The sequence below is a fragment of the Arthrobacter sp. SLBN-100 genome (assembly GCF_006715305.1).
Lineage (GTDB): Bacteria > Actinomycetota > Actinomycetes > Actinomycetales > Micrococcaceae > Arthrobacter.
The window spans coordinates 2,974,460-3,886,914 of record NZ_VFMY01000001.1 but is presented as its reverse complement, the minus strand read 5'-3'; the positions used below and the strand labels follow the sequence as shown (position 1 = coordinate 3,886,914).

824 protein-coding genes, 11 tRNA genes, 3 rRNA genes, 1 other RNA gene, 14 pseudogenes and 6 riboswitches (2 of these 859 running past the window's edge) are annotated in these 912,455 nt (G+C 65.5%); of the genes and pseudogenes, 381 read left to right on the top strand and 472 right to left on the bottom strand.

What is annotated here, in order from left to right:
• From FBY31_RS17945 to FBY31_RS17915, 8 genes are all read right to left on the bottom strand, one after another.
• Positions 1–175, bottom strand: the start of a protein-coding gene (locus FBY31_RS17945; RefSeq protein ID WP_142043791.1) for a molybdopterin molybdotransferase MoeA. The gene continues 1,205 nt to the left of window position 1, outside the view; the window shows 175 of its 1,380 coding nt (coding positions 1–175); its start codon is at positions 173–175; its stop codon lies off the left edge, out of view.
• Entirely contained in the window at positions 172–465 is a 294-nt protein-coding gene (locus FBY31_RS23075; protein ID WP_200833395.1) for a DUF6457 domain-containing protein, read from the bottom strand. The genes FBY31_RS17945 and FBY31_RS23075 overlap by 4 nt, the downstream gene beginning before the upstream one ends.
• Positions 462–1,124 (bottom strand): molybdenum cofactor guanylyltransferase, encoded by a 663-nt coding sequence (gene mobA / locus FBY31_RS17940; protein ID WP_235013112.1) that lies wholly within the window; start codon positions 1,122–1,124, stop codon positions 462–464. The genes FBY31_RS23075 and mobA overlap by 4 nt, the downstream gene beginning before the upstream one ends.
• Positions 1,125–1,181: 57 nt before the next feature.
• Positions 1,182–1,682, bottom strand: coding sequence for an HNH endonuclease (locus tag FBY31_RS17935; protein ID WP_142043789.1), 501 nt, complete (start codon positions 1,680–1,682; stop codon positions 1,182–1,184).
• A 247-nt stretch (positions 1,683–1,929) separates the two neighbouring features.
• Positions 1,930–2,685, bottom strand: coding sequence for an NlpC/P60 family protein (locus FBY31_RS17930; protein WP_142043788.1), 756 nt, complete (start codon positions 2,683–2,685; stop codon positions 1,930–1,932).
• Positions 2,686–2,841: 156 nt separating this feature from the next.
• Positions 2,842–3,516 (bottom strand): C40 family peptidase, encoded by a 675-nt coding sequence (locus tag FBY31_RS17925; protein WP_142043786.1) that lies wholly within the window; start codon positions 3,514–3,516, stop codon positions 2,842–2,844.
• Between the two features lie 70 nt (positions 3,517–3,586).
• Positions 3,587–3,747: riboswitch (cyclic di-AMP (ydaO/yuaA leader) on the bottom strand.
• A gap of 147 nt (positions 3,748–3,894) precedes the next feature.
• Positions 3,895–4,716, bottom strand: coding sequence for a M23 family metallopeptidase (locus FBY31_RS17920; RefSeq protein WP_142043784.1), 822 nt, complete (start codon positions 4,714–4,716; stop codon positions 3,895–3,897).
• A 10-nt stretch (positions 4,717–4,726) separates the two neighbouring features.
• Positions 4,727–4,938, bottom strand: a riboswitch (cyclic di-AMP (ydaO/yuaA leader).
• 134 nt (positions 4,939–5,072) lie between these two features.
• The gene (locus FBY31_RS17915; RefSeq protein ID WP_142043782.1) at positions 5,073–5,780 is read right to left on the bottom strand and encodes a metal-dependent transcriptional regulator; all 708 of its coding nucleotides are present in this window, start codon (positions 5,778–5,780) and stop codon (positions 5,073–5,075) included.
• A 278-nt stretch (positions 5,781–6,058) separates the two neighbouring features.
• Here FBY31_RS17915 and serC point away from each other — a divergent pair, with 278 nt between their 5' ends.
• Positions 6,059–7,189: a phosphoserine transaminase gene (gene serC, locus FBY31_RS17910; RefSeq protein WP_142043780.1), complete on the top strand. Its 1,131-nt coding sequence runs from the start codon at positions 6,059–6,061 to the stop codon at positions 7,187–7,189.
• 58 nt (positions 7,190–7,247) lie between these two features.
• On the opposite strand, the gene FBY31_RS17905 is transcribed toward serC, so the two are convergent.
• On the bottom strand, positions 7,248–7,928 hold the full coding sequence (locus FBY31_RS17905) for a DUF3027 domain-containing protein (protein ID WP_142043778.1): 681 nt from the start codon (positions 7,926–7,928) through the stop codon (positions 7,248–7,250).
• 6 nt (positions 7,929–7,934) lie between these two features.
• On the bottom strand, positions 7,935–8,318 hold the full coding sequence (locus tag FBY31_RS17900; RefSeq protein WP_142043776.1) for a cold-shock protein: 384 nt from the start codon (positions 8,316–8,318) through the stop codon (positions 7,935–7,937).
• Between the two features lie 219 nt (positions 8,319–8,537).
• On the opposite strand from FBY31_RS17900, the gene FBY31_RS17895 reads away from it, so the two are divergent.
• The 7 genes from FBY31_RS17895 to FBY31_RS17865 all read left to right on the top strand — a co-directional run bounded on the left by FBY31_RS17895 (position 8,538) and on the right by FBY31_RS17865 (position 16,187).
• Entirely contained in the window at positions 8,538–8,771 is a 234-nt protein-coding gene (locus FBY31_RS17895) for a hypothetical protein (RefSeq protein ID WP_142043774.1), read from the top strand.
• Positions 8,772–8,781: 10 nt separating this feature from the next.
• Entirely contained in the window at positions 8,782–11,262 is a 2,481-nt protein-coding gene (locus FBY31_RS17890) for a helicase-associated domain-containing protein (protein WP_142043772.1), read from the top strand.
• A 13-nt stretch (positions 11,263–11,275) separates the two neighbouring features.
• The gene (locus tag FBY31_RS17885; protein WP_142043770.1) at positions 11,276–12,922 is read left to right on the top strand and encodes a DNA repair helicase XPB; all 1,647 of its coding nucleotides are present in this window, start codon (positions 11,276–11,278) and stop codon (positions 12,920–12,922) included.
• An 84-nt stretch (positions 12,923–13,006) separates the two neighbouring features.
• Positions 13,007–13,507 (top strand): DUF427 domain-containing protein, encoded by a 501-nt coding sequence (locus FBY31_RS17880; protein WP_142043768.1) that lies wholly within the window; start codon positions 13,007–13,009, stop codon positions 13,505–13,507.
• Positions 13,508–13,604: 97 nt separating this feature from the next.
• Positions 13,605–14,315, top strand: coding sequence for a response regulator transcription factor (locus FBY31_RS17875; RefSeq protein ID WP_142043766.1), 711 nt, complete (start codon positions 13,605–13,607; stop codon positions 14,313–14,315).
• 2 nt (positions 14,316–14,317) lie between these two features.
• Positions 14,318–15,793 carry a sensor histidine kinase gene (locus tag FBY31_RS17870; protein ID WP_142043764.1) on the top strand — a complete coding sequence of 492 codons (1,476 nt, stop codon included), beginning with the start codon at positions 14,318–14,320 and terminating at the stop codon, positions 15,791–15,793.
• A gap of 106 nt (positions 15,794–15,899) precedes the next feature.
• Entirely contained in the window at positions 15,900–16,187 is a 288-nt protein-coding gene (locus tag FBY31_RS17865; RefSeq protein WP_142043762.1) for a WXG100 family type VII secretion target, read from the top strand.
• Between the two features lie 67 nt (positions 16,188–16,254).
• On the opposite strand, the gene FBY31_RS17860 is transcribed toward FBY31_RS17865, so the two are convergent.
• The gene (locus FBY31_RS17860; protein WP_142043760.1) at positions 16,255–17,364 is read right to left on the bottom strand and encodes a ribonuclease HI family protein; all 1,110 of its coding nucleotides are present in this window, start codon (positions 17,362–17,364) and stop codon (positions 16,255–16,257) included.
• Positions 17,365–17,630: 266 nt separating this feature from the next.
• Between FBY31_RS17860 and FBY31_RS17855 the strand changes: the two genes are divergently transcribed.
• Positions 17,631–18,941 (top strand): ABC transporter substrate-binding protein, encoded by a 1,311-nt coding sequence (locus FBY31_RS17855; RefSeq protein ID WP_142043758.1) that lies wholly within the window; start codon positions 17,631–17,633, stop codon positions 18,939–18,941.
• 84 nt (positions 18,942–19,025) lie between these two features.
• On the opposite strand, the gene groL is transcribed toward FBY31_RS17855, so the two are convergent.
• The 5 genes from groL to FBY31_RS17830 all read right to left on the bottom strand — a co-directional run bounded on the left by groL (position 19,026) and on the right by FBY31_RS17830 (position 23,703).
• Positions 19,026–20,654: a chaperonin GroEL gene (groL, locus tag FBY31_RS17850; RefSeq protein WP_142043756.1), complete on the bottom strand. Its 1,629-nt coding sequence runs from the start codon at positions 20,652–20,654 to the stop codon at positions 19,026–19,028.
• 323 nt (positions 20,655–20,977) lie between these two features.
• Positions 20,978–22,258 carry an ABC transporter substrate-binding protein gene (locus tag FBY31_RS17845; protein ID WP_235013111.1) on the bottom strand — a complete coding sequence of 427 codons (1,281 nt, stop codon included), beginning with the start codon at positions 22,256–22,258 and terminating at the stop codon, positions 20,978–20,980.
• Entirely contained in the window at positions 22,255–22,461 is a 207-nt protein-coding gene (locus tag FBY31_RS17840; protein ID WP_091417924.1) for a cold-shock protein, read from the bottom strand. The genes FBY31_RS17845 and FBY31_RS17840 overlap by 4 nt, the downstream gene beginning before the upstream one ends.
• A gap of 204 nt (positions 22,462–22,665) precedes the next feature.
• The gene (locus FBY31_RS17835) at positions 22,666–23,322 is read right to left on the bottom strand and encodes a LytR C-terminal domain-containing protein (RefSeq protein WP_142043753.1); all 657 of its coding nucleotides are present in this window, start codon (positions 23,320–23,322) and stop codon (positions 22,666–22,668) included.
• A gap of 51 nt (positions 23,323–23,373) precedes the next feature.
• Positions 23,374–23,703, bottom strand: a complete 330-nt coding sequence (locus FBY31_RS17830; protein WP_142043751.1) for a DUF3263 domain-containing protein — start codon at positions 23,701–23,703, stop codon at positions 23,374–23,376.
• 126 nt (positions 23,704–23,829) lie between these two features.
• Here FBY31_RS17830 and FBY31_RS17825 point away from each other — a divergent pair, with 126 nt between their 5' ends.
• Entirely contained in the window at positions 23,830–24,600 is a 771-nt protein-coding gene (locus tag FBY31_RS17825; RefSeq protein ID WP_235013110.1) for a uracil-DNA glycosylase, read from the top strand.
• A 14-nt stretch (positions 24,601–24,614) separates the two neighbouring features.
• Positions 24,615–25,454, top strand: a complete 840-nt coding sequence (locus tag FBY31_RS17820; protein WP_142043747.1) for a siderophore-interacting protein — start codon at positions 24,615–24,617, stop codon at positions 25,452–25,454.
• Positions 25,455–25,483: 29 nt separating this feature from the next.
• On the opposite strand, the gene FBY31_RS17815 is transcribed toward FBY31_RS17820, so the two are convergent.
• From FBY31_RS17815 to FBY31_RS17805, 3 genes are all read right to left on the bottom strand, one after another.
• Positions 25,484–26,971: a threonine/serine ThrE exporter family protein gene (locus FBY31_RS17815; RefSeq protein WP_142043745.1), complete on the bottom strand. Its 1,488-nt coding sequence runs from the start codon at positions 26,969–26,971 to the stop codon at positions 25,484–25,486.
• A gap of 37 nt (positions 26,972–27,008) precedes the next feature.
• On the bottom strand, positions 27,009–28,325 hold the full coding sequence (locus FBY31_RS17810) for a peptidoglycan bridge formation glycyltransferase FemA/FemB family protein (RefSeq protein WP_142043743.1): 1,317 nt from the start codon (positions 28,323–28,325) through the stop codon (positions 27,009–27,011).
• A 126-nt stretch (positions 28,326–28,451) separates the two neighbouring features.
• A complete protein-coding gene (locus tag FBY31_RS17805) occupies positions 28,452–29,585 on the bottom strand; it encodes a lipid II:glycine glycyltransferase FemX (protein WP_142043741.1) in 1,134 nt (377 codons plus the stop codon).
• A gap of 126 nt (positions 29,586–29,711) precedes the next feature.
• On the opposite strand from FBY31_RS17805, the gene FBY31_RS17800 reads away from it, so the two are divergent.
• Positions 29,712–30,257: a TspO/MBR family protein gene (locus FBY31_RS17800; RefSeq protein WP_142043739.1), complete on the top strand. Its 546-nt coding sequence runs from the start codon at positions 29,712–29,714 to the stop codon at positions 30,255–30,257.
• A 31-nt stretch (positions 30,258–30,288) separates the two neighbouring features.
• Here FBY31_RS17800 and FBY31_RS17795 read toward each other — a convergent pair whose 3' ends face one another.
• The 5 genes from FBY31_RS17795 to FBY31_RS17775 form a co-directional block, all read right to left on the bottom strand.
• The gene (locus FBY31_RS17795; protein WP_142043737.1) at positions 30,289–31,716 is read right to left on the bottom strand and encodes an L-serine ammonia-lyase; all 1,428 of its coding nucleotides are present in this window, start codon (positions 31,714–31,716) and stop codon (positions 30,289–30,291) included.
• Between the two features lie 56 nt (positions 31,717–31,772).
• Positions 31,773–32,156 carry a glycine cleavage system protein GcvH gene (gene gcvH, locus FBY31_RS17790; RefSeq protein ID WP_142043735.1) on the bottom strand — a complete coding sequence of 128 codons (384 nt, stop codon included), beginning with the start codon at positions 32,154–32,156 and terminating at the stop codon, positions 31,773–31,775.
• Between the two features lie 570 nt (positions 32,157–32,726).
• Positions 32,727–33,872, bottom strand: coding sequence for a glycine cleavage system aminomethyltransferase GcvT (gene gcvT, locus FBY31_RS17785; RefSeq protein ID WP_142043733.1), 1,146 nt, complete (start codon positions 33,870–33,872; stop codon positions 32,727–32,729).
• Positions 33,873–33,876: 4 nt separating this feature from the next.
• Positions 33,877–36,846, bottom strand: a complete 2,970-nt coding sequence (gene gcvP, locus FBY31_RS17780; protein WP_235013109.1) for an aminomethyl-transferring glycine dehydrogenase — start codon at positions 36,844–36,846, stop codon at positions 33,877–33,879.
• 38 nt (positions 36,847–36,884) lie between these two features.
• A riboswitch (glycine riboswitch) is annotated at positions 36,885–37,023 on the bottom strand.
• 1 nt (position 37,024) lies between these two features.
• A riboswitch (glycine riboswitch) is annotated at positions 37,025–37,123 on the bottom strand.
• Between the two features lie 92 nt (positions 37,124–37,215).
• Positions 37,216–37,755: a TetR/AcrR family transcriptional regulator gene (locus tag FBY31_RS17775; RefSeq protein ID WP_142043731.1), complete on the bottom strand. Its 540-nt coding sequence runs from the start codon at positions 37,753–37,755 to the stop codon at positions 37,216–37,218.
• A 66-nt stretch (positions 37,756–37,821) separates the two neighbouring features.
• Here FBY31_RS17775 and FBY31_RS17770 point away from each other — a divergent pair, with 66 nt between their 5' ends.
• Positions 37,822–39,402: an MFS transporter gene (locus FBY31_RS17770; protein WP_142043729.1), complete on the top strand. Its 1,581-nt coding sequence runs from the start codon at positions 37,822–37,824 to the stop codon at positions 39,400–39,402.
• A 103-nt stretch (positions 39,403–39,505) separates the two neighbouring features.
• Here FBY31_RS17770 and FBY31_RS17765 read toward each other — a convergent pair whose 3' ends face one another.
• Positions 39,506–39,985: a Dps family protein gene (locus tag FBY31_RS17765; RefSeq protein ID WP_142043727.1), complete on the bottom strand. Its 480-nt coding sequence runs from the start codon at positions 39,983–39,985 to the stop codon at positions 39,506–39,508.
• A 213-nt stretch (positions 39,986–40,198) separates the two neighbouring features.
• On the opposite strand from FBY31_RS17765, the gene FBY31_RS17760 reads away from it, so the two are divergent.
• From FBY31_RS17760 to FBY31_RS17750, 3 genes are read left to right on the top strand one after another with little or no spacing between them, the layout of a single operon-like run.
• On the top strand, positions 40,199–41,251 hold the full coding sequence (locus FBY31_RS17760; protein WP_142043725.1) for a nitrilase-related carbon-nitrogen hydrolase: 1,053 nt from the start codon (positions 40,199–40,201) through the stop codon (positions 41,249–41,251).
• Entirely contained in the window at positions 41,248–42,288 is a 1,041-nt protein-coding gene (locus FBY31_RS17755; RefSeq protein ID WP_142043722.1) for an agmatine deiminase family protein, read from the top strand. Before FBY31_RS17760 ends, FBY31_RS17755 begins: the two co-directional genes overlap by 4 nt.
• Positions 42,285–43,847 (top strand): APC family permease, encoded by a 1,563-nt coding sequence (locus tag FBY31_RS17750; protein ID WP_142043720.1) that lies wholly within the window; start codon positions 42,285–42,287, stop codon positions 43,845–43,847. Before FBY31_RS17755 ends, FBY31_RS17750 begins: the two co-directional genes overlap by 4 nt.
• Before the next feature lie 82 nt (positions 43,848–43,929).
• Here FBY31_RS17750 and FBY31_RS17745 read toward each other — a convergent pair whose 3' ends face one another.
• The 3 genes from FBY31_RS17745 to FBY31_RS17735 all read right to left on the bottom strand — a co-directional run bounded on the left by FBY31_RS17745 (position 43,930) and on the right by FBY31_RS17735 (position 45,349).
• Positions 43,930–44,478 (bottom strand): AMIN-like domain-containing (lipo)protein, encoded by a 549-nt coding sequence (locus FBY31_RS17745; RefSeq protein ID WP_142043718.1) that lies wholly within the window; start codon positions 44,476–44,478, stop codon positions 43,930–43,932.
• Positions 44,479–44,750: 272 nt separating this feature from the next.
• Positions 44,751–45,053, bottom strand: coding sequence for a DUF4193 domain-containing protein (locus tag FBY31_RS17740; protein ID WP_142043716.1), 303 nt, complete (start codon positions 45,051–45,053; stop codon positions 44,751–44,753).
• A 92-nt stretch (positions 45,054–45,145) separates the two neighbouring features.
• The gene (locus FBY31_RS17735) at positions 45,146–45,349 is read right to left on the bottom strand and encodes a hypothetical protein (RefSeq protein WP_142043714.1); all 204 of its coding nucleotides are present in this window, start codon (positions 45,347–45,349) and stop codon (positions 45,146–45,148) included.
• A gap of 190 nt (positions 45,350–45,539) precedes the next feature.
• Between FBY31_RS17735 and FBY31_RS17730 the strand changes: the two genes are divergently transcribed.
• Positions 45,540–46,961, top strand: a complete 1,422-nt coding sequence (locus FBY31_RS17730; RefSeq protein WP_142043712.1) for an FAD-binding oxidoreductase — start codon at positions 45,540–45,542, stop codon at positions 46,959–46,961.
• 31 nt (positions 46,962–46,992) lie between these two features.
• Here FBY31_RS17730 and FBY31_RS17725 read toward each other — a convergent pair.
• Both FBY31_RS17725 and FBY31_RS17720 read right to left on the bottom strand, forming a co-directional pair.
• Positions 46,993–47,066, bottom strand: a tRNA-Thr gene (locus FBY31_RS17725).
• A 170-nt stretch (positions 47,067–47,236) separates the two neighbouring features.
• Complete coding sequence (locus FBY31_RS17720) at positions 47,237–48,124, bottom strand: DsbA family protein (protein ID WP_142043710.1); 888 nt, start codon at positions 48,122–48,124, stop codon at positions 47,237–47,239.
• Positions 48,125–48,303: 179 nt separating this feature from the next.
• Between FBY31_RS17720 and FBY31_RS17715 the strand changes: the two genes are divergently transcribed.
• From FBY31_RS17715 to FBY31_RS17700, 4 genes are all read left to right on the top strand, one after another.
• Positions 48,304–49,806 (top strand): alpha,alpha-trehalose-phosphate synthase (UDP-forming), encoded by a 1,503-nt coding sequence (locus FBY31_RS17715; protein WP_142043707.1) that lies wholly within the window; start codon positions 48,304–48,306, stop codon positions 49,804–49,806.
• Positions 49,796–50,623: a trehalose-phosphatase gene (gene otsB, locus FBY31_RS17710; RefSeq protein WP_142043705.1), complete on the top strand. Its 828-nt coding sequence runs from the start codon at positions 49,796–49,798 to the stop codon at positions 50,621–50,623. Before FBY31_RS17715 ends, otsB begins: the two co-directional genes overlap by 11 nt.
• Positions 50,624–50,840: 217 nt before the next feature.
• On the top strand, positions 50,841–51,923 hold the full coding sequence (locus FBY31_RS17705) for an ABC transporter ATP-binding protein (protein ID WP_142043703.1): 1,083 nt from the start codon (positions 50,841–50,843) through the stop codon (positions 51,921–51,923).
• A 120-nt stretch (positions 51,924–52,043) separates the two neighbouring features.
• A complete protein-coding gene (locus FBY31_RS17700; RefSeq protein WP_142043701.1) occupies positions 52,044–53,462 on the top strand; it encodes a DUF4032 domain-containing protein in 1,419 nt (472 codons plus the stop codon).
• 3 nt (positions 53,463–53,465) lie between these two features.
• Here FBY31_RS17700 and FBY31_RS17695 read toward each other — a convergent pair whose 3' ends face one another.
• From FBY31_RS17695 to FBY31_RS17660, 8 genes are all read right to left on the bottom strand, one after another.
• Positions 53,466–54,839: an FAD-binding oxidoreductase gene (locus FBY31_RS17695; protein WP_142043699.1), complete on the bottom strand. Its 1,374-nt coding sequence runs from the start codon at positions 54,837–54,839 to the stop codon at positions 53,466–53,468.
• Positions 54,840–55,039: 200 nt separating this feature from the next.
• Positions 55,040–55,555: a hypothetical protein gene (locus tag FBY31_RS17690; protein WP_142043697.1), complete on the bottom strand. Its 516-nt coding sequence runs from the start codon at positions 55,553–55,555 to the stop codon at positions 55,040–55,042.
• 205 nt (positions 55,556–55,760) lie between these two features.
• Positions 55,761–55,877: ribosomal RNA gene (rrf, locus tag FBY31_RS17685) — 5S ribosomal RNA — on the bottom strand.
• A 228-nt stretch (positions 55,878–56,105) separates the two neighbouring features.
• Positions 56,106–59,231: ribosomal RNA gene (locus tag FBY31_RS17680) — 23S ribosomal RNA — on the bottom strand.
• A 494-nt stretch (positions 59,232–59,725) separates the two neighbouring features.
• Positions 59,726–61,251, bottom strand: a 16S ribosomal RNA gene (locus FBY31_RS17675).
• Together the 16S, 23S and 5S rRNA genes form the textbook arrangement of a ribosomal RNA operon.
• A gap of 471 nt (positions 61,252–61,722) precedes the next feature.
• The gene (locus tag FBY31_RS17670) at positions 61,723–65,421 is read right to left on the bottom strand and encodes a 1,4-alpha-glucan branching enzyme (RefSeq protein ID WP_142043695.1); all 3,699 of its coding nucleotides are present in this window, start codon (positions 65,419–65,421) and stop codon (positions 61,723–61,725) included.
• 1 nt (position 65,422) lies between these two features.
• Positions 65,423–67,219 carry a maltose alpha-D-glucosyltransferase gene (gene treS, locus FBY31_RS17665; RefSeq protein ID WP_142043693.1) on the bottom strand — a complete coding sequence of 599 codons (1,797 nt, stop codon included), beginning with the start codon at positions 67,217–67,219 and terminating at the stop codon, positions 65,423–65,425.
• Positions 67,216–69,297 (bottom strand): alpha-1,4-glucan--maltose-1-phosphate maltosyltransferase, encoded by a 2,082-nt coding sequence (locus FBY31_RS17660; protein ID WP_142043691.1) that lies wholly within the window; start codon positions 69,295–69,297, stop codon positions 67,216–67,218. The genes treS (FBY31_RS17665) and FBY31_RS17660 overlap by 4 nt, the downstream gene beginning before the upstream one ends.
• A gap of 152 nt (positions 69,298–69,449) precedes the next feature.
• On the opposite strand from FBY31_RS17660, the gene glgP reads away from it, so the two are divergent.
• On the top strand, positions 69,450–72,071 hold the full coding sequence (glgP, locus tag FBY31_RS17655; protein ID WP_200833469.1) for an alpha-glucan family phosphorylase: 2,622 nt from the start codon (positions 69,450–69,452) through the stop codon (positions 72,069–72,071).
• Between the two features lie 46 nt (positions 72,072–72,117).
• Positions 72,118–73,899, top strand: a complete 1,782-nt coding sequence (locus tag FBY31_RS17650; RefSeq protein ID WP_142043687.1) for a thiamine pyrophosphate-requiring protein — start codon at positions 72,118–72,120, stop codon at positions 73,897–73,899.
• On the opposite strand, the gene FBY31_RS17645 is transcribed toward FBY31_RS17650, so the two are convergent.
• The 7 genes from FBY31_RS17645 to FBY31_RS17615 form a co-directional block, all read right to left on the bottom strand.
• Positions 73,896–74,252, bottom strand: a complete 357-nt coding sequence (locus FBY31_RS17645; RefSeq protein WP_142043685.1) for a barstar family protein — start codon at positions 74,250–74,252, stop codon at positions 73,896–73,898. The genes FBY31_RS17650 and FBY31_RS17645 overlap by 4 nt on opposite strands.
• Positions 74,253–74,300: 48 nt before the next feature.
• A complete protein-coding gene (gene glgX, locus FBY31_RS17640) occupies positions 74,301–76,430 on the bottom strand; it encodes a glycogen debranching protein GlgX (RefSeq protein WP_142043683.1) in 2,130 nt (709 codons plus the stop codon).
• 29 nt (positions 76,431–76,459) lie between these two features.
• The gene (gene rlmB, locus FBY31_RS17635; RefSeq protein WP_142043681.1) at positions 76,460–77,449 is read right to left on the bottom strand and encodes a 23S rRNA (guanosine(2251)-2'-O)-methyltransferase RlmB; all 990 of its coding nucleotides are present in this window, start codon (positions 77,447–77,449) and stop codon (positions 76,460–76,462) included.
• Positions 77,450–77,552: 103 nt separating this feature from the next.
• Positions 77,553–79,034, bottom strand: a complete 1,482-nt coding sequence (gene cysS / locus FBY31_RS17630) for a cysteine--tRNA ligase (RefSeq protein WP_142043679.1) — start codon at positions 79,032–79,034, stop codon at positions 77,553–77,555.
• A 9-nt stretch (positions 79,035–79,043) separates the two neighbouring features.
• Positions 79,044–79,556, bottom strand: coding sequence for a 2-C-methyl-D-erythritol 2,4-cyclodiphosphate synthase (ispF, locus tag FBY31_RS17625; RefSeq protein WP_142043676.1), 513 nt, complete (start codon positions 79,554–79,556; stop codon positions 79,044–79,046).
• A 2-nt stretch (positions 79,557–79,558) separates the two neighbouring features.
• On the bottom strand, positions 79,559–80,341 hold the full coding sequence (gene ispD, locus FBY31_RS17620; RefSeq protein ID WP_142043674.1) for a 2-C-methyl-D-erythritol 4-phosphate cytidylyltransferase: 783 nt from the start codon (positions 80,339–80,341) through the stop codon (positions 79,559–79,561).
• 97 nt (positions 80,342–80,438) lie between these two features.
• Entirely contained in the window at positions 80,439–80,921 is a 483-nt protein-coding gene (locus FBY31_RS17615) for a CarD family transcriptional regulator (RefSeq protein WP_011690592.1), read from the bottom strand.
• A 256-nt stretch (positions 80,922–81,177) separates the two neighbouring features.
• Between FBY31_RS17615 and FBY31_RS17610 the strand changes: the two genes are divergently transcribed.
• The gene (locus tag FBY31_RS17610; RefSeq protein ID WP_442858188.1) at positions 81,178–81,741 is read left to right on the top strand and encodes a hypothetical protein; all 564 of its coding nucleotides are present in this window, start codon (positions 81,178–81,180) and stop codon (positions 81,739–81,741) included.
• Positions 81,742–81,829: 88 nt separating this feature from the next.
• On the opposite strand, the gene FBY31_RS17605 is transcribed toward FBY31_RS17610, so the two are convergent.
• A complete protein-coding gene (locus FBY31_RS17605) occupies positions 81,830–82,510 on the bottom strand; it encodes a response regulator transcription factor (RefSeq protein WP_142043672.1) in 681 nt (226 codons plus the stop codon).
• Complete coding sequence (locus tag FBY31_RS17600) at positions 82,507–83,748, bottom strand: sensor histidine kinase (protein WP_142045511.1); 1,242 nt, start codon at positions 83,746–83,748, stop codon at positions 82,507–82,509. Before FBY31_RS17600 ends, FBY31_RS17605 begins: the two co-directional genes overlap by 4 nt.
• Positions 83,749–83,955: 207 nt before the next feature.
• Between FBY31_RS17600 and phoU the strand changes: the two genes are divergently transcribed.
• The gene (gene phoU / locus FBY31_RS17595; RefSeq protein WP_142043669.1) at positions 83,956–84,618 is read left to right on the top strand and encodes a phosphate signaling complex protein PhoU; all 663 of its coding nucleotides are present in this window, start codon (positions 83,956–83,958) and stop codon (positions 84,616–84,618) included.
• Between the two features lie 150 nt (positions 84,619–84,768).
• On the opposite strand, the gene FBY31_RS17590 is transcribed toward phoU, so the two are convergent.
• Positions 84,769–85,515 carry a phosphoglyceromutase gene (locus tag FBY31_RS17590; protein ID WP_142043667.1) on the bottom strand — a complete coding sequence of 249 codons (747 nt, stop codon included), beginning with the start codon at positions 85,513–85,515 and terminating at the stop codon, positions 84,769–84,771.
• Between the two features lie 115 nt (positions 85,516–85,630).
• Between FBY31_RS17590 and FBY31_RS17585 the strand changes: the two genes are divergently transcribed.
• Positions 85,631–86,476, top strand: coding sequence for a class I SAM-dependent methyltransferase (locus FBY31_RS17585; RefSeq protein ID WP_442858187.1), 846 nt, complete (start codon positions 85,631–85,633; stop codon positions 86,474–86,476).
• 41 nt (positions 86,477–86,517) lie between these two features.
• Here FBY31_RS17585 and FBY31_RS17580 read toward each other — a convergent pair whose 3' ends face one another.
• Positions 86,518–86,871: a DUF2516 family protein gene (locus FBY31_RS17580; RefSeq protein ID WP_142043663.1), complete on the bottom strand. Its 354-nt coding sequence runs from the start codon at positions 86,869–86,871 to the stop codon at positions 86,518–86,520.
• Between the two features lie 9 nt (positions 86,872–86,880).
• On the bottom strand, positions 86,881–88,071 hold the full coding sequence (locus FBY31_RS17575) for a trans-sulfuration enzyme family protein (protein WP_142043661.1): 1,191 nt from the start codon (positions 88,069–88,071) through the stop codon (positions 86,881–86,883).
• Positions 88,072–88,182: 111 nt separating this feature from the next.
• Here FBY31_RS17575 and tmk point away from each other — a divergent pair, with 111 nt between their 5' ends.
• The 8 genes from tmk to FBY31_RS22865 all read left to right on the top strand — a co-directional run bounded on the left by tmk (position 88,183) and on the right by FBY31_RS22865 (position 94,536).
• Positions 88,183–88,839 carry a dTMP kinase gene (gene tmk, locus FBY31_RS17570; protein ID WP_142043659.1) on the top strand — a complete coding sequence of 219 codons (657 nt, stop codon included), beginning with the start codon at positions 88,183–88,185 and terminating at the stop codon, positions 88,837–88,839.
• Positions 88,836–89,978 carry a DNA polymerase III subunit delta' gene (locus tag FBY31_RS17565; RefSeq protein ID WP_142043657.1) on the top strand — a complete coding sequence of 381 codons (1,143 nt, stop codon included), beginning with the start codon at positions 88,836–88,838 and terminating at the stop codon, positions 89,976–89,978. Before tmk ends, FBY31_RS17565 begins: the two co-directional genes overlap by 4 nt.
• Positions 89,979–89,996: 18 nt before the next feature.
• Positions 89,997–91,562 carry an alpha/beta hydrolase gene (locus FBY31_RS17560; RefSeq protein WP_142043655.1) on the top strand — a complete coding sequence of 522 codons (1,566 nt, stop codon included), beginning with the start codon at positions 89,997–89,999 and terminating at the stop codon, positions 91,560–91,562.
• A gap of 103 nt (positions 91,563–91,665) precedes the next feature.
• Positions 91,666–91,738: transfer RNA gene (locus tag FBY31_RS17555), tRNA-Thr, on the top strand.
• Between the two features lie 462 nt (positions 91,739–92,200).
• Positions 92,201–93,097, top strand: coding sequence for a hypothetical protein (locus FBY31_RS17550; protein WP_200833394.1), 897 nt, complete (start codon positions 92,201–92,203; stop codon positions 93,095–93,097).
• A gap of 6 nt (positions 93,098–93,103) precedes the next feature.
• Positions 93,104–93,430: a hypothetical protein gene (locus FBY31_RS23070; protein ID WP_200833393.1), complete on the top strand. Its 327-nt coding sequence runs from the start codon at positions 93,104–93,106 to the stop codon at positions 93,428–93,430.
• On the top strand, positions 93,427–94,125 hold the full coding sequence (locus FBY31_RS17545) for a hypothetical protein (protein ID WP_142043653.1): 699 nt from the start codon (positions 93,427–93,429) through the stop codon (positions 94,123–94,125). The genes FBY31_RS23070 and FBY31_RS17545 overlap by 4 nt, the downstream gene beginning before the upstream one ends.
• Before the next feature lie 243 nt (positions 94,126–94,368).
• Positions 94,369–94,536 carry a hypothetical protein gene (locus FBY31_RS22865; protein WP_160142480.1) on the top strand — a complete coding sequence of 56 codons (168 nt, stop codon included), beginning with the start codon at positions 94,369–94,371 and terminating at the stop codon, positions 94,534–94,536.
• Positions 94,537–94,622: 86 nt separating this feature from the next.
• Here FBY31_RS22865 and FBY31_RS17540 read toward each other — a convergent pair whose 3' ends face one another.
• The 4 genes from FBY31_RS17540 to FBY31_RS17525 all read right to left on the bottom strand — a co-directional run bounded on the left by FBY31_RS17540 (position 94,623) and on the right by FBY31_RS17525 (position 96,952).
• Positions 94,623–95,210 carry a DNA/RNA non-specific endonuclease gene (locus tag FBY31_RS17540; RefSeq protein ID WP_235013216.1) on the bottom strand — a complete coding sequence of 196 codons (588 nt, stop codon included), beginning with the start codon at positions 95,208–95,210 and terminating at the stop codon, positions 94,623–94,625.
• A gap of 362 nt (positions 95,211–95,572) precedes the next feature.
• Positions 95,573–95,971: a DUF4259 domain-containing protein gene (locus tag FBY31_RS17535; RefSeq protein ID WP_142043651.1), complete on the bottom strand. Its 399-nt coding sequence runs from the start codon at positions 95,969–95,971 to the stop codon at positions 95,573–95,575.
• Positions 95,972–96,062: 91 nt separating this feature from the next.
• Entirely contained in the window at positions 96,063–96,524 is a 462-nt protein-coding gene (locus FBY31_RS17530; protein WP_142043649.1) for a hypothetical protein, read from the bottom strand.
• Between the two features lie 143 nt (positions 96,525–96,667).
• Positions 96,668–96,952: a hypothetical protein gene (locus tag FBY31_RS17525; protein ID WP_142043647.1), complete on the bottom strand. Its 285-nt coding sequence runs from the start codon at positions 96,950–96,952 to the stop codon at positions 96,668–96,670.
• Positions 96,953–97,351: 399 nt separating this feature from the next.
• Between FBY31_RS17525 and FBY31_RS17520 the strand changes: the two genes are divergently transcribed.
• A complete protein-coding gene (locus tag FBY31_RS17520; protein WP_142043645.1) occupies positions 97,352–97,843 on the top strand; it encodes a hypothetical protein in 492 nt (163 codons plus the stop codon).
• A 239-nt stretch (positions 97,844–98,082) separates the two neighbouring features.
• On the opposite strand, the pseudogene FBY31_RS17515 reads toward FBY31_RS17520, so the two are convergent.
• From FBY31_RS17515 to FBY31_RS17495, 5 genes and pseudogenes are all read right to left on the bottom strand, one after another.
• Positions 98,083–98,901 (bottom strand): annotated as a pseudogene (locus FBY31_RS17515) (PspA/IM30 family protein).
• 74 nt (positions 98,902–98,975) lie between these two features.
• Positions 98,976–99,365 (bottom strand): hypothetical protein, encoded by a 390-nt coding sequence (locus FBY31_RS17510; RefSeq protein WP_235013108.1) that lies wholly within the window; start codon positions 99,363–99,365, stop codon positions 98,976–98,978.
• 5 nt (positions 99,366–99,370) lie between these two features.
• Positions 99,371–99,958, bottom strand: a complete 588-nt coding sequence (locus FBY31_RS17505) for a hypothetical protein (protein WP_142043642.1) — start codon at positions 99,956–99,958, stop codon at positions 99,371–99,373.
• Entirely contained in the window at positions 99,955–100,443 is a 489-nt protein-coding gene (locus FBY31_RS17500; RefSeq protein WP_142043640.1) for a hypothetical protein, read from the bottom strand. Before FBY31_RS17500 ends, FBY31_RS17505 begins: the two co-directional genes overlap by 4 nt.
• On the bottom strand, positions 100,440–100,658 hold the full coding sequence (locus FBY31_RS17495; RefSeq protein ID WP_142043638.1) for a hypothetical protein: 219 nt from the start codon (positions 100,656–100,658) through the stop codon (positions 100,440–100,442). Before FBY31_RS17495 ends, FBY31_RS17500 begins: the two co-directional genes overlap by 4 nt.
• A gap of 323 nt (positions 100,659–100,981) precedes the next feature.
• Between FBY31_RS17495 and FBY31_RS22860 the strand changes: the two genes are divergently transcribed.
• Both FBY31_RS22860 and FBY31_RS23430 read left to right on the top strand, forming a co-directional pair.
• Positions 100,982–101,137, top strand: a complete 156-nt coding sequence (locus tag FBY31_RS22860) for a hypothetical protein (RefSeq protein WP_160142479.1) — start codon at positions 100,982–100,984, stop codon at positions 101,135–101,137.
• Complete coding sequence (locus FBY31_RS23430) at positions 101,130–101,567, top strand: SOS response-associated peptidase (RefSeq protein WP_235013107.1); 438 nt, start codon at positions 101,130–101,132, stop codon at positions 101,565–101,567. The genes FBY31_RS22860 and FBY31_RS23430 overlap by 8 nt, the downstream gene beginning before the upstream one ends.
• A 176-nt stretch (positions 101,568–101,743) precedes the next feature.
• Here the strand turns inward: FBY31_RS23430 and FBY31_RS17485 are convergent, their stop codons facing one another.
• The 6 genes and pseudogenes from FBY31_RS17485 to FBY31_RS17460 all read right to left on the bottom strand — a co-directional run bounded on the left by FBY31_RS17485 (position 101,744) and on the right by FBY31_RS17460 (position 105,023).
• Positions 101,744–102,304 carry an RES family NAD+ phosphorylase gene (locus FBY31_RS17485; RefSeq protein ID WP_142043636.1) on the bottom strand — a complete coding sequence of 187 codons (561 nt, stop codon included), beginning with the start codon at positions 102,302–102,304 and terminating at the stop codon, positions 101,744–101,746.
• Entirely contained in the window at positions 102,304–102,828 is a 525-nt protein-coding gene (locus tag FBY31_RS17480) for a hypothetical protein (RefSeq protein ID WP_142043634.1), read from the bottom strand. Before FBY31_RS17480 ends, FBY31_RS17485 begins: the two co-directional genes overlap by 1 nt.
• A 70-nt stretch (positions 102,829–102,898) precedes the next feature.
• Positions 102,899–103,296, bottom strand: a pseudogene (locus FBY31_RS23425) (DUF4259 domain-containing protein).
• Between the two features lie 28 nt (positions 103,297–103,324).
• The gene (locus FBY31_RS17465) at positions 103,325–104,209 is read right to left on the bottom strand and encodes a hypothetical protein (RefSeq protein ID WP_142043628.1); all 885 of its coding nucleotides are present in this window, start codon (positions 104,207–104,209) and stop codon (positions 103,325–103,327) included.
• A gap of 119 nt (positions 104,210–104,328) precedes the next feature.
• Positions 104,329–104,475, bottom strand: a complete 147-nt coding sequence (locus FBY31_RS22855) for a hypothetical protein (RefSeq protein ID WP_160142478.1) — start codon at positions 104,473–104,475, stop codon at positions 104,329–104,331.
• A 29-nt stretch (positions 104,476–104,504) separates the two neighbouring features.
• Positions 104,505–105,023 (bottom strand): hypothetical protein, encoded by a 519-nt coding sequence (locus FBY31_RS17460; RefSeq protein WP_142043626.1) that lies wholly within the window; start codon positions 105,021–105,023, stop codon positions 104,505–104,507.
• Positions 105,024–105,175: 152 nt separating this feature from the next.
• Between FBY31_RS17460 and FBY31_RS17455 the strand changes: the two genes are divergently transcribed.
• Both FBY31_RS17455 and FBY31_RS17450 read left to right on the top strand, forming a co-directional pair.
• Complete coding sequence (locus FBY31_RS17455; RefSeq protein ID WP_142043624.1) at positions 105,176–106,156, top strand: hypothetical protein; 981 nt, start codon at positions 105,176–105,178, stop codon at positions 106,154–106,156.
• A gap of 38 nt (positions 106,157–106,194) precedes the next feature.
• The gene (locus FBY31_RS17450; RefSeq protein WP_142043622.1) at positions 106,195–106,380 is read left to right on the top strand and encodes a hypothetical protein; all 186 of its coding nucleotides are present in this window, start codon (positions 106,195–106,197) and stop codon (positions 106,378–106,380) included.
• 88 nt (positions 106,381–106,468) lie between these two features.
• Here the strand turns inward: FBY31_RS17450 and FBY31_RS17445 are convergent, their stop codons facing one another.
• The 9 genes from FBY31_RS17445 to FBY31_RS17405 all read right to left on the bottom strand — a co-directional run bounded on the left by FBY31_RS17445 (position 106,469) and on the right by FBY31_RS17405 (position 116,673).
• On the bottom strand, positions 106,469–107,314 hold the full coding sequence (locus FBY31_RS17445) for an aldo/keto reductase (RefSeq protein WP_142043620.1): 846 nt from the start codon (positions 107,312–107,314) through the stop codon (positions 106,469–106,471).
• Positions 107,315–107,376: 62 nt separating this feature from the next.
• A complete protein-coding gene (locus FBY31_RS17440) occupies positions 107,377–107,853 on the bottom strand; it encodes a hypothetical protein (RefSeq protein ID WP_142043618.1) in 477 nt (158 codons plus the stop codon).
• Positions 107,854–107,860: 7 nt separating this feature from the next.
• Positions 107,861–108,490 (bottom strand): bacterial proteasome activator family protein, encoded by a 630-nt coding sequence (locus tag FBY31_RS17435; RefSeq protein ID WP_142043616.1) that lies wholly within the window; start codon positions 108,488–108,490, stop codon positions 107,861–107,863.
• A 78-nt stretch (positions 108,491–108,568) separates the two neighbouring features.
• Entirely contained in the window at positions 108,569–108,772 is a 204-nt protein-coding gene (locus FBY31_RS17430; RefSeq protein ID WP_142043614.1) for a YbdD/YjiX family protein, read from the bottom strand.
• Complete coding sequence (locus FBY31_RS17425) at positions 108,772–111,072, bottom strand: carbon starvation CstA family protein (RefSeq protein ID WP_200833391.1); 2,301 nt, start codon at positions 111,070–111,072, stop codon at positions 108,772–108,774. Before FBY31_RS17425 ends, FBY31_RS17430 begins: the two co-directional genes overlap by 1 nt.
• A gap of 271 nt (positions 111,073–111,343) precedes the next feature.
• A complete protein-coding gene (locus FBY31_RS17420) occupies positions 111,344–114,208 on the bottom strand; it encodes an FtsX-like permease family protein (RefSeq protein ID WP_142043612.1) in 2,865 nt (954 codons plus the stop codon).
• The gene (locus tag FBY31_RS17415) at positions 114,208–114,945 is read right to left on the bottom strand and encodes an ABC transporter ATP-binding protein (protein WP_142043610.1); all 738 of its coding nucleotides are present in this window, start codon (positions 114,943–114,945) and stop codon (positions 114,208–114,210) included. The genes FBY31_RS17420 and FBY31_RS17415 overlap by 1 nt, the downstream gene beginning before the upstream one ends.
• Positions 114,942–115,550 (bottom strand): PadR family transcriptional regulator, encoded by a 609-nt coding sequence (locus FBY31_RS17410; protein WP_142043608.1) that lies wholly within the window; start codon positions 115,548–115,550, stop codon positions 114,942–114,944. Before FBY31_RS17410 ends, FBY31_RS17415 begins: the two co-directional genes overlap by 4 nt.
• Before the next feature lie 139 nt (positions 115,551–115,689).
• Positions 115,690–116,673, bottom strand: coding sequence for an NAD(P)H-quinone oxidoreductase (locus FBY31_RS17405; protein ID WP_142043606.1), 984 nt, complete (start codon positions 116,671–116,673; stop codon positions 115,690–115,692).
• A 121-nt stretch (positions 116,674–116,794) separates the two neighbouring features.
• Here FBY31_RS17405 and FBY31_RS17400 point away from each other — a divergent pair.
• Together FBY31_RS17400 and FBY31_RS17395 are read left to right on the top strand one after the other, a co-directional pair.
• A tRNA-Ser gene (locus tag FBY31_RS17400) sits at positions 116,795–116,882 on the top strand.
• A 465-nt stretch (positions 116,883–117,347) separates the two neighbouring features.
• Positions 117,348–121,904, top strand: coding sequence for an ExeM/NucH family extracellular endonuclease (locus tag FBY31_RS17395; protein WP_142043604.1), 4,557 nt, complete (start codon positions 117,348–117,350; stop codon positions 121,902–121,904).
• A gap of 152 nt (positions 121,905–122,056) precedes the next feature.
• Here FBY31_RS17395 and FBY31_RS17390 read toward each other — a convergent pair whose 3' ends face one another.
• The gene (locus tag FBY31_RS17390; protein ID WP_142043602.1) at positions 122,057–123,997 is read right to left on the bottom strand and encodes an FAD/NAD(P)-binding protein; all 1,941 of its coding nucleotides are present in this window, start codon (positions 123,995–123,997) and stop codon (positions 122,057–122,059) included.
• A gap of 85 nt (positions 123,998–124,082) precedes the next feature.
• Between FBY31_RS17390 and FBY31_RS17385 the strand changes: the two genes are divergently transcribed.
• From FBY31_RS17385 to FBY31_RS17370, 4 genes are all read left to right on the top strand, one after another.
• Positions 124,083–126,356, top strand: coding sequence for a prolyl oligopeptidase family serine peptidase (locus tag FBY31_RS17385; protein ID WP_142043600.1), 2,274 nt, complete (start codon positions 124,083–124,085; stop codon positions 126,354–126,356).
• Between the two features lie 92 nt (positions 126,357–126,448).
• Entirely contained in the window at positions 126,449–126,883 is a 435-nt protein-coding gene (locus FBY31_RS17380) for a GNAT family N-acetyltransferase (RefSeq protein ID WP_200833390.1), read from the top strand.
• A 110-nt stretch (positions 126,884–126,993) separates the two neighbouring features.
• Positions 126,994–127,081 (top strand) — tRNA-Ser (locus FBY31_RS17375).
• Between the two features lie 139 nt (positions 127,082–127,220).
• Positions 127,221–128,654, top strand: a complete 1,434-nt coding sequence (locus FBY31_RS17370) for an MFS transporter (protein ID WP_142043598.1) — start codon at positions 127,221–127,223, stop codon at positions 128,652–128,654.
• A gap of 162 nt (positions 128,655–128,816) precedes the next feature.
• Here FBY31_RS17370 and FBY31_RS17365 read toward each other — a convergent pair whose 3' ends face one another.
• A complete protein-coding gene (locus FBY31_RS17365; protein ID WP_235013106.1) occupies positions 128,817–131,045 on the bottom strand; it encodes a RecQ family ATP-dependent DNA helicase in 2,229 nt (742 codons plus the stop codon).
• A 119-nt stretch (positions 131,046–131,164) separates the two neighbouring features.
• Here FBY31_RS17365 and FBY31_RS17360 point away from each other — a divergent pair, with 119 nt between their 5' ends.
• The 4 genes from FBY31_RS17360 (at position 131,165) to FBY31_RS17345 (ending at position 134,904) form a co-directional block, all read left to right on the top strand.
• Positions 131,165–132,583 (top strand): phosphomannomutase/phosphoglucomutase, encoded by a 1,419-nt coding sequence (locus FBY31_RS17360; RefSeq protein WP_142043596.1) that lies wholly within the window; start codon positions 131,165–131,167, stop codon positions 132,581–132,583.
• An 8-nt stretch (positions 132,584–132,591) separates the two neighbouring features.
• The gene (locus tag FBY31_RS17355) at positions 132,592–133,092 is read left to right on the top strand and encodes a hypothetical protein (protein ID WP_142043594.1); all 501 of its coding nucleotides are present in this window, start codon (positions 132,592–132,594) and stop codon (positions 133,090–133,092) included.
• A gap of 14 nt (positions 133,093–133,106) precedes the next feature.
• On the top strand, positions 133,107–133,556 hold the full coding sequence (locus FBY31_RS17350) for an RrF2 family transcriptional regulator (RefSeq protein WP_142043592.1): 450 nt from the start codon (positions 133,107–133,109) through the stop codon (positions 133,554–133,556).
• A gap of 187 nt (positions 133,557–133,743) precedes the next feature.
• The gene (locus FBY31_RS17345; protein ID WP_142043590.1) at positions 133,744–134,904 is read left to right on the top strand and encodes a globin domain-containing protein; all 1,161 of its coding nucleotides are present in this window, start codon (positions 133,744–133,746) and stop codon (positions 134,902–134,904) included.
• Between the two features lie 87 nt (positions 134,905–134,991).
• Here FBY31_RS17345 and FBY31_RS17340 read toward each other — a convergent pair whose 3' ends face one another.
• The gene (locus FBY31_RS17340) at positions 134,992–136,824 is read right to left on the bottom strand and encodes a phosphoenolpyruvate carboxykinase (GTP) (RefSeq protein WP_142043588.1); all 1,833 of its coding nucleotides are present in this window, start codon (positions 136,822–136,824) and stop codon (positions 134,992–134,994) included.
• A 277-nt stretch (positions 136,825–137,101) separates the two neighbouring features.
• On the opposite strand from FBY31_RS17340, the gene FBY31_RS17335 reads away from it, so the two are divergent.
• The 6 genes from FBY31_RS17335 (at position 137,102) to FBY31_RS17315 (ending at position 142,925) form a co-directional block, all read left to right on the top strand.
• Positions 137,102–137,175: transfer RNA gene (locus tag FBY31_RS17335), tRNA-Arg, on the top strand.
• A 118-nt stretch (positions 137,176–137,293) separates the two neighbouring features.
• A complete protein-coding gene (locus FBY31_RS17330; RefSeq protein WP_442858217.1) occupies positions 137,294–138,745 on the top strand; it encodes a dihydrolipoyl dehydrogenase family protein in 1,452 nt (483 codons plus the stop codon).
• Positions 138,746–138,812: 67 nt separating this feature from the next.
• Positions 138,813–139,544: an ABC transporter ATP-binding protein gene (locus FBY31_RS22850; RefSeq protein WP_160142477.1), complete on the top strand. Its 732-nt coding sequence runs from the start codon at positions 138,813–138,815 to the stop codon at positions 139,542–139,544.
• A complete protein-coding gene (locus tag FBY31_RS17325; RefSeq protein WP_142043584.1) occupies positions 139,541–141,577 on the top strand; it encodes a YhgE/Pip family protein in 2,037 nt (678 codons plus the stop codon). The genes FBY31_RS22850 and FBY31_RS17325 overlap by 4 nt, the downstream gene beginning before the upstream one ends.
• Positions 141,574–142,242: a TetR/AcrR family transcriptional regulator gene (locus FBY31_RS17320; RefSeq protein ID WP_142043582.1), complete on the top strand. Its 669-nt coding sequence runs from the start codon at positions 141,574–141,576 to the stop codon at positions 142,240–142,242. The genes FBY31_RS17325 and FBY31_RS17320 overlap by 4 nt, the downstream gene beginning before the upstream one ends.
• Positions 142,243–142,250: 8 nt before the next feature.
• A complete protein-coding gene (locus tag FBY31_RS17315) occupies positions 142,251–142,925 on the top strand; it encodes a hypothetical protein (RefSeq protein WP_235013105.1) in 675 nt (224 codons plus the stop codon).
• 6 nt (positions 142,926–142,931) lie between these two features.
• Here FBY31_RS17315 and FBY31_RS17310 read toward each other — a convergent pair whose 3' ends face one another.
• From FBY31_RS17310 to FBY31_RS22845, 3 genes are all read right to left on the bottom strand, one after another.
• Positions 142,932–143,459, bottom strand: a complete 528-nt coding sequence (locus tag FBY31_RS17310) for a SixA phosphatase family protein (RefSeq protein ID WP_142043580.1) — start codon at positions 143,457–143,459, stop codon at positions 142,932–142,934.
• A 297-nt stretch (positions 143,460–143,756) separates the two neighbouring features.
• Positions 143,757–144,623 (bottom strand): winged helix-turn-helix domain-containing protein, encoded by an 867-nt coding sequence (locus FBY31_RS17305; RefSeq protein WP_142043578.1) that lies wholly within the window; start codon positions 144,621–144,623, stop codon positions 143,757–143,759.
• A gap of 428 nt (positions 144,624–145,051) precedes the next feature.
• On the bottom strand, positions 145,052–145,207 hold the full coding sequence (locus tag FBY31_RS22845; RefSeq protein WP_160142476.1) for a hypothetical protein: 156 nt from the start codon (positions 145,205–145,207) through the stop codon (positions 145,052–145,054).
• A gap of 131 nt (positions 145,208–145,338) precedes the next feature.
• Here FBY31_RS22845 and FBY31_RS17300 point away from each other — a divergent pair, with 131 nt between their 5' ends.
• The 3 genes from FBY31_RS17300 (at position 145,339) to FBY31_RS17290 (ending at position 148,598) form a co-directional block, all read left to right on the top strand.
• On the top strand, positions 145,339–146,079 hold the full coding sequence (locus FBY31_RS17300) for a response regulator transcription factor (protein ID WP_142043576.1): 741 nt from the start codon (positions 145,339–145,341) through the stop codon (positions 146,077–146,079).
• A gap of 7 nt (positions 146,080–146,086) precedes the next feature.
• Entirely contained in the window at positions 146,087–147,613 is a 1,527-nt protein-coding gene (locus FBY31_RS17295; RefSeq protein WP_200833389.1) for a HAMP domain-containing sensor histidine kinase, read from the top strand.
• 109 nt (positions 147,614–147,722) lie between these two features.
• A riboswitch (cyclic di-AMP (ydaO/yuaA leader) is annotated at positions 147,723–147,867 on the top strand.
• 5 nt (positions 147,868–147,872) lie between these two features.
• The gene (locus tag FBY31_RS17290; protein ID WP_142043572.1) at positions 147,873–148,598 is read left to right on the top strand and encodes a hypothetical protein; all 726 of its coding nucleotides are present in this window, start codon (positions 147,873–147,875) and stop codon (positions 148,596–148,598) included.
• Positions 148,599–148,615: 17 nt separating this feature from the next.
• On the opposite strand, the gene FBY31_RS17285 is transcribed toward FBY31_RS17290, so the two are convergent.
• From FBY31_RS17285 to FBY31_RS17270, 4 genes are all read right to left on the bottom strand, one after another.
• Positions 148,616–149,293 carry an HAD-IA family hydrolase gene (locus FBY31_RS17285; protein ID WP_235013104.1) on the bottom strand — a complete coding sequence of 226 codons (678 nt, stop codon included), beginning with the start codon at positions 149,291–149,293 and terminating at the stop codon, positions 148,616–148,618.
• 90 nt (positions 149,294–149,383) lie between these two features.
• Entirely contained in the window at positions 149,384–149,758 is a 375-nt protein-coding gene (locus tag FBY31_RS17280) for a glyoxalase superfamily protein (protein WP_142043568.1), read from the bottom strand.
• A gap of 45 nt (positions 149,759–149,803) precedes the next feature.
• Positions 149,804–150,439 carry a uracil phosphoribosyltransferase gene (gene upp / locus FBY31_RS17275; protein WP_142043566.1) on the bottom strand — a complete coding sequence of 212 codons (636 nt, stop codon included), beginning with the start codon at positions 150,437–150,439 and terminating at the stop codon, positions 149,804–149,806.
• A gap of 41 nt (positions 150,440–150,480) precedes the next feature.
• Positions 150,481–151,329 (bottom strand): phosphatase PAP2 family protein, encoded by an 849-nt coding sequence (locus tag FBY31_RS17270; RefSeq protein WP_142043564.1) that lies wholly within the window; start codon positions 151,327–151,329, stop codon positions 150,481–150,483.
• Between the two features lie 61 nt (positions 151,330–151,390).
• Between FBY31_RS17270 and FBY31_RS17265 the strand changes: the two genes are divergently transcribed.
• Positions 151,391–151,897: a nucleoside deaminase gene (locus FBY31_RS17265; RefSeq protein WP_142043562.1), complete on the top strand. Its 507-nt coding sequence runs from the start codon at positions 151,391–151,393 to the stop codon at positions 151,895–151,897.
• Positions 151,898–151,912: 15 nt separating this feature from the next.
• On the opposite strand, the gene FBY31_RS17260 is transcribed toward FBY31_RS17265, so the two are convergent.
• From FBY31_RS17260 to FBY31_RS17245, 4 genes are all read right to left on the bottom strand, one after another.
• The gene (locus tag FBY31_RS17260) at positions 151,913–153,007 is read right to left on the bottom strand and encodes a glycosyltransferase family 4 protein (protein ID WP_142043560.1); all 1,095 of its coding nucleotides are present in this window, start codon (positions 153,005–153,007) and stop codon (positions 151,913–151,915) included.
• A gap of 4 nt (positions 153,008–153,011) precedes the next feature.
• The gene (locus tag FBY31_RS17255) at positions 153,012–153,410 is read right to left on the bottom strand and encodes a 6-pyruvoyl trahydropterin synthase family protein (RefSeq protein WP_142043557.1); all 399 of its coding nucleotides are present in this window, start codon (positions 153,408–153,410) and stop codon (positions 153,012–153,014) included.
• Between the two features lie 4 nt (positions 153,411–153,414).
• Positions 153,415–154,473: a zinc-dependent alcohol dehydrogenase gene (locus tag FBY31_RS17250; protein WP_142043555.1), complete on the bottom strand. Its 1,059-nt coding sequence runs from the start codon at positions 154,471–154,473 to the stop codon at positions 153,415–153,417.
• A gap of 258 nt (positions 154,474–154,731) precedes the next feature.
• Positions 154,732–156,513: an HNH endonuclease signature motif containing protein gene (locus tag FBY31_RS17245; protein WP_142043553.1), complete on the bottom strand. Its 1,782-nt coding sequence runs from the start codon at positions 156,511–156,513 to the stop codon at positions 154,732–154,734.
• A gap of 366 nt (positions 156,514–156,879) precedes the next feature.
• Here FBY31_RS17245 and FBY31_RS17240 point away from each other — a divergent pair.
• Positions 156,880–156,969: transfer RNA gene (locus tag FBY31_RS17240), tRNA-Ser, on the top strand.
• A gap of 113 nt (positions 156,970–157,082) precedes the next feature.
• On the opposite strand, the gene FBY31_RS17235 is transcribed toward FBY31_RS17240, so the two are convergent.
• Positions 157,083–157,745: a M23 family metallopeptidase gene (locus FBY31_RS17235; RefSeq protein ID WP_235013103.1), complete on the bottom strand. Its 663-nt coding sequence runs from the start codon at positions 157,743–157,745 to the stop codon at positions 157,083–157,085.
• Positions 157,746–158,126: 381 nt separating this feature from the next.
• Between FBY31_RS17235 and FBY31_RS17230 the strand changes: the two genes are divergently transcribed.
• From FBY31_RS17230 to FBY31_RS17205, 5 genes are all read left to right on the top strand, one after another.
• Complete coding sequence (locus FBY31_RS17230) at positions 158,127–159,722, top strand: PucR family transcriptional regulator (protein WP_142043551.1); 1,596 nt, start codon at positions 158,127–158,129, stop codon at positions 159,720–159,722.
• Positions 159,719–160,651, top strand: a complete 933-nt coding sequence (locus tag FBY31_RS17225) for a glutaminase (RefSeq protein WP_142043549.1) — start codon at positions 159,719–159,721, stop codon at positions 160,649–160,651. The genes FBY31_RS17230 and FBY31_RS17225 overlap by 4 nt, the downstream gene beginning before the upstream one ends.
• Before the next feature lie 124 nt (positions 160,652–160,775).
• Positions 160,776–162,281, top strand: coding sequence for an amino acid permease (locus FBY31_RS17220; protein ID WP_142043547.1), 1,506 nt, complete (start codon positions 160,776–160,778; stop codon positions 162,279–162,281).
• Between the two features lie 75 nt (positions 162,282–162,356).
• Positions 162,357–164,099, top strand: coding sequence for a thiamine pyrophosphate-dependent enzyme (locus FBY31_RS17215; protein WP_142043545.1), 1,743 nt, complete (start codon positions 162,357–162,359; stop codon positions 164,097–164,099).
• Positions 164,100–164,441: 342 nt separating this feature from the next.
• Positions 164,442–164,618, top strand: a complete 177-nt coding sequence (locus tag FBY31_RS17205; protein ID WP_142043543.1) for a CsbD family protein — start codon at positions 164,442–164,444, stop codon at positions 164,616–164,618.
• An 80-nt stretch (positions 164,619–164,698) separates the two neighbouring features.
• Here the strand turns inward: FBY31_RS17205 and FBY31_RS17200 are convergent, their stop codons facing one another.
• From FBY31_RS17200 to FBY31_RS17135, 15 genes are all read right to left on the bottom strand, one after another.
• Entirely contained in the window at positions 164,699–166,969 is a 2,271-nt protein-coding gene (locus FBY31_RS17200; protein WP_142045497.1) for a gluconokinase, GntK/IdnK-type, read from the bottom strand.
• A gap of 65 nt (positions 166,970–167,034) precedes the next feature.
• A complete protein-coding gene (manD, locus tag FBY31_RS17195; protein WP_142042235.1) occupies positions 167,035–168,264 on the bottom strand; it encodes a D-mannonate dehydratase ManD in 1,230 nt (409 codons plus the stop codon).
• Between the two features lie 42 nt (positions 168,265–168,306).
• The gene (uidB, locus tag FBY31_RS17190) at positions 168,307–169,743 is read right to left on the bottom strand and encodes a glucuronide transporter (protein WP_142043541.1); all 1,437 of its coding nucleotides are present in this window, start codon (positions 169,741–169,743) and stop codon (positions 168,307–168,309) included.
• A gap of 210 nt (positions 169,744–169,953) precedes the next feature.
• Positions 169,954–171,372, bottom strand: a complete 1,419-nt coding sequence (locus tag FBY31_RS17185; protein WP_235013102.1) for a mannitol dehydrogenase family protein — start codon at positions 171,370–171,372, stop codon at positions 169,954–169,956.
• An 8-nt stretch (positions 171,373–171,380) separates the two neighbouring features.
• Complete coding sequence (uxaC, locus tag FBY31_RS17180) at positions 171,381–172,787, bottom strand: glucuronate isomerase (protein ID WP_142043537.1); 1,407 nt, start codon at positions 172,785–172,787, stop codon at positions 171,381–171,383.
• A 128-nt stretch (positions 172,788–172,915) separates the two neighbouring features.
• Complete coding sequence (locus FBY31_RS17175) at positions 172,916–173,977, bottom strand: LacI family DNA-binding transcriptional regulator (protein WP_142043535.1); 1,062 nt, start codon at positions 173,975–173,977, stop codon at positions 172,916–172,918.
• 79 nt (positions 173,978–174,056) lie between these two features.
• Entirely contained in the window at positions 174,057–175,223 is a 1,167-nt protein-coding gene (locus FBY31_RS17170) for a Gfo/Idh/MocA family protein (RefSeq protein WP_142043533.1), read from the bottom strand.
• 58 nt (positions 175,224–175,281) lie between these two features.
• Entirely contained in the window at positions 175,282–176,142 is an 861-nt protein-coding gene (locus tag FBY31_RS17165; RefSeq protein ID WP_235013101.1) for a sugar phosphate isomerase/epimerase family protein, read from the bottom strand.
• Between the two features lie 59 nt (positions 176,143–176,201).
• Positions 176,202–177,077, bottom strand: coding sequence for an ATP-binding cassette domain-containing protein (locus tag FBY31_RS17160; RefSeq protein WP_142043531.1), 876 nt, complete (start codon positions 177,075–177,077; stop codon positions 176,202–176,204).
• Positions 177,074–178,993 carry a dipeptide/oligopeptide/nickel ABC transporter permease/ATP-binding protein gene (locus FBY31_RS17155; RefSeq protein ID WP_142043529.1) on the bottom strand — a complete coding sequence of 640 codons (1,920 nt, stop codon included), beginning with the start codon at positions 178,991–178,993 and terminating at the stop codon, positions 177,074–177,076. The genes FBY31_RS17160 and FBY31_RS17155 overlap by 4 nt, the downstream gene beginning before the upstream one ends.
• A complete protein-coding gene (locus tag FBY31_RS17150; protein WP_142043527.1) occupies positions 178,990–179,931 on the bottom strand; it encodes an ABC transporter permease in 942 nt (313 codons plus the stop codon). Before FBY31_RS17150 ends, FBY31_RS17155 begins: the two co-directional genes overlap by 4 nt.
• A gap of 6 nt (positions 179,932–179,937) precedes the next feature.
• Positions 179,938–180,393, bottom strand: coding sequence for a hypothetical protein (locus FBY31_RS23420; RefSeq protein WP_235013100.1), 456 nt, complete (start codon positions 180,391–180,393; stop codon positions 179,938–179,940).
• A 60-nt stretch (positions 180,394–180,453) separates the two neighbouring features.
• Positions 180,454–181,473, bottom strand: coding sequence for an ABC transporter substrate-binding protein (locus tag FBY31_RS17145; RefSeq protein ID WP_235013099.1), 1,020 nt, complete (start codon positions 181,471–181,473; stop codon positions 180,454–180,456).
• Between the two features lie 207 nt (positions 181,474–181,680).
• Complete coding sequence (locus FBY31_RS17140) at positions 181,681–182,691, bottom strand: Gfo/Idh/MocA family protein (RefSeq protein ID WP_142043525.1); 1,011 nt, start codon at positions 182,689–182,691, stop codon at positions 181,681–181,683.
• Complete coding sequence (locus FBY31_RS17135) at positions 182,688–183,536, bottom strand: sugar phosphate isomerase/epimerase family protein (RefSeq protein ID WP_142043520.1); 849 nt, start codon at positions 183,534–183,536, stop codon at positions 182,688–182,690. The genes FBY31_RS17140 and FBY31_RS17135 overlap by 4 nt, the downstream gene beginning before the upstream one ends.
• A 217-nt stretch (positions 183,537–183,753) precedes the next feature.
• Between FBY31_RS17135 and FBY31_RS17130 the strand changes: the two genes are divergently transcribed.
• Entirely contained in the window at positions 183,754–184,773 is a 1,020-nt protein-coding gene (locus tag FBY31_RS17130; RefSeq protein WP_142043519.1) for a LacI family DNA-binding transcriptional regulator, read from the top strand.
• Between the two features lie 105 nt (positions 184,774–184,878).
• Here FBY31_RS17130 and FBY31_RS17125 read toward each other — a convergent pair whose 3' ends face one another.
• Positions 184,879–185,223: a hypothetical protein gene (locus tag FBY31_RS17125; protein ID WP_142043518.1), complete on the bottom strand. Its 345-nt coding sequence runs from the start codon at positions 185,221–185,223 to the stop codon at positions 184,879–184,881.
• A gap of 114 nt (positions 185,224–185,337) precedes the next feature.
• On the opposite strand from FBY31_RS17125, the gene FBY31_RS17120 reads away from it, so the two are divergent.
• The 4 genes from FBY31_RS17120 to FBY31_RS17105 all read left to right on the top strand — a co-directional run bounded on the left by FBY31_RS17120 (position 185,338) and on the right by FBY31_RS17105 (position 188,700).
• Positions 185,338–186,429, top strand: coding sequence for an NAD(P)H-dependent flavin oxidoreductase (locus FBY31_RS17120; protein ID WP_142043517.1), 1,092 nt, complete (start codon positions 185,338–185,340; stop codon positions 186,427–186,429).
• A 63-nt stretch (positions 186,430–186,492) separates the two neighbouring features.
• Entirely contained in the window at positions 186,493–187,116 is a 624-nt protein-coding gene (locus FBY31_RS17115) for a hypothetical protein (protein WP_142043516.1), read from the top strand.
• A gap of 83 nt (positions 187,117–187,199) precedes the next feature.
• Entirely contained in the window at positions 187,200–187,958 is a 759-nt protein-coding gene (locus tag FBY31_RS17110) for a YcnI family copper-binding membrane protein (RefSeq protein WP_235013098.1), read from the top strand.
• A 103-nt stretch (positions 187,959–188,061) separates the two neighbouring features.
• Positions 188,062–188,700 carry a DUF4232 domain-containing protein gene (locus FBY31_RS17105; protein WP_142043514.1) on the top strand — a complete coding sequence of 213 codons (639 nt, stop codon included), beginning with the start codon at positions 188,062–188,064 and terminating at the stop codon, positions 188,698–188,700.
• A gap of 123 nt (positions 188,701–188,823) precedes the next feature.
• On the opposite strand, the gene FBY31_RS17100 is transcribed toward FBY31_RS17105, so the two are convergent.
• Complete coding sequence (locus FBY31_RS17100) at positions 188,824–189,294, bottom strand: DUF4383 domain-containing protein (RefSeq protein WP_200833388.1); 471 nt, start codon at positions 189,292–189,294, stop codon at positions 188,824–188,826.
• A 180-nt stretch (positions 189,295–189,474) separates the two neighbouring features.
• Between FBY31_RS17100 and FBY31_RS17095 the strand changes: the two genes are divergently transcribed.
• Genes FBY31_RS17095 through FBY31_RS17085 form a run of 3 tightly spaced genes read left to right on the top strand, consistent with a single transcriptional unit; the run spans position 189,475 to position 197,095 of the window.
• Positions 189,475–191,025, top strand: a complete 1,551-nt coding sequence (locus FBY31_RS17095) for an FAD-dependent oxidoreductase (protein WP_142043513.1) — start codon at positions 189,475–189,477, stop codon at positions 191,023–191,025.
• A gap of 60 nt (positions 191,026–191,085) precedes the next feature.
• Positions 191,086–196,272 carry an Lhr family ATP-dependent helicase gene (locus FBY31_RS17090; RefSeq protein WP_142043512.1) on the top strand — a complete coding sequence of 1,729 codons (5,187 nt, stop codon included), beginning with the start codon at positions 191,086–191,088 and terminating at the stop codon, positions 196,270–196,272.
• Positions 196,265–197,095 (top strand): Fpg/Nei family DNA glycosylase, encoded by an 831-nt coding sequence (locus FBY31_RS17085; protein ID WP_142043511.1) that lies wholly within the window; start codon positions 196,265–196,267, stop codon positions 197,093–197,095. Before FBY31_RS17090 ends, FBY31_RS17085 begins: the two co-directional genes overlap by 8 nt.
• Before the next feature lie 5 nt (positions 197,096–197,100).
• Here FBY31_RS17085 and yczE read toward each other — a convergent pair whose 3' ends face one another.
• Positions 197,101–197,739 (bottom strand): membrane protein YczE, encoded by a 639-nt coding sequence (gene yczE, locus FBY31_RS17080; protein WP_142043510.1) that lies wholly within the window; start codon positions 197,737–197,739, stop codon positions 197,101–197,103.
• Positions 197,740–197,800: 61 nt separating this feature from the next.
• Between yczE and yczR the strand changes: the two genes are divergently transcribed.
• Complete coding sequence (yczR, locus tag FBY31_RS17075; RefSeq protein WP_442858186.1) at positions 197,801–199,354, top strand: MocR-like transcription factor YczR; 1,554 nt, start codon at positions 197,801–197,803, stop codon at positions 199,352–199,354.
• On the opposite strand, the gene FBY31_RS17070 is transcribed toward yczR, so the two are convergent.
• Positions 199,344–199,850 (bottom strand): DUF4188 domain-containing protein, encoded by a 507-nt coding sequence (locus FBY31_RS17070; RefSeq protein WP_142043508.1) that lies wholly within the window; start codon positions 199,848–199,850, stop codon positions 199,344–199,346. The genes yczR and FBY31_RS17070 overlap by 11 nt on opposite strands.
• Positions 199,851–199,924: 74 nt before the next feature.
• Between FBY31_RS17070 and FBY31_RS17065 the strand changes: the two genes are divergently transcribed.
• The 3 genes from FBY31_RS17065 to FBY31_RS17050 all read left to right on the top strand — a co-directional run bounded on the left by FBY31_RS17065 (position 199,925) and on the right by FBY31_RS17050 (position 202,408).
• Positions 199,925–200,500 (top strand): TetR/AcrR family transcriptional regulator, encoded by a 576-nt coding sequence (locus FBY31_RS17065; RefSeq protein WP_235013097.1) that lies wholly within the window; start codon positions 199,925–199,927, stop codon positions 200,498–200,500.
• 250 nt (positions 200,501–200,750) lie between these two features.
• Complete coding sequence (locus FBY31_RS17055) at positions 200,751–201,746, top strand: RluA family pseudouridine synthase (protein ID WP_142045489.1); 996 nt, start codon at positions 200,751–200,753, stop codon at positions 201,744–201,746.
• Positions 201,747–201,787: 41 nt separating this feature from the next.
• Complete coding sequence (locus tag FBY31_RS17050; protein ID WP_142043507.1) at positions 201,788–202,408, top strand: DedA family protein; 621 nt, start codon at positions 201,788–201,790, stop codon at positions 202,406–202,408.
• Between the two features lie 5 nt (positions 202,409–202,413).
• Here FBY31_RS17050 and FBY31_RS17045 read toward each other — a convergent pair whose 3' ends face one another.
• Positions 202,414–202,719, bottom strand: a complete 306-nt coding sequence (locus tag FBY31_RS17045) for a hypothetical protein (protein ID WP_142043506.1) — start codon at positions 202,717–202,719, stop codon at positions 202,414–202,416.
• Between the two features lie 114 nt (positions 202,720–202,833).
• Positions 202,834–205,656 carry a phosphoenolpyruvate carboxylase gene (gene ppc / locus FBY31_RS17040; RefSeq protein WP_142043505.1) on the bottom strand — a complete coding sequence of 941 codons (2,823 nt, stop codon included), beginning with the start codon at positions 205,654–205,656 and terminating at the stop codon, positions 202,834–202,836.
• Positions 205,657–205,863: 207 nt separating this feature from the next.
• On the opposite strand from ppc, the gene FBY31_RS17035 reads away from it, so the two are divergent.
• Positions 205,864–206,703, top strand: a complete 840-nt coding sequence (locus FBY31_RS17035; protein ID WP_142043504.1) for a DUF1684 domain-containing protein — start codon at positions 205,864–205,866, stop codon at positions 206,701–206,703.
• Here the strand turns inward: FBY31_RS17035 and FBY31_RS17030 are convergent.
• Positions 206,700–207,905 carry an acyl-CoA dehydrogenase family protein gene (locus tag FBY31_RS17030; protein WP_142043503.1) on the bottom strand — a complete coding sequence of 402 codons (1,206 nt, stop codon included), beginning with the start codon at positions 207,903–207,905 and terminating at the stop codon, positions 206,700–206,702. The genes FBY31_RS17035 and FBY31_RS17030 overlap by 4 nt on opposite strands.
• Positions 207,902–208,786, bottom strand: a complete 885-nt coding sequence (locus tag FBY31_RS17025; protein ID WP_142043502.1) for an SDR family NAD(P)-dependent oxidoreductase — start codon at positions 208,784–208,786, stop codon at positions 207,902–207,904. Before FBY31_RS17025 ends, FBY31_RS17030 begins: the two co-directional genes overlap by 4 nt.
• A gap of 137 nt (positions 208,787–208,923) precedes the next feature.
• On the opposite strand from FBY31_RS17025, the gene FBY31_RS17020 reads away from it, so the two are divergent.
• The 4 genes from FBY31_RS17020 (at position 208,924) to FBY31_RS17005 (ending at position 214,146) form a co-directional block, all read left to right on the top strand.
• Positions 208,924–210,132, top strand: a complete 1,209-nt coding sequence (locus FBY31_RS17020; RefSeq protein ID WP_142043501.1) for a glycoside hydrolase family 76 protein — start codon at positions 208,924–208,926, stop codon at positions 210,130–210,132.
• Between the two features lie 153 nt (positions 210,133–210,285).
• Positions 210,286–211,338, top strand: coding sequence for an iron ABC transporter substrate-binding protein (locus FBY31_RS17015; protein ID WP_142043500.1), 1,053 nt, complete (start codon positions 210,286–210,288; stop codon positions 211,336–211,338).
• Between the two features lie 4 nt (positions 211,339–211,342).
• Positions 211,343–212,932: an ABC transporter permease gene (locus FBY31_RS17010; RefSeq protein ID WP_200833387.1), complete on the top strand. Its 1,590-nt coding sequence runs from the start codon at positions 211,343–211,345 to the stop codon at positions 212,930–212,932.
• Positions 212,933–213,012: 80 nt separating this feature from the next.
• On the top strand, positions 213,013–214,146 hold the full coding sequence (locus FBY31_RS17005) for an ABC transporter ATP-binding protein (RefSeq protein ID WP_200833468.1): 1,134 nt from the start codon (positions 213,013–213,015) through the stop codon (positions 214,144–214,146).
• Between the two features lie 101 nt (positions 214,147–214,247).
• Here the strand turns inward: FBY31_RS17005 and FBY31_RS17000 are convergent, their stop codons facing one another.
• The 3 genes from FBY31_RS17000 to FBY31_RS16990 all read right to left on the bottom strand — a co-directional run bounded on the left by FBY31_RS17000 (position 214,248) and on the right by FBY31_RS16990 (position 218,308).
• The gene (locus FBY31_RS17000) at positions 214,248–215,852 is read right to left on the bottom strand and encodes a DUF222 domain-containing protein (protein WP_442858216.1); all 1,605 of its coding nucleotides are present in this window, start codon (positions 215,850–215,852) and stop codon (positions 214,248–214,250) included.
• A gap of 87 nt (positions 215,853–215,939) precedes the next feature.
• Positions 215,940–217,598 carry a glycoside hydrolase family 32 protein gene (locus tag FBY31_RS16995; protein WP_142043495.1) on the bottom strand — a complete coding sequence of 553 codons (1,659 nt, stop codon included), beginning with the start codon at positions 217,596–217,598 and terminating at the stop codon, positions 215,940–215,942.
• A gap of 110 nt (positions 217,599–217,708) precedes the next feature.
• Complete coding sequence (locus FBY31_RS16990; protein WP_142043493.1) at positions 217,709–218,308, bottom strand: YdeI/OmpD-associated family protein; 600 nt, start codon at positions 218,306–218,308, stop codon at positions 217,709–217,711.
• 104 nt (positions 218,309–218,412) lie between these two features.
• Here FBY31_RS16990 and FBY31_RS16985 point away from each other — a divergent pair, with 104 nt between their 5' ends.
• From FBY31_RS16985 to FBY31_RS16955, 7 genes are all read left to right on the top strand, one after another.
• Positions 218,413–219,147, top strand: coding sequence for a VOC family protein (locus FBY31_RS16985; protein WP_142043491.1), 735 nt, complete (start codon positions 218,413–218,415; stop codon positions 219,145–219,147).
• A 9-nt stretch (positions 219,148–219,156) separates the two neighbouring features.
• On the top strand, positions 219,157–219,696 hold the full coding sequence (locus FBY31_RS16980) for an NUDIX hydrolase family protein (protein WP_142043489.1): 540 nt from the start codon (positions 219,157–219,159) through the stop codon (positions 219,694–219,696).
• An 87-nt stretch (positions 219,697–219,783) separates the two neighbouring features.
• Positions 219,784–220,818, top strand: a complete 1,035-nt coding sequence (locus FBY31_RS16975) for a DUF6707 family protein (protein ID WP_142043487.1) — start codon at positions 219,784–219,786, stop codon at positions 220,816–220,818.
• Positions 220,819–220,878: 60 nt separating this feature from the next.
• Positions 220,879–221,604, top strand: a complete 726-nt coding sequence (locus FBY31_RS16970; protein ID WP_142043485.1) for an SRPBCC family protein — start codon at positions 220,879–220,881, stop codon at positions 221,602–221,604.
• Positions 221,605–221,637: 33 nt separating this feature from the next.
• A complete protein-coding gene (gene tgt, locus FBY31_RS16965; RefSeq protein ID WP_442858185.1) occupies positions 221,638–222,978 on the top strand; it encodes a tRNA guanosine(34) transglycosylase Tgt in 1,341 nt (446 codons plus the stop codon).
• 36 nt (positions 222,979–223,014) lie between these two features.
• Positions 223,015–223,764 (top strand): dienelactone hydrolase family protein, encoded by a 750-nt coding sequence (locus FBY31_RS16960; RefSeq protein ID WP_142043483.1) that lies wholly within the window; start codon positions 223,015–223,017, stop codon positions 223,762–223,764.
• Between the two features lie 110 nt (positions 223,765–223,874).
• Positions 223,875–224,753, top strand: a complete 879-nt coding sequence (locus FBY31_RS16955) for a hydroxymethylpyrimidine/phosphomethylpyrimidine kinase (RefSeq protein ID WP_142043481.1) — start codon at positions 223,875–223,877, stop codon at positions 224,751–224,753.
• Here FBY31_RS16955 and FBY31_RS16950 read toward each other — a convergent pair.
• Both FBY31_RS16950 and FBY31_RS16945 read right to left on the bottom strand, forming a co-directional pair.
• On the bottom strand, positions 224,750–225,991 hold the full coding sequence (locus FBY31_RS16950) for a serpin family protein (protein ID WP_200833467.1): 1,242 nt from the start codon (positions 225,989–225,991) through the stop codon (positions 224,750–224,752). The genes FBY31_RS16955 and FBY31_RS16950 overlap by 4 nt on opposite strands.
• A gap of 238 nt (positions 225,992–226,229) precedes the next feature.
• Positions 226,230–227,630, bottom strand: coding sequence for an MFS transporter (locus tag FBY31_RS16945; protein ID WP_142043477.1), 1,401 nt, complete (start codon positions 227,628–227,630; stop codon positions 226,230–226,232).
• A 331-nt stretch (positions 227,631–227,961) separates the two neighbouring features.
• Here FBY31_RS16945 and FBY31_RS16940 point away from each other — a divergent pair, with 331 nt between their 5' ends.
• From FBY31_RS16940 to FBY31_RS16925, 4 genes are all read left to right on the top strand, one after another.
• Entirely contained in the window at positions 227,962–228,630 is a 669-nt protein-coding gene (locus FBY31_RS16940) for a response regulator transcription factor (protein ID WP_142045483.1), read from the top strand.
• Positions 228,627–230,081, top strand: a complete 1,455-nt coding sequence (locus tag FBY31_RS16935; RefSeq protein WP_142043475.1) for a sensor histidine kinase — start codon at positions 228,627–228,629, stop codon at positions 230,079–230,081. The genes FBY31_RS16940 and FBY31_RS16935 overlap by 4 nt, the downstream gene beginning before the upstream one ends.
• Positions 230,074–231,102, top strand: coding sequence for a TAXI family TRAP transporter solute-binding subunit (locus tag FBY31_RS16930; RefSeq protein WP_235013096.1), 1,029 nt, complete (start codon positions 230,074–230,076; stop codon positions 231,100–231,102). Before FBY31_RS16935 ends, FBY31_RS16930 begins: the two co-directional genes overlap by 8 nt.
• 230 nt (positions 231,103–231,332) lie before the next feature.
• Entirely contained in the window at positions 231,333–231,686 is a 354-nt protein-coding gene (locus tag FBY31_RS16925) for a hypothetical protein (RefSeq protein WP_142043473.1), read from the top strand.
• 19 nt (positions 231,687–231,705) lie between these two features.
• On the opposite strand, the gene FBY31_RS16920 is transcribed toward FBY31_RS16925, so the two are convergent.
• Entirely contained in the window at positions 231,706–233,217 is a 1,512-nt protein-coding gene (locus tag FBY31_RS16920; RefSeq protein ID WP_142043471.1) for an XRE family transcriptional regulator, read from the bottom strand.
• A 149-nt stretch (positions 233,218–233,366) separates the two neighbouring features.
• On the opposite strand from FBY31_RS16920, the gene aceA reads away from it, so the two are divergent.
• Positions 233,367–234,710 (top strand): isocitrate lyase, encoded by a 1,344-nt coding sequence (aceA, locus tag FBY31_RS16915; protein WP_142043469.1) that lies wholly within the window; start codon positions 233,367–233,369, stop codon positions 234,708–234,710.
• Between the two features lie 221 nt (positions 234,711–234,931).
• The gene (aceB, locus tag FBY31_RS16910; protein WP_142043467.1) at positions 234,932–236,584 is read left to right on the top strand and encodes a malate synthase A; all 1,653 of its coding nucleotides are present in this window, start codon (positions 234,932–234,934) and stop codon (positions 236,582–236,584) included.
• Between the two features lie 382 nt (positions 236,585–236,966).
• On the opposite strand, the gene FBY31_RS16905 is transcribed toward aceB, so the two are convergent.
• The gene (locus tag FBY31_RS16905) at positions 236,967–238,163 is read right to left on the bottom strand and encodes an MFS transporter (protein ID WP_142043465.1); all 1,197 of its coding nucleotides are present in this window, start codon (positions 238,161–238,163) and stop codon (positions 236,967–236,969) included.
• A 138-nt stretch (positions 238,164–238,301) separates the two neighbouring features.
• Between FBY31_RS16905 and FBY31_RS16900 the strand changes: the two genes are divergently transcribed.
• Positions 238,302–239,261 carry a D-2-hydroxyacid dehydrogenase family protein gene (locus tag FBY31_RS16900; protein WP_142043463.1) on the top strand — a complete coding sequence of 320 codons (960 nt, stop codon included), beginning with the start codon at positions 238,302–238,304 and terminating at the stop codon, positions 239,259–239,261.
• A gap of 36 nt (positions 239,262–239,297) precedes the next feature.
• Here the strand turns inward: FBY31_RS16900 and FBY31_RS16895 are convergent, their stop codons facing one another.
• The gene (locus FBY31_RS16895; protein WP_142043461.1) at positions 239,298–240,506 is read right to left on the bottom strand and encodes an ROK family transcriptional regulator; all 1,209 of its coding nucleotides are present in this window, start codon (positions 240,504–240,506) and stop codon (positions 239,298–239,300) included.
• Positions 240,507–240,680: 174 nt separating this feature from the next.
• Between FBY31_RS16895 and FBY31_RS16890 the strand changes: the two genes are divergently transcribed.
• Genes FBY31_RS16890 through FBY31_RS16870 form a run of 5 tightly spaced genes read left to right on the top strand, consistent with a single transcriptional unit; the run spans position 240,681 to position 245,307 of the window.
• Positions 240,681–241,427 (top strand): sugar phosphate isomerase/epimerase family protein, encoded by a 747-nt coding sequence (locus FBY31_RS16890; RefSeq protein WP_142043459.1) that lies wholly within the window; start codon positions 240,681–240,683, stop codon positions 241,425–241,427.
• Positions 241,424–242,584 (top strand): Gfo/Idh/MocA family protein, encoded by a 1,161-nt coding sequence (locus FBY31_RS16885; RefSeq protein ID WP_142043456.1) that lies wholly within the window; start codon positions 241,424–241,426, stop codon positions 242,582–242,584. The genes FBY31_RS16890 and FBY31_RS16885 overlap by 4 nt, the downstream gene beginning before the upstream one ends.
• Positions 242,581–243,747, top strand: a complete 1,167-nt coding sequence (locus tag FBY31_RS16880; RefSeq protein WP_142043454.1) for a Gfo/Idh/MocA family protein — start codon at positions 242,581–242,583, stop codon at positions 243,745–243,747. The genes FBY31_RS16885 and FBY31_RS16880 overlap by 4 nt, the downstream gene beginning before the upstream one ends.
• A 1-nt stretch (position 243,748) precedes the next feature.
• Positions 243,749–244,744, top strand: a complete 996-nt coding sequence (locus tag FBY31_RS16875) for a sugar phosphate isomerase/epimerase family protein (protein ID WP_142043452.1) — start codon at positions 243,749–243,751, stop codon at positions 244,742–244,744.
• A gap of 29 nt (positions 244,745–244,773) precedes the next feature.
• A complete protein-coding gene (locus FBY31_RS16870) occupies positions 244,774–245,307 on the top strand; it encodes a GNAT family N-acetyltransferase (protein WP_142043450.1) in 534 nt (177 codons plus the stop codon).
• A gap of 4 nt (positions 245,308–245,311) precedes the next feature.
• On the opposite strand, the gene FBY31_RS16865 is transcribed toward FBY31_RS16870, so the two are convergent.
• A complete protein-coding gene (locus tag FBY31_RS16865) occupies positions 245,312–247,492 on the bottom strand; it encodes an amylo-alpha-1,6-glucosidase (RefSeq protein ID WP_142043448.1) in 2,181 nt (726 codons plus the stop codon).
• A 57-nt stretch (positions 247,493–247,549) separates the two neighbouring features.
• The gene (locus tag FBY31_RS16860; RefSeq protein WP_142043446.1) at positions 247,550–248,611 is read right to left on the bottom strand and encodes a glycosyltransferase family 4 protein; all 1,062 of its coding nucleotides are present in this window, start codon (positions 248,609–248,611) and stop codon (positions 247,550–247,552) included.
• A 218-nt stretch (positions 248,612–248,829) separates the two neighbouring features.
• Here FBY31_RS16860 and FBY31_RS16855 point away from each other — a divergent pair, with 218 nt between their 5' ends.
• Both FBY31_RS16855 and FBY31_RS16850 read left to right on the top strand, forming a co-directional pair.
• Positions 248,830–249,528 (top strand): DsbA family oxidoreductase, encoded by a 699-nt coding sequence (locus tag FBY31_RS16855; RefSeq protein WP_142045478.1) that lies wholly within the window; start codon positions 248,830–248,832, stop codon positions 249,526–249,528.
• Positions 249,529–249,584: 56 nt separating this feature from the next.
• Positions 249,585–250,235, top strand: coding sequence for a TetR/AcrR family transcriptional regulator (locus tag FBY31_RS16850; RefSeq protein ID WP_142043444.1), 651 nt, complete (start codon positions 249,585–249,587; stop codon positions 250,233–250,235).
• 7 nt (positions 250,236–250,242) lie between these two features.
• Here the strand turns inward: FBY31_RS16850 and FBY31_RS16845 are convergent, their stop codons facing one another.
• Positions 250,243–250,917, bottom strand: a complete 675-nt coding sequence (locus FBY31_RS16845) for a LytR C-terminal domain-containing protein (RefSeq protein ID WP_142043442.1) — start codon at positions 250,915–250,917, stop codon at positions 250,243–250,245.
• Positions 250,910–251,209: a type II toxin-antitoxin system VapB family antitoxin gene (locus FBY31_RS16840; RefSeq protein ID WP_028272925.1), complete on the bottom strand. Its 300-nt coding sequence runs from the start codon at positions 251,207–251,209 to the stop codon at positions 250,910–250,912. Before FBY31_RS16840 ends, FBY31_RS16845 begins: the two co-directional genes overlap by 8 nt.
• Positions 251,210–251,356: 147 nt before the next feature.
• On the opposite strand from FBY31_RS16840, the gene FBY31_RS16835 reads away from it, so the two are divergent.
• Both FBY31_RS16835 and FBY31_RS16830 read left to right on the top strand, forming a co-directional pair.
• Entirely contained in the window at positions 251,357–252,286 is a 930-nt protein-coding gene (locus FBY31_RS16835; protein ID WP_142043438.1) for a hypothetical protein, read from the top strand.
• Positions 252,287–252,572: 286 nt separating this feature from the next.
• The gene (locus FBY31_RS16830; RefSeq protein ID WP_142045476.1) at positions 252,573–253,988 is read left to right on the top strand and encodes a stealth family protein; all 1,416 of its coding nucleotides are present in this window, start codon (positions 252,573–252,575) and stop codon (positions 253,986–253,988) included.
• A 72-nt stretch (positions 253,989–254,060) separates the two neighbouring features.
• Here FBY31_RS16830 and FBY31_RS16825 read toward each other — a convergent pair whose 3' ends face one another.
• Entirely contained in the window at positions 254,061–254,990 is a 930-nt protein-coding gene (locus tag FBY31_RS16825) for a phosphodiesterase (protein WP_142043436.1), read from the bottom strand.
• Positions 254,991–255,150: 160 nt separating this feature from the next.
• Positions 255,151–255,636: a glutathione peroxidase gene (locus FBY31_RS16820; protein WP_142043434.1), complete on the bottom strand. Its 486-nt coding sequence runs from the start codon at positions 255,634–255,636 to the stop codon at positions 255,151–255,153.
• 265 nt (positions 255,637–255,901) lie between these two features.
• On the opposite strand from FBY31_RS16820, the gene FBY31_RS23410 reads away from it, so the two are divergent.
• Positions 255,902–256,756, top strand: coding sequence for a hypothetical protein (locus FBY31_RS23410; RefSeq protein WP_235013094.1), 855 nt, complete (start codon positions 255,902–255,904; stop codon positions 256,754–256,756).
• Between the two features lie 110 nt (positions 256,757–256,866).
• On the opposite strand, the pseudogene FBY31_RS23405 reads toward FBY31_RS23410, so the two are convergent.
• Positions 256,867–257,628 (bottom strand): annotated as a pseudogene (locus tag FBY31_RS23405) (M23 family metallopeptidase); the annotation flags it as partial.
• Between the two features lie 154 nt (positions 257,629–257,782).
• On the opposite strand from FBY31_RS23405, the gene FBY31_RS16810 reads away from it, so the two are divergent.
• Positions 257,783–258,817, top strand: a complete 1,035-nt coding sequence (locus FBY31_RS16810) for an oxygenase MpaB family protein (protein ID WP_142043432.1) — start codon at positions 257,783–257,785, stop codon at positions 258,815–258,817.
• On the opposite strand, the gene FBY31_RS16805 is transcribed toward FBY31_RS16810, so the two are convergent.
• Positions 258,782–258,866: transfer RNA gene (locus FBY31_RS16805), tRNA-Ser, on the bottom strand. The two genes, FBY31_RS16810 and FBY31_RS16805, sit on opposite strands and share 36 nt — an antisense overlap.
• A gap of 323 nt (positions 258,867–259,189) precedes the next feature.
• Between FBY31_RS16805 and FBY31_RS16800 the strand changes: the two genes are divergently transcribed.
• The 5 genes from FBY31_RS16800 (at position 259,190) to FBY31_RS16780 (ending at position 264,608) form a co-directional block, all read left to right on the top strand.
• A complete protein-coding gene (locus FBY31_RS16800; protein ID WP_142043430.1) occupies positions 259,190–259,540 on the top strand; it encodes a hypothetical protein in 351 nt (116 codons plus the stop codon).
• A gap of 18 nt (positions 259,541–259,558) precedes the next feature.
• An RNA gene (gene ffs, locus FBY31_RS16795) (signal recognition particle sRNA small type) lies at positions 259,559–259,655 on the top strand.
• A gap of 51 nt (positions 259,656–259,706) precedes the next feature.
• Entirely contained in the window at positions 259,707–263,357 is a 3,651-nt protein-coding gene (locus FBY31_RS16790; protein ID WP_142043428.1) for a DNA polymerase III subunit gamma and tau, read from the top strand.
• A gap of 35 nt (positions 263,358–263,392) precedes the next feature.
• Positions 263,393–263,992: a recombination mediator RecR gene (gene recR / locus FBY31_RS16785; protein ID WP_142043426.1), complete on the top strand. Its 600-nt coding sequence runs from the start codon at positions 263,393–263,395 to the stop codon at positions 263,990–263,992.
• A gap of 16 nt (positions 263,993–264,008) precedes the next feature.
• Positions 264,009–264,608 (top strand): GNAT family N-acetyltransferase, encoded by a 600-nt coding sequence (locus tag FBY31_RS16780; RefSeq protein ID WP_142043424.1) that lies wholly within the window; start codon positions 264,009–264,011, stop codon positions 264,606–264,608.
• A 228-nt stretch (positions 264,609–264,836) separates the two neighbouring features.
• Here FBY31_RS16780 and FBY31_RS16775 read toward each other — a convergent pair whose 3' ends face one another.
• Complete coding sequence (locus FBY31_RS16775; protein ID WP_200833385.1) at positions 264,837–265,184, bottom strand: hypothetical protein; 348 nt, start codon at positions 265,182–265,184, stop codon at positions 264,837–264,839.
• Between the two features lie 241 nt (positions 265,185–265,425).
• Between FBY31_RS16775 and FBY31_RS16770 the strand changes: the two genes are divergently transcribed.
• Positions 265,426–266,784 carry an aspartate kinase gene (locus FBY31_RS16770; RefSeq protein ID WP_142043422.1) on the top strand — a complete coding sequence of 453 codons (1,359 nt, stop codon included), beginning with the start codon at positions 265,426–265,428 and terminating at the stop codon, positions 266,782–266,784.
• Positions 266,785–266,925: 141 nt separating this feature from the next.
• Here the strand turns inward: FBY31_RS16770 and FBY31_RS16765 are convergent, their stop codons facing one another.
• Both FBY31_RS16765 and FBY31_RS16760 read right to left on the bottom strand, forming a co-directional pair.
• Positions 266,926–267,141, bottom strand: coding sequence for a hypothetical protein (locus FBY31_RS16765; protein ID WP_142043420.1), 216 nt, complete (start codon positions 267,139–267,141; stop codon positions 266,926–266,928).
• 171 nt (positions 267,142–267,312) lie between these two features.
• The gene (locus FBY31_RS16760; protein WP_142043418.1) at positions 267,313–267,555 is read right to left on the bottom strand and encodes a hypothetical protein; all 243 of its coding nucleotides are present in this window, start codon (positions 267,553–267,555) and stop codon (positions 267,313–267,315) included.
• A 76-nt stretch (positions 267,556–267,631) separates the two neighbouring features.
• On the opposite strand from FBY31_RS16760, the gene FBY31_RS16755 reads away from it, so the two are divergent.
• Genes FBY31_RS16755 through FBY31_RS16740 form a run of 4 tightly spaced genes read left to right on the top strand, consistent with a single transcriptional unit; the run spans position 267,632 to position 270,054 of the window.
• Entirely contained in the window at positions 267,632–268,183 is a 552-nt protein-coding gene (locus FBY31_RS16755; RefSeq protein ID WP_142043416.1) for a MarR family winged helix-turn-helix transcriptional regulator, read from the top strand.
• Positions 268,180–268,800 carry an SSI family serine proteinase inhibitor gene (locus tag FBY31_RS16750; protein WP_235013093.1) on the top strand — a complete coding sequence of 207 codons (621 nt, stop codon included), beginning with the start codon at positions 268,180–268,182 and terminating at the stop codon, positions 268,798–268,800. The genes FBY31_RS16755 and FBY31_RS16750 overlap by 4 nt, the downstream gene beginning before the upstream one ends.
• On the top strand, positions 268,757–269,710 hold the full coding sequence (locus FBY31_RS16745) for a 3-methyladenine DNA glycosylase (protein WP_142043414.1): 954 nt from the start codon (positions 268,757–268,759) through the stop codon (positions 269,708–269,710). Before FBY31_RS16750 ends, FBY31_RS16745 begins: the two co-directional genes overlap by 44 nt.
• Positions 269,707–270,054: a serine protease inhibitor gene (locus FBY31_RS16740; RefSeq protein WP_142043412.1), complete on the top strand. Its 348-nt coding sequence runs from the start codon at positions 269,707–269,709 to the stop codon at positions 270,052–270,054. The genes FBY31_RS16745 and FBY31_RS16740 overlap by 4 nt, the downstream gene beginning before the upstream one ends.
• 73 nt (positions 270,055–270,127) lie before the next feature.
• On the opposite strand, the gene FBY31_RS16735 is transcribed toward FBY31_RS16740, so the two are convergent.
• Together FBY31_RS16735 and FBY31_RS16730 are read right to left on the bottom strand one after the other, a co-directional pair.
• Positions 270,128–273,232: a S8 family serine peptidase gene (locus tag FBY31_RS16735; RefSeq protein WP_142045470.1), complete on the bottom strand. Its 3,105-nt coding sequence runs from the start codon at positions 273,230–273,232 to the stop codon at positions 270,128–270,130.
• A 283-nt stretch (positions 273,233–273,515) separates the two neighbouring features.
• Positions 273,516–273,698, bottom strand: a complete 183-nt coding sequence (locus tag FBY31_RS16730; protein WP_142043410.1) for a hypothetical protein — start codon at positions 273,696–273,698, stop codon at positions 273,516–273,518.
• Between the two features lie 257 nt (positions 273,699–273,955).
• Between FBY31_RS16730 and purS the strand changes: the two genes are divergently transcribed.
• Genes purS through purL form a run of 3 tightly spaced genes read left to right on the top strand, consistent with a single transcriptional unit; the run spans position 273,956 to position 277,300 of the window.
• The gene (gene purS / locus FBY31_RS16725) at positions 273,956–274,207 is read left to right on the top strand and encodes a phosphoribosylformylglycinamidine synthase subunit PurS (protein ID WP_003798434.1); all 252 of its coding nucleotides are present in this window, start codon (positions 273,956–273,958) and stop codon (positions 274,205–274,207) included.
• A 1-nt stretch (position 274,208) separates the two neighbouring features.
• The gene (purQ, locus tag FBY31_RS16720; RefSeq protein WP_142043407.1) at positions 274,209–274,994 is read left to right on the top strand and encodes a phosphoribosylformylglycinamidine synthase subunit PurQ; all 786 of its coding nucleotides are present in this window, start codon (positions 274,209–274,211) and stop codon (positions 274,992–274,994) included.
• Positions 274,991–277,300 carry a phosphoribosylformylglycinamidine synthase subunit PurL gene (gene purL / locus FBY31_RS16715; RefSeq protein WP_142043405.1) on the top strand — a complete coding sequence of 770 codons (2,310 nt, stop codon included), beginning with the start codon at positions 274,991–274,993 and terminating at the stop codon, positions 277,298–277,300. Before purQ ends, purL begins: the two co-directional genes overlap by 4 nt.
• 73 nt (positions 277,301–277,373) lie before the next feature.
• Here purL and FBY31_RS16710 read toward each other — a convergent pair whose 3' ends face one another.
• The 5 genes from FBY31_RS16710 to FBY31_RS16690 all read right to left on the bottom strand — a co-directional run bounded on the left by FBY31_RS16710 (position 277,374) and on the right by FBY31_RS16690 (position 280,016).
• Positions 277,374–278,315: a hypothetical protein gene (locus FBY31_RS16710; RefSeq protein WP_235013091.1), complete on the bottom strand. Its 942-nt coding sequence runs from the start codon at positions 278,313–278,315 to the stop codon at positions 277,374–277,376.
• A gap of 117 nt (positions 278,316–278,432) precedes the next feature.
• Complete coding sequence (locus FBY31_RS16705; protein ID WP_142043403.1) at positions 278,433–278,726, bottom strand: DUF503 domain-containing protein; 294 nt, start codon at positions 278,724–278,726, stop codon at positions 278,433–278,435.
• Positions 278,726–279,043 carry a putative quinol monooxygenase gene (locus tag FBY31_RS16700; protein WP_142043401.1) on the bottom strand — a complete coding sequence of 106 codons (318 nt, stop codon included), beginning with the start codon at positions 279,041–279,043 and terminating at the stop codon, positions 278,726–278,728. Before FBY31_RS16700 ends, FBY31_RS16705 begins: the two co-directional genes overlap by 1 nt.
• Entirely contained in the window at positions 279,040–279,597 is a 558-nt protein-coding gene (locus FBY31_RS16695) for a DUF1990 family protein (protein WP_235013090.1), read from the bottom strand. Before FBY31_RS16695 ends, FBY31_RS16700 begins: the two co-directional genes overlap by 4 nt.
• A 2-nt stretch (positions 279,598–279,599) precedes the next feature.
• The gene (locus FBY31_RS16690; protein WP_142043396.1) at positions 279,600–280,016 is read right to left on the bottom strand and encodes an MmcQ/YjbR family DNA-binding protein; all 417 of its coding nucleotides are present in this window, start codon (positions 280,014–280,016) and stop codon (positions 279,600–279,602) included.
• 45 nt (positions 280,017–280,061) lie between these two features.
• On the opposite strand from FBY31_RS16690, the gene FBY31_RS16685 reads away from it, so the two are divergent.
• The gene (locus tag FBY31_RS16685) at positions 280,062–281,090 is read left to right on the top strand and encodes an isopenicillin N synthase family dioxygenase (protein ID WP_142043394.1); all 1,029 of its coding nucleotides are present in this window, start codon (positions 280,062–280,064) and stop codon (positions 281,088–281,090) included.
• A gap of 13 nt (positions 281,091–281,103) precedes the next feature.
• On the opposite strand, the gene FBY31_RS16680 is transcribed toward FBY31_RS16685, so the two are convergent.
• Positions 281,104–281,529 carry a CoA-binding protein gene (locus FBY31_RS16680; RefSeq protein ID WP_142043392.1) on the bottom strand — a complete coding sequence of 142 codons (426 nt, stop codon included), beginning with the start codon at positions 281,527–281,529 and terminating at the stop codon, positions 281,104–281,106.
• A gap of 323 nt (positions 281,530–281,852) precedes the next feature.
• Between FBY31_RS16680 and FBY31_RS16675 the strand changes: the two genes are divergently transcribed.
• The 7 genes from FBY31_RS16675 (at position 281,853) to FBY31_RS16645 (ending at position 289,805) form a co-directional block, all read left to right on the top strand.
• Positions 281,853–282,668, top strand: a complete 816-nt coding sequence (locus FBY31_RS16675; RefSeq protein ID WP_142043390.1) for an ABC transporter ATP-binding protein — start codon at positions 281,853–281,855, stop codon at positions 282,666–282,668.
• A 141-nt stretch (positions 282,669–282,809) separates the two neighbouring features.
• On the top strand, positions 282,810–283,859 hold the full coding sequence (locus tag FBY31_RS16670; protein ID WP_142043383.1) for an aliphatic sulfonate ABC transporter substrate-binding protein: 1,050 nt from the start codon (positions 282,810–282,812) through the stop codon (positions 283,857–283,859).
• Complete coding sequence (locus FBY31_RS16665; protein ID WP_142043380.1) at positions 283,859–284,761, top strand: ABC transporter permease; 903 nt, start codon at positions 283,859–283,861, stop codon at positions 284,759–284,761. The genes FBY31_RS16670 and FBY31_RS16665 overlap by 1 nt, the downstream gene beginning before the upstream one ends.
• Positions 284,752–286,746, top strand: a complete 1,995-nt coding sequence (gene acs, locus FBY31_RS16660) for an acetate--CoA ligase (RefSeq protein WP_142045466.1) — start codon at positions 284,752–284,754, stop codon at positions 286,744–286,746. Before FBY31_RS16665 ends, acs begins: the two co-directional genes overlap by 10 nt.
• A gap of 10 nt (positions 286,747–286,756) precedes the next feature.
• Positions 286,757–287,962 carry a dimethylsulfone monooxygenase SfnG gene (gene sfnG, locus FBY31_RS16655; RefSeq protein ID WP_142043378.1) on the top strand — a complete coding sequence of 402 codons (1,206 nt, stop codon included), beginning with the start codon at positions 286,757–286,759 and terminating at the stop codon, positions 287,960–287,962.
• Complete coding sequence (locus tag FBY31_RS16650) at positions 287,962–289,314, top strand: O-acetylhomoserine aminocarboxypropyltransferase/cysteine synthase family protein (protein ID WP_142043376.1); 1,353 nt, start codon at positions 287,962–287,964, stop codon at positions 289,312–289,314. Before sfnG ends, FBY31_RS16650 begins: the two co-directional genes overlap by 1 nt.
• Complete coding sequence (locus FBY31_RS16645; RefSeq protein ID WP_142043374.1) at positions 289,311–289,805, top strand: CoA-binding protein; 495 nt, start codon at positions 289,311–289,313, stop codon at positions 289,803–289,805. Before FBY31_RS16650 ends, FBY31_RS16645 begins: the two co-directional genes overlap by 4 nt.
• A gap of 9 nt (positions 289,806–289,814) precedes the next feature.
• Here FBY31_RS16645 and FBY31_RS16640 read toward each other — a convergent pair whose 3' ends face one another.
• The 5 genes from FBY31_RS16640 to FBY31_RS16620 all read right to left on the bottom strand — a co-directional run bounded on the left by FBY31_RS16640 (position 289,815) and on the right by FBY31_RS16620 (position 294,743).
• On the bottom strand, positions 289,815–290,675 hold the full coding sequence (locus FBY31_RS16640; protein ID WP_142043371.1) for a hypothetical protein: 861 nt from the start codon (positions 290,673–290,675) through the stop codon (positions 289,815–289,817).
• Positions 290,672–291,223, bottom strand: a complete 552-nt coding sequence (locus tag FBY31_RS16635; protein ID WP_142045464.1) for an RNA polymerase sigma factor — start codon at positions 291,221–291,223, stop codon at positions 290,672–290,674. The genes FBY31_RS16640 and FBY31_RS16635 overlap by 4 nt, the downstream gene beginning before the upstream one ends.
• Before the next feature lie 301 nt (positions 291,224–291,524).
• Positions 291,525–291,878, bottom strand: coding sequence for a YegP family protein (locus FBY31_RS16630; protein ID WP_142043369.1), 354 nt, complete (start codon positions 291,876–291,878; stop codon positions 291,525–291,527).
• 263 nt (positions 291,879–292,141) lie between these two features.
• Positions 292,142–293,431 carry an adenylosuccinate synthase gene (locus FBY31_RS16625; protein ID WP_142043367.1) on the bottom strand — a complete coding sequence of 430 codons (1,290 nt, stop codon included), beginning with the start codon at positions 293,429–293,431 and terminating at the stop codon, positions 292,142–292,144.
• A 250-nt stretch (positions 293,432–293,681) separates the two neighbouring features.
• The gene (locus tag FBY31_RS16620) at positions 293,682–294,743 is read right to left on the bottom strand and encodes a M14 family zinc carboxypeptidase (RefSeq protein WP_142043365.1); all 1,062 of its coding nucleotides are present in this window, start codon (positions 294,741–294,743) and stop codon (positions 293,682–293,684) included.
• A gap of 221 nt (positions 294,744–294,964) precedes the next feature.
• Positions 294,965–295,072: riboswitch (SAM riboswitch) on the top strand.
• Positions 295,073–295,081: 9 nt separating this feature from the next.
• Between FBY31_RS16620 and FBY31_RS16615 the strand changes: the two genes are divergently transcribed.
• Both FBY31_RS16615 and FBY31_RS16610 read left to right on the top strand, forming a co-directional pair.
• Entirely contained in the window at positions 295,082–296,290 is a 1,209-nt protein-coding gene (locus tag FBY31_RS16615; protein ID WP_142043363.1) for a cobalamin-independent methionine synthase II family protein, read from the top strand.
• Between the two features lie 210 nt (positions 296,291–296,500).
• Positions 296,501–297,130 carry a uracil-DNA glycosylase gene (locus FBY31_RS16610; RefSeq protein WP_142043361.1) on the top strand — a complete coding sequence of 210 codons (630 nt, stop codon included), beginning with the start codon at positions 296,501–296,503 and terminating at the stop codon, positions 297,128–297,130.
• Positions 297,131–297,313: 183 nt separating this feature from the next.
• Here the strand turns inward: FBY31_RS16610 and FBY31_RS16605 are convergent, their stop codons facing one another.
• The 3 genes from FBY31_RS16605 to FBY31_RS16595 all read right to left on the bottom strand — a co-directional run bounded on the left by FBY31_RS16605 (position 297,314) and on the right by FBY31_RS16595 (position 299,618).
• Positions 297,314–297,736, bottom strand: coding sequence for a DUF3151 domain-containing protein (locus FBY31_RS16605; RefSeq protein ID WP_142043359.1), 423 nt, complete (start codon positions 297,734–297,736; stop codon positions 297,314–297,316).
• Between the two features lie 2 nt (positions 297,737–297,738).
• Positions 297,739–298,758, bottom strand: coding sequence for a class II fructose-bisphosphate aldolase (gene fbaA / locus FBY31_RS16600; protein WP_142043357.1), 1,020 nt, complete (start codon positions 298,756–298,758; stop codon positions 297,739–297,741).
• A gap of 164 nt (positions 298,759–298,922) precedes the next feature.
• Positions 298,923–299,618 (bottom strand): TrmH family RNA methyltransferase, encoded by a 696-nt coding sequence (locus FBY31_RS16595; protein WP_142043355.1) that lies wholly within the window; start codon positions 299,616–299,618, stop codon positions 298,923–298,925.
• 52 nt (positions 299,619–299,670) lie between these two features.
• Here FBY31_RS16595 and FBY31_RS16590 point away from each other — a divergent pair, with 52 nt between their 5' ends.
• Positions 299,671–300,501, top strand: coding sequence for an HAD-IIA family hydrolase (locus tag FBY31_RS16590; protein ID WP_142043353.1), 831 nt, complete (start codon positions 299,671–299,673; stop codon positions 300,499–300,501).
• Positions 300,502–300,508: 7 nt separating this feature from the next.
• Here FBY31_RS16590 and FBY31_RS16585 read toward each other — a convergent pair whose 3' ends face one another.
• From FBY31_RS16585 to pyrE, 4 genes are all read right to left on the bottom strand, one after another.
• A complete protein-coding gene (locus tag FBY31_RS16585; RefSeq protein ID WP_142043350.1) occupies positions 300,509–301,549 on the bottom strand; it encodes an alpha/beta fold hydrolase in 1,041 nt (346 codons plus the stop codon).
• A gap of 83 nt (positions 301,550–301,632) precedes the next feature.
• Complete coding sequence (locus FBY31_RS16580) at positions 301,633–302,286, bottom strand: hypothetical protein (protein ID WP_142043348.1); 654 nt, start codon at positions 302,284–302,286, stop codon at positions 301,633–301,635.
• Positions 302,287–302,370: 84 nt separating this feature from the next.
• Positions 302,371–303,138 (bottom strand): GAF and ANTAR domain-containing protein, encoded by a 768-nt coding sequence (locus FBY31_RS16575; protein ID WP_142043346.1) that lies wholly within the window; start codon positions 303,136–303,138, stop codon positions 302,371–302,373.
• A gap of 131 nt (positions 303,139–303,269) precedes the next feature.
• Positions 303,270–303,854, bottom strand: a complete 585-nt coding sequence (pyrE, locus tag FBY31_RS16570) for an orotate phosphoribosyltransferase (protein WP_142043344.1) — start codon at positions 303,852–303,854, stop codon at positions 303,270–303,272.
• Between the two features lie 74 nt (positions 303,855–303,928).
• On the opposite strand from pyrE, the gene nadE reads away from it, so the two are divergent.
• Positions 303,929–304,783 (top strand): ammonia-dependent NAD(+) synthetase, encoded by an 855-nt coding sequence (gene nadE, locus FBY31_RS16565; RefSeq protein WP_142043342.1) that lies wholly within the window; start codon positions 303,929–303,931, stop codon positions 304,781–304,783.
• 133 nt (positions 304,784–304,916) lie between these two features.
• Here the strand turns inward: nadE and FBY31_RS16560 are convergent, their stop codons facing one another.
• Entirely contained in the window at positions 304,917–305,711 is a 795-nt protein-coding gene (locus tag FBY31_RS16560; RefSeq protein WP_142043340.1) for an IclR family transcriptional regulator, read from the bottom strand.
• 183 nt (positions 305,712–305,894) lie between these two features.
• Between FBY31_RS16560 and FBY31_RS16555 the strand changes: the two genes are divergently transcribed.
• From FBY31_RS16555 to FBY31_RS16530, 6 genes and pseudogenes are all read left to right on the top strand, one after another.
• Complete coding sequence (locus tag FBY31_RS16555) at positions 305,895–306,626, top strand: CoA transferase subunit A (RefSeq protein WP_142043338.1); 732 nt, start codon at positions 305,895–305,897, stop codon at positions 306,624–306,626.
• 29 nt (positions 306,627–306,655) lie between these two features.
• Entirely contained in the window at positions 306,656–307,378 is a 723-nt protein-coding gene (locus tag FBY31_RS16550) for a 3-oxoacid CoA-transferase subunit B (RefSeq protein ID WP_142043336.1), read from the top strand.
• Positions 307,375–308,559: an acetyl-CoA acetyltransferase gene (locus FBY31_RS16545; protein WP_142043334.1), complete on the top strand. Its 1,185-nt coding sequence runs from the start codon at positions 307,375–307,377 to the stop codon at positions 308,557–308,559. Before FBY31_RS16550 ends, FBY31_RS16545 begins: the two co-directional genes overlap by 4 nt.
• 200 nt (positions 308,560–308,759) lie before the next feature.
• Positions 308,760–308,862, top strand: a pseudogene (locus FBY31_RS23400) (DNA-binding response regulator); the annotation flags it as partial.
• A 131-nt stretch (positions 308,863–308,993) separates the two neighbouring features.
• A complete protein-coding gene (locus tag FBY31_RS16535; RefSeq protein WP_013599688.1) occupies positions 308,994–309,197 on the top strand; it encodes a cold-shock protein in 204 nt (67 codons plus the stop codon).
• Between the two features lie 196 nt (positions 309,198–309,393).
• Entirely contained in the window at positions 309,394–309,777 is a 384-nt protein-coding gene (locus FBY31_RS16530; RefSeq protein WP_142043332.1) for a DUF2207 domain-containing protein, read from the top strand.
• A gap of 79 nt (positions 309,778–309,856) precedes the next feature.
• Here the strand turns inward: FBY31_RS16530 and FBY31_RS16525 are convergent, their stop codons facing one another.
• Together FBY31_RS16525 and FBY31_RS16520 are read right to left on the bottom strand one after the other, a co-directional pair.
• Positions 309,857–310,834 carry an SDR family oxidoreductase gene (locus FBY31_RS16525; RefSeq protein ID WP_142043330.1) on the bottom strand — a complete coding sequence of 326 codons (978 nt, stop codon included), beginning with the start codon at positions 310,832–310,834 and terminating at the stop codon, positions 309,857–309,859.
• A gap of 127 nt (positions 310,835–310,961) precedes the next feature.
• Complete coding sequence (locus FBY31_RS16520; RefSeq protein ID WP_142043328.1) at positions 310,962–312,152, bottom strand: acyl-CoA dehydrogenase family protein; 1,191 nt, start codon at positions 312,150–312,152, stop codon at positions 310,962–310,964.
• Between the two features lie 104 nt (positions 312,153–312,256).
• On the opposite strand from FBY31_RS16520, the gene FBY31_RS16515 reads away from it, so the two are divergent.
• Positions 312,257–312,766, top strand: a complete 510-nt coding sequence (locus FBY31_RS16515) for a MarR family winged helix-turn-helix transcriptional regulator (protein ID WP_142043326.1) — start codon at positions 312,257–312,259, stop codon at positions 312,764–312,766.
• Between the two features lie 30 nt (positions 312,767–312,796).
• Here FBY31_RS16515 and FBY31_RS16510 read toward each other — a convergent pair whose 3' ends face one another.
• The 5 genes from FBY31_RS16510 to FBY31_RS16490 all read right to left on the bottom strand — a co-directional run bounded on the left by FBY31_RS16510 (position 312,797) and on the right by FBY31_RS16490 (position 317,905).
• On the bottom strand, positions 312,797–313,450 hold the full coding sequence (locus FBY31_RS16510) for a DedA family protein (protein WP_142043324.1): 654 nt from the start codon (positions 313,448–313,450) through the stop codon (positions 312,797–312,799).
• 73 nt (positions 313,451–313,523) lie between these two features.
• Positions 313,524–314,300 (bottom strand): enoyl-CoA hydratase, encoded by a 777-nt coding sequence (locus tag FBY31_RS16505; protein ID WP_142043323.1) that lies wholly within the window; start codon positions 314,298–314,300, stop codon positions 313,524–313,526.
• On the bottom strand, positions 314,297–315,322 hold the full coding sequence (gene mmsB / locus FBY31_RS16500) for a 3-hydroxyisobutyrate dehydrogenase (RefSeq protein WP_142043321.1): 1,026 nt from the start codon (positions 315,320–315,322) through the stop codon (positions 314,297–314,299). Before mmsB ends, FBY31_RS16505 begins: the two co-directional genes overlap by 4 nt.
• Positions 315,315–316,406 carry an enoyl-CoA hydratase/isomerase family protein gene (locus FBY31_RS16495; RefSeq protein WP_142043319.1) on the bottom strand — a complete coding sequence of 364 codons (1,092 nt, stop codon included), beginning with the start codon at positions 316,404–316,406 and terminating at the stop codon, positions 315,315–315,317. The genes mmsB and FBY31_RS16495 overlap by 8 nt, the downstream gene beginning before the upstream one ends.
• Positions 316,406–317,905: a CoA-acylating methylmalonate-semialdehyde dehydrogenase gene (locus tag FBY31_RS16490; RefSeq protein WP_142043317.1), complete on the bottom strand. Its 1,500-nt coding sequence runs from the start codon at positions 317,903–317,905 to the stop codon at positions 316,406–316,408. Before FBY31_RS16490 ends, FBY31_RS16495 begins: the two co-directional genes overlap by 1 nt.
• Positions 317,906–318,075: 170 nt before the next feature.
• On the opposite strand from FBY31_RS16490, the gene FBY31_RS16485 reads away from it, so the two are divergent.
• Together FBY31_RS16485 and FBY31_RS16480 are read left to right on the top strand one after the other, a co-directional pair.
• Positions 318,076–318,882, top strand: coding sequence for an exodeoxyribonuclease III (locus tag FBY31_RS16485; protein ID WP_142043315.1), 807 nt, complete (start codon positions 318,076–318,078; stop codon positions 318,880–318,882).
• Between the two features lie 34 nt (positions 318,883–318,916).
• Positions 318,917–319,804 carry a hypothetical protein gene (locus FBY31_RS16480; RefSeq protein ID WP_142043313.1) on the top strand — a complete coding sequence of 296 codons (888 nt, stop codon included), beginning with the start codon at positions 318,917–318,919 and terminating at the stop codon, positions 319,802–319,804.
• 40 nt (positions 319,805–319,844) lie between these two features.
• On the opposite strand, the gene FBY31_RS16475 is transcribed toward FBY31_RS16480, so the two are convergent.
• From FBY31_RS16475 to FBY31_RS16455, 5 genes are all read right to left on the bottom strand, one after another.
• Positions 319,845–320,897 (bottom strand): LacI family DNA-binding transcriptional regulator, encoded by a 1,053-nt coding sequence (locus FBY31_RS16475; RefSeq protein ID WP_142043311.1) that lies wholly within the window; start codon positions 320,895–320,897, stop codon positions 319,845–319,847.
• A 138-nt stretch (positions 320,898–321,035) separates the two neighbouring features.
• Positions 321,036–321,284, bottom strand: coding sequence for a hypothetical protein (locus tag FBY31_RS16470; RefSeq protein WP_142043309.1), 249 nt, complete (start codon positions 321,282–321,284; stop codon positions 321,036–321,038).
• Positions 321,281–322,177: a carbohydrate ABC transporter permease gene (locus FBY31_RS16465; RefSeq protein WP_142043307.1), complete on the bottom strand. Its 897-nt coding sequence runs from the start codon at positions 322,175–322,177 to the stop codon at positions 321,281–321,283. The genes FBY31_RS16470 and FBY31_RS16465 overlap by 4 nt, the downstream gene beginning before the upstream one ends.
• Positions 322,174–323,211, bottom strand: a complete 1,038-nt coding sequence (locus FBY31_RS16460; RefSeq protein WP_142043305.1) for a carbohydrate ABC transporter permease — start codon at positions 323,209–323,211, stop codon at positions 322,174–322,176. Before FBY31_RS16460 ends, FBY31_RS16465 begins: the two co-directional genes overlap by 4 nt.
• A 5-nt stretch (positions 323,212–323,216) precedes the next feature.
• Positions 323,217–324,503 carry an ABC transporter substrate-binding protein gene (locus FBY31_RS16455; RefSeq protein ID WP_142043303.1) on the bottom strand — a complete coding sequence of 429 codons (1,287 nt, stop codon included), beginning with the start codon at positions 324,501–324,503 and terminating at the stop codon, positions 323,217–323,219.
• A gap of 141 nt (positions 324,504–324,644) precedes the next feature.
• Here FBY31_RS16455 and FBY31_RS16450 point away from each other — a divergent pair.
• Positions 324,645–326,446: pseudogene (locus tag FBY31_RS16450) on the top strand (glycoside hydrolase family 13 protein).
• 12 nt (positions 326,447–326,458) lie between these two features.
• On the opposite strand, the gene FBY31_RS16445 reads toward FBY31_RS16450, so the two are convergent.
• The 9 genes from FBY31_RS16445 to FBY31_RS16405 form a co-directional block, all read right to left on the bottom strand.
• Positions 326,459–327,070: a hypothetical protein gene (locus tag FBY31_RS16445; RefSeq protein WP_142043301.1), complete on the bottom strand. Its 612-nt coding sequence runs from the start codon at positions 327,068–327,070 to the stop codon at positions 326,459–326,461.
• Positions 327,067–327,675 carry a DUF6286 domain-containing protein gene (locus FBY31_RS16440; RefSeq protein WP_142043299.1) on the bottom strand — a complete coding sequence of 203 codons (609 nt, stop codon included), beginning with the start codon at positions 327,673–327,675 and terminating at the stop codon, positions 327,067–327,069. The genes FBY31_RS16445 and FBY31_RS16440 overlap by 4 nt, the downstream gene beginning before the upstream one ends.
• Complete coding sequence (locus tag FBY31_RS16435; protein WP_142043297.1) at positions 327,672–328,052, bottom strand: hypothetical protein; 381 nt, start codon at positions 328,050–328,052, stop codon at positions 327,672–327,674. Before FBY31_RS16435 ends, FBY31_RS16440 begins: the two co-directional genes overlap by 4 nt.
• Complete coding sequence (locus FBY31_RS16430; RefSeq protein WP_142043295.1) at positions 328,049–328,240, bottom strand: hypothetical protein; 192 nt, start codon at positions 328,238–328,240, stop codon at positions 328,049–328,051. Before FBY31_RS16430 ends, FBY31_RS16435 begins: the two co-directional genes overlap by 4 nt.
• Positions 328,237–328,698: an Asp23/Gls24 family envelope stress response protein gene (locus tag FBY31_RS16425; protein ID WP_142043293.1), complete on the bottom strand. Its 462-nt coding sequence runs from the start codon at positions 328,696–328,698 to the stop codon at positions 328,237–328,239. Before FBY31_RS16425 ends, FBY31_RS16430 begins: the two co-directional genes overlap by 4 nt.
• A gap of 167 nt (positions 328,699–328,865) precedes the next feature.
• A complete protein-coding gene (locus tag FBY31_RS16420; protein ID WP_142043291.1) occupies positions 328,866–330,464 on the bottom strand; it encodes a glycoside hydrolase family 68 protein in 1,599 nt (532 codons plus the stop codon).
• A gap of 666 nt (positions 330,465–331,130) precedes the next feature.
• Positions 331,131–331,206 (bottom strand) — tRNA-Phe (locus FBY31_RS16415).
• A 48-nt stretch (positions 331,207–331,254) separates the two neighbouring features.
• A tRNA-Asp gene (locus tag FBY31_RS16410) sits at positions 331,255–331,328 on the bottom strand.
• 91 nt (positions 331,329–331,419) lie between these two features.
• Positions 331,420–331,492 (bottom strand) — tRNA-Glu (locus FBY31_RS16405).
• A gap of 165 nt (positions 331,493–331,657) precedes the next feature.
• On the opposite strand from FBY31_RS16405, the gene FBY31_RS16400 reads away from it, so the two are divergent.
• The 4 genes from FBY31_RS16400 to FBY31_RS16385 all read left to right on the top strand — a co-directional run bounded on the left by FBY31_RS16400 (position 331,658) and on the right by FBY31_RS16385 (position 335,206).
• Positions 331,658–332,701 carry a PHP domain-containing protein gene (locus FBY31_RS16400; RefSeq protein ID WP_142043289.1) on the top strand — a complete coding sequence of 348 codons (1,044 nt, stop codon included), beginning with the start codon at positions 331,658–331,660 and terminating at the stop codon, positions 332,699–332,701.
• A 92-nt stretch (positions 332,702–332,793) separates the two neighbouring features.
• Complete coding sequence (locus FBY31_RS16395; RefSeq protein ID WP_142043287.1) at positions 332,794–333,801, top strand: DMT family transporter; 1,008 nt, start codon at positions 332,794–332,796, stop codon at positions 333,799–333,801.
• 9 nt (positions 333,802–333,810) lie between these two features.
• Positions 333,811–334,275 (top strand): metallopeptidase family protein, encoded by a 465-nt coding sequence (locus FBY31_RS16390; protein WP_142043285.1) that lies wholly within the window; start codon positions 333,811–333,813, stop codon positions 334,273–334,275.
• Positions 334,276–334,285: 10 nt separating this feature from the next.
• Positions 334,286–335,206: a cation diffusion facilitator family transporter gene (locus FBY31_RS16385; RefSeq protein ID WP_142043283.1), complete on the top strand. Its 921-nt coding sequence runs from the start codon at positions 334,286–334,288 to the stop codon at positions 335,204–335,206.
• A 40-nt stretch (positions 335,207–335,246) separates the two neighbouring features.
• Here the strand turns inward: FBY31_RS16385 and FBY31_RS16380 are convergent, their stop codons facing one another.
• From FBY31_RS16380 to FBY31_RS16360, 5 genes are all read right to left on the bottom strand, one after another.
• Entirely contained in the window at positions 335,247–336,134 is an 888-nt protein-coding gene (locus FBY31_RS16380; RefSeq protein WP_142043281.1) for an ABC transporter permease, read from the bottom strand.
• A complete protein-coding gene (locus FBY31_RS16375; protein WP_142043279.1) occupies positions 336,124–337,113 on the bottom strand; it encodes an ABC transporter ATP-binding protein in 990 nt (329 codons plus the stop codon). The genes FBY31_RS16380 and FBY31_RS16375 overlap by 11 nt, the downstream gene beginning before the upstream one ends.
• Complete coding sequence (locus tag FBY31_RS16370) at positions 337,110–338,441, bottom strand: hypothetical protein (protein WP_235013088.1); 1,332 nt, start codon at positions 338,439–338,441, stop codon at positions 337,110–337,112. The genes FBY31_RS16375 and FBY31_RS16370 overlap by 4 nt, the downstream gene beginning before the upstream one ends.
• 87 nt (positions 338,442–338,528) lie before the next feature.
• A complete protein-coding gene (locus tag FBY31_RS16365; RefSeq protein ID WP_142045460.1) occupies positions 338,529–341,201 on the bottom strand; it encodes a PEP/pyruvate-binding domain-containing protein in 2,673 nt (890 codons plus the stop codon).
• 129 nt (positions 341,202–341,330) lie between these two features.
• On the bottom strand, positions 341,331–342,368 hold the full coding sequence (locus FBY31_RS16360) for a universal stress protein (RefSeq protein WP_142043277.1): 1,038 nt from the start codon (positions 342,366–342,368) through the stop codon (positions 341,331–341,333).
• 493 nt (positions 342,369–342,861) lie between these two features.
• Between FBY31_RS16360 and FBY31_RS16355 the strand changes: the two genes are divergently transcribed.
• Entirely contained in the window at positions 342,862–343,488 is a 627-nt protein-coding gene (locus FBY31_RS16355; protein ID WP_142045458.1) for an NAD(P)-binding protein, read from the top strand.
• A gap of 6 nt (positions 343,489–343,494) precedes the next feature.
• Here FBY31_RS16355 and FBY31_RS16350 read toward each other — a convergent pair whose 3' ends face one another.
• On the bottom strand, positions 343,495–344,136 hold the full coding sequence (locus tag FBY31_RS16350; protein ID WP_142043275.1) for a copper resistance CopC family protein: 642 nt from the start codon (positions 344,134–344,136) through the stop codon (positions 343,495–343,497).
• Between the two features lie 113 nt (positions 344,137–344,249).
• Here FBY31_RS16350 and FBY31_RS16345 point away from each other — a divergent pair, with 113 nt between their 5' ends.
• Positions 344,250–345,692 carry an NCS2 family permease gene (locus FBY31_RS16345; RefSeq protein ID WP_142043273.1) on the top strand — a complete coding sequence of 481 codons (1,443 nt, stop codon included), beginning with the start codon at positions 344,250–344,252 and terminating at the stop codon, positions 345,690–345,692.
• 16 nt (positions 345,693–345,708) lie between these two features.
• Here the strand turns inward: FBY31_RS16345 and FBY31_RS16340 are convergent, their stop codons facing one another.
• A complete protein-coding gene (locus FBY31_RS16340) occupies positions 345,709–347,013 on the bottom strand; it encodes a cation:proton antiporter (RefSeq protein WP_142043271.1) in 1,305 nt (434 codons plus the stop codon).
• A gap of 179 nt (positions 347,014–347,192) precedes the next feature.
• On the opposite strand from FBY31_RS16340, the gene hutG reads away from it, so the two are divergent.
• The 3 genes from hutG (at position 347,193) to FBY31_RS16325 (ending at position 349,746) form a co-directional block, all read left to right on the top strand.
• Entirely contained in the window at positions 347,193–348,146 is a 954-nt protein-coding gene (gene hutG / locus FBY31_RS16335; RefSeq protein ID WP_142043269.1) for a formimidoylglutamase, read from the top strand.
• 80 nt (positions 348,147–348,226) lie between these two features.
• Entirely contained in the window at positions 348,227–348,745 is a 519-nt protein-coding gene (locus tag FBY31_RS16330; RefSeq protein ID WP_142043267.1) for an amino acid ABC transporter substrate-binding protein, read from the top strand.
• On the top strand, positions 348,742–349,746 hold the full coding sequence (locus FBY31_RS16325; RefSeq protein ID WP_142043265.1) for a cation transporter: 1,005 nt from the start codon (positions 348,742–348,744) through the stop codon (positions 349,744–349,746). Before FBY31_RS16330 ends, FBY31_RS16325 begins: the two co-directional genes overlap by 4 nt.
• Before the next feature lie 6 nt (positions 349,747–349,752).
• On the opposite strand, the gene FBY31_RS16320 is transcribed toward FBY31_RS16325, so the two are convergent.
• Together FBY31_RS16320 and FBY31_RS16315 are read right to left on the bottom strand one after the other, a co-directional pair.
• A complete protein-coding gene (locus FBY31_RS16320; protein ID WP_142043263.1) occupies positions 349,753–350,421 on the bottom strand; it encodes a response regulator in 669 nt (222 codons plus the stop codon).
• Positions 350,418–352,013 carry a sensor histidine kinase gene (locus FBY31_RS16315; RefSeq protein ID WP_142045456.1) on the bottom strand — a complete coding sequence of 532 codons (1,596 nt, stop codon included), beginning with the start codon at positions 352,011–352,013 and terminating at the stop codon, positions 350,418–350,420. The genes FBY31_RS16320 and FBY31_RS16315 overlap by 4 nt, the downstream gene beginning before the upstream one ends.
• Positions 352,014–352,314: 301 nt before the next feature.
• Here FBY31_RS16315 and FBY31_RS16310 point away from each other — a divergent pair, with 301 nt between their 5' ends.
• Genes FBY31_RS16310 through FBY31_RS16295 form a run of 4 tightly spaced genes read left to right on the top strand, consistent with a single transcriptional unit; the run spans position 352,315 to position 355,866 of the window.
• Complete coding sequence (locus FBY31_RS16310) at positions 352,315–353,325, top strand: Bug family tripartite tricarboxylate transporter substrate binding protein (protein ID WP_142043261.1); 1,011 nt, start codon at positions 352,315–352,317, stop codon at positions 353,323–353,325.
• Positions 353,322–353,825 carry a tripartite tricarboxylate transporter TctB family protein gene (locus tag FBY31_RS16305; RefSeq protein ID WP_142043259.1) on the top strand — a complete coding sequence of 168 codons (504 nt, stop codon included), beginning with the start codon at positions 353,322–353,324 and terminating at the stop codon, positions 353,823–353,825. Before FBY31_RS16310 ends, FBY31_RS16305 begins: the two co-directional genes overlap by 4 nt.
• A complete protein-coding gene (locus tag FBY31_RS16300; protein ID WP_142043257.1) occupies positions 353,825–355,477 on the top strand; it encodes a tripartite tricarboxylate transporter permease in 1,653 nt (550 codons plus the stop codon). Before FBY31_RS16305 ends, FBY31_RS16300 begins: the two co-directional genes overlap by 1 nt.
• The gene (locus tag FBY31_RS16295; RefSeq protein ID WP_142043255.1) at positions 355,474–355,866 is read left to right on the top strand and encodes a universal stress protein; all 393 of its coding nucleotides are present in this window, start codon (positions 355,474–355,476) and stop codon (positions 355,864–355,866) included. Before FBY31_RS16300 ends, FBY31_RS16295 begins: the two co-directional genes overlap by 4 nt.
• Here the strand turns inward: FBY31_RS16295 and FBY31_RS16290 are convergent.
• Positions 355,863–356,795, bottom strand: a complete 933-nt coding sequence (locus tag FBY31_RS16290; RefSeq protein WP_142043253.1) for a fumarylacetoacetate hydrolase family protein — start codon at positions 356,793–356,795, stop codon at positions 355,863–355,865. The two genes, FBY31_RS16295 and FBY31_RS16290, sit on opposite strands and share 4 nt — an antisense overlap.
• Before the next feature lie 225 nt (positions 356,796–357,020).
• On the opposite strand from FBY31_RS16290, the gene FBY31_RS16285 reads away from it, so the two are divergent.
• A complete protein-coding gene (locus tag FBY31_RS16285) occupies positions 357,021–357,281 on the top strand; it encodes a hypothetical protein (protein WP_235013087.1) in 261 nt (86 codons plus the stop codon).
• Between the two features lie 90 nt (positions 357,282–357,371).
• On the opposite strand, the gene FBY31_RS16280 is transcribed toward FBY31_RS16285, so the two are convergent.
• The 7 genes from FBY31_RS16280 to FBY31_RS16250 all read right to left on the bottom strand — a co-directional run bounded on the left by FBY31_RS16280 (position 357,372) and on the right by FBY31_RS16250 (position 365,203).
• A complete protein-coding gene (locus FBY31_RS16280; protein WP_142043250.1) occupies positions 357,372–357,608 on the bottom strand; it encodes a hypothetical protein in 237 nt (78 codons plus the stop codon).
• 162 nt (positions 357,609–357,770) lie between these two features.
• Positions 357,771–359,360 carry a histidine ammonia-lyase gene (hutH, locus tag FBY31_RS16275; protein WP_142043248.1) on the bottom strand — a complete coding sequence of 530 codons (1,590 nt, stop codon included), beginning with the start codon at positions 359,358–359,360 and terminating at the stop codon, positions 357,771–357,773.
• A gap of 74 nt (positions 359,361–359,434) precedes the next feature.
• A complete protein-coding gene (locus FBY31_RS16270) occupies positions 359,435–361,132 on the bottom strand; it encodes a urocanate hydratase (protein WP_142043246.1) in 1,698 nt (565 codons plus the stop codon).
• A 226-nt stretch (positions 361,133–361,358) separates the two neighbouring features.
• Positions 361,359–362,222 (bottom strand): IclR family transcriptional regulator, encoded by an 864-nt coding sequence (locus FBY31_RS16265; RefSeq protein WP_442858215.1) that lies wholly within the window; start codon positions 362,220–362,222, stop codon positions 361,359–361,361.
• 176 nt (positions 362,223–362,398) lie between these two features.
• Positions 362,399–363,190: a ZIP family metal transporter gene (locus FBY31_RS16260; protein ID WP_142043242.1), complete on the bottom strand. Its 792-nt coding sequence runs from the start codon at positions 363,188–363,190 to the stop codon at positions 362,399–362,401.
• A 264-nt stretch (positions 363,191–363,454) separates the two neighbouring features.
• Complete coding sequence (locus FBY31_RS16255; protein ID WP_142043240.1) at positions 363,455–364,018, bottom strand: dihydrofolate reductase family protein; 564 nt, start codon at positions 364,016–364,018, stop codon at positions 363,455–363,457.
• Positions 364,019–364,231: 213 nt separating this feature from the next.
• Positions 364,232–365,203: an NAD(P)-dependent alcohol dehydrogenase gene (locus FBY31_RS16250; protein WP_142043238.1), complete on the bottom strand. Its 972-nt coding sequence runs from the start codon at positions 365,201–365,203 to the stop codon at positions 364,232–364,234.
• 253 nt (positions 365,204–365,456) lie between these two features.
• Between FBY31_RS16250 and FBY31_RS16245 the strand changes: the two genes are divergently transcribed.
• Positions 365,457–366,938 (top strand): amino acid permease, encoded by a 1,482-nt coding sequence (locus FBY31_RS16245; RefSeq protein WP_200833384.1) that lies wholly within the window; start codon positions 365,457–365,459, stop codon positions 366,936–366,938.
• Positions 366,939–367,072: 134 nt separating this feature from the next.
• On the opposite strand, the gene FBY31_RS16240 is transcribed toward FBY31_RS16245, so the two are convergent.
• Positions 367,073–367,936 carry an SDR family oxidoreductase gene (locus FBY31_RS16240; protein WP_142043236.1) on the bottom strand — a complete coding sequence of 288 codons (864 nt, stop codon included), beginning with the start codon at positions 367,934–367,936 and terminating at the stop codon, positions 367,073–367,075.
• Positions 367,937–368,034: 98 nt separating this feature from the next.
• Between FBY31_RS16240 and FBY31_RS16235 the strand changes: the two genes are divergently transcribed.
• Together FBY31_RS16235 and FBY31_RS16230 are read left to right on the top strand one after the other, a co-directional pair.
• Complete coding sequence (locus FBY31_RS16235; RefSeq protein WP_142043234.1) at positions 368,035–368,424, top strand: winged helix-turn-helix transcriptional regulator; 390 nt, start codon at positions 368,035–368,037, stop codon at positions 368,422–368,424.
• 220 nt (positions 368,425–368,644) lie between these two features.
• Positions 368,645–368,908, top strand: coding sequence for a hypothetical protein (locus FBY31_RS16230; RefSeq protein WP_142043232.1), 264 nt, complete (start codon positions 368,645–368,647; stop codon positions 368,906–368,908).
• Between the two features lie 5 nt (positions 368,909–368,913).
• Here the strand turns inward: FBY31_RS16230 and FBY31_RS16225 are convergent, their stop codons facing one another.
• Both FBY31_RS16225 and FBY31_RS16220 read right to left on the bottom strand, forming a co-directional pair.
• On the bottom strand, positions 368,914–369,663 hold the full coding sequence (locus tag FBY31_RS16225) for a 3-hydroxybutyrate dehydrogenase (RefSeq protein ID WP_142043230.1): 750 nt from the start codon (positions 369,661–369,663) through the stop codon (positions 368,914–368,916).
• Between the two features lie 49 nt (positions 369,664–369,712).
• On the bottom strand, positions 369,713–371,095 hold the full coding sequence (locus FBY31_RS16220) for an MFS transporter (RefSeq protein ID WP_142043228.1): 1,383 nt from the start codon (positions 371,093–371,095) through the stop codon (positions 369,713–369,715).
• Positions 371,096–371,225: 130 nt separating this feature from the next.
• Between FBY31_RS16220 and FBY31_RS16215 the strand changes: the two genes are divergently transcribed.
• On the top strand, positions 371,226–372,137 hold the full coding sequence (locus FBY31_RS16215) for a LysR family transcriptional regulator (protein ID WP_142043226.1): 912 nt from the start codon (positions 371,226–371,228) through the stop codon (positions 372,135–372,137).
• 1 nt (position 372,138) lies between these two features.
• Here the strand turns inward: FBY31_RS16215 and FBY31_RS16210 are convergent, their stop codons facing one another.
• From FBY31_RS16210 to FBY31_RS16160, 11 genes are all read right to left on the bottom strand, one after another.
• Complete coding sequence (locus FBY31_RS16210; protein WP_142043224.1) at positions 372,139–373,047, bottom strand: spermidine synthase; 909 nt, start codon at positions 373,045–373,047, stop codon at positions 372,139–372,141.
• A gap of 48 nt (positions 373,048–373,095) precedes the next feature.
• A complete protein-coding gene (gene rfaE2 / locus FBY31_RS16205) occupies positions 373,096–374,709 on the bottom strand; it encodes a D-glycero-beta-D-manno-heptose 1-phosphate adenylyltransferase (protein WP_142043221.1) in 1,614 nt (537 codons plus the stop codon).
• On the bottom strand, positions 374,706–376,217 hold the full coding sequence (locus FBY31_RS16200; RefSeq protein WP_142043218.1) for an aldehyde dehydrogenase family protein: 1,512 nt from the start codon (positions 376,215–376,217) through the stop codon (positions 374,706–374,708). The genes rfaE2 and FBY31_RS16200 overlap by 4 nt, the downstream gene beginning before the upstream one ends.
• A gap of 38 nt (positions 376,218–376,255) precedes the next feature.
• Positions 376,256–376,957, bottom strand: coding sequence for an SDR family oxidoreductase (locus FBY31_RS16195; protein WP_142043215.1), 702 nt, complete (start codon positions 376,955–376,957; stop codon positions 376,256–376,258).
• A 97-nt stretch (positions 376,958–377,054) separates the two neighbouring features.
• Positions 377,055–378,431, bottom strand: coding sequence for a PfkB family carbohydrate kinase (locus tag FBY31_RS16190; RefSeq protein WP_142043212.1), 1,377 nt, complete (start codon positions 378,429–378,431; stop codon positions 377,055–377,057).
• Positions 378,428–379,171, bottom strand: a complete 744-nt coding sequence (locus FBY31_RS16185) for a D-sedoheptulose-7-phosphate isomerase (RefSeq protein WP_235013086.1) — start codon at positions 379,169–379,171, stop codon at positions 378,428–378,430. Before FBY31_RS16185 ends, FBY31_RS16190 begins: the two co-directional genes overlap by 4 nt.
• Entirely contained in the window at positions 379,168–380,421 is a 1,254-nt protein-coding gene (locus tag FBY31_RS16180) for a glycosyltransferase (RefSeq protein ID WP_142043209.1), read from the bottom strand. Before FBY31_RS16180 ends, FBY31_RS16185 begins: the two co-directional genes overlap by 4 nt.
• On the bottom strand, positions 380,418–381,452 hold the full coding sequence (locus tag FBY31_RS16175) for a glycosyltransferase (RefSeq protein WP_142043206.1): 1,035 nt from the start codon (positions 381,450–381,452) through the stop codon (positions 380,418–380,420). Before FBY31_RS16175 ends, FBY31_RS16180 begins: the two co-directional genes overlap by 4 nt.
• Positions 381,449–382,537, bottom strand: coding sequence for a glycosyltransferase family 9 protein (locus tag FBY31_RS16170; protein WP_142043203.1), 1,089 nt, complete (start codon positions 382,535–382,537; stop codon positions 381,449–381,451). Before FBY31_RS16170 ends, FBY31_RS16175 begins: the two co-directional genes overlap by 4 nt.
• Positions 382,537–383,073 carry a D-glycero-alpha-D-manno-heptose-1,7-bisphosphate 7-phosphatase gene (locus FBY31_RS16165; RefSeq protein WP_142043200.1) on the bottom strand — a complete coding sequence of 179 codons (537 nt, stop codon included), beginning with the start codon at positions 383,071–383,073 and terminating at the stop codon, positions 382,537–382,539. The genes FBY31_RS16170 and FBY31_RS16165 overlap by 1 nt, the downstream gene beginning before the upstream one ends.
• A 153-nt stretch (positions 383,074–383,226) precedes the next feature.
• Positions 383,227–384,159: a sigma-70 family RNA polymerase sigma factor gene (locus FBY31_RS16160; RefSeq protein ID WP_142043197.1), complete on the bottom strand. Its 933-nt coding sequence runs from the start codon at positions 384,157–384,159 to the stop codon at positions 383,227–383,229.
• A 146-nt stretch (positions 384,160–384,305) separates the two neighbouring features.
• Here FBY31_RS16160 and FBY31_RS16155 point away from each other — a divergent pair, with 146 nt between their 5' ends.
• Complete coding sequence (locus FBY31_RS16155; protein WP_142043194.1) at positions 384,306–385,361, top strand: NAD-dependent epimerase/dehydratase family protein; 1,056 nt, start codon at positions 384,306–384,308, stop codon at positions 385,359–385,361.
• Here FBY31_RS16155 and FBY31_RS16150 read toward each other — a convergent pair.
• Positions 385,358–385,942, bottom strand: a complete 585-nt coding sequence (locus FBY31_RS16150; protein WP_142043192.1) for a hypothetical protein — start codon at positions 385,940–385,942, stop codon at positions 385,358–385,360. The genes FBY31_RS16155 and FBY31_RS16150 overlap by 4 nt on opposite strands.
• Before the next feature lie 212 nt (positions 385,943–386,154).
• Between FBY31_RS16150 and FBY31_RS16145 the strand changes: the two genes are divergently transcribed.
• The 6 genes from FBY31_RS16145 (at position 386,155) to FBY31_RS16120 (ending at position 390,391) form a co-directional block, all read left to right on the top strand.
• Entirely contained in the window at positions 386,155–387,120 is a 966-nt protein-coding gene (locus FBY31_RS16145) for a hypothetical protein (RefSeq protein WP_142043190.1), read from the top strand.
• On the top strand, positions 387,120–387,551 hold the full coding sequence (locus tag FBY31_RS16140; protein ID WP_142043187.1) for a phage holin family protein: 432 nt from the start codon (positions 387,120–387,122) through the stop codon (positions 387,549–387,551). The genes FBY31_RS16145 and FBY31_RS16140 overlap by 1 nt, the downstream gene beginning before the upstream one ends.
• Positions 387,548–388,210: a DUF3618 domain-containing protein gene (locus FBY31_RS16135; RefSeq protein ID WP_142043184.1), complete on the top strand. Its 663-nt coding sequence runs from the start codon at positions 387,548–387,550 to the stop codon at positions 388,208–388,210. The genes FBY31_RS16140 and FBY31_RS16135 overlap by 4 nt, the downstream gene beginning before the upstream one ends.
• A gap of 108 nt (positions 388,211–388,318) precedes the next feature.
• The gene (locus tag FBY31_RS16130; RefSeq protein WP_142043181.1) at positions 388,319–389,503 is read left to right on the top strand and encodes a YihY/virulence factor BrkB family protein; all 1,185 of its coding nucleotides are present in this window, start codon (positions 388,319–388,321) and stop codon (positions 389,501–389,503) included.
• Positions 389,504–389,857: 354 nt separating this feature from the next.
• Entirely contained in the window at positions 389,858–390,115 is a 258-nt protein-coding gene (locus FBY31_RS16125) for a hypothetical protein (RefSeq protein WP_142043178.1), read from the top strand.
• Positions 390,116–390,214: 99 nt separating this feature from the next.
• On the top strand, positions 390,215–390,391 hold the full coding sequence (locus FBY31_RS16120) for a CsbD family protein (protein ID WP_142043175.1): 177 nt from the start codon (positions 390,215–390,217) through the stop codon (positions 390,389–390,391).
• 244 nt (positions 390,392–390,635) lie between these two features.
• Here the strand turns inward: FBY31_RS16120 and FBY31_RS16110 are convergent, their stop codons facing one another.
• Positions 390,636–391,313 (bottom strand): O-methyltransferase, encoded by a 678-nt coding sequence (locus tag FBY31_RS16110; RefSeq protein ID WP_142043168.1) that lies wholly within the window; start codon positions 391,311–391,313, stop codon positions 390,636–390,638.
• A gap of 78 nt (positions 391,314–391,391) precedes the next feature.
• The gene (locus FBY31_RS16105) at positions 391,392–391,718 is read right to left on the bottom strand and encodes a thiamine-binding protein (RefSeq protein ID WP_142043165.1); all 327 of its coding nucleotides are present in this window, start codon (positions 391,716–391,718) and stop codon (positions 391,392–391,394) included.
• Positions 391,719–391,838: 120 nt separating this feature from the next.
• Between FBY31_RS16105 and FBY31_RS16100 the strand changes: the two genes are divergently transcribed.
• Together FBY31_RS16100 and FBY31_RS16095 are read left to right on the top strand one after the other, a co-directional pair.
• Positions 391,839–392,468 carry a TetR/AcrR family transcriptional regulator gene (locus tag FBY31_RS16100; RefSeq protein ID WP_142043162.1) on the top strand — a complete coding sequence of 210 codons (630 nt, stop codon included), beginning with the start codon at positions 391,839–391,841 and terminating at the stop codon, positions 392,466–392,468.
• 202 nt (positions 392,469–392,670) lie between these two features.
• Positions 392,671–392,910 (top strand): hypothetical protein, encoded by a 240-nt coding sequence (locus FBY31_RS16095; protein WP_142043160.1) that lies wholly within the window; start codon positions 392,671–392,673, stop codon positions 392,908–392,910.
• A gap of 55 nt (positions 392,911–392,965) precedes the next feature.
• Here FBY31_RS16095 and FBY31_RS16090 read toward each other — a convergent pair whose 3' ends face one another.
• From FBY31_RS16090 to FBY31_RS16070, 5 genes are read right to left on the bottom strand one after another with little or no spacing between them, the layout of a single operon-like run.
• Positions 392,966–393,277, bottom strand: a complete 312-nt coding sequence (locus FBY31_RS16090) for an AzlD domain-containing protein (RefSeq protein WP_142043157.1) — start codon at positions 393,275–393,277, stop codon at positions 392,966–392,968.
• Positions 393,274–394,056: an AzlC family ABC transporter permease gene (locus tag FBY31_RS16085; protein WP_142043154.1), complete on the bottom strand. Its 783-nt coding sequence runs from the start codon at positions 394,054–394,056 to the stop codon at positions 393,274–393,276. The genes FBY31_RS16090 and FBY31_RS16085 overlap by 4 nt, the downstream gene beginning before the upstream one ends.
• Entirely contained in the window at positions 394,053–394,538 is a 486-nt protein-coding gene (locus FBY31_RS16080; protein ID WP_142043151.1) for a DoxX family protein, read from the bottom strand. The genes FBY31_RS16085 and FBY31_RS16080 overlap by 4 nt, the downstream gene beginning before the upstream one ends.
• A 40-nt stretch (positions 394,539–394,578) precedes the next feature.
• Positions 394,579–396,054 carry a CoA transferase gene (locus tag FBY31_RS16075; RefSeq protein ID WP_142043148.1) on the bottom strand — a complete coding sequence of 492 codons (1,476 nt, stop codon included), beginning with the start codon at positions 396,052–396,054 and terminating at the stop codon, positions 394,579–394,581.
• An 8-nt stretch (positions 396,055–396,062) separates the two neighbouring features.
• Complete coding sequence (locus tag FBY31_RS16070; protein WP_142043145.1) at positions 396,063–396,962, bottom strand: glycerophosphodiester phosphodiesterase; 900 nt, start codon at positions 396,960–396,962, stop codon at positions 396,063–396,065.
• Between the two features lie 49 nt (positions 396,963–397,011).
• Here FBY31_RS16070 and FBY31_RS16065 point away from each other — a divergent pair, with 49 nt between their 5' ends.
• Positions 397,012–398,373 (top strand): DUF445 domain-containing protein, encoded by a 1,362-nt coding sequence (locus FBY31_RS16065; RefSeq protein WP_142043142.1) that lies wholly within the window; start codon positions 397,012–397,014, stop codon positions 398,371–398,373.
• Positions 398,374–398,492: 119 nt separating this feature from the next.
• Here FBY31_RS16065 and FBY31_RS16060 read toward each other — a convergent pair whose 3' ends face one another.
• Both FBY31_RS16060 and FBY31_RS16055 read right to left on the bottom strand, forming a co-directional pair.
• Positions 398,493–399,242 carry a LamB/YcsF family protein gene (locus tag FBY31_RS16060; protein WP_142043139.1) on the bottom strand — a complete coding sequence of 250 codons (750 nt, stop codon included), beginning with the start codon at positions 399,240–399,242 and terminating at the stop codon, positions 398,493–398,495.
• Positions 399,226–400,029 carry a hypothetical protein gene (locus tag FBY31_RS16055; protein ID WP_142043136.1) on the bottom strand — a complete coding sequence of 268 codons (804 nt, stop codon included), beginning with the start codon at positions 400,027–400,029 and terminating at the stop codon, positions 399,226–399,228. The genes FBY31_RS16060 and FBY31_RS16055 overlap by 17 nt, the downstream gene beginning before the upstream one ends.
• A 203-nt stretch (positions 400,030–400,232) precedes the next feature.
• Between FBY31_RS16055 and FBY31_RS16050 the strand changes: the two genes are divergently transcribed.
• Positions 400,233–401,588: an MFS transporter gene (locus tag FBY31_RS16050; RefSeq protein WP_142043133.1), complete on the top strand. Its 1,356-nt coding sequence runs from the start codon at positions 400,233–400,235 to the stop codon at positions 401,586–401,588.
• Between the two features lie 11 nt (positions 401,589–401,599).
• Here the strand turns inward: FBY31_RS16050 and FBY31_RS16045 are convergent, their stop codons facing one another.
• The 3 genes from FBY31_RS16045 to FBY31_RS16035 all read right to left on the bottom strand — a co-directional run bounded on the left by FBY31_RS16045 (position 401,600) and on the right by FBY31_RS16035 (position 405,907).
• The gene (locus tag FBY31_RS16045; RefSeq protein ID WP_142043130.1) at positions 401,600–403,966 is read right to left on the bottom strand and encodes a glycoside hydrolase family 65 protein; all 2,367 of its coding nucleotides are present in this window, start codon (positions 403,964–403,966) and stop codon (positions 401,600–401,602) included.
• Positions 403,967–404,107: 141 nt separating this feature from the next.
• Positions 404,108–404,857, bottom strand: coding sequence for an HAD family hydrolase (locus FBY31_RS16040; RefSeq protein ID WP_142043127.1), 750 nt, complete (start codon positions 404,855–404,857; stop codon positions 404,108–404,110).
• A 411-nt stretch (positions 404,858–405,268) separates the two neighbouring features.
• The gene (locus FBY31_RS16035; protein WP_142043124.1) at positions 405,269–405,907 is read right to left on the bottom strand and encodes an alpha/beta hydrolase; all 639 of its coding nucleotides are present in this window, start codon (positions 405,905–405,907) and stop codon (positions 405,269–405,271) included.
• 254 nt (positions 405,908–406,161) lie between these two features.
• Here FBY31_RS16035 and FBY31_RS16030 point away from each other — a divergent pair, with 254 nt between their 5' ends.
• The 5 genes from FBY31_RS16030 (at position 406,162) to FBY31_RS16010 (ending at position 410,970) form a co-directional block, all read left to right on the top strand.
• Positions 406,162–406,419, top strand: coding sequence for a DUF6458 family protein (locus tag FBY31_RS16030; protein ID WP_142043120.1), 258 nt, complete (start codon positions 406,162–406,164; stop codon positions 406,417–406,419).
• A gap of 305 nt (positions 406,420–406,724) precedes the next feature.
• Positions 406,725–407,531: a DeoR/GlpR family DNA-binding transcription regulator gene (locus FBY31_RS16025; protein WP_142043117.1), complete on the top strand. Its 807-nt coding sequence runs from the start codon at positions 406,725–406,727 to the stop codon at positions 407,529–407,531.
• On the top strand, positions 407,528–408,538 hold the full coding sequence (locus tag FBY31_RS16020; RefSeq protein ID WP_142043115.1) for a 1-phosphofructokinase family hexose kinase: 1,011 nt from the start codon (positions 407,528–407,530) through the stop codon (positions 408,536–408,538). The genes FBY31_RS16025 and FBY31_RS16020 overlap by 4 nt, the downstream gene beginning before the upstream one ends.
• A gap of 2 nt (positions 408,539–408,540) precedes the next feature.
• Positions 408,541–410,628 (top strand): PTS fructose transporter subunit IIABC, encoded by a 2,088-nt coding sequence (locus FBY31_RS16015; protein WP_142043112.1) that lies wholly within the window; start codon positions 408,541–408,543, stop codon positions 410,626–410,628.
• A gap of 63 nt (positions 410,629–410,691) precedes the next feature.
• A complete protein-coding gene (locus FBY31_RS16010) occupies positions 410,692–410,970 on the top strand; it encodes an HPr family phosphocarrier protein (protein ID WP_013599585.1) in 279 nt (92 codons plus the stop codon).
• Positions 410,971–411,070: 100 nt separating this feature from the next.
• On the opposite strand, the gene FBY31_RS16005 is transcribed toward FBY31_RS16010, so the two are convergent.
• The 3 genes from FBY31_RS16005 to ku all read right to left on the bottom strand — a co-directional run bounded on the left by FBY31_RS16005 (position 411,071) and on the right by ku (position 413,722).
• Complete coding sequence (locus FBY31_RS16005; protein ID WP_142043109.1) at positions 411,071–411,502, bottom strand: SRPBCC family protein; 432 nt, start codon at positions 411,500–411,502, stop codon at positions 411,071–411,073.
• Positions 411,492–412,349, bottom strand: coding sequence for a class I SAM-dependent methyltransferase (locus FBY31_RS16000; RefSeq protein ID WP_142043106.1), 858 nt, complete (start codon positions 412,347–412,349; stop codon positions 411,492–411,494). Before FBY31_RS16000 ends, FBY31_RS16005 begins: the two co-directional genes overlap by 11 nt.
• 203 nt (positions 412,350–412,552) lie before the next feature.
• Complete coding sequence (ku, locus tag FBY31_RS15995; protein ID WP_142043103.1) at positions 412,553–413,722, bottom strand: non-homologous end joining protein Ku; 1,170 nt, start codon at positions 413,720–413,722, stop codon at positions 412,553–412,555.
• 40 nt (positions 413,723–413,762) lie between these two features.
• On the opposite strand from ku, the gene FBY31_RS15990 reads away from it, so the two are divergent.
• Positions 413,763–416,348: an ATP-dependent DNA ligase gene (locus FBY31_RS15990; protein WP_142043100.1), complete on the top strand. Its 2,586-nt coding sequence runs from the start codon at positions 413,763–413,765 to the stop codon at positions 416,346–416,348.
• A 121-nt stretch (positions 416,349–416,469) separates the two neighbouring features.
• On the opposite strand, the gene FBY31_RS15985 is transcribed toward FBY31_RS15990, so the two are convergent.
• The gene (locus FBY31_RS15985) at positions 416,470–416,730 is read right to left on the bottom strand and encodes a hypothetical protein (protein WP_142043097.1); all 261 of its coding nucleotides are present in this window, start codon (positions 416,728–416,730) and stop codon (positions 416,470–416,472) included.
• Positions 416,731–417,276: 546 nt separating this feature from the next.
• On the opposite strand from FBY31_RS15985, the gene FBY31_RS15980 reads away from it, so the two are divergent.
• Together FBY31_RS15980 and FBY31_RS15975 are read left to right on the top strand one after the other, a co-directional pair.
• Entirely contained in the window at positions 417,277–418,887 is a 1,611-nt protein-coding gene (locus FBY31_RS15980; protein ID WP_142043094.1) for an MFS transporter, read from the top strand.
• Between the two features lie 281 nt (positions 418,888–419,168).
• A complete protein-coding gene (locus tag FBY31_RS15975) occupies positions 419,169–420,260 on the top strand; it encodes an FUSC family protein (RefSeq protein ID WP_142043091.1) in 1,092 nt (363 codons plus the stop codon).
• Here FBY31_RS15975 and FBY31_RS15970 read toward each other — a convergent pair.
• Genes FBY31_RS15970 through FBY31_RS15950 form a run of 5 tightly spaced genes read right to left on the bottom strand, consistent with a single transcriptional unit; the run spans position 420,210 to position 426,429 of the window.
• Complete coding sequence (locus FBY31_RS15970) at positions 420,210–421,001, bottom strand: SDR family NAD(P)-dependent oxidoreductase (RefSeq protein ID WP_142043088.1); 792 nt, start codon at positions 420,999–421,001, stop codon at positions 420,210–420,212. The two genes, FBY31_RS15975 and FBY31_RS15970, sit on opposite strands and share 51 nt — an antisense overlap.
• A gap of 46 nt (positions 421,002–421,047) precedes the next feature.
• Positions 421,048–422,907 carry an IucA/IucC family protein gene (locus tag FBY31_RS15965; protein WP_327436930.1) on the bottom strand — a complete coding sequence of 620 codons (1,860 nt, stop codon included), beginning with the start codon at positions 422,905–422,907 and terminating at the stop codon, positions 421,048–421,050.
• On the bottom strand, positions 422,904–423,473 hold the full coding sequence (locus tag FBY31_RS15960) for a GNAT family N-acetyltransferase (RefSeq protein ID WP_142043084.1): 570 nt from the start codon (positions 423,471–423,473) through the stop codon (positions 422,904–422,906). The genes FBY31_RS15965 and FBY31_RS15960 overlap by 4 nt, the downstream gene beginning before the upstream one ends.
• Entirely contained in the window at positions 423,470–424,846 is a 1,377-nt protein-coding gene (locus FBY31_RS15955) for a lysine N(6)-hydroxylase/L-ornithine N(5)-oxygenase family protein (RefSeq protein ID WP_142043081.1), read from the bottom strand. The genes FBY31_RS15960 and FBY31_RS15955 overlap by 4 nt, the downstream gene beginning before the upstream one ends.
• Positions 424,843–426,429 carry a pyridoxal phosphate-dependent decarboxylase family protein gene (locus tag FBY31_RS15950; RefSeq protein ID WP_142045448.1) on the bottom strand — a complete coding sequence of 529 codons (1,587 nt, stop codon included), beginning with the start codon at positions 426,427–426,429 and terminating at the stop codon, positions 424,843–424,845. Before FBY31_RS15950 ends, FBY31_RS15955 begins: the two co-directional genes overlap by 4 nt.
• 282 nt (positions 426,430–426,711) lie before the next feature.
• On the opposite strand from FBY31_RS15950, the gene FBY31_RS15945 reads away from it, so the two are divergent.
• Complete coding sequence (locus FBY31_RS15945; RefSeq protein ID WP_142043078.1) at positions 426,712–427,062, top strand: hypothetical protein; 351 nt, start codon at positions 426,712–426,714, stop codon at positions 427,060–427,062.
• Between the two features lie 159 nt (positions 427,063–427,221).
• Entirely contained in the window at positions 427,222–427,569 is a 348-nt protein-coding gene (locus FBY31_RS15940) for a hypothetical protein (protein ID WP_142043075.1), read from the top strand.
• Between the two features lie 86 nt (positions 427,570–427,655).
• Here FBY31_RS15940 and FBY31_RS15935 read toward each other — a convergent pair whose 3' ends face one another.
• The 6 genes from FBY31_RS15935 to FBY31_RS15910 form a co-directional block, all read right to left on the bottom strand.
• A complete protein-coding gene (locus FBY31_RS15935; protein WP_200833383.1) occupies positions 427,656–428,615 on the bottom strand; it encodes an NAD(P)/FAD-dependent oxidoreductase in 960 nt (319 codons plus the stop codon).
• A gap of 178 nt (positions 428,616–428,793) precedes the next feature.
• The gene (locus FBY31_RS15930) at positions 428,794–429,147 is read right to left on the bottom strand and encodes a GNAT family N-acetyltransferase (RefSeq protein WP_142043073.1); all 354 of its coding nucleotides are present in this window, start codon (positions 429,145–429,147) and stop codon (positions 428,794–428,796) included.
• Between the two features lie 218 nt (positions 429,148–429,365).
• Positions 429,366–430,217 (bottom strand): class II fructose-bisphosphate aldolase, encoded by an 852-nt coding sequence (locus FBY31_RS15925; RefSeq protein WP_142043070.1) that lies wholly within the window; start codon positions 430,215–430,217, stop codon positions 429,366–429,368.
• Entirely contained in the window at positions 430,217–431,635 is a 1,419-nt protein-coding gene (locus FBY31_RS15920; protein WP_142043067.1) for a GntP family transporter, read from the bottom strand. Before FBY31_RS15920 ends, FBY31_RS15925 begins: the two co-directional genes overlap by 1 nt.
• Before the next feature lie 105 nt (positions 431,636–431,740).
• On the bottom strand, positions 431,741–432,640 hold the full coding sequence (locus FBY31_RS15915) for an NAD(P)-dependent oxidoreductase (protein WP_142043064.1): 900 nt from the start codon (positions 432,638–432,640) through the stop codon (positions 431,741–431,743).
• Positions 432,641–432,774: 134 nt separating this feature from the next.
• A complete protein-coding gene (locus tag FBY31_RS15910; RefSeq protein ID WP_142043061.1) occupies positions 432,775–434,304 on the bottom strand; it encodes a four-carbon acid sugar kinase family protein in 1,530 nt (509 codons plus the stop codon).
• 161 nt (positions 434,305–434,465) lie between these two features.
• Here FBY31_RS15910 and FBY31_RS15905 point away from each other — a divergent pair, with 161 nt between their 5' ends.
• Together FBY31_RS15905 and FBY31_RS15900 are read left to right on the top strand one after the other, a co-directional pair.
• Positions 434,466–435,170: a FadR/GntR family transcriptional regulator gene (locus FBY31_RS15905; protein ID WP_142043058.1), complete on the top strand. Its 705-nt coding sequence runs from the start codon at positions 434,466–434,468 to the stop codon at positions 435,168–435,170.
• A 138-nt stretch (positions 435,171–435,308) separates the two neighbouring features.
• Entirely contained in the window at positions 435,309–435,521 is a 213-nt protein-coding gene (locus tag FBY31_RS15900; RefSeq protein WP_142043055.1) for a dodecin, read from the top strand.
• 86 nt (positions 435,522–435,607) lie between these two features.
• Here FBY31_RS15900 and FBY31_RS15895 read toward each other — a convergent pair whose 3' ends face one another.
• The gene (locus FBY31_RS15895; RefSeq protein ID WP_142043052.1) at positions 435,608–435,823 is read right to left on the bottom strand and encodes a hypothetical protein; all 216 of its coding nucleotides are present in this window, start codon (positions 435,821–435,823) and stop codon (positions 435,608–435,610) included.
• A gap of 131 nt (positions 435,824–435,954) precedes the next feature.
• Positions 435,955–436,863 carry a helix-turn-helix transcriptional regulator gene (locus FBY31_RS15890; RefSeq protein ID WP_235013085.1) on the bottom strand — a complete coding sequence of 303 codons (909 nt, stop codon included), beginning with the start codon at positions 436,861–436,863 and terminating at the stop codon, positions 435,955–435,957.
• Positions 436,864–437,082: 219 nt separating this feature from the next.
• Between FBY31_RS15890 and FBY31_RS15885 the strand changes: the two genes are divergently transcribed.
• From FBY31_RS15885 to FBY31_RS15855, 7 genes are all read left to right on the top strand, one after another.
• Positions 437,083–437,904, top strand: a complete 822-nt coding sequence (locus FBY31_RS15885; protein WP_142043046.1) for an aldo/keto reductase — start codon at positions 437,083–437,085, stop codon at positions 437,902–437,904.
• Between the two features lie 59 nt (positions 437,905–437,963).
• Positions 437,964–438,935, top strand: coding sequence for an aldo/keto reductase (locus FBY31_RS15880; protein ID WP_142043042.1), 972 nt, complete (start codon positions 437,964–437,966; stop codon positions 438,933–438,935).
• Positions 438,929–439,957, top strand: a complete 1,029-nt coding sequence (locus FBY31_RS15875; RefSeq protein WP_142043039.1) for an NAD-dependent epimerase/dehydratase family protein — start codon at positions 438,929–438,931, stop codon at positions 439,955–439,957. The genes FBY31_RS15880 and FBY31_RS15875 overlap by 7 nt, the downstream gene beginning before the upstream one ends.
• 327 nt (positions 439,958–440,284) lie before the next feature.
• Complete coding sequence (locus FBY31_RS15870) at positions 440,285–441,118, top strand: aldo/keto reductase (protein WP_142043036.1); 834 nt, start codon at positions 440,285–440,287, stop codon at positions 441,116–441,118.
• 133 nt (positions 441,119–441,251) lie between these two features.
• Complete coding sequence (locus FBY31_RS15865; protein ID WP_142043033.1) at positions 441,252–441,518, top strand: GlsB/YeaQ/YmgE family stress response membrane protein; 267 nt, start codon at positions 441,252–441,254, stop codon at positions 441,516–441,518.
• A 121-nt stretch (positions 441,519–441,639) separates the two neighbouring features.
• Positions 441,640–442,125 carry a hypothetical protein gene (locus tag FBY31_RS15860; protein WP_142043030.1) on the top strand — a complete coding sequence of 162 codons (486 nt, stop codon included), beginning with the start codon at positions 441,640–441,642 and terminating at the stop codon, positions 442,123–442,125.
• A gap of 270 nt (positions 442,126–442,395) precedes the next feature.
• Positions 442,396–444,579: an HNH endonuclease signature motif containing protein gene (locus FBY31_RS15855; protein ID WP_142043028.1), complete on the top strand. Its 2,184-nt coding sequence runs from the start codon at positions 442,396–442,398 to the stop codon at positions 444,577–444,579.
• A gap of 266 nt (positions 444,580–444,845) precedes the next feature.
• On the opposite strand, the gene FBY31_RS15850 is transcribed toward FBY31_RS15855, so the two are convergent.
• Positions 444,846–445,667: a putative protein N(5)-glutamine methyltransferase gene (locus tag FBY31_RS15850; RefSeq protein ID WP_142043025.1), complete on the bottom strand. Its 822-nt coding sequence runs from the start codon at positions 445,665–445,667 to the stop codon at positions 444,846–444,848.
• Positions 445,668–445,872: 205 nt separating this feature from the next.
• On the opposite strand from FBY31_RS15850, the gene FBY31_RS15845 reads away from it, so the two are divergent.
• Positions 445,873–446,919, top strand: a complete 1,047-nt coding sequence (locus tag FBY31_RS15845; RefSeq protein WP_142043022.1) for a lactonase family protein — start codon at positions 445,873–445,875, stop codon at positions 446,917–446,919.
• Positions 446,920–447,154: 235 nt separating this feature from the next.
• The gene (locus FBY31_RS15840; protein ID WP_142043019.1) at positions 447,155–450,340 is read left to right on the top strand and encodes an alpha-amylase family glycosyl hydrolase; all 3,186 of its coding nucleotides are present in this window, start codon (positions 447,155–447,157) and stop codon (positions 450,338–450,340) included.
• 144 nt (positions 450,341–450,484) lie between these two features.
• Here FBY31_RS15840 and FBY31_RS15835 read toward each other — a convergent pair whose 3' ends face one another.
• Both FBY31_RS15835 and malQ read right to left on the bottom strand, forming a co-directional pair.
• Positions 450,485–451,393, bottom strand: coding sequence for an SDR family oxidoreductase (locus tag FBY31_RS15835; RefSeq protein ID WP_142043016.1), 909 nt, complete (start codon positions 451,391–451,393; stop codon positions 450,485–450,487).
• Positions 451,394–451,441: 48 nt separating this feature from the next.
• Positions 451,442–453,490 carry a 4-alpha-glucanotransferase gene (malQ, locus tag FBY31_RS15830; RefSeq protein WP_235013084.1) on the bottom strand — a complete coding sequence of 683 codons (2,049 nt, stop codon included), beginning with the start codon at positions 453,488–453,490 and terminating at the stop codon, positions 451,442–451,444.
• A gap of 51 nt (positions 453,491–453,541) precedes the next feature.
• On the opposite strand from malQ, the gene FBY31_RS23560 reads away from it, so the two are divergent.
• A complete protein-coding gene (locus FBY31_RS23560) occupies positions 453,542–453,670 on the top strand; it encodes a hypothetical protein (protein ID WP_268815649.1) in 129 nt (42 codons plus the stop codon).
• Positions 453,671–453,852: 182 nt separating this feature from the next.
• Here the strand turns inward: FBY31_RS23560 and FBY31_RS15825 are convergent, their stop codons facing one another.
• Complete coding sequence (locus FBY31_RS15825) at positions 453,853–454,917, bottom strand: LacI family DNA-binding transcriptional regulator (protein ID WP_142043012.1); 1,065 nt, start codon at positions 454,915–454,917, stop codon at positions 453,853–453,855.
• 203 nt (positions 454,918–455,120) lie between these two features.
• Between FBY31_RS15825 and FBY31_RS15820 the strand changes: the two genes are divergently transcribed.
• The 4 genes from FBY31_RS15820 (at position 455,121) to FBY31_RS15805 (ending at position 460,934) form a co-directional block, all read left to right on the top strand.
• The gene (locus FBY31_RS15820; protein ID WP_142043009.1) at positions 455,121–456,434 is read left to right on the top strand and encodes an ABC transporter substrate-binding protein; all 1,314 of its coding nucleotides are present in this window, start codon (positions 455,121–455,123) and stop codon (positions 456,432–456,434) included.
• A 65-nt stretch (positions 456,435–456,499) separates the two neighbouring features.
• Positions 456,500–457,426, top strand: coding sequence for a carbohydrate ABC transporter permease (locus tag FBY31_RS15815; protein ID WP_142043006.1), 927 nt, complete (start codon positions 456,500–456,502; stop codon positions 457,424–457,426).
• Positions 457,423–458,253, top strand: coding sequence for a carbohydrate ABC transporter permease (locus FBY31_RS15810; RefSeq protein WP_142043003.1), 831 nt, complete (start codon positions 457,423–457,425; stop codon positions 458,251–458,253). Before FBY31_RS15815 ends, FBY31_RS15810 begins: the two co-directional genes overlap by 4 nt.
• A 98-nt stretch (positions 458,254–458,351) precedes the next feature.
• Complete coding sequence (locus tag FBY31_RS15805; protein ID WP_142043000.1) at positions 458,352–460,934, top strand: glycoside hydrolase family 78 protein; 2,583 nt, start codon at positions 458,352–458,354, stop codon at positions 460,932–460,934.
• Positions 460,935–461,027: 93 nt separating this feature from the next.
• Here FBY31_RS15805 and FBY31_RS15800 read toward each other — a convergent pair whose 3' ends face one another.
• The gene (locus FBY31_RS15800; RefSeq protein WP_142042997.1) at positions 461,028–461,762 is read right to left on the bottom strand and encodes a GAF and ANTAR domain-containing protein; all 735 of its coding nucleotides are present in this window, start codon (positions 461,760–461,762) and stop codon (positions 461,028–461,030) included.
• A 199-nt stretch (positions 461,763–461,961) separates the two neighbouring features.
• Between FBY31_RS15800 and FBY31_RS15795 the strand changes: the two genes are divergently transcribed.
• The 3 genes and pseudogenes from FBY31_RS15795 to FBY31_RS15785 all read left to right on the top strand — a co-directional run.
• Positions 461,962–463,008: an aldo/keto reductase gene (locus FBY31_RS15795; protein ID WP_142042994.1), complete on the top strand. Its 1,047-nt coding sequence runs from the start codon at positions 461,962–461,964 to the stop codon at positions 463,006–463,008.
• A 79-nt stretch (positions 463,009–463,087) separates the two neighbouring features.
• A complete protein-coding gene (locus FBY31_RS15790; protein ID WP_442858184.1) occupies positions 463,088–463,612 on the top strand; it encodes a DUF488 domain-containing protein in 525 nt (174 codons plus the stop codon).
• 94 nt (positions 463,613–463,706) lie between these two features.
• Positions 463,707–463,886 (top strand): annotated as a pseudogene (locus tag FBY31_RS15785) (DUF3040 domain-containing protein); the annotation flags it as partial.
• Here the strand turns inward: FBY31_RS15785 and FBY31_RS15780 are convergent.
• On the bottom strand, positions 463,842–465,032 hold the full coding sequence (locus FBY31_RS15780) for a DMT family transporter (RefSeq protein WP_442858183.1): 1,191 nt from the start codon (positions 465,030–465,032) through the stop codon (positions 463,842–463,844). The pseudogene FBY31_RS15785 and the gene FBY31_RS15780 overlap by 45 nt on opposite strands.
• Positions 465,029–465,625 (bottom strand): TetR/AcrR family transcriptional regulator, encoded by a 597-nt coding sequence (locus tag FBY31_RS15775; protein WP_142042989.1) that lies wholly within the window; start codon positions 465,623–465,625, stop codon positions 465,029–465,031. Before FBY31_RS15775 ends, FBY31_RS15780 begins: the two co-directional genes overlap by 4 nt.
• 135 nt (positions 465,626–465,760) lie before the next feature.
• On the opposite strand from FBY31_RS15775, the gene FBY31_RS15770 reads away from it, so the two are divergent.
• On the top strand, positions 465,761–466,615 hold the full coding sequence (locus FBY31_RS15770) for an SDR family NAD(P)-dependent oxidoreductase (protein WP_235013083.1): 855 nt from the start codon (positions 465,761–465,763) through the stop codon (positions 466,613–466,615).
• Positions 466,616–466,684: 69 nt separating this feature from the next.
• On the opposite strand, the gene FBY31_RS15765 is transcribed toward FBY31_RS15770, so the two are convergent.
• From FBY31_RS15765 to FBY31_RS15740, 6 genes are all read right to left on the bottom strand, one after another.
• Positions 466,685–467,125 (bottom strand): SRPBCC family protein, encoded by a 441-nt coding sequence (locus FBY31_RS15765; protein ID WP_142042986.1) that lies wholly within the window; start codon positions 467,123–467,125, stop codon positions 466,685–466,687.
• A gap of 95 nt (positions 467,126–467,220) precedes the next feature.
• Positions 467,221–467,484 (bottom strand): hypothetical protein, encoded by a 264-nt coding sequence (locus FBY31_RS15760; RefSeq protein ID WP_142042983.1) that lies wholly within the window; start codon positions 467,482–467,484, stop codon positions 467,221–467,223.
• Positions 467,485–467,558: 74 nt separating this feature from the next.
• Entirely contained in the window at positions 467,559–468,050 is a 492-nt protein-coding gene (locus tag FBY31_RS15755) for an RpiB/LacA/LacB family sugar-phosphate isomerase (protein WP_142042980.1), read from the bottom strand.
• On the bottom strand, positions 468,047–469,798 hold the full coding sequence (locus FBY31_RS15750) for a dihydroxyacetone kinase family protein (protein WP_142042977.1): 1,752 nt from the start codon (positions 469,796–469,798) through the stop codon (positions 468,047–468,049). The genes FBY31_RS15755 and FBY31_RS15750 overlap by 4 nt, the downstream gene beginning before the upstream one ends.
• Positions 469,799–469,841: 43 nt before the next feature.
• Entirely contained in the window at positions 469,842–470,615 is a 774-nt protein-coding gene (locus tag FBY31_RS15745) for an SDR family NAD(P)-dependent oxidoreductase (RefSeq protein ID WP_142042974.1), read from the bottom strand.
• Positions 470,616–470,713: 98 nt separating this feature from the next.
• Positions 470,714–471,538: a sugar phosphate isomerase/epimerase family protein gene (locus FBY31_RS15740; RefSeq protein WP_142042971.1), complete on the bottom strand. Its 825-nt coding sequence runs from the start codon at positions 471,536–471,538 to the stop codon at positions 470,714–470,716.
• 202 nt (positions 471,539–471,740) lie between these two features.
• Here FBY31_RS15740 and FBY31_RS15735 point away from each other — a divergent pair, with 202 nt between their 5' ends.
• From FBY31_RS15735 to FBY31_RS15715, 5 genes are all read left to right on the top strand, one after another.
• Positions 471,741–473,078 (top strand): MFS transporter, encoded by a 1,338-nt coding sequence (locus tag FBY31_RS15735; protein ID WP_142042968.1) that lies wholly within the window; start codon positions 471,741–471,743, stop codon positions 473,076–473,078.
• A 35-nt stretch (positions 473,079–473,113) separates the two neighbouring features.
• Positions 473,114–474,010 carry a transketolase gene (locus FBY31_RS15730; protein ID WP_142042965.1) on the top strand — a complete coding sequence of 299 codons (897 nt, stop codon included), beginning with the start codon at positions 473,114–473,116 and terminating at the stop codon, positions 474,008–474,010.
• The gene (locus tag FBY31_RS15725; RefSeq protein WP_142042962.1) at positions 474,007–475,038 is read left to right on the top strand and encodes a transketolase family protein; all 1,032 of its coding nucleotides are present in this window, start codon (positions 474,007–474,009) and stop codon (positions 475,036–475,038) included. The genes FBY31_RS15730 and FBY31_RS15725 overlap by 4 nt, the downstream gene beginning before the upstream one ends.
• A gap of 111 nt (positions 475,039–475,149) precedes the next feature.
• The gene (locus FBY31_RS15720; protein WP_142042959.1) at positions 475,150–475,809 is read left to right on the top strand and encodes a GntR family transcriptional regulator; all 660 of its coding nucleotides are present in this window, start codon (positions 475,150–475,152) and stop codon (positions 475,807–475,809) included.
• A 93-nt stretch (positions 475,810–475,902) separates the two neighbouring features.
• Entirely contained in the window at positions 475,903–476,355 is a 453-nt protein-coding gene (locus FBY31_RS15715) for a DapH/DapD/GlmU-related protein (protein ID WP_142042956.1), read from the top strand.
• 116 nt (positions 476,356–476,471) lie between these two features.
• Here FBY31_RS15715 and FBY31_RS15710 read toward each other — a convergent pair whose 3' ends face one another.
• From FBY31_RS15710 to arfA, 11 genes are all read right to left on the bottom strand, one after another.
• On the bottom strand, positions 476,472–477,488 hold the full coding sequence (locus FBY31_RS15710) for an urease accessory protein UreD (protein ID WP_442858182.1): 1,017 nt from the start codon (positions 477,486–477,488) through the stop codon (positions 476,472–476,474).
• Complete coding sequence (gene ureG / locus FBY31_RS15700) at positions 477,485–478,102, bottom strand: urease accessory protein UreG (protein WP_142042953.1); 618 nt, start codon at positions 478,100–478,102, stop codon at positions 477,485–477,487. Before ureG ends, FBY31_RS15710 begins: the two co-directional genes overlap by 4 nt.
• Before the next feature lie 28 nt (positions 478,103–478,130).
• Positions 478,131–478,796 carry an urease accessory protein UreF gene (locus FBY31_RS15695; protein ID WP_142042951.1) on the bottom strand — a complete coding sequence of 222 codons (666 nt, stop codon included), beginning with the start codon at positions 478,794–478,796 and terminating at the stop codon, positions 478,131–478,133.
• A 240-nt stretch (positions 478,797–479,036) separates the two neighbouring features.
• Positions 479,037–479,516, bottom strand: a complete 480-nt coding sequence (ureE, locus tag FBY31_RS15690) for an urease accessory protein UreE (RefSeq protein WP_142042949.1) — start codon at positions 479,514–479,516, stop codon at positions 479,037–479,039.
• A gap of 28 nt (positions 479,517–479,544) precedes the next feature.
• Positions 479,545–481,302 (bottom strand): urease subunit alpha, encoded by a 1,758-nt coding sequence (gene ureC, locus FBY31_RS15685; protein WP_142042947.1) that lies wholly within the window; start codon positions 481,300–481,302, stop codon positions 479,545–479,547.
• Positions 481,299–481,658: an urease subunit beta gene (locus tag FBY31_RS15680; protein WP_142042945.1), complete on the bottom strand. Its 360-nt coding sequence runs from the start codon at positions 481,656–481,658 to the stop codon at positions 481,299–481,301. The genes ureC and FBY31_RS15680 overlap by 4 nt, the downstream gene beginning before the upstream one ends.
• A gap of 10 nt (positions 481,659–481,668) precedes the next feature.
• Entirely contained in the window at positions 481,669–481,971 is a 303-nt protein-coding gene (locus FBY31_RS15675) for an urease subunit gamma (RefSeq protein WP_142042944.1), read from the bottom strand.
• Positions 481,972–482,225: 254 nt separating this feature from the next.
• A complete protein-coding gene (locus FBY31_RS15670; protein ID WP_142042943.1) occupies positions 482,226–482,777 on the bottom strand; it encodes a cysteine hydrolase family protein in 552 nt (183 codons plus the stop codon).
• Between the two features lie 63 nt (positions 482,778–482,840).
• Positions 482,841–483,845 carry a LacI family DNA-binding transcriptional regulator gene (locus tag FBY31_RS15665; RefSeq protein ID WP_142042942.1) on the bottom strand — a complete coding sequence of 335 codons (1,005 nt, stop codon included), beginning with the start codon at positions 483,843–483,845 and terminating at the stop codon, positions 482,841–482,843.
• Positions 483,846–483,946: 101 nt separating this feature from the next.
• Positions 483,947–484,528, bottom strand: a complete 582-nt coding sequence (locus tag FBY31_RS15660; protein ID WP_200833382.1) for an HhH-GPD-type base excision DNA repair protein — start codon at positions 484,526–484,528, stop codon at positions 483,947–483,949.
• Between the two features lie 90 nt (positions 484,529–484,618).
• Positions 484,619–486,109 (bottom strand): arabinosylfuranosidase ArfA, encoded by a 1,491-nt coding sequence (arfA, locus tag FBY31_RS15655; protein ID WP_142045435.1) that lies wholly within the window; start codon positions 486,107–486,109, stop codon positions 484,619–484,621.
• A 416-nt stretch (positions 486,110–486,525) separates the two neighbouring features.
• Between arfA and FBY31_RS15650 the strand changes: the two genes are divergently transcribed.
• Positions 486,526–487,578, top strand: coding sequence for an ANTAR domain-containing protein (locus FBY31_RS15650; RefSeq protein WP_142042938.1), 1,053 nt, complete (start codon positions 486,526–486,528; stop codon positions 487,576–487,578).
• Between the two features lie 2 nt (positions 487,579–487,580).
• Here the strand turns inward: FBY31_RS15650 and araA are convergent, their stop codons facing one another.
• Genes araA through araB form a run of 3 tightly spaced genes read right to left on the bottom strand, consistent with a single transcriptional unit; the run spans position 487,581 to position 491,614 of the window.
• Positions 487,581–489,101: an L-arabinose isomerase gene (gene araA / locus FBY31_RS15645; RefSeq protein ID WP_142042935.1), complete on the bottom strand. Its 1,521-nt coding sequence runs from the start codon at positions 489,099–489,101 to the stop codon at positions 487,581–487,583.
• A gap of 42 nt (positions 489,102–489,143) precedes the next feature.
• Positions 489,144–489,845: an L-ribulose-5-phosphate 4-epimerase gene (locus FBY31_RS15640; RefSeq protein WP_142042932.1), complete on the bottom strand. Its 702-nt coding sequence runs from the start codon at positions 489,843–489,845 to the stop codon at positions 489,144–489,146.
• Complete coding sequence (gene araB / locus FBY31_RS15635; RefSeq protein WP_142042929.1) at positions 489,842–491,614, bottom strand: ribulokinase; 1,773 nt, start codon at positions 491,612–491,614, stop codon at positions 489,842–489,844. The genes FBY31_RS15640 and araB overlap by 4 nt, the downstream gene beginning before the upstream one ends.
• A gap of 221 nt (positions 491,615–491,835) precedes the next feature.
• On the opposite strand from araB, the gene FBY31_RS15630 reads away from it, so the two are divergent.
• A complete protein-coding gene (locus tag FBY31_RS15630; RefSeq protein ID WP_142042926.1) occupies positions 491,836–492,288 on the top strand; it encodes a hypothetical protein in 453 nt (150 codons plus the stop codon).
• Between the two features lie 125 nt (positions 492,289–492,413).
• Here FBY31_RS15630 and mmuM read toward each other — a convergent pair whose 3' ends face one another.
• The 3 genes from mmuM to FBY31_RS15615 all read right to left on the bottom strand — a co-directional run bounded on the left by mmuM (position 492,414) and on the right by FBY31_RS15615 (position 494,658).
• Complete coding sequence (gene mmuM / locus FBY31_RS15625) at positions 492,414–493,394, bottom strand: homocysteine S-methyltransferase (RefSeq protein WP_142045433.1); 981 nt, start codon at positions 493,392–493,394, stop codon at positions 492,414–492,416.
• A gap of 46 nt (positions 493,395–493,440) precedes the next feature.
• Positions 493,441–494,457, bottom strand: coding sequence for a LacI family DNA-binding transcriptional regulator (locus tag FBY31_RS15620; RefSeq protein ID WP_142042923.1), 1,017 nt, complete (start codon positions 494,455–494,457; stop codon positions 493,441–493,443).
• 128 nt (positions 494,458–494,585) lie between these two features.
• Positions 494,586–494,658, bottom strand: a tRNA-Lys gene (locus FBY31_RS15615).
• 177 nt (positions 494,659–494,835) lie between these two features.
• Here FBY31_RS15615 and FBY31_RS15610 point away from each other — a divergent pair.
• The 3 genes from FBY31_RS15610 (at position 494,836) to FBY31_RS15600 (ending at position 497,574) form a co-directional block, all read left to right on the top strand.
• Entirely contained in the window at positions 494,836–495,495 is a 660-nt protein-coding gene (locus FBY31_RS15610) for a hypothetical protein (protein ID WP_091420424.1), read from the top strand.
• 446 nt (positions 495,496–495,941) lie between these two features.
• Positions 495,942–496,559 (top strand): DUF47 domain-containing protein, encoded by a 618-nt coding sequence (locus tag FBY31_RS15605; protein WP_142042920.1) that lies wholly within the window; start codon positions 495,942–495,944, stop codon positions 496,557–496,559.
• Between the two features lies 1 nt (position 496,560).
• Positions 496,561–497,574 (top strand): inorganic phosphate transporter, encoded by a 1,014-nt coding sequence (locus FBY31_RS15600; RefSeq protein WP_142042917.1) that lies wholly within the window; start codon positions 496,561–496,563, stop codon positions 497,572–497,574.
• A 114-nt stretch (positions 497,575–497,688) separates the two neighbouring features.
• Here the strand turns inward: FBY31_RS15600 and pstB are convergent, their stop codons facing one another.
• From pstB to pstS, 4 genes are all read right to left on the bottom strand, one after another.
• Positions 497,689–498,468, bottom strand: a complete 780-nt coding sequence (gene pstB, locus FBY31_RS15595; RefSeq protein WP_142042914.1) for a phosphate ABC transporter ATP-binding protein PstB — start codon at positions 498,466–498,468, stop codon at positions 497,689–497,691.
• Between the two features lie 82 nt (positions 498,469–498,550).
• Positions 498,551–499,663: a phosphate ABC transporter permease PstA gene (gene pstA, locus FBY31_RS15590; RefSeq protein WP_142042911.1), complete on the bottom strand. Its 1,113-nt coding sequence runs from the start codon at positions 499,661–499,663 to the stop codon at positions 498,551–498,553.
• Complete coding sequence (gene pstC, locus FBY31_RS15585) at positions 499,664–500,596, bottom strand: phosphate ABC transporter permease subunit PstC (RefSeq protein ID WP_142042907.1); 933 nt, start codon at positions 500,594–500,596, stop codon at positions 499,664–499,666.
• 106 nt (positions 500,597–500,702) lie between these two features.
• The gene (pstS, locus tag FBY31_RS15580; RefSeq protein ID WP_142042904.1) at positions 500,703–501,827 is read right to left on the bottom strand and encodes a phosphate ABC transporter substrate-binding protein PstS; all 1,125 of its coding nucleotides are present in this window, start codon (positions 501,825–501,827) and stop codon (positions 500,703–500,705) included.
• A 252-nt stretch (positions 501,828–502,079) separates the two neighbouring features.
• On the opposite strand from pstS, the gene FBY31_RS15575 reads away from it, so the two are divergent.
• Positions 502,080–503,207 (top strand): FUSC family protein, encoded by a 1,128-nt coding sequence (locus tag FBY31_RS15575; protein ID WP_142042901.1) that lies wholly within the window; start codon positions 502,080–502,082, stop codon positions 503,205–503,207.
• Positions 503,208–503,272: 65 nt separating this feature from the next.
• Here the strand turns inward: FBY31_RS15575 and FBY31_RS15570 are convergent, their stop codons facing one another.
• Positions 503,273–505,054 (bottom strand): multicopper oxidase family protein, encoded by a 1,782-nt coding sequence (locus FBY31_RS15570; protein WP_142042898.1) that lies wholly within the window; start codon positions 505,052–505,054, stop codon positions 503,273–503,275.
• Between the two features lie 1,468 nt (positions 505,055–506,522).
• Between FBY31_RS15570 and radA the strand changes: the two genes are divergently transcribed.
• On the top strand, positions 506,523–507,896 hold the full coding sequence (gene radA, locus FBY31_RS15565; protein ID WP_142042895.1) for a DNA repair protein RadA: 1,374 nt from the start codon (positions 506,523–506,525) through the stop codon (positions 507,894–507,896).
• A gap of 20 nt (positions 507,897–507,916) precedes the next feature.
• On the opposite strand, the gene FBY31_RS15560 is transcribed toward radA, so the two are convergent.
• Positions 507,917–508,186 carry a hypothetical protein gene (locus tag FBY31_RS15560; RefSeq protein WP_142042892.1) on the bottom strand — a complete coding sequence of 90 codons (270 nt, stop codon included), beginning with the start codon at positions 508,184–508,186 and terminating at the stop codon, positions 507,917–507,919.
• A 120-nt stretch (positions 508,187–508,306) separates the two neighbouring features.
• On the opposite strand from FBY31_RS15560, the gene FBY31_RS15555 reads away from it, so the two are divergent.
• Positions 508,307–508,771 (top strand): NUDIX domain-containing protein, encoded by a 465-nt coding sequence (locus FBY31_RS15555; protein ID WP_142042889.1) that lies wholly within the window; start codon positions 508,307–508,309, stop codon positions 508,769–508,771.
• Positions 508,772–508,838: 67 nt separating this feature from the next.
• Here the strand turns inward: FBY31_RS15555 and FBY31_RS15550 are convergent, their stop codons facing one another.
• The 5 genes from FBY31_RS15550 to FBY31_RS15530 are packed head-to-tail and all read right to left on the bottom strand — an operon-like array spanning position 508,839 to position 512,681.
• The gene (locus FBY31_RS15550) at positions 508,839–509,114 is read right to left on the bottom strand and encodes a hypothetical protein (protein ID WP_142042886.1); all 276 of its coding nucleotides are present in this window, start codon (positions 509,112–509,114) and stop codon (positions 508,839–508,841) included.
• 17 nt (positions 509,115–509,131) lie between these two features.
• A complete protein-coding gene (locus FBY31_RS15545) occupies positions 509,132–509,536 on the bottom strand; it encodes a universal stress protein (protein WP_142042883.1) in 405 nt (134 codons plus the stop codon).
• Complete coding sequence (locus FBY31_RS15540; protein ID WP_142042880.1) at positions 509,533–511,080, bottom strand: tripartite tricarboxylate transporter permease; 1,548 nt, start codon at positions 511,078–511,080, stop codon at positions 509,533–509,535. Before FBY31_RS15540 ends, FBY31_RS15545 begins: the two co-directional genes overlap by 4 nt.
• 9 nt (positions 511,081–511,089) lie before the next feature.
• Complete coding sequence (locus tag FBY31_RS15535) at positions 511,090–511,674, bottom strand: tripartite tricarboxylate transporter TctB family protein (protein ID WP_142045431.1); 585 nt, start codon at positions 511,672–511,674, stop codon at positions 511,090–511,092.
• Between the two features lie 5 nt (positions 511,675–511,679).
• Positions 511,680–512,681 (bottom strand): Bug family tripartite tricarboxylate transporter substrate binding protein, encoded by a 1,002-nt coding sequence (locus FBY31_RS15530; protein WP_142042877.1) that lies wholly within the window; start codon positions 512,679–512,681, stop codon positions 511,680–511,682.
• A gap of 142 nt (positions 512,682–512,823) precedes the next feature.
• On the opposite strand from FBY31_RS15530, the gene FBY31_RS15525 reads away from it, so the two are divergent.
• The 5 genes from FBY31_RS15525 to FBY31_RS15505 all read left to right on the top strand — a co-directional run bounded on the left by FBY31_RS15525 (position 512,824) and on the right by FBY31_RS15505 (position 519,228).
• Positions 512,824–513,708, top strand: a complete 885-nt coding sequence (locus tag FBY31_RS15525) for a LysR family transcriptional regulator (protein WP_142042874.1) — start codon at positions 512,824–512,826, stop codon at positions 513,706–513,708.
• A gap of 141 nt (positions 513,709–513,849) precedes the next feature.
• Positions 513,850–514,764, top strand: coding sequence for a 5-dehydro-4-deoxyglucarate dehydratase (gene kdgD, locus FBY31_RS15520; RefSeq protein WP_142042871.1), 915 nt, complete (start codon positions 513,850–513,852; stop codon positions 514,762–514,764).
• A gap of 72 nt (positions 514,765–514,836) precedes the next feature.
• Positions 514,837–516,450 carry an aldehyde dehydrogenase (NADP(+)) gene (locus FBY31_RS15515; RefSeq protein WP_142042868.1) on the top strand — a complete coding sequence of 538 codons (1,614 nt, stop codon included), beginning with the start codon at positions 514,837–514,839 and terminating at the stop codon, positions 516,448–516,450.
• Entirely contained in the window at positions 516,447–517,775 is a 1,329-nt protein-coding gene (locus tag FBY31_RS15510; RefSeq protein WP_142042865.1) for an enolase C-terminal domain-like protein, read from the top strand. Before FBY31_RS15515 ends, FBY31_RS15510 begins: the two co-directional genes overlap by 4 nt.
• 100 nt (positions 517,776–517,875) lie before the next feature.
• Positions 517,876–519,228 carry an MFS transporter gene (locus FBY31_RS15505; RefSeq protein WP_142042862.1) on the top strand — a complete coding sequence of 451 codons (1,353 nt, stop codon included), beginning with the start codon at positions 517,876–517,878 and terminating at the stop codon, positions 519,226–519,228.
• A gap of 111 nt (positions 519,229–519,339) precedes the next feature.
• Here FBY31_RS15505 and FBY31_RS15500 read toward each other — a convergent pair whose 3' ends face one another.
• The gene (locus FBY31_RS15500) at positions 519,340–520,569 is read right to left on the bottom strand and encodes a beta-ketoacyl-[acyl-carrier-protein] synthase family protein (RefSeq protein ID WP_142042859.1); all 1,230 of its coding nucleotides are present in this window, start codon (positions 520,567–520,569) and stop codon (positions 519,340–519,342) included.
• 6 nt (positions 520,570–520,575) lie between these two features.
• Entirely contained in the window at positions 520,576–522,189 is a 1,614-nt protein-coding gene (locus FBY31_RS15495) for a peptide chain release factor 3 (protein ID WP_142042856.1), read from the bottom strand.
• 216 nt (positions 522,190–522,405) lie between these two features.
• Between FBY31_RS15495 and FBY31_RS22840 the strand changes: the two genes are divergently transcribed.
• Entirely contained in the window at positions 522,406–522,819 is a 414-nt protein-coding gene (locus FBY31_RS22840) for a hypothetical protein (protein ID WP_160142475.1), read from the top strand.
• 376 nt (positions 522,820–523,195) lie between these two features.
• Positions 523,196–524,272 carry a DNA integrity scanning diadenylate cyclase DisA gene (disA, locus tag FBY31_RS15485; RefSeq protein ID WP_142042853.1) on the top strand — a complete coding sequence of 359 codons (1,077 nt, stop codon included), beginning with the start codon at positions 523,196–523,198 and terminating at the stop codon, positions 524,270–524,272.
• An 80-nt stretch (positions 524,273–524,352) separates the two neighbouring features.
• On the opposite strand, the gene FBY31_RS15480 is transcribed toward disA, so the two are convergent.
• Positions 524,353–525,057, bottom strand: coding sequence for a hypothetical protein (locus tag FBY31_RS15480; protein WP_142042850.1), 705 nt, complete (start codon positions 525,055–525,057; stop codon positions 524,353–524,355).
• 302 nt (positions 525,058–525,359) lie between these two features.
• On the opposite strand from FBY31_RS15480, the gene FBY31_RS15475 reads away from it, so the two are divergent.
• Complete coding sequence (locus tag FBY31_RS15475) at positions 525,360–526,178, top strand: A/G-specific adenine glycosylase (protein ID WP_200833381.1); 819 nt, start codon at positions 525,360–525,362, stop codon at positions 526,176–526,178.
• Between the two features lie 98 nt (positions 526,179–526,276).
• Positions 526,277–526,768 carry a hypothetical protein gene (locus FBY31_RS15470; protein WP_142042844.1) on the top strand — a complete coding sequence of 164 codons (492 nt, stop codon included), beginning with the start codon at positions 526,277–526,279 and terminating at the stop codon, positions 526,766–526,768.
• A gap of 9 nt (positions 526,769–526,777) precedes the next feature.
• Here the strand turns inward: FBY31_RS15470 and FBY31_RS15465 are convergent, their stop codons facing one another.
• The 5 genes from FBY31_RS15465 to FBY31_RS15445 all read right to left on the bottom strand — a co-directional run bounded on the left by FBY31_RS15465 (position 526,778) and on the right by FBY31_RS15445 (position 530,159).
• A complete protein-coding gene (locus FBY31_RS15465) occupies positions 526,778–526,960 on the bottom strand; it encodes a hypothetical protein (RefSeq protein WP_142042841.1) in 183 nt (60 codons plus the stop codon).
• Positions 526,961–527,065: 105 nt separating this feature from the next.
• The gene (dhaM, locus tag FBY31_RS15460; RefSeq protein ID WP_142042839.1) at positions 527,066–527,761 is read right to left on the bottom strand and encodes a dihydroxyacetone kinase phosphoryl donor subunit DhaM; all 696 of its coding nucleotides are present in this window, start codon (positions 527,759–527,761) and stop codon (positions 527,066–527,068) included.
• Positions 527,758–528,390: a dihydroxyacetone kinase subunit DhaL gene (gene dhaL / locus FBY31_RS15455; protein ID WP_142042836.1), complete on the bottom strand. Its 633-nt coding sequence runs from the start codon at positions 528,388–528,390 to the stop codon at positions 527,758–527,760. The genes dhaM and dhaL overlap by 4 nt, the downstream gene beginning before the upstream one ends.
• A gap of 2 nt (positions 528,391–528,392) precedes the next feature.
• Positions 528,393–529,394, bottom strand: a complete 1,002-nt coding sequence (gene dhaK, locus FBY31_RS15450; RefSeq protein WP_142042833.1) for a dihydroxyacetone kinase subunit DhaK — start codon at positions 529,392–529,394, stop codon at positions 528,393–528,395.
• 255 nt (positions 529,395–529,649) lie between these two features.
• Complete coding sequence (locus FBY31_RS15445; protein ID WP_142042830.1) at positions 529,650–530,159, bottom strand: amino-acid N-acetyltransferase; 510 nt, start codon at positions 530,157–530,159, stop codon at positions 529,650–529,652.
• A gap of 96 nt (positions 530,160–530,255) precedes the next feature.
• Here FBY31_RS15445 and FBY31_RS15440 point away from each other — a divergent pair.
• Positions 530,256–531,229: pseudogene (locus FBY31_RS15440) on the top strand (amino acid permease); the annotation flags it as partial.
• 379 nt (positions 531,230–531,608) lie between these two features.
• On the opposite strand, the gene FBY31_RS15435 reads toward FBY31_RS15440, so the two are convergent.
• Complete coding sequence (locus FBY31_RS15435; RefSeq protein WP_142042827.1) at positions 531,609–534,101, bottom strand: ATP-dependent Clp protease ATP-binding subunit; 2,493 nt, start codon at positions 534,099–534,101, stop codon at positions 531,609–531,611.
• Positions 534,102–534,335: 234 nt separating this feature from the next.
• Here FBY31_RS15435 and FBY31_RS15430 point away from each other — a divergent pair, with 234 nt between their 5' ends.
• The gene (locus FBY31_RS15430; RefSeq protein ID WP_142042824.1) at positions 534,336–534,953 is read left to right on the top strand and encodes a hypothetical protein; all 618 of its coding nucleotides are present in this window, start codon (positions 534,336–534,338) and stop codon (positions 534,951–534,953) included.
• A gap of 109 nt (positions 534,954–535,062) precedes the next feature.
• Here the strand turns inward: FBY31_RS15430 and FBY31_RS15425 are convergent, their stop codons facing one another.
• The 3 genes from FBY31_RS15425 to lysS form a co-directional block, all read right to left on the bottom strand.
• The gene (locus tag FBY31_RS15425; protein WP_142042821.1) at positions 535,063–535,398 is read right to left on the bottom strand and encodes a histone-like nucleoid-structuring protein Lsr2; all 336 of its coding nucleotides are present in this window, start codon (positions 535,396–535,398) and stop codon (positions 535,063–535,065) included.
• Positions 535,399–535,529: 131 nt separating this feature from the next.
• Positions 535,530–535,709: a hypothetical protein gene (locus FBY31_RS15420; protein WP_142042818.1), complete on the bottom strand. Its 180-nt coding sequence runs from the start codon at positions 535,707–535,709 to the stop codon at positions 535,530–535,532.
• A gap of 2 nt (positions 535,710–535,711) precedes the next feature.
• Positions 535,712–537,250, bottom strand: a complete 1,539-nt coding sequence (gene lysS / locus FBY31_RS15415; protein ID WP_142045429.1) for a lysine--tRNA ligase — start codon at positions 537,248–537,250, stop codon at positions 535,712–535,714.
• Positions 537,251–537,318: 68 nt separating this feature from the next.
• Between lysS and FBY31_RS15410 the strand changes: the two genes are divergently transcribed.
• Positions 537,319–538,173 (top strand): alpha/beta fold hydrolase, encoded by an 855-nt coding sequence (locus tag FBY31_RS15410; protein ID WP_142042815.1) that lies wholly within the window; start codon positions 537,319–537,321, stop codon positions 538,171–538,173.
• Here the strand turns inward: FBY31_RS15410 and atzF are convergent.
• The 5 genes from atzF to FBY31_RS15385 all read right to left on the bottom strand — a co-directional run bounded on the left by atzF (position 538,170) and on the right by FBY31_RS15385 (position 546,903).
• On the bottom strand, positions 538,170–540,014 hold the full coding sequence (atzF, locus tag FBY31_RS15405) for an allophanate hydrolase (RefSeq protein ID WP_142042813.1): 1,845 nt from the start codon (positions 540,012–540,014) through the stop codon (positions 538,170–538,172). The genes FBY31_RS15410 and atzF overlap by 4 nt on opposite strands.
• On the bottom strand, positions 540,011–543,763 hold the full coding sequence (uca, locus tag FBY31_RS15400) for an urea carboxylase (protein ID WP_142042810.1): 3,753 nt from the start codon (positions 543,761–543,763) through the stop codon (positions 540,011–540,013). Before uca ends, atzF begins: the two co-directional genes overlap by 4 nt.
• Positions 543,760–544,437 (bottom strand): urea amidolyase associated protein UAAP2, encoded by a 678-nt coding sequence (locus FBY31_RS15395; protein WP_142042807.1) that lies wholly within the window; start codon positions 544,435–544,437, stop codon positions 543,760–543,762. The genes uca and FBY31_RS15395 overlap by 4 nt, the downstream gene beginning before the upstream one ends.
• Positions 544,434–545,312, bottom strand: coding sequence for an urea amidolyase associated protein UAAP1 (locus FBY31_RS15390; RefSeq protein WP_142042804.1), 879 nt, complete (start codon positions 545,310–545,312; stop codon positions 544,434–544,436). The genes FBY31_RS15395 and FBY31_RS15390 overlap by 4 nt, the downstream gene beginning before the upstream one ends.
• 88 nt (positions 545,313–545,400) lie before the next feature.
• Positions 545,401–546,903: an amino acid permease gene (locus FBY31_RS15385; protein WP_142042801.1), complete on the bottom strand. Its 1,503-nt coding sequence runs from the start codon at positions 546,901–546,903 to the stop codon at positions 545,401–545,403.
• A 220-nt stretch (positions 546,904–547,123) separates the two neighbouring features.
• Here FBY31_RS15385 and FBY31_RS15380 point away from each other — a divergent pair, with 220 nt between their 5' ends.
• Complete coding sequence (locus FBY31_RS15380) at positions 547,124–547,795, top strand: TetR/AcrR family transcriptional regulator (RefSeq protein ID WP_142042799.1); 672 nt, start codon at positions 547,124–547,126, stop codon at positions 547,793–547,795.
• Between the two features lie 91 nt (positions 547,796–547,886).
• Positions 547,887–548,723 (top strand): alpha/beta fold hydrolase, encoded by an 837-nt coding sequence (locus FBY31_RS15375; RefSeq protein WP_142042796.1) that lies wholly within the window; start codon positions 547,887–547,889, stop codon positions 548,721–548,723.
• A 62-nt stretch (positions 548,724–548,785) separates the two neighbouring features.
• On the opposite strand, the gene FBY31_RS15370 is transcribed toward FBY31_RS15375, so the two are convergent.
• Together FBY31_RS15370 and FBY31_RS15365 are read right to left on the bottom strand one after the other, a co-directional pair.
• A complete protein-coding gene (locus FBY31_RS15370; protein ID WP_142042793.1) occupies positions 548,786–550,261 on the bottom strand; it encodes a DHA2 family efflux MFS transporter permease subunit in 1,476 nt (491 codons plus the stop codon).
• A gap of 130 nt (positions 550,262–550,391) precedes the next feature.
• Complete coding sequence (locus tag FBY31_RS15365; protein WP_142042790.1) at positions 550,392–550,958, bottom strand: type 1 glutamine amidotransferase domain-containing protein; 567 nt, start codon at positions 550,956–550,958, stop codon at positions 550,392–550,394.
• Positions 550,959–551,442: 484 nt separating this feature from the next.
• Here FBY31_RS15365 and FBY31_RS15360 point away from each other — a divergent pair, with 484 nt between their 5' ends.
• A complete protein-coding gene (locus FBY31_RS15360; RefSeq protein ID WP_142042787.1) occupies positions 551,443–553,116 on the top strand; it encodes an HNH endonuclease signature motif containing protein in 1,674 nt (557 codons plus the stop codon).
• A 179-nt stretch (positions 553,117–553,295) separates the two neighbouring features.
• On the opposite strand, the pseudogene FBY31_RS15355 reads toward FBY31_RS15360, so the two are convergent.
• From FBY31_RS15355 to dacB, 16 genes and pseudogenes are all read right to left on the bottom strand, one after another.
• Positions 553,296–553,546, bottom strand: a pseudogene (locus tag FBY31_RS15355) (TetR/AcrR family transcriptional regulator); the annotation flags it as partial.
• Between the two features lie 88 nt (positions 553,547–553,634).
• A complete protein-coding gene (gene panC / locus FBY31_RS15350) occupies positions 553,635–554,552 on the bottom strand; it encodes a pantoate--beta-alanine ligase (RefSeq protein ID WP_142042784.1) in 918 nt (305 codons plus the stop codon).
• Positions 554,553–554,554: 2 nt separating this feature from the next.
• Positions 554,555–555,448, bottom strand: a complete 894-nt coding sequence (locus FBY31_RS15345) for a Rossmann-like and DUF2520 domain-containing protein (RefSeq protein WP_142042779.1) — start codon at positions 555,446–555,448, stop codon at positions 554,555–554,557.
• On the bottom strand, positions 555,441–557,078 hold the full coding sequence (locus FBY31_RS15340) for a PH domain-containing protein (RefSeq protein WP_142042777.1): 1,638 nt from the start codon (positions 557,076–557,078) through the stop codon (positions 555,441–555,443). Before FBY31_RS15340 ends, FBY31_RS15345 begins: the two co-directional genes overlap by 8 nt.
• Positions 557,075–557,587 (bottom strand): PH domain-containing protein, encoded by a 513-nt coding sequence (locus tag FBY31_RS15335; protein WP_142042774.1) that lies wholly within the window; start codon positions 557,585–557,587, stop codon positions 557,075–557,077. The genes FBY31_RS15340 and FBY31_RS15335 overlap by 4 nt, the downstream gene beginning before the upstream one ends.
• Positions 557,568–558,116, bottom strand: a complete 549-nt coding sequence (locus FBY31_RS15330) for a DUF3180 domain-containing protein (RefSeq protein WP_142042771.1) — start codon at positions 558,114–558,116, stop codon at positions 557,568–557,570. Before FBY31_RS15330 ends, FBY31_RS15335 begins: the two co-directional genes overlap by 20 nt.
• Positions 558,113–558,658 carry a 2-amino-4-hydroxy-6-hydroxymethyldihydropteridine diphosphokinase gene (gene folK, locus FBY31_RS15325; RefSeq protein ID WP_142042769.1) on the bottom strand — a complete coding sequence of 182 codons (546 nt, stop codon included), beginning with the start codon at positions 558,656–558,658 and terminating at the stop codon, positions 558,113–558,115. Before folK ends, FBY31_RS15330 begins: the two co-directional genes overlap by 4 nt.
• Positions 558,655–559,077 (bottom strand): dihydroneopterin aldolase, encoded by a 423-nt coding sequence (gene folB / locus FBY31_RS15320; protein ID WP_142042766.1) that lies wholly within the window; start codon positions 559,075–559,077, stop codon positions 558,655–558,657. Before folB ends, folK begins: the two co-directional genes overlap by 4 nt.
• Before the next feature lie 7 nt (positions 559,078–559,084).
• A complete protein-coding gene (gene folP / locus FBY31_RS15315) occupies positions 559,085–560,005 on the bottom strand; it encodes a dihydropteroate synthase (RefSeq protein WP_142042763.1) in 921 nt (306 codons plus the stop codon).
• A 10-nt stretch (positions 560,006–560,015) separates the two neighbouring features.
• Positions 560,016–560,660, bottom strand: coding sequence for a GTP cyclohydrolase I FolE (gene folE / locus FBY31_RS15310; protein ID WP_142042761.1), 645 nt, complete (start codon positions 560,658–560,660; stop codon positions 560,016–560,018).
• A gap of 10 nt (positions 560,661–560,670) precedes the next feature.
• Complete coding sequence (gene ftsH, locus FBY31_RS15305; RefSeq protein WP_142042758.1) at positions 560,671–562,734, bottom strand: ATP-dependent zinc metalloprotease FtsH; 2,064 nt, start codon at positions 562,732–562,734, stop codon at positions 560,671–560,673.
• Between the two features lie 168 nt (positions 562,735–562,902).
• Positions 562,903–563,952, bottom strand: coding sequence for a LacI family DNA-binding transcriptional regulator (locus FBY31_RS15300; protein ID WP_268815648.1), 1,050 nt, complete (start codon positions 563,950–563,952; stop codon positions 562,903–562,905).
• 17 nt (positions 563,953–563,969) lie between these two features.
• Complete coding sequence (gene hpt, locus FBY31_RS15295; protein ID WP_142042755.1) at positions 563,970–564,521, bottom strand: hypoxanthine phosphoribosyltransferase; 552 nt, start codon at positions 564,519–564,521, stop codon at positions 563,970–563,972.
• Between the two features lie 30 nt (positions 564,522–564,551).
• On the bottom strand, positions 564,552–565,655 hold the full coding sequence (gene tilS / locus FBY31_RS15290; protein ID WP_142042752.1) for a tRNA lysidine(34) synthetase TilS: 1,104 nt from the start codon (positions 565,653–565,655) through the stop codon (positions 564,552–564,554).
• Between the two features lie 218 nt (positions 565,656–565,873).
• Complete coding sequence (locus FBY31_RS15285) at positions 565,874–567,007, bottom strand: zinc-dependent metalloprotease (RefSeq protein WP_142042749.1); 1,134 nt, start codon at positions 567,005–567,007, stop codon at positions 565,874–565,876.
• A gap of 459 nt (positions 567,008–567,466) precedes the next feature.
• Positions 567,467–568,981 carry a D-alanyl-D-alanine carboxypeptidase/D-alanyl-D-alanine endopeptidase gene (dacB, locus tag FBY31_RS15280; RefSeq protein WP_142042747.1) on the bottom strand — a complete coding sequence of 505 codons (1,515 nt, stop codon included), beginning with the start codon at positions 568,979–568,981 and terminating at the stop codon, positions 567,467–567,469.
• 154 nt (positions 568,982–569,135) lie between these two features.
• Here dacB and FBY31_RS15275 point away from each other — a divergent pair, with 154 nt between their 5' ends.
• The 3 genes from FBY31_RS15275 to FBY31_RS15265 all read left to right on the top strand — a co-directional run bounded on the left by FBY31_RS15275 (position 569,136) and on the right by FBY31_RS15265 (position 571,860).
• A complete protein-coding gene (locus tag FBY31_RS15275; protein WP_142042744.1) occupies positions 569,136–569,624 on the top strand; it encodes an inorganic diphosphatase in 489 nt (162 codons plus the stop codon).
• A gap of 86 nt (positions 569,625–569,710) precedes the next feature.
• Entirely contained in the window at positions 569,711–571,090 is a 1,380-nt protein-coding gene (locus tag FBY31_RS15270; protein ID WP_442858181.1) for a carboxylesterase family protein, read from the top strand.
• 11 nt (positions 571,091–571,101) lie between these two features.
• Entirely contained in the window at positions 571,102–571,860 is a 759-nt protein-coding gene (locus tag FBY31_RS15265; protein ID WP_142042741.1) for a DUF429 domain-containing protein, read from the top strand.
• 4 nt (positions 571,861–571,864) lie between these two features.
• On the opposite strand, the gene FBY31_RS15260 is transcribed toward FBY31_RS15265, so the two are convergent.
• The gene (locus FBY31_RS15260) at positions 571,865–574,258 is read right to left on the bottom strand and encodes a phosphoketolase family protein (RefSeq protein WP_142042738.1); all 2,394 of its coding nucleotides are present in this window, start codon (positions 574,256–574,258) and stop codon (positions 571,865–571,867) included.
• A 122-nt stretch (positions 574,259–574,380) separates the two neighbouring features.
• Between FBY31_RS15260 and FBY31_RS15255 the strand changes: the two genes are divergently transcribed.
• Entirely contained in the window at positions 574,381–574,980 is a 600-nt protein-coding gene (locus FBY31_RS15255; RefSeq protein ID WP_142042735.1) for a MarR family transcriptional regulator, read from the top strand.
• 187 nt (positions 574,981–575,167) lie between these two features.
• Positions 575,168–576,082, top strand: a complete 915-nt coding sequence (locus tag FBY31_RS15250; protein ID WP_235013213.1) for an AEC family transporter — start codon at positions 575,168–575,170, stop codon at positions 576,080–576,082.
• Positions 576,083–576,121: 39 nt separating this feature from the next.
• On the opposite strand, the gene FBY31_RS15245 is transcribed toward FBY31_RS15250, so the two are convergent.
• The 5 genes from FBY31_RS15245 to serS all read right to left on the bottom strand — a co-directional run bounded on the left by FBY31_RS15245 (position 576,122) and on the right by serS (position 580,677).
• Positions 576,122–576,706 carry a histidine phosphatase family protein gene (locus FBY31_RS15245; protein WP_142042729.1) on the bottom strand — a complete coding sequence of 195 codons (585 nt, stop codon included), beginning with the start codon at positions 576,704–576,706 and terminating at the stop codon, positions 576,122–576,124.
• Positions 576,707–576,776: 70 nt separating this feature from the next.
• Positions 576,777–577,163: a hypothetical protein gene (locus FBY31_RS15240; RefSeq protein WP_142042726.1), complete on the bottom strand. Its 387-nt coding sequence runs from the start codon at positions 577,161–577,163 to the stop codon at positions 576,777–576,779.
• A gap of 17 nt (positions 577,164–577,180) precedes the next feature.
• Positions 577,181–578,041, bottom strand: coding sequence for an HAD family hydrolase (locus FBY31_RS15235; RefSeq protein WP_142042723.1), 861 nt, complete (start codon positions 578,039–578,041; stop codon positions 577,181–577,183).
• A gap of 33 nt (positions 578,042–578,074) precedes the next feature.
• Positions 578,075–579,232, bottom strand: a complete 1,158-nt coding sequence (locus FBY31_RS15230; RefSeq protein WP_235013081.1) for a hypothetical protein — start codon at positions 579,230–579,232, stop codon at positions 578,075–578,077.
• Positions 579,233–579,396: 164 nt separating this feature from the next.
• Positions 579,397–580,677, bottom strand: a complete 1,281-nt coding sequence (serS, locus tag FBY31_RS15225; protein WP_142042720.1) for a serine--tRNA ligase — start codon at positions 580,675–580,677, stop codon at positions 579,397–579,399.
• Between the two features lie 90 nt (positions 580,678–580,767).
• On the opposite strand from serS, the gene FBY31_RS15220 reads away from it, so the two are divergent.
• On the top strand, positions 580,768–581,832 hold the full coding sequence (locus FBY31_RS15220) for a diacylglycerol/lipid kinase family protein (RefSeq protein ID WP_142042717.1): 1,065 nt from the start codon (positions 580,768–580,770) through the stop codon (positions 581,830–581,832).
• A gap of 24 nt (positions 581,833–581,856) precedes the next feature.
• Here FBY31_RS15220 and FBY31_RS15215 read toward each other — a convergent pair whose 3' ends face one another.
• From FBY31_RS15215 to FBY31_RS15205, 3 genes are all read right to left on the bottom strand, one after another.
• Positions 581,857–582,063 carry a hypothetical protein gene (locus FBY31_RS15215; protein WP_142042714.1) on the bottom strand — a complete coding sequence of 69 codons (207 nt, stop codon included), beginning with the start codon at positions 582,061–582,063 and terminating at the stop codon, positions 581,857–581,859.
• Positions 582,064–582,157: 94 nt separating this feature from the next.
• Positions 582,158–583,135 carry a prephenate dehydratase gene (pheA, locus tag FBY31_RS15210; RefSeq protein WP_142042710.1) on the bottom strand — a complete coding sequence of 326 codons (978 nt, stop codon included), beginning with the start codon at positions 583,133–583,135 and terminating at the stop codon, positions 582,158–582,160.
• A 65-nt stretch (positions 583,136–583,200) separates the two neighbouring features.
• Positions 583,201–583,527: a rhodanese-like domain-containing protein gene (locus FBY31_RS15205; protein ID WP_142042707.1), complete on the bottom strand. Its 327-nt coding sequence runs from the start codon at positions 583,525–583,527 to the stop codon at positions 583,201–583,203.
• Positions 583,528–583,853: 326 nt separating this feature from the next.
• Here FBY31_RS15205 and FBY31_RS15200 point away from each other — a divergent pair, with 326 nt between their 5' ends.
• The 4 genes from FBY31_RS15200 to FBY31_RS15185 all read left to right on the top strand — a co-directional run bounded on the left by FBY31_RS15200 (position 583,854) and on the right by FBY31_RS15185 (position 586,662).
• Positions 583,854–585,272 carry an amidase gene (locus tag FBY31_RS15200; protein ID WP_142042704.1) on the top strand — a complete coding sequence of 473 codons (1,419 nt, stop codon included), beginning with the start codon at positions 583,854–583,856 and terminating at the stop codon, positions 585,270–585,272.
• Positions 585,273–585,359: 87 nt separating this feature from the next.
• Positions 585,360–585,563, top strand: coding sequence for a hypothetical protein (locus tag FBY31_RS15195; RefSeq protein ID WP_142042701.1), 204 nt, complete (start codon positions 585,360–585,362; stop codon positions 585,561–585,563).
• 131 nt (positions 585,564–585,694) lie between these two features.
• Positions 585,695–586,057 (top strand): hypothetical protein, encoded by a 363-nt coding sequence (locus FBY31_RS15190; RefSeq protein ID WP_142042697.1) that lies wholly within the window; start codon positions 585,695–585,697, stop codon positions 586,055–586,057.
• A gap of 161 nt (positions 586,058–586,218) precedes the next feature.
• The gene (locus FBY31_RS15185; protein WP_142042694.1) at positions 586,219–586,662 is read left to right on the top strand and encodes a LapA family protein; all 444 of its coding nucleotides are present in this window, start codon (positions 586,219–586,221) and stop codon (positions 586,660–586,662) included.
• Between the two features lie 148 nt (positions 586,663–586,810).
• Here the strand turns inward: FBY31_RS15185 and FBY31_RS15180 are convergent, their stop codons facing one another.
• From FBY31_RS15180 to FBY31_RS15170, 3 genes are read right to left on the bottom strand one after another with little or no spacing between them, the layout of a single operon-like run.
• Positions 586,811–588,319, bottom strand: a complete 1,509-nt coding sequence (locus tag FBY31_RS15180; RefSeq protein ID WP_142042691.1) for a carboxyl transferase domain-containing protein — start codon at positions 588,317–588,319, stop codon at positions 586,811–586,813.
• Positions 588,306–589,532: a CaiB/BaiF CoA transferase family protein gene (locus FBY31_RS15175; protein WP_142042688.1), complete on the bottom strand. Its 1,227-nt coding sequence runs from the start codon at positions 589,530–589,532 to the stop codon at positions 588,306–588,308. The genes FBY31_RS15180 and FBY31_RS15175 overlap by 14 nt, the downstream gene beginning before the upstream one ends.
• 55 nt (positions 589,533–589,587) lie before the next feature.
• The gene (locus tag FBY31_RS15170; RefSeq protein ID WP_142042685.1) at positions 589,588–590,955 is read right to left on the bottom strand and encodes an SLC13 family permease; all 1,368 of its coding nucleotides are present in this window, start codon (positions 590,953–590,955) and stop codon (positions 589,588–589,590) included.
• A 137-nt stretch (positions 590,956–591,092) separates the two neighbouring features.
• Here FBY31_RS15170 and FBY31_RS15165 point away from each other — a divergent pair, with 137 nt between their 5' ends.
• Positions 591,093–591,791 carry a FadR/GntR family transcriptional regulator gene (locus FBY31_RS15165; protein WP_142042682.1) on the top strand — a complete coding sequence of 233 codons (699 nt, stop codon included), beginning with the start codon at positions 591,093–591,095 and terminating at the stop codon, positions 591,789–591,791.
• Positions 591,792–591,898: 107 nt separating this feature from the next.
• Here the strand turns inward: FBY31_RS15165 and FBY31_RS23060 are convergent, their stop codons facing one another.
• Entirely contained in the window at positions 591,899–592,564 is a 666-nt protein-coding gene (locus FBY31_RS23060; protein ID WP_200833380.1) for a DUF4190 domain-containing protein, read from the bottom strand.
• 47 nt (positions 592,565–592,611) lie between these two features.
• On the bottom strand, positions 592,612–593,619 hold the full coding sequence (locus tag FBY31_RS15155) for an NERD domain-containing protein (protein ID WP_142042679.1): 1,008 nt from the start codon (positions 593,617–593,619) through the stop codon (positions 592,612–592,614).
• 246 nt (positions 593,620–593,865) lie between these two features.
• On the opposite strand from FBY31_RS15155, the gene pgm reads away from it, so the two are divergent.
• Positions 593,866–595,542: a phosphoglucomutase (alpha-D-glucose-1,6-bisphosphate-dependent) gene (gene pgm, locus FBY31_RS15150; RefSeq protein WP_142042676.1), complete on the top strand. Its 1,677-nt coding sequence runs from the start codon at positions 593,866–593,868 to the stop codon at positions 595,540–595,542.
• Here the strand turns inward: pgm and FBY31_RS15145 are convergent.
• Both FBY31_RS15145 and FBY31_RS15140 read right to left on the bottom strand, forming a co-directional pair.
• Positions 595,539–596,039: a 2'-5' RNA ligase family protein gene (locus FBY31_RS15145; RefSeq protein WP_142042673.1), complete on the bottom strand. Its 501-nt coding sequence runs from the start codon at positions 596,037–596,039 to the stop codon at positions 595,539–595,541. The genes pgm and FBY31_RS15145 overlap by 4 nt on opposite strands.
• Positions 596,040–596,100: 61 nt before the next feature.
• On the bottom strand, positions 596,101–596,703 hold the full coding sequence (locus FBY31_RS15140; protein WP_142042670.1) for a malonic semialdehyde reductase: 603 nt from the start codon (positions 596,701–596,703) through the stop codon (positions 596,101–596,103).
• Positions 596,704–596,924: 221 nt separating this feature from the next.
• On the opposite strand from FBY31_RS15140, the gene FBY31_RS15135 reads away from it, so the two are divergent.
• Entirely contained in the window at positions 596,925–598,277 is a 1,353-nt protein-coding gene (locus tag FBY31_RS15135; RefSeq protein ID WP_142042667.1) for a uracil-xanthine permease family protein, read from the top strand.
• A gap of 6 nt (positions 598,278–598,283) precedes the next feature.
• Here the strand turns inward: FBY31_RS15135 and FBY31_RS15130 are convergent, their stop codons facing one another.
• The 5 genes from FBY31_RS15130 to FBY31_RS15110 all read right to left on the bottom strand — a co-directional run bounded on the left by FBY31_RS15130 (position 598,284) and on the right by FBY31_RS15110 (position 602,506).
• The gene (locus tag FBY31_RS15130; protein WP_142042665.1) at positions 598,284–599,132 is read right to left on the bottom strand and encodes an SGNH/GDSL hydrolase family protein; all 849 of its coding nucleotides are present in this window, start codon (positions 599,130–599,132) and stop codon (positions 598,284–598,286) included.
• Complete coding sequence (locus tag FBY31_RS15125) at positions 599,129–599,995, bottom strand: GAF domain-containing protein (protein WP_142042662.1); 867 nt, start codon at positions 599,993–599,995, stop codon at positions 599,129–599,131. Before FBY31_RS15125 ends, FBY31_RS15130 begins: the two co-directional genes overlap by 4 nt.
• Positions 599,996–600,097: 102 nt before the next feature.
• Complete coding sequence (locus FBY31_RS15120; protein ID WP_235013080.1) at positions 600,098–600,997, bottom strand: glycosyltransferase; 900 nt, start codon at positions 600,995–600,997, stop codon at positions 600,098–600,100.
• A gap of 179 nt (positions 600,998–601,176) precedes the next feature.
• The gene (locus tag FBY31_RS15115; RefSeq protein ID WP_142042659.1) at positions 601,177–601,545 is read right to left on the bottom strand and encodes a hypothetical protein; all 369 of its coding nucleotides are present in this window, start codon (positions 601,543–601,545) and stop codon (positions 601,177–601,179) included.
• Between the two features lie 61 nt (positions 601,546–601,606).
• Positions 601,607–602,506, bottom strand: coding sequence for an SDR family oxidoreductase (locus FBY31_RS15110; protein WP_142042656.1), 900 nt, complete (start codon positions 602,504–602,506; stop codon positions 601,607–601,609).
• Positions 602,507–602,711: 205 nt separating this feature from the next.
• On the opposite strand from FBY31_RS15110, the gene FBY31_RS15105 reads away from it, so the two are divergent.
• Positions 602,712–603,209 carry a DUF6328 family protein gene (locus FBY31_RS15105; RefSeq protein ID WP_142042653.1) on the top strand — a complete coding sequence of 166 codons (498 nt, stop codon included), beginning with the start codon at positions 602,712–602,714 and terminating at the stop codon, positions 603,207–603,209.
• Between the two features lie 78 nt (positions 603,210–603,287).
• On the top strand, positions 603,288–603,617 hold the full coding sequence (locus tag FBY31_RS15100; RefSeq protein WP_142042650.1) for a LuxR family transcriptional regulator: 330 nt from the start codon (positions 603,288–603,290) through the stop codon (positions 603,615–603,617).
• Here FBY31_RS15100 and FBY31_RS15095 read toward each other — a convergent pair whose 3' ends face one another.
• The 5 genes from FBY31_RS15095 to FBY31_RS15075 form a co-directional block, all read right to left on the bottom strand.
• Positions 603,618–604,742 carry a glycerate kinase gene (locus tag FBY31_RS15095; protein ID WP_142042648.1) on the bottom strand — a complete coding sequence of 375 codons (1,125 nt, stop codon included), beginning with the start codon at positions 604,740–604,742 and terminating at the stop codon, positions 603,618–603,620.
• Positions 604,743–604,853: 111 nt separating this feature from the next.
• A complete protein-coding gene (locus FBY31_RS15090) occupies positions 604,854–605,663 on the bottom strand; it encodes an SDR family oxidoreductase (protein ID WP_142042645.1) in 810 nt (269 codons plus the stop codon).
• Between the two features lie 87 nt (positions 605,664–605,750).
• Entirely contained in the window at positions 605,751–606,170 is a 420-nt protein-coding gene (locus FBY31_RS15085; RefSeq protein WP_142042642.1) for a hypothetical protein, read from the bottom strand.
• Between the two features lie 95 nt (positions 606,171–606,265).
• On the bottom strand, positions 606,266–606,715 hold the full coding sequence (locus FBY31_RS15080; RefSeq protein WP_200833379.1) for a hypothetical protein: 450 nt from the start codon (positions 606,713–606,715) through the stop codon (positions 606,266–606,268).
• Between the two features lie 121 nt (positions 606,716–606,836).
• Complete coding sequence (locus FBY31_RS15075) at positions 606,837–607,610, bottom strand: class I SAM-dependent methyltransferase (RefSeq protein WP_142045419.1); 774 nt, start codon at positions 607,608–607,610, stop codon at positions 606,837–606,839.
• Between the two features lie 190 nt (positions 607,611–607,800).
• Here FBY31_RS15075 and FBY31_RS15070 point away from each other — a divergent pair, with 190 nt between their 5' ends.
• The 3 genes from FBY31_RS15070 (at position 607,801) to FBY31_RS15060 (ending at position 612,268) form a co-directional block, all read left to right on the top strand.
• The gene (locus tag FBY31_RS15070; protein WP_142042639.1) at positions 607,801–609,480 is read left to right on the top strand and encodes an ATP-binding protein; all 1,680 of its coding nucleotides are present in this window, start codon (positions 607,801–607,803) and stop codon (positions 609,478–609,480) included.
• A gap of 19 nt (positions 609,481–609,499) precedes the next feature.
• Positions 609,500–611,032: a putative bifunctional diguanylate cyclase/phosphodiesterase gene (locus tag FBY31_RS15065; RefSeq protein WP_142042636.1), complete on the top strand. Its 1,533-nt coding sequence runs from the start codon at positions 609,500–609,502 to the stop codon at positions 611,030–611,032.
• 171 nt (positions 611,033–611,203) lie between these two features.
• Positions 611,204–612,268, top strand: coding sequence for an EAL domain-containing protein (locus FBY31_RS15060; RefSeq protein WP_142042634.1), 1,065 nt, complete (start codon positions 611,204–611,206; stop codon positions 612,266–612,268).
• Between the two features lie 118 nt (positions 612,269–612,386).
• Here the strand turns inward: FBY31_RS15060 and FBY31_RS15055 are convergent, their stop codons facing one another.
• Positions 612,387–612,623 carry a DUF6480 family protein gene (locus tag FBY31_RS15055; protein WP_142042631.1) on the bottom strand — a complete coding sequence of 79 codons (237 nt, stop codon included), beginning with the start codon at positions 612,621–612,623 and terminating at the stop codon, positions 612,387–612,389.
• Between the two features lie 139 nt (positions 612,624–612,762).
• Here FBY31_RS15055 and FBY31_RS15050 point away from each other — a divergent pair, with 139 nt between their 5' ends.
• Positions 612,763–613,224 (top strand): hypothetical protein, encoded by a 462-nt coding sequence (locus FBY31_RS15050; RefSeq protein ID WP_142042628.1) that lies wholly within the window; start codon positions 612,763–612,765, stop codon positions 613,222–613,224.
• A gap of 12 nt (positions 613,225–613,236) precedes the next feature.
• Here FBY31_RS15050 and FBY31_RS15045 read toward each other — a convergent pair whose 3' ends face one another.
• The 7 genes from FBY31_RS15045 to FBY31_RS15015 form a co-directional block, all read right to left on the bottom strand.
• Positions 613,237–614,049, bottom strand: coding sequence for a glycerophosphodiester phosphodiesterase (locus FBY31_RS15045; RefSeq protein WP_235013078.1), 813 nt, complete (start codon positions 614,047–614,049; stop codon positions 613,237–613,239).
• Positions 614,050–614,102: 53 nt separating this feature from the next.
• Positions 614,103–614,351: a hypothetical protein gene (locus FBY31_RS15040; RefSeq protein WP_142042626.1), complete on the bottom strand. Its 249-nt coding sequence runs from the start codon at positions 614,349–614,351 to the stop codon at positions 614,103–614,105.
• A gap of 93 nt (positions 614,352–614,444) precedes the next feature.
• A complete protein-coding gene (locus FBY31_RS15035) occupies positions 614,445–615,263 on the bottom strand; it encodes an HAD family hydrolase (RefSeq protein ID WP_142042623.1) in 819 nt (272 codons plus the stop codon).
• Positions 615,263–615,511, bottom strand: coding sequence for a hypothetical protein (locus tag FBY31_RS15030; protein ID WP_142042620.1), 249 nt, complete (start codon positions 615,509–615,511; stop codon positions 615,263–615,265). Before FBY31_RS15030 ends, FBY31_RS15035 begins: the two co-directional genes overlap by 1 nt.
• A gap of 33 nt (positions 615,512–615,544) precedes the next feature.
• Entirely contained in the window at positions 615,545–616,366 is an 822-nt protein-coding gene (locus tag FBY31_RS15025) for an IclR family transcriptional regulator (protein ID WP_235013077.1), read from the bottom strand.
• A gap of 85 nt (positions 616,367–616,451) precedes the next feature.
• Positions 616,452–617,705, bottom strand: coding sequence for an aminopeptidase P family protein (locus FBY31_RS15020; protein WP_142045412.1), 1,254 nt, complete (start codon positions 617,703–617,705; stop codon positions 616,452–616,454).
• A gap of 70 nt (positions 617,706–617,775) precedes the next feature.
• Complete coding sequence (locus FBY31_RS15015; RefSeq protein WP_142042614.1) at positions 617,776–619,131, bottom strand: MFS transporter; 1,356 nt, start codon at positions 619,129–619,131, stop codon at positions 617,776–617,778.
• A 447-nt stretch (positions 619,132–619,578) separates the two neighbouring features.
• Between FBY31_RS15015 and FBY31_RS15010 the strand changes: the two genes are divergently transcribed.
• The 3 genes from FBY31_RS15010 (at position 619,579) to FBY31_RS15000 (ending at position 623,766) form a co-directional block, all read left to right on the top strand.
• On the top strand, positions 619,579–620,682 hold the full coding sequence (locus FBY31_RS15010; protein WP_142042611.1) for an S-(hydroxymethyl)mycothiol dehydrogenase: 1,104 nt from the start codon (positions 619,579–619,581) through the stop codon (positions 620,680–620,682).
• Positions 620,682–621,302 (top strand): MBL fold metallo-hydrolase, encoded by a 621-nt coding sequence (locus FBY31_RS15005; protein ID WP_142042608.1) that lies wholly within the window; start codon positions 620,682–620,684, stop codon positions 621,300–621,302. Before FBY31_RS15010 ends, FBY31_RS15005 begins: the two co-directional genes overlap by 1 nt.
• 109 nt (positions 621,303–621,411) lie before the next feature.
• Complete coding sequence (locus FBY31_RS15000; RefSeq protein ID WP_142042605.1) at positions 621,412–623,766, top strand: FdhF/YdeP family oxidoreductase; 2,355 nt, start codon at positions 621,412–621,414, stop codon at positions 623,764–623,766.
• 222 nt (positions 623,767–623,988) lie between these two features.
• On the opposite strand, the gene FBY31_RS14995 is transcribed toward FBY31_RS15000, so the two are convergent.
• The 6 genes from FBY31_RS14995 to FBY31_RS14970 form a co-directional block, all read right to left on the bottom strand.
• Positions 623,989–625,512 (bottom strand): HNH endonuclease signature motif containing protein, encoded by a 1,524-nt coding sequence (locus tag FBY31_RS14995; protein ID WP_142042602.1) that lies wholly within the window; start codon positions 625,510–625,512, stop codon positions 623,989–623,991.
• Positions 625,513–625,692: 180 nt separating this feature from the next.
• Entirely contained in the window at positions 625,693–628,200 is a 2,508-nt protein-coding gene (locus tag FBY31_RS14990; RefSeq protein ID WP_142042599.1) for a GcvT family protein, read from the bottom strand.
• A gap of 39 nt (positions 628,201–628,239) precedes the next feature.
• A complete protein-coding gene (purU, locus tag FBY31_RS14985; RefSeq protein WP_142042596.1) occupies positions 628,240–629,169 on the bottom strand; it encodes a formyltetrahydrofolate deformylase in 930 nt (309 codons plus the stop codon).
• A gap of 3 nt (positions 629,170–629,172) precedes the next feature.
• A complete protein-coding gene (locus FBY31_RS14980; protein WP_142042593.1) occupies positions 629,173–631,095 on the bottom strand; it encodes a BCCT family transporter in 1,923 nt (640 codons plus the stop codon).
• A 260-nt stretch (positions 631,096–631,355) separates the two neighbouring features.
• Positions 631,356–632,771, bottom strand: a complete 1,416-nt coding sequence (locus FBY31_RS14975; protein ID WP_142042590.1) for a ferredoxin reductase — start codon at positions 632,769–632,771, stop codon at positions 631,356–631,358.
• Positions 632,768–634,072: an aromatic ring-hydroxylating oxygenase subunit alpha gene (locus FBY31_RS14970; protein WP_142042587.1), complete on the bottom strand. Its 1,305-nt coding sequence runs from the start codon at positions 634,070–634,072 to the stop codon at positions 632,768–632,770. The genes FBY31_RS14975 and FBY31_RS14970 overlap by 4 nt, the downstream gene beginning before the upstream one ends.
• Before the next feature lie 158 nt (positions 634,073–634,230).
• Between FBY31_RS14970 and FBY31_RS14965 the strand changes: the two genes are divergently transcribed.
• Entirely contained in the window at positions 634,231–635,163 is a 933-nt protein-coding gene (locus FBY31_RS14965) for a LysR family transcriptional regulator (RefSeq protein WP_142042584.1), read from the top strand.
• Positions 635,164–635,196: 33 nt separating this feature from the next.
• Here the strand turns inward: FBY31_RS14965 and FBY31_RS14960 are convergent, their stop codons facing one another.
• From FBY31_RS14960 to FBY31_RS14945, 4 genes are read right to left on the bottom strand one after another with little or no spacing between them, the layout of a single operon-like run.
• A complete protein-coding gene (locus tag FBY31_RS14960; protein ID WP_142042581.1) occupies positions 635,197–636,972 on the bottom strand; it encodes an acetyl/propionyl/methylcrotonyl-CoA carboxylase subunit alpha in 1,776 nt (591 codons plus the stop codon).
• A gap of 7 nt (positions 636,973–636,979) precedes the next feature.
• Positions 636,980–638,719 carry a carboxyltransferase domain-containing protein gene (locus tag FBY31_RS14955; protein WP_142042578.1) on the bottom strand — a complete coding sequence of 580 codons (1,740 nt, stop codon included), beginning with the start codon at positions 638,717–638,719 and terminating at the stop codon, positions 636,980–636,982.
• Positions 638,720–638,738: 19 nt separating this feature from the next.
• On the bottom strand, positions 638,739–640,091 hold the full coding sequence (locus FBY31_RS14950) for an MFS transporter (RefSeq protein WP_142042575.1): 1,353 nt from the start codon (positions 640,089–640,091) through the stop codon (positions 638,739–638,741).
• 56 nt (positions 640,092–640,147) lie between these two features.
• Positions 640,148–640,906: a LamB/YcsF family protein gene (locus FBY31_RS14945; protein ID WP_142042572.1), complete on the bottom strand. Its 759-nt coding sequence runs from the start codon at positions 640,904–640,906 to the stop codon at positions 640,148–640,150.
• Positions 640,907–641,012: 106 nt separating this feature from the next.
• On the opposite strand from FBY31_RS14945, the gene FBY31_RS14940 reads away from it, so the two are divergent.
• Positions 641,013–641,702, top strand: a complete 690-nt coding sequence (locus FBY31_RS14940) for a GntR family transcriptional regulator (RefSeq protein ID WP_142042569.1) — start codon at positions 641,013–641,015, stop codon at positions 641,700–641,702.
• Positions 641,703–641,850: 148 nt separating this feature from the next.
• On the opposite strand, the gene FBY31_RS14935 is transcribed toward FBY31_RS14940, so the two are convergent.
• Together FBY31_RS14935 and FBY31_RS14930 are read right to left on the bottom strand one after the other, a co-directional pair.
• Positions 641,851–642,660, bottom strand: coding sequence for an IclR family transcriptional regulator (locus FBY31_RS14935; protein ID WP_142042566.1), 810 nt, complete (start codon positions 642,658–642,660; stop codon positions 641,851–641,853).
• A gap of 121 nt (positions 642,661–642,781) precedes the next feature.
• On the bottom strand, positions 642,782–644,065 hold the full coding sequence (locus tag FBY31_RS14930) for a helix-turn-helix transcriptional regulator (protein ID WP_235013076.1): 1,284 nt from the start codon (positions 644,063–644,065) through the stop codon (positions 642,782–642,784).
• A gap of 128 nt (positions 644,066–644,193) precedes the next feature.
• On the opposite strand from FBY31_RS14930, the gene hxlB reads away from it, so the two are divergent.
• The gene (gene hxlB / locus FBY31_RS14925) at positions 644,194–644,808 is read left to right on the top strand and encodes a 6-phospho-3-hexuloisomerase (RefSeq protein WP_142042560.1); all 615 of its coding nucleotides are present in this window, start codon (positions 644,194–644,196) and stop codon (positions 644,806–644,808) included.
• 48 nt (positions 644,809–644,856) lie between these two features.
• The gene (gene hxlA / locus FBY31_RS14920; RefSeq protein ID WP_142042557.1) at positions 644,857–645,480 is read left to right on the top strand and encodes a 3-hexulose-6-phosphate synthase; all 624 of its coding nucleotides are present in this window, start codon (positions 644,857–644,859) and stop codon (positions 645,478–645,480) included.
• Positions 645,481–645,581: 101 nt separating this feature from the next.
• Here hxlA and FBY31_RS14915 read toward each other — a convergent pair.
• Positions 645,582–647,138, bottom strand: a pseudogene (locus FBY31_RS14915) (glycoside hydrolase family 32 protein).
• A 278-nt stretch (positions 647,139–647,416) separates the two neighbouring features.
• Here FBY31_RS14915 and FBY31_RS14910 point away from each other — a divergent pair.
• From FBY31_RS14910 to FBY31_RS14890, 5 genes are all read left to right on the top strand, one after another.
• Positions 647,417–648,853, top strand: coding sequence for a family 43 glycosylhydrolase (locus FBY31_RS14910; protein WP_142042554.1), 1,437 nt, complete (start codon positions 647,417–647,419; stop codon positions 648,851–648,853).
• Between the two features lie 53 nt (positions 648,854–648,906).
• Positions 648,907–650,241 carry an ABC transporter substrate-binding protein gene (locus tag FBY31_RS14905; RefSeq protein WP_142042551.1) on the top strand — a complete coding sequence of 445 codons (1,335 nt, stop codon included), beginning with the start codon at positions 648,907–648,909 and terminating at the stop codon, positions 650,239–650,241.
• Positions 650,242–650,339: 98 nt separating this feature from the next.
• The gene (locus tag FBY31_RS14900; RefSeq protein ID WP_142045410.1) at positions 650,340–651,221 is read left to right on the top strand and encodes a carbohydrate ABC transporter permease; all 882 of its coding nucleotides are present in this window, start codon (positions 650,340–650,342) and stop codon (positions 651,219–651,221) included.
• Positions 651,218–652,120, top strand: a complete 903-nt coding sequence (locus FBY31_RS14895; protein ID WP_142042547.1) for a carbohydrate ABC transporter permease — start codon at positions 651,218–651,220, stop codon at positions 652,118–652,120. Before FBY31_RS14900 ends, FBY31_RS14895 begins: the two co-directional genes overlap by 4 nt.
• A 38-nt stretch (positions 652,121–652,158) precedes the next feature.
• Complete coding sequence (locus FBY31_RS14890) at positions 652,159–653,247, top strand: LacI family DNA-binding transcriptional regulator (protein WP_142042544.1); 1,089 nt, start codon at positions 652,159–652,161, stop codon at positions 653,245–653,247.
• Between the two features lie 76 nt (positions 653,248–653,323).
• Here the strand turns inward: FBY31_RS14890 and FBY31_RS14885 are convergent, their stop codons facing one another.
• Positions 653,324–654,544, bottom strand: a complete 1,221-nt coding sequence (locus FBY31_RS14885) for an MFS transporter (RefSeq protein WP_235013075.1) — start codon at positions 654,542–654,544, stop codon at positions 653,324–653,326.
• Between the two features lie 31 nt (positions 654,545–654,575).
• The gene (locus tag FBY31_RS14880) at positions 654,576–655,247 is read right to left on the bottom strand and encodes a GntR family transcriptional regulator (protein WP_142042541.1); all 672 of its coding nucleotides are present in this window, start codon (positions 655,245–655,247) and stop codon (positions 654,576–654,578) included.
• A gap of 154 nt (positions 655,248–655,401) precedes the next feature.
• Here FBY31_RS14880 and glyA point away from each other — a divergent pair, with 154 nt between their 5' ends.
• From glyA to FBY31_RS14815, 13 genes are all read left to right on the top strand, one after another.
• A complete protein-coding gene (glyA, locus tag FBY31_RS14875; RefSeq protein ID WP_142042538.1) occupies positions 655,402–656,757 on the top strand; it encodes a serine hydroxymethyltransferase in 1,356 nt (451 codons plus the stop codon).
• A complete protein-coding gene (locus FBY31_RS14870; protein WP_142042534.1) occupies positions 656,754–657,974 on the top strand; it encodes a sarcosine oxidase subunit beta family protein in 1,221 nt (406 codons plus the stop codon). Before glyA ends, FBY31_RS14870 begins: the two co-directional genes overlap by 4 nt.
• Before the next feature lie 37 nt (positions 657,975–658,011).
• Positions 658,012–658,416 carry a sarcosine oxidase subunit delta gene (locus tag FBY31_RS14865; RefSeq protein WP_142042532.1) on the top strand — a complete coding sequence of 135 codons (405 nt, stop codon included), beginning with the start codon at positions 658,012–658,014 and terminating at the stop codon, positions 658,414–658,416.
• Complete coding sequence (locus FBY31_RS14860; RefSeq protein WP_142042529.1) at positions 658,413–661,373, top strand: sarcosine oxidase subunit alpha family protein; 2,961 nt, start codon at positions 658,413–658,415, stop codon at positions 661,371–661,373. The genes FBY31_RS14865 and FBY31_RS14860 overlap by 4 nt, the downstream gene beginning before the upstream one ends.
• Positions 661,366–662,004, top strand: coding sequence for a sarcosine oxidase subunit gamma (locus FBY31_RS14855; RefSeq protein ID WP_142042526.1), 639 nt, complete (start codon positions 661,366–661,368; stop codon positions 662,002–662,004). The genes FBY31_RS14860 and FBY31_RS14855 overlap by 8 nt, the downstream gene beginning before the upstream one ends.
• On the top strand, positions 662,005–663,378 hold the full coding sequence (locus tag FBY31_RS14850) for an L-serine ammonia-lyase (RefSeq protein ID WP_142042523.1): 1,374 nt from the start codon (positions 662,005–662,007) through the stop codon (positions 663,376–663,378).
• A 3-nt stretch (positions 663,379–663,381) separates the two neighbouring features.
• A complete protein-coding gene (gene purU / locus FBY31_RS14845; RefSeq protein ID WP_142042520.1) occupies positions 663,382–664,278 on the top strand; it encodes a formyltetrahydrofolate deformylase in 897 nt (298 codons plus the stop codon).
• 273 nt (positions 664,279–664,551) lie between these two features.
• Entirely contained in the window at positions 664,552–665,574 is a 1,023-nt protein-coding gene (locus FBY31_RS14840) for a LacI family DNA-binding transcriptional regulator (protein WP_142042517.1), read from the top strand.
• A 93-nt stretch (positions 665,575–665,667) separates the two neighbouring features.
• A complete protein-coding gene (locus FBY31_RS14835; RefSeq protein ID WP_142042514.1) occupies positions 665,668–666,900 on the top strand; it encodes a sugar ABC transporter substrate-binding protein in 1,233 nt (410 codons plus the stop codon).
• Between the two features lie 10 nt (positions 666,901–666,910).
• Positions 666,911–667,909: a carbohydrate ABC transporter permease gene (locus tag FBY31_RS14830; protein ID WP_235013074.1), complete on the top strand. Its 999-nt coding sequence runs from the start codon at positions 666,911–666,913 to the stop codon at positions 667,907–667,909.
• A gap of 7 nt (positions 667,910–667,916) precedes the next feature.
• Positions 667,917–668,771, top strand: a complete 855-nt coding sequence (locus FBY31_RS14825) for a carbohydrate ABC transporter permease (protein ID WP_142042511.1) — start codon at positions 667,917–667,919, stop codon at positions 668,769–668,771.
• A 30-nt stretch (positions 668,772–668,801) separates the two neighbouring features.
• Complete coding sequence (locus FBY31_RS14820) at positions 668,802–669,575, top strand: ThuA domain-containing protein (protein WP_142042508.1); 774 nt, start codon at positions 668,802–668,804, stop codon at positions 669,573–669,575.
• A complete protein-coding gene (locus FBY31_RS14815) occupies positions 669,572–670,711 on the top strand; it encodes a Gfo/Idh/MocA family protein (protein ID WP_142042505.1) in 1,140 nt (379 codons plus the stop codon). Before FBY31_RS14820 ends, FBY31_RS14815 begins: the two co-directional genes overlap by 4 nt.
• Positions 670,712–670,796: 85 nt before the next feature.
• On the opposite strand, the gene FBY31_RS14810 is transcribed toward FBY31_RS14815, so the two are convergent.
• Positions 670,797–672,347 carry a PucR family transcriptional regulator gene (locus tag FBY31_RS14810; protein WP_142042502.1) on the bottom strand — a complete coding sequence of 517 codons (1,551 nt, stop codon included), beginning with the start codon at positions 672,345–672,347 and terminating at the stop codon, positions 670,797–670,799.
• Between the two features lie 109 nt (positions 672,348–672,456).
• Between FBY31_RS14810 and FBY31_RS14805 the strand changes: the two genes are divergently transcribed.
• Positions 672,457–673,971: a purine-cytosine permease family protein gene (locus FBY31_RS14805; RefSeq protein WP_142042499.1), complete on the top strand. Its 1,515-nt coding sequence runs from the start codon at positions 672,457–672,459 to the stop codon at positions 673,969–673,971.
• A 40-nt stretch (positions 673,972–674,011) separates the two neighbouring features.
• Complete coding sequence (locus tag FBY31_RS14800) at positions 674,012–674,971, top strand: polysaccharide deacetylase family protein (protein ID WP_142042496.1); 960 nt, start codon at positions 674,012–674,014, stop codon at positions 674,969–674,971.
• Between the two features lie 82 nt (positions 674,972–675,053).
• On the opposite strand, the gene FBY31_RS14795 is transcribed toward FBY31_RS14800, so the two are convergent.
• On the bottom strand, positions 675,054–675,767 hold the full coding sequence (locus FBY31_RS14795; protein ID WP_142042493.1) for a TetR/AcrR family transcriptional regulator: 714 nt from the start codon (positions 675,765–675,767) through the stop codon (positions 675,054–675,056).
• A gap of 162 nt (positions 675,768–675,929) precedes the next feature.
• On the opposite strand from FBY31_RS14795, the gene FBY31_RS14790 reads away from it, so the two are divergent.
• From FBY31_RS14790 to FBY31_RS14745, 10 genes are all read left to right on the top strand, one after another.
• Positions 675,930–676,619 carry a DUF2306 domain-containing protein gene (locus FBY31_RS14790; protein WP_142042490.1) on the top strand — a complete coding sequence of 230 codons (690 nt, stop codon included), beginning with the start codon at positions 675,930–675,932 and terminating at the stop codon, positions 676,617–676,619.
• 178 nt (positions 676,620–676,797) lie between these two features.
• Positions 676,798–677,976, top strand: a complete 1,179-nt coding sequence (locus FBY31_RS14785) for an ABC transporter substrate-binding protein (RefSeq protein ID WP_142042487.1) — start codon at positions 676,798–676,800, stop codon at positions 677,974–677,976.
• Between the two features lie 399 nt (positions 677,977–678,375).
• The gene (locus FBY31_RS14780) at positions 678,376–679,158 is read left to right on the top strand and encodes a matrixin family metalloprotease (RefSeq protein WP_235013073.1); all 783 of its coding nucleotides are present in this window, start codon (positions 678,376–678,378) and stop codon (positions 679,156–679,158) included.
• Positions 679,159–679,292: 134 nt separating this feature from the next.
• Positions 679,293–680,312 (top strand): VOC family protein, encoded by a 1,020-nt coding sequence (locus tag FBY31_RS14775; protein ID WP_142042484.1) that lies wholly within the window; start codon positions 679,293–679,295, stop codon positions 680,310–680,312.
• Between the two features lie 6 nt (positions 680,313–680,318).
• Positions 680,319–681,281, top strand: a complete 963-nt coding sequence (locus FBY31_RS14770; RefSeq protein WP_142042481.1) for a fumarylacetoacetate hydrolase family protein — start codon at positions 680,319–680,321, stop codon at positions 681,279–681,281.
• On the top strand, positions 681,278–682,321 hold the full coding sequence (locus FBY31_RS14765; RefSeq protein WP_142042478.1) for a cyclase family protein: 1,044 nt from the start codon (positions 681,278–681,280) through the stop codon (positions 682,319–682,321). The genes FBY31_RS14770 and FBY31_RS14765 overlap by 4 nt, the downstream gene beginning before the upstream one ends.
• A gap of 59 nt (positions 682,322–682,380) precedes the next feature.
• Positions 682,381–683,505 carry an FAD-dependent oxidoreductase gene (locus FBY31_RS14760; RefSeq protein ID WP_142042473.1) on the top strand — a complete coding sequence of 375 codons (1,125 nt, stop codon included), beginning with the start codon at positions 682,381–682,383 and terminating at the stop codon, positions 683,503–683,505.
• Positions 683,502–684,575, top strand: a complete 1,074-nt coding sequence (locus FBY31_RS14755; protein WP_142042470.1) for an amidohydrolase family protein — start codon at positions 683,502–683,504, stop codon at positions 684,573–684,575. The genes FBY31_RS14760 and FBY31_RS14755 overlap by 4 nt, the downstream gene beginning before the upstream one ends.
• Positions 684,576–684,586: 11 nt before the next feature.
• The gene (locus FBY31_RS14750) at positions 684,587–685,585 is read left to right on the top strand and encodes a fumarylacetoacetate hydrolase family protein (protein ID WP_142042468.1); all 999 of its coding nucleotides are present in this window, start codon (positions 684,587–684,589) and stop codon (positions 685,583–685,585) included.
• 1 nt (position 685,586) lies between these two features.
• Entirely contained in the window at positions 685,587–686,369 is a 783-nt protein-coding gene (locus FBY31_RS14745; protein ID WP_142042465.1) for an SDR family NAD(P)-dependent oxidoreductase, read from the top strand.
• 31 nt (positions 686,370–686,400) lie between these two features.
• On the opposite strand, the gene FBY31_RS23555 is transcribed toward FBY31_RS14745, so the two are convergent.
• The 9 genes from FBY31_RS23555 to FBY31_RS14705 all read right to left on the bottom strand — a co-directional run bounded on the left by FBY31_RS23555 (position 686,401) and on the right by FBY31_RS14705 (position 695,481).
• The gene (locus FBY31_RS23555) at positions 686,401–686,673 is read right to left on the bottom strand and encodes an SDR family oxidoreductase (RefSeq protein ID WP_268815647.1); all 273 of its coding nucleotides are present in this window, start codon (positions 686,671–686,673) and stop codon (positions 686,401–686,403) included.
• Positions 686,670–687,182: an SDR family NAD(P)-dependent oxidoreductase gene (locus tag FBY31_RS14740; protein WP_268815646.1), complete on the bottom strand. Its 513-nt coding sequence runs from the start codon at positions 687,180–687,182 to the stop codon at positions 686,670–686,672. The genes FBY31_RS23555 and FBY31_RS14740 overlap by 4 nt, the downstream gene beginning before the upstream one ends.
• 119 nt (positions 687,183–687,301) lie before the next feature.
• Entirely contained in the window at positions 687,302–687,859 is a 558-nt protein-coding gene (locus FBY31_RS14735; protein ID WP_142042462.1) for a DoxX family protein, read from the bottom strand.
• A 131-nt stretch (positions 687,860–687,990) separates the two neighbouring features.
• Entirely contained in the window at positions 687,991–688,953 is a 963-nt protein-coding gene (locus FBY31_RS14730; RefSeq protein WP_142042459.1) for a LysR family transcriptional regulator, read from the bottom strand.
• A gap of 46 nt (positions 688,954–688,999) precedes the next feature.
• Positions 689,000–690,217 carry an MFS transporter gene (locus tag FBY31_RS14725; RefSeq protein ID WP_142042456.1) on the bottom strand — a complete coding sequence of 406 codons (1,218 nt, stop codon included), beginning with the start codon at positions 690,215–690,217 and terminating at the stop codon, positions 689,000–689,002.
• Between the two features lie 181 nt (positions 690,218–690,398).
• Entirely contained in the window at positions 690,399–691,967 is a 1,569-nt protein-coding gene (locus FBY31_RS14720) for a GMC oxidoreductase (RefSeq protein WP_142042453.1), read from the bottom strand.
• Positions 691,968–691,983: 16 nt separating this feature from the next.
• On the bottom strand, positions 691,984–693,465 hold the full coding sequence (locus FBY31_RS14715) for an MFS transporter (protein ID WP_235013072.1): 1,482 nt from the start codon (positions 693,463–693,465) through the stop codon (positions 691,984–691,986).
• A 187-nt stretch (positions 693,466–693,652) separates the two neighbouring features.
• Positions 693,653–694,444: a hypothetical protein gene (locus FBY31_RS14710; RefSeq protein WP_142042447.1), complete on the bottom strand. Its 792-nt coding sequence runs from the start codon at positions 694,442–694,444 to the stop codon at positions 693,653–693,655.
• Positions 694,441–695,481: a Gfo/Idh/MocA family protein gene (locus FBY31_RS14705; RefSeq protein WP_142042444.1), complete on the bottom strand. Its 1,041-nt coding sequence runs from the start codon at positions 695,479–695,481 to the stop codon at positions 694,441–694,443. The genes FBY31_RS14710 and FBY31_RS14705 overlap by 4 nt, the downstream gene beginning before the upstream one ends.
• Before the next feature lie 107 nt (positions 695,482–695,588).
• On the opposite strand from FBY31_RS14705, the gene FBY31_RS14700 reads away from it, so the two are divergent.
• Entirely contained in the window at positions 695,589–696,851 is a 1,263-nt protein-coding gene (locus FBY31_RS14700) for an ROK family protein (RefSeq protein WP_142042441.1), read from the top strand.
• On the opposite strand, the gene FBY31_RS14695 is transcribed toward FBY31_RS14700, so the two are convergent.
• Complete coding sequence (locus FBY31_RS14695; RefSeq protein WP_142042438.1) at positions 696,848–697,294, bottom strand: C-glycoside deglycosidase beta subunit domain-containing protein; 447 nt, start codon at positions 697,292–697,294, stop codon at positions 696,848–696,850. The two genes, FBY31_RS14700 and FBY31_RS14695, sit on opposite strands and share 4 nt — an antisense overlap.
• Before the next feature lie 69 nt (positions 697,295–697,363).
• Here FBY31_RS14695 and FBY31_RS14690 point away from each other — a divergent pair, with 69 nt between their 5' ends.
• Positions 697,364–698,377: a restriction endonuclease subunit R gene (locus FBY31_RS14690; RefSeq protein WP_142042435.1), complete on the top strand. Its 1,014-nt coding sequence runs from the start codon at positions 697,364–697,366 to the stop codon at positions 698,375–698,377.
• Between the two features lie 320 nt (positions 698,378–698,697).
• Here FBY31_RS14690 and FBY31_RS14685 read toward each other — a convergent pair whose 3' ends face one another.
• The 12 genes from FBY31_RS14685 to FBY31_RS14630 form a co-directional block, all read right to left on the bottom strand.
• A complete protein-coding gene (locus FBY31_RS14685) occupies positions 698,698–699,702 on the bottom strand; it encodes a sugar phosphate isomerase/epimerase family protein (protein WP_142042431.1) in 1,005 nt (334 codons plus the stop codon).
• A 12-nt stretch (positions 699,703–699,714) separates the two neighbouring features.
• The gene (locus FBY31_RS14680) at positions 699,715–700,902 is read right to left on the bottom strand and encodes a Gfo/Idh/MocA family protein (protein ID WP_200833378.1); all 1,188 of its coding nucleotides are present in this window, start codon (positions 700,900–700,902) and stop codon (positions 699,715–699,717) included.
• Complete coding sequence (locus tag FBY31_RS14675; RefSeq protein WP_142042428.1) at positions 700,899–701,297, bottom strand: C-glycoside deglycosidase beta subunit domain-containing protein; 399 nt, start codon at positions 701,295–701,297, stop codon at positions 700,899–700,901. Before FBY31_RS14675 ends, FBY31_RS14680 begins: the two co-directional genes overlap by 4 nt.
• 8 nt (positions 701,298–701,305) lie before the next feature.
• Positions 701,306–702,076, bottom strand: coding sequence for a nuclear transport factor 2 family protein (locus tag FBY31_RS14670; protein WP_142042424.1), 771 nt, complete (start codon positions 702,074–702,076; stop codon positions 701,306–701,308).
• A 10-nt stretch (positions 702,077–702,086) separates the two neighbouring features.
• Positions 702,087–703,112 (bottom strand): sugar phosphate isomerase/epimerase family protein, encoded by a 1,026-nt coding sequence (locus FBY31_RS14665; protein ID WP_142042421.1) that lies wholly within the window; start codon positions 703,110–703,112, stop codon positions 702,087–702,089.
• Positions 703,113–703,131: 19 nt separating this feature from the next.
• Entirely contained in the window at positions 703,132–704,235 is a 1,104-nt protein-coding gene (locus FBY31_RS14660; RefSeq protein ID WP_142042418.1) for a sugar phosphate isomerase/epimerase family protein, read from the bottom strand.
• Entirely contained in the window at positions 704,232–704,627 is a 396-nt protein-coding gene (locus FBY31_RS14655; protein ID WP_142042415.1) for a C-glycoside deglycosidase beta subunit domain-containing protein, read from the bottom strand. The genes FBY31_RS14660 and FBY31_RS14655 overlap by 4 nt, the downstream gene beginning before the upstream one ends.
• An 85-nt stretch (positions 704,628–704,712) precedes the next feature.
• A complete protein-coding gene (locus FBY31_RS14650; protein ID WP_142042412.1) occupies positions 704,713–706,272 on the bottom strand; it encodes a GMC oxidoreductase in 1,560 nt (519 codons plus the stop codon).
• Positions 706,269–707,045 (bottom strand): TIM barrel protein, encoded by a 777-nt coding sequence (locus FBY31_RS14645; protein WP_142042408.1) that lies wholly within the window; start codon positions 707,043–707,045, stop codon positions 706,269–706,271. The genes FBY31_RS14650 and FBY31_RS14645 overlap by 4 nt, the downstream gene beginning before the upstream one ends.
• Before the next feature lie 137 nt (positions 707,046–707,182).
• Positions 707,183–708,019 carry a carbohydrate ABC transporter permease gene (locus FBY31_RS14640; protein WP_142042405.1) on the bottom strand — a complete coding sequence of 279 codons (837 nt, stop codon included), beginning with the start codon at positions 708,017–708,019 and terminating at the stop codon, positions 707,183–707,185.
• 3 nt (positions 708,020–708,022) lie between these two features.
• A complete protein-coding gene (locus FBY31_RS14635) occupies positions 708,023–708,982 on the bottom strand; it encodes a carbohydrate ABC transporter permease (RefSeq protein WP_142042402.1) in 960 nt (319 codons plus the stop codon).
• 53 nt (positions 708,983–709,035) lie between these two features.
• Positions 709,036–710,331 carry an ABC transporter substrate-binding protein gene (locus tag FBY31_RS14630; protein WP_142042399.1) on the bottom strand — a complete coding sequence of 432 codons (1,296 nt, stop codon included), beginning with the start codon at positions 710,329–710,331 and terminating at the stop codon, positions 709,036–709,038.
• A gap of 235 nt (positions 710,332–710,566) precedes the next feature.
• Between FBY31_RS14630 and FBY31_RS14625 the strand changes: the two genes are divergently transcribed.
• Complete coding sequence (locus FBY31_RS14625) at positions 710,567–711,511, top strand: LysR family transcriptional regulator (protein WP_142042396.1); 945 nt, start codon at positions 710,567–710,569, stop codon at positions 711,509–711,511.
• A gap of 74 nt (positions 711,512–711,585) precedes the next feature.
• Here the strand turns inward: FBY31_RS14625 and FBY31_RS14620 are convergent, their stop codons facing one another.
• The gene (locus FBY31_RS14620) at positions 711,586–713,064 is read right to left on the bottom strand and encodes a sugar phosphate isomerase/epimerase family protein (protein ID WP_142042393.1); all 1,479 of its coding nucleotides are present in this window, start codon (positions 713,062–713,064) and stop codon (positions 711,586–711,588) included.
• Positions 713,065–713,096: 32 nt separating this feature from the next.
• On the bottom strand, positions 713,097–714,389 hold the full coding sequence (locus FBY31_RS14615) for a C-glycoside deglycosidase beta subunit domain-containing protein (RefSeq protein WP_142042390.1): 1,293 nt from the start codon (positions 714,387–714,389) through the stop codon (positions 713,097–713,099).
• 116 nt (positions 714,390–714,505) lie between these two features.
• Here FBY31_RS14615 and FBY31_RS14610 point away from each other — a divergent pair, with 116 nt between their 5' ends.
• Positions 714,506–715,375 carry a ThuA domain-containing protein gene (locus FBY31_RS14610; protein ID WP_142042387.1) on the top strand — a complete coding sequence of 290 codons (870 nt, stop codon included), beginning with the start codon at positions 714,506–714,508 and terminating at the stop codon, positions 715,373–715,375.
• A 16-nt stretch (positions 715,376–715,391) separates the two neighbouring features.
• Here FBY31_RS14610 and FBY31_RS14605 read toward each other — a convergent pair whose 3' ends face one another.
• The 8 genes from FBY31_RS14605 to FBY31_RS14575 form a co-directional block, all read right to left on the bottom strand.
• On the bottom strand, positions 715,392–716,333 hold the full coding sequence (locus FBY31_RS14605) for a carbohydrate kinase family protein (protein WP_142042384.1): 942 nt from the start codon (positions 716,331–716,333) through the stop codon (positions 715,392–715,394).
• A gap of 42 nt (positions 716,334–716,375) precedes the next feature.
• Positions 716,376–716,999 (bottom strand): bifunctional 4-hydroxy-2-oxoglutarate aldolase/2-dehydro-3-deoxy-phosphogluconate aldolase, encoded by a 624-nt coding sequence (gene eda / locus FBY31_RS14600; protein ID WP_142042381.1) that lies wholly within the window; start codon positions 716,997–716,999, stop codon positions 716,376–716,378.
• Complete coding sequence (locus tag FBY31_RS14595) at positions 716,992–718,371, bottom strand: mannitol dehydrogenase family protein (protein ID WP_268815657.1); 1,380 nt, start codon at positions 718,369–718,371, stop codon at positions 716,992–716,994. Before FBY31_RS14595 ends, eda begins: the two co-directional genes overlap by 8 nt.
• 77 nt (positions 718,372–718,448) lie before the next feature.
• Complete coding sequence (locus FBY31_RS23395) at positions 718,449–718,904, bottom strand: carbohydrate kinase family protein (RefSeq protein ID WP_235013071.1); 456 nt, start codon at positions 718,902–718,904, stop codon at positions 718,449–718,451.
• On the bottom strand, positions 718,850–719,434 hold the full coding sequence (locus tag FBY31_RS23390; protein ID WP_235013070.1) for a PfkB family carbohydrate kinase: 585 nt from the start codon (positions 719,432–719,434) through the stop codon (positions 718,850–718,852). Before FBY31_RS23390 ends, FBY31_RS23395 begins: the two co-directional genes overlap by 55 nt.
• Positions 719,431–720,642, bottom strand: a complete 1,212-nt coding sequence (gene manD, locus FBY31_RS14585) for a D-mannonate dehydratase ManD (RefSeq protein ID WP_142042376.1) — start codon at positions 720,640–720,642, stop codon at positions 719,431–719,433. The genes FBY31_RS23390 and manD (FBY31_RS14585) overlap by 4 nt, the downstream gene beginning before the upstream one ends.
• A 118-nt stretch (positions 720,643–720,760) precedes the next feature.
• Positions 720,761–721,792 carry an L-idonate 5-dehydrogenase gene (locus FBY31_RS14580; RefSeq protein ID WP_142042373.1) on the bottom strand — a complete coding sequence of 344 codons (1,032 nt, stop codon included), beginning with the start codon at positions 721,790–721,792 and terminating at the stop codon, positions 720,761–720,763.
• Positions 721,789–723,171, bottom strand: coding sequence for an MFS transporter (locus tag FBY31_RS14575; protein WP_142042370.1), 1,383 nt, complete (start codon positions 723,169–723,171; stop codon positions 721,789–721,791). The genes FBY31_RS14580 and FBY31_RS14575 overlap by 4 nt, the downstream gene beginning before the upstream one ends.
• A gap of 138 nt (positions 723,172–723,309) precedes the next feature.
• Between FBY31_RS14575 and FBY31_RS14570 the strand changes: the two genes are divergently transcribed.
• Entirely contained in the window at positions 723,310–724,035 is a 726-nt protein-coding gene (locus tag FBY31_RS14570; RefSeq protein ID WP_142042367.1) for a GntR family transcriptional regulator, read from the top strand.
• A gap of 42 nt (positions 724,036–724,077) precedes the next feature.
• On the opposite strand, the gene FBY31_RS14565 is transcribed toward FBY31_RS14570, so the two are convergent.
• Positions 724,078–724,878 carry an alpha/beta hydrolase gene (locus FBY31_RS14565; protein ID WP_142042363.1) on the bottom strand — a complete coding sequence of 267 codons (801 nt, stop codon included), beginning with the start codon at positions 724,876–724,878 and terminating at the stop codon, positions 724,078–724,080.
• A 106-nt stretch (positions 724,879–724,984) separates the two neighbouring features.
• On the opposite strand from FBY31_RS14565, the gene FBY31_RS14560 reads away from it, so the two are divergent.
• Together FBY31_RS14560 and FBY31_RS14555 are read left to right on the top strand one after the other, a co-directional pair.
• Complete coding sequence (locus FBY31_RS14560; RefSeq protein ID WP_142042361.1) at positions 724,985–725,311, top strand: GYD domain-containing protein; 327 nt, start codon at positions 724,985–724,987, stop codon at positions 725,309–725,311.
• Positions 725,312–725,579: 268 nt separating this feature from the next.
• Complete coding sequence (locus tag FBY31_RS14555) at positions 725,580–726,797, top strand: MFS transporter (protein WP_142042358.1); 1,218 nt, start codon at positions 725,580–725,582, stop codon at positions 726,795–726,797.
• 57 nt (positions 726,798–726,854) lie between these two features.
• Here FBY31_RS14555 and FBY31_RS14550 read toward each other — a convergent pair whose 3' ends face one another.
• The 3 genes and pseudogenes from FBY31_RS14550 to FBY31_RS14540 all read right to left on the bottom strand — a co-directional run bounded on the left by FBY31_RS14550 (position 726,855) and on the right by FBY31_RS14540 (position 728,353).
• Positions 726,855–727,859 (bottom strand): ribokinase, encoded by a 1,005-nt coding sequence (locus FBY31_RS14550; RefSeq protein WP_142042355.1) that lies wholly within the window; start codon positions 727,857–727,859, stop codon positions 726,855–726,857.
• A pseudogene (locus FBY31_RS14545) lies at positions 727,856–728,119 on the bottom strand (MFS transporter); the annotation flags it as partial. The pseudogene FBY31_RS14545 and the gene FBY31_RS14550, both read right to left, overlap by 4 nt.
• 42 nt (positions 728,120–728,161) lie before the next feature.
• Positions 728,162–728,353: a hypothetical protein gene (locus FBY31_RS14540; protein ID WP_142042352.1), complete on the bottom strand. Its 192-nt coding sequence runs from the start codon at positions 728,351–728,353 to the stop codon at positions 728,162–728,164.
• Positions 728,354–728,462: 109 nt separating this feature from the next.
• On the opposite strand from FBY31_RS14540, the gene FBY31_RS14535 reads away from it, so the two are divergent.
• The 4 genes from FBY31_RS14535 (at position 728,463) to FBY31_RS23815 (ending at position 732,431) form a co-directional block, all read left to right on the top strand.
• Positions 728,463–729,092 (top strand): helix-turn-helix domain-containing protein, encoded by a 630-nt coding sequence (locus tag FBY31_RS14535; RefSeq protein ID WP_142042349.1) that lies wholly within the window; start codon positions 728,463–728,465, stop codon positions 729,090–729,092.
• Between the two features lies 1 nt (position 729,093).
• Complete coding sequence (locus FBY31_RS14530; protein WP_142042346.1) at positions 729,094–729,984, top strand: EamA family transporter; 891 nt, start codon at positions 729,094–729,096, stop codon at positions 729,982–729,984.
• Between the two features lie 1,428 nt (positions 729,985–731,412).
• Positions 731,413–731,940: a hypothetical protein gene (locus FBY31_RS14525; RefSeq protein WP_142042343.1), complete on the top strand. Its 528-nt coding sequence runs from the start codon at positions 731,413–731,415 to the stop codon at positions 731,938–731,940.
• A gap of 188 nt (positions 731,941–732,128) precedes the next feature.
• A complete protein-coding gene (locus FBY31_RS23815; RefSeq protein ID WP_200833377.1) occupies positions 732,129–732,431 on the top strand; it encodes a helix-turn-helix domain-containing protein in 303 nt (100 codons plus the stop codon).
• A 168-nt stretch (positions 732,432–732,599) separates the two neighbouring features.
• Here FBY31_RS23815 and FBY31_RS23385 read toward each other — a convergent pair whose 3' ends face one another.
• Positions 732,600–733,259 carry a carboxylesterase family protein gene (locus tag FBY31_RS23385; RefSeq protein ID WP_235013069.1) on the bottom strand — a complete coding sequence of 220 codons (660 nt, stop codon included), beginning with the start codon at positions 733,257–733,259 and terminating at the stop codon, positions 732,600–732,602.
• Positions 733,260–733,263: 4 nt separating this feature from the next.
• Positions 733,264–734,079: pseudogene (locus FBY31_RS23810) on the bottom strand (carboxylesterase family protein); the annotation flags it as partial.
• Positions 734,080–734,698: 619 nt separating this feature from the next.
• Here FBY31_RS23810 and FBY31_RS14505 point away from each other — a divergent pair.
• Positions 734,699–735,805, top strand: coding sequence for a GTP pyrophosphokinase (locus FBY31_RS14505; protein ID WP_142042334.1), 1,107 nt, complete (start codon positions 734,699–734,701; stop codon positions 735,803–735,805).
• Between the two features lie 61 nt (positions 735,806–735,866).
• Here FBY31_RS14505 and FBY31_RS14500 read toward each other — a convergent pair whose 3' ends face one another.
• Positions 735,867–737,063 (bottom strand): PucR family transcriptional regulator, encoded by a 1,197-nt coding sequence (locus FBY31_RS14500; RefSeq protein ID WP_142042331.1) that lies wholly within the window; start codon positions 737,061–737,063, stop codon positions 735,867–735,869.
• 124 nt (positions 737,064–737,187) lie between these two features.
• Here FBY31_RS14500 and FBY31_RS14495 point away from each other — a divergent pair, with 124 nt between their 5' ends.
• Genes FBY31_RS14495 through FBY31_RS14485 form a run of 3 tightly spaced genes read left to right on the top strand, consistent with a single transcriptional unit; the run spans position 737,188 to position 741,481 of the window.
• Positions 737,188–738,879 (top strand): amidohydrolase, encoded by a 1,692-nt coding sequence (locus FBY31_RS14495; protein ID WP_142042328.1) that lies wholly within the window; start codon positions 737,188–737,190, stop codon positions 738,877–738,879.
• A 2-nt stretch (positions 738,880–738,881) separates the two neighbouring features.
• Positions 738,882–740,207, top strand: a complete 1,326-nt coding sequence (locus FBY31_RS14490; protein WP_142042325.1) for an MFS transporter — start codon at positions 738,882–738,884, stop codon at positions 740,205–740,207.
• Positions 740,208–740,215: 8 nt separating this feature from the next.
• On the top strand, positions 740,216–741,481 hold the full coding sequence (locus FBY31_RS14485) for an ArgE/DapE family deacylase (RefSeq protein WP_142042322.1): 1,266 nt from the start codon (positions 740,216–740,218) through the stop codon (positions 741,479–741,481).
• A gap of 65 nt (positions 741,482–741,546) precedes the next feature.
• Here the strand turns inward: FBY31_RS14485 and FBY31_RS14480 are convergent, their stop codons facing one another.
• Complete coding sequence (locus FBY31_RS14480; RefSeq protein WP_142042319.1) at positions 741,547–742,830, bottom strand: M20 family metallo-hydrolase; 1,284 nt, start codon at positions 742,828–742,830, stop codon at positions 741,547–741,549.
• 217 nt (positions 742,831–743,047) lie between these two features.
• Between FBY31_RS14480 and FBY31_RS14475 the strand changes: the two genes are divergently transcribed.
• Positions 743,048–744,133, top strand: a complete 1,086-nt coding sequence (locus tag FBY31_RS14475) for a LacI family DNA-binding transcriptional regulator (RefSeq protein ID WP_142042316.1) — start codon at positions 743,048–743,050, stop codon at positions 744,131–744,133.
• A gap of 73 nt (positions 744,134–744,206) precedes the next feature.
• Here the strand turns inward: FBY31_RS14475 and FBY31_RS14470 are convergent, their stop codons facing one another.
• From FBY31_RS14470 to FBY31_RS14460, 3 genes are all read right to left on the bottom strand, one after another.
• Positions 744,207–745,547 (bottom strand): MFS transporter, encoded by a 1,341-nt coding sequence (locus FBY31_RS14470; protein WP_142042313.1) that lies wholly within the window; start codon positions 745,545–745,547, stop codon positions 744,207–744,209.
• Positions 745,548–745,719: 172 nt separating this feature from the next.
• Entirely contained in the window at positions 745,720–747,408 is a 1,689-nt protein-coding gene (locus FBY31_RS14465) for a hydantoinase B/oxoprolinase family protein (protein WP_142042310.1), read from the bottom strand.
• Positions 747,401–749,467 (bottom strand): hydantoinase/oxoprolinase family protein, encoded by a 2,067-nt coding sequence (locus FBY31_RS14460; RefSeq protein ID WP_142042307.1) that lies wholly within the window; start codon positions 749,465–749,467, stop codon positions 747,401–747,403. Before FBY31_RS14460 ends, FBY31_RS14465 begins: the two co-directional genes overlap by 8 nt.
• 399 nt (positions 749,468–749,866) lie before the next feature.
• Here FBY31_RS14460 and FBY31_RS14455 point away from each other — a divergent pair, with 399 nt between their 5' ends.
• Both FBY31_RS14455 and FBY31_RS14450 read left to right on the top strand, forming a co-directional pair.
• Positions 749,867–750,994, top strand: coding sequence for an NAD(P)/FAD-dependent oxidoreductase (locus FBY31_RS14455; protein WP_142042305.1), 1,128 nt, complete (start codon positions 749,867–749,869; stop codon positions 750,992–750,994).
• Positions 750,995–751,008: 14 nt separating this feature from the next.
• Positions 751,009–752,187, top strand: a complete 1,179-nt coding sequence (locus FBY31_RS14450; RefSeq protein ID WP_142042302.1) for a Gfo/Idh/MocA family protein — start codon at positions 751,009–751,011, stop codon at positions 752,185–752,187.
• Here FBY31_RS14450 and FBY31_RS14445 read toward each other — a convergent pair.
• Positions 752,150–752,371: pseudogene (locus tag FBY31_RS14445) on the bottom strand (AMP-binding enzyme); the annotation flags it as partial. The gene FBY31_RS14450 and the pseudogene FBY31_RS14445 sit on opposite strands and share 38 nt — an antisense overlap.
• Before the next feature lie 15 nt (positions 752,372–752,386).
• On the opposite strand from FBY31_RS14445, the gene FBY31_RS23805 reads away from it, so the two are divergent.
• Complete coding sequence (locus FBY31_RS23805) at positions 752,387–752,761, top strand: hypothetical protein (RefSeq protein WP_442858180.1); 375 nt, start codon at positions 752,387–752,389, stop codon at positions 752,759–752,761.
• On the opposite strand, the gene FBY31_RS14440 is transcribed toward FBY31_RS23805, so the two are convergent.
• The 4 genes from FBY31_RS14440 to FBY31_RS14425 form a co-directional block, all read right to left on the bottom strand.
• Entirely contained in the window at positions 752,751–753,659 is a 909-nt protein-coding gene (locus FBY31_RS14440) for an NAD(P)-dependent oxidoreductase (protein ID WP_142042300.1), read from the bottom strand. The two genes, FBY31_RS23805 and FBY31_RS14440, sit on opposite strands and share 11 nt — an antisense overlap.
• Positions 753,660–753,665: 6 nt before the next feature.
• On the bottom strand, positions 753,666–755,585 hold the full coding sequence (locus FBY31_RS14435) for a TRAP transporter large permease (protein WP_142042296.1): 1,920 nt from the start codon (positions 755,583–755,585) through the stop codon (positions 753,666–753,668).
• Between the two features lie 86 nt (positions 755,586–755,671).
• The gene (locus FBY31_RS14430; RefSeq protein ID WP_142042293.1) at positions 755,672–756,703 is read right to left on the bottom strand and encodes a DctP family TRAP transporter solute-binding subunit; all 1,032 of its coding nucleotides are present in this window, start codon (positions 756,701–756,703) and stop codon (positions 755,672–755,674) included.
• Positions 756,704–756,793: 90 nt separating this feature from the next.
• Positions 756,794–758,146, bottom strand: a complete 1,353-nt coding sequence (locus FBY31_RS14425) for an NAD(P)H-dependent oxidoreductase (RefSeq protein ID WP_142042290.1) — start codon at positions 758,144–758,146, stop codon at positions 756,794–756,796.
• A gap of 242 nt (positions 758,147–758,388) precedes the next feature.
• Between FBY31_RS14425 and FBY31_RS14420 the strand changes: the two genes are divergently transcribed.
• From FBY31_RS14420 to FBY31_RS14410, 3 genes are read left to right on the top strand one after another with little or no spacing between them, the layout of a single operon-like run.
• Positions 758,389–759,423, top strand: a complete 1,035-nt coding sequence (locus tag FBY31_RS14420; RefSeq protein WP_142042287.1) for a LacI family DNA-binding transcriptional regulator — start codon at positions 758,389–758,391, stop codon at positions 759,421–759,423.
• An 8-nt stretch (positions 759,424–759,431) separates the two neighbouring features.
• Positions 759,432–759,743, top strand: a complete 312-nt coding sequence (locus tag FBY31_RS14415) for a putative quinol monooxygenase (RefSeq protein ID WP_142042284.1) — start codon at positions 759,432–759,434, stop codon at positions 759,741–759,743.
• The gene (locus FBY31_RS14410) at positions 759,743–760,261 is read left to right on the top strand and encodes a gluconokinase (protein WP_142042282.1); all 519 of its coding nucleotides are present in this window, start codon (positions 759,743–759,745) and stop codon (positions 760,259–760,261) included. Before FBY31_RS14415 ends, FBY31_RS14410 begins: the two co-directional genes overlap by 1 nt.
• Before the next feature lie 181 nt (positions 760,262–760,442).
• Here FBY31_RS14410 and FBY31_RS14405 read toward each other — a convergent pair whose 3' ends face one another.
• Positions 760,443–761,996 (bottom strand): carboxylesterase/lipase family protein, encoded by a 1,554-nt coding sequence (locus FBY31_RS14405; protein ID WP_142042279.1) that lies wholly within the window; start codon positions 761,994–761,996, stop codon positions 760,443–760,445.
• Positions 761,997–762,166: 170 nt separating this feature from the next.
• On the opposite strand from FBY31_RS14405, the gene FBY31_RS14400 reads away from it, so the two are divergent.
• Positions 762,167–763,237, top strand: a complete 1,071-nt coding sequence (locus FBY31_RS14400) for a quercetin 2,3-dioxygenase (RefSeq protein WP_142042276.1) — start codon at positions 762,167–762,169, stop codon at positions 763,235–763,237.
• A gap of 109 nt (positions 763,238–763,346) precedes the next feature.
• On the opposite strand, the gene FBY31_RS14395 is transcribed toward FBY31_RS14400, so the two are convergent.
• From FBY31_RS14395 to FBY31_RS14375, 5 genes are all read right to left on the bottom strand, one after another.
• Complete coding sequence (locus tag FBY31_RS14395) at positions 763,347–764,591, bottom strand: DUF3500 domain-containing protein (RefSeq protein WP_142042273.1); 1,245 nt, start codon at positions 764,589–764,591, stop codon at positions 763,347–763,349.
• Positions 764,569–766,320 (bottom strand): FAD-dependent monooxygenase, encoded by a 1,752-nt coding sequence (locus FBY31_RS14390; protein ID WP_142042270.1) that lies wholly within the window; start codon positions 766,318–766,320, stop codon positions 764,569–764,571. Before FBY31_RS14390 ends, FBY31_RS14395 begins: the two co-directional genes overlap by 23 nt.
• Positions 766,320–767,192, bottom strand: coding sequence for a fumarylacetoacetate hydrolase family protein (locus tag FBY31_RS14385; RefSeq protein ID WP_142042267.1), 873 nt, complete (start codon positions 767,190–767,192; stop codon positions 766,320–766,322). Before FBY31_RS14385 ends, FBY31_RS14390 begins: the two co-directional genes overlap by 1 nt.
• Positions 767,193–767,246: 54 nt before the next feature.
• Positions 767,247–768,140 (bottom strand): alpha/beta hydrolase, encoded by an 894-nt coding sequence (locus FBY31_RS14380; protein WP_142042264.1) that lies wholly within the window; start codon positions 768,138–768,140, stop codon positions 767,247–767,249.
• A gap of 218 nt (positions 768,141–768,358) precedes the next feature.
• Positions 768,359–769,102, bottom strand: coding sequence for a FadR/GntR family transcriptional regulator (locus FBY31_RS14375; RefSeq protein ID WP_142042260.1), 744 nt, complete (start codon positions 769,100–769,102; stop codon positions 768,359–768,361).
• Between the two features lie 205 nt (positions 769,103–769,307).
• On the opposite strand from FBY31_RS14375, the gene FBY31_RS14370 reads away from it, so the two are divergent.
• From FBY31_RS14370 to FBY31_RS14345, 6 genes are all read left to right on the top strand, one after another.
• Complete coding sequence (locus FBY31_RS14370) at positions 769,308–770,672, top strand: MFS transporter (protein WP_142042257.1); 1,365 nt, start codon at positions 769,308–769,310, stop codon at positions 770,670–770,672.
• 99 nt (positions 770,673–770,771) lie between these two features.
• Positions 770,772–772,514: a dihydroxyacetone kinase family protein gene (locus FBY31_RS14365; RefSeq protein WP_142042253.1), complete on the top strand. Its 1,743-nt coding sequence runs from the start codon at positions 770,772–770,774 to the stop codon at positions 772,512–772,514.
• Positions 772,511–772,981 (top strand): ribose-5-phosphate isomerase, encoded by a 471-nt coding sequence (locus FBY31_RS14360; protein WP_142042250.1) that lies wholly within the window; start codon positions 772,511–772,513, stop codon positions 772,979–772,981. Before FBY31_RS14365 ends, FBY31_RS14360 begins: the two co-directional genes overlap by 4 nt.
• The gene (locus tag FBY31_RS14355; RefSeq protein ID WP_235013066.1) at positions 772,965–773,786 is read left to right on the top strand and encodes a triose-phosphate isomerase family protein; all 822 of its coding nucleotides are present in this window, start codon (positions 772,965–772,967) and stop codon (positions 773,784–773,786) included. Before FBY31_RS14360 ends, FBY31_RS14355 begins: the two co-directional genes overlap by 17 nt.
• Entirely contained in the window at positions 773,783–774,583 is an 801-nt protein-coding gene (locus tag FBY31_RS14350; RefSeq protein WP_142042247.1) for a sugar phosphate isomerase/epimerase family protein, read from the top strand. Before FBY31_RS14355 ends, FBY31_RS14350 begins: the two co-directional genes overlap by 4 nt.
• Position 774,584: 1 nt before the next feature.
• Positions 774,585–775,445, top strand: coding sequence for a phosphogluconate dehydrogenase C-terminal domain-containing protein (locus tag FBY31_RS14345; protein ID WP_142042244.1), 861 nt, complete (start codon positions 774,585–774,587; stop codon positions 775,443–775,445).
• A gap of 103 nt (positions 775,446–775,548) precedes the next feature.
• Here FBY31_RS14345 and rlmN read toward each other — a convergent pair whose 3' ends face one another.
• The 9 genes from rlmN to FBY31_RS14300 all read right to left on the bottom strand — a co-directional run bounded on the left by rlmN (position 775,549) and on the right by FBY31_RS14300 (position 785,337).
• Entirely contained in the window at positions 775,549–776,790 is a 1,242-nt protein-coding gene (rlmN, locus tag FBY31_RS14340; RefSeq protein WP_142042241.1) for a 23S rRNA (adenine(2503)-C(2))-methyltransferase RlmN, read from the bottom strand.
• A 79-nt stretch (positions 776,791–776,869) separates the two neighbouring features.
• Entirely contained in the window at positions 776,870–777,868 is a 999-nt protein-coding gene (locus FBY31_RS14335) for a bile acid:sodium symporter family protein (RefSeq protein WP_142042238.1), read from the bottom strand.
• 74 nt (positions 777,869–777,942) lie between these two features.
• Entirely contained in the window at positions 777,943–779,172 is a 1,230-nt protein-coding gene (manD, locus tag FBY31_RS14330) for a D-mannonate dehydratase ManD (protein WP_142042235.1), read from the bottom strand.
• A gap of 61 nt (positions 779,173–779,233) precedes the next feature.
• A complete protein-coding gene (locus tag FBY31_RS14325) occupies positions 779,234–780,223 on the bottom strand; it encodes a sugar kinase (RefSeq protein WP_235013065.1) in 990 nt (329 codons plus the stop codon).
• Positions 780,220–780,894, bottom strand: a complete 675-nt coding sequence (locus FBY31_RS14320; protein ID WP_142042230.1) for a bifunctional 4-hydroxy-2-oxoglutarate aldolase/2-dehydro-3-deoxy-phosphogluconate aldolase — start codon at positions 780,892–780,894, stop codon at positions 780,220–780,222. Before FBY31_RS14320 ends, FBY31_RS14325 begins: the two co-directional genes overlap by 4 nt.
• Before the next feature lie 53 nt (positions 780,895–780,947).
• Entirely contained in the window at positions 780,948–782,096 is a 1,149-nt protein-coding gene (gene dgoD / locus FBY31_RS14315; protein WP_142042227.1) for a galactonate dehydratase, read from the bottom strand.
• Between the two features lie 8 nt (positions 782,097–782,104).
• Positions 782,105–782,986: a carbohydrate ABC transporter permease gene (locus FBY31_RS14310; protein WP_142042223.1), complete on the bottom strand. Its 882-nt coding sequence runs from the start codon at positions 782,984–782,986 to the stop codon at positions 782,105–782,107.
• Positions 782,983–783,936, bottom strand: coding sequence for a carbohydrate ABC transporter permease (locus FBY31_RS14305; protein WP_235013064.1), 954 nt, complete (start codon positions 783,934–783,936; stop codon positions 782,983–782,985). Before FBY31_RS14305 ends, FBY31_RS14310 begins: the two co-directional genes overlap by 4 nt.
• A 105-nt stretch (positions 783,937–784,041) precedes the next feature.
• On the bottom strand, positions 784,042–785,337 hold the full coding sequence (locus tag FBY31_RS14300; RefSeq protein ID WP_142042220.1) for an ABC transporter substrate-binding protein: 1,296 nt from the start codon (positions 785,335–785,337) through the stop codon (positions 784,042–784,044).
• A gap of 137 nt (positions 785,338–785,474) precedes the next feature.
• Between FBY31_RS14300 and FBY31_RS14295 the strand changes: the two genes are divergently transcribed.
• On the top strand, positions 785,475–786,239 hold the full coding sequence (locus FBY31_RS14295; RefSeq protein WP_142042217.1) for a FadR/GntR family transcriptional regulator: 765 nt from the start codon (positions 785,475–785,477) through the stop codon (positions 786,237–786,239).
• 49 nt (positions 786,240–786,288) lie between these two features.
• Here FBY31_RS14295 and FBY31_RS14290 read toward each other — a convergent pair whose 3' ends face one another.
• From FBY31_RS14290 to FBY31_RS14280, 3 genes are read right to left on the bottom strand one after another with little or no spacing between them, the layout of a single operon-like run.
• On the bottom strand, positions 786,289–787,233 hold the full coding sequence (locus FBY31_RS14290; protein WP_142042214.1) for an alpha/beta hydrolase: 945 nt from the start codon (positions 787,231–787,233) through the stop codon (positions 786,289–786,291).
• Positions 787,230–788,222 (bottom strand): alpha/beta hydrolase, encoded by a 993-nt coding sequence (locus FBY31_RS14285; RefSeq protein ID WP_142042211.1) that lies wholly within the window; start codon positions 788,220–788,222, stop codon positions 787,230–787,232. The genes FBY31_RS14290 and FBY31_RS14285 overlap by 4 nt, the downstream gene beginning before the upstream one ends.
• Complete coding sequence (locus FBY31_RS14280; RefSeq protein WP_142042207.1) at positions 788,219–790,972, bottom strand: alpha-L-rhamnosidase; 2,754 nt, start codon at positions 790,970–790,972, stop codon at positions 788,219–788,221. Before FBY31_RS14280 ends, FBY31_RS14285 begins: the two co-directional genes overlap by 4 nt.
• 149 nt (positions 790,973–791,121) lie before the next feature.
• Here FBY31_RS14280 and FBY31_RS14275 point away from each other — a divergent pair, with 149 nt between their 5' ends.
• The gene (locus tag FBY31_RS14275; protein ID WP_142042204.1) at positions 791,122–791,952 is read left to right on the top strand and encodes an IclR family transcriptional regulator; all 831 of its coding nucleotides are present in this window, start codon (positions 791,122–791,124) and stop codon (positions 791,950–791,952) included.
• Positions 791,953–792,072: 120 nt separating this feature from the next.
• On the opposite strand, the gene FBY31_RS14270 is transcribed toward FBY31_RS14275, so the two are convergent.
• Positions 792,073–792,750, bottom strand: a complete 678-nt coding sequence (locus FBY31_RS14270) for a uridine kinase family protein (protein WP_235013063.1) — start codon at positions 792,748–792,750, stop codon at positions 792,073–792,075.
• 472 nt (positions 792,751–793,222) lie between these two features.
• On the opposite strand from FBY31_RS14270, the gene FBY31_RS14265 reads away from it, so the two are divergent.
• Entirely contained in the window at positions 793,223–793,570 is a 348-nt protein-coding gene (locus FBY31_RS14265) for a DUF6176 family protein (RefSeq protein WP_142042201.1), read from the top strand.
• A 523-nt stretch (positions 793,571–794,093) separates the two neighbouring features.
• Here FBY31_RS14265 and FBY31_RS14260 read toward each other — a convergent pair.
• Complete coding sequence (locus FBY31_RS14260; protein ID WP_142042198.1) at positions 794,094–795,293, bottom strand: NAD(P)-dependent malic enzyme; 1,200 nt, start codon at positions 795,291–795,293, stop codon at positions 794,094–794,096.
• Between the two features lie 318 nt (positions 795,294–795,611).
• On the opposite strand from FBY31_RS14260, the pseudogene FBY31_RS14255 reads away from it, so the two are divergent.
• Positions 795,612–796,957: pseudogene (locus FBY31_RS14255) on the top strand (cation:dicarboxylate symporter family transporter).
• 770 nt (positions 796,958–797,727) lie between these two features.
• Here FBY31_RS14255 and FBY31_RS14250 read toward each other — a convergent pair.
• Positions 797,728–798,699 (bottom strand): LacI family DNA-binding transcriptional regulator, encoded by a 972-nt coding sequence (locus FBY31_RS14250; RefSeq protein ID WP_142042195.1) that lies wholly within the window; start codon positions 798,697–798,699, stop codon positions 797,728–797,730.
• Between the two features lie 299 nt (positions 798,700–798,998).
• On the opposite strand from FBY31_RS14250, the gene FBY31_RS14245 reads away from it, so the two are divergent.
• From FBY31_RS14245 to FBY31_RS14225, 5 genes are all read left to right on the top strand, one after another.
• A complete protein-coding gene (locus FBY31_RS14245) occupies positions 798,999–800,270 on the top strand; it encodes a M20 family metallo-hydrolase (RefSeq protein WP_142042192.1) in 1,272 nt (423 codons plus the stop codon).
• A gap of 48 nt (positions 800,271–800,318) precedes the next feature.
• Positions 800,319–801,065, top strand: coding sequence for a DUF5058 family protein (locus FBY31_RS14240; protein WP_142042189.1), 747 nt, complete (start codon positions 800,319–800,321; stop codon positions 801,063–801,065).
• Positions 801,066–801,109: 44 nt separating this feature from the next.
• Positions 801,110–801,838, top strand: coding sequence for a hypothetical protein (locus FBY31_RS14235; RefSeq protein WP_142042186.1), 729 nt, complete (start codon positions 801,110–801,112; stop codon positions 801,836–801,838).
• Between the two features lie 80 nt (positions 801,839–801,918).
• On the top strand, positions 801,919–803,163 hold the full coding sequence (locus FBY31_RS14230; protein WP_142042183.1) for an amidohydrolase: 1,245 nt from the start codon (positions 801,919–801,921) through the stop codon (positions 803,161–803,163).
• Entirely contained in the window at positions 803,160–804,587 is a 1,428-nt protein-coding gene (locus tag FBY31_RS14225) for an amidase (protein ID WP_200833375.1), read from the top strand. Before FBY31_RS14230 ends, FBY31_RS14225 begins: the two co-directional genes overlap by 4 nt.
• Before the next feature lie 789 nt (positions 804,588–805,376).
• On the opposite strand, the gene FBY31_RS14215 is transcribed toward FBY31_RS14225, so the two are convergent.
• Complete coding sequence (locus tag FBY31_RS14215; protein ID WP_142042178.1) at positions 805,377–807,014, bottom strand: GMC family oxidoreductase; 1,638 nt, start codon at positions 807,012–807,014, stop codon at positions 805,377–805,379.
• A 789-nt stretch (positions 807,015–807,803) separates the two neighbouring features.
• On the opposite strand from FBY31_RS14215, the gene FBY31_RS14210 reads away from it, so the two are divergent.
• Positions 807,804–808,889, top strand: a complete 1,086-nt coding sequence (locus FBY31_RS14210; protein WP_142042176.1) for an AAA family ATPase — start codon at positions 807,804–807,806, stop codon at positions 808,887–808,889.
• A gap of 251 nt (positions 808,890–809,140) precedes the next feature.
• Here FBY31_RS14210 and FBY31_RS14205 read toward each other — a convergent pair whose 3' ends face one another.
• On the bottom strand, positions 809,141–810,040 hold the full coding sequence (locus FBY31_RS14205; protein ID WP_160142471.1) for a LysR family transcriptional regulator: 900 nt from the start codon (positions 810,038–810,040) through the stop codon (positions 809,141–809,143).
• 83 nt (positions 810,041–810,123) lie between these two features.
• Between FBY31_RS14205 and FBY31_RS14200 the strand changes: the two genes are divergently transcribed.
• From FBY31_RS14200 to FBY31_RS14155, 11 genes are all read left to right on the top strand, one after another.
• Positions 810,124–811,578 carry a sulfatase-like hydrolase/transferase gene (locus FBY31_RS14200; protein WP_142042170.1) on the top strand — a complete coding sequence of 485 codons (1,455 nt, stop codon included), beginning with the start codon at positions 810,124–810,126 and terminating at the stop codon, positions 811,576–811,578.
• 56 nt (positions 811,579–811,634) lie between these two features.
• Positions 811,635–812,969: an MFS transporter gene (locus FBY31_RS14195; protein WP_235010459.1), complete on the top strand. Its 1,335-nt coding sequence runs from the start codon at positions 811,635–811,637 to the stop codon at positions 812,967–812,969.
• 98 nt (positions 812,970–813,067) lie between these two features.
• The gene (locus FBY31_RS14190) at positions 813,068–813,952 is read left to right on the top strand and encodes a formylglycine-generating enzyme family protein (RefSeq protein WP_235013062.1); all 885 of its coding nucleotides are present in this window, start codon (positions 813,068–813,070) and stop codon (positions 813,950–813,952) included.
• 16 nt (positions 813,953–813,968) lie between these two features.
• Entirely contained in the window at positions 813,969–815,348 is a 1,380-nt protein-coding gene (locus tag FBY31_RS14185; RefSeq protein ID WP_142042164.1) for an FAD-binding oxidoreductase, read from the top strand.
• 52 nt (positions 815,349–815,400) lie between these two features.
• Complete coding sequence (locus tag FBY31_RS23055; protein ID WP_235013061.1) at positions 815,401–815,748, top strand: thiamine pyrophosphate-binding protein; 348 nt, start codon at positions 815,401–815,403, stop codon at positions 815,746–815,748.
• Between the two features lie 184 nt (positions 815,749–815,932).
• A complete protein-coding gene (locus FBY31_RS14180; protein WP_235013060.1) occupies positions 815,933–816,808 on the top strand; it encodes a thiamine pyrophosphate-dependent enzyme in 876 nt (291 codons plus the stop codon).
• Positions 816,809–817,114: 306 nt separating this feature from the next.
• A complete protein-coding gene (locus tag FBY31_RS14175; RefSeq protein ID WP_142042161.1) occupies positions 817,115–818,191 on the top strand; it encodes an alkene reductase in 1,077 nt (358 codons plus the stop codon).
• Positions 818,192–818,321: 130 nt separating this feature from the next.
• Positions 818,322–819,035 (top strand): SDR family oxidoreductase, encoded by a 714-nt coding sequence (locus FBY31_RS14170; RefSeq protein ID WP_142042158.1) that lies wholly within the window; start codon positions 818,322–818,324, stop codon positions 819,033–819,035.
• Between the two features lie 268 nt (positions 819,036–819,303).
• A complete protein-coding gene (locus tag FBY31_RS14165; protein WP_142042155.1) occupies positions 819,304–820,302 on the top strand; it encodes an NADP-dependent oxidoreductase in 999 nt (332 codons plus the stop codon).
• 49 nt (positions 820,303–820,351) lie between these two features.
• A complete protein-coding gene (locus tag FBY31_RS14160; RefSeq protein ID WP_142042152.1) occupies positions 820,352–821,218 on the top strand; it encodes an alpha/beta fold hydrolase in 867 nt (288 codons plus the stop codon).
• A 269-nt stretch (positions 821,219–821,487) separates the two neighbouring features.
• Complete coding sequence (locus FBY31_RS14155) at positions 821,488–822,090, top strand: TetR/AcrR family transcriptional regulator (RefSeq protein ID WP_142042149.1); 603 nt, start codon at positions 821,488–821,490, stop codon at positions 822,088–822,090.
• A 214-nt stretch (positions 822,091–822,304) separates the two neighbouring features.
• Here FBY31_RS14155 and FBY31_RS14150 read toward each other — a convergent pair whose 3' ends face one another.
• Positions 822,305–822,769: a phage tail protein gene (locus FBY31_RS14150; protein WP_142042146.1), complete on the bottom strand. Its 465-nt coding sequence runs from the start codon at positions 822,767–822,769 to the stop codon at positions 822,305–822,307.
• A gap of 29 nt (positions 822,770–822,798) precedes the next feature.
• Complete coding sequence (gene ilvD, locus FBY31_RS14145) at positions 822,799–824,664, bottom strand: dihydroxy-acid dehydratase (protein ID WP_142042142.1); 1,866 nt, start codon at positions 824,662–824,664, stop codon at positions 822,799–822,801.
• Positions 824,665–824,751: 87 nt separating this feature from the next.
• Between ilvD and FBY31_RS14140 the strand changes: the two genes are divergently transcribed.
• Positions 824,752–825,591: a helix-turn-helix transcriptional regulator gene (locus FBY31_RS14140; RefSeq protein WP_200833374.1), complete on the top strand. Its 840-nt coding sequence runs from the start codon at positions 824,752–824,754 to the stop codon at positions 825,589–825,591.
• Between the two features lie 27 nt (positions 825,592–825,618).
• Here the strand turns inward: FBY31_RS14140 and FBY31_RS14135 are convergent, their stop codons facing one another.
• The 7 genes from FBY31_RS14135 to FBY31_RS14105 form a co-directional block, all read right to left on the bottom strand.
• Positions 825,619–826,197, bottom strand: coding sequence for a hemerythrin domain-containing protein (locus tag FBY31_RS14135; RefSeq protein ID WP_142042136.1), 579 nt, complete (start codon positions 826,195–826,197; stop codon positions 825,619–825,621).
• Between the two features lie 114 nt (positions 826,198–826,311).
• Positions 826,312–827,139 carry a nucleoside hydrolase gene (locus FBY31_RS14130; protein WP_142042133.1) on the bottom strand — a complete coding sequence of 276 codons (828 nt, stop codon included), beginning with the start codon at positions 827,137–827,139 and terminating at the stop codon, positions 826,312–826,314.
• Between the two features lie 5 nt (positions 827,140–827,144).
• Entirely contained in the window at positions 827,145–829,439 is a 2,295-nt protein-coding gene (locus FBY31_RS14125; RefSeq protein WP_142042130.1) for a family 78 glycoside hydrolase catalytic domain, read from the bottom strand.
• Positions 829,440–829,504: 65 nt separating this feature from the next.
• Positions 829,505–830,515 (bottom strand): oligopeptide/dipeptide ABC transporter ATP-binding protein, encoded by a 1,011-nt coding sequence (locus FBY31_RS14120; protein WP_142042127.1) that lies wholly within the window; start codon positions 830,513–830,515, stop codon positions 829,505–829,507.
• Positions 830,512–832,614, bottom strand: a complete 2,103-nt coding sequence (locus tag FBY31_RS14115; RefSeq protein ID WP_142042124.1) for a dipeptide/oligopeptide/nickel ABC transporter permease/ATP-binding protein — start codon at positions 832,612–832,614, stop codon at positions 830,512–830,514. The genes FBY31_RS14120 and FBY31_RS14115 overlap by 4 nt, the downstream gene beginning before the upstream one ends.
• Positions 832,611–833,564, bottom strand: a complete 954-nt coding sequence (locus FBY31_RS14110; RefSeq protein ID WP_142042120.1) for an ABC transporter permease — start codon at positions 833,562–833,564, stop codon at positions 832,611–832,613. Before FBY31_RS14110 ends, FBY31_RS14115 begins: the two co-directional genes overlap by 4 nt.
• Positions 833,565–833,629: 65 nt before the next feature.
• Entirely contained in the window at positions 833,630–835,186 is a 1,557-nt protein-coding gene (locus FBY31_RS14105) for an ABC transporter substrate-binding protein (protein WP_142042117.1), read from the bottom strand.
• A 219-nt stretch (positions 835,187–835,405) separates the two neighbouring features.
• On the opposite strand from FBY31_RS14105, the gene FBY31_RS14100 reads away from it, so the two are divergent.
• The gene (locus tag FBY31_RS14100; RefSeq protein ID WP_142042114.1) at positions 835,406–836,692 is read left to right on the top strand and encodes a glycoside hydrolase family 1 protein; all 1,287 of its coding nucleotides are present in this window, start codon (positions 835,406–835,408) and stop codon (positions 836,690–836,692) included.
• On the opposite strand, the gene FBY31_RS14095 is transcribed toward FBY31_RS14100, so the two are convergent.
• The 4 genes from FBY31_RS14095 to FBY31_RS14080 form a co-directional block, all read right to left on the bottom strand.
• Positions 836,667–837,080 (bottom strand): CBU_0592 family membrane protein, encoded by a 414-nt coding sequence (locus tag FBY31_RS14095; protein ID WP_142042112.1) that lies wholly within the window; start codon positions 837,078–837,080, stop codon positions 836,667–836,669. The two genes, FBY31_RS14100 and FBY31_RS14095, sit on opposite strands and share 26 nt — an antisense overlap.
• Before the next feature lie 301 nt (positions 837,081–837,381).
• Positions 837,382–838,569, bottom strand: a complete 1,188-nt coding sequence (gene xylA, locus FBY31_RS14090) for a xylose isomerase (RefSeq protein ID WP_142042108.1) — start codon at positions 838,567–838,569, stop codon at positions 837,382–837,384.
• Positions 838,570–838,689: 120 nt separating this feature from the next.
• Positions 838,690–839,376: a polysaccharide deacetylase family protein gene (locus tag FBY31_RS14085; protein ID WP_235013058.1), complete on the bottom strand. Its 687-nt coding sequence runs from the start codon at positions 839,374–839,376 to the stop codon at positions 838,690–838,692.
• A 147-nt stretch (positions 839,377–839,523) separates the two neighbouring features.
• The gene (locus FBY31_RS14080) at positions 839,524–840,576 is read right to left on the bottom strand and encodes a LacI family DNA-binding transcriptional regulator (protein WP_235013057.1); all 1,053 of its coding nucleotides are present in this window, start codon (positions 840,574–840,576) and stop codon (positions 839,524–839,526) included.
• 162 nt (positions 840,577–840,738) lie between these two features.
• On the opposite strand from FBY31_RS14080, the gene FBY31_RS14075 reads away from it, so the two are divergent.
• A complete protein-coding gene (locus FBY31_RS14075) occupies positions 840,739–841,905 on the top strand; it encodes an endo-1,4-beta-xylanase (RefSeq protein WP_142042102.1) in 1,167 nt (388 codons plus the stop codon).
• Between the two features lie 70 nt (positions 841,906–841,975).
• Here the strand turns inward: FBY31_RS14075 and FBY31_RS14070 are convergent, their stop codons facing one another.
• The gene (locus FBY31_RS14070) at positions 841,976–842,887 is read right to left on the bottom strand and encodes an aldose-1-epimerase (RefSeq protein ID WP_142042099.1); all 912 of its coding nucleotides are present in this window, start codon (positions 842,885–842,887) and stop codon (positions 841,976–841,978) included.
• A 33-nt stretch (positions 842,888–842,920) separates the two neighbouring features.
• Entirely contained in the window at positions 842,921–843,943 is a 1,023-nt protein-coding gene (locus FBY31_RS14065) for a LacI family DNA-binding transcriptional regulator (RefSeq protein ID WP_142042096.1), read from the bottom strand.
• Between the two features lie 140 nt (positions 843,944–844,083).
• Between FBY31_RS14065 and FBY31_RS14060 the strand changes: the two genes are divergently transcribed.
• From FBY31_RS14060 to FBY31_RS14040, 5 genes are all read left to right on the top strand, one after another.
• A complete protein-coding gene (locus tag FBY31_RS14060) occupies positions 844,084–845,382 on the top strand; it encodes an extracellular solute-binding protein (protein ID WP_142042093.1) in 1,299 nt (432 codons plus the stop codon).
• An 11-nt stretch (positions 845,383–845,393) separates the two neighbouring features.
• Entirely contained in the window at positions 845,394–846,347 is a 954-nt protein-coding gene (locus tag FBY31_RS14055) for a carbohydrate ABC transporter permease (protein WP_142042090.1), read from the top strand.
• A complete protein-coding gene (locus tag FBY31_RS14050) occupies positions 846,348–847,166 on the top strand; it encodes a carbohydrate ABC transporter permease (RefSeq protein WP_142042087.1) in 819 nt (272 codons plus the stop codon).
• Positions 847,167–847,168: 2 nt separating this feature from the next.
• A complete protein-coding gene (locus tag FBY31_RS14045; protein WP_142042084.1) occupies positions 847,169–849,532 on the top strand; it encodes a glycoside hydrolase family 3 N-terminal domain-containing protein in 2,364 nt (787 codons plus the stop codon).
• Between the two features lie 63 nt (positions 849,533–849,595).
• A complete protein-coding gene (locus FBY31_RS14040) occupies positions 849,596–849,847 on the top strand; it encodes a hypothetical protein (RefSeq protein ID WP_142042081.1) in 252 nt (83 codons plus the stop codon).
• Here FBY31_RS14040 and FBY31_RS14035 read toward each other — a convergent pair.
• Genes FBY31_RS14035 through FBY31_RS14010 form a run of 6 tightly spaced genes read right to left on the bottom strand, consistent with a single transcriptional unit; the run spans position 849,772 to position 856,734 of the window.
• Positions 849,772–850,986 carry a fumarylacetoacetate hydrolase family protein gene (locus tag FBY31_RS14035; RefSeq protein WP_142042078.1) on the bottom strand — a complete coding sequence of 405 codons (1,215 nt, stop codon included), beginning with the start codon at positions 850,984–850,986 and terminating at the stop codon, positions 849,772–849,774. The two genes, FBY31_RS14040 and FBY31_RS14035, sit on opposite strands and share 76 nt — an antisense overlap.
• Entirely contained in the window at positions 850,983–852,452 is a 1,470-nt protein-coding gene (locus FBY31_RS14030) for an aldehyde dehydrogenase (NADP(+)) (RefSeq protein ID WP_142042075.1), read from the bottom strand. The genes FBY31_RS14035 and FBY31_RS14030 overlap by 4 nt, the downstream gene beginning before the upstream one ends.
• Before the next feature lie 5 nt (positions 852,453–852,457).
• Positions 852,458–853,645, bottom strand: coding sequence for a mandelate racemase/muconate lactonizing enzyme family protein (locus tag FBY31_RS14025; RefSeq protein WP_142042070.1), 1,188 nt, complete (start codon positions 853,643–853,645; stop codon positions 852,458–852,460).
• Positions 853,646–853,655: 10 nt separating this feature from the next.
• Positions 853,656–854,489 carry a carbohydrate ABC transporter permease gene (locus FBY31_RS14020; RefSeq protein ID WP_142042066.1) on the bottom strand — a complete coding sequence of 278 codons (834 nt, stop codon included), beginning with the start codon at positions 854,487–854,489 and terminating at the stop codon, positions 853,656–853,658.
• Positions 854,489–855,475: a carbohydrate ABC transporter permease gene (locus FBY31_RS14015; RefSeq protein ID WP_142042063.1), complete on the bottom strand. Its 987-nt coding sequence runs from the start codon at positions 855,473–855,475 to the stop codon at positions 854,489–854,491. The genes FBY31_RS14020 and FBY31_RS14015 overlap by 1 nt, the downstream gene beginning before the upstream one ends.
• Positions 855,472–856,734, bottom strand: coding sequence for an ABC transporter substrate-binding protein (locus FBY31_RS14010; RefSeq protein WP_142042060.1), 1,263 nt, complete (start codon positions 856,732–856,734; stop codon positions 855,472–855,474). Before FBY31_RS14010 ends, FBY31_RS14015 begins: the two co-directional genes overlap by 4 nt.
• A gap of 113 nt (positions 856,735–856,847) precedes the next feature.
• Here FBY31_RS14010 and FBY31_RS14005 point away from each other — a divergent pair, with 113 nt between their 5' ends.
• The gene (locus FBY31_RS14005; RefSeq protein WP_142042057.1) at positions 856,848–857,588 is read left to right on the top strand and encodes a FadR/GntR family transcriptional regulator; all 741 of its coding nucleotides are present in this window, start codon (positions 856,848–856,850) and stop codon (positions 857,586–857,588) included.
• Positions 857,589–857,604: 16 nt separating this feature from the next.
• Here the strand turns inward: FBY31_RS14005 and FBY31_RS14000 are convergent, their stop codons facing one another.
• Positions 857,605–858,648: a LacI family DNA-binding transcriptional regulator gene (locus tag FBY31_RS14000; RefSeq protein ID WP_142042054.1), complete on the bottom strand. Its 1,044-nt coding sequence runs from the start codon at positions 858,646–858,648 to the stop codon at positions 857,605–857,607.
• 237 nt (positions 858,649–858,885) lie between these two features.
• On the opposite strand from FBY31_RS14000, the gene FBY31_RS13995 reads away from it, so the two are divergent.
• The 11 genes from FBY31_RS13995 to FBY31_RS13945 all read left to right on the top strand — a co-directional run bounded on the left by FBY31_RS13995 (position 858,886) and on the right by FBY31_RS13945 (position 870,077).
• Positions 858,886–860,214: an extracellular solute-binding protein gene (locus tag FBY31_RS13995; protein WP_142042051.1), complete on the top strand. Its 1,329-nt coding sequence runs from the start codon at positions 858,886–858,888 to the stop codon at positions 860,212–860,214.
• A complete protein-coding gene (locus FBY31_RS13990) occupies positions 860,211–861,146 on the top strand; it encodes a carbohydrate ABC transporter permease (RefSeq protein WP_142042048.1) in 936 nt (311 codons plus the stop codon). Before FBY31_RS13995 ends, FBY31_RS13990 begins: the two co-directional genes overlap by 4 nt.
• 1 nt (position 861,147) lies before the next feature.
• Positions 861,148–862,053 (top strand): carbohydrate ABC transporter permease, encoded by a 906-nt coding sequence (locus FBY31_RS13985; protein ID WP_142042045.1) that lies wholly within the window; start codon positions 861,148–861,150, stop codon positions 862,051–862,053.
• Between the two features lie 13 nt (positions 862,054–862,066).
• Positions 862,067–863,260, top strand: coding sequence for a Gfo/Idh/MocA family protein (locus tag FBY31_RS13980; protein ID WP_142042041.1), 1,194 nt, complete (start codon positions 862,067–862,069; stop codon positions 863,258–863,260).
• 35 nt (positions 863,261–863,295) lie between these two features.
• A complete protein-coding gene (locus tag FBY31_RS13975) occupies positions 863,296–864,300 on the top strand; it encodes a sugar phosphate isomerase/epimerase family protein (protein ID WP_142042038.1) in 1,005 nt (334 codons plus the stop codon).
• Positions 864,301–864,330: 30 nt separating this feature from the next.
• Complete coding sequence (locus FBY31_RS13970) at positions 864,331–865,029, top strand: ThuA domain-containing protein (RefSeq protein WP_142042035.1); 699 nt, start codon at positions 864,331–864,333, stop codon at positions 865,027–865,029.
• Entirely contained in the window at positions 865,014–866,141 is a 1,128-nt protein-coding gene (locus FBY31_RS13965) for a Gfo/Idh/MocA family protein (protein ID WP_142042032.1), read from the top strand. The genes FBY31_RS13970 and FBY31_RS13965 overlap by 16 nt, the downstream gene beginning before the upstream one ends.
• Positions 866,142–866,285: 144 nt before the next feature.
• The gene (locus tag FBY31_RS13960) at positions 866,286–866,735 is read left to right on the top strand and encodes a helix-turn-helix transcriptional regulator (RefSeq protein WP_142042029.1); all 450 of its coding nucleotides are present in this window, start codon (positions 866,286–866,288) and stop codon (positions 866,733–866,735) included.
• Positions 866,732–867,151 (top strand): VOC family protein, encoded by a 420-nt coding sequence (locus tag FBY31_RS13955; RefSeq protein WP_142042026.1) that lies wholly within the window; start codon positions 866,732–866,734, stop codon positions 867,149–867,151. The genes FBY31_RS13960 and FBY31_RS13955 overlap by 4 nt, the downstream gene beginning before the upstream one ends.
• A 92-nt stretch (positions 867,152–867,243) precedes the next feature.
• Positions 867,244–869,637: an ATP-binding cassette domain-containing protein gene (locus FBY31_RS13950; RefSeq protein WP_142042023.1), complete on the top strand. Its 2,394-nt coding sequence runs from the start codon at positions 867,244–867,246 to the stop codon at positions 869,635–869,637.
• A 2-nt stretch (positions 869,638–869,639) separates the two neighbouring features.
• Positions 869,640–870,077 (top strand): VOC family protein, encoded by a 438-nt coding sequence (locus tag FBY31_RS13945; RefSeq protein ID WP_142042020.1) that lies wholly within the window; start codon positions 869,640–869,642, stop codon positions 870,075–870,077.
• A 54-nt stretch (positions 870,078–870,131) separates the two neighbouring features.
• Here the strand turns inward: FBY31_RS13945 and FBY31_RS13940 are convergent, their stop codons facing one another.
• Complete coding sequence (locus FBY31_RS13940; protein WP_142042017.1) at positions 870,132–870,512, bottom strand: DUF7793 family protein; 381 nt, start codon at positions 870,510–870,512, stop codon at positions 870,132–870,134.
• Positions 870,513–870,575: 63 nt separating this feature from the next.
• Between FBY31_RS13940 and FBY31_RS13935 the strand changes: the two genes are divergently transcribed.
• Complete coding sequence (locus tag FBY31_RS13935; RefSeq protein ID WP_142042014.1) at positions 870,576–871,148, top strand: MOSC domain-containing protein; 573 nt, start codon at positions 870,576–870,578, stop codon at positions 871,146–871,148.
• 30 nt (positions 871,149–871,178) lie between these two features.
• The gene (locus FBY31_RS13930; RefSeq protein WP_142042010.1) at positions 871,179–871,901 is read left to right on the top strand and encodes an SDR family NAD(P)-dependent oxidoreductase; all 723 of its coding nucleotides are present in this window, start codon (positions 871,179–871,181) and stop codon (positions 871,899–871,901) included.
• Between the two features lie 315 nt (positions 871,902–872,216).
• On the opposite strand, the gene FBY31_RS13920 is transcribed toward FBY31_RS13930, so the two are convergent.
• The 3 genes and pseudogenes from FBY31_RS13920 to FBY31_RS13910 all read right to left on the bottom strand — a co-directional run bounded on the left by FBY31_RS13920 (position 872,217) and on the right by FBY31_RS13910 (position 874,798).
• Positions 872,217–873,683 carry an HNH endonuclease gene (locus FBY31_RS13920; RefSeq protein WP_160142470.1) on the bottom strand — a complete coding sequence of 489 codons (1,467 nt, stop codon included), beginning with the start codon at positions 873,681–873,683 and terminating at the stop codon, positions 872,217–872,219.
• Between the two features lie 385 nt (positions 873,684–874,068).
• Positions 874,069–874,281, bottom strand: a complete 213-nt coding sequence (locus tag FBY31_RS13915) for a hypothetical protein (protein WP_142042004.1) — start codon at positions 874,279–874,281, stop codon at positions 874,069–874,071.
• Positions 874,278–874,798, bottom strand: a pseudogene (locus tag FBY31_RS13910) (flavin reductase family protein). The gene FBY31_RS13915 and the pseudogene FBY31_RS13910 overlap by 4 nt, the downstream one beginning before the upstream one ends.
• A gap of 287 nt (positions 874,799–875,085) precedes the next feature.
• On the opposite strand from FBY31_RS13910, the gene FBY31_RS13905 reads away from it, so the two are divergent.
• Positions 875,086–875,475, top strand: coding sequence for a VOC family protein (locus FBY31_RS13905; RefSeq protein WP_142042001.1), 390 nt, complete (start codon positions 875,086–875,088; stop codon positions 875,473–875,475).
• 28 nt (positions 875,476–875,503) lie between these two features.
• Here the strand turns inward: FBY31_RS13905 and FBY31_RS13900 are convergent, their stop codons facing one another.
• Both FBY31_RS13900 and FBY31_RS13895 read right to left on the bottom strand, forming a co-directional pair.
• Positions 875,504–876,343 carry an oxidoreductase gene (locus FBY31_RS13900; protein WP_142041998.1) on the bottom strand — a complete coding sequence of 280 codons (840 nt, stop codon included), beginning with the start codon at positions 876,341–876,343 and terminating at the stop codon, positions 875,504–875,506.
• A 4-nt stretch (positions 876,344–876,347) separates the two neighbouring features.
• Positions 876,348–877,844 (bottom strand): FAD-dependent monooxygenase, encoded by a 1,497-nt coding sequence (locus FBY31_RS13895; protein WP_142041995.1) that lies wholly within the window; start codon positions 877,842–877,844, stop codon positions 876,348–876,350.
• A 168-nt stretch (positions 877,845–878,012) separates the two neighbouring features.
• Here FBY31_RS13895 and FBY31_RS13890 point away from each other — a divergent pair, with 168 nt between their 5' ends.
• From FBY31_RS13890 to FBY31_RS13870, 5 genes are all read left to right on the top strand, one after another.
• On the top strand, positions 878,013–878,915 hold the full coding sequence (locus tag FBY31_RS13890; RefSeq protein WP_142041992.1) for a LysR family transcriptional regulator: 903 nt from the start codon (positions 878,013–878,015) through the stop codon (positions 878,913–878,915).
• 128 nt (positions 878,916–879,043) lie between these two features.
• Complete coding sequence (locus FBY31_RS13885; RefSeq protein WP_142041989.1) at positions 879,044–880,141, top strand: tartrate dehydrogenase; 1,098 nt, start codon at positions 879,044–879,046, stop codon at positions 880,139–880,141.
• A 115-nt stretch (positions 880,142–880,256) separates the two neighbouring features.
• Positions 880,257–881,741: a C4-dicarboxylate transporter DctA gene (gene dctA / locus FBY31_RS13880; RefSeq protein WP_142041986.1), complete on the top strand. Its 1,485-nt coding sequence runs from the start codon at positions 880,257–880,259 to the stop codon at positions 881,739–881,741.
• Position 881,742: 1 nt separating this feature from the next.
• Entirely contained in the window at positions 881,743–882,885 is a 1,143-nt protein-coding gene (locus FBY31_RS13875) for a glycerate kinase (protein WP_142041982.1), read from the top strand.
• A 147-nt stretch (positions 882,886–883,032) separates the two neighbouring features.
• A complete protein-coding gene (locus tag FBY31_RS13870; RefSeq protein WP_142041979.1) occupies positions 883,033–883,293 on the top strand; it encodes a DUF3072 domain-containing protein in 261 nt (86 codons plus the stop codon).
• Positions 883,294–883,340: 47 nt separating this feature from the next.
• Here the strand turns inward: FBY31_RS13870 and FBY31_RS13865 are convergent, their stop codons facing one another.
• Positions 883,341–883,544, bottom strand: coding sequence for a hypothetical protein (locus FBY31_RS13865; RefSeq protein ID WP_142041976.1), 204 nt, complete (start codon positions 883,542–883,544; stop codon positions 883,341–883,343).
• Positions 883,545–883,852: 308 nt separating this feature from the next.
• Here FBY31_RS13865 and FBY31_RS13860 point away from each other — a divergent pair, with 308 nt between their 5' ends.
• Both FBY31_RS13860 and FBY31_RS13855 read left to right on the top strand, forming a co-directional pair.
• Complete coding sequence (locus FBY31_RS13860; protein WP_142041973.1) at positions 883,853–885,187, top strand: glycosyltransferase family 87 protein; 1,335 nt, start codon at positions 883,853–883,855, stop codon at positions 885,185–885,187.
• A 61-nt stretch (positions 885,188–885,248) separates the two neighbouring features.
• Positions 885,249–886,469, top strand: a complete 1,221-nt coding sequence (locus tag FBY31_RS13855; RefSeq protein ID WP_200833373.1) for a glycosyltransferase 87 family protein — start codon at positions 885,249–885,251, stop codon at positions 886,467–886,469.
• Positions 886,470–886,487: 18 nt separating this feature from the next.
• Here FBY31_RS13855 and mptB read toward each other — a convergent pair whose 3' ends face one another.
• Positions 886,488–888,083, bottom strand: coding sequence for a polyprenol phosphomannose-dependent alpha 1,6 mannosyltransferase MptB (gene mptB, locus FBY31_RS13850; protein ID WP_142041968.1), 1,596 nt, complete (start codon positions 888,081–888,083; stop codon positions 886,488–886,490).
• Between the two features lie 324 nt (positions 888,084–888,407).
• On the opposite strand from mptB, the gene FBY31_RS13845 reads away from it, so the two are divergent.
• Entirely contained in the window at positions 888,408–889,940 is a 1,533-nt protein-coding gene (locus FBY31_RS13845) for a SulP family inorganic anion transporter (RefSeq protein ID WP_142041965.1), read from the top strand.
• Positions 889,941–890,001: 61 nt separating this feature from the next.
• Here FBY31_RS13845 and FBY31_RS13840 read toward each other — a convergent pair whose 3' ends face one another.
• Complete coding sequence (locus FBY31_RS13840; protein WP_142041962.1) at positions 890,002–891,153, bottom strand: GGDEF domain-containing protein; 1,152 nt, start codon at positions 891,151–891,153, stop codon at positions 890,002–890,004.
• A 141-nt stretch (positions 891,154–891,294) separates the two neighbouring features.
• Between FBY31_RS13840 and FBY31_RS13835 the strand changes: the two genes are divergently transcribed.
• The 3 genes from FBY31_RS13835 to FBY31_RS13825 all read left to right on the top strand — a co-directional run bounded on the left by FBY31_RS13835 (position 891,295) and on the right by FBY31_RS13825 (position 893,857).
• Complete coding sequence (locus FBY31_RS13835; RefSeq protein WP_142041959.1) at positions 891,295–891,531, top strand: zinc-ribbon domain-containing protein; 237 nt, start codon at positions 891,295–891,297, stop codon at positions 891,529–891,531.
• 288 nt (positions 891,532–891,819) lie between these two features.
• Positions 891,820–892,989 (top strand): ribosome small subunit-dependent GTPase A, encoded by a 1,170-nt coding sequence (rsgA, locus tag FBY31_RS13830; protein WP_142041956.1) that lies wholly within the window; start codon positions 891,820–891,822, stop codon positions 892,987–892,989.
• A 163-nt stretch (positions 892,990–893,152) separates the two neighbouring features.
• Positions 893,153–893,857, top strand: coding sequence for an alpha/beta fold hydrolase (locus tag FBY31_RS13825; RefSeq protein ID WP_142041954.1), 705 nt, complete (start codon positions 893,153–893,155; stop codon positions 893,855–893,857).
• 145 nt (positions 893,858–894,002) lie between these two features.
• Here the strand turns inward: FBY31_RS13825 and treS (FBY31_RS13820) are convergent, their stop codons facing one another.
• Together treS (FBY31_RS13820) and FBY31_RS13815 are read right to left on the bottom strand one after the other, a co-directional pair.
• Complete coding sequence (gene treS, locus FBY31_RS13820; protein WP_142045388.1) at positions 894,003–896,231, bottom strand: maltose alpha-D-glucosyltransferase; 2,229 nt, start codon at positions 896,229–896,231, stop codon at positions 894,003–894,005.
• 68 nt (positions 896,232–896,299) lie between these two features.
• Positions 896,300–896,620, bottom strand: coding sequence for a hypothetical protein (locus FBY31_RS13815; RefSeq protein WP_200833483.1), 321 nt, complete (start codon positions 896,618–896,620; stop codon positions 896,300–896,302).
• Between the two features lie 177 nt (positions 896,621–896,797).
• On the opposite strand from FBY31_RS13815, the gene FBY31_RS13810 reads away from it, so the two are divergent.
• The 5 genes from FBY31_RS13810 to FBY31_RS13790 all read left to right on the top strand — a co-directional run bounded on the left by FBY31_RS13810 (position 896,798) and on the right by FBY31_RS13790 (position 900,238).
• Positions 896,798–898,054, top strand: a complete 1,257-nt coding sequence (locus tag FBY31_RS13810) for a D-arabinono-1,4-lactone oxidase (protein WP_142041948.1) — start codon at positions 896,798–896,800, stop codon at positions 898,052–898,054.
• Between the two features lie 34 nt (positions 898,055–898,088).
• Positions 898,089–898,424, top strand: a complete 336-nt coding sequence (locus FBY31_RS13805; RefSeq protein WP_142041945.1) for a hypothetical protein — start codon at positions 898,089–898,091, stop codon at positions 898,422–898,424.
• A 107-nt stretch (positions 898,425–898,531) separates the two neighbouring features.
• Positions 898,532–898,747 (top strand): hypothetical protein, encoded by a 216-nt coding sequence (locus FBY31_RS13800; protein WP_142041941.1) that lies wholly within the window; start codon positions 898,532–898,534, stop codon positions 898,745–898,747.
• Positions 898,744–899,880 (top strand): baeRF2 domain-containing protein, encoded by a 1,137-nt coding sequence (locus FBY31_RS13795; RefSeq protein WP_142041938.1) that lies wholly within the window; start codon positions 898,744–898,746, stop codon positions 899,878–899,880. Before FBY31_RS13800 ends, FBY31_RS13795 begins: the two co-directional genes overlap by 4 nt.
• 43 nt (positions 899,881–899,923) lie before the next feature.
• Complete coding sequence (locus FBY31_RS13790; protein WP_142041934.1) at positions 899,924–900,238, top strand: hypothetical protein; 315 nt, start codon at positions 899,924–899,926, stop codon at positions 900,236–900,238.
• Between the two features lie 114 nt (positions 900,239–900,352).
• Here FBY31_RS13790 and FBY31_RS13785 read toward each other — a convergent pair whose 3' ends face one another.
• Positions 900,353–900,886, bottom strand: coding sequence for a MarR family winged helix-turn-helix transcriptional regulator (locus FBY31_RS13785; RefSeq protein WP_142041932.1), 534 nt, complete (start codon positions 900,884–900,886; stop codon positions 900,353–900,355).
• 272 nt (positions 900,887–901,158) lie between these two features.
• Between FBY31_RS13785 and FBY31_RS13780 the strand changes: the two genes are divergently transcribed.
• Genes FBY31_RS13780 through FBY31_RS13770 form a run of 3 tightly spaced genes read left to right on the top strand, consistent with a single transcriptional unit; the run spans position 901,159 to position 903,118 of the window.
• On the top strand, positions 901,159–902,031 hold the full coding sequence (locus FBY31_RS13780) for a hypothetical protein (protein ID WP_142041929.1): 873 nt from the start codon (positions 901,159–901,161) through the stop codon (positions 902,029–902,031).
• Between the two features lie 17 nt (positions 902,032–902,048).
• Positions 902,049–902,459 (top strand): phage holin family protein, encoded by a 411-nt coding sequence (locus FBY31_RS13775; protein WP_142045386.1) that lies wholly within the window; start codon positions 902,049–902,051, stop codon positions 902,457–902,459.
• On the top strand, positions 902,456–903,118 hold the full coding sequence (locus FBY31_RS13770) for a DUF3618 domain-containing protein (protein WP_142041926.1): 663 nt from the start codon (positions 902,456–902,458) through the stop codon (positions 903,116–903,118). The genes FBY31_RS13775 and FBY31_RS13770 overlap by 4 nt, the downstream gene beginning before the upstream one ends.
• A 98-nt stretch (positions 903,119–903,216) precedes the next feature.
• Here the strand turns inward: FBY31_RS13770 and FBY31_RS13765 are convergent, their stop codons facing one another.
• Positions 903,217–904,053 (bottom strand): LysR family substrate-binding domain-containing protein, encoded by an 837-nt coding sequence (locus FBY31_RS13765; RefSeq protein ID WP_235013056.1) that lies wholly within the window; start codon positions 904,051–904,053, stop codon positions 903,217–903,219.
• On the opposite strand from FBY31_RS13765, the gene FBY31_RS13760 reads away from it, so the two are divergent.
• Positions 904,016–904,411 carry a DUF5997 family protein gene (locus tag FBY31_RS13760; protein WP_142041923.1) on the top strand — a complete coding sequence of 132 codons (396 nt, stop codon included), beginning with the start codon at positions 904,016–904,018 and terminating at the stop codon, positions 904,409–904,411. The genes FBY31_RS13765 and FBY31_RS13760 overlap by 38 nt on opposite strands.
• Before the next feature lie 92 nt (positions 904,412–904,503).
• On the opposite strand, the gene FBY31_RS13755 is transcribed toward FBY31_RS13760, so the two are convergent.
• Positions 904,504–904,884 carry a VOC family protein gene (locus FBY31_RS13755; protein WP_142045382.1) on the bottom strand — a complete coding sequence of 127 codons (381 nt, stop codon included), beginning with the start codon at positions 904,882–904,884 and terminating at the stop codon, positions 904,504–904,506.
• 166 nt (positions 904,885–905,050) lie between these two features.
• Between FBY31_RS13755 and FBY31_RS13750 the strand changes: the two genes are divergently transcribed.
• Both FBY31_RS13750 and FBY31_RS13745 read left to right on the top strand, forming a co-directional pair.
• A complete protein-coding gene (locus FBY31_RS13750; protein WP_142041920.1) occupies positions 905,051–905,650 on the top strand; it encodes a hypothetical protein in 600 nt (199 codons plus the stop codon).
• Between the two features lie 70 nt (positions 905,651–905,720).
• Complete coding sequence (locus FBY31_RS13745) at positions 905,721–906,320, top strand: DUF6919 domain-containing protein (RefSeq protein ID WP_142041916.1); 600 nt, start codon at positions 905,721–905,723, stop codon at positions 906,318–906,320.
• An 8-nt stretch (positions 906,321–906,328) separates the two neighbouring features.
• On the opposite strand, the gene FBY31_RS13740 is transcribed toward FBY31_RS13745, so the two are convergent.
• A complete protein-coding gene (locus tag FBY31_RS13740) occupies positions 906,329–906,811 on the bottom strand; it encodes a pyridoxamine 5'-phosphate oxidase family protein (protein ID WP_142041913.1) in 483 nt (160 codons plus the stop codon).
• A 91-nt stretch (positions 906,812–906,902) separates the two neighbouring features.
• Positions 906,903–908,288 (bottom strand): flavin monoamine oxidase family protein, encoded by a 1,386-nt coding sequence (locus FBY31_RS13735; RefSeq protein ID WP_142041910.1) that lies wholly within the window; start codon positions 908,286–908,288, stop codon positions 906,903–906,905.
• Positions 908,289–908,426: 138 nt separating this feature from the next.
• On the opposite strand from FBY31_RS13735, the gene FBY31_RS13730 reads away from it, so the two are divergent.
• Positions 908,427–909,173: a TetR/AcrR family transcriptional regulator gene (locus FBY31_RS13730; protein ID WP_142041907.1), complete on the top strand. Its 747-nt coding sequence runs from the start codon at positions 908,427–908,429 to the stop codon at positions 909,171–909,173.
• Positions 909,174–909,424: 251 nt separating this feature from the next.
• Here FBY31_RS13730 and FBY31_RS13725 read toward each other — a convergent pair whose 3' ends face one another.
• The gene (locus tag FBY31_RS13725; RefSeq protein ID WP_142041904.1) at positions 909,425–910,687 is read right to left on the bottom strand and encodes a prolyl oligopeptidase family serine peptidase; all 1,263 of its coding nucleotides are present in this window, start codon (positions 910,685–910,687) and stop codon (positions 909,425–909,427) included.
• A 163-nt stretch (positions 910,688–910,850) separates the two neighbouring features.
• A protein-coding gene (locus FBY31_RS13720) for a glycoside hydrolase family 3 N-terminal domain-containing protein (protein ID WP_200833372.1) crosses the window boundary here: on the bottom strand, positions 910,851–912,455 show its 3' portion. The gene runs 246 nt beyond the window's last position; the window shows 1,605 of its 1,851 coding nt (coding positions 247–1,851); the start codon falls outside the window, past its right edge; it ends in the stop codon at positions 910,851–910,853.

Sequence of the window (912,455 nt, the reverse complement as noted above, 5' to 3'; positions counted from 1 at the left end):
CGATGTCGTGGTCCAGGATGCGGCCCAGGGCCAGATGCAGTGGGACAGGTCCGGCAGGAATCGGCGTTGCGGCCTCGAAGGCAGCCTGCCGGGCTTCCTCCCACGTATGGGCGAGGTGCCGCTTCACCTCCGGCGGGTCTGCTGAACTCCGTTCTTTCCCGGGTTCTTCAGTCATTCGCCGGGAGCCCCGGCGGCTTCGGCATCGTAGTCGGCAGCCAGGGCACGTGCCACGGCCAAGGCGTCTTCCATCGAGGAAGCCTCCGTGCTTTGCCCCGAACCTGAGGCAAGACCGGCGGCGTAGCCGGCAATGAAGGTGGTCAGCGGCGCTGCCGGCCGCACAACGGAGTGCGCAGCGACGCCCGCGAGGGCAAGGATGGCATTGACGTCCACCTGGACGTCCTCAAGCTCATAAGCCTGGAGGAGGGACCTGCACCACTCCTCCAGCGTTTCATCCTGGCTTTTCACTCTTCGCCTCCCAATTCATGCTGCCGCGCCGGTCCCGGCGCACGTCCGGCCTCCGCGTCAACTCCTAATGCGGCGGCATCATCCCAGGTATCCACATCGGCTGTGGTACCGGCGGGGACGGTGACAAGCTGCAGGTCAAGACTAGCAAGGAGGGAGCGCATGGACGCGTCGATTAAGCCGTCCCGGGAGGCCAGCTCCGTCACGGCGCTTTTTAACCCATCCGTGCGGTAAAAACCCACCAGCATTTGGGCTCTACCGTCTTCGGAACAGGCCATCACTCCGTCTCCGGTGTAACCCGGCGAGTCGAGGAATTCTGCCAACACCCGGACCGCGCCGGCGACCCTGGGCATATCGCAGGCGAGCACCAGGGTGAAATGGCGTCCGCCGCCCGCCTGGGCGAGCGCTTCCAGTCCGGCAGCGACAGCAGCAGCCGGTCCTGCAAACTCCGGCTGCTCGCGGCAGGCGACTACCCGCGCAGGCAGCGGTCCCGGATCCGGGCCCACCACCGCCGTCAGGGAGGCGGCGGAGCAGGCCGCAAGTGAATGCTGCAGCAGGGGTACGCCTTCAAAAACCAGCCCTTGCTTGGGTACCCCGCCCAAGCGGGACGACCGGCCGCCGGCAAGCACCAGGGCGTCGAAGTCCAACCTGTTCTGTTCCACTCCCCCAGCCTAATCCGGAGCGGGCCAAGGCCAAGCCCAGATACCGCGGGACGTCTCTTAGGCAGCGCGTTCCGGAAGCAGGAAGGGATCCCAGGCAGGCGTGGGCTTCTCGAGTTCCTTGATCTGCCAGATGGTGCCATGCGGAGGCTCGGGCACGAACCGCAGCTTCCAACCCATCTCCGCCGGGGTGTGATCACCTTTGACGTTGTTGCACCGAAGGCATGCAGCCACAAGGTTCTCCCAGGAATCGGCTCCGCCGCGGGACTTGGGGTGGACATGGTCGATCGTGTGCGCAGCTTTCCCGCAGTAGGCACATTTGTGCCCGTCACGGCGAAGCACCCCGCGTCTGCTGACGGCCGTGGACTGGTTGTATCTGGGACGGATGTAGCGGTTCAGGAGAATCACGGACGGGCGGCCCAGAATCTCCTGGGGACCCACTACGGGATCGTCCCCTTCGGCCACAACGCTCGCCTTGTTCGTCAGCACAAGCACCAGCGCCCGGCGGAAAGAAATAACCGCCAGCGGTTCATATCCAGCATTCAGAACGAGAGTGCGCATGCACGTACCTCTTCACGGCCGCACCCGTCAGGGGCACGAGGGCCGGCTGCCCTCGGCATGTCCGGGCTATGGATCGACACCACAAGAGTAAACAAAGAAGTGCGCTATCGGCTAATTCCGGTGTGTGCGGATCCGCCGTGTCCGGCCGCAGCGACTGACGCGACCTGCGCGGTTAAACGAAACAACCCCTGCCGCAAGGGCAGGGGCCGTTTTCGATCCGGTCAGCGGCATAAACGGGCCGGGAGTGTCAGTTCACGCGGATGAAGACCGGGCCGGAGCCAACGTTGGCGCTGAAAACAACCGTCTGGTTGCCGTTGTAGCCGCCGTGCACTGCCTGGCCGTTTCCGGCGTAGACAGCGATGTGTGCCACACCGGCGCCACCGTCGGCGTAGTAGATCAGGTCGCCCGGCTGCGCTTCAGCGGCGCTCACGGTGCGGCCCAGGGAAAGGTAGCCGGCGGGCCAGTCGTGGAAGTTGATGCCGACGGCGGCCAGGGAGTTGGTAACCAGCATGGTGCAGTCCTGCATCACACCGAGCTGGGCGTAGGCGGCCGAAAGGATAGCTGCACCCTTGCCGCTCGCCGAAGCGGCGGGGGCTGCGGCAGGAGCGGAGGCCGTCACCTTGGCGGCTACAACAGGGGTGGCGGCCGGAGCGGGGGCTTCCTGGACCTCAACCTCGGGCTCCGGCGCTTCCACAACGGGAGCCGGAGTGGTGGTCACTGCGGGCTTTTCGAAGGAAATGGCAATGGTGGACTCAGCCGAAATCGGCGCCTCAACCGTTGATTCAACTTCCAGGTTCGAAGCCGGAGCGGAGTCACGCTGGACGTTGGCGTCAGCAGCGTTGGCTGCCAGGCCGCTGGTCAGGACCAGGCCGGAAGCGGCTGCGATCACTGCTGCCTGGCGTCCAACGCCTCCTGCATTGCCGCCTACAGCTTTGGCAATAATGGCGAGCGAATTGGTTTTGGTGACCTCGGCGCGATGCCGTGCGGTTGCACGAGTAGTCATCAGTTCTCTCTTTCGTTTTCCCCGGTCGCCTTGTAGGCAGACAGGGGGTTTGGACGTGCCGGCATCTTGGGGGTACGCCGGCACGTCACGAACGGGGATGTATAGCGAAAATGCGTTTGGGCAAAGAAAAAGCTCTTGGACCCGGAGGTCGAAGAACTAGTTCATGGTGAAGAATGCGGAGGAGCCGGTGGCGGCAGCCGCGTGCAGCAGCGTCCCCTGGGAGGGGTTCAGTGCGCTGATCATCATGCCGTTGCCGACGTAGATGCCAACGTGCGCGCCGCCGTTCTGCATGACCAGGTCACCAGGCTGTGGAGTGGAAGTCGGCTTCATAACAGTCCACGCATTGGTGCGGGGAATGCTGATGCCGGCCTGTGCGTAGACCCACTGGGTGAAGCCCGAGCAGTCCCAGCCGGTGACGGGGCTGGTGCCGCCCCAGACGTAGGAGCGGCCAATGCCGGTGTACGCGATGGCAGCAATGCCTGAAGTGGAAGCAGAAGAGGCGGTTTCGGCCAGCTTCTCCACGGTGGAGGCAGCGGTTCCGGTGGCAGCCGTTCCGTTACCTGAGGCAGTGGACTGGGTACGTACGGCCTGCACCCTGGGAGCCGCAGTGGTCTTGACCACCGGGCGCTCGAAGGAGACGGTGGCCGTGGGCGCCGCAGTAACGGCAAGGGCGCTCTGCGCTGAACCGGACTCGGCGGAGGCGGACACACCAGGGGTGGTGTCTGCGGCGGTGGCCGGCAAGCCCATGCTCAGGATGAGGCCGGAGGCAGCTGCGATAACGGCAGCCTGGCGACCAACTGTCCCGGCATTGGCACTAACAGCTTTGGACACAGTGTCCAAAGGGTTGGTGCGAACCGTTTGCGCACGGTGGCGCGCAGAATTATGGCGTGAAGACACGAAGGTAGCCTCTCCCAATGCCTGCGAGGTGAGCTGTCGGATTCGGATGGGAGTCACCCGGCCACGCGGCTTCCAAGGAAGCTTTGCGACTTAACCCCAAGGCCTTCCCATGGAAAGGCCAAAATTGGTTCCCCCGCCCCTGCCAGACGATGTCATGCGAACGGACCTTGAGCGGTGGCAGAGCTAGGCAATCCGCACAAGAGCGTCAACTTCGGAAAAGTTGACGCGAGTTAGACGGTACAGCAGTTTTGATTGAATGTCACATTCAGGTCACGGCAACTCAAGAGCATCTGATAGCTCATTGTCACTTGACTACAGCCAGCCAGTGGGGTCAACCACTTCACCATTGACTTGGACTTCGAAGTGCAGGTGGCAGCCCGTGGAGGCCCCCGTAGTGCCGCTGAGCGCGACAACTTCCCCGCGGGATACCGTCTGGCCTTCCTTCACGTTGAAGGACGACAGGTGGTTGTAGGTGGTTTCCAGGCCGTTGCCGTGGTCAATCACAACGCGGTTGCCGCCACCGAACTGGTGCCAGCCCACAAACGTAACGGTTCCGGTTGCCGCAGCCATGACCGAGGTGCCGCACTGGGCCACATAGTCCTGTCCGCGGTGAAAGTCTCCCGTGCCGCCGGTGATGGGGCTGACCCGGTAGCCGAACGGCGAGGCGGTGCTCATCACGGTGAGCGGGGCGCCAAGGCTTCCGGCCGAGGCGGCGCGGCTGATGGCGCCGGCCGACTGGGCGCTCAGCAGCTGCTTCAGCTTGCCGTCGGGGTCAGCCTGGGTGACAACGGCGGAGCGGCTGAAGTCAATCTGGGCTCCGGCTTCCGCGGAAACCTGGGGCTGGGGCGTCACAGAGGAGGCGGCTACCGGGGTGGCGCCCGAGGCGTCGGTGGCCATGACGGGACTGGTGGCCGGAACTGTCACAGTGAGGACCAGGCCGGTGGCGGCAAGGGCCATGCCGGCCTTCTGGCCGATGCCGCTGGCCCCGGCGAACTCGGTGATCTGGCGGAAGGGACCCCGACGCCGGCGAGCATCACGGTGCGGATCGCGGGGGCGCTCCGAGGTGATGACTTCGACAACGCGCGGTGTCGAAGCGGGGCCCGCCGCGCGGCGGCGACCCCTGGAATTCTGCATGGTCAAGAAGGGTTCCTCTCTGGAAAGCCTGCGGAGTTAGCTGTCGGATTCGGGTCAGAGAGTTCAAAGACCCGGTCCGCCGTAAGCAAGCTTCGGCACAGAGATATCCCGTTAAGGATCCTTCGCTGGAAGAGGCTTGCTGCTGACGGACTTCACCCCAAGGCAGTCCCCCGCTGCCGGTTGTGGTTCCCCCGCCTCTGCCAGTTACGACTCGCACTCCTGATCCGCTGGCAGAGCTCGGCTCCAGATCAGGTAACGCTTTAATATCAACGCTTGGTTCAACTATAGAGGCTTAAGCCGCTTGGTAACAATTCCGTTATCTTCGCGTAAGTGGCCGCTCGTAGGGTAACGCGCCGCTAGCCGGCAGGCTGGCGGATGGCAACAAACACGTGTGCGGCAACCTCGGGCGGCAGTTCCAGGGCCCCTTCAATCCCTGCAACCCGGACGGAAATATAGTCGCCCACCCGTTCCAGCGATACGGCTGCACCCGGACGGATACCGCCTTCATCGAGCTGGGACAGCAGTTCCGGCTCCACCTGGATGGGCTCCGCGAGCCTGCTCACGGTCACCTCAGATGCCGGACCGTAGGATTTCATTGCTTCAAGGAGGCTGATGGCACCGTCGGCGAAGCCCAATGAGGGCGTACCGCCCAAGGCCGCCAAACCGGGAATCGGATTCCCGTACGGAGACTCCGTGGGGTGGTTGAGCATCTCATAGATGCGCCGCTCCACCCGTTCGCTCATGACATGCTCCCAGCGGCAGGCTTCGTCATGGACGTAGGCCCAGTCCAGTCCGATAACATCCGCGAGCAGGCGCTCGGCAAGGCGGTGCTTGCGCATGACCTCCGTGGCGCGCTTCCGTCCCGTTTCAGTGAGCTCAAGGTGCCGGTCTCCGGAGACGACCACCAGGCCGTCCCGCTCCATCCTGCCGATGGTCTGGGAGACGGTGGGCCCTGAGTGGCGGAGCCGCTCGGCGATGCGCGCACGAAGAGCGACGATATTCTCTTCTTCAAGCTCCAAAATGGTCCGAAGGTACATTTCCGTTGTGTCGATCAGATCCGTCATCCAGCTCAGCTCCTAGAGCGCAGTACCTTGCGTTGTCCCACCGTATCGCCTTCACTGCGACGTAGTCCGTGGAAAAGCTTAGCCTATTTTGACTTTGTCCGAATAGTTCACCCCTGTGCTGCGCGGGCGTCTCATTGGCTGGACTATGGTGGCCCAGGTTCCCGCCGAAACAGCGCTTCAGGCAGAATAGGGAAGGCCCTGGTTGCAGTCACCGCCGACTGCCGGCCGCCAACAACCGTCCGGACCAAAGTTATGTCCATGCCGAAATTGGAGCACCTGTGAGCGAAACCAGCATCACTATTCCCGCCGACCTCCTGCCCAAGGACGGACGGTTCGGCGCCGGGCCTTCCAAGGTCCGGCAGGAACAGATTGATGCGCTGTCAGCCGCGTCAAAGAACATCCTCGGCACGTCCCACCGCCAGGCCCCGGTTAAGAACCTGGTGGGCTCTGTCCGCGAAGGCCTGAGCCAGTTCTTCCGGGCACCTGACGGGTACGAAGTGGTGCTCGGCGTGGGCGGCTCCACCGCTTTCTGGGATATTGCCAGCTTTGGCCTGGTCGAGAAGAAGGCCCAGCACCTTTCCTTTGGTGAATTCGGGTCCAAGTTCGCCGCAGCAACCAACAAGGCCCCCTTCCTGGACGCGTCCTCCATCATCAAATCCGAACCCGGCACCCGCCCCTCAGCGCAGGCAGAAGCAGGCGTGGATGTGTACGCCTGGCCGCAGAACGAGACCAGCACAGGCGTTTCGGCCCCCGTGCAGCGCGTTGCCGGCGTGGACGAAGGTGCGCTGGTCCTGGTGGACGCCACCTCTGCCGCAGGCGGTCTGGACGTCGATGTGGCACAAAGTGACGTTTACTACTTTGCTCCGCAGAAAAACTTTGCTTCCGACGGCGGGCTCTGGCTTGGGCTGTTCTCCCCGGCCGCCCTGGAACGGGCAGCACGGATCAAGGCCAGCGACCGCTGGATTCCGGATTTCCTGGATTTGCAGACGGCCATCGACAACTCGCGCCTGAACCAGACCTACAACACCCCGTCGCTGTCCACCCTCGTGACGCTGGACGCGCAGGTGCAGTGGTTGAACGCCAACGGCGGCATGGACTTTGCATCCGCCCGCACGGCTGACTCCGCCGGCCGCATCTACAGCTGGGCTGACGCCTCCGGGTTCGCCACTCCCTTCGTCACCAACCCGGACGAGCGCTCGAACGTCATCGCCACCATCGACTTCGATGAGTCCGTGGACGCGGCCGTGGTTGCCAAGGTCCTGCGCGCCAACGGCGTGGTGGACACCGAGCCTTACCGCAAGCTGGGCCGCAACCAGTTGCGGATCGCAACGTTCGTGGCCATCGAGCCCGCGGACGTTTCCGCCCTGCTGGCCACCATCGATTACGTGGTGGGCGAGCTGCGCAAGTAGGATATTAAGCACGACGGCGCCGCCCGGGTTTTTCCCGGGCGGCGCCTTTTTGTCTGTCTTAGAAGGAGCGCTCCTGAGGAGCGTCCGACGAGGAGTTGCCGGCAGTGTTCCCGGCGGGGTGGTCTGCGGCCTGGTCCGGTTCAGCGGCGGCAAAGGCACCTGCCTCAGCTTCATGACCGGCAGTCCCTGCCAGAGAATCTTCCGCAGCACCCGATTCCGGCGACTCGGCCTCCACCATTTCCGGTTCGTGTTCCCGCTCCGGTTCCTGTTCATCTTCGGGCCGGACCCGCTCCGCCCACGGAACCCATTCCGGGGCCAGGATGGAGTCTTCGGACGGCAGCAGGCCCAGCTCGTTGACGGTTACCACCTTGGAGCGTGAGTTTCGGGTCAGGACCGCGAACCATTGCCAGCCGCCGTAGCCGGGCAACCTTGATTCAAAAAGATGCGTCACCAGGCGGTCGCCTTCGCTCTTGGCTGCCAGATGCTGCCCGATATTCGACGGCGCCGTAATGCCTTCGATCGCGCTCCGGGCAGTTTCAACGGCGGCGGCAAGGAACGCGTCGGGCTTTCCAGTCCGCCATGCCGGCACGCCGGCACGCGGCTTCACAGTCTTCACTCCAGCCGCGGCGGAGGCCGGCGAAACAGGGCCAGTCGGCTCCGGTTCCTGCGACACCGGCTCCCGGGACACCAACTCCGGCGACTTCACTGCCGGCTCCTGCTGATCAGCTTCCGAACTCATCAGGGCCTAAACGTCCAGCTCGTCGGCAACCTTACGCAGGGCGGCGGCGATGGCCTTGCCCTTGTTGCCTTCCGGGTATTTGCCATTGGAGAGGGTTCCGGACAGGTTGTCCAGAACGGTCACCAGGTCCTGGACCAGCGGCGCAAGGTCCCGGGCGCTGGGCCGTTTCGCCTTGGCGATGGACGGCGTCTTATCCAGCACACGCAGCCCCAGGGCCTGGGCACCCTTGCGGCCGTCCGCGACACCAAACTCAACGCGGGTGCCGGCCTTCAGCTCCGTTACACCCTCGGGCAGCGAGGATTTGGGCAGGAACACTTCCTGGCCGTCTTCGCCCGCGAGGAATCCGAAGCCTTTGTCCTTGTCATACCACTTGACCTTGCCGGTAGGCACGTAATCAACCTTCTTCGTTCTGACGTCTTGAGACACGGCCTGCTGTCACCGCATCCGCATTGTCGTGCGGGTTCAGGGTATGACGGCTGGAGACCGTGTTGGTCTTTATCCCTCAAGGTTATCCTGCCCCATGCCCTAATCCTGCTTTCGGCGGCTCCCTGTAACGGCCCCGAAGCACCCATGCCCAGAGTGTCCGACCGGGCTGTTAGCGTTACGTCCATGACACCCTCGCGTTACCGGCGGCCCCTGACGATCTTCGCCGCGGTTATTGCCGTGCTCTCGCTGGCAGCGGTGGCAGCCGTCATGGCGTTTGCCTTCGCAGGTTCGGTAGCTCCGGCCTGGGTCACCTATACCGCGCTTTACGGCCTGCCGCTGGCGTTCCTCCTGATGCTGTTCCTTGTCCTGGACAGCGTCGCCGGGCGCCGCCGGGCAGGAAAACCGGACGGGCGGTAACGTTGGACTGATGTCCCTTATTCGCGCTCTCAGCAAGGACCTGGAGGCCCGCAGCGACGACTCGTTGCGGTCCCTGTTCGACGCGCGGCCGGACCTTATCTCCCCCGCCGTTCCTGATTTCGCCGCCCTCGCCGCCAGGGCCAGCGGGAGGGTCAGCGTCCAGCGCGCCCTGGAGCGCCTCAACCGGCCCCAGATGCAGGTCCTGGAAACCCTCCATCTGTGTACGAATACCGACACGAAGCACAGTGCGTCAGCAGCGGGCCTCCGCAACCTGATTTCAGGGTCCACCCTTGCGGCCGTGGACCGGATCCTGGCGTCGCTCCAGGACCTCGCGCTGGTACACCGGGCCGAACCCCCGCACGGAACTCCGGCCGGCAAGCAGCGCTACTACCTCCCCGTAGGCAGCCTCAAAGATGTGGTGGGGATATATCCCGCCGGGCTGGGGCGGAGCTACACGGAGCTGGTGCGCCTCCAGCCCGCGTTCGCGCAGCGGGCCGTTCAGCTGGTTTCCGAACTGCACCGGAAAGGCGTCGCCATCCATGGCGCCACTACGCCCATGGAGGCAGCGCTGGCGCTGCAGCACTGGACGTCCTCCCCTGAGGCTTTGCAGGACATATTGTCCACCGCTCCGGAACGGACGACGGCGCTGCTCGCCAAATTCCGGAACTGGGCCATGGGTGCCGTCCCCCAGGCGCAACGCAAGGCATCCATTGCCACCGAGGGATCCGACGTCGGGCCCGTAGACTGGCTCCTGGCCCGCGGCCTGCTGGTGCCGTTGGACGCCGCCCACGTGGAACTGCCGCACAGCGTGGGACTCTCACTGCGCGGCGGCGCCATCATTAATGACTTCGCACTGTCACCGCCGGTCCCCGAGCTGGGTCACACCAGCGCCGCCCTGCGCCGGAACGCCGCTCTCGGCGCCATCGCAGAAACCCTGCGGCTCGTGGGCGAGATGCTCCATGCCGTGAAGGAACAGCCGCTGGCCACGCTCCGCAGCGGAGGCGTGGGCGTTCGCGAGATGAGGCGGCTCGCTGATGTGCTCCGGATCGACCAGCCACGCGTCGGGCTGCTCCTGGAGCTCTGCGGGCTCGCGGGCCTGATCCGGCTGGACGTTGATTCGTCGTCCTGGATCCAGCCGCCGGAGTTGGAGTGGCTCGTCCTGCCCCGCCAGGAACAATGGCTCTGGCTGGTGAACGCCTGGCTGGCCAGCGAGCGCGTACCCTCCATGGTGGGGCAGCCCATCAGTGGAACGTCCGGAGCAGCGGCAGGGCACCGCGCCGCATCGGGGAGCACCGTCATCGCCTTGTCGGCCGAGGCGCAGCGGCCTGACGCTCCGGTAGTGCGCAAGCGGATCCTGGAGATTCTCAACGAACTCACCCAGGAAGCGGCGGCACCGGACGGGACCGCGCCGGTGCTTGATGCAGCCGCGGTCCTGCAGCGCGCGGAGTGGGCCCAGCCGCGGATGGCCCGGCGCTTCAGCTCCCTGATCCGCGGGGTGCTGGCCGAAGCCGAAATTCTCGGTTTGCTGGGCTCCGGAGCGCTGAGCCAGCTGGGAAGCGCCATTGCCGGCGATGATCCGGACGCCGCACTCGCCATCCTTGGCGAGCACCTGCCGGCTGAGTTGAACCACGTGCTGCTCCAGGCGGACCTGACTGCTGTGGCCCCCGGATACCTTGCCCCGGCCCTGACCGGGGAACTGCTGCTGATGGCGGACGCGGAAGGGCAGGGGCCGGCCACCATATACCGGTTCTCGCCCGCTTCCATCCGCCGCGCTCTGGACGCCGGGCATGACGCCTCGGCCCTGCTGGAGTTCCTGCGGGAACATTCGGCCACGGCGGTGCCGCAGCCGCTGCAGTACCTCGTGGAGGATACAGCTGCCCGGCATGGCCGGCTGCGGGTGGGCACGGCCGCGAGCTTTATCCAGAGCGAGGATGAGGCCGCGCTGCTCGAACTGCTCCAGGGACCCAAAACCGAGGGGCTCGGCCTGGTCCGGATTGCTCCCACGGTCCTCATCTCTTCCGCTCCCCCACGCGAAACAGCCCAAGTATTGCGCAACCTGGGCCTCTCGCCGTCGCTTGGGGAATCCGAACAGCCCGTACTCAGGCTCCGGCGTACACCTGCACCGCACGCCCCTTCCCGGCCCGTGTACACCGCCCCGCGGACCGCACCGGAAGCTGAGGAAATACAAGCTCAGCTGGACGTGCTCCGCCACCGCCCTGCCGCCGTCGTAAGCCACCCTGGGCAGGCGGACTCTGGCTCCGAGGCAGCCACCCAGCTGGGCCTGGAAGCCCTCCAGCGCGCCATCCGGCTGAAGCAGCGGATCAGCATGAATGTGGTGGACGGCATGGGGAATGCCAACCTCGAGATTGTTGTTCCCCTCTCAGTGAGCGGCGGACGCGTCCGGGTCTTCGACCCCGCGAAGGACACCGAACGGGTGCTGTCCATCCACCGCATTATCGATATTGAGGCCGCAGAGGAACTGCGCCAGTGAAGGACTTCCCCGAGTGAACGACGGCCCCCTGATTGTCCAGAGCGACAAAACCATCCTGCTCGAGGTGGACCATGAGCTCGCCACAGAAGCCCGGCACGCCATAGCGCCATTCGCCGAACTGGAACGTGCGCCCGAGCACGTCCACAGCTACCGGTTGACGCCTTTGGGCCTGTGGAATGCCCGGGCCGCCGGTCTGGACGCCGAGAAAGTCCTGGACACGCTGCTGAAGTATTCGCGCTTCCCCGTGCCGCATTCACTGCTGATCGACGTCGAGGAGACGATGTCGCGGTATGGCCGGCTGCGCCTGGAAAAGGATCCGCAGCACGGACTGGTGATGCGGACGGACGACTACCCGGTGCTTGAGGAAGTGATCCGGTCCAAAAAGATCCAGCCGCTCCTGGGGCCTCGGATTGACGGCGAAACCGTGGTGGTGCACGCGTCCCAGCGAGGGCAGCTCAAGCAGCTCCTGCTCAAGATCGGCTGGCCGGCCGAGGACCTGGCCGGCTACGTGGACGGCACTCCGCACCTGATCGCGCTGAACGAGGACGGCTGGAAACTGCGGCCCTACCAGCAGATGGCCAGCGACAATTTCTGGGCCGGCGGCAGCGGCGTAGTGGTGCTTCCCTGCGGGGCCGGCAAAACCCTGGTGGGCGCGGCGGCGATGGCAACCGGCTCCACCACCACCCTGATCCTTGTCACCAACACCGTTGCTGCCCGGCAGTGGAAGGATGAGCTGCTCAAGCGCACCTCCCTCACCGAGGACGAAATCGGCGAGTATTCGGGGGCTCTGAAGGAAGTCCGCCCTGTCACCATCGCCACGTACCAGGTGCTCACCACCAAGCGCGGGGGCCTGTATCCGCACCTGGAGCTGGTGGACGGGCATGACTGGGGCCTGATCATCTACGACGAGGTCCACCTGCTTCCCGCCCCGATTTTCCGGATGACGGCGGACCTGCAGGCCCGGCGGCGCCTGGGCCTTACGGCAACACTGGTGCGCGAAGACGGCCGCGAGGGCGAGGTCTTCAGCCTGATCGGACCAAAGCGCTACGACGCGCCGTGGAAAGATATCGAGTCCCAGGGCTACATCGCCCCCGCGGACTGCGTGGAGGTCCGTGTGGACCTGCCGCGTGACGAGCGCGTCGCCTACGCCATGGCTGAGGACGCGGACAAGTACCGGCTTTGCGCCACGTCCGAGTCCAAGACGCAGGTGGTGGAGCAGCTCGTGGCCCGGCACAGCGGGGAGCAATTGCTGGTCATCGGCCAGTACATCGACCAGTTGGATGAGCTCGGCGAGCGCCTCCAGGCGCCGGTCATCAAGGGCGACACTTCCGTGAAGGTGCGCCAGAAGCTCTTCGATGCCTTCCGTGCCGGCGAGATCCAGACGCTCGTGGTCTCCAAGGTGGCCAACTTTTCCATCGACCTGCCGGAAGCCTCGGTGGCGATCCAGGTGTCCGGCTCCTTCGGGTCGCGGCAGGAGGAAGCGCAGCGCCTTGGCCGGCTGCTCCGTCCCAAGAAGGACGGCCGGGCCGCCCGGTTCTACTCGCTGGTGGCCCGTGACACCCTGGACCAGGACTTCGCAGCGAAGCGTCAGCGGTTCCTCGCCGAGCAGGGCTATGCCTACCGGATCATGGACGCCAAGGACGTGGAAAAGGCGGAGTAGCCGTATCTGCGGTTGTGCCGCCTTAACGGTTGTCCAGGCCAGGCGACTCGCCGCGGTTCTGCTCAGGCATTGCATACTGGAAGCATGCGACGCCCTGTGGAACCCGTTGTACCGCAGCCGGGCCAGGAATCTGTCTGGGATTACCCCCGGCCCCCACGCGTTGAGCCGAGCCAGGAACGGATCCGGGTGGTCCTTGGCGGAGAGCTCATCCTTGACGTCACGGAGTCACTGCGCGTCCTGGAGACCAGTCACCCGCCGGTCTATTACTTCCCCCGGGAAGCCTTCAGGCCCGCGGCACTGGAGCCTGCCTCGCGGACCAGCTATTGCGAGTTCAAGGGGACAGCTCGGTACCTGAACGTTCGCGGTGGTGGCCTGGTGGCTGTTGCGGCAGGATGGTTCTATCCGGAGCCTGCGCCGCCCTACACCTCATTGGCCGGGCATGTGGCACTGTACCCGGGCAAGATGGATTCTTGCGAGGTGGACGGCGAGCGCGTCCGTCCCCAAGCCGGCGCTTTCTATGGCGGGTGGATCACCAACAGGGTAGTTGGGCCATTCAAGGGCGAGCCGGGAACGATGTTTTGGTGAGCGGCCGCCCTTTCCAATGAATCCTCGCGGCGGCTTTCACAACGTGCTTCCGATGAACATCCAGACAACTCCCAGAATCCGGGAGCATGATGGGAGCATGAACAAGAACGGCCCTGAAGCGAAGCTCCTCGTGGTGGACGACGAACCCAACATTCGTGAACTGCTCTCCACCTCCCTGCGGTTCGCCGGATTCGACGTCGTCTCCGCAGCCAACGGACGCGATGCCCTGGCCGCTGCCGACCTGCACGCACCGGACCTCGCCGTCCTGGACGTGATGCTCCCCGACATGGACGGGTTCACCGTCACGCGCCGGCTGCGGGCTTCAGGCAAGCACTTCCCCGTCCTGTTCCTGACCGCCAAGGACGATACCGAGGACAAAGTCACCGGCCTTACCGTCGGCGGCGACGATTACGTCACCAAACCCTTCAGCCTGGACGAGGTAGTGGCCAGGATCCGCGCCGTCCTGCGCCGGACGCAGCCATTGCTTGATGACGACGCCGTGATCCGAGTGGACGACCTGGAGCTCGACGACGACGCCCACGAAGTGCGCCGGGGCGGCACTGTCATCGAGCTCTCCCCCACCGAGTTCAAGTTGCTCCGCTACCTCATGCTCAACCCCAACCGGGTGCTGTCCAAGTCGCAGATCCTGGACCACGTGTGGGAGTACAACTTCAACGGCGACGCCTCCATCGTGGAGTCGTACATCTCCTACCTTCGGCGGAAGGTGGACATCGACCCTGAAGCTCCTGCCCTGATCCAGACCAAGCGTGGCGTGGGATACGTGCTTCGGACGGCAGAAAAGCGCTGACCTTGCTGGAGCGTTGGAAGTCCGCATCCCTGAGGACGCAACTGGTGGCCATGATTATGGCACTGCTGATCGTGGCACTGACCGTGACCGGGGCAGGCACCTTGGCCCTGCTTCACAGCTACCTGCAGGGCCAAGTGGACGACAAGCTGTACGCCGCCGTCGAACTGGCGGGAAAACAGCGCTCCTTTACGCAACTCCAGACCCCAAACCCGCCGGTTCCTACCGATTATTCGCTGATACTTTTTGTACCCGGCCAGGACCCCTATCCGTTCGGCGGCGATGCCGAGAAACATCCGGACATCAGCTCCATCTCCGTGGAACAAGCCCAGGCACGCGGCGTGGTCCCTTACCAGGTCAAGGGCACGGACGGGCATAACTGGCGGGTTGTTGCGGTAACGGTGCAGACCAACCAGACCACGGCCGTGGTGGTCATCGGACTGCCGCTGCAGAGCGTGGATGACGTGCTGAAGCACGCAACGCTTGTGGTCACCGGAGTTGGCCTGCTGACGCTGCTGCTGGCGTCCCTGATCGCCAGCTGGACCGTGTCGCGTTCCTTCCGGCCGCTGGCGAGGGTGGAGAAGACGGCAGCCGCGATTGCCGCCGGCGATTTGTCCCGCCGCGTGGAGGTGGAGAACCCCGGCACTGAGCTCGGCAGGCTCAGCAGTTCATTGAACGCGATGCTCGCCCACATCGAATCGGCTTTCGCCGCCCGCACGGCCTCGGAGGCGAGGATGCGCCGGTTCGCTGCCGACGCCTCGCACGAACTGCGGACCCCGCTGGTGACCATCCGCGGCTTCTCCGAGCTGTACCGGCACGGCGCCCTCACCACGGACGAGGACGTTGCCACGGCCATGGGAAGGATCGAAAGCGAAGCCAAGCGCATGGGCTCCATGGTGGAGGACCTGTTGCTGCTGGCCCGCCTTGATGAGCAGCGGCCCTTGCAGCAGAAGCCTGTGGACCTGCAGTTGATTGCCCATGATTCGGTGGTGGATACGCAGGCGAGCTCGCCTTCGAGGGTTATTTCACTGGTCGGGCTCGACGGCGGCCCGGCAGCACCCGCGCCGGTCCTGGGCGATGAGGCCAAACTCCGCCAGGTGGTGGGCAACCTGGTGGGCAATGCCTTGCGCTACACCCCTGAAAACACCCCCATTGAGCTGGCTGTTGGCGTTCGCGCCGCAGCGGACGGGCACGAGCGGTCCGTTATCGAAGTCCGCGACCATGGACCGGGCATCTCCGAGGAAGATGCAGCGAAGGTCTTCGAACGTTTCTATCGTGCTGATACATCGCGCACGCGCGAGACCGGCGGCAGTGGCCTGGGACTGGCCATTGTGGCCGCGATCGTGGGGTCCCATGGGGGCTCTGTCCGGGTGGAGAATACGGACGGCGGCGGGGCCACCCTGGTGGTCAGCCTTCCGCGCGAGGACACGCCGATGCGTGCCAATGCCGAGGGCAGCGACAGCGAGGTTATCCACATATAGCCTCCGGCCGTAGCCCCGGGAAATGCGCATCCATACGCTTGTTGCAGTTGTCCGGACCAGCCGGGCATGGGAGCAAACGCTCACCGCTACAGCGAAAGGCATTGCCATGAGCATCATCTCCGTCGACACCGAACTCCTGCAGCTCAAGTCGGCCAACGTCCAGGCCACGGTGGACCGGATCAGCGCCGACGTCCAGGCCATGAAACGGGGACTGGACGAGCTCCAGGGATCCTGGCGCGGCGCCGCCGCCACCAACTTCCAGGCCCTCGTCACGGAATGGACCATCACCCAGGGCAAGGTGGAAGCTTCACTCGCGTCGATCAACCTGGCTCTGGCGTCGGCGGCTGCCACGTACGCCCAGGCGGAGCAGGGAAACACCCAGCGGTTCAGCTGAGCCAACCAGGCGGCGAGCCGTATGGAGTGCCGGCGTCAGGCTTCGGGGCCGTCAGGCTTCGGGGCGGTCAGGCTTCGGGAGTGCCCTGATGGAACCGCAGCCGCCAGCGGTCACCGTCGAGCACCCACAGAGAGCTTCGGAGCGTCGTGCCTGAGCGCGCGAAGCTCCGGTATGTCAGCAGGACCGCGCCGGGGCCGATACGGTCCGCGCCGAGAATCTCAATATCGGTCCGCTCGCCGGGATCTTCTTCCAGAGCCATCATCATGGCGTCCCGGGTCCAGACCCGGCCCGAGCTGCCGATCTCCAGGAAGTCGGGGTGCAGGAGGACCGCTGTCCTGCCGATATCACCGCGCACCAGGGGGCCCAGCAGTTCCCGCTCCAGCTCCTCCACCAGCGCTTCGGGCGGTGCGGTTTGGGCCTGGCCGGCTGCGCCCGCCAGGTCAAAGGCCCCATCGTCCAGCTGGGCGAAGTCCAACTGGGCGAAGTCAGCCCGGGCAGAGTCCGGCTGGGCAAAGTCCGGCCGGCCACCGTTCTGCTGGCTGGCCTTCTGCTGGCTGGTGTTTCGCCGGGGAAGGGCCGGCTCCGATACGTTCTGTTGTGTGGGCTCCTGCTGGCTGAAGAGGTCGGGTTCACTCGGCGGTGCTGCCGTGGCCCTCCGAGGTGCTGAAACCGTGCCGGCCGAGCGGGCGCCTGAGGTGGACAGGTGATGGGCGCCGGGGAAGCCGGGCCCTGAGCGGGCAGCCACCCCCTGCTGGTAGGCAGTGGCAGCCGCGCGGGCCCGTTCGTCCGCGGCTTCGTTCAGGTCATGCCCTGCGTGCCCCTTGACCCATTCGAACCTGTATTTCCGCCCCGCCAGTTCCCGGTCCAGTTCCTTGAGGAGGTCCACGTTCAGCACGGGCTTGCCATCAGCCTTCCGCCATCCCTTGCGCTTCCAGCCCGGCATCCACTTGGTGATCGAGTTGATGACGTACTGGCTGTCACAGAGGATATGCAGGTCCTCCTCGGGAAGGTGCGCCGTGGCCCGCAGAAGATCAAGGACAGCCATCAGCTCACCCTGGTTGTTGGTGCCATGAGGCCATCCTCCGGCACGCCAGCAGCCGTCGTTCACGTACCAGGCCCAGCCCGCCGGGCCAGGGTTTCCCAAAGCCGAACCGTCGGCCGCTGCTGTAATCGTCACCGGTCTATCCTGCCAGAAGACACAGGCAAAGCGTTGGTCCTGGCCCCTCCCGCTATCAACACCCCTGTCGGGCTTACGCCCGCTCCCCAGCCACTTGAGCACACCGACGCACCCGGAAAGCGGTTACCAAGATCCCTTGACGAACATGTCCGATGACCGGCACAATCGGATGTCATACGAGAAAGCGCTTTCTCACATGTGTCAGACGGGCGAAGACGCCTGCTGGAAAGAGAATGCGTGCTCATAAGAACAAGGAAGGCATATCAATGACGATTCCAACCGGTAGCCGGAGGAAATTCAAACTCGGGGCCGTGGCTGTCGCCCTTTCCCTCCTCGCAACGGGCTGTGGCACCTCCGGCGGTTCCAGCAACAACGAGGAGGTAACCTTGCGGTTTGCCTGGTGGGGCAACGAGTACCTCAACGCTCAGACGGAAAAGGTTATCGACGCTTTTGAAGCGGAACACCCGAATATCAAGATCGAATCAGAGCCTGGCGAATGGGCCAGCTACTGGGACAAGCTCGCCACCAAGACTGCTGCGAACGATGCTCCTGACGTTATCCAGATGGACCAGAAGTACATCGCCGAATACGGCGGACGCGGGGCCCTCCTGGATCTGTCCAAGCAGGACGGAATCGACACCTCCAAGCTGGACAAAGAAGGCTTGGCTTCCGGCCAGTACGACGACGCCCAGTACGGAATCAGCACAGGCCAGAATGCCTATGTCATCATGGCCAATACCAAAGTCTTCGAGGCAGCGGGCGTGCCCCTCCCGGATGACACCAAGTGGACCTGGGATGACTTCATGGCCACGGCTGCCAAGATCAGCGCCGCAGGTGATGGCAAGGACTACGGTGCGGCGTACGGCACCAACGAAGCCGACCTGATCATCTGGCTGCGGCAGCACGGTGAGAACCTTTATTCAGAGGACGGCAAGCTGGACTTTGAAACGCCAACGGCTGCCTCCTTCTGGGAGCGCCTGAAGGAACAGCGTGATTCGAAGGCCAGTCCGCCGGCCACCGTCGCCACCGAGGACGCCGGTGCGGGGCTGGAAGAGAGCCTCTTCGGCACCAACAGGGTTGGCATGGCCTGGTGGTGGACCAACCAGCTCGGATCGCTCGAGGCTACTACCGGCAGCAGCATTAAGATGCTCCGGGCACCCAGCGTTGACGGTTCTGCTGCTGCCAACGGCATGTACTACAAGCCCAGCATGTTCTGGTCCGCTTCCTCGCGGTCAAAGCACCCCGAGGCTGCCTCGACGTTTATCAACTTTTTGGCCAACAGCCCCGAAGCCGGAGCCATCCTGAAGACGGACCGCGGCGTCCCTACCAATGCGGAGATCGTCGAAAGCATCAAGCCCACCCTCAAGCCGGCGGACACAACAGTGGTCAGCTTCCTGAAGGATCTCGGCCCCGATATCAAGGATGCTCCGCCGGTTCCCCCGGTAGGGGCCGGCAGCGTGCAGAATGTGGTCAAGCGGTACACCGATGAGGTCCTGTACGACCGACTGACACCGCAGGCAGCTGCTGACGCCTTCAAAAAGGAAGTTGAAGGAATGCTGGCCAGCGCCAGGAAGTAAGCAGCTTCGAAACGCAGAAAAGCGGCCCCCTCGTAAGAGGGGGCCGCTTTTCTGGATTCGCGGGACAGGCCCGGCAGGGAGGGCTTAGAAGCCGCCCATGCCGCCCATGTCGTCGCCGCCGCCAACCGGGGCAGGGTTCTTCTCGGGCTTGTCAGCCACGACTGCCTCGGTGGTGAGGAACAGACCGGCAATGGAGGCCGCGTTCTGCAGGGCAGAGCGGGTCACCTTGACGGGGTCGTTCACACCGGCAGCCAGCAGGTCGACGTATTCGCCGGTTGCGGCGTTCAGGCCGTGGCCTGCGGGCAGGCCGCGGACCTTGTCAACCACAACGCCCGGCTCCAGGCCGGCGTTGAAGGCGATCTGCTTCAGCGGGGCGTCGATGGCAACGCGGACGATGTTGGCACCGGTTGCTTCGTCGCCGGAGAGCTGCAGGTTGGCGAAGGCCTTGGCACCGGCCTGGATGAGGGCCACGCCGCCACCGGCGACGATGCCTTCTTCAACAGCAGCCTTGGCGTTGCGCACTGCGTCTTCGATGCGGTGCTTGCGCTCCTTGAGCTCAACCTCGGTTGCGGCACCGGCCTTGATGACTGCAACGCCGCCGGCCAGCTTGGCCAGGCGCTCCTGCAGCTTCTCGCGGTCGTAGTCCGAATCGGAGTTCTCGATCTCGGCGCGGATCTGTGCCACACGGCCGGCGATCTGGTCGGCGTCGCCTGCACCTTCGACGATGGTGGTCTCGTCCTTGGTGACAACAACCTTGCGTGCCTTGCCCAGGAGCTCCAGGCCGGCGTTTTCCAGCTTGAGGCCAACTTCCTCGGAGATGACCTGGCCGCCGGTGAGGACGGCGATGTCGGCGAGCTGTGCCTTGCGGCGGTCACCGAAGCCCGGGGCCTTGACGGCCACGGACTTGAAGGTGCCGCGGATCTTGTTGACGATCAGGGTGGCCAGGGCCTCGCCCTCGATGTCCTCGGCGATGATCAGCAGCGGCTTGTTGGACTGCATGACCTTCTCGAGGACAGCAACCAGTTCCTTGACGTTGGAGATCTTGGAGTTGACGATCAGGATGTACGGATCCTCGAGGACCGTTTCCTGGCGCTCGGCGTCGGTGACGAAGTAGGCGGAGATGTAGCCCTTGTCGAAGCGCATGCCTTCGGTGAGCTCAAGCTCCAGGCCGAAGGTGTTGGACTCCTCGACCGTGATGACGCCTTCCTTGCCGACCTTGTCCAGGGCTTCGGCAATGAGGGCACCAATTTCGTTGTCACCGGCGGAGATGGATGCCGTAGCGGCGATCTCTTCCTTGGTTTCGATTTCCTTGGCGGAGTTCAGCAGCTCGGCGGTGACGGCTTCAACAGCCTTCTCGATGCCGCGCTTGAGGGACAGCGGGTCGGCGCCGGCAGCAACGTTGCGCAGGCCTTCCTTCACCAGTGCCTGTGCCAGCACGGTTGCCGTAGTGGTACCGTCGCCAGCGACGTCGTCCGTCTTCTTGGCAACTTCCTTGACCAGCTCGGCGCCGATCTTCTCGTAAGGATCGTCCAGCTCGATCTCCTTGGCGATGGAAACACCATCGTTGGTGATCGTGGGGGCGCCCCACTTCTTTTCGAGGACGACGTTGCGTCCACGCGGGCCGAGGGTGACCTTAACGGCGTCGGCGAGGATGTTCAGGCCCCGCTCAAGGCCGCGGCGTGCCTCTTCATCAAATGCAATGATCTTGGCCATAACGGCAGTAGTCCTTTCGGGACAGTCGTTAAGAATGAACCTTCGCTGCAGTGCCCGCGACGGACGATCCTTCGCCGTTGGCCTCTGTATGCCTCCGGGTGCGGATCTCACTCCAGTTAGGTGTTTCTTCGCTCCTCGACCGGTGCAGCGCGCCGCGGGCCGGAACCAGCTTTGCTTAGCAGTCGGTACGTCAGAGTGCTAACTCAATAATTAGCACTCCACAGGTTAGAGTGCAAGCGAAAGAAGCCGGACGGTCACCTGTTTAGCCGAGGGCGAAGCCACCCACCGGCGCGGCCGACCAGCGGGAAACCAGCCCCGCCGCGTCAGCCTGCAGCGCGGCCGGCAGTCTCCCGGCCGCTGGGCGCAGGGTTGTTGTCAGCCCCATAGGTGTAGACGGTGAAGGTGGCGGTGGTGATGTCCCCGTTGGCGTCGAAGGCAACCGGGCCTGATTCGCCGTCGTAATTAATATCGGGGCGACTCATCAGCCCTGCCCGGCAGTCCTTGTAGGTGAGGCAGGGTTCAGCTGGCGGTGTCCCGGCGGATCCTTCCACCGTTCCCCCGGATACAGCGATCAGGTTGGCGGCGATGGACCGGCCCGCGTCATCCTGGGCGCGGGCTGCAGCCAAGGCAGCAACGGTCATGGCGTCATAGGCCTCGGCGGCGAACGATACGTCCTTCAGGCCCGGATCCACCGTGAGCAGCCTGGCTTGGAAGTCAGCATCGGGAAGCTGCCCGGCAACCAGCGTGCGGGCGCCGGCGAGGGACCTGGCTGGCAGGCGGGCGCCGTAGCGGGCGAAGGCGCCGTCGCTGAGGATGATACGTTTTCCGTCCACCCCGGCATTGCCCAGTTCGGCCAGGGCGCCCTGCACACCATCCCGGGCGATGACAATAACGGCGTCCCAGTTTGCCTTGTCGACGGCAGCAGCGGCGCTGCCCGCCTCGCCTGGTGTGAAGCCGGCGGTGACGGCCACTTCCATGCCGCCCTGCCCGGCAGAGGTGGCGACGGCGGCTGACACGGCCGCTCCGTACGAGCCTTCCTGGTACATCACCGCCACTGTGGTGGCGCCGGCGTCCTTGGCAAGCTTCACGAGGACGGGGCCCTGCGCGACGTCGGCGGCCGCGGTCCGGAAGTAATAGCCGCCGCTGTTGGCGGTGCTGAGCCCGGCGGCTGTGTTGGCGGGGGAGATCAGCGGAGTCCGCGCGCGGGAGAGGATGTCGATGGCAGCGGCGGCGTGGCTGGAATCGGTGGGGCCGATAACAACGTCAGCCTTAGCGGCGACGAGTGCCTGGGCCTGCCCGGCGGAATCCTGTCCGGATTCGGCGGGAAGGAGCTCCACCGGCTTGCCTTTATGGCCGCCGGAGGCGTTGATCTCCTGCACGGCGAGCTTGGCAGCGGCCAGTTGCGGTGCGTTCAGGAAGGCGTTGTCGCCGGTGCTGTCCAGGATCAGCCCCACCCTCAGGATGCCGTCTCCGGACGCCTCCACCGGTTCCACCCGCGCATTGCCGGCGGCACCGGCACAGGCTGTCAAAGCCAGGGTAGAGCAGGCAGCAGCTGCCAGGACCGTCCGGCGGATGTCCGCGGGACGCAGGAAAGCGTTGTTCACTCGGCCGGCCGTACGCTTTCGGCCTGCGGGCCCTTCTCGCCTTCGCCAACTTCGAGCTCCACGCGCTGGCCTTCATCGAGGGCCCGGTAGCCCTCGCCTTGGATTGCGGACCAGTGGACAAAGATGTCATCACCCGTGCCGTCGACGGTGATGAAGCCGTAGCCCTTTTCCGCGTTGAACCATTTGACGGTTCCCAGTGCCATGTCCGACCACTCTTTCCCTTGTGTCCGGGCGCCCACGCCGCTGTCTGCCGGCTGGCCCGACCGAACCTGAAAATCACTCTAGCCAACTGCGTGCCGGCGGGGCGGGATGGCTCCGGGACAGCCAGCAATAGTTATTCAGGCGTAACAGCCGGTACGGCATGCAGGGACAGCGCCGTGCTGTTTGCCCGGAAAGGGGATTGCTGTTTACCGGTACCCGGGGCCGAGCACCACAACCAGGGGCACCTGGAATTCGCTGCTGTCCACCAGCGTGGGGATGCCGAGGAGCTCCGCCAGGGCCTGGGCGCTGGCGAGCTGGCCTGCTCCCGAGTAGAAGATGATGGAAGTTTTCTGCGGCGAGCCGGCCCAGTTACCCACCTGCCCCAGCGTCCAGCCGTCAGCCTGGACCGTGCCGCCAACCCGGCTCGCCAGTCCTGCAGTCCCCGCGGCGTTATAAATGGCGACGCCCTGCGCCTTGTCGATCACTGCCGGGGCGCTGGATGATGCGCTAGGCTCCGGTTCGGCTTCGGCACTTGCTTCGGCTTCGGCGCTTGCTTCGGGTTCAGCCGAAGCGGAGGGCTTTGCCTCGGTGGAGGGAGACGCATCCGGAGTCGCCGGGGGCGTGGAACCGCTGCCGGCCAGTGGCGCTGCCTCCTGGCTGACGGACGCCTGGTCGCCGGCGCTGTTGAGACCGAGCTTGGGAAGGATCAGGAACGACACCAGTCCGATGGCCAGTGCAGCCACGCCCACCGCAAGGATCGGCCAAAGCCGTACCCGGGCAGGGGTGGAAGCCGTGCGGTGGACACCTTGTCGCGAAGCAGTCTCCGGGACCTTGTCGAATTCATCGCGGGCGTATCTGGTCATGGTGGATGACATCCTTGTTGGTTTGCTGCTGGAGGGCACAGCGGGAGCGTCTTAGGCGTCGGATCCCAGGCGCCGTGCGGTACGGGCACGGTGACGCGACGTACGTAGTCTACGCAATCGCTTCACCAGCATGGGATCGTGGGCCAGTGCATCCTCGGTATCGATAAGGGCATTGAGCAGCTGGTAATAGTGCGTCGCAGACAGGTCAAAGAGCTCCCGGATCGCCTGTTCCTTGGCGCCGGCATACTTCCACCACTGCCGCTCCAAGGCAAGCATCTGCTGGTCCCGCTCACTCAGCGCCGAGTCACGGAGGGCGAAATCGGCGAGGAGCGGATGCCGTGGTTCCTGCTCCGGCAGGTGCTCCCGGGCTGGTTCCGCCACTGCACACTCCTTTTGCTGGTTGCGAAAAATGTCTGACCCCCATGTTACGGGCGAATAACACCAATGTCATTTGGACCGGGAAGGGCTGCGGCCCCTTACCAAGGGCGCCCCTGCAAGAATGGGACGGTGTTTGAATCAGATGCCTTGTTCGAACTGGCGCAGGAACCGGCAGACGCAGGGGGTTTCGCGGAGCTCGCCCGGCTTCCCCTGGACGAGCTTATGGCCCCCGATTGGGCAGAAGCGCTGGCGGGCGTGGAGGCGGAGCTTCGCCACGTGCTCACCTTCCTTGCCGGCGAAGTGGCAGCGGGGCACGGGGTCCTGCCGGCGCCGTCGAACGTCCTGCGGGCCTTCCGGCATCCGCTCGCGGACGTCAAGGTGCTGATCCTGGGCCAGGACCCCTACCCCACGCCGGGGCACGCGGTGGGGCTGTCCTTTTCCGTTGACCCGCACACGCGGCCCATCCCGCGGAGCCTTGCGAACATCTACCGTGAGCTGGAAGCGGACCTCGGGGTTCCGGCCCGGGTGCACGGGGACCTTTCCGCGTGGGCTGACCAGGGCGTGCTGCTCCTGAACCGCGTCATGACCGTGCGGGCGGGCTCTGCCGGCTCCCACCGCGGCAAAGGTTGGGAGAAAATCACGACGGCGGCCGTCACCGCCGTCGCGCACAGGCGCCGTCCGGACGGGTCACGGGCGCCCCTCGTTGCCGTGCTGTGGGGAAAGGACGCGGAAGGCGTCCGGCCGCTCCTGGAGGGGGCACCCGCGGTGGCGAGCGCACACCCCAGCCCGCTGTCCGCGTCCCGCGGTTTCTTTGGCTCCCGCCCCTTCAGCCGTGTCAACGAGCTCCTGCGCGCGCAGGGTGCCCTGGACGTAACCTGGGAGCTCCCGCCAGTCCCCTAGCTTAGGCTTGCCTTATGAGCATCATGCCCGCCGCCGCCAGCGCCACCAAAAAAAGCCGTCCGCAGGTCAACCTCACCGTGGTCCGCAGGGAAGAACTCTCCCCGCACATGGTTCGGATTGTTGCCGGCGGGGACGGCTTCGCGGACTTCACCAACAACGACTGGGTGGACCGGTACGTCAAACTTGTCTTTCCCCAGCCCGGCATCGAATACCCCTCCCCGCTGGACCTGTGGAGCATCCGGGAAACCATGCCGCGGGAACAGTGGCCCTTCACCCGGACCTACACCATCCGCTGGGTGGATGCTGCCGCGCGGGAACTGGCCATCGACTTCGTGGTGCACGGCGACGAAGGCCTCGCTGGTCCCTGGGCGGCGACCGCGCAGCCGGGCGACATGCTGACGTTCACCGGCCCGGGTGGTGCCTACAACCCCGCACCCGAGGCGGACTGGTACCTTTTCGCCGGCGACGAGGCTGCGCTGCCGGCCATCGCGGCATGCCTGGAGTCGCTGCCCCGGGATGCAACCGGCCTGGCATTCATCGAGGTGGATTCCGACGCCGATGTCCAGCCCATCGCGGCCCCCGCCGGCGTGGAACTCCACTGGCTCGCCCGCAAGGGCATCCCCGCCGGCGAGAGCAACCTCCTGGTCCAGGCCGTGGCGGACGCCGAATGGCCGGACGGCCGCGTGGACGTATTCGCCCACGGCGAGCGCGGCTACATGAAGGCCCTGCGCGACGTCCTTTTCAAGCAGCGCGGCCTGGACCGCAAGCAGGTCTCGCTTTCGGGCTACTGGGCGAAGGGCCGGGTGGAGGACGTATTCCAGGCGGAGAAGAAGCTGCCGGTCGGCCAGATCTAGTCCGGCGGCGGCCAGCCGCCACCACAAAGTCAGCGGCGCCGGGCGCGGCGGCGCTCATTGCTCGCCAGGCTCCGGGTCAACGGCCTCGCAAGGGTGTCACCCAGCACGATCCCGCCCGCTGTTCCCAGGACGATTGCGCCGGCGTTGAGCATCCCGCCGGCGCCGAGGAGGATCTCGGCTTCCTCGATGGTGAGCACGTACATGGACCGGAAGATCGTCAGCCCCGGCAACAGGATCAGTGCTGCCGGCACGGCCACCACAAGCTGCGGCGCCCCCATCCGCAGGGCAACCACACGGGCGAGCAAGCCGATGACCACCGCAGCGAGGGCGGGTGAGAACCGGTCGCCGATTCCCAACTGGCTGGCAGCGAGCAGGACGAGATAGCCCGCCACTCCCACGGCAGCTGTGGGCAGCAGAAGCTTCCAGCTGGTCTGTTCCGTAACCCCGATGGCCATCACCGCCACCGCCACGAAGATCACCAGGACCCAGAGGTCGTAGGCGGGCGGGAACGTCTGCGTCACGTCGATGCGCTGCATCCCGGTCAGCTCCCCCACCACAAAGGCGACGGCGATGCCCGCCACGATGGCGCCGAACGTCAGCAGCGTGGACAGGAAGCGCCCCGCCGCGGTGACAGGGAAGCCGTTGATGGCGTCCTGCACGGAGGAGACCAGGCGCCCTGTGGGCAGGAGCAGGAGAATGCCGCCCACCACCACGATGGCCGGCGAAGTTGTCAGCCCGAACTGCCAGAGAACCAGCGCCAGCTGGGTCACCACGAACGAACAGCTGGCGGTGATGAAGAAGTCCGGCACGCGCCACCGGCCCAGTTGGCGGGCCAGCAGGCTGATGGCGATGTTGGCGACGAAGGCGATGGCGGAAGATACCGGTCCGCCGCCCAGGACGCCCACAAAAACCGCCGCGAAGGTGCCGAACGCCACCGTGACCAGCCACCTCGGGAAGGGCTTGGGACTGGTGATGGCCTCATCCAGCCGGCGGATTGCCTCGTCGCGGCCTACTCCGCCGGCCACGATGTCCGTCACGAGCTGGTGGACCTTTGCCAGGCCGGCGTAGTTGTTCGTCCAGGAGCGGACCACGCGCAGCAGCGCGATGGGTGTCTGGTCCTTCGGAGCGTAGTTGATGCCGACAGACTGGTTGGTGATGTCCACTTCGATGTTCTTTAGACCCAGTGCCGCAGTGACAGCGATAATGCTGGTTTCCACCTCCAGCGCACCGGCGCCGTAGCGGAACATCGTCTCGGCCAGGTGCAGGACGAAGTCGAGGGTCTTGCGGGCCGAGGTGTCAACGCCGCCCACCTGGATCATCGGGTTGGCGTACGGGCTGCCGGTCAGGCGGTCCACGATGCTCAAGGGGGCGGTGGGCGGGTTTTCGCCCTGCACCAGCCGCCGCAGCATTCTTTTGGCGGCGGCGTTCTGCCGCGCTTGGGAGGGGGTCAGGGGTTCGGTCTTGGGCGGGCCGTCCGTGTGCGGCCTGCGCCGGGGGTGTTCCGGCCGGTCGGTCATGGTTGCCTCCTCCCAGTAGGGTGCTGTGAACAGTCTTTCAGGCCGAACGCCTCAAGGGCAGCCTGCCCAGCACCGTGCGGGCCGCGGCCACCGCGGCCCGGGCCAGGCGGTTCGCGTGGAAGACGGCGGGACGCACCGGCATCACGAAGTCACCCACTAGCTGGACCACTTCGCCGCCAAAGCCCTTCTTGAACGCGTAGCCGCCGTGGCCTTCCTCGTCCTGCCCCGAGATGCCGAACGTTCCGTAGAAGTTGTACCGTGCGTATCCCTTCTCCAGGGCGTGCAGCATCATGCCCCAGTACAGGGAGGTGGCGCCGTTGAAGTAGATGTAGTCCTGCACGGTGCCGCCGATTATGCACACCACCTCGTCCCCGTAGCAGACGAAGTGGATGGCGGCCACGGTGGCGACGCCTACGGAGTCGGGGAAGCGCTCGATGTCCTTCAGGCTCCGCTCGTAGCTGTCCACGAGGTCCTGGACCACCTTGAGCCGATTGGCCTTTTTCTTGCTGCCGGTCTCTTCCACTTCGCGGCGCAGCCCGGCCGCGGTGGCCGATTCCGCCGCCAGCCGCTCCGTGATGGATTTCCGGTAGGCCGGGATGTCGATCTTGGCCATCATGAGTTTGGTGAACTCCGGCGACGTGGTGCGGAGCAGGTGCTCGTAGTAGGCGCGTTCGCGGTAAATGAACCCCTTTTCCTCCCCGGCCTTGCTCAGGGCGCCGTAGAAGTCGTCGAGGGTTTCCAGGGTGGCCTGTTCCAGGAAGACACCGTTTTTCTCGGCTTTCCGGATGGCCTTGCGGGTCCGGTAGCTGGTGCCCATGATGAGCTCTTCGGGGTCCTTGATGCCTTCCAGGCTCTTGACGAACATCCAGTTCACGTTGACGAAGTTCATGTCGAGTCCCTGGTGCTGGAATCCGAGCCCCGACAGCTGTGCCACCAGCGGGCGGTTGTCCTCAAGCTCCGGATGTTCAGCACCGTCAGCGTCGCGGGCGATGTATTTAAGGTTGGGGGAAATCCGGAACTCCGCGGCTTTACGTTCGGCCGCGCGCCGGCGGAGGAGGCCGACGACGTCGCTCACCAGTTCCAGGTCCGCATAGTCCATGAGGGGGCCCTTGGCGCATTCACACACCGTGTACCCCAGGCGGGTGGTGGTGTAGTTCAGTTTTCCGGCAGCCACCAGTTCGCCCTCACGCCGGATACCGAAGAGCTCCACCTGCTGGCCGCGGGCGCGCTGGAAACGGGCGAAGTCAACGGACTGGAGGAAGCTGTTCTGCGGGTGCTTGACCGCAAAGGCCTCGAACTCTGAGTCGCTGAGGATGGCAAATTCAAGATCGGTGCCGGTGGTGACTGGATTCAAGGGATTTCCTTACACGGGTGTGCGGCCTTCAAGTCAGCCGCTGGATCAGGGACGGGTGTTCGGGCGCGGCGCCGGCTCACACTGCGGCAGTTCAGCCTGCAGGCTAAGCCTGCGCCGGGACTGCGCTCAGTAGAACTGCTGGCCGGTCCGCGCTGTTTCGATCCGGCGGAAGACCTTTTCTGCGCCATTGACCCAGAGGCGGTGGCGGAGCGGGGCAAGGATGTAGTCGTGGCAGCCCACAAAATCTGTGACGGTTTTCGTGAAGCTGGTTTTGAACATTCCCATGCCGTACAGGTTGTGGGTCTTGTCCTTGATGCGGGAGGAGGGCGGGGTGCCGCAGAAGTCGTATTCGGTGCAGCCCAGTTCCTGCATCCGCCGGATGGCTGCCCACTGGACCAGGTGCGAATCGCCGTACTGTTTGCGGTTCTGGATGGAACCGCCGTCCTTGTAAGTGGCTTTGGCTCCGTAGTTGATCACGAACGCGCCCACGCTGGGTTTGCCGTCCTCGTAGACGAAGAAGAAATTGCCCTGGCCGCGGTTGCAGAACTCGTCCCAGAACGCGGCATAGTACTCGTAGCTCCGCAGGGGCATGGAACCCTTGGCGTTCACTGTGTCCGCCATGAGGTCATAGAGCGCCCGGTAGGTTTCGGCGCCCGGTTCTTTCCGGAGCACCTGGCAGCCCTCCCGCTCGGCTCGGCGGATGGCGTTGCGGGCCCGGGAGGAGACTGCCTTGAAGACGGCTTCCTCCGGGCCGGAGATGTCCAGCAGCGCCGTGGAGTCGTTGGACTGGATGTTGGATGCCTTCACAAGGCCGGCGGCGGCCAAGTGGGCCTGGGCATCGGCGGAGTCCACGATGTCCGGTTCGATCTTGATGGTGAAGACGTTGAGCTTCCTGTCCCGGACGAACGCCGCGCAGGCGTCGAGTGCCGCCAACAGGTCCCCGGCAGCTGCGAGGTCAGGGCCTTTGATGAGGTACCAGAGCCGGCCCAGGATCGGGAACTTCTTCTCCAGCACCAGGTTGTAGCTGGCCGACCCGGGGCTTTCCAGCACCAGGAACCGGACCTTCCAGCCAGTGCCGTTCTTTACCGACGCGTAGGCGGCGGACTGCAGCATGTTGCCGCCATTCGGGTTGGCCGTGACGTGCTTGTCCCAGTTTTCAATTTCCTCGGCGGTGGCAAAACGTGCGGTGAATTCTCGCAAGGGGGCCGTGTCCAATCGGGGGTTGTGCGCGGTTCTGTACTCGTGGCTGCGTGCGGACATGCAGCCTCAAGTCTAAAGCCTGGCGGCGCCGGGGCTTTTCAGCTGGCCGGAGCTGCTCGCTCTTACCGCTACTGCCGAAGGGCCTGTTGCCTTGACTCCGGGAAGGGTCCTGACAAGGGTTGAGGCATGCAGCCGTATCCGGGACAGTCCCGATCATCCCCCCAAAAGAATGCCGAACGCCCAGGCATCGGCAGGCAGGTCCTGGTGTTGGTTGCCTTCCTGGCTGCATCGTTTCTTGTGGCGGGTCTCGGATCCCTCGCCACCTTCGATAACGTGAACGGCTGGTACGCCACTGCGGACAAGGCGCCTTGGTCGCCGCCCAATGCTGTCTTCGGCCCGGTCTGGACCTTCCTCTACACGGCGATGGCTGTTGCAGCCTGGCTCGTCTGGCGGAAGCAGGCCCCTGGAACCCCGCGTGCCTTAAAGGTTTATGGAATCCAGCTCGCCCTGAACCTTGCCTGGACACCGGTATTCTTCGGGCTTTATCCCGCCATCGGCGGAGCTGCCCTTTGGTTGGCGCTGGCCATCATCCTCGCCCTCATCGCCGCCGTCGCGGTGACCGTGCTGTCCTTCGGACCCATAAGCCGCACGGCAGGCCTGCTTCTCCTGCCCTACGTGTCCTGGCTGGTGTTCGCCGCAACGCTGAACTGGTGGGCAGCCCTCAACAACTGATGGGGCCCGTCACACAGCCTGGAGGCCGCCGTTAACACACAGCGACGTTGACGGCGAGGCCGCCCATGGCCGTTTCCTTGTATTTGGAGCTCATGTCCTTGCCGGTCTCGCGCATGGTCACAATCACTTCGTCGAGCGAGACGCGGTGCGAGCCGTCGCCCCAGAGGGCCATCTTCGCGGCGTTGATCGCCTTCGCCGCGGCGATCGCGTTCCGTTCAATACACGGCACCTGCACCAGCCCGCCGATCGGGTCACACGTCAAGCCCAGGTTGTGCTCCATCGCGATCTCGGCCGCGTTCTCCACCTGGGCAGGGGTTCCGCCCATCACCTCGGCCAGGCCTGCCGCCGCCATGGACGACGCCGACCCCACCTCGCCCTGGCAGCCCACCTCAGCCCCTGAAATGGACGCCTGCTCCTTGTAGAGCACCCCCACAGCGCCAGCGGCGAGCAGGAACTTCACCACCACGTCGTCGCGGTCCTCCTGTGGGGCGTTCTCCATCCCCGGCGCGAAGTGCAGCGCGTAGAACAGCACCGCCGGGATGATCCCGGCCGCGCCGTTCGTGGGGGCGGTGACCACCCGGCCGCCAGAGGCGTTCTCCTCATTGACCGCCAGGGCGATCAAGTTAACCCACTCCTGCCAATACTTCTGGTCGTAGAAGTCCTGGTCCTGGCCTTCACTGTCCGGCCGAGAACTTTCCTTTTTCAGCCGGTCGTACCAATCAGGGGCACGACGGCGGACCTTCAGTCCCCCGGGCAGCACGCCTTCGCGCTTCAGGCTCGTGGCCACGCAGTCCTCCATAACCGACCAGATGTGCAGCAGGCCTTCGCGGATCTCCTCAGCAGTGCGGCTGTCCTCCTCATTGACCCGCATCACGTCGCTGATGCCCAGGCCGGTTTCCCGGCAGTGCTCGAGGAGTTCCGCGGCAGTGCGGAAGGGCAGCGGCAGCTCCTTCTTGGACTCCTCCAGCTGCTGCTGTGCCGCGTCTTCCTCGCCCTCGCGGACGATGAAGCCGCCGCCCACCGAGAAGAACGTAGCCGTATGGAGGATCTCGTCCTCCGCATCAAAGATGGTAAAGGTCATGCCGTTGGTGTGCCTGGGCAGGATGGTCAGTGGCCGCAGCACCATGTCCTTCACCCCATAAGGCAGCGGCACGGCGCCGGCGAGCTGCAACATGCCAGTCTCGGCGATCGCGGCCAGCCGTTCCTCCACCTCGTCCGGCAGGATCAGCTCCGGATGGAAACCCTCCAGCCCAAGCAGGATGGCGGTCATGGTGCCGTGCCCGTGACCGGTCGCCGCGAGCGAACCATAGAGGTCCACCCGCAGCGACGCCACACGGTCCAGGGCTCCGGTGGACTTCAGCTCCTCGGCGAAGACAGCGGCAGCCCGCATCGGCCCTACGGTGTGCGAGCTCGAAGGCCCGATCCCGATGGAAAAGAGATCAAAGACACCAACAGCCATGGTCAGTTCCTCACTAAGAAGGGGTGGTTGAGCTTGCCGGACCGACAGGAAAAGTTCTACAGGTCCCCGCCGTTTTTGGACGCGTACTCCTGCGCGGACAGCAGGGGTCCTTCGGACTCGGCAGCTACCTTAAAGAGCCAGCCGGCTCCGTACGGATCGTTGTTGATCAGGGCGGGATCATCCACAACTCCAGTATTGATCTCCACCACCTCACCCGTCACGGGCGAGTACAAATCAGAAACAGACTTCGTGGACTCAACCTCGCCACAAGTCTCTCCCGCCGTCACAGCAGCGCCCAGCTCGGGCAGGTCCACGTACACAATGTCGCCCAACGCATCCGTGGCGACAGCGGAGATCCCGATCGAAACCAGGTTTCCACCCTCCCGGGCCACCCACTCGTGCTCGTCGGAATACTGCAAGTCAGCGGCAACTTTAGCCATGTGTTTTTCCTTTGCTCTTTGTTGTTCTGAAACTCTGTGGCTGGGTTGGGTGCGGCTGTGGGGATTCCTCCGCGTGCTGTTCCTTCGTCGCTCTGACGCACGCTTCCGGAATCCCCACAGCCGCTCAAGCAGGTTCAGTTTGCGAGGCCGGGAGTTTCCCGAAAAACAAACACGTCGCCAGACTGCGGCGTCCCACCTTCGACCAGCACACTCACCGCCCGGCGGCGCCAACCCCTCAGTTTCGACGGGCTCCATCCGCGCAGATGAGTGACAGTCTGGCCTTGGTTTCGACAGGCTCAACCACCGGGGGGGGTGGTGACCTGCGCGACGACGCGCTCGGCACTCACGTCTGAAGCACCCAAGCATGACACCCGGTGACGAGTGTGGCCCCTTCGGGTGCGGCGTCCGGCAGCGTGCTCCCCACCGTCTCCCTAACCTCGAGGGCCTGGCGGAGCCGGGCTTTTCGAAAGCGTGCGTCAAAGCGACGAAAGAGCAGCACGCGTGAAAAGTCCGGTCCGGCGCGCCCGGACGCAACCCTTAGGTTTCGACAGGCTCAACCACCGGGGTTTGCTACCTGGCGCGCTTGTAGAACGGGAGGTCGACCACTTCGAAAGGCTCTGCCTTGCCGCGGAGGTCGATGTCCAGCGCTGTCCCGGGTTTGGTGAACTGGACGTCGACGTAGGCCATGGCCACGGGGTAGCCAAGGGTGGGTGAGGGCTGGCCCGAAGTGACTTCGCCAACGACGTTGCCGTCGAGGAGGACCGGGTAGTGGGCGCGGCCGGCGCGGCGGCCCAATCCCTTGAGCCCGACGAGCCTGCGCCCGGTGGTGCTGCCGGCGCCGGCTTCCTTTTTGGCCGCCAGTGCGGCCTTGCCGACGAAGTCGCCTTCCTTGGACAGCGCGACGACGGGTCCCAGGCCTGCTGCGAACGGGTCACCCTGCAGGGAGAGTTCGTTGCCGTAGAGCGGCATCCCCGCTTCGAGCCGGAGGGAGTCGCGGGAGGCGAGGCCGGCGGGCGTCAGCTCCCCGTCGTCTGCGATGGCGACGAGCGCCCGCCAAAGGCCGGGGGCGTCGTCGTTGGACACGAAGATCTCAAACCCGTCCTCGCCGGTGTAGCCGGTGCGGGCGAGCAGCAGGTCCACGCCGGTACCTCCAACGAGGATCGGAACCTCTACGGCGGCGTAGTACTTCAGGCCGGTCACCAGGCTGTGCTTGTCGGCAGGGACCAGCCGGAGCAGCAGTTCCTGCGCCTTGGGGCCCTGGACCGCGATCAAGGATGTGGCCGCGGAGGCGTCATTGACTTCGGCATCGAATCCTGCAGCCCGCTCGGCCAGGGCAGCGGCCACCACTCCCGCGTTGCCTGCGTTGGGGACCACAAGGAAAACATCGGTGCCGTCGGCAGCTGCGGGCCGGCGGTACACGATGAGGTCGTCGATGATGCCGCCGGCCTCGTTGCAGATCAGCGAGTACTTGGCCTTGCCCACCGGCATGGCGGAAATCTTTCCCGCCAGGGCGTAGTCCAGGAACGCAGGGGCGTCCGGCCCTGTCACCCAGACCTCGCCCATGTGGGAGAGGTCGAACAGCCCGGCACTCTTGCGGACGGCGTGGTGCTCGGCGAGCTCCGAGCTGTACTTCAGGGGCATCTGCCAGCCGCCGAAGTCGGTAAAGGAGGCACCCAGCTTCTTGTGTTCCTCGTAAAGAGCGGTGTTCTCGGTCATGCGATCAGCCTTCCGAGCCGGTGGTTGAGCTCGTCGAAACCTCGAACTCGGAAAGCGGCGGGCAGGAGCAGATCAGGTTCCGGTCGCCGGCCGCGCCGTCGATGCGGCCCACCGGCGGGAAGTACTTGTCCTGCCGGAGCGACTTCACCGGGAACACCGCCTGCTCGCGCGGGTAGGCGCGGTTCCAGTCGGAGGAGATTGCGGCGGCTGCCGTGTGGGGTGCGTTGCGCAGCGGGCTGTCGGTCACGGAGAACTCACCGTGGGCCACTTGGTCGATCTCGGCGCGGATGGAAATCATGGCCTCAATGAAGCGGTCGATCTCGCCGAGGTCTTCAGACTCGGTGGGTTCCACCATCAGGGTGCCCGCAACGGGGAACGCCAGGGTGGGGGCGTGGAAACCGTAGTCGATGAGGCGCTTGGCCACATCCTCGGCGGTGACACCCGTCTTGGCGGTCAGCTCGCGCAGGTCCAGGATGCACTCGTGTGCCACCAGGCCGCCTTCTCCCGTGTACAGGACCGGGAAGAAGTCGTTCAGGCGGGCGGCGATGTAGTTCGCGGCGAGCAGCGCGGACTTGGTTGCTTCGGTGAGTCCCTGTCCGCCCATGAGCTTCACGTAGGCCCAGGAAATCGGCAGAACGCCGGCGGAACCGTACTTGGAGGCAGAGATCGGGACGTCGTCGCCTTCGATCCAGGTGGCCGCGTTGCCGGGCATAAAGGGTGCCAAATGCGCCTTCGCAGCAACCGGGCCGACACCGGGTCCGCCGCCGCCGTGCGGGATGCAGAACGTCTTGTGCAGGTTCAGGTGGGACACGTCGCCGCCGAACTTGCCCGGCTGGGCCAGGCCGACCAGGGCGTTGAGGTTGGCGCCGTCAATGTAGACCTGGCCGCCTGCGGCGTGGATGGCGTCGCAGACTTCGCGGACGTCAGCGTCGTACACGCCGTGCGTGGACGGATAGGTGATCATGATGCAGGACAGGGCGTCCCTGTGGGCCTCGATCTTGGCGTACAGGTCGGCATGGTCGATGGTGCCGTCCGGCGCCGTGGCCACCACAACAACCTTCATGCCGGCGAGGACGGCGGAGGCGGCGTTGGTGCCGTGCGCCGAAGCCGGGATGAGGCAGACGTTGCGCTGCTGATCGCCCCGGGAGTGGTGGTAACCACGGATGGCCAGCAGGCCCGCGAGTTCGCCCTGGGACCCGGCGTTGGGCTGGATGGACACCTGGTCGTACCCGGTGATCTCGGTCAGCTGGGCTTCCAGGTCCGCGATCAGCTCGCGCCAGCCTTCGGTCTGGGAGTCGGGTGCGAACGGGTGGATGGACGCGAACTCGGGCCAGGAGATGGCCTCCATTTCGGCTGTGGCGTTCAGCTTCATGGTGCAGGAACCCAGCGGGATCATGGTGCGGTCCAGGGCCAGGTCCCGGTCGCTGAGCTTCCGGATGTAGCGCAGCAGCTGCGTCTCAGACCGGTAGGTGTTGAACACCGGGTGCTGCAGGAAGTCGGAGGAACGTTCGACGGCGGCATCCAGGGCAAAGGCAGTGTCAGTGCCGGCAGCCGCGTCAGCCAGGCCGGCACCAAAGGCGCCCAGGACGCCGTCGACGACTGCCGGCGTCGTGGTTTCGTCGGTGGAGAAGCCCACCGTGTCCCCATCGATGCTCCGCAGGTTGATGCCCTTGGCCTCGGCGGCAGCGACGATGCCGGCGGCCTTGCCCGGAACGGAGACCGTGACGGTGTCGAAGAAACTGGTGTGCAGCACGTCGAAACCGGCCGCCTTAAGCGAGGCGGCAAGGTTCTTCGCGTGGGCGTGGGCAGCCCGGGCGATAGCCTTCAGGCCCTCGGGACCGTGGTACACCGCGTACATTGACGCCACGATGGCCAGCAGCGCCTGGGCGGTGCAGATGTTCGAGGTGGCCTTCTCGCGGCGGATGTGCTGCTCGCGGGTCTGCAGGGCAAGGCGGTAGGCAGGTACTCCCGCGGAGTCCTTGGAGACACCCACCAGGCGGCCGGGCATGGACCGCTCCAGGCCTTTCTGCACCGCCATGTAGGCCGCGTGCGGGCCGCCGTAGAACAGCGGCACGCCGAAGCGCTGCGCCGACCCCACGGCGATGTCCGCCCCCTGCTCGCCGGGAGGCGTGATGAGGGTGAGGGCCAGCAGGTCCGCCGCCACTGTGACCAGGGCGCCGCGTTCCTTGGTGTCGGCGATGACGGCGCTGTGGTCAAAGACCCGGCCGGAGGCGCCGGGCTGCTGCAGGACCACACCGTTGATGACGCCGTCAGGAAGGCCCTTGGACAGGTCCGCCACCTCGACCTCGAAGCCCAGCGCCTCAGCGCGGCCCTTCACGATGGCGATGGTCTGCGGCAGGCAATCGGAGTCCAGCACCGTCTTGCCGTCCCGGGCATCCTTGTTCTTGTTGGCCCTGCGCATCATCAGCACGGCCTCGGCCACCGCGGTGGCTTCGTCCAGCAGGGAGGCGTTGGCGATGGGCAGCCCCACGAGGTCCTGGACCATGGTCTGGAAGTTCAGCAGCGCCTCGAGCCGGCCTTGGGAAATCTCGGGCTGGTAGGGCGTGTAGGCGGTGTACCAGGCCGGACCCTCAAGGATGTTGCGGCGGATCACCGGCGGCGTCACGGTGTCGTAGTAGCCCTGGCCAATCATCTGCACCGCGGTCTTGTTCTTCGCGGCCAGCCGGCGCAGTTCAGCGAGCGCTTCCACCTCGCTCAGGGCGCCGTCCAGTTCCAGTGCAGAATCCTGGCGGATGTCCTTGGGCACGGCGGTGTCAACCAGTGCGTCCACGGTGTCGTAGCCCACGGCCTTGAGCATGGTGTCGACGTCGGCCTGGCGGCGGGCGCCGATGTGCCGGTCAACAAAGGTGGCAGCCGGAGCAGTGGCGGCTGGAGCGGAGGCTGGGGAGGCGGTGGCCGGGATGGCGGAGGCTGGGATGGCGGAGGCCGGAGATACAGTCACGAGGAACTCCATAACTAAGGCGGCGCAGGGTACGCCGCATCGATTCGGGTCCTCCCCGCTCTGTAACTGGACCTGAGAGTTTCCGCGGTGCCTGCTTGCGCAAGCCCCGCTTGCACCGTCGGTGAGCACAGCAGTCCAAGTATCCGGGACCGGATACGGGGGCGGACAGCGTGCTGCTTTCCAGAGGTGCCTCGCCGCGGCGGTACATGGGCCTGTGAGATTCCTGGGGAGGTATTGCTCCTACGGCGCCTGCTTGTACCTTCTGGCAGAACTCTCCCGCCGCAGATCAAAGGCTATTCATTTGGGTTGTCCGGGCGCGCCCGGAGGCGGCCCGCACATAGACCAATTCTCCTATGCCGCCTGCTGTGGAGCAAATGGCAGCTAACCCCTGAGCCGCTCGACGGCGGCCAGGAGTTGGTCCACTTCCGCCTGCCGGTTGCCGGCCTTTCCGGACGGCCCGCTCTCCCACATGGCGTTGAAGTACAGCCCGTCCCCCATGTAAAGCACGGCTTTTGCCATTCCCGGGCCAACATCCTTGCCGATGAGCTCCAGCCACTGTTGCTGGATTGCGGCGAAGCGTCGGCGGGCCTCCTCGTGGGCCACTTCAGCGAGGCGCGTGGCAGCCACGAAGGACCTGTCCATAGGGGTGTCGGACCAGAGCGATGACCGGATGAAATAGGCCGCCGCACCTTCGGGCGCCGCCGCCATGTCAGCAAGGTCCTCCCCCGCCAGGCGGTCCAGCCGCTCGAGGGTTGCCGCGATCAGCGCCTCCTTGTTGGGGAAGTGGTACAGCAGCCCGCCCTTGGAGACGCCTGCCCGTTTCGCCACCGCGTCCAGGGTGGCGGCGCGCTCCCCCACGTCGATCAGGAGTTCTTCAAAGGCATCGAGGACTGCATCTCGCGCGACGGGTTTTCTGGCCATGGTTCCAATCATGCATGGTCCGGATTCCATTTCTTAACTGAACCGTCTGGACGGTACAGTTCACGGATGACCGCTTCCTCCACCCCGCAACAGGACCGAACCCCGCTGAAGGCCCCGGCGGCCCGGCCATCCGCTCCAGCCCCGGGCACTTGGCGCGACTGGCTCGCCCTGGGACTGCTGATGTTCCCGGTCCTCCTCGTCGCCGTCGACAACACAGCCCTGACATTTGCACTGCCCGCGATTGCCGGAGCCTTAGGCACCTCGGGCGTGGAACTTCTGTGGATCGTGGACGCCTACCCTCTGGTGCTGGCGGGACTGCTCGTTGCCATGGGGAGCCTGGGAGACCGGATCGGACGGCGCCGGCTGCTGATCGTCGGCAGCATCGGCTTCGCCGCAGTATCAGCCGCAACGGCCTTCGCCCCCAGCGCCGGCTGGCTGATAGCGGGCCGCGCCTCCCTGGGCTTCTTCGGGGCGATGCTGATGCCCTCCACACTGTCCCTGATCCGCAACATCTTCCCGGATCCCAACCGACGTCGGCTGGCCATCGCCATCTGGGCCGCCGGGTTCTCCGGCGGAGCTGCCCTGGGTCCGATCTTCGGCGGCTGTCTGGTGGAACGCTTCTGGTGGGGAGCAGTCCTCCTGGTGGCGGTGCCCATCATGCTGCCCCTGCTGGCCTTCGGCCCGGCGTTCATCCCGGAGTCCCGGGACCCTACGCCGGGAAAGGTGGACGGGGCGAGCATCCTGCTCTCACTGCTGACCATGGTGCCAGTGGTGTACGGCATCAAGGAATACGCCACCGAAGGCACGGGCCCCTTGACCCTGGGAAGCATAGCCTTCGGCCTGGCCATGGGCGCAGCCTTCGTTCGCCGGCAACAGCGGCTGAGCAGCCCCTTGCTGGACATGTCCCTGTTCCGGAACCCGGTGTTCAGCATGGCCATCACGGCGAACATCCTTGCCCTGTTCTCCTTCAACGGCTTTATCCTCTTCCTGGCCCAGCACCTGCAGCTGCTCGAAGGCATGTCCCCTTCGGCCGCAGGAATGGCCATGATTCCGGCGCTGGTGGCTACCGTGACGGCGGGCCTCGCGGTGGTGCCCCTGGTCCGCAAGATCCGGCCCGGCTTCGTGGTGGCAGCCGGACTGGGCCTGAGCGCCGCGGGGTACAGCCTGGTGACCTTCGGCAGCCCTTTCAACGGGTCGGGGCTTCTGCTCGCGGCCCTGCTGGTCCTGGCGCTGGGCGTGGGGACCGCGGAGACTATCTCCAACGACCTCATCCTTGGCAGCGTTCCGGCGGAAAAATCCGGCGCGGCCTCGGCCATCTCGGAGACAGGGTACGAGGTAGGCGCCTTGCTCGGCACCGCCGTGCTGGGCTCGATCCTGACGGCCTCCTACCAGCACAACCTGCAGCTTCCCGCCGGCCTCCCGGGGGCCGCCAGCGGCGGGAGTGCTGCACGTGCCGGCCAGACCCTCGCCGGAGCCATGGAACTGGCGGCCGGATTGCCTGCTCCACTGGCCGACGCCGTCCGGCAGGCCGCCGGCGCCGCCTTCGACTCGGGCGTGCATGTCACTGCGGCGATCGGGCTGGTACTGATGGCGACGGCGGCAGTACTTGCCGCCGTCGTCCTCCGGAAAGTGCCCAAGGCCGAATAGGGGCAAACATCCCGCTGGCATGCTGGCGGGTAAAAAGCAGCGCCCGGCGCCGGACAGGGAGTCCGGCGCCGGGCGCTGAATACTTTGTGTGTGCCGGGACGGGCTACTTCGCGTCAGGGGCAGTGACGCTGGCAGAGGCCTTCATGGTCTCGGCGTTCACCATCCATGCGAACTGCTCGAGTTTGGCAATGAACTCGTGCAGGAGGTCCGCGGTGGTGGGATCCTCCTCGTCCACTTCGTCATGGACCTTCCTCATGGTGCCCGCGGCAGCTTCAAGGGCGGCAACAATGCGTTCGATTGCGTCCTTGGTGCTGATGAGGCCCGCAGGAAAAGGAGCGAGGCTTGTGGATTCAGCCACGGTGGAGCTGCGCCCGTCCGGCAGGGCGTGCAGTGCCCGCATCCGCTCGGCAGCATCATCGGCAAACTGGCGGGCGGCGTCCACGATCTCATCCAACTGCAGGTGAAGGTCGCGGAAGTTGGTTCCCACGATGTTCCAGTGGGCCTGCTTGCCCTGGATGTGCAGTTCGATCAGGTCCGCGAGCACAGCCTGCAGGTTGTTGGTCAGTGTCGGTGAAGCTTTCATGCATCCTCCTCGATTTGTCCAGTAATCCCGACGCTACCAGCCCTTCATCCGGCAACAGGGGGGCATTCAGCAATTTCTCAGTGAGCTTACTAACCTCGGGCGGCCGACATAAACGAACGTGATTCATATTTCCCCTTGCATACGGGCGCGCCGCACCCCATACTAAATGAACGTCATTCATTTAGTGACCGTCGTCTCACTGGAGTAGCAAACATGATTGAAATTTCCTGCCTCGGCGCACCCGCTTCCCTGGCCCGGACAACGCCGTCCGGCCGGCCGGCCCTGCGCGTCGGCGTGGTCCAGCACCGCTGGCAAGCAGACAGCGCCGCCGTGGAGGCCGAACTGAACGAGGGCATCGGCCGGGCCGCCGGGCTCGGGGCCTCCGTGGTCTTCCTGCCCGAGTTGACGCTTTCGCGCTACCCGGCAGACACCCGCCCGCATAACGACCCTTCCGAGGGACCCACCCGCACCCGGCCCTCGGACACCGCCGAAGACCTGCTGGCCGGCCCCACCTTCCGCTTCGCTGCCGAAGCAGCGCGCCGCCACGGGGTATCCGTGCATGCATCCTTGTACCAGCGTGCCGAGGACCCGGACGGCAAGGACGACGGCCTGGGGCTGAACACCGCCATCCTGGTCTCACCCGAGGGCGAGCTCCTGGCGCGGACGCACAAGCTCCACATCCCCGTCACCGCCGGATATTACGAGGACAAGTTCTTCCGCCAGGGACCGGCAGCCGCTGACGCCTACGAGGTCCACGCTCCCGCCGAACTTGGCGGCGCCCGGCTGGGGATGCCCACGTGCTGGGACGAATGGTTCCCCGAGGTAGCGCGGCTGTACTCCCTGGGCGGGGCGGAGATCCTGGTGTACCCCACCGCCATCGGTTCCGAACCCGACCACCCGGACTTCGACACCCAGCCGCTGTGGCAGCAGGTCATCGTGGGCAACGGCATCGCCAACGGCCTCTTTATGATCGCCCCGAACCGCTGGGGCAGCGAAGGTGCCTTGAACTTCTACGGCTCGTCCTTCATCTCAGATCCCTATGGCCGGATCCTGGCCCAGGCGCCCCGCGACGCCTCCGGGGTCCTGGTGGCTGACCTGGACCTGGACCAGAGGAAGGACTGGCTGACCCTGTTCCCTTTCCTGGCCACGCGCCGTCCGGACACCTACGCCCGCCTCACCGAGCCCGTCCGCAGTGACCAGCCGCTCGGAGGCGAAGCGGCGGGGATTTCGACAAGCTCAATCACCGGTTGGGAAGTGACCGCATGAGCATGTGGCGGATGCCTGCCGAAACTGCCCGCCAGGAGCGGCTCTGGATGGCTTTCCCCGCCGGCGGTTACACCCTCGGCACATCGGCTGAAGCCGCCCATGCCGCCCGGTCCACCTGGGCTGCGGTGGCGAACGCCGCCGTCGAGTTCCAGCCGGTCACCATAGTGGTGGACCCCGACGACGTCGAAACGGCCGCCGCCTACCTGCACACTGACGTCGAGGTGCTTGCGGCCCCGCTGAACGACGCCTGGATGCGTGACATCGGCCCCACCTTCGTCCTGGACGGCGACGGGCAGCTCGGTGCCGTGGACTGGGTGTTCAACGGCTGGGGCGCGCAGGACTGGGCGCAATGGGACAAGGATTCCCTGATCGCCGGCGAAGTGGCAGGCCGCTCCGGAGCCCGGCATATCGTATCGGCACTGGTCAACGAGGGCGGCGGCATCCAGGTGGACGGCCAGGGAACGGTGCTCGTGACGGAAACCGTGCAGCTGGATCTCGGACGCAATCCCGGCCTCAGCCGGGCCGACGTCGAGCAGGAATTGTCCCGCACCATCGGCGCCACCCACGTGGTGTGGCTGCCGCGCGGCCTCAGCAGGGACTCGGAGCGGTTCGGCACCCGTGGCCACGTGGACATTGTGGCCGCCATCCCCTCCCCCGGGACGCTCCTTGTCCATTCCCAGGAAAACCCGGAACACCCCGACTTCGAGGTCTCCCGGGAAATCATCGACTACCTCCGGGGCACCACTGACGCCGCCGGCCGGCAGTGGAAGATCATCGAAGTCCCCGCACCCGAAACCCTGCGGGACGACGAGGGCTTTGTGGACTACAGCTACATCAACCACGTGGCGGTCAACGGCGGGGTCATCGCCTGCAGCTTCAACGACCCCCAGGACGACAAGGCCCTCCAGATCCTGGCAGAGGCCTACCCCGGACGGCGTATTGTCGCCGTCGACGCACGCGAGCTTTTTGCCCGCGGCGGGGGGATCCACTGCATTACCCAACAGCAGCCCGCTGCCTCCCAGAAAGTGGTGTCATGACAGAAACCATCCGCACCGGTACCCCCGCCGCAGGCGGCGCCGGACAGCATGCCCCCGGCACCGCCCACGCCATTACCCCCAAGGGCCTGAAGGGCGGGCAGCTGGGGCTCCTCGCCGTCGTCGTCCTTGGCATCTCCACCATCGCCCCCGCGTACACGCTCACCAGCGCCCTGGGCCCCACCGTCAACGAAGCCGGGCTGCAGCTGCCGGTCATTTTCCTCATCGGGTTCATCCCGATGATCCTGGTGTCCCTGGCCTACCGGGAGCTCAACGCCGATTCCCCGGACAGCGGCACCACCTTCACCTGGGTCACCAAAGCGTTCGGCCCCTGGGTGGGCTGGATGGGCGGATGGGGCCTCCTCGCAGCCAACATCATCGTCCTGTCCAACCTGGCGGGGGTCGCCGTCGACTTCTTCTACCTCTTCCTCTCCCAGCTCACCGGTTCGGCCGAACTGGCTGACCTCGCGGCCAACAAACCACTGAACGTGCTCACCTGCTTTGTGTTCGTGGCCCTTGCCGTGTGGGTCAGCTACCGCGGCCTGCACACCACCAAACTGGTGCAGTACGGCCTGGTGGGGTTCCAGCTGCTGGTGCTTGGCCTGTTCGTGGGGATGGCGTTCGCCAACTGGTCCACGTCCGAGACGGCCATCCCGTTCAGCTGGGAGTGGTTTGACGTCACCAAAATCGAGACGTTCGGCCAAGTGGCTGCCGGGATTTCGCTGTCCATCTTTGTGTACTGGGGCTGGGACGTTTGCTTGACCGTCAACGAGGAAACCGCCAACGGCAAAAAGACGGCCGGCCTCGCAGGAACCCTGACTGCCCTCATCGTCCTGGCGATCTACCTGCTGGTCAGCATCGCCACCATGATGTTCGCCGGTGTCGGGGATACCGGTAACGGCCTGAACAACACGGAGATCCACGAGAACATCTTCACCGCCCTGGCGTCCCCCATCATGGGCCCGTTCGCCATCCTGATGTCCCTGGCCGTGCTGTCCAGCTCCGCCGCCTCGCTGCAGTCCACCTTTATGTCGCCCTCGCGCAGCTTGCTCGCCATGGCCCACTACGGGGCGCTGCCGGAACCTTTCAGCCGGGTGAGCAAGCGTTTTGCGACGCCGGGCTACGCCACCATCGCGGCCGGTGTCCTGTCCGCGGGGTTCTACGCAGTAATGCACGTGCTCAGCGAAAATGTCCTGAACGACACCATCCTGGCGCTGGGGCTGATGATCTGCTTCTACTACGGGCTGACGGCCATCGCCTGCGCCTGGTACTTCCGCCACAGCCTGTTCAACAGCATGCGCCACTTCATGCTCCGGCTGGTATGCCCGGTGGTGGGCGGGGTGGGCCTGTTCGTGGTGTTCCTGCAGACCGCCGTGGACAGCTGGGCTCCCGAATTCGGCAGCGGCTCGGAAGTGTTCGGGGTGGGCCTGGTCTTCGTCCTCGGGGTGGGCATCCTGGCGCTCGGCGCGGTGTTCATGCTGGTGATGGCCCGGCTTCGGCCCGGGTTCTTCCGCGGCGAGACCCTGAAGCAGGACACCCCGGCCCTGGTGGTCCCGGAGTAAGGTTCCCGCAAGCACACAAACAAGCACACAAAAAGGTGCCGCATCCCGGATCATGCGGGGTGCGGCACCTTATGGATTTCCATCACCAGAAGTGGGCCACGTCCACCACCAGCCTGGAACCCGAACCTGGGCCGTCCAGTGTCAGGACCCGGAAGGGCAGCCGGGCGCGGACGCCCAGGCCAATACTGGTGTAACCCTCGAAGCTTCCGGCATAAGCCACTTGCCGGAAGGTCTGGTAGCCGGCAACGTTGGACAGTTCAGCCTTCACCGGCGGGTTGTAGGTGCCGTTGCCATTGCTGTCATACGCGGGTGCGTTCACGGTGACTTGCAGGCGCGCATTGCCCCGCACCGGAACGGTAAAGCCGGAGCCGTCCTGGACGATCTCAGGGACGTACCGGACCGTGTAGCCCTCGACGGGGCCGTTGAGGTCAACCACCATCCGGTCGAAGCAGTAATGCTGCCCGGTCCGGACGTTGGTGACGGAGGCGGTGCTGTTTGCGGGCGCTGTTTTTTGCAGGGACCCCCATGTGAGACCGCAATACGAGGTGGCTGCCGAGGCGGGCCCCGGTGCCAGGATTCCCAGCCCGACGGCCGCGAGGAGCGCCGTGAGCCAGAGGAGGAGCTTTTTCATAAGGTGCCATCCATAGGAGTGGTGCGGTTGGATAGCTCAAGCTTAGGAGTGCCAGGTGCCTGGAACGAGGGCTGTAGCCGCTTCGGCGCGCAACCGTAAGGAACGCCGGTTCCGTGTCACGCACCTGTAAATCCAAGGGTCGTTTCCCGCTGTCCTTAACCCTTCCGGTGCCGTTTCTGCACCCGGCCGTTATGCCGGATAACGACGCCGGAAAGACGGAACAGCGCCGGTCACCCGAGGCCGGTGGCCGGCGCTGTTTTGCCCTCGAAGTTTCAGCCTTCGCACTCGCGGCAGTACTTCATGCCGTTCTTCTCGCGGGCCACCTGCGAGCGGTGGCGGACGAGGAAGCACGATGAGCATGTGAATTCGTCTGACTGCTCGGGAACAACGATGACGGTCAGTTCCTCGTTGGAAAGATCGGCGCCGGGCAGGTCGATGCCCTCTGCCGTGTCGTTTTCGTCAACGTCGATAACCGCGGTCTGGGCGTTGCCACCGCGGGAAGCCTGGAGGGCCTCGAGTGAGTCGCCGGGAGACTCTTCTTCTTGCTTGCGTGGAGCATCGTAATCGGTAGCCATAGCCTGTTCACTTTCGTTGCTGCACTGCGCCGTTTCAGGCACCTCAGTGAAGCAGTTTAGGTCATGATGCCCTCACCCGCGCAATAGTGTGTTCAAGCAGACAAGCCGGTCGGTTGTGACGCGGTTTCCGAGTGCCTTCCACGGGCTTCTTCCGCCCCTGCCGCCACTCCGCTGAGGGCCGGCAGCCACCCCCAGCGGGTGGCATCGGCCATCGCATCGGCCGCCTGCCCGGGAGTCTCATAGTAGAAGGCATCCGCCAACCAGGCCCGGACACGGGAGGGAAATTGCGTTGTCATGCCGCGACGCTACGCAGCCATTGTTGTGGGCGCGTTTCGTCCTGGTCTCAGCCATATTAATCCAGCCGGGGTAATACCCGGATCGGTTGCTGGAAAAAGAAGTTGTTGACCTCTCCAGGGGCCACTCCTAAGATCAGGCATCGGTATTCCCGGTGGATTGTTTCCGCCCTTTGATCTGGAAGTATCAGCGATGGCCACAGTTCATGAACACCACCCCGAACTTGAGCTCCAGCAGTCCTTGCACGAGTTGCGTGGGCGGCTGCAGGGATCGTTGATCGAGCCGCAGGATCCCCAGTATGAGCAAGCCCGTGCGGTGTGGAACGGCATGGTCGATCTGCGTCCGCGCGCCATCGCGAGGGCAGGCGGCGTATCGGACATCGACGTCGTCCTGGACAGTGCTCGGCGCACAGGCCTCGCCCTGGCCGTCCGCGGCGGCGGGCACAACATCGCCGGCCACGGTACTGTCGACGGCGGCCTGGTCCTGGACCTGGGAGCCCTTCGGGGCGTTAGCGTCGACGCCGAAAGCCGGCTTGTCGCCGTCGAACCCGGAGCGACCCTTGGGGACGTGGACCGGGCCACCGCAGCGCATGGCCTGGCGGTGCCCCTGGGGGTCATCAGCGGAACGGGAGTGGCAGGACTCACCCTGGGCGGCGGCGTGGGCTGGCTGACCCGGACCGGAGGGTTGAGCCTGGACAACCTGGACGCGGTGGATGTGGTCACCCCCGCCGGGGAGCACGTGCACGCGAGCGCGGAGGAGAACCCGGACTTGTTCTGGGGAGTGCGCGGCGGCGGCGGGAACTTCGGCGTTGTGTCCTCCTTTACCTTCCGCGCCCTCCCGCTGCCGGCCGCGCCCCTGGGCGGCAACCTCTTCTACCGCCCGGACAACTGGCGCAACACCCTTCTCGCCTTCGATAGGTGGGCTCGGGATCTGCCGGACGAAATGAACTCCATCATCTCGTTCCTGGTATTCCCGCCAGAGTTCGGCATGGGCGGCGAGCCCTGGATGGCTATTGGATTCGTCTGGGTTGCCGAGGACCACCAGGCCGGCCTCAACCTCGTGGACCAGCTCCGCGCCGCCGCCCCGCCCGATGGCGAGGAGGTGGGACCGACTGCGTGGCCGGACTGGCAAAGTGCTATGGACGCCGTGTTCCCCAAGGGTTCACGCGGCTACTGGAAGAACGTTTCGTTCTCCCGGTTGGACGAGGAGGTGGTGGATGTTGTGCTCGGCTTCGCTTCCGAGCTGGCATGGGAGGGAACAGGCATCGATATCCATCATCTGGAGGGGGTGTTCGGGCGGGTTCCGGAAGACGCCACGGCGTTCCCGAACCGGTCTGCGCGGTACTGGCTCAACATTTACGGATTCTGGCGCGATGCGGCGGAGGACGAGCGGCTGACAGCGTTCGCCCGCAAGGCCTACGCAGTGATGCAGCCATTCGCGGAGCAGGGCGAATACGTCAACTTCCTGGGGGCGGAGCTGGGAGTGCAGGCGCCGGACGCCGCACGCAGCGCGTACGGGCAGGCCAAGTATCAGCGCCTCGTGGCCCTTAAGGACCGCTACGACCCCCAGAACCTCCTGCGCCTGAACCACAACATCGCACCGTCTGGCAGTTAGCAGGCCAGCGAGGCCGGCCCCAAAAAAATAGAGCCCCCTGTCGGATTCGAACCGACGACCCCCGCTTTACAAGAGCGGTGCTCTGGCCAACTGAGCTAAGGAGGCGTGCCCTTGCGGGCGGGCGCCTGAACGGCGCGCTAGATAAGGTTAGCCCAAGTCCTCCCGGTGGTAAAAATGGCGGCCTTGGCCGAGGCCAGGAGAACGCCGGCCACGGGAAGCCAAAGGAAAGAGCCCGCCGCCGGAATTGATCCGGAGACGGGCTCTTGACAAGACTCCTAGGCCTTGGCGTCGATTGCCGCCTGGAGGAAATCGGGGAACGGGGTCTGGGCGCTGTCGCCCTTGCCCCACTGCTTGCCTTCAACGAAGACGCTCGGCGTCCCGGTGACTCCGATGGCTGCAGCTTCCTTGGTAGTGAACTTCACGTAGGGCCGGTAGGTCTTGTCGTCCACGCAGCTGTTGATGTCAACGCCGATGTCGGAGGCCATGCTCTTGAGCTTGTCGTCTGAGAGCCCTGCGCCGCCTTCGGCAGGCTGGTTGGCGAAGAGCGCGTCCACAAACTCCGCGTACTTCTCGGGCGATTCGTTCACCACGCATGCGGCCGCGTTGGCTGCCCGCGAGGAGTAGTTTGTGGTGGAGCGGCTGTCGAGGAACCCGAGCGCGCGGTATTCCACCGTAATCTTGCCCTCGTTGCGCAGGGAGGTGAGCTGTTCGTTGTACTGGGCCTCGAAATTCTTGCAGACCGGGCAGATGAAGTCGATGTAGAGGACAACCTTTACCGGTTTGCCCGCTTCGGCCTCGGCGCCCGGAGCCACCACTTCCGCCGGCGCAGCCTGCGGGGGTTCGCCAACAGCGGCTGCGTCAACGGTGGCGGGGTCAAGCTTGGCAACATCGGTGTTGGCCAGCAGCGTGACGCCGCCGTGGACGTTGCCGTTGGCCGGCGTCGGCCCCTGCTCGGCAACCTCTGTGTTCTGCTTCATCGACGTGGTCACCACCAGCGCCACCACCACCAGGATGGCCACTACGGCGGCCACAATGCCCCATCCAATCAGCAGCTTGTTGCGCTTGTCCTTTTTCAGCTGCGCTTCACGGATCAGCCGCGCTTTCTCGCGGGCGTCCGCGGTGCGTTCAGCCTTGGACTTACGTACTTCGTTTGCGGGGCTCATGTGTTCCTTGGATCGATCGACGACGGGGACCAGTTCGTGGCAACCCCCTCATTTTAGGGGACAAATCTGAGAGCTTGCTGGTTCAAGTATTCTTTCGGGTTGACCAACGGACGAATAGCACCGAAGATTCCGTCCCGTTAGGGTTGGCTAAGAGGCACAAGCAACCCCAGGGGGCCGCAATGCAAACACCCGTCCAGGAAAAACCCGCCGCCGCAGCCGCATCAGGCGCCGCCGGCGCAGGCCACAGCGCAGAGACAAAGTACGACTTCATGGTGGTCTCGAACAGACTGCCCGTGGACCGCGTCGCTCCCGGCGAGAACGGGGATGATGGCTCCGGATGGCGGCGCTCGCCCGGCGGACTGGTGACGGCGCTGGCACCCATGATGACCAAGACCGACGGCGCCTGGGTGGGCTGGCACGGCGCGCCCGATGAGACCGTGGAACCATTCAGCCACGGCGGCATGGACCTGGTGCCCGTCCAGCTCAGCGCGGACGATGTCGAGCTTTACTACGAAGGCTTCTCCAACGCCACACTGTGGCCGCTCTACCATGACGTGATCGCCCCGCCGGAATTCCACCGCACCTGGTGGGACACCTACCGCATGGTGAACAAAAGGTTCGCGGACGCGGTGGTGCGCCATGCCGACGACGGCGCCACAGTATGGATCCAGGACTACCAGCTGCAACTGGTGCCGCGGATGCTCCGGGAAGCGCGGCCGGACCTCAAGATCGGTTTCTTTAACCACATCCCCTTTCCCCCGCCCGAGATCTTCGCGCAGCTGCCCTGGCGCCAGGCCATCATCGACGGCCTCCTCGGCGCTGACCTGGTGGGTTTCCAGCGGCCCAGCGACGCCGGCAACTTCATGCGCTCGGCCCGCCGCTTCCTGGGCGCCAGTGTCAAGCAGCAGCAGGTGCACGTCAAGGGCCAGGACGGGGAAATCACCCACATCGCCAGGGCCCAGGCGTTCCCCATTTCCATCGACGTACAGCACATCAGCGAGCTGGCTGCCAAGCCGGAAATCATTGAGCGGGCACGGCAGATCCGCCAGGACCTCGGAAATCCCAAAACCATCCTGCTGGGCGTGGACCGCCTGGACTACACCAAGGGCATCCGGCACCGGCTGAAGGCGTTCGAGGAGCTCCTGGCCGACGGCAAGCTGTCCGTCGGCGACGCCACCCTGATCCAGGTAGCCAGCCCCAGCCGGGAGCGCGTTGAGCAATACCGGCTCCTGCGCGAAGAGGTGGAGGGCACCGTTGGCCACATCAACGGCACCTACGACACCTTGGAGAACACCGCCGTCCGCTACCTGCACCACAGCTATCCAGTGGAGGAAATGGTGGCCCTGTACCTGGCCGCCGACGTCATGCTCGTCACGGCACTGCGCGACGGCATGAACCTGGTGGCCAAGGAATATGTCACGGCGCGCACCAACAACGACGGTGCGCTGGTGCTCAGCGAGTTCGCGGGTGCGGCCGACCAGCTCAAGCAGGCCCTGCTAATAAACCCGCACGATATCGACGGCCTGAAGAATACGATCATGCGCGCCGTCGAGTTGTCCCCCCGGGATGCGTCGCGGCGGATGCGGGCCATGCGGAAGCAGATCCTGGAGCATGACGTGGACCACTGGTCCGCCGACTTCCTCCAGGCGTTGAAGGAGAAAGTGGTCCGTGATGACACCTGAGAGCCGGACCGGCAACGGCAAGCTGGCGCTGACGCCGGAGCTCCGCGAAGCCATCCGGACCATCGCGCGGACGGACCACCTGCTGGTGGCCATGGACTTTGACGGAACCATGGCGCCCATCGTGGGGCATGCGGACGACGCCCGCCCCCTGCCCCGGGCGGCAACTGCCCTGGCCGGGCTCGCCGTGCTGCCGCGCACGACGACGGCACTCATCTCCGGACGCGCCCTCGCCAGCCTGCGCCAGGTCGCCTCGCCGCCGGTGGACACGCTGCTGATCGGCAGCCATGGCGCAGAAGCGTGGCTGGGCCCCGGGTCAGCGGGGCTGACGCTGGACGATGAGCAGAAAGCACTCCTCGCCGAGGTGCGCAGCATCCTCGCCGACATTGTTGCGGAGGCACCGGGCACACTGCTGGAGGACAAGCCGGCCGGCGTGGTGCTGCACACCCGCCAGGCGGCAGACGACGTGGCCGAGGACGCAGTGGCCGCCGCCCGCTCGCTGCTGCAGGACCGCAAAGGTGTTTTCCTCAAGGACGGAAAGCGGGTCCTGGAAACCTCTGTGGTGAACGCGTCCAAGGGCGAGGGCGTCACCTTCCTGAGGCAGATCAGCGGTGCCAGCGCCGTCCTGTTCGCCGGCGATGACACCACGGACGAGGATGCACTGGCTCGGCTGGAGCCCGGAGACGTGGGCATCAAGGTGGGCCTTGATTTCACCCAGGCGCAGTACCGGGTGGAGGCTCCTGTCCATGTGGCGGAGATGCTCGAAGTGCTCCTCCAGGAACGGAGCCTGGCTGTCGCAGAGGAAGATTCTCAGGGGTGACAGTTACGGACCTCACTTGTGACGTTCGTAACATTTGCACCAATCCGAACAGTATCTGACATACTCTTCCTTGTGATGTGGCGCACAAGTACCGTGCGGCGTCACTCGGTGTTCTCTGGCCTTAGCCGGGGAGCACCTGCAGCACAAAACTGAACAAACATGAACCATTCACAACGGATCGTCCGGCACGTACCTGCCGGTGAAGGGATTGATAACTGTGGCTACAGTTACTTTTGATAACGCTACGCGTCTGTACCCGGGCACAGAAAAGCCCGCCGTCGATAAGCTCAACATCGACATCGCCGATGGCGAATTCCTGGTCCTCGTTGGACCTTCCGGTTGCGGTAAGTCCACCTCCCTGCGCATGCTCGCAGGCCTCGAGGACGTCAACGCAGGCCGGATCCTCATTGGCGACCGCGATGTCACCGACGTTCCGCCGAAGGACCGCGACATCGCGATGGTTTTCCAGAACTACGCGTTGTACCCGCACATGACTGTGGCCGACAACATGGGCTTCGCCCTGAAGATCGCAGGCGTTTCCAAGGAAGAGCGCGCCGAGCGCGTCCGTGAAGCCGCGAAGCTCCTCGACCTTGAGCCTTACCTGGACCGCAAGCCGAAGGCACTCTCCGGCGGCCAGCGCCAGCGTGTTGCCATGGGCCGCGCCATCGTGCGTAACCCCCAGGTCTTCCTCATGGATGAGCCGCTGTCCAACCTGGACGCCAAGCTCCGCGTGCAGACCCGCACGCAGATCGCCTCCCTGACCCGCCGCCTCGGCGTCACCACGGTCTACGTGACCCACGACCAGGTCGAGGCCATGACCATGGGCGACCGCGTTGCCGTGCTGAAGGACGGCCTCCTGATGCAGGTTGACACCCCCCGCAACCTGTACGACAAGCCCAAGAACGTCTTCGTAGCCGGCTTCATCGGCTCCCCGGCCATGAACCTGCTGGAACTGCCGGTTGTCGACGGCGGCGTCCAGTTCGGCGGCACCGTTTACCCGGTACCCCGCTCCGTCCTCGAAGAGGCACACGGCTCCACCGTGACGCTGGGCTCCCGCCCGGAGGACCTCGAGACCGCTCCGCACGGTGAAGGCCTGAAGGTAGAGGTCGACGTCGTCGAAGAGCTGGGTGCCGACGCTTACGTTTACGGCCACACCACGCTTGACGGCAAGGACCACGACATCGTGGCACGCGTCGACGGCCGCCGCCCCCCGATGAAGGGCGAGTCCATCTACGTGCGTCCGCAGTCGGGCCACGTGCACCTGTTCGACACCAAGACCGGACTGCGCCTGGGCGACTGATTTCGGACCCAGCCATAAGCAATACCGACGGCGGCCTCCTTACTGGACGGCCGCCGTCGGCCTTTAACCGTGCCCGCAGAAGAATTAGCTGGCCGCGCCTATCTACGGAAGAATTGACGTATGACCGAGGAATACAGCGCCCAGTGGCACGATGAACCCACCGACTATGCGCAGGTGGGCAAACTGCCGCGGTTTGTGGCCGCAAGCGCCGACGACGGCAAGCTCGCTTCGGTCGCGAGCTCCCTGAACATCACGGCAGCAGCGGCCGACCCCGAGCTGCTTGACCTGCCCTGGCACATCGCTCTGGAGGACTGGCCGGCAGAGAACCTGGCCGCCCTCCCCCGCGGCATCTCCCGGCACATCGTGCGCTTCGCCCACCTGGGCGGGTCAGTGATCGCCATCAAGGAAACCTCAGAGCACGTCGCCCGGCATGAATACCACATGCTCCGCAAACTGGCCCGGCTGGACGTTCCGTGCGTGGAGCCGGTTGCGGTCATCACCGGCCGCACCACCTTGGACGGAAAGCCGCTAAACCCCGTGCTGGTCACCCGGCACTTGAAGTTCTCCATGCCGTACCGGGCCCTTTTCTCCCAGATGCTCCGCAAGGACACGCTCACCAGGCTCATCGACGCGCAGGCGCTGCTGCTGGTGCGGCTGCACCTGATCGGCTTCTACTGGGGCGACGTATCCTTGTCCAACACCCTGTTCCGCCGTGACGCCGGCGCCTTTGCCGCCTATCTCGTGGACGCCGAAACCGGCGAGCTGTATCCGGACCTTTCCACCGGCCAGCGCGAGTACGACCTGGAAATTGCACGCGTGAACATCGCCGGCGAGCTGATGGACCTGCTGGACGGCGGGCTGATCGAGGAAAAGGTGGATCCCGTGGCCACCAGCGAACTCATCATGGAGAGCTACCGGCGCCTCTGGACAGAATTGACGGAGAAGGAGTCCTTCGAACTCGGCGAACGCTGGCGGGTGGGGGCCCGTATCCGGCGGCTCAACGAACTCGGCTTCGACGTCGAGGAGTATGCCATCAAGACCACCCAGAACGGGGCCACCATCCAGCTCCAGCCCAAGGTGGTGGACGCCGGGCACCACATGCGGCGCCTGCTGCGGCTGACCGGCCTGGACGCCCAGGAGAACCAGGCGCGCCGCCTGCTCAACGATATGGACTCCTTCCGGGCGGACAACAACCCGGACATGGACGAGGAATACAGTGCCCACCTGTGGGTCAGCCAAGTCTTCGAACCTATTGTCAGGTCCATTCCGCGCGACCTGTCCGGCAAGCTGGAGCCCGCGGAAGTGGTGCACGAGGTCCTGGAGCACCGCTGGTACATGTCCGAGAAGCAGGAGCGGCACATCCCCCTCGCCGAAGCCGTGCAGTCCTATATCGACTCCATCCTGCGGCACCGCCGGGATGAGGCGGCCATCATGCTGGACCCGCCCACCGGGCTGCTGAAGATCCTCGAGGTGGAGACGGAAGAGTCCCGGTACGGCGCCGACGAGTCCATCGATGAATACCCGGACCTGGACGACTAACCGCTAGATCGCCTTTCCGGGGTTCAGGATGCCTGCCGGATCGAACAGTTCCTTGATCCGGCGCTGGAGATCCCGCAGCGGCTCCGGCTGTTCCTGGCCCAGCCACCGCAGTTTGTACTGCCCCACGCCGTGTTCCCCCGTGATGGTGCCACCCATGGCCAGGGCGGCCGTAATGGACTCATCAAGCACGTGATGGAGCCGCTCCAGCGCCTCGCCGTCCACCGCGTTGCCTTTGCGGTCGATCCAGAAGGTGGGGTGCAGGTTGCCGTCGCCCGCATGCGCCACCACTTTGAGGTGCACGTTGTGCTTCACGGCCATGGCCTCCAGGGCGGCTACGTAGTCCACCAGGCGCGAGCGGGGAACGGCGACATCCTCCCCCACCCGGTACTCGTCGTCCACTTCCACGCCCCGGCTGTGGCGCCTTAGCTCGACGAGCCGTTCCGCTTCGGCGTTGGCCTCAGTGGTGACGGTGGCTCCGCCGGCCGCCAGGACATCCCGGACCATCCGGGCCTCGGCGGCGGCGCCGAAGCCGTCGGTCTGGATCAGCAGCAGGGAGCTGCCGCGGGCAGTGAGGTCCGAGCCGTGGATGTCGTCCAGCTGGGCCAGCGTTCCGCCGTCGAGCAGTTCCATGATGGCGGGCTGGACCCGTGCCCTGCCCACGGCCAGCACGCCGGCCGCGGCCTCGCGGAAGTCCGGGTAGAAGGCGGCGATGGTGTGCACTTCCCGCGGGAGGTATTTGAGGCGCACCGTCACCCCCACCACGATGCCCAGGGTTCCTTCCGATCCAACAAAAAGCCCGGTCAGGTCGTAACCGGCCACGCCCTTGAACGTCTGGTGGCCGGTGTGCAGGAGCGAGCCGTCCGCCAGGACAACGTCCAGCGCAAGGACCGAGTCCCGGGTGACGCCGTACTTGGCACACCGCAGCCCGCCAGCGTTCGTTGCTACGTTTCCGCCGATGGTGGAGCTGCGGAAGCTGGCGGGGTCCGGCGCATACATCAGTCCATGTGCCGCTGCAGCCTCATTGAGCACGGCGTTGATGACACCCGGCTCCACCACTGCTGTTTCATCATCCGGGCTCAGTGCCAGAATCCGGTCCATCCGCTCGAGGGACACGATGATGCAGTCTTTGGTGGCGTGGGCCCCGCCGGACACTCCCGTTCCCGCTCCGCGTGGCACAATCGTCACCTTGCCGGCGGCGCAAGTGCGCACCACTGCCTGAACGTCTTCCACCGACTCCGGGAAAACCACCGCCAAGGGGAGTTGGTAATCGAGGACGGGTGCCTGGTCCACTGCATACCGGCGAAGCGTTGTCTCTTCCCGATCCACCTGGCCAGCCGCCAGGATAGTCTCCAGCTCCTCAACTGCCACGCTTCCCACAAAGCCTCCATCCGCCCTCGCACGTTTTCCATCAGTCTAGGGGCGGGCGCCCGGAACATTCACAGGCGCCTCCAGTATTGACCAGCAGAAACACAAATTCAGGCGCGAATGGGTGTTGAAGCAATAGTGGAAGCGTTTCCTTTAAACCGGCAGCTCAACCAAGCTCGGACGCAGTCTTGACCCCCGGCCGACGGCGACCGTCAGCGGCCCTGACGCCCGCTCACGTCCGCGGAGCCCATAAAGCGGGCATACCGGGCAAGAATGTCCGGCCACGCCTCCACGTACCGTTCGCGCTCCGCACGGGGGTCCTCGGCTCCTTCCCAGCCTTCGTGGAATACACGCACCTCCGTGCCCTCGCCTACCGCGCGGAAGGCCACCAGCAGTTCTGTGGACCAGAGCGCAGTGGAGCCCGGGTGCCACGTTGCGTGGAAGGACAAGGGCGGCTGCCAGTCATCAAGAGTTCCCCAGATACTGGTCCGGCCGTCGTCCGCCGTCTCCAGGATGAGGTTCTCCTCGAACTCAACATAGGAACCGGCGCCGTAGGTGCCAAATGATTCCAAGGGCCACCAGAGGTGCGTATGGTCGGTAAACCCGGCGAAGGCGTGGGCCACGCTCCCGGGCACGATGACTGTGTTGACCACCGGTTCAAGGAGGCCGGCGGGCGATTGATCGTCGCTGCCAAAAGGCTCGGTACCGTGGCTGAAGAGGCTGTTCATGGTGCCCAACTCTACCCGCCGGGGTGTCGCGCTATCAGTTGTGGTCGTGTCACCGCTGGTTTGGGGACCGTAGCTGATGGCGCACCCAGGAGAGGCGCGGAGGCCTCGGAGCCGCGTTGTTGGCGGGTCCGGGCCGGGTGTTTTGGGGGGTTAAAGCAGAGAGGGCCCTGACGTCGTTTGTCAGGGCCCTGCTCTTGTAATTTATGTCCGGCGGTGACCTACTCTCCCACACCCTCCCGGGTGCAGTACCATCGGCGCTGTGGGTCTTAGCTTCCGGGTTCGGAATGGGACCGGGCGTTTCCCCCACGCTATGACCGCCGTAACCCTTGTACCCGCCACGCACCCCGTGCGGGGTGGTGTGGGAAAACTGTGGTTACAACATGTTCTGCAATGAATGCAGTGGTGGTGTTGTTATTCAATTATGTTCCCGTAGCAACGAAACCAGGTTTGGTTTGTTGTTTGGGAACCACATAGTGGACGCAAGCAGTCTTGTTTCTTTTTACCATCGGCTGGTGTGAACGTCTTTTGAATCCGTTCACGCCAATGGTGTGTGGTGTAAGTTATCGGCCTATTAGTACCGGTCAGCTTCACGAGTCGTTAGTCCTCGCTTCCACATCCGGCCTATCAACCCAGTGGTCTGGCTGGGGGCCTCTCACACACAAGGTGTATGGAAATCTCATCTCGAAGCGAGCTTCCCGCTTAGATGCTTTCAGCGGTTATCCCATCCGAACGTAGCTAATCAGCGGTGCACTTGGCAGTACAACTGACACACCAGAGGTTCGTCCGTCCCGGTCCTCTCGTACTAAGGACAGCCCTTCTCAAATTTCCTGCGCGCGCAGCGGATAGGGACCGAACTGTCTCACGACGTTCTAAACCCAGCTCGCGTACCGCTTTAATGGGCGAACAGCCCAACCCTTGGGACCTACTCCAGCCCCAGGATGCGACGAGCCGACATCGAGGTGCCAAACCATGCCGTCGATATGGACTCTTGGGCAAGATCAGCCTGTTATCCCCGAGGTACCTTTTATCCGTTGAGCGACGGCCATTCCACAATGTACCGCCGGATCACTAGTCCCGACTTTCGTCCCTGCTCGAGATGTCTCTCTCACAGTCAAGCTCCCTTGTGCACTTACACTCGACACCTGATTGCCAACCAGGCTGAGGGAACCTTTGGGCGCCTCCGTTACTTTTTAGGAGGCAACCGCCCCAGTTAAACTACCCATCAGGCACTGTCCCTGACCCGGATTACGGGCCGAAGTTAGATGTCCAAAGTGACCAGAGTGGTATTTCAACGATGACTCCACCCGAACTGGCGTCCGGGCTTCAACGTCTCCCACCTATCCTACACAAGCCACTCCGAACACCAATACCAAACTATAGTAAAGGTCTCGGGGTCTTTCCGTCCTGCTGCGCGTAACGAGCATCTTTACTCGTACTGCAATTTCGCCGAGTTTATGGTTGAGACAGCGGGGAAGTCGTTACTCCATTCGTGCAGGTCGGAACTTACCCGACAAGGAATTTCGCTACCTTAGGATGGTTATAGTTACCACCGCCGTTTACTGGGGCTTAAATTCTCAGCTTCGCCGTGAGGCTAACCGGTCCTCTTAACCTTCCAGCACCGGGCAGGAGTCAGTCCGTATACATCGTCTTGCGACTTCGCACGGACCTGTGTTTTTAGTAAACAGTCGCTTCCCCCTGGTCTCTGCGGCCCCGATCCCCTCCGGACAGCTAGTGTCCATCAAGGTTGGGGCCCCCCTTCTCCCGAAGTTACGGGGGCATTTTGCCGAGTTCCTTAACCATAATTCTCTCGATCGCCTTAGTATTCTCTACCTGATCACCTGTGTCGGTTTGGGGTACGGGCGGCTAAAACCTCGCGTCGATGCTTTTCTCGGCAGCATAGGATCACCAAATCCCCCCAAACGGGGGTCCCATCAGATCTCAGGCATCATGAACAGCGGATTTGCCTACCGTTCGCCCTACATCCTTAGACCGGGACAACCATCGCCCGGCTTGGCTACCTTCCTGCGTCACACCTGTTAATACGCTTGCCTCCCAGGATCAGGTCCTGCGCTCCACCAAAACCCTTCACCCACAAGGGGTGTCGGGCAGGTTTCGGGCAGTTAGTATCCCCTGTTCAGCATGGGCGGTTTTTCGCCGGTACGGGAATATCAACCCGTTGTCCATCGACTACGCCTGTCGGCCTCGCCTTAGGTCCCGACTTACCCAGGGCAGATTAGCTTGACCCTGGAACCCTTGATCATTCGGCGGACGGGTTTCTCACCCGTCTTTCGCTACTCATGCCTGCATTCTCACTCGTGTAGGCTCCACCGCTGGTTTACACCGCGACTTCACCGCCCACACGACGCTCCCCTACCCATCCAGACGCCTGAACCACAAGGGCTTAGCAAAAATCTGAATGCCACAACTTCGGCGGTGTACTTGAGCCCCGCTACATTGTCGGCGCGGAATCACTTGACCAGTGAGCTATTACGCACTCTTTTAAGGATGGCTGCTTCTAAGCCAACCTCCTGGTTGTCTGAGCAACTCCACATCCTTTCCCACTTAGCACACGCTTAGGGGCCTTAGTTGGTGGTCTGGGCTGTTTCCCTCTCGACTATGAAGCTTATCCCCCACAGTCTCACTGCTGCGCTCTCACTTACCGGCATTCGGAGTTTGGCTGACGTCAGTAACCTTGTAGGGCCCATTAGCCATCCAGTAGCTCTACCTCCAGCAAGAAACACGCAACGCTGCACCTAAATGCATTTCGGGGAGAACCAGCTATCACGAAGTTTGATTGGCCTTTCACCCCTACCCACAGCTCATCCCCTCCATTTTCAACTGAAGTGGGTTCGGTCCTCCACGACGTCTTACCGTCGCTTCAACCTGGCCATGGGTAGATCACTTCGCTTCGGGTCTAGATCACGCCACTGCAACGCCCTATTCAGACTCGCTTTCGCTACGGCTTCCCCACACGGGTTAACCTCGCGACGTAACACTAACTCGCAGGCTCATTCTTCAAAAGGCACGCCGTCACAACTACAAGGCTGCTCCGACGGATTGTAAGCACACGGTTTCAGGTACTGTTTCACTCCCCTCCCGGGGTACTTTTCACCTTTCCCTCACGGTACTGGTCCGCTATCGGTCATTAGGGAGTATTTAGGCTTATCAGGTGGTCCTGACAGATTCACACGGGATTTCTCGGGCCCCGTGCTACTTGGGATACTCATCCGGGCGGTACACAACATTACGGTTACGGGGCTCACACCCTCTCTGGCCGGCCTTTCAAGACCGTTCACCTATGCCTGCACATCACACCCTTCCAGTCCGGCAGAACTGAAACGGAAAGTCCCACAACCCCGACCATGCAACGCCCGCCGGCTATCACACATGGAACGGTTTAGCCTGATCCGCGTTCGCTCGCCACTACTAACGGAATCACTATTGTTTTCTCTTCCTGCGGGTACTGAGATGTTTCACTTCCCCGCGTTCCCTCCACGCACCCTATGTGTTCAGATGCGGGTCACCAGGCAGCTCGCGCCCCTGGCGGGGTTTCCCCATTCGGACACCCTGGGATCACAGTCCGGTTATCGACTCCCCCAGGCTTATCGCAGATTCCTACGTCCTTCTTCGGCTCCTAATGCCAAGGCATCCACCGTGTGCTCTTAAAAACTTGACCACAAAAGATCAATCAGTAATTTTCGAGAGAACCATGAAAACCAACCACAACCAAAGGCTGCAGCCAGATCCAGGTTCATATTCTTGGAAATTGCTTCTTATAAAAGATGCTCGCGTCCACTATGTAGTTCTCAAACAACAACCCCAAACCACACACCCCACACATCTACATGCATGATCGGTGCAGCCAGGAAACCAGAAACAAACAAACCCGGCAAAAAGCACCGCAGCCAAAAGCCACAGCGCCCCCACCGGTCCTGTTGCCTCAGGACCCAACAGTGTGCCAAACACTAAACCACCCACACCCCAACCCCGCCGTTCCAGGACACCAAAGCATCCGTACTAGACAAGAAAGAAACACAAGCAGCCGCTATTTGTTGATATTCCACCCTTGAGCACCCGCCGCAGAACAATCGTCTGCGCAACGGGCCTTTACTCCTGACAAACCCCACGCCCCCACATACATGGAAACGGTGGCTTGTAGGTGCTCCTTAGAAAGGAGGTGATCCAGCCGCACCTTCCGGTACGGCTACCTTGTTACGACTTAGTCCCAATCGCCAGTCCCACCTTCGACAGCTCCCTCCCACAAGGGGTTAGGCCACCGGCTTCGGGTGTTACCAACTTTCGTGACTTGACGGGCGGTGTGTACAAGGCCCGGGAACGTATTCACCGCAGCGTTGCTGATCTGCGATTACTAGCGACTCCGACTTCATGGGGTCGAGTTGCAGACCCCAATCCGAACTGAGACCGGCTTTTTGGGATTAGCTCCACCTCACAGTATCGCAACCCTTTGTACCGGCCATTGTAGCATGCGTGAAGCCCAAGACATAAGGGGCATGATGATTTGACGTCGTCCCCACCTTCCTCCGAGTTGACCCCGGCAGTCTCCTATGAGTCCCCACCATCACGTGCTGGCAACATAGAACGAGGGTTGCGCTCGTTGCGGGACTTAACCCAACATCTCACGACACGAGCTGACGACAACCATGCACCACCTGTAAACCGACCGCAAGCGGGGGACCTGTTTCCAGGTCTTACCGGTTCATGTCAAGCCTTGGTAAGGTTCTTCGCGTTGCATCGAATTAATCCGCATGCTCCGCCGCTTGTGCGGGCCCCCGTCAATTCCTTTGAGTTTTAGCCTTGCGGCCGTACTCCCCAGGCGGGGCACTTAATGCGTTAGCTACGGCGCGGAAAACGTGGAATGTCCCCCACACCTAGTGCCCAACGTTTACGGCATGGACTACCAGGGTATCTAATCCTGTTCGCTCCCCATGCTTTCGCTCCTCAGCGTCAGTTAATGCCCAGAGACCTGCCTTCGCCATCGGTGTTCCTCCTGATATCTGCGCATTTCACCGCTACACCAGGAATTCCAGTCTCCCCTACATCACTCTAGTCTGCCCGTACCCACCGCAGATCCGGAGTTGAGCCCCGGACTTTCACGGCAGACGCGACAAACCGCCTACGAGCTCTTTACGCCCAATAATTCCGGATAACGCTTGCGCCCTACGTATTACCGCGGCTGCTGGCACGTAGTTAGCCGGCGCTTCTTCTGCAGGTACCGTCACTTTCGCTTCTTCCCTACTGAAAGAGGTTTACAACCCGAAGGCCGTCATCCCTCACGCGGCGTCGCTGCATCAGGCTTGCGCCCATTGTGCAATATTCCCCACTGCTGCCTCCCGTAGGAGTCTGGGCCGTGTCTCAGTCCCAGTGTGGCCGGTCACCCTCTCAGGCCGGCTACCCGTCGTCGCCTTGGTGAGCCATTACCTCACCAACAAGCTGATAGGCCGCGAGTCCATCCAAAACCACAATAAAGCTTTCCACCAACCACCATGCGGCAGTCAGTCATATCCGGTATTAGACCCAGTTTCCCAGGCTTATCCCAGAGTTAAGGGCAGGTTACTCACGTGTTACTCACCCGTTCGCCACTAATCCCCGGTGCAAGCACCGGATCATCGTTCGACTTGCATGTGTTAAGCACGCCGCCAGCGTTCATCCTGAGCCAGGATCAAACTCTCCGTTGAAGTAAAACAGACACAACCCCCAGCCCCGGGAAAACGGGACCAAAAAGCTGCACAAAATTTGAAACCAGCTGTAAAAACCAGACCCCACCACAGGGGCGGAAGGATCCAGCCAAAACAACCAATCAATAAAACAATTGGTATCAACAAACTTGGCACACTATTGAGTTCTCAAACAACAGACACACCCGGCACCACCCAAACCAACGTTCAGGATCGCTCCGGAGCAACTTTTCAAACTTACCCGCTGGCTTCTCACTTGTCAAACCGGCGTCCGCGACCCTCATCACCTTGAGGCTTGAGTGTCGGTTTTTCCGGCTGAATCCGTGGAGCAGCGCGGAAATAAACTCTACCACCACTCTTCCTGGATAGCCAACCGGGCCTGCAGGCAACCCCCGCAGCAGAGGTGGTCCGGCCACGAAAAAGCCCGGAATCACGAGGATCCCGGGCCCTTCGCCACAAATAAACCGAGGGTCAGCCGGCGGTTGATGTTCCCAGCTTGAAGTAGGCAGCACCAAGCGGCGGCAAGGTGACGCTCAACGTGGCCGGCTGTCCGTCCTGCCCCTCCTCGGTCGCCTTCAGTTCACCGCTGTTGAGCACACCGGATCCGCCGTACGAGGTGGCGTCGGTGTTGAGGACCTCAATCCAAGGTCCTGCCTCCGGCACTCCGAGCGTGTAGGCAGCATGCGGTGCGCCCGAGAAGTTGATGGCGCACACCAGGGGGTTGCCCTCCTTGTCCCAACGGAGGAACGACAGGACGTTGCGGTCCGCATCTCCCCCGTTGATCCACTGGAAGCCGCCCGGTTCGTTATCGCGGGTGTAGAGCGCCGGGGTGGAGGCGTAGAGCTCGTTGAGGTCCTTGGTCAGCAGCTGGATTCCCTTGTGGGCCGGAATGTCCGCAAGCCACCAGTCGAGACCGTGCTGTTCCGACCATTCCGCTTCCTGCCCGAATTCGGTGCCCATGAAAATGAGCTGCTTGCCGGGGTGGGCCCACTGGTACGCCAGGAAGGCACGCAGGTTGGCCAGCTGCTGCCAACGGTCACCGGGCATCTTCCGGAGCATGGAGCCCTTGCCGTGGACTACCTCATCGTGGCTGATAGGCAGCAGGAAGTTCTCCGTGAAGGCGTAGACCAGGGAGAACGTGACGGTGCCGTGGTGCCACTTGCGGTTGACCGGGTCCTCTGAGGCGTACTTGAGGGAGTCGTGCATCCAGCCCATGTTCCACTTCAGGCCGAACCCCAGGCCGCCGTGGGCGGTGGGAGCAGTAACACCCGGGAAAGCCGTGGATTCCTCCGCGATCATCACGGCTCCGGGGTGCGTCTTGTATACCGTAGCGTTCACTTCCTGCAGGAAGGAGATGGCTTCGAGGTTCTCCCGGCCGCCGAAGCGGTTAGGCCTCCACTGCCCCTCCTCCCGGGAGTAGTCCAGGTAGAGCATGGAAGCTACCGCGTCCACGCGCAGGCCGTCGATGTGGAACTCATCCAGCCAGTACAGCGCGTTGGCCACGAGGAAGTTGCGGACCTCGGTTCGACCGAAGTCGAAGATCAGCGTGCCCCAGTCCGGGTGTTCACCCAACGCCGGGTCGGAGTGCTCATAGAGGGCCTCGCCGTCGAACTGGGCCAGGGCCCAGGCGTCCTTCGGGAAGTGCGCGGGCACCCAGTCCAGCAGGACACCGATCCCTGCCTGATGGAGTGCGTCCACCAGGTACCGGAATTCGTCCGGGTGGCCGAAACGGGAGGTGGGCGCGAAGTAGGAGGTGACCTGGTAGCCCCAAGAGCCGCCGAAGGGGTGCTCGGCCACCGGCATGAACTCCACGTGGGTGAACCCCAGCCACGTGACGTAGTCCACCAGTTCCTTGGCCAGTTCCCGGTAGCCCAGCCCCAGCCGCCAGGAACCGAGGTGCACTTCGTAGACGCTCATGGGCGAGTTGTGCGGATCCCGCTTGGCCCGGGCCTCCATCCACTCGTCGTCCTTGAAGGCGTACGAGGGCTCCACAACCCGCGAGGCGGTGAGCGGCGGGACCTCGGTTCCGAAGGCGAGCGGGTCAGCTTTTTCCACCCAGTAGCCAGCCCGGGTCCGGATTTCGAATTTGTAGCACGCCCCCGCTGTTACGCCGGGAATGAAGATTTCCCAGACCCCGGAGGAGCCCAGGGAGCGGAGCGAATTCTCGCGCCCGTCCCAGGCGTTGAAATCGCCCTTGACCCGCACGGCCTGGGCGTTGGGTGCCCAGACGGCAAAGGACACACCGTCCACGTCGCCGAGGGAGGACTTGTAGTGCTGAACGTGCGCGCCCAGCACCTGCCAGAGCTTCTCGTGCCGGCCCTCACCGATCAGGTGCAGGTCCACTTCACCCACGGTAGGCAGGTAACGGTACGGTTCGTCCACGGTGACGGGTTCGGCGCCCGGGTACGTGACGGCAAGGCGGTAGTCCGGAACGTGGCCCTGCTGCAGAGGCTCCATCACGGCCACCCATACACCGTGGGCTTCATGTTCCATGGGAACCTCACCCGCGGCGGTGATCACGGTGACGGACTCTGCCAGATGCTTCACGGTACGGATAGTGACGTGCCCGTAGTCGTCGAGGTGCGCGCCAAGGACGGAGTGGGGGGCGTGATGTTCGCCGTTCGCGATCCTGCCCAGGATGCCTGCATCCACATGCAGCGGCACCCCCGGATGGTCGGTTCGTGCTGAGCCTGTCATTTCGTTACCTTCCGATGCTGCCCCGGCTTGGTCGCCGGCGTCTTTACCGCTGAGGAGCCGCCTGGCGGCGTTCACGGGGATCGCCAGCCAGTCGGGCCTGTTACGCATTTCATAAACTACTTCGTACAGTGCCTTGTCCAGCCACAATGCCACAAAGAGGGGCGAGTCCTTGTCCACGGTGCCGGGCGTGACCTCCGCGTAGCCTGCAAGGAACGCGTCGGCGCAGTCATCAACCCAGGAGCCGGGCACCTGTGCGCCTTCCTGCTCGCGCCGCGCCGCCCCTGCCGCGTAGTCGAAGGAGCGGAGCATCCCCACCACGTCGCGGAGGGGAACGTCGGGAACATTCCGTTCGGCGATGGGCCGCAGCGGTTCGCCTTCGAAGTCGAGGATTGCCCACCGGGGCGCTTCCCCGGCCTGCCCCGGAACCTGGAGGATCTGACCCAGGTGGAGGTCGCCGTGGATCCGCTGCAGCGGACCGGCAGGGACGCCATCGAGCCCGTCCAGCAAGTTGTCCAAGGCTGCATCGTAAGGCCCGACGGCGGAAGCCGCTTCCGCCCAGGCCTGCCGGACCCGCTGGGCTACTCCCGGCGCGATCACCTTGCCGGGCTCGGCCTCCTGGGATTGGCCAAGTGCTTCGGCCAGCCGGCGGTGCACTGTTGCGGTGGCGGCGCCGAGAGCGTGCGCCTCCGCCGTAAAGTCCGTTCCGGACCGCGCCGCATCAACAGCAAGGCGCCACGCATCAAGCCCGCCGGCCAGGAACTCATGTGCTACGGCCAGCTCCCCCTCCGCGTGCCGGGAACCCGTAGCCGTGCCATCCGGGGAGGGTATGCCCTGTGCCAGCCACTCACCGCGGACCCAGCCGAGGGTGGCCGGGACTTCAGCGGTACCCGCAGCGGTGAGGGCGGCCCCCACTTCAACTTCAGGGTTGGTCCCTTCTGACAGGACACGGAAGAACTTCACAATCGTGGCCGATTCGCCGTCGTCCACGATCACCGAACTGTTGGATTGCTCCCCCGAAAGAACTTTGACCAGGCCGCGTGCGGTGGGCAGGTTGTGGTCTCCCGGGGTACGGAACCCGGCGGCCGTGCCGCTGGGCGCCTTCTCCCCGCCGCGCATCAGTTCAAGCCAGGCCCCCACAAAGTCCGGATCGTGCACTGCATCGTAGACCCAGGGCCTCGAAGGGTCGGTTCCCGCGGCCTCGCCGATCAGCGCCCGTTCCATGCCCGCCGCCGGTGCCGGCCGGAAACTCAAGGGGACCTGCACCACTTCCGTGCGCCGTCCGCCGTCGGCCCCCTTGGTGGTGACCTTCAGCAGGAACACCGCCAGCGCCGCGTGGCCGGAAGGGTCCGCCAGCCCCAGGCTGCCGGCCTGGGCCACCTCGAAGCCGGGCGTCTTGACGGGGAACCAGCGTTGCCTCGGAAGCCATTCCTGAAGCAGCGCGGTCAGGGCGGGGGTAAGGATGGGCTGGTTCATGTCAGTTCTCAATCGAGAGGATCGGCATTGCCTGCGTATGGGGGGACGAAGGATTGGACGCGGCCGAGCGGACCCGCAGCCAGAAGAAATCGTGGCTGCCCAAGGTCAGCGTCAGCGTCCCGTCCTCGTTGATGCCAGGAAATGGCTGGCCGCCGAACACATCCCGAAGGCCGCGCCCGGCATAATCGGGAATGCGCAGCCTGGCGGCCACTGGATGCTGCGAAAGGTTGAAGGCACACAGGACTGTTTCCCCGTCCACCCCCGCGAAGTTGCCGTCCGGCAGCTCCCGAAGGTAGGCCAGCACGGCGTCGTGGTCGGCCTCGACGTGCTTGAAGGCACCGAGGCCGAACGCGGGATGGTTCTTGCGAACGCTCAGGATCTGCCGGGTCCACCGCAGCAGCGAACCTGAGTGTGCCGCCTCTGCCTCCACGTTCGCCATGGCGTAGTTGTACACCAGGGACTGGATGGGAGGCAGGTAAAGCTTGCCGGGATCCGCGTGGGAGAAGCCGGCGTTGCGGTCCGGGTTCCACTGCATGGGGGTGCGGACGGCGTCCCGGTCCTCAAGCCAGATGTTGTCCCCCATGCCGATTTCGTCCCCGTAGTACAGGAACGGGCTGCCCGGCAGTGAGAGGAGCAGGGCGTTGATCAGTTCGATCTCGGCCCGGGAGTTGTCCAGCAGGGGTGCCAGCCGGCGCCGGATGCCGATGTTGGCGCGCATCCGCGGGTCCGGCGCATACCAGCCGAGCATGGCGGCCCGCTCGTCCGCGGTGACCATCTCAAGGGTCAGCTCGTCATGGTTCCGCAGGAAGGTCCCCCACTGGGCGCCCTCTGGAATATCAGGGGTGTCCATCATCGTCTCGATGATGGGCGCGGCCTTCTGGTCCCGGAGCGCGTAATACAGGCGCGGCATGATCGGGAAGTGGAAGGCCATGTGGCACTCGGGTTCCTCTTCCGTACCGAAGTACTCCACCACCTCATTGGGCGGCTGGTTGGCTTCGGCAATGATGACGCGCCCGGGGTAGCTCTCGTCCACCATTGTGCGGAGTCTGCGGAGGAATTCGTGGGTGGCGGGAAGGTTCTCGCAGTTCGTGCCCTCCTCCTCAAAGAGGTACGGGATGGCGTCCGCGCGGAACCCGTCGATGCCCTGGTCCAGCCAGAACCGCACCACGTCGAACAAGGCCTCGATGACCCTGGGGTTCTCGAAATTCAGGTCCGGCTGGTGGCTGAAAAAGCGGTGCCAGAAAAACTGCCGACGGATGGGGTCGAAGGTCCAGTTGGATTCCTCGGTGTCCACGAAGATGATCCGGGCGTCCTGGTACTTCTCGTCGGTGTCGCTCCAGACGTAGAAGTCCCCGAACGGGCCATCCGGGTCCTTCCGCGATTCCTGGAACCAGGGGTGCTGGTCCGAGGTGTGGTTCAGGGGCAGGTCGATGATGACCCGCACACCCCTGGCGTGGGCTTCGGCCACCAGCCGCTTGAAGTCGGTGATGGTGCCAAACTCGTCCAGCACGGAGTTGTAGTCGGAGATGTCGTAGCCGCCGTCGCGCAGCGGGGACTGGAAGAACGGGGGCAGCCAGAGGCAGTCCACGCCCAGCCACTGCAGGTAGTCAAGCCTGTCGATGAGGCCCGAGAAATCTCCCGAACCGTCACCGTTGGCATCCGCAAAAGCTCTGACGAGGACCTCGTAGAAAACGGCCTTCCGGTACCACAGAGGATCGTGCTGCAGGCCCGGCGCATTCAGTTCGAAGGTGCTCTTCGGCGTGAAATGCCGGCCCGAGCTTTGCGGATTAAAACTCACTGATGCGCTCTCCTCACACCCAGGATGTGCGCGGGCTCAATATGCGGGTCGAGGCGGACGTAGTTGAACTCGCCCCATTCCCAGCTTTCCCCGGAAATGAGGTCGTCCACATGGAAGCCGCCGTTCGCGGTGAGGTCATCCGGATCCAGTTCCAGGGCCGCGAGGTCCAGCGAGACGCTGCACTCCTTGGTGACGTGGGGATCGATGTTCACCACCACAATGATGGTGTCCTTGGATCCGTCGGGAAGCGTCTTGTGCTTGGAGTACACAACGGTGGAATCGTCAGTGCTGTAATGCACTGTCAGGTTCTGCAGGTCCTGCAGCGCAGGGTGCGAGTGCCGCAGTTCGTTCAGCCTGGTGATGTACGGGGCCAGGGTCCGCCCGGAGCGGGCCGCGGCATCCCAGTCACGGGCTTTGTACTCGAACTTTTCGTTGTCGATGTACTCCTCGGCTCCCGGCCGGGCGACGTGCTCGTACAGCTCGTAGCCGGCGTACACGCCCCACAGCGGGCTTGCCGTGGATGCCAGCACAGCCCTGATCTTGAAGGCCGTCGGGCCGCCGAACTGGAGGTATTCGGTCAGGATGTCCGGCGTGTTTACAAAGAAGTTGGGCCGGAAGAAGGCTGACGACTCGTGGCTGACTTCGGTGAAGTACTCCGTAATCTCCTTCTTGGTGTTGCGCCAGGTGAAGTAGGTGTAGGACTGCTGGAAGCCGGCGCGGCCCAGCGCGTGCATCATGGCGGGGCGGGTGAAGGCTTCAGCGAGGAAGACGACGCCCGGAACCTCTTTATTTACCTGTTCGATGAGCCATTCCCAGAACCACACCGGTTTGGTATGCGGGTTATCCACGCGGAATATCTTGACGCCGTGGCTGACCCACAGCAGGACAATGCGGAGAATTTCGTTTGAGAGGCCTTCCGGGTCATTATCGAAATTCAGCGGATAAATGTCCTGGTACTTCTTGGGCGGGTTTTCGGCATACGCAATGCTGCCGTCCACGCGGGTGGTGAACCATTCCGGGTTGGACTGGACCCAGGGGTGATCGGGTGCGGCCTGCAGCGCCAGGTCCAGGGCCACTTCCAGGCCGAGCTCGTTGGCCCGCGCCACAAAAGCGTCAAAGTCCTCGAACGTGCCAAGGTCCGGATGGATGGCGTCGTGGCCGCCTTCCTTTGCTCCGATGGCCCACGGCGAGCCGGGATCGTTGGGCCCGGCGATCAGGGTGTTGTTGGGACCTTTGCGGTGCTGGATCCCGATGGGGTGGATGGGCGGCATGTACAGGACGTCGAAGCCCATGGCTGCCACAGCGTCGAGCCGCTTCGCCGCGGTGCGGAAGTTGCCGGAGGTCCACGTCCCCGTTTCGTGGTCGCGGACGGCGCCTTCGGAGCGGGGGAAGAACTCGTACCATGCGCCCCGCCCGGCGAGGTCGCGCTCCACCAGCAGCGGGAACTGCTCGGAGACGGTCACCAGTTCTCGGATGGGCTCGCGTCCCACGATGTCCGCCACCCCTTGGCTGAACCCGGCCGCGAGGCGCTCCTCCGGGCTGAGCGACCGGTCCGCCAGCCTCTCGGCGACCCAGTGCAATGTTGCCCTGTCCGCCTCGCTGCGGGAGCCGTCGTCGGACGCTTCACCCAAGAGCGCGGCACCCTCGGCGAGCATCAACTCCACGTCGATTCCGGCGGCCACCTTCACCTCGGCGTTGTGGTGCCAGGTGCCGTAGCGGTCGTGCCAGGCTTCGATGACGAAGGACCAGTTGCCAACATCCGACGGCGTGAGGATGCCTTCCCAGCGGTCCGTTCCCATGCCGCGTTCCCCACGCGGTGGTGCGAGCCTCACGCGCTGGCGCTCGGTGCCTTCCGGATCCAGGAGCACGGCACTGACCCCAAGCTGGTCATGCCCTTCCCGGAAGGCCGTGGCCCCAACGACTATTCCCTCACCGGGCAGGGCCTTGGCGGGGAATTTTCCTCCATCCACCACCGGCTGCACAGCAGTGATGGGAAAACGTCCAAACCGCAGGCCGTCAGTGATGCGGCCCTTCGGCTTATTGTCTAATGCGGCACTGGTTCCTGAGTTAGTCGTCACAGCCTCGACGTTAGCGAGAAATGGCGAAGATTGCTAAGCCTGCTCACTAATTTTGTTGCGGTTGGCGTCATTTGCTGAACGCCAACGTCATTTACCCAAAAGAGACGCAAAGCTGGTTCCGGCTGCGCATGTTGTCGGTTAGTGTGACGCAGGTGAAGGCAATCCGCAGATTTACTGTCCGTACAGTCCTCCCTGAGCCGATCCGCCCGCTGGCCCGGCTGGCCAGCAATTTGCGCTGGTCCTGGCACCGCCCCACCCGGGATCTCTTTGCCGGGCTGAACCCCCGGCTTTGGACCGAAAGCGGCGAGGATCCGGTCGGCTTCCTGGGCCTCGTAAGCCGCGAAGAGCTGCAGCAGCTTGCCGCGAACCAGTCCGTGGTGGAACGCGTCCGTGCCGCCGAGGAGGACCTTGACCGGTACCTTGAGGAGCCGCGCTGGTACCAGGGCCTGGGGCCGGACGCACCGGCCTCGATTGCCTACTTCTCCCCCGAGTTCGGCATCACCGAAGTCCTTCCGCAGTACTCCGGCGGCCTGGGCATCCTGGCCGGGGACCACCTGAAGGCGGCCTCCGACCTGGGCGTGCCCCTGATCGGCGTGGGCCTGCTGTACCAGGCCGGATACTTCAAGCAGTCCCTCTCCCGGGACGCCTGGCAGCAGGAAACCTATCCTGTCCTGGATCCGGACGGATTGCCGCTCACCCTGCTCCGCGAGCCTTCCCCGGACGGCAACGGCCGGCCCCTGCAGGTCTCGTTGCCCCTTCCCAACAACCGCCGGCTCCTGGCTCACATCTGGCGTGCCGACGTCGGGCGTGTCCCGCTGCTGCTCCTGGACTCCAACGTCCCGGGAAATGACGAAGCGGCCCGCAGCATCACCGACCGCCTGTACGGCGGCGGCGGGGACCACCGGCTGCAGCAGGAGCTGCTGCTGGGCATGGGCGGGGTCAAGGCACTGCGCGCCTTCCAAAAGCTCACCGGGACGGTAGCCCCGGAGGTGTTCCACACCAACGAGGGCCACGCCGGTTTCCTGGGCATCGAACGCATCCAGGAACTGATGGCCGGGGACGAGGCGCTCACCTTTGATGAGGCGCTGGCTGCCGGCCGCGCGTCCACCGTCTTCACCACCCACACGCCAGTACCCGCGGGCATCGACCGGTTTGAGATCGCCCAGATCCACCATTTCTTCCAAGCTGGACTGGCACCGGCGGTCCCCGTGGACCGGATCCTGGAGCTGGGCCGGGAGAACTACGCCGACGGCAACGCGTCAGTGTTCAACATGGCCGTGATGGGCCTCCGGCTGGCGCAGCGGGCAAACGGCGTGGCGAAGTTGCACGGTGAAGTGTCCCGCGGCATGTTCTCGGCCCTGTGGCCCGGGTTCGACCACTCCGAGGTGCCCATCACGTCCGTGACCAACGGCGTACACGTCCCCACCTGGGTGGACAGCCGGATTTCCAGGCTCGCCCGGGACCAGTTCGGCAGTGAAGCGGAAGCCCACGGACGCTGGGACCTCGCCTACAACGTCAGCGACGCCGACGTCTGGGCGCTGCGCCGCGAGATGCGCGCCGCCTTGGTGGACGATGTCCGCAAGCGGCTGCGCGCCGCATGGAAGAAGCGCGGCGCCGCCGACGCCGAATTGGGCTGGACGGATAACGTCCTGGACCCGGACGTGCTCACCATCGGGTTCGCCCGCCGTGTTCCCACGTACAAGCGGCTCACCCTGATGCTGCGCGAGCCCAAACGGCTCAAGGCACTGCTCCTGCACAAGGAACACCCCATCCAGCTGGTCATCGCCGGCAAGTCCCACCCCGCCGACGATGCGGGCAAGAAGATGATCCAGGACCTGGTCCGCTTCACGGATGATCCTGAGGTCCGCCACCGCATCGCCTTCCTGCCGAACTACGACATCGCGATGGCACGCACCCTGTTCCCGGGCTGCGACGTGTGGCTGAACAACCCGCTTCGGCCGCTTGAGGCCTGCGGAACGTCCGGCATGAAGGCTGCCCTGAACGGCTCGCTGAACCTTTCCGTCCTGGACGGCTGGTGGGATGAGATGTACGACGGCGAGAACGGCTGGGCGATCCCCACCGCCAATAACGGCGCATCGCCGGAGGAACGCGACGACATCGAGGCCGCTGCCCTGTATGAGCTCCTTGAGAACCAGGTTGCCCCGCGCTTCTACGGCAACACGGTGTCCGAAGACGCCGGCGCCGCGGGTCCGTCCACGACGTCGGGCCCCGAGAAGGTGCCCACGCACTGGGTGTCAATGATCAAGCACACGCTCTCGCACCTTGGGCCGCAGGTTTCGGCCGAGCGCATGCTGCGCGACTATGTGAACACCCTCTACCGCCCGGCGGCGGAGGCGGGCCGGAGCGCCGGCGCGAATTCGTACTCGCAGGCCCGCAACCTCGCAGCCTGGACGGCAAAGGTCCGCTCCGCCTGGCCGCACGTGCATGTGGAGCACGTTGACTCGGTGGGTGTTTCCGAAGACCCGCAGATCGGCGACACGCTCCAGGTCAACGCCTACGTGGCCCTGCACAGCCTCACTCCCAAGGACGTGAGCGTGGAAGTAGCCTACGGCCGGGCCGAGGAAAGCGACACGCTGGCAGAGATCACCGTGATGGAACTCAAGGTTCAGGAAGACCTGGGCAGCGGCCGGCACCTGTTCAGCGGCTCCCTGGTGATCGACCGGTCCGGGTCCTTCGGCTACACCGTGCGGGTACTGCCGCGGCATGACGCGCTGGCGAACAAGGCTGAACTGGGACTGATCGTCAACGCGTAAGAGCTAAGCCAGGCTCCGCACAGGGCTGAAGCAGCAGGAGGAACCCATGAACGACCGCACCGTGGCAGACCTGGTTGTGGACCGGCTGGAAACATGGGGCGTCAGCCGTGTCTTCGGCTACAGCGGGGACGGGATCAACGGGTTCATGGGTGCCCTCCGCCGGGCGGAAGGCCGCGTGGAATTCGTGCAGGCCCGGCACGAGGAAACCGCGGCCTTTATGGCGGTGGGCCATGCGAAGTACACCGGTGGGGTGGGAGTAGTCACCTCCACCCAGGGACCGGGCGCCGTCCACCTGCTGAACGGCCTCTACGACGCAAAGCTCGACGGCGTGCCCGTGGTGGCAATCGTGGGGCAGCAAAGCCGCACGGTGCTGGGCTCGGCCTACATGCAGGAAATCGAGCTCACCGTTTTGTTCAAGGACGTTGCAGCCCAGTTCGTGCAGCAGGTCAACGCCCCGGAGCAGTTGCCCATGGTCCTTGACCGCGCTTTTCGGACCGCGAAGGCCACCTCGTCCCCGTGCGTGGTGATCCTGCCGCATGACATCCAGTCCGCGCCCGAGCCGGAACTGGAACAGGAACACGGGGTGGTAATCACCGCCCCTTCCTGGAGCACATCAGCCAAGACCCCGCGCAGCGAGGACCTGGACGCCGCCGCCGCGATCCTGAGCGGGTCGGGGAAAGTTGCACTTCTCGTCGGGCAGGGTGCCCGGCACGCGCAGGCCGAAGTGGTGGCGATTGCGGAACAGCTTGGTGCCGGGATTGCGACCAGTCTCTTGGGCAAGCCGTACGTGGACGAGACCCTGCCGTTCGCCGTGGGCACGATGGGACATTTGGGCACCACGGCAAGCGCGCACCTGCTGGGCAACTGCGATGCCCTGCTGATCGTGGGATCGAACGACCCCTGGACGGAGTTTTATCCCCCGCCCGGCGCCGCCCGCGCAGTGCAGATCGACATCGATGAGCGGAAGATCGGCAACCGCTACCCCGTTGAAGTGGGACTGGCCGGTGACGCGGCAGCTGCACTCCAGGCGCTCAGCTCCAGGCTGACGGCACGTCCCCCCGGCCAGTGGCGGGACGACGTCCAACAGGAAGTGGTCCGCTGGCGCGCCCTGGCGGAGGAACGTGCCGCCGTACCGGCCAGTCCGGTGAACCCGGAGCGGGTGGTGCGGGAACTGAATGGCAGGCTGCCGGCCAATGCCCTGGTGAGCATCGACGTCGGCAGTTGCGTCTACTGGTATGCCCGCCAACTGGTGCTTCCGCCGGGCGTTCCGGCCCATCTGTCCGGCACGCTGGCCAGCATGGGCTGCTCCATCCCGTACGGCATCGCCGCCAAGCTTGCGCACCCGGACCGGCCGCTGGTGGCACTGGCCGGGGACGGCGCCATGCAGATGGCGGGGATTGCCGAACTGGTGACGGTGGCCCACCGCTGGCGGCAGTGGCAGGACCCCCGGTTCGTCGTCTGCGTCTTCAACAACCGGGAACTTAGCGAAGTCACGTGGGAGCAGCGCGAGTCCGAGGGCGAACCGCGGTTCCGGGACAGCCAGGAGCTCCCGGACTTTCCGTTCGCGGGCTACGCCGAACTGCTGGGCTTTACGGGCATCCGGGTTGAAGATCCTGAGCTTCTTGCGGATGCCTGGGAGCGCGCCTTCGCGGCAGACCGGCCGGTGGTGATTGACGTCCTGACTGACCCCGAGGTCCCCCTGCTGCCACCTTTCCCGGGGGGCAAGGAGAAGGCGGAAAGCATGCGCAAGGTCCTCGGGGAAGAGGACGACGGCGGCCGGGCGCTGGACCTGCTGGCAACCTATACCGGCCAGGAGGAACGCGGCTAGAGCAGGACCGCGGTGACGGCCAGGTCCTTGCCGGCGTAGCGCTCGGCGTCCTGGAGGATCTCGCAGATGATCCCGAAGGACCGGTCGCCGCGGAATGGCCCGGCCACCTGCCAGAGCACCGTGACCGGGGGGGTGCCGTTGTCCGTGATGCTGTCCGCAAAATCATGCAGGGAATCATTCAGCGCATCCAGGTTGACCCCGTAGTGTTCCGGAAAGTTGAGGACCTCGCCGAAGGTTTCCAGGACGGCCTTCCTGCTGTCGGCCGCCGGGACCAGCAAGCTGCGGCGTCCGGCGTCGACCACCTGTTCCTGCAGCTCTTCCAAGGTCCAGGTCTCAGCGGAGTAGATCTTCATGGTTGTGCCAGGGCTTTCCGGTTGCGCATGGTGTTGTTCCCCGCCGGATTACGTGCGGTAAATGTTCATGGAGTTGGCCTCGACGAGGTCCTTCTCCCCCGATGAAACCCTGATCCCCTGCCGGAGCTCGTGCAGCGGTGAGGTGGTCAGCCGCAGCTCGAACATCCGGTGCGGAGCGCCTCCCACAATGATCCGGGGCAGGGTGACCTGCACGTCGGAGGTACTGCCGTTTACCACCACCAGGCCGGCCAGGGTGCCGTCATCGGAGCCGAGCAGGAGCTGCATAACGCGGTGGTGCGGATCGTTCCAGCGTTCCATGGACATGGGGTGGCCGTTGTGGTCGAACCAGTAGAGGTAGGACTGTTCGTCCTGCACCGGGAAATCGTTGGGCTGTGCGGCCAGGAACTCCTTGCGCAGGCGGATGTACCGCTTGGTGCTCCGGAGCATCTCGTGCGATTCCGGCGTCCTGGTCCAGTCGAGCCAAGCGATGGCGTTGTCCTGGCAATATACGTTGTTGTTGCCCTGCTGGGTCCGCGCCAGTTCGTCTCCGGCCATGATCATGGGCACGCCCAGGGAAACCATCAGCGAGGCCATCAGGTTCCGGCGGGACTGCGCACGCTTGGCGAGGACCAGGCCGTCCTCAGTGGGGCCCTCAAAACCGTGGTTGTAGCTGCGGTTGTCGCCGTGCCCGTCCCGGTTCTGCTCGCCGTTGGCCTCGTTGTGCTTCCGGTCATAGGAGACCAGATCGTTCATCGTGAAGCCGTCGTGGGAGGTGATGTAGTTCAGCGAGGCCAGCCGCGAGCGGCCGGAGGCGGCAAAGAGGGCCGCGGAACCGGACAGCACGTCCGCGAGCCTGGACACAGAACCGCCCTGGCCGCCGGACTCCAGGGCGGCCCGGTCGGCCAGCCAGAAGGAGCGCACGGCATCCCGGAAGTGGTCGTTCCAATCCACCCAGCCCGCCGGGAACCGCCCGGTCTGCCAGCCGCCGGGGCCCACATCCCAGGGTTCGGCAATGAGCTTCACATCGGCCAGGACGGGATCCGCCGCGATATCCACCAGGAACGGGTGCTTGGGATCGAACTCATTAGCGGCATTCCGGCAGAGCGTCACCGCCAGGTCAAACCGGAAGCCGTCGATGTGGAACTCATCCACCCAGTACCGCAAGGAGTCCAGGGCCAACTGGACCACCCGGGGCTGGGAAAAGTCCAGGCTGTTGCCGCAGCCAGTAGTGTCCACGTACCTGCCGTGCCCGTCGGTGCGGTAGTACTTTTCCTCCCCCAGGCCGCGGAAGCTGATCGTCTGGCCATTGGCGCCGCCCTCTGCTGTGTGGTTGTAGACCACATCGAGGATGACTTCCAGCCCGGCGGCATGCAGCGCCTTGACCATGCCCTTGAACTCATCCTGGACAGCCTGGGGGCCGGCTTCCTGCGCAGCTTTGGTGGCATAGCCGGGGTGCGGGGCGAAAAAGGCGACGGTGTTGTAACCCCAGTAATTGGTCAGGCCCAAGTCCTGCAGGTGCGGTTCATCCAGGTGGAAGTGCACGGGCAGCAGCTGGACGGACGTGACGCCCAGGCTCTTGAGGTGCTCCAGGATGGCAGGGTGCGCCAGCCCGGCGTACGTGCCGCGGAGTTCCTCGGGCACATCGGGGTGGAGCATGCTCTGCCCGCGGACGTGGGCCTCATAAATGATGGTGTCCCGCCACGGCAGCTTCAGCCGCGCGTCCGGTCCCCAGTCGAAGTCGCCAGCCATCCGCACGCTCGTCAGGAGACCGTCGGACTGGTCCACGGCGTGGCCGTAGGGGTCCAACAGCAGCGGTTGCCCGCCGTCGTCGTCGATCCCGCCTGCGGGCACGGCCAACGGCAGGGACTGCCCGGCAGCTGCTTCTCGGAAGCCATACCGCGAACCATACGGCAGGTTGTCCACGATCCCGTGATGGACGCCCTGGCTCACGTTGGGCAGTGCCTGGACACGCCAGTCGCCGCCGGGGGCCTTGTAGACAATTTCCAGGTTCCGGACACCCGGGGCGTAACAGGCCACGTTGGCCCGCGCCGGGCGCCCCCTTCCGATGCCGGATAAACCTGCCCGGGCCACGTCCGGGCGCGCGACACTGACACCGAGTGGAAGCGCCGTAGAGGCGTCCGTGGTGGAAGCAGCGGTGTCGAAGAGCGGCATGGCCATCACCTAAATAGTAGCCGCCACGGAACCGGCTACTTTGCCGCGCGCTGGCGGGACACTTCGTACAGTGAGATGCCCACGGCCATGGAGGCGTTGAGGGATTCCATTGCCGAGTCGATGGGAATCGACACGATCTGGTCGCAGTTTTCGCGGACGAGGCGGCTGAGGCCCTTGCCTTCCGAGCCCACCACAATACACACCGGTTCGGTGGCGAGGGTCAGGTCGGGAAGTGACACGTCGCCGTCACCGTCCAGGCCCAGGACAAAGATGCCCATGTTCTTGAACTGCTTCAGTGCGCTGTTGAGGTTGGAGGCGCGGGCCACGGGAACACGCACGGCCGCCCCGGCGCTGGTCTTCCAGGCGGAGGCGGTGACGCCAACCGAGCGGCGTTCGGGGACGATCACGCCGTGGCCGCTGAAAGCGGAAACGGAGCGGATGATAGCGCCCAGGTTGCGGGGGTCCGTGATGCCGTCGAGGGCGACGAAGAGCGGCGCGTTGGCGATGTGGCCCTTCTTCCACTTCGCCACGGTGTCCTCGGCGAGCTCGTAGGCGTCCTGGTATTCATAGGGCGGGATCTGGAGCACCAGGCCCTGGTGGACGGCGTCGTCCGTCATCCGGTCCAGCTCGGGCTTGCCGGTCTCCATCAGGGGGATCCCGCGCTCGGCGGCAATCTTCAGGGATTCCTTGACGCGGTCGTCCATTTCGATGCGGATGGCAACGTGCAGGGCTTTGGCGGGAATGCCTGCCCGGAGCGCTTCGACCACGGAGTTCCGGCCGGTGACCACTTCTTCTGTGGCACGTCCTTTGGGACCGGACTTGGCCGCGCCGGCGCTGCGTGCCCCCGTGTTGCGCTTGGCCGCGGAGCGCTCGGAGAGCTGCTTGGCCTTGTGTGCCTTGTGGTACGGACGGTCCTCCGCCTTGGGCGTGGGTCCCTTGCCTTCCAGGGCCTTGCGGCCATGGCCACCGGTTCCGATGGTTGGGCCCTTCTTCGCTTTAACCGACCGGCGACCATTGTTGGCCATTGTGTTCCACCCTTGATTGTGCTGACTGAGTCTGCCTACCAGTCTACTGACCGAAGAAAAATCGGCGTGAGTGGTCGTGGACGTACCCGGGCGGGGTTGCGGCTCAGTCGCGCTTAAGGCTCCAGGTTGCCCCGTCCGGGCCGTCCTCCACCACGACGCCGGCTGCCGCCAGGGTGTTCCGAATGGCATCGGATGCGGCCCAGTTCTTTTCGGCGCGCGCCGCAGCGCGGGCTTCCAGCTGCGCCTGCACGAGGACGTCCAAAGCGGCTGCTTCCTTGCTGTTGCCTGCATCCGTTCCGGCCACGTCGTTGAGTCCGAGGACCCCGGTCATGATCATCACAGCATCCAAGGCGTGCCGGGCTGAGGCATCGTCGCCTTCGGCGAGGGCGGTGTTCCCGGCACGGACGGTCTCGTGAAGTGCCGCGAGTGCGCGGGGAACATTAAGGTCGTCGTCCATCGCCTCGGAAAATGTGCGGACTGCCTCATCAGATGTACCGAAGGTGGCCGCGGCGGGACTGCCCTCGGCCCGGTCCGCGCCATCGCCGGACCGGGCGGCGGCTTTCGCGATAAAACCGTCAATGCGTTCGACGGCGGCTGCGGCTTCCTGAAGAGAGGTGGGGCGGTAATCCAGGACTGAGCGGTAGTGCGCCTGGCCGAGGTAGTAGCGGACCACGCGGGGTGGGGCCAGTTCCAGCATCTCGGCAGGGCTGACGGTGTTTCCGATGGACTTGGACATCTTTTCGCCCTCATAGGTGACCATGCCGTTGTGCATCCAGAAGTTGGCGAACGAGTGGCCTGCCGCCTGGGACTGGGCCAGCTCGTTTTCATGGTGCGGGAACCGCAGGTCCAGGCCGCCGCCGTGGATATCAAACTCGGTGCCCAGGTATTTGGTGACCATGGCGGAGCACTCAAGGTGCCAGCCGGGCCGGCCCGCTCCCCAAGGGGAGGCCCAGCTCGCCGTCGGCGGTTCTCCGGCTTTGGAACCCTTCCACAGGGCGAAGTCGCGGGGGTCCTTCTTACCCCGCGGGTCTGCGTCCGGCGCCGCCTGCATGTCATCGATGTTCTGCCGTGTGAGGGAGCCGTATTTGCTCCAGGAACGGACATCAAAGTACACGTCCCCGGACTCGTCCAGGGCCGGGTAGGCGTGGCCGCGCTCGATCAGTTGCTGGATGAGCGCGTGCATCTCCGGGATATGGCCGGTGGCGCGGGGTTCATACGTGGGCCGGGAGACGCCCAGGGCGTCATAGGCCTTCAGGAATTCCTGCTCGTAGCGGTAAGCGAGGGCCCACCATTCTTCCCCTGCAACTTCGCCGGGTTCCGGGCTGAAGTCCGGCGCGAACGATGCTTCGGACTTCGCCAGGATCTTGTCGTCGATGTCGGTGACGTTCCGGACCACAGTGACCCGAAGGCCCCGGTATTGGAGCCAGCGGGTGAGCTGGTCGAATGCAATGGCGGAGCGGATGTGGCCAACGTGGGGCATGCCCTGCACCGTGGCCCCGCAGTAATAGAGGCTGGCCTTGCCCTCGACGAGGGGGACGAAGTTCCGGACTTCGGCGGAGGCAGTGTCATAGAAGCGCAGGGTCACCGCTCCAGATTAGCCGATGGCGCCGGACTGCCTTGGATACACCAGCGCGGTGGCTACTGCGCTGATGCCTTCCCCGCGGCCGGCGAACCCCAGGCCGTCGCTGGTGGTTGCCGTAACGCTGACGGGCGCGCCCGCGGCCTCGCTGAGAACACGTTGCGATTCCTCCCGCCGGGGGCCGAACTTGGGCCGGTTGGCCACGAACTGAACTGCGACATTGCCGATTTCAAAGCCGGCGGCCCTCACGATCCGGGCCGCTTCCGCAAGCAGCGTGACTCCGGACGCGCCGGCGAATTCGGGGCGGCTGGTGCCAAAATGGGTGCCGAGGTCGCCGATGCCGGCTGCCGAAAAAAGGGCGTCCGCAGCCGCGTGGGCCACCGGGTCGCCGTCGGAATGTCCGGCGAGGCCGCGCTCCCCCTCCCAGTAGAGGCCGCCAAGCCAGAGCGGGCGGGGTGCGTCCCCCGCCGCGTAAGCATGGACGTCGAGGCCGATTCCGGTGCGCGGAAGAATCGTTGTGATGTCCACTGCTAGCCCTCCACCCAACGGGCGCCCAGGGGCCCTTCCAGCAGCCCCTCGGCGAGGATCAGGTCCAGCGGGGTGGTGATCTTCAGTGACTGGCTGGAGCCCCGGACGGCGTGGACGGGCGTACCCAGCATTTCCACGAGCATGGCGTCATCGGTCACAGCGGCGGACTCCTGCCGGTCCAAGGTGCGGGCAGCCTCGTGTGCCTTCAGGAGGGTGCCGAGCTGGAAACCCTGGGGCGTTTGCACGGCGCGCAGTTCCTCCCGCGGCGCGGTGCCGGTCACAATCTCCGGCGCCAATGCGCTGTCCTCCCCGGTGGTGGCAGCCACGGTTTTGACGGTATCCACAACGGCGACGGCGGGAATCACGGCGGCCGCGCCGGCCGCCAGGGCGTCGGTCACCCGGTGGAAGACGGATTCGGGGGTCAGCGCGCGGGCGGCGTCGTGGACCAGTACAGCCTCGATGCCGTCCATCAGGGCAGCAAGGCCCGCCCGGACGGAATCGGCACGGGTGGCGCCGCCGTCGACAATTGAAAGGAGGGGGCCGCCGTCGGCCAGTTCCTCCCTGAAGTCCTCGCACAGCTGCCGCAGGGCCGTGTCCCCCACAGGCAGCGCAATGCACACCTGGCTGCTGACGCCGGACGCGACGATCCCGCGCAGGGCATGCATCAGGATAGTTTCGCCGCCCAAGGGCACGGCCGCCTTAGGCATGCCGTAGCCAAGCCGCTGCCCGGAGCCGGCGGCCACCAGGATCACGGCGGTGACAAGGCGGGTGGGAGTTTCACTCATGCCGACTAGCCTACGTCCCCGGAGCCTGCCCCGCCCGGACCGAAATCCGGGCAAAAAGAAGCCCCGGCGGCACTTGGGTGCCACCGGGGTTCAATTCTTAGGAAGCCAGGACCTCGTCGAGAACGCTTGCAGCCTTCTCCTCGTCGGTCTTTTCAGCCAGGGCAAGTTCTGAAATCAGAATCTGCCGGGCCTTGGCCAGCATTCGCTTTTCGCCTGCGGAAAGGCCCCGGTCGTGATCGCGGCGCCACAGGTCACGGACGACCTCTGCTACCTTGATGACGTCACCGGAAGCAAGCTTCTCCAGATTTGCCTTGTACCTGCGTGACCAGTTGGTGGGCTCTTCGGTGAACTCGGCGCGGAGCACATCAAACACGTGCTCCAGGCCTTCCTTGCCCACTACGTCCCGAACGCCAACAAGATCAACATTTTCTGCTGGAACTTCAATGGTCAGATCACCCTGGGCCACCTTGAGCTTGAGATACATCTTCTCTTCGCCCTTGATGGTGCGCATCTTGATTTCTTCAATTTTCGCAGCACCGTGGTGAGGGTAAACTACTGTCTCGCCGACCTCAAATACCATGTGGACATTTCCCCTTTCCCGCAGACCAGTTTATCACGATTCAGGCATATGACCGGCCGGCAAAAGGGCGCTGAACCGCGAAAATCCGCGGAAAAACAGCACAATCGACCCCCTTGACCCCCTTGACGAACGCGGATAATAGTGCATCGCGCGTGCGCTGCCAAGGGTCATGTGACCGGTCCGAATCCTCGTTTGGGCAGCTTTCCCGATAGGCTATGCCTGAAAATTCTTTCAAGACTCTCGAGGAGTACGTGACGTGCGTTCCATTGCGATGAACCGGGCCCAGCGCGGCAAATTGGCACTGACGGCTGCCGCCCTTGGCATCGGATTGCTGGCGTCAGGCTGCGGCTACACCAATCCCCAGCAAACGAGCGAGCAGTACCAGTCCTCAGACGGCATCAACACCGACCTCGGACCGCTCAAGCTGCGGAACATGCTCATCGTTTCCTCGGGCGAGAAGGAGCCGGGCCGCCTGATCGGCGCCGTCTACAACTCATCTTCCAAGGATGTAACGCTGAAGCTCAACGGGGCCGAAGGCTCCCAGACCGAAGTTCCTGTCAAGGCCAACTCGTACACGCTGCTGAACGAAAGCTCGGACGAAGCAATCCTGAGTACCACCGGCGGCGCCCCCGGTTCACTGGTTGACGTGAAGATCAATGAAAACGGCACCAACGTCAGCAACACGGTCAAGGTCCCCGTCCTGAACGCCACGCTCGAAGAGTACAAGGAATACCTGCCTGCGGGCAGCTCTCCTTCGCCGAGCACCACGCCCGCCCCGTCGCCGACCGCCTCCGAACGCGGAGGCGGCAACGCCCACTAGGCCGCAAGCCCGCAGAAGCACGGACACGAAAAAGGGAGGGGCCAGGCGGCTCCTCCCTTTTTCGCACCTCTCCGCCTCCAAGGGACCGTTACGGCTCGAACTTGTAGCCGAGTCCGCGGACCGTCACCAGGTACCGGGGCGCTGAGGGGTCGGGTTCAATCTTGCCTCGCAGCCGCTTGACGTGGACATCGAGGGTTTTGGTGTCGCCCACGTAGTCGGAGCCCCACACACGGTCTATGAGCTGGCCGCGCGTGAGCACCCGGCCCGAGTTGCGCAGGAGCATCTCCAGGAGTTCGAACTCTTTCAACGGAAGCAGCACCTGCTCCCCGCCCACGCTGACCACGTGGCGTTCAATGTCCATCCGCACGGGGCCAGCCTGGACTGTGGAAGAGATCAGCTCCTCAGGTTCGCCCTGGCGGCGCAGGACAGCCCTGACCCTGGCCACCAGTTCACGGGAGGAGTAGGGCTTGGTGACGTAGTCATCGGCACCCAGTTCCAGGCCCACTACCTTGTCGATTTCGGCGTCCTTGGCCGTCAGCATAATCACCGGGACACTGGAGCGCTGGCGCAACTGGCGGCAGACCTCCGTGCCGGGCAGCCCGGGAAGCTGGAGGTCCAGCAAAACAAGGTCTGCTCCGTTCCGGTCGAATTCGGTGATGGCGTCCAGCCCGTTGTCCACCACTTCCACCTCGTACCCTTCCTTGCCCAGTAGATAGGACAAGGGATCGCTGAACGATTCCTCGTCCTCCACAATCAAAATCCTGCTCAAGCGCTAGCTCCTCGTTCTTTTGCGCCTGCGGCGCGTGGTACTTGCGTGACGGCTGGCTTTACCGGCCCTTGCCCGGACGCGCTCCGGACTGCCGGCAGCGGAAGCTCTTCCTCACCGTCCTGCCCCTCCATCTCAGGGAGCCGGAGGGTGAACGTGGAACCCTGGCCGGGCTGGGACCACAGGCTCACTTCCCCTCCGTGGTTGGAGGCGACGTGTTTGACGATGCTGAGTCCAAGCCCCGTGCCGCCGGTATGGCGGGACCGGGCCGCGTCAACGCGGTAGAAACGCTCGAAGACCCGCTCCTGGTCCTCTGCACTGAGTCCCTCGCCCTGGTCCGTCACGGAGATCGAAACCACGCCGTCCCTGGACCGGACACCGATGCCTACCCGGGTGTTCGCCGCGGAGTAGCGGATGGCGTTGTCGATCAGATTCCGCAGCGCAGTCACCAGGAGGTCCTGGTCGCCGAAGACCATTCCCTCGGTCCGGCCGCCAACGACGATGCGGATGTTCTTGTTTTCGGCAGGGAGTTGGGAACGGTCCACGGCCTCCGCAATCACCGCGTTGACGTCAACGGGGCCGCCCTCGTGCGTGACGCTGGCGCCCTGAAGCCGGGAAAGTTCGATGATGTCCTGCACCAGGGCAGCGAGGCGGCCGGACTCCTTGTGCATTCGCTTGGCGAACCGGCGCACCGCCTCTTCGTCGTCGGCCGAGGACTCAAGGGCTTCTGCGAGCAGGGAAATGGCGCCGACGGGAGTCTTCAGTTCGTGGGAGACGTTGGCTACGAAGTCGTTGCGGATTTCCTCGGTACGGGTGATCTCCGTGCGGTCGTCTGCCAGCAGGAGGATATATTCCTCACCGAGCATGGCTGCGCGCACCTGGACAATGATGGTGCCCTGCCCCAGTGGTCCGCGCGGCAGCTCCAGCTGTTTCTCCAGGATCACCCCGTCGCGCCGGACTCCTGCCGTCATGTCCAGCAGTTCCCGGTGGACCACGGTGTGCCCGCGGACCAGCCCGTAGGCGTAGGCGGCGGGACTGGCGCGCACCACGCCGTCCACGGCGTCCACCACCACAAAGGCCCGTCCGACGACGGCCAGCACCTCGGCTGCACCGGCCGGCAGCGCGGGTTCATCGGCGTCGACCTCCAGCAGGTGCCGCTGCTTCTCGCTGACCCTGTAGGCAAGCACTCCGAAGGTACCGAGCGCCAGGCCAATGAGGCCGGCGACCAGGCCGATGAGCATAGGATCCACAGCTCCACCTTATGCTCTGGCACGCGGCCATCGGCACGTCCGGAGCTGCTGCGCCAACGGTTCAACTAACGTTCATCTTCAAAGGCTCAACCGTTTACCCGATACTGGCAGAGTAACGAGTTGGACTGCCGAACGGCGACATGAATTCCTCCTGCCCGGGTGCGGGCGGGACGGGAGTTCCAAGGAAAGGACGCCCACGTGCGTAAGGTTTTTCAGGAAGAGCTCACCCAGGTTGGTGACCAGCTGGTGGAGATCTCGCGGCTGGTCAGCGAGGCGATGGACAAGGCCACCACCTCGCTCCAGGTGGCGGACGTGGATCTTGCCCAGGATGTGATCGCTGCGGACGCCCGCATCGACTTCCTGCAGAACAGCCTGGACGAACGGGCCATCGACATCCTGGCGCTGCAAGGCCCAGTTGCCAGCGACCTGCGGATGATCGTGGGGTCCCTGCGGATGAGCGCCTCATTGGAGCGCATGGGTGACCTCGCCCGGCACATCGCCCAGCTGGCGCGCCTCCGCTACCCCTCGAACGTCATCCCGGAATCCATGACGGCAACGTTCAAGAGCATGGCGGACCTGGACCAGGAAATTGCTGACAAGCTCACCGTCCTCCTGGAGACCCGTGACCTCGAGGTGGCCCGGGACATCCTGAAGGCAAACACGGCCATCAACGATCTGCACCTCAGCGTTTTCAAGGCCATCGCGGCTCCGGATTGGGACGAGACGCCCGCCACCACCGTGGACGTGGCGCTGGCCAGCCGGTACTTCGAGCGCTTTGCGGACCACGGCGTCTCCGTGGCGCAAAAGGTCACCTACCTGGTGACCGGCGCCTGGCAGCCGAACGCCACCGAGCACAGCTGACAGCAAACGCTGCGGAAAAGACACGGCGGGCCGGTCACTAAAAGTGACCGGCCCGCCGTCGTACGTTTTACAAATGCGCAGTCAGGATCCCGGCTGAGCTGCGTCTAAGGGAGGGACGACCGAGCAGCCAGCGGGATTCTCGACGAAGCCTTATTTTTTGCCCTGGTTGGCGACTGCCAGGATCGCCTCTGCAGCGGCGTCGGGATCGAGGTACGTGCCGCCCGGCTTGACCGGCTGGAAGTCTTCGTCCAGGTCATAGACCAGCGGGATGCCGGTGGGGATGTTCAGGCCTGCGATGGCTTCGTCGCTGATGCCGTCAAGGTGCTTGACCAGTGCGCGCAGCGAGTTGCCGTGGGCGGTAACCAGGACGGTCTTGCCGGCCTTCAGGTCTTCCTTGATGTCCGATTCCCAGTAAGGCAGGAGCCGCACCAGGACGTCCTTCAGGCACTCGGTGCGCGGGAGGGCATCGCCGAGATCTGCATAGCGGGGGTCGTGGGCCTGGGAGAACTCGGAGTTGTCGTCCAGGGGCGGCGGCGGGGTGTCGTAGGAACGGCGCCACTCCATGAACTGCTCTTCGCCGTATTCGGCCAGGGTCTGGGCCTTGTCCTTGCCCTGCAGGGCACCGTAGTGGCGTTCGTTGAGGCGCCAGTCCCGCTTGACCGGGATCCAACCGCGGTCAGCTTTGTCCAGCGCAATGTTGGCGGTGTTGATGGCGCGCTTCAACAGGGAGGTGTACAGGATGTCCGGGAGAACATTGTTCTCAACCAGGAGCTCCCCGCCCCGTGCTGCTTCCGTACGGCCCTGGTCGTTGAGGTCTACGTCCACCCAGCCGGTGAAAAGGTTCTTGGCGTTCCATTCGCTGTGGCCGTGGCGCAGCAGAATCAGCTTGTAAGTCATGATTTTCATCCTAGCCGAGCGCCGCTGCCGCCCGCCCAGCGTTACAGGCGCAGCCCCTCGAGCGTCACGAAGCGGCCCGGCACGATCGGTGAGGCCGCAACGATAAGGTTGGGCGGTGGTGCAAAAAGCTGAACGGGTGACTTCCCCGCACATCACCGGCAGGAACCCGGCCGGCAGGCAGGGCCGGCCGGTAGGCAACGTTACCCGGGGCACCACCAACCCCAACCGGATGCGCCGGCTGGACCGCTGGTTGACCGGGCCGCAGGCCTGGCGGCTCCGGTCCGCGGCAAGCCCCCTGGTGGTGGACCTGGGGTACGGCGCCACCCCGGCCACCGCCGTCGAACTTTTTGAACGCCTCTCTGCTGTCCGGCCGGATGTCCAGGTGTGCGGGATCGAGATCGAGCCGGACCGCGTCCGCGCAGCCCTGCCCCTTCAGCGGCCCGGCTTGAGCTTCCACGTGGGCGGTTTCGAAATTCCTGTTCCGGGCAGGCCGGTGCTGGTGCGCGCCTTTAACGTGCTGCGGCAGTATGAGGAAGCGGATGTGGCAGGCATCTGGCGGCTGGTGCAGGACCGGCTGTCCGCGGACGGCCTGTTCATCGATGGCACCTGCGACGAGATCGGGCGGCGGGTCACGTGGGTTGCACTGGACGCCGAGCGGCCGCTCTCGCTCAGCATTTCCGTCCGGTTCGGCAGTTTCGCCCTGCCTTCCGACGTGGCGGAGCGGCTGCCCAAGGCGTTGATCCACCGCAATGTCCCCGGTGAACCGGTGCACGCCCTGATGCAGGCCATGGACCGGTTCTGGCTGGAATCCGCCCCGCTGGCAGCGTTCGGCAACCGGCAGCGCTGGCAATCCATGTGCCGCCTTTTGCGCGACGCCGGGTGGCCGGTGCAGGACGGGCCGGCACGGTGGCGGCTGGGAGAGCTGACGGTGGGCTGGGAAGCAGTGGCGCCCCGCGGGTAGATAAGCCCGATTAAGTCAGGGGCATCAGCCGGGCCCGTAGGTCACCAGGGCCCGTAGGGGCCGGTGTTGCGGCTGCCGCCGCGGCCAGCGTCCTTTACTGCCGGCCGGACGTCGGCCAAGTAGACGGACGCTGCGACGACGGCCGCGAGCCCGAACAGCCCCAGCGTGCCGAAAAAGCCGCCGCCGCTGCTGAAAAACGAGATGACGCCTACGAGGGCGGCGCCGCCTGTCAGAGCCAGCCAGAAAGTCTTGGTCCTCTTGCCCGTGGCTTCGAACGCATTTGCCCGGTGGCGGGCGCAGTCCACCACGGCCCACAGCTCAAGTCCGAGCGCCACCAGGGCAAGAATAAAGAAAATTGCCTGTTCCACAAGCCGAATAATCAGTTCACCGTCCACAAGCCCAGCCTAGCCGCCCAACGCGTCCAGCGCCTGCTTCAGGTCAGCCCAAAGGTCCTCGACGTTTTCAATGCCGACGCTCAGCCGTACCAGGTTTTCGGGAACACTGGCCGGTTCCGCGGTATGCCGGCGGCGGCGTTCGATCAGGGATTCAACCCCGCCCAGTGACGTCGCCGGAAGCCACAGTTCCAGCGCCTGCACCAGCGCGTCCGCGGCGGCCGCGCCGCTGAGATCTCCCACCGGTGCCACCTGGATGCAGATAATCGAGCCGAAGCCCTTCATCTGTGCCTTCGCCCGTTCATGCCCGGGATCCGCAGGGAGGCCCGGGAACCGGAGGGATTCGACCCTCGGGTGGGCCCCGAGCCGCTCCGCCAGGGCCAGGGCAGAGGCCTGGGAGCGCTCAATTCTCAGGGCGAGGGTCCGCAGCCCGCGCAGTGCCAGCCAGGCTTCGAACGGGCCTGCGATCCCGCCGTGGATAATCCGGTGATGAAGGAGTGCGGAACGGATATCGGGATTGGACGTGACCAGGGCGCCGAGGACGACGTCGGAATGGCCCGCCAGGTACTTGGTCACCGAATGCAGGACGACGTCGGATCCCAGGAGCAGGGGCTGCTGGACCAAGGGAGTGGAAAAGGTGTTGTCCGTGACCACGATGGCTCCGGCAGCGTGCGCGGCTTCGGCGAGGGCAGGCACGTCGGCGATGCCCAGCATTGGATTCGTGGGACTCTCCAGCCACAGCATGGCAGCGGCGCGTGCGGCCGGATGCCGGGGCGAGAGGGCCTCCCTCACGGCGTCCGTGTCCGCTATGTCCACCGTCCGGAGTTCGATGAAACCCTTTTGGGCAAGTTCGGCGGCCATCACCAGGGATCCGGAATAGCTGTGCGTCGGCATCACGAGCACTCCCCCGGCCGGGATGAGGGAGAGTGCTGAACTGACGGCGGCCAGACCGGACGCATAGAGGAGGCCGGGCAGTTCCGAGCCTTCGAGCTGGCCGAGCGCCTCTTCAAAGGGATCCCAGGTGGGGTTGGAGTACCGGCCATAGCCGCGCTCGCCGTCAGCAAGCGGACCAGTGCCAAAGTAGGTGGAGGACAGGACGATGGGCGGATTGACCGGCTGGTCCCGCTCCCTCGGGGGGCGTCCGGCGGCGACCACAACCGTCTCAGCCGCCAGGGACGCTGCTTGCTGTTCGGAAAGACTCATGGAGAAAAGCGTACTGTTCGCTGCGCGGAGCCTCGAAAGCCGCTACCTGCATTGTCCACATGGCACCGGCACCAAACTGCGGTTGGCGGTGCGGATCGGTAGGCTTGTGCAGTGAGCAAACAAGGGGCGGGTCTTTTTATCGCATTTGAGGGCGGGGACGGCGCGGGCAAGTCCACCCAGGCAGCCCGGCTTGCGGACGCCCTTGAATCGCGCGGCCTTACTGTCCTGCGCACGCGGGAGCCCGGCGGTACCCCGATCGGCGAGAAACTGCGGTCCCTGGTCCTGGACCACGGCCAGGGGCACATCGATGCCCACACCGAAGCCCTGATCTTTGCCGCCTCACGTGCAGCGCATGCAACCCAGGTCATCCGCCCCGCCCTTGAGCGCGGCGAGGTGGTTTTGACGGACCGCTATATAGATTCATCGGTTGCCTACCAGGGCGCCGGGCGGGCCCTCGGCAAGGACGCCGTGCGGTCCATTAATGCCTGGGCCACCTCGGGCCTGGAGCCCCACCTCACTGTGCTGCTGGACGTTGACCCTGAAGTGGGCCGCCGCCGCAGGACTGCCGGGGATGCTGCCGAAGACCGGCTGGAATCCGAAGCTGACGAATTCCACGTGCGGATTCGGGACGCCTTCCTGGAACTGGCTGCCAGCCGCGCCGGCTCCTACCTGGTGCTTCCTGCGCATCTTCCCGTCGATGACCTGGCCGCGCAGATCCTCCAGCGCGTGGACGCCCTGCTGGCCGCCGCGGAGGTGGGCAGCGCATGACCGTATGGGAAGACCTGCAGGGCCAGGCCGCCGTCGTCGAACAATTGCGCCAGGCCGCCAGCGGCGAAAACCTGACGCACGCCTGGCTCTTTACCGGCCCGCCGGGCTCCGGCCGTTCGAATGCAGCCAAAGCTTTTGCCGCGGCGTTGAACTGCGACCAGGAGGATGTCACCCGGCGCGGTTGCGGGCAGTGTCCCGCGTGCCTGACCATCCTGGGCGAAACCCACTCCGACGTCACGTTCGTGCGGACTGAAAAAGTGACCATCACCATCGATGAGGCCCGCGAACTGGTTGCCACGGCAGGCAACCGGCCATCAGCAGGCCGCTGGCGGATCATAGTGGTGGAGGACGCAGACCGGATGGCCGAGCGGACCACGAACGTCCTCCTGAAGGCCATCGAGGAGCCAACCCCGCGGACGGTGTGGATGCTGTGCGCGCCCTCCCCCGCCGATGTACTGGTGACTATCCGCTCGCGCTGCCGCAGCGTGGCTTTGCGCCTGCCGCCCGCCGCTGACGTGGCTGCCCTGCTGGTGAAGCGCGACGGCGTGGAGCCCGCGTTGGCGGAGCGTGCGGCCCGGGCGGCGCAAAGCCATGTGGGCATTGCCCGGCGGCTTGCCCGGGACCCTGCGGCCCGGGAGCGCCGGCTGGAGACGGTGAGGTTTCCGCTGGGACTGCGCGGGGTCACCGCCGCGGTGATGATGGCGGAAAAGCTGGTAAAGATTGCCACCGCAGAGGCCACCAGTTCCAACGAGGAACGCGACGCCGCCGAGAAGGCCGCGTTGCTGGCCACGCTCGGAGCGCCCGAATCCGGCACGCTCCCGCCGGCCATGCGGAGCCAGGTGAAGCAGCTGGAGGAAGACCAGAAGCGCCGCGCCAAGCGGTCCGTCACCGATTCCCTGGACCGTACCCTCACAGACCTGCTGTCCTTCTACCGGGATGTGATGATTATCCAGCTCGGGAATGCTGTGGAGCTCGTAAACGTTGAGCTCAGGAGTGAATTGGAGGAGTTTGCCGGCCGCTCTACTCCAGAAGCCACACTTGCCCGGATGGACGCCATCAACAAAGCCCGTGAACGCATCACCACCACCAACGTTGCCCCGCTGTTGACCATTGAGTCCATGGCAGCCAGCCTGATCTAGCCCCTCCAAGGAGACCCGATGACTGCCCGCCCCCTGCCCGCACGCCCCCCATCCTGGGTGATTGCAGTACGTGCCGCCGGGGCCATGGCCCTTGCCATGGTCCTGGCCAGCTGCAGCCTCCTGAACGACGGCGACCGCAACCAGGAGGCAGCCACGGCGAAGGCCGACCCCTCGATTGTGGCGTCCGCTCCGGCCGGGCTCGAGCCGTTCTACTCGCAGGAAGTGGTGTGGGAGCCGTGCGAAAACGACTTCCAGTGCGCCAAGGTCAAAGTGCCCATGGACTACGGCAATCCCGGCGGTGAAACCCTTGAACTGGCGGCGTTGCGGGCGCCCAGTACGGGCAGCAAAACAGGCAGCCTGCTCGTTAACCCCGGCGGACCAGGGGCGTCCGGCTATGACTTCGTCAAGGACGCGGCAGGAACACACTTTTCCCAGCCGGTGCGCGACGCGTACGACCTGGTGGGCTTCGACCCCCGGGGCGTGAAGCGCTCCGCACCCGTGACCTGCATGACGGACGCCGAGCGCGACGCGGCGCGGGCAAAAATTTACGTTTACGAGACGGATGCCGGCCTGGCGGAAGTGCTGGCGGACAGTAAGGCCATCGCCGCCAAGTGCTCTGAGCAGACCGGGCCCGTGCTGGCCCACATCGACACTGTGAGCTCCGCAAAGGACCTTGACATCCTCCGCGCCGTGGTCAACGACGCAAAGCTGAACTACCTCGGCTACTCCTACGGCACCTTCCTGGGCTCCACCTACGCTTCGCTGTTCCCGGACAATGTGGGCCGCATGGTGCTGGACGGAGCCCTGGACCCGTCCATCAGCAACGAGGAGCTGACCCGGGGCCAGGCGCGTGCTTTCGAAAAGTCCATCCGGGCGTATGTTGAGAGCTGCCTGACGCAGGACGGGTGCCCGCTGAGCGGAAATGCCGATTCCGGAGTACAGCAGATCCGTGACCTCATCAACGCCGTGCAACAGACGCCCCGCACCGCCAAGGACGGCCGGGTAGTTAACGCCACCATGTTCGTCAGCGGCCTGATTACGCCGCTCTACAACGATCAGAGCTGGCCTGCACTCACTCAGGCCCTCGATGCGGCCATGGCGGGGGACGTGAGCCTGATGCTGCGACTCGCAGACCTGGGTGCCGACCGCGCCTCCAACGGTACGTATAGCTCGAACTCAACGTTCGCGTTCAACGCCATCAACTGCCTGGACTACCCGATGGAGTCCGATACGGCAGCCATGCGGGCCGAACAGCAGCAACTGATGCAGGAATCCCCCACTTTCGGGTACTTTTTCGCCTACGGCGGCACCAACTGCGCCGATTGGCCGTACAAGAACCTCCGCACCCCGGCACCGGTGGAGTACACGGGTGCCGCTCCCATCGTGGTCATCGGTACTACGGGTGACCCTGCCACACCGGTGGAGTGGGCCGCCTCGCTCCGCAAGCAGTTGGGCAACGCCTCCCTGCTGACCTGGAACGGCGAAGGCCACACCGCCTACGGCCGTTCCAACAGCTGCATCGAGGACCCTGTTGACCGCTACCTGGTGAGCGGTCAGGTCCCCGCCGACAACACGGTGTGCTGAAGGCCTCAGCCCTTTACCCCCGGCCATTTTGACCCGGGCGCGGGGACTCTATTACAGTTGACTCTTGCATGAAGGGCCCGGTTCTTCCGGGCAAACATGCGGTGCTTCCTTAGCTCAGTCGGTAGAGCGTTTCACTCGTAATGAAAAGGTCATCAGTTCGATTCTGATAGGAAGCTCGGGATAAACCCCGGAGAGCCCCTATATCTAGGGGTTTCCGGGGTTTTTCGCTGGTTAAGCCAGAGGCCCTCTTTAGGTTCAGGGCACATTTATGGCACACTTTCGCTCTCCTTCAACAGACTTATGTAGGTGTGAAGCAATTTTAGTCCCGCTCCAGTAAGCGGTCCTGCTAGGGCTCCCCTGCTCACTTGCATCTGGGCACCGACTGCTAATCCTCCACCTGTTGTGGAACAGGCGGAACGAGTTCGTGTGGGTTTCGGCGTCGGAAACATGCTTGGGCACGATCTTGGCTATCCAAGGCTTCAGAGTCCGACATGCCCCCTACAAGCATCGCCTGAGCTATCCATAGACGGCAGCTACCGTCAAAGCAGGACTAGATGGCTGGAGAGTAGCGCGTGGAAACAGGGACGATCCCACTAGGCGAGCGAGCACTGCGCAACATTTTGGACCACATAATTTCGGTGGGCGATGAAGCAGAAGCAGCGTATCTGGAGGTGAAGAGCCAACTCGGTTTTTCCAAAGCCGAAGGAATCGCGAAGGTAGCGAAGTTTCTCCTGGGAGCTGCAAATCGTCGACCGAATGACGCGGCTAGGCACTTCCATGGATATGCGGTGCTGGTTGTGGGGGCGGAGAAGGGGAAAGCCGGTGGCATCCCCCGAGGTACTGAAGCCCACGAACTAGAAGATCGGTTGCGCCCTTACCTTGGGCCACAGTTCCCGGCATTCGAACTAGGCCGACTCCCTGTCGACGCGGAAAGTGAAGTTCTCTTCGTCATCTCCCCGCCCCCTGTAGACGGCCAGACTATATTTCCATGCCACAAGTCTTTCCAGGGATTCAAAAGGCAGGACAACTTGGACGACGGCTCAATCTACGTGCGAGGTGCCAGCAACACGCGCCCTGCAAGGGCAGGGGAAGTACTTGCCCTTGTAGAAAGGGCACGCGGGGCAGGCCGGTCAGCAATCACACTGGACGTTCAGGTCCTTGGACCCATTAATCGAGTCGCTCGTGTGGATGAGGTACTGGACTACCTGTACAAGCGCGAGGAGGAACGCTTTGCTAAGCCTCGGACCTCCTCCACGGCGACCATCCCAGTCTTCATGCCAGCCATCCTCGGCGGTACAGAGCCAGCGAGTGATGAAGATCGTGCCCACAGCGTGGCAATATGGCGTCAAGAAAGACTAGGACACCTACAAAACGGCCGGCGCCATTTCCTCGGCGTTGCACTTCCGGGCGCCGGCATTCGGGTTGTGAGCCGTGATCGGTTTGTGGCCAAGCCCCATCTCATAGTTACCTTCCACGACTGTGAGGTGTTCGATCATCGGGAGACCGCCGACGCGAATTTCGCGAAGGTAGTCTAGCCTGTTGTGCGTCGAATTAGTCCATACGGACCGGCATTCGATCCCGCAGACCTGCACGTCGCAGTCCGTGGCTACCCGGTCCAGTGGAACAACAGAGGGAACAACGTCGAAGTCGTCCTCACGCCAGAATCATTCCGTCCCAATGTGCCCTGGACAAGCGACGAGGACGACTACGTCCTCGTGACGCTTGATCCTCATGCGGAAGCTGTAGCTGTGACCTGGGTTTTGACTGAGGACGGCAACGATGTCGTGACTACCGGGGAATTCAACATCGAGCCGGCCGAACTTGTCGAGGCTCCTGAATTGTTCAACCGCTCCTTCGTCGGAACATGAATTCGGACCACCGTGAACTGACGGCTGCCCGCCAGCCGTGGACCTTCGCCGCGGTCTGCATCATGGTCCCCGCTCTGACGCTGCTGGTGTTCAGCTTGGCCGATCCCATAATCCAGCTGCTCCCTTGGTACGCCGTGGCTTACCTGCTGATCGGCGCCTGCATCTTCGCTCCCACCGGCGACCTCCCATCGATGCGGCAGGCCGTGGCGTTCCTGCTTCCCGGCGCACTGCTCGTTCCCCTGGCGCTGCTGAACTTAGGCTTCTGGGCCGGCGGATGGCTGCTCGGCCTACCGGCCTGGGGACTGTTACTGAGCCGGTGGACACCGGATAATCCGCTTCGGGTTGGCCAGCTGCTGAAGTTCGTCGGTCTACTGGTGCTGGGACTGGTGATCTTCACCTTCAATGCCATCTTCGTGATCTTCAGCGTCGGCCTGTTCCTCCTGCCGGCCATTCCCCTCATCCGGCTGGCCAGCCCTGATTATCGGGCCAGACCAGTGTTGGCGACCGTGGACGTACTCCTGGCGGTATCCGCCGTGGTGGTTGCCGTGGCAATTCCTACTCCTGAAGGAGCGTGGGCGTCGCCCTGGATCTTTGCCGGCGGGGCTGCGACGGCAGGACTTATGATCGCCTTCTGGGCGAGTGGACTTAGCCGGCGCTCCAGGCGGAGGCAGCTCAATGACAGAATAGTCGTCTAGGCAATGCGAGCCCTCTGGCCGTCGGCCAGGTTCGATTACATATTCGTGGCGCTTCCGCTAAGAATACGGAATGGGCTTGCGTAGACATTGCTAAGCATGCTTATTATGGTCTCAGACGGATGGGGATCCGGTGCGAGAGGTAATCGAATAGGGTGCGCTCAGCGAACGGGGCGCACCTTTTTCGTGCCCTGTGCTGCGGAGTTGCGTCCGCGAATCAAAGCGGCACGGTCCTAGACTTTCGCCATGCACCCCTTAGTGGCAATCGGCCTGGTTTTCCTCGCCGCGATTGCCTGGACGGTCACAGTCCTGACCATGCTGATTGTTCTTGTCAAAGCCCGGCACCAGCCGCGGGCTGAAGTCAGACGCGCAGTCCATGCGGAGGCCCGAGCCAGTGATGACGAGGCAGCATAGAACCCTGCTGCCGCCGCCCGCCATACCCCCGCGCTGATAACGGTATGGTGGAAGGCCCTTCCCGTAGCGAGGGGCCTTCCCTGCGCTTAGTCGTTGAGGTCGAAGTCCAGATCGAGGCACTCCGTGGACGCCAGCTCACGCCAGGTCGAGCCCACGCGTGCTGCCCCAAGGGTTGCTGCGATCGGCATCCGGTCCACGGTAACGAGTTGGCCCAGGTTTAGGCCGGTCAGTTCGGCGATGTCCCGGATGGGGGTCTGGAAGGTGCGAAACGGTCCCAGCGGCGGTGCCTCATCGATGGCGCCGGGCCGGGGTACGCCCGGAAGATCGGCCAGTTGCGGGGTCTGGTCCACAACGTACCCGACAGCCGAGAGTTCTCCCTGATGCAGGAAGACCGCGACCTTGAAGTAGCGCAGCCGGATCTCCACGCCCCGGTACACCGGATCGACGTCGCTGAAGATCGGGCCCGTGAAGACCACGAACCGGCGGCCATCGTCGGCCGCGTGGTTCTGCAGGTAGGACTCCAGGCCCAGCCACAGTTCCAGGCCCTGATTGAACTTCGCCGCCTGCGGTGCCGCGTTCGTGTAGTGGAAGCTGTCCTCGTTCGCTTGGGCGGCCTCGGCGCGGCTGTCGCCCCAGATGGCGGAGGCCCGCCGGACCAGGTGCCCGCGGTCGATGTCATTGCGGGCATAGACCCGCTCCCCCGTCTGCTGGTCCTCGTCGAGTCGGGATCCAGCCGCCAGTTGATCCCGGACCGGTCCAGGTCCATCAGCTTGTCCCCGTCGATGCCCAAGCCGGTGACGGCGGCGAGGCGCTTGTCCAGCCGTATGAGCACCGAGAAGTGCGTGTACGGCAGCAGCACCGTCGCTACGTCCGGCAAAGTTGGCAGAGGCACGGCAGGGCCGAGGAAGTTCTCGTCAAACCCTTCCCGGTTCGAAAGGTCCTTCGCGGTCAGGGTCGGGGCTACCAGTTGTTCGTCCCGGGCCATACCAGTCAAAAGTGACAGGCTCCTGTCATACGGGTGGACCGGCAACGGAACCTACCGGAGCGCCGTGCGCAGCCGTTCCGCCAAGTCTTCGACTGATTCACGCCATTCGGGTTCGTCGACGTCATCCCACAGCTCGGCCAGCTCCGATTCCTCCCCCGCTACCCGACCTACGGCCTCCAGTGCCAGCTCCACATCCTCCGCAGTGATCTCGCGACCGTGGGCGGTCACCCAGTCGGCGACGTTCTCCGGGAGGTCCCCTGAAGGGTGGCCCTGGCAGGCCGCAGTGATGTCTGCGGCGGCGATGGCTACGCTGCCCTCCGGGGTCTCGACGTAGCCGCCATCCACGTTGGCCAGCGCCCCGCGGATAACGTCGGCACCGGCGGCTTCGAGTTCGTCCAGCCAGTCCAGCGCGTCGTCGTTCTCGAACGGCAGGTAGCCCCATGCGCCCATCGATCATCGCCCCTTCAGTTGCCGGGAACATGCTGGCACCAATATGGCAGAACGTGATCAGAGAATCGGGGATTCGGGACCCAAAAAGATGTCACTCGCCGATCAGGTTTTCCCTTAGCTGCTCGAATTGGCTCTGCGTGATCAGCCCCTGCTCCCGGAGCTGGGCGAGGTGGAATAGTTCGCTCACGACCCCTTGTCCACGTCCTGCCTGGACAGTATGTATGGCTGCAGGCACTGGTGTAGCCTGGCGCGCTCGACTCATCAGGACAAACCCGATGCACATCACGACGACAGCGAAAGTGAACACGCCCCACCACACAGCGGACCACTGTGCGGCGGATGCCTGGCACACCGCCTCGTAGTCAGTCTCCCGGAAGATGTTGTAGGACTGGCGCCTGTCCTCCGTTTGTGCCAACTCATGTTCGGGCGAGAATGCGTTGGAGCAGTACGGACCGACGGGGATCCCTGCGCCGCACACGATCGCGGTCGTCGCCATGATAAGGCCGAGAATGACCGGCGCCAACGGGCCGCCGAGCTTCGCTATCTTTTCCATGATTCCCCAAATTCGTCCGCGAGATCCGCCTTCGGACAGTTTCACATCGTCGCGGCCCTGATGGGAGGGGAATTACCCATACTTGTGTGATTCTTGCGGGAAAGGTTTTGAACACGGGCCCGCTTGGTTGAAGAACGTTCTCCCTAGCCGCTTACGCTGAAGAAGCTCTTCGGGTCGTCGGCGCCCAGGAGGTCCTGGTGGAAGGCGATGGCGTCCACATGCCGGGTGTCCACGAACAAGACCGCGACCGCCCGGGAGTGGATTACAGTGTAGCGGGTCAGGTCTTCCACCCAGGAATGGATCCCGGTGTACTCCTCGACGAACAACCCGTCCCCGAGCAGGCCCCGCTTATTGAGCAGGTCGTAGACAACATTCCAGGCGAGATCCATCAGCTCGTGGATCGCCGCCTCAACAGTTGGAGCCATCATAGGTCCATGGTGCTCCTGGGCACTGACAGTCTGATGGAGCCTGGCGGCGTGTCTAAAAGGCTGCAGGTTTACGGCGCTCTCCTACCCCCCTTCTCAGTTAGGTAGGTCCGTTTCCCCCACCTGCAGACGTCAGCTCGTACGATTGCCACACCCCCGGTCTGGTGACCGGACGAAATGGCGGCGCAAGTATCCGCGGTTAGGGTCAGATCCCGTACTCCCATCCGTCCCTCAATTTTGAAGCATCGCTACTCTGCCCGGAACCAAAATCCATCCGAGCCGCGAAGGCTGTGCTGATACTGCGCACAAAGGGCACATGCCCGTTCATATGGCGAAAGATCCCTCTCCCCATTCGGGGCGCCCATCCACCATTGCACCGCTCAACAACTGGAGGAACTTCACATGGCTAAAGTTTGGCGCGGCCTACTGCCCACAGCCCTACTCGCAGCGGCAATAACCCTTCCGCCCTCAGCCTCAGCAGCGGAAAAAGTTCCGCACTATCCCGCCTGCGACAACTTCGATGTCACCATCAGCTCGACCGGCGGAAACCAGGCCGTTCGCACTACGCGTGTGAAGGACGGCATTATCTACACGATCGTCGCAGGACGCGGCACAACCTTGACGGTCGGCAACTATGAAACCGGCGAGACCGTCACGTTCGACACCAAGGGATCCGTCACAAGGACCGCTGAGAACACCGAAACGGGAACGATCGATTTCGCCCTCTCCGGCGCAAACCTGTTCCTGTTGTTCGATACCGATGCGGGCGGCCCGTCCACTATCCTCTACACAGGATTGGTGAGGTTCACTGCCACCAGTGATGACTTCACACTGACCGAACCCATCGAACAGGTGTCCGGCACACAGAGGGACATCTGCGCTGAACTCGGCTAACACTATCGGTCCCCTAGCGCACAAACGACGCTGATGACGGCGGTAGCACCCGCTGTCGTCAGCTTCGTTTGGCAGGGCTGCCAGGTCGTAGTGGTCCCCGAGTATCTTTTCCGCTGAACTCGGTGTGAAACAGCCCGCGCTCGTGCAGCTCATCTCTGCTGTCGTGCCCGGACCGGATCTGCTCATCCTTCACGAGCCCTCTCGGGACTGGACCTCCTACGGTAGGCGTCGATCTCCACTCACATGTCAAGGCGGAATTGGACGTGGAGCGGATCCATATTGGCATTCCGAGGCCCCGAACCGGTGATCCGGTGCCTTCGAGGGTGAGCCTTAGTAGTCGATGGCCTTCCGCTCCATGGACTTGAGGGCGCGAGCCGTGCCTCCACTTCGGTCTGCTCTCCGAGGTCTCCCAGGGAGGCGAACTGGCCGTCCAGCGATGAGGCGGCGAGTTCCTGCTGGCCGCGGACCGTGGCCTCCCGGCGGCGAATGTTCTCCTCGTACCGGCAGATTGCCGAGGTGGGGTCTCCTGCGTCCAGGGATTTGAGTGCGTCGTAGACCTGGGACTGGGCGGCAGCGACCCTACCCCGGTTGACGAGCTGGTTGCGCTTGGCGGTCAACTCCCCGAGCTTGCCCTTCATCTGGTCCAGACCCCGCTTGAGCTTGTCGACGACCTCGTTCTGCGCGGCCAGGCCCGGTTCTTGGGCCTTGGCGGTTGATTCGGAGGACACCTACCGCTGAAGAGCGACCTTGGCGAGGGCGTCGAACTTGTCGGCGTCCACGCTGTTCCCGGCGGCCCGGAACTCGTCGGCTTTCAGGGAGGCGGCGATGGCTTTGTTGGCCCAGGTGTTGGCGTCGTTCACCGCGCGTGCGTGCTCGTCTTCGGCCATGCGGAGGTTGCCGATGGTCTGGGCGACGGCTGCCTCGGCTTCGCGGATGTTGTTCGAGTAGTCCCTGACCATCTGGTCCAGCATCTTCTGCGGGTCTTCCGCGGAGTCCAACGGGGCGCTGATGTTGGCCTTGGCGAGCTGGGCGACGCGGGCGAAAATACTCTGCTTCACAACGGTCTTTCTATCGGTAATGGATTTTGAATTTTATGTGTACGGCACCGACGGCTGCCAGCACCGGGCCCCACCTACTCCCGCTGCCGGCGGCCGCGCACCCTGATGACCTCGGCGATTCCGGCCAGTGCCATCGGGAACGCCACGACGGCGGCCAGGTGGCGCTTCAGGTCGTAGGGGGAATCCATCGTCGCCCAGCCCACCAGAATCCCCGGCAGGCCGGCGCAGACCGTCACCCAAAACCGGTTGTCCCGTGCGCCGGACCAGACGGCGGCCGCGAGGGACAGCGCGCAGCCGGTGAAGATGTAGCCTCTACCGATCCAGACCTCTTCCTGCTCGGCCGGAGCCGGAAGCCCGATATGCCAGTCGGCGCGCCATATCCCGTAACCGATCAGAACCATCGACGCGATGACGAGCAGTATCCACGCGATGGTTCCAGCCCAACGAGGGCTTTCTTCCGACATGGCCATCACGTACCCGGTTCTTGCTGATCGGTTGTGACTGTCGTGGTTCCGCAGATGAGCGTGCCGCCGGCGGTAGTGAGCTGGCAGTCCTGGTCTTTCACCCGCGGCCCTCCGGAGATCTCGGGGGCGTCGCGGGCCCGCTTGTAGTGGAACTCGTCGTGCTCTGTGTAGATGACGACACTGTCGCCGTCGAAGCCATCCTGGGACACGAGCACCGAGGTTCCGTCCTCGGCCACGATCTTCACCGTGTCACCGATCCCGAACGCGCCAAGGGCTGCGAAGAGAAAAATGAGGCCGGAGTACGGCACGGCGGCAGCGGCAGCCGCGCCCGTTGTCCACCCGATAATGCGCCGTGGGACTTTCCTGGGGATGCGGCCGATCAACGCAGGGAGCAGTAGCGACAGCCCGGCAGTGCCGGACAGGAGCGCCACAACCAGGAACCAGGAGGAAATGGAGTGTCCAGGAATGCCGATGTAAAGGAGCAGGCTCTCCCGGGCGGCTGCCCGCGATGCCCCATAGACGGCGTGGTACGCCCAGGCGCACTGAACCGCGGCGATGATCAGGGCGGTCCCCCAGAGCTCTCGGCGCTTCATGGGCTGCTGGACGAATCTGCATGCTGGGTGGCGGCTGCAGCCTGCGAATCCTTTATCGTCCGTGTCACCGCAACGCGGACGACCTCCACGAATACGAGGCCAACCAGTACCAGCAAGGCTTCAATGGCGAGCATTCCCTCAAATACCCCGGCAAACGAGTCGTCCTTCAATGCTGCCGGGACGAACCTGGCGTACGTGAACAGAGTCCCAAAGGACAGGACCGTCAACGCTGCCAGCCCGCCGAACAGGATTCGGCCGCTGTAGTGGTAGGCGGGGTGGCCAGCGGCGCCCAGGGCCGCGTGCACCAGCCAAAGGACCCCTGCGATGACGGGTAACCAGATAGAGAAATCGGCGCCGGCGATCCCGTAACTGATCAGGACCATCGAGGCGAGGACGAGCAGGACCAACATTGTGGTCCCGGTCCAGGGGTAGCTTGCTTCACGGATCGCCTTCGTCTGGTGGACCCTTACCGATCGGCCTTTCACGCTGCACTCTCCGCCTGGGCATCCCGCAAAACCATCAACCCAACTGTCAGGAAGACCTCCAGGAGGATCATCCCAAGCCACGGCAGGGCGGCAATGAGCGCGAACTTGAACCCAACCAGTCCGCCCGAGAGGAGCGCCGCTACAGCTAAGGCCGGCATGCCACCGAAGAGGATCCAGCGGGTGTGGCGGTCCGCCGGGCTCCGTGCGATAGTCAAACCCCGTGGCCCAACCAAAGGATGCCCGCGACGAGGGGAATCACCGTGAAGGGGTTCGCTTGGCGGCGAATCCTTTGCGGCTGAAATTCCCGGCGATGGCAGTCGTGACGACCTCGCCGCATTTGATGTGCACAAGCGGGCTCCGAGGCCACGTCCCCCAACGTCATGCTGTCAGCCTATCTGTCCCCGGAATGGTTCTTGCCAGTAGGCATGCGTAGGGTTCGGGCTGATAGCCGTTGCGGACCCCCTCTCTGGCGCCCTCATGTATGGCGACGGATATGCTGAAGGTCGACCAAGATGGGGGACAAATGCAAGATTCGCGGATGACGGCTTTCCTGCTCGGCATTGGACTGCCGCCCATCGGGTGGGTCCTCTTCGAGGTCCTAGGCGGACGGTCGAGTCAGGAACAGTACCGCAGCGATGAGGACCTCTACACGCTGCTCTCACTGGTTGCAGGACGCGCTGGGACACGTGCATGACCGCAGCCCGATCATCATCCCGCGTGACCGCTTCTCTGAGTGGCTTGACCCGGACCTGGCCGCCAAGGACGACATCCAGCACCTGCTGGATTCACTGCCGGAGCCGTCGACGCCCTGGCTGTTGACGGTCCATACAGACTTCACCTTGGGCTTGGCGAAGGGTCAGCCGCCAGGCAACACCAAACTGCGACCCTGCAATGTATCCGCCCATCCACATGAGTCCGGGCTGCCCCAGCAGAAGGCCCACGACAAAGAACGATACAAGGAACAGGAAGTTAAGCCACTTCCAAGGCAGGCCGAAGCGGAAGACATAGGTGCTGAGAACCAGCCCTGCAAACAGAGGTGCGATGTCATCCAACACCCTGGAGTTCAGGCCGAACAGCATGAGCGGAACAGTTCCGATCAGTACTACCGCGCCGAGATCGAGTAGTACCAGATCTCATTCCGGGTTTTCATGCCCGTCATAGAGTTCCTTCCCAATGTTCCTGTTTTCCGGTGCCTCAGTCGCCGATCTTGTCTTCGAGGTGGTCTCTATCAGGGAACATGCGCAGAGGCTGAGCGTTGTAGTGCTTCAGCAGCCCACCCGATGCATTCCCTGGAGCCGGCCTAGCTGTAGGTCACTACACGCCGGATTAGCGTAGCTGCTTCTTGCACTGCATCGTGGGCGAGGGTCAACGGATCCGGAACGCCGGCCATTGTAAGACCCGAAACGTCCCACAGCCCGAAGCTCGCCCAGCGTGGCTCGTAGAAGGACCACCAGGAAACCCCCGCGTAGTCACCGCTGTCATACATCGTCCGTGCCCACTGCTGGGTGGAGGCCCGGTCACGGGATACGACGCTGCTGGGCCGCAGTGACCATTCCTGCAGCACCTCGGGATCATCCAGGTCCAGGATGGGTAGGTCCCCCGTGTACCTCACGAGAACCTTCTGCGTCCCGGCCGGCGCGGCGGGCGGGGGGTCCAGGATGGCGTCGGTCCAGCGCGGGTAGCTCCCGAACGCTTCCGCGACGGCGCCCTCTGCAGAGTCGCCCACATAGAGCACAACGTATTCGTGGTCCGGGTCATCAACCCGTCCGGCGCCCTGACGGGGCCAGATATAGAGCGGATGCCCGTTCTGGGAGGGGTCCTTGGCCTCCGGGTGCCAGTTCAGTACGCGCCAGAACTCCACTAGGCGAAAGCGCCTTGTTCGTGGGCGCGGATCGCCTCGATCACTGGGGCTGCACCTTCAAGCCGGTAGACGTCGATGGGGCGGGCATCCAGGTGGGGGTTGTGCCCCTCCAGCCAGAGTCTGGCCTGGGCCGTGGTGAATGCCGTGTGCAGGTGCCCGACCAATGAGTCCAGGTCAGCCAACTGCGCCCGGTTCTCTTCGTTCGGCGCGTCCTGGCCGGTCACCCACCGGCTGGGCCTGTCCTTATTAACCCCAAGCAACGCGGCGACGGCGTTGTTGCCCAGGGCGTTCACGAGCCGCTGCGTCATGGCCCGCGGCCCGTAATCCGGTGTGTCCTTGAGGCCTGCGAGGTTCACGGCGGCGGTCCTGCCGGCGGCCTGGGTCTTGGCATAGGCGCGGCGGCGGGGTGCAACCTTGAAGCCTTTGGGGAGCAGGATGACGCCGTTCCTCATTTTGACGGGAGTCTCCCGTCCTCCGCCCCGCAGGATGACGGTCTGCTCGACGGCCTTCCGTTGCTTCTCCATACCCCAACACTATCTGTTGGGCGAATCTGGCGGAAGATCCGTCCCAGTGGCTGCCCAGCCCAGACCGTTCCTAGGCCCCTGCTGCCCGGAGTCTTTCGGAGAGGTTGTCGAGGGATTCCTTCCACTCCGGTTCGTCCGCCTCGTCCCACAGCTCGGCAAGCTCGGACTCCTCAGCGGCAACCCATTCAACCGCCTCGAGGGCAAGCTGCGCGTCCTCAGCCGTGAGCTCAGCCCCATGGGCTGTCACCCACGTTGCCACATCCTCGGGCAGGTCGCCGTGCGGGTTCCCCTGTGCTGCCGCGGTGATCTCGGCGGCCGCGACGGCGACATTCCCCTCAGGTGCGTCGATGTAGCCGTCCCCGGCAGCGTTCAGACCTTGGCGGATGACCTCGGCGCCGCCGGCTTGAGTTCTTCCAGCCAGTCCAGGGCATCGTCGTTCTCAAAGGCCTGAAATCCCCATGCACACATGTCTGCTCCTTCTGTTGTGCCGGCTGTTTTAGGCGGGCCGCAGGTCGCGGATGTTGTCCTGAAGATAGCGTGCCACCCAGTCCTGAAGCTGCCCGGCGCTCCAGGTCGGTGTGGCGACAAGGAGGATCTCGCGGTCCTCGCGGATAACCCGGGCGATGCCGTCCTCCTGTTTGAGGGCCTTCAGCATCCGGCCCACAACCCGGTTGTGCTCAAAGACGATGTCCTCCCGCAGCGCTACCTCAAGCTCACGGCCGCGGAGCTCGTCATCGCCCAGGTCTTCAACCTCCACGGGCGGCTCGTCCTCGGCCATCTCCTCATCATCCGGCTGGTCGCCGCGGTTCAGCTGCTCGATGAGGCGGCGGGCGTACTCGGCCATGGCGTCAGCGGAGGACTCGCGAAAGCCGGTGAGGTTGCAGTAGGCCTGGACCCTCGGCAGTCCGGGGAGGTAGTTGTGGTCCTCACCAGTACCGCTGACCAGGACAGGGTGCTTGTTGAGGTGGTACCGCTTGATGCGGTGGTGCGCGATCTCCCACCGCGCCTCCGGGGCGTGCTGCTGCACGACGTCGCCCAGGTAGGACACCAGCCCGTCCAGCAGGAACAGCGACTCCAGGGACAGGGCGTGCATCACCTCATATTCGTGCCGCGCCCAGGACGGCCACACTTCCCGCGGCACGCTGTTCGGATCAGTGGCGCCGGGGGGCGCGTCGAACGCCGTGAGATGGGCAAGGATCCACCCCCACAGGGGAACCAGGCTCTCGACAGAGCCATCCAGGAGAAGATCCGGGTCCTGCCCGTCGGCCGCCAGCGCCTGCCTCAGCCGCTCCAAGGCCGGACCGCGCTCCTCCAGGTACTCCTTGAAAGCGGCCTCGGACTGCTTCTTGGTCATGCTGATGTAGTCGATGTAGGCCGTCATAGTCTCTCCCCTGCTATCGGTCGAACATGGCTAGGTACCGTCGGCGGAGGCTCACGCCACTACCACCCGCTCATCCGTGTAGTCGGAGAACGGAGGCCCATCGGGGCAATCAACGGATCTCAATCGCCGACCCCGATTCGAGCTTTGCCTTTGGCGGCCTTTTCCCGGATGGCGCAGCGCCCGAGCTCCTCGATCGACGGTGCGGCGCACGATGCCATGACCAGCGCCAGGGCGACGACAACAGCGAGCTTAAAGGCACGTGGCATGGCATCCCCCCTTGCGGTTGCAGGGTCCTTTATCCCAGTTCCGGGCAGTAGACGCTTCGCACGGCGTTGCCGACCTCGATCCAAACACCTTCCGGGTTCAGATTGTGCCCATCAAAGTAAGCCTGGCAATATGACCCGGCCCTGCTGCTGTACCAATCAGCCGCTATCTCCCCCGGAATGTTTGAACTAAGCCCGGCGCTGTCCAGCTTTGCCTTGAGTTCCGCTTCCTTCTCCGGGGAAATCCACTGCTTGTTGAGCTCAAGGATCTTGGCGGAGTCGGCCTCGGTCGTCTGCGTGTAATCACCGGTGAAGTGAACCTTGCCCGCCGTTGAATCAGTTCCCTGGGTCGTCGATTGTGCGGCAGCGCCTGCTGACCCTGGGGACGGTGCAGAAGCCGACGGCGCTTCAGCTGCGCCGGCACCGGCCACTGCGGCTGGTGTGCTGGACCCTTCTGTGGGCGTACCAGCAGAATCAGAGGGTGCGGCAGCACATCCCGAGAGTGCCAGCAACCCTGCCAGTGCGGCAGTCGTGAGCAATGAAGCTTTCATGATTTCCCCCAATATGGAAGGTCGATTCCATTCGACCCGTTGCTGACTTTTCTACCATCATTTATTCGGACCGCACATGGTGCAGCGGCAGAACACCAGGCAGGAAAGGTGCCGGCCGCGGCTGGAGCACACCGGCCCCTAAGATGGCGTGCATGGATGACGAGGCCCTGGCGGAGATTGCCAACGAGCTCTATACCAAGCCGTTGGAGGACTTTATCGCGGCCCGCACAGCCGCGGCGAAGGAAGCCGCCGGGTCGGACAAGGAACTGGGGACGGCCGTGCGCGGGCTGCCCAAGCCGTCGGTTGCCGCCTGGGCCGTGAACATGCTGGCCCTGCACGAGCCGGAGGTCCTCGCCGGGCTGACGGAGCTCGGCAGCAGGATGCGCGACGCGCAGGCCTCGCTGGACGCCGCGGCACTTCGTGAGCTGGGACGGGAGCGCCGCACCATGCTGGCCGCCGCCGTCGACACCGCCCGATCGGTGGCCCGGCAGCAGGGCCGATCCATCAGCGACGCCATGGCGACCGACGTCGAGGAGACCCTGCGTGCCCTGACCGCCGATGAGGGGGCGGCCGCCGCTGTCCAAAGCGGCCGCCTGCTTAAGACCCTCTCGGCGGATGGCGTCAACGCCGTGGACCTTGACGGCTCCGTGGCGGTTGCCACCGCATTGCCGGCGGCGCCGCGAACAGCGCCCGCTCCTGCTAAGGCTGCACCGGACAAGCCACGGAAGGCGGGTACGACGACGGCGGGTACCTCCCGCCCCCAGCCGGACAAACCGCGGCTGCAGGCAGTCCGGCAGACGCCCCGGCCAGCGTCACCGCCCGCACTGGAGAGAGCAAAAGCCGCCCTGGCCGAAGCGGAGGCGGGGCATGCCGAGACGGCCCGGCTGGCCCGGGACCTGCAGGACCAGGCGGATGAGACACGCACCGAAATTGCTGAGCTCCTCCAGGAGACGGCCGAACTCCGGGCACGCCTCAAAGCAGCTGAGGACCGGCTCGAGCGCTCGCGCAAAAGCCTGGCCTCCACTGCCGCCGAGGCAAAGCAGGCGGTACGGGCTGCGGACAAGGCAGAGCGGGCAGCCATGCTGGCGCAGGAAAGGGTCCTCCGGTTGGGCAGCACAGACACGCCGTCCTGATTCCAAAGAATGTCAGACCCCGGCTGCACACTGGATTTATGGAAAATCAGCCAGTACAGGAATTTCAGGTCACCTACTTCGACGCCGACTGCGGCCGTGCCCGGGCCGAAGTCTTTGACACCATGGCAGAAGCAGAGCGCTTCGCCAGCCGGCACTGCCACGGCGAGGACAGCTGGGCGGTGGTGGACGCTGTTCAGGTCCAACCGGTCCGCATCGCCGCGTGACGCTTCACCCGTCTAAAGGGGGCTTAAAGCAGCAACCCGCGCTGCCGGGCAAAAGCCCTGGCAGCGCGGGTTGTAAGTTCCGCTGGAACTACGCGAAGTCGGACACGGCGGGGTCCGCCCCGATCCGGCCTTCGCCCTTCGCGGTGCGGTCCAGCCCGTTGATGGCCTCGACGTCGTCCGCCTCCAGGGAGACCTCCAAGGCCGCGAAGTTCTCGCGGATGCGGGACTCGGTGACGGACTTGGGGATCACCACATTGCCAATGGCGAGGTGCCAGGCAATAACAACCTGGGCAGGCGTAGCGCCGTGCTTGGCAGCAATGGCGGCCACTGTTGCGTCCTCCAGGAGCTCGCCGCCCTGGCCCAGCGGGGACCAGGCCTGGGTCAGGATCCCCTTCAAGGCGCCAAATTCACGCAGTTCCCGCTGGCTGAAGTACGGGTGCAGCTCGATCTGGTGGATGGCCGGGACAACGCCCGTTTCGTCGATGAGCCGCTGCAGGCCCTCAACCGTGAAGTTTGAAACACCGATGGACTTGACCCGGCCGCGCTTCTGCAGCTCGATCAGCGCCTTCCAGGTGTCCACGTATTTGTCCTGCTTGGGCTGCATCCAGTGGATCAGGTACAGGTCCAGCGTCTCAAGGCCCAGCCGGTCCATGGACTCCTCGAATGCGGCGAGGGTGGACTCGTAACCCTGGTCCGCGTTCCACAGCTTGGTGGTGATAAAAAGCTGCTCCGGCGACAGGCCGGAGCTTGCGATGGCCCGGCCAACGCCAGCCTCGTTGCCGTAGATCTTGGCGGTGTCGATGTGGCGGTAGCCCGCTTCGAAGGCCTGGCGGACAACCTTTTCCGCCACTCCGTCCTCAACCTGCCAGACGCCATAGCCGAGCTGGGGGATCTGGTTTCCGTCATTGAAAGTGAGTGTGGGTGAAAGAGTCATACTTTTATCCTGCCAAAACAGTCGGCCCAGCGACCAGAAATACGCCCCGATAAGCCACACGCTTAACCGGGAATATCTTCCCGGCCGGAGCTGGAGCGTTCCTCCGCGAGGTGCCTCTCGGCGTCGGCCACCTGCTGGAACACCGCTTCAGCGCGCCGGCGTACGGACACGGCGCCCACCGGGACGGGACCAACGGCGAGCCGAAGCATGGCTGCGGCCTCCGAGGTGGTGGCCAGGGAATTACCCGCTTTGGACAGCGCGCGGTGGACCCCTGCCAGGCCGACCGGAATGTCCAGTCCTTCGCTGGGCGACCGCCGCTGCGCTTCCATGCAGACAGCCCTGACGCGCTCCAGCAGCGCGGCGAGTTCATTGGCGATCTCCACCAGCTCCCCGTAGAGCTGATCGTCCTCCACGCCTTCGAGGACCTGGTGGAAGCGGTCCAGCCCCCGGTGGAAACGGTCGTGGGCACGGCGCCACAACCCCTGCCCCAATTCCGCGTCGTCCTTGCGCCCCTGCCTGGCAGCGCTGAAAAAACCCAAGCGCAACCTACAGGTACTGTCCGGGACCGTGGTCCGGGTCACTCGGCTGGCCGGGGCGCGCCGGAGCACCGGGGCGGGGGCCCGCGGGGGCCCGTTGCGGCTCGCCGTTTTCCCCGATCACCACGCCGGGGGCAATCACGGTGCCCGGCGGCAGCTGGCGGAGCTGCCGCTGCGCGGCGGCGTGCTCCCGGGCGGCGTGCTGGGCCGCAATCGCGGTCTGGATGCCGTGGAACAGCCCCTCCAGCCAACCCACCAGCTGGGCCTGGGCTATACGCAGTTCAGCGTCCGAGGGGGTGGCATCGTCCGGGAACGGCAGGTTGATCCTGTCCAGTTCCTCCACCAGTTCGGGCGCCAGCCCGTCCTCCAGCTCCTTGATGGAGCGCTCGTGGATCTCGGCGAGCCTGCCCCGCGCAGCGTCATCCAGCGGGGCCGACTTCACCTCCTCCAGGAGCTGCCTGATCATGGTTCCGATCCGCATCACCTTGGCCGGCTCATCCACCAGGTCCTGCAGGTTGCTGCCCTTGGGTTTGCCTTCGCTGGCCGGGCCAGCCGGTGCAGGTGCCGGCTGGCCATCATCGATGGTGGTGCCCTCTACCGGGAGGTCCTCAGGTGCCTGAGTGTCGTTCGGATCGCTCATGCGTTCATACTCTCATGAGCGATCCGCCCGAGGTCCACTCCATGAACCGAGCTGGCGCCCTGTCCGCTACAGGCTCAATCAGCAGCACCGGCCCTGCGGATTGGACTCCTGGCGGTCCGTCCGGTCCCGCCAGAACTCCCGTTCACTCAGCGGCGGCGTGCTGTGGCCCGCGGCCCGGTAGTGCTCCAGGTACTTCGTGTAGGCATCCGCACCCAGGACGCCGCCCAGATAGCGCGCAAATCCCCGGAAGCCCCGGGTGACAGCAGCGAGTCCGGTGCTCATCAGTGGTGTCCTGCCCGCTCGAACCGCAGCTCGGCCGGGACCTTGTCCCACTCTGCCATCAGCTCACGCTCGGCGGGAGTGGGAATGAGCCCTGCGGGGGCAAAGACCCGCGAAGGCCTGGCGGGGTCCTCGTTGTCCTGAACAGCTGCCCCATGCGCCCGGTTACGGAACGCATTGACGGTGGCGAGCACCGCCGTCGCGATCACGATGATGCTGAGCACCACAAAGATCACGGAGAGCCAGCCCTGGATGGCAGTGTTGCGCACCACCGCTTCCATGGCCGCCACGGATTTCGCCGAACCAAACTCTGTCTTCCCGTCCGCGAGGGCTTTGCTGAAGGCGGCGTTATTGGCGAAGTACCCCACGGCCGGGGTGGGCGAGAAGATCTTCTGGTAGCTCGCGGTGATGGTGACCACCGCGGCGAACGCCAGCGGCAGTGCCACGATCCAGAGGTACTTGAACGTGCCTTGCTTCGCCACGATGGCCAGGCAGACAGCCAGGGCTATGGCCGCCAGCAGCTGGTTGGCGATACCGAACAGCGGGAACAGCGTGTTGATGCCGCCCAGCGGATCAGTGACGCCCATCAACAGCACCGCGCCCCAGGCACCCACCATGACCGCGGTGCAGAGCCAGGCGCCGGGCCGCCAGGAAGCTTCCTTGAACTTCGGAACGAAGTTGCCGATGGAATCCTGCAGCATGAACCGGGCAACGCGGGTTCCCGCGTCCACTGCCGTGAGGATAAAGAGTGCCTCAAACATGATGGCGAAGTGGTACCAGAAGGCCATCAGGGCTGTGCCGCCGATGAACTGCTGCATGATGTGCGCGAGTCCCACCGCCAGCGTGGGTGCACCGCCGGTACGCGAGACGATGCTCTCCTCGCCCACGTTCCCCGCAGTCTCCGAGAGCAACTCCGGGCTGAGGTTGACCCCGGCCAGGCCAAGGCTGTTGACCCAGGTGGCGGCTGTTTCGGCTGTTCCCCCGGTCAGGGCCGCGGGAGCGTTCATGGCGAAGTACAGGCCGCGGTCGATCGAGATTGCTGCCAGGAGGGCCATGATGGCCACGAAGGACTCCATCAGCATTCCGCCATAGCCGATGTAGCGGGTTTGCCGCTCCTTTTCCACCAGTTTGGGTGTGGTGCCCGAGGAGATCAGGGCGTGGAAGCCGGACAGGGCGCCGCACGCGATGGTAACGAACAGGAAGGGGAACAGCGCGCCGGGGAACACAGGCCCGTTCTCCCTGCTGGCGAATTCGCTGAACGCCGGAACGGTGATCTCCGGGCGGACCACAATGATGGCCACCGCGAGCATCACGATCACGCCGATCTTCATGAACGTGGACAGGTAGTCCCGGGGTGCCAGGAGCAGCCAGACGGGCAGGATCGCCGCGATGAAGCCGTAAACGATGAGCGCCCAGGCGATGGTCACCTTGTCCAGCGTGAAGACGTCTGCGCCCCACGCGGTGCCGGCCACGATGCCGCCGCCGATGATGGCAGCCATCAGCAGGACGAACCCGATCAGCGAGACCTCCATGACCTTGCCGGGCCGCAGGAACCGGAGGTATACGCCCATAAACAGCGCGATGGGGATGGTCATGCCCACGGAGAAGACGCCCCAGGGGCTTTCGGCCAAGGCGTTGACCACCACCAGGGCGAGGATTGCCACGATGATGACCATGATGAGCAGGGTGGCGATGAGGGCCGCCGTGCCGCCGATGACTCCGAGCTCCTCGCGCGCCATCTGTCCCAGCGAACGCCCGCCGCGCCGCATCGAGAAGAACATCACCAGGTAGTCCTGCACGGCCCCTGCAAGCACCACGCCGATGATGATCCAGATGGTGCCGGGCAGGTAACCCATCTGGGCGGCAAGGATCGGGCCCACCAGCGGGCCCGCGCCGGCGATGGCGGCAAAGTGGTGCCCGAACAGGACGTTCCGGTCCGTCCGCACGTAGTCCTTGCCGTCTGCTTTGTACTCGGCCGGGGTGGCCCGGAGGTCATCCGGCCTGGTGATGAAGCGCTCGATGACCTTGGAGTAGAAGCGGTAACCGATGAGGTAGGTACAGACCGAAGCAAAGACGAACCAGATAGCGTTCACGGTTTCGCCGCGGATGATCGCGAGCATAAACCAGGCCACGCCGCCCAGCAGGGCAATCGCCGCCCAGAGGGCGATTTTTCCGGGTGTCCACTTCTTCTCTTCGGCCTCGCGGACGTTGTGGTCCAGGGCCGACGGCGGGAGGACGGTCTCGGTGGCCACCGCACCTTCCCCCCGGGCTGCGCTTCGTCGATGATCTGGCGTTCCGGCCATGGCTCCTCCTTGAGATTCTTCCGCATCTGCTGACACGCACCCTACCAACGCGGAACTGGCACCGGACCGGATTTTGCCGCCTGGAGGACCAACCTGCGCCAAACGGCCCGCACTCGTCGACGAGCGTCGGGCCGCGCCACTGTCGAAGGTGCTGCAGGTCCCTTGCGGCTGCCCGGAGGGCAGCTCCTTAACCCCACGGTAAGCCTGTCGGCGCCAATCAGAAAGACCCGCGCTACCTTCAGCCGCCCTGTTCAGGTGCCGGGCGGAAGGTTCAGGTGCCGAGCGCGCGCCGTGATGCCGGCAGCCGGGCGCGGGTGAAGAGCCAGGCCAGCAGGGCGCCGGCCAGCGGTACCGCAACCAGGAGTGCCACGAGGTGTATCCAGGGAACTTCGACGGCGGTGCGCAACTCGGTGGACCGTGCGACGAGCGCCGCAGGCACAGTCCCCGCGAGGCTTCCGAGCACGGTCCCCAGCCCGGCCGTCAAAAGCGCCTGGGAACCCGCGAGGCTCTTCCGCAGTCGGGGCGAAGCGCCAATTCCGGCGAGCGTAACGTGGTCCGCACGGGCATCCGCAAGGGAAAGGCCTGTGGTGATGCCTGCCGCGCTGAAAGTGATCAGTGCGCTGATGGCCACGATGGACCAGGTCATCCACGAGTCGCCCTGCGTGATGCCGGGCTCAGCCCAGAATCCGACGTCGGGACGCCCGTAGACGGCGGCGATGGCTCCCGACGCCGTATCCACCTCCGCCGCCGAGGGGAACCTGCTGAGCTGTACCAGGAGTTCCGCCGCCTCCGGACGCAGGTCCAGGCGCTGGGCCGTCTCCGGCGAAATGACTCCGTAGTAAGGAAGGGCTTCGGCCGGTTCCACCACCACGGCGGGCAACATGCTGCTGGTCACCGTCTCGTGCATGCGCGAAGGGTCTGCCGCATCCTGGGTCTGCGTGCGCACATCCTGGCCCTCGAGCACCGCCCGGCCTTCCCGGACGAAGACGGGGTTGGTCACCACCATGCCGCCGGCTTCCAGCACTGCAAGGGCTTCAGGACCCGCCTCACGGCCGAGTACAGCACTGATCTCGTTCGCGCCGCCCACCAGGATTGCATGCCGGGAGCCTGGCGATTGCCCCAGGGAACCCCGGCAACGCCAGTCATCGGGGTCCACCACCCTTCGTTGCGGTGTTACCGGGCACTCGTTACCGGCCGGCTTGGCGAGTGAGTACTGCAGGCAGTTGGAGGTGGCAGTTCTCGGTGGCGCGGACAGATCAAGGCCGGGCCCGAAGGCGCAATTTTGGATGTACGCCGGTGCGGTGACCACCTGCGTCCACGCAACGTTGCTGAGGGCAGCTTCCACCGCGGCAGCGAGTTCAGCCGGATCGGCTTGGACCGCCGGCTGGGTGCTGCCGTCCGGCAGGAGGGGCTGTTCCAGGGACAGCGGCAGGAATACCTGGTTTTCCAGCGCGTTCCACGAGTGGTTCTCCCGCATCACTGCCTGCTGGCTGGCCGAAAGGACCAGGGCGGCGCTCGCCAGGGTAGCGGCGGCGAGAACGGCTGCCACAGCCGGGACCGTCCGGCCCCGGTTCCGGGCCGCATCACGGGCAGCCATCCGCAAGGACAGCGGCAGCGTGCCCGTCCTCGCTGTCAGCAGGGTAACGAGGAATCCGGCCAAAAGCACGAGCGCGACGACGGCCAGCACGGCACCGGCAATCAGCAACGAGGTAACCAGCGGCAGTTGCCCGGCCTTCCGGTCGGGATCGGCACCCGACTCCCCCAGCACCCAACCTGCGGCCAGCAGCGCCCCGGCCAACAGCAACAGGGCGGCACCGGCCACGGTGGTCCGCTTCCCGTTGCCCGCAGGTGCCCGGCCGGACTTGAGGGCGCCCAGGGCCGCCTGCCGGGCAACATGGTTTGCCGGCGCCATGGCTGCGAGCAGGCAGCACGCCAGGCCCAGGACCATGGCCACCAGCGTCAGCGGCACGTCTGCGTGGATGCCGGGAAAGCGGGCCGAGCCAACGGAGCGGACCCAGTGGACCACCGCTGCCGCAGAGCAGAGGCCCAGGGCGGCGCCCCAGACAACAGCAATGCTGCCGAGCCAGAGTCCCCCGGACGTCACCACGGAGCGGACAGTAGGAGAATCGGCTCCTGACGCTGCCAGCAGCGCCAGTTCGCGGACCTGACTTTTAGCGCCGACGGCGAAAGCAGCTCCGGCCAGGAGGCCCACCTCCAGGAGCGCAAGGGCAGCGATCAGGCCGAACATAGCGTAGACGGCCAGGGAATCCGACGGCGGTTGCGGCGGCGGGACGCCGTCCGGGCTGCGCTCCGCCAGGGACGGCGGATTGAGCACCACGCTCCGGGAGAGCACGCTGACGCCCTGCCGGTTTGCCTCCCGGATCTGCCGCCACGTCACGGGTTCGGAGCCCACCAGGTAGTAGGACAGCGAGTGCGGGGATTGGGATCCTTGATTCAGGGCTTCATCGGCCACCTGCCCCTGCTTCAGGAAAATGACGGAGTTCCGGTCAGAGGCATCCGCGTCCCGGATGGTTCCGACCGGCACAAAGGTGCCGGCCGACGTCGTGATCTCCTCGCCTAACTGAATGCTGAACCGCTCAAGAAGGCCCGGTGATACCAGGGCCTCGGCGGCAGAGCGTGGAGCCCTTCCCCTCAGGAGGGTGAACTTCCCGGCGAAGGCAGGATGCAGGGTGTCCACGATTCTGCCCTGCAGGGACACCAGCGCCGTCCCAACCCCCGTGGTCAGGTTGAGCTGCCGCAGCGGCAAGACCTCATAACCCGGCGGGAGCAGGTCCTGCGGGTCGGCAGGCACAAAGCCGGGATCATATTCGCCGGTGCTGTATGCCACCATCGCGTCATTAAGCGGGTCCTGGACGGACCCGGCATTGGGGGCGGGCAGCACGCTGAACCGGGCCTGCGTTCCGCCCAGCTCGTACTCAACAATTTCCGCCGGCGTCCTTTGGGCGCTCTGGAACAGGGTGGCAGCGCCGGTCATGCCGGCAACCGGAAGCATGATCAGCAGGACGATGAGCAGCGAACGCCCTTTGTGCCGCCCGATATCGCGGCGCGCTACGCGCAGCGCCACGCGGAAGCTGCTCCGGCGTCCTTTGGCGGCCGGAGCGAGATCGAGCCGCATCAGAGCCCCGCCTGGGCCAGGAGGACGGCAGGATCATGCAGGGCAGTTGCCTGGTCCACAACCCGGCCGTCGCGCAGGAACACCACCCGGTCCGCCCAGGCTGCGTGCCGGGCCTCGTGGGTCACGAGCATCACGGCGGCACCGGCATCCGCCCGGGCACGCAGTACTTCCATCACCCCTTGGCCGGTGGTGGAGTCGAGTGCCCCCGTGGGCTCGTCGGCGAGGATCAGGCGCCGCTGCCCCACCACCGCCCGCGCTATGGCCACCCGCTGCTGCTGGCCCCCGGACATCTGATCCATAAAACGATCCGCAAGTTCCGGGATCCCCACCTGCCGCAGGGCATCCAGCGCCTGCCGGCGGGCCTTTTTCCACGCTGTGCCGTCCAGTTCAAGCGGCAGCGCCACATTCTCCGCGGAGGTCAGGGTAGGCACGAGGTTAAAGTCCTGGAAGACATAGCCCACGGCCCGGCGGCGAAGGCGCGCAAGTTCGTTCAGTCCCAGCCCTGCCAGGGGCGTGGATTCCACAAAGACACCACCCGACGTCGGGCGGTCCAGTCCCCCGGCCAGCGCCAGGAGCGAGGACTTGCCGGACCCCGACGGCCCCATCACCGCAACAAATTCACCTGCCGCCACCGTGAGGTCAACGTCGCGGAGGGCGGCGACCGCCGTCGCGCCTTCCCCGAACGTCTTGCTGACCTTCGCAAGTTCCAGGACCTGCTGCGGCCCCTGGACGCTCATCGGCGGCTGTCCGCGTTGAGCGGGGCGGCGTCTTCCGTGACCCCGTTGGACGTCGTGCGTGCCTGGCCCGTTCCGGCGGACTGCGCCTGCTGGACCATCCTGGCCTCACAGAGGTCCAGCCAGCGGACCTCCGCTTCGGTCTGGAAGATCAGGGAATCAAGGACCAGCAGCCAGGCAGTATCCCCCGAACGCTGATTGGCGGTAGTGTCCCGGCGTGCCTTGGTGTAGTCCTGCAGGGCACGCATGGACGCTGCACGCTGGGCCTGGATGATCGCCTGGACATCCACCCCCGGCAACGTGACGGCGAGCGCCAGCTTGATGGCGAGCTCGTTCCGGGGCGGGTTGTTCCGCTCCACCGGAGCCGCGAACCAGTTTTCCACCTCGGCTTTTCCGGCGTCGGTGATGCTGTAGACCACGTGGCCGTTGCCGTCGTCGCCTTCCTTGGTGACCAGGTCGTCGCGCTCCAACCGGTCCAGTGTGGTGTACACCTGCCCGATATTCAACGGCCAGGTGGCCCCGGTACGGTTCTCGAATTCGACCCGCAGCTGGTAGCCGTAGCGCGGCTGGTCCTGCAACAGGGCGAGGAGGCTATGGCGGATGGACATGGTGCTCCTTGCGCTCGTGCATTGGTCTGCACGGTCCCCCAATGGCCCGTGCATACCGCGTATATCCTTGATCGTAACCGAGCAATCCCCCGATGGCAATACTCGGTATGCAGCCTTCCTTTGCCGCCTGCAGGCACTGCTAGAGCAACAGCAGGACCTTTCCTACATGGTCGCCGCTGTCGAAGTAGGTGTGGGCGGCCTGGACCTGCTCCAGCGGGAAGGTTTTGGCCACGAGCGGGTGGATCCGCCCGTCAGTGATCATGGGCCAGACGGCGTCGCGGACAGCGTTCATGATGGCCCCTTTTTCCTCGACCGGCCTGGGCCGGAGCGCCGTGGCCACCACGGCGGCCCGTTTCTTCAGCAGCTGGCCGAGGTCCAGTTCACCCTTAGTGCCGCCCTGCAGGCCGATCACCACCAGCCGGCCGTAATCGGCGAGGGCGTCCACGTTCTGCGCGAGGTACTTGGCACCGACGACGTCGAGGATCACGTCCGCACCCCGGCCGCCGTTCTGCTCGCGAAGGGCCGCGGGGAAGTCCTCCTCGGTGTAGTTGATGGCGATATCCGCGCCCAGGAAGGCCTTCGCCGTTCCCACCTTTTCGTCCGTGCCCGCCGTCGTGGCCACTTTGGCACCCAAGGCCTTGGCCAGCTGGATGGCCATGGTGCCGATCCCGCCGGTGGCACCGTGGATCAGGACTGTCTCGCCCGGCTGGAGCTGGGCGGTCATCACGAGGTTGGAGTACACCGTGGCGGCCACCTCCGGCAGGGACGCCGCCGTGACCAGGTCCACGCCCTCGGGAATCCGGAGGACCTGTTCGGCCGGAACGGCCACCTGCTGGGCGTAGCCTCCGCCGGCCAGCAGGGCCACCACTTTGTCACCGAGGGAGAAAGGTTTGCTGACGCCCGGGCCAAACCCGGCTATCCGCCCGGATACTTCCAGCCCAGGGATTTCCGAGGCCCCGGGCGGCGGCGGATAGAAGCCCCTGCGCTGCTGCACGTCCGCCCGGTTCAGCCCCGCGGCGACGACGTCGATCAGCACCTCCCCCGGTCCGGGTACGGGAGCGTCCGCCTCGCGGACCTCCAGCACCTCCGGGCCGCCCGGTTTCGAAATGTAGACGGCTTTCATGGAACACTCCCGTTTCTGACTGAATACTCGCTGCTCGCTGCTCACTCCAACCAGTGTGCACCGGACACCTTCCGGCCTCTGTTTTGTTGCAGGCAAGTGCCTATGAAACACTACTAGTCGAGGAAGGTTGTCCGAGCGGCCGAAGGAGCTAGTCTTGAAAACTAGTGTGCGGTAACCCCGTACCAAGAGTTCGAATCTCTTACCTTCCGCGATTGGGACCCCTGTCCGCCAGCATGCTGGCCGGCAGGGGTCCTTCGTTTTCCCCCGCAACCGGAGACTCCCCCTGCTGGATCGGCCGGATCACCGCAGACGCCGCCAAAGCACGCCCGCCCAGTGCGGCTTTACTCAAGACATGCCAGGCGGAGCTTTCCTTAAAGCTACCGGCCGGTATCCTTTGTGTGATGGACGGCACATTCCGTACCGGCCACCCAACCCAAGCACTGACAGCATCTACCGGGACCGGGCTACTGGGGCTTCCGGCCGGTGGAGCGGCATGTTCCGCTGGGGAACGTCCGTTCGAATGCACGCGCTATCAACCCCGCGTTCATTCAGCGCTGTTGTGATGTGCCGGATACCGCTTGACCAGGAGCAGGATCCGGGCCCTTGTCCGTCGGTACTACCCGGACGCCTTCCATCGGTTCCCCCACCGGGAACCCTTCTGAAAGTAAGAGCGGATGCATCAAACACCTTGGAAATTAGCGCTGGGTACAGTGCTGTCAGCGGGGCTCGCAGCAGCTCCCCTGGCCGCCTTACCCGCAGTTGCGGACTCTACGCCCGCGGAGGTCTCAGCCGCGGCAGGAACCTCGCCCGTTGTGATCAACGAGGCTTATCTCAGCGGCGGCAGCAGCGGTGCCGCCTACAAAAACAAGTTCGTTGAGCTTTACAACTCCTCGGATGCGCCGGTCTCTGTGGCTGGTTGGTCGCTGCAATACCGCTCCGCGACAGGGACGGCGGCACCCACCAGCCTGGCCGTCCTTTCCGGCTCGATCCCCGCAAAGGGCCACTACCTGGTGCAGGGCGCAAGCAACGGGGCCAACGGTGCGGACCTTCCCGCGCCGGATCTCGTGGCCACTGCCCTGAACTTCAGCGGCACAGCCGGAACCGTCGTGCTCGCCAGGCAGCCCACCGCCGTCGTGCTGGCCACCGGATCCCAAGTGGAGCCCGCTGGCGTGGCGGACCTCCTGGGCTACGGCACCTCCAACACGTTCGAAACGCAGGCAGCACAGGCACCGGCAGGAAATACCGACGTCAAAAGCCTGAACCGGGCAGCCGGGGCGGACAGCAACAGCAACGCCGCGGATTTCAGCCTGAACGCGGCCATCACGCCAACGGGCACCGGCGGCACAGCACCGGATCCGGATCCGACGCCGGACCCCGCACCTGACCCCGCCCCCACTCCGACAACCAGGAGCATCGCCGAAATCCAGGGCACGGGCACCGAAAGCCCACTGGCCGGAACCACGGTGACCACCACGGGCAAGGTCACCGCGGCCTTCCCCACCGGCGGACTCAACGGCTACTACCTGCAGACCGCAGGAACCGGCGGTGACCTGACAGCAACCAGCCATACAGCGTCGGACGGAATCTTTGTCTACTCCCCCGCCACGATGGCATCCGTCCGGGCCGGCGATTATGTCCAGGTGACCGGTGCCGTGGCGGAGTACTACGGAATGACCCAACTCAACGTCACCGGAGCCGCCGGACTGGCCAAGCTGGCAGAGCCTGCCCCTGAAGTGAAGGCCACCGCTTTCACGCTGCCCGCAGACGAAGCCTTCCGCGAATCCCTCGAAGGAATGCTCCTGGCACCCCAGGGCCCGCTGACCGTCACGGACAATTACAGCCTGAACCAATACGGCGAGATCGGCCTGGCCGGCGGAACAACACCGCTGGTCCAGCCCACCGCCGTCGCCGCCTACGGATCAACCGGGTACAGCGCGGCCGTGGCAGACAACGCGGCCCGCGGGATCAAGCTCGACGACGGCTCCAGCACCAACTTCCTGAAGGATGCCGCCACCAAGGCACAGGTGCTGCCCTACCTCACCACCACAGACCCGGTACGGGTGGGCTCCCCCGCCACCTTCACCACCGACGTGGTGCTCGGCTACACGAACAACGCCTGGAAACTCCAGCCGTTGACCCACCTGACGGAAAACAACAAAGCCGCTGTGCAGCCAGCCACCTTCGGGGCCACCCGCGCGGAGGCTCCCGGCACGGTGGGCGGCAACCTCAAGATCGCCTCCTTCAACGTGCTGAACTACTTCCCCACCACCGGTGACCAGCTCACCGGCTGCACGTACTTTGAGGACCGCGAGGGCAACCCCATCACCGTCCGCGGTGGCTGCAATGCCCGCGGAGCGGCCAACGCCGAGAACTTCAAACGGCAGCAGGACAAGATCGTTGCGGCCATCACCAAGGCCGGCGCAGACGTTGTGACACTGATGGAGATCGAAAACTCCGCGCAGTTCGGCAAGAACCGGGATGACGCCCTGGCCAAACTCGTGGAGGCCCTCAACATCCCCACGCCCGGTATCTGGGACTACGTCCGCTCGCCCGCCAACGCCCCGCCGCTGAGCGACGAGGACATGATCCGCACCGCGTTCATCTACAAGAAGGCCATAGCCGAACCCGTGGGTGAATCCATCATCCACAACGACACCGTGGCGTTCGCCACCGCACGCAAGCCGCTGGCCCAGGTCTTCAAGCCCGTGGGAGGTGCCGCCGGGACACAGTTCATCGCCATCGCCAACCACTTCAAGTCCAAGGGCTCTGCCGCTACCCCGGACGACACGGACAAGGGCCAGGGCGCATCAAATCTGGCGCGCACCGCACAGGCAAAGTCGCTGCTGGAATTCACCAAGTCCCTGCAGCAGTCCAAGGGTATTGACAAGGTCTTCCTCATTGGCGACTTCAACGCCTACGCCAAGGAAGACCCCATCAATGTCTTCACCGCCGAGGGTTACGTCAACCAGGACGATAAGGCGCGCAACGCCGATGGCAGCGCGAAACACTCCTACCTTTTCGGCGGAATGGCGGGGTCCCTGGACCATGTTCTCGCTTCCCCCGCGGCCAACGCCGTGGTTGGTGGCGCGGACATCTGGAACATCAACTCCGTGGAGTCCGTGGCCCTGGAGTACAGCCGCTACAACAACAACGTCACCAACTACTACGCCCCGGACCAGTACCGCGCCAGCGATCACGATCCCGTGATCGTGGGCCTGAACCTGCAGCCGGCACCGGCCACCGTTGACCTGAACTTCCTGGGCATCAACGATTTCCACGGCAGGATAGACACCAACACGGTCCAGTTCGCCGGCACCATTGAGAAGCTGCGCGCAGCAGCCGCTCCCGGTGCCACCGCCTTCCTCTCCGCCGGCGACAACATCGGCGCATCCCTGTTCGCGTCCGCCGTCGCCAAGGACCAGCCCACCATCGACGTGCTGAACGCACTGGAACTTCGGGCTTCCGCTGTGGGCAACCACGAGTTCGACGGCGGCTGGGCGGACCTGCGGGACCGCGTCACCGCCGGAGGTTCCAACGCTAAGTTCCCCTACCTGGGAGCCAACGTCTACCAAAAAGGCGCTCCTGAACCGGTCCTGCCCGAGTACACCATCCTGGACATGAACGGCATCAAGGTGGCCGTGATCGGCACCGTCACCCAGGAGGTCCCCTCCCTGGTGACTCCCGCCGGCGTCGCCGACCTGGAGTTCGGTGACCCGGTGGAAGCGATCAACCGGGCCGCGGCTAAAATCACGGCCGGGAACCTGGCCGACGTCATCATCGCGGAAAACCACGACGGCGCCGGGTCGGGAACAGTGGAAGGCTCCACGTTGGAGGAGGAACTGGCAGCCGGCGGACCCTTCGCGAAGCTGGTCAACGAAACGTCCCCGGACGTTGACGCCATTTTCACCGGCCATACCCACAAGGAGTACGCCTGGGACGCGCCCGTCCCGGGCGCGGACGGCAAGACCCGCCCCATCGTCCAGACCGGCAACTACGGCGAAAACGTGGGGCAGATCCAGCTCACCGTGGACACCGCCACCAAGCAGGTGACGGCGTACAAGGCAGGTAACGTCAAGCGCACCGCCGATCCAGCGGCAGATATGATCGCAGCGTACCCGCGGGTGGCCGCCGTTGATGCCATCGTCCAGAAGGCCCTGGCGGACGCCGCCGTCGTGGGCAACCAGCCTGTTGGTTCTGTCACGGCGGACATCACCACCGCGTTCACCACGGACGCCGCCGGTGTTGCCAAGCGCGATGACCGGGGAAGTGAGTCAACCCTGGGCAACCTGGTGGCCGACTCCCTGCTGGCCTCCCTGCAGCCTGCGGAGCTCGGCGGTGCCGAGATCGGCGTCGTCAATCCGGGCGGGCTCCGGAATGAGCTGTACTACGCCCCGGACGGAACCATCACCTACGCGGAGGCGAACGCTGTGCTGCCGTTCGTGAACAACCTTTGGACCACGTCCCTGACCGGCGCACAGTTCAAGACGCTGCTGGAACAGCAGTGGCAGACCAACCCGGATGGGACGGTTCCCAGCCGCGCCTACCTGCAGCTCGGCCTGTCGAAGAACGTGAATTACACCTACGACGCCGCCCGGCCGGCCGGGGAACGCATCACCTCCGTGCGTGTGAACGGGGCCCTGCTCGATCCGGCAAAGTCCTACCGGGTGGGTACGTTCAGCTTCCTGGCCACCGGCGGCGACAACTTCCGGGCGTTCACTGAGGGCGCCAACACGAAGGACTCAGGACTGGTGGACCGGGATGCCTGGATCGGATACCTGCAGAAAAGCAGCTCCGTTTCGCCGGACTTCGCCCGCCGGTCCGTGGCCGTCACCAACACCACTTCGCCTGAAGTAAAGCCCGGGGAGCCCATCACCCTGACGGTCTCCAAACTGGACCTGACCTCGCTCGGCAGCCCGGTCAACACCGCGCTGTCAGCGGTGTTCACCGATTCTTCCGGAACAGTAACCCAGCTCGGGTCCGTGGCGGTGAGTGCCGGCGCGGCCAAGGTGAGCCTTGCAGTTCCGGCCGGCGCCGCTGCAGGGACCGGGGCCCTGGTCCTTACTGCCGCTGAATCTGGCACTGTTGTTTCTGTTGACCAGGCGGTGGCTGCAACCGTTCCCGTCCCGCCCGTCTGCACAATGCCGATCAAGCCGGTCCGGCCCGCGGACGTGGCAGGGCAGTGGAACTATGGCAAGGACATGGCGGCCTACCGTGCCTGCCTGCGAGGCTAAGTCCCACCGGACCGCCGCCGTGAAGGCACGGCCCTCCGCCCGCTCTCTCATGTAATGCGCGTTTTCCTCCAACGCTCTCTCACCAGTGGGAGAGCGTTGGAGTTTAAGGCGCGAAAAGTGAGAGAGCGTTGGGTCGGGTTACTGGTGGTGCTTCAGGCGCCGAGGATGGCGCCGGCGATTTCATCCGCGTCGCGCAGGGTCCGCTGGCCGCTGCGGTAGTTCGGCCCGCCCGGCTGGAAGGCCTCGGCGGCGATGGCGGTGCCCCACTGGACCGAGGAGAGCTGCAGTCCCAACGCGTACAGCCCTTCCGTCACCGAACCGTTGGCGGCCACGGGGCGGTAAGGGTGCGGCGCAACATCCAGGCCGGTGGACTGCACCGGGGCGCCCTCCACGGTCATCATGAGGCGCGGCCGCACCAGCCCGTCCGCCAGCAGCTGCTCCAGGACGGGCGAATCATTGGCGGAGACCCTGTTGCCGGGCGCCAGCGCCTCCACCATGGTCTTTGCCGTCACCGGGGCATCATCCACCCACGGCGAGGCCGCGGTAAAGACGCGGTTCCGGCGGTCCAACGCGAACTTGGGATCGGGCCCCACGAAGCTCACCACGCCTGCCTTGGCCAGCGCGGCAAGCTGCTCGGCGCGCAGGGCGGGCGGCCCGCTGGCAAGTCCTTCCACAAACGACTCGAACCAGCCACGCAGTCCCGCCACCCAGGATTCATCGGTGATGCCGCCGTCGGCCACTGCTGTTTTCAGGACGGCGCGCCCGTGGTGGAGTGCCCCGATGGCCATCTTGACGGGGTCGTCCTCGCCGAGTGCGGACCGGCGGGCATCGTCCAGCAGGTAGTCCACGACGGCGTCGTCGAGTTCCGCACGGGAGGCGAAGGAGCGCCCGGCCAGCGGTCCCGCCAGCCCCGGCAGGTCCAGCCGGTGGCGGGGGCCGACGTGGACGGCGAGCACGCTTTCCACGCTGTCCTCCCAGTTCGCGGCGCTGTGGGCGTGCGGATGGAGGGCCTCGTCCAGTGCGGCGAGGAAGGCCCCGGGGTCAGGCACGGCGTTCGGCTGCGAGCGCACCAGCGTGGAGTAGTACGCCCAAAGCGCATCGCGGTGCAGGAGCGGCCAGAAGTCATGGTCGAACGCCGGCCGGATGCCAGCGGTGCGGAAGCGTTCCAGCGCCGCCTCCGTGAAGTAGCGCAGCGTGACCGACGACGGGTAGTAGCCGTTCAGCGCCGCTTTGGCACGGTAGGGCGTTCCCCGCCGGGAGGCGGCAATGATGTGCGGTTCCTGGCCCGAGGGCTCGTAGCGGAGCGCTGTGCCGTTACTGATGAACTTTCCGCCCCGGCCCTCCGTCAGTTGGACCATGGTGTCGAAGAAGTTCAGGCCCATCCCCCGGACCAGCACGGGTTCGCCGGCCGGAATCCGGGACCAGTCCACGTCGGCCGGCACCGCGGGCGGCAGGTACAGCAGGCCCAACTGGTTCGCCGAAGCCTGCAGCTCCCGCTGTTCGAGGTTCAGCCGGGACGGGATGTGGCCCAGCGCCAGCACCACGGAGCCTGTGCGCAGCGTCGCTCCGGTGGCCAGGCCGACGTCGAACGTTCCGTCTCCGGTGGGGCGCACCGACAGCGCGGACGTTTCGTGGAAGTCGATAGTGACGCCGTCGGGCACGTTGCGCGCCAGCTCCTCCACGATGCTCCGGAGATAGCGTCCGTACAGGGCGCGGCTGGGGAAATCGGTGGCTTCCAGGACGGCAAGCTCTGCGAGGTCTTCCTCGCTCAGGGACGCCGACGGGCTGCCCTGCTGCCGGGCCCGCCACTGGTCAAAGGTGGTGCCGGCGATTGGCGGCGCCAGGGCAGGGTCCTCCGGAATCAGGGTGGGATAGAAGGACTGCGTGTTCATCAGGAACAACCGGGACTGCTGCGGCTGCCATACGTGGCCGGGGCCCGCGGGATAGGGATCGATGACGTCGATGTGGAGACGGACCGGGCCGGAACCGGAAGCGATCTGCGCGGCACGGCGGGCCAGCAGGCGTTCCAGGACGCTGGTGCCCCGCGGACCTGCCCCGATGATGGCGGTCCGGATGCTTTGCGCTATTTCCACGGCATCCAGCGTACGGGCTGAAAACAAAGTGTGCGCTCAAACCTTGACTTGCCAGCCGTCCGCGGATGTTGTTTGGATGGGGCGCATGAGGACCACTGCAGCTGATCCAGCGCCCGCCCCCGGTTTCGGCAACATCCCCGGCACCGATCCGCAGGGCATTGCGCCTGAGCCCACGGACGAGAACGTCTGGCTTGAGGACGTTTACGGTGAGGAGCAGCTTGCCTGGGTGAAGGAGCAGAACTCCCGCACGGAGGACCTGCTGGAGGACGCCGACTACGTGCAGCTTGAGGGCAGCATCCTGGAGGTGCTCGACTCCACGGACCGGATCGCCATGGTGGGCAAGCGCGGCGACTGGTACTACAACTTCTGGAAGGACCAGCAGAACCCCAAGGGCCTCTGGCGCCGCACCACGTGGGAGAGCTACTGCACCGGGACCCCGGACTGGGATGTCCTGCTGGACGTGGATGCACTGTCCGCCGCGGAAGGCCAGGAATGGGTCTTCCATGGCGCAACCTTCCTCCGCCCTGCCGCCGGCGAGCCTTACCGGCACGCGCTGCTGGCGCTGTCCCCGGACGGCGGCGACGCCAACCGGTACCGGGAATTCGACGTCGAAACGCGGACCTTCGTTGACCCGGCGCAGGGCGGCTTTGACCTGCCGACGGCGAAGGGCCACGTTTCGTGGCTGGATGCGGACACGCTGCTGGTTGCCTCCACCGCCGAGGGGCTTCCGCGGACGGCCTCTTCCTACGCCCGCACGGCCGTCACCCTCAGGCGGGGCGCGTCCCTGCCCGACGCGCCCCGCCTGTTTGAGGTGCCCGAAAACCACATGATGGCCGTGGTGGCGCACGATTCAACGCCTGGCTTCGAACGTACCTTTGCCGTTGACTACATCGATTTCTACAACCGCAGCAATGCCGTGCTGCGGGATGGCTCCTGGGTGGTGATCGATGTTCCCACCGACGTCAATGTGAGCGCACACCGCGAGTGGCTGCTGTTCCGGCCCCAGCAGGACTGGGCGCTCAATGGGTCAACCTATCCGGCGGGCTCACTCCTTGCCGCGCCGTTTGAGGAATACCTGGCGGACTCGCAGAAGGTCTCCGTGCTGTTCACCCCGGACGCCAACACCTCGCTGCAGTCCTGGAGCTGGACCCGGAACTTCCTGCTCCTTAACCTCCTGAAAGACGTGTCCTCCGAGATCCGCGTGCTGGATCCGTCCCGGCCGACCGGCACCGCGGATGCGGCCTGGGCGTCTTCCCTCCTGGACGCCTGCCCGCCGCTGCACGACGTCAATGCTTACGCCGTGGACGATGAAGACGGAGTTGGTGAAGACGGAGTTGGTGAAGACGAGGCCGGCAGCGGTGCGGGCGACGATTTCTGGCTTGTCGCCACGGGCTTCACCACGCCCAGCACGCTGATGCGGGGCACCTTGGAGCGCGCCGCTGACGGGACCGGCGGGGTGGTGAGCCGGCACGCCGTGGTGAAGACGTCGCCGTCGTTCTTTGCCCACGAAAACTATGAAGTGCAGCAGCACTTCGCCGTGTCCGACGACGGCACCCGGGTTCCCTACTTCCAAATCGCCTCGCGGGACCTGGCCCTGGACGGGCAGAATCCCACCCAGCTGTCCGGGTACGGCGGCTTCGAGGTTTCCCGCACTCCCGCCTACAGCGGCACCGTGGGCAGGGCCTGGCTGGAGCGCCGGACGTCCCTTTCCGCCGGGGCCGACGGAGACACATCCCATTCCCGGGGTGGTGTGTACGTGGTGGCGAACATCCGCGGCGGCGGCGAATACGGGCCGGCATGGCACCGGGCGGCGCTGCAGGAAAACCGGCACAGGGCGTACCAGGACTTCGCGGCCGTGGCACGCCACCTCATCTCCCGCGGGGTCACCTCCCCGGAGCGGCTGGGCTGCGTCGGCGGGTCCAACGGCGGCCTGCTGGTGGGAAACATGCTGACCCAGTACCCGGAACTCTTCGGAGCCGTCTCCTGCGGCGTGCCGCTGCTGGACATGCGCCGCTACACCAGGCTTTCCGCCGGCCACTCCTGGATCGCCGAGTACGGTGACCCGGACGTGCCGGCGCAGTGGGAGTACATTCGCACCTTTTCTCCCTATCACCTGCTCAAGGACGGCGTGGAGTACCCCGAGACGTTTATCTGGACGGCCACCTCGGACGACCGGGTGGGCCCGGTGCAGGCGCGGAAGATGGCTGCCCGGATGCTGGCCATGGGGATTCCCAACGTCTGGTTCCACGAGGCCCTTGAGGGCGGCCACGCCGGCGCATCGGATAACCGGCAGGCGGCAGCCTTGCAGGCCCGAAGCCAGCATTTCCTGTGGAAGGCGCTGGCCGGCGGGGCCGCGTAGCCTTGGCCCTGGCGGTGCGCCCGGCTGCGCCTGGCGACGTGGAAGGCTTGGCGGAGGTGCATGTCCGCTGCTGGCAGGAGACTTACCAGGGAATGCTGTCACAGGAGTTCCTCGCGGCACAGAACTCCGGCACCAGGCTGCCGCTGTGGCGCCACTTGCTGGAGTCGGCGGAACCGGCCGAGGCCTGGGTGGCCTCCGATGGCGGCACGCTAGTGGGATTTGCCGGCATCCGCAGGGAGCCGGGCGCTGCTTCGCACAGCTTCGAGCCGCCGTCGTCCGGCGACCTGGAGCTGTGGGGGCTGTACCTGCTGGCGTCGCACCAGGGGCTGGGCCTGGGGCGCCGGCTTCTTGAAGCGGCCTTGGGTGACGAGCCGGCGAGCCTATGGGTGGCAGCACACAATGCGCCGGCCATCAGTTTCTACAGGCACTTCGGTTTTGCACCGGACGGCGCCGCGGACGTCATCCCGGAGTGGGAAAACCTGCGCGAAATCAGGATGGTAAGGCCCCGGCAGGCTGCGTTTCGCTAGTCCCCACACCTTCAGACGGCGCCCGGCGGCGGGTGATGTACCGTCCCGGCGCTCCGTTTTGCACTGCGTGCCCGCTTCTGCGTATCCTTGGTGGGCTAGGAATAGCAATTGGAGACGTGCCAGAGCGGCCGAATGGGCTTCACTGCTAATGAAGTGTGGGGCACAACTCCACCGGGGGTTCAAATCCCCCCGTCTCCGCGTTTGGCCCCGGTCCTGGACCGGGGCCTTTTGCGTACCCGGGGTCAGGGCCCCCGGTGATCCCAGGGTCAGCGGCCCGCTTCCGTCCGGGGTACGGACACCTGAAGTTCCGCAGGCGCGGCGATGGCAGGATGGACAGATGGCAGCCAGCAACACCGTGGACGAGGCGTCCGGCACCACCCAGGCGTGGAGTCCGCGCCTGGCTCTGCTGGTGGCCGCAACCTTCTTTATGGAGTTTCTCGACGGCACGGTCCTCACCACGGCAATCCCCAACATTGCTGCCGACTTTCGTGTTCCGGCCCCGGACGTAAACATCACTATGACGGCCTACCTGCTGACCGTTGCCATGGGCATCCCGCTCAGCGGCTGGCTGGCTGAGCGCTTCGGCGCCCGCCGCGTTTTCTGCCTGGCCATTGCGGTTTTCACCGTCGCGTCCCTGGCATGTTCGTTGAGCCAGGACCTGGCCACACTCACCCTCAGCCGGGTGGCCCAAGGGCTCGGCGGCGCCATGATGGTACCCGTGGGCACCCTTCTGGTCCTGCGCGGGACACCCAAGGCCGACCTGCTCCGCGCCACGGCATTCCTGGTGTGGCCCGGGCTCCTGGCACCTGTCCTGGCCCCTCTGGTGGGCGGGGCGCTGACCACCTACCTGTCCTGGCACTGGATCTTCCTGATCAACCTCCCGCTGGGCGCTGCCGCATTCATTGCCGCCCTGCGGCTGGTTCCGGCAGCGGCCGGAGATCCTGGCCGGCGGCTGGACTGGCTGGGGCTGTTCCTCACCACGCTGGGCGTGGGCTCTTTGGTAGTGGGCCTCGAACTGGTGAGCACCCACCCCGGGGCCCCCTGGGCGGCGCTCAGTGCCGGATTCGGCGCCGTGTTCCTCGCCTGCGCCGTCCTGTGGATGCGCCGGACCCGCAACCCGCTTTTTGACCTCGGGGTGTTCAGCACCCGCACGTTCCGGGCCATGGCGACTGGCGGGTTCGCCTACCGGTTGACCATCAGCTCGGTTCCCTTCCTGCTGCCGCTGATGTTCCAGGCCGGCTTCGGCTGGTCCCCGCTGCACGCCGGAGCGATGGTGGCGGCCGTCTTCATCGGGAACATCGGCATCAAGCCGGCCACAACACCGCTGATCCGGCGCTTCGGCTTCCGGGCCATGCTGGTGTTCGCTTCGCTTGCTTCAGCAGTGACCTTCGCCCTCTGCGCCCTGCTGACGGCGGAAACGCCCCAGGCACTCACGTTTGCCCTGCTGGTCTGCAGCGGGGCCTTCCGCTCCATCGGCTTCTCGGCCTACGCCTCCGTGCAGTACGCCGACATCGCACCGGCGCAACTGACATCCGCCAACACCGTGTCCGCCACTCTGGTTCAGCTCGCTACCGGTGCCGGCATTGCCGTGGGCGCCCTGCTGATCCGGGTGTTCGACGGACTGGGCACCTTTCCTGACGACGCTGCCGGACCCTTCCGCGGGGCTTTCTTCGCAATGGCAGTGCTGATGCTCGCCAGCACGGGGGACAGCCTCTTCCTCCCGCGTCACGCCGGGGCGGAAGTCAGCCAGCGAAAGGCCCAGCGGGTCTGACTCAGGCTTTGCCAGCGGGTCTGACTCAGGCTTTACCAGCGGGTCTGAGCAAGGCTGAATCACCAGGCGCTCCCGCTTCACCCCGCTTCACCCCGCCCGGCGTCCGCTGCCCTTCGGTCAGCCCGCGTTGCGTCAACCCGCGTTGCGTCAACCCGCGTTGCGTCAGCCCGCCTGGGCCAGCACCAGTGGAAGGACAGCTCCCGCTCCGGCCTGCCGAAGGGCACGCCCGGCGACCGTCAGGGTCCACCGGCTGTCCGCCAGGTCATCTATCAGCATCACGGCCTGGCCGTTGAGGCCACTCAATGCAGCATCCAGCTCGGGCCCAACCACCAAGCGGTCCCAGACGCCCGCCAGCCGGTAGGCGCTGTTGCCGCCGCGTCCCCCGGTGGGACCGCCGTGGGCCAGCTGCAGTCCGCCGAGGTAGGGGATCCGTCCGATCTCTGAGATTCCCCGGGCCAGGGACTCCACCAGTTGCGGTTTGCCCCGGGAGGGAATGCTGACGATGGCAGCGGGCCTGCCCACTCCGCTCCAGCCGGGGGTGCGGGTGTCGCCGGCACCCCATTCCCGCAGAACCTGCACACAGGCCTGAAGCATGCCCGGATCCACGGACCGGTCCTCCGCTCCGGCGGCGAAGAGTTCCCGCAGGGCGCCGCCCCAGCCGAGGTCGGTCAGCCTTGCCAGGACACGCCCCTCCGCGAGGCCCTCCCCCGGCTTGAGCTTTCCCTTGACGGGAACGCCCAGCCGGTCCATGCCAGTGGGCCATTGCAGGCGGGCCTCAAGGACACCGCCTGCCCTGCTGAGCGTCTGGCTGGCCGCCTCTGTAGCAGCATCAGCTATTTCGGACGGGAACCACCGGCCTGCGCAGTTGTCGCACCGGCCGCAGGGCTTGGCGGTTTCGTCGTCCAGGACGGAGGTGATGTATTCCATCCGGCACCCGGCGGTGTCCTGGTAGATCACCATGGAATCCTGCTCGTCCACGCGCGCCTCGGCGATTCGCTTGTACCGCTCAGCGTCATAGATCCATGGCTGCCCCGTGGCCCGCCATCCACCACCCACCCGTTCCACGGCGCCGTCCACGGACAGTACTTTGAGCAGCAGTTCCAGCGGGGTGCGGCGCAGGTCTACCCGCGCCTCCAAGGCAACGGTGGAGAGCGCTGTTCCGGCCTCGCCCAAGGCAGTAAGGACTGCCGCGGCCTTCTCCTCGGATGGCATGGAGGCGGTGGCAAAGTACTGCCAGATGTCCCGGTCCTCCGCGCCGGGGAGCAGCAGGACGTCGGCGTTGGCGGCGCCTCGGCCGGCACGGCCCACCTGCTGGTAGTACGCCACCGGGGACGACGGCGCCCCAAGGTGGACCACAAAGCCGAGGTCCGGCTTGTCGAAGCCCATCCCGAGTGCCGAGGTGGCCACCAGGGCCTTGACCTGGTTGTCCTTCAGCAGCTGCTCGGCACGCTCCCTGTCCGCCGGATCAGTGCGGCCGGTATAGGCCAGCACGTGGTGGCCGGCTTCGGCGAGGAGCCGTGCAGTGTCCTCGGCAGCAGACACAGTCAAGGTATAGATGATGCCGCTGCCGGAAAGATCGGCCAGATGCGTCAGGAGCCAGCCCAGGCGCTGCTTCGAGTCCGGCAGCGTCAGGACGCCCAGCCGCAAGGAATCACGCCCCAGGGAACCGCGGATGGTGAGCACCGCGTCCCCGAGCTGCTCTTCGATGTCGTGCACCACCCGGGAGTTGGCCGTGGCCGTGGTGGCCAGCACCGGAACGGTATCCGGCAGTTGGGTGATCAGGTCCGCGATGCGGCGGTAGTCAGGGCGGAAGTCGTGGCCCCAGTCGGAGATGCAGTGGGCTTCGTCGATCACCAGCAGGCCGGTCCGCCGGATCAGTTCCGGCAGCTGGGTTTCCCGGAAGGACGGGTTGGTGAGCCGCTCCGGGGAAACCAGCAGGACGTCCACCTGGTCGGCGGCGAGCTGTTCACGGACGGCATCCCACTCCAGCTGGTTGGCGGAGTTGATGGCAACGGCACGGACCCCCGCGCGGGCAGCGGCAGCCACCTGGTCCCGCATCAATGCCAGCAGGGGCGAGACGATGAGGGTGGGCCCGGCACCCCGGCGGCGCAGCAGCAGGGACGCCACAAAATAGACGGCCGACTTGCCCCAGCCGGTGCGCTGGACCACCAAAGCCCGCCGGCCGCCGTCGACCAGTGCCTCAATGGCCTCGAACTGACCCTCATGGAAGGCAGCCTCCGGGTGCCCCACGAGCTCGCGGAGAACCTCGAGCGCTTCCCGGGAGGTTGCGGTGGTAGAGACGGGACCGCTGGACCGCGCTGCGTCCGGCAAGGGGGCGTCAAAATCCGGGGCAGGCTCAGAAGTTGCTGTGGCGTACTGGTTATCGACCATTGATTCAGTATCCCAGCCACCCCTGACAGGCTGTACCGGCAAGAGGTGCTATGTGGAAACGCACAGAGCTTGGGCGCCTCCTCCGCACGCATTTCCCCGGTCCACGTAAGATAAAGCCCGTGACTAGCGAAAAGACAACGACTTTTGACCTCTCGGCTTCCTTCAAGGCGTACGACGTCCGCGGCATTGTGGGCGAGTCGATAACAGCCGGGATCGTCGAAGCCGTGGGCGCCGCGTTCGTGGACGTCCTGCAGCTCCAGGGCCAGACGATCCTGGTAGGCGGCGACATGCGCCCCTCCTCCCCCGAGTTCAGCAAAGCCTTCGCCAGCGGTGCGGCAGCCCGCGGTGCCGACGTCGAACTCCTGGACCTGATTTCCACCGACGAGCTCTACTTCGCCTGCGGTTTCCTGAACCGCGCCGGTGCCACCTTCACCGCCAGCCACAACCCCGCCGGCTACAACGGCATCAAGATGGCCAAAGCGGGCGCCGTCCCCATCTCCTCCGAAACCGGCCTTAAAGATATTCAGGCCCTCGCCGAGCAGTACCTCAACACCGGCTCCATCCCGGCGGTCGGCCAGCGCGGGCAGATCAGTGTCCGCGACGTGCTCAAGGACTACGCCGAGTACCTCCGCAAGCTGGTGGATCTGTCCGGCTCACGCCCCCTGAAGGTGGTGGTGGATGCAGGCAACGGCATGGCCGGCCTGACCACTCCGGCAGTCCTGGGCGACGCCCTGCTGCCCAAGCTGCCCCTGGACATCGTTCCCCTGTACTTCGAGCTGGATGGATCCTTCCCCAACCACCCTGCCAACCCGCTGGAGCCGGAAAACCTCCGGGACCTGCAGGCGGCGGTGCTCGAGCACGGCGCGGACATCGGTCTTGCCTTCGACGGCGACGCCGACCGGTGCTTCGTCATCGACGAGAAGGGCGAGCCCGTTTCGCCGTCGGCAATCACCGGGATGGTGGCCCGACGCGAAATTGCCCGTGCCAAGGCAATGGGCGAAGCAACGCCTACAATCATCCACAACCTCCTCACCTCGCGCGCCGTGCCTGAGCTGGTGGAGAACGACGGCGGACGGCCCGTACGCACGCGCGTTGGCCACTCCTTCATCAAGGCAGTCATGGCGGACGAAGGAGCGGTGTTCGGCGGAGAACACTCAGCCCACTTCTACTTCCGCGACTTCTGGAACGCGGACACCGGCATGCTGGCGGCGATGCACGTCCTGGCAGCCCTGGGCGAGCAGGACGGGCCGCTCTCGGAGCTGGGCCGCGAGTACGAACCTTACGTATCGTCCGGCGAAATCAATTCCGAGGTCGAGGACAAGGCAGCAGCTGTGGAACGGGTGCGCGTCGCTTTTGCCGGTGAAGACCTGACCATCGACAAGATGGACGGCAGCACCTTCACAGCCAACGACGGCAGCTACTGGTTCAACCTGCGCCCATCAAACACCGAACCATTCCTCCGCCTCAATGTTGAAGCCACGGACCGCACGAGCATGGAGCGGGTCCGCGACAGCGTCCTGTCCATCGTCCGGGCCTAGCCTCCGGCATGGCTGAGGACAACAGGCTGGACTCCGGATCAGCTGCCGGCGGGACGGGGTCCTGGCGGGACTCCGTCCCGGAAAGCACCGCTACCGACCTTGAGAACCTCCTGGGAACGGGTATCAGTGCCGCCCAGGAGCAGCTCCAACGCAACGGCGGCTTCCTGCCCTTTGCCCTGACGGTGCAAAACGACGGCGAAGTCCGCCTGGTCGCGGTCACGCCGGCGGATGCGGAAGAAGGTTCCGGCGGCGACTTCGACGCCGACGGCATGATCAGCGACCTCACCGCCCTGCTGCGGCAGAACCGGGATGACTTCCGGGCTGCCGCCGTGGTGTGCGACATCCTCCTCGTGGAGGAGGAGTCGGACGCCATCCATGTGGCAACGGAGCACCGCGAAGGCCAGGTCTTCGCGGCCGTGTTGCCCTACTCTGCCGATGCGGTCACCCGGGCGTGGGAGTTCGGCGAGCTCGCGGCTGACGCCAGCGAGCCCACCATCTGGGTGGACTAGACCGGAACCGGCACATGAAGATCAACGCTTTTGCCGACGTGAGCCTCCGGGCGCTTATGGTGCTGGCCGCCGCTCCCGGCGGCACACTGCTGACCACACAAAACATCGCCGATACCGTGGGGACGCCCTACAACCACGTCAGCAAGGCGATGGCTAAGCTGAGGAACCTCGGGCTGATCGAGGTGGAGCGCGGCCGGACCGGCGGGTCCCGGCTAAGCCATGCCGGCCGGATTGCCACGGTGGGACAAATCCTGCGGCAACTCGATACCCGGACGGATGCCGCAGAGTGCATGGCCCCGGGCCGCAACTGCCCGCTCATCAACGAATGCAAGCTCCGCTCCGCCCTGGCGCGGGCGCGCGAAGCCTTCTACCGCGAGCTCGACGACGTAGTGATCGCGGACCTTCCGGTGTCCCGGCAAATGGACCCCGTCTTCGAAATGATCGGCCTCCGGCCCGGGCTGTAGCCTCTGGTCTTAAAGGCTCCTGCCCCCAAGTTTTTCCCCTGCACCGAACCCATATGTCGCCGCACCGCCACGTAATTTGATTGCAACTTCTACAGCGTGTAGAACTTTGGATATGAATACATGCATTTCGAATGCAGGTATTCAATAAGGCCGGACGAAGGCCCCGGCCGCTACCTCAGGAGTTCCTATGCTCTCGGACAAATCCCGCCCTGTCATCGAGGCCACGCTGCCGCTCGTTGGTTCCCGCATTGGCGCCATCACGCCCAAGTTCTACCAGCGGCTCTTCGCCGCGCACCCCGAACTCCTGGATGGCGTCTTCAGCCGCTCCAACCAGCGCTCGGGCAATCAGCAGCAGGCGCTGGCAGGCAGCATCGCGGCCTTCGCCACGCACCTCGTCAGCAACCCGGGCACCCTCCCCGAGACGGTCTTGTCCCGCATCGCCCACCGGCACGCCTCGCTGGGCATCACTGAGCCGCAGTACCAGGTGGTCTACGAGCACCTGTTCGCTGCCATCGCCGAAGACCTGGCGGAGGTGATCACGCCAGAAATCGCCGAAGCTTGGACTGAGGTGTACTGGCTCATGGCGGACGCCTTGATCAAGCTCGAGAAGGCCCTCTACGCCGGCCAGGCCAACGACAAGATGTGGATGCCGTGGCGCGTGGCCGCAAAGACCGCCGCCGGCGCCGGATCCATGACCTTCACCCTTGAGCCCGCGGACGAGAGCCCGGTGACGCCCGCCCTCCCGGGCCAGTACATCAGCGTCAAGGTGGTCCTGCCTGAAGGCCTCCGCCAGGTGCGCCAGTACTCCCTGTCCAGGGAGGCCGGGACCAGCCGCAGCTTCACCACCAAACTGGACGACGGCGGCGAGGTTTCGCCTGTCCTCCACAACAACGTGCAGGTGGGCGACATCCTGGAGATTTCCAACCCGTACGGTGAAATCACCCTCAAGGAGGGCGACGGCCCGGTGGTGCTCGCCTCCGCCGGCATCGGATGCACTCCCACCGCCTCGATCCTGCGCGCACTGGCGGAGGCCGGTTCTGACCGCCAGGTACTGGTGCTCCACGCGGAAAGCACCCTGGACAACTGGGCGCTGCGCAGCCAGATGACGGACGACGTCGAACGCCTGGACGGTGCCGAGCTGCAGCTGTGGCTGGAACAGCCGGAGGCGGGCGCACGGGAAGGGTTCATGTCGCTGCGCGAGGTTGACCTTCCGGCCAATGCGTCCCTGTACCTGTGCGGCCCGCTGCCGTTTATGAAGAACATCCGCAACGAGGCCATGAACGCGGGCATTCCGGCCACGCGGATCCACTACGAGGTCTTTGGCCCGGACATCTGGCTGGCCAGCTAATTACCCTTGTACGACGACGGCCCCGCGCCTTTATTGAAAAGGTGCGGGGCCGTCGTCGTGCTGTCAGCGCTGTTGCATCAGCTGCCGCTAGTGCTGAGCCATCCGCTCTTTCAGGGCCTCAAGCTCGGAGAGCAGCGCCTCCGGAAGTGAATCGCCGAACTTTGCGTACCATTCCTCGATGGAGGCCAGCTCGGCATCCCATTCCTCGCGGTCCACGCGGACGGCGTCCTCCACGTGGGCGTGGGTCAGGTCCAGGCCGGTGAGGTCCAGCGCGTGCCCTGCCGGCACGAAGCCGATCGGGGTCTCAATGGCGTCAGCCTTGCCTTCGAGGCGCTCAATGGCCCATTTGAGGACCCGGGCGTTGTCCCCGAAACCGGGCCAGGCGAAATCGCCGTCGGCAGTGCGACGGAACCAGTTGACCAGGAAGATGTGCGGCAGGCGCTCCGGATTGGCCTTGCCTGAGACGCTGATCCAGTGCTTCAGGTAGTCGCCGGCGTCATAGCCGATGAACGGCAGCATGGCCATGGGGTCGCGGCGGAGCACGCCCACCTGGCCGGCCGCTGCAGCCGTGGTCTCGGAGGAGAGGGTGGAACCCATGAAGATGCCGTTGGTCCAACTGCGGGCCTGGGTCACCAGGGGAACCGTCGTCTTGCGGCGGCCGCCGAAGAGGATGGCGGACAGCTCCACACCTTCGGGGCTGTAGTACTCCTCGGCCAGCATGTCGATCTGCGAGATCGGTGTGCAGAAGCGGGAGTTTGGGTGCGCGGCCGGCTGGTCTGAGCCAGGAGTCCAGGAATTGCCCCGCCAGTCAGTCAGATGCGCAGGCACCTCGTCCGTCATGCCCTCCCACCAGACACCGCCGTCGTCGGTCAATGCCACGTTGGTGAAGATGCTGTGGCCCTTGGCGATGGCGCGCATGGCGTTCGGGTTGGTACCCCAGCCGGTACCGGGGGCCACGCCGAACAGGCCGGCCTCCGGGTTCGTGGCGCGCAGTTCGCCTTCCTTGCCGATCCGCATCCAGGTGATGTCGTCGCCGAGCGTCTCCACCTCCCAGCCTTCAATGGTGGGGTCAAGCAGGGCAAGGTTGGTCTTGCCGCACGCGGAGGGGAAGGCTGCGGAGATGTAGTAATTCTTCTTCTCCGGCGAGGTCAGCTTGAGGATGAGCATGTGCTCGGCCAGCCAGCCTTCGTCCCGCGCCATGACCGACGCGATGCGCAGGGCGTAGCACTTCTTGCCCAGCAGCGCGTTGCCGCCGTAGCCGGAGCCGAAGGACCAGATGGAGCGCTCCTCGGGGAAGTGGACAATCCACTTGTCCGGGTTGCACGGCCATGCAACATCCGCCTGGCCGGCTTCGAGCGGCGCTCCCAGGGAGTGCAGCGCCGGTACGAAGAACGCATTGGTCTCAGTCATCTTGTCCAGCACGGCTGTGCCGATGTTCGCCATGATCCGCATCGAGGCGACGACGTAAGCGCTGTCCGTGATCTCCACGCCGAACTTGGGATCCTCGGCGTCGAGGTGGCCCATAACGAACGGGATGACGTACATGGTGCGGCCGCGCATGGACCCGGAGAACAGGCCGCGCAGCTTTTCCTTCATCTCCGCGGGGGCCATCCAGTTGTTGGTGAAGCCTGCGTCGCGCTTGTTCTCGGAGCAGATGAAGGTCTGCTCCTCCACGCGGGCAACGTCCGCGGGATCGGAGAAGGCGGCAAAGGAGTTGGGGAAGAGGTCCTGGTTGAGCCGGGTCAGCGTTCCCGCAGCTACCAGTTCGTCCGTAAGGCGGGTGTTCTCCTCTTCGGAGCCGTCAACCCAGTAGATACGGTCCGGCTGCGTAAGCTCAGCAACCTCCTCGACCCATGCCAGCAGACCGGCATGTGTGGTGGGTGCGTTATCAAGCAGCGGCTTCTGCGCCAGATCGCCCATTTCGTTTCCCTTCCTCGGGTTCATCGGTGTGTGCTAAATGCTATGGTCCGGACCACTGGAGTTTTTTGGACGTATGCTGACGTTTCAGGACTGCCGAAACGCATTTCCGCGCAAAATCAAGGAAATTCACTGCCATTATCGTGGATTACGTGACGAAGGTCACCTATACCGGTCTAGTCGCCGAGATTACAGGCTTGCCGATTTGGCATGGCGGCCAACCCTCGCGTAAAGTAATTCGAGGTTCAGGGAGAGCGGTTCTTCCCCCGGAACAGAAGATGCGCCCATAGCTCAGCTGGATAGAGCGTCTGTCTACGGAACAGAAGGTCAGGGGTTCGAATCCCTTTGGGCGCACAGACAAGGTCCGCACCGGTTCGCCGGTGCGGACCTTTTGCGTTGTGCCGACAACTTGCCCGCTGCCACGCTGCCACGCCCATCTTCCTCGCCGCGCCCGGCGTAGGCTTTCCCCATGATGCCCGAGCCAGTGTTGCGCGAAGTTGATGTGGTGGTGATCGGCGCAGGTGCCGTGGGGGAAAACGTGGCAGACAGGGTAGTCCAGGGCGGGCTCACAGCAGTGGTGGTGGAAGCGGAACTGGTGGGCGGCGAATGCTCCTACTGGGCCTGCATGCCCTCAAAGGCCCTGCTGCGCCCCGGCACTGCCCTCCACGGTGCACAAACGTTGCCCGGAGCCAAGGAAGCAGTAACACGTACCCTCGATTCAGCAGCCGTGCTGAAGTTCCGGGACTATATGACGTCCAGCTGGCAGGATGACGGCCAGGTGAAGTGGCTGGACGATACCGGCATCGAACTCATTCGCGGCCACGCCTGGCTCACCGCGCCGAAATCAGTGGAGGTAGCCGGGCTGGACGGCAACTCCTATCAGCTCAAGGCCCGCCATGCCGTGGTACTGGCCACCGGTTCCGCGCCCAACACTCCCCCGATCAAAGGACTTCAGGACGTCCAGGTGTGGGGAACCCGGGAGGCAACGTCCGCCCAGGAGGTTCCGGACCGCCTGGTGGTTCTCGGCGGGGGCGTCGCCGGCACGGAACTGGCACAGGCCTTTGCCCGGCTGGGTTCGACCGTAACGCTTGTGGCGCGCAGCGGGCTGCTGCGAAACTTCCCGGCGGAGGCTGCCAAGCTCGTTGCGGCAGGACTGCGCGCGGACGGCGTGGAGATCCGGCTCAACACCGCCACGGACAGCATCAGGGAGAACGACGACGGCACGCTCAGCCTGCAGCTTGGTGACGGTTCCAGCGTGGCAGCGGACAAGGTCCTGGTTGCCACAGGCCGCCATCCCGCCCTGGAAGGACTCGGGCTGGAAAGCGTGGGCTTCGAGCCCGACGAGTCAGGGCACCTGAAACTCACGGCAGACAATTCGGGCCTGGTTGAAGGGCCTCCCGGAGAGGAGCCCTGGCTCTATGCCGTGGGCGATGCTGCCGGCAAGAACCTGTATACGCACCAGGGAAAGTACGAGGCCCGGGCCACCGGAGACGCTATCGCCGCCCGCGCCAAGGGAGAACTGGCTGGCGTCGCCCAGGATTGGAGCCGCTTCGCCCAGACCGCCAACGAGCACGCCGTGCCAAGTGTTGTCTTCACCGATCCGGAACTCGCCGCCGTGGGCCGCACCCTGGAGGCTGCGCAAAAGGACGGCTACAACGCCTCCTCCGTGGAACTTCCCATCCAGGTGTCAGGGTCCGCACTCCATTCCGAGAACTACGAGGGCTGGGCCCAGGTGGTGATTGATGAGGACCGCAAGGTCCTGCTTGGAGCCACCTTCGCCGGACCGGGTGTAGCCGAGCTCCTGCACGCAGCGACCATCGCAGTGGTGGGCGAAGTGCCGCTGGACCGGCTGTGGCATGCCGTTCCTTCGTTCCCCACCATCAGCGAAGTCTGGCTGCGCCTCCTCGAAAAGTACGGACTATGACAACTATTTGAACTGACTAGTCAGTTTAGATACACTGGGTGGAGCAATTTTCTGCGAAAGGCCCTTCTTGCTCTCAGCTCAGCAGCTCCATGTCCGCGGCCGCCGCGACCCCCTGCTTCCGGCCACTTCGCTTCACGTCAGCCGCGGCGGACTGACACTCGTAGCCGGGGAACGGCAGGACCACCGCACGGCGCTGGCGCTGGTACTCAGCGGCCGGATGAAGGCCACCAGCGGATCTGTCAGCTGGGACGGCAACCGCGGGATCAGGCGGGTGCGGATGGCCGGTGCCCTCGTGGACGCTCCCGGCGTCAATGAGCCCGAGCGCCACCTCAGTGTCCGTGACCTGGTGACAGAGGACCTGGCCCTGATTCCCCGTCGCTACCGCGGCGCCCTGCTCAGCAACCCATGGCTCAAGGTGAACAGCTTTGAGGACATCGCGGATCAGTGGATCGAGCAGCTGGACCCCTTGCGCAGGCTGGAGCTCCTGACAGCCCTGGCGCTCGCCAATCCGCACACGGACCTGCTGGTGGTGGACTCCCCCGACCGGCACACCGCCCGCACCGCCAGCTGGCTGCCGCGCCTGGAGCGGCTTGCCACCGACGCCGGGCGGCCGCTCGCCGTCGTGGCCACCGTGGGCGCCCTGCCGCCGTCGTGGTCCGGTTCCTTCGCCAGCATCGGCAATGCAGAAGGCCCCAACGAAGAAGGCCCCAACGAAGAAGGCTCCAACGAAGTCCACGCGGCGAGGGTGAGCCACGTGGATGCCCAGGAATTTGAACTCAAGACCGAGGATGCCAAGTGACTGTACTGCGGCTGGCCCGCTCAGAACTCAAGCGGATGACCGGCGGGCTGTTGCCCAAGCTGACCATCCTCGCCCTCACCATGGTCCCCCTGCTGTACGGCGCGGTGTACCTCTACGCCAACTGGGATCCCTACGGCAACCTGGATCAGATCGATGCGGCCTTGGTGGTTGAGGACGCCGGTGCCACCGCCAGCGACGGCACCGGACTCCAGGCCGGCTCAAAGGTTGCCGACAGCCTGGTCGAGGGCAATGTCTTCCACTGGATCCCGGTGGCGAGCGCGCAGGAGGCCGATAAAGGGGTCAGCAGCGGCAAGTACGCTTTCGCGCTGAAGATCCCGGAGGACTTCTCCGCCCACCTCGTCTCCCCCGGCAGCTTTGATTCCGCCAGCCAGGCCATGCTCAACGTCACCACTAATGACGCAAACAACTACCTGCTGAGCACGATCGTGGACAAGCTGACTACGTCGGTGCACAGCACCGTCGCCGCAGACGTTGGCGAAGAGACCGCCAACCAGCTGCTCACCGGCTTTGGCACTATCCACACGCAGATGGTCAAAGCAGCCGACGGCGCTGGCCAGGTCGCCGACGGTGTGGCCGCCCTCCGGGACGGGACGGCTGCACTGCACGACGGAACCACCGGCCTGGCCAGCGGAGCCGACGAGCTCTACGCCGGGCAGCTTAAGCTGCGCGACGGCGCCAACCAGCTGACCGACGGCGCCGGCCAGCTGAGCAGTGGACTCTCGGTCCTGAAGGACAAGACGGCCACCTTGCCCAGCGATTCGCAGACCTTGGCGGCAGGCGCCGCGCAGGTGGCTGCGGGCAACGCCCAGCTGAATACCAGGATCCAAGACGTGACGGCGCAACTCGAGGCAGCCGACCAGGGCCTCCGCACCCGGGTGGTGGAGTCAAACACCAGGCTCATCGCCGCCGGCGTGCTCACCCAGGCCCAGGCTGACAGCATCCTGGCCGACTTCGACTCGGTGGCCGGCTCAAGCCCCATGGCGGCTGCCAAAACGAAGATCCAGACCGACGCTGCCCAGATCCAGCAGCTGGCGGACGGTTCGGAAGCCGTCAGCGTGGGCGCGGCCCAGCTTGCCGCCGGCACCCCGGCATTGAAGGAAGCCATTCTCCAGGCTTCCGGGGCTGCCGACCAGCTCCACACTGGCGCGGCAACACTGGCCACCGGCGAGCAGGCAGCCGTGGACGGCGCCGCCGCCCTGGCCCAGGGGGCACACAAGGTGGACGACGGCGCCGCGCAGCTCGAACAGGGAGCGGGCACGGCCGCGGACGGTTCCCGGACCCTGGCGGACGAGCTCGGCAAGGGCGCGGGGCAGGTTCCGAACCCTGATGACACCCAGAAGAGCAACCTGTCCCGGGTGATCGCCGATCCCGTCGCGGTCAGCAACGTGTCGCAGGCGAAAGCCGGGTCCTACGGCGCCGGGCTGGCACCGTTCTTCCTTACCCTGGCTCTGTGGATCGGCGTCTTTATGCTGGTCCAGGCCATGCGGCCGCTCACCCAGCGGGCTTTGGCCTCCAATGCGCGGTCGTGGAAGATCGCCCTCGGAGGCTGGCTGCCCTTCTTCGCGGTCTCCGTTGCACAGGCCACCATCCTCACCCTGGTGGTTAACCTCGCGCTGGGCCTGGATGCCGCCCATCCGGTCCTGATGTGGCTCTTTATGCTGGCGGCCGCCATGGCCTTCAGCGCAATCATCCAGGGAATCGTGGCACTGCTGGGCTCCCCCGGCAAGCTGGTGGTGCTGATCCTGCTGGTGCTGCAGCTTGTTTCCTCCGGCGGCACGTTCCCCTGGCAGACCACGCCGCAGCCCCTGCACGTGGTGCACGAGATCCTGCCCATGGGCTACGTGGTGACCGGAATGCGCCATCTGATCTACGGCGCCGACCTGTCGATGATCGTCCCGACAGTGCTGGGCCTCCTCGGCTACACGGCCCTGGGGCTGGCGATGTCCACGCTGGCGGTTCGCAAGGGGAAATTCTGGACCCTGAAGACGCTGCAACCAGAGATCGCAGTATGACTTCCACCCAGCCGGAACCAGCGGAGCCGGAGCAGGCGAAGAAACTGCGCCCTGCCCGGACCACAGCCACCCGGCAGAAGCTCTTCGATGCCTCGATGGAGCTGATCGGTGAGCGGGGCGCGGCGGGGGTGACCGTTGATGAGATCGCAGCAGCCGCGGGAGTGTCCAAGGGGACGGTCTACTACAACTTCGGCAGCAAATCGGACCTCATCGCGCAGCTGCTGCGGCACGGCGTCGATATCCTCAAAGGTCGGCTGCTGGGGGCACCGGAAGACGCGGGCGCTGCAGCTCCCGCCGATCCCTTGCTGGCCATGGAAGACATGATCGGGCAGGCCATGGACTTCATGGCGGAATACCCGTCTTTCGCCCGGTTGTGGGTCAGTGAGAACTGGCGGACGCCCAGCGAATGGCAGGGGACCTTTACCCTCCTGCGCGCCGAACTCCTGGAAGTCATTGGCGAAGCGGTGGAAAAGGTTGCCCGGGTCTACCCGGTGGATCCGAACGTCCCGCGTGGCAGCCTGGAGACGGCCATCTTTGGTGCCTGCTTTGTGGTGGGCCTGGACCGGCAGACGTACAACCCGGAGCGGACCCGCGACCAAAGTGTTGCAGCAATCATGGCGATCATGCGCGGCTACGTCCGGAAGGAGACCCCACCTCAGGGATGATGGTGCACATGCGTCATATGGGGAACAGCGGAAAGTTTGCCGTCATCACCGGCATCGTGGCTGCGGGGCTCCTGGTCCTCACGGGCATGACACTGGCCGAACCCGTGTTCGTGGCGTTCCTTGGCGTGCTGGGGCTGGCCTGCATCGCGTGCATCATGGAAATCCTTCGCCGGCGGCGGTACGTGATGCTGGCGCTCGCCGGCCTGTCCACCAGCCTCACCATTGCGGGATCGCTCGCCTTCCTGAGCACCTGGGAGCTGGCGTTCACCGATGAGTCGTCGCTGTTCGGTACCCCGCTGCCCACCGACGACCCCGATAACTACTTCTTCCTGGCCGCACTCTCGCTGCTGACGGCGCTGGCCGCGCTCTTCGTCGGCGCCGTCTGGCCGGCCCCTCAACGTCTTATCGCGCGGGCTGCTCCTGGGCGGGCTGCTCCTGGGCGGGCCTCCTCCCGGAGCGGAAACGGTGCACGGCCAGGGGCGCCTGTGCGGCGCCAGTCCGGGGCGGCAGGTTCGCAGCCCCGCACCTCCTCAGCGGGACGCACGCAGGTGCGGCAGCCGACGTCGTCCGCCCGGCAGGTGCCCCAAAGCCAAAGTGCCGCCCGGCAGAGCGCGGCAGGTCAAAGTGCCAACCGCCAAGGTTCGGCGGGGCAGCCTCCGCGACGTCCGGCCCCGAAGAAGTAAACCCGCTCAGTGCGCCCGCGGCACCTTGAATTTCGTGATCCGCGCGTCCTGTCCGTCCAGCTCCGCCCACGATTTCTCGGTTTCGAGAACGGCGAGGGCGCTGGTGGGGTACCTCGTGGCGGCGTCCATGTAGGCGTCGTGATCGGAGTCGCGTGAGGCCAGGTGCATTGCAAGGTCCTGCACCCCTGGCAGGTGCGCGATCAGCATCAGCGTTGTGACCGTGTCCGGGACATGGTTCACCACGGTGAGCATCCGGAGCGCGGAGGCAGCGTAAAGGCCGTCCTCAAGCTTGGGTGTGGGTGCCTTGTCCCCCAGTTCGGAGCACACCCAGGTGCAGGTCTGCCGGGTGCGAAGGGCGCTGGAGCACAGGATGAAGTCGGGCACGATGTTGTGCTTCAGCAGCCACCGCCCGGCCAGCGGCGCCTCACGGTGGCCCCGTTCCTCCAGGGGACGCTCATGGTCAGCCACCCCGCCCGGCCAGTCCGCCTTTGCGTGGCGCATGATCACAAGGCGTCGAAGATGGTGCTCACTCATGGCCCAAGCCTATAGCCAGCCAAACCGGCCAGTGGCAGCCCGACAACGTCACGCCGAGCACGCTTTTACGAGCTCCGAGTAAAGATCCCGCGAAAAATCAGGCCTCAGCAGGACCAAGTGCCAAAAGCAAGCTCCGAGTGACACGCGACCAGACTTCAACCAGCCGCGGAGGCTAATGGTTGGAGAGCCGGGGCTGAACGACAGAAGGCGGCACATCCCGATAGCGCCGTTGTTGCGTGAGGTACGAGCGCAGGCGCAGAGGGATCGTGCCGCCTTCTGGCGGTGCTGAAGTAGGAGCTAGATCGAGTATTCCGGAGCGGCCCAGACAACAACTTCGGGGTGCTCGTAGAACCGGTAGCCTTGGCCCCGGACGGTGCGCACGGTGTTGGCTAGACGGCCCAGCTTGGAGCGGAGGCGGCGGATGTGGACGTCGATGGTGCGCTCGTTGGGCACTTCTTCGGCGTTGCGCCACAGGCCTTCGAGCAGTTCGTCACGGCCCACCGTGCGGGTCCCGTTTTCCACGAGGTAGTTCAGGAGTTCGAACTCCTTGAAGGTCAGGTTCAGGGATTCGCCGTCCAGGTGTACTTCGCGGCGGGCGAGGTCGATCAGGACGCCCGATGGACGCGGCTCCTGGGGCTGCTGCGGGCGGGGGGTTTCGGTGCGCTGCCGGGTGTTGACGGTGGGGTCCCCGAAGGTGGAACGGACGACGTCGAGCGCTGAGCCGGGCGTGCCGGCGGGAGCCACGGCAACAGCGGCGTAGCTCTCGGCTCCGGACACCAGGGACTGGGCGTAGGCGCGGATCTCCTGGGCGAGCTTGGCGATGGAGGTACCGGCGGCAGCCGCAGTTTCCTCATCAATGCCCATGTAGAGGACGAAGCCGCGGGCCACGTTGTCGTTGGCCACCGGGCGGACGGTGCTGGGCCCCGCCACGACGGGCGTGGGAGCAGTCACCGGCGCGGATTCGGCCGGGGTGACGGCACGGAGCTGGCCGTAAGAGTTGGGGTTGTAGCCCTGGGGTGCGTATCCAGAGGCGGGGAAGCTGCTTCCGGGAGCTGTTGGCGCAAGGGACGGGCGCGGTGCGAAGCCGGGGCGGAGGCCGGAGGGCTGGCCAGCCTTGGCGGCGTTACGGACAGAGATGTGGACGTAGCCGGATGCAACTGTCATGTTTGCTTACCTCAATGTGAATGGCCGTCATCGCGGCTCGAATGCTGGGTTCCCCGCAATGAAAAACTGGGGAGGGACGCCCTACGCTGGGCTGGGGGGCGAATGCCTGGAGATCTTCGAGGGGTGGGAAGGTCAGGCGTACATTCGACAACAGCCCATGTCGGCAGCAGCGGATGTGCTGGGCCAATAGTCTGCGGCTGCAGGTGCTGTTGAGTTCTTGTTCACAATGGAAGTGTGCAGCGTAACAATGCGAACTTGCAAGTAACAATGGATCAATTAGTCCGCATTCTGAGACAAAATCAGCTTTTGTGGTGTAGATCACGATTCTTGAGTGCTGCCAGAATGCCATTCATTATCCCGCTTCCTGTCCTCAGAAGGCCCATCCAGGGAACTTAATTCGGCTGCACCTCCGCTTAGGCTCTTTTTCTTCAAATACGCGGGCAATACCAAAATCGCCCCTGCGCGAGGGCATCGCTGTCCAGCGACATGCCGTCGCTACGGAGAAAATTCCGCCCGTCTTCCATCTCATGACCGGCATGTCCGGCAAGTCCGGCAAGTCCGGCAAGTCCGGCAAGAAGGATCATTCGGCCCCTCCAGGCCGCATCCAAAAGCCCCCGCAGGCCGCTTTTGACACCCAGCTCGCTAGGCTGGGATTCACAGCCAGGACACAGGAATCCCAAAGCCCGGGCTAAACGAGTGATCGGAGAGTTGTTCCATGGCCACACAGCACTCCATGACAAACAACCTCCCCCAACTCGCCCACCCGGACGGTTCCCCCATCCGGGCCCTGGTGGTGGACGACGAGCCGAGCCTCTCAGAACTCATGAGCATGGGACTGCGTATGGCGGGCTGGTCCGTTGCCGTTGCAGCCGACGGGCCCGAGGCAGTGAAACTGGCCAAGGACTTCCGCCCGGACGTCCTGGTTCTCGACGTCATGCTGCCTGGGTTCGACGGCGTTGAGCTGCTGGCAAGGATCCGCGCCTTCGCGCCCGAGGTCCCGGCATTGTTCCTGACCGCCAAGGACGCTGTGCAGGACCGGATCGTGGGCCTGGCAGCCGGCGGCGACGATTACGTCACCAAGCCGTTCAGTATGGAGGAAGTCCTCCTGCGGCTGCACCGCCTGGTCCAGCGTTCCGGGGTGGCCGCCATGGATACGGCTGAACTGGTGGTGGGCGACCTGGTCCTGAACGTGGACACCCGGGAGGTGACCCGGGCGGGCGAGGAACTCCAGCTCACGGCCACCCAATTCGAATTGCTCCGTTATTTGATGGAAAACCCCAAGCGGGTGATCAGCAAGGCGCAGATCCTGGACCGCGTCTGGGACTACGACTTCGGCGGCCAGGCCAACATCGTGGAGCTGTATATCTCCTACCTGCGCAAGAAGGTGGATGCCGTGCACCCGCCCATGATCCACACGGTGCGCGGCGCCGGATACGTCATCAAGCCTGCTGAGTAGGCGCACCATGGCCTCGCAACAGGTTGCGCCCCATCCCCGGAGCTGGCTCAAGCCCGGCACCTGGCACCTGCGCACCCGCCTGATCCTCCTTGCCATGGCCCTGCTGATCGCCATCTGCGGCGCGGTGGGCGTGGTCAGCTATGCCTCAATGGACGCATTCCTCACCCGCCAACTCGACGGACAGCTCAGCCAGGCCGCGGAACGGTCGAACGATCCCGGCCGCCCGCCCATGGGCGGTTTCAACGGAAGGGACCCGCTGGACGCCCGCGGCCAGAGCGTAGGAACCCTGAACGCGCGTATCCTCAATGGGCAGGTTAACAGCGCCGGGTTCCTGGCGCCGGACACCACCCGTTCGGCGTTGTCTGCCGAGGACAAGCAGGCCCTGCTGGCCCTGGCCACGGATGCGCAGCCAGTGGACCGTACCCTCTCCAACGGCGATTACCGGTTGATAGCCGTTAAGACGAATTTCGGGGATGTGCTGGTGACCGGACTCCCCCTTGCTGCCAAGGAGAGCACACTCACCTCCCTGGTGTGGACCTTTGTGTTCGTCTCCCTGGGCGGCCTGCTGCTCATCGGACTGGTGGGGACCGTGCTGATCCGCCGCACCATGAAGCCCCTCGAGCAGCTGTCAGAGGTAGCCACCCGCGTTTCACAGCTGCCGCTGGACGCCGGCGAGGTGGCACTGGCGGTGCGGGTGCCGCCGTCGAACTCCAACCCGGGAACGGAAGTGGGCAGCGTGGGCCACGCGCTCAACCTCATGCTGGACAACGTGGCCTACGCGCTGCAGGCGCGGCAGAGGAGCGAAACCAAGGTGCGGCAGTTCGTGGCCGACGCCTCGCACGAACTGCGCACTCCACTGACGGCGATCCGCGGCTATACGGAACTGATGCGGATGACGGAGGACTTCACTCCCGATGGCCAAAAATCGCTGGCCCGCGTGCAGAGCCAGTCGGAGCGGATGACCGCCCTGGTGGAAGACCTGCTGCTGCTGGCACGGCTCGATGAGGGGCAGCCGCTCAAGCTCAGCGCGGCGGACCTGACGCAACTGGTCATTGAGTGCGTCAGCGACGAAAAGGTGATGGCGCCGGGCCATATCTGGCGGCTGGAGCTTCCTGACGAGCCCGTCGTGGTCAACGGTGACGCCTCCCAGCTGCGCCAGGTCCTGATGAACCTGCTGTCCAACGCACGCAAGCACACTCCCCCGGGGACCACGGTGGTCACAGGCGTAGGCAAGTCTCCTGAAGGGGCAGCGGCAGTAACGGTAACGGACGACGGCGGCGGGATCCCTGCAGAATTCGTGGACAACGTCTTTTCACGCTTCGCCCGCGCAGACGCGGCTCGAAAGGTCGCAGGAGACCAGTCGGGTGCGTCAGCAACGGAGGGTACGAGCGGTCTTGGGCTGTCCATCGTGGAGTCCATTATCGAGGCGCATGGAGGAAAGGTAACGGTGACGTCACAGCCGGGACGCACACAGTTCGCCCTGCAGCTGCCTATCCGGGGGCCTTTGCAGCAAGGCGACGCGCCGTCATCGTGATCTCTGTTACCAAAATGTGACTTGTGCTTTGAATTCCTGTACCGTCGTTTAGGTACGGTTCCCGTTCGGGCCGTATATCCGGATGACGCCAAGCTCTGCCACTTCCCGGATTTCTCTTGAACCAAGGCAGAGGCGGGGGACCCACCGTCCCGGGCACTGATTGCCCTTGGGGTTAAGCCAGCACGTGATCTTTCCGTCTGGCCGGATGCCCTCATCCGAACCCGACAGCTAACTCCGCAGGTGTGAGAGGCGATTCATCATGTTCAAATTCCTGGCACAGCCACGCCCGAAAAACGAGTCTGCACCGCAGTCCGCACCGGAAACCGGGAAATTCCCTTCTGTCGGTAAGCGCGCGGCCGTACTTGCCGCATCCGCTGCACTCCTCGTAGGAGTCGGGGCGGCCGGACAGGCTACCGAGTCCAGCATCCGGGTTGCCGCCACCGAAACCCAAGCCGCTGAGGCGCACTCCAACCTGAGCATTGAGAAGAGCGAAATCCGGGCCAACCCGGCGCCCGCTCCCGCCGCCGAGGAGATCGCGGTGGCCCCGCAGGCGGCAGAGCCGGCACCGGCTCCCGCTCCCGAGCCGGCACCGGCGGCCGCTCCCGAACCGGCACCGGCTCCCGAGCCCGCCCCCGCGCCTGCTGCCGCTCCTGAGCCGGCACCCGTCGTCGCGGTTAATGACCCCGCCGGTGCCCAGGCTTACGCCGCCGGCCAGCTTGGCAGCTACGGCTGGGCTCCGGACCAGATGCAGTGCCTGCAGACCCTCTGGACCAAGGAGTCCGACTGGACCACCACGGCCACCAACGCAAGCAGTGGCGCGTACGGCATCGTCCAGTCCCTGCCCGCTGAAAAGATGGCAAGCGCCGGTCCGGACTACCTCACCAACTACCGCACGCAGATCAACTGGGGCCTGAACTACATCCAGGAGCGCTACCAGTCCCCTTGTGGCGCGCTGAACTTCCACCTGTCCAACAACTGGTACTAGGCGCGTAGTGGCGGACCTTAAAGCCGGAAGGAAATGACCGTCCGGCCGTCGTCCTTGCCGGTTTCGACGGCGACCGCGCTGTAGTCCTGGATGTGAAGTACGCCGGCGGGCAGCGGGCCGGTGTTGGATCCCACCGCCACAGTCCGGATGCCGGCGGCCACTCCTGCGGCGATTCCCGCCGGAGCGTCTTCGAAGACCACGACGTCAACGGGATCCACGCCAAGGTTAGCCGCGGCCTTCAGGTATCCCTCTGGATCCGGCTTGCCACGGGTCACCAGTTCAGCGGTCACCGCTATGGCTGGCATGGGCAGCCCGGCGGCGTTCATGCGGATTTCGGCCAGGATGCGGTCGGCCGACGTGACCAGGGCAACGGCCTCCGCCGGCAGGTCTGCCAGCAGCCGGGCGGCGCCGGGCAGGGGCACGATGCCGTCCGTTCGGACGCGTTCCATCGCCCCGAGTTCCGCCGTAAGTGCCGTCACGTCGGCACCGGCGGGAGCAAACCGGGTGACTGTATCGCGCGCCTGGACGCCGTGCGATGTCCGGAGAATCTCACCGAGGTCCAGTCCGTAGCGCGCCGCAAACTCACCCCACACCTGCTCCACCACCGCAGTGGAATCGACCAGGGTGCCGTCCATGTCAAAGAGGACGGCACTGCAGGTCAGGGTCCGGATTGCTGCAGGGGCCGAAACATTCATGGTCCCCATTCTGCCCCAGGATCCCGGGCGGCCTGATCTTAGGCCGCGGATCCCGGACGCCACCCCTGAGCCGTACTGGCCCGGCGCGGGTCAGCTTTCGCGGCCCGGGATGTATTGGACCGCCCACCTGTTGCCGTCGGGATCAGCAAAATAGACGAAGTGGCCCCAGGCCTGCACGTCCACGTCGCTGACGTCCACCCCGTTGTTTTTCAGGTACTGGTGGGCCGCGTGGATGTCATTGACAACCAGCTGGAGATTCGAGCCGGTGCCGGGAGGCGCGTCGATCAGCCCTTCCCCGATGCAGATCGAACAGGCTGAGCCGCGGGGCGTCAGCTGGACAAAGCGGATGGAGTCCGAGGGCCGCTCATCGAAGTCCGCATTGAATCCCACCTTGTTGACGTAGAAATCCTTGGCGCGGTCCACGTCCGATACAGGGACAAACACAAGTTCCAGTTTCCAGTCCATCCACACAGGCTAGCGGCGGGACGGGGAATGGAAAAGGGTTGAGCGCTACCCCGCGATGCCGTAAAGCCTGTCGCCCGCGTCCCCGAGACCGGGAACGATGTACGACTTCGCGTTGAGCTTTTCATCGATGGAGGCCAGGACGATGGTGACGTTCGCGCCGGAGAGTTCTTCCTCCAGCTTGGCCAGTCCTTCCGGGGCGGCCAGGAGGCAGATGCAGGTCACGTCGGAGGCGCCGCGCCTGAAGAGGAACTTGATGGCTTCGCGCAGGGTCCCGCCGGTGGCCAGCATGGGGTCCAGGACGAAGATTTGCCGGTCCGTGAGGTCTTCCGGGAGGCGTTCGGCATAGGTGATGATGTCCAGGGTTTCCTCGTCGCGGGCCATGCCGAGGAAACCGACTTCCGCGGTGGGGACGAGTTTGGTCATGCCCTCGAGCATCCCCAGGCCGGCGCGCAGGATGGGGACCACCAGCGGTGTGGGCTTGGTGAACGCGGTACCCACGGTGGTGCTGACCGGAGTTTCGATGGTAACGGGTTCGGTGCGGACTTCGCGGGTGGCCTCATAAGCGAGCAGGGTGACCAGCTCTTCCGTCAGCTGCCGGAAGACCGGGGACGGGGTGTTCTTGTCCCGGAGGACGGTGAGCTTATGGGCGACCAGGGGGTGGTCCACAACGAGAGTGCGCATGGGTCAAAACTACCACCCGGTTGTTGCGCGAATTCCTGCCGTCAGCCGCCTGCGCCGGACCGGGAGGAGCCGCCGTCGCTCCTTCCTGATGTGCCGCCGTCGAACCCGGCCGAGGTGTCCGTGCCCTGCTGAGTCTCGCCGGTGTGGTCCTCGCGGATGACTGGATGCTCGAACGTGGGGGCTGGCCCGGCGTGCTCCCGCTTCCGGATGAGATGGAACAGCCGGTGGGCCAGGATCACCATGCACACCCAGGCGAGCCCGAGGAGCCACCCTGCCATCACATCCGTGAGCCAGTGGTGCCCCAGGAAGACGCGGCTTAGTCCCATGGCGATGATAAAGATGACACCCGCCGTGATAGCTGTGATCCTGGCCCACAGCATCTGGAACTGCAGGCACATGATGTAGAGCAGGACGCCAATCACCACGGTGGTATTCAGGGTGTGCCCGCTCGGAAAGGACGGCGTTGACTCGTAAGGCGGCACTGCCTCTGAGTGGTCGGGACGGGTCCTGCCTACCAGCCGCTTGCCGAGGGTCGTGGCGAGGGTGGAAACCATTGCTGCACCGCCCACCAGGACGATGGGACGCCAGGTCCGGCTCAGAAATGTCAGCCACGCGGTGAGAATGCTGGCGACGATGGGCATGCCGATTCCGCCGCCCACGTTGGTGAAACTGGTGGCGAAGGCGTCCAACTCCGGAGTCCGCAGGGTCTGCGAGTATTCCAGGGCAGGAATATCAAGGCTTGCCAGCCCTTCGTCATCCACCACATTCGCGTAGACCTCGGCGCCGAGCAGGGCCAGGGTGAGCACCAAAGCCCCACCGATGATCATGGTCAGCCACATTGCGGCATACGGCTTGATCCATGTCTCCACGCGGTCTCTAACGGTGCTCATTATGCCTCCCGGCGGATGGACGTCACGGGCTCTCGGTATTCTTCGAAACTATCATTGAGCCATGGTCTCCGCAGAAAAGAATCACGACGCGTGGATGGGCCTTGCCCTGGCGGAGGCACGCCGTGCCCTCGTGACGGAGGATGTGCCGATCGGTGCGGTGGTGATAGGGCCCGACGGCGGTGTGCTGGGTTCGGGGCGGAACCAGCGGGAGGAGCTGGGAGACCCCACCGCCCATGCCGAGGTGGTCGCCATCCGGCAGGCGGCCACACGGCTGAAGGAGCTGCGGATGGCCGACGGCGGCGGCGGAGACGGCTGGCGGCTGGAAGACTGCACTTTGGTGGTAACGCTGGAACCATGCGCCATGTGTGCAGGTGCGATAGTCCTGGCGCGGATTCCCCGCGTGGTTTTTGGGGCGTGGGACGAGAAGGCCGGCGCCGCCGGTTCGGTGTTCGACGTCCTCCGCGAGCGCCGGCTCAATCACTGGGTTGAGGTTTACGCGGGGGTGCGCGAAGCGGAATGCGGCGGGCTGCTGCGGGACTTTTTTGTGGGGCACCGCTCGCGGACCTAGTGGGTTTATGCGGGGCTATTTTGAGCTTGCGGTATTGGACACTGCATCCAGCACAAGCGCGGCCGCCTGGTCCCACCCTGGCAGCCTGTTGCTTGTCTCCAGGGCTGCCGCCCGCCAGGAGTCCCGCGTACTGCCGTCCTGCAGCCAGTCCCGCAGCACCCCAGCCAGCAGGGCAGGGTTTTCCGGAGCATCAATTCCCGGAAAATGCACTGCTGTTCCGGGCAGCCGTCCTCCTTCGCCTTTATCCGGTGCCGCAAAACTCAGGGCCTCCACAGCGCCGGTCCCCGCACGCACCGCTACGGGGATTCCGTGTGCCAGCGATTCCGTGACCACCATGCCAAAGGCCTCGGCCCTGGAAACCAGGACGTTGAGGTCTGCGCGGTTCCATTCGTCTTCGAGAGCCTTGCCCTTTAGTTCACCGGTTATCCGCAGCCGTCCCCCCAGCCCGTTTGCGGCCACAACTGCACGCACCCGCCCTGCATAGTCCGGGTCCGCCTCGTCCGAACCCACCAGGGATGCCGTCCAGGCGAGTTCCTGGATGCGGGCCAGGGCTTCGACCACCAGCACCTGGTCCTTGTTAGGCAGCAGCGCGGCCACGGTAATGATGTGTGGCGTAACCGAGCCTTGCGCCAGCCGCGCGCTGTCAGTCCCCGGCAGGGCGACGCGCAGCCCCCGCAGCCCATGCCGTGTTGACAGGATGTCGGCCGCCCAACTGCTGGTGCAGATCACTCCCGATGCCGCGCGAAGGGCCCGCGCCTCGCGTTCCAAGGATTCGGCACCCGACTCTTCGGGCACTGGCATGTGCACCAGGACCCATGTTTCCCGCCCTGCCTTTGCCGCGTATTCCAGCTCGTCGGGGACGCCGACGGCGACGAGCCCGTCCACGATGGCCACTGCGGCCCCTGGTCCCGCTTCCGGTTCCCAAGCGCCGATAAGGCTGCCCAGCCGCCGTCGTTCTTTTGCACTGGACTCCGGCCAGGAACCTTCGACGGGGAGCACCTCTACTTCGGCACCCAAAGCCCGCAGACCCGCCGCCAACCGGGCGTTGTAGACGTTGCCGCCGGAGTTATGGCGGATGTTGGCGGGCACGAGCAGCCGAAGGGGGCGCATGGGATCAGGCGGCGGGAAGGTCCAACGAGTATGTTGCCCAGGCGTCGGGGTTCTCCCGCAGGGTGACGTCGATCCCGGCGAGCTGGACGCCGTCGTGGTCATCCTTCAGCTTTTCCGCCACGCAGTGGGCAATGTACTCCGCCAGGACCTCGGTGGTGCTCAGCTTGCCTTCGAAATCCGGGTGCTCGTCCAGGTTGCGGTAGTTCAGGCCGGCCAACACCTCCTCGATGATGGTTCCCGCCGCGCCGATGTCCAAAACGATTGCGTTGTCATTGAGCGTCCGACGGCGGAAAGCCACCTCCGCGACGAACGTGGCCCCGTGCAGGGCCTGGGCAGGGCCGAAAGCCTCCCGGGGAAGGCTGTGGGCGATCATGAAATGGCGGCGGACAGTCAGGCTGAACATTTGGCTACCTCTGGTCTTCGGGGGCTGCTTGGCGGACTGGGCTTTTGGTGTTGGCTTCCTGGGAGTTTTCGTCCTGGGGGTACTCGATGACGTGGCACAGTGCGTCCAGGGTCCCGTCTGCCAGCTCCTGGACCACGTCCGGCAGTTCGGCGAACGGCGACGATCCCGTCAGGAACGCATCGAACACCGGATCTGCCAGGAGCGATACGGCCAGGTCCAGGCGGTCCGCGTTGGTCCTGCGATGCCGCCGCGCCCGCGCCACTACCCCTACCTGGCTGGCCCTGATGGACAGGCGGCGGGCGTGGAAGTCCTCTCCCAGCGGCAGCGTGACCTCCTTGTTGGCGTACCAGGACATCTCGATGACGTCGCCCTCATCGCCGACGAGCTGCAGGCTGCGCTCCAGCCCTTCCTGGGAAGCCGAACAGTGAAACACGATGTCGCAATCGGCGAGGGCGCCGTCCGGGTGGGTGAACTCCACACCCAGGGTGTCTGCCAGCTGTTTCCGTCCCGGATCCAGGTCCACGAGCTGGAGTCGCTGCAGCGGAAAGGTCCTCAGCAGCGTGGCAACCATCCCGCCCACGAGGCCTGCACCAACGACGGCGACGCGATCACCGAGACGCGGACCGGCCTCCCACAGGGCGTTGACCGCTGTTTCCACTGTTCCGGTCAGAACCGCACGCGGGGACGGCACATTGTCCGGAATCTTGGTGAGGGCATCCAACGCCACCACGTACCGGTCCTGATGCGGGTTCAGGCAGAATACGCGCTGGCCTATCCACTCCGCCGGCCCCTCTTCCACAACGCCCACAGAAAGATAGCCGAACTTCACTGGACCGGGGAAGTGGCCCTCCTGACGGGGGGCCCGCATCTCTTCTGCCACGCGGGGCGGGACCGAACCGTGGTGGACCACCATCTCGGTGCCCTTGCTGATACCCGAGTACAGGGTGCGGACCAGGACCTCACCATTGCCCCGCGGGGGCAGCTGCTCAAGCCGGAGCTCACCGTGCTCCCGGGCTGTAGTCCAGTAAGCCGTTGCATGAATTGGCGTGCGTGAATTAGTCATCTTGCTGATGAATCTAGCGGCCAGCGTGCGCTGGGGAAAGTTGGGCAGCCGTCATCCCGCGTTGCGACTGCTTGGCCGCCCGGCACGCTTGATCCGCACCGAGAGGCCCGGCCCGTACGGCACGCTTGATGCCGACAGGCGCCCGGCCCGCACGGCACGCTCAATCCCCGGCGCACTCAATCCCCGGGCACGCTCGACCCCGGCCACATTCGATTTCCACGGCAATCTATTCAGGATGCTTCACGTGATGAAGATGCTTCAGGTGATGCCTGTGGCTGCCTCGCGAGCCATCTCCCGCGAGAGGTCTGCCGGGAGCGGGTCTTGGGGCGGGCGGTATCCGGGCAGGAACCAGTCGGCAAAGGTGTCTTCGGGAACCTCATTTTGCGGAAATTCTTCGTGGAAAGGCGACTCGTCCGGCGGACTCCAGGCAGCAGAAGGGTCATCGGCAGATGGCCACAGTTCCAAAAGATCATCAAAGGCGCGGATGCTTTCCGGCACAGCTTGTTCTGGCCAGTGGGGTGGTTCCCAGTCCTGGTGTTCGCTTTTGTAGTGCCGGCCGTTGGGTGAGGCCCAGCCCGGTGGTGCGGTTTTGGTGGCCGGGGTGGGTTTCCAGCCGCCGGTGTGCCGCATCCTGTGGTGCTTCGGGCAGGGCTGTCCCAGGTTCGATACCCCGGTGGTGCCGCCTTTGTGCCAGGCGAGGATGTGGTCGGCTTCGTTGTCCAAAGAAGGGTTGTTGCAGCCGGGGAACGGGCATTTGCCGTCCCGCAACCTGAGCCAGTTCCTCATCGCCTTGCCCACCCGGTAGCTGGCGCGTCCGATTTCCAGCGGCGCCCCGTCGCGCGGGTCCACCAGGACCCGGTAGAACGAGCCGGCGCCTTCAGAGACGAGCTTGCGTGCCATGGAGGGCGGGATGGGTCCGTACCCGTCCAGCACCGCCGGTTCATCGGTCAGGCCCATCAGCGAGAACACGGGCACGGTGACCAGCACCTGCGCACGAATCCCCGACGACGACGATCCGTCGGCTGCTGTTCCCTCCCCGCCGCCGGAACTGTGTGCCTCGCCGCTTTCGGAACTGTTGCCCTCGCCGTTTTCGGAACTGTTGCCCTCGCGGTTGCCGATACTGTTTTCGCCGCCAGTATCGCCGCCGGGGGTACCGGTACCGGTACCCCGGGGACTGTTTCCAGCCCTGATCCCGGCCCCGGTGTTGAGGAGTCCGTCGGAGAAGATGTCAGCGCACAACTCCGGCATGGTGCGGGGCTCGTTCGGGCCCTGCATCCCCCGTGCGATAGCTGTGAGCCTGTTGCGGATCGCCGAAGCCTGGTCCGCGGGCAGCATCGCGGCGACCCAGGCCATCCCGTCGTTGTCCGGCCAGAACTCCACCCGCCGGTCCGCCACACTCTTGGCATGGCGTTTTTCCAGGCTTTCAGGGTGGTGGCGTTCCCGCCACCCCCGGGCCCTGGCCTTGAACCGGTACGCCGGCATCTCCCCGATCGGGCACCCACGGGCCGCGCCCGGCGCGTCCGGGTCCAGGAAGTGCGCCTCCAGCGCGCCCGCCGCGGCGCGGTCAAGGCAGGACGTCTGGTCCACCATGGTCCGGGCATGGGCCCAGGACATCGTCCCGGACTGCAACGCCGCCAACGACCGCGGCAAAGACGTGGTCAAAGCATGGGATTCAGCCAGCAACGCCCCGGCCGCCCGGTCACCAATCGCCAGCGCACACCCGACCTCGGCCACCAGACCCCGGTCCTGCGCCGTCGCTTCCTGCGGCGACGAAGCCGGACCGTTCAGCGCCTTCGTGGCCCCGGCCAGGACCGCCACCGCCAGCGCCTTCACCGCCGCGATTTTCGCCTCCGACCTCGCCACCCCGGCCAGAACATCCAACGCCGCATCAACCAAGCGCTGCAACGGATCATCGTCGGGCCCGCCAGGGACAGCGCCCTCGGAAGCGGCAGAACTTTCGCCGCCCAGTGCAGCCGTAAACGCAGCGACCGAAGCATCAACCGCTCGCTCCGCCTGCACCACCGCCGGGTTCAATTCCATGCCTCCATCATCGTGTGGAGGTCTGACAAAACCGGGCGCCTCCGAACAGGCAGCAATCGAGGCACAAGAGGCTTCCTCCGCCTGCACCACCACCGGATCGGTTTCCATACCTCCATCATTGTGCGGGGGTCTGACAAAACCGGGCCCCTGAGCCAGTCCCCCGTAAAATTCTTCAAAATTTTTTGGAGTGGCGGCCCGGGAGTCCACGGACTAAAGCCAATCCGGTCTGCTCAGGATCGCGCCGGCCCGCTTACCGGCATCGGTCCCGATAAGAAACGGGAAGAGGGCGCTGGAGAAGATGCCACAAGTTTCTCCCGTCAGCCCGTTTTGGGGTTGGGCGCCTCGCTCCGGTACCCTATTGAGGTTGGTGACGTGTCCGAGCGGCCGAAGGTGCAACACTCGAAATGTTGTTTGGTGTAAAAGCCAACGTGGGTTCAAATCCCACCGTCACCGCCAAATGAGAAGGCCCCGGTTCCCTTGTAGCAAAGGGAACCGGGGCCTTCTGCTGTGCCAGGAAAGGGCGGTGCAGTAAGGCAGCAGCACGCTGCAAGGAATGCAGATGCTTCTGCTCAGGACGCGATGATGATTTGTGACTCGGATGGAAGCTCAATGCCCGTTGGAGTCTCAAATGCGATGGGCATTCCGTGCGCCCGCGACCATTGAATGCTGTCGGTGACTTGGACATGCACATGCGGTTGCGTGCTGTTCCCTGAGTTCCCACACTGACCGATGAGCTGGCCGGTTTCGACAACTTCACCGACGTCGACGCAGACCGAACCCATGCGCAAGTGGGCGATCAATACGAACGGCCCGTCATCGCCCAGGGCTATTACGACATGGTTGCCGGCTATCGCGCCGGCACCGCGCTGAATGCGCTGTGCCTGCCCCGCCATGTATGAAAAGAGCGTGAGTTGCGATCTTCGAGCCTCGTGATCGGGTTCACCGTCGTGAGCGATGACCACGGTGCCGGCGCTGGGCGCCACTACAGCCGCACCGAATCCGATGAACCTTTCCGGTGGTTCCTTCGCTACAACTGCCCGCCAGTTCCAGGCAGCTGATCGCCCATGAAGATCCACGGGGATGAAGTCGATGGCGAAGGTCGTTCCCATCAAATCCGTGCCATGACTTGGCACCCGCCGTGCTGGGCTATTTCGCGCACGGAACCTACCCGTCAGCGGGTATTTCAACACGGTGGCACCGCGGTTATTTGGAACCGGGATCATGCGTTTCATTCTCATGCCCGCACTTCACCAAAACTAGACCCTTGACGACGTCGACGGCGGCGCGTGACGCCTCGATGGCGGGGGCTGGCGGTCTAAGGTCCGTCTCGAGGTTCTCCAGCCGGACGCTCGCTAACCCGCTCGACTCAGCGGGGTGGTACCTGCCCGTGCCTCGAATGCCGCTGGTGCCGGGGCTGGTGGCCGTGGTGGCTCTAACTGCCCGCCGGTCACCAGCGACTCCGGCATAGGGGAAGATCCAACCTGCCGGCTTGGACAACGAACCGAAAAACCACCACCGAATTGGGGTTTCCTCACAAATTTTCCGGGATCATGGCTGGATACCATGAGCTGACCGGACAGAGCCGTCCGGCCCGATCGACCCGGAAGGAACCCATGACCGCGGTGACGGTGGACGACATCCTCTCGGATCTCCCCCTGGGGTTCGCAAGCCTCATCCTCCGGCCGGCGAACGGCTCCACGATCGAACGTTTCCTGATCGCGGATGCAGAGGATGAGACCTCCGACGGCGACGGCGCCTTTGTCCTCTTGATCGGCGTCCGCGGGAGGTCGGCTTTGCCCGCGTTGCGACGGCTCCTGCAGCACCCGCCGCCGGTGGTCGCCGTCAAGGGAAGCCGTGAAGAGCTCTCCGAAGCCGAAGAGCTGCTGCGCGGTGCCGGGACCGGCTTGCTCGTCGTGAACCCGGCTGCGGACTGGGACCGCCTGTTGTCCATCGCCAAGGATAGAATCCAACCTCCCAGCTACCAGAGTGAAGTCCTGACGCTGCTGGAAGAAGACCTCTTTGCCATCGCGCAGACCACGGCCCGGCTCACGTCGAGCCATGTGGTGATCGAGGACGCCGCCAACAAGGTCCTGGCATACTCCACGGTCTCCAATGACATTGATGAGCTTCGGAAAGCCTCCATCCTGGCCCGCCGGGGTCCCCGGAAATACGAGCTGCTGCTGAAGGACCTGGGCGCCTACCGCGAACTCCACGGAACGCGACTCCCGGTGCGCGTACCGGCAAGGCCCCAGGACGGGTTGCGGGAACGGGTAGCCATCACCCTCTTCGCCGGGGACCGGATCATGGGCTACATCTGGCTGCAGGAAACCGGCGACGGCTTCGGCCCCGACGTCGACCATGTGCTGACAGGTTCGGCCGCCCGGACCTCCGCCGAGCTGATCCGTTACCGCAACCAACAATCAGTGCACATGCGCGAAGACCGTATTGCGCGGATCCTCTCAGGCCCGGCGGAGGCAGCAGCCAGCGCGCACAGCGAGAAGATCCCCGCAGAACGCCCGGCCGCGCTGATCCTGATCGGAATATCGGATGCGGAAGCCCAGGCCGATGACGCCGCCCTGAAGCACGGCGAGCTTGCCAACCTGGCGTCCATCCACGCGGCCGCTTACAAGGCCTCGGCAATTGTGGGGCAGTTCAAGGGCGACACCGCCGTGATTGTCCCGGGCCTGCAGTCCGCAGCAGCGGAATCAGGACTCAGGGGCCTGGCCGAGTCCATTGTGCGGGATGCGCGCAAGCACCTGGGCATCAACCCGTTTGCCGCCGTCGGCCCCGTAGTCCCGGACCTGTTGTCCATCCACTCCATCACCCGTATCACTGAGGCGCTCTTGAACTGTGCTGGCACGTCCACGCAAACCCCTGTGGCCATGGTGGACGACTTCGAAGGGGAGATCCTTTTCCGCGAGGCGGTGCAGAACTTCGCGTCCTCGACTTTCCGCCACCGCAGTCTTTCGGCCCTCCTGCGGGAGGACGCTGAGCTGGCGGAAACGCTGCGGATGTACTTCGAATCTTCCCTTGATGTTGCCGAATGCGCCCAGCGGATGAAGCTGCACAAGAACACGGTCTACTACCGGATCAGCAAGGCGTCCAGGGTGACCGGCCTGGACTTTGGCAACCCCCGGGACTCGCTGGTGGCCTTGCTCCACATACATGAACGGGCGGGAAAATCCACACAACAATCGGGCAGGAAATGACCACAGCACTTGAGGCGCCGCCGCTCGGCCCCCTCCTCGACGACCTCGTCAGCAGCCACCGGCCGCAGCGGGAATCCGGGTCCGTCCCGGCGAACATCCCATTCCTGGCAAACGTCCCCTTCGACAAGTTCGGGATTGCCGTGGCCACCACTTCCGGGCAGGTCTTCAGGTCCGGCGACGCTGATGTGCCATTCTCCATCCAGAGCATCTCCAAGGTCTTTACGCTGGCCATGGCGCTCCAACGCGACGCCACCGGAACACTGTGGTCACGTGTCCTGCGTGAACCATCCGGGACCGCGTTCAACTCGCTGGTCCAGCTGGAGGTGGAACACGGAATCCCGCGGAACCCCTTCATCAACGCCGGCGCCCTGGTGGTCACGGACCACCTCATGGAAGAAACGTCCGACGCCGCCACGCAGCTTCTGCGGTTCCTCACCGCAGAGGCGGGCAGCACCGGTCCATTCATCGATGAAGCGGCAGCGGCCAGTGAGCTTTCGGGCAGCAGCCGGAATCTGGCGCTGGCCCACTTCCTGAAGGATTTCGGCAACCTGAAGCAGACGGCGGAATCAGTGGTGGAGAACTACGTCCGGCAATGCGCCATCATGATGAGCTGCGTTGAGCTCGCCCAAGCCGGACTCTTCCTGGCCCGGGAAGGCCAGGGAAGGCTGGGGCCGGTCCTGTCCCCCAGCGCCGCCAAACGCGTCGGCTCCATCATGCTGACGTGCGGCATGTACGACGCCGCCGGAGAGTTCGCGTACCGGGTGGGCCTTCCCGGCAAGAGCGGTGTGGGCGGCGGCATCCTGGTCATCGTTCCGGGTGAGTGCGCCATTTGCGTGTGGAGTCCGCGGCTGGACGCCAAGGGTAATTCCCTCGCCGGAACTGCCGCCCTCGCCGACCTTTCCGACCGCACCGGCTGGTCCGTCTTCTAACGCTGCCGCCGTCCGAAAATCCCCAAACGTTGCCCCCACCCCAGTCAGATCTCCCCGCTGGTGGTTGAGCCTGTCGAAGCCTGGTTTCGACAAGCTCAACCACCGACCACAAAAGGACATCCCCATGACAAATCTCCCAACCCCCGACCACCTTATTGACGGTGGGCATGCGCATGCCTCCGAGACTGCCCTGCATGCCGAGGACAAGGGCTACCACAAGAACCTCAAGCCCCGGCAGATCCAGATGATCGCGATCGGCGGTGCGATCGGCACCGGCCTGTTCCTGGGCGCCGGCGGCCGGCTGAACGCCGCCGGCCCGTCCCTGGTCATCGCCTACGCCGTGTGCGGGTTCTTCGCGTTCCTGATCCTGCGCGCCCTGGGCGAACTGGTCCTCCACCGCCCCTCCTCAGGCTCGTTCGTCTCCTACGCCCGCGAGTTCTTCGGCGAAAAAGCCGCGTTCGTCTCCGGCTGGTTCTACTGGATCAACTGGGCCACCACCACCATCGTGGACATCACCGCCGCCGCCCTCTACATGAACTTCTTCGGCAACTACATCCCCTGGATGGCCGACATCCCGCAATGGGCCTGGGCCCTGACCGCCCTCGTCGTCGTCCTGGCCCTGAACCTGGTCTCCGTCAAAGTCTTCGGCGAAATGGAATTCTGGTTCGCCCTGATCAAAGTCGCCGCCCTGGTCATCTTCCTCATCGTCGGCACCTACTTCGTCATCTTCGGCACCCCCGTGGACGGCCAGCAGGTCGGCTTCAGCCTCCTGACCGACAACGGCGGGATCTTCCCCAACGGCCTGCTGCCCATGATCATCCTCATGCAGGGCGTCCTGTTCGCCTACGCCTCCATCGAACTGGTCGGCACCGCCGCCGGCGAAACCGAAAACCCCGAAAAAATCATGCCCAAAGCCATCAACTCCGTAGTCTTCCGCATCGCGGTGTTCTACGTCGGCTCCGTCATCCTCCTGGCCCTGCTGCTGCCCTACACCTCCTACGTCAAAGGCGTCAGCCCCTTCGTGACCTTCTTCGGCTCCATCGGCATCCAGGGCGTGGACGTCATCATGAACCTCGTCGTCCTCACCGCCGCCCTGTCCTCCCTCAACGCCGGGCTCTACTCCACCGGCCGGATCCTGCGCTCCATGTCCGTCAACGGCTCCGCCCCCCGCTTCGCCTCCCGCATGAACAAAGCAGGCGTCCCCTACGGCGGCATCGCCATCACCGCCGCCGTCTCCCTCCTCGGGGTCCCGCTGAACTACCTCGTCCCGGCCGACGCCTTCGAAATCGTCCTCAACGTCGCCTCCGTCGGCATCATCATGACCTGGGCCACCATCGTCCTCTGCCAGATCCAACTCAAACGCTGGGCCGACAAAGGCTGGCTCACCCGCCCCTCCTTCCGCATGTTCGGCGCCCCCTACACCGGCTACCTCTCCCTCCTCTTCCTCATCGGCGTCCTGATCATGGTCTTCATCGACTCACCCCTGACCATGCTCGTCACCGCCATCGCCTCCATCCTCATGGTCATCGGCTGGTACGCCTGCCGCAAACGCATCCACGAAATCGCCGAAACCCGCCAAGGCCACACCGGCCTCTCCCCCGTCATCGCCAACCGGACACCGATCCGATAAGCCAAAAACATCCACCAACACACCCAGCGCCCCCGCACGCCCGAAGAACCAAACACCGAACAACAAAGAAAGACCATGACAACGGACCCCGCAGCAACCCTGACCCCATCACACACCCGGCCCGCCGCCGTCGAGCCTTCCCGGCAGCACAACCCGCAGGCGAAAACCGCAGAGAAGCCAGCACCAACAACCAGGTCCGCGGGCCACGTCATCGTTGATTCGCTGGTGGCCCATGGCGTGGAACGCACTTATGTGGTGCCCGGCGAGAGCTTCCTGGACGTGCTGGACGGCCTGCACGCCTCGGATATTGAAACCATCGTCTGCAGGCATGAGGGCGGCGCCGCCTACATGGCTGAAGCTGACGGCAAGATGAACCAGCGCCCCGGAGTGGCGATGGTGACCCGTGGTCCCGGTGCCGCCAACGCCCACGTGGGCCTGCACACCGCATGGCAGGACTCCACTCCCATGCTGCTGTTCGTGGGCCTGATCCCCTTCGCCCACCGGGACCGCGAAGCCTTCCAGGAGTTCGACATCAAGGCCTGGTTCGACACCGGCGCCAAGCGCGTGATGGTCCTGGACCACGCGGAACGCGCGTCGGAAATCGTGGCGGAGGCAATGTTCGCCGCCATGAGTGGACGGCCCGGCCCGGTGGTGGTGGGCCTGCCGGAGGACATCATCCGCGAGCAGATCGACCCGGCGCTGCATCCGGCCATTCCGGTGGCAGCCGGCGGCATGAGCAGCACGGACGCGGCCGCCCTCCACGCTGCCCTGGCAGAATCCCGCAAGCCACTGTTCGTCACCGGCGGCAATGACTGGACCCAGGCGGCGGCGGACCAGCTCACCGGCTGGCTGGAACGCCACCAGATCCCGGCAGCAGCCGAATGGCGCACGCAGGGGACGGTGTCCTTCGATTCACCTTCCTACGTGGGCCCCATTGGCTACGGCCGGCCGCGCCCCACCTATGACCTGCTCGAAGAAACCGACCTGCTCGTTTTTGTGGGAACAGTGCCGGGGGACGTCATTACAGACGGTTTCGTTTGCCGGCAGGACTGGAACAAAAAGAACTTCCTGGTCACCGTGGACCCCTCGCTTCGCGGGCGCTCGGGTCCGGTGTCGCGGCAGATCCTCTCCAAGCCTGAGGCCTTTGTGCAGGATCTGGCCGGCGTCGAGCTGCCGGTAAAGGAAGAGTGGAAGGCGTGGACGGCGCGGATGCGGGGTGAGCAGGAGGCATTCGCCGCGCTGCCGCCGGCCACACCCTCAGCCGGACAGGCCAGGATGGACACGCTGATGGCGAACCTCGTGCCGAGGCTGCCCGAGGATGCCATGGTGACCTTCGGCGCCGGTGAACACACCAACTGGGCCCACCGCTACTTCCCCACCCGCCGTTACGCTTCCATGATCAGTGCCCGCAACGGCTCCATGGGATATTCGGTGCCTTCGGCCATCGCGGCTTCCCTGGCAGACCCGGCGCGCCGGGTGGTCACCATCGCCGGGGACGGGGAGTTCCTGATGAACGGCCAGGAACTCGCCACCGCGGCCCAGTACGGCGCCACGCCCCTGGTGATCGTGATGGACAACCAGGAATACGGCACCATCCGCACCCACCAGGAGCGGCACTATCCGTCGCGCATCTCCGGCACACAGCTGAAGAATCCCGATTTCGGCCTGATGGCCAGGGCATTCGGCGGTTTCGGGATCACTGTTACTGAGGACACAGACATTCCGGCGGCACTGGATGCCGCGTTCGCTGCCATCGACCAGAACGGCGTTTTCGCCCTGGTCCACCTCATCGTCGAACAGCGCGTGAAGGCCTACTAAACAGCATCCGGAAAAGCAACGGTGGTTGAGCTTGTCGAACCCAGGTTTCGACAAGCTCAACCATCCGAGAAGTCTGGATGCACTCCGTTGGACCTGGACAACACCGCCACCTTCACCGACATCCCCACACCGTCCTGGAACGGCTCGCGGCCGACCTCATCGGCACCTGGAACACCCGCGGCACCGATGCCGGACTCCTTGTCAGGACGGACGGCACCGGGACCGGGCCGGGCCCGACGTTGGCAAAGGTCTGGCGGCGAAAGACTGGCCAAGCCAAAGTAAGCATGCTTATGATGTTTGGGAGGCCGGATCGAACGGCCGCCAACCAGAGGAGGAAACACCATGGGACTAGGCGACAAGATCGAGAACGCAGCTGAAAAGGCCGGCGGCAAGGGCAAGGAAGCTGCTGGCAACGCCACGGGCGATGAGAGCCTGCGCACCGAAGGCCAGGCCGACCAGGCCAAGGGTGATATGAAGCAGGCCGGCGAAAAAGTCAAGGACGCCTTCAAAAAGGACTGACCTGATACGCAAGCGAAAGGGTGCACTCCCAGCTCGGGGGTGCACCCTTTCGTATGTCCGTATCAGATCCTATGTCCGTATCAGAGACGGGTGTCGAACGAACCGCAGAAGACGTTGTCGTTGAACGTGCCCTCGAACCCGGACTTGCCCTGGATCTTGTCGATGGTGGCCCGGATAGCCTCCCGGGACCCGGCGTGCGCGTGGATCGCGGTCTTGACCATGGGCACATCGATCAGGTGGTTGGGCTGGTTGAGCGAGACAAACACGGTGGGCACTTCTGTGACGTACCACGGAATCTCCGCGGCCATGGGTGAGGACCACTTGATCCGGATCGCAGCCTCCTGCGCGAAACCCTTTACATTCGCGAACACAAAAGCGGCGTCGTACTTCTCGGCGTAGTCGCCTGTGGCTTCCTCGGACAGGACCCGCATGAAGTTCATACCGGTTTCGCCCGCCGCTTCCCGCTGCTCCGCAGTCTTGAAGACGTGCACTTCAAAGCCGGCGGCTTCAAGCTCATCCTTGACAGTGTCCAGGTAGGCCAGCGGGTCAGCGCGGGTAAAGTCGGCGCCGCCGGAGATGCCATACAGGCGGATCCGTTTGTGCGTCTCTGGTGTGATGGGCAGATTGTTGGCGGTGTCCTTGACCAGGGTGACGGTCCTGTCCGCGACCTCCGCCGCAACCGCCCGGTGCGCCTCACTGCCAATCACGGCAAGCGCCTCAGCAGGCGGAACCAGCTGGTCCGCGGACTTGCGGTGCAGCCCCAGGGACGCCTTCAGCCCCAAGATCCTGCGCAGCGCATCATGCAGGCGCTGCTCGGTGATGACGCCGGACTTGTAGCCGTCCAGCATGTACCCGAAGTCCTCTGCAGGGTTGCGGAAGAACAGGAACATGTCGCAGCCGGCAGCGATAGTGGCCGGCACCAGGTCTTTGCGCTTCCTGGCCTGGGTGAGGCCCACCATCAGCGAGGCGTCGGTGAGCACCAGCCCGTTGAAGCCAAGTTCGCCGCGGAGAAGGTCCTGGAGCAGCTCGGGCGCGAGCGTGGCGGGCAGGATCTCTGCATCAGCCATGCCCGGGCGGAAGTGCCGGGACAGCTCCGGAGCCCCGATGTGGCCCACCATGATGGACTGTACGCCGTGGCCGATCATCTCGCGGTAAACGTGCCCGTAGGTGCGGTTCCATTCCTCGTAGCCGAAGGTGTTGTAGGAGGTGACCACATGCTGGTCACGCTCGTCCACGCCGTCTCCGGGGAAGTGCTTCATGGCGCATACCGTGGGTGATTCGCTGATGCCGTCGAAGTACTCTTTGGCCCGCTCCACCACAATCTCCGGGGTGTTTCCGAAGGCGCGGGTGGAGATGACAGTGTTCCGCCAGTTGTAGTGGATGTCCACAATCGGGGCGAAGGCCCAGTTGCAGCCCAGCGCTGCGGTTTCGGCCCCGGCCACCTGCCCCATCTGCCGGGCAATGGCTTTGTCCGGATGCGAGCCGGCCTGCAGGTGCGTCGACACGAACGTTCCGTCGTCGCAGCTTCCGGCTCCCCCCATTTCCGGGTTGGAAGCCACCAGCAGCGGGATGCGGGTCCTGGACTGCGCGTAGCGGATATGCTCCTGCACCGCGGCCGAGGGTCCAGGCCGGTACCGCATGCCGCCCACATGGTAGTTCTCCAGCACGCCATCGAGGTACTCCGGGGAGTAGTCGTTGTTGTGGTTGATGAACAGCTGGCCGATCTTTTCCTCGAGGGTCATGGCGGCCATGGTGGTTTCCACCCAGGTGACCGCGTCGCCGTCGAGATTAAACGGCGCGGCCTGAAGGTCGACGTCGAACTGCCGCGGCCGGGTGACCGCGTCACCATGGCCGGCGGCGGCGTTCCTGGAACGTCCGACGGCGGCGATGTTGGCGAGTGCCGAGGCCACCACTTCGTCCACGGGGGAGGCAATGTCGACGACGACGCCGGCTTCATCGGCTTGGAGCGGTTCCAGCGTGGCGAGCTGGGATTCAAGGAGGGCCGGCGGCATAAAGTGGCCGGTCCGCCCTTCAGTGCGCGCCCGCAGGACGTCTTTGCTGCCGTGCAGGTGCAGGAAGATGGTGTCCGGGGCCTGTTCGCGGATGGCGTCGCGGTAGCTGCGGCGCAGTGCGGAGCACGCCAGGACCATCCCGCCGTCGCCCGCGTTGGCCAGCCGGGCGCCCACGGTGGCGAGCCAGGGCCAGCGGTCCTCGTCCGTCAGGGGCGTGCCGGCGGCCATTTTGGCGACGTTCTCCACCGGGTGCAGGGAATCGGCGTCGAGGAAGGGGACGCCGAGTTCGCGGGCCACGAGGTCGCCGATAGTGGTCTTGCCGCAGCCGGATACCCCCATCACGATGACGCGGAGCTTGGGCTGTCCGGCCGAAGCGGGTGCTGTTGTTTCGGGGTTGGGAGTGTTCACCAGTCGTGGACCGTTCCGTCGATGAGGCGGTTATAGGGCAGGTAGGCCTGCTGGTAGGGGTAGGCGGCTGCAGCTTCTTCGTTGAATTCGACGCCGATGCCGGGTTCGTTGCCGGGGTGCAGGTAGCCGTCCACGAAGGTCATGGACTGGTGGAAGACCTCGTTGGTCTTGTCCGAGTGCTGCATGTATTCCTGGATGCCGTAGTTGTGGATGGCCAGGCCCACGTGCAGCTGCGCGGCGAAGCCCACCGGGGAAATGTCCGTGGGGCCGTGGAAGCCGGACTTGATCTGGTATTGCGCGGCGAAGTCCATCACCTTCTTCAACGGCGAGATCCCGCCGAAGTGCGTGGACGCGGCCCGGACGTAATCGATCAGCTGTTCCTTGATGAGGGTCTGGTAGTCGTACACGGTGTTGAAGATTTCACCGATGGCCAGCGGGGTGGTGGTGTGCTGGCGGACCAGGCGCAAACCCTCCTGGTTCTCCGCCGGGGTGCAGTCCTCCAGCCAGAACAGGTCATACGGTTCCAGCGCCTTGCCGAGCTTCGCGGCCTGGATCGGCGTCATCCGGTGGTGCCCGTCGTGCAGCAGCGGGATTTCCGGGCCGAACTCGTTCCGGACCGCCTCAAACACCGTGGGCAGGTGGCGCAGGTAAGCCCGGGTGTCCCAGTCCTCCTCCACCGGGAACGCACCCCGCCCGGCGGGCTCGTAGTCGTACCGCTCCCCGGACGCCTGCGCCTGCGCGGCCACACCGTACACCGCATTGATGCCAGGGACGGCGGTCTGGATCCGGATGGACTTGTACCCCAGTTCCAGGTGCTCGCGCACGGAATCGAACAGGGACGGCAGGTCCGCGCCCGAGGCGTGGCCGTAGGCGCGCAGCCCGTTCCGGGACGCCCCGCCCAGGAGCTGGTAGACCGGCATGCCCGCCATCTTGCCCTTGATGTCCCACAACGCCATGTCCACCGCGGCGATCGCAGCCATCGTCACCGGCCCGCGGCGCCAGTACGAGGACCGGTACAGGAACTGCCAGGTGTCCTCGATCCGGTGCGGGTCCTTGCCGATCAGCAGCTGCGCCACGTGCTCCTTCAAGTACGCGGCCACGGCAAGCTCACGCCCGTTCAGGGTGGCGTCACCAATGCCGGTCACACCGTCCTCGGTGGTGATCCGGAGCGTCACGAAGTTCCGGGAGGGACTCGTCACAAAGACGTCGGCGGCAATGATTTTCACGGCAGGTCCTTTCAGGGGCTGGCGGGAGGAGGAAGGTTGGGCTTAGTTGGAGGTTGTTGCCGGGGGCCTGGTGGCGGCAGCGGGTCCAGCGGATATGCCGGCCGCGTCCCTGCCGGTGGCGCTGCCGGTTGGATCGGCGTCGGCTCCGCTGCTGGTGCGGCGGGCCCGGATCTCGGCCAGGATCTCCGCGTGCAGTGCATCGGTGAGCTTGTACTTGGACATCACCAGCAGGGCCAGGAGCGCAAGGACTGCGGGGATGGCACCGGCAGCGACCTGGATTCCGAAGACGGCATCGGCGCTTTGGGTGGCGCCGGACTTGTAGCCGCCCAGGGCGAGGGCATAGGCGGCGAGGGCGCCGCCCACGGCCTGGCCGGTCTTGCGGGTGAAGGAGAAGAGGGCGTAGGTGATGCCCTCGGTGCGGACGCCGGTCTTCCATTCGCCGTACTCAACGGTGTCTGCCTCGAGGGCCCAGACCACGATGCTGACGGCCATGACGCCCACGAGGCTGAGCAGGAGGCCGCCGAAACCGATCCACGTCTGGCTGGCAGGCGTCAGGAAGACGATGATTCCGCCGATGACCGCGACCACGGAGGCGTAGACGTAAACGTTCTTTTTGCCCACCGCGCGCACCAGCCGGGGCATGAAGGCCGCCAGGACGAAGGTCAGGATCAGCTGGATGATGGACAGGACCGGGTAGAGGTCCAGCCGGCCCAGCACGTCGCGCAGGTAGTACAGCTGGACCGAGGTGAGGGCGAGGTAGCCGGAGAGGAAGAGGAAGGAGCTCAGGCACAGCATCAGCAGCGGCTTGTTGCCCTTCAGGGTGTCCAGGCTCTGCTTGAGGGTTACGTTGGGCACGGCGCGGTGGACGCGTTCCTTGGCTGTGAAGACCGTGAAGAAGTAGAGGGCCGCGCCAATCACCACAAAGGCCAGCGTAATGCCCGTGAAGGTGGCCTGCAGGTCGGCTCCCGGCGTGATCAGCGGTGCCACGAAAATGCCCAGCGACGAACCCACCAGGGCGGCGCCCACCATACGGGCGGATCCCAGCTTGGCGCGTTCGCCCGGGTCCTGCGTCATGGCGCCGGCCAGGGAGCCGTAGGGGATGTTGACCAGGCTGTAGGCCAGGCCAAGTGCTGCGTAGGTGACGTAGGCGTAGAGCAGGGTGCCGGATTCACCGATCTGCGGCACCGAGAATGTTGCGACGCTCAGGAGGAGCAGCGGGATGGAGCCGAACATGATGAACGGCCGGAACTTGCCGAACCGTTTGCTGAAGGTCCGGTCCACTACGCGGCCGGCGAGAACGTCGGCGAAGGCGTCGAAGATCCGGACAACCAGCAGCAGGGTGCCTGCCGCCGCCGCAGAGATGCCGGCAACGTCCGTGTAGTAGACCAGCAGGAACATGGTGGCCGTGGTGAAGGCGAGGTTGTTGGCGGCGTCGCCGGCGCCATAGCCGGCGATGCTCAGTGTGCTCAGCTTTTTCATAATGTGGGCTCCTTTACCCGGGGCGGCCTGGGGACGGCCAAAAAATAAAGCGTCAGGGGTCCGGCGGGGACTCCGGGGATTTGCTCTACCTGTAATGCTAATCACGTGGCAAATAAATGGCAAGCGGTTGCCAAAATATTTATTGAAATTTCAAGAAAAAGGCTGCCCGGCACCTCAGAAGGTGCCGGGCAGCCCCGCTGGCAGCATGCTTTACCGGGACGCTGGATGTCCGGGGACCGTGCCGCACAAGCTTTCCACCAGCGCCACCACGGCGGCGTCTCCGGCCAGTACCGGGTCGACGACGGCCACCAGCGCTTTGATGCGTTCAGTTCCGGACAACCGGTTCGCAGCAGCCACGTCTTCGCCCAGCGGGTCCTCGAAGGAGGTGGCGGCAACGCTGAAGTCCATCCATGCTGCGATCATCAAGGCCGCCGCAGCACCTGTCCTGCCGGCTGCACGTTCAGCCTGCAGCACCGGGACGGCGCGCATCCGCAGCTTCGTGCTGCCGTCCATGGCAATCTGTGCCAGATTGTGGGCGATCCTGGCATTGCCGAAACGGGCCAGGAGGGCTTCCCGGTAGGCCGGGATTTGCAGTCCGGCGCCGGGCAGGTTCGCCGCGGCTTCATCCCAGAAGGCTTCCACGGCCCGGCGGCATTCCGTGTCTGCGAGGGCCTCGGCCACGGTGGCGTGGCCGCGAAGCTGCCCGGCGTAGGCGAGCAGTGAGTGTGCGCCGTTGAGCAGCCACAGTTTGCGGTTTTCGTAGGGCTCGATGTCCTCGACAAAGAGGGCACCGGCGTCTTCCCAGCGGGGCCGCCCGGCAGGGAAGTCGCCGCTGAGCACCCAGCTGGAGAAGGGCTCGGCCACCACGGGCGAATTGTCGCGGTACCCGCAGGCTTTCCGCACATCATCGAGATCCTGTTCCATGGTCCGCGGGGTAATGCGGTCAACGGACGTGCTGACGAAGCTGACGTTGGTATCGATCCAGGCAGCAAGCCCGGAATCCCAGGCGCTGGCAAACCCGGCGACAGCCTGCCGGGCAACCGCTCCGTTGTTGGACAGGTTATCGCAGCAGACTACGGCGATCGGTCCGGAGCCAGCGTCCCTTCGGGCGGCCAGTGCCAGCACGAGGCGCCCCAGCGGCGTGGCCGGGCGTCCGCTGCCGGAGCCCAACAGCGAAAGGTCGGTCGCGACGTCGCGCGCGGTGGAGTCCAGCTTTCCGTCAGCGCCCAGCCCGTAGGCGGCCTCGGTGATGGTGAGGGTGACGAGGGCCGTCCCGGGAGCAGCCACCAGCTCGGTGAGCCGCTGCAGGTCCGCTCCGTCCACGGCCTCCACAATGCTTTCCACCACAGTGAAGGAGTCGCCAGTATCTGCGCGTTCCACCAGCGTGTACAGCCCGTCCTGTTCCGTCAGGGCCACGGCAGCATCCGGACGCCGGCCGGTGAAGGCTGCGATCCCCCAATCCGCGGCATCGCCGGCCTGCTGGGTGTACCAGGCCTGGTGCGAGCGGTGGAAGGCGCCCAGGCCCAGGTGGATAATCCGGACCGGGGCCTTGGGTGCCGGGTGGAGTGAGCGGTTCAGCTGCGGAAGCTCCGATGCGGGATCCGGGGCGGGAGCGGTTGTGGCGTGCAACCCGGCGCTCACAGCTTGAACACCCGGCGCGGTGAACTGTCCACGATGTCCACGATGAGTTCGTGGGCGCGGTCCTCGCTGACTCGGTGTTCAGCCACCAGCCGCGCGAGGAAGGAGGCCTCAATCCGGCGGGAGGCGTCGTGCCGGGCGGGGATGGAGCAGAAGGCGCGGGTGTCGTCGATGAAGCCCGAGGAACGGGAGAAGCCCGCCGTCTCCGTGACCGCGGAACGGAACCGCAGCATCGCGTCCGGTGCGTCCAGGAACCACCACGGCGCGCCGAGGTACACGGACGGGTAGAAGCCGGCCAGCGGGGCCAGTTCGCGGGAGAACACCGTTTCGTCCAGCGTGAAGAGCACCAGGTGGAAGTCCTTGGCGGTGCCGAAGTCCTGCAGGACCGGGCGGATGGCCTCGGTGTAGTTGATCGCGAACGGGATGTCGTGCCCGGTGTCCGCACCGAAGGTGTTGAAGGTGGGCAGATGGTGGTTTCGGTACGAGCCCGGGTGGATGGTCATGACCAGCCCGTCCTCCACGGACATCCGGGCCATCTGGTACATCATGTGCGCTTCGAAGTCGTCCCGGTCCTGCCCGGTCGCCTTGCCGGAGCGGGCGCGGTCAAAGAGCCGGACTGCGTCCGCTGCATCCAGCTTCAGCGTGGCGGGGGTGCGCACGCCGTGGTCGGCGGAAACCGCACCGTGCTCCACAAAATAACGACGCCGGTTCTCCAGAGCGGTGAGGTACGCACCATAGCCCGTGCCGCCGTCGCCCGCTGCCGCAATGAGCTTGTCTACGTTCTCCGACCATGCAGGGTGGGCGATGTTGAGGTAGGCGTCCGGGCGGAAGGTGGGCAGGACGCGGCCATGGAAGGTTGGGTCCTGGGCAATGGCCTTGTGGCTCGCCAGGGAGTCCAGCGGATCATCAGTGGTGGCGAGGACCTCGATGTTGAAGTCCTTGAACAGCTCGCGGGGCCGGAAGCCGGGCTCCTGGAGCCTGGCCGAGATCGCATCGTAGGTGGCATCGGCCGTCTCCGCGCTGAGCTCCCCGTCCAAACCGAAGACGCTGTGGAACTGGGTGCGGAGCCAGTAGCCGGAGGCGGTGCCCTCGAACAGTGGCCAGGCCTTGCAGAACTCGGCCCACACAGCCCGGGAGTCGGGCTGGGAGGTGGTGGATTCGCGAAGCTGCTCCAGCGGGACACCGCTGGCGTGGATCAGCCGCGTGACGTAGTGGTCCGGACTCACCAGCAACGCCGCTGGGTCGGGGAAGGGCGTGTTCTGCTCGATGACTGCGGCGTCAACGTGCCCGTGCGGGGAAATGATGGGAAGGTCCTCGACGCGCTGCAGGAGATCGCGCGCAATGCGGCGGGTTCCGGGATCAGCGGGCAGGAGCCGGTCTGGGTTGGCGGCAATCGACTGTGACATACATCAATAGTCCGGGTGGATGCCAACCTTGTCAACCGGTTGCCAAAACTTGCCATTCCTGTTTCCGTTGAGTTTCCTGGCTGCGTACGCCGGGCTGGGAACCCCCGGCTGGGAATGTTGGGCCCGGCTTAGTCCCTGGGCACGAGCCGGCCGCTGGAACCACGCAGTACCAGCTCGGTCTCCACCCGGAGAATGCCGGCCGGATCCCCGTTCCCGTGAAGCAGATCGAGCAGCAGGCTGGCGGCTCCCGAACCACACTCCCCCAGCGGCGAGCGCACGGTGGTCAGCGGCGGTGTGGTGAAGTCCGCCCCAAAAATGTCGTCGAAGCCCACAATGCTGATCTGGTCCGGCACCACCATGCCGCCGGCCTGCAGCTCCTGCATCAGGCCTATCGCCAGGAGGTCGTTGTACGTCAGGACGGCTGTGGCCCCGGTGGCCAGCACATCGCGCGCCACCTGCCGGCCGCCGTCGACCGTTGGTTTGCTGGACTCCACCCGCACAGCCTCCAGCCGGGACCAGTCACACGCCGCCTGCACACCTTCCCAGCGCCGGGCGGACATCCACGACCGCGCAGGTCCGGCCACGAAGGCGAGCTTCTTGTGTCCGTTGCCCGCGAGGCTGCGCACGGCCTCCCCGATGCCCTTCCGGACGTCGGGGATAACGCAGGGCACATCCGCCACCTCGCGGTTGATGACCACCACCGGTTTGTCGCGGGACAAGGCGCGGATATCGTCGTCGTCCATCCGTGGGCTGGCCAGGATCAGGCCGTCGGCAGTGGTCATCATGCGCCGGGCCGCCGTCAGTTCGGTAGCTGCCGATTCCGCCGATTCCGCCAGGACCAAGGTGTAGTCCCGGGCGGTCCCCGTAGTTTCGGCGCCGCGGATGATGCCAAAAAATGTGGGGTTGGTGATGTCCGCGACGATCAGCCCAAACGTGTTGGTCCTGCCGGTGGGCAAGGCCCGGGCGAACGGGTTGACCTGGTAGTTCAGCTCCGCGGCCGCGTCCTCGATCAGCTTCTGCGTCTTGGCACTGACGCGGCCCGGCTTGCTTAACGCGCGGGAGACCGTCGATGGGTTGACGCCGGCTACCTTGGCGATGTCGTAGATGGTGGCGTTGCCCTTGCCGTTTCGGGCGTGCTTTTTGGCAGCTCCCGTCGATGCGGCAGGGCCCTGCGTCTTGGGTTCAGTCACCGCCCCATCCTAACGAGCATCAGGCAAGAAGTGGCCAGCGGTTGCCGGGCGCCCCCGCGGGCGCCCGGCAGCCAGGGGGTCAGGAGCGCTCGGGGAATTTGCCCTCTTCGCTGATGCGCTTGTTCAACTCCCGCATGTACTCCTCTTCATCGAAGTCGAGCGGAACTTCGCGCCCGGTCCAGCTGGAGAGGTGGATGGCGTTGGCCAGCCGGACACCGTTGATGCCGTCCGAGCCCGGGGCCAGGAGCGGGGTGCCGTCCAGGATGTTGGCTGCAAAGTTTTCCAGGACACCTGCGTGCTGGCCGCCCCAGGCGGACTCGAACTCGATGACCTCGGTGCTGTAGTACTCCTCCGGGTTCAGTTGCCCCATAAAGAGCTTGCGGACGTCGTCCATGTCCATGGAGTCGCTGAGTTCACGCTCCGGCCTGGTGAGCCGGGTGACCGTGGCGGTCTTTGAGTTCTCGACGACGATCTTGCCCTGGTCTCCAAGGATCTCGAACCTGTCGGTGCCCACGATGTCGTGGGTGGCCGTCACGAAAACGCCCGTGGCGCCGTCACCATAATCGACGACGGCGGTGACCTCATCCTCGACGGCGATATCGCGGCGGAAGCCGTATGCCACCTTGGAATACACCGACTTGGGCGCGCCGCAGATCCACTGCCAGAGGTCCAGTTGGTGCGGGGCCTGGTTGACCAGCACGCCGCCGCCTTCGCCGCCCCACGTGGCGCGCCACTCACTGGAGTTGTAGTAGCCCTGCGGGCGCCACCAGTTGGTGATGATCCAGTTGGTGCGGCGGATGCTGCCGATTTCGCCGTTGTCGACGATTTCCTTGAGTTTCTTGTACAGCGGGTTGTTGCGTTGGTTGAACATGATGCCGAAGGAAAGCTCAGGCTTGGAGGCTGCAAAGTCGTTCAGCTCTTTGACCTGCTTGGTGTAAACACCCGCGGGCTTCTCCACGAGCGCGTGGATGTTGCGCTTGAGCGACTCGATGCCCATTTCGGGGTGCAGGTAATGCGGTACACAGGTGACGACGGCGTCGATGTCACCGCTTTCGAGCATCGCGATGTAGTCGTCGTAGAACGGCACGCCCGGATAGGAGGCAGCGGCCAGTTCCTTTTTTGCGGGGTCGATATCGGTGATGGCTCCGATCTCCATGTTCGGGACGAGGCCGTCGGTGATGAACTTGGCGTAGGCGCCGCCCTGCTGCCCCAGGCCGATGATGCCAAGGCGTACTTTCTTGCTCACAGTTGTTGGTCCTTTTTGTTGGTGGAGCTTTGCTTCCGTTGGTTGGGCCTGTCGAAACCTAGAAGAGGTCGGCGTGGCCCATGGCCACCAGGTTGTCGTAGGAGGTCTGCAGGGCGTCCCATACCGTGCGGCCGTACAGTTCGTCCTGCTCCACGAGGAGGTACCGGGCGCCGGCGGCCTGGGCGGCCGGAATGATGGACGGGAAATCCAGGTTGCCTTCGCCCACTTCGGCGAACTGCACCACGTTCTTGAATTCCGCCATGAACCCGGCGAAATCGCCGGACTCCAGGAGTCCGAACGAGGATTGCGGCATCTGCCCGATCCGGTAGTCCTTCAGGTGCACCATGGCGGTCCGGCCCGCGTACTTCTCCAGGGTGCGGACCGGGTCCAGGCCGCCGCGCTGGACCCAGTGCACGTCGATTTCCATGCCCATGGCCGGTGAGTTCTCGGCGATGACGTCCAGCATGTACTTGCCGTCGAACTTCGCGAACTCGATGTGGTGGTTGTGGTAATACAGGCTGATTCCGTGTTCCTGCAGATGCTCGGCGTACCCGTTGGCCTGCTTCGCGAAGTCGATGACGGCGTCCAGGGACTTCATGGCCCCGAACGGCAGCATCCCGATCCGCAGCAGCGACGTGTCCAACCGCTTCGCGTCATCCACGATCTTGTCGAAGTTGTCCGCCAGGGATTCGACAGGCATCCCCTTGCGGCCTTCAACAGCAACGGAAAGCGCGGCGATGTCCATACCGAGTTCCGAGCGGCTGCGTTCCAGCTCCGCCACGTTCTCCGGGGACATGGGAATCTGGGAAATTTCGACGGCGTTGTAACCGATCGCGTTGACCTTGCGGAGCGTTTCGAACGCTCCCACTTCGGCGAAGCTGTCCTTGAGCATCATGGCTTGTACGCCTATTTTGGCCACTGGGTTCCTCCGTGGTGTTCCGGCCGGTGAAGGCCATGGGGTGTGTGCTGGGGCGGCTGTTACGCCGCGGCACCAGCCTGTTCAGTCTGTTGGCGCTGAGCTTCCAGCAGCCGGTGCCGCTCCGCGCGGCGCTGTTCCTGCCGGTCCGGATCCGGGACGGGTGATGCAAGCAGGAGCCGTTGTGTGTAGGGGTGTTCGGGGTCGGTGGTGACGAGGTCGGCGGGGCCCTGCTCCACAATCCCGCCTCGGTACATCACGGCCACCCGGTGACTGATGTGCCGGACGACGTCGAGGTCGTGCGAGATAAAGAGGTACGAAACGCCGGTGTCGTTCTGGATCTGCAGGAACAGGTCCAGGACGCGGGCCTGGGTTGAAAGGTCCAGCGCGCTGACCGGCTCGTCGCAGACGATCAGTTTGGGGGACAAAGCCAAAGCCCGGGCAATCGCAACGCGCTGCCTCTGGCCACCACTGAATTCCCGCGGCAGCCGGTGAAGGGCGTCAGAGGGGAGTCCCACCTGGTCCAGCAGTTCCTTGACGCGCTTCCTGGCCGCGGCGGCTTCCATCCCCTGGACCCCGAGCGGCTCTGCGAGGATGGCGCCAATTTCCAGCGCGGGATTCAGGGAAGTGTAGGGGTCCTGGAACACCACCTGCAGGTCCCTGCTCAGCGTCCGGCGCTCCTTGCGGCTGGCGTTGCTGATGTCGTTGCCTTCGAAGATGATTTTGCCCTTGGTGACAGGTGCCAGGCCCAGGACAGCACGGCCCAGGGTGGTCTTGCCGGAACCGGACTCCCCCACCAGGCCGAGCGTTTCGCCCTGGCCGATGTTGATGTTGATGTCCGTGAGCGCCCGGAAGGGCTTGGCACGGAACCTCTTGCTGGGGTATTCGACCACAAGGTTTTCCACTGACAGCAGAGGGGCATTCTGTTGTGCGCTCATGCGACCGGTTCCTTTTCTGCGGCTGGATATTGACCGCCCGGCTGACCGGCGGATTCGTGGGGAACGGGACCTTGCGGCGGGGAAACCAGCATGGTCATGGGGGTCTTTCCCTCGAGCATGGACCCCAGCAGGGTCTGGGTGTACTGCTCTTTCGGGTTGCGGAGGATCCCGCGGACCGTTCCTTCCTCCACGAGCCTGCCGTTCTGCATGACCACCACGCGGTCGCACAGGTCGGCGACAACCCCGAAGTTGTGGGTCACCAGGATGACGCCGATGTTCAGGCGCTGCTGGAGTTCGCGCAGCAGGTCCAGGACGTCGGCCTGCACCGTGACGTCCAGCGCCGTGGTGGGTTCGTCGGCGATGACCAGGTCCGGTTCGCAGCTGATGGCGCCGGCGATCAGTACGCGCTGGGCCATGCCGCCGGAGACCTCGTGCGGGTAGGCATCGAAGGTCCGTTCAGGGTTGGCGATGCCGACGTCGGTCAGCAGCTTCAGTGCCCGTTTCCGGGCTTCAGCCTTGGAGATTCCGAGGACGCGGACCATGGGCGTCACCAGCTGGTAGCCGATGGTGAAGGCAGGGTCCAGGTTGCTCATCGGCTCCTGCGGGATGTAGGAAATGCGCTTGCCGCGCAGCTTGGACAACCGTTCCTGGCTTACGCGGTCCTCCCCCGGCGCGACGGTGTAGTTGCCGTCGAACTGGATGGAACCTGCCGCAATGCGCGCATTGTCCGGCAGCAGTCCCAGGATGGAGAAGGCGGTCTGTGACTTGCCGGAGCCAGATTCGCCCACGATGCCCAGGATCTCGCCGCGGTCCACATGGAAGGAGACGTCGTCCACCACCTTTTTGATGGAACCGTCGGCCTGCGGGTATCCGACGCCGAGATTGGTCACCTTGACCAGGTGGTGCTCGGTGCCGGCGTCGACGGCGGCAGTGGACTTACGGGACGGGCGCGCCGTGGCCCGTTCCGCCGTCGTACGTTCAGCGGAAGCACCTGCAGTGGAAGCCCCCTTCCTGCGGTGCTTGATCTTTTCGCCGTCTTCAAGGGCATCGCGGACGGCGTTGCCCAGGAGAACCAGCCCGCCGATGGTGAGTGCCATGGCGAGAGCGGGCCAGAGGAGCAGCGTGGGGGTCAGGTAGACGTTCTTGAAGCCTTCGGAGAGCATGACGCCCCAGGTTGCCCTGGTGGGATCGCCCAGGCCCAGGAACTCCAGCCCGGACTGGATTGCGATGGCGACGCCGGCGATGGCTGCGGTCTGGATGATGATGGGTGCGCGGACCACGGAGAAGATGTGGCGCGCGATGATGCTCAGGTCCGAAAGACCGGAAACGCGTGCGGCATCAACGTAGAGCTCGTTCCGGACGGACTGGACCGCGGTGCGGGTCAACCGGAAGTAGGACGGGCTGATGAGGATGCCGAATGCGATCATCGAAATCCATACCGAAGGGCCAAAGGCAGCCCGGATGGTGAGGAGCACGATCAGGCCGGGCAGGCTCATGAGGATGCTGACCACCCAGTTGGAGACGGCTTCGAACTTGCCGCTGTAGTAACCGGCGATGAGTCCGGCGGGAAGACCGATGGCGATGGCAACCCCGGCGCAAAGGAGAGCGGACAGCAGCGTCAGCTGCGCACCGAAGAGCAGCCGGCTCCACGTGTCGCGGCCTGCGCTGTCCGTGCCCAGGATGTTGACGGAGTCGGGTGCGGCCAGGGTCTTGGCGATATTGGCGAAATTTTCCTCGAACGGCGCCAGTACCGGGGCAAGGATGGCCAGTGACGCGATGCTCCCCAGAATGGCCAGTGACGCGATGCCGAGGGGGTTTTTGAGGAGGCGGCGCATGACGCTGGAACGGACCACCGTGCCGCTCTGTCCGCTTGGGGCGGGCGCGGCTACGGCCGCTGTTTCTACGGAATCACTCATGACACACGCACTTTCGGGTTGAGCCAACCATTGAGGATGTCCACCAGGAGGTTCACCACGATGACCACCACCACGGTGTACATCACCACGCCCATAACAACGGGAAGATCCGTCTGGCCAGTGGCGGTGACAGCGAGCGGGCCCATGCCTGGAAGGGCAAAGATCTGCTCGATGATCACCACGCCGCCCAGCATCCCGATCAGCTGCAGGCTCAACACAGTGAGGCCTGCGGGAGCTGCACTGCGCAGCACGTGCTTGAACAGGATTTCCCGCTCCCCGATGCCACGGCTGCGCAGCGTTCGGACGTAGTCACGCTCGAGCTGTTTGATGACTGCACTGCGGATTTGCTGCGCGCCGCCCGTCACGCCGTTGATCAGCAGGGCAATGACAGGAAGAGTCATGGAGTAGACCCAGGCCTCGGGCCCCACCTCGGGAGAGATGGTGCTGGTGGCCGGGAAGAATCCAAGCTGGATGGCCAGGAGGGTCACAAGGAAGACGCCGATCACGTATCCCGGAATGGAGTCGCCAAGGATGGCACCCACCTGGACCACCCTGTCCACCCAGCCGCGTTTGACTGCTGCGGCAACGCCAATCAGCGTTGCGCAGATGGCGATCAGGATCATTGCGGCGAAAACCATGGTCATGGTCACCGGAATGCGCGTGGCCAGGGAATTGGCGACCGGTTCCGAGGTGAACCAGGAAGCGCCAAGATTTCCGCCCAAGGCCTCGCCCAGCCAAGCGAAGTAACGGCTCACGAGCGGCTGGTCGAGTGCCAGCTCCTGTTCCTTCAGGGCAACCTGTTCAGGGGTTGCCTGATCGCCCAGGATGTTGCGGGCGATGCTTCCGCTGGCCGTGTACAGCAGGGTGAAGGTGAGCGCCGAGACGACGAACAACACCACCAAACCGCTGCCCAGCCTTTTCGCAATGAACCTGATCATGGAGTCCTACTTGGCAGGCGAGTAGTTGTAAATGGACGGAACGGCTTGCTGGGCTTGCGGCGTGACGTTCACTTTGTCGTTGTGGTAGTACATCTGGTTCACGCGGAACAGCGGAGCGAACCATGCCTGCTCAACCACGTACTTGTTGACGTCCTGCGCCAGTTTGCCCGCCTCTTCACCGCCGGTGCGCACAGCCTGGATCTTGGCCTCGAGCTCCGGGGTGGTGCTCTTGAACGGGTTGTACAGGGCCTTCGTGGAAACGATCTGGTCAATCGCCACGGTGGGCTCGCCCTGGAAGAGGTTGAAGAACAGCGCGTGGTACTTCTGCGCCGCAACATCCGCAGTGAAGGTGTTGGTGATGGCGGCACCCGGGTTGAGGGTGATGCCAACGTCCGCGAGCTGCTGCTTGAGGACGGAGATTAGGGTTTCAGCGCCGGGGAGCGTGGGGACGTCGATGGTCACGTTGCCCTCAAAGCCGGATTCCTTCAGGAGCTGCTTGGCCTTGGCCGGATCGTAGCTGTACTAGTTCTCCAGCTCTTCGGACCAGGCGCCGCTGTCCTTGCCGAACGGCTGCGAGGTGGGCGTGCCCTGGCCGAGCATGACCTGGTCCAGGATGGTCTTGCGGTCGAACGCATGGTTGATGGCCTGACGGACCTTGACGTTGGCCAGGGCCGGGTTCTTGGTGCCGTCCCGGTCCAGCAGGAGCAAACCGGACCAGTCAACCTGGTTGGTTTCCAGCTTCATCTTGGCGCCCTCGGCCTGCTTGCCGTTCTTGGGATCCAGGAGGGTGGCGTCAATCTGGCCGGACACGAGTGCGTTGGTGCGGGCTGTGGGATCGGTGAGGATTTTAAGGGTCAGCTTTTGGTACTTCTGGAGATCCTTGTTCCAGTAGTCCTTGCGCGCATTGAAGACCGCCTGGCTGTCCTTGACAGTTGCAGCTTTGTCCATCACGTACGGGCCGGAGCCAACCGGCTCGGTCTTGATGGCGTCGGTTCCCAAAGCCTTGGGGCTGCCCATCAGGCCGGCGGCCTGACTCAGGAAGAACTCCAGGGCAGGCTCCGGTGCGCTGAGGTTGATGTCGATGGTGTCGGCGTCCACCACTGCAATATCCGACACCGAGCTGAGTTGCGCCATCTGGGGGCCGTTGGCCTTCTTGAAGTGGTCCAGGTTGTCCTTGGCCGCCTCGGCGTCGAACTTGGCACCGTCGCTGAAGGTGACGTCAGTGCGGAGATCCACCGTGAGCTTGGTGTTGGTGTCGTTGTACTTCCAGTCGGTGGCCAGCATGGGGCTGAGCTTGCCGTCCGGTTCGCGCAGGATCAGCGAATCGTATGCAGCCTGAAAAGGCTGCAGCGCGTGGCCAACGTGCGCTTGGGCGGGATCCCACGAGGTGAGGTCGCGCAGGGTGCCCAAGGTCAGTGCCGTGACGGTCTTTCCACCGGCGGCGGTGGAACCTGCACCAGCGCCGCCACCGCCACAAGCGGTGAGTGCAAGCGAGGCGCTCAGTACGAGGGCGGCAGCTGCCGCCTTGGGACCTAACTTCATTGTTGGCTCCTTGAGAATTTTCTCGAACAGGGGAGTTGGGAGGGAAGCATTGTGGCGTGAGCCACACTTACCCTGTGAAATTCAGAGTACGCACACCCAGCGGCTTTGGCAACCGGTTGTCTAAAATTGTTGCAAAATGTGCCGCGGAGGCAAGATGCTTACCGCGAAGGACCAGCGGTGACTCCAACAATCGGTTGCCAATGATCGCTAGGAGACGCGGGAAACAGCGTCCGGGTAGCTCTGGCGGTAGACGTCCTTGATGATTCGAAGCGACTTTTCAGCTTCCGCGGGACTGATCCAAAACGGCTCCGGCTCATCCAGCCGGCCGTAGAAATCATTGATCAGCAACTCATGCGAGACGCCCCAGTAGGACCTGCCGCCCGTGTCGCTCGTTCGCTCCGGTATCACGTCCACCCGCCCGTCTGCATAGGTGACCGTAAGGTCCCCGCGCAGACTCAAGACGGCCTTTTCGGTGACCACTTCCAGTGTCACCGGGGCGTTGCAGGCGTGGCCGAGCGTGGCGTAGAAAACGCTCCTGGCACCGCCCGCATGGTCGGCAACAAACTCCGCAGTGTCTTCCACCTCGATGGTCCCGCCCAGGAAGCGGGTGGCAGCATTGCCACGCACAGCGACGACGTCCCCCACCAGCCACTGGAGCAGATCCACGGTATGGATGGCTTGGTTCATCAGAAGTCCGCCCCCGCCACCTTGCCAGGAACCGCGCCACGGCCTGCTGCGGTAATACTCCGCGGAACGGTGCCACATCACGCTTGCGGCCGCCCCCTGTACGGTACCGAGATCTCCGCTTGCCAGGAGCGATCGCATGGCCTGGGACGTCGCATTGTAACGGTTTTGGAAGCAAACGGCGATCTTCGTGTTGCCCTTCGACGCTGCTTCAACCAGGCGCCGCCCTTCCGCCAGGGTATGGGCCAGCGGCTTTTCCACAATCACATTGACGCCGCGCTCCAGGCAGTCCACTGCTACCGAAGCATGTTGGTTGTGCGGGGTGCAGATGTGCACCACGTCCGGTTGGACAGCCTCAAGCAGTGTTGCATGGTCAGCGAATCCGGGGACGCCGTAAAGTTCCGTAGCGGCAGCCAGCCGCTGGGGGTCGGGGTCGCAGACACCAACCAGCTCGGCGCCGTCGAGCTTTGCAACGGCCTCGAAGTGGACTGTGGAGACGTCGCCGCAGCCGATCACGGCAGCCCTGATGCTCACGAAAGCTCAACCCCGTTCTTTGCGGTCAATGCTGCGAAGGCCCGCGCTGCGATCCCGAAGGCCACCGGCCCGGAAAAGCCGCCGAGCTCGTGGGCGCTGGCAAGGTGGGGTTCCAGGGATGCAAAACCGCTGTACCCGTCAGCCTTGAGTGCTGCGATGGTGGCGTCCAGTTCGCCGTCGCCCTCGCCGGAGGGAACAACTTCGCCCGTGGTGGACAGCGCGTCCTTCACCTGGAAGTACTCAAGGTACGGGCGAAGCATGGCGTACCCGTCCGTGTACGGCTTGACGCCCACCTGCACAAAGTTCGCGTTGTCCCAGGCGACCCGCAGGGCCGGGGAGTTGACGGCCTCCATGATGTCCAGCACGCGCTGGGGCGTATCACCATAGATGCCCTTTTCGTTTTCATGCAGAAGCACCACACCGGATTCCTCGGCGAGCGCCGCCAGTGCCCGCATGCGGACGAGGACGTCGTCGCGGATATCCTCGGCACTCCGGCCCTCCCCGCGGTAGAAGGAGAAGATCCTGATGTACGTGGTGTCCAGGCCTTTGGCTATCGAGATGATCTGGCGCAGCCGCTCCAGCTCGTGCTCAACGGGCAGGCTGACATCCACCTTGCCGACAGGACTTGCAACAGCTGAGACCTTCAGGCCCTTGGTATCCAGGATGTCCTTGAGCTCGGCAACTTGGGCGGGGGCCATCTCCGAGACGTTCGTTCCCCAGGCACTTCTGACTTCGATGTGGCTGGCGCCCAGGGCCAACAGCACGGAGGCCTGGATGGCGGGATCAGGATCGATTTCGTCGCCGAATCCTGAGAGCTGCCAGGTTGCTTGTGTTGCGTGGGTCAACGGAATCTCCTTGCTAGGACCCTCGCGGCAGGGCAGCCTTCGATTCCAGCTACGGCGCGTGGGTGGCTTGGTTCACACAAAAGGTGCTCCGGCAAGTCTAGGCAGTCTGCCAACTTTTGACAACCGGTTGCCAGAATAGGCCATCTGTGGCACCCTTGGGGAATGCAGCTGTGGCAAGGGTCACAGCATCCCGTCATTCCGTTCAGAGAGGAGCGCCATGGCGACGCAAGCGGCAGGAACCCAGCGCCCTGCCACCATCCACGACATCGCCGCCGTATGCGGTGTTGCCGCATCCACTGTTTCACGCGCGCTGTCAACGCCGGACCGGGTCAACATCCGTACCCGGGAGCGCATCCAGGCGGCTGCCGCAGAGCTGAACTACCTGCCGAATTCCCAGGCAAAGGCATTGAGCTCCGGACGCACGGGAGCAGTAGGAGTACTTGTTCCCGACATCACCAACCCGTTCTATTTCGACCTGATCCGGGGAACCCAGCTCCAGCTCAAGGCGGCGGGTTATACCCAGCTGCTGGTGGACACCGAGGAATCAGACGAGGTGGAAGCCAGCACGCTGGAACAGTTGCGAAAGACAGCCGACGGCGTCATCGTCGCAGCCTCCCGGCTCACCGATGATGCGCTCATGGAGGCTGCCGGCAAGGCGCCCCTGGTGACCATTAATCGTGACGTTGCAGGTGTTCCTGCCGTCATCATTGATACCCCCTCCGCCACCAGCCAGGCGCTTGACCACCTGATTTCGCTGGGACACACCCGGGTTGCCTACATCGCCGGGCCGCTGACGTCCCAATCCAGCGAACGCCGCTGGGCTGCCCTGTCCGAGGCAGCCCAGGACCGTGGCGTGGAAGTGCGCAGCCTGGGCCCGTTTGCTCCCAAGACCCAATCGGGTGCAGCTGCCGCCGATGCCGCAGTGCACAGCGGGGTCACTGCGTGCATCGCCTTCAATGACCTGATTGCGATCGGCATGCTCCAGCGGCTGCGGGAACGCGGGATCCGGGTACCGGAGGAGATGAGCATCGTGGGGTGCGACGACATCTTTGGCGCGGACTTCTGCAATCCCCCGCTGACCACCATGGCGTCACCGATAGAACAGGCGGGCAGGGTGGCCGTTTCCATGCTGCTGGCCAAGCTCAACCCGCTGGCCGGAGGCGGCATCCGCAGCCGTTCGGTGATGCCCACGCACCTGACAGTGCGAGGTTCCACCGCCGCGGCGCCGCACTCCTGACCGCGGTTCCTGGAGGTGGACTTGCAGGGTGACGTAGCGCTTGTTCATAGGCACGGAGAAAGAAAGCCCCGGCGCACGCGCCGGGGCTTCCCTTGCCTGGTTCCGCTAGAGCCGGTCCGTCTGGTCCTCGCCCTTGTGGCCCGTTCCGCGCAGGTTCTCCTGGACCTTGCCGAACAGATCCTTGATGGTGGATTCGGCGTTGGTGAGGACATCCACCGGCAGGTGGACCTCGTGCGTGAGCGGCAGGTCGTATTCATCCTTCAGGTGGGTGCCGTTCCCCACTCCGTCCAGGGACAGGTAGACCATGGCCTCCGTCCGTGCGATTCCAGCGATCTTGCCAAAGACAACGGTGAACTCGTTCGGCCGGAAGCTGATGGTCTGGCCAATGTGGCTACGGCCAAGATCACCGGCGGTAACGGTCTTTTCCTGCTGGCTGCGGGTGTATTCCATAACTACTCCTCAAGGTCGCCGACATCTACGCCAGCAGTCTAGCGGCGCCCCCTTGGGACGGTACATAGTGCAAGACTGGGTCAACGCCAGCAGCAACACCTCCAGGAGCCTGCCATGACAACCCAACAATTCCCTTCCGCCAGCTCCAACAGGCTCACGAGCCTCCTGGGCATTGAGGCGCCAGTGGTCCTCGGGCCGTTCGGAGGTTTCTCCTCTATACAGCTCACCGCAGCAGTGAGTGAAGGCGGCGGGCTGGGTTCCTTCGGCCTCTACGGATACGACGGCACCGCCATCCGAAAGACGGCAGCCGAACTCCAGGCGGCGACAGCAAAGCCCTTCGCCCTGAACCTTTGGGTGCCCACCGGCAATGAAACCACCGCCCTCGCGCCGGAAGAGTTCGAAAGACACACCGCCGCCCTGAAACCGTACTTCGAGGAACTGGGCATACCCCTGCCGGACATGCCTGCCCGGTACCTGGCGGACTACGGCGAGCAGGTGGAGGCGACACTGGAAGCGGGTCCCGCCGTCGTCAGCTTTGTTTTCGGCGTGCCTGCGCCCGACGTTGTGGAGGAAGCCCACCGCCGCGGCATCAAGGTAGTGGGCACCGCCACCACCGTTGCCGAAGCGGTGGCGCTGGAGGCAGGCGGGGTTGATGCCGTGGTGGCCAGCGGCATGGAGTCCGGTGGCCACCGGGTGTCCTTCCTGAAGCCCGCGGAGGAGTCGCTGGTGGGTACGTTCGCCCTGGTTCCCCAGGTTGCCGACGCCGTATCCATCCCGGTCATCGCGGCCGGCGGCATCGCGGAGCGCCGTGGCTTCGCGGCAGCCATGGCACTGGGGGCTGATGCCGTTCAGGTGGGAACGGCATTCCTGGCCACCCGTGAATCCGCCGCCGTACCCGCTTACCGTGAGGTGTTGCGCAGCCCCGCCGCTGCCCACACTGTATTGACCCGCACCCTGAGCGGCCGGCTGGCCCGCGGCATTCCCAACCGCATCATCAGGGATCTTGAAGAAGCCGGCACGGTGGCCCCGTTCCCGGTGCAGAACTGGCTGACGGGCCGCTTCCGGCCACAGGCTGCCGCCCAGGGGAACACGGACCTGATGTCCCTGTGGGCCGGGCAGTCGGCTCCGCTGCTCCGGTTCGACACCGCAGCCGAGGTCCTTGCCGAGCTGCTGGCAGGAGCCGGCCGGACACCGGATCACCGGTAGAATCTGGAGCGATATTCAACCGGTGCCGCCTGCGCGCCCGGTTCCGGCGGGGAGGGAGGAACCGTGCGAACGCAACGTCCGCGCCCGCCCTTCCACCTCTTCCGCGCCTCCGCCGTGGCTACCGTCATCCTGACGCTCGCCTCCGGTGCCCACCTTGCCGGCGGCGGGGAACTGCCCGCTCCCGTTATCCTGTTGGCGGTCCTGGCACTGACCGCGCTCGGCAGTACCACCGCCACGCGCCTGCGGCTGGACTTTCCGGCCCTGGCCACCCTGCTGGGCGGCGGGCAACTGGCACTGCACGAGCTGTTTACGGTCTTCGGTTCCCCCGGCGCGGCAGCTCCAATACGTGCCACACTTCATACCGGACACCTGGCCGGCGCTGACGTGCTGGCACCGGCGGTGGGCCACGTCCACGCCGCGGAAAGCACCTCCGGGCCCCTGATGCTGGCAACGCACGCCCTGGCAACGCTGGCTTGCGCCCTCCTGCTGGCCAAAGGCGAAGCAGCCCTGTGGGCACTTGCCGCCTGGCTGCGGCCGCTGGCGGCCCTCCCCCGCGCGGTGGCGCCCGACGCCGTCCCGCCGGCTTTGGCCTCCTTTCCCGCCGCTGCTGCACGGCGGCGTCCCTGGCGGAACCTCCGGCAGGACAGCCGGCGCGGCCCGCCGTCCGCCGTCGTACCTTCGCGCTAGAACCGCCCCGCACCTCCGGCGGCGGCATCCGATACTTTTGCGCGCCTGTTCCGATGTCCCGGCGCGCGCCGGAAAGGCAACCCGTGAACACCTCAACACTTCGCCGTACCCTGCAAACAACCGCCGCCACCGGGGCCGCTGCAGCCCTGCTGCTCGCCGTTGCCGCCGGGGCCTCGGCGCACGTCGGCGTGACGCCGGACAAGACCGATGCCGGTTCATATGCCCTGCTCACCTTCTCGATTCCGCACGGCTGCGACACCTCAGCCACCACCAAGGTGGCTATCAGGCTGCCGGAGGAACTCAACGATGCCCAGCCCACGGTCAATCCCAACTGGAGCGTGGAGAAGGTCGCCGAACAGCTCGCCGAGCCGAAGAAACTGGCTGACGGCACGTCCATCACCAAGCGGACCAGCCAGATCGTCTACACCGCCAAGGCGCCCCTGGCCCACGAACTCCGCGATGCCCTGGTGCTCTCCGTAAAGCTCCCGGACGCGGTGGGCAGCACGCTGTACTTCCCCACCCTCCAGAGCTGTGAAACCGGGCAGACGGACTGGTCCGAGATCGCCGTGGACGGCCAGGACCCGCACTCCCTGAAGGCCCCGGCGCCCTCGGTCACCGTCACCGAGGCAGGCGGCACCGGACACGGGGATACTGCTGCAGCCTCGGATTCACACTCCAGCGCCTCCCCGTCCATCGAACAGGCCTCGGTGACGGACAGCGGGGCGGACGCCCGGAGCTGGGCAGGCCTGGCAGCCGGCACCACCGGCCTGGTGCTCGGCGTCGCGGCGTACCTGCGCAGCGGCACCCGCCGGAAACCTTCCGCGGACCCGGCAGCCAAGTAGGGCACTGGCCTTGATGCCCGGATCATCACGATCCGGGCATCAAATTGGCGCGCCGCCTCGCCGCATCATTGACGCAGCCCACCACTGCCGCGAAGGTGGTGCCATGAGGTCTCAGCGAATTTCACACGGGTTTGCCATCACGACGGCGGCAGCGGCAGCCGCGCTGCTGCTCAGCGGGTGCGGCCCAAGCCAGCCGCAATCCTCGACGACGCCGGGCAGCAGTTCTGCCAGCCCCGGCGAAACGTCCGAGTCGCCCACCCAGTCCGCAACGTCGTCGGAGTCGCCGTCGGCAACGGCCCCGGCCAGCGCTCCTGCGGCAGAACCGGCGCTCTGCACGGCGGCCGGCCTCTCCGCGGCCACGGATGCGACCGGCGGCGGGGCCGCAGGCAGCGTCTACATGAAGCTCAACCTCACCAACACCGGTTCCGAACCATGTGTTCTTCGTGGCTTCGCCGGTGTTTCCCTGGCCGCGGATGCTGCCGGTGCTCCCATCGGCGCGCCGGCCATCCGTGACGAAGCCACCGCACCCACCGACGTCATGCTGGCACCAGGGCAGACCGGCTCGGCCGTCCTGCGCTACACGAATGCCGGAAACTATCCCGACTGCGCCATGGTGGACGCCGCCGGCTACCGGATCTACCCCCCGGAGGACACGGCGTCGCTGTTCCTGCCCCAACCCACCAAGGCGTGCAGCAACGCGGAGATTATGCTGCTGACCATCAGGGCCTTCCAGCCGGCATAAGGTTCCGGAAAAGGTTCGTCAGCACAGACAACTGCAGGCGGTCCGGCAAGATGCCGGGCCGCCTGCAGCTTGATTTCGCCCTTTGGGCGGATCGGTGAATAGGCGAACTGGTGCGCCGTCCTACTAGTGAGCCGTGGTGGTACGGCCGGCACGCGCGGTGCCGCGGGACAGTGCCACGCCCAGGCCGACCATGGCCACGCCCAGGACAAAGTGCAGCCAGTTGTCCGCAGTGTTGACCGGGACGAAGTTCGCCGGCGTGTCAAGGCCGATCAGCAGGCCGTACAGCCAGAGGACCAGGTAGATGGCGCCACCCACGATCAGGTAGTTCTTCGACTGTGCGGCGTTCCGGGCCAAGGCGATGCCGGCCGCGCCAAACAGCAGGTGGACGATGTTGTGAAGTATTGATACCTGGAAGATGCCCAGGAGCAAGGCCTCAGATTCGTGGCCGGCGAATCCCAGGGTTTCATAGTTGCCGGTGATGCCCGGGATGAACCCCAGGACGCCCACCAGGAGGAACACTACGCCTACCGCGAGGGCTGCTTTTTGGATGTTTGTCCGACCTACGGTGCGACCGTCCGAACTCATGCTTGTCATGATTACTCCTGCTGTTGTCGTTCCGTTCACATCATGGCTGCCGGGTTGCGCCTGACCATAGACTTAACCACCGACATGCTAAGTATACTTAGCAAATACGCCACGCATAGATCAGGGCTGATAACAGACCCATCACAAACCGGCCCCTCAGGGCCCGGACCAAAGGCAGGCTGAACTGGGATGACGTCGATTTGGTTGGACAGCCGGGAAGCATTTACTTCTGATCCGTTCGAGCCCGGGAGCAGTTACGACACTGTGGTGGCCGGGGCCGGGCTCACCGGCTTGGTGACCGCGCTCCTGCTGGCCCGTTCCGGGCAGAACGTCCTGGTGCTGGAGGCGCGCTTCCCCGGTGCGGTGACTACCGGGAACACCACCGCCAAAGTGACGCTGCTGCAGGGCACTTTCCTGTCCCAGCTGTCCAGGCAGTACTCGCAGAAACAGGTGCAGGCATACGTGGACGGCAACCGTGAAGGCCAGGCCTGGCTCCTGCGGTACCTCGACGAGCACAACGTGCCCTATCAGACGCGGGATGCCTACACCTATGCGGCTTCTGCGCAGGGGACGGAGAAGCTGCGCGAGGAAGTCAGCGCCGCTTCCACCGCCGGGCTGGACGTGGAGTACGTGCGCGACGCCGGCCTGCCATTCCCCGTGCACGGCGCCGTACGCCTCGCGGACCAGGCGCAGATCCATCCTGTCGATGTGCTGGACACGCTCGTGGCCGACATCCGAAGCCGCGGGGGGTCCGTGGTAGGCGGGGTCCGGTTGCAGGATGTCACAGGCGGCAGCCCTGCCACGGTCCACACGGACCGCGGCACCGTCACCGCGAACGAAGTGGTGCTGGCCACCGGTATCCCCGTGCTCGACCGCGGGTTGTACTTCGCCAAGCTGAAGCCCAGCCGGTCCTACGCGGCAGCACTGCAGCTGCGGGAGGACCAGGCCCCGCCCGCGGGAATGTACATCTCGGTGGAACAGCCCACGCACTCCCTGCGGGACTACGAGATAGACGGCCGCCGGCTGCTGCTGGTGGGCGGGCACGGCCACCACGTGGGCCGGGCAAGGTCCGAGAAACACCACCTGGGGAGCCTGCTGGACTGGGCCGCCCAGCAGTACCCGGGCTCGCAGGTGACCCACACCTGGTCAGCGCAGGATTACATGGCCGTCAACCTCATGCCCTTCTTTGGCAAGCTGCCACGGGGCAAGGGCCACGTCTACTTCGGCACGGGCTACAACAAGTGGGGCATGACCAATGCCGTCGCCGCTTCTTTGGGAATTGCTGCGGACATCCTCGGCGGGCATGTGCCGTGGGCGGACACCATCCACCACCGCGTCACTTCCCCGTCCGGAGCCTTCTCGGCAGTTTCCCTCAACGCCGGCGTGGCGGCCAAGCTGGCTTCCGGCTGGGGGCAGCTTGCCGCCGAAGGCCTGATAACCGAAGGTGGGAAGGTCCTGAAAAAGGACAAGGACCAGTTGCCGGCACCGCCCGCCCCTGTGGTCCCGGAGGACGGCCAAGGGCAGGTGTACCGTGAGGGCACCCGCCCGGTTGCCGTCTCCACCGTGGACGGAACCACCTGCAAGCTGTCCGCGGTCTGCACGCATCTGGGCGGCATTGTGCACTGGAACGACAGCGAACAGACCTGGGACTGCCCGCTCCACGGCTCCCGCTTCACCAATGAGGGAAAGCTCCTCGAGGGGCCGGCCACCAAGAACCTTCCCGCCGCAGGGAAGGCTTGAGCAGCCGCACGTCAGGGCCGGCCCGGATCGGCTGTCGGTGGGTTAGGGCATGATGGAGGCATGCAGCAGGAACAGGGCTCCAGGCCGGGCGGAACCTCAGCCTCCACGCCCATGGGGCAGTTCAGCAGGCCCACCCGCGAATGGTTCCTCGGCGCCTTTCCAGAGCCAACTCCTGCCCAGGACGGTGCATGGCAGGCCATCTCCTCCGCCTCGCACGCACTGGTGGTCGCGCCCACCGGCTCGGGCAAAACCCTGGCCGCGTTCCTCTGGGCTTTGGACCGGCTGCTGGTATCCGGCTCCGCGGCGCCGGAGGGCCTCGTCCCTGACGTTACCGGGCCGGAGGCACCCGCAAAAGGAAGGCGTCCCCGGGCCCCCAAACGCAAGACCCGCGTCCTGTACATCTCCCCCCTGAAAGCACTGGGCGTGGACGTGGAACGGAACCTTCGCTCGCCGCTCATCGGCATCACGCAGACCGCCAAGCGGCTCGGGCTCCCCGCCCCGCTGATCACTGTTGGCGTCCGGTCCGGGGACACCACGGCAGCCGATCGCCGCGCCTTGCTGAGCAGCCCGCCGGACATTCTTATCACCACGCCGGAATCGCTGTTCCTGATGCTCACCTCAAGGGCCCGCGAAACCCTCACCGAGGTGGACACCATCATTATCGATGAGGTCCACGCGGTGGCCGGGACCAAGCGCGGAGCCCACCTCGCCGTCTCACTGGAACGGCTGGATGCGCTGCTGCCCAAACCGGCACAGCGGATTGGACTCTCCGCCACCGTTGAGCCCAAGGAACTGGTAGCCCAATTCCTGGCAGGGACCGCGCCGGTGGAAATCGTTGCCCCTCCGGCGAAGAAGAACTGGGACCTTACCGTCTCAGTCCCCGTTGAAGACATGTCAGACCTCCAGGGCGCCGCCGGTGCCTTCGATTCCGGTCCGGCGTCCGGGCTGCAGCCCCAGGCCTCCATCTGGCCGCACGTGGAGGAGAAGATCGTCGACCTGGTGCTGGCCAACCAGTCCACCATCGTTTTTGCCAACTCCCGCCGCCTGTCCGAACGGCTCACCGCCCGGCTCAATGAGATCTACGCCGAACGGCAACTGGTGGCTGCCGGCGGTGGGTGGGACGATCCCGGGCCGCAGCAACGGGCACCCGGCATTCCCGCCTCCACCGCCACTCCAGCACACATGATGGCGCAGGCGGGAAGCACGGCCGGAGCGGATCCGGTGCTGGCACGGGCCCACCACGGCTCCGTCTCCAAGGACCAGCGGGCCCTGATTGAAGACGACCTCAAATCCGGCCGGCTGAGGTGCGTTGTGGCCACTTCGTCACTGGAACTCGGCATCGACATGGGTGCCGTGGACCTGGTGGTGCAGGTGGAATCGCCGCCGTCGGTGGCCAGCGGCCTGCAGCGGGTGGGCCGTGCCGGCCACCAGGTGGGCGAGGTTTCCCAGGGTGTCCTCTTTCCGAAGCACCGGGCAGACCTGGTACACACGGCCATCACCGTGGAACGTATGTTGACGGGAAAAATCGAGCGCCTCAGCATTCCAGCCAATCCCCTGGACATCCTCGCCCAGCAGACGGTGGCCGCCACGGCTTTGGGCAGCATAGATGTTGAGGAATGGTTCACCACCGTCCGCCGTTCCGCCCCGTTTGCGTCCCTCCCCCGGTCCGCTTTCGAGGCCACGCTTGACCTGCTCGCCGGCCGCTATCCGTCTGATGAGTTTGCCGAGCTGCGCCCCAGGATCATCTGGGACCGCAACGCCGGCACCATCGAAGGCAGGCCGGGAGCCCAGCGCCTGGCCGTCACTTCCGGCGGCACCATCCCGGACCGCGGGCTTTTCGGCGTTTACATTATCGGCACCGAGGTGGAGGGCACGTCCTCCCCTTCAACGGACGGCAAGCCGGCGCCTGCGCCCAAGGGCGGCCGCCGGGTGGGCGAGCTGGACGAGGAGATGGTGTACGAATCCCGTGTCGGCGACATCTTCGCCCTCGGTGCCACGAGCTGGAAAATCGAGGACATTACGCATGACCGCGTACTGGTTTCGCCCGCGTTCGGCCAGCCTGGAAAGCTGCCCTTCTGGAAGGGCGACTCCCTCGGCCGCCCGGTGGACCTGGGCCGGGCACTGGGCGCGTTCGTCCGCGAACTGTCAGCGTCCGACGTCGGGCCCGCCACCGAGCGCTGCAAGGCCAGCGGCCTGGACGACTTCGCGGCCAACAACCTCATCAGTTACCTGAGCGAACAGAAACAGGCCACCGAAGTGGTCCCCAACGACACCACGCTGGTGGTGGAACGGTTCCACGACGAACTGGGCGACTGGCGGGTGATCCTGCACAGCCCCTTCGGCATGCCCGTCCACGCGCCATGGGCGCTGGCTGTGGGCCAGCGGCTGCACCAGCGGTACGGCATGGACGGCTCCGCCATGGCCGCCGACGACGGGATCGTGCTGCGGGTGCCCATGATGGAGGACGAGCCTCCCGGTGCCGAGCTGTTCCTGTTTGATCCGGAGGAACTGGAGCAGATTGTCACCGCAGAAGTGGGCGGCAGTGCGCTTTTCGCCTCGCGCTTCCGTGAATGCGCGGCGCGGGCCCTGCTGCTGCCGCGGCAGACCCCCGGCAAGCGCCAACCGCTGTGGCAGCAGCGGCAGCGGTCCGCCCAGCTGCTGGATGTGGCCAGGAAGTACCCCACCTTCCCCATAGTGCTGGAAACGGTGCGGGAATGCCTGCAGGACGTCTACGACCTGCCCGCACTGAAGGACATCGCAGCGTCCGTGGAACGGCGCGAGCTGAGGATCGTGCAGACCACCACATCGCAGCCGTCTCCCTTCGCCAAGTCACTCCTGTTCGGATATGTTGCCCAGTTCCTCTACGAGGGTGATTCACCGCTCGCGGAGCGGCGGGCTGCGGCCCTGGCCCTGGATTCCACGCTCCTTAACGAACTGCTGGGCCGCGTCGAGCTGCGGGAGCTGTTGGACGCGAAAGTCATCGAGGCCACCGAGCGGGAGTTGCAGCGCCTGGTGCCGGACCGCCGGGCGCGCGGGGTTGAAGGCGTCGCGGACCTGCTGCGCCTCCTGGGCCCACTGGCGCCGACGGAAGCAGCTGCCCGGTTGGAACCGGTGGTTGAGCCTGTCGAAACCGGGCCAGCCGATACCCCGGTGGTTGAGCCTGCCGAAACCGGGCCAGCCAAAACCCCGGTGGTTGAGCCTGCCGAAACCAAGCCCGCCAAAACCCCCGTGGTTGAGCCTGTCGAAACCGAGGCCGAACCCTTCCAAGCCGATTCCGCCCATGCCAGCACGAAATCAGCCACCGCCCACTTGCTTGCCCTGCAGCGCGCCAACCGCGCCATCAAGGTCAACATCGCTGGCGTGGAACGGTTCGCCGCGGTTGAGGACGCCGCCCGGCTCCGGGATGCCATCGGAGTGCCCCTGCCCATGGGGGTTCCGCTCGCGTTCATCGAACCCGTGGCGGATCCTTTGGGCGATCTTGTCTCCCGTTACGCACGGACCCACGGACCCTTTACGGCAGGCGAAGCAGCAGCCCGGCTGGGCCTGGGTGTGGCGGTGGTAAGCACTGCCCTGAAACGTTTGGCCGCGGACGGCCGGGTGGTGGAAGGCGAGTTCCGGCCCCATTCCGGCGAATCAATGGCTCCCGAAATACCAGCACTGGATGCACCAGCACCTGAAGCACAGCAGCCCGTTGCACCAACTCCTGATACCCGGAGCGGTGATACCCACAGCGCTGATACACAGATCGCTGAAACACAGGGCGCCGATCCACAACACGCCGAAGCACAGCATCACAGCAGCGTTAGTGAGTGGTGTGATGCCGAGGTGCTCCGCAAGCTGCGGCGGCGGTCCCTGGCGGCCTTGCGCGCCGAGGTGGAACCGGTGGACGGCTCCGCCTACGGCCGGTTCCTGCCGGCGTGGCAGCACGTGCGAACCCCCGGCGGTGGTCGCGGGCAGCCGGCGCTCCGTGGACTGGACGGCATCGTCACCGCCATCGACCAGCTCTCCGGAGTTCCCGTTCCCGCCTCGGCCTGGGAGCCCCTGGTCCTGGCCAGCCGGGTGTCCAACTACCAGCCCGCCATGCTCGACGAGCTTATGGCCGCGGGCGAGGTTCTCTGGTCCGGAGCGGGCGCCTTACCCGGAAACGACGGATGGGTCAGCCTGCACCTGGCCGACTCGGCGGAGCTGACCCTGAACCCGGCTATCGACTACGAACCCGGGAACGCCCAGCTGCGGCTCCTGGAGCACCTGCGCAACAATGGCGGCGGCTACTTCTTCCGGCAGCTGACGGACGTGGCCGGGGGCATGGACTCGGTCCTCAGCGACCAGGAGGTTGTTACTGCCCTGTGGGACCTGGCGTGGGCAGGGCGCGTCACCGGTGACACCTTCGCACCGGTGCGGGCGCTGATCGCCGGCGGACATACCGCACACCGGCAGGTTGCCCGCGCCCCGCGCGCGCGGGCACCTCGGATGAGCCGGCTGGGCCGTTCCCATGGGACGGGACTGATGGGTTCTGCCGGCCTCGGCAGCGGCCGCTATGGCACGTCGTCAGCTGCAGTGGCCACGCCGCCTATGGTGGCAGGCCGCTGGTCCGCGCTTCCGCAGCCTGAGCTGGACCCGACTATCCACGCCCGCGCCACCGCAGAACTCCTGCTGGACCGCTACGGCGTGGTCACCCGTGGTTCGGTTATGGCGGAACAGATCCTGGGCGGATTCGGCCTGATGTACAAAGTCCTTGCCCGGCTGGAGGAAGCCGGCCGGTGCCGCCGCGGCTACTTCATCGAACACCTGGGCGCGGCCCAGTTCGCCGTCCCGGCAACAGTAGACCGTTTGCGTTCGTATTCGGAGGATAGCCAGCTCGCCAAGCCTGAACCTGTTGCCCTCGCCCTGGCTGCCACCGATCCTGCCAACCCCTATGGTGCCGCCCTCCCCTGGCCCGCCCTGCACGACGAAGCCGGAACAGGGCACCGTCCCGGGCGCAAGGCGGGCGCCCTCGTGGTGCTGGTGGATGGTGCGCTGGTCCTCTACGTGGAACGGGGCGGCAAAACCCTGCTGGCCTTCAGCGACGACGACGCCGTCCTGGCCGCAGCGGGTTCCGCGCTGGTAGGCGTGGTGACCCGCGGCGCCGTGGACAAGCTGGTCATGGAGAAAGTGAACGGGCACGAGATCCTGGATACGCCGATTGCTGCCGCCCTTAGCGCGGCCGGCGCCTACTCCACCCCCAAGGGGCTGAGGGTCCGTGCCTGAGGGCGACTCCGTCTGGCGCGCAGCCAGCCAACTGCACCAAGCCCTGGCGGGGCAGAAGCTGATTGCCTCGGACTTCCGCGTACCCCGCTTCGCCACCCTGAATTTGGCCGGTTGGACCGTGGCCGAAGTGGTCCCCCGCGGCAAGCACCTGCTGATGCGGATGGTGGGACCCGGGGACAAAAAGCTGACCATCCACTCGCACCTGAAAATGGAGGGGACCTGGCAGGTCTATCCGCCTGGCGGCAGGTGGCGGAAACCGGGACACACCGCCCGGTGCGTGCTGCGCACTCCGGTGGCGGACGCCGTCGGCTTTTCCCTGGGGATTGTGGAAGTGGTGGCCACGGCCGACGAAGAGTCCATCGTGGGATTTCTTGGCCCGGACCTGCTGGGCCCGGACTGGGATCTGGACGAGGCAGAGCGGCGGGTCCGGGCTTCCCCCGGCGTCCCCATCGGCGTGGCACTCCTGGACCAGCGCAACCTCGCCGGGATCGGCAACATTTACCGCTGCGAGACCTGTTTCCTGTCACGAGTGCATCCGGCATCCCCCGTCTCCGCGGTCGAGGATGTCCGCACCATGATGACTAACGCAAAGCAGCTGCTCGAAGTCAACCTCGGTCCCGGCCGCCGCGTCACCATCCTCAACCCCGAAGGGATGCCGGTGGGCAGAATGGCGGGGCGGCCAGGCTACTGGGTTTACCGCAGGGAGCACCAGCCCTGCCTCAAGTGCGGAACCCCGATACAGCGCGGCACCCTCGGTAAGCCCAACGGCGAGGAAGAACGGGACATCTACTTCTGCCCGCGCTGCCAGCCGCTTCTGACATAGGAGTATTAGCCACGGACAGCATTGCGGGCATCCCGGTGACCATGATGATCAACTTTTGCCGGCAAGGCCGCGGGCACCATAAACACCGGGAGCAGCAACTGGACCAGCGGGCCGATGGCGAGGGCGTAAACAACGGTGCCCACCCCCACTGAGCCGCCCAGGGACCAGCCGATGCCCAGGACAACAACCTCAATCAAGGTCCGGGAGAACCTCACCGACCAGCCGGTCCGCCGGGCCAGCCCGGTCATCAGCCCATCGCGGGCGCCGGGACCAAACCGTGCGCCGATGTAGCACGCGGAGGCGATTCCGTTGAGCAGGACGCCACCTGCCAGCATGCCGATCTGGCCGCCCAGGTGGGAGAAGGCCGGGATCAGGGCAAGGCCGATGTCCGCGAAGACGCCCACCAGCACAGCGTTGCACAGTGTGCCGAAGCCGGGCCGCTGTCGCAGTGGAATCCACAGCAGCAGCACCAGGAAGCTGACGATAATGACCACCAGGCCGATGCTGAGCCCGGTCCTGCCGGCCACGCCCTGGTGGAAGACATCCCACGGGTCCAGGCCGAGTCCGGCGCGGATGAACATCGCGAGGGAAATCCCGTACATGGCGAGGCCGATAAAGAGCTGGAGGAGTCTGCGGGGCAACATGCTCCTCAGTCTGCCGAACAACTGGCCTTGAAATATATAGCCAGTTTGAAATACTGGCCTGATGGCTTCCCTTAGTGCCCCGGCTCTTGCCCGCCTCCTGGGCAAGTGGAACCTTGGCGCCTCGCCCGCCTACCGGGAGCTGGCCGACGTCGTACGCCTGCTCGTGCTGGACGGCAGGGTGGCGCTGGACACCGCGTTGCCCAGCGAGCGTGCCCTCGCCGAAGCCCTGGCCATCAGCCGCACCACGGTCACGGCGGCCTACGGTTTGCTCCGCGACCAGGGCTTCCTCAGCAGCGGTCAGGGCAGCAGGAGCCGGACCAGGATTCCGCGCACGACGGCGGAAGGCACCACAGCACTTGGCCGCCCCCTGCCCAATGGTTCCGGCCTGGGCAGTCCGGGACGTGCGGTTGCAGGACTGGCGCCGGGACTGGCCGCACCAGGCCTGGCAGCACCGGCGGGATTAATCGACCTCGCGTATTCGTCACTGCCGGCCAGCGGCGAACTGGTGCACCGGGCGTTTGCCGCGGCCCTGACCGAGCTTCCGGCCCTGCTCCCGGGCTTCGGGTACGACGCAATGGGCCTGCTCCCCCTGCGTGAAGCGGTGGCAGCACGGTACACAGCAGCCGGTGTACCTACTACTGCGGACCAGATCCTGGTGACCTCCGGAGCGCAGCACGCCCTGAATATCGTCCTTCGCGCCCTCACAAGCCGGCATGACCGGGTGCTGGTGGAACACCCCAGCTACCCGAATGCCCTGGACGCTATCCGTACAGCCGGTTGCCGTGCTGTACCGGTGGCCTTCGCAGCCCCGGCAGGCGCCCTCAAACCTGGCCGCGCTATGGTCGCCTGGGACATGCATGGATTGCAGTCCGTACTGGCGCAGCAGCGGCCCACGCTGGCGTATCTGGTGCCGGACTTCCACAACCCCACGGGCCAGCTCATGCCCGACCCTGAGCGCCAGGAACTTGTCAGTGCCGCTGCAGCGGCCGGGACCACTTTGGTGGTGGACGAGACGCTGCGGGAGCTGAACCTCGACGGCGTCGGCACCACTCCCGTGGCAGCCTTCAGTCCAGCGGTAGTCACCATCGGCTCACTCAGCAAGTCCCATTGGGGCGGTCTGCGCACTGGGTGGATCCGCGCCTCGCAGGACCTGATCCAGCGGTTTGCGGCCGCACGGACCTCCCTGGATCTGGGTGGGCCGGTAATGGAACAACTGGCCGCCGCCCACCTGGTCCGTGCCATGGACGAACCCCTGCCGGCACGGCTCGCCGCACTCCGGGACAACCGGAAAGCCCTGCTGGAACTTCTCGCCGGACACCTGCCCGAGTGGGAAACGCTCTACCCATCCGGCGGCTTGTCCGCATGGTGCAGGCTTCCGGCTCCCATCAGCACCGCCCTGACAGTGATCGCCCCCGATTTTGGGATCAGGCTGGCTGCAGGACCGCGGTTCGGGATTGGCGGCGCCTTCGAACGCTACCTCCGGTTACCGTTTACGCTGCCGCCGGAAAAACTGGAAACAGCCGTCCTGGCCCTGCGGTCAGCCCAGGACCGCCTGAATGCAGCCCCTCAGCTCCGGCGGAGCCTCAAGAATGCGCCTGCCGTGGCTATTGCTTGATGGGTGAAGACTGCCTGCCGGACCGGCCCATCCGCTGCTTGGCGGCGTTGCTCCCGGCTCCCACCGGAACATGGGCAGTGGCCTTGGCCAGCCCAAAGAGCGGCATCCCGTTGTAAATGACTTCAATTCCGGCAGCAGGCACCTGGTAGGTCTCATGCCACACGCCCACGTCTCCGCTGCCGGCAGTCTCCTTCATAAACTGCCGCCAGGGCTCCAGGTGAGGGGACTCCCGGTCCGCGGCGAATTTCCGCAGGTGTTCCGGGCTTTCCCAGTAGCTGAGCAGCATGGTGGTCCGGCCGAACCACTGCTCGTACCCCAGCATTCCCGACGCCGGATCCCCCGCCAGGTGTTGGAGCATCCGCGGCATGGCGCTTGCCACCTTGCCGACCGTTCCCAGCTTCCACCACCGGTTGGCCCGCATGCCGATCAGGAAGACCGTCACCGATTCCCGGCCGGGATCGGCGGTGTACCGGCCCGGAAATACGCTTTGCACCATGGGAAGCTCCTTGGGTTCAGGCAACTGGATTTGATAACAACGTTACGAAACAAGGTTATGAAACAATGGGGCCCATGGCAAGACCTGTGATCCATAACGATTCTCTCCGGCAGCAACTGTTGGCGGTCACCGCCGAGCTGGTGAACCGGGACGGGCCGGCCAAAGTGACGCTGCGGGATGTTGCGTCGGCTGCGGGGACGTCCACCACCGCCGTCTACTCACTCTTTGGCGGAAAGTCCCAGCTCCTCACCGCCGTGGTGGACGACGGGTTCCGGTCCTTCCGGGACTCACAGGTGGCTGCGGCCCCGGATGGGCTGCAGGGTCTTGGAATGGCCTACCGGACCTGGGCACTGGAGCACCGCGCGCTGTACCGGCTGATGTTCGGCGGAGCCCTGGCCGCGTACGTGGATTGCCAGCCGAGTCCGGAAATTTCCGCCGGGGCCATGGAGCCGCTGATAGACGCGGTGGCTTCGGCCCAGGCGGCGGGCGCCCTGCGGGCTGAACCGGTGGAAATAATGGCCCTCGCAATTTGGGGCCAGGTGCATGGCCTGGTGAGCCTGGAACTGGCGGAAGTGGGCCCGCCGGACGCCGACTGGGCCGCCGCCTACACCTCGGCCCTGGACGCCGTGGCCCGCGGCTGGGCTGCCTAAACCCCGCTTTCCGACGCGCTTATTCGCCTGCAACACGCAAAATACCTGACGCGGCTGATATACCCATCGCGCCAGGTATTTTGCGGGTCGATCTCTATCTTGCGCGTCGCCGGCCCGCTGAAATCGTGGACCGTCCTTCCCACCGGCGCACCAAACGTGATGCGGCCGAAGAACTGGTACAACGCATCGGAGGTACGGATCCCCAGGAACTGCCCGGTCCTGCAGCAGGGCCACGTAGAATTGTCCGGTGATGCAATCCCCCCTTCCCGTGCGCGACGGCGTGAACGCCACCCGTCTGCGCCTTCCCGGCGAGGGGCCGTGGGATACCGCAATGGACTACATGATGCACCGCTGGGGCCACATCGATCCGCAGGGCATCGAGGACAGGTTCGACGCCGGCGAAATTGTTGGCGAGGGCGGCGTTCCTTTGGACCGGGCTACTGCCCTGACGGACCACACCTTTATCTGGTACTACCGGACCCTGCCGCCGGAGACCCGCATCCCCGTGGAGCTGGGCATCCTGCACCAGGACGAGCACCTGCTGGTGGTGGACAAGCCTCACTTCCTGCCCACTACCCCCGGCGGAACCTACATCCAGGAATCCGCCCTGGTGCGTCTGCGGAACCAGCTGGACCTGCCTGACCTGATTCCCATGCACCGGCTGGACCGCATGACGGCAGGGGTGCTGCTGTTCTCCACCAACCCGGCAACGCGCGGCAAGTACCAGGTGCTTTTTGAGAAGCGCAAGGTCCAGAAGGAATACGAGTGCGTGTCCGCAGCCGCGCCCGCGGAAGGGTATCCCGCCGTCGAATTTCCCGTGGTGGTGCGCAACCGGATGACCAAGTCGCGCAGCTACCTGCTCGCGGAAGTCATCGACGGCGAACCTAACGCGGAGACGCGGATTGAGCAGCTGGCAACGCTCGACGGCGGCGCGGCGCCAGGTGCCTCACGCCGCACCGCCGCTGCGGGGCCGGGCAGTACGGCGCCGGGCACCTCAGTGCGACGCGCGCTGTACCGGCTCGAACCGCACACCGGCAAGACCCACCAACTGCGGGTGCACATGGCCTCGCTCGGGCTGGGCATCATCAACGACGCCTTCTACCCGGACCTGCTGGACAAAGCTCCGGACGACTACAGCAAACCCCTGCAGCTTCTCGCCCGCGGCATCCGGTTTGTGGACCCCATCTCCGGAAAACCGGTGGAGTACCGCAGCCGGCTGCAGCTCAGCGGGGCCGCCGGCTCCTGACCCCCGGTTCCAGCACCGCGAATGTGCGGTACCTTGTGGCAATGGACTTCGGCAGCGCTGACAGCTGGGGGACGGCCATCTATTTCTGGATCATCCCCGTCGTGCTGGGCGATGCCATCTTCCCGCCCATCCCGTCCGAGATGGTGGTGATTACCGGCGGGGCGCTGTCCTCTGACGGCCGCGCCAACGTGTTCCTGGTGGCCGCGCTGGCGGCGCTTGCCTCCTGGCTCGGCGACATGGTGGTGTTCCAGCTGTTCCGGCGGCGGCTGAGCCACGTCCTTGACCGCTGGGGGTGGGGCCGGCGCGTCCACTCAGGGATCCACGATGCCCTCGCCAAGGCGGGGCGCTCCTCCACGTACGGCGCCATCATCGGGGCCAGGTTCATCCCCGGAGGACGGCTGGCCACCTCGGCTGCCGCGGGCATCGCCAGCGTTTCGGTCCGCGGCTTCAGCCTGTGTGCCGGGCTCGGGGCACTCCTCTGGGCGTGCTGGCTGGTGGGCCTGGGCTACTTCACCGGCTCGGCCACCGGTCTGCCATTCTGGGCCAGCTCGCTGATCGGGGTGGCGCTCGGGCTGGTGATCGGCGTCGTCGTCGGCATTATCGTCACGCGGCGCCGCGGCAACCGGTCACCCGTGGAGGAACCCGACCCTCCCCTGGCGTAGCGGACCTAGACGGGCGTCCAGCGGCCGCGGCTGCGCCGCAGCACCATCAGGGAGCCGGTCAGTGCAACGCGTTCGACGGCGTCGCGCATCATGGCTGCCGATTCCAGGGCCTGCCGGTTCTCGCCGCTGTATTCAGTTGCGTCGACAAGGAAGCGCAGGTTCAGCTGCGGCACGCCGCCCGCTATCTGCAACTGGTTCGCCTCCACGTGGTGCCGTGTTCCCAAAGCCTCAACCGCCGCTTCCATCACGGCTTCGGGCGGGTTGCCGGGGCGCAGCCCGGTGATCTTGAGGCGGGTCTGGAACGATGGCATGCCTTCAACCCTACCCAGACGCTCTCTCACTTAATGCGGGGAAAGCCCCAACGCTCTGTCATGAGTGAGAGAGCGTTGGGGGAAGACCCGCGTTAGGTGAGAGAGCGTTAGGGGTTAGCCGGTGTTGCGGAGGCCTGCCGCCACGCCATTCACGGTGATCAGCATGGCCCGCTGGAGGCGTTCGTCGATTTCACCACCGCTGATGGTGTCGGCCTTGTTCGCAGCTTCCGCACGCACGCGGCGGAGGAGTTCCACCTGCAGGTAGCTGATCGGGTCCAGGTACTGGTCGCGGATTTCGAGGGAGCGTTTCAGCGTGGGCTGGGCGTCCAGGAGCAGCCGCTCGCCCGTCAGGTTCTGGACCTCTGCGACGGTCAGCTCGTATTCCTCCCGGATGGCCCGGAAGATGCGGTGCAGCTCTTCAGGGACCAGGGTGGACACGTAATAGCCGGCGATGTCCATATCGGTCTTGGCGAGCGTCATTTCCACGTTGGAGAGCACGGAGCGGAAGAAATGCCAGTTCTCCCACATCTCCACCAGCTGCGCGGAGTTGCCGGCCTCGCGGGCAGCTTTGAGTCCTGAGCCGACGCCGAACCAGCCGGGCACGATCTGGCGGGACTGGGTCCAGCCGAACACCCAGGGGATGGCACGCAGGCCGCCGAGCCCTGCCCCTGAATCCGGGCGCTTTGACGGGCGGGAGCCGATGTTCAGGGAGCCCAGCTGCTCCACGGGGGTGGAGGACAGGAAGTAGGCCGGCAGGTCCGGATCGTCGATCAGCTTCCGGTACCGGTCAAAAGCGGCGTCCGAGATGGTTTCCATCACGTGCCCGTACCGTTCGCGCTGGTCTGCGGAGGTCCGGGGATCCCGGTGCAGGGCGGATCCCTGGAGCACCGCAGCGAGCGACAGTTCAAGGTTTTCGCGGGCCAGTTCGGGCAGCGAATACTTGTCCGAGATGACTTCGCCCTGCTCGGTGAATTTGATTTCGCCTTCCAGGACGCCGTTGGGCTGGGCAAGGATGGCGTCGTAGGTGGGTCCGCCGCCACGGCCCACGGATCCGCCGCGGCCGTGGAACAGCCGAACGCGGACGCCGTGCTTGGCAGCGATGTCGCGCAGCTTGCGCTGGGTCTTGTGGATTTCCCACTGGCTGGTCATCACGCCGGATTCCTTGTTGGAGTCCGAGTATCCCAGCATGATCTCCTGGACATCCCCGCGCAGCCGCACCAGTTCGCGGTAGGACGGATCGGACAGCAGCTGGTCCACGATCTCGGCGGAGGCACGAAGTTCCTCGACTGTTTCCAGCAGCGGCGCGAACCCGATTTTGGCGTAGGGCTTTTCGCCGAAGAGGTTCACCAGGCCGGCTTCGCGGGCCAGGACGGCGGCGGCGAGCACGTCGTCCGCGCCGCGGGTCATGGAGATGATGTAGGTCTCGATGACGTCCGGCCCGTAGGCGCGCAGGGCGCGGCGGATCTCCCGGAAGACGTCGTACGTGCCGTCAGCGGCGCCGTCGAGCTTGATCGGGTGCCCGGACAGCGGACGGCGCGAGGCGAGTTCGGAGCCGAGAACCTCGAAGCGTTCCTTGCGGCTCAGTTCGGCGTAGCGGAGCCCCGGGCCGCCGATGCGGTCCATCAGCTGCCCCACGGCGTCGTGGTGGTGGTCGGCGTGTTCGCGGATGTCCAGCGTGGCCAGGTGCAGGCCGAAGGAGGCGATGGCGCGGCGGACCCGGGCCAGGGCACCGTCCGCAGCCAGCGACCCCGAGTGGTTCCGGAGCGAGAGTTCCAGCAGTTCCAGGTCTGCCAGGAGTTCATCGGTGCCGCTGTAGTCCCGGCCGTGCTCGTGGTTTGAGTTAGCCGCCACCCGCTTGCCGGTGTTGATGAGCTTGGCCTTGATGCAGGTGAGCTTCAGCCGGTAGGGCTCCTGCGCGTTAAGCTCCAGTACCCGCCGGTCCAGGCCGGGCAGCTTCTTCAAGTCCGCGTCAATGGATTCCAGCAGCTCCTTGTCCGCCCCGGCGAGCGACGTGGAGTTCGAGAGAATGGAGATCAGCTCATCGATCATGCCGATGCTGATCCGGACGGCGTGCTGGTTCTGGATCTGCAGGATTTCCCGGGTCACCGCCGCGGTGACGTTGGGGTTGCCGTCACGGTCGCCGCCGATCCAGGAACCAAACCGGATGGGGGCTTCCTTCGATGCGAGGGTGACGCCGTGCTCGCCCAGCAGTTCGGAGAATTCAGCCAGCATCTCGGGCATCGCGTCCGTGAGGATGCCGCCCAGGTAGTAGATGGCATTGCGGGCCTCGTCCACCGGGGTGGGCCGGACCTGGCGAAGCTCATCTGTCTGCCACATCTGGTCGATGATTTCAGCCAGCTGGCGGTCCTGGCGACGGCGGGCCGTAGTGCCTTCGGCCGTGGGCTGGGCCAGCACGTCTGACAGCTTGCGGATCTTGTCCAGGACGGAGCGGCGGGAGGCTTCAGTGGGGTGGGCTGTGAAAATGGGCCTGACATCCAGCCCGTTGACTACTTCCTGAAGGACGCCGGGCCCTGCCTGGGCGGCAATCTCGTTGACGGTTTTGGCCAGCCAGCCATCCTTCTCCGCGCGGGTCCGCAGGCCCCGCACCCGGTGGACCTGCTCGGCCGCGTTGGCAAGGTGGAAGTAGAAAGCGAAGGCACGCACCAGGTCCGTGGCCTGCTCGATGGGCAGGGAGCCGAGGAGTTCGCGGACCTGGGCGACGACGTCGTGCGCGCTCCATGGGCCGGTAGCATCGGCGCCGCCGCGGGCGGCTTCCTTGGATTCCTTGGTCAGGAGGCGGACCTGCTCCACGAGGTCCAGGAGCTCAGGTCCGTGCTGGCGGACCAGGGATTCGCCCAGGAGGGTGGAGACACGGCGGACGTCTGCCCTCAGTTCGGAGGCAAGGTCTGTTTCGGGATGTGCGGCAGTGTGAGCCATGGAAGCAATCTTTCGAGGGTTTCGGACTTGGCTCGTACACTGCGCTGGATACTGTGAGCCACGTTACTAGCTAAAGATGCTACCCGCACCGCGGCGCCACCGGGGAATCCGTCTCAGATAATGTCAGCTCCGGGCAACAGGTGCTTCCGGAATGAATGCCGGGTCGGCGCCGTTGTACCCGGGCACAATGAACCTCCGAAAGGAATTATGAGCACCACTCCAGCCGGGAAAGTGGAGCGCTGGCAGCGCTTCCGCGACAACCGGAACAAGGCCCTGGCAGCCCGCCACGGCTGGCTGACCCTCACCTCCTTCCAGTGGCTCGACAACTCTCCATCCGCCGTCGAACAGGCGCCTGGGCTCTGGTCCACGGACGGTACGACGGCGGCACTCACCGCAATGCCCGCGGACGGGCTGTCGCTGGTAGAGACAGGGCAGGTGGTGGACGGGACGATATCCGCGGCCCTCGCCGACGAAGAGTCCCTGATGTGGGTCCAGTTCGGCGGCCAGGACGGGGCCCGGGTGGTTGTTGAGCTGGCCAGGCGGGGAGGCCGCTACGCCATCCGCACCCGCGATGCTGACTCCCCCGTCTTCACCGGATTCCGCGGGGTTCCCACGTATGCGTACAACCCGGACTGGGAAGTTGTTGGCAGATTCGAGCCCTATCCGGAGCCTGTGGACGTGCCGATCGCCACCGCCAACCCCCTGGTGGACGGCATCCACCGCACGGTGGGCGAGGTGGTGTTTCGCGTTCCCGGCGGCAGGCACGAGGTCCGGCTGCAGGCGGAAGAGGAAAAGCTCGGGGCCTTGACCGTCACGTTCCATGACGAAACCAACGGCGGGACCACCGATGATTGGCGCAAGCTCGCCGTGCCCCGGCCCCGAACGGATTCATCCGGAAATGCGACCGTGGTCCTGGATTTCAACCGGGCCATCAACTATCCCAGCGCCTTCACGCCTTACGGAACCTGCCCCATGCCAGTGAAGAACAACTCCCTGGACGTGCGCGTGGAGGCAGGGGAAATGCAGCCGTATCCGGGCGGGGACTAGACGATCGCCGAAAGCCCGGTGATGGCCCGTCCCACGATCAGGGTGTTGATCTCGAACGACCCTTCGTACGTGTAGATGGCCTCCGCGTCCGAGAAGATCTTGGCCATCCGGTAGTCCGTGACGATCCCGTTTCCGCCCAGGATGGACCTGCCCAGCGCCACGGTCTCGCGCATCCGCGCGCTCAGGTAGGACTTGGCCAGCGCCACCTGCGGCATGTCCGCGGCGCCGTCGTCCTGCAGCCTGGCAAGCCCCGCCATCATGCCCATGCTTGCCACGGCGTTGCCAAGCATGGTTACCAGCTGCTGCTGGACCAGCTGGAACTGTGCAAGCGGGCGGCCGAACTGGCGGCGCTCGACGGCGTACTGCCGGGCGACGTCGAACGCCGCCAGCTGTTGGCCCACAGCCTGCCAGGCCACCATGATGCGCGAGCCGCGCAGCAGCTCGTTGGTGTCATCGAAGCTGCTGATGGTGGCGAAGCGGTCCGCCTCCGCCACCCGCACGCCGTCGAAGACGATGTCCGCATTCTGCACCGTCCGCAGCGCGATCTTGTTTTCGATCCGTGTCCGGGTGACCCCCGGCAGGGTGGCATCAACGATAAAGCCCCGCACCGACCCGTCCGCTTCGTCCCGCGCCCAGACCAGCATGTAGTCGCAGAACGTCCCGTTGCCGATCCACCGCTTGGCGCCGTTCAGCACCCAGGCGTCCCCGGCGTCATCGGGTCTGCCGGTGGTGGAGGAAATCCGCCTGGCGCGCGTCTCCATACCGCCGGCCACATCCGAGCCGTGGTTCGGTTCGGTCAGGGCGAAGGCGCCGGTGATGCGCAGGTTTGAGGCGTCCTCCAGCAGCCGCTGCTTCTGGTCCTCGCTGCCGAAAGCGTACAGGGACTCAACGAAGAGATCGTGGTGGACCAGGAAAAACGTGGCGATGGAGGTGTCCACGCGGGTCATCTCGGCGATCACCAGGCCGGCGAACAGGTGGCTGTAGCCGCGCTGCGCAGGGGTGCTGAGCTGCAGGTCCGCAAGTTTGGGCAGGATGTGCGCCGGGAACTCGGCCTTGTTCCACCAGTCGCCGGCGTAGGGCGCAATCTCCGCGGCAAGGAATTCCCGCAGTTCGGCCAGCTTGTCCCGTTCCGCCTGGTTCAGCAGCGATTCGACGGCGAAGAAGTCGGCCGAGGGCAGGATTACTGTTCCGGCGGTGGTCATTTTGGTCCCATCCGGATGGCGCCGTCCAGCCGGATCGTCTCGCCGTTAAGCATGGCGTTGTCCACGATGTGCGCCACGAGGTTGGCGTATTCGGCGGGTTTGCCCAGCCGGGAGGGATGCGGCACCTGGGCGCCCAAAGAATCCTGCGCTTCCTGCGGCAGCCCGGCCATCATGGGCGTTTCGAAGATTCCCGGCGCGATGGTGACCACCCGCACCAGCGAGCGCGCCAGCTCCCGCGCGATGGGCAGCGTCATCGCCGCCACAGCGCCTTTGGAAGCGGCGTAGGCAGGCTGCCCGATCTGGCCTTCAAAGGCAGCTGCCGAAGCGGTATTGATGATGACGCCGCGTTCCGGTCCGCCCAGCTCAGTGCTGGCCGGCTCATTGGCCACCATCGCCGCCGCTGCCAGCCGCAGCACATTGAACGTCCCTACCAGGTTGACCTGGATGACCCGGTTGAACGCCTCCAACGGAAGCACACCTTCCCGGCCCAACACCTTGCCGGGGGTGGCGACGCCGGCGCAGTTCACCACAATGCGCAACGGACCCAGCGCGGCGGCGGCGTCGACGGCGGCCTGAACCTCCGCTTCACTGGTGACGTCCGCGGGCACAAAGACGGCGGACTTTTCGGGGGGTCCTGCGGGGTGTGCATTCCCACCGTTTGCATTCCCACCGTTTGCATTCCCACCGTTTGCATTCCCGCCGCTTGCCTTCCCACCGCTTGCCTTCCCACCGCTCAGCTCCTCAGCGAAAGCCTCTCCAGCAGAGGAGGGGAGATCAACAAGCACCACTGAGGCGCCGGCGTCGAACAGCCTGCGGGCAGTAGCTGCCCCCAGGCCCGAGGCACCTCCCGTGATCAACGCAACGCTGCCTGTGACGTCCATACATCCTCCTTGATGCGGGCCTGCCCCCGACAGAAGTCCGCGAAGCATTAGTTAGTGAATGTTAACTGAAATCATCGCATCCACGCACTATCCGGCCTTTCGCCGGCACTGCCGTCCGCCCGGCTAGGGTGGAAGCCATGACTCCCGCGGATGCTTCTCCTCCCGTCGACTGGCAGGAAAGGGCCAACGAGGCTGCACGGTCGGTCACCGCACTTTTCGGCAGGAGACTGTTCTTCCTGCCGGGGACACACCTTGGCGCCATTCAGTGGCCCGCTCCACGCTGGCGCAACGACATCAAGGGCAAGCTGCTCCAGCCCTGGCACTACTGGTGGCAGGCCCACTATGTTGACTGCCTCGTGGACGCCGGCCGCCGCGAGCTGGGCAATGGCGCCACCCCTGCCGCAAGGTTCAACGGCCCCGAACATGCCAGCGCCGGAAGGCTCGCCTCCCGGCTGCTCACGGGAATCCGGCTGCGCAACGCGTTCACCTACATCAACAGCTACTACGACGACATGGCCTGGCTCGCCCTTGCCACCCTCCGGCTGGACACACTGGCGGAGGAGACGCGCCGGCCCGGGCGGGGGCGCAACGCGGCGCTCCGCAAGGCGCTCACCCTCCAGTTCGACGAAGCCTGCACCGATGACCTGGGCGGCGGTTCCTTCTGGAGCAAGAAGCGCGATTTCAAGAACACGCCCGCCACCGCACCCGTAGCCCTCTTCTACGCCCGCACGGGGCAGCGGACCAAGGCACAGTCACTGCTCGACTGGCTGGACGGAACCCTTTTCGACCCGGAGCAGGGCCTGTACCTCGACGGCGCCCGGCTCGGCGCGGACGGGAACGTGCTGATCGAGCGGGCCGTCTACACCTACAACCAGGGCCCCGTCCTGGGGGCACTGCTTGAGCTTGGCGGGGATGCGAACCTGGCCAGGGCAGCCGCGCTGGTGGAGGCGGTGGACCGGCACCTGACAGTTTCGGCAGGAATTTCCGCTGAAGGCGCCGCTGCCGGCGGGCTGGTGTTGCGCTGCGAGGGCAACGGCGACGGCGGCCTGTTCACCGGAATCCTGTGCCGTTACCTCGCGCTCGCGGCAGCCGATCCCCGGCTTCCCCGAGAGGCCCGGAGCGCAGCAGCACGGCTGGTGACCGCCACGGCGGAAGCATTCTGGCAGGGGAAACGGCGCGGGGATGAAGGCGCAGTAGGTGCCTGCCGGTACGTCTTCTCCATGCATGCCGCCCGGCCCGCCGCCCTCACCTACCCGCCCGGGTCCGTCGTCGAACTTTCCACACAGCTGCAGGCCTGGATGTCGCTCGAGGCCGCTGCCGCCCTCCCGGGTGCTGCTTGGGATTAGGTCACGCAACAGTTCCGTAATTCATGTGATGCTAATCACTTAAAGCGCTTTCCTGCTTACACGTAAGGTTTGCCTACCCTACAGTCGAGGTGGCACTTCTCCACGGCCTTCGTGACCCCGGTCCGCCGTTTTTCGTAGAAAGCAGTTTCCTCAATGAAGATCCGCAACAGCGCCCTGGCCGGCATCGCACTCGCCGCCAGCGCCGCACTCGGCCTGACCGCCTGCGCCGGCAGCACCACCCCTGAAGCCTCCGGTTCCGCGGCAGCTTCCGGCGGAGCCGGCGAAATCACGGTGTACAACGCCCAGCACGAGAGCCTGACCAAGGAATGGATCGACGCCTTCACGGCCGAGACCGGCGTCAAGGTCACCATGCGGCAGGGTTCGGACACCGAGCTGTCCAACCAGATCATCCAGGAGGGCGCGGCGTCCCCGGCGGACGTGTTCCTCACCGAGAACTCCCCTGCCATGACCCAGGTTGAAAACGCCGACCTCTTCGCGGATGTGGACAAGGCCACCACCGGGCAGGTTCCCGAAGAGTTCCGGCCCTCCACCGGAAAGTGGACCGGCATTGCGGCCCGCTCCACCGTCCTTGTCTACGACAAGACCAAGCTGACCGAGGACCAGCTGCCCAAGTCCATGCTCGACCTGGCCAAGCCCGAGTGGAAGGGCAAGTGGGCCGCTTCGCCCACCGGCGCGGACTTCCAGGCCATCGTTTCGGCACTGCTTGAGCTCAAGGGCGAGGCCGCCACCGAGGAGTGGCTGGCGGGCATGAAGGAAAACTTCAAGGCCTACAAGGGCAACAGCACCGCCATGAAGGCAGTCAACGCCGGCGAAGTGGACGCCGCGCTGATCTACCACTACTACTACTACGGCGACCAGGCCAAGACCGGCGAGAACTCCAAGAACGTCTCACCGTACTACTTCAAGAACCAGGATCCGGGCGCCTTCGTGTCGATCTCCGGCGGCGGTGTCTTGAAGACCTCCAAGAACCAGGCAGCGGCCCAGGAGTTCCTGAAGTTCATCACCGGCAAGAAGGGCCAGGAAGTCCTGAAGAACGGCACCTCCTTCGAATACGCGATTGCCTCCGATGTGCCGGCCAACGAGAAGCTGGTTCCGATTGCGGACCTGCAGGCGCCCACCGTGGACCCCGCCAAGCTCAACTCCGAGAAGGTCACCGAACTGATGACCAAGGCAGGACTCCTGTAATTTCGTGACTTCCGATCTATCGGCTCCCCTTCAAAGGAGCACGACGACGGCGGGCCGGGGCAACAGTCCCCGCCCGCCTTTCGGCGTTTCTGCAGTGTCCGTCCTGGCGGTGCTGATCGCCCTCTTCTCCCTCGTCCCCCTGGGGTACGTGGTGTACATGACCGTGGCAACCGGCTGGGACACCGCCGTCGAACTGATCTTCCGGCCGCGGGTTGCCGAGCTGTTGCTGAACACCCTCCTGCTCATGGCGGCAACCATTCCGCTGTGCCTGTTGCTCGGCGTGGCCGGCGCGTGGCTGGTTGAACGGACCACGCTGCGGGGACGCAAAATTTGGGCGGTCCTCCTGGCTGCCCCGCTGGCCATCCCCGCCTTCGTCAACAGCTACGGCTGGGTCTCGGCTGTTCCCTCGATGGGGGGGCTGGGCTCGGGCGTCCTGATTGCCACGCTGTCCTACTTCCCGCTGGTATACATCCCGGCCGCCGCCTCCCTGAGCCGGTTGGACCCGGCCATCGAGCAGTCGGCCGCTGCGCTGGGGCTTGGCGCCTGGCGTACGTTCTTCCGGGTGGTACTCCCCCAGCTCCGGATTGCCATGACAGGCGGTGCGCTCCTGGTGGGGCTGCACCTGCTCGCCGAATACGGCGCGTTCGCCATGATCCGCTTCGACACGTTCACCACCGCAATCATGACCCAGTACCAGTCCACCTTTAACGGCGCTGCCGGAAACATGCTGGCAAGCGTCCTGGTGTTCTTCTGCCTCCTTCTGCTCCTGGCCGAAGTCCGCAGCCGTGGGACGGCGAGGTATGCGCGGATCGGATCGGGAGCCCAGGCCAGGGCCCTGCGCCTGCCGCTGCGCGGGTACCAGGTTCCGGCCCAGGTCTTCCTGACCGCACTGACCGCACTGGCCGCGGGGCTGCCGCTGTACTTCGTGGCACGCTGGACGGTGGCGGGTGGACCGGAGGTTTGGGCTGCCGACGAGTTCCTCCCTGCCCTCCTGTCCACGCTTGGTTACGGCCTGGCGGGTGCAGTTGCCACCACGGCAGTGGCCTTCCCCATGGCTTACCTCGCCGTCAGGCATCCCGGCTGGTTCAGCAAATCCCTTGAGCTCTCCAACTACATCACCAGCTCCCTGCCGGGGATCGTGGTGGGCCTGGCCTTCGTGACGGTGAGCATCCGCGTGGTGCCGGGGATGTACCAAACCGCCGGGGTGCTGGTGGCGGCGTACGTCCTGCTGTTCCTTCCCCGGGCGCTGGTGAACCTCCGTGCCGGGCTGTCCCAGGCGCCCAAGGAACTTGATGAGGCCGCGCAGGCGCTGGGCAAGCCACCGCTGCTCGCCTTCATCCGGGTCACGCTGCGGCTCACCGCCCCCGCGGCCGCAGGCGGAGCTGCCCTGGTTTTCCTGGCCATCGCCAACGAGCTCACCGCCACCTTGCTGCTGTCCCCCAATGGGACCCGGACGCTGGCCACCGAGTTTTGGAGCAAGAGCAGCGAGATCGACTACGCGGGAGCGGCTCCCTACGCGCTGCTGATGATCCTGCTCTCCGCCCCCATGACCTACCTCCTCTTCCAGCAGTCCAAGAAAGTAGCCGGACAGTGATCGAACAAGCGCCGATCGAAAAAGCCCCGATCCAACAAGCACCGATCCAACAAGCACCGATCCAACAAGCGGCCTCACGCCTGCCGGAACCGCGGGTCGCCCCCTCGGTGGCTACCTCCACGGACAGTCACCTGGTGATCACGGACGTCACCCGGAACTTCGGCAGCCAACTGGTCCTGAAGGGCGTTAATCTTTCTGTCGCCCGGGGCGGCACCACCGCCATCGTCGGTCCCTCCGGCTCAGGCAAGACCACGCTGCTGCGGCTGATCGCCGGCTTTGACCACCCGGTCACCGGCAGCATCTCGCTCAACGGCCATAAGGTTGCCGGCGACGGCGCCTGGGTACCTGCGCACAAACGGAACATCGGCTATGTGGCCCAGGACGGCGCCCTGTTCCCCCACCTCAGCGTGGGAAAAAACATCGCCTTCGGGCTTGACCGGGCCAAGCTGGCCGGCGGGCGCAGGGCAGTGGAGGACCGTGTGCGCGAACTGCTGGAGATGGTATCGCTGGATCCGGACATGGCGAAGAGGCGCCCCCACCAGTTGTCGGGCGGCCAGCAGCAGCGCGTTGCCCTGGCCCGGGCCCTGGCACGTGAACCAGAACTGATGCTCCTCGACGAGCCGTTCTCCGCCCTCGACGCCGGCCTCCGCGTAGCCACCAGGCGGGCGGTGGCGAACGTCCTGAACAAGGCCGGCGTCACCACGATCCTTGTGACCCATGACCAGGCTGAAGCTTTGTCCTTCGCCGACCAGGTGGCGGTGATGCGTGGCGGAAAGCTTGCGCAGATCGGTAACCCGTTTGTGGTCTACACGCGCCCGGCTGACCGCGCCACTGCCGAATTCCTGGGTGACGCAGTCATCCTGGACGCCTGGATGGAGGGTTCGCTCGCCACCTGTTCCCTGGGCGGCATCCCCGTCCGGCGGCCTCCCGCACAGGGCAGGGTCCAGCTGATGCTTCGGCCGGAACAGATCCGCATCGCCGAGGACGGCCCCATCCGCGGCGTGGTGGTGGACACTGACTACTTTGGCCCGGAAACCACCGTGCGGCTCAAACTTGCGGTTCCCCCGGAACTGGCCAGCGGAGGGGACCACCGTTACCCGGGCGGCGGCGAGATCATCACCATCAGGCATTGGAATGCCTCCATTGCCCGGCCCGGGATGGAGCTGTGCCTTCGGGTGGTGGGCGAAGGCGTGGCTTTTCCGATCGAACCCTGACGCGCCACGATAGCCTGCGGCGGTTCGGGACCGGGTGAAATGCCCAGGCACATCGGCTGCCTGACCCTCAACCTCACCTCCTGGCCTACGAGCTTCGCTGGCTAAATTGGCACTAGCCGTTCGCTCACGCTGGTTCCTGGCGGCGGTGGTGCCATGGATTCGTATGTGTGACCTGTGGGCGTCCGGTAGAGGATGGTGTGCCGGGGTCCGGGGCGAGGAAAGACCGTCCAGCCGAGGTTTTCCTTGGTGTGGTTGCAGGCTTCGCATAGGCCGGCTGCGTTCGCCACGCTCGTGGTCCCGCCGGAATGCCAGGGGACCACGTGGTCGTGATGCCGGATGGGGGCGTCGCAGTACGGTGTGCGGCAGGTGGCGTCCCTGGCCTGGATGAACCGGCGCAGCGCAGCCGGGAACAGCCGCGCCTTGGAATCCATGGCCAGCAGCTCTCCGGTGCCCGGAGCCGTGTATAGCCGGCGGAGCCACACCTCAAAGTCCGGGCCGCCAGCGTTCTGACCGCCTGCCATATCCCGCCCGCCCGGTTCCTGACGATCAGTTGCGGGTTCCGGCTGACCCATCACCGTCTCCGTCTGGCCGGCCTCCGCGTTCTGATCACTGACACCGAGACGTCCCTGCTCACCGGCTTCACCGCCCACGGCGGCGAGAGCGCGGGCCCAGCCGGCCGGGACTGTGCCGTAGCCGCTGAGGCGGGCAGGCTCGGCGTCGCCCTGCAAGAAGGCGCGGTCAGTCATGACCACGTTGATCTCTACCCCGCTAATCCCGCCCGGAGTGCCGGTGATCCGCTCCACCGCAGTATCGGCCATGATTTGGCCGCGGGAACGCTCGTCCCCGTCCGAACGCAGCGTGTCCGCGTGCTGGCTCAGTGATGCGTACACGGCCACCCCGTGGGCAACAGGCAGCAGCGCGGTGAAATAGGTCATCGTGTCCGGCGCCGGGCGCAGGCTCACGCACCGCTCCGCCGCCGCACGGCTCGCCCGCTGGGTAACAGAACGTGGGTCCCGCCGGTACGAGGCAGCCTTCACAGCGGCAGAAATCGCGCGGTCTCCGGCCCCGGCGAAGGTGCCGGCATCGGCGGCGAGCTCCTCATCCACTGCGCACCTGTCAGCGGCGCTGAGGCAGGCCGTTTCTTTGACCACAAGGGTGGCACGCCACTCATTGAGCTGACCTGTATCCAGTGCCCTGAGGGCATGCGGCATTTCCGTGACCAGCGCCTTCGCCACGCCCAGCAACCGGCCGCCACGTGCCGGGGACTCACCCCTGGCCAAGGCAACCTGCGCCGCCACACCCTGGCCTTGCTCCGCAACCGGAACGCCAGCCTCAGCCTGCTCACGGCGCTGGACACCATCAAAAGCGACGGCAACCCGCGCCTGGGCCGCGGCAGCAGCCGCCTTCATTTCCTCCAAGCCGTGCAGTTGGTCAATCAGTCCGGCGCTGTCAGTGGCTGGCTGCAGGTTTCGAACCCCAGTGATCAGGTTCTGAAGCGGAAGGCCCGAACTGGCGCCGAGGACGGGAGCAGGTACGGGAGCTTGGGCGGGCGCGGTTGGTACTGTGGGAACCGAGCCCGTCTCATTTAATGCGACGGAAGGAAAGGCCGCAGCGGAAACAGCGTCGCCCGCTGACTCTGCCAGCAGCATACTTGACCTCTTTGCCCCATCCATAAGCCCAGTCTGCCAGCGACCTCTGACAATAATGAGCTACCAAAGTCGCTATGTGGATAACGGAAATCTCTGCCCGTCAGGGCGTCCTTCTAGGCATCAGCGGCCAACTCTTGAAACCCGTCAGCGGATGCTCGCGAGCGGCGTGGCTGTGCCGCTCTTGACGTTCACGGGGCCGCCCGCCGCAGCAAGGCGCACGTCCTTGGCGCCGGACGGCGGAAAGACGAGCGAGGTGAGTGCCTGCCTGCCGCCGTCCACAAACGCTTCCACAGAGGACCGGTCCACGTAGACGGTCAGCCGGACGGTGGCACGTCCAGGATCGCCCTCCGTGGTCTGGACTTGGCGGTAAGTATCGTGCCAAGCTGCCTTATTTTCGTCCGCGCCCTGACGGGGACGTGCGGAAACCTCGTCGCCGTCCCGCACCACAAATGCCTTGCCGGTAGCAAAGTCGTAACCGACGGTGGCGTACGTGTTGCCACCGCTTCGCAGGAGGACCCGGGCTTCTCCGGTCCTGGATGCCGGCTTCTCCAGTTCCAGGTCAACCTTGAACGCTCCAGTGTCCGGCACCTGAAGAGCCCGGCCAGGTCCGTCCTGGAGGGCTCCCGCGGGTATCCCGGCCGGAGCACCTTCTAACGATTCCAAGGCAGGGGCGGGGGTCGACACCAAAGCCGGCCGCCCGCCGTCGGACACCAAGCGGATGTCACGTACCACTGACGCCGCACCGAACCAGTCCTTGGTGGGCAACTCCCGCGCGTAGGCCCAGTTGTTCATCCAGCCGATGGCGTGCCGGGAAGACTTGCGCTGCCCGTCGGTGAGCCGCGGGTCGTCCCAGGTGACGGCGGCGTAGAAGTCGGACCCGGCGTCCAGCCACTGGTGGTCGCCGTCCACCCTGAAGCCCTTGCCGTCCCAGCCGCCGGTCCAGTATGCCAGGCCGGTGGTGCGGCCTTCGCCGGCACCATTGGCGCTGGCAGCCAGCACCCAGGTCCGCCGGGCGGGGTCGCCATCAACGTCCATCTGGAAAAAGTCCGGGCACTCGAGGACACCCAGGCCCTCCCGGTCGAACCCCGAAACATAGTTCCACTGCTTCAGGTCCTGCGATGTGTAAAAGCCGATCTTGTGCCCTTCTGCAAGCAGCATCAGCCACTGGTTGTTGGCCTCGTCCCGCACAATCCGCGGATCCCGCCAGTGCTCCGCGCCGGGGTTGTCCATCACTGGATTCCCGTCGTAGCTGGAGAAGCTGTACCCGTTGTCCGTGGAGTAGAACAGGGACTGGCGCTGGACGCCGTCGTGCTGCTGGGTGAGGATCGCAACCACCGCGCCTTTGCCAAAACCCGCAGTGCCTTCGGTGTCGACGACGGCCGACCCGGTCTCGATGTCCCCCAACCCGTTGCGGAACTTCTGGATGGCAACACCCTCGTTTTTCCAGTGCACCAGGTCTGTGCTGGTGGCGTGGAACCACTCAGTGCCGTTTCCCTCGGGGTAGTCGGCGTTGTAGAGGTAGTAGAAGTGCCACAGGCCATCCAGGAAAAAGGGGCGCTGCGGATCGTTCATCCACCGTTGATCCGGGGTGAGGTGGTAGGCCGGGCGGTAGCCGGGATCTCCTTCCGGCGTTCCGGGCTGGGCCGCGTCCGGGGGCGTCGTGACAGCCGGCCCCTTTCCGGCGTTGCCTGAAAGGACCAGGGAGAGGACCACCACCAAAGCGGCAGCGGCCGCCGCGGCTGCCCACCATAAGGGGCGGCCCGGGAAAATATGGGTGGGGATCGTGAAGAGTTTGCGGATCATGGTTATCGTTCCGTTGCCGAACACACAAATGCCGCCCCCGGATCAGGAGGCGGCATCAGCGCAATTGAACCATCCACCCTACGCGTGCAAACGCCAGGTCCCAATTACCGTTACGTTCCGGCCGGGCGCTTCTTCTGCGGGTACGGCGCCTCGCCGCGGGCAAGCATCTCCACAAACCCGGCAATTTTCCGTTCGCGGGTGGCAGCCTGTTTGACCGAGTTGGTCCTGTAGATCAGCGCGAAGCGGTTGGTCTTGGTGAGGACGTCGAACATCGCCTGGGCAGCCGGAACGGCGGCGATGGCGGCGGCAAGGTCTTCCGGGACTTCGGCGGTGGCCTGCCCCTCATAGGCCTTGTCCCAGCGGCCGTCTTCCCTGGCGGCGTTCACGGCTGCCCACCCGGCATCAGTCATCCGGCCCTCGGCCTCCAGCCGGGCCACGTGGCTGACATTCCGGGCCGACCATGGGCTTTTGGGGCCGCGCGGCGTCATTCGCTGGAGGGAACTTCCGCCGTCCCGGCTTTTGCCCTGGCCGTCGATCCAGCCGAAACACAGTGCCTCGTCCAGCGCGGCGGCGTAGTCGAGCGCCGTCGCCTGCCCGCCCTTTTTATGCAGGACCAGCCACACGCCGGGACTGCTCTTGTGGTTTTCCTCCAGCCAGCCGCGCCAGGCGGCGGCGTCCGGCAGCAGCAGTTCCTCGAGTTCAACAGCCATGGCCCTATTCTGCCTGTGACCTGTGACGGCACAAGCCCTCCCGGGCGGACACCGGCCGTGACACCATGGCCTTACGCCCGCTTCGCGAAACAAAAGGAAAGACCATGCTGCGTGTCCGTCCGCTTCATTTCACGTCCAGGATCGATGTCTGGGAGCTGCTGCTCACCGAGTTGGGCCTGGTCCGCACCGAAAATGAGCCCGGGCGGCAGGTCTTCGACGCCGGTTCGGGCCGCCTTGCCCTGCACACCGTACCGGACGGAGCAGCCGAGGACGGAACCACGGCATTCACAGTGGAAGTGGGTGACCTTGCCGAATTCGCCCGCCGCACCAACCTCTCGGCCCAGGACGACGGGACCGCACCTGCGGAAATCATCACGGCGGACCACGGCGAAACCTGCAGGATCACCGCGCCGGACGGATTCACGTTCCTGGCCGACAAAGCCACCCACACCGCGCAGTGCGCAGATGCTGACCCCGCCCTCGCCGTCGTCGGGGTCTGGTTTACGGAGGATCCCGCCTCGGCAACCCGGACGCTGCAGCACATTGGCGCCCATCCCCGCCCGGTGCCGGACGCTGACGAAAACGCGGACTTCACGGCAAAGAACGGTGGAGTACTTCTGGTGCGTCCTGCTGCGGGCCCGGCGCGCTCAGGCCTTGGTTTTGAGTACGACGGCGGCCTGGAACCGGTGCAGGCACGCCTCGCCTCCGCAGGGTTTGAGGCAACCATAACGGAGGAGGCTTTCGGCAGGACGCTCCACGTGGCCAACCCGGATGCCGGGCCCGGCGCGGCCCGCGTGCCGGCCACGGTGTGGATCTCCGAGCACCGTCCCATGGGGTAGAACTTAAGCATGAACGTGCGCACACCTGACCCGAATCCCGGCTGGCTCTCCGAAGAAGACCTTTTTGAGGCCCGCGGGCGGCTGCCCATGGTGTACGTCGAGGCCGTGCCGGTCCGGCTCGATCCGCTGGGTTTTGTCAATGAAGTCGGAACCCTGCTTCAGGCGGACGAGGACGGCACCATGGTCCGCTCGCTGGTGTCCGGGCGTGTCATCTACCGCGAAACCATCCGGGCAGCCCTTCTCCGGCACATGGAGAAGGACCTTGGCCCCCTGGCGTTCCCGCAGCTGCCCATCAGCCCGGTCCCCTTCACCGTGGCGGAATACTTCCCGGCCCCGTCCCAGACCGGCTTCACCGATGAGCGGCAACACGCCGTGTCCCTGGCGTACGTGATCCCGGTGACCGGCGAATGTGAACCCCGACAGGACGCCCTCGAGCTGACCTGGATGACCCCCGAGGAAGTGCTGAGCCCGGGCGTGCAGATGGAGTTCACCGGCGGGCGCGGCGGGCTGATCCGCCAGGCGCTGGCCTTCGCTGGCGTGGGGTTCTGACACCCTCGGCCGTACCCGGCGTCCCCGACTTCCGGGGCCCTCCTTTGTAGACTGTAGGGCGGACCGCAAGAGAACTTAAGGACTCCCATGACCGAAACACCAGCCGCCCGGAACTACAGCGAACAGCAGGCTGGATCTCTGACCACCGGCAGCCACATCCTCCTGCCGGACGGTGAGCGGACGGCGGAAATCCGCCAGGTTGAGCTTGAGCAGGACGATTTCGGGGCACCCGCGCTGGTACTCGCCAGCCTGTCCGGTGGCGGGACCCTGCGCATCGCCGTGGGCACGGCTGTGACAGTGGTGGGCGGAGCGGCCGACGGCGTCACGCAGCTTCCGCTGCCGGCCAACCCTGCCGAGTTGGCCGGCGCCACCGAGGGAACGGGCTCCGTCAAGGAGGTCAGGCAGCAGCAGCCCGGCGACGAGGCCCCTGCGGCACCTGCGGCACCCGCCGTCGTGGTACCTCCCCTGCCCCCGGTTCCTCCGGCGGCAACCGGCCCGGGCGAGGAGGAACTCGCCCTGATCCCGGAGCCGAAGGGTACGCCGGAATCAGTGGTGGAAGCCGCGGCCGAAGCCCACCCGGACGCAGAAGGTGTGCTTCTGCTGGCCGACCGGCTGGCGAAAGGGGTCAACGTCAAGTCGGGCAGCTGCCTGAAGGACCTCAGCGACCTCGCCCACGAACTGTTCATCATGCTCAAGGACGCCGATGGTTCCCTGGCCGTCGCTGACCTGCTCAACGTCCTGCCTTATGACGGAAATCCCGGCCGGTGGGCTTCCGTGGAAGCCTCCCTGGCGCTGTCCAGCTACATCTGCCGGCAGAACGGCCAGGAGGAGCGGGCCGAGGTCTACGAGAAGCTGATCCGCACCCCGGAAAACCAGGAAACGGACCCCTTCAAGGCCAGGATGGCCGCCAAGGTCCGGCAGCGCTCGCTCAACGAGCCCAACCTGTACGACAAGGAAATCTTCCGGTCCATCGACAACTCCAACCACGACGCCGAACGGGAGTGGCGGCTCCTGCGGCTCGAATCCCTGCTGTTCCTGCGGGCGCACGGGGGCTCGGAAACCATCGGGACGGGTGAGCTCGAGCGCCGCATCAGCAACGAACTTGAGGCCGTCCGGGGCTGACTTCGGTCGTGAACAAATAGCCCCTACCGGGCGTCGGGCCGGAGTTGTACATTCGGGGCTATGACTAACAATCTGAGCGTTGTGATCAATGCTGACGCGCCGCAGGTCTGGACGATGCTGCGCGAACCGGCCAAAGTGGCCCAATGGCACGGCTGGCAGGCCGAGGACCTGGACGCCGAGATCAAGCAGATCTACTTTTCGGGGGACGAAGAGGAATCGCCGGACCACATGAGCTTCACGGTCCATGGCGGCGACGTCTTCGAACTCCACCCCGTGCCCAACGGAACCCGCGTCAGCATCACCCGGGCGGCGCTGGACCACAATTCGGAATGGGCTGCCTGGGATGAGGACATCACCCAGGGCTGGCTGACGTTCCTGCAGCAACTCCGTTTCGCCTTGGAACGACACCCCAACGGCAAGCGCCACACGCTGTTCCTGCAGGTTCCGGGCGGGCCCGGGTCCGCGATAGAGAAGCTCGGCCTTTCGGACGTGCCGGCGCCGGGCGGGGATTACCAGTTGACATTGCCCACCGGCGAGGAGATCTCCGGGAAGGTCTGGTACCGGAGCAACCACCAGGTAGGGCTCACAGTCCACGGCTACGCGGACCATGGCGACGGGCTGCTGGTAGTGGCAGACCAGCCTAAGATTGAGGATGTCCGGCCCGACGGCGGGTCGCTGGGGATCATTTCCACCTACGGTCTGGGCGCCGCCCGGCTCGAGGCCATCCGCACATCCTGGGACTCCTGGCGGGCCGAGAACTACCCCACATCGGAACCCGTGAGCTGAGGGACCTGCCCCGATTGCTGGCACACTGGTACGGTGCCAGCCAACCCTGCTTCCGCTCCGTCCCCCGCTGCCCCCGCGGCTGTCCCCGCCGGGGAAGACGCGCTGCGTGATGCGTTTTCCCGGCAGTCCGAGTTCGGCTTCCGTGTGGGCTCCCGCCTTGCCGAAAACTGCCCGCCGTCCGCTGCCCAGGCAGGGTCCAACGGCGGTGAATTCCTCGGCCGCACGGGCACCATCACCACACCCCACGGTGAGATCCGGACGCCGGCGTTTATCGCGGTCGGGACTAAAGCCACGGTAAAGGCAGTGCTGCCGGAGTCCATGGCGGGCCTCGGGGCGCAGGCCCTGCTGGCGAACGCCTACCACCTGTACCTGCAGCCGGGCGCCGATATTCTGGATGAGGCCGGCGGCCTCGGAGCGTTCATGAACTGGCCCGGCCCTACGTTCACGGATTCGGGCGGATTCCAGGTGATGAGCCTGGGATCGGGGTTCAAGAAGGTCATCGACATGAAGTCCGTTGATGTTTCCGGGCCCGACGACGCCGTGGCCCCCGGCAAGGAACGCCTGGCACACATTGACGACGACGGGGTCTGGTTCAAGAGCCACCTGAACGGCGACCGGCACCGCTTCTCCCCAGAGATCTCGATGCAGGTCCAGCACCAGATCGGCGCGGACATCATGTTCGCCTTCGACGAGCTGACCACCCTGCAGAATTCCCGCGGATACCAGGAGGAATCCCTGGAGCGCACCCGGCTGTGGGCGCTGCGCTGCATCGATGAACATTTCCGGCTGACCTCCTCCCGTGCGGGCAAGCCGTACCAGGCCCTGTTCGGCGTGATCCAGGGCGCCCAGTATGAGGACCTGCGCCGCAAGGCCTGCCGCGACCTTGGCGCGATGCCCTTTGACGGGTTCGGCATCGGCGGGGCCCTGGAGAAGGAGAACCTGGGGACCATCGTCCGCTGGTGCAACGAGGAGCTGCCGGAGGACAAACCGCGCCACCTGTTGGGGATTTCCGAGCCGGACGATATTTTCACGGCCATCGAAAACGGCGCTGACACCTTCGACTGCGTCTCCCCCACCCGGGTTGCGCGGAACTCCGCGTTCTATACGCCGCAGGGCCGCTTCAACCTCTCGGGCGCCAAGTACAAGCGCGATTTCGGCCCGCTCCAGGACGGCTGCGACTGCTACACCTGCACCCATTACTCGCGGGCCTACATCCACCACCTGTTCAAGGCCAAGGAGATGGTCTCCGCCACGCTGATCTCCATCCACAATGAGCGGTTCGTGGTGAAGATGGTGGACGATGCCCGGCTGGCCATCGAATCCGGCGCCTTCTTCGACTTCAAGGCCGACACCCTGGGCCGGTACTACTCCTGAGCAGGGCGCCCCAGCCGGTTCCGATATCCTGAGCCAATGCCCATCGAAATCCGTGCCGCAGCAGGCACCGCCGAGGCCCTGGTGGCCCGCCCCTCCACCGGCACCGGCCCCTTTCCAGGCGTGATCCTCTACATGGACGCGTTCGGCCTGCGCCCCCGCATCCAGGACATGGCCCAGCGCGTGGCCGACTGGGGCTACATTGTCCTGGCCCCGAACGTCTTCTACCGGGACGGTACCGTGGCCGAGCTCGCACCGCGCGCGGATATGAGTACGCCGGAAGGCAGGCAGATTGCCGGCAAGGCAGCCTTTCCACGGATCGGCCACCTCACCACTGAAAGGGCGCTGCGCGACATTGATGCCTGGGTGGCTGCACTCAGCACGCTCGACGGCGTTGCGCCCGGTCCCATTGGTACGTTCGGCTACTGCATGGGAGCCAGGCTCGCGGTGCGAACCGCCACGGCACGGCCGGATGTGGTGGCAGCGTGTGGCGGTTTCCATGGCGGCGGACTCGCGACGGACGCCCCCGACAGCCCCCACCTGGCCCTTGGCAACGCCCGCGCCCGGTTTGTTTTCGGCCACGCCGACCATGACCCGAGCATGGCACCGGACGCGATCGCCCGGCTGGGCGGGGCGCTCAAGGCCGCGGGCCTTGAAGCGTCGAACGAGATCTACCCCGGCGCATCCCACGGCTACTCGATGGCAGACACGTCAGCCTTCCATCCGGAGGCTACGGAACGTCATTTCCGCGAGCTGCGGGCCCTGCTCGACGCCACGCTCAAGGGCTGAATACCCATACATCGAAAATTCCCGCCAGTTGTTCCATTGAACGGGTCGCAGGAAGCGTCCTGTTCAGAGACACAAAGCGGGCGGCCGACGCCGGATGGCAGGATGGTGCCATGACTTCCGTTTCCGCTGATGTCCACTCCCCCGCAGCAGCTCCCGCCGTCGTCCTGACGATCGCCGGTTCCGAAGCCACCGGCGGTGCCGGCGCGCAGGCAGACCTGAAGACCTTCCAGGAGCTGGGGGTCTTTGGCATCGCCAACCTGACCTGCATCGTGTCCTTCAACCCGAACGACAGCTGGAACCACCGCTTTGTGCCGGTTGACCAGCAGGTCATCGCTGACCAGCTTGAGGCGACGACGGCGGCGTACGGGCCGTCGTCGGGCGCGCCCTCCGTGCTGGACACGGTGAAGATCGGCATGCTGGGCAGCCCGGCGACCATCAGCACCGTGGCAGGCGCCTTGGATGGCGGCCAGTTCCGCAATGTGGTCCTGGATCCCGTGTTGATCTGCAAGGGCCAGGAGCCCGGGCACGCGCTGGACACGGACCAGGCGCTCAAGGCGCAGATCCTTCCGCTGGCCACCTTTGTGACGCCGAACCACTTCGAGGCGGAGTCCCTGTCCGGCCTGGAAATCACGGACGTGGAGTCGCTGAAGGCGGCGGCCGTCCGCATCCACGAGCTGAGCGGTGCTGCCGTGCTCGCCAAGGGCGGGGTGCGCCTGGAAGGCCCGGACGCCGTCGACGTTTTCTACGACGGCGAAACCCTTGAGGTGCTGCGCGCGGAAAAAGTGGGCGAGGTGGCCGTGTCCGGTGCAGGCTGCTCCCTCGCCGCCGCCGTCACCGCGGAATTGGCGAAGGGTGCGGCGCCGCTGGAGGCCGCGCGCACGGCGAAGGCCTTTGTCACCGCCGGAATACGGAACCGGGTGGCCTCGGGCGCACCGTTCGATGCCCTGTGGCAGGGCGGGGCGCGCCAGCTTCCTGCTGACCGCAGTTAGCGCGGGTCCGCGACCTTCCCCATAAAGAGCGGCAGGCCACTCTCCACGTGCACGATCTGGTAGTGGAACGGCCGGTCGAAGGTGATGGACTTTTCGGGCTGGGCCGGGGCGCTGGTCACCATGCCGTTGATCTGGGTGACGGCGGCGGCCACCGTCCCCTTTTCCGCCACCGTGACGTTGGCCTCCTGGGCGGCCTGGGTGAGCATCAGGCCTGGTTGGATGGCATCAAAATCGGTCGTTGTTTCCAGGGTTTTGCGCAGGCCCAGCTGCTCGAGCACTGCCCGCACATCGAAGCTGCTCTTGTGGTCCCAGGTGGGCAGCGCCAGCTCGACGACTTCCGGACCTGCAGCCTCCAGTGCAGCTGACACCCCGGCCAGCAGGTCCGCCTTGATGGCGGCAGCACCGCCGTCGGAATCCTTGGCGGGAAGCACCAGCCGCAGCACGAACCCTTCGCCATACGGCAGGTCCACCGCCTGCCAGCCGGGGCCTTCGGCGAAAGCCATGTGCTGCAGGCCGTGCATCATGGGCACGGTGACAGTCCCCTGCGCCGTCTCGAACGGTTCATCCGAGGTGGCCTCGGCACTGAACGGAACATCCCAGGCGGCAGCAAAATAGACAGTGTTGAGGAGGCTGAAGGTGTTCCTGGTGTCGTACCGGGCGGGCGCCTTCCCGATCCGGCCGCCGGTGTTCCTGTTGACCCAGGCGTCCATCGCCGGCTTCGTGGCTGCCTCGTCGCGGAAGTCCACCGGGTACACGCCGGTGCCGTAGTGCTTCGCCAGGGTGTCCAGGAAGTCGTACCCCGTGGAAACATCCCTGTCCACAAACAACCCGTTGGCCGCATGCATCAGCGGTTTGGCAGGAGGGTTCTCTTCATCAACGGAGCCCGGGTCGCCGTCGTATTCTTCCAAAGAGTCGAGCAAAGCGTTCATGGCCTCATCCCGGCCGGCACCAGGGAGCCCGAGCACGGCGTCCATCTCTGCTGCGGCTTCCCCTGACGCACCGGCCCGCAACATGGCCAGCGCTATCAGCAGGCTTCCGGGCGACGCAACCACATTGCCCTCTCCCCCGCCGGCCAGGAGGGCATCACCCAACGCGAAGGCGGAATGCCGGAAGGCGGCCAGTTCCCCGCGGAAGGCGGCCCCGTCCACGGCAACCCGTTCGACGCCGTCGGCCGTGAGTAACTCCGGTGGCCCCGGGGCCGCGCAACCCGCGATGGCCAGGACCGCGCCGAACGCCATGGTCCGCTGGAAACGAATCACTGTTGTTGCCTCCCCCGGCATCACATGGCGGACACCCGCCTCCCTCCAGTGAAACAGCGACGGCGGCATCAGGCGATGCCGGTACGGTCACGCTTTGCACTCATTTGGGTTTCTCTGGCGCGCGCCTGACGGTTCGGCTTCCCGGAGCCGTTCCCAACAAAAGCGGAACGACGGCGGGTGGGCACCCGCCGTCGTTCCTCTTTTGTTCCTCTCGACGCTAAGCCTCTACGAGGTCCTTGTCCTTGTCCTTGTCGCCGTCCTTGTGGCCTTGCACCCAGGCGTGGCCCTGTTCGTGGTCCAGGTGGGTTGCCTTCTTGTTCTTCAGCGCGAAGATGTAGACCACCAGCGAGATGGCAATGGCCACCGTGACATAGGTGAAGAACAGGTCCACCCGTTCGGCCTTCTGGAAGGCTGCACCGATGAGCGGGACGGTGCCGCCGAACAGGGAGTTGGCGATTGCGTAGCCCAGGCCGACGCCGAGTGCACGGATGGAGGCGGGGAACAGTTCAGCCTTCACCAGGGCGTTGATGGAGGTGTAGCCGCCCACGATCAGCAGGCCGCCCATCATCAGCAGGAAGGCGGTGAACGGATCCTTGGTGTTGGACAGGGTGGCGAGCAGCGGCCAAGTGAACAGGACACCGGTGATGCCGAACCACAGCAGCAGCGGCTTCCGGCCAACCTTGTCCGAGATCATGCCGTAGACGGGCTGCAGGAGCATAAAGATGAACAGCGCCCAGAAGTTGATCACCGAGGTGTCGGTCTTGGCGATGCCGGAAGTATCGTTCATGAACTTCAGGATGAAGTTGGTGTAGGTGTAGAACGCCACGGTCCCGCCCAGGGTGACGCCGATGCAGATCAACAGCGGCTTCCAGTACTGCGTGAACAGCAGCTTCATGGTGCCGGGCTGGGCAACCCCTGCTGCCACTGGCGTTTTCGCGGCCTGTACCTGTTCTTCTGAAACCGTCTCTTCCATTGAACGCCGCAGCCACAGAACAACGAGCGCTGCCACGCCTCCGATCGCGAACGGAATGCGCCAGCCCCATTCAGTAAGGGCGTCCTTGGCAAGGGTGTTCTGCAGGATCACCAGCACCAGCAGCGCGAGCATCTGCCCGCCGATCAGGGTGACGTACTGGAAGCTGGAGAAGAAGCCGCGGCGCTTGGACGTTGCGGCCTCGGACATGTACGTGGCGCTGGTACCGTACTCGCCGCCCACGGAGAAACCCTGGATGAGGCGGATCAGGATGAGCAGGATCAAGGCCCAGACTCCCACCTGCTGGGTGGTGGGCAGGAGCGCGATGGCGAAGGAACCGGCAGACATCAGGGTGACGCTGAGGGTCAGGGCGGCCTTGCGGCCCTTCCGGTCCGCATAACGGCCAAAGAACCAGGCTCCAATGGGCCGCATCAGGAACGACGTCGAGAACACTGCCATCGCTTCGAGGCCGGCCTGGAGGTCATCCTTGGAGTTGAAGAAGTGCGACTGGAAGTAGGCGGCAAAGACTGTGTAGACGTAGAGGTCGTACCACTCGACCAGGTTGCCGGCGGAGCCCTTCAGAATGTTGGACACGGCCCGACGGGTCTGTGCTGATTCGCTGACTGCTGCGGTTTGCTGGGTGCTCATCGCTGAACCTTCCTTGGCTGCGCGGCCCCCGCTGTCCGCTCCGGCCTGCTTTTTGTACTGTCCATGGCAGCGTTGCTCATGGTTCCTCCTCGAGGTTGTTCGTCCCCTCCTAAAGCCTGAGGACCCTACCCAAGCTATTCGTGAGCCAGGGCACAACCCAAGCGAAAACCGAATTCCTAACACTTCCTTAGGTTTTCTTTCCTGCCGCGGTTGTGCCGGGCCAAACGCCCGGCCACACGGAGAACCGGTGAAAGGGGTAATCTGCCAAGGGCAGGCACAGTGGTCCGGGGACCGCCAAATCGCGCCGCTCGAAACGGAACAGGAACTGGCTATGGATGTGCTCATCGTCGAGGACGACGACGCCATGGCATCCGCACTCCACGCGGCCGTGGTTTCCGCCGGGCACACCTCAAGCAGGGTTTCCCGCGGCGCCGACGCCCTCCTCGAACACCGCCGGTTCGAAGTCATCCTGCTGGATCTGGGCCTCCCGGACATGGACGGCCTCGAGGTGCTGCGGAAGCTGCGCCGGGTGACCCCTGTCCCCATCCTGATCCTCACCGCGCGGGACGACGAACGGAGCGTGGTGCTGGGACTGCGTTCAGGAGCCGACGACTACCTGGTCAAACCCGTAAAGCTGGTGGAGTTGCTTGCGCGCATTGAGGCCGTGACCCGCCGGACAGCCAGGCCGCAGGACACCAGGCAGCGGCTCATCAGGCTGGGGGAACTGGAAGTGGACCTCGAACGCCGGGTGGCTGTCCTCGCCAAAGAGGACCTTCCCCTGACAGCCACGGAATTCGCCCTGCTCGCACTCCTGGCGAGCCATGCAGGTTCGGTAGTGACCCGGGAACAGATCCTGGACTCACTGTGGGGTGACGCGTTTGTCGCCTCCTCACGGGCCCTCGACGTCCACCTGACCGGTCTCCGGGCCAAGCTTGGGCTTCCAGGTTTTATCATCAACGTTCGCGGCGTCGGCTACCGCATCGAGGCGGATCCTTCATGAGGCTCCGTGTCCTCGGGGTCCTGAGTGTCCTGGCCGTCCTCTTGGTACTCATCGCTTCCAATACCATCCTGGCCTCCGCCGGCAGGGAACTCACCCAGGAACTCCAGATCAACAGGGTGGCTTCCCTCAACCGGCTCGCCCAGGTTGCTTTCGACGCCGGGGCGGACGGCGGTGACGCCACCTTGCTGCAGGCTGAGATGGACAGATATTCCGAGCTCTACGGGGAAGGGGTCCTGATCCGGCTGCAGCAAGGGACCCTGCGCTCCGGCGGCCTCAGCGAAGACAGGGCGGACGTGCGGGATGCCCTGGCCAGGGCCAGCCTGAACCTCAACGACACTGCCCTGGCGCCGCTTCAACCCTTCGGCACCGGTTCGGCAGTGATCTCCCGTTCCTTCGGAAGTGCCAGCCAGGTGCTCGGGGCAGCCGTCCTGGAAGTTAACCAGGACGCGGCCCGCCAGAAACTGCGCGAACGCTGGCTCGCCGTCGGACTTGCCGCAGCCGCCCTCGCGGCCATACTCCTCATCGCCGCGGCCCGGGTGACCCGCTGGGTGCTGCGCCCGGTCCACCGGCTTAATGCCGCCGTCGCCGAGCTCGAAACCACCGGCCGGAGCGGCCGGCTGCCGGAGGAAGGCCCGCCCGAGCTGAGGGAGCTGAGCCGCTCCTTCACCGCGATGGCGCAAAGTGTCAGCGACAGTATCGAGTCCCAACGCCAGCTCATTGCTGATACCTCCCATGAGCTCCGCAACCCGGTGGGAGCGCTGCGGCTGCGGATCGACCTGCTGCAACTGGAACTGAAAACAGCCAAGGAGCGGGCTGCTGCCGCCGCGGTGGTCGCCGAGCTCGAACGTGTGGAAGAGATCCTGGACGGCGTGCTGAAGCTTGCCGCAGCCGAGCACCGGGCCTTCGAGGACTCCGCCCGCATCCCGCCCGACAGGCTCTCCGACGTGGACCGCACCCCCATTGACCCCTTCCCCATCCTGCAGGAAGAAACCGAACGGGCAGAACCCGCCGCACGGCTCGCAGGCGCCTCCATCTTCCTCGAGAGCCCTCCCCAACAGCCGGCGCTCATCGCCTGCCGCCCTGACGACCTTGCCCAGATGGTTGGAGAACTGCTGAACAACGCCATCAAGTACGCCGGCCCCGCCAACATTGCAGTTGCGGTCCGGACACGGGGCAACACTGTGATGATAGAAGTGTCCGACGACGGGCCCGGGCTTTCACTCGAGGAACGGTCAGTTGCCACACGGCGGTTTTGGCGCTCGCCACAGCACGCCGCCGTGAGCGGCAACGGCCTGGGCATGACTATCGTGGACAAGCTCGCCCTGGCGAATGGCGGACGTCTTCTGCTGGCTGAGGAACAGCCCCACGGGCTGCTCGCCTGCCTGGAGTTCCGGCGTGCCGCCGAGGTTCACAGCGGGGACGTCAACGGGCAGGTGGCCCCGCATGAGTGAACTTTCTCCCCTTATGACGGCGCGCTCCATGTCCAGGCGTGGACTGCTCAAGGCCGGTGTTGCGGCCGGACTGGCCGGAATGCTTTTGCCGGGCCTTGCGGCCTGCAGCCCGGAAGACCCGGTAGATTCCCTCATTGTTGCCGGGGGCGAGCCAGGCGGCTTCTACCTCGAGTTCGCAACCCTGCTTGCCACCTCGCTCCAGCGCAATGGAGTGGCCCGGCACGCCACGGCCCTGCCTACCGGCGGCAGCCTGGACAACCTCGAGCACCTTCTGGGCGGGCGGGCCACGTTCGCCGTCGCCCTTGCTGATGCTGCAGCGCAAAGGGCAGCGGGAAAGAGTGCTTCCGAAGCAGGAATCACAGCTCTTGGACGGGTCTACGAGAATTACGTCCACTGCGTGGTCCGGCAGGACGGTGGCATCGGCAGCATTGCCGAACTGGCGGGCAGGACGGTGGCTGTGGGCGAGCCGGGGGCGGGAACTTCGCTGACCACGCCGCGCCTGCTCGAAGCGGCCCGGCTCACGTCCGTCAATGCGGGTGGAGGTTCCGCTGGCAGTGGCAGGCAAGCGGTTACCGTCCTGAATCTTGGACTCAATGACGGGCTGTCAGCACTCCGGGATGGATCAGTTGATGCCTTGTTCTGGTCCGGGGGCGTTCCCACCGCCGCCATCGCTGCCGCGCATCACGACGTGGGGCTCACTTTCCTGGATCTCTCCGTCCTGCTTCCTTCCCTGCGCACAAGGTACGGCGCCTTCTACGACCGCGTACTGATCCCGGCCGGAGCATACGAAGGACTTCCCGCGGTGTGGACGGTTGGTGTGACTAACCTGCTGCTGTGCCGGAGCGACCTGGCTGACGCCACGGTGAAGCGAACCGTGGAACTGTTGGTGGGCCACGCGGAGGAGCTCATTCCCCAGTCCAGCCTGGGTGTGCACTTCCTCAGCCCGGAATCCCTCATCAATACGGCTGGCCTGCCGCTGCACCGGGCTGCGGCAACCGCATACCGGGCGCTGCACGGGTAGGTTTCCGGGCCGACTTTCCACATATGGTTCTCCGGCCGTGGCAGTCTATGACGCTTCCTCCTTACCGTTTGGTCCTACCAGCAACATCAAACAAGTGAGGATCAATGTGGCGGCGAAGAAACGCAGGTTTGTGGCACGTAAGAACCCGGAAAAAATAGAACCCGGAAAAAAATGATGAAAGCCCGGTTAATTTGCTGGGCCGAAGCGCTATATCGCAGGAATTGGACTCCGTGCTGCCAGCTTTCCAGCAGTGGTATCGAGAGCACGGGGGTAAATGCGATTCGAAGCTCGTGCTCGAACAGTTGACGGGTTTCTACAACGCCTATGCCCTGGCAAGGCGACCACCCTCTACGGTGACCGCCATGGATCCGGACCGGTTACTCGAGATGATGGCGGGGCTCTTTGCCGTTCATCAAAAGTGTGCCGTCCTGATGGCTACCAACGTCTATGACTTTTTGCGGTTCCTTAGGGATACGCAGCGCTGGTCCGGCAGCCCGGCCTCCTATGTAGAGGCCCGTGCCATTCTCCGCGCCGTGGTCTTCGAAGACATGATCACGCTTGTCCCGGCTGGGAGAGCGCAGTAGCGATGCCGCCCGGCCTTGATCAGCTTCCCGAGTGGGCCTGCAGGAAGCTGTACACCTCGGTTTCGTCGACGCCGGGGAACGCGCCCGGGGGCATGGCGGCCAGGAGGTGCGAGTGGGCGCGGGCGGACGGCCACGCGTTCCCGGCCCATTCTGATGTCAAGGATTCAGGCGGGCGTTTGCAGCAGGTGGGATCCGGGCAGTTGGAAGTAGCCCGCGCCGACGTCTCCCGCCCGCGGAACCACTTCACGTGCTGGTACGGCACTCCGATGCTCAATGAAAACTCACCACTCGCCGACCGCTCGGTGCGTGCGGTGCACCAGTACGTGCCGGACGGGGTATCCGTGTACTGGCTGTAGGCGCTGAACTTGTCCGGCACGTCGAAGACCGCGCGCGACGTCCACGCCTTGCACGAGGGCTGCCCCTCGATGGCGCCGGTGTGGTCCTGCGGAAAGCTCACGCCGTCGTTCTCGTAGGCCTTGTAGATGATCCCGCTCTGGTGCGTCTTCTGGAAATGCGTGGTGATGCCCAGGTGCTTGGTGGCCAGGTTGGTGAAGCGGTGGGCCGCGGTTTCGTAGGACACGGCGAACGCGTCGCGGATATCCTCGACGGCGATTTCCTTCGCCGCTTTGGCTTTTTGCAAAAATTCCATGGTGGCCTGCTCCGGGAGGAGAAGGGCAGCGGCGAAATAGTTGGTCGCGACGCGCTGGGCGAGGAAATCCCCGTAATTCCGGGGCGTCTCATGCCCCAGAACGTAGTGTCCCAGGGCCTGCAGCAGCACCGAGCGGGGATCGTGGTCCTGCCGCTGGCTCTGGGTCAGGTAAATTCTGCGGTTCTTCAAATCCGTGACGGAACGGGTGGAATGCGGCAGATCGCCCACGTGATGAAGGGTGAAACCGAGGTGCTCCGCGATGTCCGCGATCACGTGCTGGCTCAGCGGGCCGGTGGTGTAACCCACCTCCTTGAGGACCTTCTGCGCTTCCGCCTCGTACTCCGGGAAGTAGTTGCCCCGCTCCCGCATCATGGCCCGCAGTTCACCGTTGGCGCGGCGGGCTTCTTCCGGGGTGGCCACCTGCTCGTTCATCTTGCGCTCGAGCTCCTGCAGCAGCCCCACCTGGGCCTCAAGCACATCGAGCGGAAGCCGCGAGCTGATGCGGATTTTCGGCAGGTTCAGGGACTCGTAAAGCGGACCGCGCTGGTAGCGCTCCAACTCGATTTCCAGGGCGGCCCGGCGGCTGGGCGGCTCGGCTCCGAGCATCTGGTCGATGGTGACGTTCAGCGCCCCCGCGAGGTGCTGGAGCAGGGTCAGTTTGGGCTCACGCTTGCCGTTTTCGATCAGGCTCAGCTGGCTGGGAGCAGTGCCGACGGCGGCGCTCAGGTCATCGAGCGTCAGCCCGGCTTGTTTGCGCAGATGGCGGACGCGGCGGCCCAGAGCGATGACGTCCAGTTCCGCTGCGGCGGGGGACGGCGGCTGGGAAACGTCCCTGTTCCAGCTTGAAGGTGACATTTCTGAAGAATACGTGAAGAAGTGCATTTCTTTCCATACTTTTTCTCTAGAAAGGGGGTTGAAAGTACTGAAAAGTAGTGGCTACGGAAAGAAACACCGCACCGGAAAAGCCGGTGGGAACCTCAACGACGCGGTTCTCACCTACCCGCTCCGGAGCTCAATCAAGGAGATCAACGATGACTGCAGCATTTGAGCCCACCCAGCAGCCGTCCGGCCAGGACACAACACAGCAGGCCGCCGCCCTGGAGCTCGAGTGGGCCGCCAACCCCCGCTGGGAAGGTGTGACCCGGGACTACTCAGCCTCCGACGTCGTCCGGCTCCGCGGCCGCGTCTCCGAAGAGCACACCCTGGCCCGCCGCGGCGCGGAGAAGCTGTGGAAGCAGCTCACGGAAGAGCACAAGGAAGGCAAGTACACCAACGCCCTGGGCGCCCTCACCGGTAACCAGGCCGTGCAGCAGGTCAAAGCAGGCCTCCGCGCCATCTACCTCTCCGGCTGGCAGGTTGCAGCGGACGCCAACAACTCGGGCCACACCTACCCGGACCAGTCCCTCTACCCGGCCAACTCGGTTCCCACCGTGGTCCGCCGGATCAACAATGCCCTGCTGCGCGCGGATCAGATCGAGTTCGCCGAGGGCGTCCAGACCGTCGAGGACTGGCTGGTCCCGATCGTCGCCGATGCCGAAGCCGGCTTCGGCGGCCCGCTGAACGCCTACGAACTCATGAAATCCATGATCCAGGCCGGCGCCTCAGGCGTTCACTGGGAAGACCAGCTCGCCTCCGAGAAGAAGTGCGGGCACCTGGGCGGCAAGGTCCTGATCCCCACCCAGCAGCACGTCCGCACCCTGAACGCCGCCCGCCTCGCAGCCGACGTCGCCGGCACCCCCACGGTCGTCATCGCCCGCACCGACGCCGAGGCAGCAACCCTGATCACCTCGGACGTGGACGAGCGCGACCAGGAATTCATCCTCCGCGAAGGCGGACAGCCCGTGCGCACCGCCGAGGGCTTCTACAAGGTCCGCAACGGCATCGAACCCTGCATCGCCCGCGCCAAGGCCTACGCCCCCTACTCGGACCTGATCTGGATGGAAACCGGCACCCCGGACCTCGAGCTGGCCCGCAAATTCGCCGAAGCCGTCAAAGCCGACTTCCCGGATCAGATGCTCTCCTACAACTGCTCGCCGTCGTTCAACTGGCGCAAGCACCTGGACGACGCCACCATCGCCAAGTTCCAGCGCGAACTCGGTGCCATGGGCTTCACGTTCCAGTTCATCACCCTGGCCGGCTTCCACGCCCTGAACTACTCGATGTTCGACCTCGCCCACGGCTACGCCCGGGAAGGCATGAGCGCCTACGTCGAACTCCAGGAAAAGGAATTCGCCTCCGAATCCCGCGGCTACACCGCCACCAAGCACCAGCGTGAAGTCGGCACCGGCTACTTCGACAGCATCTCCACCGCGCTCAACCCGAACGCATCCACCCTGGCCCTGGTGGGATCCACCGAAGAAGGCCAGTTCCACTAGCAACTTACGACGGCGGACCAGTCACCTTCGCCTTCGGAGCGGCAATGCTCTGCCTGCTATTCCCCATGGCCGGCTTCTTCTCGCTGAGCGAGGACGAAGCCGGCCACAGGGCCCCTTTTACGCAGGCTGCCGCATCACCGCTCCTTCGGCTTTGCGCGTTCCTCGCCCTTGTGCCGCCACCCGCCGTCGAACTTCCCTTCTTGCTTTAAGGAGCAGTTGAAATGAATTCCTTTACAGACAGCTTCACCATCAATGGCATTACTTTGACCGCTCAGCCTATTTGCCGGCAGGACGAAGTTCTGACTCCGGACGCTCTGGCATTTGTTGCGAAGCTGCACCGGGCTACAGCCGAGCGTCGGCAGGAGCTGCTGCAGGCCCGGCGTGCCCGGCGGGCTGACATTGCCGCCGGCACTGACCCGCGCTTCCTGCGGGAAACCGAGGGCATCCGCAACGACCCCTCCTGGCGGGTCGCTCCCCCGGCGCCCGGCCTGGAGGACCGGCGGGTGGAGATCACCGGGCCGGTGGACAAAAAGATGACCATCAACGCCCTGAACTCCGGCGCTAAGGTCTGGCTGGCTGACATGGAGGACTCCTCCGCCCCCACCTGGCGCAACGTCATCAAGGGCCAGCTGAACCTCACCGACGCCCTGGAACGCCGGATCGACTTCACCAGCCCCGAGGGCAAGGAATACGAGCTCCGCCCCGCCGGTGAACTGCCCACCATCGTGGTCCGGCCCCGCGGCTGGCACCTGCCCGAAAAGCACATGGTCATCGACGGCGCCCCGATCGCGGGCGGCATCGTGGACTTCGGCCTGTACTTCTTCCACAACGCCCGCCGGCTCCTGGCCCAGGGCAAGGGCCCGTACTTCTACCTGCCCAAGATCGAAAACCACCTCGAAGCCCGGCTGTGGAACGACATCTTCATCCTCGCCCAGGACCTGCTCGGCATCCCGCAGGGCACCATCCGCGCCACCGTGCTCATCGAAACCATCACCGCAGCCTTCGAAATGGAGGAAATCCTCTACGAACTGCGTGACCACGCCTCCGGCCTGAACGCCGGCCGCTGGGACTACATCTTCTCCCTGATCAAGAACTTCCGTACCCGCGGCCCCCGCTTCGTCCTGCCGGACCGCGGCCAGGTGACCATGACCGCCCCGTTCATGCGCGCCTACACCGAACAGCTCGTCCGGGCCTGCCACAAGCGCGGTGCAATGGCCATCGGCGGCATGGCAGCAGCAGTCCCCAACCGCAAGGACCCCCTGGCCAACGCCAACGCCTTCGAAAAGGTCCGCGCCGACAAAACCCGCGAGGCCAACGACGGCTTCGACGGCTCCTGGGTAGCCCATCCCGACCTCGTGCCCGTCTGCCGCGAGGTGTTCGATAGCATCCTCGGCGAAAAGCCCAACCAGCTGGACCGCACCCGCGAGGACGTCACCCCTGACGACCGCGCCCTGATCAACGTGGCCGCCACCGAAGGCACCATCACCGAACAGGGCATCCGGAACAACATCGAAGTCGGGATTCGGTACATAGAATCCTGGCTCCGCGGCAACGGTGCAGTCGCCATCCACAACCTCATGGAAGACGCCGCCACCGCCGAAATCTCCCGCTCCCAGCTCTGGCAATGGATCTACGCCCAGGCCATCACCGACCACGGCGAAATCATCACCCACCACTGGATCGAGGAACTCCTCGACGAAGAATTCGCACGGCTGGAACGCTTCGACGGCGACCGCTTCGAAGACGCCCGCGACATCTTCGAAGAAGTCACACTCAGCCAGGACTTCCCGTCCTTCCTCACCCTCCCCGCCTACGCCCGCTACCTCACGGAAGCCCGTGAAAAGGCCACCGTGGAAGAGTTGGCCGCAGCCTAAAGCGGCAAGGAAAGAAACAAAACTTCCGTCCGCCGGGCCTGCATGCCCTTACGCAACAGGCACCTCCGAAATCCGGAGGGCCGGCCCGGCGACGGAGCACCCCTTGGGCAGGTCCGCCGCGGGGACATAAACCGCCACGACACCACGGGCGCTCTCTCACATAACGCAAGAAATCCAGGGACGCTCTCTCACTTTCCAGAAGAAAGTGAGAGAGCGTCCGTCATTGAAGCCGCATTAAGTGAGAGAGCGTCCGTCATTGAAGCCGCATTAAGTGAGAGAGCGTCCGTCATTGAAGCCGCATTAAGTGAGAGGGCGTCGGTCATTAAGCCGCATTAAGTGAGAGAGCGTTGGAGGGGAGAACGGACGACGGCGGCGGGACGGCTTACCTGCCTTTCGGCACCCGCCGCACGGAGAGGGTGGCGCTGAGGAAGAACGTCAGCACCGATGCCAGGATGACCAGCAGGGCCGGCGTCCAGGAACCCGAAACATCATGCACAAGGCCCACCAGCGGAGGTGCCACGGCACCAAAGCAATAGCCCAGGCCCTGCACGGTGGCGGACATCCGGCCGGCGGAAACCTGGTCCCGGGCGAGTTTGATGATGGCGATGAAGATCAGCGTGATCCCGCCGCCCTGGGCAACACCGCCGAAGACGGACCAGAGCCACCAGAGTTCGGGAACCAGCAGCAGGCCGGCGGGGACCGACGTCCACAACACGCCCAAGGTGACCGCTGCCGTCGTCGTACTGAAATACTTTGCCGCAAACGGCACACCCAGGCCGCCCACGATCGCGAAGACCTGGAACAGCGAGGACCCGGCCCCCGCCGCCGAAGCGGACATGCCGAGTTCGTCGTTGAGGTAGCTGGGCAGCCACGCCGTGACGGCGTAATAGGAGAACGCCTGGCCCGCGAACGCCGCAGTGAGCCCGGCAGTGGTCCATCCCGAACCGGCAAGAGCCGCCGGCCGCTGCCCGTCCGGCACCGGAGCGGCGGACGGCACGAAGGCAGCACGGAGTCCGATGGCGAGCACCCAGCACACGATGGCCGCTACCGCCAGCAGTCCCGTGGACGCGAGCGCGAACTGCCAGCCTGCAAGCTCGGCCAACGGCGCCGTGATCATCGACGTCAGGAATGACCCGACGTTCAGGGCAGCCGTATAAACACCCATCGCCGTACCCTGCCGCAGCGGCGGAAAGTCGCGGCGGATAATAAGGGGCGCGGCGATATTGCCGATGGTGATGGCCAGGCCAATCACCACCGTCCCGGCGAGCACCAGTGCCGGGCCGCCGGCGGACCGGATGATGACGCCCGCCAGCACGCCGAGGATAGTGAGGGTCACGGCGAATTCCGCACCGTAACCGCGGGCCGCCAGTGACGCAAGGGGTGCCGCCAGCGCGAAGCACAACACCGGAATGCTGGTAAGCAGGCCCAACACCACCGGGGAGAACCCCAGGTCCGCCTGCATCACGTCCACCACGGGAGCAACGGCCACGAACGGGCCCCGAAGATTCAGTGCCAGCAGCCCGATGCAGGCCAGCAGGATCCACGTCTTCGGAATCCGGGCGAGGAACCGGCCGCTCACCAGCGGGGCAAGGGGGTTGAATCTTTTTTCATCACCCTCATTGCTATCACGCGCATTATCCGGGGCAGTCCCCGGTTGCCGCGCCGTCCTGCCATACGATGAACATCACTGCCACAGAACGGGACGAAGGACACAGACATGCAGCACCGGCTTGCCATCCTTGATGACTACCAGGACGTGGCGCACGGGTTCGCCGACTGGTCCTCCCTGGCGGCCGACGGCGTCACGGTCACCTCGTACCGGGAGCCGTTCCCTTCCAAGGACGCACTGGAGTCCGCTCTGGCCGATGCGACGATCATCATTGCCATGCGGGAGCGGACTGCTTTTCCCCGCGAGGTGCTCGAAAAACTCCCCGCCCTCCGGCTCCTTGTCACCACCGGAATGGCAAACGCCTCCATCGACGTTGCCGCCGCGGACGACCTCGGCATCACGGTCTGCGGCACGCCGGGGTCCCCCACCGCCGCCCCGGAACTCACGTGGGCCCTGCTCCTGGCCGTCGCCCGCAACATCCCTGCCGAGGACAGTTCGCTCCGCGCCGGCTCCTGGCAGAGCACGGTGGGGTTCGAACTGGCCGGCAAGACCCTCGGCGTGGTGGGCCTGGGCAAGATCGGCCGCAGGATTGCCGCCTACGGCCAGGCCTTCGGGATGGACGTGATTGCGTGGAGCCAGAACCTGACCGATGAGGCCGCCGCCGAGGCAGGTGTGCGGAACGTATCCAAGGAGGAGCTCTTCAGGACTTCCGACGTCGCCACCCTCCACCTGCGCCTGTCTCCCCGTTCAGAAGGGATAGTGGGCGAGCCGGAGCTGAAACTCCTGGGCCCCAACGGCATCCTGGTGAACACCGCCCGCGGGCCGTTGGTGGACCAGGATGCCCTGGTCCGGGCGCTGACGGAGGGCTGGATCGCAGGAGCAGCGCTGGACGTCTTCGACCACGAACCGCTCCCGGCAGGGCATCCCCTCCTTACCGCCCCTAACACCGTGCTGTCCCCGCACCTGGGCTATGTGACGCGTGAGAGCTACCGGCAGTTTTACGGCGGGGCGCTGGAAGACGTTAGGGCCTGGCTGGCCGGCGAGCCGCTGCGGGTCATTTCAGCCTAGGATTTCACCCCGCAAGAGCCTGGACCTTCCGGGACGCTAGCCGGTTGCCTGAAGGGTTGCCTCAACCGCAGCCGGAGACAGCACGTGCTGCGTCACCATCTGGCTGGCGCCCAGGATGGCAGCCCGGTCGCCGGCAATCGAGAGGGAGATCCTCAGGTGTGCTGTGGCCAGGGGCAGCGAGCGCCGGTACACCACTTCACGCACCCCGGCCATCAGATGCTCCCCCGCCTGGCCCAGGCTCCCGCCAATCACAATGACAGACGGGTTGAGCAGGTTCACCACTGTGGCCAGGACGTCCCCCACGTCCCGCCCGGCCTGGCGCAGCACCTGGCTGGCCTGCAGGTTCCCCTGCGCCACCAGCCGCAGCACGTCGCTGCCCCTGACGGCCGGTACTCCCTGCCGGTTCAATTCCGCGGCCAGGGCCGGGCCTGACGCCAACGCCTCCAGGCAGCCGAAGTTGCCGCAACGGCACAGCACGTCGTCGCCGCGCGGGACCCGCACATGGCCAAGGTCGCCGGCAGTGCCGTTGGCGCCACGCTGCAGCATCCCGCTGCTGATGATCCCGGAACCCACCCCGGTGGCCACTTTGATGAACAAGAAATTCTCGTGCTCCGGCCAGTGCGCGGTCCGCTCCCCCAGCGCCATGATGTTGACGTCGTTGTCCACCAGCACGGGGACCGGCAGCGAGCGCTGGACGTAAGCGACGACGTCGAACCCGTCCCAGCCCGGCATGATGGGCGGCTTAACGGGCCGGCCTGTGGCATGCTCCACGGGTCCCGGCAGGCCGATCCCCATTCCGGCCACGTCCCCCATGGTGCGTCCTGCCCTGGCCACGAGCGACAGTCCTTCCCTCACCACGCGGTCCAGCACGGCTTCCGGCCCGTCCGCCACGTCCTGCGCCAGGCGCTGCTCGGCGAGGACCTCGCCATTGAGGTCCGTGACGGCGACGATCACGTGCGTGGCCCCCACATCCACTGCCAGCACCACACGCACGGCGGGGTTGAAGGCAAAGCGCGACGGCGGCCTTCCGCCGCTTGAGTTGGCCTCGCCCGCGGGGCCGACCAGTCCGGAGGCAATCAGGGCATCGATCCGGGATGCCACGGTGGAACGCGCCAGCCCTGTGGTCAGGGCGAGTTCGGCGCGGGTGCGGGCCTTGCCGTCGCGGAGCAGTTGGAACAGCACGCCGGCTCCGCCCTGGGCCAGGGCAGGCTCGGGCGAAGCGCTGCTGCCTGCTGTCTTGGTCATAGGACATAGATAGCACGGCCACTTCTGTATGTCACGCCACCAGCTTTTGCTTGACGTGCAGCAAAAGTCATCCTAGCGTTGCAGTAGCCGAAGAATTGTGGCCTAGCCCACTCCCCGTTCAAATCCGGATACACAGCCGCGTCCGGAACCGACGCCAGAAACCAGGAGACTTCATTGTCCTACTCGCTCCAGCTCTACACATTGCGGAACGCCATCCAGGAAGACCTGCCCGGCACCATCCGCAAAGTTGCGGACATCGGCTTCACCCAGGTTGAGCCCTACAACTTCGTGGCCACGGCCAACGAACTCGGCGCCGCCCTGCGGGAAAACGGGCTGACCGCGCCCTCCGGCCATGCCCCGCTGCTGAGCCAGGACCAGGACCAGATCTTCACCGCCGCCAAGGAACTGGGCATCACCACCGTGATCGAGCCGTTCATTCCGGCCGGACGCTGGCAAACAGCTGAAGACGTGCAGGCCACGGCCGCCCAGTTGAACGCCGCAGCAAAGAAAGGCGCCGAATACGGCATCCGCGTGGGCTACCACAACCACCAGTGGGAGCTGGAGTCCGTCATCGAGGGATGCACGGCGCTGGAGTACTTTGCAGACCTGCTGGACCCCGAATTGGTCCTTGAGGTGGACACGTACTGGGTGGCCGTGGGCGGCCAGGACCCGGTGGACATCCTGGGCAAGCTGGGTTCCCGGGTGAAGTTCATCCACATCAAGGACGGCCCCCTCACCACCGACACCAAGGCCCAGCTTCCGGCAGGCCAAGGCAAAGTGGCCGTGCTGGACGTCATCGCAGCGGCGAAATCACTGGAAGTCGGCGTGGTGGAGTTTGACGACTACGACGGCGACATTTTCGAGGGCATCAACGAGAGCCTTTCGTTTCTGACTGCATCAGGCGAAGGAATCAAGGCATGAGCACCCCTGCATCGGGACGCACGGCCTCCGTTCACAGGGCCACGGGCAAAGGCCCGGTGGGCGTTGCCGTCATCGGCGCCGGAAACATCAGCAAGCAATACCTGGATAACCTGACGCTCTTCCCGGACCTCAAGCTGCACGTAATCGCCGACCTGTTCGAGGATGCGGCCGCAGCGCGGGCCAAGGAGTATGGCATCCCCGAGTGGGGCGGGGTGGACAAGGCACTGAACCACCCGGACGTCGACATCATCGTCAACCTGACCATCCCGGCCGCGCACGTGGAGGTGGCCAGTGCCGCAGTCAACGCCGGGAAACACGTCTGGACCGAGAAGCCCTTCTCCCTTGACCGTGAATCCGGGCTGGGACTGCTCAAAACCGCCGATGCCGCAGGGCTCCGCCTGGGCTGCGCACCGGACACCTTCCTCGGCGCAGGCCTGCAGACGGCACTGCGCATCATCCAACGCGGTGATATCGGTACCCCGTTGACGGCCATGACCACGTTCCAGACACCCGGCCCGGAATCCTGGCATCCCAACCCGGCTTTCCTCTTCCAGCACGGCGCCGGTCCGCTGTTCGACATGGGCCCTTATTACCTGACCACCCTCATCCAGGCCTTCGGTTCTATCCGCAAGGTGGCCGCCGTCGGTTCCAAGTCCCGGGACGTCCGCGTGATCGGTTCCGGTCCCAAGGCCGGCGAAGAGTTCACGGTGGAAGTCCCCACCCACGTATCTGCCATGGCACAGTTCGAGTCCGGCGCGTCCTCGCACAGCGTCTTCTCGTTTGAGTCCCCTCGCGCCCGGATGGGTTTCGTGGAGATCACCGGCACCGAGGCCACCATCTCACTCCCGGACCCCAATGTCTTCGACGGCGACATCAAGCTGTGGCGGGCAGGCGACGAGGACTGGACCACCGTACGGGCAACCGGCCCGGCAAACGGCCGGGGCATGGGAGTCCTGGACATGGCGCGCTCCATCCGTGCCGGTGTTCCCCACCGCGCCACTGGAGAACTTGCCTACCACGTCCTGGACGCCATGGTCTCCATCAACGAGTCCATGGAATCCGGCAACTTCGTGGACGTGGCCAGCAACGCGCCGGTGTCGCAGCCCGTTCCCGAAGACTGGGCCCCGGAAACCTTGACTCTGGGAGCGGGCGCATGAGCAACGGACCAATTCAGAGCCCGCTGGGCGTGGCGATGATCGGCTACGCCTTTATGGGCAAGGCCCACTCGAACGCCTGGCGGAATGTGGCCAGCTACTTTGATGTCCCGGCGCTTGAGCAGAAGGTCCTGGTGGGCCGGGACGCCGCCGCCGTTTCGGAGGCCGCTGCCAGGTACGGCTGGAAGGAAACCGCCACTGACTGGCGCTCAGTCCTGGACCGCGACGACATCCACATCGTCGATATCTGTGCCCCAGGCTGGATGCACGCCGAGATCGCCATCGCCGCCCTCGAAGCCGGCAAGCACGTACTGCTGGAGAAGCCTCTGGCCAACACCCTGGCCGAAGCCGAAGCCATTACCGCTGCCGCCCAGGCCGCCAGAGCGAGGGGTGTGCAGTCGATGGTGGGCTTCAACTACCGCCGCGTCCCGGCCCTGGCCCTCGCGAAGGAACTGGTCAGCGAAGGCAGGATCGGCTCTGTCCGGCAGGTCCGCGCCGCTTACCTGCAGGACTGGCTCGCCGACGAGTCGGCACCGATGACCTGGCGCCTGCGGAAAGAGACCGCCGGTTCCGGGGCCCTGGGAGATATCGCGTCCCATGCCATCGACCAGGTCCTCTTCCTGCTCGGTGACCAGGTCACGGAAGTCTCGGGCCGGCTGCAGACCTTCGTGAGCCAGCGGCCAGGTGCCGAGGGGCTGGAAGACGTCACGGTGGACGACGCCGCCTGGGCAACACTGACCCTCGCCTCCGGAGCCATCGCCTCCGTGGAAGCCTCCCGGGTGGCCACCGGCCGGAAGAACTCCCTGCAGATCGAAATCTACGGTGACAAGGGCGCCCTCCGCTTCGACCTCGAGAACCTCAACGAACTCGCGTTCAGTGACGCCACGCTGCCGGCCCGGGAGCAGGGCTTCCGCCGGATCGTGGTCACCGAACCGGAGCACCCGTACCTGGACGCCTGGTGGCCGCAGGGCCATATCATCGGCTGGGAGCACACCTTCACGCACGAAATCCGGGACTTCCTGCTGGCCATCGACGGCGGCACCCAGCCATCGCCGTCGTTCGAAGACGGACTGGAAGTCCAGCGCATCCTGGCGGCCGTGGAGGAGTCCGCCGCCGCCAAAAGTGCCCTCATCCAACTGCCCACTGCCCCGACTGAAGGAGCCTGACATGGCCCGCCCCTACACCCTGTTCACCGGCCAGTGGGCCGACCTCCCCTTCGAGGAAGTCGCGCGCCTCGCCTCCGGCTGGGGCTACGACGGCCTGGAAATCGCTGTCTCCGGTGACCACCTGGACGCCTGGCGCTGGGACGAGCCCGGCTACGTCGAGTCCAAGCTCGAGATCCTGGACAAGTACAACCTCAAGGTCTGGGCCATCTCCAACCACCTCAAGGGCCAGGCGGTCTGCGATGACCCCATCGACTTCCGCCACGAAGCAATCGTCGGCACCAAGGTCTGGGGTGACGGCGACCCTGAAGGTGTCCGCCAGCGTGCCGCCGAGGAAATGAAGCACACCGCCAGGCTCGCCAAGGCACTCGGCGTGGACACCGTCGTCGGCTTCACCGGCTCCTCCATCTGGCAATACGTGGCAATGTTCCCGCCCGTCCCCGAAAAGGTCATCGACGCCGGCTACCAGGACTTCGCCGACCGCTGGAACCCCATCCTGGACGTCTTCGACGAATGCGGCGTCCGCTTCGCCCACGAAGTCCACCCCTCCGAAATCGCCTACGACTACTGGACCACCGTCCGCACCCTCGAAGCGATCGGCCACCGCCCCGCGTTCGGCCTGAACTGGGACCCGTCCCACATGATGTGGCAAGGCGTTGACCCGGTCTCCTTCATCTGGGACTTCAAGGACCGGATCTACCACGTGGACTGCAAGGACACCAAGGTCCGCCAGACCGGGCGGAACACCGTGATGGGCTCCCACCTCGCCTGGGGCGACCCCCGCCGGGGCTGGGACTTCGTCTCGGCCGGCCGCGGCGACGTTCCCTGGGAAGCATCCTTCCGTGCACTGGCCGCCATCGGCTACGACGGCCCCATCTCTGTGGAGTGGGAAGACGCCGGCATGGACCGCCTCCACGGCGCCCCCGAAGCCCTCGCCGCCCTCAAAAAATTCGACTTCCCGCCGTCGAGCACGTCCTTCGACGCCGCCTTCAAGCAGTGACTCCAAAGCGGCCCACATAGAATTCCCGCATGCCACATTCCATCCGCACAGCAACAACGGACGACGCCGGGGCGCTGGCTGCCCTGGCGGCCGTCACCTTTCCGCTGGCGTGCCCGCCGTCGGCCTCGCCTGCCGATATTGCCGCCCACCTGGCCAACACGCTCAGCGAACGGCACTTCCAGGCGTACCTCGCCGACCCCGAAGTGACGGTCCTGGTCATCGACGCCGACGGCGGCCTCGGCGGCTACAGCCTGCTGGTGAACCGTCCGGCCACGGATCCGGATGTTGTTTCGGCGCTGGGTATCCTGCCGTCGGTGGAGCTCAGCAAGTGCTACGTGCACCCGGAACACCATGGTCTCGGTGCCGCTGCCGAGCTGATGCACGCCAGCCTGGCGGCGGCCGCCGCGTCCGGCGGCAAGGGCGTCTGGCTGGGAGTCAACAGCCAGAACGCCAGGGCCATCCGCTTCTATGAGAAGTCAGGGTTCCGGAAGGCAGGAACGAAGTCGTTCCGGCTGGGCAGCACCGTAGAGCACGACTTCGTGCTGGAGCGTCCCCTGCCCTGACGGTTCAGGCCCCAGGTTGATGCAGCCTTCGGATGCCGGGGCCTGCCACTACCTCTTCCACGGGGTATGCCAGGGGTGGCCGCGGTGCGGCCAGGAGCTTGAGCCCTGGCGGGAGGCCCTCGATACTTCCCGTCGTTCCCGTGGCATTGATGGTGACCCTGTTCGAATTCAGCAGGACGTTTTCAGCACGGAACGTGCCCAGGACGTCCGGCAGGATCGGCGCAAGGTGCACCACCCCACGGGTGAAGACGGGATCGAAACGGAGCAGGATCCGCGCCAGCTGTACCGGCGCTGCCGCAGCCCACGCCTGCGGCGAGCAGGCGGTGGGATAGGGCACCGGGCCGGGAAACTCGCCGCGGTCAAAACCGCAGAAGAGTTCCGGCAGGCGGTCGTCAAAGTGTGTGGCAGCATCGAAAATTCCCATGGCTACCCGTTTTGCCTCGTCCACGAACCCGTAGCGCATCAGCCCGGTGGCCACTAAGGCGGTGTCGTGCGGCCACACCGAGCCGTTGTGGTAACTGACCGGGTTGTACGCGCCCATATCGGAGGCCAGCGTGCGGATCCCCCAACCCGTGAACATCTGGGGCGACATCAGATGCTCCATCACGGACTGCGCCTTGTCCTCGTCCACGATGCCCGTCCACAGGCAATGGCCGATGTTCGAGGTCAGCGCATCAACGGGCCGCTTGTCCTTATCCAGCGCCACCGCAAAGTAGCCCCTGTCCGGCAGCCAGAATCTCTTATTGAACTCCTCCTTGAAAGTCCACGCCTTTTCGGCCCAATGCTGTTCCAACCCCCTGTCGCCGCTCCAGTGGGCCAGCAATGACCTGCCCAGGTAGGCGGAGTACACATAGGCCTGGACCTCGCAGAGGGCGATGGGTGCTTCTGCGATGGTCCCGTCCGCGAAGTTGATCCCGTCCCAGGAGTCTTTCCAGCCCTGGTTGACCAGGCCATGGTCGTTGGGCCGCAGGTATTCCACGAAGCCGTCGCCGTCACGGTCGCCGTACTTTTCGATCCACTCCAGCGCCCGGTCCGCGTGCGGCAGCAGCGGCCGGATCGCATCCCGGGACAACCCCCAGCGGCTCAGCTCGCCCAGGGTGGCTACGAAGAGGGGGGTTGCGTCGACGGTGCCGTAATAGGCCGTGCCGCCCAGGGACAGGCCGGCCGTTACGCCAAGCCGGACCTCGTGCGGAATGCGGCCGGGTTCCTCCTCCGAGTCCGGGTCCACCCTTTTCCCCTGGATTCCGGCGAGGGTCTGCAGCGTACCCAGCGCAAGGTTGGGGTTGACCATCAGGCTCATGTAAGAGGTCAGCAGCGAATCCCGCCCGAACAGCGCCATGAACCAGGGGGCGCCGGCGGCAACCGCGGCGCGTTCCGGGTGGTGGACGTCGAATATCCGCAGGGCGCCGAGGTCGCTCTGGCTCCGGTTGAGCAGGCCCTGCACGTTTGCGTCTTCAATGCGGATCCGCGGAACTCCCTCTTCCCAGTCCAGGTGGCGGCGCACGCCTTCGCGGTGGTGCGGCAACTGTCCCTCGCGGAAGGGCTTTTCTGGCGCCTCTCCATTAACCAGTGGAACCACGATCACACTCGTGGCCCATTTGCCCCTGGCAGGGATGGTGACATGGAAACGCAGTCCGTCGGTCCCCACCCCTGCACCGGGGGCCCCGATGGCCGAGCCCCGCTGTTGGCCATGCCGCGAAGCCTCGATGATGAGCTTGCCCTCCGCCACCGTCCGGATGGTGTCATCCGGGCCCGTGGTGCGCCCGCCCTTCACGTCGAAGAGGTCGGCCTGGTCCGCGTCCACCAGGAGTTCGATGTCGCACTCGACGGGTTCGGCGGCGTAATTTTCCAGGGTGATGTCGTCCTGCATGCCCGGGCCGATGTGGCGGACCTGCCGGACCACCAGAGGGCTGTCGAACCTGCCGCCGGGCCACGTGGCCCGGCCAACGAACGTTGCTTCGAACGGCTGCGGCCGCTGGGCTGACAGCGGCTCCCGCAGGCATCCGTTGATGCGCAGGACCCAGCGGGAAATGATGCGGGTGTCCTGGAAGAACGCGCCGTTGGTGCCGCCGTCGGGGCTGATGTCGCCGCTTCCGGACGAAATGCAGAACGAAGACCCCTCAAGGATCGTAACCGTGCCCGAATCCGACACGGAGGCCTCGTTATTTGCGTTCCAGGCGGTCATGGAAGGACTCCCTTCTCAACGGGATGCTGCAGGGGAGCCGGAAGCCCGCCCGCCCCCTTAACGATTTTGGTGCACAGAGGCAGCATCGGGAACCCCTCCCGGCGATTTACCCCCTAGCAGTTCTTCGAACAGCCTCAAGTGCTGGGCCACCATCCTTCCGGCGCTGAACCGCTCTTCCGCTGATGTCCGGCAACGTGCCCTGCTCAGCCCGGCGGCCGCCTCCACAAAGCCAGCCAACTGTTCGGTTTCTCCTAAGTAACCGGTCCGCCCGTGCTCCACGATCTCCGATGCTGATCCTATTCGCGTCCCGACGACGGGAGTACCGGTGGCCAGGGCCTCGATCATCACCAGGCCGAACGGCTCGGACCATTGGATCGGGTTCAGGAAAGCCAGGGCCTCGCCCATCAGCCGGTACTTGGTCGCGTCATCCACTTCCCCGACGAAATCCTCGTTCGGTCCCAGCATCGGCTCAATGACCTCCCGGAAGTAGCGGATCTCATCCGGTTCGCGCATCTTCACCGCAATACGCAGGGGCACCTGCACCTGCCTGGCAACCATAATGGCTTCCAACAGCCCCTTGTCCTGGCATGCCCGGCCCACGAAACACAGGTATCCGCCTCTTCCGCTTCCCACCGGGACCGCGGAAACATCCATACCGTGGTGGATCACCTGGGTGACGGGAACGTCCGGCGCATGCGAAGCCTGGTCCCGGGATATGGCCACGACCGCAACATCGCGTGCCATAGCACGGTAGATGTCCTCGGCCTCGCTGTTGAGCGGGCCGTGGATGGTGGTAACTACCGGAACCTTGGCGGGCCGGTAGGCGTAGAGCGGGCCTGCCAGGGTGTGGTCGTGAATGACATCGACGTCCTGCAATCCCTCATAAGCCCTGATGACATGGCTGAGTTCGGAGATGGCGGACCCGAGTTCATCGCGGGCCGACGGCCGCATGCCCGGTACCAGCGGAACGGGGCAGGTACTCTCCGAAGGCGCGGCCAGCAGCACTTCGTGTCCGGCGGCGGCGAAACCGCGCGCCAAAGTATCCACGACTCGTTCGATGCCGCCGTAAGTCACCGGTGGAATAGTAATCCAGGGTCCTGCAATAAGTCCTATCCGCATTCTTTAACCTCGCGAAGAATACAGGCCGGGCTCCCCAGTTGACCGGGCACTTCCGACCGCCCTGCCGGCTCCGGCCCGCGGCGCAGTCAGTTTTCCTATGGCGTCTGTTTCACCTAGCTCCGACTATTGCCTACGTTGCACCCCACCGCAAGACCTCCTGTGGCGCAAATAACATGCCGCCGCGGAATGGCTGTGTGAAGAGTGCAGTTATGCCCAGCATGAAGATTGAGATCTGGTCCGACGTCGCGTGCCCGTGGTGCTACATCGGCAAGCGCCGCTTTGAGACTGCCCTTGCCAGCTTCGAGCACCGCGATTCAGTGGAAGTGAAATGGCGCAGCTACCAGCTGGACCCCACCCTGCCCGAGCACTATGACGGGACGGAGCTGGAGTACCTCAGCACCCGCAAGGGCATCCCGGCGCACCAGGTCTCACAGATGTTCCAGCACGTCACCGAGCAGGCCAACGGTGAGGGACTGGAGTACCGGTTCGAGGCAGTAGTGGTGGCGAACAGCTTCACCGCCCACCGCCTGATCCATCTCGCCGCCGTTCACGGCAAGCAGGATGAAGCCAAGGAACGCCTGCTCAGCGACCACTTCGAGCACGGCAAGGACATCGGCAGCCTCGAATACCTGGCGTCCCTCGCCTTGGACCTGGGCATCAACAAGGACGAGGCGGAAGAACTGTTCACCACGGACAAGTACGCCGACGACGTCCGCTTCGACTTCGAGGAAGGCCGGGCGCTGGGCATCAGCGGGGTGCCGTTCTTCGTCATCGACCGCAAGTTCGGCCTTTCCGGCGCCCAGCCGGCCGAGACGTTCACGGCCGCACTCAACCAGGCGTGGCAGGCCGCAAATCCCCTGGTGCTGGTCAACTCCACCGACGGCGACGCCTGCGGCCCGGACGGTTGCCAGATCTAGTCTCCACGTTCCAACAGTCAGCGCCGTTTACTGACACATCGCTGTAAAGTGTCTATATGCCCAGGATTTCAGCGGCCACCAACGCCGAGCAACGCGCGGAGACGCAGCGCCGCATCCTCACCGCCTTCGGCGAGCTCCTCTTTTCCCACGGCCTGCCCGGGCTGACCATGACCGATGTGGCCCGGCACGCGGGTGTAGGCCGCACCGCGGTCTACAACTACTACGCGGACATCGAAGAGCTGCTCATCTCCTACGCGCTGGATGAGACCGAAAAGTTCCTGTCCGAGCTGCGCGAGGCTTTGGGCCGCCTCGATAACCCGGTGGAGCGGCTGGCACTGTACGTCCGCGCCCAGGTGGTGGACCTCAGCCGCCGCCACCTCCCGCCGGGACCTGCCATGGGGGCCGTGCTGTCGCCGTCGTCCTTTGCCAAACTCGCCGACCACGTGGGCGAGCTGAGCGTCCTGCTGCAGGGCATCCTGCGCGACGGGATGGAGCAGGGTTACCTTCCCGTGGCCGACGTGGGCCAGCAGGCACAGCTGATCCTCGGCACTCTCTCGTCCAGCGCGGCCCGCGGCAGCGACGAGCCGGCGGAACTGGAAGCGCGTGTTGCCAGGACCGTCCGCTTCATCCAGCTGGGTGCCGGCGCAAGGTTCGACGGCGCCGGCTGCCCCGTCCGCCTGGCCCCGCTTCCCGCTGTGGCCCGCTGAGGATTCTTCAGCGGGTGGGCGCCGCCGACGGCATGACGGGCCACTTGTCGTCGTCCGCGACGCGGCGGCTTTCGCGGGGGCAGCCCAGCTTGCCCGGCGTCTGGTCAATGAGCTCCGGCGGAGCCAGCGCCTTGTAGTCCTGGGCCAGGACCACGTCCACGCTGCCGTCCGTCCTGCCGTCCTGGAAGTAGTCCGAGCCCGGCAGGTTGCGCTGGACGCTGAACGCCGCGGACTGGCCGGCCGGGCCGGAAACCACCGCGGCGATACCGCGGTAGCCGGCCTCGATATTGGCGACCGCACCCACCACGAACTTCCGGGCCAGGAACTCGTCCGCCACTGACCGTGCCAACCCGGGCCTGCTGGTGGAGTTGTACACGTTGAGGTTGACCTTGTCGTTCGGCATGTAGTCAAAGGTGCCGGCCGGGCAGGAGGACACCGTTTCGTCTGCCCGCTCCGCGGTGGGGATCTTCAGGCGCCCGTTGATGATGGCCAGCGCGGTGATGATGGCTGCGATGATCAGTCCGATGAGGAGCACAAGCACCACGCCGTGAAGCACGCGGCGGCGCACCTGAGCAGTGTCGTCGGCGTCGCGGCCTGCTTCGAAGGTGGCCCTCAGCTCAGGGCCGGTGACGACGTGGTGGCCGTGGAGGACGCTCGCGTCCTGCTGCTTCTTCCTAGCCATCTATGACCAGCACACGAGCGTGGATCGCCGTGCGCTGGTGCAGGGCGGTGCGGACGGCGCGGTGCAGGCCATCCTCAAGATAGAGGGTTCCCCGGTACTGCACCACGTGCGGAAAAAGGTCACCGAAGAAGGTGGAATCCTCGGCGAGGAGCGCCTCCAGGTCCAGCGTGCGCTTGGTGGTCACCAGCTCGTCCAGCCTGACCGGACGCGGCGGCAGCGCAGCCCACTCCTTGGGAGTGTTGTAACCATGGTCAGGGTAAGGGCGGCCCTCGCCCACAGCTTTGAATATCACCATGCCACCCTAGGCATCCAATGGTCCCAGCGAAAGTGCCGGGACCGCCCCGGGTCAGGTTGTAGCCAAACAGTGACCAAGTGTCACACGAGGGGAGCCTGGACGGCCGGCAACGGGAGTTCAGGGTGCTGCTGTCAGAATGGAGGCATGACTGCCTCCACGTTTCCAGCCGCCACCACACCCGGCGTGCACCTGCCGGCCACGCCGCCCCTCGCGCTCCTGCTCGACGTGGACGGGCCGGTGGCAAGCCCCGTGACGCGCGATGTCAAGGCCGAAATCATCAATGATCTTGTAGCCCTGGCCGCCGCGGGCATTCCAGTCATCTTCAACACCGGCCGGTCGGATGCCTTCATCCGGGAGCAGGTCATGGAACCGATGATCGCGGCAGGGATTCCGGCGGGCACCATCATCCACGCCATCTGCGAAAAGGGCGCCGTCTGGTTCAGCTACACCGCCACCGGCCCGGGTCCCATCCACGTGGACCACGAACTTGCCGTTCCTGCAGCCTATGGCGACGACGTCCGGAGGATGGTGGCCGAGGACTACTCGGCGCATATGTTCTTTGACGAAACGAAGCGGGCCATGGTGTCCGTGGAGCAGCACATCGAGGTGCCCACCGCCGAATACCTTGCCGAGCAGAAACTCTTCGACGCCGACGCCATGGACCTGATGGCCCGGCACGGGCTGGGGGTGGTCCGGCTGGACCACCATGCCCCCAATTCCGACGACGATGTGGACTACCGCGTGGACCCCACCATCATCTCCACAGACATTGAATCCGTGCGGCTCGGCAAGGACCTGGGCGCCAGCCGCGCCGTGGAACTGCTGGCCGCCCAAGGCATCACGCCGCAGGCCTGGCGGACGGTGGGGGACTCCCGCACGGACTACGCCATGGCCGACTGGCTGCACCACAACGACCACGAGGTCAAGCATGTGGACGTGCGCCCGGCAGACGGTGTTCCGGAGAAGCCCTACGACGTCCTGACCGCCGTAGACCTGGGACTGGATGCCACAGTGATCCACGACGACGCCGGCGGCGCTTTCCTGCGCAGCTGGCTTGAGGCGCTGCGGGCCTAAGCCCCTTCCGAGGCCGCCTGGCCCCGGCCGGAAACCTGCCGTTTCCACCCCGCGGCTATCATGCAGGTAGAAAGGCTTACTTACTTTGACCAGCACGGAGAACACCATTACAGAAGCACCGGTACAGGACGAGGTCTACTACGGCACCCAAGCGTCCGTGGAAGAACAATTTCATGCAGAGGTCACGTCTGCGGCGGCGGAACAGCGGCTCCGGCACCGCGCCGACGTGATCAGGCACAAAGGCCGCTATGCCCTGATCAACTACAACAGGACGCCTTACCAGGCGATGGTCGAGGACCTGCTGTTCCTGCGCAATGTCCTGGTCAATGCCGGCATTGCCTACCTCCTGGTCCGCGGCAACAATGACCGGCCCGTCATCGCCCTGGACTGGAAGGACCGGAAGAAGCTCCGGGCCGCCCTGGTGGCGGCTTGCCGGGATGAGCCGTTCTACTCCATGTCCGTGGATGCGAAGAAGAAGACCTCCGTGCTGGTGGCCGACGGAGATCTCTCCTCCAACCGGCAGGCCCGCATCTTCCGCCTGTACCGCCCCCGGGTTGAACCCGTGGGAGGCTTCGAGTTCGGCGCCTCAGCCGGGGTGCAGATCGAGCTGTGGGCCTTCGAAGGCGAGCAGCTGATCCTGCCTATCGAGAACTCACTGACACGCCGCACGCTGCTGCGGCAGGACGCCGTCCGCGGCACCGTGGAACGCTACGGCCACACCTGGCCCACGATCGAGAACATGTTCGCCGACCATGCCAGCGACATCAGCTTCGACATCGACCTGGTGTTCTCCTGGGTCGACGGCAGCTCCCCCGAGTACATCGCAGCCCGGCGCTCCCAGCAGCAGGGCGTGGTCCTGGGTGAAGGCGACGACCACGAAGCCCGGTTCCGCCAGATCAATGAACTCAAGTATGCGCTCCGGTCCGTCTACATGTTCGCGCCGTGGATCCGCCGCATCTTCATCGCCACGGACTCCCCCGCACCTGCCTGGCTGGCGGACCACCCGGCAGTCACCATTGTCCGCAGCGAAGAGTTCTTCTCGGATCCTTCCGTGCTGCCCACCCACAACTCGCAGGCGGTGGAGTGCCAACTGCACCACATCGAAGGGCTCTCGGAGCACTTCCTGTATTCAAACGATGACATGTTCTTTGGCCGCCCTGTGGGCCCGGACATGTTCTTCACCCCGGGCGGCATCACAAAGTTCATCGAGGCGGAAACCCGGATTGGGCTGGGCGAGAACGCAGCCGAGCGCAGCGGCTTTGAAAACGCGGCCCGCGTCAACCGGAAACTGCTGTGGAACCGGTTCGGCCGGATCACCACCCGCCACCTGGAACACACGGCGGCACCGCTGCGGCGCAGCCTGGTGGCGCAGATGGAGCAGGAGTTCCCCGAAGAGTTCCGGAAGACGGCCGCCAGCCGGTTCCGTGCGGCGGACAACATCTCCGTCACCAACTCCTTCTACCACTACTACGCACTGCTCACGGGCCGCGCGGTCACCCAGACGGCCGCCAAGGTCCGCTACATAGACACCACCATGCGTGCCGGGCTGAACTACCTGCCCAAACTGCGGTCCAAGCGGAACGCGGACTTCTTCTGCCTGAACGATGGCAGCTTCCCGGAAGTCGGAGCGGACGAGCGGGCGGAGCTGGTGACGGACTTCCTGGAAAAGTACTTCCCGATCAAGGCACCCTGGGAGAAATAGGACGGGAGGCAAGGTCCGCGCCGCCCCGGCGGCGCGGACCTTGCCTCCCAATGCCTTCCTGGCCGCACCTTTCTAGCGGCTTGTGGGCAGGCCGTGCTTCACGCTGTTCCGCTGCTTTGCGGTTTCCGGGATCCGGATTCCTGCCGCTGCCAGCCGGCGCTCTGTCTCTTCCGGCGGCACATACTCGCCTACCGTCGTTGAACTTCCCAGCGGGACCACCGAGTGCACGATGGTGTGCTCGTAAACATGCACCAGGTTGAACGACTGCCCGCCGTCCTGCCCCCGGGTACCCCCCACGGGAACGTTCAGGTCCTGGGTGTAGCAACTGGCGGAGGCGACAGAGACGGGGACGCCGGCAAAGTTCGCTGTGGTGGAGTAGTGCAGGTGGCCGGCCAGGATGGTCCGGACATCCGAGTCCCGGACTACCGCTGCCAGGGATGCCTGGTCCCTGAGCTCCACCAGGACCGAAAGGTCCAGGACGGAGGGAACAGGCGGGTGGTGGAGCGCCAGAATGGTGCCGTCAGGGGCCGGGGTGTCCAGTTCCCGCGCCAGCCAGTCGAGCTGGGAGTCATCAAGTTCGCCATGGTGGAAGCCCGGGACTGACGTGTCCAGGGTGATGACGCGCAGGCCGTTAATGAAGTAGCTGTGGTCCAGGGGGTCGTCGTTGCCGGGCTGGTCCAGCAGGCCCTTCCGGAAGTTCGCCCGGTTGTCATGGTTTCCCATGGCCCAGATAACTTCTGCCCCCAGTTCCCGGCAGGCAGGCTCAACGATGGCCCGGAGCTTCACATAGGCTTCCGGATCGCCCTTGTCTGCAAGGTCTCCGGTGAAGATGACCGCTTCGGGCCTCGCCCCGGATGCTTTGACCTCTTCGAAGAGCTGGATGAGCCGCTCTTCGCTGTCTACGACGCCGTAGAGGGGATCCGGACCTCCCAACAAGTGGGGATCGCTCAGGTGGAGTAGGAAGTGGCGTGGCCGGGGATGTTCGGCCTCGATGTGCTCCATTGCTGCCTCTGTGGTCGGTGGGAAGCCGCTCTTCCCTTGTACCCTTCAGTAATCTTTATCCAATCAGACATTTGGCAAACTTGGGGTGAATCGCCGAAGCCGGTGTGGAAAAAGCTAAAAGAACTGCGCATTCCTTGAATTAATTCGGGAACGCGCAGTTTCAGCCCAGGGCGTTGTCGATGGCATCGATGATTTCCGCAGAGTCGGGCTCCACAGTCGGCGCGAAGCGGGCCACCACTTCGCCGTCCCGGTTAACCAGGAACTTCTCGAAGTTCCATTTCACCAGTCCCGGCAGCAGCCCCGTCTTGAATCTGGTCAGCTCAGTGTAGAGCGGGTGCTGGTCCTTGCCGCGGACGTCGGCCTTGACCGTCAGAGGGAAGGTCACACCGTAATTCCGCTCGCAGAACTCCGCGATTTCGCTGTCACTGCCAGGCTCCTGGCCTGCGAACTGGTTGCACGGGACCCCCAGGATGTTGAATCCGCGGTCGCGGAACTTTTCGTACAGCGCCTCCAGTCCGGCGTACTGGGGTGTCAGGCCGCAGTTGGAGGCGACGTTGACCACCATCACCACCTCCCCCTTGAACCTGCCGAAATCAGTCTTGGTTCCGTCGTTCAGGGTCAGGGGGATCGGATACAAGGGTGTCACAGGCTGCGTCCTCAGGAAGTTTGTCATAAGTGGAATTCGTTGCCGAGGGATCAGAGTACTGGTCCGGGCTGGACATTTCCTGGCTGCTCCTCGCGTGGCTCCTGACCTCCTTCCCGGCGCACGCTTTCACAGACTTGTGAGGACTCGTTGGCGCGGGCGACAGCGGCGCATCGGCCGCCGACGTCGCCTCAACTGGTGCTGTTCAATCGGTGACTAACGGGAGGCTGGTGTCGTGGGCGCAGGTTCCGTGGGGTCAGCAGCCCCGGTGGGCGAAGGCGCACTCGGTGCCAGGGTCGCGGTCGCCGTCGGAGTCGCGGTCGCCGTCGCCGTCGCCGTCGGCTCACTCGGCGACGCCTCAACCGGCGCAGTCGGCGACAGGGTCGCGGTCGATGTCGGCTCACTCGGCGACGCCACAACCGGCGCAGTCGGTGCCAGTGTCGCCGTCATTGTCGGAGTCGGCGTCGGCGTCGGCGTCATTGTCGGAGTCGGAGTCGGAGTCGGCGTCGGAGTCGGCGTTATTGTCGGAGTCGGAGTCGCAGTTGGCGTCGGTGTCGGCGACACGGTCGATGTCGTGGGCGTGGGCGACGGCGACACGGTCGATGTCGTGGGCGACGGTGACGGCGACACGGTCGATGTCGTGGGCGACGGTGACGGCGACACGGTCGATGTCGTGGGCGACGGTGACGGCGACACGGTCGATGTCGTGGGCGACGGTGACGGCGACACGGTCGATGTCGTGGGCGACGGTGACGGCGACACGGTCGATGTCGTGGGCGACGGTGACGGCGACACGGTCGATGTCGTGGGCGACGGTGACGGCGACACGGTCGATGTCGTGGGCGACGGTGACGGCGACACGGTCGATGTCGTGGGCGACGGTGACGGCGACACGGTCGATGTCGTGGGCGACGGTGACGGCGACACGGTCGATGTCGTGGGCGACGGTGACGGCGACACGGTCGATGTCGTGGGCGACGGTGACGGCGACGGCTCACTTAGGGCAGGCGAGCTTTCGCCCGCGGGCACAGCCAACGACGGGGAGGCCGGCGTCCCAGGCGTTCCCGCATCGCCTGCATCCTCAAGATCGCCCGGACCAAAGCCGACTGGTATGACCCACTGAAGCCACCCCAGCGGGGAACCGCTGCCGGGCGCATAGCTTTGCAGCTCTTCGGCTCCGTTGCCTGCAAGGGGACGCAGCGGCAGCAGTTTCCACGTCAGCGGACTGACATGGCGCCCGTTAAGGATCGTTTCGAAGTGCAGGTGGCATCCTGTAGACCATCCTGTGGTACCCACCTCGGCGATGAATTGCCCAACATTGATCCTGTCGCCCCTGCGCACAGCAATGGCTTCCAGGTGGTTGTAGGTGGTGATCAAGCCATTGCCATGGTCAATCTCCACGCGGTTGCCCCCGCCCCAGGGGTGCCATCCGGCGGCGCGGACCACTCCTGAATCGGCGGCATACACTTTTGTTCCGCACGGCGCGGCATAGTCCTGGCCGAGGTGGAAGTCACCCGCGGCCCCGGACAGGGGGCTCACCCGGAGACCGAAGGGCGAACTGGGGATGAGCAGTTCAAGTGGCGCCCTGAGGAAGCCGGCCGCGGGCCTGGCCAGCGCGGCGGCCCCGACCGCCAGCGGCTGGGAACCATCCCCGGCGTAACTGCCCACTACCGGGCGGGGGAAGGGAACCAGGGCCTGTGGATCGCTGACGATCGCAGCCGGCAAACTACCGGCGCCAACAATGCCCGACGGCAATTCACCTTGGCGCCCGGACAGCACCTCAGCCGCACCAGGGCCAGCGGACAGGGCAGCCCTGCTGGCCGGTTCCGCTGTCGCGGCAGTCCATTCCTCTGCGCTACCCGAGAGGTTCAGGGCCCAAACGGAGAGGGCAAGGGCACCCGCAGCTGCGAAGGCACGCACGAGGGAACCACAAGGACCACGCGGCTCAGTGCGATCTAGTCTCCGATGATTCCCCAAAGACTGACTCCAGAACATAATCAGCCGCCCGGTGTCTTGACGGTATCTCCCATGGGACCACACGCCCGGAAGCCTGTGAACCCCGCGGTGCAGCTCTACTCGAATAATTGAGCAAACCTTGCGGTACACGCCGCTCCTAGCCTCGCCTGTCTTCTCGTGGCAACAATGGGATATGCGCAGCTTCCTTCGGAAATGGCAGCACGAACTCAAGAAGACCTTTACCGGCAGGGCCGATTCAGTCCCAGACTGGGTGGCCAAGCTCGCAGAAGGAGATGACCCCGGCTACCACCTCCCGGGCTCGGCCGTTTGGGCGGTGCACGGCTCCATGTCCCCGATCGTGGCAGGAATCCGGACGCTGCTGATGCAGTCCCTTCACCCGGGAGCCCTTGCCGGCGTGCACGAGCACTCCAGCTTTCGCGAGGACCCCCTCACCCGCCTGGCAGCGACCATCCGCTGGATCTTCACCGTGACATACGGTTCCAAGGCTGCCGCGCAGGAGGCTTCACGGCGCGTGCAGCGCCTCCACGAGCCGGTACATGGCAGCTTCGTGGACAATCAGGGAACGCCGCGCAACTACAGCGCCAACGATCCAGAACTGGCAAGCTGGATCCATATAGCGTTTACGGACGCGTTCCTCACAGCCCACAAATTATGGGGCGGTCCCATCCCCGGCGGCCCGGATGCGTATGTCCGCGAGTGGGCGCAAGCCGGGCGGCTGATGGGCATCGAGGATCCGCCACTCAGCGAAGCCGCCATGCGGGCACAACTCGACCGGTGGTACCAGAACGGTGAGCTGCGGGTGGACCGCCAGGTGGAAGAGACGGTGGAATTTATCCGAAACCCGCCGCTGCATCCGATGTTTCGGCCCGGATACCGTGTTTTGTTTGCCGGAGCGGTCTACAGCCTCGAGCCCAGATACCGCCAGATGCTCGGCCTGTCCGTGCCACGGCTGGGCCCTTTCCCTCTGCCGGTGAAGCTCGCCACCAAGGTGGTGCTCGGCGTCGTCCGCCTTGCCCTGGGGCGGCGCAGCACGAGTGAACTGGCAGCCAGGGAACGGCTCCGGCGGCTGGGCTTCGCGGAAGTTGAAGGGGCTGCCCAAGGCGGCTGGAAGGTGGACGATGGGCAAACGAAAGAACCCGGTCCCGACGATGCGGGACCGGGTTCCAACCGGCGGAGAATGGGGGATTTGAACCCCCGAGGGCGTTAACCCAACACGCGTTCCAGGCGTGCGCCATAGGCCGCTAGGCGAATTCTCCAGCTGCTTCTGAATCAAAAGCAGGTACTAGACTACCTGATCTTTTCCACTTCGCCCAATTGGCGGTCCCGCCCCTGTATTGGCGGCTTTCCCGGCCGCTCCCCGGGAGGGTACTGTCCGGGCTTAACCAGAAATGGGCGCCCCCAACGCGCCCATTCCATCGGAACCCCGTTGAGCTGCCGGGTCCGGCCCCGTTCAGCCAGGCCTCGCAGCTCACAATCTTGAGATTGCCCCAATCGGTGTACATACCCATGATCGTGGCTGGCGCGTGGATAAGCAATGAATTTCCAGCCTTGCCTTGGCGGATGGGGAACCATGGGAGGCATGAGCGAACTGCACGTCGTGGTGTTTTACGTCCCCGTCACCCACACAGAACGGGTTCTGAAGGCAATTGGTGACGCCGGAGCCGGCCGGATCGGAAACTACTCGCACTGCTCCTTCACCTCCCGGGGAACAGGCCGTTTCACTCCACAGGATGGCGCCGTCCCCTATCAAGGGCGGGTGGGGATTCCAGAGGAAGCGGCCGAGGACCGGGTTGAATGCGTGGTTGAACGCCCGCTGCTCGAAGCCGTGGTCGTTGCGTTGCGGGCCGCGCACCCGTATGAGGAACCGGCCTTGATGAGCTGGAAGGTAGAGGCCTGGCGCGCTCAGGGGGCCGATTCGAGTCGTGCCTGAACTTCGGGTAAAGTAACTGGCGGCCCCTCATGTGGCGTCATCCTGTTGAACTCCCCCAGGACCGGAAGGTAGCAAGGGTAAATGGGCTCTGGCGGGTGCATGGGGGGTCTTTACTATTCCCCCACAGGGCGGCAGAGTGTCAGCCCGGATTGGTAGGGTTTTCTCTGTGACAGTTACTACCGCCCTCTACCGCAGATACCGTCCAGACTCTTTCGCTGACGTTATCGGGCAAGAGCATGTCACGGAGCCGCTGATGACGGCTTTGCGGAAAAACCGCGTCAGCCATGCTTACCTGTTTTCCGGCCCCAGGGGCTGCGGCAAAACCACTTCAGCGCGAATTCTGGCGCGCTGCCTGAACTGCGCCAAGGGCCCCACGGACACCCCTTGCGGCACCTGCCCGAGCTGCGTTGAGCTTGCCCGCGGCGGATCCGGTTCGCTGGACGTCATCGAGATCGACGCCGCCAGCCATGGCGGCGTGGACGACGCGCGGGACCTGCGCGAGCGGGCCACTTACGCTCCCGTCCGGGACCGCTACAAGATTTTCATCATCGACGAAGCGCACATGGTGACATCCGCCGGGTTCAACGCCCTGCTGAAGATCGTTGAAGAACCACCGGAACACATCAAGTTCATCTTCGCCACCACTGAGCCGGACAAGGTCATTGGCACCATCCGCTCCCGGACGCACCACTATCCCTTCCGGCTGGTGCCGCCCGAGCCGCTGATGGCTTACCTGGAACTTCTGTGCAACCAGGAGAACGTCCCGGTGGCGCCCGGAGTACTGTCGCTGGTGATTCGTGCCGGCGGCGGTTCTGTCCGTGATTCCCTTTCCGTCCTGGACCAGTTGATGGCGGGTGCCGGGCGCAACGGCCTGGACTACGAGCTTGCCGTTGCGCTCCTCGGATACACGCACGCTTCATTGCTCGACGACGTTGTGGAGGCTGTTGCCGCCTCGGACGCCGCCACGGTTTTCCGCGCCGTGGACAGGGTCATCCAGACCGGCCATGACCCGCGCCGGTTCGTTGAGGACCTGCTGGAACGCTTCCGCGACCTCATCATCGTCCAGGCCATGCCTGAAAGCGCGCAGACCATCCTCCGCGGCATGCCTGCCGACCAGATCGCCAGGCTGAAGAACCAGGCCCACAACCTTGGGGCCGCCGAGTTGTCCCGCGCCGCAGACGTCACCAACACGGCATTGACCGAAATGACTGGCGCTACCTCACCGCGGCTGCACCTGGAGCTCCTGTGTGCCCGGATCCTGCTACCCAGTTCGGAGCAGAACGAGCGCGGTATGGCGGCGCGGATTGACCGCGTGGAACGCCGGCTAAATTACGCCGGAAACGAGGTCGGTGCTCCCGCCGCCGTCGCATCGGGGCACCACCCTGCACCGACAGGTCAGGGCGCACTTGGTGGCAACACCGCACCTGCTCCCGCATCTGGTCCTGGCGCCGCCCGGACAGAGCCGGCGGGCCCCGCACCAGCCGTGCCGGAACCAGCCCTGCCGGAACCGGCACGAACGCAACCCGCAGTCTCCGCACCTGCCGAGCCTGCTGTATCCGGTCCTGCACGGCACCAGGCGCCTGCGGCTGCAGTAGCCCCGGAAGCCAGGCCTTCCGCCGGAGCCGCTCCAACCGACGCTGGAACGCGTCCACCACTGACCGCGCCCCGTGTGAGCACCAGCGACTGGCCGGTGGAGGCTCCCGCCGGGACCCGCCCCGCCCCGGCTGATGCCAGCCCTGACGCGGGGGCCGTCCCCGGCGCAGTACCCCAGGGCGCACCGGCCCGCACGGCCGTCCCCGGACCCGCAGCTCCGGCAGGTGGCCAAACGAACGTGGCACCAGCCACCGGCACCACACAGGCTGCAGGCCCGGACGCCCGGAAGACACCTGACGTGCGGCCCGAGGCCTCCCCCGCTGGGCCCTCCCATTCTGGAACCGCTCCCGCTGGGCCCTCCCATTCTGGAACCGCTCCCGCTGGGCCCGCGCAACCTGAAACGGGTCCCGCCGGTCCGGCTTCCTCCGCTCCCGGGGCTCCGCCGGCAGCCATGGGCGACGTCGAAGTGCTGCGCCGCGCGTGGCCGGACGTCCTGCAGACGCTGACGAAGATCAAGCGCAGCACCTGGGCACTCGTTGAGCCGAACGCCCAAGTGAGCGCCTTTGACGGACACACACTTACTCTTTCGTTCACCACGTCGGGACTCGCGGGCGCCTTTGGTCGGGCGGACCATTCGGAAAACCTGCGGCAGGCAATCCACAAGACTGTGGGTATTGACTGCCAGATCACCGCGGTAGCCGGCGGCGACCGGGCGAGCTCTGAACCAAACCCAAAAGCACCCGCTAGCCGGCCTGCCCCGGCAACGTCAGCTGATGTTGCCTGGGGACTGGCCCCCGCGCAGTCGTCCCCGGCAGCCGAACCGGCCACAACATCACCGGCGGCAACGGGTACAGGCCAGGGGCCCACTCCAGGGAGCACTGCAGCTGACGCCGACGGCTCCGCCGTGCGCACTGCCGCACCGGCCACCGGACTCCCGCAGGGGGGGAACGTTCGGCGTGCATCTGGCGCCGGTAACTTCCCAACTCAGCCCGCACCAGCCGCTAGCACTACCCAGGTTCAACCGGCGGCAGCCGCTCCGGCAACCCCTTCGGCTCGGGTTCTTTCGACTCAACCGGCGGCAGCCGCTCCCGCCGCCCCTTCGGCCCACGTTCCTTCCGCCCAGACCGATCCTTACAGCGGCGCCTCCGGTGACTACTCGTATTCTGACGACGACTGGGGTCCGCCCCGGGACGAAGACGCTCCTCCGCTGGATGAAGAGCCTCCCCTGGACTGGGACCCTTCGGCGCGCCCGCAAGCCCGGTCCGTGGGGGCTGACGGGGCCGGCGGGGCTGGCCGGGCCAGCCAGGACAGCGCCGGCGCCGGAAACTCCGGGGCTGCCGGTCCAACAGCGGCTTCAGCCGCTGGAGACCTGCCGGGCAACCATCCCGGAACCGGGGCAGACACCCGAATCCAAGCAAGCACCGGAAAATTCTCTTCCATGCCCGCACCCGCTGGAGATACACCGCACGACCCTTGGACCCGTGCTGTGGAGCAGGCACCTGGCGTATGGGTGGTCGGTGAGGAAAGCAACATAGGCAAAGCGCCGGTTGCCGGCCTCCCGGACAAGGAACCTGCCACCTCCGCTCCAACCCACCACTACGAACCCGCTGCTGCGCAAATTCCTCCTTCCATACCGGTCACCCGCACAGCCGCCACCGTGGACGCCGAGTGGGGCCTCGCAGCGCCGGCATCTTCGACGGCCCGGGCGGCAGGCCAGGGCACGGAACCCCTGCGGTCCATTCCGGGCCGCATGAATACGGCTACCCCCGGTTCGGATCCCTCAACCCCGGATCGCTCAAGCCCTGATCCCTCAAGCCCTGATCCCTCCGGGTCCGCACCGGAACCGGCTCGGGAGTTCGCCATGGCGTCAGCCGCTCCCGCCGCCGCGCCGGTTCCGGCAGCGCGGCCGGCCCCCGCTGCCGCGCAGGCGCCGGCTGCACCCGTGGCCTCGTCTACTCCGGTGGCCTCCCCGGCTCCGACGGGCACACGGCAGAGCCTTTACCAGCGTCTGTCCAACAGCCCCGAGGCCGAGGCAGGCCGGGCAAAAGCCCCGGCCCGGGCCATCCCGGCCGCAGCGACGGACGTCCAGGACATCCCGAGCCCCGACGATGAGACCATTGAGGCATCCGGCGTCTTCGGCCGTGCCGCGGTGGAACGCATCCTCGGCGGGAAGCTGATCGAGGAACGGTCCCCCGACGGCAGCCCCGTGCCGCCCCGCTACTGATCCAACCACTATCCGCCCTAGCTAAAGAGGAAAACGTGTACGAAGGTGCTGTCCAGGAGCTGATTGACGAGCTCGGACGCCTTCCCGGCGTGGGCCCCAAATCCGCACAGCGGCTGGCGTTCCACATCCTTGAAGCGGACCCGCAGGACATGAAGCGACTGGTGGAAGCCATCACCACCGTGAAGGAACGGGTCAAGTTCTGCAGCGTCTGCGGCAACGTCACGGAGCAGGAACTCTGCAACATCTGCCGTGACCCCCGGCGTGATCCCGCAGTGATCTGCGTGGTGGAGGAATCCAAGGATGTTCTCGCGGTGGAGCGCACCCGGTCGTTCCGGGGCCGGTACCACGTGCTGGGCGGAGCCATTAACCCGATCGCCGGCATCGGCCCGGAGCAGCTGCGGATCCGCGAGCTCCTCACCCGGCTGAACGACGGCGCCATCCAGGAAGTGATCATCGCCACCGATCCCAACCTTGAGGGAGAGGCAACGGCGACCTACCTGGCCAGGATGCTGAAAACCATCGGGATCACCGTGACCCGGCTCGCGTCCGGACTTCCGGTTGGCGGCGATCTGGAGTACGCAGACGAGATCACGCTGGGACGCGCTTTCGAAGGCCGCCGTAACGCGCTGAGCTAAGGATTGGGGTAGGGCGATGGTTCCCGGGAACATCGAGCCGCTGGTCACCGAGCGGCTCGTTCTGCGGCCGCTGAGTGGTTCGGACGAAGCCGCCATCCACAGTTACCGAAGCGACCCCGCGGCCACCCGGTACCTCTCGCACGATCCCCTTACTGTAGAGGAAAACAGGGAGCGCCTGACGGAGCTGCTGGCTCTGTGCAGGGCATCCACCGGCACATGGTTCAACTACGGCTGGGGAATCACCTTGCGAGAGTCGGGAGAATTGGTTGGCGATGCCCGGACCTGGAACAGTACGGGCATGGCCGCGACGGGCCTGCTCGCCCCCGGAACACATCCTGCCGGGCACGCCGCGTTGGCCTACGTCCTGCATCCTGATCATCACCACCGTGGATACGGCCGTGAAGCTGCGGCGGCGCTGGTGAAGTGGCTCGTCACGCAATGCGGGATCAGCACAGTGGTCGCGGCAGTTTACGAACCCAACAGCCGGTCCATCCGGCTGCTCCAGAGTCTTGGGTTCCGGCCGGACTCCACGCTGCCGGCGGACCAGGCCACAGCCGGCAAAGGCTTCCCCCTTCTGACGTTTCGTCTGGACAGTCCGCACCGCTCATCCGACTGACCCGGACGTGCGCCGGGCGGTCAACTCCCCGGCCGGCACGGAACACACCTGCCGAACCCATTTGCATCGCGATACCAGCCGCAGCCAGCGGCAGTTCGGACTCGGTGTCGCCGCGCTCCTGGCCCTCAATACAGGGAACCTGTGAGCCTCCCGCCGCGTTTTTCGCTCCCCCGGCAGCCATGCCAGTGAGTCCTCCCGGGGGCCTCCCCGGCCAGCAAGGCGAAAGCTTCAAGCGATACGCGTTCCCCGCGCCAGCCTGTGAGCCGGTGTGCGGAGTGCACGCCAACCCAGCCACATCAGCAGCACGGCCACCAACAACTGCAGGCCCAGTCCCAAGGGCCACAGCGTGGTGGACTGCGCCAGGTACCGGGGCTTCACTTCCCCGTTTGCGCAGGGGTAGGTGCCCGCAGGACCGGCCATGGCATACCGGGCGCCCTGCCTGATGCTCTCTATAGCCCCCACTGACGAATAGTTGCGCTCCTGCGAGCAGTCCTTATACGGGATCGCATCGGCCACCACCACGTATGGGTTCATCGCCAGGAGCCAGGCGACCCGTCGGTCCGCATTGCGCCCCATGTATTGTGCACCTGTCCCCCACAGTTTTGATGCATGCTGAGACTTTGAGCCTACGCCTGCGGAGCCTGCCGGCAGGGGCCCTGAGGGCCGGGATCCGGTCACAATTCAACCCCTGGCCTTGCGCGGCGATAAACTGGTGGGAAGAAGTCGCGCCAATAATGGCGCTAGTTCCCCGGGTCAGGGCCAACACGCATTACGGCTGCCTGGCCGGACTCCACATTGATCCAGTGAAGGTTCGCGCATGAGTACGCCCACTACCGAAGTGCACAACGCAACGCAGCCGCAGGAGCTGCCCGGCGGCGCCGCCGTGACCAAACAGCTCATCGTGCAGAAGTTTGGCGGATCGTCCGTGGCGGATGCCGATGGCATCAAGCGGGTGGCCAAGCGGGTGGTGGATGCCCAGGCTGCCGGCAATGAAGTGGTTGTGGTGGTATCGGCCATGGGTGACACCACTGACGAACTCCTTGACCTTGCCGCCCAGGTGACCGATTCCGCCCCTGCCCGCGAGATGGACATGCTGCTGTCCGCCGGCGAGAGGATCTCCATGGCCCTCCTGGCCATGGCCATCAACAAGCTGGGCGCCTCTGCCCAGTCCTTCACGGGTTCCCAGGCCGGCATGATCACCGACGGCATCCACGGCAAGGCCCGGATCATCGACGTCGACCCCCACCGGATCCGCACCGCGCTCGATAAGGACAACATCGCCATCGTGGCGGGTTTCCAGGGCATGAGCCGCGCCACCAACGAAATCACCACCCTTGGCCGCGGCGGTTCCGACACCACGGCCGTGGCACTGGCAGCGGCCCTGGAGGCCGACGTCTGCGAAATCTACACCGACGTGGACGGTATCTACACCGCCGATCCGCGAGTGGTCCCCTCGGCCCGGAAGATCGACACGATCTCCAGCGAGGAAATGCTTGAACTCGCAGCCTCGGGAGCCAAGATCCTGCACCTTCGCTGCGTCGAGTACGCGCGCAGGTTCGGCGTGCCGCTGCACGTCCGCTCGTCATTCAGCCAGCACGAAGGCACCTGGGTCATCCCCAGCGCCGAAGACAAGATCACCACACAAGAGGGAGTTGCCTTGGAGCAGCCAATCATCTCCGGCGTCGCGCACGACCGTTCCGAAGCCAAGGTCACCGTTGTTGGTGTTCCGGACATTCCCGGCAAGGCAGCCGCGATCTTCCAGGTTATTGCAGATGCACACTCAAACATCGACATGATCGTGCAGAACGTCTCCACCCACGGCACCGGCCGGACGGACATCTCCTTCACGCTGCCCATCGTCGAAGGCGCCGACGCCCTGGCAGCCCTGCACGCAGCCCAGGACCAGATCGGCTTCGAGACCATCGAGTACAACGAACAGATTGGCAAGCTGTCCCTGATCGGCGCCGGAATGCGCTCCCACCCGGGCGTCTCCGCTACGTTCTTCAAGGCACTCTCGGACGCCGGCATCAACATCAACATGATCTCCACCTCGGAGATCCGTATCTCTGTTGTTACCCACGCCGACCTGCTGGACGAGGCCGTGCGCGTGATCCACCGGGCCTTCGAGCTGGACAGCGAAAGCGAAGCCACGGTATACGGCGGCACGGGCCGTTAGCCGCTTCCTGCAGCAAAATCCCCTGCAGCAGAGCTCCCGCAACAAAGCTTCCTGCCACAAGAATGCACTGGTGACGGACTGAGTCCGTCACCAGTGCATTTTTTGAGTCTGACCGCAGCAGTGCTGTCCGGGGTGGCTGGGTCAAGCCTCCTTCTCGAGGTCGTCGCGGCGTACCGCGTAGTGATGGCCTGCAGAATCGCTTTCCACCACAAAATGCGTCAGTTCCTCCTCCGAGGCCTGCTCGAATTCGTCGTGCCTGTGCATAACCGGCAAACTGGAGTCCAGCCTGGCGGCGGGGCCAAAGAAGAAGCGGAGCCTGTCCGTCAGGCTCATAAACCCCTGGACGAAATGTGCCACTGTTTTCCACCCCCTTCCCGTATGCCGGGGGAGAGCTATTCCAAGAAAAAAGGTCGTGCTCCTGGCGGAGCCAGTGCCCTTATTTTACGCCCGGCGCCCCGAAAAGGATCTGCAGCCCGGGAGAACCGGGGGCGGGACCGATGCCGGACCGGCACCGGTCCGGCAGCAGGGTCAGCGGAGTGATTTGTCGTCCGGGTTCCGCGGCACGACGTAGGTGCTGCCGTCGGGGCGCGTGATGGTCTCCCACTGCTGGGTTTCAGCCTCGCGCTGGGCCAGGAGCCGGCGGTTTTCTTCCGTCATGTCATGGGCCAGGGACGTGCGGCTGGCGGGACCGAAAACGGCCCGCAGCTTGCCGGTTGCCCGCATGAAGCGCTGGGAAGCATTCCCCTTGCTGCCAGGACTTGCCTTACCCATGAACCGACTCCTTCAGTAATGTCGTGGCCAGCAACAGCGTACGCTAATAATTAGTGCACTAACAATTGGAGTCCCGATGAACCCTGTAACCAGCACCGCTACCGCAGCCGGAACTGCCGCCGCGACCCCGGCTGGCGCCGCCACTGCCGGTACCGGCACGCCGAAAGATGATGATCTGCTGCTGGAGCATCAGCTGTGCTTCGCCTTGACGGTGGCAGCCCGCAGCGTGGTGGGCGCTTACAAGCCCGTACTGGAGAGGATGAATCTCACCCACCCGCAGTACCTGGTGATGTTGTGCCTCTGGGAGTCCAGTCCCCGGACGGTGCGGAACATCAGTGATGCGCTGGCGCAGGAACCGGCCACTATCTCGCCTCTGCTGCGGCGCCTTGAGGCGTCGGGCCTGATCTCCCGACGGCGGGTGGACGGCAACGAGCGCGCCCTCGCCGTTGACCTGACCCCAGCGGGTGCGGCGCTGCGGCAGGAGGCGCTAAAGGTCCCCGGGACCATGATGGAGCGCCTTGGCCTGACGCGGGACCAGGTCACCGAGCTGCATGCGTCGATGATGGGACTCATCGCAGCTACCTCCCAGGGTCAGCCGCTTGGCCGCGGCAGTAGAATGTCAGCATGACGGACAGGCCGCGGCGCAGGCACCATATGCCTGCAGGCAAGATGCATTCGACAGTGCTGCTGTTGGCGGCGCTCCTGCTGGTGCCGGCGTGCTCCCCGGGCCAAGGCGGCGGCACGCCGTCCGGCGACGCCTCGGCCAGCTCGACAGCCCCTACTTCGTCATCAGCATCACCGGGTTCGGCTGCCCCTTCCGACAGCACCGCCCCCGACGCCGAATCAACCGCCCCGGCGCCCTCACCCGAGCCACCCACGGGGCCGTCAGCCGGTCCCGGCCAAGGCAATGCCGAACTGGCGATCACCGTCAAGCCGTCGGCCGGCGAGCCCGAGGTCCGCTACACCCTGGTCTGCGTCAACGGCGTGCCCGACGCCGAAAGCCAGCACCCCACCGCGGATGCAGCCTGCGCAGCCCTGAAAGAAAACGCCGCCCTGCTGGCTCCGCCGGCCCTCCGGACCGACCAGGTGTGCACGCAGCAATACGGCGGCCCCCAGGAAGCCACGATCACCGGAGTGGTGGACGGCGTCCCTGTCGAAGACGCCTTTAAGCGCACCAACGGCTGCGAAATCAGTGCCTGGAATGCGGCAAAGGACGTCATCGGTGCCACCGGTGGAGCAGCCTAGGGTCCTGGCCGCGGATGAATGGCGGGCGAGGGAGGAAGCCCACCAGAGGCGCGTCGGCCGCTATGCGGACCCCTACCTTGCCCGGCGCTCCGCGGGGCAAAAACACCCGGTAGAAGACTTCCTCTTCACGTACTACACCCGGAAACCGGGCCAGCTCCGGCGCTGGCACCCGGGTGCCGGCGTCGTCCTTGTGGGCAAGGAAGCGGCCGCCCGCCGCGGGTGGAAACACTACCGGACGCCGGACGACGGCGAGCTCGCCGCCCTGGGCCTGCCGCCGGGAAGTACTGCGGTCACCTTCGACCGCCAAGGCTTTCTTGCCGACCGCAAGGATGCCGTCTCCTTTGCTGAAATCATCCTGCGGGGCACAGCAGCAAGGCCAGCCCAGTTTGGCTGCTTCGGCCTGCACGAATGGGCTATGGTCTACCACCAGGACCGGTTCGACCTGCGGCACGAATACCTGCAGCTGCGCCTCGGTTCAGCGGGGACGGACAAGGTGGTGGAGGACAACCGGATCCGTTGCAGCCACTTCGATGCCTTCCGCTTCTACACCCCGGATGCCGTCCCGCTCAATGAACTGGCACCCAGCCGTGAATCCCAGCGGCAGCTGGAGCAGCCGGGGTGCCTGCACGCCAACATGGACCTGTACAAATGGGCCTACAAGCTGCTGCCGGCCCTGCCCAGTGAACTGGTGATGGATTGCTTTGAACTGTCCTGGCGCATCCGGGCCATGGACATGCAGGCTTCCCCTTACGACCTTGCGGAGTGGGGCTACCCCGCCATTCCCATTGAAACCGCGCAGGGCAAGGCCGCCTACGTGGAACGGCAACGTTCTTTCGCCGCCGAGGCAGCCGGGCTCCGCAGAAAGCTTGCCCTCGAACTGGCCGCACTCTCCTGGGATGCTGCGGCATGATCGACCTGACCATCAGGCTGCGGGAAAACCCTGACGCAGTCGATTACCTCTTTCGGCTGGTGGCCGACGACGATGGCCCTTCCGCTGAGAGCAACCTGCCGGACCCGGAAGCTGCACTGACAGCAGTCCGGCAGCACGGTGAGGACATCTTCTTCCCGAAACCCGGGCCGCCCAGGCTGTGCACCCAGCAGTACGGAGGGCCGCAGGTTGCCCAGGTCACCGGGACGTTCCACGGGCGCGCTGTTGATTCGGTTTTCACCCGGACCGACGGCTGCGAAATCTCACGGTGGAAAGCGATGGCACCCCTGCTGGGCAGCACAGGCGGCGCCTGGGGCAACACCTAGGTTTACCGGCAAAGAAGCAGGATCCCGGGCGGTTCAACCGCCCGGGATCCTGCTTCCGTAAAACGTCAGGGTGCTAGGCCGCGGGCACGCGGTCCGCGAAGGCTACCTGCGGAGCCCCGGATGGGGCAGCGGAGGCTGAGCCCACCTGGACGTTGATCCAGGTCCTGATAGCGTTCTCGCCCAGGCTCAGGCGGGACTGGTAAGCCCCTTCGGACAGGCCTGTCCAGGACAGTGTGGCCGAGGTGGCGGCGCCGTTGGGAGCCACGATCGGATTCGGGTCCACCGTGAGGTTGCCCGCATCCCCGGCCAATATAACCGCCTGAACGGTCGCCGTGGCCGCCCCGTTGTCCGGCGTGGAGTAGAGGTTGGCCACGATGTAGTACGTGCCGGCAGGTGGCGCCTCCAGGTCGAGGAACTCGCTGGCCGAAGCCGTCGCCACCTGGGTGGCCGTGAATCCTCCCGCGGCATTCGGTGCATAGACCACCATGTCCCAGTCGACGTCGTTGGATTGGGCCTGGACACCCAGGCGGGCGGAGGATGCCCCTTCCGGCACTACCACTTCGAGCAGTGCGTTGTGCGCATCATTGGCCGGTGCGTATTCCCCGGGGGTCTTCGTGATGGCGGTCTGGCTCAGCGGAGCAAGGCCTTCCACCCCTACCCTAATGGGGCTGTCCGATCCGGAGACCAGCTCCATGGTCCCGCTGCCGGTTCCGGTAGCCGAGCTGAAGGAGAACGACGGTGCGATCTGCGCGTCTACCGGCCGGATGGCGATGGGAGAGCTTACAGTGCGCGGGCCCTTCCAGGTCAGGCTGCCGGTGCTGAACTTGCCCGTCGGGGCGCTGACGTTCCTGATGCTAAGGGTAACTTCACGCGTCTGGCCTGCGTTGCGGAAACTCAGCGTCTTTGGTTCCACCTGGACGTTGAAGCCAGGGAGGTTGACTTCGGGCCGGTAGGTGCCGGGAACCAGGGCGGTCAGCTGGCGCTTCACCTGGACTTCGCCCACCAGGCTGCCGAGCGCGATGGAGGGCAGGTTCAAGTCCCGGGCGGCGATGGTGCCGGCCTGCGGAGAGCCGGTGTCAACACCCTGGCCGTTGAGGAACCCCAGCCAGTCCTTGATGCCGGAGTTGTAGACCAGGCCCGGATCCAGCACACGGGTTGAGTCAATGTGCCCGGCTCCGCCGTGGAACGGATCCGTGTTGGGCGAGCCGTCGGCGTTCACCAGCGGGTAGGCGGTGGTCATCATGGCGGACTTGACCATGGCAGGGGTCCACCGGGGCTGCTTGCTGAGTACCAGCGCGCCGAACCCGGCGATGTGCGGTGCAGCCATCGAGGTGCCGGACATAAAGCCGAACTGGGCTCCATGGTTGCCGATCGTGGAGACGCCGGCCAGGACGTTGACGCCGGGCGCCGCGATGTCGGGTTTCAGCAGGTCGCCGCCGGAGGCAAGGCTTGGCCCGCGGGAGGAGAACCCGGCAAGCTGCGGCGCAGGGGCCGGGGGTTCGCCGGTCAGGTCTCCCTTGACCAGGCTGACGGTCAGTGCCGGGTTGGCTTCCAGCTTGGACTTGAGTTCCAGGCTCTTCGGGGCATTCACGTGCACGGTGGGCAGCACGTGGTTGTCCGCGTCTTCGGAGCTGCTGGTGAGGTTCACCAGGATCATTCCGACGCCGCCCTTGTTCTGGACCTCCTGGCTCTTGGCCGTCCTGTCCACAACACCGCGGTCGCAGACCACCACCTTGCCCGCCACCTTGGCAGCATCAAGTGAGCCGGGGCCGCAAAGGTTTGGATTGGCGGCATCTGCAGCTGCCGCGGCGGCCGCGACAACAACCGGCTTGCCTGCCACTTCGGACTTCATGATCGAAGCTCCACGGTACAGCGACCCATCGGAGACCTTGACAGTTCCGAGCAGTTCGCTGGGGAAGGTGGATGCAGCCACCGTGGTCAGCCACGGGGCGGCGTGGTTGACGGTGGAAACGGTTGGGCCCGAGTTGCCGGCCGAAGCGGAGACGAAAACTCCTGCAGCGGCAGCATTCAGGAAGGCCAGCGCCACAGGATCAATGGTGCTGTCGTTGTTGCCGGAGATGGAGTAGTTCAGGACATCCACACCGTCCTTGATGGCCGCGTCCACTGCCTCCACTGAAGCGGAGGAGTAGCAGCCTCCGGTGTCAGGGTTGGTATCCTCCCAGCAGATCTTGTAGACGGAGACCTTTGCGGCAGGGGCGACGCCGGAGCTCTTGCCGAAGCTGGCGCCGTCGATGACCTGCTCCACGTCCGCGTTGCCGGCCGCCGTTGTGGCAGTGTGGGTGCCGTGGCTGCCGACGTCCACGGGGGAAATGAGTTCTTCAGGGGCCCGGTTCTCCGGTGGTACGTACTGCAGGAAGGAATCGGCGAAGTACCTGGCACCGATCACCTTCGAGTTGCACAGCGAGCCGTCGAAGGAAGCCCCCGTTCCCTGGCCCTTCTGGCATTCACCCTCGAAGGTGGTTCCATCGGCTTTGAGCATGGCGATGCTTCCCTCCGCGGTGCGGTACGGGACGCCCACCTGCGCCTGCCCGACCAGCGGCTGGACGGGTTCGCCTTGGAGGAAGGGGTTGTCCGGGGCGTAGCCCGAATCGATGACGCCAACCACAACGCCCTTGCCGGCATTGGCTTCCCCGCCAAACTGTTTGGCCCACATGCCGTCGGGCCCGGTCAGCTTGAGGAAGTCTGTAGTGGTGTAGTCCGGGGCATTCTCCACGTCCGGCGTCACCGCCAGGACCTTCTTGTCCCTGGACAGCTCCATGGCCTGCGCGGCAGTCAGCTGGGCACTGAAACCGTTGAGGGCAGCGGTGAACTGCTTTTGCGGCGTAACCCCCTGGCTGGCAGCGACGTCCCGCTGTTGCTGGCGGAGATGCGCATCGTAGGCCTTGTAATTGGTACTTCCAGGATCCAGTTTGCGGCCATTCTCCGGCTTGGTGGGCGCAAGACCGGGGGTCTCACCCTCATAAGCGGCGGCTGCTGCACCTGCGAGAACAACAATGTAGCGCCCATCCACGAACTCAGCAGACGCGGTACTCTTCGCCCCGATCGCCATGTCCTGGCCGGCCGGCGCCGCGGTAGCGGGACTTACGGCCATCGGGGAGAGGAGCAGAGGCAGACCCACGGCCAGCGCCGCAGCCTTCCGGAATCCCCCGCCCCGCAAGGGGCTCTTTCCAGTAGATCTCACGTGCAACCCTTTCACGAGGAGCCGGCCCGGCCATGGTTTCGGGCCCGAAATGACTGTCTTAAATGTGGAATTACAGATTTTGTCATTCCGCACGACCAGCCGATTCACAGGGTACAGACTGATAGCTGAATATGACATAGGGCGCAACAGTGATTTCTTTACCGCTCATGCACGCTGCGGGGGACCCCGAAGGGGCAGGAAAAAGGGCGCCCCGCAGGACGCCCGGAGAAGCTCGGACCAAGTGCCGCCCGGAACCCTGTTACCGGGGTGTTCGAACCACATCGCTGATCCACTGCCTGGTCTTTTCGTCCACGGGTCCGGCGACCCGGCTCTCCCGCGCAAGCCGGTCCGCTTTTACCTTTTGGAGCACCATGCGCCCCAGCCCGGCGAACACTGCAGCGGCAACCATCGGCAACAGTACGGATCTCGATTTCTCAGCCATCCAGCAATCCTAGTGACACCATCGGCCCAACTCCAGAGGCCCGCCCTGCCGCCCTTCAAACCACCCGGCACAGCCCGGGCTTGCGACCGAAATCCGCCGAATACAGGGTGGGGTGCTCCGGCCGGTAGAATGGAGTAGCAAGCTCGCGGAGCGCCCGTCCACAAGGTTAACAAGTGTGTCCCCCAACACTCCGGTACGGCGTGAGACGGCACCACTGAGCTGCGCCCTTACCCAAGCTCACGCACAGGAGTTACCGGATGCCCCGGATCGTTGTTGACGTCATGCCCAAGCCCGAGATTCTGGACCCGCAGGGGAAGGCTATCGTTGGCGCTCTCCCCCGGCTGGGCTTCACCAGCTTCAGCTCTGTCCGCCAGGGCAAGCGTTTCGAACTGACAGTCGACGGCGAGGTGACGGAGGACATCCTGGCCCAGGCACGCGATGCCGCAGAGACCCTCCTGTCCAACCCCGTGATCGAGGACGTCGTCAACGTCGAGGTCGTCGAGGCCTGACATGACTGAACTTCCCCTGATCGGCGAGGCAACCGCCGTCGCCGCTGACGCTTCTGGTGTTCGCGGGCTCACTGGTGCGAAGATCGGCGTCGTCACCTTCCCGGGCACCCTCGACGACCGTGACGCAGCCCGCGCCGTCCGCCTCGCCGGCGGCACCGCCGTCGAGCTTTGGCATGCCGACACCGAGCTGGGTGACGTCGACGCCGTCGTGATTCCCGGCGGCTTCTCCTACGGTGACTACCTCCGCGCCGGCGCCATTGCGCGCTTCGCACCGCTGATGGCCAGGATCATCGACGCCGCCAACAGCGACGCCAGGCTTCCCGTGCTGGGCATCTGCAACGGCTTCCAGATCCTCACCGAATCACACCTGCTGCCGGGTTCGATGATCAAGAATGACCACCTGAAATTCCTGTGCCGCGACCAGGTGCTGCGCGTCGAAAACAGCAACACCGCATGGACCCTGGACTACCAGGCGGGCCAGGAAATCACTATCCCGCTTAAGAACCAGGACGGCCAGTACATCGCGGACGAGAAGACCCTGGACGCCCTGGAGGCTGAGGGCCGCGTGGTATTCCGCTACGTGGGCTTCAACCCGAACGGTTCCCGCCGCGACATTGCCGGCATCTCCAACGCGGCCGGCAACGTGGTGGGCCTCATGCCGCACCCCGAGCACGCCACTGAACCCGGCTTCGGCCCCGCGTCGCTGGACGGAGTCGGCGGGTCCGACACCGACGGACTGGGCTTCTTCACCTCCGTTTTGACCAAGATTGTGGGAGGCGACAAGTGAGCATCGAAACCACCAAGAAGTTCAATATCGACACTGTCGAGAACGCCGCGAAGACCCCGGACACCGAGCTGCCCTGGGCTGAACTTGGCCTCAAGCAGAACGAGTTCGACGAGATCGTCAAGGTCTTGGGCCGCCGCCCCACCGGCGCGGAGCTGGCCATGTACTCCGTCATGTGGAGCGAGCACTGCTCCTACAAGTCCTCCAAGAACCACCTGCGCCAGTTCGGCGAAAAGGTGACCCCGGAGATGAAGAAGGACATGCTGGTGGGCATCGGCGAAAATGCCGGTGTGACCAACCTGGGGGACGGCTGGGCCGTGACCTTCAAGATCGAATCGCACAACTCGCCGTCGTTCGTTGAGCCCTACCAGGGCGCCGCGACCGGCATCGGCGGCATTGTCCGCGACATCATCTCCATGGGCGCCCGCCCGGTGGCCGTCATGGACCCGCTGCGCTTCGGCGCCATCGACCACCCGGACACCGCGCGCGTCATGCACGGTGCCGTGGCCGGCATCGGCGGCTACGGCAACTCCCTGGGCCTGCCCAACATCGGCGGCGAGATGGTCTTCGACTCGGTGTACCAGGGCAACCCGCTTGTCAACGCTCTCGCCGTGGGCGTTATGCGCCACGAGGACATCCGCCTCGCCAACGCCTCCGGCAAGGGCAACAAGGTGGTCCTGTTCGGTGCCCGCACCGGCGGTGACGGCATCGGCGGCGCGTCCGTGCTGGCCTCCGAGTCCTTCGACGACACCAAGCCATCCAAGCGCCCCGCGGTGCAGGTGGGCGACCCGTTCGCCGAGAAGGTCCTCATCGAGTGCTGCCTGGAGCTGTTCAAGGGCTCCCTGGTTGAAGGCATCCAGGACCTCGGTGCCGCCGGCATCTCCTGCGCCACCTCGGAACTGGCTTCCAACGGCGACGGCGGCATGCAGGTTGAGCTGACCTCCGTGCTGCTGCGCGACCCCACGCTGACCCCGGGCGAAATCCTGATGTCCGAGTCGCAGGAACGCATGATGGCCGTGGTCACCCCGGAGAACGTCGAAGCGTTCGAAGCCGTGATGGACAAGTGGGCTGTTGAGTACGCCTGGCTGGGCGCGGTGACCGACACCGGCCGCCTCATCATCACTTGGGAAGGCGAGGTGATCGTCGACGTCGATCCCCGCACCGTGGCACACGACGGGCCGGTCTACGACCGCCCCTTCGCCCGTCCCGAGTGGCAGGACGCCGTGCAGGCAGATACCTTCACCGGCTCCGTGCAGGATGCCGGCCGGCCCTCCGCTCCGGCTGAGCTCGCCAAGGCCGTCACCGAGCTGGTGGCATCGCCGAACATGTGCTCCAAATCCTGGATCACCAACCAGTACGACCGCTACGTCGGCGGCAACACCTCTATGGCGTTCCCGGATGACGCCGGCGTGGTCCGCGTGGACGAGGAAACGGGCTTGGGCGTTGCCCTGGCCACCGATGCCAACGGCCGCTACACCTACCTCGACCCGTACCACGGTGCGCAGCTGGCCCTGGCCGAGGCCTACCGCAACGTCGCCACCTCCGGCGCCGTCCCCATGGCCGTCAGCGACTGCCTGAACTTCGGCTCCCCCGAGGACCCGGATGTGATGTGGCAGCTCGCGGAGGCCATCCGCGGCCTGTCCGACGCCTGCATGGTGCTGGGCATCCCGGTCACCGGCGGCAACGTCTCGCTGTACAACCAGACCGGCACCACGCCCATCCACCCCTCCCCCGTGGTGGCAGTGCTGGGCAAGCTCGACGACGTTGCCCGCCGGACGCCGTCGGGCTGGCGTGAGGACGGCCAGGCCATCTACCTGCTCGGCACCACAGGTGCGGAGCTGGACGGTTCCGAGTGGGCCAACATGCGTGGCCACCTGGGCGGCCAGCCTCCCAAGGTTGACCTCGACGCCGAACGCGCACTGGGTGAGATCCTGATCAACGCATCACGCGACGGCATGATCGACTCTGCCCACGACCTCTCCGAAGGTGGCCTCGCCGCTGCCCTGGTGGAGTCCTCGCTGCGCTACGGCGTGGGCGCCAGGATTGCCCTGCAGGATGTCCTGGATCGGGACGGCGTGGATCTGTTCACCGCGCTCTTCTCCGAGTCCCAAGGCCGTGCCGTTGTAGGTGTTCCGCGTTCCGAGGAAGTCCGCTTCACGGACATGTGCACCGCCCGCGGCTTCGCCCACACCCGCATCGGTGTGGTAGACGCAGCGAGCGGAACCCTGGACATCAACGGGGTGGCGAGCCTGTCCCTCGATGCCCTCCGCGAAGCCCACGAGGGGACCCTGCCGAAGTACTTCGACTGATCCTTTCCCCCATCGGTTGCTCCGTAACTGCCCTTTTGAGCCTTCAGAACGGCAGTTACGGAGCAATCGTTGCTTAATGGCCTTTGCGCCACCCCGCCTGGACCAAAGCCCTGCGGATCTTGGCGACTGCCGACTGGGCATCGTTCAGCATGTGCCGTTTGGACACCCGGACCTCAGTCCAGCCCAAGGCATCGTATTTCTCGGAGCGCGCAATATCCCGGACGATCTGCCCCTCTTCGCCGTGGTGTTCCCCTTCGTACTCGACCCCGATCCGGTACTTGCGGAAGCTGAGATCCGGCTCATGATGGCGCAGGCCGTCGTCATCGATAATGGGTACGTTCAGCTCCGGTTCGGGCAGGCCTGCCCGCACGATAGCCAATCTAAGGAGCGTCTCCTGCGGAGAATCGGAGCCTACCCGGATCAGCTGGATCGCTTCTTTGGCCTTCCGCAGTCCTCTTTTTCCCTTATGCCGGTCTATCATCCGTTGGAGGTCGGCCAGGCCGCATAGCGGCATGTCCCTACTCTCCAAGTCCGGACGCGGCACGCGAACGCAGCTGTCGCCCATGGCCACGAGCTCGTCCACTGACAGCAATTCCGCCATGTCCAGCCACGTGCGCTCAGGCGTGGTCACGGGAATCCCGTCGACCGTTGTGACCTCGTCTTCGTACAGCTTCATGCGGTGGACGATCACATGTGGCCGGTCCAGGTGCGCTGCACCTTCCGGGCGGATGATGTGGTGCATGTCTGTACGTTCCTTCCGTAGCCTGCCCGGCAGAGCGAGCAGCTCCGCCGCAGTGAAGTGCGATGCGGCGCACCGCTCATTGACCTCAATGAAAGGCCGCACCCGGGCGCTCAAGGGAAGTTGCGCCGTCGCTCGTTCCGTACGGATGCCCCTGCCGAGGGACGTCAGCGATCCATGCCGCAGCCTCTTGGCGGGCACTCCGGCATCCCGGGCCTCAGCAATAGTGAAGGGCCGGCCCCGGAGCTCAACGGGCAGTCTGCGTGCGGTTTTCATTGGTTCATCAGACCAAAATTATGCGAGGGCCGCAGAAGTTATCCACAACACCAATCGATTGCTCCGTGGGCGCCCTTATGGGCTCTCATAACGGCACGTACGGAGCAATCGATAGCCTCAGTCCTCGCTGTGCAGCTCCCGCTGCCGTGCGCTGAGCAGTTCGATTTCGGGCCGGCCGGCCACAAGGCGTTCGACGGCGGCCAGCACCTCCACGAGGTGCGGGCGGTCTGCTGCCACCAGGCCAACACCCAGCCGGGTGCGCCGGTACTGGTCGTGATCCCCCACCTCGGCGACGGAGACGTCGAAACGGCGCTTGACTTCCGCTATCAGCGGCCTGACGACGGACCGTTTCTCCTTCAGGCTCTGAACGTCGCCCAGGAGGATGTCGAATTCGATCCAGCCGACCCACATCAGATGGTCAGCTCCCCCATACGGTCCCAGGCGTCGCCCTCGAGTTGGCGGCTGACGATCCGGGGCGTTTCTGCCAGGGCCTGGGGCATGTCCGCCATGGCCTGCTTGAAGTGCGCGCTGTTGACGTGCTCGCCCGCGGCATCGTCCTCGAAGGCTTCCACCAGGACGTACTCGTTCGGGTCCTCCAGGCTGCGGGACCAGTCGAACCAGAGGTTTCCCGGTTCCTGCCGTGTGGCCTGGGTGAAATCGGCCACCAGGCCGGGCCAGCGCTCCGACCATTCCGGCTTGACCTTGAACTTGACGACGATAAAAATCACGGGCGTAGTCCTTCCGCGGCGAGTTGGCGTGCCCCTTCAATGTATCGGGAAGTTACGTGGCGCTGTGCCGCCCGGGTCACCAGTCCGCCGGCCGCGTAGAACCAGTTGCCGGGTTTGCTGAACGCGCGGATCCTCAAATGCACGTCGCCGTCCCCGTTGATCTCCACTTCAAAGGATTCCTCGCCGCGCGCCGGGTGCCCACGCAGGGCACCGTAGCCAAATCCAGCCGATTGCGGCACATCCGCCGGCAGTGGTTCACGGACCCAAACCACCTCGCAGGGTGCACCCAGCCGAAAAGGCCCGACGCCGAAGCCGCTCACCACCCGCACTCCCGGGACCACCCGTGGTGAATCCGTGCGGACGCGCAGGCCGGCGCGCCGCTGCAGCTCCCAGGAAAGAATGCCGCCGGCAACCCGCCGGTACACCGGAAAGCCGGTGCCCAGTGGGACCTCTTCCAGGACACCGGCGTATCCGTCCGGAGCAACCCCGTGTTCCGTGCCCCCGATGCCGGGGTAATCGAGGTGATCAAGCCTGCCCTGCCACGGCCGCCTCACCTTCACTGGATGGCGTCCCGGGAACCCGCCAGGCGGGCCCATCCAAGCTGCTCCTGCTGTTTCCTGTTCAGGCCTGCCACCACCAGGTCGTAAGAGTCCTCCACCATGTCCCGGATCATGTCGTCCGGAAGGGTCCCGTCGAGGCGGATGCCGTTCCAGTGGGTCTTGTTCATGTGCCATGCGCCGGTGATTTCAGGGTGCACGGCGCGGAGCTGCACGGCAAGGTTTGGCTCGCACTTAAGGTTGACATACGGGTTCCGGGGATCCATGGCGGACAATGCGAAGAGCTTGGCCTCGTGCCGGGCTCCCCCTGCGACATTGGCGCGGACCTTGAATACGGCGGTCTCCGGCCCGAACGGATAATCCTCGTACGCGCCGGGAAACGAGAGGCAGATCTTCCTCAATGCTGCAGGCTCCATGGAGGAAGCCTATAAAGCCGGCTGCCGCGGTGCTAGTCTGCGAGGATGTCACACGATCAGGGGGCCATTCCTGTTCTGGATTTAAGTTCCGCACGGCAGCCCTACGGATCTTTCAGTCCCGAGTTCATCGAGCAGCTGCGGCATGCCACCCACGATGTCGGGTTCTTCCAAATCACGGGTTATGGCGGCCGGCCGGGTCAGGCAGAACAGCTCCTGGACATTCTCCGGCGCTTCTTCGCCCTGCCGCTGGAGGAGCGGATGAAGCTGGACAACCGCTTGTCTCCCCACTTCCGCGGCTACACGCGCATGGGCACCGAGGTGACCCAGGGCCGGGCGGACGCCCGCGAGCAGATCGACTATTCACCGGAGCGCGAACCGGTCAAGGATTATCCGGAAGACCAGCCCTACTGGCTGTTGCAGGGCCCCAATCTCTGGCCGGATGACTCTTTCCCCGAGTTGAAGCCGGCAGCCATGGAGTGGGCGGAACTCATGTCCGAGGTAGGCATGGAGCTGCTGCGGGCCATCGCCGTTTCCCTGCAGCTGCCGGAGGAGTACTTTGACGATCCGTTCCGGGATACGCCGGCGTGGATGGGCAAGCTGGTGCACTACGTGGGTGGTGTGGTGGAAGCGGCGGGAAACCAGGGCGTGGGCACGCATGCGGACTACGGGTTTGTCACCCTCCTGCTGCAGGACGACGTGGGCGGCCTTGAGGTGCTGCCGCCCGGCACCAGCGAGTGGCTGCCCGTGGAGCCCCTCCCGGGCGCGCTGGTTGTGAACCTCGGCGAGATGCTGGAAGTGGCCACGGAGGGATACCTTGCGGCCACCATCCACCGCGTCCAGGCCCCGCCGCCGGGCGTCGACCGTTACTCGGTACCGTTCTTCTGGTCCCCGCGCCTTGATGCTGTCATCAAACCCGTCCCGCTGGCACCTGAACTGAAGGCAGCTGCCCGGGGCATCACCGACGATCCCTCCAACCCGCTCCTGGCATCCTTCGGCCTGAACATGCTCAAGGGCCGGATGCGGGCGCATCCGGACGTCACCGAACGGCACTACCCGGAGTTGATGACGCGCTAGCAGCGCCCCTGCGTCAGAGGTTGTACTTCCAGGCGAGCTGGGCAGGGCAGGCGTTCATCACCACGTCGATCCCCGCCGCCTTGGCGCGTTCCGCCGCTGCCTCGTCGATGACCCCCAACTGCAGCCACACCGCTTTGGCCCCCACAGCGATGGCCTGGTCCACCACAGCCCCCACCTTCTGCGAGTTCACAAAGCAGTCCACGACGTCGATGGGCCGCTTTTCCGCGGGAATGTCGCCGAGGGTGCGGTACCCGGCTTCGCCGTGGACGGGGTCACCGGGCAGGTTGACGGGGATGATCTCCATGCCGAGCCGGTCCCTGATAAACAGCGAGGTGTCGTACGCTGCGCGCCACTCATTCGTGGTGAGGCCCACTATGGCCCACCGCCCTTTGTTTCGCATGAGGCGCCCGATGACTTCCGGATCGTTGACGTGGACCATGCAGCAAGCGTACAGCCGCTACCGCAAACAGCGAATGCTCGAATAAGTGACTGCTCAGGCCCGGGAGAAGCCCCCGTGAACGAATATTACGCTCCCAGTTAGGCAAATTTGGTCCCGAGGATGCGCCTCAGGTGTAGTGGTAGTTGACCATCCCGAGCGGCCGAGAGACCTGGATCGATGAAGCCGCAGCAACCCTGGTCGCCGGACGCTTCCCAACCGCCCCGGCGATAGCAAGGATTCCAGCCACGGGTACCCGGAACTGACCACTCCGGCGAGAGGCTGACTCCGTAGGGTGCTACTGCCAGGACCGATGGAGTGATCCTATGACCGCAGTTTTGTCGCCCCTTCCTGCCGAGGCAGGCCCCGCCCACGCCCCCGCCCTCCCGGTGTCCTTCCGGAACCTGCGCCGCACGTTCGGCACCGGTCCGGCCGCCCACACCGTGCTGCGGGACGTGACCTTTGACGTGGCAGCCGGCGAAGTCCTCGCCATCCTGGGCCCGTCCGGCTGCGGAAAGTCCACCCTCCTGCGCGCCGCAGCGGGCCTGGATTACCCAAGTTCCGGCTCCGTAGTCATCGAGGACACCACCGTGCACGGCATTGATCCGCGGTGCGCCTTCGCCTTCCAGGAACCCCGGCTGCTGCCCTGGCACACCCTGCAGGCCAATGTGGCCATCGGCCTGCCTGCCGGATGCAGCGCGAAAGAGGGCAAAGCCAAGGTCGCCCGGTTGCTGGAACTCGTGGGGCTGGAAAATTTTGCCAAGCACCGGCCCCGCGAGGTCTCGGGCGGCATGGCGCAGCGCACGTCACTGGCAAGGGCACTGGCCCGGAACCCCGGCGTCCTGCTGCTCGATGAGCCCTTCGGCGCCCTGGATGCCCTCACCCGGATCAAGATGCAGGACCTGCTCCTGGACATCCACCAGGCAGAGCCCACCACCGTCCTGCTGGTCACCCACGACGTGGACGAAGCCCTTCAGCTCGCGGACCGCATCATCGTGCTTGGCCCTCATGCCTCCGGACAGGGCGCATCCATCGTCAGGACCGTTGAGGTACCCGGCAACCGCCCGCGCAAGCGCGCCTCCGCCGAACTCGCCCTCATGCGCAGCTCGCTCCTGGAGACTCTGGGCGTTGACGGGCACTAGGCCGTGCTGACTCCCACTCCCCCAATGCCGTAACCCGCCCCTGTTGGCGCGGGCCGCCGTCGGACTTCACGCCCTGCCACGGCCCCGGCCTGGGCCTCCCCCTGCTCCACACCGATTCATCCCCGCTTTCAAAGGAACCCCATGCCGCACGCATTGCCCATCACCCGCCGTTCAGTCCTTGGCGCAGCAGCCCTCGCCGCCTCAGCGGCCCTGGCACTGACCGGATGCGTCGCAGGCGAAGGCTCCTCCGGCAGCGCTGCTGCTGCCGGCAGCAGCAAGGGCGGCACCCTGAACATCGATTTCGCCACCTATAACCCGCTCAGCCTGGTCATCAAGGACCAGGGCTGGCTGGAAGCCAGCCTCAAGGACCAGGGCGTCACCGTGAACTGGGTCCAGTCAGCCGGCTCGAACAAGGCCAATGAGGCCCTGCGCTCAGGTGCTGTCGACGTCGGTTCCACCGCTGGCTCCGCGGCCCTCCTGGCCCGCTCCAACGGATCACCCATCAAGACCATCGACATCTACTCCCAACCCGAATGGGCGGCCCTGGTGGCGCCGGCGGGATCCGACATCGCCTCGGTCGCGGACCTCAAGGGCAAGTCGGTCGCGGCGACCAAGGGCACGGACCCCTACTTCTTCCTGTTGCAGGCCCTGGAGGAGGCGGGGTTGAAGCCCGGCGATGTAACGGTGCAGAACCTGCAGCACGCCGACGGCCGCACGGCCCTGGAAAACGGATCCGTCCAGGCCTGGTCCGGCCTTGATCCGATCATGGCCGGTGCCGAGCAGAAGGGAGCCAGGCTTTTCTACCGGAACCTCGACTTCAACACCTACGGCTTCCTCAACGCCACCGAATCGTTCCTCAAGGACAAGCCGGAACTGGCCCAGGCCGTGGTGAACGCCTACGAAAAGGCCCGGGCGTGGGCAGCAGCGAACCCGGACCAGACAGCCCAGATCCTGGCCAGCGTTGCCGGCCTGGACCTGGCCGTGGCCAAGACCGTGGTCCTGGAGCGCAGCAACCTGGACGTGGACCCCGCGCCGGGCGCAGCACAGCGCAAAGTATTGGAGAAGATCGGGCCCACCTTCGTGGAAACCGGCGACGTCAAGACGCAACAGCAGGTTGACGACGCCGTGAGCTCCCTTCTCGACGACTCGCTGGTGAAGAAGGCTGATCCGTCAGCCATCAAGGACTCCTGATGAACACTCTCGGAGATCCGGTCATCACCGGCAACAAGGTTGCGGACCAGCGCGCTGCAGCCGCTACCGCAACAACGGCAGACGCTGCCCAGGCGGGCGCCGGTCAGGCACCCGCTCCGGCACAGGGATGGTCTCCCGCCGGAGTCCGCTCCAGGAACTGGGCGCGTCTGCCCCTTGGCTTGATCATCCCGGCCGCCCTGCTCGCTGCCTGGCAGCTTGCCTCCTCCAGCCACGTGTTCACGGTGGTGCAGCTGCCGCCGCCGGCCATGGTGCTGGAAGCTGCAGGCGAGCTGCTGGAACGCGGTGAGCTCGGCACGCACATCGCGATCTCCACCCAGCGGGTCCTGATCGGCTTCCTGGCGGGCGCAGCCCTGGGCCTGGTCCTGGGCGCCACCGTGGGCCTGTCCAAAATCGCGGACACCCTCCTGGCCCCCACCATCGGGGCGCTGCGTGCAGTTCCGTCCCTGGCGTGGGTGCCGCTCCTGATTCTGTGGCTGAAGATCGGCGAAGACTCCAAGGTAACCCTCATCATCATCGGCGCGTTCTTCCCCGTGTTCACCACCGTGTCCCTGGCGCTGCGCCATGTGGACCGGAACCTGGTGGAGGCAGCCCGCGCCTTTGGGCTCAAGGGCGTCAGGCTGCTGACCACGGTGCAGCTTCCCGCGGTCGTTCCCGCCGTCTTTTCCGGACTGCGGCTGGCGCTCGCCCAAGCCTGGCTCTTCCTGGTGGCAGCGGAACTCATCGCCTCTTCGATGGGACTGGGGTTCCTCCTGATGGATTCACAGAACAACGGGCGCACCGACCGGCTGTTCCTGGCCATTGTGATGCTGGCCGTGATTGGAAAAATGACCGACGCCCTGTTGGGCCTGGCCGAGAAATGGGCGGTGAAACGATGGGCCTGAGCACCACAGAAACGCTGGACCTGAACGCCGGCGTGCACCCGGACAACGTCGCCTTCTGGGAGCAGCAGGCACTGCGCCTGGAGTGGGACACCCCCTGGCATACCGGGCACCGCTGGGTTCCGGCGGATCCGGAGGCCGGCCGCGGCCCGGGCATCAGCTGGTTTGAGGGCGGCAAGCTCAACGTGGCCGCCAACTGCGTGGACCGCCATGTCGCCGCCGGCCGCGGCGCCAAAGTGGCCCTTCATTTCGAAGGCGAGCCCGGCGACCGCCGGTCCATCACCTACGCCGAACTCCAGCGCGAGGTGTCCAAGGCGGCCAACGCGCTCCTGGCCCTGGGCATCGGCAAGGGCGACCGCGTGGTCATCTACCTGCCGGTCATCCCCGAAACCATCATCATCACGCTGGCCGTGGCACGCATCGGTGCCATCCACTCCCTGGTGTTCGGCGGCTTCTCGGCCGAAGCACTGAAGTTCCGGGTGGAGGACACCGGCGCCAAGCTGCTGGTCACCACGGACGGCCAGTTCCGCCGCGGCGTGGCCGTTCCCGTGAAAGACAACGCGGACGCTGCCGTCTCCGGCGACAATTCGATCGAGCACGTCCTGGTGGTCAACCGCACCACCCCGGCAGCGGACCTGGCAACCGTCCCCATGACCGAAGGCCGCGACGTCTGGTGGCATGACGCCGTCGGGCAGGCTGCCGAGGTGCACGAGCCGGAAGCGTTCGACGCCGAGACTCCCCTGTTCATCATGTACACCTCCGGCACCACCGGCAAGCCGAAGGGCCTGGTGCACACCTCCGGCGGCTACCTGACGCAGGCCTCGTGGAGCTTTGAGCACCTGTTCAGCAATCCTGATCCGGCGCTGCGCGACAAAGACGTGCACTGGTGCACCGCTGACCTCGCCTGGGTCACCGCGCACACCTACGAAATCTACGGGCCGCTGTCCAACGGCGTGACCCAGGTGATCTTCGAGGGGACGCCCAACACCCCGCACCCGGGCCGGCACTTCGAGATCATCGAACGCTACGGCGTGACCCAGTACTACACCGCGCCCACGCTGGTCCGTTCCCTCATGGGCTGGTTCCCGGACGGCGTCCCGGACACCTGCGACCTCTCCTCCATCCGCCTGCTCGGCACGGTGGGCGAGGCCGTCAACCCGGAGGCCTGGCGCTGGCTGCGGGAGAACGTCGGCGCCGGCACCGCCCCGGTGGTGGACACGTGGTGGCAGTCCGAGACCGGCGCCACCATCCTCTCCCCCGCGCCGACGGACACCGAGTTCAAGCCCGGGTGCGCGGCGCGCCCGCTGCCGGGCGTCAGCACAAGGATCGTGGACGACGGCGGCAGTACCGTTCCGCCGGGCGTCCAGGGAAATATCGTGGTTGACTCCCCGGGGCCCGCCATCGCGCGCACTGTCTGGGGCAACCCGCGCCGCTACTTCGATTCCTATTGGAGCAAGTACGCGGACCAGGGCTGGTTCCTGGCCGGCGACGGCGCCAAGTACGACTCCGACGGCGACATCTGGATCCTGGGACGGGTGGACGACACCCTGAACGTCTCCGGCCACCTGCTGTCCACCATCGAGATCGAATCCGCCCTGGTTTCGCACCCGGACGTCGTGGAGGCCGGCGTCTGTCCGGTCGCCGACCCGAAGACCGGGCACGCCGTCGTCGCCTTCGTGGTCCTGAAGGCGGGGGTTTCGACAGGCTCAACCACCGGCCGGACAGGCTCAACCACCGAGGACCTCCGCAACCACGTGGCGAAGGAGATCGGCCCGATCGCCAAGCCGCGCGACGTCGTTGTGGTTCCCGATGTCCCCAAGACCCGCAGCGGCAAGATCATGCGCCGGCTGCTCACCCAACTGTTCGAGGGAACCACCCTCGGCGACACTACCTCGCTCCAAAACGAGCCGGCCATCGCCGGCATCCAGGGCGCCGTGCGCGACTACGTCAAAACCGTACCGGCACCGCACGTCAACGGACAAAAGTAAAGGAACAATCATGAATGACATCAGCAGCGTTGCCCGGCTCTCCGAACCGCTGAAGTTCGCGTACTGGGTCCCGAACGTCTCCGGCGGACTGGTGGTCTCCACCATCGAACAGCGGACCGGGTGGGACTTCGACTACAACAAGAAGCTGGCCCGGATCGCGGAGAACTCCGGCTTCGAGTACGCCCTGACCCAGACCCGCTACGCCGCTTCGTATGGGGCGGACAAGCAGCATGAGGCCACGTCCTTCAGCCTGGCGCTGCTGGCCGCTACCGAGCGGCTGAAGGTCATCGCCGCAGTCCACCCGGGCATGTGGCACCCCGGCGTGCTGGCCAAGTACATCATCACCGCCGACCACATCTCCAACGGGCGTGCCGCCGTCAACATCGTCTCCGGCTGGCTCAAGAACGAGTTCACCAACTTCGGCCTGGAATGGCTGGAGCATGACGAACGCTATGTCCGCACCGAGGAGTTCATCAAGGTCCTCCGCGGCCTGTGGACCGAGCAGGAATACAGCCAGTCCGGCAAGTACTACAACATCACCGATTTCACCCTGAACCCCGCCCCCATTGACGTGCCCGGGCGCGCCCACCCCGAGATCTTCTTCGGCGGAAACTCGACGGCGGCGCAGGCCACCGCGGGCCGCGTTGCGGACTGGTACTTCTCCAACGGCAAGGACCTGGAAGGCTTCAAGGAGAACATCGCCGGGGTCGTGGCCGCGGCCGGCGAAACCCGCCGCACCGAAGGCGCCCTCCCGGCACCCCGCTTCGGCTTGAACGGTTTCGTCATCGCCCGCGATTCCGAGAAGGAAGCCCGGGACACGCTCCGCGAGATCGTCGAGAAGGCACACAAGCCTGCCGTCCAGGGATTCCGGGACGCCGTCCAGGAAGCCGGCGCCTCCACCAAGGACGGCAAGGGCATGTGGGCAGATTCCACCTTCGAGGACCTGATCCAGTACAACGACGGCTTCAAGACCCAGCTGATCGGCACCCCTGAACAGATCGCCGAACGCATCGTGGAGTACAAGAAACTCGGCGTGAACCTGTTCCTGACCTGCTACCTGCACTTCCAGGAGGAGGTGGCGGCGTTCGGCCAGGAGGTCCTGCCCATCGTCCGGGAACTTGAAGCAGACCTCGCCCGGAAGAACGGCACCGAACTGGACTTGTCCGGCACTCCCGCGGTTTCGACAGGCTCAACCACCGGGCTGGTGACTGTCTAATGGCTGACCGCACTTTCGGTTTCCGCACCCGCGCCCTGCATGCCGGCGGCACCCCCGACGCCGAACACGGCGCCCGTGCCGTACCCATCTACCAGACAACGTCCTTCGTGTTCAAGGACACCCAGGACGCCGCCAACCTGTTCGCACTGCAAAAGTACGGCAACATCTACTCCCGCATCGGCAACCCCACCGTGGCAGCGTTCGAAGAGCGCATCGCCTCGCTGGAGGGCGGCATCGGAGCTGTCGCGACGTCGTCGGGCATGGCTGCCGAGTTCATCACTTTCGCCGCGCTGACCCAGGCAGGCGACCACATCGTGGCAGCCTCCCAGCTCTACGGCGGCACGGTGACCCAGCTGGACGTGACCCTGCGCCGCTTCGGCGTAGACACCACGTTCGTCCCCGGCACCGACCCTGCAGACTACGCGGCGGCGGTCCGGGAGAACACCAAGGCGATCTTCGTCGAGGTGGTGGCCAACCCGTCGTCGGAGGTCCAGGACCTTGAGGCCCTGGCCAAGGTGGCGCACGACGCCGGCATCCCCCTGGTGGTGGATGCCACCTTGAGTACACCGTACCTCGTGCGGCCCATCGAACACGGCGCGGACATCGTGATCCACTCGGCCACCAAATTCCTTGGCGGGCACGGAACCACCCTGGGTGGCGTGATCGTGGAAAGCGGCCGGTTCAACTGGGGCAACGGCAAGTTCCCCACCATGACCGAACCGGTTGCCTCCTACGGCAACGTCTCCTGGTGGGGCAACTTTGGCGAGTACGGCTTCCTGACCAAGCTCCGCTGCGAACAGCTGCGCGACATCGGCCCGGCGCTCTCCCCGCAGTCCGCCTTCCAGCTGCTGCAGGGCGTGGAAACCCTTCCGCAGCGGCTGGACGAGCACCTGAAGAACGCGAAGGCCGTGGCCGAGTGGCTGGAAAACGATGACCGCGTGGCTTACGTGAACTACTCCGGCCTGCCCTCCCACCCGCACTTCAAGCGGGCACGGAAGTACCTGCCGCTGGGCCCTGGATCGGTCTTCTCCTTCGGCGTGAAGGGCGGGCGCGCTGCGGGCCAGAAGTTCATCGAGTCCCTCCAGCTGGCCTCACACCTGGCCAACGTGGGTGATTCCCGCACCCTGGTGATCCACCCGGGCAGCACCACCCATCAGCAGCTCAGCCCCGCCCAGCTCGAGTCAGCCGGCGTGCCGGAGGACCTGGTCCGCATTTCCGTGGGCCTGGAGGACATCGAGGACATCCTGTGGGACCTCGACCAGGCGCTCACAGAAGCGACGAACGTGGCGGCGGAAGATGCCGTCGCCCGCACGGAACCCGCAGACGCCTGCACGATCGGAGCACACGCATGAGCACCGCCCAGCGCACCTGGTCCGGGCCGGCGGCCCCCGAGCGCCTGAACCTGCTCCGGCAAGCGAAATCCATTGCCATTGTGGGTGCCTCCGACAAGCCGTCGCGGGCCAGCTACTTTGTGGCCACGTACCTGTTGTCCTCCACCCGCTACAAGGTGTACTTCGTGAACCCGGTGGTCAAGGAGATCCTGGGCCAGCCCAGCTACGCCTCCCTCGCGGACCTGCCGGAAAGCCCGGACATCGTTGACGTGTTCCGCAAGCACGACGACCTTCCGGATGTGCTGGACGAGGCCGTGGCCGCAGGGGCGAAAACCCTCTGGCTGCAGCTGGGGTCCTGGCACGAGGGTGTGGCCGCAGGCGCGGAAGCTGCCGGCCTGAATGTAGTGATGGACCGGTGCGTGAAGATCGAGCATGCACGCTTCCACGGCGGACTTCACCTGGCCGGCTTCGACACCGGGGTGATTTCCTCCAAGCGCCAGGTCACGGCCTGACGGTTCCGCCTACCGGTTGATCGTGGCCAGCCATAGGGCCCGGGGAATGGCCTTCTGGCCGGTTCCCGGGCCTGCCCACGGCGGCTGGCCCTGCTTGTCGGGGGCGCCCGTGGGGGCAGCCGTCTTTTGCCCTGCAGAGCCTGGTGCTTCCACGCCGGACGCCGGTGTTCCCGCGCCTGGCGTCCCGGAAGGATCCTCTGTCCCTGCCCCGCCCGGTAGGCCCGGCGTCCCCTCCGGCGCGGACGGGGAACTGGCCCCTTCCTTGTCCCTACTGGTGCCGGCGTTGTCCCCCGTGGCACCGGAAGTCCCTGGCACACATCCGCTGGTCGCCGCTCCGGCGTCGTGATTTTGCAGACCGCACGCCGGAGCCCGGTCCCCCGCCGGGCCGCGAAGGAGGCGGATATCACCGTTTCCGGCAACGCCGGTCCCGGCGGGGTCATCAGTGGAAACCAGGTCCCGCAGCTCCCCATAGCCGGCAGGTGGACCGTAGGGCGCCAGCGCCGATACCACCCCCGAGGCGATGGTCCAGTCCGGCCCCCAGTCCTCAAGCAGCTGCTGGATGGACGCGCTGGCACCAGGGGTGGAGCCACCAGACGTGGCGGCGACGCCGCCGATGCCCAGGCCCATCCCGGCGATCACGGCCAGTCCCACAACAGTGGGACGGTGACGGCGGAACCGGCGCCGCTGCTGCAGCTCGTCCCCGGACGCGGCCAGCAGTGCGGCCAGTTCGCCGGAAGGGGCGGGAGCGGGCAGTGATGCCAGGTATCCCAGCGCCAGGAGGGTGGCGCGGAGCCTCTCATCCTCCGGATGGCCGGCGTCGAGGAGCATCTCCTCCACCAGGGCAGGTACTCGATTGGCTTGGGGTGTCATGGCCTCAAGTACTCCTTCACGGCCGAAAGTTCCCGAAGCTTCCCCACGGCCCGCCGCTGGAGCTGTTTCACTGCGCCCGGGCTTTTACCCATCGCCTCAGCCGCCTGCTCCACTGTGAGCCCGGCCACGAGGCGAAGGGAGAGGACCTCGCGCTGGTCCCCGGGCAACCCGTCGAGCAGGTCCAGCACCTCTTGGGGCGAAATCCGTTCAAGGGCTTCCGCTTCGGCGGAGGAATCCTTCCGCTGGTCCAGCTCGGGCTCGAAAGGCAGCTTGGCGGGAGTGCGGCTTTGGCGCCGGTGGTCGTCAACCATCCGGGCGTGGGCCACCGAAAAAATGAACGTACGGAGCCCTGTAGGGCCGCCCTGGATGGTGTCCAGCCGCGGCAGGACGGAGAGAAACACTTCCTGCATGGCCGCCTCCGGATCCTCGACGCCCCGGGCCGTGAGGTAGCCCAGGACCTGTGACGCATACATCCGGTAGACGACGCTGAAGACGGATGACCCGGCGGCCTGGTCCCCCAGGTCCCGGTCAGTCAGCGCATCAGTCACGGACGTGGTGCTTTCAGTCAAAGAGAGGTGGTTTCTTGAGGGGAAGGCTTGTATCCGGTCATCGGAACGCCGTTTCCCCGCATCACTTTACCCCTCGGCAACCCCTGTCCGGACACGCCACGCATGAGGTGCCGGGTGAGGTTATGGCAGCTGCCCCTGCCGTTCCTGCAAAGTGAAAGAGCCGGACTGGAACGTGATGGGGGACAAGTTCCAGACCGGCGCTACATAAAGGTAATCGTTCCAGGCACGCCAAGGGTTACGCCCCGGGGCAAAAATTTTAAGAATTCTTTTGCGGCCCCGTTCAGCGGGCAGCTGCGGTGATCCAGCGTGGCCGGCTTCCCTGCCGGCGCGGCCCCTTGGCCGGGCTGAAAGTGTGTGCATTGGCGGGTACGCGCCGGTCATCGCAGTCGTCCTGGACAGTTTCAACGGCCGACGCCGGAACTACGGCAGGTGCCTGAGGCGCCAGCGTGCCGGCGGGGCAGAGATCGGTCACCAGTCCTGTGCCCGCGCATTCCCTGACGGCGGCGATGCCGGCAGCGAGGGAGGACTTGCTGTCGAAGGGGCCGGAGACGGCCATAATGGTGCCATCCGGGGCAAGGAGGCGGAACCTGAAAAAAGAATCGTGGTCAACAAACGCTTCGAACTTTCCGGCCATAACAAATCCTTCCGTTCTGCGGGTCCTTGTCCGGCGGCGCCGTTGCCACCGGCCGGTCCGGGCGCATCACTGCCCCTTATTCCCGCGGGTCTGGTCGAACAATTGGTGATCGGATCACCGGGTTGTACCAAAGAGTCTCGCCGGTAGGCATGCGACCCGCAAGACCCAAGGCGTTAACCCCATGTAAATTGCTGTAATTTCCCCGGACAACACAAGCGGCGGGCCACCTTTGAAGGTGGCCCGCCCGCGTCGTAATTCCTGCGTCAGTCGTTGATGAGGTCGTTCACCACAATGGTCTGGTCCCGGTCCGGACCAACCCCGATCGCGGAGAAACGCGTGCCGGACAGCTTTTCCAGGGCCAGCACGTAGTTCCGGGCATTCTCCGGGAGGTCCGCCAGTGTGCGCGCCCCGGTAATGTCCTCGGTCCAGCCCTCGAAGTACTCGAAGATGGGCACGGCGTGGTGGAACTCGGTCTGCGTCATGGGCATCTCATCGTGGCGTACACCGTCCACATCGTAGGCTACGCATACGGGGATCTGCTCGATGCCGGTGAGCACATCCAGCTTGGTGACAAAGTAGTCCGTGAAGCCGTTGACGCGGGAGGCGTGACGTGCCAGGACGGCGTCGTACCAGCCGCAGCGGCGGGGCCTGCCGGTGTTGACGCCGAATTCGCCGCCGGTCTTTTGCAGGTACACGCCCATCTCATCGAACAGTTCCGTGGGGAACGGTCCGGCGCCAACGCGGGTGGTGTACGCCTTGATGATGCCGATGGAGCGCGAGATGCGGGTGGGGCCGATGCCCGAGCCCACGGAGGCGCCGCCGGCGGTGGGGTTGGAGGAGGTCACGAACGGGTAGGTCCCGTGGTCCACGTCCAGGAAGGTGGCCTGGCCGCCTTCCATGAGTACTACCTTGCCCTCGTCCAGGGCCGAGTTCAGCACCAGGGTGCTGTCGATGACCAGCGGGCGGAGACGCTCTGCGAAGGACAGGAAGTACTCCACGATCTCGTCCACCACCACGCCACGCCGGTTGTAGATCTTGACCAGGAGTTCGTTCTTCTGCCGCAGCGAGCCTTCCACCTTCTGGCGGAGGATTGACTCGTCAAAGACGTCCTGGACGCGGATGCCCAGCCGGGCCACCTTGTCCATGTATGCGGGGCCGATGCCGCGGCCGGTGGTTCCGATGGCGCGGCTGCCGAGGTAGCGCTCCGTCACCTTGTCCAGCACCTGGTGGTACGGGGCCACGAGGTGGGCGTTGGCGGAGACGCGGAGCTTTGAGGTGTCGGCGCCGCGCGCCTGGAGGCCCTCAATCTCCTGGAAGAGTGCCTCGAGGTTTACCACGCAGCCGTTGCCGATAATGGGGACGGCGTTGGGGCTGAGGATGCCTGCCGGAAGCAGCTTGAGTTCGTATTTTTCACCGCCTACGACGACGGTGTGCCCGGCGTTGTTGCCGCCGTTGGGTTTGACGACGTAGTCAACGCGGCCGCCCAGCAGGTCGGTCGCTTTGCCTTTTCCTTCGTCGCCCCACTGGGCTCCTACGATCACAATTGCTGGCATGGGATCCTCCCCCATTCGTTCGGGCTGCCGGGCCCGGCCACAAACGTGGCGGCCCTGTACAGCGCCGTTCATGAGAATGCCCCGAATCGACCGGCCTTCGCTGGTCCGCGGGGCAGCACAGCGATGCAAGAGTTCCGGGGCCCTTACCACCCAAGTTTAGCCGATAGGGGACTTCGTCCACCCGTTGGCCCGCCGCGGCCCGTCTTGCGGAGTAAAAGGACTCCAGGGCCGCGGCGGACGGCAACGCCTGCTACTCGCCGTCGGCCTCCTCGCCCGGGCGGGAGGTCTGGGTGGCGAGGCTGTCCCAGAAGGAGGTGTCGGCGTCGGCAATTGACCCGTCGGCAATGGCTGCGGCCGTGGCGGTCAGCGTGGTCACCGTCTGCTTGATCAGGTACCCGTTGCTGCGCAGGCCCAGGGCGTACCCGTCCAGGTAGTGGTCTGACATGCCGCGCATTTCAAACAGCAGGGTTGCGATGCCGTATTCGACCGCGATGCCGTTGCGGCTGATGGTTTCGGCACTGCCGCCCACGTACTTGCCAAGGTGGCCCCAGCCGGTGGAGTCGACGTTGCGGAACACCACAGCGCCCAGCTGCTTGGACTTCTCCACAACGGCCGGGTCGGCGTTGGGGGTGGTGGGGTACAGGATTGAGCCGGATACAAGCTCTCCATCACGTTGGCTGCGGGTGCCCTGGTGGTGCAGGTCGATCATGTAGTCGATCCGGTACTTGCGCATCACGTTGTTGTGCAGCGCCTGGGTTTCCGGCTGGATTTTCTCCACATGGTCACGGTTGAGGTCCACCTCTTCAGCGTTGTAGCGGGTCATGTTGCGCTCACCCTTGGCCTGGTAGCCGTCCAGGGAGAAGTTCACATCACCCATGGCACCGTCTGCGTTCAGCATGGGAACGATGAGGATGTTCGCGCCGTCAAGGACGCCCCCTGACTTGCCGGTGCCGAGGTGCTTGACGAATTCCAAGGCGCCTTCGGTAGTGAGCTGTTCATTGCCGTGCTGCTGCGTCAGGTAAAGGATGGTGGGTTTGGCCGGATCGGAGATGTACTTGACCAGGTGGATGTCGCGGCCCTTCACCGTCTGCCCGATGACCTCCAGCTCCATCGCCGGCTGGCGGGCGTCCTGGTCTTTGAGGAACGAAACCATCTGGTCATAAGTGGCCAGCTTCGAGGTGGTGATCTGGCCGTTCCCGTCGTAATTGGGGCCTTCGCCTACGGCCATCGCCGGTGCGGGTGCTGTCACTGCTGCCACTGCCAGGGCTCCGGAAACGGCCAGGGTCCTGAAAGTTGCCAGGGTTTTTCTCACGGTGCGTTACCTCTTTCGAGTGCATTGGGTGCGTCCAGTCCGCCATGTCCCCCATTGCGGCCTGTGACAAGAGCCAACCAAGCTAAACGAAACCTGTCAATGCATATAACAGGAGTGCGTATCCAGTTATTACGGTCCGGAAAGTACGTCCGCCTCCCCTGACGTGCGAAACAATCCGGACCGGATTTGCTCCCGGGAAGTCTTTGGAATTAAGTGAGAGTGAACCATCCGGAGCGGCCGAGAGACCTGGATCGTTGACGCCGCAGCAACCCCGCTGATTTGCAGCTACCACCTGCCTGCGAAGGTGCTACTGCCAGGACCGATGGAAAGGAATTCCAGTGTCCCTCAATACAGACCACATCCGCGTCACCCATGCAGGATCTTTGCCCCGCACACCTGAGCTGATTGCCGCCAACGCCGCCAAGGAGCAGGAGGGCATCACCACTGGATTCCTTGACCTGCTGGAAGCCTCAGTGGCGGACGTGGTGCAGCGCCAGAAGGACTTGGGCATCGATATCGCCAACGACGGCGAATATGGGCACACGATGTCCAGTTCCGTTGACTACGGGGCTTGGTGGAACTACTCCTTCGCCCGGCTTGGCGGCCTCGAAGCGACGGACGTGGACCGTTGGGCTGATACCCAGGTGCGCCGGTCCTCCCCCGGGAACATTGTCCTGACCTCCTTCCCGGACCGTCGTGACCGGCAGAAGTTCAACGATGCCTACAATGACCCGTCCGCCGGCATCCTGGCTCACCGCAAGAGCGTTTCCCAGCCCAAGATCGCAGGGCCCCTCACCTACACCGGGCACGACCTGGTAGCCTCCGACGTCAAGAACCTGAAGAGCGGGCTGGCCGCCGCAGGGCTGTCCGAGGGCTTTGTGGCCTCGCTCTCCCCCGGGTCCTGCGCACGGGTTGCCAATGAGTACTACAAGACCGACGAGGAACTGCTGTACGCATGCGCCGACGCCATGCGTGAGGAATACAAGGCTATTATCGATGCCGGACTCACGGTCCAGCTCGATGATCCGTCACTTGCCGAAAGCTGGGACCAGATCAACCCTGAGCCTGCTCTTGGTGACTACCTGAAGTTCATCCAGCTGCGGGTGGAGGCCACCAACTGGGCGCTGCGTGACCTCCCGCAGGAGCAGATCCGGCTGCACGTGTGCTGGGGCTCCTGGCACGGACCGCACACCACGGACATTCCCTTCGCGGACATCCTCGGATCAGTGCTGCAGGTCAACGCCGGCGGCTACTCCTTCGAGGCCGCCAACGTCCGTCACGAACACGAGTGGCGGGTCTGGGAGGACACCAAGCTCCCCGAGGGCAAGGTCATCATTCCCGGCGTCGTTTCGCACGCCACCAACGTGGTGGAGCACCCCGACCTGGTGGCAGACCGGATTGTCCGCTTCGCGGAGGTGGTGGGCCGGGAGAACATCATCGCGTCCACCGACTGCGGCCTGGGCGGCAGGGTGCACCCGCAGATCGCTTTCGCCAAGCTGGAAGCATTGGGCGAGGGTGCGCGCCGGGCCACCAAGCGCCTCTGGTAGCCGGCAACAGCACACCGGACCCGCCGGTTCCGTGCCCCGCTTGGATCGGGTGCGCGGGACCGGCGTTTCGTTTTGCGCGGCTTGCTAAACTGGTAAAGGCCGACCAGGAATCGGTCCGCCCCATTTCAACCACCTCGGATCTGTTGCGCCATCGTGCGCCCATTTTCGCGGTGGCAGCAACACCAATCCCCGCAGGAGACCCAGCCCTACATGACAGCCCTGGCACCCGAATCTTTCCATGAGCAGCTTCTGAACCGCCGCTACGAACCCAATGTTGCAGCCGTCAACGAACTGTGCGATTCCCTGCAGGAGGCCAAGCCCGGCACGGCAGTGCCCTACGTAGACCCCATGCACGACGTCGACGAGTGCCGGATCATCAGCCTGTACTCGAACATCGGCGAGGCCGATAAGTCCGGTTTCATCACGGCCGGGGACCACGACGCCGCCACCCGGATGCTCGGAATCCAGTGGAAGCTGGGGCTTCGCCCGGAGTACGTGATGCCCTGGAACGTCCACCCCTGGCACATCCCCGGGGAGCCGAACGGGAAGTTCACCCCGGACCAGGTGTCCGCCGGCCTGAAGCCGCTGCTTAAGTTCCTGGCCCTGGTCCCCCGGGCTTCCGTGATCGTAGCGCACGGCACGGAAGCCAACCGCCTGGCGAACCTGCTGCTGAAGACCGAAGTTCCGCTGCTCTGGCGCCGCGGCCTGAAGACCTACAAGGTGCGCTCCCTCAGCGGCCGCGCCTTCGCAGGTTCGCCCGCCCGCCAGGAGGAATACCTCGAGGCCATGCGCGTGGCTTACGCCGACGCCATGGCACGCACCGGGCTCCAGAAGGCATAGCCATACGCTGGTTGAGCTCGCCGAAATCAGGTTTCGACAGGCTCAACCACCGCTTAGGGAACGACGGCGGGCGGTCACCTTTTCGAAAGGCGACCGCCCGCCGTCGCACTTTAACCCAAGGCGGGGTCACTTTCAGCCCAATCCGGCGGCCGGAGAGGGCGGAAAGTGACCCCGCGTTGCTGTTTACTGACCTTCGATGGCTGCTTTGGCTGCCGGGTCGGAGTCGTTCAGGAACTTCTCGATCCGCTCCGGCTCCTCGGCCTCGCCGATGGCTGCGGATGCCCGGCCCAGGGAGTACAGCGCCCGCAGGAAGCCGCGGTTGGGCTCGTGCTCCCAAGGGATCGGGCCGACGCCACGCCAGCCGTTGCGGCGCAGCGAGTCCAGTCCCCGGTGGTAGCCCACCCGGGAGTAGGCGTAGGAGTCAATGGTGCGCCCCTCCGCCCAGGCCTCTTCCGCGAGCAGGGCCCAGAGCAGCGAGGATGTGGGGTGCCTGGCTACGAGATCCAGGGGCTCCTGGCCCGCTTCCAGCTGCTGGTTGACCTCAGTCTCGGCAGGCAGGAGCGTGGGCTCGGGGCCCATAAGGTTCCGGCGGAACTCGTCGGACATTCCTAGAAGGTCTTTCCGGCCGAACCGAGCTGCTTGGTGGCCTCGACCACGCGGGCTGCCAGGCCGGCTTCGGCCGATGCGCCCCAGACGCGGGGATCGTAGGTCTTCTTGTTGCCCACTTCGCCGTCGACCTTGAGGACGCCGTCGTAGTTGCGGAACATGTGGTCCGCCACCGGGCGGGTGTAGGCGTACTGGGTATCGGTGTCGATGTTCATCTTGATGGTGCCGTAGGAGACGGCGTCCGCGATTTCCTGGTCCGAGGAGCCGGAGCCGCCGTGGAACACCAGATCGAACGGGCTGTCCTTGCCAATCTTGGCGCCAACCTGGGCCTGGATGTCCTTGAGGATCTCCGGGCGGAGCTTCACACCGCCGGGCTTGTACACGCCGTGGACGTTGCCGAAGGTCAGTGCCGTGATGTAGCGGCCGTTCTCGCCGGCGCCGAGCGCATCAATGGTGGCCAGGGCGTCCTCAACGGTGGTGTAGAGCTTGTCGTTGATGGCGTTCTCCACGCCGTCCTCTTCACCACCCACGGTGCCGATTTCGACCTCGAGGATGATCTTCGCGGCAGCGGTGCGCTCAAGCAGTTCGCGGGCGATGCGCAGGTTTTCCTGGAGGGTCTCGGCGGAGCCATCCCACATGTGCGAGTTGAACAGCGGGTTGCGGCCGGCCTTGACCTCGGCCTCCGAGGCAGCCAGCAGCGGCAGGACGAAGCCGTCCAGTTTGTCCTTCGGGCAGTGGTCCGTGTGCAGGGCGATGTTGACGTTGTAGTTCTTGGCCACTTCGCGGGCGAAGGCCGCGAAGCCCAGCGAACCGGCAACCATGTCCTTGGTGGAGGCGCCGGACCAGTAGGCCGCACCGCCGGTGGAGACCTGGACGATGCCGTCGGACTCAGCTTCGGCGAAGCCGCGGAGGGCAGCGTTCAGCGTCTGCGAGGAGGTTACGTTCACGGCCGGGAATGCGAAGCCGCCCGCCTTTGCGCGGTCGATCATCTCGGAGTAGATCTCTGGGGTTGCAATGGGCATGCTGACTCCTATGCTGAGGTTCGTCTGTGGGCTGGTAACCCTGGAGTACCGCTTACGGCTAGCACCATCCTAGCCATTCCCGGACGGGCCGAGTGTTTCGGGTCACCGGACGGTAACACTGGCGCGGGATGGCATTCGGGGCCTATGCACCGCCGGGAGCACCGCTAAGTGCCAGCCCCCGGTTGCTGCACGTGCTGGTTGAAGACGTGCCGGCGGACCCATGCATGCATGGCGATCGCCGCGGCGGAGGCTGCGTTGATGGACCGGGTGGAGCCGAACTGTTCGATGGACAAGGTGGCGACGGCGGCCTCGTGCACCTCCGGGGTCAGGCCGGGGCCTTCCTGGCCGAACACCAGCACGCAGTCCCTGGGCAGTTCGTAGGTTTCCAGCGGCACCGAGTCAGGGAAGATGTCCACCCCGATGATCGCCAGCCCCTCCCCCTGCGCCCACGCTACGAAATCTTCAACGGTGGGGTGATGGCGGACATGCTGGTACCGGTCGGTGACCATGGCACCCCGCCGGTTCCACCGCCGTCGGCCGATGATGTGCACCTCTTTGGCGAGGAACGCGTTCGCGGTGCGCACCACGGTGCCGATATTGAGGTCGTGCTGCCAGTTTTCGATGGCGACGTGGAAGTTATGCCGCCGCGAGTCCAGCTCCGCCACGATCGCGTCGTGCTTCCAGTAGCGGTACTTGTCCAGGACGTTGCGCCGGTCACCGTCCGCCAGGAGGTCAGGGTCCCAGTGCTCGCCTTCGGGCAGTTCGCCTTCCCAGGGCCCGACGCCCACCTCCGCCTTTTCGGTGGCGGCCTCCTCCGGCTCAGGCTGCGGTTCGGACGTCATACCGGGCGTTTGGTTCACCCCTCAACACTAGACTGGACCTTTCGGCTTTCATTCACCGGCGGAGGTAGGCATGGCAGAAGCGGACAAGGTTGTAGGGTCACCAGCGGTGTACCGCAGCGGCCAGGAGATCGAGTGCTGGCTGACGGACATGGACGGCGTCCTGGTCCACGAGAACCAGCCGATTCCAGGTGCAGCGGAGCTCATCCAGCGGTGGGTGGACACATCAAAGCGCTTCCTGGTCCTCACCAACAACTCCATCTTCACCCCGCGCGACCTGGCCGCCAGGCTGAAGGCTTCGGGGCTCGAGGTTCCCGAAGAAAACATCTGGACGTCCGCGTTGGCCACCGCCCAGTTCCTCAAGGACCAGGTGGAGGGTTCAGGGTCCGGCAACCGCGCCTACACCATCGGCGAGGCAGGCCTGACGACGGCGCTGCACGAGGCAGGCTTCATCCTCACCGACCAGAACCCGGACTTTGTGGTGCTTGGCGAGACGCGCACCTACTCCTTCGAGGCGATCACCATGGCCATCCGGCTGATCCTTGCCGGCGCCCGGTTCATTGCCACGAACCCGGATGCCACCGGCCCGTCCAAGGACGGTCCCATGCCCGCCACGGGGGCCATCGCAGCCCTGATCAGCAAGGCCACCGGCCGGGAGCCGTACATCGTGGGCAAGCCCAACCCGATGATGTTCCGCTCTGCCATGAACCAGATCGACGCGCATTCGGAAACCACCGCTATGATCGGCGACCGGATGGACACGGACATCATTGCCGGCATGGAAGCCGGGCTGCACACGGTCCTGGTCCTGAGCGGTATTACCCAGCGCGAAGAGATCGGCTCGTACCCGTTCCGCCCCAACCAGGTGCTGAACTCGGTGGCGGACCTGAAGAACCAGATCTAGGCCGGCACTAGAAGACCGTCACCCGGGATCCGCCCCGGGGCAACGGGAAGTTCTCGTCCAGCAGCCGCTGCAGGAGGGGCCGGTAGATGTTCGGGTTCCAGCCCGGGCTGGCGTGGGCCGGAGCAGCACCGACAGTCTGCAGGTCACTGGAAACCATGTTCGCCTTGAACGCCACCGCCCAGGCCTCAACCGCCGTCTGGTAGCGGACGGTGCGGTCCCGGGGATTGCCGATGTAGGCCATCTTGGCACTGCCCAGTTTGTCCACGAACTGCAGGCCGTCGAAATGGTAGATGTACGCGGACTCGGACTGGATGAGCAGGTTGGACGGGGCGATCGGCGACAGCTGTTCAAGCGCCTGGTCAAGGATCTGGCGCCAGCTCCGTTCGTCCTTGTGGATCACCCGCTCCCCCAGCTCGTACCCGCCGCGCAGCGTGGACGGGAACCGGAAGCCGCGCTCGTAAAGGAACACCACGCCGTCGAACCAGCTCTGGTCCAGCACGTCGTGCTTGCTGTAGGGGCTGGAGTCCAGCACAATCAGCTCCACCTCGACGCCGTGGACTTCGAGCAGCCGGGCAGCCACCTGCGTGGCCACCATCCCGCCGAAGCTGTGTCCGTAGAAGAACACCTTGGTGAGCTTCTCGGTGCGCACGTACTCGAGGACGGCGATGACCAGCTCATCGATGTCCAGCCCCCGGTTCGAATAGCCGACCGCGGCGAGCCGGGCGCGCTTGTTCAGGGTGCCGCGAAGGGAGTTCAGGATCCACTGCGCTTCTTCCCAACTGGTTTTGTAGCCGGGGAACAGGAACCAGCTGGCGTCCGGGTAGTAGGCTTCGGCGAACTCATCCGGCATCGCGAGGATCCTGTTGGAACGGCGCTGCGACTGCACCTCCCGGGTGAGGAGCATGTCGGCGGCCAGCACGCCGGATGCGCCTGCTCCAGTCAGGAACGCGCGGCGGGAAAACTGTTTAAGGGCAGCGGCTTGTCCCAGCAGCCGGGCTCCGGAAGCCCCCCGCCGGTCCTGCGAATTTGTGTCCCCCTCATATGGCACACCCCTACCGTAGGCATAACGGAAGACGCCGCCGCAAGAAGGCCGCGGTAACCATTCAGTGACGCCTGGTCAGCGGGAGTGGTTCAGCTGGCGGCCTGGCCTTCCGTTGTGGGAAATGGGCTGGCGCTGTCCTGTTGGCGCCGCGTGATCTCCCGGCCTATGTCGTCATACCGGGCCAGAAGGTCCGATCCCGCAAAAGCCCCGGGGTTGTCCAGCAGGGCGAAGAGCGTGTCGCTGGCGAGCAGCAGCTCCTCGTCCGAAAACTCCTGCAGCACCCGGCCGCCCCACGCCCCCAGCCCCGGTAGTTCCAGGGGCGGGGCCCCATCAAAGCCCGGCATGGCTGCTGCGGCTTCGATGGCATCAAGTTTTGCAATGGAATTGGTTTCTGCAATGGAATCAGCGGAAAAGCCGTCGATAACGGTCAGCAGTTCTTCGCCACGGGACTCACTATCCGCAGGTGAAAGGTCAAGCGACACCCCGGCACCGTGGATTCCCATCAAGCTGCCGGCATCGATGTCGTTGAGGTCCTGGCGAAGGCCCGCGAGTGCGGAGGACTCAACCAAGGCAGCCCGTGAGAGCTCAACACGGATGTGGGACTGGATCCCCATGCGCCGGATACGCCGGATGATCTGGACGAGGCCAGGCCGTGAATCCTGGTTGAGGGTTCCCTGGACATCGATGCGGACAACGTCGGCAGGGACGTCGAGATTGACAAGGGCATTCAGTATGCGGTCCATAGGTACTCCAAAAAAGGTGTCTATGGCCGACGGCTCAACCTCGCTAAGCCTAACCTCCGGCAGGATCCCGGCACAAGCGGAAGGCTACGCTGTTTGATCCGTCTGCAACTGCCCGGGTTCCTGGAAATGCGTTCGCGTCCCGACTCCCCCGACGGAGTCCACGAGGGACTTGGCGATGTCCCGCAGCTTGGTGTTGCTGTTGCTGGCAGCCTCGGTGAGAATACTCACCGCAGCCTCCTGGCTGCACCTGTTCTGGGCCATGACGATGCCTATGGCGATGTCGATGATGGTCCGGGAATGCAGGGTTGCCCGGAGATTGGCTGCACTGTCAGAGTGAAGCGAGAACCGCACGGCCAGCCGGAGGGCTTGTGAAATTTCCCGAGTGAAGCCCCGCGCCTTGGCGGCGGCGCGTTCATCGAACTTATGCGGAACGTCGGAATAAAGGTTCAAGGCCGCCTTGGCCTCGCCCTGGAGGTTGAACGGCAGGGACAACACTGACCGCAGCCCGTGCGAGGCGACTGCGGATGCATAGTCCGGTCCCCACCGGTTCTCCTCGAACAGGTCAGGAACGTGGACTTCGCGTTCCTCTTTTGCGGCAGTAAGGCACGGTCCCTGCGACAGCGAATACTGAATCTCGTCCACTTCCCGCGCAGAGTCGCTGCTCCAGCCGATGGTGGCTGCCTTCCGGTCGCGAAGCAAGGTGATGCCGCAGAGGGCGTCCTCGCCTTCGCCGGCCACCTGGCGTGCCGAAAACCGGGCAAGTTCGTTCATGAAGTCCTCGAAGTCCGCGCTGTCCAGGATAAGGTTCTGGACCTGCTCGGTGGGGTTCAAGGGCTGGTCAGTTGGGAGCATTGTGCACGTTCTCCGTACGGGGAATGAGGGGATAAGGCAAATGATAAACGACCTCCACCTCAGATCCAACACCGCTGCCCGGCCACGCACACCCGGGCAGCAATGACGGGAGTGCTATGACTGGGACAGCGCTATGAAAGGCCCAGCTCGTCCTTGCCGAACGCGAACAGGTAGGGCACACCCGTCTCGGCTTCGATCTTTTCCTTGGCTCCGGTGTCCCGGTCCACGATGACGGCAACAGCCACCACGTTCCCGCCGGCCCGCCGGACTCCTTCCACTGCCGTCAGCGCCGAACCGCCGGTTGTGGAGGTGTCCTCCAGGACCAGCACCTTGCGGCCTTCCACTGAGGGACCCTCCACCTGGCGGCCCATGCCGTAGGACTTCTGGGCTTTGCGGACCACGAATGCGTCAACCGTCCGGCCGGCGTCACGGGCCGCATGCATCACTGCAGTACCCACGGGGTCGGCTCCCATGGTGAGCCCGCCGGCGCACTCAAAGTCGATGCCGGCCTCGTCCGCCAGCGCCAGCATAACCTGGCCCACCAGCTTCGAGGCCTCGTGGTGCAGGGTGATGCGGCGCAGGTCGATGTAGTAGTCGGCTTCCGCCCCGCTGGACAGGATCACCTTGCCGCGGACTACGGCAAGCTCCTTGATCAGTTCCAGCAGGCGGGCGCGGGCGGCTGCAGCGTCAACTGCAGTGTCACTGGGGGAAGTCATGGTCTCCAGTTTAGTGTGGGCGTGCCGGTGTGGATGCTTGAGCGCCGTTGACACTGCTGGCTAGGCTGGAGCACATGCGCGAACTCCAGGCCAGGATCATTGAAGAAATGGGCGTACAGCCCCGGATCGACCCCGCAGGGGAGGTGCGCAAACGAGTCACTTTCCTGAAGGAGTACCTCAAAGCCACCCACACCAAGGGCTTTGTCCTGGGAATTTCCGGCGGACTGGACTCGTCCCTGGCCGGAAAACTGGCCCAGCTGGCGGTCGAGGAGCTCGAGTCCGAGGGCGTCGACGCTAACTTCGTGGCCGTGCGGCTGCCGTATGGCGTCCAGCACGACGAGGAAGACGCCCAGGCGGCCCTGGACTTCATCCGGCCCAAGACCGAGTGGACGTTCAACATTTCAGCAGCGGTGGACGGCTTCGAGGACGAGTTCGAGAAGACCGTGGGCTCGGAAATCTCCGACTTCCATAAGGGCAACACCAAGGCACGCACCCGCATGATCGCGCAGTATGCGCTGGCCGGGGAACACAACTACCTGGTCATCGGTACGGACCACGGTGCCGAATCGGTCACCGGTTTCTTCACGAAATATGGCGACGGCGGCGCAGACATCCTGCCGCTGTTCGGCCTGAACAAGCGGCAGAACCGCGCCCTGCTGGCCGAGCTTGGCGCACCGGCCCGCATCTGGGAAAAGGTGCCCACCGCGGACCTGCTGGATGACAAACCGGGCCGGACCGACGAGGACGAGCTGGGCTTGAGCTACGACCAGATCGACGACTACCTGGAAGGCCGGGACGTTCCCGAATCGGTGGCGGAATCGATCGAAACGAAGTACCTGCGCACGCGGCACAAGCGCACCGTCCCCGTCACCATTTTTGACACCTGGTGGAAGGGCCAGGGTCCGGAGGAGCCCCGCGCCGGGTTGTAGTCCGCCCCTGCCTGGCCCGCTGCAGCGCCTGACCCTGCGGCGCTGAAATCCCCCACCTTTCGGAAGGCACGACGGCGCGTCGTACCAAAAGGGCGGCGCGCCGTCGAAAGTTCTGCGGGAAAGCCGGGGAGACTCAGCGGGGCCGGCTGCCTTTCCCGGCGCCGCCCAGCTGCTGGGTGATGCGGTGCGCCTCGGCCAGCAGGAGGTTGCCCAGCTCTTCCCGCCGCTCCGGCTTGAACCGGGGTTCAATGCCGGTCAGCGACAGCGCCCACGCTGGCCTGCCGGACTGATCGAACACTGCTGCGCCCATCCCCCAGCTGCCTTCCAGCACCAGCCCGGGATTTACCGAGTAGCCTGTCAGCCTGGTTTCCGCGAGGTTCGCCCGGACGAGCTCCTTCGGATGGCCTGCCGCGAACGCCCCTGCGTGTCCGGCCCAGTCATGCAGCAGCTCCTCCTGCTCGGCCTCTGGCAGGAAAGCCATGATCGCGGTGCCGGCGGAGGCCACCCCCAGCGGGAACCGGACACCCTCGTGCAACACAAAGGAGCGGACCGGGAAGCTTCCTTCCTCCCGCAGCAGGCACACCGTCTCGGCCCCGCGGCGGATGGAGAAGAAGGCGCTCTCGCCGGTTGCCTCGGCAAGCCGGCGGAGGCTGGGCCGTGCAATGTCCTCCAGGGGGAAGCGTGCCGACGCCACCGACCCCATCAGGAAAATCTCCGGCCCCAGCACCCAGTTCCCGCTGCCCGGGTCGTGGTCCAGCAGGCCTTCGGAAGCCAGCGAGGACAACAGCCGGTGGACGGTGGGCCGGGTGAGGCCGGATTCGTTCACCAGGGCGGACAGCGGCATTCCGTCCGCGCCGCGCCCCACGAGTCGCAGCAACCGCGCGACCCGGCTGACCACCTGGGCGCCGGGCACTGGCGAATTACTCACTTTTCTCCTTTATGTATCCACAATATGGACCGCTATCACCTTACCGTCCACACTGTAGAAGCAGCGCCATTCCCGGACAACTTGTCGCCTTGACAGCCCTGGTGGTGCACCCCTAGTGTCCCTATTCAGACCCACTGTCCACAAAGTGGACACGAACTTCGGGACTCTCAACGAGGAGGCGCCATGTCCAAACTTCAGCCAGCTGCCGCCGTCGCCCTGGAAGGGGCACTGCGGGACGGAATGACTCTTGCCGTGGGCGGATTCGGCCTGAGCGGCATTCCGGCAGACCTCATCGAAGCCATCCGGGATTCCGGCGTGAAGGACTTGACGGTGGTCTCGAACAATATGGGTGTAGACGGCAAAGGCCTTGGCATCCTTATCGAGGCGGGCCAGGTCCGGAAAGTCATTGCCAGCTATGTGGGTGAAAACAAACTTTTCGCCGAGCAATACCTTGCCGGCCGGCTGGAGGTCGAGTTCACCCCGCAGGGCACCCTCGCGGAACGCCTGCGGGCCGGTGGTGCGGGCATCCCCGCCTTCTACACGAAAACCGGCGTAGGAACCCTGGTTGCCGAAGGCAAGCCGCACGAGGTGTTCGACGGCGAAAGGTACGTCCAGGAGCGCGCCATCCGGGCCGACGTCGCACTGGTCCATGCCCACACCGCGGACACGGACGGAAACCTCGTCTACCGCTACACCGCCCGGAACTTCAACCCTGTGGTCGCAACGGCAGGGCTCCTGACCATTGCGGAGGCGGAGGTGGTTGTGGCACCGGGCGAGCTGGATCCCAACCACATCGTCACCCCTGGCGTTTTCGTCCAGCGCCTGGTCCAAGCCAGCGGCAGGGTCAAGGACATTGAGCAGCGAACCGTCCGGCAGCGTGCTGTTTCCGTAGAAACCGAAGCCCTGGCCGTCTGACACCCGAACACCTACCTGAGGAGTACTCCATGGCCTGGACCAGGGATGAAATGGCTGCCATCGCGGCCGAGGAACTGAACGACGGCGACTACGTGAACCTGGGCATCGGCATTCCCACGCTGGTGGCCAACAACCTGCGCGACGGCGTCCGGGTTGTACTGCAGAGTGAAAACGGCCTGCTGGGCATGGGGCCGTTCCCGTACGAGGGTGAGGAGGACGCCGACCTGATCAATGCCGGCAAGCAGACCGTCACCGTGCTGCCGGGCGGCAGCATCTTCGATTCCGCCACGTCCTTCGGCATGATCCGCGGCGGCCACGTCAAAGTGGCCATCCTGGGAGCGATGCAGGTCTCGGGCAGTGGCGACCTCGCAAACTGGACCATCCCGGGCAAGATGGTCAAGGGCATGGGCGGCGCCATGGACCTGGTGGCCGGGACACCCCGCGTCGTGGTCCTTACCGAGCACAACGCCAAGGACGGCAGCGCCAAGATTGTCCGGGAATGCTCTCTCCCCTTGACCGGCATCGGCGTGGTGGACCGGATCATCAGCGACCTTGCGGTCTTCGATATTGCGAAGAATGAGCAAAAAACAGACGGCGGGGGGCGGCAGCTCACGCTGACCCGCCTTGCCCCCGGGGTCACCGTTGAGGAGATCCGGGGCAAGACGGAGGCCGAGTTCACGGTTGCCCTGGGCACCCCTGCTTTGGACACCCCTGCCCTGGGGGAATCGGCCCTGGAAGGAGCCACAGCATGAGCCTGCAGGAACAGTTCGGCAAGGATGTCCTGCTCACGGGCTGGGGACACAGCCGTTTCGGGAAGCTGACGGACGAGACATTGGAGTCCCTGATCGTCCAGGTGGCCACCGAAGCCATTGCGAATGCCGGCATCGAGCCGGGCCGGATCGACGAGATCTACCTCGGCCAGTTCAACTCCGGCATGATGCCGCTGGCGTTCCCGTCGTCGCTCGCGCTGCAGGTCTCCCCCGAGCTGGCGAATGTTCCGGCTACCCGGGTGGAGAACGCCTGCGCTTCCGGTTCCGCAGCCTTCCAGCAGGGCACCAAGTCCCTGCTCGCCGGCACCGCGAAGACCGTGCTGGTGATCGGCGCCGAAAAGATGACCCATGCTGGAGCCGACGTTGTGGGGGCAGGACTGCTTGGCGCTGACTATGACATGGCGGGCAAAGCATCCACCACTGGCTTCACCGGGCTCTTTGCCGAAGTGGCCAAGCACTACGAAAAGCGGTACGGAACCGTTTCCGACGTCCTGGGCAGCATCGCCGCCAAGAACCACCGCAACGGCGTGGACAACCCGTACGCCCAGCTCCGCAAGGACCTCGGCGAGGAGTTCTGCCGCACCGTCTCGGACAAGAACCCCATGGTGGCCGATCCCCTGCGCCGCACGGACTGCTCCCCTGTGTCCGACGGTGCTGCCGCCGTCGTGCTGTCCACTTCCCCAACCGGCGGCGCCACCGGTCCCGTCCGGCTCGCGGGCTTTGGCCACGCCAACGACTTCTTCCCGGCCGCGCGCAGGGACCCGGTAGCCTTCAGTGCCACCCGGGTGTCCTGGCAGCGGGCACTGGCCATGGCAGGTACGCGTCTGGAGGACCTGGACTTCGCGGAGGTCCACGACTGTTTCACCATCGCCGAACTGCTGATGTACGAGGCAATGGGGCTCACGGAGCCGGGCCAGGGCGCCCGCGCCATCGAGGAAGGCTGGGTGTACAAGGACGGCAAACTGCCCGTCAACGTTTCCGGTGGCCTGAAGGCCAAGGGCCACCCTGTGGGCGCAACCGGCGTATCCCAGCATGTCATCGCCGCAATGCAGCTGACCGGGACGGCCGGTGCCATGCAGCTTGCCAGCCCGCGCCGGGCGGCGGTCCAGAACATGGGCGGCGTGGGCATTGCCAACTACGTCAGCGTCCTCGAGGCTGTGTAGTCCCGCCGGGTTTCCCCACCTTTAGGGCACGACGGCGGCGCGCCGCACCAAAAGTGCGGCGCGTCGTCGTGCCCGACCGGAAAAGGTGGGGAAACTCAGCGGCGCGGTCAGTCCGAAGGCCAGCCGCGGGCCCGACTAAAGACGTGACCTCCGGGAGCGTTCCTGACCCGTGCGCCGGCGGCGATCAGGATCTGCACTGTTCCACGGTCAAGACCCACCTTTGCGCATATTTATGCCAAGCCCGGGGTGGACACCAGGGCCGCTGCCATCGCCACCGCCATCCGCCGCGAGGGCATGCGCTGACGACTCTGAGTGTCGATACCCTTGCAAGCTTGGCTTTCGCCCCGTACGTTGGGGACTGCGGGGGACGTTCTCCGCACACTTCGGGCCGATGGCCCGGGGAGAGAATCAGAGTCACACGAAGGAATGCAGCCATGGCAACAGGCACAGTTAAATGGTTCAACGCCGAAAAGGGTTTTGGCTTCATTGCCCCCGATGACGGGTCCGCTGACGTTTTCGCCCACTACTCCGCAATCGCCAGCAGCGGATACCGCTCACTCGATGAGAACCAGAAGGTTGAATTCGATGTGACCCAGGGTCCCAAGGGCCCGCAGGCAGAGAACATCCGCCCGCTCTAAGGCTTCGGTTTTCCTCCCGCACCAGCAGGAGGAATCCCGCCAGGCAGCGGCCTCTCCAACACTCGTTGGAGGGGCCGCTGTTTTTGCTTTATTTCCAAGGCTGGCTCCCGGACGCTTCTCCACGTGATCCCATCCTGGGTTGCGCCGTCCGCCTTCGGGCTCCCTATCGCGCACCGGGGTTTGGGATAATTAGGTTATGACCGGACAGCACCCGGACAACGTTCCAGGCAACGATGCAGGCAAGGACCCGTGGGAGGAGTTCGACAGGCTCCCACCTGCCGGGCCGGACCGTGTCCCGGGGCATCCCGGCGGGGAGCCGCTGGGGTTCGGTTTCCGCACCGGAGTCCGCAGTGCCCGGGTCGCCGTCGGGTTTGCCGTCTACACCCTGATCCTCGGAACCATCCTCGCGCTGGCAGGATGCATTGTTTTTGTTGCCGAGGAACAATGGCTGCTCGTTGCCCTGATGCTCCTCATCGAGGCGCTCTTTATCTTTGCGTTCACCCGGCTCGTTGCCCAGGCCCGGACGCGCTCGCCCCGCACCCGGTCTTCGCGGCACCGGTTCCCGCAAAAACCCGCTTGACCTTGACGCAGCGTCAACCCCTACGCTCGGAGCATGGAAGCAACCGGAATCACGCCGAAAAGAACCTCCAGCGGCGCAATCAGCCCAGCCTCTTCCGTAAGGCGACCACCGCCCCGGCGAGCACCGCAGCGGCTCCGATGTTCCGCTGTGCCGTCCGCCGTCGGCCGTGCCACCCGCCTCCAGTGGAAGCCTTCCGGATTGCCTGTGACGCTTGGTGGAGGTTTCCCGGGGTCACGGGGGCGGGCTGCCGCCGGGACAGCTGGCGGGTGTCCACTTGCCGGGCGGTGGTAGCTTCGACGGCGCCAGGGGCGACCTTGTGCTGCAGTACCAGGAGGCGGCCCGCCAGTCCTCCCGCGACAGTTTCCCGGCGCGGGTGGTCGACGAGCCCCACCACGGCTTTCGCAACCCGTTCCGGAGTGTAAACGGGAGGCATGGCCATCGGGCGGCGGCCGGTGTAATTGGCTGCATTCTGGTAGAAGGGCGTGTCAATGGTGGCCGGGAGGACCGTGCACACGTCCACCCCGGCGACGCCTTCGCGCGCCAGTTCCGAGCGCAGGCTGACGCTCAGGGCCCGCACCGCGGCCTTCGAGATGGAGTAAGCGGCGGAGTACGGCAACGGGATTTCCGACACAATGGACGCAACGTTGATCAGGATGCCGGACCCCTGGGCGCGCAGACGGGGCAGTGCTGCCCGGGCACCGTTCACGTACCCTGAGATGTTGACGTCAAGTACCCGCTGGAAGTCCTTTGGCGGAATGTCGGTCAGCAGGCCGAATGCACCCACTGCCGCATTGTTGACCCACACATCCAGGCGCCCGAACTCCTTGACAGCACGCGCTGCCAGTTCGTCCATCTTTCCCACGTCTGTCACGTCGGTGGGGACGGCAACGGCCTTCGCGCCGCGTTTCCTGCATTCTCGAGCCGCCTCTTCCAGGGATTTCGCTCCACGGGCGGCCAGGACCAGCCGGGCTCCCTTGGCGGCAAAGCGCAGGGCCGTGGCCCTTCCGATGCCGCTGGATGCGCCGGTGATCACCACAACTGGATTCTTGATGCGCATTCGGCATCCCCTTTTCGTCCGTGGACTGCCCTGGCATGAAACTAAGCAGGCTTAGTGTTTGATGCTACCGATGCCGGTCCGGCGGGACAACGGCAGCCGGCTAAAACGGGTGGGCCACCATGGGTACCTAGTGGAAAGCCGACCTGCCGGTGACGGCCCTGCCCACAATGAGCGAGTTGATCTCGTAGCTGCCCTCGTAGGTGTAGAGAATTTCGGCGTCGCCGAACAGCTTGCCCATCTCGTAGTCGCTGCTGATGCCGTTGCCGCCCAGCAGCGAGCGGCCCATGGCCACGGAGGACCGGGCCAACCGGGTGACGGTGGCCTTGGCCATGGCGGCCTGGACCATCTCCAGCTTCCCCTCCTGCTGGATGCGTGCCAGCTGCGCCATCAGCGCCAACGAGGCGGATGCGTTGCCCAATATATCGGCGAGCTGTTGCTGGACCAGCTGGAAGCCGGCCAGTTCCCTGCCGAACTGCCGCCGGCCCAGGGCGTAGGCGCGGGCGACGTCGAAGGCAGCCAGCTGGATTCCCGCACCTTGCCAGCCCACCCAGGCGCGGGAGTCCCGTAAAAGCTCGTTGGTCCTGGAGAAGCTCGTGGCCCCGGGCAGCAGGTTGCCCGCCGGGATGCGTACGCCCTCCAGCACGATGTCCGCATTCTGCATGATCCGCAGGCCGATCTTGTTGGAGATCTTGGTGGCGGTGTAGCCGGGCCTGTCCGTTTCCACGATGAAGCCCTTAATTTCGCCATCCGCCACGTCCCTCGCCCAGACCAGGGCGAAATCGGCGATAGTGGCGGCCCCGATCCAGCGCTTGGCACCATTGAGGACCCAATCACCGCCGTCCAGCCTGGCCGACGTTTCCAGCCCGCCGGCGATGTCCGAGCCATGATCCGGCTCCGTCAGCGCAAAGGCTCCAAGGTGGGCGAAGGATTTCAGGCCGGGCAGCCACCGGGCCTTCTGCTCCTCCGACCCCAGCTCGCTGATCATCCCGAGGATGAGTTCATTGTGGATCCCGGCGAGCGCCGAAAGAGACACGTCGGCGCGGGCCAGCTCCACGTACATGAGGCCCTTGAAAAGCGTGGAACTGCCGTCCAGCTGCAGGGCCCCGAGGCCATGCTTTCCCATGTCCGCCAGCAGCCCAAAGGGGAACTCTTCCCGGTTCCAATACCCAATGGAGGGCTGGCGGACCGAGGACTGGAGGAACTGGCGGATACCGAAGTACCTGTCCCGTTCGGGAGGCGCCAGGAGGTCAACGATGTACATCAGGTCCGCATCAGGAAAGGGCGGCGCGCCGTGAGGTCCTGCGGGCGGCACAGGCATAGGTCCCCTCGCTCTGCTGAACTGATTTACCAAACCGTTGGATGTCCTAGTATATTCACAGGTTCCCCAATACGTGAGGCGCATCACACGGTGAAAGGCTGGCTATGGGCACTCCGCTCCCCCGCGATCCCATTGCTGATGCCCGCCGAAACTGGGAGGACCACGGCTGGGCGGACATGGCCGCTCCCATGGCAGCCATCACTGCCATCATGCGGACCCAGCAGATTCTGCTCGCCAGGATCGAACTCGTGCTGAAGCCTTTCGGGCTGACCTTCGCACGCTACGAGCTGCTCGCGCTCCTGAGCTTTTCCAGGAGCGGCTCCCTTCCGATGAAAAAGGCCAGCACGCTCCTCCAGGTCCATCCGACGTCCATCACTAACGCGGTGGACCGGCTGCAGGAGGCCGGGCTGGTCCGCCGGTCACCGCACCGGACGGACGGCCGCACCACGCTGGTCGAGCTCACTGCCGAGGGGCGCACCTTGGCGAAACGTTCGACGGCGGCGCTGAACGCCGAGGTTTTCAGCGCCTCCGGCTTCGGGCGGGAGGATATCGATCAGCTGATCCGGATACTGGGGGACTTCCGCCGGAATGCCGGCGACTTCGTCGACTCCTGAGCTGAAAGCAGGACAGCCGGGCGCGCAGGGTCAGCGCGGCGCTTTGGCGCGTTTGATCCTGCGGGCCACGAGCAGCACCACGGTGACAGCTGCAGCGGCATAAACGGCGTAGTTCAGGAACCGTGAGTACTCCTCGATCAGCCGGTACTGTGTGCCCAGCAGGTACCCCAACCCCAGCAGCAGCCCGTTCCACAGCCCGCTGCCACCGAGCGTGTAGATGGTGAACATGCCCAGTGGCACGGCTGCAGCACCGGCCGGAAGGGAAATAAGGCTCCGCACACCGGGAAGCAGCCGCCCGAAGAAGATGGACCGCCGCCCATGCCGGCGGAACCAGCCGGCGGCGTGTTCAAAGTCCTCCCGGTCCACCAGCGGTAGCTTTGACAACCCGCGGATGGACCGCTCCAGGCCAAGCTTGGCCCCAAGCGAGTAGAGGAGGAGGGCCCCAAGCCAGGCGCCCAACGTGCTGGTGACAAAAACCAGGGCCAAGTTCAGGGAGCCCTGCCTGGCAAGGTAGCCGGCCAGCGGCAGGATCACTTCGCTGGGAATGGGCGGCAGCATGGTTTCGGCCAGGGTGAAGAGCCCCACGCCCCATTCGCCGAGCTGCTCGATACCCCGGGCAGCGACGCCAACCAACCCGGTCAGGTTTTCGGCCGAGCCGCCCGCGTCCGCCGCCGTTCCCCACATAGAAGCTCCCCGTCCGATTCCACAGCTGCCTTGCCCTGTCTACCTTATGCAGCTGGGTAAAGGCTGGATTCTCCTACCGGTGCCGGAACTCGGGCTCGCGTTTCCCGGTAAACGCCGCCATGCCTTCCTTTTGGTCCTCCGTGGCGAAGAGCGAATGGAAAAGCCTGCGCTCGAACACCACTCCCTGGGCGAGCCCGGTTTCGAAGGCCGCGTTGACGGCCTCCTTGGCCACCATGGCCACCGGTTTGGACTTGGACGCGATGACTTCTGCGGCTTTGACGGCTTCCTCCACGACATCCTCAGCGGGAACCACGCGGGACACCAGGCCGCACCGGTCAGCTTCCTCGGCCCCCATGAACCTGCCGGTGAGGATCAGGTCCATCGCCTTGGCCTTGCCCACGGCCCTGGTGAGCCGCTGCGACCCGCCCATGCCGGGCAGCACGCCCAGGTTGATCTCGGGCTGCCCGAACTTGGCGTTGTCTCCGGCGATGATGAGATCGCACATCATGGCCAGTTCGCAGCCGCCACCCAGCGCGAAGCCGGAGACTGCGGCAATGGTGGGAATGCGGAGCCTGGTAAAGTCCTCCCAGCCGCGGAACCAGTCCGCTGCGTACATCTCCATGTAGCCCTGGGCCGCCATTTCCTTGATGTCAGCCCCGGCGGCGAAGGCCTTGCTGGAGCCGGTGATAACCACCGCTCCTACCGCGGGATCGGAGTCCATGGCGCGGACGGCCTGCACGAGCTCCTCCATGGTGGCCTTGTTCAGGGCATTCAGCGCTTGAGGCCGGTTGAGCGTCACCAGCCCCACCCGGCCGCGCTGTTCCACCAGGATGCTCGTGTATTCCGTCATTCGGGGCTCCCGTCGTCCTGCGCTGCACTGTGTGCCGCACTTTTTGATGCCGTCTGTGGAGTGCCGCCGGCATGATTCCCCGGCCGGTTCATGTTCCCTGATCCGTCCCGGGCATCGGACTTGTCCCGGATGTCCGTGATGATTCCGGAGAAGTCACGTCCGGCGCCGCCTTCCGCGGCAAACGTACCGTAGATTTCCGCGGCGAGCGGACCCACCCGGGCTGCCACTCCGGTGCTTTGCAGTGCATTGACGGCAAGTTGGAGGTCCTTGGCCATGAGGGCCCCGGCAAAACCGGGCTGGTAGTCGCGGTTAGCTGGGCTGGTGGGGACAGGCCCGGGCACGGGGCAGTTGGTGGTCAGCGCCCAGCATTGCCCGGAGGCTGCTGATGCCACGTCAAAGAGTGCCTGGTGGGTCAGGCCCAGTTTCTCCCCCAGGACAAAGGCCTCGCTCACGGCAATCATGGAGGCGCCCAGGATCAGGTTGTTGCAGATCTTCGCGGCCTGTCCCGCCCCGTGGGCACCGCAGTGCACCACCCGCTTGCCCATCACCTCCAGCAGCGGACGCACTGCTTCGAAGTCCTCCGGATCGCCGCCCACCATGAACGTCAGCGTCCCGGCCTCCGCCCCCACCACGCCGCCCGAAACAGGAGCGTCCACCGAGCGGTGGCCGGCGTCGATGGCCAGCCTTGCTGCTTCCCGCGCTTCGTCAACGTTGATGGTGGAACAATCCAGGAACATGGTTCCGGGGGCAGCAGCGGACAGCAGGCCGGGCCCGCCGCCGCTGCCCTGGTAGGCGTCGAGCACATGCCGGCCGCTGGGGAACATCGTCAGGACCACGTTGGCGCCGGAAACTGCTTCAGCGGCGCTGGCGGCAACAGGAACGCCATGCTCCCGTGCAGCATCAAGGGCGGCGGGCACCACGTCGAAACCTGCCACGGTGTAGCCAGCGCGGACCAGGTTCACCGCCATGGGACCGCCCATGTGGCCAAGGCCCAGGAACGCGATGGTGTAGCCCTCAGGCATGGTCCGTCTCCTTCAACTCAAGGTCCAGTTCCTTGCTGCCCAGCGGGTCAAAAAAGCGCTCCACCTGCTCCGGCAGCACCTCGGCGAGAGTTGGCGGGCGCCAGCGGGGTGTACGGTCCTTGTCCACCACCTGCGCCCGGATGCCCTCGCGGAAATCCGGCGCCGCCAGGAAACGCAGTCCCACCCGGTACTCCTGCGCGAGGGCTTCATCCAGTGCCATGCCCTTGGCTCGCCGCAGCGATGCCAGCGTCACCTTCACGGCGGTGGGAGATTTCGCCTCGATGGTGTCGGCGGCACTGGCCGCCTCCCCGCCCCTTTCGCCACCGAAGCTCCGGAGCCGGCGGACGATCTCCCCGGCGTCGTCGGAGGCGTAGCAACTGTCGATCCACCCCCGCTGCTCCTCAACGGCGGAGGGCGGAACCGGCCCCCTGTAACGTACGACGGCGGCTTCCGCAGTTTCGCTTTCCAGCGCCACCATCAGTTCCTCGAGCCGCGCCGACGGGACGCAGCAGTCAGCGAGGCCCAGGTACAGGGCATCCCCCGCGTTCAGGTGCGCCCCGGTGAGCGCCGCGTGGGTTCCCGCCTCCCCTGGTGAGCGGGACAACAGGAAGGTCCCGCCGACGTCGGGGGCAAAACCAATGGTGGTCTCCGGCATGCCCATCCGCGTGCGCTCGGTGACCACCCGCACCGAGCCGTGGGCCGAGATTCCCACGCCGCCGCCCAGGACCAGCCCATCCATGAAGGCGACATACGGTTTGGGGTAGCGGGCGATCAGCGAATTCAGCCGGTATTCCGCCTGCCAGAAGCCGGCCGTTTGCCCTCCGCCGGCGGGGATGTCCTCATAGATGGCCACAATGTCGCCGCCGGCACATAATCCCCGTTCGCCGGCACCGCGCACAAGAACCGTGGCAACGCCGTCGTCGTCCGCCCATGCGGTGAGCTGGTCCAAAAGCGAGCCCACCATCCCGGTGGTCAGCGCATTCACCGCCCGAGGCCTGTTGAGGGTGACCACCCCCAGCTGCCCGCGGCGCTCAAACAGCACCTCGGCGTTGGTGTCCGTACTGCTTTCTGCGCTGTCTGCCATCAACTTCCTTCCGGCATCACGAAGCTGGCCCCGTGCCGTATCCCTGACGGCCACCTGGTGGTGACCGTCTTCGTCTTGGTGTAGAAGCGGAATGCATCCGCCCCGTGCTGGTTAAGGTCGCCGAATCCTGACGCCTTCCAGCCGCCGAACGTGTAGTACGCCAGGGGCACCGGGATGGGCACATTGATACCCACCATGCCCACATCCACCCTGGTGGCGAAATCCCGGGCAGCATCGCCGTCCCGGGTGAAGATGGCCACGCCGTTGCCGTACTCGTTCCGGCTGCAGAGCCGGAGCGCTTCATCGTAGTCGGCCGCCCGCACCACGCTGAGGACGGGGCCGAAGATCTCCTGCCGGTAGATGGCCATCTCCGGCCTCACGTGGTCGAAGAGGGTGGGGCCCACCCAGAAGCCATCTTCGTAGCCTTCCACGGTGAGGCCCCGGCCATCGGCCAGCAGGGTGGCGCCCTCGTCCACTCCCGCCTGGATGCAGCCCTCAATCCGTTCCCTGGCGGAGGCCGTAACCACCGGGCCGAAGTCTGTGTGCTGGTCCAGGCTGTGGCCCACCTTAAGCGACTTAACCCGTTCCTGAAGCCTGGCCACCAGCCGGTCAGCTGTTTCCTGCCCCACCGGGACGGCCACGGAAACGGCCATGCAGCGCTCCCCCGCGGAGCCGTACCCGGCGCCGATGAGGGCGTCCGCGGCGTGGTCCAGGTCTGCGTCCGGCATTATCACCATGTGGTTCTTGGCACCGCCGAAGCACTGCGCGCGCTTTCCGTGGGCAGCGGCGGTGGCGTAGATGTACTGGGCAATAGGGGTGGAGCCCACGAATCCGATGGCCCTGACCAGCGGATCTTCAAGGAGCGCGTCCACGGCTTCTTTGTCCCCGTTGACCACGTTGAACACTCCGTCCGGGACGCCCGCCTCGGAGTACAGTTCGGCCAGGCGCAGCGGCACGGAAGGGTCCCGCTCGGAGGGCTTCAGGATGAACGCGTTGCCCGCAGCCAAGGCCGGGCCGGACTTCCACAGCGGGATCATGGCGGGAAAGTTGAACGGCGTAATGCCGGCCACCACGCCCAGTGGCTGCCGCAGCGAATGGATGTCTATCCCGGATCCGGCTTCAGTGGAAAATTCTCCCTTGAGCAGGTGCGGCGCGCCGGCTGCGAACTCCACCACTTCCAGTCCCCGCTGGATGTCCCCTTTGGAGTCGGCGAGGGTCTTGCCATGTTCGGAGGACAGCAGCCGGGCCAGCCTGTCAATATCCCGGTTGACCAGGTCCACGAACCGGAGCAGGATCCTCCCCCGCCGCTGCGGGTTCATCTCCGCCCATTCCTCCTGTGCCTTCGCGCCGGCAGCAACGGCGTTGTGCACCTCGTCCCTGCCGGCCAGCGGCACGCGCGCCTGGACTGCGCCGGTACAGGGATCAAAGACGTCGCCAAAACGGCCGGACAAGCCTGCGGCGTGTTGGCCGCCGACGTAGTGGGTAAGCTCGCGCACCATGAGCGGACGCTCCTTCGCATGTGACCCAGGTCATTTCTGGTTGCGAATATACTCGGACCTCCAACTAAACTCCACCGGTCCTGCAGGCCTACGAAGAGGCCCTGACGCGCCCGCCGGAGCCAGCGCGCATGCTTTACCCACGGCCGCACCGCCAAGGTAAGTTAGGAACTGTGAAGATTGCTACCTGGAATGTGAATTCGCTCCGTGCCCGTGCCGACCGCGTGGAAGCCTGGCTTCAGCGCAGTGACTGCGACGTGCTCGCCATCCAGGAAACCAAGTGCAAGGACGACAACTTTCCCTGGGAGCTCTTCGAACGGATGGGCTACGAGGTGGCCCACTTCGGCGTCAACCAGTGGAACGGCGTAGCCATCGCCTCCCGGGTGGGGCTCGACGACGTGGAGCGGACGTTCCTGGACCAGCCCTCATTCGGCAAGGCGGGCACGGACCCCGTGCAGGAGGCACGCGCCATGGCGGCGACCTGCGCCGGCGTCCGGATCTGGAGCCTGTATGTCCCCAACGGCCGCTCGCTGGACGATGAGCACATGCCGTACAAACTCAAGTGGCTGGAAAGCCTGAAAACGCACGCCCAGGAACTGCTCGCCCGGAATCCGGAAGCCCAGGTGGCGCTGATGGGCGACTGGAACATCGCCCCCTTGGACGAGGACGTGTGGGACATCGACCTTTTCATCAACAACCGCTCCACCCACGTCAGTCCGCCGGAGCGCGCAGCATTCCACGCTTTCGAGTCGGCCGGTTTCACCGACGTCGTCCGGCCCTACACTCCCGGCCCGGGCGTCTACACCTACTGGGACTACACCCAGCTGCGCTTTCCGAAAAAGGAAGGCATGCGGATCGATTTCGTGCTGGCCTCCCCGGCCCTGGCCGCGCGTGTCACCGGCGCCTCGATCGACCGCGAGGAGCGCAAGGGCAAGGGCGCCTCGGACCATGCCCCCGTACTGGTGGAACTGGCGGGCTGATGACAGAATCCTGGACCCATTCAAGGAGACCGTGATGACGGGAAACCTCTACCGGGGCCAGGCCGGCCTGCCATTCTCGTCAACCCTCCGCGTCTACGAACCGCTGGACGCCTTCCCCGAGGAGCAGCGCCCGGCGATCCAGGCCGCCGGATCACGCTCAGCCTCGCGTGCCGCCGTCGAAAACGCTGAACTGCTGGCCTCGCTGGGACGGATCACGCGGTCCGGCGGTGATCCCTTTCCCACGGGGCGAACCGACTTGGTGCGCGTCACCACTGCCCCGGCAGCGCCCCCTGAAGGAACGTCCGACGACGACGCTGACGCCGACCCCGTGCTGCTGTACTGTCCCAGCCAGCTGGTATTGCGTGCCGGCCTGGCTGCCAACGCCCTGATGGAAGGGATCCACGGCCCGCTGGCGGAGTTGCTGATTCCCGAAGAGCAGCGGGACAAGCACCAGGAACGGATCGACCAGGTGAAGGCCCGCGACGGGTCCATCCGCGTGCACACCCGGGCGTCCACCTGGGGCATCCCCTTCAGCTGGTTTTCCCTGTTTATGGAAGCAGACCACAAGGACGTGGTGGAGGCTGCCGGCCGGATCCTCACGGTCCGCGTGTGGGCACCCATCACCGAAGCCCTGGAGCGGGCCCGGTACGCGGTGGCCAACCTTGCGCTCGCAGCACCGGACCTGGACATGCTCGATGACCTGGCCCAGCTCACGGAGTGGCTGGAAACGTTCCATGTGGAGTCGATGGTGGAACTGGATTACGGGGCGGTGGCGGACAAGGTGTACCCGGACGATTCGCCGATGGACATCCGGCTTGGCATTGAATGCCTGGCTGAGGGCGACATGACCGGCGCTGCCGCGGCATACCGGCGCCTTGCGTCCCGCTGGATCCCCATCCGGCAACTGGCCCGCGCGTCCTGACAGCCGGCGCCCTGAAGCCGCGGGAAACGGAACTTGCGCGCTAGGACTGGGGCGGCGCCGTCGTCCTTCTGACGATCAATTCATGGGGCGCGACGGCGGACTGTACCGATCCCGTCTCCCCGTCCAGTTCGTCAAGGAGCATCTTGGTGGCCAGCTCGGCCTGTTCGTCGGGCCGCTGGCCCACAGTGGTCAGGCCCATGGCGTCGGCGAAATCGTGGTTGTCGATGCCCACTACGGAGAGTTGCTGCGGCACCCGGACGCCAAGCCGCATGGCTTCAAAGATGACTCCCATGGCCATCTCATCCGAGGCGCAGAAGATCGCTGTTGGCTTCTCCCCCGGCTTGGCCCAGAGCCGGCGGAAGGCCTCCTGCCCGCTGCGGACGGTAAAATCCCCCCACTCATCCCATTCGGGACGGGTGGGGAGGCCTGCTGCGGTCATCACGTCCTTGAAAGCCAGGATCCGGACGCGGGGAACATCGAAGTTCAAGTCTGTTTCGTCGTCGCCATGCAGCAGGGCGATGTTCCGGTGGCCCAGGCCGATCAGGTGCCGGACGGCGGTGGAGGCGGCAGCGTAATCGTCGATGCCGATGTACGCGCACTCTTCCACGTGGCCGCCCACCACCACCAGAGGGATGTCGATTTTCTGGAGGTGGTCCAATTCATCATGGGACAGCGCCATACACAGGACCAGCAGGGCGTCGATCTGCTTGTAAACCATGGTCTTGCTGAAGAGCCGCTCCCGGTTGCTGCCGTGGCCCCCAAGGTTGAACAGCGAAAGGTTGTAGTTCCGGGCGTGGAGTTCCCGGTCCGCGCCTTCGATGGCTTTGGAAAAGAACCACCGGCTCACGAACGGGGCGAGCACGCCGATGGTCCTGGTTCTTCCCGTGGCCAGTCCGGAGGCGGAGCTGGACGCTACGTAGCCCAGGTTCCCGGCTACTTCGAGGATTTTTTCGCGCGTGGCGGGTGAGACGCGGGGCAGGCCACGAACTGCCCGGGACACCGTGGCGGTGGAAACTCCCGCTGCCGCCGCCACATCTTCTATGCTGACACCACTGTGGCCGCCCCGTTGGGACCTTTCACTTGTGCGAGCCACGGTGCCCCCTCAATACTTCCTGCAGGCCTCCGCCATGCTTCGTGCGATGCTTCCACGCCATAGTATTTTGCGCGCCTGAGTGCATCGCAGTTGTTACTTTTCGGCCGGCTGTCCGACGGCGGCAGTCAAGCGCGTGCGCTACCTCCGGTCCGGCAGCTTCCGGCGAAGCCGCACCATCCCGTAAATCGCGAGAAGGATGGCCAGCAGGCCCAGTGCCCAGCCCAGTGCCGGCTGCGCCGTGACTTCCATCCAGACTGTGACAACCAGCAGGACCAGCGCCCAGAAGCCAAGAAACCCGATGATGATGTCGAAATCCTGCCCGGACCTCACCCGCCGGCGGTCACTTCCCGCCCCCGGGGACCGGGGGCGGGAAACGCCTTCCGTCACTTGACCGCACCCGCCGTTAGGCCGGCGACGATCTTGCGCTGGAAGACCAGCACCAGTATCACCAAGGGAACGGTGACGATGGTACCGGCTGCCATGATGGCCGTGTACGGAATCTGGTTGGGCTGCGCGCCGGCAAAGTTCGCAATGGCTACCGTCACCGGCTGGGTTGCGTCACTGGACAGCTGGCTGGCAATGAGAAATTCGTTCCACGAGGAGATGAACGCCAGGATTGCCGTGGTGAAGATCGCCGGGGCTGCCAGGGGCATGATCACCTTGCGGAACGCCTGCCCCTGCGTGCAGCCGTCAACACGTGCTGATTCCTCCAGTTCCCACGGCATTTCGCGGAAAAAGGATGTCAAAGTGTAGACCGTCAACGGCAGGACAAACGAGATGCTCGGAATAATCAGTGCCTGGTACGTCCCCATCCAGCCGATGTTGGTGAACAGCTGAAATAGCGGCGTGATCAGGGCAACGCCGGGGAACATGGAAGCACCCAGGATGAAGCCCAGCACCAGGTACTTGAACCGGAAGTTCAGCCGGGCCAGTGCGTAGGCAGCAAAAACACCGATCACAAGGGACACCGCAGTGACAACAACACCAATGAACACGCTGTTGAGCAACGCCTGGCCGAACCGGTTGCCAAACGAGGTGTCGAACGCCGTGATGAAGTTGTCCAACGTCGTGTGCGAGGGCAAGACCGAGGTGTCGTACGTAAAGCCCACCTCGCGAAAGGCGGTCACCACCATCCAATAGGCCGGCGCCAGACACCAGATCAGGATGACGGCGGCGCTGATGTAGGTGCGGGCGCTTGCCCACTTTTCCCGGTTCTGGGCAGTCTTGCGGCCTTTGTCCTGCTGCGCCCGCAATTCCGTGGAAGCTGCTGTGGCTGTCATTTCTTCCCCTTACCGGTGGCTCCGCTTTGCTCCACGACGTTTGCACCAAGGAACCGGACGAAAATGAATGCGACCAGGAAAATGATGATGAACGTGATGGTGGACAAGGCAGCCGCCGAGTTGAACCCTTGCCTGATCTGGTTAATCACCAAAATGGAGAGCGTGGTGGTGTTGTTTGCCCCCTGCGTCAGGATGTAGGGCAGGTCGAACATTCGCAGCGCGTCCAGGGTACGGAAGAGGATTGCGACCATCAGCGCCGGTTTCACCAGAGGAAGCGTGATCAGCCGGAAGCGCTGCCAGGCAGTGGTTCCGTCAACCTTTGCGGCTTCATACACCTCTGCCGGAATCATTTGCAGACCCGCAAGGATCAGCAGGGCCATGAAGGGTGTTGTTTTCCAGGTATCCGCAATGATCACGGCCCATTTCGCCGGCCACTCGCTGCCAGTCCACAGCACCGAAACATTAAATACTTTGTTGATGATGCCGTTGAAATCGAACATAAAGAGCCACAACTGAGCGGTGACAGCCGTGGGGATGGCCCACGGCACCAGCACAGCTGCCCGGACCAGCCCGCGGCCGCGGAACGTACGCGCCATGATCATGGCCATCCAGAAACCGAGAACAGTTTCGAATGCCACCGTGACCGCGGTGAAGAAGAACGTAGTGCCGGTAGCTGTCCAGAATTGGCCGCCAAGAGTACCCGGCGGACAGGCCACTGTGCCGCCGCCCGGGGCAGCGCACTGCTGCCCAAGCCAGTTAATGTAGTTCTGGATGCCGGCTGGGCCTCCTTCGGTGAAAAGGCCCGTGGCAGGATCCAGTCCCGCATCCTTCTGAAAGGACATAATGATCGCGCTGACGATCGGGTAAACGATAACAACACCCAAAGCGACGATGGTGGGTGCAAGCAGCCAGGAAGCCCACCTGCCCTGGCTCAGGATCCGGTTGTCTTCTCCCACGCCTTTGGGTGCGTGGTGGACCGGGGTGCCACCCGACGCCGGTGACTTGACCGGCGTCGGGTTTAGTTCGGTTGCCATAATCTTTACTTCGATCCTGCGCCAGCGGACTCGATCGACTTCTGCATGTCGCTAAGCGCCTGTTTGGCAGGCTTTTCACCCTTAAGGGCTGCGTAAGCGTTCTCTTGGATCGCCTGCGTGACTGCGGGATAGAACGGGGTTACCGGGCGGGGCACGGCGTTCTTGATGGATGTCTGCAGTACCGTCAGGTACGGCAGCTTGGCTACAAGCTCCTGGTCCTCGTAAAGCGAGGAGAGGACGGGCGCCTTGGAACCCTGATTGGCGAAAAACTTCTGTTGCTCCTCATCGGTGACGAACTTGAGGAAGTCAAGAGCAGTCGCCTTGTTCTTGGAGTAAACGCTGATGGCAGAACTGTGACCGCCGAGGGAGGACGCTCCGGGTCCGTCCTTGCCGGGCAGTGGCGCCATGCCGAACTTGTCCTTGACCACGGAGGAGCCTTCAGTCGAGATCAGGCTCCAGATGTACGGCCAGTTCCGGTGGAAGAGCAGCTTCCCTTCCTGGAATGCCCGCCGGCCCTGTTCCTCCTGGTAGGTGATGGCCTCCTGCGGGATGTTGCCGTTCTTATAAGCCTCCACGAGATTGTTCAAGCCTTCCTCGGCTTCCGCTGTGGTCAGGTTCGGTTTCCCGTCTTTGTCCAGCACAGAACCGCCGGCCGAATTGATGGCCTCCGCCGCGTTGACTGTCAGGCCTTCGTACTGCTTGTACTGGCCGGCAAAGCAGCCGATGTTGTTGTCCTTGGCAATGGAGCACATGCTCATCATCTCGTCCCAGGTCTTGGGCGGCTCAGGAACCAGGTCCTTGCGGTAGTACAGGATGCCACCGTCGGAATCCTGAGGGGCAGCATAGAGAGTGCCCTTGTAAGAGGCCGATTCCACAGGAGCTTCAAGCATGCCGGACGTATCAATGGCCATCTTGTCCTTGAGGGGCTGCAGCCAGCCCTTGGCCGCAAACTCGGCCGTCCAAACAACGTCAACGCTGACCACATCGTAGTCTGACTGCTTGGCCTGGAAGTGCTGCACCAGGTCGTCGTGCTGCTGGTCGGCTTGGTCGGTCTGCTCCTTGAAGGTGACCTTCTCGTCCGGGTGGGCAGCGTTCCATTTCTCAATGAGCGGGCGCACCACGTTGTTGTTGTCCTTGCCCTGCACGTAGGTAATGGGACCCCGGCCGTCAAGGTTCGCTTCGGCGTCGCTGCCGCCACCGCTGGTGCCGCCGCCCCCGCCGCCACAGGCGGACAACGTCAGTGCCAAGATGCCGGCGGTTGCCGCCGGAAGTAGGAATCTAGGGGTTTTCATTAGCTTGAAGCTCCTCGCTGAGTGACAAGTAAATCGACAGTGCTCTTGTTTGGGTGAGGTTGATGTGGTGACGCTCACACTAGTAAGGTTGCTGCGGGTAATGCAAGCGTTTACATCAAAAAGTTATCTGAGAGGAACCAAATGTCCAACCCGGGCGTTCCTGATGGCCGGTCAACCGGTACACAGTGGTGGGCGGACGCCGTCGTCTACCAGATTTATCCCCGGTCCTTCGCCGACGGCAATGGCGATGGCATGGGTGATCTTCGCGGTATCAAGGAACGCCTGCCCTATCTTCAGCAACTGGGCGTGGACGCCATCTGGCTCTCACCGTTCTACAAATCACCCCAGGCGGACGCCGGATATGACGTTGCAGACTACCGCCAGGTGGACCCCCTGTTCGGCTCGTTGGCGGACTTCGACGCGATGTTGCAGGGAGCTCACCAGCGCGGACTGAAGGTCATTGTCGACCTGGTTCCCAACCACACCTCGGACGAGCATGCATGGTTCCAGGCCGCGCTGGCAGCATCCCCGGGCTCCCCGGAACGGGATCGCTACATCTTCCGTCCGGGCAAGGATGGCCTCCCCGGCTCCGGAGACGGCAACCGGGCGCCCAACAACTGGAAATCGATCTTCGGCGGACCCGCCTGGAGCCGGATCACTGAGGCGGACGGGTCGCCGGGCGAGTGGTACCTGCACCTTTTCGACACCAAGCAGCCGGACCTGAACTGGGACAATACGGAAGTGCGGGAGGAGATGCGCTCGGTGCTCCGCTTCTGGCTGGACCGCGGCGCGGACGGCTTCCGGGTGGACGTTGCCCATGGACTGGTCAAGGAGGCGGGCCTGCCCGACTGGGAGGGCGTGGCGGCCATGGTTGAGGGCACGCCGGAAGTCAGGAGGGAGCCAACTCCTCCCGGTGACGCCCCTGGCGCCCATACCGATGCCGAGGAGCCGCACCGCGCGTCTCCCCGTTGTATCCGCCGTCGCCGTTCTTCGACCAGGACGGCGTGCACGACATCTACCGCGACTGGCACCGGGTACTGGCAGAGTACGACGGCGACCGCATGATGGTCGCCGAGGCATGGGTGGAGCCGGCTGAACGGCTGGCCCGCTATACCCGGCCTGACGAGATGCAGCAGGCCTTCAACTTCGATTTCCTCCTGGCCGGCTGGGACGCCGAGCGCATGGCCGAGGCTATTGAAGCGTCCCTGGCGGCAGCCGACTCGGTGGGAGCCCCCTGCACCTGGGTGCTGAGCAACCACGACACCGTCCGCCATGCCACCAGGTTTGGGCTTAAAGACCCCACCACCTTTCCTAAGGGCATCGCCGCGGACGATGAGCAGCCCGACCCGGCTTTGGGGCTGGCCCGCGCCCGCGCGGCCACCTTGATATCGCTGGCCTTGCCTGGTTCCGCCTACCTCTACCAAGGTGAGGAGCTGGGGCTTCCCGAGCACACCACGTTGCCGGCCGAAGTGCGCCAGGATCCCACATTTCACAGGACTAAGGGTGCAGAGATCGGGCGTGACGGCTGCCGGGTCCCGCTGGCGTGGGCGCAGGACGCACCCGGTTACGGTTTTGCGGTAACCGGAGGGGCTGCAGCAGCTCCCTGGCTTCCCCAGCCGGAAAGCTTCGGCCCGCTCGCGGCTGACCAGCAGGAAGGCGTGGAGGGTTCCACCCTGGAGCTCTACCGGGCTGCCCTCGCCTTCCGGTCCGCCCGAAAGCTTGGCAGGGGCTCCTTTACCTGGGCTGAGATCCATGCCCCGGACAGCGGACTGCTGGCCTTCCACAACGGGGAGGTCCTGGTCCTTGGCAACCTCGGCTTCGCCTCGGCGCCGGTCCCGAAGGGGTATTCCGTGGTTCTTTCGAGCGGTCCTGAGCCCACTTCAGAGTGGAGCGGGATGGATGAGGTGCCGGTGGACTGCACCGTCTACCTCACGAAGGATTAGGACCGCCGCTGGTCAGCGGACGCGCTCGGCCCTGCCGAAGCGCGTCCGCGCACCGGCTCCGATGTGGATCAGCACCGGAATCCTTTTCCCCACCACGGCCTCCAGCGCGGCCACAAGGGCGTACACCTCGTCTGCGAGCAGGTGCGGGGCAACCCCTTGGCGCGGCAGCAGGCGGACCTTCAGGGCCGGGCTGCCTTTGACGTCGTAGGTGGTCACGGTGGCCCCTGCCAGGTCCGGACGGTTTGCAAGGGCCTGCTTCAGGGCTTGCTCCGCCACTCCCCCGCCGATCCGCACGTCGCCGGGAACTTCACCGGGATCGTATTCCAAGACCAGGAGGTTGGCCCTGCCTTTTCCTTGCTGGGCCACCCAGGCCACCATGAGCCCGATCAGCACCAGCAGTGCCAGGGCCACCAGGATCCACAGCCAGCTTTCGGACCGCCCCGGGAATCGAGTGGCGCTGAAGGCCTGGTTGACTCCGGCCCAGACCCCCGCGGACCAGGAATGCCACCAGGAAGCGACGGCCGGGACGGAAGCCAGCAGCATCAACAGAACGCCCACAGCCAGCAGCTTCAGGCCCAGGACGGCGATCAGGATCCGGTTAAGCAGTGTCGGGGTGCTGTTCATGCGCCAATAACTCCGGACGGCGCCACATTCACGTGCACTTCAGGCGGCGGGTCCAGCGCCATGGCAGCAAGTTCGCTTTCAACGGCGGCCAGCACGGCGTCCCCTTTCACGGGCACCCCGGACGTGGGCCGGACATTAACCGCCACCTGGCGCTGCGAGACAACCACCATGACCTGTTCGGGCGTGACGTTCGCGGCAAGCCGGGCCCGCCGTGCCAGCGAGGAGGCGATAACTTCGTCGTCCACCACCACGGCAGGGCCATCCGGATTCGGGCCGCCGGCCAGGAGATGCCGGGCACGGCGTCCCGGCAGGATCCCGTTGAGGAAAAAAACGAGGCCAAACATCGCCAGCACCGCCCCGATGGCGCCCAGCAGCAGCGGCGGGATCCCAGCGGGCAGCGCCACAAGCCGTTCGGCGGCCACCTGCGGCTCGATCAGCCACGCCGGTTGGCCGATGGCATGCACACCGGCTTCGAGCAGCCCGTAGGCGGCGAAAACAATGACCAGAACCGCCGCCGCAGTGGCAGCCACCGCGCGCGATGAATGTGTTTCGCGGCGCAGGACCCGGCCCATATCCGGCGACTGGTCCTCCTGGTGCCGGCTCATCGCACCCGTCCCCCTTCGGTGATCCTTGCTCCGCTGATCCTGATGTCCACCCGGCTCAGATGCGCACCGCTAAGCTCTGCCACAGTCGCCAGGATGCGTGCCTTTGCCCTGACGGCGCGGTCCCGGATGGAGCCCCCGGCAGCGTCCACCCGCGAGGCATCGGCGGCCACCGCGTTCAACGGCGGGATGCTGATAGGTGTGACGAGGGACAGCGCCAGCAGGCCGTCGTCGTCCGCCCAGTCAGCCCGCACGTCCTCCGCCTCCACCCCCAGGAACTGGGCGGCAGCGGCTTTCGCGAGGCTGGTCAGCGCCTGGGTGCTGATGCGGTTGTGGCCGCTGAATTCCTGCGCCCGGACCAGGGGGACGGTGGAGCTCATGAGGACGAACGCCGGCCGGTGATGGCGTCCAGGACGCCGCGGAGGTCCAACTTTCCTTCCGCCGCGCGGCCAAGGATTGCCCCAATGGCCATAAAGAGCAGGGATATAAGGAAGCCCCACAACCCGAATTGGAGGGACATAAAGGCGACGAAGGCGCCCAGGGCAGTGCCGGCGACGGTGAGGTTCACAGCAGCGCCTCCCGCTCGGCAGGGCCGGAAGCGGCGGGCTTCACCGGCGGCGGCACATAAACGTCCGTGATTTCGACGTTGACCTCGATCACCTGCAGCCCCACCAGTTCCTCGACGGCCCGGTACACGGCGGCGCGCACCTCATTGGCAAGGGAATGCAGCGGTGTTCCGTAACTTGCCACCAGGCTGAGGTCCACGGCCACCTGCGTTTCGCCCACCTCGGCATGCACACCGGCGGCATGGTCTGAACTTCCGACGGCGTCCCGGATGGCTCCCAGCGCACGTGACTGGCCGGAGCCCAGCGAGTAGACGCCGGGGACGGCACGGGCGGCAATTCCTGCCACCTTCGCCACTGCGGTATCAGAAATCACGGTGCGGCCAAGGCCGGGCACGGGAACCGGTACCGGGGCCGACACTGCATGGCTGCCCTGGCTGGGTTGTGGGTTCTGGTATTCCATCAGGCACTCCCCCTTCTGTTGATCCCAACCCTATCCCCTGGCTGTGTCTTAACGGCAGCAGGCAGGAACGCCCGCACCGCGGAACGTCCCTGCCTTGGTGTTACTGATGGACTGCTACTGCCTATATAAGCAGCAGTCCGTGCGGACTGCTGCTTATATAGGGACTGCTACTTGTAGAGCCCTTCGCCGCCAACCTTGACGTTTGTGGGCAGGTAGCCGAACGGGCCGAGGCCGTTCTGGCCGAAGCTGTGGTCCACCTGGGTCACGCCGTTCTTGAAATTGATCTTGACGGTCGGGGACAGTGAACCGCCGCGCACGCCGTTGACGTTGTCGATGAAGGACTGCACCAGGCCACCCGGCTGCACGTAGTGCGAGTAGGCCTGGAACTGCCGGCCGTTCTGCTGGCCCGAGATCGTCCCGCTCGGGTTGTTGGCCGGCAGGTTGAGGTCGGTCGGGGAACCGAGGGCCAGGCCGCTGTTGTTGACGGGCTGGTAATCGGAACGGACGCCGTCGCCCACGAAGCCGTAAACACCGTCGGGGCCGCGCATGCCGGCTGCATACGTGAACTGGTGGCTGATGGTGTAGAGGTAGTACTTGTTCTTGCCGTTTTCGTTCTGGATGAAGATCTGGGGACGCTCAGTCTGGTCGTTCACGCAGTTGGCGGAGAGGATGGGCGGCAGGAAGGACCACTTGGTCAGGTCCTTGTTGTCTGCCACAGCAAGGCCCACGTTGGCGGTCTGGTAATTCGCCCCGCTGTTCTGGACGTCACTGACGTTCTCTGCGTAAGGGTCGCCCGGCTGGTAGCCCAGGTCCTCGCCCTTGCACTGGTATTCGCCGCGGTTCCCGGCGGTGTTGCCCTCGAAGACCATAAAGGTCTTGCCCGGGTGGGCGGGATCGGCAAACGTGTACGGGTCACGGAAGGCGAACCCCGGGTTCTGTGCCTTGGTCTGGTACATCTTTCCGTCCGGCTCCAGCAGCTTGGTGTGCTCGAAGCCGTCGAACGTGACGCCGTTCTGGTCGGCGTGGATATTGCCCAGGGCCTTGGCAATCGCGGCGTCCGGGGCGATGCCGCCGCCGCCTGCGTTACGCTCGGCCACGTCGTAGAACGTGGTGGCGGTGTAGAACACGTTCACGTGGTTGCCCTGCATCAGGCGGGTGGAGCCGGACCATTCGGTGTTGCCGATGGAGGTGTTGTCCAGGAACAGGTGTCCGCCGTAGTTCCACTTGTCCTTGGCAGGATCGGCGTTGGTCTTGCGGAAGAAGTAGCCGATACGCGCGTTCCAGTGCCGCTGGTCGAAGCCGTAGCCGGCGTTCCGGTCGGCCACCAGGGAGAAGATGACGTCCCAGCCCTTGTAGCTGATCTGGTTGGCGTTCTCATCCGTCAGGGACCAGGTGTCCCAGACCCAGACATCGTCATTCATGGCGGGGAAATCCTCAGGGATTTCCGGCATGGAGACGTCCGGGCTCATGGAGTTCTGTCCGGGTGCGACCGCGGGATCGCTCTGCGCCATGATCTGCTCGGCATCGGCGCGGGTCCACTTGGAGGTGAAGTCCGACGCCGGGTCGAAAGCCTGCTGGGTGTGTTCCGTGGGGAGCGCGAAGCCCGGGGTCGGGGCCGGCATCTGCTGGCTGGCCGGCGGATCCGCCGGCTCATTGGCCTGCGCTGAGGGGACGGCCAGGAAGGCCGAGGCCGCTACGGCCGTCGCCAGTGCTGCGGCGGCAGGACGCCACCGCAGCAACCAAGGGGTTTGGGGGTGCTTGTGCATTGTTGCTCTTCTCGCGGAGTTGAAACTGTTCGTGGAAGACGGGCATGGGCCCGGGTCCTCGCACTCCGGCGGCCCCGACAACACTGCAGGCGTCATCAGGGACGCCGTTGTATCGAGGGGAACGGGGTTGGGTAATCCCCGTAGAAGAGGCCGGGGATGTGGTGCATTCCGGCCCGGTCTCCACGCTAGACAGCCTTCCGGGCGCATTTCAAAACGTGTTTCGTAGGCAGATTCCATTCCCGACCGGCGATTGCGCAAGCGCTTACATTACACAGGACGCGCGCGTGCCACAACGGTTTGGCACAAGTCAAATGTTTCAGATGTCAGTCAAATTTTTTTGTACGACCTTTGAGGCGGCACGCTCGGGGGCCCGCCGGATGTGGGCAACAGCACGCGGATTCATGAGGGCACCCCACCAAAACACTGCTGGGGAATGGAGCCGGGTGTGGGAGGCGGTGCGGCGCACTGTGCGAACGGAAGCTTGTTCGCGGATCCGAACCATCAAGGCAAGGTTTTGCGAACAAGCCCAGGAATGTGTCGCGGCTCAACCAGAAAAAATGGCTCAACCAAGGTGCGTGGCCCAAGAGGTGCGGCGCGGATACCAGGTGAGCCGAGCGCCGCGTTAAAGAAGAAAAGCACCAGTTCCGAAGAACTGATGCTTCCCAGTGGTGGCTCCGACCGGCGTCGATCCGGTGACCTTTCGATTTTCAGTCGAACGCTCTACCAACTGAGCTACAGAGCCTAGGTGACTAGTCACCATGAGAGCCGGAATTGCTTCCAACAATCAGAGCGACCCTGACGGGACTTGAACCCGCGACCTCCGCCGTGACAGGGCGGCGCGCTAACCAACTGCGCTACAGGGCCTTGCGTTTCTTGCTTCCGCAGTATCTCTACCGCTTTTTTCAAGGCTTCCAGCCTACCAGACTTTTTTAGCCTGCTTGACCAGTTCCTTGCGTACCCCCAACGGGATTCGAACCCGTGCCGCCGCCGTGAAAGGGCGGTGTCCTAGGCCGCTAGACGATGGGGGCCAGAACCCGTTCGGAACAAAATAAAAGGCGTAAAGCTTGGCTTTGCGTCTTTGTCCTTTGCGTTTCTCCGAACTGGACTCTAAAACTATAGGGCCTAGTCAGGAATTATCCAAAATCGGCCATTTCACGCCCCAATGACGGGGAAGGACAGGTGAAGATGGACAGATGGATGCCGTTGCAGCACTCAATGAGATTGCCTTCTGGCTGGAGCGCCGGCGCGCTGCCACCTTCAAGGTCCAGGCCTTCCGGAAAGCCGCGGCGGTGATCGCCCCGCTGCCGCCGGGGGAAGTGGCGGCCCGGGTCCGGAACGGCCGGCTGAAATCCATGAAGGGCATCGGGGACCGGACCTACCAGGTCATTCGGGATGCGGTGGAGGGCCAGGTCCCGGACTACCTCGCCGACCTCCGGGAGAAGGGCGCCCAGCCCTTGGCTTCCGGGGGCTCCGCCCTCCGGGAGGCGCTGCGGGGCGATCTGCACAGCCACAGCGAATGGTCCGACGGCGGATCCCCCGTTGAGCTGATGGTGGCGGCCGCCGGGGTGCTCGGAAGGGAATACCTCGCGCTGACGGACCACTCCCCCAACCTCACCATCGCTAACGGGCTCTCGGCGGAACGCCTCCTCCAGCAACTGGACGTGGTGGAGGCCATCAATGCAGGAAGCCACCCGGGCATGGACGGACAGCCGGACCACAGGGTACGACTGCTGGCCGGCATCGAGGTGGACATCCTCGAGTCCGGTGAGCTGGACCAGGAGCCGGAGCTGCTGGACCGCCTGGACATCGTGGTGGCGAGCGTCCACTCCAAGCTGCGTGCCGATTCGAAAACCATGACCCGGCGGATGCTTGGCGGTATCGAGGACCCGCATACGAATGTGCTGGGCCACTGCACCGGCCGCCTGGTGGAGGGTTCCCGGGGAACGCGGCCGCCGTCAGACTTCGATGCCAAAGAGGTGTTCGCCGCCTGCGCCGAACACAACGTGGCCGTCGAGATCAACTCCCGGCCGGAGCGCCAGGACCCGCCGGATGCGCTGATCCAGCTGGCGCTGGACGCGGGATGCCTGTTCTCGATCGACAGCGACGCCCACGCGCCCGGCCAGCTGGACTTCCTGCAGTACGGCGCCGAACGCGCGGAACGGAACGGTGTACCTGCCGAACGGATCATCACCACCTGGCCGGTGGAGCGGCTGCTGGAGTGGGCGGGATCGAACTAGGCCGCAACTTCCGTGGATCTTTGGCAGGAACTTGGCTAGACGTGGCCGATTTCCGCCAGCCGGCTCTCCCCATCCCCGGCTACATTGGCAGCATGGCATCAAGCACCCCCGTCGGCATAAGCGTCCCTCCGCCTCTTTCATCCCGGATCAGGGCACTCGGGGTGGCAGCCATGGTCACCACTGTGGTGCTGTGGGCGTCCGCCTTCGTGGGGATCCGTGCTATCGGCCCGCACTTCTCGCCCGGCTCCCTCACGTTGGGCAGGCTGGCGGTTGCCGCCGTCGTGCTGTCCCTGCTGGTCCTGCCCCAACTGCTGAAGAGCCGGCTCCTTCCCAAAGGCCGCGAATGGTGGCCCATCCTCGCCTACGGCGCCATGTGGTTCGGCGGTTACAACGTGGCGCTGAACGCTGCGGAGCACGTGCTGGACGCCGGCACCAGCGCCCTGCTCATCAACGTGAACCCCATCCTGGTGGCGGTGATGGCCGGGGTCTTCCTCAAGGAAGGCTTCCCGCGCTGGCTCATCATCGGGAGCCTGGTTGCCTTCGCCGGGGTGGCGCTGATCGCGTTGGGTTCCGGCCAGCCGCCCCGGCCAGGGGAAAGTCCGACGGCGGATGTTACGGGCGTGCTGCTCTGCCTCCTTGCCGCCGTGCTCGCTGCAGTCAGCGTCATCATCCAGAAGCCTGTGCTGCGCAAGTTTCCTGCCGGACAGGCCACCTGGTTCGGGATCCTGGTGGGCGCCTTGTGCTGCCTGCCGTTTACGGGCCAACTGGTGGCCGAAGTACAGGCCGCACCGCCACAGGCGACTCTGGGACTGGTCTATCTCGGAGTCTTTCCCACCGCGATTGCCTTCACCACCTGGGCATACGCGCTCTCCCTGATCGATGCAGGGAAGCTCGCAGCCACCACCTACCTGGTGCCCGGCACCACCATCCTGATCTCCTGGCTCCTGCTGGGCGAGATTCCCGCCGCGCCCGCCCTGGTGGGCGGCCTGGTCTGCCTGGTGGGTGTGGGCCTGACCCGTCGCAGGTCCCGGCCGGGCAGCCGTCGGGACACTGTGGGGCAAGCTGCAGCGCCAGGGGCTAAGCGGGGCCTTTCCCGCTAAAGTCGGAGTATGCCAGCCAGCCTGCCGCCGGGCCTGCCCATCATTCCCGAGGGTCCCAGCGAGCCCCTGCATACCGCCGGGCCTGTCCACTTCCCCCCTGCCCGTGCGTTCAGCATGTCACCGGACGAGTTTGAGGCCGCCGTCCAGGACGCACTGGACAGCATCCCGGACAAGCTGGCCCAAGCCATGGACAACGTGGCCGTGTTCATTGAGGACGACTATGTGCCTCAGGCCGGGGAGGACCCGGACATAGTACTTCTGGGACTCTACGAGGGTGTGCCGCTGACCGAACGGGACTCGTGGTGGGACGCTGGTTCGCTGCCGGACCGCATCACGATATTCCGCGAACCCATCCTGGAAATCTGCGCCTCGCGCGAGGACGTTATCCACGAAGTGGCGGTCACGGTGGTCCACGAGATTGCCCACCACTTCGGGATAGACGATGACCGGCTGCACGAGCTCGGCTGGGGCTAGCCTTGTAGGCATGGGACACAACCACACCCACACCCACGGGGTCACTGCAACAGGCCGGCACCGCAATCGGCTGGTGGCCGTCCTGGCCATCACGCTGGCCGTGGTCCTGGTCCAGGTGGCGGGTGCCGCCCTCTCGGGGTCGCTGTCCCTGCTGGCTGATGCCGGGCACATGCTCTCGGATGCTGCCGGAGTGACCATCGCGCTGCTGGCCGCGTGGATAGCCGGCCAACCTGCAAGCGACCAGCGGACCTACGGCTACCAGCGCGCCGAAGTGCTCGCCGCGCTGGCCAACGCCTTGATCCTGATCGTGATCTCCGTGGTGATCTTCAGCGAAGCAATCCGCCGGATCGGGGCGGCGCCCGAGGTTCAGACGGACATCATGCTTTTCGCCGCCATCCTGGGTGCAGCCGCGAACGTGGTGTCACTGCTGATCCTCCGGGGCGGGCACAAGGAGAGCCTCAATGTCCGCGGCGCCTACCTCGAAGTCCTAGGTGACCTGCTCGGCTCCTTCGCCGTTATCGCCGCTGCCGTGGTCATCATGGCGACCGGGTTCCAGGCCGCGGACACGATCGCCTCGGTGCTGATCGCGCTGCTGATACTGCCCCGTGCCTGGACGCTGCTGCGTGATGTTGTGGATGTGCTGCTGGAAGCCAGCCCCAAGGGGGTGGAAGTGCAGATGATCCGGGAGCACATCCTGTCCGTCGAGGGCGTCTCGGACGTGCACGATATCCACATCTGGACCATCACGTCCGGCGTCCCCGTCTTTTCGGCCCACGTGGTGGTGGAGGACGGCGTGCTGACCGCCCGGGGCGCGGACCAGTTGCTGGACAAACTGGTCACCTGCCTGGGCTCGCACTTTGACACCGACCACTGCACCTTCCAGCTGGAACCGGCCACCCACTCGGAACACGAAGCGCACCAACACGCCTAAGCGGCTGTTCGTTGAGCTCTGCCTGCAATCGCCTTGCACGTCAGCTCAAGACGTCCTTGGTGACGAACCGCCCGTAGGCGAGCGCACCGAACACGGCAACGTAGCCCGCTTGGAGCCAGGCGTTGTCCACAAACGAGTCCCAGAGCACGGGCTGGCGGAGCAGGTCCCCAAAGCCCAGCCAGTAGTGGCTGAAGAGCCATGGATGCAACCACTCCAGCTGCGGCAACTGGTCAAGGACCTGGGACACCACAGAGACCACAACAGTGGCAGCCATGGCACCTACGGGAACCACCGTGAGCGTGGACAGGAACAGCCCCACCGCGGAAAGTCCGGCCAGGGAGACGGCCAGGTACGCGGCGACCAGCAGGATGCGCAGCGCGGCTTCCGGAGGCTCGATCACGTCCCCGGACAGCAGCGTCACCGGGCCGACCGGGAAAAGTGCCGCCCCGATCGCGGCGCCGGCCAGTCCAACCGTGAGAGGCGCCGCAAGGCAGAACGCCAGCGCCGCCGCGTACTTCACCAGGAGCAGCCGTACGCGCCCCGTCGGGGCAACCAGGAGGTACCTCAGCGTTCCAAGGTTCGCTTCACCCGCGATGGTGTCCCCGGCCACCACGCCCACCGTGAGCGGCAGGAACAAGGGAACGGACACCACCATGGCGGTAAAGGCGACGAACAGGCCGTTCTGCGTGATGCGGTCCAGGAAGGCCGGACCCCGCCCGGCGGGAACGGCCGACGAGATCCTCACGGCCACCGCAATCAGCACCGGGATCGCGGCGAGCGCCAGCAGCAGCGCCCAGGTGCGGCGGCGCCCCATCAGCAGCCGGAGTTCGGAGCGGAGGAGGGAAAGCCCCGCTCCGCGCTGCGGCGCCGCCCGGGCCGCCGCTGCGCCAGCTAATCCTGAACTCTCCGAATGTGCGCTACTGGGCAACGTCGAACCCCTCCCCCGTCAAGGCAACAAACCTGTCCTCGAGGCTTTCACGTTCCACTGCGAATCCCCGGACCCGGACACCGGCTTGCACGAGGCTGGCGACAATGTCCTCGGGGGCGGTGTTTCCAGGAATTGATTCCAGTTCCGCCGTCACCACCTGGCCGTCCGGCTGTGCTGCTGCTTCCTCCGGCGCCAGCCCCAGGCGGGCGAGTACAGACATCGCCGCCCCGGCATCCGGGGTCAAGAGGCGGACGCGGGTACTTCCGGTCCGCCGCAGCTCCGGGAGCGGCCCCTGGGCCACCAACCGACCCGCACTCATCACGGCCGCATGGGTACAGATCTGTTCCACTTCGGCCAGCAGGTGGCTTGACACAAAAACGGTGGTTCCGTCGGCCGCGAGGGAACGGACCAGGTTCCGCACCTCCCGGGTGCCTTGCGGGTCCAGCCCGTTGGTGGGCTCATCGAGGACCAGCAGTTCGCGGGGCGAGAGCAGCGCGTTGGCGATGCCCAGCCGCTGCTTCATGCCGAGGGAATAGGCGTGGACCCGCTTGCCCGCGGCGTGCCCGAGCCCCACCCGTTCCAGCGCCTGGTTCACCCGCTCAGTACGGGTGGCGGGGGCTGCATGCCGGGTGGCGGCGTCGAGGCGGTGGAGGTTAGCGGCGCCGGAGAGGAACGGATAGAAGGCCGGGCCCTCCACCAGCGCGCCCACATGCGGAAGGACTTCCTGGAACCGGCCCGGCATTTCCATTCCGAGCAGCCTGACACTTCCTGCGGAGGCCGCAGCGAGGCCCAGCAGCATCCGGATGGTAGTCGTCTTGCCCGAGCCGTTCGGGCCAAGGAAGCCATAGACGGCTCCCTGCGGCACCGCGAGGTCCAGGCCATCCACTGCCAACTGCTGCCCGAACCGCTTGGTCAACCCCCGGGTCTCGATGGTCAGGCCGTAGTTCCAGGATCCGGCGCCCACCGCGGCCCTGGTCACGGAGCCGTGGAAGCGGCTTGCAGCCTCTCCGGCGGGACCATGCCCGCGAAGATCCGGCCGTCGTCGGTGAGCAGGACGTTGAACAGCGCCGTGGAAATCAGGCGGCCGCCCGGGACAGCCACAGCGGCCTGGGCCAGCAGCGGACTGCGCGCCAGCAGGGTATTCAGGCGTGGGCCGGCACCGCTGTCCGCAGGCACTTCCACTACCGTTTCCCAGCCGGAACCGGACAGGTAGTCCCGGGCGTGGGCCCGGACGTCTTCTGCCAGCCCGTCCGGAGTGATGTATGTTCCCGGGGCCTCAGGGAATCCCGGATGGGGCTGCAGGTTGGCGGGCCGGTTGAACTGCAGTTCCTTCACCGTGCTGCCCGGTGGTGGCGCGAAGTTGAACAGCGCCTGGTCCGGCGCCTGCAGTGAAAGGCTGGTGAACCCGGCGCTGAAGGCAGGATCGGCAGCGCCCCGTGCAGTCACCTTCACGGAGAGCGGCATGCCAGTCTCCGAGTCGACGGCGACCGCTATCTTGCCCACGAGCGTACCGTCAGTGCGGGGTTCAAGCAGCAGGTTGTACGCCCTGCGGCCGGCAGCCTCAAGGTCAGGACCAACAGTTACGGCAGTGGTGCTGTCCGCTACCGCCAGGAACTTCTCCGCCAGCTCCTGAGGCGTGGCTGGTACCCTCATGCGATTATGGAGTCCTTCTGCCGGAGGGGATCCGGGGGCTCCCGTGTCAGTCCGCGGCGGGTCTTTCATGGAGGGGTCGGGCTCGGACGGGTCGGGCTGGGACGGGTCTGTCAGCGGCAGGTCACGGGCGTGGGCCGGCAGGGTCAGGTGCGCGGCCGAGTTGTCCTTGGACGAGTAGAACCAGACGTCGTTGCCGTGGCGGATGATGTCCCGTTCCGCGAGCCGGTCCACCACCTGGATGCGTACCTTGGTGGTGCCGTCGATAAATATCCGCGCTGTGTGCTCGCCGCTAAGGAACTCCATGAGTGACGCCACGCCGTTGGCTGATGCAGGGCCGGAGGTGGGTGGTGTTGCCGGCAGCTCCGGCAGGCCAAGCTCCGAGGCCTGTTCGATAGTGCCCGAAAACGTGTGCGTCTTGTGCGAGGCAAGAAGGGCGATGACTTCGGCCGGGGTTTTTGCCGGCAGGGGGTCGCCCGCCCGTGCCGGTATGGTTCCCGCCAGCACCCCGGCTGCGATCATTGAAGGTACCGCCACCGCGGGAACCCAGCGCAGCCACGGGCGGTGGGTGAGGCGCTTCAGGCCGCGGTCCACGCCACGGTCCCTGCCCCACTGGCTGGTCCCGTGGTTGGTCCGGTGGTTGATGCTCTGGTTCATTGCCGGTCGTCTCCGTCGCTGGAGCCCATAGTCCAAGGGTACGCCTCGGGGACGCGCCCTACACCTGCCCGGGAAAGTTCCCAGGGGCTACCCGGGCAGCACGGTTCCCGCACCGCCGTCGACCGTTATTTGTTGCCCGGTAGTGAGCCGGACTGTGGCCTCAGGAACGCCCACCACGGCCGGGATGCCATACTCCCTGGCCACTACTGCACCGTGCGAGTTGGGCCCGCCCATCTCCATTACCAGGCCCCCGGCGGTCAGGAATAACGGGGTCCAGCCGGGATCGGTGGACGGTGCCACCAGGATCTCCCCGGGTTCAAGATGGGCTCCGACGGGGTCCAGGATGACCCGGGCCGGGGCTGTAACAGACCCGGCTGAGGCTGGGCTGCCGGTCAGCGCTCCGTTCGCAGTTCCGGCACGGCCTGCGTACAGCACTTCGGGTTCGGTTCCATCTGAAAGCAGGACCCTGGGGATGTGCCGCCTGCTCAATTCGCCGGCATAAGCGGCGCGCCGCTCCACCACGAGTTCGCGCAGGTTGCGGTGCTGGCCGGTCCCGTTCGCGTTGGCGTCGCCCACTGCCTGCCGGAGCTCGTCAAATTCGAGGAAGAAGACGTCGTCCGCGCTCTCGAGCCGGCCGGCGGCGGCCAGTTCAGCTCCCACGAGGGCCACTTGCTTCCGCACTTCAGCGAGTCCCAGGACCAGCTGGTACTTGGGCAGTTCCCGCAGACCGGCGAACAACCTGGTGCGTTGCAGGGCGGCGCCAACAAGCAGGCCCCGCACCCTGCCGCGCCTGCGCGCCTCGGCTGCAAGCCGGTCCACTGCCGTCTCTGCCTCGGCCGCCGCCCGGCGGAACTGCTCGTCCGGCGCCATGGCGGGATCTGCCAGGCGGAGGTAATTGGCCAGGACACCCAGGATATACGTGGGGTCATCTGACCACCTCGGCATCCCCACATCGATTTCGGCCACGGCCCGGTGACCGTATCGCTCCAGGAACCGCACCAGGCCTGCGTGCAGCACGGGGGGAAGGCTCCCGCTGTGGAAATCAGCCGCAAGCCGGGGCGGCCCGCCAGCCTCCAGGGCCTCGCGCGCTTCGCGGTCGTCCTTCAGGGCCGAAGCCAGGTGCCACAGGTCAAGGTCCATTTCAGTGGTCACATTCCGCGGAAGGCCCCGGAGCACCTTCTGCAGCTCCTCCCCGCGGCCGGGGCCGCCCAGCAGCTTTCCGGCGGCCCACAGCGCCGCGAATCCCACCGCGGGCAGGGGCAGGATGGCCGGAACGATCCCAAAAAGCCGGCTTCCAAGGAGCCGTTCGGCATGGTCCAGCCGTTCCAAGGGGCCTGCTCCTGCCTCCAGCTCCAGGTCGTCGGCGAACTGCCGGGTGAAACGGTCAACACGGCGGAGCGCCGCCGTGGGCATCAAAAGCCCGCGGAGCACCGTTTCCGGGACCCGTGCATGCACCGCGGCTGGCAGGACATGGCGCAGGAGTCCAAACGGAGTCTTCCGCGTCACCGTAAACCTGGGGTCCTCAAAAACCTGGCGCAGCACCATGGCGGACCGGGCCTCCATCACATCGAACACGCGCGGCAGGATGCGGCGGCCAGCGGTACTCCGGACCGGCGCAGTGACGTCGACGTAGGCGCGCTGGCCCGCCTCCGCATACGGTGAAGGACCACGGCGGGGGTCAGGGACTGCAAAGCCTGCAGCCCTGGCCACGGAGGAGCCAATGAGCCGCAGTGACGCCAGCCCCATGGGAGTGAGTGGACGGGTCAGCCCTTGGGCAAGGCTGAAGCACAGGTACACCCTGGCTCCTCCCTCGGCGGCCGAACGGCTTTCGGGGACCGGGTACAGCGTGGTGATGGGCCGGGACTGCGTCAGCCAGAGCGCACCGCTGGTGTCGATGGCCCACTCTGTGTCCTGCGGCGCTCCGAAGTGCCGCTCGGCCTGCAGGCCCAGGGCGGCGAGCTCCAGCGCCTGCCCGTCGTTCAGGCTGGAAGCGTCCGCCCCGCCTTGGACGTTCCGGGTTTCCGTTCCCCCGCCGGGCCTTGTCCGAAACGCCACCCGCTTATCGCCCAGCTTCCGCTCAAGGATCCGGTTTGTTGCCATGTCCACTACGAAGTGATCCGGATTGACCGCCCCGGAAACCACCGCTTCGCCAAGCCCCGGAGCGGCATCAATGACGGCCTCCCGCCGCCTTCCCGTCAGCGGGTTGGCGGTGAACATCACCCCGGCTGCTTCGGCGTCAACCATGCGCTGAATCACGACGGCGAGGGCTACTTCGTGGGGCGCGATCCCCAGTGCGGCGCGGTAGGCCACTGCGCGGTCTGTCCAGAGGGACGCCCAGCAGTTCCGGACTGCATCAAGGACGGCGTTGGTTCCGATGATATTCAGGTAGGTGTCCTGCTGGCCGGCGAAGCTCGCGAACGGAAGATCTTCGGCCGTCGCGGAGGAGCGTACCGCCACCGGAGTTTCCTGCCCCAGCGCGGAGTACGCCTGTTCTACGGCTGCAGCGATGTGGGGCGGGACCTGCGTGCCGTGGATTGCTTCACGTGCCCTGCCGGCCACCGCGGCAAGTTCCGCGCCCTGGTTTGCCGTGCCCTGCAAGGCCTTTTGAAGGTTACCGAGCTCCCGGAGGACGCCATCACGGACCGTGACGGTGGCATCTTTGTATGCCTCCGTGGTCAGGCAGAACCCGTCGGGCACAGGCAATCCTGCTGCTATCAGTTCACCAAGACTGGCAGCCTTGCCCCCCACCAGCGGAAGCATGCTGCGCTGAAGGTGGCCGAGGCGGACCACCAGGGCATGATCACTTTCCCCGCCTGGCTGGCGGGGCTGCTGCCCCGCTTCTCCTGAATAGTAGGCAGCCACGGTGGCGCTCCGGGTGGCAGGACCGGATCAGCTTGCGCCGAGGATGGGCCCGAAACTCGCCCGGTCGGCCAATCGGGGGTCCTCACGGTCCGGAACCACCATCACCGGGCCCTTCGCGTGGTGGAGGACGCCGTCCGAAGTTGACCCCAGGAGCATGCCGGTGAAGCCGCCGCGGCCGCGGCTGCCCACCACCACCAGCTCCACATGGCGGCTGGCTTCCACCAGCACATCCACTGGAGAGCCGTCCAGCAGTTCGCTTTCCGCGGAAAGGTTGGGGTAGTGGCTCCTCAGCCAGGCCATGCCGGCGTCCAGGGTCACCTGGATGTCTGCGAAGAGCGCCTTCCGGTCCATGGGAGCGGGGACCCAGGCCAATGAGCCGCTGTATTGAGGCACAGCGCACACCACACGGAGCGGCGCTCCCAGCCGTTGGGCCTGGTCCGCGGCTTCAAGCACAGCAACACGGGCCTGCTCCGAGCCGTCGACGCCTACCACCACCACGTTATCCACACGCTGGTGACCGGCCTTGGCCTGCTCGGCCCTGATGCGCCTGTCCTCGGTAGTTTCGCCAAGGCGGTCCGAACATACCAGGGGCACTGTGACTGTAGGGCATTTTGCATGGGCCGGGAGCGCGCTGCTCACGGAACCAAGGAGCCTGCCCACGAAGCCGCCCCTGCCCCTCGTGCCGAAGACCAGGAGTTCCGCCGTTCGGGACATCTCCAGCAACACACCCGATGCGTCCCCGTTCTCCACGGAGGCGCTGACGTCGATGTCATATGCGGAAACCTTCTCCAACGCCTGCTTGACCACGGCCTCCGCGCCCTCGCGGATCACCGAGTCGTCCACCGTGGCGTATCCGCCGTCCAGCCCGGAGGCGGCAAAGATAGGAACGGAATAGGCGGTCACTATATGCAGGGGGCGGCGGCGGCGCTGGGCCTCCCGGGCCGCCCACACCAAGGCACACTGGCCGTGGTCCGACCCGTCCACGCCAACAACAATTCCGTCGGGAGCGGCAGGAGCGCCACCGTTGTCCCGCGCCGGGTCCGGATGCAACTCTTGTGCGCCCATTGGGCCGCCTCCTCGCGATACTGCCGTATGTTGCGGCTATTCTGCCAGAAACCGGACCGTTCCCCGTGCACCCGATCCACAGCAGCCGCTGCGCAGGAAGGCCCGCTTCCAGTTCCCACTATTCTCCGTCCACCGTCCCATAGCAAGCCTGTTCAGGGCCGGAAAGGGCAAGTTATCCACAGGCTTCCAGCTGTGCTGGCCGCAGGGCTTCCGACGGTGCCGGCCCGGGTCCTGAGGCGGCCCCAACCACGCCCTTTCAACGTCCCCGCGGAAAGCGTGTTCACCAGCAGGAGAATGTTTTCGGATTGGGCTATCCACCGCTGGAATTGTTCTGTAGTCTTCAGGACATTGTTGGTCCGGGACGCCTGTTGCCATTCGAGTCAGGGCTGCCCGGCAATGAACTGCGACCGGACTTTGGGGGTAACGGGACGCGCGTGGGCGACGACGCCCGCACCTGCCGAATCTTTGAAGGAGGGAAACTGTAGTGTCAAGCATGCCTGGGAATGCCGGGACCGAGCAGACCACCACTGTGGTCATTGGCACGGGCCTGTCCGGCCTCGCCGTGGCCGCCGAACTGTGCCGCCGCGGGGTTGATTCGATAGTGGTGGACGGACTGGACATCCTGGGTGCGGCGCAGCCGGCCAACACAACATCCCTCCAGCGCTGCGACGCAGCGGACCCGGTCAGCCTCCGTGAACGGAACGAGATACTGCGCCACCTCCGCAACTATGCCGCCAGCCACGATGTGGATGTCCGGAACACCACCCGTGCTGTCCAATTGACCATGGTGGAGGGAACGGCCGGGGGGGCTGCTGTTCCACAGTGGGAGGTGCATACTCCTACCGGCATCCTGATTGCCAACCACATTGTCCTGACGCGTTGCGCACACAGCCAGCTGCGGCGGATGATCAACGACTTCGGCATCGCGGTGGGCCGGAACGTTGCTGCTGCCATGCGGGCCATCGGCATCTACCTGGTGGGTGTGGGCGAGCTGATTACTCCTTCCCCCAAGGAAGTGCTGCGCCAGGCCAAAACGGTGGGCCACGCCATTTCTTCCAAGGTTAACCCGGACGGCGTTCCGTCCGCGTTCACCGGAAACCTGGCGATCCTGCCCTGCTAGCGCCGCTTAGTGCTCGTCGTCGGTGCCCGCCGTGAGCCTGCGGCGGGCACCGACTGCGAGGGCCGCAAGCAACCCCACCGCGGCCGCGGCGAAGATAACGATGCTCCACTGGAACGGCTCGCCGGAGCCGGCGGAATCCGGTGCCGCTGTTTGTCCCGGCTGGGCGGTGCCGATGGCAGGAGCGGTGCCGATGGCAGGAGCGGTGCCGGTGGCAGGAACTGTTGCCGCCGCCGTCGTACTGGCTGCCGGAGCAGCCCCTCCGGCAGCCGCAGCGGCCGTAAAGCTGAATGTCCCCTCGATGGGGTGCGAGTCGGAGCTGACCACCCGCCAGGCAACGGTATATTGCCCGGCGGGAGCGCCGCTTTTGAGCTTCTGGCTGGCCACGTTGTCCACGATCTCCACCGCCCCGTCTGCCCAGTTCGTACCGGACGCATCCTTGATGGAGAAGGATGAGCCGATCCCCAGCGGGTTGTTGCTGAAGGTCACTGACACCTTCTCCGGCGGTACGGATACCGAAGCTCCCTGGGCGGGACTGCTGGATTCGGCGGCATCGTGCGCGGCGGCCGGACCGGCCAGCCCGGCGGCAGCGGCGGCACAAAAGAAGGACCCGAGCACGAGGCCCAGTAAACGGCGGCGGATCGAACCCATGCTTGGACTGCTCCCTTGGTGTTGGCTTCCTAACAGACTAGGCGAAATTGGCGCGTACCCGGCCGGAGCCCCCATAGGATTCAGGTATCCCCACATACTCCCCCGGAGGACTAATGCTTAAGCAAGGCTCTGCCCTGGACCGGTATTTCAAGATCACCGAGCGCGGCTCCAACTACTCCCGCGAGATCCGCGGCGGCTTCGCCACGTTCTTCGCCATGAGTTACATCGTGGTGCTGAACCCCCTGATCCTCTCCGGCCCGGACTCCAGCGGCACCACGCTCGGATTTCCCGCAGTTGCCGCCGTCACCGCCTTTGTTGCCGGCATCCTCACCATCCTGATGGGAGCCTGGGCAAGGCACCCCTTCGCGCTCGCCACCGGGCTGGGCGTCAACGCTTTCGTGGCGGTCACCGTTGCCACCAACCCCGGCCTGACCTGGCCGGACATGATGGGCCTGGTGATGATATCCGGCGTCACCATGCTGATCCTGGTCCTCACCGGATTCCGAACCGCCGTGTTCAAGGCGGTTCCGGAGGGGCTCAAGACGGCGATCGTGGTGGGCATCGGGCTGTTCATTGCCCTGATCGGGCTGGTCAACGCCGGTTTTGTGCGCCGCATTCCGGACGTGGCGGGCACTACCGTTCCCGTCGGCCTTGGTTTCGAGGGCAAGCTGCTGGGCTGGCCCACGGCTGTATTCGTCTTCGGCCTGATCCTGACCATCGCCCTGGTGGTGCGCAAGGTCAAGGGCGCCATCCTGATCGGCATCATCACCTCCACCGTCATCTCCGTGATCCTGGAATTCACGCTGCATATTGGCCCCAGCGTCCAGCCAGGCAAGCCCTTTAACCCCGAGGGCTGGTCGCTGGTGGCACCTGCCTTCTCCGATTGGGCAGCACCTGACCTTTCCCTGATCGGCAAGGCCAACCCCTTCGGAGCCTTCGGGCACCTTGGCTTCGTCGCAGCTACCCTTCTGGCCTTCGTCATCCTGCTGAGCATTTTTTTCGACGCCATGGGCACCATGGTGGGCCTGGCCAACGAAGCCGGCACGGTGGACGAACACGGTAACATTCCCGACGTCGACCGGGTCCTCCAGGTGGATGCCCTCGGGGCGATCGTCGGCGGCGGCGCCTCTGTCTCCTCCAACCAGATCTATGTTGAGGCCGGCGCGGGCATTGGCGAAGGCGCCCGCACGGGCATTGCCTCGATCGTCACCGGCCTGCTGTTCCTGGTGGCAATGTTCTTCACCCCGCTCATTAACCTGGTCCCGTTCGAGGCCGTGGCTCCGGCCCTGGTGGTGGTGGGCTTCATGATGGTGTCCCAGGTGGGCAAGATCGACTGGCAGGACTGGGGTATCGCGATTCCGGCCTTCCTGACCTTCACGCTGATGCCGTTCACCTACTCGATCGCCAACGGGCTCGGCGCCGGGTTCATCTCCTACGTCCTGATCCGGACTGTCCAGGGCAGGGTCAAGGACATCCACCCGCTGATGTGGGCAGTGGCGGCGGCTTTCCTGCTGTTCTTCTCGATTGGTTCCATCGAGGCCGCCGTCGGTATGTAGCAGCGGCCCTGTCCACTTATACAGGCGTGTTGGGGGCCAGTCCCTCGTCTCCGGACACCGCCCGGGCCTTCTTCAGGCGGAGCCTGTCCAGCCGGTTCATCAGCGGTGAGGTGGTGGCGCCATGGATCACGATCGAGAGCGCCACCACCAGCCCCACAAAAGCCCACAGCCACTCCGCCTGGTCGGCAAACCGGCCCTTGCCCAGCGCATAGGAGAGGTAGTACAGGGAGCCGATCCCGCGGATTCCGAAGAACGAGAGGGCAATCCGTTCCCTCGGGCCCGTCTTGCCGCCCAGCAGCCCCAGCCACCCGGCCAGGGGACGCACCACCAGCAGGAAGGCGAGTGCCACCAGTACCTCGGCCCAGCCGATCCCCGCCAACAGCCCGCGGGCGATTGCACCGCCCAGCAGGACCAGGATTACCACGGTGAGGAGCCGCTCCAACTGCTCCACGTAGGAGTGCAGCACCCGGTGGTAACCGTGGGTGCGTTCAGCGGCGCGGATGGTCACGGCGCAGACAAACACCGCGATGAACCCGTAGCCCTCGACCATTTCGGTGACGCCGTAGGCCAGGAACGTGGCGGCCAGCGCCACGAAGCCCTCTGAGTGGTTGGACAGCCGCAGGCTGTCCGCCCGGGCGGAGAAGAAGAGCCTGGCCAGGACCTTTCCGGTCAGGAAGCCCAGCAGCAGCCCGACACCGAGCCGCCACAGCACGTCCACGCCGAACCACTCAGGGAACCAGGCGGACGGCGATGACCCGGCGATGCTGATGGCGATGGCAAGGTAGACGAAGGGGAACGCCAGGCCGTCGTTGAGGCCGGCCTCGGAAGTGAGGCCAAACCGGACCTCGTCCTCCTTGTTGGTGCCGCCGTCGTGGTCCGCGGGTTCGCCCACCTGGACCTCGGAGGCAAGAACCGGGTCCGTGGGCGCCAGGCTGGACGCCACCAGCAGGGCGGCACCCAGGCCCAGGCCCAGGAACCACAGGCCCAGGAGGGTCAGGCCAATGATGCACAGCGGCATGGCGATCCCCAGCAGCCGCCAGGTGGTGGACCAAAGCCGCCGCCCCACCGGCCGGTCCAGGGCCAGCCCCGCGCCCATCAGCGAAATGATCACGCAGATTTCCGACAGATGCAGGACAAAGTCGCCGTGCGCTATCGGGTCCGGGTCCGGAAGGGTGGGAATCAGGGCGAACGCGCCCATGCCCGCCCCGAGGAAAACCATAGGCATGGAGAAGGGCATATCGCGCAGCAGTTTGGGGAGCACCGCGGCGGTGAACACGGCAAGTCCGGCGGCGGCAAAGAGGATGTTGGGGGCTTCAAACACGGTGATGTTCTCCGGCCTGGGTCGGCTGCGCCCTGGTGGCGCGGCAAGATAGCACTGGGTCCCGGAAGGGGTTGCTCCACCTTAGCCCCCTCCGGTTTCAGCTTGCAGGTTCTTGAATTCCAGACACCACGACGGCGGCGTTGCTGGTTTTCGGTCCCGGCATGCGGTGAGCTTGAACCATGCCTGCCTTCCTGCCTGCCGTCGACGTCCCGCCCCAGCCCTGGACCGGCAGGTTCGATGGGGACGGCGCCGAGCACCGCCGCTGGTGGCAGGCGGTAGGAGCGTACGACGCCGAAGCGGCAGCAGATTCCGCAAAGCCACCTGCCGCGCTGCTCGGCTTTTGCAGCGACGAAGGAGTCCTCCGGAACAAAGGCCGCACGGGCGCGGCTGCCGCACCGGCAGCGCTGCGCGCAGCCCTGGGCGCGCTGGCATTCCACCTGGACCGTCCCGTGACGGACGCCGGGGATGTCGTGGTCGCCGGCACCGGCCTGGAGGCCGGCCAGGAACGCGCCGGCCGGGCAGTAACGGCAATGCTCGACGCCGGGCAGCTCACCGTGGTGCTGGGCGGCGGCCACGAAACCGCTTATGCCAGCTATTCCGGCGTTGCCGCATCCGCCGCCGTCCAGGGCGGCCGGCGGCTGGGCGTCCTGAACCTCGACGCCCACTTCGACCTGCGCGACGAGCCCGTACCCAGCTCCGGCACGCCGTTCCTCCAGATGGCCCGCGCCGAAGCCGCCGCCGGGCGCGAATTCCGCTACGCCGTCGTCGGAATCTCCGAACCCAACAACACCCGCACGCTGTTTGACATGGCGCAGAGGCTGGGCGTGCGGTACCTGCTGGATGAGGACTGCGGCGAGGAGCGGGTGCAGGAGTTCGTGGCCGGGTTCCTCGCGGACATCGACGTCCTCTACCTGACCATTGACCTTGACGTGCTGCCCGCAGCGGTGGCGCCCGGAGTCAGTGCCCCCGCAGCATACGGCGTGCCGCTTCCGGTCATCAGCGCCTTGTGCCGGCAAGTAGCGCAGTCCGGGAAGCTGCTGCACTTTGATGTCGCTGAGCTGAACCCGGACTTCGATATCGACGGCAGGACGGCGAAAGTTGCGGCACGGCTGATCGACACCCTGCTGCGCTGACCTGTTGCTGCGCCGCCTTCAACAAAGTAAGTAGGCTGTCTAATACTGAACTTTTGTATCGAAGGAAGGGAGCCAGCTGAATGCGGCGCCGAGGAATTGTGGCCGCCACCTTGTTGGCTGCCCTGCTGATGCTCACCGGCTGCGGGAGTACCTTCCCCGCAGACCCCCAAGGAACACTCGACAGGGCCAAGGGCGGAACCCTGCGCGTGGGTGCGAGCATCAACGGAGAGTGGATCCGGATCGCCGCGTCCGCCAGTGGCGATGTCCGCAGCGGTGATGTCCCCGGCAGCGACGTTCAAGGAAAAGAGGCAGAGCTGGTGCGGGATTTCGCCGCGCAACTGGGCGCGGAGGTTGAGTGGGTGGCCGGAACGGAGCAGGTGCTGGCCGACGAGCTCAAGCATGGCGGCCTGGACCTGGTCATTGGCGGCCTGGACGACAGGACGCCATGGGTGACACATGCCGGCGTCACCCGTCCTTATGCTGAATCCCGTGACGAGCGCGGCGGCCTTCACAAACACGTCATGCTGGTGCCCCTGGGCGAAAACGCCTTCCTGCTTGAGCTGGATCAGTTCCTGATGGCAGCGAAGGAGCAGAAATGACAAACGTCAGGAGCGACGCGGTCCGGTTCGGCCACACAGAATTACCGGCGGAACAGCAGGAAGCGCTGGGCAAGGCCAAAAAGCTGGAATGGGCCACCATGGGCTTCCTGGTGGTCACCACTGCCATGGTGTTCCTGGTGCTGGGCAACTCGCAGGCCATGAAGGCCGCCTGGATCGAAGACCTGCTTTCCTTCCTGCCCCCGATCTCCTTCCTGGTCGCGGCGCACGCTGTACGCAAACCTCCTTCGGAGGCCCATCCGTACGGCTACCACCGATCCACCGGCGTGGCGCACCTGGTGGCTGCCGTCGCTCTCACGGTGATGGGCGGTTACCTCCTGGTGGAGTCCGGACTTGGCCTGCTGAAGGGGGAACACCCTACGATTGGCGGCATCGAGCTTTTCGGCACCACCATCTGGCTGGGCTGGCTGATGATGGGCGTCATGATCCTTACGGCCGCCCCGCCCGTCTTTCTGGGCAAGGCGAAAATGAAGCTCGCCGAGAAGCTGCACGACAAGGTCCTCTACGCAGACGCGGACATGAACAAGGCCGACTGGATGACGGCAGTAGCGGCGGTGGCGGGTGTGGCGGGAATTGGCATTGGCCTGTGGTGGGCAGATTATGCCGCAGCCCTGGTTATTTCGGCCAGCATCCTGCAGGACGGTGTCCGCAACACCAAGGCCGCCATCTCCGCACTGATGGACAAGCAGGCCATGACCTATGACGACGCAGCGCCGCACCCGCTGGGGCGGCAGCTGGATCACTACCTCCTGGGCATCGGCTGGATTGCCGAAGCCAGGTCCCGGGTGCGGGACGAAGGGCATGTGTTCCATGTGGAGTCCTTTGTGGTCCCCACGGGAGGCTCCATGCCCTCGCTTGGTCAGCTTGAAGCGGCGCGAGAAGCCTGCGTGGCCATGGATTGGAAAGTGCAGGACATGGTGATAGTCCCGGTTGCGGAGTTGCCCTCCGAGTTCCTTCCTGGCAAGACGTCAGGCCTGCTGTGACCGCCGCTACTGGCCTTTGAGGACGTAACGCCGCTCGGGGCGTCCCACGCCGTATTTCAGCCTTACGTCCAGCGTTCCTTCGTCGTGCAGGTACTCGAGGTAGCGGCGGGCGCTGACCCGGGACGTCCCCACCTGCTCGGCCACCTCAGCCGCGGACAGGTCACCCTCGGCGGTGTTGAGGATGGCTTCCACAAGCTTCAGCGTCTCGATGCTGCAGCCCTTGGGCAGCGGCCGCTCCGTCCGGTCCAGGCCGAACACCCGGTTGACGTCCGACTGCTCCGCCACATCCTTGGCTGAGTCCAGGCCCTGGTACGCGCTGCGGTAATGCTCCAGGCGCTCCTGCAGATCCGACTGCGAAAACGGCTTGATCAGGTAATGCACAATGCCGCCCCGGAGCGCCTTCCGTACGGTTTCCACCTCGCGTGCAGCGCTGATCACCAGCACATCCAGCTCCGGGGCAACGTCCCGCAGCTTGTGCATGAGGTCCAGCCCGTTGATGTCCGGAAGGTGGATGTCCAGCAGCACCAGGTCCGGCTGCAGCCGCCCGGTTTCAGCGACGGCCTGGGCCCCGGTATGGGCCACTCCCACCACGGCGAAGCCGGGCGTGCGCTGGATGAAGCCCGCATGTACCTTGGCCACCATGAAGTCGTCATCAACGATCAGTACCTTGATCATGGCTTCGTTGCACCTCTTTTGAATCGTGCGGTGAAAACTGCTCCGTTGTCGTTGGCCACGGTGAGGTCGCCTCCGGACCTCCGGCAGACCACACGCGAGAGGGCCAGTCCGAAGCCACGCCCGTCTGCGGGCCCGGCTTCCTTGGTGGTAAACCCTTGCCGGAAAATCTCCTCCAAGGCGTCGCCCGGGACGCCCGGCCCGGTGTCACGGACGGTGACAGTGACCTGGTCAGCCCCGGTGCGCGGGTCCCTGCCATCCTCGACAAGCACGCGGACCGCAGCGGCGGGAAGTCCTGACACGGCGTCGAACGCGTTGTCCACGAGGTTCCCCACCACGGTGGTGAGGTCCCGCGACAACGCGTCGCCGACCGGCCGCAGGGTAGATTTGGGATCCAGCTGCAGGGCCACGCCACGCTCGGTGGCGAGGCTGGATTTGGCAATCAGCAGCGCGGCGAGGGCCGGGTCCTGGATCCGGCTGGTGACTTCATCGTTGAGCCTGGTGCGGTCCAGGGTGGCGCCGTTGACGAACTGCACCACGGAATCGTATTCGCCGATCTGGATCAGGCCCGAGATCACGTGGAGCTGGTTGGCGAACTCGTGGGCCTGCGCCCGCAGCGTATCCGTGGCCGTGCGGGTGGCGCCCAGTTCACGCTCAAGCGAGGACATCTCGGTCCTGTCGCGCAACGTGGTCACAGAGCCTATTTCACGGCCCCGGGACCGGATGGGAACGCGGTTCAGCACCACCAGCCGCTCCCCCACCAGCACCAGCTGGTCGGGATCCGGCTGGTCGCGCGTGAGGACGGTCTTCAGCGCGGGGTCCACAGGAAGCGATGAGACCTTCTTGCCCACGCAGTCCGCCGGCAGGCCCAGCAGTTGACGGGCACTGTCATTGGCCACCGTGATCCGCTCGTTCGGATCGAGTGCCACCACCCCTTCCTTGAGCCCGCGCAGCATAGCTTCCCGGTTTTCCACCAGGCCCGTGATCTCACTGGGTTCCATGCCCAGGGTCTGGCGTTTGACGCGCCGGGACAGCAGCAGGGAACCGGCCACACCCAGGACACTGGCTACTCCGAGGTATGTCAGCAGATTTGGAACCGCATCCCCAAGCCGCTCCAATACGGTGGGATAGTTGCGGCTGATGGAGGCGATGCCGATCATCTTTCCGGCGTCATCCAGCACCGGGACGTGCGCGGACAGGACCGCCGCATTGCTTTCCGGCACCACACCGGTCCAGGCGCGGCCCTCCATGACCCGGCTCGACCCAATATCCAGCTTCTCGCCCAGCAACCCGGGGTCTGAGGAGGCCACCACGGTACGGTCCTGTTTCGCCAACGCCACTTGGGACGATCCGGACAACGTCCGCACGGCCTCCGCCACGGCGGGCAGTGCCGCTCCGTTGCGGGGCTCGGCGGTTGGCAGCAGCTCACGGACCGCCGGGTTGTTGCCCAGTGCCTCGGCAGCGGAGAGCGCGCGCCGGCCCTCGACCCGCTCAAAGGTGGCGGCGGACTGGGCCAGGGAGATCGCCACCACGGCCACCAGGACCGCCAACACAATCAGCAACTGCAGCACGAGGTATTGCCCCGCGAGGGACATTCCTCTTCGTCGAGTCACTGTGGTTGGTCCTTTGGGTGGTTCAGCACGTATCTCCGGCCAGGCTCCGGCATTTTTCGGCCGGTCCGCGGAGGTACGGGAACTATACCGCAGGCGGCGCCAGAGCCAGGCCTTGCGGGCCTTTCAACCCTGAACGCGAAGATCCGCGGTTGGTTCCGCGAAACGTGAACGCAATGAACTTAACTTTCTCTGCGTACATAAGAGTGACGGGCATCACGGCGGAACCTAGCATCGAATCACCAAGTCAATCTTGCTGATCATTTTTCATGAGAAGAGGAACACCATGCGCCAGATTCGCGCATTGCGTATTGCCGCCGTCGCCGCCGGCATCGCCCTGATGGCCACCGGCTGCGGTGCCACCGGAAAGAGCTCCACCGGTTCGGAAAGCTCCGGCGCTGCCGCCGGGCCCATCACCGGGCTGCAGATCATGGTCCCCAACACCCCGGGCGGCGGTTATGACACCACCGCCCGCGCAGCAGCGAAGGTCCTCGACGACGAGAAGATCACCAGCAACACCGAAGTCTTCAACCTCGCCGGCGCTGGCGGCACCGTAGGCCTGGCCCGCGTGGTGAACGAGAAGGGCAATGGCGACCTTGCCATGCTCATGGGCCTGGGTGTCGTCGGTGCAAGCTACACCAACAAGTCCGAGTCGAAGCTCACCGAAACCACTCCGCTGGCACGGCTCATCGAGGAACCCGGCGCCATCATGGTCGGCAAGGACTCCCCGTACAAGACCATCGATGACCTGGTCAAGGCCTGGAAGGCCGATCCCGGTTCCATCTCCGTGGGCGGCGGCTCCTCCCCCGGCGGCCCCGACCACCTGCTTCCCATGCAGCTCGCGGGAGCAGTAGGAATTGACGCTACGAAGGTCAACTACGTCGCCTACGACGGCGGTGGCGATCTGCTCCCCGCCATCCTCGGCAACAAACTCGGCTTTGCCGCCTCCGGCGCCGGCGAGTTCCTGCAGCAGATCCAGTCCGGCGAAGTGCGGGTCCTGGCGACCAGCGGCGACAAGCGCCTTGAAGGCGTGGACGCCCCCACGCTGAAGGAATCCAACATTGACCTGGTCTTCACCAACTGGCGCGGCATGGTGGCCCCTCCCGGCATCAGCGACGCGGACAAGGCATCCCTGATCGCCGCCCTTGAGAAGATGCACGGAACCGAGGCCTGGAAGGAAACACTGAAGACGCGCGGCTGGACTGACGCCTTCATCACCGGCGACGAGTTCAAGTCCTTCCTCTCCGACCAGGACAAGCGGGTGGCGGACGTCCTCACCAAGCTTGGGTTGGCGTGAGCTCCCTGACTTCAGGCCTCAAAGGCCGCGCCGAGCTGGGGGTTGCCCTCCTGCTCGGCGCGGCCGGCGTCCTGGTCTTCGTGGACGCCAACCGCCTGGTAACCCCGTACTCCCAATCCGATCCGGTCGGTCCCAAAACCGTTCCCTACATTGTTGCCGGCCTGCTGGTGGTCTGCGCTGTCCTGCTGGCCATCAACGTGATCCGCGGCGGCCAGGGCGAGGCCGAAGGCGGCGAAGACGTGGACCTCACCCACCCCGCCGACTGGAAGACCGTCCTGCCCCTGGCGGGCGCTTTTATCCTGAACATCCTGCTCATTGACTGGGCCGGCTGGGTCATCTCCGGCACTGTCCTGTTCTGGGGCTGCGTCCTTGCCCTTGGGAGCAGGCACTACATCCGTGACGGCCTCATCTCCGTGGCCCTGTCCCTGCTGACCTTCTACGGTTTCTACCTCGGCCTCGGCATCGCCCTTCCGGCCGGCCTCCTGGAAGGAATCCTTTAATGGACGTCTGGTCCTCCCTGATGGACGGCTTCGCCACCGCCCTCACCCCCATGAATTTCCTCTACGCCGTCATCGGTGTCATCCTGGGCACCGCCGTCGGCGTCCTTCCGGGCCTGGGCCCGGCCATGACCGTGGCCCTGCTGCTTCCGGTCACCTATGCCCTGGAACCCACCAGCGCCTTCATCATGTTCGCCGGCATTTACTACGGCGGCATGTACGGCGGCTCCACCACCTCCATCCTGCTGAACACACCGGGTGAATCGTCGTCGGTAGTGACGGCCATCGAGGGCAACAAAATGGCCAAGGCCGGGCGTGCGGCGCAAGCGCTTGCGACGGCGGCCATCGGCTCGTTCGTTGCCGGCACCATCGGCACGGCCCTGCTGGCGGTCTGCGCGCCGATCGTGGTCCAGTTCGCCGTCAGCCTGGGCGCCCCGAGCTACTTCGCCATCATGGTCCTGGCCCTGCTGGCCGTCACCGCAGTGCTGGGTTCGTCACGGCTCCGCGGCTTTGCCTCGCTGGCACTCGGCCTGGCCATCGGCCTGGTGGGCATCGACTCCGTCACCGGCCAGCGCCGCCTCACCTTCGGCCAGCCGCTGCTGGCGGACGGCCTGGACATCGTTGTGGTGGCCGTGGCCATCTTCGCCGTGGGTGAAGCCCTCTGGGTAGCCGCCCACCTGCGCCGCACCCCGCTGCATGCCATTCCCGTGGGGCAGCCCTGGATGGGCAAGTCCGACTGGAAGCGCTCCTGGAAGCCGTGGCTGCGCGGTACCGCCTTCGGCTTCCCCTTCGGCGCACTGCCGGCCGGTGGCGCCGAGATCCCCACGTTCCTTTCGTATGTCACAGAGAAGCGCCTCAGCAAACACCCTGAGGAGTTCGGCAAGGGCGCCATTGAAGGTGTTGCCGGCCCGGAAGCCGCCAACAACGCTGCAGCCGCCGGCACCCTGACACCGATGCTGGCCCTGGGCCTGCCCACCAACGCCACGGCCGCCGTAATGCTCGCCGCCTTCACCTCCTACGGCATCCAGCCGGGCCCGCAGCTCTTCAGCAGCCAGGGTCCCCTGGTGTGGGCGCTGATCGCGAGCCTGTTCATCGGCAACCTGCTGCTCCTGCTGATCAACCTGCCGCTGGCACCGATGTGGGCCAAGCTCCTGCAGCTCCCCCGGCCGTACCTGTACGCGGGCATCCTCTTCTTCGCCACGCTGGGCGCCTACTCGGTGAACCTGCAGGCGTTCGACCTGGTGATCCTGCTGGTGCTCGGTGCACTCGGGTTCATGATGCGGCGCTTCGGGCTCCCCGTGCTGCCGCTGATCCTCGGCGTCATCCTCGGTCCGCGCATCGAAGGCCAGCTCCGCAAGACCCTTCAGCTCAGCGCCGGTGACCCTGCCGGCCTCTTCAGCGAGCCCATCGCCGTCGTTGTTTACATCATCGTGGGGCTGATCCTGCTGTGGCCGCTGGTTTTCAAGCTGATCCGGCGGAACCGTCCGGCTGCAGCTGAACCTTCATCAGCTCCGGCCGCTCCGTCAGGTAGCTCCGCGCATGCAGACCTGCCCGTTCATTCAGATGATTCCGTCCGCTCGGACAGCGCGGCACACTCACAGAGCTCCGTGAAGCCAGACAGCTCCGCTCACCCAGACAACAAGGAGACACCATGACCATCGTGGTGGGATACGTCCCGACCCCCGAGGGCGAAGCAGCCCTGACCCAGGCCATCCACGAAGCCCGGAAGAGCAACACCACGCTGCTGGTGATCAACTCGTCCAAGGGCGATGCCCTGGTGGACAACCGCTACGCCCAGGAGCCGGAGATCCAGAGCATCGAGGACCGGCTGGCCACCCAGGGCATTGACCACGTGATCAAGCAGCCGGTCCGTGGACACGATGCCGCCGCCGAGGTCCTGGATGCCGCGGAGGAGAACAACGCCGAGCTGATCGTGATCGGCCTGCGCCGGCGTACGCCGGTGGGCAAGCTCATCATGGGCAGCGTGTCTCAGCGGATCCTGCTGGAGGCGGACTGCCCGGTCCTGGCCGTAAAGGCCGGCTAGCGGGACTGCAGCTGCTCCTGCGGCTGTTCCTGTTCCTGCGCCGCAGGCTGCCCGGCCCGGGGCTGCCCTGCGCGGAACAGTTCCTGGCGCTGGCGCCCCAGTCCTTCAACTTCAACCTCCACTACGTCCCCCGGCTGCAGGTAGGGAAAGCGGCCGCTAAGTGCAACACCTTCTGGAGTCCCGGTGATCATCACATCACCGGGCTCCAGCCGCATGTACTGGCTACAGTGGTGCACCAGGGTAGCGGCGTCGAAGATGAGCCCTGACGTGGACGAGTCCTGGCGGACTTCGCCGTTCACCCAGCTGCGCAGGCGCAGGTTACCGCCGTCGATCTCCTCCGCCGGAACAAACCACGGGCCCAGCGGTGTCGAACCGGGCAACGACTTGCCCTTGGTCCACTGGCCGGCCGCACCCGGAATCTGGTATTCACGCTCGGAGAAGTCGTTGGCGGTGACGTAGCCGGCGATGCAGTCCCTGGCGGCCTCCACAGACTGCAGGTAGCTGGCCTCCCGGCCGATCACAATGCCCAATTCCACTTCCCAGTCGTATTTGGTGGAGTGCGGCGGAACCGGGGCGGGGTCATAAGGCCCTGCCACGGTGTTCGTCGGCTTGAGGAACACCACAGGAATCTCCGGTGGCGCGGAGCCTGACTCGGCCGCGTGCGCGGCGTAGTTCATGCCAATCCCCACCACGGCTCCGGGCCGCGCCACCGGAGCGCCGACCCGCAGGCCGGCCGCTCCCTCAAGGACAGGCAAGGTGCCGGCCTCGAGGGCTGCCCTTACCTTCGCAAGCCCTCCGCCGGCGAGGAAGGCGCCGTCAATGTCCCCGGTCAGGGGCAGCAGGCTGAAGCACACTTCGTTTCCGTCCATGGATGAAGCCAGAACGGCGGGCTGTTCCTTGCCGATGTCCCCGAGGCGCATGATCTTCATACAGGATTTCCTTCTCTTCCGAAGTCCGTTTAATGCCGGCTTAGCAGTATGGTGTCCGAGGCAGGAGGGCGTTCGCCAATGCGCCGATTGTGACTGCGCCTCCGGGAAGGTTTCGAGCCGCCGAGGGCCGGTCTGATCCCTTTTAAAGGGCGGTCATCTGACATTTAGGGCGTCTAACGGTAGACTGGGTTGGCCCTGGGGGACGAAACACAGAAAGTTCAGCACATGTCTACAGCCACAATGGAACGCCTTCCGGCCTTCTCCGTCTCCACGGAAGAGCCGCTGAACCGGACCATCGACCTGGAGTTTTCCACTGCAGGCGAAATGCACGCCGGCTTGGAAGAGGCAGTCGCAGGGCTGATCGAGGTGGCCGCCAAGGACGCCTCCTGCGGCATCCTCGTCACCCGGCTCCGGCCGGGACGCTATACCGTAGCCCTGGATGAATCGGTGCCCTTCGGCGAGACCTACGAGGCCATCGCCGCCTAAGAGTTTGCGACGGACGCCTCTCCTCGCATTAACAAAAGTCCCCGCCTGGCATCGCGCCGGGCGGGGACTTTTGCTTGCAGGACCGAACCGTCAGGCGCGGCGCACCTGCACGCCGTCGGACTTCAAGAAGAGCTGTTTCTCAGTCGGACCAGCCGGCACAAGCCACAGGACGTTGCCGCTCTGGGACACTTCCTCCACCTCCCCGGTGGCTACAACGTGCGCCTGCTTGATGATCTCCACGCGTTCCCCGGCCCGAAGGATCCTCCAGTCGGAAACGGCGGCTGAATGGGCATTGCGCCTCGATAAGACTGCCCCACGAGCTTTCATGTGAACTTCTACCCCTTTGTAATGTTCTTCCGCCACAGCCTCTTTGATGTGACTTTTACTACACCTTCAGTTCTACTACACTCCCCGCCCGCCCGAGGGACTTGTCGATGGAAATTTCACCAGGCGGACGGTTAGCGCTTTCCTTCCGAACATTCTTCTTCTTTACGCGAGTACGCCGACGGCAGATTCGGCAGCCCGGCGTACCGTACCTGCCGCGACAAGCCGGTCCGCCGCTTCCAATTCGGGCGAGAGGAAGCGGTCCGTTCCCGGCCCGTCCACCACGGCGCGGAGTGCAGCGACGACGGCGGTACCTGCCGGCCCCGGGGTCAGCACTCCGCCGGAGAGCTGGGTGCGGATGTCCAGGGCGCGGGCGGAGGTCACCAGCTCGATAGCCAGGACGCGGCGCAGGTTCTCCACAGCTTTGCGCAGCTTGCGCGCGGCATGCCAGCCCATGGAGACGTGGTCTTCCTGCATGGCGGAGCTGGGGATGGAGTCGACAGACGCGGGAACAGCCAGCCGCTTGTTGTCGGACACAAGACCTGCCTGGGTGTACTGGGCGATCATCAGGCCGGAATCCACTCCCGGGTCAGCGGCGAGGAAAGCAGGAAGGCCATGGGAGCGGGCCGGGTCCAGCATCCTGTCCGTGCGCCGCTCGGCTATCGAGCTCAGGTCCGCGACGGCGATGGCCAGGAAATCCAGGACATATGCCACGGGGGCACCGTGGAAGTTGCCGTTCGAGCTCACCCGCCCGTCCGGCAGAACCACCGGGTTGTCGATGGCCGCGGCCAGTTCGCGCGACGCTACAAGGGCAGCATGGTCCAGTGTGTCCCTGACGGCGCCGGCCACCTGCGGGGCACAGCGGAGCGAGTAAGCGTCCTGCACCCGTGAGTCCCCCACCTTGTGGGAAGCCACGATGGGCGAATCCGACAGCATGCGCAGCATATTGTCGGCGCTTGCCGCCTGCCCAGGGTGGGGACGCAGCGCGGCGTGCAGCTCGGGCTGGAACACCTGATCGGTTCCCAGCAGGGCCTCGACGCTCAGCGCCGCGGTGATGTCCGCCGTCGTCAGCAGCTGGCGAAGGTCGGCGATGGCCATCAGGAGCATGCCCAGCATGCCCTCAGTGCCATTGACCAGTGCCAGGCCCTCCTTTTCGGCGAGCGTGACCGGTTCGATGCCGTGCTCGGCGAGAAGTGCGGCGACGGCGGGCCGGCCGGGTACGCCGTAGAGCCCGTCGGGGCCTTCCGCCTGGCCTTCACCCATCAGGACCAGGGCGCAGTGGGACAGCGGAGCGAGGTCCCCGGAGCAGCCCAGGGAACCGAATTCGCGGACCACCGGCGTGATGCCGGCGTTGAGGACATCCACCATGGTCTGCAGGACGACGGGGCGGACGCCGGTGCGGCCGGAGGCGAGGGTCTTGGCGCGCAGGAACATGATGCCGCGCACCACTTCGCGTTCCACGGCCGGGCCCATGCCGGCGGCGTGGCTGCGGATCAGGCTCTTCTGGAGCTGGGTGCGCAGTTCGTTGGGGATGTGGCGGTTGGCCAGGGCACCGAAGCCGGTGGAGATACCGTAGGCGGGCACGTCGCTCGCGGCCAGGTCGTCGATGTGCGCACGGACGTTGGCGACCGTTTCCAGCGCTTCCTCTGAGAGTGCCACCTTGGCGTTGTGGCGTGCAACGGCGACGACATCCTCCGGCGTCACGCCGGAGGAGCCGAGCGTGATGGTCAGCGGTTCGTGGGTGATTGCGGTCATTGAAGTTCCTTAAGTGAACCGGTGGTTGAGGCCGTCGAAACCTCTGGGATCTCGACAGGCTCGATCACCGAGGGTCAGCGGTTCTCGTTCATGGGGATGCGGACGCCGCGTTCCTTGGCGACGTCGAGGGCGCGCTCGTAGCCGGCGTCGGCGTGGCGGATGACGCCCATGCCGGGGTCGTTGGTGAGGAGGCGTTCGAGCTTCTGCGCGGCGAGGTCGGTTCCGTCCGCGACGGAGACCTGTCCGGCGTGGATGGAGCGGCCGATGCCAACGCCCCCGCCGTGGTGCAGCGATACCCACGTGGCCCCGGAGGCGGTGTTGAGCAGGGCGTTCAGCAGCGGCCAGTCGGCGATGGCGTCGGAGCCGTCGGCCATGGCTTCGGTCTCACGGTAAGGGGAGGCAACAGATCCGGAGTCGAGGTGGTCGCGGCCGATGACGATGGGCGCCTTGACCTTGCCTTCCTTGACGAGCTGGTTGAACAGCAGCCCGGCCTTGGCGCGTTCGCCGTACCCGAGCCAGCAGATCCGGGCCGGCAGGCCTTCGAACTCCACACGTTCACCGGCAGCGTCGATCCAGCGGTGCAGGTGCTTGTTGTCGGGAAAGAGCTCCTTGATGGCTTTGTCCGTGACGGCGATGTCGTCGGGATCGCCCGAGAGGGCCACCCAGCGGAAGGGGCCCAGGCCCTCGCAGAACAGGGGCCGGATGTAGGCCGGAACGAAGCCGGGGAATTCAAAGGCCCGGGTGTAGCCGCCCTTGCGTGCTTCGTCGCGGATGGAGTTGCCGTAGTCAAACACCTCGGCGCCGGCGTCCTGGAATTCCACCATGGCCTGGACGTGCCGTGCCATCGAAGCCTGGGCCTTTTTAGTGAACCCTTCGGGATCGGCCTCAGCTTCGCGGTGCCATTCCTTGACGGAGATTCCCTCGGGCAGGTAGGACAGCGGATCGTGCGCGCTGGTCTGGTCGGTGACGATGTCCACCGTGAGTTCGCCGGCCTTGTGGCGGCGCAGGATTTCGGGGAACACCTCGGCAGCGTTGCCCACGTAGCCCACGGACCAGCCGCGGCGCTCTTCCTTGGCCTTGAGCACCTTGGCGATGGCGGCGTCGAGATCTGTTTCCACTTCGTCGAGGTAGCGCTTGCCGGTGCGCCGGCGCAGGCGGGTCTCATCGACGTCGACGATCAGGCAGGCGCCCTCGTTCAGGGTAACTGCCAGCGGCTGGGCGCCGCCCATGCCGCCGCAACCGCCGGTCAGGGTGAGGGTGCCGGCAAGGGTGCCATCTTCGTCGCCGGTCAGCTTCCGGGCGATGGCGGCGAAGGTCTCGAAGGTGCCCTGCAGGATGCCCTGGGTGCCGATGTATATCCAGGACCCGGCGGTCATCTGGCCGTACATCATCAGGCCTTCGGCTTCGAGCCGGCGGAACTCGGGCCAGTTGGCCCAGTCGCCCACCAGGTTGGAGTTGGCCAGAAGCACGCGCGGGGCCCATTCATTGGTGCGGAATACACCCACCGGCTTCCCCGACTGGACCAGGAGGGTCTCGTCCTTTTCCATGGTTTCCAGGGTGCGGGTAATGGCGTCGAACGCAGCCCAGGACCGGACAGCGCGTCCGGTCCCGCCGTAGACCACCAGATCATCCGGGCGCTCGGCCACCTCGGGGTCCAGGTTGTTCATCAGCATCCGCAGCGGAGCTTCGGTCTGCCAGGACTTTGCCGTGAGCTTGGTGCCGCGGGCAGCTTTGACCGGGCGGGCACCGGTGGTGAAATCGGCGGGTGCCATGATGGCTCCTTTTCATCGTGAGTCTGTGTTGTGGAAGAAGATCTGTATCAACTAAAGCCCTTGCGGAAGGGGCTTTACAGGGGTTTCAGGCCGGTACTGTCCGGCATTCCAGACGCTGCCGCCATCTCGTTCCGCTATCAGTTTTGGTTGCCAAAAGGCCACCGCCCGGATGGGGACCCTAAGTGATAGCGCAACGGCTGGGGCGGGGCGGCTACCTTGTGCCTGGCTACTTTGCGGGGCGGCCGTGGAGCCGGATGGAGAGTTCGTCGGCGGCCTTTTGGACCCGGCCGGCCAGCACCGGCCATTCCTGCACGGGCAGCTTGTCCTCGAGGAAGGTGACGGCGACTGCCGCCGTCGGCCATCCAAGGTGGTCCGTTACAGCGGCGGCGATGGAACCGAAGCCAGGGGTGACCTCGCCATGTTCCGTGGCGTAGCCGCGCTGCCTGACCTGGTCCAGATGGGACGACAGAGCCGAGTACTTCATGATGGCGCCTTCCACCTCGTGCCGGGCCGTGAAGGCGGCGGCATTCGGATACAGGGCGCGCACCTGGGACTTGGGCAGCGCGGCCAGGATGGCGCGTCCGCTGGCAGTGAGGTGGCTGGGGAGCCGCACGCCGACGTCGGTCACCAGGGACGGGCGGTTCTTGGCCCGCTCCTCCACGATGTACAGCACGTCGCGTCCGTGCAGTACTGCCAGGTGCGCACTCTCACCGAGGGCATCGACGAGGCTCGCGAGCAAGGGCCGGCCGAGCCGGGAGAGCGGTTCCTGCCGCGAGTAGGCGGAACTCAGCTCGAAGGCACTGATCCCGAGTCCGTACCGCTGCTCCTCGTGCAGGTGGAGCACGAAACCGTTCGCCTCCATCACTCCCAGCAGGTGATAGACGCTCGACCGGGGCAGGCCCAGGGAAGAGGCAATTTGCGATGCCGCCATCGGCCCCCGCCGGGAAGCCAGCAGCTTGAGGATGCGAAGCGTGTTTTCGGCAGCGGGGACCTTCGATGCCGCCTTTGAGGCCGCTTTTGATGCGTTGACTGCCTGCGGCGCTGGTTCCGTAGCTAACACCGGACCCTCCTTCGTATTTCGCGGGAACACCACGGCGCTATCCGGGATCTCGTACTTAAGCATGCCCCCTTATTGGCTTCCTGATTCGCACGTAAATACTCGTGCTGTCTGAAATACCAGACCCAGGCGGGCGCTGCCACCTGCAGCAGGCAGCCAGATTGTCGGCACGGCAGTGACCCTCCCGCAGCGACCGGTTCTTCCCCTGCTCAGGCCAAGGACAGTACGAACGAAAGCACAAAGCCGGCGGCGGTACTAAGGGCGACGGCGGGTCCGCCGTGTTCGTACGCCTCGGGCATCAGGGTGTCCGCGAGCGAGGCAATCACCGCACCGGCGGCGAAGGCCAGTGGCAAGGAGATTGTTTCGGGGTCGCTGCCCGACAGTGGCCCTGCGCCGACGACGACGGCGATCGCCAGCAGGACGGCGCAGACAAGCCAGAGTCCGATGATCGCTCCGGCAGATTTGCCTTGGCTCCGCATGGAGGACGCTCCCACCAGCGCCTCGGGCAGGTTGGACACAAAGATTGCCGCCAGCAGGGCAAGCCCGCCGGTCCCCTCCCCCAGGGAAACGCCCAGCGCAATGTTCTCCGGGACGCCGTCGAGGGTAACGGCCGCCAGAAGCGCCATCCCTGCGGCGCCTCGCGTGGAGGTAGCGGCAGGTGCATGCTCTGTGGCGGCCGCATCGGTGTCCAGTTTGGCGCTGCCCCGGTACTCGTCTGCGGGGGCGGGCTTGGAAGTCGGCTGCGCCCAGCGGTCGAGCAGTGCGCTCAGCACGGTGAAAACTACCGCGCCGGCGATAAGTCCGCCGGCCGCGCGGATGATTCCGCCGCGTTGGTAGGCGTCCTCAAAGAGTTCGAAGGTCAGGGCCGTGATCAGCGCGCCTGCGGCGAAGGACAGGAGGATCGCCAGCACCCGCTTTGGCAGTTCGAAACGCACACCGATGAGCGCGCCCACCACGAGGGCGCTGGAAGCCACAACACCGAAAAGCAGCGACATTCCCACAGCGTCAGTATAGGGAGCGGGCTACCGAATGAGCCATGGCCTGCAGGGATTGGTGCCCCCCCTTGCGACCAAACCGCGCACAGGCAAGATTCCCAGTCCGAACTGCGAAGGCTATCACGTGGAGGGTTCCTCGCCTGGGTCCCTATCCCGACGGATCGTCTGCGTGAAGAGCGGGATTCGGCAGGAATGTCATGATCGCCTCGGAACACAGCGCCACGAGATCCTTGGGTGGCCAGAAGCCCGCGCTGATCCGGCGTCGGGCACTCAGCGCCTGGTCTCGTACCTGGTCAAGAGAACGCCGTCGGGAAACGTCCGGGCCTCCACCAGGCTCAGGTTCACCCAGTTGTCCAGGGCTGTGAAGAACGGCGTGCCGCCCCCCACCAGCACCGGATGGGTGACGATCGCGTACTCGTCGATCAGCCCGGCCCGCATGGCCGCCGCGGCGAGTGTGGCACCGGCGATGTCCATGGAGCCGCCGTCGTCGGCCTTGAGCCGGGTGATCTCGGTGACCGCGTCGCCGGTGACCAGGCGGGTGTTCCAGTCGACCGTCCTGGTCTTCGACGAGAACACCATTTTCGGCATGTCCCGCCAGCGGCGGGCGAACTCGATCTGCGCCGGTGTGGCGCCAGGCTGCTGGTCGGCGGTCGGCCAATGGGAGCTCATCGTCTCCCACAGTTTGCGCCCGTACAGCGCCAGGCCCGTCACCGCCACCCGGTCGGACCACCATTGGAACAGCTCGTCGCTCGGCACGCTCCAGCCGAGGTCGTCGCCCGGCGCCGCGATATAGCCGTCCAGGCTCACGTTCATGCCGAAGGTCAGTTTGCGCATGGCGTCAGTTTCCCGTGAGTCAGTATCCGTTGTACAGACCGGCACAGCGCGGAAAAATCATCGGTCAGGCCAAATCGAGGGCCAGTTGACCATCACGCCAAGCAGACCCTCGGCCCGGCCATGCGACACAAAGCGATCACAGAACGCCGCCATTCATGGGCAAACTCCACACCCCAGGTGCGGCTTGCCTCGGACATTAGTGCCGTGGCCCGCTCAGACCCTGACCACTACCTTGCCGCGTGCCCGCCCCTCGCGGAGGTACTGGATGGCGGCCGGCGCTTCGGCGAGAGGGAAGACCTTGTCGACGGCTGGCTTCACGCTGCCGGCGTCGATCAGCGATGCGAGGGCTTCAAGATCCAGGTGCGTTTCCTTCGCCACAAGCCCTTTGAGTTTCTGCCCGGAGAACAGTGAAGCAAACGGCGCTCGAAGGGACCGCTCAAAGCCGCCGGTCAGCTTGCCGCCCCCTTCACCGCCGACAATCACCAACCTGCCCTTCGGCGCCAGAGCGGCACGCAGGACGGACAGCCTACGGTTGCCGGCCATGTCCAGGATGACGTCGTACAGCATTCCGGCCGCGGCGATATCGGACTTTGTGTAGTCGATGACGGCATCCGCCCCGAGGGACCGGACAAGCTCAACCTTGCCGGTACTGCAGACTCCTGTGACCTCCGCTCCAAAAGCCTTGGCCAGTTGGACTGCGAAGGAGCCAACTCCCCCACCCGCTCCGATGATGAGCACCTTCTGGCCCACGGTAATCTCGCCGGCATCCCGGACAGCCTGAAGTGCGGTGACGGCGGAAATGGGTGCCGCGGCCGCTTCCTCGAACGAGAGGCTGGCGGGCTTCCGTGCCACCTTGTCCTCCTTCGCGCAGACGTATTCGGCGAAGGACCCGTCGCAGGTTCCGTAGACCTCGTCACCAGCAGCGAAGCGGGTCACTCCGCCGCCCACGGCCTCCACAACGCCCGCCACTTCCCGTCCACGGACGGGAACCTTGGGCTTCTTCAGGCCGTAGCCGAAGAGCCGGACCAAATACGGCAACCCGGTCATCAGGTGCCACACGCCCTGGTCGATACCGGCGGCCCTCACGCGGATGAGTACCTCACCCTCGCGGGGCACCGGCCGGGCGATGTCCCGCAACTCGAGCACGTCTGCTGATCCATACACGTCCTGCACGATTGCCTTCATCACCGATCTCCTTCGGGCTGCTGGTACTCGGCACAAACCTCAAGCAGTTCATCCGCCCAGTTCAAGGCCGCCCCTCAAACCAAGGAAATGCAGGAGTCGAGTCAAGGGTTGTGCGCCCTTGAACCCGAAAAGCCTGCGAATCAGCGCTTCGTCTGAGATCAAAGACACCAAGCCCCCGTGAGGCTCATCACGTCGCCCGCGGAGGTGCTCTGCTGGTAAGCGGCTCCCCTCCCAAAGACGAGAAGGTATTTGTATGCAACCAGCACCAAACCCAACCAGGAACGAAAGTGCCGCCGGAAAGCAGAACCCTGCTGCCGCCGTCGGAAGCGTCCTGAACCGGGGGCTGAACGTGCGCCACATCAGGTTCATGGCCTTGGGTTCTGCGATCGGCACGGGCCTGTTCTATGGTTCAGCCTCCGCAATGCAAAAGGCCGGCCCGGCCGTACTGCTGGCCTACATCATCGGCGGCGCGGCAGTATTTATGGTGATGCGCGCGCTCGGTGAAATGGCCGTCCGGCACCCGGTGTCCGGCTCCTTCGGCCAGTACGCCAGCCGCTACCTCGGCCCGCTGGCAGGGTTCGTGACCGGCTGGACCTACGTGTTCGAAATGGCCATCGTCGCGATCGCGGATGTGACGGCGTTCAGCATCTACATGGGTTTCTGGTTCCCGCAGGTGGAGCGCTGGGTCTGGATCCTGGCGATCATCTTCTTCCTGGCCGCCCTGAACCTGCTGAGCGTCAAGGTCTTCGGCGAACTCGAGTTCTGGTTCTCCCTCATCAAGGTGGCGGCCATCATCGCCATGATCGCCGGCGGCGCTGCCATTATCGTGTTCGGCTTCCAGGCTGCCGGTACAACTGTCACGCCAGGCCTGGGCAATCTCGTGGAGCACGGCGGATTCCTCCCGTTCGGCTTCGAAGGGCTGCTGGCCTCCTTCGCCGTGGTGATGTTCGCCTTCGGCGGGATCGAGACCCTCGGCATCACCGCCGGCGAGGCCGCAGACCCCAAGAAGGTCATCCCCAAGGCAGTCAACACCGTCCCCGTGCGCGTCCTGCTGTTCTACGTCCTCACCCTGGGCGTGCTCATGAGCCTCTTCCCGTGGAATGAGATCGGCAGCAACGGCAGCCCCTTCGTGCAGATCTTCAGCGGGCTGGGCATCCCTGCGGCCCCGCACATCCTGAACGCCGTGGTGATCACCGCGGCACTCTCCGCCATCAACAGCGACATCTTCGGCGCCGGACGCATCCTCTTCGGACTCTCCCGCCAAGGCCATGCCCCGGCCGCCTTCGGCAAGGTGTCCCGGCACGGGGTGCCGTGGATGACGGTAGTGATGATGGCCGGGATCCTCCTGGTGGGTGTGGTCCTGAACGCCGTCATCCCCGAGGACGTCTTTATCCTCATCGCATCCATCGCAACATTCGCCACCGTCTGGGTCTGGGTGATGATCCTTGCCTCCCACGTGGCCATGAAGCGGGAAATCGCGCGCAGTGGACTGCCGGCGTCGGAATTCCCTTCGCCCTGGTGGCCGGCCGCCTCCGTCCTGACCATCGCCTTCATGGCGCTGGTGATCGCCGTCCTCGGCGCCTTCGAAGACACCCGGATAGCCCTCTATGTGGGCGGCGCGTGGCTGGCCTTCCTCATCCTTGCGTACCGTTTGTGGATCAAGGGTGACGGACGACGGCGGGCCGAGCTGGTGGACGAAACGTCACCGCTGCCGGTGGTCACTTCAGTGGAGTAAGCCTCGTCAGCCGGGGCTGCTTCCGTCAGGGTCACCGCTCCGGGCGTTGATGATTTGCCTTGGCGGCACCCTGGCCCTGCCAGGGACCAAGTCCTGGCTGCCAGGCGGGCAAGGCCGGGCAGCCAGGTCCCAGGTCAGGCAGAAGCAGCGGCGGCGCGCACAGCGTCACGGAGGGAAGTAGCCGGGCGTCCGATCAGCTTGCGCAGGTCCCCGGTGCTGACCAGGAGGTCACCGCGGGCAATGCCGGAATCGGAATCGGCGAGGATTTCTGCGAACGCCTCCGGAACTCCAAAGCCGGTCAGCAGTCCGGCGTATTCCTGTACCGGGAGGTCCTGGTACGAGATGTGCTTTCCTGCGGCGGCGCTGATCTCGGCTGCAAGCTCTGCCATAGTGAACGGCTCGTCGCCGCCCAACTCGTAGATCTTGCCGGCCTGGCCGTCGGCAACCAGGACAGCGGCAGCCGCGTGGGCGTAGTCGGCCCGGGATGCCGCGCTGACCCGGCCGTCCCCGGCGCTTCCTGCGATGGCACCTTGGGCAAGCGTGCCGGGCAGCTGGTCCGTGTAGTTCTCCAGGTACCAGCCGTTGCGCAGGAGGACGAACGGAATGCCGGATTCCCGCAGGATGGTCTCCGTGGCCTGGTGCTCGGCTGCCAGCTTCATGCCGGTGGTGTCTGCGTTGGCGATGCTGGTGTAGGCGAGCAGTTCAACGCCCGCCACCTTTGCGGCCTCGATGACGGTGCGGTGCTGCTCCACCCGCTGGCCCACCTCGCTGCCGGAAATGAGGAGGACTTTGGCAGCACCCCTTAGGGCTGCGGCAACCGAGGCGGGATCAGCGTAATCCATGGCCCTGACCTGCACGCCGCGCTCCGCAAAGTCTGCGAGCTTTTCAACGGAGCGCCCCGCGGCCACGATCTCCTGCGCGGGAACATTGCGCTCCAGCAGTGCCTCGACTACGTGACGGCCCAGCTGGCCGGTTGCGCCAGTAACAACGATGCTCATGATTTTCCTTCCGTTGGGGATTGGTCCATGGGGCACAACCATGATTCCTTCCGGATACTTCCCCAAAGAGAGTACGCACTTTGAGGTAAGGTACTGGCATGGAAGTAAGTAATGGTGCCCCAGCGCTTGCCGCACCCCTTCCCGTCGCGCTTGCCGACGGCGTTTTCCCGGCAGGGTGCCTCAGCCGGACAGTGCTGGACCACATCACGAGCAAATGGGGCGTGCTGATCCTGCTCGCGTTGTCCGAAGGTGAGCAGCGGTGGAGTGAACTGCGACGGCGGGCCGAGGGCGTCAGCGAAAAGATGCTGGCCCAGACCCTCAAGACCCTTGAGCGTGACGGTTTGATCAGCCGGAAAGCCCAGCCGGTGATCCCGCCCCGGGTGGATTACAGCCTCACGGAGCGCGGCTATGAACTGAGCGCCCTGCTGGTTCCGCTGGTCGCCTGGGCCTTCGAGAACGCGGAAGAGATCGTCAACGGGCAGCGCTGACCCGGCGCGGATCACCTGAGCTGGCGAGTATGCCGGAACAGGCGAGTATGACCGCTTGAGAAAAGCGAGTACATGTTACTGGTGTGACTGATGTGAATAGCGCCTAGCTTTGAAGTAAGGTGCCAACCGGAGTGGGAGGGCCGCCCTCTGCTGGGAGCGTTCCGGTTAACCTGCACCGCCAGTGGGTGGCTGCGCTGCCGCCCGCAAGGAGTTGGTACGCATGGTTAAGACTTTTGTCCCCGACCAGGCCAGCATGGGCCAGCCCATCAGCCTTGCCACTGTTGCAGCCAGAGCCTGGAACCGGGCAAGGGCCACCTTCACCCCTGCGTCCCCGTACAAGATCGGGGACGCAGTAGTGGGGGACGATCCGTTTAATGGCCGGTGCGAGGGAATAGTAGTGGTCCAGCAACGAAACTCCGTGGGCGTGAAAACCGCCCACGGAGTGGTGTTCTACGACCACCGGCAGCTGAGGCAGCTGGACTAAGGTTCTTACCGCGCAGACCAGCCGCCATCCATCGTGTAGCTGGCGCCGGTGACCATGCCGGCGTGGTCGGAGGCCAGCCAGGCCGCCAGGGAGGCAACCTCCTCAGGCTCCACCAGGCGCTTGATGGCGGACTCCGTGAGCATCACCTTGGCCAGCACCTCGGATTCGGGGATGCCGTGCACCTGGGCCTGGTCCGCGATCTGCTTCTCCACCAGTGCCGTCCGGACGTAGCCAGGGTTGATGCAGTTGGACGTGACGCCGTGGTCGCCGCCTTCGAGTGCCGTCACCTTGCTCAACCCTTCCAGGCCGTGTTTGGCGGAAACGTACGCGCTTTTGAACGGCGAAGCCCGGATCCCGTGCACGGAGGACAGGTTGATGATGCGGCCAAACCCATTGGTGTACATGTGCGGCAGCGCGGCCCGGATCAGCAGGAACGGCGCCTCCAGCATCAGGGCAATGATCCGGCGGAACTGCACGGGATCAAACTCCTCGATGGGGCTGATGCGCTGGATCCCGGCATTGTTCACCAGGATGTCGCAGTCCAGGCTCAGGGTGGCGAGCGCGTCCACGTCCAGCAGGTCAACGGCCCAGGAGGTGCCGCCCACCTCGTCCGCGAGCGCGGCGGCGCCGGCGGAGTCGACGTCGGCCACCACCACTTTCGCTCCCCGCGCTGCCAGCTCCCTGACGCACGCGGCACCGATTCCGCTGGCTCCCCCGGTGACCAGGGTCTTCCGGCCATTCAAAGTGTGTTCCATCGCAGATTCCTTGTACTCGTCCAACAGACTGTCCAGCCGCTCCAGCAGCTCAGCGTGTCCTGGCGGGCAGCAGGCCTTCGCGGGCGGCGTCGGCCTTGTCCACTTCCTCCAGGGCAATGCCCTTGGTCTCCCGCAGGCTCAGCACGGCTGCCGCGGTGATGGCGCACGCCACTACCAGGTAAATCGCAGTGGGCAGCCACGAGCCCGTGTCCTTCAGCCACTGGGTGGCCAGCAGCGGCGCGAGCGAGCCGGCGAAGATGGAGGTCACCTGCGAGCCGAGCGATACGCCTGAGTAGCGCATGCGGGTGGGGAACAGTTCGGCCATAATGGCGGGCTGGCCTGCGTACATAAACGCGTGGAGGCACAGTCCGAGGGTCACGGCTGCCACGATGACCACCGGGCTGCGGGTGTCGAACATCGGGAAGGCGAAGAACGGCCAGGCCGCGCCGGAGATGGCACCGAACAGGTACACGGGCTTGCGTCCGAATTTGTCCGCCAGGCGCCCCACCTGCGGAATGACCAGGAAATGGATGACGTGGGCGATCAGCAGGGCCAGCAGGAGCGAGGACGTGTCGTACTTGTGGACGGTCTTGAGGTAGACGATCGCGAAGCTGACCACCAGGTAGTACATGATGTTTTCGGCGAAGCGCAGGCCCATGGCCTGGAAGATGCCCTTGGGGTACTTGCGGACCACTTCGAAGACGCCGTAGCTGACGGCCTGCTCCTTCTCCACCAGGGCCTTGGCCTCCAGGAAAATGGGGGCTTCGGTGACGTGGGTGCGGATGTAGTAGCCGACGAACACGATCACGGCGGAGAGCCAGAACGCCACGCGCCAGCCCCAGCCGAGGAACGCCTCGCTGCTGAGGGTGGTGGACATGATGAACAGCACGAGCGTCGCCAGGAGGTTGCCCACCGGCACGGCGGCCTGGGGCCAGCTGGACCAGAAGGCGCGTGACTTGTTGGGGCTGTGCTCGGCAACGAGAAGCACGGCGCCGCCCCATTCACCGCCCAGCGCGAAGCCCTGGATGAAACGCAGTGCCACCAGCAGGGCCGGCGCCAGGTAACCGATCTCGGCGAAGCCCGGCAGGCAGCCCATCAGGAACGTTGCCACGCCCACAATCACGATGGTGAGCTGCAGCGTGGGCTTGCGGCCCAGCTTGTCGCCGATCTGCCCGAACACGATGCCGCCGAGCGGGCGTGCAACGAAGCCGACGGCGTAGGTGAGGAAGGCCTGGATGATGCCGTCCAGTTCGTTCCCCGTGGCCGGGAAGAAGTACTTGCCGAACACCAGGGTGGCGGCGGTGGCGTAGAGGAAGAATTCGTACCACTCCACTACCGTGCCCACCATGGAGGCGGCCACGATCTTCTTCAATCCGGATCCTTTGGACGCAGGTCCGGCAGTGTTGTCCGCCGGGCGTTGTTCAACGCTCATGGGGTCTCTCCTTAGTGTCCACGATGACACGTGCTGTGATCTCCAGCACTAATGGCTTCACTGAGTATTACTGCACAGGCACGGAGCTTCAATGACCAATCAAGCACCGAGTGTGTGCAGAATTGCAGATATGAAAGCCAACCCCGATGACTTGCTGGTCCTCCTCGCGGTGTCCCGATCCGCAAAATTCACGACGGCGGCACAGGCCCTGGGCCTCAACCACACCACCGTCTCACGGCGGATAGCCGCACTGGAGAAGGCGCTCGGCGGCAGGGTCCTGGCCCGCGCCACCGGCGGCTGGGAGCTGACCGACCTCGGCGCCCGGGCCGTGCAGGTGGCCCAACAGGTGGAGGCGGTGGTGGGCACGCTGGGAGCGGCAGGGCAGGCGCCCGACCCGATCACCGGCGTCGTCCGCATGACGGCGACGGACGGGTTCAGCGCCTACATTGCGGCGCCGGCCGTGGCCCGGCTGCGGCGAGAACACCCCGGCCTGAGCGTGGAGGTGGTGACCATGACCCGGCGGGCGCTGCAGCAGCGCTCCGGGCTGGACATCGAAGTGGTGGTGGGCGAACCGCAGGTGCACCGGGCGGAGGCTGTGCGGCTGGGCGACTACATGCTGGGGATGTATGCCTCCCGCGCCTACCTCAATGAGCACGGAACCCCGGCCAGCGTGGCCGAACTCAACGAACACCCGCTGGTCTATTTCGTGGACTCGATGCTGCAGGTGGACGATCTGGACGCGCCGCGCCGGCTGGTGCCCGCCATGCGCGACGGCCTGACGTCCACCAATGTCTTTGTCCACGTGGAGGCAACCCGCGCGGGAGCCGGGATCGGTTTCCTGCCCTGCTTCATGGGCGATCTCCACGAGGACCTGGTGCGCCTTCTGCCCGCCGAAATCGCCGAACTGCTGCCGTACTGGATGGTGCTCCGGCCCGATTCGATGCGGCGCCCGGCCGTGGCCGCCGTGGTCCAGGCGCTCCGGGAACAGATGGCGGAGCACCGGGATTGGCTGCTGGGCCGGGGGAAGGACGCTGCCGGTTGAGCTACTCCGCCGGCGGGTCGTGGCGGACCGGCGAGCCGGCGGCGAACGCCCGGACCTGGGCGTCGTCCCAGAGGTGGGCCGGAACGGCGCCGCCCAGCAGCCGGCGGTGCAGCTTCGGGTCGTCACCAAAAGGGGTATCGCTGCCGGCCATCACCATGTTCCCGTAGCGGCGGCCCTTGAGCATGGCGGGGTCAGCGATGATCACGGTGTGCTTGAAGGCAGCGGCGATGGTGGCAGCGTCCTCGCGGGCGTTCTTGAGGTCCGGGGCGTCGCCGGAGTTCACCACGTAGAGTCCGCCGGGTGCCAGGACGTGCTTGACGTGCTGGTTGAACTCCGCAGTGGTCAGCGCGCGCGGGGTGAAGGCACCGGCGAAAACGTCCCGGATGATGAAGTCGCGGGTTTCCGGGGTCAGCGTTTCGGTGACCCCGCGGGCCTCCCCCACCCGCAGGCGCAGCAGCGGCGCCTTGGGCAGGTCGAACCAGCCGCGCACATACTCCGCGAGCTTGCCGTCCAGCTCCACCACCACCTGCCGGGCCTCGGGGTAGACGGCGTGGAAGTAGCGGGCCAGTGAGCAGGCACCGCCGCCCAGGTGCAGGCCACGGAGTTTGGGCCTGGTCCCCGATATGCCCGACGGCGGCCAGCGCGACTCGATGAGTGCGGACATCCACCGCATGTACTCGAAGTCCAGGAACAGCGGGTCCGCCAGGTCGATGTGCGAGCTCATCACGCCGTTGATCTTCAGGAGCCAGCCGGTGGAATTGTCCTGGTCGGCGATCAGTTCGCAGTCCCCGGTGTCGATGTAGTACACGCCTTCAACGGGTCCGCTCTGGCGGGAACCCGCGGGCAAATCCACCACGCCGGCAACCGAGCGGCTGCTGTTCCGGCCGCCTGACCTTCCGCCTTTTGCCATTACCCGTGCCACGCTTCACTCATGGTTCAACCTTAGTTGCCGGGCACTTTAGTTACCGGGCACGGCTCCTTCGCCCTCGCGGATCCGCTTCACCACTGCGGTGGTGGACCGCTCGGCCACGTAGTCCAGGATGGCCACGCGGCCGCCGTATTCCTCCACCGCAGGCGTTTCGGCCAGCATCTCCGGGGTGTAGTCCCCGCCCTTGGCATAGACCTCGGGCCGGAGCTGCCGGATCAAGGGCGCCGCCGTGGGGGTGTCAAACACCGTCACGTAGTCCACGCAGCTCAGGGCCGCCACCACGGCAGCACGGTCCGCCATCGAGTTAATCGGCCGGCCGGCACCCTTGAGTTTCCGCACGGAATCGTCACTGTTCAGCGCCACCACCAGGACGTCACCCAACTGCTTGGCCTGGTTGAGGTAGCGGGTATGGCCGCTGTGCAGCACGTCGAAGCAGCCGTTGGTGAGGACAATTCGCTGGCCCTCGGACCGGTGCAGCTCCAGCTGCCGTTCCAGTTCATCGGCGCCAAGTGCGGTGTCAGCGAAGGCCTTAAGGTACCGGCTGAGCTGGCCGGTACTGCAGACTGAGGTGCCCGGCTGGTGCACCACCACGTCCGCGGCCGACTGGGCAAGGTCCAGGCTCGCCGTCAGCGGCAGCCCGGCCGAGCGCGCCAGCGTCAGCGCCGCCACGAACGTGTCGCCGGCCCCGGAAGCCTGCTTCTCGGCTGCCGGGCGGGCCCAGGTACGGTGCGTCACGCCGTCGGGCCTTAACAGCACCGTGCCGTCGCGGTCCAAGGTGACCACCACGGCACCCGCACCCGTAGCTTCCAGCAACTCCTCCGCGTGCTGGCTGACCGCGTCGACCCTCTCCTGGCCGTCCGGCAGCCGGAGGTCCAGCATCCGCGCGGTTTCCTGCGCGTTGGGCGTTACCAGGTCCGGGCGGAGCGGCGCCCAGGGACGGGGGTCATGGGAGTCGACCACCAGCAGCGGACGGTCCCCGCCGGGAACGGGGGCCTTCCCCAGCGCTTCGATCAAACCCTTGCGGACGGGATCGGCGAGTACCCCGTTGCCGTAGTCGCACACCAGCACCGCGTCCTGGCGTTCGACGGCGGCGCGCACCGAAGCGGCGAGTGCGGCCAGCGCCTCGGCCGGCACCGTCGTGGCGGAGTCGTCGAGGCGGAGCATCACCTGCCCGCCGCTGCTGATCCGGATTTTGGTGGTGGTCACCATGTCCGGGTGGCTGTGCAGGTAGGCCACGTCGATGCCTGCCGCTACGAGCTGGCTGCGCAGGTCCTCGCCGGCGTCATCGGTTCCGATGATGCCGGCCACCGAGACCCGGGCCCCGAGGGCAGCCAGGTTCATGGCCGTGTTGGCTGCCCCGCCGGGAACTGATTCACGGACGTGGATATCCACCACCGGCGCCGGGGCTTCCCGGCACAGCCGTTCGATGCTGCCGCTCCACCAGCCATCAAGCATGAGGTCGCCGATCACCAGGATGCCCGGTTCTTCTGCTGCCAGCCGGCCGGGGAGCCACTCCGACAATGCGCGCTGGCTGCCCAGGTCCGCCAGGGCGGGGTCCACCAGGGCGGGGTCCAGCGGCAGGTTCTCGGGGTGGGCGGGGACGTCTGCAGGGTCCACCGGCAGGTTGTCGGGCGAGAGGCTCATGGCTCGTCCCGCTCCGCAGCCACGGCTTCCCCGGCAGCTGCGGACTCCTGGCCATCCGCAGCTGCGCTATCGAAAACTGCGGGCGGCGCCGCGATGTGCACCACTTTCACGCGGCTGAACTCGTCCAGGAGCTCCGGGCCATAGCCGAAGCCGGCGCCACTTTCGCCGCGCGGCTGGGCCGCGCCGCCCGGGGCGCCGCCGAACACTTCGTTGATCTTGACGGTGCCCACCGGGAGTGCGGCCACCGCCTGCTGGATGTGGGCGATGTTGCCGCTCAGGACTGTGGCGGCCAGGCCGTACCTGCCGCTGCAGGCGAGCCGCAGCCCGTCGTCGAACGATTTCACCACCTGCACCGGTGCGACGGGCCCGAAGGTTTCCTCGGTCATGATCTGCATTTCGTCGGTGCAGCCGAGGAGGACGGTGGCCGGGTAGAAGGAGCCCGGGCCGTCCGGAAGGGCGCCGCCCTCCACCACCCGCGCCCCCTGCCGCAGCGCGTCAGCCACCTGGGAATGGACCTCGTCCCGCATCCGGAGATCCACCAGCGGCGCGACGGTCCCGCTGTTGTTACGAAGTGCTGCTTCGGCTTCCAGGGCCGTGCAGAATTCCGCGGCAATGGCCTCATGGACGTAGATCCGCTCCACTGCCACGCAGATCTGGCCGCTGTTGCTGAAGGCACCGATCGCGGCCTGCCCGGCTGCCCACCCGGGGTCAACGTCGCCGTCCACCAGCAGCGGGTCGTTGCCGCCGTTCTCCCGGATGACGTGGGCTCCCGTGAGCGCCCCTGCCCTCGCGATCCGCGCACCGGAAGCACTCGAACCGACATGCGCGATCACATCAACCTCGGACTGGGCCAGGAGCGCACCTGCGCCGGCGCCGCCGGACACCGTCTGGAAAACGCCAGGCGGAAAAGCGGGTGCGAGCACCTCCCCCAATGCCTCACCAAGCCGCGGGCAGCGCTCGCTCGGCTTGTGCACCACGGTGTTGCCGGTGGCCAGTGCGGCACCGATCAGGCCGCAGGCCACCGCTACAGGATCATTCCAGGGTGTCAGGAGGACCGCGACACCGCGGGGCTCGGCCACGGTGTAATCGGCGGCGAGCCGGTTGCCCCGCAGGCTGTGCCCGCGGTGGACAGGACCGAGCTCCGCGTACTGCTCCAGGGTGGAAACCCCCGCGCCGATGCCGGCGACGGACTCTTCAACCGGCCGGCCCGTTTCGCTGAAGTTCAGCTCGGCAAGTTCCTGCGCGGCTGCCTCGAGTGCCTTCGCAGCCTTCCGGAGGGCGGCGCCCCGCTCTGCCGGCGCAGTGGAGGCCCACTCCGCAGCAGCACGGCGCGCCACCTCTACGGCATGCGACACCGCGTCCGGTTCGGCCTCCGGTACGGTCCACAGGACGTCACCGGTCCGTGGGTTCCGGATGGTGATGCCGTTGGTGTCAGTTATTTCCGCTTCTGCAGTGGAATCCTGTGCAGTGGAATCTTGTGCAGTGGTATCCGTGGCAATGCTGGGCATGATGTTCCTCCCGTCGGTTCCGGCATGGGTGGTTGTGCTTAGGGCCAGGAGCCCTCTTCCTCATGGCAGATCAGCATTTCGCGGACTTCGCACCCGGTGGGCTGGGACAGCGCAAAAAGAATCGCCTCGGCCACGTTGCTGGGGTCGTTGAGCCGCGAATCATCCTGCGGTTTGTACTGCTCGGTGCGGTCATCGAAGAAGCGCGTCTTCATGCCGCCCGGGATCATGGTGGTCACCCCGATTTCCCCGCCGGTTTCCGCAGCCAGCGCGTGGCTGAAGCCCACCACGCCGAACTTGGACGCGCAGTAGGCGGTGGCGTCGGCCACGGCACGCTTGCCCAGCGTCGAGGCGACAGTCACCACCCGGCCGTGGGAGGACTTGAGGTAGGGCAGGGCAGCCCGCACCACAGAGACGGTGCCCATCAGGTTGACCCCGATGACCTTTTCCCATTCGGTGGCCTCGACGTCGGCCAGCTTGCCGCAACGGTCGATGCCTGCCGCCGTCACCACAGCCTCGAGCCCGCCGAGTGATTCCGCGGCTTCCTTCACTGCAGCCTCCACGGCCAGCCGGTCCGCGACGTCCACTTCGAAGGCTTTCACCGCGGACACGTTGCTGATGTCCCGGTCCAGCACCACCGGGGTGCCGCCTGCCTTCAGGACGGCTTCGACGACGGCGGCCCCCAGTCCGGAGGCACCTCCGGTGACGAGCACGCGTCCAGGCGATTTCGAATCTGCAGTCATGGTGTTCCTTTCGATCGGGAAAACAAAACTTCTTTGTGGGCTGATCGGCCCACGTCGGGCCGGTGGGCTCACGGTGGCGGTCGGCTCAGCTGGGCCGTCAGCTCACCTTGGCGAGCGCGTCGGCCAGGCCGGTGGTGGAACGTGCAGGGTGGTAGGGGACGGTAACGCAGCGTCCGCCCCACCTCTCCACCAAGGCAGCTTCCGGCAGGCTGGCGCCCTTGTAGTCGCCGCCTTTGACCCAGATGTCCGGGCGAAGGCGTTCCAGGGCAGCCTCGGGAGTGTCTTCGTCGAAAACCATCACAGCGTCCACGCACTCCATGGCGAGCAGCAGCTCGGCGCGGTCATGCTGGCCGATGATGGGCCGTTCCGGGCCTTTCAACCGCCGCACGGAATCGTCCGAGTTCAGGCAAACGATCAGGCAATCCCCCAGTTCGCGGGCAGCCGCCAGGGACCGGACGTGCCCGGCATGCAGCAGGTCGAAGCACCCGCCGGTGGCCACCACCTTGCCGCCGCTTTCGCGCACGGCGCGGGCCAGCAGCAGGGGATCGCTGATGCGGGGCTGGACCGGCGCGGGCTCCTCGGCGTCGGGGAGGGCAGACACCCCGCCGTTGGCCAGGAAGTCCGCGGCGTCGTGGACAGCCAGCACGGCGGCTTCGTCCAGCCCCCGGCCGGCGAGGAGGTGCACTGCAAGGCTGGCAGCAAGCCTGTCTCCGGCACCACAGGGATCACCGGCTTCCACCCTCGGCGCGGGAACGTGTTCCGCACTGCGGCCCGGCCGGCACAGGACGGCTCCCTGTTCGCCCTTGGTGACCAGGACAGCCCGGCTGCCCCATTCCTCGAGCAGGATCCCGCCCACCTCGGCGGCCGAATCGGGGGTGGGCCGGGCTTCCTTCCGGCCGCGCGACTGCACCGCCTTCTGCGCCTCAGCCAGGTTAGGCGTGACGACGGCGACTCCCGGCACCGGATCCGGCCCGGCAGGGTGCGGGTCCCACACAATGGGCACCTCATCCGCCAGCCGCGCCAGGAGCTCCCGCAATTGCGGATTGGCCGCCAGGCCGCGGCCGTAATCGGCCACAATGATCACGCCGGCTTTCTCCACCGCCCGGAGCATGGCCGGGCTGACCTCCGGAACAGGCGTCTTTTCGCAGCCCTGATCAAAACGGACCACGGGATGCGATCCTGCCCTGACCCGGGTCTTGACCGGCGAGGGGTAACCACTGGGACCTGAGACGAGCCGCACTCCGGCGAGGTGTGTTTCAAGCTGCCGGCCGGCGTCGTCATCGCCCAGGACGGTCACCAGCGTGACAGGCCAGTTGTCCCCGGCAAGCATCCGGGCTACAAGGCCGGCTCCCCCGGCACGGCGCTTGACGCCGGACACGTCCACCACGGGCACTGGCGCGTCAGGGCTCAGCCGTGTGGCTTCCCCGGACAGGTCCACGTCCAGCATCACATCGCCCACCACTACGATCCTCATGCCACGCCACCCCGCTTCTGCAGGCCCGGGTTTTGGCCGCCGAGGTTTGTCAAGGCCGGCGCCTCAGCGGCGCCGCGCCGGCCCACTTCCAGGTCGAAGGCGCGGCAGACGGCGTGCAGCGCGATGAGATGCCCCTCCTGGGCATTCGCGTTGAGGGCCTCAATCATGACCGCCTCGTCGCAGGCGTCAGCCAGGGGATTGGGACCGGTTCCCGTGAGCGCCCAGGTGGTGATGTTCAGGCGTGATGCTGCTCCGGCAGCCCGCAGCAGGTTGGGGCTCTTGCCGCTGGTGGACAGCAGCATCAGTACGTCGCCTGAGCGGCCGTGGGCGCGCACCTGGCGGGCGAAGACGTCGTCGTAGCCGTAATCATTGGCGATGGCCGTCACCGCCGAGGACTCCGCGTGCAGCGAGATGGCCGAGAACGGAACCCGTTCGCCGTCGAACCTGCCCACCAGTTCCGCAGTGAGGTGCTGGGCCTCCGCAGCTGAACCGCCGTTTCCGGCGGCAAGGAGCCGCTGGCCGCGGAGCAGGCGCTGGGCCAGCTCCACACCCCAGGCCGCGAGCCGGCCGGACTGGCTCCGCAGCGAATCGAGGGCCGGCAGCACATTGTCCAGGTGCGTGCGCACCGCCTCCTCGCTGTCCGGATCCACAAAAGTGGCGCCGGGCAGCACCGCGGGCAGGGGTGCCGGCCGTGCCAGGACCGGTACATCGGCTTCACGAAGGGACCATTCCGCAGTCACAATGCCGCTCCTTCCATCGGGACGACGCCCGCGGCAGCCCCGGCCACCGCCAGCTGGTACGCCTTCTCGGTTTCGGCCGCCACCCGGTCCCAGGAGTACCTGGTCCGTGCACGCCGCTTGCCCGCATTGCCAAGTTCCGTCCGCAGCGCGGGGTTCTCCAGCAGCAGGGCCAGCGCGGACGCAATGGCCTCGGGGTCCCGGGGCGGCACGTGCAGCCCGGTTCCGTGGTCCACCACCGTATCCCGCAGGCCGCCGACGGCGGCGGCAACCACCGGGACGCCGCAGGCCATGGCCTCGAGCGGGACGATGCCGAAGGGCTCGTACCAGGGCGCGCACACTACGGCATCGGCGCTGCGGAAGATGCCGGGCATTTCGCCGCGTGACACCTGGCCCTGCAGGTTCACCTGGTCCGAAACTCCCAGTTCCCCGGCAAGCTCCAGCAGGCGCCGGACCTCCGGATCGGCGTGGAGCACACCCGACTCTGCGCCGCCGCCCACAATGAGGAGTTCGACGTCGTCGAAGCCGGCATCCTGGAGGTAGGGCAGCGCCCGGATCACCAGGTCCACTCCCTTGCGCGGCACCAGGCGGCCCACAGAGAGGATGCGGTGTTTGCGCTGCCTGGCGGCCGCCGGACCGTCAGCCGAAAAGAAGCCGAGGTCCACGCCGCAGGGTGCAATGGAAATCTTGCCCGTGTTGATGCCCATGGCTTTGAGTTCGAAAACTTCGTCGGAGCAGGTGGCAACGATCCGGTCCACGGAACGTCCAACCCCGGGCTCCAGCCAGCGGCGTTCGGCCGGACTGGTGTCCTCCGAGCCCTGGTGCCGCCGCTTGACCGTGCCCAGGGCGTGGAAGGTCTGGATGACGGGAACGCGGTAGCCCTGCTCCGGCCGCCGGGCAGCGTCCAGGGCCGCAACGCCGGACATCCAGAAATGCCCGTGCACCACATCAGGCGCCCGCCGGCTCCAGTCCCTTGCCACACCGTCGGCAAGCTCGCCCATGTAGGGCAGCAGCTCGTCCTTGGGGACGTGCCGGGCGGGTCCCGCGTCCACGTGCACCACCTCGAACCGGCGGCCCACACGGACCCTCTCCGGAAGCTCCGTTGCATCCCGGCGCGTGTAAACAGTCACCTGGTGGCCCCGCTTGGCAAGTGCTTCGGACAGCGCGGCAACGTGCACGTTCTGCCCGCCGGCATCCACTCCGCCCAACGCCGCCAGCGGACTGGCGTGCTCGGAAATCATGGAGATCTTCATGGCGTCTTCCTCTCTCGCGCCGGAACAAGGATCTTCTCTTCCAGGCGTCCGTTGTCGGAGTGCCGGAGCCGGCCGCCAAGGTCCGCGAGGAGCTCATCCCAGCGGTCCTGGAACCTGCCCAGGCTGTAGCGTTCCAGTGCCGCCTCCCGGGCGGCAACGCCGCACCGTCGGGCTTCATCCGGATTGGCGACCAGCCGCTGAGCGCAGCGTAGCAGCTCATCGATATCGGCGGACACGGCGCCGGCCTCCGGCGGCACCGCCCGCGGCGCTTCGGTGGTGGCCAGGGCAACCACCGGCATTCCCAGGTGCATGGCTTCCAGCAGGGACAACCCCAGGGACGTCCACCGCATCGGGTGTACATAGACGCGGCAGCGGGCCAGTTCCCGGTGCAGTTCCCTTGTCTTGAGGTCACCCCGGGCCGTCAGCCGCGACTCTTCAATTCCCGCGGCGGCCGCGAGGCCGTCGGTCTTCATGCCGAAGACCTGGAGCGGGGCAACCGAAGCGAAAGCCGGCAACAGGTCCGTGCCGGTGACGCGTCCGCGGCGGATGGGTTCATTCACCACCACGCCCAGCTCCGGCAACTCTCCCGTGTAGAGCTGGCCCGGGTCCGGAATCCCGTGTTCGATCACCAGGCTGCGGGCGGATCCGTTATCCCACGCCAGCCTGTTGAAGTGGGTGACGTGCACCAGGGGGATGGCCCGCTGGTCTGCGAGCGGGTGCCGGGTTAACGGAAAGTCGCCCTTGGGGGTGTTGTGCTCCACGTAAACCGCGGGCAGGTTAACACCCGGCCTCCGGCCCAGCAGCCGGGCAACTTCGTCGATTTCCTCAGGACGTTGAAGAACGACGGCGTCAACGGCGTCGGCGTCCAGTGCCGCCAGGTCCACCTCGCGCACTGACGCCGGCCAGTCCCTGCCGGCACGGCCCAGTCCCCAGGCACCACCTCCCGGCAGGACCGGAAGGAGGTACTCATGACGGCCGCGGACAAAAGCGTCCGTCCAGGAACCGTGGACATGCCAGAGCAGGATTCTCATCTGTTACGGGCCTTTCTACGGGTGCTGACGTGGGTGCTGAAAGAGCTCACTCCGCCGATCAGGCGTTCCACGGCCGCCACCACTTCCTCGGGTGCGACGGAGTCAAGGCAGGGGTGGCCGGGAACGGGACAGTCCCGCGCCCGGGACATTCGGCAGGCGGCGTTCTGGTCGCCCAGCAGCTCCAGTGAGACGCCGTACGGCGCCCAGCGGATGGCTGGCACCACGGGCGAAAAAAGGCAGGCCACCGGGGTGCCTACGGCTGCGGCGAGGTGCGCGGGGCCGGTGTTGCCGGTGACGACGGCGTCCGCCCCCGCCATCACCCCGGCGAGGGTATGGAGGTCCGTGCGGCCGCCGAGGTCGATGGCCGACGGTCCGGCGACGGTGGCAGTGAGCGAGGTCTCGCCGGGGCCGCCTGTGACCACAACCCGGCGCCCGGCCCCCTGCAGGAGTTCGACGGCGGCAGCATGGTGCAGCGGCGGCCATGCCCTGGCAGGGACTGCGGCTCCCGGATGCACCACCACGTAAGGGTCATCGCCCACGAGGTCCCTGACGTCGGGCACGGACGTGACGCGGAGTTTGCCGTCGTCCCCGGCCGGGAGCCGGAACCCGCCCGCCTCGGCGATGCCCAGGGCGCGTTCGGCTTCGGGCTGGTCTTCCGGAAAGTCTTCACCGGGCTTGAGCCGGACATCCAGCAGGGAACCGGCGTAATCGGTGGATGCCCCGGTGATCCTTTCCACACCGGCCAGGCGGAGCAGCAGGGCCAGCGGCAGGGGCGACTGGTGGAAGGAGGTGAGGATGACCGCCTCGGTGATCCTGGAGTTCCGGACGTACTCGATGAGCCTGTCGGCGTGCGGGCCTGTCATCCGGGGGGCAGGGTTCATGATCCAGGGGCTGTCCCAGCTGTAGACCTCTGCGGCGCCGGGCAACATTCCTGCCGCCGCTTCACCCTGCCGTCCGCAGAGCATCACCACCTGGTTCGGCCGGCTGCCGTCGGGGAACCGGCCATTGGCGACGGCCCGTACTGCCGGCCCGGCCAGGAGGACATCGCCCATGCTGTCCAGGCGTGCCACCAGGACGCGGCCCATCAGGGCTGCTCCACCAGCAGCGAGACGGCTTCGGCCAGGTCCCGGGCCACCAGCTGGGCCGCGGCCACCTCTTCGGCCCGGGTTACCGGAGTCGGAACGAGGACGCCAGTTGCTCCGGCGGCTTCGGCGGCGCGGACATCAGCGCCGATATCGCCGATGAGCGCTGCCTCCGATTCCTGGATGCCGAGCCTGCGGCAGGCGCTGTGTACCATTCCCGGCGCGGGCTTGCGGCAGGAGCAATTGTCCTGCTCCGAATGCGGGCATACCTCCCACACGTCAAAGGGCCCCAGCAATTCCTCCACCCGGGCGTTGACGCCTGCCACGTCCGCGGCGGTGATCAGGCCCCGCGCGATTCCGGACTGGTTGCTGATGACTCCGGTGGCTATCCCGTCTGCCCGAAGTGCATCCAGGACTGCCTTGGCCCCCGGCATTGGGGTGACCCGTCCGGGGTCCCCGTTGTAGGGCACATCGATCACCAGCGTCCCGTCCCGGTCGAACAGGACAGCGCGGAACTTGGAGGTTACGGAGCTTTCCATACCCCCTCCGTTCCCCACTGCTGCTGCTCCTAAACAAGTGCTGCTGCTTTTCTCACCTTTCGACTGGTCACAGGAGGGGGGTTTGAACAGGCAAGATAGGACTGCGCCGGGCTTCCGGCCGGTGCCGGCGCTGCCGCTGGCACGCCTGGCGGGCTATCTGTTTCCGGCCCTGGAACTGGCGCGGCGGGACGCAGCTTTGCTGGAAGCTGTGCTTGAAACTGCCTCGCCGGCGGTGCTTCGCGCGGACGGGAAAGAGCCCGCTGCCCGGTCCGGTTCCGCCCGGACGCTGTCTACCTGCCCGTTGCTTAGGAGGCGCCGCTGGAGTTCCACGAGCACCCGGGCCAGCCGACGCGAAACCTGCATCTGCGACATTCCCAGCCGCTTCCCTAACTGGACCTGGGTTTCCTCACAGAAATAGCGGCGGTACAGCAGTTCCCGGTCCGCGGGATCCAGGTCCTGCATGGCATCACGCAGGCATGCCAGGTCCTCGAGCCGCTCCAGGGGTGTTTCCGGGCAGGCGAGCAAATCGCCGATCGAGGGGGCGTCGCTGTGCGGGTTGGCTGCGTCCAGGGAGTCGGGGTGCATGCTGCTCGACGCCGAGATGGCCTCCTGGACTTCGGCGGCGTCGGTCCCCAGCTCCGTGGCCAGTTCGTCCACACTGGGATTCCTGCCCAGCGCCTGCACCAGCTCCGGTTCCACCCGGAACATCCTCGTGCGGAGGTCCTGGATGTGCCGGGGCGGCCGGACCACCCACGTGCGGTCACGCAGGTATCTCTTCAACTCCCCGGCGATGGTTGGGGCGGCGTAGGCGGGAAAACTTTCCCCCTTGGTCTGGTCGAAGCCGCGGGCGGCCTTGACCAGTCCAAGGTAGGCCACCTGGTTCAGGTCCGCACGTTCCCGGCCCCGGGCCTCAAAACGGGCAGCGAGGGCTTCGGCGAGGTCCAGGTAGGCCAGGACCAGGTCATTTTCGAAGGTCTCGCGGAGCCGCCCTTGTTTGCTGGCGCGGCGGATTTCCCTCGGAGGTTCCAGGCATGGCTCTTGGACTGGAGTAATGTCCACGGCAAGCGCGGCGAAAGATTCGGGCATTGTCGTTGGTTCCCTCGGGTCTGGTTCCGAAGCCTGCGGCAAGACTTAGCAGTAGGAAATCATAAGGTTGCTTATAAAACAATCCTTCGCGGCATTAGGCTCAGCATGTAAGACGAAACCGCACCCCCTGCCAAGGAGTCTTTGTCATGCGCATCGCCATTACCGGAGCAAGCGGAAATGCAGGGACGGCCCTGCTGCGCAACCTGCAGGGCCAGCTCTCCAGGAAGCCGGGAAGCCTGCAGCTGACAGGGATCAGCAGGCGCCGGCCGGACACCTCCCGCGCTCCCTACGCCGGGGTGGAATGGCATGCGCTCGATGTGGGCCTGGAAAGCGATCGCCCCCTGCTGGAATCCGCGCTGGCGGGGGTTGATTGCGTGGTGCACCTGGCGTGGCAGATTCAACCCAACCGGGACCTGGACCAGCTGTACCGCACCAACGTGACCGGAACAGCGAATGTCCTGGAAGCCGCGCGCATGGCCGGCACCAAACATTTTGTCTGTGCGTCATCAATCGGCGCTTACAGCAAGGCCCCCAAGGACGGGCGTACGGATGAATCATGGCCTGCGGAAGGCATGGCAGGATCCCATTACAGCCGGCACAAGGCGGCGCAGGAGAAACTCCTGGACGAGTTTGCCGCGGCCGAGCCAGGCATCGGGGTGGCAAGGCTTCGGCCGGGACTCATTTTCCAGCGCGATGCCGGGAGCGAGATCGGCCGGTACTTCCTGGGGCCGGTCATCCCCCGGCTCCTGCCAAAAAGGCCGTGGGTTCCCCTGCTGCCCGCCCCGGACAACCTCATTTTCCAGGCCGTCCACGCCGACGACGTCGCTGACGCTTATTGGCGCGTCATCGATCAGCGGGCGTCCGGCGCCTTTAATATCGCAGCGGAGCCGGTGCTCACGCCGCAGGAACTCGCCCGGATCGTACGGGCGCGGAGGATTCTGCCCATCCCCATGGGACTGCTTCACAAACTCGTAGGCTTCGCCTGGCAGCTTCGCCTGCTGCCCACGGACTCGGGGTGGGTTGAGATGGCCGCGGGCGTACCGGTCATGGACACCGGCCGTGCCCGCCGGATCTTGGGGTGGGAAGCGAAAAGCTCATCAGTGGAGGCAGTCCTTGACGTGCTGGCGGGCGTGGGGACAGGGGAAGGAGTAGCTCCCTCCCCTGTCCTGAAGCCGCGGCAAGCCACACCGCCGATAGGCTAGATACCCGGGCGCGGGTTCTCCCTGTCAACATGGCTGCCCCCGGCCGGACCGTCCGCCTCGTTGCGGCCGCTGTTCCGGCCATCGTCGTCGCGGACTCCATCATTGCGGACGCCGTCATTGCGGACGCCGTCATTGCGGACGCCATCATTGCGGACGCCATCGTGGGCAGCAGCAGTGCCGCGGGCAGGATCTCCCACCCTCCCGGCAGCATCGTGATGGTTGGCGTCGTCGCGGTTCCTCCGGTCGCGGCGGTCCGTCGTGACGTCAGGGTCGAGCTCGTCCGCTTTCCGCGTCCGTTCGTTTACGTCATCGCGGATGATGCCGGCCTCTGTGGCCTGCTGGTCCGCGTGCTGGCTCAGCCGCGCCGCTTCAACCTGCGCCCGTTCCGCGTCCGCCCTGGCGCGCGCCGCCTTTGCTTCGCGCTCCCGGGCGTCAAGTTCCTTGTTCTGGGCCTCGCGGCGAATCTCCGCCGCCTTCTCGCGGTGCGCGTCATCCCGCTTTTGCTGTATTGCCTTCCGGCGCCGTCCTGTTGTGAGCAGCAGCAGCACAATCAGCACCACCACGACTACGGCGATCAACACCCAAACCCATGGAGCTATTTCCAAATTACCCACCACTTCCACTTCGATGTGACCGGACCGGCCGCGAAGCCGTTCCGGCTGACTTTTTGGAACCGTTTATAACTCGCTTAGCAAGCGTACTTACCTTTTATTAGTAATCATGCTTATTATTTTAGGGCCAGTATCGCTGGTTCTTGATCAACAACCGGCCTTCTTGGAAAGAGAGAGCGAAGATGACAGAGAACCAATGGCCCGAGGATCCCGCTTACACGGCTCCGCCGGCCTCCACAGGAATTCCGGGCGAGCGAAGCGCCACCACTTTCCCGTCCGCCGCTACTCCCCAATATGGCGGGGTACCCGCCGGCGACACCTCCGGGACGTCCCGCAAGGAAGCAGCGAAGGAAGAAGCAGCAGATGTGGCGCGGACTGCAGCGGGCTCCGCGCAGAACGTGGCCCAGACGGCGAAGGAAGAAGTTGCCAACGTCGCAGCCGAGGCGAAGTACAGCGCCCAGGATCTGCTGGCCCAGGCAAGGTCGGGACTGACCAGCCAGGCCGGCACACAGCAGCAGAAGGCAGCCGAAGGCCTCCGGACCATTTCCAGCCAGTTGCACAGCATGGCTGAGGCCCCCGATCAGCAGGGCATGGCCAGCGACCTGGTCCGGCAGGCCGCCCAGCGCAGCGAATCGGTGGCTTCCTGGCTGGAGAACAGGCAGCCGGGCGACCTGCTCGGCGAAGTCCAGAGGTTCGCCCGGAACCGCCCGGGCACCTTCCTCCTGCTTGCGGCAGGCGCTGGTGTCCTGGCAGGCCGCCTCACCCGCGGCCTGACCGCAGGCGCAACCCAAAGCCAGGCAGGCACCAGCAGCAGGGGGCTCACAGGCCAGTACGCCAGCCCCTACGGTGACCAGTACACCGAGGGCTACGCGCCGGCCGGCGGAACAGTTCCGCCCCCGCCGGTCCAGCTTCCTGGCCCTGCCACCACTACGGCTGGTTATGAGGGCGGTGCTCCCGGCACCGTCTACCCCTCAGCCATGTCCACCGCCAGCCCCCTGGGCAGTCCTGACCTCGTTGAAGAAGAGCCCTGGTCCGGCAACCGTACGGCCGAGGACCCCCTCGGCGACCGCAGCCTTGCCGATGACCCCATGGCCGGCGATCCCCTCACCCGGGACCGCTCCAGGGACGGCCAGTCTGGTGGACTGTGATGAGTAGCCAGATTCCGGAGACGCCGCCGGCTGCGGCGCATGTAAAGGCGGACAACGCATCGCTGGGTGAGCTCCTGGGTGATGTGACCCGGGACCTGTCCACCCTGATGCGCCAGGAAGTGGAGCTGGCCAAGGCCGAACTGAAACAGTCCGCCACCAAGGCCGGCAAAGGCGGAGGAATGCTCGCCGGCGCCGGCGTCGCCGGGCACTTCGTCCTGGTCTTCCTGTCCCTGGCCCTGATGTTCGCCCTGGACGCCCTGATGCCGCTGGGCTGGGCCGCCGTGATCGTCGCCGTGATCTGGGCCATCATCGCCGCGATCCTGGCCTCCATCGGGCGCAAGGAACTCAAGCAGATCCAGGGCATGCCCCAGACCGGCGAAACACTCTCTGAAATTCCCCCAACCCTAAAACCAGGTGAGGTAAACCGATGAGCGATAACCCGGACGCAATCCGTTCAGACATAGAAGCCACCCGCGCCCGCCTGGGCACCAACGTGGACGCGGTCGCCGACAAGGTCACCCCCTCCAACGTCGTCCACCGCCAGACCGACAAAGTGAAAAACGCCGTCACCGGGGCGAAGGAGCGAATCATGGGAGCAGCAGACAGCACCACCACCCGTGTGCAGGACAGGGTCCATGCGGGCACCGGCCACGCCGGCGGCGCCCTGCACCACACCACCGACACCCTGCACGACGCCAGGGACAACGTCGGCGCCAAACTCAGTGATGCCGGGACCGCGATTTCGCACGCACCGGACCAGGTCAAGGCCAAAGCCCAGGGCAACCCGTTGGCCGCCGGCCTGATCGCGTTCGGCGCCGGGATGCTCGTCTCGTCCCTGATCCCGCCAAGCCAGAAGGAACGCGAAGCAGCGGACCAGCTCAAGACCGCCGCGCAGCCCCTGGCCACCCAGGTCACCGACGCCGCGAAGGACATGGTCCAGGACCTGAAGGAACCGGCCCAGGAAGCGATGGAAAACGTCAAAGCCACCGCCACCGAGGGTGTCCAGAACGTCAAAGCCGAAGGCCAGGGCGCCGTCACCGACGTCAAGGACCGCGCCACCGATGCCAAAGGCCACGTCCAGAACACGTAAACGTCCAACGCGGCACCCTAAGGCATTGAGTATCACCCTGACAGGCCGGCCCCGCCCTCCCGCGGAGCTGGCCTGTCAGTTTTTGCACCCTTAGCGAGAGGACAACCCATGGCCACTCAGGATTCTTCCGAAACCAGCACCGCCAAAGCAGGTCAGGCACCGGATCCGAACGACACCCGGAAGCCGGACAGCCCCACGGACGTGGACAAGCCGTCCTGGAAATACATCTTCAAGAAGACCCTGCGGGAATTCAGCAAGGATCAGTGCCCGGACCTCGCGGCAGCCCTGACATACTACGGAGTGTTGTCCCTGTTCCCGGCCATACTGGCGCTGGTTTCATTGATCGGGCTTTTTGGGGACCCGGAAAAAACCACCACTGCCCTGCTGGAGATCGTGCGCGGGTTCGCGCCTGCGGAGACGGTCAACACCGTCAGCGGCACCGTGGAGGAGCTGGCCAACGCGCCGGCAGCAGGCTTCACACTGGTGATCGGGCTCGCCACCGCGCTCTGGTCCGCATCCGGCTACGTCGGGGCTTTCGGCCGGGCGATGAACCGCGTGTACGAGGTCGATGAAGGGCGTCCGTTCGTCAAGCTGCGCGGCACCATGCTGGTGGTTACGCTCCTTTCTATTGCCATCGTCGCTGTTTTGGCGGGCATGCTGGTCCTGAGCGGCCCGGTTGCCGAGGCAGTGGGCGGGCTGATCGGGCTTAGCGGTGCCTTCCTCAACATCTGGAACATTGCCAAATGGCCTGTGATGGTGGCGCTTATTATCGTGATCATTGCCGTGCTCTACTACGCCACACCCAATGTCAAGCAGCCCAAGTTCAAGTGGATGAGCATGGGCTCCGGCATTGCACTGTTCGTCTTCCTGATCGCGTCACTTGGCTTTGGTTTCTACGTGGGCAACTTCGGAAACTACAACAAGACCTACGGCGCCCTGGGCGGCGTGATCGTGATGCTGCTGTGGCTGTGGATCCTGAACATGTCCCTGCTCTTCGGTGCGGAATTCGACGCAGAGATGGAGCGTGGCCGCCAGCTCCAGGCAGGCGTCGAGGCAGAGGAAACCATCCAACTGCCGCCGCGGGACACCAAGAAGAGCGAGAAGCTGCAGAAGCAGGAGGAAGAGGATATCCGGCGCGGGCGCGAACTGCGTGAAAAGTACACCGCAGCGAACGGCCGGGATGAAGACTCCGGTGAGAGTGCGGACAGAAGCCAGCGTTCCGGCCAGTCCGCGGACCGGCATCGCGACAAGGTCCGGGACAAGCTCCGTGGCCGCAGTACCGGCCGGGAGTAAGCGGCCGCGGACCCCTGGCAGGCGGCGGACGGCAGGCGTGGGGTCGCCGTTTGGCGGGGGCTAGGCAGGACCTTCAAGATAGGGGAAAATTGTTGTAAAGGCTCTGTTGAGGTTTCCCGGGTTAACAAGGTGGTCCGGGACAAGGCGGGGCCGGCGGTGAGATGGCCTCTTCTGAGACCGAGGCCAGTCCCCCCAGTCGCCGTCGGCCCCCTCGATTCTGCGGAATGACGCGCGACTGGACAAAGTGAACCCCTCTGCCATAGTTTCATGTTTACTCTGCTCGGCACCCCAGGAGCCGCGCAGGGCCGCTGAAGCAGATACGGCGGCAATACGGTCGACCCCGAATGAGCGAACATGCCTGCCACCCATTTTGAACAATTTATTGCTGAAACCGTCGTCGCAGACAGGGAGCCCGGACTGGGCCTTCGCCGCGATGAGCTCTACGGGCTTTACACCAGCTGGTGCCTGCTCCAGAAAGAGCAACTTCAGGCCCCGGAAGCCTTGTGGGAAGCACTCCAGGCCCGCGGAATCAGCCCGGACAGCAACAACTTGTCCATGACGGGCCCCGCCGCCGCCGACTACATCGTGGCCAGCGCGCCTGATCTGGTGTGAGTTCCTGCCAGACCTGTTGAAGGCGTCTTTGGCTGGTTAGCATGAGAGCATGACCGGCGTATTATCGTCCGCCGGCCACCAGCCGAAGGGAGAATCACCATGGGTTTGGATGACAAGATCGACAATGCCGCCGAAAAGATGGCCGGCAAGGCCAAAGAAACTACAGGCGCGGCCACGGACGACGAAAGCCTGCGCGCTGAAGGTCAGATGGACCAGTCCAAGGCCGACCTGAAGCAGGCCGGCGAAAAAGTCAAGGACGCTTTCAAGAAGGATTAGGTTCCCGGAAACCAAACGGTTGAAAAAGGACTGCTGCGAATTTCGCAGCAGCCCTTTTTTCGTCCTGCCGGCTCCATTTCCCGGCCAGTTTCAGTGCTAAGCGGCTAGGCGGGTTCTGTGACTGATGCCGTGGCGGCCAGTCCTTGAGGAAACTCCTCAAGGCGGCTGCCGGAAGACAGGCTGCTGCTGCGGCCCTCCGGCAGGGCCTGCAAGGCCCTCATTCGTTCGGCTGCCTGAACAGCCCCTACCTGATCCGGGCCAGCGCGAATCCGTCCCAGCCTTTGGAGCCCACAGTCTGAATGACGGTGGCGTCGAGCCGGGGGTGCTCGCCCAGCAGCTTAAGGGCGTCGACGATCCCGGGTGCATTGACGGGATCCATGCCAGGGTCCAGGATCGCACCCTCCCAGATGGTGTTGTCCAGCACCACCGTGCTGCCCGGCCGCCCGAGGCGCACCGCCCAGTCCAAGTAGCGGCTGTTGTTCTCTTTGTCGGCGTCAATGAAGATGAAGTCGAACGGGTCCCTTTCCTCCTCGGCCAATGCGGCGAGCGTGTCCAGGGCAGGTCCCAGCCGGATCTCCACCTTCTGTCCCAGCCCGGCGAAGTCGATATTTGCCCACGCTACTTCCGCATGTTTGGGGAGGAATTCGCACGTCACCAGCGTGCCGTTGGCGGGCAGTCCCTGGCCCATCCAAATGGTACTGAAACCCGCCAGCGTGCCTATCTCCAGAACCCGGCGGGCGCCGGACAGCTGCACCAGGAGCTTCAGGAGTTTGCCGGCGTTGGGTGCCACCTCGATGGGCGGCATGCCTGCATCAGCGGCGGATTGCACCGCCCGGAGAAGGGCCGGATCAGGATGAACCACGACGTCGGAAAGGAACTTTTCGGTGGCGGTCCACTCCGGCCGGGGCTTGTGCTCAAACATGGGCACAGTCTGGCACGGGGCTCCCCGCGGGTCCAGAGGATTCACCAAGCGGGGAGTCGGGCCACCGGCGCAGCAGCCTTACGAACCGCCCTCGGCGAGTGCCTCTTCCAGGCGGTCCACTTTGGCCGTCAGCTCGCCGGAATACCCCGGCCTGATATCCGCCTTGATGACCAGGGAGACGCGGCTGCCGTAGCGGCCCACCGCCTCCGTTGCGCGCTTCACGACATCGAAAACTTCATCCCATTCACCCTCGATGGTGGTGAACATTGAATCTGTTGTGTTGGGCAGGCCTGACTCCCTGACGATCTTCACAGCGGCGGCGACGGCGTCGTGAACGGATGCGTCCGCGGGCCGGGAACCTTCAGCAGGGGTACCGGAGGGGGCAACAGAAAAGGCAAGCAGCATAGGGCCAGTGTGCCATGGCAAAGGTGCCGGCGCAGGCGGAGCAAACCGCTGCCGCCGTCACAAAACCCCCTACCCCCCAGTAACGGTGAACGGCAGGACCTCCATTGCTAACCTTTTGGCATGAGCCTCGCAGTCGCCCGCAAGCCCCTCCGCGCCGACGCAGCGCGGAACGTGGACAAGATCATCACGGCTGCGCGCCAATGCTTCCGCGAATTCGGCCCGGAAGTTCCCCTCCAGACCATTGCAGCAACGGCGGGGGTGGGGCCCGCCACCCTCTTCAGGAACTTTTCCGACAAGGAGGAGCTGGTGCTTGCGGCCCTTAACCGGCAGCTCCGGCTCACAGTTGATCCGGTGGTGGACGGTGCCCTGGCAGATATCGACGCCGCCGCGGGGCTGCTCCGGGTCCTGGAGGCCCTGATGGCGGCGGCCAGCGACGACGCAAACCTCCTCGGCGCCGTTGCCGGGCGCAGGGAACTGCTGACCGGCATTACGGGCGCATTGATGGAATCGATCAGCGTGCTGCTCGTACGCGGGCAGGGCCAGGGAAGCCTGCGCGAGGACATCTCCATGACGGACATGTTCCGGCTGCTGGCGATGCTCATTGGAGTTGTGGACACCATGGAACCGGGATCGGATGCCTGGCGCCGGCCCCTCGCCCTGGTGGAGGACGCCATCAGGACCGTCAGGCCCAGCCGGCCGCTTCCTGCCCATGTGCCGGTGCCGGCCGTTCCCGTGACGCCCCTCCCCTGACAGGGTTTACAGGGGCATAACTCCGGACAGACAGTCCAAACGAACCCGGGATAACCGGGATTTCCGCGGCGGATTCCCCATTGTGGGCACCGGAGTGGGTGCAATACACTTCAAGTGGGTTACGCAGCCAGCCTCTCTGTTCCTTCCAAATGGAGCACCCTATGCCCCAGTTCCTGCACCGCCGGCCGATGGCCGCCTCGTGATGAACAGTTCCAGGCTTCTGCACTACATCAACGATCCGCGCGGCCCAGAGGAAGTTCTTCCCACCCTCCCGGCGGAGGAACTGGCAAAACTGCTGGATGCCCTTTTCCAGAATCTGGACACTCCCGAACCGGAGTACGGCGCCCAGGCCTGGTATGAGATGGGAGTTGAAGAAAGCGCCCGCCGCTCCGATCCGGTCAGTTCAAATTCAAGCGACGCCGCTGCGCACGGAGTAGCCTGACTGGCTGCTGCCGGTGCCCAACACCAGTGACTGGTGTCGCGCTGGCTATGGCGGCTCAGTTCCAGCCGAGCATCCGCAGCACGGCAGAAGTTCCCGCACCCGCCACCACCACCAGCAGGAACGGCGCCCGCACTGCCAGTGCGATGGCTGCGGCCGCGAGGGCGCCCAGGCGGGCGTCGGCAGCCAGTGACTGCCCGGAGGCCGCAGCGTTAACCAGGGTGAGGGACGCCAGCAATCCGATGGTCATGGCTCCTGCCACCCTCGACATCCGGGGATTCTCGAGGAGCTTGGCCGGGACAAAGTACCCCACCAGCTTCCAGGCATAGGCCAGGGCGCAGGCAAGGAGCAGCCAGATCCAGAGGCTCATGTGTCCACCCCGGATACGCCGTTGCCGTGCTGCCGGTCTTCACCGTGCCGGTGATCCGCGCCGCGGTGGTGGTGCTCCCGGTAGGGATCCACATCCGGTTCCAGGCCCTCGTCGCTGCGCCCGTGGCTGTACCAGCCGATCACCGCCGCCACGACGGCCGCCACCAGGATCGGTACGCCGGCGGGAACAAACGGCACCGCCACCACCGTGGCCAGCGCGCAAACCACCGCGATGGCGATCGGTTCGCGGCCCTTGAGGCGCGGCCAGAGCAGTGCCAGGAAAGCAGCTACTGCCGCGCCGTCCAGCCCCCATTGCTTCGGGTCGCCCAGCCCGCTGCCGGCAAGCGCCCCCACCGCAGTGAACAGGTTCCAGAGCACGTAGATGCCAAGGCCCGCGGTCCAGAAGCCGCGGCGCTGCTCGGCGGGATCGGTCTGTCCGGTGCTGGTGGCGGTGGACTCGTCGATGGTCACCTGCGCGGCCACGTACTTGCGCCACCCGGTGGGGTGCAGCAGCGCGTTGAGCTGCATGCCATAGATTCCGTTGCGCATGCCCAGCAGCGTGGCCGCACTCATGGCTGCGATGCCCGAGCCGCCTCCGCCCACCACGCCAATGAACGCGAACTGCGATCCGCCGCTGAACAGCAGCAGGCTCAACGCCATAGTCTGCCAGAAGTCCAAACCGGACGTGACGGACAGGGCGCCGAAGGAGACGCCATACAGCCCGGTGGCAACACTGATGGAAAGTCCCACGCGAATGGCCGGGGACGACAGGAGCGTCACGTCCAGGCTCCCAGCGCGGGCTTGGCGGCTCCCAGCGCGGGCTTTCGCAGGCTCCAGGCCCACAGGATGAGCGGCGCCTGCAGCGGGAGCCGCAGACTATGCACCGTGCGCTCGAGGGGAGTTCCTTCCGGGCCGTAGGCAAGCCGGAGCGCGCCGGCGTGCCCGGCCAGGAAGACGGTGAACATGGCGGTGACGGCGGTAGCGGTTGCCTTGCGCGCCGGCGGAACAAGGATGCCGACGGCGGCCGTCAGTTCGAACAAGCCGCTTACAGCGATCCATTCCTCCCTGGTCATCACGGCGAACGGCCGACGGCGGTGCGGTTCCGTACCGCTTTCCCTGTCCTCCAGGCAGAGGTAGTCCGGCACCACTCGGCGGTAGAACCGGGGGTCGCGGAAGTGTTTCATGGCGCTGGCCAGCAGGAGGGCACTCATCGCTGCAGCGGAAAGGCTATGGAGGGCCCGGCCGGACCGGGGAAAAGGCATGCCTCCACTCAATCACAAGCGCGGCAGGCCCCTAAAACTGTCAGGCCCAGGCGAGCGGGGAACTTCCATAGGGCGCCGGCGGGCTGGGGTAGTCCAGCGGCTGTCCGTCCACCAGGAGGGGCGGCCCCGCGTAGCGCAGTTCACCGTAGCTGCTGGCCATGGTGTGCAGTTCGGTTGCGGGCAGCACCGGTTCTGGAAAGTCGTGTGCAGCCGGGCTGCCTGCCGGCATCCCGGCTTGCGGGACAGGGGCCGCCGGGCTGCCCGGAGCCACCGCCGCGAAGCCCACAGCCGGAAGGGCGAAAAGCTCCTCGGCGGTGCGGGCCAGGGACAGCCGTGCCGATCCCCCAAGCCCTTTGTGCCGGCGCCTGGCCAGCAGGGCGATGGCTGCCGCTGCCACGCCATACCCGGTGGCGTGGTCCAGGGCCTGGACAGGGAGCGCACCCGGCCGCCACCCGCCGTCGTCGTCCCCTGTCCCGTAAAGATCGGCGATTCCGGTGGCTGCCTGGATAATGCTGTCGAAGCCACGCAGGCCGCTCCAGGGGCCCGTGTTTCCCCAGCTGTCCAGCGTGACCACTACCAGCTCCGGCCGGGCTGCCAGCAGCACCTCCGGTTCCAGCCCGAAGCGGTCCAGGGAGCCGCGGCGGTATCCCGTGATGACAACATCTGCGGTGGCCAGCAACTGTTGCAGCAAGTGCCGGTTCCCAGGGGTTGCCAGGTCCGCCTCCGCGCTCCTCTTGCCAAACCCTGTATCGACGAACTGATCGGTAATTTCGGGAAGCCGTGGCGGATCAATCCGCAGGACGTCGGCACCAAGCGCCGCCAGCAACCGGGTGGATACCGGCCCGGCAATGACGCGGGTCAGGTCCAGCACGCGCACACCGGCCAAGGGGCGGCGTGGATCGGCGCCAGACAGGCGCAGGGGCTTGGGCACAGTGTTCTCTCCGCCGGACAGGCGCAGTTCGATCCAAGGCCCCGTACCGGCAGCGCTGCCGATCCCCGAATTAAGCCACTCCTGGCGGCTTCGGACGGCCGCGGCAACTCCTCCCCGGGCTTGGACCGCGGCTTCCGCTTCGAGCGAGGTCATGGCGGCGAGGGCTGCAGCCACGCCGTCTGCCGTGGTGGCGGCCAGCGCTTCCATGAGCCGCTGCATATGGTGCGGGTAGTTGGCGTGGAGCCGGATCCAACCGTCACGGGTACGCCGGAAGCCGGACAGCGGGGCGAAGCCCTCGATCCTGCGCCCGTCAATCCGCAGGTAGCCGTAGGAGTCGAAGGCGCCCGCGGTCAGGGCCGCCGTGGTGGCGAACCGGCCCGGCGTTCCGATCAGGAGGTTTAAAGCTGCGGCCGCGGCCCCCACGGAACCAAGTGCCAGGCCTTCCACATCCAGCGCACCGCCCCACCACCGGCGGGGACCGGACCATGATCCGGCAGCCTCATCCAACGCCAGCCCCGCGTCCCTGAACACGGGCTCCAGGTAGCGGAACAGTGCGGGAACGGCGCCGGCAGCTTCCCCGGTCATCTGGCCCCCTACCTTCCTTGCGGCGAAGCCATGTGCAACTGCCCTAACACACGGGCGGGCACGTTGGTAGTGATTTCGTGGATGCCCAGGCTCCGGCACAGCTCCACATCCTGGTCACTGTCCACGGTCCACACCCGGAACCGCCGGCCCCGCTCCAGCCAGCGAAGGATGGTGCCCGGATGCCGGCGGACATAGTCGACGCCGGGGCCGGCCAGTCCGGCTTCGCCGGCGTCCAGGATCCGCTCCCCTTCCACCTGGGCAGCTTTCATCACGTTCGCGATGGCGCCCCCGGTGATCAGTCCCAGGCCCAGTTCCTCGCGGAGTTCCCGCGCATCCACGTCGTCCACCAGCTGGCAGACGTATTGCGGCGGAACGGACCGGAGGAGCCGGCGGACGGACTCCGGGCTGAAGCTCATGAACGTCACCGACACGTTGTCCACAGAAGAGCCTGCCGCCTCCCATCCCTCGGCCTGCAGGACTTCAATCACCCGGTCCTCCAGCTTGAGCTGGTAGGGGCTGGGATGCTTCAGCTCGATGGCAAGCCCGACGGGCCGGCCGGCGCCGCGGAGGATCTCCAGTAACTCCGGAAGGGTCAAAAACTGCTCGGAGCGCGCCCCGTACATTTCGGGAATGCGCACCCCCTTCCAGGAAGAAAAGTCCAGGCGGCGGAGTTCCCGCAGGGTCCGCTCCGCCGCTGGCCCGGTTCCGTCGGAAGTGCGGTCCAGGTTGGCGTCGTGCAGGAGGATGACGTGCTGGTCGCGGGTCAGGTGGACATCGCACTCCACGCCGTCGGCCCCGTCCGCCAGCGCCTGCAGGTAGGCTGCGCGGGTGTGTTCTGCAAACGCGGCGCTGGAACCCCGGTGGGCGAAGACCAGCGGCCGCTGCAGCGGTGACTCGTCAGTAGTCATGCAGACACGGTAGCCGACCCGGCCCGGGCTGCGGGGCTAGGCTTGGCACATGCAGGTGAACTCTGAGCCAACTACCCGGGAAGCACCCCCCAGAGCGGCAACGTCCGGGGCACCTCCCGGGAGGGACCGCACCAAGGCGCGTGCCGCCGTCGTCCGCCAGCAACTCAGTGCCGGCGACGCTGAAAAGGCGGCAGCGCTGCGGAAAATGAAGCTTCTGGCGCTGGGCCTGCTGATTGCCATGGCCGTGATTTTCGTCTTCGCGTTCGCGCTGCAAAAGGACTATCCGTGGCTGCAGTACGTGCGCGCGGCGGCAGAGGGCGGCATGGTGGGTGCGCTGGCCGACTGGTTCGCCGTCACCGCGCTGTTCAAGTACCCCATGGGCATCAAAATCCCGCACACCGCCATCATTCCGCGCCGGAAGGACCAGATCGGCGCATCGCTGGGCGAGTTCGTGGAAACCAATTTCCTGTCTGAACAGGTGGTCCAGGAGAAGCTGGCCAGCGTCAACATCGCCCGCCGGGCAGGCGAATGGCTCGCAACACCGGGCGGCGCCGAGCGCGTCGCGAAGGAGGGGGCCGCCGTCATCCGCGGCGTGTTCAAGGTCCTGAATGACGACGACGTCCAGGCAGTGATCGAGGGAATGGTGCGTAAGCACCTGCTGGCTCCGCCGTGGGGACCACCCGTGGGCAGGATGGCGGAGCGGATTTTCCACGATGGCCATCACCACAAGCTCGTGGACCTGCTGGTGGACCGGGCAGCCGACTGGGTGGACGACAACCACGAGACCGTCAGCCGGCTGGTCGCTGACCGCTCCCCCACCTGGGTCCCGCAGTTCGTGGACGGCCTGGTGGGCGACAAGGTCTACGTGGAAATCCTGAAGTTCGTCCGCGCCGTGCAGGCCGACCAGAACCACCAGGTGCGGCAGCAAATCGACAAATACCTGAACGACCTGGCCCAGGACCTGCAACACGATCCGGCCATGATCGCCCGCGCGGAGGACATCAAGGCACAGGTCCTGGGTGATCCGGAAGTGCGCGAACTTGCCTCCCGTACCTGGGGCACCGTGAAGAATGCGCTGCTGGGCGCCGTTGACGATCCGGACAGTGACCTGACCATCAAGTTCAAGGGCGCCGTCCGCGACTTCGGCTCCCGGCTGGTCAACGACCCCGAACTCGCGGGGAAGGTAAACGCCTGGATCGGCGACGCCGCCGGCTACCTGGTGCGGACCTACCGCTCAGACATCGCCGGGGTGATCACAGACACGGTGGCCCGGTGGGATGCCGAGGAAACTTCCCAGAAGATCGAGCTGCAGGTGGGCAAGGACCTGCAGTTCATCAGGATCAACGGCACGGTGGTGGGCTCGCTTGCCGGCCTGGCGATCTTTACGGTGGCGCACCTGATTTTCGGGTGAGTTTTTCCAGGCTTTTCGACGCGGATAAATTCCGGCGACGCGCAAAAGCTTATGCGCACCGCATATTTGGCCCGCGCCGGCGAACATGCCCAGCGCCAGCGACTATGCGCGTCGAGATTTCAGGCGAACGCTTCCAGCTCCACACCGGCGGCCTCAAGCCCGGCACGGACGGCCGCAGCCATCCCCACAGCACCGGGGGTGTCGCCGTGGATGCACAGGGAGTCCGGCTGCACCTGGACCACTGTCCCGTCCAGGGCCACGACTTCACCTTTGGTGGCAAGGCGGACGGCCCGCTCAACGATCGCGTCGACGTCGTGCAGGACGGCCCCTTCCTGCGAGCGCGGGACCAGTGTTCCGTTGGCCTGGTAGGCGCGGTCCACAAAGGCCTCGATGAAGACCGGGTGCCCGGCTTCCTTCGCCTGCTTCAACAGCTCAGACCCGGGCAGGCCCAGGATTGGCAGGCCCGGATCGTAGGAGTTCACGGCTGCCACCACAGCGGACGCCTGATCGGCGTCGTGGACAATCCGGTTGTACAGCGCGCCGTGCGGCTTCACGTAGTCCACGGAAGCACCCACGGCATGCGCCACGCCGTCGAGCGCGCCCAACTGGTAGAGCACATCGCCGAACAGCTCGTCGAAGGACATGTCCAGCGAGCGGCGGCCGAAACCGGCGAGGTCGCGGTAGCCCACGTGCGCGCCGACGGTTACATCCAGCTCATAAGCAGCGCGGCAGCTGTCCAGCATGGTGACGGGATCACCGGCATGGAATCCGCAGGCCACGTTGGCGCTCGTGACCAGCCGGAACATCGCGGCGTCGTCCCCCATGTTCCAGGAGCCGAATGATTCGCCGAGGTCAGCGTTGAGATCCAAAATTGTTGCCTTCCAGCGTCAGGTGGTCCGGTGCGGCGGCGTTCAGCTCGCCGGGGATGGTATCCGGCATGGGACCAAACGCTTCCTTCGCGTTCCCCACGACTGCCCGCCCCATCACGAGGTTACCGGCTCCGCCCACTACCGCGCCGATGCCGAACGGCAGTGCCCGGCCGAATAAGGCAGTCCCCTGCCTTTTGAGGAGGTTCTTGAGGAAGGCTTTCTGGATGCGGTTCCGGATCGAGCCGAAGCCGGGCACGGTGGATCTGGACAGCACGTTGCCCCAGGCCCTGGTGGCGTTCATGCCGTTGCCGGCCGCCTGGCCGCTGAGCGTTCCGAGGAGCGCGGTGCCTTCCTCGCCCAGCATGATGGCCATGACCATGGTGCTGGCTTTTTCCGGGTTGGTGAGGCGGATGCCGTGCAGTTCGGCGAGGGAAGTGGCGTACAGCGCGGTTGCTTCCAGGAACCCCACGGTCGCCGCAGCCGAGAGTCCCAGGGACGCTACGGTGCCAACGCCGGGGACGACGGCGGTTGCGCCCACAAGAGCCCCGCCGCCGGTGACGGCACGCAGGTAGTCGCGCTCCAGGATGTCTGCCAATTGGGCGGCGGTGGCGCGCGGGTGCTTTTTCTGCAGCCGGCGGATGTACGCCAGGACCAGCGGACGCTGGATCTCCACCGCCTTCAGGAGCGCGTTGTGGACGCCCGGCTTCGGTTTGCCGTCGGCGTCGAACACTGCGTTGTGGGCGGTTTCGGTTGCGATCCGTACTGCGGGGTTGCTGCGCCTGGCCATGGTCACCTCTGTTGGTCTCGACTGCCGCGTTGGTTGCGGCTCTCCTGATACTAAGCTTGCTTAACATTAGGCCACGGCACGGCGGCTGCCCCAGTCGCTTTCACGGCAGGGCCCCGGGTGCCCCGAGTGCCCCGGTATCCAGGTGCCCGGGGACCGGCGCGTATCCGGAGGCCCGGGCACCGGGCGAAGCCTAGACTTACCCTATGCCCGCTCCCAAAGCCTTGCGGCCTTTTGTCCACCGTGAGTACCGGGTACTGATTTCGGCACTGGCCATCTCCATTTTCGGCTCCGGCATGTGGGCAGTCGCCATGGTCTACCAGGTAATCCATCTCGGCGGCGGACCGCTGGAACTGTCCCTGGTGGCTGCTTCCGGCAGCGTAGGCCTGGTGGCCTTTGTCCTGGCAGGCGGCATCGCCGCCGACAGGGTTCCGCAGCGCCGCCTGATCATTGCCGTGGAGGGCGCGAACCTTGCCGTCATCGCTGCGATCAGCGGGTTGGCCATCGCGGGCTTGCTGCAGCTGTGGCATGTGGCTGCCGGCGCGTTTGTACTCGGTGTTGGGGCAGCCTTCTTCTTTCCCGCCTATTCGGCCATCCTGCCCCGCATCCTTCCCGCGGAGGATCTGCTCGCTGCGAACGGGATGGAGGGCTCCATGCGGCCGGTCCTGCAGCAGGCTGCCGGGCCAGCCGTGGCCGGTGTGGCGGTGGCTGCCCTCTCTCCGTCGCACGCTGTGACTGCCGTGGCACTGTGCCACCTCTCAGCCTTCATCGTCCTGAACTTCCTGGGCCAGCACGCGCTGGCTGCGCCGGTCAACGGCACTGAGGCTGGTGGCGGCGTCGCTGGGCGCGGCACAACATCCTTTTTCCATGACCTGCGCGAAGGTGTCAGCTACACGCTGCGGACCCCGTGGCTGCTCTGGACCCTGGTCTGGGCGTGCATCTCAGTGCTGTTCCTGATCGGACCCATCGAAGTACTGCTGCCGTTTGTGGTCCGCGACCAGCTGGGCGGCGATTCCAGCATGTTCGGTTTCCTGCTCGCCGTGATGGGCGTCGGCTCGGCACTGGGCTCGCTGCTCACGGCCTCCCTGCGGCTGCCCCGGCGCTACCTCAGGGTGATGATGGTGAGCTGGGGCGCGGGCAGCCTGCCCCTCGCCGCCGTCGGAATCATGGACAACTTCTGGACCATCGCGGCGGCGCTGTTCATTTTCGGGGCCACGGGCAGCGTGGGCATGGTCATCTGGGGCACGCTGCTCCAGCGGCGCGTTCCGCCGCACCTCCTGGGCCGGGTGTCCAGCCTGGATTTCTTTGTCTCGCTTGCCCTGATGCCGGTGTCCATGGCCCTGGCCGGGCCCGCCGCCGAAGTCCTGTCCATCTGGCTGATCTTTGTGGTGGCCGGGGGCGTGTGCCCCGTCATGGCGGTCATTGCCATGACTGCGGGGCGGATGGGCGACGACGAACTGGCCCACCCACTGGACCGCTCACCTCGGGCAGAACGGACGACGGCGGGCGGGAGCCAGCCCGGCGTCGACCAGCCCGCCGCGGACCAGGCCGCCGGGGATTAGGCCCCCGGGGATTAGGCCGCCGGGCGCGGCACGTCACTGTTGGCCCGCACCACCGGGATGCTCGCCGTCGGATGTCCGCTCGGGAAGACCGTGGGCTCCGGCACCGGAACGGGCGCGAGTGCCACCTGCACAGGCTCGGCTCCCACGGTGAACTGCTGCCCGCGGACGTCCACCTCCAGCGCGTCGCCTTCCTGGATGGCCAGGGTGATCGACCCCGAGTCGAGCTGGACCAGCAACAGGCGTCCGCGGATCTTCAGGTGGAAGGTGAGCCCGTCCCACTCGGCAGGAAGCCGCGGATCGAAGAACGGAACCGGGCCCTGGTCCCGCAGGCCCGCGAAGCCGCAAACCAGGGAGCTCCACACCCCGCCGGTGGAGGCGATGTGCACGCCGTCGATGGTGTTGCCGTGCGTATCATCCAAGTCGATGAACACGGCATTGGTGAAGTGCTCCAGCGCCTCGCGCGAGTACCCCACCTCGGCGGCCATGATTCCTTGGACACACGTGGAAAGCGTTGAGTCTCCAGTGGTCAGGGGATCGTAGAAGTCGAAGGCCCGGTGTTTTTCCTCGGCGGTAAAATCCTGCCACTGCAGGAACATCGCCAGGACGGTGTCCGCCTGTTTCAGGACCTGGTGGCGGTAGATGACCAGCGGATGGAAGTGCAGGAGCAGCGGGTACTTGGACCGGGGCGTGGTCCAGTCCCAGGGCTCCAGGGTCATAAAGTCGTTGTCCTGCGAGTACACCTGCATGCGCTTGTCGAACGGCAGGTGCATGCGTTTGGCTGCCGCCTCCCACAGTTGCCGCTCCTCCTGGGCGACGCCGGCGTGTTCCAGGGCAGCGGCGGCGCGCAGGTTAAAGCGGGCCATAACGTTGGTGTAGAGGTTGTCGTTGACCACTGCCGTATATTCGTCCGGGCCGGTGACGCCGTGGATGTGGAACATGCCGTCCTTACCGAAGAACCCGAGAGAAATCCACATCCGGGCGGTCTCCACCAGCAGTTCGGCGCCCATGCCGTCACGGAACTCGGTGTCCCCCGTGGCCCAGACGAACCGGTGGGTGGCGAAAGCGATAGCTGCGGCGATATGGAACTGGGCGGTGCCGGCGGCGTAGTAGGCGCTGGCCTCGAGCCCGTTGATGGTGCGCCACGGGAACAGGGCGCCTTCCATACTCAGTTCCTTGGCCCGGATCTTGGCTTCGGGAAGAATGGCGTGGCGGAATTCCAGGACTCGGCGGGCGCCCGCGGGGTTGGTGTAAGTCAGGTACGGCAGGAGGTATACCTCCTGGTCCCAGAAATAGTGGCCCTCGTAGCCCGAACCGGTAACGCCTTTGGCCGGGATTCCGGCCATGTCCGCGCGGGCCGTTGCCTGGGCCAGCTGGAACAGGTTCCAGCGGATGGCCTGCTGGAGTCCGGGCTTCCCGCCGGCCACCACGATGTCCGAGGTGGCCCAGTGCCCGCGGTAGTGCGCTTCACTTTCGGCGAAGATGTCGGCGACCGGCCGCAGGCCTTCTTCCGCGACGGCGGCTGCGTCAATGGATGGCTCCTGGATTCCGGCGCCGGCGGCGTAGCTGACGGTCTTTTCCAGGCGGAACGGCTCGTCCGCGCTCACCGCCAGCACGTAGCGGACGCTGCTGTCGTCCTGGTCCACGAGCGTATCGAACGGCTGGTGGCCTGCCGAGGTCCAGTGGTCCACGGCGATGCCCACGCGCTGCTTGGATTCAGCGGCTTCCCAGGCCAGGCGGAGCGAGCCGTCACCGCCGTCAAGGCGCAGGGGCAGCAGCACGCGCCCGGCATGGCGGCCCGCCCTGCGGGGGTCATGGACCGAGTGGTCCTCCACCGGCTGGTCCTGGCGGTTGATCACGGAGGAGGTGACGTCCAGGGAGATCTCGCGATCGGTGGCGACTTCCAGCGAAATGCCGAGGGACCCACGGGAAGCGAACCCGACGGCGCGGCGCTCAGTGGTGGTGGCTACGGCCCCGGAGCGGCACTGCCACGTAATGCGGCATTCGTAGACCCCGGTGCCGAAGTCAACGGAGCGGCGGTAGTCAAGGACCTCGGATTCGGCCAGGCTGAGGGACTCCCCGTCGATGACCAGGGTGAAGTTGTTGGCGTCCGGGATGTACAGGATGCGCTGGCCGGTGCGGGCAAAGCCGAAGGCATTTTCGGCGTGCTTGATGTCCCAGATCTCGTGGAATCCATTGATGAAGCTGCCCGGCAGGTCGGAGTCTGCTGCAGCCCAGTGGGCGCCACGGATTCCCAGATGCCCGTTGCCGAGGGCAAAAAGCGTCTCCAGGGTGCCTTCGGCGCCCGGCTCGTGGCGTGTTTCGACGAGCTGCCAGGGGGTGTTGGGGAACCGCTCGCGGTCTGCGGTGATGAGAGCCATGGTGTTGGTCCTTCGGCGTGTGCTGGGGCAGCTGTCGTTGGCCGTTGCGGGCGCGGCAGCTTGGGTGCTGCTTACTGCTTGCTTGAGTAATTCGATGACTTCGGGTGCCGGGGATTGGGGATACGGCTGTGTGCCGGGCGGCTAGAGGAGTTCGTCGAGGTCGTTGACCACCACGGTTGCTCCAGCGTCCAGGAGGGTTTGCCGTCCGGCGCCGCGGTCCACTCCGATCACGGAATGGAATGAACCTGCCTGTCCGGCCTGGACACCGGAGACGGCGTCCTCCACTACCACGCACTCTTCACTCGGGAAGCCCAGCAGCCCGGCGGCGTACTGGTACGTTGCCGGGCTGGGTTTGCCCGGCAGGCCTTCCCCGGCTGCCACCACGCCATCCACCACGACGGCGAAGTGGCGGCTGAGCCCCGCCGCTTCCAGGACTGCGGGGGCGTTGCGTGAGGAGGAGACGACGGCGACCTTCAGTCCGCGGTCAAGCACGGCTTCCAGGAAGCGGACCGATCCCTCGAAGGGTTCCACGCCCGTGCTGACAATGTCATTGAAGATCCGGTTTTTGCGGTTCCCCAGGCCCTGCACCGTGGTGTGGGCGGGGTCGTCATCCGTGGGGCCTTCCGGAAGGACGATCCCGCGGGAGGCGAGGAAATCACGGACGCCGTCAAAGCGCGGCTTGCCGTCGATGTGGTCGAAGTAATCGCTCTCGCTGTAGCCCGTAACCTGCGGCTCGGAGGAGAGGTAGCCTTCGAACAACTCCTGCCACGCCTGCTCATGCACCGTTGCGGTGGGCGTCAGCACGCCGTCGAGGTCGAAGAGGATGGCCGAGGCGTCCGTCCAGGCGGTGAGGCTGTTGACTGTATGGTCTGTTGCGGTGTGTTCATTCATGCGTGGTGCGGTGTCCTTTCAGACGGCGGGCAGCCTCGAAGGCGGGTGCTTCTGGTGTGTGGTGGCTTCGGTGCCCGGATCATCTGCAGAGCCGGCGGGCGGCCGGCGTTACATGCCCGGCGGTGCTGTCCGTCCGGGGGCCTTGCCGATCCATCTGTTCCTACCATCATGGGCCTGTTCCGGGTTGCCGGACAAGCTCGCCTGACGTCCGGCACTGCCGCAGGAGCAAACGGCGACGCACCGTAGTCCGCTGCAGCAAAGCGTCTGCACAGCAGCGCCCTCCTTCTTTGCCCAGTCCACGTCCGCACTCGCGGCCGAAGTCGAGTGTAAGCGCTTACAAATTCGGCTGGCAACTGTTTTTTCATCAGCCCCCTTTGTGACGCACGTCTCGCTGTGCGCACTCCGGGCGCGCTAGGTGTTCGTACGCCCGCCGGCGCGCAGCACGTAGTGGCGCAGGAAGGCGCTGACATCCACCATTTCCGTCTTGGACATGGCATGGCCCATGCCGGGGTAGGTCCTGGCAGTGAGGAGCGTGTTCTCCTGCAGCCACTCCTCGGTGTACGCCACCGCGTCTTCGTTGATCACCAGGTCAGCCTTGTCGCGTCCCCAGAAAAAAGGCGGCGGGGTATCGAAAGATTCCGTGAGGGACAGGAGCTCATTTTCGAGCACAAAGCCGGAAAGCCCCACAACGGCCGCATAGTCCTTGGGATGCAGGCGCAGGAGCGTGCTGGCCATCGCCATACCCTGGGAATAGCCGAGCAGGCTGACGCTGGTGTGCTGGCCCTTGACGCTGTTAATCCAGGTCTGGACGGCATTGGACGCCTTGATGACGTCAGCGAAGTCGTTGGCCAGGAAGTAGTCCAGCAGGAACCACCCGAAGTGGTCCCCAATGGCCATGGGAGCCCGCAGCGCCGCGCAGGTGAATTCCGCCGGCAAGTACTCAAAGAGGCGGACCATCCGGGACTCGTCCGTGCCGTAGCCGTGCATCATCACCAGCAGCGGAGTGCCCGCCCGCTCGTCCTCGGGCTTGGACCAGACAACTGTTTTCATCGGATCAGCCTAGCGAGGGAGGCCGTCCCGGCACCTGAGCCGTGCCGCTCGGCCAGCCGTTGAGGCAATGCCAGGGGCAGAAACCCCAACCCCTGTGGCCACAAAGCTGTTACCCATTTGAGACGCCCGGCGACAGGCAAAAACCATTGAACAGTGCACCCCCGCGCTGTAGCGTGGCGCTTGACGGACAGCATACTTAGCATCTCGTCACGGGCTGCCACAGGGCCCGTCCCGCGACCAGCAAGGAGCAGCACATGAGAATCGGCTCATCCATCTTCCTCATCGCACTTGGCGCCATCCTCGCCTGGGCGGTTGCTCCAGGCCTGATCCCCTTCGTCGACCAGGTGCTTATCGGCTACATCCTCATGGCCGTGGGCGTGATTGGCCTTATCGCCTCACTGATCCTCGCCTCGCCGGGCCGCAGCCGCCGGATCAGCGAAAGCCGGTCCGTCGTGGACCCGAACACCGGTGAGCGCATCACAAGGAACGAAAGCCGCGACGGCGGCCTGTAGCCAGGGCAGAAGGAACCGAGGAAAGAAAAACTGTCAGGAACCCGAGGAAGCCGGGCTGGGCCAGTATGGTCCGGCCCGGCTTTTCATCGCCCCCGAAGTTTTTGTCGGAGTCCAGGTCCTCGGAGCCCGTAAGGGTGCCCCCGTGGACTGCGCAAGCGGGCGAAGCAAACACCAGCAAAAACGGCAGGTCATTTTGTTTCATGTGGGTTTCCATTGACAAACCAACAGAAGCAAAGATAAAGTCAAGTAACTCAACATCATGTGATGCCAATCACTCACAGCAAGCCTTACGCAACGGAGGGTATGTGTTCGCCGAGGAGCGCCAGCAGAAGATTGCCGAGCTTGTAGCCGGCACCGGCCGGGTCAGCGTCACCCACCTGGCCGAGCGCTTCCGCATCACCACCGAAACCATCCGCCGGGACCTTGCCACGCTCGAGAACTCCGGTACGGTCCGCCGGGTGCACGGCGGTGCCGTGGCTGCAGACAGGTTCAGCACCACGGAAGAAAGCATCCCCGAACGGGCCATCCAGCGTCCGGACCAGAAGATCCGCATTGCAGAGGCCGCGCTGGCCCTCATCCCCCGCACGTCGCCCGGCAGCGTCCTGATCGACGGCGGCACCACTACCGAAGTCCTGGCAGACCTGCTCTCCCGGCGCACCGCCAGCGAACCTTTCGACCCTGCAGAACGCCGGGCCGAGCTGGTTGCCATTACCCACGCGCTTCCCATCGCCGGCAAGCTTTCCAGCATTCCCGGAATTGCGCTCGATGTCCTGGGCGGAAGAGTCCGCGGAATCACCCAGGTTGCCGTAGGCCAGGCAACAGTGGACGCCGCCAACAAGCTCCGGCCGGATATCGCGTTCATCGGCACCAACGGCATCCACGCATCGTTCGGCCTCAGCACCCCCGACCCCGAGGAAGCCGCCGTCAAGGCAGCTTTCGTCCGTTCGGCCCGCCGGATCGTGGTGCTGGCCGATTCCTCCAAGCTGGACACGGAAACCCTGGTCCAGTTCGCCTCCCTGAAAGATCTGGACACCTTGATTACAGACAGCGAACCCGGCCCGGAACTCGCAGCCGCCCTTGAGGACGCCGGCGTGGACGTGGTGATCGCATGATCGTCACCTTCACAGCCAACCCAAGCCTTGACCGCACCGTGGCCCTCCCCGGCCCGCTGCAACGGGGCGAAGTTCAGCGCGCCGTCTCCGTCAGCCAGGAGTCCGGCGGCAAGGGCGTCAACGTCTCCCGCGCCCTGGTAGCCTCCGGCCTGGAGTCCCTGGCCGTCCTCCCGGGAGCGGACAGTGATCCCGTCCTGGCCGGCCTGCGCGAAAGCGGCGTACCCTTCGTTTCCCTGCCTATCGATGAGCCGCTGCGCACCAACGTTGCGCTCACCGAGCCCGGCGGCGTGACCACCAAAATCAACGAACCCGGCCCGCTGCTGGATGCGGACCAGCAGGAATCCCTGATGAAGCTGCTGGTGGAGAGCTCCCGCGGTGCCAGCTGGGTGGTCCTGGCCGGTTCGCTGCCCCCGGGATTCCCCGCCGACTTCTACGCCACAGTGGCCCGCCGGCTGCGCTCCGCCGGAGACGGGGCCGCCCCGCAGATTGCCGTGGACTCCTCCGGCGCCCCTCTGGCCGCCGCCTTGTCCAGCGACGAGTCGTCCAGCGGCCAGGCAGGCAATGGTTCGGGAAAACCGGACCTCCTCAAACCCAACGCCGAAGAACTGGCGGAGCTGGCTGCCGCAGCCGGTTTCGCCTCCCCGGCCACCGCTGACGAACTGGAAGCGGACCCGGCTGCAGCAGCGGCAGCAGCCGCCGCCGTCGTACGTTCCGGTGTGGGCGCTGTTCTGGCAACTCTCGGATCCAAGGGAGCTGTCCTGGTAACGGCCGACGGCGCGTGGCTGGCCACGCACCCGCCGGTCGCCGCGGTCAGTACGGTCGGCGCGGGCGATTCAGCCCTGGCCGGCTACCTGCTCGCCCAAGGCCAGGGCGCCGCCCCGGCCGATTGCCTTCGTCAGGCGGTGGCCCACGGTGCCGCAGCCGCCTCCCTGCCGGGCTCCACAGTCCCGGCAGTCCACCAAACCACCCCGGACGCCGTAACCATCACGGCCCTTCGAAAGGATTGACAGTGACCCAGCTCATCACCACGGAACTGGTCGAGCTCGACCAGAACCTGGGCAACTCCCCCGAAACGGTGATCCGGCACCTGGCAAGCAAAGTAGCTGCCACCGGACGCGCATCAGAAGTTGAAGGCCTCTTCGCGGATGCCTTCGCCCGCGAGCAGAAAACTGCCACGGGTATCCCCGGCGGCATTGCCATCCCGCACTGCCGCTCCGCGGCCGTCAACGAACCCACCCTGGCCATGGCCCGCCTGGACCCCAAGGTGGACTTCGGCGCCAAGGACGGCCCGGCGGACCTGATTTTCTTCATCGCAGCCCCGGACGGCGCGGACCAGGAGCACCTCAAGCTGCTGTCCAAGCTCGCCCGGTCCCTGATCAAGAAGGACTTCACTGCAGCCCTGCGCAACGCTTCCTCCCGAGAGGAGATCGTGGAACTGGTGGACGGCGCACTGGCTGACAAGCCTGCCGCCCACGCCGCGGCCGCTCCCGCAGGCGTTGCGGCAGGTGCTGCCGGTGCATCCGCCGGTTCTACTTCGGTAGGCTCGGTTTCCGCCGACCCGGTTTCGACAAGCTCAACCACCGGCGCTTCTGCAGGCTCAGGGCCCAAGCGCCTCGTGGCCGTGACCGCATGCCCCACCGGCATCGCCCACACGTACATGGCGGCAGACTCACTGGTTCTGGCCGCACAGGAGGCCGGCGTTGACCTGCAGGTTGAGACGCAGGGTTCCTCCGGCGCCAAGCCGCTGGACCCCGCCGTCATCGCGGCCGCCGATGCCGTCATCTTCGCGGTGGACGTGGACGTACGCGGCAAGGAGCGCTTCGCCGGCAAGCCCGTCATCAACGCACCGGTCAAGCGCGGTATCGACGAGCCGGCCAAGATGGTCCAGGAGGCCCTCGCCGCAGCGGACAACCCCAACGCCCGCCGTGTCCCGCACTTCGGCGCGGAAGAGCAGGCCGAGCATGAGGCCGAGGAACGGGGCGAGCACATCGGCCAGAAGCTGAAGCGTGCACTGCTCACCGGTGTCAGTTACATGATCCCGTTCGTGGCCGGCGGCGGCCTGCTGATCGCCCTGGGCTTCCTGCTGGGCGGCTACAACATCACCGCGGTGGCAGACAAGGTGGTCCTTGCCAACAACTTCGGGAACCTCCCGGAGGGCGGCCTGGCCATTTACCTGGGCGCGGTCCTGTTCAAGATCGGTGCCCTGTCCATGGGCTTCCTGGTCCCGGCGCTGGCCGGCTACATTGCCTACGCCATTGCCGACCGTCCCGGCATCGCCCCAGGCTTCGTTGCCGGTGCGGTGTCCGGCTTCATGGGCGCCGGGTTCCTCGGCGGCATCGTGGGCGGCCTGCTGGCCGGCTACATCGCGCACCTCATCGGCACCTGGCAGGTGCCGCGCTGGCTGCGCGGCCTGATGCCTGTTGTCATCATCCCGCTGCTCGCCTCCATCGTTGCCTCCGGCCTGATGTTCCTGGTGCTCGGCGGACCCATCGCGGGCCTCACCAACGCCCTCAACGCCTGGCTCACCGGCATGACAGGCGCCTCCGCGGTGGTCCTCGGCATCATCCTCGGCCTCATGATGTGCTTCGACCTCGGCGGCCCGGTCAACAAGGTGGCCTACGCCTTCGCTGTAGCCGGCCTGAGCGCAGGCAGCGCCACGAACCAGGCGCCGTGGCAGATCATGGCCACCGTGATGGCCGCAGGCATGGTGCCCCCACTCGCGATGGCACTCGCCACGGTCCTGGACCGGAGGCTCTTCAGCCTCGCTGAGCGCGAAAACGGCAAGGCCGCCTGGCTGCTGGGCGCGTCCTTCATCTCCGAAGGCGCCATCCCGTTCGCCGCAGCCGACCCGCTGCGCGTCATCCCCGCCAGCATGCTGGGCGGCGCCCTCACCGGCGCACTCTCCATGGCCTTCGGAGTCACGTCCCAGGCACCCCACGGCGGCATCTTCGTGTTCTTCGCCATCGGCAACCTGCTGATGTTCGTCCTGTCGATCATCGCGGGAACCATCGTCAGCGCGCTGGCTGTGGTGGCCCTGAAGCGTTGGGCAGCCCCGAAGAGCGCTGCTACGGTGGAGACCGTTCCAGCAACCGTCTGACCCCGCCTCACCCACTACCTCTACCCGGCATCCCACCAGCCGCCGGAAGACAAAGGAGCAAAAATGCCAGAACGCACAGCAACCGTCGCCAGCCGCGTGGGCCTGCACGCCCGCCCTGCCGCCATCTTTGCCGAGGCAGCCGGAGAGTACGACCTGGACATCACCATCGCCCGCGAAGGCGAGCCGGCCGACGAGGCCATGGACGCCGCCAGCATCCTGTCCCTCATGAGCCTGGGCGCCTCACACGGCGACGTGGTGGTCCTCCGGGCCGAGGGCGACGGCGCTGACACGGCCCTGGACCACCTGGTCCAGATCCTGGAAACGGACCACGACGCCGAGTAACGGCAACAAAGACGCGCGGCCGCCGTCGGACTTTCCCTCCCTTGGGAAGTGTCCGACGGCGGCCGCCCGCGTTAAGCGTCAGGCCCAAGCAGGTAGCGGGTCAGCCGCGCTCGGACAGCCTCTTGACGTCTGCCACCAGCCGGTCCCACATGCCCTGTGAGTGCTCGGCCGCCTCCGCTGTGGGGTTGTTGTCCTGGGCCAGCGTCAGCAGCGTGCGGCCGCCCTGGTCCTGCAGCGTCCAGGTCAGGGTGTGGTAGTTTTCCGGCTTGTCCTCCTGGCCTCCAAGGGGGCTGAAGTGTGTGTACACCAGCCGCTGGCCGGGTTCCACTTCATGGACCACTCCCTTGTCCTCGTACTCCTTGCCTTCCCAGGTCCCCCGCCAGGTGATGGGTCCGCCAACGCTCCAGTCCGTGGCGAGCCGGGCCCCAAACATAAACTCCTTGGTGGCCACCGGATCCGTGATGACGTCCCACACCCGGCCGGGCGGCGCCTCGATGGTGACGGCGGACTCCGTTACATGGTCACCCGGCATCGCCCTTGGCCTTCTTCGCCGTGAAGAGCAGGTACTCCCATTCCATCTGGAACGGCGAATCACCGTGGGCATCGCCGAAGGAGTCAGCCAGCTCAGTCAGCGCCGTGTCCAGCTCCTTGACCTTGTCCGCGTCCTCGGCGATGAACTTGTACACGGAGATGGTTGGCCCGTAGTGGGACTTGAAGTAGCGCACGAAGTCCTCCGGGTGGTGGAAACTCCGGACGGCCAGGGACTGTTTGCGGGCCTGGACGTCCGTGACCCTCCCGCCGAGCAGTTCCCGTACGTGGTCCTCGCTCCCCCACAGTGGCGGGGGCTGCGCGCCCGGGGGCGGCGGCGGGGCAAACGGCTTCATTGCGGCGAACATTTTGCCGATGAACCCCTCCGGCGTCCAGCTGAGCAGCCCGATGCTGCCTCCCGGTTTGCAAACGCGCAGGAGCTGGTCCGCTGCGGGCTGGTGATGGGGCGCGAACATCACCCCCAGGCAGGAGATCACGGCATCGAACTCATCGTCACCGAACGGCAGGGCCTCCGCGTCCCCCTCTTTCCATTCCAGCTCAACGCCGCGGTCGGCGGCCTGGTGGCGGCCGGCGTCGAATAACTCCGGCGTGAGGTCGCTGGCCACGACTTTCGCGCCCATCATCGCGGCAGGGATGGCGGCGTTCCCGGCGCCGGCGGCGACGTCCAGGACCCGCTGGCGCGAGTTGATGCCGCAGGCTTCAACGAGGACCGCCCCCAGCTCGAGGAGCAGCTCACTTGCGAGCGCAGGGTAATCCCCCGATGCCCACATCGCCCGGTGCTTTTGCTTGAGCGCCCGGTCCGCCTCCAGAACATCAGCCTGGTCATTCATGACTGTGCCTCCCTACTGCGATGGTTCCCAGTGAGTTAACAGCACTGCCGACACAACGGAGGCTGTGATGCGACTCATTGTGGACGTGCCTGCCTTGACTGTAAAGAGAGCGGCTCTACACCGACTATCAAAAAGCAAGCAAGCTTAGTAGTTTCGTAGACATGGCACTTACCCACGCTGCGTTCCCGGCAGGCGCCCGATTATCACGCCGGCTTGCGCGTCCTGGTGCCCGTTGCCTTGCTGGCGGCGGTTTTCGCGGCGGGCTTGGCGGCTGTCTTGGCCGCCGTGGACTTGGCGGTGGTGGATTTAGCGGCCGTGGACTTAGTGGCCGTGGACTTGCCGGTACCGGCCTTGGCAGTACTGGTCTTTGTGTCCGTCGATTTCGCGGAAGTGGACTTGGTCGCAGTGGATTTGGCTGCGGTCTTACCTGTAGCGGACCTGCCGGCCGTGGATTTGGTCCCGGCAGACTTGGTTGCCGTCGCCTTGCCGGCCGTCGCCCTCTTGGCCGCCGGAGTGGCGGCCTCTTCGTCGTCACCGGACTCCGCGGCCTCGTCCCCGGAGCCGCCGGCAGCAGATGCGGACCCGCCCCCGCGTTTCCGGTCCAGGCTCCGCTTCAGTGCTTCCATGAGGTCGATGACCTCGCCCTTGCCGCCTTCACCGGCTTCCACACCAAAGGTCTCGTCCGTGTCCAGTGCGTCGCCCTGCTCGAGTTTGGCCTCGATCAGGTGGCGCAGCTGCACCTGGTAGTCATCGGTGAAGTGGTCCGGATCGAAATCGGCCGCCATGGACTCCACCAGGGCCGCGGACATGTCGCGTTCCTGCGGGGAGATCTTGATGGATGCGTCCAGGGACGGGAAGTTCGCTTCGCGCACCTCGTCCGGCCAGAGCAGGGACTGCAGCACCAGGACGTCGTCCTTGATCCGCAGGGCGCCCAGCCGTGTCTTCTCGCGCAGCGCGAACTGGACGATTGCCACCCTGTCCGTGTCCTCCAGCGCACGGCGGAGCAGAACGTAGGCTTTGGGCGATTTGGAGTCGGGCTCCAGGTAGTAGCTCTTCTCGAACATCATCGGTTCAAGCTGCTCGGACGGGACGAACTGCACCACTTCGATCTCGTGGCTGTTCTCGGCGGGAATGGCCTTGAGCTCATCCTTGGAGAGGACCACGGTCTTTCCATCCTCCTCGTAGGCCTTCTCGATGTCCGAATAGTCGATCACCTGGCTGCACACCTCGCACCTGCGCTGGTACCGGATCCGGCCGCCATCGGCATTGTGGACCTGGTGCAGACTGATGTCATGATCTTCGGTGGCACTGTAGACCTTCACGGGAACGTTCACCAGGCCAAACGCGATGGCACCTTTCCAGATGGCTCTCATTCCCTAAGTCAACAGCACGCAGCGCCGGAGGTGAAGACCCGTGGCCGCCGCTAAGGAACGTGTCCGGGTCGCGGGCCGGGAATTAACCCTTACCAACCTGGGCAAGGTCATCTATCCGGAGACCGGCACCACCAAGGCGGACATCCTGGCATACTACGCCGCCGTAGCGCACGTCCTCATCCCCGCCGCAGCGAACAGGCCGGCCACCCGGAAAAGGTGGGTCAACGGCGTCGGAACCGCAGAGAAGCCGGGAGAGGTCTTCTTCCAGAAAAACCTTGAGGACTCCGCCCCCGGCTGGCTCCCCCGCGCGGCCATCACCCACAAGGACCGGACCATCCACTATCCGATGGTTAACGACGCAGCGACGCTCACCTGGTTCGGCCAGATCAACTCCCTGGAAGTCCACGTCCCCCAGTGGCAGGTGGATTCGCACGGCAACCAGCTGAATCCGGACCGGCTGGTCCTGGACCTCGACCCCGGCACCGGCGCCGGCCTTGAGGAATGCGTGGAGGTGGCGTTACTGGCACGCACCATCCTCGAGGACGTGGGACTGGACCCGGTCCCGGTGACCAGCGGCAGCAAAGGCATCCATTTGTATGCAGCGCTGGACCGGAGCCAGACCTCCGACCAGATCTCCGCGTTTGCCCGGGAACTGGCCCGCGCCCTGGAAGCCGACCATCCCGACCTGGCCGTCAGCGACATGAAAAAGTCCCTGCGCCAAGGCAAGGTGCTGGTGGACTGGAGCCAGAATAATGCGGCCAAAACCACCATCGTGCCCTATTCGCTGCGCGGCCGACCCACCCCCATGGTGGCCGCTCCACGGACCTGGGAGGAAATCAGTTCACCGGGACTGAAGCACCTGGACTACCAGGCCGTGCTGCGCCGGGTGCAGGAAGGCACTGACCCATTCGCCGCCGTCGTCCGCGCCTCGAACCAAAGCATGGACGTTCCGGACAAGCATAACGACGGCGACCCGCGCCTGGGCAAGTACCGCTCCATGCGTGATCCTGAAGCCACACCGGAACCGTTCAGCGGCGCGGCCGGCGGCGGTGACGCGTTTGTCATCCAGGAGCACCACGCCAGCCGGCTCCACTTCGACCTCCGGCTGGAGCACGACGGCGTCCTGGTGTCCTGGGCTTTGCCGAAAGGCGTCCCTGAAATTGGCGGCAAGAACCACCTGGCCGTCCAGACCGAGGATCATCCGATGGACTACCTCACCTTTCACGGAACCATCCCCAAAGGCGAATACGGTGCCGGCGAAATGACCATCTGGGACCACGGCACCTATGAACTGCACAAGTGGATCAACGGCAGGGAGGTCATCGTTACCTTGCACGGTTCCGAGGACGGCGGCCTGGGCGGGACGAAGAAGTTCGCGCTCATCCACACCGGCCGCGGCCAGGGTAAGGACGCCGAAGGGCAATGGCTCATCCACCTCATGGACAAAGACCGTCACAGCAGGCGGCACGCGCCCGTGGCTATGGCAGTGCCCGACGACGGGGACCAAGGGCCTGAGGACGAGGAGGCCGCAGCGCCGGACAACGCCGTTGACGAGCCGGAGGAACTGGACGCCGATGCCGACAAACCTGACGAGGAGGCTGACGATAAGCCTGAAGAGGAGAATGACGGGCCGTCCCCGGACTCGCAGCGGGCCGCCGCTTCGGTAGCACCCAATGATTTTGGCCCCATGATGGCCACGTCCGGGACAACCGCGGACCTGCACGGCAGCAACTGGCAGTTCGAGCTCAAGTGGGACGGGGTCCGCGCCATCCTTGTTGCCGACGAGCAAAGTATCCGCATCTTCAGCCGCAACGGAAACGACGTCAGCAAGACGTACCCCGAGTTCACGGACAGGGACTGCTGGCCGCCCCGGCCGTTCGTTGCCGACGGCGAGATCATCGCCGTCGGCCCCTCAGGCCGGCCTGACTTCGGGCTGCTCCAGGGGCGGATGAAACTTACCCGGCCCGGCGACGTCGCCAAAGCGCGCAAGGCCATTCCGGTCCGGCTGATGCTTTTCGACCTGCTCTACGACACCGGCACGGACCTCCGCGCACTGCCCCTCACGAAGCGTCGCAGGCGGCTGGAGCAGTTCTTCAGCCCCTCGGACTGCCCGGTGGACCTGTCCACGGTCCTCGAGGAACCGGTTGAACACATCCTTGAGAGCGCACGGGAACTGGGCCTGGAAGGCGTAATGGCGAAGCGCACGGACAGCCGTTATGTCAGCGGGCAGCGGACCCGGACCTGGATCAAGCTCAAGCTCGACCAGACCCAGGAGGTTGTGGTGGGCGGCTGGCGGCCGGGCAAGGGCGCCCGTGCAGGGTCGGTGGGATCGCTGCTGGTCGGGATCCCGGACGGCCGGAACCTGAGGTACGTCGGCAGGGTGGGCAGCGGTTTCAGCTTCCGCGAACTGACGGAACTCCGGCAAACCGTGGACGGCCTCGCCCGGAAAACGTCGCCCTTCCAGGACGTCCCGCGTGAGGACGCAGCCGATGCCCACTGGGTGAGCCCTCAATTGGTGGGCGAGGTGACGTACAGCGAGTGGACCGGAACCGGGCGGCTCCGGCACCCGGTGTGGCGCGGCTGGCGGCTGGACAAGGAGCCTGCGGAGGTTGTGCGCGAGGTGTGAGCTGGCCCCGCGATCCACGTATTCTTCCAGGACACTGAAACGGCCTGATGACACGCAAATATGGGTGTCGCCAGGCCGTTTCCGTGTCATGAGACTGGATGCCTGTCCTGAACGCGGGTGCCTAGGATGAGTGCGGCATCTGTGGGCGGCTGGTGCGGTGGACCGCCGTCACGGCTGCCGCCTCCCCCATGCGGCCGTGCCCAGACCCGCGTTCCTTGGGATGCCGCCGCTTCCCGCTGCCCTCCGGCCAGATGCTCGGTCCGCCCGCCCCCATGGGCGAGATCGGAGCTGCAGCCCCTGGCATGTCGGGGGCTTTCATTGCCTCCGCCAGATGCTGCGCGACCTCCGGCGCCAGTTTCTTTCCAGTGATTTCGTCAGCCATTTGTTCTTCCTTTCCGCGATGAAATGAAGTGTTACCAAAGACAGGCCCGGCGAGGCCTTTTCACGACTGTTGGGTGGCCGGCAATGGGCTGGCCGCAGGCGTCCGCCTAGCTAAAAGAGACTGTTCCCATGGGTCAAGATTAGGGAAGTGCCGGGCCCCTGTGAACCCCCGCAAACTGCCGGGAAGGGAGAGTGCCAACGCAAAGAACGACGGCGGCCGTGTCCGCCCGGGCGGGACGCTCCCCGAAGACGGCCTGAACCCGTGGGCCGCATCACTATTTGCGCCAGAAGCATGGCAAAAACAACTCTGCGGGGCGTCATCGCGAAAAAAATTCGGTAACGATTGCGGCGTAGCTCGCCGATCCCTGTGCTGGCGCGGGAAAAGCAGGGAAAAGAAATCGGCGAAACCGTCTTGAAAGGTGCCTAAAAGGGTTGATCCTACGGCATGGAACGGGCAAGCGCCATGGGTTTCGCGTAAAATTGAAGGCCTGCCCGGAGCGGGGCAGCTACCAGTCGCAAGCAAATGACCTCCACAGGAGTTGCCCAAATGCCCACAGACCGAAGCATCACCGACTCTTCCGCAGGCACGTACAGCGCCTCCGGAACCAACCCTGTTACACCCCCCGGCACCCCACCCGCGGCTGCCACGGCACCACGGAAACCCAAAAAACTGGGGCGCCGCCGGCTCAAGGAGTCGGACGTCAACGTGGTGAACCAGCCCATGCTCAAGAAAGCACTGGGCGGAACCATCGTGGGCAACACCATGGAATGGTACGACGTAGGCGTTTTCGGCTACCTCATCACCACTATGGGACCCGTCTTCCTGCCGGAATCGGATCCCACCACCCAAACGCTGTTCCTGCTCGGAACTTTTGCCGCCACCTTCATCGCCCGTCCCCTGGGCGGAGTCATCTTCGGCTGGATGGGCGACAAGGTGGGACGGCAGAAGATCCTCGCCGCCACGCTGATGCTGATGGCCGCGAGCACGTTCGCCATCGGGCTCCTGCCCGGCTATGCGCAGATCGGGCTGTGGGCCGCCGGCCTGCTGGTGCTGCTGAAGATCATCCAGGGCTTCTCCACGGGCGGTGAGTACGCCGGCGCCACCACGTTCGTCAGCGAATATGCCCCGGACAAGCGCCGCGGCTTCTTCGCGAGCTTCCTGGATATGGGCAGCTACCTCGGCTTTGCCCTCGGCGCTGCCTTGGTTTCCGCACTGCAGCTGACCCTGGGCCAGGGTGTTATGGAGGAATGGGGCTGGCGCATCCCGTTCCTGGTGGCGGGTCCCCTGGGCCTGATCGCCATCTACTTCCGGAGCAAGATCGAGGAGTCCCCCCAATTCCAGGCCACCCTGGATGCGCAGGAAGACCTCGCCAAGCATGCCGCCGCCTCGGACGAGGCAACGGCAAAGGGGCCGGTAGGAATCGTGAAGGCCTACTGGCGCTCCCTCATTGTGGCGATGGTCCTGGTGGCCGCCGCCAATACCGCCGGCTACGCGCTGACGTCCTACATGCCTACTTACCTCACCGAGTCCAAGGGCTACGACGAGGTGCACGGCACCCTGCTGACCATCCCCGTCCTGGTGGTGATGAGCCTCTGCATTCCGCTGACCGGCAAGCTGTCCGACCGGATCGGCCGCCGGCCAGTGCTGTGGATCGGTGCGCTGAGCACGGTTGTCCTGGCAGCCCCGGCCTTTATGCTGATCGGCGTCGGCCAGATCTGGTCCACGCTGGCCGGCCTTGCACTCATCGCGTTCCCGGTGACGTTCTACGTTGCCAACCTGGCCTCGGCCCTGCCGGCCCAGTTCCCCACCTCCAGCCGCTACGGCGCCATGGGCATTGCCTACAACTTCTCGGTGGCGATCTTCGGCGGTACCACCCCGTTCATCGTGGCAGCCCTGATCAGCGCCACCGGCAACGACATGATGCCTGCCTACTACCTCATGGGTACATCGCTGGTGGGCGCCGTGGCCATCTACTTCCTGAAGGAATCGGCCCAGCGGCCGCTGCCCGGCTCCATGCCCAGCGTGGATACCCAGGCGGAAGCCCGCGAACTGGTGGCCACCCAGGACGAGAACCCGCTGATTGACCTGGACGAGCTCCCGTTCGAAACCCAGGACATCACCGATTCGAGTGCAGGGAAGGTCCCCGCCCACGTTTAGCTTGTAGCCATTCAGGCCGGCAGAATTCGGACCGGGCAGATTTAGCGGCCCACGCTCCCAAGGCCCGTCCTGCAGCTTCAAGTGAAGCGCGCGGGGCGGGCCTTTGCCGTGCAGGGCCACCCGGGCTCGCCCCGTTCGCGGGGCCGGCCTTGGCCTTGCCAGCTGACGCGCCGATGTCGTTTTGTTTCCCCGAACACTTCAGGAAATGCTTTCAGACGGCCCCGGTGATACTTTCCAAAGGGACCTTAAGGGATCCGGGATCCAGTCAGGGAAGGTGCGGCATGAAGCTTCTGATGGAGCAGATGCGCGCCCTCCACCGGCTGGAACCGGCGAACCGCGACCACCTCGCCGCCCTGCGCGTGGCCATCAGCGTCGCCGTCCCCTCGCTCCTGCTGCTGGCCGCGGGCCGGACCGACCTCATCATGTATGCCGTTTTCGGTGCCCTGACCGGGATGTACGGGCGTTCGGAAACGCACCAGCTCCGCCTCCTGCACCAGTGCCAGGCCGCGGTGGTCCTGCTGGGCGGCGTCGCGGCAGGCCTGTTCCTGTCCGTCAACCACCTCCAGTCCTGGTGGCTCGTTGCCGTCGAAGCGGTTCTGGCCGGCGTCGGATCGGTTTTCGCGGACCGGGTGCGGCTCAAGCCGAACGGGCCGTTCTTTGGCATCCTGGCGCTCGGTGCCTGCGCCTCGGTGCCCGTGGTGGTTCCCTGGCAGGTGGCTCTGCTCATCGCTGCGGGGTCCGCCGCATTTTCCGTGCTGGTGGGTTTCGGCGGCTGGGTCCGGCACAGGTCCTGGCAGCGGGGTGCCGTCCGGGGCGCGCCCGCCCTGCAGGCTGCCGGCCTCCCGGAAGTGCTGGTGCACGCCGCGCGGTATGTTCTTGCCGTGGGTGCTGCCGGTACCGTGGGGGTCCTCAGCGGCAGTGGCCACCCGCACTGGGCGATGGCCGCCGCAGCCGTTCCCCTTGCCGGCGCCGACCTGCCCAGCAGCGTCCGGCGAGGCATCCACCGCATCGTCGGAACGTTCGTGGGATTGGCGGTCACCGCCGTCGTACTTATTCCCGGGCCGTGGACCCTGGCGGGACTGATTCCCGGGCAGCAGACCTTAGTGCTGGCCCTCCTGGTGATCCTTTTCCAGTTCACCACAGAGCTGTTTATGGCCCGTCACTACGGCCTGGCCATGGTCTCCTTTACGCCGGTGATCCTGCTGATGACCCAGCTCGCCGCACCGATCGACCCCGCTGTCCTGATCCTGGAACGCGGCGTGGAGACCCTGGTGGGGGCGCTGGTGGGCATCCTGGTGGTAGTGGCCGTGCGGCGGTCCGGATCACGGACCGCTGCTGCCCTCCTTGGGCTTCCGCGGAGGGCCCGCCACTAGTTTCGCCGGTGCTATCCGCGCCAACGCAGCCACCAGCTTGTAGCGCTTGGTGGGGATGGAAACGGCGAGGCCCCGTTCGTTGTCGGCCAGGCCTTCGCGGACCACGCGCGCCGGACGCAGCCAGGTCCATGACGGAACCACGGATTTGTCCATACCCATGCGGTCGTGGAATTCCGTGTGGATAAAGCCGGGACAGACCGCCGTAACTTTGACGCCCCGCCCAGCGTAGGCGAGGTTGGCCCAACGGCTGAAGCTCACCATCCAGGCTTTCGCCGCCGAGTACGTGCCCCGCGGCAGGAACGCGGCGATGCTGGCCACGTTGATAATCCGGCCCTCGCCACGTTCCAGCATGCCCTGCAGGGCGGCGTGCGCCAGCACCATGGACGTTTCCACATGCAGCTTCAGGTGCATTTTCTCCTCTTGGATGGGGTTGTCCTCGAAGTTGTGCAGCAGCCCGATCCCGGCGTTGTTGACCAGGATCCCCACCGGCCGCCCGGGATCGGACAGGCGTACGACGACGGCGGCAACGTCCGCGTCATCGGTCAGGTCCGCGGGGAGCACCTCCGCCGTGATCCCGTGGCGCCGTTCCAGGCCCGCCGCGGTTTCCTCCAGGCGGGCCCGGTCCCGCGCCACCAGCACCACGTTGCAGCCCTGGGCAGCGAGCTGGCGTGCGAACTCTGCTCCCAGGCCGGCGCTTGCCCCGGTGACCAGGGCTGTTGTTCCTGAGATATCTGAAGTCATGGTGCCAGCCTAGCCACCGTCAGCTTGGCTGTCCGGCTTTACCGGTTCACAGCCCCGCGAACCTCGCCAGCGGGTTCGCGAGCCGCCCGGCCATCTGCAGTCCACCGGAGGGGTCGTCCAGGTCCAGCATCTGCTGGTTGTTGCGCATCTGGAGGCGGTTCAGGCAGGACAGCTCAAAGTCGGGAGCGAACAGGTTATGGCGGGAGAACTGGGCGGCAAGCTCCGGGTGCTGCTCCTGGTAGTCCCTGATGCTGGCGGCCGCGGTGCGCCAGAACTCCTCCTGGCTGACCTTGCCGTCCTCGGCCAGGAGCGCCGCCAGGAAGCGGAAGATGCAATCGAAGATGTCCGTGAAGATGGCCAGCACCTTCTCCCCGTCCGGGATGGCCACCTTGATGCGCGACACCTCCTCCGGAAGGTCCAGCCTGTCCCCCATCACCACGATTTCCTCGGCGATGTCCTTCATGATGGCCCGCACCGGTACGCCATCCTCGAGGACGAGGATCACGTTCTCACCATGCGGCATAAAGGCCAGCTCGTACTTAAACAGGCAGTGCGCCAGCGGAACCAGGTAGGCCTCGAAGTACCGCCGCAGCCAGTCCTGCGGGGCCAGCCCGGACCGCTCGATCAGCGCGGAGACCATCGGTTTCCCCGCGGCATCCACATGCAGGAGCGCGGCCATGGTGCACAGTTGCTGTCCTTCCTGCAGCAGCGGAAGGGGGCTTTCGCGCCACAGGGCGGAGAGCATTTTCCGGTACGGCGAACCCTTGGCGGAGGCGGCCTCGTAGTACCCGTTGTGGTAGCCGATCGCGGCGAGTTCGCCGATCATGGTGAACGCCCGGCCTTGGAGGGCTTCGTCCGATTCGATCAGGTTCCGCAGCCAGTCATTGATGGCCGGCGTGGCCTTCATGTACTGCGGCGACAGTCCGCGCATGAAGCCCATGTTCAACACGGACATGGCGGTCTTGACGTAGTGCCGGCCCGGGGCGCTGGTGTTGAAGAAGGTCCGGATGGACTGCTGCGCCTGGTAACTGTCCATCCCGGTACCCAGGTACACAATGCGCTGCCGTGCGATCTCCGCCGCGAACGTTACCGTGAGCTTGTTCTCCCACTGCCATGGGTGCACGGGCATCAGGAAGTACTGGTCCGGGTCGAGGCCCTGTACCTGGAGCGCGGCGTGGAAATCGCCCAGCAGTGGACCCAGTTCGGAGTCCAGGTGCGCCCGGTAATCGAGTGCGTTAGTTGCGGTGAAGGCAGCATGGCTCCGGTGTACGGCGATCCACTCCAGCTGCACCGGGGCACCGGTCTCCGGCGCGAAGGCGTGGTAATCGGTGATGCCGAAGCCGAGGCGGCCGTTGTTGGCCACAAAGCAGGGGTGGCCTTCGGTCATGCTGCGCTCTATCGCCTGGAAGTCCACGGCCGGGTTGCTGCCGCCGGTGACTCCGGCGGCCAGTTCGGCGGCCGAGGGCCGGCCGGCCCACTGCTTGTAGGCGTGGCTTGCCAGCGTGCTGCTGACCTCTTCGAGGTAGACCGGGAGCATCTGGAGGTTGATGCCCAAGGTGCCGTGGAACGCCGTGATGAATTCCAGCACGTCCAACGGTGCTTCAGCGCCATCCTGAAAGCAGCGGATGGAACCGGCGTCGATGGACCAGTGGTCCAGTTCCAGGATCCGGGCGTTGAAGCGGTACTCGTGCGTGCCGTCGCCGCTGCACACCCGGTAGGTACCGGTCCTTTCGTCGAGGGGCTCGGGGGCAAGGATCCGTTCGTGGGAGAACTCGGCGAGCGCCTTCCGGAGCAGGTGCCGGTTCGCGTTGTCCCACCGGTCGCCGGCGAGGTGCGGTGCGGCGGCATTGGCGGTCGCGGCGGTGGCAGGGAAGGCAGGTATGGCGGAATTGAGGTGGACGGTCACAGTGAGGCTCCCTGGGTGGTGGGTGTGGAAAGAGTGTCTGGTGCAGTGCGGGCGGCGAGGTAGTCGGAGCGGCTGCAGAAGCTCAGCAGCGCGTCCTTGTCCGGGAGGGTCACCACCCCGGCAGGCTGGAAGCCCAGCCGTTCATTCAGTGCGTGGATCCTGGTGTTCCTGGCGTCCGGCTCCACCACGATCCGGTCCACTCCCGGCTGGGCGAACAGCCGGTCAAGGACTGCGTCCATCACAGCTGTGGTGTAGCCGGGCACCGGGGCGTTCGACGGCGGTGCCACCAGCAGGTGCATCCCCAGGTCCCCGGGGAGGACGGGGTACACCGCCGCGAGTGGTGAGGACGCAGGAAGGTACTCCTCCGTCAGGAAGGCGGGGACGCCGTCGTCGAGCCCCAGCAAGGCGTGGTGGTGGCCGCTGCCCTGGATCCTGGTGTACTCCTCCGCCACGTCCTCGACGCTGGCGGACAGCATGCCCCAGAACGAGGCGTAGGGCTGGGTGACCCAGCTGTGGAGGAGTGGTGCGTCGGACTTTGCGTCAAGGCAGCGGAACGTGAAGCTCATGCCGGCACCCCCGCCGCGGCGTCCGCCGGTGTACTGAGGTCCGCTCGTGCACTTAGGTCCACCGGCGCCCCGAACTGCTGGAAGGCGATGCTCCGCTCCACGCGGTACACCTCGCGGCCGGTGATTTCGCGCAGGATGCAGGAGTTGCGGTAGGCGCCCATGCCCAGGTCCGGGGTGACGAACCCGTGGGTGTGCAGCTCGGCATTCTGGACGAAGATTTCGCCAGTTTCCACGCCCGTGCTGTAGTTCCGGTCCACGGCGAACCTGCCGGCGCTGTCCCGGGCGATCCGGTCCTGGATGCCAACCAGGAATCCGGGTTCCTGGTAGCCGTAGCCGGTGGCCAGCACCACGGCTTCGCTGTCCAGTGTGTAGGACGTGCCCTGCTCCCCGCGCTGCAGGTGCAGGGTATGGGTGCGGGCGTCGGGGTCCCACTGTGCGGCCGTCAGCGTGGAGTGGGTCAGCAGTTGTGTGTCCACTGTGCCGGGGATGCTCCTGGTGTAGAGCAGGTCGTAGATCGCGTCGATCAGGTCCGAGTTGATTCCCTTGTAGAGGTTCTTCTGCGTCTTGTTGAGGTGGTCGCGCCGGTGCTGCGGGAGTCCGTGGAAGTAGTCCACATACTCGGGCGAGGTCATTTCAAGTGTCAGCTTGGTGTATTCCAGCGGGAAGAACCGGCCGGAGCGGGTCACCCAGTTCAACTGGTACCCGTGGGCCTCCGATTCCTGGAGCAGCTCGTAGTAGATCTCGGCGGCGCTTTGGCCGCTCCCCAGGATAGTGATGCTGCGCTGCTGCTGCAGTTCCGCCTTCCGCGCCAGGTAGTCGGCATTGTGCAGCACCACTCCCCCGCGGCCTGCAGCTGCGTCGGCCACAATTCCTGCCGCCGCCTCCGGCACGTACGGGCAGGTGCCGGTTCCCAGCACCAGGCGCCGCGCCAGCAGTACCTCCGGCCCTTCCGGTCCCGAGAGGGAAAGCCGGTACACGCCGTCGTCGTGCGTTATATCCAGCACAGCTGTGCCAAAACGGACGGCGGGCAACTGCCCCGCCACCCACTGGCAGTACTGGTTGTACTCCGCCCGCAACGGGTAGAAGTTCTCGCGGATATAGAAGCGGTACAGCCTGCCGGTCTGCTTAAGGAAGTTCAGGAAGGAGTATGGCGAGGTGGGGTCGGCCAGGGTGACGAGGTCCGCCATAAAGGGCACCTGCAGGTGGGCCGGCTCCAGCATCATGCCGGGGTGCCAGTCAAAGGATTCCCTGCGTTCCAGGAAGACGCCGTCCAGCTCTTCCACCGGCTCGGCGAGTGCGGCCAGGCCCAGGTTGAAGGGTCCGACGCCGATGGCAGCGAAGTCGTAGATGCGGCCGTTGCAGGAGGTGCTCATGCGGATACCTCGCTCCGCAGCAGCCCGGCGCCCGTGCGGCGCAGGAGGTTGATGATCTGGGCAATGTCCTCGAGGGTTGCCTCGGCATTAAGGAGGGTGAACTTCAGGTAGTGGCGGCCGCCCACCTTGGTGCCCGCAACAACCGCTTCCCCGGAGGCGAAGACGGCGGCGCGGATGGCCGGGTTGAGGGCGTCGGAGTCCTCTTCCGAGAGCCGCCCGCCGCCTTCTAAGCGGGGCCGGTACCGGAAGACCAGGGTGGACAGCTGCGGCGGCGCGGCGAGTTCGAAGTCGTCCTCGGCAGCAAGGAGCGTGCCCACACGGGCAGCGAGGTCGATCGCTTCGTCGAACAGGGCACCGATGGCGTCCGCGCCCATGATCCGCAGGGTAAGCCACAGCTTCAGTGCGTCGAACCGGCGGGTGGTCTGGATGCTCTTGTCCACCTGGTTGGGAATTTCAGCGAGTGCCGCGCTTTCCGGGTTCAGGTAATCGGCGTAGTAGGTGATGTGTCGCAGCATGGTCCGGTCGCGGACCAGGAGGGCGCTTGAGCTCACTGGCTGGAAGAACGTCTTGTGGAAGTCAACGGTGACCGAGTCCGCGAGCCTGGTTCCGTCCAGGAGATGCCGGTATCGGCCGGAGACCATCAGGCCGCCGCCGTATGCGGCATCGATGTGGAACCAGGCGCCGTAGGCCCTGGCCAGTGCCGCGGGCTCGGCGAGCGGGTCCACCGCGCCGAAGTCTGTGGTGCCTGCGGTGGCCACCACGGCCATGGGGGCCAACCCGGCGCCGCGCGCTGCCGCCATGGCTTCTGCGAGGGCGGCGGGGTCCATCCGGTGGTCACCAGTGCAGGGGACGGTGACGACGGCGTCGAACCCCAGTCCCAGCATCGATGCCGACTTCTGGATGCTGAAGTGGCTGTCCTCCGAGGTGAAGATCCGCAGCGTGTCCAGCAGGGCCGGCAGCCGAAGCCCCGTGCGCGCGGGGTCCTGGCGGAGGCCGGCGACGGCGTGGTTGCGGGCGATCAGCAGGGCCTGGAGGTTCGACTGGCTGCCGCCGGAGGTGAAGATGCCGTCGGCGGCTTCGCCGAGGTGCAGCCGGGCGGCGGCCCAGTCGATGAGGCGCCGCTCGATCATGGTGGCCCCGGCGCTCTGGTCCCAGGTGTCCAGCGAGGAGTTCACCGCGGACAGGACGGCCTCGCCCACCAGCGCCGGAATCACCACGGGGCAGTTGAGGTGGGCGGCGTACTTGGCGTCGTGGAAATAGACGGCGTCGCGCAGGTACACGTCTTCGAGTTCCTGCAAGGCTGCTGCCGTGTCCGGCAGGGGTGTTTCCAGGTCCACCGCTGCCACGCGGGCCTTCAGCTCGGAAGGCCCGACGCCGGAGAAAGGCCGCGTGGTCCGCTCCAGTTTGGTGGCCACGGCCGTGACGCCCTGCAGCACCTGCGCCACGTAACGGGGTGAATTGCGTGCGTTGAGAAGGTGGTTGCTGGCCGCGAGCGCGAGCTCCACCCGGGAGCCGAAATCCTGGCCCGGGCAGTCCTGGTCCTCTCGCGGTTCGTCCACTTCCAACTCATCAAGGCGGGGCATTAGCGGCACTGGTCATCCTTTATTTCGGCGGTTCACTCCATTGCAAAGGCAAGCCTTACTTAGGGCAGCCTTTTAATCAAACTTTCGTGATGTATTTATCTACAGGGCCGGAATTTTGCCGGATTCCAGCTTCTGCGCGCGTCATTGACTGGCAGCCCACGCTCCTCCTGCTGCAGAATGCCCCGCCGCTGCCACGGGCGGTCGCGGCAAGTCGGGGCGGCAGAACGAGGACTAGGGTGGAGTACAGGCAGCCGGCCGGGCTGCAGATCCATAGGGGGAAACATGGAGCAGCCAGCAGGCACGATCGGGTTCCGGGAAGTGGACAGGGACGGAAATCCGGTGGTCGATGAAGACCACGCGGCGGCGGAGGACCAGTCCAGCAGGTGGCTCACGGCCGCGATAAATCCGTTCATCGTAGCTTTGTGGGCCGTTGCAGCCGTGCTTGTGGGCGGCATAATCTTCGCTTTCCTCACCACCAGCTTGGCGGTTGGGCCGTCAAGTGGATCGATGCCGGCGTCTTTCGTGATTTTTACCTTTGCCCCCTATGCGGTGCTGAGCGGCACCATCACCGTCATTTGCCTGCTGTTCTGGCATGCACTCCAGTGGCAGCGGAGGTTTGCCCGGCATCGCTAAGGGTCAGCCGGGGGGAACTGGTGATGTGACCTGGGAAACACGTGGATTTGTTTCGGGATTAGTAAGCATGCTTTGCTTATGGGGCAAGTGAACCTCCGCAAGCAGTCGCGGCGGCCTGCCAATGCCGGCAGGACCGTAAGAAGCCCAAGGACGAACATCATGACCACCGCTATACAGAACCAGTTTCCGGCCCCCATGGAAAAGGCAGCAGAAGCAGGGGCTCCCGTGAGCTCCATCCGTCCTGCAGACATGGGTTTGCTGGAGACGTTCAGTTCAAAAATGCATTGCCGAACCCCTATGAAGCGCGTGGACCCGGACGAGACACCCCTGTTCCAGCCGGTGCACGTTGATGGCGCCACCGTTATTCCCGTCGGCGCCGGTTCCCCGCTCACCGTCGGCTCTCCGTCCCCTGCCGACCCGTTAGGCGCCAGCGTCGAAACCTACCGCTGCGCCTGCGGCTTCACCATTGATGTCCCCGCGGCAACGGCACACGCCTTGGCCAGCTGACCCACCCGCAGCCGCATGTAGCCAGGCCGCCATGTAGCCAGGCCGGCAAAGGCAGCCAGCCCCGGGCACACCCCTGGCCGGCCGGGCTAACGCCCGGGAGCCTTGGCAGCCTCCACTGCCAGCCGCGTATCTTCCAGCACCAGGTCCGCGTTGATGGCGGCGGCCGCTTTCAGTCCGGCGGCCGCCGCGGTCATCACCTGCGCCGAAACATCCGTGGCATTCCCGGCGGCCCACACTCCAGGACAGGACGTCAATCCCGATTCGTCGGTCTCCAGGCGGGTGCCCGGCCCCTCGTCCAGGCCGTCCGGTTCCAGCCCGAGGGCCTGAAGCATGTTCGCCCTGCTGACGGTTGCGGGGCTCACCACGAGCACCTCCAGCGGTATCGCCGAACCGTCGTCAAGGGTGACCGCCCGGAGCCTGTCGTCCTGGACCACCAGCCCGCGCACCCTGCCATCGACCACCTTGACGGACCGGGCGTCCAGCTGTTCCCGGTGACCCGGGCTAAGCGTCAGTCCGCTGTTGAGCAGGAGGGTCACGTCGTGGCTCCATTGCCGGAAGGTCAGGGCCTGGAGCACGGCATGGGAATCGGAAGCCAACACGCCCACCTTTTGGTTCCGGATCTCCCAGCCGTGGCAGTAGGGGCAGTACAGGACGTCCCGGCCCCAACGCTCGCGCATGCCCGGCAGGTCCGGAAGCTCATCCTCGATCCCCGATGTGATCAGCAGACGGCGGGCAGTGCAGGTGGAACCGTCCTCGAGCGAGAGCACAAAGTTCCCTCCCTCCCGGCGGGCAGACGTCACATAACCGGTCACCGCCGTCCCGCCATAGCCTTCCAGTTCTGCGCGTCCCGCGGCCAGCAGCTCCTTGGGACTCACTCCTTCGCGCGTCAGGAAACCGTGCACGCCTTCCGCCCGCAGGTTCCGCTGCCCGCCGGCGTCGATCACGAGGACCGAGCGCAACGCCCTGGCCAGGGCAACTCCCGCACTCAGCCCTGCCGGCCCGCCGCCAATAACAGCAACATCAAACAGTTGCTCCAGGTGGTTCATCCCGGATTCCTTCCCGGTTTTTGCGCAGCACAAAAAAAGCGTGCGCATTCATGATGCCCGCGCCTTCTGCAAGACCCGCTGATGAGGAATTACCCGGCGCTGCGGCACAATAACGCGCAGCCCCGGTTTCCCGGCAGGAAAGCAGGCAGGAATGAAGGAAGCAGCTACCGGGGCCGGATCAAGCTCCTAAACCGGTGCTGGCCGGCCGCTCCGGCCAATCGACGCACTGCTCATAGCCCTCGTGCTTGCGAAGGTAGGCGGCGATGAACGGGCAGTGCGGGATGATCCGCTTACCTGCTGCCACCACATCGTCCAGCGCAAAGTGGGCGAGGACCTTCCCCAGGCCCTGGCCTTCAAAATCCGGTGACGTTTCGGTGTGGCTGAAGTCGATGTGGCCGGGCAGATCCCGGTAGAAGGACTGCACGGCAAGTTTGCCGCCCACCAGCAACTCGTAACGGTGTTGCGCGTCATTGCGCCTCAGGGTTACATCCGGGGTGAACCTATCCTCTGTGGACATCCTGTTCTCGGTCATGGTTCGACACTGGCACTACTTCACCCCGCTGGCAATGCCCGGGCGCCCCCTCCTCCACAGCAACTGAAAACCAGGGTCCAGCCGGCCACAGAACAGGCCGGACCCTCAGGTCCCGGAGCCAGGCATCCGACACCGATGAAGGCCCCGGCGGCCAGGAAGGCAAAAAAGGGGGAGGCCAGGACCATTGCTTGATCCTGGCCTCCCCCTGCGGGAAAATTTCAGCGCGTGAGCGTCGCCAATGCGGTGCTTGCGAAGCTGCCCGCGGAGCGGTTCCAGTGACCCAGGAGCCCCTGGAGGTTTTCGCCGTCGGACCGGTGGGCCGGCAGCTGCTCCTGCAGCGTGGCCAGGACGCCGGTGCGGAGCTCGGTGTTGAAGTTGACCTTGCCGACGTTCATGGACGCCGCCTTCACCAGCTCCCCGGCAGGAATACCGGAGGCGCCGTGGAGCACCAGCGGAATATGGGTCCGCACGGCAATATCCTGCAGGACATCCCAGCGCAGCTGCGGCTCCCCCTTGTACTTGCCGTGGACATTTCCGACGGCGACCGCCAGCAGCTCCGCGCCGGTCCGGGACACGAAGTCCTCCACCTGCGCCGAATCCGTCAGGCCGGCCACGGACACACCGGACTGGTCCTCGCCGAAGGCGCGGTCCTCGTCTCCTGCCAGGCCGCCCAGCTCGGCTTCCAGCACCACGTCCGGTCCCAGCACCCCGCGGGCCGCCTGGACCAGCGCGATGTTGTCCTCGTAAGGGAGGGAGGAACCGTCGGCGAGGACGGAATCCGCCCCCGCCGCGACGGCGTCGGCCATCACTTCCAGGTCGGTTGCGTGGTCAAGCTGCACTGCGACCGGAACTGCCGCGGCGTCGGCGAGGCCGCGGAGGGCTCCGATGAGGCGCAGTCCGTTGGGCGTGGCCGCGGTCTTGGGAGCCACCAGCAGGATCACGCCCCGGCCGGCTTCCTCCGCAGCGGCCACCACGGCCAGCGCGGTGGTGAAGTCGTAGCAGGTGAAGGCCGGGACGGCGGACCCGTGCTGGAGGGCGGCAGTGACCAGGTGGTCGAGTCGGGTGCGCATCAGACGGTGAGTCCGCCGGTGAGGATCCAGACCAGGAAGGTGAGCGCGAACCCTGCAACGCCCAGGATGGTGGTGAGCACCGTCCAGGTCTTGAGCCCGTCTGCCACCGAGAGGCCCAGGAAGCGGGTGACGATCCAGAAACCGGAGTCATTGACGTGGCTGAGGCCAAACGCGCCGAAGCCCATGGCAACAAGGATGAGTGCGGTCTGGAAAGGTGAGAAGCCGCCGTCGGCCACGGATGCTGCCAGCAGGCCGGAAGTGGTGATGATGGCCACCGTAGCGGACCCCTGGGATGCGCGCAGGATGGCCGCGAGGACGAAGGCCATCACGATGACCGGGAGGCCGGCAGTCTGCAGGCCTTCCGCGAGGGCTTTGCCGATGCCGGAGACGGTGAGCACCTTGCCGAAGACGCCGCCGGCGCCGGTGACCAGGATGACGATCGCGGTGGGGGCCAGTGCGGAGTCCATGACTTCGCCGGTGTGCTGCGAGGACCAGCCGCGGCGGATGCCCAGGAAGTAGTAGGCCAGGCCCAGGGCAGTGAGGAGGGCGATCAGCGGAGCTCCGACAAAAGCGGCAAGCTGCGAAGCAAAGCTGTCCTTGGGCAGGATGACAGCGCCGACAGTTCCCACCATGATCATGAGGATCGGAAGGACAATCAGGGAGATGATCATGGCCGGGCTGGGGGCCGTCTTGACCTCGGTCTTGACGGCGACGTTGGACGAGCCCTGGGCTGCTTCCCGCTCTACCTGCGAAGTGCCGGTGCCAAAGAGGCGGAACTGCTCGGCGGTGGCGGGCAGCATGGCGAAGTCGCGGCGGTTGAGCCTGCGGGCAACGAAGTAACCCAGGACGCCCACGGGGATGCAAAGGGTGAGTCCGATGATGGTGGCCCAGCCGATGTCCGCGCCGAGGATACCGGCACCGCCCACCACGCCGGGGTGCGGCGGAACAACAACGTGGATGGCCAGCATGATCGCCCCGACGGGCAGGCCGATCTTGACGGGGTTGACCCCTGCAGCCTTGGCGAAGCCGTAGATGATGGGGATGAGGATGATGAATCCGACGTCGAAGAAGACCGGGATGGCCAGCAGGAAGGCTGCGGACGTCAGGGCGGCGATGACCCTGCGGGGGCCGAGCAGTTGGGTGAATTTGCCGGCAAGGGACTGTGCGCCGCCGGAAATCTCGATCATTTTGCCCAGCATCGCGCCCAGGCCAACCAGGATGGCCACGGATCCAAGGGTTCCGCCCATGCCTTCAGTAACGGTTTTGATGATGTCCGGCAGCGGGATACCTGCCACCAGGGCGACTGCCACGCTGACCACGAGCAGGGCAAGGAACGCGGGAATCTTGAACTTGATGACGGCCACGAGCAGCAGGGCGACGCCCGCCACTGCTATGGCCAGAAGAGCTAATGCGCTCATCGTGTGTCTCCTTTGACATCGCTAGTTAAGCCTAGCGAACTGGGTGGATACGACGACGGCGGAGGGGGGACCGCCGTCGTCGGGCTTCTTTTGAGGGGCGATTTGCTACTTGGTGCGCTTGGTGGGGGCGACCACCTTGATGACGGCGGAGTCATCGGCGGCGGCGAGGCCCTGGGCCTGTCCCAGCAGGTAGAGCTGCTCCGCGGCGGCGGCAACGGGCGCTGCAAGGCCGGCGGCGCGGGTCGCCTTGCCCACGATGCCCATGTCCTTGACGAAGATGTCCAGGCGGGAGAGGACCTCGGCGCCTTCCTCGTTGTAGGCCTCAAGGATGCGCGGGCCGCGGTTGGAGAGCATAAATGAGCCCGCAGCACCGGCTTCGAGGGCGGCCAGGGTCTTGGCCTGGTCCAGCCCCAGTGCGTCGGCAAGGGCCATGGCCTCGGCAGCAGCGGCGATGTGGACGCCGCAGAGCAGCTGGTTCACGGTCTTCAGGGCCTGGCCATCGCCGGGTTTATCGCCCACAACAGTGAGGGTGGAAGCCAGGAGTTCCAGCGCGGGAGCTGCCTTTTCGCGGGCCTCGGGGGAAGCACCGACGACGATCAGCAGGTCGCCTTCGCCGGCGCGCTTGGGGCCGCCGGACAGCGGGGCGTCAACGAGCTCGACTCCGTATTCGGCCAGCTTGGCCACGGTGGCCGGGATGGCATCGGTGCCCACGGTGCTGCCGAGGATGACGACGCCGCCCGCCTCCAGCACCGAGGCCACGCCGTTCTCGCCGAAGAGGACGTCGTTGAGCTGTTCGCCGTTGCGGACGGCCAGGAGCACTGCGTCTGCGCCCTTGGCGGCTTCACGGGCGGTGCTGAAGGTGGCGATACCGGCTTCTTCGGCGAGCTTAAGGCGGGACTCGGCGATGTCGAAGCCGTGGACGGTCAGCTGGGATGCGAGGCGGGTGGCCATGGGCAGGCCCATGGCGCCAAGGCCCAGAACGGTGACGGTGTAGTTGCTGGTCATGGTGTTCTCCATTGAATTTCTGGCGGGTGGTGATTGGGGTTGTGCCGGTGATTGGTTTCGCTCCCCACGTGCCCCCTAGCCTCGCAAGCTCGGCCAGGGGACCCTGCACGTGTGGGCCCAGGCTCAACCACGGGTTAGAAGGTGTTGCTGAGCTTGCGGGTGACGTCGGCGAGGGATTGGTCATCCCCCACGTTGCCGGCGAAGACGACGTACGGGATGCCCTTGGCGGGACCGTCCACCGGTTCCCAGAGCGAGACGATGCCCGGCAGCATGGGACCGCGGACAATCGCATGGCGGATTTCCAGGCCGTGCGCGGCAACATCCGAGGACGTAATGCCGCCCTTGGCGATGACAAACCGGGGCGGAAAGGTCTTGAGCGTCCGGTTCACCACGGCCACGACGGCGGCCGACACGGTGCGTGCAATCTTGAGGCTCGCGGCCGGATCGTCAGTCTTGATCAACAGCCGGCTGGTGTGGACGATGACGTCGCCGCCGCGGAGGGCTTCAACGACGTCGTCCACGGTCTCATCCAGGTAGGCGTCAGCGGCTGTTTCGGTTTCGGCGGCAAGCAGTTTCTCGACGTCGATCTCGACGATCCGGGCGGCGCTGTGCTGTTCGGTCAGGGCCTTGAGCTGGCGGGTGGTGACGCCAACGTGCGACCCGACGACGATCAGGCCGCCTGCCTCGGACGGGGTGTTGCCGGCGTAGGCTTCGGCGCCGCTGAGTTCGGTGCGGATCTCCTGGCCGATCCGGGCACGCCCGAATGGCGGTCCGACGCGGTAAAGGAGCTTTTTGCCGCGGCGTTCGGCTTCTTCCAGGCCGAGGGACAGCGCGCGGAGGTCGTTTTCGGTGACGATGTCGGCCACGATGGGCGTGGAGTCAGTGGCGGCTTCGATGGCGTCGGCGATGGCGTTGGCGCTGATCTTTGCAGCCGCAGCCCCGGACCCGGCTCCGGCTCCGGCTCCGGCTCCGGCTCGGATGATGTTGAGGTCCAGGACGATGACCCCGCTGGCGGCGAAGCGTCCCCGGGACTTCTCCTGGACGTAGTCGGCCATCACGGAGGTGGCGAAGCCGAAGGTGGCGTCCTTGGCGAATTCCGTTTCGGACACCGGGGTGAGTGTGCCCGCTGCCTCGCCGGTGCCGCGCATGTAGTGGACGCCGCCGATGGTGACCCGCCCGGCGTCGGGGAAGGCTGGAACCAGCACCACGCCGTCAGTCTTTTCTCCGCTGACATCCGCCACGGTGGCGGCGATGACGTCCGGCTCCAGGGGGTAATGGCCGCGCAGGGTGGAATCGCTGCGGCTGACGAAGCCGAGGCGCAGGCCGGAACCGGCGTTGTGAGCGGGAGAGCCGGCGGCGGCGAGGGCGTTACGGACCACTTCCTCGTTGCGGACGGCGGCTTCTGCGGGGTCCAGGCTGCGGGTGTTGGTGAGGACGTAGACGGCCGGCCTGGACTGGCCGAAGGCCCAGATGAAGTCCTCTACGTCCCAGCGGGTGAGCACGGGCAGATCTGCCACGGACTGCGTTCCGGTGGGGTCGTCGTCGAGCACCACCAGGACACGCGGGGTCTCCGCATTGGAGGCGGCCATAGTGCTGGCCACCAGTTCGGCGGGAATCCGGACCTCGGCCGGGTAGGCGGCCAGAACGTCTGCTTCAAGCGTCACGCTGCACTCCGTTGTGTATGGATCCGGGGGCGGATCCTGATGTAAAGGAAACTGTAAGATGTCTGACATCTTGCATTTGAATGTCAGTGTGGCACACGACATAAAAACGCGCAAGTAGACTTGTCTGACATATCCACAAAGGCAGTGATGGGGGCAGCAGCATGGCAAGGAAGTCGCTGGTAGGGCAGGTGGCCGACGAGCTCCTGGACCGCATCATTGCAGGAGAATTTCCGCCCGGCGCCACCGTTCCCGGAGAGCACGAGCTCAGCGCGAGGCACGAAGTCAGCCGGATGACCGTCCGCGAGGCCATGAAGACACTTGAGGCGCAGCGGATCCTCAGTGTGGAGCGCGGCCGCGGCACCTTCGTGAACCCGCTCAACCGGTGGGCCTCCCTGGAGGCTGTCCTGCGCGCTGCCTCCGAAGGCAAAAACGAAGCAGAGGCTTCCGTCCAGCTCATCGAACTCCGGCGCATGCTGGAGACGGGGGCCTGTGAACTCGCGGCCGGACGGATCACTGACGCTGATATCCAGGCGCTCTTCGGCCACGTGGCCGCCATGCGCGCCGCCCACGAGGTGAATGACGTTGCCGCGTTTGTGGAAGCGGACCTCGCTTTCCACGACCTGATCCTGCACTCCTCCGAGAACGTTTTTGTGGCCGTTCTCTTCGAACCGCTCCACCGGGTCCTGGAAAAGCGGCGGACTGAAACGTCAGCGGTGCCCGAGATCCAGGTGCACGCCATCGGGCATCACCAGAACATCGCCGAAGCGCTGGAATCCCGGGATGCTGCACGCTCACGCGAAGCGATGGACGCGCACATGCAGCAGACCCTGGACGACCTCAAGAACCTGGTGCTCGAGGCGAAATAGCAGCTGCCTTAGCCCCCGGGCGCGGCTGTGGCTTCCAACGGAACATCCGGATAAGGGCTGGTCAACGCTCTTGGCCTGCCACTAGTCTTCAAGAACGGCCCGCAACCGGGAGCCCCAAGGCAATCACGAGGAGCGAACTTGTCCAACCACACGTACAGCATTTCCGAAATTGTCGGCACGTCGGATCAGGGGGTGGACGACGCCGTCCGCAACGGTATTGCCAAGGCCTCCCAGACACTGCGCAACCTTGACTGGTTCGAAGTCAAGGAAATCCGGGGGCACCTGGAAGAGGGCAAGATCGCCGACTGGCAGGTGACCATGAAGCTCGGTTTCCGGTTGGAAGAGCACTAAGCCTAAACCCGACTGGCCCGCAGTTAACGTCGTGAAAACCCGTCGTGGGGACGTTAATTGCGGGCCAGTTTTGTTTTAACCGGGACCTAGTTGGGTGAGACAGTGCCGGCTGAACGCCGCCGCCACACGGTGGGGACGCCGTCGAACGCTGGAAACACGTGGCCCTCGAAGAAGGACAGCACTGTGTGCGGGTCATGGTCAGGGCTCCAGAGGCCGGAGACCGGGCAGTGCGAGCCGGTGGCGGTGGAGGGAGTGCCGGCCGGCGAGGCCTGGCGTTCCTTGAGCAGTGCGATGCGTTTCATCGTTGAGACCATCCTTGGGTAAGCAGTTCGTGCTTCCAGCCTAGGAAGGCGGCAGCAGCTTCCCAATGGGCTCCTGGCCAGAATCAGCGCGCGCGGCTGGCCAAATGTACAGCGCTGACCCCGGCGCGCAGCTAATCCCCGCTCTCCAGGACGGCGGCCGGGGCGTCCACCGGGATGACGGGCGGCTGCCCGGCTGCAGGCTCCGCGCCGAGGCTGCCCAGCAGTGCCAGGGCGTCTGACGACGGCGAGCCGGGCCGGGCGGAATAGACCCTCAGTGTCTGGTCGGGGTCCTCCGGCAGGACAAGGTTTTCAAAGTTCAGTTCCAGGTCCCCCACGGCTGGATGGTGCAGCCGGACGGTGCCGGCGGAGCGGGTGGCCACCCGGTGCCCGGCCCACCACTGGCGGAAGTGTTCGCTGTTGACTGCCAGTTCCCCCACCAGCTGATTGGCCTGTGCGTCGTTGGGGTGCCGGCCGACGTCGAGGCGGAGGGCTCCTGCGGCTTCCGCGGCCACTGTCTTCCAGTCGCGGAAAAGCTCCCGGGCGGCCGGGTCCAGGATGGTCCAGCGGGTGAGGTTCCGCTCCACGGGCGGCAGGGCCGGAAATTCGGTGAACAGCAGGAATGCCATCCTGTTGCCCGCCAGGACGTCGCTGCGACGGCCCAGCACCATCGCGGGCACCTCCCCCACCGCGTCAAGGAGCTGCCGGAGAGCCGGCCGGACCCCTTGGGCAGCAGCCGTGCCGGGCTCGCGGGGAGCGCCGGCGCAGTTCTCCAGCAGGTCCATCATGTGCGCGTGCTCGCTGCTGTCCAGGCGCAGCGCCCGGGCCACCGCATCCAGGACAGTCCGTGACGGATGGATGTTGCGGCCCTGCTCCAGCCTGACGTAATAGTCAGTGCTGACCCCGGCCAAGCGCGCCACTTCCTCCCGCCGGAGGCCCGGAACCCTTCGGGCGCCCGTGCTGGGGCCGGTCCCGGCAACCTCCGGGCTCAGCCGGGACCGCATGGCTTTGAGGAATTTTCCGAACTCGGCGCTTTGACCCATGCAGACCATTGTGCCCCGCGATCAGGACCCTGCTCTACAACGAAGGTAGGACTGGCAGTCCTAGGAAAAACAGGAACAGCCTTGCGTGCTGACTTGGTGGCGATAAATGCATAGGCTCAGGGATGAGCCGGCGGAAACCGCTTTCTCCTCCGTCGAGCACCCGGCACCCATTCCCAGCACCAGCACGTTCCATCCCCATATCGTTCCAAGGAGCACACCATGTCAGAGCTGACACTCAACAACGGCGTCACCATCCCCCAGCTGGGTTTCGGCGTTTTCCAGGTACCGCCGGAAGACACGCAGCGGGCCGTGGAGGACGCCTTCGAGGCCGGATACCGCCACATCGACACTGCCGCCGCTTACCGCAACGAGGCCGGAGTGGGAGCCGCGATCGCGGCCGCTGGTATTCCGCGTGAGGACATCTTTGTCACCACCAAGCTCCGGAACGGCGAACAGGACCGGGCCCAAGCGGCATTTCAGAACAGCCGCAAGGAGCTCGGCCTCGACTATGTGGACCTGTACCTCATCCACTGGCCGGTCCCGTCCCAAGGGCTGTATGTCCAGGCTTGGAAGGAGATGGAGCGGCTGTATGAAAACAACGAGATCCGTGCAATCGGCGTATCCAACTTCCTCGCAGACCACCTGGACAAGCTGCTGGAGTCCGCAGAAATAGTCCCGGCCGTCAACCAGATCGAGCTGCACCCCAGCTACCAGCAGGCGGAACTGGCGGACAAGTGCAGGAACCTGGGCATTGCCGTGGAAGCGTACAGCCCGCTGGGCCGCGGCGCGGACCTGAACGGCAATGCTGTGACCGCCATCGCCGATGCCCACAACGCCACCACGGCCCAGGTGGTCCTCGCCTGGCACCTGGCCGCCGGGAACATCGTGATTCCCAAGTCCAGCCAGGCCACGCGGATCCGGGAAAACTTCGCTGCCTCGGCCCTCACGCTTTCCAGCGAGGAACTCGCGGCCATCACAGCCCTCGAGTCCGGAGCGCGACAAGGTTCGGATCCCGCCGTCGCCTCCTTCACCCAGCTCTAACCGGTTTCGACAGGCTCAACCACCGGTTCGGCAAGCTGTACCACCGAAAGGATTGAACGATGCAGTACACCCACCTTGGCCGCTCAGGCCTGAAGGTCTCCCGGCTCTGCCTGGGCACCATGAACTTCGGCCCGCAGACGGAGGAAGCCGATGCGCACAGCATCATGGACTCCGCTCACGATAACGGCATCAACTTCTTTGATACGGCCAATGTGTACGGCGGTGCCGGGCACCGAGGCTGGACCGAAGAAATCATCGGCCGCTGGTTCGCCAAGGGCGGCGAGCGCCGCGAGCACACTGTGCTGGCCACCAAGCTCTACGGCACCATGACGGACCGGCCCAATGAATCGAAGCTGTCAGCGCTGAACATCCGCCGTGCCCTGGACGCAAGCCTGAAGCGGCTGCAAACGGACTACATCGACATCTACCAGTTCCACCACATTGACCGGGACACCCCGTGGGACGAGATCTGGCAGGCCATCGAAGTCGCGGTGCAACAGGGGAAAATCCTGTACTCAGGCAGCAGCAACTTCGCAGGGTGGCACATCGCCCAGGCGCAGGAAGCGGCGCGGCGGCGGAACTACACCGGCCTTGTCAGCGAGCAATCCATCTACAACCTGTTCATGCGGCAGGTGGAACTTGAGGTCGTCCCGGCGGCCCAGCAGTACGGGCTGGGGCTCATCCCCTGGTCCCCGCTCCAGGGCGGTCTCCTCGGGGGCGTGTTGAAGAAGGAGCAGCAAGGCGTCCGGCGGACCGAGGGCCGCGCCGCCGAGACGCTCAAGAAGCACCAGGACCAGATCCAGCAGTACGAGGACTTTGCCGATGAGCTGGGACAGGAACCCGGTGACATCGCCCTCGCCTGGCTGCTGCACCAGCCCGCGGTCACGGCGCCTATCGTGGGACCGCGGACGCAGGAACAGCTCGACGCCGCAGTCCGGGCTCTGGACGTCACGCTCGACGCCGATGCCCTCAAGCGGCTGGATGACATCTTTCCCGGGCACAAGACAGCACCGGAAGACTACGCGTGGTGAACCCACTCGTTCTCGAGGCCGATACTGTGGCGCGGAAAAGCATTCTTTTCATTGGCGGCACCGGGGTCATCAGCGCGGCGGCGGCACAACGCGCCGTCGCGCTGGGCCACCGGCTGACAATCCTCAACCGGGGCCGGTCCACCAGGCCGGTCCCCGAAGGGGCGGAAATCCTGTCAGCGGACGTCCGGGACGCCTCGGCGGTCCGGGAAGCGCTGGCCGGCCGGGAGTTCGACGCCGTTGCGGACTTCATCACCTACACACCTGACCAGGCCAAGGCCAGCCTGGACCTGTTCGCCGGCCGAGCCGGACAGTACGTCTTCATCAGTTCGGCGTCCGCCTACCAGAAGCCACCAACCCGTCTGCCGATCCGGGAATCCACGCCGTTGAAGAACCCGTTCTGGCAGTATTCGAGGGACAAAATTGCCTGCGAGGAACTGCTGTTCGAGGCCTACCGCGAGCAGGACTTCCCGGTCACCGTCGTGCGGCCGTCCCACACCTACGACCGCACCAAGATCGCTATGGTGGGCGGCTGGACCGATATTCACCGGATGCGCGCCGGGCTCCCGGTGATGGTGCACGGGGACGGCACATCGCTCTGGACCTTGACCCACAGCCGCGACTTCGCCAAAGCCTTCGTCGGCCTGCTTGGCCGGCCCCAAGCAGTAGGTGAGAGCTACACGATCACATCGGATGAGTACCTGCCCTGGAACCAGATCTACCAGTTGTTCGCCAGGGCAGCCGGGGTAACGGAATTGGACCTGGTCCACGTCGCTTCGGAAACCATCGCCGCCCACAGCGAAGAGTTGGGAGCGAACCTCCTGGGTGACCGCTCCCACTCGGTGGTTTTTGACAACACCAAGATCAAATCCCTTGTGCCTGATTACTGCGCAACCATCCCCTTTGCTGATGGCGCCCGCGAGATTGTGGACTGGTACGACGCCAATCCTGATCTCCAAGTGGTGGACCAGGAATTTATGGACGTGAGCGAGCGGCTGACCGGATGGGCACGCACGGGCGCCTGAGCCACCAGCAATCCCGAATATACAACGTTCTAAATACCGCCTTCCTGCCCGGCCGCAAGGGCTTGCGTTGCCCGCCCGCCGCCACTAGGTTGCTGGGGAAGCGTTTTCCCATCCGAGAATTGAAAGGATTCACTGATGAATCCGAGCCGTAATCCTGCGCGCCTTTTTTCCGTCGCCGCCGTTGGAGTCGCCCTGACTTTCGGCTGCCTCGCAGCCCCGGCCTCCGCCGTCGGCCCCTCTTCCAAGCCAGGCACGCCCGGCGTCCACGGAAAATATTCTGCGGGCGTTTGAGGGCTAGGATCATTCGATAAGGGAGAGACTGTTGGAATGACACTTGCACCGTTGATCAAACTCAATGACGGCTACTCCATCCCCCAACTCGGCCTCGGCACCTGGCCGCTGGACGACGATCAGGCGGCCACCGCCGTCGTACAGGCCCTGGAAGCCGGGTACAGGCACATCGATACTGCCGTGAAATACGGCAACGAGCGTGGCGTGGGAAACGGCGTCCGGGCCAGCGGGGTGGACCGTGGGGAGCTGTTCATCACCACCAAGCTGGATGGGCAGTATCAGGGCAACGATCGCGCCATTGAGGGGCTGGACGGGGCGCTGGAGCGGCTGGGGCTCGACTACGTGGACCTGCTCCTGATCCATTGGCCGCTGCCCCAGCGCGATGAATACGTGTCCACTTGGAAGACCTTTGAGCGGTTGCAGGCGGAGGGCAAGGTGCGTTCCATCGGTGTTTCCAACTTCAAGCCGGCCCACCTTGAGCGGCTGATGGCCGAGACGGAGGTGGTGCCGGCAGTGAACCAGATCCAGCTCAGTCCGGCCGTGACCCGGGCGGCGGAGCGGGAGTTCCACGAAAAGCATGGAATTGTTACCGAGTCCTACAGCCCGCTGGGTGGATCCGGGGCGGGCCTGCTCGACGCTCCCATCCTGTCCCAACTGGCCGAAAAACATGGAAAAACACCCGGTCAACTGGTCCTGCGGTGGCATATTCAGCACGGACTTGTAACGATTCCGAAAACGGGCAATCCGGACCGGATGCAGGAGAACCTGGACATCTTCGATTTCGCCTTGGATCCGCAGGATCTCGCGGAATTATCCATCCTCGACGAGGGCCCCGGTGCGGGCAACAATTCGGACGTCACCGGCCACTAAAACGGGCCTGAAGTGCGCTTCTTCTGATCGCTGGGGTTGGCAAATGGATAGTAAGCATGATTACTATTGAGGCAGAAGGATGAAGTGCTTCCGGGATCCGGAGGCCTCCTTTACTTAGGAAGAGGAACGAAAAATGGGATTTATTGCATTCTTGATTCTCGGACTTATTGCTGGTGCGATCGCTAAGGCGATCCTTCCCGGCAGGCAGGGCGGCGGCTGGCTCGTCACCCTCGTGCTGGGCGTCGTTGGAGCACTCCTCGGCGGCTGGATCGGCGGAATGATCTTCGGCACCGGACTGCAGGAGTTCTTCTCCCTGCAGACGTGGCTGCTGGCCATCGGCGGCGCACTCATCGTGCTGCTGGTCTACGGCCTGGTCACGAACCGCGGCGCTCGCCGCTAACTGGCACACCAGCCAGGAAACCGGCCTGGGGACACCATCCCCGGGCCGGTTTTCCCTTTCCCGGCCTCTGAGATTGTCTCGGGCCGGAACTGAAAACCTTCTCACGGAGCAGGAGTTCATCATGAAAAACAAACTTCTTTTGGGCGTCGGAATCGCCGCAGGGTACGTTCTCGGATCGCGGTCCGGCCGGGCGGCCTACGACAAGCTCAAGGCGCGGGCTGCCGGCATCTGGGACAGCAAGCCTGTCCAGGACAAAGTGAACGTAGCCACCGAGGCGATCAAAGAAAAAGCCCCCGAAGTTGCGGATCAACTGACAGAGGCGGCCCGCCGTGCAGGCACCGTGATTGGCTCCGCCATGCACCGGGAAGGCTCGTCCGGCGAGGGCAAGTCCGCAACGCCCGCCGGCGGAACTTCAGCTGGTGCTCCTGCAGGCACTTCAAGCGGGCTTGGCACTTCGGGCACCGCCGGCACCACTGGCACGGCATCTCCGGCAGGCACTCCTTCCTCGGCCGCTGGCCTGGACGACAGCCACATCCCGGCGCACAGCACGCACCCCGAGACGCTCAACCTGGATACCTCCAGCGGCGAAACGGAGTCCAAAGCGTAAGCAACGCGGCTGCTCATGACGCGGCATTCCCCCTGTGACAAGGGGCCAGCCGCTCTCATGTGCTACAACTGGATGGTTTTGCTGGCCGTCGCGATCCTTGGGGGACGCGGCGGCCAGCGGCGTTTAACGAGGCGCCCTGAGCTGACCGGCAGCGCAGTCGCTTTCCAAACCGTTGCCTTCCAAACCCTTGCCTTCGAAACCCTTGAGCAGGTTATCCACATAGCTCTTCCGGGAGGCACTTTTGTCGGTGCCCTTTGGCAGAGTGGACCTATGGAAGCCATTGCGGATCAGCTTGCGGAGTTCGGCGGCTCTGCCGCCGTGCCTGGGCTGGTTCATGGTGACTCCGGAACCCACGACGACGGCCTTGGGCTTAGTCCCGGCTGGCCCCTTCGCGCCGTACCGGCCGGGTCCGCGCCGGCTGAGTCCGCACCAGCAGGGTCCGGGCCAACAGAATCCGAACTAGTAGATTCCGCACCAGAAGCGTCCGCGCAGGTCGAAGCAACGCCGCCCGAAGAACCTCCAACGGCAGCAGCTGAGCCCCTTGATCCGGCATCACTCCAGCCGGGTACGGTCGTGCATGCCGGGGAGCCGCTGAGCCTTGGGGAGATCGGCAGGCTCCTGGCCGAGGCCGCTGCCGCCGCACCAGCTGCCCTCGCCGGGGCCGATTATGTTGAAGCCGCCAAATATGCCGGTCAGGTAGAGGAACTCTCCCGCGGCGTGGAGTACCTGCAGGTCCTCTCTGCCGGGACCGTGGATCGGACCCGCACCCGGGCCATTGCCGCCGCGGACGCAGCCCGCGCCAGCCGCTCCCGCACCGGCAAAGGCTGGGTCACCGGCTGGGACAACGGCGTCGAAACCCTGAACGAAACAGACATCGCCTGGCCCGGCCAACCCGCAGCGCCCGGTTCAACCGCCAGCGCCGCCCACACCGAAACGGAAGCCGGAATCGGGGCGGGGACTGGAACCGGGACGGCGACCGGCAGCCAGGGCCCGGTGATCACCTCACCGGCCGATGACGGCTGCGCCAACACCGCCGAGTTCCTCCGGCAGCGGCTCCGGATCGGCAAAAGCGAAGCCAACCGCCGCCTCACCCTCGCAACAGACATCCTGCCCGCCACCACCCTCACCGGCGACACCATCCCCGCGCCCCGCGAACACCTCGCCGCCGCCCTCACCCCGCAAGCCGACGGCGAAGAGAGCGCCGGCGTCCCCCTGGCCTCGTCCCGGGCCGGGACAATCATCGCCCTGACCCTGAACCGGCTCCAGCACCTCACCACACCCGAGAAACTGGCCCTCATCGAACAGAACCTCACCACCACCGCGGCGACCGCCGACCCCGACTTCCTCGCCCGCGCCGCCCGCCGCTGGGCCGACACCATCGACGCCGACGGCACCGAACCCAGCGAAGAAGCCCTCCGCCACACCCAAGGCGCGTTCATCCGCAAACCCCGCCACGGCCTGCACCACCTCGAAATCTACGCAACCACCGACCAATACGAACACCTCCTCACCGTCATGAACACCGCCACCAACCCCCGCACCACCGGCACCGCAGACCCGAGCGCCACCGGCACCACCCCTGCAGCAGCCACGGGCACCAACGGCGGCATCAACGACGGCGGCACCGCAGAAAAGGACCGCACCAGCCAGGACGGGGTCTGGAACAAGAACAACCCCGGCCCGGACCTGGACCGCCGCACCCGGCCGCAAAAACAACTCGATGGCCTCGTCGGCGCCGCCAAAGTAGCCCTGGCCACCAACAGCCTGCCCGCCACCGGCGGCAACCGCCCCCAAATCATCGCCACCATCAACTACCACGACCTCCTCCCCCACCACACCAGCACCCCCACCGGGGCACACCCAGGGGCAGGGAACCGAGAAGAGCCAGGCCCCGCCGGCACCGAAGCCGAAGCCGACGCCGGCACGGGCACGGGCACCGGCACCGGCACCGGCACGGAAGCCAGGACCGGAACCCAAACCAGCATCGGAACCCAAACCAGCGCCGGAACAGGCACCGGGAACTTCGCGTTCACCGGCCCCATCGCCGCCGCCACCCTGCGCAAAATCGCCTGCGACGCCGACATCATCCCCGCCCTCCTCGGCACCCACGGCGAACTCCTGGACCTCGGCCGCAAAACCCGGCTCTTCACCCCAGCCCAACGCACCGCCCTCACCGCCCGCGACCAAGGCTGCGCCTTCCCCCACTGCACCATCCCCGCACCCTGGTGCGAAGCCCACCACATCACCTACTGGTCCCAAGGCGGCCCCACCAACCTGGACAACGGCGTCCTCCTCTGCAGCGGCCACCACCACCTCATCCACAAAGAACAATGGACCATCACCACCACCAACGGCACCCCCTGGTTCACACCCCCAAAACACCTCGACCCCCACCAAAAACCCCAACAAAACCACTACTTCAAACCACCCCCACCACCAACACCCCGCGAATAAACCGCGCGACCGCCCCGCTGCCGGCCACAGCACTGCATCCAGCACGGCTGAACGCCGGGACCCCTTATAAGGGGCGTCTGCAGAAGCCGGGAACGTTTTGGAATCGTACGCGGTCCCGTAAAGCCGTTCACCGGTCCAACGAGGCATCGACCATCTTTAGGAGGAAATCGGGGGAAGGCGCCTGGCCGAAAACCACAGGGTTTCCAACCCCGTTCGCCGGATGCCGCTACCGCCGGCAGCAAAAGGGACGCCGAAAGCTGCTGTCGCTACCTAAGGGGCAGGGTGCCGACGACTACCGTTCCGTCCAGGTCCTCGGAGTGAACAGTTCGCGCGGCCAGTCCTGCCGCGGCCACGATGCCAGCCGTTCCAGCTGCCTGACGCTCACTGGTTTCGATGACAAGATGACCGTCCGGAGCCAACCAATCCGGGGCTTCGCCGAGGACCCGGCGGTGGAGGCTCAAACCGTCCGGCCCTCCGTCGAGCGAGAGTCGCGGCTCATGGATCCGGGCCTCGGACGGCATGGTCGGCAGCACGTCCGTGGGTACGTACGGAGCGTTCACCACGATGAGCTTCACCTGCCCCCGGAGCCGGGAAGGAAGCCCGCCATAGAGATCGCCTTGATGGACCTGCCCGCGCACAATCGCGAGGTTCCGGCGCGCGCATTCTACGGCCATGGAGTCGATATCGGCAGCGTGAAGTTCCTTGACCTGCATTTGGGAAGCAACCGCCACACCCACGGCTCCGGATCCACAGCAGAGATCAACAACGACGCCGGGCTTCGCGCCTGCCGGGAGGCTTTGCCGCAGCAGCGTAACGGCCTCCGAAACAACTAGTTGCGTGCGCCGGCGCGGCACAAAGACACCGGGATCGACGGCAATGCGCAGACCACAAAAACTGGCCCAGCCAACAATATATTCAAGTGGCTCACCCGCAAGGCGCCGGCTGATCCACTCGGTGAGCTTCGTGGCACTGGACGCTTCGGACACCAGCAGCTGGGCTTCTTCTTCCGCGAAAACGCAGCCAGCCGCCCTGAGCAGGGTGACAATTTCGGCAAAAAGGGGACGGGCAAGTGGTTCGGGGCGCGGCATGGGAACGCCTTTCGGTGAGCCAGCGGGCACTCACGCGTCTTCCAGGGGCTTGTCCAGACTAGCCTTGGCGGCCCGGGCGGCGTTGGAAAGGAGTACCCGAAACTGATGAAGCACGAATCGGACTCACCTCCTTTTGCCATGGCTGGAATCCAATGCTAAACCGTAGTTCCACCGATTGGGGGCACTTTATTGGCAGGATTGACATATGACTTCCCCCGCCCAGCACCCCATCATCTGGACCGGCACGTACACCCCTGACGGCGGCGGCCGGGCTGAAGGGATCGGCGCCTTGTCCGCCCACCCTGACGGGACGCTGGAATGGCTGGGTACGGCAGCCAAGGCGGATTCGCCGTCGTTCGTTGCTGTCCATCCCGCCCTGCCCGTGGTGTACGCGGTGGCGGAGCAGCGCAAGATGGTACGTGCCTTCCGGCGGAAGGGCGATTTCGGGCTTGAGCCGCTTGGCGAGCCCCAACCAGCCGGGGAAGCAACCTGCCACGTGGCGGTAGGCCCCCAGGGGCGCTTCCTCACCGCAGCTTGCTGGGGCGACGGCCAGGTGCTGCTCTACGAACTCGATTCCGACGGCGGCATCACGGCACGCTTCCCCGCCCCCGCCTCAGCGGATCCGCACTCCATCCAGACTCCAGGTAAGCCCCGTCAGAGCCGCGCCCACGCCAGCCTCATGCTGCAGGACGGCCGGATCATGACAACAGACCTGGGGCACGACACCCTCCGTATCTGGAACTATGTGCCGGGATCAGGACTGGAAGCGGACCACGAGGTGGCCCTCCCCTTCGGCTGCGGGCCCCGCCACTTGGTGCAGCACGCCAGCGGCAACGTCTTTGTGGTTTCTGAATACTCCGTCGAGGTCTTCGTGGTCCGGCCCGAGGCCGGGACATTTGAACTCGTTTTCCGGGGTCCGGCAACCGCCGGCGGCAACATGCGCGATGACTCCGCAGCGGAGATCTGCCTCGACCAGGAGGGAAGGCACGCTTACGTCGGGGTGCGCGGTTCCAACCTTGTGAGCGTGCTGGACGTGGCTGCCGAAGGGACGGAGCTGCTGCCCGTCCACGACTTTCCCAGCGGAGGGAACTGGCCGCGCCACCACATCGTCCGGAGAAACTGGCTCCATGTGGCCCACGAACGGTCGGACAACATCGCCACTTTCGAGCTGGACCCTGCCAGTGGGCTGCCCGGACCCCTGGTCCACGACCTGCAGACGCCGTCACCCACGGCCCTGGTGCCGGCTCTCTGACGGTAAGTCCCGCCACCGCTTATGGCTGACTCTGCGGCACAATGCTGGGGTGCAGAGCAGTGATGCTGGGACACAGGCTGTTTTCCTAAACGCTGGAGTTATTCAGTGCAAGCGCTTACAGTTATGACGTGCTTCACAGGGACAGGGCGGCCTTCCTGGCCCCGGCATCCTCTTGCCGCACCCCTTGCCCCGGCAAGCCTGTACAGCAGCGCAGCTACCAGGAAAGGTCTCTTCCTTGAAATTCCGCACCCTTCCGCGCGCATCCCTACGCGCCAAAACGACCACCGGAACAACCGCCACTCCAACCATCACACCTCCTCAAACGCCCAGCCGAAGTAAAAGGGGCACGCGGGCTCAAACCGCCCCGAGGACCACAACGCGCACAGCGGCTGCCCTTGCGGCTGCGATAGTCGCCGTTTCTGCCTCTGTTCTTCCCGCTCAGGCCGCCCCGGGCGCCAAAGATCCAGGGGCGGAGGGACAAGCCAACAAGAACCAAGGCCAGACGTCGGCCCTGCACAGCTTGCGAGGGCCCGTCACGGACGAAAACTTCTACTTCGTCATGGCTGACCGCTTCAGCAACGGGAGCCCCATAAACGACGACGGCGGCCTGGGCAGTGATCCGATGGTGTCCGGCTTCGATCCCACCAGGAAGGGGTTCTACAACGGCGGCGATCTGGCCGGCCTGCTGGACAAGATCGACTACATCCAGGGCCTGGGCACCACCTCCATCTGGCTGACTCCCAGCTTCAAGAACAAAGCGGTACAGCCCGAGGACAAGTCGGCCGGCTACCACGGATACTGGGTCACGGACTTCACCCAGATCGATCCGCACCTTGGCACGAATGACGAACTCAAGGCACTCATTGACGAGGCCCACAGCCGCGGCATGAAGGTGTACTTCGACATCATCACCAACCACACCGCGGACGTCATCGGCTACAAGGAAGGCGCGCGGAAGGGCTATATCTCCAAGGATGCCGTGCCGTACGAGACGGCGGAAGGTGCCGAATTCGACGACCGGGACTACGCGGGCGCCGAAAGCTTTCCCAAACTCGGCGCAGCCACATCGTTCCCCTACAAACCCGTCCTGGAACCGGGCGAAGAAAACCTGAAGGTCCCGGCCTGGCTGAACGATCCCACGCTGTACCACAACCGCGGCGACACCACATTTGTGGGCGAGGACTCCTTCTATGGTGATTTCTTCGGCCTGGACGACCTCTTCACCGAGCACCCCAAGGTAGTGGACGGAATGAAGAACATCTACGAAACCTGGATTCGCGACTTCGGCGTGGACGGCTTCCGGATCGACACCATGAAGCACGTCAACGACGGGTTCTGGCAGGAATTCGGCCCCGACGTCCTCACCTACGCCAAGGAGCAGGGCAAGGACGAGTTCTTTATGTTCGGCGAGGTCTTCGACACCACCAAGAGCTTCACCTCGCAGTTCACCACCCGGAACAACATGCAGGCAGTGCTGGACTTCCCCTTCCAGGACGCGGCGCGCAACTTCGCTTCCAAGGGCGAGGACGCAGCCGCGCTGGAAACGTTCTTCGCGGGCGACGACTGGTACACCGACGCCGATTCGAACGTCTACCAGCTCCCCACCTTCCTGGGCAACCACGACATGGGCCGGATCGGCAGCTTCATCGCCGCGGACAACCCCGGATCAACCGACGCCGAGCAGGTGGCCCGCGACCAGCTGGCCCACGAGCTGATGTACCTCTCCCGCGGCAACCCCGTGATCTACTACGGTGACGAACAGGGTTTCACCGGCCCCGGGGGCGACCAGGATGCCCGGCAGACGCTCTTCGCGAGCAAGGTGCTGGAGTACCTTGACGACGACCTGCTGGGCACCGATGCAACACATGCCACGGACAACTTCAACACCGGGCACCCGCTTTACGGCAAAATCAGCCAGCTTGCGGAACTGACCAAGGAGCACCCCGCACTGCGCGACGGCGCGCACCAGCACCGGTACGCCGCGGAGGGCCCAGGCATCTACGCCTTCTCCCGCACGGACGCCGAGGACCAGCGTGAGTACGTCGTGGCATTGAACAACGGCGAGCAGCCGCAGACGGCGGAGGTGCCTACGTACATCGCGAAGCGCACCTACACCAGGATTTACGGTGAAGGAGCGGACGAGGCCAAAACGGCCGTGGACGGCAAGCTCACGGTCACTGTTCCCCCGCTTTCCGCCGTGGTTTACCAGTCCTCCGGCCGGATTCCGCACTCCCAGGCGGCGCCCGCCGTCGTCCTCCAGGAACCGGCCGCGGCGCAAGGTGACAACGGGCGGCTTAAGGTGACGGCCGACGTCGGCGGCTCCTCATTCTATGAGGTCACCTTCGAGGCCAGGACGGCAGGCGGAGGGTGGCAGGCCATCGGCACGGACGACACCGCGCCTTACCAGGTGTTCCACGAGGTAGCAGCCTTGGATGCCGGCACTCCCGTGGAGTACCGGGCCGCCGTCCTGGACAACGGCGGCCACGCGGCCACTTCCCAACCCCGCAACGCCGCAGTTCCCGCGCCCGTCCCCACGCTCCAGAAGCCCGTTGAGGGCAGCAGTGTGAAGGGCTCCGTGGAGCTTAGTGCGACGGTAGACCCGGAAAAGGCCAGCCACGTGATGTTGTTTGAGCGAAGCGTCGCCGGCGGGGACTGGACCGCGGTGGGTTCGGACGGCTCTTCGCCGGTGTACTCGGTGACCGACGACGTGTCGGGCCTCGCGGACGGCACGCAACTGCGGTACCGCGCCAGCACGGCGGGCACCGGTTTCAACGTCTCCAGCGGCGTCCGGACCGTCACGGTAGGCGACGCGCCGCAGCCGGATTCGGTCACTGTGGCAGGCTCCCTGAACCAGGCCATGGGCTGCGCTGAGCCGTGGGACCTTGCGTGCACCCAGGCCACGATGGTCCTGGATCCCGCGGACAACATCTGGCGCCTCACCGTTGATCTTCCCGCCGGCAAGTACGAGTACAAGGCCGCACTCAACGGCAACTGGGATGTGAGCTACGGAGCCGACGGTGCCTTGAACGGATCAAACATCGTGCTGGACCATGCGGGCGGAGCGGTCACGTTCCGCTATGACAACAGAACGCATGTGATCAGCGCGGTGTACGCGTCGCAGCAGCCGCAGGCCGTTTCGGTTGCCGGCAACCTGGGGTCCGAGCTGGGCTGCATCGGCGATTGGCTGCCCGAATGCGACCAGGCACAGCTGGCACTGGACCCTACCGACCTTGTGTGGAAGCTGACGGTTATGAACCTGCCGGCAGGCACTTACGAGTTCAAGGCGGCCATGGACCGGTCCTGGAATGTGAACTACGGCGCCAACGGCGTGCCGAACGGCGGCAATATCCCGTTTGAGCACGACGGCGGCGGCGTCACCTTCCGCTACGACCACTTCACCCACCTGGTCACCGCAAGCTAGCAGCAGCGCGGGCCTCGGCCGCAGGGTTCCCTGACCGAGCTTGCGAGGCCAGGGGGCGGGCGGGCAGGGCCGCTTAGCATCCATCCGGCATTCCCGGACAGGCGCTAAGCGGCCCCGCCTTTTGTGTAGATGCTCGCGAGTCAGCTAGCTCTTCACAGCGTGCCCCAGGCTAATGATGACCCGCCGCACCGCGTCCTCTGCGGTGGGGGGAGCACCAAAAACCTCGACCTGCCGCCTTGTGTCGGCAACGTACTTGCCAGTCTGGAACCAGCCCATCATGGCAGCCAGGTCCTTTGCCATGGGGTTGACCGGCCCCAGCAGGACCCCGGCTCCCCTCAGCAGGCCAAGGGGAACGGACTGCACCCGGATCTCCTCACCGGTCAACCGCTCCGCGATGTCGGCGAACTCCTGCATGGAGATGGGCCGGTCCCAGCCGATATCGATCCGCTGGCCCTCCACGCCCGGAGCATCCACGGCGGCCGCGAGGTATCCCGCAAGATCCGAGGTGAGCACAAAGGACAGCGGGATTCCTGCCGAGCCGAACCATCTGACCCTGTGCTTGCTGATGGGGTCGCCGCCAAACCGGGTCACCTGGTCCAGGAAAGCCCCGGGACGTAATGCCACAAACGGGACGCCCAGGGCCTGCAGCCTGTCCTCCATCAGCCGTTTGTGCCAAAAATGCGGCACGTCCGGCGTCTGGTCGCAGGTCAAGATGCTGGTGAGCACAAACCTGCGTACCCCGGCACGCTTGGCAGCATCAGCGAGGTTTGAATTGCCTACCGTGTCGATTTTCGGGTTGTCGCCCTTCCGGTGCCTGGTATAGCCGGCAGCCGAGGTAACCACCGCGTCCGCACCGGTCATCGCCCGAAGCAACGAGTCCGGGTCCATCATGTCCCCGCGGGCGATCTCCACGCCCGATGACTCCAGCCGGGACGCATCCGAGCCCGGGCGCACCAGGGCACGCACCTGCTTCCCCCGGTTCAACAGCTCCGTGACCACCTGGCCGCCGAGCATGCCGGTGCCGCCTACAACGAGTACTGGTCCTTCACCCATCGACTTCTCCTGACTGTTGACCTGGCCGCCTGACCTGGCTGGCATTCCCTAGCCGTGCAGGGCCCCTTCCACCGCAGCCAGCAGCGAGTTGAACCGCGGGTTTGCGGGAAGATCATCCAGGAAAACAGGCCGGCCGTCCGGGCCGCCCAGCGGAACCTGCCAGTTCGGGTAGAGCGCTTCGGTGGTCCCGGGCTGGTTCTGGACCCGCCGCTCGCCCACGGCGTCCACCAGGGCAACGCCAAGCAGCACCGACGGCGCCTGGGCCAGCAGCAGGTGCAGCGCCTCGATGGTCCCTTCTTCACTCCCGGCTTGCCCGCCCGCTCCGTCTTCGGGCAGGTGGCCGCGCTCCCGCAGCAGCGCAAACATCTTTTCCAGTGCGGCGTTGTGCTCGGCCCGCTCCTCGGCTTCCGAACGCTCCAGCAGGCCCAGCCCGCTGCGCAAAGCCACGTGATCCCCGGCGAGGTAGCCGGCGGTGGGCGGAAGGTCGTGGGTGTTGACGCTGGCGAGTGCCTGCGTGCGGTACCTTTCGGGCGCAAGGGGCGAATCGCCGTCGTACTCAAACCAAAGGATGGAGGTGCCCAGGATGCCGCGGGCGGCAAGGTAGTCCCGGACCCACGGCTCGAAGGTGCCCAAGTCCTCCCCGATCACCACGGCTCCCGCACGCTGCGCCTCGAGGGCCAGGATGCCAATCAATGCCTCGTGGTCGTATTTCACGTACGCGCCGTCCCCCGGAGCGTTTCCGGCCGGGATCCACCACAGCCGGAAGAGACCCAGGATGTGGTCCACCCGGACGCCGCCGGCATGGCGCAGCACGGTGGCCAGCATGTTCCGGAACGGGATGTAGCCCGCCTCCGCCAGGCGGGCAGGATGCCAAGGCGGCTGGCCCCAGTCCTGGCCCTGCTGGTTGTACATGTCCGGCGGCGCACCCACGCTGGTGCCCGGAGCAAGCACGTCGCGGAGTGTCCATGCGTCAGCGCTGCTGTGGTCCACGCCGACGGCGAGGTCGTGGACCACGCCAAGCCGCATTCCGGCACGGAGCGCGGCTCGCTGGGCATCTTCGAGCTGTTCGTCGCAGATCCACTGGAGCCAGCGGTAAAACCCGATACGGTCTGCCAGCCGCTCGCGGAGCGCCTCGCTCTGCGGCGTGCCGAGTGCGCAGGCGGGATCAGACCAGAACGGGTCCCCTGCCGGCAGGTCCTCCCGGATCGCGGACCACAGGGCAAAGTCGTCAAGCCCTTGGCCGGAGATGCGGCAGAACTCGTCGAAGGCAGCCTGCCGGGCCGGCGGGCGGCGGGCATGGTAGAGCAGCTCAAGTGCCTGCAGCTTCGCCGCGTAGACGGCGTCGCGGTCCAGGCGGGCGCCCTCCCTGTTCAGCCCGGCCACCTCCTCGCGGAGCTTCTCCACCGCGGCGCGCTTGCGCGGCTTGAGGTACGCCAGCTCGGGGATCGCCTCGATGCGGATGTACAGCGGGTTGAAGAACCGCCGGGTGGACGGCGAATACGGTGACGGCTGCACGGGCGGAACCGGCTCGGCAGCGTGCAACGGGTTAACCAGGACGTAGTCCGCCCCGCGGCTGCCGCTGAGGGCGGCCAGGTCAGCCAGGTCGGAGAAGTCGCCGATGCCCCAGGACCGTTTTGAGCGTACGGAATAGAGCTGGGTAGCCAGTCCCCAGCCCCGGCGCTCTTCCAGTGGCGCTGCCGTGGTAAGCCGCGCAGGCACCACCACCAGGGTGGCGGGTGCGGTGGCACCTTCGGATTCGGCATGGAGGGTATGCCATCCGAGCGGCAAGTCCGGCGGGAGCGCGAAGGTGGCACGTCCGGTCGCAACGCCGTCGACATCCCGTGGCTGCATCCAAAGATCCTGCTGCGCCGCGTCCATGGACCCGGCGCCGCCTTCAAGGGTGATGCTCAGCCGCGCTGTGGCGCCGTCGCGCACGTGGACCGGAACCTGCGCCGGTTCACCCTGCTGGATGACGACGGCGGGTGGCAGCATGCGCCGCCAGGGCGCGAGTTCCGCTTCCGCCAGGGCCTCTTCGATGAGCTGGTTGGTGTGCGCCTGCACCCCGAGGGAGGCGAGGACCTTGATCAAGGTGTCCATGGCAACAGCGTGCGGCAGCCCGTCCCAGCCCTGAAAGGAGGTTCCCACCCCATGCGCATCCGCCAACTGCTGGAGCAGGTGCGGATCAACGGCCTCCCTGCCAGCAGCTTCACGGGCAGCGGGTGGGAAGCCCGGCATATCCTTGGGCGCCGGCGATGGTGGGAAGTGCTGCTGGTCTGAAGCCGTCATTCGTGTCCGCCTCGTCTGCTGTGATGTGGCCCGAACTTACAGTGCTGCCTGTTGCACCGGGCGTTTGCACCCCGCGCACAACCGTTGGTTCAGATTATTGCAGGCCGGCGCACAGGTGAAACCCAGGCTGGTTTGAGTCGCATGGAGTCGCACGGCGGCCGACCGGTGCACCACTATCCCTTTGCCTCCTGGACGAGTGGTTCATTTGCCAGGCCATGCACCTTGGGCGGGGGGCCGGTGGTTTTCCGGATCATCAGGGTTGGCTGCACCAAGGTAGATACTTCTTCGCGGCGTCCGTCGATGCGCTCCACCAGCAGTCTCGTGGCTAAGGCGCCCATCTCGAATCCGGACTGGTCCACGGTAGTGAGCGCAACCTGTGGCAGGGAGGCTGCACGGGCGTTGTCGTAGCCAACCACGGAAAGGGTTTCCGGAATCGGCAGGCCCAGCTCATAGAATCGCGCCAAAACACCAAAGGCCGCCATATCAGTTCCGGTGTGGACAGCGGTGGGTCTAGTGTCCCGCTCGAGCATCAAGTCCACAGCTGCGGCACCGCCCTCGTGATTCCACCGCGATTCGATCACGTCCACCTCCAGCCCGTTACGCATCATCGCCTGCACATAACCTTCAGCCCGGACCGACTGTGGCATCGTGCTTTCGTTTTTCTCCCGGCCAACGTGTTTGAGATGGGCAATCCTCCGATGGCCCAGGGACGCCAGGTGGTCAACGATCAGCGCACTGCCGGCAATGTCGTCACTTGCAACAGTGTCATAGCCGCGCCCGGGGCCGTGCCGGCCAAGCACAACTGTGGGGATACTTCGGCCGATCATTTCTAGCTCCTCTTCAGGGCCGAAGGGGGCGATCAGGACCAGGCCATCCATCTTCCTGTCCATCATTGCCTCGATCATCCGCTTTTGCTGCGCCAGCCCCGTATCTGCTTCACCGATGAACACCTGATAGCCGCGGCTCTCCGCTTCGGCGCGGATACCTTCGATGAGGACGGTAACAAAAGTATTGGAAAGGTCCACCACGAAGACCCCCAGAGTGAAGCTGCGGCCTCGCATTCCGCGCGCAAGGGCTGAGGGACGGTACCCCAAAGTCTCCATGGACTCCTCGACGCGCTTTCTCATCACGTCACTGACGCCGTATGCCCCGCGAAGGACCTTGGAAACGGCAGCCCGGGATACACCGGCATGCGCGGCAACGTCAGTGATAGTTGCCCGCTTGTGCTGTCCGTCCACTTTTCCGCCCTCAGGTAGCCCCACAAGAAATTGTAGACTGATCTACAGAAATCCTTGCGCTGCCATGTGAGTTCCCTTACAGTAAATGCGTAGACCGATCTACACACCTTTCGCACCACCAATAGAAGCTTGAATTTGCTGAAAGCTTTGTTTGAAACGTTCCACAGGGCCGGCAGGACCTGCGGCTTTACGAGGAGGTAAAGATGAACATCACCCCCAGACGGCGCTGGTCCGTCCTTGCTGGAAGTGTCACAGCAGCAGCGCTGGTCCTCACCGGTTGTTCCGCCGGTGGAGGCGGCAGCACGGACGCCAAGACCATCACCTGGCTTGTCGATAACACACAAAACACCATTACGTACGCGGAGAAGCTTGCCGAGGACTTCAATGCAGCCAACCCGGACATCAAGGTTGAGATCGAGACCCGGCCGCAGGGCGGCGACGGGGACAACATCGTCAAAACCAAGCTCGCCACCGGGGATATGGCGGATGTCTTCTCGTACAACACCGGCTCCCTGTTCCAGCAGATCAACCCGGAACAGAACCTTGTACCCCTCACCGGCGACTCCTACATGGGCAATGTTTCTGAGTCCTTCAAGCCAGTAGTGACCGCCGGAAGCGAAGTGTACGGAGTGCCTGTGGGCACCGGCTCGGCCGGCGCCGTGCTTTACAACAAGAAGGTATACGAGAAGCTTGGACTCTCAGCTCCCAAGACGTGGGACGAGTTCATGGAGAACAGCCGCACGATCAAGGATTCCGGAACCGCTGCCATCATCCAGTCGTACCAGACCACGTGGACCTCACAGCTGTTCGTCCTCGGTGACTTCGCCAATGTCGCAGCCGCAAACCCCACCTTCGCCGAGGATTACACAGCAAATAAGGTCAAGTACGGCACCGATCCCGCTGCAATCAAAGGCTTTGAGCACTTGGAGGAAGCCTTCAAGGCCGGGCTTTTCAACGAGGACTTTGCATCCACCAGCTACGCCCAGGCTTTGGAAAAGCTCGCCAACGGCGAGGGTGCCCAGTACCCCATCCTCAGCTTTGCCCTCCCGGAGTTGAAGGTCAGCTTCCCGGACCAGCTCAATGACATCGGGCTCTTCCCGCTCCCGGGGGAAGACGCCGCCAAGAACCCGCTTACGGTATGGCTGCCGGGTGGCGTCTACCTCCCCAAATCCACCAAGAATGTGGAGGAGGCCAAGAAGTTCCTGGCCTTTATCGCGAGCAAGGAAGGCTGCGATTCCCAGACGGAAGCCGTGGGCGCGAACGGCCCCTACCTGGTGGAAGGCTGCGACCTGCCTGATGACGTCCCCACCGCGGTGAAGGACATGCTGCCGTTCTTCGAGGACGAGAGCAAGAACAGCCCCGCCCTGGAATTCCTTTCCCCTGTCAAGGGCCCGGCCCTTGAACAAATCACCGTCGAGGTGGGATCGGGCATCCGTTCCGCCAAGGACGGCGCCGCCCTCTATGACGAGGATGTCAAGAAGCAGGCACAGCAGCTCAACCTGCCTGGCTGGAACTAACCCTCCGATACCAATTGCCGTCCGGCCCGGGTGACCGGGCCGGACGGCAGCCTGGAGATATTGATATGACAACCGACACCACACTCGCCGTTCCCGCCGGGCGGGTCCTGCGCTCCGGCACAGCAAAGAGGACTGGGGGCAAATCGCCCTATCCGTACTGGTTTTACCTGCCCGCCGCCCTGATCTACGCCACCCTGTTTCTGGTGCCCACCTTCGCGTCCTTCTTCTTCAGCTTCACGCGGTGGAACCTGACGGAGTTCACGTGGATCGGCGTGGACAACTTCGTCCAGTTTTTCTCCGAGCCCGCACTCCTCAAGGGTTTGACCAACACCTTCATCTATGGGGTTGTAACCTCCAGCCTCAAGGTCATCCTCGGAATGCTGCTGGCCGTGCTGCTCACATCCCAGATCATCGCCCGCGGCTACCTGCGTTCGGTAATCTTCTTTCCTGTCCTGCTGAGCAGCATCGGCGTCGGCATCGTCTTCACCGTGCTGATGGACCCTTCCAAAGGCATGATCAACGATGCCCTGGCGCTGGTAGGCATCGAGGGCCCCAAATGGCTTACCGATCCGGCCTGGGCACTGCTGTCGGTGGCCTTTGTGGACGTCTGGAAGGGCGTCGGCCTGGCAACAGTCATCTTCATCGCCGGCATAGTCTCCATTCCCGCGGAGTATTTTGAGGCCGCAAAGATGGACGGCGCCAGCTCCTTCAAAAGCTTCTGGAGCATTACCGTACCGCTGGCCCGGCCGGCAACAGCAACCGTAATCATCCTCTCCCTCATTGGCGGTTTACGTTCCTTCGACCTGATCTGGGCCATGACCAAGGGCGGCCCGGGCTTCACCTCGGACGTGATCGCTTCTGTGATCTACAAGCAGTACCAGGCAGGTTTCTACGGGCTCTCCACCGCCGGCAACGTAGTGCTGTTCCTGATTGTCACCGCGATCATTGTCCCCCTGTCCATGTTCCTGAACCGCAAGGAGGTGGAGGCATGACCGCCGCCCTGAAACGCTACGGCCTCGGCATCCTGGCCATCGCCGTCACCGTTGTGCTGTTTGTCGTCCCCCTGCTCTTTATGGTCTTGACCGCCATGAAGGACCGCCGGGAGGCCAACCGGCTTGAATTTTCCTGGCCCACCAACTTCGCCCTGGTTGAGAACTTCCAGGAAGTCCTGTCCGCCCGGCGGTTCATGCTGGTCACGGCGTTCATCAACAGCACCATCCTCACGGTTGCCAGCGTGGCCATCATGGTGATCCTGGCCGCGATGGTGGCCTGGGTCCTGCAGCGCCGCCGCAGCCGCTGGAACCCCCTTATCAACTTCCTGATCCTTTCGGGCCTCATCATCCCGCCCGCCGTCGTTCCCACCATCTGGGTACTTCAGGGTTTGGGACTGTTCAAGACGCTGCCCGGCCTGATCCTCATCGAGGTGGCCTTCGGCCTCTCCTTCTGCATCATGTTGTTCCGCGCCTTCATCTCCACCATCCCCCGGGAGCTGGACGAAGCCGCGGTCATCGACGGGTGCGGCCCGGTGCGGCTGTTCTTCAGGGTGATCTTCCCACTGCTGCGTTCAGTCATCGTCACCGTCATCGTGGTCCAGTCGGTGGCCGTCTTCAACGACTTCCAGCACCCGCTGTACTTCCTTCCCGGGGATGCCAACGCCACGGTGCAGCTGACCCTCTTCAACTTCCAGAGCCAGTTCACCACTGCCTACAACCTGCTCTTTATGAACATCCTGCTGATCACCATCCCGCCGTTGGTCATGTACCTGTTCTTCAACCGCCAGATCGTTGCCGGCATGACCGCCGGCGCCGTCAAGGGCTAGCCGCCGCAAAGAGCCCCGCTCCTGGTGAGCCGGGTCATCAATCCCCTGCGGGGCTTCCCCGCCGTCCGTTCATCACCCCTGCCTGGAAGAAGGCCTCTATGACCGCCAATGTCCACCCCGTGACCTTCGAGCATCTTCCCGGTGCCTTGGGCATCGGGACCGGAACGCCCCGTCTCTCCTGGAAAACCCGCGCCGAGGCCGGCTGGGCCCAGACGGCCTACCAAGTGTCCATCACAACAGCCGGTGGCCAGTGGATCAGTGAGCGCTTCGAGACCCCTGAGTCCGTGCTTCAGCCGTGGCGGGGCCGGCCGCTGGCTTCGGCCGAGCGGGCAGAGGTCAGCGTACGGGTCTGGGGGACGCCGGACGCGGCGCCCAGCGCATGGAGCCCTGACGCCGCCGTCGAGCCCGGCCTGCTTTTGCCCGGCGACTGGGCGGCCACAGCCATCACTCCGGCATGGAACGAGGACCGGGACTCCGACCGCCGGCCTCCGCTGCTGCGGCGCAGTTTCCAGGTGCCCAAGCCTGTTGCCGCGGCCCGCCTCTATGTCACGGCGCATGGACTCTACGAAATGGAAATCAATGGAACCAGGGTCGGAGCGGACGCTCTGTCGCCCGGCTGGACCGTCTATGGCGAACGCCTGCGCTACTACACGTACGACGTCACGGGACAGCTTGCAGAAGGTGACAACGCCATGGGTGCGTGGCTGGCGGACGGCTGGTACCGCGGCCGCTTCGGATTCAACGGCGGGCACCGGAACCTCTATGGCGACAAGGCCGCACTCCTGGCGCAACTGCACATGACGCACGACGACGGCTCCGTCACCGTCGTGGGCACGGACGGCCAGTGGAAAGCTTCCTTCGGGCCGATTCTGTTTACGGGCCTTTACGAGGGTGAGGACTACGACGCCCGCCAACTGCCGGCTGGCTGGAGTAGTCCTGGATTTGACGACGACCGGTGGCAGCCCGTGGTCAAGGTCCAGCGGGACACGGCTACTTTGGTGGCCCCGGAGGGACCGCCGGTACGGTGCACGGATGAAGTGCCGCCCGTGCAGGTCTCGGTGTCGCCATCGGGAAAACTGATCCTTGATTTCGGCCAGAATCTCGTGGGCCGCCTGCGGATCAACGTCCAGGGCGAGGCGGGACGCAAAGTCACTATCCGCCACGCTGAGGTCCTCCAGGACGGCGAGCTCTACACCCGCCCCCTGCGGGGCGCGTCTGCCACGGACATCTACACGCTGGCAGGAGGCGCGCCCGAAACGTGGGAGCCCCGGTTCACACTCCATGGCTTCCGGTACGCGGAAATTGACGGGTGGACCGGCGGGGAGGTTGCCGCGAACGTGGTGGCCCGGGTTTATCACACGGACATGGCGCGTACCGGGTGGTTTGAGTGCTCGAACCCGGACCTTAATCGGCTTCATGAGAACGTGCTCTGGAGCATGAAGGGCAACTTCGTGGACATTCCCACTGACTGCCCCCAGCGGGATGAGCGGCTGGGCTGGACCGGGGATCTTCAGGTTTTCGCCCCGACCGCAACGTTTCTCTATGACTGCTCGGGGATGCTCTCCTCCTGGCTGAAGGATGTAGCCGTGGAACAAGCGCCGGACGGGACTGTGCCGTGGTACGTGCCTGTCATTCCTGGCGGCGACTACTGGTCGCCGGTACGGCCAGGTGCTGTGTGGGGTGACGTTGCCGTCCTCACGCCCTGGGTCCTGTATGAGCGGTTCAGCGACTCGAAGATCCTGGCGGACCAGTACCAGAGCGCCAAGTCCTGGGTGGACCTGCTGGACTCCCTCGCGGGCGAAAGCCACCTCTGGAACACCGGCTTCCAGCTTGGGGACTGGCTGGACCCGAGTGCGCCGCCGGAAAAACCCAGTGAGGCACGGACGGACCGCCACCTGGTGGCCAGCGCCTACTTCGCCTGGTCAGCGGGGCATCTTGCAAAGATCGCCGGTGTGCTGGGAAAGCCGGACGACGAACTTCACTACCTGGACCTGGCCAGCGCGGCTTCAAAAGCCTTCGCCAGCGAGTACATCCTGCCGGACGGGCGCATGACCAGCGATGCACAGACCGCTTACGCCCTTGCCCTCGTCTTCGACCTGTTTCCCAGCGAAGAACTCCGCCAGCTTGCCGGAAAACGCCTCGCCGAACTGGTCCGGGAGGCGGGCAACCGCATTGCCACTGGTTTCGCTGGCACCCCTGTAATCGCCGATGCACTCACCGGTGTTGGAGAGCTGGACACCGCTTATGACCTGCTCCTGGAAAAAGAGTGCCCATCCTGGCTCTATTCCGTAACGCAGGGCGGGACCACTATCTGGGAACGCTGGGATTCCCTGCTCCCGGACGGGACAGTCAACCCGGGCGAGATGACATCCTTTAACCACTACGCCCTTGGTGCCGTGGCTGACTGGATGCACCGCTCAGTGGCCGGCCTCGCGCCCCTTGAGCCGGGCTACCGGCGGATCCTCTTCCGGCCGCAGCCGGGAGGCGGGCTCACTTGGGCTTCCGCAACACACGAAACCCCGTACGGGCGGGCCTCCATCTCATGGCGGACCACCGGGTCCGGGCACAGGGTGGAGATCGAGGTTCCAACAGGGACAACCGCGCTGCTGGAACTTCCCGGGCAGGAGCCTGCCGAGGTGGGGCCCGGTCACTTCGAGTACACCGTAGCGGGCGTTATGTAAGCAGTCCGGCTTCCCCTGCCCCCTGACGCCCCCCGAGCAGGCGGTGCCCGCGCGGCACCGCCTGCTCCTGGCGGCCATCAACGGGTGGCTGTATCAGGGCTCAAAGTGAGTGCTGACGGCACCGGAGCTGACCTGGCCCAGGATGTCCCCGGCGAGATCACGCAGTTTCCGGTTCCGGTGGCTGGAAGCCTTGGTAAGCACCGCCATCGCTTCTTCCTGGGAGCACCTGTTTTGAGCCATCACTACGCCGCAGGCCAAATTGATGACCGTGCGGTGTTCCAAGGCTGCAGTGAGGTCCTCCGCCAGGTTCTGGGCATCGGCAATCCTCAGCGCCAGCCGCACTGCCCGTCCCGCCAGTTCGGCAAAACCCTCTGCCCGATGGACCACGGCGTCCGTGAATACGCCTGGTTGGGAAGCGAAGAAGTTGAGTGCGGCTGCGTGGTTATCATCGAGCGCGAGAGGAACTCCCAGTACGCTGCCACAGCCGTTTTCCTTCAGCAGCTTCTGATAAGCAGGCCAGCGGGAATCTGTTGCCACGTCCGCGAGGATCACGGGCTTCATGATTTCCAGGGCCGTCAGGCACGGCCCCTGCCCCAGATCCTGCTCGAGCTTGTCCAGCCGGGTTGCGCGCGGGCTGCTTCCGGCCACGGTGGCATTGCGCTTGCGCTGCCGGAGGGTGACCCCGCACTCGATGTGTGAACCTGCTGTCTCACCCAGCGTGGAGGCAGCCAGGACGGACAGCTCGACAAGGAACGCGCTCACATTGGCGCTTCCGATGATCATGTCGTGCAGCTTGACGAATTGCTCGTCGCTGCTGGGAGTGGCCATGCCTCAATATATGCGATGCAGCCCCTTTCGGGCGCTCCATAAAACGTCACACCGGGCCCTGAGGGTTACTCCAGAAGTCGAAAAGAGAAGCACTAAGGCGCAGCTCTGCCGGTGCATCGCCGATCTGTGTAGCCTCATGACGACCAAGGGCATGTGCCAGAAGCAGCGTGCCGGAAAAATTGTGAGGAGACCGGAAAAGATGAGCCTCAGCGAACTGCGGTTGTTCGGACGGTCAGGCACTCCGATCAGCCCGCTTACCCTGGGCACCATGAACTTCGGCGAGGGAACCGGTGGGCCGCCCGGCGCCCCCACCGGAGCCGAGGAAAGCATCCGGATCATCCACTCGGCGCTGGACGCCGGCATCACCTCAATCGACACCGCCGACGTCTACTCGCAGGGAGAGTCGGAGCAGGTTGTGGGGCGTGCACTGCGCGGCCTCCGGGACGACGTTTTCCTGGCCACCAAGTTCCATGGCCAGATGAGCCCCAATCCTGCCCATTCCGGCAACTCCCGGCGCTGGATCATCCAGGCCGTTGAGGGCAGCCTCCGCCGCCTGCAGACTGACCGGATCGACCTGTACCAGGCGCACCGGCCCGACTACAACACCGATGTCCTCGAGACGATCACCACCCTCAACGACCTGATCAAGCAGGGAAAGATCCTCTACTACGGCACGTCGGTGTTCACCCCGGCGCAGCTGGTGGAGGCCCAATGGCTCGCCACCACCAACCACTTGATTCCGCCGCTCGGCAACCAGGTGCCCTACTCCATGCTGGTGCGCGCCAACGAACGCGACGTCTTCCCGATCGCCCAGCAATACGGGCTCGGCGTGCTGGCCTACGGTCCGCTGGCCGGAGGGTGGCTGTCAGGCAGTTTTGTGCTTGAGTCGGGAAAGGCGCCTACCCGGGTGCATTCACTTCCCGGCCGTTACGACATCTCAGGTCCGGCCAGCGAGCGGAAGCTGCATGCGGCGGATGCCCTGGCGCGGCTCGCCGACAAGCTGGAGCTCTCGCTGGTAGACCTCTCCATTGGCTTCGCCCTGACGCACCCGGCCATCAGCAGTGTGATCATCGGGCCCCGCAGCGAGGAGCACCTCGCGGCCTACCTGAAGGCGGCAGACGTCCAGCTCGGCGAGTCGGTCCTGGATGCGATTGACGACGTGGTGCCGCCCGGCACGAACTTTATGGAGCGGGACGCGGGCGCCATCGTTCCATCCCTTGAGTTCGCAGAATTACGACGGCGTTAGTCCAGTCCAGTCCCGTCGTCGGGCCGCCTGAGTGGAGGTCCGCACTGCCAAAGTTCCCCGGCTGCCTATCATGGCTCCCGTGGGCGTTCTTTATACGGTGGGCCACGGGACGGCTTCCCAGGACGGGTTCGAGGCGATGCTGCGAGCCGCCGGTGTGGTGTCCTTGGTGGACGTACGCATCGGGCCGGGCAGCCGCAGGTACCCACACTTCGGCAAGGATCTGATGGCGGAATGGCTGCCGGAAGCAGGAATCAGTTACCGCTGGGAACAGCGGCTGGGCGGATTTCGTAAGCTTCCACCGGAACCGCCGGATACGGCCTTGCGGAATGACTCCTTCCGGGCCTACGCCTCCTACATGCGCACTGCGGATTTCCGCGCCGCAGCGGCGGTGCTGGTGGCTCAGGCCCAGGAAGTCCCTACCGCCGTCATGTGCAGCGAGACGCTCTGGTGGAGATGCCACCGAAGACTCATCGCGGACCACTGCGTACTGCTCGCCGGGCTGCCAGTGCAACACCTGATGCCCCGGTCCCGGCCCGCCGCCCATGTCCCGACTGCCGGGGTCAGGGTCCTGGGAAACTCCTTGCGCTACGACGTCACGGAATGACCATCACCGGCTGCTGGCCGGACCCTTGACGGAGCACGGCGAGGCTCCTACCGTCAATATCGATAGTCCCGATTGAGATTTCAAGGGCGTGGCAATGCCAATGTCCGAAGAGGAGCGGAGGCTCCTCAAGGAGCTGGAGCTCGGGCTGATAGCCGACGATCCCCACCTGGCGATGGAACTGCTGTCCGGTTACCCATCGCGTCGGTTCAGGGCAGGGGTCTACTACGGTTCAGCCGCGGGCTTGCTGGGCCTTGTGCTCTTTATTGCCGGTGTCAGCGGCCACATCGTCGGAGCCGGCATCACCGGATTCCTCCTGCTGGCCCTGGGCACCTGCCTCGTGCTGGGCAAGCGCACGATCAATCGCCGTGGACGGCATGGACAGGCGGACTAATCCTCCGCCCCCTTCCTGCTCCCCCTGCCCTGAAGCACGTGGAAGCAGGAAAACCAGCCCCGCCAGGACGGCGGCCGCTCCGATCCACCCCGCCGTCGGAAGGCGCTCCCCCACCACCAGGACGGCGAGAACTGCTGCCACCACCGTTTCAACCAGGGAAAGGCCCGTGGCGGTGCTCGCGCGGATACGGGCCAGGCCCCACCCGAACAGGACGTACCCGGCAAACATCGGGACGATGGCCATGTAGGCCCCGACGCCGAAATTCGTCCAGGACTCGGTGAGCGGACGGCCCGTAAAGAAGAGAACGGGCATCAGCAGCACCCCGCCCGCCCCGAAAACCATGCCCATGGTGGCGCGCGAGGACACACCACCGCCAATCAAGCGGTGGGCAGCCCAGGAGTAGACGGCATACGTGGTGCCCGCAACCAGGCCCAGCAGTATTCCCGCTGGCGCAGCCCATGTGCCCAGGCCGAGCCCGGCGCCACCGCCAGCGACAGCGACAGCGACACTGGCATCGGGCCGGTGGCCGGCAACGGAAAGCAACACGGCGCCGCCGACGCCGAGCAGCGCCCCGGCCAGCCACCGGCGGGTGAGCGGCTTCTGGTCGGCAAAGCGCTCGATGACCGCTGCGGCCACAGGGGCTGAACCAATGGAAACCATGGTTCCCACGGCGACGCCGGCAAGATGCATCGAGGTGTAAAAGGCCAAGGGATAAACCGCAACGGCCAGCGCTCCCAACGACACCAGGGGCCATTGCTCCACAAGCCTCCGCCATTGCCTGCGGATCGGCTTTGCTGCGTACAGGGCCTGGAGCAGACCACCCACTCCCATCGCCACAGCACCAATGGCAAGGGGGCTCGCTGCCGGGGCCAACGTGGCAGCCGTTCCGGTGGTACCCCACAGGACCGACGCGGCCAGCACAAAAACAGCACCCCAACGCGGCCCGGACAGGTGGCCGGTCCCGGGTATGCGGCCTTTTCGCCGGTGCCTCCGAAACCGCAGGGAGGAGCCGCCGGTGGAAGCCGTCACAGCCCCGCCAGAATCTGCTCGGCAATCGTTCGGCCCTCCAGCAGGCGGACGTCCCCGCCTTCGAGTCCCGCCCGGACCATGGCACCCTCCAGGATGAAGGCCAGATGAGCGCCAAGCCGGGCGCGGCGTTCGTCTTGCCCCGGGAGCAACTCCGCCAGGTGCCCGGCCAAGAGCGCCTCAACTTCTTCCTTATGGCGCCGGACCGCCAGCCGTCCCGGACTGCCGGCGGGCAGCTCTGCCGCCGCGTTAAGCAATCCGCAGCCCCGGAATCCATGCTCGTAGGCGAAGTGTGCGTGATCCACGTACGCATCAAAAACGGCCAGCACCCGTTCCCGGGAGCCGGCAGCGCTGTCCACACGGGCCTGATACAGGCCGAGCCATTCCTCATGCCGGGCTTCGAGGTAAGCAGCCACCAGGTCCGACTTGGAAGCGAAGTTGTTGTAGAGGCTCTTTTTTGCCACTCCAGCCTCCGCCGTAATGGCGTCGATGCCGGTGGCACCGACGCCTTGGGCATAAAAGAGCCGTGCGGCGGCGTCGAGCAACAGTTGCCGGGCGCGCTTCTTTGTTGGCGGAGATACGTCAGCCGCGGACATCGGAGCCCCTTCCCTGGCGGTAGGTAGCCCAGTCTACCTACCAAATCCCGCTGTTACCGTTCTTTCCTGACTTGCGGTGATAGAAGCCCCTCGTGAGGCGTAATCTGAAGGCGTTTCAGCGGCGAGGAGGCGGCTATGGGTGCAATGGATGGGCGTCTTGCGCTCGTGACCGGTGCGACTGGTGGGCTGGCGAAGGTCGTGGCTGCGGGGCTGGCACGCGAAGGGGCGGCAGTTGTCGTCGTCGGACGTTCCATTGCCCGGGCTGAGGAAGCCATGGAATGCATCCGCACACAGGTGCCCGGCGCCAGGCTCGAGCCGCTGGCCTGCGACCTGTCGATCCAGTCCTCCATCCGGTCGGCGGCGTCGGACTTCCTGTCCCGACACGAACGGCTGGATGTACTGGTCAACGCGGCGGGCGTGTTCCGGAAGGAACGCCACGTGACTCCCGACGGGATCGAGCTGACTTTCGCGACGAACGTGATGGCTTATTTCCTGCTGACCAACCTGCTGCTGGATGCACTAAAACGCGGGGCGGGCGCCCGTGGAGATGCACGCATCGTAAACATCGCTTCCAGGTACGGCAAAACCAGGCTGAATTTCGACGACCTCCAGACGGCGAACGGTAAGTACAGTTACCTTCGCTCCACGCCGCCCACCATGCTGGCCCGCGTCCTCCTCACCCAGGAGTTTGCCGAACGGCTTTCCGGAACCGGGGTGGTGGCAAACGCCGTCCATCCCGGGCTGGTCAAAAACACAAACCTGTTGGCGGACGTCGGCGGCCCGTTCCGCTGGATCACCAATACCTTTGGCGCCCCCGCGGAAAAAGCCGCCGACACCGCAACCTGGCTTTCCAGCGCACCCGAAACCGCCGGGGTTTCGGGAAAGCTGTGGGCAAAGCGGAAGGAGCTTCCGACGCCGGGAATGGGATCGGATCCCGAAGCGCGCCGGCGGTTGTGGGAGGCGTGCAGCCGGCTCGCAGAACTTTCTTGAATTCCCACCGGCGCCTGCTCAGCCACCTGGGCAGGTCACCTGCGTCAGGCACCTCAACGGCGCAGGGTTTTAGGCCCGGGCGCGCGAGTTGAGAGTGTCCCTGATTCCGTTCAGTGCCGGGTCCCGCAACGACATAAACGCCGGCTTCAGGAGCGGCTGGATGATCTTGGCCGGCCCTTTGATGCTGAACTCGGCAGTGTATTTGACCACCGAGCCGCCCCCGGCAGGACTAACGTCGATGGAGTCGAAAGCTGTTACGGTCTTGTTCTCGCCACGGAGCTTGATGTGGTTCTCCGTCAGTTCGATGACCTCATATTCGAGGGACTGCCGCTTCCCCCGGAACTCGGACTCTGCGTGGTACCGGTGCCCTACAGCCACCGGGCCAGCGGTCAGTTTGTCCATGACCGGGGTGCTGGGATCCCACTCGCTGGTGTTCTCGAACTCCCGCATGTAGGCGAAGGCCTGGTCGGCGGGCAGTTTTGTTTCCACGCTTCCGGTGACTGTGATCATCACCCCAGTGTAGGAATCACGCCGCCGGAAACCTACCCCTTCCGAGCACGGTCAGGAATGCCGGCCATCTTGGCCGTTCCCCATCAGTGTCACCATCAGCGGCGGGGTGCAGAGAGTTGCACGGCCGCCATCTTGAAGCACAATTTTCCGTTTAACTCCTGCGGGCTGATCCACACCTCAAAGCCCTCCGCGGCAGTAAACAGGGCCCTGCCACCGCCGGCGTCTGCCGCGATCCACAGGGCTGAGGAATCCTCCATGGCGTCGTCCACCACGCCGGTCCGGACAGTCTCGAAGTCCTTTCGGACCTCGACGGGCGTTCCAATGAGACGGCACCAGTCATGGTAGCGGTACGGTTTCATCGGCCTGTTCCAGCCATTTCCCTGTTTCGACCGCACTTTCCCGGCCATGTCATTATTCCAACCCGTCCGGCCGGTCAGCAGGTTTCGAAGTCCGTCAGAACCTTGACCTTGCCCGCTGAGGCGGAAGCCGGGTCGAAGGTGTAGCCGATCCACTCCCTGGCCAGCCGGCGCGCGAGTTCGATGCCCACTACACGCTGGCCCATGGTGACGACCTGGCAGTCGTTGGAAAGGATGGAACGTTCCACGGAAAACGAATCGTGGGCGGCGGTGGCCCTGATTCCTTCGACTTTGTTGGCTGCGATGGCTACCCCGATTCCAGTGCCGCAAAAAAGAATCGCACGATCCGCGGCGCCGTCCCGGATCATTTCCCCGGCAGCGATCCCCACGTACGGGTAGGGTCTGGTGAACTCCTCCCGGGCATCACTGCGGTTCACGCCGATGTCGATGACCTCGCTGACCCGCGGATCCTGCCGGAGGTCCTCCAGCACGCGGTCCTTGTAGTCAACACCTGCTTCGTCGGCGCCGACAATGAGTCGAAGTCCCACGGATTGTCCTTCCCTGCTCATGATTCAGCTCCAACGGTTTCTTTTACTGCCGGCAGGGCGGTGAAATGCGACCCCATAACGGCGAACACCATGGCCAGCGACGTGGCGCCGGGGTCCGGCGTTCCGAGGCTTTTTTCGGCCAGCGGGCGGGCGCGGCCCTTCAGGGGCAGCAGGCCTGCGGTGGCCGCGGCAGCTTCCGTGGCGCGCACGGCCGACTCCTGCCACGCGTTGCCGGACGGCTGGCCCTCCGCCACGAGGCGGCTGAAGCTGGCAGCAAAGGGCAGCAGGGCGTCCACCATGGTTTTGTCGCCGGTTTCCGCCTTGCCCAGCTGGACGATCCGGTCCGCAAACGCCGTCACTGCCACGGCAAGTTCCAGTGCATCGGGGGCGCCGGTATTCCCCACGCATTCACCGAAGGCCCGCAACCCGGCGCCCCAGAGGACACCTGAGGTTCCGCCTGCCTTGTCGGCCCAGGCGTCGCCGGCTGCAGCGAGCACGTCACCGGCCCCGCCCCCTTGCCCCAGGACGATGGAAGCTGCGGCGGCTGCGGCATCAATTCCACGGACCATCCCCCGGCCGTGGTCGCCGTCGCCTGCGACCGCGTCCAGCCTGCCAAGTTGCTCCTCGGCATCGTGGATCGAGGACTTGGCTGCTTCCAGCGCCGCAACACAGGCGCCGGCATAATCCCGGGAGCCTGCCGTGGCATCGAACGCGGCAAGGTCCGCGCCGCCGTCGAATGTTCCTTCAGCCGCCAACGCACCTGCCTCCCGGGACGTGTTTCCGCGGCGGTAGGCGGGTGTCTCCGCAGGAGCAGTCCACAGCGGCTCGAGCTCCCCGTCAAGCCAGGTGACCGTGAGCGAGACGCCGGCCATGTCCAGGCTGGTGACCAGCTCGCCTACCTCGGGCATCACCAGGGTGTAGCCGGCGCCGCGGAGCAGCGGGGCCACCGTTCCCCACAGCACGAAGAGCTCTTCGTGCTTGGTGGAACCCAGCCCGTTGAGGATGACGGCGATCCGTGTCCCGGCACCCTCCGGCGTCTCCGCCAGCAGCCGGGTTACCAGCTCCCGGCCCAGGTCCTTCGCAGACGGCAGGTCGGTGTCGAGGAGTCCCGGCTCGCCGTGGATCCCGAGGCCCAGCCCCATCTGCCCGTCCGGAAGCGAGAACAACGGGGAGGAAGCGCCCGGGAAGGTGCAGCCGGAGAAGGCGCTGCCGATAGTGCGGGTGCGGGCGTTGGCCTTGCGGCCCAGTCGGACGACGTCGGCCAGGTCCGAGCCAGCTTCGGCGGCGGCGCCCATGATCTTGAAGACCGTGAAGTCGCCGGCGATGCCCCGGCGTTTGTCCGCTTCCGACGGCGGAGCGCTGGCGATGTCGTCCGTAACCAGTACGTTCTCCACCGCGACGCCCTCGGCCGCCAGCCGTTCGCTGGCCATGCCGAAGTTCATCACGTCGCCGGCGTAGTTGCCGTAGGTGAAAACGACGCCCGCGCCGGACTCTGCGGCTTTGGCCACGGCATATGCCTGCTGGGCGGAAGGAGAGGTGAAGATGTTGCCCACTACTGCCCCGTCCGCAAGTCCCTGCCCGATCAGGCCCGCGAAGGCCGGGTAGTGCCCCGATCCGCCGCCGGCCAGGACAGCCACCTTGGGCTGCACGGGCCGGCGGCTCCGGACGGCACCGCCCGGAACGCGGCGGACCAGGTCAGAGTGGACGTCGCAGAAGCCGGCCAGGGCTTCCTCGGCGAAATCTGAGGGGTCGTTGAAGATCTTTGTCATTATGGGCTCTCTGGCATCCGTGGTTTCTTGGGGCGCGGGACTTTTAGTGCAGGTGGCTTCCGCCGTTGATGTCGACGGTGGTGCCCGTGAGGTAGGCCGAGTCCTCGGAAGACAGGAACGTGATCACGGCTGCCACTTCCTCGGTGGTGGCGTTGCGGCCCAGCGGGATGCCGGCGTTGATCGCCGCTTCCTGCTCCTCGGTGCTGCCCACGCGGATGTTGGTGTCCACGGCGCCGGGCGTGATGGCATTGACGGTGACGCCGGTGGTGCCGAGCTCGCGGGCCAGGGCCTTGGTGAAGCCGAGGATGGCGGCCTTGGCGGCGGAGTAGGGGACCTTGCCGAAGACGCCGCCGCCGCGCTGGGCGGAGACTGAGGACATGTTGACGATCCGGCCCCAGCCGTTCTCGATCATGTCCGGCAGGAAGGCCTTGGTGACAAGGTAGGTGCCGGTGGCGTTCACGTCCATCACCTTGTGCCACAGCTCAAGGGTGGTCTCGAGGAACGGAAGCGGGGAGGTGATGCCGGCGATATTGGCCAGGGCACCGACGGGAGGCAGGTTCCCTGCGGCGACCTCCGCGGCGACGGCTGCCTGGGCGGCCGTCACGGAGGCCTCGTTGGCGACGTCGATTTCGTGGCCGAAGGCAGGAACGTTGAACTCGTTGCCGATCTCGGCGGCAACCTTTGCGGACTTCTCGCCATCGAGGTCCAGGATGACCACGGCCCAACCCTGGCTGGCGTAGCGGCGGGCTGTGGTGAGGCCGATGCCCCGGTCCGAGGTTGCCCCGGTGAGGACGGCGGTGCGCTGGATGGTGGTCATGATGCTCCTTGGGTTTTGTTCAGTGTGGTGGGTTGGATCGATTGCTCCGCAGGCGCCGTTTTGAGGGGTCAAAAGGGCAGTTAGGCAGCAATCGAGGGTCAGATGAGGTCGGTAATGAAGCTTGCCGCTTTGGCTGCGGCAGCCGGCCGTTCGTCGTGGGTGACGTCCCGGGTTTCCAGCTCCAGCGAGAAGTGCCCGGCGTAGCCGTCTGCCGCGAGCCGCTTCAGCCCGCCGGCAAAGTCAGTGTTGCCGTTGCCGATGCTGAGGTTAATGTTCCCCGGCACGGCGTCCCGCAGGTGGACGTGGGAGATGCGCCCGCGGTGCCGCTTGAGGTACTGCAGCGGGTCCTCGCCGGCCGCCACGATGTGGCTGAAATCCATAACAATTCCGACGCCGGATCCCGCCAGCCGGTCAGCCAGCAGTCCCGCGCGTTCCAGGTTCCAGCAGAACCGCAGGAAGTGCAGCGACTCGGTCCACAGTTCGACGCCGAACCCCGCAGCCCGTTCGTGTGCCTGGATGAGTTGCCCGGCGATGGTGTCCAGGTCCTCCCCCACGCTCCGGACGGGGGCATGGTCCAGTGCGCCGCAGGGCAGCACCAGCGCCCTGGCTCCGGTGTCAGCCGTCAGGGTGAGCAAGGCGTCCAGGTGCCGCTGCCTCGCTGCCCGGCCGTCGCCGTCGAGCACTGCATTAAGGTCCCCGATGTCGCCGTTCACGGAGCGCACCCGGAGCCCGGATGCAGCAACCTGCGTGGAAACAGTGGCGACGGCCACCGGGTCGAGGTTGTAGGGGACGTGGTCGCAGACGCCCGGAAGGGCACCCAGGTCAATCTCCTCGAACCCCAGTTCGCTCATGGTTCCCAGGGCAGCGATGAGCTCCTGGTGGCGGAAGCTGATGGATGAGCACCCGAGTCTGGAATGGAACATCATTGATCCCTTGGTTCTGTAGTGCGCGGCTCATACCGAGCGGTAGTGATGAGGACCACAGTAGACTGACGCAGTGTTGACAGTCAACCTCCAGAGTCGACTGTTGACACCGGTCATGATCCGCGTCACACTGGGTCTATCATTTGTTAACGGTCGACAGCGGCCTACCCCCAATGACGCCGCTCTCCGAAAGGGAACCACCATGAGCAAAGATGCTCTGACTATGCGCGGGCCGGTCCACGGCACCAAGGACGCCAGGCGCGTCGCCATCGGCTCCGGTGTGGGCGCAGTGATCGAGACGTACGACTTCATCGGTTTCGGCACCGCTGCTGCGCTGTATTTTGGAACCGCCTTCTTCCCCACGGGCGATCCCGTCACCGGCACCCTGGCTGCCTTCGCCACCCTGGGTGTGGGCTTCGCCGCCCGCCCGCTGGGCGGCATCATCGGCGGACACCTCGGTGACAAGGTAGGCCGCAAGCCTGTGCTGGTCGCCTCGCTGATCCTGATGGGCGTGGCTACGTTCCTGATCGGCCTGCTCCCCACCTACAGCCAGGTGGGCCTGCTGGCTCCGGCGCTGCTGGTGTTCGTCCGCATTGTCCAGGGCCTGGCCTTTGGTGCCGAATGGGGCGGCGCCATCCTGATGAGCTACGAGCACGCGCCGTGGAAGTCCAAGGGCAAGTTCACCGGCATCGTCCAGGCCGGCTTCCCGGTAGGCCTCCTGCTGGCCAACCTGGTCTTCCTGGTCAGCGTCAACCTCGGCGGCGAGCTCGCCTGGCGCGTTCCGTTCCTGGCCAGCATCGTGCTGGTGGTGGTGGGCCTGATCATCCGTGCAAAGGTTCCGGAAAGCCCCGTCTTCGACGAGGTCAAGGACAGCGGCGACATCGTGAAGTCTCCCATCATTGAGGTCATCAAGACGGACTGGCGCAACATCGTCCGCGGCATCGGCCTGCGCGTCGCCGAAACAGCCGGCTACGCCGTGTCCATCACGTACATGATTTCGTACCTGCACACCGAAAAGCTGGCGGACAAGAGCGAGACCCTCATCGCCCTCTGCATCGCCTCAGCCATCGGCATCTTCGCCACCATGGCCTGGGCCCGCCTGACTGACAGGATCGGCCGCCGGCCGCTGTACATCTGGTCCTGCGCCTTCGCCGTACTCTTCGCGGTTCCCATGTTCCTGCTGGTGAACACCGGGCTGTTCATCTTCATCATCGCCACGGTCGCCATCTCCTACGCCGTCTGCCAGAACTCGCTCGCCGGCGCCCAGGGCTCCTGGTTCCCCGAGCTGTTCCAGGCGAAAACCCGCGCCTCAGGTGCTTCCCTGGCGTACCAGATCTCCGCCATGGTGTCCGGCTTCACCCCGTTCGTCACCACCCTGCTGTTCGTCAGCTTCGGCTGGATGGGCCCGGCACTGCTGTTCGGCCTGTACGCCGCCATCGGGCTGTGGTCTGCTGTAGCCACCCGCGAAACCTGGGGAAAGCGGGAACGCCAGCTGGCTGACGAAGCCACCAAAAGCACCCCCAACACGGTAAGCGTCTAATGACCCTCACGCACGAAACGAACACGGAGCATGCAATGCCAACGGATACCGTCCAGACCCCGGCTGTGGAAAGCCAGATGGCCCAGGACCGCATCGGGAAGACCAGCGCCGCCGCCTACCGGATCCGGCACCACGCCCTGAACATGGGCGAGGTCCAGGGCCAAGGCTATGTGGGCCAGGCCCTGGGCGCCGCGGACATGCTCGCCACCGTCTACGGTGACCAGCTCCGGTTCAAGGCAGAAGATCCGCATTGGGAAGCCAGGGACAGGTTCCTGCTCTCCACCGGCCACTACGCAATCGGCCACTACGCGGCGCTGGCCGAAGCCGGGATCGTCCCGGTCGAAGAGCTGGCAACTTACGGTTCGGACGATTCCCGCCTGCCGATGTCCGGGATGTCCACCTACACTCCCGGCATGGAAATCTCCGGCGGCTCCCTGGGACACGGCCTGACCATCGCCGTCGGCATGGCCCTGGGCCTGCGCTACCAGGGCTCCAACGCCCGGGTGTTCAACTTCCTCTCCGACGGCGAACTGGACGAGGGCTCCACCTGGGAAGCGGCCATGGGCGCCCACCACCACCAACTCGGGAACCTCACGGCGATGGTGGACATCAACGCCCTGCAGGCGGACGGCAAAACGGACACGGTGCTGCGCACCGAACCCGTCACCGAAAAGTGGGAATCGTTCGGCTGGTACACCCAGCGCGTGGACGGGAACGACGTCGGCGCGCTGCTGGCAGCGTTCGACAACGCCGCAGCCCAGGCCGCCGCCGTCGGACGTCCCTCGGTGATCCTGTGTGACACGAAGGTGGGCCGCGGCGTACCCCTGCTGGAGAACCGCGAGAAGGCGCACTTCATGCGCATCGAAGAACACGAATGGCAGACCTGCCGCGAGCAGCTCACGGCCGGATACGAAGGAAAGGCTTCAGCATGAGCACCACCACCACGGCCGTTTCGGCACCTGCAGCCATTGCAACAGCGGCCAAGCCTAAGCTGAAGACCTCGGCCATGATCGCCTCCTTTGCCGATCCCGGCCAGAAGACCAGCTCCGCGCCGTTCGGGCACGCGCTGGTGAAGGCCGCGCAGGAGAACGACAAGATCGTGGGCCTGACAGCGGACCTGGGCAAGTACACGGACATGCACATCTTCGCCAAGGCCTTCCCTGAGCGGTTCTTCCAGATGGGCATGGCCGAACAATTGCTCTTCGGCGCCGCCGCCGGCCTGGCTGAAACCGGGTTGGTGCCGTTCGCGTCCACCTACTCGGTGTTCGCCGCCCGGCGCGCCTACGATTTCCTCTGCCTGGACGCGGCCGAACCGAACCTGAACGTGAACATCGTGGGCGGACTGCCGGGCCTGACAACCGGATACGGTCCCAGCCACCAGGCCACGGAGGACATGGCGATCTTCCGCGGCATGCCCAACCTGACCATCGTTGACCCCTGCGACTCAGTGGACATCGAGCAGGCGGTCCCCCAGCTGGCAGCTTCGGAGGGACCAACTTACCTGCGCCTGCTCCGCGGCAATGTCCCCACCGTTCTGGACGAGTACGGCTACACGTTCGAACTGGGCAAGGCCAAGGTGCTGCGCGGCGGCAACGACGTTGTTTTCATCTCCTCGGGCCTGATGACCATGCGCGCCCTGCAGGCAGCCAAGGCCCTCGCGGCACACAACGTGGACGTCGCCGTCGTGCATACCCCCACCATTAAGCCGTTCGACGCCGAAACCGTCCTCGCCCAGATCAACACCGACCGGCTGGCCGTCACGCTGGAAAACCACTCCGTGGTGGGCGGCCTGTTCGAAACCGTGGCCTCGGCCGTCGTCACCGCCGGAGTGGGCAAGCGCGTGGTCCCGGTCGCCCTCCCGGACCAGTTCCTGGACGCCGGCGCACTGCCCACACTGCATGACCGCTACGGCCTGGCCGTGGACAGGATCGTCGCGAAGGTCCTCGCCGAACTCGGCTAGGTCTGATCGATGCAGAAGCACGGTACCAGGTCCCGCCCGGCGCCGTGCTTCTGCCGTATTATCGAAACTACGACTGTAAACAGTCGACTTAGAACATTGAGGACAGACACCATGGCCGGAGTGACAGCACCGCTGCTGGGACTGCAGAAGAAAAGCCTGCGCGAGCAGGCGCTCTCGGCGCTGAGGACCGCCATCACCAGCGGTGAGCTGGAACCTGGCCGGCACCTGGTGGAGACCGAACTTTCGGACATGCTGCAGATCAGCCGCGGCACCCTCCGCGAGGCACTTCGGCAACTGGAGCAGGAAGGCCTGCTGTCAGCCGGGCCCCGTGGCAGGCTTTCGGTCCGCCACCTGGATGAAAAGGAAATCCGGGACATCTACGCTGTCCGCGCCGCGCTGGAATCCCTGGCCGCCCGGACGCTGTGCGAGCTGCCGGACCGGCAGCATGTCATTGGTTCCCTGCGCTCAGCCATCGATGGGATGAAGGCGGCGGAGAAGGCAGGCCTGCAGGAGCGCGTTGAATCGGACCTGGAGTTCCACCGCACCCTGTGCCGGCTCACGGAGAACGAGACCCTGCTGCACACATGGGAATCGCTGGAAGGCTCCATCCGGATGTCCATCATGTTCGCCGGGCTGGAGAAGGGCGTCAAAAACATGAGCGTGGACCGCCACCATGAAATCGTTGCGGCGATCGAAACCGGTGACGCATCCCTGGCCCGCAAGACCATTCGGGCACACATGGACACTGCCGCTGCCAACCTGGTGGCGTAGCCTGCCGTCCTTCGCATTTCGCGGGAATCCCTTTGAGTTGTGGACCGTTAACTGAGTGTGCGGAAGAGTCCGCGCCTTCAAGCGAGGGATTGAATGAACGCGAAGTTTGTATCAGTTGAAGACGACGCCGGGAAGGTCACCCGCTATGCCCGCCATGCCAACGGCGGCGGGCTTATCGCTCCGGGCGCCACAGTCGCCGACAGCGCACGCATCGGTCCGATGACGTATGTAGAGTACGGCGCCCGGATCGGCTCGGGGTGCCGGGTTGGGCACGGCAGCTGGATTGACCGCGATGCGACCATTGGCGAGCGCGCGGTGATCGGTGATGGCGTGCGGATCGGCCGTGGGACGGTGATCGGAAGCCGGGTGCATATCGGGAGCCACTCGCGGATTGGCTCCAGCGTCCTGATTGAACATGGCGTCCACCTGCACACGGATACTACAGTTCCCGACGGCGGTCACGTCCCAATGGATCCGGGCGTGCGAGTCCGGGACCAGGCGAAGAACCGGCCGCACCGGAAGAGCAAGGGCCGGATGGCGGCCTGAGCCTGCCGGCAGGGCGGAGGCTCCTGCCCGGCTGGGCACCGCCCCCGTGCCCGCTTGCTTCGCCCCTTCTTATGGTCTGGAGCCACCCGTCAGCCGCCCCTTCAACGCCGCAGTCATCAGTGCTTCCTCAGGTTCAATGGCTCCTGCCCGTACCACCGCTTGCGGAGGAGGGCTGTGCAGGCGCCAAGCAGGAGGTTCAGTTCTCCGGTGCTGTTGGAAAGCGAGCGCAGGACCAGTCCGGTGGTTCCTTGGACGGTGCGGGTCAGTGAAATTCCGGTCAAGGCATCGTTTTTCGACGTCAAGTGGTGCAGCTCATCGGCGAGCGCCTGGTCCACACGGGGGTCGGCAACAATCAGGGACCCGAGGTGGCTGAACCCCTCCATGAACCCCAGCCCTGTGACGTCCCCCGACGGCGGCCGGATCAGCAGGTTGTCGAGCGCCATGACCCGGGTGCCTTCGTCCGCCTCAACATGGATCGCGTTCCGGAGCCGCACTTCCTCGTACCGGAAGGCCGCCCCGTCCGGAGACCACCCCGGAGTCACCACTTCAGCCATCACCAGGCTCGACGACGGCCGGACCGTCACGGAGGTCAGTTGCCGGTAGCTGGCCTCCCGGTAGGCGATGAGCTGGTCCGGCATGAGCTCCAGCCGCGCCCCCTCCCCCAGCCGAACAACCATCCGTTGCTCAGCAAAAGACCCAGGAGTCCGATAAACCTTGGTAGCGGACTGGGTGGTGAACACCAAAGAGGCCCCGTCCTGGACCTCCACATCCAACAAATAGAGATCAGCACCCAGATAAGCCCCGCCTGGATTCACAACGACATAGCAAACCTGCCCCGAGTCATCAAGGTAATGCGGCCGCAAAACCCGCAGAGCGCCCTCATGAAATTGCCGGGACGCTATGGAACGCCCACCACGTTCACCGATAACGAGCTCAAGCACGCCTCGAGGCGACTCAACCGCAGAGGCGGCGGAGCCGGGTGTAAGGGGCCGCGGCGTGGTGGGCCTCGTGGGGGGCCCACTGCCGCGAGGGCCCCGACTCGAGCTTGCGAGCGTTGGGGGCGGCTGGGGACGGGCACGGCCCCTTACATCCGGTGAAGCCGCCGGAGTCGCGGGCGCCGCCGTCGTGCTCATGTGGCCAGATCAAGCATCAGGACATCCCGGCGCACCCAGTCGATGACGGCGTCGAGCCCTTCGTCGGTCTTGAGGTTCGTGAAGCAGAAAGGTTTGTTGCCCCTGAATTCCCGCGAATCCCGCTCCATGACCTTCAGGTCTGCGCCAACATGTGGTGCGAGGTCGGTTTTGTTGATGATGAAGAGGTCGGACTTGATCATGCCTTGGCCGGCTTTGCGGGGAATTTTCTCGCCTTGGGCCACGTCGATGATGTAGATGGAGAAGTCGACGAGTTCGGGGCTGAAGGTGGCGGAGAGGTTGTCGCCGCCGGATTCGACAAAGATGACCTGCAGGTCGGGGTGGCGGGCTTTGAGTTCCTCGATGGCGGCGGTGTTCATGGAGGTGTCTTCACGGATGGCGGTGTGCGGGCAGCCGCCGGTTTCGACGCCGATGATCCGGTCCACGGGGAGGACGCCGTTGGCGGCGAGGATTCTGGCGTCCTCGATGGTGTAGATGTCGTTGGTGATGGCGGCCATGGAGATTTCGCCGCTCATGTGCCGGGTGAGGCGCTCCACGAGTTGGGTCTTGCCTGCTCCAACGGGTCCGCCGATGCCGATCTTGATGGGTTCGCTCATTGTTTCCTCCTTGAATTCAAAAGCACAGCTAGCTCATGAACATCCGGGCACGTTGCCGTTCGTGCCGCATTTGCGAAATTTCGAGTCCGGGGCTGACGGCACCGAAGTCGTCCGCCGCCAGGTGCGGGATCCGCTCGGCGGCGGCAGCGACGTCGTCGGCCGCTTGCCTGAGGAGACGCTGGCCGGCGTTCTGGCCCAGCGGGATGGCGCGGACGGCGTTCTGCGTCAGGGACGTGGCGGTGGCGAAAAGGTAGGCGGCGAGCGCCTCCTGCAGCGGCACGCCGAGTGAAAGGGCAACGACGGCGAACGCCAGCGGCTGATGCCCGGCGGCACGACCGGTGGTCACCATGTCCCGGTACAGCTCCAGCTCAGGCGAAGGAAAAACCTCAGCACCGATCTCCAACAGCCGGAGCCCCATCTTGACGGAGGCCTCCCGAACCTGCCGGGCCAAAAGGGAAGCAGAGAGCAGCGCATCGAGCTCCCCAACATCAGCACCCTCATACAAAAACCGAATGGCCAACCCATCCGAATAGGTCAACTGCTGCCCGATAAAAGCAGACAGCCACACCCGGAACGACGCCTCATCACGAACAACACCGGCATCGACGTAGCCCTCAAATCCAAGAGAGTGCGCAAAAGCCCCAGTAGGCAAAGCGGAATCAGTAAGTTGCTGCAAAGCAAGCTGATAGCTCATGACAAGCACCTCGACGAAAGGTGCCCTTTTGGATCGGCGGAGGCGGGTGATAGGGGCCGCGGCGTGGTGGGCACCGCGAAGCGGGCACGGCTCCTATCACCCGCTGAAGCCCCCGCGACCGCAACATGGGTTTCGACAGGCTCAACCACCGGATGGGCCAACGCACCCTGGGTTTCGACAGGCTCAACCACGGGATTAGCCAACGCACCCTGGGTTTCGACAGGCTCAACCACCGGAGTGCTAGTGCGAGTGCTCAGCATGGCGGAAAGGCACAGGCATGACGCGGTCCTGGCGGGAGTAGGGCACTGAGTTGTGGCGGAGGTAGTCCTCGACGGTGTGGTCGTAGGCGCACACCATGACCTCGGCCCCGTACTCGGACGCCGAGTCAAAGAACTGGGCCTGGAGATGCCGGTTGCCGAGGGAGTGCGCCACGACGCCCATCTCGTGTACGGAACGGGGCGCGATCACGAGCACATCGGTGGGCAGCACGGACACCACGATCATGTTGGACTCTTCCACGTGCAGGATGTCGCCGTCGCGAAGGTCGCCGGAACCCGGGGGCAGCCGGATGCCGATCTCCTTGCCGTGGTCGGTGGTGGCGCGCTGGATCCGTTTGACCAGCTGGGCGCTGGGCAGGACCACTTTTTCCTGGTGCAGGTGGGCGTAGGCGTGGGGATCCGGCAGTTCGTGCAGGTTGCCGAGGACTTTTTCGATGATCACGTGGTGCTCCGAATTTGGAAAAGAAGTTCTAGAACAGGAAGTAGCGCTGGGCCATGGGCAGGACATCGGACGGCTCGCAGGTGACGTCTTCGCCGTCCACCGTCACCTGGTAGGTTTCCGGGTCCACCTGGATGTCCGGCGTCGCGTCGTTGTACTTGAGGTCCGCTTTGGTCAAGGTGCGGATGCCCGAGACGGGCCGGATGACTTTCTCAAGCCCCAGCTCGTGGGGTACGCCGGCCTCGATGGCAGCTTGGGACAGGAACGTGATGGAGCACTGCTGGACTGCTTTGCCGAACGAGCCGAACATCGGGCGCATGGTGCGGGGCTGCGGGGTGGGAATGGAGGCATTGGCGTCGCCCATGAGCGCGTAGGCAATCTGGCCGCCCTTGAGCACCAGCTCCGGTTTCACGCCGAAGAAGGCCGGATCCCACAGCACCAGGTCCGCGAGCTTGCCCACCTCCACCGAGCCCACGGAGTCCGCGATGCCCTGGGCGATGGCCGGGTTGATGGTGTACTTGGCCACGTAGCGCTTGAGCCGGAAGTTGTCGCTGGCTGCGCCCAGGCCCGCCGCGGAACCGTGCGCTCCGGCTGCTTTGTCCCCCCGGGGGTCCTGCAACACCCCGCGCTGCCTCTTCATCTTGTCCGCCACCTGCCACGTGCGGGTGATCACCTCGCCCACCCGGCCCATGGCCTGGGAGTCCGATGAGGTGATGGAGAAGATTCCGAGGTCCTGCAGCACGTCCTCCGCGGCGATGGTCTCGGCCCGGATCCGGGAATCGGCGAAGGCCACGTCCTCGGGGATGTCCGGGTTGAGGTGGTGGCAAACCATCAGCATGTCCAGGTGCTCTTCAATGGTGTTGCGCGTGTACGGAAGCGTGGGGTTGGTGGACGCCGGCAGAACGTTGGGCATCCCGGCGATCTTGATGATGTCCGGCGCGTGGCCGCCGCCGGCGCCTTCGGTGTGGAAAGTGTGGATGACGCGGCCGTTGATGGCGCGGATGGTGTCCTCCACGAAGCCGCACTCGTTCAGCGTGTCGGTGTGGATGGCCACCTGGACGTCGTACTCGTCCGCCACGGTCAGGGACGTGTCTATCGAGGAGGTAGTGGACCCCCAGTCCTCGTGGACCTTCAGGCCAATGGCGCCCGCGCGGATCTGCTCGGCCAGGGGTTCGACGGCGGACGCATGGCCCTTGCCCAACAGGCCGATGTTCACGGGGAATCCCTCAGCCGCCTGCAGCATCCGCTGGATGTGCCACTTTCCCGGAGTGACGGTGGTGGCCTTGGTGCCTTCGGCCGGGCCGGTGCCGCCGCCGATCATGGTGGTTATGCCGCTGGCCAGCGCTGTGGGGATCTGGTCCGGGGAGATGAAATGGATGTGGGTGTCCACGCCGCCGGCGGTGAGGATCTTGCGTTCTCCCGCGATGATTTCGGTGCTGGCGCCGATCACGATGTCCACGCCATCGGTGATCTGCGGATTGCCGGCCTTGCCGATCCTGAAGATGTGCCCGTCCTTCAGCGCGACGTCCGCCTTGCAGATGCCGGTGTAATCCAGGATCACCACGTTGGTGATCACGGTATCGGGGATGTCCTCGTCGCGGACCGCCTGGCCGTTCTGGCCCATGCCGTCGCGGATCACCTTGCCGCCGCCGAACACCACTTCCTCGCCATAGACCGTGAGGTCCTTCTCGATCTCGAGGAACAGTTCGGTGTCCGCCAGGCGGATCGCATCACCGGCAGTCGGGCCGTAAAGATCGGCGTACTGCCGCCGGGGAATCTCGAAGCTCACTGGGCAGTCTCCTTCGCGTCTTGGCCGGGGCCGCCGGACTCCAGTCCGCGCAGCAACGGCCCGTTGACGGCGTTGCTCAGGCCGTGCACCTCGCGGCTGCCAGCAAGTTGGATCAGCCGCACGTTCCGGGAGTCCCCCGGTTCGAACCTGGCAGCGGTGCCGGCGGGTATGTCCAGCCGGCGGCCGTAGGCTGCTTCGCGGTCAAAGGCCAGCGCGGCGTTGGCTTCGGCAAAGTGGAAGTGCGAGCCCACCTGGACTGGCCTGTCGCCGGTGTTGGTGACGACGACGTCGATCGCCTCCCGGCCGGCGTTCGCCGTCACCGATTCAAGGCGGAGGATGTACTCTCCTGGAATCATGGCCTGCCCTTCAGCGGATGGGATCGTGGACGGTGACGAGCTTGGTGCCGTCCGGGAAGGTTGCCTCGATCTGCACGTCGTGGATCATTTCCGGCACGCCCTCCATCACGTCCTCCCGGGCCAACAGGGTGGTGCCGTAGCTCATCAGCTCCGCAACGGTGCGGCCGTCCCGGGCACCCTCGATCAATTCGTAACTGATGATGGCCACGGCCTCGGGGTAGTTGAGCTTGAGCCCGCGGGCCTGGCGGCGTCGGGCCAGATCTGCGGCCACTACGATCAGAAGCTTTTCCTGCTCACGTGGCATGAGATGCATAGAGGTCCCTTCAACGGACAGCCGACGGTGTGCTGCCCACCTTAGGTTGTGGACGTTTCAGCCACGTTTCAAACTCATTATGCGCGGCTCTCCACTACCGGGGCAGCAACCTGTGGCGCTGGGATTCCCCAGATTTCACCCAGCGCAAAGGGAGGACGACGGCGTTTTGCCGGGACACGCCGTCGTCCGTCCTTAAAGGTGGGAAGACTCAGCGGCCTGGGCTGAGCGGGAAGGCTCCCCGGCAGCGGAGGAACTCAGCTGCTGAGCCGGGCGAGGATCTCCTCCGTGGACTGGACGGGCTGGCGGTAGGTGCTGGACAGGATCCGCAGCATGTCCGCCGCGTCCTGGCTGTCCTCGGAGGCCATGGCTTCCTTCGCATAGGTGACCCGGATGTTGTGGGCGAAGGCGTCGGCGCCGGTCTGGGCGATGCAGTTGTCGGTGGAGACGCCGGCGAGCACCACCTCACCGGCACCCCAGTTGCGGAGGCGGGACAGCAGGTTGGTGCCCACAAAGGCGCTGTCGCGTGTCTTGTTCAGCTGGGGCAGGCCGTCGATGGCCAGCCCGGGCACAGCCTCGGCCTGCTTGCTGCCGCGGAAGATAAAGCCCTGGTCGTCGTCGAGCATGTTCAGCGTCCAGGTGGATTTGTCGCGTTCGTGCTCGGTGCCCACCATCAATGCCTTGTGCCCGCCGGCCTTGAACGCCTCAAGCAGCCTGTTGCAGGACCTGACCAGGTCCTCCTGCCGGGCTGCCAGTTCCGGCGCCTCGAAGTACGCGTTCTGCATGTCGATGACAAGAAGGGCAATCATCCAAGCACCTTTCCTCGTTAAGCTCGTCCCGAAAGACGTACCCTGCCGCCCGCCAGGCGAAACCTACGGCGCGGATTCGCGGACCTGCAGCTGGAACCCGGCTTCCACGTGCACGCCCTGGTCCGCCGTTTCATGCCCTTCGATCCTGTCGATAAGCAGGGCGATGGAACGCTCAGCGATCTCGGCCATGCCGGGTGAAACCGTGGTCAGGGAGGGCGAGGCAAACCGGGCCTCGTCAATGTCATCAAAACCGGCCACCGCCACCTGCTGCGGCACCTTGACGCCGCGGATGAGCAGCTCGTGCATGGCTCCAAGCGCGATGGCATCATTCAGCCCGAACACCGCATCGCATTCGACGCCGCGGTCAAGCAGGCCGGCCACGCCGGCTGCTCCCCCGTCGCGGCGCCATTCACACGGGGCGATCAGTGCGGGATCGAAAGGGATCCCTGCCTTGTCCAGTGCGCTCCGGTAGCCGTTAAGCCGCAGCCCCGCGCTCCCGGCGGACTCGTCCGGATCGGCGCCAATGACCGCAATCCGACGGCGGCCGCCGGCAACCAGGTGCGCGGTCAGCGCCGCCGCGGCTTCCTCGTTTTTCATGGTGACCAGATCAAACCGGGGATCGAGGATGTGTTCGCCCAGCATCACCAGCGGTTTGTTGCCCAGGCGGCCGGCAATCGCGTCCGCCTCCATGACCAGGGGGGTGAACAGCAGGCCGTCGGTGAGCTGCCGGAACGGCCCCTGCAGGGCGTTCAGTTCCACGTCCGCCACGGCGTCGGACTGCTCCACCAGGACCCGGTACCCCCGCTGCGATGCGGCCTTCATCAGCCGCGAAGCCAGCTCGGCATAATACGGGGCAGAGAGGTCGGACAGGACCAGGCCCAGCATGCGGGTCTTGCCGGAGCGGAGGCTGCGCGCGGTCAGGTTGGCCTCGTAGCCCAGCTCGGCGATGGCGTCCTGGACCCGCTGCTTGGTGGCAGGACGGATGAATTCGTAGTCATTGAGGACGTTGGAGACCGTCTTCAGCGACACGCCCGCTGCCCTGGCAACATCGTTCATGGTGATCGCCATGGTGGCTCCTTCTCGTGGTTCCGCCTGTTCCTGCCATACATCGTTGCAGAAGATGCAGCTTTGGCGGGAACCCGCGGTGGGATTGGCGCAGAAGCAGCCGGTCAGTCCTTTGCTTTCGCCGCCTTCGCCGCGGCTTTGGCCGCCTGCTTGCTGGCGCGGACTTTCACGAGGGACCCGGGATCAACGATGTCGGCGACGGAGAGGAACGAACCTTCCTCGCCGTAGTGCCCGGCGGCCTCCCGCCAGCCCGGCGCCTGCAGGCCACACTGCTTGCCCAGCAGGGCCAGGAAAATTTTGGCCTTCTGCTCCCCAAAGCCAGGCAGTGCCTTGAGCCGGCGCAGGACCTCGGCGCCGTCCGGGTTGCCCTTGGTCCAGATCGCGGTGGCGTCCCCGTCCCATTCGTTCTCCACTGCTTCCGCGAGCGCCTGCACCCTTGCCGCCATCGAGCCCGGGAAGCGGTGGACGGCAGGGCGTTCCTTGAACATCTCCACGAAGGCCTGCGGCTCCTGGGACGCGATTGCAGCCGGCGCGATGGACCCGATCCTGGTCCGGATTTTCTCCGGACCCGCGAACGCCGATTCCATGGTCACCTGCTGGTCCAGCAGCATGCCCGTCAGCAGCGCAAAGGCGTCCTCACTCAACAACTTGTCCGCGGCGGGATCCCCCGTGATGTGCAGTTCCATGCCGTCAATCCTCCCAGAGGTTGGCAGGTGCGTCAGCGGGGCGCCGCAGTTTGCTTCCGGCGCCCCGCTGAGGCTGTCTTCCCGCGCCGGCTACTGGCCGGCAGCGAGCCGGATCATGGACCAGGACACCGGCGGAAGCTCGGCGGTGAGGCGGCCGCCGCCGGCCTTGACCGAGACGTTCTCGGCCGGCAGGACGGAGGTTGAATCATCCGCGGTGGCCTGCCAGTAGGGGTCCTTGTTCGCGTACGTGACAGCCTCCACCACCTGCACGTTGCCCAGGCCGGACACCGCGGCCTCAAGGCCGAGCACGTCCGTGGCCGAGCGGTTGACGGCGAACACTACCGCCTCGCCTTTGTCTGCGTCATAGGTCGCGACGGCGGACACGGCGGCAAAGTCGGCGGTCTTGCCCCCGCTGACCAGCGGGGATTCGACGGCGAGCTGCAGAACGGTTCCGGAAGCGTGGCGGGAGGTGAGCGCGAACGGGTGGAACGTTGTCTGCTTCCAGGCGCGGCCGCCGGGCTCGGTCATGATGGGGGCGATCACGTTGACCAGCTGTGCCAGGCTGGCGGAGTGGACGCGGTCAGTGTTCTTGAGCAGGGTCACCAGGAGGTCCCCGACGACGACGGCGTCCGCCACCGTGTAAGTGTCCTCCAGCAGGACGGGGGCAACCGGCCAGTCCCTGCCCGTCGGCGCCCGGGACTCGTCGCGGCCCATGTGCCAGACATTCCACTCGTCAAAGGAAATATTCACCTGCCTGGTGGACTTCTTCACCGACTTCACGTGGTCGATGTGGCTCACGATGTCGTGGATGAAAGTTTCCATGCGGTGGCCGGCGGACAGGTGTTCCTGCAGGTCACCGAAGTCCTCGAAGTACTGGTGCGCCGAGATCAGGTCCACCAGCTCGTAAGTCTCGGAAAGGACCACCCGCTCCCATTCGCCAAAGGTGCTCATGGTGGGGCCGGAGCTTCCGCACGCCACCAGCTCGAGGTCGGGTTCGATCATGCGCATGCCCCGGGCGGTGTCCGCAGCGAGCCTTCCGTACTCCTGTGCGTTTTTGTGCCCGATCTGCCAGGGGCCGTCCATCTCGTTACCCAGGCACCACATCTTGATGCCGTAGCCGTTCTCCGCCCCGTTGGCCCTGCGCTGGTCCGAAAAGGCCGTGCCGCCGTCAATATTGCAGTACTCCAGCAAGTCCAGCGCCTCCTGGGTCCCGCGGGTGCCAAGGTTCACCGCCATCATGGTTTCGACACCGGCCTTGGCAGACCACTTGGCGAACTCGTCCACACCCACCAGGTTGGGGTCCGTGGAGTGCCAGGCGAGGTCGAGCCGGACGGGGCGCTTGTCCGCAGGGCCCACGCCGTCCTCCCAGCGGTAGCCGGATACGAAGTTTCCGCCCGGATAGCGCACAGTTGAGACGCCGAGTTCGCGCGTCAGCTCCAGCACGTCACCGCGGAAACCGTCCGGGTCCGCCGTAGGGTGTTCCGGCTCGAAGATGCCGGTGTAAACACAGCGGCCGAGGTGTTCCACAAAGGCACCGAAGGTACGTCGGCGGACGGGTCCCACCGTGAAGGCGGGGTCCATGGTGATTTTTGCCGCTACTGATCCTGGTGCGGCAGGTCCTGCTGCCGGCGATTCGGATCCGGCGGGTCCGGTTGATCGGTTAGGGGCGGTGGATTCTGTTGTTGCCACGAAAACGTCCTCGTTCCATATTATTTACAACGTTATAGAAATATTGTTGATGGTCCCGGGGCTTGAGTCAAGCGCCCTGCCCGCGATCGTCCCCGCACACGCGCCCGGCGGGCTCCGCGGGCCACACTCCGTTCACCTGCGGCAACACCGAAAACAGGGCAGCGGGAGGAAAACCAAGTAGTACCTAATCTCAAAAACAAGTACCGGTTACGCGTTCACCGGGAACGGCGGCGCAACTAGGTTTTTCTCAGAGACAAGACGGGTTCGGGCTCACGGTACTTGGCTCACGAGGGGGAGTGAGACTGGCAATGCACGCACAATACGCAAACTCCGATTTCCCGGGCCGGCGCGCCCGGGCACTAAGCGGGGCCGGCGACGAGGAGGCCTTTGAGACCAAGGCCTCTCCCCCAGCCGTCGCCGGCCCTCTGACTTCCCAACAAGGCCCCCTCCACCACCCGCACGGGCCCGCCACACATGGAAGTCCGCCACGCGGACGTGCTCCGCAGGCCAATGCCACACCGGGAACGGCCGCCGCGGGCAACACCGCGCCGGGAACGGCCGCATCCGGGAATGCGCGGCAACCCGCGGCATCGGGCTCCCACAACGGAAAGCCGAGCGGAATCCTGCTGGACCTGGTGACCGGCGCCGAAACGCTACTCGACTCCCTTGAACTGCTGGCAGCTGCATCAGCCCGGGCTGTTGTGGGCACGCCAGGCCTGGTGATCGAATGCGGCGTGGTGGTGCGGCAGGCGAAGAGGGCACCGGTCATCACCGGAACGTCCGAGGAAGTCATCCGCCTCCTGCAGTGGGAGCAGGAGAAGGGCGAAGGGCCTGTCAGCGACGTCCTGGCCGGCGGACATCCCGTGGCCGTGCTGCAGAGGACCGGCGACTTTCGCTGGCCCCGGTATTGCCGGGAGCTACAGGCGGCCAACCTGGGCAGCGTCCTGGGCATGCGGCTCCGCCTGGACCAGGACAACGGGACACTTAGCGACGATGCCATCCCCGTCCGCGAAACCACCGCAGCCCTCGCGTTCTTTGCCCAGGATGCCAAGGCGTTTCCACTCCAGGTGATCTCGGAGGCCCGCTCCTTCGCCGGCCTGGCCGCGAAAAGCCTTCAGATGGCCCTGGACCTCCACAACGCCAAGTCCGCTGCATTGGATTTGCGGCTCGCCCTGGACAGCCGTACGTCCATCAACGTTGCCTGCGGCGTGATCATGGCGCAAAACAGGTGTTCCTACCACGAGGCGTTTTCAATCCTCGCCCGGGCGTCCAGCCACCGCAATATCAAGGTGCGCCTGGTGGCGGAGGACATCCTCGAGCGGTTGCCCGAGGGCCCTCCGCGGGCGCACTTCGGCCACTAGTCCTAGATGCCGCCGGCCAGCTTGTAGTAGGCAGCGTTCCAGTTGAGGTCCTTCTTGAACTGCCGGATGGTCGTGTCCTCGTCAATGGTCAGCAGCTCCGTTTTGGCGATCTCAGCGAAGTCCTCAAACACATCCATGCCCACCTGAGTGGACAGGACCGTGTGGTGCGCGGCGCCGGCGGTGAGCCAGGCGGCGGCGGAGGTGGCGAAGTCCGGCTTGGGCTGCCAGAGGGCACGGGCGACGGGGAGGTTGGGCAGCGGCTGATCCAGGGGAACGACGTCGACGGCGTTGGCCACCAGGCGGAACCTGTCCCGCATGTCCGAGAGGGCCACCACCACTCCCGGGGAGGCATCGGCGTCGAACACCAGGCGCACCGGATCCTCCTTGCCGCCGATGCCCAGCGGGTGGATCTCCAGGCGCGGCTTCTGCGTGGTCAGGGACGGACAGACCTCCAGCATGTGCGCACCGAGGATCTTCTCGGAACCGGGTTCCAGGTGGTAGGTGTAGTCCTCCATCAGCGAGGCCCCGCCGGGCAGGCCCGCGCCCATCACCTTCGCGGCGCGGACCAGGATGGCGGTCTTCCAGTCGCCCTCGGCGCCGAAGCCGTAACCGGCGGCCATGAGCCGCTGCACGGCCAGGCCGGGAAGCTGCCGCAGGGCGCCCAGGTCCTCGAAGGAGGTAGTGAACGCGGCCGAGCCGTTGGATTCCAGGAAGCTGCGCAGGCCGAGTTCGATCCGGGCCCCGTAGCGGAGGGAGTCGTGGCGGGCGGCGCCTGCGCGGAGCTCCGGAACCACGTCGTAGAGGTTCTCATACTCCTCAACGAGCGCGTCGACGTCGGACTCTGCGGCACCGTGCACCGCATCGGCCAGCTCGTTCACGGACCAGGTGTTCACGGCGACGCCGAACCGCAGCTCCGCCTCGGTTTTGTCGCCTTCGGTGACGGCCACGTTGCGCATATTGTCACCGAAGCGGGTCAGCTTCAGGGTGCGGACGGCGGCCCAGCCTGCGGCGGCGCGCTGCCAGGAACCCACCTGGCGGGCCACTTCCGGGTTGGAGACATGCCCGACGACGGTCTTGCGGGCGATGCCCAGGCGGGACTGGATGTAGCCGAACTCCCGGTCGCCGTGGGCCGCCTGGTTCAGGTTCATGAAGTCGAAGTCGATGTCCGACCAGGGCAGATCCCGGTTGGCTTGGGTGTGCAGGTGCAGCAGCGGCTTGCGGAGCAGGTCAAGGCCCTGGATCCACATCTTCGCCGGCGAGAAAGTGTGCATCCAGGCGGTAACGCCGATGACGGAATCGTTCGAGTTGGCTTCCAGCGCCGTGCGGCGGATGGCGTCGGAGTCGGTCAGGACCGGCTTCCAGACAATCTTCACCGGAACGGCCGGGGAGGCGTTGAGTTGGTTGGCGATTTCCTGTGACTGGGCGGCCACCTGCTTGAGGACGTCCTCGCCGTAGAGGTGCTGGCTGCCGGTGAGGAACCAGACCTCATAGCCGTCGAGGGAGGTGTTTGCTGCTGTGCTCATGGGGTCTCCTTGGGAGTAAGTCTTGGCGGTCTGGCCTGGCTGCTATTGGCCGTAGACGTTCTGGTAGCGGGCGTAGAGGGAATCGATGTGGCGCGGATCGATGGCGATGGGCTCGCCGAGCTGCCGGGATATGTGCACGGTGCGTGCCACTTCCTCGCACATCACCGCCGCCTTCACCGCGGATGTGGCATCCTTGCCGATGGTGAACGGGCCGTGGTTCTGCATCAGCACGGCGGGGGAATTGGAGTTCTTCAACGTCTCCACGATCCCTTGTCCGATCGAGTCGTCGCCGATCAGGGCGAACGGGCCCACCGGGATCGAACCGCCGAATTCGTCGCTCATCATGGTGAGCACGCACGGGATGGCTTCCCCGCGAGCTGCCCAGGCGGTGGCGTAGGTGGAGTGCGTGTGCACCACCCCGCCCACCTCGGGCATGTGCCTGTAAACGTACGCGTGCGCTGCAGTATCGGACGACGGCGACAGCGCGGGGTTGCCCCACTCACCCGTTGCGTCTCCCGGCACAGGCACCCCGTAGAGATCCGTGACCACCATCTGGTCCGGCGTCAGGTCCTGGTACAAGACCCCGGAGGGCTTGATGACCATCAGCTGGCGGCCGGGGACACGCGCAGAGACGTTACCCGCCGTCCACACCACCAGTTCATACCGGGTCAGCTCGGCGTGGAGGGCGCAGACTTCGTCCCGGACCCGCGCGATGGTTTCCAGGATTCCCGTTCCGGCGCTCACGCCAGCACTCCCGCACCGACATCATGTCGTTCGCCTGCATCGGTGTTGACCGGTTGTCCGGCGGAACTGGCGCTGTGGTGCGCTTTGCGCTGGATGGCCTTGAGCCGGTGCATCACGTCGTTGCTGCCGCGGCCGAAGTAGTCGTGCAATGCCTTGTATTCCTGGAATAGTTCCTCGTAGGCGGCCGCGTTTTCAGGAACCGGGGTGTACACCTCGCCCGGTTCGGAACCCATGGCGGCGGCAGCTTCGCGGATGTCCGCGTACTTTCCGGCCGCGACGGCGGCGTGGATGGCCGAGCCCAGGGCCGGGCCCTGCTCTGAACCGATGGTGGAAAGCTGCAGTCCCGTGACATCGGCGTAGATCTGCATCAGGAGCCGGTTCTTAAGCAGGCCGCCCGCCACAATGAACTCCGTGACCGGGACGCCGGAGTCGCGGAAGGCGTCCACGATGGTCCGGGTGCCGAAGGCAGTGGCTTCCAGCAGCGCCCGGTAGGTGTCCTCGGGGCGGGTTGCCAGGGTCTGCCCCACCACGATGCCGGACAGCTCGTGGTCCACCAGCACCGAGCGGTTGCCCGAGTGCCAGTCCAGGGCGATGAGGCCGTGTCCACCGATGGCCTGCCGGGAGGCCAGTTCAGTGAGGTATTCGTGGATGCCGAGCCCTGCGGCAGTGGCCGCCTGATGGTATTCCGGCGGCACCCCGTACTTGGTGAACCAGCCGAAGATGTCTCCCACGCCGGACTGGCCGGCTTCGTAGCCCCAGAGCCCGTCCACGATGCCGCCGTCCACCACGCCGCACATTCCTGGCACTTCGCGGAGCTCGGTGCCGTTCATGACATGGCAGGTGGAGGTGCCCATGATCGCTACCAGCTGGCCCGGATCCACTGCACGCGCTGCGGGAGCGGTGACGTGTGCGTCCACGTTTCCCACCGCGACGGCGATGCCCTCGGGCAGGCCGGTCCAGGCAGCAGCCTCGGCGGTGAGGTAGCCTGCGGCGTCACCCAGGCGGCCGATGGTGTGTTCCAGCTTGGCGCTCACGAAATCCTTGAACCCGGGGTTCAGCGCCGCCAGGAAATCCTCCGACGGGTACCGCCCGTCCTGGTAAATGCCCTTGTAGCCGGCCGTGCACGCATTCCGGACGTACTGGCCGCACAGCTGCCAGACGATCCAGTCTGCCGCTTCAACCCAATGGTCCATCTCGGAATAGGCATCGGGATCCTCCTCCAGAAGCTGCAGGCCCTTGGCGAACTCCCACTCAGAAGAAATCAGCCCGCCATACCTCGGCAACCAGGCTTCGCCCCGTTCCGCGGCGAGCTGGTTGATCCGGTCCGCCTGCGGCTGCGCGGCGTGGTGGCGCCAAAGCTTCACGTACGCGTGGGGCCGGTTTTCGAACCCGGGGAGCTCATTCAGCGGGGTGCCGTCCGCCTTCACCGGGACCATGGTGCAGGCGGTGAAGTCCGTGGCGATTCCGACGACGGCGGCCGTGTCAATGCCTGCGTCCGCGATGGCAGCCGGAACGGCGTTGCGCAGGACATCCCGGTAGTCGTTCGGCACCTGAAGGGCCCATTCCCCCGGAAGCCGGACGGTCTTTCCATCAGCGCCCTGGCCAGCCACGTCCGCCGGAAGTGCATCTGTGACCACTGCGTGCGGATACTCGTACACACCGCTGCCGAGCTCCTCACCGTCGCTCACCCGGACCACCACGGCCCGGCCTGACAGCGTTCCGTAGTCCACGCCGACGACGTAGTTGTCCGTGTCCACTCTGACATCCATAAAAGTTCCTCCAGTAATTGCCGCAACTTCGCCGCCCTTCAATTGTGAGCGCTAACAACAGTGAAGTCAATGGAAGGAGTTCCGAAACCCGGCACGTGGCCGTACGTCCAACTCCGCCGGGTCCTGCACCCAACGGGCAGGGAAACCGTGGGAGGCTGCCCAAAAGGGGTAGGGACCCGATGAACCCCCGAATAAGTTGCCGGGCGACGAGAAGGGGCTCCGTGGATAGGGTGCAACGGAAAGAGCGCACTGGATCCGCCGCGTGGTTGGCCGGTCCGGTCTCCATCGGCCTCGGTCTGGCCGCGCATCTGGCTGCCGGCGGACCAGCGCCCTCCCTGATGATCCTGGCGGCCCTGGCCGCGCTGCTGGGGATGGCGGCAGCGATGATCGGCCGTTACAGCTTGCCCGGCCGGGCCGTGCTGCTTGCGTGCGGGCTCGCCCAACAACTGCTCCATTTAGCGTTTGCAGCGTTTTCCGGCGGTTCCGGTGAAGGGCTGTCCGGCCACGGGCACGGCGGCAGCGTGCAGAACGCTGGCCCCGCGCAGGATCCTCCCCCTTCCGGCGAGGCCGCTTCGCTCACGGGGCACTCGCTCCACCTGATGCTCCACGTGCATATGGCAGCGGCGTTGGCAGCCTATGCCATCATCAGCTACTGGCCCAGGTTTGCCAGCTGATCCCGTCGCATCCCGGCAGCCCGGCAGAAGTCCCCCGGCGCCTAGGGCTTCGCCGGATGCAGGCTCACTTCACCTGCGGGCCTGCCTGAGGCGGGGGGCCATGCGAAGTCAGGGCTCTCGCGAAATCAGGGCTCTCGCCAGAGCCTTGCCAAAGCGGCAATGTCGCTTGGTGTGGTCCGGCAGCAGCCGCCCACCATGCGCGCGCCACGTTCCTGCCATGCCCGGGCTCCTTCCGCAAGGCTGCCCGGCGGCCGTTCGGTTCCTGCCGGAGCGGCGCCGGAGCCAAGAGCGGAAGACGCCGCCGGCCCCCAGGTCCTGGTGGTGGCGTCGTAGGTTTCCCCGGAGTTGGGGTATGCGATCAGCGGTTTGCGGGTGGCCCGGCCCAAAGCGTCCAGCGCCGGGGTGACCAACTCCAGCGGAACGCAGTTCACGCCAACGGCGGCAACCAGCGGCTCAGCATTGCAGAGCTCCGCTACCTGTTCGAGGGAAGTGCCGTCACTGATGTGCGCTCCGTCCCGCAGCGTGAACGCCAGCCAGGATTCGGCGCCGAACTCCGCGATCAGTCCCAGCAAAGCCTCAGCCTCAGCCAGGGAAGGCAGTGTTTCGCAGGCAAGCACATCTGCCCCCGCTTCCAGGAGCGCGGCGATCCGGGGCCGGTGGAACTCCATAAATCCGTTCCGGGTGAGCGTATAGTCGCCCCGGTATTCGGACCCGTCGGCGAGGTAGGCACCGTACGGTCCAACAGATCCGGCCACCAGCAGCGGGCCGGCCTCCGGGCTCCCGGCCAGGTACTCACGTCGGGCTTCGTTAGCGAGGCGGACGCTCAGGGCAACCCGCTCCAAGGCTTCGGCTTCAGAAATTCCCCGGCGCGCAAACCCCAGCGGCGTGGCCTGGTAGCTGGCGGTAATAGCGGCACGTGCCCCGGCTTTGAAGTAGTCAAGGTGGACCCGCTTGACCAGTTCCGGCTGCTCCAGCAGGACTTTAGCGGACCACAGCGGGTCCTCGAGGTCGCAGCCGCGCCCTTCCAGTTCGGTGGCCAGGGCACCGTCCAGGACCAGGTTCCCGCCGGCATCGAGCAGGCGGGACAGGGCGTTGTTGCGGGGCATGATGTCATGCTGGGGCATGACTTCAGGCTACAGCGAAGGCGCAGCACTAGGGACGCCGTGCTGCCGTGCTCGCCCTCCGCACCAGCTCTGGGGTGACCACGGTGGAACTCACCGGAGAGCCCGCTTCAATCTCCTTCAGCATGGCATCCATGCAGCGCCTGCCCAGCTCTTCGAAGTCCTGGCGCACGGTGGTGAGGGGCGGGGTGAAGTAGCCCGATTCAGGCTGGTCGTCGAACCCCACCACGGAGACGTCGTCGGGCACGCGCACGCCTGCCTCGTTGAACGCCCGCAGCACGCCGAGGGCCATTTGGTCGTTGCCCACGAACAGGGCGGTTGCCGTGCGCTCGGCCGCCAGGCGCCGCCCGAACGCGTAGCCGCTTTCCGCGCTCCAGTCACCTTCCAGCAGCAGGTCATCCTGCAAACCTGCCTGCTGCAGGGCCTCGCGCCAGCCCTCGGTGCGGAGCGCGCCGTCGATCCAGTCCGCCGGCCCCGCGACGTGGCCGATCCTGCGGTGCCCGAGTTCGATGAGATGGCCGACGGCGATCCCGGCGCCGCGTTTTTGGTCCACCATCACGCCGCTGACGGCATCATTGCCCGGCGAGCCGACGGCCACTACCGGCACCCCAGGGTTGAACTCCTCCAGGATCCGCAGCGTTTCGGTGTGCGGCACCAGGACGGCGATCCCGTCCACGGACTGGTCAGTAAAGTGCCGCAGCGCGTCGAAGATGGCGTCCCTGCCGATGGAACGCAGCGCGGCGATACTCACGAAGTAGCCGGCGTCCCGCGCGGCCCGCTCCACACCCAGCATGGTGTTGGCCGGGCCGTACTGTGAAAGCTCACTGCCCAGCACGCCGATGGTATGGGAGCGCCGGGTCACCAGGCTCCGGGCCGCGGTGTTCCGCCGGTAGCCCAACTGGGCGATCGCGGCCTCGACCTTTTCGCGCGTGGCCTTGCTGACGTTGGGGTGGCCGTTGACCACCCGGGAAACGGTCTGGTGCGAAACACCAGCAAGTCCGGCCACGTCCTCGAGCCGCGGCAGCCGCCCGGTGCTGCTTCTTGTCATGTCCCCATTGTGCCCGTTGGCTGCCTTCGCCCGTAGCCTGTTGTTTCCGTTGGCGCCCGTAGCCGAACAGAAAATCCCCCGGCGGCCTTGGGAGGCTGCCGGGGGATTCCCGCTCTTCGTTAAAAGAGTGGGCCCTGTGGGGCTCGAACCCACGACCCACGGATTAAAAGTCCGATGCTCTACCAACTGAGCTAAAGGCCCCTGCCGGGCTGTTTCGGCACGCTGCGCCGGCCTGCCCGGCCCAGTCCATTTCTGGACATTTAATACTCTAACCCATGGTTCCGGCCCCGTTGCACGCAAACCGGGACACGTCGTCGGGCCCGCGGCCAAGGTCCTGATGCTCGATTTCCGGCACGGCACAGGAGTAGCGTGGGTGGCATGAGCGAGCAACCAGGTCCCAGTCCGTACGGCGGCGCGAACCGGCACCACAAGCCGAAGCCTTTCGCCCCCGTGGACTTCGAGCCTTTTGCCGGCGGCGCGGATCCCGCGCGGGTGTCCGAAGCCGCGCACCTCGCCGCCCAGGCGCTGGTCCGGCACGGCCGGGACAGCGATGATCCGGCGGTGACCGAGCGGCTTGTCAGGCTTGCCGACGAGCAGGGACTGGAGGCCATCGCCGAGATGTGGGCGGAGAGCCCGGCCCGGTCGCTTCCCGGCGCGCTCTGGCGCCTCTATGCCTTGCGGGCTGCCACGGTGCAGGACCCTGAGCGCATTTCCGTGTACTTCCGGGCCGGCAAGGACACCGCCCAGGTTTCCAACGTGGTGGCCGGTGCCGCCGAGCCTCCCGGGGCGGACGAGATGAAGACGATGGCGGACGCCATCCTGTCCGGTGCGTTCGACGGCGAGTTCGACGTCGCGCTGGAACGTTCCGCCGCGTTCTGCCGCGTGGTGGCGCTCGGCCAGGCGACGCTTGCCGATGGTGCCGAGCACGGCAACGAGGCCCACGCGAGCAAGCTCACCCGCAACTCCAACCAGCTGGTGAAAACCGCCGAGGACCTCGAGCACGCCGCCAACGCCTGGCGGCTCGGCGAACTGGACTAACGGAGCGGGACGGCTCGGCAGGGAGGGGCCAGTTCCAACTGCCCGGTTCCGCTGGCCAAATCCGGCGGGCCCAATCCGAACGCCCCAATCCCACTGGCCCGATCCGAACGGCTCAATCACACATCACCGATTTCACTGGCCCAAGAGCCCGGATCTGTCAATGTTGACTTGGGCCAACCAACGTAGAACACTGAAACTGGTGTCGAGCCGCGAAACCCCCGGGCTTCAACATTTAGCCGCCTAGAGCGGCCTACCGCCGAGAGGCGTATCCGGTTCGGCACCATTTTTATGCCCGCGAGCTGTCAGCCCGATCGCGGTTTCCCCTTGCTGCCAGCCCGTTTCAGGGGTGCTTTTCCGGGCCGGTAGAGTTAGCGTTGGTTGCGCCGGGGTCACGTCACACGGCACGCCACTCCCGCCCTGTACTTTTCCCGGAGACCGGTAACTACGTGAAACTGCGCCTTTTTCCCCACGAGCCCGCCGGGCTGAACCTCTTATCGCAGATGGCGCAACAGATCGTGCTGGGCAGCGCCACGCTTGCCGAAATCCTCGGCGTCCCCGCGGCGGAGCACGGCAAGCTCGTGGAGGACATGCACAACCACGAGGCACGGTCCGCCGAACTGCATTTTGCGCTCCTCACACACATGCGCACGAGCTTCGTGAACCCGCTGCCGCGCGAGGACATGTATGCCCTCTCGCGCTACCTCAACGAGGCCATCGAGAAGCTGGATGCCGCCGCGGAACTGGTGGCGTTGTACCGGCTGGAGCGGCTGCCCAAACGCGCCGCGGACCAGCTGGAGATCATCAGCCGGCAGGCCGAGCTCACCGTGGACGCCATGCGCCGGCTCGACAACCTGGACGACCTGGAGGACTACTGGATCGAAATCCTCCGCCTGGCAAAGCGGGCCGAACGCACGCACAGGGTGTGGGTGGCGGACATGATCAGCGACATGAAGTGGGCGCAGTACTCCCGCAACCGCGATATTGCCAACCAGTTGGTGGACGTCACCAAGGACATGCGGCGCATCGCCACCCAGGTGGGCAGCATCATCGTCAAGGAATCCTGAGGTGACAGCGGTCATCTTCGGCGCGGTGGTGGTCCTGGCCGCCGTGTTCGCCTTCGTCAACGGGTTCCGCGACGTTTCCACCTCCGTGGCCGTTGCCGTGCGCACCCGGGCGCTCACCCCCAGCGTGGCGGTGCTGCTCGCGGCCTTCTTCAACTTCATCGGCGCACTGGTCAGTGCGAGCCTGGCGGTCGCTGTCAGCCAGACCTGGATCAATCTTCCTGCCGGGACGGACGGACTCAGTATCCTCCTCGCCGGCCTGGCCAGCGCCATCGCCTGGGGCATCCTGTTGTGGTGGCGCGGCATCCCGGCCTCCTCCACCCATGCCCTGGTGGGCGGCCTCGCAGGGGCCGGGCTCGCCAGCCTGTCCGTAGGCGGGTTAGGCGTTGGAGGGGTGGACCGCTCCTTGTTGTTCCAGGTCATCCTGCCACTGGTGCTGTCGCCGCTGGTCGCCTACAGCGGCGCGTTTATGCTGGTCTACCCCGCCACCTGGGCCGCCCGCCACACCCAGCCCAACGTGGTGAACCAGCGGTTCCGCCGGAGCCAGTCCATTGCCGCGGGAGCAGTGGCATTCGGCCACGGCCTGCAGGACGGGCAGCGGATCAGTGCTGTCCTCCTCCTGGCCCTGCTGGCAGGCGGCTATTCCGACGGCGGCACTATCCCCGTGTGGGTTGCGCTGCTCTCCGCGGTGATGATCGCCGCCGGCACGATGTACGGCGGCTGGCGGATCTCGCACACCATCGGCTACAAGATCACCAGGATCGATCCGCTGCGGGGGTCGGTGGCACAGATCTTCAGCGCCGTCATGCTTTTTGTGGGCGCCATCGGCCTGCACTGGCCGCTCTCCACCACGCACACGGTCACCTCGGCGGTGTTGGGCGCGGGAGAGAACCAGCACTTTTCAGTGACCAACCGGAAGCTGGTGATCCGCATCGTGGGGCTCTGGATCCTGACGCCGGTGGCCACGGCGGTCCTTGCCTTTGTGCTGGCGCTGGCACTTTCGCCGCTGCCGCGATGACGCGGGGGCCAGTCCATCGGTTTATGACCGGGCAGCGCCGCCCTCGACTGCTCGGATGGCAACGGTCATAATGCGCGGCGGTTTGCACCACTTTCCTGGCGGCGACCCCGCGGTTTATCCGAAGCGGCCGGAGACGTAGTCTTCCGTTGCCTTCTGGGTGGGATTACTGAAGATGGTGTGGGTGTCGCCGATTTCGATGAGCTTACCCGGCTTGCCGGTGCCGGCGATGTTGAAGAACGCGGTCCTGTCCGAGACCCGGGCCGCCTGCTGCATGTTGTGCGTCACGATCACCACGGTGTACTGGTCCTTGAGGTCATTGATGAGGTCCTCAATAGCCAGGGTGGAGATGGGGTCCAGGGCGGAGCAGGGCTCATCCATGAGGATCACCTGCGGCTCCACGGCGATGGCACGGGCGATGCACAGACGCTGCTGCTGGCCGCCGGAGAGCCCGGATCCGGGCTTGTCCAGGCGGTCCTTGACCTCGTTCCACAGGTTGGCGCCCTTGAGCGAGCGCTCCACAAGAACGTCGGCCTCGCCCTTGGAGATCTTCTTGTTGTTCAGCTTGACGCCGGCCAGCACGTTGTCCCGGATGGACATGGTGGGGAACGGGTTGGGTCGCTGGAACACCATGCCGATCTGCGAGCGGACGGTGACCGGGTCCACGCCGGGGCCGTACAGGTTGTCGCCGTCGAGCAGGACCTCGCCCTCGACGCGGGCCCCGGGAAGTACCTCGTGCATGCGGTTCAGGGTCCGAAGGAACGTGGACTTGCCGCAACCGGACGGCCCGATGAACGCTGTGACGGACTTGGCTTCGATGTTGATGGTGACGTCCTCCACGGCGAGGAAATCGCCGTAGTACACGTTCAGGTCCTTGACGTCGATGCGCTTAGACATGGTGTTCCTTCACTAACTGGGTATGAATTGAAGTCTAGGTTCCGGCGGGAAGGGCCGGTAGTGCTGTGGCCGGAAGCGGCGGTCAGCGGCCGGCTTTGGGGGCGAAGACGCGGGCGATCAGCCGGGCCCCGAGGTTGAGGATCATCACCAGGATGATCAGCACCAGGGCAGCACCCCAGGCCCGCTGCGAGGACGGGTCCGGGTTGGCCGGCGAGGTGGGGTTCAGGATCTGGGTGTAGATGAACGTGGGCAGTGACGCCATCCAGCCGCCGAAGACATTCGAGTTGATACTGGTGGCAAAGCCTGCGGTGACCAGGATGGGGGCCGTCTCGCCGATGACCCTCGCGATGGCCAGGGTGACACCGGAAGCGATGCCGGAGATCGCCGTCGGGATGACCACCTTGATGATGGTCCGCCACTTGCGGACGCCCAGGGCGTAGGCCGCCTCCCGCAGTTCGTTGGGAACAATCTTCAGCATTTCCTCGCTGGAGCGCACCACCACCGGGATCATCAGGACCGAAAGCGCGACGGCGGCAACGGCGCCGGTCTTGGTGCCCGGGCCTACCACCGCGAAGAAGAAGGCCGCGGCGAAGAGGCCGGCCACGATGGAGGGGATGCCGGTCATCACGTCCACGAAGAAGGTGATGGCCCTGGCCAGGCGTCCGTCGTTGCCGTACTCCACCAGGTAAATCGCGGTCAGCAGGCCCACCGGCACCGATATGACAGTGGCCAGCAGGGTGATCTCCAGGGTGCCCAGCAGCGCGTGGTAGATGCCGCCCAGGACAGGCGCACCCTCCTCCACTGCCCGGTTGTCGTAAACGCCGGTGACGCCGTTCATGGAATACGTGAGGAAGCCGGGGGTGAGGAGTCCAGGCACGCCGTTCACCAGTACGGTCCAGATCACCGAAAACAGCGGAAGCAGTGCGACCAGGAAGGATCCCACCACCAGGCAGGTGGCCAGTTTGTCCTTGGCCTTGCGGGAACCTTCCACGGCGGCGCTCCAGGACACCAGCCCGATGGCAAAGAGCAAGGCGGAAACGAGGCCCCAGCCGAAGGCATTAAAGCCGATAAGCGCCAGGATGGCGGCGCCGACGATCAATGCGGCCGCAAGGACCGCATACGGCGCATATTTGGGCAACTGGCCCTTGGTGAGCGCCGAGCGCTTGCTGCGCACGGGGGTAAGCGTGGAGGTCATTTAGTTGGCTCCCGAGAATTCTTTGTGCCGGGTGATGATCCAGCGCGCGATCATGTTCACGGCCAGGGTGATGACGAACAGGACCAGGCCGGCGGCGATCAGGGTGCTGACCTTGAGCCCGCTTGCCTCGGGGAAGTTCAGGGCAATTTCCGCGGCGATGGTCTGGTTGCCGGACTGGATCAGGCTGGCGGTCAGCGCGCCGGAGGAGAGCACCAGGGCCACGGCCATGGTCTCGCCAAGGGCACGGCCCAGGCCCAGCATGACGGCGCTGATGATTCCCGGCCGGGCGAAGGGCAGGACCGACATCTTGATCATTTCCCAGCGGGTGGCCCCGAGCGCCAGGGCGGCTTCTTCGTGCAGTTTGGGGGTCTGCAGGAAGATCTCGCGGGACAGGGAGGTGATGATGGGCAGCACCATGACGGCCAGGACAATGCCGGCGGTCAGGATCGTTTTGCCGGTTGCCGACGCCGGGCCCTGGAAGATGGGCAGCCAGCCCATGTTCGCGGCCAGCCAGTTGTAGGCCGGGGAAATTTCCTTGGCCAGGAATGCAGCACCCCAGGCGCCGTAGATCACGGACGGGATGGCCGCGAGCAGGTCCACCACGTAGCCCAGGCCCGAGGCCAGGCCGCGGGGGGCGAAGTGCGAAATGAACAGCGCGACGCCGATGGCGATGGGCGTGGCGATCACCAGGGCGATCACGGCGGCGATGAGCGTGCCGATCACAATGGGCCAGATGTAGGCGAAGAAGCCTTTACCACCCTGGATCTCGGCGGCCGGAGCGGTCAGTGCCGGGATGGCCTGGACCACCAGGAAGAGCGCAACGCCGAACAGGACGGCGAGGATGAGGCAGCCGGCGGCCAGCGCGGCACCGGAGAAGATTTTGTCGCCGGTGCGGCCGGCGCCCTGGGTGCTGGTCAGGGGGGTGGCGGTCATTCGACGGCCCTTCGGTTGGTTACTGGGTCTGGACAAGAGCGGCTTTCAAAGCCAAGTTCCCCGCGCTGCCTCTCGGCAGGCGGGGAATCCGGTTTTGGTGCAGTGATTAGGACTTGACCTTGATGGACTCGACGGCCTTGGCAGCCTTCCCGGCCAGCTCGGAGGAGAGCGGGGCGGACTTGGCGGAATCCGCGGCTGCCTGCTGGCCTTCCTCGGACACTACGTAGTTCTCGAAGGCCTTGACCAGGTCAACGGTCTCCTGGCTGTCGTAGGTGGAGCAAACAATGTGGAAGGAGACGAGGACGATCGGGTAGGCGCCTTCGATGGTGGTCTTGCGGTCCAGCTTAATGGAGAGGTCGTTGGCGGGACGGCCTTCGACCGGGGTCCCTGCGTCAACAGCCTTGGCTGCGGCTTCGGCGGAGATCTCGGTGAAGGCGTCCCCCACCTTGATCTGCGCAACGCCCAGCTTGCCGCTGACGGCGGAATCGTCAGCATAGGTGACGGCGCCGGGGGTGTCGGTGACGGTCTTGACCACGCCGGAGGTGCCCTTGGCATTCTCGCCCTGGAGGCTTGCCGGCCAGACTCCTGAGGCCTTGTCCGTCCAGACCTCGGGAGCGGCCGATGCCAGGTAGTCCGTGAAGTTGGTGGTGGTGCCGGAGTCATCGGAGCGGTTCACCGGGGTGACCTTGAGATCCGGCAGGCTGACGCCTTCGTTCAGGGCAGCGATGGCGGGATCATTCCAGGTGGCGATCTCGCCGCGGAAGATTTTCGCCACGGTTGCCGCGTCCAGCTTCAGCCCGGTGATTCCCGGGAGGTTGAAGGCGATCGCAATCGGAGAAATGTAGACCGGGATGTTGAGGGCGCCATCCGGCCCGCAGGTCGTCTGGGACTGGGCGTATTCCTCGTCCTTCAAGTAGGCGTCGGAACCGCCGAACTGGGCCGAACCATCCAAGAGCGCCTTGCGGCCTGCACCGGAGCCATCCGGTGAATACTGCACAATGGCACCCTGGTTGGCGGCCGCAAACTCAGTTTTCCACGCGTCCATCGCCGCACCCTGGGCGGAGGAACCGATGCCCGTCAGCGTGCCGGTGATCTTCGAGCCGCCGGCGGCCTGGCCTCCGCCGCCGGGACCGCTGCCAGTGACGTTGTCTGAACCGCAGGAGGTAAGCGCGAGAGCGCCGGCTGCGATAACAGCGATGGCCGCGTGGCGGCCGAAGCGGAGTGCCTTCACTAGGTGTACCCCTTCCAGGGATATTCAGTGCGGAGCAGGGACGGAGAACCCTGCAGCGCGATGCGTACTTGTGTACCTTCATCGAAGTTAGGGGCCGCAGGTAACGGGACAGGCGGTCCAAAGTGAACGGAGGATTAACGACGGCGGGATATTGGCCGACAAGTGCAGGGTTCCCATTGCGCAGATCACATCTCTGCCCATAGTGCGCCGGCTGCAAAATAAACCGACGAGGCAGCAAATAGACTGGACGGCATGGCTCCCGCAGCAGGACTTTCAGCAAGCAGGCGGTTCCTGCGCGGCCGCGTCCGCACAGGCCTGATCCGGAGCCGCAACTCCCTGGTTCCCGCCATCCAGATGACGGTCTGCGCCGTGGGCGCCTATGCTTTCGCCGAGTTCGTGCTGGGCCACGCAGATCCCCTTTTCGCTGCCACCTCGTCCCTGATTGCCCTTGGCTTCTCACGGGAGCCGCGGCTGCGGCGGGTCCTGGAGGTGGGGCTTGGGTGCACCATCGGCATCGCGGTGGGCGACCTGCTGCTGCACTGGCTGGGCGCAGGGATCTGGCAGGCCGCCGTCGTCCTGTTGTTTTCCATCCTGCTCGCCCGGTTCCTGGACAGCGGAAACATCTTCACCACCCAGTTGGCCCTGCAGTCGCTGCTGGTGGTTTTGCTGCCGGCGCCGGCTGGCGGGCCGTTCACGCGGAGCATCGACGCCGTGGTGGGCGGCCTGTTCGCCCTGCTGGTCACAGTCCTGGCTCCCAAGGACCCGCGCCGCGAGCCCCGCAAGGACGTCCGGAAACTCCTCCATGAGCTGGCGGAGGTGCTGCGTGAATGTGCGGAGGCGCTGGCGGACAGCGATTCAACCAGGGCCTGGCACGCGCTGGTCCGTGGCCGCAACTGCCAGCCACTGGTGGACGGGATGCGGCACTCCCTGCGGGCCTCCGGGGAGGTGGCCAGGCTCGCACCCGCCTACCGCAGGCACCGGGACGAGCTGGACCGGCTGGAACAGTCGCTCGATTTCATTGACCTGGCGCTGAGGAACAGCCGGGTTTTCGCGCGCAGGCTCACCAGCGCGATTAACCACGCCGCCCTCTCCGACGAGGCGACGGAGAACATCGCGGAGGTGCTGCAGGAGACGGCTGCCGCCATTGACGAGTTGTCGCTGGGCCTGGCGGAAACGCACGACGGCGTCCGCCGCGCCCACCTGCGCACGGCCCGCAACGAGCTCAGCGGGATTGCCCTGCGCCTGCACCCGAAGCTGCTGGAGGTGCAGCGGCTGGAAGGCGAAACCGTAGTGATGCTGTTCCGGCCGCTGATGGTGGACCTGCTGGAGGCCACCGGCATGGATGCCCGCGAGGCGCGGGACGTGCTGCCGGCGCTGTAACGGGCCTGGTTGGGACGCTCCGGCGGGAAGCAGATCAGCGCACAGTACGGCCTGGGCCATCGCAGCTACTCGATGACGTACCGCTGCATCATGTCGTTGTCCTCGTGCTCAAGGATGTGGCAGTGCCAGACGTATTCGCCTTTGAAGGATGAGCCGATGGCCAGCGGAGCTCCCCCGGCCGCCGCGGCACCAAACGGGACCACGATCCGGGTCACCTCGCCTGGCATCGCCACGACGGTGTCCTTCCATCCCCGTTCATTGGCTGGAGCGCCAGCCGGACGGCGGGCCAGGAACGGCCCCACCGGCACCGCATATCCGCGCCCCGGCGCCACCAGGCCGGTGGCAGGGTCAACGTAGCCTGTGGCAGCGAGGTACCCGTCGACGTCGAACCGCTGCCGGCCGAGGACCTGGAACTGGGTGAAATGCAGATGGATCGGGTGGGCGTCTTCGGTGGTGTTGATGAGTTCCCATTGTTCCAGGCTGTCGGACCGCACCCTGGTGATGTCCGGGCTCTTGAACGTCCGGTTGTTGAGGAGAGCCATGATAGGGACGCCGGCTCCGTTGAGGACCTCCACGAGGGGCATGTACCGCGTGGCTGCAGGGGCCACGTCGGCCAGCTTTGTGAGTGGTTGTGCACGCAGGTGGCCGGGCAGGGGCGTGGTGTAGCCCTGCTGGCTCAGCACGGTGAAGCGCATGATCTGCCGTAGCGGGGACCCGCCCGGCGGGACAGCTACGGGCCCGTTCGGGAAGGGGGTGCGCGCATTGTTGGTCAGTGTCACTGCGGAGCCGGCCGGGAGCCCGGCAAAGTCGACCACGATGTCTGCCCGCTCGCCCGGGCCGAGGACCAGCTTGTTGAGCCTGACGGGACGGTCCAGCAGGCCGCCGTCGGATCCTATCTGGTGGAAGACGATTGCCGTGGCGTCTACGACGAACTTGAGGTCATAGAACCTGGCATTGGAGCCGTTGTACACGCGGAAGCGGTATTTTCCCCGTGCCACGTCAAGGTTCGGCCAGCACTTCCCGTTAACCGTGGCGATGTCGCCGAAGAACTCCGGCGCCCAGGGACGGGGTGTGCCGTCGGGCGCGGTCAGTTCGTCATTGGGAGGATAGGCGAAGGAACCGTCCGGGTTGAACATCCGGTCCTGGATGATCAGCGGCACTTCGTACGGCGGCGGGGGAAGGTGCGTGCCGTCACCGGTATCTATGCCGGTTCCACCGGGCGTGTCCCGGAGCAGGTAACCCCCGGCCAGTCCGGCGTAAACATTGAGCCTTGTGAGGCCAAGGGCATGGTCGTGGTACCACAACCCGGCCGCGTCCTGGTTGTTGTCGTAGTGGTAGGTATAGGAAGTACCCGGGAGGAAGGTCTGTTCCGGGCCGCCATCGGACTCCGGGCTGGTATTGCCGCCATGAAGGTGGACCGATGTCCTGGGATAGTGCGCATCGTTGCTGCCGGCCGGCACCAGTTCAGTGTCGATGGCAAACGCAAGGGGGTGGATTTGGATGGCATTGTGCACGGTGAGGTTGAAGCCGGTTCCCCGCGCGGCAATAATCACCGGGCCCAGGTACGTCTGGGATGAACCGGCGGCCTGATAGGCCAGGGTGTCCGTCAGCCCCAGCTCGGGGTGGAAACTGTGGCGGGCGTTGCGCATCCACAACTCCGTACTGCCGCCGCCCCTCATATCAATGACGCCCAGTTCTGCCAGGGTGGGAAGTTGTTCCGTGAACATGCCCGGCAGGCCCGAAGGACCTGCCGCTATCCGGGCGGCCGCGGGGTGGACTCCGGCCAGCACTCCGGCTCCCGCCAGCGCACCGGCCTGGAGGAGCTGCCTTCTTGTTAACTGCACCATGGACCCCAAATCTCTCAGTGGCTGGCCCCTGATGAAAGTGTAGGAAGGAGTGCAAAAGGGAGGTAGGGCCGGAAGGCCCGCTGCCTGCAACCTGGCCGAACGTGTGAGGTCACGGTGCGGCCAGGTGGGCCCACGGGCGCAGGGTGCCCTGGCCGAACGTGTGAGGTCACGGTGCGGCCGGGTGGGCCCACGGGCGCAGGGTGCCCTGGCCGAACGTGTGAGGTCACGGTGCGGCCAGGTGGGCCCACGGGCGCAGGGTGCCCTGGCCGAACGTGTGAGGTCAGGGTGCGGCCGGGTGGGCCCACGGGCGCAGGGTGCCCTGGCCGAACGTGTGAGGTCAGGGTGCGGCCGGGTGGGCCCACGGGCGCAGGGTGCCCTGGCCGAACGTGTGAGGTCAGGGTGCGGCCGGGTGGGCCCACGGGCGCAGGGTGCCCTGGCCGAACGTGTGAGGTCAGGGTGCGGCCGGGTGGGCCCACGGGCGCAGGGTGCCCTGGCCGAACGTGTGAGGTCAGGGTGCGGCCGGGTGGGCCCACGGGCGCAGGGTGCCCTGGCCGAACGTGTGAGGTCAGGGTGCGGCCGGGTGGGCCCACGGGCGCAGGGTGCCCTGGCCGAACGTGTGAGGTCAGGGTGCGGCCGGGTGGGCCCACGGGCGCAGGGTGCCCTGGCCGAACGTGTGAGGTCAGGGTGCGGCCGGGTGGGCCCACGGGCGCAGGGTGCCCTGGCCGAACGTGTGAGGTCAGGGTGCGGCCGGGTGGGCCCACGGGCGCAGGGTGCCCTGGCCGAACGTGTGAGGTCAGGGTGCGGCCGGGTGGGCCCACGGGCGCAGGGTGCCCTGGCCGAACGTGTGAGGTCAGGGTGCGGCCGGGTGGGCCCACGGGCGCAGGGTGCCCTGGCCGAACGTGTGAGGTCAGGGTGCGGCCGGGTGGGCCCACGGGCGCAGGGTGCCCTGGCCGAACGTGTGAGGTCAGGGTGCGGCCGGGTGGGCCCACGGGCGCAGGGTGCCCTGGCCGAACGTGTGAGGTCAGGGTGCGGCCGGGTGGGCCCACGGGCGCAGGGTGCCCTGGCCGAACGTGTGAGGTCAGGGTGCGGCCGGGTGGGCCCACGGGCGCAGGGTGCCCTGGCCGAACGTGTGAGGTCAGGGTGCGGCCGGGTGGGCCCACGGGCGCAGGGTGCCCTGGCCGAACGTGTGAGGTCAGGGTGCGGCCGGGTGGGCCCACGGGCGCAGGGTGCCCTGGCCGAACGTGTGAGGTCAGGGTGCGGCCGGGTGGGCCCACGGGCGCAGGGTGCCCTGGCCGAACGTGTGAGGTCAGGGTGCGGCCGGGTGGGCCCACGGGCGCAGGGTGCCCTGGCCGAACGTGTGAGGTCAGGGTGCGGCCGGGTGGGCCCACGGGCGCAGGGTGCCCTGGCCGAACGTGTGAGGTCAGGGTGCGGCCGGGGAATGTCAGCGCGCGCCGCTAGGGTTGGACGCATGGCAACAAAGACTTCCCGGGCCTCCAAGGCGCCCGCTTACAAATGCGCCGAATGCGGCTGGACCACGGCTAAGTGGGTGGGCCGGTGCGGCGAGTGCCAGGCGTGGGGCACCGTGGAGGAAACCGGCACCGCTGTGGCGCGTACGACGGCGGCCGCAACAGTTGTGGAGCCGGCGCGCCGGATCGCGGAGGTGGACGCCACCACGGCAGCTTTCCTGCCCACCGGCGTGGACGAGTTGGACCGGGTGCTGGGCGGCGGCCTGGTTCCTGGCGCCGTCATCCTGCTCGCGGGAGAACCCGGCGTCGGCAAGTCCACGCTGCTGCTGGATGTGGCGGCCAAGTTCGCCCGTACGGCGCAGGACGTGCTGTACGTGACGGGCGAGGAGTCGGCAGCGCAGGTGAAGCTGCGCGCCGAGCGGATCGACGCCGTGGCCGAGTCCCTGTACCTGTCCGCGGAGACGGACCTGGGCCAGGCGCTGGGGCAGGTGGAGAAGATCGAGCCGCGGCTGCTGATCGTGGACTCGGTCCAGACCCTCAGCAGTGCCGATGTTGACGGTAGCGCCGGCGGCGTCTCCCAGGTCCGCGAAGTGGCTGCGTCCATTATTGCTGCCGCAAAACGCAGAAACATGACAACGCTGCTGGTGGGCCATGTCACCAAGGACGGCTCCATCGCCGGGCCGCGGCTGCTGGAGCACCTCGTGGACGTGGTCTGCCAGTTCGAGGGAGAACGCCATTCCCGGCTGCGGCTGCTGCGGGCTGTCAAGAACCGCTACGGCCCCACGGACGACGTCGGCTGCTTTGACCTGAATGAGAACGGCATCGAAGGCCTTGCCGATCCCAGCGGCCTGTTCGTCAGCCGCACCAAGGAACCGGTTTCGGGCACCTGCATCACGGTGACGATGGAAGGCAGGCGTCCCCTGCTGGCGGAGGTGCAGTCGCTGCTCGCCGAAAGCCCCAACTCGCAGCCGCGGCGGGCCACCAGCGGCCTGGACAGTTCCCGGGTCTCGATGCTGCTGGCTGTCCTGCAGCAGCGCGCCGGAACGCTGCTGCACAAGGATGACTCCTACGTGGCCACGGTGGGCGGCGTGAAGCTCAGCGAACCCGCCACGGACCTCGCTGTAGCCCTTGCGGTGGCATCCGCCAAGGCCCGCAAGCCGTTGCCTATCCGACTCATAGCCTTCGGCGAGGTGGGCCTGGCCGGTGAGGTCCGCCCGGTCCCGGGAATCAACCAACGGATACAGGAGGCGCACCGGCTTGGCTTCACCCACGCTGTGGTTCCCGCCAGCCACGCCGGCCCGGGCCCCATTCCCGCCGGTTTCTCCGTCCGGGAAGTGGAACACCTGACGGAGGCCCTTAGCCTGCTGATCGGCTAGCTGCAGATTATGTTCAAGTGCTAGCCGTGGGGTGACAACGAATCCAGGTCGTCCCGGTGGGAGCTGAAAAACCAGCTGGAAACATCGCTGCGCAGCACCAGGAGGGGGCCGCCGGTAGCGCTGACGTTTCCAGTGAGCACGTAATACCCGCGGCCCGAGCCGGAACCCCCGGCAGCGCGGTCCAGGGCCTCAACCAGGTGCTTCGGCAGGTGGCCCTGCGGGCCAAGGATGCGAAGCTCTTCACGTTCTTCCGGCGTAAGCCGTCCCAAAACCTCAGCAATGTTGGCCATGACGGATCCCTTCGAGCAGAGTGTCTGAAGGAATAACCTAAAGCAGCGCCGTTAACTGCAGATTAACGCTGGACGGCGGTTTGGGACCAACTGCAAGCCACACGCACCACGGAGGTCACGATGCCGGTTCTCAGCGCCGGAATCCTGCTGTACAGGCGGCCGGATCCCGCCGCCCTGGAGGTCTGGATCGCCCATATGGGCGGCCCCTTCTGGGCCCGCAAGGACGCCCACGCCTGGTCCATTCCAAAAGGCGAATTCAGCGAAGGGGAGGACCCCCTGGCAGCGGGCCTGCGGGAGTTTGCCGAGGAGATGGGCGCGCCCGCACCGGATGCGGAGTACCGGGAACTCGGCAGGTTCCGGCAGCCTTCAGGCAAGGTCATCACTGTTTTCGCCGCGGAGCAGGACTTCCGCCCCGAAGTGATCGAAAGCAACACCTTCCCGCTCGAATGGCCCAAGGGCTCAGGCCGGATCCAGCACTACCCGGAAATTGACGATGCCCGCTGGTTCCCCGAACAGGAGGCCCGGCTGAAGCTGGTGAAGGGCCAACTCCCCGTCCTGGACGCCCTCAAGGAACTCGTCCGGTAAGGGACATACGTCAGGCCGGTGGCCCTTGGGGTCACCGGCCTTGTCCGCACCGCCGGGAGAAGGCCCGTCAGGCCGCGTACTCCCGCTGCTGCCCGGCATCCGCTGGGGCAACCTTGGTGACGGCAATGTCATCGCCGGAAAACACCATGGTCCGCCCGGCCCCATCATTCCTGATCAGCCAAAAGACGGTGCGGTCAGCGTCGATCATGTCGATGGTTCCCGACATCAGTGCACCACCCGCCGTGCGCACCTCCACGTGGTCGTCCCTGCACAATTTGGACCAGTCGGGGACGGGGGCGGCTACCGGGACCGGTCCCCGGCGGAGCGGTTTGTGCTTGTACATCTTGCTTCCCTTCGGGCCTAGAAATGGCCGCCGTCGGCCTTCACGGCCAGGACCGGCCGGTCGGCCTGCATCAGGATCTGCTGTGCGTGGCTGCCCAGGATGAACTTGCCCACCTGGGTGCGGTGCCGCAACCCGATGACGATGAGCGACGCGTCCACTTCCCGGGCGACGTCGAGGAACTCGTCGGCCAGATCGTGCTGGTAGGGCGGCTGGATGACAGTTGCCGTTACTCCGACGTCGGCGGCCCGTTTGGCGGCCTGGGCCAGGACGTCCTCGGTGGCCACTGATTTATCCACCAGGGCGCCCTGGCGGGCGGAGTTCACAATGAACAGGTCCTGCTGGCGGAGCTGCGCTTCGGCGATGCCGGCTGTGAGGGCGGCCTCCCCTGCCGGGGTGGGGACGAATCCGACGATGATGCTCATACCTTCTCCTTGATCGTGTGGGCTTCGCCCTGGGTAGCGGCGCCGGCGGACGGCGCCGTGCCTTTGCGTTTGGCGATGGCGGCGCGGATGGCGGGCAGTACGGCCACCAGGACGAAAACCACCAGCAGGGTGGCTGAAATGGGGCGTCCGAAGAAGCCCGACGGGTCACCGCCAAAGACCAGCAGGGAGCGGCGCATTGAGCTTTCGAGCAGTTCACCGAGCACGAAGGCCAGCACCAGGGGACCCGGTTCGAAGCCGAACTTTTTCATGAGGTAGCCGATGATGCCGAAGACGACCACGAGCGAGACGTCGAACATGCTGTTGTTGATGGTGTAGGCGCCCAACAGCGTGATGAGTGCAGTGACAGGCGCCAGGATGGCGGCCCGGACGCGGAGGATCTTCACGAAGATCCCCACCAGCGGCAGGCTCATGATGAGGAGCAGGATGTTGCCGATGTACATGGAGTTCACCACGCCCCAGAAGAGCTCGGGGTTTTGTTCCACGAGTTGCGGACCGGGAGTAACGCCCTGGATCAGCAGCGCACCGAACATCAGTGCCATGGTGGCGTTGGCCGGGATCCCCAGCGTCAGCAGCGGGATAAACGACGACGTCGCTGCCGCGTTGTTGGCGGTTTCCGGCCCTGCCACACCCTCGGGGGCGCCCTTGCCGAACCGTTCCGGCTGCTTGGCGCGCTTCTTTTCCATGGCATACGAGGCCATCGAAGCAATCGTGGCGCCACCGCCGGGAAGGATACCGAGGAAGAAGCCCAGCACCGATCCGCGGCCGATGGCTCCGGACGCCTGCTTGAGGTCGTTGCGCGAGGGCCAGACATTCGTGACCTTCGACGGCGCCTTGGCCGCCCGGTGCCGCTCCTCAAGGTTGTAGAGGATCTCGCCGAGGCCGAAGATGCCCATCGCAATGGGCACGAAGTCGATGCCATCGGCGAGTTGCAGGCTGCCGAACGTGAACCGGCTTTCGCCGGTGAAGATGTCCCGGCCCACGGTAGCGAGCAGCAGTCCCAGCGCCGCGGCGATGAGGGCCTTGGCTTTCGCACCGTTGCTGATGGTGGCTACCAGTAGGATGCCCAGCAATGCCAGGGCCGTGTACTCGGGCGGACCAAAGTCCAGCGCGAAACTGGCAACCAGCGGGGCGAGGAAAGTCAGGCCGATGATGGCCGCCGTGCCACCGACGAAGGAACCGATGGATGCCAGGCCGAGGGCGGTGCCGGCCCGTCCCTGCTTGGCCATTTGGTAACCGTCAAAGACCGTCACTACCGAGGAGGCTTCGCCGGGGAGCCGCAGGAGCACCGAGGTGATGGTGCCGCCGTATTGTGCGCCGTAAAAGATGCCGGCCAGCATGATGATGGCCGTGACGGGTTCCACGTTGTACGTGAGCGGAAGAAGGATGGCGATGGTTGCCGCGGGCCCCAGGCCGGGCAGCACGCCGATCAGCATGCCGATCACGACGCCGATCAGGCAGTAAAGGAGGTTGGTCGGCTCCAGGACAACCGCAAATCCGTTGATAACGGGATTCAGAAAATCCACGTAGGTCTCCTAGAAAAGGTGGGGAATGGAGGTGTTGAGTGCCAGGACGAAGATGCCGTAAAAAGCAATGACGACGCCCGCGCTGACCACAAGGGTGGAGCGCCAGGTTTCCCCGCCCAGGAAGCGCATCCAGATGATGCACAGGACCAGGGCCGGCAGCTCGAAACCGATCAGCGGCATCAGGGCCACCATGGCGGCGAGGGTCACCAGGCCGGTCAGCGGCGCGGCGGACATCCGCGTGAACTTCTCCGCATCGCGGTTGTGCCGGCCGGCGATCAGCTGGAACAGCCCGAGGGCCACCATGACGCCGCTGATGATGAACGGCCAGAGGCCAGGCTGCGGCTTCTCCGGAGTGCCCAGCCCCATGGCAATGGAGAGGACCACCGCGCCAATGCCCACACCGATGACCACCAGTGAGGAGGCCGCGTTTGCGAGGGCACCGGCCGCGGGCGGCTTTTCTTCCTCCCACTGGGCCGCAAGCTGCTCGGGTGTGAGGTCATCCAGGACTTCCCCGGGGAGGCTGTGGGGGGCGTCCCCGCTGGAGGCGGCAGTCGCGCTGCTGCCTCCGGCGGGTACTGCGGGTGTTCCTGTCACAGGGATCACTTATTTCCGCTCAGGCTGATGTCGTACTTCTCCACCAGTTCCTTGTACTTCGCTGCGTATTCCTTCCAGTCAGTCACAACTTCCTCGCCGGAAATCTCCTTCGGGGTCAGCGAGTTCTTCGTGTTGAATTCCTTGTAGGCGTCCGACTTGAATGACTCCTGGAACGCGGCGAGCAGCTTGTCCTTGACCTCCTGCGGGGTGCCCTTCGGGGCGGCCACTGCGCGGTACTGGGCGACCGGGACGTCGTAGCCGGCTTCCTTTGCGGTGGGCGTGTCAGGAAGGAAGCTGGTGCGGTCCTCCGAGAAGACCAGGAGCGGCGACACCTTTCCGGCCTGGATCTGCGGCATCGCTTCGCCAAGCTGGATGGTGGCGAGCTCAACCTGGTTGCCGAGAACTGCCGTCAGGGCCGGCTTGCCGCTGTCAAAGGGAATGTCGGTGCCCTGGACGCTGGCCTGCTTGAAGAGAACCGTCTGGGCCAGCTGGCTTCCGGTGCCGACGCCGGTGGTGCCGAAGGTGACGTTGCGGCCGGCGCCGGTGACGTCCTTGAACGTCTTGAATCCGGACTGGGAGCTGGCCACGAGGACGTAGTCGTCCTGCGACAGGCCGGCAATGACGTCCAGGTCATCGATGTTGACGGCTTCGTCAGCCGAGACAGCCAGGGGCGTGATGGTGATCAGCGAGGCATTCAGCAGTACCAGCTCCTGCCCGTCGGCGGGCTTGCCCGCAACTTCCTTCGTGGCCAGGGCGCCGTTGGCGCCCGGCTTGTTGACCACGGGCATCGGCTGGCCAAGGGTCTTGGCAGCGCCCTCGGCCAGGGCGCGGGCGATCAGGTCGGTGCTGCCTCCGGCCGCCTGGCCGACCGAGAGGTTGACGGGACCGGAGGGGTATTTGGACGTGTTGGCAGCACCACCGGCGACGTTGCCGCATGCTGTCAGTGCGAGCAGGGTGATTGCCGAAGCCGTTCCGAGGACGGCGCGGCGGGTCGGGAAGTGCATCATTGGAACTCCTAGTTCGCGTGGGCTGCGAAAGCCCTGATCATCTGTGAAGCGGGTCACCCCGTTTTCGCTTTGTCGAGTGTAGGGAGCCATTATGATGCTTGTCTAAGCCCAAATCAGCATCATTTGATACCCGGAAGGCATCATGTTTACTTTCGACCAGTTGGCCGGATTCATCGCCGTGGCCGAGGAACTGCATTTCGGCCGGGCCGCCGAGCGCCTGAACATGACCCAGCCGCCACTGAGCCGACAGATCCAGAAACTGGAAAAGATCATCGGGGCGGAACTGCTGGAGCGCGACAACAGGAAAGTCCAGCTGACGTCCGCCGGGCAGGCGTTCCTGGATGAGGCCCGGCGCCTGATGGCCCTGGCCGAACGGGCTCCGGTGACCGCCCGCCGCATCGCGTCAGGGCGCTCCGGCATCCTTCGCATCGGCTTCACCGCGGCCAGCGGCTTCAGCATCCTGGGGCCGCTGCTCGAAGAGCTCGCGGGAATCATCCCGGAAGTGGACATCGACCTTCAGGAACTGGTGACGGGAGATCAGCTCAGCGGCCTGCTGACCGGAGAGCTCGACCTTGGCCTGGCCCGTCCACCATTCGACAAGGAGACCTTCGATTCCCACCTGCTGTACCGGGAGTCCCTGGTCATGGCGGCCCCCACCGGACATCCGTTGACGCTGCTGGGCCGGGACATCATCCCGGAGGACTTCAAAGACGAACCCCTGATCATGCATTCACCCACCCAGGCCCGCTACTTCTACGACCTCGTGGTGCGGATGCTGCCGATCCGGCACGCCAATGTTGTGCATACCGTCAGCCAGATCCTCACCATGGTGTCGCTGGTTTCGGCCAACCGGGGAGTGGCCTTCGTGCCCCATTCCGCCACCCTGCTGGGCATCAAGGGTGTGGAGTTCCTGCCACTTGCAGTGGGCGAAGGTGAACAGGTGGAACTGCATGCACTCTGGAACCGCAGGATCACCAACCCTGCACTGTTACGCCTCCTGCGGGACCTGGAGTTCTCGATGGAGTAGCTTCCCGGACCCGCACGGCTTCATGCCCCCAAGGTATCAATACATATAAAAATGCACTTAGACAGGCATCAGCGCCGCTCCTAGTCTGGAAAGGAATCATCAGCGCGCCGCCGAATGGCGCACTTACCGGAGGACCACACCGTGGCAAAGCATTCACCCCAGGAACTGGCGGACATTCTCAAGGAAGGCCTGCTGTCCTTCCCCGTGACCTCATTCGACGCCGGGCTGCAGTTCGATGAGGAAAACTACCGCAAGCACCTGGCGTGGCAGGCGAGCTTCCCGGTTGCCGGCCTCTTCGCCGCCGGCGGCACAGGCGAAGGCTTTTCGCTGACGCCGGCGGAGTCCGCCCATGTAGTCCGCACTGCCGTGGAGGAAGTGGGCGGCCGCGTTCCTGTGCTCGCCTCCGCCGGCGGGTCCACTGCCCAGGCCATCGAGAACGCGAAGGCCGCCGAAGCTGCCGGTGCCGAAGGCATCCTCCTGTTGCCCCCGTACCTGACCGAAGCGGACCAGGCCGGCCTGGTTGAGCACGTCAGCGCAGTGTGCCGTGCCTCGTCCCTGGGCGTCATCATCTACAACCGGGCCAACGCCATCTACAAGGACACCACGGTGGCCACGCTGGCTGACCGGCACGAAAACCTCATCGGCTTCAAGGACGGCGTGGGAGACCTCGAGCACGACGCCCGCGTCTACGCCAAACTCGGCGACCGGCTCTTCTACCTCGGCGGCCTGCCCACCGCCGAAACCTTCGCGCTTCCCCTGCTGCAGCTCGGCATGAGCACCTACTCCAGCGCCATGTACAACTTCGTCCCGCAGTTCGCCCTGGACTTCTACCAGGACGTGCGCAACAACGACCGCGTGGCCGTCAACAAGAAGCTCAATGACTTTGTGATCCCGTACCTGGACATCCGCGACCGCGTCAAGGGATACTCCGTGTCCATCGTCAAGGCGGGGCTCGACGCCATCGGCCGCTCCGCAGGCCCGGTCCGCCCGCCATTGCAGAACCTTGCGGAGCAGGATTTCGCGGACCTCAAAGCCCTCATCGCCACCGTCTCCTAAGCCACCGTCTCCTGAGCCACCGTCTCCTGAACAACCGTCTCCTGATCCACTCCCCCACTAGGAGGAACCATCGTGACCCTCACCGGACACTCCCTGATCGCCGGACAGCCCGTCATTGGCGAAGGGAAAACAGCCTTCGGCTTCAATCCCGCCACCAATGAACAGCTCGATCCCGCCTACTCCCTGATTACAGGGGACCAGCTCGCGGAGGCCACCGCCGCCGCGGCCGCCGCCTACCCATCCTTCTCCACCCTGGACCCGGAAATCCACGCCGCTTTCCTGGAGACCATCGCGGACAACATTGAGGCCATTGGCGAGGAACTGATCATCCGCGCCGGCCAGGAAACAGGCCTGCCCGCGGCGCGGCTGACCGGCGAACGCGCCCGCACCACCGGCCAGCTGCGGCTCTTCGCGGCGGTCGTCCGCCAGGGCGACTTCCGCGGCGTCCGCGTGGACCCGGCCCTGCCCGAACGCACTCCCCTGCCCCGGGCGGACATCCGCCAGCGCCAGATCCCGCTCGGCCCCGTCGCGGTCTTCGGCGCCAGCAACTTCCCGCTGGCCTTCTCGACGGCGGGCGGAGACACCGCCTCGGCCCTCGCCGCCGGCTGCCCCGTAGTCTTCAAGGCGCACAACGCCCACCCCGGCACGGGTGAACTTGTTGGCCAGGCCGTGGTCAAAGCGGTCAAGGACTGCGGCCTCCACCCCGGAGTCTTTTCCCTGGTTTACGGCCCGGGCAGCAGCATTGGCCAGGCCCTCGTGGCAGACCCTGCCATCAAGGCCGTGGGTTTCACCGGCTCACAAAGTGCCGGCATCGCACTGATGCGCACCGCTGCCGCACGCCGCGAGCCCATCCCGGTATACGCGGAGATGTCATCGCTGAACCCTGTGTTCGTGTTCCCGGGCGCCCTGAACGGCTCCGCCGAACAAATTGATGCCCTGGCGCAGCAGTATGTCACCGCCGTCACCGGCAGTTCCGGCCAGCTGTGCACCTCCCCCGGCCTGCTGTTCGCCCCCGAAGGTGAACCGGGCGATAAACTCGCTGCCGCCGTCGGCCGCGCTGTATCTGCCTGCGCAGGCCAGACGATGCTCACCGAAGGCATCGCCGGCTCATGGAATGCCGGCACCGAAGCACTGGGCAGCGCAGCAGGCGTGGACCTCATCGGCCAGGGCCTCGCGGGGGCGACCAAGAACGCCCCGGCGCCCACCATCTTCGGCACCCAGGTCAAAGAGTTCGTGTCCAACTCCGTCCTCCATGAGGAGATCTTCGGCGCCGCCAGCCTCGTCATCCGCTACGGATCCGTGGAAGAACTCATCGCGGCCGCCAACCGGCTCGAAGGACAGCTCACCGCGTCCCTGCAGCTCACCGAAGAGGACTACCCGACGGCGGCCCCCCTGATTCCTGCCCTCGAGCAGAAAGTGGGGCGCATCATCGTCAACGGCTGGCCCACCGGCGTGGAAGTAGGCCACGCCATGGTCCACGGCGGCCCCTTCCCCGCTACCTCCGACTCCCGCACCACCTCGGTGGGAACCCTCGCCATCAACCGCTTCCTCCGCCCCGTCGCCTACCAGAACCTGCCCCAGGAATTGCTGCCCGTCCCGCTGCAGGACGCCAACCCCTGGCACCTCAACCGTCGGATCGACGGCGACGTAGTTCCCGCTGCGGAGAAGGCCGAGGTAGGAGCATGAGCAACCAGCCCACCATCTCCCGCATCGAAGTAGTGCCGGTAGCGGGCCATGACAGCATGCTGATGAACCTCAGCGGCGCGCACGGCCCCTTCTTCACCCGAAACATCGTCATCATCACCGACTCGGACGGCCGCACCGGCCTGGGCGAGGTCCCCGGCGGCGAGAAGATCCGCACCACCATCGAGGAAGCCGGCGCCCTGATCAGCGGCCAGCCGGTGGCCAGGTACCGCTCGCTGCTGCGGGAGGTCGCCGCCGAGTTCGCCGACCGCGACGCCGGAGGCCGTGGCCTGCAGACCTTCGACCTGCGCACCACGGTGCACGCCGTGACCGCCGTCGAGTCCGCACTGCTGGACCTGCACGGCCAGTTCCTCGGCGTACCGGTAGCGGAACTGCTTGGTGACGGGCAGCAGCGCAGCTCTGTGCCCATGCTCGGTTACCTGTTCTTCGTCGGCGACCACGCCCGCACTGACATGCCCTACCTCGTGGAGGACGCCCCGGCTGACCGGTGGGAAAAACTCCGGCGCCAGGAAGCAATGACGCCGGACGCCGTCGTCGCACTGGCCGAAGCGGCCCAGGAACGGTACGGTTTCAGCGACTTCAAGCTCAAGGGCGGTGTGCTGTCCGGCGACGATGAGGTGGACGTTGTCACGGCCCTCGCCAAGCGCTTCCCCGACGCCAGGGTAACCCTCGATCCGAACGGCGGCTGGCTCCTGGATGAAGCCATCCGGCTGGGCAAGCGCATGCAGGGCGTAGTGGCCTACGCGGAGGACCCCTGTGGCGCCGAAGGCCGCTTCTCCGGCCGGGAGGTCATGACGGAGTTCCGCAGGGCCACCGGGCTGAAGACGGCCACCAACATGATCGCCACCGACTGGCGCGAGATGTCGCACGCCATCCGCAGCAACGCCGTCGACATTCCGCTGGCCGATCCGCACTTCTGGACCATGCACGGCTCGGTCCGCGTGGCGCAGATGTGCCACGAGTTCGGCCTCACCTGGGGTTCGCACTCGAACAACCACTTCGACATCTCGCTGGCAATGTTCACCCACACGGGCGCTGCGGCTCCGGGCGAGATCACGGCGCTGGACACGCACTGGATCTGGCAGGACGGCCAGGGTCTTACCAGGGAACCGCTGCAGATCAAGGGCGGCGCCATCGAAGTTCCGGACGCCCCCGGCCTCGGCATCGAACTGGACCGCGAGGCCTTGGACAAGGCCCACCAGCTGTACCTTGCGCACGGCCTTGACGCGCGTGACGACAGCGTCGGCATGCAGTACTACATCGACGGTTGGTCCTTCGATCCGAAGCGGCCCTGCCTCGTTCGGTAGCAGCCGTCCGGTAAAGTAGTGGGGTCGCTGTGATGGGCCCCACTACTTTACCTGTGGCCCGCAGCCGGTCTGCGTTATCTACCCCCAAAGGAAACATTCAATGATGTCTGTGGACAATGCTGTCGCGGACGTGGCCTCGGCCACGAAGAAATTCTTCAAGCGCGTGTTGCCGATCATGCTGGTCATGCTGGTCTGCAACCAGCTGAACCGGTCAAACATTGGCTACGCGCAGGACCACCTCCAGGCAGACGTTGGCATCGGTGCCGCCGCCTACGGATTCGGTGCCGGGCTGTTCTTTATCGCCTACGCAATTTTTGAGGTTCCCAGCAATGTGATGATGGAGAAGTACGGCGCCAAGGTCTGGCTGACCAGGATCATGGTCAGCTGGGGCGCCGTTTCCTTCCTGATGGCGTTTGTGCAGAACGAAACCATGTTCTACGTCCTGCGCTTCCTGCTGGGCGCCGCGGAAGCGGGCTTCTTCCCCGCCGTCATCTTCTACTTCGCCCGCTGGGTTCCGGCGGGCCAGCGTGGCAAGGCCACAGCGGTCTTCATCGCCGGCTCGTCCATTGCCGCCGCCATTTCCGGACCCATCGCCGGGATGCTGCTCAGCCTCCACGGCGCCCTTGGCCTGCGCGGCTGGCAGTGGCTCTTCGGCTTCGAAGGCATTCTGTCCGTCGTCGTCGGCATCACCGTGTTCTTCCTCCTGGACGCCAGAATCAAGGACGCCAAGTGGCTCACCGTCTCCGAAAAGGACGCCCTGTCCCAGGCCATCGCCGATGAGGACGCCCAGCACGCCACGACCGACGGCGGAAGGATCAACCGCTGGAAGATGCTCCTGAACCCGCAGATCCTGCTGCTGTGCGGCATCTACTTCTCGGTGCAGCTGTCCATCTATGCAAATACGTTCTGGCTCCCGAGCATCATCAAACAGATTCCCGGCACCACCGACCTCACTGTCGGATTCCTCTCCTCGATCCCGTGGATCTGCGCCGTGTTCGCCATGTACTTTGCGGCCAAGTGGCAGGACAAGGCCAAGTCCAAGCGCCCGCTGCTGGTGGCCGCGCTCCTGGTCGCCGCAATCGGCACGTTGGCGGCCGCGGTCGCGTCCCCCGTTATGGCCCTGGTGTTCCTGGCCATCGCCGCCATGGGCTTCAAGAGCGCTTCCCCGCTGTTCTGGACCATCCCGCAGTCGGGGCTGCACCCCCTGGTCCTGGCCCCGGCGATTGCCATCATCAACTCGCTGGGAAACCTGGGCGGGTTCGTGGCTCCGTTCGGCTTCGGCATCATCAAGGAGCAGACCGGAAGTGTCATCCCTGGCCTCTTCGCCCTTGCTGCCGCGTCCACCATCGCCGCCGGCCTGGTGTACTTCCTGAAGGAAGGGCGCAGTGAAACGGAGCCGGCCGCCGAGGCCCAGGACCGCAGCGTCGAGGCTCCGGTCCCCAGCCGGGCCTAGCTGATGAAGCGATTGCGCCGCGATCGCCGGAACGGTGCCGGGACGTTGGAAATTTCCGGCGTCGCGGCACCGTTCCGGCGATCCGGGCGCAAACCGCCCCTGGCCCGGTTGCTATGAGCCCGTGATCACCAGGGCAACGCTGTGCCCGCCGAAACCGAAGGCATTCACCAAGCCGGCCGAGGGAGTACCTGGCTGAAGATGGCGGACGTCTTCGGTGACGACGTTAAGCTGCACTTCGGGGTCCACAGCCTCCACGTTGAGGGTCCCCGGCAGCATTCCGGTCCGCAGGGCTTCCACCACCACGACGGCGGCCAGCGCCCCCGCGCCGCCCAGCAGGTGGCCGGTATGCCCCTTGGTGGAAGTCACCGGGATGCCGGCGCCGAAGATGGCGTTGATGGCCTGGCCCTCAAGCTTGTCTCCCACAGGGGTGGACGTGGCGTGGGCGTGCACAAAGCCGATATCTTCGGCGGCCAAACCCGCGGATTCAAGGGCCTTCTGCATGACCCGGCGCTGCATGGCAGGATCGGCGGCAACAATGTCGTTCGCGTCGGAGGTCACCGATCCCCCGGCCACTGCCCCCAGCACCGCTGCGCCCCGGGCGCGGGCGTGCTCTTCGCTCTCGAGCACCACCACGCCGGCGCCCTCCGCGAGCACAAAGCCGTCCCGGCCGCCGTCGAACGGCCGCGATGCCCGCTGCGGATCCTCATTGCGGGTGGACAGAGCCCGGATCTGGGAGAAGCCGGTGATTACGAGGTCGTTGACTGAAGCGTCAACGCCGCCGGCAATCACGACGTCGGCCGCACCGGAGCGGATCATCTCGGCTGCCTGGACAATCGCCTCTGCCCCGGAGGCGCACGCGCTGACCGGCGTCCGGGCGCCACCGCGGGCACCGAGATCGATGGACACCCAAGCCGCCGGGCCATTGACCATCAGGCGGGTGAGGGTGTGCGGCGAGACCTTGCGCGGGCCGGATTCGGCAAGGGTCCGGTCCTGTTCCAGCGTAGAGCCCAGCCCGCCGTAGGCTGAGCCGATCACCACGGCGAAGCGCTCCGGATCAACTTCGGGGGCGCCGGCCTGCTTCCAGGCTTCCCGTGCAGCGATCAGCGCCAACTGCCCGCAGCGGTCCATGCGCTTCATCTCGCGGGTACTGAGGTGCCCGGAGAGGTCCGCGGTGACCTGGCCTGCCATCTTCACCGGCAGCTGTTCCGCCCACTCGGCCTCGAGCGGTGCAATGCCGGACGTACCCGACACCAGGGCGGACCAGGTTTCGGGCACGGAGGATCCGAGAGGGTTGACGGTGCCGACGCCGGTAATGAGCGCGCGGGGGTTTCCTGCAGACATAAGGCCCTACTTTGCTGGGTTGTGCGTGCCGATGGGCACCAGGGTGAGGTCGGGATGGTTCTTTTCGATCCTGCGCAGTGCCCAGACATCGTTGAACAGGGCCAGGTATTCGCCGTCGGACCGCAAAAGCACCTCGGCGCCCGGTACGTTGGCCAGGGCGGGCATGGCATCCGCCGTCGAAATCCTCGCCAGGGAGTAGGGCAGCCGTTCCAGCCGCATGGGGGCGCTGAAGTCGTGCGCCATGCGGTCCTCCACCACCTCGAACTGCATGGGGCCGACGGCGGCAAGCACCGGAGCCTGGTCACCGCGGAGGTCGGAGCGGAGCAGCTGGATGACGCCCTCGTGCTCGAGCTGTTCAATACCGCGGCGGAACTGCTTGAACTTGCTGGGGTCCTTGGACCGGGCCACCTGGAAGTGCTCAGGGGCGAACAGCGGGATGGCCGGGTATTCCACTGCTTCTTCCAGGAACAGGCTGTCGCCCACGCGCAGCGAGGAAGCGTTGACCAGGCCCACCACGTCCCCGGGGTACGCCTCGTCGATGACTTCGCGTTCGCGGCCGAACACCTGCTGCGCATACTTCGTGGCAAAGGACTTGCCGGTGCGGGTCTGGGTGACCACCATGCCGCGTTCAAAGACGCCGGAGCAGACACGGATGAAGGCCACGTGGTCCCGGTGGGCCTTGTTCATTCCTGCCTGGACCTTGAAGACGAAGCCGGAGAAGGGGGACTCAACCGGGCGGGGGTTGCCGTCGATATCCGGGCGGGACGCTGCGGGCGGGGCGAAGTCCACCAGCGCATCCAGCAGTTCCTTGACGCCGAAATTGAGCGCGGCGGAGCTGAACAGGATGGGCGTGGCCTTGCCGGCGTGGAAGGCCTCGACATCGAACTCAAGGTTGGACTCGATCACCAGCCCGGCCTCGTCCACTGCGTCGGACCAGTTGCTGCCCTGGGTTTCGGCTGCTTCCTCCGGCGTGAAGTATTCGGTGATGGCGATCTGCGCACCGGCGTTGTTGCGCTGGAAGCGGGCAAAGCGGTCGTTGCGCAGGTCCCACACTCCGCGGAAGTCGCCGGAGATGCCCACGGCCCAGGTCAGGGGCATCGGCTGCAGGCCGGTGCGCTCGGTGATTTCGTCCATCAGGGCCAGCGCGTCCAGGCCGGGGCGGTCCCACTTGTTGATGACCGTGATGATGGGCAGGTTGCGCTGCTTGCAGACCTCGAACAGCTTCATGGTCTGGGTTTCCAGGCCCTTGGCGGCGTCCACCAGCATCACGGCGCAGTCGACGGCGGCGAGCACGCGGTAGGTGTCCTCGGAGAAGTCGGCGTGGCCGGGGGTGTCCAGGAGGTTGATGACGGTGTCCCGGTAGGAGAACTGCAGCGCCGCCGAGCTGATGGAGATGCCGCGGTCCTTCTCCATCTGCATCCAGTCCGAGACGGTTTCCTTGCGGTTGGCCTTGCCGCTGGAGGCACCGGCAGTGCCGATCACCTTGGCATGCAGGGCAAGCGCTTCAGTGAGCGTGGACTTGCCGGCGTCCGGGTGGGAAATGACAGCAAAGGTCCTGCGTCGGCCTGCCTCTTTGTGAATCTCCGAGATCCGGGCGGGGGTGAGGACATCTTGGGACACGGTGCTACTTTCGCTGCGGGGGACTGCCCAGGCGCCTTGTAGGCACTGCGCGCCGGGGGCGCTGCGGCCCGGGCCGGGAACGGACTGGCGGAAAGCCAAGTTCCACTTTATCTCAGCACCGCAAATCACTGCGGGTCCGCTTAACGCCGCCGAAACCAATAGTTCAAAGCCGCGAAATGAGTGCGGGCTACCGTGGCCGCATGATGATGCCCGGTAATGCCCGGACCACTCCCGGAAGGAACTGAAGAGGTGGGCTGCACTTCGTACTCCGGCGCCCTCTTCTTCGATCCGCTCGCGGCCGCGCCACTGCCGGCGGCGCCAATGAAGCCCGCGCCAATGAAGTCCGCGCCAATGCCGGGGGCGCCACTGCCGGCGGCGCCACTGCCGGCGGCGCCACTGACGCAAGGGTTAAGGACGCAGGGCAGGCAGGGAAGTCAAACCCTGCAGGGGCTGCCCGGCCAACAGGCGCCGGGTAGTGCATCAGGGCCGGAATCGGCCGCCGAGGGTTATGCTCCGGAGGAACGGCTGGGCAGGAAACAGACGGTGGCGGAGGAGAAAGCGCTGCGGGCGGCGTCCCTCAAGAAAGTCAGCCGGGAACTGGAGCGGATGCTCCGCGAGCGGACGCGGTAACGCTCCAGCGCGGCATTCTGATGCCAGTGGCACTTCATTTTCCGCTGTAACCCGCAGCTGCCCTAGCGGCGCTTTTGCCTGCTGGTGTGGCAGGCCCTCACGCTGGGCCTGATGAAAGGATCGCCGGGGGCAGCGGGCGCAAACGGAAATGGCCGGATCCGCAAAGCGGCTACCCGGCTGCCCGCCGTCGAACGCATTTGTTCCGGTTGGGAGCATCCCCTAACGGGGCACTTTAGGGCTTACCCGTGCGGAAGTTGGGGTTTCTTACCCCTATCATTGAGCTTGCGGGAAATGAGCATTTTTTGATCCTGCCGGCGAAGCATAAAACCGGCATTCCTGCGGGCGTCCGGCCCGCACCTTTGAAGGGAAATACTTAATGGCGCGGAGCCCCGAAGAATCTCTCAGGGCAACCCTGGCCAGAGTGGCACCCGGAACCCCGCTCCGCGACGGGCTGGAGCGGATCCTCCGGGGACGGACCGGTGCGTTGATCGTCCTGGGTTCGGACCGGACCATCGACTCCATCTGCTCGGGTGGTTTCGATATCGGTATCGATTTCTCCCCCACCCGGCTCCGTGAACTCGCCAAGATGGATGGTGCCATCATCTGCGACAAGGACGCCGGCAATATCCTCCGCGCCGCCGTCCAGCTTGTCCCCGATTCCAGCATCGAAACCCAGGAATCCGGCACCCGCCACCGCACAGCCGAACGCGTGGCAATCCAAACGGGCGTACCCGTCATCTCGGTCAGCCAGTCCATGCAGATCATCGCCCTTTACGTGAACGGCCTGCGCCATGTCCTGGAGGGATCCGAAAACGTCCTGGCCCGCGCCAACCAGGCCCTCGCCACCCTGGAACGTTACCGGTCCCGCCTGGACCAGGTCACCAGTTCGCTTTCCGCCCTGGAAATCGAAGCCATGGTGACGATAAGGGATGTCGCTGTCACCCTCCAGCGGCAGGAAATGGTCCGCCGCATCTCTGAGGAAATCTCGCAGTACGTCCTGGAACTGGGCGAGGACGGCCGCCTCCTGTCGCTCCAGCTCGATGAGCTCACAGTTGGCCGGGGCCCCGGAAGCGACGTGATCATCCGCGATTACGCCAGCCCCACCGCTTCCGCCGAGGACATCGAAAAAGCAGTCAACGAACTGGTGAACCTGGGTCCGACGGAGCTGATTGACCTGGGCAAGATCTCCAGCATCGTGGGGTTTGCGGGCGGCGAAGCAAACCTGGACGCCGTTGTGCAGCCACGGGGTTACCGCCTGCTCTCGGGCCTCAAAGCAGTTCCGAAGGCTGTTGCGGACCGCCTGGTGGACCACTTCGGCGGCCTCCAGTTCCTCATGGCGGCTACCATCGACGACCTCATGACCGTGGACGGCATCGGCGACCAGCGTGCCCGCACAGTGCGCGAAGGCCTTAGCCGGATGGCAGAAGCCAGCCTGCTGGACCGCTTCCTCTAGTCCCCACTGGGGCCCTCGCCTCGCAAGCCCGTCAGTTCAGCTGGAAGACTCTGCCAACGTGGGCCCACGGCAGAAGCCCGTCAGTTCAGCTGGAAGACTGCCTTAGGGCTGGCTTTGGAGCCGAGCTTCGCGGTGAAGATGTAGTAGGCGCCGCCGCCTCCCGGCTTGGCTTCCACGGGCTGGCAGCCGTCAACCGAACGGTTTCGAGACCACGGGAAGTTGGCGGTTTCGCTGGACCCCGGCGCAATAATTTTCACCAGGTCCTCGCTCTTCGCCTGGCAATCCCTGGATGAGAAGATCCGGTCCGCGCCGCTGGTCACCAGGAATTCCATCTGCGAGGTTCCGATGTTGACCTCGCACGGCGTGGTGCCGCCGTTGGTCACCTTAAGGGTCAGCATCGGGTTTTCCTCGGGGCCGTAGGCGGCCTTGTCCGTGGAAGCCGAAACGGTCACCAGGTTCTGGTTGCAGGTGGGGGTGGGTGACGGGGTCGGGGTGGGCGTCGGCGTCGGGGTCGGCCCCGGAGCAAAGGACGACGGCGACGCCTGGCTGGACGGGTCAGCGGACGCGGTTGCGCCGGCAGCAGGATCGGTGGATGATGCCTGTTCGGACCTGCCGCTGAAGGCGCCGGCGAGGGAGAAGCCGCCGACCACCAGTGCGATCACCAGCAGCACCGCCGCACCGAGGAACAGCCGGCGCCGGCGGTACACGGCAGGGCTCGGCTTGCGGACCTTGCTGGATCCGGATGCCGTTGTCCTGCCGCTTGATGAATTGCCTTGCCCGCCCATCCTCCTAGGCTAGAGAACGGCCGCGGATCTGCCCTGCCACCACGCCGCCGGCAGGGCCATCGCTCTGGTCACATCCATAAACCGGGCGGCCCACATCCTTTTTCAGGCTCCCGGACGGGATCCATTACAGTGTTGGGATCGACACTGTAGCCTTATCTCCCGCCGCGCCTGCCCGTTTCCCTTCGGGGCCGGAACTGCAGGCGCTGCACACCCGGATCAACACCTGGTTCGCCGGCATTGCCCGCGACCTGCCTTGGCGTGACCCCGCCTGTTCGGCCTGGGGCGTGCTGGTCAGTGAGATCATGCTGCAGCAAACCCCCGTGGTCCGGGTACTGCCCGTCTGGCATGAGTGGCTGAAGCGCTGGCCCACCCCGGCTGGCCTGGCGGGGGAACCCGCCGGAGAGGCAGTGCGGTCCTGGGGCAGGCTTGGTTATCCGCGCCGGGCGCTGCGGCTGCACGCGGCAGCAGTTGCAATTGTCCAGGACCATGCTGGCAAGGTTCCTGACACCTACGCCGAATTGCTGGCGTTGCCCGGAGTAGGCAGTTACACGGCAGCAGCTGTGGCGGCCTTCGCCTTCGGGCGGCGCGAAACCGTGGTGGACACCAATATCAGGCGGGTCCACGCCAGACTGATCTCCGGCGCGGCGCTTCCCGCCCCTGCCCTGACGGCCGCGGAGATGCGGCTCGCCGCCCAGCTCCTTCCGGACGACGACGGCACATCAGCCCGCTGGAACGCTGCAGTGATGGAGTTGGGGGCGCTGGTCTGTACAGCCCGAGCACCCAAGTGCGGCGGCTGTCCCGTCCGGGACTCCTGTGCCTGGCGGGCTGCAGGCGAGCCGCGGCCGTCGTACATCCCCAAGGGACAGGCCTGGCACGGCACTGACCGCCAGGTGCGCGGAGCCGTGATGGCCGTACTCCGCGTGGCGGAGGCGCCGGTGCCTGCGGAGATGTTCCAGCGGGAGCCGGCGGATCTGGGGTTCGCGCCGGAGGGAATCGGCGTGCCGCTGGCAGCCCTCTACAGGCTTGGCTCAGCTCCTGAGCAACTGGACCGGGCGCTGAGCGGGCTGCTTGCCGACGGCCTCGCCGAAGTGCACAACGGCGGATACCGGCTCCCCGCCTAGCCCGCTCTCAAACCCCTGACCGGCGGCCACCATAACGATGTTTGCATCACTTCAGCGTTGACCGCAGGCGTGCATCACGCCCGGCCTTACGCTGAAGTATGGGCAAGGGCGGACTGCTTTTGGCGGTGATAACGACGGCGGGACTCGCCACTGCGTGCGGACCCGGCCCCGGCGCAGTCCCCTGCCCGGCCATCGCTCAAGCCACAGCTGTTGCGGTTACCGTTACAGCCGACTACGCGCCGCTGGTGCAGAGGCTGCACCTCAAGGCCTGCCAGGACGGGCAGTGCGAGGAAGAAGACGTGGAGTTGCGCGCGGGCAGCGCGTCAATCGACCAGGGCTGCACGCCGGAGGGGGCCTGCTCCGCGACTGCCTCCCCTGACGGCACGAAGATCGCCACCCTGTTCCTGGATACCCTGACAGAATCTCCCATGGCAGTGACGGCTTCCGCAACTGCGCCGGACGGATCACCCCTGCCCGTGCGGACCCTGGATTTCCGCCCGCGGGGCGACTACCCGTTCGGCGAGCAGTGCGGCAGGTTCATTTCGGCGTCGGTGATCCTGGACGCCCAAGGATTGCGGGAAAGCACCTGATCCTGGAATTTAGAACTGGAACAGCGCGGGCTGGCTGAAGCTCTCCTCCGTGAAAACCCCGGGGCCGTCGGCTCCCGCAGCAGCTTCCGGCAACCACTCGAAGCCCAGGTCAGCAAGGAGTTCCTCAACGGACGTCTGCCCCTCCAGCACTGCGATATCCGGGGCGTTGTCTTCGAGGTCGGGCCGTTCCATGGCATCGAGCATATTCGCAGGAGCCTGCCCAGGCGGTGCGAACACACCGCTTGGGCATTATTCGGGTTGTTCAGGCACCGTGTTCAGGCATCGGGAACGGGTGCCCTACGGCTCGCCGAAGCCGGCCTGCACGAGCCCGCCGACGTAGTTCACGGCGCGTTCGGCGTCCGCGCCCCAGGCTTCAATGTGCAGCACCGCTCCCTTACCGGCCGCCAGGGTCATCAGCAATGTCATCGAGGTGGCGTCCACGCCGTTGATCCGGACTTCGGCATCCAGGGACGACAGGCCGCCGGCTATCTTGGCCGCAGGCCGCGCATGCATGCCCGCCTGGTTAATGAGTTCAAAGTCGCCGGTGAAGTCGGGCCCGGAACCGGTGACGGAACCTTTCCCAACCTCCTGCATTCCAGGAGCCCCGGGCTGCGTGGCCGGGCCCCGGACTGCCTCCGCTGCCCGCTTGACCGCCTGCAGGTCACCGCCACCCTGCGCAGCGACCGCCGCAGCCACGAGTCCCTCCACCAGCGGCGCGTCTGCCAACACCACGTCGGCCGGGTTTTCCACAAATTCCAGCGCTGATTCCGCGGTCATCACGGCCGATCCCAGATCGGTGAGGATCACCGTACCACCGCCGTTGGCCACCTGGTCCAGCGCGGCCATGACCTTCTCCAGGCTGGTGCCGATCCTGCCGTCAGTGGTGCCGCCCGCTGGCAGGATGACGACGTCGGGTGCCATTTGCGCAGCAAGTTCCGCGGCGCCGTCGGCAATCTTTTCACTATGGGACACCACCACGATGCTGACGCTCACGCAGCCGCCTTCACCGCAGCACGCAGGATCAGGGCGCTGGAGGCTGCGCCCGGATCGCGGTGCCCGGCGCTGCGCTCCCCCAGGTAACTTGCCCGCCCTTTCCGTGCCACCAGCGGATCGGTGGCCACTGCCCCCGCCTCCGCAGCCTCGGCCGCAGCAACCAGGACGGTCAACGGCTCAGTGCTGCCGTTTGCGGCCGCCTTGCCCGCCGCTTCAGCCGCCGGCGTCCAGGCGTCCACCATGGTCTTGTCCCCCAGTTCCGCTTTCCCGCGGGCCACAATCCCGTCCCGGGCGGCGGTGAGGGCAACGGCCCAGGCGGCAGGATCAATTTCGGGAGCGTCACCCAGGGACGTGGCCGCGCGCAGGAATGCCGTACCGTAGAGCGGGCCCGCAGCCCCGCCCACTTTAGACATCAGCGTCATGGCCGTGAGCTTCAGCGCAGCACCCGGGGTTTCCGGCGGGGACTCGGCAAGTTTATCCAGGACGGCCTGGAATCCGCGGTCCATGTTCTCGCCGTGGTCGGAATCCCCGATGGCCCGGTCCAGCTCAATCAGCTCCACCCGGTGCTCTGCCATCGCCTGCGCGCACAGCGTCAGCCACTTGACCGTCCAGTTCACATCCAGTAACACCGTTACACGCCCCAACGCAATGCTGCCGTGTGCACCGGGGCGTCCCACAGTTCCGTGAGCTCGTCGTCCAGCCTCAGCACCGAGATGGAGCAGCCCTGCATTTCCAGTGCCGTGATGTAGTTGCCCACCAGGGAACGCTCGACGGCGGCGCCCCTGTCAGCGAGCACCTGCGCGGCCCGCCGGTACACAATGTACAACTCGCTCAGCGGAGTGCCGCCCATGCCGTTGACGAACAAAAGCACCTTGTCCCCCGAGGTGATTCCCAGATCGGACAGCACGGGTTCCAGCAACCGGTCTGTGATGCCGTCCGCGTTCTCCATGGGGATGCGGTGCCTGCCGGGCTCGCCATGGATCCCGATGCCGATCTCAATTTCGTCCTCGGCCAGGTCAAAGCTTGGCGAGCCCGCGTGGGGAACCGTGCAGGCCGAGAGTGCCACGCCCATGGTGCGGACGTTGGTGTTGACCCGGTCGCCGATGGCGGCCACCGCATCGAGGCCGTCCCCGCGTTCGGCGGCAGCACCGGCGATCTTCTCCACCAACACGGTTCCGCCCACCCCGCGGCGGCCCGCGGTGTACAGCGAGTCCTCCACGGCTACGTCGTCATTGACCAGGACGGTGCGGACGTTCACGCCCTCAGCTTCCGAGAGTTCCGCTGCGGTTTCGAAGTTCAGGACGTCGCCGGTGTAGTTCTTGACGATGTGCACGACGCCGGCACCTGAGTTTACGGCGAGCGTTGCCGGAAGGATCTGGTCCGGCGTAGGCGAGGTGAACACGGCCCCCGGCACGGCGGCGTCGAGCATGCCGCGGCCCACAAATCCGGCGTGGAGCGGCTCATGGCCGCTGCCGCCGCCCGAGACGAGGCCCACTTTTCCACTGACCGGCGCGTCCTTGCGGGTGATGAATGTGGGGTCTGCACTGACGTTTACAAGGTCTGCATGTGCTTGGCCGAAACCCTGCACTGATTCTTCAACTACCGATTTTGGATCGTTGATGAGCTTTTTCATGGCGGTGCTCCTGGGTCTGCTGCCTGGAGGATGACATTCCCGACCCTACTACCGGCGGGTGGCGGGGCGATAGGGCCCGACTTGCACAGGCGCAGAAAAGGGACAGCCCCCAATGACCATCCCTTTCCCTAGGCCCCCAAACCCGGCCGCACTCAGTTTATCCATCAAATCTAGTAAAAGAAACCGCAGGTCAAAGGACTGCTGCCCTGTTTTCTTCTGGAGCCGGACAATGCTGCGCAGCGGGAGTACCGCGGGTCAGAGGAACTTGATCATTCGGGTGTTGCCGAGGGTGTTCGGCTTCACCCTTGCAAGGTCCAGGAACTCCGCCACGCCTTCGTCATGAGAGCGGAGCAGTTCAGAGTAGACCACCGGATCCACAGCGGACTGGTCTTCCATGACTTCGAAGCCGTGGCGCTTGAAGAAGTCCACCTCGAAGGTGAGGCAAAAGACGCGTGCCACACCCAGGGCGCGGGCTTCCTCAAGCAGGCTCTGCACCAGCACGTGGCCAACGCCCTTCCCGCGCCAGTCCTCCGAAGCAGCCAGGGTCCTTACTTCGGCCAGGTCTTCCCACATCACGTGGAGCGCCCCGCAGCCGATGATGTCGCCGTCGGCCGACTCGGCGATACGGAACTCCTGCAGGCTTTCGTAGTACGCCACGGTCTCCTTGGCCATCAGAATCCGCTGCTCTGCCAGCGGCGCTACAAGTTTCTTGATGGCGGACACATCGCTGGTGCGCGCAGGGCGGATATCGAAGGAGTCAGTCACAGGGCAATCCTAGTTCGATGGCACCCTGCTGGCATGGTTGGCTGCACCCGCTTAGGTTCGGCACCGTCTCCCAGACATTTGCCGGCGGTTGCCTAACCGGTGCCCGGTGCCCTCTACATCTATGCAGCCAGGTCGAAAGGTCCCGCCACCGGCTTTGCCACGGCCTGGCTTTACTGGCTCTGCTGGGCGGTTGCCTGGGTTCGGAGTTCACCGCGGCGGGCCTCCTGATGCAGCGCTGGTTCCCGCAGGTGGACGTTTGGATTTAGTGCCTCGTTTTTGCTGCGGTGCTATTTACGCTCAACGCGATCTCTTCCCGGGTCTTTGGTGGATCGGAGTTCTGGTTCGCGCTAATAAAGGTCGCCGCCGTCATCGGGCTGATTGTCCTGGGCGGCGCAGCACTGCTCGGCTTTCATCCGCTGGCCGAAAATGGGTATCCGTTCCTGGGTGAAAACCTCAATACGCCGCAGGGGCTGTTTCCCAACGGAATTACCGGCGTCCTGATCACCACCCTTGCAGTCTTCTATGCATTCTCGGGGTCCGAACTCATTGGCGTGGCAGCCGGAGAAACTGCCAACCCCGGAGTCAGTATTCCTAGGGCGATGCGAACCACTGTTATCTGCCGGATGGTTTTCTTTGTTGGCGCCGTCGCTGTTATCGCCGGTCCGGTGCCTTACGGGGAAACGTCACTGGAACTACGCCCCTTTGTCACCGTCTTCTCACAACTGGGCATTCCCGACGCCGCCGACATCATGAATTTCGTCATCATCACCGCACTTTTGTCCACCGGGAACGGCGGCCTGTTTTCCTGTGCCCGAATGCTTTTCTCCCTTGCCGATGAAGGCCGCGCCCCCAAGGCGCTGCAAAAACTCACCAGGCGCGGCATTCCACTGCTTGCCCTCTGCGTCAGCATGCTGGGCGGCCTGGCTTCGCTGATCAGCAGCGAAGTGGCACCAACAACCGTCTACCTGGTACTCGTATCCGTTGCCCCTTTTGCCACGGTGGGCCTCTGGATGTCCATCACGGCGGCACACTTCTTCCATCGCCGGAACTTCCTGCGCTCGGGCGGCGACACCGCTTGGTATCGCACCGATAGTCAGCGGCCGAGCGGCCGTGAGCATGAACGGCCCTGCCCCGCATGAACGGTGTTGGGCAGCACCGTTCATGCGGGCCAAAGCCGCTTGTGTCACACCATCCAATGCCTGCAGAGGGTGGGTGACGCACGAGGCGCCGGATATCAGGGATTTATGTAGGCCCCGTCAGAGCGACGCAGGAGCAGGCGCCGGGAAATCTCTGATGTCCGGCGCCGGACCCGACCCGCCAAGACCCAGCCACGGATGAAGCACGGAAAGCCAGCCACGGGAACCGCCGGACGTCAACCTTTGACGCGAGCGGAGGCAAAGCGAAAGACCCCGCCTGCTCTGGGAGCGGGCGGGGCCTTCGATTTTGGTGCTAGACGCTGGGGGCGATTTCCGGGATGCGCGGCTTGGCGTTGCCGGCGAACGTGAACTTGGCGTCGTCGCCGTCGCCTTCCACGTCCACCACGACGATGTCGCCGGCGTGGATCTCGCCGAACAGGATCTTCTCGGAGAGCTGATCCTCGATCTCGCGCTGGATGGTGCGGCGCAGCGGCCGGGCACCCATGGCGGGATCGTAACCGCGGGTGGCCAGGAGCACCTTGGCTGCCTTGGTCAGCTCGATGCCCATGTCCTTGTCCTTGAGCCGCTTCTCGAGGCGGGTCACGAACATGTCCACGATCTCGATGATCTCGTCCTGGGTGAGCTGCGGGAACACCACAACGTCATCCACGCGGTTCAGGAACTCGGGCCGGAAGTGCTGCTTGAGCTCCTCCGTCACACGGGCACGCATGCGGTTGTAGCCGGTCTGCGTGTCGGTGCCGGACTGGAAGCCGGTGGCAACACTCTTGGAGATGTCCCGGGTGCCCAGGTTGGTGGTCATGATGATCACGGTGTTCTTGAAGTCCACCACGCGGCCCTGGGAGTCGGTCAGGCGGCCGTCTTCCAGGATCTGCAGCAGCGAGTTGAAGAGGTCCGCGTGGGCCTTTTCCACTTCGTCGAACAGCACCACTGAGAACGGACGGCGCCGGACCTTCTCGGTCAGCTGGCCGCCTTCTTCGTAGCCAACGTAGCCCGGAGGGGCACCGAAGAGCCGCGAAACGGTGTGCTTCTCGGAGTACTCGGACATGTCCAGGGTGATCAGGGCATCCTCTTCGCCGAACAGGAACTCAGCCAGTGCCTTGGCCAACTCGGTCTTGCCGACGCCGGTGGGGCCGGCGAAGATGAACGAGCCACCCGGGCGCTTGGGGTCCTTGAGCCCTGCACGGGTGCGGCGGATGGCCTGGGACAGTGCCTTGATGGCTTCGTTCTGGCCCACCACGCGCTTGTGCAGTTCGTCTTCCATCTTCAGCAGCCGCGAGGACTCTTCCTCGGTCAGCTTGAAGACGGGGATGCCGGTGGAGTTGGCCAGCACCTCGGCGATGAGATCCTCATCCACCTCGGAGATGTCATCCATGCCGCCGGACTTCCAGTGGCGTTCCTTCTCGGAGCGTTCGGTGATCATCTTTTGCTCCTTGTCACGGAGCGCAGCTGCACCTTCGAAGTCCTGCGCGTCAATCGCGGACTCCTTTTCCATCTTGAGCTTGGCGATGCGCTCGTCCATGGCCTTGAGCTCCGGCGGAGCGGTCATGCGGCGGATGCGCAGCCGGGCGCCTGCCTCGTCGATCAGGTCGATCGCCTTGTCCGGCAGGAAGCGGTCCGAGATGTAGCGCTCGGCAAGGCTGGCAGCGGAGGCCAGCGCGCCGTCGGTGATGGTGACGCGGTGGTGTGCTTCGTAGCGGTCACGCAGGCCCTTGAGGATCTCGATGGCGTGCGCCACGGAGGGTTCCTTAACCTGGATGGGCTGGAAGCGGCGCTCCAGCGCGGCGTCCTTCTCGATGTGCTTGCGGTACTCGTCAAGCGTGGTGGCACCGATGGTCTGCAGTTCACCGCGGGCCAGCATGGGCTTCAGGATGGACGCAGCATCGATGGCACCTTCGGCGGCGCCGGCACCGACGAGGGTGTGGATTTCGTCGATGAACAGGATGATGTCGCCGCGGGTGCGAATTTCCTTGAGGACCTTCTTCAGGCGCTCTTCGAAGTCACCGCGGTAGCGGGAGCCTGCCACCAGGGACCCGAGGTCCAGGGTGTAGAGCTGCTTGTCACGGATGGTCTCCGGGACGTCCCCGCGGACAATCGCCTGGGCAAGGCCTTCGACGACGGCCGTCTTGCCGACGCCCGGCTCACCGATCAGCACCGGGTTGTTCTTGGTACGGCGGGAGAGGACCTGCATGACGCGTTCCATCTCCTGCTCGCGCCCGATGACCGGATCCAGTTTGTTTTCGCGGGCAGCCTGGGTCAGGTTGCGGCCGAACTGGTCCAGCACCACGGAACCGGCCGGAGCACCTTCGGGCTGGCCCGACCCGGCGCCTGCACCGGTAGTTTCCTTGCCCTGGTAGCCGGACAGCAGTTGGATGACCTGCTGGCGGACCCGGTTAAGGTCGGCGCCGAGCTTGACCAGCACCTGGGCGGCAACGCCCTCACCCTCGCGGATGAGGCCCAGCAGGATGTGCTCCGTGCCGATGTAGTTGTGGCCCAGCTGGAGGGCTTCGCGCAGCGAGAGCTCCAGCACCTTCTTGGCACGGGGGGTGAAGGGGATGTGGCCGGACGGCGCCTGCTGGCCCTGCCCGATGATCTCCTGCACCTGCTCGCGAACGCCGTCGAGCGAAATGCTCAAGGACTCAAGAGCTTTGGCGGCAACGCCCTCACCCTCATGGATCAGACCCAAGAGGATGTGTTCGGTACCGATGTAATTGTGGTTCAGCATGCGTGCCTCTTCTTGGGCAAGCACAACTACGCGACGGGCACGGTCCGTAAATCGCTCAAACATTTCGCCACACTCCTAGCTACGACGTACTTTGATGCTACGTGGCCCGCAGGGACTTGTGGAGCGTGTTCGCCACGGGGGAAACCCGGGCGGGCCGGGAATATCGTCAGGCGCCGCAAAGCAGCGTTGCCGGGACGTCCTGTTGGCCTGAAAAGGGACCATAGCCGGCAGGCTTGTCCCGCTGCACCGGATGCCCCATTCTTGGTTTCATCAGGGAAATCGCGGGGAGGCCACGGAATGTCCAGCGTGAACGTGGAAAGCGTCCGCAAACCCGCGAAAGTGGCTTTGGCCGCCGGCGCAGTCTGGCTTGCGGGCATCACCCCCGTGCCGGGCGTGTACCTGGAACCTGACCCCGTCCGCCGGCTTGAGATGCTGCGCAAGGGGCAGCGCTCATGGATCCTGGGACAGCACGTCGCCGCGGCAGGCACCGCCGCCATGCCTGCCGCGTTCGCACGGATTGCCTTCGCCCTTCCGCCGGGCAGGACTAAGGCGTGTGCGGGGATAGCCGCTGCCGCTCTCACCGCCGGGGCGCCGTTGTTTGTCTCGCAGCTCGCGTTGCGCGCATCCGATCTGGAGCGTTTCGCGGCCCGGCGTTATCCGGCATGGCCGTTCCTTGCCTACGCCTGGCTGCATGTGCTCGCCCTCGGGGCCCTGTCCGGCGTCCTGGCCGGCTTGCCCCGCAGGGAAAAAGAGGCAGCAGCCGTTGGCCTCGCCGCGCTCGGCTCGGCAGCGGTCCTGGCCAAGACCGGCGACATCCCGCCGTTCGTTTTCTACCTCTCCGAACAGCTCGCTGCGGCGGGCCTCCTGCGGCGCGTTCCAGCCAGCCGTCCCGGCATCCCTGTGGCGAAGGACTAATTGCGGCAGCCCGGTGCAATTCCGGTTGTGGTACGGAGTGCCCGGGCACAGAAAAAAGCCCTGCCTCCCGAAGCGGGAAGCAGGGCTTATTACCGGGTTCTTGCCGGAACTAGGAATTTGCCTTTTGGTAGGCTTCCTGGATTTCGGCCTGAATTCGGCCACGGCTGTTAACGGTATAGCCGTTTTCCCGTGCCCATTGGCGAATCTGTGCCGAATCGTGGCTGCGGCCTCCGCCCGACGGTTTGGTCCGGGCAGTCCGGCCGCCGCCGCCGGAAGCCTTCCGCGCTGCGCCAATAAACCGTTCCAGTGAAGAACGGAGCTCAGCGGCGTTGGCCGCCGAAAGATCAATCTCATAACTGGCCCCGTCGAGGCCAAACTTAACATTCTCGTCCGCGGATCCCCCATCCAGATCATCAACGAGGATGATGTTTACTTTCTGTGCCATTTAAGGTCTTCCTCTTGGAAAGGGTTCGGTTTTCAGAAAAGCAGGATGTTTCATAAAAAGTATGACTCTTTTTATGGCAACGCGTCAAAGCGCCAAATGGTTCCTGGGGATAAAGGCAGAAAGTCAGGGGTTTATCTATTCGATTCCGGATGCGGCCGGTCCGCCGAGGATGCGGCCCGCGCTTCGGCTTCGGCCTGGGCACTCGCCTCTGCCTGGCGTTCTGACTTGTCAGCATTAAAGATCGCCTTCATGGCGAACCAGAAGAGCAACCCCACCACCAGCGAGGGAAGGAGGACAGCTACGTATTCCATGGTCAGTGCCCCTCAGGCTTGAGCAATGGGAAGAGGATGGTTTCGCGGATGCCTGCGCCGGTGAACAGCATCACCAGCCGGTCGATTCCGAGGCCGATACCACCCATCGGAGGGGCACCGTATTCGAGCGCCCGCAGGAAGTCCTCGTCCAGCTGCATTGCTTCATCGTCGCCGGCGGCGGCGTGCCGGGACTGCTCCGTGAGCCGCTCGCGCTGGATCACGGGGTCGATCAGTTCGGAGAACGCAGTACCGCGCTCCATGCCGCCGATAATGAGGTCCCAGGCCTCGATCAGCCGGCCGTCCTCGCGGTGGGGCCGGGCCAACGGCTGGGCGGAGGGCGGGTAATCGTAGACGAACGTCGGGTTCAGCAGCGTGGGCTCCACAATTTCGCCGAAGAGCTCAACCACCAGCTTCTCGGCGTCCCACTTGGGATCAGCCTTGACCTCGTGCTTTTCGGCAATCCCGCGAAGCACCTCCAGCGGAGTGTCCGGCGTGATGTCCTGCCCAACGGCGTCGGACAGTCCGGGGTACACGGGGACCCAGGCCCAGTCGCCGTCGAGGTTGATCTCTCCTGCTTCGGTCTGCAGGATACGGCCGGCACCCACGGCATCGGCGGCGTCGAGGATGATCTCCTTGATGCGCTCCGCCATCACAAACTGGTCCGCCCACGCTTCGTAGCTCTCGAGCGTGGTGAACTCCGGGCTGTGGGTGGAGTCCACACCTTCATTGCGGAACACCCGGCCCATGTCGTAAACGCGGTCGATGCCGCCCACCACGGCACGCTTGAGGTAAAGCTCAGTAGCGATGCGCAGGGTCATCTTCTGGTCGAAGGCGTTCATGTGGGTCTCGAACGGCCGCGCCAGCGCGCCGCCGTGGACCAGCTGCAGGATGGGGGTCTCCACCTCAACGTAGTTGTGCCGGAAGAGCGTCTCGCGGATGGAGCGGGTGATGGCAGCGCGGGTGTAGACCATTTCGCGGGCTTCGTCGCGGACCATCAGGTCCACGTAGCGCTGGCGGACGCGGGTCTCCTCGTTCAGCTCGGCGTGCAGCACCGGCAGCGGGCGGAGGGCCTTGGACGCCATGGACCAGGATTCCGCCATGACGGACAGCTCCCCGCGGCGGGAGGAGATGACTTCGCCCTTGATGAACACGTGGTCGCCGAGGTCCACCAGTGCCTTCCAGTCCGCGAGCGCTTCTTCGCCCACGTTGGCGAGGCTGAGCATGGCCTGCAGACGGGTTCCCTTGCCGTCCGTGCCGCCCTCCTGGAGCGTCGCGAAGCAGAGCTTTCCTGTGTTGCGGACGAAGACAACGCGCCCGGTGACGCCCACAATGTCGCCAGTGGTGTCGTCCGCCTGGAGGTGGGCGTACTTTTCGCGGATCTCCGCGAGCGAGTGCGTCCGCTCCACACCCACCGGGTACGCCTCAATGCCGCGCTCGATCAGTTTGGCGCGCTTCTCCATGCGGATCCGCATCTGTTCGCTGGCATCCAGCGGCTCCGGGGCGTTCTTGGGCGAGGGGGTGTTTTGGGAAGTCACAATCATCAAGTTTACCGGGAGTTGGGCGCGCCGGCCTCGCGGTTGGTTCCACGGCGGCTGCCTAGGATGGGGTGGTGAAGGAACAGGTACTTTCTACGCACGACGGCGGCCGGCTGGCTTTGTACAGTTACGGCGCCAAGGACGCGCCGGGGGACCGCCGGGTGGTGCTGATCGGCGGAGCCTTCCTCACCGCCCTGATCTACCGGCCGTTCTCGACTGCGCTGGCAAAGGGCCTGGGCGAGGGCTGGGCCGTGGACGTTTACGACCGGCGCGGCCGCGGCAGCTCCTCCGAACAGCCGGCAGATTACTCGATGGGCACCGAGATAGAAGACGTCCGCACGGTGTTGGACGCCACCGGGGCGAGAAATATCCTGGGCCACAGCCTGGGCGGGTCGGTGGCACTCAACGCCGTGCAGGAGTTCACCGGAACCCGCTACGTCCCGGACAAGCTCGCCGTGTACGACGCCGCCGTGAACATCGACGGCAGCATCGACACGGCGTGGCTGGACGGGTTCGAGGACGCCGTAAACAAGGGCAAGGTGGGCCACGCCCTGGCCCACATGAAGAAGGCCACAAAACCGGGCTCTGCCATGGCCAGGATCCCGGAACCCGTCCTGGCCGGGCTGATGGCTGTGCTGTCCCGCACCAAGGTGAACAGGATGTTCCAGGAGGTGATGCCCAGCGGCGTGGGCGAACTCCGGGCTGCCTACAACGAGCCGGACCATGCCAGGGACTTCAGCGTGCTCCCTGCCAACACCCACTTCATGGCGGGCGGCAAGAGCCCCGGCTATTACAAGGCGACAGCTGAACGGCTGCACGCCGCAGTCCCCGGCAGCACCTACGAGCTCTCCCCCAAGTGCTTCCACGGCTCCATCCCGGCAGCCGTGAGCGAACTGGTTACCGACATCTCCGGGTACTTCAAGGGTTAGTTTCCCCGGCTCAACCCGGCCAACGCTGCATCCCCCAGGTTCTGCCACAGGCTCCCGGGCTGCCGCAGGTGGTCCTTGGCTGCCAGCCAATCGCCATAATGGGTGATGTCCTCCCCCTCCGCAGCCGCCACGGCATCGCAGGCGAACCCCACAGCCCGGGAACCGTCCGCCAGTTCGATGGACCCGAGCAGCATGGGTTCGGGGAGGACGGCCAGGAACCTGCCCAGCCCCGCCTCGGACACAAGCCACCGTTCACCCGCCAGCTCAGCGCCGTCGTCGTCTGAACGGTACACCCCCGGCTTGGGCGGCACGGTGTCGAGGGAGACCATCCGGTAGCGGGCCGCGGTCCGTACGGGGCCGTCCCAGGCCGCACCCAGTTCCTCCAGTTGCGGAGCCAACGGCTGCCCCTTGCGGTGGGCGCCCACCACCACCAGCGGCATGGCGGTTGCGCCTGCCGCCAGAGGCCAGGGAGCGGACGACGACGGCTGGCTGGATGAGTGCGCTGCTGTCGGTGCGGCACCCTCGGCGAAGAGCGCCGGAGCGTCCGGGGTTGCCTCCAGGAGGCGGGCAATGTCGGCGGCAACGGCGTCGTCGAACGTCCGTCCCACCACGGTCAGCCCGAACTGGGCACCGTCCACCTCTCCGGCGGGTACTGCCACAGCGCACAGGTCGAACAGGTTGCAGAAGTTCGTGTAGGTGCCCATCAGGGAGTTCACGCCCACCGGGTCCGCGGCCACCTCGGCGAGGGTGGGGTGGAACGGGGCGGTGGGGATGAGCAGGGCGTCAAAGCCCTCCAGCTCCGCCATTGCCTGCTCCTTGAGCGCTTCGAGCCGGGCTGTATCAGCGACGTAGCGGTGGGCGGGCACTGTGCCCGCTGCCCGGATGATGCGTTCCACAGTGGGGTCGATGCCCGCCTGGCCGTCCGCACCGCCGTCGACGTTTTCCAGGAAATCACCCACGGCGGCGTAACGCTCCGCCACCAGCCCGCCGTCGTACAGCAGCCGGGCCGCCTCGAGGAAGGCATCGAATTCGATGGCCTGAACGTCCGCACCCAGCGCCCTGAGCCGGTCCACGTTGCGGTGGAATTCGGCGGCCCAGGCCTCCGGGAGTGCAGGCAGGGTTGCCGGGTAAGCGACCCTCGGTTTTTCCGGCGCTGCCAGCCGGATGTCCGTGGGCCAGGCCCGTGATCCTCCCGCCATCACGCCCATGGCAAGCTCGGCGGTGGAGAGGTTGCGGGCGAAAATCGTGACGGCGTCCCAGGACCGGCAGGCCGCCACCACACCGGCTGTGGACACAACGTCCAGCGTTGGTTTGATCCCCACGATGCCCTGAAGCCCGGCCGGCACGCGGCCTGAACCGGCCGTGTCCGTCCCGATCGCGATGTCCACGAGGCCAAGTGCAACGGCAACGGCAGAACCGGAGCTGGAGCCGCCGGAGATAAAGTCCGGGCGGCGGGAATCCCGGACGGAGCCGTGCGGGCTGCGGGTGCCCACCAGGCCCGTGGCGAACTGGTCCAGGTTGGTGGCGCCCAGGACCAGGGCTCCGGCGGCCCGGAGCCGGGCCACCGCTTCAGCGTCTTTCCCGGGGAGGTAGGCGAAGCCGGGGCACGCCGCCGTCGTCGGTATTCCTGCCACGTCCACATTGTTCTTGACGGCGAGCAGGAGTCCGGTGAGGGGCTTGCCGGCGCCGGCAGCCGCCTCGGTATCAATGGCGGCGGCCTCGGCCAGCAATTCATCCTCGCCGCGCAGGGCGATCCAGATCTCCGGCCGGTCTATCGTTGCCAGGGCGGCGAGGGCAGCCCGCACCCGCCTGGTGGCCGGACCGGTGGTTGCGTTGCTCATACTGCTGCCTCTTCCAGTTCCGGGACATCCACTTCCACAGGTTCCAGGTCATCGCTGCCAAGGACTACCACTGCCTCGCCGGCAACCACCTGGGAGCCCGCAACCGGCAGGACCCGCAGCACCACGCCGTCACACGGCGCCTCCAGGACGGTTTCCATCTTCATCGCTTCCAGGGACACCAGCGGCTGGCCCTTGACCACCCGGTCACCCTCCGCCACATCGACCTTCCAGACGCTCGCAGCGAAGGGCGCGGCCACGAGGGAACCGCCGTCCGGAACCTCCACCTCGTCTGCCGCCGGCACCACGACGGCGGCCAGCGCGTCGGCACGGTCAAACTCGCCGGCGTCGGCCCATGCCTGCCGTTCAACAGCGAACGCGGCGCCCTGCTTTTCCCGGAACGCCGCGATGGACCCGCGGTTTTCCTCGAGGAACACCTCGTGCTCGGCGAGCGAGAAGGTGCCGTCCTCGATTTCCACCCCGCGGCCCCTTCCGGCGGCCATGTCCGCCCGCAGGTCCAGGAGTTCCTCCGGGCTGACGGGGTACCAGGAGATCCGGTCGAAGAAACGCAGCAGCCAGGGCGAGCCCGGTTCGAACGGGGCGGAGTCCGCGTAGCGCGACCACACCTGGGTGGTGCGGCCGACGAACTGGTAGCCGCCCGGTCCTTCCATGCCGTAAATGCACATGTACGCGCCGCCGATTCCCACCGCGTTTTCCGGCGTCCAGGTGCGGGCCGGGTTGTACTTGGTGGTGACCAGGCGGTGGCGTGGGTCCAGCGGGGTGGCTACCGGGGCGCCAAGGTACACGTCGCCCAGGCCCAGGACCAGGTATTCGGCGTTGAAGACGGTGTCGAACACCTCGCTGACGGAGTCCAGCCCGTTGATCCGGCGGATGAATTCGATGTTCCAGGGGCACCAGGGCGCATCGTCACGGACACCGGCCATGTAGCGTTCGATCGCTTCACGCGTGGCGGGGTCGTCCCAGGACAGCGGCAGCCGGACGGTGCGGCTGGGAACCACCAGTTCAGAACTGGCCGGCAGTGCAGCCTCGATCTCCTGGACGATGTCCAGCAGTCGCTTCGTGGGCAGAACTGACGGATCCACCTTGATCTGCAGGGAGCGGATGCCCGGGGTAAGGTCAACGATCCCGGGCACGCGGAGCTGTTCGATGTGTTGGTGCAGGGCGTGCACCCGGGCGCGGAGCCCGAGGTCCAGCACCATCTCGCCGTATTCCACCAGCAGGTTGTCGTCGCCGGACCGGCGGTAGGTGACCGCGGGCCTGCCCGGGCCTTCCGGCACCCGGCCCAGCACGCCGTCGTCGCCATCCCCGCGCGGGGTACGGAGGCCGGACGCGGAGGCGGCGGTCACCGCAGAGATATCCCCGGACCACCCGGCGTCGCCGGGCAGAACCAGCTGGCGGCCCGGACCAAGGTCCTTGGCCGACGGCGCCTGGCTGACCCGGATGGGAACGAACCGGACTTTGTCCCCCGGCCGGAGCTGGCCAAGCTTCCAGCGGTCGGCAGTCACCACGGTGACCGGGCAGACAAACCCGCCCAGGCTGGGGCCGTCGGGTCCAAGCAGGATGGGAGTGTCGCCAGTAAAGTCCAGCGCGCCCACCGAGTAGGCAGTGTCGTGGATGTTGGACGGGTGCAAGCCCGCCTCGCCGCCGTCCGTCCGGGCCCAGCGCGGCTTGGGGCCGATGAGGCGGACGCCGGTGCGGGCGGAGTTGAAGTGGACCTCGTACTCGGCGGCGTACAGCTCTTCGATGTCTTCGCGCTGGAAGAATTCCGGGGCGCCGTGCGGACCTTCCGCGACGGAAAGCTCCCAGGCGGAGGTCAGGGCCGGGCGGCTGTCGAGGGGCACGGCAGTGGCAGGGGCTTCGTCCGGCGCGCCGCCGGCATGCTTGACTGCCCTCAGGACGTCACCGGCGCGCAGGACCCGCCCGGCGTGGCCGCCGAACTGGCCCAGCGTGAAGGTGGAGGCGCTGCCCAGGTACTGCGGAATGTCCAGGCCGCCCTCGAACAGGATGTAGCCCCGGAGGCCCTTGCTGCCAGCTGTGCCGACGTCGAGCGTTCCTCCCGCGGGGATCCTGACGGGCGCCCAGGTGGGCACGTCCGTCCCGTCAACTGTCACCGTTACTTCCGCGCCGGTGACGCAGACAGTGGTGGCGTGGGTGAAAGTCAGGCTCGGGCCGGTCATGGTGAATTCCAGGCCGGGAGCGCCTTCCGGGTTGCCGAGGGCGGTGTTTCCGAGCCGAAAGGAGAGATCGTCCATGGGCCCGCTCGGGGGTACGCCGATCTGCCACAGGCCCGTGCGGCCGGGCCAGTCCTGAACACTCGTCTGCAGGCCGGGGCGCCCCACGGTGATTCGCGGTTCGGGGTCCCCCACGTTGTCCAGCGTGCTGGTGGAGTGCTGGACGGTGCGCACCACATCGAGCCGGGTGGCGGCGCGGAGCATCCCCAGATTTGTTTCGATCCCGTCGATCCGGGTGTCTTTGAGGGCTGCGGCGAGCCGATCGAGGGCTTCGGCGCGGTTCGCGCCGGAGGTGATGATCTTGCCAAGGAGGGGATCGTAGTTGGTGGAGACTTCGGTTCCCGTTTCCGCCCAGGCGTCCACGCGGACGTCCTCCGTTGCCGGGTAGGCGGCGTTGGTCACGGTGCCGGCGCTGGGCTGGAAGCCCCGTGCAGGGTCCTCGGCGTAGACGCGGGCTTCCACGGCATGCCCCGAAACCGGCAGGCTGTCCGGCGCTCCGGCAAGGACCGATTCGGCTTCGCTTCCGCCCTGGGCCAAGCGGAGCATCCACTCCACCAGGTCCACGCCGGTGACGGCTTCGGTGACAGGGTGCTCCACCTGGAGCCGGGCGTTGACCTCCAGGAACGAGGCCTCGCGGCGGGCGGAGTCGTAGACGAACTCCACGGTGCCGGCGGAGCGGTAGTTGAGGGAAGCGCAGAGCGCGCGGGAGCTGCGGTGGAGTTCTTCGCGCAGCCCGTCCGGCAGGTCCGGTGCGGGTGCCTCCTCGAGGACTTTCTGGTGGCGGCGCTGCAGGGAGCAGTCCCGGTCGCCGAGGCTGACCACCCGGCCTTCGCCGTCGCCGAAGATCTGGACCTCGATGTGGCGGGCGTTCTCCACGTAGCGCTCAGCGAACACGCCGGCGGTGCCGAAGCTGGCGCCGGCGAGGCGGGCCACGCGGGGAAAGCTTTCCACGAGTTCGGCCTCGGTGCGGCATACGGTCATGCCAATGCCGCCGCCTCCGCCGGTGGCTTTGAGCATCAGTGGGAACCCAATCGTGGTACTGGCCGCAACGGCGTCGTCCACGTCCTCCAGCAGCCCGGAACCGGCGATCATCGGCACCCCGGCCGCCCGGGCGGCGTCGCGCGCTGTGTGCTTGGTGCCGAAGATGCGCAGCTGCTCGGCGGTGGGTCCCACAAAGACGAGCCCGGCTGCTTCCACGGCCTCGGCAAAGGCGGCATCCTCGGACAGGAAGCCGTAGCCGGGGTGGATGGCGCCCGCACCGGTGGATTTGGCAGCTTCGAGCAGCGCATCCACGCGGAGGTAGGACTCCTTCGCCGGCGCGGGCCCAAGGAGCACCGCTTCATCTGCCAGCCGGACGTGCTTGGCGCCCCGGTCCGCTTCGGAGAACACGGCGACCGTGCGGAGTCCCAGCTTCCGGGCGGATTCGATGATGCGGCAGGCGATCTCGCCGCGGTTGGCGATCAGGAGGGTGTCAAAAGTGCTCAGGTTGTTGTTGCTCATCGTGCAGCCTCCGGCCGGGTGACGATCATGCGGACGGGCGTGGGGTTGAACCCGTTGCAGGGGTTGTTGATCTGCGGGCAGTTGGAGACGAGCACCAGGGTGTCCACCTCGGCCCGCAGCGCCACCCGCTTGCCGGGAGCGGACAGGCCGTCCACGATTCCCAGGGCGCCGTCCGGATCCACGGGAACGTTCATGAACCAGTTGATGTTGGACACCAGGTCCCGCTTTCCGAGGCCCCAGCGCGAGCCTTCGATCAGGAAGTTCTCCACGCAGGCGTGCTGCTCGCGGGTGTGCTGGCCGTAGCGCAGGGTGTTGGATTCCTGCGAGCAGGCACCGCCTATCGTGTCGTGGACGCCCACCTCGTCCGCCACCACTGTCATGAGGGGAGCTCCAGTGTCCGCCCTCAGCACTGACCCCGTGGTGAGGACAATCGACTGCTGCCGGGCAATGGTGACGGCGGCGGAGTAGCGCACCGAGGTGTCCCCCGCGGCGTACAGCAGGCAGTCCACGGCCTGGTTGCCTTCGAGGTCCACGATAGTCAGCACGTCGCCGGCGGCCACGACGGCGGACCAGGGGCCGCGGGCCTCCACGAATTCGTCAAGCACCACGTCGCCGGGAGTAAGCGCAATGTCGCGGGCGTCCGCGATGGTTTCAGTGTGGGTGGCGGTGTTCATCGTGAGTTCCTCGCGGTCAGGTCGTGTTCGGTGTTGTGCAGTGCCTGCTGGTGTTCGGGCGCCAGGGGGCCTGTGAGCGTGCCCGCTTCCAGTGCCGCCAGGTCCTGCGGCGCGTGCCAGGCAACAATGTCCACGGCGGTGCCGGTGAAATCTTCGCGGGGGTCCAGGGGGTGCGCGGTATTGGCAAGGACCAGCACGGTGTCCATCTGGAGGAGGAGTTCGACGGCGGCACCCGGCCCCGCGCTTCCGGTGAAGGTGATGCTTCCGGCCGGGTCCACGCCGATGCCTTTGAAGAGGGACAGGGATGGGGCCACGTCACGCGGGCCCAGGCCGTTCTTGAGCGCTCCGAGGGTGAGCAGTTCGCGGGCGGCGGGGGACTCGCTGTGCACGCTTCCGGCGCCGTACTTTGCCGTGTTTGCGTCAAGGGTGGTGGCGCCGGTCAGGGCGTCGTGGCGCGAGGACGTGTCGGCGACGATCGTGGCCATCAGGCGGCCGGCGTCGGACAGCAGCGGGTGGCCGGTGGTCGGGTATGCCTGCCAGGGGACTTTGACGGTGTCAGCCACGTTGAGGCGCTCGTACAGGGCTCCGGCCCGGTAGAGGAGGGCGTGCACGCAGGCATCGCCGGAGGTGTCCGTGAGCCTGATCCGGGTGCCGCGGGCCAGGGCCAGCGTGGTGTAGCGGCCGAAGGCCAGGGATTCGGCCCAGGTGAGCTTACCGGCGGCGCCGTCAGTGAGGCCGGCGGTCAGGCGTGCCGGGGCGGAGGCGGCGGGCACGTACCGCATGGTGTCGGCCGTCCTGCCGTGCTGCTCCCTGGCGTGGGCACGGGCGCCTGCGGTGGTGGCTGTACCTGCTGGACGTTCGGTTACTTGTGTCATGTCAATCCTGGGTCGGTTCGGAAGCACTGTTGGTTCGGAAGCACTTGGTTCGCGGGGAGGTCGCTGCGGCTGTTGGAGATGCAGCGGATCAGGCCTTGGTAGCCAGGTTCCGGCGCCGGACCCAGAGTCCGAGGAGCAGGACCACCGCCACCATGAGCGGGGCGGAGTAGAGCAGGACGGGGTTCTCCCCGGACGGGTCGTAAACCTCGGGCCGCGGCCATGCGAGGTTGACCACCATGAGGGCCCCGTAGAGGACAGCCAGGATGTTGACGGGCAGGCCCCAGCGCCCCAGCGAGAACAGCCCTGCCGGCAGTGTCTGCCCTACCCGGTTCCAGTCGCCGCGGAGCCTGTTCAGGAGCTGCGGCACCGTGACCAGCAGGTAGGCGATGTAGACCATGACGATGCAGACGCTGCAGAGGGTGGTGAACAAGGCAGCGTTGCCAACATTGATGGCGAGGACGCCGACGGCGAGGGCACCGATGGCGATCGAGGGCCACATGGGCGTTCCGCGGGTGGGGTGGACCGAGGACAGCAGCGCCGAGGCGGGGAGTTTGCCGTCGCGGGCCATGGAGAACACGAGCCGTGAACCGGCGGTCTGGATGGCCAGGGTGCAGACGAAGATGGCGATGGCGACGTCCACCAGCAGGACCTTGCCCCAGAAGGTGCCCAGGACGGCGGTGAGGACGTAGGGCAGGCCCTCGGTGGCGAGCCGGCCGTCGTCGAGGCTGGGTGCGGCCATCAGGGCGGTGATGATCATCAGCGCGCCGCCGATTCCGGAGATGAGCAGGGCGGAGAGGATGGTTCGCGGGGCGGTCCGGCGCGGGTCCTTGGTTTCTTCGGAAAGCTCGCCGGCGGAGTTGAAGCCCACCATGACGTAGGCGGCCATCAGGCCGGAGACCAGGAATGCTCCCACGGCGCCGAGGTCCGAGTTCTGGAGCACGGTGGTGTCCGCAACAACCTCGGGCCCGCGCTGGGCGGCGCTGATGAGGGCCAGGATGACGGCGGCGACTCCGACGATCTCGCAGGTGACGCCCACCGAGTTCACGTGGGCCATGAGCTTGACGCCCAATGAGTTGATGATGGTGGTGGCCACGAGGAGCACGGCACCCAGGATCACAGCGTTGGCAGCTCCGGTCACGGTGTTAAGCGCAGGGTCCCCGCCCACGAGCTGGAAGCCGTCCCACAGCTGGGGCAGCACCACCTGCAGGGCGATGGCGGCGGCCGCGGCGGTCACCACCTGGGCGATGGCCATAAACCACCCGGCAAACCAGCCCACGCCCTCGCCGCCAACGCGCCGGGCCCACTGGTACACGGCTCCGGACAGCGGGTAGCGGGCGGCGAGTTCGGCGAAGTTCAGGGCCACGAGGAGCTGGCCCACCAGCACTACCGGCCAGGTCCAGAAGAAGGCTGGTCCCGCGAACGAGTAGCCGAAGGCGAACAGCTGGAAGATGGTGGTGAGGATGGAAACGAAGGAAAAGCCGGCGGCAAAGGAAGCGTAGCGGCCGAGTTTCCGGTGCAGGGTGGGCTCGTAGCCAAGGGACGTCAAATCTGCATCGTCCGCGTGGACGGTGGGAAGAACTGTTGAGGTCATCGGATTCTCCGGGGGCTGGAACGGCGAGGGGGCCGGCGGTAATGCAGCCCTCGGCCGATGGCTGCGGAATACCGGTCACTTGATAGTTTTCCAGCGGGATGTCCCCAAAGAGTTTCACCTCTGTAAAAGGCGCATAGACATCTTGTTACCGGTTTATTTCCGTCCCCTCACCGTTCACTTGGCGCTCAAACGGCTCCAATCATGATGCAAGAATGAGGCCGTGACTTCAGCCGGACCGGGACGCCCCCGCAGCCAACAGCCCTCCAGGCCGGGGGCCACCGCCCGGGAGGAGATCCTGGACGCGGCTGCCGAGCTCTTCAGCACCCAGGGCTTCGCCAACACCTCCACCCGCTCCATCGCCGATGCCGTCGGGATCAGGCAGTCCTCGCTGTACCACCACTTCAAGACCAAGGACGACATCCTCGAGGACCTCCTTGAGGGCACCGTGTCCGGCGGGCTGGCGTTTGCCCGGGCGGTGGCGGCCCTGCCCGCAGCGGAAGTGCCCGCTGGGAGCCGCCTTCACGCCGTCGCCCTTTATGACGGGACACAACTGTGCAGCGCCCGTTGGAACCTCGGCGTCCTGTACCACCTGCCGGAGGCGCGCAGCGGGCGCTTCGAACGGTTCCTGGCCGACCGGCAGGAGCTGCGCAATGTGTACGGGGAACTCGGCGCAGCCCTGTCTCCCGTGGGCCCTCTGCCCACCATTGGAGCCAACCCGGGGGACCTTGCCTTCCGCCTGGTCGAATCCCTGATCAGCCTTCGGGCAGACGGAATGGCCACCCCCGCCTCTGCCCTGCAGGCCGCGGATGCCGGGCTCATTCTGTGCGGGCTGGCTACTGCGCTGCCGGCGATCCGGGAGCAGAGCGCGGCGCTCATCAAACGCCTCGGCTGACGGTCAGGCTAACTGTCAGTGCTGAGGGCTGGCGGGGCCACCTGCAGTGTCCATGGTGCCCGCGTTCAGGTTGCTCGGCTAGGCTCGGAACATGACGCGAGAGAACATCAGGACCCCCGACGGCGGCACTCTGGAGCTCTTTTCCACCGGTGCGGAACTGGCTTCCGCCGGTTCAGGCGTAGTGGTAGTCCCGCCGTCCCTCGTGACGGCTGCGGATTACACCAAGTTCGCGCAGAAGCTCAGCGCCGCCCTGGGCCGCCCGGTGCACACGTTCAACCGCCGCGGCCGTGGTTCATCGTCCCCGCAGCCGGAGGATTACACCCTGGACGTGGACATCCGCGACCTTGATACCGTGATGAAGTACACCTCCAGCACGGACGTCTTCGGACACAGCTTCGGCGGGGCCGTTGCGCTCCACGCGGCACGGACCCTGCCCGTGGAACGGCTCGCTGTCTACGATCCCGCCGTCTCGGTAAACCACAGCGTCAAGGCGGACTGGACTGCCGAATACGAGCGCGCCATTGCGGCCGGGGACGACGACCGCGCCCTCGCCGTCCTGCAGCGCGGCCTCGAAGCCGGCGGCGCCTTCTCGTCGCGGATGCCGCTCTCCATGCTGACCCTGGCCAACAAGCTCACCGCCGGCACGTCAGAGGGCAAGCAGCAGCGCGAACTGATGCGGACCGGCGTCCGTGAGATCAAGGCGATCATCGCCGCGGACATGCCGGCCGAGCCGTTCCTCGAACTGCCGCTCGAAACGCTGATCGTGGTGGGCGAAAAGAGCCCCGCGTACTTCGGGGTGGCCTGTGGCCAGATCCACGACGTCCTCTCCGGCTCCAGCTACACCATCCTGCCCGGCTTCGGCCACGACGGCGTCATCAAGGCCCCGGACAAGCTCATCAAGGAACTCGCCGACTTCTACGCCGGCTGACCCATCGCCCGGTGGCAGAGCCCGCCGAAACCCGTGGGGCTCAACAGGCTCGATCACCAAAGCTAGTGGGCGCCGTGGCCGGGGCCGGCACCTTCGGTTTTGCGCATCATGGCGGAGAGTACGACGGCGGCGAAGGCAATGACGGTCGCGGTCAGGAAGGCCGCGCTCATCCCCGCGACGAGGCCCGACGCCGCGGAGACTACCGCGAAGATGGACACCAGCAAGGCCGTGCCCGCGGCGCCGGCAACCTGCTGCGTAGTGCTCATGATCGCGGAGCCATGCGAGTAAAGGTGCGGCGGAAGCGGGTTCAGGCCGGTGGTGAACGCCGGAGTGAACAGCAGGGCCAGGCCGAAACTCAGCCCCACGTGAAGTGTGATGATCCACGTGACGGACGTACCGGCGTCGAGCATTGAAAACTGCCAAAGGGCCACCACCATCAGGACTGAACCGGTGACGGTGAGCGGCAGCGGTCCTACCTTGTCGAACAACCGGCCAATGACGGGGCCCAGCAGGCCCATTGCCAGGCCGCCGGGCAGCAGCGCCAGGCCGGTCTCGAGGGAGCCCAGGCCACGGATTTCCTGCAGGTACAGCGGCAGCAGGATGACGCCGCCGAATAGTGCCATCATGGCCACCACCATCAGCAGGACCGAGACCGTGAACATGCGGAAGTTGAACGCGCGCAGATCCAGCAGCGGAGCTTCGGCCTTCTGCAGGCGGAGCTGGCGGAGGACAAAGACCGCGAGGCTTGCGACGCCGATCACCAGCGCGGCGATCGCAACCACACCCGGCCCGGACTGGCCGCCGTGGCCGCCGCCGATCTGGCTAAGCCCGTAAACCAGGCCGCCGAATGCGGGGACGGTAAGAATGACCGAAAGGGCATCGAGCTTGGTCTTTTCGGTCTCGCCGATGTTGGTCAGGTACTTCGCGCCGATGGCGAGGGCGGCGAGGGCCACCGGGAGGACGAACACAAACATGAAGCGCCACGTGAAGTGCTCAAGGATCAGCCCGGAAACCGTGGGGCCCATGGCGGGTGCAACGGAAATGGCGATGCTGACGTTGCCCATCACGGCACCCCGCTTGGCCAGGGGGACCAAGGTGAGGATGGTAGTCATCAGCAAGGGCAGCATAATCGCGGTGCCGCCAGCCTGGACAATGCGCGCCAGCAGCAGGATCTCGAACCCGGGAGCCACTGCGGCAAGTGCAGTACCGCCGGCAAAAAGGCCCATGGCGAGCATGAACACTGCCCGGGTGGACAGGGTCTGCAGGATGAAACCCGTGGTGGGAATGACCACGGCCATGGTGAGCATAAAACCGGTGGAGAGCCACTGGACGGTGGGTGCGTCCACCTGGAGGTCCACCATGAGCCGCTGCAGGGCGACGTTCATGATGGTCTCGTTGAGGATCACCACAAACGTCGCCACCAGCAGCGTGCTGATGACCGTCACCGATTCGCGGGACATCTTCTCCGGCGCGGCGGGCTTGGTTCCTTCGGTTTGGACGGACTTGCCGCTGGCGTTCGGAGAGACTTCGGTAGACATGCGTGTTCCCTCAGGGAGTTGTGAAAGTGAGTGGTGCGCGGTCAATGCCGCTGCAGTCTCCAACACTCTACCGCTTGGAGTAATTCCTCCTCGCTGGATTTTTCTTGAACCCTGAGGGAACAACTGGGTTTTAGGCTGTCTGGCCCGCGTGCTCGCCCTCGGAAATCTCCTCGACCAGCTTGCTGTTAAACGCCGGAAGATCATCGGGATTGCGGCTGGTGACCAGGCCCTGGTCCACCACTACTTCTTCATCGGTCCAGTTGGCACCGGCATTCTTCAGGTCCGTTTGCAGTGTGTGGTAAGACGTGAGGTTCCGCCCGCGCACCACGCCGGCTTCGATAAGCAGCCAGGGTCCGTGGCAGATGGATGCCACCGGCTTGTGCTGTTCAAAGAAGCTTCTGGTGAAGGCCTGTGCATCCTTGTCCACCCGGAGGTGGTCGGCGTTAACAACGCCGCCAGGGAGCACCAGGGCGTCAAAGTCGCCCGCGTTCGCCTCGGCTACCGTCAGGTCGACGTCGAACGTGTCACCTTTGTCCGTGCCCTTGAACCCCTGCAGCTTTCCGCTCTTGGGCGCCACCAGGGTGGGCTGGCCGCCGGCCGCTTCCACTGCCTGCCACGGGCTGGTCAGTTCAATCTGCTCCACGCCGTCCGTCAGCAAAAATGCGACCTTCTTGCCTGCGATGCTTTGCTCTGCCATTTTTCCTCCTCATGTGAGGCAGCGTTCCGCGCGTTATTGAGGGCGTGAAATACCGCTTCGAGAGTTGTTTGCCTGACAGCTTCCAGCCTAGGAAAGCTGAAAGTAATAAGCAAGCTGACTATCTTTCGCGTGCTTTTGGCCGGCCCGAGGACCATTACGACGGCGGCAGCGAGCCTTTGCCCTGCACGTCAGCCAAGATGTCAATGCCTCGATAGAAGATTTTCGTATGGGAAAGGATCCGGCAGGTGGGACGGTAAGTGCGGCATCGCTGTTTCCTGCCGTGCCGGCTGCGCCGGTTCGTCCAACAGTCGCACCTTCAGGAATTGTCGGTGCCTCGATAGATGATGCTGGTATGGGAAACGCCGCGGGCACAGCAGGTGAGGAGAATCCTGCTGCCGCACTGATTTCTGCCGTTCAGACTGTGCCGGTTTGTCCATCAGCCGCACCCTCACAAAATGTCAGCGCCTCGATGGATGATGCTGGTATGGGAAACGGCGCGGGCACAGCACGGGTGATGGAAGGAATTCACACCTCCGTCGCGGGCCTGGACGCGCTGTTTTTTGAGGATGCCGCCCTGGCTACCGGTGCCAGTGCCGGCGCTGTTGTGGATGTGCTGCAGCGGCAGTATGAGATCCGGCTGGACCGGATGGCGGTCGTGAAGCAGCTCGAAGCCCAGCTCGCCGCGGTCAAGGCCCGGGACGCCGTCGATGCCGTCGAGATCCAGCACGCGATGACCCCGCCGGAAGCGCCAGTGCACGAGCGGACCTACGCCGAAATGTCCGCCATCGAGGAAATCGCCGGCGTCCTGACCATCAGCTCCCCCGCCGCCGGGGCACTCGTCACCCAGTCCCGCCAACTCTGCTCCATCCCCCTGGCCCTGGACGCCCTGTCCACCGGGACCATCTCCTTGCAGCACGCCAAAATCATCACCGACGAAACCGAAGGCCTCGGCCCCGCCGGCGCAATCGCGCTGGCCGCCCACTTCCTGGACCCGGACGCACCCAACCCGGCCCGCGGAGCGGCCGCGGGTGACCTCATCCCCGGACGCTTCCGGGCCAAAGTCCGCGGCTGGCGCGAACGCCACCACCCCGAAACCCTCGAAAAACGCCACAGCAAAAGCGCCGCGGACCGGCAGATGGAATACACCCCGGACCGTGACGGCATGGCGCGGGTCTCGCTCTACCTGCCCGCCGACACCGCATCCGCCATCTGGAACCGCACCACCGCCCTCGCCCGCGGCCTCCAAGGCCCCGACGAACCACGGTCAATGACACAATTACGCCCCGACATCGCCGCCCACCTGCTCCTCACCGCAGGACCAGCCCTCAGCCCCGCCCCGGAAACCAGCCCACGACAAAACATCACGGGCGAAGCCAACACAGAAACCACCGAAGACGGCTCCGATGGCCCGATCGGACGGGCCTCCCTGGCCGCGGCCGACACCAATGAAACGACCACCACCGCCGCCGGGCGCGAGGAAACCGCCGACCGCAGCGCTTACACGGATATCGCAAGCGTCCCAGTCCCGAACGCCCAAGTCCTGGTCACGGTTCCGGTGTTCGCGCTCCTCGGCCTCACCGACGAACCCGCAAACCTGGACGGCTACGGTCCCATCCCCGCCTCCATGGCCCGCATACTCGTCACCGAAGGGGCGAGCTCCTTCTACCGGGTGCTCGTCGACCCCCGGGACGGGGCACCACTGGAAATCGGCCGCACCAACTACCGGCTCACCAAAGCCATGAAACAAGCCATCCGCCTCAGAGACGGAAAATGCACCTTCCCCGGCTGCAACAACCCCTCCCTCGATAACGACACCGACCACCTCACCGCCTGGCACCACGGCGGAACCACCGGAATCAGCAACCTGGCCCAGCTATGCCCCAAGCACCACCGCCTGAAACACAACAGCTCCTGGACCCCCATATCAGCCACCCACAACGAACCACCCGGCTGGACCTCACCCACCGGACGCCACTACAAACCCGAACAACCCGACCCGGAACCATCACAATGGCCACCCGGACTCCTACCAACGGGCGGAACACCCAAGTTCCTGGATGCTGAAACGCCCAAGCGCCTGGCCGCCGAAACGGCAGGGCTTCTGGCCGCCGAAAAGAGCCCGTTGGAACACGCCCTTATGGAATTGTTAACCGGCTGAGGGGCCGTCCCGCGGCCGGGTTTCGACAGGCTCAACCACCGGAGGGGCTTCGTCCTGTGGGGAGGTTTCGACAGGCCCAACCACCGGAGGCGGTTGTTCCATGGCCGGGTATCGACAGGCCCAACCACCGGACGTGGGTTTGTCTTAGGGCAGGTTTCGACAAGCTCAACCGCCGGTGTTCAGCGGTGGTGCTCGATCAGCCAGCCAGCCATCTGCTGGGCGCGCTTGGCTGCCTGCATGTCGCGCTCGGTGGCGGAGATGATAGAGCCCTTCATCAGGATGTGCCACGACCGGGCAACTCGTCGGGCCGCTGGAGCCCGGCCTCTTCAGCCAGGGTCTGGACCTGTCCCCGGATTTTCGCGAGGTAGTCGATGCTGGCCTGGCCCAGTGGGTGGGCCGGGCCCATTTCCAGCAGGACATTGATGAAGGAGCCTGGCATTTAACCGAAAGCACTCCGCGAGCGTTACGGGCTGAGCCGGCCCAGCGACACGAAGAGCCCCCGCCAGCGCCAGGAACCGCTAAGAGCTCAGCGGCATATTATCGATGAGGCGCACCGGCCCCACCTTGGCCGCGATGAGCGCCAAGGCCTCGCCCCTGAACGGGGTCTCCCGGCAGTTTTCTGCCAGCGGCGCCAAAGTGTCCGGGTCCACCACGTCGAAGTAGTCCAGCGCCACCAGCGGCTGGGACTCCACCATCGCCTGTGCGGACTCAAGGTCCAGCGGCTCCCGCGCATTGGCCCGCTCCTCAAGCAGCCGCAACGCCCGCGACAGCACCAGCGCGGCCTCTCGCTCGTCGTCGGACAGGAAGCGGTTGCGGCTCGAAAGCGCCAGCCCGTCGGCTGACCGGACCGTGGGCACGCCCACAATTTCGACCGGAAAGTTCAGGTCCGCCACCATCCGCCGGACCAGCGCCAACTGCTGGGCATCCTTCTGGCCGAAGTAGGCACGGTAGGCCGGCAGGCCGCCTTGAACCCCCTTACCAGCGGGCAGTCCGGCACCGGGGATTCCGTAGTGCAGCAGCTTGGCCACCACGGTCAGGGCGCCGTCAAAGTGGCCTGGCCGGGAGGCTCCCTCCCACTTCTCCCCGAGCGCTCCGGACGTTATGCGCACCAGCGGCTCGCCGCCGGGATACACCTCCTCAACGGACGGGGCAAAGGCAAGATCCACGCCCTGCGCTTCCAGCAAAGCGAGGTCGGCGTCCAGGGTCCGCGGATAGCGGTCCAGGTCCGTGGCGTCGCCGAACTGCAGCGGGTTGACGAAGATCGTTGCCACCACCACGTCGTTCTGCTCGACGGCGGTACGCGCCAACGCGGCATGCCCCTCGTGCAGTGCACCCATAGTGGGCACGAGGCCTTGGGACCTGCCGCGTTTCCCAGTGAGGAGCCGGGCGCTCTCGGCATGCAGTTCCGCGACGGTTGTGACGAGTTTGATCGGCATTTTCAGTCTTTCTCCGGTTCCAGGGCCTTGCGCAGCTCCCCCAACTGGTCAGGTTTCAGCAGCCCCCGTCCCTCGGCGCGGAGGGCTGTGGCGCGTGCCATGGCAAGGTAAGCAGCCAGCACATCGCCCTGCGCGCCGCCGTCGAACTCCCGCAAGGCCTCCGCATGGGCTTGCACCGTTCCCACGTCGCCGCGCGCCACCGGCCCGGTGAGGGCGGACTCCCCCGACGCCAGCGCGTTCTCAAGGGTGGCCCGCAGCAGCGGACCCAGCATCCGCTCGGGCGCCTCCACTCCCACATCCTTCAGCAGCTCGGAAGCCTGCGCCACAAGGGTTACCAGATGGTTGGAAGCATGCGCCAGGGCCGCGTGGTAGAGCGTCCTGTCTGCCTCGGCAATGACCACGGGCTCCGCACCCATCTCCACCACCAGCGCCTGCGCAATCGGCAGCATGGCGGCATCCGCAGTGACGCCGAACGTGCAGTCGAGCAGGCGGGTCAGGTCCAGGCTCATCCCGGTGAAAGTCATCGCGGGATGCAGTGCCAGCGGGACGGCGCCGGCCGCACGCACCGGACGCAGCACGCCCACTCCGAACCGACCGGACGTGTGGGCAACCAGCTGACCCGGCTGCCACGCACCCAGTTTCGCCAGTCCGTCGACCAGGCCGGGCAGAGCGTCATCGGGCACTGCCAGCAGCACCAGCTCCGCCCGCTCCACGATTTCCTGGACTTCCAGCACCGGTACGCCGGGCAGCAGTGTCTCGGCACGTTCACGACTGGCATCGGAAACAGCTGAAACCCCGACGACGGCGTGTTCGGCCGCGCGGAGGGCCGCGCCGAGCACGGCACCCACCTTGCCCGCTCCGATGATTCCGACGCCGAGGCGTCCGGGCTTAGCCATGCTGCTGGCCTTTCTGTCTTGGGACTGGGGTTTCCTCGCGCCCAACCACCGGCTGAGGCGCAACGGCCCCGCTCGCCTCAACCACCGGCTCAGGCGCAACCGCCTCGCTCGGCTCAACCACCAGTGAGCTTGGGGCCACCTGGGCCAGCCATTGTTCGGTGGTTTGCCGCTTCCGTGCAAGCCTTGCGCGGGCGGACTGGGCGTCAAAAAGCTCGAGCGCCTGCTCCGTGCCGGCCTGCCGCAGACGCGGCGAAACGGGCCCCACAGTGGTGTGCAGCACCAGGTCAGCCACTCCGAAGCGGCGTGCGAGCGGGCCCTGGTGCAGGGCCATGGACTGGGTCCGCTGGTGCGGCACCATCACAAGCTCGCGCCACCAGCGGCCGGAACGGATCAGTAGGGCCGTGTCCGTCGCGGCATAACCGTTCCGGCGCCACCCCAGCGGCGCAAGCAGGCGGGCCCTGGCCGGCGTGCTGACGAAGCCGCCAACCGAATCCAGGCCATGGAGCCCAGCGCCGAAGACGGCGGCAGCATTGGGCGTGCCGGGATCCGGAAGGACCAGCGCGAGGATCGCCATTACGTCCTCCAGCTTCCCCACCGGCAGGAGCGTGGTCCGGGCAGAACCCTCGGCCGCGTTCTCGACGCCGCCGTAACCGGCTACGTTGACCTGGATGCGGTACCAGCCCAGCGCCCGCCACAACGGAGGCTGGGCCACCTTCAACGCCTGGATCCGGCCCGGCGGAAGCGTCTGCGCCTGGGTGTCCAGCAGCCCATAGCGCAGCCGGATGCCGTCCGGCGAGATGGCCGCCGTGAAGTTGTAACCCTTGTTGAACAGGTTCCAGTAGCTTGCCGCCAAACCCAAGGCAGCCGGAATCAGGTAGAAGTAGAAGCTGCGGTTGTCGGTGACCGCGGAAAGAACCACGGAAACCACGGCGCCAAGCATCACAAAAACGCTTTGCTCGCTGAGCAGCAGGGAACCGATAAGGCGCGACGGCGGCACTGCCAGTACCGGATATTCCGGCGCCTCGGGTGCCGGCCCGTCCGGGCGGGACGGGTCTGCGGCCACACCGGCCGCGCGGGCCAGGATGGTGGCGCGGAGTTGGCGGGCTTCGTCCATTGTGAGGTAGGCCAGGCGTACTGCCGACTCCCCCGCATCGGCCACCTCGAACTTGAGCTCGGCCAGCCCGAAGATCCGGGCCAGCAGGGGCTGCACAATGTCGATGGCCTGCACCCGGTCCAGCCGTGCCTGGCGCTGCTGCCGGAAAATGAAGCCCGTATTGACCCGGACATAGCCCCCGGAGACCTGGTACTTGGTGAAGTACCACGTGAGGATAAAACCGAGCACTGCGATGAGCAGCATGATTCCGCCCGCGGCCAGCAGCCACGGTGCCCGGCCGGCAAACTCATCCCCCAGGACGGGACGGCCCTGCAGGGCCCCCTCAAAAACGTCCCGGCCGAAGAAAAATCCGATCGCCGCCAGGGCCACCCAGCCACGCACAAAAGGCGACGCCGGGTGCACCCGCAGCCATTCGCCGTCGGCCGTGGTGCCTGGAACACCATGGGGAGCGGCTTTTTCGGGGGCAGGGGCAGTGCTGGGAGCGCCAGCCTCCGAATGCGGTCCCTCTGCGGTCACAGTCCAGCCAGCCTGGCTTCGCCGCGGGCCGCCAGCTGCTCCCGGAGGCGTGCGCCTTCCGCCGCGGGCAGCCCGGGGATGTAGGCGCGGGTGCCCGGCGAGGCGGTGTGGAGTTTCAGGGTGCAGAGGCCCAGCCCGCGCTCCACCGGCCCGACGCCGATGTCCACGTACTGCATCCGGCCGTAGGGGACGGTCATGGTGCGCTGGAAGAAGATGCCGGTCCTGATCAGCAGGTCGTCGTCCCGTTCGGCGTATCCAATGGCGCGCACCTGGCGCGGAATCAGCACCAGCCGCCACAGGGCCAGGACCAGCGCCACGGACGGCACCGTGGCGGCCAGCCACAGCGGCGGCCACGCCCATACATCAAGGAGGACAAACCCCAGGGGCAGTGACAACAGGAGCACCGTGACGAGGTTGGCCAGCGCCCACTCCACCAGCCGGACCGTGACGTATTTGGGCGATACCCGCTGCCAGACGATTCCGCGCGGGTCAATCGCCTCGGTACGCATATTCGCCTTCCCCCGTGGCTTCGCCACGCACCGGGCGGCCCGGCTTCCCGTCCGCACTGTTCGTGTCGCCGTCCTCCGGCGGGATCCGGCAAAACCGCTCCACCAGCAAGCCCACGACGATCATCACCAGTCCGCCTCCGGCCATCGCCAGCGCCAGCCAGGTAATGCCCTGGTTGCTGCGCAGGCTCCAGATCCGCAGCTGGTCCAGGAAGATCCCCACATGCCAGCCCAGCAGGACGGTGCCCGCATAGGCGCAAGCCTGCGCGAGCACCAGGGTCCGGGCCGCGAGGAGCGGATCGAGCACGGTTTTTTTACTGGTGCTGTTGGGTTTGTTGCTGTTGCGCCACCGCAGGATCCTGATGCCAAGGATCAGGGTGATGGCCACAATGACGCCCATGGTGGCCAGCGCGGTGGCCGGCAGGACGGGGGTTGCCATGCCATAGCGGCTGGTCACTACCGTGGCCGACCAGCCCGCTACGGCCAGGATGACGCCGATCAGCATCAGGCCCAACGGGTTGAGGGGTTTCATCGCTCCTCCACAGCTCCTGCCGTGGGCAGGCCGTCGAAGTCCCCGAAGCCGTCGAACAGGGCAAGGTCGCCGAAATCATCCGCGCGGGCGGCAAGGGTGCTGATGCGTTCGCCGTTCAGCGTGGCGGCGGGCTCGATCAATGACCAGGGGTACAGGACAAAGGCGCGGGTGGCCGCGCGGGGATGCGGAAGGGTGAGGGCAGGGTCATCGCTGCGCAGGTCGCCGTAAGTAATGATGTCGACGTCGAGCGTCCGCGGCCCCCAGCGCACCTCCCGCACGCGGTGGTGCTTGTTTTCCACTGACTGGCAGTGTTCCAGCAGTTCCTCCGGGGTGAGGCTGGTTTCGATGGTGACGACCATGTTCAGGAAGTCCGGCTGGCCGGCCGGGCCACCCACAGCTTTAGTCTGCACAATGGGAGACACCGCGAGGAGGCGGACCTCGGGCGGATCCACGAGGTCCGCGACGGCCTCGGTCAGGGTTTCGTTGCGCTCGCCAAGGTTGCTGCCCAGGGCCAGCACCGCCTTGGAATACCCGGAGTTCATGCGGCTTCCCCCTGCGCTGGTCTCTCTCCGTTGTCCCGGCCTGCATTGTCCCGGTCCCGGTCATTCCAGGCCCGGTGCACGGTGACCGCCACGTCGCCGAAGGGCACCTCGATGGGTGCCTGCGGTTTATGCACGGTGACGTCCACGGCCTGGAGCCGGAATTCGCTGAGCAGGCTGTCCGCGATCCGGACGGCCAGCGCCTCGATCAGGTTCAGCGGTTCCCCCGAAATCCACTCAGTAATACGCTGTGCAACCTCGCCGTAGTGCGCGGTGTCGCGGACGTCGTCCGATTCCGCCGCCTTGGTGAAGTCGAGGTACAGCACCGCGTCCACAACAAAGGGCTGGCCTTCTCGGCGTTCAAAATCAAAGACGCCGTGATGGCCGACGGCGGTGACACCGGTCAGCGTAATCCTGTCCATGGTGGGCCTACTGGCTGGTTCTTGGGGCTGCCATGCGCGCGGCAACCTTCACGGCGTCCAGGCTGGGGCCGACGTCGTGCACGCGCACTGCCCACGCACCCCGGTAGGCGCTGATGGCGGTAATGGCTGCGGTGGCGTCATCGCGTTCCTGCGGCGCGGCTGTCTTGCCGGCAACGGTCAGGAGGGTGCCGAGGAACCTCTTGCGGGAGGCGCCCACCAGGACTTTGTGGCCGAGGCTGTCCAGCTGGTCCAGGTTCTGCAGGAGTTCCCAGTTCTGGGCGTCGTTCTTGGCGAAACCCAGGCCCGGGTCGATGATGATCTGTTCCGGCCTGACGCCGGCGGCATAAAGCTTGTCCCGTACTCCGGCCAGTTCGGCGACCACTTCGCCGGCAACATCCTTGTACTCTGCGAGGGAGTTCATGGTGCGCGCGTCGCCGCGGCGGTGCGTGAGGATGTAGGGGGCCTTGGACGACGCCGCGAGCTCGGCCATTTCCGGTTCCATGGTGAGCCCGGAGACGTCGTTGATGATGGCCGCGCCGGCGTTCAGCGCGGCGGCGGCGGTGGAGGCGTGGATAGTGTCAATGCTGACCAGGGCGCCGGCCTTCACCAGCACCTCAATCACGGGGATCACCCGCCGCTGTTCCTCTTCCGGGCTGACGTCTTCTGCGCCGGGACGGGTGGATTCGCCTCCGACGTCGATGATGTCCGCTCCCGCGTAGAACATCCGCAGGCCCGCGGCAATGGCTGAATCCGCTGTGGCGTGCCGGCCGCCGTCGCTGAAGGAGTCCGGGGTGGCGTTGACGATGCCCATGACCAGCGTGCGGTCCGTGGGCAGGTCTTCGAAGCGGGCCACCGGGCGCGGTTTGCGCAGGATGGGCAGTGGCGAAGTTGCGGGGCCGGTTCCCGGCGCTGCAGCTAGTGAATCCATGGTCTGTTGATTACCTTCCGAGGATGAGGCTCATGGCCTCGGCACGGGTGGCCGGGTCATGAAGCTGCCCGCGGACCGCACTGGTGACGGTCTTCGCTCCGGGCTTGCGGATACCGCGCATGGACATGCACATGTGTTCGCATTCAACAACGACGATCGCGCCACGCGGCTTGAGGTAGCGGACCATCGCCTCGACGATCTCGGTGGTGAGGCGTTCCTGCACCTGCGGACGCCGGGCGTAGATATCCACGAGCCGGGCCAGCTTGCTCAGCCCGGTGACCTTGCCGTCATGCGAGGGAATGTAGCCCACGTGGGCCACGCCGTGAAACGGCACCAGGTGGTGCTCGCAGGTGGAGTAGAAGGGGATGTCCTTTACCAGGACCAGTTCCTCATGGTCGAGGTCGAAGGTGGTGGACAGGACCTCGGCGGGGTCATGACGCAGCCCGGCAAACACCTCGGCATAGGCCTTGGCCACCCGCTTGGGAGTGTCCACGAGGCCGCCGCGGTCCGGGTCTTCTCCAATGGCCAGGAGAATCTCGCGGACGGCTGCCTCTATCCGCGGCCGGTCCACCTTCTGGTGCTTTGAATGGTGGGCACCGCCCTCCGCCGGGGATCCGGCGGAGGCGGGAACGTCGTCGTCGTCGAAGTGAGTCACGTAAGAAAGCTTAGCCGCGGAGGGCCTCAGGCCCCGAGTCGGGGATGCCTCCCTGGAACTGAGCGTCTTCCGGAACTCCCTGGGGATGCGGCGGCTGGGCGTCCAGCGGCTCGTCCAGGCGCGCCTTTTTCGCTTCTTCCTGGGCTTCACGCTCAGCCCGCTCCTGGCGGGACTCCACGGGGCCCGCCATCTGCACCGGGCGGGTCTCCTTGGAGAGCCATACCTCGCGGAAGTCCCGCTTGCGGATGTCACGGAAGATATCGGCGATCTCAGCCTGGTTCAGCGTTTCGCGCTCCAGCAGTTCAAGGGCCAGCCGGTCCAGGACGTCCCGGTTCTCGATGACGATGGCGTAGGCCTCATCATGGGCCTGGTCGATGAGCCGGCGCACTTCCTCGTCCACCACGTAGGCGATCTGGTCGGAGTAGTTGCGCTCGTGGCCGGCGTCCCTGCCGAGGAAGGGTTCGCCACCGCCCTGGCCCAGCCGGACGGCGCCGACGCGTTCGCTCATGCCGTATTCGGTGACCATCTTGCGCGCGGTGCCGGTGGCCTTCTCGATGTCATTGGAGGCGCCGGTGGAGGGATCGTGGAAGACGATTTCCTCTGCCACGCGGCCGCCCATCGCGTAGGCCATCTGGTCCAGGAGCTCGTTGCGGGTCACGGAGTACTTGTCGTTCTCCGGGACCACCATGGTGTAGCCGAGGGCCCGGCCACGGGGAAGGATGGTGATCTTGGTGACCGGGGCGGAGTTCCGCAGCGCGGCCGCCACCAGGGCATGGCCACCTTCGTGGTAGGCGGTGATCTTGCGCTCGTGCTCCTTCATGACGCGGCTGCGCTTCTGCGGGCCGGCCATGACGCGGTCGATGGCCTCGTCCAGCGCGCGGTCATCGATCAGGTTGGCGTTGGAGCGGGCGGTGAGCAGCGCGGCCTCGTTGAGGACATTTGCGAGGTCGGCGCCGGTGTAGCCGGGCGTCTTCTTGGCAACGGCCTTGAGGTCCACGGTGGGTGCCATGGGCTTGCCCTTGGCGTGCACCTGCAGGATCTGGTCGCGGCCGATCAGGTCCGGCGCATCCACGCCAATCTGGCGGTCGAAGCGGCCCGGGCGCAGCAGCGCGGGGTCCAGCACGTCCGGCCGGTTGGTGGCGGCGATGAGGATGACGTTGGTCTTGACGTCGAAGCCGTCCATCTCCACCAGCAGCTGGTTCAGGGTCTGCTCGCGTTCATCGTTGCCGCCGCCGATGCCGGCACCGCGGTGGCGGCCGACGGCGTCGATCTCATCCACGAAGATGATGGCGGGAGAGTTGGCCTTGGCCTGTTCGAAGAGGTCGCGGACGCGGGAGGCGCCCACACCCACGAACATCTCCACGAAGTCCGAGCCGGAAATGGAGAAGAAGGGCACGCCTGCCTCGCCTGCGACAGCGCGGGCCAGGAGGGTCTTACCGGTACCCGGGGGGCCGTACAGCAGCACGCCCTTGGGGATCTTGGCGCCAACAGCCTGGAACTTGGCCGGTTCCTGCAGGAATTCCTTGATTTCCTGCAGTTCCTCCACAGCCTCATCAGAGCCTGCCACGTCAGCGAACGTCACCTGCGGCATGTCCTTGCTGACCATCTTGGCCTTGGACTTGCCGAACTGCATGATCTTGGAGCCGCCGCCCTGCATCCGGGTCATCAGGAACCAGAACAGCGCACCGAGCAGGATGACCGGAATCAGCAGCGAGAGCAGGCCGGAGAACCAGTTGCTTTCGATCGGCTGGTCCGTGTAGCCCTCGGCCGGCTTGGAATCGGTGACGGCCTTAACCACGTCCTGGGCGCGGGCGTCCACAAAGAAGAACTGGACGCTCTTGCCCTTGTCCTGCCCGTCCAGCTGGAGGTTGTCCTTCAGCACCAGGTCCACGCGGTTTTCGCCGTCGAAGATCTTTGCCTGCTCCACCTGGTTGCCGGCGAGCAGTTCAAGGCCCTTGTCAGTGTCGATCCGGGCTGCACCGCCGGGAGCGAGCGTTGCAAAGGCCACCAGGAGCATCCCGATCACAACGACGATCCAGATGCCCGGGCCCTTGAAGAAGTTCTTAGCTTTCATCTGTTCGGGGGCTGGCCCCGTCCCTCCTGGTAGTGCTGCACGGCGAGTACTCTGCGCGCGTGATGGTGCTGCGTCAGCTTCTAGCTATACACCGTCCGGAGTAGATCACGCATGGTGTGGGGCAAAAGTTCCCTCTGGGCGTAGCGGGCGCCACCTGCACGGGCGCAGCTATTGGGCCTGAACCCGGGGCCCGGCCACGGAGGCACGGGCAACCAGCGGGCAATTAAGGAGTACCGGTTCCGGGACAGAAGCACCCGGCAGCGGCGTTCCCTCCACCGTGCCAATCAGGCGCTCCACGGCCCAGGCGCCCATTTCATAGTGTGGCAGGGCAACGGTGGTAAGCCCGGGGTGCAGGTTGGCGGCGATCAGTTCCTGGTCGTCGAAGCCCACCACGGACAGGTCCGCGGGGATGGACAGGGCCAGCTCAGCGGCGGCGCGGTAGGCACCCATGGCCATGCGGTCGTTGTAGCAGAACAGGGCCGACGGCGGGATGTCGCCTTCGAGAATGCGGCGCGCGGCCTCGTAGCCGCCCTGCGCGTCAGACGAGGCTGCCTGCACGGGCGCCCCGCCGCCGTCGAGCCCTGCGCCGGCCAGTGTTTCGCGGAAGCCGCGCAGCCGCTCGAGGGTGGAGGGTGCGTCCACGGTGTTGTTGATGAAGCCGATGCGGGTGTGCCCGGCGGCGAGCAGGGTTTCGACGGCGGTGCGCGCGCCGCCGTACTCGTCCGGGACCACGGATGCGAATCCCCCTCCAGCGCTGACGGCATCAACGAGGACAGCCGGTACTTCGCCCAGGTTGGGCGGGGCTTCCACTGTCCGGTGATACATCGTGGCGTAGAGGATGCCGTCCACCTGCCGCTCAAGGAGCGCCTTCACGTCCGCTTCGCGGGATGCCGCGCCGGCAGTAGCGGAGGTGTTGATGACCATCAGGGTGTAGCCGCGGGCCCGGGCAGCATCATCAGCACCCAGGATGATGCGGCCGGCGTGCGGTGTGGTGGCGATGTCCTCGCTGACCAGGCCGAGCATCCCGGTACGCCGGCTGCGAAGGGCTTGCGCCAGGCGGTTGGGGCCATAGCCCAGTTGCTCGGCCGCGGACCGGACCTTGTTCCGGGTTTCAGCACTGACGCGCGCGTAGGCAACATCGTTCAGGACATGGGAGACGGTGGTGACGGACACTCCCGCGGCCATGGCCACGTCCTTGATGCCAATGTTGTTACGCAAGTTCGAGAAGGCGCAGCCTACTCGTAGACGTGCGGCGCGAGGGTGCCGACGAAGTCCAGGTTGCGGTACTTCTCGGCGTAGTCCAGGCCGTAGCCCACCACGAACTCGTTGGGAATGTCGTAACCCACGTACTTGACGTCGATCTCCACCTTGGCGGCGGTGGGCTTGCGGAAGGCGGTGCAGATTTCCACGGAGGCGGTGCCGCGGGATTCCAGGTTGGTCTTCAGCCAGGAGAGGGTGAGGCCGGAGTCGATGATGTCCTCCACGATCAGGACGTCCTTGCCCATCAGGTCCGTGTCCAGGTCCTTCAGGATGCGGACAACTCCCGAGGACTGGGTGCCGGAGCCGTAGGACGAAACAGCCATCCAGTCCATGGAGATGTGGCTGTGAAGTGCGCGGGCCAGGTCAGCCATCACCATCACAGCACCCTTGAGGACGCCCACAATGAGGATCTCGCGGCCCTCGTAGTCCTTGTCGATCTGTGCAGCGAGCTCGGTGATGCGCTGCTGGATCTGCTCCCTGCTGTAGAGAACGTGCTTGAGGTCTGCCTGGACGTCGTTTGAATCCACCAATGGCTCCTGTGTAGATGCGGGGTGCGACTATTTTGCGGGCGGTTTTTGAGGCCGGAATACTAGCTTCCCACAGCGTATGCCTTCGCGGTGAACGGGTGCGCGCTTATCGGCCCTGCTGGCACTGTCCGCGGCGGGGCTGCCCGGGACGCTGCTGTCCCCATCGGTGCTGTCCCGGGACGGGAGGTGTTCCAGCTGCGCGAGGGACAACCTGTAGACACTCACGCCCCCGGGCAGTTCCACCGGGCCGGCGGAGCCCTGCCGCCGCAGCAGCGCTTCGGCCGCCAAAAGGCGCTGGTAGCTGGGCTGCTGCCCGCCGACGTCGGCCGCTGCCTTCGCGATCACGCGGAACCTGATGGCGGGGGCCAGGCTGCGCAACGCGTCCTCCGGAAGGGTCAGTTCGGGGCCGTTCCGCTCCACGAGGGAGGTGAAGGTGCTTTCTGCCACTTCCTCCAGGTAGTCGGCGTCGAGCTGCAGGATAGAGGCTGTCCGGGCCAAGGATTCCGCGACGCCGGGCCCCAGCTTTTCCTCAAGGTGCGGCAGGACTTCCACGCGCGTGCGCGACCGGGCGAAGGCCGGATCCGAGTTGGTGGGATCGTGCCAAGGGTCCAGCTCCTCGGCTGCGCAGATCTCCTCCGTCTCGGCCCGGCGGAGTCCCAGGAAGGGCCGCAGCAGCTTGCCGCGGGCAGGCCTCATCCCGGCGATGGACCGGGTTCCGGACCCCCGGGCCAGGCCCAGGAGCACCTGTTCAGCCTGGTCGTCCAGGGTGTGGCCCAGCAGGATGGCGTCCGCGCCCTGGTTCCCGGCGGCCGCTTCAAGCGCTGCGTGCCGGGCTTCCCGCGCCGCGGCTTCGGGTCCTGTGCCGGCAGTGGCCACTGTCACCGTCCGGATTTCCACGGGGGCAAGGCCCAGTTCCTGCAGTACGCGGGCTGCCTGGGCCGCCACCTGGGCGGACCCCTCCTGCAACTGATGGTCCACCACCACGGCGCCCACCGTCACCGGGTGGCCGTCAACGTGGCCGCGGCGCGCGAAGTAGGCGGCCACTGCCGCCAAGGCCAGGGAGTCCGGTCCCCCGCTGCAGGCGACCAGGAGGTGCCGGGGGTAGCCGGCCTGCGCCAGCGCGTCCTGAAGCATTTTGCGGGCAGTGCCAACGACGGGCGCCAAACGGCCGGGCCGTCGTCGTCCGCTGCGCTGGACCGGCTCGCTGGGCTGGGCTGGCTCGCTGGGCCGGGCTGGCTGGCTGCGTTGGACTGGTTCGCTGGGCAGGGCTGGCTGGCTGGGCTGGACTGGTTCGCTCGGCAGTGCGGGCTGGCTGCGCTGGGCTGGCTGGCTGCGTTGGGGAACGGTGTTAATCAGAGCCCCATCCGCTCAAGCCACAGTTTGGCATCGTGGATTTCGGGCTCGGTAGGCAGGTGGTCCGCCGACTCCCACACCCGGTTGAAGCCTTCCATTCCCGCGACATCCACCACGGCACGCACGAACCGCGCGCCGTCGGAGTACTGGCGCATTTTGGCGTCCAGGCCCAAGAGGCTGCGAATGAACTTTTCGATGACGCCGCGGTCCTTGCCGCGATCGTTGAACCGCTGCCGGATGGTCTTCACCGACGGCACAATGCTGGCGTCCACGGCGTCCATCACCACGTTGGCGTGGCCTTCGAGGAGGCTCATCACGGCGGTGAGGTGTGAGATGGCGGCTTTCTCCTCGGGATCCTGCAGCAGGTCGAGGATGGCGCCGCGCCCGGGCGTATTTCCGTTCGCCGAGCGGTCCTTCAGCGAGCGGGCGGCGGCGGTGGCACGCTCCATCAGCGAATCGACATTGCCCAGCAGGTGCCCGCTGAGCTCGTCAATCTGCTGCAGCATGTGGTGCCGCAGCCAGGGCGCCGCAGCGAACTGGACCCGATGGGTCTGTTCGTGCAGACAGACCCAGAGGCGGAAATCCTCCGGGGTGACGTTCAGTTCCCGCTCGACGGCAACAATGTTGGGGGCAACCAGGAGCAGGCGTCCACCCGACGGCGCGCTGGAACCCTCCGCGAGCGCCGCGAACGGATCGTACTGGCCAAGGACCTTGCTGGACAGGAAGGCCAGGACAGCACCCAGCTGGCTGCCGGTGATGGCGCCGCTGACACTCGCGGCCCCCGGGCTCAACGAACCGCGCCTGCTTTCGAGCATCTTTTCCATGGCGGGCTTCAGCATCACGGCGAAGCTTTGGGTGTTGGCCTTGGCCCAGGAGGCGCGGTCCACCACCAGCACGGTGGAATCCCGGAGATTCCGTGCCGCTTCCAGCCCCGTGATCTCGTGGACATGCTCCACCGAGGCGTCGGCGAGGCTGCGCAGGCTCTCCACGGCGTCACCGATAGCGCCATGGTTCAAGACCGGCCCGGCGGGAGCCAACCGCGCGGCCGTGGAGGCGGCAAGGTCCCAGTTGATCAGGGACGAGGCCTGGCTGGACAACGTTTGTGCTGACGACTCACCTGCAGTGGACTCCATAGGTCCCATCAGAACACAGCAGGCTGTGGATAGTCCTTAAGTTCGCTGACCGGCGAACCACCGCGCAGCCTCCAACACCGACAGCCGGCTCACAGGAACGCAAAAGCCGAACCCAAACTGCCGAATTTCCAGCCCGCTTGGACTGCCCGGGCCCGCATGAGCGGTGCTGGCCGGCACCGCTCATGCGGGGCAGAACCGCCCTCACCCACCGCAGGCTTTCGCGGCCGCCGTCGTGATGGCTGCCCTGCCGGGCACCACTGCCACCGCCGCTGCCACCGCCGCTGCCACCGCCACTGCTACCGCCGCTGTTGCCGCCGGACCTGCAACGCAGCCGTCAAGGGTTCAATCCGTCAGTACCGCCGCACCAGACCTGCAGGCGGTCGAGCCGGCATGCCGGGAGTCCTAGCGGCGGTACAGCACCAGCCGGGAAGAGCACCAGCGGCAGCACCAAAACCACCGCTACCGGCAGCCGCAGGCGGCGAGCGCCGTGGCAGCCCGGTCCAATGCCACCTTGTTGCCGGCGGCGCCCGGCGTGAGGCCGTTGCCGATGAAGGAGAAGACCAGGAGGCGGCCGTCAGAGTCCACCACGTAACCGCTGAGCGCCAGCACCGTGTTCAGGGTGCCGGTCTTGGCCCTGACCAGGCCTGCACCCCGGGCTGTTGAGTCTTCGCCGTAACGAGCGTCCAGCGTGCCGGTGAGGCCGGCCACGGGGAAGCCGTCCAGTGCGGCGCGCAACCGGCTGTCCGGGCCTGCAGCGATGGCCCGCACCACCTCGGAGAACTGGCGGGCTGAGACCCGGTTGTCCATAGCCAGGCCGCACACATCCACAAGTTTGATGCCGTCGACGGAAATTCCGGCTTCGGTGAGCTGCGCGCGGACAGCGGCCGTGGCGCCATCGTTGCTGCCCGGTCCGCCTGCCGCTACCGATGCCATCCGTCCCAACACTTCCGCAAGGTAGTTGTCCGAGGCCTGCAGCATGAGGTCCACCTGCTCGCCCACCGTTGCCGACTGCGCCTCAGCCAGGACTGCCGGCTCCGGGGATTCCTCACCGCCTGACTGCGTGGAGCGGGGTGAACGTTCGACGGCGGCCGCCACGGCCAGCCCCGCGGCTTCGCCTGCCGTCCGCAGCCGGGCCGCGAATTCCTCCGCCGCCGTGGTTGCCGCATCCTGCGGACGCGGGCCGGTGGTGACGGCGGGATCGTAGCGGGCCGAGTTCATGGCCAAGGGATACACGGGCGCCACTTCCCCGGCAGCCACATCCCCGCTCTCCCACGCCGGGTTAAGGGCAGGGCCGGCGAAGATAGAATCGTCCACCAGCACTTTAAGCTCACCGGCGGTGCCCGCAGCCTTCAGCGTCTCCACAGTCCGGGCAGCCAGCGTCGCCAGGCCGGCGTGGCCCATCACCTGGCCTCCGTTCGACTCCCCGGCTCCGAGGAGGACGTCGCCGCCGCCCACCAGCACCACCTGCCCGGCTTCCGGACCTTCCACCACCGAGGTGGTGAAGCGATGCTCCGGACCGAGGGAGCGGAGCGCCGCCACCGCCGTCAGCAGCTTCATGTTCGAGGCCGGCACCCTGCTCTCGGAACCGCCGCGGTCAAAGAGGACCTGCCCGGTCAGCCCATCCTGCACCAGCCCCGTAAAGCTCCCGCCGCCGTCGGCCTTCAACAGCGGCTCCACCTGGGCAGTGACATTGGACGCGAGCGGGAGGTTCGCTGAGGGATCCAGCGGTGCAAGTCCGCGTGCGGGTGACAGTGTGGCGGGAGCCTGCTGCCATTCCGGCGCTGGCGGAGCGGGGGCAGGAGCCTCCGGCCCCAGGAAGCCGGGGGCAACCAGCAGGGCCCCGGGGACGATGAGGACCACCAGGAGGGCCGCCAGCACAACGGAAGGCCAGCACCGTTTCAGGGCCGCGACCGCGCCGCGGAGACCGTGGCGGGCACGGTCAGGCCATGGTTCCGCGGCAGTTGGTTTGGTCATGCTGGTGCTGGTCCTCAAGTCCTGAAATGTCCCCACAAGTTCCTGATTCCAGGGCCTCTCGCTATATCCTCAATAGTAGTCGGCGGCACGGACACTCCCTTTAGTGGGCCGTAAAGTGTGCCGCGAACCCCCTGCAATTGCCGAGGAGCATTCCATGAAGCATGACGTGACCATCGAGATCCCCAAGGGATCGCGCGTCAAGTACGAAGTTGACCACGAGACCGGCCGCGTCCGCCTGGACCGCGTCCTCTTCACCTCCATGCAGTACCCCACGCACTACGGATACTTCGAGAACACCCTCGGCGAGGACGGCGACCCGTTGGACGCGCTGGTGCTCCTGCAGGACTTCGACCTGCACCCCGGCGTGATTGTTGAGTCCCGCCCCATCGGCGTTTTCAACATGACTGACGACGGCGGCGGAGACGCTAAGGTCCTCTGCGTTCCCGTGGATGCCCGCTTTGACCACATCCAGGAAGTCAGCGACGTCAACGAGTTCCTGATCAAGGAGATCGAGCACTTCTTCACCCGCTACAAGGACCTGGAGCCGGGCAAGTGGGTCAAGGCCGAGGGCTGGGGCGACCGCGCCGCCGCCGAAGCCGAGCTGGAAGCCTCCATCAAGCGCTACGTGCCCACCGGCCACTGACATAACAGCAACGCGGGGTCACTTCCCGCCCATTCCGGCCGCCGGATTGGGCCGGAAGCGACCCCGCGTTGTGGTTAAGGTGAAGGGTGAGTTTGCAGCCTGCTTTTAACCCGCCTTGCGGTCCTGTTACCGGCTGGTGCGACGGGGACGTCGTCCGGGCCACCGGAATTCCTTACGCCAAGGCGGCGCGTTTCCAGCCTCCCGTACCTGCCGCGGACTGGACCCAACCGTTTGCGGCAAGCTCCCCCGCCCCCGCTTGCCCGCAGGGGCCGGTGCCGTTCCTCGACGACGTCCTGGGCACCCGCTACGGGGAGCTTCCGGGCAGCGAGGACTGCCAGAACCTCTCCGTCACCATGCCCGCCGATCTTGCTGCAGGTGAGCGGCTGCCGGTGATGGTCTGGATCCACGGCGGTTCCTACACCACCGGCTCCGGCGACCTGGCCATCTTCGACCCGGCGGCGCTCGTGGCCGAAAACCGGGTGGTGGTGGTTTCGGTGACCTACCGGCTGGGGCTGTTCGGCTTCCTGGCCACGCGGTCGGGCCGCCCGGGCAACCTGGGCCTGCTGGACCAGCTCGAGGCCTTCCGCTGGGTGCAGCGGAACGTTGCGGCATTCGGCGGCGATCCGGGCTGTGTGACAGCCTTTGGGCAGTCCGCCGGCGGCGATGCCATCGCCCACCTCATGGCCACCCCTGATGCACCCCGGCTGTTCCAGCGGGCCATCATCCAAAGTGCCCCGCTGGGCATATCCCGCGGCAGGGCAAAAATGAACCATGCGATGGGCATCGCGGCCGAGGCGGTTACTGAAGACACTCCGGCCATGGAGGTCGTGGAGCGGGAGGACCACGTGGCGCAGGTGGCCCGGAAGTTCGGCATGCTGGCCGCCATGCCTTTCGGCACCCAATACGGGCACGCGCCGCTGCCGGAGGAATCAGGCATCGAGGCCGCGTGGGACCGTTCCGCACCGGGCATAGAGGTCCTGATCGGGCACACGTCCGAGGAGGCGCGGCTGTTCCTGCCGCGCAGCCCGTACCTGAAGCGGCTGGCCCGGATTCCGCTGCTGGGGACCCCCGCCATCAGGGCCATTGACTGGGTGGTCACCGAGACCGTCTACGGCAGGGCGGCGCGAAAATTCGCCCGGCGCCATGCCAGGGCGGGCGGAAAAGCCCACCGGTACGTACTGAGCTGGCATGCACCCGGCAACATTTTCGGTGCTGCCCACACCGTCGACCTCCCGCTCCTCTTCGGGAACCGGAACACGTGGGACGGTGTCGGACTGATCGCCGGCGCCGGCTGGCAGGACGTGGACGACGTCGGGCGGCAGGTGCGGGCCTTGTGGGCAGCTTTCGCCCGGGGAGACTCCCTCCGCAAGAAGGGCGGGATCCCGGGCGCGCTGGCGTACAGGGCGGAGCACCAATGGGCTGACGCCCGTCAGGTTGCCGGGGCGGCCCAGGGCAGCCAGAGGTAAAGTCTGGTCACGTGAGAACGCTCGGGGTGGACCTTGCCGCGGCCCCCAAAAAGACAGCCGTCGCGGTCATAGAGTGGGAGCAGGGCTCCGCGCGGCTGATACACCTCACCCTCAACGTGGCTGACCAGGACATCGTGGACCTCTTTGGCGCCACGGATATGACGGGCATTGATTGCCCCGTCGGCTGGCCGCAGGCGCTGGTCCCGTTCCTCACCGGACACCTGAACTTCGACGCCGGCCCGGTCCTGGCATACGACGGCATCGCGGGCCGGCGCCTGCTGGCATACCGGGACACGGACCGGTTCGTCACCGAGCGGACCGGCCTGATTCCCCTCAGTGTCTCGGCAGACCGGCTCGCGCACCCGGCCATGCGCTGCGCGGTCATCCAGGCAAAGATCGCAGCACTCCACGGCCCCCAGCCGCGGGACGGCTCCGGCAAGCTGGCCGAGGTCTACCCCGCTGCGTCACTCAAGCTCTGGGGCCTGGCTGCCCGCGGCTACAAAGGACGCGGCACCACCGAAGCCGAACGCCTGTCGGTGCTGCTTGGAAGCCTGCGGGAGCAGGCGCCGTGGCTGGACTTAGCTGGCAACGAGGACCGGCTGGCCGGCTCGGACGACCTGTTTGACGCCGTCGTCGCTGCCCTCACCGCCCGTGCAGCCGCCGTCGGGCTGACCCTGCCGCCTGACAATGATCACGCCGCAGCCGCCCGCAAAGAAGGGTGGATCCATCTGCCCGCCGGTGGCCTCGACGGACTGCCGGACCAGGAGTGAGGGGTCAGCCGAGTTTCCAGTTGCGGATCTCCTCCGGATCCTCACCGTGCGTGCGGGTGTGCTCCCGGGCGCGGATCTGCCGGTCCTGGAGCTCCTGCCGCAGCAGCGAGTGCTTCTCCGCCAGGCCGGGGACCCGGTCGATGGCGTCGATGGCAAGCTGGAACCGGTCGATGCCGTTCAGCATGGCCATGTCGAACGGGGTGGTAGTGGTTCCCTCCTCCTTGTAGCCGCGCACATGCAGGCCCTCCTGGTTGCTGCGGCGGTAGGCCAGCCGGTGGATCAGCGCGGGGTAACCGTGGTAGGCGAAGATGATGGGCTTGTCCGTGGTGAAGATGCCGTCGAAGTCCCGTGCAGGAAGCCCGTGCGGATGTTCGCTCTCGTCCTGCAGCCGCATCAGGTCCACCACGTTAACCACGCGGACCTTCAGGCCCGGGGCGCCTTCGCTGAGCAGCTCCGCCGCGGCCACCGTCTCCACCGTGGGCACGTCGCCGGCGCAGGCCAGGACGACGTCGGGTTCCTCGCCGGGGACCTCGGACCCGGCGAACCCCCAGATGCCCAGCCCCCGCTGGCAGTGCGTGGCGGCGTCGGCCGGACCCAGCCAGGTGGGTGAGGGCTGCTTCCCGCTGACCACGATGTTCACGTAGTCGGTCGAGTCCAGGCAGTGCTCCATAACGGACAGCAGGGTGTTGGCGTCCGGCGGCAGGTACACCCGGATGACCTCCGCTTTTTTGTTCACGGCGTGGTCGATGAACCCCGGGTCCTGGTGCGAAAACCCGTTATGGTCCTGCTGCCACACGTGCGAGGACAGCAGGTAGTTCAGGGAGGCGACAGGCTGGCGCCACGGGAGCTTGCGGTGCACCTTCAACCATTTGGCATGCTGGTTGAACATCGAATCAACGATATGGATGAAGGCCTCATAGCAGCTGAAGACGCCGTGCCGGCCGGTCAGGAGGTAGCCCTCAAGCCAGCCCTGGCACAGGTGCTCACTCAGCACCTCCATCACCCTGCCGGAACGCGCAAGGTGCTCGTCGACGTCGTCAATCCGGTATTGCCACACCTTGTCGGTGACCTCGTAGACGCTCTGGAGCCGGTTCGAGGCCGTCTCATCCGGGCCGAACAGCCGGAAGTTCTCCATATTGAGGGCCACGACGTCCCGCATCCAGGAGCCGAGCGTGATCATGGGGCTGACGCGCTCGGTCCCGGCTTTTGCAACCTCCACGGCGTGATCACGGTAGGCAGGCAGCTTCAGGGCCCGCCGGAGCAGGCCGCCGTTGGCGTGGGGCGTGGCGCTCATCCGGAAGTCGCCCGTGGGCGCACCCTCGGCGACGTCGGGGCGGAGCCGGCCGTCGCCGTCGAACAGTTCCTCCGGGCGGTAGGACTGCAGCCACTCTTCCAGGAGCCGCAGGTGGTCGCCGTTGGTGCGGACTTCGGAGAGCGGCACCTGGTGGCTCCGCCATGTCCCCTCAACCTGCAGCCCGTCCACCTTGCGCGGCCCGGTCCAGCCCTTCGGCGAGCGCAGGACGATCATGGGCCAGTGGGGGGCTTCCGCAGCTTCCCCATTGCCTGCCTGCTCGCCGCCGCTGTCCGGCGCCCGCCGCGAGTCCTGGATGGCACGGATGTCCGTCATGCAGCTTTCCAACGCCTCTGCGAAGTCCCGGTGGGCCTGCTCCGTGTTGTCCGGATCCTTCACGTTCACGAAGTAGGGCTCGTGGCCGTAACCGCGCAGGAGCTGTTCCAGCTGTGCTTCGGGCATGCGGGCCAGGACTGTGGGGTTGGCGATTTTGTAGCCGTTCAGGTGCAGGATAGGCAGCACCGCTCCGTCCGTGGCCGGGTCCAGGAAGTTGTGGGAGTGCCAGCTGGCGGCCAGCGGCCCGGTCTCCGCCTCGCCGTCGCCGATCACGACGGCGGCCACCAGCTGGGGATTGTCGAGGACCGAGCCGTAGGCATGGGCGAGGGAGTACCCGAGTTCACCGCCCTCATTGATGGAGCCGGGGCTCTCCGGGGCGGCGTGGCTGGGGATGCCGCCGGGGTAGGAAAACTGGCGGAAGAGCTCCGCCATGCCATCCTCGTCGTTGCCCACGTGGCCGTAGATTTCGGAGTACGTGCCTTCCAGCCAGGCGTTCGCGACGACGGCGGGACCGCCATGCCCGGGACCGGCCACAAAGAGCATCTCGGCGGAGTCGCGGCGGATAATGCGGTTCAGGTGGGCGTAGATGAAGTTCAGCCCGGGCGTGGTGCCCCAGTGACCCAGCAGCCGCGACTTGGTGTGCTCAGCCTTGAGCGGTTCGCGCAGCAGCGGATTGGAGCGGAGGTAGATCTGGCCCACCGAGAGATAGTTGGCGGCGCGCCACCAGCGGTCCACAAGTTCCAGTTCGTCCTGCCCCATGCTGCTGGTCATAACCATCCTCACGTCGCGGTCACCGCCTCAAGGCGGCCGTTGCTCCATCGCACCAGATGCGTCCGGGTGAGGCAACCCCGCTTGCCCGGGCGAGGCTACCTGCGGGTAGTCTTTTGGTTTAAATGTTCACGCTGACAATCAACCAGACCGACAGCCGGCGCGACGGCGACCTGGTGCCGCAGTTGCTCAAGGACCTGCGGCACATTCCTGCGCGCCTGGACTTCGACCGGTCCGTGGAAGACGAAGTCCAGGGCATCGTGGAGTGCCCGCACCAGGCGGTGGAGGTGGCGCTGATCGCGCTGCGTGCCGGTTCCTGGTACGTGGGGATCGGCGTCGGGCCTGTTAATGAGCCGCTGCCCAACCAGATCAAGGACGCATCCGGCCACGGGCTGGTGTACGCCCGGCGTGCGGTGGACCGGCTGCGGAACAGCAAGGACCGGGTCCCGGTCGCTGTGGAGGGGCCGCTGGCCGACGTGGCCCACGACGCCGAGGCGGTGCTGCGGCTGCTGGGGCATATCGTCCGCGACCGGTCCGGCGCCGAGTGGCGCGTCCTTGACCTGCTGACGCCGGGGGTGCGCGGGCAGCAGAAGGCCGTGGCGCAGGAACTCGGGATCACCACGCAGGCCGTCAGCAAGGCTGTGGCCCGGGCGCAGTGGAACGAGGAACATGCCGCCCGCCCGGCCGCAGCCCGGTTGCTGGCACTGATCCTCGAGGCGCGCTAAGGCTTACTTGCCGCTGCGAGGGTCCGGCGAAGGATCAGCGGGATGACGCCACCGACGGCCAGGAACCCGCATTCGAGCCCGGTTTCCACGCACCCCGGGGCCGGCGGACCGTTGACATCTCAGAGCCGGGTAGGTTTACAGGTGCAAATATTCCCCGAAGAGAATTGAGGCCTGGCTTTTGGAAGGGGTGCTGAAGGGCTTTTTTGTTGTGGGCATGGTGCTGCTGGCCGGATACCTCCTGGCCCGGTACAACGTGCTCGGTCAGCAGGGAACCAAGGTGCTTTCCGCGTTGTCGTTCACTGTCGGGCTGCCCAGCCTGATGTTTTCCATGATTGTCACGCGGCACATCACCGAGGTCCTGAGCGCCACCGGCCTGATTTCCATTGTCACGGCCATCGCCTGCATGGCAATCTTCGCCGCGGTGGGGGCGCTGCGCCGCTGGGGAACCCGGCGGACAGTCATCGGCGCCTTGACAACCGGGATAGTCAACTCCACCAACCTCGGGGTGCCGCTGTCCGCCTACGTCCTCGGCAGCGCCACGTACGTCACGCCGATCATGCTGTTCCAGCTCGCCCTGCTGACGCCGGTTGCCCTCACCATCCTGGATCTGGCGGATCCCAAGGGGCACAAACTGTCGGTCCTGAAGGTCCTCTCCACGCCCTTCCGGAACCCCGTCACTGTCGCGGCCATGCTGGGGATCCTCCTCAGCGCACTCGACGTCAAAGTACCGGAACTCGTGCTCGCCCCGGTTTCCCTGGCCGCGCAGATGACTGTGCCGCTGATGCTGATCATTTTCGGGATGTCCCTGCACGGGCTCACGCTTCGCGGGGGTACCGGCGAGGCCGCTCCCACAGCTGTCGCCGTCGTGCTTAAATCAGCCGTCCATCCTGCATTGGCGTGGGCGTTGGCGGCATTCGTCTTCCACCTCGACGCGTTCAGCACCTTCGTTGTCACTGCCTGCGCAATCCTGCCTACGGGACAAAACGTGGTCCTCTATTCCATCCGCTACGGTGTGGGCCAGGCGCTGGCGCAGTCGACCGCCGTGATCACCACAGTCCTGTCCGTCCCGCTCCTGCTCGGAGCCGCGCTGCTGTTTGGCTGACGCTGTCTTTGGCTCTGCGGTAGCCGCGGTTGCCGAATGTCAGCCCTGGCTTGCCGCCATGACCGGCTCGCCGTTGAAGTATTCGAGCTGCCAGCCGTCGATCGCATGGTGGTGTGCAAGGTTAAGTACCGCGTTGTCGATGCTTTTCAGCGTGCTGCCCACGGCGCGGCTGAGGCTTACGCGAAGCAACGTCCCGTGCGCGACGACGAGAAGGCGCCGTCCGCGGTACTCGCCGGCCAGTGCCTCCAGGGCGGCAAGTCCCCGGTCGGCTGCCTCGTCCTCGCTTTCGGCGCCGCGGAAACCGCCGGGGATGCGCAGGGCATCCAGTTCCGGGCCCGCCTGCATGCCCTCCGCCGGTCCGAAGCTCCGCTCGGTAAGTTCCGGCATGCGACGGACCTCGCTGAGCCCCAGTCCGGCCGCGATCACGTCGGCAGTTTCGGCGGCGCGGCTCAGCGGCGAGGACACAATCGCGTCCCATTCGTAAGCGGACAAAACGGCGACGGCGTCACGCGCCTGGGCCCGGCCGACGTCGTTCAGCGGAATGTCCGTGGATCCCTGCAGCCGGCGCTGCGCATTCCAGTCAGTCTGGCCATGGCGGATGAGGGCGAACGTCGTAAGGGTCATGCTGTCCATTCTGCCCGACGGCGGGCACTCAGCCGGACCCGAGGCTCCCGTGAGGCGCCTTGGCCGGTCCTTAGTTGACGGCAAGAACCAGGTAAGCGACGGCGAGGGCCAGTGCCACCGGCGTCATGACGTCGCGCTCGGACTTGCTCCGCGATATCGCGTTCATCACCACCCCGAGAGCGAAGTAGCCTGCCAGCACCCACGTGACTACCGACGTGACAACCTCATTGCCCAAGGGTGGCACCAACTCTGCCTTGGCGAGCGCCGCGTACCCGAAAGCTGCGTACAGGACAATCGACACTGCGCTTCCCACCCGCAACCCGGCAGGCAGGACTTCGTGCTGTCCTCCCCACGCCATTCTCCCGAGCGGAGCACCGCTGATCAGGGCGGCCTGGAAGACGGCAAGGCAGGCTAGAACGGCGCACGCGGCCACGGCCGCCAACTGAACTAAAGGCACCGTCAGTCGCGCGGCAACTAAAGGAGGCTGCGCAGCACGTGCGCGGCGCCGTCGTCGTACACCGAGTGGGTAACCTCGTCCGCGGCGGCGATGACTTCCTCCGGGGCCTGGCCCATGGCAACTCCCCGGCCGGCCCAGCTGAGCATTTCGATATCGTTCCGCCCGTCGCCGACTGCCACCGTGAGGTGCGGTTCGATGCCGAGCCGGCCGCGCAGGTTCTCCAGGGCGCTGGCCTTGGTGACGCCGGCAGCCGCAATGTCCAGCCACGCCGTCCAGCCCACCGAGTACGTGACACCCGCAAGGCCTACGTGCCCGATGGCCTCGTTGAACTCTTCCGGGGTGTTTTCGGTGCTGAACACCACCACGCGCACGGCGGTGGCCTCGAGCAAGGTGTGGAAGTCGACGCCGACAGCCTCCACACCGAAACTCGGGTCCTGGAAGCGTTCGGTGGACAGGAAGTTGCCGTCCTCGTCCTCCAGCGCATACTTGGCGGACGGAAGCCGCTCGCGGAGGGCACGGAGGGCCGGAGCCGGATCGAAGGTGGCCTTATGGATGACCTCGTAGCCGTTTTCGAACTCCGGGTGGAGCCGCAGAGTCACGCCGCCGTTGCAGCACACCGCATAGCCGCGCTCGATCCCGATGTTCTCGATGATCGGCAGCATGGCGTTGAGGGAGCGGCCGGTGGCGATCATGACCTCATGCCCCGCTGCTACTACCGCCTGCGCCGCTTCGCGAACGGCAGGTGACATGTGCCCGTCGTGGTCCACCAGGGTGCCGTCCACGTCCAGGGCGACCATCAGCGTCTGGTCTACGTTGTTGTTTTCATTGTCTCGCCGGTCATCGTTGCCGGCGACTGAGGTTTCAGTCAGCGTTGTCATCCATCAAGTAGAGCAGAAACCCCTAAAAAACCGCTAGGACGCACGCCACAGAGTTTTTGAACAATGGGTTAATACCCGCAGGTTTTCCCCGTTGTGGTTGTTAACCTCACTCGGGCCGGGGTTCTGCACTCCTGGGCTTGTTCGCGAAACCTGGCCTACAAGGTCCTGATCCGCGAACTGGCCCCTGATCCGGGGGCGCAGCCCGGCTGCCAGGAGCTTCCGCCGCAGTCGCTCCGGTTCTTCCACATCCACCCAACCCCAGCGCACGAAGCCAAGGCCGAGCGCACGGATGCGGTCCTCGCGGAGCTTTTCCCGGTAAACGGCTTCCTCTGCAGTGGCTTCACCACGCATGGCGGCCTCTACGTACTTGGCCTTTCCATCGAACTCCCCAACAACCCGGTTCCGCGGCCACCAGCAGTCTGCCCTGCCAATGAAACCGTCAGCGTCCCGGAAGACGTGCTGGAGCACAGGTTGCTCGAATCCAAGAAACTCAAAAGCTGCCCGGCTGTAGGACTCACCCACGGACTCGGCCAGCGGACTCGCGAGGGCCGCCACCCGTTCGGCCCGGCGCTGTGCCGAAGCGTGCGGATGGGACGAGATGCCCTCCACGATTTGGGGTAAGGCCAGCAGGTTGGCGTCCGCTGGCAGCGTGCCTTGGTGATGCAACATCCGCGCCAGTCCGTCGGCGACCACCAGGGCCTCGCCAAGTTTGCCGCCAACCATCAGGTCCAAGGTTGTTTGAACGGGGCTTGTGCACCGGAACTCCCCACGGACCACAGTTTCACCTGCCGGCTTCAAGCAGTAGCGGAGGGGATATGAACGCTTTTCCCGGGCCTGCCGGGCAGCAGCGTCCTCGCCCAGGACCATCAGGGGCGAGCGGCGCACTCCGCTTCGCCCGGGCAGTGTTGTGGCCAGTTCCACGTACCCCGGTGTGCGGAGCGTAGGCAATCCGTTGGCCAGGGCTGCGGTTTCCCCGCACAATACCGCACCCTTCACCGACCTGGCCACGGCCGCCGTCGTCCAGGCAAAGCGCTCGGAGGGCCGGGCACTGAGCCAGTCCGCCGTCCGGACATAGGAACCGCGGCGGATCCGGACCAGCCGTCCCGCCCGAAACTCCCGGTGGATGGTGTCCGTGGTCCCCCGCGCACGCAGGACAGCGGCGGAATCGATAAGCCCGGGCCGAATCTCCATGCCACAAGGCTGACGGGAAGAGGCCCGGAAGTCAGTGCGCAGACTGGCCTATGTGGACAACGCCAGTGGAGGGCAACCCCAGGCTCCCCACAGTTCAGAAGCTTGTTCGCGGATCCGAACCTTGAAGATTCGGATCCGCGAACAACCTTAGGATCAGGCGAAAACTACAGAACCGGCAGGACCTCAAGCCCGCCCAGGTACTTCTGCAGCGCCTTGGGCACGTTGACCGAGCCGTCGGCGTTCTGGTGGTGCTCCAGCAGCGCAACAATCCAGCGGGTGGTGGCCAGCGTTCCATTCAGCGTGGCCACGGCGCGCGTGCCCTTGGAAACACCCTCCGGGTTCACCGCGCGCTCGCGGATGTTCAGGCGGCGGGCCTGGAAGGTGGTGCAGTTGGACGTCGAGGTCAGCTCACGGTACGCGCCCTGGGTGGGAACCCAGGCTTCACAGTCGTACTTGCGGGCCGCTGACGTGCCGAGGTCGCCGGCGGCGGTGTCGATAACCCGGTACGGCAGCTCGCACTTGGCCAGCATCTCCTCTTCCCACGCCAGCAGCCGCTGGTGCTCCGCCGCAGCCTCCTCAACCGTGGTGTAAATAAACATCTCCACCTTGTTGAACTGGTGCACGCGGATGATGCCGCGGGTGTCCTTGCCGTGTGAACCCGCCTCGCGGCGGTAGCACGAGCTCTGGCCGGCGTAGCGGATGGGGCCGGCAGAAAAGTCCAGGATTTCGTCGGCGTGGTATCCGGCCAGCGCCACCTCGGAGGTGCCCACCAGGTAAAGGTCGTCGTCGGCGAGACGGTAGATCTCGGCGTCGTGCTTTACATCAAAGCCCGTGCCCTGCATCGTCTCGGGGCGCACCAGCGTGGGCGTGATCATGGGGATGAAACCTGCCTGGATGGCCTGGTCCATGGCCATCTGCAGCAGTGCCATCTCCAGCCGGGCACCGACGCCACGGAGGAAGTAAAAGCGCGCACCGGACACCTTCGCGCCGCGCTCCATGTCGATGGCACCGATCAGCTCGCCGATTTCCAGGTGGTCCCTGGGCTCGAAGTCCGGGAATTCGCGGGGCGTGCCAACGGTCTTGACCACCACGTAGTCGTCCTCGCCGCCCTCGGGTACGCCGTCTTCGATGAGGTTGGGGATAGTGCGCAGGAGTTCTTCCTGCTTGGTCTGCGCGGCGTCGGCTTCAGCCGAGGCTGCCTTCACCGAATTGGCCAGCTCCTTCACCTCGGCCAGCAGGGCCTTTTTCTCGTCGCCCTTGGCCTGGGCCACCTTCTTGCCGAAGGCGTTCTGCTCGGCGCGGAGGTTCTCGAAGCGGATCAGTGCCGCGCGGCGGGCGGAGTCGGCGGAAATGATCGCGTCCACCACTGATTCGTCCGCGCCGCGGGCGCGCTGGCTGGCTCGGAACTTCTCCGGATTTTCGCTGAGGTCTTTTACGTCGATCACCCCATAAGGGTATCCAATCCGGAGGAGTACGACGGCGGCGGGCAAGTGTGCCGGAACGCGCAGGTGCCGCCGGGATACTGTTGAGGAACTATGAGCGACCTGATTCTCTACGTGCTGATTGCGGTGGCGCTTGCCTTCGCGATCTCCAGCTGGTGGGGAGTCCGCAGGCTGAAGGCACTGCATGTGCGCAGTGCGGTAGGTGGGGACGCGTACGAGTCCGGCCTCAGCCAGCAACGCGTGGCAGTGATACTGAACCCCATCAAAGCCCGCGCCCAGGAAACAAAAGCCACCATCCAGCGAGCCTGCCTGACGGCCGGCTGGGAGGAACCTGTCTTTTACGAGACGACGGCCGAAGACCCCGGCTTCTCGCAGGTGCAGGCCGCTTTGGCCCTCAAGCCCGACGTCGTCCTGGTGGGCGGCGGCGACGGCACGGTCCGCGTCGTGGCCGAGTCACTTGCCCGCACCGGGGTTGCCATGGGGCTTATCCCGCTGGGCACCGGGAACCTCCTGGCCCGCAACGTGGACCTGGACGTCAACGACCTCCACGGCAACGTGCAGACAGCCCTCTTCGGCCACCAGCGCCACATCGATACCGCCCGGATGGGCATCGAGAACTCGCGGACCGGGCATTCATCCGAACACGTATTCCTGGTGATCGCGGGAATCGGCATGGACGCTGAAGTGCTGGCGGACACCAATGCCGGCCTGAAAAAGACGTTCGGTTGGCTGGCGTATACGGAGGCGGGGATGCGCCACCTGCCCGGCCGGCGGAAGAAGATCTCAATCTCCTTCGACGGCAGTCCGGCCCAGGTGCGGAACATCCGCAGCGTCCTCTTCGCCAACTGCGGCCTGGTCCCCGGCGGCATCGACTTCATCCCGCAGGCCATGATCGACGACGGCATGCTGGACGTGGTGGTGATGAGTCCGCGCAGTGCCATCGGCTGGCTGCTCATGTACGTCAAAATCATGTTCAAACACAGCGGGAAGCTGCCCATCATGACCGTCTACCGGTCCGGCAGGATCATCATCAGGTGCCCTGAACCAATGCCCACGCAGCTCGACGGGGACACGGCAGGCGAGGCCACCAAGGTCACAGTCCAGGTGGAACCGCGTTCGTTATTGGTCAGGGTTAAGGGTGGGGCGTCGCCGGGCTGAACCGCATTCAGCCGAACCGGCCGTTCAGGCGTTGGCTTCCTTTTTTGCCTCGGCGGCGGCTTTTGCTGCGGCACGGGCCTCGGACTGCTCACGGATCATGGCCTGCTCCTCTTCGAAGCGCAGGCGGTCAGCACGGTCAGCGTCGTCGCCGTCCCAGTCCTGGTTGTCCGCGGTGGGACGGGGATTGACGATCATTCCCTGGCCATCATTGTCGGTGCTGCTGGTAGTCATGACCCGCTCCCTTCGTTAGGGGCCATCCCCCATGTGGATCAAGTAAGCATACGCATTGTCCACAGCAGGCGGAAGTGGTAAAAGAGGCATTTGCCTACGCTCTGGGCGAAGAGGCGGAACCATTTGCCCTGTGGGCAGGTCCGGACTGCAACCCCGCCACCCAGGCCTGCGCTGCCTGGAAGGCCCCGTCCGAAGTGTGCGGCTCCACCACCGTCTCCTGGTGGTCCGCCCGCGGGTACGACCCCAGGAAGCGGGTGGCCGGGCTGATGCGGTGCAGCCCCGCCAGGGCATCGGCCACCCGCGCGTCACCGAGATGGCCGTCGGCGTCGATGCTGAAGAAGTAATGGCCCAGGTACTGCCCTGTGGGCCGGGACTCGATCCTGCTGAGGTTCACGCCACGGCTGGCGAACTGGTCCAGGATGTCCATCAGGGCGCCGGGCCGGTCTTCGGGCAGCGGAACAACAACCGTCGTCTTGTCCGCGCCGGTGCGTTCGGGCAGGGTGCCGGGGCGGCTGACCAGAATGAAGCGCGTTACCGCATCCGGATTGTCGCCGATGTTCCCGGCGAGCGCGGAGAGTCCGGGCTGTTCCTCGGCCACCAGCGGAGCGCAGATCGCGGCGTCGTAGTGGCAGTCCTCCGCCAGCAACCCCATGGCAGCGGCAGCGGTGGATGAACCGGGAACGTATTCCGCGTCCGGAAGGTTGGCGTCCATCCAAAGCCGGCATTGCGCCCAGGCATGCCCATGGGTGGAGACCCGGTGAACGTCCTGCAGCTTCACGCCGGGCCGGGCCACCAGAACAAAGCTGATGGGCACCAGGACTTCACGGAGGATTCGCAGTTCCTGCCCGGTGGCGATGGCGTCAAGGGTGGCGGTGACGCCGCCCTCAACAGAGTTTTCGATGGGCACCATGGCGGCGTTGGCGGAACCGTCGCGCACTTTGTCCAGGGCGGCATTAACGTTCGACGCCGGGACACGGCTGGCGTGCACAGCCCCCGGCACCTGCAGCAGCGCCGCCTCGGTGAAGGTGCCTTCGGGCCCGAGGAAGGCATAAGTGAGGGGGGACGCGGGCATAAAGGTTCCTTTGAAGGAGTGAAGCTGTGCGGGGTGGCGCGGACGCAGGGGGGCTTTGCCCCGGGCTACAGCACCAGCGGCTTCAGGCCGTTGTCGGAGACCAAGGGCTTTCCGGCTTCCAGCCACTGGTCCATACCGCCCGAGACGTTAATCGCGGTGTAGCCCTGACCGGTCAGCCACTGGGCAGCCCGGAAGGACCGGCCGCCGGTCCGGCAGATGACGTAGAGGTCCTGGTCAGCATCGAGTTCATCCAGCCGGGCGGGCAACTGGTCCAGCGGGATGTGGAGGGCGCCATCAGCATGGCCGGCCACCCATTCATAGTCCTCCCGGACATCCAGGATCGCGGCGTCTTCGGGGATGTCAGTGACGCGGACCGTATCGAAATCGCTCATGGGGAACTCCTGTCTGGCAGATCGTGGTCACCTTCAAGCCTAGTACCCGGCCCTGAGGCCAGCACCCGGCCCCTGAGGCCAGCACCCGGCCCTGAGGCCGGCACCCGGCCTGCGATCAGTCCCGGGACTTTAGCCTGGTCCCGCGCTTGACCCCGATCCCGCGCACCCTTGCCTGCCCTGAAGGACTCCGCGCTAGGCTCTTGGGAACGAAGTTGTAGCAAGAACCCTGGGAGGAACCTTGCCCGCAGACCAGCCCGCCATCGTCGCCAGTGGCGCGCCCCGCGAGTCCGTGGAGCCGGGCGGGGAGTGGTTGGAGCCCCTGCACCTTGGCTGAACTCCACGACCTGTCCGCTGTCGCGCTTCGGGACAGCCTCCGCAAAGGGGAGGTCTCCTCCACCGAAGCCGCCGCCCACTTCCTGGCCAGGATCGAAAAGCAGAACCCCCTGCTGGGCGCATTTGTCACGGTCACGGCCGGGCAGGCACTGAAAAGCGCCCGCGCCGCCGACTCTCTCCATGCCCGCACCCCTCAGGATGAGCTCCCGCTTCTGCACGGCATGCCCCTGGCTTTCAAGGACCTCACCGACGTGGCCGGTGTGGTGACCACCCACGGCAGCGCCGCCCTGGACCACAAACCGGCGGTCAGCGACGGCCCCCTGGTAGCGCTCCTCAAGGAAGCGGGCGTGATCTCCCTGGGCAAGACCCAGGTGCCCGAGTTCGGGCTGACGGCCTACAGCGAAAACCGCGTGGCACCGCCGTCGCGCAATCCCCACGCCCTGAGCAGGAGCTCAGGGGGCTCCTCAGGCGGAAGCGCCGCGGCGGTGGCCGCAGGATTTCTTCCCTTCGCGCCCGGAACTGACGGGGGCGGCTCTATCCGGATCCCTGCGGCGGCGTGCGGCCTGGTGGGCCTGAAGCCGGGCCGGGGCCTGGTGCCGGCCGGGGAAAGCCTGGGCGACCCCGCCCGGCTGGTGGTGGCCGGTCCCTTGGCCCGGAGCGCCGCCGACGCCGCGCTGATGATGGATGCACTCGTCCCTGCCGGGTCTCCGGAAAGCAGCTACGCCGAGTTGGTGGAACAGGAGCCGCCCCGGCTGCGGATCGGCGTCACGCTGGACAGCCCCTGGTCCGGCGCTTTCCCGTTCACGCCGGACCAGGAGGCCCTGGACGCACTTCGGGCGGGCGAAAAACTCCTGGAAGGTGCCGGCCATTCCCTCAGTGAAGCCGCCGTCCGCTACGACAACCGGTACCCGGATGCGTTCACCACGGCATGGACGGCGGCAGTGGGCGCGGCGCGGATCAGCCCCCACCGCGAAGCACTGCTGGCACCGCTGACCCGGACCTTCCGCCGCCGCGCCCAACAGCGCAGCCCTGCCAAGCTGAACGAGGCATTGGCGTTCCTGCGGCAGTTTGAGCGGGACACGGTGACGCAGTATTCACAGTGGGACCTGCTCCTGATGCCGGCGCTCGCGCAGACGCCGCGTCCGGTGGGCTGGTTCACCGCGACGGCCCATGGTGATGACCGCTGGCCGGCAGCGCAATGGGCAGGGGATGCCGACGGCGACTACCGGAAGCAGTGCGAATTCGCGCCGTGGTCCTCCATGGTCAACGTGTGCGGCCTCCCGGCCATCACCATCCCCGTCCACTGGACCGGCGGCGCCCCCGGCCAAGGGCTGCCGATGGCGATCCAACTGGTAGGGCCCATGGGGTCCGAGGCGCTCCTGCTGCAGGTGGCCCGGCAGGTGGGCTTCTAATGCTCCCCCGGCTTTCCCTGCCGCAGCCTCGACTCTGCGGGTGATCAGGAGGACGATTAAAGGGCAGTCACTATGAGGAGGCCTGTGATGTGCTATTCATCCAGCAAGGACTTCGGGTGGGGCATCAGGAAGGAAGCTGACCGCCAGCCCGAGGCGAAGCAGGAAACCCCGGCGGAAACTCCGGAGAAGCCGGTCAAGGCTCAGGACTTCACGTTCTGGGCATTCCCCAACTGGCGCAGGACGCCATCGCCCCGCACCCCCTCGGCCGAAAAGAGCAAGGAGAGGGTCTGACACCTTGACGGTGCAAAAAACGGAAGGGACTCCACCGGGGCCCTTCCGCTGCGTTTGGGGGTTGGCAGCACGGCCTGAAGCACACCACTGTATGAAGCAAGGAAGAAGCCGGAGGCGGAAGGACCAGTGCAATGGACGGACTCTATGTGCACGCAGCCACCCTGCTGATGGACGGCACCGCTGCGGATCCGGGGGCTCCCGGCGCAGCCATCACCACCGCATTGTGCGGGAGCTCGGAGCATCCACCGCCGTGCCCGCTTGCGGCACACTACACCGGCTGGTCCCGGGAGGGGGACACGGTTTCGCTGCGGATCATCTTCGCCACCGAGCCCGCTTCCGAAGGCGAGGTGCGGGGGCTCATCGACGCCGCCCTGGCGCGGGACGCCTTCGACACGCCCCACGGCACCGTCTCCCGGTGGACGTTCCTCACCAGCGGCCCGGCGGAACTGGGCCCCCAGGAGCGCGGGCACGCCGAACGGATTTCCGGAAAATAGCGCTGTATTCCGGGAAGGCAGGCCACGTTTTCGGCGCGGGGGCTGCGCGTCCTTCACGGATCGCTGGTCCCTCCCGTTGTGCTGTTCCGAGGACTCCTACTAGGGTGGGAATGTAAGCATGCTTAGTATCAGACCGCAGGAGTCCTGGGAAGGGAACCAACATGAGTACCGGAAACTACCCGCCGGCCGGGCAGTCGGAGCCCACTGGAAATTACGCCGGGACCAATCCGCCTGCGGCCGGGACACCCGCGCGCGCAGATGCAACAACCACCCCTGGCACCACCGCGGGGACTTCGGTACCGGATTCAACGCCGTCAACGGCCGTCCGGCCCGGCGCCGACCAGCCGCGGGTGACCCGCGCCGGAGTGGTGTGGGCCGCCGTCGTGGCCGCCCTGGTGCTCCTGATCCTGCTGATCATCTTCATCCTGCAAAACCAGGAGCAGGTGGCTGTCCGGTATTTCGCGCTTGAAGGCTTTGTCCCGCTGGGGATGGCCTTGTTTATCGCGAGCGTTGCCGGTGGCGTCCTGGTTGCCGTGGCCGGTGGCGCCCGGATCCTGCAGCTCCGCAGGAACGCCCACCGCTCCCGCTCCGCCCAGCGAAGGTAGAAAGCAGCGCAGGTCAGAACGCGGGGCAATTCAGAACCCCGGGCGGGTCCAAGCAGCGCAGAAAAAGCACAGGCGGCCGCACCGGCAGTGCCCACCGGTCGTCCAGATCGGTGGGCACTCCGGCAGGGGCGGGTGCGGCACAGCCAGGTCAGCCGGCGCCCAGGCTCCGGTACTTCGCAGACCTGGCCGCCACAAGTTCCGGCACGGCAATGCCGGCCACGGACCCCAGCTCGTACTCAATAGCAAGCGCCATCCGCCGGCAGAACTCCTGGGGTTCCAGCGAGGCGTCGTCGCGCTCATCCACGATATGGTCCACCAGGCCGTTGGCGTAGAGCGCGGCGACGTTCACCCCCTGCGCCTGTGCCATGGCCGGAGCATATGCGGTGGTGCGGTGGACGATCGCGCTGGCGCCCTCCGGCGGCAGTGGCGAGAGCCAGCTGTGCTGCGCCGCGATGGTCCTGTCGGCCGGCAGCAAGGCCAGGGCCCCTCCCCCGGCTCCCTGGCCCAGCAGCACTGAGACGGACGGCGCTTCCAACCCGATAAGTTCGTGCAGCGAGCGCGCAATTTCCCCCGCCAGCCCGCCCTCTTCCGCTTCCTGCGAGAGGGCCGCGCCCGCGGTGTCGATGACGGTGAGCAGCGGCAGCCGCAGCTCCTCGGCCAGCTTCATGCCCCGCCGCGCCTCCCGCAGCGAGCCGGGGCCCATCCCGGCCGCGTCCCTGCGCAGCGGGCGGGCATGCCCCAGGACGATGCAGGACTGTCCGCCGAAACGGGCCAGGGCCAACAGGAGCCCGGGATCCTTTTCCCCCTGCCCGGTTCCGTTCAGCGGCAGGGCATCGGTGGCACCGTACTTGAGGAGCTGCCGCAGGTCCGGCCGGCGGGGACGCCGGGAGATGCCGATGGAGGTCCATGCATCAACCGGAGCCGGCCGGACAGCGAGCGTGACGGGTGCCTCCGGCAGCGCGCCACGCCGGGCGCAGAGGATGTCCAGGGCCCTGCCCACCAGGTCGGCAAGGCCCGCGGGCTCCACTACGCCGTCGATCAGGCCTTTGTTGAACAGGTTTTCCGCCACCTGCACGTTCTCGGGAAACGCTTCGCCGTGCAGTGCCTCGTACACCCGCGGGCCCAGGAAGCCCAGGAGCGAACCCGGTTCGGCCACGTTGATGTGGCCCAGGGATCCCCAGGAGGCCATCACGCCGCCAGTGGTTGGATGGCGCAGGTAGACCAGGTAGGGAAGGCCGGCCTGGCGGTGGGCCCGCACCGCCCCGGTGATCTTCACCATGGAAAGGAAAGCCAGCGTCCCCTCCTGCATCCGGGTACCACCGGACGCGGGCCCGGCCAGCAGCGGCAGCCCCTCAGCGGTGGCCCGTTCCACCGCGGCCACGATCCGCTGCGCCGCAGCGTGCCCAATGGACCCCGCCAGGAAGGAAAATTCGCTGACGATCACCGCCACCCTGCGTCCGCGGATGAGCCCTGCACCCGTGATGACGGATTCGTCGGTCCCGCTGCGTTCCCGCGCTTTGGCCAGGTCGCGGAAATACTCCTCGGACAGCGCGGGCTCCTGCGCCGGCTTGTCCCACGAGACAAAAGAGCCCGCGTCCACCACAGCTTCCAGCAGTTCGGCGGCACTCAGATGCCGCACCTTTTCAACGGTCTGCATGCTGGGAGACCCCCGCGGCAACCGCTTCCAAACCGAGCCATTCGCGGATGGCCGGCCCGTCCTCGTCCAGCAGCGGCGGCGCATCATGCTCGGTGACGGTGGTTTCGGCAGTGTCGCCGGGGGCAAAGAACCTCAGCGGCGGGCCTGGCAGGCTGACCTTGCCGAGCACCGGATGGTCCACATCCACCACGAGGCCCTGGGACGCCACCTGCTCCCACGCGTACACCTCATCAAGCGAGCGCACTTTCCCTGCCGGGATCCCGGCGTCGTTCAGTTTCTGCAGCAGCTCCGCCGCTCCGTAGTCCGCGAAGGCGCGTTCGACGGCGCCAATCACCGCGCTGCGGTTCCGCACCCTTTCGGCGTTGCTGGCAAAGCCCGGCGCCGCCGGGTCAAGTCCAAAGGCAGCGGCAAACGAGGACCACAGTTTTTCGCTGCCGACACTGATCTGCACGCTGCCGTCCTTGCAGGCAAACAGCCCGTAGGGAGCGATGGAGGGATGGTGGTTTCCCTGGGCCTGGGGAACTTCCCCCGCCACCGTGGTGCGGGTGCCCTGGAAGGCGTGGACCCCGATCAGGGATGCCAGCAGGGATGTGCGCACCACCTGGCCGCGGCCGGTCTGCTCCCGCTCAACGAGCGCCGCCAGTACACCAAAGGCACCGTTCATGCCCGCGAGCAGGTCCGCGATGGGCACACCCACCCGCTGGGGGTCGTTGGGCCCGGAGCCGGTGAGGGACATGAGTCCGGCCTCACCCTGGAGGATCTGGTCGTAACCGCTCCGCTGCGACTCAGGCCCGTCATGGCCGAAGCCGGTGATGGACAGGATCACCAGCCGCGGGTTCAGCTCGTGCATGGCCGCGGGAGAGAACCCCAAACGGTCCATCACTCCGGGCCGGAAGTTCTCGATCACCACGTCGGCGCGCTCCAGCAGGCCCCGCAGCACCTCCTGGCCGTCGGCGCTTTTCAGATCCAGGCTGATCGATTCCTTGTTGCGGTTGCAGGACATGAAGTAGGTGGACTGCAGGTCGTCGGCCGGGCCAACGAAGGGCGGGCCCCAGCCGCGGGTATCGTCCCCGGTTCCGGGGTTTTCCACTTTGATGACCCGGGCGCCCAGGTCCGCCAGCATCATTCCGGCGTGCGGACCGGCCAAAGCCCGGCTCAGGTCAACAACAAGGTGGCCGGACAGGGGACCCCCTGCGTTATCAGTTCTGCTCATGGGCTGGTTCCTTTTCTCGATCAGGCCTGGAAATTCGAAGGTGATGCTCAGTCGGCTACAGCCAGCCGGGCACCACGAGCGCCAGCCAGGCAAGGACGGGCCCGGCAACGATCACAATGCCGCTGTAGCCCAGGATCTTTTTGTAGAACCGGTCCTTGTCCACGTCCTCGGGAGCGTTGGCCAGGACCAGTGCGCCGTTGGTGGAGAAGGGGGAAACGTCCACGATGGTGGCGGAAACGGCGAGGGCGCAGATGACACCCACGGCTCCGATCTCGCCGGTGGAGAGGAACGGCACGGCGAGCGGGATGAGTGCTGCAAGGATGGCGGTGGACGAGGCGAAGGCAGAGACCACGGCGCCGATGTAGCAGATCAGGAGGGCCGCGAGGAGGGGCATGCCCATGCCGGCCACGCCGTTGGAGACGAATTCGATGGTTCCGGCCTCCTCCAGCACGCCGACGAAGGTCAGCATGCCGCAGATCAGCAGCACCGTGGACCAGCTGATCTTGTTGATGGCGCCCTTCTGGGCAGCGGGTGAGACCAGTGCCAGCACCAGGGCGATGGTGATGGACACAAACCCGACATCCACCTTGAAGCCGAGGGCGATGACGGCCAGTGCGATCAGGCCGGCGATGGTGACCAGCTGCGGGATCCGCTCTGAACGCTCCTTGGTGGCGCCGACGCCGTCGCCTGCCGGATCCCGCGGGCCGTACATGCCGGAGCCGAAGCCCTTGAAGGAGACGTCGGAGCCGGCCTTGGCCCCCACGCTGACAGCCATGCGCGCTTCGGCGGCCTGCTCCACGAAGTGGCCCACCTTGGAGGACAGGAGTCCCCGCCCGCCGAGGACCACAAAGAGCACCAGGGCGATGAGGGTGTTGAAGACGAGGCTGGACAGGAACAGCGCCGTGGGACTGAAGGCCAGGTCGGTCTTGGCGAGGATGCCGTTGACCGTGACGCCGTAGACGGCGATCGGCGAGAAGCCGCCGGCCTGGGCGCCGTGGATCACCATCATGCCCATCAGCAGCGGGCTGATCTTGTACTTGCCCGCGAAGGTGAGCGCGATGGGGGCGATGATGGCGACGGCGGCGGGAGACAGCGCGCCCACCGACGTGATCACCGCGGTGATGGCAAACATGACCCACGGGATGAGGGCCACCCGGCTGCCCACGAGCTTGACGGCGCCGCGGACCAGGAGGTCGATGGTGCCGTTGTTCTGCGCGATGGCGAACAGGTATGTGACGCCGACGATGGTCAGGAAGAGGCCGCCGGGGAAGTTGGCCAGGATCTCGTTGGTGGACATGCCCAGCACCACGGTGCCGAGGAGGAACGCGCCAACGAAGGCGAGGGCTCCCATGTTCAGGGGCAGGACGGTGGCAAGCAAGAACATTGCCGCCAGGATGATGATGGACAGGATAGGAGCGGACATCGTTGGTCCTCCGTTGGGGAAACAAAAAGTGTGATGTGAGTTACTGGCTCACTGGACTAGCCTCTTAGACAGTGAGTCTATCTGTCAATAGCAGAGGCCATGTATTCTGGGAGGACCTACGACGTAGCGAGGGCTTTGTGGAGAAGACAGCACGGCTTGGACTGGAGCGGGTGACCCGCCCCCGGTTGTACGAACAGCTGGTGGAGCAGATCCTCGCGTACATCGAGTCCGCCCAGTTGCGGCCGGGCGATCTCCTGCCCGCAGAGCGGGACCTGGCCGAGCGCCTCGGCGTTTCCCGTGCCACTCTTGCCCAGGCCCTGGTGGCCCTCGAGGTACTGGGTGTAATCGACGTCCAGCACGGAACCGGCGCGGTTTTGGCGAGGCGGCCAAGCGTTGCCTCGGTCATTAAGGGGCTGCGCGAACACCGCAGCCGGCTGCCGGAGATCGTGGAGGCGCGCAGCACCCTGGAGGTCAAACTGGCTGCACTCGCCGCTGCCCGCCGCACCGATGAGGACCTTGCGGCGATCGATCACGCGCTGGATGTGATGTCCAAGGAGATCAACGACGGCGACCGCGGCACCCATGGCGACGAACTCTTCCACCAGGCCATCACCGCCGCCGCCCACTCAGGTGTACTGGCCCAGCTCATGGCCTTCATCGCCGAGATGATCCTGGAGACAAGGATGGAATCCCTGGGCCAGCCCGGCCGGCCCGAGCAGTCCCTCGCCTCGCACCGGAAGATCGCGGACGCCATCCGGGCACAGGATCCGGAAGCGGCAGGAGAAGCGATGCTGGCCCATATCGAGCTCGTCTCGGACGTGGAACTGCTCCGCTGACCGCCGCCAGGCAGCGGCACGCCCGGACCCGGCAAGCCTGTCTCTTACCCGGACGGTGCCGCGGAATTTTGTTCAGAAGCCTGAGGGGCAGCTCAGAAAGTGGCAGCTCAGAAAGTGTAGGAGGAACTGGTCGAGGAACTGGCGATGGCCAGGCCAATGATGGCCAGCAGCCAGAAGGCCCCGTAGCCGAGCAGGCACAGGTACCCCAGCACCAGGCCGGTGACGGACATGCCCTTGCCCGACGGCTCGCGCTTGAGCGCCAGATGGCCGGTGATTATCGCCGCGATCTGCGGTAGGAGGATCCAGCCCATGATCACCGATGCGATGCCGCACACCATGCTGGCGATGCTGAGCGTCTTGGGTTCGGCCGGCATGCCGTAGTACCCGGGCTGACCGTAGGGACTGGCCGGCTGGTTGTAAGGGCTCGGCGGCTGGTTGTAAGCACCGTACTGGACCTGACCTCCGTACGGGTTCTGGCCGGAGCTGTCCTGTCCGTAGCTGCCCTGCCTGTTATCACCCTGCCCGTAACCGCCCTGACCGTAGCTGCCCTGACTGTCGCTGCCCTGACCTCCATACGGGTTCTGGCTGGAGCTGTCCTGTCCGTAGCTGCCCTGCCTGTTATCACCCTGTCCGTATCCACCCTGGCCGTACTGGGGCTGGGACCGGGCCTCCGAGCCATAGGGCGGGGCAAAGCGCGGCGGCTCAAAGCCCGACGGCGCGCTGCTGCCGTCAGGGTGCTGGGATTCGGGCCGGTGGGCGGGATGGTCAGTCAAGGTTTTCCCCCTGGAAGTTTTGCTTCCAGCCTACCGCCGCCGGCAGGTCAGCGGCCCAGGTAGGGCAGCACATACACGGCAAAGATGACGAACGCGGCGAGCAGGGCAAGGCGCCCGCCGCCTGTGGCGCGGCGCTGGCGGCCCTTTGGGTTTCGCCCACCGGCGGCCGCCTTCGAGAGGTGTCCGCCTGCCGGACGGGTTGGCCCAGCACCGGATGACGCAGCACGGGGTGCCCCAGCACGGGTTGCCCCAGCACCGGATGACGCAGCGCGGGGTGAGACAGGACGCGGTGACACAGCAGCGGATGGCGCCGGACGTGACGACGCCGGACGTGATGACACTGACCGGGCAGGGACGGGACCCGGTGCTGCCGAATCCGGGTCGCCGCCTGCGCGCGGAGACGCGGGCCGCGGGCCGGCGGGCCTCACCACCGTCGCTGGCTGCACGCTCCGGAAGGCCGTGATGCCCGGCTCCTGTTCGTGCGTGAGCTGCTGTCCGAGATGGGCGTAGAGCCCCACCACGGATTGCTGGTCCAGCACCGGAGGCAACGCTTCGATCGCCCCAACCACACGCTGCGCCCCCACCACGGCAACATCAGAGCTGGTCACGCCAAAGAGGTCCGGCTGGGCAGCCATACAAATCAAGGGACGCACCATCCGGCGGTGCGGCGGCGCCAGGACGGACGCGACGGCGGCGCATTGGGCGAGCGCCCCCTCCACTGCCTGGGTGCGTGCGTAGCGGCCCTGCCACAGCACCCCTGAAGAAACCTTGACCTCTCCGGTCCAGTTCTTGGCGTCCACCACCACCACGCCGCCGGGCCCTACCAGGACGTGGTCGAGGTTTGCTTTCGGCCGGCCCGGCCAGTGGACGTCGTGCAGCACGTACCAGCCGCGCGGGACCAGTTCGCTGAGCTTTTCCGCCACCACGCGCTCACCAACCCCGCCGGCGTCCCAGGCCTTGGTGGTACGTTCAGCCTGGTCGAGCTGGCGCTTGAGCCTGGCAACCCGTTCAGCTGCCAGCCTGGACTGCTCCGCTGCCCCGTCGCCTGCCCCCATGGCCGTCCCTGCTTCCCTGCCGGAGATACGATGGCGGAAGGCCGCCGTCGCCCTTTGCTTGCGGACATTCCGCCCGATTTTTCGAAAGTAACAGGGCGCGCGGCGAGCGGTATATAAGTACTTTGCTGGCCGGGTACTCAGGTCGGCTACTTGCTCGATGGCGCTGCGCCGTAACAAGGCCGGACACAGGGGCCGCATTTTGGACCGGTCGCTTTGACTGTGGCTCCCGTCTGGCATGCTGGTCCCATGGCTAGCCGCGCGGGTACAGTTGCCCAACCCCAGGACCTTGTTGACATCACTGCGCTCCTTGACGCGTATTACGACCTCACGCCGGATCTGGGTGATCCCGGTCAGCGCGTAGTGTTCGGCACTTCCGGGCACCGCGGCTCCAGCCTCAAGGCGTCGTTTAATGAGAAGCACATTGTCGCCATTACCCAGGCGATTGTGGAATACCGGGCGGCGCAGGGCATCACGGGTCCGCTGTTCCTGGCAAAGGACACTCACGCCTTGAGCGAGCCGGCACAGAATTCGGCCCTCGAGGTGCTTGCCGCCAACGGCGTGCAGGTCCTCATCGACGCCCGCCACGGCTACACGCCCACCCCTGCCCTGAGCCACGCGATCCTCACCTACAACCGGAATGCCGGTGCAGGCGCCCCCCAGGCTGACGGCATCGTGGTCACGCCCAGCCACAACCCGCCGGCCGATGGCGGCTTCAAGTACAACCCTCCGCACGGCGGCCCGGCCGATTCGGACGCCACCGGCTGGATCGCCAACCGTGCCAACGAACTGCTCGAAAACGGGCTTCGTGGGGTCAAACGCATCCCGGTGGCTGACGCGCTGGCCGCGGACACCACCGGCAAGTTCGACTTCCTCAGCAGCTACGTGGACGACCTCCCCTCAGTCCTGAACCTGGACGCGATCCGCGAAGCCGGGGTGCGGATCGGTGCGGACCCCATGGGCGGGGCGTCCGTGGACTACTGGGGCGAGATTGCCGAGCGTCACCAACTGGACCTCACCGTAGTCAACCCTACGGTGGACCCGCAGTGGGCCTTTATGACCCTGGACTGGGACGAGAAGATCCGGATGGACTGCTCCTCGCCCGCGGCCATGGCCTCGCTGATCCAGCGCATGTCCGGCGGCGGCGCTGGCGCGGGTGCCTCGTTCGATATTGCCACTGGCAACGACGCGGACGCGGACCGGCACGGCATCGTCACACCTGTTGTTAATGGGGTGGGCGGGCTGATGAACCCGAACCACTATCTCGCCGTCGCCATCGACTACCTGTACCGCAACCGCAGCGGCTGGAACCCGGCCTCCGTGGTGGGCAAGACGCTGGTGTCCTCCTCCATCATTGACCGGGTGGCCGAAAGCCTCGGCCGCAAGCTTGTGGAGGTCCCGGTGGGCTTCAAGTGGTTTGTGCCCGGCCTGCTATCCGGTGAGGGCGCGTTCGGCGGCGAGGAGTCCGCCGGTGCTTCATTCAACAAAAAGGACGGCAGCGTCTGGACCACGGACAAGGACGGCATCCTGCTGGCCCTGCTCGCCTCGGAGATCACGGCGGTGACCGGCAAATCCCCGTCCCAGCTCTATAAGGGCCTGACGGACCAGTTCGGCGCCCCGGTATACGCCCGCATTGACGCTGCCGCCACGCGGGAGCAGAAGTCGGCACTCGGCAAGCTGTCGCCGTCGGACGTCACGGCTACTGAGCTGGCGGGCGAGCCAATCCTCGCCAAGCTCACGGAAGCACCCGGCAATGGCGCATCGATTGGCGGCCTGAAGGTGGTTACCGAGAACGCCTGGTTCGCGGCCCGCCCGTCCGGCACCGAGGACGTCTACAAGATCTACGCCGAGTCCTTCAAGGGCGAGGAACACCTCAAGCAGGTCCAGGCGGAAGCCAAGGCCCTGGTGGACGGCGTGATCGCTTAGGGGTCGTTGCCCGCTCTGTGGTCCCGGCTCCAGAGCCGGAGGATGCGCCGGACGGTGCGGTCACCGTCCGGCGCCATGTCCACCAGTGCGATCCGGTCAAGCACGACGGCGTCGCCCGGGTTCAGGCGTTTGCCGCCGTGATGTGACACGTGGGGCCGGTAGCCGGACAGGGTGTGCGCCGGCGTGAGGATCTTTCCGCCCAGCCTGCCGACTGTGGCGACCAGTTGCCCGTGCAGGGTTTGCAGGTCCGGCTGCGGTTGGATGAGGTTCACGGGTACGGAGCCGTTCCGGCCGAAACCTGCGTCCTTCCCCACAGTAAGGGCGGCACCGAGGGCTGCCTCGGCGTGCGGCGCGGCAAGCGCGGCCACCTGTTCGACGACGCCGTCGCTGTCGACGTCGAACCTCAGCAGAGTGATGTGCAAGGGCCACTGTGTCCGCGGGAACACCAGCCCGTCGGTCACAGGCTCGACAAAGGCAACCAGGATGAGGTTCCGCATCTGCCCAGTCTCCCACCGCCACCCCGACAGGTTTCGACCGGCTCAACCACCGGCCGGAGGATCAGACGGTACGGACGACGTCCTGGTAGGAGAACTTGGGCTTGGCTGTGCCCGCATCCTCGGCAGGCCGGCCGATGTTGACCACCAGGAAGCTCTTCTGGTCACCCTTGGGGAAAAAGGCGGCGTCGATCGCAGCGAAATCCGCACCGGTCATGGGGCCTGCGGCGAAGCCGAGCGACCGGACCGCCAGGATGAAGTAGCCGGCCTGCAGGTGGGCGTTGTTGTTGCCAGTGGCGGCCGCCAGTTCCGGGTCGGCGTCGTACATGGCCTTCGGGGCGTTGTAGCCGGGGAGGAAGCTGTCCCACTGCTCTGCCCAGTCGGTGTCGTAGCTGAGGATGGCCACGAGCGGGGCGGAGGCGGTCTTGGCCTTGTTTCCGTTGGCGAGTGCGTCAACGAGGGTGGCGCGGGCTTCAGCGGAGCGGACGTAGGTCACGCGCAGCGGCTGCGAGTTGAAGGCGGTGGGGCCATACTTGGTCAGCTCGTAGATGGCCTGTGCCTGCTCGTCGGTGACCTCCCCGGTAAAGGAGTTGGGGGTGCGGGCCTGCGCGAAAATGGCGTCGACGGCGGCCGAATCGATAACCGCTTCTTCGTGGGCAATAGTCATTGGCGTACCTTTCGCTGCGCCGCCCCGCCTGCCGGGGTGGCCTTTTCGCTGTCCATAGTTGCAACTTCAACCACTCCTTTCCTCTTCCCGTGACGGCCCGTGACGTTAGCCACAGCCGCACCCAAGAGCAACCTGGCGGCGCCGGGCGAAAAGCTTGGCGGTATTCTGGAGCCAGTTGATCTTCGCCCTCCCCGGCAACCCCCTTTGAAAGGCCTCCGCCCATGAGCATGCTCGGAATCAAATGGAAGCTGCACGGCAACGGCAAGTCCATCAAGCCGGGCCACGTGGTGGCCCCCGATGAACGGCTTGCCTGGCCGCTGACCATCGGCGTGGGCATGCAACACGTGGTGGCCATGTTCGGCGCCACGTTCCTGGTGCCCATCATCACCGGCATGCCGCCTGCCACCACGCTGTTCTTCTCGGGCATCGGCACACTGCTGTTCCTGGTCATCACCAAGGGCCGGGTGCCCAGCTACCTGGGCTCAAGCTTCGCCTTCATCGCACCGATCATGGCGTCCCAGCAGCAGTTCGGCGTCCCCGGAGCGCTGGGCGGCGTGGTGCTGGCCGGCGCCGTACTGGCCCTGGTGGGCGCCGTTGTGCAGAAGTTCGGCGCGGGTTGGATCAACCGGCTGATGCCGCCCATCGTCACCGGCGCGATCGTGGCGCTCATCGGCCTCAACCTGGCCCCGGCAGCGAAAAACAATTTCGATGCCGCCCCCGTTACCGCAGTGATCACGCTGGCCACCATCATCCTGGTCAGCGTCCTGTTCCGCGGGATCCTGGGCCGGCTCAGCATCCTGGTGGGCGTGGTGGTGGGCTACCTCGTGGCAATGCTCCGCGGGGAGGTGAGCTACGACAAGATGGACGCCGCCGCGTGGGTGGGCCTGCCGCAGTTCCAGGCCCCCGAATTCCACGTGGGCGTCCTGGGCCTGTTCGTGCCCGTGGTGCTGGTGCTGGTGGCCGAGAACATCGGCCACGTGAAGTCAGTGGCTGCCATGACAGGACAGAACCTCGACGGCGTCTCCGGCCGCGCGCTGTTGGCCGACGGTGCCGCCACCGTACTGGCCGGCTTCGGCGGCGGTTCCGGCACCACCACCTACGCAGAGAATATCGGCGTGATGGCCGCCACCAAGGTCTATTCGACGGCGGCTTATTGGGTGGCAGGCGTCTTCGCCATCCTGCTGAGCTTCTCCCCCAAATTCGGCGAGCTGATCGCCACGGTCCCGCCGGGTGTGCTGGGCGGCGCGGCCACGATGCTCTACGGCATGATCGGCATCCTGGGCGTGAAGATCTGGGTGCAGAACAAAGTGAACTTCTCCAACCCCGTGAACCTGACCACGGCCGCCGTCGCCCTGATTATCGGCATCGCGGACTACACCTGGACCATCGGCGAGCTCAAGTTCACGGGCATCGCGCTGGGTTCCGCCGCGGCGCTGGCGATCTACCACGGCATGAAGGCCATCGCGAAGGCCAGGGGCACGGTGGCCGAACCCGAAACAGAGCAGGCCGGACTGCCTCCTGCCGCCAAGGCTGCCATGAATGCAGCCGCGAAACGGGCGCCCAAGAAGCGCTAGTACGGGCTAAGCGACATCATGTGAGTCCACGTCATCGCCGCCGAGGCCAAAGACAGGGCCTGGCAGCGGCCGCTTAGGCTCCAGGAGCTGCCCTGCTGGGGGCCGCAACCTCCGCAGGACCCAGGGGAAGAAATACTGCCTCGCCCAGATCAGGTCTTCGGCCCTGGCTTGGGTCCAGCCATGTGACGGGACCGGCCGCGGTTGCAGGGGCTTGAGCGAATGCGGCACCGCGAGCGCATCGAGGGCGGCAACGGCAACGACGTGATGCCCCAAGGGCGAAAGGTGAAGGCGGTCCCTGTCCCACATCCGGGCGTCATGGAGCGCCGGAAGGCACCACAGGTCCACCATCACCGCGTGGTGGCGCATGCCGATCGTATGAAGATGCTCGTTGTAGATTGCCAGCCTCCCCCGGATTTGCCCCAGCACTGGAGTACCGCCCCAGTCCGGCCCGGCGAACAAGATGACGGTGGCCCCGGTTTCAGCCAACATGCCCACGGCCTGGTCCATCTTCTCGGCCAGTTTGTCCGGGTCTCCACGCCGGAACACGACGTCGTTTCCGCCGCCGGACATTGCTACCAGGTCCGGCGCCAGCGCGAGGGCCGGCGCGAGCTGACCGTCAACAATCTCCTGCAGCACCATCCCCCGCACGGCAAGGTTGGCGTAGGCGAAGTCGCGCTGCCCGGTGGAGAGTTCCTCTGCCGCCCGGTCAGCCCAGCCGCGGAACCCGCCGATGCTGCGTGATTCCGGGTCACCGATTCCTTCCGTGTAGGAGTCGCCGAGGGCTACGAAGCGGCGCCACGGGTGCCGCTGGGCCGGGGGGCGTCCCTTCCAGGTCTCCTGCTGTTCGTTGCTCATGCCGGCCGTCCTTTCGCGGTAGCAGGATGCACTTCCGCGGCAGCCCCCGGGGCGGGCGGCGGGTCCAGCTCTGCCGGAGCCACCATGCGGAAGTCCTCGACGTCGTCGGCCATTTCCCGCCGCTCCCCCGAAGGGTCCCTTCCGGGGAGCGGCGCCACCGGCGCAACCACGTTCAGGGCAGCGTCCCGCAGGCCCAACTCATGGTGTGACGCCTCGCGCTGAAGGAAGCGCAGGGCACCCTCCCTGCTGAGGCCGTACTCATCCATGAGGCTGCGAACCGCCAGGTCCACCAGGACAAGCGAACTTTGCGCGACGGCAATGCCAGCGGCCGCCTCCGCGCGCTCCGCCACGCGCACCACTACCCGCATTGCGCCGGCCAGCTGCCTGCCGTAGCTCCGGCTTCGGAGAAGATCATCACTGCTGAAAACATGCGGTGATGAAGCGTAAAGGTTGATGGCAGCGCTCGTCATGCCCTCGGAAACGATGGGCATGGACAGGAGCGACTGCACGCCGTGGCCGGCGGCGGCGCTCGCATACCCTGGCCACCGGCGGTCCCGGCGGACATCGGACAACAGCACGAATTCGCCGCTGCGCAGGGCTTCGAGGACCGGCCCGTCAGCGAAGGAGCATTGCTCCCGGTCTGCGTCGCGGGCCTGATCGCTGCTGGCCGCCAGGGTGCGTGCCTTCCCCAGGCGGAAGAGGGTGGCAGCCCAGCCGATGCCGCGGCGTTCACCCTTGATGTCCTTCATGAATTCATGGGTGACATCCCAGAGGTACTCTTCAACATCCTTGCTGTCGAACACCGGCTCTGGCGGAAGGGGAAGCGGTCCCCAGCCAACCTGCCCCGTGGGTTCAGCGGCCATTTTGCACGCCTTGTCTGAGCGCTGCGGCCTACTGCAAAACCTTGTTTCTACAGAATACGTCGTATCCCCCGGTTGGTGGGAGGGGGGAGCGATGTTCCCTGCTCAGTCGACGGCGGCGCTGTTGCCTGAGTACGTGGCCGCACTTTCGCTGAGGACGACGTCGTGGGCCTCCACCCGCCGGTCCGTCACCGTGGTGGGTGACTCCAGGTGCACAGCCCCCGACGGCAGGATACCGGCGGCACCGTACCTCTCCATGACCTGCCACTGGGCCACGACGTCCTCCCCTGCGTGCTCCACAGGAAGACTCGGCCAGAAGGTGAAGCCGCCGGCGTCGTTCAGGGCTTTCCGCCGGTACAGCACGCACCCGCCGAGCCAGGCCACCCGGTAGGGCAGCCATTCCCCCGGCCCCAACGAAAGGTCGGCGCTGAGGTGGCTGAGGTTGGCGGCATTGTGGAGCGGCCAGCGTTCAAACCCGGGGGTGCCGGGACGAATTCGTTCCGCCGTCACCGGTCCATCCCACGCTTCAAACCCCGCAGTTTGCTCCGGCCGCCTGTCATCGAGGTAGGACAGGCCCTGCGGAGCCATCCCCACAAAGCCGCAGTCCAGCTCGTCAAGCGCCCCGTTGAGCCGTTCGAGGGCACCGGGTTCCAACCACACATCGTCGTCGAGGAACAGGCATTTCTCTGCGCTTGCCTGGTCGAGCAGGAACTGGCGGTGCTCAGCGAGCCCGCGCCGCGGCAGATGGCGCAGCAGCGTGACCGGCCGGCCCTGGGCTTCGAGGACCCGCACCATTGCAGCGGCCGCAGGATGTTCCCACCCGGGCGCATCGGTGGACTGGTCGCTGATGACTACATGGAAGGAAGGATCCGCCTGCCCGGCCAGGCCGGCCAGCGTCACTGCCAGCTCGGCAGGGCGGTTGCACGTGGGCACCAGCACGTCCACGGCCGCCTGTTCCGGCACCTCACCACGGCGTGCCCACTGTTCTGATGATCTCCTGCTCACAGCCCACCTCCTGGCGCCTGCATCGGCATCGATAGTGAATGGGTTTCGTCGTGTCCTGTACCCACATCACCGGGATGTATGCCGGACACGGCGAAGGCCTCCGCCCGCTGCCACATTGGACAGCAGGCGGAGGCCTGCAGCGGTAAGCGCGGCGGGCTCAAGCAGCCGCGGCGCGCTGGTCATCCGGCGTCGAAACTTTCGCCGTCGTCGTCATTCGGTGATTCCTCCCGGGGCAGATCATTGCCGCTGCCGTCCGGAATTCCCGCTGCCTCCTGCCCGGACTCAGAGGACACGGGTGCGGACCCCTTGGAATCGTCGTTATTCTCGTCAATCTCAGCCGCACTTGAGGGAAGGGCCACGTCGCGGGGCACGGGTTCGCCGCCACCGCCGGACTGGGGCTCGTTGGTGTCCACGCGGCCCGCCCCGCCACCGGTTGCGCCTGAGCCGTTTGCCGAGCCCTGGGTTCCGCCCAGTTCCTGCTCTGCGGTGGGGGTGCCGTATCCGCCCGGATCGCTCTCCGGCTGTGCGTGCTGGTTTTCCTGCGTCATGGTTCCTCCTGCTGTGCTTTGGATGGATGGTGCGTTGGGCCTTGGCTGAAAGCTGGGCTGCTTAGAGCCCCTTTCCGCCGGTCACCGGCAGTACGGCCCCGGAAATGTAGGACCCGTCCTCCGAGGCCAGCAGGACGTAGGCCGCGGCAAGCTCGGCGGGCTGGCCCGCCCGTTCCAGCGGAGTGTCCTGCCCGAACTTCGGAAGCTTCTCCGGCCACTCGGTGGCCGGGATCAAGGGAGTCCAGATGGGCCCCGGGGCCACAGCGTTAACCCGGATTCCCTTGGGGCCAAGTTCCTGCGCCAGCGCCTTGGTGAAAGCCACCTGCGCCGCCTTGGTCATGGCGTAATCGATCAGGCCCGGAGACGGGTTGAAGGCCTGGACCGATGCCGTGGTGATGATCGAGGCGCCGGGTTTGAGATGCGGAACGGCGGCCCTGGCCGTCCACAGCAGCGAGTAGAGATTGGTCTTGAAAACCCGGTCGAACTCCTCCGTGGGCAGCGACTCCAGACTTTCCCGGTTCTTCTGGTATGCCGCGTTCAGCACCACCACATCCAGGCGGCCGAACTCCGCCGCCGTTTCGTCAGCAATCCGGGTACTGAAGTCTTCCTCCCGGCCATCACCGGCAAACAGGAGAACCCGCTGGCCGGCCTTCCGGATCCACTCCGCAGTGTCCTGGGCATCCTCCTCCTCTTCAGGGAGGTAGGAGATGGCTACGTCGGCTCCTTCGCGGGCGAATGCGATGGCCGCCGCCTTGCCGATGCCCGAATCTCCGCCGGTGATCAGGGCGGCCTTGCCCTGCAGTTTTCCGTGCCCCTCATAGCTAAGTTCCCCGTGGTCCGGCTTGGGCTCCATGGGCGCGGTCAGGCCGGGCTGCTTCTGTTCCTGCTCCGGGAAAGGGCCTGAGTGGTAGCCGCCGCGCGGATCCTTTGGCTGGTCTGTCTGCTTGTCCGTCTCGCTCATAGTCCGCCTGTTCACTCTGTCGGTTTCGAACGGCCCGTGCACCGGCTCTTCGAAGCTATCCCGGCCGGAGGAGCAAAGTCCACCGTTCAATACGAATAATCAGTAAACTTATCAAACGGTGGCCGGAGCGCAACGTTGCCGTTGTTTTGGGTAGCTAAGGAGTAGAAAGCTACCCAGGGAGTGGCTGGGGCAGGAGGGAGAGGCAATGTCCAACGTGGAGGACTACACGGGCCGGACGGGCAGGAACGAAACCCGCGAGGAACAGATGGACCGCAACTGGGCGGAACTGCTGCAGGAGCTGCGGGTGTTGCAGACGGGCGTGCAGATCCTTGCCGGTTTCCTGTTGACCCTCCCCTTCCAGTCGCGCTTCAAAGAGCTTGATGACTTCCAGGTGGGTCTTTACCTGGTCAACGTGGTGATCGCTGCCCTGACTACCGCCTTCATCCTTCTGCCGGTCAGCGTGCACCGTCGGCTCTTCCGCAAGCGGCTCAAGGAAACGCTGGTTTCCAGCGCGGATGCCATTACCAAGATCGCGTTGGCCGGTATAGGGCTGTTGAGTGCCGGAAGTGCCGCGCTGGTCTTTGACGTGACGGCGGGCCGGTCAGCCGGCCTGACAGCCGGCGGCGTCCTCCTGGCCGTGCTGGTGGTCCTGCTGGTCTATGTCCCGCTGCACTTGAACAGGCGCGCCACGGCCGGACGGTAGCGGTCGGGGGTGCCGGCCACATGGCTGCGGCCCCGCACTTTTCAACGTTGACCCTTAACGGAATGACAGGAGAACTTCATGCGGACACTTTTCAGGACGGCCCTGATGGCCCTGCTGCTCATAGCCGCGCCGGCGCTTTCGGCCGGCGCCGCGCAGGCAGGGCCAACCACGTTGGTCCACGGAATCACGGCATCCTCCGGAGGGGCATGGGCGCAGTCGGCCGCGTCTCCCACGCCGTCTCCCGGGGATACCGCCTCCACCGGCCCGGCCAACCCAGGAACCGGCGAATCAGCCCAAAACGAGTCCACCCGGCTGGACTACACCCCGTGGGTTATCGGCGCCGTGGTCCTGGCGACCCTGATCGTGGTCCTGGTCTGGCGCCGCCGCCGCAACACCACCATCGTTTAGTCAGGCGCCCTCAAGTACCTGGCTTGTTGCCCAGGCGAGGTACTTGGCGGCGTTGGCTACCGCATCTTCCGGACCGGTTGCCACGTCCAGCAACTGGGCGGCCGCAACCACACCGTGCCCGGCCAGGTCTTCGGGAGTCACCAGGATCCGCCCGGCCACCACGATCACCGGGATACCCCGTTCCCGTGCCGCGTCCGCGAGCGCAATCGGGGCTTTTCCGGCCAGCGACTGGACGTCCATGGACCCTTCACCTGTGATCACCAGGTCGGCTGCGGAGAGCTGATCGGCAAGGCCGGTCAGTCCCGCCACCAGCGCAAAGCCGCCTTCGAGCGCGGCCTCGGTGAAGGCAAGGAACGACGCCGGGAAGCCACCGGCGGCGCCCGCGCCCTCGACGTTCACGTCCCGGCCCGTCACCTCCCGCAGGAGGGAGGCCCAGTTGCGCAGGCCGGCGTCGAGCAGTTCCACGGCCTCCCCGTCGGCGCCCTTCTGGGGGGAAAAGACGTGGGCGGCTCCCAGCGTTCCGTACAGCGGGTTCCGCACGTCGACGGCGATGCGGAAGGCGGTGGCGGCAAGCCGGGGATCGAGCGCGGACGCGTCCAGCGCCACGACGTCCGCGAGCGAGCCGCCGCCGAGCGGCACCACGTTGCCGGCGGCGTCCAGCGGCTTCAGGCCCAGGGCGCGCAGGGCGCCGCTGCCGCCGTCGGTCATTGCCGATCCGCCAAGCCCCAGGACGATTTCCGTGGCGCCCGCGTCCAGGGCGGCCGCGATGAGCTGGCCACAGCCGTAGCTGTGGGCGCGCAGGGCGTTGGCGGGGGTGGGTTCCATATCGGCAAGGCCGGAGGCCTGGGCGGTTTCGATCACGGCGGTGACCTTGCCGCCGTCGGCCTTCCTGATGGCCCACGCGGCGCCCACCGGGGCGAGGATGGGGCCCACCACGGCGTTGATGCGTTCCTCGTAACCCGCTGCCACCGCAGCTTCCAGGGTGCCTTCACCGCCGTCGGCTATGGGAAACTGCGTGGCGACGGCGTCCGGGTAGACGCGCAGGGCGCCCTCGGCCATGGCGGCGGCTGCTTCAACGGCCGTAAGGGAACCCTTGAACTTGTCCGGAGCAATAAGAATGCGCATGGGCTCCATCATGCCAGCCGAGAATCGGAAAGCGCTTGCCAAATCCGTCATACGGACAATCGCCTTCCCTCGACGGCGGAGGGTCGGCCCATGAAGCGCAGCGGGCTGCTGCTACCCCTGCCGCCATTCGTGGCTGGTAATGTGCGAGCCGCCCTGCGGCCCCATCTGCAGCATGCCGCCGTCCACAGCCCAGGACGCTCCGGTGACGTAGCTCGAGGCGGGGGAAGCAAGGAAGGCGATCACGGCGGCGATTTCCCTGGCGTCGCCCGGCCTGCCCAGCGGGACGCCGGGCCTGTCCTTCGTGGTGGGATCTTCATCCTCCTGCCCCGTCATGGGCGTGGCTATTTCGCCGGGGGCCACGCTGTTGGCAGTGATGCCATGCTCGGCAAGCTCCAGGGCGAGGGTCTTCATGAGCCCGCCCAGCCCGTGCTTGGAGGCATCGTAGGCGGAGGATCCCACCCGCGGCTGGAATTCGTGGACGCTGGTGACTGCCACCAGCCGCCCTCCCCTGCCGGCATGGACCATGCGCCGGGCGGCAGCCTGCAGGCAGACGAACGCGCCGTTGAGGTTGGTGTCGAGTGTCTGCATCCAGGTCTCGACATCAAGGTCCAGGAATTTCGTCCCGTCGCCGGTCCCCGCATTGTTGACAAAAACGTCCACCCCGCCGAGTTCTTCCGCCAGTTCGTCAATGACGGCACCCGCCCCTTGGAGGTCGGTGGTATCCAACTGGCGCACCACCGCCTTGCGCCCCAGGCCGCGGATTTCTTCCGCGGTAGCTTCGGCCCCCTCCTTGTCCGAATGCCAGGTGACGCCCACATCCATGCCCGCCCTGGCCAACGCAACGGCGGTGGCCTTGCCGATTCCGGAGTCCGATCCGGTGACGATAGCGGTACTGGGGCTAAAGCCGGTGGTGTCCTGCATGGTGGCTCCTCTTCGGTAATCAGGCGGGCTTCATAATCAGGCGGGCTTCATAATCAGGCGGGCTTCATAATCAGGCGGGCCTGCTCATCAGGCAGGGCGGCGGAGTTCCGGCGGCGAGGGATATCCGGCGTCGTTCGATTCAGGGCGGCTGTCCCGCACTGCCATGAGCGGGACAGCAAAGGTCACCACGGGCCGGGGGTGGGAATCGTCGGCCGACCTGACGGTCAGGCTCCTGGTGCCGGGAGGCACGGACGGGGTAAAGACCTGCAGGTTCCGGGACCCCACGTTCACGGACTTGCGCAATGAGTAATCCGTGCCGAAGTGGTCCTGGAGAATGATGACGGGTTCCGGTTCGCCGTCGGAGGCCAGCTGGATGTTGACCACCAGGCCGGTGGACCAGATTTCCACGCACAGCACCGTGAACTCCGTGGAGTCCGTGACGTGCCGGCCATAGGTGGGTGGCAGCAGCATTCCCCGGAGGGAACCCGAAGGGATAAGTTCGCGCATTGTAGTTCCTGTAAGTTCTGCGCCTGCCGACGACGGGACGGCGCCGGAGGTGATCCGGTGCTGGTCTTGCGGGGGTACGGCAGGACGGATGCGGCTTAGGCGTCTTCCCGGCCGGGATTTTCCAGCCGGAAGAAATTCGATTGTTGGCCGTCGCTGCGCTGTTCCTGGTAAATGAAATTCAGCCCGCGGGAGTCGAAGGTTTCAAACCATTCCTCCCAGCTGATGTGGCGGAGCTTGTCGTTTTCGCCGCCGAAGTCGATCCGCAGCACACCAAGATGGTCACCGTGCTCAGTGCCTTCCACAGTGGCCGGAACGCCGTCGCGCTCCTCCGCCCACTGCCTGATGACTTCGTGGTGCGTGGTGACCAGGCTGCGGCCCTCGCGTTCCGGTTCGTCCTCCGTTGAGGTGACCTCCTGTGAATATTTCAAGGACTTCGATGATTCCGGTCCGGTACGCACCTTCCCGCCGTCAGGTCCCGCGCCCAGATCTTCTTCGTCCCGGCCTGCTTCAGCTTCGCGCGTCTTGTTGCCTTTATCGTTTGCCATGGTGGCTATCCTTTCCCCTGGAGGTAAGTAGTAAGTCTACTTACTACGGAGCCTCCCGACCAGCCTCCATGTCAAGGGGCAGGCCCGGTTGCCGCAGCGGCCGCTGACGGCTGGAGAACAGCTAGGCGCGCGGCCGCAGCACGGCGTAATAGCCCGGGACCAGGCTCTGGGCAGCCACGTCCGTCATCGGGTTGGTTTCAATGGCGGCTACGCCGTCCTCGAGCAGCTCCCAGCTCTCCTCAGGCAGGACGCGGGAGCGTTCGGCAGGGCCGAAATGGCCCGGCATGGGCAGTTCGCGGATGGCCCGTTCAAGGGGGGCCGGGATGCCCTTGGCGGTGGCGCCCAGATGCGAGACATAGTCCACCGGGTTGCCCTGGAAGTTGGTCTCGGCAAGGAAGACCGTGCCGCAGCGGCCGGCCAGGACCCGAAGGTTCTCCACCAGCCCTGCCTGGTCATCAGGGCTCAGCACGTGGAGCACGCCGCGGATGAACACGTTGGCGCCGCGTTCGCCGGCCAGCCCCAGGGCGGCGCCGGGTGCTGTCATGTCCCGGGCTTCGTAGCGGACCCGGCCCGCCAGATCTTCCTGCGCTTCCGACTCCGCACGCGCCCGGGCCACTGCGTGGGCGGATACATCAACACCGATCACCTCGCGGAAGGTACCGGCCAATGCGCGTGTGAAGCTGCCGTGTCCGCACCCCACGTCAACCACGGGCAGCTCCGGATCCAGGTGGCGCAGCAGCACATCGCGGTAGCCCTGGAACTCGTGGTCCCGGCCCGAATCCCACAGAACCTCGCCGCCAGCGCCGGTCGCTTTGATGCCCGCCCAGTACTGGTCCCAGGCCAGGGGCCTGTCCTTGGGGGCAGAACGGGACAGCCGGGCAAGCTTGGGGATCATCAGGTACTTCCGCCAGGAAGAGCGCACCGATTTTGCTGGAGAGGACACAGATCCAATATATGTCGGGCAGCAGGCGGCCAGCAGTTGGCTGGCCTCCCGCGGTGCGCCGCGTGCATGCAACGGGCCTCGTTCCGTCACGCTGGAGTGATGTGCAGCTTCCAAGGGATCATCCGGGACGCGCCGCCCTACAATGTACTCAACTGGGAGCGAAGGGGGCATTGTGGCGGCTGATTTGCCGTGGGACCCGTCTGTGCCACGAACCGCTTTTGTGGCGGACCCCGACGACGGGCGGCTGGCTTTGAATGCGCAGGCACTGCGCGATGCCGGTTACGAGGTGCGCACCGCGCGTGATATGGACGGCCTCGCCCGTTTGCTGACTGCAGGCGAACCCTCAGTCATTGTGGTTGACACGTGCCTGTCTGCTGTTGAAGCAGTGGCCCCTGTCCTGGTGATGGTGGACCTGGACAATCCGGCGGAGCTTGCAGCCATGCAACCTCCCGGGATCCATGACTGCATTGCGAAACCCCCGCCGCCCAAGGAACTTGTCCACCGGGCCACCTCCCTCATCAGCCAGGTGTCGCGGCGCAATACCGCCCGGCAGGAGGCCGAGGCGCTCCGTGAACAGCTACGGCTGGTGTCTGCCGCTGTGCGCGGAACAAACGATCCGCAGGAGATCGCCAACCATGTGGTGGCTGGTTTTGGGCGGACGTTCAAGGCTGACCACGTCCGGCTCACCACGTTTGAGGACGAGCGGGTTCCCCCCATTACCGCCACCTGGACCAGACCCGGCCTTGAACCACTGGGGGACAACGCTCTCCCGGATGAAGGATCCGCGCGGCATACGGCCGACATGTTGTGGGCCGTGACTGAAACGCTCTCCTCCGAGGGGTCCGAGGAGGACGCGTCCAGCGGCGTACCCGCCGACGCCAAGCGTCTTGGCCCGGCGGCTTCGTTGCTGGCGGTGCCAATGGGTGAGGGCAGTTCATCACTGGGCATCATCTGGATCGTGATGTTGGACCAGCCGCGGCAATGGTCCCGCGCCGAGCTGGGCCTGATCCAGCACGTGGCCGGCAACGCCGCGCACGGGCTGATCCAGAGCCACCTGATCAGCAGCCAGCAGCAGGTGGTCAAGCAGCTTCAACAGCTCGACAAGGCGAAAACCGATTTCCTCGCCACCGTCAACCACGAGCTGAGGACCCCCCTGACATCCATCATGGCGTACCTGGACATGATCCAGGAAAGCACCGAGCAGCCCGTCTCGCCGGAGGTCCACCAGATGCTGGACATCGTGGTCCGCAACACTGAGCGGCTGCGGACGTTGATCGAGGACATGCTGAGCGTGTCCCGCAACGGCCTCGAGGACAACCTGATGCATCTCACCCCGGTGCGCCTGGGGCAGACCCTGGACCTGGTGGCAGGCGCACTGCGGCCCCTGGCCCAGCTGCAGAACGTCACCATTGCGGTGGATCCTGCCCCCGAGGACCCGGAGATCCTGGCCGACGAGGTGCAGCTGCAGCAGGTGTTCACCAACCTGGTGTCCAACGCCATAAAGTTCACGCCAAGCGGTGGCCGGATCGAGGTGGGCAGCGAGTCGCATGCGGCGGCAGACGGCAGCCGGTGGGCAACCATCAGCGTGGCTGACAACGGCATCGGCATCTCCAGCGAGGAAATCGACCACGTCTTTACCAGGTTCTACCGGGCGTCCAATGCCATGTCCGGAGCCATTCCCGGAACCGGGCTGGGGCTGGCGATCACGCAGGATATTGTGGCACGCCACGGCGGCCACATTGACGTGGCATCCACTTTGGGCGCGGGCACAACCGTCACTGTCAGCCTTCCCCTGGATACCGACCGCAGCCGGGCCAACTGAGCAAGGGAGGGAGTCACCGATGTTTTCCGACAACGACCCCCGGCTTTCCCAACTGCTCGAAGGCATCGTCCGGCTGGCATCGGGAGACCTCAGCTCGCGGATAGAAGTATCGGAAGCCCGCGACGAGCTGGATGCCATCATCATGGGCACCAACCTCCTGGCCGAGGACCTGCAGATCATCTACGAGGAACTCGAACAGCGGGTGCAGGTGCGCACCCAGCTCCTGCATGAAGCGCACCTGGAAATGCAGAAAATGGCTATGCAGGACCCCCTGACGGGCCTGGCCAACCGCTCTGCACTCATCGATGCCTTGAGGGCCACCATCGAGGACGACAGCACGGATGACGGTCCTGTCATCCTGCTGATGGACCTTGACGCCTTCAAATCCATCAACGACAGCCTGGGCCATACCGCCGGGGACCAGGTGCTGATCGCGGTGGGGCAGCGCATCCGTGCCGCCGTGCGCGTCACCGACGTCGTCGCCCGGCTTGGCGGTGACGAGTTCGCGATCGTCATGCCGGCTGTTTCCGCAGACCAGGCCGCCATCGCTGGGCATCGCATCCTGGCGTCACTGAACGAACCCATAGAAGTGCCAGGGCGGAGCGTGCGCTGCGGAGCCAGCATCGGGCTAAGCGTCGGCGGAGCGGGCCAGACGCCCGAGGACATGCTGATGGAGGCCGACGTCGCCATGTACGCTTCCAAGGCCGAGGGGCAGAACAGGCTGCACCGGTTCGAACCTGGCCTCCTGTTGATCCGCAGGCTTCGCAGCCAGCTGGTCGAGGACCTCCGGAACGCCATCAAGACGGACGGACTGACGCTGCACTATCAGCCCGTGGTGGAACTCGGCTCCGGCCGGATCGAAGGCGTGGAGGCACTGGTCCGCTGGAACCACCCCACCCGCGGACTGATCATGCCGGACGAATTCATTCCGCTGGCCGAGGAAGCCGGGCTGATCTCCGAACTGGGGCTGTGGGTGCTGCGCACGGCGGTGAGCCAGCTGCGGAAATGGATTGAGGGGCAGCTCGTGGACCACCGCTTCTCCGTCCGGATCAACATCTCCGCAACGGACCTGCAAAGCCTTCAGTTCATCGAGGAAGTCCGGAATGTCCTCAAGGAAACCGGCGTTCGGCCCGAACAGGTGGTACTGGAACTGACCGAAGTAGCCATCGTCAAGGGCAACGAACTGGACCGCTATTCGCTGGGCGGGCTGCGCGGGCTGGGCGTCGGCATTGAAATTGACGATTTCGGCACCGGCTATTCGTCCATCAGCTACCTCCGCCGGCTGCCGGTGGACCGTGTGAAGGTGGACCGTTCACTGATTGATGGGCTGGGCACCGATCCCAGCCAGCCGGCCCTCGTGGCGGCCGTACTGCAGCTTATCCGGGCATGTGGCCTGGAAGCCGTTTGGGAAGGCGTGGAAACGGCGGAACAGGCAGAGATCCTCCGCAGCCTGGGCTGCCTCAGCGCCCAGGGCTATTACTTCAGCAGGCCCGTTCCGCCGGAGCAGGTTCCCGATCTGTTGGCCACCCAGCCCGAAAGCGCCAACCAGTAGGGCGAAAACTACTGCGCTTTTGTCCACCCCGATATACGATCATCCTGCTGGGTCTGTTTTTTCGTCGCCGTGAATTGCGGCTTCCCGGCAGCATTAGACTTTTAGAAGCGGTTGGAAATTGAACAACAAAGGGCCACTGGGTCATTACTTCGTCAACTGGGGGCGTCGCTAATGTCGGTTCGTGTACAGGCGTGGGGAATCATCGCCGCTGTTTTGGCGGATCCGGATCCATCCGGCGCCGCAGTCCGGCAACGCCTCAGCAAGAGCCTCGATGAAAATCCTGGCGTGCCCGAAAGGGCGTTGCTGGAGTATCTCCTGGAAACGCGCCGCAGCGACGCCAATACCGTTGAAACGCTGGACAGCGCCAGGAAAATGCGCCTGGAACCCAGCGCCCTTCCGCCGCAAGTCGCGGAACAACTTGACGCAATCCGCAGCACTTCCCGCATCAGCGCATTGCTTGAGAGCCACATGCTGATGACGGCCTTCCAGCCTATTTACGGGCTGGCCAAAGAAACCGTGGTGGGCGTGGAGGCGTTGTCGCGCTTCGTCAGCGACGACGGCGCCGCCGCAGAACTGTGGTTCGCGGAAGCAGCAGCCGTCGGTTTGGGCGCGAACCTGGAGTTCTCCGCGCTCGGATCCGCCGCTGCTGCAGCCAGGGATCTTCCCGGGAACCTGTACGTATCCCTGAACATCTCGCCTACGTCCTGCCTGGACCCGCGGCTGCCCGAACTTTTCGAGCACATCGACCTTCCGATCAACCGCGTGGTGCTCGAACTGACGGAATCGGTCAGCGACGAGGAGTATCCGCAGTTCATTGCCGCCATGAACCCGCTGCGCGACCGTGGCCTGCGGATCGCCGTCGACGACACCCACTCCGGTGCCGGCGCATTGAGCCGGATGGTGCATCTGCGGCCGGACTTTTTGAAGGTGGGCCGGAACGTTATCGGGGACGTGGACAACGACGGCATCCAGCGCGCCCTTGCCGGCTGCCTGGTGGACTTCGCCGAGCAGATCGGCACCACCCTGATTGCAGAGGGCATCGAGACGGTGGGCGAACTCAAGGTCCTGACGGAGCTGGGCATCAGCGCCGGCCAGGGCTACCTTCTGGGCCGACCCTCCGTCCGGCCCCAGGACTGGGCAAGCTGGAACACCACGCTGGATATGGACGGCCTGAAACGCCAGCTCGTCAGCCCGGAACAGGGCGGCCACGTCACACCGCCAAACGACGCCCACTGATGCCCGCTGGTACGAAACGCGTACCGGCATCAGCTGGCGGGGCACTGACGCAAGCCCCGCCGCCGTAATGGCAGGGTCCCTCAGCTGGAGCGGATAGCTGCCGGGCCCCGGGGACGGGTTATTCTTCGTGGCCCTGGTCGGCGCTCATCTGGTCCTCGGCCGGCGGCGTCTCGCCGGGAGGAACTCCGCCGCCGGGTTCCAGCCCGGTGACGTTGCCTTCTGCCGGGTCCGGGTTCGGTGAGCCCGCAGCCTCCCTGCCTCCCTGCCCACCAGCGCCTGACAGGCCGGTGCCGGATTGGCCCTTGCCCGGCCGGTCAGGATTCGCGGGGTCGTTTTCCGGATGGTAGCTGCTCACAGTAATTTTCCTTTCCTGGCCGGCCGCGGCCTGGTGCCCCAGCTCTGGACTAATTGTAAGCATGCTGATAATTCTGGAAGGGTAATGTTCCGGCGATCCACTGGGGGCGCCGGGGCGCAATGTCGGAAGGAGCAGTCACATGGGTATCGGCGACAGCATCGGCAAGGCAGCAGAGAACGCCATGGAGGATCTCGCAGGGACCAGCAAGCCCACCGAGAAAATGGACGTTCCTGACCCAGCGGATCCCAATAGCGACGTGGAGGTCCACTCCTCCCTCAGCGAGGGATCGAACGCCATGGAAGCCGAGAAGCAAAAGGCACCCGGCCTGAAAGCCGGGCCGGCTCCGGGACCGGTATCGGAATCTCCCCTTGGCGGGGACGTTGACGACCGGGGCGATGACCGGGCGAACGACGACGGCGGGTTGGCGGGCAACGCTTCCGCTCCCGACGGCGCGGCGGAGCCAGCCGGTGGCCGCTCAGCGGAGGGCGTTTCGGGCGTTTCGGGAGGATTGCCTGACAGCAATCCTGACGAACTGCGGGCCGATCCGACCGAAGGTGACCAGGACCCGTCCACCAGCACCGGCCGGGACTTCAAGAAATAAGTCAGCTGGCCATCAGTCTCCCTGTGGGCCTGGCCACTCACCGCGTTCGAGCAGCACGTCCCTGAGCAGGTCCGCGCGGTCGGAGACGATACCGTCCACGCCAAGCTCCAGCAGGCGGCGCATCTCCGCTGGCTCGTTGATGGTCCAGACGTGGACCACCAGCCCCAGCGCGTGCGCACGCCGGATGAACCCCGGTGTGACCACTTCGATGCCGCCCCTGCGCGCAGGCACCTGAAGGGCCTGAACATCCTGCAGGATCCGGCGCATCACCGAGCGGAAAACCGGCCCCGGCAATACCCGTCCCAGCAGCACAAACAAGGCCACGGGTCCCACCCCGGCCGACGACGCGACCGGCCGGCTCAGCAGTTTCAGCACCGCCCGCCGCCGCCGGTCCGAGAAGCTGGTCACCAGCACCCGGTGGTGCGCCTGGTGTCGTTCAATTGCGGCGGCGAGGCTCCGGACGGAGTTCCAGTCCTTGACGTCCACGTTGAGGCGGGCGCCGGGCAGCCCGGTGACCAGGTCGTCAAAGGTGGGGACGGGCTCACGCCCGCCGATCTGCGCCCGGGCCACGTCGGCGGCTGTCAGGTCCGCGATCCGGCCGCCCCCGTCGGTCACCCGGTCCAGGGTGTTGTCATGGAAAACGAGCACCACGCCGTCCGCCGTCGTGTGGACGTCGGTTTCCAGGTACTCGTAGCCGAGTTCGACGGCGGCGCGGAACGCGGCCATGGAGTTCTCCAGCCCCTCCCGTGAAAATCCGCGGTGGGCCATGGCCACTGGCAGTTGGGATCCAGTGACGTCGGAGTGGGAAAAGAACGGCAAACTCACCCTGCGAGCGTACCGGAGCGGCACACCGCCAGAGCGCTGCGATAAAGCAGCGATTAGTCCCCTTCCGGAAAAATCTCCACTCCATCGCTGCAGTGCAGCAGCGTACGCCCGCGGCCGCCGTCGAGGTTAACCCACACGGCAGCGTGGTCCCCGGTGACCGCGTCCACCAGGCCGCCGGTTTCAAAACCGGGCATGAGGACCACGCGGACGCGGTCGCCCTGCCGCAGCTGCTTCCAGTGCGGCGCAGGCGTTGCCCTGCGCAGCGGCGCATCAACTGCGGCCTGTTTTGCGTTTGGTGCCATCGTTACCCCCTGAGCCATTAGGGGAGGTGTTGCCCCTGACGCCACCCTAGGAAGCAAAGGTGAACGCAAGGTGAGCGCAGGCTGTGAAATGCCTCAGGGAAGTTGGACACCCAGCGAAGCCAGCCTGGCCTCCAGGATCTGGGCCACGCCGTCGTCCTCAAAATGCGGCGCCTGCTGGCCCGCGGCGAGGATGGCCTCCGGGTGGCCGCTGGCCATCGCATAGCCGTGGCCGGCCCAGCGGAGCATCTCGATATCGTTCGGCATATCCCCGAAGGCCACAACATCTTCGGCGTCGATACCCAGTGAGGACGCGTATTCGGCCAGCGTCACGGCCTTGTTGACGCCCGGAAGGCACAGCTCCAGCATCGGTACCCCCGGTGACGAGTGTGTGACAGCCGCAAGATGCCCGACGGCGGGCCGCACCTCCGCGAGGAAATCGTCAGGAGTGCCCTCCCGGACGATCGCGAGGAACTTCACCACGGAGTCATCCGTGGCGAGCGTTTCGGCGAGCGGCGCCGGGGTGAACTCGCTGAGCAGTTCGCTCGATTCGTTTTCGATGAAGCCGGGTTCAAGGTGGAAGCCGGTCAGTGTTTCTGCCGCGAACAGGGCGGCGGGGCGGAGCTGCTTGATGATGCGCCGGACTTCCAGCACGGATTCAATGGCCAGGGTGCGGGCGGACACCAGCTGTTCGGTTTCAAGGTCCCACACCACGGCGCCGTTGGAGCAGATGACGGTACCGGCGTGCCCCAGTTGGTCCTGCAGCGGGTGCAGCCAGCGCGGCGGACGGCCGGTGACAAAAACGAGTTCGACGCCGGCGTCGCGGCAGGCGTGGAAGGCGCGGACGGTGCGGCCACTGATTTTTCCATCGTGTCCCAGGATCGTTCCGTCAATATCGCTCGCTACCAACCGCATCATGCAAGTCTACGTGGCCGTCGTTGCTGGAAGCTGGCGACGGTCAGCCCGAGGCTGAGGAGGCCCCGGCCTGCCTGCTCGAGGACCGGGTCGGTGGCCAGTGTTGGATGGTTGAGCAGGACGCCCACATCGCGCTGGATCCGTTGAAGTGGATGCGAAAGCCGGTGTGCGCTGCCGCCGGAGCCCGCCATGATCATGGTGACGGCGTGCGCGGATGCCTCACCGCTGGGGGCATATTGCTTGAACATTCAAGTCCTCGGGCGTAAATTTACCGCAGGCCCCTAGGCTTCCCCGCGCGCTCCTTGCTTCTTGCCCGTGCCGCCCAGGCGGGCGGTGACCTTCGCTGCCGCGGAAGCACAGGATTCGCCGAGCGCCTGCAGGCGGTCCTGCGATACCCGGAACCGCGGTGCCGGGATCAGCACGGCGGCCACCACCTCCCCGCGATGGTCATAAACAGGTGCCGCCAGCCCCACTTCATCGATGGAGGTTTCGCCGTAGTTGATGGCCCAGCCGCGCCTGACGTCGTCTTTCAGCCGGACAAGGTAGGCGTCCAGGCTGGATTCATCCAGGCCTGGGTACGAGATGGCACCGCTGCTGAGGAGGGAGCGGACGCGGGGTTCGGGTTCCTGGGCAAGGAAGACCTGGACTGAAGCGCTAAGGGCGTCACTGTAACGGGCGCCCAGCGGCGTGGTGTGCTTGATCTGGTGGTGGCTGGCGATCTGCTCCACACAGATTGATTCGTCGCCGCTCCACACCATGAGGGCACTGGTTTCGCCGGTCTGTTCGGACAGCTCGCGGAGCACAGGGTAGGCAACACGGCGCTCCTCCAGCTCCGCCAGCAGGGGTCCCGCCACGGCAATCAGTCCGAGTCCCAGCCGGAACCGGCGGGTTTCGGCATCCCGCTCCACCAGGCGCTCCTGTTCAAAGGTGGCCAGGATCCTGGAGACGGTGCTTTTGTGCAGCCCTACGCGGTTGGCGATCTCAGTGACCCCGAGGAGTGGCTCGTCCGCCGTGAAGGTCCGGAGGACAGCGATCGCGTTGACGATGACGGAAGCACCCTTGGTGTCGCCGTTACCTGTACTCTCGGTTGCTGTTGCGCTCATGATGTAAACCATCATTCCCTAAGGAGGCCGAAAGCGGCGCCAGGGCATCCAGGCGCCGCTTCGGGTGGTGGTACTGCTGCTGCAGCTAGGCTCCGATGATGTTGTACTCGGGGCCGAATGGGAACTTGGTGATGTTTTCCGCGCCGCCTTCCCCCACCACCAGGATGTCGTGTTCGCGGTAGCCGCCGGCGCCCGGCTGGCCGTCCAGGACGGTGATCATCGGCTCCATGGAGACCACCATGCCCGGTTCCAGCACAGTGTCGATGTCTTCGCGCAGTTCCAGCCCGGCTTCCCTGCCGTAGTAGTGGCTCAGGACGCCGAAGGAGTGCCCGTAGCCGAAGGTGCGGTTGGCCAGCAGGCCGCGACTGACGTAGATCTCGTTCAGTTCAGCGGCGATGTCCTTGCAGACGGCGCCCGGCTTGATCAGCTCCAGGCCGCGCTTGTGGACCTCCACGTTGATGTTCCACAGCTCCAGGGAGCGGGCGTCCGGTTCGCCGTAGAACAGGGTGCGCTCGAGGGCTGTGTAGTAGCCGGACGTCATGGGGAAGCAGTTCAGTGACAGGATGTCATGTTCCTGGATCTTGCGCGTGGTGGCCCAGTTGTGGGCGCCGTCGGTGTTGATGCCGGACTGGAACCACACCCAGGTGTCGCGGATCTCGGAGTTGGGGAAGGTCCGGGCGATCTCGTGGACCATGGCCTCGGTGCCGATCAGGGCCACTTCGTATTCGGTGATGCCGGCGGTGATGGCGTTGCGGATGGCCTCGCCGCCGAGGTCGCCGATGCGGGCGCCATGCTTGATGACTTCGATTTCCTCGGCTGACTTGATCATGCGCTGGCGCATCGCGGCCTGCGCAACGTCCACCAGGGCCGCGGACGGGAATGCCGCCTGGATTTTGTTGCGGTTGTCCAGCGGCAGTGAGTCGTCTTCGACGCCGAGCCGGCGGACGTTGATGCCGCGGGTGCGCAGGACTTCCTGGATGGCAAAGATGTAGTTGTCCCGCCGCCAGTCGGTGTAGACGATGTTGTCGCCGAAGCTGCGGCGCCACGGCATGCCGGCGTCGATGTTCGCGGTGACGGTCACGGTGTCATCTTTGGTGACCACCATGGCGTACGAGCGGCCAAAGTAGGTGAAGAGGAAGTCGGAGTAGTACTTGATGGAGTGGTAGCTGGTGAGGACGACGGCGTCGAGCTCCTTCTCGGCCATGATGCGGCGGAGTCCTGCGATCCGGCGTTCAAACTCGGCGTCCGAGAAGGTGAGGCTGGCCTTCTCGCCGTTCTTCAGGATTTTGGTGCGCTCAAGTTCGCTGACGGACGTTGCGTTCTCGGTGGTGATGGTCATCGTGGTGATGCCTTTCTGTTGGTGCATTTCTTGGGTGAAGTTGGTCTGGTTGACGCTGGTCCGGGTGAAGCTATTCCTGACGCAGGGGTTCCCGGCAGGTTTCCCTGGACAGGGCCACGGCCACCAGGGAAACCAGGGCGGCAGCCACGAGGTACCAGGCCGGTGCCAGGTCACTGGCGGTGGCGGCGATCAGGAGGGTTGCCATGAACGGGGCAGTTCCGCCGAACAGGGCGTTGGAAAGGTTGAAGCTCACCGCGAAGCCGCTGTAGCGGACCCGGGTGGGGAACATCTCCGCCAGGAAACTGGGGAGCGTGCCGTCGTTGAGGGTGAGCATGGCCCCGAGCAGGATCTGGACCAGGACGATCACCAGGAAGTTGCCCGTTCCGAGCAGGGCGAACGCCGGCACGGTCAGCAGGATGAAGCTGACGGAAGCGGCCAGCAGTACTTTCTTGCGGCCGTACCTGTCCGAGAGCATGCCGGTCAGGAAGATGAAGCCGATGTAGGTAATAAGCGCCACCGTGGTGGCAAGGAATGACTCGGTGGCGCCGAGGCCAAGTTCGGAGGACAGGTATGTGGGCATGTAGCTGAGGATCACGTAGAAGCCCACGGCGTTGAGCAGCACGGCCCCGACGGCCTGGAGCAGCTGCCGCCAGTGGTTCCGGAAGAGGTTGGAGACAGGCGCCTTGGCAGCATGGTCTTCGGCTTCCAGTTCCCGGAACACCGGCGTGTCTTCGAGCTTTGTCCGGATATACCGGCCGATCAGGCCCATCGGCGCAGCCAGCAGGAAAGGCAGCCGCCAGCCCCAGCCGTGCATTGCTTCGGAACTGAGCAGGGTAGTCAGGAGGCCGGCGAGCAGCGAACCGAGGAGCAGCCCGGCCGCCGTGCTGGCGGGAACGACGGCGGCATACAGACCGCGCCGGTTGGCCGGGGCGTACTCCACCAGGAAGGCGGACGCACCGGCATATTCTCCGGAGGCTGAGAAGCCCTGAACCACCCTGACGATCAGGAGCAGGACGGGAGCCCAAAGTCCGATCGTGTCATATCCGGGGATGAGGGCAATGCAGAACGTGGCCCCGGACATGATCAGGATGGACAGTGAGAGTGCGGTCCGCCTGCCTACCCGGTCTCCGATATGCCCCCATACAAAGCCACCGAGCGGGCGCACCAGGAACGAGACTGCAAACAGGGCAAAGGTCAGGAGGAGTCCGGCCTGGGGGTCCGACTCCGGGAAAAAGACTGCCGCGATGGTGACGGCCAGGTAGCCGTAAACGGCGTAGTCGAACCATTCGACAAAGTTTCCGATGAAGCTGGCCGCGATAACCCGGCGGCGGGTTTCCTTGCTGACGGCGCTGTCAGCGGAGTTTGGGCCGATCAGCTCCGAACGGCGGCCTTGGCCGCGGGCCACGGAGGAAGTTTCGTTACTCATGTATCCACCAAAGTTGTTGTGGTTGCATTCAGCGCAACGCTGTTGCACCAGACTAAGCGTGATGGGCACCACAGTCAATGGCTGCTGCTGATCCAGTCGGTCCAACATAGTGGAGGCTGGCGAATCCATGGGAGGCGCCTCGGATCGCCGGGGAGCAGCAGCTAATGTTGCAGCAAAAGAACTAGAGTTGCGTTTGGCAGACTCAACCCGGGTGGGGCGCTCCACCAGCCGGACGAAGTACTTGGTAGTTCTATTGACACCGCGCGTGACGGCTGACATATTTCGAGTACGCGCTATACGAGTTCTGTTGTGTAATACGCAATGACGGACGAGCGAAGTACCAGCTGCCTGCGGCTTCAATCTGCGGTATGAGAACGTAGAACCCGGGCTGGCTACCTCTTGGAGCGCCGCCCAAAGTCCCGGGACCGATGAAAGGAACACCAGCCAATGGTGCATAAAGTTCAAGCAGTCATTGCCAGGGAGAAGAATGCCCCGGTGTCGTTGGAGACCATCCTGGTACCGGATCCGGGCCCGGGTGAGGCGCTGGTGGATATCCTGACGTGCGGCGTCTGCCACACGGACCTGCACTACAAGCAGGGCGGGATCGGCGATGACTTCCCTTACCTGCTCGGCCACGAAGCCACCGGCGTGGTCAGCGCCGTAGGTCCGGACGTCACTTCTGTCGCGCCGGGTGACCGGGTAATCCTGAACTGGCGCGCCGTGTGCGGGCAGTGCCGGGCGTGCGCGAAGGGCCAGCCGCAGTACTGCTTCAACACCGCCAACGCCACCCAGAAAATGACTCTTGAGGACGGCACCGAGCTCTCCCCCGCCCTGGGCATCGGCGCCTTCGCCGAGAAGACCCTGGTAGCCGCAGGGCAGTGCACCAAGGTGGACCCCGAAGTGGACGCTGCCGCCGTCGGGCTGCTGGGCTGCGGTGTGATGGCCGGCATCGGTGCCGCCATCAACACCGGTGAGGTCAAGCGCGGTGAGTCTGTGGCCGTGATCGGCTGCGGCGGTGTGGGCATCGCCGCGATCGCCGGTGCGAAGCTTGCCGGCGCGACAACGATCATCGCCGTGGACATCGACGAAAACAAGATTGAAATGGCAAAGTCGCTGGGCGCCACGCATGGCGTGAACTCCAGGCAGGAAGACGCTGTCGAGGCCATCCGTGCCCTCACCGGAGGCAACGGAGCGGACGTGGTGATTGACGCCGTCGGCCGTCCCGAAACCTACCAGCAGGCCTTCTACGCCCGCGACCTCGCCGGCCGCGTGGTCCTGGTAGGCGTCCCGACGCCGGACATGAAGCTGGAACTGCCCCTGCTGGACGTCTTCGGCCGCGGCGGGTCCCTGAAGTCCTCCTGGTACGGCGACTGCCTGCCCTCCCGTGACTTCCCGATGCTGGTGCAGCACTATAAGCAGGGCAACCTGGACCTGGACGCCTTCGTCTCCGAGCGCATCAGCATCGATCAGGTGGAGGAAGCCTTCGAGAAGATGCACGAGGGCAAGGTCCTCCGTTCCGTAGTCGAACTGCCAGCCAGGGCGGCTTCCTGATGGGCGTCCGGATCGAGAACCTGGTCACCTCGGGGACGTTTTCGCTCGACGGCGGCACCTGGGACGTGGACAACAACGTCTGGATCGTGGGCGATGACGCCGAATGCGTGATCATCGACTCCCCGCATGACGCCTCCGCGATCATCAAGCAGGTCGGTGACCGCAAGGTCCTCGCCATCCTCCTCACCCACGCGCATAACGACCACATCGGAGCCGCGCGTGAGGTGGCGGACGCCGTCGGCGCACCGATCTACCTGAACCCCGAAGACCTGGTCCTCTGGGAACAGGTCTACCCGGATACGCAGCCGGACCGGGAACTGGCCGACGGCGACGTCTTCGAGGTGGGCGGGGCAACCCTGCGGGCCATCCACACCCCCGGCCACTCCCCCGGTTCCACCTGCTTCTACCTGGAGAGCGAAGGAACGGTCTTCACCGGGGACACCCTGTTCAACGGCGGCCCCGGGGCGACGGGGCGTTCCTACAGCGACTACCCCACCATCCTCACCTCCATCCGCGAACGGCTCCTGACGCTGCCGGGCGGCACTGTGGTCCGCACCGGCCACGGTGAAAACACCACGATCGCGGCGGAGCAGCAAACCCTGACCAAGGTCTCCCAGTAGCCGGCAGGGAAAGCAGTGTTGGTGAAGGCGCGCCAGGAAAGCTGGCGCGCCTTCGCTGGCGCTTGGATTCAAAAAGCAGCACGTAATTGCCGGTAAGGAAGTTGGAACGATGAAGTTCGGTAAGCAGCCCGCCCCCGTCGCGGACATCAATGAGGACGAGCTCTCTGTCCACAAGCCCAAGACCGAGGCGGCCGGCGTCAAGGCCGTCATGGTGGCGCTGGAGCGCGCGGTGGCCCAGGCCGGGGTGACCCGGACGGCGCAGTCGTTGCTGCGGCTGAACCAGCGGGGCGGTTTTGACTGCCCCGGCTGTGCGTGGCCGGAGTCGGACAAGAAGCGCAAGGCGGCCGAGTTCTGTGAGAACGGTGCTAAGGCGGTGGCGGAGGAGAACACCCTCCGCACGGTCGGGGCGGAGTTCTGGGCCCGGCATTCCATCGCTGAACTTTCCACCAAGACCGAGTACTGGCTGGGCAACCAGGGCCGGCTCAGCGAACCGGTGGTGATCCGGGCGGGTGAAACCCACTACTCACCGATCTCCTGGGCCGACGCGTTTGAGCTGATCGGCGAGCACGTCCGCGCCAGCACTGCTGACCGGTGCGTTTTCTACACCTCCGGGCGTACCGCCAACGAGACCGCGTTTATGTACCAGCTCTTCGCCCGCGCCCTTGGCACCAATAACCTTCCGGACTGCTCGAACATGTGCCACGAGTCCTCCGGTTCAGCGCTGAACCCGACCATCGGCATCGGCAAGGGCACGGTCTCGTTGGATGACATCCACGACGCCGAGCTGATCTTTGTGGTTGGGCAGAACCCCGGAACCAACCACCCCCGCATGCTCTCGGCTCTGAAAGAGTGCAAGGACAAGGGCGGCAAGGTGGTGGCGGTCAACCCGCTGCCCGAAGCCGGATTGTTCAACTTCAAGGACCCGCAGACCGTCTCCGGCGTGGTCGGCGGCGGCACCCCCTTGGCTGACGAATACCTGCAGATCAAGGTGGGCGGGGACCTGGCCCTGTTCCAGGCCCTTGGCCACCTGCTCCTGGCCGAGGAGGAACGGAACCCGGGCACCGTCGTCGACCATTCCTTCATCGAGGCCCAGACGGACGGGTTCGACGCCTACCGCGAAGCGCGCCGGACCCTGGACTGGGCCGAAACCGAGAAGGCCACAGGCCTGACCCGGGAACAGATCGAAACCGTGGCCGGGATGCTCATCAAGTCCAAGGCGTCCATCTTCTGCTGGGCCCTGGGCGTGACGCAGCAGCCGCACTCGGTGGACACCATCAAGGAAATGGTCAACGTCCTGCTCCTGCAGGGCAATTTCGGCAAGTCCGGCGCCGGTGCCTGCCCGGTCCGGGGGCACTCCAATGTCCAGGGCGACCGGACCATGGGCATCTGGGAAAAGCCAAAGGAATGGCTCCTCGAGGCCCTTGACGGCGAGTTCGGGATTGAGTCCCCGCGGCACCACGGCTACGACGCCGTCGAAGCGATGGAAGCGTTCGAACGCGACGAGGTGGACGTCTTTGTCTCAATGGGCGGCAACTTCTCCCTGGCCTGTTCGGACACCGAGACCCTCGAAGCCGGGATGCAGCGGATCGGCCTGACCGTCCACATCTCCACCAAGCCCAACCGCTCCCACATTGTCCACGGGCGCACCTCCCTGATCCTGCCCACGCTGGGCCGGACGGACAAGGATGACAAGCACCCCAAGGGCGCCCAGTTCCTGTCCGTGGAGGACTCCATGTCCGTGGTCCATTCCACCCAGGGCAGGCTGACCCCGGTCTCGGAGCACCTGCTCGCCGAGCCCGTCATCGTGGCGCGCATGGCCGAGGCGACGTTCGGCCCCGACCACTCCGTGGACTGGAAGGGCATGGCCGAGGACTACGACGTGATCCGCGACCACATCGCCCGCGTCCTGCCCGGCTTCGAGGACTTCAACACCCGGGTCCGGACGAAGAACGGATTCGTTCTGCCCAACCCGCCGCGCGACACCCGCTCGTTCAAAACGGATATCGGCCGCGGCCGCTTCACGGTCAGCCCGCTGGAGTACCTCACCCCGCCGGACGGGCACCTGGTGCTCCAGACCATCCGCAGCCACGACCAGTACAACACCACGTTCTACGGCCTGGATGACCGCTACCGCGGGATTTCCGGCGGTCGACGGGTGATCCTGGTCCACCCCGAGGACCTGGCCGAGCTGGGCTTCAAGGACCGGGACCTGGTGGACGTGGTGAGCACCTTCCGCGGGCACGAACGAAAGGCGGACAAGTTCCGCCTGGTGGCCTACCCTACCGCGAAGGGCTGCGCGGCCGCGTACTTCCCCGAAGCCAACGCCCTGGTGCACAAGGAAAACGTGGCCCGCGAATCCAACACCCCGGGCTTCAAAGCCATGTTCGTCAGGTTCGTGCCGCACGCCGCGGAAACCGCCGGCGCTGTGGCTGCGGAGGAGCTCGAGCCAGCCGCGGCGGGCTAATACAGCAGCGTCCGGTGGTTGAGCCTGTCGAAACCCCGGTGGTTGAGCCCGCCGAAACCCCCAGTGGTTGAGCCCGCCGCAAGCGAGCAGAAGGATCTCCCTCTCCAACCGCTGCCTAGCCTCGCAAGCTCGGTCAGGGAACCCGGCGGCCGTGGCCCCAGGCTCGATCACCGAACGGGCTCGAGTTCGGGTTCGGCAGGCTCAGCCAACCTACCTGGTTGGTCAGGCGGGTGGGGCGTGCAGGAACCGTTGGAGCTCTTCTTCTCCTGGCGAGAGTCCGAGGTGGACAAAGTCGGGCGGATCGCCGGTCGCCGACTGTAGTTGGTGTGGCCAGTGCGGTGGTTCCCAGTCGTGGTGTTCGGCTTTGTAGTGTCGGCCGGTGGGTGAGGTCCAGCCGGGCGGGTCGTTCCGGGTGGCCGGGGTGGGCGTCCAGCCGGTGGCGTGTTTGAGGCGGTGATGTTTGGGGCAAAGCTGGGCCAGGTTGCTGATCCCCGTATGTCCGCCGTGCTGCCAGGCTTGAAGGTGGTCGGTGTCGTTGTCCAGGGATGGGTTGTTGCAGCCGGGGAAGGTGCATCTGCCGTCCCGGAGCTCCAGTGCCTTTTTCATGGCCTTGGTGACCCTGTAGCTGGTGCGGCCGATCTCCAGCGGCGCCCCGTCCCGCGGGTCGACAAGGACCCGGTGGAACGAATCAGCACCGTCCGCGACAAGGTCCCGGGCCATCGACGGCGGGATGGGGCCGAACCCGTCCAGCATGGCGGGCTCCTCCGTCAGTCCCATGAGAGCGAATACCGGCACGGTGACCAGGACCTGCGCCCGGATCGTCGACGACGGGTTGGGATCCGTTCCTGCGCCTGCCCCTTCATAGTTACCTGCCCCGCCGCCGGTGCCTGTGCTGTTGCCTGCACGGACGCTGGAACTGTCACCACTACCGCGACTGGTGCCGCTGGTGAGGATCGCTGAAGCGAATTTGTCGGCCCGGATCTGGGTAAGGGTGCGGGGCTCGTCGGGTCCTTGTGCGGCCCGGGCGAGGGCGTTGAGCCGGTTCCAGCCCGCCAGTGCCTGGTCGGCCGGGAGGTAGGCCGCGAGCCAGGCCATGCCGTCCTGGTCCGGCCTGCATTCGACGCGCCGGTCTGCCACTGCCTTGGCGTGGCGTTTCTCGATCGTTTCGGCGTGGTGGCGCTCCCGCCAGGTGCGGGCTTTGTGCCGGAGCCGGTGCGCGGGTATTTCCCCAATCGTGGCCGCGGTGGCAGGCCTGGGTGTCTCCGGGTCCAGGAAATACGCTTCCAGGGCCGCGGCGCCGGCGGGGTCAAGGCTGGTCGTTTCCTCCACCATGACCAAGGCGTGCGGCCAGGTGATCGTCCCTGCCTGCAACGCCAACAACGTCAGCGGCAACTCCTTGGACAGGGCGTGGGAAGCGGCCAGGAATGAACCTGCTGCCCGCGGCCCGAGGGCCAGCACGGACCCGATTTCCGCGGCGACGGCCATCTCCTGCGCCTGCACCGGCATGTCCGGCGCCAGGGCTTGGGCGGTGTCCGCATACTTCACGGCAGCCCGGGCCTTCAAAGCGGCGATCCCGGCCTCCACCATCCGAGCCCCGGCAAGGATGTCCAGGCTCCCATCAGCCAGGCCGGCCAACGGATCAGCATCCGAGAAGGGCTCCGAACCACACCCATCCACCTCGGCATTGAGCACAGCAAGAGCGGCATTGATGTCCTCAAACGCCTTCGTCACCGCCGCTTTGCCCATAAAGCCATCATGGCAAGGGGGTCTGACATTTTCCGGTCGGACGTGAAAACCGGGGGCCGCCGATTTTCGGCGACCCCCGGTTCTCAACGATGGGTTTCGCTCCCCAGCCGCTCCCTAACCTCGCAAGCTCGGTCAGGAACCCGGCGGCAGTGGGCCCAAGCTCAACCACCGGTGTTGGGATCAGCCGCGGAGGCGCTCCATGCCCGGGTCGAAGAGGGGCTCGGCCGTGACGGTGGCGGCGATGCGCTTCCCGAAGTACTCCACCTCAACCGAGTCGCCTTCGGTCACCGAAGCCGGCAGCCAGGCGTAGGCGATCGGCTTGCGCACCGAGTAGCCGTAGGCAGCGCTCGTAACGTACCCGACTGCTTCCCCGGCCACGTACACCGGTTCCTTGCCCAGCACGAGGGAAGTGCCGTCGTCGACCGTCAGGCACCGCAGCGCACGCGTGGCCGGCTGCTCCTTGCGGGCCGCGAGGGCCTCAGCGCCCACGAAGCCCGTCTTGTCCTTGGCCACGGAGAAGCCCAGGCCGGACTCGTACGGGTGGTGCTCCGATGTCATGTCCGTGCCCCACAGCCGGTAGCCCTTCTCAAGGCGCATGCTGTTGAACGCGCCACGGCCGGCGGCGATGATGCCGTGCTCCCGGCCCGCCTCGAACAATAAGTCCCACAGCTTCAGTCCGTAATCGGCGGTGGTGTACAGCTCCCATCCGAGTTCACCCACGTAGGACAGCCGCATGGCCGTGACCGGGATGCCGCCCACGGAGATTTCCTTGGTCCGGAAGTACTTCAGGCCGTCGTTGGTCAGGTCGTCGGAGCTGACCTTGCCGATCACCTCGCGGGCCAGCGGCCCCCACAGCCCGATGCAGCAAGTACTGCCGGTGATGTCGGTGACGTGCGCCCACTGTGCAGGGTCCGCAGCAGACTGCTTGCGGGCCTCCACTCGGAGGTAATCAAAGTCCACGTTGCTGTTCACGCCCAGCTGGAACTCTTCCTCCGCCAGCCTTGCGACGGTCACGTCGCTGCGGATGCCGCCGTCGTGCTCCAGCAGCAGGCAGTACGTCACGGCACCCGGCTTCTTGGCGATGTTGCCCGTGCTGAGGCGGTGCAGCAGCGCCTGCGCGCCGGGCCCCGAGACGGAGAGCCGCTTCAGCGGCGTCATGTCGAAAAGTCCGACGGCGGTACGCGTCTTCCACGCCTCGGCCGCCGAGATGGGGGACGAGAACATGGCGGACCATTCATCCCGCTCCGGCGTCTGCCACTCCTCCGGCAACTCCTCGAGGAGGCCGCGGTTGGCCTCGAACCAGTGCGGCCGCTCCCAGCCGGCGGACTCCAGGAAGAACGCCCCCAGCTCCTTCTGCCGCACGTTGAACGGGCTGACGCGCACGTCCCGCGGGGATTCCCTGGGCTGCAGCGGGTGCATGACGTCGTAGATTTCCACGAAGTTCTGCTGGGACGTCTCGCTGACGTAGGCGTCGGAGGTCTGCACCTTCTCGAAGCGGGTCAGCTCGCAGCCGTGCAGGTCCGTGCGGGACCGGCCTTCCACCAGCAGCTCCGCCATTGCCTTGGCCACGCCGGCCGAGTGTGTGACCCAGACGGCTTCGGCCACGAACAGGCCTTCGAGGTCGGGCGCCTCGCCCATGAGCGGGCCGCCGTCGGGGGTGAAGGAGAAGATGCCGTTGAACCCGTCCTCGATCGCGGAGCTGCGCAGCGCGGGCAGCAGGTCCTGGCTGTCCTCCCAAGCGGGCAGGAAGTCTTCCAGGGTGAAATCCAGGCGGGAGGGCATGCGGTGATCCGACATTTCCTCTGCGGAAACCTTTGGCAGGGCGGACATATCCACCGGCATGGGACGGTGGGCGTAGCTCCCGATACCGATGCGGTCGCCCCATTCGCGGTAGTACAGGTCCTTGTCCTGGTAGCGCAGGATGGGCTTGCTCGCACCCTTGGGAAGCTCGTTGACGCCCTCAAGTTCGGGCAGCGGGGTGCTGACGGCGTACTGGTGGCCCAGCGGCAGCAGCGGGACTTCGAGGCCCACCATCTTGCCGAGTTCACGGCCCCAGAAACCTGCGCATGACACCACGATGTCCGCCGGGATCAGCCCGTTATCGGTTTCGACGCCGGTCACCTTGCCGCCCTCCTGGGCGATGCCGGTGACCGTGGTGTTGCCCTGGTACGTCACGCCACGCTCACTGGAGCGCTCGATCAGCAGCTGCACCGCACGGGCGGCGTGGGCCAGGCCGTCGGTGGGGATGAGCAGGCCGCCCAGGACTTCGCGGCCGCCGGTGAGCTTGCCGGTGTTCAGGAGGGGGTAGATCTTTTCGCATTCGTCGGCGTCGACGATCCGGCTTTCGACGCCCCAGGAGGTCATCACGCCCATCTTGCGCGTGAGGTCGGCCAGGCGCTCGGGGGTGGTTGCCAGTTCCAGGCCGCCCACCTGGTTGAAGCAGGACTGGCCGTCCTTGCTCAGGGCGAGCAGCTTGTTGACCGTGTAGGTGGCGAATTCGGTCATCGTCCGTGACTGGTTGTTCTGGAACACCAGGCCCGGCGCGTGCGACGTGGAGCCGCCGGCAAGTTCCAGCGGGCCCTGTTCCACCACCGTGATGTTGGTCCAGCCGCGGGTGACGAGTTCGTCGGCAAGGTTGGTCCCGACAATGCCGGCGCCGATAATGACAACGCGTGGTGATGCGCTCATGGGTGTTGTTTCTCCTGTTTTGCTTGAGAGGCGTTGGCGTTAGCGGAAGACGACGGTGCGGGTGTTGTTGAGCAGGACCCGGTGCTGGGAGTGCCACTTGACTGCCCGGGACAGCGCCTGGGATTCGGCGTCCCTCCCTACCGTGACCAGTGCGTTCGGGTCCAGGCTGTGATCCACCCGGAACACTTCCTGCTCGATGATCGGGCCTTCGTCCAGGTCTGCGGTGACGTAGTGCGCGGTGGCTCCGATGAGCTTCACGCCGCGGTCGTAGGCCTGGTGGTAGGGCTTGGCACCCTTGAACCCGGGCAGGAAAGAATGGTGGATGTTGATGGCGCGGCCGCGGAGGCTGGCGCACAGGTCGTTGGACAGGACCTGCATGTAGCGTGCAAGGACCACCAGGTCCGCGTCGTACTCGGCCACCAGTTCCAGCAGGCGCGCTTCAGCTTCGGGCTTGGTAGCGGCCGTCACCGGGACGTGGATGAACTGCAGGCCGGCGGCTTCCGCCATGGGGCGAAGGTCCTCGTGGTTGGAAACCACGACGGCGATCTCCGCACCCAGGCTGCCGGCGCGCCAGCGGAAGATGAGGTCATTGAGGCAGTGGCCGAACTTCGAAACCATCACCAGCAGGCGCTGGGGGCGGCCGTCGTGGATCGAGAATTCCATGTCGAACTCATCGGCGACGGCAGCGAACTCCGCGCTGAGGCCTTCCGCGGAAACTTCATTGTCTCCCGGGGTGAAGGCCGTGCGCAGGTAGAGCTTGCCGCTGATGTGGTCATCGAACTGCTGGTGTTCAACGATGTCGAAGCCGCGATCGGCGAGGAATGCCGTGATGGCCCGGACGATTCCGGGGCGCTCCGGGCACGCAAGGGTAAGGACATACTGTACGGTGTCGGTGCCGCGGACACCGGCAACGTCGCCGGCCTCCACCGTCACGTTACCGGTGGGGCGGCCTTCGAGGACTGTGGTCATGGTCTACTCCTGGTTCTTTGCGGGTGCTTGGGTGTCAGCGGGGGAAGCCGCGCAGCGGCCGTCGTCCGGACAACGCTGATCACATTGATGCTTGGTAACGAGATCGAACTGGACGCCGCCGTGCTGGTCCACGCCGCTGCGGATGGCGCGCTCCACAACGGAGTCCGCCAGCCGGCGCCGGAGGGACAGCGGGTCCCGGCGCAGGTCCTTGACCAGGGCGAAGCACAGCAGCAGCATGACCAGCACGAACGGCAGGGCCGCCACAATGGTGATCCGCTGCAGGCCGGAGAGCGCCTCGGACGGTTCATCGCCGCCGGCCAGCATCATCACGGCGGCTACCGCCCCGGTGAGCAGGCCCCAGAAGATGACCAGGCCGCGCTTCGGGTCGGAGGACCCGTTGGAGCTCAGGGATGCCATGATGATCGATGCGGAATCGGCTCCGGTGATGAAGAAGATGGCCACCAGGACCATGGCCAGGACCACAACGGCTGCGGTGAGCCAGGCAGGCATGGACATGTTCCGGACGAGGTCGAACAGGGCGCCGTCGAAGTCGATGGACGGTGACCCGCTGGCCATGGAGACCAGGCCGGGGGCGCCTGCCTTGTCCGCTTCTTCCTGGACGTGGAAGGCCGTGCCGCCGAAGATGCCGAACCAGATGACGCTGACGATGCTGGGGACCAGCAGGACGCCGGTGACGAACTGGCGGATGGTGCGGCCGCGGCTGATGCGGGCGATGAACATGCCCACGAACGGCGTCCAGGAAACCCACCAGGCCCAGTAGAAGATGGTCCAGCCGGACATCCAGGTCCGGAGCGCTTCGTCTCCGACGGCTTCGGTGCGGGAGGACATCTCGGCGAGGTCCCTGGCGTAGTCACCGACTGCTGCGGGAATGAGGTTGAGGATGAACAGGGTGGGCCCGGCGAGGAAAACGATGAGCGCCAGGATCACGGCCAGGACCATGTTGATGTTGGACAGCCACTGGATGCCGCGGCTGATGCCGGACACCGCCGAGGCCACGAAGCATGCTGTCAGGACGGCGACGATGGCCACCAGGACGGGTGTTCCCACTTCGCCGATCCAGCCGTTTGAGGTGAGTCCGCTGCCGATCTGGAGGGCGCCGAGGCCCAGGGACGCTGCCGTGCCGAAGAGCGTGGCGAAGATGGCCAGGATGTTGATGAATTTGCCCACCGGCCCTTCCACCGTCCTGATGCCGAACAGCGACGTGAAGGCAGCAGAGATCAGCTGCCGGCGGCCCAGCCGGTAGGTGCCGTAGGCCATGGCAATGCCCACGACGGCGTACATCGCCCAGGGGTGCAGGGTCCAGTGGAAGATGGAGGTTGCCATGGCCGTCTGGATGGCTGCCGGCGTCCGTCCGTCCACCGTTCCCGGCGGCGGGGAGATGTAGTGGTAGAGCGGCTCGGCCACACCGTAGAACATCAGGCCGATGCCCATGCCGGCCGCAAACATCATGGCGATCCAGGAAATGGTTCGGAACTCGGGCTTTTCGCCGTCCTTGCCGAGGGGAATGTTGCCCCATTTGCCCAGGGCCAGCCAGAGGACGAAAACAACGAACAGCGAGGCCAGGACCATAAAAAGCCAGCCGGTGTACTCCATCACCCAGTCGAGGGCGGCTGTTGACGTGGCGGCAAGGCTGTCCCGGCCCAGGAAGCCCCAGGCCACAAAGGCCAGGGCGAGGACACCGGTGATGCCGAAGGTGGCCTTGTCGAGGGTGAGCTTACGGTTCCGCCGTTGTGCCACAGCCTGCTCGGCCTTGGTCTGGCGGAGTTCCTGCATGATTTGTTCGGTGTCCTCCGCGTCGTGTGAGTCGTGGGAGGAAGGAGAGTTCTCCGGTGCAGGAACGAGCTGGGGCTCCTCCAGCTCAAGGGGGGATCGGGCATCCGTGCGGATGTCGCTGTTCAAAGCCATGTCAAGTCCTTTGGTTTGAATTCATGGGCTGACGCTGTACTCCGGCGTCCCCAAGCCGGACGGAAGATCGGGGGCTTCCTGGCATTCACTGATCAAGGTCAGCTCTGCTTCCATCGCGACGGTTGTTCCGTAAGGATCAACACGTCTCGCGATAAGCAACAGAGTGGCCCGTATCACAGTCACGTGTCAAGGGTTTTCTGAAGTCTTAAGCCCTATTTCAGGGATTCCGGCTGCGCCTTGACAGTGGGCCGGAACAGGGGCTAGGCATCGATCACCAGGTCCGTCTGCGCGGTGGAGCAGCAGGGCAGGAACTTGCCGGCAGTGATTTCCCGTGCCCGGATCCCGCCCTGGTGGTTCATCTCGATCTCCCCTGAAAGCTTGACGATCTTGCAGGAGCCGCACATGCCTTCCTTGCAGTTCGCGCCGATCCTGACGCCGGCGCGCTGGGCCGCCTCGAGGATGTGCTCGGTCGGGTCGATCCGCACATTGATGCCGGTGCGCAGGAAGGACAGGGTGAGGCTGCCTGTTCCGACCGTGTCGAAGCTCGAGGCGTCAGGGGAACCCGCTTCCGGCCCCACCTCCGAACTGCCGTCGGGGGCTTCGGCCGTGGGCGCGTCCGGGTCGACGGTTTCCAGCGGCAGCCCCGTGGCCTGCAGTGTTCCCTCGGCGTCGTAACCGGGCTCGTAGAGCCCGAACGCGCTGGGCTGGCTTTCGTAGTAGTCCTCGGCGGATTCGGCGATCTCCTCGGCGATTTCCTCCGCAATGTCCACTGCAAACGCGAGCTCCGCCTGGTATTCAAGGAGCGTCTGGCGGTCTCCGGAGAAGAATTCCATGTAGATGGAGGTGTCGTCGACGCCGACCTTCCTAAGGAGCTCGGTGGCGGTGTTCAGGTACCCCTCGGGGCCGCAAGCGTAGACCTGGCGGCCGTTGGCGTCGGGGGCCACCTCCTCGAGCATCGCCGCCGTCAGCCTTCCGCTGAGCCCTTCCCAGCCCTCGGGTTTGCTGCGGTCGCCCAGGGAGTAGTGGACCTTGATGCGCGAGTCCACGGAGGCGATGTAGGCCAGTTCCTTGTGGAAGGCAAAGCCTCCGGCTTCCGAGCCGTGGTAGAGCACCACGACATCGGCGTGTCCGGGCAGGGAGTGGATGGTCCGCACCATGGACATGATGGGGGTGATGCCTGCGCCGGCGGCCAGCAGGAGGTACCGTGCCCGCCGGTCGGCGTCGGGCAGGTGGAATGCCCCGACCGGTCCGAGCATCTCCAGGACGGTGCCGGGTTTGACGTTCTCGTGCACCCATGGCGAGACCAGTCCCGTGGGGTCGCACTTGACGGTAATGCTGAAGGTCCACGGCTCGGTGGGCGAACTGGACAGCGAGTAGCTGCGGTCCACCGGATCCTGGTCCTCGCCATTTACGGGAAAGGCAACGTTCACGTACTGGCCGGCACGGAACGCCAGGGGCGCACCGTCGGCACGGCGGAACACGAAGGTCATCATGCCGCCGGCCTCGGGAACGGTCTCGACGCATTCGGCCATGAACTCCTGCGGATGCCAGGGGCCCAAGGCACGGGCGGCACTGGCGGGTCCCTCGGTGGTGCCCATCACCCTGTTCCACGGCATCTCAAGACCGCGGATACGCTGTGGTTCCTGGATTGCCGTTTCGGTGAGGAGTTCAATCATGCCAAGTGCTCCTGCACGCGCTGCACGTACCAGTTGATGAACGCCTCGACCTGGTATTCGCTCTTCATGTAGGGGCCGGGCTCGTAGGCGGGACTGCCGGCGCCCTGCTGGCACAGCTCCACGAACGCCTTGTCCTGCAGGTTCGTTTGCTTCCAGGTGTAGGTGAGTTTCTCCAGGTCGTAGTCGACGCCTTCCACGGCGTCGTCAGCAACCAGCCAGGTGGTGCGTACCAGGCTCTGGTGTTCGTTGACGGGGAAGACGGCGAACGTGATGACGTGGTCCCCTTGGAAATGGAACCAGCTGTTGGGCTGCAGGTGCATCGAGCAGCGGCCAAGGCGGAAGTCGGGCAAGTCGCCGAGCAGCTTCTTGGAAAGCCTGCGCCCGTCCGGGGAGAACGATTCACCCTCACCGTCGAGCGATTCCCGTGAGATACGGATTCCCGCGACGCGCGTGTCAAGCTGCTCGACCACCTCATAGGGAAGGCCATAGCGGCGGCAACGCTCCTCGAGCGAGGACTGGGCCTCCTTGTTCCGGTTCCACACTTCCTCAAGATGGGGCGGGATCAGGCCCTCCGTCAGGCCCCAGGTGGGGAAGAGGGAGCAGGCGAGCTCCGGGTGGCCGTCGCAGTGGTAGCACTCACGGTTGTTCTCCATGACGAGCTTCCAGTTGCCCTCTTCAATGATGTTCTGCTGGTAGGCGATTTTTGTCTTGGAGAGATCGTGGGGCGCCAGATAGGGCTCAAAGATCTTTGCGGTTTCGTCGAAGTCCGTCGGCGGTTCGTCCGCGATGCAGACGAAGATGAGTCCGGCGACCTCGCGGCCGTGGGCGCGCTTGAGGCCGAAGCAGCTCTTGTCGAACTTCGTTTCCCCCGGCGCGGAGGCATGGATCAAATTGCCCTCCGGGGAGTAGGTCCAGGAGTGGTAGCCGCAGACCAGGTTTCCGGTTGACCCGGCAGCTTCGGTGAGAACGCGGGCGCCGCGGTGGCGGCAGACGTTGTGCAGGACGTTCACCGCCCCGTCGTCATTGCGCAGCACAATCAGGGAGTAGGGCCCGTAGTCGACGGTGACGTAGTCGCCCGGCTCCGGCAGTTCGGCGGTACTGGCGGCAAAGATCCAGTGCTGGCCGAAAATGGCCTCCATGTCGATGTTGAAGATCGAGCGATCGGTGTAGAAGGGGGCATCGAGGGAGTAGCCGGTGCGCCGGAACTCAAACAACGCGGTAATTTCTGCCAGCTGCTCGGCCGGCAAGGATGCAGCGAGTTTTCCGCGTGAATTGAGGGGGACGTTCACTGAAGCAGTCATGGGTTTCCTCCCGGGAGGCATGGGTAGTGGTGTTGCGGTGGCCATGGGTTCGCGCGGGTGCTAGCGGCATGGCCGAAGTACTTGTAATGATGAGATTAGGGTCACGGCAGCTGCAACAAAAGCGCAACATTTTGAAGATAACCATGCAGAATAGGTGCATGATCGATCCGAGGCTTATCACACTCCGCGTGTTTGCCCGATGCGGCACCATAGGCGCGACCGCGGAGCTCACGGGTTATTCTCCCTCCGCCGTCTCCGCGCAATTGCGGGAGCTCCAGCGTGTGCTTGGAATGCACCTGCTGACGAAGGACGGCCGGGGTGTGCGCCTGACCGCCACGGGCCGCTTTCTGGTGGAGGGCTCGGATCCCCTCATTGCCCAGTGGGAGAGCCTGCGCGCCGCAGCCATGGAGGCCGGTGACCAGGTGCAGTCCCGTTTTGGCCTCGGCGGGTTCTCCACCGCGGCCGCCCAGTTGCTCGCGCCACTGGCCGCCACCCTGCGCTCAACCCGGCCCCTGCTGGAGGTGCAGGTTCTTGAGGCTGATCCGGCCCGCTGCTTCGACTTGCTGGTTGCGGAACGAATCGACCTTGCAGTCATTGTCGCCATGCAGTCCGACAGTTATGGTGAGGACGATCCGCGCTTTGAGCAGAGAGTTCTGCTCGATGATCCACTGGACGTCATCATTCCCGGTGACCATCCGCTGGCATCACGGGAAACAGCGACGCTTGAAGAACTGGCATCGGAACCCTGGATCACGGAGTCCGCCGGTTCCACCTACCATTCCCTCTTCACGGCGGCGTTCACGGCAGTCGGGGTGACACCCCGGATTGCCCATGAAGCCGTTGAATGGGAAACCCACATCGCGTTCGTGGGTGCGGGGCTGGGCGTCGGCCTGCTGCCCCGGCTGGCGCCTTTGCATGGTGCCGAAAACGTGGTTCGGCTACGCATTACTGGCAAGGGGAAGCCCACGCGCCGCATTGTCGCCGCGGTGCGCAGGGGCAGCATCGCCTCACCCCTGATCCAGGAGTCGCTCGGCATCCTGCAGGTCAATGCCAACCGGATCCTCACCGGCCGGCTCGAAGAGGATCTCTGAGCGCTGCCGGCGTGGGTGCCGCCGGTACCGCCTTTAAACCCCGATCGTCGCCAGCACGGCACCGGCATTGACCACGCTTCCGGCCTTCGCCCGGAGATCCGTGACTATCCCGGCCCGGTGGGCGGCTACCTGGGTTTCCATCTTCATGGCTTCAAGGACGACGACGGGGTCCCCAGCCGCCACTTCGGCGCCCGGCTCCACGAGCCACTTCACTACGGTCCCGGCCATGTCCGCCCGCAGCTCGCCGGGGTCAACAGGGCGGGCAACAGCGCGGGCGGCAGCGCCGCCGTCGGGCCCTTCCTGCACGGAGGCGCCCTGCACAGGACGCCCGCCTGAGCGTGCCCAGCCATCCAGCAGGGCCGCGGGAAGGCCGACGGCGAGGCGCCGGCCGTCGACGTCAACGGTGATGGTGCGCCGCGCACCGTCAGGGACCAAGGTGGCAAACCCGGGATCCGCCGCGATGGCATCCGTGAAGTCCGTCTCGATCCACCGGGTGTGGATGGCGAGTGCTGTCTCTGACGTGAAGTCAGGGGCCTGGACCACGGCGCGGTGGAACGGCAGGACAGTGGCCACGCCGGTGACCTCCATTTCCGCCAGGGCGCGGCGGGCCCGGCGGAGGGCCTGTTGCCGGTCGGCGCCGGTGACGATCAGCTTGGCCAGCAGGGAATCGAACTGCGGCGCCACAATGGAACCGGCGCGCACCCCCGAATCCAGCCGCACTCCCGGGCCGGTGGGGCCGCTGAAGGTGGCGATGGTTCCCGGCGAGGGCAGGAAGCCCCGGCCTACGTCCTCGGCGTTGAGCCGGAATTCAAAGGAGTGTCCGCGCGGCTCGGGATCAGCAGCGAAGCGCAGGGGCTCGCCGGCGGCAATCCTCAGCTGTTCCTGGACCAGGTCCACGCCGGTGGTCTCCTCCGTGATGGGGTGTTCCACCTGCAGGCGCGTGTTCACCTCAAGGAACGCGACAGTGCCGTCGGCGGCCACCAGGAACTCCACCGTCCCGGCACCCCAGTAGCCGGCTTCCCGGCAGACGGCCTTGGCGGCGTCGTAGATTTGCCTGGTCTGCTCCGCTGTGAGGAACGGTGCGGGTGCCTCTTCCACCAGTTTCTGGTGCCGGCGCTGCAGGGAGCAATCGCGCGTTCCCACCACCACCACGTTGCCGTGCGGGTCGGCCAGCACCTGGGCTTCCACGTGCCGGGGCCGGTCCAGGTACCGCTCCACAAAGCATTCGCCGCGGCCGAACGCCACCACCGCTTCCCGCACTGCTGAATCGAAGGCTTCCTCAATCTGGTCCATCCCACGGACCACTTTCAGCCCCCGCCCGCCGCCGCCGAACGCCGCCTTGATCGCAACCGGCAGGCCGTGTTCTTCGGCAAAGGCCCTCGCTTCGGCGGCCGAGGCCACCGGTCCGTTGCTGCCCGCCACCAGCGGGGCGCCTGCCCGGACGGCGATCTCCCGGGCGGTGATCTTGTTGCCGAGCAGCCTTATGGCTTCCGGCGACGGCCCAATCCATGTGAGGCCGGCATCCAGGACAGCCTGGGCAAAGTCAGCATTCTCGGACAGGAATCCGTAGCCGGGATGCACCGCGTCCGCGCCGGACTCCGCGGCGACGCGCAGCAGCTTGGGGATGTCCAGGTAGGTTTCGGACGGCGCATTGCCACCAAGGCAGTAGGCCTCGGAAGCCGCGCCAACGTGCAGGGCGTCGGCGTCCACGTCCGCGTACACTGCCACGGACTCCAGGCCCGCGTCCTCGCAGGCACGGGCGATGCGGACGGCGATCTCTCCGCGGTTGGCGATCAGGACCTTGCGCATAAGCTGCTCACTTTGTCTGGGTAGCGTCGGGGGAAGGGAAGGAATTGCCGGGCACTGTGTACCCGGGGGCCCAGCGGAACCTGATGCGTCCGCCGATGGGGACCTGGGCGGCGAGGTCCAGTTGGTGGTCAACCACCACGGCCACCACGGGGTAGCCGCCCGTAAGGGGGTGGTCCGCCAGGAACAGCACAGGCTGCCCCTCGGGCGGGACCTGGAGGGCTCCGGCCACGGTCCCCTCGCTGGCCAGTTCTCCGTTCCGGCCCCGTTCCAGCGGGTCGCCGTCAAGGCGCATCCCCACCCGGTTGGAACGGGGGGTCACCGTCCAGTCCTGGGTGCAGAGCGATTCCAGCGCTGCAGCGTCGAACCAGTCATCCCGCGGTCCCGGCACGATGTCCAGGACGGTCACGCCGGTGTCCGGATAGTCCGGCTGCACCTCAGGATTGCCCACTACATTGGAGGAGGTGGCTTTCCCTGCCTGGATGAACCCGCCCGCGGCCAAGGGTGCGGGGCCGATCCCGGACATGGTGTCGGTGGAGCGGCTTCCGAGGACGGGTTCCGCTTCCACTCCGCCGCGGACGGCAAGGTAAGTGCGGAATCCGCGCTCCGGTGCCCCGAGTGTCAAGACTTCGCCGTCCAGCAGGGCGAACGCCGTGGCCATCGGCGCGTGGCGCACCTGCCCGGACCGGCCGCCGTCGTCCTCGGCCGTGTCGTCCTGGGCAGTGCCGGTGCCGGGGACGTCCGACGGCGGCGCAACGGTCAGTGCCACCGGGGCGCCGGTAACAGCCAGCACCTGGTCCCCCACCGCCTGCACGCGCAGCCCGCCGGCCACGGTTTCCACGACGGCGGCCCCCGGCTGGTTGCCCACAATCCGGTTCGCACGGCGCAGGGAGGAACGGTCCAGCGCACCCGCCGCGGACACCCCCAGGCTGCCGTGCCCGTGGCGGCCCAGGTCCTGGATCAGGCTCTGGAGTCCCGGCGACAGGATCCGCAGCCCGGAAGGGACGGCGGGCTCGTGGACGGCGGGCTCGTGGGCGGCGGAATCCTGGACAGCTGGAACCTGTGCATTGGGGGCACCGGCAGGCCGATCAGGGACTTCCACGAGCTCACGCACCGCCAGGAACTGCACCCGGTCCCCCGGGGCAGCCAAAGCAGGCTGCTCGCGTCCGAGGTCCCACATCCGCGCCGCGGTACGGCCGATCAGCTGCCAGCCGCCCGGTGACTGCCGCGGATACACCGCCGAGTAGTTGCCTGCAAGGGCCACCGATCCTGCTGGGACGGCGGTCCGCGGTGAACTCCGGCGGGGGACTTCCAACGACTCGTTCTCCCCCACCATGTATCCAAAGCCCGGCGCGAAGCCGCCGAAGGCCACGGTCCAGACCTGCCCAGTATGGGCAGCCACGACTCCCTCAACCCCCAGCCCGGTCAGCCGGCCCACTTCGGCGAGGTCCTCGCCGTCGTACACGGTCTCGATCTGCACCAGTTTGCCGTCCGCCTGCCCCTGGACCGTCAGGTCCAGCTCAGGCAGCCGGGCCTCGATGCGCCGCGCGGACTGGGGCGAATCAGCCTTGACCAGCACGGTTTCTGCGGCCGCCAGGACATCCACCTGGCCGGGGAACGGGTGCTCCAGGAGGAGGGCCTGCAGCGCGAGCACGTCGTGAAGCCCTGTGAGTTCCGCGAGCACCGCCGTGGTGCCCACCGGGCGGACAGCGAGTACCCGGGCGGTGATGGGATTATTGACTGTTTCCATGGGTAGGCGGCCGCGCCGGTCAGGCGTGGCTCTCCCGTGCCTGACCGTTGTGGAGCAGCTGGATGTCCGCTTCCGGCTGCGGGTCGCGGCCCAGGCGCATGCCGACGATCGTGACGATGGCCGTCAGTGCCATATACCCGGCGATCAGGTACCAGCCGCCGGACGCTGCGCCGTAAAGGGCCGTGAAGATCAGCGGAGCAACTGCGCCGCCGACCACCCCGGCAAGGGTGTAGGCAAGGGAGCTGCCGGCGTAGCGGAGGCGGGCCGGGAACTGCTCCGTGATGAAAGCGGCCTGCGGGCCATACATAAATGCATGCAGGGCCAGGCCGATCACTACGCCAAAGGTCAGCATCAGCACGGATTTTCCCTGGATCATCAGGAAGAACAGCGGAATGTAGGCGGCGGTTGCCACTGCGGCGATGCCATACACCCAGCGCCGGTTCAGCCGGTCGGTGAGGGCCCCGGCGGCCGGGATCAGGAAGAGCTGGAAGGCGGATCCGATCAGGATTGCCGCCAGCACATTGCCCGTGGTCATGCCCAGTTCCTTGGTGGCGTAAACGGCCACGAACACGGTGAACAGGGCATAGAGGACGTCGGGGCAGACCCGCGAGAGGGCCGCCGACACCAGCGCCCGGGGCTCGGTGGTGAATACTTCCTTGATGGGCGCCTTGGGACGGTCGCCTTTGGCCTGGATGGCTTTGAAGACCGGGGTCTCCTCAAGCTTAAGGCGGATCAGGAGGCCAAAGACCACCAGGATGGCCGAGGCGAGGAAGGCCACGCGCCAGCCCCAGGAGAGGAATGCTTGGGTACTGAGCGAGGCGGCCAGGATGGCCAGGACTCCGTTGGCCATGAGGTTGCCCGCGGGCGGGCCGATCTGTGCTGCCGAGGACCAGAAGCCGCGCTTGTTGGGGTCGCCGAATTCGCTGGACAGCAGCACTGCGCCGCCCCATTCCCCGCCGACTCCGATGCCTTGGGCCAGGCGCAGGAGCACCAGGATAGTGGGGGCCGCGACGCCGATGACCGAGTAGTCCGGCAGCGCACCGATGAGAACGGTGGCGACGCCAATGAGCATGAGGGTGAACACCAGGACGTACTTGCGGCCGATCTTGTCACCCAGGCGGCCGAAAATGACACCGCCGATGGGCCGGGCCAGGTACCCCACCGCGAAGGCGGAGAAGGAGAGGAGCAGCCCCACAAACTCATCATTTGAGGGGAAGAAGATCTTGGGGAACACCAGCGCCGAGGCGACGGAGTAGATGGCGAAGTCATAGTACTCGAGCGACGTGCCGGTGAGGCTGGCGATATAGGCCTTCAGCGCGCCGGCCGGCGGCTTCCTTGCCGCGGTCCTGGCTGATTTGTTGGTGCCGGTCATGTTTCCTCCGGGGGATGAGGGTGGTGCGGTGGCCTGTCTGCGGCCGGGATTGGGTTTTAGAGGAACGGGCCGATGCTGACGCCGGCGTCCCCGAGGGCGGACTTCACTGCGGCGGCCATGGCTACGGCCCCCGGTGAGTCACCATGCACGCAAATGCTCTCTGCGCGGATCTTCAGGATGGACCCGTCAATGGCCCTGACGGAGCCTTCCGTTGCCATCCTTAATACATGCTCCGCCACTTCAGCGGGGCGGTGAAGGACCGCTGCCGGTTGTGAACGGGAGACGAGGGTTCCATCGGGGTTGTAGGCACGGTCGGCAAAAGCCTCGGTAACTGCCCGCAGGCCCGCTTCCTCCGCAAGCCGCAGGACTTCGGAACCGGGCAGGCCCATGATGGGCAAGCCGGAGTCAACCGATTTCACGGCGTCGACGACGGCCTGCGCCTGGGCAGAATGGGTGACGATTGCGTTGTAGAGGCCGCCATGGGGCTTTACGTACTGGACCCGCGCTCCCTCCGCCGATGCAAGGGCCTGCAGTGCACCGATCTGGTAGACCACGTCGTCGGCCAGTTCCATGGGGCTGACATCCAGGAAGCGGCGGCCAAATCCTGCCAGGTCCCGGTAGCCCACATGTGCACCGATGACTACGCCGGCCGATACCGCGTTCCGGCAGGTTCCGCGGATGACAGTGGGGTCCCCTGCGTGGAATCCACAGGCCACGTTCGCGCTCGACACCGAAGCGAACATCGCCGCGTCGTCGCCCAGGGTCCAGCGTCCGAAGGATTCGCCGACGTCGCTGTTGAGGTCGATGGTTGTCATTGTGATTCCCGTCTCATTGATGGCTCCTTACTAGGATGCACTAAATCTTCAGATTGTTCAACGATTCTTCAATTCAACAATGCGGCGATCGTGTAAATTCTCGAGTATGACCTCTTCGAGCGCCGCCGTCCGCCCGGCTCCAGGCCGCCTCCGGGTCGCAGTACCTTCCGTAGCCGAGCGGGTGGCCGATGAGCTGCGGCGCCAGCTCGCGGAGGGGACACTGCTGCCGGGGACACGGCTCACCGAGTCCACCATCTCGGAGGACCTGGGGGTTTCCCGCAACACCGTCCGTGAGGCCTTCGCCGAACTTGCCAGTGAACGGCTGGTGGTCCGCCTCCCCAACCGCGGCGTCTTTGTGGCGAACCTCGACGCAGGCGACATCCACGACGTCTATACGGTCCGCCGCGCCATCGAGGTCAGCGCGGTCCGCGGCGGAGGCAGTGCCGAGGACATCGCCGCGGTCCGGGCAGCCGTGGAGGAAGGAAAACGCGCCGCGGGGGCCGGCGACGACGAAGCCCTGGGCACCGCAAACCAGCATTTTCACGGCGCCATCGTTGCCATGGCCGGCAGCCCGCGGCTGAACAGCATCATGAGCCAGGTGCTGGCGGAAATGCGCCTGTACTTTCATAAAGCCACCATGGATGCGAATTTTTACCGGCATTACCTGCCGGACAACGAGGCGATCTGCGCGGCCCTGGAGTCCGGGGAGTTGGACCGGGCTGCCAACCTGCTGCTGTCCTATCTGGACCGCTCGGAGGACAAACTGAGCGATGTACACAGTGCCGATGCAGGGTGAGGGCACGAGGTGAGCCCGTCCCGATGGACGGGCTCATTCCTTTTAAGGGCGGAGGACTCACCGTCACGGGGATCGGCGTCATCTAGGTGGTTTCGGCCGGGCTGATGGCCGGGTACCCGGCGAGCGCATCCCCCGCCTCAACCGGTGACTAACGCCGGGTGTACCCCATCTTGGAGCTGATCTGCAGCCCCGCCTGCTTCAGGCCTTCGATGAGTCCCGGCGCGGTCTCAGGATCAAAGCGGAAGGCCGGGCCGGAAATACTGACCGCTCCGATGACGGCGCCCAGGTGGTTGTAGACCGGAACAGCAGCAGCAGTCAGTCCGATCTCGAATTCTTCCCGCACCACGCCGTACCCGTCGCGGGCGACGTCGAGCAACTGGGTTTCGAGTTCCTTCCGGTTGGTGATGGTCCGCGGAGTCCGTGACGGCAAGCCCGTTTCCTTCAGGATGCGTTCCCGCTCCTCGGCAGGCAGCGCGGCCAGCAGGACCTTTCCGCTGGAGGTGGCGTGCAGCGGCGTCAGGTTGCCCACCCAGTCATAGGTGGCCAGGGTGGACGGGCCCATCGCCTGGTCCACGTTGACGGCGTAGTTGGAGCGGAGGACGGCAAGGTTAACTGTTTCCTTGAATTCCTCTGCGAGGGCCTCGAGCACGGGCCGGGCCTCCCGGACCAGGCTGAGCCTGCCCGGGATTGAACTGGCCAGCCTGAGGATGCCAAAACCCAGCTGGTATTTGCCGCGCTCGCTGTTCTGGTGCACCATCTCCCTGCTCACCAGTGAACCGAGCAGCCGGGAGACCGTGGATTTGTGGATGCCCATCTCCTCGGCGATGTCACTGACACCCGCGTGGCCGTCCCGCGCCAGGATCTCCAAGACCGCAAGGGCCCGGTCCACGGACTGCACGCCGCCGTGCTGGCCCGCCTCCGCGTCGACGTCGGATTCGCGGTCACTGTTCAAAGCCATGATCCATACTCTCAGTAGGTTGCGGCTCACGCTCCCGCAACGAGGGCGCCTACAGCGTCCTCCCGGTTACTGCCACAGTTTCGATCCTAGACCGGGAAGTGTGACGCAGCTGACAAGCGCGTTAAGCGCGGTTACGCAGGCCGTTGCTGTGCGCCAGCGCCATGGCTTCCGTGCGGGAGGAGGCGCCGATCTTCCGGTAGAGGTTGCGGAGGTGGAACTTCACGGTGTTCTCGCTGATGTGCAGTTTTGCGGCGATGCCCCGGTTCCGCTGCCCCGCGGCCAGCAGTTGCAGCACTTCCAGTTCCCGCTCCCCCAGGTTCCAGTCCGCCGCCCCGGACAGCGGGCGGGCCGGCGGATCGAGCGGAATGACGACGGCGACGTCGGCACCCCAGCCGGGCATCACGTCCACACCCATGCTTCCATTGAGGGCCTCGACGCGCTGCACGAGGCGTTCCATCGCCGGTGCCTGCGCGGAAAGTTCGCCGGGGCCGTCGTCGCGCACGTTGATGAGGAGGTTCACGCCGTCGCAATCCCACTGCGTCCGGACCCGGCGGACGCCATGCTGGTCCACCATCGCCAGCACCAGTCCGCGCACGATGGCCCTTGCGGCGTGGGCCACCTCGCCGGGAAGCGCCCGGCCGTTGACCGGCGGCTCGACGAACTGAACATCGATCCCGCTGAAGTTCATCAGCGGGCGAAGGTCCTCGCGCAGGCGCTGGAAGGCGGAGGCCACAGGCTCCTCGACGAGGTCGGTGGTGCGGTCGCTGAGGGTTCGAAGGCCCACCAGGGCTTTGGCAGCGACGTCGGTTGCGGCTGTGCGGGCGGCGGAATCGGCCAGTGCCGGTGACCTGAGCGCCGCGAGCAGGGTTTCGAGGGTGGTGGAGTGCTGGTCCACCAGTTCGGCCGTCACCCGCAGGCGCTCCGCGGACGCGGCGCGGGATTCAATGAGGTACGACGGCGGGGCATCAGCCACCTTTTCGCGGATCCGCTCGGCTGCCAGCTTCCACAGGTAGTGGAGGAGCCACTGCGGGTCCGCCCCCGCGCCGGAGCCTGGAACAGGTTCCGGGTCGGAGAGGACCAGCAGTGCATTGCTGGGAGAAGAAACAGCCAGGATCGGGCGCGGGCGGCCTCCGAACCTGGCCTCGCCGCGCCACGTCCCGCCGTCCCCCTCAGCGATGAACGAGGCCCGGATGGCGTCAAGCTCCGCGATGGACACCCGGCTGATGATGGCCTCGTCGCCGGCCTTCTTCTGCGGCCGGCCGGTGCAGTCTTCAGTGAAAATCACCAGGGCGCTCGACTCCCAGTAAGGACTAATGGCACCCCGCAGCCGCTGGGCGATGTCCGGAAGGGGAGCAGCGGCCAGGGCGGCGACAGCTTCAAGCAAGGCTGTATTGGTGTGTTCCACCTGCCCAGTGTAGGTGCCCGGCAGAGAACACCTACCCCTTTGGGTAGCAAAGACCGTCCGATCATGGCGTTGGAGCCACCCCATGGACGGGCGAGCATTGGAGGGTCACGACGACCAAGGAGGTACGCATGAGCGCCATCGCAACAACAGACCCGGCCGTGGCCGGTTCACCACTTACCGGCACGTCCCCGGCCTTTGACCGCAACCGAGGCTTGGTCCTGGACGAGATCAGTGAAGTCTTCCAGCGCGTCGACCCGGCAGAGGTCGCCAGCCTGGTGACCGAACTGAGGCTCGCCGACAGGATCTTCGTGACCGGCGCCGGCCGCAGCGGCCTGGTCCTGAAGATGGCGGCGATGCGGCTGATGCACCTTGGACTGACCGTGCACGTGGTCGGCGAAACCACGGCTCCTGCCATCCGGGCCGGCGACCTGCTGCTCGCAGCATCGGGTTCCGGCACCACCGCCGGCGTGGTCAAAGCGGCGGAAACAGCCGTCGCCCAAGGCGCCCGCGTGGCCGCCTACACCACCAGCAAAGGTTCCCCGCTCGCCGGTGTGGCGTCCGCCGTCGTCCTGATCCCTGCCGCGCAGAAGACGGACCACGGCTCGGCGGTGACCCGGCAGTACTCCGGGAGCCTCTTCGAGCAGGTGCTGTTCGCCACCACCGAGGCCGTGTTCCAAAGCCTGTGGGAAGAGGACGTTGCCGCCCCGGAGGACCTCTGGCAGCGCCACGCGAACCTCGAATAGGTTTTCCCCTCCCCGATCAACCCCGTTTTCCACCGAAAGAGATAAAACATGAAACTGCAAGTAGCCTTGGACGTCCTCACCGTCGAAGCGGCCCTCGACCTTGCCGGCAAAGTCGCCGAGTACGTGGACATCATTGAACTGGGCACGCCCCTGGTGAAGAACGCCGGCCTGTCCGCCGTCACCGCCGTCAAGACCGCCCACCCGGACAAGATCGTGTTCGCCGACATGAAGACCATGGACGCCGGCGAGCTGGAGGCGGAGATCGCCTTCGTCGCCGGCGCGGACCTGGTCTCCGTCCTGGGCAGCGCGGACGACTCCACCATCGCCGGAGCCGTGAAGGCGGCCAAGGCGCACAACAAGGGCATCGTGGTGGACCTGATTGGCGTGGCTGACAAGGCAACTCGCGCCAAGGAAGCCCGCGCCCTGGGCGCCAAGTTCATCGAGTTCCACGCGGGCCTGGATGAACAGGCGAAGCCCGGCTACAACCTGGACGTGCTGCTGAGCGCCGGCGAAGAAGCCCGAGTGCCGTTCTCCGTGGCCGGCGGCGTGAACCTCTCCACCATCGAAGCGGTGCAGCGGGCAGGTGCTGACGTGGCCGTCGTCGGCGGTTCCATCTACAGCGCCGAAGACCCCGCCGTCGCTGCCAAGGAACTGAAGGCAGCGATCATCTAGCACAGCCACCCGGTGATTGAGCCTGGCGAAATCTGAGCCTGTCGAAATCACGACGGCGGTCCCCACCTTCCGGTGCGGGCCGCCGTTTTCGTGGTGGCTGGCTACTCGAACGAACGGATGGTGATGCCGGAGAAGGTCGCCGGACCGCCGCCGGTGTACAGGGAGATCCCGGTGTCGCCGTCAGCGAAGTGCACCTGCTGCGAGAGCACCGTGTGGCCGGCGTTCACGAACACTTCGACGCTCTGCGTGTCAACCAAGATCCGCAGGTGCACCGAACGTGCGGCGGCGTCGATGGGTGCGGCGGCGCGCGTGTACGGCACCAGCGAGAAGCCTGCCTGGTCCGACGGCGCGCGGTCCACATAGAGCTCATTGCCGTATTTGCCGATGTTCGCGTGGCGGGTGCCGTCGGCCGAGCGGCCCACCGAAACGCCGACATTCGCGGCAGCGTCCCACGAGATGTCCAGTTCGAGTTCATAAGCCCGACCGCTCCATGGCAAGACCGAGCCTCCCTTGACCGTGCGGTCCGGAAGCACTGTTGTGGACGTGGCGTACTGGGCCAGTGCCCCGATTGGGCTGCTGAGCAGCGAGTATCAACCTCCTGCCTGGCGTTCCAGGCGCAGCTCCCGCACGATCGAGTTCTGGCCGTTGTACCCGTTGGACGCATCGGTGGGGACATCACGGGCAGCGTATTTCCAGTTGTTCATCCAGCCGATCGCGTACCGCCGTGTGTCAGGCGCTTCAACGGCCGGCCACGTCACGGCCCCATACCAGTCCCATCCCCAGTCGAGCCATTGGGGATTGTTGACGTCGTCGGCGCGGAACTGTTCGCCATCCCAGGTTCCCGTCCAGTAGGCGCAGGTCATGGGCAGCCCGATGCTGTAGGCGTCCATGCTGGCGCCCAGCACCCAGTGCCGGGAACCGTCATCGGCTGTCATCTGGAACAGGTCCGGACACTCGATCCCGCCCAGCGCGTGGTTGGGGAAATCGAAGTTGCGCTTGAGCTGCCAGTCGCGCAGGTTCGTTGACGTGTAGAAAGCCGCGTACCGGGCCCGGCCAATCACGCACGCCCACTCGCCACGGGCCGCATCCCAGTGGATTTTCGGGTCACGGAACCACTCAGCATTTTCGATCTCCGCCTGGGTGGTGGCGGCCCGGCCGTCGGTGTTGACGATCACGGGATCGGGAAGTGCAGTAAAGGTGTAGCCGCCGTCGGTGGACCAGTACAGATATTGCTCCTGGTATTTGCGGATGCCTTCGGTGGGCTGCGACGCGAGTGCAACAACGGCACCGGCACCGAAGCCCGCGGTGTTGGCAGTGTCCACGACGGCCGATCCCGACCACACAGGAATGTCCGCCTGCAGCGGCAGTGCCACTCCATGGTGGGAAAAGGCCACGCCGTCAATGGTGGTCGCGTGGTCCCAGCCGCCCTGGCCGTTGTTCTGTGCGGAATGCAGGTAGTAGAGGTGGTAGGCGCCGTTGAGATACACCGGGCGCTGCGGGTCGCAGAGCCAGCCCGATGGCGGCGTCATGTGGTAAGCGGCGCGCAGGGACACCTGCGCCTGGGCGGCCGGGGCGGACAGCGCGCCACCGGTGAACAGGGCGAGCGCTCCTGCCCCGGTTCCCTGCAGGATATGGCGACGGGAAATGGCATGGGTCATCATTGACTTCCTCTCCTGGGCGGCTCCGCCCGGGCGCGCTCAGTGGTGCTGGGACCTTCATTTGTCCACGTCAGATCACCGGTTTGATTAAGCGCTCTAGCAGGAGAAGTTACCGCGGGGCAAGCCACGTGGTCAAGCGTTTAGGCGAAGTGATGCACGTCATCATTCCTCCATCGGCGAGCGGTAAATCTATTTTTGCTAAAACGCTTGATCACCTGCTGAATTAACGCTAGCTTCTAGGTGATCAAACGCTTTAGCAGAAATGGACATCAACGCCGATGAATCACCCAGTCTTCTTCCAGCCCGCCGATGCGTGGGTGGGGGACCTCATACCCTTCGAGCACGACGGAGAGTTCTGGCTCTTCTACCTCCACGAGGTCCGCTCCGAACCGAAACCGGGAACGGCGTGGAACCTCGTAACCACCAAGGACCTCATCCAATTCCAGGACCAGGGGGTGTCCCTCCCCCACGGAACGGATGCCGACCTGGACTTCAACGCCTACACGGGCAGCATCGTGGTGGATGAATCAGGCGTCCACCACCTGTTCTACACCGGGCAGAATCCGAACAACCTTGGCACGGATGGGCTGCCGCTGCAGCTGGTCATGCATGCCACCAGCACTGACGGAATGCGTACCTGGGTGAAGCACCCGGAGCTCACGTTCGGCGCACCGGACGGCTACGAGTCCGGCGACTGGCGGGACCCCTTCGTTTTCCGCGACGAAGCCGCCGGCCAGTGGCGGATGCTCATTGCCGCCCGGCACTCCGAAGGGCCCGAGCACCGCCGCGGCGTCATCGCCCAGTGCACCTCCAAGGACCTGATGACCTGGGAGTACACCGACCCGTTCTGGGACCCCCGCCGCTACATCACCCACGAATGCCCTGACGTGTTCTCCTGGGGTGACTGGTGGTACATGGTCTACTCCGAGTTCTCGGAAACCTTCACCACCAGGTACCGCATGGCCAAGAGCCCCGACGGCCCTTGGACGGTTCCGGCCCGGGACTCCATCGACGGGCGCGCCTTTTACGCCTCCAAGACAGCGGAACGGGACGGCCGGCGGTTCTTCTTCGGCTGGATCGCCTCCAAAGAAGGAAATTCCGACGACGGCGCCTGGCAGTGGGCGGGCACCATGGCAGTCCTGGAGGCCCGGCAGAACCCCGACGGGACTTTGGCATTCGGGTTCGCCGACGAGCTGGTGGACAGCTTCTGGGATGAGGTCCCGCTGACCTTCAACCCCGGGCTGCCCGCAAGCCTGGCGGCACCGGACAGCTACGCCGCCACCATCTCCAACGAGGACCTCCCCGGCCAGTTCTATGCAAAGGCAGTACTGGATATCGAAGCGGACACCACCGAATGCGGTCTGCTGCTTCGCTCCAGCCCGGACGGGGACCATTCCTACATCCTGCGCCTGGAACCGAAGCGTGGACGCCTGGTTTTCGACCGCTGGCCGCGGGCCATCACAGGTGGGGCCCAATGGCACGTCTCGGGCGATGTTCCGTTCGAAATTGAACTTGAACGCCCCTGTGACCTCAGCCCCGGCCAACACACCCTGGAAGTGGTGGTCGAGGGGGACCTGTGCGTCGCCGTCGTGGATCAGCAGGTTGCCCTGAGCGCCCGGATCTACGATCTGGTGCCCGGACGGATAGGCGTGTTCGCCGGCGAAGGATCAGTCTCCATCACAGAACTTGAAGTACGTAAGCGCACCAACAACTAAATACCGTGCCCGTCCCTGAAACCCCTCCGTTCCAATCAAGGAAGATTGCCGCAATGAAAAATCTCCTCCGCGCTGCCGCCGCCGCCGCTGTTACCGTCCTGGCTTTGACCGCCTGTGGCGGCGGAAGTTCCACCGATCCCTCGAACGTCAGTCCGGCCGGCGCGGTGAAACCCCGCGAAATCTCGTGGCTGCTCTCCCGGCCGGCTGATGGCGCCGTCATCAATATCATGAACAAGCTGGCCGATGACTATGCCAAGGACCACCCGGGCTTCAAGCTGAACCTCATCACCACCCCGGACCGGCCCTCCTACATCCAGAAGCTCGAGACCCTCGCCGCCGCCAACAAGCTGCCCGAGCTGTTTGATACCGACGCCACGCCCTTCGCCCAGCAGCTGGCGAAGCAGGGCAAGATGGTGGACGCGGAGAAGCTGTTGAAGTCCCTGGACATCTACGATGACTACCGCCCCGGCGCGCTGGACTACCAGCGCTTCGACGACGGGTCCCTCTTTATGATTCCGTTCCAGTTCGAGCTGGAATTCATCTGGTACAACAAGGCACTCCTGGAAAAGGCCGGGGTGGATGTTCCCACATCGCTGGATGACCTCCCCGCCATGTGCACGTCCCTGCGCAACGCCGGGATCACGCCTATCGCCATTGATGGCCAGGACCAGTGGCCGCTGGAACGCTATGTGGCCTACCAGCCGTTCAGGGCAGCAGGACCGGATTTCGTGCAGAAGCTGAAGAAGGGCGATGCGAAGTTTGCGGACGCCACAGGCCAGAAGAGCGTCAACTGGATGGCTGACCTCGGCAGGGCAAAGTGCTTCCAGGAGGGCTTCTCCGCCCAGGGCTACTCCGACGCGCAGAACCAGTTCACCTCCGGCCAGGCCGCGATGTACAACATCGGAACCTCGGAACTGCCCAGCCTGGCCACCGACAAACTGAACCCGGCCGTCCGGGACGATATCGACTTCTTCACCCTGCCCACCACAGCAGGGTCGGCGACGTCGGCAAACGAGTTCGTCTCGCCGTCGGGCATTGGGATGGCGGTAAATGCCAAAACCTATGACCCGCTGGTCAGCGATTTCCTGAAGTTCGCCCTGCAGAAGTACCCCACGGAATATGCAGCCACCGGCGCACTCTCCCCCACCACCAACGTCGAAACCACCGTCCCGGCCAACGCCACGCCGCTGTACCGGAAGGCCCTCGATCAGGCCAAAGACCTGGGCTCGAAGCAGGCCATGCCCTGGGACACCCAGCTTGATCCCACCACGAACGGCCGGCTGCAGCAGGAGCTCGTCCTGCTGGTGCAGGGCAACATCACGCCCGAACAGTTCACCAGCACCCTGGACAACACCATCGCGCAGAACGCCCCCAAGTTCTTCAAGTAAGCACTGTTCTTCAAGTGAGTACCGTTCTTCACGTAACCACTGCGGCGGAGGACCCACCGGTCCCCCGCCCGAAAGGCCCCGCCATGCAACCCAACAGGATGCTTCCCAACAGGTCACGGACCTCGGTCCTGGTCTTCCTGCTCCCGCCCCTGCTGCTCTACGGCGCAGCGGTACTTTTCCCGATCCTCCAGTCACTGTTCCTCAGCTTTTTCTCCTGGAACGGCATCACTGACATGGAGTTCGTGGGGCTGGACAACTACGTTCGGATGTTTATTGCCGACGATATCTTCTGGCGCGCGTTCCTGAACGCGCTCCTCTACCTGGCCATCTGCCTGGTCCTGCAGCTCGGCGGGGCCTTGGTTGTTGCCAGCCTGGTCGCATCCCTCAGCCGGGGGCGAGAGCTGATCAAGACCCTCTACCTGCTGCCCGCGATCATCTCCACCGTTGCCATCGCCTTCCTGTTCGTCCGGATCTACTCCATCGACCCGGTAGGCCTGCTCAACCAGCTGCTGCACTGGATCGGGCTCGGCAGTCTGGAGCGGCCCTGGCTGTCGGACGTCAACACCGTGCTCGCCGCCGTGTCCGCGCCGGAAGGCTGGCGCTTCACCGGGCTGTACATGCTCATCATCTACGCGGCCCTGATCGCCGTGCCGAAGGAACTTGAGGAAGCCGCCGTCCTCGATGGCGCTTCGCGGTGGACCCTGTTCAGCAAGATCCGGTTCCCGTACATCCGGCCGGTCTGGATCACCACCACCATCATGGCCACCACCTACGGCCTGCGCGGCTTCGACATCCCCTACCTGATGACCAACGGCGGTCCGGGCCAGTCCTCAGAACTGCTGACCACCTACATGTACAAGACCGCCTTCACCAGCACGGACTTTGGGTACGCCAGCACCATCTCCGTCTTCATCGTCGTCGAGTGCCTCGTCGCCGTCGGCCTCATCCTGTTCCTGCTCAAGCGGAAGTCAGAGTCATGATCACCCAGGCCGCCCCAGCCAGCCCGCCCGCCACCGTTCCGCCCCGCCCGGCGGCCACCCGCCGCCGTCGTAGGCCGGACCTGTTCCGCACCCTCTCACGCGTGCTGATCATGCTCATTGTGATCGTCCAGGTGTACCCGCTTGCCTGGCTGTTCCTGACCAGCCTGCGCACCGAGCACGACTTTGCCACGGGCGATCCCTTTGCCCTGCCCAGCGCGTTGACCTTTGAAAACTACGCCAGGGCTTTCGAAACCGGCGACCTTGGCCGGAACATCCTCAACAGCTTTGTGGTCACCATGGGCGCCAACATCCTGATTGTCCTTTTCGGCATGATGGCCGCCTACGCCATCCAGGTGCTGGGATTCCGCCTCAGCAAAGTGGTCCGCGGGCTGTTCCTGATCGGCATCATCGTGCCTGTGCAGATCGCCCTGGTCCCTTTGTTCATCGACTACTCCGCAGTGAACCTGCTGGACACCTACCAGTCGATGATCATCCCCCTGGCCGGCTTCTCCCTGCCCATGTCCGTGTACCTCTTCTGCTCGTTCTTTGAATACATTCCCCGGGAAACCTACGAGGCAGCTTCCCTGGACGGCGCCGGGCCCTACCGGATCTTCGGGCTGATCACCCTGCCGCTGTCCCTGAACACCGTGGTGACGGTGGTGCTGGTCAACAGCATCTTCATCTGGAACGACTTCATCTTCGCCAACACGTTCGTCCTCTCCGAGGACTTGAAAACCATTCCGCTGGGCCTGCAGAACTACATCGGCGCCATGGGCAAGGTGGACTGGACCGCAACCTTTGCAGCCGTGTGCGTCACCATCACCCCGCTGCTGCTGGTGTTCCTGGTCCTCAACAAGGCCATGATCCGGGGGCTGGAGAGCGGGGCGACGAAGGGATGAGCGCGACAGCAGACGGATATACTCCTGACGGAGGACAGATGACGTCAATGGAGAATGGATCGGGGAAGCCGGCCCCGGCAGCCCCGTCCCCGCGGACCCCTGTACGCGCGCACCCTGTCACCCTGCGCGACGTGGCAGAAGCGGCGGGTGTTTCCACCGCCACAGTCTCCTTGATCGTCAATAAGAAAAAGAGCGCCCGGATCGCGGACGAAACCCGCCAACGCGTCAAAGATGTCATCCGGACCCTTGGGTACCGGCCCAACGCAATGGCCAAGACTCTGGTCAGCGGAACCTCACGGTTCATCGGACTGGTGGCCGACGGCGTCGCCACCACCCCCTTCGCGGGCCAGATCATCCATGGCGCCCAGGACGAGGCGTGGAAACACGGTTACGCGCTCCTGATCGCCAACACCGAGGGCAACGGTGAGCTGGAGCAGGACGCCATCCAGATGATGCTCGAGTACAAAGTACGCGGCATCCTCTACTCCACGTGGTTCCACCGCCAGACCGACATCCCGGCGCCGCTGCGGGAAGCGGACTTCGTGTTGGTGAACTGCTTCTCCAACGAGCCGGGAGCCCCGGCCGTGGTTCCGGACGAAGTGCAGGGCGGCCGTTCAGCCACGGAGATCCTGCTGCGGCACGGCCACCGCCGGATCGCCTTCATCAACGCCACCATCCCCGCCCCCGCCAAGGACGGCCGGCTGTTGGGCTACCGTGAGGCACTCGAGGAAGCCGGGGTTCCGTTCGACCCCGAGCTGGTGCTGGAGGCCTACCCGGACCAGGAAGGCGGATACCGTGCCACAGAGGCGCTCCTCAAGCGCGACGCGACGGCGGTGTACTGCTACAACGACCGGATGGCCATGGGCCTCTATGACGGCCTGCGCGAACAAGGCCTGTCCATCCCCGACGACATGGCCGTGGTGGGATTCGACAACCAGGAAGTCATCGCCGCCCACCTGCGCCCTCCGCTGTCTACGGTTTCCCTGCCCCACTACGAACTCGGCGCGGCGGGCGTTCGGATGCTGCTGGAACTGGATGGGGCACCCCAAGGGGCAGCTGACGGGGTGGCGAAGATTTACTGCCCGCCGGTGGAACGGACCTCGGTCAGGACGAAGGCGCGGGCCTGACCGGATTGCTGCCTCTGCACCACCGTTTTGGCGTGCTCCTAACGGAATGAAGCGCAGCGGGATGGCCGGCGCTGTGTCAGGCTGAATCGGCAATCACCCGGTCCCTCCCTGCGAGCACGCCCGTCACGGCGAGAACCGCCATGACGCCCGCGGTCGCCAGGAGCGGAACCGTCCAGCCCCCGCTTAGATCGCGAAGCCCACCAAACGCCACCGGTCCCACAGCAGCCAGGCCGTAGCCGACTGACTGCGCCATACCGGACAGTGACGCCGCTTGCGGGTAGTTCACGGTCCGTAGGCTGAACAGCGACAGCGCGATCACAATCAGGCCGCCGCACCCGGTTGCCCCAAGAAGGACCCACAGCAATATGAGGTCCGGCGCAAGTGCAAGCCCGAGAAAGGTCACCACCATGACGGCGCCGCTCGCGAAGGACACGAGCCGCTGGTCCGAACCCCTGTGAAGGATTCCCCCCGCGGCAAGGCTGGCGAAGACGCTGATCAGCAGGAAAACGGACAAATGGATGCCGGCAGTGGTGGCCGGGACACCCCGGCTCTGTTCGATGGTGGGCAGCCAGGCCATCAGGACATAGAAGGCGATCGACTGCAGTCCCATGAAGATGGTCACCTGCCAGCCCAAGGCTGAAGCCCAGGGCGACCGGTAGGAGACTTCCGGCTTGGCGGCGTGCACGGCACCTGAGGCGTGCCGTCGCAGCCACGGCAGGAGCACCGCCATGGCGATGAGGGCCAGTCCCACCCAGATACCGAGCGCAAGCCGCCATCCGGCGGGCGATGTTTGCGCGACGGGTACGACGACGGCGGCCCCCATGGCGGCGAAAGCGGCCTGCGTGGCGGTGTAGATTCCGGTGACCTGACTGACCCTCATCGGAAAGTCCCTCTTGACGAGGGACGGGACCAGGACATTGAGGAACGCGATAGCCAAGCCGATCAGGGCCGTGCCCGCCCAGATGAGGCCGGGCGAAGGCAAGGAGCGGATCACGATGCCCGAGGCCAGGATCAGCAGGGACATCCACAGCGCGCGGTCGAGGCCCAGGCGGGAGGCGAAGCCGGGTGCCACGGGAGAGAATACTGCGAAAGCAATGAGCGGAAGGCCCGTCAGGAATCCTGCCGCAGCACTGGACAGGCCAAGGTCGGCGCTGATGTTCGTGAGTACCGGTCCAACGCTGACAAAGGACACCCGAAGGTTGACTGCAATGAGCAGAAGGCCGATAAAGGCCAAGCCAAATCTGACACTGCGGTCTTGTGAGCTCCGGGTGGCAGCGGGCATCGTGCGTTTTTCCATCCTTTGAGAGTGCGGGAGCGTCCCCGGGAAGCTACAGAATCTTCCGGATGGTTTCCTCGAAGCTGGTGACGTGGTGCAGGGCCAGCTCCCCTGCCTTGTCCGCGTCGCCGGCGGCCACCGCCTTGAGCAGGTCCACGTGCTCGGTGATGTGGCCGGTCACCGACGGGACCTTGTCCAGCACCACGCACCAGATCCGGGTGGCCAGGTTGTCGTAGCGGATCAATGTGTCTTCCAGGTGCGGGTTGGCCGCGGCTTTGTAAATGAGCCGGTGCACCATCAGGTCGTAGCGCATAAGCTCGCGCGAATCCCCTGCCCCGGGATCAATCCCGGCGATGGCATCAGCCACCTGCAGCAGTTCCCGGCGCATGCTTTCGCTTGCCCTGTCCGCCGCGCGCCGTGCTGCGAGGGGCTCCAATAGCTCCCGGATCTCGGAAACATCGGCCAGCTCCGTAAAGTCCACCGTCGTGGCAAAAGTCCCGCGGCGGGGATACGAAACCACCAGGTGGTCCACCTCAAGCCGCTTGATCGCTTCACGTACGGGAGTGCGGCCAAAGCCGAGCTCGGCCGCCAGCTGGCCGTCGTTGATCGGCTCCCCCGGGCGGATTTCCAGCATGATCAGCTTGTCGCGCAGCTGCCGGTAGGCGGCCTCTGCCTGCGACGGCGCTTCCTCCTCCGCAGGGGTCAGGGCAAGAAGTGCATTCAAGGCAACGCTCCGTTCTTCGATACCCGCTGGATTCGAAACGGTAGCGTTACGCCGCTTTCGGTCCAGCTATTGACTCTGCTGTGATCCCAATCATACCATTGATCTCACACTGATATATCAGTCAATGAACAAGTGGTATTTCAAAGGAGCATCCGTGGTTGTGCAGTTGAACGAGCGACTTTCCGTAGTCGATCCCGAGGTCCAGCAGGCAATTGCCCATGAACTGGTGCGCCAGCAGTCCACGCTCGAAATGATCGCCTCCGAGAATTTCGCGCCGTCCGCCGTTATGGAGGCGCAGGGTTCGGTCCTCACCAACAAGTACGCCGAGGGCTACCCCGGCAAGCGCTACTACGGCGGCTGCGAGCACGTTGACGTGGTGGAGCAGCTTGCCATCGACCGCGTGAAGGCACTGTTCGGTGCGGAGTTCGCCAACGTCCAGCCGCACTCCGGCGCCCAGGCCAACGCCGCCGCCATGTTCGCACTGCTGAACCCGGGTGACACCATCATGGGCCTGAGCCTGGCCCACGGCGGACACCTGACGCACGGCATGAAGATCAATTTCTCCGGCAAGCTGTACAACGTGGTCCCCTACCACGTGAGCGAATCGGACCTGCGGATCGATATGGCAGAGGTAGAAGCCCTGGCCCTCGAGCACCGCCCGCGCCTGATCGTGGCCGGCTGGTCCGCCTACTCCCGCCAGCTGGACTTCGCCGAATTCCGCCGCATCGCCGACCTCGTGGGCGCCTACCTCATGGTGGACATGGCCCACTTCGCCGGACTCGTTGCCGCAGGGCTCCACCCCAACCCCGTCCCCTACGCAGACGTTGTCACCACCACCACGCACAAAACCCTTGGCGGACCCCGCGGCGGCGTCATCCTTGCCAAGGAGCAGTACGGCAAGAAGATCAACAGTGCTGTCTTCCCCGGCCAGCAGGGCGGCCCGCTGGAGCACGTCATCGCCGCCAAGGCCGTAGCCTTCAAGCTTGCCGGCAGCCCCGAATTCAAGGAACGCCAGGAACGTGTCCTGCAGGGTTCCAAGCTCCTGGCCGAACGGCTCCTCCGCGACGACGTTGCCGCGGCAGGAATCTCCGTGGTCAACGGCGGCACCGACGTCCACCTGGTCCTGGTGGACCTCCGCAATTCCGAGCTGGACGGACAGCAGGCCGAAGACGCCCTGCACCGCATCGGCATTACCGTCAACCGCAACGCCGTTCCCTTCGACCCCCGCCCGCCGATGGTCTCCTCCGGCCTCCGGATCGGCACCCCCGCCCTCGCCACCCGCGGCTTCGGCGCCACCGAGTTCGCCGAAGTTGCGGACATCATCGCGACGGCGCTCATCGCAGCTGCGGGCACCGGCGCCAACGGCACCGGCACCTTGGATGACAGCACCGCCGTCGAACTCCGCGGCCGGGTCACGGCCCTGGCCGGGAAGTTCCCCCTCTACCCCCACCTGAACGGCGAGCCCGAGATCGCCGCTTTTGAAGCAGACATGATTGGAGCAGCCCAGTGAGTGCAGACCTCCTCCCCGAGCACCCCGACTTCCTCTGGCGCAACCCCGAGCCCAAGTCCTCCTATGACGCTGTGATTGTGGGCGGCGGCGGGCACGGCTTGGCCACCGCGTACTTCCTGGCGAAGAACCACGGGATGACCAACATCGCCGTCCTGGAAAAGGGTTGGCTGGCGGGCGGCAACATGGCCCGGAACACCACCATCATCCGTTCCAACTACCTCTGGGACGAGAGCGCTGCCATCTACGAGCACGCGCTCAAGCTCTGGGAGATCCTGCCGGAGGAGCTTGAGTACGACTTCCTCTTCAGCCAGCGGGGCGTGATGAACCTCGCCCACACTTTGGGTGACGTCCGTGAAAGCATGCGGCGCGTGGGGGCGAACAAGCTCAACGGCGTGGACGCTGAATGGCTGGACCCCAAGCAGGTCAAGGAACTCTGCCCCATCCTGAACATCAGCGACAACATCCGCTACCCCGTCATGGGCGCCACCTACCAGCCGCGGGCCGGCATCGCCAAGCACGACCACGTGGCCTGGGCCTTCGCCCGCAAGTGCGACGAACTGGGCGTGGACATCATCCAGAACTGCGAAGTCACCGGCTTCGTCAAGGACGGCAACCGCGTGGTGGGCGTCAAGACCAACCGCGGCACCATCAACACCGAAAAGGTGGGCCTCGCCGCCGCCGGCCACAGCTCCGTCCTGGCCGAAATGGCCGGCTTCCGGCTCCCCATCCAGTCCCACCCGCTGCAGGCCCTGGTCTCCGAACTGCACGAGCCGGTCCACCCCACGGTGGTGATGTCCAACCACGTGCACGTCTACGTCTCCCAGGCCCACAAGGGTGAACTGGTGATGGGCGCCGGTGTTGACTCCTACAACGGCTACGGCCAGCGCGGGTCCTTCCACGTGATCGAGCACCAGATGGCTGCCGCCGTCGAACTCTTCCCCATCTTCGCCCGGGCGCACGTGCTCCGGACCTGGGGCGGCATCGTGGACACCACGCTGGACGCCTCGCCCATCGTGGGCAACACCCCGGTGGAGAACATGTTCGTGAACTGCGGCTGGGGCACCGGCGGCTTCAAGGCCACCCCCGCCGCGGGCATGACCTTCGCCCACAACATCGCCACGGGCTCCCCGCACCGGCTGAACAAGCCGTTCGCCCTGGAGCGCTTCGAGACCGGCGCCCTGATCGACGAACACGGCGCAGCCGCCGTCGCCCACTAGCCGCCAGCGAACACTGCACTTTAGAAAGAAGACGCACATGCTGCTCATCTCCTGCCCCAACTGCGGCTCGCGTGACGAGACCGAATTCCACTACGGCGGCCAGGCCCACGTTCCCTACCCGGAGAACCCGAGCGGGCTGAACGACCGCGAATGGGCCGAGTACCTGTTCTACCGGGACAACACCAAGGGCGCTTTCGCCGAGCGCTGGCTGCACAGCACCGGTTGCCGCCAGTGGTTCAACATGCTCCGCGACACCGTCACCTACGACATCCAGGCCGTCTACCCGATGGGTTCGCCCCGGCCGGATGCCGGCGGCAAGGTGACCGCCGAAACGGGCACTGCCAGCACCGCCCCGGACAGCACCACCACCGGAAGCGCGGCTCCCGGCACGTCCACCACCAGCATCTCCAGCACCACCGCCCCGGAAGGAGCAACCAAGTGACTTCCCAGAATCCCGCGACTTCCCAGAACGCCCGCCTCGCTGCCGGCGGACGCATCGACCGCACCATCTCCTGGCGCTTCACCGTGGATGGCGAGGAGCTCAGCGGCCACCCGGGCGATACGCTCGCCTCCGCCCTGCTGGCCAACGGCCGCGTCGCCGCCGGCAACTCGCTCTACGAGGACCGCCCCCGGGGCATCATGTCGGCGGGAGTGGAGGAAGCGAACGCCCTGGTACGCGTCGAACCCCGCTTCCCCGGCCACGTGGCCGAGTCCATGCTCCCCGCCACCACCGTCACCCTGGTGGACGGCCTGAAGGCGGAGTACCTGAACGGCCTCGGGAAGCTCGACCCCGCCGATGACCGAGCCGAATACGACAAGAAGTACGTCCACACCGACGTCCTGGTGATCGGCGGCGGCCCCGCCGGCCTGGCCGCGGCCCGCGAAGCGGTCCGCACCGGCGCCCGCGTGATGCTGCTGGACGACCAGCCCGAACTGGGCGGATCCCTCCTGTCCGGGTCCACGGCAGCTGAACTGGCGGAGACCATCGAAGGCAAGCCCGCCCTGGAATGGGTGGCTGACGTCGAGGCCGAGCTCGTCTCCGGCTCCGAGTCCACCGTCCTGAACCGCACCACCGCTTTCGGCGCCTACGACGCCAACTACGTCATCGCCGTCCAGAACCGGACGGACCACCTGTCCTCCCCTGCCGCTTCCGGTGTGTCCCGGCAGCGTATTTGGCACATCCGTGCCAGCCAGGTGGTGCTGGCCCCCGGCGCCCACGAACGCCCGCTGGTGTTCGAGAACAACGACCGCCCCGGCATCATGCTCGCCTCCGCCGTCCGCAGCTACCTCAACCGTTTCGCCGTGGCCGCCGGGCAGCGCGTGGTCATCAGCACCACCAACGACAGCGCCTATGCCCTGGCCGCGGACCTGCGCGCCGCCGGCGTCAAGGTCGCGGCTGTCGTGGACGCGCGTCCGCAGCTCACCGCAGTGGCTGCTGCCGCCGTCGAAGCCGGCACGCGGGTGCTGATTGGCAGCGCGGTAGCCAACACCTCCGCTGCCGGTGATGGTCGCCTGGACGGCGTCACCGTCCGCAGCATTAACGACGACGGCGAACTCACCTCGGGCATCGAGAAGATCGCCTGCGATCTCCTGGCAGTGTCCGGCGGCTGGAGCCCGCTGGTGCACCTGCATTCCCAGCGGCAGGGCAAGCTGCGCTGGGATGAGGACCTGGCCGCCTTCGTGCCAAGCACCGTAGTACCGAACCAGCAGACCATCGGCTCGGGCCGCGGCAGCTTCGCCACCGCTGACTGCCTCGCTGAAGGCATCTCCGCCGGCGTCACCGCAGCCATCGCGGCCGGCTTTAGTGCCGCCGTCGAGCCTTTCCCGATCGGTGAGCCGAAGGCCTCCGCCCCCACCCGCCAGCTGTGGCTGGTCCCGGGTGAGGAAGGTACGCCGGACGACTGGCACCACCACTTCGTGGACTTCCAGCGCGACCAGTCCGTGGCTGACGTGCTGCGCTCCACCGGAGCCGGCATGCGGTCGGTGGAGCACATCAAGCGGTACACCTCCATCAGCACCGCCAACGACCAGGGCAAGACCTCCGGCGTCAACGCGATCGGCGTGATTGCCGCCGCGCTCCGCACGGCCGGCGAGGCCTCCCGCGGCATCGGCGACATCGGAACCACCACCTATCGCGCGCCCTTCACCCCGGTGGCATTCGCGGCCCTCGCCGGACGCCAGCGCGGTGAGCTGTTCGACCCCGCCCGCGTCACCTCGATCCACCCGTGGCACGTCGCCAAGGGCGCCCTGTTCGAGGACGTGGGGCAGTGGAAGCGGCCCTGGTACTACCCGCAGGCCGGGGAGGACATGGACACCGCCGTGCTGCGCGAATGCGCCGCCGTCCGCGAGTCCGTGGGCTTCATGGACGCCACCACCCTGGGCAAGATCGAAATCCGGGGCAAGGACGCCGGCGAATTCCTGAACAGGATCTACACCAACGCGTTCAAGAAGCTCGCCCCGGGTTCCGCCCGCTACGGCGTGATGTGCACCCCTGACGGCATGATCTTCGACGACGGCGTGACCCTGCGCCTCGACGAGGACCGCTACTTCATGACCACCACCACCGGTGGCGCCGCCAAGGTGCTGGACTGGCTGGAGGAATGGCTGCAGACCGAGTGGCCGGAGCTGGACGTGCACTGCACCTCGGTCACTGAACAGTGGAGCACCATCGCCGTCGTCGGGCCAAACTCCCGCGCTGTCCTCGCCAAGGTGGCGCCGGAGCTGGCCGCCGATGGCGGGCTGGAAGCCGAAGCCTTCCCGTTCATGACCTTCCGCGAAACCACCCTCGGCTCCGGAGTCCGTGCCCGGGTCTGCCGGATCTCCTTCTCCGGCGAACTGGCGTACGAAATCAATGTGCCGTCCTGGTACGGACTGAACACCTGGGAGGCCGTGGCAGCCGCGGGCGCCGAATTCAACATCACCCCCTACGGCACCGAAACCATGCACGTGCTCCGCGCCGAAAAGGGCTACCCCATCGTTGGCCAGGACACGGACGGCACCGTCACCCCGCAGGACGCTGCGATGGAATGGATCGTCTCCAAAGCCAAGGACTTCATCGGCAAGCGCTCCTACGCCCGCGCCGATGGACAGCGCGAGGACCGCAAGCACCTGGTGAGCGTCCTGCCGGTGGACGGGACGCTCCGGTTGCCGGAGGGCACCCAGCTCGTGGAAAAGGGCCGCTCCACCAACCCCGCCTACGGGCCGGTCCCCATGGAAGGCTTCGTCACCTCCAGCTACCACAGCGCAGCGCTGGGCCGGTCTTTCGGCCTGGCCCTGATCAAGAACGGCCGCAACCGGATCGGCGAAACCCTCATCGCAGCCGCCGGCGACCAGCTCGTGGACGTTGTTGTCGCAGAAACCGTACTTTTTGACCCCGAAGGGACCCGCAAAGATGGCTGAAACAGCAGCACCCGCAACCTCCTACAAGAAGAACCTCTCCCTGCGCATCAGCCCCGCCGCCCAGCTCCGGGCAGCGTTTGAAACCGGCTCCGTCCGGGGAGTGGTGGAACTGGGCGAAATCGCCTTCCTCACCATGGTGGGCCTCCGGGTTGACCGGAACAGCGACGCCGGACAGCGGGTAGCCTCCGTCACCGGCGGCCTGCCCGCAGCCTCCGGCGGCGTCAGCGGCACCGGCGACACCAACGTGCTGTGGCTCGGGCCCGAAGAGTTCCTCGTGGTGGCACCGACGGAAGCCCACGAGTCCCTCGGCGGTGACCTGATCCAGGCACTCCGTGAGGCACTGGCCGACGGCGAAGGACAGGGGGTGGACCTCTCCGCCAACCGCACCACCTTCGAACTCACCGGCCCGCGTGCCCGCGCAGTCCTGGAAAAGGGCTGCGCACTGGACCTGCACCCCCGCGTGCTGAAGGCCGGCACGGCGCTGTCCACCGAGATCGGCAACATCCCGGTGGTCCTGTGGAAGACGGGCGAAGAGACCTTCCGGATCTTCCCCCGTGCCTCGTTCGCTGACTTCCTGGGCCGCTGGCTCCTGGACGCGATGCGGGAGTACGCCTCCCCCGAGGTCCCCTAAATGGCCCTCAGCGTCCTGGACCTGTTCTCCGTTGGCATCGGGCCGTCGTCGTCGCACACGGTCGGCCCGATGCGGGCAGCGAAGCTGTTCGCCGACGGACTCAAAGGCGACGGACACCTGAGCTCCACCAGGCGGGTGCAGGCTGAACTGTTCGGCTCGCTCGGGGCCACCGGGCGGGGCCACGGCTCGGATAAGGCCGTGGTGCTGGGCTTCAAGGGGCTGGACCCGGAAACCGTGGACACCTTCACTGCCGATGACCAGGTGGCTGCCGCGGCCCTCGACGCCGAACTGTGGATTGGCGGCGATCACCGGGTGGACTTCAACTGGGACGAGGACGTGGTGCTGCACCGGCGCAAGTCCCTCCCTGCGCACCCGAACGGCATGACGTTCCGGGCGATGGATCATGCCGGCGCCGTGCTGAGCCAACGGAGCTTCTATTCGATTGGCGGCGGCTTCGTGGTGGACGGGGATGCCGACGCCGGCGACCGCGTGGTGGCCGATTCCACCGTCCTCCCCTACCCGTTCAACACCGCCGACGAGCTCCTGGAGATCTGCAAGCGTGAAGGGATGTCCATTTCAGACGTCATGCTCGCCAACGAGCTGGTGTGGCGGACCGAAGCGGAACTGCGGGAAAAGCTGCTGGGGCTCTGGGCCGTGATGCGCGAGTGCGTGGACAACGGCTGTGCCGCGGAAGGCATTCTTCCCGGCGGGCTCAACGTCCGCCGCCGCGCGCCGTCGTTGTTCCAGACCCTGAGCGCGGACACGGGGGTGACCGACCCGCTGCGGGCGATGGAATGGGTGAATCTGTTCGCGCTGGCCGTGAACGAGGAAAACGCCGCCGGCGGGCGGATCGTCACCGCACCCACCAACGGTGCGGCGGGCATCGTCCCGGCGGTGCTGCACTACTACGTGAAGTTCGTCCCCGGCGCCAACGACGACGGCGTGGTCCGCTTCCTGCTGGCCGCGGCCGCCGTCGGAATCCTGTTCAAGATCAACGCCTCCATCTCAGGTGCGGAAGTGGGCTGCCAGGGTGAAGTGGGTTCAGCCTGCTCGATGGCGGCCGCCGGACTCTGCGAGGTGCTGGGCGGGACGCCTGCCCAGGTGGAAAACGCCGCTGAGGTGGGCATTGAACACAACCTGGGCCTGACGTGCGATCCGGTGGGCGGGCTGGTGCAGATCCCTTGCATCGAGCGCAACGCCATCGCCAGCGTCAAGGCCATCAACGCCGCCCGCCTTGCCCTGCACGGCGACGGCAGCCACAAGGTGTCCCTCGACAAAGCCATCAAAACGATGCGCGAAACAGGAGCCGACATGAAATCCAAGTACAAGGAAACCTCCCGCGGAGGCCTTGCCGTCAACGTAATCGAGTGCTGAACCATGACTGCAATTGAGACTGAACCTGTCCCTGCCACTTCCCCGACCACCGTTGAACATGTCCTGACGCTGGACTGCAGCGAGTCCCCGGGCATCGTCCACGCAGTCTCCGGCTTCCTGCTGGAGCACGGCTGCGACATCATCGACAACCAGCAGTTCGGCGAGCGATCCGAAGGGCACTTCTTTATGCGGGTGCATTTTGCGTCCGACGGCGATGCCTCCACCGCGGACACGCTGCGGGCCGCTTTCGGTCCCGTTGCCGAAAAGTTCGGGATGCGCTGGCGGCTGGAGCCGAACGGGTCCAAGCGGCGGGTGCTGATCATGGTGTCCAAGTTCGGACACTGTCTCAACGACCTGCTGTTCCGCGCCCGGATCGGCGAACTGCCGGTGGACGTGGTGGCCGTGGTTTCCAACCACACGGACCACCAGGCGCTGGTGGAGTGGCACGGGATTCCGTTTTTCCACGTGCCGGTCACGGCTGAAACGAAGCCTGCCGCCGAGGGACGCTTGCTGGAACTGGTGGACGAGTTCGATGTGGAACTCGTGGTCCTGGCCCGCTACATGCAGGTCCTCAGCGACAACCTGACCCGAAAGCTGGACGGGAAGGCGATCAACATCCACCACTCGTTCCTGCCCAGCTTCAAGGGCGCCAAGCCGTACCACCAGGCCTACGCGCGCGGTGTAAAGACCGTGGGTGCCACCGCGCACTACGTCAACAGCGAGCTGGATGAGGGGCCGATCATCTCCCAGCAGACCGTTGAGGTGGACCACACTTATGGGCCCGAGGACCTGGTGGCCGCCGGCCGCGACACCGAGTGCAAGGCCCTGTCCAACGCCGTGCGCTGGCACTGCGAAGGCCGGGTGATCCTGCAGGGCAACCGCACGGTGGTCCTCCGCTAACCCCCTCCATACGACGCGCCATCACCTCCTGCGGCCCTTTCCCCAACGCCCCATCACGTCCTGCAGCCCTTTCTCCAACGACCCATCACCTCCTGCGGCAAAAGCCGGAGCCCTCTCGCACCTGAATGCGGAAGGGCTCCGGCTTTTAGCGTTCCTGGCAAGGGCCTTGTGCAGCTTGCGTGACCCATGCGATACTTCTAATCGATGCGCATCGACGAAGCGTATCGACAGTCCACAGAAACCGTTTAACAGCGAGCGCAAGGAGGCCAAGCAATGCCCACGAGCAAGGATGTTGCCCAGGCCGCCGGCGTTGCACAGAGCACGGTTTCCTATGTGCTGAGCGGCAAGCGTCCCATCTCCGAGAAGACCCGTAAAAAGGTGGAAGACGCCATCCAGCAGCTGACCTACCAGCCCAACGCCGGGGCCCGCGCGCTCGCCAGCCGCAGGACCCGGGTGATCGGCCTCGTCATTCCGTTCATACCGGAGCTGCACATGGCATCGATCATGGAATTCGTGTCCGTGATTGCCAATACCGCACGACTCTACGACCACGACATCCTGCTCGTCACCGAGGACGAGGGCGCACCTGGCTTGCAGCGGGTGGTGGGCCAGCAAATCTGCGACGGACTGATCCTTATGCAGGTGGAGGGCGACGACGAGCGGCTCCCCGTGGTCCGCAGCCTCCACGTGCCGGTGGTCCTGATCGGCATCCCCCATGACCCTTCCGGCCTGGTCTGCATTGATGCCGACTTCGAGATGGCCGGCGAACAGTGCGTCCGGGACCTGGCCGCGGCAGGCCACACCGTAATCTCCGTCCTGGACTGGCAGCCGGAAGTAGTGGACCGGCATGTGAACTACGTAGAACGCTTTATGTCCGGCACCAACACCGCGGCGGAAAGCCTCGGCGTGAAAGTGCTGCACCTGCCCGGCGGCACAGACCGCGACGCCATCGCCGATTCCGTGGATAAAGCCCTGGCCGAAACCACGGGCGTGCCGGCGTTCATCGCACCGGACGGCACGGTCCAGGATGTCCTCCGCAGGGTTCTGTCCAGCCGTGGGCTGACTCCCGGCAAGGACGTTTCCGTTATCGGCAGCGCCTCCGCCACCCTTGCTGAGCTCCAGCCCATTCCGCTTTCGACCATCGACCTCCGCCCGGCCGAAGTTTCGCGCCGCGCGGTCAGGATCATTTGCGAACTACTCGAAGCCGATCACCAGGGACCAACCGAATCCCTGGAATTGGTGCCCACGGTGATCACCCACCGTTCCAGCACGCTCCGTCCACCCCACGGCGGCTAAACCTTTCTTCCATCAACACCCGGCACAACATCCCTTTCGAATGTTTTTCGTCGATACGCATCGACAAACCGTCCCCAGAAAAAGGAACAGACAATGAAGTCACTACAAAGGACCCGTCCGCTCGCCCTGGCCGTCACCGCCTTGATCGGCGTGCCACTCATCGTCTCCGGTTGCGGGACCTCCCCCACAGCCTCTTCCTCGGAGGCCGTCAAGGAAATCTCCGTCATGGACTACTACAACAACGAACCGGACAAATCGTTCATCGGCGATGCCTTGGCAGCTTGCGGCACCCAGGCCGGCGTGACCATCAAACGGGAGACCGTGCCGGGCAAGTCGCTTATTTCAAAAGTGCTCCAGCAGTCCTCCTCCAAAACACTGCCGGACGTCCTCATGCTTGATAACCCGGACCTGCAGCAGATTGCCGCAACCGGTGCATTGGCTCCCCTGGCCGATTTCAAGATCAGCACTGACAACTTCGCCGAGGGCGTCCTCAGCGCAGGCAGCTACAAGGACAAGGTCTATGGCCTGGCTCCCACCGTGAATACCATCGCGCTGTTCTACAACAAGGACATCCTTGCCAAGGCCGGAGTCACGCCGCCGGCCACATGGGACGAGTTGAAGGCGGCAGCCACGAAGCTTACCGCGGGTGACCAGTACGGACTGGCCTTCAACGCCAACCCCACCTATGAAGGCACCTGGCAGTTCCTGCCCGTCATGTGGTCCAACGGCGGGGACGAAAAGAAGATCGACACACGGGAAACTGAACAGGCGCTCCAGCTGTGGACAGACCTGGTCAAGGACGGTTCTGTTTCCTCCTCGGCCCTCAACTGGACCCAGGCTGATGTTAAGGACCAGTTCCTGGCGGGCAAAGCGGCCATGATGGTCAACGGCCCGTGGCAGATCCCAGCGCTGGACAAGCAGCCCAGCCTGCAATACGGCGTCGTGAAGATTCCGGTGCGCGAAGCCGGCCAGACAGCAGTCGCCCCGCTCGGAGGCGAAGTGTGGACTGTCCCGCAGACCGGCAACAAGGCCCGGCAGGCCAAGGCCGCCGAAGTGGTTGCCTGCCTGAACAGCGACGAACAGCAGCTGGCGATGGCCAAGGTCCGCAACACCATTCCTTCCAAGACCACGCTGGCTGACAAGTTCGCCGGCGAAAACCCCAAGCTCGCCACCTTCACGGAGCTGATCAAGACCGCCCGTGCACGGACGGGCCAGCTCGGGGACCAATGGCCTGCCCAGGCCACCAAGATCTACACGGCCATCCAGACCGCACTGACGGGCAACGCCTCACCGGCCGACGCCCTCAAGCAAGCCCAGGGCCAGTAAGCAGCCTGCCATGTCATTAACAACCGACTTATCGCAGACGGCAGCCGGGCCGGCCACGGCAAAGGGCGCCCGGAAACACAGCCGCGATTCCAGGACTGCAAGCCAGGTCCCCAGGCGGCGCAGCCGCCAACGCCGGGAGCGCCTTTTCCAGTGGCTGTTCCTGGTTCCCGCCGTGGTCTACATGGCGCTGTTTTTTGGCTACCCCGTGGTCAAGAACGTCGTCATGAGCTTCCAGGACTACACCACATCCACGTTCTTCACAGGGGAAGCCCCGTGGGTGGGGCTGGCCAACTACGTGACTGTACTGTCGTCGTCGTTATTCTCTACCTCCCTGCTCAACACCGCGCTGTTCACGCTCGGGTCCATCCTGGGCCAGTTCGTGATCGGGCTGGCGCTGGCCATCTTCTTCCAGCGCAAGTTCCCGCTCAACGGAATCCTGCGTTCCCTGCTCCTGCTCCCGTGGCTGTTGCCGCTGATCGTTTCGAGCGCCGTCTGGCGCTGGATCCTGGACAAGGACAGCGGCGCACTGAACCGGTTCCTCGGGGACCTGGGCATTATCGACACCGGCATTCCCTGGCTGACCAGCACTTCGTTGGCGCTGATTGCGGTGGTGGGGGTGAATATCTGGATCGGGATCCCGTTCAACCTGACCATCCTCTATGGCGGCCTGCAGGAAATTCCGGACGAGCTCTACGAGGCCGGGTCCCTGGACGGGGCCACCGGGTGGAGGGCCTTCCGGCACATCACCTGGCCCATGCTGCGGCCGGTAGTGAGCGTGGTCCTGGTGCTCGGCGTCGTTTACACACTCAAGGTGCTGGACATCATCCTGGGCCTCACCAACGGCGGCCCCGCAAACTCAACCCAAACCATCGCCACTCAGTCCTACGCCCTCTCCTTCCACGAGTTCAAGTTCGGCGAAGGCGCGGCACTGGGCAACGTACTGGTGATCATTTCCCTGGTGTTCGCAGTCTTCTACCTGCGGGCCAGCCGGCGCGCGGTGGATGAGTGAGGAAACCATGACAACCCAACTGAAAGCACCTGTCCGCCGGAACACCGCCGCCGTTCCCAACCGCAAAAACTGGGGCTACACGGCGCTGGCCATCTTCTTCCTGGCCGTCATGCTGTTCCCGGTCTACTGGATGGTCAACGCCTCCCTGCAGCCCAACGGCACCACCCTGGAAACCTCGTGGCTGCCGCTGAAGCCGGATTTCACCGGCTACGCCACGGCCATCAACGAGCAGGGCGGCAACCTCGTCACCAGCCTGATCATCTCGCTCGGCAGCGTGGCGTTGAGCCTCGCCATCGCCGCCCCTGCCGCCTACGCACTGGCCTACTTCAAGGTCCGTGGCGCCGGCGTGGTGCTCTTCGCCATCCTCATCAGCCAGATGATCCCTGGCATCGTGGTGGCCAACGCCCTGTACACGGCGTACAACGATCTGGGCCTGCTCAACTCCGTACCAGGGCTGATCCTGGCGGATTCAGCGCACGGAATCCCGTTCGCCATCCTCATCATCCGGGCGTTCATGAACGGCATGCCGGCCTCGGTGATCGAGGCGGCGCGGGTGGACGGCGCGGGGCATGTCCGGGCGTTCTGGTCCATCGTGCTTCCGCTGAGCCGGAACTCCCTGATCACCGCCGGCCTCTTCACCTTCCTGTTCGCCTGGAGCGACTTCCTGTTCGCCCTCACCCTGACCACCACCGAGGCCGTCCGGCCGGTGACCCTGGGCATCTTCCAGTACATCGGCGCCTATGTGAACGACTGGAGTTCGGTGATGGCGACGGCGGTACTCGCCTCCATCCCGGCCATCGTCCTGCTGGTCGCCGCCCAGAAATACATCGCTGCCGGCACCACCGGCGGCGCGGTCAAATAGACCGTCTTCCACACCTACAAGGAGAAAACCATGTCTGAAAGCAACCCCATCCGCGTCACCGTCTGGAGCGAAAACCGGCACGAGAAGCGGGACGAACTGGTGGCACGGCTGTACCCCGAGGGAATGCACGGCGCCGTGAAGGCGGGGATCGAGGAGAACCTGGGCGCCGCCGTCGAGGTCCGGACAGCAACCCTGGACGAACCGGAACACGGCCTCACGGAGGAAGTGCTGGCCGGCACTGATGTCCTGACGTGGTGGGGGCACATGTCCCACGCGGACGTTGACGACGAGATCGTTGAGCGCGTCCACCGCCACGTCCTCGCCGGCATGGGCCTGATCGTGCTGCACTCCGGCCACTGGTCCAAGATCTTCACCAGGCTCATGGGTACTTCCTGCACCCTCCGCTGGCGGTCCGAGCGGGACCGCGAACTGGTGTGGACCGTGGACCCGACACACCCCATCGCCAAGGGCGTGCCGCACCCCATCGAGATCCCTGAGCAGGAGATGTACGGCGAGTTCTTCGACATCCCCACCCCCGAAGAACTCGTGTTCATCAGCTCGTTCAGCGGCGGCGAAGTGTTCCGTTCCGGCTGCACCTTCCGCCGCGGTCACGGCAAGATCTTCTTCTTCAGCCCCGGGGACCAGGACTACCCCGTGTACCACCACAAGGACATCCGCCGGGTCATCGCCAACGCCGTGGAATGGGCCGTCACCGACCGCCCGGAACGGGCAGTTCCCGAGTTGCTGCGCTACGAGACCGGCGACTTCTTCAACGGCAAGAGCTACCAGGGAGCCAATGCGTGAGTACGCCTTTTGCAGTAATTCCCGACGACGGCAGTCCCCTTCGCGTTGTAGTGGTGGGCGCCGGGGGCATGGGTCGCGCATGGCTCCGCACGGTTGAGGAGTCACCCCTGGTTGAGCTCGTCGGCATCGTGGACCTGGACCTGGAGGCAGCCCACGCGGCTGCTGCCTGGCTGGGGCGGCCGGACCTTCCCGTAGGTGCCGGTACAGCTCGGCTGGCGTCCGACGTCGGCGCGCGCGCGGTCATCAATGTCACCGTCCCTGCCGCACATCATCCGGTCACCACCGAGGCCCTCGCTGCAGGGCTGCCCGTCCTGGGCGAGAAGCCTGTGGCGTCCACCGTGGCCCAGGGGCTGTCGCTGGCGGCCGCGGCGGAAGTCCATGGCCAGCTGTTTATGGTCAGCCAATCGCGCCGCTACAACCGGCAGCTGTTTGAAGCGAAGCGGCTGTCGGCCTCCTTGGGTGCCGTTGGCATTGTCTCCGCCGAGTTCTTCAAAGCACCGCAGTTTGGCGGTTTCCGGGACGCCATGGACCACCCGCTCCTGCTGGACATGGCGATCCACCAGTTCGACATGGCCCGGTTCCTGCTCGGCGCCGATCCCGTCTCTGTCTTCTGCGAGGAGTACAACCCGTCCTGGAGCTGGTACCGCGGTGATGCCGGTGCCACGGCCGTCTTTGAGATGAGCGGCGGGGAACGCTTCGTGTTCACCGGCAGTTGGTGCAGCCCCGGCCAGGAAACCTCATGGAATGCTTCGTGGCGGATCAGCGGTGAGAGCGGAACGGTGCTGTGGGACGGCGACAACGAGCCCGTAACCTCCCTGGCCCCTGACGGGGGCTCCAGCGAAGACCCAGGCCAGGAAATCGCGGGCTCCCTGCGGGACTTTGTGGCGGCCGTCCGCACGGGAAGCATCCCGATGGGAAGGGTCCACCAGAACATCATGAGTCTGGCCATGGTCGAAGCCGCCATCCTCAGCGCGGCCACCGGGTCCCGGGTATCACTCGATGCACTCCTGGAGGATTCCTACCAGCAGGCGGTTCTTACAGAGCGCGAGCCCGCCGTCCTGGAAGTCCTCAAGTCCTGGACGTCGGTTCGGGAGGCCCTGGCCGGCGGAAGCGTGCAAGCCCGCTCCGCTTCCTGAGGAAGCGATGGGGCGTCCCAGGTTTCCCCGCGGGAGGTGATGGCGCGTCCCGGGATTTCGTGCGGGAGGTGATGGGGCGTTGCGGCTATTTGGGCTGGAGCGCCGCGAGTCGGGTGGCCAGGTGCAGGGCCGCCAATCTGCCGGTGCCGCGGGGATCTCCCCCGCAGAGCGAGAAGATCCGCTGCAGCCGCTGATGCATGGACTGGCGCTCCAAATGGAGCTCACGCGCTGCCTGGGCGGTGTTGCACCCGGAGTCCAGCCAGACCCGGAGCGTCTCCACCAGCTGGGAATGCCGCAGGGCGTCATGCTCAAGGACCGCTGCCAGCTGCTGGTTGACGAAGTCGCGGCGCCGGGCCTCATCCATCGCCTGGACCGCCAGCCGTTCCACTGCGAACGCCTGGGCATCAAGCACCTGCCCCGGCGCGCTTGCCGCTGATCTGGAACGGCCGGCGTCGGCAGCCAGCTCCAGCGTGAGCCTCGCCTCCGCGAGGGACCAAGGGGCGGATGATATGCCGGAGGCCACAGGCCCGAGGGCGCTCACCGTTCCCTCGGGGACTTCGAGCGACTGCAGGCCGTCCACGATCTTCTGCCGTTCGTCCTGGACGTTGCCGGAGCGGAGGACGCCCAGCGCCAGGAGCTCGGCGTTGTCCGCATAACTGGCCCCGTGCTGCCCGCCCGGGTCGAGCAGATTCTGCACATCCTTCCGGAGCTGCTTTGAGGCAGGGGAACGCACCACCACCGCCACCATCTGTGCGGTAACCGGAATCCCTGCGGCGGGAGCCAGTTCCTGAAGGCGCCAGTTCTGCTTGCCCGAGTCAATGGCCCGGATCAGGGCAGCGCCGGCCATCTCCTTCAAACCGGGAGGCATACGCTGCAACAAGGCAAGGGCAAGAATGTCCACGGACCGGTTGGCGGCAATCCTCGCCAGGTTCACGTCAGCCTCCCCGCGGACATGGAGCGTCAGCCGGGCAGACGGAATCCCCCGCACCGGCACTTCCACGTGGATGGGTGTTAAGTAGTCCCCCTCGTCCTCACCGGAGGGATCGGGCTCCGAGTCATCCCTCGGTCCGTTCGGCTCGGCGCTGCCCAGCGTCACACCGGCAGTGGAGGTGAGCACCACCTCTGTACCCGTGGCCACAGCCAGGACAGCAAGAATACGGTCAAGGCTTCCGCCGTGGGCCAGCTCCACAGCCATGGCATGGCTGGCCTGGTCCGCCTGCTGCAAGTGCGCCGCGGACTCGCTGACCAGCTGGGAGTTAATGGCCTCCATGACGCCCACGAAGGGAACCACCTTGCGCAGCTCGATCAGCGGAAGGCCTGCCTCTTCGGCAGCCGAAATCATTGAGGATGGAATGGACGGCAGCACGCTTCCGGTCTCGACGGCGAGCGCCGCCACCCCACGCTCGGCCAGGTCCCGGATGTAGTCCGTCCGCCGCTCGTCGGATGCGGAGGCAAGGGCCTGCCCGCCGGTCAGCAGAAGTTCACCGCCACCGAGCAGCGACGCGATATCCAGGACCTCGCTCGAGTGGATCCAGCGAAGCTGCGTCTGGGGAACAACACCAGCGGCCGCGCGGACCACTGGGTCGGCGGCAATAACGGTGGAATGCCGAAGAACATCTTCCAAGCGAACTGGCATGACACTCCGTCGTGTAGAAAGGGAAAGTTCAAGACACATTGTAGATGGTGCATGTGGTCCCGGACACATAATCTTGAGGAATCCCCATCCCCTCAACGAAGAGGCCTCGATGCAACAACAACCCACAAGCCCGGGAGCCGATCAGTCCGCCCACGCGGAAGACGTGGAAGCCTGGCTCCAGCCCATTCCCGAGTCCCAGCGCACTCACAAGGTTTCAGGTCAGTTCTGGATCTGGGCCGGCGCCAACCTGGCACCGATCAACTGGGTACTGGGGGCCCTCGGAATCCACCTGGGGTTGGGTTTCGCGGACACCGTGACGGTCCTGGTGCTGGGCAACCTGATTGGCATGCTGCTCTTCGGCTGTTTCGTCCTGCTCGGCCAGAAGACCGGCGCCACTGGCATGGTGCTCGCCCGGGCGGCGTTCGGCCGGCGTGGCAACTACCTTCCGGCAGCCATCCAGGCGCTCCTGGTGATCGGATGGTGCGCCGTCAACACCTGGATCATCCTGGATCTGGTCATGGCGCTCTTCGGCACACTCGGCTGGGTGGATCCCACCGCCCACAACTACGCCTGGAAGATCGGCGTGGCCACGACCATCATGGCCGCCCAGGTAGCTATTGCCTGGTTCGGCTATAAGGCAATCGCAGCCTTCGAAAAGTGGACCGTCCCGCCCACCATCATCATCCTCGCCGTGATGTCCGCAGTGGCGTGGTTCGGCATGAAGATCGACTGGGGCTACGCCGGCCCGGCGGGCAACATCCTTGAAGGATCCGAGCGGATCGCCGCCATGAGCGCCGTCATGACCGCCATCGGCATCGGCTGGGGCATCACCTGGTTCACCTACGCCGCCGACTACTCCCGCTTCGTCAGCACCGAAGTCCCCAAAAAGAAGGTCTACCTGGCCTCCGTCCTGGGCCAGTTCATCCCGGTCGTCTGGCTCGGCGTCCTCGGCGCAAGCCTGGCCACCAACAGCGGCGAAATCGATCCCGGCAAGCTCATCGTCCAGAACTTCGGCGTCCTCGCCCTGCCCGTACTGCTGATGGTGCTGCACGGCCCCATCGCCACCAACATCCTGAACATCTACACCTTCTCGGTGGCCACGCAGGCACTGGACATCACCATCAGCCGCCGCAAGCTCAACCTGTTCGTCGGCGTCTTCTCGCTCGCCGCCGTCGTGTTCTTCATCTTCCAGGAGGACTTCGCGGCAGTCCTCGACGCCTGGCTCATCGGCCTCGTCGCCTGGGTGGCCGCCTGGGGCGGCGTGATGCTGGTGCACTACTTCTGGATCGACAAGCGCTGGCCCGGCAATCCGGAAAGGCTGTTCGACGGCGTCGGCACTAGGCGGCTCCCGGGCGTCAACTGGGCGGGCGTCACCTCCCTCCTGGTGGGCATCTTCGCCACCTGGCTGTTTATGTACGGGCTCGTCCCCGCCATGCAGGGCCCCATCGCCGTGGCCCTGGGCGGCTGGGACCTGTCCTGGCTCGCCGGCGGCCTCGCCAGCGCCGCCAGCTACGCCATCCTGGGCCCGAAGATGCACCGGAAATTCATCGAGGCCCTAGCCCCTGCCGGGCACGTTAGCACTGAGCTGACCGGAGCTTCCGCTCCCGGCACGGCAGCACTCTGATCCGAAGACCTCCCGAACTTCCCGCAACGCTAGGACAACCATGACCCTTGAAGCATTCCCCGACTCCGCCCACCCGATCACCTGGCCCGAGGGCAAGCGCGCGGCAGCATCCTTTACGTTCGACGTCGACGCCGAATCCTGCACCATCGCCCACGACCCCAAGAGCACCCGCCGGATGTCGCTGATGACCCACCAGTCCTACGGGCCCAAGGTGGCCGTTCCCCGGCTGCTGCAGATCCTCCAGCGGCAGGACATCCGCGCCACGTTCTTCGTTCCCGGCTTCACAGCCGAGTGCTACCCGGACACCGTCCGCCGCATTGTGGACGCCGGGCACGAGGTGGCACACCACGGTTACCTTCACGAGCCAATGCAGGGCATCGACGCCGAAACCGAGGCCCGCTACATCGACCGCGGGCTGGAGGCGCTCGCCAAAGCCGCCGGCGTGGAGCCGGTTGGCTACCGGGCGCCCTGGTGGGAGCTGAACTGGCACTCCGCCGGGCTCCTGGCCGACCGCGGCTTCCTCTACGATTCGAGCCTGCTCGACGGCGATGCCCCCTACCGCTTCAGCGTCGCCCCGGGTGATAGCAGGGACATCGTGGAAATTCCGGTCGATTGGACGCTGGACGACTGGGAGCAGTACGCGTTCTACCCCGGCGTGACCGGCAGCGGCGTCATCGAAAGCCCGGCCAAGGTCCTCGAGATGTGGACCCTCGAAGCAGAGGCACACCACGCACAGGGCAGCTGCTTCGTCCTCACCAACCACCCCTTCATCTCCGGCCGGCCCTCCAAAGCCGTGGCGTTGGAACGGCTCATTGAGCGGGTCAAGGGGATGGACGGCATGTGGGTGGCCACCATGGAGGAGATCGCCGAACACACCCGCAGGACGGTCCAGGAGGTCCACACCCACGCGAGGATTGATGTCCCGGCCTTCCCGGATACGGGAGCCAGGTTCACGCCGTCCTCGGTACGTGAGTCCAGGCCTGCAGCGATGGGAAGCTGAACCCAGCACAAAGGCCGCAAAGTGGTACTGCAAACCTACAAGGTGCAGTGCCACTTTTCTGCCTTTGAAAGGTCACCGACCTTTATGACCGGGCTGACGTCCATCCCTGCTGGTGCAATTTCTCAATGCCGTCCAGCAGCAAGTCAAGTGCGAACTCGAATTCGAACTGGTCATCGCAGCCCTGCCCGACGACGGCGTCTGGATCGTGGGCGGAAGCCATGGCAATCGTCAGGACATTGGGATAGCGCCGGGCCATCTCCTGGAGCATTGCCTGCCGGATCGCTTCGTCCTGCGCTTCCACGGCTCCGTCTTCCTGGCCGGCCGGCTCGTCGAACAGTTCCTGGGTGAAGCCCCACATGCGGCTGCCTATCGCGTGCATCACGTGATGCGTCAGGTCCACGGAGAAGCCGCCGTCGAGGAACATCCCGATGAACGAGTCCATGTAGGCAAGGACGCCCGGGGTCTTGTTGGTACGTGTTTCGAGGACGTGCCGGGCCCATTGATGCCGCTGAAGCACGCTCCTGGCCGCAAGGATCCGTCGCCGGACAACATCCTTCCAGCCCAGGCCCGTGGCGGGCGGATCAATCTCGGTGATGATCAGGTCGATCATGCCGTCCAGAAGCTCATCCTTATGGGCGACATGTTTATAGAGCGCCATCGGCACCACGTCGAGCTCCTGCGCAAGCCTGCGCATACTGAGCGGCGCGAGGCCTACGTCGTCAGCGAGCGCGACGGCGGCCTGCAGCACCCGGTCGCGGTTGAGGCGCACGCGCTGCGCGGCGCCCTGCCTGCTCATGCCATTGGTCCTTCCGTGTTCCTTGCACCCCTTGACCAGTGTACGGCGTACACCTACTGTTGGCTGCAGGAGGTGTACGCCGTACACCTCGCTCCGAAGCCGGCCTGGCTGGTCCGCCCGCAGAGGACCAGCAGATCGGCGCCAAGAGGAGCAGGATTTCCGATGCAGACCACAGGACAAAGTGCGACGGCGAGGGTACCGGCGGTTGCCCGCCGACGGCGCCCGGAGTGGCTTGTGCCCGCCGGCTTGATCTTCCTCAGCCTCATCCCGGTGATCGCGGGGGCTGCGCGGCTGACGGAGCTGACAGTTGGAGCCGAGGTGACAGAGCGGAACGCCAGGTTCTTCGGTTCCCCCGCTCCGGTGGCGATCCACATCGTCAGTGTCACCGTGTACTCCCTGCTCGGAGCGTTCCAGTTTGTACCGTCCCTTCGCAGGCGCCGCTGGCACAGTATCGCAGGGCGAATTCTCCTGCCGGCAGGGCTGCTCGCGGCGCTCTCCGGCCTGTGGATGGCTGTCTTTTACGCACTCCCGGCCAGCGACGGGCCGCTCCTGCTTGTCCTCCGACTCGTTTTCGGTTCCGCCATGGCGGTGAGCATCATCCTGGGACTTCACGCAGTGCTGCGCCGCGATTTCGTGGGGCATGGCGCGTGGATGTCCCGGGCGTACGCGATCGGCGTCGGCGCCGGCACCCAGGCCCTGATCCTGATCGTTCCGGAACTCCTCTCCAGCCCGCCGGACGTCACAACGAGGGCAGTTCTCATGGGCGCCGCCTGGGTTATCAACCTTGCGGTGGTGGAGTACTTCATCCGCAGGCGCTCCCTTCCAACCCGCCCAACCCTCCGTGCCCGCTGAGCCGGGATCCGCCGTCGTAAGCCCTGATTCTGCGTCTTTCCGAGACGTTCCTTGACGCTGTGCTACGCCACGTTGAGGGTTCGCGACGTTCCGTGAACGCCCGCGACGGGAATGATTGTGGCGGTGCCGGGTGCTCCGTAATCTCGTCTCAGCACCCGCCCCAGCAGAGGAACTTCCAATGTCAGAAAGCCAGGACAAGAGTCCGCAGAACCAGCAAGGCTCCACCCGCATCGTGGCCGGCCAGTCCAATACATCCAAGCGCCCCCTCGGCCTGAAGATCGGCATCGCCGCCGGAATCCTCGCCCTCGTCGGTGGTGGCGCCGCCGTCGCCTCCGCCGTCAACAGCGGCACCCCCGCAGCCGTCCAGGAGACAGCCCCCGCCGGCAACCCCGCAGCGGAACTGAAGCTGGGGTACTTCGGCAACGTCACCCACGCCCCTGCCCTGGTGGGCGTCAGCCAGGGCTACATCGCCGAAGAGCTCGGCGACACCAAGCTGACCACCCAGGTGTTCAACGCCGGGCCCGCCGCCATCGAGGCACTGAACGCCGGCGCCATCGACGCCACGTACATCGGCCCCAATCCCGCCATCAACTCCTTCGTCAAGAGCGGCGGCGAGTCGGTCAGCATCATCGCCGGTGCTGCAGCCGGCGGGGCCCAGCTGGTGGTCAAGCCGGAGATCAACTCCGCAGCCGACCTCAAGGGCAAAACCCTTGCCTCACCGCAGCTCGGCGGTACCCAGGACGTGGCCCTCCGCGCCTGGCTCACCGCCCAAGGCTACAAAACCAACGTCGACGGCAGCGGCGACGTCGCCATCAACCCCACCGAGAATGCCCAGACCCTGAAGCTGTTCCAGGACGGAAAGCTCGACGGCGCGTGGCTGCCTGAGCCCTGGGCCTCCCGCCTGGTGCTGACCGCCGGCGCCAAGGTCCTGGTCGACGAAAAGGACCTGTGGGACGGCTCGCTGTCCGGCAAGCCGGGCGAGTTCCCCACCACCATCCTGATCGTGAACCAGAAGTTCGCCGCGGACCACCCGGACACCGTCAAGGCATTGCTGAAGGGCCATGTGAAGTCCGTTGAGTGGCTGAACAAGGCGGCCGACGGCGAGAAGGCGAGCGTTATCAATGCAGCGCTCAAGGAAGCTGCCGGCGCCGAGCTGAAGGCTGACGTGATCGACCGGTCGCTGAAGAACATCGTGTTCACCGTTGACCCGCTCGCCGGCACCTACCAGAAGCTCCTGGCCGACGGCGTGACTGCCGGCACCACCAAGCAGGCCGACATCAACGGCATCTTCGACCTGACCGCGCTCAACAGCGTCTCCGGTGAAAAGACCTCGGCCGCGGGGCTCGGCAAGGAGTAACCCGCCGCGCGAACTTGCGAGGGCACCCGCTTGGCGGGGACGAAAGGTCCCCTGCCAGGCGGGTGCTTTCTTGTGGAAATCCTGCGGATTCCCAGCGCTGGACGGTTTAGCGGTCCCCTAGGCTAAAGGAGGAGTTCATCAGCGGCAGGGGCACGGCTAAGGGGGATGTCGGTGCGCGGATCCGACAAGAACGGCAGTTCATGGACGGGCGAAGACGGAGACTTTCCATCCTCGAATATTCGTCGTTCCCCCAGTGGACGGATCCCGCAATGGGCCATCGATGAGGCCTTCCGCAAGATGGAAGCGCCCAACCAGTGGCGGGGCCCCGCACCCACGCCTCTTGGACGAAAGAAGTTCAGAGTGCGGCCCAGCAGGCCGCCGCGCTCCCCTGGACGGTCAGTGCGGCTGAAGACGGTGCTGGGACTGGCCCTGGTGGCGGGCCTGTACTTTTCGCCCTCACTGTTTGACCGCTTCATCCTTCCAACCGTCCTGCCGTACCTGCCCGGTTCGCCGGTCCCACCGCCCGGTTACGAAGCAGCAGAGGCCCCGTTGGGAGCACCGCCGGTAACTACGGGTTCCACAGCGTTTGTCCTGCAGGAGTCGCCGGAACCGGGTCAAGCGTTCGTGGCTTACGACCCATGCCGGCCCATCCATTTCGTGGTCCGTCCGGAGAACGAAGTGCAGGGCGGAGACATCTTGATCCAGCAGGCAGTATCTGCAGTGTCCAACGCTTCCGGTTTCCGGTTCATCTACGACGGCACCACGGAAGAGGCACCCTCGGAGGAGCGCGAAGCCTTCCAACCGGATCGCTACGGCAAGAGGTGGGCACCAGTGCTCATCGCCTGGTCAACACCCGAAGAAACGCCCGGGCTGTCAGGAAACATCGCCGGTGACGGCGGCAGCAACTACGCCCACGTGACCGGACAACCGCTGGTCCTCGTCGCCGGACAAGTGCGCCTGGATGCCCCGGACCTCGCCGACATCCAAGCCAATCGTCCCAACGGGGATGACTACGTTCGCGCCATCGTCATGCACGAGCTCGGTCACGTCCTGGGACTGGATCACGTCAGCGATCCGACACAGCTGATGCACGCTGACAACATGGGCCTCCTGAACTTCTCGGATGGCGACCGCGCGGGACTTGCCATCCTAGGAAACGGGCCATGCGTCCCGCAGCTTTGACCACCCCACCAGGTATCAGCGAGACGGATAGTTGATATCGAAAAACTCGCCTTCCCCAAATATATGAAGTGCCTCACAGTAGTTACAGGACCTGCACCAAACCGACCGCAGCCAGTAACCAAAAGGACTTCAACGTGGAAACTCCCCTCTCCCATCTTGCCCACCTCGAGATCACCAGCCCCGACGTCGGAGCCTCGGCCCGGTTCTACGAGGAAAAGTTCGGCATGCGCATCATCGACCGCGTGGACGGCAATGTCTACCTGCGCTGCTGGGGCGACTACTACCGCTACAGCCTGGTGATCACGGAAGGACCGGAAGCGTCCCTGGGCCGGATGGCCTGGCGCACCAACTCCCAGGCAGCCCTTGAAGCAGCGGCCCAGCGCATCGAAGCTACCGGCGTTCAGGGCAGCTGGACCGCCGGCGGCCACGGCTTCGGCAAGGCCTACGAGTTCACCGGCCCTTACGGCCACCACATGCGCCTCTTCTACGACGTGGAAAAGTTCGTGGCCGAGCCTGGCTTCGAGTCCACCTACCCGGACCGGCCGGAACGCCGCAGCAGCCATGCCGCCGCACCCCGCTTCCTGGACCACGTCACCGTAGCGTCCTCCGATGTCCGCGGCTTCGCCAAGTGGCACAACGAGGCCCTGGGTTTCCGCGTCATGGCATTTGTGGACCTGGACGAAGCACCCATCACGGTCTTCTCCGTGCTGACCACCAACGAGAAGTCCCACGACCTCGGCGTCGTTCTGGACACGTCCAGCCGCGCCGGCCGCGTCAACCACATCGCCTTCTGGGTGGACGCTACTGAGGACCTGCTCCGCACCGCCGACGTCATGATGGAAAACGGCACCCCGATGGAATACGGCCCCTCCATCCACGGCGTGGGCGAGCAGAACTTCCTGTACTTCCGCGATCCGTCAGGCCTGCGTGTGGAGCTCAACTCCGGCGGCTACCGCAATTACGTCCCGGACTGGGAGGCCAACACCTGGAAGCCGTCCCTGGGCTCCAACAACTTCTACAAGAACGGCGCCATGCCGCACTCCATGACCGAATCCTTCCCGCCGGCCGAGGGCTTCACCGCCACCGAAGAAGGCGCTTCCCCCGAAATGAAGGAAGCCCTCCTGAACCCGTACGCCAAGCAGGGACGGGGCTAAAGGAATATGCCTGAAGCAACATATGCCCTCATCCGGTTCCAGGAAGCAGGCGACAGCAAGGCCCGCGCGGGCCTTCTGGTCGACGGCCGGGTCCTGCCACTGGACGGGGACGTCAACTCCCTGATCGAGCACTGGGACACCACCGAAACCCAGCTGGACGCCCTGGCCGCCTCGGCCCGCGAGGACACCGGCCTGGCGCTGGCCGACGTCGAAATCCTCGCTCCGGTGGAACCTGCCCAGGTCCTGCAGACCGGCGCGAATTACCGCAAGCACGTCATCGACCTCGCCGCCGCGCACCGCGAACCCGGCGAGGACGAGGCGGAAGTGCGCGCCAAGACCGCCGCCATGATGGACAAGCGGGCAGGCCAGGGCACACCGTACTTCTTCATCGGGCTCCCGACGGCGATCGCGTCCGCCACGGACGACCTCACCCTGCCGTCCTACTCCAAGTCCCACGACTGGGAACTGGAACTGGCAGCAGTGATCGGTAAGACGGCCTTCCGGGTCACCCCCGAGGAGGCCCTCGAGTACGTGTTCGGCTACACCATGGTCAATGACATCACCACCCGCGAGTATGTCTTCCGCAAGGACATGCCGGCGATCGGGTCGGACTGGTACCGCGCCAAAAACGCCCCGGGCTTCCTGCCCACCGGGCCGCTGCTGGTGCCCGCCAAGTTCTTCGGCGACCCGCAGGACGTCCAGGTCACCCTGAAGCTCAACGGCAAGGCGATGCAGGACGAGTGCACCTCGGACATGATCTTCGGCGTGGCCAAACTGGTCAGCGAAGCCTCGCAGATCATGCCCCTGCGCCCGGGTGACCTGGTCCTCACCGGAAGCCCGGCCGGCAACGGCGCGCACTGGGGCCGGCTCCTCCAGGACGGCGACGTTATGGAAGGCACTATCACAGGACTGGGTACCCAGCTCATCCACTGCAAGGACGAAGTCCAAACGGAAAGCAGCAAGCCGTGACCACCCAGGACACAGCACCTGTCACCACCGGCACCGGGGAATCAGCTACTGATTCCCCGGTGATCCGGCGTAAGGACCCGCTCGGCAGCATCCGCGCCATGGCCGAGGCACACAACAACTGGGGCCGCTGGGGCCAGGACGATGTCTTGGGGACGCTGAACTTCATCGACGCCGCCAAGCGCGTCGAAGCCGCAGCACTGGTAAAGACCGGCGAGGCGTTCTCGCTGTCCCAGCCGTTCGACACCAACGGCCCGCAGAAGGGCTGGCGCCGCCGCACCAACCCCGTCCACACCATGACGGACACGGGGGTGGATGCCGAGCGCGGCAACCAGGGTTTCCCGCACGGCTTCGGCGGCGCGGACGACGTCATCGCCATGCCGCTGCAGTGCTCCACCCAGTGGGACGGGCTGGGCCACATCTTCGACCAGGGCAAGGCGTGGAACGGCCGCGCCGCCGGGGACGTGGTCACCTCCGAGGGCGACCTGGTGACCGGCATCGAAACTGCCGCCGCCAAGGTCGTCACCCGCGGCGTCCTGCTGGACGTCGGCCGGGCGCTCGGCCCCGAGCTGGGAAGGAACGACGGCGAACTGCCGGACGGATTTGCCATCACCCCCGAACACCTCCAGCGGACCATCCAACTCCAGGGCCCCAGCTCAACCGTGGGCCGCGGCGACATCGTCGTGATCCGCACCGGGCAGTACACCAGGGTCCGCCGTGACGGCTGGGGCGATTACGCCGGCGGCTCAGCACCGGGGCTGTCCTTCACCACCGCACCCTGGCTGCACCACAGCGAAATCGCCGGGATCGCCACGGACACCTGGGGTTTCGAGGTCCGTCCCAACGAGTTTGACGCCGCCTTCCAGCCCCTCCACCAGATCGCCATCCCCAACCTCGGGCTGTTCCTGGGCGAGATGTGGGACCCGGACGGCCTGGCGGAAGCGTGTGCGGCGGACGGCAGGTACGACTTCCTGCTCACCGCGGCCCCGCTCCCCATCACCGGGGCGGTCGGATCGCCCGTCAACCCGATCGCCCTCCGGTAGCTTCAGTTACAACAGCAACAACCACCAGCAGTAACGCCGTCAACACAAAGGAGTCAGCGATGGCAGCAGTACAGAACGTCGGAATCGTCGGGGCGGGAGCCGCGGGACTGACCGCCGCCGTCCTCCTGGCCGACGCCGGAATCCAGGTGGAAATCCTCGAGAAGGCGGAAGCCCCGCAGACCCTCGGCTCCGGAATCACCCTGCAGGGCAACGCCCTGCGGATCCTCCGCCAGCTCGGCGTGTGGGACCAGGTGGAGGCGAAGGGTTACGGGTTCAGCACCCTGGGCCTGCGCGCCCCGGACCCCGCCGGCACCGTCATCGCGGTCCTCGAGGACATCCGTACCGGCGGCGAGGACCTTCCCGCCACCATGGGCATGTACCGTCCGGACCTCACCGCAATCCTCCGCGAACGTGCCGAGCAGGCCGGTGCACGGATCAGCTACGGCAGGACCGTCACCGGAATAACGGACGACGACGGTTCCGTCACCGTGAGCACCGCCGACGGCGGCAGCGCCACCTACGACCTCCTGATTGGCGCCGACGGCCTGCACTCAGCCGTCCGCAAGGCCATCGGCATCGACGTCGAACCCCAGCCCACCGGCATGGGCATCTGGCGCGCCTTCGTGGAGCGGCCCGACGAGGTGGTGCGCACCGACCTGACCTACGGCGGCCCCTGCTTCATCGCCGGCTACTGCCCCACCGGCCCCGACACCATCTACGCCTACCTGGTGGAGAAGGCCCAGGAGCGCGAGCACGAGGACGGGCCCCGCATCATGGCCGAACTCGCCGCCGCCTACGGCGGGCCGTGGAAGGAAATCCGCGCCAACCTGGACCAGAGCGCCCGCATCAACTACACGTGGTTCACCACCCACCTGGTGGACGGGCCGTGGAACCGCGGCCGCACCGTGATCATCGGCGACGCCGCCCACAGCTGCCCGCCCACGGTGGCGCAGGGTGCAGCCATGGCGCTGGAGGATGCGGCTGTGCTGGCTGAGCTGCTGATCCAGGCTGACGACCTCACCGAAACCCTGTGGAAGGAATTCACTGACCGCCGGCTGGACCGGGCCAAGGCAGTAGTCAACGCTTCCGTCCAGCTGGGCCAGTGGATGCTCGACGGCGTCCGCGACGCCAACGTGCCCGGCCTGATGAACTCGCTGTCCACCATGCTGAAGGAACCCGCATGAGCACCCTTTCTGCTCAAGCGCCCACCGTGGATGTCCACGCCCACGTCCTGCTTCCGGCCCTGCAGCAGCTCGCGGCCGAGGCGGATCCCGAGGGCTTCGGCGCCCAGCATGCCCTGGAGGTGCGGCGCAACGGGCCGGAGTCCATGGCCGGGTCGGGCAGGATGATCAAGGAGCGCTGGCCGCAGCTGACGGACCTGGACCGCCGGCTCGCTGACATGGATGCCCAAGGCGTGGACGTGCAGCTGGTCTCGCCGTCGCCGTCGCACTTTTACTACTTCGCAGGTGAGGAGCTGGCCCTCAAACTGGCGAAGGCCGCCAACCAGGCGGTGCGGGAGTTCGTGGACCGCGCACCGGACCGGCTCAACGGCCTGGGCCTCGTTCCGCTCCAGCACCCTGCCCTGATGGTGGAAGCCCTGGAGCATGCAGTGCTGGAATGCGGCCTGCTGGGTGTGGAGATCGGTTCATTCGCTGCCACTCCGGAGGATCCGGAACGCAGCACCGTGGAACTGTCCGACCCCCGGCTGGAGCCGTTCTGGAGCCGCGCGGAGGAACTGGGCGCCCTCGTATTCCTGCACCCGTTCGGCTGTTCCCTGGATGAGCGGCTGGACCGCTTCTACCTGGCCAACACCGTCTCCCAGCCGGCGGAAAACGCGGTGGCCCTGTCCCACCTGATCTTCAGCGGAGTCCTGGACCGCCACCCGGACCTCAAGGTTGTGGCTGCCCACGGCGGCGGCTACCTCCCCACCACCCTGGGCCGCTCGGACCACGCCTGGAAGGTCCGGCCGGAGGCACACGGCTGCGCCCAGCCGCCGTCGTCGTACCTGAAGAAGCTGTACTTCGACTCGCTGGTCCACAGCCCCGCCGAACTGCGGGCCCTCGTGGCGGCCGCCGGCCCGGAGCAGGTGCTGCTCGGCTCGGATTACCCGTTCGACATGGGATCCGACCTCCCTGTGGACGAGGTGCAGGCTGCCGGACTTCCTGCCGACGACGAAACCCAGGTTTTGGGCGGCAACGCACGCACCCTGGGCATCACCGCGGCGGCCGCCCTGACCGCCCAACGCAACGCTTAAGGAACACGCATATGGTCAAGATTGCACGCTGGAACCACGACGGCGGGACGCAGTCCGGCTTTGTGGACGGCGGAAACTGCTTTGCCCTGCCAGCAGGCCAGGGCGTCCAAACCCTGTTGGACGCCGGACTCGAGGAGACGCTGGCACTTGCCCGTCAGGTGGTTGGTTCCGCTGCTGCCGTTCCGCTGGCGGAGGTGCGTCTGCTCGCCCCGCTGGTGCCGGCCACCATCCGGGACTTTGTAGCGTTCGAGGAACACGTCGAAGGCGTGCGGAAGAGCATCGACGGCGTGGCCGGCGTGGTGCCCGAATGGTACGAGGCGCCCACCTTCTACTTCACCAACCCGCACACGGTGACGGGCACCGGCGAGGTGATTGGTATTCCGGCGGGCTGTACGGACCTGGACTTCGAAACGGAAGTGGCCGCCGTCGTCGGACGCGTTCCCGGCAGCGGCGGACGCAACCTGACTGCCGCCGAGGCACATCAGCACATCTTCGGCTACACGGTGCTTAACGACTGGTCCGCCCGGGACCTGCAGCGCCGGGAGATGAAGGTCAGCCTGGGGCCGTGCAAGGGCAAGGACTTCGCCAACACGCTGGGGCCTTGGATTGTCACCGCGGACGAGTTCGAGGACCTGCATGACGCCGAGGGCTTCCTGCCGATCTCAATGGCTGTGGAGGTCAACGGGGAAGCCATCGGCCAGGACCTGCTGTCCAATATGGGCTGGCCGTTTGCCGAACTGGTGGCCTACGCCTCGCAGGACTCCGTCGTTCGGCCGGGCGATGTCCTGGGCTCCGGCACCTGCGGCAGTGGCTGCCTGGCCGAGCTCTGGGGCCGGAACGGTTCCAAGACTCCCCCGCCGCTGAAGACCGGCGACGTGGTGCGGATGACGGTGGAAGGCATCGGCACCATCGAGAACACAGTCGGTGCCCGGCGCGAGGCCGTGACCCGCGTTCCCGCCCGGACCCGTCCGCGCAACCGGGTTGCCGCTGCGGTTCCTTCCGGAATCTAGCGTGGTTTCCTTTCAGCTCGACGGCCGGACTGTGGTGGTCACCGGCGCCGGCCAGGGCCAGGGCGCCGCCGAGGCGCGCCTGCTGGTGGAGGCCGGGGCGCGGGTCATCGCCACGGACCTGGCGGCGGATATGCCTGCCGGGCTGGTGGGATCGTCTTCGGCCGCGCCTTCTTCAGGTGCGCTGCTGTACCGGCAGCTTGATGTCGCCGATGCCTCCGGCTGGTCCGGCCTCGCCGCCTGGATCCAGTCCCAGGGATGGCAGGTGGACGGGCTGGTCAACAATGCCGGCATCACGCGGCGCAGCCGGCTGCTCGAAGCCTCGGTGGCCGATCTGCAGAAGGTCTATGAGGTGAACGTGACCGGAAGCCTGCTGGGGATCCAGGCGCTCACGCCGTTGATGGGGACCGCGGCCTCGATTGTTAATGTCGGCTCTGTTGCAGGTCTGACGGCCCACTATCCCGTGGCGTATACCGCCAGCAAGTGGGCGTTGCGCGGGCTGTCCCAAGTGGCGGCCATGGAACTCGGGCCGCGCGGGATCCGGGTAAATACCGTCCATCCGGGCTTTATCGAGACACCCATGACGGCGGGCGCGAAGCCGGAGTTCAGGCGCGCCACCCTGGCCGAGACCCCGCTGGGCCGCGCCGGAAGCGTGGAGGAGGTGGCCGCCGTCGTACTCTTCCTCCTCAGCCCGCTCTCTTCCTTCGTGGCGGGGGCCGAGATCCCGGTGGACGGCGGCCAGTCCGGCCATGGCGGCGCGAAGTCAATCTCCGACGCCCTGCGCTAAGAAGCCCCTGAGCTGACAGCCCCCGCGGGAATCAGCCCGGCAGCACAGCCGACCAGCCGCCGTCGACCATCAAATTGGCGCCGGTGACGTAGGAGGCCTCGTCGGAGGCGAGGAACAGGGCGCACTTTGCCACTTCTTCGGGCGCGCCGATCCGGCCCAGCGGGATGCTGCCGGCGATGGACCGCATCGGATGGTCCGGCGCCAGGAGGTTGCCCTTGGTTGCCGCGGTACGGATCATCCCGGGGCTGACAGCGTTAACGCGTAGTCCATGCGGCGCCCCCTCCGCCGCAAGCTGTTTGGTCATGGCCACCACCGCTCCCTTCGTAGCGGTGTGGCCCACCGGCCGTTGGTCATGGAGCCGGTGACCCCCGCTGTGGAGCCCACCAGGACAATGGCGGCGTTTGAAGCCTGGATCAGCTGTGGCCAGAAGTACTTGACCGGCAGGAACACCACGTCCATCTCGTGTTCAATGTTCCATTTCCAGTCATCGAAGGTGAGTTCCCCCACCGGTGCGAAGCGGGTGACTGCGGCGTTGGCGTAGAGGACGTGGACCTGGCCGTGCATGGCGGCGACATCAGCAGCCCAGGCCGCCACGGCTGCCTCGTCCGTGAGATCCACCCGGCTGCTGCTCATCCGGCCCCCGGCGGCGGTGACCGCCGCGACCGTGGCCGCGGCGCCGTCGTCGTCCATGTCGCAGCCCACCACCAAGGCCCCTGCCTCGGCGAAGGCGAGCGCGGCCGCCCTGCCCTGGCCGCTGGCCGTTCCGGTGATGACGGCAGTCTTGCCGGCCAGGCGCTGGCTGGAGACAGGCATAAAGAGTCCTTCCGAAAGCGTGTTTCTTCGACTTTCGCAGGGATGGGCCGGACGGGGAACGGCCCTTTGGGTCTAGGTGGTATCCGCCGCGTGGATAGTCAAGCGGAAAGGTTCAGCTTTCATCCATCGGCCTCGCCTGCCGCCGGTGCAGCGGCATCGCTGGCCAAAGCTTGCCGCCGACGGTAGATCTGGACCGCGATGGCTGTGGGAATCACGGCCAAAGCGGTGATCCGCATCCAGGGCCGGTCCAGGACATGGCCGGTGAGCGCATCCAGGGAGAAGGGCCCGGAACCGCCAATAGTGAACGCCGTTGCTGCCAGGCCCAGCACGGCCGGGTACTCGAGGCCGCCCTCTTGGGCGAAGAAGCCGCTCGGGGCGTGGACGCTGGCTGCGACTCCCATGGTGGTTGCAGCGGCGGCGCCGGCGGCAGGGGTGGCGAGCCCCAGGCCCAGGGCAAGGCCCGCTCCTGCTTCACCTACGCCAGCGAGGACGGCACTGGGTTTTGCGGGACGGAACCCCATGGCGTGCATGCCCTGGCTGGTTCCTTCAACGCCTCCACCGCCGAACCAGCCGAAAAGTTTTTGGGTTCCGTGGGCGATGAGCACGCCTCCGAGACCGACCCGGAACAGGGTCTGCGCGGCGGCCGCCGCCTCAGGGCTGGTGGTTACATTGCTCATAAGAGTCCTCCTTGGTTGTCTGCCTACGCTGCCAGCTCGCGTTGGGCACGATTCTACGTCTGCGGGGCGGCACGGTCACGGGAAGAAAATGAGTCAGGAGACGCTGCCGGCAGCTGGCACAAGCCTTGGATCTAGATGGCATCCGCCCCATGGATGGCCACCCGGTGTGGGCTAACGGGGAAGAGTTCGTGAAGCCGCGCGCAGGAGCGCTGGACCACGGACCGCAGCCACACGCTGGCCGGGTCCTCCGCCTGGGACGGGTGCCAGTACATGGCCTCCACCAGGGACGCCTCGATCCCGCCGGAGAACTCCAGCACCACGATGTCCGCGCCGCGCTGCGCCCGACCGGCCAGCATCCGCGGGACGAGCGCCACAAGGTCGGTGCCTTCGACCAGGAGCGGCAGGGACAGGAAGCCGGCCACCACGGCCGCCACCCGGCGTTGGATGCCCCGGGACTCGAACAGCTTGTCTGCCGGGGTGCTGATGCCCTCGCCGAAATAGCCGACGGCGTGCGGCACCGCCGTCAGGTCTTCGAGGGTCAGGCGGGGCTGCTGGAGCAGGGGGTTGCCGGCATCGGCCACGGCCACGAAGCTGTCGCGGAAGAGCTGCTTGCTGGCTCCCTGCATCTGGTACCCCGTAGGCCCCACCAGCAGGTCGATCTTGGAGTAATCGGCCATCTGACCCTGAAATCCGGAGCCGGCGGTGGGAACGAAGTCCACGGACACACCCGGCGCTTCTTCCCGCAGAATCCCCCGCAGCGGCCCCACAATCAGCGCTGCCGCATAGTCCGAGGCGGCGATGATGAACTCACGTTCGCTGGTCGCGGCGTCGAACCCGGACCGCACGCGGGTGGCCCGCTGGATGTGCAGCATCGCTTCATCAACCAGCGGGACCAGGGACTGGGCAAAGGGCGTGAGGTCATAGGTGCGCCCGTTCCGGACCAGGAGCTCGTCGTCGAAATGGCGCCGGAGCCTGGCCATCGCGGCGCTGGTGGCTGGCTGGCTGAGCTGGAGCCGCTCCGCCGCCCGGGAGATGTTGCGCAGTTCCAGCAGGACCTGAAGTTGGGGCAGCAGGTTCAGGTCCAGGTTCTTCATACCCACAGGTTATCCGTGCCCGTAGTTCCGCCCTTCCAAGGGCCGGCTAATGACTGACTGGCACAATCCGCGGTCCCCGGACCAGGACCGCGAGGAGGGCCACCGCGCATCCGATACCCAAAGCGCCCAGCGCGAAGCCGAGGCTGCCCAGCGCCGCCGCAGCCGCGCCCAGGACGATGGGAGTCAGGAACTGGCCGATGAACAAAGTTCCGGTCCAGATGCCGGTGCCGCGGCCACGCTGCTGGTATTCAAGCCCGTTTACAGCCCAGGTCAGGAGGGTGGGCAGCAGGACACCCGTTCCCGCGCTGGCAATGACGGCACCGGCAATCGCCAGCGGAACATTCCCTGCGACGGAAACGAGTGAGAGTCCCACGGCGGCCAGCCCGAAGGCGAGCGCCAGCAGGTTCTTCGTGCCCAGCTTCGCCAGGAAGCGGAAGGAGATGGCGCCGGCCGCCGTGGCGAGGGATGCGATGGCCGCGGCGAGGCCGATGAGTGCTGCGTCGGCAATGCCGAGGCCGGTGATGACATACGGCAGGTGCACGATGAGGGCGTAGAACACGATCCCGCCGAACAGCGTCACTGCGGCCGGGGCGCCGATCTGCCGCCACGGCACCGGCGTCCGGACCGCAGCGGTGCGCTGGCTCCGTGCCGGCTCCCACAGCTTGAAGATCATGGGGATAACGATCACGGCGCTGGCCGCGTACAGCCAGAACGGCGTCCGCCAGCTGATGCTGCCCAGGGCACCGCCGAGGGCAAAGAACGCCGTGGCGGCGAGCGCGCTGACCATGGTCTGAAGGCCCAGGTACTTATTCCGTTGTTCGCCCTGGTAGTAGTCGGTGAGGAGGGTGGTGCAGCACGTCATAATCGCGGCTTCCGCGATGCCGACGCCGACACGGGACACTGCGATGGACTCCAGGCTGGTCAGCCACAGCGGCGCCGTCCCGAAGGCGGCGTAGGCCAGCATGGCAAAGACCAGGAGCTGCTTCCGGCCGACGCGGTCGGCAACATAGCCGGCCAGTGGTGAGAAGAGTGCCACGAACAACGCCGGCAGCGTCAGGGTGAGCGGTACCAGGATGGCCACGCCGGGGGTGCCCGCAAACACCTGGCTTAATGTCGGCAGGATGGGCGCCAGCAGAACGGCGCCCAGCACCGGCATGCAGCTGCCGGCAACAAGCAGGGCCGCCTGGAACCGCCCGGCCGGACGCGTCTCCGCGGGGCAGGCCGTCCCGTTCCTGGCGGTACCCGCGAGCTGAATATTCTCCATTGCATCTTCCTTAGCCTCTTGATGGTCACGGAGGGGACGGCACCGCTGGGGCACCGAAAGTGACTTCCCTCACTGTGGCAACACTGGGGCTATCGCGGAATCATGGATTTGGGATAGCTGGTATCCACGGGACGGATGGACGCCACGGACACCCAAGGGCAGCGGGTGGCCCGGAAGGGTGTCAGGAACCCAGTTCCTCGGCCACCTTCCGCGCACCGCGCACCGCGAGGGCAACGCTCATCAGGGTGGGGTTCATGGCCGTCGCCGTCGGAATGAGCGCGTTGCCGCCCACCACCAGGTTCTCGTAGCCCCACACCCGCGACCACGGATCCGCCACGGAGGTGCCGTCGTTGGTTGCGCCCATCCGCATGGTGCCCTGGTAGTGCAGGCTGGAGCCGTTCGGCATGAGGCGTGGCTCGGCAACAAAGACGCCAAGGGCCTTGCCTGCACGTCGCAGCCGCTCGGTAGCCTGAGCGATCTCCGTTTCCTCCCGCTCAGTGAGCGCATATTCGATGGTCATGTTCGGGAAGCCGCGGTAGTCCGGCTCGTTGTCGTCAAAGGTGACGGCGTCCTCGTAGCGCGGGTGCTTGCGCAGGCCATAGCCCATGTTGACGTAGCCCCAGCGGTTCTCCGAGTACGGGGTGCCCGGCTCCATAGGAAATGGCGTGGTCTCGGTGTACATCACCTGGACCGAGAAGGGGTGCTCGGGTTCGGAGAACGGGATGCGGTTCACTGCCGCCACCGGATCCGCCGGATTGAGTGAGCGGCGTGCCAGCTCGGCCTTGAGGTCCTCTTCCCGCGCGTAGCGTCCCATCTTTTCGGCATCCAGCGCCACCGTGGAGATGACCACGGGATGCTCGGTCAGGTAATGGCCCAGTGCCTTCGGACGGACGCCCGATGCCCACAGGAGCTGCGGGGAGCGGAAGGCATCCGCTGCCACCACAACGATGTCAGCTGCCACGAAGGAGGCCTCCCCCGTGCGCAGGTCCTGGACGGTGACGCCGGTGGCGCGGCGTCCCTCCAGCTCAACGCGGCGGACCAGGGTGAGGTCACGCAGTTCGAACTGCTTCGAGAGGGGGCTCTCCTTATCGATCAGCGGTCCGAGGACGACGTCGGCACCCGCCCAGCGTACAGACCCGTCCGGCTGCGGGTCCCCGGCCACCGGAAGGGTGCCCACCCCGTAGCCGTCCGGCAGCTCCGCGCCGAACTCTTCGTCGAGGAGGGTACGAATGGCTTCGCCGACCTTGGAATCCGCGAAGGCGGCGCTGTGGACGTGCAGCAGCTGCTTGGCGTCCTCAACCAGCCCGTCCCACTCGTCATCAGCGATGAAGGGGATCTTCTCGCTGAAGGCGGGCGACGGCGTGGCGCAGGTCCAGTGGGCACCCTGGCCGCCCACGTTGGTGGCGGCAGCCGCGGCCGGGAAAGAGGGGGCGTGGGCTGAGCCCGCGCCGCCGAAGTCAAGGAGGTGGGTCCCTTGGCGGGCGGTGAACATGCCCTCCGTGACGGTGGATGCCGGGATGCCGAGCGATTCCCGGTAGGCGCCGGCCTGCGGCCCCTGGGACATTTCACGGGCACGCGCCTTCTCGGCAGGGTCGGGGATGTTGCGGACGCTCTCGCCGGGGACCCCGGTGAGCTGCGGCCCGGCTTCGAACATCACCACCCGCGCGTCGGGGACCTGCTCCAGGAGCACGCGTGCGTAGGCGGAACCGATGGGCCCGCTGCCGACGATGGCGATAGTGGGGTTGGACATGATGTCTCCTTTGAAATCAGGCCGAGAGGGATTCGGACGGCGTGTTGGGAGCGGGAACGGGTTCGTCGGAGAGGCGGCCGTGCGGAAGCAGGACCGCCGCGACAATCCCCACGGCGTAGGTGGCCGCCAGTGCGATGAAAATGGGGGTGAAGACTGAAGTGTAGATCTGTGCCACGCTGGCTTGGATTGCCGGCGCGGCCCCGTGGACCAGTTGCGGCGTCAGGGTGGAAGCATCGAGGCCTGCCGGCAAAAGAGCCGCGACGCTGGAACCGATCACCGCGCCGATCACCGCCGTCGCCACTGTGGACCCCACTTGCCGCACCAGGTTGATCGTTGCCGTGATGGTGCCGGTCTGGCTGGCCGGGGCAGCGCCCTGGACCACGGCGACGATGAGGCTCATAAACGCCCCCGTGCCCATCCCCACCACAGCCATCACCATCATGGGAACCCACAGTGGAAGGCCCGCCGGCAGCATGGCCATCACAAAAAGCCCGGCGGCTCCCATCGAGGTTCCCAGGATCGGGAAAACCCGGTACTGCCCCGTCCGGCTGGCCAACCATCCGGTCAGCACGTTGCTGATCAGCATCCCGAACACCGTGGCGATAGGGACGAGGCCGGAGACGGTGGCGGTGGTCTGGTAGGCCATCTGGAAGTACGTGGGCAGGTAGGCAGTGATGGAGAAGAGGCCGACGCCGATAATCGCCGAGAGTGCGGTTCCTGCCGCGATGGTCCGGTTGGCGAAGACATGGAGCGGCACGATGGGTTCGGCGGCGCGGCGCTCGATAAAGAAGAAGGCAACGAAGCCGACGATGCTGACGGCGAGCGCGGCAGCGGTGGCGGGACCTGCGCTGCGTTCGGCAGCCCAGGTAACGGTGAGAACGAGCGCCACGAGGGCGGTGGTGAACACCGCAGCCCCGGCAACATCGAAGTGGCGGGGCATGGGGCCGGGCTCCAGGTGGGGGACGGCGATAAGCGCAAGGCCCAGGGCCGCCACTCCCACCGGAATGTTGATCCAGAAGACCCACTGCCAGCCCCAATAGTCAGTGATGGCACCGCCAAGAACGGGGCCTACCAGGATGGCGATGGGGAAAGCGGCGCCAATGATGGCCATGTAACGCGGACGTTCCCGCTGGGTGGTGACGCGGGCAATGATGGTCTGGGACATCAACTGCAGGCCTGCTGAACTCATGCCCTGCAGCACGCGCGCGCCAATGAGCCAGGCCATGTCCGTGGCGAAGCCGCAGGCCAGTGAGGCGGCCAGGAACATCACCAGCGAACAGATGAAGATCCGGCGGGCTCCCAGCACGTCACCCAGCTTGCCGAGTACCGGCAGCAGCACGGTGCTTGCGAGGGTGTAGCCCACAACCACCCAGCTCATCAGCTGGAGTGCCCCCAGCTCACCGGCAATGGTGGCGAGGGACGTGGACACAACCGTGTGGTCCAGGGCCCCGAGGAAGGAGACCGAGAGCAGGGAAACAACAAGGAGACGGAGTCTCAAAGGCGAAAGTGGCATAGTGATCTACCCGAACGATCGGGCCGTCGACGCGACGAGCTGTGCCTCCGCCGCACCATCACTGCGGAGAACGGGTCCGGTAAGAACCCCGGCGCCGCTATCCATGATACTCCACTTTGGTCTGAAAACAACATAAGAATGCTTGGATTCGACGCGCGCTCTGATCGGCCGGCTATGCATCGAGCAAGGCCCGGGTCACGACCGCATCCTGAAGCAGTTCGTCCAGGTCAGCTACGGGCCCATCCGCCAGGCAGGCCTCGAGAGCCCGGCGGAGCGCCAGGCGCGCGGACGATTCGAAGCGCTCGGGAGCCCGCACCGCCCCTTCGCCAGTGAAGGTCTCCACCCGGGTCAGCCCGGCAGGCTCGTCCACGGTGACTTCAGTCCGCACCTCGCCGAGGGCCAGCACCTGGAGCAGGCCTCCGGCGTGAAGGCCTCCAAGGGGAGTCCCCATTACAGTGGCGGGGACCGAACCACGGGCGCCCTCCGAATCCAGAAGTGCGATCCTGCCCCGCGCGGTGGCAATGCCCGCCCTGAACTTCAACGGCCCTCCGGCCAGGGAACGGATCCAGCCAACGCCGTCGAGGATGATGCCGTCAAGACCGGCAGCGGGACCGGCGCATTCAACAGTGACCATACGGGCCGAACTGCCGCGCCTTGCCCGGACTGCATCGGCAACAACATCGGGGCGGAGGCGGGGGCGTTCAACGATTACCGGGATGCCGCCGGGCCAGCGCTCCGATTCACCAGCTCCCCCCGGAAGGACCACAGGATCCGCAAGCACCACGGCGCACGCTCCCCCGGCGCGGGCGGCCAGCATGCCCTGCCACCAGTCGCCGGTTCCGGGCACTACTGCCACCGCCCCCTTCACGCCGTCCGCGAGGGCAGCACCAAGGGGAAGCTCGGCAACAGCGGCCGTGTAGGCAGGCAACGCCGTGAAGACGTTGACCGCTCGTCCTTGACTCATTGGGGCACCCCCTCAAGGATTTTGGCTGCGGCAGCGTCCGCCAGGTCGATGGCATGGTGTGCGTCAGCCAGCAGTTCGTCGTACTCCACGGGGGCATCGCCTTGAAGGAGTGAGGCAAGCGAGCGCCACTCGGCCACATAGCCGTCTTCCTGATCGCGCGGATACTCCGTCCACTGCCCGTCCACGCTTCGCACCCGGATGGCAGCGCTTCCGGCATGGACAAAGGCGGGCGGGAAGTTCACTTCAATGCGGTCGTGGGACGTGGCGATGGTCATCCGCCACAGCGCATCCGGCCCCTCGGGAAGCATGGTGAGCGCCAACTGGACAAGAACTCCGCCGGCCCGGTACCCCACCAGGTAGCCGATCGGGGAAACAACCCGCGCATAGACAACCTCGTCGATGCCGGGCGCGATGTCCCTCACCGCAGGAAGGTCATGAATCGCGAGGCCGGTCAGCAACTGCCGCAGGACGCCGGCCGCCACGGCAGGGTTGCCAAGGTCCGGGCGTCCCCGCCTCGCAGCCTGGAAGGGACCGCCCTCGACCACCAGCCGGTGGTACCTGTCATTCGGCGGAAGCGCCAGCGTCACCGAGATGGCCTGCACGCGGCCCTCAAGGGCCACAAGATGGTGCTTCGCGCGCCCCCACGCGGCGTCAAACAGGTGGTTCGTCCCCACCAGCAGGATTGCGCCTGCGGCCCGGCATGCAGAAACAACATCGTCCGCTTCCTCCCGGCTGGTGGCCAGCGGCTTCTCGCAGAAGAAAGCGCGCTTTCCCGAGCTCAGTGCCGCCAGGATTTGGCGGGCATGTTCACTGGGCGGGCTGCAGATGGCAACCAGATCCACGGCCGGGTCCGCCAACAGGGCCGCCTCCCCCTCGGACCAGCGGGCGCCATGCCTTTCGGCCAGGCCCCGGGCCCGCCCGCTTCCCGCATCGGCGATATGCACCACCTTGAACAGGTTCGCAAGCCGCCCGAGCACCGGCACGTGAAGTGCCGCGACACCCGGCCCGGCCCCAATAATCCCTACGCTCCAAGGCATTGTCGCCTCCCCTCTTCTGTCACTATTATTCATAAGTCAGGGAACTTCTGGCTATAGTCGCGTTCAGCCGCGCCTTAGTAGGTTCTGATGTGTGAGAATTGTTAACCATGACGACAGAGTCCACCCTCCGCTTCGGAGCCCAGACCGATGAAGTGACGAGCCTCTTGAGGATCGTCAATCTGGTGCGGACGGGCGAGGCAACCACCCGGCCCGAAATCGGTAAGGTTACCGGGCTGGGCAGGGGCGTTGTCAGCCAGCGCGTGGACCAGGCCATCCAGTTCGGCTTCCTCGGCGAGGGGGAATTCGGCGCTTCCTCCGGCGGCCGTGCGCCCCGGACCCTGCGCTTTCGAGCCGAGCAGGGGCGGATCATCATCTGCGCCCTCGGAGCGGCCCATATCAGGGTGGGTTTGACGGCGCTCGACGGCGACGTCCTGGAGCACACGCACCGCGCCTGGGATATTTCCCGGGGCCCCGAAAAGACCATTGAGGCAGTCTTGGCCCTCGTGGACGACGTGCTGAAAAAGGACTCCAAAGTGCCCGTCTGGGCTGTGGTGGTGGGCCTTCCCGGTCCGGTCGACTTTGCCTCCGGGCAGCCCGTGTCGCCTCCCATCATGCCCGGGTGGAACGGCTTCGACGTTCGAACCCCCTTCGAGGAGCGCTTCAACGCGCCGGTCTGGGTGGATAACGACGTCAACCTGCTTGCCCTCGGCGAGCGTGCCCGCCGCCGCGATTCCCTTGTGGACCTCATCTACTGCAAGATCGGTTCGGGAATCGGTGCAGGACTGCTGTCCCAGGGCAGGATCCACCGCGGTGCCAACGGCGCCGCGGGCGATATTGGCCATGTCCGGGTCCTGGACTCCACTGCCCAGTGCCGCTGCGGAAAGATCGGCTGCCTGGAAGCCGTGGCCAGTGGCTGGGCCCTGGTCAGGGATGCGGAACAGGCCATCAAGGAGGGCGCCAACAGCTCCATGGCTGGGGTAGTGAAAAAGGGAGCACTGACCCTCGAGGAGATCACCCTTGCGGTCCGGTCCGGCGACCCCCTGGCCATCACCTTGATTCAGAAGTCGGCGCGCGTAGCGGGTGAGACCATTTCTGCCCTGGTGAACATGTTCAACCCCAGCGTCATCGTCATCGGCGGCGCCATGGGGTCGGCCGGCGAGGTATTCCTGGCGGAAGTGCGGCAGCGGGTCTACGAACTGTCGCTGCCGCTTGCCACACGCGACCTGACGATCACCCTCTCCGTGGCCGACGAGCGCGAACCCCTCCGCGGCGGAGCTGAGCTGGCGCGCGAGCAGCTGTTCGATGTCACCTTCCCGCGCTGGTTTGCTGATGGCCGCCCCTCGCCGGAACGCGTCGCAGTTCCCGCCTAAGATTCCACAGCTCCGGGCGCGCCTGCCCAGGCGACGTCCCGGGAGACACTGGGCACCGGCTTTCCGTTCAGTTCCAGCCGGGCCTCCAGATGGAACGGCAGGACCAGGGGCGAGCCGGGCCGTGCCTGCAGGTACGGCACCATCAGCTGGAAGTCGACGGCGACGGCGTGTGTCCCGTGTGACAGCGCGCGCCGGCCCGCCAGAACGAGCCTGTCCTGTACGAACCACCAGCCCTGCTCTTCCTGCAGGACGCCAGGGGACACGCGGCGGGACCCGAGCATCACCCCCAACTCCCCTGGTGCCACCGGAACGCCGTCCACCTCCACCGCCAGGCCGGCAATGCTGGACAGCGGCATTGAGCGAATCCACGGTAGGCCGACGCGCAGTTCGAAGCCTCCCGGAGTGGCGGTCAGCGCATCTCCGCGCACAGCTGTTTCCAACATGGCTTCCATCCTTTATCCTGAAACTGACATAAGTTTGTCATTACCAAGCATAAAGGGGAAAGACGCCCAATGGCTCCCGAAATTCCAAGCAGCTGGACGCTTTGCGCCAGCTCCTTCAACTGGACCCCGGACATCATCGCCGCCCGCCGGACCGCCCAGGACATCGTCACCGGCATCGCGGATTCAGTGGTGAAGAGGATAGAACTCGAGCCCGGACTGCTGTGGCGGTCCTTCCCCGCCCCCCACGATGCCGAAGTTGACGAGCTGCGGGATGCCTTGGCGGCGAAGGGCGGATCTGTCAGTATCGTGGGCGCGAGCCTGGACGACTTCACGCCGATGGAACGCCGCCCCTTGCAGCAGCGCCTGGATTTCCTGGTTCCCCAGATCCATGCCGCGCACCGCGTTGGAGCCAGCGGAATCCGGCTCCCGATCGGCCAGGCCGGCACCGAATTGCTCACTCTGGTCCAGCCGCTGCTGCATGAGCTCGACCTGGTGCTGTTTGAGGAAATCCAGGGGCAGCAGGCCCCCGGCAGCGCCGCCGTCGAACCTGCCCTCGAAGCGATAGGTGCGCTCGCAGATGACCACGTGCGGGTGCTCGTGGACATCAGCATGCTGATGCCCGCCCTTCCCGTCACCTACCTCGAAGAACTGCGCCGGGGCGGCATGCCTCAGGACTTCATGGGGCGCCTGGAGAATGACTGGCGGGACCCCGCCACCATCGACGCCGTCACCGCCCTGCTCCGCTCAGGAAACGTGCCCCCGCGGATCCACACCCTTTTTATGAACCTGCTCATCCGCTTTGGCCGCAGTGACGCAGCGGACCTGCAGGTCATCCTCCCCATGGTGGGCGCCTTCCACCTGAAGTTCTGGGACCTGCACGACGACGGCGGGCGGGTCACGCAGCCGCTGCGGGACCTGGGCGCCCTCCTTGGCAGCAACGGCTTCAGCGGTACCCTCACCAGCGAATGGGGCGGCCACGAATGGCTGCAGGACGATCCCACGGAGATGACGCGCAACCACCTCGCACTGGCAGGGGCAGCACTCGCGCATGCAGCGCCAGCGGCCCAGGGCGTCGGCGGTTGAAAACGCTCCATCAGTTGCTGTGGCCTTTCCGGCAACGCTCCATCAGTTGCTGTGGGCTTTCGGGCAACGCTCTATCACTTTTATGAAGTTCCAACTGCAGCGTTGCTGCGGCAGAGAATGTGCTGCAGCTCCGGGCAAGTCCAAAGGTGATAGAGCGTTCCCCGATTTACCCCATCAGGTGATAGAGGGTTCCCCGATTTACCCCATCAGGTGATAGAGGGTTCCCCGATTTACCCCATCAGGTGATAGAGCGTTCCCCGTAATGGGCAAACGACAGCGGCCGGTCCTGGAGTTCCAGGACCGGCCGTTCTCTTGCTGAATTACTTCGTGCTGAACGCGGCGTCGAAAGCTGCCGCGGAGGGCTCGTAACTGGAGAGCCTGCGGACGAATGCCAAGGCTTCAGGGGCACCGTCCAGGCGGTCCATGCCGGCGTCCTCCCACTCCACCGACAGGGGGCCGCGGTAGTTGATGGAATTCAGCATCCGGAACGCATCTTCCCACGGCACGTCGCCATGGCCGGTGGAGATGAAGTCCCAGCCGCGCCGCGGGTCAGCCCACGCGAGGTGGGATGAGAGCCGCCCGTTGCGGCCGTTGGCCAGCCGCTTCTTCGTGTCCTTGCAGTGCACGTGGTAGATGCGGTCCTTGAAGTCCCACAGGAACCCCACGGGGTCGATGTCCTGCCACACCATGTGGCTCGGATCCCAGTTCAGCCCGAAGGCCTCGCGGTGCCCGATCGCCTCCAGCGCGCGCTGTGTGGTCCAGTAGTCGTAGGCGATCTCGGAGGGATGAACCTCGTGGGCAAATCTGACTCCTACCTCGTCAAAGACGTCCAGGATGGGGTTCCATCGGTCGGCAAAGTCCTGGTAGCCGGCGTCCACCATCTTCTCGGAGGCGGGCGGGAACATTGCCACGTACTTCCAGATAGACGATCCCGTAAAGCCCGTCACCGTCTTCACACCGAGCTTGGCGGCGAGCCGGGCGGTGTTCTTCATTTCCTCGGCTGCACGGCGGCGCACTCCTTCAGGGTCGCCGTCGCCCCAGACGTTGTCCGGAAGGATGCCGCGGTGCCGTTCGTCGATGGGGTCATCGCACACGGCCTGGCCCTTGAGGTGGTTGGAAATGGTCCATACCTTGAGGCCGTGGCGTTCCAGGACGTCGAGCTTTCCCTGGACATAGGCGTCGTCGTCCCAGCGCCAGGGATCCAGGTGGTCACCCCAGCACGCGATTTCCAGCCCGTCGTAGCCCCACTCGCCGGCGAGCCGGGCCACCTCCTCAAACGGCAGGTCGGCCCACTGGCCTGTGAACAAGGTGATCGGTCGTGCCATGTGTTTCCCCTCCTACGAGACCTGCGCCGGGACGTCAGCGGCAACGCGCGTCCAGGCCGAATCATTCTCGGAACTGCGCTCGACGGCGTCGAGCACCCGCTGTACCCGCAGCCCGTCAGCGAACGTGGGATGCGGGTCGGTGCCGGCCACGATACCTTCCACGAGGTCCTTGACCTGGTGGGAGAACCCGTGCTCGTAGCCGAGCATGTGCCCTGCCGGCCACCAGGCCGAAACATAGGGATGCTCCGCTTCCGTGACCAGGATTTTCCGGAAGCCCTGGCGGTCTGCGGGTGCGGTGCGGTCGTAGAACTGCACGCTGTTGAGGTCCTCGAGGTCGAAGGCCAGTGCGCCTTTGTCCCCCGAGACTTCGATCTGCAGCGCATTCTTCCGGCCGGTGGCAAAGCGTGAGGCCTCGAAGGATGCCAGCGCACCGGATTCGAACCGGCCGGTGAAGATGGCGATATCGTCCACCGTCACCTGGCCCTTGCCGGCACCGGCGGTGCCGGAGAGCCCGGAACCCGAGTCAAGAAGCGGGCGCTCCTTCACGATGGTGTCAATGGTGCCGGAGACCTTGTCCAGGTTCAGCCCGGTTACGAACTGGGCCAGGTCAATGGCGTGGGCACCGATGTCTCCCAGCGCGCCGGAGCCTGCGTGTTCCTTCTGCAGGCGCCAGGCCAGCGGCATCTCCGGGTCCACCAGCCAGTCCTGCCGATAGGAGGCACGCACCTGGCTGATGGTCCCCACGGCACCTTCGGCAATCAGGTTGCGCAGGAACGTGACGGCCGGAACCCGGCGGTAGGTGAACCCCACCATCGCCCGGACTCCCCGGGCAGACGCCCGCTCGGCAGCCTCAGCCATGGCTTCAGCCTCTGCCACCGTGTTGGCCAGCGGCTTTTCGCACAGGACGTGCTTCCCGGCTTCAAGGGCTGCGATCGCGATCTCCGCATGCGAGTCGCCGGGGGTGACAATGTCGACGACGTCGATATCGTCCCGGGCGATCACCTCACGCCAGTCTGTGGCTGACTCAGCCCAGCCCCACTTCTGGGCCGCGTCAGCCACGGCGTCGGCGTTTCGGCCCACAATAACCGATATTTCCGGCTCGGCCGGCAGGTCAAACATCCGGGGCGCCGTCCGCCAGCCCTGGGAGTGGGCAGCGCCCATGAAGCCATAACCGATCATGGCCACCCGCAAGGTTGTCATGCCAGCACTACCTTGCGCTCAACCGCCACCCGGTTTCCGACGTAGCGCATGGGCGCGATCTGCATGTAGAGCAGGCGGAGGGTGAGGATGACTTCGACGTCGATCTCCTCGCCCGCGTCGGGGATGCGGTCCAGCGGGATGATGACATCGGGCTTGTCCGCGACGAACCACAGGGTTTCCCATTGGTCGGGCAGCTCCGCGATGGAGTAGGACTCGCCCTGCAGTTCGAAGCGGAGGGATTCCTTGGGGATCGCCACGCCGTTGACCGTGGCGGCAACGTCGTCCACGGCGGACAGCCAGAGGCTGCGGTACCAGGGCAGTTGCACGGACACCGAAATGCCCTCGGGGTGCCTGCGGACGTCGGCGTCCTGGAACAGGGAGTTGTGAGTTGCCATGGCTTTCCTTACTTGAACGTATCGACGAAGGTGTCGTGGGGTGCAGGCGGGAGGGGATCCAGCGTCTGCCTGGTGGACGGGCTGTACGGGTAGGATTCCTGGGGCACCGGTTCGTCGGCAGGCGGCATAAACACCGGCTTGCCGTCGTCGCCGAAGTACATCAGGTCCAGGGCGAAGGCATGCTGGTTCTTCTCGGCGAAGCTGATCCAGTTTTCCTCGAACGGGGCCCGCAGCAGCTCGTAGCAGCGGAACTTCCAGATCTTCCATTCCCCGTCCTGGCGCAGGAAGTCCACGGCGTACTTGCACCAGACCCAGTGGGCCCAGACCTTTTTGCCCTGCACTTCACCGGGCGAGTACATGTAGTCCGGGCTGTCCCTGGCCACTTCCGGGTCCGTCAGGCCGGACTCGTTGCCGGTCATGATCCAGACGCCCTTGGCCGTGTTACCGTCGGCCGCCACTTCGATGACCGGCGTGGTGGTGTAATGCAGGATCAGCTTGCCCTCGGGCCGCGGACGGCCCTGGTGGTAGCGGATGACGCTGTCGTAGTCCGCGTACTGGCCGGCGTTGGTGTACCTCGCCCGGATGCCGGGAGTACCCGGCTTCACCCACAGCGGGATGATCTGTTCATCCTCAAAGGCATTGTGCAGGTACATATAGCGGTTGAACAGGTTCTCGATGTCACCCCGGTCATTAGCCCGGCGGGCCAGTTTCAGGACTTCAGCGAGTTCGCCCCGCAGGCGCTCCACCTCGGCTGCGAGGTCGGTATCGATGGCAGACATTGGACCTCCCCTAAGCCGGAACGACAGCTTCTTCGATGGCACGGCGCATGAGCGAGTGCTGCTTCTTGACCAGATCGATCGGGTCGGATTCGCCCAGGTCTGCAAAGGCGTGGCCTTCCCACTCGCTGGAGAGGAAGCCGGTGTAGCCGCCCTTGACGAACTGCCGGACGATCCGCGGGATGTCCATGGCGGGCTCGTTGCCGTTCTCGTCGATGTCGTAGAACTTGGCGTGGACGTGGAACATCTGCGGCATGATGTCCAGCCACTCCTCGGGCGGAACCAGGCCGTGCATGTTGAAGGCCAGCCGGGTGAAGGGACCGAGCTGCGCCGGATCGAAGTTGTTTTCGCGCAGGTAATCCTCGAACTCCTGGTTCCGCTCCTGCATGGGCAGCGGCTTGCGCCAGATATCCTGCATCACGGTGAAGTGCTCCTCGGGCAGCCCCATCTGGGTCAGGGTGCGGAAGAGGGTGGGCGACAGGCTGTGCATGGTGGAGCTGAAGTCCGCCGTGAAGCCGAGCCTGTCGCTTCCGAGTTCCGCATACATCTCGCGGATCTGCAGGATCTTGGGATCGTTCGGGCCCTGGGGCGCGTGGATCTCGTAGCCGAGCTTCTGGTCGTACTTCTCGGCCAGCGGAAGCAGCCGGCGGAGCAGTTCCTTGCCCGCGGATCGGATGACGATTTTGTTGAAGCCAAGCGTGTTGGCGGTCTGGAGCTGCCTGGCGAAGAAGTCGAACTCCTCGTCCGGCGTCATGTCCCGGTCTTTACGGCGGCCCATGTCCAGGTTCGTGCCCACGGCGCTGGGGGTCAGGCCGTAGCGGTCCATGCTGTCGCGCCAAAGTTTGACGAAGTCGCCGTCCACGTCGGGATAGGTGCGCAGCATCTGTGCGATGTTGAACTCTACGCCCGGGCCGAGGCCTTCATCGGCAACGGCCTTGATCAGTGTCTCCGGGGTGTAGAGCCCGGCGGCGAATTCGGAGGTCAGTGAATAGAGGGTGATGCCAAGCTCGATGCCCGAGCCTGCGATGCCTTCTGACATGTCTTTAGTTCCTTTTGTTTCAGCCGCGGACGGGCTGGGCGAGGTGGCTGCTGAGGATACGGCGGGCTTCCGAAGCGTCGGTGATCATGGCGGAACCGGCATTGGCCGCTGCTGAACGCTGGACGGCCTGCTCGCCGCGGATGATCTCGAACGGGTCCTGCCAGTTGTTCCAGTGCCAGCCTTCATATTCGCTGGAGATGGCACCGTTGTAGCCGTTCTCCACGAGTTGCCGGACCAGGCCGCGCACCGGCACCGAGGGCTCTTCGCCGTTCTCGTCGATGCCGAAGAACTTGCCGTGCACGTGGCGGACCCACGGCATGATTTCCAGCCAGGTGTCCAGCGGTGCCGGACCGAAAAGTCCCGTTCCGTTGATGCCGAAGTCGATGCCGAGGTCCGGCCGGCCGTTGCGGGCAGCCAGGCCGATGAAGGCACCGAAGCGCTCGCCGTGGACCTTCTGGTTGTTGGGCGGCCCTTCGGCATAGAAGCCGTTCCACAGCTCAACCACCTGCCGGAGCAGGTCCTCTGAAGCACCACGACGGCGGTAGGCCTCCAGCAGGGAGGGGGCAAAACCGGTGACGGTGGCACCCCAGTCGGCGGTAAAGCCGAGCAGCGGGGAATCGAGCTTTTCGTAGCGGTCGCGCAGTGCGAGGACGCGTTCGTGCGCGCCGTGCTGGTCCGCGTGGACTTCGAGGGCCAGGGTGACGCCGTACTTCTCGGCCACGGGCAGCAGGCTTTCCATGGCGTCGGGCGTCAGCGAGATCTGCACGCGGGCGATCGGGAAGCCGAGCCGGGCCGCAACCTCGATCTGCTTGCGCATGTATTCGACGAGTTCGTCATGGTTCATCAGCCGGTCCCGGCGGATGCCTGTGTCGACGTTGACTGCCAGCGAGGTGGGAACGAGATCCACCTCGGCCACCAGGTCGCGGAACTGCCCCACGAACGCGTCATCGATGCGGTCCGGGAAGCCGCGGAGGCTGGAGAATCCGATCACCTCGAGGCCCGGGCCGAAGCCCTCGGCCGCAACTTTGCGGATGAGACCGTCGAGGTCGTACTGCCGCGCATGGGAGGCGCGGGTGAAGCTGTAGAGGGTGACGCCCTGGATGGGCGTGCCAGGGCTGGTCATCGCTGTGCCACCTTCATGGTCTTGGTGTCGTGCTCTTCGATGTGCAGCACGCCGTGGTCGGTGATGATGTAGGGGATGTAGAGCTTCAAGTCCACCCGGACCTCGTGCTCTGCCTGGCCGTCCCGGACGGGAAGATCGCCGGAAAGGACGGCCGAGTCGAGCGGAAACCACCACTCGCCGGTCTCATCCACGAGCTCTTCAAAACTGAACGTGCGGTTGTTCATGGTCCAGCGCAGGGTGTCCTCCGGTGCGGCAACGCCGTCAACCGTCAGTGCTGCGCCGGCGATGCACGAGCCCGGAAGGGCGCGGTACCAAGGGATCCGTACTTCGACGGCGGTGCGGCCGTCCTGGGTGGTAAGTGTTCCCTGCTCGATTATGCGGTCGGCGATCATCGAGACCTCCTTGTCTGCGGCATGCCTTGCCTGTGAGTGAAATGCCTGTGCTGGAACGAATTGAGCGCCTCGCGGCACTTCTTCATTATTTAGTCAGTCTATTGTCTGATTCAGACATAAGTAAAGCGCTGTTGGCTTCTTCAGCGATTTTCCGTGCTCCCCGCACGGCGAGCGCTACCGACGTCAGCGTGGGATTGCACGCTGTCGAGGTGGGGATAACGCCATTGCCGGCCACAAAGAGGCCGGGGACCTGCCACACCTGGCTGTCCGGCGAACAGACGCTCTCGCCGTCGTCCGTCTCACCCATGCGCGTGGTGCCCTGGTAGTGGAGTGATGCTCCAGGGGGCAGAACGAAGGGGCGCTCGTCCAGCGGTTCGCCCACAGCCTTGCCCAGGCGGACAATTTCCTGCCTGGCGCGGTCCAGTACCTCGCGGTCCCGCTCTGTGAGGCGGTAGTGGATGCGCATGGCGGGCATCCCGTAGGAGTCAGGGGTATCGCCGTCGAACGCCACCCGGTCCTCGCGCTGCAGGTCCTTGGCGCAGAACAGGCCCAGCCCCACGATGGAGCCCGGGACAATGGGATCATCATCGGCCAGGGGAACCGGGGAAGCATCCAGCTGCATGATCTGGCCGTGGAAGGGCGCCTCGTCCGTGTAGGGAACCCAGGCCACTCCGCTCTGTTCACTGAGCGCGCCGTTGGCGGCTGCCGGCGCGTTCTCAGGCTGGACATCGCGGAGCCTGCTCGCGAACACCACCTGCGCCTGGTCGTTGAGGTAGCGGCCCAGGGCGTCGGGCCGGATCCCGGAAGCCCACAGCAGCTGCGGTGTGCGCAGGGCGTCCGCCCCCACCACAACGTAACGGGCGGCCACCTGATAATTCTCACCGCTGCGGCGGTCCTGGACTTCGATGCCGGCAGCGATGCCGGCCTCCACCAGCACACGGGTCACCAGCGATTCATCAAAAAGTTGAAACTGCGGGTTTTCGCGGGTGACCTCCCCCATCACGACGTCGGAGCCGGACCAGACGAGGCCGCCGTCCTGCCGCCGGTGTACAGCAAGGGGCATGGGCTGCACGCGGCAGGCAGGCTTACGGCCTTGATCCACTACCGTGGCGAGGCGTTCGCGGACCAGGTCCGAAAAGGGGGCGCCTTCGAAGGCGGAGGTAGTGACGCCCAAAAGGCGGTCCGCATCCTTAAGGAGCTCTTCCAGGTCCGGCAGGAACGGGATGCGCTCCTTGCCTCCCGGGCGGGGGCAGGCGGCGGTCCAGTGGGCGGCCATGCCGCCCACATTGCTGGACATGGCCGCGACGGGCATGCCGTCCTCGCCCGGGAAGGCGTAGCCGTCCTGCAGCAGGTAGGTGCCAGGGCGCGCGCGGCGTTCGCCGCTCTTGACGGCGCCCGGCGAGTTCACCGTTGCCGCCCCCGCACCGGGGCCTTCCGAGGCCCGCTGGGCGAGGCTGCGGCGGTCAGGGTCCTCGATGTTCTTGACGTGCGCCCCGGGCGGATTGCTGACGGTGGGGCCCACCTCGAACATTGCAATAGTGGCGCCTGGCGCTTCCTCGCTGAGGATCCGCGCGTAGGCCGATGCCGTGGGGCCGCTGCCGACGATGGCGACGTCAACTGTGGTGGGATAGCGGTTACCGCTCACCGTCCCGCCACCAGTTCCTGGATGCGGCGCACCGACTTTGCCGAGTCGATGGTGGGGTAGTACTCGAGGCCGATGGGGCCGGTGTAACCGCTGTTCCGCAGGTCGGCAAACCGGGCGGGCCAGTCAATGGAGCCGGAACCGGGTTCGCCGCGGCCCGGAGCATCGGCCACCTGCACGTATTTGATGAGGTCCCCGGCATTGGCGAGCTCTGCCGCCACGTCCTCGCCCTCAACGGTGGAGTGGTAGAGGTCGTAGAGGACACCGAAGCTGGGCGAGTTGACGCCCTTGGCGACGTAGACAGCTTCCGACGTCCGGTCCAGGAGAGCTCCAGGATGGTCAACACGAATGTTCACCGGTTCGAGGACCAGCGTGATGCCGGAACCCTCGATGTGCGCTACGCCCTTGCTGAAGATTTCGATCAGCTCGTCCAGCTGGTCCTGCCGCTTGCGGCCGCCGAAGCCGGTGCCGCTGCCCACCACTATCCGGGGGCAGCCGAGCTGGCGGGCCACTTCGACGCCTGCATCCAGTCCGGTGTAGAACGGCGCGTGGTCCTTGGGCGGGATCATGAACTGCATCCGCGGCTCTGCCAACTGGGCGGTGAGCTGGACTCCGGTTTCTTCGAGGGCTTCCTTGAGGGCGGGAATGTCCTTCCCCGTGGGGCCCCACATTTCTACGGCATCGAATCCGGCGGCGGCTGCGGCGCGGACACGGTCGGCGGCGCTGGAGCCTGCTTCTGAGAACAAAAGGTCGATGTTGGGTGCGAGCTGGTACATGCGTGGCTCCTGGGTAGTAGAGAGTGATCAGTAGGAATAGGGTGGCGGCTGTGCCTGGATGGGCGTGTTTTGGGGCGCAACGGATCGCGGCAGGCCGCTGGTGCGGTGTAGGGGCCGGCGGTTTCCCGTTGGGCCGGTCAGCCTTTCAGGCCGCCGGAGAAGCCCTGGATGAATCTCTTCTGCGCGAACAGGAACAGGGCAAGGATGGGGACCATGGACACGATCACGATGGCGAAGATCGAGTTCCATTCGGAGACCAGTGAGCCGATGTAGTAGTACATGGCTACCGGCAGGGTCTGGTTGGCTGAGCCGCCCAGGAAGATCAGCGATGTGAAGAAGTCGTTCCACACGATGAGTCCGGCAAAGATGGTCACGGTACCGGTGGCGGGCGCCATCATCGGCAGGACCACCTTGGAAAAGATCTGGGACTTGCTGGCGCCGTCGATGGTTGCGGCCTCTTCGTAGTCCGTTCCGAGGCCGCGGAAGAAGTTGGAGTAGAGGAAGATCGCGAGCGGAAGGAGCATGCCCGTGTAGAGGATGATCATGCCCCAGGCGGATCCCGTCAGGCCCAGGGCGCGTGCACCCATATAAAGGGGTACGGCGCCGAGTTGGCCGGGGAGGATGATGGCGATCAGGAACAGGTAGTAGGTGCCTTTGCTCCAGCGGGCGGTGCTGCGGGAGATCACATATCCGGTGATCGAACCGAGTGCGATCAGTCCAATGATGCTGCCCGCGGTGATGATGGTGCTGTTCACGAGCCCCATCACCACGTTGGAGTTGCCCGTGGCTGTAAGGACATCCAGGAAGTTGCTGAAGTCCGGCGTTTTCGGCAGCGCCAGGGGCGAGGTGGTGTAGATCTCGCCGTCCGCCTTCAGGGCGGTGGTCACCAGGAAGTAGAAGGGGGCGAGGAAGACCAGCGCCAGGGCCCAGAGTCCGATTTCACGAAGCAGGGTGACCTTGGTGTAGCGGAACATTGTTTAGTCCTCCGGGTTCGAGCGCGTCAGCCGCTGCTGAATCACGGCGAAGAAAAGGATGATGAAGGCGAGCACCAGGGCCAGGGCGGCACCACCGCCAAAATTACCGAGCGCGAATGCCTGCTTGTAGACCTGGGTGGCCAGCGTTTCGGTGGCGCCCGCCGGACCTCCTCCGGTCAGGGCCATGATGGGGTCAAAGACCCGGAGCCCCTGGACGATTCCGAGGGTTGTGGCAATGGCGACGGCGGGCCGGATGGCCGGCAGGACAACGTGTCTGAAGCGTTGCCACAGGTTGGCGCCGTCGATGGCCGCTGCCTCCTCGACCTCCACGGGAACTCCCGCCAGGCCGGCCATGAAAATCACCATGGCGAAGCCGGTGGAACCCCACACGAGTACCACCAGGACTGTCCAGATGGCCCACTGCGGGTCCGCGAGCCAGGGCTTGGCAAGGTCGCCCGCTCCTATCGCGGTAAGGAAGGCGTTGATGGGGCCATCAAAGTCGAAGATGTACTTCCAGATGTAGGCCGTAGCCAGCGGGCTGAGGACCACCGGCATGAAGAAGAGCGTGCGCAGGATGTACCGGGTCTTGAGAACCCGGTTCAGGCCCAGGGCGATGATGAGGCCTCCGACGTTGCCCAGGAAGACCGAACCAAAGGCCAGGAAGAGGGTGTTGGTCAGGGCCCCGAGCTTGGTCGGGTCCTTGAAGATGGCCTCGAAGTTCTGCCAGCCCACCACCTTGAACGAGCCGATGCCGGTCCAGTTAGTGAAGGCGAAGTAGCCGCCGATGCCGGTGGCCACGTAGTGGATGGCGATGACCAGGACGATGCCCGGCAGCGCCCACCACCAATGGCCGAACTGCATGGCTCCACCCCGGGAGCGGGCCTTGCCGCCCGCCCCCGGAATGCGCCTGCCTCGCCGGGGTGCATCAGCTGCTTCGGTTTTCGGTTGCATCGTCGCAGTCATGGTAATCCTTGCTGGTCCCTTTGAGTCGTCGGAACTTTGATGGTGTGAAGAGGTTACTGGCCCCAGGCTGCGTCCATGGCCTGCAGGACCTGGTCAACATCCTTCTGGCCGGTGATGAGGCCTTGGACGCCGGTGGCGAGTGCGTCGTAGACCGCGGAGTTCGGCCACTGGCTGTTGGGCAGCGGACCGTACTTGCCCTCCTTGATCAGGTCACCCACATTCTTGTAGGCGCTGCCGTCGAAGTCGTAGCTGTCCAAGCCGGTAACCGGCAAGGCGCCGTCCATTTCGGCAAACTCCTTAGTCTGCTCAGCCTCGGCGGCCCAATCCAGGAATGCCTTCGCAGCTTCCTTGTTCTTGGAGGCGGCATTGATGGAGAATGCGTAGTTTGCACTGGCATAGACGAAGCTCTCGTCCGAGCCTTCGCCGGGCAGGGCGCGGACAGCGAAATCGGCGTCTGCAGCTGCGCTCTTCAGCTGCTTCCAGCTGGGGCCGGGGATGAAGCCGGAGATCGAGGTTCCGCTGGCCAGGCCCTTGGTGATGGCGTCAAAGCCTGCACCGGCCGCACCCTTCTGGAAGCAGCCCGCATCGTTCAGCTGCTTGACGGCCTCGAGGGATGACTTCCAGCCGTCCGAGTCGGCGAACGTAACCTCCTTGGCTGCTCGCTTTTCGTTCCATTTGGGGTCCTCGGCGTAAACGCGGGTAGCCCCGAGGGACATCGCCATCAGGCCGGTGTTCGGCGCAGCAGAACCGGCCACGGCGAAGAATGACTTACCTGCAGATCCGAGCGCCTTGCACTGTTCCTGGAGAGCGCCGAAGTCCGAGGGGAACTCAGAAATACCGCCAGCCTTGGCAGCAGTCTCGTTTGCGACCAGTCCGACCACCGTGATTTCCGGGGCCTGGCCGTACACCTTGCCATCCTTTCCGAAAAGGGCTTCGCTGCCCTCGGGAACCAGTTCCTTGGCGGCGTCGTCCAGCGGCTCAAGGAAGCCCGCCTCGACGAGCTGCAGGATACTGCGGCCGGTGCCCGAGCCAGGCATCGTGACCAGTACGTCTGAGGCGTTGCCAGCCTGGAGCTGCGTGCGCACGGTCTGGTCATAGGAATCGTTGGGCTGCGGATTGAAGGTGATCTTCACATCCGGGTGGGTTTCCATGTACTTCTCACCGAGTGCCTTGAAGGGGCTCTCGATGGTGTTGGACGTGGAGAAGGTCAGGGAGAATTCCTGCGGCCCTCCTTCGGAGGAAGAGTTATTGCCGGCGGGGGCCGAGCAGCCGGTAAGAACGAGGGCTGCGAGGGTGGGAACGGCGAGGGCGCCGGCCTTCAGGCCCGAATAGCGACGGTGCTGTGTCATGTCCAGCCTTTCTGACTTCATTGTCGAAAATCCGGGAGTCGTGACCCCGGTCACTCATCAGTATGCAGGAGATGTGCAGAAAACGCACATAAGTCTTGCCGATGCCAGACATAAGTCTCGCGGAGGTCCGCGAAAGCTGAGGGCGCATCGGAGGATATGATGCATCCCACCGAACCTATTGATGCCGCTGATACACTGGCGGGACGAAAGTTCACCGTTGAAAGATCGCCGTGCCGTGACGAATAATGTCCTGCTTTCCCGGCTCGACCTCAACCTGCTGATCTCGCTGGATGCCCTCATTACCGAGCGGAGCGTGACGAGGGCGGCCGAGCGGCTCCACCTCAGCCAGCCGGCGCTGAGCGCTTCGCTGGCGCGCCTGCGGTCCCACTTCGGGGACCCCATCCTGGCCCGCCGCGGCAATGCCTACGAGCTCACACCTTTCGCCCTGCGGCTGGCCGAGCATACCACCACCGCGCTTGAAGCGGCCCGGCGCGTCTTCGAGAGCCAGGCCACATGGGAGCCCAGCGAGTCCGAGCGCGAGTTCTCCATCTACGGCTCCGATTACGGCTTTACTACCGTTGGCCGGGTTGTTTCCGAGCTTGCGGCCGAGCGCGCTCCGGGCGTCCGGTTCCGGTTCATGCTGCACAACCCGATGGTGGTCGAGGACGCGGCCAACCGCCTTCGCTCCGTGGACGGCATGGTGATTCCCCACGGTTTCCTTTCCGGGCTCCCCTACCTGGACCTGTGGCGGGACGGATGGGTGGCCGTCGTCTCTTCCTCCAATGACGCCGTCGGCGAAAAAATCACCATGGAGAACATCGCTGAACTTCCGTGGGTGATGACCTACCAGACCCGGTCTGCCTCGACGTCGGCCGAACGCCAGATCATGCAGCTCGGTGTTGAGCCGCGCGTGGACGTGGTGGTGGAGAGCTTTCAGTCCTTGCCGCATTTTGTGGTGGGAACCAACCGGATCGCGCTTATCCAGGCGGCGCTGATACCGTTCGCGCTGCGTGTGGGCGGGGTGCGGGTCCTGCCGCTGCCCTTCGATGCCACGCCGCTGGTTAACGCCCTGTGGTGGCACCCGGTGCACAACCGCGATTCGGAGCATGAGTGGATGCGGGGCCTCTTCAAGGAGGCTGCCGATATCGTTGCCGCCGCTGCCGCCAAGGACGTCCCGTAAAACGCCTGGTGCGCTTAAAGGGCTCAGTGCCCGTCCGCTGAACGGACGGGCACCGAGGCATTCGCAGTGGAGGCTCAGGCTGATGCCAGCGTGGACCGTATGCTCTCGCGGATGAGGTCGTGCTGCTTGCGGACCAGCAGCAGCGGATCCACCTCGCCAAGCTCGGCGAAGGCATGGCCCTCCCACTCGCTGGACCAGTAGCCGCGGTAGCCGCCCTCGACGAACACGCGGACGAGTTCCGGGTAGTCGATGGCGGGCTCGTTGCCCTGGTCATCAATGTCGTAGAACTTCGCGTGGACGTGCATGATCTGCGGCATGATGTCCGCCCACTCCTTTGGGCTGACGTGCCCGTGCATGTTAAAGGCCAGGTGCGCGAAGGAACCAAGGCGGGCAGGATCGAAGTCCCGTGCCCGCAGGTAGCCGATGAACTCCTCCTGCCGCGCCCGCATCGGGGCGTCGGTGGCCCAGATGCCCTGCAGCTTCTGGACGGCTTCGTCGTCGAGTCCGGCACGGCGGACGGCCCGCAGGAGCGTGGGAGACATGCTGTGCATGGTGGAGGAGAAATCGGCCACGAAGCCCAGCAGCGGCGAATCCAGCTCCGCGTACACGTCGCGGACCTTCATGATCTCCGGGGAGTTTGGTCCCAGCGGTGCGTGGATTTCATAGGCAAGCTTGAGCTCCAGGTCCTCGGCGAGCGGCAGCAGCCGGCGCAGCAGTTCCGGCTTCGCACTCTGGATGCGGACCAGCGGGAAGCCGAGTTTCTTGGCGCCGTGGAAGAGCGTCTGCGTGAACTCGTATTCCTCGTCCGGTGTCATGTCCCGCTCCCGGCGCCGGCCCATGTCCAGGTTCGCGCCGAAGGAGCTGGCGGTGAAGCCGTGCTTGTCGAAGGCCTCGTGCCAGGAACGGGCGAAGTTGTCCGTGACATTCGGATAGGTCGGCAGGACCTGGGAGGCAACGATCTCGATGCCGGGGCCGATGCCCAGCTCCGCCACCCTGTTCAGCAGGCCGTCGAAGTCGTACCACCCGGCCCGGAACTCGGCACTTGCCGAGTACAGGGTGAGCCCCAGCGAGAACGGATCGTCCTCAGCCTTCGGCGGAGGCGGCGTGAGCGCCGTCGTCAATTCAGGAACCGAAGCTGCCCTGTCCGTGACGGCCAGCTCCAGTGTCTGGTTCACGAAGTTGGGGACATACATCCCTGGACCGCCGTCCTGGCCCGGGGCGATCTGCATGTAGGGCAGGCGCAGCTCCCCGATGAGCTGGATGGTGTGCTGCTCGCCCAGGGCCACAGGGGTATCCCTCTTGGCGATCAGCAGGGGGTGCTCCTGCAGGTACCAGAGAGTTTCGCTGTGTGCCTGCAGATCCGGAAGCGCATACCGGACGCCGCCGAGTTCCAGGGTGAGGTTCTCGGTGGGAACGTCCTGCCCATCAACGGTGAGCCGCAGGCTGGAGACCGAAGAGAGCCACAGGCTCCGGTACCACGGCAGCGTCAGGGCCAGGGCGAGTCCCTCCGGATGGGTGCGGAGGCTTGAATCGTCAAGAAGTCCGTTGGGCATGGTTGTTCTCTCTGCTGGGAGGAGGAATGAATCTAGGAAAGTTCGCCGGCGATGCGACGGATCAAGGAGTGCTGCCGGCGTACCTGCTCGATGGCCCGCCACAGGGTGCGTTCGCCTTCGTATTCGCTGGAGAGGTAGCCGGTGTAGCCGGCGTCCTTGAGGGCCTTGAGCACGGGCAGCCAGGGAATCTGCTGGTCCTCCAGTTGCTCGTTGATGTCGTGGAACTTCGCCTGGATGAACACCACGTACTGCGCAATGTCAGTGAAGTCGGCGGGGTCGACGCCGATGCCGTCCAGGAAGGCGGGCCGGGTTTCGCGGGTCTCGCCTTCGCGCAGCGGGATGGGCCGGTCCTGGAAAATTCCGGTGTCGATGAGCAGGCCGAAGTTTTTTGTTCCGGTGCGTTCGATGAGGCCGATGTAGTCCTCGACGACGGGGTGCTTGATGGGCGTGGGCGAGTGGATCTCAGGGCAGATGATGATCCCCAGTTCATGGGCCAGGTCAAGGGAACGTTCCACCGATTCGGTCCAGATAGGGTCCGGAACCAGGTCGCTGGAAACAACGCCGATCTTGGGCCGCACGAAGCCGAAGCCCAGCCGGTGGGCAAGCCGCAGATCCCGCTGCAGCGCCTCTGCACCCTCGGCAACCGTCATGCTCCGGCCCGGGTGCAGCCGGGTGTCGATCCAGGATCCGTAGTTTGTAGGCTCCAGCGAGTACTTCTCCAGCAGGCTGAACCATTGGTCAACCCAGGCCGGGGAGGGTTCCGGATAGTTGGGGATGTGGCCCTCGCCAAGGATCTCGACGCCGGTGGCCCCCACATCGGCGACGGACGCCAGGGCGCTCTCCAGGTCCATCACGGTGCCGTAGTCGCCCATGTAGCTGTAGAGCGAAACGCCGTAGCGGAAGGTGCCCTCACCGCCCTCCGGCCCCAGCGTCACCGCACGGCTGACGCGGTGGACGGTGGGCTGGTGCTCCACAGGTATGTAGGACATCCGCAGCCGCAGCTCGATGGTGAGCTCATGGACACCCTGCGGCAGGCCGCCGTCGAACGGAACGGTCACTACCGCCGCTTCCTCCAGGGGCCAGCGCACGCCGTCGCTTTCCCAGAGCTGCTGCAGGGTGTAGGTCCGCCCACCGAAGGTCCACAGGGGAACGGCAGGGCCGACGTCGACGATGTTGCCTACGCGGACCGCAATGCCGTCGATGAGCGACGCGGCCATTCCCCGGTAGGAAGGCATCCGGACGCGGAACTGGAAGCCGGTGGTACGCCCGCCCTCGGTGACGTTGCGGAAGCCGACGGACTGGATGAGGTCTCTTTCGAGAAGCATCGTTGCTCACTCTCTCTAGGTGCAAACTGATCGTAGCATCGTTATGTCTCTTTCATACTAAAGTATGTAAACTTTCTCCATAACTCATCTTGCCGAATAAAAGGAGCTCAGATCACATGGCCGACGTGTTGAACGCACTCATCCTCTCCGGGCATATGACCTGCGAGCACGACAACGAATTCCGCAGCTTCCGTGCCCACAACCAGTGGCTCACCACGGTGCTTGAAGACACAGGACGGTTCCGCGTCCGTGTGATCGAGGACCCGCGGGGGCTCGGGGCGAACGTTATCGACAGATACGACGTGGTCATCATCGTGTTCGAGGGCCGCGATGGGTACCACGAAAAAGCGGTCGGTTTCGGCGCTGAAACCGACGCGGCCCTGCTGAAGTTTGTCCACGACGACGGGAAAGGCATCGTCTGGTTCCACGGCTCGGCCGTGCAGGAGGACGACTGGGGTTACCCCGAGGAGTACAACATCATGCGGGGTGCGAAGCTCAGCGTTCCCACCGGGCTGCGCCCGCGTCCATGGGGTGAGGCCCTGCTGCAGACGGCCCGGCCGCGCCACCCCATCACGGAGGGCATCAGCGACACCTGGACAGTGACGGGTGACGACATCCTGACAGGCGTCCAGCTGTACGAAGGTGCGGAGGTGCTTCTCTCAGTGTTTGACGACGTGGACTCGTACAAGAACGCGCCCATGTGGCCGATGTCCCACTATCCGGTGGCCATTCCTGCGGAGGGCGTCGAGGGCCTTCCCGGCATCAACACGCTGCAGCCCCTTGCATGGATCAACAACTACGGCGAAGGCCGCAGCTTCACGATTACGATCGGGCACGACATCGACACGTTCCGGCGGATCGAGTTCATCCGGATGTTCCCCCGCGGCGTGGAATGGGCTGCTAATGGCAAAGTCACCTTGGAAGGACCCGACCGCCGCGGTGAGCGCCGTTTCCTGCCGTGGCCCTACTACAACCAGGAGGGGTAACGAAGGAGGACGCGGCCTAACCCTCCCCGGAGCTTCCGTTCAGCTCGGCGCGCGTGGGCGGGTTGGCGCCGGGCCGCGACACGGTCACCGCAGCCGCCTTGGCCGCGTGGGCCAGCAATTCGGCGAGGCCCTCGGCGGGAAGTTCCCGGAGGTCCTTCCGGTTCTGCGCGCCGTCCAGGCCGCGGTCCACCAGGCCGGACAGCAGGGCGGCCATAAAGGAATCGCCGGCGCCCACCGTGTCTGCCACGTCAACCTTCGGTGCAGGACACTCCGCTTCACCCGCAGCCGTAATCCCCCACGGCCCGGCTGCTCCGCGGGTGACCACCACCATGGCCGGCCTTTCAGTCCTGCCCAGCGTCAGCCACCGCCGGGCAGATTCCAGCACGTCCTCGCCCGGATACAGCCAGGCCATGTCCTCGTCTGAGGCCTTGACCACATCGGCCAGGGACACGAACTTTTCCACGTGGCGGCGGGCGTAGTCCACATCGGTGACGATGCTGGGCCGGCAGTTGGGGTCGAAACTGATGGTGGCTCGCGGGTGGGCGTATTCGACGGCGGCCAGCACGTCGGTGGCGCCCGGCGCCAGCATCGTCGCAATGGATCCGGTGTGCAGCAGGGTGGTGCCCTGCAGCATAAACGCCAGCCGGTCGGCGATGCCGGGAAGCTCCCAGGCGAGGTCGAACGTGTAGGTGGCGGCGCCGTCGTCGTCAATCAGGGCGGTGGCCACGCTGGTAGGAAGATCGTCCGGGCCCAGCGGAAGCATCACGGAACTGGAACGCAGGTGCGCAGCGACGGAATCGCCGTACGCGTCCCGGCCGTAGCGGCCGATGAACTGCACGGGGTGGTCCAGGCGGGCGAGGCCCACCGCGACGTTCAGCGGGCTGCCGCCCACGTGGGCTTCGATTCCGGAGGCGCGCTGGACTACGTCGACGAGGCCTTCGCCAATAACTGTGAGCATGGTCATACTCTGCCAGAGAAGTGCACCGGGCAGCAGGTCGTGTCAGCCCAGCGCGGCAGCCTCCTGTGCGAGCCGCGTGATCTGCTGCCAGTCCTCGCCTTCGACGGCGGAACGGGGCGTGAGCCAGCTGCCGCCGACGCACGTGACGTTCGGAAGCGCCAGGTAGTCCGGTGCGGAGGCAAGGCTGATGCCCCCTGTGGGGCAGAACTGCACGGCCGGAACCGGCGCCCCGATGGCGGCAAGGTAGTCCGGGCCGCCGGCGGGTCCGGCCGGGAAGAATTTCATGGCCGTGACGGCGCGCTCCAGGAGGGCCATTACTTCACCCACGGTTGCCACGCCCGGCAGCACGGGGATGTCCAGCTGCAGCATGTGGTCCAGCAGCGACGGCGTCACGCCGGGACTGACCAGGAACTGGGCACCCGCGGACACGGCGTCGTCGGCCTGTGCCGGAGTGAGGATGGTCCCGGCGCCCAGCAGGATGTCCGGCACTTCATTGGCGATGCGCTTCAGTGATTCAAGCGCGCTGTCCGTGCGCAGCGTCAGCTCGATGATCCCGACGCCCCCCTCAACCAGCGCCCTCGCGACCGGAACGGCGTGCTGCGGATCGGCGATGGTGACCACCGGGATGACAGGGGAAACGTGCAGGACGCTGGTTGCGTCAGCCATGGGTAATCTCTTTTCTCAGGCCGTCCAGCCCGTCGGTGTCGATGATGCGGTACCAGTGCGCCAGCAGGTGCGCGAACGTGGTGTTGGCCGCGAGCTCCTTATCAAAGATGCTGCGCACTCCCAGGAGCGCCGGCACTACGGTGACGGCTGACCGCTCGGCGGGGAGGGCCGTTTGAAGCTCCTCCGCCAGGGGATCGTTCAGGTCTGCGGCGGCAGTGGCGGCCACGTGGTGCATCCATGCGGCCACAGCAAGCGCGGCCCAGCGTGGCTCGCGCCCGGCGTCGAGGGTGGCGCGGGCGGTGGTCAGCAGCCGGAGGCCGATTTTCTGGGACCCGTCGCTGCCCACCTTGGCGGTGGTGTGGCCCAGCGCCGGGTTCGCGAAGCGCTTGAGGACCTGGGCGCAGTACGTTTCACCGTCCAGGCCCTCGGGGAGGCTGATGGTGGGCAGCGCATCCTCGGCCATCATCCGCTGGCAGGCCACGCGGAAGGCGTCTTCCGCCACCGCGTCGCTGATGGTCGCCTTGCCGCTGGCCAGGCCCAGGTACGCCAGCATCGAGTGGCTCGCGTTGAGCAGGCGCAGCTTGGCCGCCTCCCACGCGGCCACATCGTTGCTGAACAGCACCCCGGCCTGTTCCCAGGCGGGCCGGTCCCCGGCGAAGTTGTCCTCGATGACCCACTGCATGAAGGGTTCGGCCACCACGGCGGCCTCGTCCCGGAGTCCGAGTTCACGTTCGACGGCGTCAAGGTCACCGGCCGTGGTGGCCGGCACCATCCGGTCCACCATGGTGCTGGGGAACGTGACGTTGTCCTCCAGCCAGGAGAGCAGCGGCCCGGATTCGTCCTCGGGCAGGGCGGTTGCGAACGCCCGGACCAGCGCGCCGGTCAGTTCACCGTTGCCGGGGAGGTTGTCGCACGAAACGACGGTGAGCGGTCCCCCGCCGGCCAGGGCCCGCTTCTGGATGCCGCGGGTGACCTGTCCGATGGCGGTCAGGGGAGCGTTCCCGGCAAGGTCGGCCTGCACCTGCTCGTCCTCCAGGTTCAGGGAACCGGTATGTGGATCGATCCGGTACCCCTTTTCGGTGACCGTCAGCGTGACCACCCGGGTGCTGTCCGCGGCGATCCTGTCCACCACGGCATCCGGCTCGTCCCGGCCGGAGATGGCCTCCACGATGCTGGAGACCACGCGGAGCGGCGCGGCGCCGCTGCCCCGCTCCGTCACCGTAAAGAGGCCGTCCTGCGGGGCCAGTTGGCGTGCCACGGTGTCGGAACGCTGGGTGACCCCGATGATCCCCCAGCCGGAATCGCCGGTGGCGAGCATGGCTTCTTCTGTAAAGACGGCGGTGTGGGCGCGGGCGAAGGCGCCCAGGCCCAGGTGGACGATGCCGGGCCGGGTGGTTTGGCCTGCGAGGGGTGCGCGGTGTTTGCCGTTGCCGGTGAGGGAGGCGGCGCTTAGGCGTGTGATGGTGCTGCTCCTTCCGGTGCCAGGCGGATGGAAGCGTGGGCCCGGGTTTGCTCCAGCGTGGGGATGAAGCCGGTGCCGCCCTTGCCGCCCACCACCAGGGATGCAGCCGCTGCCCCATACCGTGCAGCGTCAGGAAGGCTGTCTCCAAGGACCATGCGGGCGGTGAGGGTGCCGACGAAGGCGTCGCCTGCGCCGGTCTGGTCCACCACTGCGGGGGCCGGGATCGAGCTGATCCAGGTTTTGTCCTGGCCTTCGCCGTCCAATTGGATTCCATCGGCACCGCAGGTCACGGCAACGTTCCGTGCACCGAGGCTTCCCAGTCTCGCGGCGGCCTCGACCGGTGTGGCGCAGTCCAAAAGCGCGGACGTTTCGCCGGGGAAGGACGGAGTCACCAGGAAGGCGCGGGGCGCCAGCTGCAGCAGTGCCGCCGTCGCCTCCTCCACCGAGGTGAGGCGGGGCGGAAGTTGGGATCAAAAACAAAGCGTTTGGCCACGGCGGCGGCCTTGAAAACCGCCGCCCGTGAGGACTCCGAGACGGCGCAGGCGATGCCGCCCGCCACTACGGCTCCGGCGGCGGCGAAAACTGCCGGGTCGACGTCGTCCGGCCCCAACGCGGAGCCGACGCTCCCCGTGCGGGCGTACGAGAACTCGCGCTGCCCGTCCGGGTCGCAATGAACCAGGTACACGCCCTGCTGGCCGCGGCGGAATTCCAGCAGGTCGGGGGATATCCCGAGCTCCACGATCCTGGTGGCGATCGCCTTGCCCAGGTCGTCGTCGGTCAGTACGGACAGGAGCCCCACGCGGGCTCCCGCGGCAGCGGCTGCCGCGGCAACATTCAGGGCGTCGCCCGAGATGCCAAGCTGGGCCGGTACGCCGTGGCCGAATGCCACGTCGGTGGCCACCTCAACGAGGATCTCCCCCATCACGACGACGTCGAACGGCTCTTGCGTGGGGTGTTGCGTTGTGAGGCTCACCAGTCATGCACCGATCCGTCGAGCCGCCGGTTGATGGGCAGGTACTTGGGGTCGAACGGGAAGCGGGCGGCAGCTTCCTCGTTGAACTCCACGCCGATGCCGGGGGCGTCACCGGGGTGCATGTAGCCGTCATTGAAGGTGTAGGAGGTGGTGAAGACCTCGTTGGCGGGTTCCCGGTGGCCCATGTATTCCTGGATGCCGAAGTTGGGGATGCTCATGTCCACGTGCAGGGCCGCGGCGAAGGAGGCCGGTGAGAGGTCTCCGGCGCCGTGCGAGCCGGAGCGCACACCGTAGAGGTCGGCGAGGGAGAAGATCCGGCGCAGGTGCGTGATGCCGCCGGCGTGTGACACGGAGGTGCGGATATAGTCGATCAGCCGTTCGGTGATCAGCTGCTGGCAGTCCCAGATCGAGTTGAACACCTCGCCCACCGCGATGGGCGTGGTGGTGTGCTGCCGGATGAGGCGGAACGCGGACTGGTCCTCGGCCGGCGTCGGGTCCTCGATCCAGAAGGGCCGGTACTGCTCCAGTGAGGCGCCCAGCCGGCCGGCCTCGATGGGCGTGAGGCGGTGGTGCACGTCGTGCAGGACGTGCACGCCGTAGCCGAACTGTTCACGCACATGCGCCATCATCTTCGGCGCGAAGTCCAGGTACGCCGTCGTCTCCCAGGTGTCCTCCTGCGGAACGTTGCCGCTGGCGGGCTCGTAGAGCTTGCCGTCCACGGGTGCGATCCCGTAGGTCTTTTCCAGTCCGGGCACGGCGGCCTGGGCGCGGATCGCCTTGTAGCCGAGGTCCAGGTGGTGCTGGAAGTCGGCGCTGAGGTCCTCCAGCGTGGAGCCGCTCGCGTGGCCGTAGACCATGACGCCCTCGCGGGCGGCGCCGCCGAGGAGTTCGTACACGGGCATGCCGGCGGCTTTGCCCTTGATGTCCCAGAGCGCGACGTCGATCGCGGCGATCGCGGTCATGGTCACCGGTCCGCGCCGCCAGTAGGCACCCTTATAGAAGTACTGCCAGGCGTCCTCGATGCGGCGCGCGTCCCGGCCGATCAGCAGCGGGCAGAGGTGCTCGGACAGGTAGGACGCCACGGACAGCTCGCGCCCGTTGAGGGTGGCATCGCCGATGCCGGTGATGCCGTCCTCGGTTTCAATAACGAGCGTGACGTAGTTCCGTCCGGGCGACGAAACCACTACCCGTGCGTCGATGATCTTCACTGGTTGGTCCTTCAGGTGTCGGGGGATAGTGCAAGTAGGTCGCGGCAGGTGTCGTTATGAGCCGCCATAACGACACCTGCTGCTACTTGGTTGCGGTGGGTGGGCTGTTCCGGGGTGGTCAGTTGGCGGTGAGGCGGAGCATGACCTTGCTGCTGCCCGCGGCCGGGTCAGCGGAAACGCGCATGGCTTCCTCGGCCTGGTCAAGATCAAACGTGTGCGTGATGACCGGCGACACGTCGAGGCCTTCCGCCATGGCGCGGAGGGCATCGCTGATCTCATCCACAAACCGGTAGGAACCGATCCAGGTGATTTCGCGTGTCACCAGGTCGCCCAACGCCGCGGCCGCGGGGGCGCCCGGCAGGTTGCCCACCTGGACGATGGTGCCGCCGCGGGCGGTGGCACGCAGGACCCCACCGAGTACTGCGGGGATACCGGTTGCTTCGAATACGAGTTCCATGTCCTGCGGGAGGGGGCCGCCGCCGGAGACGTTCAGCACCTCGTCGGCACCCATGGCCTTTGCGATAGCCAGCGACGCTTCACTGATGTCCGTGGCAATGACGTTCCTGGCGCCGGCGTGCTTGGCCGCAGCCACCACGAGGGATCCGATGGGGCCTGCACCGTTGACCAGGACGTCCCGGCCGGCGAGGCTGCCCACGCGGCTGACGGCATGAAGGGCGACGGCGAGGGGTTCGGCCAGCGCACCGTGCAGCGTGTCCACGCCCTCCGGCAGTGGCCGGATCTGGGAGGCGCGGGCGAGCTTGCGCTCGCTGAACCCGCCGTCAGTATGGGGATCGAAGGCGGCGGAGCCGAAGTACCGGATCTGCGGGTAGAGGTTGGTCCGGCCGGCCAGGCGCTCCGGCATGATGCCGTCCCCCACCAGTTCCGCCGGGTGCACCGTGACCGGCTGCCCCACCTCGAGGCCCCTGACGCCGGCGCCCAGCTGGGCGATCCGGCCGGCAACCTCGTGCCCCAGGACCAGCGGCGACTTCAGCGCCGCCGTTCCCGAGGCGCCGTGGCGCCAGTAGGAAAGGTCTGATCCGCAGATGCCGCCCCATTCGACGTCGAGCACTACCTCCCCGGGGCCGGCCACCGGCTCCGGCCGTTCGTCGATCCGGAGGTCATTGGCGCCGTGGACTACAACGGCTTTCATACGGCGTCTTCCAGGCGGACCATGTCGCGGCCGCGGACCTCGGGACCAATGAAGGCGGAGGTGAGGGTGATCAGTGAGTAGGCGATGAGCATCGCGGCCAGGGGCCACCAGTGGCCGGTGATTGCGGTGAGGGTGGCGGCCAGCAGCGGCCCGATGGCGGTGGCAAGGATGCCGCCGATCTCCTTGGCGAGCGCGAGCTGGGTGAAGCGCGCGCGGGCGCCGAAGAACTCGGCCATGGTGACGCTCTCCATGGCGAACAGGCTCAGCACGCCCAGGTTGAGGCCTACCACCATGGCGACGGTGATGAGGACAGTGTTGCCGCTGGTGACCATCAACATCATGGGAATGGCGAACAGCGCGGTGAGGGAGCTGAGTGCAAGGTAGAGCGGCCGGCGCCCGAAGCGGTCACCGAGGATGCCCATCACGGGGATGGTCAGGAAACCAAGCAGCGAGCCGTACATGATGGCGCTGGTGGCCACGCTCTTGTCCACCAGGAGGACGGTGGCGATGTAGCCAACGAGGAAGGTCTGCACGAGCCCGGAGTTTCCTGCCTGCCCAAAGCGAAGGCCGAGTGCGATGAGGAAAGCCTTGCCCTTGCGCTGGTGCAGTGCAGCCTCGATGGTGCTGGTCTTTGCCAGTTCCTGCGCAGCGGCGATTTCGCTCTTGGACAGTGCAACGCCATCGACGACGTCGGCGCGCTCTTCGAAGACGGGGCTTTCCTTGAGGGAGCGGCGGACCCAGACTGCGAAGATCATCAGCACGAAGCTGAACAGGAACGGGATGCGCCAACCCCAGGCCAGGAGCTGTTCCTCGGAGAGGGTTGCGGCCAGGATCGCCCAAATGGCAGATGCGGCGAGGGTTCCTGAGTTGGTGCCCAGGCACACGAGGGAAGAGATGAGGCCGCGGCGGCGGGCGGGAGCGAATTCAGCCAGCATCACGGTAGCGCCGGCGATCTCGGCGCCTGCACCGAAGCCCTGCGCCAGGCGCAGGGCCACCAGCAGGATGGGGGCCCAGATGCCAATCATCGCGTAGGTGGGGAGGACACCGATCAGCGTTGTGGACGCACCCATCAGGGCGATGGTGATGAAGAGGACCTTCTTGCGGCCGATCCTGTCACCCATCCGGCCGAAGTAAACGGCACCCGCAAGACGGGCAACGTAGCCTACACCGTAGGTTGCCATGGCGGCGATGAGGCCGATGACCGGGCTGACGTCGGGGAAGAAGAGCTTGTTGAAGACAATGGCTGCTGCCAGCGAATACAGCTGGAAGTCCATGAACTCCATAGCCGTTCCCAGCCAGCCGGATACGGCAACTTTGGCAAGGTCCCGGGTTGACCGGGATTCCTTCCTGGTGTTGGGGGGCGCAATGCTTTCGGTCATCAGGTGCTCCTTTGCAGGCGATGCGAACGAAGGGGATCAAACGGGGGGACGTTGGCGGTCTGCAACAGTGACCGACAGCACGTTCGACTACCATACAAGCACTACCATTCTAGTGTGTCAACCGCATAGAATGAGCACATGGTTAGGGATAAACGAGGTGCGGCGCCGCGGCTCTCCGTGCGGGACCAGACCCTTGAGACGCTTCGGCGGCGCATCATTTCGCTGCAGCTTCCTCCAGGCGAGCCGCTGTCCGAGAACGAACTTGCGCAGGAGCTCGGCGTCAGCAGGACGCCGGTACGCGAGAGCCTGATCCTGCTGCGCGAGGAAGGCCTGGTCCAGGTCTTCCCCCAGATCGGCTCCTTTGTGTCCCTGGTGGACCTGGGCCGGGTTTCCGAGGCCCAGTTTGTCCGCGAGGCGATCGAATGCGCTTCGCTGCGGGACCTTGCCGTGGACAGCGCGGGCATCGCCGGCCTGCGGGAGATTTTGAAGGCCCAGTCAGATGCCGATGCCGCGGGCGACGTGGAGGAATTCTTCCGGCTGGATGAGGACTTCCACCGGGAGCTGCTGCGCCTGGCGGGCCACGAGTCCGCCTGGGCGGCCGTCAACTCCGCCAAGGCCCACCTTGACCGTGCCCGCCGCCTCAGCCTGCTCGATACCCGGCCAGTGGCCACCCTCATCGAACAGCACACCGCCGTCGTGGATGCCTTGGAGGCCAACAACCTGAACGACGCCGACAGCAGCCTTCGCCTCCACCTGCGGGGCGTCTTCGAGGACGTCCAGCGCATCCAGGAATCAACCCCGGAGCTCTTTTCCGACGGTGCGGCGCCACGTCCCGGCAGGCGGAGCGTCGCCCGCCTTACCTAGCGTCAGTTGCCGGGGTCGCCGCCCGGAGCGGCCCGTTTACGCTCAGCCGAGCAGTTGCTGCACCAGCTCCCGGGACGTCACGTATGCCTCTGCCTCCGGGTCGATGAGGGCGAAGTGGTCGCCGGGCACCATGACCAGTTCCGCCGGCACCGGCCCGGCCTGGCTTGCCTCGACATAGGTGGCTGATATCGCCAGCGGAACGTCCTCGTCCTTCGTTGTGTGCACGGCATAAACCGGAACGTCCAGCGGGAGCGCAGCCATCGGGTCCGCGTACCGGTGCCGGCCGGGAAATTCCGACGACGGGCCGCCCAGCAGGTTGGCCACGGCACCGTTGCTGAGGTTGAGCCTTTCAGCCTCGGCGAGGTTCAGGACACCTGACTGGCTCACCACGCCGGTGAGACGGACGCCATCGTCTTTTGACCCGACGTCGCGGTGCTCTGCCTCCAGCCCCAACTGCCCCAGCCGGTCCCGGCCTGCCGCCCACACGGCCAGGTGCCCGCCCGCCGAGTGGCCAAGTGCCACCACGTTGGCCAGGTCCAAGGAATGCGGAGCAGCAAGCTCCTGCAGTTTGTCGATGCCCGCCAGAACGTCCTGGAAGGTATGGGGCCAACCGCCGCCGTTTCCCGCGCGGCGGTACTCGAGGTTCCACGCCGCCATCCCGTGGTCGGCAAGGTCCGCGGCCAGCGGCTCCCCCAACTCGGCACCGTACTGCGGGCGCCAGTAGCCGCCGTGAATCACCACCACCACGCCGCGGTGCGTACCGCCGTCGGGCAGTTCGGGGAGGAACAGTTCGCCCCACTGGCTGGGGTCATCGCCGTAGTAATACCTGTGCCGCTGCGCCATGTGCCGAGCGTACCGCGCCCTGACAATCCCCGGCCGTTGCCGGGGGGCGGGCCCACTGCCATCCTGAGTGGACCCGCACTTCCAGCACTCCAGTAAGGACGAGAAGATGCCGCTCTATCTGTCAAAGTTCAGCTACACGCCGGAGACCTGGCACCGGCTGACCAACAACCCCGAAGACCGGCGAAAGGCCGCGCAGGCGTACATCGAATCGGTGGGCGGGAAACTTCACGGGTTCTGGTACGCCTTCGGCAGCCACGACGGCTACAACCTCTGGGAAGCTCCGGACAACGTCTCCATGGCTGCGGTCGCGCTGGCCATCAGCGGGGGCGGCGCGCTCAGCTCGTTCGACACCACTGTGCTCATGAGTGTCGAAGAAACCATCGAAGCGCTCCGGAAAGCCGCCGAGATCAAATACCAGCCCCCGGGCAACTGACCCTCACGGGTTATGCATCGAATGCTCCGGCAATTGCCTTTTTCGCGCTTGAAAACGGCGGCCTAGGGGCAATCGATGCAGGGCAGCCACAGGCGTCGGTTGGGAGAGCGCAAGCAGGCGTTTGTTCGATAAGCGAACTTTTGTGCACTTATTGAACAACGCCTGTACCCTTGTCGATGGAAGAAAGCATGCCGTGGGTCACGTGTGGATGTGGCGGTGCTCTCGATCGGCTGCACTTCCCTCCTTTTACTAAATCAATGAGGATTCCATGACAACTTCTCCCTCCGCCCGCCCGACGCGTTGGCCAGTGTGGCTTTGCTGGCTGGCCATGGTCCTGGACGGCTTTGACCTCGTAGTGCTGGGCACCGTCATTCCCACGTTGATCAAGACCGGTGAGCTCGGATTTGATGCGGTGGGCGCTACTTTCGTGGCCACCATCTCGCTCGTGGGCGTGGGCCTGGGAGCGCTCTTCATTGCCCCGCTCTCGGACCGCTTCGGGCGCCGGAACCTGCTGGTGGCATGCGTGGTCTGGTTCTCACTCTTCACCCTCGCGGTAGTGTGGGCCCCGAATGTTGCCGTCTTCGGCGCGCTTCGGCTGTTGGCCGGCGCCGGGCTTGGGGCATGCCTGCCGGCCGCCCTTGCCTACATGAACGACTATGCCCCGGCAAGCTCGGCCGGCAAGTCAACCACCCGCACCATGACCGGATACCACGTTGGCGCGGTGGCCACAGCCTTCCTGGCGATGATTGTCATCCCAGACTGGCGCATCATGTTTGTGGTGGTAGGCCTTGCCGGTTTGGTCCTTGCGCCGTTCCTCTGGTTCAAGCTGCCGGAGACCTTGCCCGCGGCCCGGGCTGCCGGCGCAGAGGAAAAGACCGGGTTCCGGAGCCTGGTGCAGAAGCCTTATCCCCTCATTGCGGCGGCCATCGGTGCAGCTTCGTTCATGGGGCTGCTGCTGGTATATGGCCTGAATACCTGGCTTCCGCAACTGATGGCTTCCGCCGGATATCCTGTCAGCGCCGGGCTTTCCCTGCTCCTGGTCTTGAATCTCGGCGCCGTTGCAGGACTTATCATCGCGGGCATCCTGGCCGACAAGCACGGAACCAAGCCCATCGTGTTGCTGTGGTTTGGGCTCTCGGCGGTATGCCTCGCCCTCTTGAGCGTCAAGGTCGACAACGCGGTCCTGCTGAACGTGCTCGTCTTCGTCACGGGCGTGTTCGTCTTCAGCTCCCAGGTACTCGTTTACGCCTGGGTCAGCCAGCTGTTCCCTGCCCGCCTGCGCGCCACCGCACTCGGCTTCGCTGCCGGCGTGGGCCGCATCGGCGCCATTGCAGGGCCTGCCCTGACGGGCGGGCTGATCGCCGCAGGCATCGCCTACCCCTGGGGTTTCTACGTCTTCGCGGCAGCCGGCGCCCTGGCCGTGGCAGCCCTGCTGGCGGTCCCCCGGGCTGTTGCAACAGAGCGTGCCGAAGCCCCGGTCAGTTAGGGGTCCCTGGCAGTAGTCCGGGCGGGACCTCTTCAGACGCCCACCCGGACAGCTGTTTCAACCGCGCAGCAACCTCTGGACGTCTGCCGCCTCCGGGTACGCAGCCTGTGTCCCCTTCCGGGTGGTGGCCAAGGCAGCCGCCACGGAAGCAAAGGCTGCGGCGTCGGCGAGCGCATCGCCGGCCGCAAGCCGGACTGCCACGGCACCGGTAAAGGCGTCGCCCGCGCCGGTGGTGTCCACGGCGGCGACCTTGGCGGGCTCCACAAAAGTGACAAGGCGGTCCGGTGGGGCCAGCGAGTCCAGCACCACGGAGCCGTGGGAACCCAGCGTCACCAGGATCTGCTGGATCCCCCGCCCGGCAAACCTTTCCCGCACGGCATTCCACTGCGCGGCACGGGCATCGGCACCCGGGACAGATGCCCCTGGGCCGAGGAACAGCGCGGCTTCATGGGCGTTCACCAGCAGGACGTCCGTCAACTCGGCCAGGGCTGCCGGGATGTGCGCATAGGGAGAGAGGTTCAGCAGGACTGTTGCGCCGGCGTCGTGCCCTGCCTGGGCGGCTGCCAGCACCGTCTGCATACTGACCTCCAGGCAGAGGCATACGACGGCGGCCTCCGCCAGGACGTCGGAAGCCCCGGCCACATCCGCCGGGGACAATGTGCCGTTGGCGCCGGCGGAGATGATGATGTTGTTCTCCCCGCTGGAATCCACGGCGATCACGGCGACGCCCGTGGGCTCGTACGCCGCCCGGACATGGCCCACGTCCACTCCGGCACGGGCCGCGGAGGAGAGCAGCATGTCGCCGTTGGGGTCCTCCCCCACTGCGCCCACCAGGCTGACGTTCCCGCCGAGCAGGCTGGCGGCCACGGCCTGGTTGGCACTCTTGCCGCCCGGATTCACAGCGAAACCGTTGCCGTGCACCGTCTCGCCGGGCTGCGGGAGGCGGTCACAGTAGATGGTGAGGTCGGCGTTCAGGGAGCCGACGACGACGATCCGGCCTGAGCGCCCCTCGTCGCCCCGGCCGGCGCCAGTTTCAGCCGCAGATGCGGCGGAGGCGCTCATTCGGCCACCTCGCCTTGCACCGGCTTGGGGATCAGCAGCGAGGCGGCGAATGCGGCTACGGTGAGGGCCAGGCCAACGACCACCACGGTCAGGTAAGACGCCCTTACATCCCCGAGCGCCGACGTCGCCACCAGGACGGCGGGCAGCACCAGGAAGCTGAGGCCCGCGCCGAGGTTGAAGGCGCCAGCGTTCATGCCGGGCAGGAAACGGGGGTTACCGGCGGGCGAGAGGACAACGCCGAGTCCGTTGAGCATGAAGTGTGAGTTGGCGTGAGGCGGCCAGGACTTCGCGACGCCGGGGTTCTAGGCCCCCGCCGCATCTTCAATCTTGTGGTGTTCATTCTTATGCCGGGCTTCCTGGAGGTGGTGCTCCAGCTTTTCCTCCGCGTCCCGCCGACGTTGGCCGACGGTTCGCATCTGCTGGGTAGTGGGTGCAGCATGGGCGTGCTGGTGGGGACCAAGGTCGCGCTGCGTTCCTTCGCTTGTTTCGCTCATAAGGGCATCGTCCCACCTGGCGCACTCTTCAGGAAGGGCCGCAGGGCATCCTTTCGCACAGCGGCATCCGAATTGCTGCAGTGCACTCTGGGTGCAGTATGCTGCACTTATGGACAAGGGTACATCTGCACTAGCAATAGCGATTGGTGGCCGGGTGCGGCAAGAACGGCAGTCGCGGGGCTGGACCCTCGACCAGCTGGCAGAAGCCACGGGAGTGAGCCGCCGCATGCTGGTCAACGTTGAGCAGGGCGCCGCGAATCCGAGCGTGGGAACCTTGCTCAGGATCAGCGACGCGCTGGGCATCGGCCTGCCGGCGTTGGTCGATGCGCCGCGTCCCAGGCCCGTGACGGTCACCCGGAGTGGCGACGGCGCGGCTCTCTGGAGCTCCGCGGCCGGTGGCCGCGGAGTGCTGGTGGCCGGAACCGGGTCACCGGATGTAGTTGAGCTCTGGGACTGGACGCTGGGGTCCGGAGACCAGCACGAAAGCGAGGCCCACGCGTCCGGCACCAAGGAGCTCCTCCAGGTCCGGGAGGGGTCCGTCACGGTTGTGGTGGGCGACGAATCCTTTGTCCTTGAGGCCGGCGACGCCGTTTCCTTCCCGGGCGACCTCGAGCACTCGTACGCCAATCCGGGCAGCGGCCCGGCAAGATTCTCCCTGGCGGTCTTCGAACCGGGAGTGGGCTCGGGGCACCGCGCGGAAGCACACTCCGAAGCGCCCAAAGACAGCAAAGGAAACTGAGATGTTCAAGGGAAACGTCCCTGTCCCGCCGTGGGGGTTGGCGGTCACGGCGATCCTGTCAGTCCAGCTCGGCTCGGCCCTGTCCGTGAACATGATCGAAACCGTGGGTCCCGCCGGAACCGCATGGCTGCGCCTGAGCATGGGCGCCGTCATTCTCCTGGCCATTGGCAGGCCGCCGCTGCGCTCAATCCGCCGCGCCGATGTCTTGCCGCTGCTTGGCCTTGGGGTCACCACCGGTGTGATGACCGTCGGGTTCCTCGCCGCGGTGGAGCACATACATCTCGGGACCGCCGTCGCGATCGAATTCCTCGGTCCGTTGACCGTCGCGGCCCTTCGCAGCCACAACCGCAGGGCCCTCGCCTGGCCCGCTTTGGCGCTGGGTGGCGTGGTCCTGCTGACCCAGCCCTGGCAAGGTGACTTCAACTTTGCTGGCGTGGCGTGGGCGGCACTGGCGGCCATCGGCTGGGGCGTTTACATTCTGCTGACGCAACGGATCGGGGACAGGTTCACCGGCATCGGTGCGCTCACGCTCACAGTGCCCGTCGCCGCGGTGGCGGCCGCCGTCGTCGGAATTCCCCAGGCCGCCGGCCACCTCAGCCTGGACATCCTGGCCGCCGCGGCCGGGCTGGCCATCCTGCTCCCTGTGCTGCCGTTCGCGCTGGAAATGCTGGCCCTGCGGAGGATGACACCCACCGCGTTTGGCACACTGATGGCCCTCGAACCCGCAGTTGGCGTCCTCCTCGGGCTGCTCATCCTGCACCAGCAGCCCTCTGCCATCCAGGTGGTTGGGATCCTGCTGGTGGTCCTCGCCGGCGCCGGCGCCCAGCGCGGTGGCAGGCGGCCGGCCAAAGAGCAGAGCGGTAGTCCTGCCGACCTCGACTTCGTAGGCTGAGCCGGCGTTCACCCGGCTGAAGCCCGGCCGGTAAGGCTGCTTACCCGGGTACGGTGCACCGCGTTTCGGCTCCACGCTGCGTCGCCCGTGAAATCTATCGCCAGATATTCAGCCCTGTCGCAGCACCTGACATGACCGACCTCCGGCCCCTCAGGCGGCAGCTCGGCGTCAAATTGCAGCAAGCAGCCGAACAGCTCAGCCAGCGGCCCTCAACCTCTCCCGCATAGAACGAGGGATCGCCGGAAACGACCACGTCGCCCAAAGGTACCGGCAATGGCTCACCCAACAGCAGCTCTCCCCAAGCACGTGAATAGCTCCACTAATGACGTGCTCGCCGCTCTCATTGAATGCTTGACCTCAGTCCACAACCGGGGACAACTCTCATGGGTTATCCACCGCTACCACCGCCGAGGGGAGCTACCCCAACGGCTCCCAAAAATCCAGCCGTGGATAACCTCAATTGACTCCCATCATGGACAGCTCAAAGTCACCTTAAGTTGTCTCAACGCTACAGACGCCGATTCGACGGCTATAGGAGCATCCAGTCTCCAGGACCAAGTGCGTTGGTAAACTTGTATTGTCCCCGTCACCGGCTGCTCCCCCAGTTGGCCGGTGACGGTGGGCCTTAGCGGCCACCGTCACTCTGTCGCAATCGGTGTCCCTGACGACAAGAGCCGGTCCCGATGTGGGCCGGCTCGTCGTGTTCCGCGGGACAAAGCATGGATGAATGAGGGGTGTCCACATCGGCCCTAGTGGGTCCTTGACGGGCTGCGTCGTTACGAGAGTCATGCCTTCTCATTTCTTGCCCGGCAGTTGCCTGCATTCCTCGTGGTTGACCGAGGGCAGCGACGGGGCGCCCTAAAGCCCGTTCGGCGTTTGCGTAGCGACAATTCCAGCGGCAACCTGACTGTGCGACTGAGGCCCCTCATGTCACGAGCACCTGGACGAAGCCCACGTTGTTGGTTCCAAAAAAATAGAGACGGAAAGTTGAGGCAAGACGCCTACCTAATGTCCCCTCTACCCCTCCCCTATTTATCACCCCCGTATTTTACGATCCGCCGCACAGACGTAAGCTTTTCCCCTGCGGAGGTGACGTTTCAAAAACCTCCGTGTCGCCTGACACTGACGACATGCGCACCGCCACGAGCTGGGAGCCGGCGGATTCATATAATCCCAATATCAGTAAGAAAAATTGGCCGGATACGGCCCTAATCTTTTGAACGGCGAGGACAGCACAAGCAATGGCGCTGCTGGTCGCTCGCCCGATTTGAAAGCCGCAGCTCAATCTGGGTGCTGCGGCCGGGTGGCTTTTGGGGGCTTATGAGGGCCTCCGAAGCGACACATGGATCGGCGAAAGCCGGATCCGCAAATCCCTGTTATTACTGCCTTCGGCATCGACGCCCAGGGCATCTGCAGAAAGCCAAAAAAATGAAGCTATCACTCCGCCGCGTCCTGACTCTGTTCGCGGCAATACTGTTCGCCCTCGCAACGGGCATGGCCGCGGCACAGGCGGTTACGAACTTCGATAACGCTCCTGAGGGAGCGCACTACGCCAGGGGAGAAGCCGAGCCCGTCTGTACCGTCGAAGACGACAACACCGTCACGTGTACTGATACGGCGATTGCAGGCGTCGGGAATACGAACGCGTTCGTAGAACTCGCTGTCACCAGAACGTTCACGGGCGAGTGCCGAAACCCTGGCAGTAAAGACAAGGTCGTCGACCCGTTCACCGAGTCCGCGACGACGACAGACTCTGCGGAACTCACCCCCACCAGGAACGGCAAGCTGATCGTCGACGAGCGGTCCGCGACCGTACAGAGCGAGGAGGAGTTCCTGGACACCTTCTCCTGCCCCAACCCCAACTGGGAACCAGAAGTCACTGACACCGGCATCAGCTACGTGTACACGCTGACCTTCGACGGGTTCCCCGGGCCGGCCATCCTGATCACGGGTTAGTCGACGCTCTCATGAGGTAGAGCAGGACCCACTGCTCAGCCACATGACAGTCCGCAGCATCTCCCCAGCGGTTGCGGACTGAAGGCCCCGGAGAACCCATTCTGTGGGCTCCGGGGCCCACCCATGCCAGGCCGCATCCTCAGTGATTTACCCACTGGACGGGGCTTCGAAGGCGTGCCCTGTCCCCCATGGCGCCCCGAGTCCCGCCGACTCAACCGGGGGGACAGCAAGCACGCGGCTTCAACATCTCCAAGCTTTCCTGGCCTTGGCCAAGAAAGCTCAATTCCCGCTTCGCCGCCGCACGGTTATGTCTGAGCCAGCGGGGACTCTCGGAGCAGTTGCATGACCTTGAGCGGGAGTTCGGGGTCCGGCTCTTTAGGCGAACCGTCGCGGCACCCGGCAACACCGCGGGTCCACGCTGGCGGGACACCATGCCCACCCTGATCTTCGGTCAAGGCATCCCTCCCGTCGGCCCCAAGGAACCGCATTAGTCAGTTTGACGCCTATAGGAGCATCATGTGCACAGCGAAAGCTCCACCGCTCCGCGGCTTTCCCTGCAAACATGTGGACGACAGGGACCACCTGACTGCCCTGCACACAGCCGCCAGGGTCGCCGGCGCATCAGACAGTCACCTGATGCGGCCGGCGGTCCGCGAGGGTTAGATCTCTCCGCGGTCGAGAATGGGCGGCATCATAGACCAGAACGAGCATGCGTGATCATTGGAAAAGGTGCTTACGGGGCTGACGTAGCTGCCACCTGGCCGCAGAATCATCATGGTGTCACTCAGCTGAGGCCAAGACGCCTGACCCTGACCTGATGGACGGTGGTTCTTGGTGAACTCGCCCCAGTACCTGATCATCTCGGCGGACAGTTGTCGCTGCGCCGATGTGAAGCGGGAAGAGACGTCCTCGCCGCGAGGACTGTCCGGGGACAAATAGGGCACGTCGTAGCCGTGCGATGCCAGATACTCATAGCCGGCGGGAGTGCTGGGTGCCGGAACGTTCGGATCGTCAAACTCGTAGTAAAAGGTCGGAGTCTGCGATGCGAGACTCGTTGCCACAGCGATGTTCGTGCAACCGCCCAAGCCCCGCATCCCGCTATCAGTGATGAAGTCGCCAATCACATAGGGAATCGCATACGGCCCGCTGTACTTGTCGGCTGGATATGCCTTCAGCGCTGAATCGGCATTCTCGGGTCCGACGAGTCGCGCGACCCAGCTCTTGTAGTCGGCAGCGGTGAACTTGGTGAACGCCGTTCCCGGCGGACCGGCCCTCGTTCCGGGTGCTGCCGAGCATGATCGGGACACGGTTCCAATCACCCGTAGCGATCTTCTCACTGGCGGGCACTGCGGCCACGGGGTTCCAGTTTCCACCTGCCGTGGTGAGCTCAGCTGGCTTCCTCGACCGCAGGCAATCGGTCACCTTGGTCGAACCGGTGCAACCAACCTTCCGGGCCAAGTCCTCCGCACGCTCAACGGCCTGCCGCGGTGTGTCGACGTCGTGAAGACAGTCGTCGCTGCTCAAGATCGCGGCACTGTAGAGACCCTTGGTTGCAGGGTCGGTGAGCAACTGGCAGGTGTTCGTCGCCCCGGACGACTGGGAAGCCAATGTGACCCTGGCCGGATCGCCGCCGAAGGCGGTGATGTTGCGCTGGACCCACTCGAGCGCTGCCTTGCTGTCCATGACCCCGTAGTTGCCTGCCTGTCCGGTAGGCGATTCCTTGGCGATGTCTGGGTGATCCAGGAAGCCCAAGGCGCCGAGCCGGTAGTTGAATACGACGACCAGGACGCCGTTGACGGCGGCGATCCGCCCGCCATCGAACCTGTTGGCGCTTCCGCTCACGTTGCCGCCACCGTAGGCGTACACCATGAGCGGCAGTGATGAAGGGCGTCTGGTCTCTGCGGGGCGATACAGGTTCAGGTAGAGGCAGTCTTCGCTGCCATCGGCGCCTTGAGGGCAGATGGGTGGGGGAACGCTGCCATCTCGCACGCCCTCCCATCTAGACGCGGGCGCGGGAGGTGCCCACCGCAATCGCTCCACCGGAGGAGCCGCGTAGGGGATGCCAAGGAACTTTTCTGCTCCGAGTGCCGATCCGGGAATCTGGTGGGATTCCCCACCTACGGCACCGGTCTCCGTCACCACGACGGGCGAAGCACGTGGCGACGCGGAAACTGGCGAGGGTATCAACCCGAAGGCCACGCTCACAAGAGTAACCAGGGTAAGAAAACGCCCACGATGAGTGAGGGACAATGCGGCTCCTTAGTGAATTGTTTGGCGAAACCTTGAACCGCCTGGGACTTGTGGGTGCACAAGCCCATGTGTGGAGGGATGTCGAGCGCCGTCCTGCAGGCGGCAGGATCTGCGCGGGTGAGGACATCGACGAAGGTCATCAGACCGGCCGGCCTTGCCATCGACGGTCAGTTCCGATCGGAACGGATCCGCCGGGCCGGTCCGGCGTGCACGTCAACCGCGCCAGTGAAGGGTTCCTCCACGTGGAGCCAGCGACGATCAAAGTCTAGGAAGAGTGTGCCCGACGTCACCGGTTTGGTCATTATGGTCGCGATGAACTTCCACGCGACAAAGGCGCGAGTCGCCCACATGGCGTGGTGATCCATTCGCACCTGGATGCGGTTCCGGGGGCTGTGATGGTGGACGCGTGTCTCGTTCAGCTGTCTTGTCCGATGATCCACTGTTGCCGCGGAAGGCTGGAGGCTCCGGCCGCCGCCGTTCTGTCAGTGCCCGGCCGTAAGCTGGGATTATGCCAAGTAACTGGGAGAGCCTGGACGCGGACCTGCGCGAGTCCGTGCAGCGGAACGTGGAGATCTACGAGCGCGTCCGGCCTGCCCTGAAGCTGGTCACGCGGGATGTCCTGCTGGTGATGCGGGACATGCTGAAGGACACCGAGGTCACGCCGCTGTTCATTACGGGACGCACGAAGACGGTGGAGTCGTTCAAGGAGAAGATCTCCCGGATCGAGGAGCCGCTGGAGCCGGGCGGCCCGCCTGTCCTGAAGTTCCCGGACCCGTTCCGGACGTTGAATGACATGGTGGGCATCCGTGTCATCACCAAGCTGCCCGCCGAGAACGCCGCGGTGGCCAACATCATCAAGCGGCAGCGGCAGCTGTTCGACTGCCGCGGGGACCGGGAAAAGGACATCGGCTCCATCGAGTCCGGCACCTACGGCTATTCCAGCCGCCACCTGATCCTGCGGACCATCCAGAACGAGGCCGTCAAGGAGTACCAGCAGGTCTTCAACCCGGATGTCCAGCCCAACGGCAGCTACTTTTTCGAGTGCCAGATCCGCACGATTTTTGCGCACGCGTGGAGCGAGATCGAGCACGACATCCGGTTCAAGGCCGAGGACCCGCGCGCTTGGACCCCGCACTTCGACAGGCAGTTCACCGCCACGGCCGCGATGCTGGAAACCGTGGAAACGGCTTTCGCCGACCTGCACGAACGCTACGAGGAAGTCCGCAGCTTCTGGGATACCGAGGGTGAGGGCGCTGCGCCGCTGACGCCGAACCGCATCCGGGACGTGTGGCGGACATTGCTCCCGCACGTGGACCGGAAGGTGGACGACGACTGGGGCTGGGCCGCCGAACTCCTCGCCGCGCACGGCCTCAACCAGACCATGGAACTCGCCGGGCTGTTGAGCGCCAACCGCATTACCGAAGTCCGCAAGGCCCTGGACCACCGGTACTCCCCCGGCCCGGACCGGCTGCTCGATGACCTTCTGCTGTGGCAGTACGGCACCAAACACATCGACCTCACTGCCGAAGCGCCCGACGCCGTCCCGCACCCCCGGCGCGACAGCCTCCTGCGGCGGCTCAAAGAGATTGAGCGGTACCGGCTGACGAAGAAGTAGGAGCGCCCAAGCGTCTGTGCACGTCGAGGTAGACATGGCACCAGGCGGAGGTGGCGCAATGCTACCGCCTGAGGAAGTGGACGTGGAGAGCGGCAATCACCGTAGCGGCGTCCTGGGGATTGGCGGGGTCGAAGCTGGTGAGCTGCTCGAATCGGGCAAGCCGGTTGAGTACCGTGTTTCGGTGGCAGTACAGCTCCGCGGCAGTTTCGGACACCGACCCGGAGCGAAGGTACGCCTGGACCGTGTCGATGAGCCGGTCCCTCTCATGCGCGGAAATCGTTGCGAGCGGTCCCAGCACGGTGTCAGCCAAGACGGTCCCGTATTCTCCGAGGCGAGTGGCGGCAACGTACCCCCAGGCGTCACGCACTGTCCGCTGGCCTGGACGGTCGGGCGTTACCACCGGTAATGATTCCAGTGCGATCCGGAGCATTGGGGGCACAGCGGCCAATGACCGGGCGGGAGGAGCCACAAAGCAGTCCAGCGCGGCAAGCCATGCGCGCGTTCCCTCCGGTTCCCGTCTGGCCCGGGCGGGGACGTCCTCCAGAATCAGGATCAGCGCGCCGTCGCGCTCGTGCAGGAACTGGCCGACGCCGGCGCGGAGCACGCCGGCCCGGAAGGCCTTCTGCGCGTGTCCTGCCGCAACGGCAACGATGAAGCTGCTCTCCGGCTTCACACCGAGCGCGCGGGCGGCCTGCCCCAGCAGCTGTGGATCCTTTCCCTCCGAATTGATGAGCCGCGAGAGGAGAAACGCCCGCTGCGTCTCTTTTTCCTGTGCCATGGTGGCCAACTCGTTGAGATAACCCGCATGCACCCGGATGGTGTGGAACTCCACCGCTTCCCAGACACGCACTGCGTCCTGGGTGAAGTCCGGCAGGAACTCGGCGGGAACTTTCTCCAGCATTGCGGTCCAGAGGATCCGGAAGTCCATGCGTACCGCACGCAGGAGGGACTCAAGGGGCAGTCCCTGCTGGGCGCGGCGGTGACCGAGAGCTTCGGACACCCCGGCCAGCCTGTCCGGTATGGGAAGGTTGCCAACGAGCCGCAGCAACAGTTCCATCGACGCGACAGCTGTCTCTTCGAGGTCTTGGGCGACCACCGCCGAGCCTGCGTAATCGTCGATCTTCTGCACCTCAAGCAGGTACTCGCGCGCGATCCGGTCGATGTCGGCGAGGCAGTCGGCCACCACATCCGAAACCACTGACCTGGAAGCCGGCTCGCGGGACGCGTGCATGGCGTCCTCGGACGCTTGGCTGGGCATATGCCCATTCTAAAACCGCACTGCACTGTGTTCATCCATTGTTTCCGCAAGTGATCCGGATCACCATTAAGTGAGCCGGTTGGTGCGGCTGGCCTCCTGCTTGGAAAGGCATCTGTCGAAGACCATGCTTGATTTGAAACTTGTCAACGCCAGCATTTTCACTCTGGCTGATGCCGCTCCCAGGGCGCGCGCCATGGGCGTGCTGCACGGCCGGATCGTCGGGTTCGACGACGATGTCCGTGGCCTCCCGGCGCGGCGCACGCTCGACTGCGCAGGCGCTGTCATTATCCCCGGCTTTGGTGATTCGCACAATCACATGGCGTGGTTTGGGCAGTCCCTGGCCGAGCTGGATCTGTCCGGCTGCCGGACCTTGGAAGATTTGTACGACGCCGTTTCGCGGTTTGCGTTCGACCTCCCCGAAGACGCATGGGTCGTAGGCTCCGGCTACGACGACACCGTGATGGGTGCGCACCCCCACCGCAGCGGCCTCGACCGGTCTGCATCCGGCCGTCCGGTTTGGCTTAAGCACCGTTCCGGGCACATGTGCACCGTCAACACCGAGGTGCTTGCACGTTCGGGCGTTCTGGACGGGTCAGCGGTTGTACCCGAAGGCGGCAGGGTTGCCCGGGATTCGGCGGGACTCACAGGACTGCTTGAAGAACAAGCCCAGAAGCTGGTCACAGCACTGGTGGTGCCTTATCCCGTGACGGAACTGGCGGACGCGATCGGCGCGGCGAGTGAGGTGTATGCGTCTGAAGGCCTGACGCACGTTGTGGAGGCCGGCATCGGTTCCGGCTGGATCGGCCGCACGCCGGTGGAACTCGCCGCATATGTAGAAGCCCGGCGCCGCGGCCTCCTGAAGACCCGGGTCCAGTTGATGGCCGCCAGTGATGCCCTGCACCCACTGGAGTCCCATGCCGCAGACGGTATCACCTTCGGCCTGGACCTCGGCATCGCCTCCGGGTTCGGCGACGACCACGTCCGGCTCGGTGCCATGAAAATCTTCATTGACGGCTCCCTGATCGGCCGCACTGCTGCCGTGACCGAGCCGTTTTGCGATCATGACCACGGCACCGGCAGCTTCCAACTTTCCCTTGAGGAGCTGACACGGCGGATCGTGGACGCCCATTGTTCAGGCTGGAACGTGGCCGCGCACGCCATCGGGGACTCCGCCGTCGACCTCGCCCTGGACGCCTTCGCTGCCGCACAGCAGAAGCTGCCACGAGCCGCAGCACGGCACCGCATCGAACACGCCGGCATGGTTCGGCCCGACCAGCTTCCCCGGTTCGCATCCCTCGGAGTCACTCCGGTTCCGCAGCCGCACTTCCTGTTCGAGGTGGGCGATACGATGGCGGCCGCCGTCGGCGCCGAGCGGGAATCTTGGCTCTACCGCCACAAGTCCTTCCTCGACGTCGGGGTACGGGTTCCCGGCAGCTCGGACCGCCCGGTGGCGTCGGGGGCCCCCCTGCTCGGCATGCAGTCGATGGTGACCCGCCGTACCTCCGGCGGAACAACCCTCGGCCCCCGGGAGTGCGTCGACGCCGGCACGGCCCTGCGTGCGTACACCGTAGACGCCGCCTGGACCGCAGGCGAGGAGGACCGGCGAGGCACGCTGGAACCCGGAAAACTGGCCGACTTTGTCTTTCTCTCGGCCCATCCGGCAGAGGTGCCTGTCCAAGAGATCGGCGACATCGCCGTGCTGGCCACCGTGCTTGAGGGCACCTGCGTCTTCGGGCAGGACTATTTTGATGGTCTTCAGGGCCCCCACCACACCACCGTCCAACCCCCGTCCCACCTTGAGAGGCAGACAGACTGATCATGCAATCACATGACACAACACACGGAGAAGAAGCGGCCGTACCAGCTGTCAGCGGAGCCGAAGCGGGCAAAATTGCACGCGCGGCCTTTGTCGGCACTGCCCTCGAGTGGTACGACTACTTCCTCTTCGGCACCGCTGCGGCCATCGTTTTCAACCGGTTGTTCTTCACGTCGCTGGACCCGACGGCTGCAACGCTGGCGGCCTTTGCCACATTCGGCGTCGGCTTTGCTGCCCGTCCGCTTGGCGCCGTCCTTTTCGGTTACATCGGCGACCGCGTGGGCCGCCGCCCAGCGCTGCTGATCACCATCGTGGCTATTGGGGCGGCCACTGGCCTTATCGGCGTCCTGCCCGATTTCGGCACGATCGGCCTCGCAGCACCCATCATGCTTGCCATCCTGCGCCTGGTACAGGGCCTTGCGGTCGGAGGTGAGTGGGGCGGTGCCATGACCATCGCAGTGGAACACGCCCCTATCGAGAAGCGCGGGCGGTATGCCGCGCTGGTACAGGTTGGTTCCCCGGTCGGCACGCTGATGTCCTCCGGCGCTTTCGCACTGGTGCTGCTCATGCCCTCCGAGATATTTGATTCCTGGGGCTGGCGGCTTCCGTTCCTGGCAGCATTTCCACTGCTGCTGGTCGCGCTGTATATCCGGTTGAAGGTTGAGGAATCACCGATCTTCCGCGAACTGGTCAAGCTGGAGGAACGCGCCAAGATACCGGCGGTCGATGTCTTCCGTCAGGCCTGGGGACGGTTGATCGTTGCTATCGCTGCCGCTTTCCTCGGCGTCGGCGGGTTCTACATCATGACCACCTTCGTCATCAGCTACGGCACCGCCACCCTCGGCATGGACCGGGGACTCATGGTCAACGCAACCTTGATCGCCGCCGTCGTGCAGATCGGAGTCATCCTGGTCATTGGCCGTATCAGCGAGAAGGTTGGACCGGGACGGATGACTTTCATCGGCGGCCTGGTAACCGCTGCCGCAGCATTCCCGCTCTTCTGGTTGATCGACACACGCAACCCGGCCGCGATTATCCTCGCCGTCACACTCGGCATTGCGTTGCTGTCCGTGGCCTACTCCGTCACCGGCGCCCTGTTGACCGAGTTGTTCCCGCCGAAGCTTCGTTACAGCGGCGTTTCCCTGGGCTACAACCTGGCCGGCGCCCTGAGCGGATTCCTGCCGCTGATCGCCGTCGCCATGCTCGGTGTTTCCGGTGGAGCGTCCTGGACCGCTTCCCTGCTGCTGATCGCCGTGTCGCTGATCACCGCTGCCGGTGGGTTCTTCGGCGAGCGCCTCCGTGTCAGGGACAAAGCGATCGTACGGTAAGGGGCACCATGCTGAACCCGGAAACCGCGCGCCGGATTACCGACGCCGTTGATGCAGCCTTTGACCGCCAGCTTGACTTCACCGCGGAACTGATCCGGCATCCCTCATTGAGGGCTGCCGAAGCCAGCGGGCAGGACCTCATGTTCACGGAGCTTGAGTCGCGCGGGCTTGCCATGGACCGATGGACGCTCGACGGCGAAGCCCTGGCCACGCACGTGGGCTACGGTCCCAGCACCGTGGCCTTCGAGGATCTCACCAACGTGGTAGGCACCTACACTCCGCGGGAGGAAAAGGGCCGTTCGCTGATCCTCAACGGGCACATCGACGTCGTGCCCACCGGCCCCGAGGAGACGTGGGAACGCAGTCCCTGGGACGCCGCGATGAAGGACGGCTGGATGTACGGACGCGGGGCCGGTGACATGAAGGCCGGGCTCGCTGCCAACCTCTTCGCCTTCGACGCCATCCGGGCTGCCGGGCTCGCACCGGCAGCAACCATCCACTTCCAGTCGGTTGTGGAGGAGGAGTGCACGGGCAACGGGTCGCTGGCTGCACTGCAGCGCGGCTACACAGCTGATGCCGTGATCATCCCCGAGCCGGAAGAGAACATGCTGGTGCGGGCGAACGTGGGCGTCATCTGGTTCCGGGTGCGCGTTTCCGGGAGACCAACCCATGTGCGGGAAATGGCGTCAGGCTTTAACGCAATCGACGCCGCCTATACCGTTATGGGTGCACTGCGGGAGCTGGAAGCCAAATGGAACGCCGATAAGGGCAGCCATCCGTACTTTGAGGACGTTGAGCATCCGATCAACATCAATATCGGCATGATTTCCGGCGGCGACTGGCCCTCGAGCGTGCCGTCCTGGTGTGACTTCGATGTCCGCGCGGCCTTGTATCCGGGGATCCCGGCCGCCCATGCCTGGGACCAGATCCAGGAGTGCCTCGGGACCACTCGGAACGGGGCATCGGTTTCGGTCAAGCGGACGGGCTTCTTCTCCGAGGGCTACGTCCTGGAGGAGGGATCGGAAGCTGAAGCGGTGCTGGCCGCTGCGCACCGCGATGTGTTCGGTTCGGCCTTGCAGAGCTTCACCACCCCCGGCTACCTCGATGGCCGCGTCTTCACCCTGTACGCGGGAATCCCCGCACTGGTCTACGGGCCGGTGTCCGAGGCGATTCACGGGTTCGACGAGCGTGTGAATATCGAGTCCGTGCGTCAGGTGACCAAGACCATTGCCTTGTTCATTGCCGACTGGTGCGGCGTGACCGAGTCAGCGTAATCTCTTCCGGCATGCAGAAGGCGTCCGGCCGTTGGCCGGGCGCCTTCTGCATAATTGGGTACCTGCTACCGGGGGTCAAGCTCTCCGAGACAGAGGCTACGGACGACGTCGGTGAGCACGTGCAGGCCACTGATGATGTCCTGGTCGCTGGTGTACTCGTGCTCGTTGTGGGAGATGCCTTCCACTGACGGGACGAACAGCATCACGGTGGGAACCATGTCCTTCAGGTTGGTGGAGTCGTGGCCCGCCAGCGTCTTGACCCGCGTATAAGTGAATCCGCGGTTTGCCGCGGTCTTCTCCGCCAGGGCCACGCCTTCCGGCTGGTAGGGGGTGACGGGCCAGCAGTGGGATCCGGTCTTCCTGATCTCCACCCGGGCTGCCTGTTCGATCTGGGCGATGCGGTCGTGGAGGATCCGGTCGGCCTCGGCGAGGAGTTCCTCGTCAGCGGACCTGAGGTCAAGGAGCAGGGTCACCAGCGAGGGTACGACCACAGGCGAGTTGGGATAGACGTCGAGCTGGCCTACTGAGGTGTGCACGGCGCCACCGGGAAAATGATCTGCAATCTCCCTCGCGGCGACCACGAGCATCGACGCGCCGAGGAGGGCGTCGCGCCGGTCCGCGATGACGGTGGAGCCTGTGTGCGACTGTTCGCCGCGGACCTCGAACTGGTACTTGTTGGCCGCCCAGTTGGAGTCAACGACGCCGATGGTGATGCCGTCGCGTTCCATGCTGCGGCCCTGTTGAATGTGGATTTCGGCGGCGTAGGCGGCCTTCGGCCCGGCGCCGTGGCCGAGTGCGGCGGTAGCTTCCAGTGCCTCCCGGATGGTGATGCCTGCCGCGTCCGTGATGGCGAGGGCATCCTCCGGCATCATCTTTCCGCTGTAGACGGAACTGCCCATCATCGACGGCTGGAAGCGGGAACCTTCCTCATTGAACCAATTCACTACCGCCAGGTTGTAGCGGGGGATTGTCCCACCCGCTTGCCATTCTGCTGCGAGGAGGAAGGCCGCGTGGGCGGCCGCGAGGACGCCGTAGGCGCCGTCGTAGCGTCCGGCTGTCGGCTGGGAATCGAGGTGGGAGCCCACCAGCACGTACGGAGCACCGGGATTCAGTTCCAGCAGGCCGAACTGGTTGCCGACCTGGTCGAAGGAGACGTCGAAGCCCTTGTCCCGAAGGAGGCCGGCCAGCCAGGCCCGCTGTTCCCCGTCCGCTGGTGAACCCGCCTGCCGCTCCACTCCCCCGCCCGCGGTAGCGCCGAAAGTGCAGAGGGTGGCGAAGTCTTGCAGGAACACGGCATCGGTTCCTGTGAACTTGGTGGGATCGGGGTCCGGCACGGCACCATTGCTCATGATTGCTAGTCCTTTGTGGCTTGATCGATGGTTTAACAATCGTTGCAGGACAGCGTGACGGAAGCACTGGCTCCGGACAACCAATTCAGTTGGCGGCATTGTGACTCTGCACATCGAGCAAGGAATGGACATGAGAGGATGGTAACGATCCCATTCCTTGGAAGCGCAGTATCGGGGGCCAAGGGGCAATGATGAAATCCGTTAGGAGAGCAACCTCGTGAGTCGTCCACCGCTTCCTCCGGCCACCATTATCGATGTGGCCGCGAAGGCAGGTGTGTCAAAGTCAACGGCTGCCCGGGCGCTGGCCCGATACGGGTCCGTAAGTGCCAAAACGAGGGAAGCGGTGCAAAAAGCGGCCGATGAATTGGGGTACCAGCCAAACGCTCTTGCCCGCAGCATGATCACCGGTCGCACCAAGACAATCGGGGTGGTGATACCTGATGTGGGAAACCACTTTTTTGCCGTCGCGATGCGCGGCATTTCCACCGCGGCACGCGAAGCCGGTTACGAGGTTCTGCTGAGCAGCACAGAGGGTGACTTGGCGTTGGAGCGCCGGGCCGTTGAACTTCTGGCAGGCAAACGGGTGGACGGCATTGTCGTTGCGCCAGTTTCGACAGAGGATACTGACCATCTGGAACGGCTTGAGGGCCAGGGCATTGCCGTCACCCTGCTGGACAGACCGGCGCCGAAGGTCAAGGCTGCTTCCTTCGTCTCGGTAGACCATGTGGAGGCTTCGACTCTTGCGGTCAATCACCTGATAGATCTGGGACACCGGGAGATCGGGATTGTCACCGAGGCGCTGATGCCGGCGGGATGGAAGCCCGACGCCCGGCAGGAGAGTAAGAAGCTGCGGCCCAGTGCAGCCCGACTTGTCGGTTATGTCAACGCACTTCGCGGCGCAGGGCTTCGTTACCGGCATGAGTATGTGGCGTGGAGCGCTTATGCCAAGGCCTCGGCGTATGAGGCGACCAGGCGGCTGGTGCGGGACAACCCGGGACTGACCGCGGTTTACTGTACTGACAGTGAACTGAGCGCCGGAGCGTTCGCGGCCCTGCAGGATCTGAAGATCTCCTGCCCTAAAGATATGTCTTTGATCGGGTTTGACGATCAGGACTGGGCAACCTTGGTCCGCCCCCGGCTGACAGTTGTTGATCAGCCCAGCTATCAGTTGGGGATGGCGGCGACCGAGGAGCTGTTGTCGACCATAGGTTCGGCCCAGGATCGCCGGGGAGACCGGACCCTGAGTGGGCGTTTGATCGTGCGCGATTCCACGGCGAGGCCCCCAAACACCTCGGATCGCTGATGCTTCGAAGTCCCGGCCGGCATGGGAAAGGGCCGGGGCGCCTGAGCGCCCCAGCCCGTTTCCTATGCCTTGATCAGGCAGATACTGCTACTGCCCTTTTGGCAGGCTCCACCCGGCGGAGTGCTGCAGGCAGGGCAAAGATCGTCACGCAGATCGAGACCAGGCAGGCAGCGGTGGTGTACCAGCCGAAGGAGACGTTGGACCCTGTGACTGCGAAGAGCCATACGGCGACCAGTCCCGCGGTGGCGCCGATCACCGAGGTGCCGATGTTGAAGTTCAGGGCTGCCGCCGTAGCCCTGACCTCGGGCGGGAAGCTGAGCACGTAGGCCACGCTCAGGGGTGCCGCAACGAGGTTGTTGATGAGGGTGAAGACGATCACAGCGACAGTGGCCAGCAGGATGGATTTATTGCCGATGGCGTAGAAGGCCGGAACGGTCAGGGCGACGAAAAGCCCGTATCCGGTCAGCAGTACGCGTTTGGCGCCGTACTTGTCCGAGAGCTGGCCGCCCCAGATGCTGGTGATGGGTCCAACGAGGTAGGTCAGCATTGAGGCCAGGAGTGCCTGGGACGCCGGGAACCCGGCAGTTATCAGGGCCGTGACGAAGTAGGCCTGGATGGTGTAGGAGCCGATCCTCTGTCCGGCGCCAAGACCGATGGCTTTGAGCATGTCTTTCCAGTAGAGACGGACTGCGGTGCGCAAAGGGGTCTGCTTTATCTTTTCGGCTGCGACTGTGCGGACGACTTCCTGGAATTCCGGAGTCTCGCTGAGGTGGTTGCGCATGTAGACCCCAATGAGGGCGATGGGGATCGACAGCAGGAACGGGATGCGCCATCCCCAGGAGATGAAGGCATCTCCGGGCATCGCGACGCTGAGAACGTAGGCGAGCCCTGCCGCGAGGAACGAACCCACGGAGGCGGTGGAATTCAGTACCCCGGCAATGAAGTTGGGACGGCGGCCGCGTTCATGTTCAAAGAGGAAGTTTGCTGCCGTTGTGTATTCGACGCTTGCGCCGATTCCCTGGAGGAGCCTGGAGAGCAGCAGCAGAACGGGCGCGGCGACGCCTATGGCGGCGTAGGTCGGCAGGAAGCCGATCCCTGCTGTTCCAATGCTCATCAGTGCGATGGTGAGGATCAGGACAAATTTCCGTCCCTTGATGTCCGCGAGGGGGCCGAGGATGATGCCTCCGATGGGACGGATGGCGTAAGAAAGGACGACGCCGACGTACACGGCCAGGAGCGCGACCGTCGGGTCGCCGGAGGGGAAGAACTGGGTGGCAATGATTGCTGCCAGGGTTCCGTAGAGGGTGAAATCGTAGTACTCGACCACGTTTCCCAGCATGGTGGAGGCGAAGATCCGCCGCCGTGCTGCCGGTGCCGCCAGGAGGTCGGCTTCCGATGTCCTGTTATCAGACATGATTTTCCTTTGGATGAAGGCTGAGCCTCGGGGCGTCAGCGAGGGGATACCTGCCGCGGCGTCTTTGCCGGGCCGGCATCTGGCTATAACGGAGGTGAAGATTGGGGCGCGTCGTGAAATGTGATGCAGCCGGCGGTGGGCAGCCCGCGGGTCCTGCCCACCGCCGTCGTCATTAGGAACCGCCAGGCTTGTTGAGTTCCCGCATCTGGTCCGGGTACGCCTGCCGCGCGTAGGCTTCGGAGATTTTCCCTTCGGCCACGTCGCGGGCGACTTGGTCCGCCTCCCGAAGCGCGGGTGAGCCGTAGCCGCCGGCCCCTGCCGTTTCAATGGCGACGCGGTCGCCCGGCTGCAGCACGGTGTACCCGTGGTTGATGGGCCGCGCTTCCGGGTTGAGCACCGCTTTCGCGCTGGCTCCGGGCATACCTCCATCCAGTCCCCAGGGCTGGGATTTCTGCCGACTGGTGTCGAGCCAGAAGTGGATGTCCGGGTCTTCGACGCGGACGGCGCGGCGGATTCCGAGGCCGCCCCGGTTCCTGCCCGCCCCGCCCGAGTCCTGGATCAGTTCGTAGGCCTCAATGACGAGCGGGTATTCGGCTTCGAGGCTCTCGACCGGAAGGTTGGAGGTGTTGGTCATGTGGACCTGGACCCCGTCGAGTCCGTCCTTGGTGGCCCGGGCTCCGCATCCGCCGCCGATTGTTTCGAGGTAGACAAATTCCTTTCCTGTGCGCGAGTTTTTCCCTGAGAAGTGCACGCCGGTGTTGGCTCCGTTACTGGCGGCGGTGACCCGTTCGGGGACGGCATCGGCAAGGGCGCCGTGGATCAGGTCGACGATGCGCTGGCAGGTCTCGCTGCGGCCGTTGACGGCCGCGGGTTCCTCGCAGTTGATGATCGAACCCGCGGGTGCCTGGATCCGGACGGGGCGGTACAGTCCCGCATTTGGCACGATATCGGCGTCGACAAGGCTCTTAAGGGAGTAGTAGACGGAGGCGTAGAGTGCTGTCCACACAACGTTGACGCTCGCCCTCACCTGCGGAGGATTGCCGTCGAAGTCGAACAGGATCTCGTCCCCGGAGATCGTGATCCGGATCCGCAGCTCGAGTTCGTTGTCCAGCTCGGGGCAGTCGAACATGTCGGTGAAGGTGTAAACCCCGTCAGGCATGTTGCTGATCGCTGCGCGGGTTCTGCGCTCGGTGTAGTCCAGCAGCTCTGCGGCCGCGGCGACCATAACGTCGCGGCCGTAACGGTCGCAGAGGTCCTTGTAGCGCTGGCACGCAAGCCGGTTGGCTGCCTGCTGGGCGCGCAGGTCTGCCTGCCGCTCATGGGGAACCTGGCAGTTGAGCAGGATCAGGTTCAGCATTTCCTGCTGGAGTACGCCGGCGCGGATCAGGCGTACCGGCGGGATTCGCAGGCCTTCCTGGAAGATGTGGGCGTGCCCGCGGTCACCGAAGTCTGCGTGGTGGGCAAGGTTGGCTGCCCAGGCGGTCAGCACACCGTCGATGAATATCGGGGTGGCGAGGACGATGTCGGGCAGGTGTGAACCTCCTCCGCTGTAGGGGTCATTGCCGATGAAGGTATCCCCTTCGGCGATTTCCTCGAGCGGGTAGCGGGCAAGGATTCCATCCACGATGCCCATGAGCGACCCAAGGTGAAGGGGTGACCCGCCTTCGTCCTGGGCGATGCCGTGTCCTGTGGCGTCGAAGAGCCCGGCGGTGCAGTCCCGGCGTTCTTTGATGTTGGTCGAGTAGGCGGCCCGAACGAGGGTGCCGCCCATTTCCTCAACGATGGTCGACAATGCGGAGCCGATGACCTCAACCAGAACATTGTCCAGGCGTGCGGGGTCGGCGGTGAGTGGCTTATTCACTGGTGCTCCTTCGGATTTCGATGACAAGGTTGCGCAGGTCGTCCACGACGCAGACGTCCGAAGGCAAGAGAAGGGTGGTGGTATCCATCTGTTCGACGACGGCCGGTCCCGCGATGCGGTGGCCAACGTCAAGGCGGGAACGGTCATAGACCGGGCAAGGGACGTAGTCGCCCTTTTCGGGCATGTAGACGTCGCGGTAACCGGTGACTGCGTCCTCGAGCTTCCGTCCTTCGACAGTTGAACGGCGCAGATCGGCACGGGGAACGGTCGCGATGGCCTGAACCCGGAAGGTCACAGCTTCGACAACCTCGTTCCGGGCGCTGTAGCCGTACATCCGGTCGTGCGCCCGCTGGAAGCCTTCGATCAGCGAGGTGATCGCCTCCTCATCCAGGACACCGTCAGGAACATCGACCGGAAGCTCGTAGTTCTGCCCGGCGTAGCGCATTTCGATGCGGCGCAGCAGGCTTCGCCGCTCCTCTCCGATGTTCTCCTCGGCGAACCAGGCCGATGCCTGCTCGGTGAGTTCAGATAGAACCTGGCTGAAGCCGGCAGACGCTTCCGGTGTAACCTGGATGATCTTGGTCCGCATAAAGTCACTGCGGATGTCCGTCATCAACAGTCCAAGCGCGGACTGTGCGCCGGGTGTCTCCGGGACGATAATCCGGTTGATTCCCAGCTCGGTAGCCAGGCGGGAAGCGTGCAGTGGCCCTGCGCCGCCGAACGGGACGAGCACGTAATCCCGGGGGTCGTATCCGCGTTGTACAGAGATAACACGGATGGCGCGGGCCATGTTGGCGGTCACCACCCGGATGATGCCCTGTGCTGCCTCGGCTACGGTGAGGCCCAGCGGGTCGGCAATGGCCTTGATGGCCCGATGTGAGGCCTGGGAGTCGATTTTGAGCTGGCCGTTGAGCAGATATTCAGGGTTCAGCACCTGCAGGACGACGTTTGCGTCGGTGACCGTCGGTTCCTGGCCGTTGCCGTAGCAGGCCGGGCCCGGGAAGGCGCCGGCACTGGCAGGGCCAACGCGCAGGTGGTTTCCGCTGTCAATCCAGGCGATTGAACCGCCGCCAGCCCCGACGGTGTGGATGTCAAGCATGGGCGAGCGGATGGGCCGGCCGTCGAGCTCCATGCTTGATGTGACTTTGGGCGTGCCGTTCTGGACCAAGGAAACGTCCGAGGATGTTCCGCCCATATCGAAGGTAATGATGTCCGGGCTTCCGGCAGCCATCGTGATGGCTGCCGCTCCTACCACACCGGTGCTTGGACCGGACAGTACAAGGCGGACGGGGAGTTCTTCGGCAGTCGGGAACGGGATGATGCCGCCGTTGGACTGCGTCACATGCGGCAGGCACTTAAGCCCTGCGTCCGCAAGGTTCCGCCGGAGCCGCGCCAGGTATTTGGCAACCACCGGTCCGACGTAGGCGTTCGTCACGACCGTGGAGAGCCGCTCGAACTCACGGAACTCGGGGAGGACTTCGCTGGAAAGCGAGACATAGGCTTCCGGGAACTCCTCGGCGATGATCCGGCCGACTTCGCGTTCGTGTTCAGGCCGGACGTAACTGTAAAGAAGGCACACGGCAATTGATTCGACGCCCTGGGCTTTCAGCTCCTGGACGGCTGCACGGACCTCCTCAGAGTCCAAGGGGATCTCCACACGCCCGTCGTGCCGTACCCGTTCGGCGACCTCCATGCGCAGATCCCGTGGAATGAACGGTTCCGGCTTATCCGCCTGCAGGTCGTACATGTGCGGCCGCCGTCCGCGGCCCAGCTCCAGCAGGTCCCTGAAGCCCTTTGTCGTGATGAGGCCTGTGCGCACGCCCCGGCCGGTCAGGAGGGCGTTGGTGCCCACCGTCGTGCCGTGCGCAAAGTACGTGATCTCCTCGATGTTTCGCCCACCAATCTGTTCCAGCAGTTCGTGAACGCCCTGGATGATGGCCCGGCCCGGGTCGTCGGGAGTGGAGGAGACCTTGCGTACATGCACCTGTCCCGTGGCTTCATCAAACGCGCAGAGATCGGTGAACGTTCCTCCGGTGTCGACGCCGAATCGTAAACTCATGGTTTTTCCTGCCTGCCTATGGTTCCGGCTGCTGTGAGGTCTTTAGTCGCTTTGGATGGGATGAATGGGAAGGTTCCCACCGCGATCTGCAATCGAGTGTGACATGACCTGAATCACACGTCAACCCCTTTTTGGGAGCGTTCTCAAAAGCGGTTGCACTGTGGCGGCCGAAGCGCGGAGGGGATGGGATGAATGAGGAAACGGTGCTATTGACTATCCGGAAGAGGGGCCTGTAGCGTCGTTGACAGGCGACTTGGGAACGTTCCCTAGCCGGCTCGCATCGGACGTGAAACCAGCTGTCTGGGAGTACGACGACCGCCAAACCGAAAACTTCCGGCCTGGATCAAAACCTGCACGCGGAACCGATGCATAACAACGTCCAAGAAAGCGAACCAACCAATGACTTCTCGAAAGAGTGAAACGCACGTCGCCGTTTTGGGCGGGGGAATTCTCGGCGTTTCCACGGCCGTCCATCTCCTCCGCTCCGGCGCCTCCGTGGTCCTGGTCACCGAAAGCGGCCTCGCCAGCGGCGCAACGGGACGATCCCTGTCCTGGCTGAACTCGGCCGGGAAACGGTCCGATGCTTACCATCACCTCCGCACGGCCGGGATTGACCGGTACCGGACGCTGTTCGCAGCAGATCCCGCACGGGAATGGCTGCAGTTCAACGGCGGCCTGTACTGGGCCCCTGCAGGGGAAGCGGCCAAGGCAGAAGCCCGCCATGAGTACGAGCAATCCCACGGCTATGATTCCGTCCTGGTAAAACCCGAGCAGATATCCGCCCTCACCCCAGCTATTGATGAGACTGCCGTTTCCGACGTCGCTGTCTTCAACCCCGGGGAAGGATGGGTCAGCCTGCCCCATCTGGTGGAGTACCTCATGGCGGAATTCCGGGCCCTGGGCGGAACACTCATCACGGACGCCGGCAAGTCACGGGTACTGGCAGAAGACGGAAAGGCGTGGGGCATCGCCACCCTGAGCGGCAGTGTCCACGCCGCCGATAAGGTGGTGGTGGCATGCGGTGCAGCTACCCCCTCGGTGGTCAAAGAGCACGGGGTGTACATCGCGGATGGATCCCCCGTCTCTGCGCTGGTTATCACCGAACCTGCCGACCATAAGCTGAAAGCTGTTCTCAATACCCCGCGGGCTGCCGCCCGGCCCAACCCCGGCGGATCGCTCGCCCTGGATCACAGCTGGTACGAAGAGCAGATTGTGGAGTCAGAAGACGGGTCCTTCACCATTCCGGAAGACGCTGTCAACGAACTGACAGAGGAAGCGTCAAGGCTTCTTGACGGCAATCCACAGCTAACCCCCGCCAGCTGGAAGGTGGGCCGGAAACCGATCCCCGGAGACGGCGAACCTGTGTTCGGGGAGCTGGAAAAGCTGCCAGGATGCTTCGTGGCCTTCACCCACTCCGGTGCAACCGTTGGACTGATTGCCGGGGAACTGCTGTCCTTCGAGATCCTTACCGGGCAGAAGCACCCCATGCTGGCGACGTTCCGGCCCGAGCGCTTCAGCCGAAGCTGACCGAAGGACCTCCGATGATTCCTCACGAACCTTCCAGTCCCCGCCCACTCCAGAAATTGCGAAGCGGGGACAGCGCCTCATTGCTGCGGACCGCGGTTATCGGTTTTGGGATATCCGGCCGGGTCTTCCATGCCCCGCTGATCCAAGCCGACAATTCGTACCTTCTGGAAGCAATCGTGACGTCACAACCGGGAAGGGCTGCGGCGGCACGGAAAACCTACCCAGATGCCCGAATCATTGCCACTCCGGACGAACTGTTTTCCCTCATCGATGCGGGCAACCTCGCGCTGGACCTGATAGTGCTGGGAACACCGCCGGTGAACCACAAGAAGCTGGCCAAGGCAGCCCTCGAACGCGGCCTGCATGTCGTAGTGGACAAACCCTTTGTCCCAAACTCTTCGGATGGTGTGGAGCTGATTGCAGCGGCAGCTGCCGCCGGCCGATGCCTGACGGTATTCCAGAACCGCCGCTGGGACGGTGACTACCTCACCGTTCAGCAACTCATCCGTGACGGAAGGCTTGGCGACATCCGGACCTTTGAGTCCCGGTTTGAGTGGTGGATGCCGCAGGGCTTCGGCAATTGGCGGGATGAAGCGCTCGTGGCCGAAGGCGGAGGAATACTTCATGACCTCGGCGCCCACCTCATTGACCAGGCCATCCAGTTGTTCGGTCCCGTTGCCGAAGTGTACGGGGAGACCTTCCGGCACAGCGGCCATGACCGGTCAGACGCGGACCAGGAAGCTTTCCTTTCCCTCCGCCACCAATCCGGCACACAATCCCGTTTGTGGATGAACGGCCAGGCCCCTCAGCCTGGCCCTCGATTCCACGTCACCGGATCCCGTGCCGCCTACACAAAATGGAGCCGCGACGGACAAGAAAAAGCCTTGTCCGAGGGCATGCTGCCCACCGACTCCCGCTACGGCATAGAAGCGCGGGAGACATGGGGAAGGACCGGCGTCGCAGGCTCCCTAAAGGCCGAACCCACAAAGCGCGGCGACTATCCGCAGTACTACAAGCAGCTGGCCGAAGCACTGCAGACGGGCGGTCCCGTCCCTGTTGACCCACAGGATGCTGTTGCAGTCCTGAAAGTCATTGAAAATGCCCGGGCAACACCTGCGGTCCGAGAAGCACCTATAAACCACAACTATTCGCGCATTAACACCGGTTCGGGTTCACAGACCGCGCATGGATAACGTGGATGCAGTGCGCGAACTGGTTCCTCAGCTCCACCTTGCGGATTTTCCCGCTGGCCGTGCGCGGCATGTCATCCACGAACACGACGGACTTGGGGATCTTGTAGCGGGCCAGCCGCCCGTCGAGGTGCGCGCGCAGCTGTTCCTCGGTGAGTGAGGCGCCCTCGCGGAGCGTGACGATCGCCCCCTCCAAGGCCGAGTGCTGTCGGGCGGGGCGGGCTTCCAGATACTGCGGAGCCCCGAATCCACCGACCTCGACGCCCCGGTACGCACTGGAAATCGAGGACGGCTCACGGATCTACGTGCACAACGTCGCCGTGCGGCACGGCCGTGCGGAAGATATCGACAAGCTCAACCAGGGCCAGCCCGTGGACCGTCACGAATTTACTTCCGCTGCACGCCCCGCCTCACCACGGAATCCAGCACCTGGTCCTGGATGAACCACAAGTCTTCCTCGGCACCGGTGAACGCCTACCCAACCAAGTTGGCCTCACGATCTTCCAGGTCCATTAGACGCCGCAGAGCGGGCGCCCTTTCGCTACGGGCACCATTCGCGTTTCCCTCTACGTGCTGATGGTGCGGTAGATCCCAGTGTGGTCCAGGTCGCCGTCACCCGCCGCGACCATGTCTTCGAAGGCGTTCTGCAGGCAGGCCGCGAGGGGTAGTTCAAGCCCGTTGTGGCCAGCGATTTCGGCGATGAACCGCAGGTCTTTGAGCTGATTCTTTGCGGACCCACCGCCTTCAAAGTCCTGGTCGATCCATCGTCGTCCCTTTTGTGCCAGGACCTCGGAGTTTGCCAGACCGCCGGCGAGAACCGCCTGGACCTTCTCCAGGTCCAGGTTGCTGCCTGCCGCCAGCGCCATCGCCTCCGCCAACGCCGTTACAGTGGCCGCCACGACGATCTGGTTGCAGGCTTTCACGGTTGATCCCGCACCCGTGTCCCCGAACCACACTGCCGTTGAGCCGTAGAGCTCAAACAGCGGTGCCAAGCGTTCCACTGCGGCCTTGGGACCACCTGCCATGATGCTCAAGCGGCCTTCTTCAGCACCAATGGTTCCACCGCTGAGGGGGGCATCAACCAGCGTTACGCCCCAGCTACGCTGGCACCGGTCCGCGAACTCAGCAACCGCCACTGGCGACACGGTCCCATGGATCACGAGGATAGGGTGTTCGGTGCCGGCGGTCTGCCAGCCTTTCAGCAGGCCGTCGTCACCGTGAAGCAGGGCTTCGACCTGCGGCAGGTCGGGCAACACCGTCAGCACGATATCGCGTGCGGCATCGGCGGGAGAGGCGGCGACGACTGCCCCCTCAATTGCCAGGGCCTTCTCCGGTGTGCGGTTCCACAGGGTGAGGGGCACACCGTGGTTGAGGATGTTCCGTGCAATGGGGGCGCCCATCGGTCCGGTTCCCAGGAGGGCTACGGGTGGATAGGCGCGCGGCGGGCGTTGCTGCTCAAGTGTCGGCGTCGTCATGGCTCTTTAGAAGGGGATGAGTCCGGCAAGTGCGGGCAGGAACGTGCTGAACCACGGGACGGCGGCGAGCACCAGCAGCCCGAGGAATACAGCGATCAGGTAGGGCCAGAAGTGTTTGAGGCTCTTTTCCACGGTTTCGTGCGCCGTGGCGCAGGCTACGTAGAAACCGACGCCGGCAGGCGGCGCGAAGGAGCCGATGCCCATGGAGATGATCAGGACCATGGCGTACTGCACTGGGTTGACGCCGAAGTCGACGGCGATCGGAAGGAGCAGTGGTGCGAAGATCAGGACGGCCGGGAGGCCCTCGAGCAGCTGGCCCATAATGACCAGCAGCAGGATGGTGAAGAGCATGAACAGCAGCGGCGAGTCTCCCAGTCCTGACATCAGGTCATGGATCTGCTGGGAGACCCCGGCAACGGCGAGCGTCTGGGCCAGTGGTGACGCTGCGGCGATGATGAACAGCACCATGCCCGCCGTCGTGGTGGTTTCCCGCAGCGTGTCACCCAGCAGGCGCTTGCTGCCGCGCCGGTACGCCGCGGCGAGGATGAAGGCGTAGGCGACCGCCACGGAGGACACTTCGGTGGGGGTGGCGAAACCGCTGAGGATTCCGACAACCATGCCCACCGGGAGCAGCAGCGTCGGGATAGCAAAGAACGTCGCTGCGCCCCGCGCCCGCCAGGTGGCCTTCGGGCTGGCGATGCCGCCCTGCTTCTTGGCGCGGAGGAAGACGAGTGCCATGACCACCAGGGCCAGGAAGGCTGCCGGAAGGAAGCCGGCCAGGAAGAGGGTGGTAGTGGAGATCGTGGTGATGGATCCGAGGATGAGCAAAACAATGCTCGGCGGAATGGTTTCGCCCATGATGGCGGAGGCGGACAGGACTGCCACCACTTCACCCCGCGGGTACTTCCGCTCTTCGAGCATTCCCCGCATGGTGGTGCCAACTGCCGCGACGTCCGCGACCTTTGAACCGGAGATGCCGGAGAAGATGTACATCGTCACCACAACCACCTGGAGGAGTCCGCCACGGAGGTGTCCGATGAGTGCGTCGACGAGCCTGGCCAGCGGGAGGGTCAGTCCGGCCGAGTTCATCACGGTGCCGGCGAGGATGAAGAACGGGATGGCCAGGAGGACGAAACCCTTGGCGCCGGAGGCCATGCCGATGGGGATGGCGCTGACGTCGGAAATGCCGCCAAGGTACAGGTAGATTCCGGAGGCCAGCGCGAGAACGAAGGCGATGGGCAGGCCGAGGAACAGCAGAATGAACAGGACTGCGAGCACGACGGCGAGGAGGGCGTTCGGTGAGGCGTAGTAGAAGATCGGCTGGGCCACGAGGACGAGGACAAACAGGACAGCGGTCATGCCCGCGGCGGTAAGTACGGGGCGGCGTTCCTGGCGCCACAGTTTCAGCAGGGCGAACCAGGCGATGAGGACCATGCCAATGGAGAAAGGCAGCGAAACCCAGAAGACGGGCAGTTGCAGGATCGGCGTCTTCTCCTCGAGTTGCTGGAGCAGGGTGGGAACAAAGAGGGCGAAGGTGCCGGCGCTCATGACCAGGACGAGCCAGTCCACGAGGGCCGCGAGGTAGGGTTTCCACGCCGCGGGGAGCCGCATGATGAGGGCCTGGACGGACATGTGCGCGCCCTTGGGGTAGGCGATGGCGCCGCCGATGAACGCAATGGTCAGGAGCGCGATTTCGGAGACTTCCTGGGTCCAGAGCACCGAATCGCCGGTGATGACCCTGACCATGATGTTCAGGAGGATCACGACGAGCTCTGCGACGATGGCCGCGCCGACCACCCCTTCGAGGGCTTTATCGAACCAAAGTGCGCCGCTCCACCGGGGTGGAACGTGGCCGTGGTGGAGGATTTCTTCCGCGTCTGAGGGGATGACCTCCTCTATTTCCTCGGGCGTAGTGATGTGTTTCATTTGTCCTCTTCCAGGCTGTCGACGTTGAGAGTGGGATCCGGTGGGAAGGCCCGGGAGCGGTGGTGCCGCCCCCGGGCCCGTAAGTGCTACTTCTTAGCGGTGAAGGCTATGGCCTGGTCGAAGAACTCTTTGCCGATCAGGTTGGAGAACTCCGGATAGAGGCTCTTGGAAGCGGCTTTGAATTCCTCCAGCCCGGAAGCGGTAACCTCGTTGGCCTGCATGCCCTTGGCCTTGAGCTCGTCCAGCTGCTTCTTGGACTGCTCGTCGTCATAACCGGTCTTGAAGGTGGCGGTCTCTGTGGAGGCTTCGGTGACGGCCTTCTTCTGGTCCTCGGACAGGCTGTCCCACTTCTTGGAGGACAGCGCCAGGACCCAGGCGTCGTTGATGTGGTTGGTCAGCGAGACGTACTTCTGGACTTCTGAAAACTTGTTGGTCCATGGTACTTCGATGGGGTTTTCCTGCCCGTCGATGGTGCCGGTCTGAAGGCCGGTGAACACCTCCGAGAAGGCCATGGTTGTCGGGCTGGCGCCGAGCTTGGTGAAGTAGTCGGTCCACAACGTGTTGCCGGGGACGCGGATCTTCAGTCCCTTCAAGTCCGAAGGCTGCTGGATGGGACGCACGGAGTTGGTGATTTCGCGGCCGGTCCTGGTGAGGAAACTAAGCGCCACAGTGTCCTTCTTGGCGAGCTTGTCCTTCAGCGCCTCACCCGGCTCCCCGCTGAGGAAGGCGGCCTCCTCGGCGGTGTCTTTGAAGAGGTACGGGATGCTGATGGCATTCATTTCCGGTACGACGGACGCGTAAACAGACGTCGAGAGGATCAGCGCGTCGAGGGAACCGCCCTGAAGGCGTGTGACGGCCGCGTTCTGGTCGCCGCTGAAGCTTGTCCCGTTGGGAACCACCGTGACGGTGACGGATCCGTTGGACGACTTTTTGACCTGCTCAGCGAAGTGCTGGGCCGTGACGCCGACAGAGGAGGTGAGCGGGTCCGGGATGGAGAGCTGGATCTTGGCTGCCGGGCTTCCAGATCCCGCCGGGGCCGCAGAGGCGCATCCGGCGAGGACTGAAGCCGCGAGGGTGCATGCCAGCACTCCCGTGAGGGCGCGGGTCTTGGATTTCATGTGATGCCTTTCTTCTTTGGAAGGTGTCTTTTCCGGAGGCGTGAACCGCATCGGTTGAAGTTCACGCCGCGTCCGCCTGTGCGGGAAAGTTCAGGCGCTGAGGACGGATTCCCCGACGAGGGCTTCGGTTTCCCGCCGGAGTTCGAGGGCCTGGGCCAGGGACTCGTCCATGATGACGTCATCCCAGCCCACAATCCCGCCCTTGGGAACGTCGTTGCGCAGTTCCACGTGGTGGGCCAGGGCCACCGGCAGCGCGCCGGTTGCGACGGAGTGCTTGGCCGAAACCAGCTGGCCCCAGACCGTGTACCCACCTTCGCCGTCCAGGAACTCGCCGGCTTTGAGGTCTTTCTTCGCCGTGGCCACGACGTCGCCAAAGAACCCGATCGGGGAACCCGTGGCAACCCCGCGGAGCACCGCGTTGGCGATGGACATGTTCAGTTCCAGTCCCACGTAGTGGTAGGGCCGGTACAGCGCTGCGTACTGGCCGGTGGGGTCCGGGTGCCAGGGGTATTCGGTAAAGCAGCCGGAGACGTATTCGTTGGTGGCCTTCACAACGACGAACACGCCCTCCTGGGTGTTGTGGGGAATCCATGTGCCGTCGCGCTTGACGCTGGACATGACTTCGACGCTGCCTTCGTGGGCGAGGACGCCCCCGGCCTCTGCGGGACGGCAGATGGTGGCGATTTCCTCGACGTCCCCGGGCGTAAAGGTCAGCCCGGTGTCTGAGGGCACCAATCCGGCCCCATTGGCAACTGCGGCCATCTCAATGGAAGCCTTGGTGCCGTCACGGAAGGAGGTGTGCATGTTCGGGTTCAGCTGCCCGGAGTCGGTAAGTTCCTTGGAGAACTCCCAGTTCTCCCAGACGTTGTCCGGGTTCATCTCGTGGTAGTGCTCAAGGAACTTGGCACCCTTGCCGGCGCAGACAACATCGAAGCCGCTCGTGCGTGCCCAGTCGACAAGTTCCATAATGAGGGCCGGCTGGTCCCCGTAGGCCATGGAGTAGACGACGCCAGCAGCTTCGGCGCGGCGGGCCAGGGCAGGGCCGGCCAAGGCGTCTGCCTCGACGGTGACCATGATGATGTGCTTTTTGGTTTCGATGGCGCGCAGGGCGTGCTTCACGCCGACGATTGGGTTACCTGTTGCCTCAACAATGATGTCGATGTCAACGTCAAAGAGCTCGTCGGCGTTTGCAACGATCGTCGTGGTGCGGTTCCGCAATGCGGTGGCGATGTCCGGGGCGATCTGGTTCTTCGGCCAGCCGACGAGGTCGAAGGCACCTTCTGCACGCTTGACGTTGATGTCGGCGATCGCCACTACATGGATCCCGGGGATGTTATTTGCCTGGGCCAGGTACATCGTTCCGTACCGTCCGGCTCCGATGAGTCCGACTCGGATGGGACGGCCTTCTTGCTCGCGGTCGCTAAGAAGCTTGTGAAGGTTCATTGGGGATCTCTCTGATTACGTTCAGCGTGAAGGACCCTCCGCCGAGCGGGCGGAGCAACTTCTTCGTCGCTAACTGGAATTCTGGGACCGGAGTGGAACCGGTTCCACTTTTGTACCAGTCGGTGTTAGGCTGTGTCAACAGTCACAACGGAAGGCCGTGAAGGTTACTTGGCAAGGGATACAGCGCGGACAGGTGAGTCCCCCTGCCGGCAGCCATGTACGGACCTCGAAGAGGAGGAGCAGTGAAGAAGGCGCCAACTATTCGGGATGTCGCAGCGGCGGCGGGCGTTTCCGTCTCCGTGGTATCCCGCGTCCTGAACCCGGAATCGGGCCCGGTTGCGCCTGCGAAACGTGAAGCCGTATTGGGGGTCATTAATGAGCTTGGTTACAGGCCGCGCGCCGCAGCCCGCGAACTGAGTGTGGGCCAGGCCCTGACAGTGGGCCTGGTGGTTGCCGATCTTGCCAACCCATTCTTCGCGCAACTCGCGGACCGGATCGTCTGGGAAGCCCGCAGCCACGGCGTGCAGGTGGTGGTGATGACCACCCAGGAAGACCCCCATCTCGAGGCTGACTCCCTTGACACCCTGCTTGACCGTTCTGTTGCCGGAGTCATTGCTACGCCCACGGGAGCGAACGTTGAAAAATGGGCGCGCCTGCAATCCATGGGCGTCAACGTTGTCTTCGTCGACCGCACCATCGCGGAACTGGAAGACGTCGATGTCGTCAGCATCGAAAACGTCGACTCCGCCCGGCGGGCCACCGAACACATCCTCAACCTGGGCCACAGGCGTATCGGCCTCATTACCGGGCCTGTCAGCACCTCAACCGGGCAGGCAAGGATCCACGGATACCGGGCAGCCCACGAGGCCTTCTCGGTCAGCACCGATCCACAGCTGATACGCGATGTCCCTTTCCGCGGAGACGGCGGAGGTGATGCGGTGGGCTCGCTCCTTGCCCTTCCCGATCGTCCTACAGGGCTCATTGTGGCCAACACAGCACAGGTTCAGAGCTCGGTGCGCCGGCTGGTCCAGATCGGCGTGCAGATACCCGAGGATCTGTCGGTGATTGTCTTCGATGACAATCCCTGGACTGAGCTGATAAGCCCTCCGCTGAGCGTCATCCGACAGCCCATCGGCATGCTCGCAGTCCACTCGCTGGAGCTGGTACTCGGACGCATGCACGGCAAACTCCCGCCCGCTCCCCGCACCATCGAAGTCAAAGCCGACTTCGTCCCACGCAGCAGCTGCTCACCGCTCCTGCTGACCACAACCAGATAAGGAACCCCATGACCGTCATCGTTACCGCCGTCTTCACCCCCAAAGAAGGGGCGTTCAACCAGGTAACTGCCGCCCTCGCCCCAGCCATCGCCGAGGTTCACGAGGAAGCGGGATGCCAGTTCTACGCCATACATGAGGCTCCCAACGGCCAGATCGTCATGATCGAAAAGTGGGACAGCGCGGAACTACTGGACGCACACGGGGCAGGAGAGCCCGTCCAGCGCCTGAACGCTTCACTTGAGGGCCTCTTGGACGGGCCCGTGGAAGTTACCAGGCTCGCCCCGATTCCCGCCGGAACAGCGCAGCAGGGGACGCTGTAGTGGAGCCCGTCATTGTCGTTATGGGCGTGTGCGGGGCAGGAAAGTCAACTGTTGGCGAGGCGTTGGCCCGCCATCTGGGAGCGAAGTTCGTCGACGCCGACTCACTGCATCCCCAAGCCAACGTCAACAAGATGGCTGCAGGTAGCCCCCTGACTGACGAGGATCGGTGGCCATGGCTCGGCCTTGTCGGTGCCGAACTCGCTGCGACCCATCCCGATGGGATCATCGTGGCCTGCTCTGCACTGAAACGCGCCTACAGAGACGCAATCAGGGCCAAGGCTCCGGCCACAATTTTCGTTCAACTCGACGTCGAGCTATCCCTCCTGCTAACCCGGCTGAACCAGCGTCCCGGGCACTTTATGCCCCCGTCCCTCCTCGATTCACAGTTGGAGACACTCCAGCCTCTCGAATTGGATGAAGCCGGAATCACGGTGACAACATCAGAAGGTATAGATGAGACGGTCAACCGAATCCTCCCCCTGCTGGGACACCGTCACGAGGTCTTGCAGAACAGCTGACAGGACAAAGCTGAGGCGCGCGGCTGCGAAGCCGCCTGTCGTCTGCAACGGCACTTGATGATCCTCTCAACAGCCGAAATGCTCCTCAGCGACAAGCAGCTTAAGCCGCTGGCGGCACCACCCAACGTAGGCGCCTGCATCAGGTGGGCGATACGGAGAAGCCAGCAGACCACTCCTATCCCTAGCCTGCCGGCGTCTCCGCCCAGAACCCGCGGAGTTCCCGGCGCGGATCGTCCTGCACCCGTGGCGGTTCGTCGAGGATCATGGTCCTGCGGCCCGGACCATAAAGCGGCCAGTCAGGCAAGCCGACGGCGGCGGGCTTGCCCGTCTGCGCGAACGCGGCCCAGGCGGTGCTCATCATCTCGCTTAGGCTCTCCGGCGCCGTCCCCCGCGTGAGGAACGCCGCCTCGGGCGAGCCCAGCTGCCGGAACACGAACGGGATATCCAGGGCATGGCACGCGCCCAGCTTCCCGCCCATGGCAGGGCTGCGCCAGGTGAAGAGATAGGAAAAGGTCTTCCCCGAGCACCCCTGCCGGGCATCCAGCAGGCGGTTGCTGGGCTGCCGGTACACGGCGTCGGAAACGGCCGCTTCCAGCAACTGTTTGCCGCTGGGCTCCGCCCCCAAGGCGGCACCGAGAGCCTGCGCGTACTGCCCTACCCGTCCAAAGGCAGCCCCGGCGTCCGCCAGCACCGCTGCAGCACGCTCCGCAGGGGACGGCTCCGACGAATCCACCGGCCGCATCTCCACGGCAAATGACCCTTCATTCAGGTTCGTCCCGATCAGCAGGTCAACATCGGAATTAAGGCCATTTCGTACCGACTCCAGCGGAGGCACAGGAAGTGACGGCGTTCCCACCGTGGGCTGGAACGGCAGCGGCACTGCGTGGGTGCGCGCCCCGAACCGCTGCACCAGCTGCTCCTGGGCCTCCAGCAGCCGTTCCACCGGGAGCGTCAACAAGTCGCGGGCACGAGCAGACTCCAGCCCGCACAGCGATAGGAACTCGAGGCTGATCCGGGAAGAATCCTCCCCACTCCGGTACCTCTCAGCCGTACCGCTCTGCATGATCGCCCGCCGGAACAGTCCTTGCGAAGCAGGCATTCCCAGCAGCGTGCCCACAGCGGCAGCCCCGGCAGACTCACCAAAGACCGTCACGTTGTCCGGGTCCCCGCCGAAGGACCCAATGTTCCTCTTGACCCACTGCAGTGCCTCGAGCACATCCAGCAGTGCAACGTTCGAAGAGTCGGCATACTCAGGTCCCAGCAGCTCACCCAGGTGCAGGAAACCCAGCGCACCCAGCCGGTAATTGATGGTCACCACAACAGCGCCGGTCGCACCTGCGAGATTGGCGCCGTCGCACATTCCGTCACTGCCCGAGCCCGAAACGTACGCGCCGCCATGGACCCACACCATCACGGGCAACCCCGAACCGGCCAAATCCGGCGTCCAGACGTTCAGGTTGAGGCATTCGCTTTCGCTCCACGTCCGCGGCTTGCGGCCAGGCGGAGCCGGAGTCTCGGGGTTCTGGGGCGCTGCGGGTCCCGCCATCGTGCACTCCCGCACTCCGGTCCAGCCCTCCGCGGGGACCGGCAGCAGGAAGCGGCGCTTCCCGGCCGGGGAACCTGCGTAAGGGATCCCCAGGAAGCAGCTGACACCGCGGCCACCAACCAAGGAGGTTGCGCCGCGGACGGTTCCTTGGGCAGTGGTGGCGGTGGCTGCGCTGGTGGCGAGGGTCATGCCGGCTGGTACTCCTGGTGGCGTAGGTGTGACTGCCAGCATCCCAGCAATGGGTGGAGCAGCACACTTGGGCTTTCACCCATTGAAATTCCGGCTCGTGGTCACACGCAGGCACGAGTGATGATGGAGGTCACATCCCGGCGCAGCCGGACGACTGGAAAGAAGGAACCATGTCCCTCAGCGTGGAGGAAATGAACCAGCAACTGCCGGTGGCCAACACCCTGCCCGGTGAAGCTGTCCCCTACTACATGGCGTCAGGCGAAGGCGCACGCTACGAGATCAACGGCCAGCTGGTCACCGTTATCGCCCGCGCGGCGGATACCGGCGGAATCTTCAGCGCCGCCTACATCTCCGGCGGAATGGGCCGGGAATCGCCGTTCGTCAGCCACAAGGTGGAGCACAAAACCCTTTACGTTTTCGACGGGATCCTGCACGTCTGGCTGTCCGGTGAAAGCCGCATCCTCACCCCCGGCGACTCCGTGGTCATCCCGCCGAACACTCCCCATGCCTACCGCATGGCCAGCCATTACACCCGCTTCCTCAACTGGATGACGCCGGGCGGCGCCGAGGCCTACTACGAGCGCGTCGGCACCCCCATTGACGCCCACATCCCGCCCGTCCGGGCCGGCCACAAGGCCAGCCTCCAGGAACAGGCCGAAGTTGGCGCCGAGTTCGGCATCACCTTCCCCGACGTTGAGCGCGTGGAGCCTTCCTTCAAGCACGACGCCGGCCTGCCGCCCACGCAGAGGCCTTACTTCCTGAGTGCGCACGAGGGCGAGCGCCTGATCAGCTACCAGACCATGTTCACCTACCTGTCCCGGCCGGCCAACACCGGCTCGAACTACTTCGCGGTGCACACCAAGGGCGCCAAGACGCCCTACATTCCGCTGCACTTCCACTCGGAGCACACCGAGAACTTCCTCGTCACCGAAGGCCGCATGTGGCTGTACGCCAACGGCCGGGAAATGCTGCTGACCAAGGGCGACTTTGTCCATGCCCCCGCCGGCACTGTCCACTCCTTTGCCCTGGACTCGCACAACACCCAGATGCTGGGCTTCCTCACGCCGTCGGTATTCAACGGGTTCTTTGAATACTTCAACAAGCCGACCGACGACTACATGTACACCGAGGGCGGCGAGCCCTACATGGACATGGAAGGCTTCGGCCGCGCGCAGGCCGAGTTGGACCTGACCGTGGTGGGCCCGCCGCCACAGCGCCGGACCGCGCTGGAAATCTCCTAGCGTCTACAAAGCAGATGGCCCGGACTTCCGACAGGAAGTCCGGGCCATCTTGGTTTCCGTGGACCATCGACTGCTCCGTAGATGCCCTTTTCGACGTTCAAAAAGGCGGTTACGGAGCAACCGATGAGTGCTGCTTCACCAGCTCGCGGCCGTAGTCGTTGCCGTTGGGCGTCCGGACCACGGTGTGCATGTGGAACGGAGCGGGTTCGTCGTTGCTGAGGAAAACCCCGGTGTGGTGGTCCAGCTCCAGGACCACCATGGGACTCTGCAGCCGGAAGTAGAAGGCCTCCTGCCCCTCCCAGCCGCCGATCCAGCTGAAGAACGTCTCGTCGTAGTGCTCCTGGATCTCGCGGCGCCGCGCTGCCCTGGGCCCGTCCGGGAGGTAGGCAATAAAGTCCTCCACCACCGCGTCCAGGATCTTGCGGGCTTCCGCCGGCATAGCGGCAACAGAAATGCCCTCGTAAGGGATCACCCGGTTGTCCTGGAAGCACCCGCCAAGATGCCGCTCATCCCCGGCATGAAGACGGCCTTCCGGCATCGCCGGGTCCACCATGGACTCGTACACCGTGGCTTCAGCCCGGAGCACAGCAGGCAGTGCACCCATCAGTTCACGGGCCAGGGCGATGCGCTCCTTGAACACAGCCACACCCTGGTGCGGCCCGGCGTCGATGACGTCCGGCTCGGCACCCATAAACACCGGCGAGATCACCAGCTGCGTTCCGGCCACCAGGCAGTTCAGCGCGGCGTGGTGGCCAAAAAGCTGCCACCCCCACGGCGCGGTCTCGGACGGCTCGCCGTACAGGGCGAAGTTGTAGCTGAACTCGTTCATCAGCAGGGGCAACTCCACCAGGTCACCGAGGAAGCCGTTGATCCGCATGAGGTTGCGGACCAGCTCAAAGCCCGCCGGGCTCAGGGACGCTTCCACCACGGCGAATATGGCATCGCGCACCGGCGCGTCCAGCTCGTCCAGGCGGAGCCCGGTATCGTGCTGCATAAACTCCGGGTTCGCCCAGCTCTGCCACTCGGGCGCATCCACTGTATAGCTCAACCGGGACGCCTGCTCGAGGGTCAGGGCGTCCAAAAGCTTGCGGGCCGCAGCCGCCATCTCCGCGGTGGGCGCCTCCTCCCCCGCCCGCGCAGGGGCGAGGGGATACAGCCCGGGACGGAGGACGCCGTCGTTCGTGATGCCTTTGAACGGCTGCGGATACAGCGTCTTCCAGCCCTCGATCATGGGCCCGGCGAAGGAATCCCTGGTGGCCGCCTCCGCGTACTCGCGCGCGTCCAGGCCGCGGATCTCCGCCACGCGCGGGTGGTCCGGGGCAAAAAGGAAATCACGGAATGAAGGCGTTGACACGGGAGCTCCTTGGTTCGGCTTCAGCAGGTGATGATGGCGCCCGGCCGGCGGCGACGGACAATGCTGCGGCGGCAGCGTCGGCGGAACTGCCCCGCCACGCCACGTGCTGGTCCGGGCGGACCAGCACGGCGTCCGCTCCCGCCAGTTCCGAAAGTGGCATCCCGTCGTCGGAAGGCCCGACGGCGGAAACGGTCACCGGGATGCCCTGCCGGGCACCTGCTGCCAGCACCGGCGCGAAAGCCGTAGCGGCCGGCACCCCGCCCAGGGTGCCGGCGTCGGCCAGCAGCGTGAAGCCCTGGCCCAGCCGGCTGTACAGCGAGGTGGCATCCTCCAGCCACGCATGCGGCAACAGGGAACCGGGGCTGGCGGAGGGAACATAGTGGATGGGGTCCTCTGCCGGGACGGGTGCGCCGTCCGGCACCACCACCGCCGAATCCCAATAGGCGTAACCGAGCACCAGCCCCACGGAATCGAACTCGCTGCGCTTCACGGCCAGGGCCTCGTGTGCCGCCTGCCGCGCTGCTTCCCCGGCGGGGCCGGCGGCGGCGAGGTCAGGAGCGGCGAAGTGGTAAGCCAGGGCTTTGCCGTTGGCTGCTGCGTCGCGGATGGTCCTGGCAGCTATCGGCCTGCGCTCCTCCTCATAGCTGGCCAGAAGCGCCGGGCCCGCCCACCCCTTGATTGTGGCGGCAAGCTTCCACGCGAGATTGGCGGCATCGCCGATGCACGTGTTGAAGCCGTGGCCGCCCCACGGCGGGTTGAGGTGAGCGGCGTCGCCCACCAGGAAGATGCTGCCGCTGCTGTATGAAGGGGCGAGCAGCATGCGCGCGGTCCAGGGGTCTGTGGCCAGCACGTCAACGTCCACGGCCGATCCCACCAGCGAGCGGACCATGGCGCCCGCGTCCTCAGCGCTGACCGTGATGTCAGGGTCCACGCCCTGGACGATGGCCCACCAGGTGTCTTCCAGGTCCATCGGCCCCACCATGCCCGCCGTGTCCGAGCCCACCACCCAATACTGGACGGCAGGGTCAAGGGCCACGGCTGAGGCAAGGTCCTTGGAACGGAAGAGGATGCTGATGTTGGACAGCGCTGCGGACCCGCCTTCCAGGCGGATATCCAGGCTGCGGCGGACGGCGGAGGACCCGCCGTCGGCGCCGATCACATAGTCAGCGGTGATGCTGCGCTGGTCCGCTGCAGGGCCGGACACCACGACGGCGTGCGGCGACTCTGTTCCAAGGGTTTCGGCTGCCGGTTGGACCGTCTGCACACTCCAGCCGGTGATGAAGGTGACCAGCGGACTGTCTGCCGCGGCGGCGCGGAGTACTTCCTCCAGTGCCGGCTGCGGGACCTGCTGCCCGCATTCAGGCTGGAGGGCGTAGCGGCCCGGGACCAACTGGAAGGCGTTCCGGAACCGGCGCAGCTCATGCGCGGCGGTTCCGGTGAGGCCGGTGCAGAAAATAACATCCTGTGCGTAGTCCACCGGGAGCGGGGAGGCGCCACGCAGAGCATCGGCCAGTCCCAGCCGGCGCAGGTGCGTCATGGTGCGCGCGTTGGTGGTCTTGGCCCGCGGGCGGGTGTGGTCCACGGCGTCGCGGGGCTCGATGACAGTGCTGGGAATGCCGCGGGCGGCCAGGTCCAGCGCCAGGAACAACCCGCTGGGGCCGCCGCCGGCGATCAGCACCTGCACCTCCCCCGGGATATCGTGTGCCGGTGGCAGATGGAGGGTGACCATCAGGCACGGCTCCGGAGGGACAGTTCGCCCACGGGGGTGGTGAGGGTGCCGAGCTTGTCGATTTCCACTTCGACGGTGTCGCCGGGCTGGAGCAGCCACTGCGGGGTGCGGGCATAACCGACGCCCTCCGGGGTACCGGTGGCGATCACGTCGCCCGGGTGCAGGGTGAAGGTCTGGCTGATCAGCGAAATGATGGCCGGAACGGAGAAGATCATGTCCCGGGTGTTGCCGTTCTGGGCCTCGACGCCGTTCACGCGGGTGCGGACCTGCAGGCCGTCGCGGAGATCGCCCACTTCGTCGCGGCTGACGAGCGGTCCCAGCGGGCCGCTGAAGTCGCCGTTCTTGCCCAGCGTCCACTGCGAGGTGAGCTTCTGGGCCGTGCGGGAGGTGATGTCGTTGAAGGTGGAGTAGCCGAAGACTGATCCTTCAGCTTCTGCCTCGTCCGCGGATTCCACCCGCCGGCCAATGTAGGCCGCCACTTCGCCTTCCCAGTCCAGCCCTCCTTCGCCGGCAGGGACGGGAACCGGGACGTTGCCCACGGAGAGGGACGCGGTCCAGCGGCCGAAGAGGGTGGGGTACGGCGGGAGGTCCTGGTCCTTGTAGCTGCCCTCGGCTGCATGGGCTTTGTAATTCAAGCCCACGCAGATGACCCGGGCCGAGGCGGGGACGAGCGGCACTTCGGTGACGCTCCCACGCTCCAGCGAGGCACCGGCGTCGGACGCTGATGCGTCCTCGACCAGCGGGACAGCCTTGTCTTGCCAGCCCTCCGGGTCCGCCCAGAAGTCGGTGACGGGGGCGAGCGGGAACACCCGTGTTTCCAGCAGGACCGCTGCCCAGGGTTCGCCGTGGTGGTTGATGCCGATGAACTGCATGTGGAGGCCTTTCAAATCTGCCCGGGCACGTGCGTGGACCGGGACGGTTCTGGGTCAGTGTGCTTGCGCCTGGCGGCGGAAGAAATCAATGGTGGCGGCGGTGGCCTGCTCAGCGGCGGCCGGGCTTTTGTCTGCGAGCGCCCACATATGATCCGCGTCCTCAATCAGGAGGAGTTCGACGGCGGCGCCCGCACCTTCCAGCGCCGCGGCGAAGGTGACGGACTGGGCCGCGGGGACGAAACGATCGGCCGATCCATGCACCAGGAAGAAGGGCGGTGCGGCCGCGTGCACGTAAGTGATGGGGCTGGCTGCAGCTGCCTTGTCAGGTGCGTCAGACGGCTGCACTCCGATGAGCAACGCCTCCCGCGAGCCTGGATCATCGGCGCGTGCGACGGCGTCGGGCCGGGCTTGTTCGCCCATCCGGTTCAGGTCGGTGGGCGGGTACCACGCAGCGACCGCGGCGACGGCGTCCTCCGTACCACTGCCCGCGGCGTCGGCGTCGGACTGGAACTCCTTCGCTCCAGCCGTGAGTCCCACCAGGCTGGCGAGGTGGCCGCCCGCCGAATCGCCCCAGGCGTAGATCCGCTCCGGGTCCACGTTGTAGTCGGGCGCATGCGCCCTGAGCCAGCGGACGGCGGCCTTGGCATCCAGCAGTTGGGCGGGGAACGTGGCGGCAGTGCTGAGGCGGTAGTCAGCAGAAGCCACGAGGAAGCCTGCGTTGACCAGCTGTTCGATGGGGCTGGGGCCGAGTCCGTCCACGATGGGCCCCAGTGAGGACCGTTCGCCAGTCCGCCAGCCGCCGCCGTGGAAGTGGACTACTGCGGGGAAGCCTCTCCCTGCGGGCGCCGCCGCAGGGAAATAAAGGTCCAGCAGCAGCGGGGTGGCACCCTCAGGTCGGGCGAACTCTATCCCCTTGAGGACCTGCCCTGCCGTCGTCGTCGACTCCATGTGTTTACCGCACCGTTTCTGTCATGCCCGGCCCTGTGTTCCGGGCCACGTCCTGACTCAACTTTGGTGCATCGGGAAGGGGGCATGCGCGGTGGGTTTCACTGAATGGAAAAGGGTTCGGGATTCCCTCTCTGCCACCTAGGCCCCCGGGTATGGTGCGAGTTTCTGCAGTGGACTCCACTGCTGACCAATTGCTCGAGGAAGCGGTCGACCGGAGGCTACTGTGAGGCGTCGAAGCCGGCGAGCAACCGCTTGGATGCGGTAAGCATGTGGGAACGCATGGTCCTGGTGACCGCCTCGCTGTCATGCGCCTCGAGGGCAGTGAAGATCTCCGTATGCTCCTTCAGGGCGGCGGCGGCGTGACCCTCGTCGGTGAGGGCGCGGTCCACCCAGATCCGCAGCAGGGACCTAATGCTCTGCAGCAGCTCCTGCAGCACCTGGTTGCCTGAACTTTCCGCGATCTCCCGGTGGAACGCGGCGTCTGCCTCCACAAAGGCGGCGAGGTCTTCAAGGGTTTCTGCCATGGTGGCCAGATTGGCGCGCATCCGGTCCAGCGACTCCCCCGTGATGCGTTCAGCCGCGAGCTGTGCCGCCTGCACCTCAAGGCCGCTCCGCAATTCCACGAGCTCGCGGGTCCGGGGAGCGCCCAGCATCAGGCCCCAGCTCAAGGTGCGGGGCAGGAGTTCGGAGATGCCGTCACGCAGGTATGTCCCGGAACCCGGCCGGACGATCACGATCCCCAGAATCTCCAGTGCGGCGAGGGCCTCCCGCACTGCAGACCGGCCCACGCCCAACGAAGCGGCGAGCTGGCGCTCGGCCGGAAGCCTTGTTCCGACGGCGATATCGCCGCTGGTGAAGTAGGCGAGCAGGCGCTCGGCGACCTCGGACACAACGGAGCCCTGGCCCACAGAGCCAAGCGCTTCGCTGATTTTGGCCGACGAGGCGGCAGAGTTTATGGGCACGCTTCAAGCCTAGCAACCGCCTTTCCACTCAGACATCCGAAAAAAGAACAAGTCAACCGGTTGACCAATTTGGGGTTTATCTTTTATGGTGGAACTCACACACTTTGTAGCCGCCCTCGCGTCCTCACACTTTGGCGGCCAGGCGACAGAACCCCAAGCCTCCAGCGAAGGAAGCGGCCGGGAACATCACTATCTAGGAGTCAACGTGGACACCACACAATCCGTGGTCGAAAAATCTGCTATCAGGAAGGTGGCGATCCGGCTTGTGCCGTTCGTCGCCCTGATGTTCTTCATCAACTACCTGGACCGCACGGCCATCTCCTTCGCCGGCCCCAACGGCATGAACACAGACCTGGCGCTCTCGGCGGCACAGTTCGGCTTCGCGTCCGGCGTCTTTTTCATCGGCTACATCCTGCTTGAGGTCCCCAGCAACCTGGCCCTGCACAAGTTCGGCGCCCGCCGCTGGCTCGCCCGCATCATGGTCAGCTGGGGTATCGTCTCCCTGCTGTTCACCTGGGTGGGCAACGTTGAGCAGCTCTACATCCTGCGCTTCATCCTGGGCGTGGCCGAGGCCGGCTTCTTCCCCGGCGCCATCCTCTTCCTCAGCCTCTGGGTGCCGTCCCGCCACCGCAGCAAGATCCTCGCCCTCTTCTACCTGGCCCAGCCGCTGACCACCGTGATCGGCGCCCCGCTGGCCGGCCTCCTCATCCAGCAGCACGGCCTCTTCGGCCTCGAGGGCTGGCGCGTTATGTTCTTCGGCGTCGCCGTCCCCGCCATTCTCATCGGCGTGGTCGCCTGGTTCTACCTCGCTGACTCCCCCGCTAAAGCCAAGTGGCTGACGCAGGACGAGAAGACCTGGCTGACGGGCGCCCTGGAGAAGGAAAAGAAGGAAACCGCAGCAGGCAACAAGCACGTCAGCGTCCGCACCGTGTTCGGCAACGGCCGCGTCTGGATGCTCTCCGCGATCTACTTCGGATTCATCTACGGCCTGTACGCCCTCGGGTTCTTCCTGCCCACCATCATCTCCGGCTTCGAAGGCATCTACGGCACCAAGTTCGACGTCTTCCAGAAGGGCCTGATCACCGCGATCCCGTACCTGCCGGCAGCTTTCGCCCTGTACTTCTGGTCCAAGGACGCCACCAAGCGGGGCGTCAAGACCTGGCACATTGCACTTCCCGCCCTGACCGGCGCCATCAGCATCCCGCTGGCCCTGTTCGCGGGCTCCCCGGCAGCCACCATCGCCGTCATCACCATCACCGCCATGTCCATCTTCGCGGCCCTGCCCAACTTCTGGACGGTACCCACCCAGTTCCTTACCGGCGCAGCAGCAGCCGCAGGCATCGCCCTGATCAACACCGTGGGCAACCTTGCCGGCTTCAGCGCAGGCTACGTCACCGGCTGGCTCAAGGACTGGACCGGCAGCTACGCCGTGCCGATGTTCGTCGTGGGCGGGTTCATGCTCCTGTCCTGCATCCTGATGGTCACCCTCAGCCGCTCCGGCAAGGTCAGCGAAGGCGTACAGGCTGAAGCGCTCGACCCCGCGGGCGCCGGCCACCACGCCGAGCCGTAGGACCAAGGGGCGCCCTTCTCCCCGGAAGGGCGCCCGGCGCCTGCATCGCCAGCCCGCCCGAATCACGACCTTCCCCTAGTTAGGCCCAGGAGCTTTGCCATGACCCGCCTGTTCAACGAACCCGCAGCTTTTGCTGACGAAATGATCGAGGGCTTCGTCGCCTCCCACCAACGCTGGGTCAAGCGCGTGTCCGGCGGCGTTGTCCGCAACACCAAGAGCACCCCGGACACAGTGGCGCTGGTGATCGGCGGCGGCTCCGGCCACTACCCGGCCTTCGCCGGACTGGTGGGCCAGGGATTGGCTCACGGAGCGGCAATGGGTAACCTCTTCGCCTCCCCCTCGGCGCAACAGGTTTACAACGTGGCTAAGGCCGCGGACAATGGCGGTGGTGTGCTGCTGGGCTACGGCAACTACGCCGGTGACGTCCTGCATTTCACCCAGGCCCAGGACCGCCTCCGCAAGGAGGGCATCGACTGCCGCAGCATCGCCGTCACTGACGACGTTTCCTCCGCCCCGCTGGCGGAGCGCGCCAAGCGCCGCGGCATCGCCGGTGACCTCACCGTCTTCAAGGTAGCTGCGGCCGCTGCGGAAGCCGGCTACTCCATGGACGCGGTGGTGGAAATCGCCGGGCGCGCGAACCACCGCACCCGTTCGTTCGGTGTCGCGTTCACCGGCTGCACCCTCCCGGGCGCGGACCACCCGCTGTTCTCCGTCCCTGAGGGCCGCATGGCTGTGGGCATGGGTATCCACGGCGAACCGGGCATAGGCGAAACGGACATTCCGACGGCGGATGAGCTCGCCGAACTGCTGGTGTCCAAGCTCCTGACCGAGGTCCCGGAGGGCACCGTCGCAGAGGGAGCCCGTGTGGTCCCCATCCTCAACGGCCTGGGCAGCGTCAAGTACGAAGAGCTCTTCGTGGTGTACCGCCGCATCGCCCAGCTCCTCGCTGAAGCAGGCCTGGAAGCCGTGGACCCGCAGGTGGGCGAGCTCGTCACCAGCTTCGACATGGCAGGAACATCCCTCACCCTGTTCTGGCTTGATGACGAACTGGAGAAGCTCTGGAACGCCCCCGCCGACGCGCCGGCCTTCCGCCGCGGCGCCGTCACCGCTGACGCCCTGGACGCCACCGGCGGTGAGGCAGCCGACGTCGAGCTCTCCATCCCCGACGCCGCGCCGGAGTCGCGCGCCGGCGCCGTCCGTGTCCTGGCCGCCCTCGGCGCTGCCAAGGCAGTAGTGGACGCCAACGCGGACGAGCTGGGCCGGATCGATGCGATCGCCGGCGACGGTGACCACGGCATCGGCATGGAACGCGGTGTCCGCGCCGCCGTCGACGCCGCGGAAGACGCCGTCGCCCGCGGTGCCGGCGCCGCCACCACCCTGCACTTCGCCGCAGATGCCTGGGCCGACAAGGCCGGCGGCACGTCCGGCGCCCTCTGGGGAATGGCCCTGCGCGCCGTCGGCGACGCCGTAGGAGACAGCACAGCGCCCGACGCCGGCGCCGTCGCCGCTGGAGTCGCAGGTGCAGCGGCGGCCATCATGGACTTCGGCAAGGCCAAGCCGGGCGACAAGACCCTGGTGGACGTCCTGGTTCCGTTCCGCGATGCCCTGGCGTCCGGCGTCGAAGCCGGCAAGTCCCTCACGGAGGCCTGGGCGGCCGCCGCGGTGACCGCAGAGCAGGCTGCTGAGGACACCGCCCGGCTGCTGCCCCTGATGGGCCGGGCCCGTCCGCACGCCGGGAAGAGCCTCGGCACCCCCGACGCCGGAGCAGTATCCATGGCATTGATCATCCGGGCAATCCACAACACGCTTATCGAGCGGACCACCATTAAGGAGAAAGCATGAGCGCCAAACTGCGCCTGGTCGTCGGTTGCGACGACGCCGGTTTCGAATACAAGGAAGCCCTGAAGGCTGACCTGGAAGCTTCCGACCTGGTGGAATTCGTGACCGACGTCGGGGTGGACGCCACCAGCCACACCCCGTACCCGTCGGTGGCCATCGCCGCCGCCGAGCTCGTCGCCGCCGGCAAAGCAGACCGCGCCCTTCTGGTCTGCGGCACCGGCCTGGGCGTGGCCATCGCCGCGAACAAGGTGCCCGGCGTCCGCGCCGTCACCGCACACGACAGCTTCTCAGTGGAGCGCTCGGTCCTGAGCAACAATGCCCAGGTCCTGACGTTCGGCCAGCGCGTCGTCGGCCTCGAACTGGCCCGCAGGCTCGCCCGCGAATGGCTCACCTACACCTTCGACGAAACCTCTGCCTCGGCTGAGAAGGTCAGCCTGATTAAGGACTACGAGGGTGTCACTTCCTGCTAAGCCCGCCACCGGCGGAACATCACCGAAGGCCATCATCGGCGTCAGCCTGAAGATGTACTTCGGCTACCAGCGGTCAATCGATTACTGCCGCGACGTGGCCGCCATCGCGTTTGCGCATTCTGCGGTCCAGAGCCGCGACATCGAGCTGTTCGTCCTGCCCACCCTCCCGGTGCTGCCTGAAGCGGCCCGTATCCTGGGTCCCGCGGGAGCCGCCACCGGCGCCCAGGACATCTTCTGGGAAGACGAAGGCGCGTTTACCGGCGAGGTGGGCGGCAAGACCGTGGCCGAGCTCGGCGGACGCTACGCCGAGGTGGGCCACGCCGAACGCCGCAGGATCTTCGGCGAGGACGACAGGATCATCGGGCTCAAAACCGCCGCCGCCTACCGGAACGGCCTCACGCCCATCCTGTGCGTCGGGGAACTGCAGCAGGGATCCGTGGAGGAAGCCATCGCCCGGTGCACGGCGGAAATCGATGCGGCCATCAACCGCGCCCAGTCCCTGGGACCGGCCCGCGGGACGATTGTGGCGTACGAGCCGCAGTGGGCCATTGGCGCCCCGGAACCCGCGACGCCGGAGTACATCAGCGCCGTCATCACCGGGCTGGACGCGCACCTGCGCGGCCTGCCAGGCCAGAAAAACAGCCGCGTGATCTATGGGGGCAGCGCCGGACCCGGCCTGATTACCAAGCTGGACTCCGCCGTCGCCGGCCTGTTCCTGGGCCGCTTCGCACACGATCCCCAAGCACTGAAGACCATCCTCGACGAGACGGCAGCACGGCTTGCCGCAGCGGCGGTGGCGGTATGACCTCACGGATCGGCCTGAGCAGCTACGCGTTCTTCTGGCAGCTCTCGGACAAGGTCTCCGAGCCGCTGAGCATCCACCAGGCGCTCCAGCGGACCGCGGACTTGGGCGTGGACCTCTTCCAGGTCTGCGACTACGCACCGCTGGAAGCCATGACGGATGCCGAACTGAAGTCAGTCCGCGCCACCGCGGACCGGCTGGGAATCTCGCTGGAACTCGGCACCAAGGGCATCAGCCCCGAGCACCTGCGCAAATTCCTCCACATCGCCGGGATCCTGGGCTCACCCCTGCTCAGGACCATGTTCAACACGCCCGGCCATGCTCCAACAGCAGAAGAAGCCGTGGCAATCTTCAAGGAAGTCCTGCCCGAGTTCGAGGCCGCCGGCGTCAGAATCGCCGTGGAAACCTACGAACAGGTGCCCACCGAGCGGATCCTGGACGTCATCCGCGGCGTGGACAACCCCTGGCTCGGCATCTGCAGCGACCCTGCCAACACCGTCGCAGCCCTGGAGATGCCGCGCGAGGTGATGGACGCCGTCGCACCCTATGTCCTGAACATGCACATCAAAGACTTCGCCTTCACCCGCAAAGACGGGTGGGTCGGCTTCACCTACGCCGGCGCACCCCTCGGCGAAGGCCTGCTCGACTACGACTACATGGTCAACACCTTCCAGCCCCACCAAAGAAACATCAACCAAATAGTCGAACACTGGCTGCCCTGGCAGGACTCCGAGGCGGAAACCATCCGCCTCGAAAACCAGTGGACCCAGCACAGCATCGAATTCCTAAGGAGCAAATGAAATGTCAGCAGAAAAATTGACCGTCGCCGTCATCGGAGCCGGAGGCAAAATGGGAATGCGAGTTTCCCGGAACCTCCAGAAAAGCGCCCACACCGTCTTCTACAGCGAAAACTCCCCCGCCGGCCAGGACCGCGTCAAGGCTGAAGGCCGGGACATCACCCCCACCGTTGACGCCGTGAAGGGCGCCGACGTGGTCATCCTCGCCGTCCCCGACACCGTCCTCGGCGTCGTCTCCGAAGGCGTCGTCCCCCAGATGAAGGCCGGCGCCATCCTGCTCACCCTGGACCCCGCCGCCGCCTACGCCGGCCTGCTGGCCAAGCGCGATGACCTTGTCCAGGCAGTAGCCCACCCGTGCCACCCGTCCGTGTTCCTGGAGCGCACCACCAAGGAAGAATGGGCCGACACCTTCGGCGGCGAAGGCGCCCCGCAGAACGTCGTCGCCGCCATCGACGACGACGCCTCCGCGGAGACCAAGGCCGCCGCCGAGGCGACCATCCGCGTCATCTACGCCCCCGTCATCGACGTCCACTGGGTCACCGTCAAGCAGCTCGCCATCCTCGAGCCCACCCTCGTGGAAACCGTCGCCTGCATGATCGGCACCCTCCTCAACGAGGCCCTGCACGAAACCGTCCACACCGCCGGCGTACCCGAGGAAGCAGCCAAGGCCATGCTGTTCGGCCACGTCCAGATCGCCCTCACCAACGCCCTGCGCGGCTCCAACCCGTTCTCGGAGGCCTGCGAAATCGCCATCCAGTACGGCAAGGACACCATCATCAAGGACGACTGGAAGAAGATCTTCGACGACTCCGAGCTGGACAGCGTCATCGCTAAGATGCTCAAGCTGGATACCGTCAAGCGCTAGCAACGGTCAAGGGGCGCCGGGCGCCGCCGGGCACCCCTGGCGCGTTTGAGGTCGGGGCGCCAGCCGCCGTCGCCTCGTCCGCGCGGCAGCTCCAGCCAAGCCTCTAGTCGGCGGCAGCGAGCTGGCCGCAGGCGCCGTCGATCTCCTTGCCGCGCGTGTCGCGCAGGGTGCAGGGCACCCCGGCAGCGCGCAGCCGCGCAATGAACTCCTGCGCCACCGGCTTGTCCGAGGCGGTCCAGATGGAGCCCGGGGTCGGGTTGAGCGGGATCGGGTTCACGTGCACCCAGCCGCGGCCGCGCTGGTTGAGCTTCTTGGCCAGCAGGTCTGCACGCCACGGGTGGTCGTTCATGTCCTTGATCAGCGCGTACTCGATGCTGACCCGGCGGCCGGTCTTGCGGTAGTAGTCGTAGGCGGCGTCGAGCGCCTCGTCCACCTTCCACCGGTTGTTGACCGGGATCAGCTCGTCGCGGAGCTCGTCGTCGGGCGCGTGCAGGGACAGCGCAAAGGTGACCGGCAGGTCCTCGTCCGCAAGCTTGCGGATGGCGGGGACGAGGCCCACCGTGGAGACGGTGATGTTCCGGGCGGACATGCCCAGGCCCTCGGGCGAGGGGTCCACGAAGCGGTGAAGGGCGGCCATCACGCGCTTGTAGTTGGCCAGCGGCTCGCCCATGCCCATAAACACGATGTTGGTGACGCGCTCTTCGTCGTGCTCCTTGGGGCCCAGCTCGCCGGCCGCAATCGCGCGGTTAGCGGCCACCACCTGGTCAACGATTTCTGCCGTGGACATGTTGCGGGTCAGCCCGGCCTGGCCGGTGGCGCAGAAGGGGCAGTTCATCCCGCAGCCGGCCTGCGAGGAGACGCACAGGGTGATGCGGCCGGGGTAGCGCATCAGCACGGACTCGACCAGCGCTCCGTCGAACAGCCGCCAGAGGAACTTGATGGTGTCCCCGTTGTCGGTGCGCAGGCGGCGGACCTCGGTGAGCAGCGGCGGGAACATCTGGGAGACGAGTTCCTCACGGCCGGCTTTGGGCAGGTCGCTCATGGCTGCCGGGTCCGTGGTCCAGTGCTGGAAGTAGTGGGTGGAGAGCTGCTTCGCCCGGAAGGCAGGGACGCCAAGCTCCTTCAGCTTCGCGGCGCGCTCGGCCAGGTTCAGGTCGGCCAGGTGCGTCGGCGGCTGCTTCACCCGCGGGGAGGCGAATTGGAGCAGCGGCCGGCCCTCGACGGTGCGCGCCTGCTCCCAGCCCTCGGCAGCGGGGCGGACCTGCGGGCGGGTACTCTCGGCGGCCCCGTCGCCCTCTGTACGGGCGCGAACGGGAGTTTCGGAGGAAGAAGTGGGGGAGGTCATCCTTCCCATCATCCCATGCCGGTTTTCACTTTGGGAATCGGGGCACTATGATTCCGCTCTCGGAGCGCCCTCAGGGCGGTCAGCCTTTGGCGTCCCCCAGCGGGCGGCGTGCCAGCCACGCGGCCACGATGGCGCCGGAGATGTTGTGCCACAGCGAGAACACAGCCGACGGCAATGCGGCCAGCGGGCTGAAGTGGGTGGTAGCCAGCGTCGCTGCCAGGCCCGAGTTCTGCATTCCCACCTCGAAGGCCAGGGCGCGGCGTGCCTTGCTGTCCAGCCGCCCGATCTTTCCGGCGAGGTAGCCCAGCCCCAGCCCGAATCCGTTGTGCAGCACCACGGCCAGGAACACAATGCCGCCGGCAGTCACGATCTTGCTGGCGCTGCCGGCCACCACAATGGCCACGATCAGGGAGATCACGACGGCGGAGGCCCAGGGAAGTGCCGGCAGGACCTTCGCCACGAGCTTCTTGAGGAACAGCCGCGCCAGCAGTCCGGCGACCACCGGAAGGAGGACGGTCTTGGCGATGTCCAGAACCATGCCCACGGCGTCGATCTGGAGATAGGATCCGGCGAGGAACAGGACCAGCAAGGGGGTGACCACCGGGGCGATGAGTGTCGAGACGGACGCGACGGCCACGGAGAGGGCCACGTCACCCTTGGCCAGGAAGGCCATCACGTTGGACGCCGTCCCGGACGGCGCGCAGCCCACCAGGATCAGGCCCACGGCCAGCTCCGGTTCCAGGTGCAGGGCGGCGGCAATCAACCACCCCGCCCCGGGCATGATCACGTAGTGCGCCACGATTCCCAGGGCCACCGCCCACGGGCGCTTTGCCACCGCAGCGAAGTCGGGCGGGGTCAGCGTGAGGCCCATGCAGAACATGATGATCCCCAGCAGGTACGGCACGCTTGGCGCCATCGGCTTGAAGCCACCCGGTGCCAGGTAGCCTGCGATGCCGGCGGCCACCACCAGGAGCGGAAACACCGTTACCGCGACGCGCGCGATCCTGCTTTCCGCCGCCAGTGCGGGATTAATGGGCGCTTCGCCCTGGCTGTTCTGTGATTTGGTTGCCTCAAGCATCAAATCATGCTGGCACTACACGGTAGCTTGGTGCCAGTTCGTGACTGCTGCCGGTAACAAGCGGCCGGGAGTGTTCACCAGTCGTGGACCGTTCCGTCGATGAGGCGGTTGTAGGGCAGGTAGGCCTGCTGGTAGGGGTAGGCGGCTGCGGCTTCTTCGTTGAATTCGACGCCGATGCCGGGTTCGTTGCCCGGGTGCAGGTAGCCGTCCACGAAGGTCATGGACTGGTGGAAGACCTCGTTGGTCTTGTCCGAGTGCTGCATGTATTCCTGGATGCCGTAGTTGTGGATGGCCAGGCCTACGTGCAGCTGCGCGGCGAAGCCCACCGGGGAAATGTCCGTGGGGCCGTGGAAGCCGGACTTGATCTGGTACTGCGCGGCGAAGTCCATCACCTTCTTCAACGGGGAGATCCCGCCGAAGTGCGTGGATGCGGCCCGGACGTAGTCGATCAGCTGTTCCTTGATGAGGGTCTGGTAGTCGTACACGGTGTTGAAGATTTCCCCGATGGCCAGCGGGGTGGTGGTGTGCTGGCGGACCAGGCGCAGGCCCTCCTGGTTCTCCGCCGGGGTGCAGTCCTCAAGCCAGAACAGGTCATACGGTTCCAGCGCCTTGCCCAGCTTCGCGGCCTGGATGGGCGTCATCCGGTGATGGCCGTCGTGCAGCAGCGGGATCTCCGGGCCGAACTCGTTCCGGACCGCCTCAAACACGGTAGGCAGGTGGCGCAGGTAAGCCCGGGTGTCCCAGTCCTCCTCCACCGGGAACGCGCCCCGCCCGGCGGGCTCGTAGTCGTACCGCTCCCCGGAGGCCTGCGCCTGCGCGGCCACCCCGTACACGGCATTGATGCCAGGGACGGCGGTCTGGATCCGGATGGACTTGTACCCGAGTTCCAGGTGCTCGCGCACGGAATCGAACAGGGACGGCAGGTCCGCACCCGAGGCGTGCCCATACGCGCGCAGCCCGTTCCGGGACGCCCCGCCCAGCAGCTGGTAGACCGGCATGCCCGCCATCTTGCCCTTGATGTCCCACAACGCCATGTCCACCGCGGCGATCGCAGCCATCGTCACCGGGCCCCGCCGCCAGTACGAGGACCGGTACAGGAACTGCCACGTGTCCTCGATCCGGTGCGGGTCCTTGCCGATCAGCAGCTGCGCCACGTGCTCCTTCAAGTACGCGGCCACGGCAAGCTCACGCCCGTTCAGCGTGGCGTCACCAATACCGGTCACACCATCCTCGGTGGTGATCCGGAGGGTCACGAAGTTCCGGGAGGGACTCGTCACAAAGACGTCGGCGGCAATAATTTTCACAGCAGGTCCGGCTTTCTTAGTAATGGGGTAGGTGCAGGCCGGGGGCCGGCCTGGGAAAGAATCAGCGTTGCGTTGTTCCGCCGGGAGTGGTTCCGAGCAGGGCCAGTTCGGCCCGGGTGGGCAGGCCCTCCCAGTCCCCGGCGGTGCTGACGGCGAAAGCTCCCATCAGGGCACCGCGCTGCAGGCGCCCGGGTGCCTCGGCGCCGTCGAGCAGGGCTGACAGGTAGCCGGCGGTGAAGGCATCGCCGGCACCCACGGTATCGATACTGGTGACGGGCACGGCTGGAGCGTCCCAGCGGCCGTCAGGGGTGTGGACACTGGCACCGGCCGCGCCGCGCTTGACCACAACTTCGCGGACTCCGAGGCCCAGGAGTTCTGCAACCATCGCTGATTCACTCGCGTCCGGGTCCTGTGTGCCGGCCGGCGCGGTGGCCACCAGGCCGAGTTCGTCGTCGGAAGCGACCACTATGCCGGCATGCCGCACGAGTGGTGTCAGCACCTGCCGCGCCTCTTCGCGGGACCAGAGCTTGCTGCGGTAGTTGACGTCCAGTGACACCACTGTCCCATCAAGGGCGGCTTGTTCGGCGGCGTACTCCACGGCCTTCCGGGACTCGGGGCTGAGGGCGGCGGTGATGCCGGTCAGGTGCAGGATCCGCGCCCCCGCCTGGAGCGCACGGTCCACGTCCTCCGTGCACAGCGTTGACCCTGCTGAGCCGGAGCGGTAATAGAAGGCGCGGGTGACATCGGCCGTGCGTTGTTCAAGGAACATCACCCCGGTCCGGCGGGTGGCATCCTCCCGGTGCTGCAGCGCCACTCCCTCAGCGCGGAGCTGGCGGAGGATGAACTCGCCATGCGGATCGGCACCCGTCACGCCGGCCCAGCTGACGCTGTGCCCGAGCCGTGCAACCCCGACGGCCACGTTCGACTCGGCGCCGGCAACGTGCATCGTCAGGGCGCCGCCGGCGGACAGCGGGCCGGCGGAGCGCAGCGAGACCATGGACTCGCCGATGGTCAGGAGGTCCACGGAAGGGCGCCCGACGGCGGCAGTCACCGGATGCCCCCGGCAGCGGACTGGTGGTGGTATTCGGCGGCAAGGGCTACGAAGCGGCGCGCACGCTCGCGCATCGGAGCAAGGTCGCCGCCGGATCCGGCGTCTCCGAACAGCGGGCCTCCGAGTCCAACCGCGATGGCACCGGCTCCCCAGTATCCCGCCGCTTCATCGAGCCCCACGCCGCCCACCGCAATGAACGGGATGTCCGGGAACGGATCCCGGAGGGCCTTAAGGTAACCGGGACCGCCGATGGAGGCGGGAAAGAGTTTGACCGCAGCGGCGCCGCGGTTCATGGCCTCGAAGGCCTCGCTCGGGGTAAGGGCCCCGGCCAGGACAGGGAGGCCCCGGCCGGCCGCTTCCGCAATGGAGGGTGCGAGTGACGGCGTCACCAGAAACTGTCCGCCGGCCCCCTCAACGTTATCCACGTCCTGCTTTGTCAGCACCGTCCCGGCCCCAACGAAGCACCCGGCGGGCGCGGCGGCACGGACCTCGCTGATCGCCTCGAGCGCTCCCGGGGTGGTGAGGGCGATTTCAACGTATTGGAAGCCCTCCGCCATCGCGGCGAGGGCCGCCCTCCCGGCGGCCGGGCCGTTGTTGCCGCGCACGATTGCCACCAGCCTGGCCTGGCGGACCCCGGCCAGCAGGGCCTCGGCGGTCAGGGTGTTCTCCATACTGGGTTTCTCCTTCATAGGGGCAGCCATCTCCGTGCCCGCGTTCCTGGCGGTCACCACTCTGCGAAGGCGCCGTCAGTATTGCGCCAGATGGGACCGCGCCACGCATGCCCGCGTTTGTCTGCGGCCCGGACCACGGCCTCGTCAATCTCGATGCCCAGGCCCGGGCCGGTGAGCCGTTCGATGTGCCCGTCCACAAACTTCAGGGGCGTTTTGTCCACCACATAGTCCAGTACCTCGGCCCCTTGGTTGTAGTGGATGCCGATGCTCTGTTCCTGGATCAGGAAGTTGGGCGTCGCGAAGCCCACCTGAAGGCACGCGGCAAGTGCCAGCGGCCCCAGCGGGCAGTGCGGCGCCAGCTGCACCTCGTAAACCTCCGCCAGCGAGGCGATCTTGCGGACTTCCGTGATGCCGCCCGCGTGGGAGAGATCCGGCTGGGCCACGGCAATGCCGGCCTGCAGCGCGGGCAGGAATTCCTGCCGGCTGTAGAGCCGCTCACCGGTGGAGACCGGCGTCGTCGTCGACGAGGTGAACTCGCGCAGGAGGTGCGTGTTTTCCGGGACCACGGGTTCTTCGAGGAAGAAGGGCCGGTACGGTTCCAGCAGCGGTGCAACACGGCGGGCATTGGCAAGGCTGAAGCGGCCGTGGAAGTCCACCGCCACGTCACGGTGTTCACCGAGGACTTCGCGGGCGGCAGCGACCCGGCGGACCACGCCGTCGAGCTCGGCCACCGAGGCGATGGGGCTCATCCGGCCGCTGGCATTCATCTTCACCGCGGTGAGGCCAACCTCCAGCTGAGCGCTGATCTGGTCAGCCACCTCGCTGGGTTCATCCCCGCCCACCCAGCCGTACATCCGGATCCTGTCCCGGACGTGGCCGCCCAGGAGCTGGTGCACGGGCGCGTTGAAGTACTTGCCGGCGATGTCCCAGAGGGCCTGGTCCAGGCCCGATACTGCACTGGCCAGGATGGGGCCGCCGCGGTAGAAGGAGCCCTTGGTCATGACCTGCCAGTGGTCCTCGATCCGGAGCGCGTCGTTGCCGATCAGCAACTCGGAAAGTTGCTCGACGGCGGTGCGCACCGTTTCACTCCTGCCCTCGCACGTCGCCTCGCCCCAGCCGACGATCCCGCTATCGGTCTCGATACGGACGAAGAGCCAGCGCGGCGCGACGAGGAAGGTTTCGATTCTGCTGATGAATGTCATCTGGTTGCCTAGCCCTTGGTGGCGCCGGCGGTGAGGCCGGACACGATGTACTTCTGCGTGAAGAGCGCAATGATCATGATCGGGATGGTGACCACGGTGGCCGCGGCCATCAGGCCGCCCCAATCGATGCTGGCGTAGGAGACAAAGTCGAAGATCGCCACCGGAAGGGTTTTGGTGCTTGAGCCGGAGAGCACCAGCGCAAACATGAAGTTGTTCCAGGAAAAGATGAACGACAGGATCCCTGCTGTGGCGATTCCAGCGACGGAAAGGGGCAGCGTGATGAGGCGGAATGCTCCAATCGGTGTAAGCCCGTCCACCTGGGCTGATTCCTCCAGTTCGAGGGGCAGGGAATCGAAGTAGCTCATCATGATGTACACGATCAGCGGCAGCGCCACGAACATGTGGCTGAGGATCAGCACCTCGAATTTGCCCACCATCCGCAGGTTGGAGAACACGTAGTACCACGGCACCAGCAGTGAAACGCCCGGAATGACGCGGGCCATCAGGACCACCAGGGCCGAGCGGTGCATGGTGAACCGGCTCATGGCATAGGCGGCCGGGACCCCGAGGACGATCGACAGCGCCGTGGATACGAAGGCTACCCAGAAGCTGTTGAAGATGAAGACGAAGTAGTTGTTCCGCTGCAGGACGTTGGCATAGTTCTCCCCGGTCGGGCTGAAGAACAGGGCTTTGCCGGTGTCATAGATGTCCACGTTGGTTTTGAAGGAAGCCAGGAGCATCCAGAACAGCGGGGCGATCAGGAAGAGCACCACGGCGATGAGGGCCACGACGCGGAAGACCTTGTAGAGGCGCGTGGGCAGGGGCTTCCGACGGCGGCGGATCACCTGGGGTGCCGCGGCGGAGGTTTGGTTGGGGGTTGCGACGGTCATTTGCTTACCGCTTTCTTGCGCATGGTCAGCAGCCACATGGAGCCGATGATGATCATGAAGAACAGGATCAACACGGCGGACGACAGCCCGTACTGGTTGTAGTCGAAGCTCAGGCCGTAGGCGTAGACGTTCAGGGTTTCCACTTCGTTGAAGGATCCGCCGCCTTTGCCCTTGGTGGCGTACAGGATGTCGAAGGTCTTCAGGGCATCGATGCCGCGGAGCAGGATGGCGACAATGACGGTGGGCATCATGAGCGGGAGAGTGATGTAGAAGAAGCGCTGGAAGGAGTTGGCGCCATCCACGCGTGCTGCTTCGTCCGGCTCGTCGGAGAGGGACGTCAGGCCGGCAAGCAGGATCAGCACCACCATGGGGGTCCACTGCCACACGTCCATGAAGATGGTGGTTCCCAGTGCAGTGTCCTGCCCGGAGAGCCAGGGCTGCGGCGGAATGCCGATCATACCCAGCAGCTGGTTGGCAAAGCCGATGTTCGGGTCAAAGATGAGCCGCCACATCATGCCGACGGCAACCGGGGTGGCCACGAGCGGAAGCAGGATTGCCACGCGGACCCACTTTTCACCCCGGAAGGGGCGCCACAGCAGCAGGGCGATGCCCATGCCGAGCACCACTTCGCAGACCAGCGCAACACCAGTGAACGTCATGGTGCGGCCCACCGCCGGCCAGAACCGCTCGGTGTCAGAGAGAACCGTGAGGTAGTTCTGCAGACCGATAAAATCCGTGGCTGCGCGGACGGAGCCCTGGGAATCGGTAAGGCTCAGGTACAGGGTCCACACCAGCGGGAAGACAATCAGGACGCCGACAAAGATCATGGCCGGGGCGGCAAAAAGCCATTTACGGTGCCTGTTGGACCAGGCGGAGACGTTCCCCCCAAGGCTGGGAGGGCGGCCGGCGCTGCGGGCGGGAGCGCTGCTGCGGGCGTTCATTACAGACATGGTTCACCTAAAAGTTGGGGTGAGGTAAGAGCGGGTCCCGGCGGGACGGCAACGAGGTGCCGTCCCGCCGGGCTCTGATGCGCTTTCGGTATGAAGCGCGGACTGCTACTTCTTTTCGCTGTCCAGGAACTTCTGGAAGGCGTCATGGGCCGAGTCAGCTGCGGCGGAAGCGTCAGCACCCGTGATGCTGGCGACGATCGGTTCGCCCACGATCTCACGGGCCTTGCCCACCGTGACAACCTCGGGCCGGTCGTGGCCCACACCATTCTTGGCGCTGACCGCGATGGCGTCAGCGAGGTCCTTCGGGTACGTGGAGGTCCCTTCCGCATTGGACCAGACGGAGGAGCGGGGTCCGGGGACGCCGGCCTTCTGCGCAGCCAGGGTACGGTCCTTGCTCGTGGCCCACTGGATGAACTTCCAGGCGTTGTCCTGGTTGCTGGAGGCCTCGTTCACGGCCAGGCCCCAGGACGGGATGTTGTAGGGCTTGGAACCGGCAGGTCCTGCGGGCAGGGGTGCAAACCCAACGGTATCTGCCACCTTGGACTTGGCTGGATCAGTGGCGTTCTTGTAGAGCGAGTCTGCCTCGGTGTAGAAGGCGGCCTTGCCTTGGGTGAAGATGGCCATGGCCTCGGGCCAGCTCATGTCGGTGCTGACGTTGGCGGGGCCGTAGTTCTTGATCAGGCCGCCGTAGTAGGCGTAGGCCTTCTTGGCAGCGTCCGAGTTGACGGAGGACTTTCCGCTGGAGTCGGTGAAGTCGCCGCCGAAGCTGTACAGGAAGCTGGAGAACTGGGTGACGGCCGCGGACTTGCCGGTGCGCGCCACGAATCCTGCGGTATCGGGGTTGGAGGCCTTGATGGCTTTGGCAGCCGCTTCGAGCTCCTCCATGGTCTTGGGGACCTCCAGGCCTGCTGCCTGCAGCAGGTCCTTGCGGTAGTAGAGGACCTCACGTTCGGTGATGATCGGGACGCCTACAACCTTGCCGTCAGCCGTGGTGGCCTTGACCGGGCCCTCCTGGTAGTCCTTCCAGTCCCAGGTGGAATCAGAAGACACTTTGTCGGTCAGGTCGGCCAGGTAGCCGTTCTTCGCAAACGCCTTGCCCTCCTGCAACGGGCGGTACATCATCACGTCGATCTCATCGCTTCCAGCGTTGAGCTTGACGTTGTACTGATCGGAAAGCTGGTCTTCGCCGAGCTGGGTCAGTTCGACCTTGAGTCCGCTGGACTTCTCAAACTCCGGAATGGCGGCCTTGATGCCTTCAGTCCAGACGTGGTTCGCCAAGGTCACCCGGACTGTGCCGGATTCCTTGGCATCGCTGCTGCCGCCGCCACCGGTGCAGGCGGTCAGTCCGAGCGAAAGCGCGGCGGCGACCGCCGCGTACTTCACTACAGAACGTCGCTTCATTACGACTCCCTTGCTTTGAGAGGGCTGGATCAGGTCCGCCCGCCTACAGATGCATCTTTACATCTGCTTTGAGAGCCAGCATAGATAAATAAGGCAGACTTAGACAAGCCCCCAACGCTGCCGCGTATGATTTATCCATGAAAACCCCGAAGGCGGAGTCTCCGACTGACCTGCATGCGGCACTGGTGCAGCGTCTCGGGCTCGCGATCGCCGACGGGCAGCTGGCAGCGCACTCAATTCTGAGGCTGGATGAGCTGGAGGAGCAGTACCGTGTGTCCCGTTCGGTGGTCCGGGAGGCCGCGCGGGTGCTCGCATCCAAAGGAATGCTCGAATCCCGCCGGCGCTTCGGCACGGTGGTGCAGCCTGAAGAATTTTGGAACCTCTACGACCCGGAGGTGATCCGCTGGCGGCTGGCGTCCTCGCGCCGGCTGGAGCAACTGCAGTCGCTCAATGAGCTGCGGGGCGCGGTTGAACCGCAAGCTGCCCGCCTTGCCGCCGAACGCGCATCCTGGGATGCAGGCAGCGAACTTGTCTCCCTCGGAGCGCGGTTATGGGCAGCTGGCCAGCGCGGCGATCAGGACGAGTTCCTTCGGCTGGATGTGGAGTTCCACGCGGCTGTGCTCAAAGCCTCCGGCAATGCGATGTTTTCCCAGCTCCAGAACCTCGTGGCTGAGGTCCTCACCGGCCGTACAGAGCATGGCCTGATGCCGAATCTGCCCCATCACGAGGCACTGCAGTTGCATGTGGACGTGGCGAGCGCTATTCAGCGCGGGGAGTCCGGCGCTGCGCATGCCGCGATGAGCAGAATTGTGGAACAGTCCACGGAGGAGATGGGCCAGATTTGGTCCATCCATCACCACTCGGGCAGCGCTCCGCCAGCCACCGGGCGGACAAGCCGTTGAGCCATGGCGGAGCTGCCGGGCAACGTGTTTGCCGCGAAAGATCCGGCGCTCACACCGCCTTGGCCGTTGCCAGCTCCTTCGCCAGGAAATCCAGGACGGGCTGCGCCTCCGGGCTGCCCGCCGCGTGGTTGAGGTGCCCGTGAACGGCGCCGCGGGCCAGGAAAAAGGAGACCGGAACTCCGGCCTGCTCCAGGTTGGCGGCGAAGAGCTCCGAGGAACCCCGGCCGTCGTCGTACTCGCAGGCGACGATGGCGGTCGGCGGCAGCCCTGACGGATCGGCGTAGCCCGGCATCGCATAAGAGGACGCCATGCTCACCGGCCCGCCCACGTAGTTCTCCGCGTTCCGCACACAGTCCTCGAGCGTGAAGCGCAGGTGCCGGGGCAGCGTTGCCATCACCTCCTCGTCCAGTCCACCCGTAGGCGGCGGCAGTTCAGCGTGGAGGAAGGGATAGGCCAGGAGGAGCTTCGCGGGGAGCGGCTTGCCGGCGTCGGTCAGGTACAGCGCGGCGCCCACGGCGAGGTTCCCGCCCGCGCCCGCCCCGCCCAGGCATAGCAGTTCGGGATCCAGCCCCAGGCCGGCGGCGTTCCTGCGGACCCAGAACCAGGCGGCCAAAGCGTCCTCGTGGGGCACGGGGAAGTGCACGCCGTCGCGCGCCAGCCGGTAGTCCACGGACAGTACCGGCGTTCCGGACGAGGCCAGCACCCGGCCCAGGTAGTCGGATTCGGGCATGTCCAGCCCGCCGCTGACGAAGCCTCCGCCGTGCAGCCACACCAGCCCCTGCCCGGCTGTCCGCGGCGTTTCACCGTAGATACGGATAGTCACTGGGCCGCGCCGGCCGTCCGCGGTGACGGTGCGGATGGGAACGTCTGGACCGGCGCGGCCGGGCAGGGTTTCCGGGCCTTCCGGCGCCGCGAGGTACTGGGCGAAACCGGCGTCGGGAGCGAGGGTCCCGTCGTCGGCAGGAGCAGAGGCCTCCCGCTGCGGCGCCGTCACGGCTGGCCCAGCTTCTCTGTGAAGAAGCGGACGGCGGCCGCAAGGATGGCGTCCAGCTGGTCCTCTGCCCCGAAGAAGCAGTGGTCCCCGCCTTTGATGGTGACCACCTCGTGTTCCACTCCGGCGCCGGCGAGCGCCGCCGCCAGGAGGTCGGTCTGGGAGTGTGGGACCAGGCCGTCACTGTCGCCGTGGATCAGCAGGAACGGCGGCGCCCCGGCGGTGACGTAGCTGACCGGGCTTGCCGCAGCCAACAGCGCGGGATCGTCTGAGCCGCCCACCAGCATGTACTCGGGCTGCAGGGGCATTCCGGCCGGAACAGCGGCGGTCAACGCCGGCGGGAAGAGCCCTTCCGGGGTGTTCATCGGCGGGATGTCCACCAGCGAGGAGACCCCGTAGAAGTCGACGACGGCGCTGATGCCGCTGGAGTGTCCCTGCGCACCGAGGCCGCCGTGCAGGTCCTCCCGGTTGCCCGTCAATCCCAGCAGGGCCACCAAGTGCCCGCCGGCGGATTCGCCCCAGGCTCCGAACCGTTCCGGATCGACGCCGAGATTTTCTGCGAATTCCCGGAGGTAGCGGACTGCCGCCTTCAGGTCGTGCAGCTGCGCGGGGAACGGCGCCTCCAGGCAATGCCGGTAGTCAACGGTGGCGCAGGCAATCCCTGCTTCGTTAAGCAGGCGGAACACCGAATCGGGCGCGAAGGTGGGTGGCAGTTCGCGGCGGTCACCCAGCTGGAAGGCTCCGCCGTGGACCCACACCACCAGCGGCACGGGACCGGTGGCCTGGCGGGGAAGCCAGATGTCCATTTTGAGCGGCCGGAACCCGATGGCGCGCGCGTAGGTGACTTCGCTGTGCACTGCGGAAACGTCCGAGATGTTTTCGGGGATGCCCGGGGCGTCGAAGACGGGGAACGGGGGAACGTCCACACTGCCGGGCCGGGCCGTATCAAAGGGTTCGGTTTCGTAGACCTCAGTGGCTTCGTTGACACTCATGGCGCGCTCCTTACAAGCTCGGGGTTTTCGATTGTTCCGCCGGCGGCGGGGGCGATGAAGTGATGCTTTCCGGGTCCGACGACGGCGGGAGGCTGGCCGGGCAGGCGGACTTCGGCGGTGGTCCCGGACGGGACGGTCGCGTGAAGCTGCATCCCGCCGTCGTCCGTCATCCATTCGACCTCAATCAGGCCCTGCGGGCCCTGATGGGAAGTGGCCGCGGACGTCAGGCCCGCGCCGGGGCGCGGCTCGATGATGACCCGTTCGTAGCCGGCGCTGCCGGAAGCCTGCCGCAGGCCTGCGGTGTAGCGGTGGAGGAAGGACACCACGGCTCCCTTGCTGTAGTGGTTGAGGGACTGCTGCGGGGCGCCGTCGGCGTCGATGCCGTTCCAGAGCTCCCACATGGTGGTGGCACCGCGGTCCACCATCACCAGCCACGAGGGTTCCGAGTCCTGCATCAGCAGCTCGTAGGCGAGGTCCAGTTCGCCGTTGTCGGCGAGGACGGGCAGCAGGTAGGGCGTGGCGAGGAAGCCGGTCCCCACGTGCGTCCCGGCGGCCCTGACCAGCGAGACCAGCTGGGCCGTCACGGAGGCCCGCTGCTCCGGGCTGACAAGGTCAAACGCGAGCGCGCGGACGCAGTTGGCCTGGCTGGGCTGGATGACGTGCCCCGAAGAGTCCAGGTATTCCAGTTCCCACGCCTGCCGGACGTTTTCGGAGAGTTCAGCGAGCGCGGCGGCTTCCTCCTCCTGCCCGAGGACTCCGGCAATCCTGGCCAGCAGGGCTGTGGAGTTCCGGTAGTAGGCGGTGGCTACGATGCCGTGATCCGCAGTGCGGGCGGCGAACAGGTCCGGTTCTGGGCCGTCCGGTTCCATCCATTCGCCCCAGTGGAAGCCGGTGTCCCAGAGGAAGTGTTCCTGCGGCGCCGGTGTTGGGCTGGCGGCTGTGCGGTCCTGATGGCGGTTGGATTCGGCGGAGGTCCGGACGAAGTTGACCCAGCGGTTCATCGCGTCCCAGTTCTCGGCGAGGATTGCAGCATCGCCGGTGGCCAGGTACAGCTCCCACGGCACCATCACGATCGCGTCGCCCCAGCCGGCCGAGCCGTTGACGAAGGCCATAAAGTCAGCGGACGTGGTGTCGGGGCCGGGCGAGGGCGAGGTGTTGGCAATGACGCCGTTCTCCCATTGGTCGGCGCGGACGTCGTTCAGCCACTTCCGCGAGAAGCCGGCAACGTCGTAGAGATATGCCGCCGTGGGAATAAACAGCTGCCAGTCCCCCGTCCAGCCCGCCTTTTCCCGCTGCGGGCAGTCGGTGGGCACCTCGCAGGCATTGTCCCGGAAGCTCCACTGAACAATGTGGTGGAGCTTGTTCAGCCGCTCGTCGCTGCAGGTGAAGGCGCCCAAAGGTTCCAGATCGGTCTGGACCAGGTAGGCGGTGATCTCCTCCGCCGCCAGGTCCTCGCTCAGGCCCTGCACGGACACGAACTGGAAGCCATGGGTGGTATGCCGCGGTTCGAATACTTCTCCCGGAGCGTCTGATGCCGTCACCTCATCAACCTGCCCGGCGGCCAGGAACTGGCCCGGGTTGCGGAAGGCGAGCGGACGCAAGTGGTCTTGGGTTACGTCGCCGTTGCCGTCCAGCGCCTCCCCGTACACGAGGGTGACCTTCTCCCCCGGCTCTCCCAGCCTGGTGAGGCGGACCCAGCCGTGGATGTTCTGGCCAAAGTCCACCACCTGGTGGCCATTTGAGAGGCGGGTGATGCCTACCGGCGCGAGCTCCTCCACGATCCTGGTAGGCGATGCCACCGGGCCGGCGAGGGTTTCGTAGCTTCCTTCGCGTTCGACGGCGGCACTCACCGCGGATGCGGCGGTTCCGCGTGCTTCCAACACCCTGAAGTCCACGCGCTGGCCCGCCATCAGGTCGGCGCGAAGGATCTCGGTTGGCGAAACCAGCCAGGACGCATCGGTGCCGATGACCGTTCTGGTGTCCCCGGACTGCATCTCCAGCTGTGCAAGGAGGGCGGTGTGCGTGCCGTACATGTCGGCGTCGCGGGTGAACCCGAAGGTTCCGCGGTACCAGCCGTCCGTGAGGATGGCGCGGATGTTGTTGGTGCCGGGACGCAGCAGCGCGGTGACGTCGTAGGCCTGCACCTGCAGCGTGGTGTTGTAGCTGGTGGACCCTGGGGTCAGTTGCTGGTCGCCTACGCGTTGTCCGTTGAGGAACAGCTCGTAGATGCCGTGCGCGGTGGCGTAGGCGCGGGCTGTTTCCGGGAGGGCTTCAAGGGTGAACGTCCGGTGGAGGGCGTAGCCGGGGCGTTCGCCGGGGGCCGGGACGTCCGGCTCCTCGGGGCCGATCCATTGCGCGGTCCAGTCGGAAGGGTGCAGGAGTCCGAGTTCCACTGCCATCGATTCGGACCAGGCGCTTTCCGTTTCGGTGCCGAGGGCATCCGTGGTCCACGTCCGCACGCGCCACACGAACCGGCTGCGGGACTGCAGGGCAGGGCCGGCGTAGGGCACGAAGTTGTGCTGGTCTGATTCCACCCGGCCGGTGTCCCAGCCGTTGCTGGCTGTGATTTGGTAGGCGGTTTGAGCTGTAGTTGCGGCGGGCCCGGTTTCCGCAGGCATCGTCCAGCTGAGGCGCGGTTGCGCGTTGGTGATGCCCATTGCCTCGCGGAGGTGCTCCACGCGCAGCCGGGTGGGCGCGCCCGGAGCCAGGAGGGGTTCCTCGACGCCGGCGTCGAGACTGGTGGAGGTCATGCAGGAGGCTCCTGAACGTGGGACAGCTGGAGTTCCAGCTTCCTTTCAGTCAGGCAGCCGCCCACAGCGTTCTTTCATTGGTTGGAATAGTATTGTGGGGTAGCTCACGGACTCCGGTCCGAACTTCCAGTGCGCAAGGACCTCCGGCCATGACTGTCCCCCCGGACACCGATACCACTCCCACCCGCGGGAAGCGGCCCAAGCAGGGCGAACCCGTGATTGACCGGGCGCTGAGCCTGCTCTCAGTCTTTTCCGACCGCCGTCGTGCCCTGACCCTCTCGGAACTCGCCCGCCATGCCGGGATGCCGGCCCCCACGGCGCTGCGCCTGATCGCCCGGCTGGTTGCGTGGGGGGCGCTGGAAAGGCTCGACGACGGCAGGTACGTTGTGGGGGTCCGGCTCTGGGAGGTGGCTTCCCTGTCACCGCGCGGCCACGGGGTGCGGGAGATTGCGCTGCCCTACCTCGAGGACCTGTTTGAGGTGACCCGACACCACGTGCTGCTGGCCGTCCGGGACAACGAGGAGGCGGTGCTGATCGAGCGGCTGTCCTCCAAGGACGCGACGGAAGTGGCGTACCGGGTGGGCGGGCGCGCGCCGCTGCGGTCCACCGCCGTCGGGCTGGTCCTGTTGGCGGGTGCCGACCAGCAGTTCCAGGAAGCCACGCTGCGGAAGCCGCCGGAAAACGAGCCCGGGGTGGAGAACATGCCGGAGGGCCAGCTGCGCCGGACCCTGTCCGATGTGCGGCGCACCGGCGTCGCCATGATCCGCCGCTCGGCACCCTCACGGACGGTGTCCGTGGCGTCGCCCATCTTTGACGCGCAGGGTTCGGTGGTGGCTGCACTGTCCATTGTGGTGCCGGACGGCTCCACCCCGCCCAACGTGCTGGCCCCGGCAGTCCGGGCGACGGCGCGTGCGGTCTCCAGGAACCTGGGCCACCTTGCCGAGGTCAGCCCTGACGTGCGGACGCACTCGGAGGGGTAGGCGGCGGGGCATGGGCGGGCGTGCCGGCCTCGGCCAAGGCAGGCATTTTTCGCGCCGGCGAAGGGCTGAACCACATCCGGCACCATGTTCGGACCGGGTGGCACCACGTGAAAGGAATATTCAGCTGACGTTCGTGCGCTCCGCGATCTCCGCACCTGCTGGTGCCGGCTGAGCGGTTACTACTTGGGTATTCTGATCGTGCTCCAGGGCCGGCCCTCCGGCCACGATCACTGCAGCCCGCTCCCATGGCCGGTCTTTAAGTAGGAAGGGAATTTCTTCTTCCTCCCACTCCCTGTGCAGCTCTTGTTCTTCCTGGCCGTCCCGCGCCAGGAGGCGACGTCGGGCTTCAAGGTTGTCGCACTGCACCCAGATCGAAGCGTCGATGAGGTCGGAGAGCGCTTGGCGTGATGATCCGCTCCCTTCCACCCACACCACGGAACGCCCGGCGGGTAGAGCTATGGCACCTGGACGTTCTCGGGCCACCCAACCCGGCGGACGGTAATGGACCGCGTCGCCTTGGAGCAGGGGTTCGAGGACTCCGTCACGGAGTTCATGGGCCCAGTCAAAAAACGATAGATGCCACGCTACATCGTCCGTGTGAACGACATCTGAGTCCGGCACCAGAGCTAGCAGACGATCGACCAGGGTGGTCTTGCCTGCCCCGCTCCTTCCATCTACCGCTACAATCCAGGGGCGGTTCGGACGTTGCCCTGCTGCCGGCAGCAGCCGCCGCACCACGCCCTCCAGTGACTCGGCTTGCCAGGGCCCCGCATCGGTTTCGCCGACTTCGGGTTTCATATCCATGGTTACCTCGACTTCGATTATCGGTGCGGTGCAAAAGCTGCTTGGCATGGAGTCTCGAGAAGTTCCTTGTTGAGCGCAAGCTCTTTTCGGGGGTGAGAATAGCTCGGGCCAAGAAACTATAAAGGGGCTTTGGTCTGCTTGGGCCATTATCCAGATAGAGTCTGGACAATTGCGGCTGGAGCGTCAGAGCTCCCAACTACGGTGCTTGGTGCAACAAAACTTGCTGGCGGTCCGTATGCGCGATTTCTTGCCGGTCTGAACCGCGGGAATGCATGGCGGGTGACGCCGCCGGCGACTGTGGTCATCCCGGAAGAGTGCGCCGGCAGCGCGCCCCCCCCTGTCAACGATCAGCCATCGCAATCCGGCATCTATCCCGCCTCACTCGCCAGGACTAGGATGCAGGTGCACGGCTACCGCGGCCACCTGCTGCGGCAATCAAAGGAGCCGTTGCGGGGAAGGATATGTCATGCAATGCATAACCTGGTTCGCGCCGATACTGCCCGGAAAATTGGATGAGTGGAAGTCGCTCATTCAAGAAATAAACGGCCCACGAATGGAAGAGTACCGAAAATCACGGGAGCGCATGGGGCTGACCAGGGAAGTTGTCAGCCACATGGAAACTCCTCAGGGAGACTTTGTAGCCCTGTTCCAGGAAGGCGAAGACGTCTCCAAAGCATTTCAAGCACTTGCAGCATCGAACGAGCCCTACGACGAGTGGTTCAAGGAGAAAATCTCTGAAATCCATGGCATCACGCCGGAAATGCTCCAAGCCCCTCTCCCGGCCAGAGTCGTCCTGGACTACAAGGCCGGCTGACCAGAGGGGTGCGTACTAACTGCGCCCCTCGTTCAAGAGTCACCTTGAAAAGTAAGCATGCTTTCTATTAGTTTGGTGTGAGCTTCTTCGCCTGGCCCCATCAGGCGGAGTGGTTGCCAGGGAGGCCCCGCTTTACGTCTTGAACTGCTCCCCGCGCTTGCCGTGTACCCCCAGAGGACCATGGAGCAGCTCGATACCGTCCTCGAGCGGTTCATCATTGACGAATACAACCAGAGCACGCACTCCGAAACGGGCGAGGTGCCCGTCGTTGGGGGGCCGGCGGCTGGATCCCCAACGATCGCTTTTCCCAGTCACCGTCCTGGGCGACGACAGGACCCGCCCTCCTGCCACAATCCAATGTGATCGATAGCCGATGTTATGTTACGCAGAACCCGGCGAATCGCACCGATTCGCCGGGTTCAGAACTGAATAGGATCAATTACCGGCGTTTAAGAACGCCCGGGAGAGCAGCTGACTTCATTTCGTGGCGTTCGGCCAGACCCGTCCTATATTTTTCCGCCATTTACTCAGCTTCCACGGCCGCGGCGACAGCTGCTGTGACCGCCGGGGCAACCCTGGCGTCCAGCGGGCTGGGCACGATGTAGTCCGCGGACAGGTCATCGGCTGCGAGGTCTGCGATAGCGTAGGCTGCCGCAAGCTTCATGGCGGGAGTGATGCGGCGGGCCCCGGCGTCGAGGGCGCCGCGGAAGATGCCCGGGAAGGCCAGCACGTTGTTGATCTGGTTGGGGAAGTCGCTGCGGCCGGTGGCCACCACGGCGGCATACTTGACGGCCACCTCGGGCAGGACCTCCGGGTCCGGGTTGGAGAGGGCGAAAACGATGGCGTCCTGGTGCATCAGCGCGAGGTGCTCTTCGTCCAGCTTCGAGGAGGAGACGCCGATGAAGACGTCGGCGCCGGCGAGGGCTTCCGCCGGGCCGCCCTCCAGGCCGCGGGGGTTGCTGCGGCCGGCGATGCCGGCTTTCTTGCTGGCCTGGTCCGCGGCAAGGTCCGTACGAGTGCTGTTGATGATGCCGCGGGAGTCCAGGAGGACCACATCGGTGATGCCGGCGGCCAGCAGGATTTCGGCGACGGCGATGCCAGCCGCACCGGCGCCGGAGACCACCACGCGCAGGCTTTCCAGTCTGCGGCCGGTCACCTTGGCTGCATTGGTCAGGGCGGCGAGGGCAACGACGGCGGTGCCGTGCTGGTCATCGTGCATCACCGGGCAGTCCAGCGCCTCGATGAGCTTTTCCTCCAGCTCGAAGCAGCGCGGTGCGGAGATGTCCTCGAGGTTGACGGCGCCGAAGCTGGGGCGCAGGCGGACGAGGGTTTCGACGATTTCGTCCACGTCCGTGGTGTTCAGGACCAGCGGAATGGAGTCCAGGTCGCCGAAGGTCTTGAACAGGGCGGACTTGCCCTCCATGACGGGCAGCGAGGCGCTGGCTCCGATGTTGCCCAGGCCCAGCACGGCGGTGCCGTCGCTGACCACAACCACCAGGCGCTCGGCCCAGGTGAGGGTGCGGGCCAGTTCTGGCTTGGCGTGGATGGCGCGGCTGACCTCAGCCACTCCGGGAGTGTAGGCGATGGACAGGTCGCGCTTGTTGGACAGCGGAACGGTGCTGGCGATGGAGAGCTTGCCGCCCTGGTGGGCGTCGAAAATCTCGGCTTCGGTCAGCGCGGTGGCTGCGGAGTTGTCGGTGGCTGCAATTGCGTCAATGGACACGTCGTTGTCTCCTGGTGCTCGCCGTGCTCACACGGCACATGGAACCTGCGCCCGAACGGACCCAAGGAAGTGGTTGTGGCTTGCTGAATGAGCGCCCGAGGGCTGCCTGGTAGTAGGGCATCCGGCAAAGACCTGCCGGTTCTCGAACTGGTACGTTACGCCATTCTTCCGAGCGAACCGCAACCCTTTATGACCAATATGAACGCAAGGGTGAGGCCAATCACTGCATGCCCAATGATGAAGGTCACATAACGGACCGACGCGAAGAGCCAAGAGCTTGTGCGCAGCGTCTTCCACATTATCTAAAGGAGACACATCATGGCTTCTCAACGAGGAGAGTCGCTTGACAGCGTGAAGACGCGGCGCAAGGGCCTGGACAAGTCGCATTACCTCTACATTGCCGTCATCGTCGCCGTCATCCTGGGCGCCGTCGTCGGCCTGCTTTTCCCCGAGGTGGGCAAATCCCTCAAGCCGCTCGGCGACGGATTCATCAAGCTCATCAAGATGATGATCGCACCGATCATTTTCTGCACCATCGTCCTGGGCATCGGCTCCATCGCGAAGGCCGCCACTGTGGGCAAGGTCGGTGGACTGGCGCTGGGCTACTTCGTGGTCATGTCCACGTTCGCCCTGGCCATCGGCCTGGTGGTCGGCAACCTGATCCACCCGGGCGAGGGCCTGAAGCTGGCACCCTACGATCCCTCCAAGAAGGCAGAAGTCGACAGCACCGTCGCCTTCCTCCTCGGAATCATCCCGGGCGACATTCCGGTCCTTCCCACGCTCTTTGCAGCCCTCCTCGTAGGTTTCGCCCTCCAGAAGATGGGCCCGCAGGGTGCACCCGTACTCAAGGCCATCGGCCACGGCCAGGCCGTCGTCTTCCGCATCCTCATCATGATCATGTGGCTGGCCCCCGTGGGCGCCTTCGGTGCCATCGCCGCCGTCGTAGGAGCCACCGGCTTCCAGGCCATCGTCAGCATGTTCACCCTGATGGCTGCCTTCTACATCACGTGTGCACTGTTCATCGTCATCATCCTGGGCGGACTGCTGAAAACCGTGACCGGAGTCAATATCTTCAAGCTCATGAAGTACCTGGCCCGCGAATACCTGCTGATCTTCTCCACGTCCTCCTCTGGGCAGCTCTGCCCCGCCTGATCGCCAAGATGGAACACCTCGGCGTCTCCAAGCCCGTTGTGGGCGTCACGGTCCCCACCGGCTACTCCTTCAACCTTGACGGCACCGCCATCTACCTGACCATGGCGTCCCTGTTCGTCGCCAACGCCATGGGCACCCCGCTGGACCTCGGCGCCCAGGTTTCCCTGCTGGTCTTCATGATCATCGCCTCCAAGGGTGCAGCCGGCGTCACCGGCGCTGGCCTGGCTACCCTGGCTGCAGGCCTGCAGGCACACAAGCCTGAACTGCTCGGTGGCGTCGGCATGATCGTCGGAATCGACAGGTTCATGTCCGAGGCCCGCGCCCTGACCAACTTCACCGGCAACGCCGTAGCCACCATTCTGATCGGCACTTGGGTCAAGGAAATCGACCGCGGCCAGGTGGACCAGGTACTGGCCGGCAACCTGCCCTTCGATGAGCAGACAATGGTAGCCGGGCACGGCGAACCTGTGGCAACGGGGGCTGAGGTCCGGCCCGTCCCGGTTCCCGCCTAGCCTCTCGACCATTACCTAAAACGAAGCCGGCCGATGCCGCAAACCGCCCGCACAGGTAGACCTGTGCGGGCGGTTTCCATGTTTACGGCACCGACCTTCAACTTCAAGCTCCTGAAGGCGGCTTTTGCTGTTCCCCGGGGCATTCCCTTGATGGGACCTCGAGGGGTGGCCCGGTCGAGGACGGTGTGAGCTGCGCTTGGCACGACACAAAGCTCCGGGAAGAAGAAGTTGCCCAAAGACTAAGCGCATCCACGCCAAACAAACTGGACAAAGGAAACTTCACGTTTCGCGCCGCTACATCTTCTGACTGAGCGCGCCATGCGTCAGTGTCGTTACACCCCAAACTGACGGCGTGAACTGCTCCCACTGCTCAGACCCTCTCCCCGCGGAGTTTCACACACACGTTTGAGGCGCCTTGCGCCCACAGACTAGGACGCGGTGAGGCGCGTTCCCCGTTTTCGGCCGCTTGGACCGTTAAAGGGTTCCCGACGGCGGTTGGTACCCAAGGCGTTCTGCCAGCGCCTTGGGAGGCCAGATAGAGGAGTGCGCTGCCCTCGTGCGAGGTCGCAGTACCAAACTCCTACCCAGACGGCTGCGCAAAGTACGGGCACCTTGGTGCCACTGCGGTTAGTAGCAGAGTTGGGTAACCCTGTCCACCTCGTTGGTGTGGTGCGATTTAGCTAACCCCGGCACGTCGTCCGGATATGCTGGCGGGGTGTCGAGGGACCGGCTGGCCAGAGTCGCTGTGGCCCGTCGTCACTCAGGCCCGTCTAGTCAGCCACCGTCGTCGCCCGGGGAACCAAGACCGGCGGGAGCAGTGTTGAGCTCGCGGTTTTGCCGCCGATCCCCTGCAACAGGGCCTCGACGCTGAGCCGACCCATGGTCTTCAGATCCGAACGCACTGACGTGAGCGGGATGGGCAGGTTGTCGGCTAGAACGAGGTCGTTGTATCCAATGAGTGCCACATCTTCTCGCAGCCTTTTCCCTGCGGCCCGGATGGCACCCATGGCACCCAGGGCGGTGAGGTCATCCACGGCAAAGATCGCCGTGGGCGGCTCCGGCAGGGCCAGCAGCTGCGCGCCGCCCATCCGTCCGGCAGCCGTGCCGAACCCGGTGCTCGCCACATAGTGGTCCTCCACGGGATAACCGGCGGCTTCGAACGCGCGCCGGAAGCCTTGTGACCGTTCCCGGCCGGTGCTCGCCAGCAGATCCCCGGCTATGATGCCGACCCGCTTGTGACCCAAGTCCAAAAGGTGCTGGGCGGCCAGCCTGCCGCCGAGCTCGTCATCGGTCGCCACGGACAGATGTCCCTCCAGTCGGCGCATCACGAGCACATAGGGTACGCCGCGGCTCTGCAGCTCGTAGCCGGCCGTGTCGCCGATGTGTGAATCGCCGATGATTACCCCGTCCATTTGCCGGGACAACATGGCATTGAGCCGTGCCCGGCGGTGCTCTGAATCGTCGTAGGTGTTTGCCACCACCGTGCTGTAGCCGGCCGACTCCGCAGTCGCGTCGATGCTCTCATAGATCGTGGCCAGCGCCAGATCGGTCAGCCGAGGAACCAGTACGCCAATCAGTCGTGAGGTTCCAGTTCGCAGCCCGGCGGCGCCCAGATTGCGACGGTACCCGAGCATGGCAGCGAGCTCACGCACGCGCCGGACAGTCTCGGTACTGATCCCCGAGGGGTCGTCGCTAAGCGCCCGGGAGGCAGTGGAGACATGCACCTGGGCGTGATGGGCCACCGTGGCCAGAGTGACGGGCCTGGGACGCCCAGATGCGGGTGAATCGGTGATAGCGGCGCCCCCTTCAGATGTTCCAAGAAGTCTAGTCCCATCCGGAGAGGGATCTGCGTGCAAAGGTTTGCGCCATTTCACCGGGCAGGTGCGAGCATTGAATGTTAATCGAGCAGAAACCTTGACGAAACACGGCGTTTCTAGTGTGATGTACGAAACACTTTCCTCCGCGTTGTTCCGCCAAGAGCGCAACGCAAACGATTGCACGATCCACCGTCCTTCGGACCAACGTTAAATCAAGGAGCACTATGCTCGATCTCATCGATCAGAGCCAAGAAGCCGCCGAACGACTCGGTAACGGCATTTTGGAATTGGCCACGTACCGCGATGCGACCCGGCCAGGTTGGACCAGGGAAGTGTTCAGCGAGGCGTACCGGGAATCCCGGCAGTGGGTTTCCGAGCAGATGGCTGGAGCCGGACTTGAGGTCCGGGTGGACGCCGCCGGCAATATCGTCGGCCGGCTCGCCGGCAACGATCCGAACGCCCCGGCGCTGGTAACCGGTTCGCACACGGACACGGTTGACGGCGGCGGCCGTTTCGACGGCGTCGTGGGCGTGCTTGGTGCGTTGGAGGCCGCTCGGCTGCTCCGGGAATCCGGGCAACGGCTCCACCGAGACCTCCTGGTTGTGGATTTTCTCGGCGAGGAATCCAATGCCTTCGGCCTCAGCTGCCTGGGCAGCAGGGCCATCACTGGCGAACTATCCCACGCGGACCTGGACCGGCAGGATTATCGCGGCGTCAGCCTCGGGCAGGCGTACCGCGACTTCGGGCTCGATCCCGGGGCCGCGCTACAGACGCGCTGGGCCCGCAGCTCACCGCTCCACGCCTTCATAGAGCTGCATATCGAACAGGGCCCCACTCTGGAACAGCGCCAGCTACCGCTTGGCATGGTCACGGCTATCACCGGAATCGAGCGGCTCGTCGCAACCTTCACGGGAAGCCCCGACCACGCCGGCACCCGGGCGATGGATGATCGCAGGGACGCTATGGTTGCAGCGGCCGAAGCGGTACTCGCTGTCCGCCGCCAAGGTTGCGGCGCCCCCAACCACGGGGTCGCCACCACCACCCGTGTCGAATCCGAGTCACGCTCGCCCAACGTGGTGCCATCCCTCGTACGGATGACCAGCGAAGTCCGCAGCGTCGACAACGTCTGGCTTAGCGGGGTCCGTGGCCGGCTGGCCGAGGAAATCCTGGGCAGTGCACGGAACCTAGGAGTCGACGTCGACTTCGACTGGACCACGGACAACCCCGTCGTTCAGGCCCATCCACGTATCCACGACGTAGCCGCAGCGGCCGCTGACGCCAGCGGCATTCCGTGGATGCCCATCCCCAGCGGGGCTACCCACGACGCCGTTCATATGGCGGCGCTCGCGCCGATGGGCATGATCTTTGTACCGTCCAAGGCCGGCAAAAGCCACTGCCCGGAGGAATGGACCGAATTTACTGACATCGCCATCGGCGTCGGCGCCCTCGCACAGACGCTGACCGGGCTCGACCGCACCGAGCTTCTAACGCATTAGCACGATACTCATCATCCGCTCGCCTCCTTATCCAGCATCGGAGCATCCATGACTACTGCAGAAACTTCCGGGACCTCCACGGACATCCTCTCAATTGCCAACCTCCCCGTCCTTTGGGTGCTGGCCATCGGTGTCTTCGGGGCCATTATTCTCCAATCCGTCATCTACATGCGCGCCGCCAGGAAGGCAGGGCCGGCCGCGGATATCTCCCAAATCGAGTTGAAGCAATCATTTCGGGCCGGCGCCGTGGCGGCGATCGGCCCGTCCCTGGCCGTTGTGCTGGTCAGCATTGCGCTGCTGACCCTGTTCGGAACGCCCGCGGTGCTGGTCCGAATCGGCCTTGTGGGTTCCGCAGCCACGGAATCTGCATCGGCGAGCCTCGCCGCCACCACCATGGGGGCAACGCTCGGCGGCCCGGGTTACAACCAGAGCGTCTTTGCCGTGGCATTCATGGCGATGAGCATGTCCGGTGCAATGTGGATGATTTCCACGCTGGTCCTCACTCCGATCCTCCGACGCGGTGATTCGAAGCTGCGTGCGGTCAACCCTTCCCTGATGGCGATCGTTCCCGCGGCCGCGCTGATCGGGGCGTTCGCCAGCCTCGGCATCGCGGAGCTCGGCAAGACCCCGGTGCACATCGTCACTGTCATAGTGTCTGCCTTGGCCATGGGCATCTGCCTAACGCTGGCCAAAAAGTTTGCCGTCGCATGGCTACGGGAATGGGGGCTTGGGATCTCGATCGTGGTTGGCCTCTTTGTCGCCTACGCCGCCCACACGTCCGGAATGGCTGCCTAGGCAGCCAGGCCAAGCCACTATCCCGTCTCGAAAGGATTGACTTCATGACTGCTCTCGCCAGTGACACCTCCCGCGCCGCGGCGCTCCTCCAATTCGACCGCACCACCTCCCGCTGGGGCCAGATCACCATGGGCTCCGCACTCATCTTCTCGCTCGCAGCCCCGCTCTACCTTGTATTCTTCGGCGACCTCGGCATCACCTCCGGCCAGATCTGGACAGCCTTCTTCGCCGTCGCGGCCGCGTTCTTCGTGTTGTGGTTCGTTGAGCCCATCACCTACTACCCCGTCCTCGGCCCGGCCGCCATGTACCAGGCCTTCATGATCGGCAACATCGCCAACAAGCTGCTCCCTTCGGCCCTGGTGGCCCAGGCGACGGTCGGCGCCAAGGCCGGCACCAAACGCGGAGAGTTCGCGGCCCTCATGGCCATCTGCGGAGCCGCGATGGTCCACGTGGTCTCGATGCTGCTGTTCGTGGGCGTGCTCGGCACCTGGTTGGTCAGCGTCATCCCGGCCAACATCGTGGATGTCGCCCGGCTCTACATCTTCCCCAGCATCATCGGCGCCGTCCTGGTCCAGCTCATCGTCACCATGAAGCAGCCTAGGGTGACGGTCATCGCCGTCGTCGTCGCTGCCATCGTCCTCTTCGTCCTAGTCCCCGCCGTCCCGGCGCTCGCCAAGCCGGCCACCGGGATTGTGGTCCTGCTGACGGCGGCCCTGGCATGGTTCCTGCGGTCCCGCAAGGACACGACCGCCGCCACCACCCTCGTGAACTAGGGCGCAGCTGAACGAAGCTCGCTGAATTAAGCCCAGCAAGCTCCCGAACCAGACTCCCGAACTCCTCCGGAAGGAACCCCATGACCATCAGCACTTCATTGTTTGAACTCAGCGACACCCGCCAGGCCGAAATGCACGAGCTCTACCACCACCTCCACGCGCACCCCGAACTCTCGATGCAGGAGACCAACACAGCGGCGTTCATCCAGCAGAAGCTCGACGCACTGGGTTTGGAAACGATCATGTGCGGCGGCACTGGGGTCGTGGGAATACTGCGCAACGGGACAGGACCGGTCGTGGGCTACCGTGCGGACACCGACGGCCTGCCGATGAAGGAAGACACCGGCCTGGAATACGCCAGCACCGCCACTGGGGAACTCACAAACGGCACGCCCGTCCCAGTGATGCACGGCTGCGGCCACGACACCCACATGACCGTCGCGCTCACGGCCGCACAACTGCTGACCGAAAACCTGGACGTGTGGTCCGGGACCGTGGTCTTCATCTTCCAGCCTGGCGAGGAAACCGCCGCCGGGGCCAAGGCCATGATCGAAGACGGACTTTGGGAAAAGGCCCCGAAGCCGGAAATCATCTACGGACAACATGTCTGGCCGGGCCTGTCCGGAACAGTCAACATCAGCAGCGGCACGGCCATGGCCATGGCCGACTCTTGGAAGATCACCGTCCACGGTCGCCAGGCCCACGGCTCCCAGCCGGAGCAGTCCATTGATCCGATCGTCCTCGGCGCTCACATGGTCGTGCGGCTGCAGACCGTCGTATCCCGCGAGGTCCACCCGATGAAGTCCGCCGTGGTGACCGTGGGCACCTTCCACGCGGGGCTGAAGGAAAACATCATTCCTGCCACGGCCGAGTTCTCCATCAACGTGCGGACGTTCGACGTCGACGTCCGCACCCGGGTGCTCGATTCCCTGCGTCGAATCCTGCATGCCGAAGCGGACGCCTCCGGAGCCCCCGCCCCCGACATCGAGGAAATCTCCAGCTTCCCGCAGTGCTACAACGACCCCGCCTCCGCCGACGCACTGATCAGCGAGTTCCAGGCCGCCCTCGGCGAGGACTGCGTGAACGTGGTCCCGCCAGTGATGGGCAGCGAGGACTTCGGGCTCCTCGCCCAGGCGCTGGACGTGCCGTCCGTGTACTGGATGTTCGGCGCCTACACGCAGGACAGGCTCGACGCCGAGGCTCCCCTGCCCGGGAACCACTCGCCGTACTTCGCACCGGACGTCGAGCCGACCCTGAGCACAGGCCTCCGCGCCGCCCTGACTTCCCTGCTCTCCCGGGTGGGCAGCTCTTGGGCCGCGCTGTGACCGAAACGGCGGCGAACGGCATCAGCGCGCTGTCCGCCACGGAGCTGACCGCGGCCATCCGGGGCCGGCACATTTCCGCACGCGAGGCCCTCGATGCTCACTTCGCCCGGATCGACACCGTGAACGGAGAGCTCAACGCGGTGGTGACCGAGGACCGCGAGGGTGCGGCGGCGCTGGCAGCGGCGGCTGACACACTCACCGTCTCCGGTGCCCAGCTCCCGCCGCTCCATGGCCTGCCCATGACACACAAGGACACCAACAACACCAGGGGCCTGCGAACCACACAGGGATCGGTGATCTTCCGGGATTTCGTGCCGGACTTTGATGATCTCATCATCGCCAGGTTCAAGGCGGCCGGTGTGGTCACCACAGGCAAAACCAACGTGCCGGAGTTCGCTGCCGGCTCGCACACCTTCAACGACATCTTCGGCACCACCGTCAACCCCTACGACACTGCGAAGAGCGCCGGCGGCAGCAGCGGCGGCGCGGCGGCCGCCATCGCGGCCCGCATCCAGCCGCTCAGCGACGGTAGCGACATGGGCGGCTCGCTCCGGATCCCGGCATCGTTCTGCAACGTGGTGGGGTTTCGGCCGTCGGTGGGCGTGATCCCGGTGGCGCCGACCCGCAACGCGTGGGCCTGGCTCGCTCGGACCGGCACCATGGCCCGCGACGTGGAAGACATCGCCCTTGCCATGACGGCCGTCGCCGGGCCGGACCCCTCCGTGCCCTATGCCGCTCCGGTGCCGGCCGGGCGATTTACCGAGCCGCTGCGGCGCGACCTGACCGGCCTGCGGATCGGCTGGTCACCGGACTTCGGCCTGGGCGTCCCGGTGGAGAAGGAGGTGCTGCGCGTCCTGGAAAGCCAGCTGCGGATCTTCGAGGATCTCGGCGCCACCGTAGAAGAAGCCGCGCCGGACCTGCGGGACGCAGACGAAGTATTCAGCACCACCCGAGCGTTCGAATTTGCCCTGGGCCTGGGTGAGCTGGTGGCCAAGCACCTGGACGTGGTCAAGCCTGAAGTGCGTTGGAACGTGGACAGGGGGCATGCACTCAGCGGGCAGGACCTGGTCTCCGCAGCCCTCGCCCGGACCCGGCTGGACACCAGCGTGCGGCGCTTCTTCGGCCGGTACGATGTGTTCGCCAGCCCCACCGCGCAATTGTTGCCCTTCGAGGCGTCATTGCGGTACCCGACGTCCATCAACGGCACCGAGTTCGAGACATACCTGGACTGGATGCGCTCCGCCTGCCTGATCTCTGCGACCGGCATCCCTGCCATCTCGGTTCCGGCCGGGTTCAGCGACTGCGGCTTGCCGGTGGGGCTGCAGCTGGCGATGAACCACGGGCAGGATTTCGAGCTGCTCCAGGTCGCCTACGGCTACGAACAGGCCACCGGCCACGCGAAACGGGAGCCGGCGCTGGGGTGATGTTCGGATAGATCAGCAGGGAAAGGTCTACCAGTACCTGCGCCACGCCAAGCTGGACTGAGCCTCTCCCCTACCGGCGCGGCCACTGCGCGGAACCGAAGCGGGTGGCAGGTGACGGAAGATCCATTATCGGCGTTTGAAAATGGGCGGGAGAGGGGCCGAAAAAGGGACGTCTCACAACTCAGTTCGCTAGATCCATCTCTGCTGTTTGGACGACAAGGTATGGCCCCCAGTTCCGGCCGCGTTATCAACAAGCACGGCCTAGTCGGCCCCGAGGCATGTTGACGGAATATCCGCTATCGGTGGTGGCGAAAATCAGGAGGCGAGACGGAAAAAGGGAGCGAGTGTGAACGGGAAGTAATTGCAGTCGAAAGTGAACGCTGGTTCACTCATAGAAGGTAAACATGCGTTCACCCCTCTCCGCACCTCTGCAAGCAGCCCATGCCGCCCTCCTCCGCCCCCGAACCGCGGCGACGTCCGTCCCCGTCCGCGATCACCGCAGTCCTGCCTGTCAGCGGCACGCTTGTTGCGCTGATGCAAACGTTGGTTGTTCCGCTTCTTCCGGATTTTCCCGGATCCTGGGCGTAACGGCCGACGACGCCTCCTGGCTGGTGACCGCCACCCTCCTCTCCAGCGCCTGGCCACGCCCATCGTCTCCCGCAGCGCGGACATGTACGGCGAACGCAACCCTCGTCTAAAACAGCCGTGCCTTGAGACCTTTCTTAACGCCAGCCACGGTGTCCGGAACAGAACCTTTGGACTGTGGAGTCCGGGCTTCCCGTCCCTGTATCAGCCGGCCACCACCCTTGATGTCGCATCAAGTGCGTCCTCGAGGATCATCTCGGCGGCCTTTTCCGCGATCATTATCGTGGGAGCCTGCGTGTTCGAACTGACGAGACGCGGCATGATCGAGGAGTCAACGACGCGTAATCCCTCAAGCCCATGGACCTTCAACCGCGGCGAGACGACCGAATCCTCATGGGTTCCCATGGCGCAGGTGCCGACCGGATGGTACGAAGTGCGTCCGTAGGAGCGCACGAAATTCACGTACTCGTCGCGGGTTTTAACCGGGGTACCGTCGCCCATGCGCTCCGCTCGAATGAACGGAGCCATCGACGACTGCTCCATAATCTGTCGGCTCTGCTGCACGCCGGCGATGGCCATCTCGACGTCGTAGTCATCGGCCAGGTAGTTTGGATCGATGAGCGGTGCTTTTGCCGGGTCCGAGGACGCGACACGGACTGTCCCCCGGCTCCGGGGCCGTACGAAGTACGAGTTCAACGTTGCACCGAATCCGGGCCGCAGGGTTGGGCAGCCTACCTCCGCCCGCGCCGCCGGCAGGAAGTGGAACTGCAGGTCCGGCGTCTTCTCGTCCTTGTTCCCATAACTGAATCCGCCTGCCTCTACGACGGTTGAGGCGAACGGTCCGGAATGGAGGGCGAGGTACTCGAGACCGGCCATAATCGCTGCCGGGCTCACCCGGTTGAGCCGGTCCAGGCTGTGGTAGTCGGTGAGTTCGAAAACGACGTCGACAGCGCAGTGGTCCTGCAGGTTCTTACCGACACCGGGCAGGGGATGTATGGTGTCGATGCCGGCGGCGGCGAGGTCAGGCGAGTTACCGATACCCGAAAGCTGCAGCAGTTTGGGCGAACCGAAGGCGCCGCTCGCGACGATCACTTCCCGCTTGGCGCTGTACGTTCGTGCGCTGCCGCCTTCGAGCGCCCGAATCCCGACAGCTCGGCCGTTCTTGATAACTACTTTGGAGACGATCACGTTAGTGCGAACCGTGAGGTTACGCCGCTTGCGCGCGGGTTTCAGGTAAGCGACGGCCGCGCTGCACCGGCGGCCGTTCTTCGTGGTCGTCTGGTAGAAACCGACGCCGTACTGCTCGGCACCATTGAAGTCGCTGTTGTAGGGCAACCCGAACTCTTGGCCCGCTTGCACGAAGGCCGCCGAGAGCTTGTGCGGATGTACAAGGTCAGATACTCCGAGCGGCCCCTGGGTTCCGTGGTGGGGTGCCGAGAGCCGGCTGTTCGACTCTGAGCGTACGAAGTACTTGCACACCTCGTCGGCGGACCAACCTTCGCATCCGTAGTCCTTGACCCACCCGTCGTAGTCCTCGGCCACGCCGCGAGTAAAAACCTGGGAGTTGATGGATCCACCTCCGCCGAGCACATGGCCTTGGCGGAGCGGAATACGACGGCCGTTGCCGTGCTTCTGCGGAATGCTGGCATAGCCCCACTGATGCGGCCCGGTACTAAGTTTCGGAAAGCCGGCGGGCATGTGGATGAACAAATTGCGGTCGGTTCCGCCCGCCTCTAGCAGGAGGACGCTAACCGTGGGGTCTTCACTGAGCCTGCCGGCCAAGACACAGCCGCCGGTGCCGCCCCCGGCAATTACGTAGTCATATGCGCCGTCGTAGAACATTGAACCCCTCGGCTCATCGCTAACTGCACCGTAGCTTGAAGCATTCACTAGAGTCTCTGGTCCCGCGGGGATGGTGTCAACCCCACCCACGACAGGTACAGCTGTACTCAGGCGAAGCGACTACTCCCCAGGTGCCTACCGATCGGCCACGACGGGCCTCAACATGATGTACCCAAGTGCCGTTCCGATCCCCAGTGTCACCAGAGACGACGTGCTTTTCCCTCCCGGCACAACCGCGGATCAGCGCCCCGGTCATGTCCGCAGCGATGACGAGGAACTGTTGGGTAAACCTGACGTCGTATTTATCGGCCTGTCGGGGAGGCAGCCCGGACAGGACAGGCCGAAGGTGTTGGCGCTGTCCTGGCGGTCGATCCGGTCAAGCCTCAGCAGGCCGTTCAGATCCTCGAAGAGCTGGTCTATCAGGACGGCCGAGGCCTCCCGGAGGGCGCCGGCCAGGAGCTTTGCCTGGAACAGGCTCTGGTCGCGCCGCTCCGGCGTGATTGAACGTATTCATTGCAGATCATCAGCGTCCAGCCGGCTCCGCTGGACCTCCGTCAGATCCTCCAGCCGGGGTTCGAAACCCAGCTGCTCCAGGCTTAGGCCGGTCAATTCCTTGCCAACGTGGAGCGCGTGGCTCGATGTAGTTCTCTTCCCCGGCCATGGCTCCGATGCTACCGCCTCCCCGCGGCTGGGCCTTGCTTCTGGTTGGGAGTCGGCTTATCGTGGCAGAGGTTTCACCACTTTCACCAGTTTCACCAGTTTCACCTAGTTTCACCCAGGGAGGGTGCTGTGCAGAATCCCTTTAAGCCGACTGCCGGAGCCACACCTCCCGAACTGGTCGGGCGCGCCGGGCTGCTGGACGAGTTCGAGTACGGCCTCCAGCAGGGTTCCGGCGCCCCGGGGCTTTTGACCATCATCACCGGCTCCAGGGGCATCGGCAAGACGGTCATGTTGAGCGAAGCCGAAGGCATCGCCCGCAATCACGGGTGGGTCGTGATCTCCCGGACAGCCACGCCAGGCTTCCTGGCCGGGGTCGGCGATGACATGCTTCGCATCCTCGACGAACTCGGAGACGGGCCTCCCTCCCGGAAGATCACCGCCTTCTCGGCAGCTGGGTTCGGGCTGACCACGCAACTTCCCCCGGAACGGTCCGTTGACCGGCGCGGGACCGGGAACGAACTGTTGCGCCTGCTGGATGCGAAAGGCACAGGACTCGTCATCACCATCGATGAGATTCATGCCGTCGACCGGACGGAAATCGCCCAGCTGGCCGCCGACGTCCAGCACTTCATCCGCGAAGGGCTGCCCATCGGCCTGATCTTCGCCGGCCTGCCATCCGCAGTGTCCGACCTCCTCAATGAAGGCGTTGCCACCTTCCTGCGGCGGGCCGACAGGATCAATCTCCACGAAGCAGCCATCGCGGAAGTCACCGCATCGTACAGTCAGCTCTTCAGCCAGGGAGGCATCAACATCTCCCCCGACCTCATCAATGAGGCAGCCGAAGCCACCGAGGGATATCCCTTCCTGATCCAACTGGTGGGTTACTACCTCTGGCTAGAAGCCGACAAGGCAGGATGGAAACTGGACGAGACCAGCGTTCGGCGTGGAATCGCTGCCGCACAACGGCGGAACACCTTAGTGGTCGTCGAGTCAGCGCTGTCGGACATCTCGGACAGGGACCGCGAGTTCCTGGACGCGATGGCCGCCCAGGATGGCCCCTCTGCCGCCGGTCAGATCGGCGCCATCCTCAAGGCCAAGCCCAACGTCATTTCCAAGTACCGGAACCGGCTCATCGCTGCGGGCCTGATCGAATCCGCTGGCTACGGCAAAGTGGACTTCGCAATCCCCGGACTCCGCCAATACCTCCGCCAGTAGGTTAACAGAAGGTCCATTATCGGCGGTTCGAAGCGGCCCGGGGAGCACGGGAAGAAGACGAGTCTCAAGGGCCGCCCAGCGCCAAGGAAAGAACCTGCTTGCTTCATGGAAAGCAGTCGTGCCCGTAAGCCGGTCGGCCCAAACAGCGCAAAGATTCCAACGCTTGCCTAAAGCCAGGGCGGTCGTCGAAATGCGCGTAGACCCCGCTCCATTCATTGCACTGTGAGGCTCCCCCAACCACTGAGGGACCCTCATTTAGTGACATGACTGGTCGTATTGGCCGCATCAGTGCCCACGATTTTCAGGAAGGCCTCTGTTGCGGGAGAGAGGGCACCGCTGCGGTGAGACATGATGATAGGTCGTTCCAGAGAGGGCAGGATGGGCCGAAGCACACATTCGCCTATGTCTGATCCCATCATTGGCGTCCACCAGAGCGCGTAGCCTGCTCCTGCGGTAACCAGGGGCATAATTCCTTCAGTGCTGCCCAGTTCGATTCGGATATTGGGGCTGGTCCCTCTTTGGCTTAGTTGAGTTTCGAGCCACCGCCTGGAGGTCGACAGGCTGGGGTGCATGGTGACCAGACTCATGGCCGCGAGCTCCTCGACCCCGATTGGTTCGCTTGCATCTGATGAGCCGGGGGGAAGGAGGGCATTCAGGCGTTGGGTTCCCACCTGTTGACTCGTCAACTGTGCCGTAACCGGGGAAGAGACCGTTAGGCCAAGGTTGTAACGCCCGCTGCGGACTTCGGCGGCGATGGCATTATCGTCGGTTTCGGGGTAGACCCTCACGCCGACTTGAGGATATGCCCGGCGGAAGCCGACCAACGCCTCCAAAAGCCATCCCGCGGCAACCGCGGGAACGGCGACTATGTCCAGATGCCCGGCCGCCAGTCCCAAGACATCACGGACGCTTTCCTGCGCCACGGCGAAGTCACGGAGCACCTGTCGGGCCGGTTCCAAAAGGGCCAACCCCGCCGCAGTCAAAGCGAGCCCAATTGACGTCCTTTCAAACAGCTGGCCCCCAAATTCCTTTTCCAGCGAACGCAGGGCGACTGAGATGGTCGGTTGCGCTACGTGGAGCTGCGCAGCGGCCGCCGTCGCGCTTTCGTGCTCCGCCACGGCCAGGAAGTACTCAAGCTGTCGCCGTTCCATTGGAGCCTCCATAGAGAAAAGCTATCGGTTTCCTAGAAAATTATCATTGGACGCTATACAGCCGCGCAAGTAACGTGGATCACATGACGGATTCCACTAAGTCCTCGGGGCCGAACCTTCTCATCGTGATGTCTGATCAGCACGTTCCTTTCGCGTGTGGGGCCTACGGCAGCACCATGGCTCGGACACCGAATCTGGACGCCCTGGCTGAGCGCGGCACGGTCTTTGATGCTGCCTACTGCAACTCGCCCATCTGCGTTCCGTCCCGGGCTGCCATGGCCACGGGTCGGTATGTTCATCAGACCGGTAATCCCGATAATGCTTCCCCTTATTTAGGTACTGAGGCTGCCAGTTGGGGCCACCGGGCGACGCAGGCAGGCATCCCAACCACCACTATCGGCAAATTGCACTACAGGTCTGTTGAGGATGACACCGGATTCCCTGATCAGCGCCGGCCACTTCACGTCCGGGACGGCATGGGGGACCTGTTCCATACCCTGCGAAGCCTGCAGCCTCCCGCCCTGCAATTGCGGGCCGCCGTCGTTGACGCCCGGCCTGGCGAGTCTGACTACAGCCGCTTCGATCGTTCTGTCGCTTCTGAGGCAGCCAACTGGCTGCAGGAGCGGTCCTCACAGCAGGACCGGTGGCTGGGGAAAGTCTCATTTGTCACCCCGCACTATCCGTTCACTGTTCCGAAGGAATTCCTGGATCTGTATCCGCTCGAAACGCTGCCGCTGCCTCGGCGGAACGACCCACAGGAATGGGACCGGCATCCGGCGGTGGATATTTACCGGCAGGCCTGTGGCCTAGACCAGCCTCTGACCCGAGAGGAAACCCTGAAGGCGGTGCAGGCATACTATGGGCTGGTCAGCTTCATGGATGCGCAGGTCGGCATTGTCCTGGACGCTCTGGAGGAGACCGGCCAGGCCGATAACACCATCGTGCTTTATGTCTCGGACCACGGAGAACTGCTGGGCACCGACGGATTGTGGTTCAAAGGAACCATGGGCGAGGGTTCGGTACGCATCCCGACCATTCTTTCTGGGCCAGGAGTCCCCATCGGCCACCGTTGCGGCACCAACGTCAGCCTGATCGACGTTTTCCCCACGGTCCTCCACGCCCTCGGCTTGTCCCCCGCCCTTGAAGACGCCGATCTGCCCGGGCGATCGCTGCTGGGCATCGCCAACGAGCCGGATGATACGACCCGGACTGTTTTCAGCGAGTACCACTCGGCCAACTCCTACACGGGCTCGTTCATGATCCGCCGCGGCCCTTGGAAGTACGTCAACTACACCGGCTTCGAGGAACGGCTGTACAACCTGGAGTCCGACCAGTGGGAGGAGCACGATCTTGCCCCGGAACCGGCTTACGCCGATCAGCTGGAGCAGTGCCGGGCGGCTATGCGCGAGATCTGCGACCCAGATCTGGTAGACCAGCAGGTACGGGAACGCCAGCGGCAGCGGATCGAAGAATACGGCGGAGTCGCCAACGTCCTCAAGAAGCCTCTGATGGCCTACTCACCCGCCGCCAGTTCCTAAGCCCCGGCCTACCCAGCCAACCGAATTCCAGCCGGTCTAATCACAAAGGTGTGCAAATGTCCGCAACAACCGAAACCTCTCCTGCCCAGCTGCACATGGTGCGCAGGGCCGCCGTCGGCAGCGCCGTCGGCACCACAATCGAAGCCTACGACTTCCAGATCTACGGCGTAGCCTCAGCCCTGGTCTTCAGCACCGTCTTCTTCTCCAACATCCCTACCTCACTGGGCATTGTCTTTTCCTTTGCCACCCTCAGCGTAGGCTTCTTGGCCCGCCCCTTGGGCGCCATGATCTTCGGGCACTATGGGGACAAACTGGGACGCAAAAAGCTGCTGGTCATCTCCCTAATGGGAGCCGGCGGATGCACCACCCTGATGGGGTTGCTCCCCACCCATGCCCAGGTCGGGCTTTGGGCACCAATCCTGCTGGTCGCACTGCGCCTGCTCCAAGGCCTGTTCCATGGAGGCGAGCAGGGCGGCGCCGTACTGATGGCCGTCGAACACGCACCGGCCCACCGCCGCGGCTGGTACGGCAGCTGGGCCTTCCTGGGCAGCCCCGGAGGCACCCTGCTGGCGGCCGGGGTCATGGGCATCACCATCGCCACCACCGGTGAGAACTTCCTCACTTGGGGCTGGCGCGTGCCCTTTGTGATCAGCTTCATCCTGCTCGGAGTGGGTGTTGTCATTCGCGCGACCGTCACCGAAAGCCCGGAGTTTCAGAAGCTGAAAAAAACCGAGGGTCACGCAAAAGCACCTATGGTCGAGGTCATCAAACGATCCTGGCGCCTGGTCTTGGTATCCATCGGTGTAAACCTGGGTTTCAACGCTTTCGTGTGGGTACTCATCAGCTACTCACTGGCCTACGGGACCCAGTATTTGAAGCTCGACCGGGACTTCATGCTTCAAAGCACCCAGATCGGATCGGTGGCAATGATCATCTCAATCCTCCTCTTCGCTTGGCTCTCTGACCGCATCGGCCGGATGAAAGTCATGCTCGCCGGAGCCCTGTTCCTTGTCCTGTACCCCTTCCCGATGTTCGGGCTGCTCAACACCGCCCAACCTCCGGTGGTCATGACAGCGATGGTCATCGGCTTCATCGGCGCCTCGGCCGTGTTCGGGCCCCTGGCCGCATTCCTGGTAGAACTGTTTCCCACGAAGGTCGCCTACAGCGGAGTCTCGGTCGGCTACTCACTCGGCGCTGTCCTCGGTGGCGGCCTGGCACCCTTCATCGCCAGCCTCCTTATGGAAGGCTCCGGCGGGCAGTCCTGGACGGTGTCCCTGTACCTGGCCGCCGGCGGCGCCGTCACCCTCGTTTCGCTGCTGTTCCTGCGCTCCGTCCGGTCAGGCCGCCGGCAGGTGACAGCGACCCGCATTCAGCAGACCCAGCTCTCATGACTGCCGGTGCCCCGCACGGCAGCTGCTGCACACCCCGCACCACCTCTGCCGACACGACATTCCTCCCCCCTGCCGTAGCTCTCCTGTCTCGCGCGGAAATGCCACGCGGGAGAAGGGAAACTCAAACGGGTGAGGACGTGGTCATTCCCGCGGGGGCTTTCCAGATGGGGGATGCATTCGATGAGGGCTATCCCGCCGACGGGGAGACCCCGGTCCACACAGTGGCAGTATCTTCCTTCGCCGTGGATGCCACGTCTGTCACCAACACGCAATTCGCCAAGTTCATCGAGGCCACCGGATATCGGACTGAATCCGAACAACTCGGCTCCTCGGCCGTGTTCCATCTTCTCGTGCAGGCGAAGGAAGAAGACATCCTGGGCCCTGTGAACGGCGCCACCTGGTGGCTGACAGTGCGCGGGGCTGACTGGGCGCACCCCCACGGCCCCCGCTCAGCCTGGAAGGACTTCGCAGAACATCCGGTGGTCCACGTGTCCTGGAATGACGCCATGGCCTACTGCGCCTGGGGTGGACGGCGCCTGCCAACCGAAGCCGAGTGGGAGTATGCGGCACGGGGCGGGTTGGCCGGTAAGCGCTACGCCTGGGGCGATGACCTGCACCCCCAGGACGGCAAGCATCGCTGCAATATATGGCAGGGAGAATTCCCACTGCTCAACACCGAGGCCGACGGCTATCTGGGCACAGCCCCAGTCGGCAGCTTTCCGCCCAACGGCTATGGCCTGTACGACACGAGCGGGAACGTGTGGGAGTGGTGCCAGGACTGGTTCCTGCCCAAGTACTACCGAAATTCACCTGACAACGACCCCCAGGGCCCGACCATCGGTGCCGGACGTGTTATGCGCGGCGGCTCCTACCTGTGCCATGAGTCCTACTGCAACCGTTACCGCGTCGCCGCCCGCAGCTTCTCCCCCGCTGACTCTGCCAGCGGTAACTGCGGATTCCGCACCGCCCGGTCCCTGACATGAAGAAACCAGAGGAACAATGCACGTCGCTGAACGCTCGCAAGCTACCGAACGACTCCGGGCTGCCCTTCCCGGGATCGTCGAAACCGAACCCGGTGACCTGCTGGCCTACACTTCTGACCGCTCTGGCCACCGCTCCGACGGCGTGCCGGCAGCGGTAGTCCACGCGCGCACGATCGAGGACGTGCAGAAAACCTGCCGCATCGCCTCCGAAACCCGGACCCCCATCGTCACCCGTGGTGCCGGCACTGGCCTCGCCGGCGGCGCCATTGCCAGCCCCGGGGAAATTGTCCTCTCCACCCAGGCGATGGACCAGATCCTGGAGATCTCGGTCGAGAACCGACTGGCCGTTGTCAGGCCCGGGATCCTCAACGGAACCTTGAACCGTACCCTCGAGCAGCACGGCCTGTGGTGGGCCCCGGATCCCGCCAGCAGGGACATCTCCACCGTCGGTGGCAACATCGCCATGAATGCCGGCGGACTGCTGTGCGCCAAGTACGGGGTGACCCGGGAATCGGTGCTGGCCCTCAAGGTCGTTCTGGCAGACGGGCGCCTGCTGTCCGTCGGGCACCGCACGGTCAAGGGTGTCACCGGCTACGACCTCTGCGCGTTGATGATCGGCTCGGAAGGAACACTCGGCATCATCGTCGAGGCAACCCTGAAGCTGCAGCCCCTCGTCCGCGGTGACATCGTCACCATCGGAGCCTTCTTCGACAGCATCGAAGAAGGTGCACGTGCCTCCGCTGCCATCACAGGCGCCGGCCACGTCCCGGCGATCATGGAACTCATCGACCGCCGCACACTGGAGTGCGTGGCCCGATATACCGGCACTGATTTGCTTGCCCGGGGCGGGGCGTACTTCCTTGTCCAGTGTGACGGGCCCGACGCTGCAGAGACCGCACAACTAATTACCGACCTCATACAAACCGCCGGCGGCAGAGCAGAAACAACTGTCGATCCAGCCGAGGCTGAACACCTACTGGGCCTGCGCCGCCAAGCCTTCCCTGCCCTCGAAGCAATGGGCACCATGCTTGTTGAGGACATCGCTGTGCCCCGGGACATGATGAGCGCTGCCTTCGCCAAGATCCGTGAACTGGAGCAAAAGTACAGTCTCATCATCCCTACCACCTGCCACGCCGGTGACGGCAACCTGCATCCTACCTTTGTTTTCGAGGGCACCACCGTCCCGGAAACCATTTGGACGGCCGCCGGGGAGCTGTTTACCTACGCCTTGGAAGTCGGCGGCACTCTGACCGGCGAGCACGGTATCGGGCTGCTCAAGCGTGCCTGGCTCGCCGAGGAGCTCGGGCCCGACCAGTACGAGTTGCAGCGCCAAATCAAGGCGGTCTTCGACCCGGCCAACATCCTCAACCCCGGAAAAGTGTTCGCCGACAGCTAGCAGTCACCCCGCCTGACAGCCCTTCAAAGAAGAGAACGCCGTTACCACTACTGTGACAGTCTCCACCTCCTCCTACTTCACCCCGGCAGCCCCGACCGTCTCCACTGCCGTAGCCGAGGCGCTGGGAGAGCGCACTGGCCACCTCTTCGGGCTGATGGGCAACGGCAACGCCCACCTGATCAGCCACCTCACCCAGGCCGGTTTCCCCTACACGTCCGCCCGGCACGAGGCGGCAACAGTCACCATGGCGGACGCCTATCACCGCTCCACCGGCCGGATCGGGGCAGCGACCACCACCTACGGGGCTGGCTTCACCAACGCCTACACCGCCCTGGCCGAGGCCCGTCTGGCAAGAATCCCACTCGTTCTCGTCGTCTGCCCCGCTCACAGATCCGGTTAGCCTGGACCCGCTGCCAGCCAAACCGTCCTGGTCCGCCTCCACTCGGGAGACCGGCTCGGAGCCCTGTTCATGACCTCCGTCATGGCCGCGAACGCCTTCGCGAGTCCCTGGGATCTGGGCATCGCCGGCGGGTTCACCAGGGCCGGACCGACTGGAACTCGCGCAAGCCGCCGACGTCGTGCTGGTGGCCGGGGCATCGATGAACGCCTTCCAGCTCCGTTACGGAACCCTGTTCGGGCCGGACGCCAAGGTTATCCGGGTGGACAACGAACCCGACGCTGCCCACGCTCAGGTAACCGACTGCGTCCGCGCGGATCTGGGTCCTTTCCTTGAAGAACTCAACTCCCGCATCGAGAGCATTGAGCCGCAAGGCGTGTGGCGAGAGCGTGCCCCAGAGGTTGCCGGCCCCAGGTTTCGTTCCGCTGAACCAGTAGAAGACCCCTCCGAATTCGGCCCCGACGGCCGGCTTAATCCCCGCACCGTCGTGGCTGCCCTCGAGGACATCCTGCCCAAGGAACGCTCAGTGGTCATGGACGGGGGCCACTTCATGGGCTGGGCCCCAATGTACATGTCTGTGCCGGACCCCCAGGCCATGATCACGGTCGGCACCGCCTTCCAGTCCATCGGACTGGGATTCGGCTCCGCCGCAGGCGTCTCCGCAGCCAGGCCGGACCGCACCACCGTCTTCATCACCGGGGACGGCGGGGGACTCATGGGCCTGGCCGACTTCGAAACCTTCCTGCGCACCACCCGCCGCGGCGTGGTCGTAGTGCTAAATGATTCCGCTTACGGCGCCGAACTGCACCAATACGCCTCGAAGGGTCTGGATGACAAGGCCATGCTCATCGATGAAGTGGACTTCGCCGCCATCGGACATGCACTCGGAGCAGAGGGAACAAAAGCCCGGACCCTAGCCGACCTGACCACCTTGGACGACTGGCTAGCCACACATGACACCGGCGTTTTCGTCCTCGACGTGGCCATCTCCCAAAAAGTCGTAGTCGAATACATGGCCGCATCCCTGGAGAAGTCCGGCAACATGAAGGTGGCCGTCGCTTGACAGACGCCACAAAAACCCCGCAAAACAAACGCCGCAGCGGGTTCACCGTGGCGGCGGCGACCAGGGCGCCTCCTGCTGCCAGGATCGGCGTGATCCAGGGCAGCGGCAGGGGGATGTTGTGCCGCATGGAGCGTTCGACCTTGAAGTCACCGGCGGTGGATTTCCTCCGGGAATATAATCTGACTACGATCAGTTATGAGTGTAGTCATTGCCGCAGAAGTAGCAGTAAAGCTACTGTCCCTCAGCGGCCGAACATCTCGTCGCGGCGGTGATGCTCTGGAATATCGAATGCAAAGGACTAAACCCATGACGTCGTCTCCTCTTTGGCAACCGTTCACTCTTGGCCGCCTCGATCTTTCCCACCGGCTGGCGCTGGCACCGATGACCCGAAACCGAGCGAACCCCGATGGCACGCCGGGGGACCTGGCCGTCGAGTACTACGGGCAGCGCGCGTCGTTGGGATTGATCATTACCGAGGGAACGCAGCCGTCGGCGGATGGGCAGGGCTATATGAACACGCCGGGGATCTACACCCCTGCGCACATCGAAGGCTGGCGAAAGATCACCGACAACGTGCACGCCGGCGGTGGGGCGGTCTTCATCCAGCTCATGCACGTCGGCCGGATGTCGCACCCGGACAACACTCCCCATCACGGTCAGCCGGTGGCACCCTCGGCGATCCCCGCCGACCAGGAAATCTTCACGCCAACAGGGTTGCAGAAGACGCCGACGCCGCGAGAGCTAAGCATCGAGGATATCCGGGCCACAGTGGCTGAGTTCCGTCACGCCGCAGCTTCTGCCATCGCAGCCGGCGCCGACGGAGTCGAAATCCACGGCGCAAACGGCTATCTCTTGCACCAGTTCCTCTCCCCCAACGCCAACCACCGCAGCGACTCCTACGGCGGATCGGTAGAAAACCGCTCCCGGTTCGTGATCGAGATCGCCCAGGCTATGGCCGAGGAAATAGGGGCCGACAGGGTTGGCATCCGCCTCTCCCCATCCATGCCCCTGGGTGGAATCAACGAGGGCAACACCGAAAGCGTGCGCGCTCAGTACCGGCACCTGGTCGGTGAGCTCGCCACCCTGAACCTGGCCTACCTGCATCTTCACCATGTGGACGACGACGAACTCCTCCGCTCCCTCAGGGATCTTTGGCCGACGGCGGTGCTGGTGGTCCGCTACGGACGTAACCGTGAGCAGATCGCCGGTGACATCGAGGCCGGCCTTGCTGACATTGCCCCGCTGGGCCGTTTCGCGCTGGCCAACCCCGATATCGTCGAGCGCCTGCGTTCCGGCGCCCCTTTGAATGAGGTGGACCCCGCCACTGTGTACGGCGGCGGAGCAGCCGGATACACCAACTACCCGACACTTGCCCACGCCTGACCGGCTGCCCCCAAGCTTGCCCATCCTGCCTGCTCCCCCGGGAGTCAGGCGAGGGCAGCCCCACAAGCAACCTCAGCACCACCGCATCGGCCGGGTGCGGATGCAACCCCATAATAAGAAAGTTCGTGAAATGCCCCCACTCAAAGAAGCAGTCGTCCTCGTCACCGGTGCAAACGGCGGCATCGGAACCCACTTCGTCCACGACGCCCTCGCCCGCGGCGCCAGCAAGGTCTACGCCACCGCGCGCACCCCCCGAACCTGGGAGGACGAGCGCATCGTTTCGCTCACCCTCGACGTCACAGACTCCGCCTCCATTCAGGCCGCCGTCGAGGCCGCAGGGGACGTCACAGTGTTGATCAACAACGCCGGGGCCAGCGTGGCGAGCCCGGGAATCCTTACCCACACCGACGCGGAAATCCGGAACAACGTCGAGACGAACTTCCTCGGCCCACTGTTCCTCGCCCGCGCCTTCGCACCGATCCTGTCCGCGAAGGATGACTCGGTGATCATCGACATCCACTCAGCAATGAGCTGGTACGCCGTCGGCGGCATTTACAGCGCCACCAAGGCCGCCCTCTGGTCCGCGACCAACTCGCTGCGCCTGGAACTCGCCCCCGAAGGGGTCCATGTGGTGGGCGTCCACGTCGGGTACGTCGACACGGCGATGGCTGCGAACGCCACCGACCCCAAGATGGACCCGGCCGATCTCGTGCGCAAAGTTATGGATGCCGTCGAAGCCGGCGAATACGAGGTCCTGGCCGACGAGACCTCCGTTCAGCTCAAAGCCGGACTCAGCGCCCCCATCGAGGCTCTCTACCCCCAGTTGGCCGCCAAGACCGCCTAGAACACGCGTGGCGCCGTGGTCATGAAACCACCGCACATGACCACGGCGCTTCCCCAACCAGGGTCATCAAACGCCATGCGCTACCCCGAGCAGGCCTCCCCTTGACAAGTATATGAGTGCGGTCATTATTGATTGTCGTCAGTCATTATTTGTCCCGCTAACCGAAGGAAATGCCGGTGCAGACCACGTGCCCGCGCGGCAGCGGGGACCCCGTCGCTGCACCAATGGCATCAGCTATCAACACCACGCCCAGAAGGAGCATCACGGCATGCGAGCATTCGTCGTCACCAAATACAGGGAGCCGCTGCGCGAGGCGGACGTCCCCGAGCCAATCGTCGGGGACGGCGATGTTCTCGTTCAGGTGCAGGCCGCGGGCCTGAACCAGCTGGACGAGAAGATCCGGCTGGGTGAGTTCAAGCAGATCCTGCCTTACAAACTCCAGCTGATCCTTGGCAACGACGTCGCCGGCACCGTGCTGCAGGTCGGGGCAAAGGTGCGCGGGTTCAAGCCCGGCGATGAGGTCTACGGCCGCCCCGACAAGGACCGCATCGGCACCTTCGCCGAGCGCATCGCCGTCGCCGAGGAAGACCTTGCACTGAAGCCGGCATCGGCCAGCATGGAGGAAGCGGGCTCACTGCCGCTCGTGGCGCTGACCGCATGGCAGGCCCTCATCGACCGGGGCAACGTGCGACCCGGACAAAAGGTTCTAATTCACGCCGGCGCCGGCGGGGTCGGCTCGATCGCAATCCAGCTCGCCAAGCACCTCGGCGCGACCGTTGCAACCACCGCAAGCAGCTCCAACGCCGGCTTCGTGCGTGACCTCGGGGCGGACATCATGATCGACTACCGCACCCAGGACTTTGAGCAGTTCCTCAGCGGATACGACCTCGTGCTCGACAGCCTCGGCGGGGAGAACCTCGAGAAGTCACTGCGCATCCTCAAGCCCGGCGGCAAGGCCATCGGGATCTCCGGCCCGCCGGATCCGGCATTCGCTCGCAAAGCCGGACTGAATCCCGCGCTCCGCCTGGCAATCGCTCTACTCAGCAGCAAGACTCGGCGGCAGGCCAGGAAGCTCGGCGTCAGCTATGAGTTCCTTTTCATGCACGCCAGCGGGGACCAACTGCGCCAGATAAGCGCCCTGGTCGACGACGGCGTGCTGCGCCCCACCGTAGGAAGGGTCTTCAGCTTCGACCAGACCCCGGAAGCGCTGCAGTCCCTGGCCGCAGGCAGCATCCGCGGCAAAGCAGTGGTCGCCCTGACCCACTAACCCCAACCAGTCTTTCCCCCCTCACAAACCATGTAGGAGAAGAACCGCCATGGACAACACCGGCACTCCGCACGGCACCCTCGTTACCTCGTACGCGAAGGCACCCACCAAAGCCCTCACCGCCGGTGACACCACCTACGCCTATCGCGAGCTGGGGCCCAGGGGCGGCATTCCTGTCGTGTTCTTCGTGCACCTCGCCGCCACCTTGGATAGCTGGGATCCCCGCATCATCGACCCCATCGCGAAGAACCGCCACGTCATCACCTTCGACCAGCCCGGCGTCGGCGCCTCCACCGGGCAGGTTCCCAACAACATCGAAGCAATGGCGGACGACGCCTACACCTTCATCAACGCCCTCGGGTTCGACAAGATCGACGTCTTCTCCTTCTCCCTCGGCGGCATGATCGCCCAGGACCTGGCCCTCAAACATCCCGACCTCGTCCGCAAGCTCGTGTTCACCGGAACCGGCCCGCGCGGCGGAAAGGATATCGAAAAAGTGGTCGGCACCACCTACTGGGACATCCTCCGGGCAACCCTGACACGGTCAGATCCCAAGGAGTTCCTCTTCTTCAACCGTAACGTCACCGGTAAACCAGCAGCGAAGGCATTCACCATGCGCCTTCAGGAGCGCATTATCGACCGGGACAAGCCGATCAGCACCCGCGCATTCCAAACGCAGCTGAAGGCAATCCAGGCGTTCGGCCGCTCCGCACCCTCGGACCTGTCGACGCTCACGCACCCCACCCTCATCGCAAACGGCGACAACGACCGTATGCTGCCATCCGCCCTCTCTGAAGATCTGCACCGGCGCATCAAGGGATCCGAACTGATCATCTACCCCGGCTCGGGCCACTGCGGCATCTTTCAGCACCACGACAAGTTCGCACCCGCCGCCGTCGAATTCCTCGCCAACTGACTCACGCTCAGAACTTCTACGTCTCATCATCGACAGTTCGCCAACACCGTGGCCGCGATAGCTTCTTTACCAGCAGTTCGGTCAAGCAGCCTTCCCACCAGGTGATACCGGTGGCTTCGGAAACTCACCCTTGTGACATAGGCGCCGCGCTCCCCAACATGAGACACAGTCCAGCCCTCCCACCGCTACAAGTAGACAGGCCGGGGTCCTTGACTCTCCCTAGTCGTTATACTCATAACTGAGTTCAGTCAGTTTACGGAGGAACCTTCATGCCCGTCGCACCCCAGCCGCTCGGACGACGCGAGCGGAACAAACAGCAGAAGCTCGACCGCATCATCGCCGCGGCCAGTGCACTGTTCGCGGAACACGGGGTCGAGGATGTCACAACCCAGCAAATCGCGGACAAGGCCGACATCGGCACCGGAACCCTGTTCCTTTACGCAAAGACCAAGGGAGAACTCCTCCTGCTCGTACAGAACGCGCACTACGCGGAAGCACTGGAGCGGGGCCGGGCCGAGGCTGAAACTATCCCGGATGCACTGGATGCAGTGATGGCCATCGTGCGGCCGATCGTGGAGTGCAACCGCGTCCAGGTCGACAACGGGCGCACCTACCTGCGCGAGATGGTCTTCGGGGACCCGACGGAGCCACGCCACAGTGAAGCCCTCGCCATCGTTGCGCAGACCGAGGAAGCAACCGCCGCCGTCCTGGGCCGGGATGAATTTGTCAGTGCCAATGATGCCGCAACAACCGCACGGACCGTCTCCGCGATCATGTTCCTCAGCATGGCAGCGAGTGCGAACCCCGCTACTCGCATCGACGATATTGTGCAGGACATCAGGACCCAGATCCGGCTGCTCCTGCCTCGCTGAACCAAGAACCTTCACCTATCGCCGTCAGACTTGCCGGTGTCAGCCGGAACTACACCCCAACCTGACGTCAGGCAGCTGACTCGAACATCGTCAGGATAGGGTCCCTCAGGCCCTTTCTTACGCTCACCAGTGAACGGTCAAGACCCTAACCTGATGGATGGCCGTTAGGAGAACCACCGGACACCGCTGACCATAAAGCCAGGCCGTCCCTGCCTCAGTACTCACCTTTGATCATGAAGTACGAACCCCGGATCACGCCTGCAAGCTTCGACTTCTGGCGCGCGAACTTGAAGGTTGATGCCAGTTCCTCCGGAACGTCCATGCCGTCGGAGAGCTTGAAACCAACAGCCCGTTTCGCCCCGTCCTCGAGGCCGTACATCACGTTGATCGCCAGGCCGGACTCGTAGAACACGTACGCCATCCGCAGCCCGTCCACTTCGAAGGAAGACACTTCGAGTGGACGGGACGAGATGACGAGATTGCGCTCGGCGGAGAGGATGTTATTCACATACTCGACCGTCTGAGGCGCCTCGTCGGCGGGAGTGACGGTGAAATCGTGGTCGTACTTGTTCTTGTAGTACCGCGCCTCGTTGGCGCGCAGCCCGGCCAGCGCCTCCGCCACGGGTGAGGATTCCAAACCAGCGGTGGAGACGTTCTTGAAATCAACGGTGTATGCCAACGGATCCTCCTGGGAAGTTCCAGCGCAGCCTACACGAGGTTCTCGACCAGCGAGACGTCCCGCACCGCACCCTTGTCGGCAGACAGGGCCATGGCGGCGTAGGCGCGCAGGGCCGGGGAAACCTGGCGGTCCCGGTTCTTGGCCTTGTAACCGCCATTGGCTTCCAGTTTTTCGCGGCGTTCGGCGAGGATCTCGTCGGAGACCTCCAGCTGGAGGCTGCGCGTCGTGATGTCGATGCTGATGATGTCGCCGTTCTCCACCAGGGCGATCGTCCCGCCGGAGGCAGCCTCCGGGGAGATGTGCCCGATTGACAGGCCGGAGGTGCCGCCGGAGAAGCGGCCGTCCGTAATGAGGGCGCACTTCTTGCCCAGGCCGCGGCCCTTGAGGAACGACGTCGGGTAGAGCATTTCCTGCATGCCCGGGCCGCCACGGGGGCCTTCGTAGCGGATGACCACTACGTCGCCTTCCTTGACGGCCTTGTTCAGGATCTTTTCCACGGCTTCGTCCTGGGACTCGCACACCACGGCCGGGCCCTGGAAGGTCCAGATGGATTCGTCCACGCCGGCGGTCTTCACCACGGCACCGTCGATGGCCACGTTGCCGCGGAGCACGGCCAGTCCGCCGTCCTTGGAGTAGGCATGCTCCACGGAGCGGATGCAGCCTTCCGCGGCGTCGGTGTCCAGGGAAGTCCACTCGTTCGACTGGGAGAACGCGGTGGAGGAGCGGACGCCGCCGGGAGCCGCGCGCCACAGGGCCTTCGCTTCTTCGGTGGCCTTGCCGCCGCGGATATCCCAGTCATCCAGCCAGCCATCCAGGTCGGCGGAGTGCACAGAGTGGACGTCCTTGTGCAGGAGCCCGCCGCGGTTCAGCTCACCCAGCAGGGCGGGGATGCCGCCGGCCCGGTGCACGTCCTCCATGTAGTAGGTCTTGTCCTTGGCGACGTTCGGGGCCACCTTTGCCAGGCAGGGCACCTGGCGGGACTTGGCGTCCATCTCGGCCAGGCCGTAGTCCACCCCCGCTTCCTGGGCAGCGGCCAGCAGGTGCAGGATGGTGTTGGTGGAGCCGCCCATGGAGATGTCCAGGGCCATGGCGTTGTCGAACGCCTTCGCGGTGGCGATGGAGCGGGGCAGCACCGAGTCGTCGTCGCCGTCGTAATAGCGCTTTACGAGCTCGACGACGGTAGCGCCGGCCTTCTCGTACAGCGCCTTCCGTGCGGTGTGGGTGGCCAGCACTGAGCCGTTGCCCGGCAGGGCCAGGCCGATCGCCTCGGCCAGGCAGTTCATGGAGTTGGCGGTGAACATGCCGGAGCAGGAACCGCAGGTGGGGCACGCGTTCTCTTCGATGAGGTTGATGTCAGCATCAGAGATGGACTCGTCCACAGCGTCGGCAATGGCGTTTACCAAGTCCAGGGAACGCACGGAGCCGTCGGTCAGGGTCACGCGGCCGGCCTCCATGGGACCGCCGGAGACGAACACTACGGGGATGTTCAGGCGCAGCGCGGCCATGAGCATTCCGGGGGTGATCTTGTCGCAGTTGGAGATGCACACCAGGGCGTCGGCGCAGTGGGCATTGACCATGTACTCCACCGAGTCGGCGATCAGGTCACGCGAAGGCAGCGAGTACAGCATGCCGCTGTGGCCCATGGCGATGCCGTCGTCCACGGCAATGGTGTTGAACTCGCGCGGCACGGCGCCGGCGGCGAGGATCGCGTCAGAGACGATCCGGCCCACAGGGGCGAGGTGGGTGTGCCCTGGGACGAACTCCGTGAAGGAGTTGGCGACGGCGATGATCGGCTTGCCGATGTCCGAGGTGGCGACGCCGGAGGCCCGCAGCAGTGCGCGGGCTCCGGCCATGTTGCGGCCATGGGTGACAGTGCGGGAACGAAGAGGAGGCATGCTACCGATCCTGCCGTACCCGGCCAAAGGGCGGAAGACAGTGCTGATACTAGTAGTAGGAGTACCCGGGTACTAGTGTTAGATGCCGTGAAAGAGGCAGGCGAGAAGCGCAAGGAACTGGGCCTGTTCCTGCGGGCACGCCGGGACCAGGCCCTGCGGTCCGAGTATGGATTGCCGCCCGTCGCCCGCCGGCGCGAGCGGGGGCTGCGGCGGGAGGAGATCGCCTTTCTTTCCGGGGTCAGCGTCACCTGGTACACGTGGCTGGAGCAGGGACGGGACATCAGGCCTTCCCGCGAAGTCCTGGAGGCCGTGGCAAGGACCCTGCACCTCTCGGAGACCGGGCGTTCCTATGTCCTGTCACTGGGCGGTTATTCGGCGCCCGTCACCGCCGGTCCGGTGGCTGCCGACGCCCCTGCCCACATCCAACGGCTCCTCGACGCCCTCGGCCCCAACCCCGCCTTCGCGCTGGCACCGGACTGGAGCGTCACCGGCTGGAACAGGGCCTACGCCGCGCTGTATCCCAACATCGCCAATGTTGCCGCCCCGGAGCGGAACCTGCTGTGGCTGGTCTTCACGGACCCGTACGTCCAGGAGCTGCTCCCGGACTGGGACGTCACCAGCAGGCGGTTCCTTGCCGAGTTCCGGGCCGAAGCAGGGCAGCGGCTCGGCGATCCGGACGTGGCCTACCAGGTGGAGCGGCTCAAGGCGACCAGCCCGGAGTTCAAGGAGGGCTGGGACCGGTACGACATCCTCGGCTTCGAATCCCGTGAACGCTTGTTCCACCACCCGGCGGTGGGCGTCCTCCGGCTCGAACACCATCAGGTGTCACCCTCGGACCGGCCTGACCTCCACATCGTGGTCTACACCCCCGCGCCGGACAGCGACGCGGCAGAGCAGATCCAGCGGCTCCTTTCAGCGGGCAGCTAGCTACCACCAGCTGCCCAGCCACCCGCTCTACGAGTCCGTGTGCCTGCCGGTGAGCTTGTCGCGGATCCGGTCCACCATGCCGACGCCCGCCCCCAAGGTCTTGTGGAACAACTCCGAATGCGGGGCGCTCGGGTGGGGCCGTGTCGGCGCCAGCTTCTTCGCTTTCTCCACCTTTTCGCCGATGTCAACGAGTTTCTCACGGGGGATGTGCAGGCGGAGCTTGGGAAACTGTTCGGTTTCCTCGTCATTGGCGTGATGGCTCAGCTGGTCTTCGAGCTCCTGGACCAGTTCCAGGAAGGTCTGGTCGGAAGGCTCCACCTTCTCCAGCCGCTTCATCAGCTTGACGATCTCGTCGTGCTCTTTTTTGTCGTGTTCCACTTCGTCCTTGCCGTTGGGCACATGGTCCTCAACGGCGGGATAGACGTACATCTCCTCGGCCACGGCATGGCGCATCACCTCCGCGATCAAAGTGTCCGCCAGGTCCCTGCGCTGGCCGTCCCCGGGCGCACTCTTAATCTGCCCGATCAGCGCAATCATGTCCTGGTGGTCACTGGTCAGGATGTCCACGACGTCCACGTTCATTCCGGCGGAATTGGTATCACTCATGAGCTTGTCCTCCTCCTGGATCGCTCCCTGTAAGCGACGTAAGAGGGTCAAATTACCACGCGGCAACAACGCGATCCAGAGGTGGAAATCCACCGTAACCACTGAACGAATGGGCTAACTACCTTGCGCCGCAAGCTGGCGCATCAGATCGTCCCACAGCGCGGCACCGTCCACCTGGCCGTGAACTGCTGTCCCTGGGGCAACCCGCCTGGCAGGCGCATCGACGCCTGGCAGGAACGCCACCAGAACGCTGTCACCGAGCGTCAGCGTTCCGCCCAGTTGCACGAATGGCGGAACGTCGAGCAGGCGCTCCGCCAGCCAGGAGCCGACTGCCGACACGGCTGCGAGCTCATTTTTGACTGCATCCACCGCAATGGTCATTCGCGAGTACTCCTCCGAGGGGATCCTCACAAGAGGGATCCCTGACGCCAAGACCTCCGTTGCAGCGTCGAGGTCAGTGTCTGAGTTGTACTCTCCCCGATCCGCTTCAGCCAGCGTTCCACCCACCCACACCAGCATCGCCCTGCGAGCGAGTGGCGGGTCAAGCCGCAGCGCGGCAGCGATGTTAGTCAGTGGTCCTCCACAGAGAATTGTGGTCCGCTCGAAGCGTGAGGACTCCTCAGCGATTGCGCGTGCCGCCGGGCTCACCTGCTCGGGCGTGACCCCGGTGGCCTCCGCACCCGTGATCACCCGTACACCGCTGAGCCCCATCAACTCCAGGAGTTGCCCGGCAAGTTCTGCACCGCGGCCGGCCGTGGTTGCAGGGTCAGCACCTGCAGCTTCGGCCAGTCCCGGATCCAGAGGAGACGTCGTCACCAGGACGGTCATATCCGGGCCGGAACGCAAGAGGATATGTGCGAGGGACACGAGGCCGTCAGGATCGCCACCGAAGTCGTTATCCACCACGAGCAGTTCTCCGGCTGTATTAGCCGCAGCTGCCACAGCGCCTACAACCCCTTCGAAACGGCCAGCGCAACTGGCGAGCTGAAGCGGTGCGTGCCGCCGCCGACGGTGTGCTGCCCGCCGCCCGGAAGTACGACGCCGGCCTCCACTCCCCCAGGTACCGTCACCTCGAGGTGGAACGAACCGTCGTCGAGCTTCCATTCCACGCGGACGGTTCCATGCGGTGTCTTCAGGGATGTCTTCGCCCAGTCGATGCCTTCGCCCGGCACCGGCGCGATCCGTATCTTGCTGTAACCGGGTGCGAGCGGGCTGATGCCACCGATTCCCTTGTGCATCCAATCGGCAACGGCACCCAGGGCGTAGTGGTTGAAGCTGGTCATCTCGCCCGGGTTGATGGTGCCGTCCGGAAGCATCGAGTCCCAGCGCTCCCACACGGTGGTGGCGCCCATGGTCACGGGGTAGAGCCAGGACGGGCAGCCCTGTTCCAGGAGCAGGCGGTAGGCCTCCCCGCTGTGGCCAGTGTCCGTGAGGGCGCCGGTGATGAAGGGGGTGCCGGCGAAACCGGTGGAGACGCGGAAGTTGTTTTTCCGGACCAGCTCGGCGAGGCGTTCGCCCGCGAAGTCAACGTGCTCGGGGCTGGGCAGGATGCCAAAGGCAATGGCGAGCGCGTAAACGGTGGTGCAGTCGCTCTGGATGGTGCCGTCCCCGGCAACATAGTGCTTCAGGAAGGAGGCCTGAACCCGGGCCGCCAGCTGCTCGAAGTACTCGGCATCCTCCTGGTGTCCCAGCAGCCGTGCCGTTTTGGCGGTGATGGAGGCGGTGCGGAACATGCACGTGGTGGCCACAACGCCGGTGTCCGCCTTCGCGTCCCACGGCTTGTCCGGATCTGCGTCCGGGTCCAGCCAGTCGCCGAACTGGAAACCCTGGTCCCAGAGTCCGGTGGGAGACAGCAGGCCTTCCGCCCGGCGCGTGTGCGACGTCATCGATTCGTACTGGTTCCTCAGCACGGTGTCATCACCGTAGGCCTCCCACAGCGCCCACGGCACCCAGACGGAGGCTTCGCTCCACAGGGCTGATGATTCCGGCGACGGGAACTCGGCCGGCTGCGGGCAGTACTTGAGGGCATCAGGGACGGTGATGGGCACCAGGCCGTCCGCCGCTTTCTGCTCGGCAGCCAGGTCCAGCAGCCAGTCCTGCAGGAAGCCCTTGACGTCGTAGAGGAACGCCGCGGTCGGCGCGAAAACACCGATGTCGCCGGTCCAGCCGAGCCTCTCATCACGCTGCGGACAGTCCGTGGGCAGGTCCAGGAAGTTGCCCCGCAGGCCCCAGACGATGTTGCGGTGCAGCTGGTTCACCAGCTCGTTGGAGCACTCGAACGTGCCGGTTCGTTCCAGATCGGAGTGGACCACCACGGCCTCCAGCGAGTCCGCGGTCAACGTGCCCGGCCAGCCGGAAACCTCGGCGTAGCGGAAGCCGTGGAACGTCTTGGTGGGCTCAAAGAAGTCCTCGCCGCCGGACAGGATGAACGTGTCCGCGGCCTTGGCGGAGCGCAGCGGGCGGACGCCGAGCTCGCCGTCCTCCAGTACTTCGGCGTGGCGCACCGTAATAACCTGCCCGGCCTCGCCTTTCACGGTGAACCGCAGCCAGCCCACCAGGTTCTGGCCGAAGTCCACGAGCACCTTGCCGCTGGGTGACGTGAAGATTTGCTGGGGGTTGACGACGGCGGTGCGCACCACGGGCGGGCCCACCGGCTCGGCCAGCCGGTCGACGTCGAACTCCAGCGTGTGCACGCCGGCCCAACCGGCAGGCGTGCCGGCGTCAAAGCCTGGCTCCGCCCAGCCGGGCTGGTTCCGGCGGGCGTCGATGGTCTGGCCGTCATAGAGGTCGTTGAAGGTGGTGGCGGAGGGGCCGGACTGCCAGGAGGAATCCGAAGCGACGGACTGGACGTAACCGTCCTCGAATTCGATGTCCAACTGCCCGAAGAAGCCCAGCTCACTCCCATAGAGATTGGACATGCCATGCCAGGCGAGGCGCCCGCGGTACCAGCCATTGCCCAACTCGACGCCCAGGACGGTGGTGGGCTGCACCAGCGCCGTCACGTCGTAGCTGCGGTAGCGGAGCCGCCACTCGTACGAGCTCCAGCCGGGGCTCAGCACGTCGTTACCCACCGGAACCCCATTGATCAGCGCCTCGTAAATGCCGTAGGCAGTGGCCCGCAACGTCGCCTTGGCGACTGCACCGTGCCCCTCAGCGAGCTGGAATTCCTTGCGCAGGAGCGGGGCGCCGTCGAAGTCTTCGTCGGGGGTGATCATGGCTGCTTGCCAGGGTGCCAGTGGCATGTGGTGGTGTTCCGTTCTGCTGGCCGCCACGAGGTGGCGGAAGGTCAGTTGCTAAGGAAAGGCGGTCAGGAGGCGTAGTGGCAGGCGACGTCGGAGCCGCCCACCGTGCGAAGGGCCGGGCGTTCGGCGGCGCACCTGTCCGTCGCCAACGGGCAGCGCAGCCGGAAGGGGCAGCCGCCGGGCCTGGGCACCGCGGCCGCGCCCGTGCGCACACCGAGCGACTCGCGGGCCTGCCGGCGCGCGGCCTGCTCCGCGGGGCGCGGCACCGGTGACGCTGCCACGAGGGCCCGGGTAAACGGATGCTTCGGATTCTCGGTGACAGCCGCTGCAGGTCCGCTTTCCATCACCTGCCCGCGGTAAAGGACCACCACGCGCTGGGCCAGGAACTGGACCACCGCGATGTCGTGGGCGATGAAGAGGTAGCCCAGGCCGCGCTCGTCTCGCAGGTCGGCCAGGAGGTTCAGCACCTGCGCCTGCGTGGAGAGGTCCAGGGCGCTCACGGCTTCGTCGCAGACCACCAGGTTGGGATCGCAAATGAGGGCGCGGGCCACGGAAATCCGCTGCCGCTGGCCGCCGGAGAACTGGCTCGGGTACCGGTCCACGGCTTCGCGGGGCAGGCCCACGCGTTCCAGCATGTCCTCGGCGCGCTGCCTGGCCTCGGCGGCGGACACACCACGGAGCCGGAGCGGTTCTGCCAGTGAGGATCCCACGCTGTTGCGGGGGTTCAGGGAGGAGTTGGGGTCCTGGAAAACGGCCCGCAGTTCCCCGCCCAAGGCCCTGCGCTGGGACGCGCCGGCCGAGGTGATGTCCTTGCCTTTGTAGGTGATGGACCCGCCGGAGACCCTCTGCAGGCCCAGGATGGCTTTGCCGATGGTCGATTTTCCGGAGCCGGACTCCCCCACCAGTCCCACGGTTTCTCCGGGAGCAATGCTGAAGCTGACACCGTCGACGGCGGCGGGTGCGGCGGCTGCCTTGCGGCCCCGCCCGTACCGGACCACCAGGTCCTTGACCTCCAGCAGCGGCTGGGCGGCAGCGGGCAGCGGTGCTTCCGGGCGTACCGAGGTTGCGGTGCTCATGCGGGATCCTTTTCAACAGTTCGGGTTGCAACAGCCGGAGCTTCCACCAGGTTTAGGACATGGTGACTGGGTACATCGGTGGCCACCCAGTCCAGGCCTTCGACGGCGAGTTCGTCCGCTTTGACGCAGCGCACCACGCCGTCACCCGCGCCGGAGGGCAGCAGCGGGACGGGCACCATGCAGGCAGAACCGGCGAACTGGCAGCGCGCGGCGAACCGGCACGTGCTGGGCCAGTCCTTGGGCTGGGGAACCTGGCCGCTGATGGTGGCCAGCCGCTCCGGCATGTCCGCGGCGTGGTTGGCGTGCGGGTCGGCGGCCAGCAGGGCCAGGGTGTAAGGGTGGCGCGGATTGTCCAGGATGCTGTCCGTCCGGCCGTTCTCCACCACCTCGCCTGCGTACATCACGGCCACCTGGTCGCAGAGGTCGGCCACCACGCCAAGATCGTGCGTCACCATCACTACTGACATTCCGGTGTCCTTCACCAGGCTGCGCAGCAGCGAGAGGATCTCGGCCTGCACGGTGACGTCCAGCGCGGTGGTGGGTTCGTCCGCCACCAGCAGGCGGGGACGGCCGGAGAGCGCCAGGGCAATGGCCACGCGCTGGGCCATGCCGCCGCTGATCTGGTGCGGGTAGGTCTTCAGGATGCGCGCGGCGTCCACGATGCCCACCTTTTCCAGCAGGGTCAGGGCCTCGGCCTTCGCTTCGGCCCTGCCCATCCCCCGCAGGCGCCGGATCGCGGCGGTGAGCTGGTAGCCCACGGTGAACATGGGGTCCAGGGCGCGCATGGGTTCCTGTGAGATGAGGGCGATGTCGCGTCCGCGGATGCCTTCCATGTCCTTCTCGGTGGCCGCGGCCAGGTTCTTGCCGTTCCAGAGGATCTGTCCGCCGGTCACGGAGACCCCGGAGGGCAGCAGGCCCAGGAGGGACAGCGCCGTCATGGTCTTGCCGCAGCCGGACTCGCCCACCAGGCCCAGGACGGTGCCGGGTTCGACGTCGAAGGAGACGTCCGTGACCAGGCGGACCCCCTTGCCTGCACCCACAGAGTCAACGCCGACGGACAGATTGCGGACGCTGAGCGTGTCCTTCGCGGAATCCTGGGGAGCGGGAGCTGCCGCGGCGACAGCAGCCGCGATCGCCGCGACGGCCTTGGCCCGCTGCCGCCGCGCTGCGGCGGAGGGCAGGTGCGAGGCGGTGGCGTTCGGTGCCTTGCCGAGGGCGTTGCCGATGGCGTTGGCGGCCAGGACCGTCAGTGCCAGCACGGCGCCGGTAGGAACCATGAGCCAGGGGGCGTCGTAGACGTGCTGGGAGGCGCCCTGGATCATGCCGCCCCAGCTCGGCTGCGGAATGGGCGGGCCGAAGCCGATGAACGCCAGTCCGGCTTGGATGAGCATGCCGACGGCGAAGATCAGGGCGGCCTGGACCACGATGGTGTTGGTCAGGCCGGGCAGCACGTGCCGGAGGCTGATACCGGCAGGACTGACGCCGTCCACCTTGGCGGCGTCAACGTACAGCTGGGACTGCAGTGACTTCGCCTGGCCCAGCATCACCCGGTAGATGCCCGCGGAGATCAGCACACCCAGGATTCCCATGATCATCGGGATGTTGGTTCCCACGGCACCGATCACGGCCAGGATGATCACCGTGCCGGGCAGAGACATGATGATTTCGGTGACGCGGCTGATGACGTTTTCCACGCGTTCCCCGGCGGCTGCGGCCAGCATCGCCAGGAGGGTTCCGAGGCCGACGGCGACAATCACCGTGATCATGGACGTCCCCAGCGTGCCGGCTGCCGAGGCGAAGATGCGGCTCAGGAGGTCCCGGCCCAGTTCGTCGGTACCGAGCCAGTGGGCGGCGGTGGGTCCGGACAGGACGGCGGTGAAGTCCTGGTCCTCTGTCTTGAAGGGCAGCCACAACGGCGCGGTGAGGGAGGCGACCACGAGCGCGGCCAGCCAGATCACGCCGGCGATGCTCGCCGGTGAGGCGAACAGCTTGCTGCCGGAGAATTTCTTCGCCGCGCTTTGGCGCGGGGCCCTGGGAAGGACGGCAGCCGCCGTCGGCTCCGCGGAGTCTGCAGGTGCGGGGGCAACGTTGGGAATCATGAGGCACGCAACTTCGGGTCGAGGAACTTGGTGGCGAGTTCCAGCACCAGGTTCACGGCGACCACCACAACGGTGGCGATCACTACGACGCCCTGGACGGACGGGGCGTCATGGGTGCTGACGGAGTTCTGGACGGCCTGGCCCAGGCCCGGCATGGCGAACAGCTGCTCCGCGATGACGGAGCCGCCGAAAAGCTGGATGAACTGCAGCGCGATGGCGGCCACGATGGGGAGGCTGGCGTACCGCAGGGCGTGGACATAGAGGATTTTCCAGGTGGGGGTGGCGGTGGCCCGGAGGGTACGGATGTGTTCCTGCTGGAGCGCCTCGAGCATGGAAGCCCTGGTCTGGCGGGCGATGAACGCGCCGCCGCCCACGGCCAGGGTGATCACCGGCAGCGCCAGGGACAGTGCCCAGTCCTGGGGTGAGACCTCGAAGGGAACGTAGCCGGTGGCCGGGAAGACGGAGGACTGGACGGCCAGCAGGTAGACGAAGATGATGCCGATCCAGAAGGCCGGCAGGGCAACGGCCATGCCGGCGACGCCGCCGATGATGCGGTCCACGATCCCGCCCCGGACCGCGGCGGTGACGCCCAGCGCGATGCCGAGGATCCCGCTGAGCAAGGTGGCGCCGGCGGCAAGGGAGGCGGTGACGGGGAGCCTGCTGGCCAGGTCCGCGCTGACGGAGCGTCCGTCGATCAGTGAGATACCGAGGTCACCCTGGACTGCTGCGCCGAGCCACGTGAAGAACTGGGCCAGGAGGGGGTCTGACCAGCCGAGGCGCCGGTTGACTTCGTCGATGGCTTCCTGGGAGGCGCCGGCCCCGAGGGACACGGCGCCCGGGCTGCCGGGCATTGCGTGCACCAGCAGGAATGCCAGCACTGCAACCACCAGCACGGTGGCCAGCGCCATCAGCAGGCGCTTGGTGATGAATAGTGCCATGGTGACCTCCATCGGTCAGGCCTTGCCGGGCGGGCCCTCCTTTTTGGTGAGGAGGGCCCGCCCGGCAGGTGCGGGTATTAGCTGGCCGGCTTGTAGGACGAGAGGAGCGGGTAGGCGTTGGTGCCGGCGAACTCCACCGGCGCCACCTTCTTGGTGTTGTAGGCCTGGTTGGTGAGGGCCTCGTACAGCGGGATCATCCAGCCGGATTCCACCAGGCGGGTGTTCAGCTTGGTGGCCGCTGCCTTGATGGCGGCGTCGTCCTTGGCGGCAGCCAGCTCACCGGTGGCCGCACTCAGCTGCTCATCGGTAGCCTTCTGCACGTTGGTGAAGCCGTTGAGGATGGCTCCGTACATTACGCCGACGGGGTTGTCCCAGTTCAGCGGCGCGTAGCCCAGGGGCGTGGTGGCCACGGCGGCGAAGGCTTCGTCCGTGGAGGCAGCCATCTTCACGTTCATGGTGATTCCGACGGCGGCGAGGTCCTTCTGGACTGCCTGCAGGTCCGTCTGGGTCTGGGCGCCGGCGATGATGGTGAATTCGAAGCCGTTGGGGTAGCCCGCTTCGGCCAGCAGGCTCTTGGCCTTGTCCGGGTTGTAGGCGAACGTGGTTTCAATGTCCTTGCTGAAGCCTGCGGAGTCCTTGGGCAGCGCGTTCCAGGCGGGGATGTCACCCTTGTGGAGCGCGTCCACCAGGGCCTGCCGGTTGATGGCGTACTGGATGGCCTGCCGGACCTTCTCCTCGGCAAACGCGGGGGCGGTCTTTCCGATCTTGTCGAAGGAGATCATGGTGTTGACGGTGCCGCCGATCTGGGACACCCCCACGCCCTTGGACTTGGCGAAGTCAACGGTGTTCGAGGTCAGCATGGCCACGTCCGCCTGGCCGGAAACCACGGCGTTGGCCCGTGCCTGCGGGTCCAGAACGACGCTGAAAATGACTTTGTTGAACGCGTACTTCGAAGCTTCCGGGCTCGTTCCGTTCTTAACCAGCACGTACTTGTTGCCCTTCACAGTGGACGGATCCAGGGTGTAGGGGCCGGATCCATCGGGGGTGGCCCCGAGGCTTGCGGTGTCCGTGACGCCGTTCTTGCCCACGATCATGCCCGTGGTGGACGCCAGGTTCTTCTCGAAACCGGGCTGGGGCTTAGCGAAGGTCAAGGCCACCTGGGTGGGGCTCACCACGTCAACGGAGGTGATTTCCTGGGCGCCGCCCTTGGCCACGGCTGAGTAGGCACTCAGCGCGGGATCGGAGCGGCGGTCCAGGTTTGCCTTGACCAGTTCGGCGTCGAGCTTGGACCCGTCCGTAAACGTCACCCCCTCCTTCAGCGTCAGCGTCAGGACAGTGTTGTCTGCGTTGTAGCTGAACTCCTTGGCCAGGCCCGGACCTGCCGAGCCGTCCGGCTGCAGCGTCATCAGGCTCTCGTAGAGGCCCTCGAAGAACTGCCGCTGTGCAGCTGAAACGCGCAGCGGGTCAAAGCCGAAGGAGGCCGAGTCGCTGTCGATGGCGAGGGTCAGGGAGCTGGTGTCCGCTTTGGCGGTGGCCTGGCTGGAGCCGCCGCCACAGGCGGTCAGCGATCCCAGCAGGAGTGCTCCGGCCAGAACGGCGGAGCTCGCACGGGCCGTGGAGTTCAGGAGTTTCATGTAGTGCGCCTTTGCATTCTGATGTGTAACGGAGGAATGTCTTGGGGCTGGCTGCTCGCCGGCTCCCCACCAGCATCAGCCGGGGGCAAGGGGCGCTCACATGAGAATGTCATTGATTGAAAAAGTATTGTGGCCCCGGTCACGCGGCAGGAAAGGATTGGAAGCCAGGGCAGAGCGGCCCCGTGCGCTGTTTTGAGGCGCTGAACCGAAAGGAACCACATGACCACCGCATCACCATTCCCGCAGGACTTCCTCTGGGGCGTCGCCAGCGCCGGGCATCAGGTGGAGGGGAACAACGTCAACAGCGACACCTGGTTCCTCGAGCACCTGCCGGGCAGCATGTTCTCCGAGCCGTCCGGGGATGCGGCGGACCACTACCACCGGTACCGCGAGGACATCGCCCTGATCGCCAGCCTTGGATTCAGCAGCTACCGCTTTTCCATCGAGTGGGCCCGCATCGAGCCGGAAGAGGGGCACTTCTCACAGGCCGAGCTGGACCACTACCGCCGCATGCTCCAGGCCTGCCACGAGCACGGCCTCACCCCCGTGGTCACGTTCCACCACTTCACCTCCCCGCGCTGGCTCCTCGCCGTGGGCGGTTGGGAAGGCGACCGGACACCGGAGCTCTTTGCCCGTTACTGCGACCGCGTGATGGCGCACCTGGGCGACCTCATCGGCGTCGCCTGCACCTTGAACGAACCCAACCTGCCGTGGCTGCTGGAGTCCTTCGGCATCGGCGGCGAGGCGCCGGAAAACCGCGGTTCGGTTCCGGTGTGGGCCGCAGCCGCCGAACGCCTGGGCGTTGATGCCAGCACGGTGGCCCCGTTCCAGTTCTGCTCCACCGAGGCCGCGTTCGAGGTGAAGCTGGCAGCGCACCGGGCCGGCACCGCAGCCATCAAGGCACACCGGCCGGAACTCCTGGTGGGCTGGACGCTCGCCAACTCGGACATCCAGTCCATCGACGGCGGCGAAGAACTTGCTGCCCAAGTGCGCCGCGACGTCAACGAACGCTTCTTGGCAGCCTCCCGCGGAGACGACTTTGTGGGGATCCAGACCTACGGCCGCACCGTCTACGGCCCGAACGGCCATGCCCCCGCTCCCGAAGATGCGGTGACCAACCAGATGGGCGAGGAGATCTACCCGCAGGCACTCGAGGCGACCATCCGGGAAGCCCACCGCATTGCCGGTATTCCGGTCATCGTCACGGAAAACGGCCTGTCCACCGAGAACGATCCCCAGCGCGTGGAGTACCTCCGCGCCGCCGTGGACTGCGTGGCCTCCTGCCTGGCGGACGGCATCGACGTCCGCGGGTACATCGCCTGGACGGCTTTCGACAACTACGAATGGGTGTTCGGCTATGTGCCGAAGTTTGGCCTCATCGCCGTGGACCGGGTGACCCAGGAACGGACGCCCAAGGAGAGCGCGCACTGGCTGGGCCGGCAGGCGCAGCTGCACGCGGCGGCGGCAGGCGACACCGAGGTCAGCAGGGCGCCCCAGCCGGCCTGACCGCCGTCGTGCATTCCGTGGTCAGGCGGCGCCCGTCCGCCTCACCATGAACGGAACCGGTGAGGACCTCAACAACAGCGAGCTGGCCGGTGGTGTCCGGGACGCCGGGGAATTGAACCTGCGGGTCCTCGGCAGGCATCACCGGCTCGGCAGCTGCCGACCGCATCCGGAAAAGCGCGATGGCGGAGATAAGGAACCAGGCCACATTGGTCACCACGGAAGGCCAGGCTCCGTGGACTGTTCCGTTGATGATGAAGGCGACGGCGCCGAGCAGGTTCGCGGTCTGGAACCCCTTGCCGGCCTTCAGCCAGCCCATGGAAACGGAGAGGTAGGCACTGAGGATCGCAACCGCGCCGGCCCAGCCGGCGATTTCCCACAGCAGTTCCATGGTGTCCTTTCGGGGTGTCTGCCGGCCGCAAGCCGGGCAGGGGTGATGAGGGTTTTTCAGGGTTGGCTTGCCGGCGTCCAAGGCTGAATCAGCTGGATGGATCAGGCTTCGCCGGGACAAACCGTTGACTCGAGCCCGGACGGGCGAGGACCTCGTTTGTTGGCCGGCGGGATAATCATACTCTGCGGCGGGAGCCGTTTAATCCGTGCAGAAAAACGGGAATCCGGACCGACCATGGTCGATCCGGATTCTCGTTGATGCGTCCGGGCCCAAAGGCACAGGGGCTAAGGTATGCCTCCCGTCAGCGGGCGTTGAGGAGGTGTTCGATGGCGAGCTGGTTGAGGCGGACGAACGCGAAGGAGCGCTCGGCGGCCTTGTCGGCGTCGAAGTCCTCGAACGCGGTGGCGTCTGCGAGCAGGTCGGCGGTGCTTTCGCCGGCGGCGAGGGTGGGTTCGCCGAGTTCGCCGACGCCCGAGGCGGTGAGGGCGGCCTGGACTTCGGGGTCGGCGCGGAAGGCCAGGGCGCGTTCCTTGAGCAGCAGGTAGGTGGCCATGTTGGCTTTCGCGGATTCCCAGACGCCGTCGTAGCCGTCGGTGCGGGAGGGCTTGTAGTCGAAGTGGCGCGGGCCTTCGTAGCGGGGGCCGCCGTTGGGGAAGCCGTTTTCGAGCAGGTCCACGGTGAAGAAGGCGCTGGTCAGGTCGCCGTGGCCGAAGACGAGGTCCTGGTCGTATTTGATGCCGCGCTGGCCGTTGAGGTCGATGTGGAAGAGCTTGCCGGACCAGAGGGCCTGGGCGATGCCGTGGGTGAAGTTCAGCCCGGCCATCTGCTCGTGCCCGGTTTCGGGGTTCAGGCCCACGATGTCGCCGTGTTCGAGCTGGGCGATGAACGCCAGGCCGTGCCCGACGGTGGGCAGGAAGATATCACCCCGGGGTTCGTTGGGCTTGGGCTCCAGGGCGATGCGCAGGTTGTAGCCCTTGTCCTTGATGTAGGCCGCGGCGGTGTCCACGCCTTCCTTCATCCGGTCCAGCGCGGCGGCGAGGTCTTTGGACCCGTCGTATTCGGAGCCTTCGCGGCCGCCCCACATCACGAACGTCTCGGCGCCGAACTCGGCGGCGGAGTCGATGTTGCGCAGCACCTTGGACAGGGCGAAGCGGCGGATGGAGCGGTCGTTGGAGGTGAAGCCGCCGTCCTTGAAGACCGGGTGGCTGAACAGGTTGGTGGTCACCATGGGGACCTTCAGGCCGGTCTCGGCCAGGGCTGCCTTGAAGTTCTTCAGGATCAGCTCCCGCTCCGAGGCGGTGGCATCGAACGGGACCAGGTCGTTGTCATGGAACGTGATGCCGTACGCGCCGAGCTCAGCGAGGCGGTGCACGGCCTCCACCGGATCCAGGGCTGCACGGGTGGCGACGCCGAACGGGTCAGCACCGGTCCAGCCAACAGTCCAAAGACCAAACGTGAACTTGTCAGCGGTGGTGGGGGAAAGAGTCATGATGCGTCCTTGCAATCGGATTGGTGACGGCCCGAGGGCCAATTAGTTTATGCATTGAACTATATGAGCGCGGGTGCGTGAAGGTCAAGAGGGAGAAGCGCCTGCTACCGGCGCGGACAGTCAGCCGCGGCGGGCGGGCTTGTCGAAGCGCCACCCCTCGGACCGCAGTTCGGGAATGATCTGGTCCACCGCCTCAACGGTCTGGGTCCTGTCCCCGCCGCCGTCATGCATCAACACCACACCTCCGGGCGTGATGCCCTCCCTCAGGCGCCGGACCAGCTCTGCCGTTCCCGGCGGTTCCCAGTCTCCGATGACCGTGGCCCACCCCAAGGGCTGCATCCCCATGTCCGCGGCCACCTGCGGAGTCTGGCCCCAGCTTCCATAGGGTGCCCGGAAGTAGTTGATCTCTGCCTCCGGAACCGCTTGGCGGATTGCGGCGCTGGTCTCTTCCAGATCAGCCCTGATAGCCTCGGCGCTCCAGGTGGCCATGTTGTCGTGGTGCATGGTGTGGTTGCACAGCAGGTGTCCCGCGTCCGCGATTTGGCGAACGATCTCCGGATACTGCTTTACGTGGTCCCCCCAGAGGCAGAAGGTTGCCTTGACGTGGTGCTTCTCCAGAACGGCCAGCAATTTGGGCGTGTTGACGGGGTCGGGACCGTCGTCAAACGTCAGGCTCACGTATTTGCCCTCGTGCCGGGTGGAATCCACAATGGCGGTGGTTGCCTGGTCGGCCTGGGCGGGTGCAGCGCCGGCAAGGCCGGCCGGGATGACCGCGCCCAATGCCAGCACGGTGGCAGAGACCGGCAACGCCGCCTTACGCAAAACTGCAGAGCGTTGGAATGGGAAATTCATGGCTACCTCACTGTAGTCGCGGAAAATTTCCGGTACTTTCCGGAATGCGCTTCAGCGTAGGCTTGTGCCCGGTGCCGCGTCAAGGGGTGCGGAACGGGTGGATCAGGCCTGACGGGGGGCTGCGGTGCTCTCCCTGACGACGAGCCTGGTGGCCAGTTCCACGCGGGGGCTCGCGACGCCCTCGCCCTGCAGCATCCGAAGCACAGTGCGCGCAGCGAGTTTGCCCATCTCGGCGAGCGGCTGCCGGACGGTGGTCAGCGGAGGAGACGCCCAGCGAGCCTCCGGAAGGTCGTCGAAACCCAGAACGCTGATGTCCTCGGGCACGCGCAGGCCTTTCTTGCGCACAGCTTCATACACTCCCAGGGCCATCTGGTCGCTGGCGGCGAAGACGGCGGTGACCGGCCCGGAAAGCTCCAGCAGGGTCGAACCGGCGCGGAACCCGGACTGGTAGTCGAAGTCGCCCTCAACCACCAGGTCTGGATCGAAAGGAATACCGGCCGCATCAAGGCCTGCACGGTAGCCGTCCAACCGGGCCCTGCTGCACCACAGGCCAGGCACCCCGGCAACGAAACCGATCCGCCGGTGACCGAGGCCGGTGAGATGCTCGGTTGCCCCCACGGCCCCGGTCCAGTTCGTGGCCCCAATGGTGGGAACGTCCAACTCCGGCACGCCTGCAGGGTCAATCACGACGGCGGGCACGTCCAGCCGCTGCAGTTCGGCCCGCAGGAAGGAATCCAGGTCCGTGGTGACGAGGATGGCGCCATCGCTGGCCCTGGCGCTGACGTTATCGAGCCACTGCCGGGTGGATGTTGGATTTGCGCTGCGGTGGATAGCCGAGACCACCGTGGAAGCGCCGGCTTCATTGGCAGCCTCCTCCACGCCACGGATGATTTCCACGGCCCAGGGGCTGTCCAAATCATTGAAAACGAGGTCAATGAGCCCTGACCGCACAGAAGGACGGGCGCCCCGCCGCTGGTAGCCATGGTCCCGGAGCAGCGTTTCCACCCGCTCCCGGGTCCGGGGGGAAACGTCACCGCGACCGTTAAGCACGCGTGACACGGTGGGCACCGACACACCCGCTTCGGCGGCAATTGCCGAAATTGTGATTGCCGGACGCTGGGCCTCGTGCACGCATTCCTCCTGGTTTCGCTGCAAGTTTACGCCTCCGCAACGAGCCCCAGCGCGAAACTTTTACCGAAACCCTTGACGCGCGCTCCGGAACCTTCCTAATCTACAACGAGCACCTTCCGGAAAGTTCCGGAACGTGCTCGGTCTGGCTTGTCGACCGATTACTCGTACCTCAAAGGAGAGCTCTCAATGAAGGTTGCCAAACTTGTCGCCGCCGCGGTCCTGGCGTCGACGTTTGTCCTTCCCACGGCACTGCCGGCATTCGCAGACGGGAATGACCACCCGCAGCCCCCTGGCTTGGAAAAACAGGACACCCTGCGCTGGGCCGCACCAAAGGACGTCAGGATAGGCACCGCGGTTGCCGGCGGCGGCCACCACGAAACCATGCCCTACCCCAACCCCTTTACCTATGACCAGCAGTACCGGGAGGTCCTGGCCGCGGAGTTCAGCTCCGTCTCGCCGGAAAACCAGGCGAAGTGGGAATTCATCCACCCCCAGCGGGACCAGTACCGGTTCGCCGAGATGGATGCCATCGTCGAGTTCGCACAGCAGCACGGCCAGGTGGTCCGCGGCCACACGCTGTTCTGGCACAGCCAGAACCCGGCTTGGCTGGAGAAAGGCGGCTTCAACAAGGAAGAACTCAGTTCCATCCTGGAGGACCACATCAAAACCGTCGTTGGACGTTACGCGGGCAAGATCCAGCAATGGGACGTCGCCAACGAAATCTTCAACGGCGACGGCACCCTCAGGACCGCAGACAACATCTGGATCCGCGAACTCGGGCCGGGAATCATCGCTGACGCCTTCCGCTGGGCCCACGAGGCAGACCCGAACGCCAAGCTCTTCTTCAACGACTACGGAGTGGAAAGCGTCAACGCGAAAAGCAATGCCTACCTGGCGCTCATTCCCAAGCTCCGGGCCGAGGGTGTCCAGGTGGACGGCTTCGCGGTGCAGGGACACCTCAGCACGCGGTACGGCTTCCCCGGAGACCTGCAGGCCAACCTCCAGCGTTTCGACGATCTGGGACTGGAAACGTCCATCACCGAGATCGACGTACGGATGGATGTCCCGGCGGGAACCAAGCCCACCGCGGGACAACTGGAGAAGCAGGCCACCTACTACCAGCGGGCCCTCGAAGCATGCCTGAATGTGGAGGACTGCAAGTCGTTCACCATCTGGGGCTTCAACGACAAGTACTCCTGGGTCCCCGTCTTCTTCGCCCAGGAAGGCGAGGCGACGGTGATGTGGGAGGACTACACCCGCAAGCCGTCTTACTACGCGCTGCAGTCCACCCTCCTCAAGGCAAGCCCCGGTGGAGAGCAGCGAGACGTCCACCAGCCCGCCTACCAGCAGTAGCAAACTTCCCGAATACTGACAAAGCGGCCCGGAACCATCTGGTTCCGGGCCGCTTTACTGCTTCCTGCCGCTAACCCTGCAGGGCGTGGATCCGGTATGTGAGCGAGTGCGACTCGCCGGGCTTGAGGACAACCAGGTCCTGGCCCGAGTTAAAGGCATCGGGCGGGCAGGTCATGGGTTCAACAGCGAGCCCCCTCCGGCCGCGCAGCTCTCCGGAGTAGAGCTGCATCCATGGCGCCTGGGTCCCCGTGGATTCCACGACTGCCGAAAGCTGGAGGACGGGGTTGCGGAGCGTGACGTCCCATGTGCCCGCAGGCAAGTCCGTGAAGGCGTGATCGAGCGATTGCGACGCCAGTACCCGGGGCTCCGAGAAGTCGAAGTCCGTTTCCGTAGTTTCCAGGAGCTCAGTGGGCTGAAGCTTCTCGTCCGTCAGGAGAACCTTGCCGGCCCGGAAACTCAATTCACAGGTGGAGATGTCCTCACCGCCTACGGTGATGTAGGGGTGGGAGCCAGTGCCGTAAGGCGCCGCCGCGGTGCCACAGTTCGTGGCACCAAGCTCCACGTGCAGCCCGGTGTCTGCATCCAACGTGTAACGCGCCGAGAGAGCGAGTTGGAACGGATAACCCGGCTCTCCGTGCAGCAAGTGCGTGAGCACCACCTCAGAATCCCCGCGCCGCTCCACCTGCCATGCGTTCCACAGCGCAAGCCCATGCAGGGCACTGCCGGTAGCTGCCTCGTTCACCGGCAGCTCGTAACGCTGCCCGTCAAAGCTGTAGGCGCCGGAGGCAACCCGGTTGGGCCACGGCATCAGCACCTTTCCTGCATACGCCGGGGGCAGTTCATCCACCGCGAAGGGCAGGACGATGTCCCGGCCTTGGAAGGACAGGCTCACCAGTCCCGCTCCGACGCTGGCGAGAGTTGCCTGGTAGTCGCCCGCCCTGAGGACGGTCAGCTCTCCGTTGGGCCCGGTAATGGATGACATGGCATTCCTTTCGGGAAAGTGGTGCCCGGACAATCAGCCGGGGCAGATGGCAGTGCTTTGGCGGACCACCAGCGATGTTGCGAGGTCAAGGCGCAGGTTGTTCGGCCGCTCCCCGTCCTGCAGGCGCAGGACCATCCGTGCGGCTTCCTCGGCCATTTCTATCAGCGGCTGGTGGACGGTGGTCAGCGCCGGGCTGGACCAGCGGGCCACCTGGAGGTCGTCGTATCCCACAATGGACAGCTTGGCCGGGACGGGAATCCCCAGTTGGCGCGCGGCGTCAAGCACTCCGAGGGCCTGCAGGTCGCTGCCGGCGAAAATGGCGGTTGGCGGGTGCTCCATCTGCAGCAGTTCAAGCGCATTGCTTCGGCCTCCGTCCACCCGGAAGTCGCCGTACCGGATCAGGGTCCGGTCGATGGGAATGCCGGCGGTATTCAGGGCGGAACTGTAGCCGTCGATCCGTGCCAGTGAACACATCATGTCCTCCGGGCCGGAAATGGCGGCAATGCGGGTATGGCCGAGCTCTATCAGGTGGCGGGTGGCCATCATGCCTCCGGCCCAGTTGGCCGAACCAACCGAAGGCACATCGGGCGCGGGGTCGCCTGCGGGATCGATGATAACGAAGGGAATGGAGCGGGCGTCCAGCTGTTGCCGGTACTCCTGCGGCAGATCGGAAAAGACAAGGACCACTCCCGCAGGCCGGCGCGCCATCACGCCCTCGACCCAATCCGCTCCGGGCGCATGCCTGGTGCCGCTCTCAGTGAGGATGACGCTCAAGCCGTTTGCCTTCGCAACATTCTCGACACCGCGGATGATCTCCAGCGCCCAGGCACTTTCAAGCTCATGAAAGACAAGCTCCAGGAGTGCCGATTTAGACGCCGACGCCTTTCGCCGCTTATAGCCGTGCTCCTCAAGGAGCTCCTCAACTTTCGAACGTGTTTTACGAGAAACGTCGGAGCGTCCGTTGAGAACCTTCGAAATAGTGGACAGCGATACGCCCGCCTCCTCCGCCAGTTGGGCGAGGGTAACGCGCGCGTCGGACGATGCAGGGCTGGACATGAGGACCAGCATAGCCGCAGTTTCGCTCCTTGGCGCCAAGAAATCACCTCGCCTTGCGCCCTCCGTGTAACGCAACTTACACTGGCAGGCATCACATAACTTTCGGTCAAAGTATCGAAACTTTCGAGAGGCGTTCGAAGATGAACAAGCACGGATGGGTCGCCCGCAGTATTGCCGGCGGTGCGGCTCTTGCCCTTGGCCTGACCATGGCCGGCTGCTCTGGAGGGTCCGGCGCGTCAAGCCGGCCGGAGAACGAAATCCACGTCGCCATGTACGGCGATGCAGGCAACACCGTTGAACAGAAGATGATCGACGCCTTTAACGCTACGTCCCAGGTGAAGGTGGTCCTCGATAAGATCCCGGGCGCCGAGTACCAGTCCAAGCTGCAGACGATCATTGACACCCCCACCGCGCCGGACATCTTCTTCAACTGGGGCGGCGGCAGCATTAAGAGTTTTGTCGATGCCGACCTGGTCCTGCCCCTGGACGACTTCGTTAAGGAAGATCCCCAGCTGAAGGATGCCTTCCTGCCCTCAGTATTCGAAAAAGCGGTTATCGACGGCAAAGCATATGGAATTCCCATGCGCGGAACACAGCCGGTCATGCTTTTCAACAACTCCAAGGTCCTCGCCGACGCGGGGATCGCCGCGCCTCCGGCCACCTGGGAGGAACTGCTGGCGGACGTGAAGATCCTTAAGGACAAGGGCATCACCCCCATCGCCCTGGGTGCCGGCGACCGGTGGCCCACGCTGATGTGGTTTGAGTACATCTACGACCGCGTTGCAGGCGAAGGCCTGTTCCAGAAAGCGCTGCAGGGCGACACGGGCGTCTGGGCATCGCCGGAAAGCCGGAAGGCCCTCGGCATGATTCGCGAGCTTGTTGATGCAGGTGCCTTCGGCACCAACTTCGACTCCGTGAAGTTCACCGACGGCGGAGCGCCTGCCCTGCTGGCCAGCGGCAAGGCCGGCTTTGAACTCATGGGGTCCTGGGAGTACTCCACGCAGCAGAGCAACAACGCCGCGTTCGCGGCGGACGTCCTTGGCTACAGCGAGTTCCCAAAGATTGAGGGCGGACTTGGCGACGCGAACAACCTGGTAGGCAACCCCAACAACTTCTACTCGATCAACAAGAACACGCGCTACCCGGAAGCGGCCCGCGATTTCCTGAAGCTCATGTATTCGGATCAGTTTGTGCAGGAACAGGTAGCCATCGGAAACCTCCCCACCACCACCAACACGGAGAAGTTCCTGGACAAGGCAGCAGATCCTGAATACGCCAAGTACCAGTTCAACCTGGTGAAAGAGGCTCCGTCCTTCCAGCTTTCCTGGGACCAGGCGTACCCGCCGGAAGCAACCGTAACCATCCTTACCGCCGTCTCGCAGTTCTTCAGTGGACAGATCGATGAAGACGGCTTCATCAAGGCCATGCAGAGCCTCTAGGAAAAATAACCATGACGACGACGCTTGCAAACCGCAGGCGCCCGGCACGTGCGGGCGGCCCCGAACGGGGCCGCCCGGCAGGTCGGAGCGGCTCCTCCGCGAGCCGCCCCGGCTTTGTCTGGGCCCTTCCTGCCAGCATTTTCTTTGGACTTTTCGCGCTGGTCCCGCTGATCGCGGTGGCCGTGCTGTCCTTTACCCGGTGGAGCGGGCTCGGCGACCCTAAATTCGTGGGTCTGAAGAACTGGGAAGCCCTCTTCGCAGACCCGGTCATGCTTCAGAGCCTTTGGCTGAGCCTGCTCTTCATTGTGCTCGGCATCGTCACCCAGACTCCGCTGAGCATCCTGCTGGGCGTCTGGGCGGCCGGCAACCAAAAAAACCGTGCCATCCTGAGCGCCATCTACTTCGTTCCCCTGCTCCTGTCCTCAGCTGCGATTTCCGTCCTGTGGCGCGCCCTGCTCGACCCCAACTTCGGCATCCCCGGCCAGATGTCCTGGCTGTTTGGGGACGGAAACGTCCTGGGCACCCAGACCGGCGCCATTGCCGTGCTGATCTTCGTCGGCATGTGGCAGTTCACGCCGTTCCATACCCTGATTTACCAGGGCGCAGCACGGCAGATCCCCCCGGTTCTGTACCAGGCCGCGTCCATCGACGGCGCCGGGACAGTCAGGCAGTTCGTCAGCATCACCCTGCCGCAGCTGAAGAACAGCATCATCACGTCGGTGATCCTCATGGTGGTGGGCGGCCTGACCACCTTTGAAACAGTCCTCATCCTGACCAACGGCGGACCGGGAACCGGCACCACCATCACCGCTTTCCACATGTACCAGGAAGCGTTCCGCCGGTTCGATTTTGGCACCGGCAGCGCCATTGCGCTCGTACTCGTCGTCATCTCCACCGCAATCTCCTTCGCGGTGGTGCGCGTTTCCGGATACGACAAGATGCGCAGTTCCATGGAGGGGCTCTAAATGAAAACGCGTCCGAATTACCTCGCCGGCATCGGCGCCTTCATCTGGCTGGCCATCGTCGCGGTTCCGCTGTACGTCATGCTGTCCGCGACCTTCCAGACCCGCGCCGAGTTCGGCGACAACGGGCCGCTGTCCTTCCCCACCAGCTTCACGCTGCAGAACTATGTGGATGCCGTCACCAGCGGCTTTGGCCGGTACTTCCTCAACACCATCATCGTCACTGCCGGGGTTGTGGGCCTGGTCCTGCTCCTGGTGCCCCCGTTGAGCTACGCCATTGTCCGCAGCGAGAGCCGCGCGGCCACGGCCATCTTCCGCCTGTTCCTGCTGGGCCTGGCAATTCCCGCCCAGGCGGTCATCGTTCCGGTGTTCTACCTGATCAATACCGTGGGCCTCTATGACAACCTGCTCGGGGTCATTCTCCCGACGGCGGCCTTCGCGCTGCCGATCTGCACGATCATCCTCAGCGGCACCATGCGGGACATCACCCCGGAGCTTTACGAGGCCATGGCAATGGACGGCGCCTCCCCCGCCCGTTCCTTCCTGCGCCTGGTACTGCCGCTGTCCAAGGGCGGCCTGTCCACCATCGCCGTGTTCTCCGCGCTCCAGGCCTGGAACGGATTCCTCTTCCCGCTGATTCTGACCCAGTCCGAATCCACCCGGGTGGTCACCCTCGGCCTGTTCAACTTCCAGACGCAGTTCGGCGTCAACATCCCCGGACTTCTGGCAGCCGTGACCCTCTCCATGGTGCCGGTACTGCTCGCCTACCTCTTCGCGCGCCGCGCGCTTGTCCAGGGCCTCATGGGCGCTGGCGGAAAGTAACCATGACAGAAACAAGAACCCACAGTGCCCCCTGGCGGAACGCCGCCGCTACCCCCGAGGAGCGCGCCGGCAGCCTCATCGCAGCCATGACGCTCCGGGAGAAGACCGCGCAACTCTATGGTGTCTGGGTCGGAGCTTCAAGTGAGGGCGGCGAAGTAGCACCGCACCAAAATGAGATGAACCCGCCCGTGGACCTCGACGAGATCCTTCCGAACGGCCTGGGACAGCTCACCAGGCCGTTCGGCACCGCGCCGGTGGACCCGGCCCTGGGCGCTTTGTCGCTTCAGAAGACCCAGCAGCGCATTGCTGCTGCCAACCGCTTTGGCATCCCGGCCCTGGTGCATGAAGAATGCCTGGCCGGCTTCGCCACCTGGCAGGCCACGGCCTACCCCGTGCCGCTCGCCTGGGGCGCCACCTTCGATGCCGGCCTCATCCGGACGATGGGTGCGGCAATCGGAGCCGACATGCGTTCACTTGGCGTACATCAAGGCCTCGCCCCCGTCCTGGACGTCGTTCGCGACGCGCGGTGGGGCCGGGTGGAGGAAACCATCGGCGAGGACCCCTACCTGATCGGAACCCTCGCCAGTGCATACATCCAGGGCCTGGAAAGCAGCGGCATTGTTGCCACCCTGAAGCACTTTGTGGGCTATTCGGCCTCAAAGGCGGGCCGGAACCTTGCCCCGGTCTCGGTTGGCGCCCGGGAGCTGGCAGACGTCCTGCTTCCGCCCTTCGAGATGGCCGTCCGGGAATCCGGCGTCCGCTCCGTCATGCATGCCTACACTGACCTGGACGGCGTGCCCACGGCTGCCGACGCTTCATTGCTCACCGACCTCCTGCGCGATACGTGGGGATTCAGCGGCACGGTCGTGGCTGACTACTTCGGCGTTGCCTTCCTGAAAAACCTCCATGGCGTCGCCGGCTCCTTCGGTGAGGCCGCGGCAGCCGCCCTTGCCGCCGGCGTCGACGTCGAACTTCCCACGGTGCACGCGTTCGGCGAGCACCTCATCACCGAAGTCGAGGCCGGCCGCGTCCCTGTCAGCCTCATTGACCGCGCCCTGCACAGGGTGCTTGTGCAGAAAATCGAACTGGGCCTGCTGGATGAGGACTGGTCTGCTGTTCCGCCGGCCCTCCAGAACGCCGACCCGGAGGACGCTGCAGGCCTGGAAGGCAGCATCACCCTGGACACCGGGGCCAACCGGGAGCTGGCCGCCCGGATTGCCGAACAGTCCATCGTCCTGGCCAGCAACAACGGGATCCTGCCGCTGCGCAATCCCGGCCGGATCGCCGTCGTCGGACCCAACGCGGACAACACCCAGGCGTTCCTCGGCTGCTACTCCTTCCCGGCACACGTCGGCGGGCAGCACCCCGACGTCCCGGTTGGCATTGAGCTGCCCACCGTGGCCCAGGCCCTGCGGGCCGAATTCCCCGAAAGCGCCATCACCGTGACGGCCGGCTGCACCATTGACAGCGCTTCCACCGAAGGATTTGACGACGCCGTTGCTGCCGCCAGCGACGCGGACGTCGTCATCGCGGTTCTGGGTGACCGCGCCGGCCTGTTCGGCAGGGGAACCAGCGGTGAAGGCTGCGACGTGGAATCCCTGGTGCTTCCGGGCGTCCAGCAGCAACTGCTGGACCGGCTGATCGAAACCGGCGTGCCCGTGGTGCTGGTGCTCCTCACCGGCCGTCCCTATGCCGTGGGATCCGCCGTCGAAAATGCCGCCGCGATCGTGCAGGCGTTCTTCCCCGGCGAGGAAGGCGGCCCGGCCGTGGCGAAGATCCTCAGCGGCAGCGTCAACCCCAGCGGCCGGCTGCCGGTGAGCATTCCGGCAAGGCCCGGTGCCCAGCCGTCAACCTACCTGGCGCCCCCGCTGGCCCAGGCAAGCAGCGTCTCCAACATCGATCCTGCCGCCGCTTTTCCCTTCGGCCACGGCCTCAGCTACACCACCTTTGAATGGGGCGGCCTGGCACTGGAGGGGCCGTCCACAGTGGCAGTGGACGGCGCCGCAAAGGCAAGCATCACCGTGACAAACACCGGTGACCGGGCCGGCGTCGAACTTGTCCAGCTGTACCTGCACGATCCGGTGGCCTCAGTGGTCCGCCCCGTGCAGAAACTGGTGGGCTATGCCCGCGTGCCGCTCGAGCCCAAAGCTTCGGCCCGGGTTTCCTTCACGGTGCCCGCCGACGTCACATCGTTCACCGGCCGGGATGGCAAGCGGATCGTTGAGGCCGGTAACCTGGAACTCCGGTTCGGAGCTTCCAGCGGGGACATCCGCCTCAGCGCCAGCATCACCCTTACGGGAGAAACGCGGACCGTGGACCACACCCGCAGCCTGCACTGCGCCGTCACGGTGGCACCGAACAACTAAGCCCACAAACAGGGGGCCGTGCGTAAACCGCACGGCCCCCTGCAGGCCCTGAAAGGAATTCCAATGGGAACACCGCACTGCCTGGCGATCGTGGCCACGACCAGGTCGGAGGCTGATGAGAAGCTGAATTCCTCCATCCAACAGCTTCTGGCGCTGGCCCAGGAAAACCCCGTACGGGGCATCCTCGTCACCAAGCACGGCCCGGGCCGCTTTACCGTCGAACTGAACGATCAGGTCCCTTACGGGGAGACGTGGGAATCCGTGCGGTTCACAGCCCTTGATGGTGAATCCCACGTCTCCAACTGCGTCAGGTAGCTGAACAAGGCGGTGATCCCGAAGGTCCAGGGCTCCATGTCCTCGGTCTTCTGGGTCCGGTTGATCAATGCCCCGAGCTGCGGGCTGCTGATGGTGACGACGTCACCGGGCTTGTGCGTGAAGCCGAGCCCTTCGGCATCGCGGTCCTGAGTCGGAGCGAACAGGGTCCCGGTGAAAAGGGCGAAACCGTCGGGATACTGGTGGTGCCGCCCGCGGGCGGCACCGATGAGTTCCTCAAACGGGCGGCTGATGCGGGCCAGGCTGTTGCGGCCCTCCAGCCGGTAGCCGTCCGTGCCTTCGACGGTGAGCGTGATTTCCTCCGTCCGCAGGGACTCCAGGGTGAAATCCTCGTGGAAGAGCCGGATCAGGGGGCCGACGGCACAGGAGGCGTTATTGTCCTTGGCCATGCCGAGGAGGAGTGCACTGCGCCCCTCCACGTCCCGGAGGTTGACGTCGTTCCCCAGGGTTGCGCCCCGAACCTTCCCGGCTGAGTCGGCGATAAGCACCAGTTCAGGCTCGGGGTTATTCCACGAGGAGAAGCCCGGGATGCCTACGCCGGACCCAAAGCCCACGGAGGACAGCACCGGGGCTTTGGTGAACACTTCGGGGTCGGGACCCAGGCCCACCTCAAGGTACTGCGACCACATCCCCTGGGCGGACAACACCTTCTTGACCTCCCGCGCCTCCTCCGACCCGGGACGCAGGGTGTCCAGGCTTCCCCCAAGAGCCTCGGCGACGGTCTTGCGGACTTCCGCCGCCCGGTTGAAATCACCGCCGCACCGTTCCTCGATGACCCGCTCGATCATGCTCTCCACGAACGTCACTCCGCAGGCTTTGATTACCTGGAGGTCGATCGGAGACAGCAGGTGGGGCCAGTTACGGTCCCCGTCCAACGAGGCGTCGATCAATTCGGCAAGGTCCCAGCGGGGCCTGCCGGCCGTTTGCAGCACCAGGTCCGAAGGGTCCGGATGGTCCACGAGCTCTGCAACAGTACGGACCTCGGGGGTGAGGTCAAAGACTTCGGTACCGCGGACGCTGATCACCCGCGGCCCTTGGGACACCGGATCCCAGGCGCGGCCGACGAGGACTGCATTTCCCGGGCCGGCGGGAAGGATGTGCTGTGAAGTGGGAGCGGTCATTTGTTGTCCTCCCGATGGCTGGCTGGTTCCCATATTCCGTCCACCCGCCGTCGGATTTCCCAAGGGTTGTCCTCGCGCAGCGGTGCTGGCAATTGCGACGGCGGGAACGAGTCGTAGGCGACGGGGCGCATAAAGCGGCCGATCGCGGCGGTTCCAACGGATGTAGTGGTGGCGGTCGTGGCGGGGTAGGGTCCGCCGTGGTGCTGGGCATAGGTGACGGTGACGCCGGTGGGCCAGGCATTCCAGAGCAAGCGTCCGGCCCGCTCCCGCAACTCAATCAGCAACCCGGAGACATCTTCGCCCGGGTCCGCATGCACCGTTGCCGTCAGCTGTCCCTCCAGCAGGCGGGCCAGGGCGGGCAAGTCCGCCCCGGGCGCATACCCGATCACCAGCGTTGCCGGCCCGAACATTTCCTGTTCAAGGATTTCCGGGCGGTGCCGGACCTCGTCCGCGGTGGTGAACAGCACGGTGGGCCGGGGAGCTGCCGCATCATCCCCCGGGACCAGGACGTCGACAGCTGGCGTTGAACGTACTGCATTGAGCGCCTTGTCGAATCCTTCCCGCAACTTCGGGCTGAGCAGGAGGCTCGCCTGCTTCGGCGCCAGTTCCTGATGGAGGATTTCGCTTACGTCTCCGCGATCGCCGACCGGGGCAAACAGCAGGCCCGGCTTCGTGCAGAACTGGCCCATCCCCAGCGTGAAGGAGGCGGCATACCCGGCCAGGATTTCCTCCCGCCTGGCATTCCACGCCTGCTCCGTGACGAAGACGGGGTTGATGCTGCCAAGTTCCCCGTAAAAGGGAATGGGAACGGGCCGTCGGGAGGCCCGGTCGAAGAGCGCCCTCCCGCCGGTGGTTGATCCGGTGAAGCCAACGGCCTTGACCAGCGGATGGTCCACCACAAGCTCCGCTGCCTGCCGGCCGACAACAGTGGAAAAAAGACCGCCGGGGGCGCCCGCTCCCTCCAGGGCCTCCCTAACCACTTCACCGGTGCGTATTCCCAGGCGAAGGTGTCCCTCGTGGATCTTGTGCACCACGGCACATCCGGCGGCGAGGGCGGAAGCGCTGTCTCCGCCCATCACGCTGAAGGCAAACGGAAAGTTGGACGCGCCGAATACACCCACCACACCCAGCGGCACGGAAACGCGGCGGATGTCCGGCCTCGGGCCCATCCCCCAAGCGGGATCGACGTGGTCAATGGTTGCGCCCAGGTGTTCTCCCTGAATGATTTCCGTCATGAACAGCCGGATCTGAAACACGGATCGCCGCAACTCGAACCGAAGCCGCGACTCCTCCAGGTGTGTTTCCTCCTGCCCCAATGCCACCAACTCGTCAGCGTGGGTTTCCAGGCCGGAGGCCACCTCCTCCAGCCAACGGGCCCGTACCCGTGGCTCAACGTCCCTGGAGTGCTCATACGCTGTGTGGGCCGCAACAATCTGCTTGTCTGTCTCTTCGACTGATGTGATCATCGTGTTCAGCTGACGTGCGTGCGCTCGAGGTTGAAGTAGGAGCGGGCGTCCGGCGGCCTGATGTCAGCGACCGCATCATTGAAGATCCGCATTGGATGCGGTGTGTACGGGTGCTCGGCAATCGCTTCGAAGTCGAGTTCAATGCCCAGGCCCACGCCCTCAGGGATGAGGATGTCACCGTCCTCGGTGAGCTGGAGGCGCTCATTGGAGATCTCGCTCCGCCAGGGCACGTCTGAGGCCATAATCTCCAAATACCTGAAGTTGGGCAGCATCGCGCCAAGCTGCAAGGTCGCCGCGGTGCTGAGTGGTCCGCTGGGGTTGTGGGGTGCAAACGGGACGTAATGCGATGCGGCGAGCGTGGAAATGAACGACAGCTCCAGCAGGCCCCCGGCGTGCGTGACGTCGGGCTGTATGTAGTCCACGGCCTTCCGGGCGAGCGCGGGGACAAAGGTGTTCCGCCCGAACCAGCGCTCCCCCGCGGCGATCGCTACCGGCGATTTCGAACGTATCTCCACGAGGGAATCGATCCCGTCCGGCGGGCACGGCTCCTCGAAGAACACCGGCTGGAACTGCTCGATTTCACGGGCGACCCGAATAGCTGTGGGGACATCAAAACGGCCGTGACCTTCAATGAACAGCTCGATGTCATCGCCTACTGCCTCGCGGACGGCGGCGACGGGCTCAAGCATGCGCCGCAGGTCCCGCGGCTCCAGGGTGAGGTCCGCGGCTTCGAACGGGTCCCACTTGAGTCCCCGGAAGCCCTGGGCAACAGTCTGTACGGCGGCGTCGGCGAAGTCCTCCGGTGTTTTCGCTCCTGAGAACCAGCCGTTGGCGTAAGCGCGGACTCTGTCGCGGACCTGGCCGCCGAGCATGCGGTGCACCGGGACGTCCAGCGCGCGTGCCGAAACGTCCCACATAGCCATTTCAAGGGCACTGAGGGCGGTCATGGTCACAGGCCCGCCGCGCCAGTAGGCGTCGCGGTTAAGCTCGTAGATGTTCTGGGAGATCCGGGTCGGATCCTTGCCCCGGACAGCATCGGCGAGGACCGCGACGGCGCCGCGCACAGCGTGCTCCTGGCCTTCGAGGGTTGCCTCGGCGACGCCGGTGAGACCCGAATCGGTGTGCAGGCGGATGAAGATGAGGTTCGTCCGGTAGAAGTCGACGACGACCGTGTCGAGGTTGGTGATTTTCATGGGTGGAATGTCATCCCTTAACAGCGCCGGCGGTCATACCGCTGACGACATAGCGTTGTGCGAACAGGTAGAAGGCGACGGCCGGCAGCGTGAAGAGCAGGCCGACGGCCATGATGCTTTGGATTGAGGTGTCCTGCTCGCCGATGAAGCCGGCCACCCCCACCGAAGCTGGCTGGAGCGATTTGTCGAACACGAATGTCACCGCGAAGACGTACTCGTTCCAGGCGCTGAAGAAAGCGATAACCGCGGCGGCGGCGATAGCCGGCGCGATCAGCGGCAGGATGATGCGGGCGAGGACGGTGGGCGGGCGGCTGCCGTCAACACGCGCGGCCTCGTCCAGGTCCCGCGGAACGCCGTCGATCGCGCCCTTGAGGATCAATGCGACAACGGGCAGCGCGAAAGCGGTGTCGGCCAGGATCAGCCCGTGCAGCGAGTTCAGCAGGTCGAACCGCCGGAAGATGGCGAACAGCGGAACAACCAGCAGGGCCTCGGGGAGCATCTGCGTGAACAGCAGCGCCAGGCCAACTGCGGCTTTACCGCGGAAGGTGAATCGGGACAAGGCGTATCCGAGGGGGATTCCCAGGGCAATGGACAGAACAGTAGTTCCGGCGGCGACAATGAAGCTGTTGAGCAGCCAGCCGGCGACCTGGCCGTCGGCGAGGGCATCTGCGAAAACACCGAACCGGGAGAAGTCCGGAAGCAGGTTTATTGATGATGACCCGAAGAGCTCCTCATCCGGTGCCAGCGCGGTCACAAACATCCAGTAGACGGGGAAGATGGAAATCCCGAGGACGAAGAGGACGGCGAGCGTGCGGGCTGTCACTCCGAAGCGTATGCGGCGCATCAAGCCTCCTTGGCGGCCGCGCGGGCGACCAGTTGACTGCCGACGATGACGATGAGGGAGATGACGATGCCGACCATGCCGATGGCCGCGGCGTTCCCCAACTGCTTGGACTCAAACGCTTGGGCGTAGAGGTCGATCACGAGGGTGCGGGTGGAGCCCAGTGGACCGCCACGGGTCATCAGCCAGATCAGCTCGAAGCGGCGCAGTGACCAGATGGTCATGAGTACGGCGACCAGGCCGATGGAAGGCTTCAGGACCTGCCAGGTCACCACACGAAAGGTCATCCAACGGCCGGCGCCATCGACCTGTGCTGCCTCTACCAGCTCCTGCGGAACCCCCTGCAGCGCCGAGAGGAGCACGACGGCCACGAACGGCACCAGCTGCCAAATTGTGGTGACGAGAATCGCCCCGAGCGCCAGCCGCGGGTTGTCGAGGATGCCGTTGGGACCGGGGTCGATTCCGATCCCGCGCAGCAGGCGCGTAAGGATCCCGAACTGGGGGTTGAACATCCAGGTGGCAATGAGTGCAACTGCAATTCCCGGTGCTGCCCACGGCACGGTGACCAGAGAACGTGCTACCGCTCTGCCCGGAAACCGGCTGTTCAGCAGCAGGGCCACGACCAGGCCCAGGCCCACCGCACCGACAACGCATGCTGCCACGTAGACAAGGGTGGTGAGCAGCGTTTGACGGAACGAGGGGTTGCCGAGAACTGACTGAAAGTTCGCCAAGCCAACCCAGACGTTGAGGTTTGGGTTGAGCAGGGTGGTCTTGGTGAAGCTGAGCCAGACCTCCTGCAGGAGCGGGACCAACTGGAAAACAACTATGTAGAGGACGGCGGGGGCCAGGAAAAGGTAGGGCGTCCACCGGCTGCCCGCAGGGCTCTTGCGGCGACGGGGCACAAGGGGGCGGTTGGTACTCGGGGCTGGTTGCCCGGCCAGCCCCGGGGACCGCGTCAAGAGGCGCGGTCCCCGGCTGCGGTCTGTCATCGCCCGACCAGCTCCTCCGCCTGCTTCTGGGCCTTCTCCATCGCGGTCGCCATATCCTGCTGGCCCTGAAGCGCGGCCAGGACCTCACTGACAACAATGTGCCGGATGTCCGCGGTCTGGGGACCGAAGCCCTTGACAATCTGCGGCACGCCGGAGTCAGTCAGCTCGTCGAGTACCGGAAGGAACGGGAACTTCTGCAGGCTCTCGGCGCTGCGCTCTGTCGGCGTTGCAACACTGCTGGCGCCCAGGACATCCTGCAGCTTGACCTGCTGCTCGGACTTGAGCAGCCAGTTGATGAAGTCGAGCGCGGCGTCCTTGTGCTTGCTGTTTGCATTGATCGTAATCGGTGCCAGCAACGCCCCCTGCTTCTTTTCAGGGAACGGGATCCGGGCGACGCTGAAGTTGAGGTTCGCGTTGGCCGACTTGGTAGCGGTGACGTAGCCGCCGTTGTTCAGTTCCATGCCCACCTTGCCGTTGGCAAACATTTTGCGGAACGTCGCGGCATCGGCGCCCTTCGGGATAACGTTCGCATCATAGAGCTGCTGGTATGCCTTAAGGCCCTCGATCACCTTCGGCGAGTCGATGGTCAGCTTCTGGCCATCGGACCAGTCGCCCCCAAAACCCAGAACGTAGTTGAAGATGTCCTGCCAAACGCCCGCTTCCTCGGCCTGTGTCTGACGGAAAGCAAGACCGTACATATCGCCTTTGGTCATGTCCTTGGCTGTCTGGGCAAACTCCTCGAAGGTCTTGGGAGCCTCCGGGATCAGGTCCTTGTTGTAGAACATGGCGTAGTTCGAGTTCTCGAAGACCACGCCGTAGCGGTGGTCATCGACGGTGAGGTACTTGTCCGGGCCGGGGATGAGGTTCAGTTTTTCCGCGTCAATCTTGTCATCGAGGGGTTCGAGCAGGCCTGACGATGCGGCTGTGGAGAACTCCGGCATGTCGAAGCGGACGAGGTCCGGCCCTTCGCCGCCGCCCATCTGGGTCAGTACGGTTTGGCCAAAGGTCGGGTAAGGCACTGAAGCCGGCTGGACCGTGACGATGTCCTGGCTGTTGTTGTACTCATCGATCAGCTTCTGAAGCCCAGGCCCGCGGCCGGGATCGCCGAGAGTGGAAGCGGCGAAGGTGATAGTGGCCGCCTGGGGGGTCGCGGAAGAACCGCTTGGCTCGGACGAGCAGCCGGCGAGGGCGGAAGCGCTGACGGCTAGGACGGCAAGGACCGAAGCAGTTCTCGCTCCACGGAATGGACGTAATGGCATGGCTACTCCTTTGTTAGCGGTGCGTCGAGGTGAGTGACAAGTCACATCACCACATATATTACTAATAATAGTTTATTAGCAAGAGAAGGTTTGAGGCAGGGTAAAGTGGGGCCATGACCAACCTTCACTCGGAGCTCGTCGACATGCTCGGCCTCCGGATCGTCCGCGGGGACTACCCTCCTGGCTCCCGCATTGACGTTGATTCCCTTGAGCCGGAATTTGGAGTGAGCAAGACCGCAATCCGGGAAGCGCTTCGGGTCATCCGCGAGAAAGGGCTCATTGACTCGTGGCCCAAGCGCGGAACGATCGTGAATGACCGCACCGCCTGGAAGTTGCTCGACAGCGACGTCATTATGTGGCGGCGCTCGGCCCGGCGGGACGATGACCGCCTGCTGGCCGAACTGTCCCAGTTGCGGGACGTCATCGAACCGGCAGCGGCGAAACTGGCCGCCCAGTACCGGAAGCCCGAGGACATTGCGGCACTCAGGCGCTCATTCGAGGAGTTCGCGAAGGCAGGGCACGATGTTGAACGGCTCGCAGCGGCAGACCAGGAGTTTCACATCAACCTGCTGCGGGCTACACACAACGAACTGATGATGCGCCTGGACGTGGTCATTGTGCACGCCCTCAATGCTCGAAACCGTATCCAGCACCACCCCGGCGCAGACTGGCTCGACCCCGTTCCGGACCATCAGGCGGTGCTCGATGCGGTGGTGGCGGGAGATCCAGAAGCTGCCGAAGCCGCCATGAGTTTTGCCATCCGGGAGTCGGACGTGGACCTTAGCAGCGGCGAACCGGTCTTTGAAGAGCCAGTCGGGCGCTCCGGCATCAGTACCGCTGAATCGGCGCGATAGGACTCCACGCTACAGCTCAGCTTGCGAGAGCCGCCGTGGAGCCCCGGACGATCAGCTGTGTGGCCAGTTCTACGCGGTGGGAATCCGGGACTTCCCCCGCTGCCTGGCGAAGGAGTGACCGCAACGCCGCCCGCCCCATCTCCTCCAATGGCTGGGCAACCGAACTGAGCGACGGGACGGATTCCTCACCCTGCCTTGTCCCGTCAAAGCCGATCAGGCTGATGTCCTCCGGAACCCGGATGCCATGGCGTCCCGCTTCGGCAAGAACACCCAAGGCAATCGTGTCGCTTGCGGCAAAGATCGCGCTGGGAAGCTGGTCCATTTGCAGCAGGGCCTGAAGCCCGGCAACCCCGCTCTCCCTACGGAACCTGCCGCCGGAAATGATGTACCGGGGGTCCACTGTGATGCCGCGGGCCATCAGGGCGGCCATGTAGCCGTGCAGCCGGGCCTGGTTGCATTCAGCCCTCTCGATGCCGCCGATGTAAGCGATACGCCGATGCCCCAAGTCCAGCAGATGTTCGGTGGCGGCCTTGCCGCCGGCCCAGTTGGTCGCCCCTACGCTGACTACATCCGCTGACGGCGGATTGAGCGGGTCGATAACGACGACGGGAATCTTGCGGCGCCGAAACGCCTGCAGCTGGGCCTCACTGAAAGCCGAGGTCACCACGATCATCCCTGCCCTGCCCTCGTCCAGCATGCGCTGTGCGCGGCGCTCGGGACTGCGCAGGCTGGAGAGCGCCGGCCCCGTGACGCTGACCAGGATCTCAACGCCGGCACTTGCGGCGAACTGCAGTATCCCGTTGAGGACCTCAATCATGTAGGCGGAGTCAAGAACATCGATGACCACCTCCACCACCGTGCCGGTCTCCGCGGCGGAACGTCGCTGCAGGGGGGATTGATACCCTGCCTGCTCCAGTGCTGCCAGCACGCGGGCCCGCGTCTCCGGAGACACGTCTTCGCGGCCGTTGACCACCTTGGATACCGTTGGTGCCGACACCCCCGCCTGCCGCGCCACCATAGCCAAAGTCGGCTTGGGCCGCTGGGAGATTTTCGTTGCCATCAGGATTCGCAATCTTTTCGAATGTTTCGGAGATCTCATTCTGTAGAACGCCGCGCCACATGGTCAAGCGCTTTCCAAATGAACAGAAAAATCTCACTCTTCCCCTTGACGACAAGCAAACATGGGCTTTAGTTTAGACCGTGACCTAAATCACCCGTTCGAAATGTTTCGAATCGGCAGCGGAGCTAGCGGCTCCGCGCAATTACTTGCAAAGAAGCAAACTCAGATGGAGAAGCAATGAAGCAGCCCCAGACCTCCCGCCGCTCTTTCCTCGCCCTTGCTGCCCTTACCCCCTTCGCCGTCGCGGCGACCACCGCTTGCGGGACATCGGGGCCGGGCGCCTCCAGTGGCAGTGGGGGTGCCAGTATGTGGTACCTCTCAGGTGAACCGAACCAGACCACCATGCAGAAGGCGGCGGACGCGTTCAGTTCGGCGAACCCCAACGACAAGATCACGGTGACGTACTTCCAGAACGACGCCTACAAAACCAAGATCAAAACCGCAATCGGCGCCGGCCAGGCCCCCACCATCATCTACGGCTGGGGCGGCGGCACCCTGAAGACCTACGCCGAGGCCAACCAGGTGGATGACCTGACCAGCTGGTTTGAGGAGAACCCGGACCTGAAGAAGAAATTCTTCCCGTCCTCCTTCGGTGCAGCCACGGTGAACGGGAAGATCTACGCCCTGCCTAACCAGTACGTCGCCCCGATCGTGCTGTTCTACAACAAGGAACTGTTCGAGAAGGCCGGTGTCCAGCCGCCGAAGACCTGGGACGACGTCATGTCGCTGGTCAAGACCTTCAACGACATGGGAGTGGCACCCTTCTCCCTCGGTGGACAGTCGCGCTGGACCTCCATGATGTGGCTTGAATACCTGTTGGACCGCATCGGGGGCGCCGGCGTATTCAAGGCCATCTTCGAAGGTAAGCCCAATGCCTGGCTGGATCCAGCTGTCATCGAGACGGGCACCAAGATCCAGGAACTCGTCTCAGCTGAAGGGTTCATCAAGGGCTTCTCCTCGATCACCGCAGACTCCAACGCTGACCAGGCCCTCCTGTTCACGGGCAAGGCAGCGATGATGCTGCACGGTACCTGGACCTACGGCGGCATGAAGAAGAATGGCCAGAACTTCGTCCAGGACGGAAAACTGGGCTTCGTCCAGTTCCCCACGGTTCCCGGCGGCAAGGGCGACCCCAAGAACGGCGTGGGAAACCCGGCCCAGTACATGTCGATCTCGTCGAAGGCCAGCGACAAGGAAAAGGAGTCGGCCAAGAAGTTCTTCAAGGACGGCATCCTGACCGAGACGGTCATTGACACCTACATCAATTCAGGATCCGTGCCGATTGTTAACGGCATCGAAGACAAGCTCAACACGTCTCCGGACAAGGACTTCCTGAACTTCGTGTACGACATGGCCAAGAGTGCCCCCAACTTCCAGCAGTCATGGGACCAGGCCCTGAGCCCCACGGCCGCCGAGGCCCTGCTGAACAACATCGACCAGCTGTTTCTGAAGTCGATCACGCCGCAGCAGTTCGCCGAGAACATGAATGCCACCCTCGGCAAATGAGTAACGCCGTATCCACCGCGCCCAGGACTGCCACCGCCAGAACCGGCGCAGAGCACACTGAAAAGCGCAAGGCTGCACTCGCGTGGCTGACAGTGCCCGCGTTGTTCTTCTTCGTGGTCTTCGCTGTGGTCCCCCTGGCTGGTGTACTCATCCTGAGTTTCACCAGCTGGGACGGCATCGGCGCCATCGGGGCTGCGGGCCTGGGCAACTGGTTCTCGGTACTCGCGGACCCCGGACTGTACAACGCCCTGGGGCTGACGTTCCTGATCATGATCGTCTCCTGGCTCGTCCAGACCCCGATCAGCCTCCTCCTGGGGGTCTTCACCGCAGGAAGCCAGCGGTACCGGGCTGCCCTCGCAGTCCTGTATTTCCTGCCCTTGCTGCTCTCATCCGCTGCAGTCGCCATTGCCTTCAAAGCCCTGCTCGATCCGAACTTCGGCCTGGCCACCGGCCTTGGACTGCCCTTCCTTGCCCAGGACTGGCTGGGGGTCCCGCACCTGGCCCTGGGTTTGGTCATCTTCGTGATCGCCTGGCAGTTCGTCCCGTTCCATACGCTCATTTACCAGGGCGGCGTGCGGCAGATCCCCAAATCGCTCTACGAAGCAGCCCAGATCGATGGGGCGGGAACCATGAAGCAGTTCTTCCACATCACCCTCCCCCAGTTGAAATACACCATCATCACCTCGTCCACCTTGATGGTGGTCGGATCGTTGACGTACTTCGACCTGATCTTCGTCCTCACCGGCGGCGGACCGGGAAACTCCACGCGGATCCTGGCGCTGGACATGTACCTGCGGGGCTTCCGGGCAAACCTGATGGGCCCTGCCAGCGTCATCGCCGTCATTCTCGTCATCATTGGCCTTGCACTTGCCTTGTTCCTCCAGCGTCTTGGCGGCAAGGACAAGCAGGGCAGCCAATTGGAAGGTTTGTAGGGTGAGCACCGTATTGAAAAGCAGCACGGAGGAGGCTGCCTCCGGCTCCCCCACCAACGCCTCAAGGCCCAAGCGGGGCCTCGGCCAACGGCTGAGCCGGCTCAACATCCCGGGAGGACTGGGCGGCTGGATCTGGCTGGCCATCATCATCCTGCCGATCTACTACGTGGTCATCACCAGCCTGAAGACCCAGGCCGGCTACTTCGGCCAGAATCCCCTCGCGGTGCCCACGTCACCGACGCTGGAGAACTACCAGCTGGTTCTGGAGAAGGATTTCGCAACGTACTTCATGAACAGCGCCATCGTCACGCTCGGTTCCGTGATTCCCACCGTGCTGATTTCCTTCATGGCCTCGTTCGCGATCGTCCGCGGCAGCGGGAGGTTCCTCAAGCTGGTCAACGGCATGTTCCTCATGGGGCTGGCCATCCCGCTCCAGGCAACGATTATCCCCATCTACCTGATGATCATCCGGCTAAACCTGTACGACAGCCTGCTGGCCCTGATGCTGCCATCCATCGCCTTTGCCATCCCGCTGACGGTGCTGATCCTGTCCAACTTCATCCGCGACGTGCCGAACGAATTGTTCGAATCCATGCGGCTGGACGGCTGCAGTGAATGGCAGACCATGTGGCGGCTGGCCCTGCCGCTGACCCGCCCTGCCATCGTGACCGTCGCAATCTATAACGGCCTGCATGTCTGGAACGGCTTCCTGCTTCCGCTGGTCCTCACCCAGAGCCCGGGCCTGCGGGTCCTTCCCCTGGGTTTGTGGACGTTCCAGGGGGAGTTCAGCGTCAACATCCCGGCCGTGCTTGCCTCGGTGGTGCTCAGTACGTTGCCGATCCTGGTGCTCTACGTCATAGGCCGCCGCCAGCTGCTCGCCGGCCTCACCGCCGGCTTCAGCAAGTAGAAAGGAACTTTCGATGACCGAAACCAAACCCCTGCGCGTAGGCATGGTGGGCTACGCCTTCATGGGCGCCGCCCATTCCCACGCCTGGCGCACGGCACCACGGTTCTTCGACCTGCCGCTGCAGCCCCAGCTCACCGCAGTGGCCGGAAGGAATGCCGACGGCGTGCGGGCCGCAGCAGACAAGCTTGGCTGGGAATCGGTTGAGACAGACTGGCGCCGCCTGATCGAGCGTGACGACATCGACCTGATCGACATCTGCACGCCGGGCGACACCCACGCCGAGATAGCGATTGCCGCCCTTGAAGCCGGAAAGCATGTGCTGTGTGAGAAACCCCTCGCTAATTCCGTGGACGAGGCCGAAAGGATGGTCCTCGCCGCGGAGACCGCGGCGAAGCAGGGCATCGCCTCGATGTGCGGCTTCAGCTACCGGCGCACCCCTGCCCTGGCACTGGCCAAGCGGTTTGTAGAGCAGGGCAGGCTCGGGGACATCCGGCACGTCCGGGCCCAGTATCTGCAGGACTGGCTGTCCGACGAGAATGCCCCCATGACCTGGCGGCTGGACAAGAGCAAGTCCGGGTCAGGCTCCCTCGGTGACATCGGGGCGCACAGCATCGACGCCGCCCAGTGGGTCACCGGACAGAACATCACCGGCGTCTCGGCACTGCTCCAAACCTTCGTCCCGGAGCGCCCGCTCGCGGGTGACCTGGTTGGCCTGGGCGGGCACGGCGACGTCGGCAGCGAGGCACCCCGGGGAAAGGTCACCGTGGACGACGCGGCCATCTTCAGCGCCCGGTTCGACGGCGGCACTGCTTCCGCGGGCGCCGTCGGCGTCTTTGAAGCCACCCGTTACGCACTGGGCCGGAAGAACGCCATGCGCCTGGAAGTCAACGGAACCAAAGGCTCCCTGGCCTTCGACTTCGAGGAAATGAACGTCCTGTCCTTCTACGACGCGGCAGAGTCCCCCGACGCCGGTTTCCGCCGGATCCTCGTCACCGAGCCCGAGCACCCGTATGTAGGGAACTGGTGGCCCACCGGCCACGGACTGGGATACGAGCACGGCTTCACCCACCAGGTGGTGGACCTCGTCACCGCGATCGGTGAACGGCGCCAGCCGGAACCCTCCTTCGCCGAGGCCCTCCAGGTCCAGCGCGTCCTGGCAGCCGTGGAGTCCAGCGCCGCCAACTCCAGCCAGTGGCAAAAAGTCTGAGCAATGTCCGGCTTCAGCACAACCAAGGAAACCTGATGACACGACCAATCACGCTTTTTACCGGCCAGTGGGCCGACCTGCCCTTTGAGGAGGTGGCCCGGCTCGCCGGCGAGTGGGGCTTTGACGGGCTCGAGATTGCCTGCTGGGGCGACCACCTGGACCCGCGCCGCGCGGCGGAGGACGACAACTACCTCCAGGGCCGGCTGGACATCCTGGAGAAGAACAACCTGCAGGTCTTCGCCATCGCCAACCACCTCACCGGCCAGGCCGTCTGCGATGACCCCATCGATGAGCGCCACCGGGGCATCCTCTCCGCGGAAATCTGGGGCAACGGCGAAGCGGAAGGAGTGCGACGCCGGGCCGCCGAGTCGATGAAGGACACCGCGCGGGCAGCCGCCCGCCTCGGCGTGAAGACCGTCACCGCGTTCACCGGCTCCTCCATCTGGAAGGCGGTCGCCATGTTCCCGCCCGCCTCCGAAGCAATGATCGACGCCGGCTACCAGGACTTCGCGGACCGGTGGAACCCCATCCTGGACGTCTTTGACGAGGAGGGCGTCCGGTTCGCCCTGGAAGTCCACCCGTCCGAAATCGCCTACGACTACTGGACCGCGAAACGCACCCTGGAGGCGATCGGGCACCGCAAGAGCTTCGGGCTGAACTTCGACCCGTCCCACTTCATCTGGCAGGACCTGGACCCGGTGATGTTCCTGCAGGATTTCGCGGAACACATCCTCCACGTCCATGTGAAGGAATCCGTACGCCAGCTTGACGGCCGCAACGGACGCCTCGGCTCCCACCTGGCCTGGGCGGATCCCCGGCGCGGCTGGGACTTCGTCACCGCAGGGCACGGGGACGTGCAGTGGAACCGGATCTTCCGGACCCTGAACGCCATCGGCTACGACGGCCCCACCAGCATCGAATGGGAGGACGCCGGAATGGACCGCCTCATCGGCGCCCCGCAGGCACTGGCCATGGTCCAGGAACTCGCCCGGATCGCCCCGCCCGCAGCCGCGTTCGACGCCGCCTTCTCCAGCCGCTGAACCCAAAGCCCTACATTAAGGAACCAGTCCATGACCGAAAATAAAACAGCCCTGGTGGTCCGCGGCGGCTGGGACGGACACCAGCCCTACGAGGCCACCGAGCTCTTCATCCCCTTCCTCAAGGACAACGGCTACGACGTCCGGGTCGAAGAATCACCCAAGGTCTACGCCGACGCCGCATACATGGCAGGCGTGGACCTGATCATGCAGTGCATGACCATGACCACCATCGAAAAGGACGAGTTCGCCGGGCTGCGCGCCGCCGTCGAAAACGGCACCGGCCTGGCCGGCTGGCACGGCGGGATTGCCGATTCCTACCGGAACAACTCCGACTACCTCCACCTGGTCGGCGGCCAGTTCGCCTGCCACCCTGGCAAGCACCCGGACGAGTGCATCGGCGAGCAGTCGGACAACTACGTGCCCTACACCGTGAACATGATCCCCGCAGCCGCTGAGCACCCCATCACCAAGGGCATCCAGGACTTCGACCTGGTCACCGAACAGTACTGGGTCCTCTCCGACGACTACATCGACGTCCTGGCCACCACCACGCAGAAGGTCCGGGAATGGGACCCCTGGAACCGCAAAGTCACCTCCCCCGCCATCTGGACCCGTCAATGGGGCAAGGGCCGCATCTTCGTCGCCACCCCCGGCCACCGGGTCGAAATCCTCCAGGACACCAACGTCCGCACCATCATCGAAAGGGGCCTGCTGTGGGCAAGCCGTTGAAAGTAGGAATCGTTGGCTGCGGAGCCATCATCGCGCAGTACCTCACCAACTTCCGCAAACTCCAGGACCTCGAACTCGTGGCCGTCGCGGACCTGGACATGGCACGTGCCCGGGCCGTGGCGGAGCAGTACGAAGGCGTCCGGGCTGTCTCGGTTGACGAGCTCCTTGCGGCGGACGACGTCGAACTGGTCCTGAACCTGACCATCCCCGCAGCGCACGCTGAGGTGGCGCTGAAGGCCATCGCAGCGGGCAAAAGCGTGTACGGCGAGAAGCCCCTTGCCGCCACAACCGCGGAGGCGCGCACCGTGCTGGACGCAGCCCGCGAGGCGGGCGTCGCCGTCGGCTGCGCCCCGGACACGGTACTGGGCACCGGCATCCAGACGGCCCGCAAGGCGATCGATGACGGCCTGATCGGCGCACCCATCTCCGCCTCAGCCACCATGGTGACACCCGGCCATGAGCGCTGGCACCCGAACCCGGACTTCTACTACCAGCCCGGCGGCGGCCCGCTCCTGGACATGGGCCCCTACTACGTGACCGCCCTGGTCACCCTGCTCGGCCCCGTCGTGTCGGTGGTGGGCGCCGCGAGCCACACCCGCAACGAACGCACCATCGGTTCCGGCCCCCGCCAGGGCGAAAAGGTCCCCGTTGCCATCGACTCCCACGTCACCGGGGTCCTGACCCACGCCTCCGGCGCACTCTCCACCCTGTTCATGAGCTTCGACGCCGTGAAGTCCAAGTCGCCGAACATCGAGATCCACGGGGAGCGCGGATCGCTGGTAGTCCCGGACCCCAACCACTTTGACGGCGAGGTCCAGCTGTTCTCCTTGGGCGCCGAGGACTGGGAGACCCTCCCCGTGTCCGCCGGCTACGTTGACGCCGGGCGCGGCTTCGGCATCGCCGACCTCGCTTCCACCCCCGAGGGCGCCGAGCCCCGCGCGGGCGGAACGCTGGCCTACCATGCCCTTGAAGTCATGGAATCGGTGCTCGAATCAGCCCACAGCGGCTCGGCAGTACGTATCCAGAGCACGGTGGCGCGGCCGGACACCGTCGAGTTGACTGTCCTCACCGAGGACGTGGACGCGCTCCAGGCCCAGGAGGCCGCTTCCTAGAAAGGTCCAGGGCCGGCCCTGAAGCAGCTGCCATCCATGCCGGGCAGGGTCCGCGAAAGCGTTGCCTGCCCGGCATTGTGCTGGGTTCCGCCGGTGAGCTGCCGGGTCTGGACAAGTTCCATGCGGCGTAGCACGATCTGAGGTGTGACCACCGCCCCCGTCTCCGATGCACGCCTGCGTGAACTCCGGGACCTTCGCCGTGTCAAGGACCGGATCGACCGGGAATACGCGCAGCCGCTGGACGTCGAATCCCTGGCCCGCGGCGTGCACATGTCCGCCGGGCACCTGAGCCGCCGCTTCAAGGCGGCGTACCAGGAATCGCCCTACAGCTACCTCATGACCCGGCGCATCGAACGCGCCATGGCGCTGCTGCGCCGGGGTGACCTTTCCGTCACGGAGGTGTGTTTCGCCGTCGGCTGCTCCTCGCTGGGAACCTTCAGCACCCGCTTCACCGAACTGGTGGGCATGCCGCCCAGCGTCTACAAACAGGAAGCAGCGGTGTCGACGGCGGGCATCCCCGCCTGCGTGGCGAAACAGGTCACCAGACCGGTCAGGAATCGAGAAGCGCCCGCCCGGGAGCCGCAACTAGCATGACTGCCATGGACATCACCATCAACTCAACCTTCCTTCCGCACACCGATCCCGACGCCTCATTGGCGTTCTACCGCGACGCCCTGGGCTTCGAGGTCCGCAACGATGTTGGCCGCGGCACCATGCGCTGGATCACCGTGGGCCCGGCGGGCCAGCCGGACGTCTCCATCGTCCTGCACCCGCCGGCCGTGGATCCGGGCATCACCGATGACGAACGCCGCACCATCGCCGAGATGATGGCCAAGGGCACTTACGCCACCGTCGTCCTGTCCGCGCCGGACGTGGACGCCGCGTTCGCTTCGGTGGAGGCGAGCGGGGCCGACGTCGTCCAGGAACCCGTGGACCAGCCCTACGGCATCCGCGACTGTGCCTTCCGCGACCCGGCCGGCAACACCGTCCGCATCAACCAGCAGCCCTGAGTTGGGAGGATTGAAGCCAGTGGCGCCAGGGGGAGCTGCCCGCGCAGTCTTCCCCTGGCACGAAAAACCGCAGCCCAACAGATGGAGACCCGATGAGCACGGACACCAGTACTGATCCCCGGACCAACGGGCTGCACGTTGCCGACACCCACGACCTCATCCGCGTGCAGGGTGCGCGGGAAAACAACCTCAAGGACGTCAGCGTCGAGTTGCCCAAGCGCCGGCTGACGGTGTTCACCGGCGTGTCCGGCTCGGGCAAGAGCTCCCTGGTGTTCGCCACCATTGCTGCCGAGTCGCAGCGGATGATCAACGAAACCTACAGCGCGTTCGTCCAGGGCTTCATGCCGTCGCTGGCCCGGCCCGACGTGGACTTCCTGGAAGGGCTCACGACGGCGATCATCGTGGACCAGGAGCGGATGGGCGCCAACCCGCGCTCCACCGTAGGCACTGCCACCGACGCGAACGCCATGCTGCGCATCCTCTTCAGCCGGCTTGGCTCGCCATACATTGGCCCGCCGACGGCGTTCTCCTTCAACGTGCCCACCCGCAAGGCCAGCGGTGTGATGTCCACGGAGAGGAGTGGCGGCCGGGTGGAGAAGGCAGTGGTCCAGCAGGCCGTCTACCTGGGCGGCATGTGCCCGCGGTGCGAGGGCATGGGAGCCGTCAGCGACATTGACCGGACGGCGCTGTACGACGACGAAAAGTCCCTCGGCGACGGAGCACTGCTTGTTCCGGGCTACTCGATGGACGGCTGGTACGGCCGGCTGTTCGAGGGCGTCGGCTTGCCCATGGACAGGCCGATCTCGAAGTTCACCAAGAAGCAGCTGGAGACGATGCTGTACGCCGAGCCCACCAAGATCAAGGTGGAGGGCGTCAACCTGACGTTCGAGGGGATCATCCCCAAGATCCAGAAGTCCATGCTGTCCAAGGACCCCGAAGCGATGCAGCCGCACGTACGCCGGTTCGTGGAGCGGGCGGTCACCTTCCAGACCTGCCCGGAGTGTGACGGCACCCGGCTGACCCGGGAGGCGCTGTCCTCCAGGGTCAACGGCAGGAACATCGCCGAGCTGTGCCGGATGCAGATCAGCGACCTTGCCGGGTGGATCCGCGGCCTGAAGGACCCGTCCGTGGCTCCGCTGCTCAAGGGCCTCCAGCACCTGCTCGATTCGTTCTCCGACATCGGCCTGGGCTACCTCAGCCTGGACCGTCCCGCAGGCACGCTCTCCGGCGGCGAGGCCCAGCGCACCAAGATGATCCGGCACCTCGGGTCCTCGCTCACCGATGTCACGTATGTCTTCGATGAGCCCACCATCGGGCTGCACCCGCACGACATCGAGCGGATGAACCAGCTGCTGCTGCAGCTGCGGGACAAGGGCAACACCGTGCTGGTGGTGGAGCACAAGCCGGAGACCATCGCCATCGCCGACCACGTCGTTGACCTCGGTCCCGGGGCCGGCAGCGCCGGCGGCACTGTCTGTTTTGAGGGCACGGTGGAGGGCCTCCGGGAAAGCGATACCATCACGGGGCACCACCTGGGGGACCGCGCGTCGCTCAAGGCCGCGGTCCGGGAGGTCTCCGGCGCGCTCGAAGTCCGCGGCGCGTCGGCGCACAACCTGCAGGCGGTCGACGTCGACATCCCCCTGGGTGTCCTGACGGTGGTGACGGGCGTGGCCGGCTCGGGCAAGAGTTCACTGATCCAAGGTTCCGTGGCCAAGCGCGAGGGCGTGGTGGTGATCGACCAGGGCGCCATCAAGGGGTCCCGCCGCAGCAACCCGGCCACCTACACCGGCCTGCTGGAGCCCATCCGCAAGGCGTTCGCGAAGGCCAACGGGGTGAAGCCGGCGCTGTTCAGCTCGAACTCCGAAGGAGCCTGCCCCACCTGCAACGGTGCCGGCGTCATCTTCACCGAGCTGGGCGTGATGGCCACGGTGGAGTCACCGTGCGAGGACTGCGAGGGCCGCCGCTTCCAGGCATCGGTGCTGGAATACACCCTCGGCGGCAAGAACATCGCCGACGTCCTGGCCATGTCCGTGACGGAGGCCGCTGCCTTCTTCGCCGACGGCGAGGCCAAAACACCGGCCGCGCGCACCGTCCTTGACCGGCTCGAAGACGTGGGGCTGGGCTACCTCAGCCTCGGCCAGCCGCTCACCACACTGTCCGGCGGCGAGCGCCAGCGGCTCAAGCTCGCCACCCAGATGGCCGAGAAAGGCGACGTGTACGTCCTGGACGAGCCCACCACCGGCCTGCACCTTGCCGACGTGGAGAACCTGCTGGGCCTGCTGGACCGGCTGGTTGATTCCGGCAAGTCCGTGATCGTCATCGAGCACCACCAGGCGGTGATGGCGCACGCTGACTGGATTATCGACCTGGGCCCGGGAGCAGGGCACGACGGCGGGCGGATCGTTTTCGAGGGCACGCCGGCGGAGCTGGTGGCTGACGCTTCGACGCTCACCGGCAAGCACCTGGCCGCATATGTCGGAGCCTGAGCATGGCCATCAAACTGGAAAACGTTGGTATCGCCGTTCGCGATCTTGAGGAAGCCATCGCTTTTTTCACAGATCTCGGCCTGACGGTTATCGGCCGTGACACTGTCAGCGGCGAGTGGACCGATACTGCCGTGGGGCTTGATGGCAACCACGCCAAGATTGCGATGCTCCAGACCCCTGACGGTCACGGCCAGCTGGAGCTCTTCGAATACATCCACCCCGAAGCAATCGAGTCGCACCCGACCCGCCCCAACGAAATCGGCATGCACCGGGTGGCCTTTTCGGTGGATGACATCGACAAAAGCCTTGAGATAGCTGCCAGGCACGGGTGCCATCCGCTGCGCGGCGTGGCAACCTATGGCGACGTCTACAAACTGACGTACCTCCGCGGTCCCAGCGGAATCCTCGTGATGCTCGCCGAGAAGCTGCAGAAGGACTGACACCGGAAAAACAGCGGATGAAACCCCCGCGTCAGCTGTCAGACGCACCGCCGGTCAGGGAACCGCGGGATGCAGAAGCCATACCAGTGCTTCATCACGGGAAGTGAAGAAGCGTGTGGGACATGGCAGTGTCTGCCGTTCAATGGTGAAGTTGGCAATGATGCGGTCCACTGGACTTGAGCCAAGCAAGGCAATTCGGGAAGCTGCACAGGGGATCTGGAAGGCAGACTTGGCCTGGCGGGTCACTGCCTTTGTAACCCCCATGTCCACCAGCATCGGGTATTCGGACCCTTCGGAAATTTCATCGACCCTTGCCATGGCAGCGTGCACGTCATCGCCTTCCAGAACGATCCCGGGTTGCCAGACAAGGTGAATAATTCCGTCGGCGCCGAGTTCTACGGTGCCCTTGCCGCCGTCTACAGCGATTGGTTCCACTTTCTGCTCCCCCAATAGTCCCGATCAGCGATGCCTACGCGTACATCAAACTACGCTGGCGGTATGGCCGAACACTACCGGTACGACGTCCAGATCCTGCACCTGCTGGTGTCACCGGGGCATGCCTACTTTGGGCGGGCAAAGGACGGCCCCGCGGACGTGCCGACGCTGGACGCCCATACGGCTGAAGTGGTGGCGGGCAAGGGCATCGTTGGTGACCGCTTCTTTGGAAAGGCCGCGCACATGGACGCTGCGGTGACCCTGTTCGCCGTCGAGGCCCTCGAGGCTATAGCCGCCGAGCTGGAGGCGGGGCCGTTTGATCCCCTGGCCACCCGGCGGAATGTGATCCTGCGCGGTGCCCACCTGGCTCCGCTGCTGGGCCAGGACTTCGCGCTCGAATCCGGGGAATCCATGGTGGAGTTCCACGGCGGGCGGCCCGCGCACCCGTGCGCCTGGATGAACGAGGTGCTCGCGCCGGGAGCCCACGCCGCGATGCGGGGCAGGGGTGGCATCCGCTGCCGGGCACTCTCCAGCGGCAGCCTGCACCGCGGGCCGGCGGTACTGGTCAGCCCTGTCCCGCTGGATCCTGAGCAGGCCGGGGTGCCGAGCCTGCTGCGGCCGGGCCGACTGCCGTAGTTCAGTTTCCACGACACGAGGAGGAGTAATATGCGCCTATTTGTGACCGGCTCTGCTGACGGGCTGGGACGGGCTACGGCCCGGACACTTTTGGAGAACGGCCACGACGTGGTTGTGCATGCACGGAGCACTGCCCGGCTGGATGCCGTCCAGGATCTGGTGGACAGCGGGGCCGCAGCCGTGGTGGGCGACCTGGCGGACCTGGAACAGACGCGTGACGTCGCCGGGCAAGTCAACGCGATCGGTCGCATGGATTCCGTCATCCACAATGCGGGAGTGCTGCACAGCCCGGACATCTTCCGGGTGAACGTTGTGGCCCCGTACCTCCTCACCGCGCTCATCGAACGCCCGCAGCGGCTGGTCTATGTCAGCAGCGGGATGCACCGCGGCGGCCACGCCGACCTCAGCAGGCTCGAAGCGGACACGGGGAAGGTGACCTACTCGGACAGCAAGCTCTACCTCACAGCCGTGGCAGCCGCCGTCGCCCGTTTATGGCCGGACGTCCTCAGCAACGCGGTCGATCCCGGCTGGGTGCCCACCCGGATGGGCGGTGCTGGGGCACCTGATGACCTGCGCCTCGGCCACCTGACCCAGGAGTGGCTCGCCACGAGCGATGACCCGGCGGCGCGCACCAGCGGGGGCTACTGGTTCCACCAAAACCGGGAGAAGCCGCATCATGCAGCCCGCGACGAGCGGTTCCAGAATGAACTCCTGGACCGCCTGGCCGATGTCACCGGCGAGCGCCTGGACTGATCCTCCGCCACCGCTTCCGGTTGAGCGCCTACCGTACGGTCCCGCCCGAGGCTCAAATGGTTTGTCCGGCGTCGGCCAGGAGGGTGCTTCCGGTCATGATGGTGGAGAGGTCGCTCGCGCAGAAGAGGACAACGCTGGCCGGATTCTTCCGTTGGCACGTGGGCTGCCGCCGCGGCCACATAGCCCTCGGCGGGTACGAAGGTGGAGGCTACCCCGAGGACGCGGATTCCGAGGGGAGCGAACTCAAGGAGTCGAGGGTAATGGCAGCGCCGCCAGAACCACCACCGACTAGAGCCGCCTCGGACTGCCGTCTGCCTAAAACGGCGGTGGCTCTGGCTGTTGGCGCGGATATAGCACTTTTCCCAGGTCCGTTGCTTCGGTGGTGTACTGCCGGCCCAGGGGTGAACGCCACTCAAGGTCTCCGGAAGGGGAAGAGTGTCTATAGCTCCACGCACCGATGGACTTCAGCGCGTGGTGCCTGCGGCAGAGCATTGCCAGGTTGCCGGGGTCGGTAGTCCCGCCGTCCTGCCACTCAATGGTGTGATCGGGCTCGCAGACGGTGACCCGGCGGGTGCATCCCGGGAATCGACAGGTCCGGTCGCGGCACCGCAGGTACCGGCGCAGCGCTTTCGGTGGGCGATATGCCCGGCGCCCCACGCCCAACGCCTGCCCGGTGGTACCGTCCATGAAGAGCAGGTACCAGGTAGGCGCCAGGGCCGCCAAGCGCCTGGCCGTTCCAGCATCAAGGGGGCCATACCCTTCGAGTTCAGCCGTTCCAAGCTCAGGTTCAGCGGGTACCGTACCACCGCCGGAACCCGCGCTGCTGCCCATAACCTGTCCGACCGGAATGGTCACCACGATCTCAGGATGGAACACCACGGATTCCACCCCGTCAGGGCCACCAAAGAGGCGGTAGGCCAGCGCCTCGGCGCGAAACTCCGACAGCGTAGGCGAATCCGCAGCAGTGCCGGCTCCAGGTGCAGTTCCGGGTTCAGCAGCAGCGCTGCGCCCAGGAAGGTCCCGGAGCTCCGCTGCCCGCGCGCTGGCCAGCCGTGCATCACGATCGAGTCCGCTATAGATTGCCATTCCGACCTCCGCGGTGAGGAACGCCGAGAGCGTGCACATACCGTCCGGCTCGGCCCTGAACCACACGCCGCGCTCACGCTGGGCCGCCTCCTTCCGGGCCGCGAGGCTTTCAGGGTGAAGCTGTTCACGCAACCGCCGCAGACAGACGCGCAATTCAGCGGGTGTGCGCCTACGGCCGTGCCGAGTCAGCGTGCGCCGCAGCGCCACCGATGCAAACCTTTCGGCCTTCCCGGCAGGGAGGGAGCGGGCTTGGTCGACAATGATTTTGGCATGCGCGTCGGAAATTTCGCCCGCCTCCACCGCTTCAAGGACCTCCCAAAGGGACGTTGTCAGCTCCGCCGCATCATTGAGCAAGCGGGCAGCCGTTCCTTCCGAGAGGGCACAGGCAGTTGACACTTCGGTGACAGCAAGCGCATGGGCCTCGTCCCCGCCAAACCGTACCGGCTGGCTCTCCTGCCGCCCCGGAGCTTCTTCCGCAACAGCTTCCTCGACCCGGGCAAGTGCGCCCTGCTTCACGCCCGTAGCCCAGGCGATAAGCCTGTCAGCGGACTGGACCATGCGGATCGCGCCATCGGCGGTCAGGAAGGCGGGAGCCGGAAAGCTCACCGTCCCGGCCAGGAGCGAATCCTCCCGGTCCGTGAACTCGACAGCCGGAACCCACGCCTCGTCGTCAGTGACGAACGGCTGCACCTCCATGCTGCACCTCCTTCGCGGAACCATGGCCGGCCCCTCCTCTTGGGGACACTTTCAGACTAGGAGTAGGGTCTGACATTTATGCTTCCAACCGATCCGAGCCGCATCACCGACAGGGAGTCGATCCTCACCGCCCCCCGGCAGCACGCGAGGAAGGACTGTTGATCGGTTAGACATCCGGCACGGCCCTGGCTGCGGCGCAACTGCTTTGGAAAGGGATCCGCTGTCGGCCGACGAGCCGGCCGCGCTGCACGGCACGCCATTCACCTCCGTGGGCACCGGAGCGGCACTTTCGGAACTCGCCCTGCGGGAAGACCACTTGCTGGCGATCCTCGCGGACGGCCGGATCGTGGGAGCGTGGCGACAGGCAGTGACGAAGCGGACCACGTCAGGAGCCTGCCGCCTTGACCGGAATTATCTGAGCTGCGGGTGCTTTTTCGGTCAGCGCGTAGTGGAAGACCCGTCCGTCCAGGGTTTCAAGGCCGCCGCGCGGTTCAACCCTGAACCACTCATGCCCGGCAACGGTCTGCGCCCACGCGTCCGGCGGCGGCCGGGGACGGGCGCCGGCCCGGCCCCGGGAGCGGGATCCGGCCGCCGTCATGCGACCTTCTCCAGCCGGTTGGTGGGGGACTCTACTCCTTCGAAGTAGCTGCCCTTGAAGAAGATGAGCGGTTCAGCGCCTTCCCGTGCCCCCAGGGCGCGGACAGCACCCACCACGATGGTGTGGTCGCCGCCGTCGTACTCTTCATGCAGCTCGCAGTCCACCCAGGCCAGCGTCTGGTCCAGCACCGGATTGCCCAGCGGTGACGCCGTGAAGTCCACACCGGCGAACTTGTCCGTGCCGGACCGGGCGAACTGGGTATTGCGAGGTGCTGGTGTTCGGCGGGCAGGATGTTCACGGTGAACCGGCCAGCGTCGTGCAGCTGCGGCCAGGTGCTGGAGCTGCGCGCCGGACTGAAGGTGACCAGGGCCGGGTCCAGCGAGAGGGAAGCGAAAGACTGGCACGTGAAGCCCGCGGGGCCGTTGTCCGTGGCCGCGGTGATGACGGTCAGCCCGGAGGCAAAGTGGCCCAGGACGTGGCGCAGGCGCTGCGGGGTGAGATCGAAGTGTTCCGTCATGTTCTTTCCTTTCGAGACCGGTAACCCCAACCAGCCACCGCTCAGCGGTCTGTTCAATCGCGGCTGAAACGCACTGACGCCGGAGGCAATACGGGGTCATGACCCGCAGCATGGAGTAACGAAAGAGGCCCTTGACCAGCGCCGATGGCGCCGGTTCGGGATAGGGAGTATTGCTGGTGGCCGAGGGAACCGACGGCGGACTCCTGGCACCGCCAGCATCTTCCCCTGCGCTGTCCCCTACGCCCGCCAGGCCCGCCCGGGAAGGGCACACAGGATACTGTGAGCCAATGGAAATGCGCCTTGAGGTTGTGCAGGTACCCGTGTCCGATGTGGACCGGGCAAAGTCCTTCTATACGGAGAAGCTCGGCTTCGTGCTCGACCACGATGTGGAGCACGTTCCGGGGATGCGGGTGGTCCAGCTGACGCCTCCGGGTTCGGCCGCGTCAATCGTTATCGGCACCGGAATGACAGCCATGCAGCCGGGCAGCCTGGAGGGGCTGCAGCTGGTGGTGCCGGACATTGGCGCCACGCGCGTTGAACTCCTCCGCCGGGGCGCGGACATCAGCGACGTCCAGGACATGGGTGGGGTGCTGTTTGCCCACTTCGCCGATCCGGACGGCAACCGCTGGGTCCTCCAGGGCGCTACACCGCCGGAGGTCAGGGATGCACATCTCTAACGATTGACGGACCGGGCACGCTGGCCACTCAGCTGCGCGGCAGCCCGATGGCCCGGCTGATCACAGCGTCGAACTGGCGGTCGCCGAGCAGGCCGCGGGCCGTAATCAGGGGTTTGGCGCCGAAGCCCATCGCGTAGCGGGTCTTGGGTTTCGCGGCGGTGACTGCCTTCCCGATCGCGTCCGCCACCACCGACGGCGGTGAGTTCCGGTTCCCGGTCGATTCCGCCCTCAACGTCCTGGCAACAGCCTCTGCCTGCCCTGCATAGGGTCCGCGCCCGGACGTCGCTTCCAGGTTGTCCGCCGCGATGTCGCCCCATTCTGTGGCGATGCCGCCTGGCTCGATGACCACCACATCGATGCCGAAGGGCTTGACCTCCAGGCGGAGGCAGTCGCTGAGCGCCTCGAGGGCGAACTTCGTCCCGTGGTACCAGCCGCCCAGCGGGGTGTAGATCTTGCCGCCCATCGACGTGATGTTCACGATGGTGCCCGAATGCTGCGTGCGCATGTGCGGCAGGACCAGCTGCGCCAGCCGGATCGCGCCGATGACGTTGACTTCGAACTGCCGGCGGCCCTCGTCGATGGGGACATCCTCAAGCGCTCCGTAGGAGCCGTACCCGGCGTTGTTGACCAGGACGTCGAGGCGGCCGGTATCGGCAATGACCTGCTCAACACCGGCGCTCATCGACGCATCGTCTGTCACGTCCATGGCCAGCGGCCGGATGCCGTGGGCCGCCAGTTCCTGCAGCCGGTCCGCGCGCCGGGCAGCGCCGTACACGGTGTAGCCGAGGCCCTGCAGCTTCCGGACGGTCGCCTCCCCGATTCCTGAGGATGCTCCTGTAACAAGTGCCGTCTTGGTGGTGGTGGTCATGCTCCTAACCTAGGCCGGGTCCGCACCAGGTGGTCAGAGCCTCGGCAAGCCCCGCATCCGTTCCCCCGCCCACCCAGGCGACGTATCCGTCCGGCCTGACCAGGACGGCAGGAGGAGCAGGAACTTCGCCGAGGACCGGCAGCTCCCAGGAGCCGGTGTACCGGGCATCAACCAGCTTCACCCGTTCCGGTCGCGGCATGCCGTCGAAGACGCCCGGCGCCCCGAGATTCAGCAGCAGCGGCCGCGCGTCGTGCAGCAGCGCATAGGCGGTCAGCGCACCATCCGCAGTGGCAAGGTCGACGTCGGGCATCCGCCGTCCGAGCAGCGGGTGTCCGGCACCAAGGTCGTAATGGACGTCGAGGCCGGACTGCATCCCGGCGAACCGCCGGCGCGGCTCCTCCATGCCGAGGAGCTCCGAAACCACCTCGCCAGCAGCCTTGATTCGCGGGTCGGGGCGGCGGAGCGCAGTCTGCGCCATGGTGTTGCGCAGCACCCTGGCTGCCACGGGGTGGCGCTCGGCATGATAGGTATCCAGGAAGGTTTCCGGGGCTGTCCCGTTGACAACCTGCCCCAGCTTCCAGCCCAGGTTCACCGCGTCCTGCACCCCGATGTTCAGCCCCTGCCCGCCGTCCGGGGCGTGGACGTGGGCGGCGTCGCCGGCCAGCAGGATCCGCCCCTCGCGGTAGGCGGCCGCCTGCCGGGTCATGTCCGTGAACCGGGAAATCCAGGTAGGGCTGTGGGCCCCGTAATCGGTGCCGCAGGCGGCAATGAGGGCTGCGCTGAGATCGGCCAGGGTGGGTTCCCTCGCCGGGCCCACGTGCTCCTCGGTCACCATCACCCCCACCGGCCCGCTGTCCGCGTAGACCACCTTGCCGTCGACGATTGTGTACTCCCGCCGGCCAAAGGAGTGGATGCCAAAGGCGTTCTGGTGCACGCCGAACTCCGGATCGCCGGTCATCTCCACCTCTCCGATCAGCGCGCTGGTGGTGGGATCCCAGCCGGGAAAATCGATGCCGGACGCCTTGCGCACGAGGCTCCTGCCGCCGTCGCACCCCACCACGTAGTCCGCACGCAGCGTCCCGCCACCCTTGAGGTAAAGGTCGACGCCGGCACTATCCTGCGCGAGGCCGGTCACCTCTTCGCCGCGGTAGAAGGTCACGGCCAGCTCCCCCACCCAGCCTGCGAGGATGCGTTCGATGTGGTTCTGCCACAGCCCCAGGCCGTAGGGATGACGGGTGGGAAATTCGCTGATGTCCAGGCGGGTCCCCGCGAACCCCGCCACCTGGGCCACCTGCCCCTCCGAGATGAACCGCCCGGCGATGCCGCGCTGATCCAGGACTTCAAGGGTCCGGGCGTGAAGGCCGCCCGCCCGCGCACCGGCAAGCTCCTGGCTGGGACGCCGCTCCACGATGGCCGCATCAACCCCTGCCAGCGCCAACTCCCCTGCCAGCATCAACCCCGTGGGGCCGCCGCCCACAATCACTACCGCATGCTCAGTCATCGCACTGTCCTCCCGTTCTCCCGGTTGAAGCCTTTGCGATTATCCGGCCCCCACCCGGCCTTGCGGCAAGCCCCACCGGGGGCGATACATTGGAAATGGAAGGAGTGCATCAGCCTCCTCTTCCGTCTGCCGTTCCCCCGGTCAGGCTTACCGGCAAAAGGAGCAGGCGTGGACACCCGCAAACTTAAGTACTTCCTCGCCGTGGTGGATCATGACGGCTTCAACCGGGCTGCGGAGCACCTGCTCATCGCCCAGCCGTCCCTGAGCCAGACCATCGCCAGCCTGGAGAAAGACCTGGGCGTCCCGCTGTTCCACCGGATCGGACGAAAAGCCGTGCTCAGCGAAGCCGGCAGGGAGCTCGTGGGTCCTGCGCGCGTGGTCATGCGCGACCTGGACGTCGCCCAGTCCGCGGTCCAGGCCTTGCGCGGTGTCCGCAGCGGGCGGCTGGACATTATCACCATGCCCTCCCCCGGGATCGAGCCCCTCACGTCCATGATCGCCGAGTTCACCAGGCTCCATCCCTCCGTCCGCCTGAACGTTGGCGCCGCCTTCACGCCTGAAGAAATCATCGACTCCGTGCGCAGCGGCAGCACGGAGGTCGGCCTGGCCGGCTCCCCCACGCCCATCCGGGTCCCCGGTGTTGAAGTCCTGGAACTCGAACGCCAGCCGCTGATCCTCATCGTCAACACCCGGGCAGACACCTTCCCCGCGGACGGAAAAGCCATCCAGCGCGAAGACCTCGGCGGGCACCGCATCATCGCCAGCCAGCGCGGGTCCCTCATGCGCTGGCTCGTCGACGACGCCCTCGCGCACGGCGTCAAGGTGGAAATCGTCGTCGAAGTTGCCCACCGGACCTCCATCCTTCCGCTGGTGCTGGCGGGGGTGGGCCACGCCGTGATGCCGTCGTCGTGGGCGCCAACAGCACACAAGGCGGGCCTCCGCACGCTGCTCATCGAACCGGTGCACCACCTCGATGTCGCCGTCCTGAGCCGCAAGGAAAACCTCACCCCGGCAGCGAAAGCCTTCCTCGGCGTGGCAGCCCGGCACACGGAAACCAGGAAGAATAGATAGGCCGCGCCTATCAGGCGTATCCAAACTAAGTCTTGGACGCTGCCTGCCGGCGGGCCGTCTACTTAAAGAGGAAGGACAGTGTGACCGCGCTAACAGGCTCACTGCAAACACTCAACGAGGAGGCTGGCATGAGCGCCACCCAGAAATTCAGCATCGCTTCAATCCCCGCCGACGGCGTGGGCAAGGAAGTTGTATCCGCAGGCCGCCGCGTCCTGGACGCCCTGGCCGAAAGCTCCAACGGCAAGTTCACGTTCGACTGGACCGAGTTCCCCTGGGGCTGCGGCTACTACGAGAAGACCGGCCAGATGATGGACCCCAAGGGCCTGGAAGCCCTGAAGGACTTCGACGCCATCTACTTCGGCGCCGTCGGCTGGGAGAACGTCCCGGACCACATCAGCCTGTGGGGCCTGCGCCTGAACATCACCCAGAACTTCGACCAGTGGGCCAACATCCGCCCCGTGAAGTTCCTGCCCGGCATCCAGTCCCCGCTCCGCAAGGCAGACAACACCGAGCTTGACTGGGTTGTGGTCCGCGAGAACAGCGAGGGCGAATACGCCGGCCTTGGCGGGCGCAACCTGAGTGGCCGCGGCCCCGGCAACGAGGTGGCCCTGCAGACCGCACTGTTCACCGAGAAGGGCTGCGAGCGCATCATGCGCTTCGCCTTCGACCTTGCCCGGACCCGCACCGTCAAGAAGGTCTCCTCCGTCACCAAGTCCAACGCCCAGCAGTACGGCATGGTCCTCTGGGACGAAACCTTCCAGCGCGTGGCCCTGGACTACCCGGACGTCCAGACCGAAAGTGTCCTCGTGGACGCCATGAGCGCCAAGTTCATCCTCAAGCCCGAGGACCTGTCCGTCGTCGTGGCTTCCAACCTGAACGCGGACATCCTCTCCGACCTCGGCTCGGCACTTGCCGGCAGCCTGGGCCTGGCCGCCAGCGCCAACCTGAACCCGGAGCGCCGCTTCCCGTCCATGTTCGAACCGGTCCACGGATCCGCTCCGGACATCGCCGGCCAGGGCATCAGCAACCCGATCGGCGCCATTGCCAGCGCCGCCCTCATGCTGGACCACTTCGGCCTGCACGAGGAAGCCCGCAAGGTGGAAGCCGCCATCGAGGCCGCCACCGGCTCGGGGCACCTGACCCGCGACGTCGGCGGGCACGCCACCACGGACGACGTCACCGAGGCGATCATCAAGGCACTGACCCTCGCACCCGCCGCAGTCTAGCTAGTCTTTCCGCGGAGGTCCCAAGCCAAGCGGCGTCCCGAGGGGCCCGACACGAGCTTACGAGCGTTGGGAAGGGACCTCCGCGCCAGGGACATTCCACAACGAGGTAGGAATCATGGATCACATCAGCTCAGCCGGGACGGCAGCTTCAGCGCCGGCCCGCAAAACACGTTGGTACCGGCAACTTTACTTCTGGGTACTGACAGCGATTGTCATCGGCATCCTTGTCGGCTGGCTGGCCCCGACGGCCGGCATCGCCATGGAACCCATCGGCACCACGTTCGTGAACTCGATGAAAATGCTCATCGGCCCGATCGTGTTCCTCACCATCGTGGGCGGCATCGCCAGCGTCGCCGACCTGAAAAAGGTCGGCATGACGGGCCTGAAAGCCCTGACCTACTTCCAGATCGGCACCATCTTCGCCATGATCTTTGGTCTGGTGGCCATCAACATCTTCCGCCTCGGCGATGGGGTCAACGCAGACGCCGGCAGCATCAAGACGTCCGATTCCGCGGCGAAGCTGATCGATGCCGGCGCCAACCAGGAATGGTGGCAGTTCCTCACGCACATCATCCCGAACAGCATCGTGGGCCCCTTCGTTGAAGGCGACATCCTGCAGATCATCTTCATCGCCGTGGTCTTCGGCATCGCCCTGAATTCCATGGGCAAGGTGGGCGCACCCGTCCTTGACGGCGTGCAGCGGCTCACCGGCGTGATGTTCAAGATCCTCAGCTTCATCATGAAGGCCGCCCCGCTGGGTGCCTTCGGCGCCATGGCCTTCGCTGTTGGCAAGTACGGCGTCTCATCACTGACCAGCATGGGCGGGCTCATTGCCCTTTTCTACGTCACCTCCATCCTCTTTGTGGTGGTGGTCCTGGGCTCAGTGATGGCCTTCCTGAAGCTGAACATCTTCCGGATGATCCGGCACCTCAAGGAGGAGTACATGCTCATCCTGGGTACCTCCACCGCCGAGCCCGCCCTGCCCGGCCTGATGCGCAAGCTCGAGCACGCCGGCGTCAAGAAGGAAACCGTGGGCCTGGTTGTCCCCACCGGGTACAGCTTCAACCTGGACGGCGCCGCGATCTACCTGTCCCTCGCCGCGCTCTACATCGCCCAGGCCACCAACACGGACCTGACCATTGGCCAGCAGTTGGGCCTGCTCGCCGTGATGCTGCTGACCTCCAAGGGCGCAGCGGGCGTGGCCGGCGGCGGGTTCATCGCCCTGACCGCCACGCTCACCACCATCGGCACCATCCCCGCCGCCGGCATCATGCTCATCTTCGGCATCGACAAGTTCATGTCCGAATGCCGGGCCCTGGTGAACTTCACCGGCAACGCCGTAGCCACACTGTTCATCGCCTGGTGGGACCATACCCTGGACGTTGACCGCGCCCGCCGCGTCTTCGCTGGCGAAACGGTGGAGCCCATGCCCGCCGAGGACCCCATCCGCCTTGACGACGTCACCGACATCGATGACGACCTCGCCGAGTACGGCCACCACGCACCCAGGCATGCAGGAACTGACGGCACGGCACCATCCGGGCCCGCCGCCGTCGGACCTTCCACTGACCGCCGCCCCGCCTACTCGGAAACCGTCTGACATGACCGCAGCAACCGCCCCGCACACCGTCCGCGCCCTCATTGCGCCGGACAAGTTCAAAGGCAGCCTTACCGCCGGCGAAGTGGCCGACGCCCTGGCCTCGGGGCTCCGCTCCGCCACCGGCGCGGTCCACTGCGAACTGCTTCCGCTGGCGGACGGAGGTGACGGCAGCGTCGATGCCGCCGTCGCCTCCGGCTTCGGCCGCCGCAGCTGCACCGTTGCCGGCCCCACGGGCCAGCCGGTCCAGGCAAGCATCGCGTTCGACGGCGTGACGGCGGTTGTGGAGGTGGCGAACACCTGCGGGCTGGGGCTGCTCGCCGGCGGAAAGCTCGAACCGCTGGAGGCATCCAGCCGCGGTTTCGGCGAAGCCGTCCTGGTCGCCCTCCGCCTCAACCCGGCCAGGATCATCCTGGCGCTCGGCGGCAGTGCCAGCACGGACGGCGGGATGGGAATGCTCACCGCCCTGGGTCTGCGCTTCTATGATGCTGCCGGGCGTCCGTTGCAGGGCAGCGGACGGGCGCTGGCGGAGATCCACGCCGTCGAGCGGACGGCGCTTCCGGAATTGGGCGAGACGGAACTTATCGTGGCGAGTGACGTCCACAACCCCCTCCGGGGTCCGCACGGCGCCCCCGCAGTGTTTGGGCCACAGAAGGGAGCCGGCCGGGCGGACGTTGCCGCGCTCGATGCCAGCCTGGCGAATTTCGTGGCAAAGATGTCCGAAGCAGGGTTCCAGGACGCCGCGGCGCTGGCAGAAAACGAGGGCGCAGGCAGCGCAGGCGGCATTGGCTATGCCTGCCTCCTGCTTGGAGCACGGCAGGTTTCCGGTGCCGACTACTTCCTGGACCTGCTGGACTTCAACACCCGCAAGGACAGCTGCGATGTGGTGATCACGGGCGAAGGCAGCATCGACGAACAGACGCTCGCCGGAAAGCTGCCCGCCGCCGTCGCCCGCCGCTCCGGGACCAGGCCGATCATCGCCGTCGCCGGCCGCTCACTGCTCCCCCGGGAGCGCTGGTCCGAGATGGCGCTGGCACAGGTCTACACCCTGGCCGAGTACACGGACCAGGACTCCTCCAAGGACCCGGAACTCTCGGCAGCACTGCTGCACCGGATCGGGCGGGATATTGGCGAAAACCTGCTGTAGGATCCGGCGGACAGCCGGCAGACGCCGCAGAAAGAAACTTTGAACAAGGCTGGCCGTCCACGCAAGTGGGCGGCCAGCGTCGTTAAGTGCCGTACAGGACCCATGAGCAGGTTCGCCCTGTCAGTCCCGGAGCCTAGACTTTTTGGCATGAGTGAAAACCAGGAAACCATCGGCAGCCCCACCCCCGAGCCGGATGCAGGACTCAATAGAGACCCGGAAGACTGGGTGACAGGCGACGAACCCATGACCGCGGCGCAGCGAAGCTACCTCGATACGCTGGCCCGGGAAGCAGGCGAAGAGCTCCCGGCTGATCTCAGCAAGGCGGAGGCATCCAGGCACATTGACCGGCTGCAGGAGCGCAGCGGAAGAGTGTCCGGCAGCGGCTCCGGAAACGCCGGAGACAACTAGGCGCCGACAAACGCCAGGCGCCTTCACGAACGCCAGGCGCGAAGCGCTTACCAGGCCTGGTGTTCGCGGGTGAGGCCGAAGGGAACGGCCTCGCTCAGGGCAACGGTGAACTTGTCCACGCCGTGCCGGGTGACGAGGATGCCGTGCCGCTTCCCGGCGAGTGCGTGCGCCTTGGCGGCCGTCACGGCGGCGTCGAGTTCGCTGTCCATGCTCTCGCGGTCGGCAACGGTGAGGGTCAGTGGAAAGTTCATGGGTCTAGCCTTTGTTGGTTGGGGGTAGGGGGCGGAGCTAACACCTGCGCTCCCCAAGGCTGCAGGCGAGGGTGGGCATATTACTGCCCAGTTCATGATGCCCCACCAGTGCAGCGCCAGCAACTTGAAAAATCAACTAAAAAGTAACCGCAGGTCAGGAGCGCGGCGGCTGGAGCACGGTGAGCAATTACGGGCGCCAAAGTACCGTGAATTAGAGTTGGACAGGAGTGGACGCTGTTCCTGAACGGCTCCGATGCCCTGAACCCAGCCATGCGGCAGAACCCCGCCACCAGCACAACACCATACGTGTGCCACGACCTGACAAGGATCCCGCCATTTCCACGGACGCTTTTTTCGGCAATCTCACCCGGATCCGCAATGTCATTCTTCCCGAGCCCGTCCGGAACCGGCTGAACACCGGGCGCGGACTGCTCGGCGGCTTCATCGTGGTGCACCTGGTCTTCCTGGTCTTCGCCGCCTCCCTCTCTCTGCGCGGTGAAGCCTTCAGCGATACGTTCATCTACCGCGACTGGGCCATGGCCGGCTTTAACGACGCCAACCTCACCGGCGGCCCCAGCCCCTGGGTCTACCCCATCCTCGCGCTGATCCCCATGGCCATCGCCGGCATCGCGGGCCCGGGACCTTTCTTCTTCCTCTGGGTCCTGATGACCACCCTGCTCAACGGCTGGGCCCTGCTGAAGCTGACTAACCGCGGCCGCGACCAGAACGCCATCCCAGCCGGTTGGTGGTGGCTCGGGTTCACTTTCCTCATGGGCTGGCTCGGCTTCGCCCGCGTGGACGGCCTCACCGCACCGCTGGTCCTGGTGGCCCTCGCCTACGGTGTGGGCCGTCCGTTCATCGCCTCCATCCTGCTGGCCACCGGCACTTGGGTGAAGGTCTGGCCTGCCGCCATCATGCTGGCCCTGTTCGCCGTCGTCCGGAACCGGATCCTGGTGGTGCTTGCCGGAATCGCGACGACGGCGGGCGTCGTCGCGCTGGCAGCAGCAGTTGGCAGCGTTTCCAGGCTGCTGAACTTCCTCACCCAGCAGGGCGACCGCGGCATGCAGCTCGAGGCCACCTTCACCACGCCCTGGCTCTGGCTGTCCGTCCTGAATGCCGGCGGCTCCCGGATGTACATGAACACCGACATCAACTCCATGCAGGTGGACGGCCCGGGCACGGCGCTGATGTCCGTCCTGATGCAGCCCCTCCTGGTCCTGGCCGCGCTGCTGGTGGCCGGCCTGACATTCTGGGCGCTGCACAACGGAAAAATCAGCGGCGGCGTGGACCGGACCGAGCTGCTCCTGGCCGGTGCCCTCACCCTCGCCACCGCGTTCGTGGTGTTCAACAAGGTGGGTTCCCCGCAGTTCATGGTGTGGCTGGCCCCTGCGGTCGCCGTCGGGCTGGCCCACAGCTGGCGTGAATGGCGGGTCCCCGCCGCCATGCTGATCGCCATCGCCGTGGCCACCTACTTCATCTACCCGCTGTTCTACGACGCCCTCAGCCACAACAACCCGTGGATGGCCCTGGTGCTGACCATCCGCAACACCCTCCTGGTGGTCCTGTTCCTGTGGAGCGTCCGGCGCCTCTACCTGCTGGGCAAAAAGGCACCCGCAGCCGCTCCCGCGCTCAAGGAGTCCTAAGATTTCCGCGAAGTTCTTTGACCGCCTGGTCACCGTCCGTACCAAAGTCCTTCCTGCCAAGGTGGTGGACTGGTTCGCCCGCCCATCCAGCGTGTGGTGGGGCTTCGCCGTCGTCCATCTCTACTTCCTGGGCTGGATGGCGTCCTTTTTCCTCAACGGTGGCACCTTCAGCGACACCGAGCAGTACCGCCAATGGGCCCGGGACGGCTACAACCCGCAGGACCTCGACGGAAAAATCAGCCCCTGGGTGTACCCCGTGCTGGCCCAGCTCCCCATCTTCCTCGCGAACATCGCCGGGCCAAGCCTGTACCTGCTCGTCTGGTTCCTGATCATCACAGCGCTCAACGCGATCGGGCTGGCTTTCCTGACGCGCGGGCCGCGGAAGGTAAGCGGCATCGCGCCGGCCTGGTGGTGGCTCTTCTTCACCGTGTTTATGGGCTACCTCAGCTTCGCCCGAGTGGAAGGCATCACCGCTCCCATCGTCCTGATCGCACTGCTCTATGCGGCCCAGCGGCCCGTCGTTGCCGGCGTCCTGCTCAGCATCGCCACGTGGATCAAGGTGTGGCCGGCGGCCGTGCTGGTGCCCATCGTGATTGCGAGCCGGAAGCGGACCCAGGTGGTCCTCGCCGGCGTCGCGGTGACCGCCGCAGTGGCGCTGGGAACCTGGCTGTCCGGCGGGCTGCGGCACATCCTGGACTTCCTCCTGAACCAGGGCGAGCGCGGCATGCAGCTGGAGGCTACCTTCTCCACGCCATGGGTGTGGCTGAGCGTCTTCAACATCGCCGGTTCGAAAATGGCGGACAACACCGCCATCAACTCCACCGAGGTCTACGGTCCCGGGGCCGGCACGGCAGCGTTCCTGATGCAGCCGCTCCTGATCCTGGCCGCGGTGGCTGCCGCCATCCTGCTGGTCCGCGCATTGAACCGCGGAGCGGAGCGGGAGGAACTGTTCCTTGAGGGCTCCCTCATGATGGTTACTGCGTTCATCGTGTTCAACAAGGTAGGTTCCCCGCAGTTCATCATCTGGCTGGCGCCGGTGATCATCGCCGGCCTCACCCACGATTGGAACCGTTGGAAGGTCCCGGCGGCCCTGCTGATGGGGATCGCCATGACCACCTTCGTGATCTATCCGCTGTTCTACACCCCGCTTATCCACGCCCACCCGGTAATGGCCGCCATCCTCACCACCCGCAACGTGCTCCTGGTGGTCCTGCTGTGGTGGTCGGTGAAGCGGACGGCGGAGCTGGGCCGCAAGCCTGCTGCGGTACCCGCAGGCGCCTAGTCGGCGGTGGAGGCCCGGTCAGCTGCTCCGGGACCTCTGGTGCTTTTCCCACCGGTCCAGGCTCCAGTTCCAGCCCCGCTTGGCCAGGTCCCAGGGCTTGGCCTCGATGAGCAGCTTGCGTGTATGCACGTCGAGGAATAGAAGGTAGAGCGTAAATGCCAGGGCGGTAATGAACGCCAGGGAGGACGCGTCGATGGGCAGTTCCACGAAGGACCACACGGAGAGCTGGTCCTGCGCCCCGAACACCACAAAGAACGTGACGCCCACGTAGAAGGACCTGATCTGCCAGTCGTCCCGGATGCCGGTGACGGCCAGGAACGGCACGAACCAGAGGATGTACCACGGCTGGATGATGGGTGAGAGCATCACAACGGCGGTGAATGCCAGCGCCATCCGCCGCACAGCCCGTGAGTAGTCGCCACGGAACATCAGCAGCAGGACCAGCCCGATGGCGGCATACTTCATCCCGGTCCGCAGCACGGTGGCGAACGTGCCCCCCGGCAGCCCCAGCACATTCGCCAGGAACTCCACCTGCTGGCCCAGGAAACCCGACGGCGAGTAGCCCGTGTAGCCGGGGGTGGCGTCCATGATGGCCCAGGTCCAGCCCAGTCCAAGGTTGTACGGGATCCCGCTGACGGCCAGCACGCCGAAACTGATCCCTGCCGTCGCACCCCAGATCAGGAACTTGCGCGGCCAGGAGGCAGAGGGGCCTGCCCACATCACGCCGATGAACGGCAGCAGGAGCACGGTAATGGGCTTGATGCCGATGGACGCGGTGACCAGGAGGATGCCCAGCAGGTAGCGGCGGGTGGCCGCGAAGTAGACGCCGGCGACGGCGAGTCCCACCATGAGTGCGTCGTTGTGGGCGCTGGCGATAAAGCTGATCAGGAACAGGGGGTTGGCCACGGCGATCCACAGTGCGCGCGCCCCGTTGATGCCGTGCAGTTCCGCGAGTTTGGGCACGTAGATAACGCAGAGCAGGACCCCCACCCCGGCCAGGAGGCGGAAGAGCAGCACGGACGCGTCGGGCTGGGCTCCGGTCAGTCCGACAACGGCGCGTGCCAGCCAGAGAAAGTAGGGGCCGTAGGGGGTCCTGTTTTCGGCCCAGGCCGGGTCCGCGCCGAGCGCGAACCAGTTGTTGAGCGTGGAGATCCCCACCTGGTAAGGGTTTTGGCCTTCCATCACCAGCCGGCCCTGGCCGGTGTAGGCGTAGACGTCACGGGAAAAGACCGGCACGCAGAAGAGCAGCGGCAGGGACCAGGCGGAGATGGCGATAACAACTGACCGCAGCGACGACGCGCCCCAGTCGGAAAGCCGCTGCCCCAGCCGAAGCCACGAACGCATCAGCACCATGGCGCCTACCGTCAGCAGCACCGTGGACACTGTCACGCCCCAGCCCTCGGTGCGCAGCGCGATGACGATGGGCTGGCGGATCATGGGCGAACCGTTGGCGATCCAGCCGGTGCCGATCGAACCGACGAACATCATGAGGGCGCCGAGGAATCCTTCAACGGTTGCCACATAGGCCCGGCGCTTTGCAGGCTCGGCGACCGGATTGGCCGGCGAGCCGGGCTGGCTTTCCGACGTCCCGGGGGGTGCACCGCCTGCCGTCATGTGTGTTGGTCCCCTACTTCGTTACGGCGCTGGCTGCACGAGCGAAAAGGCCGCCCTGCAACCTGGCCATTTTATCAGCCGCGGTTCAGCGTGCTCCCGGATGACGTCCCCCCGAATGCCACAGTTTCGCAACAGGGCCGGGAGCAGGTCCCGTTGCGGCTCCGCGTAAAGTTGAAGGGTCCGGAGTCTGGCGGCCATCGCCTGCTGAGAGCCGGCCCTCCCGTTCCGGCGCAAGGAAGCGCCTTCCTTCCCGACCACCCCCATCCTTGCGAACGCGTGCAGGCCCCGGCCGCCGCGCTTCCAATGCCCGATTGGAGCCGGACCATGGCTGTCACCACCGCCGCGAACAGGGCGCCCTTGCCCCAGCAACTGCAGTCCGTGCGCGCCACGCTCCGCTCCCCTCGAAGGCTCAAGACTGAGGCCCTGGCCGGTCTGGTGGTGGCGCTGGCGCTCATTCCCGAGGCCATCGCCTTCTCGGTGATTGCCGGCGTGGATCCGCGGATCGGTCTGTTCGCCTCCTTCACGATGGCGGTGACCATCTCATTCGTTGGCGGCCGGCCCGCCATGATCTCCGCTGCCACCGGTGCCGTAGCACTGGTGATCGCGCCGCTCATGCGCAGCCACGGGCTGGACTACCTGATTGCCGGGGTGATCCTGGCCGGCGTCTTCCAGATCCTCCTCGCCGTTGCCGGCGTCACCAAGCTGATGCGTTTCATCCCGCGTTCGGTCATGGTGGGCTTCGTCAACGCACTGGCCATCCTGGTTTTTATGGCCCAGCTGCCTGAGCTCATCAACGTCCCCTGGCTGGTCTACCCGCTCGTCGCCGCCGGCCTGGTGATCGTGGTGGGACTGCCAAGGATGACGACGGCGGTGCCCTCACCTTTGGTGGCCATCGTGGTGCTCACCGCGGTTGCCGTACTGGCAGGACTGGACGTGCCCACCGTCAGCGACAAGGGACAGCTGCCGGAGAGCCTGCCGGGGTTCTTCCTGCCGAACGTCCCGCCCACGTGGGAGACCTTCCAAATCCTTGCCCCGTTCTCGCTGTCCATGGCGCTGGTGGGTCTGCTCGAATCCCTGATGACCGCCAAGCTGGTGGACGACATCACCGACACCCGGTCCAACAAGACCCGTGAATCGTGGGGCCAGGGCGTTGCCAACATCGTCACCGGTTTTCTCGGCGGCATGGGCGGCTGCGCGGTGATCGGGCAGACGATGATCAACGTCAAGGGCTCCGGGGCGCGCAGCCGGGTATCCACCTTCCTGGCCGGCGTCTTCCTGCTGGTGCTCGTGGTGGTGCTGGGCGACGTGGTCGGTCTCATCCCCATGGCGGCCCTGGTGGCCGTGATGATCTTCGTCTCCGCCATCACCTTTGAATGGCACTCCATCGCGCCGCGGACACTGCGGACCATGCCGAAGTCTGAAACCGCCGTCATGCTGATCACCGTCGCGGTAGTGGTGGCGACGCACAACCTGGCCATCGGGGTCGGCGCGGGGGTGCTTGCCGCCATGGCCATGTTCGCCCGGCGGGTGGCGCACTTTGTCACCGTTGAGCGGACGGTGCTGGAGGTCAACGGCGAGAACGTTGCCACCTACACTGTGGACGGCGAGCTGTTCTTCGCCTCATCCAATGACCTCTACACCCAATTCGAGTACGCCCTCGATGCGGAGCCGGAGATCAGCCGGGTAGTGGTGGACCTGCACGCCTCACACCTTTGGGACGCCTCCACCATCGCGGTGCTGGACGCCGTCACGGAGAAGTACCGCCGCCACGGCCGCGAAGTGGAACTGATCGGCCTGAACTCCGCCAGCATCCAGATGCGCGAACGGCTGGCCGGGAAGCTGAATGCCGGAAGCTGACAGCGCTTAGGTGCGGGCCCTGGGCGGTGCCGCCGGTTCCGCCGGTTCCGCCGGCGGCCCCCTAGCGCCTCCTGTCGCTGCGGGCCGTACGGTTCCTGCCCAGTGACTTGGCCACGTACAACGCGTCATCCGCGGTGGCGATGAGGCCTTCCACGCCGGTAGTGCCGGCGTCGTAGGTGGAAATTCCGTAACTGACGGTGGGCATCTCCATCCCGGCCTCCGTGGGGGCGGCGGCGAGCCGCCGGCTGATCTCCTCGGCAATGTTTTCCGCCCGTTCGGCATTCGTCCCGGGCAGGAAGAGGACAAACTCTTCGCCGCCGTACCGCCCCACCAGGTCCGTGGACCGGACGGTGGCGATGCAGGCATCAGCGAAGGACTGCAGGGCCACGTCCCCGGCGGCGTGGCCGTAAGTGTCGTTGACGGACTTGAAATGGTCCAGGTCCGCCAGGATGAGGGTGCCGGAGCCGCGGGTAGTGCTGCGGTCCGCCAACTGCTCTGCCGCCAGGTCCAGGAAGGCCTTCCGGTTGAGCAGCCCGGTGAGGTCGTCACGGGAGGCCACAACACGCAGGGCCCTGGTCTGCTGTTCGCTGCTGAGGGCAGCCATGCTGAATGAGACCACCACCAGCAGCACCATGGTCACCAGGGTAGTGACGGCGGAGCCGAACACCGTGGTGAAGGTGGGTCCATCCTGCCCTTCTCCGAGGAAAGCCAGCCAACGGAGGAAATAGAAAGCCGCAAGGCCGCCGGCCGCCACGGCCATGGGAATCCGGACGCGCGAATATCCCGGTTCCAGGCGCCACAGCTCGCGGGACGCGAGCCCGACGGTGAGGCTCATGGCCGCCAGGAACACGGGACCGCCGGACCAGGAGTTGGTGGCCGGGCTGTCCAGGACGGAGGCGACCAAGGTGACCAGCGGGATCCCGGTGAAAGCCCATTTGATCGGCGGGACTGTCCGCAGCGAGCGCGCGCCTGCCCAGACCGCCACGCCGCCGTGGACCAGCAGGACGTTGCCCAGCGGGTTGGCCCAGACCTGGTGCGGCGTGCCGTCCAGCAGGAAACACGCGGATCCGGAGAGGAAAAACACCAGCGCCAGGCACCACCAGCCGCTGTACGGCGAGCGCGTGATCCGGTATGCGGAGAAATAGAAAAGGAACACCAAAACCAAGGCCATCAGGCCAAACGCGATTCTCAGGGTCGCGGTATCCAGAACCATTTAACCGAAATCCCCCCGATACGGAAAAGCGTGTTGACCCCAAGTATTGCATCGGTCCGGGAACCTGTCAGGACAACCCAGTGGAGCGTACAGGGCTAAAGTTGTCTGATAGCCGGCAGGACCATCCCGAAAGGCAATACCGTGCTCCTTCTCTTCGGTTTTAAGACAGTACTCAAGGCCCTGCCCGGCAAGCCCGCCACCTGCCAGAACTGCGGGTCCTTCGTACACCATCACCTTGAGGAGCGGGCCACCAGGTTCACCCTGTTCTTCATCCCCGTGTTCACCACCTCGCGGTCCTACCGGATCACCTGTACCAACTGTGGCTACGTTTCGAGCATCTCGGCACGGCAGAAGCGGTCACTGGAGCTACAGCGTTAACCGTTGCCGGTACCGCCGCCCGCGGCTAGAGTGGGACCGGATCGGTGCCCTGGTAAGAAGCGCCGGCCGGAAGCCACTGCTACACAAAAAACATAAGGGACCCGGTACCCGTCCCAACCGTGGGAGAGGGAGGTGTTTTTGATGATTGTTACAGCCGCGCGCCCTGAGCGCTCCGCACCCATCCAAACCCTTCCCCGGTACCGCACCTGCGCCGCCTGACCAGCGGAGCGCCGAACACCAAGGCCGTCAGTGGCCGGTGCGCCGGGGGCTTTTCCCCGAGGTATCACAGTGAACACTTCTTCAGGCCACGCCCTGGACAGCACAAACCACTTAGGCAGCACCACTTCCAACAGCACTGCGTTCCCCTACGGTTATACCCCTGCCATCGCCCAACATTTCGAAAACCATCCCCTCCCAGGCGCCACCGGGCGCGGCCGGGTGGTCCGCGTGGACCGCAACCTGCTGCTGGTGGCGGCGGGCACGGACCTCCTGCACCTGCCCTACCCGCTCACCGGTGAAACGGCAGTCACCGGCGACTGGGTGTGGATGGGCCCCAACCGGGCTGGCGGGCGCCAGATCCTGGGCGTCCTTCCGCGCCGCTCGGAACTCAGCCGCAAGCGGGCCTTCGAGGACTCCTCCGCCGCGCAGGTCCTGGCCGCCAACATGGACATGGTGGGCGTGGTGGTGCCGGTGGACCGGCCCCTCACGCACAACCGGCTGGAGCGCACCCTCGTGGCCGCCTGGGATTCCGGCGCCACTCCCCTGGTGATCATCACCAAGGCGGACCTCGCCGCGGTGGCGGACGACGTCGTCGGCAAAGTCATCCTGCAGGCGGCGGGCGTGGAGGTGGTCACCACCTCCGCCGAGAACCGTGACGGCATCGACGAACTCCTGGCGCACATTCCGGCAGGCGGCACCATCGTCCTGCTGGGGCCATCCGGTGCCGGCAAGTCCACGCTGATCAATGCCCTCGCAGGCCGGGACGTCCAGGACACCGGGGAGGTGCGTGCCGGGGACTTCAAGGGCAAGCACACCACCACGTCGCGCGAGCTGGTGCCGCTGCCCAACGGGACGGTGCTGATGGACACACCCGGCGTGCGGGGCTTTGGATTGTTCGACGCCGAGGACGGCATCGGTGAGATGTTCGGCGACGTGGAGCTGCTGGCTGCGGAGTGCAGGTTCTCGGACTGCGCCCACCTGGGCGAGCCCGGCTGCGCCGTGCAGGCAGCAATCAGTGACGGCGTGCTGGAGGAGCGCCGCTGGCACAACTACCTGAAGCTGCAGCGCGAACTGGCCGCCCTGGCGCGCCGGAACGACGCCGCGGCCCAGCGCGCCTACCAGCGGGAGTGGCACCAGAAGGTGGTGTCGGCCGGAAAGTCCCAGCGGTGGGCGGAGCGCGAGACGGCGGAGTGGAAGGACGGCGCCGGAACGAAAGGGCGCGGACGCAAGCGGCGCTGACCCGGCGTACGCTCCCGCCCGGTTGCCGCCGTCGTGCCTCAAACCCCCGGTTCAGCCACCTTGGAAATCCGGGCCGGCAGCCGGAACTGCTTTTGGCTCGGTTGGAAGCAAGTGGGCGGGAGCGCGCATCCGGTTTGTCCCTCCCGGGGAGTAGGGTGCCGTCATGGACATCATCCTGGTTCCCGGTTTCTGGTTGGACGCCTCCTCCTGGGCGGAGGTGACACCCCCATTGGACGCCGCGGGCCACCGGACTCATCCGCTGACCCTTCCCGGCCTGGAGTCGGTTGACGCGGACCGGACCGGGATCGGGCTGCGCGACCATATCGACGCCGTGGTTGCCGCGGTCGATGCTTTGGATGGCAAAGTTGTGCTGGTGGGCCATTCCGGCGGTGGTGCCATCATCCACGGCGCCCTGGATGCGCGGCCGGACCGGGTGGCGCGCGCCATGTATGTGGACAGCGGCCCCCTCGGCGAAGGAGGCGTCATCAACGACGAACTAACGGCCGACGGCGACGACGTGCCCCTTCCGCCGTGGGAGGAGTTCGAGGACGCCGACCTCGTTGACCTCGACGAAGGGCTTCGCGAAGCCTTCCGTGCTCGGGCCATCCCCCAGCCGAAAGGAGTGGCCTACGACCGACAGCATCTGGGTGACGAGCGCCGCTACGACGTGCCGGCCACGGTGATCACCTGCGAATTCCCGTCTTCAATGCTTCGGGAGTGGATCGACGGCGGCCACCCCTTCGTTGCCGAACTGGCCCGGATGCGGGACGTGGAGTACGTGGACCTGCCCACCGGGCACTGGCCCCAGTTCACTAAGCCGGCGGAACTGGGACGCGCGATTCTCGCGGCGGTGGACCGGACGGCCTAACCGCCCGGCCGTGCCCCTGCTGGTGGCCGAGCCTGTCGAGACCCAGTGGCCGGGCACGCTGCAATAAAGCAGCGGCCGCGGGCCTAGCCATAATCGGCCCTCCGCTGATCAAAGGAGCCCGGCCAACCGCACAGGACCCGGAGAACTAAAGGCCCGCCGGGGCGCCCTCCTCCTCGATAAGGGGTTCCTCAATCAGCAGCGCCGTTCCCTGGTAGGCGCCCAGCTCGATAAAGAAGCTGTGCAGGTCATCAACCTGGCCCACGGTCTCCTCGGTGAACAGATCCCGCACCCCCGCACCGGCCTCCAGGTGGCTGGAGTTGACGCTGCCGGTGATGCTCTCACCCGAGAAGTTCAGGACCGTCACCTGGATCTGCCCGGAGGCGAGGCGGTGCACCATCACCAGCAGTCCCCGCTGCGAAACCTCGGGAATGTCCAGGAGCAGGCCGGTGGCGATTCCCCATTCCTCACGCACCTTGAGGATTTTCTGGAGCCGCCGCGCGAAAGACCCTTCGTCCTTGAGCTGTTCCGGCAGCGGACCGTAGAGGCTGCGCGCGCGGGGCATTCCCGAGGCCGAGAGGGTGGCTTCAGCGTTGGTACCCATCAGGTCGTGCGCGCCCCGGTTAATCCACCGGGTGTCGCCCTGCGCGGTAAGCTCCCGGACCTGCTCCCTGTCCAGGGTGGTGATGCCCACCATGTCCCAGCCGGACAGTGCGAAGACTCCAGGCTGCAGTGCGTTGTACATGGCCAGCAGCAGGTGCGCTTCGCGCACAAGGTCGATCTGCTCGGCGGTGAGGGAGGAAATGTCCTTGATGCCCAGCGCCGCGGTGATCACACTGACCGTGGTGCAGGCAATACCGTTTGTGGTGAACACGGCGTTGTACGGGGCGTTCTCCCCCGTCAGCGCATTCCGCAGCGTCTCCTGCACGTGTTCGGTCAGCTCGGCGCCGGTCAGCTCCGAACCGGCCAACTGGTAGACATCGTCCTTGTGCCGGGTGGCGAAGTGCACCAGCTCGTATGTCAGTTCATCGTGGTTCTGCAGCGCATGCACCAGCGATGCCTGGTCCACTCCGATTTCCATCGCGAGCCGCAGGGTGAGCCGCAGGAACTCCGTGTCCTGGGTGACAAGGGCGTAGTGGTAACCGGGGCGGGTGATGAAGTCGTAGGACAGGTCCGGCCCGGTTTCGGAGGTCGCCTTGATGTCGTCGATGGTGAGGTTCAGTTCCTGGAAGGAGAAGCCACCCACCTTGCGCACCATGCTGCCGATCAGCTGGTTGGCCGCCTCGGAGAGCGGGTGTCCTTCGGACCAGCCGGGTTGTTCCTCAGCGCTCTTTTCCACGCCAAGGAAGCCGTTGGCGTCCAGCCGCAGGGCACCGGTACCGAGGTCAAGCAGCGAGTGGAGCGCGTCGCCCACCACCAGGCGCATGCCGGAGAACGTGGGATCCAGCCAGTTGATGGACGGCTGCCCGGCCTTGAAGTAATGCAGGTACACCCAGCGGCGCTTTTGGCCGGTGGTGTCCACGATGGCCCGGGTGGCACTCCAGTTGGTTTCCTTCACGCCGGGTTCGTAGAAGATGACCCGCTGCAGCCGGCCGATGATGTACCCGGCCTGCTGCAGCGCCAGCTCAGCATCGGGGCTGATGTTGACCGAGTCCTCGCCCGGCGGGACGTCCGGCAGCAGGTGCCAGTCCGATTCCGGGATGTCGATCATGTGATAGATGCCGGGGTAATCGCGGTAGTTCATTTCAGCGAGGCGGAAGTCCGCGCCCTTGCCGGTGTGTCCGGGGACAATGTCATCGATGATGGTGCCGTCATGTTCGCCGGCCACCTCGCACATCCGGCGGAACTCGTCCTCGGAGCCGAACAGCGGGTCGATGGCCATGCTGATCCGGTCAAAGTGGCCGTCCACGCTGGGGGTTTCCCTCCACCCCTCCAGTCCACCGGCTTTCTTGACGGGCCCTGTGTGAATGGCCCGAATGCCAATCTCGCGGAATGTTTTCCACAGTTCCGGGTCGCCCAATGCCCCCAGGAACGACTGTCCCGGGGTGGTCATGTAGGAGAGCGGGTAAGCGGTAAACCATACGGACGCGCGTTCGACGGCGGCCCGCGGGTTGGGGTGCGCGAACGAGTGCTGCCACATGCTCGCCTGTCCCGAGAGTTGCCGGGCCATAACGTTGGCGTCGCCGAGCATCGCCTGGTTCCGCAGCCACTCCACGTAGGTTTGGTTGAGGCCGTCCAGTTCCAGCGAGGGGGCGTTGGCGAAGTACTGCCGACGGCGGGCCACTGGCCGCAGCGCCTTGGGCCGTGCCGGGTAGAACTTTTCGTCGAAAGTGATTTCCGGAACGTCCGGCACCTCCGCCGGCCCTGCCTCCTCCATGGATTCTGCAGGTTCCGTAACCTCCACAGCCTCCGGACCAGTCGCGTTGCCGGTTTCGCCGGCCTGTTCTACTGCATCGCCCTCAGACACGCTGGCGGTTGCTTCTCCCAGATCAGACACTGAGTTCCTCCCTCAACTCGACTGCATTCCACTCTGCCACGATTCACGCGCACGCCGAACGGCGGCGGCCGATGAATTTCAGCTGAGCGGCGGTTCATCGATGTCCGTACCCGGGTGAACCGGCAGAAATGCACTCCATGCGCCGGAAGCTCGAGTTCCAGTGCCGGCACGCCCATCAGCCGGGTCTTTCCGGCGTCTGCACCGGTCCACGCCGGCATCTCATCCTCGGTGACGGTGGTGCCCCAGCAGTCCCAGCTGTTCCAGCCCATGGGCGGATTTTCCGCAAGCGTTATGAACCCAATGTACAACGATGGATATTAGGCGGGGAACAGCCCCTGAAATCCGTTTGCTAAGCGCCGCGACGCCATGTGGCGCCAGCTTGACATGCCGATTGTGAGCGCTGACAGTTGAGTGAGCCACCCCACCCCCACCGGAAAGCTGATTCATTGAAGAACTGGGCAGGAAACCTCGAATACTCGTCCAACCTCATCGAGCGGCCTGAATCGGTGGCGGAACTGTCGCGGATCGTGGAGCGGGCAGCCCTGGTGAAGGCCCTTGGATCCCGGCACTCCTTCAACCGTGTTGGGGACACCGACGGGGTGCATGTGCTGCTCGATGCCCTGCCGCAGCAGATCGTCGTTGACCCGGAACGCAGCACTGTCAAGGTCAGCGGGGGCGTCAGCTACGGGGCCTTGTGCCGCAGGCTGGAGCAATCCGGCATGGCCATCCACAACCTGGCGTCACTGCCCCACATCTCGGTGGCAGGGGCAGTACAAACGGGAACCCACGGTTCCGGGGTGAACAACCCCTCGCTCGCCGGCGCCGTCGAGTCCATCGACCTGGTCCGGCCCTCAGGCGAACTGGTCACCCTTACCCGGGCGGACGGGGACGAGTTCCTGGCCAGCGTGGTGGGCCTGGGCGCTTTGGGCATTGTGACCGGACTCGAACTGACCGTCCAGCCCAGTTTCCAGATGCGCCAGCGCGTCCTGGAGAACCTGCCGTGGGACCGGGCGCTGGCAGCCTTCCCGGAGATCATGTCCAGCGCCTACAGCGTGAGTCTGTTCACGGACTATGCAGGCGAAACGATCAGCCAGGTATGGCTAAAGGCACTGGACACGGAGCCTCCGCTGGCGAATCTCTTCGGCGCCACGGCAGCCACGCGCGCCCGTCACCCGCTGCCGGACATGTCGGCGGAGAACTGCACCCTCCAGCTGGACGAGCCGGGGCAATGGCTGGACCGGCTGGCGCATTTCCGGCACGAGTTCACTCCCAGCAAGGGCGAGGAGCTCCAGAGCGAGTTCATCCTGCCGCTGGGGCACGCGCCGGCGGCGCTTCAGGCAGTCCGCGGTCTGGCGGACAGGCTGGCGCCCCTGCTGTTTGTCTCGGAAATCCGTACGGGTGCCGCGGACGAATTCTGGCTGAGCCCCTTCTACCGGCAGCAGAGCGTGGCGCTGCATTTCACCTGGAAGCCGCTTCAGCCCGAGGTGGAAGCACTCCTCCCGGAACTCGAGGACCTGCTCCGGCCCTTCGGTGCCCGGCCGCACTGGGGCAAGCTCTTCTCCCCGGCCGGCCACGATTGGGAGACCCTGTACCCTCGCTTCGCCGGATTCCGGTCCCTTGCCTCTTCCCACGACCCCGAGGGCAAGTTCCGCAACGGGCTCCTGGACACCATCCTCGGCGTCCCGGCGGCGAGCGCCCGCTAACAGCCCAGGGGCCGCGGATTGTTAGGGTGGAACCATGAACCGCCGCCTTGCCGCCCTGTCCGCCGTCCCCCTGATGCTGCTGCTGGCCGGCTGCGGGGCCGTCGAGGAAGCCGCCGGGAATGCGGCCAGTGACGCCGCTTCGAAGGTGGCCACGGCAGCCGCGGAGGAAGTGAACCGGCAGATTTGCGCCGTGGTCCAGGATGGACTGGTCAGCGTGGAGGACAAACGGGCCCTCGGCGGGCTCGTGTCGGCCGCCCGCACCGCGGGCGTCCCCACTGAAATTACGACGCCGTTGGGTGAAATTGCGGAGGCCGGAGACCAGGTGCCGTCCGAGTCTGTCCAGGCCCTGAAGGATGCCTGCGCAGCCTGAGCGAGATCCCCAGCACTGCCCCTTTTGACGGCCGCGTCCTGGTGCTACGGTGAAATGACGAACTAGTAAGCCTGTGATACTAAATTCACTGAGCGAAGGAGATCGTCATGGCTGAACGCGGCAACACCAAACACGGCTCCAATCTGGATGACCAGATGAAGCACGAAACCCAGGGTGCGGTCCACGCAAACCAACCGCCCCACGCGGAGGAATGGCGCGAGACCGAACCCTTCCCCGACGACACGGATCCTGCTGAAGTCCAGGAAGCCCTGAATCCGGTCGCTTCCCCCGATGCCATCAGCGACGAGGAGGAGGAACAGTGACCACAAGCCTGAAGGAGCACGCGGACCGGTACCGGCTCCCGGGCCCCTGGTGCACCGCCTATGTGGACGCGGGGACAGGCACTGTGGACAGCCTGGAAGCGGGCGACGTGCGGCCCGGCAATGTCCGCGCCGCGCTGGAAGCGCAGGGAGCCTCCGCGGCTGACCTTGATGCGGTGGAACAGGCACTGCGGCCTGAGGCAGGCATCCCTTCCCCCGTGTCCCGGTTCGTCCTGGTCCACCAGGGAAACGTTGAGATCAACGAGGTGCTGCCGGGCGAGCGTGTGCTGCCGGAACGGATTTCGGTGGATCCCCTTCCCGACCTCCTGCCGCTGGTAAAACACCGGCCGGAGGAGTTCCCCTACGTCGTTGCGGAAGTCAGCCGGGAACACGGCGAGATCCGGCTGTACTACGCGGGAGCCGGCGCTCCGGCGAGCACCGAGGAAGTCCAGGGCGACAACCAGCACATCAAGAAGTTTCAGGGCGGGGGCTGGGCCCACCTTCGCTTTCAGCACCACACCGAGGATGTGTGGCGCCGCAACGCGGACCAGGTGGCCGAGGAGATCGACCGCGTGGTGGGCAACAGCGGCGCACGGCTGGTAGTCCTTGCCGGTGACATCCATGCACGGAGGCTGGTGCAGGAGCAACTCTCCAAGGCCACCCAGGCATTGGTGTCGATGGTCGATTCCCACACGCACACAGCGGGCGCTGACCAGGGCCTCCTTGAAGACCAGGTAAACCAGCGGGTCGCTGAACAGTGGGCTGCCGAGCAGCAGGACATCATGGACCGGCTGGCCATGCAGGAAGGCCAGGCCAACCCTGAATCCGCCACCGGCATCGGGGCTGTGGTCCACGCGCTTCAGCAAGCCCAGGTGGAGGTGCTGATCCTGGATGACGGCGCCCTCTCGGAGCGGACGCTGCTGGCACTTGACGCCGAGCCGTGGATTGCCACCGCGGAGGAGGAGTCCCTTGGGGCCAAGGTGCTGGGCAAGGTCCCGGCCCCGGCAGCACTGCTGCGGGCGGCCGCGCTGACCGACGCGCGCGTCCTGCTCGTCCCGGGCGGGGTCCTGGCAGACGGGGCCGATGTGGCAGCCCTGCTGCGATGGTCCACTGGGCCGGCGGTTCCGTCGTCGTAAGTTATCCACCCCTGCAGCAAACGAACCGACAGGAAGGAACATCATGGCAACGGGAAATGACAACGAGGACCTTGCCCCTGGCGGCGTGATCATCCCCGAAGAGGATGCGTTGCCGAATCCCACGCGGACAGGACACGGCAAAATGCCGGAGGACATTGACGACGACGCCTACGCGGCAGCAGCCGAACAGGAGCGGGTTGCAGCAGGCCTTGCGGACTATGCGCCCAGTGACGTTCCGCCGGCGACGGATCCGCTGCCGGCCGAAGCGTCAGAAGCGGCGGATCTGGCCCAGCGTGGGCTGCTGGACAACAACGACACCACCGGGGCCCAGGCGAACGAGGACCAGGACAACAGCTGATAAACACGCAAATGAAGGGCAGGGCCACGAAGCCCTGCCCTTCACCGTGCTCCTGGCTCTTGCTGCCACCCCTCGCAGCTGGTCCCCGCTCGCCGGCCCCAGCATCCGCTGCTGTTACGGGTGCGGATGGTCCAGCCCCCGGAAGCCATGGCCACGCGCCCCCGGCAACCTGCGCGGGGTGCGGTGGTGTTCGGGGGCTACAAAAGGAACCACTTCCGGATCCCGGCTGGGCGGCAGCGCCCGGATGAACTTGGCGAGTTCATCCTGCAGAACCTTCCAGGAGATCTCCGGATCGTCCGGATAAGCATCCAATTCCGCCTGCCGCGCCGCCTCGAGGGCTGCCCGGCCAACATCGGTGAGCTCGACCCTAAACTGCCTGCGGTCGGTGGACTGGCGGGTCCTGCTGATATGGCCTGACCCCTCAAGCCGGGTGAGTACCCTGCCCAGGGTCTGGCTCTGCACCCGGACAACTTCGGCAAGCTGCTCCTGGTTAAGGGGTCCGGCAGCCAGCCCTTCCAGGGCTATAACAGCTGCCCGGGTCAGGCCAAGGGGCGCCAAAGCATCATCCTGACGCCGTTGGACCAGGCGCGCCGCCAGCGTAATAAGGCGGTAGCTGTTCCGTGCATCCGGATCGAGGTTGCTCGTCATCGGCCGCGGCCTTCCTGTAAGTGGCGAAGTGCGGGTGGCATTACCCCTTCATGCGTCGCTACCTACCTACAATAAGCATGCTTAGCATCCTGTTCGCAAGTAGGCTTACTATCCGTCCCGCCGCTTGCCGCTTAAACCCAAGACTTCCAACACGCCCCCTTGCAATCCAAATGAGAAGTGTGCTTAGTATCTAAGTAGTAACCCTGCTTACTAAATACCGCCAGCACTGCTGGTTCTTGATCGCCAGCTGACCCTTTGCGAAAGAGAGCATGATGACAGAGAACCAATGGCCCCAGACACCCAACCCTGCTATCCCGGACCCTTACGGCGCCTCCGAGGTGGGAGTTGAAGATACCTATACCACCGCATCCACGACCGGCACGACCGGCACGGCCGGCACGGCCGGCACCTCCAAGGCCGGGGCGGCCAAGGAAGAGGCTTCGCATGTGGCCGGGCACGCGGCCACGGCAGCCCAGGGGGTAGCCCACACGGCGAAGGAAGAGGCGGCCCACGTGGCCTCGGAGGCCAAGCACAGCGCCCAGGATCTGCTGTCCCAGGCAAGGTCGGGACTGACCAGCCAGGCCGGCACCCAGCAGCAGAAGGCAGCCGAAGGCATCAGGACCATTTCCAGCCAGCTGCAGAGCATGGCGGACGCGCCGGACCAGCAGGGCATGGCCAGCGACCTGATCCGGCAGGCCGCCCAGCGCAGCGAATCGGTGGCTTCCTGGCTGGAGAACAGGCAGCCGGGCGACCTGCTCGGCGAAGTCCAGAGGTTCGCCCGGAACCGCCCCGGCACCTTCCTCCTGCTCGCAGCAGGCGCAGGTGTACTGGCGGGCCGCCTCACCCGCGGTCTCACCGCAGGGGCCACCGGTTCCCAGGGCGCCGTACAGTCCCCGGCCCGGCGGCCGGTCCAGTCCGCACCGGTGGCGCCGCTGCGGCAGGAGACAGTGTACGCAGCCGGCACTGACGATCTGTTTGACGAGCCGGTGGTCGGCACCGGAGCGCCGGTATCCACCACCACGCTCCCCTCCGGCACAGCCGAGGACAGCCCGCTCCGGTTCGAGGATGACCCCTACCGCGACGAGGACGGCAGCTATCGTGCTGCCGACGGCACCTATCGGTCAACGGAAGGACGCCAGCTGTGAGTAGCCAGATTCCGGAGATGCCGCCGAGTGAGGCGCATCAGAAGGCGGACAACGCGTCGCTGGGTGAGCTCCTGGGTGATGTGACCCGGGACCTGTCCACCCTGATGCGCCAGGAAGTGGAGCTGGCCAAGGCCGAACTGAAACAGTCCGCCACCAAGGCCGGCAAAGGCGGAGGAATGCTCGCCGGCGCCGGCGTCGCCGGGCACCTCGTCCTGGTCTTCCTGTCCCTGGCCCTGATGTTCGCCCTGGACGCCCTGATGCCGCTGGGCTGGGCCGCCGTGATCGTCGCCGTGATCTGGGCCATCATCGCCGCAATCCTGGCCTCGATCGGGCGCAAGGAACTCAAGCAGATCCAGGGCATGCCCCAGACCGGTGAAACACTTTCTGAAATTCCCCCAACCCTAAAACCAGGTGAGGTAAACCGATGAGCGATAACCCGGACGCAATCCGTGCAGACATAGAAGCCACCCGTGCCCGCCTGGGCACTGACGTGGACGCGGTCGCCGACAAGGTCACCCCCTCCAATGTCGTCCACCGCCAGACCGACAAAGTGAAAGACGCCGTCACCGGGGTGAAGGAGAGGATCATGGGAGCAGCAGACTCAGCCACGAGTACCGTCCAGGATAAAGTCCACTCGGGCACCGGCCACGCCGGCGGCGCCATGCACCACACCACCGACACCCTGCACGACGCCAGGGACAACGTCGGCGCCAAACTCAGTGATGCCGGGACCGCGATTTCCCAGGCACCGGACCAGGTCAAGGCCAAAGCACAGGGCAACCCCCTGGCCGCCGGCCTGATCGCGTTCGGCGCCGGGATGCTCGTCTCGTCCCTGATCCCGCCAAGCCAGAAGGAACGCGAGGCAGCGGACCAGCTCAAGACCGCCGCGCAGCCCCTGGCCACGCAGGTCGCCGACGCCGCCAAGGACATGGTCCAGGACCTCAAGGAACCGGCCCAGGAAGTGATGGAAAACGTCAAAGCCACCGCCACCGAGGGTGTCCAGAACGTCAAAGCCGAAGGCCAGGGCGCCGTCACCGACGTCAAGAGCCGCGCCACCGATGCCAAAGACCACGTCCAGAACACCTAGGCCTACACGGCATCAGGTCGTTTGAGGTTCAGGGAAGGCCGGCTCCGCACGGGGCCGGCCTTCCGGCGTCTCGGACTCCTGCCGAATAGGGGCTGAGCCTAGCGCCTGCCCTTTTTCCGCGAACCCTTACCGCGGCCCTTGTCCGGGTTGGGAGCGTACCTCTGGGCAACCTTTGGCGCCTTTTTGGCGCCGGTGCCGCGCCGGTCCGGTTTGGGATCCTTCTTGGCCTTGACGGGTTGGGCGGATGGCTGGCGGGAGCTTTGGGCGGTCCGGCCGCGCACAATCCCGATGAATTCCTCGATCACCTCGTCGGTGGAGTCAGTGGGCCAGGCGACGGCGATTTCGGTGCCGGGCGCTCCGGTGAGCCGCCTCGCCACCGTGTCCTTGACGTTGAAGTGGCGGGCCACTGACATGGGCAGGATCGCGAGCCCCGCGCCAGTGGCCACCACCTGCAGAGCCGCTTCCGGACCACCAAGTGAGGCCACGTCCAGGAAGGCTTCCTGCTCAAGGTCGGCGAGCGCCACTTCCTCGAACACCGAAATCTCGTGGCCCTTCGGGGCAACCACCACGGGCTGCTCCTCGTACAGCGGAATCACGCTGAGACCCTCGCGCTCCACGGGCAGGCGGACAAAGCTGAGGTCCGCGGAACCAGCATGCAGCACCTCCACCTGTGCGCCGTCGTCGGACATAAACGCCTGCAGCGGAACGTGCTGCACCCGCTCCTCCCACCGGCGGATCCACTTGCCGGGCGTCACTCCCGCCACGTAGGCGATGCGGAGGACGCGGGGGGCGTCCGCCGCGGCGGGATCGGCAGACCCCGGTGGAGCGGCGTCTGGCTGGGGGGCGTTGTCGGTGGGCACGTCTTCACAGTACCGTCCGCCCGGATACCCTTGAAGCATGACCTCTGCAAACTCCCAGTCCATGAAGCCGGCCACCGTTGCCAAGAAACTTGGCATCTACCTGCCCGCAACACCGCAGGAGTTCCAGGAATCGACCATTTCCCGCGAGGAGTTCGCCGAACTCCAGGCAAACCCGCCGGAATGGCTCGCCGAACTGCGCCGCAACGGCCCGCACCCCCGCCCGGTGGTGGCGCAGAAGCTCAACGTATCCATCAGCGGGCTGGCACGCGGCGGTGTTGAGGAAGCGCTGACGACGGCGGAAATCACCGCGCTGCTGCAGGCTCCTCCGGCGTGGCTGGTCACCGAGCGCGCCACCCACGCCGCCGTCCGGGCAGAAGCACAGCGCGTGAAGGAAGACGCAGCCAAGAAGGACGCCAAGCGGGCCCGCGCCTGACCCGCTGAGCGTTTCCGAAACCCGGGCTTGTTCGCGGATCCGAACCTTCATGGGCGGGACCTGCGAACAAGCCTCTGTTGTGTCCGGGGAAGTCAGTCCTGGTGCAGCTGGATGAAGTTGCCGCAGCCGTCGTCGAACACCGCACTGATCCCGGACGGATCCTCGGCCGGCTCGCCCCGGAAACCAACTCCGGCCTTAGTGAGCCGCTCGTATTCCGCCTGCACGTCCGGGACGCCGAAAACAATGGCCGGCAGTCCGGCCTTGTAGACCGCGTTCATGTAGTCCGATGCGATCGGGTTGTCGCTGGGTTCCAGCAGCAGGCCCACTGAGCCCTGGTCCGCGCCGGGGTCCTTGATGATGAACAGGTTGTACTCCGGCATGGCCATCAGTGTCTCGAAGCCAAGGGTTTCCGTATAAAAGGTATGGGCGGCCGCGGGGTCCTTGACGTGTATGCTGCACATTTTGAGTCTCATGGGTCCCACGGTACGTGGCTCCTTACGTGAGAGGGAAGGCTCCCGTGCCCTTGCTGCAGGGCTGCCTCCGGTACTGGTGGAGGCCATTGACCGCGGCCCGGGAAGGCGCTCCAATGGAAGGAGCAGCCCGGCGTACAGCACGGGCCTGTGGACGTGGAGGTGCAAGGTGGCAGCCATCGCAGAATCCCTGTTCCAGGGGGCGTGGGTCCTTCTGCTGTGCGGATCCGTGCTGGTGGTGAGTGTGGCCGCCACCGTGTTCCAGGTCCGACGCCGGGAGCTGGCTGGTGCCGGCAGGGAGCCTGAGCGATCGGACCAGCTTTTCTGGGACCTGTTCCTGGGCTCCGCGGTAGCCATCCCCGCCCTGCTCATCCCGACTCTCGCATCGGCCTGGGCGGGGCTGTTCCTCGGCGGAGCGGCCGTGGCAGCGGGCATCGCCGCCTACCGGGGCAGCCCGCGGTTGGCCGCCTGGCTGCTGGACCGGCGCCAACGCCGTGAATACATGCCCCTCTATACTGCAGCCCAGGCTGAGCACAGCATGCTGCTGGAGCGCTGGCGCCGCTATGAGCTGGATCCCGCCTACTGCATCGATTTCCCGGCCATGACCGACGTACGGTTGCCGCACACCGCGGCGGTTATCAAAGCGATGCGCGAGGCGGAGCAGCTGCAGGCCGCGCGGCACCAAGGGTACCCGCCCGCCGTCGAACGTTTCAGCCGCGCCCTCGCCGCTGCCGAGCAAGCGGCAGGGATCCCTGCCAGCGGGCATTAGCTGCTGATCCGCGTTAACCGCTGTGTCGCCGCTACTGGAGTCCAGCGGCCGTGCACCGTAGCGTTTGAGGATGGAGCTTCAAGAAACGCAAGACCGTGACCGGTTCGGCAGGCGGCTGGAGGACCGGGGCGCCTGGCGCCAGGCCACCACTTTGGCGGCTGCGGGCGAACTGACAGCGCGCTGGCTGGAAGGGAGCAGTGAATTCCAGCCTGCCACCTTCACGGCCAGCTTCGACGCCGAAACCGCACCCATCGCCGTCGAGCTTGCTGCCTTGAACAGGAGCGGGCTGTTTACGAAGGAGTCCCAGCCGGGGCTGCGGTCCGCCGGCCTGGCCCAGCGGCAGTACGTCACGGGGTTCTGCAGTGCCGAGATTGTTGCGCAGCTGCTGGCGCTGTCCACCCGGTCTGAGCTGGTGACCGTGGCCCATGCCCCGGGCGAGTCCAGCAGCGCCGCCATCCCGGTGACGGTGGACGGCGGCGAGGTGGTGACTGTCCTGGGGTCCAGCGAGAACCCGGTGACCGAGGAGCAGATCCAGGACTGGGCCGGGGAAACCAACGACAACCTGGCCCTGCTGCTGGCAGACTCCTGGTACGTGGAGATCCTGGACCCGGCATGGGGCCGGGACGACGTGCTGCTGCCCGCCGTCCTCGGCGCCCTGACGGCTTCGTAGGGGCTTCCCTACAGCTCTACGGTGCCGCTTTCGCCCACGCTCATCCGGCTGTGGGTGACCTTGGACTTGACCCACTGGAATACTGTGGCGGCGGTCCCGCCGGGGCTGGTCCAGTATTCGGCCGAGTCGGAGTCGATGCGGAGCAGGCACACCTCAGGAGTGTCCGGGCCGTCGGGGAACCACGCTTCAACTGCCTGGTTCCACATGTCGCGGATCTTTTGCCGGTCCGTCACCACCTCGGCGGTGCCGGCCACGGAAACCCACTCGGTGTTCTTGCCAAAGGAAACGTTGACGCGCGGGTCAACCCGGACATGCGCCACCTGCGAGGTGCCGAGGCCGGTGAAGAACCACATGTCGCCGTCGTCCTTAACATCCTGGACGGCGAGCGGGCGGCTGACGAGCGCGCCTTGCTCATTGATGGTGGTCAACATTCCGATGTGGGAATCGTTGATGATGTCCGTAACCTTGCTGATGCTCCCGGTGTCAGTCATGTCTCACCTCGTTCGTCTGCTACGGGGACGCTCCCCACCGCCCAGCCTATTGGTAAGCATGCTTAGAATCCACCCGCCGCCCTCCCCTGCTTTAGGCCGGAACGGTCACCCTCGCTGCTTCGCAGATGCTGGCTGCCGTGCGCCGGCCCATCCGGATGGCGCCATCCACGTGCTGGTAGCCTTCAGCGGCGAGGTCTGAGGAGGACCAGTAGATGGGGCCGACCGGCGCGTGCTGGTCCTTGCCGTAGCGGTGGAGGCCACCGAGATCGTAGCTGGAGGCGTAGGCGCCGCGGGTCCATTCTTCCGCGCCCCAGTCGGACTCGTAGTAGACGTCGGGCTCCAGTGCCTCCGCGCCCAGGAACCCGGCAATGGACTCCAGGACGGCGCGCTTGCGGTCGGCGGCACCCAACTCGAAGACGGCGTCGGCCTTTTCATCCGAGATAAAGCCCACCAGGGTGCCCCTGGTATCGCCGAAGTTGGTGTTGTCGTAGACCTCCTGGACCAGCGATCCCGCTCCGAAGCACGTGCCGGAAAGGCCCGAATTCCGCCAGAACGGCCGGCTGTAGACCGCGTGGACCTTGATGACCAGGCCCAGCGACTGGTGCTGGTGCATCTGGTGCTGGCGGCGCGGCAGCGGCGGGTTGAACGAGACGCGGGAGTACAGGTTGGGCGGAACGGCCATGACCACGAACCGGGCGTTGACGGTGGCCTGCTCCGAGACGGCGGTGACGCGGTGCCCGCCGTCGGCGTCCGGCCCCCAGTTGATGGTGCGCACCGGGGAGTTAAGGACGACGTCGTCCCCCAGTTCCTGCGCGACCAGCAGGGAGACCTGCTGCATGCCACCGACCACGCGGCGGTCCAGGATGAAGTCCTCGTCCGTGAGGTGGGTGAAGGACCCGGCGGAGGCGGCCATCAGTACGGCCTGCAGCGCGGAGAACGCGTGGGCGGGCTTGGTGAGCATGCCACCGGCGATGAACAGGCCGATGTTGTTGCAGGCTTCCTCATTGGCGGAGTGCTGCCGGAGCCAGTGATGGAAGGAGATGGTGTCCAGCTGGCGTGCCTTCGGATGGGCCCAGGGTTCGGTGGGGCCGATCTCGGCGGCGAGCCCGTCCAGCAGGGCCGTCAGGCGGTCCATCTCTGTTTTGGTGTCCGGCTCTACGGGGAAGCTATCCCCCGCGTACCGGACCGGGATGCCGTCCTTGCCGATGTACATCGACTCGCCCTGGCGGTAGCGCGGGTAGGTCTGCAGGCCCAGCTCGTCCAGCAGCTCCAGGAGTACTGCCTGGTCCGGCGAGACCCACTGGCCGCCGATTTCGAGCATGGCGCCGTCCACGGTGTCAGTCCAGGTACGCCCGCCCACCCGGTCACGCGCCTCCAGGACGGCAACACTCAGGCCGGCCTTCTTCAGTTCCCGGGCAGCGGTCAGTCCCGAGGGCCCGGCTCCAACGACGACGACGTCGCGGTTCAGGTTCAGCATGATGTCCTCTCTGCGGCCCCTCTGGTGACGGGGACCACTAAATGAATGCCATTCATTTATTAGAACTATAGCTGTTTGGGGGCGGGACGGGAAGTGCCGGATGGAATAATGCAGGTGACCACCAAAGAAAGGCCAGTGATGCCGGCAGTACCAGCCGTAGAGGGACGCACCGCGGGGAACGGGAGCGTCGTTAGGAGGCGGGCAGGGAGGCCTTCCGCCGCACTGCTGGACAAGGCGGGGATCACGGCTGCGGCTCTGGAACTCATTAACCGCAAGGGCTATGACGGGCTGACGATGGCGGGGCTGGCCAAGGAACTGGACGTGGCGCCGTCGGCCCTTTACAACCATGTGGCCTCAAAACGGGACGTCCTGCTCCTGGTGGAGGACCATCTCACGTCCTTGGTGGATGTGTCCGATTTTGGTGCCGCGCCCTGGGAAGATGCCGTGCGCAGCTGGGCCTGGAGCTACCGGAACGTCTTCGCCGAGCACACGCCGCTGATTCCCGTCATTGCCGTCCTCCCGGTGACCGACGCGCCGCAGACACTGGCCATGTACGAGACAGTGAGCAAGGGTTTCCTCGACGCCGGCTTCCCCCAGGAGCGGGTCGTCTCGTCCATCGTGGCGCTGGAGTCCTTCATCTTCGGCTCGGCTTATGACGTGACGGCGCCGGAAGACATCTTTGATTCCGGATCCATGGCAGAGTCGACTCCCAATTTCACGGCTGCTGTCCGGAGTGCTGCATTGTCCGCCGGCGGCGGGGAAGGCGCTTCCGGCGCACCTGGGCGGCCGGCTGACGTGGCATTTGAGCTGGGACTGGAGGCGCTGATCTCCGGGCTGGGCGCCCTGCGGGACAGGCAGGCAGCGGAAGACGGAGGAATGGTGTGAACAATGGGCCCGAGGACAACGAGCCCTGCCATATCCCGCCGGCGGCCCTGAGGAGGTCATTGAAGAAGCGCTTCAATTGCTTAATGACCCGGAAACGGCACCCATCGGAAGGCGCCGGGGTCCTCGATGATCAGTGGCTTGGTTTCACCTGATCATCGAGGACCCCGGCCCTATACCCGATCGCCCACCCTCCGTGCTGCTTCCCGCCGGATGTCTGAAGAGCCCATTTGCCCTGTTTTTGGTGGGGTCTCTCAGCGCTGCTGCTCAGCCATCCACTTCCACAGTTTGACACCCGCGTGCGACGGGTCGTTGCGAGCGGCGTAGATCCACGACCAGTGGCCGGGGAATCTGTACCCGTTCCAAGTGACGTCTTCGTACAGGCTCATGATCGATCCGGGGATCAGCTCGTGGGCATGCACCGTGTTGGCCTGCGGGTCGATGGTTGTGTCGTCGGCGGCGGTGATCAGCCAAGTGGGGGTATCGATCGCGGCAAGCTGTTCGTCGGGCACCATGGGGCCGGTGGAGTTGAACGGAACGACGACGGGGCAGATTGGGACCGCGGAGGCGAAAGCATTCGGGTTCTCGACGATCATCTTTAGGGTCATGTAGCCGCCGTTACTGCAACCCACCACGTGGATACGGTCGCGGTCCACCATGTGGGTCGCGCATACCTCCTCGATGATCTCTGAGATGAGAGGTGCGTAGGCGGGACCGTCCGCCAGCCACATCGAGGGGCACTGCGGGGCAACCACATAGGCGCCGCCGAAGAGATCCTGTGCCTCGTTCGTCGTGAATCCGAGAGCCCCGCGGTTGGCGCGGAGCGGGGTTTCATTGTCGTAGTAGTTGTATCCGCCGGTCAGCAGGCCGCCTTCGCCGCCGCCGTGCAGCCACACAATGAGCGGACGGCCCTGGGAGCGACCCCGCTCCTGAGGGGTGAACAGACGATAGTTGGTGCCCGAGCGCGCTGCCACATGGTGGGTAAAGGCGTCCACTTCGGGGTCCACGAGAGCGCCCTGGGTGAAAGACTTGATCTGGGGCGCACCCTTTCCGTGACGGGGGAGCGGCTCGACCTGCGTGATCGTGTATTCGAGGTCAAGCATGACGTTGCGGCCACCGTTCACGATGTAATCCAGCGTGGCACCGCCCGGGACACCCTCACCGTGCATGAGGTCGAGGACAATCCGACCGCGACTGTCAGCCCGCGCCGCGGTCACGAGACGCTCCATGTCGTAAGCCACCCTGCCAGTGAGTGGGTTCGTGCCCCGAGCATGGACGGTGAATGCGGAGGTGGGCACAGGACCCTCCTCCAGGCCGCCCTGCCGGGAGGCGTCGATGGTCACCGAGGTGACCTGCTCTCCACCGTCCAGCACGGTCGCGGTAAGGGTAAAGGGTGCGGAGCCAGCGGGCGGGTTGTTACTTGTACTATCGGCGAAGGCAGCGGTGGGGGCGAGGCTGGCGACGACGACGGCGCTGCCAGCGGTGAGGAACGTGCGGCGGGACACAGGGGTGGTCAATGGGAACTCCTTCGTTCGTAACGGCATAGGTGGATCGATCGATAGTTGGGGAATCTTGGGGCAATGGAGTTTCGGCGCCGCCAACTGCGGGGAAGTCACCGGTGCCGTGAAGCCGAGGCGGTGTCTGGGCAGCCCGGACACCGCCTGCTATCTTTTCTGGTCTTTAGCTGTTCTTGTAGTACGAGAGACCGAATCCGTAGTCAAAGAGCGGGTTGGCTGTGTCGTTCGGAACGTCGGGCAGTTGGGCCCTGACTTCATCCATGGAGGAGGGAAGCTCGAAGGGCAGGCGGCCCTCCGGCTTTGCCCGTCCCATGATTGTGTCAAGCAGAGCCTTGTCCGAGACTCCATAGTTCGCCAGCACCGCGTCGGCGTGCTCCTTGACGTTGTCCAGGATCAGGGGCCGGGTCAAACCCGGTACGGCGATGGTCTTAACGCCGGTCTTCGCTGCGGCAACCAAGGCCTGGTAATCAGCTTCATCGCCTGAGAAGTTCAGGTCGGTCAGGTCGTCACCACCACGGGGGTCGGTAAGTCGGATGATGGCCACATCAGCGGTAGCAACGTCCGTAACGGGAACCAGGCCGGCCGCTGTTGCGGCGGCCGCGTCCACTCCGTAGAGGAAGGCCTTCTTCCCGGTGCTCTTGCGCAGCGGCAGGGCGGACGCATCATTCTTCAGGAGCGTCAGGGATCGTGCCTGAATGTCCAGGGCGACGGCTCGGGAGGAAGGGCTGCCCACCACCCTGTCGGCCTTGGCCGGGTCCACATAGGGGTTCTCGAAAAGCCCAAGTTCGAACTTCTGGCCGAGCACGCGCACCACAGCCTCGTTGAGCCTGTCCTCGGAGAGCAGGCCCTGTTCCACTGCCTGGACAATGTACTGCGGCTGGTCGCTGCCGCCGATGATATCCACTCCGGCATTAACGGCGCTGGCGTAGCGCTCCGGAAGTGTCATGTCTTCGACGCCCCACGGCATGCCCACTCCATGTGGTCCCCAGAAGGGTGCGGGAGGCTGAAGCTCCTGGCAACTGGCCGGGCAGTTATTGGCGATGCCCCAGTCTGACGTGATAACACCCTTGAACCCGTACTGACCGCGCAGCAGGTCCTGCAACAGGTACTCGTTGTGCCCGGCACCGACCTGCTCGATGACGCTGCCGTCGCGCTCCAAGTCCTTCAATATGGAATAGGTCGGCATGATGCCCGCGGCGCCTGCGGCGAACGCCCCTTCGTAGGGGGTGAGGTGTTCCTGGAAGTTGTTGCCCGGGAACGCGGCGTAACGCCCGTAGTAGTAGTGGCTGTCATAACCGTTGACCTGCGCACCGTAACCGACCCAGTGCTTCACCACCGTGGCGACGCTGTCGGGAGTGAGACCCGCCGTTCCGCCTTGGAGTCCCTCGACGTAGGCCTTTACCTGCTTTTTCGCCTCTTCACCTGTGGAGCCGAAAGTCCCGTTGATCCGGGTCCAGCGGGGCTCGGTCGCGATATCGGCCTGCGGTGACAGTGCCTCATGGATGCCCACTGCCCGGTATTCCTCGCGGACGATGTCCGCCATTTTCTTCGTGGCGGCCGGGTCTCCCACGGCACCCATACCGATGGGATCGGGGAAGGGGGTGAAATCTGCACTGGCAACGGTCTGGCCCGCAGTCACGCTGAAGCCGTTGCGGGGATCCGTGCTGATCTTCAGCGGGATGCCAAACGGCTGCTCCTCGGCCATGGCCTGCAGGTCATTGTGTTCCTGCGCAAGCTTTCCGGCATCCACGCTCAGCCGCGAAATGTA

Coding starts and splice junctions, on each gene's coding strand:
- FBY31_RS17935 (WP_142043789.1), bottom strand. CDS start 1,682: ATGCGCACTCTCGTTCTGAATGCTGGATATGAACCGCTGGCGGTTATT.
- FBY31_RS17930 (WP_142043788.1), bottom strand. CDS start 2,685: ATGACTACTCGTGCAACCGCACGGCATCGCGCCGAGGTCACCAAAACC.
- FBY31_RS17920 (WP_142043784.1), bottom strand. CDS start 4,716: ATGCAGAATTCCAGGGGTCGCCGCCGCGCGGCGGGCCCCGCTTCGACA.
- FBY31_RS17915 (WP_142043782.1), bottom strand. CDS start 5,780: ATGACGGATCTGATCGACACAACGGAAATGTACCTTCGGACCATTTTG.
- FBY31_RS17905 (WP_142043778.1), bottom strand. CDS start 7,928: ATGAGTTCGGAAGCTGATCAGCAGGAGCCGGCAGTGAAGTCGCCGGAG.
- FBY31_RS17895 (WP_142043774.1), top strand. CDS start 8,538: ATGACACCCTCGCGTTACCGGCGGCCCCTGACGATCTTCGCCGCGGTT.
- FBY31_RS17890 (WP_142043772.1), top strand. CDS start 8,782: ATGTCCCTTATTCGCGCTCTCAGCAAGGACCTGGAGGCCCGCAGCGAC.
- FBY31_RS17880 (WP_142043768.1), top strand. CDS start 13,007: ATGCGACGCCCTGTGGAACCCGTTGTACCGCAGCCGGGCCAGGAATCT.
- FBY31_RS17875 (WP_142043766.1), top strand. CDS start 13,605: ATGAACAAGAACGGCCCTGAAGCGAAGCTCCTCGTGGTGGACGACGAA.
- FBY31_RS17865 (WP_142043762.1), top strand. CDS start 15,900: ATGAGCATCATCTCCGTCGACACCGAACTCCTGCAGCTCAAGTCGGCC.
- FBY31_RS17855 (WP_142043758.1), top strand. CDS start 17,631: ATGACGATTCCAACCGGTAGCCGGAGGAAATTCAAACTCGGGGCCGTG.
- groL (WP_142043756.1), bottom strand. CDS start 20,654: ATGGCCAAGATCATTGCATTTGATGAAGAGGCACGCCGCGGCCTTGAG.
- FBY31_RS17840 (WP_091417924.1), bottom strand. CDS start 22,461: ATGGCACTGGGAACCGTCAAATGGTTCAACGCGGAAAAGGGCTACGGC.
- FBY31_RS17835 (WP_142043753.1), bottom strand. CDS start 23,322: ATGACCAGATACGCCCGCGATGAATTCGACAAGGTCCCGGAGACTGCT.
- FBY31_RS17820 (WP_142043747.1), top strand. CDS start 24,615: ATGAGCATCATGCCCGCCGCCGCCAGCGCCACCAAAAAAAGCCGTCCG.
- FBY31_RS17815 (WP_142043745.1), bottom strand. CDS start 26,971: ATGACCGACCGGCCGGAACACCCCCGGCGCAGGCCGCACACGGACGGC.
- FBY31_RS17805 (WP_142043741.1), bottom strand. CDS start 29,585: ATGTCCGCACGCAGCCACGAGTACAGAACCGCGCACAACCCCCGATTG.
- FBY31_RS17800 (WP_142043739.1), top strand. CDS start 29,712: ATGCAGCCGTATCCGGGACAGTCCCGATCATCCCCCCAAAAGAATGCC.
- FBY31_RS17795 (WP_142043737.1), bottom strand. CDS start 31,716: ATGGCTGTTGGTGTCTTTGATCTCTTTTCCATCGGGATCGGGCCTTCG.
- gcvH (WP_142043735.1), bottom strand. CDS start 32,156: ATGGCTAAAGTTGCCGCTGACTTGCAGTATTCCGACGAGCACGAGTGG.
- gcvT (WP_142043733.1), bottom strand. CDS start 33,872: ATGACCGAGAACACCGCTCTTTACGAGGAACACAAGAAGCTGGGTGCC.
- gcvP (WP_235013109.1), bottom strand. CDS start 36,846: ATGGAGTTCCTCGTGACTGTATCTCCGGCCTCCGCCATCCCAGCCTCC.
- FBY31_RS17775 (WP_142043731.1), bottom strand. CDS start 37,755: ATGGCCAGAAAACCCGTCGCGCGAGATGCAGTCCTCGATGCCTTTGAA.
- FBY31_RS17770 (WP_142043729.1), top strand. CDS start 37,822: ATGACCGCTTCCTCCACCCCGCAACAGGACCGAACCCCGCTGAAGGCC.
- FBY31_RS17765 (WP_142043727.1), bottom strand. CDS start 39,985: ATGAAAGCTTCACCGACACTGACCAACAACCTGCAGGCTGTGCTCGCG.
- FBY31_RS17760 (WP_142043725.1), top strand. CDS start 40,199: ATGATTGAAATTTCCTGCCTCGGCGCACCCGCTTCCCTGGCCCGGACA.
- FBY31_RS17755 (WP_142043722.1), top strand. CDS start 41,248: ATGAGCATGTGGCGGATGCCTGCCGAAACTGCCCGCCAGGAGCGGCTC.
- FBY31_RS17750 (WP_142043720.1), top strand. CDS start 42,285: ATGACAGAAACCATCCGCACCGGTACCCCCGCCGCAGGCGGCGCCGGA.
- FBY31_RS17745 (WP_142043718.1), bottom strand. CDS start 44,478: ATGAAAAAGCTCCTCCTCTGGCTCACGGCGCTCCTCGCGGCCGTCGGG.
- FBY31_RS17740 (WP_142043716.1), bottom strand. CDS start 45,053: ATGGCTACCGATTACGATGCTCCACGCAAGCAAGAAGAAGAGTCTCCC.
- FBY31_RS17735 (WP_142043714.1), bottom strand. CDS start 45,349: ATGACAACGCAATTTCCCTCCCGTGTCCGGGCCTGGTTGGCGGATGCC.
- FBY31_RS17730 (WP_142043712.1), top strand. CDS start 45,540: ATGGCCACAGTTCATGAACACCACCCCGAACTTGAGCTCCAGCAGTCC.
- FBY31_RS17720 (WP_142043710.1), bottom strand. CDS start 48,124: ATGAGCCCCGCAAACGAAGTACGTAAGTCCAAGGCTGAACGCACCGCG.
- FBY31_RS17715 (WP_142043707.1), top strand. CDS start 48,304: ATGCAAACACCCGTCCAGGAAAAACCCGCCGCCGCAGCCGCATCAGGC.
- otsB (WP_142043705.1), top strand. CDS start 49,796: ATGACACCTGAGAGCCGGACCGGCAACGGCAAGCTGGCGCTGACGCCG.
- FBY31_RS17700 (WP_142043701.1), top strand. CDS start 52,044: ATGACCGAGGAATACAGCGCCCAGTGGCACGATGAACCCACCGACTAT.
- FBY31_RS17690 (WP_142043697.1), bottom strand. CDS start 55,555: ATGAACAGCCTCTTCAGCCACGGTACCGAGCCTTTTGGCAGCGACGAT.
- FBY31_RS17670 (WP_142043695.1), bottom strand. CDS start 65,421: ATGAACCAGCCCATCCTTACCCCCGCCCTGACCGCGCTGCTTCAGGAA.
- FBY31_RS17650 (WP_142043687.1), top strand. CDS start 72,118: ATGAACGACCGCACCGTGGCAGACCTGGTTGTGGACCGGCTGGAAACA.
- FBY31_RS17645 (WP_142043685.1), bottom strand. CDS start 74,252: ATGAAGATCTACTCCGCTGAGACCTGGACCTTGGAAGAGCTGCAGGAA.
- glgX (WP_142043683.1), bottom strand. CDS start 76,430: ATGGCCATGCCGCTCTTCGACACCGCTGCTTCCACCACGGACGCCTCT.
- rlmB (WP_142043681.1), bottom strand. CDS start 77,449: ATGGCCAACAATGGTCGCCGGTCGGTTAAAGCGAAGAAGGGCCCAACC.
- ispD (WP_142043674.1), bottom strand. CDS start 80,341: ATGAGTGAAACTCCCACCCGCCTTGTCACCGCCGTGATCCTGGTGGCC.
- FBY31_RS17615 (WP_011690592.1), bottom strand. CDS start 80,921: ATGGTATTTGAGGTCGGCGAGACAGTAGTTTACCCTCACCACGGTGCT.
- FBY31_RS17600 (WP_142045511.1), bottom strand. CDS start 83,748: ATGCTCATCGGCCTGGTCGCCGGCCTCATTGGCCTGGCGCTCGGTACC.
- FBY31_RS17590 (WP_142043667.1), bottom strand. CDS start 85,515: ATGACTTACAAGCTGATTCTGCTGCGCCACGGCCACAGCGAATGGAAC.
- FBY31_RS17575 (WP_142043661.1), bottom strand. CDS start 88,071: ATGAGTCTTTCCGAACAGCAAGCAGCGTCCCTGGCGGCTGAGACGGTT.
- FBY31_RS17565 (WP_142043657.1), top strand. CDS start 88,836: ATGACCGTATGGGAAGACCTGCAGGGCCAGGCCGCCGTCGTCGAACAA.
- FBY31_RS17560 (WP_142043655.1), top strand. CDS start 89,997: ATGACTGCCCGCCCCCTGCCCGCACGCCCCCCATCCTGGGTGATTGCA.
- FBY31_RS17545 (WP_142043653.1), top strand. CDS start 93,427: ATGAATTCGGACCACCGTGAACTGACGGCTGCCCGCCAGCCGTGGACC.
- FBY31_RS22865 (WP_160142480.1), top strand. CDS start 94,369: ATGCACCCCTTAGTGGCAATCGGCCTGGTTTTCCTCGCCGCGATTGCC.
- FBY31_RS17535 (WP_142043651.1), bottom strand. CDS start 95,971: ATGGGCGCATGGGGCTACCTGCCGTTCGAGAACGACGACGCGCTGGAC.
- FBY31_RS17530 (WP_142043649.1), bottom strand. CDS start 96,524: ATGGAAAAGATAGCGAAGCTCGGCGGCCCGTTGGCGCCGGTCATTCTC.
- FBY31_RS17525 (WP_142043647.1), bottom strand. CDS start 96,952: ATGATGGCTCCAACTGTTGAGGCGGCGATCCACGAGCTGATGGATCTC.
- FBY31_RS17520 (WP_142043645.1), top strand. CDS start 97,352: ATGGCTAAAGTTTGGCGCGGCCTACTGCCCACAGCCCTACTCGCAGCG.
- FBY31_RS17510 (WP_235013108.1), bottom strand. CDS start 99,365: ATGTCGGAAGAAAGCCCTCGTTGGGCTGGAACCATCGCGTGGATACTG.
- FBY31_RS17505 (WP_142043642.1), bottom strand. CDS start 99,958: ATGAAGCGCCGAGAGCTCTGGGGGACCGCCCTGATCATCGCCGCGGTT.
- FBY31_RS22860 (WP_160142479.1), top strand. CDS start 100,982: ATGACGGCTTTCCTGCTCGGCATTGGACTGCCGCCCATCGGGTGGGTC.
- FBY31_RS17480 (WP_142043634.1), bottom strand. CDS start 102,828: ATGGAGAAGCAACGGAAGGCCGTCGAGCAGACCGTCATCCTGCGGGGC.
- FBY31_RS17465 (WP_142043628.1), bottom strand. CDS start 104,209: ATGACGGCCTACATCGACTACATCAGCATGACCAAGAAGCAGTCCGAG.
- FBY31_RS22855 (WP_160142478.1), bottom strand. CDS start 104,475: ATGCCACGTGCCTTTAAGCTCGCTGTTGTCGTCGCCCTGGCGCTGGTC.
- FBY31_RS17460 (WP_142043626.1), bottom strand. CDS start 105,023: ATGAAAGCTTCATTGCTCACGACTGCCGCACTGGCAGGGTTGCTGGCA.
- FBY31_RS17455 (WP_142043624.1), top strand. CDS start 105,176: ATGGATGACGAGGCCCTGGCGGAGATTGCCAACGAGCTCTATACCAAG.
- FBY31_RS17450 (WP_142043622.1), top strand. CDS start 106,195: ATGGAAAATCAGCCAGTACAGGAATTTCAGGTCACCTACTTCGACGCC.
- FBY31_RS17445 (WP_142043620.1), bottom strand. CDS start 107,314: ATGACTCTTTCACCCACACTCACTTTCAATGACGGAAACCAGATCCCC.
- FBY31_RS17435 (WP_142043616.1), bottom strand. CDS start 108,490: ATGAGCGATCCGAACGACACTCAGGCACCTGAGGACCTCCCGGTAGAG.
- FBY31_RS17430 (WP_142043614.1), bottom strand. CDS start 108,772: ATGAGCACCGGACTCGCTGCTGTCACCCGGGGCTTCCGGGGATTTGCG.
- FBY31_RS17425 (WP_200833391.1), bottom strand. CDS start 111,072: ATGGCCGGAACGCCAGATCATCGACGAAGCGCAGCCCGGGGGGAAGGT.
- FBY31_RS17420 (WP_142043612.1), bottom strand. CDS start 114,208: ATGCGGCTCGATCTCGCTCCGGCCGCCAAAGGACGCCGGAGCAGCTTC.
- FBY31_RS17415 (WP_142043610.1), bottom strand. CDS start 114,945: ATGAGCGTCCAGGGGCCGCAGCAGGTCCTGGAACTTGCGAAGGTCAGC.
- FBY31_RS17410 (WP_142043608.1), bottom strand. CDS start 115,550: ATGTCCATCCGCCATAGCCTCCTCGCCCTGTTGCAGGACCAGCCGCGC.
- FBY31_RS17405 (WP_142043606.1), bottom strand. CDS start 116,673: ATGAAAGCCGTCTACATTTCGAAACCGGGCGGCCCGGAGGTGCTGGAG.
- FBY31_RS17395 (WP_142043604.1), top strand. CDS start 117,348: ATGCATCAAACACCTTGGAAATTAGCGCTGGGTACAGTGCTGTCAGCG.
- FBY31_RS17385 (WP_142043600.1), top strand. CDS start 124,083: ATGAGGACCACTGCAGCTGATCCAGCGCCCGCCCCCGGTTTCGGCAAC.
- FBY31_RS17380 (WP_200833390.1), top strand. CDS start 126,449: ATGCTGTCACAGGAGTTCCTCGCGGCACAGAACTCCGGCACCAGGCTG.
- FBY31_RS17370 (WP_142043598.1), top strand. CDS start 127,221: ATGGCAGCCAGCAACACCGTGGACGAGGCGTCCGGCACCACCCAGGCG.
- FBY31_RS17365 (WP_235013106.1), bottom strand. CDS start 131,045: ATGGTCGATAACCAGTACGCCACAGCAACTTCTGAGCCTGCCCCGGAT.
- FBY31_RS17355 (WP_142043594.1), top strand. CDS start 132,592: ATGGCTGAGGACAACAGGCTGGACTCCGGATCAGCTGCCGGCGGGACG.
- FBY31_RS17350 (WP_142043592.1), top strand. CDS start 133,107: ATGAAGATCAACGCTTTTGCCGACGTGAGCCTCCGGGCGCTTATGGTG.
- FBY31_RS17345 (WP_142043590.1), top strand. CDS start 133,744: ATGCTCTCGGACAAATCCCGCCCTGTCATCGAGGCCACGCTGCCGCTC.
- FBY31_RS17340 (WP_142043588.1), bottom strand. CDS start 136,824: ATGGGCGATCTGGCGCAGAAGCCGCTGCTTGATAACGCACCCACCACA.
- FBY31_RS17330 (WP_442858217.1), top strand. CDS start 137,294: ATGCCCGAGCCAGTGTTGCGCGAAGTTGATGTGGTGGTGATCGGCGCA.
- FBY31_RS17320 (WP_142043582.1), top strand. CDS start 141,574: ATGACTTCCACCCAGCCGGAACCAGCGGAGCCGGAGCAGGCGAAGAAA.
- FBY31_RS17315 (WP_235013105.1), top strand. CDS start 142,251: ATGCGTCATATGGGGAACAGCGGAAAGTTTGCCGTCATCACCGGCATC.
- FBY31_RS17310 (WP_142043580.1), bottom strand. CDS start 143,459: ATGAGTGAGCACCATCTTCGACGCCTTGTGATCATGCGCCACGCAAAG.
- FBY31_RS17305 (WP_142043578.1), bottom strand. CDS start 144,623: ATGACAGTTGCATCCGGCTACGTCCACATCTCTGTCCGTAACGCCGCC.
- FBY31_RS22845 (WP_160142476.1), bottom strand. CDS start 145,207: ATGATCCTTCTTGCCGGACTTGCCGGACTTGCCGGACTTGCCGGACAT.
- FBY31_RS17300 (WP_142043576.1), top strand. CDS start 145,339: ATGGCCACACAGCACTCCATGACAAACAACCTCCCCCAACTCGCCCAC.
- FBY31_RS17295 (WP_200833389.1), top strand. CDS start 146,087: ATGGCCTCGCAACAGGTTGCGCCCCATCCCCGGAGCTGGCTCAAGCCC.
- FBY31_RS17290 (WP_142043572.1), top strand. CDS start 147,873: ATGTTCAAATTCCTGGCACAGCCACGCCCGAAAAACGAGTCTGCACCG.
- FBY31_RS17285 (WP_235013104.1), bottom strand. CDS start 149,293: ATGAATGTTTCGGCCCCTGCAGCAATCCGGACCCTGACCTGCAGTGCC.
- FBY31_RS17280 (WP_142043568.1), bottom strand. CDS start 149,758: ATGGACTGGAAACTGGAACTTGTGTTTGTCCCTGTATCGGACGTGGAC.
- upp (WP_142043566.1), bottom strand. CDS start 150,439: ATGCGCACTCTCGTTGTGGACCACCCCCTGGTCGCCCATAAGCTCACC.
- FBY31_RS17270 (WP_142043564.1), bottom strand. CDS start 151,329: ATGAGCACCGTTAGAGACCGCGTGGAGACATGGATCAAGCCGTATGCC.
- FBY31_RS17265 (WP_142043562.1), top strand. CDS start 151,391: ATGGTCTCCGCAGAAAAGAATCACGACGCGTGGATGGGCCTTGCCCTG.
- FBY31_RS17260 (WP_142043560.1), bottom strand. CDS start 153,007: ATGCGCCCCCTTCGGCTGCTCGTGCCCGCCAACATCCGCCATAACTCC.
- FBY31_RS17255 (WP_142043557.1), bottom strand. CDS start 153,410: ATGTTCAGCCTGACTGTCCGCCGCCATTTCATGATCGCCCACAGCCTT.
- FBY31_RS17250 (WP_142043555.1), bottom strand. CDS start 154,473: ATGACTAATTCACGCACGCCAATTCATGCAACGGCTTACTGGACTACA.
- FBY31_RS17245 (WP_142043553.1), bottom strand. CDS start 156,513: ATGGAATTGAACCCGGCGGTGGTGCAGGCGGAGCGAGCGGTTGATGCT.
- FBY31_RS17235 (WP_235013103.1), bottom strand. CDS start 157,745: ATGAAACGCATGATCCCGGTTCCAAATAACCGCGGTGCCACCGTGTTG.
- FBY31_RS17230 (WP_142043551.1), top strand. CDS start 158,127: ATGACCGCGGTGACGGTGGACGACATCCTCTCGGATCTCCCCCTGGGG.
- FBY31_RS17225 (WP_142043549.1), top strand. CDS start 159,719: ATGACCACAGCACTTGAGGCGCCGCCGCTCGGCCCCCTCCTCGACGAC.
- FBY31_RS17220 (WP_142043547.1), top strand. CDS start 160,776: ATGACAAATCTCCCAACCCCCGACCACCTTATTGACGGTGGGCATGCG.
- FBY31_RS17215 (WP_142043545.1), top strand. CDS start 162,357: ATGACAACGGACCCCGCAGCAACCCTGACCCCATCACACACCCGGCCC.
- FBY31_RS17205 (WP_142043543.1), top strand. CDS start 164,442: ATGGGACTAGGCGACAAGATCGAGAACGCAGCTGAAAAGGCCGGCGGC.
- FBY31_RS17200 (WP_142045497.1), bottom strand. CDS start 166,969: ATGGGGGTATCCGGCTGCGGCAAGACCACTATCGGCGACCTCGTGGCC.
- uidB (WP_142043541.1), bottom strand. CDS start 169,743: ATGAAAAAGCTGAGCACACTGAGCATCGCCGGCTATGGCGCCGGCGAC.
- uxaC (WP_142043537.1), bottom strand. CDS start 172,787: ATGTCACAGTCGATTGCCGCCAACCCAGACCGGCTCCTGCCCGCTGAT.
- FBY31_RS17160 (WP_142043531.1), bottom strand. CDS start 177,077: ATGAGCGCACAACAGAATGCCCCTCTGCTGTCAGTGGAAAACCTTGTG.
- FBY31_RS17155 (WP_142043529.1), bottom strand. CDS start 178,993: ATGAGTGATTCCGTAGAAACAGCGGCCGTAGCCGCGCCCGCCCCAAGC.
- FBY31_RS17150 (WP_142043527.1), bottom strand. CDS start 179,931: ATGATCAGGTTCATTGCGAAAAGGCTGGGCAGCGGTTTGGTGGTGTTG.
- FBY31_RS17145 (WP_235013099.1), bottom strand. CDS start 181,473: ATGAAGTTAGGTCCCAAGGCGGCAGCTGCCGCCCTCGTACTGAGCGCC.
- FBY31_RS17130 (WP_142043519.1), top strand. CDS start 183,754: ATGGCGACGCAAGCGGCAGGAACCCAGCGCCCTGCCACCATCCACGAC.
- FBY31_RS17125 (WP_142043518.1), bottom strand. CDS start 185,223: ATGGAATACACCCGCAGCCAGCAGGAAAAGACCGTTACCGCCGGTGAT.
- FBY31_RS17120 (WP_142043517.1), top strand. CDS start 185,338: ATGACAACCCAACAATTCCCTTCCGCCAGCTCCAACAGGCTCACGAGC.
- FBY31_RS17105 (WP_142043514.1), top strand. CDS start 188,062: ATGAGGTCTCAGCGAATTTCACACGGGTTTGCCATCACGACGGCGGCA.
- FBY31_RS17100 (WP_200833388.1), bottom strand. CDS start 189,294: ATGACAAGCATGAGTTCGGACGGTCGCACCGTAGGTCGGACAAACATC.
- FBY31_RS17095 (WP_142043513.1), top strand. CDS start 189,475: ATGACGTCGATTTGGTTGGACAGCCGGGAAGCATTTACTTCTGATCCG.
- FBY31_RS17090 (WP_142043512.1), top strand. CDS start 191,086: ATGCAGCAGGAACAGGGCTCCAGGCCGGGCGGAACCTCAGCCTCCACG.
- yczE (WP_142043510.1), bottom strand. CDS start 197,739: ATGTTGCCCCGCAGACTCCTCCAGCTCTTTATCGGCCTCGCCATGTAC.
- yczR (WP_442858186.1), top strand. CDS start 197,801: ATGGCTTCCCTTAGTGCCCCGGCTCTTGCCCGCCTCCTGGGCAAGTGG.
- FBY31_RS17070 (WP_142043508.1), bottom strand. CDS start 199,850: ATGGTGCAAAGCGTATTTCCGGGCCGGTACACCGCCGATCCCGGCCGG.
- FBY31_RS17065 (WP_235013097.1), top strand. CDS start 199,925: ATGGCAAGACCTGTGATCCATAACGATTCTCTCCGGCAGCAACTGTTG.
- FBY31_RS17055 (WP_142045489.1), top strand. CDS start 200,751: ATGCAATCCCCCCTTCCCGTGCGCGACGGCGTGAACGCCACCCGTCTG.
- FBY31_RS17050 (WP_142043507.1), top strand. CDS start 201,788: ATGGACTTCGGCAGCGCTGACAGCTGGGGGACGGCCATCTATTTCTGG.
- FBY31_RS17045 (WP_142043506.1), bottom strand. CDS start 202,719: ATGCCATCGTTCCAGACCCGCCTCAAGATCACCGGGCTGCGCCCCGGC.
- ppc (WP_142043505.1), bottom strand. CDS start 205,656: ATGGCTCACACTGCCGCACATCCCGAAACAGACCTTGCCTCCGAACTG.
- FBY31_RS17035 (WP_142043504.1), top strand. CDS start 205,864: ATGAGCACCACTCCAGCCGGGAAAGTGGAGCGCTGGCAGCGCTTCCGC.
- FBY31_RS17030 (WP_142043503.1), bottom strand. CDS start 207,905: ATGACCACCGCCGGAACAGTAATCCTGCCCTCGGCCGACTTCTTCGCC.
- FBY31_RS17025 (WP_142043502.1), bottom strand. CDS start 208,786: ATGGACGTCACAGGCAGCGTTGCGTTGATCACGGGAGGTGCCTCGGGC.
- FBY31_RS17020 (WP_142043501.1), top strand. CDS start 208,924: ATGACTCCCGCGGATGCTTCTCCTCCCGTCGACTGGCAGGAAAGGGCC.
- FBY31_RS17015 (WP_142043500.1), top strand. CDS start 210,286: ATGAAGATCCGCAACAGCGCCCTGGCCGGCATCGCACTCGCCGCCAGC.
- FBY31_RS16995 (WP_142043495.1), bottom strand. CDS start 217,598: ATGATCCGCAAACTCTTCACGATCCCCACCCATATTTTCCCGGGCCGC.
- FBY31_RS16990 (WP_142043493.1), bottom strand. CDS start 218,308: ATGGCTGTTGAACTCGAGGAACTGCTGCTGCCGGACGCCGCCGCCTGG.
- FBY31_RS16985 (WP_142043491.1), top strand. CDS start 218,413: ATGCTGCGTGTCCGTCCGCTTCATTTCACGTCCAGGATCGATGTCTGG.
- FBY31_RS16980 (WP_142043489.1), top strand. CDS start 219,157: ATGAACGTGCGCACACCTGACCCGAATCCCGGCTGGCTCTCCGAAGAA.
- FBY31_RS16975 (WP_142043487.1), top strand. CDS start 219,784: ATGACCGAAACACCAGCCGCCCGGAACTACAGCGAACAGCAGGCTGGA.
- FBY31_RS16970 (WP_142043485.1), top strand. CDS start 220,879: ATGACTAACAATCTGAGCGTTGTGATCAATGCTGACGCGCCGCAGGTC.
- FBY31_RS16960 (WP_142043483.1), top strand. CDS start 223,015: ATGCCCATCGAAATCCGTGCCGCAGCAGGCACCGCCGAGGCCCTGGTG.
- FBY31_RS16955 (WP_142043481.1), top strand. CDS start 223,875: ATGACTTCCGTTTCCGCTGATGTCCACTCCCCCGCAGCAGCTCCCGCC.
- FBY31_RS16950 (WP_200833467.1), bottom strand. CDS start 225,991: ATGGCGTTCGGCGCGGTCCTGGCCATCGCGGGTTGCGCGGCCCCGGGG.
- FBY31_RS16945 (WP_142043477.1), bottom strand. CDS start 227,630: ATGAGCACCCAGCAAACCGCAGCAGTCAGCGAATCAGCACAGACCCGT.
- FBY31_RS16940 (WP_142045483.1), top strand. CDS start 227,962: ATGGATGTGCTCATCGTCGAGGACGACGACGCCATGGCATCCGCACTC.
- FBY31_RS16935 (WP_142043475.1), top strand. CDS start 228,627: ATGAGGCTCCGTGTCCTCGGGGTCCTGAGTGTCCTGGCCGTCCTCTTG.
- FBY31_RS16930 (WP_235013096.1), top strand. CDS start 230,074: ATGAGTGAACTTTCTCCCCTTATGACGGCGCGCTCCATGTCCAGGCGT.
- FBY31_RS16920 (WP_142043471.1), bottom strand. CDS start 233,217: ATGCACTTCTTCACGTATTCTTCAGAAATGTCACCTTCAAGCTGGAAC.
- aceA (WP_142043469.1), top strand. CDS start 233,367: ATGACTGCAGCATTTGAGCCCACCCAGCAGCCGTCCGGCCAGGACACA.
- aceB (WP_142043467.1), top strand. CDS start 234,932: ATGAATTCCTTTACAGACAGCTTCACCATCAATGGCATTACTTTGACC.
- FBY31_RS16900 (WP_142043463.1), top strand. CDS start 238,302: ATGCAGCACCGGCTTGCCATCCTTGATGACTACCAGGACGTGGCGCAC.
- FBY31_RS16895 (WP_142043461.1), bottom strand. CDS start 240,506: ATGACCAAGACAGCAGGCAGCAGCGCTTCGCCCGAGCCTGCCCTGGCC.
- FBY31_RS16885 (WP_142043456.1), top strand. CDS start 241,424: ATGAGCACCCCTGCATCGGGACGCACGGCCTCCGTTCACAGGGCCACG.
- FBY31_RS16880 (WP_142043454.1), top strand. CDS start 242,581: ATGAGCAACGGACCAATTCAGAGCCCGCTGGGCGTGGCGATGATCGGC.
- FBY31_RS16875 (WP_142043452.1), top strand. CDS start 243,749: ATGGCCCGCCCCTACACCCTGTTCACCGGCCAGTGGGCCGACCTCCCC.
- FBY31_RS16870 (WP_142043450.1), top strand. CDS start 244,774: ATGCCACATTCCATCCGCACAGCAACAACGGACGACGCCGGGGCGCTG.
- FBY31_RS16865 (WP_142043448.1), bottom strand. CDS start 247,492: ATGACCGCCTGGAACGCAAATAACGAGGCCTCCGTGTCGGATTCGGGC.
- FBY31_RS16860 (WP_142043446.1), bottom strand. CDS start 248,611: ATGCGGATAGGACTTATTGCAGGACCCTGGATTACTATTCCACCGGTG.
- FBY31_RS16855 (WP_142045478.1), top strand. CDS start 248,830: ATGAAGATTGAGATCTGGTCCGACGTCGCGTGCCCGTGGTGCTACATC.
- FBY31_RS16850 (WP_142043444.1), top strand. CDS start 249,585: ATGCCCAGGATTTCAGCGGCCACCAACGCCGAGCAACGCGCGGAGACG.
- FBY31_RS16845 (WP_142043442.1), bottom strand. CDS start 250,917: ATGGCTAGGAAGAAGCAGCAGGACGCGAGCGTCCTCCACGGCCACCAC.
- FBY31_RS16835 (WP_142043438.1), top strand. CDS start 251,357: ATGACTGCCTCCACGTTTCCAGCCGCCACCACACCCGGCGTGCACCTG.
- FBY31_RS16830 (WP_142045476.1), top strand. CDS start 252,573: ATGGTCGAGGACCTGCTGTTCCTGCGCAATGTCCTGGTCAATGCCGGC.
- FBY31_RS16825 (WP_142043436.1), bottom strand. CDS start 254,990: ATGGAGCACATCGAGGCCGAACATCCCCGGCCACGCCACTTCCTACTC.
- FBY31_RS16810 (WP_142043432.1), top strand. CDS start 257,783: ATGCGCAGCTTCCTTCGGAAATGGCAGCACGAACTCAAGAAGACCTTT.
- FBY31_RS16800 (WP_142043430.1), top strand. CDS start 259,190: ATGAGCGAACTGCACGTCGTGGTGTTTTACGTCCCCGTCACCCACACA.
- FBY31_RS16780 (WP_142043424.1), top strand. CDS start 264,009: ATGGTTCCCGGGAACATCGAGCCGCTGGTCACCGAGCGGCTCGTTCTG.
- FBY31_RS16775 (WP_200833385.1), bottom strand. CDS start 265,184: ATGGGGCGCAATGCGGACCGACGGGTCGCCTGGCTCCTGGCGATGAAC.
- FBY31_RS16770 (WP_142043422.1), top strand. CDS start 265,426: ATGAGTACGCCCACTACCGAAGTGCACAACGCAACGCAGCCGCAGGAG.
- FBY31_RS16760 (WP_142043418.1), bottom strand. CDS start 267,555: ATGGGTAAGGCAAGTCCTGGCAGCAAGGGGAATGCTTCCCAGCGCTTC.
- FBY31_RS16755 (WP_142043416.1), top strand. CDS start 267,632: ATGAACCCTGTAACCAGCACCGCTACCGCAGCCGGAACTGCCGCCGCG.
- FBY31_RS16750 (WP_235013093.1), top strand. CDS start 268,180: ATGACGGACAGGCCGCGGCGCAGGCACCATATGCCTGCAGGCAAGATG.
- FBY31_RS16745 (WP_142043414.1), top strand. CDS start 268,757: ATGCGGCAAAGGACGTCATCGGTGCCACCGGTGGAGCAGCCTAGGGTC.
- FBY31_RS16740 (WP_142043412.1), top strand. CDS start 269,707: ATGATCGACCTGACCATCAGGCTGCGGGAAAACCCTGACGCAGTCGAT.
- FBY31_RS16730 (WP_142043410.1), bottom strand. CDS start 273,698: ATGGCTGAGAAATCGAGATCCGTACTGTTGCCGATGGTTGCCGCTGCA.
- purS (WP_003798434.1), top strand. CDS start 273,956: ATGCCCCGGATCGTTGTTGACGTCATGCCCAAGCCCGAGATTCTGGAC.
- purQ (WP_142043407.1), top strand. CDS start 274,209: ATGACTGAACTTCCCCTGATCGGCGAGGCAACCGCCGTCGCCGCTGAC.
- FBY31_RS16710 (WP_235013091.1), bottom strand. CDS start 278,315: ATGAAAACCGCACGCAGACTGCCCGTTGAGCTCCGGGGCCGGCCCTTC.
- FBY31_RS16705 (WP_142043403.1), bottom strand. CDS start 278,726: ATGTGGGTCGGCTGGATCGAATTCGACATCCTCCTGGGCGACGTTCAG.
- FBY31_RS16690 (WP_142043396.1), bottom strand. CDS start 280,016: ATGGAGCCTGCAGCATTGAGGAAGATCTGCCTCTCGTTTCCCGGCGCG.
- FBY31_RS16685 (WP_142043394.1), top strand. CDS start 280,062: ATGTCACACGATCAGGGGGCCATTCCTGTTCTGGATTTAAGTTCCGCA.
- FBY31_RS16680 (WP_142043392.1), bottom strand. CDS start 281,529: ATGGTCCACGTCAACGATCCGGAAGTCATCGGGCGCCTCATGCGAAAC.
- FBY31_RS16675 (WP_142043390.1), top strand. CDS start 281,853: ATGACCGCAGTTTTGTCGCCCCTTCCTGCCGAGGCAGGCCCCGCCCAC.
- FBY31_RS16670 (WP_142043383.1), top strand. CDS start 282,810: ATGCCGCACGCATTGCCCATCACCCGCCGTTCAGTCCTTGGCGCAGCA.
- FBY31_RS16665 (WP_142043380.1), top strand. CDS start 283,859: ATGAACACTCTCGGAGATCCGGTCATCACCGGCAACAAGGTTGCGGAC.
- acs (WP_142045466.1), top strand. CDS start 284,752: ATGGGCCTGAGCACCACAGAAACGCTGGACCTGAACGCCGGCGTGCAC.
- sfnG (WP_142043378.1), top strand. CDS start 286,757: ATGAATGACATCAGCAGCGTTGCCCGGCTCTCCGAACCGCTGAAGTTC.
- FBY31_RS16650 (WP_142043376.1), top strand. CDS start 287,962: ATGGCTGACCGCACTTTCGGTTTCCGCACCCGCGCCCTGCATGCCGGC.
- FBY31_RS16645 (WP_142043374.1), top strand. CDS start 289,311: ATGAGCACCGCCCAGCGCACCTGGTCCGGGCCGGCGGCCCCCGAGCGC.
- FBY31_RS16640 (WP_142043371.1), bottom strand. CDS start 290,675: ATGACACCCCAAGCCAATCGAGTACCTGCCCTGGTGGAGGAGATGCTC.
- FBY31_RS16630 (WP_142043369.1), bottom strand. CDS start 291,878: ATGGCCGGAAAGTTCGAAGCGTTTGTTGACCACGATTCTTTTTTCAGG.
- FBY31_RS16625 (WP_142043367.1), bottom strand. CDS start 293,431: ATGCCAGCAATTGTGATCGTAGGAGCCCAGTGGGGCGACGAAGGAAAA.
- FBY31_RS16610 (WP_142043361.1), top strand. CDS start 296,501: ATGACAGCCCTGGCACCCGAATCTTTCCATGAGCAGCTTCTGAACCGC.
- FBY31_RS16605 (WP_142043359.1), bottom strand. CDS start 297,736: ATGTCCGACGAGTTCCGCCGGAACCTTATGGGCCCCGAGCCCACGCTC.
- fbaA (WP_142043357.1), bottom strand. CDS start 298,758: ATGCCCATTGCAACCCCAGAGATCTACTCCGAGATGATCGACCGCGCA.
- FBY31_RS16590 (WP_142043353.1), top strand. CDS start 299,671: ATGGCAGAAGCGGACAAGGTTGTAGGGTCACCAGCGGTGTACCGCAGC.
- FBY31_RS16580 (WP_142043348.1), bottom strand. CDS start 302,286: ATGGACCGCATACTGAATGCCCTTGTCAATCTCGACGTCCCTGCCGAC.
- FBY31_RS16575 (WP_142043346.1), bottom strand. CDS start 303,138: ATGCTCCCAACTGACCAGCCCTTGAACCCCACCGAGCAGGTCCAGAAC.
- pyrE (WP_142043344.1), bottom strand. CDS start 303,854: ATGACTTCCCCCAGTGACACTGCAGTTGACGCTGCAGCCGCCCGCGCC.
- nadE (WP_142043342.1), top strand. CDS start 303,929: ATGCGCGAACTCCAGGCCAGGATCATTGAAGAAATGGGCGTACAGCCC.
- FBY31_RS16555 (WP_142043338.1), top strand. CDS start 305,895: ATGTCCAAACTTCAGCCAGCTGCCGCCGTCGCCCTGGAAGGGGCACTG.
- FBY31_RS16550 (WP_142043336.1), top strand. CDS start 306,656: ATGGCCTGGACCAGGGATGAAATGGCTGCCATCGCGGCCGAGGAACTG.
- FBY31_RS16545 (WP_142043334.1), top strand. CDS start 307,375: ATGAGCCTGCAGGAACAGTTCGGCAAGGATGTCCTGCTCACGGGCTGG.
- FBY31_RS16535 (WP_013599688.1), top strand. CDS start 308,994: ATGGCAACAGGCACAGTTAAATGGTTCAACGCCGAAAAGGGTTTTGGC.
- FBY31_RS16530 (WP_142043332.1), top strand. CDS start 309,394: ATGACCGGACAGCACCCGGACAACGTTCCAGGCAACGATGCAGGCAAG.
- FBY31_RS16525 (WP_142043330.1), bottom strand. CDS start 310,834: ATGCGCATCAAGAATCCAGTTGTGGTGATCACCGGCGCATCCAGCGGC.
- FBY31_RS16520 (WP_142043328.1), bottom strand. CDS start 312,152: ATGCCTGTGCCGCCCGCAGGACCTCACGGCGCGCCGCCCTTTCCTGAT.
- FBY31_RS16515 (WP_142043326.1), top strand. CDS start 312,257: ATGGGCACTCCGCTCCCCCGCGATCCCATTGCTGATGCCCGCCGAAAC.
- FBY31_RS16510 (WP_142043324.1), bottom strand. CDS start 313,450: ATGTGGGGAACGGCGGCGGACGCGGGCGGCTCGGCCGAAAACCTGACC.
- FBY31_RS16505 (WP_142043323.1), bottom strand. CDS start 314,300: ATGACGGAATACACGAGCATCCTGGTGGAACAGCGCGGCCGGGTGGGG.
- mmsB (WP_142043321.1), bottom strand. CDS start 315,322: ATGCCTGAGGGCTACACCATCGCGTTCCTGGGCCTTGGCCACATGGGC.
- FBY31_RS16495 (WP_142043319.1), bottom strand. CDS start 316,406: ATGGCAGACAGCGCAGAAAGCAGTACGGACACCAACGCCGAGGTGCTG.
- FBY31_RS16490 (WP_142043317.1), bottom strand. CDS start 317,905: ATGGTGCGCGAGCTTACCCACTACGTCGGCGGCCAACACGCCGCAGGC.
- FBY31_RS16480 (WP_142043313.1), top strand. CDS start 318,917: ATGACGGGAAACCTCTACCGGGGCCAGGCCGGCCTGCCATTCTCGTCA.
- FBY31_RS16465 (WP_142043307.1), bottom strand. CDS start 322,177: ATGACAGCCACAGCAGCTTCCACGGAATTGCGGGCGCAGCAGGACAAA.
- FBY31_RS16460 (WP_142043305.1), bottom strand. CDS start 323,211: ATGGCAACCGAACTAAACCCGACGCCGGTCAAGTCACCGGCGTCGGGT.
- FBY31_RS16455 (WP_142043303.1), bottom strand. CDS start 324,503: ATGAAAACCCCTAGATTCCTACTTCCGGCGGCAACCGCCGGCATCTTG.
- FBY31_RS16445 (WP_142043301.1), bottom strand. CDS start 327,070: ATGAACAGCACCCCGACACTGCTTAACCGGATCCTGATCGCCGTCCTG.
- FBY31_RS16440 (WP_142043299.1), bottom strand. CDS start 327,675: ATGAGCCGGCACCAGGAGGACCAGTCGCCGGATATGGGCCGGGTCCTG.
- FBY31_RS16435 (WP_142043297.1), bottom strand. CDS start 328,052: ATGAGCTCCACCGTCCCCCTGGTCCGGGCGCAGGAATTCAGCGGCCAC.
- FBY31_RS16425 (WP_142043293.1), bottom strand. CDS start 328,698: ATGGAATACCAGAACCCACAACCCAGCCAGGGCAGCCATGCAGTGTCG.
- FBY31_RS16420 (WP_142043291.1), bottom strand. CDS start 330,464: ATGCACAAGCACCCCCAAACCCCTTGGTTGCTGCGGTGGCGTCCTGCC.
- FBY31_RS16400 (WP_142043289.1), top strand. CDS start 331,658: ATGGATGCCGTTGCAGCACTCAATGAGATTGCCTTCTGGCTGGAGCGC.
- FBY31_RS16395 (WP_142043287.1), top strand. CDS start 332,794: ATGGCATCAAGCACCCCCGTCGGCATAAGCGTCCCTCCGCCTCTTTCA.
- FBY31_RS16390 (WP_142043285.1), top strand. CDS start 333,811: ATGCCAGCCAGCCTGCCGCCGGGCCTGCCCATCATTCCCGAGGGTCCC.
- FBY31_RS16385 (WP_142043283.1), top strand. CDS start 334,286: ATGGGACACAACCACACCCACACCCACGGGGTCACTGCAACAGGCCGG.
- FBY31_RS16370 (WP_235013088.1), bottom strand. CDS start 338,441: ATGAACCAGAGCATCAACCACCGGACCAACCACGGGACCAGCCAGTGG.
- FBY31_RS16365 (WP_142045460.1), bottom strand. CDS start 341,201: ATGCTTCCGCTGGTGGGGGGCAAGGCTGCCAGTCTTGGTGAACTGATA.
- FBY31_RS16360 (WP_142043277.1), bottom strand. CDS start 342,368: ATGGGCGCACAAGAGTTGCATCCGGACCCGGCGCGGGACAACGGTGGC.
- FBY31_RS16355 (WP_142045458.1), top strand. CDS start 342,862: ATGCCTGGGAATGCCGGGACCGAGCAGACCACCACTGTGGTCATTGGC.
- FBY31_RS16350 (WP_142043275.1), bottom strand. CDS start 344,136: ATGGGTTCGATCCGCCGCCGTTTACTGGGCCTCGTGCTCGGGTCCTTC.
- FBY31_RS16345 (WP_142043273.1), top strand. CDS start 344,250: ATGCTTAAGCAAGGCTCTGCCCTGGACCGGTATTTCAAGATCACCGAG.
- hutG (WP_142043269.1), top strand. CDS start 347,193: ATGCCTGCCTTCCTGCCTGCCGTCGACGTCCCGCCCCAGCCCTGGACC.
- FBY31_RS16330 (WP_142043267.1), top strand. CDS start 348,227: ATGCGGCGCCGAGGAATTGTGGCCGCCACCTTGTTGGCTGCCCTGCTG.
- FBY31_RS16325 (WP_142043265.1), top strand. CDS start 348,742: ATGACAAACGTCAGGAGCGACGCGGTCCGGTTCGGCCACACAGAATTA.
- FBY31_RS16320 (WP_142043263.1), bottom strand. CDS start 350,421: ATGATCAAGGTACTGATCGTTGATGACGACTTCATGGTGGCCAAGGTA.
- FBY31_RS16315 (WP_142045456.1), bottom strand. CDS start 352,013: ATGTCCCTCGCGGGGCAATACCTCGTGCTGCAGTTGCTGATTGTGTTG.
- FBY31_RS16310 (WP_142043261.1), top strand. CDS start 352,315: ATGCGCCAGATTCGCGCATTGCGTATTGCCGCCGTCGCCGCCGGCATC.
- FBY31_RS16300 (WP_142043257.1), top strand. CDS start 353,825: ATGGACGTCTGGTCCTCCCTGATGGACGGCTTCGCCACCGCCCTCACC.
- FBY31_RS16295 (WP_142043255.1), top strand. CDS start 355,474: ATGACCATCGTGGTGGGATACGTCCCGACCCCCGAGGGCGAAGCAGCC.
- FBY31_RS16290 (WP_142043253.1), bottom strand. CDS start 356,795: ATGAAGATCATGCGCCTCGGGGACATCGGCAAGGAACAGCCCGCCGTT.
- FBY31_RS16285 (WP_235013087.1), top strand. CDS start 357,021: ATGTCTACAGCCACAATGGAACGCCTTCCGGCCTTCTCCGTCTCCACG.
- FBY31_RS16280 (WP_142043250.1), bottom strand. CDS start 357,608: ATGAAAGCTCGTGGGGCAGTCTTATCGAGGCGCAATGCCCATTCAGCC.
- hutH (WP_142043248.1), bottom strand. CDS start 359,360: ATGACCGCAATCACCCACGAACCGCTGACCATCACGCTCGGCTCCTCC.
- FBY31_RS16270 (WP_142043246.1), bottom strand. CDS start 361,132: ATGGCACCCGCCGATTTCACCACCGGTGCCCGCCCGGTCAAAGCTGCC.
- FBY31_RS16255 (WP_142043240.1), bottom strand. CDS start 364,018: ATGCGCAAACTGACCTTCGGCATGAACGTGAGCCTGGACGGCTATATC.
- FBY31_RS16250 (WP_142043238.1), bottom strand. CDS start 365,203: ATGAAGGCAATCGTGCAGGACGTGTATGGATCAGCAGACGTGCTCGAG.
- FBY31_RS16245 (WP_200833384.1), top strand. CDS start 365,457: ATGCAACCAGCACCAAACCCAACCAGGAACGAAAGTGCCGCCGGAAAG.
- FBY31_RS16240 (WP_142043236.1), bottom strand. CDS start 367,936: ATGAGCATCGTTGTTACTGGCGCAACCGGCCAGCTGGGCCGTCACGTA.
- FBY31_RS16235 (WP_142043234.1), top strand. CDS start 368,035: ATGGAAGTAAGTAATGGTGCCCCAGCGCTTGCCGCACCCCTTCCCGTC.
- FBY31_RS16230 (WP_142043232.1), top strand. CDS start 368,645: ATGGTTAAGACTTTTGTCCCCGACCAGGCCAGCATGGGCCAGCCCATC.
- FBY31_RS16225 (WP_142043230.1), bottom strand. CDS start 369,663: ATGGAACACACTTTGAATGGCCGGAAGACCCTGGTCACCGGGGGAGCC.
- FBY31_RS16220 (WP_142043228.1), bottom strand. CDS start 371,095: ATGAGCGTTGAACAACGCCCGGCGGACAACACTGCCGGACCTGCGTCC.
- FBY31_RS16215 (WP_142043226.1), top strand. CDS start 371,226: ATGAAAGCCAACCCCGATGACTTGCTGGTCCTCCTCGCGGTGTCCCGA.
- FBY31_RS16210 (WP_142043224.1), bottom strand. CDS start 373,047: ATGGCAAAAGGCGGAAGGTCAGGCGGCCGGAACAGCAGCCGCTCGGTT.
- rfaE2 (WP_142043221.1), bottom strand. CDS start 374,709: ATGAGCCTCTCGCCCGACAACCTGCCGGTGGACCCTGCAGACGTCCCC.
- FBY31_RS16200 (WP_142043218.1), bottom strand. CDS start 376,217: ATGCCCAGCATTGCCACGGATACCACTGCACAAGATTCCACTGCACAG.
- FBY31_RS16195 (WP_142043215.1), bottom strand. CDS start 376,957: ATGACTGCAGATTCGAAATCGCCTGGACGCGTGCTCGTCACCGGAGGT.
- FBY31_RS16190 (WP_142043212.1), bottom strand. CDS start 378,431: ATGAGGATCGTAGTGGTGGGCGATGTGATGCTGGACGTGGACCTGTCC.
- FBY31_RS16180 (WP_142043209.1), bottom strand. CDS start 380,421: ATGAAGATCTCCATGATTTCCGAGCACGCCAGTCCGCTGGCGGCGTTG.
- FBY31_RS16175 (WP_142043206.1), bottom strand. CDS start 381,452: ATGAGAATCCTGCTCTGGCATGTCCACGGTTCCTGGACGGACGCTTTT.
- FBY31_RS16170 (WP_142043203.1), bottom strand. CDS start 382,537: ATGGGCCGCGTCCTGGTGGCACGCCTGGACAGCATGGGCGATGTCCTC.
- FBY31_RS16165 (WP_142043200.1), bottom strand. CDS start 383,073: ATGGAAAGCTCCGTAACCTCCAAGTTCCGCGCTGTCCTGTTCGACCGG.
- FBY31_RS16160 (WP_142043197.1), bottom strand. CDS start 384,159: ATGCCCGAATCTTTCGCCGCGCTTGCCGTGGACATTACTCCAGTCCAA.
- FBY31_RS16155 (WP_142043194.1), top strand. CDS start 384,306: ATGCGCATCGCCATTACCGGAGCAAGCGGAAATGCAGGGACGGCCCTG.
- FBY31_RS16145 (WP_142043190.1), top strand. CDS start 386,155: ATGACAGAGAACCAATGGCCCGAGGATCCCGCTTACACGGCTCCGCCG.
- FBY31_RS16140 (WP_142043187.1), top strand. CDS start 387,120: ATGAGTAGCCAGATTCCGGAGACGCCGCCGGCTGCGGCGCATGTAAAG.
- FBY31_RS16135 (WP_142043184.1), top strand. CDS start 387,548: ATGAGCGATAACCCGGACGCAATCCGTTCAGACATAGAAGCCACCCGC.
- FBY31_RS16130 (WP_142043181.1), top strand. CDS start 388,319: ATGGCCACTCAGGATTCTTCCGAAACCAGCACCGCCAAAGCAGGTCAG.
- FBY31_RS16125 (WP_142043178.1), top strand. CDS start 389,858: ATGCCTGCCACCCATTTTGAACAATTTATTGCTGAAACCGTCGTCGCA.
- FBY31_RS16120 (WP_142043175.1), top strand. CDS start 390,215: ATGGGTTTGGATGACAAGATCGACAATGCCGCCGAAAAGATGGCCGGC.
- FBY31_RS16110 (WP_142043168.1), bottom strand. CDS start 391,313: ATGTTTGAGCACAAGCCCCGGCCGGAGTGGACCGCCACCGAAAAGTTC.
- FBY31_RS16105 (WP_142043165.1), bottom strand. CDS start 391,718: ATGCTGCTTGCCTTTTCTGTTGCCCCCTCCGGTACCCCTGCTGAAGGT.
- FBY31_RS16100 (WP_142043162.1), top strand. CDS start 391,839: ATGAGCCTCGCAGTCGCCCGCAAGCCCCTCCGCGCCGACGCAGCGCGG.
- FBY31_RS16095 (WP_142043160.1), top strand. CDS start 392,671: ATGAACAGTTCCAGGCTTCTGCACTACATCAACGATCCGCGCGGCCCA.
- FBY31_RS16090 (WP_142043157.1), bottom strand. CDS start 393,277: ATGAGCCTCTGGATCTGGCTGCTCCTTGCCTGCGCCCTGGCCTATGCC.
- FBY31_RS16080 (WP_142043151.1), bottom strand. CDS start 394,538: ATGCCTTTTCCCCGGTCCGGCCGGGCCCTCCATAGCCTTTCCGCTGCA.
- FBY31_RS16075 (WP_142043148.1), bottom strand. CDS start 396,054: ATGACCGGGGAAGCTGCCGGCGCCGTTCCCGCACTGTTCCGCTACCTG.
- FBY31_RS16070 (WP_142043145.1), bottom strand. CDS start 396,962: ATGACTACTGACGAGTCACCGCTGCAGCGGCCGCTGGTCTTCGCCCAC.
- FBY31_RS16065 (WP_142043142.1), top strand. CDS start 397,012: ATGCAGGTGAACTCTGAGCCAACTACCCGGGAAGCACCCCCCAGAGCG.
- FBY31_RS16055 (WP_142043136.1), bottom strand. CDS start 400,029: ATGGCCAGGCGCAGCAACCCCGCAGTACGGATCGCAACCGAAACCGCC.
- FBY31_RS16050 (WP_142043133.1), top strand. CDS start 400,233: ATGCCCGCTCCCAAAGCCTTGCGGCCTTTTGTCCACCGTGAGTACCGG.
- FBY31_RS16045 (WP_142043130.1), bottom strand. CDS start 403,966: ATGGCTCTCATCACCGCAGACCGCGAGCGGTTCCCCAACACCCCCTGG.
- FBY31_RS16040 (WP_142043127.1), bottom strand. CDS start 404,857: ATGAATGAACACACCGCAACAGACCATACAGTCAACAGCCTCACCGCC.
- FBY31_RS16035 (WP_142043124.1), bottom strand. CDS start 405,907: ATGAAAACAGTTGTCTGGTCCAAGCCCGAGGACGAGCGGGCGGGCACT.
- FBY31_RS16030 (WP_142043120.1), top strand. CDS start 406,162: ATGAGAATCGGCTCATCCATCTTCCTCATCGCACTTGGCGCCATCCTC.
- FBY31_RS16020 (WP_142043115.1), top strand. CDS start 407,528: ATGATCGTCACCTTCACAGCCAACCCAAGCCTTGACCGCACCGTGGCC.
- FBY31_RS16010 (WP_013599585.1), top strand. CDS start 410,692: ATGCCAGAACGCACAGCAACCGTCGCCAGCCGCGTGGGCCTGCACGCC.
- FBY31_RS16005 (WP_142043109.1), bottom strand. CDS start 411,502: ATGCCGGGTGACCATGTAACGGAGTCCGCCGTCACCATCGAGGCGCCG.
- FBY31_RS16000 (WP_142043106.1), bottom strand. CDS start 412,349: ATGAATGACCAGGCTGATGTTCTGGAGGCGGACCGGGCGCTCAAGCAA.
- ku (WP_142043103.1), bottom strand. CDS start 413,722: ATGAGAGCCATCTGGAAAGGTGCCATCGCGTTTGGCCTGGTGAACGTT.
- FBY31_RS15985 (WP_142043097.1), bottom strand. CDS start 416,730: ATGGCTGACGAAATCACTGGAAAGAAACTGGCGCCGGAGGTCGCGCAG.
- FBY31_RS15980 (WP_142043094.1), top strand. CDS start 417,277: ATGCCCACAGACCGAAGCATCACCGACTCTTCCGCAGGCACGTACAGC.
- FBY31_RS15975 (WP_142043091.1), top strand. CDS start 419,169: ATGAAGCTTCTGATGGAGCAGATGCGCGCCCTCCACCGGCTGGAACCG.
- FBY31_RS15970 (WP_142043088.1), bottom strand. CDS start 421,001: ATGACTTCAGATATCTCAGGAACAACAGCCCTGGTCACCGGGGCAAGC.
- FBY31_RS15960 (WP_142043084.1), bottom strand. CDS start 423,473: ATGAGCTTCACGTTCCGCTGCCTTGACGCAAAGTCCGACGCACCACTC.
- FBY31_RS15955 (WP_142043081.1), bottom strand. CDS start 424,846: ATGAGCACCTCCTGCAACGGCCGCATCTACGACTTCGCTGCCATCGGC.
- FBY31_RS15950 (WP_142045448.1), bottom strand. CDS start 426,429: ATGCCCCGCCTTGATGAGTTGGAAGTGGACGAACCGCGAGAGGACCAG.
- FBY31_RS15945 (WP_142043078.1), top strand. CDS start 426,712: ATGGAGCAGCCAGCAGGCACGATCGGGTTCCGGGAAGTGGACAGGGAC.
- FBY31_RS15940 (WP_142043075.1), top strand. CDS start 427,222: ATGACCACCGCTATACAGAACCAGTTTCCGGCCCCCATGGAAAAGGCA.
- FBY31_RS15935 (WP_200833383.1), bottom strand. CDS start 428,615: ATGAACCACCTGGAGCAACTGTTTGATGTTGCTGTTATTGGCGGCGGG.
- FBY31_RS15930 (WP_142043073.1), bottom strand. CDS start 429,147: ATGACCGAGAACAGGATGTCCACAGAGGATAGGTTCACCCCGGATGTA.
- FBY31_RS15925 (WP_142043070.1), bottom strand. CDS start 430,217: ATGCGCACCCGACTCGACCACCTGGTCACTGCCGCCCTCCAGCACGGG.
- FBY31_RS15920 (WP_142043067.1), bottom strand. CDS start 431,635: ATGAGCGCATTAGCTCTTCTGGCCATAGCAGTGGCGGGCGTCGCCCTG.
- FBY31_RS15915 (WP_142043064.1), bottom strand. CDS start 432,640: ATGACCAGCAACTACACCGTCACCGTTCTGGGCCTTGGCGCCATGGGC.
- FBY31_RS15905 (WP_142043058.1), top strand. CDS start 434,466: ATGGCAAGGAAGTCGCTGGTAGGGCAGGTGGCCGACGAGCTCCTGGAC.
- FBY31_RS15895 (WP_142043052.1), bottom strand. CDS start 435,823: ATGAAACGCATCGCACTGCTCAAGGAACGCCAGGCCTCGCCGGCCGGC.
- FBY31_RS15890 (WP_235013085.1), bottom strand. CDS start 436,863: ATGGGTCAAAGCGCCGAGTTCGGAAAATTCCTCAAAGCCATGCGGTCC.
- FBY31_RS15885 (WP_142043046.1), top strand. CDS start 437,083: ATGTCAGAGCTGACACTCAACAACGGCGTCACCATCCCCCAGCTGGGT.
- FBY31_RS15880 (WP_142043042.1), top strand. CDS start 437,964: ATGCAGTACACCCACCTTGGCCGCTCAGGCCTGAAGGTCTCCCGGCTC.
- FBY31_RS15870 (WP_142043036.1), top strand. CDS start 440,285: ATGACACTTGCACCGTTGATCAAACTCAATGACGGCTACTCCATCCCC.
- FBY31_RS15865 (WP_142043033.1), top strand. CDS start 441,252: ATGGGATTTATTGCATTCTTGATTCTCGGACTTATTGCTGGTGCGATC.
- FBY31_RS15860 (WP_142043030.1), top strand. CDS start 441,640: ATGAAAAACAAACTTCTTTTGGGCGTCGGAATCGCCGCAGGGTACGTT.
- FBY31_RS15855 (WP_142043028.1), top strand. CDS start 442,396: ATGGAAGCCATTGCGGATCAGCTTGCGGAGTTCGGCGGCTCTGCCGCC.
- FBY31_RS15850 (WP_142043025.1), bottom strand. CDS start 445,667: ATGCCGCGCCCCGAACCACTTGCCCGTCCCCTTTTTGCCGAAATTGTC.
- FBY31_RS15845 (WP_142043022.1), top strand. CDS start 445,873: ATGACTTCCCCCGCCCAGCACCCCATCATCTGGACCGGCACGTACACC.
- FBY31_RS15835 (WP_142043016.1), bottom strand. CDS start 451,393: ATGGGTGAAGGACCAGTACTCGTTGTAGGCGGCACCGGCATGCTCGGC.
- malQ (WP_235013084.1), bottom strand. CDS start 453,490: ATGGACACCTTGATCAAGGTCCTCGCCTCCCTCGGGGTGCAGGCGCAC.
- FBY31_RS23560 (WP_268815649.1), top strand. CDS start 453,542: ATGCGCATCCGCCAACTGCTGGAGCAGGTGCGGATCAACGGCCTCCCT.
- FBY31_RS15820 (WP_142043009.1), top strand. CDS start 455,121: ATGAACATCACCCCCAGACGGCGCTGGTCCGTCCTTGCTGGAAGTGTC.
- FBY31_RS15815 (WP_142043006.1), top strand. CDS start 456,500: ATGACAACCGACACCACACTCGCCGTTCCCGCCGGGCGGGTCCTGCGC.
- FBY31_RS15810 (WP_142043003.1), top strand. CDS start 457,423: ATGACCGCCGCCCTGAAACGCTACGGCCTCGGCATCCTGGCCATCGCC.
- FBY31_RS15805 (WP_142043000.1), top strand. CDS start 458,352: ATGACCGCCAATGTCCACCCCGTGACCTTCGAGCATCTTCCCGGTGCC.
- FBY31_RS15800 (WP_142042997.1), bottom strand. CDS start 461,762: ATGGCCACTCCCAGCAGCGACGAGCAATTCGTCAAGCTGCACGACATG.
- FBY31_RS15795 (WP_142042994.1), top strand. CDS start 461,962: ATGAGCCTCAGCGAACTGCGGTTGTTCGGACGGTCAGGCACTCCGATC.
- FBY31_RS15775 (WP_142042989.1), bottom strand. CDS start 465,625: ATGTCCGCGGCTGACGTATCTCCGCCAACAAAGAAGCGCGCCCGGCAA.
- FBY31_RS15770 (WP_235013083.1), top strand. CDS start 465,761: ATGGGTGCAATGGATGGGCGTCTTGCGCTCGTGACCGGTGCGACTGGT.
- FBY31_RS15765 (WP_142042986.1), bottom strand. CDS start 467,125: ATGATCACAGTCACCGGAAGCGTGGAAACAAAACTGCCCGCCGACCAG.
- FBY31_RS15760 (WP_142042983.1), bottom strand. CDS start 467,484: ATGAAACCGTACCGCTACCATGACTGGTGCCGTCTCATTGGAACGCCC.
- FBY31_RS15755 (WP_142042980.1), bottom strand. CDS start 468,050: ATGAGCAGGGAAGGACAATCCGTGGGACTTCGACTCATTGTCGGCGCC.
- FBY31_RS15750 (WP_142042977.1), bottom strand. CDS start 469,798: ATGACAAAGATCTTCAACGACCCCTCAGATTTCGCCGAGGAAGCCCTG.
- FBY31_RS15745 (WP_142042974.1), bottom strand. CDS start 470,615: ATGACCACCATCCAGCGCACCGCCGTCCTCACCGGGGCAACCTCGGAC.
- FBY31_RS15740 (WP_142042971.1), bottom strand. CDS start 471,538: ATGTTCCATTCCAGACTCGGGTGCTCATCCATCAGCTTCCGCCACCAG.
- FBY31_RS15735 (WP_142042968.1), top strand. CDS start 471,741: ATGAGCAAAGATGCTCTGACTATGCGCGGGCCGGTCCACGGCACCAAG.
- FBY31_RS15730 (WP_142042965.1), top strand. CDS start 473,114: ATGCCAACGGATACCGTCCAGACCCCGGCTGTGGAAAGCCAGATGGCC.
- FBY31_RS15725 (WP_142042962.1), top strand. CDS start 474,007: ATGAGCACCACCACCACGGCCGTTTCGGCACCTGCAGCCATTGCAACA.
- FBY31_RS15720 (WP_142042959.1), top strand. CDS start 475,150: ATGGCCGGAGTGACAGCACCGCTGCTGGGACTGCAGAAGAAAAGCCTG.
- FBY31_RS15715 (WP_142042956.1), top strand. CDS start 475,903: ATGAACGCGAAGTTTGTATCAGTTGAAGACGACGCCGGGAAGGTCACC.
- FBY31_RS15710 (WP_442858182.1), bottom strand. CDS start 477,488: ATGAGCACGACGGCGGCGCCCGCGACTCCGGCGGCTTCACCGGATGTA.
- ureG (WP_142042953.1), bottom strand. CDS start 478,102: ATGAGCGAACCCATCAAGATCGGCATCGGCGGACCCGTTGGAGCAGGC.
- FBY31_RS15695 (WP_142042951.1), bottom strand. CDS start 478,796: ATGAGCTATCAGCTTGCTTTGCAGCAACTTACTGATTCCGCTTTGCCT.
- FBY31_RS15680 (WP_142042945.1), bottom strand. CDS start 481,658: ATGATTCCAGGAGAGTACATCCTCCGCCTTGAATCGGTGACGGCGAAC.
- FBY31_RS15675 (WP_142042944.1), bottom strand. CDS start 481,971: ATGCATCTCATGCCACGTGAGCAGGAAAAGCTTCTGATCGTAGTGGCC.
- FBY31_RS15670 (WP_142042943.1), bottom strand. CDS start 482,777: ATGATTGCCCTTCTTGTCATCGACATGCAGAACGCGTACTTCGAGGCG.
- FBY31_RS15665 (WP_142042942.1), bottom strand. CDS start 483,845: ATGGCGATCACCATGAACGATGTTGCCAGGGCAGCGGGCGTGTCGCTG.
- FBY31_RS15660 (WP_200833382.1), bottom strand. CDS start 484,528: ATGGAACTGCACATCACGGGGGATCCCGCCGCGGACAAGTTGTTGAGT.
- arfA (WP_142045435.1), bottom strand. CDS start 486,109: ATGGACCCCGCCTTCACGGTGGGACCCGTCCGCCGACGTACCTTCGGT.
- FBY31_RS15650 (WP_142042938.1), top strand. CDS start 486,526: ATGCACGCACAATACGCAAACTCCGATTTCCCGGGCCGGCGCGCCCGG.
- araA (WP_142042935.1), bottom strand. CDS start 489,101: ATGAGCACAGCAGCAAACACCTCCCTCGACGGCTATGAGGTCTGGTTC.
- araB (WP_142042929.1), bottom strand. CDS start 491,614: ATGGATGTCAGAGTGGACACGGACAACTACGTCGTCGGCGTGGACTAC.
- mmuM (WP_142045433.1), bottom strand. CDS start 493,394: ATGCCCCGCAACAACGCCCTGTCCCGCCTGCTCGATGCCGGCGGGAAC.
- FBY31_RS15620 (WP_142042923.1), bottom strand. CDS start 494,457: ATGACAAGAAGCAGCACCGGGCGGCTGCCGCGGCTCGAGGACGTGGCC.
- FBY31_RS15610 (WP_091420424.1), top strand. CDS start 494,836: ATGAGCGAGCAACCAGGTCCCAGTCCGTACGGCGGCGCGAACCGGCAC.
- pstB (WP_142042914.1), bottom strand. CDS start 498,468: ATGTCTAAGCGCATCGACGTCAAGGACCTGAACGTGTACTACGGCGAT.
- pstA (WP_142042911.1), bottom strand. CDS start 499,663: ATGACCTCCACGCTTACCCCCGTGCGCAGCAAGCGCTCGGCGCTCACC.
- pstC (WP_142042907.1), bottom strand. CDS start 500,596: ATGACCGCCACCCCCCTGACCAGCACCCAGGGCGCCGGCCGCACCGGC.
- FBY31_RS15575 (WP_142042901.1), top strand. CDS start 502,080: ATGGCTCCCGCAGCAGGACTTTCAGCAAGCAGGCGGTTCCTGCGCGGC.
- FBY31_RS15570 (WP_142042898.1), bottom strand. CDS start 505,054: ATGGTGCAGTTAACAAGAAGGCAGCTCCTCCAGGCCGGTGCGCTGGCG.
- radA (WP_142042895.1), top strand. CDS start 506,523: ATGGCAACAAAGACTTCCCGGGCCTCCAAGGCGCCCGCTTACAAATGC.
- FBY31_RS15560 (WP_142042892.1), bottom strand. CDS start 508,186: ATGGCCAACATTGCTGAGGTTTTGGGACGGCTTACGCCGGAAGAACGT.
- FBY31_RS15555 (WP_142042889.1), top strand. CDS start 508,307: ATGCCGGTTCTCAGCGCCGGAATCCTGCTGTACAGGCGGCCGGATCCC.
- FBY31_RS15550 (WP_142042886.1), bottom strand. CDS start 509,114: ATGTACAAGCACAAACCGCTCCGCCGGGGACCGGTCCCGGTAGCCGCC.
- FBY31_RS15545 (WP_142042883.1), bottom strand. CDS start 509,536: ATGAGCATCATCGTCGGATTCGTCCCCACCCCGGCAGGGGAGGCCGCC.
- FBY31_RS15530 (WP_142042877.1), bottom strand. CDS start 512,681: ATGATGCACTTCCCGACCCGCCGCGCCGTCCTCGGAACGGCTTCGGCA.
- FBY31_RS15525 (WP_142042874.1), top strand. CDS start 512,824: ATGTTTACTTTCGACCAGTTGGCCGGATTCATCGCCGTGGCCGAGGAA.
- FBY31_RS15510 (WP_142042865.1), top strand. CDS start 516,447: ATGAGCAACCAGCCCACCATCTCCCGCATCGAAGTAGTGCCGGTAGCG.
- FBY31_RS15505 (WP_142042862.1), top strand. CDS start 517,876: ATGATGTCTGTGGACAATGCTGTCGCGGACGTGGCCTCGGCCACGAAG.
- FBY31_RS15500 (WP_142042859.1), bottom strand. CDS start 520,569: ATGTCTGCAGGAAACCCCCGCGCGCTCATTACCGGCGTCGGCACCGTC.
- FBY31_RS22840 (WP_160142475.1), top strand. CDS start 522,406: ATGCCCGGACCACTCCCGGAAGGAACTGAAGAGGTGGGCTGCACTTCG.
- disA (WP_142042853.1), top strand. CDS start 523,196: ATGGCGCGGAGCCCCGAAGAATCTCTCAGGGCAACCCTGGCCAGAGTG.
- FBY31_RS15480 (WP_142042850.1), bottom strand. CDS start 525,057: ATGGGCGGGCAAGGCAATTCATCAAGCGGCAGGACAACGGCATCCGGA.
- FBY31_RS15475 (WP_200833381.1), top strand. CDS start 525,360: ATGCTGCAGCAAACCCCCGTGGTCCGGGTACTGCCCGTCTGGCATGAG.
- FBY31_RS15470 (WP_142042844.1), top strand. CDS start 526,277: ATGGGCAAGGGCGGACTGCTTTTGGCGGTGATAACGACGGCGGGACTC.
- FBY31_RS15465 (WP_142042841.1), bottom strand. CDS start 526,960: ATGGAACGGCCCGACCTCGAAGACAACGCCCCGGATATCGCAGTGCTG.
- dhaK (WP_142042833.1), bottom strand. CDS start 529,394: ATGAAAAAGCTCATCAACGATCCAAAATCGGTAGTTGAAGAATCAGTG.
- FBY31_RS15435 (WP_142042827.1), bottom strand. CDS start 534,101: ATGTTTGAGCGATTTACGGACCGTGCCCGTCGCGTAGTTGTGCTTGCC.
- FBY31_RS15430 (WP_142042824.1), top strand. CDS start 534,336: ATGTCCAGCGTGAACGTGGAAAGCGTCCGCAAACCCGCGAAAGTGGCT.
- FBY31_RS15425 (WP_142042821.1), bottom strand. CDS start 535,398: ATGGCACAGAAAGTAAACATCATCCTCGTTGATGATCTGGATGGGGGA.
- FBY31_RS15420 (WP_142042818.1), bottom strand. CDS start 535,709: ATGGAATACGTAGCTGTCCTCCTTCCCTCGCTGGTGGTGGGGTTGCTC.
- lysS (WP_142045429.1), bottom strand. CDS start 537,250: ATGATTGTGACTTCCCAAAACACCCCCTCGCCCAAGAACGCCCCGGAG.
- atzF (WP_142042813.1), bottom strand. CDS start 540,014: ATGAGCAACGCAACCACCGGTCCGGCCACCAGGCGGGTGCGGGCTGCC.
- uca (WP_142042810.1), bottom strand. CDS start 543,763: ATGAGCAACAACAACCTGAGCACTTTTGACACCCTCCTGATCGCCAAC.
- FBY31_RS15395 (WP_142042807.1), bottom strand. CDS start 544,437: ATGAACACCGCCACCCACACTGAAACCATCGCGGACGCCCGCGACATT.
- FBY31_RS15390 (WP_142042804.1), bottom strand. CDS start 545,312: ATGACACAAGTAACCGAACGTCCAGCAGGTACAGCCACCACCGCAGGC.
- FBY31_RS15385 (WP_142042801.1), bottom strand. CDS start 546,903: ATGACCTCAACAGTTCTTCCCACCGTCCACGCGGACGATGCAGATTTG.
- FBY31_RS15375 (WP_142042796.1), top strand. CDS start 547,887: ATGACGCGAGAGAACATCAGGACCCCCGACGGCGGCACTCTGGAGCTC.
- FBY31_RS15370 (WP_142042793.1), bottom strand. CDS start 550,261: ATGTCTACCGAAGTCTCTCCGAACGCCAGCGGCAAGTCCGTCCAAACC.
- FBY31_RS15365 (WP_142042790.1), bottom strand. CDS start 550,958: ATGGCAGAGCAAAGCATCGCAGGCAAGAAGGTCGCATTTTTGCTGACG.
- FBY31_RS15360 (WP_142042787.1), top strand. CDS start 551,443: ATGGGAAACGGCGCGGGCACAGCACGGGTGATGGAAGGAATTCACACC.
- panC (WP_142042784.1), bottom strand. CDS start 554,552: ATGCCGATCAAACTCGTCACAACCGTCGCGGAACTGCATGCCGAGAGC.
- FBY31_RS15345 (WP_142042779.1), bottom strand. CDS start 555,448: ATGGCTAAGCCCGGACGCCTCGGCGTCGGAATCATCGGAGCGGGCAAG.
- FBY31_RS15335 (WP_142042774.1), bottom strand. CDS start 557,587: ATGCGTACCGAGGCGATTGACCCGCGCGGAATCGTCTGGCAGCGGGTA.
- FBY31_RS15330 (WP_142042771.1), bottom strand. CDS start 558,116: ATGAAACCCCTCAACCCGTTGGGCCTGATGCTGATCGGCGTCATCCTG.
- folK (WP_142042769.1), bottom strand. CDS start 558,658: ATGAACTCCGGGTATTCCAAGGCGGTGCTGGCCCTGGGCAGCAACCTT.
- folB (WP_142042766.1), bottom strand. CDS start 559,077: ATGGACAGGATTACGCTGACCGGTGTCACCGCCGTCGGCCATCACGGC.
- folP (WP_142042763.1), bottom strand. CDS start 560,005: ATGGATTCACTAGCTGCAGCGCCGGGAACCGGCCCCGCAACTTCGCCA.
- ftsH (WP_142042758.1), bottom strand. CDS start 562,734: ATGAAAGCTAAGAACTTCTTCAAGGGCCCGGGCATCTGGATCGTCGTT.
- tilS (WP_142042752.1), bottom strand. CDS start 565,655: ATGCTTCAGGACGCGCTGGCGCAGGCCGGCTACCCCCGGCACCTCCTG.
- FBY31_RS15285 (WP_142042749.1), bottom strand. CDS start 567,007: ATGGAGTCCACTGCAGGTGAGTCGTCAGCACAAACGTTGTCCAGCCAG.
- dacB (WP_142042747.1), bottom strand. CDS start 568,981: ATGACCAAACCAACTGCCGCGGAACCATGGCCTGACCGTGCCCGCCAC.
- FBY31_RS15275 (WP_142042744.1), top strand. CDS start 569,136: ATGAAGCATGACGTGACCATCGAGATCCCCAAGGGATCGCGCGTCAAG.
- FBY31_RS15260 (WP_142042738.1), bottom strand. CDS start 574,258: ATGACCAGCAGCATGGGGCAGGACGAACTGGAACTTGTGGACCGCTGG.
- FBY31_RS15255 (WP_142042735.1), top strand. CDS start 574,381: ATGTTCACGCTGACAATCAACCAGACCGACAGCCGGCGCGACGGCGAC.
- FBY31_RS15245 (WP_142042729.1), bottom strand. CDS start 576,706: ATGACCCTTACGACGTTCGCCCTCATCCGCCATGGCCAGACTGACTGG.
- FBY31_RS15235 (WP_142042723.1), bottom strand. CDS start 578,041: ATGACAACGCTGACTGAAACCTCAGTCGCCGGCAACGATGACCGGCGA.
- FBY31_RS15230 (WP_235013081.1), bottom strand. CDS start 579,232: ATGGAGATTCGGCCCGGGCTTATCGATTCCGCCGCTGTCCTGCGTGCG.
- FBY31_RS15220 (WP_142042717.1), top strand. CDS start 580,768: ATGAGCGACCTGATTCTCTACGTGCTGATTGCGGTGGCGCTTGCCTTC.
- FBY31_RS15215 (WP_142042714.1), bottom strand. CDS start 582,063: ATGACTACCAGCAGCACCGACAATGATGGCCAGGGAATGATCGTCAAT.
- pheA (WP_142042710.1), bottom strand. CDS start 583,135: ATGCCCGCGTCCCCCCTCACTTATGCCTTCCTCGGGCCCGAAGGCACC.
- FBY31_RS15205 (WP_142042707.1), bottom strand. CDS start 583,527: ATGAGCGATTTCGATACGGTCCGCGTCACTGACATCCCCGAAGACGCC.
- FBY31_RS15195 (WP_142042701.1), top strand. CDS start 585,360: ATGTGCTATTCATCCAGCAAGGACTTCGGGTGGGGCATCAGGAAGGAA.
- FBY31_RS15190 (WP_142042697.1), top strand. CDS start 585,695: ATGGACGGACTCTATGTGCACGCAGCCACCCTGCTGATGGACGGCACC.
- FBY31_RS15185 (WP_142042694.1), top strand. CDS start 586,219: ATGAGTACCGGAAACTACCCGCCGGCCGGGCAGTCGGAGCCCACTGGA.
- FBY31_RS15180 (WP_142042691.1), bottom strand. CDS start 588,319: ATGCAGACCGTTGAAAAGGTGCGGCATCTGAGTGCCGCCGAACTGCTG.
- FBY31_RS15175 (WP_142042688.1), bottom strand. CDS start 589,532: ATGAGCAGAACTGATAACGCAGGGGGTCCCCTGTCCGGCCACCTTGTT.
- FBY31_RS15170 (WP_142042685.1), bottom strand. CDS start 590,955: ATGTCCGCTCCTATCCTGTCCATCATCATCCTGGCGGCAATGTTCTTG.
- FBY31_RS15155 (WP_142042679.1), bottom strand. CDS start 593,619: ATGGGGGCAGGCGACGGGGCAGCGGAGCAGTCCAGGCTGGCAGCTGAA.
- pgm (WP_142042676.1), top strand. CDS start 593,866: ATGGCTAGCCGCGCGGGTACAGTTGCCCAACCCCAGGACCTTGTTGAC.
- FBY31_RS15145 (WP_142042673.1), bottom strand. CDS start 596,039: ATGCGGAACCTCATCCTGGTTGCCTTTGTCGAGCCTGTGACCGACGGG.
- FBY31_RS15140 (WP_142042670.1), bottom strand. CDS start 596,703: ATGACTATTGCCCACGAAGAAGCGGTTATCGATTCGGCCGCCGTCGAC.
- FBY31_RS15135 (WP_142042667.1), top strand. CDS start 596,925: ATGAGCATGCTCGGAATCAAATGGAAGCTGCACGGCAACGGCAAGTCC.
- FBY31_RS15130 (WP_142042665.1), bottom strand. CDS start 599,132: ATGAGCAACGAACAGCAGGAGACCTGGAAGGGACGCCCCCCGGCCCAG.
- FBY31_RS15125 (WP_142042662.1), bottom strand. CDS start 599,995: ATGGCCGCTGAACCCACGGGGCAGGTTGGCTGGGGACCGCTTCCCCTT.
- FBY31_RS15115 (WP_142042659.1), bottom strand. CDS start 601,545: ATGACGCAGGAAAACCAGCACGCACAGCCGGAGAGCGATCCGGGCGGA.
- FBY31_RS15110 (WP_142042656.1), bottom strand. CDS start 602,506: ATGAGCGAGACGGACAAGCAGACAGACCAGCCAAAGGATCCGCGCGGC.
- FBY31_RS15105 (WP_142042653.1), top strand. CDS start 602,712: ATGTCCAACGTGGAGGACTACACGGGCCGGACGGGCAGGAACGAAACC.
- FBY31_RS15100 (WP_142042650.1), top strand. CDS start 603,288: ATGCGGACACTTTTCAGGACGGCCCTGATGGCCCTGCTGCTCATAGCC.
- FBY31_RS15095 (WP_142042648.1), bottom strand. CDS start 604,742: ATGCGCATTCTTATTGCTCCGGACAAGTTCAAGGGTTCCCTTACGGCC.
- FBY31_RS15090 (WP_142042645.1), bottom strand. CDS start 605,663: ATGCAGGACACCACCGGCTTTAGCCCCAGTACCGCTATCGTCACCGGA.
- FBY31_RS15085 (WP_142042642.1), bottom strand. CDS start 606,170: ATGCGCGAACTTATCCCTTCGGGTTCCCTCCGGGGAATGCTGCTGCCA.
- FBY31_RS15080 (WP_200833379.1), bottom strand. CDS start 606,715: ATGGCAAACGATAAAGGCAACAAGACGCGCGAAGCTGAAGCAGGCCGG.
- FBY31_RS15075 (WP_142045419.1), bottom strand. CDS start 607,610: ATGATCCCCAAGCTTGCCCGGCTGTCCCGTTCTGCCCCCAAGGACAGG.
- FBY31_RS15070 (WP_142042639.1), top strand. CDS start 607,801: ATGTACTCAACTGGGAGCGAAGGGGGCATTGTGGCGGCTGATTTGCCG.
- FBY31_RS15065 (WP_142042636.1), top strand. CDS start 609,500: ATGTTTTCCGACAACGACCCCCGGCTTTCCCAACTGCTCGAAGGCATC.
- FBY31_RS15060 (WP_142042634.1), top strand. CDS start 611,204: ATGTCGGTTCGTGTACAGGCGTGGGGAATCATCGCCGCTGTTTTGGCG.
- FBY31_RS15050 (WP_142042628.1), top strand. CDS start 612,763: ATGGGTATCGGCGACAGCATCGGCAAGGCAGCAGAGAACGCCATGGAG.
- FBY31_RS15040 (WP_142042626.1), bottom strand. CDS start 614,351: ATGGCACCAAACGCAAAACAGGCCGCAGTTGATGCGCCGCTGCGCAGG.
- FBY31_RS15035 (WP_142042623.1), bottom strand. CDS start 615,263: ATGCGGTTGGTAGCGAGCGATATTGACGGAACGATCCTGGGACACGAT.
- FBY31_RS15030 (WP_142042620.1), bottom strand. CDS start 615,511: ATGTTCAAGCAATATGCCCCCAGCGGTGAGGCATCCGCGCACGCCGTC.
- FBY31_RS15025 (WP_235013077.1), bottom strand. CDS start 616,366: ATGAGCGCAACAGCAACCGAGAGTACAGGTAACGGCGACACCAAGGGT.
- FBY31_RS15020 (WP_142045412.1), bottom strand. CDS start 617,705: ATGACCATCACCACCGAGAACGCAACGTCCGTCAGCGAACTTGAGCGC.
- FBY31_RS15015 (WP_142042614.1), bottom strand. CDS start 619,131: ATGAGTAACGAAACTTCCTCCGTGGCCCGCGGCCAAGGCCGCCGTTCG.
- FBY31_RS15010 (WP_142042611.1), top strand. CDS start 619,579: ATGGTGCATAAAGTTCAAGCAGTCATTGCCAGGGAGAAGAATGCCCCG.
- FBY31_RS15005 (WP_142042608.1), top strand. CDS start 620,682: ATGGGCGTCCGGATCGAGAACCTGGTCACCTCGGGGACGTTTTCGCTC.
- FBY31_RS15000 (WP_142042605.1), top strand. CDS start 621,412: ATGAAGTTCGGTAAGCAGCCCGCCCCCGTCGCGGACATCAATGAGGAC.
- FBY31_RS14995 (WP_142042602.1), bottom strand. CDS start 625,512: ATGGGCAAAGCGGCGGTGACGAAGGCGTTTGAGGACATCAATGCCGCT.
- FBY31_RS14990 (WP_142042599.1), bottom strand. CDS start 628,200: ATGAGCGCATCACCACGCGTTGTCATTATCGGCGCCGGCATTGTCGGG.
- purU (WP_142042596.1), bottom strand. CDS start 629,169: ATGACCACAGTCCTCGAAGGCCGCCCCACCGGTAACGTGACGGTGGAG.
- FBY31_RS14980 (WP_142042593.1), bottom strand. CDS start 631,095: ATGGCTTTGAACAGCGACATCCGCACGGATGCCCGATCCCCCCTTGAG.
- FBY31_RS14975 (WP_142042590.1), bottom strand. CDS start 632,771: ATGATTGAACTCCTCACCGAAACGGCAATCCAGGAACCACAGCGTATC.
- FBY31_RS14970 (WP_142042587.1), bottom strand. CDS start 634,072: ATGACTGCTTCAGTGAACGTCCCCCTCAATTCACGCGGAAAACTCGCT.
- FBY31_RS14965 (WP_142042584.1), top strand. CDS start 634,231: ATGATCGATCCGAGGCTTATCACACTCCGCGTGTTTGCCCGATGCGGC.
- FBY31_RS14960 (WP_142042581.1), bottom strand. CDS start 636,972: ATGCGCAAGGTCCTGATCGCCAACCGCGGAGAGATCGCCGTCCGCATC.
- FBY31_RS14955 (WP_142042578.1), bottom strand. CDS start 638,719: ATGGAAACAGTCAATAATCCCATCACCGCCCGGGTACTCGCTGTCCGC.
- FBY31_RS14950 (WP_142042575.1), bottom strand. CDS start 640,091: ATGACCGGCACCAACAAATCAGCCAGGACCGCGGCAAGGAAGCCGCCG.
- FBY31_RS14945 (WP_142042572.1), bottom strand. CDS start 640,906: ATGACAACCATCGACCTCAACAGCGACGTCGGCGAATCCTTCGGACGC.
- FBY31_RS14940 (WP_142042569.1), top strand. CDS start 641,013: ATGACCTCTTCGAGCGCCGCCGTCCGCCCGGCTCCAGGCCGCCTCCGG.
- FBY31_RS14935 (WP_142042566.1), bottom strand. CDS start 642,660: ATGGCTTTGAACAGTGACCGCGAATCCGACGTCGACGCGGAGGCGGGC.
- hxlB (WP_142042560.1), top strand. CDS start 644,194: ATGAGCGCCATCGCAACAACAGACCCGGCCGTGGCCGGTTCACCACTT.
- hxlA (WP_142042557.1), top strand. CDS start 644,857: ATGAAACTGCAAGTAGCCTTGGACGTCCTCACCGTCGAAGCGGCCCTC.
- FBY31_RS14910 (WP_142042554.1), top strand. CDS start 647,417: ATGAATCACCCAGTCTTCTTCCAGCCCGCCGATGCGTGGGTGGGGGAC.
- FBY31_RS14905 (WP_142042551.1), top strand. CDS start 648,907: ATGAAAAATCTCCTCCGCGCTGCCGCCGCCGCCGCTGTTACCGTCCTG.
- FBY31_RS14900 (WP_142045410.1), top strand. CDS start 650,340: ATGCTTCCCAACAGGTCACGGACCTCGGTCCTGGTCTTCCTGCTCCCG.
- FBY31_RS14895 (WP_142042547.1), top strand. CDS start 651,218: ATGATCACCCAGGCCGCCCCAGCCAGCCCGCCCGCCACCGTTCCGCCC.
- FBY31_RS14890 (WP_142042544.1), top strand. CDS start 652,159: ATGACGTCAATGGAGAATGGATCGGGGAAGCCGGCCCCGGCAGCCCCG.
- FBY31_RS14885 (WP_235013075.1), bottom strand. CDS start 654,544: ATGGAAAAACGCACGATGCCCGCTGCCACCCGGAGCTCACAAGACCGC.
- FBY31_RS14865 (WP_142042532.1), top strand. CDS start 658,012: ATGCTGCTCATCTCCTGCCCCAACTGCGGCTCGCGTGACGAGACCGAA.
- FBY31_RS14855 (WP_142042526.1), top strand. CDS start 661,366: ATGGCTGAAACAGCAGCACCCGCAACCTCCTACAAGAAGAACCTCTCC.
- FBY31_RS14850 (WP_142042523.1), top strand. CDS start 662,005: ATGGCCCTCAGCGTCCTGGACCTGTTCTCCGTTGGCATCGGGCCGTCG.
- purU (WP_142042520.1), top strand. CDS start 663,382: ATGACTGCAATTGAGACTGAACCTGTCCCTGCCACTTCCCCGACCACC.
- FBY31_RS14840 (WP_142042517.1), top strand. CDS start 664,552: ATGCCCACGAGCAAGGATGTTGCCCAGGCCGCCGGCGTTGCACAGAGC.
- FBY31_RS14835 (WP_142042514.1), top strand. CDS start 665,668: ATGAAGTCACTACAAAGGACCCGTCCGCTCGCCCTGGCCGTCACCGCC.
- FBY31_RS14830 (WP_235013074.1), top strand. CDS start 666,911: ATGTCATTAACAACCGACTTATCGCAGACGGCAGCCGGGCCGGCCACG.
- FBY31_RS14825 (WP_142042511.1), top strand. CDS start 667,917: ATGACAACCCAACTGAAAGCACCTGTCCGCCGGAACACCGCCGCCGTT.
- FBY31_RS14820 (WP_142042508.1), top strand. CDS start 668,802: ATGTCTGAAAGCAACCCCATCCGCGTCACCGTCTGGAGCGAAAACCGG.
- FBY31_RS14810 (WP_142042502.1), bottom strand. CDS start 672,347: ATGCCAGTTCGCTTGGAAGATGTTCTTCGGCATTCCACCGTTATTGCC.
- FBY31_RS14805 (WP_142042499.1), top strand. CDS start 672,457: ATGCAACAACAACCCACAAGCCCGGGAGCCGATCAGTCCGCCCACGCG.
- FBY31_RS14800 (WP_142042496.1), top strand. CDS start 674,012: ATGACCCTTGAAGCATTCCCCGACTCCGCCCACCCGATCACCTGGCCC.
- FBY31_RS14795 (WP_142042493.1), bottom strand. CDS start 675,767: ATGAGCAGGCAGGGCGCCGCGCAGCGCGTGCGCCTCAACCGCGACCGG.
- FBY31_RS14790 (WP_142042490.1), top strand. CDS start 675,930: ATGCAGACCACAGGACAAAGTGCGACGGCGAGGGTACCGGCGGTTGCC.
- FBY31_RS14785 (WP_142042487.1), top strand. CDS start 676,798: ATGTCAGAAAGCCAGGACAAGAGTCCGCAGAACCAGCAAGGCTCCACC.
- FBY31_RS14770 (WP_142042481.1), top strand. CDS start 680,319: ATGCCTGAAGCAACATATGCCCTCATCCGGTTCCAGGAAGCAGGCGAC.
- FBY31_RS14760 (WP_142042473.1), top strand. CDS start 682,381: ATGGCAGCAGTACAGAACGTCGGAATCGTCGGGGCGGGAGCCGCGGGA.
- FBY31_RS14755 (WP_142042470.1), top strand. CDS start 683,502: ATGAGCACCCTTTCTGCTCAAGCGCCCACCGTGGATGTCCACGCCCAC.
- FBY31_RS14750 (WP_142042468.1), top strand. CDS start 684,587: ATGGTCAAGATTGCACGCTGGAACCACGACGGCGGGACGCAGTCCGGC.
- FBY31_RS23555 (WP_268815647.1), bottom strand. CDS start 686,673: ATGACCAAACAGCTTGCGGCGGAGGGGGCGCCGCATGGACTACGCGTT.
- FBY31_RS14740 (WP_268815646.1), bottom strand. CDS start 687,182: ATGCCTGTCTCCAGCCAGCGCCTGGCCGGCAAGACTGCCGTCATCACC.
- FBY31_RS14735 (WP_142042462.1), bottom strand. CDS start 687,859: ATGAGCAATGTAACCACCAGCCCTGAGGCGGCGGCCGCCGCGCAGACC.
- FBY31_RS14730 (WP_142042459.1), bottom strand. CDS start 688,953: ATGAAGAACCTGGACCTGAACCTGCTGCCCCAACTTCAGGTCCTGCTG.
- FBY31_RS14725 (WP_142042456.1), bottom strand. CDS start 690,217: ATGGAGAATATTCAGCTCGCGGGTACCGCCAGGAACGGGACGGCCTGC.
- FBY31_RS14720 (WP_142042453.1), bottom strand. CDS start 691,967: ATGTCCAACCCCACTATCGCCATCGTCGGCAGCGGGCCCATCGGTTCC.
- FBY31_RS14710 (WP_142042447.1), bottom strand. CDS start 694,444: ATGAGTCAAGGACGAGCGGTCAACGTCTTCACGGCGTTGCCTGCCTAC.
- FBY31_RS14705 (WP_142042444.1), bottom strand. CDS start 695,481: ATGCCTTGGAGCGTAGGGATTATTGGGGCCGGGCCGGGTGTCGCGGCA.
- FBY31_RS14700 (WP_142042441.1), top strand. CDS start 695,589: ATGACGACAGAGTCCACCCTCCGCTTCGGAGCCCAGACCGATGAAGTG.
- FBY31_RS14695 (WP_142042438.1), bottom strand. CDS start 697,294: ATGTTGGAAACAGCTGTGCGCGGAGATGCGCTGACCGCCACTCCGGGA.
- FBY31_RS14690 (WP_142042435.1), top strand. CDS start 697,364: ATGGCTCCCGAAATTCCAAGCAGCTGGACGCTTTGCGCCAGCTCCTTC.
- FBY31_RS14685 (WP_142042431.1), bottom strand. CDS start 699,702: ATGGCACGACCGATCACCTTGTTCACAGGCCAGTGGGCCGACCTGCCG.
- FBY31_RS14680 (WP_200833378.1), bottom strand. CDS start 700,902: ATGACAACCTTGCGGGTGGCCATGATCGGTTATGGCTTCATGGGCGCT.
- FBY31_RS14675 (WP_142042428.1), bottom strand. CDS start 701,297: ATGGCAACTCACAACTCCCTGTTCCAGGACGCCGACGTCCGCAGGCAC.
- FBY31_RS14670 (WP_142042424.1), bottom strand. CDS start 702,076: ATGTCTGCCATCGATACCGACCTCGCAGCCGAGGTGGAGCGCCTGCGG.
- FBY31_RS14665 (WP_142042421.1), bottom strand. CDS start 703,112: ATGTCAGAAGGCATCGCAGGCTCGGGCATCGAGCTTGGCATCACCCTC.
- FBY31_RS14660 (WP_142042418.1), bottom strand. CDS start 704,235: ATGACCAGCCCTGGCACGCCCATCCAGGGCGTCACCCTCTACAGCTTC.
- FBY31_RS14655 (WP_142042415.1), bottom strand. CDS start 704,627: ATGATCGCCGACCGCATAATCGAGCAGGGAACACTTACCACCCAGGAC.
- FBY31_RS14645 (WP_142042408.1), bottom strand. CDS start 707,045: ATGTACCAGCTCGCACCCAACATCGACCTTTTGTTCTCAGAAGCAGGC.
- FBY31_RS14640 (WP_142042405.1), bottom strand. CDS start 708,019: ATGTTCCGCTACACCAAGGTCACCCTGCTTCGTGAAATCGGACTCTGG.
- FBY31_RS14635 (WP_142042402.1), bottom strand. CDS start 708,982: ATGACTGCGACGATGCAACCGAAAACCGAAGCAGCTGATGCACCCCGG.
- FBY31_RS14630 (WP_142042399.1), bottom strand. CDS start 710,331: ATGACACAGCACCGTCGCTATTCGGGCCTGAAGGCCGGCGCCCTCGCC.
- FBY31_RS14620 (WP_142042393.1), bottom strand. CDS start 713,064: ATGCCCAACGGACTTCTTGACGATTCAAGCCTCCGCACCCATCCGGAG.
- FBY31_RS14615 (WP_142042390.1), bottom strand. CDS start 714,389: ATGCTTCTCGAAAGAGACCTCATCCAGTCCGTCGGCTTCCGCAACGTC.
- FBY31_RS14610 (WP_142042387.1), top strand. CDS start 714,506: ATGGCCGACGTGTTGAACGCACTCATCCTCTCCGGGCATATGACCTGC.
- FBY31_RS14605 (WP_142042384.1), bottom strand. CDS start 716,333: ATGCTCACAGTTATTGGCGAAGGCCTCGTCGACGTAGTCCAGCGCGCC.
- eda (WP_142042381.1), bottom strand. CDS start 716,999: ATGGCTGACGCAACCAGCGTCCTGCACGTTTCCCCTGTCATCCCGGTG.
- FBY31_RS14580 (WP_142042373.1), bottom strand. CDS start 721,792: ATGAAAGCCGTTGTAGTCCACGGCGCCAATGACCTCCGGATCGACGAA.
- FBY31_RS14575 (WP_142042370.1), bottom strand. CDS start 723,171: ATGACCGAAAGCATTGCGCCCCCCAACACCAGGAAGGAATCCCGGTCA.
- FBY31_RS14570 (WP_142042367.1), top strand. CDS start 723,310: ATGGTTAGGGATAAACGAGGTGCGGCGCCGCGGCTCTCCGTGCGGGAC.
- FBY31_RS14565 (WP_142042363.1), bottom strand. CDS start 724,878: ATGGCGCAGCGGCACAGGTATTACTACGGCGATGACCCCAGCCAGTGG.
- FBY31_RS14560 (WP_142042361.1), top strand. CDS start 724,985: ATGCCGCTCTATCTGTCAAAGTTCAGCTACACGCCGGAGACCTGGCAC.
- FBY31_RS14555 (WP_142042358.1), top strand. CDS start 725,580: ATGACAACTTCTCCCTCCGCCCGCCCGACGCGTTGGCCAGTGTGGCTT.
- FBY31_RS14550 (WP_142042355.1), bottom strand. CDS start 727,859: ATGAGCGCCTCCGCCGCATCTGCGGCTGAAACTGGCGCCGGCCGGGGC.
- FBY31_RS14540 (WP_142042352.1), bottom strand. CDS start 728,353: ATGAGCGAAACAAGCGAAGGAACGCAGCGCGACCTTGGTCCCCACCAG.
- FBY31_RS14535 (WP_142042349.1), top strand. CDS start 728,463: ATGGACAAGGGTACATCTGCACTAGCAATAGCGATTGGTGGCCGGGTG.
- FBY31_RS14530 (WP_142042346.1), top strand. CDS start 729,094: ATGTTCAAGGGAAACGTCCCTGTCCCGCCGTGGGGGTTGGCGGTCACG.
- FBY31_RS14525 (WP_142042343.1), top strand. CDS start 731,413: ATGAAGCTATCACTCCGCCGCGTCCTGACTCTGTTCGCGGCAATACTG.
- FBY31_RS23815 (WP_200833377.1), top strand. CDS start 732,129: ATGGCGCCCCGAGTCCCGCCGACTCAACCGGGGGGACAGCAAGCACGC.
- FBY31_RS14505 (WP_142042334.1), top strand. CDS start 734,699: ATGCCAAGTAACTGGGAGAGCCTGGACGCGGACCTGCGCGAGTCCGTG.
- FBY31_RS14500 (WP_142042331.1), bottom strand. CDS start 737,063: ATGCCCAGCCAAGCGTCCGAGGACGCCATGCACGCGTCCCGCGAGCCG.
- FBY31_RS14495 (WP_142042328.1), top strand. CDS start 737,188: ATGCTTGATTTGAAACTTGTCAACGCCAGCATTTTCACTCTGGCTGAT.
- FBY31_RS14490 (WP_142042325.1), top strand. CDS start 738,882: ATGCAATCACATGACACAACACACGGAGAAGAAGCGGCCGTACCAGCT.
- FBY31_RS14485 (WP_142042322.1), top strand. CDS start 740,216: ATGCTGAACCCGGAAACCGCGCGCCGGATTACCGACGCCGTTGATGCA.
- FBY31_RS14480 (WP_142042319.1), bottom strand. CDS start 742,830: ATGAGCAATGGTGCCGTGCCGGACCCCGATCCCACCAAGTTCACAGGA.
- FBY31_RS14470 (WP_142042313.1), bottom strand. CDS start 745,547: ATGTCTGATAACAGGACATCGGAAGCCGACCTCCTGGCGGCACCGGCA.
- FBY31_RS14460 (WP_142042307.1), bottom strand. CDS start 749,467: ATGAGTTTACGATTCGGCGTCGACACCGGAGGAACGTTCACCGATCTC.
- FBY31_RS14455 (WP_142042305.1), top strand. CDS start 749,867: ATGACTTCTCGAAAGAGTGAAACGCACGTCGCCGTTTTGGGCGGGGGA.
- FBY31_RS14450 (WP_142042302.1), top strand. CDS start 751,009: ATGATTCCTCACGAACCTTCCAGTCCCCGCCCACTCCAGAAATTGCGA.
- FBY31_RS14440 (WP_142042300.1), bottom strand. CDS start 753,659: ATGACGACGCCGACACTTGAGCAGCAACGCCCGCCGCGCGCCTATCCA.
- FBY31_RS14435 (WP_142042296.1), bottom strand. CDS start 755,585: ATGAAACACATCACTACGCCCGAGGAAATAGAGGAGGTCATCCCCTCA.
- FBY31_RS14430 (WP_142042293.1), bottom strand. CDS start 756,703: ATGAAATCCAAGACCCGCGCCCTCACGGGAGTGCTGGCATGCACCCTC.
- FBY31_RS14425 (WP_142042290.1), bottom strand. CDS start 758,146: ATGAACCTTCACAAGCTTCTTAGCGACCGCGAGCAAGAAGGCCGTCCC.
- FBY31_RS14415 (WP_142042284.1), top strand. CDS start 759,432: ATGACCGTCATCGTTACCGCCGTCTTCACCCCCAAAGAAGGGGCGTTC.
- FBY31_RS14405 (WP_142042279.1), bottom strand. CDS start 761,996: ATGACCCTCGCCACCAGCGCAGCCACCGCCACCACTGCCCAAGGAACC.
- FBY31_RS14400 (WP_142042276.1), top strand. CDS start 762,167: ATGTCCCTCAGCGTGGAGGAAATGAACCAGCAACTGCCGGTGGCCAAC.
- FBY31_RS14390 (WP_142042270.1), bottom strand. CDS start 766,320: ATGGTCACCCTCCATCTGCCACCGGCACACGATATCCCGGGGGAGGTG.
- FBY31_RS14385 (WP_142042267.1), bottom strand. CDS start 767,192: ATGCAGTTCATCGGCATCAACCACCACGGCGAACCCTGGGCAGCGGTC.
- FBY31_RS14380 (WP_142042264.1), bottom strand. CDS start 768,140: ATGGAGTCGACGACGACGGCAGGGCAGGTCCTCAAGGGGATAGAGTTC.
- FBY31_RS14365 (WP_142042253.1), top strand. CDS start 770,772: ATGACCCGCCTGTTCAACGAACCCGCAGCTTTTGCTGACGAAATGATC.
- FBY31_RS14360 (WP_142042250.1), top strand. CDS start 772,511: ATGAGCGCCAAACTGCGCCTGGTCGTCGGTTGCGACGACGCCGGTTTC.
- FBY31_RS14350 (WP_142042247.1), top strand. CDS start 773,783: ATGACCTCACGGATCGGCCTGAGCAGCTACGCGTTCTTCTGGCAGCTC.
- FBY31_RS14345 (WP_142042244.1), top strand. CDS start 774,585: ATGTCAGCAGAAAAATTGACCGTCGCCGTCATCGGAGCCGGAGGCAAA.
- rlmN (WP_142042241.1), bottom strand. CDS start 776,790: ATGACCTCCCCCACTTCTTCCTCCGAAACTCCCGTTCGCGCCCGTACA.
- FBY31_RS14335 (WP_142042238.1), bottom strand. CDS start 777,868: ATGCTTGAGGCAACCAAATCACAGAACAGCCAGGGCGAAGCGCCCATT.
- FBY31_RS14320 (WP_142042230.1), bottom strand. CDS start 780,894: ATGGAGAACACCCTGACCGCCGAGGCCCTGCTGGCCGGGGTCCGCCAG.
- dgoD (WP_142042227.1), bottom strand. CDS start 782,096: ATGACATTCATCAGCAGAATCGAAACCTTCCTCGTCGCGCCGCGCTGG.
- FBY31_RS14310 (WP_142042223.1), bottom strand. CDS start 782,986: ATGACCGTCGCAACCCCCAACCAAACCTCCGCCGCGGCACCCCAGGTG.
- FBY31_RS14305 (WP_235013064.1), bottom strand. CDS start 783,936: ATGTCTGTAATGAACGCCCGCAGCAGCGCTCCCGCCCGCAGCGCCGGC.
- FBY31_RS14300 (WP_142042220.1), bottom strand. CDS start 785,337: ATGAAGCGACGTTCTGTAGTGAAGTACGCGGCGGTCGCCGCCGCGCTT.
- FBY31_RS14295 (WP_142042217.1), top strand. CDS start 785,475: ATGAAAACCCCGAAGGCGGAGTCTCCGACTGACCTGCATGCGGCACTG.
- FBY31_RS14285 (WP_142042211.1), bottom strand. CDS start 788,222: ATGAGTGTCAACGAAGCCACTGAGGTCTACGAAACCGAACCCTTTGAT.
- FBY31_RS14280 (WP_142042207.1), bottom strand. CDS start 790,972: ATGACCTCCACCAGTCTCGACGCCGGCGTCGAGGAACCCCTCCTGGCT.
- FBY31_RS14275 (WP_142042204.1), top strand. CDS start 791,122: ATGACTGTCCCCCCGGACACCGATACCACTCCCACCCGCGGGAAGCGG.
- FBY31_RS14270 (WP_235013063.1), bottom strand. CDS start 792,750: ATGAAACCCGAAGTCGGCGAAACCGATGCGGGGCCCTGGCAAGCCGAG.
- FBY31_RS14265 (WP_142042201.1), top strand. CDS start 793,223: ATGCAATGCATAACCTGGTTCGCGCCGATACTGCCCGGAAAATTGGAT.
- FBY31_RS14245 (WP_142042192.1), top strand. CDS start 798,999: ATGCTCGATCTCATCGATCAGAGCCAAGAAGCCGCCGAACGACTCGGT.
- FBY31_RS14240 (WP_142042189.1), top strand. CDS start 800,319: ATGACTACTGCAGAAACTTCCGGGACCTCCACGGACATCCTCTCAATT.
- FBY31_RS14235 (WP_142042186.1), top strand. CDS start 801,110: ATGACTGCTCTCGCCAGTGACACCTCCCGCGCCGCGGCGCTCCTCCAA.
- FBY31_RS14230 (WP_142042183.1), top strand. CDS start 801,919: ATGACCATCAGCACTTCATTGTTTGAACTCAGCGACACCCGCCAGGCC.
- FBY31_RS14215 (WP_142042178.1), bottom strand. CDS start 807,014: ATGTTCTACGACGGCGCATATGACTACGTAATTGCCGGGGGCGGCACC.
- FBY31_RS14205 (WP_160142471.1), bottom strand. CDS start 810,040: ATGGAACGGCGACAGCTTGAGTACTTCCTGGCCGTGGCGGAGCACGAA.
- FBY31_RS14200 (WP_142042170.1), top strand. CDS start 810,124: ATGACGGATTCCACTAAGTCCTCGGGGCCGAACCTTCTCATCGTGATG.
- FBY31_RS14195 (WP_235010459.1), top strand. CDS start 811,635: ATGTCCGCAACAACCGAAACCTCTCCTGCCCAGCTGCACATGGTGCGC.
- FBY31_RS14190 (WP_235013062.1), top strand. CDS start 813,068: ATGCCACGCGGGAGAAGGGAAACTCAAACGGGTGAGGACGTGGTCATT.
- FBY31_RS14185 (WP_142042164.1), top strand. CDS start 813,969: ATGCACGTCGCTGAACGCTCGCAAGCTACCGAACGACTCCGGGCTGCC.
- FBY31_RS14175 (WP_142042161.1), top strand. CDS start 817,115: ATGACGTCGTCTCCTCTTTGGCAACCGTTCACTCTTGGCCGCCTCGAT.
- FBY31_RS14170 (WP_142042158.1), top strand. CDS start 818,322: ATGCCCCCACTCAAAGAAGCAGTCGTCCTCGTCACCGGTGCAAACGGC.
- FBY31_RS14165 (WP_142042155.1), top strand. CDS start 819,304: ATGCGAGCATTCGTCGTCACCAAATACAGGGAGCCGCTGCGCGAGGCG.
- FBY31_RS14160 (WP_142042152.1), top strand. CDS start 820,352: ATGGACAACACCGGCACTCCGCACGGCACCCTCGTTACCTCGTACGCG.
- FBY31_RS14155 (WP_142042149.1), top strand. CDS start 821,488: ATGCCCGTCGCACCCCAGCCGCTCGGACGACGCGAGCGGAACAAACAG.
- ilvD (WP_142042142.1), bottom strand. CDS start 824,664: ATGCCTCCTCTTCGTTCCCGCACTGTCACCCATGGCCGCAACATGGCC.
- FBY31_RS14135 (WP_142042136.1), bottom strand. CDS start 826,197: ATGAGTGATACCAATTCCGCCGGAATGAACGTGGACGTCGTGGACATC.
- FBY31_RS14125 (WP_142042130.1), bottom strand. CDS start 829,439: ATGCCACTGGCACCCTGGCAAGCAGCCATGATCACCCCCGACGAAGAC.
- FBY31_RS14120 (WP_142042127.1), bottom strand. CDS start 830,515: ATGAGCACCGCAACCTCGGTACGCCCGGAAGCACCGCTGCCCGCTGCC.
- FBY31_RS14115 (WP_142042124.1), bottom strand. CDS start 832,614: ATGATTCCCAACGTTGCCCCCGCACCTGCAGACTCCGCGGAGCCGACG.
- FBY31_RS14110 (WP_142042120.1), bottom strand. CDS start 833,564: ATGGAGGTCACCATGGCACTATTCATCACCAAGCGCCTGCTGATGGCG.
- FBY31_RS14105 (WP_142042117.1), bottom strand. CDS start 835,186: ATGAAACTCCTGAACTCCACGGCCCGTGCGAGCTCCGCCGTTCTGGCC.
- FBY31_RS14100 (WP_142042114.1), top strand. CDS start 835,406: ATGACCACCGCATCACCATTCCCGCAGGACTTCCTCTGGGGCGTCGCC.
- FBY31_RS14095 (WP_142042112.1), bottom strand. CDS start 837,080: ATGGAACTGCTGTGGGAAATCGCCGGCTGGGCCGGCGCGGTTGCGATC.
- xylA (WP_142042108.1), bottom strand. CDS start 838,569: ATGACTCTTTCCCCCACCACCGCTGACAAGTTCACGTTTGGTCTTTGG.
- FBY31_RS14075 (WP_142042102.1), top strand. CDS start 840,739: ATGAAGGTTGCCAAACTTGTCGCCGCCGCGGTCCTGGCGTCGACGTTT.
- FBY31_RS14070 (WP_142042099.1), bottom strand. CDS start 842,887: ATGTCATCCATTACCGGGCCCAACGGAGAGCTGACCGTCCTCAGGGCG.
- FBY31_RS14065 (WP_142042096.1), bottom strand. CDS start 843,943: ATGTCCAGCCCTGCATCGTCCGACGCGCGCGTTACCCTCGCCCAACTG.
- FBY31_RS14060 (WP_142042093.1), top strand. CDS start 844,084: ATGAACAAGCACGGATGGGTCGCCCGCAGTATTGCCGGCGGTGCGGCT.
- FBY31_RS14055 (WP_142042090.1), top strand. CDS start 845,394: ATGACGACGACGCTTGCAAACCGCAGGCGCCCGGCACGTGCGGGCGGC.
- FBY31_RS14050 (WP_142042087.1), top strand. CDS start 846,348: ATGAAAACGCGTCCGAATTACCTCGCCGGCATCGGCGCCTTCATCTGG.
- FBY31_RS14045 (WP_142042084.1), top strand. CDS start 847,169: ATGACAGAAACAAGAACCCACAGTGCCCCCTGGCGGAACGCCGCCGCT.
- FBY31_RS14040 (WP_142042081.1), top strand. CDS start 849,596: ATGGGAACACCGCACTGCCTGGCGATCGTGGCCACGACCAGGTCGGAG.
- FBY31_RS14035 (WP_142042078.1), bottom strand. CDS start 850,986: ATGACCGCTCCCACTTCACAGCACATCCTTCCCGCCGGCCCGGGAAAT.
- FBY31_RS14030 (WP_142042075.1), bottom strand. CDS start 852,452: ATGATCACATCAGTCGAAGAGACAGACAAGCAGATTGTTGCGGCCCAC.
- FBY31_RS14025 (WP_142042070.1), bottom strand. CDS start 853,645: ATGAAAATCACCAACCTCGACACGGTCGTCGTCGACTTCTACCGGACG.
- FBY31_RS14020 (WP_142042066.1), bottom strand. CDS start 854,489: ATGCGCCGCATACGCTTCGGAGTGACAGCCCGCACGCTCGCCGTCCTC.
- FBY31_RS14015 (WP_142042063.1), bottom strand. CDS start 855,475: ATGACAGACCGCAGCCGGGGACCGCGCCTCTTGACGCGGTCCCCGGGG.
- FBY31_RS14010 (WP_142042060.1), bottom strand. CDS start 856,734: ATGCCATTACGTCCATTCCGTGGAGCGAGAACTGCTTCGGTCCTTGCC.
- FBY31_RS14005 (WP_142042057.1), top strand. CDS start 856,848: ATGACCAACCTTCACTCGGAGCTCGTCGACATGCTCGGCCTCCGGATC.
- FBY31_RS14000 (WP_142042054.1), bottom strand. CDS start 858,648: ATGGCAACGAAAATCTCCCAGCGGCCCAAGCCGACTTTGGCTATGGTG.
- FBY31_RS13995 (WP_142042051.1), top strand. CDS start 858,886: ATGAAGCAGCCCCAGACCTCCCGCCGCTCTTTCCTCGCCCTTGCTGCC.
- FBY31_RS13990 (WP_142042048.1), top strand. CDS start 860,211: ATGAGTAACGCCGTATCCACCGCGCCCAGGACTGCCACCGCCAGAACC.
- FBY31_RS13980 (WP_142042041.1), top strand. CDS start 862,067: ATGACCGAAACCAAACCCCTGCGCGTAGGCATGGTGGGCTACGCCTTC.
- FBY31_RS13975 (WP_142042038.1), top strand. CDS start 863,296: ATGACACGACCAATCACGCTTTTTACCGGCCAGTGGGCCGACCTGCCC.
- FBY31_RS13970 (WP_142042035.1), top strand. CDS start 864,331: ATGACCGAAAATAAAACAGCCCTGGTGGTCCGCGGCGGCTGGGACGGA.
- FBY31_RS13955 (WP_142042026.1), top strand. CDS start 866,732: ATGACTGCCATGGACATCACCATCAACTCAACCTTCCTTCCGCACACC.
- FBY31_RS13950 (WP_142042023.1), top strand. CDS start 867,244: ATGAGCACGGACACCAGTACTGATCCCCGGACCAACGGGCTGCACGTT.
- FBY31_RS13945 (WP_142042020.1), top strand. CDS start 869,640: ATGGCCATCAAACTGGAAAACGTTGGTATCGCCGTTCGCGATCTTGAG.
- FBY31_RS13935 (WP_142042014.1), top strand. CDS start 870,576: ATGGCCGAACACTACCGGTACGACGTCCAGATCCTGCACCTGCTGGTG.
- FBY31_RS13930 (WP_142042010.1), top strand. CDS start 871,179: ATGCGCCTATTTGTGACCGGCTCTGCTGACGGGCTGGGACGGGCTACG.
- FBY31_RS13920 (WP_160142470.1), bottom strand. CDS start 873,683: ATGGAGGTGCAGCCGTTCGTCACTGACGACGAGGCGTGGGTTCCGGCT.
- FBY31_RS13915 (WP_142042004.1), bottom strand. CDS start 874,281: ATGACGGCGGCCGGATCCCGCTCCCGGGGCCGGGCCGGCGCCCGTCCC.
- FBY31_RS13905 (WP_142042001.1), top strand. CDS start 875,086: ATGGAAATGCGCCTTGAGGTTGTGCAGGTACCCGTGTCCGATGTGGAC.
- FBY31_RS13900 (WP_142041998.1), bottom strand. CDS start 876,343: ATGACCACCACCACCAAGACGGCACTTGTTACAGGAGCATCCTCAGGA.
- FBY31_RS13895 (WP_142041995.1), bottom strand. CDS start 877,844: ATGACTGAGCATGCGGTAGTGATTGTGGGCGGCGGCCCCACGGGGTTG.
- FBY31_RS13885 (WP_142041989.1), top strand. CDS start 879,044: ATGAGCGCCACCCAGAAATTCAGCATCGCTTCAATCCCCGCCGACGGC.
- dctA (WP_142041986.1), top strand. CDS start 880,257: ATGGATCACATCAGCTCAGCCGGGACGGCAGCTTCAGCGCCGGCCCGC.
- FBY31_RS13875 (WP_142041982.1), top strand. CDS start 881,743: ATGACCGCAGCAACCGCCCCGCACACCGTCCGCGCCCTCATTGCGCCG.
- FBY31_RS13870 (WP_142041979.1), top strand. CDS start 883,033: ATGAGTGAAAACCAGGAAACCATCGGCAGCCCCACCCCCGAGCCGGAT.
- FBY31_RS13865 (WP_142041976.1), bottom strand. CDS start 883,544: ATGAACTTTCCACTGACCCTCACCGTTGCCGACCGCGAGAGCATGGAC.
- mptB (WP_142041968.1), bottom strand. CDS start 888,083: ATGACGGCAGGCGGTGCACCCCCCGGGACGTCGGAAAGCCAGCCCGGC.
- FBY31_RS13845 (WP_142041965.1), top strand. CDS start 888,408: ATGGCTGTCACCACCGCCGCGAACAGGGCGCCCTTGCCCCAGCAACTG.
- FBY31_RS13840 (WP_142041962.1), bottom strand. CDS start 891,153: ATGGTTCTGGATACCGCGACCCTGAGAATCGCGTTTGGCCTGATGGCC.
- FBY31_RS13825 (WP_142041954.1), top strand. CDS start 893,153: ATGGACATCATCCTGGTTCCCGGTTTCTGGTTGGACGCCTCCTCCTGG.
- treS (WP_142045388.1), bottom strand. CDS start 896,231: ATGGAGGAGGCAGGGCCGGCGGAGGTGCCGGACGTTCCGGAAATCACT.
- FBY31_RS13815 (WP_200833483.1), bottom strand. CDS start 896,620: ATGGGCTGGAACAGCTGGGACTGCTGGGGCACCACCGTCACCGAGGAT.
- FBY31_RS13805 (WP_142041945.1), top strand. CDS start 898,089: ATGAACCGCCGCCTTGCCGCCCTGTCCGCCGTCCCCCTGATGCTGCTG.
- FBY31_RS13800 (WP_142041941.1), top strand. CDS start 898,532: ATGGCTGAACGCGGCAACACCAAACACGGCTCCAATCTGGATGACCAG.
- FBY31_RS13790 (WP_142041934.1), top strand. CDS start 899,924: ATGGCAACGGGAAATGACAACGAGGACCTTGCCCCTGGCGGCGTGATC.
- FBY31_RS13785 (WP_142041932.1), bottom strand. CDS start 900,886: ATGACGAGCAACCTCGATCCGGATGCACGGAACAGCTACCGCCTTATT.
- FBY31_RS13780 (WP_142041929.1), top strand. CDS start 901,159: ATGACAGAGAACCAATGGCCCCAGACACCCAACCCTGCTATCCCGGAC.
- FBY31_RS13775 (WP_142045386.1), top strand. CDS start 902,049: ATGCCGCCGAGTGAGGCGCATCAGAAGGCGGACAACGCGTCGCTGGGT.
- FBY31_RS13770 (WP_142041926.1), top strand. CDS start 902,456: ATGAGCGATAACCCGGACGCAATCCGTGCAGACATAGAAGCCACCCGT.
- FBY31_RS13760 (WP_142041923.1), top strand. CDS start 904,016: ATGACCTCTGCAAACTCCCAGTCCATGAAGCCGGCCACCGTTGCCAAG.
- FBY31_RS13755 (WP_142045382.1), bottom strand. CDS start 904,884: ATGAGACTCAAAATGTGCAGCATACACGTCAAGGACCCCGCGGCCGCC.
- FBY31_RS13745 (WP_142041916.1), top strand. CDS start 905,721: ATGGAGCTTCAAGAAACGCAAGACCGTGACCGGTTCGGCAGGCGGCTG.
- FBY31_RS13740 (WP_142041913.1), bottom strand. CDS start 906,811: ATGACTGACACCGGGAGCATCAGCAAGGTTACGGACATCATCAACGAT.
- FBY31_RS13735 (WP_142041910.1), bottom strand. CDS start 908,288: ATGCTGAACCTGAACCGCGACGTCGTCGTCGTTGGAGCCGGGCCCTCG.
- FBY31_RS13730 (WP_142041907.1), top strand. CDS start 908,427: ATGCCGGCAGTACCAGCCGTAGAGGGACGCACCGCGGGGAACGGGAGC.